The sequence below is a fragment of the Curtobacterium sp. MCPF17_002 genome, from assembly GCF_003234115.2.
Taxonomy (GTDB): domain Bacteria; phylum Actinomycetota; class Actinomycetes; order Actinomycetales; family Microbacteriaceae; genus Curtobacterium.
Genome location: NZ_CP126251.1, coordinates 2391023 through 3309516, shown reverse-complemented (window position 1 = coordinate 3309516; position 918494 = coordinate 2391023). Strand labels below are relative to the sequence as shown.

Below are 918494 nucleotides of genomic sequence, written 5' to 3'. Positions count from 1 at the left end.
AAAGCGGAATCGCGCGTAGGAGGCAGGAATTTCCTACCTCCTATGCGCGGAACGGCTTCCTACGAGCGGAACGGCATCCTACGAGGGGAACGGGCACGCTGGGCGCGCGCCGGCGTCAGGTGGGGATGGTGACCGGCTCGGTGTCGGGGATGGGGCTGGCGTCGCGACCACGCAGGTCGGGCAGCCACCGCCGCATGACCAGCGGCAAGACCACGCCGACCGCAGCCGCGATCGCGCCGACCATGAGCCCACCGGTCGGGCCGTTGCTGTCGATGAGGAACCCGGCCACGGCCGACCCGCCCGCAGCGCCGATGAGCTGCCCGGTGCCCATCCAGCCGTACGCCTCTGCCGTGTCGGAGAACTTCACCGTCGCCGACACCGAGCCGAACATGACCGCGAGGGCCGGCGCGATGCCCGCACCCGCGATCACGAGGGCGAAGCAGAGCCACCAGAAGCTCGTGCCGCCCACGGCGAGGGCGAGTCCGACGAAGACGATGGCCATGCGGGTCCACAGCGTGTTCTTCGAGATCGGGCGGTGGCCGAGTGCCAGGCCACCGATGAGCGAGCCGACCGCGAAGACGGCGAGGACGATGCCGGCGTTCGGGCTGCCCTCGCCGAAGACGCTGGTGACGCTCGCCTCGACCGCGGCGCACGCCCCGATGAGGAGCATGCCGGTGAGGGTCGCCACGACGACCGACGGACGCTTGAGCACGACACCGAACGCGCGCTTCGAGCGGGGGATACGGACGCGACCGAGCTCGGGGGAGCCGATGAACCACGTGCCGCCGACGACGAGGAAGACCATCGCGACGACGATCGCCTCGACCGTGCCGACCTGGGTGGCCACGAACGTGGTGATGACGGGGCCGGCGACCCAGATGAGCTCCTGCGCGCTGGCGTCGAGGGAGAAGAGGGGAGTGAGCTGCGACGAGGTCACCATCTTGGGGTAGATGGTGCGGACCGCCGGCTGCACGGGCGGGACCGCCAGGCCGCCGATGAACCCGACCACCACGTAGCCCCACAGCGGCATGGTGACGAACGCGATGACGGCCATGCTCACGAGCGCGACGATGCTCGTCAGGATGAGGACCGGCCGCATGCCCCAGCTGCCCATCCACCGACTGGTGAGCGGGCCCGCGAAGGCCTGTCCGACACTCGTGGTGGCGAGGACGAGCCCCGCCGCACCGTAGGAGTGGAAGACGTGCTCGACGTGCAGCAGGTACGCGAGCGACAACATGCCGAACGGGAAGCGTGCGGTGAGCTGCGCGGCGATGACACGACCCACTCCGGGGGTCTTCAGCAGGGGTCCGTACGTGCTCACGGAACGAGTGTACGGACCGGACTGCCGGGGCTGTCACCCGTCCGGGGGAGGAGGTGGATCGTCCGTCCGGAACACCCCCTGTGGAGGACTCACGCGACACGCCGATGCCCTCTCTCCACAACGGGGGACAATCTGCTCCACACGGTGTGGAGAGATGTCGGAGGTCGGTGCGAGAGTGGCGGAAATCCGGCCTTCGGGACGGGGCCGCAGACCATCCACACTGTGGACGGCCTGTGGAGAACTACACGGCTGTAACACTTTCTCTTGTGGTCGCTCGCGCTGTCGGCCACTAGATGTAGTATCGAGTCACCGGAAAGCACTCACCCGGAACAGTGCGATGTCGAGTCCGACCAACACTGTTCACCAGGCGCAGAGACGCCGGTCCACAGGCACCAGAACAACCACCACAGCATCAGCAGAACCAGGGGAGATCATGGCCGTCACCGTCTACACCAAGCCGTCCTGCGTCCAGTGCACCGCGACGTACCGCGCGCTCGACAACAAGGGCATCGAGTACGAAGTGCACGACGTCTCCACTGACGAAGCCGCGCTCGAGCACGTCAAGAGCCTCGGCTACATGCAGGCCCCCGTCGTCGTCACCGACGACGACCACTGGTCGGGCTTCCGCCCCGACAAGATCGCGACCCTCAGCGCCGAACTGGCGTAAGGCGTCTCCCGTCCGTCGGACGGTGATCTGGTCCCGTTCAGGAGGCCCGGATCACCTTCCACGGACAACCCACGGTCCGTCTGTCCGCACCTTCTCCAGAGGAGCGCACCATGAGCCGATTGGTCTACTTCTCGAGCGTGTCCGGGTACACCGCACGCTTCGTCGAGAAGCTCGGCCGCGACGCGGACCGGATCCCGCTCTACCCGAGCGACCCGTTCCTCCACGTGGACGAGCCGTACGTGCTGTTCCTCCCCACCTACGGTGGCGGCAACGGCGAGGGGGCGGTCCCCAAGCAGGTCATCAAGTTCCTCAACGACGCGCACAACCGCTCGCTCATCCGCGGTGTGGTCGTCGGTGGCAACACGAACTTCGGTGAGGCCTACGGCCTCGCGGGGGACGTCATCGCACAGAAGTGCAACGTCCCTGTTCTCTACAGATTCGAACTCTTCGGGACCCCTGACGACGTGCAGGCGGTCAACACAGGATTGGATGCATTTTGGACGCAGCAGTTGCAGACGTCGATCTGACGTCGCCGCAGACGGGGATGGACTACCACTCCCTCAACGCGATGCTCAACCTCTACGACGCGGACGGGAACATCCAGTTCGACAAGGATCGTGAGGCCGCCAAGCAGTTCTTCCTGCAGCACGTCAACCAGAACACCGTCTTCTTCCACAACCTGAAGGAGCGGCTCGACTACCTGGTCGAGAACGAGTACTACGAACAAGCCACGATCGACATGTACTCGCTGGACTTCATCCAGCGACTCAACGACCTGGCGTACTCGAAGAAGTTCCGGTTCCAGACGTTCCTCGGCGCGTTCAAGTACTACACGAGCTACACGCTCAAGACGTTCGACGGCAAGCGCTACCTCGAGCGCTTCGAGGACCGCGTCGTCATGACCGCCCTCGGCCTGGCCCAGGGCAACGAGCAGCTCGCGATCGACCTGGTCGAAGAGATCGTCGCCGGCCGCTTCCAGCCCGCGACCCCCACGTTCCTCAACACGGCGAAGGCCCAGCGCGGCGAGCTCGTCTCCTGCTTCCTCCTCCGCATCGAGGACAACATGGAGTCGATCTCGCGCGGCATCAACTCGTCGCTGCAGCTCTCGAAGCGCGGCGGCGGCGTGGCCCTGCTCCTCTCCAACATCCGCGAGGCCGGCGCCCCGATCAAGCAGATCGAGAACCAGTCCTCGGGCATCATCCCCGTGATGAAGCTGCTGGAAGACTCCTTCTCCTACGCGAACCAGCTCGGTGCGCGCCAGGGTGCGGGTGCGGTGTACCTCTCCGCGCACCACCCGGACATCATGAAGTTCCTCGACACCAAGCGCGAGAACGCCGACGAGAAGATCCGCATCAAGACGCTGTCCCTCGGCGTCGTCGTGCCGGACATCACGTTCGAGCTCGCGAAGAACAACGAGGACATGTACCTGTTCTCGCCGTACGACGTCGAGAAGGTCTACGGCGTCCCCTTCGGCGACGTCCCGATCTCCGAGAACTACCGCGCGATGGTCGACGACTCGCGCATCAAGAAGACGAAGATCAAGGCGCGTGACTTCTTCACGACCATCGCCGAGATCCAGTTCGAGTCGGGCTACCCGTACATCGTGTTCGAGGACACGGTGAACAAGGCCAACCCGATCAAGGGTCGGATCAACATGTCCAACCTGTGCTCGGAGATCCTGCAGGTCAACACCCCGACCACCTTCAACGAGGACCTGTCCTACAAGGAGATCGGCAAGGACATCTCCTGCAACCTCGGCTCGCTGAACATCGCGCTGACGATGGACTCGCCGGACTTCGGCAAGACCATCGAGACCGCCATCCGCGGCCTGACCTCGGTCTCGCAGATGTCGCACATCACCTCGGTGCGTTCCGTCGAGGACGGCAACGACAAGTCGCACGCCATCGGCCTCGGCCAGATGAACCTGCACGGCTACCTTGCTCGTGAGCGCGTGTACTACGGCTCCGAAGAGGGCATCGACTTCACGAACATCTACTTCTACACGGTGCTGTTCCACGCCCTTCGTGCGTCGAACAAGATCGCGATCGAGACCGGCGAGACCTTCGACGGCTTCCGCGACTCGAAGTACGCGTCGGGTGAGTTCTTCGACAAGTACACGGACCAGACGTGGACCCCCGCGACCGCTCGTGTCGCGTCGCTCTTCGACAACGCGAACATCACCATCCCGACGCAGGACGACTGGAAGGCGCTGAAGGCGTCCGTCCAGGAGCACGGCATCTACAACCAGAACCTGCAGGCCGTCCCGCCGACCGGTTCGATCTCGTACATCAACCACTCGACGTCGTCGATCCACCCGATCGCGTCGAAGATCGAGATCCGCAAGGAAGGCAAGCTCGGTCGCGTCTACTACCCGGCGCCGTTCATGACGAACGACAACCTGGACTACTACCAGGACGCGTACGAGATCGGCCCGGAGAAGATCATCGACACGTACGCCGCGGCGACGCAGCACGTGGACCAGGGCCTGTCCCTGACGCTGTTCTTCAAGGACACCGCCACCACGCGCGACATCAACAAGGCGCAGATCTACGCATGGCGCAAGGGCATCAAGACGATCTACTACATCCGTCTCCGCCAGCTCGCGCTCGAGGGCACCGAGGTCGAGGGCTGCGTTTCGTGCATGCTGTGACGCCTTCGGCGTCGTGCATGCTCTGATTGCTCACGCAGTCATCTTTGGCCTGGAGGCGCGGTGCCAGCCCGCACCGCGCCTCCAGTCCGTCACTTAGTCACCATCTCTTGAAGGAAACGTGCGTTGGTCGAGAAGCTGAAGCTCATTGATCGGGTCCAGGCCATCAACTGGAACCGCATCCAGGACGACAAGGACGTCGAGGTCTGGAACCGCCTCGTCAACAACTTCTGGCTGCCCGAGAAGGTGCCGCTGTCGAACGACGTGCAGTCGTGGAACACGCTGACGCCGGCCGAGCAGAAGCTCACCATGCGCGTCTTCACCGGCCTGACGCTCCTGGACACGATCCAGGGCACCGTCGGCGCCGTGTCGCTCATCCCCGACGCGATCACCCCGCACGAAGAAGCCGTCTACACGAACATCGCGTTCATGGAGTCGGTGCACGCCAAGTCCTACTCGTCGATCTTCTCGACGCTCGCGTCGACCCCCGAGATCGATGAGGCATTCCGCTGGTCCGAGGAGAACCCGAACCTGCAGAAGAAGGCGTCCATCGTGATGGACTACTACCAGGGCGACAACCCGCTGAAGCGCAAGGTCGCCTCGACGCTGCTCGAGTCGTTCCTGTTCTACTCGGGCTTCTACCTGCCGATGCACTGGTCGTCGCGCGCCAAACTCACCAACACCGCCGACCTGATCCGCCTGATCATCCGCGACGAAGCCGTCCACGGGTACTACATCGGGTACAAGTACCAGAAGGGCCTCGAGACCCTCACGCAGGCCGAGCGCGACGAGCTCAAGGACTACACGTTCTCGCTGCTGTTCGAGATGTACGAGAACGAGGTGCAGTACACGCAGGACCTCTACGACGAGGTCGGTCTGACCGAGGATGTCAAGAAGTTCCTGCACTACAACGCCAACAAGGCACTGATGAACTTGGGCTACGAGCCGATGTTCCCGAAGAACATCACGGACGTGAACCCTGCCATCCTGTCCGCCCTGTCGCCGAACGCTGACGAGAACCACGACTTCTTCTCGGGGTCGGGGTCGTCGTACGTCATCGGCAAGGCCGTCAACACTGAGGACGAGGACTGGGACTTCTGATTCTCCCTCGGAAAGGGAGGCCAACCCAAGGAGGGGCAATTGGGTCACAAAGTTTATATTTCCTTCAAGACTGAGGACTCCGCTTACAAGGAACAGATTCAGTCCTGGAGTCACCTTGACTATGTCGACAAATCGTTGAATGAAGCAATTCAGTCCAACGATCAAGACTATATTCTGCGGACAATCCGTGAAGACTACCTTCGCGACTCAACGGTGACGATCTTCATCATAGGTCAGCACAGTGCTGAAAGCGCCGGCCCAATCGAGCAGTACTTCATCAAGCGAGAATTGCAGGCATCGCTATTCGACGGCCAGGGCAATACGAAGAGCGGTCTCCTTGGGGTTGTCGTTCCGGAGTTTGAGGCTTCAATCTTCGGCGGAGGTCAGAGGTGTGAGACTTGCAATGGGGTGCATACTTTGGTCAAGCTAAATGACTCCACAGTTGTCAAGGAATTCAGTTACAACTATTTCTTGCCGCAGGAGCGATGTGCCTGGACTGAAGATGACCGATACTGTGTCCTGGTAAGATGGAATGAATTCCGGGCCGACCCCAATCGCTGGATCGATATGGCCTTCGATAAGCGGTCATCTATCGCCGCAACGCGCACGAGGGTGCGTCCAGCATGAGTGCGAATCCATTGAATGATTCTGATCTACCCAGTTATTTCAAGGCGGCCGACTCGACCTCCAACTCGGCTCAGCGCGCGTCGTTAAAGGCAAACCGTCTGCGGCTCTCGGGTGTGACGCTTTCCGCTGTGGGGGGAGCTTTTTCGCTGTGGCTCGGGCCGATAGACATCTGGGCGGTGGCAGCCTTGCTTGGGTTTGTTGGCGCCCTCGCCGCTGAGTTGTTTTTGATAGTCGAACGTCCTGATCGTACTTGGTATCAATCGCGAGCTCTCGCCGAGTCCACAAAGACGCTCAGTTGGCGGTTTGCGGTTGCGGCGGACCCATTCTTTCCGACTCTCGCTGACAACGAAGCCGAAGCGCTATTCAGAAGCAGGGTCGATCAAGTGGCTCTGCAAGGGACTCAAAGTGTCGCTGTTCCAGACGCAGACGGGAGTGCACCGACGTCAAGGATGCGCCGCCTACGCTCTATGCCTTTCGTCGATCGCAAATCGGCGTATTTAACGGGACGAACGGAAGCGCAGCGTGATTGGTATACAAGGAAGGCCGAATACAATTGCCGAGCGGGGCGCGGTTGGCGCGTAGGCCTAATTGTCGCTGAACTTGTGGCTATTGTTCTCTCCGCTGGCAGGCTGTTTGCGGGTTGGGATATTGATTGGGCAGGCATCCTTGCCGCCGGCATCGGAGCAGGTGCAGCTTGGCTTGCTCTCAAGCAGCATGCAACCCTTCGTGCGGCATATTCGCTCACGGCGGCTGAACTTCAAAAGCAGGTCTCTCTGCTCAGGTTGGCCAGTGAAGCGGATTGGGCAGCAGCCGTCGCCGACGCGGAGGAGGCGATAAGCCGCGAACACACTACGTGGCTGGCCTCGCGCGGCGAAGTTAACGAAGGAATATCGTGAATTCTCGTCATGTCATTAGGTGCGGAATGGTACCGATGTCAACGCGACTCGTAGTCGCGCAGGGAGTCACGGCTCTCACGGCTTCGAAGAGCTACCGCTTCATAACTGCGCATGAGGTATTCGGATGACTGATGTCGAGCAATCTTGCTTTATTGCCATGCCTATATCCACGTCTTCGGCTGCCGCGGATCTGTACGGCGATCCCGATCACTTTGTACATGTTCTTGAGCACTTATTGGTGCCGGCGGTCGAGAGTGCGGGGTATCGGGCGATCAGGCCGGCGGCGGTGGGATCGGATCTCATACATGCGGAGATCATCCGGAATATCGGTTCCGCTGATCTTGTGTTATGTGACGCTACTTCGCTCAATGCGAACGTGTTCTTCGAATTGGGGATTCGCACCGCTCTAAATAAGCCTGTTTCAATCATTCGCGATTCCCTCACTCCAGTCTTGCCTTTTGACACGGGGGTCCTGAATACCCATACGTATGATTCTTCTCTGGCGCCTTGGCTCTTGAATGATGAGATCGAGAAGATTGCAAATCACGTGCAGGTTTCAGCCGATCGCGCTGCCGGGCAAAATGGCCTCTGGAAGTATTTCGGGTTGGAAGTCAGCGCGCAAGAGGTGCCGCGCGATCGTGGGGACCCAGTCCTCGATCGACTCGATCTGCTTCTTAGCGAGGTCCGTGGGGCGCGCAGTCATCGGGAGGAACCACCCTCGCCATCTCTCGCTGATCTGCTGCCGCGTGGCACCTCGAAGGGTAAGCTCGTAGTGCCGCGTGTCCAAAGCTGGCATTCCCGTGATTTTGAAACAGCTTTACCGAGTAGCTCTCGCGCTGGCTTCATGCCCGAGGGCTTGAGTGACGAAGAGCAAACGCTGTTGAAGAGGCTGGCAGATGTTGCCGGCCGCGTGAAGGCTCGTGTCTGGCTTGAGTCCATCACTGATGAGTCCGTGGCCATCGATTGTCGACCGTTCGAGTTGGCGCTCTTCCAGGTGGACGAGATGAAGGCTGTTGCTAACGAGTCGGGTCGTGCGCTTTTCGTGCAATTCGGTGATAGCGACGATTAGCGTCGCTCGGCGCAGCACCGCACTCATCAAGCAGGAACTGACCTGCTGACCGTTCGCCGGATCCGATCCTCCGCCACCACCCGTACCGCCGCATCTAGATGGTGCCCGTAGATCGCCAACTCCACCCAAAGGTCGTAGAACGCGAGTCGCGCCGAGAGTGAAAGGAGGGGACATCGATCTGGATCAACGGGGAGGTGCGAGCGGCAGGTGCGGTCATCGCCAACGCGGCAGGGATCACCGCGGTGGTGCACACGCTCGCGAAGGCCCCGCGCGCGGCCGACGCGATCGCCACGGCGCTCCTCGAGCGGGAAGTGCGGGAGACATGCAACGGCTGATGAACGCACCGATGGCCAGCGCCCGCGGCCGACGTGGGCGAGAGGTGGTCTTCGCTGCCATCGCTGCTGCGTTCCCCGTCGTCGTCGAGGTCGCGCTCACCAGCGCCTGGTGGGATCGGCTACCCGAACGGATCGCGACGTCGTTCGGCCCGGACGGCAGCCCGAGCGGGTACGGAACACCGTTGGGAACCGCGATCCTGCTCGCGGCGGTACAGGCGCTGTTCCTCGTGGCGGCTGTCGGCTCCGCTTTTGCTCGAGACCGGCGCAGAGGTCGGATCTCGTGTGCGGTCACCGCAGGGTTCGTTACGGCTCTCGCGATGAGCTGGCTGATCATCGTGGGATTGGCGTCTTCGACGTTGAGTCCGACGGCTTGGTGGCCTCTCGCGGCGGCGCCCGCGTGGGCCTTTGTTCCGTACTGGCTGCTTTCCCCCGCGCGGGACTGAAAAAGCGCATCGCTCAGACGGTGACTGAGCCCGTAGGGGCGGTGAAAGGCGAGGGCAGTACCAACGCGACCTGTCGACCGGACCGCAGCCGCGCCTCCATGCCGGATCGAAAGCCGAGCACGCGGCGGACGCAACACGAACGGCGGCCCTCCTCCTTCCGGAAGAGAGCCGCCGTTGTGTCTTTCAGCGACTAGCGTCCCGACGGAACTGCGGTGCCGACGAGCTCAGCCCGCACGATGTCCGCTCCAGCGGACAGCGCACCGAGCTTGTCCAGCGCGGCCCCACGCGCAAGGGGAGCCATCCCGCAGTTGGAGCTCGGAATGAGCTTGTCCGCGTCGACGAACTCGAGGGCGCGACGGAGCACCTCCGCGACCTCCTCCGGGGTCTCGACGGTCTCGGTCGCGACGTCGATGGCGCCGAGCATGACCTTCTTGCCACGGATCAGCTCGACGAGTTCGAGCGGGACGTGCGAGTGGATGCTCTCCAGCGAGATGATGTCGATGGAGGACTGCTGCAGGAGCGGGAACGACTGCTCGTACTGCCGCCACTCGGCTCCGAGCGTCTCCTTCCAGTTGTTGTTGGCTTCGATCCCGTAGCCGTAACAGATGTGCACGGCGGTCTGGGCGCGGAGGCCCTCGGCTGCACGCTCGAGCGCGGCCACGCCCCAGTCCTGCACCTCGTCGTGGAAGACGGTGAAGGCGGGCTCGTCGAACTGGATGATGTCGACGCCGGCGGCTTCGAGTTCCCGCGCCTCTTGGTTGAGGATCGTGGCGAACTCCCACGCCAGCTTCTCGCGGCTCTTGTAGTGCTGATCCGAGAGGGTGTCGATCATCGTCATCGGGCCGGGGAGTGCCCACTTGATCGGGCGGTCGGTCTGGGCGCGGAGGAACGCAGCGTCCTCGACGAAGACGGGCTGGCGGCGGCTCACCGCACCGACGACGGTCGGGACGGCCGCGTCGTACCGATCACGGATCCGGACGGTCTCCTTGCGCTCGAGGTCGACGCCGTCCAGGTGCTCGATGAACGTCGTGACGAAGTGCTGGCGGGTCTGCTCACCATCGCTCACGATGTCGATGCCGTGGCGCTCCTGCTCGTGGACGGCGGCCCGGAGTGCGTCCTGCTTGCCCTCGGTCAGCGCTGCCCCCTCGAGCAGCCAGGGGGACCAGAGACGCTCGGGCTCGGCGAGCCAGGACGGTTTCGGCAGGCTGCCGACGATCGAGGTGGGGAGGAGAGAACTCATGGAGGTGACGGTCCAGTCGGTCAGCGGGCGGGGACGGAGTCGGCAGCGAAACGCGAGAGGAGCGCGTGGTGCGGCGTCACGAGGTGCTCCTCGGTCCACCGCCCCTGCGTGATCCCGAGGCGACTGCGCTCCTCACGGTCGTAGGTGACCGGGGTGGGCGTGAAGTCGGTGTGGTCGAGGGTGGGGCGGTAGGTGCTCCCGGCCGGGGTGTTCGCGGCGTAGATCTCCGGGCGGTAGATCTTCTGGAACGTCTCCATGGTGGCGATCGTGCCGATGAGCTGCAGGTCCGTGTAGTCGCCGGTCAGGTCGCCGCGGGTGTAGAACGCGAGCGGGGCCGACGCCCCGGCGGGCTGGAAGTAGCGGACCCGCATGCCCATCCGGCCGAAGTAGTCGTCGGTGAGCGAGGAGTGCTCGTGCTCGTACTCGTCGCCGAGGACCGGGTGGACGTACCCGGTGCGGCGGTAGGTCTGGCTCGTCGAGACGCTGATGCACACGACGGGCTCGGCACTGAAGTCCGAGCGGAACGCGGACGACTCCAGGAAGCGCTGGAAGAGCGCCCCGTGCAGCGCCCCGAAGTCAGACGGCAAGCCCGGCGATGACGGCAGCAGGACGGAGAAGTCGTAGTCGCGCAGGTACGACGAGAAGTTGTTGCCGAGGATGCCGTGGTGGTGCTCGCCGGTGTGCTGGTCGACGATCGTGACGTCGAGCATCTCGAGCAGCGGGAACTCGGCGTCCGATCCGCCGTCGGAGAACGCCAGTGCGGCCGAGACGATGTCGAGCTGCAGGCGGTAGCGGTCATGCACCCCGGCGAGGTCGTTCGCGCGCCCGTCGATCATCCTCAGCGCAGCACGGAGGTTCTGCTGACGGTGCTCGCCGCGCGCCAGGTTGGCGAAGTTCGTGGTCAACCGGGAGCTGTCGGCGGGGGAGTAGTCCTCGTCGAACCGGGTCCGGGTGATGCTGAAGGTGAGGTCGTTCGCCATGGTCGGCAATCTGTTCGTCGAGCGCTCGCGGGCGCTGGGGAAGGGGTGCTTCGATCATGGCGGGATTCCCGGGTCATCAGGTAATACCGAGACGCTATGCACCGGTATAGCCTCGGCCTATGGCCCGGGTCTCGAACGACATCACCCTGCAGCAGCTCCGGTACTTCATCGAGGTCGCCACGGAGGGCTCGATCAGCGCAGCGGCCGATCTGCTCTACGTCGCGCAGCCGACCCTGTCCGCGGCGATGAAGGACCTCGAGACGCGCATCGGGCGCGCGCTGTTCGTCCGTTCGGCCCGGGGCGTCGTGCTCACCGTCGACGGCGTCGAGTTCCTCGGGTACGCCCGACAGGTCGTCGAGCAGGTCTCTCTCCTGGAACGGCGTTACGTCGGTGGGCAGCCGTCGCGTCGCCTGCTCGGGGTGTCGGCGCAGCACTACTCGTTCGCCGTGGAGGCCTTCGTCCGCATGGTCGAGGGCGCGGCCGCGGACGAGTACGAGTTCTCGCTCCGCGAGACGCGGACCTGGGACATCATCGAGGACGTCCGCACACTGCGGAGCGAGGTGGGGATCCTCTACCGCAACGACTTCAACCGGCAGGTCCTCGGGAAGCTGCTGAGGGATGCCGGGGTCGTGTTCACGCCGCTGTTCGTCGCCGAGCCGCACATCTTCGTGGCCAAGCGGAACCCGCTCGCATCACGGGAGCGGGCGACCCTCGCCGACCTCGCCGACCTGCCTCGGCTCACGTTCGACCAGGGCGCGAACAACTCCTTCTACCTGGCCGAGGAGATCCTGTCGACGATGTCGAGCAAGCGGGAGATCCGTGTCTCGGACCGGGCGACGATCTTCAACCTCATGATCGGCCTCGGCGGGTACACGATCTCGACCGGACTCATCAGCGACGACCTCGATCCCGAGATCGTCGCCATCCCCCTCGACGTCGACGAACGCATCGAGATCGGGTGGATCGCCCACGCCTCGGTCCCCCTCACCGTGCAGGCGCAGACGTACCTGGACGAGCTGCGGGCGGTGGTCACCAGCTACGGTGTCGAGCCGCTCGGGTAGGCAGGTGATGGCTGACGGACCTGCGCGGATCGCGCGTGTGGTGGCGGTGCAGGAGACGGGACGACCTGACGGACTGGAGGCGCGGTGCCAGCTGGCACCGCGCCTCCCGTCCGTCAGCAGGTCGTGACCGACTCCCGCTACCGCACCGCCCCAGGCTGTGTCTCGCCCGGCGCGACCTCGTCAGCGGCGAGGTCCTTCTGCACCGCGAACTGGGTCCGGTGCAGCTCCTCGTACCGCCCACCCGCGGCGAGCAGTTCCTCGTGGGTCCCGCGCTCCACGATCGAGCCGTCCTCGACCACGAGGATCAGGTCCGCGCTGCGGATGGTGGAGAGGCGGTGGGCGATCACCATCGCAGTCCGTCCCGCGAGCGCCTCGCTGAGCGCCGCCTGCACAGCGGCCTCGGACGTGGAGTCCAGCGCCGCGGTCGCCTCGTCGAGGATGACGACGCGCGGCTGGGCGAGCAGGAGCCTCGCGATGGTCATCCGCTGGCGCTCACCCCCCGACAGCCGGTAGCCACGCTCACCCACCATGGTGTCCAGCTGATCCGGCAGGGACCGGATGAGCGGCTCGAGCCGTGCGCGCCGAACGGCGTCCCACACCTCGTCCTCGGTGGCCTCCGGCCTGGCGAGGCGGAGGTTGGAGAGGATGGTCTCGTGGAACAGGTGGCCGTCCTGCGTCACCATGCCCATGGTGTGCCGCATGGAGGCGAACGTCACGTCGCGGACGTCGGTGCCCGTCAGGCGCACGGCACCACTGTCGACGTCGTACAGGCGCGAGAGGAGCTGCGCGATCGTGGACTTGCCGGCACCGGACGTCCCGACGAGGGCGACGGTCTGCCCCGGCTCGATCCGGAAGGACACACCGTGCAGCACCTCATCGCCGCCGCGGGTGTCCAGCGTGGAGACTTCTTCCAGGGAGGCGAGGGACACCTTGTCGGCAGAGGGGTAGGCGAAGCGGACGTCGTCGAACTCGACGGACACCGGGCCGTCGGGGACGGTGCCGGCGTCGGGCTTCTCCTGGATGAGTGGTTCGAGGTCCAACACCTCGAAGACGCGCTCGAAGCTGACCACCGCGCTCATGATCTCGACCCGTGCGTTCGCGAGGCTTGTCAGCGGCGCGTACAGGCGGGTGAGGAGGAGCGCCAGGGTGACCACGTCGCCGGTGTTCAGCTGACCGCCGAGCGCGAGGGCGCCACCGACCCCGTACACCAGGGCGAGGGCGAGCGCGGAGACCAGAGTGAGTGCGGTGACGAAGACGAACTGCAGCAGCGCACTCCGGACCCCGATGTCGCGGACGCGGGCGGCGCGGACGCGGAACTCCTCGGCTTCCTCGTCGGGTCGTCCGAACAGCTTGACGAGGGTGGCGCCGGGAGCGGAGAAGCGCTCGGTCATCTGCGTGCTCATGGCGGCGTTGTGGTCGGCGGCCTCGCGGCGCAGGGCGGCGAGGCGGCTGCCCATGCGGCGCGCGGGCACCAGGAAGATCGGGAGCATCACCACGGCGAGGACCGTCACGAGCCACGACGTGCTGAGCATGACGATCAGGGTGAGGATCAGCGCCACGAGGTTCGTGACCACGCCGGACAACGTGCCGCTGAAGGCCTGCTGCGCGCCGATCACGTCGTTGTTGAGGCGGCTGACGAGCGCGCCCGTCCGGGTGCGGGTGAAGAACGCGATCGGCATCTTCTGCACGTGGTTGAAGACCGCGGTCCGGAGGTCCAGGATCACGCCTTCGCCGATCCGCGCCGAGTACCAGCGCGTCACGAGTGACGCCGCGGCGTCGGCCACGGCCACGAGGGCGATGACGACCGCGAGCCGGACGATCGTGCCGACCTCGCCACGGGCGGCGATGACGTCGACGACCTGACCGGCGAGCACCGGCGTCGCGACCGCGAGGAACGCCCCCACGACGGAGAGGGCGATGAAGACCAGCAGCTTCGCGCGGTACGGCACGGCGAACGTCATGATCCGCCGGACGGACTCACGGGAGAAGCCGTGCTTGCCGTCCCTGGCGGTCGAGATCTTGTACAGCGAGCTCCAGGCAACGCCTTCCATGCTCATTGCAGTTCCTTCCGTGGGCGACGGGCCCGACTGGGTGCGGGTTGCCCGAGCTCAGGGTTGTTCCCAGCGGCAGCGAGCCGGGGGCCAGGATACGGCGGGCGCTGTCGCGTCGGATGCGGCGTGCGCTTGACTACGTAGACAATCCCGTGGTTGTCTTGCTCTCACACCCGGCCCCATCGGGTCCGACGGACGCAGCGAAGGAGCTGGACGATGAGCGACACCGCCCCCGTGCGCCGCCTCCGCCCCGCCTCCATGACCGACGTCGCGACCCTGGCCGGCGTCTCGCAGAAGACCGTCTCCCGCGTGGTCAACGACGAACCGCACGTCACCGAGGCCGTGCGCGACCGAGTCCTCAGGGCGATCGACGAACTCGGCTTCCGTCCCAACGCCGCCGCCCGATCCCTCAAGTCCCAGCGCTCTCGCCGTGTCGGGTTGATCACCATCGGCACGAACCTCTACGGCCCCACGGCGATGCTCACCGGCGTCGAGCAGGCCTGCCGCACGAACGGCTACGCCCTCGCCGTGGTCCGCACGGTGGCCGCGACCGCCGCCGAGCTCCAGCCGGCGGTCGACTCGCTCGTCGGGCAGGACGTCGAGGCGATCGTCTTCTCGGAGCCGGTCGAGAACCAGATGGACCAGCTCCGACTGCCGACCGGCGTGACGGTCCTGACCCTCGGCCCGCCGGACGTCGCAGACCGCGAGAACACGCTCGCGGTCGGCCTCGACGAGACCGGCGCCGCGTTCGCGGCCACCGACCACCTGCTGGCCCTCGGCCACGAGACCGTGTGGCACATCGCGGGCCCGGCGAACTGGACCTCGAGCTCGCGCCGGTTGGCCGGGTGGCGCGCAGCGCTGGACGACGCCGGCGTTGCCGAGCACGCGGTGGTCGAGGGGGACTGGTCACCGCAGAGCGGTCACGAGGCCATGCGTTCACTGCTCGGCCGGCCGGACCTGACGGCGGTGTTCGTGGCGAACGACCAGATGGCGATCGGGGCGATGTCCGCCATCCAGCAGCACGGACTGTCCGTGCCGGACGACATCAGCATCGTCGGCTTCGACGACATGCCCATCTCGGCCTACCTGCCGACGCCGCTCACCACCATCCGCCAGGACTTCGACGAGGCCACCCGCCTCGCGATGCACCGACTCTTCCGTACGCTCGACGGTCACCCGCCGGCCGAGCGACACCGGATGCTGCCCGGCCAGCTGATCACGCGCGCCACCAGCGCGCCGCCTTCGCCCGCGCGGCGTCACCTGCGCCCCGCCGACTGAACCCCCGGACGGGAGGCGCGGCTTGCGTCCGTCCCGTGAGTGAGCGCTCACTTGCGCTCACCGCCACCTCCGCAATCACCTCGACGACGACGTCAGGAGACGAACGTGACCCCAGTACCAACGCAACGCTCTGTACCCGCAGGGTCCGCGCCTCCAGGCCGTGGGATGAGCCGACGTGACCTGCTCCGATGGGGCGCCGCCGCGGGTGGCAGCATCGCCCTCGGCAGCCTGCTGGCTGGATGCTCCCCGCAGTCGTCCGCAGCCGTGCGTTCCGGACGCGCCGACCTGGCGTTCTGGACGCACGACCCCGGCTACGAGAAGTTCTTCACCGAGGCGCTGCCGGTGGCGGACCGCAAGTCCGACTTCGCCTTCGCGTTGGACATCACCACCATCGCGGCCGCGGACATCCCGACGAAGCTCATCGCGCAGGCGGTCGCCGGAACGGGGACGCCGGATGTCGCCGGGCTCGAGATCGGGGCGTTCTGCCGGATGCTCCGCGGCGACATCGCAGCCGAGCTGCTGAGCGACCTGTCATCGTCGGTGGCGTCCCGGAAGGACGACCTGATCGGTGCACGACTCACGCCGTTCTCGAAGGACGGCCACCTGTACGCGCTCGACTCCGACACCCCACTCTGCGTCTACTACCACCGCGCCGACCAGTTCGAGGCCCTCGGCATCCCCGACGACCTGACGACGTGGGAGGAGTACATGGACGTCGGCGCGAAGCTCAACAAGAGCAAGGGCGCCTCGTTGCACGCCGTGGCGGTCACCGACCCGGGCGGCACGCTGCAGAGCTACCAGATCCTGCTGCTCCAGCGCGGCGGCGACCTGTACGACGAGGACGGCGGCATCGCCATCCAGACCCCCGAAGCCGAGCGCACCCTGCAGTTCCTGGTCGACGGCGTGCAGTCCGGCGCGATCGCGACGGTCGCCGACATGTACGGGCCGAGCCTGCAGTCCGGGCTGAAGGGCGGCACCATCCTGGCCGTCGACATGCCGTCCTGGTACGCCAGCTACGGCATCAAGCCGAACGTGCCGGAGCAGAAGGGCAAGTGGAAGGTGCGGAACCTGCCGCGGTTCGCCGGCGGCGGCAGCACGACGAGCGTCGGCGGCGGCACCGGGTTCTCCGTGCTCCGCGACAAGCCGCTCACGAAGGCCGGGATCGACCTCGTGCTCGCCGCGTACCTCGACCCGGACCAGCAGGTGAAGCGGTACCAGGACCTCGGGTACCTGCCGACGCTGCGCTCGGTCTACGACGACCCGCGGCTCGCGGCGCTCAGTGACCCGTACTTCGGCGGGCAGCAGCTGTTCGGCGTCTACAAGTCCGTGGTCGACGACGTGCCATCGCAGCACCAGAGCGCCGACGCCTCGATCCTGCAGACCGTCCTGAGCGGCTACCTCATCAAGGCCTACAAGGGCCAGATCTCCCCGAAGCAGGCGCTCGACGCCGCTGCGGCCGACTTCCGCGGCCAGACCCGCGCCTGAGGAGGACTCTCGATGTCCACATCCACCGCCACCGGACTCCCGGTGTCCGCCACCACCACCGCAGATCCACCCGCCCGTCGCCGACGCCTCAACACGAACGGAGGCAGCGCACCGTACCTCTTCATCGCGCCGTTCTACGTGCTCTACGGGCTGTTCATGATCGTGCCGGTGCTCGCCGCCGTGTACCTGTCGCTCACTGAGTGGGTCGGCCTCGGCACGCCGAACTGGGTGGGGCTGTCGAACTACGCGAACCTGTTCCGGGACACCAGCTTCGGCACGGCCCTGGTCAACTCGCTGATCTACACACTCATCGCCGTGTTCGTCATCGTGCCGTGCTCGCTCCTCGTCGCGCAGGCGCTCAACGCCAAGGGTCTCCGTGCCCGGGACCTGTTCCGGGTGACGTTCTTCATCCCGATGGTGCTGTCGCCGATCGTCATCGCGCTCATCTACAGCCTGGTGTTCGACACGAACTACGGGCTGCTCAACGCCACGCTCAAGGCACTGTTCGGACTGCCGAACACCGACTGGCTCGGTGACCCGACGCTCGCGAAGGTCGCGATCGGCTTCGTGCTCCTCTGGCGAACGGTCGGGTACCTGACGATCTTCTTCCTGGCTGCACTGCAGAACGTGTCGCCCGAGCAGTACGAGGCCGCGTCGCTCGACGGGGCCGGCACCTTCCGGAAGTTCACCAACGTGACGCTCCCGGCGATCCGACCGGTCACGGCGTTCGTCGTGGTGACGAGCTTCATCAGCGCCGCCCAGCTCTTCGACGAGCCCTACCTGTTGACGAAGGGCGGGCCCGGCGAGGCCACGTTGTCCGTCGCCATGTTCATCTACCGCGCCGCGTTCGAACGGCAGCAGTTCGGGTACGCGGCAGCCGCCGGCGTCGTGCTGTTCGTCGTCGTCTTCGGCGTCAGCCAGATCCTCAACCGCGCACTCGCCATCGGGAGGGACGCATGACCGCGACCACCGACCGCCCGGACACCCGGGCCGTCACGACCGCCGGAAGCCGGGCACCCCGGTCCGGCCCACCGCGCACCAGGGGGTGGATCGCACGCCGTGGTCTGCTCTACGCCACACTCGTGGCCCTGCTGCTCGTCTTCGTGTTCCCGCTGCTGTGGGCTCTGTCCGGGTCCTTCAAGCAGCGCGGCGACATCTTCGCGACGCCGCCAACCCTGATCCCCAGCCCGGCGACCGGCGAGAACTACACGAACCTGCTCTCCACGCAGCCGTTCTGGGCGTGGTTCGGCATCAGCGTCGGGACCGCGCTGATCGCGACCGTCGTCTCGGTGTTCGTCTGCGCCATGGCCGGGTACGGCTTCGCCAAGTTCCGGTTCCGGGGCAAGCGGGTCCTGTTCGCTGTGATGTTCTCGTCCCTGTCCGTGCCGTTCGCGGTGATCCTCGTACCGCTCTTCATCCTGGTGGTGAAGTCCGGGCTGACGAACCCGTGGTTCTCGCTCGTCGTCCCGTGGGTGGCGCCGGCGTTCGGCATCTTCATGATGCAGCAGTTCATCGTGCAGGCGATCCCCGACGAACTCATCGAGGCGGCCCGCATCGACGGCAACTCCGAGTTCGGAACGTTCCGCCGGGTCGTGCTCCCGCTGCTCCGGCCGTCGCTCGGCGCCCTGGCGGTGTGGAGCTTCCTGCAGAGCTACAACTCGTTCCAGTGGCCGTTGGTCCTGCTGTCCGACTCGAGCCAGTACACGCTGCCTCTCGGCCTCAACGCGATCTTCGCGTCGGAGAACCGGTCGTACGACCTGGTGCTCGCCGGCGCCGTGCTGGCGAGCGTGCCGACCATCCTCGTGTTCCTGCTCCTCCGCAAGCAGCTGCTCGACGGGCTGACCGCGGGGGCGGTCAAGGGATGACCGACACCCGCACCCACCACCGATCCTTCTCGAACGGAGCACCCAGCACCATGCAGCACGACCGCGTCCTCTTCGGCGCCGCCTACTACCACGAGTACCAGCCGACCCCTCGGCTCGACGAGGACATGCGCCTGATGCAGGAGGCCGGCTTCTCGGTCATCCGCGTCGGTGAGTCCGTCTGGAGCACCTGGGAGCCGGAGAACGGCCGCTTCGACCTGGAGTGGCTCGCACCGGTGCTCGACGCCGCCCACGAACACGGCATCCGGGTGATCCTCGGCACACCCACGTACGCCGTGCCGATGTGGCTCGCCCGCATCGTGCCGGAGATCAACGTCCGCCGCCGCACCGACGGCGAGGCGATGGGCTGGGGTGCCCGGCAGGAGATCGACTACGCCCACCCGGCGTTCCTGTTCCACGCCGAGCGGGTCATCCGGAAGATCGTCGTCCGGTACGCCGAGCACCCCGCCGTGATCGGCTACCAGGTCGACAACGAGCCGGGCAACGAGCTCATCGCGAACCCCGAGGTGTTCCAGCGCTTCGTCGACCACCTGCGTCACACCTACGGCAGCGTCGAGCGGCTGAACGAGGAGTGGGGTCTGACCTACTGGTCCCACCGGCTGTCCACCTGGGCTGACCTGTGGACGCCGGACGGCAACGCGCAGCCGCAGTACGACCTGGCCTGGCGCCGGTTCCAGGCCTCGATCACGACGGACTTCATCGCCTGGCAGGCATCCGTCGTGCGGGAGTACTCGCGTCCGGACCAGTTCGTGACCACGTGCATCGCCTACGAGCGGCCGACCGTCGAGGACGAGGTGCTCACCAGGACGCTCGACGTCACCGCCGGCAACCCGTACTACCGGATGCAGGACGCCCTCGAACTGCCGAGCGCCGAGGAACCCGCACAGTTCTGGACCTCGTCCGGTGCCTGGTCGATCTTCGCGTCCGGCGACCGCATGTACGGGTCGAAGCAGGCACCGTTCCTGGTCACCGAGACCAACGCGCAGGCCATCGGGTTCTCGTGGATGAACGAGCCCGCCTACGAAGGGCAGTGGCGACAGGCCGCCTGGGCCCTCGTGTCCCGAGGCGCGTCGATGATCGAGTACTGGCACTGGCACACGCTGCACTACGGCGTCGAGACGTACTGGGGTGGCGTCCTGCCGCACTCGCAGCAGCCCGGCCGGACCTACGAGGAGATCGCCCGGATCGGAGCGGAGTTCGCGCACGCCGGGGACCGGGTCGCCGGCCTCCGCCCGCACGCCGACGTCGCCCTGCTGTTCTCGAACGAGTCGAAGTGGGCGCTGAACGAGCACCCGGCGCTCGGCGACGGCATGGAGCCCGACCGGCGCTCGTGGCAGACCGTCCACGACGCCTTCGCCCGAGGTGTCTTCGATGCCGGACTGCAGGCGAACACCGTGCATCCGTCCCAGGTCTTCGACCGTGACCCGGCGTCCTTCGCCGCGGAGCGTCCGGTGCTCGTCGCTGCCGCGTTCACCATCGCGACCGACGCTCAGCTGCAGTGGCTCGCCGCCTACGCCGAGGCAGGTGGCCACCTCGTCGTCGGCATCCGCACCGGGTACGAAGACGAAGAAGCCCGTGCGCGGCTCGAACGGAAGCCCGCGTTCCTCGACGTGCCCGCCGGCGTGCACTACGACGAGTTCAGCAACCTCGGCCGACGCATCCCGGTGTTAGCCGGAGCTGCGGCTGCGGAACATGGGTTCGCCCTGCCGACCGGGGCGACGGCCACGCGCTGGGCGGATGGCCTGCTCGTCGACGATGCGGACGTCCTCGTCGGGTACGACCACCCGCACCACGGTCGCTTCGCGGCGGTGACCACGCGTACGCACGGAGCCGGGCGAGTGACCTACGTCGGGACGGTGCCGGACCCCGCGCTCGCCGCAGCCGTCGTCGACTGGGCGGTCGGGCAGGGCTCCGGTTCGACGGCATGGCGTCCGCAGACCGAGACACAGTCGGTCGCGAGCTCGGTCAACGGACGCGGGGAGAGCGTGCACGTCGTGCACAACTGGTCGTGGACGCCCAGCACCTTCGCGGTGCCGGTCGCAGCGGAGGACGTGCTCGCCGGCACTGCCCTCGACGCTGGTACCGAGATCGAGCTCAGCCCCTGGGACGTCCGGGTGTTGGCCGCGCGCTGACGCAGAGCAATGACGAGGTACCAAGCGGGTGGGCGGGAGACGACATGTAGCGCGGTGCTGCGCCCTGGGGCCGGCGCCGAGACGTCTCCGAGATGGCGCGGACCGCTCTCCCGCCTTGACCGCTGGAGCGACATCATTCCGCGGGACAGGGTTGTTGCAATCCAGTATGTGAAGCACTACGTTCTGTCGGTATGACAAAGATGTACATGCTCCGATTCGCTGGCGTAAACGCCGAATTCCCAGCGCTCCGACCAAGAAGGGGTGATCGAATTGGAGCCGCTCCACAAACCGCACGGTGAAGTACGCGACGTCGTCACGGCACCCTTTTCGATTCGGATGTTGGGCGGGATCGTCGCAGCGTTCGGACTGAGTTTGATCGTGGGAAACATCCTGGTTGAATTCGATGCGTTCCTGGTCACGGCGTCTGCGATCGGGAGCGCCGCTGGGGTCGTCGTTCTGCTCGCGAAGCTGTCGACGCGCATCGCAGAAGGCCACGTGACAGTCTGGTTCATACCGCTCCTCCGGATCCGCGTGCCCCTGACGGACGTTCGGAACGTGTCGATCGACCTGATCGACCCACGAAGGATCGGCGGCGTGGGTATTGCGCGGCATGAGGGTGGCCGAGTGCTCTGCCTCTCGGCCGGACGAGGCGTGCGTTTCTCCTCTCGCCAAGGAACTGTCCTCGTCCAGTGCAACGATCCGGACCTGATCGCGAACGCGCTGAAGCTCGGATGAGCGCGCGCCGCTCGCGCTCAACGTGTTCGCCACCCATCAGAGCGTGCTGTTCCCGCCCTTCGACCAAGTGGTGACGGGTCCGCTCTCGCTGACCGGCCGGCTGCTGATGGCAGCGATGCTGATCGTCGTCGCCGTGCGGGATCGCAGCAGGCGACCGAACGGCTGCGGCACCGCCACTGATCGGGCGGCGAACGACCCGCCCGTCAGGCCGCGTCGAGCTCCGCCCGCAACGCCGCCACGAACGCGTCGATGTCCTGCTCCGACGTGTCGAACGAGCACATCCACCGCACCTCGTTCCGGCTCGCGTCCCAGTCGTAGAACCGGAAGTGCTCCCGGAGCCGCTCGGCCACCCCGGCGGGCAGCGTCGCGAAGACCCCGTTCGCCTGGGTCTCCTGGCTGAACCCGACCCCGCGGATGCTGCCGTCGGCGATCCGGGCCTCGAGTGCGCCCCGGAGCCGCATGGCCATCGCGTTGGCGTGCGAAGCGGAACGGAGGTAGAGGTCGTCGGTCAGCAGTGCGATGAGCTGCGCCGACACGAACCGCATCTTCGACGAGAGCTGCATGTTCATCTTGCGGAGGTAGTGCAGCCCCTCGGACGCCGAGGGGTTCAGCACGACGATGGCCTCGCCGTAGAGCATGCCGTTCTTGGTGCCGCCGAAGCTCAGGACGTCCACGCCGGCGTCGGTCGTGAAGTCGCGGAGCGGCACCCCGAGCGTCGCTGCCGCGTTCGAGATGCGTGCGCCGTCCATGTGCAGCGTCATGCCGAGCGGGTGGATGTGGTCGGCGATCGCTCGGATCTCGTCGACCGTGTAGGCGGTGCCGAGCTCGGTGGTCTGCGTGATCGACACGACGAGCGGCTGGGGTCGGTGCTCGTCGCCCCATCCCCACGCTTCCCGGTCGATGAGCGCGGGGGTGAGCTTGCCGTCCGGGGCATCGACCGTGAGCAGCTTCATGCCGGCGACGCGCTCGGGAGCCCCGGCCTCGTCGGTGTGGATGTGCGCGGTCGAGGTGCACACGACGGCACCCCAGCGCGGGAGCATCGACTGCAGTCCGACGACGTTCGCACCCGTGCCGTTGAAGACCGGGAACGTCTGAGACTGCGGCCCGAAGTGCGCGGCGAAGACCTCCTGCAGGCGTGCCGTGTAGACGTCCTCGCCGTAGGCGATCTGGTGGCCGTTGTTCGCGGCGGCGATGGCCTCGAGGATCTCGGGGTGGACGCCGGCGTAGTTGTCCGAGGCGAAGCCCCGCAGGTCCAGATCGTGGAGTCGAAGGGTCACTGGTCCATCCTAGGGAGAGGGCCGCGGGCAGAGAGGGGAACGCGGGCGCCGTTGACGTCCGACGGCGCGGCCGACCAGAGCCGGACGACCTCGTCGCCGAGACGCTCCTCGAGCCCGGCGAGACCGCCGACGACGAACACGGTGGCTGCCGCCGAGTCCGGCGCGTCCTTCCCGAAGCCCTGGGCGACGGCTCGGACCCAGGCGTCGGACGCGGCCTTCGCTGAGGCGTAGTTCGCGGCCCCGGCGGTGGGGGAGTCGACAGCGGTGGACGAGACGTACGAGAGCCGTCCCGCCGGGGATGCGACGAGGTCGCCGTAGAACGTCCTCGTCGTGTTCCGCAGCGTCCGGAACGCCCGGTCGAAGAAGTCCCAGTCCTCGTCCGACTGCCCGGCGATGCTGCCGCCGCCGCGCCAGCCACCGACGAGGTGGACCAGGCCGTCGATCCGACCGGACGAAGCGTGGACGTCGGCCGCGAGCGGGGTGACCGCACCGAGGTCGGAGAGGTCGCACGTGTGGGTGGTGACGCCCGGGGGACTCGGATTTGGCGCAGCAGCTCACGAAGGACCCCTACGTGTTGGACTTCCTCGCCCTCGACGGCGACGCGAAGGAACGCCACCTCGAGCAGGCGCTCGTCGATCGGATCATCGACACGCTCCGCGAGCTTGGGGAAGGGTTCGCGTTCGTCGGGCGGCAGGTGCACTTCGACGTCGATGGGGATGACTTCTACGTCGACCTGTTGTTCTTCCATGTCGAGCAGCTCCGCTACGTGGTGATCGAACTCAAGACGGGCAAGTTCAGGCCCGAGTACCTCGGTCAGCTCGGCTTCTACGTCGCCCTCGTCGACGACAGACTCCGACGACCTCAGCACGCCGACACGGTCGGACTGCTGCTCGTCGCGGACAAGAACGACGCCGTCGTCCGGTATTCCCTCGGCGCACACCAAACTCCGATCGGCGTCGCCAGCTACGACCTGCTGCCACCATCCGTGCAGGCCGCCCTTCCCACGGAGGCCGAGCTCACTCAAGCGCTCCGTGACTCCGCTGAGGACGCCGTCCTGGCTTCCGGCGACGCAGCCGAGGGTGAGTGACGCAGTGGGCAATCTCATTGCTTCTCTCGCGCTTGTGGTCTCGATCTTTGGCGCCGCATGGGTCGCCTACCAAGACGCCGGGCGCTGGCGCCGCCTCGAGCGGTTGGGAACGCAGTTCAGTCAGCCCGACCGGGCAGCCTGGAGCAGGCCACGTTGCAGTCGGTGTTCGACCAGCTCGCACTTCCGCTCGCGCTGGAAGCGCTCGCACCACCGAGAAAGAAGCTCCGCAGGGGGGGGCCTGGGTAGCTATTCCTGTCGGGCTCGTCATCGAGACGGTTTGGATTCTGATGGTCGCGGTCGACCAGCACGGTTGGCTCTCCTGGACCATCTACGGCATTGGCCTGGCCGTCCTCGTGACCGGAGCGCTTCTTAGGGCGACGTGGCGCGAGCGCCGCCAGCAGTGGATGCGGGAGGAGATGCACCGACGCCTCACACAGCTGTCCACGCCCGCGTACTCGAACTGACACAAGGCTGAGTATCGGCAACGGCCGCCAAGCTGGGACGCTGACGGGAAGTGACGGGAAGTGACGGGAAGTGCCAGGCTCCTGCGCGATGCTTCGGCTTCGGCTTCGGCTTCGGTGTCAGCGCTGGCGGGCCAGGTCGCTGAGTTCGTGTCGGCTGGTGGTGTCGGTCTTGGCGTAGATCCGGGTGAGGTGGAAGCTCACCGTGCTTCGACTGATGAACAGTTCCCTCGCGATCTGGGCGTAGCTCATGCCCTTGACGACCAGGGATGCGACGTCACGCTCGCGATCCGACAGCATGCCGAGCGGCCCGGGGAGCTGGACTGCCGCCGTGACGGGCGACGGCCCGGGACCGGCCGGGTCCTGCGCGGACGGGAGCGCGTCGACGTCCCTGAGGAGGTACGGCACGGCTTCCAGAGCTGTGTATTGCGCTCGGGCGGACCGCGCGGCTTCGACGGCCGTCGTCCGGTCTCCTGCGGTCCCGGCGACACGCGCCAGGTCGGCGGTGATGTGTGCTGCGAACACCGGCAGTCCTTCAGGCCAGGCGCTCCGAGCCGCTGCGATCAGCTCGATGGCGGCGAGGTCCTCGTGGGCGTGCTCGGCCACCAGCCCCTGCACCCACAATTGCGCAGCCTTGCCCCAGGCCAACCAGGGGCTTTCGGCGAGGACCCAGCCGAGCCCGTTCGCTTCGTCGAGTTCGCCGGCCCAGACGCAGGCGATCGCCGCGTGCAGCCCCCACATCGCGCTCCCCGCGAGCTTGTCCGCCTTGTCGCCGAAGTCCCGTCGCAGACCGGGGAGGAACGCCGCTCGCTCGGCATCGTTGCCGAAGGCGTGGAGGGTCGTGACGCTCCCGACGAGGAGTGCGTACACGCCCTCCGCCCACGGCATCTCCTGCAGCGTGTCCCGGGCGCGGGTGAGCAGCGCGTCCGCGCCCTCGCGATCGCCGGCGATGACTCGCCCGGTGGCTGCGTATGAGGCGCTCATGGGGTTGGGGCGGGGGAGCAGGAGCCCCTCGGCGACGCGGAACTGTCTGGCCGCGAGCCCAGCGTCCCCGGCCCACCAGTGTGCGAGTCCGAGGAAGGCGTTGGAGAGGCCGTCGCCGACGTTCATCAAGCCGGTCGACATCCGGCTGTCTACTTCACGGAGTGGCTCGATCGCGTCGGCGGCCCGACCGGACATCACCGCGGCGAACCCTCGCCAGGCGAGCCAGTAGGTGTCATCGAGCGGCACGGCGCCCGGACGCTGCGGAAGCAGCCCGAGGCGTTCGTTCAGCTGGCGGGAGCGGCCACGGCGCCGGTCGAGCATCGCGGAGGTGAAGGTCGCGAGGCCGGCGAGGCTGTCGTCTCGTGTCGGCATCGCTTCGGCTCGGTCGAGTGGAGCCCACGCGGCATCAGTGTCCATGCCTGCGGCGAGGCTGGCCCACGCGAGCAGCACTTCGATGCGGTAAGCGCGCAGGTCGACTTCGCCGGTGGCGGCGACGGGTGTGAGCACCTTGACCGCCTCGCACCAGTCGTTCTCGAGCACGTGGAGGGCGCCCTCGACCAGCGCAGCGCCGATGCGATCACGGGCGGTTCGCAGCTCGGGCTGGGCGTTGCGGACAAGCTCCACGTTCCCTGACAGGAGGCGCTCGAAGCACGATGCCGTCCATCGGGCGCTCCTCCGCAACCCGTTGGCCGAGAGTCGACAGGCCCAGTCGAGGTACTGCGCGGCGGTGCGGTACTGACCTGCCGCGTGCTGCAGCTCCGCGGCAGCTTCCAGACGTTGTGCGAGCGCTTCGTCGTGGGTCGTGGTGGCGGCGTACGAATGCCGCAGTTCACCGACCTCGTCCGACGCCACCTCGGCGGCTCGCCGGTGCAGTCGGACGCGCTCGGCGGCGGGGATGTTCTGGTAGATGCTCGCCTGGATGATGGCGTGCACCATGCGGACCTCCGTCCCGACCTCCGTCGAGCGCTGCTCGAGGATGAACTCCAGGACGAGGACGTCGAGCGCGGAGGTGACGTCGTCGTCGGCGGCGGCGACGTAGGCGGCTTCCGCGAGCGGCATCCAGCCCATGCCGATCACCGACACCGCTCGGGCGAGGGTGACCGCGTCGTGGCCGAGGGTCGCGAGTCGGACCTCGATGGCGTGTGCGTAGTCGAGTGGTGCGGGCAGCTGCACCATCCGCTCGAGCGCTGCAGGCGTGTTCCGGCGCACCAGTGAGGTCAGGAAGAGGGGATTGCCGCGAGTGTGCTGCCACAGGCGTCGGACGAGGTACTCCGCGACCTCCGGCCGGATGTCCCGCAGCACCGCACGTGCCGTCGCGAGGTCGAGTCCTCCCAGCTCGACCGGCACCACCAGTGGGCTCGTGCCGACGAGGGCCTGCCACGGCAGGTGCTGGAACGGTTCGAAGTACCCCGTCGTGACGATCACGAGGAGGCGCTCTGCCACTGCCGACGTCAGGAGCCGAGCAAGCGCTTCGACGGTCTCCGGGTCGATCCACTGGAGGTCGTCGATCGTGATGAGCAGTGGCCCTTCGTCGAGGACGTCGTCGACGGCCTCGCGGAGAGCCTGTTCCACCTGCAGCGGGTTGTCCTCGTCCGGGTCGATGAGGACGCCGAGGTCGATCAGCCCCCGACGGGGTTGGTCGGACTTGACGGTGCCGCCGGCGGACCAGTGCGTGAACGCTGTTCCGTCGCCGGCGGCTCGGGCGAGGACGCGCTCGGTCATCGACCGCAGGAAGCTCGATCGTCCGGAGCCAGGACCGCCGTGGACGACGACGAGCTTCGGCTGTCCGACGATCGCCGACCCAGCGGCGGCGTCGACAGCCTCGACGTCGTCGTTCTGCCAGATCAGCACGTCATCTCCCTACTAAGACGTGAGCCTTCCGATGGTAGAGCGAACGGCTCCGCCGTGCCAAGGGGTCACCGTCGCGAGGGTCCGGGTTCCCGGCGTGTGTCCGGCTCGGCGGCTCGAGGTGTGCGGGTCTTCGACAAGAGGAGCGCCAGGACCGCGACCTCCACGATCGTGACGACGCCCACCGACAGTGTCGCGAGGGTGCTCCCGGCGGTGCCGAGGACACGGGTGCCGAGGACTGCGGCGCCGTCCCACAGGCCGTGCGCGACGGCGACACCGAGGTACGCCAACGGGAGGTACCACCGGAAGCGGTAGCGGCTCCCACCAGCTGCGGCGAAGACGGCAGCGGCGAGGAGCGCCGACCAGAGCGGGTGCCCCAGCGGGGTCGAGAGTGCCCGGTTCACCTGCACCTCCGCGGACTGCGTCAGGAGGGCCGTGGTGAAGCGGTGGTCGAGGAACGGTGCCATCGCGTAGCCCATGTCCTCGAAGACCGCGAAACCGAGGCCGACTGCGGTGCCGACGAGGAGCCCAGAGCGCAGGTCCTTCCGGCGGATCGAGGCGCCGACCGACATGACGACTGCCAGTTTGCAGGCTTCCTCGACGAAGCCGGCGAGGAGGAGGGTGCGGTCGTCGATGACACCGTCCGGCGACGTCGGCTGGATGAGAGCGTCGATGGTGCCGCCGATGACGACCGCGACCACTCCACCGGCGGTCGCCGCGAAGACCAGGCGTCCGAGGGTGAGGTCACTGGTTGGCCCCAGTCCGCCGAGGACTCCGATGAGTAGGCCACCGGGGACGGCGACCGACCCGAGGACGATCCACATCGGCAGGAGTGCGGCGTTGTGGAGGACGCCGAGGAGCACGACGCCCACGTACGTCCAGACCATTGCCACGACGACCGCGAAGAGCGCTGCGGTTCGCCACCGCGACCGTGGTGTTCGCGGTCGGATCGCAGGGACGGCATCGGATTGGTGTCGCATGCGTGGGGACCTTCCGTGGTCGTGACGTCGAGCCGACGTGCGGTCGATCGCCGGTCGGCATGATGACCAGGCGTCGGGGACCGACGCCTGGTCATCTTCAGCGGGAGGATGTTCAGCTCTGTACGCCAGGGAGGCTCAGGACGATCGACCCGTTGCTCGCCAGGTGCCAGTCGGCGTTCGTGACCCCGACGTTGCTGACGGCGTCGGATGTGAACGAGGACCCGGCGCCCCCGCCCTCGCCGAAGGCACCGGTGATCCCGGCCAGGCCGCCCGCGAGTCCACCACCGCCGGCACCGGCTGCGCACGCTCCATCGGTGGTCTGCGACTGTCCCTGCGACTGGCTGTTCGCGCCGCCCTTGCCGCCCTGGTTGTTCGGGCCGCCGTTGCCGCCGGTCAGACCACCGTCGGTGCCGGTCCCCCCGATGCCGCCGGTGTTGACGTCGCTCCCCTGGTTGCAGCCGACGTCGCCGGCGCCGCCAGCGCCGCCGGCGATGACGACGGGTTCGCCCGTGCTGGCGTCGATGATCACCGACGCGCCGCCGCCACCGGAGCTCAGGCTGGCTCCGGGGGCGCCGTCCCCACCCGAGTAGCTGTCCGACCCGATGGGCAGGCCCCACCCGCCGGTGACGTTGTTCCACATGTCGTTGCCCACGCCGCCGACGCCGACGGTGAGTTGCTCGCCGGGCGTGACCGCGATGGTGCCCGTGATCTTCGCTCCCGGCGACGGCTCCGACACGCCTGCAGCGCCACCGGCTCCACCGATCGCGGTGACGTCCATGGAGTACACGCCGGTAGGGACCGTGTAGCTGTCGGCCTTGCCGGTGTAGTTGAAGGTGTGACCGGGGGCGATGGCCCACTCGACGGTCTGGAACTGGTTGGTCTCGTCGTACTGCCACTGACCGTAGGTGTCGTACTGGGGACTGGTCGAGGTCTGCGTGATCTTCGACGAGCCCTTCGTCGCAGCGTCGTCGGCGTAGAACGTGTAGATGTGCCCGTCCGGGTCCTGGTACTCGAGGTTCACCTCGTTGCCGCCGGCGCTGTAGTCGCTCACGACCGCCTGACCGGGCTTGCCTGCGGTCGCCGCCGGCAGGGTCTGCGGCGCCTGGTCCTTCCAGTGCGTGCCCATGCCGCTGTGCGTCGCAGAGACGAGCGTGAGTGGCTGGTCGGACCAGTTCAACAGTGTCGCGTGGACCTGCTCGAACTCGTCCTCGCCGAGCACGCCCACGGCGGCCAGCGGCGTGCCGCTGAGACCGGCGGTCGCGACGACGCCAGCGATGACGGCGCAGCCGGCCGCGGCGGTGAAGATCTTGGAGCGGAGCTTCATGGTTCCTCTTCTGGTTCAGGGTGGTGGTACCGGGGCGGGGCGTTCCCGGTCCGGCTCCACCAGTCTGTTTTCGGCGGGCGATCGGGCGGCTGCGCGTTCTACCCAGTTCTGCCGGAGGCGCCACCAGCGTCGATGACCTGGGTGTTCCGGCCAGGTGCCGGAGACGTCGTCGTCAGCGCGAGTCGTTCGCACGGGCTGCGGCGGTTGCGATGGCAGCGAGCAGGGGCGGTACGTCGTCGGACGGGACCTCCGCCACCACGACACTGACCCCGGTCTCGGCTTCCCGAGCGCGGTGGAGCGCTGCTCGGAGGCCCGCGACGGTGTCGGCACGGTCGACCCCGGAGGCACCGAGCGCGATGGAGAGCGCTGCCCAGTCCCAAGGAGCGATGTCGTTGTACTCCGCCGCTGCGCCGTGGATCGCACGTTCGACGGTGTACCCGCCGTTGTCGACCAGGACGACGATCGCTGGGATCCCGTTCCGGACCAGGGTGCCCAACTCCGCGACGGTCATCTGCGCTGCACCGTCGCCGATCAGGAGGACGGGTCGGCGCTTCGGTGCTGCGAGCGCAGCGCCGAGGACGGCGGGCAGGGTGAACCCGATCGAGGCCCACAGGGGTTGTCCCATCATGAGCACGTCGTGCGGGAGCCGGTGCGCTCCCATCCCGTAGAACGCCGTGCCCTGGTCGGCGAGGACCAGGTCACCGCTCTGCAGCCACGCCGAGACGGTCTCCCAGAGGCCGGCCTGCGTGAGCTCGTTCGTCGCCTCTGCGGACGGTGGGAAGACCGGTGGCCGCTCGTCCGTGCGGACGGGGAGCGGGTCCCGTCGTTCGTCGAACAGCTTCCGGAGCACCCGCAGCGCGTCGGCCATGGCGATCGGCCCGAACGTCCTCCCCCCGACGATGCTGGTGGTGCCGTCGACGACGATGCCGGCGTCGTCCGCCAGGTCCTGGCTGAAGAACCCGGACGTGAGGTCCGTGAACTGCACGCCCGCCTGCACCAGCAGGTCGGCGTCCTCGACGACCGCTCGCACGCCTTCACGACTCGCTGCGCCTACGTACGTCCCGACGAAGTTCGGTGCCGACTCGTCGACCACTCGTCGGCCCCAGAGCAGGGACGCGTGCGGGAGGCCGGTGGCGAGCAGCTCGTGGAGGGCCTCGCGAGCGCCGAAGCGCCCGACGAGGATGTCGGCGAGGACCGCCGGTCGTCGGGCCTCCTGCACCATCGGACGGGCGGCCTGTTCGAATCTCCGCAGCGCCCGGACGCTGGTGGCGTCGAGGTGGCGCTGCAGGGGATGGGCTGCCGGATCGATCTCTGCGAGACCGACGTCTACCGGGATGACCAAGTACCCGGGCAGGCGGCGCTCGAGGACCTCGCGGATGACGTGGTCGATCTCGGGCGCCGCGTTCTCCAGGGTCAGCGACGCTTGCACGCAGGTGACCTCCGCATGCATCCGCTGGAAGTGACGGAAGTCACCGTCGCCCAACGTGTGGTGTGTCGGTCGGCCTGACCGCTGTGTCGCCAGTGACGGTGCCCCGACGATGTGGATGACCGGGACCCGCTCGGCGTAGCTGCCGGCGATGCCGTTGATCGCGCTGAGCTCGCCCACGCCGAACGTGGTGCAGACGACGCCGAGGCCGCGGACGCGCGCGTACCCGTCGGCGGCGTACGCCGCGCCCAGCTCCGTGGCGCAGCCGATCCATGACGCATCAGGGTGTTCCACGATGTGGTCGAGCATCGGCAGGGTGTAGTCGCCGGGGACACCGAAGAGCTTCTCGACGCCGAGTGCGGTCAGGCGGTCGAGGAGGTGGTCGATGACGGTGTAGGACGTCGCATCTGCGTGCATGACGTCAGGATCTCGCCACCAGGACCACTCACGACTGTGCGCTTCGTACAGTCGCCGGCGTGCGACCCGTCGGCGTTTGCTGCCAAGGCAAGCGATGCTCGCTGTCTCCCTGGCCGCCAACTGCCACGAGGCTGCGTACTGGCAGATCCGTGGTCCCCGGAGGCGGCGGCGCACCAGAAGTGGGAGAAAGGTGGCGGAGGAGGGAGCGACCCAAACACTAAACTGACATAAGACCGTGATCGGCAGGCGACGGCCTGGGGGAGCGGGCCGTACTGATGCAAAGTGGCCAAGGCCTGCGACTGCGCCCGGAAGGGGATCGGCTACCGGTCGTCCTGCTCGACGACGACGAGCCGTGGGTCGAGCGCTGCCGCCGAGGTTTTTCGCGCCCGGGTGGATTGGTTGGATCGACCCTAGACTCGTCGCAATTGCTCCAGTACCCAGACCTCGCGCTGTAGCTCCTTCATGGAGGGAGTCAACATGTCTAGGTCCAGCGACGCGATTCACCGCGCGGGGGACGGTGACGAGGACGACGATCTCGCCGCCCCGTTCGTTACCGTCCTCCCGATCGCGGCAGCGGTGGTCTCCACCCTCGGTGGAGTCTTCGGATCAGCCGTCGTCGATGCGTCCGATCCGAGCGCTGCGGCCGCGGATGAACAGCAGGTGACGCTCGGGGAGGGCCCGGGGTGGTCGGCACTTCGACACCGGAGCGCGGTCACCGTGTACGACCTCTCCACCGCGACCGCCGAGGAGTGGCCGACAGCCCTCACGATGCTCCGGCACACCGACTGGTCCGGGCTGCTGTCCTTTTCCCTGTTCGTCGGACCGCTCGACATCGGCGCCGTCACCCTCTACTTGTCCGGTCCTGCACCGGACGTGTCCGGTGCAGGACCGGAAACGTCCGGTGGGGGACCGTTCTCGCCGGCGCAGATGTCCGAGGCGACACGTTTGGCCGGCCACACCGCGCAGCGGATCCTCGCCGGCGCCGTCCGCGAGATGGCAGCAGGGTCCACCCCTGCTGTGTCGTCTGTCATGCAGCCGTCCGGTCGGCGCATTCACCAAGCAACCGGGATGGTGTCAGCACAGTTCGGCGTGACCGTCGAGGATGCACTCCTCGTCATGCACGCTCGCGCGTTCGCGGACGACCAACCGCTCCACACACTCGCGGAGGCGATCCTCGAGCGCCGCTTGGACCTGCGTCACGACCCGGGCAACCAGTAGGAACTGAACAACCACCGCTAGCAGCTCACGTCCCCGCGCTGCCAGGGCAACCGGATCAAATGCCCGGTAGCTGATCCTTCATTGGACGGGTGGGCGCCGCAACACTCTTCGGCGGTACGGGCGCCATGACCAGGTGCCGCTTTACCTGTCGTTCGCCTCGCGCACTGGTGCACGTTTCGTCGTTCGTCCGTGCGTGATGTCGTCGATTGTGCTGCTGGGGTTCGCACTCAGGTCCAGTGGTTCTTGGATGCGCGCTGTTGGTGCCCAGCTGTTGAGGAGGTTGAGGGCGTCGCGGTGCTTAGTGCCGACCTCGGCCGTGTAGAGGAAGAGTGTTTGGTCGGGGTCGCCGGGCAGGGTGACGGTTTCGTACTGGAGGGTGAGGTCTCCGACGATCGGGTGGTGGAATCGCTTATCGCCGTGGGTGCGTTGGAACACTCGGTGTTCCTGCCACCAGGCGGCGAACTCGCTGCTCGCGATCGTCAGCTCGCCGACGAGGGCTTGGGTTGCAGGGTCGTGCGAGTTCCGGCCGGCCTCAAGTCGTAGGTTCTCTACGACGACGCGTGCCTGCATCTCCCAGTCCGCGAACAGGTCCCGGGCCTCGGGTGCCAGGAACATCCAGCGGGCGTAGTTGCGGTCCTTCGCCGGCATCGCGTCGAAGTCGGTGAGGAGCGCCCGGGCGAGCTGGTTCGTGGCGAGCACGTCGGTCCGGCGGCCGAGGAGCATCGCGGGAACCGTGTCGAGGGCTTCCATGAGTTGCAAGAGCCCATGGCGGGGTCGTTGCATCCGGGGAGTGCGGCGTTGCTGCGCGATGGTGTCGGTGCCGCCGATCAAGTGTCGGAGGTGGGTGAGGCCGGCATCGTCGAGGTCGAGTGCTCGAGCGATGGCGTCGATGATCCCGGCCGACGGTGTGATCGGGCGCCCCTGTTCCAGACGGGTGTAGTAGTCCGACGACACTCGCGCGAGCTGCGCGACTTCCTCGCGGCGGAGGCCCGGGACGCGGCGGACCCGTTCATCGACAGGGAGCCCTGTACGAGTGTGATCGACCTGGCTGCGTGCGCGGCGGAGGAAGTCCGCAAGCTCCTGGTTCCGTTCGCTCATCGCCTCAGTTTCGCGCAGGGACGGCCCCGGCCGCATGGGTCTTCGCATCCTAGGTACCAGCGGGCCAGAGATGCGTCCCCGCGGCAGCAGCTGCCGACCGAGGGTGGGAACACCACCTCAATTGGAAGGGATCCGATCATGACCTACCCCACCAACCGTTCCGCCACCTGGTTCGTCACCGGCACGTCTCGCGGTCTTGGCCTCGACCTTGTCAAGAAACTCCTTGCCGGCGGCAATCAGGTTGCGGCAACAACCCGTTCGACGAAGCGGCTACTCGCTGCGCTGGACGGAGTCGACACCACGGGTCTGCTCCCGCTGGAGGTACAGCTCACAGACCAGGACGACGTCACCCGCGCCGTCGAGACAGCCATCACCAGGTTCGGGCAGATCGACGTCGTCGTCAACAACGCCGGCTACGGCTACCTCGGCGCGATCGAAGAAACCACCGACGAGGACGTGCGACAGATGTTCGACGTGCAGGTCCACGGCACCTGGAACGTCATCCGCGCGGTCCTTCCGGGAATGCGAGCAACCCGATCCGGACACATCATCAACATCTCCTCCATCCTCGGCCTCGTCTCCTTCCCTGGATGGGGTCTGTACTGCGCCGCGAAGTACGCAATCGAGGGACTCACCGAGTCGCTCGCGGCGGAAATCACCGAGCACGGGATCCAGGTCACCATCGTCGAACCCGGATACTTCAACACCGACTTCCTCACCAGCAACTCACTCGCTCTGCCGGAAAACACGAGCGACGCGTATCCCGCCATCAGGGAGATGGTCCAGGCCCATCAAGCGATGCCCGGCACGCAGCTCGGCGATCCCGCGAAGGCGGCAGCCGCCCTTGTGACCATCGCCCAGCGAGGCAACGGGCCGCTCCGTCAGCAGCTCGGCTCCGACTCGTCCGGGTTCGCATCCTCGAAGGTGGCCGCGCTCACGGCAGACATCGACGCTGGTCGAGAGCTCGCCTTCTCGACCGACTACGTCCGATAGGTCCCCTCGTTCGCGATCACGGGAGCGGGCACGGCCAGCGCTCAGGCGGGCGGTTCGCATTCGGGTTGCGTTCTGCCCGCCTGAGCGTTTCCGGCCCGAGGTCGAGAAGCTCGACCGTCATCCGCCGTGCAGTTTCAGCAACGTGACGAGCGCAGGCGTGTTCGTCGCCCCCCCTATGGGCGGGCGTCGAACCGGCTTCCCTTCACGGACTGCCGTCGAACTGAGGGTCAACCGCGATGGCTGGCCTGTTTAAGCGAGGATGCGCAGGTTCGGGGGTTGCGCATCGTCGCTGTCGTCGTCGGTGGCGTCTTCGTCTTCGACGACGTATTCGTCCTCAAACGCCCCTGCCGGGTCCGTTGCGGTCAGGGCGTTGGTGACTTGTTCCAGGGTCCGGGTGAGGACGTCGTTGTCCTCTTTGGGAAGGTGGTCGATGACTTCGACCACGGCCCGGTGGTAGCGGGCGTAGGCGTCGTCGATCTTCCGCGCTGCCTGCACCGTCGGTTCGAGCACTTGTGCTCGTCGATCGGTGGGGTGCGGTGCGCGAACGAAGTCACCCTTCTTGACGAGTCCGTCGACGATCTTCGTCACGGACGCGTTGGAGACGTTGAGCATGACCGCGAGGTCCTTCGGGCCCATGAGGCGGCCGTCGCGGTGGGCTTGGAGCATGTAGCGGACCGCGTGGAACTCGTTCTTCGTGAGCCCGGACTCCTTCCGGGCCTGCTCGAGTTGCTGCTCTTCCGCGTGCTGCAGCCGCAGGAGCGCCTCGACCGCGTTCTTCGCCGCCCTCGAGCGGGGTTCCCGCGCGTAGAGGTGCATGTGTTCACGGCGGACAACAGTCAACGGCACGGCAATTCCCTCATCAGATCCAGACTTAGTGGCTTGATCCTAGAGCGCAGGCCCCACGAAGAAGTCAGCGTAGGAGGGACCGGTGCCCTCACTGAGGAGCGTCGGGTCCTCCGCTCGACGTGCAGCGTACGTTTCGATGATCGTGGGATCGGTCAGACCAAACCGGCGGTGCATCCCCCCGACGCGCATCGTCTGCGGCATCCCCTGATACGTGCTGTGCATCTTCCTCGCCACCCTCTGCTTGCTCGGTTCCCGGTCATCTGCGCCCGGACAGCAACATCCTTCACTCTCTGAACAGTTTCCGCAACTGAAAGTCTACGAGGATGTACTGTTCGCGCAACGAAGGATGCTGACGCATAGATGCCTCGAACCCGCGGCCCGACGACAGTGCGCCGGTTGGGGTCGAGTGGGTATCCGCCCGGCGACGCAGTCAGCTGCAGGGGATGAGGGCTAGCAGCAGCCCAGAGCCGGGCAATCTGACATAAGGTACATTATCGGCTACCGAAGATACGTCACTCGAGGAGACCCGCGGTTCGCAGTCGTGCCAGGATGCGGCGACCGATGACGCGCCGATCGGGGTTGTCGCGGGTCCTCCGAGAAGCGTCCACCGCTTATGAGGTCGTCCGACTCGGCAGCGCTGCTCTGTGCAAGCCGGCCGGTCACGATTGGGGTCGATAGTAGCCGATTAAGTTTTCGTAATAGTCGGCTATCGTTGCCTACATGCTGCCAGAGCAGAACCCGTACAGTCCCGGATCAGGTCGGCGTCCCCCTGAGCTGGTGGGACGCACCAACGAACTCGAAGCGTTCGACACGCTTCGTGCCCGGGTCACGAACGGTCTCGGTGACCGTGGCGTCGTTCTTACCGGGCTGCGCGGCGTCGGGAAGACGGTGCTGCTCAATGAGATGCATCGGATGGCGGACGATTTCGAGTGGCTCACCGTCCGGATCGAAGCACGCCGCGATGAAGCCGGCGCCCGCACTGTTCGGCGTGCTCTCGCGCGGGAACTCGTCGTTTCCGCCCGGAAACTCACTCGCACGCGCCTGAGCGGTCGGATGCGGGACGCATTGGGCACGATCTCATCGTTCAATGCGAAAGTCGGCGCGACTGGCATCGAGCTCGGTGTGACCGTGAGCGAGGGTCGAGCCGACTCCGGGGATGTCGAAGTGGACCTCCTCGAGCTTGTTGAGGATGTCGCCGTGGCGCTTGGGGAGCGGCGCCGTGCGTTCGGCGTCTTCGTCGACGAGATGCAGGACCTTGACCCGGAGACTATGGGGGCTCTGATTGCAGCGCAGCACGCGGCGAACCAGCGCGACTGGCCGTTCTACATCATCGCCGCGGGACTACCGAACCTCCCCCGAGTGCTGACAGAGACACGCTCCTACGCAGAACGGCTGTTCAACTACCGGCCGATCGGCAAGCTCACGCGTGACGAGGCTGGACAAGCGATCCGGGAACCTGCCGAGAAGCTTGGCGCCGAATACGCACCGGACGCACTCGATGCACTCCTCGACGCCGCGGGAGGGTACCCATACTTCATTCAGGAGTACGGACAGGCCGCCTGGAACCTCTCGCCCGACCGGCTCATCCGCTATGACGACGCGGCGGCAGCCGTGCAGTTCGGCACTGAGCAGCTCGACGCCGGGTTCTTCCGCTCACGCTGGGAGCGGGCAACTCGTTCCGAGCGGCGAATGCTCCAGGCGATGGCTGCTGACGGTGAAGGGCCCTCTTCAACAGGGGCCGTCGCAGCCCGCATGGGAATCCAGCCCAGCAGCCTCGGCCCCTACCGGGCGGCACTTATCAACAAGGGCCTCGTCTACTCACCCGAACACGGGCAGATCGCTTTCACTGTGCCCGGTATGGCCGGCTACGTTGACCGTCATCACGACGACCTCGATGGCTCCCCTACCGGGATTGACGACCTCTTCTAACGCGCACCAGCCCAGTCACCACATTGAGGCACCGCCGCACTGCCTCCGCTCATGTCGAGCCTCACGTTGCCTGCCAGACTCCGCGGAACACGCTCGGCCGACACGGACTACGCCCCAGCGCGTCCGCGGCTCGTCGCATCTTGAAGGAGCCCGTCGCCCGCACTGGTCTTGTGGCCTGTGGGGGCGGAGCGGTGATGCTGCTGCTGGCCGCAGTGTTGCGCTGGACCCCGTTACCAGTGGCGTTTCTGCCAAGGAGCGTCGGCCCCACGGGTGCCGCCGACGTGACCCGAATCGGCGGCGGCACCCGCTTGGCGCGACCGTTCACTCAGCAGATTGTTGGCGGGCTAAATGAGTCGCCACTACTCATGCAGGGCGAGGCGCTCGCACGGGCCGGCCGCATTCGGGTTGCGTCTGGCCCGTGTGATGCCCGCTCCGGACAGCGTGGTCTGATTACTCGACGGCGGCGAGCACGCAGGTGGTGTTCTTCGGCGCAGTGAAGTCCGCGGCGGCGTTCCATCGGGCCGTGCTGCCAGCGCCGACATCCTTCGTGGCCTGCTGCCAACCCACGACGGTGGCGGCGGCGTCGGTGAAGTAGACCGTGATCGCATACGCGGTAGCGCGCTTAGTGGGGTTCTTGATCGTGCCGCTTGCGGCCCACCCCGTCTTGGTTGCCTTGCAGCTGCCGAGCGTGACCGCGGCACGCTTTGCGGCGTCGTTCTTCAGCTTCGTGGGCACGTCGATCGCGCCGGTCACGCCTTCCCGTTCGCCGGGAAGCTGCGGCGGTGTGGTGGACGTGCTCGTACCGGTTGGTGTGCTCGTCGGCGCTGGGCCGCCATCGCTGCACCCGGTGAGGGTGCCGACTGCAATGGCAATGCAGGATGCGACCGTGAGGACGCGGGTCATGCGGCTTGTGATGGTGCGCTCCATAGTGTGGCTTCTCGTGGAAGAAGGGGCCGATTGCTCGGCCCCTTCTTCACTGTGTCAGATCTCGTCTCGTCAGATCTGGTGTCGACGACGGCGACGGCTGAACAGGATCAGCGCGACTCCGCCGAGGAGCAGGAGCCCGGTGCCAGCGGCTGCTCCGGTCAGGGTCCAACCGGTGAACGCGAGCTCACCGGGCCGGGTAGCCGGGTCCGCTGCGCCCCCGGGGCCGCCTGCTGCCGGAACGACTGCTGCACGCATCGCAACGGTCGATACGGACGGGTCGGAGGTGACGGCTTCACCAGTCGTCGCGTCACCGGAGACCACTGCAGTGTTCGACAGGGTCCCCGCCGCGACGTCAGCCGCGGTGGTGACGTAGGACGCTGCGCACTCCACGGTGGTGCCGGGTGCGATCGTCGATGCTCCTGATGCGCAGGTGATCGCGGAGAGAGTTCCCGTGCCGGTGAAGTCGCGGTCCGTGATGTCGACGTTCCGCATGGTCACGTTGCCGGTGTTGGTGACGGTGAACGTGTACTTGATGGTCGCGCCCGCGCCGGTGACGGTGTCGCTGTTCGCTGTCTTCACCACGGTGAGACCGGGTGCAGCGGCGGTAGCGATGGTCGCCGTCGACGGCGTTGACGGGTCGGTGACGTCGCCGGTCGGCGTCGTCGCCACGGCGGTTGCCGTGTTCGTCAGCGAGCCCGCGTCCACGTCGGCCTGCGTGGTCGAGTACGTCGCGGTGCAGGTGACCGCCTGTCCGGGCACCAGGGTGGTGTCGGCCGGGCATGTGACCGCGGTCAGGTCGCCGGTGCCGGAGAAGTCCGTGTCCTGCACCTGCGGGTCGGTGAGGGTCACGCTGCCGGTGTTCGTGATGACGAAGGAGTACGTCACGTCCTGATCGGGCGCCGAAACAGTGTCCACGTCAGCGGTCTTCACCACGGACACGGAGGCGTTCTGCGGTGTCGGGATAACAGCGTCGAACGGCGTCGACGTCAGCGGCTCGTCACCGTTCACCGGCGTGCCGTGTGCGAGGGCCGCGTTGGTGACCTTCCCAGCGTCGATGTCCGCCTGCGTCAGCGTGTAGGTCGCCGTGCAGAGAAGCTGCTCGCCCGGTGCCAGGGACGTGTCGTCTGTGGTGCAGGCCAGGTCGGACAGGGCACCGGTGCCGGTGAAGTCGGTGTCCTCGATGGACACGTCGTTCACGGTCACGTTGCCGGTGTTCGTCGCCACGAAGGTGTAGGTCACCTCATGGCCGGCGACGAAGTCCGCCTGACGGGTGAGGTCAGCGGACTTCACCACATCAAGTCCGGGCGTCTGCTCCGCCTCGATTTCGACGGTGGACGGTTCGGTCGGGTCGGTGACAACGCCCGCGGGGGTGGTTCCCGTCGCGGTCGCGGAGTTCGACAGGGAGCCAGCATCGACGTCCGCCTGCGTAACGACGTAGGTCGCGGTGCAGGTGATCGTGTCATCCGGTGCGATCGAGCCCACCGGGCAGTCGACGGCCGAGAGGTCGCCGGTGCCGGAGAAGTCACTGTCGTCGATCGCGATGTCGCTCATGGTCACGTTGCCGTCGTTCGTGACAGCGAACGAGTAGGTGACCGTCTGACCGGCGCGGGTGATGGTGTCGGTGTTGGCCGTCTTCACGATCGACAGCGCCGCCGTCGGGGCGATCGTCACAGTTGCCGCCGAGACAGCGGAACGCACGACGTCCTCCCCGTTCGGCGCAGTACCGATCGCACGGGCACTGTTGGTCACGGTCCCAGCGTCGACGTCCGCCTGGGTGAGCGTGTACGGCGCCTCACAGCTCACGTCAGCGCCTGGCGCGAGCGATGCGGTACCGGGTTCGCAGACGATGTCGCCAAGCGTTCCGGAGCCGTCGAATGTGTCCTCCTGCACCTGCACGTCGGACAGGGTGACGTTGCCGGTGTTCGTCAGCGCGAACGAGTACGTGATGTTGTCGCCTGCTGCGGCCGCGGTGTCCGGCGTCGCTGTCTTCTCGAGCTGCAGCGCCGGGGCAGCCGCCACGTTGACGGCAGCGGTCGACGGAGCCGACACGGGCGTGGCCAACCCGGCCGGTGCGTCTCCGGTCGCGGTTGCCGTGTTCACGATGGTGCCCGCGTCCAGGTCGTCCTGCAGGACGTCGTAGGTGGCGGTGCAGGTCACGTCGTCCCCGGGGGCGACCGATGCTGCACTGGCGGGGCAGGTGACTGCGGGGGCGGTCCCTGCGCCGGTGAACACGCCTTCGTTGATGGTGAGATCGCGGAGGGTCACGTTTCCGGTGTTGGTGACGAGGAACGAGTACTCCACGGTGTCGCCGACCGAGTCGACCGTCGGCGTTGCCGACTTCACCAGCGCGAGCGACGCAGTGAGGACGAGGTCGTCCGTGTCTGCGTCGGACGCCGTCAGCGTCACGTCCGGCTGGGTCGGGTCGACGACGCTCACCGACGCTTCGTTGGTGATGTGGTCGTCCGCTTCAGCGGCCTGGACCACGCGGACGGTGACGGTGAGGCGCTGGGTGGCGTTCGCGCCGCCCGCTCCGGCGTCGCCATCGCCACTCGTCTGACCTGCTGGGGCGAGGGATCCGAGGTTCCAGGTGACGGTGCCACCAGCCCGGTTACCGTCCGCGGCCGGGTCCGCCTGACTGATCACGGTGCCGCCGTTGCTGGCGGAAACGAAGGCGAGGCTCGAGGGGAGCTCGTCCGTCACGGTGAGGTCGGTCAGCGTCTCCCCGACGAGGAGGTTCGCTGCGTCGATGGTGTAGGTGTACTCGTCGCCGATGGTGACATCGTCGCGGTCGTCATCCTTGGTGAGCCCGACAAGGCTTTCCCCGGGCAGGACGGCGAGGCACGCGGAGTCCGTGTTGTTGGCCGTTACCGGGTCCGACATCAGGCCGGACACGGTGGCGGGGAAGCATGCGTCGTCGCCGACGAGGGCATCGTCCGGCACCACAGCGGGGAGGTTGAGCGCGTCGGGTTCATCGAGGGCGAGCATGCGAGAGGAGCCGTCAGCCGTGACCGGGTCGCACGTCAGAGTCACCGGGCCGAGAACAGAACCGTCCGGGTCGGTGTCGTCCGCGGAGCACAGCCACCCTGCCGGGGTGAGGCTCGAGATGCGGATGCCGCGCGGTACCGCGATTTCGACGCTCGCCGGGGCGGCTTCGGAACCGCCGAGGTTCGTGACCGTGAAGGGCACAACGCCCGGGCGTCCTGCCTGCAGCGGCAGCCGGTCTGGGACCGTCACTGCGAGGTCGGCTTCCTGCGTCGTGGCGCACACGGCGCGGGGTTCGCTCGGGAGCGTGCTCGCGCTGTCGATCGCGACGGAGTTGCAGGCCACCGCGTCGGCCGGAGCTCCCGGCACGACATTGGTGGTGAACACGAACTGCGCGGTAGCGCCGGGCGCGAGCGTCCCGGTGACGGCGGCACGGACGGCTTGAGCGCCGGACGCAGTACCACTCCAGTCGTCGGTGCAGCCCGGGTTGGTCGCGACGACCTCAGCGCGGCACGGATTCTGTGAGCCCGAGTACGTCAGTGCGACGTTGGCGGACTGGGACGTCACCGAGTTGAACGTCTCGCCGAAGGTGCTGCCGCGGGCATCGTTGACGTACGGCAGGACGTCGTAGCCGACGACATCGGACAGGACGGTGTTGCCGCCGTTCTGCAGCGTGATCCGGTAGCTGATGTCAGTGGCGTCCGGGTCGACACCAACAACGATGTCCGGGTTCGAGACCCAATCGCAGCCGTCCGCGGTGCGGACGCAGATCTCCTTGACGACGTCGAGTCGCTGCGTGCCGCTGACGGTGACGCTGGTCGTCGCCGAAGCGAAGGCCTCTGCGGTGTTGCCGTCGCCGTCGATGTCGGTGGTGTCGACGACCTTGCCACCCCAGGTCGTGGTGTTCGCGTCGTAGACGTTTCGGGAGTCACCAGCCCAGGTGGTGGCGACGCTGTTCGTGCCGGCGGCGACCGTGGCGGTCGGGCTGGCACTCACACTCATGGTGGGCCATGTCGCGTTCGCGCCGAATGTGGTGCCGGTCGGCCAGGACGCGATCACCGCCTCCCTGGTGGCACCGGCGATCGTCACGGTCTTGTAGACGTAGCTGACGCCGGCCGGAACCGAACCTGCGGGGAAGCTCGCAGAATTCCGCGTGACGTTCCACCCCGCTGGCGCAATGAAGACGTACTGCGGCGATACGTCTCCGCCTGACGGGATATTCGCGGTTGCACCGCGAACGCCGAAGGTGACCTTGCCACCGGGCACAACCTGTCCGCCACCCTCGACCACTGGTACGCCTACGAAACCCGCGGAGAAGGCCGGCGCGGCAGCCGCTGTCTTCGGCATCTCACGGAAAATCACGCTCCCGCTCGAGGTGACCGGAATCGGTACGATCTGCGGCTGCCCCGGGTACGTCATCGTCGCCGATGCGCTGTTGCGCCAAGTGAACAACGGGCTACCGACCGGAACGTCATACCCGAAGCCCACGCGGAACAAGGTTCCAGCGGTGCCGCTCGGCGTGAGGTTCGGGCCAGCAAGAGAGCCAGAGGTCACCGTTGCCGCCGTCAACCAGCTGCCTGCCGGAGCGGTGTAATTCGCCCCCGCCGTGGTGCCGGTGGTGGTCGTGGTGCCGTCCGTGATGGTCCAGGCGATGGTCTGTGCGGGCGCGGTTGCGTTCGTCACAATGCGGCGGACACGCACGTCGGAGTTGCCAAGCTCGTTGTCCACGACCGTGGCCACACCGGATACGTTGCCGCGGTTGTAAGTGTCGACCTGCCAGTAGTGCTCCGTCCGGGTCGAGAACGGTGCGACCGGCTGCCCGGCGGTGCATACGCGGTTCCAGTCATCCCGGCCAGATGAAGGACACACGAGGCCCGTTGTGTCCGGAGGAACGTTGACATAGCGCTGCGATCCGACCGTCTGGTCCGCGGTACTTGCCTTCGCCTGATCCGCTCGCCCAAACGGGGCAGTCCGAACGACGTCATTCCGGAACGACGTCGTCGCAGTTCGGGTTGTCGCTGCATCGTCGAGGTACGTCGCGCTCACATCAACGTTGTTCGTGACAGAAGCCGAAAAATCGGCACCGCCAGCGGACTCAGGGAACGCGCTCGCGGGGTAGCGGACGGTCACCGTGCGCACGTTGTACCCGTATCGCTGCGTCCAGTTGGCGAACGTCGCGGCACCCCAGCCACCGGCAGCACCGGGACCGCTCTCGGCCCAGTTGATCGTGTGCGTTGCGGCGTCGTACGTCCCGCCGTCCGACGCGCTCACGAAAACCGCCTGCTCAGGGAGTCGATCGACGACCTCGTAGCTTTCCGCACAGAGCGTTCGGCCGGTCGCAACCCACCGAGACGAGCCCAGGTTCTCAAAGCAGCCGCTCGACATGGCGATGGTGTACGTCATGTCGGTGTCCGGTGCCGTGGTCGCGGGCCCGGTTTTCACGATTGACGGCGACGGCACGGCGATGTTCCAGGTCACCGGAGCTGCGGAGGAGGTCACATCCTGGGTCGCGTTCGGTGACGCGATCGTCGCCGAACGCTCAATCTGGTAGCCGGGCGGGAAGTACGCCGCCGCAACGGCATTCGGTGCGCTGGTGTCCGTGCCGCGAAGGTACTGCACGACGAACGTCGCCGACGTTCCAGCGGCGACATTGCCCAGCCTGACCGTCACTCCGGTCGTGGCCGAATTGGTGATGGTGGCGCCACCACCGGCCGGTGGTGTCCAGGTCTCGTAGTCGTAGAGCCGGTACTGGTTGTACGTGGGGTCGAGGTCAAACGCAGGAAGCGTGACGACCGCGTCGGTGCACTCCGCGACCGAGCAGGAATATCCGATCCGGTAGGCGAGACGGTTGTTGTTCTGCCCGTACGCCGTGCTCGTGACTGCCTGGCCCGTCGTCGGATCGACCGCAGTGATCTCGAGCGACAACGTCGCCGGACCTGCCGCCTGCGCGGGCGAGGCGCCCACGAGTACGACCGCAACCAGCGCGACTATCGCTGTGATGATGACGGCGATCCGCTGGTGAAGCGTTCGCGCCCGAAGACTGAGTGTCACGGTGACCCCTACGTGGCAGTGGCAGCCTGAGAACCAAGCTGTGAAACTGATCATAAGGCGGGTGACGAGTTCGTCAATGTCCGGACATGACGATTTCGGTCGCGCTCAGCACCCCCATTACGCGGCTCATCCCCGCTCGCCGACGCCGTCCAACTCGAGGATGGCGTTGCAAAGGTTGTAGCGGGCAGTGGCGGGTGTGAACGCGGCCGAGAGATCTTGGGGCTCCCGGGTTCGATGAGATGACCGCGGGACGGATACGAGGTCACGTTCCTGTCCGACCCAGGAAACCCCACACCGCGGCGACTCGTGACGATGGGCCGCGCGGTCTCTGCACCGGCTGTTCAAGCTGCAGCCGCACCGGGGATGAACGCCAGTGTGGTGCTCAGCGGGCCTGCTGCAACAGCGTTAGAACAGCCCCTCTGACCCGATAGCCGGCGCTATCGCGCTTGCGTGTCTAGGTTTGTGTGCGTCTTGCAGGTCGCCTCCAAGTGTGCAGGCAGCGTCTCAAACGGCCTGCAACCTGGCAAGTACCGCACCGACGGCGGCGTCCGTGTCGCCGAGCTCCGGCCGCTGTAGATGATGCTGAGATCATCCGCGAACGACATCGTGACGCGCTCGGAAGCGGCAGAGATCAGGGCACCGCTCTCGGTCGCGGCGGATTGCGTGGCCGTGATTGTGTAGGTGCCGGCGGCTACGCCGGGCATTTCGGCTCTCCACATGGGGCAGCGGCCGAGTCGAGCCGGGCCAGTGGCGGTGCGCCGGACGAATTTGGGTTACCAGCCGCGGGCGATCTGCTTGGTGTGGCGGGGAAGCTCGCCGAACTCGTCCCGGTACGTGCCCGCGAACCGACCGAGGTGTGCAAACCCCGCTCCGCGCGCAACCTCCGCAATGGACAGGTCGGAATCGGATTGGAGCTGCTCCCGCGCCAGAAGGAGTCGAATGCGTCGAAGGTATGCCAGCGGCGTGATGCCGTGATGCCGGTTGAACGCAGCTTGGAGGCCACGGACGCTCAACCCGGCCGCGTCGGCGATGTCGCCGACGGTGATCTGCGCAGTCGCATGCTCGAGCAGGAACGTCTCGGCTCGCGCGAACCGTGCACTCGCAGCGGTCTGCGGGCCGGATAGGCCGACGGGCCAGTGCGGGATCGCCATCAGGAGGCCGGCGGCAGCGAACCGGGTCAGCTCACCTTCCCGCTCCTCTGACACCTCGTCGGGCCCGTCGAGCACTTCCGCGGCGACCGTGCGGACCATCAACCAGAATGCGGCCAGCGTCGGCCCCTCGGGAACGTGCCGAGGCTGGAACTCCAACGGTCCTGCCGCCCAACCCCCACGCTCCGCAGCGACCCGCTCAACCGTCGCACGGTCGATGCGGAGTACATCCTTTTGGAACGACTCGAACCGGACCGGTTGCGGCGCGTTCCGGTAGAGCACGGGCCGGCCGATCGGGACGCGGTGCCCGTCAACGGTGCCCCGCCCGGACTTCAACCACACCAGCACCATCGCACTGTCCGGCTCGATCGTGCCCCTGACCGCGCCACTGCAGGCGGTCGACTCCAGCGACAACAACCGCGTCCCACGAACCCGTTCCTCAAACCAGAAGGCAGCACCACCCGGGTCCACGTCAACCCCGTGCGTCACGTGCGTGCGCGCGATTGCATCCGCAGCCACTGTCGGGTCAGCGGTCTGAGCCACCCGTCGAATACGGGGCATCGGTTCGGTCACCGTCTGATCATGCGGTCAACCCGTTCTGTCCACAATACGTCGAGATAACTTCCGAAAACGGATATGTGGGCCGGGGTCACGCCTTATTGACGCCCATCGGCGTTCCGGGCTGGCCGTAACCGCGCTCCCGCCATGTCGCTACCCTCGAACGGGGGGGGGTACGGGAACCACGGGCAGTCACAGGGAGATTAGCCATGAGCATCTACACCAGCGATGACAACGCCGAACCGGCACGCATCACTACCTTCAAACGCGTGCGGAAGCAGTGGCGCCGCGAGGGTGTTGCTGACCTTTCTGCCAGCGGCTGTGACTTCTTCCGTGATGATGCGCCGGAGCATGCAACCCGGTAGCTTCGCCGAGGCTCTGGCGGAGGCCGCTTGAGACGGACCCCGTCGGTGGGCGATCAGCGAGTGGAATGGTGTCATGCAGACGTTCGATGACATCACACGAGGTAGTGGTGTCGGTGCTCCGTGCCGGTGGGAGTGGTGACGTCGTAGTGCACGGTCAGGGGCTGCTGCCAGTCGCCGTAGTAGTCGCCCCACTCGTACAGGACGCTGTCGGGGATCACATCGTGTTCGGCGGCGAGTGCTCGCTCGGCGAGGGCGATAAGGCGCTGCCGATCCGTGTTCATGCTGCTGCCTCGCTCGCTGACTCGTTGAGCGCCCGCACACTACAGGAGAACTTCATCAAGCACCTCGAGGTCAGCCTCCGCCGCGCACGTCAGCAGGGAGTTCCCGCCCGTGGTGACGCTGCCGATGACCGGTGGGAACGCTGCCTGCTTCAACCGCAGTGGTCCCCTGCACCGCATCAGCCGACGCGCAACCCCTACCGCTTGGGCGCCGAACGGCGCACGATGGGTCAGTAGCGGATGTTCCGCGAGCAGCGACCCCAATGGAGGTGCTGCATGAACTGGCAAGAAGTCCTCGACGTCGGCCGAGCCGACGCAGCCGAACACCGGCGCCAAGCCACACTGGAACGAGCGAATGCCGCGCACTGCGCCAGCGAGGCAAAAACGGCAACGGACACGGACAGTGGCGTGCTGTGGCTGATGCGCGCGATGCAACAACGCTCCGCCGCAGTCAGCAGCGACGCGGCGTCCGACATCAGCGACCGAATCGCCGACCACGCCGACCGCGTCCTCAACCCATCACCATGACCCGCAGCAGATCACTCCGCTTGAAGGCCCAGTAGACGATCTCGGTGGGTAGCGGACAGTGCCGGGCAACGCTATCGGATGCGGCGTTCGGCGACGAGGGGGCACTCGAACGGGTTCCGTGCGGCGAGTCCGACACGGTTGAGGTACGTCACGACGATCCGGTACGAGTCGATCAGCGTGGTCTCCGTGTACGGAACGTCGTGTTCGGCGCAGTAGTCCCGCACCATCCGGCGAGCGGCAGCGAGGTGCGGGCGGGGCATGTTCGGGAACAAGTGGTGCTCGATCTGGTAGTTCAGTCCGCCCATGAAGTGGACCATGAACCAGCCACCCCGGATGTTCCGGGACGTCAGGACCTGCCGGCTGAAGAAGTCGACCTTCTGGTCGTGAGGGATCATCGGCATGCCCTTGTGGTTCGGCGCGAACGACGCACCCATGTACAGGCCGAACACCGCCAGTTGCACGCCGAGGAACGCGAACGCCATCCCCACGGGCAGGAACCAGAACACCACGCCGAGGTAGACGACGAAGCGGAGCAGGAACAGCGCCGCCTCGATCCGGCGTCCCCGGATCTCCTTCACGTTGCCGAGGACCCGTGCGGACTGCCAGTGCAGGTTCGCGCCTTCGAGCAGCAGTAGTGGGAAGAACGCGTACCCCTGCACCCGGACCAGCATGCGGAGGAACCCGCGCCGCTTCGCTGCGTCCTCCTCCCGGAACGAAAGCGCGTCGAAAGACACGTCCGGGTCCTTCCCGACCGTGTTCGGGTTGCCGTGGTGACGGGTGTGCTTGTTCATCCACCACGAGTAGCTCACCCCCGCCAGAAACGTCCCGGCGTACTGGGCCGTGCGGTCGTTCCACCGGTTCGACGCGAACACCTGACGGTGCGCTGCCTCATGGGACAGGAACGCGAACTGGGTGAACAGCACCCCCAGCACGCCAGCGACAATCAACTGCCACCACGATGCGCCGAGGAACACGAACGCCGTCCACGCAAGCCCCAGGGTCACGATCAGCACGGCGAAGACCGTCCAGTAGTAGCCGGTGCGGCGCTCCAGCAGGCCACGCGCCTTGACCTGCTTCAGCAGACCCGAATACCTCGAAGTGCCACTGTGCGATCCGGCCGGTGCTGGCCGGGTACGCGTGAACCCGATGGGTGTGGTCTCCGTCATGGTCTTGCGTCCCTCCCGCAGCGTCTCACTGCACCCGTCCTTCGTGCTGCAAACAAAATCAGCAGCACGGTGAAAACGCGGAAAGGTTGGCGAAGCGGACACCGCCCAAAAGGGCCCACCACGGCCCTGTGGCTGCGTCTACCCGAAGAGTGCCGGAGCCACGGACGCCGGTACTGCGGAGGAAGCAATGTTGTCCTGCGCGTGCTGCTTCCGGCGGCGGCACCTTCCTCGTAATCCGACGCCGCAAGCAGCTCAACGGCCAGGACGACAGCGCCTGATCTACTGAGTAGTAACTGACACGGCGAGGGCCGGTCCGGGGAACGGGGCCGGCCCTCAGCCGTACCCCATTCAGCCTCGTGACCCGGTGACGGTTCTCCTCACCCTGACCCACCAGCATCATCGTGCCGCCGGAAGGATGGCCGGCAGGACATCTCTTGCGAGACGCGCGCCGCTGCACTCTAAGGTCATTTCCGGGTGTCGACGACTCGTTCGGCGTGGTCGGCGATTTGGTCGCTGATCTCCGACGCTGCGTCGCTGCTGGCCGCGGCGGAGCGTTGCTGCACGGCCCGCATCAGCCACAGCATGCCGTCGTCTGAGTCGGTTGCGGCTCGCGTCTCGCTGGTGCAGTCCGCGGCGGTCGACCGCTCGATCGCGGCTTACGCGCGGTGCGTGGCGGCGTGCGCCGGCCGACGCTGCACTTCTTGCCAGTGCATGCAGCCTCCGTCATGGACCATCGTCCGCCAGAAGCGGCTGGCGATACATGCACCTCTCAGGCGGGCCCTCCGTTCATCGCGGACGAGGAACGCCGGTAGTTCTCCGTCGCTCGCGCTCAATGGCGGCAACTACATGCCCATGCATGGTTTAGCGCGCGAACTGTCCAAGGTGCGAAATATTCACTTGCGTGAACCGTTCAGGTCGTGAAACAGTTCTGGTGCCCCCAAACGGGGGATGGCCTTCCCAGGGGAGGGAGCAGCTCAACGACGAAGGGGACATCTCGTGCGCAGCACCTACCAGAGCCTTCCGCAGACCCGCCGTCTCCCCGGAATGCATCGACGCTTCGGCCTCACTGACCCAGCCACCCTCACCGCGTTCGTCGACCAACGCGTCAACGACCCGTCGCTGCTGTCCACTGGCGCCGGCCCGTCCTACGCGGACTTCTTCGCCGCGCCCGCGCAGTAGCCTCTCTCGAGGATTAGTTCTTCTCGAAGGGATCACTCCTGTGCCGTTGACCGTTGTCCGCCGTGAGCACATGCACCTCTACGCCAGAGAGCCCCGCTCTCGTGCGGCGAAGAACGCGACCGACGCGATCCTCCGGTTGCAGCACGCGGAAGAGCAACGCCTCGAGCAGGCCCGCATCGCGAGCGGCCTGTCGAAGAACGAGTTCTACGCGGTCCGGTACATGCTGCAAGCCCACCGTGACGGTCGCATCATGGGGCCCAAGGACCTCGCGGTGATGTTGAACGTATCGAACGCCTCGGTGACGAAGATCGTCGACGGTCTCGTCCAAAAGGGCGACTTCGTCCGTAGCCCGCATCCGACGGACCGCCGAGCGCAGGTCCTGGAGCCAACGGTGCAGGCGGCGAAGAAGATCGACGAGGCGTACGCGAGTTACCACCAGGTCGTCGTCGAGGTCATCGACCATCTCTCCTCCGAGGACAACGAAGTCCTGAGCCGCTGCCTGGCCCAGATCACTGATGCCCTCATCGAGGGCGCGCCGGTACCGACTGATGAGTACACGGTCATCGACGAATCCGACGACCAGGCACCCAGCGCTGAACTGACTGCCTGACGCTGGCAGGACAACGGTCGGTGACCGGTACGGCCGCCGATACCCGATCTCCGGACCAATTTCCGGGCGAAGGCCGCCCGCCCGTGAACCGGGGCGGGCAGCCGCGCCGATCTCGGGATCAGGATCGAGACCGCAGCGCTCAACGGTAACCAGCCGCCGTACACACATTGTGACGCAGCCCGAAGCAAAATGCGAAGGCCAGCCAGAAAGCAAACCCCGGCGGGGCCCATAACCCGTGCCCCAGGTCAACCCCTCCCATATGTGTTGACAAGCCGCTATCGTGGTGAGGCTTCGTCGGATCAGGACGCAGCAGCACTCAGGCGGGGGTTCGCATTCGGGTTGCATTCACCCCGCCTGAGCTCTCTTGACCGCCGCGCAACCGGGCGCCGACTGGATTCGTTGCGTGGGGCGGCTCCGGCCAGTGATCGGGTTCACGGCTGTCGGGGCTCAGCATCAGTGATCGTTTACTGGGAGCCTGCGGAGAGCGTGTGGTGGCGGAACCAGTGGAGGAGGGCCTGCGTTCGCGACGAGTCCGCTTCCCCTGATCGGAGGGAATCGCTGAACCCAGGCAGATCGCGAGCCGACTCATCGGTGATCGGTTCGTAGGCCATGGACCACTCTGGGAACCACCTGGCGTCTCTCTGGGCGCGGCTGAGCAGTTCAAGGCTGTGGTGGCGGCTGTCCATCCGGATGCGGGCGAACGTGCCGTCGACTGCAGCGTCAGGACCCTCGAACAGTTGCATGAAGCGGCCGCGACGGTACGCGAGGAGCCCGGTGATGCTGTTCTCAACGTTCAGATCGCGCGAAACATCCAGGATCGCTTGGAGGTCCGCGTCGGCGAGTTCCGCTCTCGCCGTGCTGACGTACACAATCGAAAGCATGTTGCCCCTTCCAGAGCTGGTCTTCCCGCCGGAGAAGAGGATACGGGCGGCAGAGGCCTGCACGCGACGAAAGTCAGGAAGCGGGGTTGACCCGTCTCTGTAGCTGCCGCTCTCTGATTGACTCAGTGACGCCCGGTAGCGGATCCTTGACCGGGCGGCATGATGCTGTGGGGCAGGGTGAGGAGAACCGTTACCGGGTCACGTGGCTGAATGGGGGTACGGCTGAGGGCCGGCCCCGTTCCCGGGACCGGCCCTCGCTGTGTCAGTTACTGCTCAGTAGGTCAGGCGTTGTGGTCCTGGCCGTTGACCTGCTTGCGGCGTCGGATCACGAGGAAGGTGCCGCCGAGTGCCATCAGGAGCAGTGCGAGTGCTGCGCCGGGGGCGACGAGGTCGCTACCGGTGAAGGCGAGCGCTCCTGGGTCGCGGGTTGTCACAGCCGCGGCCTTGACCATCGTGTGTTCGGTGGCGCAGCCGGTGTTGCCGTCTGCGGCGGGGACGCACGCTGCCGTCGTGTCGGGGCTGGTGACGACGTTGCCGATCTTGCCGTCTCCGTCACCGTTCGCGGTAACGGAGTAGGTGATCGTCGCGGTCTTGCCCACTCCGAGGCGTCCGGTCCAGGTGAGCTTGTTGCCGTCACGGTTGATGGTGCCGGTGCTCGCCTTTGCGTTGTCGACCCAGGTGGCGTCATCGAGAACGTTCGTGAGGTTGTCCACGACGGTCGCGTTCACTGCAGCATCGCCGGTCTGGGTGACCGTGACGGTGTAGTTGATCCGCTCGCCCGCTGCGACCTTGGTGCCCGACTTCGGGTCCGAGGTCTTGGAGAATGTGTACCCGCCGTACTTCTGCACAGTGCGGCATCCAGGGGTGCCGTCCGGTGCGGTGACGCACTCGGCAGCAGGGCTGCCGGGCGGGGTGGTGACGGTGTTCTCCAGAGTGGTGTCGCCACCACCTGCGACGGTCACCGTGTAGGTGATCGTTACCGTCTGCCCGACGGCGAGGTCGCCGCCCCAGTTCAAGGCGTTACCGTCCCGGGTGAGGGTTCCAGCACTGGCCTTGGCGTCATCGTTCCACGTCGCGTCGTCCAGGACTCCGGAGAGGTCATCGACGAGTTTCGCGCCGGGAACGCCCGCGGTGCCACGCTGGTTGACGGTGACCGTGTAGGTGACCGTGTCGCCCACCTCGACGGTTGCCGGTGACTTGGGGTCGGACATCTTCGAGTAGGTGAAGGTGCCAGCGTGGTGCGTGGTGGTGCAGTCCGGGTTCTCATCCGAAGCCGGGACGCAGGAGCCAGCGTCGGAGGCGACCTGGTTGGTCAGGGTCGTGTCACCCGCCGCGGTCACGGCGACCGTGTAGGTGATCGTGACCGTCTGCCCGACCGCGAGGTCCCCGTTCCAGGTCAGCGTGTTCCCGTCACGGGTGACGGTGCCGTCGCTGGCCTTCTCGTTCCCGGTCCACGTTGCGTCATCGAGGACTCCGGAGAGGTCGTCAGTGACGGTGACGTCCCGCTGCGGGACGGCTCCGACCTGCTTGACAGTCACGGTGTAGTCGATGCTCTGCCCCGCGACGACGTCCGCGCCCGGTGCCGGGTCGGAGGTCTTCGAGAAGACGTAGCTGCCGGCCTCGTGGTGGGTGAGGCAATCCGCGAACGCCTCGCACCCTTCGGAAGTGACGACGTTGTCGAGCATGCTGTCGCCGTCGGCGAGGTCAGCGGCGCTGTTCACGGTCACTGAGTAGGTGATCTTCGCCACACCGCCGACCGGGATGGTTCCGGCCCAGTCGATCGTGTCGCCGTTCCGGGTTGCGGTGCCGATGTCAGCCGCGAGGTCGTCGTTGAACGTTGCGTCGTCCGTGACGCCGGCGAGGGCGTCGTGGAGTTCCGCGTCAGCAGCGACGGATCCACGCTGGGTGACGGTGATCGTGTAGTTGATCGTCTGGTCGGGCGTGACGTTCGCACCCGAGGCAGGGTCCGAGGTCTTCACGACGGAGTAGCCGACGATGTCGATACCGGCCGGGTCGCACGGGATCGTGGGCGCAACGCCGGAGTCAGCGGGTGTGTCCGCAGTTCCGCACGCCGTGTTCACGAAGGATCCGCCGATGGACTCATTCAGCACCCTCGAGTACTCGTGAGTCTGGCTTTCGCCGGGCTCGAGACGGTCGATGGTGAAGTTGCCGGCGTCCGGGTTCTTGTCGTCACTGACGGCGAAGTTCGTCAGTGCGCCCTGACCGGTGTTGGTCACGATGACGCGGTAGTGGACCGTGTCGCCGTAGTGGAAGGTCGGGTAGTCGCCGGCGTCGTTGGCGTCGTGCCAGTTGCCGTCGACGTCCTGAACCTCCTTCTTCAACGTCGCGGAGTAGTAGTTCGCGACGCTGATCGCGGCAGAGGTGCGCATCACCAGTGCGGTGTGCTCATCGCGTGCCTGTGCCCGGTTGACGAGCGTGTCGCCGCCCGTCACGCCGTCGGTGGTCACCGGGACGGTGAACGCCTGCGTGGCACCGGGCTGGAGCGTGGAACCGATCACACGGACAGCGGTTGCGTCCGCGGTGTAGGTCGTCGTCCAGCCGACGGTGTTCCCCGAAACGGTGCCCGGGGCGCCATTGGAGGTGTCTCCCGGGTCATCGCTCAGCGAGGCAGGGTCAGCGGTGGTGTAGTACACCGTCGCCCCGTCAGCAGCCCGGACCCGGTCGACGTCATACGAGCCCGAGAAGGAGGTCCCGCGGCCGTCACCGTTGTAGGGGAGGATGTCGATGGTGTCCGTGTAGTCCTGAGCGACCGGGTCGAAGGAACGCAGCGTGACGGTCCAGGAGCCCGTGCCCGTGCCATCGCCGTTCACGTTCGGGATGAACTGTGCATCCGCGGACTTCACGATCGTGGTGTACCCGCTGGTGGCAACCGTGACCTGCGCCGACGCGGGTGCAGAGGTGTTTCCCGCGAGCGACGAGGTGGCCGTGTTCGTGAGTACCTGGCCCGGCGTCACCGCATCGCCTGCGACAGCTTGGTAGGTCAAAGCGTGTGGGGCGTTAGTGGCGACATCATCGAGGTTCCAGGTGAGCACTTGCTGCCCGGAACCGTTCGTCGTCACGGTCGGCTCCGGCGTCGCCGAACCCGTCACATACGTCATGTTCGCCGGAAGCGTGTCAACGATCTGGTACCCGTTGACGGTGTCGGGGATCGCTCCCGCACCGTTTGCAGCGTAGGTGAGCGTGAAGTTCGCGGGCTCGCCCGGCTTCACGACCGACCGGTCCGCCGTCTTCTGAATCGACGGCGTCGCAAAGATGGTCCGGAGGATGTCCCGCCGGCCATTCGTATTGACGTAACGGGTACCGGGCGTCGGAGTGATCACTCCGTCGGCGCTCGGGCCGGTCCAAACGCCGTTGACGTTGACGGAGCCGAACATCCACACGTCCTGGCCGATCGGCGTGTCGGTCTTGATCGTCGTCTGCACGTAGAGCTGCAGGTGGGTGGCGTCCTCCGCCTCGAACGAGGAATGCGGGAAGGTGCTTCGCACGGCCTTCACGGCAGCAGGGTCGGCAGGTGGCGTGGACGTCCAGCCACCGTCCGTGGTGCCACAGTCGAACTGGTCCGGGTTGTACTGAGCACTGTTCGGGTCGAGGAGCGCGCTCCCGCCGACGTAGTACTCCACCGTCGACGCGAACTCGTGACCACCGTTGTTGCGGTTGTTGTAGGCCCAAATCGTGTCACCGCCGGGCAGGTAGGTGACGTACCGCGTGTCGAGCGCAAGGCAATTGCCGTACGTGGCCGTGCCCGGTACTGCATCAGCGGAGAAGGCATTGGTCGCCACCTGTCGGACGGTCGTTCCCGCGGAAACCCGGTACGAGTCGTCCCACGGTGATCCTCCGCTACCGGTCCATTCACGGTTCCAGGATGCACTCCACGAACCGGGCAGCGTGTACGCCTTGTTCGTCGTGTTGTTGCTCGGCAAATCTGTCGACAGCATGCCGGTCGCGGACGTGTACGTCGGAGCATCTGACGTCAGCGAAAGCGAACCCGGCTGGTTCGTGGCGACGTGGAACCACAGCGATCCGCTGGCGACGTAGCTCCAGTCCGTGGGCAGCGCAGCGCCCGCGGAGTCCTTCGTGGGGTTCTTGAGCAGGTCGTAGTTGATGCCACTGAGAGTGAGGTCGAACTGGCCGGGGCTGACCTCGGTCAGCGTGCAGCTGTCCACGAACGACGCGATCTGATCGGCCGGGTAGTTGGGCAGCTCAGACCAGGGGTTGCCCGATGCAATGTCCGAGTTGAACGGCCCACATCCAACTGTGTTGCCGCGTCCTGACGTGCCGACGCTCACATCGCCGCCGTTCGAGTCAGCGACCGTCAGGCGGTACGTGACGCTGTCGGGGCCCGGCTCGGATCCCTTTCCGATGCGCAGGGACCATTCCGTGTCGAGGTCCACGCCAGTGGTGTCGCTGTTCCAGTAGTAGGCGCCGGTGTTGCCACCGAACTGCATGTCCTCCGCGAAGGAGTTCGCGATGTTGATGGGATCGAGCGCGACTGATTGTCCGTTGATCGTGCCGGTCGCGGTGATCTGATCCCCGGTCAGCCCATCGGCAACGACCGGAGTAAGCACCGTCACGGCAGTGCCCTGGTTCACAGTGCCCAGGTTGCAGGAGAGCGTGCGACCGTCAGCGGAAATCGCCGAAGCCGTGTCGACTCCGGTGGTCAGGCACAGGTCGGGCAGGTTCTTGAACAGCCCGTGTTGCAACGTGATGCTGAACGTGACGTTGTCGACCGGGTCGTTGGAGGGTGCCGGCTGGTCATCGTTGACGTTCAGCCGCCAGGTGGCGTTGAGAACATCGCCCTTCGCGACCGTGGCTGGTGTGCTGCTGTCCCAGCTCCCCGTGATCTGGAAGACGGGCGCGGCTGTCGCCGGCGACGCCAACCCGACCCCCGCTGCTACCAGCAGCCCAGCGAGTGCGACGCTCAGCACACGTCGACCCTGCGTCATCGCTGATGCCGCCCTGACACTTTTCCCTGTGAAGTGCTTGCGCACCCCATCCCAACGTGGTTTCACCTGATCCCCTAGCTTTCGAACGGGTTGAACGAGCGCACTGCGTGGTTTCGCGGCGCTGCGTCTGGGGGCAATCCTGGCGGAACTGTGAGCATCTATCCAGGTTTTGCCCCCGTAAGGGGGACGTACTCGAGGGAACAGTTACTGTTTCGCAACACAACAAGCGGCAGGTCCCCGTCCGGCCCGTTGCCTGCCTGCGGTAGCCGAGTCGCCGCATCGACAGCCGTGGCGGCTTCTGGATCGCGTGCGTCGGGCGGCCCTACCGATCGGAGGGGAGGCTCTCCGTGCGGCGTCGGCTCATGCGGGCGGTGCTGTCGTTGGCGAGGCCGATGATGAGGCCGCCGGAGACGTGCACGGCGAGGTTGTAGAGGATCGCGGCCACCGCGCCGATCACGGTTCCGACGACGACCGTCAGCACGGCGACCGGGACCGCGAATCCGAGGACAGCAGCCATCGACAGACTGTGCTCCAGGGAGTACGTCGAGTCCCCAGTGATTTCGTGCAGCAACTCATCCACCGGGCGCAGGAGGTTGATGGAGAGCACGGCCTGCGATCCGAGTGTGGTGATCAGCACTCCAGCTACGGCGAGCACGAGGGAGATCAGCGCTGCGAGCTTGGTCCAGGACCCGGTGTCGGCGACCATCAACCGGAGCCGGGCTTGCCGCGCCTGTTCGCGTGGGCGCTTGTCCCTCTGCAGCACCAGCCGTCGTCCCTCGTCCCTGGCCCCCTCGTAGCCGCCGTGGCCCGGCTAGGGGAAAGCGGGCCACGGCGAGCGATACCGCCATCAGTGACACGGGCATCGCGAGGACTGGTCAGGGGTCCTCCCAGCACTGACGGTACCGGCAGTACGGGGCGGCGAGCCACCCCAAGTGAGGGGACGCGCGATGGCAGGCCAAGGGGTGGCGGTAACGGCTACGAGCTGGAACGTCGCCGCCCTGCGCCGGCCGGAGTTCACGCTCCATCCCGGACGCCATCGACTATCGGATGGGGGTGCTGGGCTGCTGACACGCGCGCGCCCTGGCGTCCCATCCTGGACAGGTGCTGACAAAGACGGAAGTATCAGCATGGTCCGGCTGCGTACGGGGCGCGACGGCAAATCGAACAAGGGGCTCTCTGTGGCGACTGCTGCACGAACACACGACCATCACCGATCTGTCGTTCACGGCGATCGGCCACGGAAGACGTTGGCAGTGCTGCTTTCCGGCGGACTCGCCCTGACGGGTCTGGCAGGGCTGAGCTTCGCGGCCCCCGCCCACGCGGCGGAGCCTGCCGACACGATCACGAAAGTCGTTTCGTTCGCGCCGAACGGGAACCAGCAGACGACGTACACCGTTCCGTCTGACGCGCTCGGCGTCACGGTCGAGGTGGCGGGCGCGGACGGTATCGCAAACGCGATCCTGGCCGGGTATCCGATCGCTTCCAAGGGTGCCGATATCACGTCCGATCTCGGTACCGCCTTCAACGGTGAGACCCTGAACCTTGTCGTCGGTGGCGTTCGAGCGGGCAGCATCCCGGCGACCAACGTTGGTATCCAAGGCGGTGGGGGCAGTTACCTCGCCACGGATGATGAGTTCCTGGCCATCGCTGCCGGCGGCGGTGGGGGTGGGGTCAACGGTACGACCGCTCTCGTCGGTGGAGATGGCGGGCTCCCCAGTCCCGGCGGCACGCCGCCTGCACTGCCCAACGGCCTGCAAGCCAACGGATCCGGCGCCACCGACACAGCCCCTGGCACACTGCCGGATCTGACAACCGCGCCGAACAACACCGCGTCGGTCACTTTGCCTCAAGGCGGAAGCGGCACGGGGCAAGGCCCCGCGACCGTCGTCGACGGGGTCATCACTCCCGCGCTCGGCGGTACCGGCGCCCGTTCCGGCGCCGGCGGCGGTGGCGGATACTACGGCGGCGGCGGCGGCGTCTCGCTGCTCAAAGCCCCATCGCTCGTCCGTGGCGGTGGCGGCGGCGGCTCCAGCCTCGTCGGCGACGCACTGCCGCATCCCGTGTGGGGTCAGAACCCTGCAACGACACCGGCTACGGCCGACGGCTTCATCACTTTCACGCTCACCTTGCCGGCCCATCCGAGCCTGACCGCCACCGGCTCGGTCACTTCTGACCCGGTAGCTGCTGTTGGTGACCCAGTCACGTACACCTACACCGTGACCAACAACGGCGACATCGACCTCACCGACATCGGACTGAATGTCGACGGAACCACCGGGAACACCCCGACCGTCACATGTGAGGCCGAAGCACTCGCCATCGGCGCGTCCACCGTCTGCACCGCCACGTACACGGCGACGCAGGCCGACATCGACGCGGGCGGTATTCCGAGCACAGTCACCCCGACCGGAACCGACACGAACGGGTACCCGGCAGTCGCGGACACCATTCCAGCCCCCGTGACCGTCACACCGACCCGATCCCTCGGCATCGTCGCGGAGCCCGCAACCACCGCGGGGAAGAAAGCCGGCGAGGAAGTCACGTTCCACTACACGGTGACGAACACCGGCACCGCTACGGCCACTGGCGTGTCCCTCGAGCAGGGCGACTTCACCGGCACCGGTGACGCACCGGCCCTGTCCTGCCCAGCTGGTCCCGTCGCGCCCGGCGCTTCGGTGGAGTGCACCGGCACGTACACGCTGACGCAGGCCGATCTCGACGCCGATGAGACGATCATCAGCACCGTCACCGGCACTGCGACCGCCGCCGGCTCCCCGGTCCTCAGCGCACCGGCTGTCGCAGCCCAACCCATCACACAGTCCCCGGCAGTCACGGTGACGGTCAAGCCGAGCACCGACGCCGCCACCGTCGGGCAGAAAATCACGTACACCTTCACCGTGTCCAATACCGGCAACGTCACCGTCACCGATCCCACCGTCGGCGACATCGACTTCTCCGGCAGCGGCGACCTGTCCAACCTCTCCTGCCCATCAGTGGGCTCGCTTGCCCCGGGCGAATCAGTGACGTGCACGGCGACGTACACCGTGACCGCGGCTGACCTGCAGAACGGGCCCCTGACAGTCACCGCTGCCGGTACGGCGACGGACCCGTCCGGCGCCTCGATCACGGCAGACCCGTCCGACGAGATCACCGTCGCCGTCGCAGCACCCACGGACAACGGTGACGACCCGGCAAACAACGATCCGGGCAACAGCGCAGGCAATGCGCCGGGCACCGGTGCGGGCAACGATGCGAACGCCACAGGCACGTTGGCGTTCACCGGGACCGACCTGGTCCTCCCGGGCGCATTGCTTGCGATCATGCTCCTCGCACTCGGCGTGACGGTCCTCGTAGTGGGGCGTCGGAAGCGACACGTTCAGGACGGCACCATCTGATTCGCTAAGCGGTACGCGACACGCACAAGGGGCCGGTCCTTCGGGAGCCGGCCCCTTGTCAGTGCCACGGCGTCATCCTTCCGGCCGGGCGTCGTCTGGTTACTTGGAGGGCACGCAACAGCGATGTCCGTTGCACCGGGAGGATCGGCACATGCACGCAGGAGAGTTATCGGCCGCCCTCTGGGCTGAACGCCGCGCGCTCGAGCAGCTCATCGATGCACTTCGGGCTCACGCCGACCCGGCGACCGTCTCTGCCCGCACAGACGCACTGCGTGACGCACGCCTGTATCGCGATCTCCAACTCGTCCCCGTGCTGGAGGAGCTCGGTCTCCGAGCCGACGGTGCGCTCGAGGACGTCGTCGGTGCCGAGCTCCCGTCGCCGTGGGACATGCTCCTTCCGGAGCACATGCAGGCGCTCCAGGGGCTCCGACACCAGCTCGACCAGCTGCTGCCGCCCGCACAGCTCTGACGAGCTGGCGGCCGCATCAGCCCCCGACGTCGTCGTGCGGAGCGGCCATCAGCCGGTCAAGTAGCTGCTGAGGTCATGCAGGACACCGTGCGACGGTGCAGTCGAGTACCGCATGCCGGTGACGGCAGGAACGCTGTCGGAAGGGCTCGTCGGACCGGACCAGAACGTTTGTCCATCGGACAGCACCGCGATCATCTTGCTTGTGCCGTCGCTGTAGAGCACCTCGACGTCCGCACCCGGCGTGCCCTTCACCCAGTACAGATACTCACCGTCCTGAACAGTCGGAGGATCCACGACCAGGTCGTCCGTGTACAACACGCTGGTCGCGTCGGTCGCTGTGGAGGTGAGATCGCCGATGGTCTGTGTGATCGTGAGCGTCCACTCCCCCGCTTCGGGAAGCTCTGGGACGAGCTGCCAGGCTCCGGCGTCGTCGACCGTCGTGACGAAGGGGCCCGCGACGGTACCCGCTGCCTCGGTGGCGTTGACCACGATCGTTGCGCCTGGTTCGGCCGTTCCGCTGAGGACGGGAAGCAGACCGCTGTGCTCCTGAGAGGTGGAGACGACGGGTGCGGACGGCGCCGTCGGCGGATCGGACGGTGTCGTCGGCGGGTCGGTTGGTGCCGTGGGCGGGGCTGTCGGGGTAGTGGTCGGGCCCGTTGGGTCTGACGGCGTCGAGCCGGGGGTGGGCACCGACGGCGGCGAGTTCACGGCTCCGGGCTCGGTAGAGGTCGCGTCGCCGGTGTCCGCACGGGGGCCGATGGCCGCGGAGCCGGTTCGCGTGGTCGACGTCGGGAGGATGACTGTGGATGGATGATCGGCGGCTGGTGCTTGCCCGGTCGTCGCCGTCCCGGTCTGGTCGGGAGCGGGCTCCGTGATCGGCGGTGCCGCGCGAAGGCGTGGCTCGTCCGGTGCTGCGTGCGGTTCGGCCGCAACGGCAGCCTGTGATTCGAGAATGTCCGGGCCCCGGTTGACGGCGGCGTGTACGGCAACGCCGGTGAGTGCGACGGCGGCGACAGTGGCGACGGCTCCTGCTGTGAGTCGAGCCCGTTTCGTCGTCATCCGTCCGCCCGCGAGCGGCGCACTCGGCATGGTCGCACCACGTGTCGTCGCATACGACGCGTAGGCGGTAGCGGCGGAGCCGAGCACGAGCGGTAGCAGCACCAGGGCGATGCGGGACGCTGCGTTGTCGATCTCCTCGAACGCGAGGCGGCAGTTCGGGCAGTCCTCGAGGTGCTCGTCGATCTTGCGGCGTTGCACTGCTGGCAGCTTGTTGCGGGCGTACTTCGCGGCCCGTTCAATGGCCCATTTGTGTTCGTCGGGCACGTTCTCGGAGCGGACGTGCGCGGCGATCCACGCCTGCTTCAATCCTTCTCGGGCTCGAACGGACAGCGCTGCGACAGAGTTCGCGGACATCCCCAGCAGCGGTGCCACCTCGGCCGGCTTCATTTGCTCAACCTCGGTGTACCAGAGCACTTCCTGCCACCGGTCGGGCAGGGAGTGGAACGCGCGCGCGGCGAGGGAGCGGTCGTCGGCGTGCGCTGAGGCGAACTCGGCGAGGGTCTCGTCTTCGACGTCGCCTGCGACATCGAGCGGGAGGTCGGATCGGGCGCGAGACCACTCCGTGGCGATGTTGCGGGCCGCGACCATGGCGTAGGGCCGGAACGTGTCAACGGGTCCGTGGCCGTGCTCAATGCTGCGAAGCACGCGGGCGAATGTCTCCGCCGTGACGTCGTCGGGGTCGAAGCCAGTGAAGAAGGACGCCGCTTTGCGGATGGCCTCCGCGTGGCGGGACCACAGTTCGCCGTATGCGTCGCGGTCGCCGGCGCGGACTGCTCTCAGCAGGTCGCGGTCGGCCATGAGCGGGTGAGGACGCATGGGGCAACCATTCAGATGTTCAGGGGGTGAGTCCATTGGATCACGGCCCCGCCTCAGAAGCCAGCGGGCCAGCACCGCCAGAGCGTGCACCCGCCGCCCACACCTGGAGCGCACGAAGCAGTCGCTGTTCGTTGCCGGGCAGGTGCAGCCACTCGACGTAGTCGTGATTCCGTCTGAACTCGCAATCGCAGGCCACGAACAGCAGGTCCTGCACGCTGCCGCGCAGGCGGAACCGTTCCCGGTGCCATCGCCGTCCTCCGCTTGTCATCGGTGCTCCTTGCTGTGCGCTGTGGGCAGACGGACGGGCGACAACGCCCGACCGGTCCCTGTTGGTGTTGTCGCAGAGGAAAACGGCGGCTGGCGCCGTTCATGACGCGGCAGCGGCGAAAGTGACATGACAAAGCGGGGTGGGTAGGAATGCATCGTTCCTGCCCACCCCGCTCCGCAATCCGGCGGGTGCTACCCGTTGCGGCGGCGTACCCGCAGGAGCATGAGCCCGACGAGCAGCAGCGCGGCCGCGGCGATGACTCCGGCGCCGATGTTCGCGCCGGTGAACGCGAGCGCTCCAACCTGCGGTTCCGTATGCGTGCCGGTGCCGGTGCCGGTGCCGGTGCCGGTGCCTGTGCCGCTGTCTGAACCGTTGCCTGAGCTGCCGACATGCGGGGTCGTGGTGGGTGCTGGCGTCGGTGTGCTGTCACCCGGGGTGACGGGGACGGTGGTGAAGGTGTTCGTCACCGTGACAACTGCGCTCTGATCGCCAGCCGAAGGGATCGTAATCCCGCCCTCGGGTTCGACTGTGGTTTCGTCGGCACCGCCGGTAGCGGTTTCCTCAACGGTGCAGTCCGCACCCACTGGGACGTCGATGGTCTTCGTCCCGGCGGTAGCGAAGGTGAGTGTCTGCGGAGAGCCCGGAACATTGTGTCCCTGGTACGTGCAGGTGACCTCGATCTCGTAGGGGCCCTTCGCGGAAGCTGCGCCGGCGCCGGCGAGCTGCTTGGTGACGGTGAGGTGCCCCATGGGGTAGGTGTTGTTCACGGTCACTGCTGCGGTCGTGGTGTCGTCCGCGGTGTAGCGCGGTTCGATCGTGATCGTCTTCGCATGATCACGGTCAGCCGCGTCCGAGACGGCACCCTTCGCGTCGGTCTCCCAGATGGCGCAAGACGCGCCGGCCGGGATGTGGTCGACCGTTCTGGTCTCGTCCGCTGTGAGAGACACCGCGCCTTCGGCGACGGTCTGCTGCTGGCCACGGGTCGGGGTGAGCGTGCACTGGTACGCCATCTCGTAGGTGGTATCGCTGAGATCAAGGTTCCCGGGGTTGTCGCTGACGGTCTTGTGGATCGACAGGACTCCGTAGGTGGTGGCGACACCGACCTTGATCGGTTCAATCGGTGCCAGGACGCGCGGATTGCCGTTGGCCTGCTGCGTGGTCTCGGCGTGCGCGAACGAGTTCCACGCGATCGTCGGCGTGCCGGCGTCAGCAACCTCGAGTGGGGTGGTCATCGCGAACTGCAACTGCACACTCTCGCCCGGAAGAAGAGGGTCAGCGGTGAAGTCCAACTGCGCCTGCAACGCGGTGGCGTCTGTGGTGAAGTCGTTCGACCAGTCCCCATCAGCGCAGCCGCTGGACGTGAAGTCGAGGTCCTTCGTGCAGTAGTCCTCCGCCGCGGTGTACCCGATGTTGGCGGTGCCCTTCCCAACCAGAGTCGCTGCAGTGGCGAGGGTGGGGCGGTGGTCCCATGCGGTGCCACGGACGGCGCCGATGACACCCTTGTCTCCGTGGACGGGCAGGTCATCGACCATCGTCATGTGGGTGGCGGGCTCAGTGCCAGCGTTGACGACGGACAGGACGTAGTCGAAGCGGTCGCCGGGCCCGACGAGCGCGATGCATGGTGTGGACGTGTACTCGGTACCGTCGGGACCGGTGTGGACGGGGCAGCTGGCCGCACCAGTGGCGACGTGGCTGTTGCTGCGGGTGTCGTACCAGCCGAGCGATGCGGTGCCGGCGACCCACTTGCGGGCCTCGAATGACGCGCCAGAGCGGGTCGTGACCTTCGCTGTGTCCGTGCAGTAGGTGCCGTCACCGTAGCTGCCGTCGGTGTTGCTGCCGCTGGCGTCACACAGCATGCCGGCGGCGCTGGTCGTGGCAGCCATCGTGTTCGTCAGGTCGACGCCGGCGGCGTTGCCCGGGACGGAGGCTCGCAGCGCCTCCAGGCCGTCTGGCCTCGTGCCCACCGCGACGACGGTCGCGCCGGCGGAGGTGAGTGCCCGCGCGACGGCCGCGCCGCTGGTGCTGGTCGCTCCCGCGATCAGCACCAGGCGGCCGGCCAGGGACCCGCCGCTCACGCGGCGACGCCCGAAACCGGCGGAGCAGCCGACGGATCAACCGAGGGAGCAACCGGCGGAGCAGCCGACCGAGCAACCGACGACGACCCCGTGATGCCGGCCGTGGACGCGATGACCGCCGCCATCTTCTTGTTGAGCGCCTCGTAGAACATCGACAGCGGGAACTCGTCGTCGAGGACGGCGTCGGTGTAGCCCCTCGGCAGCCCGGCGAGCGTCTCGTCGGGCAATCCACGTGCCCAGACGGACGCCGGGTGCGGTGTGAGCGTCCGCGCCAGCATCCGGTGGGCGGCGAGCCAGTGCGCCGCCTTCGGCCGGTCGATCGACCGCCAGTACAGCTCGTTGATCTCGTCGCTCAGGGCGATGACGACGTCCGGGACCTCCGGCCAGTCGATCGTGAGCTGCGTGTCCGTCCAGTGGAGGACACCGTGCTGGTGCATCCACGCGAACAGCAGCTGTCCGCCGAGCCCGTCGTAGTTCCGGACACGGCTGCCGGTGATCGCGAAGCGGAAGATCCGGTCGAAGACGACGGCGTACTGCACGAGGCGCGCGTGGTCGCGGATCGCTCGCTCTTCGTCGGACAGTTCGTCGTCGGGTCGTTCCGTGAGCGAGCGGTCGAGCCGCACCGACTCGCGGTACGCCGTCAGGTCGCAGCGCAGCTCCTCGAGTGAGTAGAGGAAGAACGGCATCCGCTGCTTGATCATGAACGGGTCGAACGGCAGGTCACCGCGCATGTGCGAGCGGTCGTGGATGATGTCCCACATCACGAAGACCTGCTCCGTGAGCTGCTGGTCGTCGAGCATCGCGGCGGCCTCGTCGGGCAGCTCCAGCTTCGTGATCTCCGCGGCGGCCCGGACGACGCGGCGGTAGCGGGCGGCCTCGCGGTCCTGGAAGATCGCGCCCCAGGTGAAGGTCGGGATCTCCCGCATCGCGACCGTCTCGGGGAAGAGCACCGCCGAGTTCGTGTCGTAGCCCGGGGTGAAGTCGACGAAGCGCAGCGCGACGAACAGGTCGTTGTCGTGGTCGCCGGCCTCGAGTGCGGCGATGAACTCGGGCCAGATGACCTCGACCAGGAGCGCTTCGACGAACCGCGAGGAACTGCCGTTCTGCGTGACCATCGGGAACACGACCAGGTGGCCGAGTCCGTCGACACGGTGCTGCTGCGGCTGGAACGCGTTCAGGGAGTCGAGGAAGTCGGGGACCCCGAACCCCTCTGCTCCCCACCGTTCGAAGTCGCGCTGCAGCGCAACGAGGTACGACGCATCGTGCGGGAAGAAGGGCGCCAGTTCGGCGACTGCCTGGAGGATCGTGGCCAGCTGTCCGGACGCAGCCGCGTGGTCCGACGGGTCGGGTACCGAGCCGTCCGCCGTCTGCAGCGCACGGAACGACACGACGGCGTCCTTGAGCCGCAGCCACGCGGGGTGGTCGGCGACCTCGCGGACGGTCCGGTGGTCCTCGACGACCTCGGGCTCACCGACGATGGCATCCTGGTCGAACCCCTGGACGAACTGCGACATGTCGAACCTCCCGTCATCGGTCGGCCGCTGCGGTGCGGCGGGATCGGGCGCGCGGCGCGATCCTGACACGAGCCTAGGGAAAAGCGTCGGACGGAAAGTTGCCCGTTTCCGGCGGAATCGTGCGCGTCAAGCGCTGGCCGTGGTGACTCCCGACGACGTCACGCAACACTTCGGTGCTCGGTGGGGACGGCTCCCGCTACGCGGTGGGTCCGCTCGACCGGTTCAGGCGGTCGGCAGCGCGGCCGAGCAACCAGTTCACGGCCCACCCGAGCACGCCGATGACGGGGAGCGCGATGATCGCCACCGTCCAGAGGACCTTCACGAGGTCGCTGCGGCGGCGGTCCCGCCAGACCTGCACCAGCGCGAGGACCTCGAGCGCCAGGAAGACCAGGATGACCAGCACGTGTGTGCCGCCCAGGTTCTCGAACATGTCGTGCTCCCCTCGTCGCGCCGGAGCGCGCGCCCAACGATAGGGGCGCGTCGCGGACCGCAGCGTCCTCCCGACGGATGACATCACGACGGCCGCCGTGCGGCGGCCCGCTTGCTGCGGGACCACCGGAGGGGACGGCGGTGGACGGTCACCGATGACGGCCTGGAGGCGCGGGTCGGGCCCGCACCGCGCCTCCCGTCAGAACCGGGTCGAGCCCCGCAACCGGCGTGGCCGACCGTCGGGGTCGACCGCGAGCTTCGCCGCGGGCGCGGCCCACAACCGCTGGAGCGCCGACACCGGCTCCGGCTCGTGCTGCCGGACACGACCAGGCGGCCGCGGGCCGGGCCGACCGTCCTCGTGCCAGTGGTCGAGCGCTCGCGCGCGGGACCGCCAGAGCGCGAGGAGCTCGGCGCCGGAGCCGTTCAGCCGTGGGTCGTCCGGCGTCGTCGCCAGGTGCTCGGCCCACAGCTGCAACCGGAGGTCCCGCGCGACTGACCCGTCGCCGTCGGGCCCGTCGACCACCGCGCAGGTGAGCTCGCTGTCCGTCGTCCACGAGCGACGGTTGAAGTTGTCGGACCCGATCGTGAACCAGGTGTCGTCGACGATGCACACCTTGGCGTGGATGTAGATCGGCCGGCCGGACTCGTGCTCCAGGTCGAAGACGCCGACACGGTCCGGGGCGGTGCGGCGGAGTTCGCGGATCGCGTCGATCTGGCCGAGGCGACTCGGGGGACCGCTCAGCACGCCGTCGGAGTTCGGGTACCGGGGGACGAGGATGATCACGCGCAGCTCGGGGTTGTGTTCGAGGGCCTCCGCGATGCCCGAGGCGACCTCGCGGGACCACAGGTACTGGTCCTCGATGGAGATGAGGGACCGGGCCGTGCGGAAGGCCTTGGCGTAGGCGCGCGCGATGCTCCGTTCCCCCTGTGGCGCGAACGGGAACGGCGGGCGCTTCACCCCGTACGTCCGCAGGAGTTGGACGGCGTGGTCCCCGGCGACCGGTGGCGGGGGAGTCCGCTCGGGCAGGGGCTCCGGGTGGCGCGGCATCCGGGTCAGACGCTGCAGGAGCATCCGGTAGGGCAGGCTCCGGTCGAGCGGGTGCGGATCGTCCCACCGCTCGGCGAAGACCGCGAGGACGTCGGCGACGACCGGACCGCGGAGCTCCATCGAGGCGTCGTGCCAGGCAGGGCGCTCGCCGTACCGGGCGTCGATCGAGACGTGCTGCGGGTCGCCCTCGTGCGCGGCGTCGTCACGGCGGCTGTGGCACAGGTCGATGCCGCCGACGTAGGCGACGTCGTGCGCCGGGTCGTCCCGGTGCTGGATGACGAAGAACTTCTGGTGGTGCGAGCCGAACACCCGGACGCGCTGGTCGAGGAGGACCTCGCCACCGGCGTCGTTGATCTTCCGGCCGAGCAGCTCGTTCGCCCGGGCGCTGAGCGACGCCGAGATGCGCTCGCCGTGGGAGCGCCAGATCAGGCCGCGGACCTCGACGCCGGCGCGGGCACGGTCGGCGAGCAGGTCGCCGATCGTCGGGCCGTCGGGCAGCAGCCGTTCGTCGTCGTCACCGCGCCAGTCGGTGAACCACACGCGGTCGCCGGGCCGCAGTGCGGAGAGCTCGGCGTGGAGGCGCTCGAAGTACGGGCCGCCGTGCACCAGGGGGCGGACGAGGTTGCCCTCCGACCAGGCCGGACCACCACCGTCACCGCCGCCGGAGTGCACCTCGGTGGCGGTGTTGCCGCGCTCGTCGCGGGCGAGGAACCAGTGAGCCGGGTCGGTGGGCACCCCTGGAGACTACGGGGCGGACCCGTCGGCGGTACGGCGGGCGGGGGTACGGCGGGAGGCGCGGTGCTGTGGGGGTCCTCAGGTCGCCCTGCGAGTCGGACGGGAAGCGCGGTCTCCGCGGACCCCGGCGGCGCACGCGCCTACCGTGAGGGCGTCATGACTGCTGAACCGCGCACACCCGTCGAGCCCGATGCGGCTCCCACCGACCAGCCGGACCCGAACCGCTGGAAGGCCCTCGTCATCTGCCTGCTCGGCGGCGGGATCGTCCTGCTCGACGTGTCGATCGTCAACGTCGCGCTGCAGTCGATCTCGAAGGGGCTCCCGGGGGCCTCGCCCGAGGCGGTGCAGTGGATCCTCTCCGGCTACGCGCTGTCGTTCGGGCTCCTGCTCGTCCCCGGCGGGCGGCTCGGGGACGTCTCCGGGCGCCGACGGATGTTCGTCATCGGGGTCGGTCTGTTCACCGTGGCGAGTGCCCTGTGCGGCTTCGCCCCGAACGGCATCGTCCTGGTGATCGCCCGCCTGGTGCAGGGCCTCGCCGGCGGTCTGCTGACGCCGCAGGTCACCGCGCTCATCCAGCAGCTGTTCCGCGGCAAGGAACGCGGCACCGCGTTCGGGCTGTTCGGCGCGACGGTCGGCATCGCGACCGCGATCGGCCCGCTCGTCGGCGGCCTGCTCATCACGGCCTTCGGGACGGAGAACGGGTGGCGGTTCGTCTTCTTCGTGAACCTGCCCGTGGGGCTGGTCACGATCCTCCTGGCCTTCCGCTACCTGCCGACCGCGGCCCGCGCCGAACGGGGGCGGAAGCACGACTTCGACCCGGTCGGGATTGCGCTGCTCGGTGCCGCCGTGGTCGCCCTGCTGCTGCCGTTCGTGCAGTCCGAGCAGTGGAAGAGCAACGCGAAGTGGTGGCTCGTGGTCGTGGCCGTCGTGCTGGGTGTCGTGTTCGTGCTGTGGGAGCGGCGGTACCAGCGCACGAAGGAGCCCGTGATCGACCTGCGGCTCTTCCGGCGTCGGTCGTTCTCGCTCGGCGTCGGACTCGCGACGCTCTACTTCGCCGGGTTCACCCCGCTGTTCTTCGTCCTGACGCTCGCGCTGCAGTCCGGTCTGCACTACTCGGCGCTGCAGGCGGGGCTGTCCTCCGTCGCCTTCGCCGTCGGGTCCGGGATCGCCTCGACGATCGGCGGGCGGGTCGTGCACCGGTTCGGTCGACAGCTCATCGTCGTCGGGACGGTCCTGGTGCTGCTCGGCCTCGGCGGTGTGATCTGGGTCGTCGCGAACCACTACCGGTCCGACCTCGGGTGGTGGCTCGTCCTCCCGTTGCTCGTGGCTGGTGTCGGCTCCGGGCTGACCATCTCGCCGAACCAGACGCTCACGCTGTCCGAGGTGCCGGTCGAGCAGGGCGGCTCGGCGGGTGGCCTCATCCAGGTCGGGGCGCGTGTCGGCTCCGCGATCGGCATCGCCGCCGTCGGCAGCGTCTTCTACTCCGCGCTCGCCGACTCACACGGGGACTACTCGCAGGGTCTGCCGCTGGCGCTCGGGGTGTCGCTCGGGTTCGTCGCGGCGGCGCTGCTCGCCGGGATCGTCGACGTCGTGGTCGGGAAGGCGCGGGGGACCGAGGCGTCGGTGTGACGCGGGGGACCGAGGCGTCCGTGTAGGGACGCGGGGTCTGGCCAGCGGGTTCGCGAGCGGGCGGAACTTCCGGGACACTGGACTCCGCCGTCGCACTGGCTGCACGAACTCTCACCCTGCAAGGAAGGCTCCGCATGCCCGAGCTCCCCGTCGTGTTCGAAGTCGGGTCGATCATCGCGCTCGTCGCGATCCTGCTCGCGGACCTGGTCATCGTCGCCCGCCGTCCGCACGTCCCGACGCTCAAGGAGTCCGGCATCTGGGTCGGCGTCTACGTCGGCCTCGCGCTCGTCTTCGCGCTGGCGATGCTGTACTTCGCCGGGGGAGAGCCGGCGGGTCAGTTCCTGGCCGGCTGGCTGACGGAGTACAGCCTCAGCATCGACAACCTCTTCGTGTTCGTCATCATCATGGCGAGGTTCGCCGTGCCGAAGAAGATCCAGCAAGAGGTGCTCATGCTGGGCATCATCATCGCGCTCGTGCTGCGCGGGGTCTTCATCCTCGTCGGGGCGCAGCTCATCGAGAACTTCTCCTGGATCTTCTACATCTTCGGCGCGTGGCTCGTGTGGACCGCTATCCAGCAGCTCCGCGGCGAGGACGACGACGACGAGCAGAAGGACAGCTTCATCGTCCGGCTGCTGCGCCGGCGCGTGCGCATCACCGACACCTTCGACGGGATGAAGTTCCGGACCACCCACGACGGGGTGCGGCACTACACGCCGCTGCTCATCGTGCTCATCGCGATCGGCACGACCGACCTGCTCTTCGCGCTCGACTCGATCCCGGCGATCTTCGGCATCACCGAGAGCGCGTTCATCGTGTTCACCGCGAACGTGTTCGCCCTGATGGGGCTGCGGCAGCTGTACTTCCTGCTCGGCGGGCTGCTCGAGCGGCTCGTCTACCTCAAGTACGGCATCGCGTTCATCCTCGCGTTCATCGGCGTCAAGCTCGTGCTGCACGCACTGCACGGCAACGAGCTGCCGTTCCTCAACGGCGGCGAGCACATCGCCTGGGCGCCGGAGATCCCGACGTGGGTGTCGCTCGTGGTGATCGTCGTCGCGATGGCGGCGTCGACCGTGGCCAGCCTCGTCCGGATGCGCCGGGACCCGGCTCCGGCGGACGAGGAAGAAGCGGCGCGCACGGCGGACTGACCGCGCGGTGCCAGCTGGCACCGCGCCTCCGGTCCGTCGTCAGGACGCCCCGTCGCTCCGCAGCCGCAGCGCCCCGCGGAGCGCCGCGAGCGTCTCCGTCAACCGCGCCACCTCGTCCGACGGCAGCGCACCGAGCATCTCGCGCTCCAGCGCCCCCGCGACGACCCGCGCCTCCCGCAGCTTCGCAGCGCCCGCCGACGTCAGCAGGACGAGCCGCCGCCGAGCATCACCCGCGTCGGCGCGGCGCTCGATGAGCCCCCGGGTCTCCATCCGGCCGAGCATCTCAGTGAGCGTCGCCTTCGTCGTCGCGCTCGCCTCACCGACGGCCTTCTGATCGAGCCCGCCGGTGTCGTCGAGTGCTTCGAGCACGGCGTACTGGGGCTTCGTGAGGTCCGGCAGCCGCTCCGCCCACCTGGCCCCGTGCTCCTGCAGGATCACGCGCATCAGGTGGAACGCGGTGTCGTCGAACACGGAGGCCTCCGAGCGGTTGTAGTTCGTGTACGAACAGAGTACAGTCACTCCTGACAGATAGTTCGCATACGAACAAAAGGAGGGCCATGCGACTCATCGTGGGCATGTCGGGAGCGACCGGGGCGCCGCTCGGCGTCGCGCTCCTGCAGGCGCTCCGAGAGATCCCCGAGGTCGAGACGCACCTCGTGCTCTCCCGCTGGGCGCGGACGACGATCGAGCTCGAGACGCCGTACTCGGTGTCCGAGGTGCGAGCCCTCGCCGACGTCGTGCACGGGTCCGGCGACCAGGCCGCGTCCATCAGCTCGGGGTCGTTCCGGACGGACGGCATGGTGATCATCCCGTGCAGCATGAAGACCCTCGCGGGCATCCGCGCCGGGTACGCCGACGAACTGCTCGGCCGAGCGGCAGACGTCGTCCTCAAGGAGCACCGGAAGCTCGTGCTCGTCCCGCGGGAGACCCCGCTCAGCGCCATCCACCTGCAGAACATGACGGCACTCGCCGAACTCGGCGTCCGGATCGTGCCGCCGATGCCCGCGTTCTACAACCACCCGGAGACCGTCGACGACATCGTCGACCACGTCGTCGCCCGGGTCCTCGACCAGTTCGACCTGCCCCACCCCCGCGCCCGGCGCTGGGAGGGACTCCACGCGGAGCGTGTGCGTGACGGCGCCGCTCCGGCACACGACAACCGTCAACCAGGAAGGACATCCGATGCCGTTCGATGACCTACGGTCGTTCCTCGACGCGCTCGACGAGCACGGGCAGCTGCTCCGCATCTCCGACGAGGTGCAGGCGGAGCCCGACCTCGCCGCCGCCGCGAACGCCGCCGGCCGGATCGGGGAGGCCGCCCCTGGCCTCCTCTTCGACAACATCCAGGGCTTCACCGATGCCACGGTCGCCCTCAACACGCTCGGCTCCTGGCCGAACCACGCGATCGCGATGGGCATGGACCCGCAGACCACGACGCGTGAGCAGGTCGCCGAGTTCATCCGCCGCTGGGACGCGTTCCCGGTCGCACCCGAGCGCCGTGAGGACGCCCCGTGGCGCGAGAACACGGTCGAGGGCGACGACATCAACGTCTTCGACCTGCTCCCGCTCTTCCGCCTGAACGACGGCGACGGCGGCTTCTACCTCGACAAGGCCGCCGTCGTCTCACGCGACCCCGACGACCCCGACAGCTTCGACAAGCAGAACGTCGGCATCTACCGGATGCAGGTCAAGGGGAAGCGACGCCTCGCCATTCAGCCGGTGCCCGTCCACGACGTCGCGCTGCACCTGCACGCCGCCGAGGAACGCGGCGAGGACCTCCCCATCGCGATCACGCTCGGCAACGACCCGATCATCACCCTGATGGCGTCGACCCCGCTCCGCTACGACCAGTCCGAGTACGAGATGGCCGGAGCGATCCGACAGTCGCCGTACCCGATCGCGACCGCACCGCTCACCGGCTTCGACGTGCCGTGGGGCTCCGAAGTGGTCATCGAGGGCGTCATCGAGGGCCGCAAGCGTGAGCTCGAAGGCCCGTTCGGCGAGTTCACCGGGCACTACTCCGGCGGCCACAGCATGCCCGTGATCCGCATCGACCGGATCTCGTTCCGCACGAAGCCGATCTTCGAGTCGCTCTACCTCGGGATGCCGTGGACGGAGGTCGACTACCTGATCGGCCCGGCGACGTGCGTGCCGCTGTACAAGCAGCTCAAGGCGGACTTCCCCGAGGTGCAGGCGGTCAACGCCATGTACACGCACGGGCTGCTCGCCATCGTCTCGACGAAGAAGCGCTACGGCGGCTTCGCGAAGGCGGTCGGGATGCGTGCCATGACCACGCCGCACGGTCTCGGCTACGTGAAGATGGTCATCGTCGTGGACGAGGACGTCGACCCCTTCAACCTGCCGCAGGTGATGTGGGCGCTGTCGACGAAGGTGAACCCGGCCGGTGACCTCGTGCAGCTGCCGAACATGTCCGTCGTCGCCCTCGACCCGAGCTCGTCGCCGTCCGGCATCACGGACAAGCTCATCATCGACGCGACGACGCCCGTGGCCCCGGACGCCCGCGGCCACTTCAGTCAGCCCGCACGGGACCTCCCCGAGACCGCGGACTGGATCACCCGCCTCACGACCATGATCGGAGCACAGCGATGACCGCGTCCCCGTCCCAGTCCGTCTGCCCCCGCTGCGGCGCCGAGGCGATCGAGACGATCGCCCTCAGCCCCGTCGCCGGTGTCTGGGAGCTCCGGCAGTGCGAGCGCTGCCTGTACACCTGGCGCACCACGGAACCGGCCCGCCGCTCCCAGCGCGACGCCTACCCCGAGGTGTTCCGCCTGACCGAGGCGGACATGCAGCACGCCGAGGAGATCCCGCGCGTGCCGCCGCTCCTCGAACGATGAGCGCCGGCCGCCCGACCCTCATGTGGGAGGCCGCCGCGTCCCCGAGCCAGGGCGACGACCTGGTCGCCTGGGTGCGCGAGGTCGCCCTGCCCGAACTCGGCTCGGCCGACGCACGCCTGTTCCGGTCGAACGACGACCGGGTCGTCGTGATCGCCTCGGTCGACGGTCCGGACCGGCCGCGGATCGCCGCCGACCCCGGGGACCTGGTGCGGCGACCGCCACACCAGTGGTGGTTCGACGAGGTCTCGTAGCGACGGACGAGACGGACTGGAGGCGCGGTGCCAGCTGGCACCGCGCCTCCAGTCCGTCGTCCGGTCCGCAACTGGTGCCCCGACGCGACCACACGCTCGGTACGGTGGACGCCATGCCCCGCTTCACGCCCCCAGCCGCTGACGCGATGCGCGCGAAGCTCCTGCTCGCCGCGCGCGACGAGTTCGCCGCGGTCGGGATCGGCGGCGCCCGCATCGAGCGCATCGCCGCAGCGTCGGCGAGCAACAAGGCGCAGATCTTCCACTACTTCGGCAGCAAGGAAGGCCTGTTCGACGCGCTGTACGCGCAGACCGTCGCCGAGACCCTCGACGCGGTGCCGATCGACACCGAGGACCTGGCGGCGTCCGCCGGGCGGCTGCACGACCACTTCACGGAGCACCCCTGGGTGCCGCGACTGGCGACGTGGCACCGTCTGGAGCGCGGCGCGGAGCCGCCGCTCGAGGCGGTCGTGAGCACCGACGCCGCGGCGATCGCCGAGGTCGAACGGGCCCAGCGGGCCGGGGTCCTGCCGCGCTCCTGGCGAGCGCCCGTGCTCCTCGGACTGGTGGTGCACCTGGCCGCGTTCTGGAGCGCGGCCAGCCCCGAGTTCGAGACGTTCGTGCCGGCCGTCACGGCGGCGCGACGGCGGCAGATCGTCGTGGACGCGGTGACGGCGCTTCTCGGCGACTGATCGCGTCGTCCTGCCGCGTCGTCGTGCTGCCGTCGTGCCGCGTCGTCGTGCTGCGTCGTTCGCTCCGGCGAGTGCTCAGCGGCGGGCGCTCCCGGACGGCAGCGGGATCTCGCGAGCGCGGTCCCACGGCTCGGCCCACCCGAGCCGGTCGAAGAGTGCATCGAGCAGCATCGCGGTGAAGCCCCAGACGGTGTGGGTTCCCGATCCGGTGTCGATCGTGAAGGCCGGGCCACGCCATTCGTGTCCGTCACGGCGGATGACGGTCACGCCACGGTGTGCGGGATCGAGCAGGTCCGCGACCGGTGCGCGGAAGACGGCTGCGGACTCCCCTTCGTCGACGACCCGCACCGCTGAGCGCTCCCGCCACCAGCCGAGCACGGGTGTCACCAGGTGCCGAGAGAACGAGAGCGGCACCGGGTGCAGCATGCCGAGCACGTCGACGCCGGCGGGGTCGAGCCCGGTCTCCTCGTGGGCTTCGCGCAGGGCGGCCGCGGTGGGGCCGGCGTCACCCGGGTCGATGCGGCCACCGGGGAACGCCACCTCGCCCGGGTGTGCCCGGAGGGTCGCGGCGCGGGCGAGCAGCAGGACGTCGAGGTCCTGACCGACGCGGTCGTCGACGGCGCTCCGCTCGCTCGGGACCCGGTCGAGCACCCCGAACAGGATGAGGACCGCGGCGTGCCGGGAGGACTCGGCGATCGGCATGTCGGGCACGAGCGGCGGCTCGCCGGGGCGGACCAGCGCGGACAGCTGCTGACGTGCGGTGACCACGTCGTCAGCCTAGGCGCTGGGGCGGTGCGGGTTCGGAGCCGCTCGCCGGATGGAGCCGAGCGATGGACACGTCGCGCCCGAGTACGGCGACCGCGGCCCGGTGCCCCGAGTACAGGGCGGCTGAGACGGTCGCCGGGTCGTCCGTCCACGTTGCCTCACCGGCCAGGTGCAGCACGCCCCCGATCGGCAGTGCGAGGTCGTCGTGGTCGTTCGTCGCCGAGCCCGGGAGCATGTGGGCGTACGAGCCCCGGGCGTACGGATCGTCCTGCCACGCCGTGACGTGCACCGAGGTCGGCGTCCCCACCCGGTCCCCGTACAGCCGCCGGAGCTGCTCGAGGACCGAGGTGGCGACCTGTTCGTCGGTCCACCCTCGGATCGTCCGCGCCGCCGGTCCCGCGGCGAAGGTGAGCAGGGTCGGGACGCCGTCCAGGCGAGTGAGGTCGTACCAGGAGTGCCACCACCGCCCCGACGGTCCGAGCTGCCGGATCGCGTAGACGTCGTCGTCCCAGAACCGCGTGGGGAAGCGGAGCACGACCTTCTCGAAGGCGTTCATCCGCAGGCGGCCGAGGGCATCGCGGTGCCGCTCGGGCAGGGGTGGCGTGATCGTGAACTCGTCGGACAGCAGCACCCCGACCGGCACCGTCACGACGGCCGCGTCCGCCCGGACGGTGGCCCGGTCGCTCGTGACGACGACTCCGTCCGGCCCCCAGGAGACCGCGTGCACGACGTGACCGAGGCGGACGTCGAGGCCACGGGCGAGGTGCTCCGGCAGTGCGTCGTAGCCGTCGGGGAAGACGACCTCGTCGCCGTCGATCGTGTCGTCGTCGAGTCCGTGCGCCGCGAGCTCGGCGCTCGGGACCCCGTACTGCTCTTCGCTGCGGTGCTCGAGGTGCTCGCGGACCCGCTCGGTCCGGTCCGCGTCCCAGCGCTGCTCCGCGAGGGCTCGTTCGACGACGTCGTGGTAGCTGTCCGTCGCGGCCGACCGTTCGATTACCTCGGCCAGGGAACGGTCGACGGTGTGCACGTCCGCGGCGAACTGCGCCGTGGCCTCGACACCGAGCCGGGTGCCGTCCGGGCCGTGGTAGGTGATGGGCCGGCCGTCGACCTGGTAGCCGCCGACGGTGAACTCGGTCGTGCGCATCCCGAACGCGGCCGCGGCGTCGGCGACTGCGCTGCCGTCCACGCCGTGGATCCACGAGGCGCCGAGGTCCGTGACGAGGCCGTCGCGACGGTCCGTGTGCACCCGGCCGCCGACGCGGTCGCGTGCTTCGAGGACCACCACGCGGCGCCCGGCGTCGGACAGCAGTCGGGCCGCCGTCAGGCCGGCCACGCCGGCACCGATCACCGCGACCTCGACGTGCTCCATGCTGGTGCTCCTTCGGGTCTCCGGTCGGACCGAGCGTCGCTGCGGGTCGGACTGCTGCGGATCAGACTGCGCCGCCGAGCAGCACCATCGCCAGGACGAAGGCGAGCGACTGGAAGACACCGTAGCCCGCGACGACGATGCCGGCGATGCCCGCAGTCCGTGCGAGTGGCCGGCGGCCGTCGGTCCTCGCCAGGGCGATGCCCGTCCACACGATGAGACCGATGAGCGCCAGTGAGGAGACCGCGCCGGCCCAGAGCAGGTCGATCGAGGTGCTCTGGACGACGACGGTGACGATGCCGAGCACGAGCGCGGCGAGTCCGGGGCCGGCGATCCGCCGACCACGTGAGCGGTCCAGGCGGACTTGCTCGCGGGCGAGGTGGTCCTTGCCCATGGTGGCACTCACGGGGTTGCTCCCTCGGTCGGTTCTGCGGAGGCGGACGGTGATGCTGCACCGGGGATGTCCGGCGGGGTGTTCGTGTGGCGCTCGCCGTACTTCTCGCGGTTCAGGTCGTCGACGACCCCCTGCGTGCACGGTGTCTGCAGCTGCAGGGTCGATCCGTGCCGGGTCGTGCTGAACTCGATGAAGAACCCGTCGTCGAGCGAGGACGCGGCGGGGTACCGCAGCATCACACCTGGCGCATCGCCACCGAAGTCCGACCGGACCGGCTTCCACCCCTTCGCGTCCCAGCGCCTCTCCAGCTCTTCGAGCTTCGCGACGCGGTCGTCCGGCTGCGTTCCGGGCCCGAACCGGTTGATGACCCATTGCACCCCGTCCGCCCCGCACGCCCTCGCCGCGGTGTCGGACGCGAGCCAGCCCGGACCGACGATGGCCTGGGAAGCCTCGACCGCAGTGTTCATGCTGTCCCAGACACGCTTCGCGCCGGTCGACTCCGTGCCTGACATCGCTGACTCCTTCGGTGATGCGGTGTTCGCGCATCCCGACAGCGCAAGGCAGGCTGCCAACGCCGGGAGGATGAGTGAGGACGCGCGGTGCTTCGTCATGGGATCTTGCGGCCTTCCGGGGTGAACCCGAGGCTCGTTCGCGCGGTGTTGTACAACGACGAGGTTCCTGCGTCGAGGTACCCCTTGCCAGTGACCTCTCTGCCGTTGATGCCGGCCTCGGTGGCTGGCGTCGCGGAGTGTCCGTCTGAGCCCGGGTAGGCGTCACCATCGATCTCTTCGTCGTTGGACGAGAAGGTGCGAGCTCCCCAGTCCGGGTCGCCCGGGTTGCGGGGGTGCGTGCTCCAGAGCTGCAGGACGGGGGAGCGGTTCGACGTGAACGGATTCCCGGTGTTGAGCGGCTGGTCCCCGCCGAAGCCCGGACGCGGAACCTCCACCACGCCTCGACCGACGTTCGCGACGAGATCGGACTTGGCCTGGGACGCCCAGACGTGCCCGGTTGGCACCTCGACCGCGTGCACGTCGGGCACCCGGTCGTCGATCCCGGCCGAGGCGAGCAGCGTCAGGTTCGCCACGGGGGTCTTCGCCGCGGCCAGGGTCGCGGTGGTCGTGCCGTAGGAGTGTGCCACGACGGACAGGTGGTCCCCGTCCTGCCATCCGCGAGTGCCGGACACCCCCATGAGGAACGAGCTGAGCTTCTCGGCGCCCGCCAGGGCCTTGGCGGACATGAGGACCTCGGGGCTCGGAGGCATGTCCGGCGTGTCGTAGCCCATCCACGCGATGGTAGCGACGTTGCGGTCTGCTCCGAGCCCGGCGGCCGCATGGCGTTGCTCGTTGTAGAGATTCTCCGCCCCGCCGGTCCAGCCCTGCATGCTGTCCGCGACGGTGTTGCCCATCCCCGGCACGTTCACCGTGATGTTGCTCGCCGTGTCGAGGTCGCCGATGGCGACGGCGGCGAGCGGCGGATGGCCGAGCCGCAGGGAGACGATCGAGCGAGGCGACGCAGCGGTGCTGGAGAGCAACGTCTTCTCGAGCGCCTCCAGTGCTGCGATCCGCTCGATGAGGAGGTCGAACCCAGTCCGTTCGGCATCGCTCAGTGGACCGCCGAGACCGACCCTCCGGTACATCTCGAGTCGCTCGGCCTTCGCCTCCTCGAGCGCCGTGTCGAGCGTGTACCGGTTCGCCCGGCCCCGGTCCGCGTAGAGCACACCGTTCAGGTTGCCCACGACGACGGACAGCCCGGTCACGAGGACAGACCGTTCGTCGGCGCCGAGCCCCGACCACCACTTCTTCACGGTGGCGGTCGCTGGCGGGTGGTCGAGCATCCGCTGCGCCTGTGCAGGGTGGCCGGCGGCCCACTCGCGGAGCGCATCGGGTCCCTTCGCGGCGAGAGCGCTCAGCAGCGGAAGGGTCGCGGCGTCGCCGAAGGCGCGGGAAGCCGCAGCGAAGTCGACCATCGCGAAGGGAGCGGCGAGGGTGTTGCCGCTCAGCGCCGGGAAGAGGCGCGGCGTCCCGCCGATCTGTCCCCGGATCGCCTGGGTGAGGTCGTCCTCGGCGGTGCTCCACCGTGTCCGGAGTCGCCTGGCGCGAGTGTGGAGATCGTCGTTGTCCGCCTGGTACTCGGCGGGAACGGCGTCATCGCTGTCCGATGCCGCCACTCTGTTGTGGAGTTCTTCGATGTCTGCCGCGAGCGAGCGACGGGCCCTCCGCACGGCAGCGACGTCGAGCGCGAAGGAGTCGAGCGCCGTCGCCACGGCCGCGCCGGCCGTCGCGAGGTCGGTGGCCGTCTCGGTCGCGCTGTGCATCGCGATCGGCAGCGCGTCCGTCGCTCCGGGCGAGGACAGCGCCGCGCCGATCCCCACCCAGGCGTCGCGCGCATCGGTCGCGGCGCGCCGGACCTGCGCCGTCGACGCCTGGAGCGCTGTCGCGCTGTCGACGACCGTGCCGCTCGTCGGGGCGATGGTCGGCAGCGCGCTCTCGTCGATGAGCCCGCGGTTCACGGCGCGCTCCGACCGTCGGTGCTCGCGTTCGCCGTCGTCGTGTCCCCGGCCATCGTCGCGTCGGCCTCGGCGAATGCACGCATCGCGGTGGTCGCGGCGGTGATCCCGCGCTCGACTGCATGCACGGCCGTCATGGCGTCCCCGCGCCGGTCGTCCAGGAGCGCCTGCGCCGCTCCTACCGCGTCCGTCCCGGTGAGCGCGGCGACCGTGTCGCGGAGCGCCGTGTCCACGTCGACCGCCGCGCCCTGCATCGAGGAGCCCGCACTCGCTGCCTTGTCGATCACCGCCTTCGATCCGGCGATGTCGACGTTCCACCCGTGATCCATGAAGCCCCCGTCCTGGACGGAAGCGTAGCGGGTGATGTGCAGGATTTCAGACCTGGTATCTCACCTGTGGACGGATCATCTCACCTGCATCTGCCGCCACGGGCGGACCGGGAGGTGCGGTGCGGGGCCGCCCCGCGCCTCCAGGCCGTCAGCTGGGAGCGTTCCGGGCGCGACTCAGCGCTGGGTCGAGCGGTGCCGGTGCGTGGACCGGCGGCTGAACAGCGCCGACAGCAGGCGCACGATGGGCGGCTCCGGCACGGGCTTCGTCTCGACCGGTCGGGTCGGCGCGTGGAACGCCAGGTCGTGCAGCATGTTCCGCTTCGAGCCGTCCCAGTTCGCGAAGAGGTAGGCCCCGCCGAGGAACGACAGGCTCCGGACCGGGGTCCGCTTCCACGAGTCGGCGGCGACGTAGTACCCGGTGTGGCCGGAGTGGATGTGTTCGATCACGGTGTCGACGTCGATGACGCTGGTGGTCGTCACGACGGCGGTGATGCCCGTTCGGTCTCGGGCGACGTACTCGATGAGGTGTTCAGTCACGAGGGGCTCTTGTTCGCAGTTCTCGCCCGTCGCGCTGGAGGGGAAACGCACGACGAGGCATGGCCGGAATCGTCGTTGCTTCCGAGTCGAAGAATACGCTGTGACGTCCTCGGAGGACGAACAGGTACGGGTCCGGATGCGCATCCCGAACAGTGGCCGACCCGACCCTGCACGATCCGATCCGACCCGTCCGCGTCACCGGTCGTCGTCGTCCGGGCGTCGTCGGAGCGTCTCGGCGGGGTACTCACCGAAGCTCCGGTGGTAGACGGCCGAGAACCGTCCCATGTGCCGGAACCCCCAGGTGGCGGCGATCTCCGCGACGGTGGTCTCGCCTGGGTCTGCGGCCTGGAGTGCGAGCCGGACCCGGTCGAGGCGCATCTCGCGGAGGAAGACCGTCGGTGTGGTGCCTCGGACGTGGAGGAACGCGCTCTGCACGGTCCGGACACTGACCCCGATCGCGCGGCTCAGTGTCGGCAGGGTGACGTCCTCGTGGCAGTGCTCGGCGAGGTACGCGTCGGCGAGGCGGACCGTGGTCGCGGCGGCGCTCGACGGGTCCTCGACGGAGCGGGGACCGTAGGCGCGGAGCACCGCCTGGAGGAGCCGGACCTGGACCGAGAGTCCGCGCGGTCGCGCCGGAGCGGAGGTCGCGGTGGCGACGGCCTGGATGCTCGAGCGGAGGGCGGGGAGTGCGGCCGGGTCGGGGTCGAGCGAGAGTCGGAGGTCCTCGCACGAACGATCGCGGACGAGTCCCTGGACGCTCCGGCTGAAGTCCGCATCGACGACGACCAGGCGCAGTGTGCCCTCCGGTGCGCCGAGGTGGAACGGTCCGGTCGACGGGAAGAGCACCGGGGAGCCGGCGGGCGCGATCGTCGTGCGCTCGCCGACGGTGACCTCCAGTGACCCGCCCGTCGTCCAGCCGATGACGGTCCTGCCGGCGGCGTCGAACATGCCGTGCAGACCGGGCGACACGACGGTCACGAGCTCGACGTGGGAGTCGCGCTGCGACCGGAAGCGGAACCGGAACCGCCCTTGCTCCGGCTGGTCGAACTCGAGCTTCGCGCCGACGCCGGAACCGAGCAGCACCCGACGGGCGAACTCCGCATCCGTGCCGGCGTACTCCGCCTGGCCCCGCTCGTCGTCACCGGTCCGTCTCGCGGTGCGGGCGCGCGGGGCGCACTCCAGCGCGGTCATCGCTGGGACCGGGAGCCGTGGTCGACGAGGTGCCGGCCGCCGCACTGGTGTTCGAAGTACTCGTGCGCCGCCTGCAGCGACGAGGTGTGCTCCCGCTCGTGCAGCGCCGCCATGAGCGTGCAGTCGAACCCGTCGGCGGTGCGCTCGACGAAGCCGATGAGCATCTCCGGGTCGCCCCAGGCGGCAGCCGCGTCCACGACCCGCCAGCAGGTCGAGTCGACGGGCTGCACGCGAACGTCCGCCGGGTCGGTCGACGACAGTGCCCGGATGCGGTCGGTGTGCACGACCTGCTCCCACGTCCGCTCGGCAGCGGCTGGTGCGTGGTCTGTTCGTTGCAGTCTCATCGTGCCTCCCACTCGACGTGCGGCTCCACCCTCGGCGCCGCACTGGACGCATCCAGTATCGACAGGGCGCTTTCCGTCCTGAAAGGGGTTGACAACAGGGGTCGACGGGCGCATGAGCGCTCGTCAGGACGGCGGTGCCTAGGCTGTGGGGATGAGCCCCGAGCGCGACGGACCACATCGTCTTCCGCGCGCCGTCCGGGATGCCGTGCAGATCCTCCGCGAGCGTGCGAGGACCCGGGTCTCGCTCACTGACGTCGCCACGGCCGTCGGTCTCTCGCCCCGGAGCCTGCAGAAGGCGTTCCGGTCGGAGTTCGGGCAGACACCGGGCGAGTACCTGCGGGGGATCCGGCTCGACGGCGTGCGGCGGGAGCTGCAGGACATGGCGGCCGCCCCGGATCGTGAACGGATCGCCGACATCGCTCGCCGGTGGCAGTTCAGCAACGCCGGTCGGATGGCCGCCGCCTACCGAGTCGCGTACGGCGCAGCACCCTCGGATGCCGTCCGGTTCTTCGAGCCCGACACCGCCGCCGCGGACCGGGTCGCCCGGCGCCGTTTCCGTCTCGTCCTGGACTGCGAGATCGACGTCGACGACCTCGAGGCCGCGATCGACAGCGCCCGGCGACGAGCCGAGGGGACCTCGTGGCAGGGGTACCGGCCGGACGGCGGCGCCGAGAGCGTGGTGGCGTTCGTGCTCGGCAACGCGATCCGTGCGGCGGCCGGGCAGACGGACGGTGTCCAGTTGCTCGCCGTCGACCCGATGGTCCGCGTGCCGGACGCGCTGGGTGGGTACGAGCGAGCCGAACTGCCACCGTGGGGGCCGAGCCCGCCCGCGCGTCCGGTGGGTGCCCCCGGAGTAGGATCGGACGTCAGCAGGGAAGGCGCGCATGACTGACGCATTCGAGCGCGCGTTCCGCGCTCTCGCATCGACGGACGTCCCGGACGGCGAGCTCAGCCGCCCGTTCGCCGACGTGCTGCCGGTCGGTGGCGTCGCCGTCTCGACCTTCGGTTCCCTGGGTGCGAGCGAGACCATCTCGGCCAGCGACGACGTGGCCTTCCGGATCGACGAGATCCAGTTCGACCTGACCGAGGGGCCGTGCTGGACGGCGCTCCGCAACGAGGCTCCCGTGCTCGAGGGCGACATCGTCGGCCGGCCGAACCCCTCCTGGCCGGCCTTCAACGACGCCGTCCGCCGCGAACCCGTGCGGGCCGTCTTCGCCTTCCCCATCGTCTTCGGTCCCTTCCCGCTCGGCGCGGTCGACCTCTACGCACCCCGTCCGACGACCCTCGGACCCGATCAGGTGCAGCACGGCGTCTCGCTGGCCTCGGCCGTCGGGCGCCGTGTGCTCCGCCGGGCGCTCCGTGCGATCGACGACGAGGTGCCGGAGGACCGCAGCCCCTTCTCCCGTCGCGTGGTGCACCAGGCGACGGGCGTGGTGCTCGCCCAGCTCGACATCAGCCCGGACGACGCGTACCTGCTCATCCAGGGGCACGCCTTCGCTCGGCGCACGTCGATGCGGCAGGTCGCGGAGGAGATCCTCGCCGGCGCCGTCCGGTTCGAGAAGCACGGCGGTCTGATCGAGGAGGCCCGATGACGACGGACGAACGTGAGATGCGGATCGTGGAGGCGTTCGCGACGCTCGCGGACACGCTCGTCGACGGGTACGACGTGGTGGAGCTCCTGCAGACGCTGGTCGAGACCTGCACCGACGTCCTGGCCGTCGACGCGGCGGGCATCATGCTCGCCAACGCCGACCAGGAGCTCGAGGTCGTGGCGTCGACGTCCGAGACGAGCCGGCTCATCGAGGTGCTGCAGCTCGACGCCGAGGCGGGGCCGTGCATGACCTCGTTCGCCACCGGACGGTCGGTGGCGTGCCCGGACATCACGGACGCTCCGCCGGAGTGGGCGGCGTTCCGCGCGGGGGCGCTCGCCCTCGGGATCCGGTCGGTGCACGCGGTGCCGCTCCGGCTGCGGACGACGGTGATCGGCACGCTCAACCTGTTCGGGGCGACGACGGGCAGCCTCGCCGACGGGCACCTCCGCATCGCGCGGGCGCTCGCCGACGTCGCGACGATCGGGATCCTCCACGAGCGGACCCTGCGCGAGCAGGAGATCGTCCGGTCGCAGCTCCAGCGGACGATCGGGTCGCGTGAGGTGATCGAGCAGGCCAAGGGCGTGGTGTCGCACCTCCGTGGCGTCTCCATCGAGGACGCGTTCGGGGTGATCCGGGCCTACGCGGTGGACCACCACGAACCGCTGTCCGAGGTCGCCCAGGCCGTCGTGGAGCGCCGTCTGGCGCTCTGACGGAGTCCCCGAACCACATGCACGTCTCGCGTCAGTCCGTCGCCGCTGCCCTGCCCGGCGTCGCGCTGGCCGTCGCGGTCGGCGTCGTCGCCACGCTCGTCGGCCGAGCGGTCCCGGTCGTCGGCGGCCCGGTGCCCGCGGTCGTCCTCGGTGCCGTGGTCGGCTGGCTGGTGCGACGGCGGCGCCAGGACGACGGTGGGCAGCGTGGCCTCGGTCCGCTCCAGCCGGGCGTGACGTTCTCGTCGAGCCGGGTCCTGCAGTTCGCCGTCGTCCTCCTCGGGGCCCAGCTCTCCATCGCCGAGGTCCTGCGGATCGGCGGCGAGACACTGCCGGTGATGCTCTCGACGCTGGTCGTCTGCCTGGTCGCGGCGTGGGGCATCGGCCGGCTGCTGCGGGTGTCGGGTCCGCTCCGGACCCTCATCGGTGTCGGTACCGGCATCTGCGGGGCCTCGGCGATCGCCGCCGTCACGCCGGTGATCGGTGCGGTGAGCGCGGACGTCGCCTACGCGATGTCGACGATCTTCCTCTGCAACATCGCGGCCGTGTTCGTCTTCCCGCTCGTCGGACACGCGCTCGGACTGAGCCAGCACGCCTTCGGCGTCTTCGCGGGCACCGCGGTGAACGACACGTCCTCGGTGGTCGCCACCGCGACGGTCTACGGTCGCCAGGCGACCGACACCGCGGTGGTCGTGAAGCTGGTCCGGACGCTCATGATCATCCCGATCGTCGTCGGGCTGGCCGGCCTGGAGGCGCGGCGCACCGCCCGCACGCAGCTCGCCCCCGACACCGGGCCGCGTCCAGGGCCCCGCGTGTTCCGGTTGGTCCCGTGGTTCCTCGTCGGCTTCCTCGTGGTGGTGCTGCTCCGCACCACCGGTGTCCTGCCGGCCGATGCGGCCCCGGGGTTCGCGGCGGCGGCGACGTTCCTCATCACGGTGGCGCTCGCGGCGATCGGGGTCTCGACGGACTTCGGCGCACTGCGACGGGCCGGGTTCCGTCCGATGCTGCTCGGCATCGCGCTGTGGGTGCTGGTGGCGGGGACGAGCCTCGGCGCGCAGGCGGTCTTCGGCCTGCTCTGAGGCACGCCGTCGGCCGCAGGCGCGTCACCGTTCGCGCTCACACGATCCGGGAGTCGATCACCGCCCGGTCCCCGCGGTAGCGCGAGAACCCGTACTCGACCGGGGTGCCGTCGGCCAGGCACATGAGCCGCTCGATGTGGAAGATCGCCTGCCCGGGGTCGATGTCGAGCAGGTCGGCCGTCCACTGGTCCGCGTTGACGGTGCTGAGCAGGAGCCGCCTGGCGACCGGCCGCTCGCCGACCCGACGGACGAGCACGTCCGGCACGTACTCGGTGAGCGGCTCGGACACCAGGTCGGGGAACCGCTCCTGCGGCACCCAGCTGGTGCGCACCCGGCTCGGCTCGCCGTCGAAGGAGATGAGGCTCTCGACGAAGTACGCGGTGCTGCCGGTCATCTCGAGGTTCCGCCGCACCGTCTCGGGGGCGGGCACGAGCTGCACGCACAGGTGCACGATGCTGAGGCGCGGGGAGTCGAACACGCTGCCGCCGGCGTTCTCGCCGTAGATCGTGACCTCCTCCGTGGTCCGGGCGAGGCTGACCGACGCCACCGGGCGGACGCCGAACGTGCCGGACCGCGGCGCACGGGTGAGCAGCCGCTGTTCCTTGAGGAGCGTCAACGCCGCGCGCAGCACGTTCCGGGTCGTGCCGTACAGGTCGAGGAGCTCCCACTCGTACGGCAGCGGCCCGGCGAACCGACCGGCGACGATGTCCGCGCGGATGAGGTCGGACACCTGCCGGGCGGCGTCGGACCGACGGTTGAAGCCGATCCAGTGGCCGGGGGAGACGTCCCCGGTGCCCATGTCGGTCCACGGTGGTGTCACTCGGAGGTCGGTCACGATGCCACTCCCACGGTCGAGGTGTCGCCGGTCCAGCCGGCCCAGCGGAGGAACTCCCGGGCCAGCCGCACCGGGTAGTCGGGCGCCTGGATGTCGAGAGACACGAACACCCGACGGTAGAACGTCGGGCCGCCGAGCAGGTCGACGGCGATGCCCAGGTCGACGTCGGGCCGCAGGTCGCCGGCGTCCATCGCGCGCTGCAGCATCGCGTTCACCCGGACGCGGCGGTCGAGGTGCCACGCCGCGACGGCCTCGGCCACCCGGGGCTCGTGCGACGCGAGTTCGACGATGAGCGGGAGCGCACGCCCCACCGGCGTCGCGACGAGCGCGTGCACCCAGCCGCGGGTGAGGCCGAGCACCCCCTCGTGGATGGGCGCGTCGAGCTCCGTCGGGATCGTCTCCTCCATCAGGCGGATCACGGTCTCGGTGAGCAGGACGTCCTTCGTCGGCCAGCGCCGGTAGATCGTCGCAGCGCCGACCCCGGCGGCGTCGGCGACGGCCCGGATCGTGCACGCGCGTGGGTCGCCCTCCGCCAGGATCGCCACGCAGGCGGTGTACACGGCCTCGTCGACGGCGGCGTTCCGGGGTCGCCCGCGGACCGGCGCCTCGGTGGTCACGCCGCGCTCCGCTGCTCGCCGTCGGCGCTCCGCTGCTCGCCGTCGGCGCTCCGCTGTTCGCCCGCCGACCGCCAGTGCGCGAGGACCCGCTCCATGTCCCAGACCTCGCCGATCTTCGCGGCGATGTCGAACAGGTTCGCCTCGTGCACGCTCGGCAGCCGGTCGCCGACGGCCTGTCGGACGACGATCGGCACGAACCCGTGCTGCATCGCGTCGGTGGCGGTCGCCCGGATGCAGCCGCTGGTGGAGAGCCCGGCGATGAACAGCGTGTCGACCCCACGGGCGACGAGGTCCGCCGCGAGCGACGTGCCGAAGAACGCACTCGGGTACTGCTTCGGCACGAGCGTGTCCCCGTCGACCGGCGCCAGCCCCTCGATGAACGCCCCCGTCGAGGTGCCCGGCAGGTACGCCGCGAGGGCGGGGACCTTCCGGAAGAACACCCCGGCGTTCGAGCCGTCGGGCGAGAGCGACATCGTCGTGACGGCGACGTGCACGCCCGCCTCGCGGGCCGCGGCGGTCAGCTCCCGCATCCGCTCGACGGGCTCCTCGAGGCCGGCGTACAGCCCGCACGACGGGTCGACGTAGGCGTTGACCGGGTCGACGACGACGAGCGCCGCCCGCCGACCGGGCTGCAGCGCGCCGGTGTACCCGGCCGAGACGTAGTCGTCGTGGTCGTCGCTCATGCGGTCCTGCTTCCGTCGTGTCCTGGTGCGTGGATGGCTGGTGGGGCTGCCTGGAGGCCCGGCTCGCGCCCGGCGGGTCGGCCGACGGTCATGCGGACGTCCCCGTCTCGGGCACGGGGCCCGACGTGCCGGACCGGAGCGGTGCCTCCCGGTCCGGTGGTCCGAACGGTCCGAACGCGACGATGAGCGCGCCGACCGCCGCGCACCCGGCGAACGTGAGCGCTGCCGCCCGCACGCCGTCGACGAAGGCCTGGACGTCCGTGGCCGGCAGGCCGAGCAGACTGCCGTCGTAGGCGGCGGCCTGCTGTGCGGCCGAGAGGCCGCTCGTCGCGATGGCCAGGCCGAGCGCCGTGGAGAACAGGAACCCGGCGTTCTGCAGCGCGGACCGGATGGCGTTCGCGATGCCGCGGCGGTGCTCGGGGACCCGGGTCATCAGCGCGGAGGTGCTCGGCGTCATGAAGACGCCGGTCCCGACCCCGACCGCCCCGAGGCCGATCGCGGTCACGACGTAGGACGCGTCGTCGGCGAGCGACACCGCGAGGACCGCTGCCCCGACGGCGATGAGCAGCATCCCGATGGTGGACAGGGTGCGTGCGGGCACCCGGCGGGCGAGGACCCCGGCGCTCGCCGCGGCCACCGTCGTGCCGATCGGGGTGGGGAGCACCCAGAGCGCGGCCTCGACGGCGTCCTTGCCGCCGACCGCCTGGAACGAGAGCGAGGCGAGCAGCACGAGGGCGTAGCTCGACAGGGCACAGAGACCGGCGGCGGAGAACAGCGTGATGGTCGCGCGGTCGCGGAAGATCGCCGGGTCGACGAGCGGGTGCGCGACCCGACGCTGACTCCACACGAACACCGTGCCGAGCAGGACCGCACCCGACGCCATCGCGACCACGGGCGCGGCCGTCCACCCGGCCGAACCGCCCACCGACACGGCACCGACGAGCAGCCCGACGGCACCGACGGACAGCACCGACCCCGGCACGTCGAGGCGCTCCCCGGAGCGGGGTCGGGTGGTCCGGGGGATGAGCCGGAGCGACCAGACCAGTCCGGCGAGCGAGATCGGCACGCCGGCGAGGAAGATCCAGCGCCAGCCGAACGACTCGGTGACGAGCCCGCCGACGATCGGGCCGATGACCTGCCCGACGGCGGCGACGGTGGCGTTCAGCCCGAGACCGAGCGACAGGATCGACTCGGGGAACACGTCGGTGAGGAGCGCGGTCGTGTTCGTGACGATGGCCGCGGCGCCGACGCCCTGCACGAGGCGGGCACCGAGCAGGACGGCGGCGTCCGGGGCGAACCCGCACGCGAGCGAGGCGAACAGGAAGACGAGGATGCCGGCGATGTAGAGGCGGCGGCGACCCACGAGGTCGGCGATCCGGCCGAACACCAGGATGAGCGTCGTGGTGGTGAGCATGTAGCTGAGCAGCACCCAGCTGGACTGCAGCGCAGTGGCGTCGAGGTCGCGGCTGACGTCGGGGAGCGCGACGAGCAGCGCGCTCGAGGAGATGAAGACGAGGACGACGCTGAGGCTCGACGCGCAGAGCACCTGCCAGGCGCGTCGGCGGGCGCCGTCCTCGTCCGTGGTGCGGTTACTGATCGGCCGACCCTCTCGTGGCGGATGCCGGGGGCACCCTGCGGTGGTGGTCGGTGACCGTCTGGAACGCCGCGGCGGCCGACAGCACGAGCCGGTCGTCCCAGGGCCGGGCGACGAGCTGCACCCCGACCGGCAGACCGTCCGGGGCGGTGCCCGCCGGCATCATCAGCGCGGGGAAGCCGACGTAGTCGAACAGCCGGGTGTTCCGCGGCACGACGTCGTGCAGGTTGAACCGCTCGCCGTCGACCGACATCGTCAGGTCGTCGAGACGGGGCGCGGTCGCACCGATGCCCGGGGTGAGGACGACGTCGACGCCGGCCTCGTCCATCCGCGCCACCATCGCCGCCTGCACGAGCGGACGGCGGCGGAGGGCGCGGAGGTAGTCGGCGGCGGTGGGCGTGAACGCCACGTCGAACCGGGCACGGGTGCCGGCGTCGAACAGGTCGGCGGTGGCGGCGTTCGCCTCCTGGTTCGCGGCGAGCTCCCCGTAGAAGACGGTCCAGCACTCCGCGTCGATCGCCTCGAGGTCGTCGAACTCGATCGGCACGAAGGTCGCGCCGAGCGCGCGGAACCGTGCGACGGCGGCCTCGTGGGCGTCGAGCACGGCAGCGTCGACGCGTTCGGTGAACCAGCCGTGCGGGACCCCGATGCGGAGCCCCACGACCCGTTCCGGTGCCGCCTCGATGAGCGGGACGGCGGTCTGGGTCGTCGGGTCCTCGCCGTCGCCGCCGGCGATCACCGCGAGGACGAGCGCGAGGTCCTCGGCGGAACGCGCCATCGGGCCGACGTGGTCGAGCGTCCACGAGAGGCTCGCGACGCCGGTGCGGGGGACGAGCCCGTAGGTCGGTTTGATGCCGGTCGTCCCGCACAGCGCCGACGGCACCCGGATCGAGCCGCCGGTGTCCGAGCCGAGCGCGAGCGGGACGATGCGGGCGGCCAGGGCGGAGCCGGAGCCGGTGGACGAGCCGCCGGTCCAGCGCTCCGGGTCCCAGGGGTTCCGGACCGCGCCGTACCGGGCGTTGTGCGGGCCCCCGCAGGCGAACTCGGTGGTGGCCGCGGTGAAGACCGGGATCGCGCCGGCGGCCCGGAGCCGCGCGACGACGGTGGCGTCGGCCGGGGCCACGCGGTCCCCCGTCTGCAGCGAGCCGCTCGTGACGACGGTGCCGGCGACGTCGATGATGTCCTTCACGGCGAACGGGATGCCCTCGAGCGGCCGGGCGTCGCCGGTGGCCCAGCGGCGGGTGGACTCGGCGGCTGCCGCCCGGGCGCCGTCGACCAGCCGGAGGACGGCGTCCGACCAGACCGCGTCGTCCCGCTCCCAGTGCGGTGCGAGCGCGGTGAGGACGGCGGTCGGGGTGGTGGAGCCGTCGCGGTAGGCGGCGAGGAGCTCGGTGACGGTGGCGTCGGCGAGGTCTGCTGTGGTGCCGCCAGCAGTCGGGGCCGCCGGCGTGGTGCTCGCCGCGGTCGGGGCCGCGTCGATCGCCGCCCCGAGGAGCCGGGCGAACAGCTGTGCGCTGTGGCCCGGCTCCGCGGGGAGGGACGACGGCGACGCCGGCAGGGGATTCGCCCGGCTGTCGGCGAGTGCCTGCTCGAGCTGGGGCGCGATGGTGCCGCGCACCACGGCGAACACGTCGGTCACGTCGGTCACCCCGGTCACGTCGGTCACCCCGGTCACGTCGGTCACCCCGGTCACGTCGGTCACCCCGGTCACGTCGGTCACGCCGGGACCGCCGCTGCGTGCGCCTCGGCCAGGTAGCGGAACACGCCGGGCTGCCGGTCGCGCCCGAGGGGGAAGTCCTCCCGCGCGCTGGCCACCTCGGCCACGTCGACCGTCGCCCGGATGACCGGACCGGCCACGTGGGCGGGCGCCGAGACGACGAGTTCACCCCGGGGCGACACGATCGACGACCGGCCGAAGTAGCTGACGGTCTTGCCGTCGACGGTCTCCTCGCCGCCGCGGTTCGGCGCGACGACCCACGTCTGCGTCTCGAGGGCGCGGACCTGGAGCTCCTGGGTGAAGAGCGTCTCGCGGAAGCCCATCGAGGACACGAGCACGAGCATCACCTCGGCCCCGGCGGCACGGGACGCCAGCCAGTACTCCGGGAAGCTCCGGTCGTAGCAGATGAGCATCCCGAACCGGGTGCCGAGCGCGTCGAACACGACCGGTCCGGAGCCCGCCGCGAAGTAGTGCTTCTCGTCGACGTCGGACAGCTCGTTCGTGGGGATCGACGTCTTCCGGTAGGTCGCCACCGAGTCCCCGTGGACGTCGGTGCCGTGCACGAGCGTGCCGTCGGCGTCGATGAGCACGGCGCTGTTGTACTGCGCGTCGCCGGCGTCCTCGTAGAGCCCGAAGACCACGGCGGTCCCCAGGCGCTTCGCGGCCTCGGCGAAGCGTGCGGTCGCGGGGCCGGGGACGGGCTCGGCCCACGCCTTCCGGCTGTCGTTGCGGACGCCGCAGAAGTACGGGGTGGTGGCGAGCTCGGGGAACACGACGAGGTCGGCGCCCTCGGCCGCCTGCTCGAAGAGCGCGATGAGCTCGTCGAGCGCGGCGCCGCCGTCGGCGGGCGTCTGCCCGGCCTGGACGACCGCGACCTCGAGGACGGGTGCGGCGCCGGACGTGCTGCCGGCCGTGCTGCCGGCCGTCATGCCGTGACCGCGCTCGGGGTGACGGCGGGCGCGGAGGAGACGACGCCCTCGCGGGTGCGCATGAGCGGCTGGATGCGGGTGCCGAAGTCGTCCATGCCCTGCAGGAAGTCGTCGAAGACGAGCATGATCCCCTTCGTGCCCTCGACGTCGGCGGCCTCGTCGAGCATCGCCGCGACGTGCTCGTAGGAGCCGACGAGCGTCCCCATGTTCATGTTCACGGCGCCCTCGGGAAGCGAGATCCGCTTCGCGGTGTTGCCGTCCTCGCCGTTCGTGTCGGTGAGCGCCTGGCCGGTCATCCACGAGATCGCCTCGACGTCGATGCCGTCGTTGTACAGCTCCCACTTCGCCTGGGCGGCCTCGTCGGTCTCGTCCGCGATGACCATGAACAGGACGTACGAGCCGACGTCGCGACCGGTCTTCTCGCGGGCCTCGATGAGGCTCTTGTTCTGGTCGGCGTAGGCGGTCGGGGTGTTCACGCCGACGCCCATCGAGAAGTTGTAGTCGGAGTACTCGGCGGCGAACGCCATGCCCTGCGACGACTGCCCGGCGGAGACGATCGGGATGTGCCCGGTCGGCTTCGGCAGCATCTGGCAGTCCTTCATCGTGAAGTACTCGCCCGAGAAGTTGCTCTCGCCGTTCTCCCACAGCTCCTTCATGACCTGCATGTACTCGGTCTGGTAGGCGTAGCGGCGCTTGAAGTGCACCTCGTCGCCCGGCCAGAGGCCCATCTGGTCGTACTCCGCCTTCTGCCATCCGGCGACGAGGTTGAGCCCGAAGCGGCCGTGTGAGATCGAGTCGACGGTGGCGGCCATCCGTGCGGCGATCGCCGGCGGGATGGTGAGCACCGCGGTGGTCGCGAAGAGGCGGATCCGCTCGGTGCGTGCGGCGAGCCCGGCCATCAGCGTGAACGACTCGAGGTTCTCGTCCCAGAAGCCGCTCGGGCCGCCGTAGCCGTGCAGCTTGATCATCGAGAGGGCGAAGTCGAAGCCGTACGCCTCGGCCTTCTGCACGATCTCGAGGTTGAGGTCGAACGACGGCTTGTACTGCGGCGACGTGGTGGAGATGAGCCAGCCGTTGCTGCCGATCGGGATGAAGACTCCGATGTCCATGGGGGACTCGCTTTCTGTGGTGGTGTGGCGGGTGACGGGGAGGGAGAGGGTCAGGAACGCTTCGCGGCGGCCTTCGCGGCACTCGCCACGGAGTGCCGGCGGATGGTCTGCGAGACGGCGACGGCGACGATGAGCGCGCCGCCGTAGAACAGCTGCTGGACGAAGTTGTCGGCGCCGAGCATCTGCAGGCCGACGACCCCGGAGAACAGGAAGTAGACGGCGATGAACGTGCCGATCGCGTTGAACCGGCCGGGGACGATCGCGGTCGCGCCGAGGTAGCAGGCGGCGAACGCGGGGAGCAGGAACGACTGTCCGCTGGAGGGGTCCGCACCGCCGAGGGTGCCGGCGTAGACCACCCCTGCCACCGCCGCGGTGAGGCCGGCGCCGACGAACGCGCCGACCCGCAGCCGACGGACGTTGAGCCCGGACAGCTCGGCGACGGTGCGACCGGTGCCGACGAACAGCAGTCGGCGTCCGACCGGGGTGGCGCTCAGCACGACGAGGACGACCACGGTGGCGATGAGCCCGTAGACGAATGCGAGCGGCAGCCCCGCGAGACCGCGCCACCCGACCGTCGCCTGCACGAGTGCCGGGTCGATCCCGGTCACCGACGAGGACGCGCTCATCCACTGGATGATCCCGATCATGAACGTCGAGGTGCCGAGCGTCACGATGAACGAGTCGATGCGGAACGCCACCGTGAGCAGGCCGTTCACCAGGCCGACGACCACGCCGATCACCAGACCGACCAGGATCGCGGGCAGCAGCGGGATGTCCATCTTCGCGTTGAGGACGGCGATCGTCATCGCGGAGAGCGACATCGTCGAGGCGCCGGACAGGTCGAACTCGCCGGCGGTCAGGGGGAACAGGAAGCCGAGCGCCAGGATGAGCAGCACCGACTGGGACCCGAGGATGTTCTGCAGGTTCCCGAGCGTCGGGTAGGTGTCCGGCAGCGCGACGCTGAACGCGATGACGATGACGAGCCAGGCACCGAGCAGGGCGTACCGCTCGGTGTGGCCCCAGGAGAACCGGGGACGCGTGGGACGGACGATCGAGGTCTCGAGGACGGGTTCGGCGGTGGTGGACATCAGGCGTTCTCCTTCACGGGGGAAGCAGCAGCGGGGGAGCCGACGAGGCTGGGGTCGACGGGGCTGGGGTCGACGAGGGTGGGGTCGACGGGGGTGGAGGAGGGTTCCACGAGGCTCGCGACGACCGCCGCGGCGATGACGTCGCGGTCGATCCGGTCGCCGGTGAGCACGTCGTGCACCCGGCCGTGGGCGAGGACGACGACGCGGTCGCACATCCGGGCGAGCTGGTCGTAGTCGGTGGAGGCGCAGACGATCGAGACGCCCCGCTCGGCGCTCCGGCGGAGCATCGAGAAGATCGCGGCGCGGGCCCCGACGTCGATGCCCTGCGTCGGCTCCTGCAGCAGCACGAGCCGCGGGTCGTCCTGCATCCACTTGGCGAGGACGGCCTTCTGCTGGTTGCCGCCGGAGAGGGTGCCGAACAGTGCGGACGGATCGGCGGGCCGGACGTCGTAGTCGCGGACGAGACCGGCGACGTGCGCCCGCTCCCGTGCCGGCGACAGCCCGAACAGCCCGCGCAGGCGACCGAGGACAGGGAGCGTGACGTTCTGCTCGACCGACAGGGTCAGGGCACCGCCCTCGCGCTTCCGGTCGGCGGGGACGTAGACGACGCCGCGGGAGATCGAGGCGCCCGGCGAGGTGCGGGCGAGGTCGACGGCGGTGTCGTGCACCGTGAGCGACCCGGTCGCCGGGCGAGCGCCGTACAGGCCGGGCAGGACGTCCTCGACACCCGAGCCGGCGAGGCCCGTGATGCCGACGACCTCGCCGTCGGCGACGTCGAAGGACAGTCCCTCGACGACCCCGACGTGCAGGTCGCGGACCGTCACGACGGCGTCCCCGGTGGTGGCGGGGCGCGGGGTCCGTGCCCCCGCCTGGTCGAGGCCGCGTCCGACGATGAGCGAGACGAGCTCGTCCGCCGTCGTGGCCCGGGTGTCCCGGTGCGCCTGGACCCGGCCGGCCCGGAGCACCGTGACCCGGTCGGCGTGCTCGAGCACCTCGGACATGTCGTGCGACACCAGGAGCGCCGACGTGCGGCCGTCGGACACCAGGTCCTTGACGACGCGGAACAGCAGGTCCGCGTCCTCCTTCGGCAGGAACACGGTCGGCTCGTCGAGCACGATGAGTGCACGCTCCCCGCCGAGCTCGCCGACCGCTCGGAGGATCGCGACGAGGGCCTTCTGGGTGTCGGTCAGCTCGTCGATCCGGGCCCGTGGGTCGATGTCGACGCCGTACCGGGCGAACAGCTCGGCGGCGGCACGGTGCTCGGCGCCCCAGCGGACGAACGGCCCGCGTCCGGCCACCACGGTGGCGAGCCGGAGGTTCTCGGTGACGCTGAGCGACGGCACGAGCGCGAGGTCCTGGTGGACGAAGCTGATGCCGACGCGGCGGAAGTACCCGGGAGGCACCGGCAGGGGGAGCCGGGCGCCGCGGACCTCGATCGTCGCTCCCGCTTCCGGCGCGTACGTGCCGGAGAGGATCTTGATGAGGGTCGACTTGCCGGACCCGTTCTCGCCGAGGAGCGCGTGCACCTGACCCGGTCGGACCTCGAGCTCGACGTCGTCGAGTGCGGTGAGTCCGCCGAACCGCTTGGTGAGCCCGCTGATGCGCAGGACCGGCGCGGTGTCGTGCGCCGGGGCGACCGGTGCCTCCCGGGTGGCACTCACTTCGCCGCGCCCCAGATGGCCGCGTACCCGGTCTTGTAGGCGTCGCCGTAGCCCTTGCTCGGCGCTGGCGGGGTGCCGGTCTCGTCGACGTTGTCCTTCGTGAACACCTTGAGCGGGGTCTGCTCGTCGCCGTCCTCGATGATCGGGGTGTCGGTGAGGACCCGGCCGGCCTGGTCGAGCGTGGCGTAGGCGAGCCACTCCATGTTCTCGCCGATGTCCATCGTGAGGACGTTGCCGTCCTGCAGGATCTTCAGCACCGCCGGGGTGCCGTTGTAGGACGAGGTGAAGACCTGTCCGGTCTTGCCCGCGGCGGTGACCCCGGCCTCGACGTAGAGCGCCATCGAGTCGTACACGGGCAGGACGTAGTCGAGGTTCGGGTTCGACTGGATCGCGGACTGGACGGTGGTCGAGATCTTCGTGGCCCAGTCCGAGACCGGCACGTTCGTCACCTTGACCGTGCAGCCGTCGCAGTGCGCCTCGAACTCCTCCTGCATCGCCTTGACGATGCCGTCGGACGGCGGGACCTCGGACGACGTGATGATGAGGACGTCGCCCTGGCCCTTGGTCTCCTTGATCGCCCAGTCCGCGTTGAGCTTCGCAGACTCGTGGAACGGTGCGGTGACCTGCGCGGCGACGAGCCCCTGCAGCTGGTCGGGGAGCGCTTCGCCGGTCTGGTACGTGTGGCTGATGAGCACCGGGATGCCGGCGGCCTTCGCCCGCTTGAGCGCCGGGACGATGAGCTCGCCGTTGACGCCCTGCGCCAGGACGATGATGTCGGCGTCGCGGCTGATCGCCTGGTCGATGCCGGCGGACTGCTCGGTGGGCGTGCCCTGGTTGGTGTACTCGATCCACTTCGCGCCGTACTGCTTCGCCAGCGCCTCGCCCGCCTCGTCGACCGAGGTGATGAACGGCACCGCCGACGAGTTCGGGATGTTGAAGATCGTCTTGCCGGCGATCTTCGACATGTCGAAGGGGGCGCCCTCGAACGTGAACGCCGGGTCGACGCTCGCGGCCGTGATCTGGCTCGTGGCGTGCTCGACCCCGGCGGAGTCGTCGGCGGACCCGGTCGAGGCGGTCGACGTGGCGGAACAGGCGGACAGGAACAGCACGCCACTGAGGGCGGCGGCGAGGAGCGCGGGGCGGGCGAGCCGCGTTCGGGACGGTGCGGGGGACGACATCGGGCGGGGACCTCCAGGACGGGTGGAGCGAGGAAGGTGGTGAGCGAGTGGGGACGACGAACACCCCGCGGCGCGGGGTGGGCGGAGCAGGGCAGGACGGTGGTCCGCGTCACGGCTCGGGGTGCGGGAGAGAAGCGCTCCGCCGGCGGCGAGGCGTCCCGGTGACGGGGCCGCTGCAGTGGGGCTGATGCGAATGTAACGGCCAACGGGAGCGAGCAGGGTGCCCCGCGGTAACGGTCGTGTTAGGCGTTTGTTTCGCTGGTGTTAGGCCACCGCGGCCGAACCGTCCGCGAGCCCTCGTCCCGCGCGGTTCCGGCCCACACGATCCCGCCGCCCTTCCCCGTGGATGCGCGGATCCGCGCGATCAGCGGGCGGCGCCGGCCGGGCGAAACACGCCGGACGCACGAGTGTCGACTTCCGGTAACGGCTCTCTCGGAATCCCGACGCGCAGCACCCTCGTCGTGCTGGCGCAATGCCGGACCCGGTGCGGAGCACGTCGGTGCTGACCGGGACATTCCGGCCGCTGCGGTGCAGTGTGGCTGGCGTAACCCGACCGATACGGCACCGCCACGGAGGCGAAACGATCGGCGGGTGGACTGCACTCCACACCCCGATCACCACCACGGCAGGAGCACACGATGATCACCACCGTCGTCGCCGGCAACCCGAAGCCGGCATCGCGGACGCTCGACGCCGCGACGGTCGTCCTCGAACGGCTCACCGGCCGAGCGCCCGACCACGTCGTCGACGTCATCGAGCTCGGCCCGGGCCTCCTCGGCTGGGGCGACGAGGCGGTGGCCGAGGCCGTGCGCACCGTGTCCGGCTCCGACCTCGTCGTCATCGCGTCGCCGACGTACAAGGCGACCTACACCGGCGTCCTCAAGCTGTTCCTCGACCAGTTCGCGACGGCCGACGGGCTCGCCGACGTCGTCGCCGTCCCGCTCATGCTCGGCGCCGGCCCGGCGCACGCCCTCGCTCCCGAGGTCTTCCTCAAGCCGGTCCTCGTCGAGCTCGGCGCGACCGTCCCCGCACCGGCCCTGTACCTCAACGACAAGCACTACTCGGAGCCCGCGTCGACGGAGGCCTGGATCGCGCGTTGGCGCGGCGTCCTCCTCGGCGCGGCCACGAGCCTCCAGGAAGGAACCCGCCCATGATCAGCCCCTACTCGACCGAGGCACCCGACCTCACCGCGCTCCGCCAGGCCTTCTCCGGCTTCCCCTGCGGCGTCGCCGCGCTGTCCGCGATCGTCGACGACGAGCCGACCGTCCTCGTCGCGTCGTCCTTCACGGTGGGGGTCTCGCAGGACCCGCCGCTCGTGATGTTCGCCGTCCAGCACACGTCGACCACGTGGCCGGTGCTCGCGGGGGCCGGTACGATCGGCGTCTCGATCCTCGGCGAGGGGCACGCGCAGGTGACGCGGCAGCTCGCCTCGAAGGACAAGTCCGTGCGGTTCGTCGGGGTGGACACCGCGGTGTCCGACACCGGTTCCGTCTTCCTCGAGGGGGCGCCGATCTGGCTCGAGTGCTCGGTCGAGCACACCTACCCGGCCGGTGACCACGACATCGTGGTGCTCCGGGTCCTCGGGCTCATGTCGGACTTCGCGCACAGCCCGCTGGTCTGGCACCGGTCCGCCTTCGCGACGTTGAGCGCCTGACGGCGCGACGACCTGGACGGGAGGCCCGGATCACGTGAGCAGGTCTGCTCACGTGATCCGGGCCTCCAGTCCGGACCTGCGGCGTCAGCCGCGCAGTGCCTCCGTCAGCTTCACCCGGCTGCCGGTGCGCAGGAGCGCGTTCTCGTAGATCCGCGCCCCGACGAGCACCACGAGGACGACGGACACCAGGACGAGGACGAGGGACAGGATCGGCTCCCACCACTCGGCCGTCCCGAGGAAGATCCGCATCGGCATCCCGATCGGCGCGCTGAACGGCACGTACGACATCACGCCGAGGATCGTCGGGTTGTCGTAGGCGACGATGATGAGGATGTAGGGGATCATCACGAGCATCATCACCGGGGTGGTGACGCTGCCGACGTCCTCCTGGCGCGACACCAGCACGGCCGCCGCGGCGAACAGCGAGGCGATGAGGACGAAGCCGATCGCGAAGAAGCCGACGAACCAGAGCATGCTCGGGCCGAGCACGGTGAACATGTTGTCCTGCCCGGTCACCGCGAGGGTCACCGCCGCCGCGACCGCCACCGCCACGATCTGCGCGAAGGCCATCACGCTGTTGCCGAGGACCTTGCCGGCGAGCATGGCCCTGGCCGGGATCGCCGCCATCAGGATCTCCACCACCCGGGTCGACTTCTCCTCGACGACGCTCTGCGCGATCGACTGGCCGAAGGTCACCGCCGAGGCGAAGTAGACCACGCCGAACGCCAGCGCCACGATGTAGACGAGTCCACCGGGGATCGCGTTCGGGTCGAGCAACTCGATCCGTGGCGAGACACTGAGCGCCTGGACGACGTCGGTCGGGGCGTCGTCGAGGCCGACGACCTTGTAGCCGAGCGGGTCGTCGGAGGGCAGGACCGCCGCGTCGACGTCCCCGTTCTCGACCAGACGCTCCGCGGCCGCAGCGGTGGACGCCTCGGTGACGTCGAGACCCTTGCTCGTCGGCAGCGAGACGCCGTCGACGACCGCGATCGGGGTGGTGTCGCTCGCGGTGGCCTTGCCGACGATGCCGCCGACGACGATCGACGCCACGACCATCAGCACCAGGATGAGCGCGGACACGATGAAGGCCTTGCTGCGGACCCGGGCCTGGATCTCGCGGGCGGAGACGAGCCGCACCGCCTGCACGAACGACGCGTTCATCGGACGACCTCCCGGAAGACCTCGCTGAGCCGCGGGACCCGCGGGGTGAACGACCCGACGGTGCCGTGCTGGACGGCACGCTGCAGGACGCGCTGGGCGGTGGCGTCGTCCGCCTCGAACAGGGCGTAGCCGCCGTCGAATTCGCGGACGGTGACGCCCGGCTCGTTCCGGAGCCAGGCGACGTCCCCGTCGACCAGGAGCTCCCACGCCGCGGCACCGGCCGAGCGACGCAGTTCCTCCTGCGGACCGGCGGCGCGGATGGTGCCGCCGGCGATCACCACCACGTCGTCGCAGAGCCGCTCGACGACGTCCAGCTGGTGGCTCGAGAAGAGCACCGGGGCACCGCCGGCCGCGGCTTCGCGGAGCACGCTCAGCACGACGTCGACGGCCATCGGGTCGAGGCCGGAGAACGGCTCGTCGAGCACGAGGACCTCGGGGTCGTGGGCGAGCGCCGTGGCGACCTGCACGCGCTGCTGGTTGCCGAGGGACAGCTTCTCGACGGCGTCTTCCGCGTGCGGCGTGAGGCCGAGGCGGTCGAGCAGGTCGGTGGTGCGCGAGGCGGCCGTGCGCTTGTCGACCCCGTGCAGCCGGGCGAAGTAGGTGATCTGCTCCGCCACGGGCATCTTCGGGTAGAGCCCACGTTCCTCGGGCATGTAGCCGAACCGGCGCCGGTCGGCCGGACCGATCCGGGTGCCGTCGATCGACACGGTGCCGGAGTCGGCCTGCAGCACGCCGAGCAGGATCCGCATCGTCGTGGTCTTGCCGGCGCCGTTGCCGCCGACGAAGCCCGTCAGACGGCCGCTGCCGACCGTGAACGTGACGTCGTCGAGCACGCGGCGGTCCCCGTACTGCTTCGTCACCCCTTCGATGGTGAGCATGTCGTTCCCTTCCCCGGCGGGAGGTCCGCCTGCGGTCGACGCCGTGGCGCCTGGGTTCGACGCTATTGGCGGGGGAGGGTCGGGCGCCTCCGGCTGGGGGCGGGGATCCGTCCTCCGCCGTGCGGCGGAGGAGCGGGGCGCTCGTCCGCGCGTGCCGCTGTTGCTGCTCGTGCTGCTCGTGCGGCTCGTGCCGCGCGTGCTGCTCGTGCTGCTCGCGTCAGCGGGCGACGCCGTGCTCGAACGCCCACACGACCGCCTGGATGCGGTCGCGCAGCCCGAGCTTCTGCAGGACGTTCGACACGTGGGTCTTCACGGTGGCGTCCCCGACGTACAGCTCGGCGGCGATCTCGGCGTTGCTGAGGCCCCGGGCGAGCAGGCGGAGGACCTCGGACTCCCGCTCGGTGAGCCCGGCACCGGCGAGTGCGGCGTCCCCGTCCGGAGCGGCTGCCCCGCCCGCCGGCGGAGCGCCGGCCGCCGCTACCGCCGCTACCGCCGCTACCGCCGCTGCCGTCGCTGCCGTCGCGCGGCTGATCACCCGCCGCGTGACGTCGGGGGCGAGCAGTGCGTCACCCGCGGCGACGGTCCGGACGGCGTCGATCAGCCGTTCGGGGGAGGCGTTCTTCAACAGGAAGCCGCTCGCCCCGGCCTCGAGCGCCTGGAACAGGGCGTCGTCATGGTCGAACGTGGTGAGGATGAGCACCGCGGGCGGGTCCGGCAGCGCCGCGATCCGCCGTGCCGCCTCGAGCCCGTCGACGTTCGGCATCTGCACGTCGAGGCAGACCACGTCCGGTCGCTCGGCACGGACGACGTCGACCGCCTCGGCACCGTCCCGCGCTTCGCCGACCACGCGGAAGCCCGGCTCGGACTCGAGGATGACGCGGAAGCCGGCCCGGACGAGTTCCTGGTCGTCGGCCAGCACGACGGTCAGGTCGTCGGGAGCCATGCTCGCACCAGGTAGCCTCCCCGGGCGCGTGGCCCGATCTCGATCCGTCCGTCCACCGCGGCCACGCGTTCGCGCATGCCCACGTGGCCGAGTCCGCTGCCGGTCGTGTTCCGCGGTGCCCGGTCGCCGTGGCCGTCGTCGCAGACCTCGACCTCGACGCCGCCGTCGAGGTACCGGACGCGGACGTCGGCGTGGGCGCTCGGGCCGGCGTGCTTGAGGACGTTCGTCACGGCCTCCTGCGCGATCCGGTAGGCCACCGCGGACACCGTCGGTGGGACGGTCCGGGGTTCGCCGACGACGACGTACTCCGTCGGGTGCCCGGCCGTCCGTGCGGAGTACGCGAGCTCACCGATCCGACTGAGTCCCTCGGTGCTCGGGGCGCTTCCGGTGTCCTCGTCCGCCGAACGCAGCGTGCCGAGCATCCGCCGCAGTTCCTCGACCGCGGTGCGGGCGCTCTCCTCGACCACCCCGAGCGAGGCGGCCGCCTGGGCCGGGTCGCGGTCGATCACGCGGCGCGCGGCACCGGCCTGGACGCCCATGAGCGAGACGTGGTGGGCGACGACGTCGTGCAGTTCGCGGGCGATCCGGACGCGTTCGATCGTGATCGCCTGCGCCGCGCTCCGTTCACGTTCTGCGGCGAGCTCAGCGGTGCGCTCGTCGAGCTGGTGCCTCGCCACGGCCGACGCCCACGCCCGGTTGCCCGCGTACCAGGCGGCACCGAAGTAGATGACGTTGATCACGATGTTGAGCAGCGAGTAGGCGATGGCGGGCGGGATGATCGCGTCGGCCTCGTTCGGCAGCGCGTTCGGGACCGCCCAGCCGAAGGAGATCGCGATGAACAGCCACGCGAACATGCCGCCGATGACGACCCAGCGGACGACCTCGGCGCGGACCCGGTCGGAGCACCACGCCCCGACCGTGTACAGCGAGATGAACAGCGTGAAGTTGACGAGGAAGACCTCGGGCACGTGGAAGAGCTGCGTGGACGCGAACGCCAGCGCCGACACCAGGGCGACGCTCATCGGGAAGCGCCGGCGGAACGCGATCGGCACCACGTTCGCCAGGAGCACCAGCGCGGACACCCACCAGGTCGCCTGGTCGTCGCCGTAGACGCCGGACGCCCCGTACAGGAACGTGGTGATCGTCAGCCCGCCGGCGAGCACGACCGCCAGCACGACGTCCTGGCGGTACTCGAGGCGCCCCACCGGCAGCCGTGACCACTCCGCCGTCGTCCCCATGCGCACAACGGTAGCGGGTGGGCCGGCGGTGTCCCCAGTGCGCCCGTTGGCCGCGGGCAGGAGGGCTGCCATGCTTGGCCCGACCACGTTCCCAGGGAAACGAGACGCGATGGCCGACACCACCGACCGAAGACTCCGAGCAGGGACCGACAACGGATGGCGTCGGTTCTGGGACCGCGGTGGCTGGTGGCGCGCAGTCCTCGCGGTCGTCGCGTACCTCGCGGTCTACACGGGCGTCGGGTGGCTCAGCGCCCACACCGTCGGCCGCGGCGTCACCGGCGACATCCTGTCGTCGCCCGGGAACGTCGTCCTCGGGCTGGCGCTGCCGATCCTCGTGATGGGGATCCTGACGCTCGCGTTCGTGCGCTCGCTCGGCTGGCAGCGCGAGGTGTTCGGTCGTCAGCCGATCGCCGGCCGCGGATGGATGTGGATCGCGGTGGCGCTCCTCCTCGTGCCGGTCGTGGTCCGGGTCGTCGCGACGAACTGGTCGGCGTACTCGGTCGCGGTGGTGTTCGCGGTGCTGTTCCTCGGGCTGTGCATCGGGTTCACCGAGGAGCTCATCGCCCGAGGGGTCGCCGTCACCCTGCTCCGTCGCGGACACCACTCGGAGCGGGTCGTCGCACTGCTGTCGTCGCTGCTGTTCGGCCTCATGCACGCAACGAACGCGATCTCGGGGGCGAACCCCCTGACGGTGCTGCTCACGGTGGTCTACACGTTCGGGATCGGCGTCATGCTCTACCTGTCGATGCGGGTCACGGGCAGCATCGTCCCGGCGATCCTGCTGCACGCGGCGACCGACCCGACCACGATCCTCGCCACCGGTGGGATCGATGGCCAGTCGGCGACGTCCGGTGGTGCCGGGCTCATCGCGTTCGCCGGTGTGTTCAACATCCTGTACCCGGTCCTCGGACTGCTCGCGCTCTTCCTCATCAAGGGCTGCGTCGACGCGCGTCGCGACGTGGACGACGCGGCGAGCGTCGGCCAGGGCGTCTGACTGGAGGCGCGGCGGACGTGACCGACGTCGGTCACGTGATCCGCGCCTCCAGGCCAGAGCGGGTGGCGGCCCTCAGACGTCGGCGTCAGCGGGTGTCGCCACGCGGACGCGCGACGGCAGGCCCGCCACAGCGGCTCGCCACGTCCAGGCCGCAGCCCCGAAGACCAGCGCGGTCAGGGCCCAGAGCAGCCACGGGACGTCGGTGTCGAGCAGACCGAGCGTGAGCGGGAACAGTGCCATGCCCACCGAACCCGCCGTCTGGAAGACGCCGATCGCCCGGCCCCGGATCCTCGGGTGCGGCGCCTCCGCCATCACCGCGTTCGCGGCCGGGAGCGCGAGCATGTCCGCGATCGCCAGCAGCACGGCGACGGCCACGACGTACGACCACGCCGCGAGCCCGTCGAGCGACGGGAGCACGATGAGCGGCACCGCCGTCAGCCCGGTCAGGGCGGCACCGACGGCCACGAGCACGCCACGGTCGATGCCGGCGACCCAGCGGGTGACCGAGGTCTGCAGGCACGCGGCGAGACCGGTCGCGACCGCGAACTGCACGGGCGCGACCGCGGCGGGCATGTGCCAGCGCTCGATGAACAGGACGCTCAGCGCGACGTTCGGCAGCACCATCGCCGGCCCGAGGAGGAACTGCCCCAGCGTGATGAGCCGCATCGAGCGGTCGGCGGCGAACTCGCGGAGGGAACCCGTCCGGACGTCGTCGCCCGCCCGCCCGACTGGTTCCGCGGAACGGACACCACCGGTGCGCTGCGTGGCGAACACGACCGCGGCGGCGACGCTCGTCACCACGTTCGCGAGCACCAGCCACCGCAGCCCGTCGTGGCCCCCGCTCGTCAACGTGACCGCGGCGACGACCGCGCCGGCGCCGAGGGCCGCGGCCTTGGTGGCCTCGAGGAAGGCGAACCACCGCTCGAACGGACGACCGGCCGACAGGTCGTGGACGTACGCCGTCCACGACGTCCAGTAGAGCCGCTCGGACGCGCTCGCCAGGAGGATCGCCGCGAACACCACGACGGGGTCGTGCGCGACCAGGTACAGCGTGAAACCCGCGGCGGACAGCAGGTTGTTGGTGATCATCGACGCCCGGGCGCCGAACCGGTCGGTGAGCACCCCGCCGACGAGCCCCACGGGCAGGGCGAGCAGCGACGCCGCGGTGGAGAGCACGCCGATCACCGCGAGGGAGAGGTCGGTCGTCAGGGTGAAGTAGACGATCGTCAGCGGCAGCGTGAGGCCGGCGCCGATCGTGTCGACGAGGACCGCGAACGTGACGAAGCGGTGCTCGGTGAGCGTGGAGAACGAGGCCCGGAAACGGGCACGGATGGAGAACACGGGGAATCCCTCGGAGTCGTCGCGCGGCATCGGTGCCGCGCGGGCGTACTGGAAGCGCGCGGACCGTGTGGTCCGCGTGGAGGGGGAGCCGGCTCAGGTGCCGGCTCAGCGCTTCGTTGCCATGACTCCGCTGTCGAGTGGTGTGTTCGAAGGTGGTGCGTGTTGGTGGCGTCCTCGTCGTGAGGAGTGCTCGCCGTCACCGTAGCGCAGGAGTAGCCTCCCGCCAACGAGCAAGGGGAGAAACGATGCAGTTCCTCGTCAACGTCATCGACGACGGGCAGGCCCAGGCCGCCGGTCGGACGGAATCCGGGACCCAGGCCGAGATGGACGCGGTCGACGCCTTCAACACTCGCCTCGGCGACGCGGTCGTCCTCGCCGCAGGGGTGTCCGCGCCCGCCGACGCCACCGTGGTCGACGCTCGCTCCGGGACGACGAACACCACGCCGGGGCCGATCGTCGCCGCGGACGAGTACGTCGCCGGGTTCTGGGTCATGGACCTGCCGGATGCCGAGACCGCCCTGCGTGTGGCCGCCGAGGCGTCGGTGGCGTGCAACCGGAAGATCGAGCTCCGTCCGATCCTCTGAGACGTCGCCCGAACGCCGCCGGGACCGTGCTGGCGACGGTCACGACGGCGCCGGCCACGAACGTGATGACGGGCCCCGCCGCGCCGATGAGCCCTCCCGCCGCGGCCGCACCCGCCGCCTGGCCGAGGACGAGCGCCACGAACAGCATCGACGTGCCCGCTGCCGCGCGGTCCGCGTCGAGCTCGGTCGTCCAGGCGATGAGCGCTCCGGTCGCCGCCGTGTAGCCCCAGCCGAACACGGCGCAGGCGAGCAGCGCGACGGCCGTCCACTGCGGTGCGACCCCGAGCACGAGGACGGCGACCGCGACCGATCCCGTCGTGACGACCCAGAGGGTGCGGGCGCGGAGGCCGCTCGTCCAGCGTGCCGTGACGGCGACCGACGCGCCGCCGAGGCCCAGCGCGATCCAGGCCGACACCGACACCACGACCGGTGCGCCGACGTCGACGAGGACCGAGCGGCCGTACGTCCACATGACCGCCGAGCCGGCGCCGAACAGCAGGGCGAGCAGGAGCACTCCGCGGTGGGCGGTGAACCAGGGTGCTCCGGGAGCGGGTGGGGCCGGGATGCCCTCGTGCTCGTCGCCACCCCGCCGGGCCGCACTTCGCTGGGCAGCACCGAGCAGCACGGCGCCGACGACGAGCGTGAACGCCCCCGACCAGCCCCACGCCGTCCGCCAGTCGGGCAGGAGCACGAGGGCGAGCGCGCCGGCCCCGACCAGCCCCGGCCCGGTGCCCGAGTTCACGACCGCCTGTGCCCGCGTCTGCGCCGCCTCGGGGATCTGCTCGGCGACGAGTCGCACCAGGGCGGGGGAGGCCAGTCCGGCGCCTGCGGAGGCGATCACCGACGCGACGCCGAACGGCAGCGGACCCGCGGCGGCGGCCATGCCGAGGGCCCCGCCGCCCGCGACGACCGCAGCGACCGCGACGAGCGCACGCGGGACACGGGCGGCCAGGACGAACCCGGCGACCGCGGCCAGGCAGTACACTCCGGACGCGCCGGACGAGATCCAGCCCGCGGCGTCGGCGCGGAGGCCGAGGTCGCGCTGCACGTCCGGCAGGAAGAGCCCGTACGCGAGCCGCACGAGACCGTAGGTCGCCGCGATGAGCCCGAGCCCGCTCGCGAGGAGGACACGCTGTCGTAACGAAAACGATCGTTTCACTTTTCAGAGCCTAGGGTGCAGGTGTGGTCATGCGTCCAGGAACCGAGCAGAAGCTCCTCGACGCCGCCGAGGAGCTCTTCTTCACGCAGGGCATCGCCGCGACGCCGATCGACGCCGTGCTCGAACGCGCCGGCATCTCCAGCGCCACGCTCTACCGCGGCTACCCCAGCAAGGAGTCCCTCGTCGCCGCCGCGCTCCGGCGCCGGCACGACGACTGGGCCCGGACATGGGACCGTGCGGCCGAGGCCGCCCGGGACGACCGAGGGCGGTTGCTGTCGGTGTTCGACGCGCTCGACGCCTACCGCTCGACGCCGACGGGATCTCGGTGGTGCGCGTTCCTCGGGACCGCCGCCGAGTACGCGGACACCCCCGGGGACGTCCGCGCCGTCCTCGACCTCGAGACCGGGACCCTGCGTCGCCGTCTCGTCGGCTTCGCGATGCCGCTGGTCCACGATGGTGCGGCGGCGCTCGCCGACCAGCTGCTGCTCGTCGTGTCGGGGTACCTCGCGATGCGTCTCCGCGACCCGGCGCTCGGCACCGAGACTGCGCGCCAGGTCGCCGCGGCCCTGGTCGACGCCGGCGTGGCCGGCCCCGCCCCGGGCGCCGAGATCGCACTTCCTGCCGCATCGCGCGCCCCCGGGCGACCCGAAGTGCGATCTCGGCGGACCTGAGCGGCGTGTCGCGAGACCTCGAACGACGTCAGGCGGCGCGACCGCGGTTGCGGCGGCGGATCTCCTTGGGTGCCCGTCCGGCCATGAACGACCGCGCCGGGTCGACGAGGAACCCCTGACGGAGGGCCTCACGACCGACGAGCATCCGGAAACCCATCTGGTCGCGGTTGCTCAACGTGACCTCGGCCTGGAAGACACGCCCGGCGAGGGTCATCTCGGTGAGGACCACGATCCGCTCCTGCGTGTGCCCGGTCGAACTGCGGACGGTGCGCCGGTCGTGCACGTCGCACTCGACGGTGACGGCGTCGGCGTCGGTGTCCTGCCACGGGTGCAGTGAGAACCGCACCCGATCGCCGGGGAGTTCCTCGAGGTCGAACGCATGCAGCGCGGAGCTGCGGGCGCCGGTGTCGAGCTTCACCTTGATCCACGGGATCCCGAGGTCGGGCAGCCCGGCCCACTCCCGCCACCCGGCGACGACGAGACCGCCGTTCGGGGACTTCGGAGCGCGGGCCATGCGCCCATCCTGGCGCATGCCCGGACGTGCGTCCGCATGCTTGGATGGAGCGTCGTCGACGACTGCGCGCCGCCGAAGACAGCCCACCGCCAGATCCAGGACCCCGCGGAGCAGCACCGATGAAACTCGCCATCCTGTCGCGCGCCCCGCGTGCGTACTCGACCGAGCGCCTCCGGGCCGCCGCGATCGACCGCGGGCACGAGGTGAAGGTCCTCAACACCCTGCGCTTCGCCATCGACCTGTCCGGCGAGGACCCCGACCTGCTCTACCGCGGCAAGCTCCTCAGTGACTACGACGCCGTCCTGCCCCGCATCGGCAACTCGATCACGTACTACGGCACCGCGGTCGTGCGGCAGTTCGAGCAGATGGACGTGTACACGCCGAACACGGCGACGGGGATCACGAACTCGCGCGACAAGCTCCGGGCGAACCAGATCCTGTCCCGGCACCACATCGGGATGCCGGCGACCACGTTCGTGAACAGCCGGGCCGACGTGCGCGGTGCGATCGAGCGGGTCGGCGGCGCACCGGTCGTCATCAAGCTGCTGGAGGGCACGCAGGGCATCGGGGTGATCCTCGCGCCGGAGGAGAAGGTCGCCGAGTCCATCGTCGAGACGCTGCACTCGACGAAGCAGAACGTCCTCATCCAGTCCTTCATCTCGGAGAGCCGCGGCAAGGACATCCGGGCACTGGTGGTCGGCGACCGGGTCGTCGCGGCCATGCGGCGGAGCGCGTCCGGCGACGAGTTCCGGTCGAACGTGCACCGCGGCGGGACGGTCGAGAAGGTGACGTTGACGCCGGAGTACGAAGAAGCGGCTGTCCGTTCGGCGCAGATCATGGGCCTCCGGGTCGCCGGCGTCGACATGCTCGAGGGCAACGACGGCCCACTCGTGATGGAGGTCAACTCCTCGCCCGGGCTGGAGGGCATCGAGCGGGCAACGGGCCTCGACGTCGCCGGCGCGATCATCGACTTCATCGGCAACCAGGTCGCCTTCCCGGAGATCGACGTCCGCCAGCGGCTGACGGTCTCGACGGGGTATGGCGTGGCCGAACTGCTCGTGCACACCAACGCGGACCTGGTCGGGAAGACGATCAAGGAGTCCGGCCTCTGGGACCGTGACATCACGGTGCTGACCCTGCACCGCGGCGCGACGGTGATCCCGAACCCGCGGAGCGGCGTCGAGCTGCAGGCCAGCGACCGACTGCTGTGCTTCGGCAAGCTCGAGGAGATGCGGTCGATGGTCCCCGACCGCCGGCGCCGCCGGAGTCGGGTCCGGAAGCTCCCGAAGGACGCCTGACGACACCGTTCAGCGCACCCGGATCGCGCGCACAGCCGGAATGCGGAAGTATGTGTCGGTGACGATCATGACGGAACGGCCGGTCGACCAGTCGACGAGCAGCGATCCGGAGCGGCCGGGCAACGCCACGGCGAAGCACCAGAACGTGTCGCTCCTGTCCGTGGCGACGACCACGGCCGAACGGGTGACGACCTCCGCGGACATCGAGGCACGCCTCCGCGGGGTGCTCCGTCGACTCCGCCTGCCGATGGGTCTGCTCGAACGCGTCGCGGGTGTCACCGAGCGCCGCAACTGGGGCGAGGGCCAGACCTTCCAGGATGCCGCGATCGACGCCGGCCGTCGCGCGATGGCCGAGGCGGGTGTCCGCCCGGAGGACATCGGCCTCCTCATCAACACGTCGGTGACCCGTCCGCACCTCGAGCCGTCCGTCGCGGTCCGCCTGCACCACGGGCTCGGCCTGCCGACCTCGGCGATCAACTTCGACATCGCCAACGCCTGCCTCGGCTTCGTCAACGCGATGAGCGTCGCCGCCGGCATGATCGACTCCGGCCAGATCAAGTACGCGCTCGTCGTGGACGGCGAGGACGCCGACCAGGTGCAGCTCAACACGATCGACCGCCTCAACCAGGGTGGCCGGAACCGCAAGGACTTCATGAGCGAGTTCGCGAGCCTGACCCTCGGGTCCGGTGCCGCGGCCGCCGTGCTCGGCCCGTCCGACGCCCACCCGGAGGGACACCCCATCATCGGTGGCGTCACCCGTGCCGCGACGCAGTGGTACGACCTGTGCGTCGGCAGCGTGGACGGCATGTTCACCGACGCGAAGATGCTGCTCAAGGGCGGCATGGAGCTCGTGGTCGCGGCCTGGAACGAGGCCCGCGCGCACTTCGACTGGGCCGACATGGACCGGTACGTGCTGCACCAGGTCTCCGACGTGCACACCAACGCCTTCGTCGAGGCGATCGGCATCCCGCGTGCCAAGGTCCCGACGACGTACCAGCGCTTCGGCAACGTCGGGCCGGCGTCGATCCCGATCACCCTCGCGGACGAGGTCGCCAACGGCGGCATCACCCGCGGCGACCGGGTGTTCCTCGGTGGCGTGGGGTCCGGCATCAACACGGCGATGATGGAACTGCGCTGGTGAGGTCCAGCCTCCCGCGCGTCGCCGCTGCTGCGGCTCCGGCGACGCTCCCGCCGCCCCTGCCCGGACTCGACCCGGCTTGGTCCCGTCTCGTGACGGTCCCCGGGACGACGGGCGACCGGCCGGGAGGCGCGGATCGCCCCGAGCGGACCTGGCACCTCCTCGACACGGCCGGTTCCCTGGACGCCCTCGGCGTGCGTCCGGTGGGCACCCTGCTCTGCGTGCACGGCAACCCCACCTGGTCGTACCTGTGGCGGTCCGTCGCCGCGCGGTCGCTCGAGATCGCCCGCAGTGGCGGCCCGGCGTGGCGCGTCATCGCGGTCGACCAGCTCGACATGGGCTTCTCGGAGCGCACCGGGCAGCAGCGTGGCCTGCCCGAACGCGTCCGCGACCTCGGCGCACTGACCGACGAGCTCGGACTCGCAGGCCCAGTGGTCACCCTCGGGCACGACTGGGGCGGCGTCGTCTCCCTCGGGTGGGCGGTCGACCACCCGGAGCTCGTGGTGGCGGTCGCGACGTGCAACACCGCCGTGCACCAGCCCGCCGACGCCCCGATCCCGGCGCCGCTCCGGTTGGCGCTCCGCCCCGGACTCCTCGGCCGTGCGACCGTCCTGACGCCGGCGTTCCTCGAGACCACCCTCGCGATCGCGCACCCGAAGCTCGACCGCGTGACCGCCGACGCCTACCGGGCGCCGTACCGCGGAGCCGCACGCCGCGGCGGCATCGGCGGGTTCGTCGCGGACATCCCCGTCGACCAGGCGCACCCGAGCGCGCCCGAACTCGACCGGATCGCGGCGGGCGTCGCGGCGCTCGAGGTCCCCGCGCTCCTGCTGTGGGGCCCGCGCGACCCGGTGTTCCTCGAGCGGTACCTCGACGACCTCGCCGAGCGGCTGCCGCAGGCGGACGTGCACCGCTTCGAGGGTGCCGGCCACCTGCTTCCGGACGACGCCGACGTCGCCGGGACGGTGTTCGAGTGGCTCGGTGACCGCCTGCCGGACGGCCACGCACCCGTCGGGGCCGAGCCGCGCCTCCAGGCCGTCGCCGCGGAGCCGTCGGACGCGAGCCGCCCGCTCTGGGCGGCACTCGACGACCTGCGCGACAGCGACGAGCCCGCGCTCGTCGAGATGGCCGCACCGGGCGGCACCCGCACCGTCTCGTGGCGGCTGCTCGCCCGCCGGGTCGAGGAGATCGCAGCCGGACTCGTCGACCTCGGCGTCCGCCCAGGTGACCGCGTCTCGCTGCTCGTCACGCCGGGAGCCGACCTCACCGCCGTCCTGTACGCCTGCGTGCGCATCGGCGCGGTCGTCGTCGTGGCCGATGCCGGACTCGGGCTGCGCGGGCTGACCCGTGCCGTCCGCGGAGCCCGCCCGGACTGGATCATCGGCGCCCTGCCCGGTCTCGGTGCCGCACGCGCGCTCGGGTGGCCGGGCCGTCGCATCGCGACCGTCTCGTTGCCGGCAGTCGCACGTCGGGCGCTGCGGGTCGAGCACACGCTCGTCGACGTCGCCCGGGTCGGACGCCGTCGTCTCGCGGCCGGTCCCGGACTGCCGGACGCGCCGTCGTCGGACGCTCCGGCCGCGGTCCTGTTCACCTCCGGGTCGACCGGTCCGGCGAAGGGCGTCGTGTACACGCACGGCCAGCTCGGCGCCGTTCGCGATGCCCTGGCGACCCAGTACGACATCGGTGTCGGCACCGGACTCGTCGCCGGGTTCGCACCGTTCGCCCTGCTCGGACCGGCGCTCGGTGCGCGCTCGGTGGCGCCGGACATGGACGTCACCGCGCCCCGGACCCTCACGGCGACGGCGGTCGCCGCGTCGGTGACGGCTGCTGACGCGACCGTGGTGTTCCTGTCACCGGCAGCGCTGGCGAACGTCGTGGCGACGGCGTCCGTGCTCACCGACGCCGAGCGTGCGGCGCTCGGCCGCGTGCGGCTGTTCCTGTCGGCGGGCGCTCCGGTGTCGGCTGCGCTGCTGACCGCGGCGACGGAGCTCATGCCGAACGCCAGCGCGCACACCCCCTACGGCATGACCGAGGGGCTCCTCATGACGGACGTCGACCTCGACGGGGTGCGCGCCGCTGCTGCCGCTGCCGACGACGGGATCTGCGTCGGGCAGCCCGCCGCGAACGTCCGTGTCCGCATCGCCCCGCTCGACGCAACGGGGCAGCCGACCGGAGCCCTGACCGCCGAAGCCGGCGTCACGGGCGAGATCGTCGTCGCGGCGCCGCACGTGCGGGAGCGGTACGACCGGCTCTGGCGGACGAACCGGGTGTCCCGGCTCGACGTGGACGATCCCCGCGGACACCGCACCGGCGACGTCGGACACCTCGACGCGGCCGGGCGGCTCTGGGTCGAGGGACGGCTCCAACACGTGCTCACCACCCCGTTCGGAGTCATCACACCGGTCGGACCCGAGCAGCGCATCGAGCGCGTCGACGGTGTGGGCCGTGCCGGTCTCGCGGGCATCGGGCCGAGCGGGACGCAGCAGGCCGTCGCCGTCGTCGAGACGAGTGACCCGCGCGGTCGCGGTCGCGGTCGCGGTCGGCGTCGGCGTCCGGGTCGTCCGGCCCTCGCCGAGCCCGTGCTCGCCGCTGCCGTGCGTGCTGCGGCCGGGATCCCGCTCGCCGCGGTCCTCACCGTGCCCGTGCTGCCGACCGACATCCGCCACAACTCGAAGGTCGACCGTGCACGGCTGTCGCGGTGGGCTGCGTCGGTGCTGTCCGGCGGACGGATGGTCCGGCCGTGACGGGCGCGTGCGCCGGCGCGTGCGCAGCGTTCTCACGCGCTCAGCGACAGTTCACGCGTCGTGCGACGCGTGAACTGTCGCTCAGCGCGAAACCCCGCCCGGCGTCGGTGCTCTCCGGCGGAAGGATGGTCCGGCCGTGACCGTCCTCGTCACCGGGGCCAGCGGTTTCCTCGGGCGGGCGACCGCTGCGGCCGTGCGGGATGCCGGGCACGAGGTCCGGACGTTCCAGCGCCGACCCTCGGGGGTGTCCGGGGTCACGGACGTGCTCGGCTCGATGACCGATGCCGAAGCGCTCGCGCGTGCGGTGGACGGCGTCGAGGCGGTCGTGCACCTCGCCGCGAAGGTGTCGCTCGCGGGCGACCCGGCCGACTTCGTCCGCGTCAACGTCGACGGCACGCGGGCCCTCGTCGACGCCGCCCGCCGGGCCGGGGTCCGACGGCTCGTGTTCGTGTCCTCACCGTCCGTCGCGCACACCGGGTCGTCGCTCGTCGGCGTCGGGGCCGGCCCGGCCGAACCCGCGCGTGCCCGTGGCGACTACGCCCGCACGAAGGCCGCTGCCGAGCTGATCGCCCTCGAGGCCGACGCCCCGGACTTCGCGGTCGTCGCGGTCCGGCCGCACCTGGTGTGGGGGCCGGGCGACACGCAGCTCGTCGGGCGGATCGTCGACCGGGCACGGAAGGGGCGGCTGCCGCTGCTCGACTCCGGTGCCGCGCTCATCGACACGCTCTACGTCGACAACGCCGCGTCCGCGATGGTCGCCGCGCTGGCCCACGCCGCCGACGACGGGGTGCACGGGAACGCCTACGTCGTGACGAACGGCGAGCCTCGGCCCGTCGCCGAGCTGCTCGCGGGCATCTGCGAGGCGTCCGGGGTCCCGGCGCCGCGGGTGCACGTGCCCGCCGGGGTCGCCCGCGCTGCCGGGTCGCTCGTGGAGGTCGTCTGGCGGGTCCGCCCGGGGGAGGACGAGCCGCCGATGACGCGCTTCCTCGCCGAGCAGCTGTCGACGGCGCACTGGTTCGACCAGCGCCGCACGCGTCGCGACCTGCAGTGGGCACCGACGGTGTCGATCGACGAGGGCCTGTCGCGCCTGGCTGCCGCGCGCTGACGCCGTGCGCAGGCCGTGTGCCGAGTCTCGGCTGGGCGGTCACTTCTCGCGCTCTGACGGCGCGAAACTGTCCGAAGCGCCGAGTCTCGGGGCGGTCGCCCCGGCGGCGGTCAGGCCTGGTCGGCTGCCACGTAGACCCAGGCCGTCCGGCCCGAGGCCAGCGTCACCCGGATGCGCTGGTAGTCGGCGACCTCGTAGCGGTCGACCGCGCGGAGCTGCCACTCGTACCCGAGGGCGAGGACCGAGCCCTCGACGACGTCGGCTGCAGTGCCCCGGCGCAGGATCGGGTGCCGATCGGACCCGCTCGTCCGGATGACCTCGGGATCGGTGATCGTCACCCAGTCGAGTCGCCAGCCGGGGAGTGCATCCCGCTCGGTCGGCACGTGCCCGCCGAACAACGACTCCTGCACGAGGGGCTGCCGCAGTGTGCCGTAGGAGAACACCCGTTGCGTCTGGCCGGGCAGGGGAGCGGGCCGCTTGATCGGCTTCGGACCGATCGTGGGCGTCGACGTCCAGACGAGGGCTCCCGCGACGCCCGTCAGCCCGAGGTGCAGCAGCCCGATGATGCCCAAGACGGTGCCCCAGACGACTCCGGAGGTGTCGCCGGGGCAGGGCTCGGGGAACCCGTCGTCGTCGAACGGTCCGCACATCGCGTTCCCGTTCGCCACACCGATGGCGATCGCGATGATGCCCACGAGGATGCAGACCAGCGCGAACGCGCCCAGACCGAGGACCCAGCGCTGGCCGGGGGAGAGACGCTTCACGTCGCGAGAGTAGCGGACTGGAGGCGCGGACCACGCGAGCCGATCGGCTCGCGTGATCCGCGCCTCCAGTCCGGCGGCGTCACCCGCAGAACTCGCCGGGAGCCTGCGCCTGCGCGCTGATCCAGACGAGTCCGACCCGTTGCGTCGACGCGTCCTCGACGAAGGTGATGTGGAACCCGTTCCGCTCGATCGTCCACTGCGGGAAGTCACTGTCCGGCGTCGCACCGTAGTCGGACGGGACGAACGTGAGGTCGGCGTACGCCTCGCGGAGGGCGGCCATCGTGCTCCCCGTGCCGAGGCCCTCGGCAGTGGTCGGGGCCACACCGTCGGACGGGATGTCGTTCCCGATCGCGACCGCCGCCACGACGCCGTTCGTCTCGATGACCGTCACCACCGGCCCGTCCGTCCGGGTGAACGTCGCCACGTTCGGGTTCGGGCAGGCGTTCTCGACCTCGCGTGCGTACGCACTGTCGAGATCGTCGAGTTCGTCGGCGACGGCCCCACCGAGGGCGATGGGGCCCACCTCGCTGCCCGAGATCGTCCACGTGGACGGATCGGACAGCGAGTACGGCGGCCGGGTCGACGTCGGAGCGGGCGTCGCGGTCGGCGTCGGGCGACCGACGACCGGCGCTCCCGAGGAGGTCTCGGTCGGTGTCGGCTCCGCGGTGGACGTCGCCGTCGGAGCGGGTTCGGCGGTGATCGCCGTGGGGATGAGGCCGAGCGCGACCCCACCGCCGGCGACGCCGAGGAGGAGCACCCCGACGACGCCGATCGCGATGCCGGTGCGACGGCCGCGTCGCTTCGGGCGAGGGGTGGCCCGCTCGAGGACGTTCTGCTTCATCGAGACGAGCATGCGCTGCAGGTCGTCTCCCTCGGGGGGTTCAGTGTTCATCGTGCGTCACCGCCTTCTTGAGTCGTCGGCGGGACCGTGAGACCCGCTGGGTGACCGCTCCGACGCTGAGCCCGAGCAGTTGGGCGGCCTCCGCGTAGGAGTACCCCTGCAGGAGGCAGAGCTCGCAGATCCTGCGGTCGGTGTCCGGGAGCGTGGCGATCTCGTCACGCACCCAACGGAGCTGTTCCGAAGCCTCGGTGGTGTCCGAGGGTGCGGCGAGGTCGAAGGGCAGCTCGTCGCCGGTGTGCTTCGCGTTCCGACGTCCGAGGTTCCTGGCGTGGTTGCGGCACACGACGAGCAGCCACGGCAGCAGTGTGCCGGTGGGGAGCTCGAGGCCGTCGGCCCGCTGCCAGAGCGTCAGGAACGTGTCCTGTACGACTTCTTCGACGTCCGACCGGCTGCCCACGATCGCCCACGCGTACCGGGTCAGCGTCGGCGCGAACCGGTCGAACGCGGTCGCGAGTGCTGCTCTGTCCCCCGAGGCGAGGCGCCGTGCGAGGCCGGCGTCGTCATCTGCGCTGTTGTCCACGGTGCTCCCTTCACCTGAACAATGTCGAGGGATCGCCGAACATGACAAGGATCACGACGCGAGTCGTCCACGTCGTGATCCAGGTGTGATGCGGCGGGGTGCCTCGGGCGGCACCGGCGGGCTCGTCAGCCGGTGAACCGGGCCCAGAGCTCGGCGACGATCGGCCACACGTCGCCGGCGCGGTCCGCGGACCCGATGGCCACCAGGACGATCGGGACGAGGGTGACGGCGATGCTCACGAGGACGGCGAGCACGACGGCCGAGACGGCGGTCGCGGTGTGTCGTCGGGTGACTGCGAGGGTGAGGAGTCCGAGGACGATCACCGACCCGGCGATCGCGATGAGCGTGACGCGCACGAACGGGAACGGCACGAGCCCGGACGTGGTGGCGGTCACCGCGCCGAGGAACCCGACGAGGGGCAGGAACGCGCCGAGTGCCGTGCCGAGGACCAGGACGACACCGATGCCGCCCGCGATCCAGACCCCGTGCGGCCGGGGCCGACGGAGCTTCGTCCGGCGGTTCCCGGACCAGGCGGTGGTCACGGTCGCGCCTGCACGTTCGGGTCGTGCTGCATGGTTCCTCCTCGTTCGGGATCCGCCGGGACGCGTCGGGGCACTCGACTGCGCGAGTGCCCCGACGCGGTGGTGAGACCTACTTCTTGAAGACGTCCTTGACGTCCTCGCCGGTCTTCTTGACGCTCGCGGCGGCCTGGTCCTGCTTGCCCTCGGCGACCTTGGAGTCGTCGTTGGTGGCGTTGCCGAGTGCTTCCTTCGCCTTGCCGGCGAGGTCCTGAGCGGCGTTCTTGATCTTGTCGTCGAGTCCCATGAGGGGTCCTTTCGTCGGTCGGGCGTGCGCCCGGTGGGTGGTGCGGGATGGGCCTGGAGGCCCGGGGTGCGTCCGGCTGACGGGTGTCAGTGGACGCGGGTCGGCTTCGCGAGTGCGGAGCGGGTACCGCCGGTGAGGTGCACGAGCACCGGCACCTGGCGGCCGAGGGTGCGGTCCAGGACCGCGACCGCCCGGTCGACGGCGTCGAGCACGGTGACCGCGTCGCCGCCGCGGCGGACGGCGACCCGGATCCGAGCAGCACGCTGCCGGCGGACGAGGTAGGTGTCGACACGCGAGCCGACGACGTCGCGGACGCCGGACAGCTCGTGGTCGAGGACGTCGCGGACGAGTGCCACGTTGACGGTGACCGCGTCGTCGCCCGATCGATCCCGGACTGCGACGGAGGTCCCGCCGCCGCCGCGGGTGCACACCCACACGAGGGCGAGCACGATGACGAGGGCGCACGCGCCGGCGATGATCCACAGCGAGGACGCGGGGACGTCGAGGCTTCGGGGCAGGTCGACGTACGGGGCGGTCGCGTCGCGGACGGCGGGCAGCACGCCCGCGCCGATGACGAGTCCGACCACGACGGCGACGAGGCCGAGCACGAGGAGGATGATCCGGTTGAGGGTCCGGTTGCTCTTGGTCATGCGAGGGTTCCCTTCTCCTCGACCCGGACGCGGATGCTGCGCCCGAATCGCTCGTCGAGACCGCTGAGGCGCTCGCGGACCGCGTCCCGGACGACGCTCTCGTCGACGGGGACGCCGGTGACGGGGACCACGCGGACCTCGGTCCTGCGGCCACGTGCCGTCGCCGAGGCGTTGCCCTCGGGGACGCCCGCCGCGGTGCCGGCCGCGTTCGCCGCGGTCGACGCCACGATGCGGGTGTCGATGATCACGGCGCCGCGGTCGTGTTCGACGACGGAGCGGTGCCGGCGACCCGGCGCGACGGCGAGGACGACCAGCACGATCCCGAGGACGACGAGCACGCCGGCGACGACCTCGGCGATCGTCACGAACGCCGCGTCCGGCCGGAGTGCCGCGTCGACCACGGACTGCGGGTCGGCGAGGAGCGGGGGCCGTCCGATCGCCCGGAGGACCGACTCGGTGCCGATCCAGGCCGCGACGAGGACGAGCACGACGAGTGCGACGGCCACGGCGGTCGAGCGGGAGCGGTGGACGCTCCTGCGACGGATGCGTCGTTCGACGGAACCGTTGCTCATGATGGTCTCCTACCGGGTCCGGGCAACGTGCTCGCGCACGATCCCGGTGAGTTCGATGTGGGCGCTGCCGACCCGACGGCCGGTGAGGTCACCCACGCGGCCCTTGACCTCCTCGGCGACCCGGGCGGAGCGGCCGACGATGTCGTCGCCCGCCGCGATCGGGCCGGTGATGTCGAGGGAGAGTGCGCCGGACGCGTCACCGAGTCCGACCCGCACGCGCTTGGCGGGGGCGCCGAGCCGTTCGGCTGCGACGGCCCGCGCCAGCGAGGTCAGTGCGCGCGCGGTGATCTCGACGCGGCCCGGGACGTCCGGGCCGGCGTTCACCGGGAGCTCCGGCGCCCGGTGAGCACGTCGGCGAGGGCGCCGCGGTCGATGCGGCCGGTGACGAGCGCGGCCACGAGGGCCCCGACCGCTCCGAACACGACCACGAGCACGAAGCCCCAGAAGCCGAACTGCAGTGCCACGACGGCGAGGACGGCGCCGATGAGGGCGCCCATCAGTGTGTTGCTCATGCGACGCGCGCTTCCTGCTTCTCGTCGTCCTTGTCGTCGTCGTCGCCGGGGATGAAGACGTCCTGGACGGTCACGTTGACCTCGGCCACCTCCATGCCGACGATCTCCTCGAGTGCACGGGCGACGCCAGCACGGACGCCGTCGGCGACCTGCTGGAGCGCGACCGGGTACTCGGCGACGATGACGATGTCGGCGGCGACCTGCTTCTCGCCGACCTCGACCTTGACGCCCTGGCCGAAGTCACGCTGGCCGATGGCGTCACGGAGGGCGCCGATGGCACGGGCGGTGCCGCTGCCGAGGGAGTGGACCCCGTTGACCTCGCGGGCGGCGATGCCGGCGACCTTCGACACGACGGTGTCGTCGATGACGGTCTTGCCGGTGACACCGTCGGTCGCGGTCGCGATCGTCGTCGCGTGGCTCACGGAGCTCGTGGCGGCGGTCGGTGTGGTGGTGGAGTCAGCCATGTTCGTTCCTTCCGATGTCCCGCCGGGTGTTCCCAGCGGTCGCTGTTCACGGATGAGACGGGGCTCACGAGACGTTCGTCACGGACGGGGGATCGGTTTCAGGTGACTGTCAGAGAAACGGCCCGATCCCAGTGCTGGCGTACCCCGAGGGGTGGGTGGGTCAGTCCGCAGCGCGGATTCCGGCCGCGCCGTTGCGTCCGGACGCACCACGGATCGAACGGACGGCCGCTGTCGGGGACTCGCCCCGTTCCTCCTGGAAGAGCTGCTGGAGCCGTCGTGGACGGAGGCCGGCCGCATCGGCGATCTCCTGCAACGTCAGGTCGTCGTCGACGTGCTGTTCGATGAAGGCGAGCGCGCGTCGGAGCCGCCACGACGCACGACCGGTGTCGGGCCGAGCGGCCAGCGAGGCACGCATCGTCGTTGCCGGGTCCTCGCCGAAGCGCTCGCGGTACGCGGCGGCGAAGCGGCCCTGGTTGGTGAACCCCCACCGGCGTCCGACCGCGGAAACGCCCTCGGAGCCGTCACTGCGGAGGAGCTCCTGCCGGACGCGGTCGAGCCGGTGGTCGCGGAGGAACCGGTGCGGGGTCGAGTCGAGCGTGCGGGCGAACACGTCCTGCAGCCCGCGCTGGCTGAGGCCGCACGCCGCAGCGATCTCCGGGACCGACGGGCGGTCCGACGCGCGTGCCTCGATGAACCGGATCGCGTCCCGCAGCCGGTTCGCCACGGGCACGTCGGTGCCGCGGTCCCGGACCGGGAAGGTGTCGAGCACGACGACCGCGAGGCGGCGGTTCAGCTCCGTCCGCATCCGACCGAGGACCCGCTCGTCGACGAGCAGGGGGCCGACCTCGTGGATGAGGTGGCGGAGGGGCTCCCGCCGGGCGATGACCTCGTCCTGCTGGTCGAACAGGAGCGGACCGGCGGGCAGCCGGTAGCCGAGGTCCTTCCCGACCTCGCGGAGGAACCGGTCGGCGACGTGCACGCCGTTGTAGACGGTCCCGGTGGATTCGAAGCGGTACGCCTCGGAGGCCGACGCGATGTACGGGTTCCCGGGCTCGACCGTCCGGGAGCGGTCGGCGAAGTGCATCTCCAGCCGACCCTTCGTGAGCCAGAACACGACGTGGTCGTCCCGCGGTCCGATCACCCCGCCGCGTCGACCGCCCTCGGCGCGCATCGTCCGGAGGGTGAGGTCGTCGTCGCCCACGACCGTGTACTCGTACCGGGCGTCCTCGGTCGCGAAGGTGTCCGAGGCGAAGTCCGAGCCGTGGTACTCGGCCTCGAAGATGGCCGCGTAGTCGGAACCCTCGCCGTCGGTGAACCGCAGCCGGCGGAAGCCGTTCGTCGACGAGGCGGTCATCCGCGCATCATGCCACGGTTGCACCGGAGGCCGGAAGGAATACCCTAGGGGGGTACCGTATTGAGGACCGTGGAGGCCAGCATGCACGAACACGTCGGCTACATCGGCGACAAGGACGACCTGCTCAAGCGACTCCGCCGAGCCGAGGGGCAGGTCCGGGGGATCGCCCGCATGGTCGAGGACGAGACGTACTGCATCGACGTCCTCACCCAGATCTCCGCGGCCAACCGGGCGCTCGAACGGGTCGCCCTGTCCCTGCTCGAGGACCACCTGTCCCACTGCGTCGCCGAGGCGGTCGCCGAGGGCGGGGACGCCGCGAACGCCAAGGTGCGCGAGGCGAGCGAGGCCATCGCGCGGCTCGTCCGCTCCTGACCCCTGTCCTGCAGGCCCTGCCCGTCCTGCCCGTCCTGCCCGTCCTGCCCGTCCTGAACACCGAAGGAACCACCGTGAACACCGAACTCCTGCTCGTCGAGGGCATGACCTGCGACCACTGCGTGATGAGCGTCACCGAGGAACTCACCGACCTCGACGGGGTGTCGGACGTCGCCGTCCAGCTCGTCCCCGGTGGCCGCTCCCAGGTCACCGTCACGTCGGACCGTCCGGTCGCGGCCGAAGCGCTCCACGGTGCCGTCGTCGAGGCTGGCTACGAGGTCGTGCGCTCGTGACCGACGGAGTGGTCGAGCTCGACATCACGGGGATGACCTGTGCCTCGTGCGCGAACCGCATCGAGCGGAAGCTCGGCAAGCTCCCCGGTGTCACGGCGACCGTGAACTACGCGACCGAGAAGGCCCGGGTGCAGGTCGTCGGCACCGAGCCGGCCGACCCCGCCGCACTCATCGCCGCCGTGGAGTCCGCCGGGTACGGCGCCACGGTCCCCGTGCCGGTCGCGCCGGTCGCGCCGGTCGTGCCGGACGGCGGCACCGCGGACGTCGCTCGTCCGGATGCCTCCGTGCTCCTCCGGCAGCGGCTCGTGGTGTCGGCCGTCCTCACGCTGCCCGTCGTCCTCCTGTCGATGGTCCCCGTGCTGCAGTTCCCGAACTGGCAGTGGGCGGCCCTCGCCCTCGCCGCACCCGTCGCCGTCTGGGGAGCCCTGCCGTTCCACCGTGCCGCCTGGGTGAACGCGCGCCACGGTGCCGCCACGATGGACACCCTCGTGAGCGTCGGTGCCATCGCCGCGTTCGGCTGGTCGCTGTACGCGCTGTTCCTCGGCGACGCCGGCACGACCGGCATGCACATGACCTTCTCCTGGTTCGCGACCGACCCCGAGGCGAGCGACCTCTACCTCGAGGTCGCCACCGCCGTCACGGTCTTCATCCTCGCCGGTCGGTACATGGAGGTGCGGGCGAAGCAGCAGTCCGGGGCCGCGCTCCGTGCCCTGCTCGAGCTCGGCGCGAAGGACGCCACGGTGCTGCGGGACAGCCCGTCCGGGCCGACCGAGACCCGCGTCCCCGCAGCGTCACTCGTCGTCGGGGACGTGGTCGTCGTCCGACCGGGGGAGCGGATCCCGAGCGACGGCACGGTGCGCGACGGGTCGTCCGCGGTGGACCTCAGCATGCTCACCGGCGAGTCCGTCCCCGTCGAGGTGCGCCCCGGCGACGCCGTCACCGGGGCGACCATCAACGTCGGCGGCCGGCTCGTCGTCACGATCACCCGCGTCGGCGCCGACACCGAACTCGCCCGCATGGGCCGGCTCATCGAGGACGCGCAGACCGGCAAGGCCGAGGTCCAGCGCCTGGCCGACCGGGTGTCCGGCGTCTTCGTCCCCGTCGTCATCGGCTTGGCGGTCCTGGCCTTCGTCGGCTGGCTCGTGCTCGGCGGCTCCGTGACCGCGGCGTTCACTGCGGCGGTCGCGACCCTCATCATCGCCTGCCCGTGCGCCCTCGGGCTCGCGACCCCGACCGCGCTCCTGGTCGGCACCGGCCGCGGCTCGCAGCTCGGCATCCTCATCGGTGGACCCCAGGTCCTCGAACGCACCCGTGGCGTCGACACGATCGTGCTCGACAAGACCGGCACCGTGACGACCGGGGCGATGGCGCTCCGCACCGTGGTCGTCGCACCCGGTGCAGACCTCGACGCCGACGCCCTGCTCCGGCTCGCCGCGGCCGTCGAGGACGGCTCCGAACACCCGGTCGCCCGTGCGGTCACCGCCGGCGCCCGGGACCGCGGGGTCCCGCTGGCCAAGGCCGCACAGTTCACCGCGACCCCCGGCGCCGGCGTGCAGGCCGTGGTCGACGGCGACGTCGTGCTGGTCGGGACCGCACGGTGGCTCGACGAGTCATGGTCGATCCCGCTCCCGCAGGCGCTCGCCGAGGCCCTCGACACCGCGGAGTCCGACGGCGGCACCGCCGTCGTGGTCGCCCGCAACGGTGCCGCTCTCGGCGTGGTCGTCGTCGGGGACACCGTGAAGCCCGAGGCCGCCGACGCCGTCCGTCGGTTCGTCGGACTCGGACTCCACCCCGTCCTGCTCACCGGCGACAACGAGGGAGCCGCCCGTGCCGTCGCCGCCGAGGTCGGCATCGACGAGGTCCACGCCCGCGCGACACCGGCGTCGAAGCTCGACACGGTCCGACGGCTGCAGGCCGAGGGGCGGAGCGTCGCGATGGTCGGCGACGGCGTGAACGACGCCGCTGCGCTCGCCGCGGCGGACCTCGGCATCGCGATGGGCGCCGGCACGGACGCGGCGATCGCGGCGAGCGACATCACGGTCGTGAGCGGCCGCCTCACCGTGGTGGCCGACGCGGTTCGACTCTCCCGGGCCACCCTCCGCACGATCAAGGGGAACTTGTTCTGGGCGTTCGCGTACAACGTGGCGGCGATCCCACTCGCGATGGCGGGGCTGCTCAACCCGGTGCTGGCCGGCGCCGCGATGGCGTTCTCGTCGGTGTTCGTGGTGACGAACAGCCTGCGACTCCGCCGTTTCACCCCGCAGGCCTGAGCCGCGGTCCGTACCGGTCCGCATCGGTCCGCACCGGTCCTCGAGGCCGGACCCGGGCCATGGGGCCGGCCACGCTCGGGCGTGACGTGCGGGGCGGGGGCGAGCCGCGCCTCCAGGCCGCCGTTCCTGCCCATCGCACGCGACATGGAAGGCGGATCCGCGCATGGGAGGCAGGAAGTTCCTGCTCCCTACGAGCGGAACGGCCTCCTACGAGCGGAACGGCCTCCTACGCGCGGAACGGCCTCCTACGCGCGGAACGGCCCCGCGTGCCGCCGGACTGTGCGCACCACCTGCCGGAGCGCACTACGCTCGAACTCGGTCCGCGACGCAGTGCTGCGGTGACCCGCGGGCTTGTACGTCTTGAAGGTGATCCAGGAGGACCCCGTGACCGAATCCGCGCCCGTCGACCCCACATCGACCGAAGGCTGGAAGAAGCTGGACGGCATCGCCGCCGGCTTCACCCCGGACCTGCGAGGGTGGTTCGACAGCGACCCCGGCCGGGCCGAGCGTTACACGTTCCAGGCCGCGGACCTGACCGTCGACCTGTCGAAGGGCCTCGTGGACGACGAGATCCTCGGCGCACTGCTGCAGGTCGCGAAGGACGCCGGCGTCGCTGAGCGCTTCCAGTCGATGCTCGCCGGTGAGCACATCAACGCCACCGAGGACCGCGCGGTGCTGCACACCGCACTCCGCCGTCCGAAGGGCGCCAGCCCCGCGCTCGTCGTCGACGGCCAGGACGTCGACGCCGACGTGCACGCCACGCTCGACAAGGTCTACGGCTTCGCGGAGCAGGTCCGCAGCGGCGCCTGGACCGGTGTCACCGGCAAGCGCATCGAGACCGTCGTCAACATCGGCATCGGCGGCTCGGACCTCGGCCCGGTCATGGTCTACGAGGCACTGAAGCCGTACGTGCAGCCCGGTCTCGAGGCGCGCTTCGTCTCCAACATCGACCCGTCGGACATCTACGAGAAGACCGCGGACCTCGACCCGGAGACCACGCTCTTCATCGTCGCGTCGAAGACCTTCGGCACGCTCGAGACCCTGACCAACGCCCGGCTCGCGCGCCAGTGGCTCTGGGCTGAGCTCGGCCTCACCGACGCGTCCGACGACGAGAAGTCGAACGCCGTCGCGAAGCACTTCGTCGCCGTCTCGACCGCGCTCGACAAGGTCGCCGCGTTCGGCATCGACCCCGAGAACGCCTTCGGCTTCTGGGACTGGGTGGGCGGCCGCTACTCGGTCGACTCGGCCATCGGCACGAGCGTCGTCATCGCGATCGGCCAGGAGAACTGGGAGCAGTTCCTCGCCGGCTTCCACGCCATCGACGAACACGTCCGCACCACGCCCCTCGAGCAGAACGTCCCCGTCCTGATGGGCCTGCTCAACGTCTGGTACACGAACTTCCTCGGTGCGCAGAGCCACGCGGTCCTGCCGTACACGCAGTACCTGCACCGCTTCGCCGCGTACCTGCAGCAGCTCACGATGGAGTCGAACGGCAAGCGCGTCCGCTGGGACGGCTCGCCCGTCACCACCGAGACCGGCGAGGTCTTCTGGGGTGAGCCCGGCACGAACGGCCAGCACGCGTTCTACCAGCTCATCCACCAGGGCACCCGCCTGATCCCCGCCGACTTCATCACGGTCGCCAACCCGGCCCGTCCACTGAAGGACGAGACCGGCGACGGCAAGGGCGTCGCGCCCGGCACCGACGTGCACACGCTGTTCCTCGCGAACTTCTTCGCGCAGACGAAGGCGCTCGCGTTCGGCAAGAGCGCCGACGAGGTCCGCGCCGAGGGCACCACCGACGAGGCCATCGTCGCGGCGCGCACGTTCCCCGGCAACAAGCCGACCACGTCGATCCTCGCGCCGGAGCTCACCCCGAGCGTCCTCGGCCAGCTCATCGCCCTGTACGAGCACATCGTGTTCACCGAGGGCACGATCTGGGGCATCGACTCGTTCGACCAGTGGGGTGTGGAGCTCGGCAAGCAGCTGGCGCTGCAGGTCACGCCGGCCGTCGAGGGCGACCAGGCTGCGCTCGACGCGCAGGACCCGTCGACCAAGGCGCTCATCGCGAAGTACCTGGAGCTGCGCGGCGAGTAACGCACGCACCTGATGGCCTGGAGGCCCGTGGCGGATCCCGCCACGGGCCTCCAGTCCGTCGTGGGTCGCGCTGGCGGCCGCGGGCCGGCGCGTGGTCGCGTTCTTTCGCGCTCAGCGACACTTCACGGGTCGCAGGACCCGTGAAGTGTCGCTGGGCGCGAAACGGCGGGTGGCCGCGCCCGCGGCGGCCGGCTCAGCGACCGAGCGGGTCGAGGTTGAGCGACGTGTCCTGGTACAGGTGCTGGTCCTCGCCGAAGACCTGGACGCCCTCGTTGAGCCACACCAGGTCCCGCACGCTGATGCCGAAGCGCGCCGCGACGTCGCCGATGAGGTCGTCCGGCGCCACCCGGTAGGTCTTCGGCGCACCGGAAGCGGCCGCCGCGGTGACCTGGCCGTTCGCGTTCGCCCGGGCGCCGGCGTCCTTCGGGTGCACGTTCGTCTGCCGCGCCGGCACCGACCAGCGGACGGTCGTCACGGCGAGGACCTTGTCGGCCGCGATCTCGACCGGGACGTCCTGCCCGGGAGTCGCGGCGGAGTACGTCACGAGGGTGCCGAGGTGCGACGGGTCGACGCCGGAGCCGCTCAGGGGGACGTTCACCGAGACCGGGCTGCTGGTGGGTCCGCCGAGGGTGTGGTCGCCCACGCCGCGGTAGGTCAGGCCGTCCCCGACCTTCCGCGACAGGTCGAACAGGCCGACGCCGACCGGGACCGGGAGCGTCGAGGTGATCCCGGAGTACTGCGCGGTGAACGAGTCGTCGCCGTTCGCCACCATCCGGAAGTGGAAGTGGATGCTGCCCTTCGGCGATGCCACGTCGCCCTGGGCCAGGACCGTGCCGGCCGGGATGGGCGTCAGCGTCGGAGCGGGAGCCGCGGCCTCGGTCGGGGCCGGGGTCGGCGTCCGGGGGTTCGCGGATGCCTCGAGCAGGTCGGCAGCCGATTCACCGTCAGCCGAGGCGGTCGCGGTGTCGCTCGGCGTCGGGGTGGTCGCGGGCGGGGTGGACGGAGCGGGCAGGGCGTCGTCCGATCCACGCAACAACGAGCAACCGGACAGCGCGACACTCGCCAGGACGACAGCGCTGATCGTCACGAACCGCTTCATGATTCCCCCACGCGACGATGCTAGCCGAGCGCCGTCCGGGGGAGGAGTCCCCGTCGCACGATGTGTCCACCGGTCCAGTCGCCCCGAGCAACGGTGCAGCCGCTCCGAGCACCGGGGCCAGCCAGCGCGGTGTCGGCGCGCGGTGTCGGTCCGAGCGGCTACCGTCGAGGTCATGGAGCGTTCGGAGATCCTCGCCGCGGCCGCAGCTGCGCACGCCGCCCGCATCGCCGAAGCCGGCGGTGACGACGCCGCTGCACGCGAGCGAGCCGAGAACACCCGGAGGCGTGCGGACGGCCTCACCGACCGGATCGAGCGGAGCGAGGCGGCGGACGCCGACCGCGATGCCCAGCGCCGCCGTGCCGGCGAGGCGGACCGTGCGGCCTCCCGGACCGAGGGCGCGCTGTCCGACTGGCACCGCATGGGCACGCGGCGCGGGGTCACGCCGGACGACCAGGTCCGCTCGGCCTGGACGATCGCGGGGGTCCCCGAGCCGGGTGACGCCCGGGCTCTTGCCAACGTCCTGCTCTCCACGGCCGGGCACGCGGGTCGGGTCGCCGACGCCGCACGCCGGAACCCCCGCCTGGCCGGTGCCGCGAGTGCCGCTGCCCGGCGCACCGTGCGCCGGTACACCGACCACGGTGCGGACATCGCGTCGCTGGGGGACGTGCTCGGCGCGCGACCGGAGGACGCCGGCGACGACGACTGACCGCTGATCAGGACTTTGTGGACCGATCCAATCGGCCAGTTGTCCTTATGTGTGATTGACAGGACATGGAATCGGGTTACGATCTTCCCAGCGATGAAGCGTGATCACTGACGAAGGAGTCACCCGCATGGTCGACATCAAACCGACAGCCCCGAAGACGGCGCTCCCGCCGGTCGGACAGGGTCCGCACGTCCGCCGCCTCGGCGTCCTCGCCCTCGTCGCCACCTTCGGCGGCCTCCTGTTCGGCTACGACACCGGCGTGATCAACGGCGCCCTGCTGCCGATGAAGCAGGAGCTCGGACTGACGAACCTCACCGAGGGCGTCGTCACGAGCTCGCTCCTCTTCGGCGCAGCGATCGGCGCCATGCTCGGCGGTCGCATCGCCGACGGCTGGGGGCGCCGCAAGACGATCATCCTGCTCGCCGTCACGTTCTTCGTCGGCACGCTCATCTGCGTCTTCGCCCCGGTCTTCGGCGTGATGGTCGTCGGCCGCGTGCTCCTCGGCCTGGCGGTCGGTGGTGCATCGACCGTCGTGCCGGTGTTCCTCGCCGAGCTCGCCCCGTACGAGATCCGCGGGTCGTTGTCCGGCCGCAACGAGCTCATGATCGTCATCGGTCAGCTCGCCGCCTTCATCGTGAACGCGTTCATCGGCAACCTCTGGGGTGAGGGCAACGGCGTGTGGCGCGTGATGCTCGCCGTCTGCGCGCTCCCCGCGATCGCGCTCTTCGTCGGGATGCTCCGGGTGCCCGAGTCGCCGCGGTGGCTCGCCTCGAAGGGGCGCAACGACGAAGCGCTCGAGGTCCTCGGTCAGATCCGCTCGAAGGAGCGCGCCGAGGCCGAGCTCGAGGACATCAAGCGCACGAACGACTTCGAGGCGAAGGTCCAGCGCCAGAGCGGCTGGCGCATCCTGCTCGGCAACAAGTGGCTCATCCGCATCGTGCTCATCGGTGCCGGCATCGGCGTCGCGCAGCAGCTGACCGGCATCAACTCGATCATGTACTACGGCCAGACCGTCCTCATCGAGTCGGGCTTCCAGCAGTCCGCCGCCCTCATCGCCAACATCGCTCCCGGGGTCATCGCCGTGGTCGGTGGCTTCATCGCGATCTACAACATGGAGAAGATCAACCGCCGCACGACCCTGATCCTCGGGTACTCGCTGACGACGCTCTGCCACTTCCTCATCGGCATCGCCTCGATGACGCTCGTCGAGGGCAACCCGGCTCGGCCCTGGGTCATCCTGTTCCTCGTCGTCGCCTTCGTCGGCTCGATGCAGACCTTCCTCAACATCGCGACCTGGGTGATCCTGTCCGAGATCTTCCCGACGCAGATCCGTGCGCTCGGCATGGGCATCGCGGTGTTCTGCCTCTGGATCGCGAACGCGTTCCTCGGGCTCTACTTCCCCACGATCGTGGCGGCGACGGGCATCACCGGCACGTTCTTCGGCTTCGCGGTCGTCGGGGTCCTCGCCCTGCTCTTCATCTGGAAGTTCGTCCCCGAGAGCCGCGGCCGCACCCTGGAAGAGGTCGAAGAGGGCGTCACCACCGGCAACATCTTCACCGTCCCCCCGAAGAAGGCCCGCCGGTAGGCCGAATCGCTCGTAGGAAGCCGAATCGCGCATCGGAGGTCGGTTCATCCGACCTCCGATGCGCGATTCCGCTTTCCAGGGCGGGCGCGATGGGTCAGAACGCGCGTCATGACGGACGGGAGGCGCGGTGCCAGCTGGCACCGCGCCTCCCGTCCGTCTCCCGCTCGCGTCTACGGGCGCAGGAGCACCTTGCCGACCCGGCCGGCGGTGTCGCTCGCTCGCACCGCGTCGCGGACGTCCCCGAAGGAGAAGGTCTCGGCGACGGGGAGCGTCAGCGACCCGTCGAGCACGCGGGTGATGAGCTCGCCGAAGAGCTGTTGCTTCGTCTCGGCCGGCATCGTCCGGCTGACGACGCTGCCCCAGAAGCCCTTGATCGTGACCTGCTTGAAGATCACCGCTCCGGAGGGGATCGTCATCGTCGGCGACGCCATCGCGCCGAACACGACGAGGGTCGCACCGTCGGCGAGCGTGGAGACGATGTCCGCAGCGGCCTGGCCACCCACGGACTCGACGCCCGCGACGAGCGGGGCGCCACCGGTGAGCGCCGTGACCTGGTCCTGCCACCCCTCGGCGTCGGTCGCGACGATCCGCTCGATGCCCTGGGCGCGCAGTTCCTCGACACCGGCAGCGCGACGGACGAGTCCGACGACGTTGATGCCCCGCGCGGCGGCGAGCTGCGCGACCATCCGGCCGACGGCACCGTTCGCGGCGTTCTGGATCATCCAGTCGCCCTCGTGCAGGTCGAGCGAGTGCAACAGGCTGATCGCGCTGAACGGCATCGAGACGAGCTGGGCGGCGGCCTCGTCGGACATCGCGTCCGGTACGGGGATGAGCCCCGCTGCATCGGCGACGTAGTGCTCCGCCCAGACGCCGAACGTGCCGCCGGCGACGCGCTGGCCGACCTGCAGGTGCGTGACGCCGTCACCGAGGGCCTCGACGACGCCGAGTGCCTCGGTGCCGGACTGTGCGGGCAGCTCGGGCTTGAAGCCGTAGGTGCCGCGGACGGTCCAGAGGTCGTGGTTGTGGATGGGGGAGAGCACGGTGCGGACGAGGACCTGTCCGGCGCCGGGCTGGGGGACCGGGCGCTCGGCGACGGTCAGGACGTCGGCCGGCTCACCGAAGGTCTCGTGGACGACAGCGCGCATGGTGGTGGGGGTGCTCATCGACTAGTCCTCCGAGACGGTGATCGTGACGTCGATGTTGCCGCGCGTCGCGTTCGAGTAGGGGCAGACCTGGTGCGCGGCGTCCGCGAGGGCCTGGGCCTGGTCGTGCTCGAGTCCGGGCAGGACGACCTCGAGCAGCACGGCGAGCTGGTAGCCGCCCTCGCCGTTCGGGCCGATCTGCACGCGACCGCCGACGGACGAGTCGGTGATCTTCACCTTCTGGCTGCGGGCGACGCCCTGCAGCGCGGAGTGGAAGCACGCGGCGTAGCCGGCGGCGAAGAGCTGTTCGGGGTTGGTGCCGGCGCCGGAGCCACCCATCTCCTTCGGGATCGCCAGGTCGAGCGCGAACGAGCCGTCGCTGGTGGCGACACGGCCGTCGCGGCCGGCTCCGGTGGAGAGGGCCTCGGCGGTGTAGAGGGCTTCCATGTGGTGTTCCTTCCTTCGTGGGGTCGTGCAGTCTTCGTCGTGGTGCGAGCCGTTCCTTCGCGCTGAGCGACAGTGCACGGACTCGGGGACGCGTGAGGTGTCGCTCAGGCCCCGACGTCGCGCGGGGCGCCGGCGGCGGCGGCGGCAGCGCCAGCGGCGGTGGCAGCGGCAGGGGCGGCGGCAGCGGTGGCAGCGTGCATGGTCTCGGTCAGCCGGTGCAGCGTCGCGATGAGCTCCATCGCGGCCTGCTCGTCGGACAGTCCCATGCCGGCGGCGATCCGCGCCGGGATGTGCGCGAGCTCGGGACGGAGCGCCGTCCCCCGCTCACCGATCGTCACCGTGACGACGCGCTCGTCGGCGCTGCGGCGCACTCGGCGGACGAGGCCCGCCTGCTCCATGCGGCGGAGCAGCGGGGAGAGCGTGCCGGAGTCGAGCTGCAGGTGGTCACCGAGGCTCGAGACGGTCTGGTCGCCCTCGATCCACAGGGTCACGAGCACGAGGTACTGCGGGTAGGTCAGCCCCCACGGCTCGAGCAGCGTCCGGTACGCCTGGGTCGTCGCACGGGAGGCCGCGTAGAGGGAGAAGCACACCATCTCGTCGGTCACGGGCATGGATCAAGCATTGCACGCAACCGAATTGTGCACAACCTACTTCGCGCCGACGGGCTCGCGATCGTGCCGCTGACCGGGCACGTGTCCCAGCTCGGCCAGCGCGGCCCGGGCGTCCTCGAACGACGAGTACGGCACGTGCGCTCCCGCGACGTCCCGGTAGTCGGTGAGGCCCGGGCCCGCCCAGTACACGACGCCGTCGTCCCCGACCTCGTCGAGGGCACGGCGGACGGCCCGCGCCGGGTCCGGCACCTCGAGCACGAGCGCACCGTGGGCCACTCCGTTCGCGCCGTCGAGGATCGCTCGCCGGATCGGACCGGGCGCCTCGAACCGCGGATGGTGGTCGGCGACGACCACGACGTCCGCCCACCCGGCCGCGACCGCCCCCATCGCCCGCCGCTTGCTCCGGTCACGGTCGCCGTCGGCGCCGAGGACGATCGCGACCCGACCGGTCGCGAAGGCGCGGATCGCGACCAGGCTCTTCTCGAACGCATCCGGCGTGTGGGCGAAGTCGACGTAGACGCGCGGGCCCGTCGCGGCGGAGGCGTCCGCCATCCGACCGGGCACCTCGACCTCGAGCGGGCCCGAGGTGGCGTCCCGCAGCGCGGCCGTGGGGACCCCGGCGACCGCCAGCATCGCAAGCGCCAGGCCCGCGTTCGCCACCATGTGCACGCCGAGCAACGGGACGTCGAGCCCGAACACGGTGCCGTCCGGTGCGGTGACCGCGGCCCGGGTACCGTCCGGCCGTTGTTCGAGCACCCGGACGACCCAGTCCGCCCCGGCGTCGGGGTCGGTCGAGATCGTCGTCACCGGGACCGTCGCACTCGCCGCGATCCACCGGCCGGCCGCTGAGTCGAGCGACACCACGCCCGCTCGGGACCGTGCCGGCGTGAACAGCATCGCCTTGGCCGCGAGGTACGCGTCCATGTCCGGGTAGTCGTCGAGGTGGTCGTGGGACAGGTTCGTGAACCCGGCGACGTCGACCACCACCCCATCGGTGCGGTGGCGGGAGAGGCCCTGCGCGCTCACCTCGAGCGCGGCGCCCTGCACGCCCTGCTCGGCCGCTCGGGCGAGGAACTCGTGGAGCTCCGGCGCTTCCGGGGTGGTGAGCGCGCTCGGCACCGCGACGTCGAGCACCCGGCGCTCGACCGTCGAGCTGAGTGCCGTCCGCCACCCCAGCCGTCGCATCAGGGCGTCGAGCAGGTGCACCGTCGAGGTCTTCCCGTTCGTCCCGGTGACCCCGAACACCGGGAACGGCAGCGTCGCGGTGCCGGAGGTCAGTCGCGCGACGTCGCCGAGTCGGCTCCGCGGATCGGGGACGACGAGCACGGGCAGTCCGCTCCGGTGCGCGGCGGCCTCGCCGTCCGGATCGGTCAGCACCGCGACCGCGCCGGCCGACCTCGCGGCGTCGCTGTGGTCCGCGCCGTGTCCGTGCCGGCCGGGCAGCGCCGCGAACAGCACACCCGGTCGGACGTCGGCGGTCGACAGCGCGACGCCCACGACCGCGTCGTCGACGGACCATCCGCCCACGACCGCGTCGCCCCCGACCGCGTCGTCGACGGACCACCCGCCCTGACGGCGGAGGCCGAGGGACCGCGCCACGTCGTCGAGGAGGACGGGCCGGGAGGCCTCCGGGTGGAAGGCGTGCGTCATCGCGGCTCCTCGTGGTCGGGTGACCCGATGCTGCGACGCGCTGCCGGGGTGCCGTCCCAGGAGTGCGCGTACGGGACGGCCGGGCACCCGGCGTACGCAACGGCCGGGTGCCTCATGTATGACTACCATGTGGTAGTCATGCATGGACGACTACCGTATGGTAGTCAGATCCGGTTGACTACCAAACGGTAGTCGCATAGCGTGAGGTCCCTCGACGAGCTGGAGGTGGCGATGTTCCGAGCGGCCGTCGAGACCCGGGAAGACCTCGGTCTCGCGCTCCAGCAGGCGAGACTCGCTGCCGGACTCAGCCAGCGCGACGTGGCCGTCCGGATCGGCGCGTCCCAACGGTACGTCTGGGAACTCGAATCCGGCAGGGACTTCACTGCGATCGAGCGCCTCCTGGCGATGCTCGGTGCGACTGGCGCCCAGCTCGTCGTCGAGGTGCCGGAAGGCGACGTCGATGGGTGACCTCACGGTCGCCCTGCACGGAACTGTCCTCGGTCGGCTCTTGGACCGGGGCCGCGACTTCGATTTCCGGGCCGATGCCGAGGCGATCAGGCAGTTCGGACTGGGCAACCGTGTGCTCTCCCGCGCTGTGCCGCTCGTGCCGCGCCCGCAGGCCGCGCAGCTCGGACTGCGGCAGAACTTCTTCTCCGAATTGCTCCCGGAGGGGCAGGCGCGAGAACGGCTTGCCCGGGAGGCGGGTGTGCGCGAGACCGACGTCGTCGGCATGCTCCGCGCCTTCGGCCGCGACGTCGCAGGAGCGGTGCAGCTCTGGGACCCGGACGTGCCCGGTGAGCCCAAGCAGCCGGACACTGAACCGATCGACGACGACGACGTCGCGGACCTCCTCCGGAACGTGCAGGCCGCGCCGCTCGGGAACACCAGCCGACGGAGCAAGCGCGAGGGCAAATCGTCACTCAACGGCGTCCAGAACAAGATCGTGCTCGTCCGCGACGGCGACCGCTGGTCGCGCGCGCTGGACGGGTACCCGTCGACGCACATCCTCAAGCCCGTCGTCGGGCGGCTCCCCACCGTGATCTTCGACGAGGAGTACGGATCGCGGTTCGCTCGCGCGCTCGGACTGGCAGCGTTCGAGACAACCTTGCAGGTCTTCGGCGGCGTCACCGCGCTCGTCATCGAGCGCTACGACCGTTCGCCGGCGGCGCCCGAGGGGCGCATCCACCAGGAGGACTGCAACCAAGTACTCGGATGCGCCGGCGACGAAAAGTACGAGAAGTGGGGCGGGCGCGGGCTCCGTGACGTCGCGAAACAGCTCGCTGGTCAGGACCTCCCGCGACTGCTCCGACTGGTCACGATGTCCGTCGCCGTCGGGAACCTCGACCTCCACCTCAAGAACATCTCCGTCCTGCACGACGAGCGCGGTGGCACCGCGCTCGCGCCGGCGTACGACATCGTGCCCCAGCACTTCCAGCGCAACGACGGCGAGATGGGACTGGATGTGAACGGAGTGCGATCCCATGCCGCGATCACGCGGGACGACCTCGTCGGCGAGGGAGCATCCTGGGGTGTGCGTGATGCGGACGAGATCGTCCGCGGAGCGCTTGCGGAGATCGAGCTGGTCGCCCGTGCGGAGATGCCGCACATCGGCGCGGAGATCGCGTTGCAGGAATCGATCCAGCGGATGGCGGGCAACCTCCTTGACGGTCGGCCCGTCGGCGGCAGTACAGCGTCGCCAGCGCGCCGCGACGGCGGCTGGGGGATCGGTCCTGTGCACGATCCGCTCATCTGATGCACGGGGCGGGGGACGGACACGGTCGGGGCGCACGGACGGTGCTGGCCGGTTAGGCTGACGTGACCCACGATGACCAGCAACGACCTCGACAACACAGCGACCACTGGAGCAGGCGACACCCGCCGCACCGGGAGGGCGTCGTCCCACGGCAAGACGATCCTGATCGGGGAGCACGCCGTGGTCTACGGCGCCCCCGCTCTCGTGCTGCCGGTCCTCGACGCCCGGGTCGTCGCGACCGTCACGCCGATCGACCCCACGGGCACCACCACGGGGTCCGCCGGCACCGGCCACCACCTCGAGTCCTCGGTGCACACCGGCCCGCTCGACCTCGCCCCCGCGGCCGTGATGCCGACGGTGACGGCCGTGACCGCCACGCTCCGGTACTTCGGCAGCACCGACCGCCACTTCCACGTCCGGGTCGACAGCGAGGTCCCCACCGCCCGGGGGATGGGTTCGAGCGCCGCGGTCGCCGCCGCCGTGACCGCCGCCGTCGCCGACGCCCTCGGCGAGACCCTCGACGTCGAGACCCACCACGGCCTCATCCAGGAGTGCGAGCGCGTCGCCCACGGACGCCCGTCCGGTCTCGATGCCCGCGGGGTGGTCGCGGACGCTCCGGTCTGGTTCGACGGCGGTCGCATCGAACCGGTCGAACTCGGTGCCCGCTTCAGGTTCGTCGTCGCCGACACCGGTGTCCCCGGCCACACCCGCGAGGCCGTCGCCGCTGTCCGCGCCCGTCGGGACGCGGACCCGGCGGCGACCGACGCCGTCATCGACCGCATCGGGGAGCTGGCCCGTCGGGCACGGGGGACACTCGTGGACGGCGATGCTCAGGCGCTCGGTGCCACGATGGACGCCGCGCACGGACTCCTCACCGCACTCGACGTGTCGAGCGACGACCTGGACCGGCTCGTCGGTGCCGCACGTGCTGCGGACGCCCTCGGCGCGAAGCTCACCGGCGGTGGGCGCGGCGGATGCGTCCTCGCCCTCGCCACGGACGGCGAACACGCGGACCGCATCGCGGCCGCGCTCCGCGGCGCAGGTGCCGCAGCCACCTGGACCACCACGATCGGAGACCGCGCTTGATGACCGCCACCGCCGTCGCGCACCCCAACATCGCCCTCGTGAAGTACTGGGGCAAGGCGGACGCATCGCTCGCACTGCCCGCCACCGGGAGCGTCTCGATGGGGCTGGACGTGTTCCCGACGACGACGACCGTCACGCTGGACGGCGGGTCGGTCGACGGCCGGGAGGCGCGTGATGCGTTCACCCTGAACGGCACGGTCGTCGAGGACGGTGCGCTGGTGCGGGTCGAGCAGTTCCTCGACCTGGTGCGGGACCTGGCCGGCAGCGACGCGCGCGCCCGTGTCGTCTCGGAGAACACGGTGCCGACCGGCGCCGGGCTGGCCTCGAGCGCCTCAGGGTTCGCGGCGCTCGCCACCGCGGCCTCGGCGGCGTACGGCCTCGACCTCTCGCAGCGGGACCTGTCGCGTCTGGCCCGCCGCGGCTCGGGCTCGGCCACCCGGTCGATCCCCGGCGGCGTGGCCGTCTGGCACGCCGGCGACGACCAGGGTTCCTACGCGGAGCCGATCCCCGCGCCGCCGATGGCCATGGTCGTCGTGACGATCGACGCGGGCCCGAAGGCGATCGGGTCGCGTGAGGCGATGCGCCGCACCATCGCGACGTCTCCGTTCTACCCCGCCTGGGTCACCTCGACGACGGAGACCGTCGGCGACATGCTCACCGCCTGCGCCGCCGGTGACTTCACGCGCATCGGCGAGCTCACCGAGAGCAACGCGCTCCGCATGCACGCCACCATCGAGGGCGCGTTCCCGCCGATCCGCTACCTCAACGCGCGCAGCGTCGCCGTGTTCGACGCCGTCGCCGAGCTCCGTGCCTCCGGCGTCGAGGCGTACGCCACGGCCGACGCCGGCCCGAACGTCGTCGTGCTGACGACGCCGACCGACCGGGGTGCCGTCGCGACCGCGCTGTCCGGCTTCGGCGACGTCATCGAGTCCGGCACCGGACCCGCCGCGCGTGTGCTCCGCTCCGAAGGAACGGGGACGCCCGATGCGGGTGTCGCCCCCGACCCCGAGGAGAGCGCCGAGTGATCGAGTTCCGTGCCCACGGCAAGCTGTTCGTCGCGGGCGAGTACGCCGTCGTCGAGCCGGGGCAACCGTCCGTGCTCATCGCCCTCGACCGCGCCATCACGGCACGGGTCACCGAGGGCCACGGCGCCGGCAGCGTGCACTCCGAGGAGTACGGCCACCTGCCGCTCACGTGGACCCGCGCCGAGGACGGCATCGCGCTCGACACCGAGCACCACCCGTACGACTACGTGATGGCGACGATCGACCTGGTCGAGAAGCTCCGCGGCGAGCAGGGCATCGCACCGCGCTTCCACGACCTCCGGATCCACAGCCAGCTCGACGACGCCAGCGGGCGGAAGTTCGGCCTCGGGTCGTCGGCGGCGGTGACCGTCGCCACGGTCGGCGCCCTCGACCGCTTCTACGGTCTCGGCCTCTCGCAGCGGAAGCGTTTCCAGGTCGCCCTGCTCGCGACGATCAGGGTGAACCCCCGGGCGTCCGGCGGTGACCTCGCCGCGAGCACCTTCGGTGGGTGGCTCCGGTACAGCGCGCCGGACCGGGAACGGCTCGCGGCGCAGCTCGACCACCGCAGCGTGACGGACGTCCTCGGCGACGTCGATGCCTGGGAGGGCTTCGACGTCCAGCGCCTCCCGGCGCCGGAGAACCTCGAGCTCCTCGTCGGGTGGACCGGTTCGCCGGCGTCCACCACGAAGCTCGTCGGCGTCGTCCGCCGGCACCGCAACGGCGGGTACCAGGCGTTCCTCGACGAGAGCCGCGCCTGCGTCGACGACCTGACCACGGGCCTCCAGACCGGCGACGCCGACCGCACACTCGGGGCGCTGCGCCGGGCGCGGGGCCTGCTCCAGCGACTCGGCGACTCCGTCGGGTCGAAGATCGAGACCGACCGTCTGGCCACCCTGTGCGACGTCGTCGAGGCGGCGGGCGGGGCGGCGAAGCCGTCCGGAGCCGGCGGCGGCGACTGCGGCATCGCACTCGTCCCGGCGGAGACCGACCTCGCCGGCATCCACCGCGCCTGGGAGGCGCACGACATCAGACACCTCAGCGTCGCGGTGCAAGCGCCCGAAGGGAGCGTCGATGACTGACCTGCTGACCCCGATCCCCACGAAGTGGGTGGGGCCGATCCGCATCAGCGGCAACGCGGTGGAGGGCGAGCACGAGGTGCCGCTCGCCACCTACGAGTCGCCGCTCTGGCCGTCCGTCGGCCGTGGCGCCCGCATCTCGCGGATGGTCGAGGGCGGCATCGTCTCGACCGTCGTCGACGAGCGGATGACCCGGTCCGTGGTCGTCCGTGCCACGAGCGCGGCGGCGGCGCACATCGCCGCCGGCCAGATCCTCGCGCGCCAGGACGACCTCGCCGCCATCGTGTCCGGGCAGAGCCGGTTCGCGAAGCTCATCGAGGTGCACCCGGAGATCGTCGGGGACCTGCTGTTCCTGCGCTTCGCGTTCACCACGGGCGACGCCTCCGGGCACAACATGGTGACGCAGGCGGCGGACAAGCTGCTGCCGGCGATCCTCGACTGGCAGCCGGGCCTCCGCTACGTGTCGGTGTCGGGCAACTTCTGCACCGACAAGAAGGCCACCGCGGTCAACGGCATCCGCGGTCGCGGTCGGAACACCATCGCCGAGATCGTGATCCCCGGCGAGATCGTCGAGAAGCGCCTGCGTTCCTCGACCGAACGCATCGTCGAGCTCAACATCGCGAAGAACCTCATCGGGTCGACGATCGCCGGGGCGATCCGCTCCGCGAACGCCCACTACGCGAACATGCTGCTCGGGTTCTACCTCGCCACGGGGCAGGACGCGGCGAACATCGTCGAGGGGTCCCAGGGCATCACGTCGGCGGAGAACCGGGGCGGCGACCTGTACTTCGCGACCTCGCTGCCGCACCTCATCGTCGGAACGGTCGGCAACGGCAAGGGCGGCGACCTGCCCGTGGTCGAGGACGCCCTCGAGCGCCTCGGCTGCCGTGAGGACCGCGAGCCCGGCGCGAACGCCCGCCGTCTCGCCGCCCTGTGCGCCGCGACCGTCCTCTGCGGGGAACTGTCGCTCCTCGCCGCCCAGACGAACCCGGGCGAGCTGATGGCCGCCCACGTCGCCATGGAACGCCGCGGCGCGAAACCGGCAGGGGGCGCGGCATGACCGGCGTCGGCATCCACGACATCGCGATCGCGACCGGGCACCACGTGCTCGAGCTCGACGACCTGGCCGAGCGTCTCGGCGTCGACCCCGCGAAGTACCACGTCGGCATCGGCCAGGACGCCTTCAGCGTGCCCGCCGCCGACGAGGACATCGTCACGATGGGCGCGGCCGCCGCGAAGGAGCTCATCGACCGCCACGGCGTCGAGGGCATCCGGACGGTGCTGTTCGCCACCGAGTCGGGCGTCGACCAGTCGAAGGCCGCCGGCGTGTTCGTGCACGGGCTGCTCGGTCTGCCGCAGAACGTCCGCGTCGTCGAGCTGAAGCAGGCCTGCTACGGCGGGACCGCCGCCGTGCAGCTCGCCCTCGGGATCGTCGCGCGGGCCCCGCGCGAGCGCGTGCTCGTGATCGCCGCCGACGTCGCCCGCTACGACGTCGACACCGCCGCCGAGCCCACCCAGGGTGCCGGCGCAGCCGCGATGCTCATCGCGGCGGACCCCCACCTCATCGAACTCGAACCGGCCGCCGGCGTGTACACGGCCGACGTCGACGACTTCTGGCGGCCGAACGACCGCTCCACGGCGCTGGTCGACGGACGGCTCTCCGTCAGCGCCTACGTGAACGCCTTCGTCGGCGCGTGGGACGACCTGGCGTCGCAGGGCGGCCCGGCGTTCGACGACATCGTCCGGTTCGTGCACCACCAGCCGTTCACGAAGATGGCGATCAAGGCGCACCGCAAGCTCACGCAGCACGTCGGCGCGCCCTTCGACGAGTCCGAGCTGGCGATCGGCTTCACGTACAACCGGCAGACCGGCAACACCTACACGGCGTCGCTCTGGATCGGGCTGGCGGCACTGCTCGACCTCGACGACGACCTCGGCGGGGAGCGCATCGCGCTGTTCAGCTACGGCTCCGGCAGCGTCGGCGAGCTCATCACCGGCATCGTCCGGCCGTCGTACCGCGACCACCGCCGGGTGAGCCGGGTGCGCGACCTGCTCGACGCACGGATCCCGCTGACGGTCGACGCCTACCGCGCGCTGCACGCCGAGGGGGCCGCCACGAGCGAGGACGTGGAGCGTCCTCGTGTCACGACCGCGCCGTTCCGCTTCGCGGGTGTGCGCGGCGGTGCCCGCCACTACGAGGCGACCGTTCGCGACTGACCCCCGCGAGGTGCGCGGTGCTGCGCGGCGGTGATCCGTCGCTTCCGCGGACGAGACGCGACCGGATGACGGCCTGGAGGCGCGGGGCCAGCTGGCACCGTGCCTCCCGTCCGTTGCCGCTCACGGTGCGGGCGTGAGATCGCAGTCCGGCCGGTCCTCGCGGCACGGCCGCGTCACCAAGTGCGATCTCGACCACCGGCCGCGCCGTCTCCTGCTCACGCCGCGGCGGTCAGGACCTCGCCCTCGAGACGCTGGTAGCTGGCCTCCATGCCGTCGGTCATGCCGGTGGCGAGGACCATGTCCCGCTGGGCCTGGTCCGGGTAGGTGATGAGCAGTGTCATCAGGGTGACACCGTCGACCTCGTCGAACTGCAGGTCGTTGACGTTCGCCGGGAACGGTGCGCCGGTCATCCGCTCGGTGGTGACGATGCGGCGCTCGGGCTCGATGACGAGGTTCTCGCCGTCGAAGCCGAAAGGCTCGCCCGCGGTGTCCCCGGTCGGCGCCCAGGCGTTCCGGTAGGTGCCGCCGACGACGAGGTCGTTCTCGCAGACGGTCATCTCCCACCCGTCCGGCCCGAGCAGCCACCGGCGCATGAGCTCCGGGTCGGTGTGCGCACGCCAGAGCAGGTGCCGCGGTGCCTCGAACGCCCGGGTGATCCGCACGTGGGTGTCGTCGACGAGGTCCGTGACGGTGCCCTTCCCGAGCGCGTACTCGCGGAGGTCGGCGAGGACGCGGTCGAGCTGTCCGAACGCCTGCGTGTAGCCCTCGAGCATGCCCATCGCGAGCATCTGGTCGAGGTCGGCGGACGACGTGAACGACGTGAGGACGGTGACCCGCGACCTGGCCCCGACGGGCTCGAACGTCAGCACGGTCTCGCTGCCGGGCATCGAACCGTCGACCTCGCCGTCCTCGGTCGCGAACAGGTCGCGGAAGACGATGCGGTTCGGTTCGTCGACCTCGGACACCTGCCACAGGGAGCGGAACAGCTCGCCCTGCGGCGACGTCATCCGGTAGTGCGCGCGGCCACCGGGGCGGAGGTCGAACGACGTGAACGTGGCGGGGAACCCGGGCGGGCCCCAGAAGCGCTCGAGCTGCCGCGGGTCGGCGAAGGCGCCCCAGAGGCGCTCGACGGGCACCGGGAACTCGGCGACGAGGGTCATCGTGAGTTCTTCCGGGTCGGTGTGGACGGAGGTGGTCGGCATCATTGGCTCCTGCGGTCTCGGTCTCGGTCGTGGTCGTGGTCTTGGTCTCGGTCGTGGTCTCGGTCTTCGCCGAGCAGTGCGTCGAGCCGGTCGATCCGGCCGCGCCAGAGGTCCGCGTAGGTGTCGAGCAGACCGCGGACCCGGTCGATCTGGCTCGGGTCGGCCCGCACGATCCGGGTGCGGCCGCGGGGGTGCTTGGTCACGAGTCCTGCTCCTTCGAGGACGGCCACGTGCTTCTGGACGGCGGCGAACGACATCGTGTAGGCGTCGGCGAGCTCGCTCACGGACGCCTCGCCGAGGAGGGTCCGTCGCACGATGTCGCGCCGCGTCGCGTCGGCCAGGGCGTGGAACACCCGGTCGACCTCGGTGTCGCTGAGTTCCATACGTACAACCATTTGGTTGTACGGTACGCCGGTCGTCACCGGTGCACAACCCCTTCGGTGTAGAAGGGCACATGGGCCAGCTCATCTACGACGGCGAGGTACTCGACCTCCGAATCGACGACCGCGCCCTCACCCACCTGCAGATCGTCATCGTGAACATGCTCCGGCGGGACCACCGCTTCGTGTTCTCGTGGAAGGACGACGTGATCCACGGCGACGGGCGCAGCAGCATCTGGCTGCACCCGAACGTGAGCCTGCACTTCAAGTTCGGGGGCAGTCGGGTCCCCTCGATCAACCGCAGCTGGCTCGAGGAGCTCTACGCCGCGGCGACGTCCGGCGCCGGGCTCGTCCTCACGCCGGAGCCGGCGGACACCAGCACCGCCGACGACTCGGCGTGGTCGCGCGCCGTGGTGCCGGGCGACGCCGAGGACGCCTCCGAGCAGTAGCGCATCCGAGCAGGAGCAGATCCCAGCCGGAGCCGATCTGAGCGGTAGCACAGGCAGCCAGGACGGTCAACGGGTTCCGTCCGGCCGTGCATCGACGTACGGTGCAGGTACCGCGTTCGCGGCCCGCGCCGGGTAGGGACTCGGCAGAGGTCCGTCCGCGGTCGAGGGGGATCCACGTGGTGGGAGTCCCGGATCAGGGGCCTCCCCGGCCACGCGCTCCCTCGCCGTCGCCCCGGCGTGGATTCGGGTTCCGCACCGGGGCGACGGACACGGACACCGGCCGTCCGGCCTGGTCGCCGCTCAGTACACGTCGCGGACGTACCGCTTCCCGCGCCGCATGTCCGCGAGGTACGCCTGCGCGTCGTCCGCACCGCGCGCGCGCTGGTCGGCGATGACCGACAGGAGCGCCGACTCGACGTCCTTCGCCATCCGCGAGGCATCGCCGCAGACGTAGACGTGGGCGCCGTCCTCGAGCCACCGGTACAGCTCGGTGGCCTGTTCGAGCATCCGGGTCTGCACGTAGACCTTCTCGGCCTGGTCGCGCGAGAACGCCAGGTCGAGGCGGTCGAGCACGCCCTGCTCCTGCAGCTCGGTGAGCTCGTCCTCGTAGACGAAGTCGGTGTCGCGGTGCTGGTCGCCGAAGAACAGCCAGTTCCGACCGGTGGCGCCCGCGACGGCCCGCTCGTGCAGGAAGCCGCGGAACGGCGCGATGCCGGTGCCCGGGCCGATCATGACCATCGGCGCCGAGTCGTCCGCCGGCACGCCGAACGCGGCGTTCGGCTGCAGGTACACGTCGACGGTGCCGTCGGGGGAGACCCGGTCCGCGAGGAACGTCGACGCGACCCCGGCGTACATCCGGTGCGGGTCGCCGTAGCGGACCGACGCGATGGTCAGGTGGATGCGGTCCGGGTGCGCCAGCGGGCTCGATGAGATCGAGTACTGGCGGGCCTGCAGCGGCCGGAGGTTCGGCAGCAGCTCGTCGAGCCCCGGAGCAGCGGGCCCGGCGTCGCGCAGCAGGTCGAGCACGTCACGCCCCCACAGCCAGCGGTCGAGCTCGTGCTTGTCGCCGTGCGAGACGACGGCCGCGAGCTCGCTCGACGGTGCACGCTGCACGAGGTCCGCGATGAGGTCCTTCGACGGCGTCCGGACCTCACGGTCGGTCCGCAGGACCTCGGCGATCGGTCGCCCGTCGAGTGCCTCGCCGCCGTTCGCGCCGACCTGCTCGAGCAGCTGCCCGACGAAGACCTCGTCGTTGACGGGCACCACCGCGAGGGCGTCGCCGGCCGCGTACTCGATGCCCGAGTCGCCGAGGTCGAACTCGTAGTGCCGGATCTCCTTCGCGCTGCGCGGCGAGGAGAGCAGCCGGTTCTCGACCAGACGTGACGGGTACGGGTTGCGCTTGTTCCACTGGGCACCGGGCCTGGAGGCGCGGCTCGCGCCCGCCCCGCCGGCCGCGGCCACGGACGTGGCGGGTCCGGCGGCGGCGCCGCCCCCGGCAGGCTGGGCTCCGGCTGGCTGGGCTCCGGCCTCGGCCGCGAGGCGGTCGAGCACCGCGGCGGTCCAGAGCGCCGCCGGGTCCTCGTAGTCGACGTCGCAGTCCACGCGGTCGTGGATCCGCGTCGCACCGAGCTGCTCGAAGCGGGTGTCGAGGAGCTTGCCGGCCTGGCAGAACTCGTCGTAGCTCGTGTCACCGAGGCCGAGCACCGCGTACTGCAGGCCCTCGAGCCGCGGGACGGTGCTCGCCTGGATCGCGTCCCAGAACAGCCCGGCGTTGTCGGGCATCTCGCCCTCGCCGTACGTCGAGGTGACCACGAGCACGTGCGACATCCCGGCGAGCTGCTCCGGCGTCACGGCGTCGAGCGCGCTCGCACGACCGCCGAGCCCGCGGGCCTTCGCGCCCGACACGAGTTCGTCGGCGAGGAACTCGGCGTTGCCGGTCTGCGTGCCGAACAGCACGTCGATCGTCGTCGTCGGGGCCGCCGCCGAGGCCTTCTTGCCGGCGGCGGCGATGCCCGCGATGAACCCGGCGAGCCAGGACTCCTGCGCGGCGGAGAACGGTGCGTCGACCGGGATGAGCGACCCGGTCGGGGGGAGGAGGCTCACGCGGACACCGCCTCGGTCGGGGCCTGCGGTGCACGACGGGCGATGTCCTCGAGCGCAGCCCCGGCGAGGAGCTCGTCGAAACGGGCCTCGCGGACGCGGCCGTCGTTCTTGGCGTTCTGGTGCATGATCCACCCCGTGGTGCCCGGCGCGTCCATGCTGCGGTTGTTCCGCTGCGTGAGCGCGCGCTTGTAGTCGTCGAGGCGCTTGATCGCGATGAGGGTCGCGAGCTCGTCCGCCGCGAACCGGTCGAGGGTGCCCCGGAGGTACTTCACGACGCGCTGCTTCACGAAGAAGTCCTCGGTCAGGATGAGGTTCTTGACGGCCTCGGTCACCCGGGGGTCGTTCGGACCCGCGGCGCCCGGGACCCGCTCGAGCGCGAGGTCCTGGGCGACGCCGAGCACCGTGTACGACGACAGCAGCGAGAACATGTCGTCCCCCTGGTCGCCGAGCGCCGGGGCACGGCCGCCGAGCACGGTCCGCTGGTCGCGGTAGTCGACCTTGAACGCGCGGAGCTTGTCCGTCGCGATCGAGGTCGCCAGTTCGTCGAGCAGCTCGGCCGGGGTCGCCGCGGCGAGGATCTCGCCGGCGTCCTGGGTGAGCAGGAGCGCGCGGGGCATCCCGACGTACACGTGTGCCCTGGTGGTCTCCCACTCGGCGAGCAGGCGTCCGGCCAGCGCCGAACCCGTCGACTCGAGGTGCCACTCGAGGAGCAGCCGTGCGGCGTCCTCGTGGAAGGCGCCCCGCGTGGTGTCGGTGACGGGGAAGACCAGGAGCGAGTCGGTGCTCGCGCGCTCGGCGACCTGGCCGGACGGGTCGAACTGGTACAGGAACCCGCCGGACATGCCGTTGCCGAGGCCCTTGCCGTACGAGCCGAGGTTGAACACGGCACCGCCCGTCATGTACTCGCACCCGAAGTCGCCGACGCCCTCGACGACCGCGGTCGCCCCGGAGTTCCGCACGGCGAAGCGGTCGCCCGCCTCACCCTCGACGAACGTGCGGCCACCGGTCGCGCCGAACAGGGCGAAGTTGCCGACGAGGACGTTCCCGCCCCGCTCGGCACTGCCACCGCCGGGCGCGCGGACGATGATCCGCCCGCCGCTCTGGCTCTTGCCGACGCCGTCGTTCGCGGTGCCGGTGTGGTCGAGCACGACACCGTCGTTGTTGAACACGCCGTAGGACTGCCCGGCCGAGCCGGACGTGCGGATCGTCACCGCGCCGTCCACCAGCCGTCGACGGCCGCGGTCGTCCGTCGTCACGGCCGGGAGGCCCGCGACGTCGTCCGCGCCGAGCTCGTGGTTGAGCAGGCGCTCGAGGTCGATGCCGAGCTGACCGCCGACGGACTTGTCGGCGTTGCCGAGCAGCACGCCGTGCACGAGGACGTGCTCCTGCGCGTGGTCGACGAGGGCGGTGCGGACCCGCTCGAGCAGGGCGTCGTCGGTGTGGAAGTCCTTCTCGAGGTACTCCGGGTCGGCGACGACCTTCTCCGGCACCTGCGCCAGGAGCGCGCGCACGTCGAGCCGCCCGACGCTCGCCGGGTGGTCGAGGAGCTGCAGCAGGTCGGTGCGACCCCGGGCCTCGCGCAGGGAGCGCAGGCCGAGGCGGGCGAGGATCTGCCGGACGTCGTGGGCGATGTTGAGCAGGTACTGCGCGAGCGCGCGGGGGTCGCCCTCGAACGCCTCGGCGTTCGTGGTGAGGCCCGCCGGGCACTTCACGTTGCAGTTCTTCGCCATCACGCAGCCGAGCATCATGAGCGCGGTGGTGCCGAACTCGAAGCTGTCGCCGCCGAGCAGCGCGCTCGTGACCACGTCGCTGCCGGTCTGGTGCGCGCCGGAGCAGCGCAGCGTGACCTTCTGACGGAGGCCGTTCGCGACGAGGGCCTGGTGGACCTCGGCCACGCCGATCTCCGCCGAGCGGCCCGCGTACTTCAGGCTCGTGACCGCCGCGGCGCCCGTGCCGCCGGTGTTGCCCGCGACGTTGATGACGTCCGCGCCGGCCTTCGCGACGCCGACGGCGATGGTGCCGATGCCCTCGGAGGACACCAGCTTCACGATCACCCGGACGCGGGCGGCCTTGCAGTCGTGGATGAGCTGCGCGAGGTCCTCGATCGAGTAGGTGTCGTGGTGCGGCGGCGGCGAGATGAGTTCGACGCCGGGCGTGCCACCACGGGCCGCGGCGATGTCCACCGTGACCTTCGGCGCGGGCAGCTGGCCGCCCTCGCCGGGCTTCGCGCCCTGACCGATCTTGATCTCGAGCTCCTCGAGCATCGGGTCGGCGAGGTAGCCCGCCCAGATGCCGAACCGGCCGGACGCGAACTGCTTGATCCGCGAGCCGCGGATGGTGCCGTAGCGGGAGTGGTGCTCGCCGCCCTCACCGCTGTTCGACATGCCGCCGACCATGTTCGTACCGTGCGCCACCGCTTCGTGCGCGGTCGCGACGAGGGCGCCGTGGCTCATCGCGCCGGACGCCAGGGTCCGGGTGACCTCGTGCGCCGGCTGGACCTCGTCGAGCGGGACGCTCGCCGGGGCGCTCTGGAGCAGCGCGAGCAGGTCGACCGCGGAGCCGGTGGCGCGGAGCGTCACCTGGGTCTCGTCGACGGAGTCGACGTCGACCCGGCCCGGGTGCAGCAGCGCGAGCCCGTCCGCGAGGGCCGCGTGGCGCAGTGCACCCGTGGTCCCCGTCGAGGTGAGCTCCAGGCGGAAGCGAGCCGTGCCTCCCGGCAGGTCCTGGTCGGCCGACGGACGTGAGCCGGACAGGCCCCGCACCGTGATGCTGGCGTTGCCGGTGGTCGCGAAGCGACCGAGCTCGCGGGCGAAGTCCTCGGCCTCGTCGATGCCGGTGACGTCCGCGGGCAACGCGAGCACGTCGCGGAGCGCTGCGGGACGGCGGGACCGCTCGTCGTGCGTGGTCTGCAGGAAGGTGACGTAGCCCGGCGTGATGCGGTGCGCGTCGATCTCGGCGTCGCTCAGGCGGTCGTACCCGGTGTTCCGGTACGCGGCGTCCGTGATGCCGAACGAGTCGTCGAGCTGCCCGAGCGTGAGCAGGCGCAACGCGTCCGAGTCGCCCGAGCGCTCGAAGGCCGGACGCTCCTCGGTCATGCCGCCGAAGCCGCGCACGCTGGCGACGCCGAACGAGTGCCCGGCACCGTCCGAGCGCTCCTTGAACAGGCCGAGCAGGGGCACCTGGCCCTCCGACTCGACCGAACGGGCGCGCTCGTGCCAGTCCGTCGCGGCCTGGGCGATCCGGGCGAAGCCGACACCGCCGACCGGGGCCTGCATGTGCGGGAAGACCCGGGCGAACAGGTCGTCACCGGTGTCGAGGTAGTTCGGCTCGAAGAACTCGCCGCCGATGTAGCTCTCGGCCGTGCAGAGCCCGACGCGGCCCATCGTCTTCGCGAGGGCCTTCTCGGCGGCCTTCCGGAACTTCGCGAGCGCCTTGTCGGTCTCGGTGTACTCGCCGGCGGGTGCCGCGGCGGCGGGGTACTTCTCCTCCGCACGGAGCCGCGCGCTCAAGCTGTACACAGCTGCCGCACCGAAGCCGAGCGCGGTCGCCACGTGGTGTGACGATGGCAGCTGACCGGACTCGGCGACCACGGAGACCCGCAGGCGCAGACCGGTCTCGATGAGCCGCTGGTTGACCGCGGCCACGGCCAGGATCACGGGGAGCGGCGCATGGGTCGACGAGACCTCGCGGTCGGTGAGGACCGCGATCCCGCCGGTGCGCTCGGCGAACTGCTCGACGGCGGTGCAGAGCGCGTCGACGGCGGCGCGCATCGCGTCCGCGTTGGCCTGCTCGTCGCCGAGGACCGGCACGTAGAGCATGTCGAACCGCTCCAGCGGCACGATGTCCTGGTCGCGCAGGCGCACCATGTCCAGGTGCCCGAGGATCGGGGACTGCACGACGAGCTGCCGGGTGGGCGTGCCCGTGCTGCTGCCCGTGCCGTCCGGCTTGCTGCCGAGCGTCACGCGCATGCTCATGCCGTCCGCCTCGCGGATCGAGTCGAGCGGCGGGTTCGTCACCTGGGCGAAGCGCTGCGAGAAGTACTTCGCCATGCCGCCCTCGGTGTCGCTGAGCGCGTTGATCGCGTTGCCGTAGCCCATCGCCGAGATCCGCTCCGACCCGTTCTGCAGCATCGGGTCGAGCATGAACCGGAAGCTCTCCTGGTTCAGCGAGTACGCCACGTACCGGCCCTGCAGCGACAGGTCGCCGTCGTAGCCGAGGGTGTTCCTGGTGCGGTCGTACGCGGGCGCGGGCAGGTCGTCCAGGTTCACGCGGGCGGCGTCGAGCAGGGTGCCGTAGTCACGGCGGGCCGCGAGCATCTCGAGCACCTCGCCGGTGCGCATGAGCGAGCCGGTCCGGTGGTCGACGACGAGCATCCCGCCGGCCTCGATGCGACCGCGGTGCACGACCTCGTCGGGGTCGAACTCGACCTGACCGGCCTCGGACGACACCATCAGGTACTCGGCCGTCTGCACCGAGCGCAGCGGACGGAGCCCCAGGCGGTCGAGGCGGGCGCCGACGACGTCACCGTCGCTGAAGATCACGGCGGCCGGACCGTCGTTCTTCTCCTCGTAGAGCGAGAAGTACTCGAGCATGTCCCGCACGTCGGGGGTCAGCGTGCGGTCGTTCTCCCACGCCGGCGGCATGAGCGACACCACGGCCTCGACGATCTCGAGGCCGTCGTCGAACACCCGGCTCTGCAGGGTCTGGTCGAGGCGGCTCGAGTCGGACTGGCCGGGCGGGCGGACGATGCTGCGGGTGCGCGCCCGGGCGAGGGCCTCGTCCGACAGCCGGTTCTTCCGGTCCGTGTTGAGCTCGCCGTTGTGCGCCATCAGGCGGAACGGCTGCGCCATCGTGGGGTGCGGCTCGGTGTTCGTCGAGAAGCGGGTGTGGAAGTACAGCGTCCGCACCGAGTGCCGGGGGTCGCGCAGGTCCGTGAAGTACCCGATGACCTCGCCGGAGTTGAGCCGGCCCTTGAGGATCTGGGTCCGCGCGCTGAGCGACAGCGGGTACAGGGCGGCGTGCTCGGCGCGCTGCTCCGCGGCCTGACCGTACGAGACGGCCTCGATCGCGAGCAGGGCACGGTTCGCTGCGGCGTCGACGCTCGTGCGGGTCCAGGCGTCGGGTGCGCGGAAGACCCACTGGACGATGGGCAGCTGGTACTGCTCGGCCTCGGGTCGCGCGACGGAGTGGTCCACCGGGACGTCACGGACGAGCAGGAGCTCGAAGCCCTCGGCCTCGATCGCACCCGTCACGACGGTGATCGCGGCCGCACGGTCGGCGTCACCCGAGGGCACGAAGCAGTTCGCGACGCCGAAGTGGCCCGCGCGCAGGTCTTCGCCGGTGATCGCGCTGAAGAACTCCACCGACAGGTCGATGCTCACGCCCGCGCCGTCGCCGACGCCCTCGGCGGACTTGCCGCCGCGGTGGGGGATGGCGCAGAGCGCTTCGTCACCCTTGCGGATGACGTCGTGGCTGGGCGTGCCGTCGAGTCGGGTGATGAAACCGACGCCGCAGTCGCTCGATTCGCGGGCAGGGTCGTAGAGACCGAAGGATGTGGGGTTCACGGGCGGGTCCAGTGGGCGTTGCCGGCAGCGGACGGCCAGGCTGCATCGATGGAGCGCTCGCCGCGGGCAGACCGGTGGTGACAGTCGGGCCCTGTGGGGTTGTGGTGGTGAGGCGATGCTACGGCCTGGTATACCGAGCACGCAACACGGGGGTGCGGGCGGGGCGCTCGTGCGGGTGCGGTGCGGTGCGGCGCGCTCGGCGCTCGGCGTGGTGCGAGGTTCCGTACTCGGTGCCACCCAACGGCGGTCGCACGGAGTACGGAACCTCGCACGGCTCGGCCGGAACCTCGCACCGTGCGAGGTCAGGCCGCGCGGTCCTCGACGGGGATCGGCTCCGTCACCGCCGTGCTCGCATCCGCCGCCGGGGTCGTCCCGGGGCGGATGAGCTCCGGACGCCGACGGGATCGGAACACCCACGCCTTGAACAGGACGAACCGCACGAGTGTCGCGACGAGGTTCGCCCCCGTCAGTACGACGATCTCCGCACCGTGCGAGGCGTTCTGGGTCGTCGCGTGGAGCACCACGAGCGACCCGGACGTGATCGCCCACGCGATCCCGAACACGACGAGCCCCTGCACGTGGTGCCGGCCCGCTCCGGCACGACCCCGCACCCCGAAGGTGAAGCGCCGGTTGAGTGCCGTGTTGCCGATCGCGGTCACCAGGAGCGCGAGGAAGTCCGCCGTCTGCGCACCGATCGTCGGGCGGAACAACGCGTAGAGCACGGCGAACGCGACGGTCGATGCCACACCGATCGCTCCGAAGCGCAGCACCTGCCCGAGGATGCCGACCTGTGGCGTGGAGAACGGCTGCCGACCGATCGCGTCGTACACACCGCCGATCGGGACCCGTCCGGTCGCGAGACCCCGCGAGACGCGCCACATGCCCTTGAGGTCCTCCGTCGCGGTCGACGCGATGTGCACGGACGAGTTCACGTCGTCCACCCAGTCCACGGGGACCTCGTGGATGCGGAGCCCGGCGTGTTCGGCCAGCACGAGCAGCTCGGTGTCGAAGAACCACGCGTCGTCCTCGCAGAGGGGCAGGAGGTGTTCCGCGGCTTCCCGGGTGACGGCCTTGAACCCGCACTGGGCGTCCGAGAACGACACCCCCATCGTGGTCCGGAGCAGCAGGTTGTACGAGCGCGAGATGAACTCGCGCTTCCCCCCGCGCACCACCCGCGACGAGCCGGCGAGCCGGGTGCCGATCGCGACGTCGGAGTGCCCGGACAGCAGGGGAGCGACGAGCGGCTCGAGGGCGGCTAGGTCCGTCGACAGGTCCTCGTCCACGTACACGAGGACCGTCGCCGGCGAAGCGTTCCACACCGCTTTCAGCGCTCGTCCTCGGCCCTTCTCGGGCAGGTGCACGGCGTGCACGTTCGGGAGCATCGCGGCGAGGTCGTCCGCGATCCGGGCGGTGTCGTCCGTCGAGGCGTTGTCCGCGATCGTGATCCGCCACGTGTGGTGCAGTGACGTCCGGCAGAACGTGTGCAGGCGTCGGACGTGGGCGGCGAGCGTGTCCTGCTCGTTGTGGCATGGGACGACGATGTCGATGTCGAGGGTCTGGTTCGTCTCCGTCATGCCGCTCATGCTCGGCAGCGGGCATACGGGGACCGGAGCAGTGCGCTGTGCCGCTCCTAAGAACCCCGCCGACCGGATTTCGTGCTCAGCGACACTTCACGGGAGCAGGACCCCGTGAGGTGCCGCTCAGCGCGAGGACTCGCGCCTGCCGCAGCGGCAGCGCCCGCCCGGCCGGAGTCAGCGCGGCAGCAGGATCTGGACGACGGCGACGACCGCGAGCACGGCGATCGGCACGCCCGCGATCCAGGCCCCGGCGCGCATCTGGGTCCGACGGATCGTCGGTGCCGTGTGCGAGCTCCGTGCGAACTCGGTGGCCGCGACGAGCTCCGGCGCGGCAGCGGGCGGCGCGGGCTCCGGCTGGGGACGGTCGTCCTCGAACGCGGGGACCTCCACCACGAGGTCCTCCGGCCGCGGCCGACCTGGCAGTCGTGCGAACTCGTTCGTCATGCGGGCCTCCTCGTCCGGATGCGTCCAGTGTGCACCCCGGCGTCGCGAAGTCACGGGGCCGCGGGCAGATCGACCGTGAACGCCGTGCGCCCGGGCTCCGACGCGACGCGGACCGAACCGCCGTGCGCGGACACCACGGCGCGCACGATCGCGAGGCCGAGCCCGCTCGTGCCGTGCTCCCGGGACCGTGAGGCCTCGCCGCGGGTGAACCGGTCGAACAGGACCGGCAGCGCCTCGGCGGGGATCGGCGGCCCGTCGTTCGCCACGACGAAACGGACGAATCCGTCAGCGACCCGCTGCAGCGACACCACGACCGCTGTGCCGGAGGGCGTGTGCGTCCGCGCGTTGGCGAGCAGGTTCGTCACCACCCGTCGGAGCTGCGCCTCGTCACCCGGCACGACGAGCGGGTGGTCGCCCCGGACCTGCAGCGTCCACCGGTGTCCCGGCGCGGTGGCCCGGGCGTCCATGGTGGCCTCGACCACCAGCGACGTCAGGTCGACGGGCGCGACCACCGCCGGCGGCGCATCCGCGGAGGACATCGCCGCCGTGTCGAGCCGGGCGAGCAGGAGGAGTTCGTCGACGAGGTCGCCCATGCGCACGGCCTCGCGACCGATCCGCTCGACGTTGCGGTGCATCGCGTCGACGTCCGAGGAGGCGGCGGTCAACTCGGCGTACGCCCGGACGGTCGCGATCGGCGTCCGGAGCTCGTGGGAGGCGTCGGCGACGAAGGTGCGCATGCCCGACTCGGCGTCGCGGCGCACGGTGAGCGCGCGGGCGACGTGCCCGAGCAGCCGGTTGAGTGCGGTGCCGACCTGCCCGACCTCGCGGTTCGCGGTGAGGTCCGCAGGGGTGACGCGGCCCGGGATGTCGGGGTCACCCCGCTCCAGGTCGAGCGCGGTGACGTCGGACGCCACCGCCGCGACCCGTTCGAGCGGGCGGAGGGACCGTCGGACGAGCAGTGCCAGTGCCCACGCCGCGACGAGGAGTCCCACGACCGTGACGATCCCGATGACGAGCAGGAGCCGTGCGATCGCGGCGTCGAGGTCGCCGAGGGGAAGCGCCGTGACGAACACGTCGCCGTCGTGGCCGATCGCCTGCGCCCGGTACGTGCCGAGCTTCCCGAGGCCGACGGCGACCGGGTCGCGGTCGCTGTCCACGGCGGCGAGGGCGGTCCGCTGCGCGGAGGTCAGGCCGTGCTGCTGTCCCTCGCTGTCGGTGTACCCACCGAGGACGAGTTCGCCGTCGCGGAAGATCGCGACGACGGTGCCGGCCGCCTGGCCGGGAGCGCCGATGAACGCGTTGTCGGGATCGGGACGCTCGCTGTCGTCACCGGACGAGGACGGCGGTGGTCGTCCGTCGTCCGGTCCGCCGATGGTCCGGTTCGCGGCCGTCGCGAGTTCGGCGTCGAGACGGTCGACCAGGTACCCCCGGAACGCGACGACGGTCACGGCCCCGACGACGACGTTCGTCGCGACGAGCAGGAGCGCCACGGCTGCCACGATCCGCCACCGGAGCGAGGGGACGCGGGACCGCCTGGAGGCGCGGGTCGCCCCCGCCGGTCGGCTCACGTCGTCGGCCGGAGCACGTATCCGGCGCCTCGCACGGTCTGCAGCATCGGCTCACGTCCGGCGTCGAGCTTCTTCCGCAGGTACGACACGTACATGTCCACCAGGTTCGACGACGTGCCGAAGTCCATCCCCCAGACGTTCGCGAGGAGCTGCTCCCGCGACAGCACCCGGTTCGCGTTCCGGGCGAGGTGCCGCAGCAGCTCGTACTCGGTCGGCGTGAGCTCGATCGGTACGCCGTCACGGCTGACCGAGCGGGCTTCCTCGTCGAGCCGGAGGTCGCCGACCGTCGTCTCGGACGCCCCGCCGGTCGCGGCGACCCGGGCCGAGGTCCGCGCGAGGATGCGGGCCCGGACCAGCAGCTCCTCGATCCCGAATGGCTTCGTCAGGTAGTCGTCGCCGCCGCCCGTGAGCCCGGCGAGCCGGTCCTCCGGGGCGTCCCGCGCGGTGAGGAACAGCACCCGCACGTCGTCCCGGGCGTCCCGCAGCCGTTCGAGCACCTCGAACCCGTCGATGTCGGGCAGCATCACGTCGAGGACGATCACGTCCGGCTGGAACTCCCGCACCGCGAACAGCACGTCGCGGCCCCGGTGCACCGCCTGCACGGACCAGCCGTCGCCCTCGAACGCGAGGGCGACGGCGTCCGCGAGGGCGTGTTCGTCATCGACGACGAGGGCGCGGACGGGGGATCCGTCGGTGCGCCGCAGCGGTTGCGCGGCCATGTCCCGGAGCCTATCCACCGCGCCCCCGTCGTCGATCACTTCGAGCTGCTCAGGTCGTAGACGGTCTGCCCGCCGACAGTCGTCGACTCGTAGTTCGCCGCGACCCACTCCTGGATCGCCGAGGCGGTGGAGGACCCGCCGCCCATGCCGCCGCCCGAGCCGGAGCCGATGTAGTACCCGATGTCCCCGGCCGCGACGGACGCCTTGAACTCGGCGAGTGTCGGCGTCGGGTCGCTCGACCAGCCGCCGATCGCCATCACCGCCGTGTCGGTGTCGAGTTCGAGCTGCGCGGCGGACTGCGATCCGTTGACCGCGGCCGCCCACTTCGTGTCGGAGGCCTCGAGCAGCTTCTGCAGCGCCGACGAGGTCGTCGTGCCCTCGCCTCCCATGCCGCCGTCGGTGCCACCGGTCATCCCCTCGGGGGCCTCGCCGGTCGTCCCCTCCGGGATCTCCGGGGCGTCGCCGCTGTCGCTGGTCGCACCGGACGGGGGCGTCCCACCCGGTCCCCCCGCGCCTCCAGGCCCACCGCCGGTGCCACCGGTACCCGTCCCACCGGAGCTGCTGCCTGCCGGACCGACGCTCGGGATCGACCCGGAGTGCGCGACGGTCGTCGTGGCGAATGCGTAGGCGGTGGTGCCGATGAGCCCGAACAGGGTGCCGGCGAGGACACCGACCGTCACGAGCTTCCGGAGCTCCGGCACGCTGCCGATCACGATCACCGCCGCGGACAGCAGCCCGCCGAACAGCATCACCCAGCGGAGCCACGGCAGCCACGTCGGGTTCTCGTTGAGGAGGCACCAACCCCAGAAGGCCGTGATGCCGACCATCGCGGCGAGGCCGATGCGACCGGTGAAGCGCTCGCGTGTGTGCCAGAGGAGCGCACCTCCGGTGCCGACCAGGCCGGCGATCGCCGGGGCCAGCGCGACCGTGTAGTACGGGTGGATCGTGCCGGACATGTACGAGAAGACGAGTCCGGTGACGAGGAGCCAGCCGCCCCACAGCACGAGCCCGGCCCGGGCGGGGTCGGCCAGGTGACGACGCCCGACGACGACGAGACCGAGCACCAGGGCGACGAGGGCCGCGGGCAGCAGCCAGGAGATCTCGAGGCCCATCTCGGACGAGAACAGGCGGTCGAGGCCCGTCGAACCGCCGAACGACGAGCCCGCCGTGCCGCCGGTCGTGCCGCCGCCGCCGTTGCCCGTGCCGCCGAAGATCCGGCCGAGACCGTTGTAGCCGAAGACGAGGTCGAGCACGGTGTTGTTCGTGGAGCCGCCGATGTAGGGGCGGGACGCCGCGGGCCAGAGCGCCACGGCGACGACCCACCACCCGGCCGCGACCACGAGGGAACCGGCAGCGATGAGCAGCCCGATCACACGCTTGCCCCAACCGGTGCGGGCGGCGAAGAGGTACACGAGGCCGAACGCCGGCAGCACGAGCAGTCCCTGGAGCATCTTCGTCAGGAAGGCGAAGCCGAGGGCGACGCCGGCGAGGGCGATCCACTTCCAGCTGCCCGTCGGGAGCGCCCGCACCGTGCAGTACGCACCCGCGGTCATGAGGAACACGAGCAGCGCGTCCGGGTTGTCGAACCGGAACATCAGCGCTGCCGCCGGGGTGGCCGCGACGACGAAGCCGGCGAGCAGCGCCCCGACGTTCGCGGTCGTCGAGCCGAGGCGGGTCAGGGTGCGCCGCACCGTTCCCCACACCAGGGCGACCGACCCGACGGCCATGAGTGCCTGGGGGAGCAGCAGGCTGGAGCTCGAGAAGCCGAACAGCCGCGCGGACAACACCATCACCCAGAGCGACGCCGGGGGCTTGTCCACCGTGATGAAGTTCGACGAGTCGAGCGAGCCGAAGAAGAACGCCTCCCACGACTTCGTGCCGGCCTGCACGGCCGCGGCGTAGAAGCTGTTGGCGTACCCGGAGACGCTGAGGTCCCAGAGGTAGACCACGGCGGTCACGACGAGGAGCGCCCAGAACGCCGGGCGGAGCCAGCGGGCGTCCTCGCGTTCGCCGAGGAACAGGCGGGCGAGGGGCTTTCGACGCCGATCCCGCGCGTCACTGTGCGCGCGGCCCGGTCGATCGGTCACGGGGATCGGGTAGGTGGTCATGGCAGTGAGGATTCCGGGCGTTCCCCGAACGAGCCCATGCGGTGGCTGTGCGCGGCCTAAGGAGTGCGAGGCGGGGGGGGGGGGGGGCGTGGGTGTGGGTGTGGGCGTGGGCGCGTGCGTGTCGTGTGCGTGTGGGCGTTCGTGTGGTGCGAGGTTCCGCACTCGGTGCGAGGTCCGCTCACTCGCACGGACACCGGAACCTCGCACCGTTCACGTGCTCCCTCGCACCGTGCGAGGTCAGGGAGCGTCGCTCCCTCGCACGGTGCGAGGTCAGGCGTACCGGCGCGCGGCCCGGACGGCGGCGCCCCGGTACGACCCGCCGAACAGGAACACGTGCAGGAGCAGCGGTGCGAGCTGGTGCAGTTCGACCCGCTCCTGCCAGCCGTCGGCCAGGCGGGACTCCGCGTCGTAGCCGCTGAGGACGGTCTCGAGCCGAGGGAGCCCGAACAGCGCCAGGAGTGCCAGATCGGTCTCGGCGTGGCCGCCGTGCGGGTTCGCGTCGATGAGCACGGCGCCCGTCGGCTCGGAGTGGTCACCGGGCCAGAGCACGTTCCCCGCCCAGAGGTCCCCGTGCAGCCGGGCCGGCCGATCCCCGACGAGCGCGGGCTGCGGCGACCCGAGCGTCCCGTCCTGCACGCGGTCGGCCACCCGCTCGAACAGCGCGACCTCGTCAGGACCGAAGCCGTGGTCGGGACCGCCGCGGTCGACGATCCGGCGGACGAAGTCACGGATGCGGTACTCGGCGAAGAACTCGCCCCAGGTGGCCGGTGCCTCCGCCGCGGCGACGAACGGCGTGCCCGAGCGCCCCATCCGCAGCACGCCGTCCGTCGGGAAGCCCGGCGACGGTGTTCCCCAACCGTCCGCACCGGCGGCGTGGGTGTGCGCCAGGGACCGCCCGAACCGTTCGACCTGCGCCGCCGTCGGTGACCCGTCGTCGATGCGTTCGAGGTCGAGCACCGTCGCGCTCGGGCGCCCGAGGACCCGCGCGATCCGGGTGCCGCCGGTCGGCTCGGCGTCGGCGAGCCAGGCCAGCCCGGCTGCCTCGGCGGCGGCCTCGTGCGGGTCCGTGAAGGTCTTCTGGTGCGTCTCGGCCATCGCCCCATCCTGCCGAGCCTGACTCGTCGTGCACTCAGTGCTCGATCATCCGGCGAGGAACCGGAGGTGCCGTTCGACGCGCTCCGCGAACGTCGGGCAGCCCGCTTCGCGGAGTGCCCGGGCGAGCCCTCGGCGCTCCGCCTGAGGCCGACCGGCCCAGTAGGCCACCTGTCGACGGACGACGTCTCGCACCGCCCACGGAGCCGAGTCGTCGACCAGCGTGAAGAACTCGTCACAACGATGCACCTCGTAGGGCGCTCGCGTCTGTGCTTCGAGTCCTCGGTCCTCGGTCAGGAGCACATGCGCACCGCAAGCGACCGCAGCGGCGTGGACGTGACGGTCGTCCGGATCGCTTCCCTCGTACCCGATCGTCGCGTCGAACTCGCCGACGAGTTCGTCGATCGAAGCGAGGATCGCCGAGCGGAGACGTGTCACTGCGCCGCCCGACCGGTCGGGACGCAGTCGTCGGAGTGTGCGCAATGCCTCGGCGAGGACGTCCTCGCTCGTGTGCAGCTGGAACATCCCGTCCGTCTGCATGCGCAGGAGGCAGGTCCAGTCGCGCAAGGTCCTGCTGCAGAACACGTTCGCGTCGACGAACACCCGCTGATGCATCACATTCCAACGGTACCGTTCGGCAGGCCTGACCGGATCAGTCGAAGGCCTCACCAGCGCGGAGGAGCTCCGAGGCGGCGGCTGCACGGCGTTCGGCGCGCGCCGTCCGCGCGGACAGGACGTCCGCACGCCGGAGTCGGTGGTGGGTGCCCACGCGATGGGCGCTGATCTCGTCGTTCTGGATCATCTTCATGAGGGTCGGGCGAGAGATGCCGATCACGTCGGCCGCGACCGTCGTCGTCATCTCCGACGGGAGCACGCTCGTCGCCACGCCAGCGCCGGCGGCCATGCTCTCGAGCACCTCGGAGACGAAGCGTGCGAGTCGTCGGGGGAGCTCGACGGTGGACCCGTCGTCGAACCGCACGGCGATCGAGTCGACCTGGCGATCCCCGGCGCGGTCGAGGAGTTCGTTCGCCTCTGCTCGAGCGACCTCGTCGACCCGGACGTCCTGCATCGTGGTGGTCGGGCGCATCGAGTGATCCGTTCGTTCCGCGGTTCTGGTCCCGATGAGGCTACTGGGGTTGCAGTTGCAAGTGCAACCCCGATCGGCTTCGGGTGTCAGCGCCGGGCCGCGTGCACGATCAACGCCAGCTGCACCCGGTTGTCGACCCCGAACTTCTCGTAGACGTGCCCGATGTGCGTCTTGACCGTCGCCAGGCCCACGAAGAGGTCCGCCGCGATCTGCGCGTTCGACGCCCCGTTCGCGACCGCGACGGCCACGTCGGTCTCACGTTCGGTGAGGAGCGCCAGCAGTCGACGCTCGGCGGACCCGTCCCCTCGGGCGTCGGTGCCGGTGGGGTGGGACCCCGCGGCGAACGCGATCACCCGGTCGAGGACGGAGGGCGACAGGATCGAGCGTCCGGCGGCGACCGTCCGCACGGCCTCGACGAGCTCGTGCGGCGGGGTGTCCTTGAGGAGGAAGCCACGTGCGCCGCGTTGCAGGGCGCCGAGGACGAGGTCGTCGCCCTCGAAGGTCGTCAGGACCAGCACGGCGAGGTCGGGCCGGCGTCGCAGCTCCCGTTCGGTCGCGACGAGTCCGTCGCACCGGGGCATGCGGATGTCCATGAGGACGACGTCCGGCTCCGCCGCCGCGATGACGTGTTCCGCCTCGAGCCCGTCGCCGGCCTCGCCGACCACCTCGATGCCGTCGTCGCCGCTGAGCAGGAGTCGGAGGCCGGCGCGGACGAGCCGGTCGTCGTCGACGAGGACGACGCGGATCGGGGTGGTCACGACGTCCACGGCAGCACCGCCTCGACGACGTGCACGCTGCCGGACCCCACGCTGCCGGGACCCGCGCTGCCGGACCCCGCGCTGCCGGACCCCGCGCTGCCGCCGCCCACGCCGGCCCGGAACGTCCCGCCGACCAGACGGGCACGCTCCTCGAGCCCGCGGAGCCCGTGCCCGGCCGTCCCGCCGTCGGCGGGCGCAGCGGTCCCGGTCGCGACGGCGTTCGTCACGAGGACCCGGACCGCCGGCCCCGGCACGAGGTCGAGCGTCACGTCGACGGGCTGGCCGGGCGCGTGTCGCCGAGCGTTCGTGAGCGATTCCTGCACGATGCGGTACGCGTGACGGCCCACCGCCGTCGGCACGTCGCCCAGCGCTGCCACCGTGCGGTCGTCGATCGACGACCGGACCGTCGTGCCCGCCGCCCGCGCTTCGTCGAGGAGCGCGGGCAGGTCGAGCAGCACCGGCTGCGGGGGCGCGGTGCCGGTCACGTCGTCACCGTGTGGGCCGTGCGTGTCCCGGAGGACCCCGAGGACGTCGCGCAGGTCGGTGAGTGCGGAGTGGGCCTCGGCGCGGACGACCGCCGCCGCCGCGACGGTCTCGTCGGGCGTGAGCCCCGGCCCGCGGTACTCGAGCGCCCCGGCGTGCAGGGCGACGAGGGAGAGGCGGTGCCCGAGCACGTCGTGCATCTCGCGGGCGAGGTGCGCGCGCTCCTGTTCGCGTGCGCGGTCCTCGCGGAGCTGCTGGTCGCGCTCGAGCAGGGCGGCGCGTTCACGGAGCGACAGCAGGAGCGCACGGCGCTGCCCGATGCCGATGCCGATCGCGACGAGGAGCGCGATGCCGACGGCGCCGATCACGACGATCTGCCAGAGCGGCGTGGCCTGGTCGGGTGCGAGCACGACGTCGTAGAGCACGGTGGCGCCGAGCATCACCACGCCGGCGACCGCGATCTCCGCGGCACGACGCCGGGTCGCGAGCGACACGAGGGCGAGCGCGGCCGCACCGACTGCGAGCGTCGACACCGCGCTGAGCGCGACGATGACGACCGTGATCACCAGCGGTGCGCGGTGCCGGAACGGCAGGAGGACCAGCGCGACCACCCCGGCGCCGAGGTCGCCGAGGATCAGGCCGCCGACGTGCAGGTCGCTCCACCCGTGGGTGTCCATCGTCGGCCAGACCAGGGCGGCGGTGAGCAGCCCGGTGAGCGCAGCGACCGCGAGACGCCAGGACTCGGACCACACCCGCTGTCGGAGCGGTGCCCGCGGGAGCGTGACGGTCTGGGTCATGCCACCGAGCCTAGGAACCCGCGGCGCCGAGCGGATCCGCCGAAGGTCGGAGGTTCAGACCGCATCGACCAGTGCGCGCGCGAGCGGGTGCCACTCCCGCGACGACGGGCCGCTCAGCACCAGGGTCCGCTCGAGTCGGCGCGCCATCGGCACCATCACGAGGTCCGGCGGCAGCATCACCCGGCCGAGCGTCGGCACGATCGAGACGCCCTCGCCCCGCTCGATCATCCCGAACATGGTGCTCATCTCCCGCACCCGGTGGGCGTAGCGGAAGGGCTGCCCGTCGAGTTCGTGCAGCTTCTGGATCTGGTACTCGCAGCCTCCGCCGCCGGCCACCAGGCCGTCCTCGTGCAGGTCGTCGAGCGTCAGCGCCGGCAGGTCCGCGAGCGGGTGGTCTCGGCGCACGACGGCGGCCATCTCGTCCTGCGCGACGACCACGCCGCCGTCCGGCACCGGGGTCGGGTCGACCAGCACGGCGGCGTCCACGGTGCCGGCCTCGAGCCACTCCGGCATCTCGTCGTCGTCGCCCTCGTAGACCTGCACGTCGACGTCGGGCAGGGTCACCGCCCAGAGCTCGCGGAGCCGCGGCAGCAGGCCCTGGCAGACGGTGGGGACGGCGGCGAGGCGCACGGTGCCGCGCGCCGTTGCGGGCCGGACCACTGCCTCCAGGGCGTCGACCGAGGCGAGCACGCTGCGGGCGTGTGCCAACAGGCGGTCACCGAGCGGGGTGGTGGCTGCGGCGGCGCCACGGCGGACGACGGAGCCGCCGACCTCGCGTTCGAGACCGGCGACGGCGTGCGAGACGGCGGACTGTCCGACGCCGAGCGTCGCGGCGGCACCGGTGAAGGAGCCGGCGTCGACGGTGGCGACGAACGCGCGGAGCTGGGGGACCGAGACGGTCATGCGTCATCCTCATGGGGACATGAACCACATGCGTTTGCCGCATGCGCTGTGGGTGTCGACACTAGGCCACATGAACGCCGTCCTCTACCTCCTCGTCGCACTCACCTGGGGCTCGAGCTTCCTCTTCGCGAAGATCGGCCTCGACGGGCTCGCCCCGCAGCAGGTCGCCACCGTCCGCACGGTCCTCGGCGCCGTGACGCTCGTGCTGATCCTGCTCGCGACCCGGCGTCGCTGGCCCCGCGAGCCGAGGGTGTGGGGACACCTGTTCGTCGTGTCGGTGTTCCTCAACGCGCTGCCGTCGTCGCTCATGGCCTGGGCCGAGCAGACCGTGCCGTCCGGGCTCGCGAGCATCTACAACGCGACGACGCCGATCATGACGATGGCGGCGCTCGCGGTGCTCATCCCGTCGGAGCGGCTCCGCGGCCGGCAGGTGGTCGGGATCGTGCTCGGCATCGTCGGCGTGCTCGTCCTGGTCGGACCGTGGGACGTGATCGGCGACCCGGCGGTGCTCGCGAGCGTCCCCGGGCAGCTCGCCCTGCTCGGGATGACCGCGTCGTACGGCGTCGGGCTCGCCTACCTGCGTCGGGTGGCGGTCACCAGTGCGTACGACCCGGTGACGCTCGCGACGGTGCAGCTCACGTTGGCAGCCGGCCTGCTCCTGCTGGTCGCGCCCGTCATCGCCACCGGTCCGGTGCAGTTGGACTGGAGGATCGTGGCCGCGATGGTCGCGCTCGGTTGCGTCGGCACGGGGCTGGCCTACGCGTGGAACACGCGCCTGGTCCAGGCGTGGGGAGCGGGGCGTGCGTCGACGGTCACCTACCTGACGCCGATCGTCGGGGTCGCGCTCGGGGTGCTCGTGCTCGGCGAGCGGGTGCGCTGGAACGAACCGGTCGGGGGACTCGTCGTGCTGGTCGGGATCGCGCTGGCGTCCGGGGTCCTCACCCGCCGACGCGTACCCGCGACGGCTGCTGCTGCCTGAGCGGCTGGGTGCTCGTGTCGTGCAGGCCGCGGCCGGTGGTCTCCGGCGCCATGACCTGGGACAGCACGGCACCCGCCACGCAGATCGCCGCGGCGATGAGCATGCACGCCCCGATGCCGATCGACGAGATCCCGACGGGCAGCAGGAAGGTCCCGGCTGCGGCGCCGACGCGGCTGCACGCCGCCGCGAACCCGACACCGGTGGAACGGACCTCGGTGGGCAGGACCTCGATCGGGTAGACGGCCGTGAGGTTGCCCTGCAGCGCGTTCATGAACGAGAACACCGCGAAGCAGAGCACCACGACGATGCCCGGTGCGGAGCCCCAGAACCCGACGACACCGAGCGCGACGGCCATGATCCAGAACGGCGGGATGAGCTGCCGGCGGCGTCCCAGGTGCTCGATCGTGAGCATCCCGACCAGGGCGCCGATGGCGGCCATCGCGTTGACGGTGATCGTGCCGGCGGCCTCGTTCGACAGGTCCAGCGACTTCAGGACGGTCGGCGCGAAGGTGAAGATCGCGAAGTACGGGGCGACGTTGCACGCCCAGAAGAGCGAGATGAACGCGAGCCGGCCACGGTTGCCCGGGGCGAAGAGCACGCGGTACCCGCCGGGGCGGGCCTCTTCGGCGGCGTACTGCTCCTGCCGGAAGTACTCGTCCCCGCCGAGGTGGGCGCGGACCACGGCGCGGGCCTCGTCCTCGCGGCCCTTGCCGAGGAGCCACCGCGGTGACTCCGGGAACCCGATGCGCGCGATCGCGGTGACGACGGCGGGCACGGCACTCGTGACGAGCACCCAGCGCCAGCTGAGTCCCACCCAGTCGAGCAGCACGTACGCGGTGACGACCGCGACGAGGTACCCGCCGTACCAGCTCACGAGCAGGCCGGACAACCGCCGGCCGCGGTCCTTCGACGGTGCGAACTCGGCGAGCATCGCGGCGCCGATCGAGTACTCCGCACCGATGGCGACGCCGAGCAGCACCCGCACCACGAACAGCTGCCACCCGTCGGCGACGAAGGCCTGCAGGAGGCCGAGCACGATGAAGGCGACGACGTCGACCGTGAACACACGCCGGCGGCCGAAGCGGTCGGTCAGCCACCCGGCGAGCGGTGCGCCGATGAAGATGCCGATGAGGGAACTCGCACCGATCAGCCCGGCGAGCACCGGGTCGAGGTGGAGCGCGGCGGTGATGGCGGGCAGGGCGACGCTGATGACGCCGAGGTCGAAGCCGTCGAGGCCCTCACCCCAGGCGCACGCGAACGTCATCCGGCGGAGGAACCCGCGCCTGCCCGGTGTGGTCGTGCTGTCGGCCGTGGTCACCGATCGGACCGTAGGCCGCGCTGCGCCGGAACCTCCTCAGGAAGTCCGCCGGGTGCTCCCCGGCCCGCACCCGTAGCCTGGGCCGATGCCCGCTGGTCGACGTCGTTCCCTGCCGAGTCTGCTGCTGGCGTCGTCGCACCCCGGGCCCACCGTGACCGTGACGGTGCTCGCAGCGGTGATCGCCGCCGCCGTCGGGCACCCCGTGTGGCTCGTCGTGCTCGTGGCGCTGACGGTCGTCGCCGGGCAGCTGTCGATCGGGTTGGCGAACGACTGGATCGACGCCGACCGGGACCGGGCCGTGGGACGCTCGGACAAGCCCGTCGCACAGGGCCTCGTCGCCGTCGGGACCGTCCGCACCGCGGCGTTCGCCACGGCCGCCGTCGCGGTCGTGCTCTCGCTCTTCCTCGGACCGGTCGCCGCCGTCGCGCACCTCGTGCTCGTCGCCGCAGGGTGGGCCTACGACGCCGGGCTCAAGCGGACGGTCTGGTCCGTCGTGCCGTTCGTGGTCGCGTTCGGGCTGCTGCCGGTGGTGGCGGTGTCGGCCGGCCCCGATGCGGCCTGGCCGGCGTGGTGGGCGCTGGCGACCGGGGCGGTGTTCGGCGTCGCGATCCACTGCACGAACGTGCTCCCCGACCTGGTGGACGACGCGGCGACGGGTGTGCGCGGGTTCCCGCACCGGCTCGGACTGCGGGGCGCGGGCGTCACCGCGTTCGCGTCGCTCGTCGTGGCGGCGCTGCTCGTGCTCGGCGGGCAACTGCTCGGGGACGATCCGGTGCGCGGCGGCGGCGTGGTGCTCGCGCTCGCGGGGACGCTCGCGGTGGTCGTGCTCGCGGCGGTCGGGATCCGGCTCGTGCTGGCCGGCCGTGCCTCGCGCGTGCTGTTCCGGCTCGTGATCGCCTCGTCGCTCGTCCTCGTCGTGGAACTCGGGCTCGCCGGGGCGCGCTTGGTGGCGTGACGCCGGGGCGTCGCCGGAACCGGGCCGCGACACGTCAGGCCCAGCGCATCGCGTAGATCCGGGCCAGGCCGTGCGCGGTCGGGAGGGACAGGGCGGTCCGGAGCAGCGCCTCCCGGCCGACCGCTCCCAGCGCACCCAACGGACGGCCGAGCGCCATGTTGACCTCGGCCTGGCGGGCCGCGCGCGCCGCTGACGCCTGTCGGCGACGCGCGTACCCGGGCCACGGACCGGACGTGCCGGACGCGACCGCGTCGGTGAGGAGCGGCGCGAGCTCGGCCGCGTCGAGCCATCCGAGGTTCATGCCCTGCCCGCCGATCGGGCTGATCTCGTGCGCGGCGTCACCGACCAGGACGACCCGTCCGACACCGATCCGGTCCGCGGTGCGGCGGCGGACCCGGAACCCGCTCGTCATCGAGCAGCTCGCCGGGTCCGGCGCGACCCCGGTCCGCGCGGAGACGAGCGATGCGAGCGCGGCCTCCGGGGCGCCGCTCGTGGTGTCGGCTGCGGCGAACGCCGCGTCGTCGGGGACGAGGGCGACGTACCGGCGGCGGCCGTGGGGCAGTGGGAACGACTCGACGACCCCGTCCGGCCCGACGTCGACGAGGGCCGCGCTCCGGGCGGCCACGGGTTCGGGGTCGGCGAAGTCGCCCATCACGTAGCGGTCCGGGTAGTCCCGTCCGCTCGTGCCGATGCCGAGCAGGTCACGGACGACGCTGCGGGCGCCGTCCGCTCCGACGACGAACGCGGCCCGCACCGACACCCGGTCGCCGTCGGGCCCGGTGCCCGTCGCGTCGACGTGGTCGCGGTGCCGTTCCAGCCCGGTGAGGGCCGTGCCGGTGCGGAGTGATGCCGGCGCCAGCGCGGTGAGGCGGTCCCGGAGCAGGGTCTCGGTGCGGTGCTGGTCGAGCGTCGCCACGTACGGGTGGGTGCCGGAGGCGCGGTCGAAGGTGAGGGTGCCGAGGTGGCGGCCGCGGCTCCGGGCGACACCGGTGCGGACCCTGGTGGCCTCGGCGAGCAACGGTTCGTCGAGGCCGATCGCGGCGAAGGCGTCGAGCGACGGCGGGTGGATGCCGATCGCGCGCGACCCGGTCGGGAGCTCGGCGCGGCGTTCCCACACGGCGACGTCGGTGCCCCGGGCGGCGAGGAGCGCAGCGGTGAACAGGCCGACGGGGCCGCCGCCGACGACGAGGACGTCGACGCGCTCCGTGGTCACGGTGCGAGCCTACGGACGCGCGGGCCTCGGCGCTCAGCCGCGCAGGTCGGCCGTCTCGCGTTCGGACCGGTCGGCCACCACCAGGCGTCGGGCGTCACGCAGGCGCTTCCGGAGCCGCTCCACCGGCACCTCGACTGCGTACGCCGCACCGACGGCGACGAGCAGGGCGACCCCGATGAGCCAGACCGTGCCCCACGCCCCGATCGCGAACGTGCCGAGCAGGGCGATCACGAGGGGGTGCCAGAGGTACGCCGAGTACGAGACGCGTCGCCCGAACCAGGACATCGGGGTCCACGCGAGCGCGGTGGACACCGGGGACCGGACCGACACCAGGCCGCCGATGAGGAGCGCCGAGATGAGGCCCGTCACGGGCAGCACCACGCCGAACGACCACGCGTGCTGCGTCCAGTCGTCGTCGATCCAGAACTGCACGCCGGCGAGCAGCGCGAGGCCGAGCCAGGTGCCGACGTGTCCGGCGAGCCCGGCCGCCCACCGCCGCACACGCTCGTCGTCGAGGAGCAGCGCGAGCAGGCACCCGGTCGCGAGCGGCACCACTCCGAGCACGGGGGAGAAGTACACGTCGGGCGTCGCGCCGCCGTTCGGCGTCCGGTAGCTCGCCCACGAGGCCGCCGCCGCGCCGACGATCACGACGCCGAGGCCGGCCATCAGCCAGTGTCGGCGGGACCGCAGTGCGACGAGCAGCACGAGGACGGGCGGCCAGAGCAGGTAGAACTGCTCCTCCATGGACAGGCTCCACGTGTGCGCGAAGACGCCCTGCGTGGTGTCCCAGTACGAGCGGAACAGGTTGCCGGTGTAGCTCAGCGCGATGAACGCCGCCTCGCCGGGGGAGAACGAGGCACCCTTGTAGTCGCCGACCCAGCTCCACAGTGCGAGGCCGACGACGACCAGTGCGAGGAGCGCCGGGTAGAGGCGGAGGAGCCGTTTCGTCCAGAACGAGCCGAGGCGGATGCGCCCGGTGCGGCGGTGCTCACCGAGGAGCAGCGTCGTGATGAGGAACCCGGAGAGCACGAAGAACACCGTCACGCCGATGAAGCCGCCCTCGAACTGCGGCACGTGCAGGTGGTAGAGGATCACGATCAGGATCGCCACGGTGCGGAGGCCGTCGAGTGCCGGGGCGCGGTGTGTCAGCGGCGGCGGCGGTGTCGGTCGCGCCGCCCGGTCGGAGCGCGCGGAAGTCGTCCGCGTGCGCTCGGGTGCGAGCGTGTTCGTCGCCACGTTCCCTCCCTGCGGGGTCACGCCGGACCGGCGTCCTGGTCGCGGCGTCCCTGGTCGTCCCTGGTCGTCCCTGGTACCGACCAGCGTGCTCCCCGCGGGTAAGAGGACCCTCAGTGCGCGGGGTGCACCAGACTCGTCAGGGCGTCGAGCCGCTCGCGGGCGATGGCCCGGAAGGAGCGGTCCTCGTCGGCGGCGATCCACTGTGCGAACGACAGGTGGAACACCGTGACCGCCGTCTCCGCCGCCATGGTGGCCGCCGGCTCGGGGATGCCGCGCTCGCGGAAGACCTCGCCGAGCCGGCCCTTGAGCGTCGCGAGCTTCCCGAGTTCCCGCTCGCCGAGGGCCGGGTGCGCGTCGATGATCTCCTGCCGTCCCCGCGACCACGGGCGACGATCGTCGGGGAAGAAGGCGCCGCTGGCCTCGAGCGCCAGCCGGACGAGGTCGAACGGTGCGGTCTCGGCCGGGGCTGTCTCGATCGGCCCGGTGAACATCCCCAGGAAGTCGTCCTGCCCGGCGAAGAGGACCTCGCGCTTGTCGGCGAAGTGCCGGAAGAAGGTGCGCTCGGTGACCTCGGCCGCGGCGGCGATCTCCGCGACGGTCGTCTGGTCGTACCCCCGCGACGCGAAGAGCTGCAGCGCCGTCGCCTGCAGCCGTTCGCGGGTTCCGGGTTGCCATCGAGCCATGACCGCAGTCTACTGATGACAGCGGCTGACATCGAGTGCTACGGTGATGTCAGTTCATGACATCACGCCGTGGACACCTGCGAAAGGAACCACCATGCACGTGTTCGTCACCGGGGCCTCCGGATGGATCGGCTCCCACACCGTCGACGACCTCCTCGCCGCCGGGCACGCCGTCACCGGCCTCGCCCGCTCCGATGCCTCCGCCGCAGCCCTCGAGGCGAAGGGCGTCACGGTCCTCCGCGGAGACCTCGACGACCTCGACGCCATCCGTCGCGGTGCCGCGGATTCCGAGGGCGTCCTGCACCTCGCGAACAAGCACGACTGGGCGAACGCCGCCGCCACCAACGCGAGCGAGCGGGCCGCCGTCGAGACGATCGCCGAGGCGCTCGTCGGCACCGACCGGCCGTTCGTCGTGGCCTCCGGCGTCGCCGGCATGGCATCGGGGCGTCCGGCGAACGAGACCGACGCGAACCCGTTCGTCGGGCCGGACAGCATGCGCGGCGGCAGCGAGAACCGCGCCCTCGACTTCGTCGACCAGGGCGTCCGCACCATCGCGGCCCGCTTCAGCCCCACGACGCACGGCACCGGAGACCACGGCTTCATCGCGCTCATCGCCGCGGCCGCGCGCAAGAACGGCGTCTCGGGCTACGTCGGCGATGGCACGAACGGCTGGGCAGCCGTGCACGTCACCGATGCCGCGCGGCTCGTGCGGCTCGGACTCGAGCAGGCCCCGGCCGGCGCACGCCTGCACGCCGTCGCCGAGACCTCGATCCCGACCCGGGCGATCGCCGAGGCCATCGGCGAGGGACTCGGGCTGCCCGTGACCTCGATCGACCCGGCCGACGCGGTCGACCACTTCGGGTTCATCGGGAACTTCTTCGGCATGGAGATGTCCGCGACGTCCGACGCGACGCGGGAGCTCCTCGGCTGGGAGCCGACCGGCCCGGGCCTCCTCGAGGACATCGCCGCCGGCGCCTACTTCGACGTCCGCGTCGCGTAGTCGAGGTGCCCAGAGGGCGGCCTGGAGGCGCGTGGCGGCGCCGCCCCGCGCCTCCAGGCCGTCGCCGCCTACTCGGCCTTCTGCAGCTGCCAGGGGTCGGGCTCGCGGTCGCCGTTCGGCCGGACGGGCCGGACGTCGCCCACGATCGGGATCGAGCGCTTCCGCATGAACCACAGGTAGCGGACGAAGAAGTGCGACAGCGTCGACAGCCGGTTGCCGTTGCCGAGCAGCGACGCGATGTGCACCGCGACCCAGGCCGCCCACGCGATCGGCCCGACCATCGTGATGCCGCCCCGCAGCTGCGCGACCGCGGCGTTCGTGCCGATCGTCGCCATCGTGCCCTTGTCGAAGTACTTGAAGTGCTCGGTCGACCTGCCCTCGATGAGCCGGACGATCGACCGTGCGCAGTGCCGACCACCCTGCAGTGCCGGCTGCGCGAGCTGAGCGAGGGCGTCGTCCTGCGCCGCGATGTCCCCGGCGGAGAAGATGCGCTCGACGCCCTTCACGCTGAGGTCGTCGTTCACCTGGATGCGCCCGCCGTGTGTCTGCGGCATGCCCCAGCCCGCCACCTCTTTGTGCGCCGTGACACCGGTCGCCCAGATGACCTGCGACGCGGGGATGAACTCGCCCTCGGCGGTCACGACGCCGTCGCGCTTCACCTCGGCGACACCCGTGTTGAGGCGCAGCACGACGCCGCGCTTCCGCAGGATCTTCGCCGCGTACCGACGGAGGCGCGGGGCGAACGGCTTGAGGAGCTCGCCGCTGCGGTGCACGAGGGTGATCGAGATGTTGCCGCGCTCGATCTCCGGGTAGGCGCCGACGAGGGCCTGGTCGCGGAGTTCGGCGAGCGCGCCGGCCATCTCGACGCCGGTCGCGCCGCCGCCCACGATGACGATCTTGATCTCGTCCGGACCCTGGTTCGCCGCGGCTTCCTCGAGTCGGGTGAACAGCTCGTCGCGGATGCGGAGCGCCTGCGAACGGGAGTACATCGAGTACGCGTACTCGTACGCGCCGGGGGTGCCGAAGTAGCTCGTGTTCACCCCGTTGGCCAGGATGAGCCAGTCGTAGTGCAGGTGCTCGCCGTCGGACATCTCGGCGATGCGCTCGTCGGCCCGGATGCCGGTGAGCAGGCCGTGCCGGAACTCGGCGTTGCGCTGCTTCGCGCGGAGGCTGCGGAGGAAGTACGTCACGTCGCCGGCGTTCAGGCCGCCCGTCGCCACCTGGTACATGAGGGGCTGGAACATGTTGTAGACGTGGCGGTCGACCAGGGTCACCCGGACCGGTGCGTCGGCGAGTTCGCGCATCGCGGCGACACCGGCGAATCCACCGCCGACGATGACGACGTGCGGGCGGGTGTCCTGGGGCATGCTGACTCCGGCTTCCTCGAGTGGTGAGATCGGTCGCCTCTGAGGGTACGCGCGGTTGGCCCACGCCCTGTTCACGGGGCCGGGCGCGACCCGCTCGGCGGCGACGCGGAGCGTCGCGCGGGTCGCGCCGACGGAGCCCGCGAGGGAGGCGGCTCGCCTCCGTCACACCTCCAGCGGTGCGTAGGTGCTCACGACGTTGCCCTTGCTCGTCACGGTGCTGCTGACCAGCCGCAGGCGCGTGGCCGGGTCGGTCGGCTCGAAGAGCTTGCGGCCGGCTCCGGCGATGGCCGGGTGCACCATCAGCTGGAGTTCGTCGAGGAGGCCCGCGAAGAGCAGGTGGCGGACGACGGTGACGCTCCCGCAGACGGCGATGTCGGCCCCGTCGCGCTGCTTGAGGTCACGGACGAAGTCGTCGAGGTCGCCCGTGATGCGCGTGCTGTTCTCCCACGCCAGGTCGTCGCCGAGGGTGGTCGAGGCCACGTGCTTCTCGATCGGGTTGATCCACTGGCCGAAGCCGTCCTCCGGGTGGGCGGGCCACCACTCGCTCCACTCGAGGTAACTGTTCTTCCCGAGCAGGACGGTGTCGGTCCGGGCCATGAAGGCGCCCATCCCGGCACCGAGCTCGTCGTCGAAGGAGTCGTACTGGAACCGGAAGGGGTCCTGCACGACGCCGTCGACGGAGGCGAACAGACCAGCGGTGAGCTTGCGCATGACCGGAGCGTAGCGCTCAGCTGTTCGCGGAGGAACCGCTCGTGTCCGAACCGGTACCCGTCCCGGAGCCGGTGCCGTCGTCGGTGCCGCTCCCGGTGCCGCCCTGGGTGCCGTTGCCCGGGAACTGGCCGGTGCCGCCGCCGGGCAACTGGTTCGTGCCGGGGACCTGCGTCGTCGAGTTGCTCGAGCCACCGATCGCGTGCCCGACGGCGAAGCCGATGCCGCCGCCGACGAGGAGCGCCGCGAGGCCGACGGCCACGGCGATCACGGGCGAGAACCACGGCGGCTTCGGGCCGCCCTTGCGCGTCGTCGCGGCGCTGCCGTACCAGGGGGTCGCACCGTGCGGGGCGCCCTGCTGCCAGGCCGCGCCCGAGGTGCTCGGCACCTGGTACGGGTTCGGCGCGTAGGGGTCGTGCCCGGAGTACGGGTTCGGTGCCGTGTACGGGTCCTGCGCGGCGTACGGGCCGGCGGGCGTCGGGGCGGGGACGTCGAGGGTGGAGGTCGACGTGGGCGTCGGAGCCGCTCCCCAGCCCGCCGGCGAGGCGCTGCTGGTCGGGACGGTCGTGCCGGTCGAGCTCGTCGGCTCGGCAGCGGGGGACTCGCCGCGGTCCGCGGGGTCCGTGGTGGTGTCGTCGTTCATGCGGACGAGTGCACACCCGTTCCCTATGCGCGGGCGATGACGACGCTGACGTGGGACTGTGCAGCACGGGGCCCGTTCACCACCGTGGCCGTGCAGGGCGCTCCGCGTACCCTCGGGGCGTGCGCGCCAAGGTGGAGACCGTCCGGATCGACGGGTTGCCCGTGCGCCTCCACACGCTCGCCCCGGCCGGGCGGGTCCGGGACGACCTGGCACCGACGGTCGTCCTCGTCCACGGCATCGGGATGTCGCACCGCTCCTTCCGCCGGACGCAGCGGGCACTCGCCGCGACCCACCGCACCGTCAGCGTCGACATGCCGGGCTTCGGCGGGTTGCCCGGCGCCGGACGGCCGCTGCAGGTCGAGGAACTCGCGGACATCGTCGTCCGGGCCGCCCGTTCCCGCGGCGCCGGTCCGCTCGTGCTGGTGGGGCAGTCGATGGGCACCCAGATCGTCGCCGAGGCCGCACGCCGGCACGTCGACGACGTCGAGTCGGTGGTCCTCGTCGGGCCCGTCGTCGTCCCGGGCCGTCGATCGGCACTCCTGCAGGGGATCGACCTCGCGCGCGACTGCCTCACCGAGGGTGTCCGGATGAACACCGTCGTCCTGACGGACTACTTCCGCAGCGTCCCGCAGTACCTCCGTGAACTCGGACCGATGCTCCGGCACCGGCTCGAGGACACGATGCCGCACGTCGGGCAGCCCGTCCTCGTCGTCCGTGGCACCCGGGACCCGATCGGGCGGCGCGACTGGGCGGCCCGACTGGCTGCCGCCGCGCCTCGCGGGGCGTTCGTCGAGCTGCCCGGGCCGCACCACGTGCAGGAGCACCAGCCGGTGGCGTTCGCCCGGCTCGTCGGCGAGTTCCAGCGCGTCCAGACCCTGGAGGGACTGCGGTGACGGACGCGACCACGTCCGGAGCCGGGCCGACGCGGACGGACCGCACCGCGCCTCCCGTCCGGATCTCCCTGGTGCGTCGCGGATGGTGGGCCGCACTCGACTGGTGGTACGCGGTCAGGTGGCAGGTGCGGAGCCTCGGACCGACCACCGCCGACGACTACCGGAGCGGCGACGGCCAGCCCGTCGTCGTGGTCCCCGGCGTCTACGAGACCTGGCACTTCATGCGCCCGCTGATGGACGCGCTGCACGACCGGGGCCACCCGGTGCACGTGCTGCCGGTGCTCCGGCACAACCTGCGACCCGTGCCCGAGTCGGCGGAAGAGGTCCTCGCGTACCTCGAGGAGCACGACCTGCGGAACGTCCTCGTCGTGGCGCACAGCAAGGGCGGGCTGATCGGGAAGTACGCGATGACGCGGCTCGACGGCCACGGGAGGATCGACCGGATGGTGGCGGTGTCGACGCCGTTCGCCGGGTCCGGGTACGCGCGGCTCGCGCCCGTGCGCCACCTGCGGGCGTTCCGTGCGGCGGACCCGGTGCTGGCGGGGCTCGCGCGGGAACTCGACGCGAACGCGCGGATCACCTCGGTCTTCGGGGTGTTCGACACGCTCATCCCGGAGGGCAGCGCGCTCGCCGGGGCCACGAACGTGCGGGTGCCGGTGGGCGGGCACTTCCGGATCCTCGGGGACGCGCGGACGCGCTCGGCGGTGCTGGCGGCCGCGGACCCGGCGGGCGGCGCGGGTGGCGCGGGTCCGTGACGAACGGTGCGGGGTTCCGTGTTCCGTGCTGCCGTCGGCACCCAGCACGGAGTGTGCAACCTCGCACGGTTCGGCGGACCTCGCACCGTGCGACGTTGCACGGTTCGAGGGGGACCTCGCACGGTGCGACGTGCCGACGTCCCCCGAGGCTCAGGCGCCCGGCAGGAACAGGCAGAACGGGTGCCCGTCCGGGTCGAGCATCACGCGCACGTCGTCCTGCGGCTGGTACTCCGCCTGGCGGGCGCCGAGCCGCTCGGCACGGGAGACCGCGGCGGGCAGGTCCTCCACCTGGAAGTCGAGGTGCAGCTGCATCCCGGGGGCGTCCTCGGTGCCGGGCCACGTCGGCGCGACGTAGGCGGGCTCGTACTGCACGGAGAGCCCCGGGCCGTCGGCGGGACGGACCCTGGCCCAGGTGGGGTCGTCCTCGAACACGGTCCAGCCGGTGAGGGCGCCGTAGAAGCGGGCGAGGGCGGTGGCGTCCGGGGACTGCAGCACGGTGGCGGCGAGCGTCGGCATCGACGGGTCAGCGGCGGTCATGCGGCGGAGCGTACGCCGGGGCGACGTCGCTCGGCGCGAAACGACGCACGCGCTCGACGTCGCTCGGACGTGGTCACGCGCCGAGCGACAGTCCACGCGTGGGCGACGGCGTGAGGTGTCGCTCGGCGCGAAACGACGCACGCGCTCGGCGTCGTCAGCGCGGGGCGACGCTCGAACGCTCGACGATGCGGTGCGGGATCACGACGGTCTCCGGAGGGGCCTCGCGGTCCTCGATCCGCCGGGTGAGCAGGTCGAGGGCAGCGGTCGCGAAGGCCCGCCGGTCGAACGACACCGTGCTGAGCGCCGGGATCGCGTACGCGGCTCCGTCGACGTCGTCGAACCCGATGACGCTCACCTGCTCCGGCACCCGGATGCCCCGCGCCGCGAGGACGTGGAGCACCCCGAACGCGATCGAGTCCGTGAACGCGAACACCGCGTCGGGCAGCGGGTGCTCGTCGAGCCACTCCACGAACGCCGAGGCGGCCGCGCTGGTCGTCCACCCGGGCAGCGGGACGCGCAGGTCCGGGTCGGGGGCGATGCCCGCGGCGGCGAGCCCCTCGAGGTACCCGCGCTCCCGGAGCTCGCTCGTGGCGGTCGGAGCCTCGGCCCGGGCCGCACCGACGATCGCGATCCGGCGGTGCCCGCGCGACACGAGGTACGCGGTGACCTGTTCGGCCGCCGCACGGCTGTCGACGTGCACCTGGTCGACGTGCTCCGGCTCGACCTCACCGATCACGACCGTCGGTGGCAGCCCCTCGGCCCCGGCGAGGACGCTCGCGCTGAGGGACACCGGGTTGAGGATCAGCCCGTCGACGAGGTGTGCGCGTGCCCGCGACACCAGGTCGCGCTCCCGTGCCGGGTCGTTGCCGGTCTGGTCGAGCTGCACGGTCCACCCGCGCTCCCGAGCGAGTTCGACGAACCACTGCGCCAGTTCGGCGGAGTACGCGCTCGCCATCTCGGGGAGGGTCAGCGCGATCGCTCCGGACCGGCCGTTGCGCAGCCCACGGGCGGAGAGGTTCGGCACGTAGTCGAGCTCGGCGAGTGCCTGCTCGACCCGGGCCTTGGTCTCCGGGCGCACCACGACGCCGCCGTTGATGACGTTGGAGACGGTCTTCGGCGACACCCCGGCGAGGGCGGCCACGTCCCGCACGGTTGCGCGCATCGGGACGAGCGTAGCGCGGGCGGAGGCGTCGAACGGCGTCAGGCTGGCGGGCCGACACCCGGCAGGGCGCGGGCCGGCACCCAGCGGGCCGGCACACCGACAACCAGCAGGCAGACACGACGGCACCCGTCAGGGCCGCAGGTACCGGTGCACGTGCGTCGTGTACGCCACCGGGACGGTCGCTCGGCCGGCGGTGTCCGGGTCCTCGTCGAGCAGTCGCTGCACGGCGTCGAGCAGCGCCGCCCGCTCCTCCGGTGGTCGGACGATGACGTAGCTCCGCGACGCGACCATGTCGAGGAACGCCGACCGCTCCTGCTCGTGCACCCACGGGAACCGCCGGTACTCGCCGCCGTCGAACGGGGCGCCGACGACGGGCGCGCCGTAGTCCATCACCCGGGACTCCGGCTGCTTCATGAGTGCGCCGAGCCGTGCCGACCAGGGCCGTGTCTCGTCCCGCACGTTCCACACGAGGCCGAGCACGCCGCCGGGACGGAGGACCCGGGCGACCTCGGCGGCACCGCGTGCCGGGTCGACCCAGTGCCAGGCCTGCGCGAACGTCACCGCGTCGGCGGACCCGTCCTCGAGGGGGATCGACTCACCGGTGCCGTCGAGAGCCCGGACCCCGGGCAGCGCCGCGGTCAGACGTGCCCGCATCGCGGCGTCCGGCTCCACGGCGACGACCTCGAACGGGACGCCGGTGACGCTGCGGCCCGCCCGGCCGAGCAGCGTCCGCGTGAACTTCCCGGTCCCCGCCCCGACGTCCACGACGACACGAGCCCCGTCCGCGCCCGCCCCCTCCGCGCCCGCGCCGCGGCCCGCCCCGTCCGCGCCCGCCCCGTCCGGCACCAGCCAGTCCGCCACCTCGTCCGGGTACCCCGGCCGTCCTCGCTCGTAGGCGTCCGCCGCCGCTCCGAACGACTGCGCGTGCTGCTCGAAGGTCATGCCCCCAGCATGCCCGGAGTCAGCGGGCCAGGGCCGCGTCGACCGCCGCCGTCACCTCGGGCTCGAGGAACGGCGCCATCGACCGCGCGTAGGTCTGGGTCACGTGCTGCACCTGCCGGTACACGACGACCCCGCCGATGACCGCGGGGCAGCTGCCGTCCGCACAGAACATCGCGGTCGGGTCGATCAGCGTGACGCCGGGCGTCGTCCGTGCGGCCTCCGCGACCGGGTCGTCGAGGAGCGCGTCGGCCTCGCTGACGTCGCAGGCCGCCCCGTCGCCGTGCTGCTCGACACAGCTCGGCACGTCGGACACCCCGCCGATGCCGGGGTCGGGGTTGTCCCGCAGGGCGACGACGGCGGACCCGGCCTGCTGCAGCCGCACCCACGTCTTGGCGTAGGCGGCGGCTGCGGCGTCACGGATCGCCGGCGTCAGCTGGTCGGCCTGCCGGATGATGCCGTGCGGCCACGGTGTGCGGGACATCGCGGCGACGAACACCACGTCGTAGCGCTCCTGCTGGAGGCGCTCGAGCGTGTCGGCCTTCCACGTGTTGCACGACTCGGTCACGAGCGCCCGGGTCATCGGGCAGCCCGAGTGCAGGTACGTCGTGAGGCTCCAGTGCTTCGCCTTCGCGATGATCTGCAGGGACGGGACGACGTTCGCGGCGTGCGAGTCCCCGACGATCGCGAGCCGGACGGTGCCGTCGGGGTCGCCGACCTCGCAGCCCTTGACGGTCGTGTCGTCGCCGGCGATCTGGCAGCCGCTGCCGGACTGGTCGGCGAAGTCGTCGGCGGCGGCCTGCACCGGGCTCGGGCTGATGTCGGAGGCGGCCACCTGCGGGCAGTCCGCGCCGGGCTGCATCGCGGCGGCGCCGTAGCAGTCGGGGCTGGTGAGGGTGCCGTCCGCCGCCGTGGTGACTCCGGTGGTGGCGCTCGCCGACTGCTCCCGGACGACCGAACCGTACATCCCGGCGGCGGGCAGGGCGACGACGAGCATGCCGGCGACGGCGAGCACGAGGATCCCACGGTGCCGCGGGCGCGGGGCGCGCATGCGTTCGGCGGAGAACGCGATCACCGGCTGCTCGATGAGCCGGCGTGAGAAGTGGGCGAGCACGAGTGCGAGGACGAGGACGAGCCCCTTCGCCCAGAGCAGGGTCGCTTCGCCGGTGGTCAGCCCGATGACGAACGGCATCACGATGAGCAGCGGCCAGTGCCAGAGGTACAGCGAGTAGGAGACGTCACCGAGCCACTGCACGCCGCGGAGCCGGTAGAGGAACGCCGGCCCCCACCGCGGCGCGGGCATCCCGCCCGCGATGATGAGCGCCACCCCGATCACGGGGATGAGCGCGGTCCAGCTCGGGAACGGCGTGGACGCGTCGAACCGGAGCGAGGTCGTCACGATGAGGGCGAGGCCCGCCCAGCTCATCGTCGCGGCGAGCGCCGCCGGGATGCGGACGCGCTGCAACCCGAGCCAGAGCAACCCGCCGGCGGCGAACTCCCACGCCCGGGTGGTCGTCAGGAAGTAGGACGCGGGGGAGTGCGCGGTCTCCCAGATCGAGGACGCCAAGGACAGCACGAACACGGCGCCGAGTGCGATGGCGATCGCCGGCGCCAGGGACACGCCGTTCCGTCGGCGACGTCGGTACCGCAGGAACGCGCAGAACCACAGGACGAGCGGCCAGACGGCGTAGAACTGTTCCTCGGTGGACAGCGACCAGAAGTGCTGGACGATGCTCGAGTCCGACGCCAGCGCCGAGTAGTCGACGGAGTTCCCGGCGAGCGCCCAGTTCTCGACGTAGAGGGCGCTGGCGATGATCTGCTCGGTGAAGTCCTTCCAGAGCGTCCGGGGGACGAAGACCGCCGTCAGGATCACGGTCACGAAGAGCGTCGCCATCGATGCCGGCAGGAGCCGCCAGGCGCGTCGCGCGTAGAAGACGCGGAAGCTGAACCGTCCGGTGCTCAGGGGCTTCGCGATGTGCGCGGTGATGAGGAACCCGGAGATGACGAAGAAGACGTCGACGCCCACGTAGCCGCCGGGCAGGACCCGGGGGAACAGGTGGTAGACGACCACCACGGCGATGGCGATCGCGCGGACGGCCTGGATCTCGAGCCGCAGGTCCCTGGTGGACGCCGCGGTGCCCGGGTGGCGCGGCGTCCGGCCGGAACGGTGGCGTCCGACGGGAGCATGGCGCGTTGCGCGCGGCGGCGCGACGGTCACGAGACCCTCCCTGCTCCGCGGTCGGTGGTCCGGACCGCTCCCTGGGACGGTACCGCCCGGAACGTCACCGACACGAATCCGGGAGGCGCGGGACGGCGCCGCCACGCGCCTCCCGTCCGACCTGCAGCACCGTCCGCGGCGGGGCCGCCCCCGGGGGTCACGTCGTCGGGACGGTGACCGTCCGCCCGGTCCGCACCGACTCCTGCGCGGCGAGGACGACGGACAGCGTCCGGAGCCCGACGTCCACGTCCGGCTGGGGCTGGACGCCCGACCGCACCGCGTCGAGGAACGTGCGGAGCATCGGCACGTCGTGGTCGGCGCCGTACCGGAGCTCGATGGGACGGCCGTCAACCGCGTGGAGGCCTCGGGCGGCCGCGCCGAAGAAGTCCACCGACACGGTCCCACCGGTGCCCGCGACGTCGAGCGTGAGCCCGCCCCACACCGGGGACGTGTCGGGGCGGCTCCACGAGCAGTCGATCGTCGCGATCATGCCGGTGTCGTACGTCACGGTCACGAGTCCCGCGGTCTCGGCCCGCGCCCGTTCGGCGTGCAGGACGCGGTTCGCCACCGCCGTGACCGACACCGGGGCCGCACCGGTGAGGCCGTCGAGCAGGTCGGCGATGTGCACGACGTGGTCGACGATCGCGCCGCCGCCGCTCAGCTCGGGGTCGGTGAACCAGTCGCGGGTGAGGGGGAGCATGCCGTTGTTGGCGCCGCGGACCGAGAAGACGGTGCCGAGCGCTCCCGAGTCGTGGGTGGCGCGCAGCCGGTCGAACGCCGAGGCGAACCGCACCGGGAACGCCATCATCAGCTGGACCCCGGCGCGCTGCACCGCGTCGCGGATCGCGAGCCCGTCCTCCCACGTGGTCGCGAGCGGCTTCTCGCAGAGCACGTGCGCACCGGCTGCGGCTGCGCGTTCGACGAGCTCCCGGTGCCGGGCGTTCTCGCTGGTGACGACGACGGCGTCCGGGCCCCACGCGAACAGTTCGTCGTACGAGTCGGCGTACGTGACGCCGAGCGCGGCGGCGAGCGCAGCGCCCCGCAGTTCGCCGGTGGACGGGCCGGTGGAGACCCCGCCGGGGTCGGACCCGAGCACCTCGACGTCGGGCATCGCGGCGAGGGCGGACAGGTACCCGATGGCGTGCGTGTGGGCGAACGACAGCACGCCGACCCGGAGCGTCACAGCGAGACCTCCACGGGCTGCCCGGACTCGATCGACTCGAGCGCGGCGTTCGCGATCCGGACCGCGACGGCGCCGTCCGCTGCCGTGACCCGGGGGAGCGGGCCGCCCTCGAACGCGGCGACGAAGGCCGCGAGCTCGAGGGCGTACGGGTCCTCGCCGGGGTCGACCGCCGGCAGGAAGCCGTCCACCGCGGTCGGTGCGGCGAGGTCGCTGCGGGTGGGTTCCTCGGCGAGGGACGAGTGCGACAGGCTGCCGAGCGTGCCCGTCACGGAGTACTCGGTGGTGAAGGCGAGGTGCTGCGGTCCCCACAGACCGGCGACGTGGCTGATCGCGCCGGACGCGTGGGTGAGGAGCACGTGCGCGGCCTCGACCGGGTGCTCGTCGTCGCCGGTGCGGACGGACACGGCGGAGACCCGGACGACCTCGCCGGCGACCCACCGGGCGACGTCGAGGTCGTGGATCATCTGGTCCATCACGATCCCGCCGGACTGGGCCCGGTCGCCGAACCAGGCGACGCGCGTCGGGAAGGCGCCGGCGCGCGAGAACCGCAGGACGGCGAGGTCGCCGAGCAGGCCGGCGGTGACGGCCTCGTGCAGCCGTGCGTACGCGGGGAACCAGCGGACGACGTGGGCCGGGTAGAGCTGCAGGCCGGCGGCGTCGGCGCGGGCGACGAGGTCCGCGGCGTCGGCGTCCGTGCGGGCGAGCGGTTTCTCGGACACGACGTGCTTGCCGGCGGCGAGCGCTGCCCGGACGACCGGTGCGTGCGCGGGGGTGGGTACGACCACGTCCACCACGTCGACCGAGGCGAGGAGCTCGTCGAGGGAGTCGGCGACGGTGAACGTGCTGCCGACCGCGGCGGCCTCGTCCGCGAAGGCGTCGACGAGTGCCCGGGCGCCCTCCTGCGAGTGCACCACGACGTCGCCGAGCCGGAGCAGGCCGGGGACGTGGGCGACCGCGATGCCGCCCGCTCCCACCAGGCCGATCCGTCTCCGTGGGCGGGGGCTCGACTGCAGCGTCATGGTGCCAGCGTAGGAGATGGACCGTTACAACGATGGAAAGGTTTGGCAACGGGTTGCCGGACGGTTGCCACGGACGCCAGGGTCGCTCCAGGAATCCAACGGAGGGGGCCCACGAGTGACCAAGCTCGACGACCGTGCGACGAACCGCACGCGGACCGCTGCACACCACGACCCCGGTGCTGCGCCACCGCCCGACCCCGGGCTCCGCCGCCGCAGCAGGTGGCAGCGGATCCGGCGCGACAAGGTCCTGCTCCTGATGGGGCTGCCCGGTGTCGCGCTGCTGCTCGGGTTCCACTACCTGCCGCTCCTCGGGAACCTCATCGCGTTCCAGGAGTACCTGCCCTTCGTGCCGCTCGGCCGCAGCCCCTGGGTCGGCGTCGAGAACTTCGCGGTGGTGTTCGACGGCGACCCGGAGTTCCTCCGCGCGCTCGGCAACACGCTCCTCATCACGCTCGTGCAGGTCGTGTTCGTGTTCCCCGCGCCGATCATCCTCGCGATCATGCTCAACTCGCTGCTGTCCGAGCGCATCAAGGGCGTCGTGCAGTCGATCCTCTACCTGCCGCACTTCCTGTCGTGGGTGATCGTCGTCGCGGTGTTCCAGCAGATCCTCGGCGGCTCGGGGCTCGTCAACAACGCGATCCGCGCCGCGGGTGGTGACGCGATCGACTTCCTCGGCAACCCGAACGGCTTCGTCGCGCTGCTCACCAGCCAGGTGATCTGGAAGGACACCGGCTGGGCGACGATCCTGTTCCTCGCGGTGCTCAGCTCGATCGACGCGAGCCTGTACGAGGCCGCGAAGATGGACGGCGCCTCGCGCTGGCGGCAGCTGTGGCACGTCACCCTGCCCGGCATGCGCGGCATCATCATCCTGCTGCTCATCCTGCGGCTCGGGGACTCCCTGACCGTCGGGTTCGAGCAGATCCTCCTCCAGCAGCAGGCCGTCGGCCGGGCCGCGAGCGAGGTCCTCGACACCTACGTCTACAACAACGGCGTGCTCGGCGGGCAGTGGGGCGTCGCCGCCGCCGTCGGCCTGGTGAAGGGCGTCGTCGGCGTCCTGCTCGTCCTCGGAGCCAACAAGCTCGCGCACGTCTTCGGCGAAGCGGGCGTCTACCAGAAGGAGGCGCGATGACCGCCACGCACACCGTGACCGTCCCCGGGGCGAAGCGGAGGAAGCGCCGCACGCTCGACGCGGCACCGCTACCCGGACGCCTGCTCACCGGCTTCGTCCTGCTCGTGATCTGCCTCGTCGTGATCCTGCCCTTCGTCGGGATCGTGTCGACGAGCCTCGCGCCCGTCGCCCAGGTGAACGACGCCGGTGGGTTCGTGATGTGGCCGAAGGGACTCGACCTCGGCGCGTACGAGAGCATCCTCGCCGGCGGCGTCGTGACCCGCGCCATGGTCGTGTCGATCGGCATCACCCTGGTCGGCACGCTCATCAGCCTGTTCGTGAGCGCGATGCTCGCCTACGCCCTGAGCCGCCCCGGCTCGTACGGCTCCGGGTTCGTCCTGGGTCTCGTGCTCGTCAGCCTGCTGTTCGCGCCCGGGCTCATCCCGAACTACCTCGTCGTGAAGCAGTTCGGGCTGCTCGACTCGTACTGGGCGCTCATCCTGCCGACCGCCCTCAGCGCCTTCAACGTCATCGTGATGCGGTCGTTCTTCATGGCGATCCCGAAGGAGCTCATCGAGTCCGCCCGCATCGACGGTGCCGGGGACTTCGCGGTGTTCTGGCGGATCGTGCTGCCGCTGTCGAAGGCCGTCCTCGCCGTGATCGGGCTGTTCTACGCGGTCGGGTACTGGAACGCCTTCTTCAACGCGCTGCTGTACATCAACGACACCGCGAAGTGGCCGCTGCAGCTCGTCCTCCGCACTTACGTCATCAACAACACGCAGCTCGGCGGTGCCGACCTCGGTACCTCGTCGGACGCGTTGCCCCCGCAGGCCTCGATCCAGATGGCGATCCTCGTGGTCTCGATCGTGCCGATCCTCATCGTCTACCCGTTCCTGCAGCGGCACTTCGCCAAGGGTGTCCTGACCGGTGCGGTGAAGGGCTGAACACTGTGACGAACAACGGAATCACCCGCCGCGCGCTCATCGGGGGCGGTCTCGGGATCGCAGCCACGGGCCTCCTGGCCGGCTGTTCCACCGTGACCCGCTCGACGGACGTCAAGGCGATCAACAAGGCCGTGCAGCTGCCGGACTACGTGCCCTGGACCGGAGGACCGGAACCGGCGCTGCCGAAGACCAGCGCGCTCATGCCGAGCGCGTTCCGGAGGATCCCCGACCGCCTGGTGCCCACCGCGCGGAAGCCGGGCGACGGCTCCACCGTGCACGGCAGCGTGCCGACCAACTCGCCGATCCCGCCGTCGAAGGGGAGCAACCCCTACTGGCAGGGACTCGACCAGCGGATGGGGATCGACCTCGACCTGACGATCACCCCGAACGCGGACTTCGGCAGCAAGTTCGCCACGCAGGTCGCGGGCGACACCCTCGGCGACGTCTTCACCATCAACGGGGCGTTCTCGTACCTGCCGCAGTTCCTCGAGGCGAAGGCCGCCGACCTCAGCCCGCACCTGTCCGGCAGCGGTGTGCGGGACTACCCGTACCTGGCGAACCTGCCGACCGCGTCCTGGCGCGGCACGGTGTTCTCGGGAGGCATCTACGGCGTGCCGGTGCCCCGCGGCCCGCTCACCTCGCAGGCACTGCATCGACGGCAGGACGTCTTCGGGGGACTCGGCGTCGACCCGGCGTTCTCGAGCGTCGACGAGTTCGTGCAGCTCTGCCGGCAGGTGTCCGACCCGCATGCGAACCGGTGGGCGCTGGCCTCGGTGCCGACGAACATCCTCGCGCCGATGCTCGGGCTGCCGAACCAGTGGCAGCAGCAGGGCGGACGCCTGACGCACATGTACGAGCTCGAGGAGTGGGTGGAACTCCTCGATGTGTCCCGGAAGCTCGTCGCCGAGGACCTCGTGCACCCCGACAGCATCACGGCCTACAACGGGAAGGTGTGGTTCGTGCAGGGCTCGGCGCTCATGCTGTCCGACACGTACAGCGCCATCCCCGGGCTGCTGCAGCAGGCCACGCCCGGCAGCGGGTTCGAGCTGACGATCGCACCCTTCGTCGGCCCCTCCGGCGGGACGGCGAAGCCCTGGCTCGGCGACCCGAACAACACGATCGCCTCGATCGCCGCCGGGCCCGAGGCGCGGGTCAGGATGCTCCTCGAGGTGCTCGACTGGTGCGCCTCGCCCTTCGGCACCGAGGCGTGGATGTACCGCAAGTTCGGCATCGAGGGCCGCGACTTCGAGTACCGCGACGGCGCCCCCGTGCTCACGAAGACCGGCAACAGCGAGACCGCCCTCGGTGAGTTCCCGCTGCAGTACTTCACCGAGTGCCCGCTGCCGCTCTACTACGCCGGCAACGCCGCGATGACGGACACCGTGTACGAGTCCCTCGCGTCGTGGCTCGACGACGGGCAGCCGAACCCCGTCTACGGCCTGTACTCGCCGTCGAACTCGACGAAGGGACCGGCGCTCGGCACCTTCGCGACGAACGCGATCAACGACGTGCTGCTCGGGAGGGCGAAGGTCTCCTCCTGGGGGTCGACCGTCCGCGACTGGCGGCGCCGGGGTGGTGACGCCATCCGCCGCGAGTACGAGGAGGCACTGGAGGCGCGCGCCGCCTGACCCCGGGTCGCGCTGGTCGCGCTGGCCAGACACCGTCCCGCCGTCGAGACACCGCCGGATCGGGCGGCGTCTCGCGACCGACGGGGCGTCTCACGTGGGTGCGGGTGCGATCGGACTGGAGGCGCGGTGCAGGCCCGCACCGCGCCTCGGGTGCGTGACGCGGGGCGTTCAGGCCGGACCGGCGACCCCGACGAGGTTGCCGGCGGGATCGCGGAAGTGACCGACGGTCACGCCGCCGCCCTCGTTCCGCTGCGGCGGCAGGACGACGGTGCCGCCGAGCGCCTCGACCTGCTCAAGTGCCGCCGCGACGTCGTCGACCCCGACGTAGAACATCGCGTGTGCCGCGAAGCCCGGCCCGCCACCGATGCCGCCCGCGACCGGTCCCGCGCCCTCGACAGGGTCGATGAACGAGTACGCCGTCGGTCCCGAGATCGCGTCGGCGACCGGCGCTCCGGCGGGGGAGTCCCAACCGAACAGCGCGGCGTAGAAGGCGCGGAGCCGTTCGGGATCGGGGCCGATGAGTTCGACGTGCACGACGGCGTTCACCATGCGGCCGTTCTACTCCTGACTCTCGCCCGAGGCGACCGCACGATCCTTTTCGAAATTGACCGTTCTGGTCCGCGAACCCCGAGGATCGTGGACCGGAACGGTCAGATCACAGACGGAACCTGCCTCGGTCGGACCATCCGTCGTTCGCGGACCCCGCCGTCGGTCTGCTCGGCACCGTCGAACACGAACCCGTGCTTCCGGTAGAACGCCTGCGCACGCGGATTCGGGTCGGCGACCCAGAGCACGGCGTCGTCCCCCGGGTCCAGGACCGAATCCAGCAGCGCGCTCCCCGTGCCCGAACCGTGGTGCCCGTCGAGCAGGTACAGGACGTACAGCTGCACGGCGGCGGAGTCGTCGCCCGTTGCCGTTGCCGGCCCCGACATCGCTATGCCCACGACCGCGTCGTCGTGGTCGGCGACGGCCACGACGATGTGGTTCGCGGCGAAGCGCTCGTCGGTGAGGGCAGCGGTCCAGAACTGCTCCCGGCGCGCGACGAACCCGGGATCGTCGAGCATCGCGTCCGGCATCAATCCTCGGTAGGTCGATCGCCACGACTCGACGTGCACGCGTGCCATGGACACCGCATCGGACGGGTGGGCACGGCGGACGGTCACCGCAGCCACGACGGGTCCGCGAACAGGGCCTCGAGCTCGTCGAGGAGCCGCGACGTGTGGAAACCGTCGGCGGCAGCGTGGTTGATCTGCAGCGCCATCGGCATGACCGTCCGATCGTCGACTTCTCGGTAGCGCCCGAGGGTGATGATCGGCAGGAGGTGGTCGGAGCCGTCCTCCACGTGCAGTGCGAACCCGGTGAACGACGTCCGCGGGAAGGTCGAGACGTCGAACACGTTCCGCGGCCGGTCGTCCTGTGGGAACATCCGGACGTCGTCGCGGTACTGCTCCATCGTCGCCGAGGCCGCGTCGTGGAACCGCCGGAAGTCGTCGTCGTACGGCACCGCGAGCGCCGAGAACGTCTCCGTTTCCGGGTGGAACACCGTGAACATCGGGTGCACGACGTCCCACACCGCCGGGGAGCCGTCGTCGAGGAGCTGCATGCGGAACTCCGCGTGGCGGTTGACCACGGTCGCGATCGCCCAGATCTGGGACGCGTAGGTCTTGGCCGCGCTCCCGCGGACGGCCGCGACGAATGCCGTCACGTCCACGTCGACGGTCACCTCGTAGGAGCACCGCGTCCGCTGCCGGTAGTGCTCGAAGTGCTCACGCCGGGGCCACTGGTCGACGTCGATCGCCCGGAGTTGCGTCATGGGCCTCAGTGTCGCGCGAGGACGCCGTCCCTAGGGTGGAGCCATGCCGACGCTCGAACGAGTCCCTGCCCTGGTCGCCACCGGATTCCTCGCGATCCCCGTCGCCGAAGCCCTCGTCGCCCTGCCGACGAACCTGCTCACACGGATCGAGGCCGCGTCGATCGATCCTGACCTCGCCGACACCGCCGCGTTCTCGGAGGCCTACGGCTTCCCGCTCGAGGGCGGCGCGAACTGCATCGTCGTCGCGGGCAAGCGTGGCGACGAGGTCCGCTACGCCGCGTGCGTGGTGCTCGCCTCGACGAAGCTCGATGTGAACCGAGTCGTGAAGAAACTGCTCGACGTCCGGAAGGCGAGCTTCGCCCCGATGGACGAAGCGGTGGAGCTGACCGGCATGGAGTACGGCGGCATCACCCCGATCGGGCTGCCGTCGTCGTGGCCGGTGTACGTCGACGAGCGCGTGCTGAGCGCCCCGGACGTCGTGATCGGCGCAGGCCGGCGCGCGGCGAAGGTGTTCCTCCCTGGGTCCGTCCTCGCGGCGCTGCCGAACGTGACGGTCGTCGGCGGCCTCGCGACCGACCCGGTCAGTCGTTCGGACTGATGAGACAGAACGGGTGACCGGCGGGGTCGAGGTACACGCGGAAGGTGTCCGTCACCGAACCCGTCGCCGTCGCGCCGATCGCCAGGACCGCGGTCTCGCCGGCGTCGAGGTCGTCGACCTTCACGTCGAGGTGGCTCTGCTGCGGGACGTCCTGCCCCGGCCACTCCGGCGCGCGGTAGTCCGCGACCTGCTGGAACGCCAGGATCGGGCGGTGGTCGGTGAAGGGCAGCGCGACCTCCGCCCAGTCGTCGTCGAAGCCGACGATCTCCCCGCCGAGCAGTTCGGCGTAGAAGCGGGCGAGGACACGTGGGTCCGGACAGTCCAGGACGACGACGTCGAGTGTGCCGATCATGGCCGACACGGTAGACCGATCAGCGCGCGGCCGTCAGGGCCTTCGTGATCCGCTGCAGCGAGACCGTCTCGGCGGTCCCCAGCTCCTGCGCGAAGAGGCTGAGGCGGAACTCCTCGAGCATCCACCGGGCGTGCACGAGCTCCGGGTGCGCGCCGACGGCGGGCGGGAACGTGCCGCCGGCGTCGACGTAGCGGTCGGTCGCGACGGTGACCTCGCGCATCCAGGTGGCGTCGCGGCCGGGGTTCTGCAGCAGCTTCTGCACGCGGGCGTCGACACCCTGCAGGTACACGCGGATCCGCCGGAGCCGATCGATCCCGGCGACGGAGACGAACCCGGGGAACACGAGCCGTTCCATCTGCTGGCGCATGTCGGTCAGGGCGGGGAGCAGCGCCATCGAGTTCGCCTGCTTGAGCGACCGTTCGGCTGCCCGGTGTGCCGCGAGGACCGCGGCGACCTCGGACACGGCGGTGAACATCGTGTCGACGACGGTGGAGGACACCGCATCGCGGACGGCCTCGAACTCGGCCTTCGTGAACACGGTGCCGTCCGGGTGCGCGCGGCGGATCCCGGCGTCGACGACGGCGGCGAGCACGTCGTCGAACAACGCCGCGGTGGACGGGTAGGGGCTGGCGGCGAGGGCGAGCTTCTCCTGCCCCGTCAGGTGCGACTGGATGTACGAGACCGGCGAGGGGACCGCGTGCATGACGAGGCGCCGGACCCCGGCGGGCATGCGGACCGCGCGGTCGGACGGGGTGGCGAGCAGCTGCACCCCGACGGTGGCCTTCGGACCGGTGCCCTCCTCTACGAGCGACGGGTACGCCCGGATCACACCACCGGCCTGCTTCGTGTCGAGGACCTGCGGCAGGTCGTCGGACGGCCAGGCGGTGAGGCCCGACTGTTCCACCGGTCGACCGCCGCCGGCGGACGCGACGCGAGCCGCGCCTCCAGGCCGTCGCGCAGCCCGCACCGTGGCGGAGGCGACGCTCTCCTGCGTCCGGTCCTTGAGCTTGGACTGCAGTGCCGACAGGTCCTTGCCGGCCTCGACCCGGCGGCCGCGTTCGTCGACGACGGCCCACGTCGGCAGGAGGTGTGCGGGGACGCGGGACAGGTCGAAGTCGGACTCGGAGACCGGCACGTACGTCATCCGCTGGATCGCCTTGGCGAGGGTCGAACGGAACGACTCGGTAGGCTCGGTCGGAGCGTCGTCCGGCAGCTCGGCGACGATCTTCTCGGCCCAGTCGGCCGCGGGCACGACGTTCTTCCGGATCTGCTTCGGCAGCGACTTGATGAGTGCCGTGACGAGCTCCTTGCGGAGGCCGCGCACCTGCCAGTCGAAGCCCTCCTCGCGCATGCGGGGGAGCAGTGCGAGCGGGACCTGCACGCTGACGCCGTCGTCCTGCGCACCCGGCTCGAAGCGGTACTTGATCGCGAGGCGCTGGTCGCCGCTCCGCCACTGGGTCGGGTACTCGACGTCGTCCTCGGCCGCTTCGGCGGCGGACTCGTCGAGTAGGTCCGACCGGCGCATCGTGAGCAGGTCCGGCTGGTCGCGACGCGTGGTGCGCCACCAGCCCTCGAAGTCCCGCATCGTCGCGATGTCGGCGGGGATGCGGGCGTCGTAGAACTCGTAGACGTTCTCGTCGTCGAGCAGGATGTCGCGGCGGCGGGTGCGTTCCTCGAGCTGCTCGAGCTCCTTCCGGAGGCGACGGTTCTCGCGGTCGAACGCCTGCTGCGACTCCCACTCACCCTCGACCAGGGCGTGCCTGATGAACAGCTCGCGGGAGTGCACGGGGTCGATCCGGGCGTACTGCACGCGGCGGCGCTGCACGATCGGGACGCCGAACAGGGTGACGCGCTCGTACGCGACGACGGCGCCCTGCTTCTTCTCCCAGTGCGGCTCGCCGTAGGTGCGCTTGAGGAGGTCGCCGGCGAGGGGCTCCACCCAGGCCGGGTCGATCCGGCCGACCGTGCGGGCGAACAGGCGGCTGGTCTCGACGAGCTCCGCGGCCATCACCGCATCGGGCTGCTTCTTCGCCAGGACACTGCCGGGGAAGACCACGAACCGGGTGTTTCGTGAGCCGAGGTAGTCACGCTTCTCTCGGTCCCGCAGCCCGATCTGGCTGAGGAGCCCGGCGAGCAGCGAACGGTGCACGGCGTCGCCGTCCTCGCTGCGGGACTGCCCGACCCGGACGTCGACCTGCTTCGCGGCGCGGGTGAGCTGCCGGTACAGGTCCTGCCACTCGCGGATGCGGAGGTAGTTGAGGAACTCGGCCTTGCACAGCCGTCGGAACGCGCTCGACGACAACTCCTCCTGCTTGTCCTCGATGTGGTTCCAGAGGTTCAGCAGCGTCAGGAAGTCGCTCGTCGGGTCGGCGAACCGGGCGTGCAGCTGGTCGGCGTGCGCACGCTTCTCGAGCGGGCGTTCGCGGGGGTCCTGGATGCTCATCGCACTGACGATGGCGACGACCTCGCGCCCGACGCCCTGCCGTCCGGCCTCGAGCACCATCCGGCCGAGGCGCGGGTCGATCGGCAGCCGGGTGAGCTGCTTGCCGGTCTTCGTGATCTGGCCGCCCTGGTCCACCGCGCGGAGCTCGCGGAGCAGGTCGAGACCGTCCTTCACGCCGCGGGAGTCCGGCGGCTGCAGGAACGGGAACGACTCGATGTCGCCGAACCCGAGCGAGATCATCTGCAGGATCACGGCGGCGAGGTTGGTGCGGAGGATCTCGGGGTCGGTGTACTCCGGACGCCGGCCGAAGTCCTCTTCGGAGTAGAGGCGGATCGCGATGCCGGCGCTGGTGCGGCCCGCGCGGCCCGATCGCTGGTTCGCGCTCGCCTGGCTCACGGCCTCGATGGGGAGCCGCTGGACCTTGGCGCGCGGGGAGTACCGCGAGATGCGGGCGGTGCCGGTGTCGATGACGTACTTGATGCCGGGCACCGTCAGGGAGGTCTCGGCGACGTTGGTCGCGAGCACCACTCGCCGTCGGATGCCGGGGGTGTTCCGGCGTTCGAAGACGCGGTGCTGGTCGGCGGCGGAGAGCCGACCGTACAGGGGCAGGACCTCGGTGCCGGGGTAGCGCTTGCCCTCGATGGCGTCCTGCGCGTCGCGGATCTCGGTCTCGCCGGACAGGAACACGAGGACGTCGCCCGGGTCCTCGCGGGCGAGCTCGTCGAGGGCGTCGGTGATGCCCTGCATGGTGTCGCGGTCGTCGGCGGTGCTGCCGCTGTCACCGGTGCGGGAGTCCGACTCGTCGTCGCTCCCGTCGTCGCCGTCGCTCCCGCCATTCTCGGCCGCGAGCGGGCGGTACCGGATCTCCACCGGGTAGGTGCGGCCCGAGACCTCGATGATCGGGGCGCCGCCGAAGTGCTTCGAGAACGACTCCGGGTCGATCGTCGCACTCGTGATGATGAGCTTGAGGTCGGGGCGGCGCTGCAGCAGCCGCTTGAGGTAGCCGAGCAGGAAGTCGATCGTCAACGACCGCTCGTGCGCCTCGTCGATGATGATCGTGTCGTACCGCTTCAGGTCGCGGTCGAAGTGGATCTCGTTGAGCAGGATGCCGTCGGTCATCACCTTGATGCGGGTCTCGGAGCTGACACGATCGGTGAAGCGCACCTGGTACCCGACGAGGCCGCCGAGCTCACCACCGAGTTCCTCGGACACACGCTCGGCGATCGTGCGCGCTGCGATCCGGCGCGGCTGGGTGTGACCGATGTGCTCGCGGCCGAGTTCGAGGCAGATCTTCGGCAGCTGCGTGGTCTTGCCCGAGCCGGTCGCGCCGGCGACGATGACGACCTGGTTGTCCCTGATGGCAGCCGCGATGTCGTCCCGCCGCTGCGAGACCGGCAGTTCGGGCGGGTACGTGATGACGGGCGTGGTCGACATGAGCATTCCAGGATACAGGCGCGCGTGGCGCAGGTCGGCCGAGCTGCCGAGCCGGTCAGGCGAGCCGGGTGGACAGCTGTGCGGCGAGCTCGTCGCTCGAACGTGCCGGCAGCGCGCAGACCCGGTCGTGGCAGACGTAGCCGGCGGGGTCGAGCGCGTCGCGGGCCTCGAACAGCTCGAACCCGGCCTCGGCCCACGCCGTCGCCTGCACCGGGGTCACCACGGCGACGACGGTGCCCGGCCGTCGTGCCCCGCGCACGGCGGCGCGGAGGGGGTCCGCCGGGTCGGACGCCACGACGACGACCTCGCGCGACGGACGCTGGAGTGCGAGCGCGACGCCGAGTGCGTCGGCGTGGCCGAGCGGGCGCTCGGTGCCGGTCGCGGCCCGGTCCGCGACGAGGCGCGCGGCAGCGGCCCGGTACGACGCGTCGCCGGTGAGTGCTGCGAGGGTCGCCGACGCCGCCGCGAGCGCCACCGTCCCCGACCGCAGGGCCGTCTGCGGCTGCTCGCCCGTTGCCGTACCGGCAGCGGCGAGCACCGGGTCGACGTCGAACCGTCCGGCCAGGCCGTCGTCGATCAGGGAGCGGGCGACCACGGCGTGACGCACCGAACCGGTCACGAGGGCCAGTTCGAGCAGTCCCTCGGCGAGGAGCCCGACGTCCTCGATGGTCGGCGGCGCCGTCGACGCCCCGCGCGACGTGCTCGACCGCACCGTCACGTGGCCGTCCACCACGTGCGCGGCGAGCAGTGCGTCCGCCGCGCCTCGTGCGAGCTCGAGCATCTCGGCGTCGCCGTACCGAGCGCCGGCGATCGCGAGTCCGCGGATCGCGAGTCCGTTCCAGCCGGTGAGCACCTGGTCGTCGAGCGGCGGCGGATCGAGCCGCGCACGCTCGTCGAGCGGCAGCCGGTACCACTCGCCCTCGACACGTCGGCCGTCGATCGTCGACTCGCTGTCCTGCGCCGCGACGAACGCGCCGTCCTCGCGGCGGAGCGTGTCCCGCAGGAAGTCCGCGATGCCGCGGGCCTGTTCGGCGCCGGCGACCGCCAGGAGTCCGGCGTTGTCGTAGAGCATGCGCTCGTAGTGCGGGACGGTCCAGTCGCGTCGGGTCGCGTACCGGAACACGCCGCCGTCGGCGTCGGTCAGTTCCGAGGCCCGGATCGCGTGCAGGGACCGGTCGAGCAGTCCGGCCGCCTGGTCGGCGGTGTCCGTGCCGTCGCCGTCGCCCTCGCCCTCGCCGTCCCCGTCGCCGTCGCCGTCGCTGTCTCCGTCCGCGGCGACGTCGGCGAGGAACTCGAGCAGCGGCGCGCTGGGGAACTTCGGTGCGCCACCGAAACCCCCGTAGGTGGTGTCCTCTGCTCGCGCGAGCTGGTCGGTGACGGCCCGGATGCTGTCGACCGCCGGGAGGCGCGGCTCATCTCCGCCACCGTCGGCAACCGAACGGGCAGTCGCGTCCGCCTCCGCCCCCTGCCGGATCGCCGTCGCGATGGCGCTCGCGTTCGCGTCCACCTCGTGCCGGCGGTCCTTCCACGCGTCGAGGACCGCGCCGGTGATCTGCCGGAACGACGGCACCTGCGCCACCGGGGCGGGCGGGAAGTACGTCCCGGCGAAGAACACGTGGCCGTCCGGGGTGAGGAACGTCGTCAGCGGCCAGCCGAGCTGCTGGGTGAACGCGCTCGCCGAGGCCATCAAGCTGGCGTCCACGTCCGGGCGTTCTTCGCGGTCGACCTTCACGGCGACGAACTCCTGACGGAGGAGCGCACCGACCTCGGGGTCGGCGAAGCTCTCACGCGCCATCACGTGGCACCAGTGGCAGGTGGCGTACCCGACCGAGACCATGACCGGAACGTCCCGCTCCCGCGCTTCGGCGAACGCGTCCGGCCCCCACTCGCGCCAGTCCACCGGGTTGTCGGCGTGCAGACGCAGGTACGGGCTGACCGAGGCGCCGAGTCGGTTGTCGTTCATGGCTCCAGCGTGCCCGTCGGCCGCTGGGCAGGAGCGTCGGGAGCCGGATCCGTGGAGAACGCGGCCGTTCTCCACAGCCTCAGCCGGGGATCCACCCCGTCAGGAACGCGAGCCGACGCGCGATCTCGGCGGGGCTCTGGTCGTCGGTGTCCACCCGGGTGACCGTGTCCGCGGTGGCCGAGTCGAGCCTCCAGGCCGTCCGTGTGCTGTGCGCGAGCTGGTCTGCCGGGACGGCACCGCCTGCTCGTCTCGTGAGGCGTTCCGCGGTCACGTCGTCATCGGCGCGGAGGAGCACCACGGTCACCGCAGGATCGTCGCCCATCGCGGCGGCGAGACGCTCGTGCTCGAGCACCGACACCGTGTTCGTGTAGACCAGCCGGTGGTGTCCGAGCTCCCGGTACCCGGCCCACATCGCCGCGAGGTTCCGTTCGGCGAGGCGCGCCTCCGGGTGCTCGACGTGCGGTGCCGGGTGCGCCAGGTCGAGCAGGTCGCCCTCGATCACCGCGTGCCGGACGTCGGCCGTGACGAGCAGGTCGTGCAGGGCCTCGGCCGCGGTGGACTTCCCCACACCGGAGCGGCCCCCGATGAAGAGGACCTCGGAGCGGGGCACGCGATCAGCCCAGACCGAGCGAGAGCAGCGCGAGGGCGGCGTCCTCGGGGCCGTAGTCGAACATGCGGTCCCAGAACGGGTCCTCCGCCCACGGCACGTCGCCGTCGACGGGCACGGCGTGCGCGGTCTCGACGAGCCAGTCGAGCTCGGGGACGACCGCCGCAGCGAAGGACGGCGGCTCCCAGCCCAACGCCCGGGCCGCGGAGGTGTCGAGCACGAAGGGTGACGGGGACGACCACGGGGTGGCGCCGACGAAGTCGGGAGCTTCCTCGTCGAGCAGGACCTCGTCGAACGGGTGGTCGAGGTGCCCGGCGATCGTCCGGACGATCTCGAGGGCGGACGGTGCCGAATCGTCCGCGACGTTGAGGATGCGACGGTCCGGGCTGTCCGCCAGCAGCCGCACGAGCGACCCGATGCCACTGGCCGCAGTGGTGTGGTCGACCCCGCGACCCCGGTCCGCGAGCAGGATCCGCTCGCGACCGTCGAGCACCCGGCGCACCACGAACCACTCCCGGGGCCGGCCGGTGCCGACGCCGTGGACCTTCGACGGACGGAGCACCGTGACCGGGGCACCGTGGTCGAGGAGGACCTGCTCGGCGGCGACCTTCGCGGCGCCGTAGCCGTCACGGCTCGTCGGGTCGCCGTCGGCCGCGGTCACGGTGGGCTGCAGCTCGGTGACCGCGCCGCCGAACACCGGCTTGTCGGTCGAGTTCGCGTGCCGCCCCTGCTCGTCGACGTACACGGCCTTCGACGACACGAACACCGTGGACCCGACGTCGTCGAGGAACGGTCGGAGCTGCACGGCGTCGTCGCGCGTCAGGCCGACGGTGTCGACGAGCAGGTCGGCGCCGGGGCGGAGGAGGTCCCGGAGCACGGAGGTGTCCCGGCGGTCACCGGGGACGAACGTCGCACCCGCCGCCGTCAGGGCGTCCGCGACCGGGCCACCGCGGCGGGCGAGGACGTCGATCTCCCAGTCGTCGCCGCCGCGGCCCGATGCGTGCAGGAGTTCACGAGCGACGGCCGAACCGATCCCGCCGGTACCGCCGAGGATGACCGCGCGTCTGGTGCTCATGGGTGCAACGGTAGCCGTGCGGGGTGCTCGCGCCGTGCGGTCGCTGCCGTCGCGTCGGCCGAGCCCTCAGGAGGCCAGCGCCTCCGGCTCGTGACGCCACCAGTCCACGAGGGATCCGTCGTAGACGCGGACCTTCTCGTGCCCGAGCACCGTCAGCGCCAGGGCGTCGACGCACGCGGCGCTCCCCACCCCGCAGTACGTCACGATCTCGTCGGCGTCGATCACCGCCGAGAACGCGGCAGCGAGGTCCGGGCCGCGCAGGTACGCGTTCGTGTCCGGGTTCACGATCGTGTCCACCGCGATGGTCGTGCTGCCCGGGACGATCGGCGGGTGCTCGGTGCCGAGAGCGGCGGCGGGCGCAGCCAGGACGAGCGCTGCCGGCTGCTCGCCCGTGACGGCGCGACGGACGCGTTCGTGGTCGGCCCACAGCGGACGCTCTTCGCCCGCGAGGAACCCCCGCTGCGTCGTCGCGGAGTTCCGCAGGGCGCCGACACGGACCGGGCGCCCCTCGTCGCGCCACTTCGTGAAGCCGCCGTCGAGGACCGCGACGGAGTCGAAGCCGAACGAGCGGAAGATCCACCACAGTCGCGCCGACCACTCGCCGAGGCTGTCGTCGTAGACCACCACGGTCGAGGTGTTCGTCACACCGAGGTCGCGCGCGGCGGCCTCGAACCGCTCGGCGCCGGGGCGGGTGAACGGCACGTCGGCGTCCGGCGTGGAGAAGGCCCGAGCGAGGTCGGCGTAGCGGGCACCCGGCACGTGACCGCCCTGTTCGTAGCTGTCCTGCGCGGTGTGCCACATCGTGCCGAGGCCGGTTCCCTCCGTGTGCACAGAGGCGTCGAGCACGACGAGCTCGTCAGCACCGAGGTGGTCTGCGAGCCACTGCGTCGACACGAGCGGCGAGGTCAGGACGGGGGCCATGTGGCTCAGGCTAAACGGGACCGCTGACGGGGGCGAGGGAAACGGACACACTGCGCAACGGGGGCGGCTTCCGTCGTGCCGGATTCGGGGCGGCGCGGCGGGCGGCGGGCGGCGGCGGCGCGGCGGCGGCGGGTGGCGGCGGGCGGCGGCGGGCGGCGGTGCGGACGGAGTCGGCGCGGCGGGCGGCGGGCGGCGGTGCGGACGGAGTCGGCGCGGCGGGCGGCGGGCGGTGCGGACTCGGAACGACATCGTGGTCGTCGTGCGACGTCGGTGTTGTCGCGCGCTCCCGCCCGCAACATCGCGCGCGTGCAGGGAGCGACATCCCACGCGTCGATCGACACGCGGGATGTCGGATCGTGCCCACGCATTGGGTGTGTGTGCATCCAACGACATCCCACGTGACGATCAACCGGTGGAGTGTCGAAACGTGCGTGTACATGTTTCGACAGGCAGCAGGCAGCAGGCAGCAGGCAGCAGGCAGCAGGCAGCAGGCAGCAGGCAGCAGCCAGCAGGCGGCAGGCCGCAGGCGGCGGGCAGGGCGCGGCGCGGCGGCAGCGGACGCAGAACGGCCCGCCCCGGGAAGCCGGGACGGGCCGTTCGTGCGCACGGGTAGTGCGGGCGTCAGTGCGCGGCGGTCGGGATGCTCCCGGTCGTCGCGGCGCCGGCGTGTGCGAGCTTGTCGAGCCGCACCTTCTGCCGGTTGATGAGCAGCCCGCCGGCCAGGGCGACCAGGACGAGCACGCCCGCCGAGATCCCGAAGGCCACGTGGTACCCGTCGAGGACGGCCTGCGCCTGCTGCAGCTTCGTGGGCGCCGCCGACAGTCCGGAGAGGCTGTTCTTCACGACGTCGGCGAAGATCGTCGACAGCAGCGCCGTGCCGATCGAACCACCGATCTGCTGCATGGTGTTCACCGTCGCCGAGGCCACGCCGGCGTCGGCACGGGCCACACCGGTCGTCGCGGTGTTCATCGCGGACGAGAAGATCGTCCCCATGCCGAGGCCGATCACGATCAGCGCGGGCAGGACAGTGCCGGCGTACGAGCTGTCGAGGTCGGTGCGGAGGAGCAGCAGCAGCCCGATCGCCGCCACCAGGCCACCGGCGAAGATGAGCACCTTCGGGCCGACGCGGGGGAGCAGGCGACCACCGATCTGCGTCGCCGAGATCATGATCGACAGCGGCATCGGCAGGAACGCCAGACCGGTCTGCAGCGAGGAGAACCCGAGGGTCTGCTCGAGGTAGTAGGTCAGGAACAGGAAGATGCCGAACATGCCGATCGCGACGAGGCCGATCGCGATGAACGAACCACCGCGGTCACGGTCGAGCACGACCCGGAGCGGCAGCAGCGGGTGCGCGACGCGGGTCTCGATGAACACGAACGCCGCGATGAGCACGACGCCCGCCGCGAGCATCGCGATGGTGACGGGGGAGTCCCAGCCGTTGGTCTCGGCGTTCGAGAAGCCGTAGACGACCCCGACCAGACCGGCGGTGATCGTGATGACGCCGGCGACGTCGATGCGCGGACGGTCGACCTTCGGCGGCTTCTCCATGAAGACCAGCGCGCCGATCACGCCGAGCACGGCGAAGACGACGTTGACGTAGAGGCACCAGCGCCACGACGCGTACTCGGTCAGCACGCCGCCGAGGAGCAGGCCGATCGCCGCACCCGAGCCGGCGATGGACCCGAAGATGCCGAACGCGCGACCGCGCTCCTTCGGGTCGCGGAAGGTCGTGGTGAGCATGCCGAGCGCGGACGGGGCGAGCAGCGCGCCGAACACACCCTGCAGCGCACGGGCCGCGACGAGCAGGCCGAACGAGTCCGCCAGACCGCCGAGCACCGATGCGACCGCGAAGCCGACGAGCCCGATGATGAAGGTGTTCTTGCGACCGAAGAGGTCACCGAGCCGGCCGCCGAGCAGGAGCAGCGAACCGAACGCGAGCGAGTACGCCGTGACGATCCACTGGCGCTGGTCGGTGCCGAACCCGAGGTCCGCCTGGGCGGAGGGCAGCGCGATGTTCACGATGGTCGCGTCGAGCACCACCATCAGCTGCGCGAGGGCGATGACCGCCAGGGCGATCCAGCGGTGGTTGGGCTTGGCGGGAGTGGAGCCGGAAGTGGAGCCGGAAGTCGTGGGTGCTGCCCCGGTGGGGGTCGGCACGGTCTGTTCTGCCGTCACGGCAGCCTCCTTCGAGAAGGTGGAGGGAGGAGCGCGCACCGTCGGGCGTCCTCAGGGAGGGGGAGTAACTGGATGCGACGCATCCGTTTGCGATCAGTGTAGACCGAAACGGAAGGTCTGCATCCACTTATTCCCAGAAAGTTCAACTACGTTCGATCCCGTGAGCACCACCGACTCCGTTGAACTCGAACGCCCCCTCCGTGCGGACGCCGCCCGCAACCGCGAGCTCATCCTGCAGACGGCCCGCAAGTGCTTCGCCGAGCGCGGGCTGTCCGTCACGCTCAACGACATCGCGCACGAGGCCGGGGTCGGCGTGGGGACCGTCTACCGGCGGTTCGCCGACAAGGACTCCCTGATCGAGGCGCTCCTCGCCACCAAGTTCGAGGCGATGAACGACGCGGCTGCCCGCGCGGCGGAGGAGACCGATGCCCGACAGGCGCTCCGGGTGTACCTGATGGGCGTGTTCGAGTTCCGTGCCCGCGACCGGGCGCTCGCGGACGCCATCGTGCGCGCCGGGAAGGCTCGTCCCTCGATCGTGCAGGAGCGCGACCGACTCGAGTCGCAGGTGACCGAGATCATCGGTCGTGCACGCGCCGCCGGGGTGGTCCGGGTGGGGTTCGACTACCGCGACCTCCCGATGCTCACCTCGATGGTCGGCGCCGTCGCGGACACCACCCGCGCGCACGACCCGAACGCGTGGCGCCGCTACGCCGAGGTCGTCATCGAGGGCGTCCTGCCCAGCGACGCCGGGGCGCCGATGCTCGGCGAACCGCTCGACCGCGAGTCGATCGAACGCGCGATGCACGCGCAGTCCTGACCACCGCTCTCGACCCGACCACCTGCGGACCGGAGGCCCGTGGCGGGGACGACCCGCGCCTCCAGGCCGGTGACCGATGCCCTCCAGCGAGACGCGAGACGCGAGACGCGCGACGCGAGACGCAAGACGCGAAACTGCCCTACAGCCAGCTCGGCACCCAGTAGTGCGACCGGATGAAGTCCCACGGCATCTGGATGCCGGTCCACAGCGGGAACCAGTACGCCGACGCGAGCACCACCACGACCAGGTACACGCCGACCCAGACGATCGCCCGGGTCCTCCGCGGGCGCGGGTCCGTCCGTGACCCGAGCACGAGCCCGATCGCCGCCGCCAGGGCCATCACCATGAAGGGCTCGAACGCGATCGTGTAGAACTGGAAGACCGTCCGGTTCACGTAGAGCAGCCACGGCAGGTACCCCGCCGCGATGCCCATCAGGACGAAGGCGTACTCCCACCGTCGGCGCATGATCCAGAGCACGAGCAGCGCCACGGTCGCGATCACCGCCGCGTACCAGATGAACGGGTTCGCGATGCCGGTGATCGCCTCACCGCAGCGGGTGGCCGTGCAGCCGTCCTGCCCGGCGTCCGTGCCGACGTAGTACATCGACGTCGGACGCTGCATGACGAGCCAGAGCAGCGGGTTCGCCTGGTACGAGTGCGGGGTGTGCAGCCCGATGTTGAACCCGTAGATCTCGCTCTGGTAGTGCCACCAGTTCTGCAGGCTGTCCGGCACCCACGAGAGCACGCCGGTCCACCGCTGCCCGCCGGATGCGATCCAGTCGCGGTCCCAGCCGTCCTTCGACACGAACCACCCGGTCCACGACGCCAGGTACGTCACGGCGGCGACCGGCACGGTGAGGAGGAACGACACCGGCCCTTGCTGCAGCCACGCGCTCGAGGACCAGAACTCCACCCCGGCGCGCTTCCGCAGCATCATGTCGGTGAGCACGGAGTACACCGCGAAGAACGCGAGGAAGTACATGCCGGACCACTTCGTCGCCGTCGCGAGTCCGAGCGCCAGGCCCATCGCGACCAGCCACGGCCGCCACCAGATCACGGGTCCCCAGAGGGTGTCCCGGCCCGCCGCGGTCCGCCGCGCCACCCACGCGTCCAACCGGCGTTCCGTCCACCGCCGGTCGAGCAGCAGCGCCCCGAAGCCGAGGACGACGAAGAACGTCAGGATGCCGTCGAGCAGCGTCACCCGGGACATCACGATCGCCTGCCCGTCGACGGCGAGCAGGAAGCCGGCCAGCGTCCCGATGAGCGTCGAACGGAAGAGCGACCGGGCGATCACGGCCGTGAGGAAGACCGTCGCGATGCCGAGCACGGCGACGGCGAAGCGCCAGCCGGTGGAGTCGTCCGCGCCGAACAGCAGCATGCCGAGGCCGATGAGGTACTTGCCGAGCGGCGGGTGCGCGATGAACTCGGCGGCGCTCGTGTAGATGTCGGTCTGCCCGTCGGCGAACCGCTGGTCCGTCGTCGGCAGGGAGTCGTCGTTCGGGTTCCCCGGCCAGGTGCCCTCGTACCCGAGGTGCACGATCGACCAGCCGTCCTTGACGTAGTACGTCTCGTCGAACACCAGGGAGTGCGGGTGGCCGAGGTTCACGAGGCGCAGCACCGCGGCCAGCAGGGTCACCGCGAGCGGCCCGGCCCAGCGCCAGGCGGCGACCCGCCACCCGACCGACAGGACACGTCCCCACCAGGCGTCGAGGCGGGAGCCGACCGGCCCGTCGGGGACGGCGGTGCGGTCGTCGGTCAGCTCGGTGGTCATCGGCAGCATCCTACGGATCTGCGGTCGGTGCCCGCTGCGACCACAATGGGGTGGTGATCGTCCTCGCAGCAACGCCCATCGGCAACCTCGGCGATGCCTCGCGGCGTCTGGTCGAGACCCTCTCCAACGCGAGCGTCGTCGCAGCGGAGGACACCCGCACCGCGATCCACCTCATGCGCGCGCTCGGCATCGAGAACCGTCCGCGGCTCATCGCGCTGCACGAGCACAACGAACGGGCGAAGGCGGCCGAGGTCGTGGAGCTCGCTCGGGACGAGGACGTGGTGGTCCTCACCGACGCCGGGATGCCGGCGATCAGCGACCCCGGGTTCCCGCTCGTCGAGGCCGCAGCCGCAGCCGGGGTGACCGTCACGGCGCTCCCCGGGCCCTCCGCGGTGCTCATGGCGCTCGCCGTGTCCGGCCTGCCGACGGACCGGTTCAGCTTCGAGGGCTTCCCGACCCGCAAGTCGGGTGAGCGGAAGCGCCTCTTCGCGTCGCTCGCCGGCGAGCAGCGCACGATGGTGTTCTTCGAGTCGCCGCACCGGCTGGCCGACACGCTCTCGGACATGGCCGCCGGTTTCGGCGCCGATCGGCGAGCGGTGGTCTGCCGTGAGCTCACGAAGCTCTACGAGGAGGTCCGTCGGGGCTCCCTCACCGAGTTGGCCGCCTGGGCGTCCGACGGCGTGCGCGGCGAGATCTGCATCGTCGTCGAGGGGTCGTCCGGCTCGGAGGACGTCGCCTCGATCGAGGACGGCGTCCGGCTCGTGCTCGAGCGGGTCGCCGCCGGCTCCCGCATGAAGGAAGCGGCGGCGGCCGTCGCGGACGCGACGGGACTGTCGAAACGCGACCTGTACGAAGGCGCGCTGGCAGCCCGGTAGACGGTGCTGACTGCGGCCTGGAGGCGCGGTGCGGGCCCGCCACGCGCCTCCAGGCCGGTTCTCCACAGGCCGCGCGCGGGGCGCGTCATGCGACCCCGGCGCGCCCGTAGGATGGTCCGCATGTCCGACGGCTCCTCGTTCAGCATCACCACGCCGATCTTCTACGTGAACGACGTGCCCCACATCGGGCACGCCTACACCGAGGTCGCCGCGGACGTCCTCGCGCGCTGGCACCGCCAGCGCGGCGACGACACGTGGCTCCTCACCGGCACCGACGAGCACGGGCAGAAGATCCTGCGCACCGCCTCCGCGAACGAGGTCACCCCGAAGGAGTGGGCGGACCGTCTCGTGACCGAGGCCTGGAAGCCGCTCCTCGACACGGTCGACGTGGCGAACGACGACTTCATCCGCACCACCGACGAGCGCCACGAGCGCGGCGTGACGGCGTTCCTGCAGAAGCTGTACGACGACGGCTTCATCTACGCCGGCGAGTTCGAGGGCTTCTACTGCGTGGGCTGCGAGGAGTACAAGCAGCCGAGCGACCTCGTGCCCGGCACCGGAGCGTACGAGGGCCAGCAGGTCTGCGCGATCCACTCGATCCCGGTCGAGGTGCTGTCCGAGCGCAACTACTTCTTCCGGATGTCCGACTTCGAGCAGCGCCTGCTCGACCTCTACGAGTCGAACCCGCAGTTCATCCAGCCCGAGAGCGTCCGCAACGAGATCGTCTCCTTCGTGAAGCAGGGCCTCCGCGACCTGTCGATCTCGCGGTCGAGCTTCGACTGGGGCATCAAGATCCCGTGGGACAGCGACCACGTCCTGTACGTCTGGTTCGACGCGCTGCTCAACTACGTCACGGCCCTCGGCTACGGCAGCGACGACGACGAGGCCTTCCAGCGCCTCTGGCCGAGCGTGCACATCGTCGGCAAGGACATCGCCCGCTTCCACGCCGTGATCTGGCCGGCCATGCTCATGGCCGCCGGACTCCCCGTGCCGAAGCGCGTGTTCGGCCACGGCTGGCTCCTCGTCGGCGGCGAGAAGATGTCGAAGTCGAAGCTCACCGGCATCGCGCCGTCGGAGATCACCGACACGTTCGGGTCGGACGCGTTCCGCTACTACTTCCTCCGCGCGATCACGTTCGGGCAGGACGGCAACTTCAGCTGGGAGGACATCTCCGCCCGCTACCAGGCCGAGCTCGCGAACGGGTTCGGCAACCTGGCGTCCCGCATCGTCGCGATGGTCAACCGCTACTTCGACGGCGCCGTGCCGGAACGTGGCGCGTTGACCGCCGCCGACGAAGCGATCGACGCGCTCGCGCAGTCGGTGACGACCCGCGCCGACGCCGCCATCGCGGAGTTCGCGCCGCACGACGCGATCGCCACGGTCTGGGATCTCGTCGACGCCCTGAACGGGTACATCACCGAGCAGGAGCCGTGGGCCCTGGCGAAGGACGACGCGAAGCGCGAGCGTCTCGCGACCGTGCTCGTCACCGCGCTCCGCGGTCTCGGCACCGTCGCGGTCCTCGTCTCCCCGGTGATGCCCAAGGCGACCGAGAAGCTCTGGGCGTCGATCGGTGCCGGCGGATCCATCGCGGAGCAGCGCGTCGACCGTGCCTGGGAGTGGCAGGGCGCCTCGACCGTCGTCGCACTCGAGAGCGGGCTCTTCCCGCGCATCGAGCAGGCGGAGCAGGGCGCAGCGTGACCGACGCGGGTGCGCACGTCCGGTCGCGGGGCGACGGTTCGTCGAGTGGCTCCACGCGCGACCTGACCTACCCGCCGCTGCCCGAGGCGCTCGTCGTGCCCGTGTACGACAACCACACGCACATGGAGATCGCCGACGGCGTCGGTGACGGCGGCGACGGACCGCTCGAGTACCGCGAACACCTCGGCCGCGCTTCGAGCGTCGGCGTCCGTGGTGTCGTGCAGGTCGGTACCGACCTCGCCACCTCCAAGTGGTCGGCGGCGATCGCCGCTCGTGAACCCCGTGTGCTGGCGGCCGTCGCGCTGCACCCGAACGAAGCGCCGTCGCTGCACGAGCAGGGGCTCCTCGACGAGCACCTCGCCGGTATCGAAGCGCTCGCGGGGCTGCCCCGGGTCCGCGCGATCGGGGAGACCGGGCTCGACTTCTTCCGCACCGGCGAAGACGGCCGCGACGCGCAGATCCGCTCCTTCGAGGAACACATCCGCATCGCGAAGGAGCACGACCTCGCGCTGACCATCCACGACCGTGACGCGCACGACGCCGTGGTCGAGGTCCTCGACCGTGTCGGCGCTCCCGCGAAGACGGTGTTCCACTGCTTCTCCGGTGGCCCCGACCTCGCCCGGCTCTGCGCCGAGCGCGGCTGGTACATGTCCTTCGCCGGAACGGTCACGTTCAAGAACGCGCAGCTGCTCCGCGACGCCCTGCTCGTCGCGCCCCGGCACCTGATCATGGTGGAGACCGACGCGCCGTTCCTCACGCCGACGCCGTTCCGCGGCCGGCCGAACGCGCCGTACCTCCTCCCGCTCACCCTGCGGTCGATGGCGGACACCCTCGGCACCGACGCGTCGATGCTCGCCGCCCAGATCGCCTCGAACACCGAACTCGTCTACGGGGCCTGGGACGCCGAACCGGTCACGGTGGGCGAGTAGTCGTGGGCACCCTGCTCGGCCCGGCGGAGATCCGGGACCTCGCAGCCAAGCTCGACGTCACCCCGACGAAGAAGCTCGGCCAGAACTTCGTGCACGACGCCAACACCGTGCGGCGCATCGTCGCGTCTGGCCGGGTCACGGCCGAGTCGAAGGTGCTCGAGATCGGCCCCGGACTCGGATCGCTGACCCTCGGGCTGACCGAGACCGGCGCGTCCGTCACCGCGGTGGAGATCGACGGCCGGCTCGCGGCGCAGCTGCCCGCGACGGTCGCGGCCATGCAGCCCGCCGCGCGGCTCGAGGTCGTCCACCAGGACGCCCTCGCCCTGACCGCCGGTGACCTCCGGGAAGCACCGACCCACGTCATCGCCAACCTGCCCTACAACGTCTCCGTGCCCGTGCTGCTGCACCTGCTCGCGACCTTCCCGTCGATCGAACGGGCGCTCGTGATGGTGCAGGCCGAGGTCGGGTACCGCATCGCGGCCGACCCGGGCAGCAAGGTCTACGGCTCGCCCAGCGTGAAGGCCGCCTGGTACGGCTCGTGGTCGATCGCCGGGCAGGTCAGCCGGCAGGTGTTCTGGCCCGTGCCGAACGTCGACAGCGTGCTCGTCGGCTTCGACCGGCACGAGCCCCTGGGTGACGAACAGCTCCGGGCGCAGGTGTTCGCCCTCGTCGACGGCGCGTTCCAGCAGCGGCGGAAGATGCTCCGTCAGAGCCTGTCGGGCGTGCTCGGCAGCAGCACCCGCGCGTCGGAGCTGCTGACCGCGGCCGGAGTCGACCCGACGGCACGTGGTGAGATGCTCAGCGCGGACGACTTCGTGCGGCTCGGCCGGACCGTCCTCGACGCTGCGGAGTAGCCACAGCGGGCTCCTCGCTGGTTCGCCAGTGTCCGGGGCGCTGGAAGCCGGTCGGCAGCAGCGTCAGGTCGTCGCCCCGAGCGCCGTTGACCTGCATCTGCGTGAGGAACACCGCGCCGCGCAGGTCGGTGCCGCGGAGGTCTGCGTCGCGGAGGTCCACGCCGAGCAGGTCGCAGCCCTCCAGTGCCGCACCGCGGAGGTCGGCGGCGATCGCCAGGCTCCCGCGGAGCGTCCGGCCGCGGAGGTCAGCGCCCCGCAGGTCGGCGCCGACCAGGTCCGAACCGGCCAGGTCCGGGCCGGGCCGAAGCCTGCGATCGGGCGCTCCGTCGGGTGCTCCGACGGGCATGCCCGCACGGGCGATCTCGCTCGCTTCGAGCAGGAGCGGCCGGGCGCGGTCGTACTCGGCGTCGACGTCCAGCGTCGCGAGTTCCTCCGGCGTCCCGTCACTGAGTCTGCGGACCCGCTCGAAGGCCTCCACCCACCGGGTGGTGTCGCCGTCCACTCCCTGTCGCTGCCCTCGTCGCTGCCGCTGCCCTCGTCGCTCGGGCGCCCGTCCGGCGAGCGTCACGGCCTCGTCGAGGTACCGGAGCAGGTCGTGCAGTCGGCGCACGATCGGGAACGTGGCGAACATCGACCGCTGCGTCTCGGCGTCGTCGCGCCACGACCGGCCGGCGAACGTGTGCTGGGACACCTTCTGACCGGCTCCGGAGCAGTCGAACACCGTGCACCCGGCGAAGCCGCGCTCGCGCAGGTGCGGGTGGATCCGGCACCCGTCGGCGTCGTCGAGGTTCGTGCAGGGGTCGCCGGCGTCCTTGTCGAACGGGAAGTCGGCGGACTTCGCGAACGCCAGGGCGACGCAGCACAGCCCGAAGCAGTTCGCGCAGTCGGCGCCGAGGTCCTCGCGGCGTCCGAGGGCCACTCGTGTCCGTGTCATCGGTTCAGTGCTCCTCTGGGACTTCCTCAGCTCGGGACTGTCGTGTGCATTGGCTCCGTGGCCGCTCTCCTGTCGTCGGACGCCAGCGACACCCGGAGCGCGTACGAGGCACTGGATGACCATGACACAACCACGGCGCGCTGACGCGGATGAGCCCTTCGTGCCGCGCCGCTCCACCGAACTCGAGACGGCGGCGATCCTGGCTCGGACTCCGCCACCGCAGGGACCTACGATGACGGCATGACCGACGGGACGGTGCGATCGCACTCGCAGGGGATGGCCGCCGACCGCGTCCTCGCCGCCACGGGCCGATCGCCCGACGACTGGTACGAGCGCATGGACGCGGTGAGCGGACGGACCATCGGCCACGCCGCGATCGCCGCATGGCTCATCGAGCAGGGTGTCGAGCCGTGGTGGGCGCAGGGCGTGACGATCGGGTACGAGCAGGCACGCGGGCTCCGGATCCCGGGTCAGCGGTCGGACGGCTCGTTCGCAGTGTCGGCCTCGCGTCAGGTGCCGGGTGAGCGCGAAGCGGTGCTCGACGTGATCGTCCCCCAGTGCACGGCCGCGTTCGGGTTCGCTCCGACGTCCGAGTCCCGCGGCGGCAAGCGGCCGTCGGCGCGGTGGACCTTCCCCGATCGAGAATCAGTGCTGCTCAACACCGAGGACGGCTCCCGGGCGGACACCGTGCGGATCTCCGTGCAGCGCGAGCGACTCACCGGCCCGGAGCGGATGTCCGACGCGAAGGCCGAACTGCAGGGGCTGCTGGCCGGTCTCCGGCAATAGGCTCGCGGGATGGCAGGTCCTCGCGCACGGCCCGGTCTCGTGGTGGCGGCCGTCTTCCTCGTTGGTGGCGTGGTCGTCAGCGCCGCTGCCGTGCTCGCCGTCCTCGGGGGTCGCGGGAACGACGTCGCATGGGTGTCGCTCGTGCTCGGCCTGCTGCTGATCGGATGGGCACTGGCGTTCCAGCGACTCGCGGACACCGACACCGACGGCGACCCCCTCCGCCCGACCCGCCTCCTGTCGACCGGGCTCGCCATGGCCGCCGCGTACGTCGTCGTCCGCCTCGTCGGTCGGCCGGTCGACAGTGCCGTCTTCGGGGCGCTCGTCCTCGCGGCGTGGACCGTCGTCCATCGTCTCCTCGACCGGCGTGTCCGACGCCGGAGGGCCGAGGGCGCCGGGGACGCCGCCGGTCCCGCCGCCGACTGACCGGGGTCCGTCACCGTCGCACAACGCAAGTGCGCCCGAACCACGTCGACACGTGGTTCGGGCGCACTTCGGTTGTGCGAACGACCGCGGACGCGACCGCGAAGCAGCCCGCGCGCCCGCGCCGCCCCCGCCCTCAGTGCCCGCGCGACGCGAGCATCTCGAGGATCTGCTGGTGCGTGCCGTCGCGCTCGGACCACCGGAGCGGCTGCACGTTCTCGACGAGGATCTCCGGGGACGCCCCGGACTCCAGCAGCGAGACGACTTCGTCCGTGAACGCGTCGAGCTCCATCCCGCCGAAGTCCGCGCCGCCCATCAGGTCGGTCTTCACGGCCGGCGGCACGAGTTCGAGGACGGAGACCGACGAGCCGACGAGTTGCTGCCGGAGGGCCTCGGTGTACGCGTGCACGCCGGCCTTGGTGGCGCTGTAGGTCGGCGTCGCGGTGAGCGGCACGAACGCGAGGCCCGACGAGACGGTCACCACGGTGGCGGACGGTCGGGTGAGGAGGTGTGGCAGGAACGCGGCGATGAGCCGGATGGTCCCGACGAGGTTCGTCTCGACGGTGGCGAGCGCGTCGGGGAGGTGGTCCGGGGAGCGGAGGTCTTCGTTCCGCATGATCCCCGACATCGTGACCAGGGTGTCGAGCTCGGGGTACCGCTCGAGGACGGACGCCGCCGCCGCGGTGATCGAGTCCGCGTCACTGACGTCGACCTCGACGGTGCCGAAGCCGTACTCGTCGTGCAGGGACGACAGGAGGGCGGCGCGGCGTCCGCCGATGACGACGGTGCTCCCGGCGGCCTGCAGCCGCTGGGCGAGGGCGAGTCCGAGGCCGGAGGTCGCTCCGGGGATGAAGACGGTGCTGTTCGTGATGTCCATGACGACCACGATGTCCGAGTGGCGAGGACGCAACCAGAGCGCGCTCATCGGGGGACCGGCGATCCCTGGCACGCGGGCTCGAAGCGGGGCAGGATCAGGGGCATGGACCGTGCCGCACTCGCCGACTTCCTCCGCCGTCGTCGGGAACTGCTGCGCCCGGAGGACGTCGGGCTCGGCACGGGACCCCGACGGCGGACCCCGGGCCTCCGGCGGGAAGAGGTCGCCGCCCTCGCCGGGATGAGCGCCGATTACTACACGCGGCTCGAGCAGCAGCGCGGACCGCAGCCGTCCGAGCAGATGGTCGCGGCGATCGCCCGGGCGCTGCGGTGCAGCCTCGATGAGCGCGACCACCTGTTCCACCTCGCCGGGCAGAACGCTCCGGTGCGCCTGCACCGCTCGGACCACGTCGACCCGGCGATCCTGCGGGTGCTGGACCGGCTCGAGGACACCCCGGCGATCGTGGTGAGTCACCTGGGCGAGACGCTCGTGGAGAACCGGCTCGCGGCTGCGCTCCTCGGCAGCTCGGTGGGGCTACCGGGCAACGAGCGGTACCAGGCGTGGCGCTGGTTCGTGACGGGTGAGGAGCTCGCGAAGTACGCGCCGGAGCAGCACGACCGGCTCGCACGGGTTGTCGTCGCGTCGCTCCGGGCGTCGGTCGGCCTGGCGGGCCCAGGGGATCGCCGGGCGACCACGCTCATCGCCGAGCTCGAACAGCGGAGCCCGGCGTTCCGCGAGGTCTGGGCGCTCCACGAGGTCACGAGCCGGTGGTCCGACAACAAGACGATCGTGCAGCCCGAACTCGGCCGCATCACCGTCGACTGTCAGGTGCTGCACACCGACGACCAGGCGCAGGCACTGCTGCTGTTCACGGCGCCTCCGGGCTCCGAGGACGCGCAGAAGCTCGAGCTTCTCGGCGTCCTCGGGCAGCAGGTCTTCAGCGAACAATGACCCGCTCCCGCCTCGTGCGTGGGCCCGACTGGTCACTGCAGAGGGCTGCGACTCGGTTAGCATGGACGAGCAGGACGCTTCGAGCCTCCCGCACCCAGCCAACGCCCCGCTCACCCGCGGGGCGTTGTGTCGTTCGGGGCCGCCACGGATACCAGGGGCGGAGGCGGAGACCAGACGTACTCCTGAACGGTGATCTGCCGGACCCGCCGCACCACTGCTGCGACGGCCTTCTCTGCCCGGAGGTCTCGCTCGACGACCGTCGCGTTCCGGTTCAGGAAGTACGTCGCGAAGTCCGCCGCCTGCAGCAGCCGACTCTCGTGGGAGGGACCGAAGTACATGGTGTCGGCAATGCGGGTGAGCGGGTGGTTCGTGTAGCCCGGCACCTTGGCGAGCTTGAAGTCACGAAGGCTCCGGCGTGCGCCTGCCGCGGAATGGTGCTCGTCCGCCAACACCAGACCCAACTGGTCCGCCTCATCGAGCCCAGCCAGCCTGCGGTCGACCTCTTCCAGGAGCTGCCCGAGGGTCAGGAGGTGTGCTGGGTAGGAATCCTCCCCGTACCGCGATCGCTGTGCGACGAGGTCGACGCCACGGAACACGAACACACCGGACGATCGGGACAGCGCGCCGGCGACCAGCCGCGCGGCCTTCACCCGCCAGCCGAGCGGCACTCCGCGCCACGCCCCCTTGCCATGGAACATGTCGACCGCGTGGAACTCGGCAGACGGATCGAAGGTGGGGATGGCCCGCGCGACGAGCACCGCGATCTCGTCGAGGGCCCGTTCGATCGACCTGACTGCCTCGGCATCGACGATCAGCGCACCGAAGAAGTAGTAAGCGTCATCGCGCGCGGATTCGTCGATGAACACGAGTCGCATCAGCGAACCATACCGGAACACTGCAGGTGATACATCAGACCGAACCAGAGGTAGCACCGCGTCACACACTTGGGCGCGTGCGGTATACCGTGCCTATGGTGGGCGGGTGAGCACTCCCCGCGTGTACGTCATCCACGAGAACCCCGAGTGGTTCCCGCCGCTCGCCGCCGCCTTCGAGGCCGAGGGCGTGCCGGTCGAGGAGATCCTCCTCACCGAGGGGCAGATCGACCTCGGGGCCGACCCGGAGCCCGGCGTGTACTGGAGCCGGATGTCGGCGAGCTCGCACACGCGTGGGCACGAGCACTCGAAGGAGTACACGCGTGCGGTCCTCGGCTGGCTCGAGCGTGCCGGCCGTCAGGTCGTCGGCGGCAGCCACGTGCTCGAGCTCGAGGTGTCGAAGGTCGCCCAGCACGGTCTCCTGCGGGGGGCCGGGTTCGACGTGCCCCGCACCACCGCGGTGTTCGGCACGACGACGCTCAAGCAGGCGGCAAAGGACTTCACGGGCGGGCAGGACGTGCCCTTCATCACCAAGCACAACCAGGGCGGCAAGGGCCTCGGCGTGCGCCGGTTCGACTCGCTCGCCGAGTTCGACGCCTACGTCGACTCGCCGGAGTTCGAGGAGCCGGTCGACGGCATCACGCTGCTGCAGGAGTACCTGACGGCCCGCGAGCCGTTCATCACCCGCGTCGAGTTCGTCGGCGGCGAGTTCGTCTACGCCGTCCGCGTCGACACGAGCGCCGGCAGCTTCGAGCTCTGCCCCGCCGACGCGTGCGAGGTCCCCCAGGCCATCGCGGGCGCTGTCTGCGACGTCCCCGGGACCGAGACGGCCGGCGCCCCGCCCGCGTTCAGCGTCCGCACCGAGGTCACGAGCACCCACCCGCTCGTCCAGCAGCTCCGCACCTTCCTCGCCGACCAGCGCATCCAGATCGCGGGCGTCGAGTTCATGGAGACCACCGACGGTCGCACGGTCGTCTACGACATCAACACCAACACGAACTACAACCCGGCCGTCGAGGAGTCCGCGCCGGCCTCCGGCCCGCGTTCCATCGCCGCGTACCTCGGTGGCCTGCTCACCGCGGAGTACGCGACCAGCGCCGTCGCGACGCGGCCCACGGTCTAGAACGCGAGAACCACCGGACTGGAGGCCCGTGGCGGCCCCGCCACGGGCCTCCAGTCCGTCACCCGGCCCCACCAGGGCACTCCCCACCTCCCCACCTCCCCACCTCCCCAAGGAACCCCACCCCGTGCGATTCGGATACTGGACCCCGCTCTTCGGCGGCTGGCTGCGCAACGTCGACAACGAGCACATGCCGGTCACGTTCGACTACGTGAAGCGCCTGGCGCAGCGCGCCGAGCGCATCGGCTTCGACCTGACGCTCGTGCCGGAGCTCAACCTCAACGACATCAAGGGCACCGCGGCGCCGAGCCTCGAGGCGTGGTCGCTCGCTGCGGCCATCGCCGCGACGACGGAGCGGCTCGAGATCATGGCGGCGATGCGCCCGGGCTACCACCTGCCGGCCGTGACGGCGAAGCAGGCGGCGACGATCGACGACATCTCCGGCGGCCGGTTCACCTTCAACGTCGTGAGTGCGTGGTGGGCGGAGGAAGCGCGTCAGTACGGCGGCATCTTCTCCGAGCACGACGACCGCTACAAGCGCACCGCGGAGTTCGTCGAGATCATGAAGGGCCTCTGGCGGGAGACCCCGTACTCGTTCTCGGGCGAGTACTACGACATCCAGAACGCGCACCTCGAGCCGAAGCCCCGCGTCACGCCGCGCATCTACGCCGGCGGCGAGAGCGAGGCCGGCAAGGCGAGCATCACGCACTACGCCGACGCGTACGTCACGCACGGCGGCACGGTCGAGGAACTCCGGACGAAGATCGACGAGATGAAGCGGCGCCGCGACGAGGCGGGGCTGCCGCCGTTCGAGGCGTTCGGGATGGCCGCGTACGTCATCGTGCGCGAGACGGAAGCGGAAGCCCAGGCCGAACTCGCGCGCATCACCGACGTGCAGCACGGCACGGCCTACGAGTCCTACCAGGACTTCATCTCGAAGTCGCAGCTCGAACACGTGCCGTCGCTCGAGGACTACTCGGTGTCGAACCGCGGCCTGCGCCCCGGTTTCGTCGGGACGCCGGAGCAGGTGGCCGACCGCATCAAGGAGTTCGAGGACGCCGGTGTCGACACGCTCCTGCTGCAGTTCTCCCCGCAGCTCGAGGAGATGGAACGCTTCGGCGAGCAGGTCATCCCGCTCGTCCGGCCGTCGGTGGCTCTGTCCGCCGGGGCCACGTCCGGCGGGGCTGCGTCCGGCGACGCCACGTCCGTCGGGGCTGCGTCCTGATGGCGGTGGAGGACGGCTGGGCGTTCGAGACCCGGCAGATCCGGGCCGGCTTCACGGCGGACCCGGGGTTCGGCGCCAACGTCCCACCGATCGCGCAGAGCGCCGGGTTCGTGTACCCGTCCGGCGAGGACGCCGCCGACCGGTTCATGCTCAACGCCCCCGGTCACACGTACTCGCGGGTGAACAACCCGTCGGCGGCGGCGCTCGAGCGTCGGATCGCGGACCTCGAGGGCGGTGTCGGCGCACTGGCGCTCGCCTCCGGGCAGGCGGCGACCACGCTGGCGGTGCTCGGCCTCGCCCGCGCCGGCGACCACGTCGTGTCGAGCGCCTCGTTGTACGGCGCGACCTACACCCTGTTCGCGTCGACCCTGCGGGACCTCGGCATCGCGTTCACGTTCGTACAGGACCCGACCGACCTCGACGAGTGGGCTGCGGCCGTCCGACCGGAGACCCGGGCGTTCTTCGGCGAGTCGATCCCGAACCCGCGCGGCGACGTCCTCGACTTCGCCGGGGTGGCAGGCGTCGCGCACGAGGCCGGGGTCCCGCTCATCGTCGACAACACGATCGCCACGCCGTACCTCGTCCGGCCGATCGAGCACGGGGCGGACATCGTCGTGCACTCGGCGACGAAGTACCTCGCCGGCCACGGCAGCGCCATCGCGGGCCTCATCGTGGACAGCGGGAACTTCGACTGGTCGGCACAGGCCGCGAAGTACCCGCAGCTGACCTCGCTCGACTCCGGGTTCGCGAACACCGACTTCGCCGCGAAGTTCGGACGCCGGGCGTTCATCCAGCGCACCCGCTCGAAGCTCGCCGCCGACCTCGGCCCGGCGATCGCGCCCTTCACCGCCTTCCTGGTCCTCCAGGGCATCCAGACCCTGTCGCTGCGGATGGAGCGGCACGTGTCGAACGCGGCCGCCGTGGCCGCTTGGCTCGACGGGCACGACCAGGTGCGCGGCGTGCACTACGCGGGCCTGCCGTCGTCGCCGTGGCACCACCTGCAGCAGCGCTACGTCCCTGCCGGTCCCTCCGCGGTGCTGGCCTTCGACCTCGACGGCGGGGTCGAGGCCGGTCGTCGGTTCGTGGCCGCGCTCGAGCTCTTCGACCACGTGTCGAACATCGGCGACGTGCGGTCGCTCGTCGTGCACCCGGCATCGACCACGCACGTGCAGATGACCTCGGCGGAGCGGGCGGCCGCCGGCGTCGGGGACGGGCTCATCCGGCTGTCGATCGGCCTCGAACACATCGACGACATCACCGCCGACCTCGCACGGGGCTTCGCCGCAGCAGCTCCGGGCGTCTCCGCCGCCGCATCGGGATAGGTTGGGCGCATGACCACGCTGGCCGCACCGACCCGCGTGCGGACGCGCGCCCCCGGCAAGATCAACGTGTACCTGTCCGTCGGGGCGCTGCAGGACGACGGCTACCACGACGTCGCGACGGCCTACCAGGCGGTCTCGCTGTACGAGGACGTCTCCGCCGAGCTCGCCGACGACTTCTCGGTCGCCTTCACCGGCCCGATCGACACCAGCGCGGTGCCCGTGGACGAGTCGAACCTCGCCATCCGGGCCGCACAGCTGGTGGCGGACGCGTCCGGGTACCGCGGCGGGGTCCGCCTGACGATCGACAAGCAGGTCCCGGTGGCCGGCGGCATGGGCGGCGGATCGGCGGACGCCGCGGCGACGCTCCTCGCCGTGGACACCCTGTGGGGGACCGCCCTCGGCCGAGAGGAACTGCTCCGGCTCGCCGCCCAGCTCGGCGCCGACGTGCCGTTCGCCTTCGCCGGCGGCACCGCGGTGGGCACCGGACGCGGCGACGAGCTCAGCCCGGCGCTGGCGAAGGGCGAGTTCCACTGGGTGCTGGCCCTCAGCGACGACGGGCTCTCCACCCCGGCGGTGTACCGCGCCCTCGACGAACACCGGGAGCGCTACCGGGCCGACATCGCCCCGGCGCCGACGACGCCCGTGGTCGAGGCGAACGTGCTGCAGGCCCTCCGCGCCGGCGACCCCGAACTGCTCGCCGACTGCGTGCACAACGACCTGCAGGCGCCGGCGATGCGCCTCCAGCCGTCGCTGGCGTCGACGCTCGAGATCGGTGAGAAGGCCGGCGCGCTCGCGGGGCTGGTGTCCGGCAGCGGGCCGACCGTCGCGTTCCTGGTGGCCGACCGCGACACGGCGCTCGAGGTCCAGGTCGAACTCAGTGCCGCCGGCATGGTCGCGGTGCGTGCCGCCGGCCCCGTGCACGGCGCGCGCGTGGTGCACTGACCGACAACCGCGTCAGCGGCGCACGAACTCCGTGATGACCACGGTGCCGGTCGTCCAGTGCGCCTTCGTGGTGAAGCCGTGCGCGGCGAGCACCGACGCCGTCTCCGGTTCGATGTCCCGCGCCTTCACCGTGCCACCGACGAACCACACCGTGTCGATGTCGTCGAGCCGGTTGGGGATCGTGCTGGCGAGGTCGCCGGTCTGGTTCCACAGCACGCCCGCCTCGGCACCGACCTTGCGCACACCGAGGTCGGTCATGCCGGTGAACGCCGACGGGTAGGACACGCGGATGATGTCCGCCGTCGTGCCCGGGTGGCCGTAGACGCTGCCGAACACGACCCCCTCGTCCGCGTCGACCCGGTTCGCGCTGCGTTCGGCCGTGATGATCGAGGCCGCTCGCGCCCACGTCGAGCCCTGCTTCGCGAGCGGCTCCTTCACGGCGACGGCGGTCGGGACCGACAGCACGAGGACCACGGCGACCGCACCGGCGAGGAGCGCCTTCGGACGGACGAACGTCAGCGCGAGGGCGGTGAGCAGGGCGACGAACGGCAGGCTCAGCGTCGCGTACTTCGGGGAGTAGAGGTGCTTGCCCATCGCGGTGGCGAGCACGAGGGCCGCGGTGGGGAGGACGACCAGCGGCACCGCGACACGCACGGCCTGGGCCCGGACGAGCGCTCGCACCGACGGGGACCGACGGTGCGCCTCGACGAGCACGGCCGCGACACCGAACACCATCAGGGTCCAGGCGACCGCCGCGTACAGGCCGACCGAGCCGAACCAGGCGGTGGCGAAGACCTGGTCACCGGTGCGGTCGCCGATGCCCGCGATCCACGACACCTGCTTCGACTGGGACGCGATCTCGACCACGACCGGTGACACCGCCACGGCGGCGATCCCGGCGGCGACGGCCCAGCGGAGCAGCGCACCACCCGTGACGAGCGGTGCCCCGGGGAGCACGGACGTCCGGTGGACCGAAGCCCGTCGGACCTCGAGACGGCGGACCGCCATGGTCCAGAGCAGGGTCACGGCGTGCGCCGCCACCGCGAGCGACAGGTACACGTTGAACGTCACCGCGACGAGGGCGAGTGCGCCGTACGCCACCCACCAGTGCAGGCTGCGTCCGCTCCGGCTCCGACGGACGGCCGTCAACCCGACCAGGGTGAGGCAGACCGCGAGCGTCGTGATCGTGGCGTACGGACGGCCCTCGGACCCGGCCCACTGCACGCGGGGGAGCGCGAGGAACACCAGGCCGGCGGTGATGCCCAGTCGTCGTCCGCCGAGTCGTCGGCCGAGTGCCACGACGAGTCCGGCGGCGACGCCGATGGCGAGGGCGCTCGGGAAGCGCAGGGTGAAGGGCGTGTACCCGACGAGCCAGAACCACACGTGCATGAGCGAGTAGTAGAGCCCGTGCACGGCGTCGACGCTCTGCAGCTCCGCCCACAGCTGGGACCAGGTCCGCTGTGCGCTCGTGACCGTCGCGGCTTCGTCGTACCAGAGCGACGGGACCCAGGCGAAGGCCGCGGTGACGAGCACGCCGAGCGCACCGATCGTCAGTTCGGGCGTCCGGACGACGCTGCCCGCCATGCTCGATCCGAGCGCACGCACCCTCGACCGGACCGGCGCCACACCCGCGGATGCGGGGACGCGGATCGTGCCGGTGGGTGGTGCGTTCACGGTGTGGACGGTAGCCGGACCGGCTGGGCGAGGACCCGGGGTCGTCGCTGCCGTCTCTGAGAGTTCCGGATGCCGGTATGGTGCGAACACCATGACGAAGCTCCGCATCCGCGACGCCGCGCGGTACCTCGGCGTCAGTGACGACACCGTCCGTCGGATGGTCGACGGCGGCACCTTCACCAGGTCGTCCGACGCCTCCGGCCGGACGGTCGTGGACGGGCGTGAACTCGCTGCCCACATCCGCGGGCGCGGGGCCCAGCTCGACGACCCGTCGGGGACGAGGAGCTCTGCGCGGAACCGGTTCGTGGGGATCGTCACCGACCTCGTCGTGGACGGCGTGATGGCGCAGGTCGAGCTGCAGAGCGGCCCGCACCGCATCGTGTCGCTCATGAGCGCCGAGGCGGTCCGAGACCTCGGGCTCGAGGTCGGCGCGGTCGCCGTCGCGTCGGTGAAGGCCACGATGGTGTCCGTCGAGGTCCCCGCCGAGGCAGCGGAATGACCGGCGACACGGCCAGCAGCGGCCCGGCCCCGGCCAGCAGCGGCCGAGTCCCCGCCAGCAGCGCCCCCGCCCGCAGCGAGGTGTCGGCAGCGCGTCGCCGGCTGACCTCCCGCACCGCCGCGCTCGAGGGCGCCGGGGAGCGAGCCGTCCGTGCCCTGGCCGACGCGCGCGTCCTGGTCGTCGGCGCCGGAGGACTCGGCGCGCCGGTCCTCACCTACCTCGCCGGCTCGGGGCTCGGCCGGGTCACGGTCGTCGACCACGACGTCGTCGACACGTCGAACCTCGCACGCCAGACGCTCTTCGCCGCGGCGGACGTCGGTCGGTCGAAGGCCGAGTGCGCTGCGGAACGGGTGCGCGGCGTCGACCCGGAGCTCGAGGTCGTGGCGCTCGCCGAGTCCTTCCGTCCCGAGCACGTCGCCGGGCACGACGTCGTCGTCGACGCGGCCGACAGCGTCGAGGTCACCCGTGCGATCTCGGACGCGTGCGCCCGCGCGGGTGTGCCGTTCGTCTGGGGCACGGTGCTCGGGCTCGACGGGCAGGTCTCGGTGTTCCATGACAGTGGTTCGGAGCCGATCGACTTCCACGACCTCCACCCCGACGCACTTCCTGACGAGGGGTCGTGCGCGCTCGACGGCGTGCTGCCGGCACTGTGCGGTGCGATCGGGTCCTTGATGGCCGCACAGGTCACCGCGCTCGTCGCCGGGATCGGCGAACCCCTGCTCGGACGGGTGCTCACCGTCGACGCCCGACGGTGGCGCTGGACCGAGAGCCCGCTCCGGCGTGGCCCGGCATCCCGGCGGCCGCTGCCGACGGTCGACGACGCGCCGCCGCGGATCGCCCCGTCGGCGCTCGCGGAGCAGCTGGCGGGGTCCGGGGACCGTCCTGTCCTCGTCGACGTCCGCACGCCGGCGGAGCACGCCACCGGGATCATCTCCGGCAGTGTCCTGCCCGCGGACCTCGACGATGGTGCTCCGGTCGTCGTGGTCTGCGCCAGCGGGGTCCGGGCGACGGCCTGGGCCAGAGCGGCGCGTGCCGAGGGCCGCGTGGCGACGGTGCTCGACGGCGGCATCGAGGCCTGGCGGCGTGAAGGACAGCCGACCGCGTCCATCTGAGACGCATCTGCGGTTACGATCGGGGCATGACGACGCACACGCGGAGACCCATCGCCCTGATCACCGTTGCCGCGTGCGCCGTCCTCGTCCTCGCGGGATGCGCGACGGCCAGCCCCGGAGCAGGGGAGACCACGACCAGCAGCGCCACGACCGGTCCGACCGGGAAGGTCACAGTCTTCGCCGCGGCGTCCCTGCAGCAGACCTTCACGACGCTCGGTGAGCGCTACGAGCACGCCCACCCCGGCACCACGATCACGTTCTCCTTCGCCGGCTCGAGCGACCTCGTCACGCAGATCCAGAACGGCGCCCCGGCCGACGTGTTCGCCGCCGCCGACGAGGCGACCATGGACGAGCTGGAGGGGACCGACATCGCTGCCGGATCGGCGCGTGACTTCGCCACGAACGTCCTCGAGATCGCCGTGGCGCCGGGCAACCCGAAGCGGATCACCGACCTCGACGACCTGACGTCGTCGGACCTGCAGGTCGTGACGTGCGCGGCCCCCGTGCCGTGCGGAGCGGCGACCGCGAAGGTCGAGCACGCAGCGAGTGTCGACCTCCGGCCGGTCAGCGAGGAGCAGTCCGTCACCGACGTCCTCGGCAAGGTCGAGTCGGGCCAGGCGGACGCCGGACTCGTCTACGTGACCGACGTCCGAGGAGCCGACGGCAAGGTCGACGGCGTGCCGTTCGACGCGGCTCGCAAGGCCGTCAACACGTACCCGATCGGCGTGCTGCGGGACGCGGCGAACCCGGAGCTCGCCACGGCGTTCACGGCGTACGTCCGCTCCGCAGCCGGACGGAAGGTGCTGACCGCCGCCGGCTTCGGCGCACCCTGACCCATGAGAGCGACCCGCACGGCCCCGACCCGCACGGCCCCGACCCGCGCGGCTCCGACCCGCGCGGTCCGCACACCCGTCCCGTGGTGGCTCCCCGTCCCCGCGGTCCTCGGTGGGCTCTTCGTCGTCGTGCCCGTGCTCGCGATGGTCGGCCGCGTCGACTGGTCGTCGTTCGGCGCCCTCGTCACGTCCCCCGCGTCGCTGAGCGCCCTCGGGCTGAGCCTCGGCACGGCGGCGGCAGCGACCGGGATCGCCTTCGTGCTCGGCTACCCGCTCGCCGTGCTCTTCGCCCGGTCGACCTCGCGGTGGGTCGGGATCGCCCGTGCGCTGGTCCTCCTGCCGCTCGTGCTCCCGCCGGTCGTCGGCGGGCTGGCGCTCCTCGCGGCGTTCGGCCGACTCGGCGTCCTCGGGGCGTTCCTCGACGAGCACGGGCTCCGCATCGCCTTCACCACGACGGCGGTGGTCATCGCACAGACCTTCGTCGCGATGCCGTTCCTGGTGTCCTCGATCGAGGGCGCGCTCCGCGTCGGCGGGGACCGGTACGAACGGGTCGCCGCGACGCTCGGCGCGGGTCCGACGCGCACGTTCCTCACCGTCACCACCCCGCGGGTCCTGCCCGGCATCCTGTCCGGCCTCGTGCTCTGCTTCGCACGGGCGCTCGGTGAGTTCGGGGCGACCCTCACCTTCGCGGGCAGTCTGCAGGGCGTGACCCGGACGCTCCCGCTGGAGATCTACCTACAGCGCGAGATCGACCCGGACACCGCCGTCGCGCTCGCGTTGGTCCTCGTGGTCGTCGCCCTCGTGGTCATCGGTGCGTCCACCCTCCGCACCCGGACGGTCATCGCGTGACCGGCGGACTGCGCGCCCACGTCGTCGTCCCCGAGCGCGACGTCGACGTGCGCCTCGAGATCGGCGCCGACGAGTGCGTCGCCCTGGTCGGCCCGAACGGCGCGGGCAAGTCGACGGTCGTCGAGGCGCTGGCCGGGCTCCTGCGCTCGCGTTCCGGCGAGGTCCTCCTGGGCGGACGCGTCCTCACCGACACCCCGGCCCACCGCCGCGGCGTCGGCCTGGTCGCGCAGCGCGCCGACCTCTTCCCGCACCTGTCGGTCGCCCGCAACGTCGCCTACGGTCCACGCGCGTCCGGTTCCGGCGGCCTGGAGGCGCGCCACCGCTCCGCAACGGCCCTCGCCGACGTCGGGGCGGCCGGCCTGGCAGACCGGGCGCCGGGGACCCTCTCCGGCGGGCAGGCGCAGCGCGTCGCCATCGCCCGGGCGATCGCCACCGACCCGGCCCTGCTGCTCCTCGACGAGCCCACCTCGGCGCTCGACGTCGACGCCCGCGCCGAGGTCCGCGCGGCCCTCCGCACCGCCCGCGCCGGCCGTCCGGCGCTCCTCGTCACGCACGACCCGCTCGAGGCCGTCGCCCTCGCCGACCGCATCGTCGTGCTCGAAGCCGGCCGCGTCGTCGAGTCCGGTCCCACCGCCGTGGTCCTCGGCCGCCCCACGAGCACGTTCGCCGCCGCGTTCTCCGGGCTGACGCTCGTCCGCGGAACGGCCACGGCGGGTGGGATCGCACTCGACGGCGGCGGCGAGCTGGCGTCGACGACCGGCACCGCGCCTCCCGGCCGCCCCGCCCTCGCCGCCTACCACCCGACGGCCGCCGTCCCGAGCCGGACCGGTGACGGGCCGGAGCGCGTCGTGACCGCACTCGAAGCGCGCGACGGACTCGTCCGCGTGCGGGCCGGTGACCTCGTGGCGGACGTCACCGTGGCCACCGCGGCCCGGCTCGCCCTCGCCCCGGGCGAGACGATCCGGATCGCCGTGGCCGCCGCCGAGGTGACGGTCTACGAGCCGACCGGTGCGAAGATGTCCTGATGAGCAACTGGATCGCCAAGGCCTGGCCCGTCGGGGTCCCCGTCATCGCGGCGATCGTGCTCGTGTTCTCGTACGGACGGTACGGCCTCGGGACGTTCGTGGTGGTGCTCGTGGCCGTCGTCCTCGCCGGTACCGTGTTCGCTGCCGTGCACCACGCCGAGGTCGTCGCCCACCGGGTGGGGGAGCCGTTCGGGTCCCTCGTGCTCGCCGTCGCGGTGACGATCATCGAGGTCGCGCTCATCATCGCGCTGTCGAGCTCGGGCGGGGCGAAGGCCGAGACCCTGGCACGCGACACCGTGTTCTCGGCGGTGATGATCACGATGAACGGGCTCGTCGGGCTCGCGATCCTCATCGGGACGATCCGGCACAACACCGTCCGCTTCAACCAGGAGGGCGCGTCCGCCGCGACGATGACCGTGGCGGCCCTCGCCGTGCTGACCCTCGTGCTGCCGACGTTCACCACCGGCACCGACGACTCGTCGTTCACAGGCGCGCAGCTGGTCTTCGTGGCGCTGGCGTCCCTCGCGCTCTACGGCCTGTTCGTCGTCACCCAGACCGTCGACCACCGTGACTTCTTCCTGCCCGTGAACCGCACCGGCGGCGTCCTCGAGGAGTCCGAGGACGCCCACGCCGCACGCCCGACGAGCCGCGCCACCATCCGGTCGCTCGGCCTGCTGCTCCTCGCGCTCGTCGCCGTCGTCGGTCTGGCGAAGGTCGAGTCGCCCGCCATCGAGGCCGGCGTCGCCGCGGTCGGCTTCCCGCCGTCGTTCGTCGGCGTGGTCATCGCGCTCCTCATCCTGCTGCCCGAGGGCATCGCTGCGTCGAAGGCCGCGGCGCGGAACCGGATCCAGACGAGCCTCAACCTGGCGATGGGGTCCGCGATGGCCTCGATCGGGCTGACGATCCCGTCGATCGCGGTGGCGTCGCTGTTCATGCCCGGGACGCTGCTGCTCGGCCTCGGGTCGGCGCAGATCGTGCTGCTCGCGCTGACGATCGTCGCGTCGGTGCTCACCGTGCTGCCGGGTCGGGCGACGCGGCAGCAGGGCGGGCTGCACCTGGTGATCTTCGCCGCGTTCATCGTGTTGTCCGTCTCGCCGTAGCGCGGGGTTGCGCGCGGCGTGGGCTGGGGGCGGGGGCTGTTCCGCGCGTAGTGGGTCGTTCCGCGCGTAGGAGGCTGTTCCGCTCGTAGGAGGCCGTAAATTCCTGCACCCTATGCGCGATTCCGCTTCCTACTGCAGGCGCTATGGGCAGAACTGCTCGTGGGGAGCGTCGGGAGCGCAGCGATGGGAAGCGGGGTCGGCGGGGCGCCGAGGCTGTTCCGCGCGTAGGGGGTCGTTCCGCGCGTAGGAGGCTGATCCGCTCGTAGGATGCCGGAAATCCCTGCACCCTATGCGCGATTCCGCTTCCTACTGCAGGCGCTATGGGCAGAACCGCTCGCGGGGAGCGCGGGGAGCGCCGGGAGCGCAGCGATGGGGAGCGGGGTCGGCGGGGCGCCTGGGCTGTTCCGCGCGTAGGGGGTCGTTCCGCGCGTAGGAGGCTGTTCCGCTCGTAGGAGGCCGGAAAATCCTGCACCCTATGCGCGATTCCGCTTCCTACTGCAGGCGCTATGGGCAGAACTGCTCGAGGGGAGCGCCGGGAGCGCAGCGGCACCCGGCGGGCAGCGCACGGCGGAGCGCTCAGCAGCAGGCGCCCGGCAGCGCCACCACGGGGTCAGCCGCCGGCGAAGGGCGGCATGACGTCGACGACGGCGACCCCGGCGAGGGACGTCGTCCGGTCGCGGGTCGTCACACCGTCGACGAGGTACGAGCACCGCTCCTGCAGCGTCGACCACCGTGCCGGATCGGCAGCGTCGACGGCACGCAGCGCATCACCGAGCACGGCGCCACCGGACACGGCGCCACCGAGCACGGCGCCACCGGGCACGGCGCCACCGAGCACGGCACCACCAGCACCAGCACCAGCACCCGCACCCGCACCAGCACCACCACCAGCGCCAGAGTCGGTACCGGCACCCCCGGAGTCCACCTCGACCTCGTCCACGCCGACCGCAGCCCGCGCGGCCGCGAAGAACCGCAGCGTCGTCATCCTCAGCCGCCGATCGCGCTCATGCCCCGCGTCGGGTGCACGAGCTCGTCGCTGTCGTCCCCGTGGTCCCGCGGCTTCGCCCACATCGCCAGGCGCCAGAGTTCGGCGACCTCGTCGTCGGTCGCGCCGGCGCGCATCGGGCCGAGCACGTCGGTCTCCTCGTCGGAGAACAGGCAACTCCGGACGTTGCCGTCGGCGGTGAGGCGTGTGCGGGTGCAGTCGGCGCAGAACGACTCGGTGATGCTCGCGATGATGCCGATGGTGCCGAGTTCGGCACCGACGCTGCCGTCCGCCGAGCGGGCACGGACCCGGAAGCGTTCGGCCGGCGCACCGTCCCGCGGGGCGTCGTCCGGCACGAGGGCGAACGACTCCGAGAGCATCGCGCGCGTCTCGGCGGCGGTGATCATCGACGTGCGGTCCCAGGCGTGGTCGGGGTCGAGCGGCATCTGCTCGATGAACCGGAGCTCGTAACCACGGTCGAGGCACCACTGCATGAGGTCCGGCGCGAGCGTGTCGTTCACCCCGCGCAGCAGGACCGCGTTCACCTTGATGTCGAGTCCGGCCTCGTGCGCGGCCGACAGCCCGGCGATGACCTTGTCGAGGAACGGTCGCCGGGTGACGGTGGTGAAGACGTCGGGGTCGACGGTGTCGAGCGACACGTTCACCCGTCGGAGTCCGGCGGCGTACAGCGCCTGCGCACGGTGTGCGAGGCCGATCGCGTTCGTGGTGAGCGACAGCTCCGGCGCGTCGGGGAGCGCGGCGCAGCGGGCGATCACGTCGACGAGGTCGTGCCGCAGCATCGGCTCCCCGCCCGTGAACCGGACCTTGCGCACACCGAACCGCTCCGAGCCGAGGCGGACGAGCCGCTCGATCTCGGTCGCGGTCATCAGGGCGTCGTCGGGGGCGAAGGGCAGACCGGCAGCGGGCATGCAGTACGTGCAGCGGAGGTTACAGCGCTCGGTCAGCGACACCCGGAGGTCCACGGCCCGGCGCCCGAAGCGGTCGACCAGCCCGGCAGCGTCACCGGGGGTCGCACCGGGGGTCGCACCGGGGGTCGCACCGGGGCGCGACGGGTCGCCGCCGGTCGAACCGAGCAGGGTCGCGGGTGCCATGAGCGTCAGCGTACGGGGTCGAGTCGCCGGAACGACAGCAGCCGCCCCCACCGCACCCAGTCCGCCCGTCGGGTCCGGACGAGCGTGACGACGACGATGACGAGCACCGCCGCCGCGAGCCACCACCGGTACGCGTCGACGGAGGGCCACACCCCGCGCAGTGCGATGGCGAGCCCGATCGACAGCCACTCCCACCGGCCGGAGAGCACGACGAACGGGATGAGCAGCAGCGCGTACCAGGGGTACCGCGGACTCACCGCGAGGAACGTCACGCCGATCACGAGCACCTCGCCCGACCACGGCCGCGCGGGGTCGACGAGCCGCCAGGCCACGAACGCCGCCAGCAGGACGAGGAGCCCCACCACGACGGTCGCCGCGTCACCCGTGAACACCAGCGACACGAGCGCGAACCGGGAGCCGTCCTCGTAGCCCTCCTCGGACAGGTACCCCGGCAGGTAGCCGAGCACGTCGAGTCCGGTGGACAGCACGTACGGCACGTAGAGCAGCCCGAACACGGCGATGCCGACGGGGATCGCCCACCAGTTCCGCCAGCGTCCGAGGAGCGGCGGGTAGACGATCGCCGGGATGAGCTTCGTCGCCGTCGCGGCACCGAGTGCGATCCCGCCCCAGATCGGCCGGCCGAAGGCGACGAGCACGACGCCGGCGGTGGCCAGCGCGGCGCCGACGACGTCGACGTGCGAGTTCGTGACCGCCTCGGAGGCGACGAGCGGCGACCAGGCCCAGAGCGCCGCCCACCACGTCGGGCGCCCGACCCGACGCAGGACGGCGACGAGTCCGAGCGTCACGCCGAGGGACACGAGCAGTCCGGCGATCTGGAACGGCATGTACTGCGCGGTCGCGGGGACGAACGCACGGACCACCGCGAACCAGAGCTGCGCCATCGGCGGGTAGATCGTGGTGACGTCCGGCCGGTTGATCGCCGTGCAGTGGCCGTTCGCCCCGTCGCCGAGCCCTCGGTACCGGGGCTTCAGCGGGTCGCAGGTGCCGTCCACCTTGTCCGGGAACAGCCAGTCCGGTCGCAGGTGCGCCAGCGCACCGGACTGCGGCGTGTGCGCGTACGGGGAGACCCCGGCGTGCTGCACGATCCCGTCCCAGGCGTACCGGGCAGAGTCGGTGCTGGTGTTCGGTGGCCCGACGATCGCCGCGAGACCGATCACCACGGCCCCGCCGATCACGAGCGAGGTCATCCAGCGGGCGGGCACGAAGCGGAGCGCGAACACGGCTCCGGCGAAGACGGTCCAAGCGATGAGCGTCCACGCAACGAATGGGGAACGATGACCGGACCGGAGGAACCCCAGATGCGTGATGCCGACGGCGATGACGCCCGCCAGGGCCAGCACGCCGACGACGGCCAGCACGGTCGGCAGGAGTCGGCCGGGGCGGAGTCGGTTGCGCATGATGCGACGAGGCTAGCGGCGGTCCGGGGGCTGTTGCTCGACGCACGGTCGGCGATGGCCTCCCCGAACCGGAACGCCCGGTCGGCGGTCGTCCTCGGACGGCTGCTCGGGATCGCGTTCCTCGTCTGCTTCGGCACCGGGCTGTTCAGCCACTTCCTGCAGGATCCGCTGCCGGGCATGCGGTTCCCGACCCGTCCGGCGCAGCTCTACCAGTTCACGCAGGGCCTGCACATCACCGCGGGCATCGCGATCATCCCGTTGCTCGTCGCCAAGCTCAACACGGTGATGCCGGCCCTCGTGCAGGTCCCGCCGGTGCGCGGTGTGCTGCACCTGCTGGAGCGGCTGTCGATCGCGGTGTTCGTGTCGGCCGCACTCGTGCAGGTCGCGACCGGCCTGGTGAACACGTACCAGTGGTACCCGTGGCCGTTCCCCTTCCGGCAGGTGCACTACGCCCTGTCGTACGTGCTAATCGGGTCCCTCGTGCTGCACATCGCGACGAAGCTGCCGATCATCGCGCGCTACTGGCGGAAGCGCGACTCGTACGACCAGGACGGTCGGTTCGTCGCGGACCGCACGGTGGGCAGCGAGCTGCTGCCACTGGGCCTGGAGGAACGGGGCGACGCCGCCCCGCAGCCGCCGGCCGCGCAGGTGGCCGGTCCCTACCCCCGCGGCCTCACCGGCCGTGTCCTCCGCTGGGTCGACGGCGTTCCCGCCCCGACACCGCAGGCCGACGTGCCGGCGGTGAGCCGCGCCTCCAGGCCGGCACCGGAGGCGACCCAGGGCCGACGTGAGCGGATCGCCCGGCGGGGCTTCTTCGCCGGCGTGACCGCGGCCACCGTCGGGGTCGTGGTGCTCACGGTCGGCCAGTCGAGCCGGCTCGGTGAACCGCTCAACGTGTTCGGTGCGCGTCAGCGGCACCGTGGTCCGAACGACCTCCCGGTCAACCGGACCGCCCGCGCAGCCGGTGTGCTCGCGACCGCGACCGCCGCGGACTGGACCCTCACGGTCGTCGGCCGCGACGTGACCCGCTCGTTCTCACGTGCCGAACTCGTGGCGCTCGGCACGGCCGAGGCCGACCTCCCGATCTCCTGCGTCGAGGGCTGGAGTCAGATGGCGCGCTGGCGGGGCATCACGATGCGCGACCTCCTCGCCACCGTGCAGGCCGAGCCGGGCTCGCACGTGCGCGTGACGAGCCTCGAGCGGCACGGCGGCTACCGCGTGATGGACATGGGGCCCGAGTACGCCGAGGACCCGACCACCCTGGTCGCGCTCGAGCTGAACGGGCAGAAGCTGGACCTCGACCACGGGTTCCCGGCGAGGATCATCGCTCCCGGGCGGCCGGGCGTGCTGCAGACCAAGTGGATCGAGAAGATCGAGGTGATCGCATGAGGGCCGCACGCATCGTGCTCGTCGTGGTCGGCGTGCTGGTCATCGCGTTCGGGGCGTACGTCCTCGTGACGACCGTGCGGCCGAACCGGATCTGGGGCCTGGCGACGTGGCTCGTCGCCGCGGTCGTGCTGCACGACGCGATCCTGTCGCCGTTCGTCGTCGCCGTCGGACTCCTGCTGCGCCGGAGCGGACGGTCCCTCCCACCCTGGGTGCTCGTCGTCGTGCAGGCGGCCGTGGTGCTCGGCAGCGTCCTCGCGCTCGTGGTCCTGCCGGAGATCGCGGCGAAGCACCACGGCCAGAAGAACCCGACCGTGCTGCCGTTCGACTACGGAGCGCGGCTGCTCGTCGTCGAGGGCGTCCTGCTGCTCGTCGTCGTGGTGGTGCTGGCGGTCGGGGTCGTCCGGGCTCGCCGCCGGTTGGTCCCGTCGACTGGTTGACCCTGACCACTGGTTAACCCTGACCACTGGTTAAAGGGACAACCATTCGGTAGAGTGGCGGCATGACCGACGAGACCCCGTGGCTCACCCGCGAGCAGCTGCGCGCGTGGATGAAGCTCGTCGCCGTCATGGAACTCCTGCCGGCAGCGCTCGACCAGCAGCTCCAGCGCGACGCCGACCTGACGCACTTCGACTACATGGTCATCGCGATGCTGTCCGAGACGGAGTCCCGCACCCTCCGGATGTCGGCGCTGGCATCGGCGACGAACGCCTCGCTGCCCCGGCTGTCGCACGTGGTGTCGCGGCTCGAGAAGCGCGGGCTCGTCTCGCGCTGCCCGTCGACCGACGACCGCCGCGCGACCGACGTCCGGCTGACCGACGCCGGGTACGCGACCATCGTCGACGCGGCCCCCGACCACGTCCGCACCGCTCGCCGCGTGGTCATCGACGCGCTCTCCGAGGAACAGGTCGGGCAGCTCGACGGGATCGCGGCGGCACTGCTCACCCGGCTCGACCCGGAGGGCCGCTTCGCCGCGCCGACGTACCCGCGCGACGACGACGACACCGCGATCTGCGAAGCCCGGCTCACCGGCACCGCGACGGACTGAGCCCGCTGCCGCTGCAATAGGCTCGCCGCATGACCGACCCCGCCGCGCCGTCCGACACGTACTCCTACCTCGGACCCGCCGGCACGTTCACCGAGGCCGCGCTCAAGCTCGTCGACGCCGCGGCCGGCAAGCCCTGGCGGAGCGTCAACAACGTCGGCGAGGCACTCGACGACGTCGTCAGCGGCCGGTCGGTCGGGGCCGTGATCGCCATCGAGAACAGCGTCGACGGCGGGGTCAGCGCCACCCAGGACGCCCTCGCCCGGATCCCCGGCGTGCGGATCGTGGGGGAGTACCTCGTCCCCGTCGACTTCGTGCTCGTGGCCCGGCCCGGCACCGCGCTCGCCGACGTCCGTACCGTGAACGCGCACCCCGTGGCGTACGCCCAGACGCACCACTGGCTCGAGGCGAACGTCCGCGGCCACGGGCACATCCCGGCGTCGTCGAACGTCGCCGCCGCGGTCGCCCTGCTCGACGAGCACCCCGTCGCCGACGCCGCCGTCGCCCCGCCGGGGATCACCGACCACTACGCGCTGTCGGTGCTGGCGTCGTCGATCGGCGACAACGCGTCGGCGGTCACCCGGTTCGTCCTGGTGTCGAAGACGGTCGCGCTGCCCGAACCGACCGGCGCCGACAAGACGAGTGTCGTCGTCGAACTGCCCGCCGACCACCCCGGAGCCCTCGTGGACATGCTCGAGCAGTTCGCGACGCGGGGCATCAACATGGGGTTGCTGTCCTCGCGGCCGATCGGTGACGAGCTCGGTCGGTACCGGTTCGTCATCGACCTCGACGGGCACGTGCAGGACGAACGCGTGGCGGACGCGCTGCTCGGCCTCCGTCGATTCAGCCCGCGCGTGACGTTCCTCGGCTCCTACCCGCGCGCCGACGGCGTGCGCCCAGAGGTGCCCGCGCGCTACTCGGACGCGGCGTTCGTCGAGGCCCGCGACTGGCTGCGCGCGATCGTCTCCGGCGAGCCCGACGCGCGCTGACCCGCGCGCGCTGACCCGCGCCCGCTGACCCGCGCGCGCCGCGGCTCGACTAGCGCTTGCGGCCGCTCCGCCCCGGGTGCGTCTCGACCGCGGGGATGCGCACGTTCAGCGAACCGGGGTCGATCCGGGCGCGGAACGCCACGATCTCGCCCACCGGGTCACCGTCGATCTCGAACTCGTCGGGCTTCTCGAGGCGCACCGTGAACTCCTCGCCGCGCATGTACCGCAGCGGCCGCTCCTGCTTCGCGGCGTTCGTGATCCGACGGCCGATCATCGTGTCGGACAGTGCCGAGCGGCGGTACCAGCGCAGGATCGCGTTCTCCCAGAACACCCGCGCGCCGATCCGGACCCAGCCGAAGAACCCGCGCGGGCGCATCACGACGATGTCGAACACCCCGTCGTCGATCTCGGCGTCGGGCAGCAGCATCGCGTTGGCCTGCAGCATCCCGCAGTTGCCGACGATGACGGAGTGCGCCCGCACCGAACCGTTGCGTGCCGACTCGTCGAGCCGGTACCGGAACTCGAAGCCGTCGGTGTCCCGCACGGAGCGGAACAGCGAGTCGAGGTACGCGAGCCAGCCGACCCGCTTCTTGAGCTCGGGCCGGGTGTTCGCCAGCATGCGGGCATCGAGCCCGAGGCCGGCCATCACGAGGAAGCCGAACTTGTCGCGGGACCCGTCGGGTCGTTCGACCCCGAGGAGCCCGAAGTCGATCGGGCGGTCGTGCCCGGCGAAGATCGCCTTCGACATCCCGCCGAGGTCGTCGAGCGGCAGCTTCATGTTGCGGGCGAGGAGGTTCCCGGTGCCGCTCGGCAGGAGCGCCAACGACGCGTCGGAACCGTGCACCACCTCGGCCACGGCGCGGACGGTGCCGTCCCCGCCGGCTGCGGCGACCACGTCGGCCCCGGCCTCGAGCGCTGCGCGGGCCTGGCCGCCGCCCGGGTCCGCTTCCGTGGTCTCGAACCACAGGGTCTCGGCCCAGCCCGCTTCCTGCTGGTGCTTGGCGACGGTGCGCTGGAGGGTCGGCAGGTGGACCTTGACGGGGTTGTAGACCACCGCGGCCGTCCGCTGCTCGGTCTGGAGGGCGTCCTGCTCCGCAGGCGCGGTCTCCGAAGGGGTCGACATGCCTCAACGGTACCGATCGGAAGCGACCGGGGCATGTCGGGCGTGACCGGGAATCGGCCTGGAGGCGCGGGTCGGCGCCGCCCCGCGCCTCCCGTCCGCCTCGCAACCTGTCCCCTTTAAGATGGAGCGGTGATCGATCCCCAGCTGCTGCGCGACAACCCGGACCTCATCAAGGCCTCGCAGGAGGCGCGCGGCGCCTCCGTCGCCGTCGTCGACGACGCGGTCGTCGCGGACGCGACGCGGCGCAGCGCGATCACCTCGTTCGAGTCGCTCCGCTCGGAGCAGAACGCCTTCGGCAAGACCGTCGCGAAGGCCCCGAAGGACGAGAAGGCCGCGCTCGTGCAGCAGGCGCAGGCGCTCTCCGCGAAGGTGAAGGAGGCGCAGGCCGAGGTCACCGCCGCCGAGGACACCTTCAACACCGTCGTCCGTGCGATCCCGAACGTCGTCCTGCCCGACGTGCCGAAGGGCGGCGAGGACGACTTCGTCACGCTCCGCACCGTGGGCACGAAGCCCGAGTTCGACTTCGAGCCGAAGGACCACGCCGACCTCGGCGAGCACCTCGGCATCATCGACATCCCGCGCGGCGTGAAGGTCTCCGGCTCGCGGTTCTACTTCCTCCGCGGCCTCGGCGCCCGGCTCGAGATCGCGCTCATGTCGCTCGGCCTCGACCGCGCGATCGCCGCCGGCTTCGAGCCGCTCATCACCCCGACGCTCGTGCGCCCCGAGACCATGGCGGGCACCGGGTTCCTCGGTGAGCACGCGGCCGAGGTCTACCGGCTCGAGGCCGACGACCTCTACCTGACCGGCACGAGCGAGGTCGCACTCGCCGGCTTCCACGCCGACGAGATCCTCGACATCGAGAGCGGCGCCCACCGCTACGCCGGCTGGTCGACCTGCTACCGGCGCGAGGCCGGGTCGGCGGGCAAGGACAACCGCGGGATCCTCCGCGTGCACCAGTTCAACAAGCTCGAGATGTTCGCGTACGTGCACCCGGACCAAGCCGAGGCCGAGCACGAGAAGCTCGTCGGCCACCAGGAGCAGATGCTGCAGGACCTCGGGCTGCACTACCGCGTGATCGACGTCGCCGGCGGAGACCTCGGCACGAGCGCCGCACGGAAGTTCGACATCGAGGCATGGGTCCCGACGCAGGGCACGTTCCGCGAGCTCACCTCGACGTCGAACTGCACCACGTTCCAGGCCCGCCGTCTCGACATCCGCTACCGCACCGAGAGCGGGAAGACGGCTCCGGTCGCGACGCTCAACGGCACCCTCGCGACCACCCGCTGGATCGTCGCGATCCTCGAGACCCACCAGCAGGCCGACGGCTCGGTCGTCGTGCCGGAGGTCCTCCGTCCGTACCTCGGCGGTGTCGAGGTGATCGAGCCCCGATGAGCACGCAGGGGCGGTTCGTCGACGGCGCGGCCGGTGCGGGTGCGCCGGACGCACCAGCGCGCACGAAGCGCTGGCTCGTCGCGCTCGACATCGACGGCACGACCATGCGCGAGGACGGCGTCGTCACCGAGACCGTGGTCGCGGCGCTCCGCGACGCCGAGGCCGCCGGACACGAGGTGATGCTCTCCACCGGGCGCAGCGAGGGCATGACCGTGCCGCTCATCGAGACCCTCGGGATCCGGCCGAAGTACCTCGTCTGCGCGAACGGTGCCCTCACCCTCGCCCGGCGCTCCGACGGTTCCTACGAGCGGGTGCACGTCGAGCAGTTCGACCCGTCCGAGGTCCTGCAGACCGTGCACGGCGCGCTCGAGCACGCCGCGTTCGGCGTCGAGGACCAGACCGGGCGCTTCCTGCTCTCCGGCAACTTCCCCGACGACGCGATGACGGTCTCCGGCGAGCACGTCCCCTTCGAGCGGCTGCTCGGCGTCGAGGCCACCCGCGTCGTGGTGATCTCGCCCGGTCACGACACCGAGGACTTCCTGCAGATCGTCGAGCAGATGGGGCTGCACAAGGTCTCGTACTCGGTCGGCTGGACCTCGTGGCTCGACATCGCTCCCGAGGGTGTGACGAAGGCCACCGCGATGGAACGGGTCCGCGAGTGGCTCGACATCCCGCGCTCCCGGGTCTTCGCCGCGGGTGACGGCCGCAACGACATCGACATGCTGCGGTGGGCGTCCACCTCCGGCCGCGGCGTCGTGATGGGGCAGGCGCCGGAGGACGTGATCGAGGCGGGCAACGAGCTCACCGGCGGCGTGGACGACGACGGCCTGGCGGCGGCGCTCGACTCCCTGCCGCGCTGACGCGCACGGGTCTGCTTCGAGTGGTGCGAGGTTCCGCACACGGTGCGAGGCTTCGTTGCTCGCACCGAGTACGCAACCTCGCACCGTTCGCACGCCCGGTAGACTTCCCGGGACGCGGTCACGTCTCGCCACGTGGCCGCGTCACTGGAGGGTTGTCCGAGTGGCCGATGGAGCCTGTCTTGAAAACAGGTGGGCAGAGATGTCTCGTGGGTTCGAATCCCACACCCTCCGCAGAGCAGGTCTGAGCTGGCACAGCGGTTGAGCTGGCACAGCGGTTGAGCTGGCACAGCGGTTGAGCGGGCACCGAGCAGGCCCGCACGATCTTCTTCGGTCCTGACGGTTCCGGTCCGCAGGACTCGGCGATTCTGCACCAGAACGATCAACACGCGGGAGGGCGACGTGGTCGAGGTCGTGGCGTACCGGGCGACTTGGCCCGAGCGGTTCGCCGAGCTCCGCGGTCCCCGGCCTCACCGCGAGCACCCGCGGCATCACCGGCCGCGGGGCCCACGGCTGACCCGTCCGATCGGGGTCAGACCGCCGCGGCGAGCCCCGGGTACAGCGCCACCAGCGGTGCGCTCAGCCCGGCGCGGACGTCGCGGCTGATCTGGTCGGCCAGCACCTCGTGCTCGCCGGCCTCGACGGCGTCCCAGATCGCGGCGACGATCACGGCGGGGTCGGCCTTCTCGACGTCGAGGTCGGCGGTCATCCCGGTGTCGGTGTACCCGAGGTGTGCGCCGACGACCTGGGTGCCCTGCGGTGCGAGCTCGAGGCGGAGGGAGTTCGTCAGGGACCAGAACGCAGCCTTCGACGCGGAGTAGCCGGCGCCGAGGGCGATCCAGCTCAGCACGGAGTGCACGTCGACGAGCGCGCCGCCACGCAGCGACCCGGCGAAGGCCTTGGCGACCCGGAGTGCACCGAACACGTTGGTGGCGAAGATCCGCTCGACGTCCTCGACCGAGGTGTCGAGCAGCGGGGAGGACCCGCCGACACCGGCGTTGTTCACGACGATGGTGGTGTCGGCTGCGGCCCGGGCTGCGGCGTCGACGCTCGCCTGGCTGGTGACGTCGAGGACGAGCGGCACGATGCGCTCGTCGTCCCAGGTGCGCGGGGTGCGTGCGGTCGCGTAGACCTTGGTGGCGCCACGGTCGAGGGCCTGCTGGACGAACTCGGCGCCGAGGCCGCCGTTCGCTCCGGTGACGAGGACGATCGCGTTGGTGAGGTCGGTCATGGGGTGCTCCAGTCGAGAGAAGTTGAGTACGGAAAGTGAACTTAGCACGTTGTGTTCGCATTCCGAACCCAAGTAGGGTGGATGCATGCTCGGCATCCTCGGCGGCGACGAGCGCTGCCCCATCGCACGGTCCCTCGACGTCCTCGGCGAGAAGTGGACGCTCATGATCGTCCGCGACGCCCTCGCCGGATCCACGCGCTTCAGTCAGTTCCAGCAGAGCCTCGGCGTCCCGCGCGAGGTCCTCACGGCCCGCCTCGTCTCCCTCGTCGAGGGCGGCGTGCTCGAGCGCACGTCCTACAAGCCGGAGGGTGGTCGTGCGCGCGACGAGTACGTCCTCACGGCCGCCGGGCGCGACCTCTCGCTGGTGCTGCTCGCCCTCGGCGGCTGGGCCGACCGCCACCGCCCGTCGGAGCTGACGTCGGACCTCCGGTTCGTCGACACCGAGACCGGCGAACCGGTCGAGGCGGCAGCGCTGACGCGGGACACGCACCAGCGCGTGCCGCTGGAGCGGCTCACCGCGGTGACGGAGCGTGCGTCGGTCGCGTGACCAAGAGGCGGGCCTGGAGGCGCGGGGCGGGCCCGCACCGCGCCTCCAGGCCCGCAGATGGGTGCGTCACCGACTTTCGTGGCACCCGCAACTCCCGCCGAGCACCAACTCGGCCGGTACCAGGTCGCGGTGCCACTGGTTGTCGGCGTCCAGGCCGAGCACGCGGTCCACGGCCGCCGCGGCCATCGTCTCGATGGGTTGCCGGACGGTCGTGAGCTGCGGGTTCGTGTAGTCCGCCTCGGCCGCACCGTCGAAGGAGACGATGGCGACGTCGTCGGGTGCGGAGAGCCCGAGCTCGTACAGGGCGCGGAGGACACCGACGGCCTGCATGTCCGAGCTGACGAAGAGGGCTCGCGGGCGATTGTCGTCGGCGAACATGCGGAGGCCCGCCTCGTAGCCGCCACGACGGTTGAAGTCGGTGCGGACGATGGGCCCGTCCGGCAGCCCGGCGTCGCGGAGCGCCCGCATCCAGCCCTGCTCGCGGAGCTCCATCGAGCCGGTGTGGCCCATGACGAGGCCGATCGAGCGGTACCCGTGCTCGACGAGGTGTCGCGTGCCGTCGTACGCGCCGCGGAGGGCGTCGACACCGATGCTGGCGTAGTCGGGGACCTCGAAGAAGGTGTTGAGGAGGACCATCGGGATGCCGGGGTCGCTCACGGTGGACAGGTCCGGCCGCGTCATGATGCTCGTCACGATGATGCCGTCGACCTGCCGGGCGGACAGGCTGCGGAGTCGCTCGCGCTCCTGCACGGCGTCCCCGTCGCTGTTCGCGAGCAGGACGTCGTACCCCCTGGCGGCGGCGGCGTGCGTGACCGCGACGGCGAGCTCCGACCAGAACGGGTTGTCGAGCTCCGGGACGACGAGCCCGAGCATCTTCGAGGTCCCGGTGCGGAGGGCCTGCGCGCTGGCGTTCGGGCGGTAGCCGAGGACGCGGATGGCCTCGCGGACGCGGGCGGCCGTCTCGGCTGCGACCGGTCGGGGGCCGTCGTGCACGACGTAGCTGACGACCGAGGTGCTGACTCCCGCGTAGCGGGCGACGTCGGCGCGGGTGACCGCCCTCGGGGTCGTCGGGACGCTCACGTCAGCCACCTTCGTCGGGTCCGGAAGCCGCGTTCGGGTGCCGGCCCGGTAGGGACCGACACCCGAACGCCACTTGCTATTCGCTGGCGATACTAGACGAGGACGCCGTCGTGGCCGGCTCGGGCGCGTCGCCGAAGTCCGGCACCTCGAGGCGGACGCCGCCCTGCAGCGCCGACTGGTGGGCGATGATGCCGGGCAGGGTGAAGCGCGCGGCGGTCCAGGCGTTCACCGGGGGGAGCGTCCGGTCGACGACGGCGCGGACGAAGTCGTCGGCCAGGAACTGGTGGCTGCCCTCGTGTCCGGTCGGGACACCGGCGTACTCGTCCGGCAGGCGGTCGGTGTCGTGGACCTCGGCGTACCCGGAGACGAACGCGTCACGGAGCGACGGGTCAACGTCGGCCAGACGCGGGTCGTCGAGGGACATCGTCGCCTGCGTGTTGATCTGGTCGCTGATGTCGTGGACGTCCTCCTTGTCCTGCCAGACGCTGACGCGGGCGAGCTGTTCGAAGCTCGCCTCGGTGCCGAAGTAGCGGAAGCGGGACTCGCGGATGTGCGACGGGTAGCCGACGCGGCGCATCTCGTTGATCCGCACGACGCCGCCGTTGTCGAGCTCGAACAGGGCGGTGGCGTTCGAGAAGTCGTTGTCGAACTGGCTGACGTCCTTGTCGAAGACGCCGTCGCCGCGGTCGTCCTTGACGCCGAGGCAGCTGACGCTGACGGCGTGGCCGGGGATCGCGCCGAGGACGCCACCGACCGAGTGGGTCGGGTAGAGCATCGGCGGGTAGCTGGCGGTGCGCTTCCAGTCGTCGCCGCCGCTGTACTGGTACGCGGCGTAGAAGCCGAGGTCCATGTCGTGGACGTAGTCGCCCTCGGCGTAGAAGACCCGGCCGAAGGCGCCCTCGGCGACCTGCTTGCGGGCGAAGACCGTCGCCGGGTTGTAGTAGCTCGTCTCGCCCATCATGTAGGTGAGCCCGGTCTCGCGGACGGCGTCGATGATGGCGCTGATCTCCTCGACGGAGATCGCCATCGGCACGGCGGAGTACACGTGCTTGCCGGCGCGGAGGGCCTTGACGACGAGGGGCCCGTGCGTCCAGCGCTGCGTGAAGATCGCGACGGCGTCGACGTCCGAGGCGAGCACGGCGTCGAAGTCGGGGAACGTGCCGTCGAGGTGCTGCGACTCGACGAGTTCCGAGGCGCGGTCGTCGACGAGGTCGGTGACGTAGACCCGGTCGACGTCGGGGTGGAGCTTGAACAACTTCGCGAACTGCGGGGCGAACTGGCCCGCGCCGACCATTCCGACAGAGATCATCAGTGACCTTTCCAGGGTGGGGGATGCGTCGCCGGGCAGGTCGCTCCGATGCGATCGACCGCCATCCTCACACGGCTTGTCTACTCGTGACAACCCCTGTTGGTCAGGAGAAAAGGGACGCTTGCGGCGCGGTGTCCCCACGTGTAGATTCCCGGCTCACGGACTGCCGCACGTCAGTCCACCGCAGACGAAGGAGTCGCGATGGCAACCGAGAGCCCCGTGTCGTCACCCTTGACGACCGCCCGCCCACGGAGGAGTCGGCCCGCCGACCTCGCCCGTGCACGGACGACCACCCCACGTCGCCGGCCCAGGAACGACCTGTGGCTCGCGCTCGCCTTCATCGCCCCGGCCGCGATCGGGTTCGCGGTGTTCCTGGCGTGGCCGACCGTGCGGGGGATCTACCTCAGCTTCACCTCGTACAACCTGCTCACCCCGCCCGAGTTCACCGGCCTGCAGAACTACGTGCGGCTGGTGCAGGACTCGATCTTCTGGCACTCGATGGTCGTGACCGTCGAGTACGTCCTCATCAACATCGTCATCCAGACGGTCGTCGCGCTCTTCATCGCCGTGATGATGCACCGCCTGACGAAGTCGACCTTCGTGCGCGGCATCGTCCTCGCGCCCTACCTGGTGTCGAACGTCGTCGCGGCGCTCGTCTGGCTGTGGATCCTCGACACCCAGCTCGGCATCGGCAACGAGATGCTCGCCGCCCTCGGGCTCGACCGCATCCCGTTCCTGCAGAGCGACGTCTGGGGCATCCCGTCGATCGCGCTCATCAACGTCTGGCGCCACGTCGGCTACACCGCACTGCTCATCTTCGCCGGCCTGCAGTCCCTGCCCGAGACCGTGTACGAAGCCGGGCGCATCGACGGCGCGAGCGAGTGGAAGATGTTCTGGCGGATCACCGTGCCGCTCCTCCGCCCGATCCTGTCGCTGGTGCTCATCATCACCGTGATCGGGTCGTTCCAGGTGTTCGACACCGTCGCCGTCACCACGCAGGGCGGCCCCGCGAACGCCACGAACGTCGTGCAGAACTACATCTACAACCTGGCCTTCGGCCGCTTCCAGTTCGGGTACGCGTCCGCCGTGTCGGTCGCGCTCCTCGTCGTCCTCAGCATCATCACGATCATCCAGTACCGCCTCACCCGCTCGGGTGAGTCGGACCTGGACTGAACGGAGCGTCCGACCATGACCACCACCCTCACCCGCTCCGTCACCACGAAGCGTCAGCCGCGACCGGGAGCCGGCCACCGCCGTCGCCCCTCGGTCGGCCGTGTCCTCGCCTGGGTCGCGATGATCGCCGTCATCGTCATCACCCTGTTCCCGTTCTACTGGATCCTCCGCACCGCCCTGTCCTCGAACGGCGCGATCAACTCCGACCCGACCTCGCTGCTGCCCGTCGGCTTCAGCCTGGGCGGCTTCGAGCGGGTCTTCGGGCTGCAGTCCACGAAGGAGGCCCTCGAGCAGGGCGGCTCCGGCGCTGCGCTGAACTTCTGGCGGTACCTCGGCAACTCGATCATCGTCTCCACCCTCGTCACCGTCGGCCAGGTGTTCTTCTCCGCCGCAGCCGCCTACGCGTTCGCCCGGCTGCGCTGGCCCGGACGCGACAAGGTCTTCGCGGTGTTCCTCGCCGGGCTCATGGTCCCCGCGATCTTCACGCTGCTGCCGAACTTCGCGCTCATCAAGGAGCTCGGACTCGTCGACAACCTGCTCGGGATCGCCCTGCCGACGATGTTCATGACGCCGTTCGCGGTGTTCTTCCTCCGGCAGTTCTTCCTCGGCATCTCGAAGGAGGTCGAGGAAGCCGCACTCATCGACGGCGCCGGCAAGATCCGGGTGTTCTTCCGCCTCGTCATCCCGATGGCGGCGGCCCCGATCGCCACGCTCGCCGTGCTGACCTACATCACGAGCTGGAACGACTACTTCTGGCCGCTCATGGTGTCGTACACCGACAGCTCGCGCGTGCTGACCGTCGCACTCGGCGTCTTCAAGTCGCAGACCCCGCAGTCCGGCACCGACTGGGCGGGCCTGATGGCCGCGACCCTGGTGGCGGCGCTCCCGATGATCCTGCTGTTCGGCGTCTTCGCCAAGCGGATCGTCAACTCCATCGGCTTCTCCGGGATCAAGTAGCCCGGGCTCGGACAGGACCAACACACCATGACGAACGAACTCTCCCGCCGCGCGCTCTTCGCCGGTGGCGCCTCGGCCCTCGCCCTCGGTGCGCTCGCGGCCTGCTCGTCGCCGAGCCGTGGGGCCGCGTCGAAGAGCGGTGCCACGACCGTGAGCTACTGGCTCTGGGACTCGAACCAGCTGCCCGCCTACCAGGCCGTCGCCGACGCCTTTCACCGCGAGAACCCGGACATCACCGTCAAGATCACCCAGCTCGGGTGGAACGACTACTGGACGAAGCTCACCGCTGGGTTCATCGCCGGCACCGCCCCGGACGTCTTCACCGACCACCTCACGAAGTTCCCGCAGTACGCCGACCTCGACGTCCTCTACAAGCTCGACGAACTCGGTGCCACGAAGGGCATCCGCGACGACGACTACCAGTCCGGGCTCGCCGAGCTCTGGAAGGGCAAGGACGGCCACCGCTACGGGTCGCCGAAGGACTGGGACACGATCGCGATGTTCTACGACAAGAAGGCGATGGCGAAGGCCGGGGTGTCCGCCGCCGACCTCGCCGACCTCGAGTGGAACCCCGACGACGGCGGCTCGTTCGAACGGATGCTCGCGCACCTGACCGTCGACGGGAAGGGACGTCGCGGCGACGAGCCCGGCTTCGACAAGCACGACGTCGCCGTGTACGGGATCTCGTCGAACGGCTCCGGTGGTGACGGCTTCGGGCAGACGCAGTGGTCGCCCTTCACCGGCTCGATCGACTGGTTCTACACGAACGAGAACCCCTGGGGCGACAAGTTCCGCTACGACGAGAAGGTCGTGCAGGACACGCTCGCCTGGTACTACGGCCTCGCCGAGAAGGGCTACATGGCCAAGTACGGGGTGTTCTCGACGACGACCGGTCCGGAGGTGCAGCTCGGTGCGGGCAAGTGCGCCCTGTCGTTCAACGGTTCGTGGATGATCGGCTCGTACCTCAACATGAAGGACCTCGACATCGCCCTCGCGCCGACGCCGATCGGGCCGATCGGACACCGGGCCTCGATGTTCAACGGGCTCGGGGACTCGATCACGAAGCAGGCGAAGAACCCCGAGGCCGCGGCGAAGTGGGTCGCGTTCCTCGGCAGCGACACCGCTCAGCAGATCGTCGGCAAGGCCGGCATCGTGTTCCCCGCGCGTCCCGCGGGCACCGACGCGGCCGTCGCCTCGTTCCGTGAGCGCGGCCTCGACGTCTCCGCGTTCACCCGACAGGTCGAGGAGAAGACGACGTTCCTGTTCCCGGTCACCCGGAACCCCGCCGACGTGCAGGCGCTGCTGCAGCCCGCGTTCGACGACGTCTACGCGAACGGCAAACCCATCGCCACGCTCACGGGGGTGAACGAGCAGGTGAACACCCTGCTGGCGCTCACCTGAGCGTCCGCCCTTCGGCCCGCCGGCCCGTCTGTCCGGGAGGCGCAGTGCAGCCCGGGCGGTCGGCCGCCGGTCACGCGCGTGCTGCGGTCTACCGGCCCGGGGTCGGCTGGAACCCGATCTCCAGCAGCAGGTTGGCGTGCGACCGCTGGTCGCCGGTGGCGATGACGAGCCCCGTCGCCGGAGCGCGGACCGCGTCGTAGAAGGCGAAGCGGTCGAGGTCCGTGATCGGCACGGCCTCGCCCAGGATCCGCCGGTACCCCTCGTGCGCGGCGACCGTGGTGCCGACCGGCGCGCGCATCACCGTGGCCGACTCGACCGGGATCGCGTCGAGGAGCGTCGTCAGGACCTCGTCGACGTCGAGCACTCCCGGCCGGAAGTTCAGGTGCACGAGGCGCGCCGACGGGTGCTTGGCGGTGGCGAACGGGTAGTTGCCGTCGGCGAGGAGCACCTTCGAGCCGTGCCCGAGGGATGCGAGGGCGCTGAGGGTCGGCTGATGGGTGAGGGTGTAGCGCAGCATCATTCCTCCGAGGGGGTCGGGAGTCTGGCGACGGAGCCGCCGGCGACCAGGCGCGGAGCGACGATGATGTCGACCGGGTCAGGGTCCAGGGCCGTCCCGGGCTGGGTGGCGGTGCGGTCCGCGGCGACGAGTCGTCCGCGGAGCCGCTCGGCCGCGTGGACGGCGAGTTCGTGGGTCGGCTGTTCGATGACCGTGAGCTTCGGGACGGTGGCCTGCGCGAGTTCCAGCCCGTCGAACCCGAGGAGCGACAGGTCCGTGCCGAGCGTGAGGCCGGACTCGTTGAGGGCGATCACGGCGCCGAGGGTCAGCTCGTAGTTGGCGCAGAACACCGCCGTCGGCCGGTCCGGCATCACGAGGATCCGCTGCATCGCGGTCTGCCCGTTCCGGACGGTGAGCGGTCCCTCGAGGACGGCGTCGAGCGGAAGGTGGCCACCGTGACGCTCGAGGACCGCGCGGAAGCCATCGGTGCGCTCGCGCATGGTGGAGATCGACGGGTCCCCACCGATCACGGCGACCCGTCGGTGGCCGTGGTCGAGCAGGTGCTGCGCCGCCAAGGCGCCCGCCCCGTGGTTGTCGAGGAACACACCGTCCGAGCGGAGCCCTCCGGCGCGCCAGTCGACCTGCACGACGGGCAGCTGCTCGGCGGCTCGGGCCAGCGGTTCGACGTCGTGGTCGGACGGCACCGCGATGATGCCGTCCACCATGCGGCTGCGGAGCAGGTCGACGGCCCGAGCGCCCTCGTCCGGACTCGACGAGACGATGACGCTCAGACCGTACGGGCGGAGTGCGCTCTCGACGCCGGCGATGACGGTGAGGTGGAAGTCGTTGTCGAGCGCCGGGAGCAGGACGCCGATCGTGCCGGACCGACGGGACCGCAGACTCCGCGCGAAGCCGTTCGCGCGGAAGCCGAGCGCGGCCGCGGCGGTGCGGATGGCCTCGGCGTTCTCCTCGCGGACCGACCCGCCGTTGTAGAACTTCGAGATGGTCGCGAGCGACAGCCCGGTCTCGCGCTGCAGGTCCTTGTAGGTCGCCGTACGACGGGCGTTCACCCGCGCCCGCCCGCGATCGTGCCGTCCTCGTCCCACAGGTCGTGCCAGCTCGCGGCGTCCTGCCAGAGGAAGACCTGCCCCTTGATGAGCCGGCTGCCCCGGTCGACCTCCGCCATCGCGCGGAGCTCGTCGTCGCTGAGCGGGTCGGTCAGGGCGCCCGCGAGGTTCGCCCGGTACTGCTCCGGCTTCACCGAGAAGGGGATCGGGATCTGCCCGCGCGCGACCGCCCACTTGAGGCAGACCACGACGGGGTGCACGCCGTGGGCCCGGGCGATCCGCCGTACCACCGGGTCGTCGACGTCCACGGGGTCGTCGTCCTCGCGGTCCCGGTCCGGGCGGGACGGCGAGCCGAGCGGGGAGTACCCGACGGGCTGGATGGCGTGCGTCAGGCAGTAGTCGAACAGCGCCGGCTGCTGGAACGTCGGGTGCAGCTCCATCTCGTTGAGCGACGGCAGGACCCGGGCGTCGTCGAGCAGGCGCTGCAGTTTCGGGATCGTGGTGTTCGACGTCCCGAGGTGCCGCACGATTCCCTCGTCGACGAGCCCTTCGAGCGCACGCCACAGCGCCAGGTACGCGGCGTGGTCGTACGGGCGTGCCGTCCGGTCGCGGTCCGCGACCGAGGCGTGCGGCGGGTGGTGATTGGGGAACGGCCAGTGCACGAAGACCGCGTCGAGGTGCTCAACGCGGAGGTCCTCGAGCGACCGGTGCACCGAGGCGACGGCGTCGGACGGAGCGTGGGCGTCGTTCCAGACCTTCGACATGACGAACAGGTCGTCACGAGGCACGCCGCTCGCAGCGATCGCGGCACCCACCTCGGCCTCGTTGCCGTAGACCGACGCGCAGTCGACGAGACGGTAGCCCGCTTCGAGGCCGCCGCGGACCGCCGCCGCGACATCGTCCGGACTGTACCGGTCGGAGCCGAACGTACCGAGCCCGATCGTGGGGATGCGGCTGCCGGTCCGCAGCGGCCGGGTGGGGATCGCTTCGTCCACGATGGGCCTCCTGGTGTTCGACCCCGGGGAGCTGATCGTTTCGCCTGGTCGGTGAAGGGCAGGCTACCGTATGCTCACCGTCACGGGCGAAACGTTTCGTCAGACTCGAGGAGGAGCCATGACCGCACCGCACGACCTGCCGCGCATCGATCCGGCGACGCTGCCCGAACCGGTCGACGTGACCGACAACTCCGCCGCCCTCGCAGCGGTCGCGGCCGTCGTCGCAGCCGGCCCCTTCGACCCGACGTGGGAGTCGCTCCGCAAGTACACGCCGCCGCGGTGGTACCACGACGCGAAGTTCGGGATCTTCCTGCACTGGGGCGTCTACTCCGTCCCGGGCTTCCGCAACGAGTGGTACGCGCGGGACATGTACCGCGAAGGCACCCCCGAGTTCGAGCACCACGTCGCCACGTACGGTCCGCAGTCCGAGTTCGGGTACAAGGACTTCATCCCGTCGTTCACGATGGAGCACTTCGACCCCGCGGCGTGGGCGAACCTGTTCCGTCGCGCCGGAGCCCAGTTCGTCGTGCCCGTCGCCGAGCACCACGACGGCTTCGCGATGTACGACACGCGACGATCGCGCTGGAACGCCGCGACGATGGGTCCCGAGCGAGACGTCCTCGGCGACCTGCTGACCGCGGTCGACGACGCCTGGATGGTCCGGGGCGCCTCGTCGCACCGGGCCGAGCACTGGTTCTTCATGAACGGCGGAGCCAAGTTCGACTCGGACGTCCTCGACCCCGCCACCATCGACTTCTACGGCCCGGCGCAGCGTCAGGAGACAGCGCCGAACGAACGCTTCCTCGAGGACTGGCTGCTCCGCACGGTCGAGGTCATCGACCGCTACCGCCCGCAGGTCCTGTGGTTCGACTGGTGGATCGAACAGCCCGCCTTCGAGCCCGCACTCCGCACGCTCGCGGCCTACTACTACAACCGTGCCGCCGAGTGGGGTCGCGAGGTCGTGATCAACTACAAGTGGCAGGCCTTCGCCGAGGGGTCTGCCGTCTACGACATCGAGCGTGGGGCGATGGGCGGGATCCCGCCGGTCGTCTGGCAGAACGACACCTCGGTGTCCAAGACCGCGTGGTGCTGGATCGACGGGCACGACTACAAGGGCGTCCGGGACGTCATCGCGGAGCTCGCCGACGTCGTGGCGAAGAACGGTGTCCTCCTGCTCAACGTCGGCCCGAAGCCGGACGGCACCATCGCCGAGCCCGAGCAGCGCATCCTCGAGGGCGTGGGACGCTGGCTCACGGCCAACGGGGAGGCCATCTACGGCACCCGTCCGTGGATCGTGTCCGGCGAAGGCCCGACGCACGTACCGGCCGGGTCCTTCGTGGACGGCGACACACCCGTCTACACGCCCGAGGACGTCCGGTTCACGACGCGGCACGACGTCACCGGCGACCACGTCTACGCGATCCTGCTCGGGTCGCCCGCCGACGGCACCGCGCGGATCCGGTCGTTCGGCAGCGCGTCGACCCTGCTCGCCCGGCCGATCCGCAGTGTCGAGGTGCTCGGCGTCGCAGGAGCGGCGACGTGGACGCAGACCGCCGACGCGCTCGAGGTCACGGTGCCTGCGGGGACGAACCCCGACTCGGGGCCGGTCGTCCGGCTGTGGCTCCGACCGGAGGCGGCGCCGGAGCGCCACGAAGGCCTCCTGAACTGACACCGCTCGACACGGGAGGCGCGTTGCGGGCCCGCCCCGCGCCTCCAGTCCGACACACTGGAACCGTGGAACGACGTGAGCTGATCCTGGTGGCCGCGGCCGAGGAGTTCGACCGCGCCGGCTTCGCCGCCGCGACGGTCGCGGGCATCGCCCGTGCCGCGGGCGTCTCGCAGGGCGCCCTGCACTTCCACTTCCCGACGAAGCTCGCCATGGCGCTCGCCGTCATCGACGAGCAGAACGCCCGCACCTTCGACGTCGTGAGCCACACCGACACCTCACCGACGGCAGCGCTCATCGCCGCGTCGAAGAGCATCGCCGACCTGCTGCGGACCGATCCGATCGTGCGGGCCGGCATCCGGCTCTCGCTCGAACGCGGTGAGTTCGCGGCGGCCACCGTCAGCTTCTACGAGCAGTGGATCGCCGGGATCGTCGACGTGTTCCGGCTGGCGATCGCCAGCGGTGAGCTCCGGACCGAGCTGTCCGCGGAGCAGCTCGGCGCGACCCTCGTGCCGTACTTCACCGGGGTGCAGCTGGTGTCCGACGTCCGGACCGGACGGGCGGACCTGTACTCGGCGGTCTCGACCATGTGGCGGGTCGTGCTCTCCGCGACCGCGGACCCGCGGCACCGCGAGCGGCTGCTCGGGGTGGCGGCCGACGCGTTCGGTTCGACAGACTGAGCGCATGGGGGAACCACCAGCACGCTCAGGAACAGTGCCGACCACGTCCGTGGAGGGGCCGCACCGCCAGGTCGACCAGCTCGCACCGCCGGAGATGTGGGGGAGGCTCGTCGCCGCCGTGTTCGCGCTGCCCGACGTGGTCGAGGGGCACAGCCAGGTCTCGCCGGCGAGTTCACGTGCCGTGTTCTGCACCGACCACGAGGTCGAGTCCGCACCCGAGCGGTCCCTCGCACCCGGCCGTCGGCTCGAACCCGTGCACCTGCACGGCGTGGACGACACCAGCGTGCACCTCGTCCTGCCGCCGGAGCGGGGGCAGGAGCTCATGGACCTCGGGTGGGCGGAACCACACGGCTACGCGGACTTCGGGACCGAGTTCATGGTCTACGGGCCACGGAACGAGGACGAACTCGCCGTGGTGCTCGGGATCGTCTCGGAGAGCCTCGCGTTCGGGCGGGGCTGACGCTCAGGGACTGGGGCACAGGCGCTGGCGCTGGCGTTCAGACGCTGGCGCTCAGACGTCGCGGAGTTCGCGGTCGCGGAACCACTTGAGGAGCCAGGCGGCGCTCGTCCGGTCGAACGACTCCGGGAACTCGACGGTGTCGGAGAGGAACGGGCTGAAGCCCTCCTCGGCAGCGAGGTCCGTGTCGTCGAGCGAGCGGTAGGCCATCGACCAGCCGTCGAACCGGCGGCGCTCGATGTCCTCGCGGACGAGGGACTTCACCTCGCCGTGGCGTCGGTCGTTCGTGATCACCGAGAACCGGTCGTCGACGCTGAACGCCGGGCCCTCGAGCAGCTGCATGAACCGCCCGTCCTTCGCCAGCAGGATGCCCGAGACGCCGAGGGCCTCGTTGCGGAGCCGTGCCTCGCGGAGCAGCTCGGCCAGCGCGGCATCGTCGAAGGGGACGACCGCGCGGCTCATGTAGACGATGGAGACGAGCACGGTGTCATCCTGGCGGGCGGGGCCTGGTCTTGCCAATCATGTCCGCAATCCGCCTCGTCGACGAGCAACCCGTTGCGGGGTGGTCCGCCGTCCGGCTGGCGCTTCCGTGTGCCGTCCGTGTATGGTCTCGATCACTGAGGTAAAAGGCGCCGCTACCAGCGACGCACCAGCACGCGGCATCGAACGAGTCGCCACTTCTTCTCTCGAAGGAGTGCGCCCCGTGTCGCCCAGCCCCGTGTCGCCCAGCCCATCTCTCGCCCGCGGTCGCTTGCCGGCCGGCGCCGCGCCCTCTCGTCTCTCTGACGCCTGGATGGCCCTCGCCGGGTTGTCGGCGGTGTTCCTGTTCGAGATGCTCGACAACTCCGTGCTCAACGTCGCCCTGCCGACGATCGGCCGCGACCTGGGGTCGTCGACGACGGGCCTGCAGTGGGTGTCGGGCGCCTACTCGGTCGCCTTCGGCGGGCTCATGCTGCTCTTCGGCGCCGTGGCCGACCGCGTCGGCCGCCGCCGGGTGATGCTGTCCGGGCTCGTCCTGCTCGCGGTGGCGAGCCTCTCGACCGCAGTGGTCACGACGACCGGACAGCTCATCGCCGTACGGGTCGTGATGGGCGTCGCCGCAGCGATGACAACGCCCGGGTCGATGGCGTTGGCGTTCCGGCTCTTCGACGACGAGGGTCTTCGCGTGCGCGCACTCACCGTCATCTCCACCGCGGGGCTCGTCGGCCTGGCCGTCGGACCGACGGTCGGTGGGTTCGTGCTCGCCGTCGCACCGTGGCAGGTGCTGCTGCTGGCCGACGTGCCGATCGCGCTGCTCGCCCTCATCGGCATCCGGCTCGGTGTCGCCCGTGACGAGAGCGCAGGACTCCGACGCGACCCGGTCGACCTCGTCGGTGCGCTGCTCGGTACCGCCACCGTGGCGGGTGCGCTGGTGACGCCGACCGTCCTCGTCCAGGCGGGGGGCGCTTCCCCGTGGGGGTGGATCACCCTCGCCCTGACCGCCGCGTGCGCGGCAGGCTTCGTCGTCCGGGAACGGACGGCCCGGCACCCGCTGATCGACATGCACCTGCTCGCTCGGCCCCTGGTGTCGAGCGGCCTCGCGTTCAAGGCGGCGTCGGGTCTCGCCGTCGCCGGGCTGTCGTACCTCGTGACGCTGCAGCTGCAGTTCGCCTGGGGTTGGCCGCCGGCCCTTGCCGCCGTCGGGACGCTGCCGCAGGTCGTCGTCCTCCTGGCCGGAGGCAGGTTCGTCGGGCCGTTCGTCCAGCGGGTCGGCCTCGGCCGCGCTGCCTGGATCAGTGCAGCCGCGGTCGTCTCGGGCCTCGCAGTATTCGGTGGTCTGAGCCGCCACGGCTACGTGTGGGTGCTCGTCGCGCTCGTGCTCGTCGCCGCCGGGATGCGCATCGTCGGTGTCGTCGCGGGCGCCTCCGTCCTCACGGGTCTGCCCGCGGATCGCACCTCGGTCGGTGCCGCGCTCGTCGACACCTCCAGCGAACTCGCGGGAGGTGCAGCCGTCGCCGCGGCGGGAACCATCGTCGCCGCCTTCGTCGCCGGGAGCATCACCACGACCACCTGGACTGCCGTCCGCCTCGAAGCGTTCCAGGACGCCGTCACCGTGGCCGGGCTCGGGCTCGCCGCCATCGCCGCCCTGCTCGTCGTCGTCGGGATGGTCCGAGCACGGACCACCGATCGACCGGAGGGCGCCGGCGGCGCGGACTCCTCCGACGCGCCTTCGGCCCTCGCCGATCCGCCCGCCCCGACCGCCCTGACCCGATCGACCACCCACGCCGAGGAGACCGCCCGTGCCTGAGACCACCACGCTTCCCCGCCCACCGTTCGACCCCGAGTTCGTCCCCTTCCTCACCGCGATGGACGAACGCGGCCGCTTCCACCTCACCACCGAGATGCTGCCGCCGATGCGACAGCTCGACATGACCGAAGTGCAGCTCGACGAAGGACTGCACGCCCGCGGCCTGGAGAGACGCAGCATCACCGTCCCCGGACACCTCGGCGACCCGATCACCCTCGCCGTGATCCAGCGCATCGGGCGCACGGGGCCAGCGGCCTGCGCCTACGCGATCCACGGCGGCGGAATGATGTTCGGCCACCACCTCGGCAACCTCGACTCCTACGACGAGTGGCTGCTCGTGCACGACGTCGTCCTCGTCAGCCCCGACTACCGCCTCGCTCCGGAACACCCCGACCCGTACCCGGTCGAGGACTGCTACGCCGGCCTCGTCTGGACCGCCGAGCACGCCGACGAACTCGGCGTCGACCCGAACCGCATCCTCATCGTCGGCCAGAGCGCCGGCGCCGGACTCGCCGCCGGCACCGCACTCCTGGCCCGCGACCGCCAAGGCCCGGGCGTCATCGGGCAGGTACTCGTCAGCCCCATGCTGGACGACCGTGACGCCACCCTCTCCGCACAGCAGTTCGACGGTGTCGGCGTCGCCGACCGTGAGATGACCCGGTTCGGCTGGGACGCCTACCTCGGCGACCGACGCGGTGGCGACGATGTCTCCGTCTACGCCGCACCCGGCCGCGCGACCGACCTCGCCGCGCTCCCGCCCGCGTACGTCGACTGCGGCAGCACCGAGGTGTTCCGCGACGAGACCGTCACCTTCGCCAGCGCACTCTGGGCCGCCGGCGTCCAAGCGGAACTGCACGTGTGGCCGGGAGCATTCCACGGGTCGACGAGCATGATGCCGGAAGCAGTCTTGTCGCAACGGGCAACGCAAGCCCTGCGGGAATGGACCGGACGGCTCCTCGACTCCGCCGTCTGACCGCGGCCCGGAACGGGCGGAACGCTACGCCGTCCCAGGGCCGCGCTCCCGGGTCCGACCTCGATCACTCAGCGATGAGGCCGATGGGAGCGTCTCAGCAGGCGGTGGTCCCCTGAACACGACCGGGCCCGGCTGGCTCTGCCCGGTAAGGGATCCCTCTACGGACTGCTCTCGAAGGACGCGTCGAGCGCATCGAGTAGTTTGCTCCCGAGCGCTTGCAGTTGTGCGGTGCTCGGGCCAAAGATGAAGCGCACTGCGGGGGTAATCACGACTTCCAGCACGTCTCCCTGCGGGTGACGTTCTATCTCGATTCGCACCACGGCTGAGCCGACAGCTCCGTGGCTCCGGGTCACGAGGCGAGCCCAACCGCTGCCCGAGTCGACCTTGCGCAACGAAGGCAACTGTTCCAACGCCTGCGCAAGCCCCGGGTGGAACTCGGGGGCGCCCGCGGTCAGATGCAGGGTTCCTCTTATGGTTCGAGCATCGCTGCTGTCCAGGCGGACCGCGCGCCCGCGGTCGCGATAGTTCATGGTCCGAACTTACGCCGTCAGGCACCGCGCGAGCATCCGGTAGCCGATCGTCCACCGGTACGTGCGGATCATCATCGCGGAGCGGTGGTCGTAGCGCGCCTCGCGCCGCGCTAATCAGCCCCGATGATCGGAACCCGTGGTCGCAGGAGCCGATGCGAACCGGTCAGCCCGGGTAAGGCGACGGAGCTGAAGAGGCACCAGGACAAAGATCGCGAACCCCACCAGCGCGAACTCGAGTACGAGGCAGACGGAGATGAACCCGCCATCCCAGGTTCGCAGTTGGCTGAGGGCCTGAAGAAAGACGCCGACCATGAGAACGAGGAACGGAGCGATGTTGGTGGGCAGCCAGCTTCGGTACGCCCTAGCGAACTCAATGCCGTACGGACGATCGGTTTCCGGCAGGCTCGCTGGCGAGTTGCGGACTACAGCGTTCCGGATGTTTCTGCGCCGTGTCGGATCCAGGCCAATCAGAACCGTGCCCGGCTGCGGACCACCGGCGTGACGGACGAAGAGGACGAGCGCAGCGCTCAGGAACCCGAGTGCGAAGCTCAGCAGGACTGCGCTGACAAGTCGAGAGCCCTCATGCAGTCGAGGAGGGCCGATGAGCGTCAAAGACCCCAGGGTCAGCACGACCACGACGGCTGACACGATCCAAGCTCGCCGGTCGCGAAGCGGCGAGAGGAGAGTGACCACTCGCCCAGTATGCGCCCGCTCGATGCTCCCCGCCCCGTAGGAGCTCGACCAGGAGAGGTCCCGTAAGCCGGTCCTTCACCGCTACACGACTTTCGTTGCCTCGACCGCAGGTTGGCGTCCTACTGCCCGCTGACCTGGGGTTTCCCGTATGCCTGTCCCGCAATAATGCCCGGTGAAGGGGCGCCAAACGCTACACGGCTTCGGGTGTCGCCACGATGTGCTCGTCAGGATCCGGGGTGGGAGAGAGTGCGGTGCGGCAAGATCGAGCATCCGGTACAGGTGGTGCGGTCGATGCCGAGGTCACGGGCGACGGTGGTACGGCGACGACCTGTCGATGCGCGATCCGCTGACCGAGTGTGATCGAACTCGCCCCGACAGCGAAACCCCATGATCTGCGGTGCCGCAGGGGGGTGCTGGACCAGCACTCACCGTGGCGAGGCCGAAGGCGACAGGATCAGTCCGACGACCCGGTCGGCGCGGGGACGGGGCGACCGGGAATCGCCGGGACGACTCGGTTCCGCGTCGCTGGCGCCGCCAACAGCGCGACCACGAGCAGGGCCGCCGGCACGAGCATCGCCGTCTGCAGGCCGAGGTGCTCGCCGAGGAACCCGAGCGCGGGCGGCCCGGCGAGGAACGCGATGTAGCCAGCCGTGGCCACGACGGAGACGCGCCGGTCGCCGTCGGTCGAGTGGTCGCCGGCGGCCGAGATCGCGAGTGGGAACCCGAGGGCGATCCCGAGGCCCCAGACGCCCGCTGCGGCCGCGGTCAGCCACGGGCTCGGGGACACGACGACGAGCAGGACCCCGACGACACCGACGGCGGCGCACACCCGGATGACCGGCGCGCGGCCGAACCGCGCCACGAGGGGCGTGCCGGCCGACCGGCCGATGAACATCGCCAGCGCGAAGCCGGTGAACACGAGGGAGCCGGTGACCTCCGGGGTGTCGTGGTCGGTCGTCATGAGGAGGGGGAGCCAGTCGCTCGCGGCCCCCTCGGCGAAGGCCATGGCCAGGGTGATCACGGCGATGAGGAGCACCTGCGCGGTGAGGACGGCGCGCAGGCGGGGCGCTGCAGCGGCCACGTCGTCGCCGGCGACCGCCGCCGCCGCAGTCGGCGCCTCCCGGGGGATCGGTCGGAGGTTCGTCGCGGCGAAGGTCGCGAGTCCGGCCATCACGACCGTGGCGAGGAGCAGGTGGAGGAGCACGGGGGTGCCGACGGCGGTCAGGGCGATGCCGACGGCCCCGCCGATCACCGTGCCGAGGCTGAAGCAGGCGTGCAGCATCGGGACCACCGGCCGGGAGATCTGCCGTTCGACCGCCGCCGCCTCGACGTTGAGGCCGATCTCGGCGACGCCCGAGCCGAAGCCGATGAGGAAGAGCCCGGCCCAGACCCCGACGGCCGCCTGCGCGGGGGCGAGCAGCGCGACCAGGAGCATCCCGGTGACGGGGAGGGCGCCGCCGAGGACGATGAGCGGACGGGTGCCGAGCCGTCGGACGAGCGCGCCGGCACCGAGGATCCCGATCATCGACCCGATCGACAGGCCGAGCAGGACGAACCCCATCGCCTCGATCGAGGCCCCGAGCTCGTCGCGGACCGCGGGTGTGCGGGTGATCCACGACGCGATCCCGAACCCGGTCATCGTCGACGTGGCGAAGAGTGCCGCGCGGTGGCGCCCGATCATGGGTCCATCAGAACGTTTCAACGGAGCGACGTCAAGGGTGCGCCTAGGATCGGCACCATGGCGACCGTCCTCCTCGTCCGGCACGGACGCACCACCGCGAACGCGACCGGCGTGCTCGCCGGACGGACGGCCGGGGTCGCCCTCGACGCCGTCGGGCGCCAGCAGGCGGCACGCACCGCCGACCGGATCGCCGCCGTGCCGCTCGCCGCCGTGGTGTCGAGCCCGCTCGAACGGTGCCGGCAGACCTCGCGAGCGGTGCTCGAACGGCAGACGGCCAGCCCGGAGACCCGTGTCGAACGGGCCATCACCGAGTGCGACTACGGCGACTGGCAGGGCCGGAAGCTCGCCGACCTGTCGAAGGAACCGCTCTGGCGGACGGTGCAGGCGAACCCGAGCGCCGTGGTGTTCCCCGGCGGCGAGTCCATGCAGGGCATGCAGTCCCGTGCGGTCGCGGCGATCCGGCGCATCGACGCCGAGGTCGAGGCCGCGCACGGACCGACGGCGGTCTGGGTCGCGGTGAGCCACGGCGACGTCATCAAGTCCGTCCTCGCCGACGCCCTCGGCATGCACCTCGACCTGTTCCAGCGCATCGCCGTCGGACCCGCCTCGGTGTCCATCGTGCGCTACGGCGAGCACCGCCCCGAGGTCGTTGCGTCGAACACCGAGTCGGGCGACCTCGCCTGGCTGGCGGCCGCAGCCGCGCCGACGGCGGACGCTGCGGTCGGTGGTGGGGCCGGTCACGACGACCCCTCCGGCGAGACAGGTCCTGCCAGAGCCTGAACGAGTGTCGCCGGGCACTCCTACAATGCGGGGTATGCCCACCATCGTGCACGGCTTCGACTGGCCGGATCGTCTCGTCGTCGGGACGGTCGGCCTCCCGGGCGAGCGCTCGTTCTACATCCAGGCCCGAGACGGCCGTCGGGTGACCAGCGTCGCGCTCGAGAAGGAGCAGTCGGCGGTCCTCGCCGACAAGATCGACGAGCTCCTCGACGAGGTCGCCACGGTCGAGGACAACCGCTTCAGCGTCCCGCCCTCCGCGCCGACCGAGCTGCGCGACGGCGCACCCCTCGACCAGCCCGTCGAGCCCGAGTTCCGCGCCGGCGCCCTGAGCCTCGGCTTCGACCCGGCGACCGCGCAGGTCGTCATCGAGGCGTACCCGATCGACGACGAGATCGAGATCATCGCGGAGACGGGCGACGACGGCGAGGAGATCGAGGCCGTGGTCGAGATCCCCGAACCGGCTGAGCTGTTCCAGGTGAAGATCCCCGTCGGCACCGCCCGCGCGTTCGTCGAGCGCACACGCGAAGTCGTCGCGTCGGGCCGTCCGCCCGGCGCCGAATGACGAACGCATGACCGACGGATCGCTGTCCATCCGGGCACGCATCCGGGAAGCCTCGAACGCCACGTTCCTCGCCGACCTCGACGGTGCGTCCGTCGTGTACAAGCCGATCGAGGGGGAGCGACCGCTCTGGGACTTCCCGGACGGCACGCTCGCCGATCGTGAGGTCGCTGCGTACCTCGTTTCGGAGGCCCTCGGCTGGGGTGTCGTCCCCCCGACCTGGATGGGCGACGGACCCTTCGGTCGGGGCATGGTGCAGCGCTGGCAGGACGTCGATCCCGGGCAGGACGCGGTCGACCTCGTCGCGACGGAGGACGCCGACGCCGAGGACGCCCCGTGGCTGCCGGTGCTCGAGGCGATCGACGAACAGGACCGCCCGGTGACGCTCGTGCACGAGGACACGAGCGCGTTGCGGCGGATGGCGGTGTTCGACGTCATCGTGAACAACGCGGACCGGAAGGGCGGACACGTCCTCGCGATGCCGGACGGTCACCGCTTCGGCGTCGACCACGGACTCGCCTTCCACGTCGAACACAAGCTCAGGACGGTGCTGTGGGGGTGGATCGGGGAACCGCTCGACGCGGACGAACTCGAGGGCATCGACCGGGTGTCCGAGGCGCTCCACGGCGAACTCGGCGCAGCCCTCGACGAGCACCTGACGGTGGCCGAGGTGGACACGCTCCGAGCGCGGTGCGCCGCGCTGCGCGCGGTCGGCGTCTTCCCGCCGCCGCCAGGACACGGCCCGGCCGTTCCCTGGCCGCTCTTCTAGCTGTACTGCCCAGGGACGTTGGTCAATCGTGTGATGGGTGACCGGTTCCCGATGGCGGTGTGGGGCCGGTGGTGATTGTAGTGATGCAGCCATCCCGGGAGCGCGTTCCTGCGTGCAGCTTCGGTCGGGTAGTGGCGTGAGAATGCCCATCCGTCGGCGAGTGTGCGGTGGAATCGCTCGATCTTGCCGTTCGTTTGTGGCCGGTATGGGCGGGTCTTTTTCGGAGTGATCCCGAGCTCGGTGCAAGCATCACGCCAGGCGTGGGATTTGTAAGCCGACCCGTTGTCGGAGAGAACGCGTTCGACTCGGACGCCGCGAGCTGCGAACCACGACACCGCGCGGCGGAGCACCCCGATCGCGGTGACCGCTTTCTCGTCTTCGTGGATCTCGGCGTAGGCGACGCGGGAGTGGTCGTCGATGACGGTGTGCACGAACGCAGTTCCGACGAGGACTCCGCGGTACTTGCTGCGGCCTGTCCCTGGAGTCGCTGCTCGGTTCTTCCCGCCCTGGGCTCGGCCGACGAAGCGCCATCCGCCGCCGTCAGGGATGTTGCCGAGCTTCTTCACGTCGACGTGGATCATCGAGCCGGGATACTCGTGCTCGTATCGGCGCACCTGCTCCCCGGTCCGGACGTCGATGTGGTGCAGCCGGTTGACCCGGCACCGTGTCAGCACGGCATGCACCGTGGACGCCGGCATGCCCAGGCGTCCGCCGATAGCGACAGGCCCCAGCCGTTTGCGCCAGCGGAGTCCGACGATCTGTTTCACGAGCGCTTGTTGGGTGCGGTTCGGCGATCGGTGTGGTCGAGAGGACCGGTCCTGCATGCCGGCCTCGCCCATTGCCGCGTACCGATCGGCCCACCGCTTCGCCGTCGGCCAGGACACGTGGAAGAACACGGCTGCGTGTCGGATGGGCCAGCCATCCTCGACGATGAGGCGCGCGAGCCGGAGACGCGCGCGCGGTGTCAGCGCAGCGTTAGCGTGGGACATGAGGACCTCCTGCGGAGAGTGCGTGAACTAAGCAGCTCCACTCCACCGCAGGAGGTCCTTCTCACGCTGCTATGACAACCGCGAGTCCCCGCAGATCAACCAACGTCCCTGGGCAGTACATCTAGCGGCAGCGGCAGCGGCAGCGCTAGCGGCAACGGCAGCACCGGCCCGAGATCGGGTCGGCGGGTTCAGGTCGGGCCCAGAACCCGCCGACCCGTACCGCGTCCCGCCTGCCGGGGCGCGGAACCCGCGGTGGTTCGGGTGGAGGGCGCCGTTGCCCTCCGGGACTCCGCGGGGGTCGGCCGGTCGAAGGCGGATCAGGTTGCACTCGACCGGCCGGGTCCGGCGCGCCGAAGAGCTCGGTGCGCGTGGATCGGTGACTGCGGCCGGGGTCTGGGGCAGCTGTGGCGTCAGCATACGACTGCGCGGACCGCAGCAACAGACCCGGGATGACGAGGCCTGGAGGCGCGTGGCGGCGCCGCCACGCGCCTCCAGGCCGTGATCAGCGCGTCAGCCCACCCAGTCGTCACGGAACAGGGGGTTGCCACCGCGACGCGAACCCAGGTACGACCCGACGACCGCGACCCCGAGGTCGTCGTTCTCCGGTGCGACCACCGTGCCGTCCACGCGCTTCGCCATGGCGTCGACGAACCGGGCCAGCCCGGGATCGTCCCCGAGCCGGAAGAAGGTCGTCTGGGCGCCGAGCCGTCCGGCGTTCTCGAGTTCCCGGACGGACAAGGCGATCGTGATCGGGTCCGGCGGGTACCCGAACCACACCTGCCCGTTCGGCTCGAGGTGCGAGGTCGGCTCGCCGTCGGTGACGATGAGCAGGACGGGCTGCGCAGTCGGGTGCTTCCGGAAGTGGCGGTTGGCGAGGAGGAGCCCGTGGTGCAGGTTCGTGCCCTTGTCCCACATGGCGTCGAGGCCGACGAGCTGTTCGATGTCCATCACCTCGGCCTCGCGACCGAAGGCGATGAGCTGCAGGTCGTCGCCGCGGAACCGGGTCGAGACGAGGGTGTGGAGTGCGAGGGCGGTGCGCTTCATCGGCACCCACCGGTCCTCCATCGCCATCGAGAACGAGGTGTCGACGAGGAGCGCCACGCACGCCTGCGTCCGCGCCTCGGTCTCCTGCACCTCGACGTCGTCGATCTCCAGGTGGACGCCGGGCCCGATCCGGCCGGACGCCGCAGCACGGGTGAGGGCGTTCGTGATCGACCGTGTGACGTCCCACGGCTCGGTGTCGCCGTACTGCCACTGCCTTGTCGACCCGGACGGCTCGCCGGTCGCACCGGCGCGGCGGAGGTCACGGGCACCCTGTCGGCCGGACATCCGCTCGGCGACGTCGCGCAGCAGGCTCTTGCCGAGCTGCCGCATCGCCTTCGGGGTGAGCCGGAGCTGCCCGTCCGCCCCGCGGCGCATCGCTCCCGAGTTCCGGAGCGCCTTCTCGAGCTGCTGCAGGGTCTTCGCGTCGACGGCAGCTTCGGCGCCGAGCTGCCGGGCGAGGGCGTCCAGGTCGAGGTCGTCGAGGTCGGATCCCGGACCCGACTGCGCGATCTGGTCGGCGAGCGCATCGAGGTCCGCGATGTCCTGGAAGACTCCGGTGCCGTCGCCGAGCCCGAGCCCCTGTTCGCCGTCCATCCGTTCGGAGCTGCCCCAGTCCTCGCCGGGGCGGAGGGACCGGAGGGTGTCGTCGAGCTGTGCGAGCTGCCCCATCAGGTCCGGCGAGCCGAAGGCCTGCTGGGCGAGGGCGTCGAGTTCGTCCCGTTGTTCCTGGGTCATCGAGTTGCGCATCCGCTGGGCGGCGGCGGCACGGGCGGCGAGGTCGTCGAGCAGCTCCTCGACGTTCTTCGGGTCCGACGGGAAGTACTGGCCGTGCTCGGCCATGAACGCGTCGAACTGCTCGGCGGTGTCCTCGCCGCGCGCGTGCGCGTCGAGCAGGGCGTTGAGGTCGCGCATCATGGCGGCCACGGCCTGCCGGTCCTGGTCGGTGGCACCCTCGAGCGCCTGCTTCATGCCGGCGAAGCGCTGGTCGAGCATCTCGCGGCCGAGCAGGTCCTTGATCTCCTCGTACTTCTGCCGTGCGGTCGGGCTCTTCCAGTCGTAGCCGCTGAGCTCCTGCACGGCGGACGCCGGCGAGGGGGAGAGGCTGTCGAGCTGCATCTCGGCGAGGGCACGGTCACCGTCGTCGATGTCGGTGTCCCGGGCGAGCTGCCCACGTTCGGCGAGCACGGCCTCGTCGAGCAGCTGCTTGACCTGCTGCAGCGTGCCGTCGAGGTTGTTGCGGCTCGTCAGCTCGCGGCGTCGTTCGGCGACCCGGCGTGCGAGGTCGTCGAGGCCGCGTCGGTCCCGACCGCCACGGCGGAGGAACTCCCGGATGGCACGTTCGGGCGAGGTCCCGCCCATCACGTCCTCGCCGATCGCGTCGAGCGCCTCGGCCAGGTCGACGGGCGGCGCCAGGGGATCGGGGCCGTCCTCGTACCGTCCGTAGCGGGCGTCGCGCGACAGCCGCCGGTTCTGCCTAGCCATAGACGGCTTCGCCCCCGCCGGACTCCTTGCTGATGCGCCGGGCCAGGTAGAGGCCCTCGAGCGCGAGCTCGATCGCGCCGGCACGTTCGCCGTCGTTCTTCGCGCCGAGCCGGTCGCACACCTGGTCGTACAGGTCGGACTCGCCGATGGAGGGCAGCCCCTCGAGGAACGCGCGGGCGCTGACCTGTTCGCCGGTGGTCACCATCGTGCCGCCGTCGAGCGCCTCGACGAGCACGGCGAAGTCGAGTCCGCGGAACCGGGAGCGCACGGTCTCCGCCGTGGCCGTCCGGAGCAGGTGCTCGAGCACCTCGTCGGCGCGGTCCTCTTCGCCGTTCTCGAACTCGATCTTGCCGCCGAGCACGTCGACCGCCGTCTCGAGGTCGATCGGCCGTGCGACCGCGTGGTCCTCGCCCTGCCGCGCCGCACGGTGCACGGCGGCGGCGGAGACCGTCTCGGCCCCGGCGATCGCGAACCGGGCACTGACGCCGCTCCGCTGGTCGACCGCGCTCGATCCCCGGAGCGCACGGGTGAACCGGGCGAGGATCTCGATGAGCGCGTCCGGGACGTCGGCGGTGAGCTGCGCCTCCTGGTTGATGACGGCGATCTCGTCCTCGAGCTCGATCGGGTAGTGGGTCCGGATCTCGGCACCGAAGCGGTCCTTGAGCGGGGTGATGATCCGGCCGCGGTTCGTGTAGTCCTCGGGGTTGGCGCTGGCGACGACGAGCACGTCGAGCGGCAGCCGCAGGACGTAGCCGCGGATCTGGACGTCGCGCTCCTCCATGACGTTGAGCATCGCGACCTGGATGCGTTCGGCCAGGTCGGGGAGCTCGTTGATCGCGACGATGCCGCGGTGCCCGCGCGGGACGAGGCCGAAGTGGATCGTCTCCGGGTCGCCGAGGCTGCGTCCCTCTGCCACCTTCATCGGGTCGACGTCGCCGATGAGGTCCGCCACGCTCGTGTCCGGCGTCGCGAGCTTCTCGACGTAGCGGTCGTCACGGTGCCGCCAGTCGATCGGCATGGCGTCGCCGAGGTCCTCCGCACGCCGGATGCTCGCGGTCGTGATGGGCTCGAAGGGGTGCTCGCCGAGCTCGGAGCCGGCGATGACCGGCGTCCACTCGTCGAGCAGGCCCTGCAGGGTGCGGAGCAGACGGGTCTTGCCCTGCCCGCGCTCGCCGAGCAGCACGATGTCGTGGCCGGCGATGAGGGCGCGTTCGAGCTGGGGGACGACGGTGGTGGCGAAGCCGTGGAGGCCGGGCCACGGGTCACGGCCCTCGCGGAGGGCACTGAGCAGGTTGTCGCGGATCTCGGCGCGGACCGACTTCTGGACGTGACCAGAGGCACGGAGCTCGCCGACCGTTCTGATGGAGGGTCGGGTCACCGATCCGACGTTACGCCGGTGCCGTGGACGCGGCCACGTGCGGGCCTGGAGGCGCGTGGCGGGCCCGCCCCGCGCCTCCAGGCCCGCTTGTGGGATTACATAGCACTTGCAATGATCGAAGTTCCGGCGTCGGAGCCGGATTCGATAGGGGGATCCGGCTCCGCGCCGGGCGCTCCGTCCCCGTTGTCCCCCGGGTCGTCGTTCCGGCCGTGAACCAACAGGGCGATCTCGGCGTACGGTCCCCTTTCGTGAGCAGCACGAACGGGACGATCAAGAGCCTGGTCCCCGCCAGGATGGACAGGTTGCCGTGGACACGGTTCCACTGGAGCGTCGTCGTGGGACTCGGCGTCTCCTGGATCCTCGACGGTCTGGAGATCCAGATCGTCTCGAACGCGGGCTTCCAGGCCGACCTGAACCTGTCGACGCAGCAGGTGACGTCCCTCGGGACGATCTACCTCGTCGGCCAGGTCGTCGGCGCACTCGTCTTCGGACGCATGTCCGACCGACTGGGTCGACGGAAGCTCTTCATCCTGACGCTGGCGATCTACCTGATCGGCTCCGGCATCGCGGGGCTCGCGCAGGACTTCTGGTTCCTCGCGGCCTTCCGCTTCGTCGCCGGCCTCGGCATCGGCGGTGAGTACGCGGCGATCAACTCCGCGATCGACGAGCTCATCCCGTCGAAGTACCGCGGCCACGTCGACATCGCCATCAACGGCACCTACTGGGGCGGCGCGGCCCTCGGCGCGTTCGCGAACATCTACCTGCTCGACACCGCCCACTTCGCCGAGAACATCGGCTGGCGCATCGGCTTCTTCCTCGGCCCGGTGCTCGGCATCGCGATCATCTTCCTCCGACGCCACATCCCGGAGAGTCCACGGTGGTTGATGACCCACGGGCGCGAGGAGGAGGCCGACGCGACGGTCACGCAGATCGAGGCCGCCGTCGAGAAGTCGACCGGACAGCGCCTGCCGGACGTCGACCAGTCGAAGGCGATGACGGTCACGCCGACCGACCGCGTCGGGTTCGTGACGATCGCGCGGGTGCTCCTCAAGCAGTACCCGACCCGCACCCTCGTCGGCGCCACGATGATGATCACCCAGGCATTCCTCTACAACGCGATCTTCTTCACCTACGCGCTCGTCCTGACGAACTTCTTCGGGCTGAAGACCGCGCAGACGTCGATCTACTTCTTCCCCTTCGCGATCGGGAACCTGCTCGGCCCGATCATCCTCGGACGGTTCTTCGACACGTGGGGCCGTCGCCAGATGATCTTCCTGACGTACCTCGTGTCCGGCCTGGTCCTCGCCACCTCGGCGTTCCTGTTCCGGGCGGACGCGATCAGCGCCACCGTGCAGGTCGTCTTCTGGTGCGTCTCGTTCTTCTTCGCCTCGGCGGGTGCCTCGAGCGCCTACCTCACCGTCAGCGAGATCTTCCCGCTGGAACTGCGATCGCAGGCCATCTCGTACTTCTTCGCGCTGGCGCAGGTCTTCGGTGCCGTCGCGCCGCTGATCTACGGGGCGTTCATCGGGGACGGGTCGTCCCGTGAGCCGTTGTTCTGGGGGTACCTGCTCGGGTCCGCGGTGATGATCGGGGGTGGCGTCGTGGCGCTGATCTTCGGGGTCGATGCGGCGCGGAAGGGGCTCGAGGACGTCACGCAGCCGCTGTCGGTCCTGACCAAGGAAGCGGACCGGGCGTCGAAGTAGTATTCCGTATGTGGAGTGTTTAGCGAGCAGCGTCTCGGGGTGTCACCGTGCTCGCATGGCACTCCTCCACACTGCGGCGCCAGTCCGCCCCGTCCACCGTCCGACGACCTCTGCACCCGGTGGCGTGGACCGTGCGTGATCCTGGCGACATGGATCGATCGACGAGCCACCCGGGTCGCGGCGGCGATGACCGGGGCGGCATCCGGCGGAGCCTGCTGCGCGACGCAGTGTTCGTGCGGCTGCTCGACAACGTGCTGCGCGGTGTGTACCGGCGGGGACAGCGGATCCGCCTCGACACCATCGCCGACGACATGCGCGTGTCCCGCACCCCCGTGCGCGAAGCACTCGCCCCGCTCGAGGCCCTGCGGCTCGTGACCGTGCAGCGGTACGTCGGGGTCGTCATCACGAACTGGACCGTCGAGCACATGACCGAACGGATCCGGATCGCCCGGACGATGCTCACCGAGCCCTCGGCGGGGACCGAGAGCTCGATCGACCGCTTCGACCCGGCATGGCTGCGGGAGTGCGTCACCGAGGGCGGGGCCTTCGTCGAACTCGGGTCCTGGTGGCTCCGCCGGCACGGGGCAGCCGTCAGCGCCGACTGGCTGATGTCGCAGCACGCCCTGCTCGACGCCTTCTTCACCGACGACGTGGCACTCGCGAACGGGATCGACGCCGTCGTCGCGCGGCGCGAGCGCATGCAGATCGTCGATCGGGCGGTGGCCGCAGCCGAGGCCGACGCCCTCGACGAGTGCGCCGTCGCGCTGGTCGAACTCGCTTCGGCGCTCATCGCGATGCCGGATCGGTTCCGCTCGGCCGCCTGAACGCTCACCGGGGATTCCGGGGCTGCTCGCACTGATTCGCCAGGTGACGTCGTGGCAGTGTGGTTCGGTTGCCGTCCCCGCGGCCGGAACCAGCCGGCGCGTGCGGGACCTCGGCGCCCGACAGGGAGGGCGCCGTCCGCGCACCCGGTCGAACGGTTGCGCACCGTGTCCGCACACGACAGGAGTGCCCGTGAACGACGTCCGCGACCGATCCCACCGCCTCAACCGAGCGACCGGGATCGCACGACACGGACGTCTCCGTCACCCGGGCCCAGCAGGTGCTGCCCTCAAGGTGCTCACCGGGGTCGCCGCCGTCGCGCTCGTCAGCACGGCCTCCGTCGCCGCGATCGCCGGGAAGCAGGTCACCGACGACCTCGGCGACGGTGTGCAGATCCAGGGCCAGTCGGCGTCTCAGGCCCAGGGCGCGAGTCGGTCCAGCGGGTCCGGGGCCCTCAGTGCGTACCGCGGCGGATTCAACGTGCTCGTCGTCGGGACGGACAACGACCCGGAACAGGGCACCGCGTACGGCGAACGGGACGCCACGCTCAACGACGTCAACATCCTGCTCCACGTCTCCGCCGACCACACCAACGCGACCGCGGTCAGCATCCCGCGCGACCTCGTCACGCCGATCCCCGCCTGCCCGGAGGTCGACGGTTCCGGCAGCACACCGGCGATGGCAGCGCAGCCCATCAACACCGCCTGGGGCGAGGGCGGGCTCAACTGTGTCGTGCAGACCGTGCAGGGACTCACCGGACTCGACGTGCAGTACTCGGCGGCGGTGTCCTTCAACGGCGTCATCGAGATGTCGAACGCGATCGGCGGCGTGCCCGTCTGCGTCGCCCAGCCGATCCACGACCGGTACACCGGGCTCGACCTGCCGCAGGGGACGTCGACGCTGCAAGGGGACCAGGCGCTCGCGTTCCTGCGCTCCCGGCACGGGGTGGGCGACGGGTCCGACCTCGGGCGCATCTCGAGCCAGCAGGCGTTCCTGTCCTCGCTGCTCCGCACCGTGAAGTCGAACGACACCCTCACCTCACCGACCACCCTCTACAAGCTCGCCCGGGCTGCGGCGTCGAACATGCAGCTGTCGCAGAGCCTCGGGAACATCGGGACGATGGTGCAGATGGGTCGTGCACTGCAGGACCTGCCGCTCGCGCAGGTGAACTTCGTGCAGTACCCGGGAGCGACCGGCGGCACGGGCGTCTACGCGGGCAAGGTGCAGCCGTCGACCGAGCTCGCGGCGCAGCTCTTCGCGAAGGTCAGAGCGGACCAGTCGTTCTCGCTCGGGGCGGACAGCACCGGGATCGGGTCCGAGCGTGCGGCGGGGTCGTCGGGCGCGTCGTCGGGTTCTGGTGCGGCGGGGTCGTCGGGCGCGTCGTCGAGTTCTGCCGCGTCGTCGCCCAGCGCGGCTGGTTCGGCGCCGTCCGCGCCCGCTGCGACGGCGCCCGCAGAGACGGCGCCGGCTGAGACGATCGACGGCTTGCAGGGCCAGTCCGCCGACGAGCAGACCTGCTCGAAGGCGTTCGGCTCCTCCTGACGCGGCTCGAACTCACGGGCACAGCGACAGTTCACGCGTTCCCGGGGCCGTGAGGTGTCGCTCACGCCGAAAACTCGCACCGCACCGCACCGCACCCCACCGCGCCGCACAGCGCCGCGGCGCGGCGTCGGCCACCGAGAGCGGGGGCGCGGTGGTGAACCGCGCCCCCTTGGCCGCTCCCCGGTCGAACGCCTCGCGATCGGGCGCATCGGGCGCATCGGCAGAGAGCGACGTCGGTGCTGTGTCGCGACTACGGGAGGCCAGGCCTCCCGGAACGTGATCGCCGCGTCCCGTTGATGGTATTGACCGGGGTACGCGCGGACAACCCCCGGATGTCCCCACTTCGGGGGACTGACCGCGAGGCGTCGGCGGGGAGCCAGTTCGAGACGGCGCTCGTCCTCCTGTATGGTGGTGTGAGCACTCGCGAGAGTGCATGGAGACGTCGCATAGTCCGGCCGAGTGCACCACCCTGCTAAGGTGGAGTCCCCTTTGAGGGGACCGAGGGTTCAAATCCCTCCGTCTCCGCACACAACAAGCCCCCGAGATCCGCAGCAGCAAGCGGATCCGGGGGCTTCGTCGTTCAGCCAGTGGTGCTGTCTGCCCACGCTCTGCCCACAACCGCAGCTCGGGCGGCCTGATCGAGACCGTTCGCCAGTGCCTCGAGATCGTCGTCGAACAGGTCTGCGTAGACGTCGAGAGTCATCGCCGCTGAGGCATGACCCAGCATCCGCTGCACGGCTTTCACGTTGGCTCCCGAGCTGATCGCGAGCGACGCCGCGGTGTGACGCAGGTCGTGCAGCGTCATCGCCTCGAGTCCTGCGGTGTCGAGCGCGGTCTTGAACCACGAGCGTGATCCGGCGGAGGTGCGGGTGCGTCGAAGGTGCTGCCCGTGGGCGTCCGCGAACACTAGATCGTCGCGGCCCTTGTCAGTGCAAGCGCGTGCCAGGTCCTCGGCGAGGAACGCGGGGAAGGCCACGGCGCGGCGCTTGTGGGTCTTCGGCGTGCCGACCTCGATGACCCCGCCGACCTCCACGGCGTTCACCGTCACGTTGATCCGCCGGCGGAGCATGTCGAGGTCGCGCACGCGCAGTCCGATCGCCTCGCCCCAGCGCAGGCCGGTGTACGCGAGGGTCAGGACGAGCGTGCGCCGGCCGCCAGACGCGTCGGCGAGGTCGTGCACCTGCTGATGGGTGAGGTAGACGTGCGCCTTCGATGTCTTCCGGGGCAGCTTCACCCCGCGAGCCCGGTTGGTCGCGATGCGACGATCGGCAACCGCAACGTCGAGGATCGAAGCCAGGACTCCGTAGGCCCGGAGGACGACCGTCGCGCTCTTCTCGGCGCTCAGGCCGGTGACCCAGTCCTGCACGTCGCTGTGCTGCACGCTCCCGACCCGTACGCGTCCCCAACGTGGTTCGACGTGGACGCGCCAGGCCGTCTCCACCGGGCGGAGCGATGACGGCTTCAGGTGTGTCCGTGTCGTAACCCAGCGCGCGCCGAGCTCGGCAATCGTTACTCGGGCGTCGGCGTCGTCGATGAACTCGCCCCGGGCCTTCGAAACCTCGACGGAGGCGAGGAACAGCTCAGCCTCGCGCTTGGACTTGAAGCCGCGGCGATCCGTCTGGCGCCGCTCGGGAGTGCGATACCGGACGCGGTACCGGCGGCCGGCGGCGGTGTCGTACGGGTCGATACTGCCCATTAGTCCAGCAGCCCTTGCTCTCGAGCGCTGGCGACAAGCCTGGTGGCTGTGGATTGAGAGACGCCGAGGTACTCCGCGAGATCCCGGAGCGGGGCTAGCCCAGTCGCGCGAGCGAGTGAGTACTTCCGAGCAGCGAACAGGCGAAGGTCTTCCCGGGACAGATCCGCGAGAGAAGCAGAGTTGGTGAGATCGATGCCAGCGACGCCGTGCGCGGTTCGCACGTGCACACGGCGAGCTAGCTCGTCAGCGACGAGCGTCATCACCGGTACATCACGCAGGTCGACAGCTGAGACGCCTCCTCGTTCGATTGGACGCTCAATCGAGACCCCGGTGATGACGTAGCGCTGCTCTTCGATCGAGAAGATCGCCTGGGCTGAAACCGCGAACCATCCCGGATCTTCGAGGCTCGGGTGGGCCGCATGAATGGTGAGCCACGGGGTGACGAGCAGGTCGGGTCGGAGGGGCTGCAGCTCGTCTGGCGCATCGTCCGGTTGATTCTTCACTGAGCCAGTGTTGCATTCACTGGCGCACGGGTCTAGTCTCGACGTCAGTGAGCCAGTTATGACAACCCAGGCTCAATCACTGAAAGGAGAACGCAGTGGATGACGAACTGATGCGTCCGGAGGACGTGGTCGCGGCCACGAGAGGCACGGTCTCGCTCGGGTCGCTCGCTCAGCGCCGTTACAAGGGGTTGGCACCCGCCTATCTGAAGCCCACGCCGCGCACAGTGCTCTACCGCCGGAGTGTTGTCGAGGCTTGGCTTGAGGAGAGCGAGCGCACCAGCACAGCGGAGGCGTCGGCGTGACTGGGAAGACGAATGCCCCCGGAGCCGGCCAGGGCTCCGAGGGCGAAACCAGGGGCCGTCTGGGCAACCGGGTCGTCGCGCAGTTTACGCCGACGGACGCGGAGCGGCGGAAGTACGCCGACTACAGCGTGGAGTTCCGGCAGAGCGAACAGCGCATGGACCTCGACGTCAGGGAAGGGCTCGTGCTGCGGTTCCCGACCAAGGTGCGCCGCGTGCCGAGCACGAAGACGTTCATCGTGTACCTCCTCGCTGGCGCGAGCGACGAGGACAGGGCACACACCAACCGGGTCGGCGTACGCATGCCACAGGGCGAGTGGGCGCGCATGCCCGACATGTGGTGCCGTCGTCGGGCAGGGAACGGGCAGGTGTACTTCCAGCAGTACCGCGGGTACGTGACCGACGACGATCCGTTGTTGAGGCTCTCGACAGAGATGCTGCTCGAGAACCCGTTGTTGATCGAGTCCGACACAGACCGGCCGAGGTTGTTGTTGTGACCGCGGTACGGATCTTGAGCGCCGACGAACCCGTGCACGTCGATGCGCGGTGGAGGTCCGACGGCCCCGGATCGATCGTCGCCCTGATCCTGCCGTTCCGCGGTGTGACGCTGACGCCCCGAGAAGCACGGCGCGTAGCTGCTGAGCTCGAGCAGGCTGCCCAGGCGGTTGAGGGGGGCACATGACCGATGCGCGACTTCCGGGGCGGTGGCTGACCGACATGCGCATGTTCCGGCTGTCCGACCAGGCCTGGCGAGTGTGGTCCTACGGACTGATGTTCGGCGCCGAGCAGGGAACAGACGGCCGGATCGACCGAGACGCGTTCCAGTTCCTTCACCGCGGAGGCGTGACGGCCGGCGTCATCGATGAACTGGTGAGCGCCGGACTGGTCGAACTCACCGAAGACGGTGGGCTGCAGGTCATCGACTGGACGGGCTCAGCGGGGCAGAGCCTGGCGGAGCGAGTCCAGCAGCAGCGGCAGGCGAACAAGGAGAGGCAGGCACGGTCTCGTGCCCGCAGAAAGGAAAAGGACATGGGTGACAACCCGCGTGACGTCACGCGTTACGACGGAGGAGAGGACAGGACAGGCGAGGACAGGCCAGGACAGGCTCTTGAAGAGCACACAGGTACGGGTGCGCGTGTGCACACGTGGCCGGTGCGGGAACCGGGGTCGGGGGTGGCGTCGTGATGAACGCGTACGAGCTCGCCGAGCGCACCGAGGCGCTGTTGCTGAAGTTGCTCGAGGTGCCGTGGGAGGGCCGTCGGCCGTCGGTGGTCATCGAGACGGAGTTCGACTCCGCGGAGCAGGCACTGCAGGTGCTGGGACTTGCGGTGGAGTCGATGGTCGGGGTTGTCCGGAAGGACGCGCCCGCGCTGGCTGAGCAGCTGCGGAGACAGATGTGGGACGCCGCGTTCATCCGCGCGACGTCGTCGATCGAAAATGAGGAGGCCCCCGATGGGGAATGAGAACGACCCGAACGAGAACCCGAACGCCGAGGCGGCTCGGTACCGGACGCAGCTGCGCGCGGCCGAGGCGACGATCGCTGAGCGTGACGCGGCGATCGAGACAATGCAGAGTGCGCTCGCGGCCGCGCAGCGAGGCCAGATCGAGGGCGTCGTGGCGCAGCACTCGCAGCTCCGCGGTGAGGAGTACGCGCCTCGGATGAAGCACCCGGGCGACCTGTGGGCGCTCAGCGGACGGACGCCGGACGAGTTCCTGACCGATGACGGTCAGATCGACCGTGAGGCGCTCGCGGAGGCCCTGGACGGGCTCGTGCAGGATCGGCCGTACCTGGTCGAGGCGTACGTGCAGCCGGTGCCGCCGGACCCGATCCGGACGGCTATGGAGCGTCAGCAGCAGACGCCGGGCGCGCAGGCCGGGGTTGACACCGACCAGGCGTGGGCGAAGGCGTTCGAGGAGAGCAAGAAGCAGGAGTAGCCGCGTCGCTGCCCGATGGGACGCCGATCACCGCCTAGACTGGTGGTGTTCGGCGTTCCTGCGTCTGTGGCGCACCACCGGACACGCAGCCCTGAGGGCAACCGGTCGACCCGAGGTCGAGCGTGATCATCCATCACTCTCCCTCAGGAGCCCTCATGCCCACGCTCGAAGAGACGTTCGTCGACACCGACCACGCTCAGCTGCTCGTCATCCCCGTGGCCCGCGCATCCGTCGCGATGCAGGTCACCACCCCGCTCTCCCTCGGCAACCGCTCGGTCACCATCCCGCGGATCACCGACGATCCCGACACCGACTGGGTCGACGAGGACGAAGAGATCCCCGAGTCCGACATGGCTGCCGACGAGGTGGCGATCACGCCGAAGAAGGTCGCCGGCCTCACCCGCGTGTCGAACGAGTCCGTCGACGACACCAACCCGCAGGTCACCGGCCTCATCGGCGCTGGCCTGACCCGCGACATCAGCAGGAAGATCGACGCCGCGTTCTTCGGTGCCGCCCCGGCTGCAGGTGCGAAGCGTCCCGGCGGCCTCGAGGCGCTCGGCGCCGGCACCACGGTGGCCGCTGACCCGACGATGAGCATCGACCCGTACGTCGACGCGATCGCCGCGGCGGACGCTGCAGGTGCCACGCTCCGCGCGTTCGTGACCACGCCTGAGGTCGCGAAGGCCCTCGCGAAGATCAAGCAGGGCACAGGCTCGAACCTGCCTCTGTTCGGCACCGGAGCCACGAACGGCATCCAGCGCAACGTCCTGGGGGTTCCGCTGCTCGTCAGCCCGTACGTCCTCGCCGGCACCGTGTGGGGCCTGCCCGGCGCGAACGTCTACACGGCCGTCCGAAAGAACGTCACCGTCGACTTCGACAAGAGCCGCTGGTTCGAGTTCGACCAGACCGGCATCCGCGCGATCATGCGCGTCGGCTTCGGCGCCGCCACCACCGCCGGCCTCATCAAGATCAAGGCCGGCGCTTAGACCGGCTGAGGCGCTGCGGCCTGAGTGATGCCGACGCAGCGTCTCAGCCTCCCTCAGCGGGCGGCCGGATCTGCCGTCTAGTCCACCGCGTCCCGGTCGCCCGCCTCTCCCACCCGGGGGTACACCACCCCCTCCCAACCCCTCGGCTCCGGCACCGCTCCGCGTCCTGCTGCTCGCATTGCGCGTGGTGAGTCTGGGGGGTTCCGGATTCGGCCCTGTAGGAGGCCTCGTGTACTGGATCGCTGAGGAGCTCGATGCCCGTCAGCATGCGGTTCTGGCCGCCATCGCGTCGATGCCGGCGGCTGCTGTTCTCGACGTCGAAACGGACCGGATTCTGCCACTTTTGGACCGTTCCCGTGTGACTCCTGTCGTGCTCAGGCTCGACGAGATGACGCGGACGGAGCCGGAGGAGCTGACGGCTCGCGGAGTGGGAACGACGACCGAGGACGGCCAGCTCGTCGCGATCGATCTAGGAGTCGACCACGTCGGGTTCGGGATCGACTTCCTCGTTCCGTTCACCGGGGACGGGGTCCTACTCGCGGGCCGGCCGGATCGGCACTTCCTCACCGCGGCGGCTTCGTCGTCGGTGGAGGGCTCCGTTCTCCGGGTGCGGTACGAGGAGCGCGAGCTCGACACCTCGAAGATCGAGACCTGGCTGCTGAAGATGCAGCGGCAGCTCCTCGCGCACCAGGCGTGGGCGAACCAGCAGGCGGCCACCTGGTGGGACGCGCTCGAGCCGACCGCCCGCCGGGCGCTCGACCGCCGCCGTGGCCGCCTCGAGGCTGCTGCGGCCGCTGCAGATGCGCTCTCGGTGCCGCTACCCCAACCGATCGCCGCGACCTCGTCGCGTGCAGTCAAGCCTGCAGCCGTGACGGACCCGCTCGACGCGCTTCGAACGGCCCTCGAGGCGATCGGACAGCCGTGGGACGACGACGACACAGAACAGCAACTCCGTGAGCGCCTCGACGCTCACGGCGAGGCCTGAGGCCTCGACGACTCAAGGAGACCCGACGATGCCGACTCGCATCCAGATCCGCCGCGACACCACCGACCGGTGGTCCACGATCAATCCCGTGCCCGCCATCGGCGAGCCGGTGTACGACATCACCACGCACGTGCTGAAGGTTGGTGACGGGAACACCCGATACCAGGATCTTCCGGGCTACATCATTGCGACGTCGGACGGCTCGCTGCCCACGTCGGTCATGGCGAAGCTCGACGCGAGGTACCCGCTGAAGCCGCCGCGTCATGCCCGCGCCTCCGCGACGATCGACGCTCGCATGGCGGCTGACAGCTCCTACGAGTACGAGGTCATCGTGGTCCGCGCTGACGGACGTCGCGTCAACGATCTCGTGGAGAAGGTCTACCCGGGCGGATGGACGCCTGGTTCGTCCGTTCCGGGCCCGTCCGCGTCTCCCGAGGCGACTGCTGCGCTGACCGGTGCGTTCGTCGTCGTGAACGCTGACGCGTACGAGTCGACGCAGATGACCGGCATGCAGATCAAGGATGGCGTCTACTACTCCGGCTGGGGGAGCGCCGATGCGGCGCCGACCGGGAAGGGCATCGAGGCGCTCGCTTTCATGGACGATGGATCGTGGCGTGTGTACCGGCAGGCCAACGGCGACACTGCCGACAAGATGATCACCGACGGTGTCGACACGACGTACGGGTTTGGTCCGGTCGTGGTCGAGAACGGTGCAGTCCGTGACATCGAGACCGATCCCACGTGGTCGTTCTTCGCCTCCACGATCTCCGCGCGATCGATCCTCGGCCGCAGACCGAACGGCGACCTCGTGTACATCCTTGTGAAGGGGAAGACCGGCATCGCGGGTATCAAGGGCAACACGATCGGGCAGCTCGCGCTCACGAACGGCTGCGATGCCGCGATCCTCCTCGACGGCGGCGGAACGACGCAGGGGTACGTGAACGGGCGCCCGTTCCACCCGTCGTCCGACTTGGGCGGCGTGCGCGGTCTCCGCAGCGGGCTCGCCATCCACGCGCCTCTGACGAAGCCGATCCGGGTCCCGGCAGTGGTGCTCCCGCTGACGTCGCCCGCAGTCGCGATCAACAACCTGCCGGCGATGTCGGTCGAGAAGATCGACGGGGTCTCTCGCCTAGTCGGCGCCGTGGGGATCCCGTCCGCGGTCGCGAACACCTGGTACCCCGTCACGGTCCTCCCGGAGCGGTTCAGACCGAACACCACGGACGCGATCCGTCTGCCGGTGTACGGCAACCAGAACGGGTACGACGCCGTCGTGTCGATCGGAGCGGACGGCGTCGCGCAGATCAAGTTCCCGGTCGTCGCCGCGTCGGGGAACAGCTGGGTTCAGCTCGACTCGGCAGCGTTCCCGGCTGTCTACTGACCGCGGTTCGCCTGGCCCCGGACACCGCCACACGGCAGCGTTCGGGGCTCGTTGCCGTGTGTGTCAGAGGCACCACGTAACGTGCGCCCTCCCGATGGGTGAGCGATCTTCCGACTACGCTTTCGGTCATCGGCTCTGTGCGACTGCGAGAAGGGAGTGGGCTGTTGGCTTTCGACGTCAAGCTCACATCGCTCCTCACGGGCGCCACCCCCAGTCAGCTCGAGCGCTGGCGGCGCATCGGCGTCCTCGTCCCGGAGACCCGGGCCAAGCGGCCGCCGCTGTACTCGTTCCGCGACCTCGTCGCGCTGCGCACGCTGGTCTTCCTCCGAGCTCAGACGAGCGGGCAACGCCTCGCGCGCGCGTTCAGCACGATGGACATGCTCGCGCTCACCGAGCACCCGTCGCGGTACTCACTCGGCACTGACGGCGACACCATCGTGGTGCTAGACCCCGACAGCCATCAGACGGTGGACCTCGTACGCAACCCGGGCAACGCGGTGCACGCTACCTTCGCGGACGTGTTCCGCAGCTTCGAGGACTTCCGCGGTCGGCCGGTGGTGGATTTCCAGCGCCCATCCGAGCACCTCCAGGTGGACCTGCGGACGCTCGGCGGCTGGCCGACGGTCCAGAACACTCGCGTGCCGTATGACCTCGTAGCGCAGCTGGTCGACAACGAGAGCGTCTTCCCTGAGGACGTGACTGAGCTCTACCCGAACGTCAGCGCGGCCGCCGCCCAGGATGCTGTCGAGTTCTCGGCGAAGGTCGCAGCGATCTGACCGTGCGGCCCCACCTGTTCCTGGACGAGAACGTCTCGCATGTCTACGCGAAGTCGCTCCGCCCGCTCATGAAGACCGCGACGTTGAGCTCCGCCGTTGAGGAACACCTCACCGGGGTCCCGGACATCGAGCTCTTTGCTGAGCTGTCCGTCCGGAAGTTCGACGGGATCATCACGCACGACCGCAATCAGCTGCAGATCCCTGAGGAACTCGAGGCGCTGCGGGAGTCGGGGCTGCACTGGATCGGCTTATCGAGGCCCGAGGGGCGTGCGCTCGAGGTGCACGGTCAAGTGTTGTCGACGCTGATGTTCGTCGTTCCTACGCTGGTCGCTTCGTGGCCGGATGTTCCGCATCGGCATCACATCACTCTGGTGTCGACCAGGCACGTTCCGAGGCGGGTCTCCGCGCCCCTCTGACGGTCTAGGAGCGATACTGGCTCTATGGGTCGAGCTCACCGTCGGAAAGGTCCCCTGACGGACGCGAAGCGCGCGCGGGAAGCTGACTACCGAGAGCGGCGCCGGCGCGCTGACCTCGAGCGGGCGCAGTACCGGGAGCTCGCGGAGCAGCTGCGGCCCGTTGAGATGTCTGAGGCGGAGCTGATCGCGGATCTGGTCGTGCGGGCGGCAGCGGACGGCGACGAGAGCGCGCTGCGGATCCTCACGTGGCGGGAGCACCTGAACGCGGTGGGGGTCGTGTTCCCGGAGGACATCGACGAGCCCCTGTGGGCGGCCGTGAAGGCCACACACGACGGTGGGACGCCCCGGGTGCCACGAGGGACGTTCTTGCCCCTCACAGCGTGAGCGCGAGCACCCCGGCGACCGTCGTCAGGATCAGTCCGATGCCGAGCCCGAGGGCGCCACGGTTCGCCTTCCATTTGTTTCCGGGAACGGACTGTGGCGACAGACCCGGGAACGTGACGACCTGTATCGGCCTGGTTGACCACCAGGTTCCCAGGCCGGAGGAGATGAGCGAGGCGAACAGCAGGATGGCGATGGCGATCTTCACGACGTCAGAGTGCCCGTAGCGGCCCGCGGCGCACAACCGGCTTGACGCCCAACCACGTGTCAAGGTCCTCACGTCGGATGCGCCAGGGAGCGTTCTTCTTCGGCTGGAACCCTCGGAGCTCACCGCCGCGGCAAGCATTCCCGATCGTCTCCGGGTGGCGCTTCGTGTACGCCGCCGCCTCACGCACGGTCAGCAGGTCATCCGGGGAGCCGATGCTCTCGGGCGCGATCGTCACGACAACCGGCGCGGCCGGGGCTGGCGGTTGGAGCTCGGCGAGCTGCCGAGTGACTTCATCACGGATGGCGGCCCGGAACGCCGCGGCGAGATCGTCCATGCCCACAGAATGCCCACAATTCGAGCAGATCGAAACCCTCCGGAGCCAGCCTCGGTGACCGAATGCGCCCGTAACTGCGGGGGTGCGGGCGTGAAGGTCGTCTGCTGGTGGGCACCGGGCAGGGTTCAAATCCCTCCGTCTCCGCACACAACACACAACACACAGCACGCAACTCCAGAACGAAACCCCGGTCCGAGTGGACCGGGGTTTCGTCGTTCCGGGCAGCAGGGAGCAGGCGGACGCGCCCGCGATCAGACCGTCGCGACGCTCCCCGTGGCGCTGCCGACCGGACGCCCTGCACGACTCCGCCGCGCAGCGCCCGCCGCGAACGCCGTCAGCGCGACGGCGGCCAGCGTGATCCCGGCACCGGCCCGGATCGGCGACGTGTACCCGAGGCCTGCCGCGATGGTGAGTCCGCCGATCCAGGCCCCGAGCGCGTTGCCGAGGTTGAACGCCGCGATGTTCGCGCCGCTCGCCAGGGTCGGTGCGTGGTCGGCGTACTGCATCACCCGCGTCTGCAGTGCGGGCACGGTCGCGAACCCGAACGCACCCATGAGCACGAGGGCGATGACGGTCAGGACGGGCGAGGTCGCGACGACGGCGAACAGCGCGAGCACCACCGTGAGCACGACGAGCACGACGAGGAGCGTGCCGTCGATCGACCGGGATGCGAGCTTGCCGCCCGCGAAGTTCCCGACGAACAGTCCGACCCCGAAGACGATGAGGAGCCACGGCACCGCACTCGAGGCGAAGCCGGACACCGAGGTCAGCGTGTAGGCGATGTACGTGAAGGCGCCGAACATCCCGCCGTAGCCGAGCACGGTCATGCCGAGGGAGAGCCAGACCTGCCCGGAGCGGAAAGCACCGAGTTCGCGGGCGAGCGAAGGAGCCGCGGTGCCGTCGGTGCCGGCCGCGCGGACGGCGGGTACGAGCACGGCCACGCCGACGAGCGCGACGATGCCGATCGCGGCGATGGCCCAGAAGGTGGCGCGCCAACCGAGTGCCTGCCCGAGGAAGGTGCCGAACGGGACGCCGAGGACGTTGGACGCGGTGAGGCCGGTGAACATCAGGGCGACCGCGGAGGCCCGCTTCTCGCGAGCGACCATGTTCGACGCGACGACGGATCCGATGCCGAAGAACGCTCCGTGGCAGAGCGCGGCGATGACGCGGCCGAGCATCATCACGCCGTACACCGGGGCGAGCGCGGAGAGCGTGTTGCCGATGATGAACAGCACGAGCAGGCCGATGAGGACGGGCTTGCGCGGGAGCCTGGTGGTGGCGGCGGTCAGGCCGAGGGCTCCGACGATCACGGCGAGGGCGTACCCGGTCACGAGCCAGCCGGCCGTGGTCTCGGTCACGCCGTAGTCGGCGGCGACCTCGGGCAGGAGTCCGGTGATGACGAACTCGGTCAGGCCGATGCCGAATCCGCCGAGTGCGAGGGCGATGAGTCCCGCGGGCATGAGTGTCCTTCCGTTGTGCGGTGCAGCTGTCCCGCGTACGCTGGTTGTTGCAGACGCGGGATATCGATAGTTGCACACGCGGGATAACCGCGCAAGCAACAAACACTGCGCCAGCAACAGATCCCGCGCAAGCAACACGTCCCGCCCGAACGCCCCGCTGGAGGTCCCATGTCCGTCGACGACACGTCCGTCGCCGTCCGCGCCCACGGCTGGCGCACCCTCGCCGCCCTGCACGGGCTCATCGAGACGCGGCTCGAACGGGCCCTGCGCGAGGTCGACCTGTCCGTCGTCGAGTTCACGGTCCTCGATGCCCTTCGCCGTCAAGACGGCTTCCACATGCGGATGCAGCAGCTCGCCCGGGCCGCAGCGCTCAGCCCCAGCGCCACCACCCGCCTGGTGAACCGGTTGGAGGAACGCGCGCTCCTCACCCGCGTCCTCTGCGCCGACGACCGCCGCGGGCTCTACACCGAACTCACCCACGCAGGGCAGGCACTGCTCGACGCGGCCACGCCGATCCACGCCGCGGCGGTCGAGGAAGCGCTCGCCGAAGCGCGCGACGTCCCGGAACTCGAGGAACTCGCCGTCGCCGTCGACCGGCTCGAGGGTGCCACCGTCTGACGACGGGATCACGCCCCGGCCGGGAGGCGCGGCTCGCCTCCCACGCGCGCGCTACGGTGAGCGCGTGATGCGGCGGACAGGTCTCGTGGTCGCCGGAGCGCTCGTGCTCGCGGCCGTGCTCGGCGGCTGCGCCACCGACGACGGCACGGGCGGGCCGGCGGTCGAGGCGTACGTCGAGCCCGGCGACGAATCGGCTGCACGGGTGTCCGACGCCGCCGGGCGCTCGGCCACGATCGGCATCGACGGCGTCACGGTCGCCGAGGACGGCGCCGGGCTGAACGACCTCCCGTCGGGCGTGGGCGCGCTCGCACGGACGGCCAGGACGGGCGGTGCGGCCCCGGAGCTGCTCGTCAGCAACTACTCCGAGTCCCTCGGGGACTTCTCGCCCGAGATCGGCACGGCGCTGCTGTCCGACCCGGACCACCGGGATGAGGTGGCCGCCCGGCTGGCCGAGCTCGCGTCCGAGCAGCACATGGCCGGGGTGCAGATCGACCTCGAGTCGCTCCGGAGCCGCGACCGCGCCGGGCTCGTGGCCTTCGCGGCGGCGCTCCGGACGGCGGTGCACGACGCACTCGGCGACGACGCGGAGACCTCGATCGCGGTGATGGCCTCGACGAGCGCGGACGGGTACCGGGACACCGGCTACGACCTCGGCGCACTCGCGGACCACGTCGACCGCTTCGTCCTGATGACCTACGACCAGCACGGCCCGTGGAGCGGCCCCGGAACGGTCGGCGCGCTGCCCTGGGCCGCGCGGGTCGTCCGCGCGGCGGAGGCCGAGGGGCTGCCCGCCGACCGGATCGACCTCGGGATCGCGGGCTACGGCTACGTGTGGGGTGGGAGCGGCGACGCGCAGGTCTCCCCGGCGCAGGCGCGGAAGGCCGCCGGCGACCGCGCACGGTGGTCGGCGCGGAACGGGGAGTGGTCGGCCTCGCTCGACGACGGCCGCGAGCTGCACTGGTCGGACGCCCGCTCCTACCGGGCCCGCGTCGACCTGGCGGAGGACCTCGGGCTGCACGGCGTCGCGCTCTGGTCCCTCGGCACCCTGGCGCTGCCGAGCTGATCCTGGCCGGCCCGCGGTCAGCGGGGCGGGGGAGCGGTGGTCGAGCGGATGACGAGGGACGGCGGCACGAGCGTCCGTGTCGGTGCGGCGTGGTGCGCGGCCCCGATGCGCTCGACGAGCCGGGTCGCAGCCAGACGGCCGACCTCGTCGTTGTGCGGATCCACCGTCGTCAGGCGCAGCAGTGGTGACGACGCGAGCGGGGTCTCGTCGTTGCCGATCACGGAGACGTCCTCGGGGACCCGGAGCCCGGCCTCACGCACCGCGGCGATCGCCCCCATCGCCATCACGTCGTTCGCGGCGAACACCGCGGTCAGGTCCGGGTGGTCCTCGAGTGCGCGCCGGGTGGCCGCGTAGCCGGTCTGCTCCGAGGTCGGCCCCTCGCCGAACACCAGCGGCGGGATGCCGGACTCGACCAGCCGCGCGACGGTGGCCGCGCGCCGGACGGCAGCCGGGCCTCCAGAGCCGGTGACGTGGACGATGCGGCGGTGACCCAGACCGATGAGGTGCTCCGCTGCCAACCGGCCGCCGGCTGCTTCGTCGGAGGCGACGACGTCCAGCCCACCCGGCACGTCGGCGCGTTCCCCGGCGATGACCACGGGGGTGTCTGCGGGGACGACGAGGTCGGGGAAGCCCTCGGCGGCGAGCACCACGCCGTCGACCCGGAGGGAGACGAGGTCGTCGAACGGCGATGACCCGAGGTGGGCGTTCGCGAGCGTGTCCGCCAGGGTGAGGCGGAGGCCGTGCGGGGCGAGGGCCTCCCGGACGCCGTCGAGCATCGGGACGTACCAGGGGTTCCGGAAGTCGTCGACGACGACGCCGATCGTCCGGGTGCGCGTGCCGGCGAGGATCGCGGCGGCGCGGTTCGGTCGGTAGCCGAGTTCCGCGGCGGCGGCGAGGACGGCAGTGCGGCGGGTCTCGGAGACACCGGGGTCGTCGCGCATCACCATCGACACCAGGGACTTCGAGACGCCCGCGCGGGCCGCGACGTCGATGATCGTCGGCGGGCGAGGGGACACGCGGATCCTTCCGGGTGGAGCGCTTGACAGGACATGGGCTGATGCGGCTACAGTCTACCGACATCTTCTGGAACGTTCCAGAAGCAGCACCGACTTCTCGGGGAGAGAACATGAGCGACAGCATCGGCGTCGCCGTCATCGGGGCGGGCATGGCGGGCAAGGCCCACATGGCCGCGTGGCGGAACGCACCGTCCCTGTTCGGGTCGACCCTGCCGCCGGTGCGGCTCGTGTCGATCGGCGACGTGTACGAGCCGCTGGCCGCCGAGGCCGCGCAGCGCTTCGGGTACGCCCGGCACGACACCGACTGGCGGGCCATCGCGGCGGCGGACGACATCGACGTCGTGAGCGTCGTCGTCGCGAACACGCTGCACCGCGAGATCGTCGAGGGCCTGCTCGCCGCCGGCAAGCACGTGCTGTGCGAGAAGCCGCTGTCCGACTCGCTCGAGGACGCCCGGGCCATGGCCGCCGCTGCGGCACTCGCCGCCGACCGCGGGCAGACGGCACGCGTGGGCTTCACCTACCGTCGCGCACCCGGCCTCGCCGCGATCAAGCAGCTCGTCGAGGACGGCACCCTCGGCCGGGTCCTGCACGTCTCCGGACGGTACTGGACCGACTACGGCTCGTCGCCCGACGTCCCGTTCTCGTGGCGCTTCGCCGGCGCTCCCGGCACCGGCGCGCTCGCCGACGTCGGCTCGCACCTGGCGTACGTCGCGGAGTTCCTCGCGGGCGAGGTGCAGAGCGTCAACGGTGGCATGTTCACGACCGCCGTCACGAAGCGCCCGATCGCCGCGGGGTTCGCGCTCCGCGGCCAGGCCGTCCCGCTGACGGGCGAGTTCGCCGACGTCGAGAACGACGACTACGCGACGTTCAACGCCCGCTTCGGCGACGGCTCGGTGGTCGGGTCGCTCGAGGTCTCCCGGGTCGCGACGGCGCACCCGAACGGGCTCGTCATCGAGGTGTTCTGCGAGAACGGCGCCGCCCGCTGGGACCAGGAGCGCGCGTCCGAGATCGGCCTCGCACTGCAGTCCGACGGCGCACGGCTCGGGGGCTACCGCCAGGTCGTGCTCGGCCCGGACCACCCGTACGTCGCCGGCGGCATGGCGATGGACGCGCCCGGTGTCGGCTGGGGGCAGAACCAGATGTTCGAGTACCAGGCACGCGCATTCCTCGACGAGGTGACCGGCGCGGCCGATGCCCTGCCGGCGAACGCCACCTTCGACGACGGTGTGCACAACATGGAGGTCCTCGACGCGGTGGCACGGTCCGCCGCGGCCGGGGGATCGACGGAGACGATCACGGAAGCGGTCAACGCATGAAGCTCGGTCTGTACAACGCGATCTTCCACGATCGCCCCCTCGCCTCCGCCCTCGCGGCGATCGCGGACAACGGCCTCACCGGCATCGAGCTGAACACCGGCGGGTTCCTGCCACCGGTGCACGTGCCCTCGATCGACGAGATCCTGGTCGACGACGCAGCACGCGACGCCTTCCTCGCCCAGTTCGACGGCATCGGTGTCTCCATCGCGGGGCTGAACTGCAACGGCAACCCCCTGCACCCGGATCGGGCGATCGGGGACGCCCACGCCGAGGACCTCCGCCGCAGCATCCGGCTCGCCGCCCGCCTCGGTCAGGACCGTGTCGTCACGATGTCCGGGCTGCCCGCCGGCGAGCCGGGTGGCACGAGGCCGAACTGGATCGTCAACGCGTGGAACTCCGCCGCGCTCGACGTCATCGAGTACCAGTGGAGCGTCGCCGTGCCGTTCTGGCAGGAGATCGACGCGCTTGCCCGGGAGCACGGGGTCAAGGTCGCGCTGGAACTGCACCCGCAGAACGTCGTGTTCAACCCGGCGACGATCCGCGAGCTCGTCTCGCGCGGGGGACTGACGAACGTCGGGGTCGAACTCGACGCGTCGCACCTGTTCTGGCAGCAGATGCACCCGGTCGACGTCGTCCGTGACCTCGGCCCGCTGGTGTTCCACGCCGCCGCGAAGGACGTCCGGATCAACCCGCACGCGGCGATCAACGGCGTGCTCGACAACTCGTTCCGCCGGCTGTCCCCGGACGAGGAGCGCACGAACCTCGGCGGCGACGAGTGGGCGAACGAGTGGCCGAAGCCGTCGGCGTGGGACTTCGTCGCGCTCGGGAAGGGCCACGACGAGGCCTACTGGTCGCAGTTCCTCGAGGCCCTGCACGAGGTCGACCCGGACATGTGGGTGAACATCGAGCACGAGGACACCGAGCTCGGGCGCGAGGAGGGCGTCGCGGTCGCCGCCACGGTGCTCCGCGCGGCGGACGCGCGTCGTACCGGGTGAGGCCGAATCGCGCGTAGGGGGCCGGATCGCGCATAGGAGGTCGGTTTTCCCGGCCTCCTATGCGCGAAACCACCTCCTACGAGCGGAAGCGCCTCTTGTACGGCTGTGTCCTGGTGTGCAGTCGGCGGCGCACACTCCGGGGGCTGTCACCGGGCCGCTGTAGCATGCACGACACCTGTCCCGAGACGAGGAGGCCTGCGTGCCGGAACCGACCGACCCCGCCTTCCCCATCGACCGCATCCGCGACGTCGGCGACGACATCATCGGCGCCGTCGCCACGGTGATCGACGGCAAGCGCGAGGCCATCCGCACCGCGTTGACCGTCATGCTGGCCGAGGGGCACCTGCTCGTCGAGGACGTCCCCGGCGTCGGCAAGACCGTGCTCGCGAAGGCGCTCGGCGCGTCCGTCGGCGGATCGGTGAACCGCATCCAGTTCACCTCGGACATGCTGCCGTCCGACGTCACCGGCGTGAACATCTTCGACCAGTCCTCCGGCACGTTCCGGTTCTCGCCCGGACCGGTGTTCGCGAACGTCGTCATCGGCGACGAGATCAACCGCACCAGCCCGAAGACCCAGTCCGCACTGCTCGAGGCGATGGCCGAGGCGCAGGTCACCGTCGACGGCGTCACGCGCAAGCTGGACAGCCCGTTCATGATCGTCGCGACGCAGAACCCGATCGACATGGAGGGCACCTACCCGCTGCCCGAGGCGCAGCGCGACCGCTTCATGGCGCGTCTCACGATGGGGTACCCCAGCGCCGACTCCGAGCGCCAGATGCTCACGAACCGCGGTGGCGGCGACCCGCTCGCCCACGTCCGGCCGATCGTCGACGTGAACACGCTCCGCGACCTCATCCACTCGGTCCGCACCGTGCACGTCGCACCCGACGTCGAGGCGTACATCGTCGCGATCGTCCGGGCCACGCGCACCCACCCGGACATCGTGCTCGGCGCGAGCCCACGGGCCACCCTGCACCTCGCCCAGGCTGCACGCGCCCACGCGGCACTGCTCGGCCGTCCGTTCGTCACCCCGGACGACGTCGCCGCCCTCGCGCCGGTGATCCTCGCCCACCGTCTCGTCCCGGTCGCACGCGGCCTCGGCGGCACCGGTGACGACACCGCCCGCGAGATCGTGATCCGCATCGTGTCCGACACCGCCGTGCCCTTCACGGCGGCCCCCGTCCGTTCCTGATGTCCGGGTCCCCGGCACCGTCGTCGTTCGCACTGCGGGCCGGTGCCGTGCGCTCGTTCCTCGTCCGGTACGGCCGCCGCGGGCTGTCGCTGCTGCGCCGGACACCGTTCCCCCGCCCGACCTCGCGCGGCTGGGCCGTCATCGCCGTCGGCATCGGGCTGATCGGCGGGGGACTGGTCGGGACGACGAGCGTCGCGGTGTCCGCGGGGCTGCTCCTGCTCGTGCTCGTGGTGCTCGGCATCGTGATGGCGTTCGTCGTCGCCGCGCCACTGCGCGGCAGCCGGAGCACCGTGCGGGCCATCGTGCAGGTCGGTGAGGTCTACCGGGAGCGCATCACGCTCGGTGGGACGAACCTGCCGGTCGGACCGCGGTCGACCCTGCTCGTGCGGGAGCAGCTCGACGACGGACTCGTGAGCATGTCCACCGCCGAGACCTACGCGACCGTGGGACCGCGCGTGCCACCGGCGGTCCTCGACGTCGAGGCCCTCGCGATGCACCGCGGCCGCAGTCTCGTCGGTCCGGTGACGATCCGCGTCGAGGACCCGTTCGGGCTCCTCCGCATCGACCGCCCCGTCGTCGCCGCCGAAGAGGTCGTGGTCGTGCCGGCCACGACACCGCTCGCCGCGCTCGACACCGGCGCGCTCGCGGGAGCCGTCTCGGCCGACGAGGGCCGGGTCGGTCAGGGCGGCTCGGCGGACGACAGCGAGCTCCGTCCCTACCGTCCGGGTGACCCGATCCGACGCGTGCACTGGGGGCAGAGCGCCCGCCGCGGCGAACTGCACGTCCGGCAGACCTCGCAGGCACAGCCGCCCGAGGCCGTGATCGCGCTCGACGTCCGACGAGAGTCGTACCAGCGGCTCGGCCGGGACGACCTCGCCGAGTTGTCCGACCTCGGCGGAGACGCGGCCTTCGAACACGCGGTCGTCGTGGCCGCCAGTGTCGCCCGCGCCCTCGCCGCGCGGACCTCGCGCGTGCTGCTCGTCAGCGACGGCCCGTCCGGCAGCACCCGGCACGCCGGGGACGCCGGCGGGCTGACGGACGTGCTCGTCGGACTCGCCGACGTCCGGATCCGCTCCGACGCGCGTGAGGTCACCGATGTCCTGCCCGACGTCCGCGGCCGTGACGTGCACGGCATGACCGCCGTCGTCACGGGGCACTGCACCGCCGAGCAGGCCGCCGAACTCGTCTCCTCGACCACCGGGTCGAGCCGGGGCATCCTCGCCACCATCGTCCCGCCGGACCCGGTCGTCCGCGGCATCCTCGACCGCGGCGGCTGGCGGACCCTCGTCGTCCCGGTCGCCGGGGCGCACACCGCCGGGAGCATCCGGTGAGCGGCGTCTCCACCCGCCCCGTCGCGCCGGGGAGCGCCCCTCGTGGCGGTGCCCCGAGACGTGCCGACGGCCGTCCGGTGACCGACCGCCCGGACCGCCCGGACTCCCCGAACCCCTGGGTCGTCGCGCTCGCACCCGTCCCCGTGCTCATCGCCGCCCTCGCCATGCGTCCGCTCGTGCAGGGCGCTGCCTGGTGGGTGTCCGGCGTCGTCCTCGCCGCCGTCCTGGTGGTCACGATGCTGGCCGTCCGCCGCCGTGCACCCGGCGTCCGGTTCGTCGCACTCGTCGCGGCGCTCGTCGTCTGCTCGTGCGCCGCTGCGGTGGTGAACGACGTCCAACCCTTCGGCTGGCTCGACAAGGACGGTGCGCTCGGGGAGACGCTCGCCGCGATCCGCCTGAACCCGGCGCCGCTGCCGCAGACCGACTCGATCCGGCTCATCGTCACGGTGGCGATCGGGTGGGTGGCCGGGGTGTCGCTGTTCCTCGCCGCCGTCGCCCCGACCGCGGCACTCGCGGCGGCGCCGGCCCTCGTGATCCTCATCGTCCCGGGCATCGTCACCGGAGCGCCGGCCGCGCCCGGGCTGGTGATCGCCACCGGCCTGGCGTTCCTCGCGCTGCTCTGGCTGTCGGTCCGGCCGGTCCAGCGAGCGTTCCCGGCCGCCGTGGTCGGCGTGGTCGGACTCGTCGTCGCGGTGGGGTTGCCGGCGATCGTGCCGCTCAACGCCAGCTGGTTGTCCGGGGTGACCGGGGCGATCCAGTCACCCGTGCAACCCGGCCGGCCGGGGACGCTGCTCAACCTCGGGCAGGACCTCCGGCAGCCGAACGAGCTCGAGGTGTTCCAGTACCGCTCGGCGGACGGACAGCCGGAGTACCTCAAGCTCGCCGACCTCGACGAGTTCGGCACGGGCGACTGGGTCCCGACGACGACCGACGTCAGCACCTCCGAGACCGCTGACACACAGCAGTGGGCGGTCGGCGTGAACCCGCGCCTCTCCGCGCGCGGCGACGTCACGATCCGGGTCACGGGGCTGTCGAGCAACTACCTGCCGGTCCCCGCCGGGGCGGTCTCGATCGAGTCCCGCTCGACGAACCTCGACCTCGCGCAGTGGCGCTGGATGGGGACCTCGAGCACGGTCCGGTCGACCGGGCCGGCGACGCCGCGCGGCGCGACGTACGAGGTGTACGGCGCGTCGACCTGGTCCGGCGAGTACCTCGACGCCATCGCCGCGTCAGGTCTGCTCGGCCGCGCCGACGGCCGCGGGTTCGCGCGACCCTCGGCCGCGCAGCTCCGTACCGACCTGGCGCTGCCGGAGAAGCTCCCGACGAGCATCTCCCGCACCGCCCAGCGCGTCGCGGGCTCCGCCGGCACCGACTACGAAGAGGCACGTGCCCTCGAGCAGTGGTTCCGGAGCGACCTGTTCACCTACTCGGAGACCGCTCCCGTCGAGCAGGGGTACGACGGCGACAGCATGGACGTCGTCGCGAAGTTCCTGCAGACGCGCGAGGGGTACTGCGTGCACTTCTCGTCCGCGATGGCGGTGATGGCCCGCACGCTCGGCATCCCGTCCCGCATCGCGGTCGGTTACCGGGCCGGTTCGACGCAGGCCGACGGCGAGTACACGGTCTCGAACCGGCAGCTGCACTCGTGGCCCGAGCTCTACATCAAGGGCGCGGGCTGGGTCGCCTTCGAGCCGACGCCCGACTCCGACGACGCGGCGACGTCCTCGTCCGAGGCGACGTCGACCCCGTCGGCCGCTGCTCCCGAGACGCCGCTGCCGGCGCCGGGACAGTCGTCCCCCGCCGAGTCCTCGGCCACGCCGACGCCGACCGCGTCCGCCGGGCCCGGGGCAGCCGGGTCGACGAACGGCAGCGGCAACGGCCCGCTCGGTCTCGCCGTCGGGCTGCTGCTCGCGGTCGCGCTCCTGGTCTCGCCCGCCGTCGTGCGGGTGTTCCGGAGACGGTCCCGGCTCGGCGCGGTGCGCTCGGTTCGGTCGCCGGCGGTGAACGCCTGGCGCGAGGTCCTCGACGACGTCGCCGACCACGGGTACGCGCCCGGTCTCGCACCACCGGGTGACGCGGCCGCCGCGGCACGGACGGCGCGAGCGGTGCTCGGACGGCTCCGGCCGTCGGTGCCGTCCGGCGTGCTGCCGCACCTCGAGGCGGTGGTCGACGCGGTCGACCGTGAACGGTTCGCCGCGGGCGGGGCGGCGTCGGTGGACGTCGACGCGCTGCTCGCTGCGATCCGGGAGGCGCGGGTCGCCCTGGACGCATCGGTGTCCGGTTCGCGGGTGGTCCGGTCGCGTCTGCTGCCGCCGAGCCTGCTGCCGTCGTCGGCGTGGTCGCACGAGGGACGTCGGGCGCGCCGCAGGCCGGCGTAGGAGCGCGCTTCCTCGCACGGTGCGAGGCAGGCACGGCGTGCACGCTCGCACGGTGCGAGGCACGTCGCTCGCCTGCTCGTTCCGTGCGAGGTTCCGGTCGCGGTGCGAGGTGCCCGGGGCCGCACGGGGTCGGTAACCTCGCACCGGTCGACCAGCCTCGCACCGTGCGCGGCGGCACCGAGCGCGCCCGCGCGCGGCGCGCACCGCGCGCCCGGGCTCAGCGCCGGCGGATGACCGCCTCGACGAGCCGCGCCACGATCTCGCCGGGGTTCACCTCGGGCAGCGCGGCCGAGTCGAACACGATGCCGACGTTGGCGCCGATGAGCACCGTGGCGAAGTCCTCCAGCGGCATGCCGGGGTCGACCTCCGGATGGGCGCCGAACCACAGGCGGACGAGCTCGAGCACCCCGTCCTGCAGTTCTCGGCGCTGCCGTACGAACTCGGGCAGGAACTCGGGGTGCCGACTGGCGTACCCGCGGAACTCCGACAGCAGGGCGAACTGTGCGCTCTGGTCGTGGCGGCCGAACGCGGCGCGGACGACGTCGGCGATGTCCACGGCGGCGATGTCGACGCTGACGAGTTCCCGGAGCTCCCCGAGGACCAGGTTCGTCGCGCGCTGCATGACCTGCCCGACGAGGTCTTCCTTCGACGAGAAGTTCGAGTACACCGCACCCTTGCTGAACCCGGCGCGGGCGGCGACCTCGTCGAGGCGGGCTTCGTGCACGCCCTGCTCGGCGAAGACCTCGGCTCCGGCGTTCAGCAGTCGTTCACGGACCTCGGCGCGGGGGGTCCGGGGTGTGGGGGCGTCGGAGGCGTCGTCGCTCATCGTTCCTGGTCTGACGGGCCGTCGCGGTCCGTCGGGGTCCGGCTGCGGCGGGCTGGCGTGAAGGTGGTCGACGATCATTCTGACGGATACCGGCGCACGTGCAGCTCGCGGGCGGAGACCTGCCGCGCCGCGCGTCTGATCCCGCGCGGCATCAGCGAAGCCCCCATCCACAGGTCTGCCCGGAACCGCCGCGTTCGGGCCGCGTCGGTGCAGGAGCGGACGATGTGCGCCGAGTCGATACCCGGCGGTACCGATGCTACGCCCGAGCACCGACGAATCACACCCCCGTGTCGTCCTCGGGGGTCTCGTGCTCGCTCCGGACGCTGCCGGCGCCGGAACGTCGACCGGGTCGGCGGAGCAGTCGGATGGCGTCCGGGCGCAGTCGTCGACCGCGCTGCAGGAGCGACCCGAGCGTGGACTTCGGCTGCCAGTCGCGGCCGTTCGGAAGGCCCCATCCCCGACGGACGGCACCCCATCGCAGCCCGAGCGAGAGGACGATCGCGGCGACGATCCCGATGGTGGGGGACCCGAGGTGCGAGGCGATGACCATCACGGCCGAGGCGGCGACCGCGACGGTCGCGTAGAGCGCGTTGCCGCCGAACACGGCGGGAACGCGACGGAGCAGCAGGTCCCGCATCGCACCGCCGCCGACGGCCGTCACGGTGCCCATGATGATCGCGGCGGGCCAGGGGAGCCCTGCGTCGAACGTCCGTTGCACGCCGACGACCGCCCAGAACCCGATCACGGCGGCGTCGAGCACGGTGAACAGCCGGTCCCACGTCAGCGCGGAGAACGACACGAGGAACGCGATGAGTGCGCCGGCGATCGCGACCGGGACGTAGAGCGGGTCGACGAGCGCGACGGGCGGCCCGTCCTGCAGGAGGGTGTCGCGGAGGATGCCGCCGCCGAGCCCGGAGACGAACCCGACGACCAGGAACCCGAACAGGTCGAAGTCCATCGTGCGGGCGAGCGATCCACCGAGCAGCGCGGACGCGAACACGCCCGCGAGGTCGAGCACGTTCGTGACCGACGCCAGGCCCTCGGGGGTCAGCAGGTTCATGAGAACCATCAAACCCCACGCCGGGCGACTGGCGGGCGGAGCGCCGGTTAGGTTAGCCTCACCTTCGTCATGCTCGCCACTCTCGTCATCGGCCTCCGCGAAGGCCTCGAAGCGACCCTCATCGTCGGCATCATCGCCGCGTTCCTCCGTCGCAACCGTGTCCCCCTCGCCCCCATGTGGCTCGGCGTGGGGGTCGCCGTCGTGCTCAGCGTCGCGGTCGGCTTCGGGTTGCAGGTGGTGGAGCAGGCGCTCCCGCAGGCCCAGCAGGAGGGCATGGAAGCCGTCATCGGCATCGTCGCCGTCGTCTTCGTGACCGGCATGATCGTCTGGATGCGCACTCACGCGCGCACCCTGACGAAGGAGCTCGAGGCGAGCGCGACCGAGGCGCTCGGCCGCGGCACCGCGTGGGCCCTCGCCGGGATGGCGTTCCTCGCGGTCCTCAAGGAGGGCTTCGAGACCGCGGTCTTCCTCCTCGCGACGTTCCAGGCCTCGTCGGACACCGGGCTCGCCGCGCTCGGTGCCGTCATCGGGATCGCCGGCGCGGTCGTCGTCGGTTACGGCATCTACACCGGCGGCGTGCGGCTGAACCTGTCGAAGTTCTTCACCGGCACCGGGGTCTTCCTCGTGTTCGTCGCCGGCGGCCTCGTCCTGACCGTGCTCCGCCGCGCGCACGAGGCCGGCTGGATCGTCATCGGCCAGCAGCGCACCGTCGACCTCAGCTGGCTCGCCCCGAACGGCTCCGTGCAGGGCGCCCTCGTCACGGGCGTCCTCGGCATCCCACCGGACCCCCGGGCGATCGAGGTCCTCGGCTGGGTGCTCTACGTCGTCCCCGTGCTCGCCCTGTCGCTCTGGCCCCGCGCCTGGCGGCCGTCCCCGGCACGCGTCCCCGTCGTCCGCGCGGTCACCGCAGGCGTCCTCGCGGTCGCGGCCGCAGCGCTCGCGATCACCGTCCCGACCGGCGGCGCCGACCTGCCGCGCACCACCGCCGTGACCGGCGACGCCACCTCCGTCACGGCCACCGTCGACGGTGCGACCGCCGTCCTCCGCACGACGGGCACCGGCCGGGAGGGGCGGATCGCCCTGCCGACGTCGGCCCACCGCCGCGTCACCCGCGCGGGCGTGACCGCGGACCGCTGGCGGCTCACGGAGGACGGCGCGGCCACCCAGGACGGCGCAGCCGCGCAGGACAGCACCCAGGACGGCGCGGCCACTGCGCGACCGTCCACCCTCACCCTCGACGACCTCGTCGACCTGTTCGGTCGGCTGCCGGTCGGCGTCTCGCCGAGCACGAACCCCGGCCCCTTCACCGCGCGCTGGGCCGTCCGCGACACCGTCACCCTCTGGACCGTCCGGGGCGGGGTCCTGGACGCCACCCGCTCGGAACGCACCGTGCTCACGCTGGCCGGTGGGGGCCTCCCGGCTGCTCGCACCACCACCCTGGACCGCACCGTCTGGTCCGTCCCGGCCACCCACGTCCAGCGGTCCGCCGCCGCCGTGGCGGCCGCGGACACGCGCAGTGCCGAGCTGCTGCTCTGGAAGGCCTGGCTGCCGATCGCCCTCGGCGCCGCCGCCGCTGCCCAGGCCCTGCTCGCCCTGCGGGACCGGCGCCGTCGCCCCACCGTCTCGACCACCACGCCCGAAACCGACCCGTCGCGCGGCCCACCCGCCGACGACCCCACAAGGAGCCCCGAGTATGCCCTCCGCTAGGACTGCCCGCCCCCTGACCATCCTCGGCACCCTCGGTGTCGTCACCGCCCTCGCGCTCACCGGCTGCGCGAACTCGTCCACCTCGGCGGGCGACGGCGCGAGCAGCTCGGGCAAGGTGTCCCGCGTCTCGGTGACGCTGACGAACGACGGCTCGGACAAGTGCGCCGTCTCCGAGACGAAGGTCCCCGCCGGCCCGGTCACGTTCACCGTGAAGAACGAGTCGTCGACCGCCATCACCGAGGTCGAGCTGCTGCAGGACCAGCGGATCCTCGGTGAGAAGGAGAACCTCGCACCCGGACTCGACGCCGTGCGGTTCACCGCGACGCTCACCGGTGGCGAGTACCAGGTGTACTGCCCCGGGGCCGAGCACGAGCTCACCGACTTCACCGTCACCGGCAAGGTGACCTCGACCGCGAACAGCAGCGCCGCGACCCTCCTCGACGAGGGCACGAAGGGCTACGCCGAGTACGTCGACGGCCAGGTCACCGACATGGTGGCCGCCGTCAAGCAGCTGCAGGCCGACGTCGACAAGGGCGACCTCGCCGCCGCGAAGACGGACTACGCGAACGCCCGTCCGTTCTACGAGCACATCGAGAGCGACGTCGACGGGTTCGTGAAGAAGGGCTTCAAGGCGACCGACAACGCCGGCAACCTCGACTACCTCATCGACATGCGTGCGTCGAACCTCGACGACGCGGTCGGCTGGAGCGGGTTCCACGCGGTCGAGAAGGACCTGTTCGAGGCCGGTGCGATCACCGACACGACGAAGCAGACCGCCGCGGACCTGACGGAGAACGTCGAGCTGCTGGCGAAGCTCGTGCCGACCCTCGACTACAAGCCCGAGGACCTCGCCAACGGGGCCGCAGGCCTCCTCGAGGAGGTCCAGTCGAACAAGATCACCGGCGAGGAGGAGGCCTACAGCCACATCGACCTCGTCGACCTCGCCGCGAACGTCGAGGGCGCGCGGCAGGCGTTCGCGTACCTCAAGCCGGGCCTGACGAAGCTCGACCCGACGCTCACGAAGCAGATCGCGAAGCAGTTCGACGCGACGAACACGCTGATGGACGACTACCGGAACGCGGACGACCTCGGCGGCTTCGACACGTGGGACGCCGCGACGAAGGCCTCCGACGCGAACAAGGTCTCCCAGCAGGTCCAGGCACTGCAGGACCCGCTGTCCCGTCTCGCCGAGAAGGTCGCCACCGCGTGAGGGACCCGCACGACGACGGCGCGCCCGCGGAGCAGCACCGCGGGCGCGTCTCCCGGCGCGGGCTGTTCGGCGCCGGTGTGGCCGCGGCCGGAGCCGGCGTGGGCGCGGTGGCGGGCATCGCCGGAGCCACCGCCGCGACCGGGGTGAACCCGTTGTCCGCCGCCACGAACGGCGACGAGTCGATCGACCTCTCGCAGAGCCACCCCTTCTACGCGACCGCCGCGCGGCAGCCGCAGGGTGGCGTGCGGACCGCACCCCAGCGGTACTGCGTCTTCATGACGTTCGACATGTCCTCGACCGTGACGACCGACCTGCAGGTGCTCCTGGCCCGCTGGTCCGCGTCGATCGCGCAACTGCAGGCCGGCAAGACCGTGGGCAGCGTCGAGCCCGCCCACGGCGACGGGGTCGGAGCGGACACCGGCGAGGCGCTGGACCTCGGCCCGGCGTCCCTCACCGTCACGGTCGGGCTCGGCCCCGGGATCTTCGACGAGCGCTTCGGTCTGGCGTCGCGGAAGCCCGCACACCTCGCCGCAATCCCGACGCTGCCGAGCGACAACCTCGACGACGGGCTCACCGGCGGCGACCTGTCGCTGCAGGCGTGCGCGGACGACCCGCAGGTGGCGTACCACGCCGTCCGCGACCTCGCCCGGATCGCCCGGGGCACCGCGACCGTCCGCTGGACCGTCCTCGGTTTCGGTCGGGCGTCGGCCGGGCCGGACCAGTCCACGCCGCGGAACCTCATGGGCTTCAAGGACGGCACCCGGAACATCAGCACCGACGCGGACTACGACCGCTTCGTCTGGGTCGACGACGCCGGCGACGGCGCAGCCTGGATGGCCGGCGGCACCTACCAGGTGGCGCGGAAGATCCGGATGAACATCGAGATCTGGGACGCCGACGTCGTCAGCGACCAGCAGCGGGTGTTCGGCCGGTCGAAGATCGAGGGCGCCCCGCTCTCCGGCGGCTCCGAGCACACCACGCCGGACTTCGCGGCGACCGGCACGGGCGGCGCGACGAAGATCGACCCGACCTCGCACATCGCCCTCGCGGCGCACGAGGCGAACGACGGCGTGAAGATCCTCCGTCGCCCGTACAACTACACCGACGGGCTCAACCAGTACGGGCAGCTCGACGCCGGACTGCTCTTCACGGCGTACATGAACGACCCGGAGCACTTCACGCGGCTGCAGCGGAAGCTCGGTGCGTCGGACCGCCTGAACGAGTACATCTCGCACATCGGCTCGGCCGTCTTCGCCGTTCCGCCGGCTCCGCGCAAGGGGTCGTACATCGGCGAGCAGCTCTTCCGCTGACGCTCGTCGTGAGGTGGGTGCCCTCCGTCGTTTCCCTGGAGACGGAGAGCACCCGCGTCGCGGAGTCCGCCGGGCGGAACCACCGTCCGGACGAGAGGTGACCCAGCACGACGCGTCGCGTTGCGACAGGCCGAGCGTACCCCGCGCATCGCCGGAACAGCAGGGAAGTACCGGGATGGGACAGTGGTGGTGACCACCCGTCGGCGCGGGCCGGTCCAGGGCACCGGCACCGCGCCTCCAGGCAGCACGAGAACGGGCCGTCCCACCATGGTGAGACGGCCCGTACCGGCGGACTGGAGGCGCGGTGTCAGTCCGTCAGGACCGCTCGGTCGCGCGTCGCCGCGTCTTCCTTCGCCCCGTCCAGCTCCGCCCGGTTCCGGCGGACGACCAGCAGCGCCACCAGGCCCGCGAGGAGCAGCAGGCCGGCGGCGATCGCCGGCGCGGCGATCTCCGCGCCCGTGAAGGCGAGTTCGCCGTCGGCGCGCACCGGGACGGTGCCGTCGACGACACCGTCGCCGTCGATGTCGACACCCACCTCGCCGGCGCCCGGGGTGGTCGGGTCGCCGTCATCCGGGGTGGTCGGGCCACCCGTGCCCGGGTCGGTGCCCGGCTCGGTGCCCGGATCGACGACCGCTGCGACCGGGATCGTCACCGCGAGGGTGATGGTCTGGCCGTTCGGCAGCGTCACGACGAGCGGCTCCTCGGTCGTCGCGGCCGGTGTGACCGCAGCGGCGAGCGTGGTCGTGCCGGACGCGCGGCCGAGCGCGGCGACGGGGTTCGTGCTCGGCTCAGCGCCGGCGTTCGTGCTCGGCTCTGCGCCGGGCACCCGGAACGTCAGGGTCGCGCGACCCTGCTCGTCGGTCTTGTCGACCACGGTCGTGTCGACCGGGCTGCTGGCGAGCACCTGGTCACCCGCGCTGACCGAGACGGTCCCGGCCTGGTCGGTCTCGTTGCTGAACGTGAGCGACGACAGGTCGATCGAGACCGCGTCGCCCGGCTGGAAGCCGCCCGCGGGGGTCGGGGTGACGTGGACGCCGACCGATCGCTGGTCGCGCTGGACCTCGACCGACGGGTTCGCGCGGAAGTACTCGACCTGGGCCTCCAGGTCGACCTTCCCGCTGTCCTGCTTCGCCGCGGCCTGTGCGAACGCCGCGAAGTTGTCGCCGCCGCCCGCGAGGAACGAGTTCACGGTCACCTTGTAGGTCGAGTCGGCCGTGACCGGCGCGCCGTCGAGCGTCATCGAGGCGACGCGCGACCCCGCCGCGGCGGTCGGGTCGTAGGTGACCGCGAAGCCGTCTGAGGCGCCGAGCTTGAGGAACGGTCGGCTGGCACCAGCCGGCTGCCACTGCTGCTCGAGGGCCTGCCGGACCTGCGCACCGGTGAGGTCGAGCACCACGAGCGTGTTCGCGAACGGCTGGACGACGGCGGCCTCCTTGTACGTGACCGAGCCGGAGTCGATGTCGGCGCGCAGGCCGCCGGGGTTCATGAACGCGATCTGCGAGCCCTGGCGGGTCGTCGCCGCGCGCTGGACCTCGGCGACGAAGTTCCCGAGCGTCGACTCACCGCCCCGGTTCTCGGACCGGTCGCTCTGCACGGCTCGGCGGAGGTCGCGGTCGACCGTCCCGAGCGGCACCGCGCCGAGCTCGTCGGCCTTCGCCACCGCAGCGTCGACGGTGCCCTGCACGTCCGGGTCCGGCGTGAACGTGCCGTCGACGAGGCGGATGTTCTCCGCCACGGTGGGGGTGACGGCCCCGTCGGCGGCGACGGTCAGCTGCACGTGTCCGAGGTTGAAGCCGTACGAGCCGGTCTGGATCACCGGGCGAGCGACCGTCCCGCCGTCCGGGACCACCGCGTGCACGTAGGTCTGGTGCGTGTGCGCGGAGAGGATCGCGGAGACCTTCGGCGTCACACCGTGCACGGCGCGGGCGAACTCCCCGTCGCCGTCGAGGTCGGTCACGGCGGAGGACTCCGCGCCGTCGTGCACGAGGAGCACGAGGACGTCCGCCTCACCGTTCGAGTCGACACCGTCGGTGAGGTCCGCAGCGACGCGGTTGACCTCGGTCGTGATGTCGCCCATCTCGAGTCCGGCGATGCCGTCCGGGCTGACGAGCCCCTGCCCGACGAGGTCGACGGTCGCGCCGATGAAGCCGACGCGCTTGCCGCTGATCTCCTCGATCGCGTACGGATCGAACGCGGGCTTCCCCGTCGCGCTGTCGAGGATGTTCGCCGAGACGTAGTCCCACTGCGCCCGGGTGGCCTCGGGGCCACCGATGACCCGGTCGCGGAGGTCGTCCTGGCCCTTGTCGAGTTCGTGGTTGCCGATGGCGCTCACCGAGAGGTCCATCTGGTTGAGCACGTCGATCGTCGGCTGGTCGTCCTGGATGAAGGACTCGAACGTCGAGCCGCCGATGTTGTCGCCGGCGCTGACGAAGGCCGAGGTCGACGGGTCCTCGCCGCGGAGCTCCTGCAGCGCTCCGGCGAGGGTCGCGGCACCGGCGGCGTCGCCGTCGCGGGGCGGGGCGTTCAGCGACTGCGCGATGCGGCCGTGGAAGTCGTTCACGTCGTAGAGGTCGATCGTGGTGTCGCCGGCGGCGGCGACGGCGGTCGAGGGGACGGACAGGGCGACGAGGACGCCGGCGGTGGCGAGTGCGGCGCCGCTGCCGAGGCGCCGTCGTCGGCGCGGAGAGGTGTGAGCGTTCATCGTCGGAGAACCTATGAAAGCCCACAGGCGACGCGCCAGGGGGTGCCGCGACACGTCACGTGTTGTTCACACGGCGGGGCCTGGCCCTGCCGTGTGCTGCCGCGTGCCGCCGCGCGCTGCCGCGTGCCGCCGCGCGGCGCTCAGTCGCGGCCCAGGGCGCCCTTCACCCGCTCCACGGCCTCCGCCGCCATCGCCTTCGCCGAGTCCTTCACCACGCCGAGCTCCGCAGGGTCGCCCTTCAGCAGGCTCTTCGCCGTGTTGATCGCGTACTCGGCGGTGACGTGCGGCGGCAGCGGGGGCACGTTCCGGCTGACGTACGCGTCGATGAGCGTGACGCCGGGGTTCGCGAACGCGCGCTCCACCGCCGTCTCGACCTCGTCGTCGCCGTGCACCGCGATCCCGGTGAAACCGAGGAGCTCGGCGTACCCGGCGTAGTCCATCGACTCGACGTCCTGCGACCCGCGCCACATCGGGTTGCCGTCCTCGGTGCGCATCTCCCACGACACCTGGCCCAGGTCGTCGTTGTGCATGACCACGATGACCAACTGCTGGTTCGGCCAGTCCGCCATGTACTTCTTCACGGTGATGAGCTCGTTCATGCCGAGCATCTGGAACGCGCCGTCGCCGATCGTGCACACCGCCGGCCGGTCCGGGAACGCGAACTTCGCGGCGACGGCGTACGGCATCGCCGCGAGCATCGTCGCGAGGCGGCCGGACATGTCGCCGCGCATCCCGCGCCGCAGGCGGATGTGGTGGCCGTACCAGTCGGCCGTGGTGCCGGCGTCGCACGTCACCGTGACGCCCTCCGGCAGGTGCTCGTTGACCGCCCGGATGACCCGGCGCGGGTTCACACCGTCGTCGTACGTGACCTCGGCCTGCCGGGCCATCTCGGCCTCCCACTCGCGCATCTCGCCCGCGAGCCGTTCCTGCCACGACCTGTCCGGCTTCTCGGTGAGCAGCGGGAGCACGGCGTCGAGCGTCGCCCCCACGTCCCCCCACAGGTTGAGCTCCGTCGGGTAACGGAGCCCGAGCTGCTCCGGCTTGATGTCGACCTGCACACCCCGCGCCTGCCCCGTCGCCGGCAGGTACTCGCCGTACGGGTAGTTCGTGCCCAAGAGCACGATCGTGTCGCACTCCTTGATCTGCGTCAGGCTCGGCCGCGACCCGAGGAGGCCCACCTGCTGCGTGTGCCACGGCACGTCCGACGGCACGACGTCCTTCCCGCGGAGCGCCGTGATGATGCCGGCGCCCGCCTTCTCGGCGGCGGCGAGCACCTGGTCCGTCGCGCCCCGGGCACCCGCCCCGACGAGGAACGTGACGCGCTCGCCGGCGTTCACGATCTCGGCGAGCTTCGCGATCTCGTCCGCCGGGGGAGCGATGCGGGTCGAGGGAGCGACGTCGCTCGACCGGGAGACCCAGTGCTCGGCCGTCGGTGCCTCGTACGGCATCGCCTGCACGTCGTGGGGGAGCACCACGACCGCCGGCTGCTTCCGGAGCATCGCGGTCCGGAAGGCGGTGTCGACGATCACCCCGACGGCGTCCGGGGTCGCCACGGTCTCGACGTAGCAGGCCACGTCGGCGAACACCCGCTCGAGGTTCGACTCCTGCTGGGTGAACGTCCCGATCGAGGCGAGCCCCTGCTGCCCGACGATCGCGACGACCGGCTGGTTGTCCATCTGCGCGTCGTACAGGCCGTTGAGCAGGTGGAACGCGCCGGGGCTGGACGTCGCGACGCAGACCCCGACCTCGCCGGTGAACTTCGCGTGCGCGGTGGCCATCAGCGCGGCGATCTCCTCGTGCGTCGGCCGGACGTACTCCAGCGCACGCTCACTGCCGTCGGCCTTGCCGAGTGCGCCGTCGAAGGCGCCGATGCCGTCGCCGGGGTAGCCGAACACGCGGGAGACGCCCCACGCCTTGATGCGGTCGATGACGAAGTCGCTCACGGTCGTGGTCATGGGGCCAGCGTGCTCGGGTCAGGCTCCCGGGGCGATCAGGGGCCGGAGGGTGCGGTGTGCGATGCGGAGTCCCTCGAGGACCTTCTCGTCGGTGCCGCCCCAGAGCGGGTCCTCGTGCTCGACGCTCAGCGTGCCGTCGAAGCCCGCCTCGTACAGCCGGTCAACGACGTGCGGCCAGTCGACGACGCCACGGCCGGGCACCCGGAAGCGCCACCAGCCCATGTCCCACGGGTCCTCGCCCTTGTCGACCTTGCCGAAGAAGCCGTACTCGTTGCGCTTCGCCGGGAAGAGTTCGAGGTCCTTCGCCTGCGCGTGCACGATGTGCTCGGCGAACGGCAGGATCGTCTCGACGGGGTCGATGCCGATCCAGGTCAGGTGCGAGGGGTCCCAGTTGAGCCCGAACCCGAGCCCGGTCACCCAGCCCCAGAGCTCGGGCGAGTACGCGATGTTGCCCGGGTAGCCGTCGGGGTGCCAGCCCTCCATGACGCAGTTCTCGATGATGAGCCGGACACCGCGTTCGCCGGCGTAGTCGACGAGCTCGGGCAGGACCCGGTTGCCCTCGGCGATGTTCTCGCGGACGGACTTGGTGTTGTCGCGTCCGATGAAGGTCCCGACGTAGGGCACACCGAGCAGCTGCGCGGCGTCGACGGCATGCTTGAGGTGCGCGTGGACCTCCGCGCGCCGCGACGGGTCCTGGTGCAGGTTGTTCTCGTAGTACGCGAGGGCACTGATCTCGAGTCCGGTGCGGTCGAGCAGCGCCCGGGTCGTCTGCGCGTCCTCGTCGGTGAAGGTCGCCACCGGCAGGTGCGCCGCTTCGAAGTCACGGCCGCCGGTTCCGGGCCAGACTCCCACCTCGAGCCGTTCGTACCCCTGCTCGGCGGCGAACGCGGCGATGCGCTCCAGCGACCACCCGGGCAGGCACGCCGTCAGCATCCCGAGCTTCATCGGATCTCCCTCCACGTGCCGTCGGCGGCGCTGCCGACCACGGCGTCGATGATGCGTGCCGCACGTGCTCCGTCGGCGAACGTCGGCAGCCCCTCGGGCCACGCCGACTCGTCGCCACCGGCGCGGACGGCGGTGTACGTGTCCGCGACGAACGCCGCGAACGCGTCGAGGTACCCCTGCGGGTGCCCCGACGGCACGAGCGCCAGGCGCCGCTGGTCGGGCACGCCGAGTGCCGGGTCTCGGACGACGATCTGGGCGCCGCGCTCGTTGCCGAACCAGGCCGACTCCGGTCGTTCCTGGTCGAAGGCCGCCGAGCCGCGGGAACCGTCGACCTCGAACCACAACCGGTTCTTCCGACCCGCGGACACCTGCGAGATGACCACGTTGCCGATGCGCCCGGTCCCGGTCCGGAACGTCGCGACCGCGGTGTCCTCGGTCGTGACCTCGGCCCGGGTGCTCGGATCGAGCACCGGATCGGGGTCGGGGGAACCGGAGAACGACGGCCCCGAGGCGGCGGGCCGGGTCGGGTAGACGATGTCGGTGACGGCGGAGACCGAGGCGAACGGCTCACCCGTGACGAACTCGACGAGGTCGCACCAGTGCGAGCCGATGTCCGCGAACGCCCGCGACAGGCCCCCGGCGCCGGCGTCGACGCGCCACGAGGAGGCGTCCTCGTCGAGCATCCAGTCCTGCAGGTAGTGGCCGTGCACGGCGAGCACCCGGCCGAGGTCCCCGTCGGCGATGCGGCCGCGGATCTCGCGGACGATCGGGTGGTAGCGGTACACGAACGGCACGGTCGCCACGACGCCGGCCTCGCGCGCAGCGTCGACCAGCTCGGCGGCCTGCGCGGCGTCGATCGCGAGCGGCTTCTCGCACACGACGTGGATGCCGGCACGGATGACGGCGAGCGCCTGCGGGTGGTGCTGGTCGTTCGGGGTGCAGATGTGCACGACGTCCGGAGCGTCGGCGATCACCTCGTCGAGGGACGCGTACCCGCGGGGGAGGTCGAGCTGCGCCGCGACCTGCTCCGACCTGGCCGCGTTCCGGCCGAGCACTCCGAGCACCTCGGCCCCGGCCGCGCGCGCAGCGCGCGCGTGGACCCCGGCGATCATGCCCGTCCCGACCACGACGACGCGCAGGCGTCGCCCTCCGTACCCACTGCTCATGGTGCTCCCTCGCGCCGAACTGGTCCCACCGTATCGGCGTCTCCCGGCCACGTGCCGGAACGGATGAGTACCTTCTGGGGCATGTCGAGCCTCCAGACCTCCCTGCTCATCCTCGGTGCCAGTGGCGACCTGTCGAAGCGCCTGCTGCTGCCGGGCCTCGCGACGCTGCTGGAGGTGAAGACGGACTGGGACGTCCAGCTCATCGGTGCCGGTGTGGAGGACATCTCGGACGCCGCCTGGAAGCAGCAGGTGCGCGAGTCCTTCGAGAACGCGCAGGCGTCGAAGAACGAGGACGAGGGCGCCGAGGCCGAGACGACCCTGTCCGACCGGCTGCAGGCCGTCGTCGACGCGTCGAGCTACCGGAAGGCCGACGTCACGAGCGCGGACGACCTGCGGACCCTCCTCGCCGACTGCCGGCACGACCCCGCGATCTACTTCGCCCTCCCGCCGGCCGTGACCGAGAAGAGCTGCGAGGTGCTCAAGGACCTCGACCTGCCGTCCGGCACCCGCCTGGCGCTGGAGAAGCCGTTCGGCACCGACGCCGCGAGCGCCGAGCACCTCAACGACGTCCTGCACTCGTTCCTGCCGGAGGAGCGCATCCACCGCGTCGACCACTTCCTCGGACGCTCGACCGTGCTCAACCTGCTCGGGCTGCGCTTCGCGAACCGCATCATCGAGCCGCTGCTCTCCTCGCAGCACGTCGAGCGCGTCGACATCGTGTACGACGAGACCCTCGGCCTCGAGGGCCGTGCGCGCTACTACGACAAGGCGGGCGCCCTGGTCGACATGATCCAGAGCCACCTGCTGCAGGTGCTCGCCGTCGTCGCGATGGAGGCTCCGGCGAGCATCGACGCCGAGGACCTGCGGACGCAGAAGGAACTCGTGCTCCGGGCCCTTCGGCCGTGGGGTGGGGACGTCGTCGCGGCGGGCAAGCGTGGGCGCTACACGGCCGGCAAGGTCGGTGACCGCGAACTGCCGTCCTACGTCGACGAGGACGGCGTGGACCCGTCTCGCGGCACCGAGACCCTCGCACAGCTCACGCTCGAGGTCGCGAACTGGCGCTGGGCCGGCGTGCCCTTCACCCTGCGGTCTGGCAAGGCGCTCGGCAAGCAGCGCCGCGAGATCCTCATCACGTTCAAGGACTCCCCGCACGTCCCCCTCGGGCTGACCGGCGCGGAGCGGCCCGACCGGCTCTGCATCTGGATCGCCCCCGACGAGATGCAGCTCGAGCTCAACGTGAACGGCCCCGGCGACCCGTACACGATCGACCACACCGCGCTCGAGGTGAGCTTCAACCCCGGACGACTGAGTGCCTACGGCGAGGTGCTCGCCGGCGTGCTCGAGGGCGACGCCACGCTCTCGGTCCGCGGCGACAGCGCCGTGCAGGGCTGGAAGGTCGTCGAACCGTTCCTCGCGGTCTGGCGGGACGGGACGACCCCGCTCGACGACTACGCCGCCGGCTCCGAGGGACCCGATGCCTGGGACAACATCGACGCGTAACGTCTGACCACGTGAACACGATCGACGACGTCCTGCAGACCGTCCCCGCACCCGACGGCTCCGACATCCGTGTCGGGACCGTCCGGTACGACCACGAGGGCACCGAGCTCGAGGGGGTCCTCGCGAAGGACGCGGCGATCGCCGGACCCCGACCCGCCGTGCTCGTCGTGCACGACTGGCACGGGGTCAACGAGCACGTCGAGGCGCGCGTCACGATGCTCGCCCGCCTCGGGTACGTCGCCTTCGGAGCGGACGTCTACGGCGCCGACGTCCGACCCGGCGACGACACCGCCGGACAGGTCGCCGGCTCGTTCTACCAGGACCTCCCACTGATGCGTGCCCGCACCCAGGCGGGCCTCGACCGGCTGCGTGCGGACCCGGACGTCGACCACTCCCGCATCGTCGTGATGGGCTACTGCTTCGGTGGCTCGGCTGCCCTCGAGCTCGCCCGGACCGGTGCGGACGTCGTCGGTGCCGTGTCGTTCCACGGCAACCTGCTCGCCCACGAGCCGTCCGACGCCGCAGCGATCCGCGCGAAGCTGCTCGTGCTGACCGGAGCGGCCGACCCGGTCGTGCCGGACGCGAAGATCGCCGCCTGGCAGGACGAGATGCGGCAGGCGCCGGCCGTCGACTGGCAGGTCGTCACGTACTCCGGTGCCATGCACGCCTTCGCGGTGCCGGGGACCGACGCTCCGGACCACGGCGCGCAGTACCAGGAGCGTGCCGACCGCCGGTCGTGGCAGGCGCTCGAGGTGTTCCTCGCCGAGGTCTTCGACGAGGAGCCCGCGGCGCTCTGACGCCGACACGCCGAGGGGCGTGCTCCAGCCGCCTCGATTGGCGCCCGGGCCGCAGCTGTTGTAGAGTCTTCCACGGCCGCAAGGCCACGCGCTCGTAGCTCAATGGATAGAGCATCTGACTACGGATCAGAAGGTTGGGGGTTCGAGTCCCTTCGAGCGCACAGAGGTACCGGCCGAGTGCCGAACAGACTGAAGGCCCCGTCGCATCGCGACGGGGCCTTCGTCGTTGCAGCGCCGGGCTCGCAGCGACACCCCGCTCACACGGCCCGCGTGACCGCCCGGCAGCTCCGCAGGAACGACGCCGCAAGGGCTTCCTCGCCGTCGAGGTACCCCGCCACCATCGCCCCGTCGCGGAGCAGCATCAGGTCCGCCGCGACTCCCGCGGCGTCGGGGAGCGCCAGCGGTCGGACGATCTCCTCGAACGTGTCCCTGCACCACGCTCGGTGCCGCTGGACCGTCTGCCGCACGGCGCTCGACGGGTCGGGGTACTCGGCGGCGGCGTTGATGAACGGGCAGCCACGGAACCCGGGCTCGCACGCCATCGATCCGAGGCCGCCCGCGATGAGTTCGAACGTCCGGTCCGCGTCGCCGTCGGCGTGCTCGACGGCCGCGCCGATGCCGGCCCGCTCGAGTTCGGCCCGCCGCTCGAGGTGTGCGACGACCAGGTCGTCCTTGCTCTTGAAGTGCCGGTAGAAGGTCACCTTCGTGGTGCCGGCGCGTTCGATGACGCGGTCGACGCTGACGGCTCGGAGGCCCTCGGCGTAGAACAACTCGGTCGCGGCCTCGATCAGCCGATCGCGCATGGGCACCTTCACCGCACCGATCATATGCGTTCCTCCGATCCCTCTTGTGCTCGTCGTGACGGCCACCTACTGTTTGTAGAGTGACTAGTCATTCTACATCGAAAGGGCCGCTCATGACCTCCTCTCCTGCCCCGCTCGCAGCGGGCGTCGCGGCAACGCTGCGCACGCTCTACTTCGTCCGGTTCGCGTTCCAGATCGTCTGGGCGATCGTCGTGATCGCCACCGCGGGCGCCGGCCTCGGAGCGGTGGCCGTCACGCTCCTGCTGCTCTACCCGCTGTTCGACGTCGCAGCGGCGATCGTGGACCACCGTGCCTCGCGCACGACGGGGCCCGCGCCGCTGCTGTACGTCAACATGGCGCTGAGCCTCGCGGCCGCGATCGGACTCGGCTTCGCCGTCGCCTCGGGCATCCCGGCCGTCATGGTCGTCTGGGGGCTCTGGGCCGTCACCGCCGGCGCCGTCCAGCTGATCGTCGCGCTGCTCCGTCGTCGCCTCGGCGGCCAGTGGCCGATGATCCTCAGCGGCGGCATCTCCGTCCTCGCGGGGGCCGGCTTCGTCATCAGCTCCGCGAACGCCGAGTCGGTCACCGGCATCGGCGGGTACGCGGTCCTCGGCGGCGTCTTCTTCCTCATCTCCGCGATCCGGCTGCGGCGCGCGGTCACGGCAGCACAGATCTGAGCCACCGCCACCACTGCCACCGCCACCGCCACCCGACGACACACCGCACACACCCCCGACGAAAGGAACGCACCATGCCCACGAAGATCACCCTCATCGTCGACAACCCCGTCGACCCCACCGCCTTCGAGACCGCGTACCCCCGGATCGACGACCTCGCCCGCCAGCTCCCCGGACTCCGTCGCGCTGAGTCCGCGAAGGTCTGGCCGAAGGAGGACGGCTCTCCCACGCCGGCCCACCGCACCCTCGACCTGTACTTCGACAGCTACGAGGACGCCTCAGCAGCCGTCGCGACGCCCGCGGCACAGGACTTCTTCGGCGCACTGCTCGGCACCGGGGTGACGTTCACGGGGCTGTTCTCCGACATCGAGACAGCCTGACGGACGACACGTCGGACTGGAGGCGCGATGCGGCTCCGCACCGCGCCTCGCGACACGGACGTCGGTCGCGTTACGATCAGTCCACCCAGCAGTCCTCGTCGTGATCGGAGCCCTCGCGATGACCCCCACCCCGCCCGTCGTCACCGGTGACGACACCGAACTCCCCGAGCCCGACGCCGCGCACGAGACGACACCCGATCTGAAGACACCCGGCCACCCGACGGTCTTCCTGGAGGACGGACCGACGCTCCAGGAGCCAGCCGCCCAGTGACGGCGAAGGCCCGTGGCGGGATCGCCACGGGCCTCCAGGTCGTCGTACCGACCGTCTACGCGACGGTCGCCGAAGCGCGCACCTCGGCGAGCGTCGGGTAGTCGGTGTAGCCCTCGGCGCTCTGGCCGTAGAAGAGCTCCGGACGCGGCTCGTTGAGCTCCGCATCGTGCTCCCAGCGGTGCGCCAGGTCCGGGTTGGCGATCGCCGCGCGTCCCACGCCCACGGCGTCGGCGTGACCGTCCTCGACCAGGGCGAGCGCCTCCTGCCGGGTGGTCAGCGCGCTGAAGCCCGAGTTTGCGATGAACGGGGCGCCCGTGGTGCGGCGGATGTGCTGGACGAGTTCGCCGGTCGGGTCGGCGTGCAGGACGTCGATGAACGCGAGGCCGAGCGGGGCCAGGCCCTCCGCGATCGCGGTGTAGGTGGCACGGACGTCGGCGGGGTCGTCCTCGATGACGCCCTGGATGCCGTGCTCCGGGGAGAGCCGGATGCCGGTCCGGTCGGCGCCGATCGCCTCGGCGACGGCGGTCGTGACCTCGATGGCGAAGCGAGCGCGGTTCTCGGGGGAGCCGCCGTACTGGTCCGTGCGGGTGTTCGACGCGGGCGACATGAACTCGTGCACGAGGTACCCGTTCGCACCGTGCACCTCGACACCGTCGAGCCCGGCGGCGATCGCGTTGCGGGCGGCCTGCACGAAACCCTCGACGGCGTCCTGGACCTCGTCGGTGGTGAGCGCGTGGGGGACCGGCATGTCGGCCTTGCCCGTGGCGGTGTGGGTCTGGCCGGGAGCGGCGATGGCCGACGGGGCGACGATGCGCGGCGTCTGCGCGATGTCCGGGTGGGAGACGCGACCGCCGTGCATGAGCTGCATCACGATCGTGCCGCCCTCGGCGTGCACGGCGTCGGCGACGCGGCGCCAGCCGGCGATCTGCTCCTCGGTCTCGATGCCGGGCTGCCCGGGGTAGGAGCGGCCCTCCTGCACGGGCCAGGTGCCCTCGGTCACGATGAGCCCGAGGCCGGCACGCTGCCGGTAGTGCTCGACGAGCAGGTCGTTCGGGATCCCGGCCTCGCCGGCGCGGGTGCGCGTGAGCGGGGCCATGACGATGCGGTTCGACAGGGGTAGGGCGCCGAGGGTGGCGGATTCGAAGAGCTTCACGCCGAGGTGCAACGCCGTGTTGTGGAGGGCAATTCCGTCACGGGCGTTCCGCGGAGGGGATTCCCAGACGTGGGCTCAGTCGCGCGGGCAGACGAGCGTCGACGAGCGGACCTGCCCCTCGGGACGGATGACCTGGTGCAGCGAGAGGGGCTTGCCGCAGATGGGGCAGCCGCGGTCGATCGTGCGGTCGTCGATGTCCTCCGGGTGACCGGCACCGATCTGCGATGGACCCATCTTCGCGATGAGCGTGCTGTTCCACCGTTCGTACCACTGTCCGAAGCGACCCACGGCCCGTCCTTTCGTTCGTACACCAATCATTATGCCACGAACGAGTGGTGGATCACAGGGTGTCGACGCGATCGAGGAGTTCGGTGAGCTCGTTCTTGAGTGCCTCGAGCCGCTCGAGCGGCCAGCCGAGCCGGTCCGCCACGGCGAGCGGTACGGCCCGGGCACGCTCGCGGAGGGATCGTCCGGCCGTGGTGAGGGTGACCTCGAGCTGGCGTTCGTCGGTGGTGCTGCGGGAGCGGCGGAGGTAGCCGGACGCCTCGAGCCGCTTGAGCAGGGGGCTGAGGGTCGCCGAGTCGAGTCGGAGTTCCCGGGCGATCTCGCGGACCGAGCGGGGGTCGTGCTCCCACAGGGCGAGCATCACGAGGTACTGCGGGTGCGTGAGGCCCATCGGTTCGAGGAGGTCGCGGTAGAGCCCGATGACGCTCCGGCTCGTGGCCGCGAGGGCGAAGCAGAGCTGCCGGTCGAGGGCGAGCGGGTCCACGTCGGTCTCGGTCATCCCAGCAGCATACCGTTCGTGCGCGAAGCGTTGGGGGTGCTCGACGTCGAAACATGTACACGCACGTTTCGACGTCCCACGAGTCGATCGACGGGTGGGGTGTCGCAACGTGTACGCGCATCCGCTGCGTGTGCATGTTCCGACGTCCCACGAGTCGATCGACGGGTGGGGTGTCGCGAGCCGCACGCGCGGGGGTGCGACGAGGCCGCAGTCGTACGACGTCGACGATGTGCAGCCGAGTCGGCAGCGCCAGCCCGCACCAGCGCGACGACACGACGGCGCGGGTCGACCGTGTGGGTCGACCCGCGCCTCCACGCTGGTGCGTCGGTGGCTACGCGCGGTGCGTCGGCGCGTGCCCCTCGTGCGGGTTGGCGTCCGGCTCCACGGGTGCGGCGTGCGAGCCGTGGTGCTCGCCGCCCTCGTGCCCGGCGACCGGGTGCGAACGCTCGAGCTTGGCGCCCTCGACGTCGACGTCCGGCACGATCCGGTCGAGCCACTTCGGGAACCACCACGCGCTCTGGCCGAGCAGGTGCATCGCCGCCGGGATGAGCAGCATCCGGACCACGAAGGCGTCGATGAGGACACCGAACGCCAGGCCGAAGCCGATCGGCTTGATCGTGGACGAGTCCGAGAAGATGAAGCCCGCGAACACCGAGATCATGATGATCGCGGCTGCCGTGACCACGGCGCGACCGGCGTGCAGGCCCCGCTGGACCGCGACCTTCGCGCTGGCGCCGTGGGCGTAGGCCTCACGCATGCCGGACACCAGGAACAGCTGGTAGTCCATCGCGAGCCCGAACAGGATGCCGATCTCGATGATCGGCAGGAAGCTCAGGATCGGTGCGGGGTCGTGCACCCCGAACACGCTGCCGAGCCAGCCCCACTGGTAGATCGCCGTGAGGCCACCGAACGACGCGAGGACGGACAGGATGAAGCCCGCCGTCGCTGTGATCGGCACGAGGAACGACCGGAACACGATGATGAGGATGATCAGCGACAGGCCGACCACCACCACCAGGTAGAGCGGCAACACGTTCGCGAGCTTCTCGGACACGTCGATGTTGGCAGAGGCGTTGCCCGCGACCCCGAGCGTGGCCTTGCCGTCGTCGACCGTCACGTTCTGCGACCGGAGGTCCTTCACGAGGTTCTCGGTCGAGACGCTGTCGGGGCCGCCGGCGGGCTTCACCTGGAACGCGATGATGTCGCGGTCCTTCGAGGCGCCGATCGGCAGGACGGCCTTGACGTCGTCGTTCTTCGCGATCGCCTCGCCGATGGTGACCTCGGTCGCGGTGACGTCGTCGGCGGAGACCGACGACGGCAGGGTCGCGACGACGAGCAACGGGCCGTTCTGACCGGCCCCGAACTCCTTGTCGAGCGCCTTGTACGCCTTGTACTGGCTGGAGTCGACGGCTTCGGACGAGCCGCTCGGCAGGCCGAGGCGCATCTGCGTGGCGGGCAGGGCGATCGTGCCGAGCACCGCGACGCCGGCGACGAGCGTGATGACCGCCCGCCACGTCGACATCGGCTTGTTCGGCACCCGGGTCGAGCCGGTGTTGCCGATGCGCGAGCGTTCCTTCTTCCGGAGGATCCGCATGCCGATGAGCGACAGCAGCGCCGGGGTGAAGGAGGTGGCGATGAGGATCGCGAAGAACACCGCGACGGCGCCGACGGTCCCCATCAGCCCGAGGAACGGGATGCCGGTGATGTTCAGCGCGAGCAGGGCGACGATGACCGTCGCGCCCGCGAAGACCACGGCGTTGCCGGACGTGCCGTTCGCGAGCCCGATCGACTCGTGCACCTGCATGCCCTGCTTCAGCTGGGTCCGGTGCCGGTTGAGGATGAACAGCGAGTAGTCGATGCCGACCGCCAGGCCCAGCATCACCCCCAGCACCGGCGTGACCGAGATGAACTCGACCAGGTCGGAGAACGACAGGGACGCGAGCGTGGCCACGCCGACGCCGAGCACCGCGGACACGAGCGGCACGGCAGCGCCGATGACCGTCCGGAGCATGAGGAACAGCACGAGCGCGGCGATGATCACGCCGCCGATCTCGCCCGGACCGAGGATGGACGGGACGCCCTGCGCGATGTCGTTCGACACGTAGACGTTCACGCCGCTGATGTCGGCCGACTCGGCGTCGTCCGCGATGCTGGTCTTCGTGTCGGCGGGGACCTCGAAGGTCGACTTCGTGAACTGCACGGTGCCGATCGCAGCACTGCCGTTCGTCGAGACGAAGCGGATGTCCTTCGACAGGTCGAGCAGACGCGCGTTCTCGTCGAGCTCCGCCTTGCCGGAGGTGAGCTTCTCCTTCGCCGCGTCGAGCTGCTGCTGGCCCGACGTCAGCGTCTGCTGCTGGGCGTCGAGCTGTGCCTGACCGGCGGCGATCTGCTGCTGGGCAGCGGCCGCGGCGGCACCGGTGAGCGCCTGCGTCTGCGTCTTCTGGGCGTTCAGCTGCGCCTGGGCCTGCGCGAGCTGCTGCTTGCCCGAGTCGATCGTGGCCTGCTGGTCGGCGAGCTTCTGCTCGTTCGTCGTGATCGTGGCCCGGCCGTCGGTGATCTTCTGCCGGCCCTCGTCGAGCTGCTTCTGGGTGTCGAAGCCGCTCGTGGTGCCCTTGACACCGTCGAGCTTCTCGATCTCCCCGAGGAAGTCGGCGACGTCGGACTTCTGCTGGTCCGTGAACGCCTTGCCGTTCTTGGTCTCGAAGACGATCGTCCCGTTGCCGCCGTTCGCGGACGGGAACTTGTCGGCCAGTTCGTCCTGCACCTGACTGGTCTTGGTGTTCGGGATGGTGATCGAGGACGAGATCGTGCCCGCGAACAGGGTGTAGGTGACGCCGGCGATCGCCATGATCACCACCCAGGTGATGATCACGAGCCAGTGGCGTCGTGCGGAGAACCGTCCGAGACGGTAGAGGAGACCGGCCATGCGGTTGCCCCGTTCCTTTCGTGTCAGGTGCTGGTGGAGTGCGGGGTGCGCCGGTGGACCCCTGGGGGAGGAGTCAGTCGGTGGGGAGGTAGCCGCTGCGGACGCTGTGCACGAGTCGTGCGAGCAGGGCGTCCCAGTCGTCGCGTGCCTGCTGGTCGAGGCGCGGGCCGGTCGTCGCCAGCCAGTGTTCCGCGATGACGACGATCCCGCTCATCAGGGACTCGACGAGGAGCGCCGCGTCGAGGGGGTCGGCGGCGGGGTAGCGCCGGGCGACCTCGGCACGGAGTCGTTCGGTGACCCGGCCGAACGCCGTCTGGGTGAGGACCGCCGCCTTCGGGTCGTCCTTGCCGGGATCGCCGAGGATCCGGTACATGCTCGCGATCGCGGGCGCCAGGTCGGCGCCGCGTGCGGCGGACTCGAGCTCGTCGAACATGGACGCGCGGCTGCCGTCACCCACCGGCGTCTTCGCCATGTCGGCGAGGAACCGGTCGATGATGACGGACAGTTCCTGCTCGCAGACGGCCAGCAGGACCTCGTCGAGCGAGCCGAAGTGGTTGAAGACCGTGCGCCGCGCGATGTCGGCGCGAGCGGCGAGGTCGTCGACGCTGAACTCGCGGCCGCCGCGCTCCTCGACGAGGTCGCGTGCGGCCTGCAGGATCGCCGCACGGTGCTTCGCCTTGAGGGCGGCACGACGATCGATCGACAGGGTCACGGAGAGCACACTAGGTGCATCGATGCACTCGGTGCAACGACGTCGCGTGAAGAGGAGTGCTTCTTCAGGTTCGTCCCCCGAGCCGGACCAGCGCAGAAACACTGTTCAGCACAGGTGTGCACGTGGTTGACTGACCGCAGCACGTCCGCCCGTACGAAGGAGTACCCGATGCCCGTCCGACTGTCCCCGGAGACCCTCGACGAGATCGCCGCGAGCGGCGTCGCCGTCCCCACCTACGACCGCGACGGGATCACGGCCGGCATCGTGCACTTCGGCGTCGGCGGCTTCCACCGGGCGCACCAGGCGATGGTCGTCGATCGGCTCCTGCAGCGGGGTGAGGCTCGCGAGTACGGCATCTGCGGCGTGGGCGTCCTCGAACAGGACCGCCGGATGGCCACCGCGATGGCGGAGCAGGGCGGCCTGTACACGCTCGTCCTCAAGCACCCGGACGGCACCCGCGAGTCCCGCGTGATCGGCAGCATCGTCGACTACCTGCTCGCCGTCGACGACCCCGACGCCGTCGTCGAGAAGATGGCGCACCCGGACACGAGGATCGTGAGCCTCACCATCACCGAGGGCGGCTACAACTTCGACCACGTCACGGGGGAGTTCGTCGCGGACGAACCCGGGGTCGCCGCCGACCTCCGCGGTGACGGTCCGCCGCGGACCGTGTTCGGGCTCGTCGTCGAGGCGTTGCGACGTCGCCGTGACCGCGACCTGCAGCCCTTCACGGTGATGTCGTGCGACAACATCCAGGGCAACGGACACGTCGCGCGCGAGATGTTCACGGCCTACGCCCGCCTGCAGGATCCGGCGTTCGCCGACTGGATGGACGAGCACGTCTCCTTCCCGAACTCGATGGTCGACCGGATCACCCCGGTCACCGCCGACGAGGACCGCGCCTGGGTCCGTGACGAGCTCGGCATCGAGGACGCCTGGCCCGTCGTCGCCGAGCCCTTCTTCCAGTGGGTGCTCGAGGACGACCACCCCGCCGGCCGACCGCCGTACGAGCAGGAGGACGTGCAGATCGTCGACGACGTCGAACCGTACGAGCTCATGAAGCTCCGGCTCCTCAACGCCAGCCACCAGGGCCTCTGCTACTTCGGGTACCTGTCCGGCTACCGGTACGCGCACGAGGCGACGCAGGACCCGGCGATCGCCACGTTCCTGCGCCGCTACATGGACGAGGAGGGCACGCCCACGCTCCACCCGGTGCCCGGCATCGACCTCGACGACTACAAGTCCACCCTGATCGAACGGTTCCAGAACCCGGAGGTGCGGGACACCCTCGCCCGGCTCTGCGCCGAGTCGAGCGACCGGATCCCGAAGTGGCTCGTGCCCGTGGTGCGCGAGAACCTCGCGGCCGGACGCCCCGTCGCCCTGTCGGCCGGCATCGTCGCGTCGTGGGCCCGGTACGCCGAGGGCACCGACGAGTCCGGCGACCCGATCACCGTCGTCGACCGGCTCGCCGACGAACTCACCCGCATCGCGCAGACGCAGCGGGAGGACCGGCTCGCCTTCATCGAGAACCGGCAGGTGTTCGGTGACCTGGCTGAGGACGAGCGGTTCGTCGCGGCGTACCGCGACGCCCTCGACGGGCTGCTCACGGACGGCGCGCACGCGACGGTCACGCGCCTGTCGCGTTCCTGAGACGCGACCGTCTGACGGCCTGGAGGCGCGGTGCCAGCCGGCACCGCGCCTCCAGGCCGTCATCGGGACCCGTCCAGGGCGCTATGGTCGCGTCGTGAACCGCACCGACCGTCTCTACGCGCTCGTCGAGGAACTGCGCGCCGCCGCTCCCGCGCGGCGGAGCGCGCGTCGGCTGGCCGAGCACTTCGGTGTCAGCGTCCGCACCGTCGAACGGGACCTGCGCTCGCTGCAGGACGCCGGCGTCCCGATCTGGGCCGAGCCCGGGCAGACCGGCGGCTTCACGATCGACGCCCGCGCGACGCTGCCGCCGCTCGGGTTCACCGTCGACGAGGCCCTCGCGGTCGCGATCGGACTGGGGACCCTCGGTGCGAGCCCCTTCCGCGACGCCGCCCGGAGCGCCGCGCGGAAGATCACAGCCGTGCTCGCCGAGGACGATGCGCAGAGGACCTCCCGGCTGGCGAGCCGCGTGCACCTGCTCGAGTCCGGCGACCGTGTGCCGGCGCCGACGGCCCTCGCCGGTGCCCTGACGCGAGGCCGCGTGGTCCGCATGCGGTACCGCGACGCCGCGGGATCGGACTCCGAGCGGACCGTCGAACCGCTGGGGTACATCGGCAAGGGCGAGGACTGGTACCTCATCGCCTGGTGCCGACTGCGCGACGGCGTGCGGGCGTTCCGCGGTGACCGCGTGCTCGACGTGGTGGAGACCGACGAGGTCGCCCCGCCCCGGGTCGTCCGTGTCGAGGAACTGGACATCCCGCACGGCGTGCTCCGGCCCGTCCTCGGGTCGTGATCGCGCAAACCCCGACAGGACGGTGTCGCGGCGGTCGTGGAGGCTCGACCCGGGCGGCCACGGCGGTCGCCCGGGAAGGCACGTCATGGAGTTCGCATCGATCCGCATCATCACCGACGACCTCGACGGGATGGTGACGTTCTACGAGCGGGTCACCGGGACGACGGCTCGTCGCCCCGCCCCGGTGTTCGCCGAGATCGTGACCGGGGGAGCCGTCCTCGCGCTCGGCGCGCCGGCGACCGTCGCCGCGCTCGGGGCCGCAGCGCCGACCGCGGGTGCGAACGGGAGCGTGATCGTCGAGTTCCTGGTGAACGACGTCGACGACACCTTCGCGGAACTCCGGGACGCGCTCGACGACGTGGTGCTGCCGCCGACGACGATGCCGTGGGGGAACCGCTCGACCCTCTTCCGCGACCCGGACGGCAACCTCGTCAACGTGTTCAGCCGTCCGGTCTGAGGTCCCGTGAGCGTCGACCTACGGGGTCGATGCTCGTGGTTGTCGGGCGCTGGAACGCGGGGTTCGCAGTGAGCGACGGGCGTGACGAACTTCGGTTAGCGTCGACCCCATGGCGTGGATGCTCGCGGTGCTGGACCGCTCGAATGCTCGGCGCCCGTGGTCGCACAACCAGGCGTACACCCCCGTGGTCCTCGCACAGGGACGGCGTGCGCGAGCGGCCGCGCGTGCTGGGCGCGAGCCGTCGCGTGCGCTCGACGTCGGGTGCGGGACCGGAGTGCTCGCGCGTCGTCTCGGCCGCGAGTTCGACGAGGTCGTCGGTCTCGAACCGTCGGCGCCGACCGCGGCGCTCGCACGGCAGACGACGGCGGACACCCCGTCCGTCCGGATCGTCGAGGGCTCGCTGAACGCGGTCGGGGACGAGCAGTTCGACCTGGTGTCGCTCGTCGCCGTGCTGCACCACCTGCCGCTCGAGCCCGCACTCCGCCGACTGCGGCACCTCGTGCGTCCGAGCGGGCGGCTCGTCGTGATCGGGGTCGCGGCCGAGACCCGGCGCGACCTCGGCTGGTCGGTGCTCTCCACGCTGGTGAACCCGATCGTGGGTGCGCTCCGACACCCGCGCGCACGCCGAGGGGATCAGCCGCCGCCGCACATGCGGTCGCCGACCGTCCCTGCCACCGCGACGTTCGAGGAGATCCGGGCGGTCGTCGCCCGGTACCTCCCCGGAGCGCGGATGCGCCGGTCGCTGTTCTGGCGCTACGTCCTGGTGTGGGAGGCGGTCCCGGTCTGACGGCGGCGCAGGTTAGGCAGTGACGGCGCGGGCGTCCTCGTCGTCGTCCCACGGGACCGGTGTCGTCCTGCCGGTCTCCCAGTCGCCGCGGAGCATCCCGTAGGCGACGGACGCGACGGGGGCAGCGCCGTGGACCGGCCAGGCCTCGCGGTAGTGCGCCTCCTTGACCCACCCGGCGCGGACGAACACACGGCGCATCGCCGTGTTGTCCTCGCGCGTCTGCCCTTCGAACCGCGTGACAGAGGGCATGGTGCGGAAGACGTGGTCCGTCACGGCGCAGAGGGCGGGGACGCCGAGTCCCTGCCCGCGGAACCGTCCGGCGATCCGCAGGTCGAAGAGGGGTACCGGGTCCTCGAGGTCCTCGAGTCGGACGATCCCGATCCGACCGTGGTCGGCGTGCACGAGCCAGGAGGTGTCGTGCTCCGCGTCGCGGAACGATCCGGAGTCCACCGCCGTCGAGGCGTCTTCGGCGCTGATCGTGCTGCGCATGTGGAAGGGGAACTCCTCGGCCGCCAGGAACCTGATCAGTTCGTCGCGGTCGGCGCCCGTCGGGTCGAGCCGGACGAGCTCGACCACCGTCACAGGTACGGCCTGGTCAGGAGCTCGATGTAGTGCCCGGCCGGGTCGAGCAGGTAGACCCCGCGGCCGTCGTGCTCGGTGTTCGTCTCGCCGGGGCGCTGCCGCTGCGGGTCGGCCCAGTGCTCGCGGCCCTCGGCGGTGATGCGGGCGTACGCGCGGTCGAAGTGGTCGTCGTCGACCAGGAACGCGTAGTGCTGCGGCGGGAAGTCGATCGGCACCGCGGCGAACTGCAGGAGGACGCCGTCGGGGAGCTGCAGGTTGGTGAAGGGACCCCACGACGGGGCTCCGGCTGCTTCGAGGAGGTCGACGAAGAACGCCGCGGACACCGCGGGCTCCTTCGCCGCGATGATCGTGTGGTTGAACGATGCGGTCATGGCGGCCAGGGTAGCGGCACGGCGGCCCGCCTGGGCCCGTCCCTCAGTGCCGCAGGGTCGACGCCCACCGTGCGATCGCGTCGTAGGCGTGCTCGCGGACCTCGGGAACGGACAGCACCACGTCGTGCAGGGCGCCGTGCAGGCGCCGGACGGTGACCTCGCTGCCCAGGGACAGCGCGCGGTGCGCGACGACGTCGACGTTGAGCGCGACGTCGGCGCGCGCCATCCCGTCGTCCCACCGGGGCTGCAGCATGCTCTTGTCGCTGAGCATGACGAGCACGGGGACCTCGAGTCCGAGGCCGGCCTCGACCGTCGCCTGTCCGTCGAACACGGCGGCGAGCCACCCGGGGTGGAGCGGGAAGCCGCGGTCCGGACGCCACTGCTGGTCGTAGGTCCACGAGCCCTCGCCCGCACTCGACACGGTGCGCGTGTAGAAGCCGGGGTCGACCGCGGGCATCGGCGCGAGCGGGTTCCGCCGCGCCCCGAGCTTGATGACCGGGGTCACCAGCGCACGTCCGACGGCGTTCGCCTGGAACTCGAGCCACGGGCTGTTGAGGACGAGTCCGGCGACGTGCTCCGGGTGCCGCGCCGCCCACAGCGACAGGGTCAGTCCGCCCGTCGAGTGGCCCATCGGGACGAGCCGTCGGCCGGTGTCACCCCGTCGGTGCTCGGCGGCGATCGCGTCGAGCGCGGCGGCGATGTCCTCGTCGTACGTGGTCAGGTCGTCGACGAACCCCGGGGTCTGTCGTGGCTGCAGGCTCCGGCCGTACTTCCGGAGGTCGAGCGCGTGGAACCGGGCACCGAGCCGTTCGAGCCGCTCGGCGAGCTCGACCTGGAAGAAGTAGTCCGACCAGCCGTGGACGTAGAGGACGTCGACGCCGTGCAGGGGACCGCCGGCGTGCAGCAACAGGTCCGCCGGGGAGCGTCGCAGACGGACGAGGGTCGCGACCACCGGTCCCTCGGAGTCCTCGCCGAGCGGGAGCTCGAGGCGCTCGAACGGCGCTCCGAGGACGTCGTCGCGCCAACCGTGGTCCGCCATCGGTCGAGCGTATCCGCCGCCCGCCGCCGCCGCCGGTGCGGAGGTCACTCGGTAACGATCCGTACCGCCCCGGGGCTTTCCCAGCGGACGTGGCGGACTTCCCCGGAGAAGTCCCGGCGGTCGTCCGAGAAGGGCTGGGACGCTCCGGGAACCGCAGGGGCGGTGGATCGACTCGAGGGGGAGGCCCACAGGATGGCATTCAGACGGACAGGATCGGCCGCACTCGGCTTCGTGGGCGGCAGTGTGCTCGCCGGGTTGCTGGTCGGGGTCGGCGTGACGCCGGTGCTCGCCGTGGCGGGGGTCGGGACGACCTCGGCGATCGGGGTGTTCGACTCATTGCCGGAGTACATCCGGATCGGCGAGCTCCCGCAGCGCAACGAGGTCTGGGCGTACCGCGGCGGAAAGCCCGTGCGGCTGGCGAACGTCTGGGACCAGAACCGGCAGGAGCTGTCGTTCGACCAGATCAGCGAACAGCTGAAGCACGCCGCGGTCGACGGTGAGGACAAGCGCTTCTACGAGACCGGCGGGGTGGACGCCGCGTCGATGGTCCGGTCCCTCGTGAGTGTGGTCGCGTCGAAGGGCGAGGGCGGCTCCGGCGGCTCGACGCTGACGATGCAGCTCGTCCGGAACATCAAGACCCTGCGGGCGAGCGAGCTGCCGACGGCCGCTGAACGGGAGGCCGGGTACGAGGAGGCGACGAAGCGCTCGCCGAGCCGGAAGCTCGCGGAGATGAAGCTCGCGATCGGTCTCGCGAAGGAGTACTCCAAGAAGGAGATCCTCACCGCCTACCTCAACATCGCCTACTTCGGCGACCAGACGTACGGCGTGCAGGCAGCCGCGCAGCACTACTACGGCAAGGACGCCACGGACCTGACCCCGGCTGAGGCGGCGTCGCTCATCGCGATCGTGCAGTGGCCCGAGAAGCGCGACCTCTCGACGCCCGCGCACTATGCCGACAATGTCGCCCGCCGCGACGTCATCCTCCGCTCGATGCACGAGCAGGGCCACCTCACCAGCGCACAGCTCACCGAGGCGCTCGCCGCGCGGCCCGCCGACTCCGTCCGCATCACGGCACCGCAGCAGGGGTGCGAGGCGGTCGCACGCGGTGCCGAGTTCTTCTGCGACCACGCCGTGCGGGTCGCGAAGGAGTTGCCGCAGCTCGGCCCGACCGAGGACCGTCGCGCGGACGCCTGGCGGACGGGCGGCTACCGGATCCAGACGACGCTCGATCTCGACCTCAACGCCCAGCAGAAGGCCCTGCTCGATCAGTACGACCCGAACACCGAGTCGCGGTTCGCCCTCGGCGCGACGCTCGACACCGTCGAGGCCGGCACCGGTCGCGTGCTGACCATGGCGCAGAACACGGACTACGACCGATCGGAACAGGCCCCGCCGACCGCGACGTCGCTCAACTACGCCACCGACCACGCGTACGGCGGCTCGGGCGGGTTCCAGGTCGGCTCGACGTACAAGATGTTCACGCTGCTGCAGTGGCTCGCATCGGGGAAGAGTCCGGACGCGGTCGTGAACGGCACCCGGCACGCACAGAGCACGTGGACACAGTGCGGGCAGACCATCACGGCGTTCTGGGACCCGAAGAACGACTCACCGGGCCAGAGGGGCCCGTACTCGGTTCGTGCGGCGACCGCCCAGTCCGTCAACGCCGCGTACGCGTCGATGGCGGCGCAGCTCGACCTCTGCGACATCCGCGACGTGGCCGCGAGCCTCGGCGTCCACCCGGCACGCGGCGGCGAACTGCCCGCGAACCCGGCGGCCGTGCTCGGCACCACGAGCATCGCCCCGCTGACGATGGCGGCCGCCTACGCCGGCATCGCGAACGGCGGCGTGTACTGCGCTCCCCGGGTCGTCGACCAGGTGACGGGGCCGGACGGCAAGCAGCTCGGCGGGCAGCCGGAGCAGTGCGGGCAGGCGGTGTCCGCCACCGTGGCCGAGACGGCGTTCGAGGTCATGCAGGGCGCGTTCCGCGGCGGGACGGCGAGCGGCGGGCAGACCCCGGACGGCGCGACGCTGTTCGGCAAGACCGGCACCACCGACGCCGCGGACCAGATCTGGTTGGTCGGCGGGACCTCGCGTGCGGTGACGGCGTACTGGCAGGGCAACACCGACGGCGGCACGTCGAACCTGCGGCACTTCTCGAACGGCGAGGGTACGTACGCCGGCACCCGGGCTACCGTCTGGCGGCAGGCGCAGACGGGCGTGAACGCGGCGCTGCCGGTCGGGTGACGGGCGTGGCTGACGCGATTCGTGCACTGGAGTCGCGTCCGTGACGGACTGGAGGCGCGGTGCCAGCCGGCACCGCGCCTCCAGTCCGTCGAACGGTCGCGTCTACGACAGCTGCTTGCTGTCCTCGAGCCAGCCCGCGAGCTTCTTCATGTAGTCGGCCTGCGACGCGTAGTCGAGCGCCGGGAAGGTCCAGCTGTGCACCTGGCCCGCCTGGAGGGCGGCGTTGTCGGCGAACGTCGGCTGCTTCTCGAGGTCGGCGACCTGGTAGCCCTGCTGCGACAGCAGGAGCACGTCGCCGCTGATCTGACCGGCGTTCTCCCACGAGTAGATGCCCCAGTAGAAGCCCGCGGGCTTCGGGTTCACCAGGTCGACGCCGAAGGACTCGTACATCTGCAGGGTCGGCTCGTCGGAGGGACGGGTGACGTAGGCGCCGTCACCGTCGGCGTACATCGAGACGACCGACAGGTCCTGTTCCTTGGTGACCTTCTCGAGCTCGTCGCGGGCGGTGTCGAAGCGGGCCTCGGCCTTCTCGACCGTGGCCTCCTCCGCGCCGAGCGACTCGGCGAGGTCGGCGATGTCCTCGATGACGTCCTCGCCCTTGCCGCCCCACTTCACCTGGGCGACGGGCGCGATCGCCTGGACCTGCTTCTCCTGCTCCATGTCCTTGAAGCCGTAGCCGGGCTGCGTCGCGTCGAGCGTGCCCTTCGCGTCGGTCGGGTAGACCGACGTGACGACGAGGTCGGGCTTGAGGGCCGCGAGCTGCTCCAGGTCGATGTCGCCGTACCCGGTGCCGAGCTGGGTGATGCCGTCGGTGTCGAGTCCCGTGAAGCGGGCGTCCTTCGCCATCGTCAGCTGCCCGAAGGTGCCGACGGGTTGCAGGCCGTACTCGACGAACGAGATCGCGATGTCGTTGAGGACGACGACGCGCTTCGGCGTGTGGTCGACCTTGACGGTGGTGCCGGTGGCGTCCTTGTACGACCAGGCCTTGTCGGAGCCGGCCGTGTCGCTGCCGGAGCCGGCGTTGCCGCCGTCGTCGGAGCTGTTCGCACCGGAGCAGCCGGTGAGGAGGAGGGCCGAGACGGCCACGGAGGTCACGAGGGCGGCCCGGAGGGAGCCGCGGCGGGGGATCTTCACGTTAGGAGAGGCTAACCTAAGTTCGCCGCGCTCGCCAGTTCGCGGGGAAGTTCGTCGTCGCCTGCTGCTTCGTGGTCGCGCGCCTGCCCGCGTTCGTGCTCGCGAGCCTTCCCGCGCTCGTGCGCCTGCCCGCGCTCGTGCTCGTCCGCTTCCGGGATGATCATCGGTGCGCCCGTCACGGGGTCGGCGAGGACGCGGGCGTGCAGGCCGAACGCCCGCTCGAGCAGTGCCGGCGTGAGGACCTCGGCGGGCGTGCCGTCCGCTGCGACGCCGCCGTCGTGCAGGACCACGAGCCGGTCCGAGTAGCGCGCCGCGAGGGACAGGTCGTGCAGGACCATCACGACGGTCGAGCCCTGCTCGCGGTTGAGGCGGCGCACGAGCCGCAGGACCTCGAGCTGGTGCGCGAGGTCGAGGTACGTCGTCGGCTCGTCGAGCAGGAGCGTCTCCGCCTGCTGGGCCACCACCAGCGCGATCCAGGCGCGCTGCCGCTGCCCGCCGGACAGGCTCGCGACGTCCCGGTGGGCGACCTCGGTCAGGCCGGTCGCGGCGATCGCCTGCTCGGCGACGTCCGCGTCGTCTGCGGTCCACGGCTTCGCCCACGACTGGTGCGGGTTCCGGCCGCGCATCACGAGGTCGAGCACGCTCGTGCCCGCCGGGGCGACCGGGGACTGCGGCAGGATCGCGAGCTTCCGGGCGACGGCACGGTTCGGCTCCTTGCGGATCGGGACGCCGTCGAGGTGCACCGCACCCGCCTGCGGTTTGAGGACCCGGCCGAGGGCCTTGAGGAGCGTCGACTTCCCGCAGCCGTTCGCGCCGAGGAACGTCGTCACCGTGCCGCGCTCGATGCGCAGGTCGAGGTCGGTGAGGACGGGGTGCTTGTCGTAGCCGACGGACAGGCCGCGGGCCTCGAGCACGGGGGTGCTGGTCATCGGGACATCTCCTTGCGGTGGCGGATGAGGAGCCAGATCAGGTACGGGGCGCCGATCACGGTCGTGATGATCCCGACCGGCACCTGCCAGGGGAACGCCGAGCGGGCGAGCAGGTCGGCAGCGAGCACGAGCACCGCGCCGAGCGCCCCGGCCAGCAGCAGCGGTGGACGGTTCGTCCCGGCGAGCCGGAGCCCGATCTGCGGGACCACGAACGCCACGAACCCGACCGGGCCGGCGGCGGCGACGGCCGCGGCGGTGAGGACGACCGCGAGCGCGATGACGATCAACCGGTGGCGCTGCACGGCCAGGCCGACACCGGTCGCGACCTCGTCGCCGAGCTGCCCGATGCCGAGCGCGGCGCTCGTCGCGAGGGCGAGCGGGACCGCCACGGCAGCGACGATCAGCAGGGGCCAGACGCTCGACCAGGACGTGCTCGACAGGCTCCCGACGAGCCACTGCGACGCGGCCGCCGCGACGGTGATCTTCGCGCGGACGAGCAGGTAGCTGGTGACCGCGTCGAGGGTGGCGCTCACCCCGATGCCGACCAGGACGAGCCGGTAGCTCTGCACGCCACCGCGCCAGCCGAGTCCGTACACCGCGACGGCGGCCACGAGCGCACCGATCGTCGCCGCCACGGGGATGCCGCCGCCGAGCACGACCGAGGAGACCGAGTACGTGCCGCCGCCGAAGACGATCGCGGCCACGGCGCCGACGCTCGCGCCGGAGGTCACGCCGATGATGTCGGGGGTGCCGAGCGGGTTCCGCGTGAAGGTCTGGGTGAGGGCTCCGGCGACACCGAGGGTCAGGCCGACGAGCGCGCCGGTGAGGACCCGGGGGAGCCGCAGGGTCTCCACGATGAAGGCGTCGGGGCCGGACTCCAGGCCGAGCAGGGAACGGATCACGGTGCCGGGGGCGATCCACGTCGAGCCGACCGCGACGCCGAGGACGATGAGGACACCCACGGTGCCGAGGGCGGCGACGGTGTACCAGAACGTGCGGGGACGCCAGGCGAGCCCGACGGGGCCGAAGACGATGCCGCGGCGTCCGGGAGCGCGGGCTGCTGCCGCCGCTGCCGCGGTCGTCGTCGCCCCCGCCTCGGTCGCCGTCGTCGTCGCGGCCGCGGCCGCGGTCGCCTCGGTCGCCTCGGTCGCGCTCACAGCGAGACCAGCGATCGGCGGCGGGCGACGGCGACGAAGACCGGTCCGCCGATGACGGCGAGCACGATGCCGACCTCGACCTCGGAGAACCCGCCGATCAGGCGCCCGATGACGTCCGCGAGCAGGACGAGCGCTGCGCCGACGAGGGCCGAGACCGGCAGCGTCCAGCGGTGTCCGGTGCCGACGAGTGCCCGGGCGACGTGCGGCACGGTGAGTCCGACGAAGCCGATCGGGCCCGCGGCCGCGGTGGCGCCGGCGGCGAGGAGCGTGATGCCCCCGAGTCCGACGAGCCGGGCGACGAGGACGTTCTCGCCGAGGCCCTTCGCCAGCTCGGTGCCGAGTCCCAGGGCGTCGAGCGCGCGGACGTTGAGCACGGCGAGCAGCAACCCGGCGACCAGGAACGGCCAGACCGCGCCGAGGACGTCGAGCTGCCGTGCCGCGAGCGACCCGACGACCCAGAGCCGGTAGGCGTCCAGCGAGTCCTGGTCGGTGAGCACCACGAACGAGGTGAGCGCCCCGAGCAGCGCCGAGACGGCCGCACCCGCCAGGGCCAGGGGCACGGGGCTGGCGGTGCCGCTGCCGGCGATGGTCACCGAGAACACGACGACGCTCGCGACGAGCGCCCCGACGAGCGCGAACCAGACCGTGGCACCGGTCCCGGTCACACCGAAGACGTACACGCCGATCACGACGGCCAGTCCGGCGCCGGACGAGACACCGAAGAGCCCGGGGTCGGCGAGCGGGTTGCGGGTGTGCCCCTGCATGAGGAGTCCGGCGATGCCGAGTGCCGCTCCGACGGACGCCCCGATGAGCGTGCGCGGGATCCGGGAGCCCCAGACGATCGCCTCGTCGGTGCTGCTGCCGGTCCGCATCAGTCCGGCGAGCACCTGGTCGACGCCGATGCGGTTGCTGCCGAGGAGCATGCTCGCGACCGCGACGACGGCGAGGGCCACGACGAGTCCGGTGATGACGAGGACCCGGCGTCGGATCGCGGCCCGGTGCACGCCGAGCGCGGCGATCGGGTCGGTGGCGCGGGCGTCCGGAGCGGAGACCAGGGCGGCGGAGGGGGCTGGCACGGCAATCATCTTAGGTTAGCCTTGCCTCATGGCGAAGACCCCGCGGCTCCTGCCCGAGAACCCCCGGCTCTTCCGTGCCCGTGTCCTCCGGAGCGAACGCGTCACGCCGTCGATGCAGCGCGTCACCGTCACCGGCGACGACCTGCACGAGTTCCCCTTCCTCGGGTTCGACCACTGGTTCCGGCTGTTCCTGCAGCGCCCGGACCAGGACGCCTTCCGGATGCCGGACCTCGACGGCAAGAAGTGGTGGCCGACGTTCCTCGCCATCCCCGAGGCCGTCCGCCCGCACTGTGCGAACTACACCGTCGCCGCGTACCGCCTGCTCGCCGACGGCACCGCCGAGCTCGACATCGACTTCGTCGTGCACACCGGCCCCGACGGCGAACCCGAGGGCCGCGCCGCGATCTGGGCCTGCGACGCCCGCCCCGGCGACGCGTTGGCGATGCTCGACCAGGGGTGCATCTTCGACGTCCCCGACGACACCAGCGAGGTCGTCATCGTCGCCGAGGAGACCGGCCTGCCCGGCGTCGTCGGCATCGCGGCATCACTGCCGCGGGACACCGTCGGCCGCATCATCCAAGAGGTCCCGACCGCCGCCGACGTCCGGCAACTCGACGCCCCCGACGGGGTCACCGTGACGTGGATCGTCCGTGCCGAGGCCGATGGGCACGCTGTTCCCGGTCGCGCGGCGCTCGCCGAACTGCAGCGGCACGTGCCGGTCGACGACCGCGGCTACGCCTTCGTGGTCGGTGAGTCGACGCTCGCCACCGAGGGGCGCCGACACCTGCACCGTGCCGGCCTGCCGAAGTCCCGCATCACGTTCTCCGGGTTCTGGAAGCACGAGGCGCGCCGGCCCGTCCACGCCTGAGCGCGCCGCGGCACCCCCGTCGGCTCCGGCCGCGGCGGGCGTTCCTGCCCATCACGCCTGGAATGGGAAGCGGAATCGCGCATGGGGTGCAGGAATTTCCTGCCTCCTACGCGCGAAACGGCTCACCACGAGCGGAACGGCCCACTACGCGCGGAACGGCTCACCACGCGCGGAATGACCCACCTACAGATACAGACGGACTGGAGGCGCGGTGCCATCTGGCACCGCGCCTCCAGTCCGATGTGGGGTGGCGTCAGCCCTTGAGGCCGGACCCGGTCACACCCTCGACGATCTGCCGCTGGAAGATCAGGTACAGGATGATCAGCGGCAGCGCCGCCAGGATCGCTCCGGCCTGGATGTCCGCGTAACGCTGACCGAAGCTGCCCTGGACCGTGGCGAGCCCGACCGGGATCGTCATGAGGTCCGGGTTCGACAGCACGAACAGCGGCAGCAGCAGGTTGTTCCAGACCCCGACGAAGGTCAGGATCGTCACCGCCGCGATCACGGGACGCGACAGCGGCAGGATGACCGACCAGTACACCTTCCAGATGCTCGCACCGTCGATGCGGGCGGCCTCCTCGAGCTCCTTCGGGATCCCGTCGAAGAACTGCTTGAAGATGAACACCGCGATCACGGCGGGCACCTGCGGGAAGATCACCGACCAGTAGGTGTTCAGGAGGCCCACGGCGTTGAGCTCCTGGAAGATCGGGATGATCAGCACCTGCGTCGGGATCATGATCCCGAGGATGATGAGCAGGAACGCGATGTTCCGGCCGCGGAACACGAGCCGGGACAGCGCGAACGCCGCCATCGAGGCGAACAGCACCGTGAGCACCGCGGTCACGACGCTCGTGATGGCGCTGGCGAGGTACCAGTTCCAGATGTCTCCGGCGCCGAACAGGGACGCGTAGGAGTGCAGCGTCGGGTTCCAGTTCGACAGGATCGAGTTCGCGCCGAGGGCGGCCACGCCGTTGTCCGACAGGGACGTCTTCAGGGCGAACAGGCTCGGGATGAGCCAGATGATCGCGAACACCGTGAGGATGATCGCGGCGACGGTGTTGAAGCCCCGGCCGGAGACGCCGATCTTCGCGGCGTTCGCGGGTGCTGCGGCGGAGACGCCGTTGCGGAGCTTCGGGCGAGCGGTGGTGATGCTCTCGGTGGTGGTCATGTCAGGCCCCGATCTCACGCTTGGCGGCTGCGCGCTCGACGAGCTGCCGGATGACCGCGATCGCGACGATCACGATGAACAGCAGCACCGACGCGGCCGATGCGGCACCGAGTCGGTTGTCGGTGAAGCCGACACCCGTGATGAGCTGCAGCGAGACCTGGGTCGAGATGCCCGGCCCGCCGTTCGTCATCAGGTACACCTGGTCGAAGATCTTCAGGCTCGCGATGATCTGCAGCAGGATGACGAGCGTCGTCGTGCGGCCGAGGAGCGGCAGCGTGATCGACTTGATCTGCTGCCAGCTCGAGGCACCGTCGACGGCCGCGGCCTCGTACAGTTCGCGCGGGATCTCCTGCAGGCCGGCCAGGTAGAGCACGAAGTTGAACCCGAGGGTCCACCAGACCGTGGCGATCGCGACACCGATCATCGCGGTGTTCGGGCTGGACAGCATGCCCGAACCCGGGGTCATCCCGAGCAGGGTCTGCAGGCTCGCCCACAGGCCGGTCGCCGGCGTGAAGATGAACACCCAGATGAGGGAGATCGTCGCCGACGGCAGGATGAACGGCAGGAAGAACGCCAGGCGGAAGAACCACTGGCCGCGGTTCATCCGGTTCGTCAGCACGGCGAAGACGAACGCCAGGATGACGAGCGGCGGGGTCGTGTAGAGCGTGAACTGCAGGGTGTGCCAGAGCGACGACCAGAAGTCGGAGCGTCCGAGCATCTCCGCGTAGTTCGCGAACCCGGCGAAGCTGCCGAGCCCGGTGCGGACGGTCGAGGTGTTGAAGAAGCTCGAGACGATCATCCAGACCGTGGGTCCGAGCAGGAAGGCCAGGTAGAACAGGCCGAAGGGGGCGAGGAACAACCAGCCGCTGCGGCCCTGGCCGCGCGTGAGACTGGTCCGGTAGGTGCGGTTCCGCCGTGGCGCGGTGGTCGCGTCCGTGGGGCGGTCGAGGACAGGTGCTGTGGTCACGTCATCGTGCCTTTCGCGCGGTGTTCACGTCGAACGCGTGCCCGGTGCTGTGCCCGGACGCGTGTCCGGTGCTGTGCCCGTTCGGGTGCGCGTTCACAGCGGGCTCGGGGTGTTGAGGTAGGTCGCGAGCTGCGACTTGATGGCACTGAGCGCCTGGGCGGGGGAGGAGCTGCCCTGTTGCACGAGCGCGAGCTGCGCGCCGACGGTGCCCTCGAAGGTCGAACCGGAACCGCCGTACCAGGCGGCGTCGTCGAACACGGCCGTCTCAGCTGCGGAGGCGTAGTTCGACTGCGGCGTGAGCTTCTTGTACGCGGTGCTGTCGAACGTGGGGATGTAGGCCGGCACGTGCCCGCCCTCGGCCCACGTCATGCTCTGCTCGAGCATCTGCTTGATGAAGAGCATCGCCTGCTTGCGCTGATCGGCCGAGCGGTCCTTCCTCGGCAGGATGAACGTGTGCGAGTCGGCCTGCGTGGCGGGCTTGTCGTACAGCTGCGGGATCGGAGCCATGCCGAACTTCAGGCCCTTGATGGACTGCGCGGTGCTGATCTCCCACTCGCCCTGCATGAAGAAGCCGACCTTGCCGTCGAACATGAGCGACTCGGCGGTGGCGTAGTCGAGGGCCTTGTTGAGCCAGCCCTGCTTCACCCACTTCTGGGTGCGGCTGGTGACCTCGTTGTAGGCGTCCTCGTTGACGGTGAGCTTCGCGCCGCCGTCGCTGATGAACGGGGTCGCGTCCTTGATCTGGTTGTAGAGCGTCCAGAAGAAGCGCCACGGGGTCGCGGTCTCCGGCACGACGTTCGCGACGTTGAGCGCGTTGCCGCCGGTGACCTTCGAGACCGCGGCCAGGGCGCTCTCGAACGTGTCCATGCCGGACAGGTCCTTGAGGTTGCCGTCCGAGTCGAGCAGGCCCGCCTTCTGGCAGACCTCAACGTTGTAGAAGAGCACGAAGGGGTGGGTGTCGAGCGGGATCGCGATGTTGTTGCCGTCGGTCTTCTGCGCGGCCCAGGCCTTCTGGTTGAAGTCACTGGCGCTCAGGCCGACCGACGCCAGGTCGTCGTTCGTGATCGGGTCGAGGAGGTCACCGTCCCAGAGCGGCTTCGCCCGGGTGAGGTGCGCGATCGCGACGTCCGGCGGCTTGTTCCCGACGGTGGCGAGTGTCAGCTTCGAGTAGTACGGGTTGCCCCACGCGAACGTGGTGGCCTGCAGCGACGACGAACCGCCGTGCTGCTTCGCGTACCCGGCCTCCATCGACTGCATGCGAGCGCCGTCGCCACCGCCGAAGAGGTTCCAGAAGACGAGGGTCTCGGGGTTGAGGGCGCTTCCGGCGAGGCCGGCCGCGATCGGGCTCGAGCAGGCGGCGAGCGGCAGGACCGTCGCGGCCGCTGCTCCGGCGGCGAGGAAGCCGCGGCGCGAGAGTCGCGTCGCGGGTGTGGCTGGTCGGATCGGCATGGCATCACTCCATCGGGACGGGCCGAACACGGGAGCAGGGTCGGTGCTCCCGCCGGAGCATCGCTGCTCCGGGTACGGAGCAGCGGGTCGATGCTCCGTGAGCGCTCACATTAGCGCTCGACCCCATCATCCGCCACCCCTTCCGCCCGGGCTCGGAAACCGGTAGCGTTTTCGTTAGGTGAGCGCTCACTTTCGTGACGCGGTGCTTCGGAACCCGATGTACCCGCACGAGGCGTTCCGTACGACCCGCTGTTGCACGATCGAAGGAGATCCATGCCCCGCACACACCTCGTCCTCGACGCCGCGTTCACCGTGGGGCCGGTGCGACGTCGCCTGTTCGGCGGGTTCGTCGAACACCTCGGACGCCACGTCTACGACGGCATCCACGAGCCCTCCCACGAGACCGCCGACGAGCACGGCTTCCGGAAGGACGTCGTCGAACTCGTCAAGGAACTCAACGTCTCGGCCATCCGCTACCCCGGCGGCAACTTCGTCTCCGGGTACAAGTGGGAGGACGGTGTCGGCCCCGTCGAGCAGCGTCCCCGCCGCCTCGACCTCGCCTGGCACTCCACCGAGACCAACGAGGTCGGCCTGCACGAGTTCCAGCACTGGCTCGACCAGGTCGGCTCCGAGCTCATGCTCGCCGTGAACCTCGGCACCCGCGGCACCGCCGAGGCGATCGAGCTCCTCGAGTACGCGAACATCGACGCCGGCACCGCGCTGTCCGAGTACCGCAAGTCGAACGGCCGCGCCGAGCCGTTCGCAATCAAGATGTGGTGCCTCGGCAACGAGATGGACGGCCCGTGGCAGCTCGGCCACAAGAACGCCGACGACTACGGCAAGCTCGCCGCGATGACGGCGAAGGCCATGCGCCAGATCCAGCCCGACCTCGAACTCGTCGCCTGCGGTTCCTCCGGAGCCTCGATGCCGACGTTCGGCGAGTGGGAGCGCACCGTCCTCGAGCACACCTACGACGACGTCGACTACATCTCCGCGCACGCCTACTACGAGGAGGACGGCGACCTGGCGTCGTTCCTCGCCTCCGGCGTGAACATGGACCACTTCATCAAGACGGTCACGACGGCCGCCGACCACGTGCAGGCGCATAAGAAGTCCGACAAGCGGATCGACATCTCGTTCGACGAGTGGAACGTCTGGTCGATCAGCAAGTGGAACGAGCAGCAGAAGACGTTCGGGCCGCAGGACTGGCCGGTCGCCCCGCGCCTCCTCGAGGACGTCTACACCGTGGCCGACGCCGTCGTCGTCGGTGGGCTGCTCATCTCGCTGCTCCGCCACGCGGACCGCGTCGCATCGGCGTCGATCGCCCAGCTCGTCAACGTGATCGGCCCGATCATGACCGAGCCCGGCGGACCGGCCTGGCGCCAGACCACGTTCTTCCCGTTCTCGCTCACCTCGCGGCTCGCGAACGGCACGTCGCTGCAGGTGAAGGCCTCGGGTGACACGGTCGACGGCGGCAAGTACGGCGAGGTCCCGGTCGTGGACTCCGCCGCCACCGTCTCGGACGACGGCGCCGCCGTGTTCCTCGTCAACCGCCACCCGTCCGAGTCGACCACCGTCACGATCGACCTCGCCGGCCTGTCGGTCGACGGGGACGTCCGGGCCGAGGGTGTCTGGGACGACGACGTCCACGCGGTGAACGACCTGTCCAACACGGAGCGCGTCACGCTCCGCACCAACGACAGCGTCCGCCGCGAGGGCAACACGATCACGATCGAGCTCCCGCCGGTCTCCTGGACCGCCGTGTCGATCGGCTGAAGCGCCTCGGCGCACGCTGCGGCGGGCGTCGAGTGAGCACGGAGGGCGTCGGTTCCGCACAGCGGTGCCGGCGCCCTCCGCTGCGCGCGGCGGGCGCCGGCCGTTCGCTCGGGCTGGGCGACAGTTCACGGGTGGGGCGCGCGTGAGGTGTCGCTGGGTGCGTGAGGTCGCGGCAGCACGGCGGCCGGGAGGCGCGGTGCGGGCCGGTGGCGCGCCTCCAGGCCGGTGGGTGGCCCGGTCCACGGCGGCAGCCCACTCTTCGGGCTGGGCGACAGTTCACGGGGTGGGGTGCGCGTGAGGTGTCGCTGGGTGCGTGAGGTCGCGGCGCGCTGACGCTGGCTGACGCGGCGCGCCGACGCCCGACGCTAGCCGCGCGGCGGCGCGCTCCGCACGGCGCGCGAGCGCCAGGAGATCTCGTCGACGAACGCGGCGGTGTCGGGACCGAGTGGGTCGTCAGCGGCGTCCTCGATGAGCAGGCCGAGTGCCGGAGCGAGCAGGAACGAGGTGGTGGTCGTGCTGCCGAACGCATCGACGGTCGGCACGGCGACGGTGTCCGCGAGTCCGGCGTGGGCGAGGGCGGCGGCGTAGTCCAGCACCGCGTCGGCCGCTTCGTCGGTGGTGAGCACCGCGGTGAGTCCGTAGACGATGTTCTTCATGATCCGTGAGCCGTGGTGGAGGAGTGAGAGCGAACCCGTGGGTCGTACTCCGGAGACACGGAGGCGTCGCATACCCGAGGCCGGACAGCGAACCGGCACGTCGTGCACGGTACGCCTCGTCGGCTGCGCGCGTCAGTCGACGGGTGGCGGGGCGGTGCTCGCGCGCTCGACGAGGCGGACCGGCACGAGGTCGGCGGTCGCGCGCACGGGCTGGCCCTCGATCTGGGCGAGGAGGTTCGTCACGGCTCGGCGCCCGACCTCGTCGAAGGACTGGTGCACGGTGGTGAGCGGCGGCCAGAACGAGTCGGACTCGGGGGAGTCGTCGAAGCCCACCACGCTGAGCGACGACGGCACCGGTCGGCCGAGCTCGTGGGCGGCGCGGAGCACCCCGAGCGCGGTCTGGTCGTTCGCCGCGAACACGGCGGTGATCTCGGGGCGGCGGGCGATCTCGAGCCCGGCACGGTAGCCGGACTCGGAGCTCCACCCGCCGTGGAACACCGGCGGGACCGTGCGCCCTGCGGCCTCGAGCGTGGTCTGCCAGGCGCCGAGCCGTCGCGCGGCGGAGTACGACGACGTGGGACCGGCGACGTGCCAGACGGTCTCGTGCCCGAGGTCGAGCAGGAGCTGGGTCGCCTGCCGTGCGCCGTCGGCCTGGTCGGTGTCGATCGAGGGGTGCTGCGTCGTGCCGGTGGAGTCGATGATGACCATCGGGACGCCGTCGGGCAGGGCGACCTCGGCCGTGTCGATGATGTGCGACTCGATGATGATCACGACGCCGTCGACGGCCTGCTCGTGCAGGCGGGAGAACGCCGACCGGACGCCTTCTTCGGTGCGGGAGGCCATCGGCAGGAGCGTGATCGTGAAGTCGGCGGCACCGGCGGCATCGGCGATCGCCTCGAGCGTGCGCATGTTGCCGTAGGACGCGAGGGTGAACATGATCACGCCGATGGTGCGGAAACGCCCGGACCGCAGCGCCCGAGCGGCACGGTTCGGCCGGTAGCCGAGGTCGTCCATCGCGCGCTGCACCCGGTCGCGGGTGTCCGGGGAGACGTTGTCGAAGCCGCGGGCGACGCGGGACACGGTCTGCATCGAGACGCCGGCGGCATCGGCCACGGCGGCCATCGAGGGGGAGCGGCGTGCGGCGGCGGGCAGCTCGGTCGTCACGGGCGCCCCTTCCGTCCAGAGCCGGGTCGGACACCCGGCGTCCCCGAACGCTAGCGCATGTTGACGTTGCCATGCTATCGTCGCGGCGTTCGATGTTGACGTCAACATCGAACGGCCAGACAGCAGCAGGACAAGGGAGTTCCATGAGCACGCTCGAAGCGCGCCCGGCCGGTGCCACCGCACCGACCGCGCCACCGCGCCGCCGCGCCAAGCCGCGCGGCCGCTTCACCGGATGGCTCTTCGTCGGCCCGTTCGTCGTCGTCCTCGTCGCGATGCTCATCGTCCCGATCGGGTACGCCCTGTGGCTGAGCCTGTTCCGCGACCAGCTCATCGGCGGCAACCAGTTCGTCTGGTTCGCGAACTACATCCAGCTGTTCCAGGACGCCAAGTTCTGGTCCGGGCTCGGCCGGGTCGCCCTGTTCCTCCTCGTGCAGGTGCCGATCATGCTCGGGCTCGCCCTCGTCGCTGCCCTCGCGCTCGACAGCGCACGGCTCTGGGGGACGTCGTTCTTCCGCATCGCGGTGTTCCTGCCCTACGCGGTCCCCGGCGTCGTCGCGGCGCTCATCTGGGGCTTCATCTACGGCAACCAGTTCGGCCTCACCGGCACGGCGAACCACGCACTCGGCATCGACCTGCTGCAGCCGTTCAGCCCGGACTGGGTCCTCACGTCCATCGGCAACGTGGTCACGTGGGAGTTCCTCGGCTACAACATGCTGATCTTCTACGCGGCACTCCGCGTCGTTCCCGGTGACCTGTACGAGGCCGCCGAGCTCGACGGTGCCGGCCCCCTCCGCACGGTGTTCTCCATCAAGCTCCCGGCCCTCCGTGGCCCGCTGGTGATCGCCACCATCTTCTCGATCATCGGCAGCTTCCAGCTCTTCAACGAGCCGAACCTGCTGAAGACCCTCGCCCCGAACGTCATCGGCAGCGCCTTCACCCCGAACATGTACGCCTACTCGCTGTCGTTCAGCGGCCAGCAGTTCAACTACTCCGCGACCGTCGCCATCGTCATGGGTGTCATCACCGCCGTGATCGCCTACGTCGTCCAGGTCCGCGGAACCCGCCAGGAGAACCGATGAGCACCCTGCAGCAACCCGCCCAGGCCGGCCCGGCCACGGTCACCGAGGCGACCACGACGCAACGCGGGCCGCGTGACAAGGCGAGCCGCGCCTCCAGGCCGACACGGATCCGCCGCCTGCGCAACGGGATCGACGGACGCCGCCCCAAGCGGTCCGGTCTCCTCACCGCCGTGATGGTCGTCTTCGTCGTCTACTCGTTCGCGCCGCTGTTCTACCTGCTCGTCAACAGCACGAAGACGCAGGCCTCGCTGCTGTCGACCTTCGGGCTCTGGTTCGGCGGGAAGTTCAACCTCTGGCAGAACATCGTCGACACGCTGACGTACAACGACGGCATCTTCGTGCAGTGGCTCGGCAACACGCTGCTCTACGTCGTCGTCGGCGCCGGCGGAGCGACGCTGCTCGCCACCGTCGCCGGCTACGGCATGGCGAAGTTCCAGTTCGTCGGCCGTCGCGCCGTGTTCGCGGTCGTCCTCGGCGCGATCGCCGTCCCCGGCACCGCGCTCGCCGTCCCGACCTTCCTGCTGTTCTCGCAGTTCGGCCTGACGAACACCCCGTGGGCGATCATCCTGCCGTCGCTCATCAGCCCGTTCGGGATGTACCTCATCTGGACCTACGCGGTGGACGCGATCCCCGCCGAACTCCTCGAGGCCGCCCGCATGGACGGCGCGGGCGAGTTCCGGATCTTCTTCACGATCGCGCTCCGCCTGCTCGCGCCCGGTGTCGTCACCGTCCTGCTGTTCGCGGTCGTCGCCACCTGGAACAACTACTTCCTGCCGCTCATCATGCTGAGCGACCCGAAGTGGTACCCGCTCACGGTCGGCCTGAACCAGTGGAACGCGCAGGCCACCGGCTCCGGTGCGCAGCCGATCTACAACCTCGTCGTCACCGGATCGCTCCTCACGATCATCCCGATCGTGGTCGCGTTCCTCTTCCTCCAGCGCTTCTGGCAGTCCGGCCTCGCGGCCGGGTCCGTCAAGGCCTGAGACCCACAGCAGCACCCCCCAACACGAAGAAGTGAAAGGCACCCCCATGAACACCAGGCTCCGGCGCGGACTCAGCGCCCTCGCCATCGGCGTCACCGCCGCCATCGCCCTGGCGGCCTGCGCCTCCGGCGGCTCGTCGTCCGGCGGCTCGTCCGACGACGTCTCGAAGGCCCTCGAGAAGGGCGGCACGCTCACGTACTGGTCGTGGACCCCGTCCGCGAAGGCCCAGGTCGCCGCGTTCGAGAAGGCCTACCCCAAGGTGAAGGTCAAGCTCGTCAACGCCGGCACCGGCGCCGACCAGTACACGAAGCTGCAGAACACGATCAAGGCCGGCTCGGGCGCCCCCGACGTCGCGCAGGTCGAGTACTACGCGCTCCCGCAGTTCGCCCTGTCCGACTCCCTGCTCGACCTGTCGTCGTACGGGTTCGGGTCGCTCGAGGACAAGTTCGCGAAGAGCACCTGGAGCTCGGTCTCCATGGACGGCAAGGTCTACGGCCTGCCGCAGGACTCCGGCCCCATGGCGCTGTTCTACAACAAGACGGTCTTCGACAAGAACGGCATCGCCGTGCCGAAGACGTGGGACGAGTACGTCGCCGCCGCGAAGAAGCTGCACGCAGCCGACCCGGACGCGTACATCACCGCGGACTCCGGCGACGCCGGCTTCACCACGAGCATGATCGCCCAGGCGGGTGGCACCCCGTTCACCACCAAGGGCGACAAGGTGACCATCAACCTGCAGGACGCGGGCACCAAGAAGTGGACGAACACCTGGAACGAGCTCGTCGAGCAGGGTCTGCTGTCGAAGACGGTGGGCTGGAGCGACGACTGGTACAAGCAGCTCGGCAACGGCCAGATCGCCACGCTCATCACCGGCGCCTGGATGCCCGGCAACCTCGAGGCCAGCGTCGCGGACGCGTCCGGTGACTGGCGGGTCGCCCCGATGCCGACCTACGACGGTGCCACCGCGCAGACCGCCAACAACGGCGGCAGCGCCGAGGTCGTGCTGAAGCAGTCGAAGAACTCGGCACTCGCCGCGGGCTTCCTCAAGTGGCTCAACTCGTCGAAGGCCTCCACCAAGGTCTTCATGGAGTCCGGCGGGTTCCCGTCGACCACGGCCGACCTCCAGTCGTCCGCGTTCCTCGACGACAAGCCGGAGTACTTCGGCGGCCAGCAGATCAACAAGGTGCTCGTCGACGCGTCGAACTCCTCGGACAACGACTTCACCTACCTGCCGTACCAGGTGTACGCGAACAGCGTCTACGCCGACACGGTCGGGCAGTCGTACGAGAACGGCACCTCGCTCGAGGGCGGTCTCGAGGCCTGGCAGAAGGCCCTCGCCAAGTACGGCAAGGACCAGGGCTTCACGGTCGCGACCAAGTAGTCCACCCAGCTCGACAACACCTCCACCGGGGTCGTGCGGACACCGTCCGCACGGCCCCGCTGTCTGAAAGAGTCACCTCATGCGCTTCGCCATCGGCGACACCGACTTCCTGCTCGACGGCGAGCCGCACCGGATCCTGTCCGGCGCGATCCACTACTTCCGCGTCCACCCCGACCTGTGGGCGGACCGGATCCGCAAGGCGAAGCTGATGGGGCTCAACACCATCGAGACGTACGTCGCCTGGAACGCACACGCGCCGTCGCCCGGGGTCTTCGACCTGACCGGCGGGCTCGACCTCGGCCGCTTCCTCGACCTCGTCGCCGCGGAGGGGATGCACGCCATCGTCCGCCCCGGCCCCTACATCTGCGCCGAGTGGACGAACGGCGGTCTGCCGTACTGGCTCTTCACCGACGGGACCGTCGGCGTGCGCCGGATCGAGCCCGGGTTCCTCGGGGCGGTCCGCGCCTACCTCGACGCGCTCGCACCGGTCCTCGTCCCGCGGCAGATCGACCAGGGCGGGCCCATCGTGCTCGTGCAGGTCGAGAACGAGTACGGCGCGTACGGCTCGGACGCGTCCTACCTCCGCGCACTCGAAGAGATGCACCGCGACATCGGCCTCACCGTGCCGTTCACGAGCGTCGACCAGCCGATGGGCACCATGCTCGAGGACGGCTCACTGCCGACCCTGCACAAGACCGGCTCGTTCGGGTCTCGCTCGGCCGCCCGCCTGGAGCGACTCCGGCAGGCGCAGCCCACCGGCCCGCTCATGTGCTCCGAGTTCTGGGACGGCTGGTTCGACAGCTGGGGCGAGCACCACCACACCACCCCCGCGGCCGCGAGCGCATCCGACCTGGACGACCTGCTCGCCGCCGGCGGCTCGGTGAACATCTACATGTTCCACGGCGGCACGAACTTCGGCTTCACGAACGGCGCGAACGACAAGGGCGTGTACCGGCCGATCTCGACGTCGTACGACTACGACGCACCGCTGGACGAAGCGGGGCGGCCGACCGCCAAGTTCCACGCGTTCCGTTCCGTGATCGAGCGCTACGCGCCCGTCCCCCCGCTGCCGGCCTCGATGGAGCCGGGTGGATCGGGTCGTCTCGGTCCTGCGGACGCGTCGGGCGACGGCCTGGAGGCGCGGGTCGTCCCCGCCTCGGACCTCACCGTCCGTCTCGACCGCGTCGCGTCACTCCGCTCCCTGCTGCCCGCGCTCACCGAGTGGTCCACCCACGACGCTCCGCCCACCTTCGACGCGCTCGGCGCTGCCTCCGGCTTCGTGCTCTACCGCGCCGAGGTCGACCTGCCCTCCGGCGGCGTGCTCACCATCGGCGAGGAGGTCCGCGACCGCGCCGTCGTCAGCGTCGCCGGCTCAGGCGGTGGCGGCACCGTCGTGGGTGTGCTCGAGCGCGAGCACCACGACCGCGCCATCGCCCTCCCGCCCGTCACGGGCACGCTCGAGCTGCTCGTCGAGGACCAGGGCCGCGTCGACTACGGCCCCCGCATCGGCGAGCCGAAGGGCCTCATCGGCGGGGTCGCCATCGACGGCGTGCCGCTCGAACGCTGGACCGCGTCGCCGATCGCCCTCGACCCGCTGGCGCCCACCGCGCTGGACGTCCTGGCCGCGATCGAACCGACGGACGGCGACGTGCTCGCTGGCCCGACCTTCGCCACGGGGACGTTCGACCTCGCGGCCGTCGACGATCGCTACCTGTGCCTCGACGGCTTCCGGAAGGGCGTCGCCTGGGTCAACGGGTTCTGCCTCGGCCGGTACTGGTCGCGAGGACCGCAGGCGACGCTCGCCATCCCCGGGCCGGTGCTCCGGGAGGGCCGGAACGAGCTCGTCGTGCTCGAGCTCCACGCGTCGGCGTCCCGCACGGCGTGCCTGCTGCTCGAGCCCGACCTCGGCCACACCGAGGCCTGACGCGGGCGCGCGCCCCGCCCCCGCCCCGCCCCGCCCCGCCCCGCCCCGCCCCGCCCCGCCCTTGGGGCTGTTCCGCGCATAGGAAGCAGTTCCGCTCGTAGGGTGCCGAATCGCGCGTAGGAGGTCGGAATTTCCTGCTCCCTACGCGCGATTCCGCTTCCTACTGCGGGCGCGATGGGAAGGACCGCTCGCCGGACTGTCGCGCGGCTCGTGGGCAATCGATCAGGAAGAGGAAACTCCGGCCCACTCGCGGACCTGCATCAGCCCTGTGCGCCGCCACCGCCACAGCCGAGCGAACCTCGTGCCGTCGTCCTCCCACGCCCGTACCAGGAGCCAGAGCTGGCGACGGTGCTGGGTGCCGGTACTGTCCCTCCACTCCACGAAGGCGTCGTCGAGCACGCTCGTGATGTCAGCGCGTCGGGCCTCCCACGAGATGAGGAAACCGTCGTAGCGCAGCGTGTCCTCGGACAGGTGCACCGCCACCCGTGGCGCCCGCACGGCCACGAGCACGCCGGCCGCCACCAAAGCCACGCCGAGCACGAGCACGAACCCCTTCGCCGACGACTCCGGGACGGACGTCACCCAGGCGAGGACGATCCCCGTCCCGACCATCACGGGACCGAAGACGACGGCGTTCGCGATCCGCTCCCACCGCGGCGCTCGGACCGTCGTCACGGTCGGCCGACAGGCGCATCGAGCCCGTCGAGCTCGGCCCGGGCCCGGCGGGCGTCGGCGATCCGGTCCTCTTCGGGGCGCGTCCACCACTCGGGCCCGCGCTCGCCGAGCCCGTGCTTGGCGATGCCGTTCCGGTGCCGCGCCGCCGCCAACGCCTCGTCGTCGCCTGCCCGCTTCGCCTGCCGCACCGCGTTCCGGCCGCGGCCCAGGTGTGAGCGGAGCGCGGCGGCGACGTCCTCCGGCAACGCGGGGTCGGTGCGCCGCCACCGTCGGCCGTCGACGACGAAGAAGTGGTCGTCGGGCTCGCTCATGCCCCGATTCTGCACCGTTGGTGGTCTCAGGGAGACAGGGAGGGACGGGACAGGCCCCCCCGCCTACTGACCGGGCGACGGATGGTGCTCGGCCATCGCCCGACGGACCTGGTCGCCTCGCAGCGGGCGTCCGCCGAGCGGTTCCCGCGGGACACTCGCTGCGCGGAACCCGTCGAGCGCCAGGTCCACCCACCGGCGGTACGCGTCCGGCGCGACGCGACCGAAGGTGCCGATGGTCGCCGCGATCGACAGCTGGAGGAGCGCCACGTCGGGCAGCGCGGCGTCGGCGCGGATCGCACCGGCCGCCTGCCCGGCGGTGAAGAGCGCGTCGATGCCGTCCTGCACCGCGACCCGGAGCTGCAGCAGCGTGGGCGCCTCGCGGTAGTCGGTGGTCATCAGCTCGCTGAAGCCGGTTCGCCGCGCCTCGATCTCGGCGGTGCCCCGGACGAACGTCGCGAACCCCGACCACGGGTCGGACGCGGCGACGCCGCGGCAGCGCTCGACGAGGTCGAGGACCTCCTGCAGGGGTTCGGTGAGCACCGCCTCCCACAGGGCGGCTCGCGTCGGGAAGTGCCGGTACAGGGTCGCGTTGCCGAGACCGGCTGCGACCGCGATCGGTTCGAGTGGAGCCTGGAGGCCGTGGTCGGTGAACGCGGTCCGGGCCGCGTCGACGAGGGACTGACGGTTGCGCGCGACGTCCCGGCGGATCATGGTCCGAGCCTAGATCGGGGAAGCCGGGAATACGGGGAGCAGTCTCCGGTTTGAAACGGGGACCACCTTCCGTTTCATTCTCCTCAGGAGTTCCCCGTGCACATCGCTGCAGTCGTCCTCTCGCTCGTCCTCGCCCTCGCCATGCTCGGTTCCGGGATCATGAAACTCGTCCGCAACCCGAAGATCGTCGCCTCGATGGAGGCCGTGCACGTCTCGCCCGCGCAGATGATCGTCCTCGGCCTGCTCGAGGTCGCCGCTGCCGTCGGCCTCGTCGTCGGACTGTGGTGGGTGCCCCTCGCGATCGCCGCGGCCATCGGCGCCGTCGTCTACTTCGCCGGTGCCGTCGTGGCACACCTCCGCGCGCACGACCGTGAACTCCAGGGCGCGGCCGTGCTGCTCGTGCTCTCGGTGGCGACGCTCGTGGTGCTCCTCCTCGCCCGGTAGTGGGGGAGTGGGCAGCGGGTCCCGAGCCGTCGCCGCGCTTTCGGCCAGCCGGCCGACTCAGGGGATGAGGCGGTCGGCGCGGTACCGGTCGAACAGGTCCGCGAAGGCACGCTCGGTCCGCCGGTAGCCCGTGAACCCGGCCTCGCGGCTCTTGCTCATGTCGGTCACGACCTCCATGGCCCGGCCGAGGTCGGCGTCGGTGTGCCACCACGACGCGAGTCGTGCGATGTCGGGTTCGGCGAGGCCGTGTCGCTCGGCGATCCCGGCCCACGCCGACTCGTGCGGCGCCATCTGCTCCTCGAGCGGGCGTGGCCGAGCCTCGTAGCCGACGACGCGTGCGGGGTCGACCCCGAGGTGGGCTGCGAGGCGCGGCCACATCCACCGCCAGCGGAACACGTCACCGTTCACGATGTTGAACGGTTCGTCGGCCCCCTCGGGTGACGTCGCCGCCCAGACCATGTGCTCGGCGAGGAGGCCCGCGTCGGTCATGTCGGTGAGGCCGTTCCACTGCGCCTCGCTGCCGGGGAACACGAAGTCGAGGTCGAGCTCCTTCACGATCGCGGCCTGCACCGCGAGCGTCAGCCCCATGTTCATCGCGTTGCCGACCGCGTGCCCGATCACCGTGTGCGAGCGGTGCACCGACCACGTGAACCCCTGACGCTCGGCCGCCGCGACGAGCTCGTCCTCCTGGGCGTAGTAGAAGTTCGGGGTGTCGAGCCGGGGTTCGTCCTCGTGGAAGGGCGTGTCCGGCATCTCGCCGGCGGCGTACGCCTCGAACGGGCCGAGGTAGTGCTTCAGGCCGGTGACGAGTGCCACGTGCCGGAGCGGCGCGTGCCCGAGGGCGGCGAGGAGGTCACGGACCATGCCGCCGTTCACCCGGATGTTCTCGGCCTCGGTCGCCTGCCGCTGCCACGCCGTGAAGAACACGTGCGTGGGGTGCTCGTCCGCCAGCGCGGCGGTCAGGCTCTCCGGGTCGCGGAGGTCGGCGGCGACGCTGCGCACGCCGTCGCGGGCGAGCGGTCTGCGGGAGAGCGCGGACACCTGCCAGCCGGTGCCGAGCAGGTGGTCGACCAGGGCCGAGCCGGTGATGCCGCTGGCACCCACGACGAGCGCGTGACGATCGGTGGACTGCGGGGTGGTGTCGTCGAGAGTCATCACGTTCCCCAACACGTGTCGTGCCACGGGTGTTCCCTCAGCGCGGTCGGCGGATACGGATGGGACCCTTCGCCGTTGACGGGTCGATGACGACGCCGTGCTGCGTGATCTCGACCTCGCCGCGGGCGACCATGCGACGCGCGGCTCGACGCGCGGGTTCCATCAGGTCGCGCCAGTCGTCGGGATCGAGTGCGCGGGCGACCTCGGAGGGGCAGATGCTCGACGACCGTGCCCGCGCGGCGAGGAGTTCGTCGATCCGCTGTTCGAGCGCGCGGTCGGTGTCGTCGACGCCGTGCTTGCGGCAGGCGGCGGAGCACCACTTCGCCTCGGGGGCAGTGGACTTCGACATCCGGCGGCCGCACCCCGCGCAGGTGCGTTCCGCGTGCGCCGACTCCGACGCCTCGGCGTGCGCTGCGGTCCTGATGGCTCGTCCCATGCGGCCCATCCTCGTCCTGCCGTCCCGCTCGGTGCACAGCAGAGGCACACGCAGCACCAGCGGCACGCACAGCACGGTCGCACGCGACTCAGGTCCGGCTGGCACGATCGTGGCGGTGAGCATCGACACCAGCGCCGCCCTGCCGCCCGAACCCGCCTGGGTCCCGCACGTGCTGTGGTGGCACGTGTACCCGCTCGGCTTCGTCGGCGCCGAGGTCCGCCCGGAGACACCGGTGGCCGACCGGCCCCTCGAGCACCGGCTGGGCCGGATCGCGGGGTGGCTCGACCACGTCGTCGACCTCGGCCTGAACGGTCTGCTGCTCGGCCCGGTGTTCGCGAGCTCGACCCACGGCTACGACACGGTGGACCACTTCCGGATCGACCCTCGGCTCGGTGACGACGACGACTTCGACAGGCTCGTCGCCGCCGCGCACGAGCGTGGCGTCCGGGTCCTGCTCGACGGCGTCTTCAACCACGTGGGGCGGGAGCACCCCGCCTTCCGGGCGCTCGAGGCCGAGGGGCCACGGGCAGCGACGGCCGACCTCTTCGCGGTGGACTGGGACGGCTGGGAGCCCGGGGACGCGGTGCGCACCGGGAACTTCGAGGGGCACGACATCCTCGTCGCGCTCGACCACGGCGCGCGCGCGACCGAGGACCTCGTGGTCGAGGTGATGACGTACTGGCTCGGACGCGGGGTCGACGGGTGGCGGCTCGACGCCGCGTACGCCGTGCCGCCGGCGTTCTGGGCGCGGGTGCTGCCGCGCGTGCGAGAGCGGTTCCCGGACGCCTGGTTCAGCGGCGAGGTGATCCACGGGGACGCGGCCGCGATCGTCCGCGAGTCGACGATGGACTCGACCACGCAGTACGAACTGTGGCAGGGGATCTGGCACGGCATCGCGGACGGCAACTGCCACGAGCTCGCGCACGCGATCGAGCGGCACGATGCGCTCCTGGCGACGTTCGTGCCGAGCACGTTCGTCGGGAACCACGACGTCACCCGCATCGCGAGCGCGGTGGGGGAGGACTTCGCCGAGCACGCCGCCGCGGTCCTGTTCACCGTCGCGGGCACCCCGAGCGTCTACGCCGGCGACGAGTTCGGCTGGACGGGGATGAAGGAGGAGCGCGAGGGCGGTGACGACGCCGTCCGCCCGGCGTTCCCCGACGAGGTGCCCGCGCCGACCACGATCACGCACTCGCACGAGGCGCTCATCGCCCTCCGCCGTCGCAACCCGTGGCTGCACCGTGCCCACACCGACGTCGTGCACCTGACGAACACGGCGATCGTCCTGCGCACCGCGACGGCCGACGCCGCGGTGGTGACCGCCCTGAACCTGGCGGCCGATCCCGTCGAGCTGCCCGCGGCCGACGCGACGCAGGTGGAGGCGGGCGGCGCGGATCTCGGGAACGGGACCGTGCGCCTCCAGGCCCGGGGGTGGGCGGTCCTGTCTCGATCGTGAGCAGCAATGGTCGGGTCCCCAGACGGGACCCGACCATTCCTGCTCACCAAGCGAGCGACGCGCGACGAGCGACGCGCGACGCGAGCCGCGCGACGCGCCCTACTTCCGCGCGGACGCCGCCCGGCGCTTGTTGAACACGTCGAACGCGACCGCGGCGAGCAGCACCAGGCCCTTGATGAGCGACTGGAACTCCGTGCCGACGCCGAGGATCGACATGCCGTTGTTGAGGATGCCGATGATGAGACCACCGACGATGGCTCCCGGCACGGTGCCGATGCCGCCCGTGACGGCCGCGCCACCGATGAACACGGCCGCGATGGCGTCGAGCTCGAACCCGTTGCCCGCGCTCGGCGAGGCGAGGTTGAGCTGCCCGGTGAACACCACACCCGCGAGCGCCGAGATGACACCCATGTTGACGAAGAGCAGGAACGTGACGCGCTTCGTCTTCACGCCGGACAGCTGCGCGGCCAGGGCGTTGCCGCCGATCGCGTAGATGTGCCGGCCGAACACCGCGCTCCGCATGATGACCGAGTACACGACCACGAGCAGCCCGAGGATGACGAGCACGATCGGGGTGCCGTTGTAGCTGGCGAGGAGCAGTGCGACGTAGATGACGAGGACGACGCCGAACGCCAGCTTGACGATGAACCAGGGGAACGGCTCGCTCTCGAGCTGGTACTTCCGGCGGGTGGCGCGACCGCGGAACGCGACGACCACCATGACCGCCGCGGCCGCGAAGCCGAGGATCATCGTGAGCGGCTCGTACCCGCTGGACCCGAACGCCGGCAGGAACCCGGAGCCGAGCGACCGGAACCCCTGCGGGAACGGCGAGATCTGCTGGTTCTGCAGGGCGATCTGGGCGGCTCCGCGGAAGGCGAGCATGCCCGCCAGGGTCACGATGAACGCCGGGATCCCGAAGTAGGCGATCCAGAAGCCCTGCCAGGCGCCGACCAGTGCGCCGATGACGAGGCAGAGGACCACCGCGACGGGCCAGGGGAGGCCCCACTGCGTGATCATCACCCCCGCCATCGCCCCGGTGAAGGCGACGACCGACCCGACGGACAGGTCGATGTGCCCGGCGATGATGACCATCACCATGCCGATGGCGAGGATGAGGATGTAGCTGTTCTGGACGATCAGGTTCGAGACGTTGATCGGGGCGAGGGTGATGCCGTTCGTCGTCACCTGGAAGAAGATGACGATGACGATCAGCGCGATGAACAGGCCGATCTGTCGGAGCTGCCCGGTGAGGTAGCCGGCGGCGGACTTAAGCGCGTTCATTGACAGGGGTCTCCCGTTCCTGGGTCATGTACTGCATGAGGACCTCTGGCGTGGCCTCGGATCGGGGCACGTCGGCGGTGATCGTGCCCTCGGAGAGTGTGTAGATGCGGTCGCAGATGCCGAGCAGTTCGGGGAGCTCGGAGGAGATCACGATGATCCCCTTCCCCTGGTCCGCCAGGCTGTTGATGATCGTGTAGATCTCGTACTTCGCCCCCACGTCGATGCCGCGGGTGGGCTCGTCGAGGATGAGGACCTCCGGGTCGGCGTACATCCACTTCGACAGGACGACCTTCTGCTGGTTGCCGCCGGAGAGCTTGCCGGTGAGGACGTCGACGTTCGGCGCCTTGATGTTGAGGTTCTTCAGGAACTGGCCCGCGACGGTGGTCTCCTCGGAGGCGTTCACGAAGCCCCACGATGCGAGCTTCCCGAGCGCCGAACCGGAGATGTTCCGCTTGATGTCGTCGATGAGGTTGAGGCCGTACCGCTTCCGGTCCTCGGTGACGTAGGCGATCCCGGCGTCGATGGCCTGCGTCACGGTGTGCGTCTTCACCGGGGTGCCGCGCTTGTACACGGTGCCGCTGATGCCGGCGCCGTACGACTGCCCGAACACGCTCATCGCGAGCTCGGTGCGTCCGGCGCCCATGAGCCCGGCGATGCCGACGATCTCGCCGGCACGGACCGTGAGGTTCGCCTGGTGGATGATCTCGCGGGAGGCGTCGAGCGGGTGGTGGACGGTCCAGTCCTCGATCCGCAGCAGCTCCTCGCCGACCCTTGACTCGTGCGTCGGGTACCGGTTCGACAGGTCGCGGCCGACCATGCCGCGGATGATCCGGTCCTCGGACACGTCGTCGGCGTGCATGTCGAGCGTCTCGATGGTCTGCCCGTCGCGGATGATCGTGACCTTGTCCGCGATCGCCTTGATCTCGTTGAGCTTGTGGCTGATGATGATCGCCGTCATGCCCTCGGCCTGCAGCGACCGGATGAGCTCGAGCAGGTGCGCGGAGTCGTCGTCGTTGAGCGCCGCGGTGGGCTCGTCGAGGATGAGGAGCTTCACCTTCTTCGACAGCGCCTTCGCGATCTCGACGAGCTGCTGCTTGCCGACACCGATGTCGACGATCTTCGTGACCGGGTTGTCCTTCAGTCCGACACGCTGCAGCAGTTCGGCTGCGGCGAGGTTCGTCTTGTTCCAGTCGATGAAGCCGCCCTTGGACCGCTCGTTGCCGAGGAAGATGTTCTCGGCGATCGACAGGAACGGGCTGAGGGCGAGCTCCTGGTGGATGATCACGACGCCCGACGCCTCGGAGTCGTTGATGTCGCCGAACTGCACGGGTGCGCCGTCGAGCAGGATCTCGCCGTCGAACGTGCCGTGCGGGTAGACGCCCGACAGCACCTTCATGAGCGTGGACTTGCCGGCGCCGTTCTCGCCGCAGATCGCGTGGACCTGGCCGCGCTCGACCGCGATCGAGACGCACTGCAGGGCCTTCACGCCGGGGAACGTCTTGGTGATGTCACGCATCTCGAGGATGGTGTCCGTCACGTCGACCGCCTTCCGTAGTGCGCGCTCGCGCGCGCGGGTGGGACGGACCGCCAGGCGCGTGGTGCGCTGGCACCGTGCCCTGCGGTCCGGGGGAGAGCGGACTGGAGGCGCGGGGCGGGGTGGCCACGCGCCTCCGGTCCGTGAAGGGGTTGCGACTACTTCAGGTCGGCTTCGGTGTAGTACCCGGAGTCGATGAGGACCTTCTGGTAGTTCTCCTTGGTGACGACCGTCGGCTGGAACAGGAAGGTCGGGACGACCTTGACCTTGTTGTCGTAGGTCTTCGTGTCGTTGACCTTCGGGGTCTTGCCCGTGAGCAGGTCCTCGGCCATCGACGCGGACTTCTCGGCCAGCTGGCGCGTGTCCTTGTAGATGGTGGAGTACTGCTGGCCGGCGACGATCGACTTCACGCTGGCGGCCTCGGCGTCCTGACCGGTGATGGTCGGGAGCGGACGGCTGCTCGTGCCGTACCCGGCACCCTGGAGCGCCGAGATGATGCCGATCGACATGCCGTCGTAGGGCGAGAGCACGCCGTTCAGCGTGGTGCCGCCGGAGTACGACTTCGCGACGAGGTTCTGCATGCGGGCCTTGGCCGTGGCCGGGTCCCACTGCAGCGTGGCGGCCTGCGTGAAGCCGTCCTGGCCGGAGCCGATCTTGATCGTGCCGTCGTCGAGGTACGGCTTGAGGGTCTTCATCGCGCCGTTGAAGAAGAACGTCGCGTTGTTGTCGTCGGGCGAACCGGCGAAGACCTCGATGTTGAACGGACCCTTCTCACCGGTCTTCTTGCCGTCGGCGTCGAGGACGCCCAGGCCGGTGAGGAGGCTGTTCGCCTGGTCGACGCCGACCTTCTCGTTGTCGAACGACACGTAGTAGTCGACGTTCTTGTTGCCGGTGAGCAGGCGGTCGTAGGAGATGACCTTGATGCCGGCCTTCTTCGCGGCGTCGAGCTGGTCGGACAGCGATCCGCCGTCGATGGACGCGACGATGAGGACCTTCGCGCCCTTCGTGATCATGTTGCTGACCTGCTGGACCTGCTGCGGGATCTTGTTGTCCGCGTACTCGAGGTCGACCTTGTAGCCGGCCTTCTCGAGGTCGCTCTTGACGGCGTTCCCGTCCTTGATCCAGCGTTCCGACACCTTGGTCGGCATCGCGACGCCGACGAGGGCGCCCTTGTTCGAGTCGCTGCTGCCGCCACCGTCGGTGGAGGCGCGGCCGCCGGCCGAGCACGCGGCCAGGGAGATCGCGATGCCGAGGGCTGCGGCCCCGGCCAAGATCCTGCGCTTCATCATCGAAGTACCTCTGTTCCTCTCGCGTCGTCCTCGACGCGCTGGGGTGCCGGGGCTGCTGTGCCCCGTGGGAATTGCTCATGTGAGCGCTCACATCCTGGGGGTTCCGTGACGGGGTGTCAACTGGGCGTGACCGTTTCGGGATCTTGCAGCGCTGGCCGGACTGCGCGGTACGGTTGGCGACGTGAGCACCACGACCGCCCCCGAGGGCAAGGGCGGCAAGCGCCGGAAGGCCCCGACGATCTTCGACGTCGCCGAACGCGCCGGGGTGTCGCACCAGACCGTCTCCCGCGTCATCAACGGCGACCCGACGGTCCGCGAGCAGTACCGCACGCAGGTCTCCGACGCCGTCACCGAGCTCGGGTACCGCCCGCGCGCCGCAGCCCGGGCGCTCGCCGGGGGACGCAGCCGCGCGCTCGGCATCATCACCGCGGGCGACGCCCTGTACGGACCGTCGAGCACCGCCATCGGCTTCGAGCGGGCAGCGCGCTCGGCCGGGTACCACGTGCTCCTGTCGACACTGCCCGACGACCCGCGCCCCGGCGACCTGTCCGCCGCGATCACGACGCTGCTCGCCCAGGACGTCGCCGCGATCGTCCTGGTCGCCGCCGACAACCGCGTGCTCGACGCCCTCGCCTCGCTGACCGTGCCCGTCACCGTGCCGGTCGTCGTGTCCAACGCCGTGCAGCGCGACGCCGCCCGCGCGCCGATCGCACCGAGCGTCGCCGCCGTCGCGATCGACCAGGTCGCCGGGACGTCGCTCGTGATGGAGCACCTGTTCGGCCGCGGACACCGACGGATCGTGCACATCGCCGGCCCGAGCGTCTCCCAGGAATCAGAGGTGCGCCGCGAGACCTACGTGCGGATCATGCACGAGGCCGGCCTCGAACCGGTCGTGCTCGACGGCGACTGGACCCCGGCGAGCGGGTTCCAGGCGGCGCGGACGATCGACGTGCACACCGTCGACGCGGTCTTCGCCGGGAACGACCAGATGGCGCTCGGGGCACTGCACGCCTTCGCCGACGAGGGGCTCCGCGTCCCCGACGACATCGCCGTGGTGGGGTTCGACGACGTCCCCGAGGCCGCGCACTTCACGCCGCCGCTCACCACCGTGCGGCAGGACTTCCGGGCGATGGGGGAGCGGGTGCTCGACACGGTGCGGGCCCTGGTCGAGGGGGAGCCCCGCGACGAGACGCTGCTCCTGCCCGAGCTCGTGGTGCGCCGGAGCGCGTAGGGCGCCGGGGCGCCAGCCTCGCACCGTGCGCGGCGCTCGCGTGCCGCTCGCTAGCGCTCGCGTGGCCCGTGCCGTCCGGTGCGAGGTTCCGTACTCGGTGCAGGCCCGACCGCCTCGCACCGAGTCCGGAACCTCGCACCGGAGCGCCTCCTCGCACGGTGCGAGGGGGCGACCCGACCGTCAGCCCTTCAGCGCACCGGACGACAGCCCCGCGACGTAGAACCGCTGCAGCCCGACGTAGAGCGCGATGCACGGGATCATCGCCACGACCGACCCGGCGACGAGGTTCCCGTACGACACCTGCCCGTACGCCCCGGTCTGCAGGTTGAGCAGCGCGACGGGCAACGTGTAGAGCGAGTCCTTCGTGAGGAAGGTCAGCGCCCCGAGGAACTCCGTCCACGACGCCAGGAACGCGTAGAGCGCAGCGGTCGCGACACCGGGCAGGAGCAGAGGACGGAGCACCGACACGACGACCCGGAAGCGCGAGGCGCCGTCGACGAACGCCGAGTCCTCGAGCTCGGTCGGGATCGACTCGAACGCGTTCCGCATCACGAACACCCCGAACGGCAGGTTCACCGTCGTGTAGAAGAGCACGAGCCCGAGGAGCGAGTTCGTGAGCTTCATCGCGTTCAGCTCGAGGTACAGCGGCGTGAGGATCGCCTGGAACGGCACCATCATCGTCAGCAGGACGAGCCCGAACACCAGGCCGGACCCACGGAACCGGAAGCGGGCGAACCCGTAGCCGGCCATCGTCGCGATGACGGCGGTGAGGACCGCCGTGCACACCGACACGATCACCGAGTTGAACACGCCGGTGAGCAGGTGCGACGACGAGTTGAACACGGCGGCGAAGTTCTGCCATCCGAGCTGGAAGAACGTCGCGGCGTTCGGGGCCTGCGTGATGACGGCCTCGGACTGGAACGCGCGGAGGATCGACCAGATCAGCGGGACCCCGAACACGAGCGCGGAACCGACGCCCGCGATCACGTAGAGGGTGCGCTTCACGGCGGTGTCGCGCGGGTGGCGGACGCTGCCCTGGTGGTGGCGTCGGCGTCGCCCGTCGCCCTCGGTGGTGAGGGTCCGCGTCGACAGGTCCGGAGCGGCCAGTCCGGCTCGCGAGGTCGTGGTGCTCATGGCTCAGTCCTTCTCTCGCAGTGCCCAGAACTGGAACACCGTGACGGCGGCGATGACGATGACGAGCGCGATCGACTGCGCGGTCGCCGCCCCGAGCTGCAGGTTCACGAACCCGCGGTTGTAGATGGCGTTGACGATGGTCGTGGTCTCGGTGCCCGGACCGCCCTGGGTGAGGATGTAGAACTGGTTGAACGCCAGCAGGGACCCGATCACCGAGATGATCACGCTGAGTGCCACCGTGGGCCGGATCATCGGGAACGTGATGAGCCGCTCGGTCTGCCACCAGGACGCGCCCTCGAGCTGCGCGGACTCGTACACCTCGTCGGGGACGCCCTGCATCGCCGACATGAGCAGCACCATTGTCAGCCCGGACACCGCCCACACCACGAGCACGCAGATGAGCAGCGTGGCGAGGGGACCGTTCACGAGCCAGGCCGTGCTGCCGTCGGTGATGCCGAGCCAGTGGAGCACCATGTTCACGGCCCCGGAGTTCGGCTGCGCCTCGAGGACGAGCATGAACGAGAGCGTCGTCAGACCGACCACGTACGGCAGGAAGAACACCGTCCGCAGCAGGGTGCTGCCGCGTCGGCGGGACCGGACGAGCACGGCCAGGAAGTACCCGAGCGCGAGGATCGGCAGGGTGACGATCGCCGTGTACAGCAGCGTGTACCCGATGGCGTGCACGAAGGTCGGGTCCTGGAACAGCGTCGCGTAGTTCTGCAGTCCGATGAACCGGTACGGCCCGATGAGGGGCCAGTTCGTGAACGAGATGTAGAGCGCGAACACGAGCGGGACGAGGACGAACACCGCCACGAACAGGATCGCCGGGGCGACGAGCACCGCCCCGGTGCGCGGCGGGTGGGTGAGCGAGTTCCGGGAGCGGACCGGGCCGCGGCCCGGCCCACGCCCCACGGTGGAACGGCCGGCGCCGGTCCGGCCGGCGGTGCGCCGGGTGGAGATGGTCGACATGCGTGCACCTCTCTGTGCAGTCGAGACGAGCGGGACGAGCGGGGAGGAGCGGTCAGGCCTGGACCTGGTCGAGGATGCGCTGGTACTCGGACTGCGCCGTCTTCATGGCGGCGGTCGTCCCGGACCCGAACACGGCCTCGCGGAACATCGCGAAGTACGGCGACGAGGGCTGGTTGTTGAGCAGGTTGTACGCGAGGGTCTGCGGCGCGTACCCCTTGTCGATCGCGTCGAGCGGGCCGAACGCGAGCGGGTACTTCTTCCGGTACGCCGGCGTCGCCGCGTCCGAGCGGGTCGGGAAGTAACCCCCGTCCGGCAGCGCCTGCTGCTGCTGCAGGCCGTTCGCGTACTGCATGAACGCCCAACCCCCGGACGGGTTCGCCGCCCCGTTCGGGATGCACATGTTGTCGCCGCCGTCGAAGAACGACCGCTTGCCGTCCCACGACGGGATCAGCACGGTCTGCATCTTCGCCCGCATCGCCTTGGTGGCCGCGGGCACGGTCGCGCCGTACGAGGTCGGGAAGATGCCGACCTTCCCGGCCCGGAAGTCGGCGCCCCAGGTCGTGCCGGCGTCGGAGTACGTCGCCTTCGAGAGCACGCCGTCCTTCCACAGCTGCCGGTAGAACTCGAGCATCCGTTCGAGGGCCTCGTTGCCGGTGATGTTCGCCCGCTGCGAGCCGACCGCACCGGACATCATGTCGACGCCGGTGGCCCAGACGTGTGGCTGGGTGACGAACCCGATGATCCCCGCGGCGTTCCCGGAGATCGACCACCCGTAGACGTCGTCGCCGGTCTCCCGGATCGCCTTCGCCGCGGCGAGCAGGCTGTCGAGGTCCTTCGTCGAGTCCTCGACGTCGAGCCCGGCCTTGTCGAACAGCTCGGTGTTGACGAAGAGCTGCGAGTTGTCCGCCAGGTACGGCAGGCCGTAGTACCGGCTCTTGTACTCGAGCAGACGCAGGTGGCCGGGGGAGATCTCGTCGAAGTAGTCGAGTCCCTTGACGACGTCGGTGAGGTCGGCGAACGCCTCGCGGAAGATGAACAGCTGCGAGTTGATGTCGTCGATGTCGACGACGTCCGGCGGCTCACCGCCACGGATCGCGGTCGCGAGCTTGGTCACGTACTGCCCGTCGGGCACCGGTGTCAGCTCGACCTGCAGCTTCGGGTTCGCCTTGTTGAAGCCGGCGACGGCTGCCGTCAGCCCGGCCTGGGTGGCGGCGCGGCACCAGACGTGCACCGTGCCGGTGGCGTTCTGTCCGAAGGCGGCGACCTGTGCGTCGACCTTGGGCAGTGTGCCGGAGCACGCGGCCAGGGTGAGGGCCGCCCCGCCGGCGATGCCGCCGGCGAGGAACGCTCTGCGCTTCACCGGGTCACCGCGCCAGCGGGAGCCAGACGCGCATCGGCGCGGCTCCGCGGTTCGCCCAGGCGTAGTACGGGACCGCGGTCGCGGTGACGTCGCGGACGGCCTGGAGGCCCGTGGTGGCGCTCTCGGAACCGGCCACGTCGTCGACGCTGGTCGCGTCCACGGCGTGATCCGCGCCTCCAGGCCCGTCCAGACGGCGGTACGGCCACGCTGCCTGCTCGTGCTCGGCGGGGGCGTGTCCCTGGATCCGCAGCGTGACGATGCCGTCGAGGAGTCCCTCCTGGCGCTCCTCGGTGATCGGTGCGTCCGCGTCGACCGTCAGGTCGTCGACCGTGAAGCCCTGCTGGTCCGCCTGCTCGACCGCGTACACGAGGGGGCCGCGCTCGATGGCGACCTGCCCCCGGGCGGCGTCGATGCGGGCGTCCGCGACGTACCGGTGCGGCGTCGTGTCGAAGGCGAGCTCGACGGTGTCACCGGCGGTCCACTCGCGGTCGATGACGTGCAGCGTGCCCGCCGCGGGGCTCGCGTCGCCGCCGGCACCCGTGACGGTCGTCGTGTCCGACCACGCCGGGATCCGCAGCCCGAGGGCGAGCGGGCCGTCTTCGGTGACCGTGACGACCACGCGGCCGTCGTGCGGGTACCCGGTCTCCACCCGGACGCTGCCGAGCGTGGCGGTCGCGTACTGGTGCAGCTGCAGGCCGCCGTCAGTCGCCGTGGCCAGGTAGCCGTCGAGGCTCGCGAAGGTGCGCATGATGTTCGGCGGGCAGCAGGCGCAGTCGAACCAGCCGCGGCGGCCGTGCGCGGGGGAGCGGTTCTCGTCCTGGTGCGCGTGGTCCCGCTGCTGCAGCGGGTTGACGTAGAAGTACTCGGTGCCGCCCAGGCTGACGCCGGCGAGGAACGCGTTGTAGAGCAGGCGCTCGATCGCGTCGGCGTACACCGGCTTGCCGGTCGCGAGGAGCAGCCGCCACGCCCACTGGACGCCGCCGATCGCCGCGCAGGTCTCCGCGTAGCCGCGGTCGGTGGGGAGCTCGTACGGGTCGCCGAACGCCTCCCAGTCCCAGCGGGCGCCGAGACCGCCGGTGATGAACGCCTTCGTCGCCATCATGTCCGCGAACTGGCGCTCGCTCGCGGCGAGGAGCTCGGTGTCGCCGGTCTCGATCGCGACGTCCACCGCGCCGGCCGCCAGGTACACGGCCCGGACGGCGTGGCCCTCGACGGTCGTTGCCTCGCGGCTCGGGACCCGGTCGGAGAAGTACGTCGGCTCGCCGCCGGCGCGCTCGATGATGCCGTGCCCGCGGGCGTCGACGAACCAGTGCGCCAGGTCGAGGTACGCGCGGTCGCCGGTCTCGCGGTACAGCTCGACGAGACCCATCTCGACGACGGGGTGGCCGTCGACGTCGTGCTTCTTGGGCGTGCCGTCGGGGGCGGTGCCGTCGCCGAACGTGCGGACGAGGTGGTCCGCGTTCTTGATCGCGACCTCGAGCAGCCCGGTGTCGCCCGTCGCACGGTGCTGCGCCACGGCCGCCTGGTACAGGTGCCCGGCGCAGTACATCTCGTGGCTCCACTTGAGGTCCGTGTACCGCTCACCGTCGCCGCGGATCTGCTGCACGGAGTCGAGGTAGCCGTCGTCGGCCTGCGCCTGGGCGTACAGCGCCGTGACCTCGCGCTGCAGGTCGAGCAGGTCGTCGGACGGTGCGCGGCCGTACTCCCACGCAACCGCCTCGAGCCACTTCGTGACGTCCGAGTCCATGAAGATCGGGCCGGTCGCGTCGCCGTCCTCGAGGCCGGCGGCGATCCGGAGGTTCCGGAAGTTCCCCGCGGTCTCGAGCAGGTCGTAGCCGCCGCGGATCGCGTCGCGGCCGTTGCGCTCCTGCCGGAGTGCCCAGAAGCCGCCGGTGATCCGGGCGGACCCGGTCGGCAGGGGCCGGAGCGTGAGGTGCGCGTCGGCGGTCGGGAGGACCGGCGTCGCGGTCTGCGCGCGGCTGTCGGTCGCGAGCGTGGTGGTCATGTCGCCTCCTTGCGATGTGACTGGTGCCGTTCCGGGCGGGCTGTGCCGGTTCCGGGCTGTGCCGGTTTTCGGGCTGTGCCCGTTTCGGAAAACGGTTTCTGCGGGGGACGTTACGACACGTACCTCGGACGCGCAAGGGGTCCGAACGGTTTTCTGCGTATGCTCATCGTCACGTCCCGCGATCCGGAAAGGAGCTTGCCGTGACACTCGAACGCTCCACCGTCGACCGTGGCGCGCAGCCCGTCCGCATCACCGACGTGGCGGCGCTCGCCGGGGTGTCGATCGGCACCGCCTCCAAGGCGCTCAACGGCACCGGGCAGCTGCGGGACGCGACGCGGGCTCGGGTGAAGGACGCCGCCGAGAAGCTCGGGTTCGTCGGGGACGCCCGGGCGCGTGCGCTGTCCTCCGGTCGGACCTACACGGTCGGCATGATCACCACCGACTCGTTCGGACGGTTCTCGATCCCGGTGCTCCTCGGCGCCGAGGACGCCCTGTCCGCCGGGCAGATGGCCGTGCTCCTCTGCGACACCCGCGACGACCACGTCCGCGAGACGCACTACCTCCGCTCGCTCGCGGCCCGCGGGGTCGACGGCATCATCGTCACCGGACGCTCCGCCGACCCCCGCCCGCCCATCGACGTGTCCATGCCCGTCGTCTACGCCTTCACGCCGTCGACCTCGGCGTCCGACGTGTCGATCACCCTCGACGACTCGGCCGGCAGTGCGGCCGTGGCGTCCCACCTCCTGACGCTCGGCAGGTCGAAGGTCGCGATCGTCACCGGTCCCGAGCGCCACCGGTCCGCCGAACGACGTGTCGCCGGAGCGGTGTCGGTGCTCGGCTCCCGGCTCGTCACCCCGCCGCTGTTCGGCGAGTGGTCGGAGCGCTGGGGGCGTCAGGCCGTCGACGTGCTGGCGCGGGGCTCGATCGACGTCGACGCGATCGTGTGCGGGAGCGACCAGATCGCCCGTGGCGTGTGTGACCGGCTGCGGGAGCTCGGCCGGTCCGTCCCCGAGGACGTCGCCGTCACCGGGTTCGACGACTGGGACGTGATGGCGTTGGCGAGCCGGCCGCCCCTGACCACGGTGGACCTGCGGCTCGAGGAGCTCGGGCGCGTGGCGGGGCGGGCGCTCCTCGACCTCATCGACGGCGGTTCGGCGGCGTCGGCCGCGGTCACGCCGTCCCTCGTCGTCCGCGAGAGCACCGTCGGCGCCTGACGCCGGCCGCGCCCGGCTTCGCCGCTCGTCGTCGTGCCGGTGCCGAGATCGCACTTCGGCGGTCATCGGTCCCCGCCGTGCGCGCGAACGTGCGATCTCGACGGACTCACCGGTGGCGCGGCCGTCTGGGGCGAGTTCGGTGAGATCGCAGTTCGGCGGTCATCGCACCCGGATGTCCCCGCGAAAGTGCGATCTCGGCGAATCAACCCGCGGGGCGGCCGTCTGGGGCGAGTTCGGTGAGATCGCAGTTCGGCGGGCTGTGCGCGCGACGAACCCCGCCGGACTGCGATCTCGGCGGGGCGGCCGGCGGACTCACCCGCCGGGTCGCCGAGATCGCACTTCGGCGGGCGTCGGTCCCCGCCGTGCGCGCGAAAGTGCGATCTCGGCGGACTCACCGGCGGGGCGGCCGTCTGGGACGAGTTCGGTGAGATCGCAGTTCGGCGGGCTGTGCGCGCGACGAACCCCGCCGGAGTGCGATCTCGGCGGAAGGGGGTGCGGGACATGGGGGCGCGGGCGGGTGCGGGGCGTGGGCCAGGGCCAGGGGCGCGGAAGGGCGAGGCGGGCGGGACGCGAGCGAGCGACGCGCGCGGCGTTTGCGGGAGTGAGCGCTCACGTGCCAGGATGTGAGCGCTCACGAGGACGACGAGGTCTGGGAGGACTGCATGAGCGACGACCGCCGACAACAGGTCGTGGACGGCCGCACGACGCTCGGCATCGAGCTCGGCTCCACGCGCATCAAGGCATGCCTGGTGGACGAGGACCTCGTGCCCATCGCCGCCGGCGCGCACGAGTGGGAGAACGAGTTCGTCGACGGTCGCTGGACCTACTCCCTCGAGGCCGTCGAGACCGGACTCCGCGCCGCGTACGCCGCCCTCGTGGCCGACGTCGAGGCCCAGTACGGCGTGACCCCCACGACCTTCCGCGCCGCCGGGGTCTCCGCCATGATGCACGGCTACCTCGCGTTCGACGCCGACGGTGAACTGCTCGTGCCGTTCCGGACCTGGCGCAACACCTCCACGGGGCCCGCCGCCGAACGGCTGAGCGACGCGCTCGGCTTCAACATCCCGCTCCGATGGTCGATCGCGCACCTCTACCAGGCCGTCCTCGACGACGAGCCGCACGTGCCGCAGATCGCCGGCATCACGTCGCTCGCCGGGTACGTGCACCGCCGCCTCACCGGCCGCGACGTCCTCGGCGTCGGCGACGCGAGCGGCGTGTTCCCGATCGACAGCAGCCCGTCCGACAGCGGCCCGGGCGCCCCGGGCTCGCGCGAGTTCGACCACGAGATGGTGGCCCGGACGCAGGAGCTCCTCGGCGACGCCGTGCCGGACCTCGGCGCGCTCCTGCCCGAGGTCCTCGTCGCCGGTGACGACGCCGGAGCGCTCACCCCCGAGGGTGCCGCGTGGCTCGACCCGACCGGTTCGCTCCGCCCCGGCGTCCCGCTCTGCCCGCCCGAGGGCGACGCCGGCACCGGCATGGTCGCGACGAACGCCGTCGCGCCCCGCACTGGGAACGTCAGCGTCGGCACGAGCATCTTCGCGATGGTCGTCCTCGAGCAGCCGCTCGAGTCCGCGCACGAGGAGCTCGACGTCGTCACCACCCCGTCCGGCGACGCCGTCGCGATGGTGCACTGCAACAACGGCGCGAGCGAGATCGCGGCCTGGGCGAGGGTGTTCGGACGCTTCGCGGAGGCATCGGGCACCCCGATGCCGACCGACGACGTGTTCCGGGTCCTGCTGGACGAAGCCGAACAGGCCGACCCGGACGCCGGCGGGCTCCTCTCCTTCAACTACCTGGCGGGCGAACCCGTCACCCACGTGGCCGACGGCCGACCGCTGCTCCTCCGCACCCCGGACGCGCGCTTCACCCTGGGCAACCTGGTGCGCTCCGAGGTGCACGGTGCCTTCGCCACCCTCGCGATCGGCATGGAGGTACTGCACGCCGAGCAGGTGGAGGTCGACCGGATGACCGCCCACGGCGGCCTCTTCCGGACGCCCGGCGCACCGCAGCAGCTGCTCGCCGCGGCGCTCCGCGTGCCCGTCGCCCTCGAGGAGACCGCAGGGGAGGGCGGTGCCTGGGGCATCGCCGTGCTCGCCGCGTACCTCGAGCACACCGAGCACCACCTCGCGGACTTCCTGGCCGAGACCGTCTTCGGCGGGGACGCGGTGCACGTCGCCGACCCGGAGCCGCGCGACGTCGCGGGCTTCCAGACCTACCTCGACCGGTACCGCGCAGCCCTGCCCGTCCAGGCCGTGGCGGCAGCGACCACCGGAACCGACGCGACCGGCACCGGTGCGGCAGCCGCCCCCGGCGCCGACGCGACCACGACCCGAGGTGAGGGGCCGGCAGGAGCCGAGCCGCGCCTCCCGGCAGAGCAGGAAGTGACCCGATGACGGACGTGACCGACCGCACCGACGCGACAGCAGAGGCCGTCGCCGCCACCCGCGCACGCGTCTCCGCCCTGCACGGCGAACTCGTCCGCTACGGCCTCGTCATCTGGACCGGCGGCAACGTGTCCGAACGCGTGCCCGGCACCGACCTCTTCGTCATCAAGCCGAGCGGGGTGTCGAGCGACGACCTGCGCCCGGAGAACCAGGTGGTCTGCACCCTCGACGGCGTCCCGGCCGACGGCTGGGGCAACGCGCACGGCCCGTCCTCCGACACCGCGGCGCACGCCTACGTGTACCGGAACCTGCCCGAGGTCGGCGGCGTCGTGCACACCCACTCCACCTACGCGACCGCCTGGGCGGCCCGCGCCGAACCGATCCCGTGCGTGATCACCGCGATGGCGGACGAGTTCGGCGGCCCGATCCCGGTCGGCCCGTTCGCGATCATCGGCGACGACTCGATCGGCCACGGCATCGTCGAGACGCTCAGCGGCCACCGCTCCCGGGCCGTGCTCATGCAGAACCACGGCGTGTTCACGATCGGCAAGGACGCGAAGGACGCCGTGAAGGCCGCGGTGATGTGCGAGGACGTCGCCCGCACCGTGCACATCGCGAAGCAGCTCGGCGACCCGGTCCCGATCGCGGCAGCAGACATCGATCGACTCTTCGATCGCTACCAGAACGTCTACGGACAGAACCCCGAAGGAGCCATGCGATGACGCAGCCGGTCGACCCCCAGGCAACACTGGACAGCTACGAGGTCTGGTTCCTCACCGGCAGCCAGGGGCTGTACGGCGAGGAGACCCTCCGTCAGGTGGAGTCGCAGAGCAGGCAGGTGCACGCGGAACTGGCCGCGGCGCTGCCGGTGAAGCTCGTGTGGAAGCCCGTCCTCAAGGACGCCGACGGCATCCGGCGCGCGCTCATCGAGGCCAGCGCGGACGACCGGGTCATCGGCGTCACCACGTGGATGCACACGTTCAGCCCGGCGAAGATGTGGATCGGCGGTCTGCAGGCGCTCTCGAAGCCGCTGCTGCACCTGCACACGCAGGCGAACGTCACGCTGCCGTGGGCGGACATCGACTTCGACTTCATGAACCTCAACCAGGCCGCGCACGGTGACCGCGAGTTCGGCTACGCCCTCGCGCGGCTCGGTGTCCGGCACGCGACCGCCGTCGGGCACGTGTCCGACGAGCGGGTGCAGCAGCGGGTCGCGAACTGGACCCGTGCGGCCGCCGGTGCCGCCGCCGTCCGCTCGCTGAAGCTCACGCGGTTCGGCGACAACATGCGCTACGTCGCGGTCACCGAGGGCGACAAGACCGAGGCGGAGATCGAGCTCGGCGTGCAGGTGAACACCTGGGCCGTGAACGAGCTGGCGTCGGCAGTCGAAGCGGCGGAAGCCGACACCAGGGCGGTCGACGAGCTCGTCGCCGTCTACGAGCGCGACTACGACGTGGAGCCGGCGCTGCGTGACGGAGGCGACCGCCACCAGGCGCTCCGCGACGGCGCCGCCATCGAACTCGGTCTGCGCGCCCTCCTGTCGCAGAACCAGAGTGCCGCGTTCACCACGAACTTCGAGGACCTCGGCTCCCTCAGGCAGCTCCCCGGCCTCGCCGTGCAGCGCCTGATGGCCGACGGCTACGGCTTCGGTGCCGAGGGCGACTGGAAGACGGCTGTGCTGGTGCGCGCGATGAACGTCGCCGGTGCCGGGCTCCCCGGTGGCGCGTCGCTCATGGAGGACTACACGTACGATCTCACCCCGGGTGCGGAGAAGATCCTCGGCGCGCACATGCTCGAGGTCTCGCCGACGCTCTCGTCGTCGCGTCCCACGCTCGAGATCCACCCGCTCGGCATCGGCGGCAAGGACGACCCGGTGCGCCTGGTCTTCACCGCCGACCCCGGCGAGGCCGTCGTCGTGGCGCTCTCGGACACCCGCGACGGCTTCCGCCTCACCGCGAACGTCGTCGACGTGGTCCCGCCGACCGAGGCGCTGCCGAAGCTCCCCGTCGGCCGTGCCGTCTGGGAGCCGCGTCCGTCGTTCCCGGTCGCCGCCGAGGCCTGGCTCACCGCCGGCGCCGCCCACCACACCGTCATGACGACGGCCGTCGGCCTGCAGGTCGTCGAGGACTTCGCGACGATGGTGGGCACCGAGTTCCTGGTCATCGACGAGCACACGACGTCCCGCGGCTTCCGGGACGAGGTCCGCTCGCAGCAGACCTGGCACCGCCTCGACCGCGGGTTCTGAGGGACCGTACGATGAGCGACGTGATCGCAGCGCAGCGCACGCGGACGAACTGGGCCGGCAACGTCACCTACCGGGCGTCGGGTCTGGCGCGGCCGACCTCCCTCGACGAGGTGCAGCGGCTCGTGGTGACCACGCCGCGTCTGACCGCGCTGGGGTCACGGCACTCGTTCAACACGATCGCCGACACCGACGCCCTGCAGGTGTCGCTCGCGGACCTGCCGCCGGTGCTCGACATCGACACGGAACGTCGCGTCGTGCGCGTCGCCGCCGGCATGGTCCACAGTCAGGTCGCCGCCGGCCTGGAGGCACGTGGCTGGGCCCTCGCGAACCTCGCGTCCCTGCCGCACATCTCCACGGCCGGGGCGGTCGCCACCGGCACGCACGGTTCCGGTGTGCGGAACCCCTCGCTCGCGCAGGCCGTCGTCGGCCTCGAGGTGGTCCGCGCCGACGGTTCCGTGGTGTTCGTCGACGCGTCCTCGCCGGACGGGGCGCTCGACGCCCACCGGGTGGCGCTCGGCGCGCTCGGCGTCGTCACCGCGGTGGAGCTCGCGATCGAGCCGACGTTCCAGGTCGCCACCACGGTGCACCTCGACCTGCCATGGGACGCCGTGGTGTCGCAGTTCGACGCCGTGGTGTCCGACGCGTACTCGGTGTCGCTGTTCACGTCGTTCGACGACCGCGGTGCCCGGCAGGTCTGGGTGAAGCACCGCACCGACGAGCCGGCGCCGTCCGTCGACCTCGTCGCGCTCGGCGCCCGCCCTGCCACCGGTCCCGTGCACCCGGGCGAGAACGACCCTGCCGGCGTCACCGAGCAGGGCGGCGTGCCCGGGCCGTGGTCCGAGCGGTTGCCGCACTTCCGGTCCTCGTTCACCCCCTCCACCGGGGCGGAGATCCAGGCGGAGTACCTGCTGCCCGCGGCCTCGGCCGTGCCGGCGCTGCAGGCGTTGCGGCCGCTGCAGGAGCTGTTCGCCCCACTCCTCATCGCCGCCGAGGTCCGCACCGTCGCGCCCGACACGGCTTGGCTCGCGCCGTCGTCGGGACGGCAGTCGGTCGGGATCCACTTCACGTTCCGACGGGACGCCGCCGCCGTGGCCGCCGCAGTCGAGCGCATCGAGGACGTCCTCGCGCCGTTCGACGCCCGGCCGCACTGGGGGAAGGTCTCGGCGACGAGTGCCGAGCGGCTGCACGAGGTGTACCCGAGGCTGTCGTCGTTCGCCGCCCTGGCGCGGGACCTCGACCCGACCGGCCGGTTCCGGAACCTGTTCCTGGCGCGCGTCCTGGCCTGAGCACTCGGCGGATCCAGGACGAACGCATCGGGAATACCGGGACGTCGCACCGGACTTGGACCGTTACGCCGTGCGACGTCCGTCGCACGCGGGATTCGGACGGGTGACCACCCCGGTGTCAGGATGGACGACGCCCGGTGACCCGGACCCGAGGCCCGCGACGACCACCCCACGGCCGTCAGAAACCCCCCTTCTTCCCACGAGGAGCAGCATCGTCATGAGACGCCCGAAGCGCCTGATCATCACCGCAGCGGTGGCCGCAGCAGCAGCACTGACGCTCGCCGGCTGCTCGGGCGGGGGAGCCTCGGACGACGCGTCGGGCGGCGCCGGCGGCACCAGCAAGGGTGGGACGCTCAACATCCTCACGACGGCGACGTCGGTGCACCTCGACCCGGCGACGAGCCAGAACCTCAACATCACGACGCTCGGCCTCGTGCTCCGTCGTCTGACCGCCTGGGACGTCGAGCCCGGCAAGACGGCGAAGGTCGTCCCGGACCTCGCGACGAACACCGGCGACTCGAGCGACGGCGGCAAGACCTGGACCTACCACCTCAAGAAGGGGCTGAAGTTCCAGGACGGCTCCGCGATCACCACGAAGGACATCAAGTGGGGCATCGAGCGCTCGTTCGCGCCGACCCTCACCGGTGGCCTGAGCTACCACAAGTCGCTCCTCGTCGGCGGTGACACGTACAAGGGCCCGTTCGACGGCAAGACGCTCGACAGCATCGAGACGCCGGACGACTCCACCATCGTCTTCAAGCTCAACGCGGCGTACGGCGACTGGCCGTGGCTCGTGTCGATGCCGGCGTTCGCGCCGGTCCCCGAGGGCGACGGCACCGACACCGGTGCGTACGACGCGAAGCCCGTCGCCTCCGGCCCCTACCAGGTGCAGTCGAACACGCAGGGTTCCGAGATCACGCTCGTCCGGAACAAGTCCTGGAGCGCGAAGACCGACGAGGTCCGCACCGCCGGCCCGTCGAAGGTCGTGTTCCAGGAGAGCCAGGACCCGTCGACGGTCACCCAGACGCTCATCGCCGACAACGGCGACGCGAAGGACTCCTTCGGCGCCACGTACCTCGGCGCGGCCGAGCTGAACCAGGTCCGGTCGAACCCGTCCGCGCAGGACCGCCTCGCCACGTCGAAGGCCGGCCCGATCACCTACATGGCGATCAACACGCAGAAGGGCTCGCTCAAGGACCTGCAGGTCCGGAAGGCGCTGCAGTACGCGGTCGACAAGAAGTCGTTCCGGATCGCCGCGGGCGGTGCCCTCGCCGGTTCCTACGCCACCACGCTCATCACGCCGGGCATCGCCGGTCGCCAGGACTACGACCTGTACAAGCCGGGCGCGACGGGTGACGTCGCGAAGGCGAAGAAGCTCCTGCAGGAAGCCGGCGTGTCTGACCTCAAGCTGACGCTCGCCACGCAGAACGACCCGTCGAACCTCGCTCAGGCGCAGGCCCTGCAGGCCGGCCTCAAGCGCGCCGGCATCACGGTCACGCTGAAGCCGCTCGACTCCGACTCGTTCTACACGGCCGTGACGGACGGCACCGACTTCGACCTGGCGCTGTTCAGCTGGCAGCCGGACTTCCCGTCGGCGAACGCCAACATCCAGCCGCTCTACGACTCGTCGCAGATCGGTGGGGGCGGCTACAACGTCTCGAAGTACAGCAACCCCGAGGTGGACGCCCTCATCAAGGAGGCCAGCGCGACCGTCGACCAGAAGGACGCGCAGAAGCTGTGGGCCGAGGCGGACAAGAAGATCATGGCCGACGCGCCGATCGTCCCGCTGACCTACGCGAAGCAGTCCTTCCTGGCCGGTTCGAACGTGCAGAACTTCCAGATCGCGGACTTCCCGGCGTACCCGAACTACCTCAAGGTCTCGCTCGCGAAGTGAGTTCGCCGCTGCTCGAGGTCGAGGGGCTCCGCGTCGCGTTCGGCGACGCGGAGCCCGTCGTCCGTGACGTCACCTTCTCCCTCACGCCCGGCCGGGTGCTCGCCCTGGTCGGTGAGTCCGGTTCGGGCAAGTCCGTCAGCGCGATGAGCGTGCTCGGGTTGCTGCCGCCGGAGGCCCGCGTCTCCGGCAGCATCCGGTTCCGTGGCACCGAGCTGGTGGGTGCCTCCGACGACGAACTGCGCGCCGTCCGCGGCGCGGGCATCGGCGTCGTGTTCCAGGAGCCGATGAACTCGTTCACGCCCGTGCTGTCGATCGGCACGCAGATCGCCGAGGCGGTCCGGGCGCACCCGACGGAGCTCAGCCGTGCCGCGGTGTCCGCGCGCATCGACGAGCTGCTGCGGGCCGCGGGCATCACCGACCCGGAGCGGATCCGGAAGGCGTACCCGCACGAGCTGTCCGGTGGGCAGCTGCAGCGCGCGATGATCGCGATGGCGCTGGCCGGCGATCCGGTGGCGCTCATCGCGGACGAGCCGACGACCGCGCTGGACGTCACCGTGCAGGCCGGGATCCTCGACCTGCTCCGCCGCCTCGGCCGGGAGCGGTCGCTCGCGGTCCTGCTCATCACGCACGACATGGGGGTGGTGGCGGACGTCGCCGACGAGGTCCTCGTGATGCGCCGCGGCGACCCGGTCGAGCACGGGACCGTCGCCGAGGTCTTCGCGCACCCCACCGCCGGGTACACCCGGGCACTGCTCGCGGCCGTCCCCAGCCTGGAGGCGCGTGGCGGGTCCGAGACGGCGACCAGCGGATCACCGCTGGTCGCCGCTGCGGACGCGAGTCGCGCCTCCAGGCCGGTGGTCGCGCAGCTGCGCGACGTCGCCGTGCGGTACGCACGCCGCGGCGAACCCACCGTGTCCGGCATCGACCTGGAGCTCCGCGCCGGCGAGACCCTCGGTCTCGTGGGGGAGTCCGGCTCCGGCAAGTCGACCATCGGGCGTGCGCTCGCCGGTCTCGTACCGGTCGTCGCGGGCTCGGTCGAGGTGGACGGCAGCGACCTCCGCACCGCTCGCGGCAAGCGCCTCCGGCAGGTGCGCAGCCGCGTCGGCATCGTCTTCCAGGACCCGGCGTCCTCGCTCAACCCGCGACAGACCATCGGGTGGAGCATCGCCGAACCGCTCCTCGTGCACGACGCAGCGTCGCCCGCGGATCGAGCCGACCGGGTCCGCGGCCTCCTGACCGCGGTGCAGCTCGACCCGTCGTGGGCGGAACGGTTCCCGCACCAGCTCTCCGGCGGACAGCGGCAGCGCGTCGCCGTCGCCCGGGCCCTCGCGCTCCGGCCCGCGCTCGTGATCGCCGACGAACCGACCTCCGCGCTCGACGTCACCGTGCAGGCCGCCGTCCTCGACCTGCTCTCCTCGCTGCAGGACGAGTTCGGGTTCGGCATGCTGCTCATCAGCCACGACCTGGCCGTCGTCCGCCAGCTCGCCGACGAGGTCGTCGTGCTCCGGAACGGACGCGTCGTCGAACGCGGCACGACCGACGCGGTGCTCGACGACCCGCAGCAGGACTACACGCGCATGCTCCTCGCCGCAGCGCCCGTCGCCGACCCGGTGCGACAGGCTGCTCGCCGCGAGGCCTGGCGTGCATGGGAAGGGGTGGCCTCGTGACCGCCAACGTCGTCGACCGTCCGGTCTCGGCCGCCGCGAACCGCAGCACCGGCTTCCGCGCCGTCGTGCGACGGGTCCGGCAGGACCGCTGGGCCGTCGCCTCCGCGATCGTCATCGTGGTGTTCGTCGTCGTGGCCGTCGCCGCGCCGCTCATCGCCGCCGTCACCGGGCAGGACCCGTACGGGTACAACATCGACGCGCTCAACTCGTTCGGTGCGCCGAAGGGCTTCGGCGGCGGGATCAGCGCCGAGCACTGGTTCGGCGTCGAGCCGCTGACCGGCCGCGACCTGTTCGCCATCGTCACCTACGGTGCCCGCACGTCGCTCGGGATCGGGCTCGCCGCGACCGTCGTCTCGATCGTCATCGGCGTGCTCGTCGGCGTCACCACCGGGTTCTTCGGCGGCTGGTACGACCGCGTGCTCTCCCGGGTCGTCGACGTGATCTTCGGCTTCCCGTCCCTGGTGTTCATGATCGCGCTCACCGCGATCGTGCCGACGTCGTTCCCGAAGCCCGTGCTCGTCGTCCTCGTCATCGGGTTCTTCGGCTGGCCGTCCGTCGCCCGCGTCGTCCGCGGTCAGACGCTGTCGCTCGTCAGCCGGAACTACGTCGTCGCCTCGACCGCGATGGGCGCCGGACGCTGGCACGTCATCCGGACGCAGCTGCTGCCGAACCTCGCCGCGACGATCACCGTCTACGCGACGATCTCGATCCCGTCGATGATCGGTGCCGAGGCCGCGCTGTCGTTCCTCGCCGTCGGCGTCACCCCGCCGACGCCGTCGTGGGGCCGGAGCATCGGCGACGCGATCGGCTGGGTGCAGACCGACCCGATGTACCTCGTGTTCCCCGGCGCCGCGCTGTTCCTCATCACCCTGGCCTTCAACGTGCTCGGCGATGCCCTGCGCGACGCCCTCGACCCGCGAGGGAGCAACCGATGAGCACCTTCCGCTTCATCGCCATCCGTGTCCTCGGTGCCGTCGTCGTGTTGTTCGTCGTGGCCGCGATCACCTACGCGCTGTTCATGCTCCTGCCGACGAACCCGGCACGGGCGATCTGCGACAAGCCCTGCACGCCCGACCGGCTGCGCGAGGTGCAGGCGTTCCTCGGCACCGACAAGCCGTGGATAGCCCAGTTCGGTGCGTACCTGGCCGGCATCTTCACCGGCCGGACCTTCGGCTCCGGGGCGTCCGTCATCCACTGCGCCGCACCGTGCTTCGGGTACTCGTTCCAGCTGCACGACAGCGTCACGAACCTCATCCTCACGCGCCTGCCCGTCACCGCGTCGATCGCGGTCGGCGCCGCCGTGCTGTGGCTCGTGGCCGGGGTCGCCGGTGGCGCGCTGTCCGCGCTCCGCCGTGGCACCTTCGTCGACCGAGCCGTGATGACCGTCGCGGTCGCCGGGGTGTCCGCACCCTCGTACCTCGTCGGACTGCTCGGCATCCTGGTGTTCGGCTTCGTGCTCGGCGTCCTGCCGACGAGCGGCTACGTCGCCTTCGCGGACGACCCCGTCGGCTGGTTCACGCACCTGATCCTGCCGTGGTGCGTCCTCGCGTTCATCAGCGCCGCGATCTACGCCCGGCTCACCCGCGGCGAGATGCTCGAGTCGATGTCGCAGGACTTCGTCCGGACCGCCCGCGCGAAGGGCCTCCGCGAACGCCAGGTCGTCGTGCGGCACGGGCTCCGGACGGCGATCCTGCCAGTGGTGACCCTGTTCGGGCTCGACCTCGGGTCGCTGCTCGGCGGCGCGGTCATCACCGAGAAGGTGTTCTCCATGCAAGGCCTCGGGGCGCTCCTCATCGACGCGGTGCACACGCTCGACCTGCAGGTCGTCGTCGGCTTCACCCTGTTCTCGGCGATGCTCATCGTCACGGCGAACGTGATCGTCGACGTCGTGTACGCGTTCGTCGACCCGAGGGTGCGCCGCCGCGCGTAGGGCCGTGCCTCGCACGGTGCGAGGTGCGCACGGTGCGGGGCCCGCACGGTGCGTGCCGCGCACGGTGCGAGGTGCGCACGCCGCCGCTCGGTCCGGTGCGAGGTTCCGTTCCCCGTGCGACCACGCCCGGGTCGCACCGGGGACGTTTCCTCGCACCGAACGGCCGCGCGACCGAGGCGCCGGACGCCCGACCTCGCACGGTGCGAGGTCCGCGGGTCAGCCGACGGACGCTCGGTCCCACCAGCGCAGGACCCGCGTGCCCGACAGGGTGAGCCACTTCGACGGTTCGCCGGCGGGGACGTCCACCTCGAACCACTGCCGTCCCGGGGGTCGTTGGCCCTGCGTCCACGTTCCGTCGTCGTTCCGCGCGGCACGGACCACCTCGATCGCGTCGGCAGCGCGCGGGTCGGGTGCCGTGCCCTCGTGCAGGGCAGCGGCACGCAGGTGATCTGTCGCCCGGAGCGCGGTGTAGATCCAGCGGAACGGGTACGCGAACCGGGTCGCCCAGGGCCCGACGAGCTCGCCGTCGGACTTCCGGTGCAGCAGCCGCCGCTCGAGCAGGTACTCCGCACCGCGGTGCCGGGCGGCGCGGAGTTCCTGGGCCCGCGGGTGCCGGCCGCCGCTCAGCTGCTCGTGCTGGAGGAGCCCGTCGAGGACGTTCAGGGTCGAGTGGAACGACGACACCGTCGACCCTTCGACCCACTCGCAGTTCCAGCCGCCGTCCGGCTGCTGGTGCTCGAGCATCCACTCCGCGAGTCCGTCGACGTCCGCGCCGAGCCACGCCCCGTTCGCGAGCGTGAAGGCGTTGATGCAGCAGTCCACTTCGCCCGCCCAGTACGGCAGCTGCTCGTACTCCCACCGGCTGTTCGCGTCGAGCCGGGCCGCGGTGTCGCCGAGCACCGACGCGTCGACGCCCCAGTCGCGCAGGGAGTTGAGCGACCAGGTCGTCGCCGTGTAGGGCTGGCCGGGCTCCTTCGCCTCGGGGCTGTCGGGGTCGAAGTCGGACGGGAAGTACGCGCCGCCCGCCCACTGTCCGCCGGGGTCCTGCTCCGCGAGGAGCGCGGCGCCGAAGCCCTCGGTGGCGACGCGGGCGCGGGTGGCCTCCCATGTGGAGGCCGGCGCGCCGACGAGGTCGCGCTCCACCTGCCACCGGATCGCCGGGTCGGAGTCGAGCAGCCAGCCGACCGTGTCGTCACTCATGGCGCGGAGACTACCCGCGACGGGCGCGACCGGCATGCCCGGTCACCGCTACCCGACGAACCGGTAGGTCGCCCCGTCGTCCGTCCGCTCGAGCACCCCGAGGTCCACTGCGTCCCGTCGCACGATCGCCACGTCCTCGGCGAACATCGCGATGGCGGCGTTGAGCACGGGCTCGGGCACCGGGCGGGAGGTCCCCAGCCGGTCGAACACCAGCTCCACGATGCGGACCGACAACGGGTGCCGTTGGTCGTCGGGGACGGGCATCCGCGCGATGCGGTCGAACTCGAGCAGCGCCGCCGGCCCCTGCAATCGCTGGAGGGCCCGCGCGGTCCGCCCGAGCGCCGGAGCGTCCGGGCCGTCCGCACCGAGCCAGTCGAAGGCCGCGATCGCCGCCTGCGTTCGGTCGTCGAGCTCCGCACCACCCACGACGGCGGCACGGAGGGTCGGGCTGGCCAGGACCGCGACCGCCTGGCGCGCCCGACCGACCGCTGCAGCGACCTCGCTCATGCCGCCGACACTACGCCGAGGTCTGTCGCCCGCTCCGCTCGCGTGGCTCGTCCGGTGCGAGGTTCCGTGCCCCGTGCGACCCCGCGCGGGTCGCACCGGGAACGTTTCCTCGCACCGAACGCCCGCACCGGCGCTCGCACCGAACGCCCGCACCGGCGCCCGCCCGCCCAAGGCTCAGAAGTACGTGATCCCGTGCGGCGTCCGCGGCGGGGTCAGCATGGCGCGGAGCAGCGCCGGCGCAGCGGCGTCCACGGCGCGGAGCAGCCCCGCCGCGGCCAACGTGACCGGTGACACCGACCCGATGAGCAACGCACCCAGGTCGGCCACGTCGAGCTGGATGTCAGAGCCGGCCACGTCGGCGTCGTCGGCGACGCGTGTGACGCGGCCCCGTGCCTCCAGGACGTCGAGCCGGTACGTGCCGGAGGCGAACCCGAGCGCATCCGTCACGGCGAGCGTCAGCGAACCGTCGACGGCGTACGGCCGCGAGGCGAGCACTGCCGGCACGTCGAGGACGCGCAGCCAGACGTGGTCCTCCTCGTGGTCGACGTCGTACGCGCGGTTGTCGCCGAGCGCCGCGACGATGGGGTCGTCGAGCCGTGAACGGTTGTACTTCACGACGTCGTTGAGGTCGATCGAGAGCAGGAACTCCCACAGCGACAGGTAGGCGGCGTCGGTCGCGTAGACGAGGTCGACGACCTCGAGCACGGTGTCGTCGTCGCGGCTCTCCTTGACGCGCCAGGTGACGTACCCGTCGACCTCGTCCGAGTCGGCGGGGCGGTGGACGGCGGCGCGGACGTCCTTCGCCTTCTCACCCTCGTAGTTCCGGAGGCCGAGCGCCACCGGCCAGGTGCCCGCGTTCCGCACCATGGAACCGGGCGTGCGCGCGTCGAACCGGTCGAAGACCGAGCGGGCCGGGCCACCGGCGAGCCACTGGGGCGTGACGACGCTGACGGTGCCGGTGGTCGGGGCGAGGAAGGGCAGGGCGCGGTTCCGGCGGACGCTCACGGCGCGCTCGCGGACGGCGCAGCCGAAGCCGAAGCGGCGGTAGATGGTGCCCTCGGACGCGGTGAGCGACGCCATCGCGTAGCCGTCGGCCACCCCGCGCTCGAGCGCGTGCGTCATCATCCGGCGGAGGATGCCGCGGCGACGTTCGGTCGGACGGACCGTCACGGCGGAGATCGCCTGCGTGTCGATCGAGGATCCGTCGCCCCAGCTGAGCGGCTTGCGGAACCACGCGAACGTGCCGGCGGGCCAGGTCTCGTCCACCGAGCCGGGTGCGGGGCGGCGGACGTGGGCACCCAGCCAGGTGTTGCCGTCCTCGACGAAGTGCTCGACCATGCGGGCCGCGGCCTCGTCGCCGGGGTGCGTCTCGTGGAAGCCGAGCCCGACGGCCTGCATCCAGGCCTCGGTCTCGGCGTTCGGTGCCCCCTTGTCGTCCGTGCCGGGCGCGAACTCGCGCAGCTCGTAGCGGTCGTCGAATGCCTCGTTGCTCACGGTCCGACACTATCGGTGGGCGGTGACGGTGTCCCGTCAGCGGCGGGCGCTGACGGTGTCCCGTCAGCGGTGGGCGGTGACGGAGTCTCGTCAGCAGCGCCCGATAGCCGCTCAACGTCGGCCGATGACCTGCTTGCCGAAGACGGCTCCGAAGCGTCCGACCGAGCCGATCGACAGCGCGGACCCGATCGACCCGACGGACAGGAACGACCCGACGGACAGGATCGAGGCGAACGACCCGATGCTCAGCACCGCGACCGCGCTGAGCACGGACCCGACCGCCACCCAGGACCCGACCGAACTGCTGGTCCGGGACGACGCGACGGAACCCACCGCATCGGCGGAGGCGACGGACGGACGGTGCGACATGGGCGTCACGCTACGCGTGCACCGGCCTGGAGGCACGGGTCGTCACCGCCCCGCCGGTGCGGTTGCGCGCTGGTCCGGTGGTTCGGAACGGCGGGACCACGCAGGGTCAGCGCAGGGCGGCGAGGTCCGGCCGGGTTTGCACGGGTGCGAGCCACAGGGTCAGGAGCACCGCGGTGATGCTGCCCGTCGCCATGATGGCGGCGAGGACGACGATCTGGAACCGGCCGGCCTCGAGGGGTGACACCCCGCCGAAGACCGCGCCGACGAACGCCCCGGGCAGGGTCACGAGCCCCGTCGTCTTCGTCTGGTCGACCGTCGGGATGAGCGCCGCACTCACCGCCCGCCGCACCAGGTCGGTCGTCGCCCGCCGAGGTGAAGCGCCGAGCGCGAGCCAGCCCTCGACCTCGTCCCACCGGTCGTCGACGAGCTCCCGGAACCGCCGTCCGGCGATCGTGGCGATCGACATCGCGTTCCCGATCACGATCCCGCCCACCGCGAGCGCGTACCGCGGGGAGAGTGCGATGGCTCCGGTACCGAACACCACGAGACCGCTGACCAGGATGCCCGCAGCCATCGAGACCGCGACCGGCACCACCATCGCCCGGAGGTCCCCGAGCCGCCTGGCAGCAGTGAGGACGGCGACGACGAACATCACGCTGAGCGCCAGGCCGATCAGCAGCGGCGACCGGATGACACCGGTGAGGACGAGGCTGATCGCGGCGAGCTGCACGACCCCGCGGGCGATGGCGCTCGCCGGTGCCCACGGCGCCGAGGCCCGGGCCGCCAGCAGGACGCCGGTGGCGACCGCGATGAGAGCGAGCACACCGATCAGGGTGTGGGCGAGTGCGTCGGCGGTCACGGCGCACCCTGTCCGGTGAGCGACTGCCGCACGAGTCCGCGGAGCCACTCGTGCGCGGGGTCCGAGGTGGAGCGGCGGTGCCAGGTCAGGACGACCGAGACGGCCGGCAGCTCCACGGGCGGGGTGAACGCCACGGTGTCCCCGGCGGCCGCCGCGCGCGAAGCGATCGACCCGGGGACGACGACGACGGCATCGGTGGCGCGGACGACCTCGATCGCCGCACTCGTCGACGCCACCGAGGCGATCACCGAGCGCGAACGACCCGCAGCGGCGAGCACCTCGTCGATCCGGTCACCGAACCGGCCGCGCCGAGAGACCACGACGTGCGGCGCTGCCGCCCACGCCGCGAGGTCGACGGTGGCCAGGTCGACGGCATCCTCGTCGGCATCGGCATCGGCATCGGCATCGTCGCCGTCGCCGAGCAGCGGGTTCCCGCGTCGCGCCAGCCCGACGAGGGGGTCCGTGGCGACCTGGTCGTGGTCGATCTCGGCGACCGCAGGAGCCGCCGAGCCGATCTCCAGGTCGACCAGCCCGCGACGGAGGTCCGTGTCGTCGCCGTTCGCTTCGCCCAGGAACCGCAGCGCGACGCCGGGCGCGACGAGTCGTGTCCGCTCGACCAGTTGCGGTGCGAGGACGGAGACGAGGGCGTCGTGTGCGCGGATCGTGAACGTCCGGTGCAGGGTGCCGACGTCGAGGGTGGTCTCCGGCGTGAGGACCTCGCGGCTGCGGAGGACGAGGGACCGCACCTCGGCGTGCATGGCGAGCGCCCGAGGGGTCGGTCGCATCACCCGTCCGGCCCGGACGAGGATCTCGTCGCCGGTTGCCTGCCGGATCCGCCCGAGCGCCCGGCTCATCGCCGGTGCGGAGAGGTGCAGCCGGTCAGCGGCACCGGTCACGCTCTGCTCCTCGAGCAGGGCGTCGAGCGCGGTGAGCAGGTTGAGGTCCAGTTGCACGAAACGCAATCTACACCTGCGCGGAATGTACTGGTGCGCAATCGAGTCCGTTCGTAGCGTTGCTCCCGGACCGACGGACCACGTCGGAGGACACGGAGAGAACGATGATCGACAACCTGCATCTCGAGTCCCGAGCGGCGACCGACCGCGAGCTGCTCGACGGCGTGACGACCGCCGTCGCGAACGCGGCACAGGTGCTCCTCGAGCGATTCTCCGCCGCGAACCGCGTGGACGGTCCGAGGGCACTGATCGACGCGATCGACGCGAACGACGCCGCCTCGATCGCCGTGCTCCGCCCCGCCCTGGAACGACTCCGCCCCGGCGCACGGTGGGATGACGACGAAGAGGGCCACGGCGCCCTCGGGCCGGGCGAGTGGTGGGTGACGGACGCCGCCGAGGGCAACGTCAACCACGTCCACGGCTCGCCGAACTGGGGTGTGACGGCGACGCTCGTGCGCGACGAGGTGCCCGTGCTCACGGCCGTGGTGCTGCCGGCGCTCGGACAGGTCTTCACCGCGGTCCGGGGCGACGGAGCGCGCCTCGACGGAACGCCGATCAGGGTGTCGGCGAAGACCGACCTCGTCGCCGCCCTCGTCGGCACCGGCCAGGCGAAGCCGGGCGAGGCTCCGGAGATCCGCCGCCGGATGAGCGGCTCGATCGACCGCGTGCTCGATGCCGCGCTGCTCGTCTCCGCCTCGGTCCCCGCGACCGTCCAGCTCGTGCAGGTCGCTGCCGGCCACGTCGACGGCTTCTGGCAGTTCGGGCAGGTCCGGTCCGGCCTGGTCGCGGGTGCACTCCTCGTCGAGGAGGCCGGGGGAGCCGTGATCGACACGAACGGTGCCCCGTGGACGCTCGCGAGCGACGACTTCGTCGCGGCCGCACCAGGACTCGCACCCTCGCTCGCAGCCGTGCTGGCCCGCTGACCACCCCGAACCCCGAACCCCGAACCCCGAACCCCGAACACCGAAGGAACGCCCATGAACACCAACACCAACACCACCCCCACCACCATCGCCGTCCTGGGCGCAGGACGTGTCGGCACGACGCTGGCCCGCGGTCTCGCCGCCGCCGGACACCCCGTCACCCTCGGGGTCCGTGACCCCGCGACGACGCAGGAGCGATGGGCGGACACCCCGGACAGCCCGCACACCCCGGTCACTGTCACCGACGTGCCGACCGCGATCCGCGCCGCCGCCGTCGTGGTGAACGCCACACCGGGCGACACGTCGCTCGAGCGGCTGACGGTTCTCCGCGCCGAGCTCGCCGGACGGATCCTGCTCGACGTCTCGAACGCGACCACCCGGACCGCCGACGGCATGCCCGGCGGCCTGGCGTACGCCGATGGGAGCCTGGGCGAGCGGTTGCAGCTCGCGCTCCCGGAGACCCGCGTCGTGAAGGGCCTCAACACCATGCTCTTCTCGGTGATGGCTGCTCCGGCGGCGCTCGACGTCCCGCCGACCGCGTTCCTCTCCGGGGACCATGCCGACGCCAAGGCGGTCGTCCGCGACGTCCTCCGCGGCCTCGGCTGGCAGGACGAGTGGATCGTCGACCTCGGGCCGATCGCCACGGCGTCCGGCACGGAGTCGATGGCGCTCATCGTGCCGAGCCTGCTCGGCGCGATCGGGTTCGCACCCTTCGCGCTGTCGCTCGCGCGCTGAGCGTCGCCCGCCGAGCCCGCCGAGCCCGCCGAGCCCGCTTCGCGAACACTGTGTTAACTCTTCACACGATGCCGGGCTGGTTCGCCACACTGACGGTGGGCCCCGCGAGCAGTCCCGTCGCCGAGCCCACCTCCACCCGGAGCCGTCAGCGCTGGCGGCACACACAAAGGAGCCTTCATGGGCACGATCACCACGAACGACGGCACGGAGATCTTCTTCAAGGACTGGGGCTCGGGACAGCCCATCGTGTTCAGCCACGGCTGGCCGCTGTCCGCCGACGACTGGGACACCCAGATGCTGTTCTTCCTGGCACAGGGCTACCGGGTCATCGCGCACGACCGCCGCGGCCACGGCCGTTCGACCCAGACGTCGGACGGGCACGACATGGACCACTACGCCGCCGACCTCGCGGCACTCACCGAGCACCTCGACCTCCACGACGCCATCCACATCGGCCACTCCACCGGCGGCGGTGAGGTCGCCCACTACATCGCGCAGTACGGCGAGGAGCGGGTCGCCCGGGCCGTCCTGATCAGCGCCGTGCCGCCGATCATGGTGCAGACCGAGAACAACCCCGGCGGGCTGCCGAAGAGCGTCTTCGACGACCTGCAGGCCCAGCTCGCCGCGAACCGGTCGAACTTCTACCGAGCGCTGCCGTCCGGTCCGTTCTACGGGTTCAACCGTCCGGGCGCGGAGCCGTCGGAGGCCATCATCGAGAACTGGTGGCGGCAGGGGATGATGGGCGGCGCGAAGGCGCACTACGACGGGATCGTGGCGTTCTCGCAGACGGACTTCACCGAGGACCTCAGGAAGATCAGCGTGCCGACCCTCGTCATGCACGGTGAGGACGACCAGATCGTCCCGTTCGCGGACGCCGGCCCGCTCTCGGCCGAGCTCGTGCAGAACGGCACGCTGAAGGCCTACCCCGGCTTCCCGCACGGCATGCCGACGACCGAGGCCGACACGATCAACGCCGACATCCTGGCCTGGTTGCGCGCGTGACGGAACGGGGTGCGGCGGTCTGCAGTCGACCGCCGCACTCCGCACGGTCAGCTCAGCTCTGGGCGCCCCCGAGGTGGCGGGCGAAGAAGCGAGCAGCGTCCTCGCTCGCGGACGACGGGACGCCGGTGTGGCCCCCGGTGTTGGCGAGGAGCGTCTTCTCCGCCGATCCGAAGGCGTCGAAGAGCTCGAGCGCTGCCCCTCGGTCGTTCCCCTCGTCGTCCCACTGCAGCAGTACGTGCACCGGGATGGTGACCCGACGCGCCTCCTCCGTCGTGGTGCGGGGGATGGCACTGCCGGCGAAGAGTCCGGCCGCTGCGATCCGCGGCTCGACCACGGCCAGGCGGACGCCGATCGCGATCACCCCGCCCGAGAACCCGACCGGCCCGCCGACCTCGGGGAGGTCGAGCACCGCGTCGAGCGTCGTCTGCCACTCGGGCACGGCCTGCTCGACGAGCGGGAGCACCAACCGGTCGACCACGTCGGCACCGGGTTGCTCGCCGGCGGCGATCGCCGCGCGGAGATCGGCTCGCGCCTGGTCCGCACCGGGGAGCGGCGGCCGGTCGCCGGACCCGGGCAGCTCGATGGAGACCGCAGCGAAGCCCTGCGCGGCGGCGCTGCGCGCCCGTGCCGCGAGACGGGGGTACATCCGTCGCATGCCGATCCCGCCGGGTTGGCCCATCAGGACGACCGGGACCGGCGCTGACGGGGAGGCGTCCGGTGGCGTCCAGAGGATCCCGGTGACGTCACCGAGGGTGAACGCACGCTCGGTGACGCCCCCGTCGAGGTCCTGGGCCGGGTCGAAGTTCATGGTCGTGCCTTCCGTGGGGGCTGCGGCCCGGTGCGGACCACGCGGCGTGCGTCGCAGGAACGGCTGACGGGACGCCGTGGACGTGACGACGGACGGACGGGAGGCCCGTGACGGCGCCGCCACGGGCCTCCCGTCCGCCCTGTGGTCACCACGAGAGCACGTGACCGGTCCTGCGGATCGGTCCCGTCAACTCATCTCCGCCGGTTCGGCGACCGCGCTCGCTGCCGCGATCGCGGCGAGTGCGGCCTCGGGGTGGGAGACCATCGACACGTGCGAGGCTGCCACCTCGGTGATGGTCGCGCCGGCGCGCTCGGCCATCGAGCGGAGCACCGCGGGCGGGATGACGAGGTCCTCCGTCCCGATGACCGCCCACACCGGGCGGTCCCGCCACGACGGCGGTCCGGACGGTGCGGTGTTGGCGCTCAGCGTGATCGGTCGTTGCCGGGCCGCGACCAGCGCGCGGTCCTGCTCGGACAGGTCCTGCGCGAACGCGGTGTGCACGGTCTCGGGCTTGAGGTAGGCCTCGAGGTCCCCTTCCGGCGAGCCGGGGTAGCCGATCAGGTCGAGGACCGTCGTCGGGTCGGGGACGTCGAGTGCCGAACCGGACCCTCCGAGTAGCTGGAAGACGAACTCGCCCTCGTCGGGGATGAAGCCGTCGACATAGACGAGCGCTCGGACGTCGTTCGAGAACTCCGCGTTCGAGATCACGAAGCCGCCGTAGGAGTGCCCCACGACGACGACGGGACCCACCGTGCGCTGCGCGACGAACGACGCGATGGACGCGGCGTCACTCGCGACGCCGCGCAACGGGTTCGGCGGGACGAGGACGGTGTAGCCCTGTTCCTGCAGTGGCGTGGTGACGAGGTCCCAGCTGGATCCGTCGGCCCACGCTCCGTGGACCAGGACGATGGTCGGTTTCGACATGTGCGTTCTTCCTCACGTACCGCCCCGCGGGGCGTGCCGCAGCTCGGCGGCGTGACGTGTCCCGTCGGGTGAGAGGACACGGGAGCGACCGTCGGCGCGACGGTGCAGCGGCCGAGCGGTCCTGAGGGGGCATCGAACGCTCGGAGGCTACTCTTGCGAGCGGGTTCCCGCGACCCCCGCGGTGGCGCTCGACGGCGTGGAGGCGACGTGAAGCTCTTGCTGACATCCGGCGGTGTCACGAACCCCAGCATCCGGGCTGCGCTCGTGGACCTCCTCGGCCGGCCGATCGCCGACAGCCACGCGTTGGTCGTGCCGACCGCGCAGTGGGGGCACCCGATGTGCGGACCGGCCTCGGTCCGGAACGGGATCGAGGGCTTCGCCGGGCTGGGCTGGGCGTCGGTCGGTGTCCTCGAGCTCACCGCGCTCCCGACGATCGGCGTGGAGCGGTGGGGTGCCTGGGTCCGCGAGGCCGACGTCCTCCTGGTCGACGGCGGCGACGCGACGTACCTCGCCCACTGGATGCGCGCATCGGGGCTCGCCGACGTGCTGCCCTCGCTTCCGGACACCGTCTGGGTCGGGGTCAGCGCCGGGAGCATGGTCATGACGCCCCGCATCGGGAAGTCCTTCGTCGAGTGGCCGTCCGCGGTCGACGACCGCACCCTGGGGGTCGTCGACTTCTCGATCTTCCCGCACCTCGACGCCTTCCCGGAGAACTCCCTCGCCCATGCTGAGCGGTGGGCCGTGGACATCGGCGGACCGGCCTACGCCATCGACGAGCAGACCGCCATCACGGTCGTGGACGGCGCCGTCGAGGTCGTCTCCGAGGGCCGGTGGGTGCAGCTCGGGACCTGAGCGCGGTCCAGCGTAGAATCTCGTGTGATCTCCGAGCAGCCCGAACCCAGCGGCATCCCCTCCGCGGACCTCAGCGTCACGCTCCGGGTCCTCGAGCAGCTGGCCCAGATCGACGAGACCCACCCGGACTTCGTCCGCGTGCGCCACGCGACCGCGAAGATGTTCAAGGCCGTGAAGCGGGCGCACCGGCTCGAGAAGCGGGCGGTCATCGCCGACGCCGACCGCCGCGTCATCGCCGCCACCGCGACCGGTGCCGCCGACCGGATCGACGACGAGACCCGCGGCGTCCCGATCAGCAGCTCGACGCACGCCTCCACCGCAGGCACCCTCCTGAAGTCGCGCCCCTGCTACATGTGCAAGCAGCAGTACACGGTCGTCGACGCGTTCTACCACCAGCTCTGCCCGGCGTGCGCTGCGATGAGCCACGCCAAGCGCGACGCCCGTGCCGACCTGACGGGCAAGCGAGCGCTGCTCACCGGCGGACGCGCGAAGATCGGCATGTACATCGCGCTCCGCCTGCTGCGTGACGGCGCCCACACCACCATCACCACGCGGTTCCCCCGCGACGCGGTGCGCCGGTTCGCCGGCTTGCCCGACTCCGCCGACTGGATGTCGCGCCTGAAGGTCGTCGGCATCGACCTCCGCGACCCCGCCCAGGTCATCGGTCTCGCGGAGGACGTCGCCGCGGCCGGCCCCCTCGACATCCTCATCAACAACGCCACCCAGACCGTCCGCCGATCGACCGGCGCCTACCAGCCCCTCGTCGACGCCGAACTCGCGCCGCTGCCGGACGGGCCGCTGCCCGAGCTGGTGACCTTCGGACACACGAACGACCAGCACCCGCAGGCCCTCGCACGCTCGGTCACGGCGCACCCCATCCTCGCCGCCGCCGCGGCCCGGGCGGACGAGCTCACCGAACAGGCGATGGCTCCGGGATCGAGCTCGCTCGAACGGCTCGCCGCAGGCACCGCCATCGACGCCGGTGGACTCGTCCCCGACCTCCACGACGCGAACTCGTGGACGCAGCGCGTCGACGAGGTCGACCCGCTCGAGATGCTCGAGGTCCAGCTCGCGAACACGACGGCCCCGTTCATCCTCATCTCGAAGCTCCGCCCGGCGATGGCGGCGAGCGGGGCGCGTCGCACCTACATCGTCAACGTCAGCGCGATGGAAGGGGTGTTCGGCCGTGCCTACAAGGGGCCGGGGCACCCGCACACGAACATGGCGAAGGCCGCCGTGAACATGCTCACCCGCACGAGCGCGCAGGAGATGCTGGAGACCGACGGCATCCTGATGACGAGCGTCGACACCGGCTGGATCACGGACGAGCGGCCGCACCCGACGAAGGTCCGGCTCGCAGAGGAAGGGTTCCACGCGCCGCTCGACCTCGTCGACGGGGCGGCCCGCGTCTACGACCCGATCGTGCGGGGCGAGGCGGGAGAGGACGTGTTCGGCGTCTTCCTGAAGGACTACCGGCCGAGTTCGTGGTGATCGGGAGGCCCGTCGTCGCCGGGTGAGACCGCGATCATCGGGAACTCGCCGCACGGCGAGACGCGCCGCGTCCGGCACGAGTGGGACCCGCGCGAGCAGATCCACGTCCGGCCACACCATACTGACGTGGAGGAAACGAGGACCTTGCAATGGGATCGTCAGTGGAAGTGATCACCACCCCACTCGGCCCGGTGGAAGTGCACGTGCAGGGCACTGGCATCCCGGTCCTCATCGTCCACGGCAGCCCCGGTGGGGTCGACGCCGCCAGGATGATGGGCCGCTTCCTGCCCGCCGACGACTTCACCACCATCGCGCTGTCCCGTCCCGGCTACCTCCACACCCCTCTGCACGACACCGACACCTCCATCGACCACGAAGCAGACCTCCTCGCCGCCGTCCTCGACACCCTCGGTGTCGACCGGGCAGCCGTGTTCGCCTGGTCAGGAGGCGGCCCCTCCGCCTACCGCCTCGCCGTCCGCCACCCACACCGGGTGTCGTCCCTGATCCAGGTCGCCGCGGTCAGTTCCCGCTGGATCGCACCGAAGTACCCCGCCTCGGATGCGTTCCTGTTCGGGACCGCCCTCGGCAACTGGATCGTCCGCCTCCTCGCACGAATCGCTCCCGGGCAGCTCGTCAGCGGCGCCCTCGCCGGAGAAGGATCCCTCCGCGGCAAGGACTTGGAGACGCTCACTGCGGGCGTGATGGCGGACCCCGCGCAACGAGATGCCGTCCTCGACGTGGCAAAGACGATGAGTTGGAACGGGGCCCGCCGCACCGGCTGGGACAACGACGACGCCAACTACGGCGCGATCGACACCCTCGAACTCGACCGCATCCAGGCCCCCGTCCTTCTCATCCACGGCAGCGCCGACACCGACGCTCTCCCCGAGCACAGTCACAACGCCCACGAAGCACTCCCTCACAGCACCCTCGTGATGATGGACAACGGCACACACCTCGCCTTCTACGCCCACCCCGACGCCCCTGTGGTCCAACGACGAGCCAGGACCTGGATCGTCGACCACGCCTGACTCCTAGGCCGTGCTCAGCCGTGACGCGATCGCCGGCGCGGTACGAGCCCGTCAGTCGGTTGCTGTGGACACGAGGACCGCGTGTCGCTCGAGCAGCGCCGAACGGAGCACGGAACCGATGTCCCCGGCACTGCCGGTGGTGACCCAACGGCTTCCGGCGATGCTCGACACCGTGTGATCGTGCCCGTCCCGTCAGCCTGTCAGACGGTGGAGCCGCTGCTGGTGACGGTCGCGAAGCTGCCGTCCAACGCAGCCATGAACGCCGCGTGCACGCTCGCCCCGGGGACCACCGTGTCGCCGTACCGCAGGTCCGGTGCAGCGCACGCGTCGGCCACGACCGTGCACGTGTACCCGAGCTCGTGGGCCGCCCGGGTGGTCGAGTCGATGCACATGCTGCTCATCATCCCGACGAGCACCAGATCCGTGACGCCCGCGTCGTCGAGCACCCCCTGGAGGCCGGTGTCGATGAAGCTGTTCGGATGGTGCTTCTCGAGCACGGTCTCGCCGGCAGCGGGTTCGACGAGCGGGTGGAAGCCGATGCCCGGCGTCCCTGGGAGGAAGAACGTCGCGGCCGGGTCCGTGCTGACGTGGAAGACGTGCACGATGAGCTCGTCGGACGCGCGGAACGAGTCGAGGACCGTCCGTGCGGCAGCGGCTGCAGCGACGGGCTCGACCAGGGGGAACGCGCCGCCGGGGAAGTAGTCACGCTGGATGTCGACGAGGAGGAGAGCACGAGTCATCCCCCGAGTATCGCGGGCCGACGGGGACCGGCTCGCATCACCGTTCCGGTGCGACCTCCGCTGACCAGTGCGGGAACGCGTACCGACGCGCTGACACCACCGCGATGGCCGACGGGATCATGATCGCGAGGGCGACCCAGGGGAGTGCCTCGACGCCCGCGATCCCGATCAGGAGTCCACCGACGAGTCCGCCGAGTCCGATCATGAGGTTGACGAGGGTCACCATCACCGCGGCGATGGCGGTCGAGCCCGTCGCGCGGAACCCGGCGGTCAGGAACCACGTTGCGCCGCCTCCGAAGCCGAGGCCCCACAGGACCACCGCGACGTAGACGAAGACCGGACTGATCGGGGCGAGACCGAGCATCAGGAACGCGACCACGAGCAACACGATGCCCGTCACGGTCAGGTGCCGGTGCCGTCGATCGATCAACACTCCGGTGACCCAGATGCTCACCAGCGCGGCCAGACCGAAGACGAGGAGCACCAACTCCACCTGGCTCCCGATCCCAGCCCGGACCACCTGTGGGGCCACGTACGTGTACAGGATGTTGTGGGCGAGGAAGAAGCCGCTCATGACGGCGAGGATGGTGACGACCCCCTTCGTCCGGACGAGTCCCCGCTCGGCGCGGCGCACCTTCTCTCCTGCTGGCGTTCCGGACAGGTTGGGGAGCGCGATCACGACCCAGAGGATCGCGACGAGCCCAGCGAACCCGGACGCGGCGAACGTGAAGTTCCAGCTGAAGGTCGCTCCGAGGAGCGTCCCGAGCGGCAGGCCGACAGCAAGCGCGACCGGGGTACCGGCATTCGCGATGGACATCGCGCGCCCCTGCTTGTCCTCGGGAACGAGTCGGGCAGCGTAGGCCGCCAAGTTCGTCCAGATCAGCCCCGCACCGACACCCGCGACGAAGCGCGCCGCCATGATGATCGTGAAGTCCTCCGTGGACGCGATCACGAAGTTGGACAGGACGAATGCCGCAAGCGCACTGATGAGCAGCGTGCGGCGCCCCCAGCGGGCAAGGGCAGCACTCAGGGGGACGGCGGTGAGCGCGGTCGCCAACGCGTAGACGGTGATCAACTGACCGGCCGCTGCGTCCGAGATCCGGAGCGAGTGGGAGATCTGGGGGAGGAGACCGGCCGGGGTGGTCTCGTTGATGATGCTCAGGAAGCCGGCGAAGAAGAGGGCAAGGAGGCCTCCCCACGGCAGTGTGCGCGACGCTCGCGCGGTCGGGATCTGAGCGCTGTCTGTACTCACGGCCACCCTTTCTAGGTATGATTCAAGACGTACATGGGGAGTGAAGCACACGAGCAGGTACGACACAAGTCATACCTGACGTCGCCACTCGACCGGGCCGCGCAGCAGAGAGGATCCACCGTGACCGAGACCACGCTTCCGAAGCGGGAGGACCTCGAGTTGGGGAAGGTGCTGAGCGCCCTGGCCGACCCGAACCGCCGGCGAGTGGTCCTGGCGTTGCTGCAGGAGCCGGTGGGTACCGAACGCACCTGCGTGAGCTTCGAGCTCCCCGTCACGAAGGCGACGAGCACCTTCCACTTCCGGGTCCTCCGCGAAGCAGGGCTGACGTACGACCTCAGCTACGGGAACCGCAAGGGTGTCTCGCTCCGTCGCGACGACATCGATGCCCGCTTCCCCGGACTGCTTGCCGCCCTCGCGAGCGCACGCTGACCACCGGGCGGACGAGGGACACGATCGGCACGGAGACGAACGTTGCAGCATGGGAGCTTCGGGGGGTAAACAGCTGCGTTGGACCAGTCGGGCGAGGCTGATCCAGACGTATTCTGCTGGCACCGTCGCTCGCCTCGACGCCCCCTCGATCACCGGACCAGGCGATAGTCGAGGAGCGCTGACCCGTTTCCTCTTCCATCCCTCTCGTGCGTTCCGCTCGGGCTGCACCTTGTGCGACTCATCGCTAACGTGTTGAGCAACGAGTCGGAGGACTCGTCTTCCGTAGGAGGGGGAGCCATCATGCGACCGACCAAGCTCAATCAGACCGTTGTTCTCGTCTGCGCTGTCCTGTGCCTGGTGCTCGGGCTGCTCGTCGCGCCGCTCGCGACGGAGGGCGTCTCGAGCTGGGTGGCAGTCGTGGTCGGGCTACTGCTCGTCGGGCAATGGGCTCTCATGCGTCGCGCACAGCGCGCCGACCGCTAGCCGTATCGGGGCGTTTCAGAAGGCGATCCAGAACGGGCTCAACCAGCACCGTCCGTCGAGTTGGCCGGCTGTCTCCTCCGGGTGAAGCCGTTCGCGATGGCTCCCGAAGCGCAAATGACTGCGCCCAGCGCTCCGACCCAGAGTCCCCAGTCGTGGTCGAGGAACCAGACGAGGACGCCCGCACCGAACGCGATCAGGCCGAGGATCGCGAGGATTCAAGCGACGCAGACGCATGGTCTCAAGCTAGCGGTGATCCACATTGCTCGAGAGATCTCGTCAAGCGAGCCATGACCGATCATGAATCGGCTACCGGCGCTTGTCGAGGACCAGCGCCGCCGCGTCCGGTACCAACGGAAGCTCCGCAAGCGAATCCACGTCTACCCATCTCGGCTCGTACCGATTCGCCGGTGATTCGCGCTCGAGCTCCACGCCGCCGAGCATCAACGCCTCAGAATTCACCCTGACCTGGAAGTTGACCGCTGGGACGTCGCTGTCGACCGGGACGTCGAGCAAGTTGCCCACTGTGCCGTCGAGGCCGGTTTCCTCGAGGAGTTCCCGATGGCACGCCATTCGAAGGCTCTCGCCTTGCTCTACGCCTCCGCCGGGAAGCACGCAGTAGCTCCGCCCGTCCTTGAATCGACTGATCACGAGCAAGCTCCCGCCGCGAACAACGACGGCCGCCGATCTCACACGCATGGTGCTAGCTCACCATGAACCGGTGTGTAGCGTCTCGCGGCCCGCACGACGGATGTCTCACAAACTGTTCGTTCAACGCGAGCGCCGGATCGGAGTAGTGCGCCAGGGGCCCATCGGCGATTCTGCTGCCAGATGGCGCTCCGCTCTCGACGCCCGTGTCTGAGAGCGGAGCGGATCGGTCAGCGGCCGCGGTGGGTTGCGTTGGGTGTAGCGGTACGCCGTAGCAACACATGCCAGGGGCCTTCGGGCCGCTTCTACGCTGCGAGCATCTGGGCCAGAACCGCGTACAGCTCTTTGGGGTCCCGGGCGAGCAGCTGCTTGATCAACGCGGTCTGCTCGTCCACCACGACCTCGTACTCCTCGCGCTCCACCCCGTCCAGCGTCGCTCGCGCCACGTCCGCGGGGTCGGTCTTGGCCATCGGAACTCCCGCGGACATGTCCGTGTCGGCTACTCCGAGGTGCACGGACATCACCGCGGTACCTTGCCCGGCCAGCTCGTGACGCAACGCGTTTCCCATGTTCCACAGGGCGGCTTTCGACACCGCGTAGGCGGAGGCTCCGGGCATGGCCAGCCAGGAGGCGCCCGAGGCGATGTTCACGATGCTTCCACCACCGTTCGCGGACAGGATGGGTGCGAAGGCACGGATCACGGACAGGGTGCCCCAGACGTTCGTGTCCATGTCGGCGTGCGCCGCGTCCAGATCACCCAGCAGGGGCGCCGTGGTGGCGATCCCGGCGTTGTTGACCAAGAGGTCGACGTCGGTCGCGACCGCGGCGGCGGCGGTGACGGACGCCGGCGAGGTGATGTCGAGGGCGAGACGCTGGACGCCTTTGAGGTCGATCAGTTCAGGACGTCGGGCGGTCGCGTACACCTTCGCCCCGCGTTCGACCAGCTGGGCGGCGAGGTGGCGTCCGATACCGCGGTTCGCGCCGGTGACGAGGGCGGTGGCTCCAGAGATGTTCATACCGGTACGCTAGAACCTGACGTCGACGTGAGGATCAAGCCGAGGGGCCGAAGAAAAGATGCGAATCGGAGAACTCGCAGCACGGGCCGGCGTCAGCGTGCGGTCGCTTCGGTACTACGAGGAACAAGGTCTCCTTGAGTCCGAGCGGACCCCGGGCGGACACCGGGAGTACCGCGAGTCCGACGTGACGCGTGTGCGCTTCATGCAGATGCTCTACGCGGCGGGCATGCCCAGTCGCCGGATCGTCGAGCTCTTGCCCTTCCTCGACACCGGGGTCGCGACACCGACGATGCTCGACCACTTCGACGAGGAGAGCGATCGCATCCTGCACCAGATCGAGGCCCTCACCGCTACCCACGACCGCCTGGCGCGGCTCCGCGATGTCGCGTCGGAGTCCGTCGCGGGACGGCCACCAGACGAGTGTCGCTCGTCAGCGAACGCGGCCGCCGCGTGATGGCAAAGATCCTTCCTCGCCCATGAGCACCGCGCTGTAGCCCCAACTACACGGTCCTCGAGGCGCGGCGGTTCGCCCCGGTGGCCGATCCGCTATCGGGACCTCGACAGTGCTGCTCGCCAGGTCATGGCCGCGCGGAACGCGGCGACCGTTGCAAGCAGGAACATTCCAGCGGCAAGGAGACGAAAGTTACCCGCCACCGCCACAACCCCGAGCATGGCGAAGCTGACGAGCGCGAAGAGAGCAACAACGAGCTCGCCCTTCGAGCCTCCCCGCTCAATCTGACGATCGCCGTCCACATCGAAAAAGTAGCACTAGCGTCGGCCAAAGCGTCTCGGTGAGCGATCCCCTGTCGGTCGTCGTGGGAGTTGACGAGTTCCGACCCGACTCCGGGGAGTCTGGGGGACTACTCCGTATCTTCGGACCCGGATGGATGCTTCCGTCGTACCGTGAGCGTCATGAGTCGAGTCAGTGACGTTGTGGTGGACTGCGAGCATCCCGCTGTGATCGCACGGTTCTGGGCAGGCGTACTCGATGGCTACCAGGTCGCTCCGTACGATTACGTCGAGCTTGAGCGGTTGCGATCTCTCGGTATCGACAGTCCCGAGGATGATCCGACGGTGCTGGTCGAGGGGCCCGTCGGTTTGCCGCGGTACTTCTTCGTCCGCGTGCCCGAGCGGAAGGTCGTGAAGAACCGCGTGCACCTCGACATCCGTGCCGACGACCAGGACGCTGAGGTCCGTCGACTCATCGGACTCGGCGCGCACGTCCTCCACGACCGGTCAGACTGGACGACGATGGCGGACCCCGAGGGCAACGAATTCTGCGTACTCCGCTAGGAGGCCGACGACCTTGGCCTCGCGGGCAGGGAAGTGGGCTCCGTGCGGACGCCCGCCCGATCAGGCCAGGGTTCCACAACACCCTGATTCCGATGTCGAACCGTTCCGACTCCGTTATCGGCGTTGGAGGCGTGATGCACCAGGGTCGTAGCGCTCGAGAACAAGTCACCCCCGCGTCGGTCACCTGGCAGCACGCGCCCCTGGGCGGTTGTCGAACGGATCAGCGGTGCCCGCCGTGTGGGAGCGCCTGCAGGTGTCGGAGCTTCTCCGCGTTCCGGCCGATGTAGATGTTCTGAACCAGCCCGTCCGTGACGTCGAACTGAAAACGACGTCGTGATCGTGTCGCGTTCTGCGACAACGACGGCGTTGAGTCCGCGATGATCCCTACCATCCGAACGCTGCCGGAGCATCTGCGGCGATCCCCGACGTGGGATCAGGGCCCCGAGCTTGCCCGGCACAAGGACATCACCCTCGCAACGGACTCGGCGATCTACTTCTGCGACCCCCAAAAGCCCTGGCAGCGCGGCTCGAACGAGAACACCAACGGCCCACTCCCGCAGTACTTCCCGAAGTCCACCGCCTCGCCATCCACAGCCCGGAACGGCTCCTCGAAGTCGCCTCTGAACTCAACGGACGACCCCGCGAAACGCTCGGCTACCGCACCCCGGCAGAAGCATTCGAGCAGCTACTGTCGGACCCGAAACATCCACCCGTTGCGACCACCCGTTGAAACCGGTGGTGGCTCAACGAACGCGACCGGGCTCGCGCGGTTCTGCCCGGTAGGGGATCGGGGATCGGACGACTGCGCTGATCACGGCGCCTAGGCTCTGCCCGTGGAGCAAACGGAGACACCGGTCCTGGGCAGCCGCGTGACGTTGGCGTGGATCCTTGCCGACCCTCGCTCTTGTCCTCCTGGCCGCACAGATGCTCGCGTGCGTCCTTGCCTACGTCCACACCGCCCCGATTGATGGTGCGTACGACGTCGGCGCTGAGCGTGGCCGGGGCCTCCTCCACGCTCGTTCCGCCGACGTCACCGCAGCCGGGTTGAGTCTGGGCCTCACATGGATCGCCACCGTCCCCGTGGCGCTGGCAGCGACACTGCTGGCAGCATCAGCCATCGACCGGTTCCGTGCGGAGGGGAAAGTTCGCGTGTACGCGCAGTCGGTGACGCTGGTCGGGATCCTCGGGTGCATCGCCGGCGTCGTTCTCGCCGTGCTTGGCGTCCTCGAGCTCCTGCGGGTCTGATGGCTGACGTCTCCGGCACGAGCCGCCGTCGTTCGTTCCGGGGCGCAGCGTTGCCCGTTTGACGATCGGTAACCGAGACGGGGGCCTGAGCCCGGCAAGCCGTAGCGCTTCCGCCGGTCAGGAGAGGCGGACGAATGACCGCAGCGGTGTTGGATCCAGATCGTGGATCTCTCGGAAGGCACGAGATTCGTAGAACTGGCGCTGGCCGGGCTCGGCGTCGGTCATCAGAACGACCTGGCGGATCCCGGCGCACTGCTCGATCACCGCATCGAGGAGGGCACCTCCGACGCCGCTCCTCTGCGACTCGGGCATGACGAGGAGATCCTGGATGTAAGCGATCGACATCTGGTCCGAGATGACGCGAGCAAGGCCCAGCAGCGCTCCTCGGCCATCACGCGCGGTCAGTACCCAGGTCGAGTTGCGGACGGCGTCAACGAGTCGTTGCGGCTCGTCGGTGTACGCGGTCCAACCGACCGCGCTGTAAAGCTCGAGGAGCTCCTTCGGCGATGGCAGCTCTCCGAGATCGATCGACACGAGTCGATTCTCTCAGCAGGACCGCGCGTCCCGGGAGCCGATCGGCTACCGAACACGAGACTCGACCAGCAGAATCGAGTCATGGCTTCCCCTCCTGCCGATCTCGCTTGGATCGGATTCACCAAGGAACAACACGACATTCTCGAGACGCTGCACTTCATCGGCAACAACGGGTGGGATCGCAATGGGCAGAGCGACGAGATGATGCCGCGGCTGTTGGCACAGGCGGCCGCCGCAGACCTGTCGCTCGCACGCATCAAAGAGGCTATGGCCGCGGTGGGGCACTCTCGTAATGAGCTGCATCAGCTCGATCGATGGGAGTCCAAGCGAACCACCGGCAGGTTCGGGCGCTGATCGTCCCGCAGACCGATCCCCAAGCGAACATGCGAGGTGCCTCGGCAGGGAGGCTCAGCCTCCTGCGGTCATGAGTTGTTCGCCCGGGCTCGCTGTGGCGCACGTCGAGTTAGGCGACAGTACGCCGATCTCCAGGTGGATCACGGCGCGGTCGCTGCCCCAGGCCGCGAGCTGGAAGGTCATGCCCTCGTACGCGGTTGCGGAGGGGAAGTCGTTCACGTAGTCATTTGTCAGCGTCGGGTCTGGCGTCTCCGGCTCCGGGTAGACGACGGTCAACCCGTTGCTCGGATGGGCACGAAGCCAGTTCGCGGCCTCGACCATGCTCATCCCGGTCACGGTCCAGTACGCATCCGCCTCGGCCATCGGCTGGCACCACCAGCTCTGTGTCTGGCTGCCGATGGTCGTCCCCGTCGGAGGCGAGGGCACCGGTGCCGCGCCGGGTGGGAGGAGAGCCCCGGCTAGCCAGGCGCCTGCTTTCGCTTGGGCTGTCGCGTCTGCGGTGACGCCGGCCGTCGGAGACGGTACGGCCGGCGATTGGTCGATGGGAGCCGCGCTGCTCGAGTCTGAATCTGGCGACGTATAGCGGGGCGCGGGAAGCTTCGTGCCGGAGGTCGCCGCGCCTCCAGGCGCAGCGCACCCAGCGAGAGCCGCGGCAGCGACGGCTGTCAGGATCGCCACAGCGATCACTCGTGCCTTGACTTGACTTGGCTTGGCATTCTTTGCCCCCCAATGCGACCTTGAGCGATCGCCGTCGTCAGGGTATCCGACGCGTCGCTGCCACTGACAAGACGTTCTTGCATCGATCCGAAAGTGACCGCGTGGCATGACATCCATCGAAAGGGATGCCGGGGGATCGCCGAAGCGCACGCAGCCGGGGTTATAGCCGATCGACTATCAGGCGCTCCGCTTGCCATTTCGTCGGCGCCACTCGCCGGCAGCGTAGGCGAGCGTGTACAGCCCGACGATCGTGAGTGGCGAGATGGCCAGGAACACCAGCATGGAGTCGACGAGGAACAACAGCAGGGCAGCGAAACCGAGAAGAACGACGCCGACGAGCACCAGCGTCCACAACGGAACGCGTCGACCCAGCCACTCACGCTCCGTCATGAGGCTGAAGCTACCCGTGGCGCGACCCGATCGACGTGCCGATGAGCGATCGGCTATCGGGACGGTGTAGTTGATGTGAGCTTCCTTGCTCAAGGGGATGCTTTCTGCCAGCGTTGACTCAAGATGTCGCCAAAGAGATTTCGTTGTCCCTGCGGATGTGTTCAGAGTGCGGTTGTGTCCTCAGAAGTGCCCACAGGGATTCGGTTTCATTCGTGAAACACTCCTGCCGTTGTGATGGAGCAACTCAGGGGAGACATATGAGGAACATGAAGCGAGGGGCGCGTCGCTCCTTCACGATCGGGGCAGTGACAGCGCTCACCATCGTCGGCGCCGTCCTACCAACCGTCACCGCGAACGCGGCGTCGCTGGATGCGAACGCAACGGTCACAACCGCGGGAAGCGGATGCCCTTTGGGTACGTCGACGATCATTCCTGATGCTGCTGCGGTGGCCACGGGAGGTGCTCGTGCGTTGGTGCCGGCTGGGGTGCAGCAGCAGGATCCCGACGCCGTGAAGTCGCCGGTCCTTGCGAAGATCGCTGCCATGGATCCCACGTGGGTTCAGAAGGTTGACTGCACGATCACGGACATCAAGCACGGACCCTCACACTGGGTGGGCGCTGCTCCGACTGCGGGGAGGACCTCTGCCGCGTCCTCAGGTGGCACCTCCTACAACTGGGCCGGCTGGGAGTTGCCGTATCCGGAGAAGGGCAACAAGTTCCATGACGTGGGGATGGATTGGACTGTCGGTCCCTCCGGTGGGACGACCGAGTCCGACGTCGCGGAGTCGACGTGGCCTGGTATCGGTTCCGGGGGTGGTTCCTACGACACTCTCATTCAGGCTGGTGCGGATATTGAACGCGGCAAGGTCGCGTCCGGGATCGTGCCTTGGTATGAGCTGTTCCCGCAGGAGAACGAGGTTGTGATCAACAGCTTGCCGGTGACGTCCGCGGCAACGGAGTACCTGGTGAACGTCGAGTACGACTCGAGCAAGAACACTGCGTACTTCGTGGTGTGTGTCGGTTCGAAGTGCGCGAACCTCAGCCAGAAGCTTTCCGGTACCTCGATCGCGCAGCAGGCGGAGTTCATTCGGGAACGGAACACGCACCCGGGTCCGCTGTACTACCCGCTGGCGACGTCCGCGACGGAAACGTTCAAGAACACGGGCGGTTCGTCCACGGACGGGAAGTACTCGTACGGGTTCGTCCCTGGAGCATCAACGTCTCCGACGGCCGACATGTGGAAAATCACCATGGTCAGTTGCAAGAACAGAACGATGGTGACGCCAGGCAACCCGAACACCAGCGGCACGTTCAGTCTCACCGTGCAAGACTCCGGCGACCGAGAGCACTGCTAAACGGCGGAGGACGCGTCGGTCCGTGCTACTGCGCGCGGTCCGGCGCGTTTTCTGCATCCCCGGTGGGTTGGATGAGGATTGCGCCGGCACGGTTCTGGCCACCCTCGCACGCGGCCCGGCCCTTGTTGAGGTTTCGAACGTCGACGTCGACGTGCTGGGTGGACCAGGTCCCGGTCGCGTCGGTGAGGGTGACGGTCACGGAGACTGTGTCGTTGGTTGTTCCGCTGAGATCGAGTACGGCGCGGCGCTGACCCGCAACCGATGCGCAGTGATCGTTCCAGCATGCCTTTGCGGTGGTGTCGGGGTGCTTCGCGATGGCGGCTGCGCCGATCACCACGACGTGCGGTGGTGCGGAGTTTGAGGTGTTGCACCGGTCCGTGCTGGAGCATCCGGTCATACCCAGAGCGGTCACGAGCACCGTCAACGCGATCACCGTACGGCGTGCACCCCTCATGGCTCCACAGTACGGCTCCTGAACCGGCGCGGGCCATCGACGGCAGTTGCGCTCCCGGATTGCGTCGGCCGGTGGGGTGCTCATTCCCGCCCGAGGAGAGCACCCCTACCTGCACGTCGACGGGAAGAACAGGGCCCTTCGCCTCTACCGGACGCTGGGATTCACGGCTCGGACCGACCTCGTCATCGACGTCGTCCATCCTGGGTCGCCCGCGCGTGGCCGCAGTGACCTTCCGGCCGGTGGAGCTCGTTTCGTTGACCGGCACAGCCGTGCTCGTCGGATTCCAGTTCCGGATGCCAAGTTGACACGTCTACGGTCCATCTCCTCGCGCATCCACCGCAGTCGGACCTCCTCGGTGCCTTCGCTGAGTTCGAGCGCACTGTCATCCGCGAGCGCCAGCGCGAGGGCATCTTGATGGCCAAGGCCGCGGGCAAGTACAAGGGCCGCAACCGCAAGCTCACCGACGACCAGATCGCCGAAGCACGCCGCCTCATCAGCACCGGCGTCCCCAAGACCACCGTCGCCCGCAGGCTCGGCATCGACAGCACCACCCTTTGCCGGATGCTCGCGACACCCCTCTCCTCCGCCACCACAGACAGGGCTGCCAGCGACGTCGTCGCCGTGTAGCGTTTGGCGCCCCTTCACCGGGCATTTTCGCGGGACAGTCCTACGGGAATCCCCAGGTCAAGCAGGACACGGGCAAGTTGTCGTGGTTGTCGCCGCCAGCCGTGTATCGGTGGACGACCGGCTATCGGACCTCAGATCCGCAGGCCGAACGCGCTCTTGGCCTTCCGGAATGCAGCTCGCGAGGGAGCGTTCTTGCGCGGACCGGGGCGGTCAAGCTCCCGTTTAGCGGCCTTCTGGAGCTCAGTGCCTCCTCGCGCGATCTTACCCAGGACCGCGGCAGCAGCGTCGTTTGGCGTTGCCGCGATCCAACGCCGCAGGGCAGCCACAATCCGCGGCGCCAGCTTGACATCGAGCTGACTTATCGATGCAGCCGCGGCTCCCGGTCCAGCCGTTGCCCTTCTCGTCGGTCTCACCAATCTGCCCGCGCCTGTAGGCACGTTCTTCGTCACTCTGGGGCTTATCGTTCTTGTCGGCGCGGCCGGCATCGGAGTGACGAAGTCTCGGCGCCGCTGAGACCAGGGCAGAGAAGCGCGACGCAAGCGACTCGGTGACGTATTGCCGGCTCGCGGCGTGTGGCGGTCCTGATGCCCGCAACAGGATGGGCTACCGGGCGCCGCGGCCGGACGGCAGCGGGATCTAGAGTGCGAACTGTGCTCGATCCATACGATCCGTCGTGGCCCGACCAGTTCAGGGCTGCCGCTGAGGAGATCCAGACGCTGGGTAACAGCGCCTGGGTCGTCGAGCACATCGGGTCGACGTCGGTCCCTGGTCTGGCCGCGAAGCCAATCATCGATCTTGCAACCCGAGTCCGCGACGGCGCGGACTTCGATGCCCACCGCCCACGCTTGGAAGCGGGCGGATGGCAACTCGGAAGCGCCGTGCGTTCCCATCGCGTGATGGTCTTCGAGCGCGACGGGCGACGACTTCGCATCGCGCACTTCTTTAGGGCAGACGACTGGGACAACAACAACCAGCGCATCTTGCGGGATTGGCTCCTCAGCCACCCGAAGGACAAGTCGCTTTACGAGGCGGCGAAGGTTGCTGCCGTAGACGGAGCGCAGCAGCGCGGAGCGTCGTACAACGCAGCCAAGACGGCGGTCATCCAGTCAATCGTTGATCGCGCCCGAGCTGACCGAGGTCTTCCTTCCGTGCCGGTCTACGACAAGTAACAGTGGGTCTGGCGGGCGGCAGGACGTGCCCGTAAGCCGGTCCTCCCGCGACGACGCGGGTCCTCCCGCGACGCCGCAGATCCGACGCCACGACCTCAGGAGCCCCGGTGACACGTGCGAGCCCTCGGCGCGGTCCACGTCTCACAAAGGTGGTCCGCAGCGGATCTCGATGCGCGGACCACATACGAGGCATCGATCCAGGCCCCGAGCAGGGCGGCTCAGGTGGCAACGAGCAACATCATGTCGCCCCTCGACCCACCGATCAGTCCGTCGCCCCTCGCGGCGGATCGACGAGCAGCCCGACACGATCGGCCAGGTACGCCTCGAGCGGCACCGCAGTACTGGCCGCGGGCGACCACCGCACGAGCGGGATGTCGCCCTCGACGAAGAGCGCCCCGTCTGCCCCGACGAGCGACTCGTCGAGGGGGATCGGCGTCGCCCCGTGGTTGACGGTGTCGCCCGGCTCGAAGTGCCCCTTCGCCGCCGCGGCCCGGTACGCCCGACGCACCTCGGCCGACACGGAGACGAACTGGGAGCGCCCCGCCTCGGTCACGCGGGTGATGCGTCCGGTTGCCCACACCTGACCGCCGGTCTCGACGGTCGCCCCGATGAGCAGCGCCCCGACCCGCCACACCCGGCCGAGCGATCGGATCGTGGGCTCACGCCGGATCCCGAGCACGGCCTTCGGCTCGACGTACTCGCCGAGTGCCTCGTCGGCGACGTTGGCGGCGCGGAGCGTCCGTGCTGCGTCGTCGAGCAGCGACCTGGCCCGTTCCACCCCGTCCGTCACGTCAATCGAGCGTAGCCCGGTGTGCGCCGTGCGCCCCGCGGGCCCGTGTCCGGTCGCGACGCCGTCGCGTAGCGGACACCGCGCCGATCGTGATCATCACGGCGCCGTAGGCCAGCAGCACCCCTGCGATCGCGGGGACCAGCCACGTCCGTGACCCGTTCACCAGCTGGTTGACGAGTCCGATGTCGGGCAGGCTGTACCAGACCACGCCGCGGATCTGGGCCGCGGTCACGGGGGACGAGTCGGCGAGCGCGTTGTTGTCGCCCTTGAGCACGAAGGTCCGCGTGCCGTCGGACGACGACGCGACGGAGACCACGCGGTGGCTGATCACCGCGGGCTGTCCGGACTCGATCTGGTAGGTGACGACGTCGCCGATGCGGATGTCCTGCACGCGTGTGGGGCGGACGACGAGCAGGGTGCCCGGGGGGAGTGTCGGGTCCATCGACTGGGTGAGCACGGTGAGGGGTGTGGACCCGGTGGCCTTCGGCACGACGATGAGGACGACGGCGAGGCCGGCGACGATGACGAGCAGTCCGGTGCTCAGCCCGAGGGCGAGCGCGTGGACGACCGCGCGCCACCCCGTGCGGCCGGCCGCCCGGCCCGAGGAAGAACCCGAGGAAGAAGCGGAGGAACTCAAGCGCCGCATCGGACGGCCTTCCCGTTGTTCTGCGTGAAGAGGGTGATGGTGCCGGACGCGACGACGGTGCTCGTCGGGTTGCCGGCGCTGTCGAGGATCCGCACCGTGACGGTGACGGGACCGCTCGTGCCGGCGCTCGCGGGGATCTGGTCGGGTGCCAGCGTGATGCGACCGAAGTAGTCCTGCTCCTTCTGCCCCACCATGGTCAGACCGGAAGACCCGGACGACCCGGAAGACCCGGAAGACCCGGACGACCCAGCCGCCCCCACGAACGCCCCGTACCACGTGTCCTTCGGGCGCGACGACGTGGGCCACGCGACCTCGACGTACGTCCCGCTGTGGTCCGTGCACGTCAGCGCGGGCGAGGCGGCCGAGGTGTTCAGGTAGAAGCCGCCCTGCACGGCCCCGGACGACCAGGTCCCGGCCGTCACGGTCAGGGTGAGGTTCACGTTCGTGGTGGTGGACGCCGGCGCGGACGCGGTCGGCGTGCTCCTGGTGCACCACACGGCACTGGCCCCCGCGGCGAGCTTCGACGTCATGCTCGGCAGCGACGCCCAGGTGCCGGTGACGGACCCGGTGCCGACCGATGCGGCGTCGGTGCACACGGCGGCGGACGCGACCGGCCACGCGACGACGCTGATCGTCTGCGCGAGGGCGGCGGAGCTGCCCGACACGACGGACGCGGTGGTCGTCGTGGTCCCGGCGAGCGTGCCCGAGTTGGTGAGGGTGACCGGCTTCGTCATCGCGGTGACGGTGGAGGAGAACGTGGTCGTCATCGCGCTGGTGCCGGCGATCGCGGCACCGGTCTTGCCGATGGTCACGCTCGACGCCGTGGTCCCGCTGGCGGTCCAGAGCGCCCACGCCGCCGATGACCCGCCGGCGACGAACACCACGGTGAGGACGGCCGCCAGCAGCAGGCGGAGTCGGCGGCTCATGCGCTGACCTGCGTCCCGGTGACGGTGAGGGTGAAGTCGGTGACGGCCCCCGCCACGGTCTGCGGGGCGTCGGCGTCGAGGTCCGTCTCGACGCAGCCGACGGCACTCGCGCCGGCGGCCAGGGTGAACGAGCCGCTCCCGCTCCCGGTGTCGAACGTCGCGAGTCGGCCGGTGGCGCCGGTGAGACCGGCGCGGCAGTCCGCGACGCTCGCCACGACGGCGAGCCGGAGGGTGAGCTCGCCGAGCACGGTCGCGGTGGACGCGCTCGTGGCGTACGAGACCTTCGTCGAGGTCGTCGCGACGCGCATCGTCAACGGGATCTGCCCGGTGTTCTGCACCGTGAAGGTGCCGGTGACGCCGGCCCCCGGGCCGAGGACCGCCGTGTTCATCGCGGAGAGGGGCCCGGTGGTGACGGTCGCGGTGGCGGAGCGGACGGTCGACGCCGAGGTGCTCGCCGTCCCGTTCCACAGCGCGTAGGTGCCGCCGGTGCCGAGCATCGCCGTCACGACCGCGACGACCAGGGCGATGACGGTCGGCCAGATCCACCGGTGGCGACGCGGCGCCAGGTGGCGTCCCGTCGTCCTCGGTGTGCTGGTCATGTCCGTCCCCTGGTCGTCGTGGTGGTCGTGTGGTCGCCCCCGGTGGGGCGGCTCAGCTGTGTGGGTGCGTGGACCGGGCCTGGAGGCGCGCCGGTCGCGATCGGCGGATCAGGGACCCATCGAGACGGCGGCGTCCCGGGCCCGGGGTCGGGCCCGGCAGGTCAGGAACCGATGGCGGTCTGCGTCAGCGTGAAGGCGAGCGCGCCGACGTTGAGGGTGCCGCCCTGGCCGGTGGTCGCCGACGCGGGGAGCCCGATGGTGAAGACGACCTTGACGGTCGAGGTCGACGCCGACGGGGACACCACGAAGGTGTTCGATGCCCCGGAGGCGGTCGACTGCACGACGGACGCGCTCGAGGACGAGACGGCGAGCGTCTTCGTGGTGGCGGCGAGGAGCGCGGCGTCACCGGTGATGCTCTGGTTGGCGTAGGTGAGGTTCGCCTTGAGGTCCTGGCCGCTCGCACCGATCGTCAGCGTCTGCGTGAACTGGTAGGTGTTGCCCGGGACCATGAGGGCGCTCGCCGGGTTGATCGTGGCGGAGCGGCCGTTGGTGATGTCGGTCCAGGCGCCGTCGTTGTTGGCGCTGAGGGTGAGCGAGCCGGAGCTGACCGACGAGGCGGCGGTGCTGGCGCTGGCGTTCCAGAGGGCGAAGGTGCCCGCACCGCCGAGGAGGAGGGCGACACCGGCGGCGCCGGCGATGGCACCGGTCACGATCTTGTGCATGAGGAGTCCGTTTCTGCGCAGACGGGTGCGCTGGTGGCCACCGGCACGGATTCGGGTTCGACCGTGCCGACGGGACGTTGTCATCGACCCCGTGGTTGGAGGGGGTCGCGGCTGACCGACGCCGGAGAGTGGTCGCCGGGCTCCGCGACGTGACACGTCTCGGGCGGGCTGGACTCGCTCTGGTGTCGACGGTACTCGTCCCCCAAAGTGCGGACAAGTCGAAACATGCGTCTGCATGAACCCAGTCCGGGGGTCATTTCGGTCCCCGACAGTGCGGACACGGTTTGTACCCCGATCCGGAGCTGTCCGAGCGAGGAATGCGGACCGAACCCATACCGTTGCATCGACCGGAACGAGGAGGGCTTCATGGGCATCGTGCGGTGGTTGTTCGACGCGCAGCTCGTCATCGGCGACCAGACCGTGCTCTGGCGCGAGGTGATCGGGAACGTGTTCGGTCTGCTCAGCGCGCTCGGTGGGATGCGCCGCAAGGTGTGGGCCTGGCCGGTCGGCATCGTCGGCAACGCCCTGCTCTTCACCGTCTTCATGGGGGCGCTCTTCGACACCCCGAACCCGGTGAACCTGCTCGGCCAGGCCGGCCGTCAGGTGATGTTCGTCATCGTCAGCGTCTACGGCTGGTACCGGTGGACGCACCGACCCGACGAGGCGACGACCGTGATCGAGCCGCGCTGGGCCTCCTGGCGGACCCGCGGTCTGCTGGTCCTCGCCATGGTGGGCGGGACCGCGGTCCTGACCCCGGTCTTCCGCGCCCTCGGTTCGTACGAACCGGTGTGGAGCGACGCCTGGATCTTCGTCGGCTCGCTGCTCGCCACCTACGGCATGGCAAAGGGATGGGTGGAGTTCTGGCTCATCTGGGTGGCCGTCGACCTGGTCGGCGTGCCGCTGCTCTTCTCGGCCGGGTACTACGCCTCCGGTCTGATGTACGTGTTCTACGGCGCGTTCACCCTCGCCGGGTTCTTCGTCTGGGCGAAGCAGCGCACCAGGCCGTCGGCGGCTCCGATCACCGTCGGTTGATCCGCAGAACGCGACGGCCCCCGGTCGGGGAGCAGACAGGGGCCGCTCGGTCAGGTGGGATGGTCGGATGGATCACCACCACGACGCATCACTCGAGGACGAGCAGTCCACCGCCGAGCGAATCGTCCGCGGAGCCATCCGCGCCTACCGCCTGCACCCGTTCGACGCCGTCGACGCCGGGGTGGTGGCCGAGGTCGCGGGCGTTGGGGCCGACGTCGTCCAGCGCCTCTTCCCGACCTGGGACGCCCTGCTGCTCGTGACCTACGACCGGTGGACGCAGTTGCGCGGGACCCGCCGGAAGAACCCGCCGAGCTGCACGATCGAGTACGTCCGCACGACCCTGGCCGAGGACGTCGCCGATCCGGGGCTCGTCCGGGTGCTCGCCGGCGTGATCACCATCGCCGCGGCCGACACCGGGTTCGCCGAACTGTTCCGCAAGCGCTTCGAGGACTACGTCGAGCAGCTCGAGTCCGGGCTCCAGCGCGACGTCGACGCCGCCAACGAACAGCTCGCGATCCCGACCTACCAGGCGGCCACGCAGCTGCTCGCCGTGTACCAGGGGCTGCAGATCCAGATGCTCGTGCGGCCGCACCTCGACGTCCTCGTGGAGTTCGACCGCTCGGTGCGCACCCTCCGCCAGGGCTGGCGCGAGCGCGAGGTCCCGGCGTGGGACCTCGACGAGGTCGTGCTCACGAGCTAACGGGTCCGGCTCCTGCGCCACGACGCGATCTGCCGCAGCGTCACCTTCGAGCCGTACTGGGCGACCGAGTGCCGGAACAGGTACTCGGCGAACCACAGCAGCAGCGCGGCGACGACGAACACCTCGACGATGCAGACCACCGACTCGGTGACGCTGAGCGACCCGACGGCATTCCGCACCATCGCGGTGATCGGCGTGAAGGTCGGGAAGTACGTGAAGAACGCGGCGATCGGCGACGTCGGGGTGGTCATCACGAAGAACGCCGCGTAGATCGGGATGATCAACGAGAAGATCGCGGCGGACTGCAGCGCCGAGGCGTCCTTGATCGAGGGCACGGCGGCGCCGACGGCGACGAACAGCCCGGACGCGAGCAGCACCCCGCCGACGAGCAGCAGTGCCCCGACGACCATCCGCCAGGGGTCGACGACCAGGCCGCCCAACCGCGAGGCGACGAGGGGCAGCACCGCGACCAGGCCGACGAGGCCCGGAACGACGAAGATCCCGACCTGCACGAAGCCGACCAGCAGCATCGCGACGACCTTGCCGCGGATGAGGTCGCCCGCGGTCACGGTGGTGAGGATCATCTCGGAGATCCGGTTCTCCTTCTCCTCGACCACGACGGTCACCATGCGCGCCGCGAGCAGGATGACGAGCCCGAAGAACGCGGCGACGAAGAGGAACGGCGGCACGATCGACAGCCACCCGGGCGCGACCTGACCGTCGGCGTAGGTCGTGAGGTCGGTGGCCGGCGGGTTCCGCAGCAGCTGCACGGTCTCGGGGTCGTCGACCGTCGCCGTGATGCTCTGCTCGAGCACCCGTTCGGCCAACGACGAGTAGCCGCCGTTGCCGAAGAGCCCGCGGTCGGCGGCCTCGACCCGGATCGGCGTCGTCGAGGGAGACTCCGGGAACTCGATGAACGCGTCGAGGGTGCCGGCACGGACGGCTGCCCGGTCGGCCGCCGGGTCCGAGGACGGCGATCCGCCCCACTTGTGCGCGACGGTCTCCGACACGAGCCCGGAGTCGTCGACGTAGTGGAACGGGGTCCGCGCCGCCGAGGAGCTGGACACCACGGAGTCGGTGCCCGCGGCCTGGCCGACACCGACCAGCAGCGAGACGACCACGATGACGACGGGCAGCGCGAGCGTGCCGATCCAGAACGCGGGCTTCTTGACGGCACGGACGAACTCGAACCGGACGACGGTCCCGAGGCGGCTCACGCGGCGGCCCCGCTCGTCGTGCCCGCGGTGGGTGTCCCGCCCCAGGACGACTCACCCGCGAGCGCGTCGTGCCCGTAGACCTGCACGAAGATCTCGTCGAGGGGGATCCGTCGCATCTCGAACCCGGTGACGTGCACCCCGGCGGCGACGAGCGAGGCGAGGATGTCCGACCCGTCCAGCGCGGCGGCGGGCGTGGGGACGAGGTAGGCGACGTGCCCCTCGTGCCGGGCGAGCCGGTAGAGCGGTGACCGTGGCACGGTGCCGTCGAGCCCGACGCGGGCGACTGCGCCGCCGAAGGCGTCCTGCACGTCGGGGATGGTGCCGTACGCGGCCGCGGTGCCGTCCTTGAGCAGGAGGATCCGGTCGCAGAGCCGTTCGACCTCGTCCATGTGGTGGGTCACGAGGATGACGGTCGCGCCGTCCGCCTTCCGCTCGTCGACCAGGTCGAGCAGCAGCCGGCGGTTCACCGGGTCGAGGCCCTTCGTCGGTTCGTCGAGGATGAGCAGACGTGGACGGTCCATGATCGTGATCCCGAGCTGCACCTTCTGTTGCTGGCCACCGGAGAGCTTGTCGACGCGGAGCTTCGCCCGGTCGGCGAGCCCGACGCGGGCGAGGTAGTCCATGCTCCACGCCGTGGCCTCGGGTCCACGCAGACCCCGGAGCCGCCCGAAGTAGGACATCACGTCGATGACGGACTCCTTGCGGTACAGCCCGCGTTCCTCCGGCAGGTAGCCGATGCCGCCCGTGGCCGGGCGGTACGGGTGCCCGTCGATCGTGAGCGTGCCGGCCGTCGGCGTCGTGATGCCGAGCAGGGCACGGATCGTGGTGGTCTTGCCGGAGCCGTTGCTGCCGAGCAGGCCGAAGGTCTCGCCCGGCGCGATGTCGAAGGAGAGGCCGTCGACCACGTTCCGGTCGCCGTAGCGCATGACGAAGTCCTGCACGGTGATGCTCGCCCCGGCCATCCTCGCCCCTCTCGACGTGCCGACCCTACCGGGACCGCCTGACGGTGACGCGCCGGCGTCGGCGGGAGGAGGATGCACCGGACACGAGGAGCGGAGTCGCTGATGGGCAACACGGTGCTGTACATGTCGATGTCGCTCGACGGGTTCGTCGCCGGTCCGAACGTCTCCGACGAGAACGGGCTCGGCGACGGCGGGATGCGGCTGCACGAGTGGCTGTTCCCCACCGAGGGCGACGTGAACGAGCAGGTCGTCGCCGAGTTCCTGGCGACCGGAGCGGTCGTCGCGGGCCGCGGCACGTTCGAACCGGCCGGGGGCTGGGACGGCGACCACCACGCGGGCGTCCCGATCTGGGTGCTCAGCCGTCGACCACGGCCGGCCTGGACCGACCACTGGCCGGCGGTCCACTACACGGACGACGTCCGCGTCGCGTTCGACGCCGCACGGAGCGCCGCTGGGGACGGCGACGTCCTGGTGCACGGCGCGGCCACGGCGCAGCGCGCGATCGCCGCCGGGCTCCTCGACGAGGTGGAGATCCACCTCGTGCCGGTGCTGCTCGGCGAGGGGCTCCGGTTGTTCGAGCACCTCGGCAGCGTCGAGCGGCAGCTGGAGCGCGTGCGTGTCCTGCTCGGTGAGGGCGGTGTCACGCACCTCCGGTACCGGATCCGGTACGGCACCGGTGCGGTGGACGGAACCGGTGCGGTGGACGAGACCCCCTGACGGACTGGAGGCGCGGTGCCTGCCTGCACCGCGCCTCCAGTCCGTCACCTGGTCGCGTCGAGGACGCGCACCGTTCCGTCAGGAACGCAACCAGGCGGTCCCCACACCCGACAGTGCGCCGTCTGCCACCGGCGCGGAGGCGAGCAGCAGCTCGCCGGAGGGGAGGCGGTACGGCTCGTCGCCGAACACCGTGACGCTCGTCCAGCCGTTCGGACGACGGAAGGCGAGCACGTCGTCGCGGCCGGTCTCGAGCCACTCGAGGTGCTCCTCGGACTGCAGCTGCCCGCGGAGCCCGAGCGCCTTCCGGTAGAGGGCGAGCGTCGAGTCCGGGTCGGCGTCCTCGGCCTCGACCGAGTACTCGCCGAACCACGCCGGCTGCGGCAGGTGGGAGCCGCCGGAGCCGAAGCCGAACGACGAACCCGAGCGGGTCCAGGGGAGCGGCACGCGGCAGCCGTCACGGCCGACGTCGACACCCGGGTTCCGGAAGAACGCGGGGTCCTGGCGGTCGGCGTCGGGGATGTCGCCGACCTCCTGCAGGCCGAGCTCCTCGCCCTGGTACAGGTACGCGGAGCCGGGCAGTGCGAGCTCGAGCAGCGTCGCCGCCGTCGCACGACGCAGCCCGAGGTCGCGGTCGAGCGCGTCCTGCGAGCCGCCGGCGAGCAGCCAGGCGCTGCCCTGCTTCTCGGTGGTCGGCGCGTGGTCGGCGTCGCCGCTCCGCGGGGGCAGCGCGTACCGGGTGGCGTGCCGCACCACGTCGTGGTTGGAGAACACCCACGTGGTCGACGAGCCGGACTGCTCGGCGAGGCCGAGGTTGAACTCGATGACCTCGCGGAAGGCGGCGGCGTCGAAGTCGGCCTCGAGGAGGTCGAAGTTGAACGCCTGCCCGAGTCCCTCGGCGCTGGCGTAGCGGGCGCGGCGGTCGGCGGCCACCCACGCCTCGGCGACGGCGGTGCGGGCCGGCGTGTACTCGTCGAAGACCCGGCGCCACTCGGCGTAGATCTCGTGCACGTCGTCACGGTCCCAGAGCGGGTGCGTGCCGTCCTTCGGCATCTCCGAGAGCTCGGCCCAGGTCGGCAGCGTCTCGCCGAGGTCCTTCGCGAGCCCGTGCGCCACGTCGATGCGGAACCCGTCGACGCCGCGGTCCGACCAGAAGCGTAGGGTGCGGAGGAAGTCGTCGCGGACCTCGCGGTTCGCCCAGTTGAGGTCGGGCTGTTCCTTGGCGAAGCTGTGCAGGTACCACTGGCCGTCGCCGGCCGCGGTCCACGCCGGGCCGCCGAAGATCGAGATCCAGTCGGCCGGCGCCTCGCTGCCGTCCGGGCCGGAGCCGTCGCGGAAGACGTAGCGGTCACGGGCGGGGGAGCCCTTCGGGCTGGCCAGGGCCTCGCGGAACCACTCGTGCCGGTCACTGGTGTGGTTCGGGACGATGTCGACGATCACCCGGATGCCGGCGCCGTGCAGCGCCTGGACCATCGCGTCGAAGTCCTCGAGCGTGCCGAGCTTCGGGTCGACGTCGCGGTAGTCGTCGACGTCGTAGCCGCCGTCGGCGAGGGCGGACGGGTAGAAGGGGCTGAGCCAGACGGCCTCGATCCCGAGCGACGCCAGGTACGGCACCCGCTCGGTGACACCGCGGAGGTCGCCGATGCCGTCGCCGTTCGCGTCCGCGAAGGAGCGCGGGTAGATCTGGTAGACGCTCGCCTGGCGCCACCAGGTCTCGTCGCTGTCGGGGCGGGCGGTGCTGGTGGCCGTGGTGGGCGTGGCCGTGGTGGCCGTGGTGGCCGTGGTGGGCGTGGTGGGCGTCTCGACGACGTCGGTCATGGTGGTGGTGGTCCTCTCGGTCGTGGTGGTGTCGGTCACTTGATGGCGCCCTGCGTCACACCGGCCATCACCCATCGCTGGGTGACGAGGTAGACGACGATCGCCGGCGCCATCGCCATCAGGTACGAGGCGAACGACACGTTGTAGTTGTTGCTGAACTGCGTCTGGAACATCTGCTGCAGCACCGGCAGCGTCTGCAGCGCCGGGTTCGAGGTGATGAGCGACGGCATCACGAAGTCGTTCCACGACGCGAGGAACGCGAAGATGCCGACGGTGGCGCTCATCGGTGCGAGGAGCGGGAACACCAGTCGCCAGAACACCTGTCCCGTGCTCGCACCGTCGATGCGCGCACTCTCCTCCAGCTCCGCGGGGATCGACCGCAGGAAGGCCGTGAAGAGCAGGACGCTGAAGGACAGCTGGAACATGACGTGCAGGATCGCGACGCCGATCGGGTTGTCGAGCCCGGCCATCCCGGTGAGCTTCACCTGCGACAGCGCGAGCACCGGGAACGGCAGGAACATCGCCGCGAGCAGGTAGAAGAACGACCAGCGGAACAGCCGGCGGTCCCAGTTCCGGGCGATCGCGTACGCCGTGAACGAGGCGAGCAGGATCGTGCCGACGACGGTGATCGCCGCGACGAACACCGAGACGCCGAACGCCCGCGGGAAGTCCGTGAGCTGCCAGGCCTGCACGAAGCCGTCGACGCTGAACGGCGCCGGCAGCGAGAACGCGTTGCCGTCGACCGACTGCGCGGTCGTCTTGAACGCCATCGTGACGGTGACGTAGAGCGGGACGAGGACGGACAGGGCGCAGAGCACGAGGACGACCGTGACCGGCCAGTTGGAGGTGCCGCGTCCGGGCTTCCGTGCGCCGCCGGACGACCGGTCGGCGTTCACCGAGCGGATGCTGCCGGTCGCGGTGGTCCCCGGTCGCAGGGGTGCTTGCAGGGACATCAGAGTGCTGCCTTCCCGCGGGTGGCCCGCAGCTGGATCACGGCGATGACGACCGCGATGACGAAGAAGATCGTGGCGTTCGCCATCTGGTAGGAGTAGTCGCCGCCGTTGAAGCCCTTGAAGATCGACATCGCGACGCTGGTGGTCGAGGTGCCAGGACCGCCGTCGGTGAGGCCGACGATGATGTCGTAGGAGTTGAGGAAGTTCTTGAACCCGATCACCAGGTTGATGAGGATGTAGCCCGCGGTGAGCGGTGCGGTGATCGAGACGAGCTGCCGCCACGCACTCGCCCCGTCGAGTGCCGCCGCCTCGTACACCTCGCCGGGGATCGACAGGACGCCGGCGATGTAGATGAGGAGCGTCGACGGGATCGCCTGCCACGCGGTGACCACGACGATCGCGATCCACGCCAGGTCCGGGTTCGCCAGGATGCTCTGCTCGAGCGGCGCGAACCCGACCGCGGACGCCAGCGCTGGCAGGCTGTTCGCGAACAGGAACGAGAACACGTACGCGATGACGATGCCGGAGATCACCATCGGCAGGACGAACACGGCGCGGAGGGCGATCTTCCCGCGCACCTTCGACGTGAGCGCGATGGCGAGCAGGAACGCGATCGCGTTCACGACGACGACGGTGACGAGCGAGAACCCGAGTGTGAACAGGTACGCCTGCAGGATCGCGGGGTCGGAGAACACCGCGACGTAGTTCGTCAGGCCGGTGAAGCGGAACTCGCCGAAGCCGACGGAGTTCGTGAAGCTCAGCACGATGCCCATCACCGCGGGGAGCGTGATGGCGAGGGTGAAGAGCACGAGGGTGGGCAGCAGGAACGCGAGGAACAGGGGGTCGAGGCGGCGCTTGCCGCGCCGTGCGCCAGCGCCCTTCCCGGCCTGGAGGCGCGCTGCGGCTCCGCCACGTCGGCGGCGGTCCGCCGTCGTGATGGATTCAGTGGTCGTGGTGGCCATGCGAGGTCTCCTTACGCGGCCGTGCGGAGCGCGAGACGCGCCCAGTCGGCGTCGAGGGTGCGGAGCTGTCGCTGCGCGTCGCCGCCGAAGGCGATCGACTGCGCGTAGTTCGCGACGGGGATCTCGGCGGGGATGAGCTGCGAGGCGCCGAGGTAGAAGGCCGCGTCGTCGTAGTACGACTGCATGCCGGTGAGTGCGGGGTTCGAGGCGGGCGGCGCGTCCTTCCGGACGCCGAAGCCGTTGTTGTCGGCGTTGTACTTGTCGTTCACCTTCGGCTGCATCAGGTACGACAGGAACTCGCGCGCCGCCTCCTGCTTGCGGGACGCCTCCGGGATCCAGAGCGCCAGGTCGACGTTCACCCGCACCTTCCGGTCGGCGGCGTCGTCGGTGACGGGGAGCGGGAACGTGCCGAGGTCCATGTCGGGCGTGGTCTTGGCGATCTCGCCGAGCGCCCACGGCCCCTGCAGGTACATCGCGGCCTTGCCCTGCGCGAACGCGAGGTTGCCGTCGCCGTACCCGCGGCTGGCGGCGCCGTCCTGGTGCCACTGGCGGAGCTGCTCCATCCGGCGCATCGGCGCGGCGAAGTCCTTCTCGAACGACACGGCCGAGCCCTTGCCGACTGACGTGCCCTCGCGCTCGAGTGCCGAGAACGTCCTGGGCACGTCGAGCATGCCGCCGATCGTGTAGTCGAACATGCCCTGCGCGATCGTCCAGTTGTCCTTGAACGTGCCGTAGATCGGCGCGATGCCGGCCGTCGTCAGGCGTTCGCAGACCTCGGCGAACTCGGTCCAGGTGGTCGGGACCTCGATGCCCTGCTTCGCGAAGAGCTGCTTGTCGTAGATGACCGACGCCGCGGTGACCGAGTACGGCAGGGCGCTCTTCCGTCCGGGGTAGTCGGCGGTCTGCTCGAGGAGCGGCCACAGGTCCGGGTTGATGGTGGCGGCCTGCGGCAGGTCGGACAGGTCCGTGAGTGCACCGTGCTCGACGAACGGGGCGACCGAGAAGTTGTAGTTCCAGCACCCGAGGTCCGGCGGACGGTTCCGGACGAAGTTCGCGGACATGCTCGACGTCGAGTCGCGGACGACCCGGATCTTGTCCTGGCTGGCGTGGAACTTCGCGATGACGTCGTCGAAGTACCCGATCACCTCGGGCTTCGAGACGTAGAACGTGATGGTCTCGGGTCGGCTGCTCGAGGAACCCAGCGGGGCACATCCCGCGAGCGCCAGGCTCGCCCCGATGCCGCCCGCCCCGAACAGGAACGAGCGGCGGCTGACCGCGGCGGCGCTCCTGGCGGCTGTTGCGCCCTTGACGATCCCTGTGGCGTGTGGTCGCACGTCGTCTCCGTTCACCCGGACTCGGCGTCTCTGCCGTTCCGGACGCGGGACCAGCTCCGATGCTGCCCGCATGACTAAATGTAGCGAGAAAATCTACTGCCGCAAGCAAGTGTCGTCGCGATAGGGTCACGACATGCCGTCGCACCGTGGAACGAGCGCAGAGACGCTGCTCGAGTACGCCTTCGCCGTGCACGCGTTCACCGCGACCGAGGCGATCGACGCGACCGGCCTGACCCGCTCGACCGTGCTCGGCGCGTGCGAGGAACTCGTCCGTCTCGGGTGGGTCCGCGAACTCGACGACGCCCGCGCCGCCGGGGAGTACCGGATGGGCCGCCCCGCCAGACGCTACGAGCTCGAGACCGACGCCGGGGTCGTCGTCGGGGTGGACGCCGGCCAGCACCGCGTGACCGTGCTCGTCGCCGATCTCCGCGGAGCCGTGCTCGGCCGCGCCGAGGGTGCGCTCGGCGACTCCGGGCTCGACGTGCCCGTCCGGCTCCGGGTCCTCGCCGAGACCGTCACGGCCGCGCTCGCCGACGCCACCGTCGACCCCGCGCGGGTGCTCGTCACGGTCGTCGGCATCCCGGCACCGGTCGACGCCGCCGGGGTCTCGCCGGGGGACGGTGGGTTCTGGGACCGGATGAACCCGGGCTTCGGTGACGCCGTGCCGGGCGGGCGGGTGATCGTCGAGAACGACGCGAACCTCGCCGCGCTCGCCGAACGGCCGTCCTCGGGCGAGGCGTCCTTCGCGGCGCTGCTCTCCGGGGAGCGGTTCGGTGCCGGACTCGTCGTGGACGGCGTCCTGCTCCGCGGTGCCCATGGTGGCGCGGGGGAGATGCGGGTCCTCGAGATCGTCGACGGCGTCGGGTCGTCGGACGGCATCGGTGCGACCGCCCGGACGCTCGTCGTCGAGGCGATGGCCGCCCGCGACGTCGTGCCCGCAGGCGCGCCGGACGGTGCGACCGGTCGCCGGCCCGGCGGGCTGCTCGGGCCGGAGTCCGACGCTCCCGCGGTGTTCGCCGCCGCCCGCGCCGGGGACCCCGTGGCCGTGTCGATCGTGGACCGGCTGGGGGACCGCCTCGCCCGCGTCTGCGTCCTGCTCGCGAGCCTGCTCGACATCGACCGCGTGGTCGTCGCCGGGGCCATCGCCGAGCCGGCCGCCGCGGTGATCGACCGTGCCCGTGCCCTGCTCGACGGCGGGCACTTCGCCCCGGTGCCCGAGATCGTGGCGTCCTCGCTCGGGGCCGACGTCGTCGTGCTCGGCGCCGTGGAGCACGGGGTCGACGCCGTCCGCGCCGACCCGTTGTCGTTCACGGTGCGCCCCGCGTTCGCCTGACGCGCGGGAGCTCACCGCGCGGTTCGCAGCACTCGGTGAGCAGCAATGGTCGGGTCCCGAACCGGAACCCGACCATTGCCGCTCACGAAGGGAGCGCTCGCGACGAGCTACTCCGTGGTGGAGACCCAGTCGATGAGCAGGTTGCCCGACGCACCCCAGTTCCCGGTCTGGAACATGAAGCGGTGCGCCGTGGTCGGGACGTCCTGGGTGACGGTCCGGAGGACCTTGCCGTCGACGCTGTACGTGACGGACTTCCCCGGGTCCCAGTCCACCGTGTAGGTGTGCCAGTCGCGCCACGAGACGCCACTGTCGACCTGGACGCGCTCGGCCTCTTGCCCGGGCGTCATCGAGTGCTGGAACGCCTGCGGGCTCGACTCGAAGTTGCCCTCGGGGAAGTCGATCTCGCCGTCGGACCAGACGTTCGACGTCGGCCACAGCATGAACGCCGCGCCGTTGCCGTCGCCGCCCGTCGCCTTCGCGCGGACGGAGAACGAGCCACCGACGTGGCTCCAGGCCCCGGCGACGGAACCGAACGTGCCGGCCGCACCGGCACCGCCCAGCTGGACGTCCATGACGCCGTCGTGGACGGAGACGGTCTTGCTCGGCTCGTAGATGCCGGACGTGCCGTCGGGGTAGGGCTGCCACGCCTGCGGGTAGAGCGCCGCGACCCGGCCGACCGCGGCCGACACGTCGAAGTCCTCGACGAAGGAGGCGTCCGGCGCGGACGAGGCCGAGTCGTCGGCGGCGGGCGCAGCCGTCGCGTCGGACTCGGGCTCCGGTGCAGAGGTCGGAGCCAGGCTCGGGGTGATCTGCTCGCCGGCCGGTGCGGAGGTCGGCTGGTCCGAGGGAGTCGGGTCAGCAGTGGCCTCGGGAGCGCCGGTCGACGTGTCGGCCGGTGTCTCGCTCGGAGTCTCGGTGGAGGTGGGAGTGGGGGATGCCGTCGGTGCGGGGTTCCGGTGACCGTTCCAGCCCCACCAGGTGTGGGCGGAAGCGGCGGTGGGGACACCGAGGACGAGGGCGCCGGCGGTCGCAGCTGCGAGGACGGCGAGTCGACGGTTCACCGGGTGATCCGGTCGACGGGGGGCGTGGGGGATGATTCGCGCACAGGAGTGCGCGGGGTACGGGTGTCGATGACGGGCTCCTCGGGTGTGGGGCTCGGGATGGCACGGACCCGCGTCCGGCGGTGCTGCCGCCGGGCTTCGGTGACGAGTCCACGAACATCATGCCTCATCTGTGCCCCGTTCGGGGGGTCCCGTCGGAACCCGTTCCGGAACGGTCGACGACCCGAGGAAGGCTCGGCCGATGACCGAGGAAACCTCGCCCGATGACCGAGGAAACCTCGCCCGATGACCGAGGAAACCTCGTCAGCTCCGGGCGATCGGGGTCAGTCGTGCGAGCTGCGTCACGTGCCCCGGTTCGAGCTCGTCGAGGGTCGCGACACCGAGCAACCGCATGGTCCGTTCGATCTGCTCGGAGAGGATCTGGATCATCCGGTCCACCCCGGCTTCACCACCCGCCATCAGCCCGTACAGGTACGCCCGGCCGACCATCGTGAACTTCGCGCCGAGGGCGACCGCGGCCACGATGTCGGCGCCGGACATGATGCCCGTGTCCAGGTGGACCTCGGTGTCCGCACCCACTTCGCGCACGACCGACGGCAGCAGGTGGAACGGGACGGGGGCGCGGTCGAGCTGCCGGCCACCGTGGTTCGACAACGTGATGCCGTCGACGCCCAGGTCGGCCAGGCGCTTCGCGTCCGCCAGGGACTGCACGCCCTTGACGACGACCTTGCCCTTCCACTGGTCACGGATCCACGCCAGGTCCTCGTAGGTGACGGTCGGGTCGAACATGTGGTCGAGGAGCTCACCGACGGTGCCCGACCAGCGGTCGAGCGACGCGAACGCCAGCGGTTCGGTGGTGAGGAAGTCGAACCACCACCACGGCCGGGGGATCGCGTTGACGATGGTCTTCGCACCGAGCTGCGGCGGGATCGAGAACCCGTTCCGCTTGTCGCGCAGGCGGGCTCCGGCGACGGGGACGTCGACCGTGACGAGCAGCGTGTCGAACCCGGCGGCCTCGGCGCGCGAGACGAGCGCCATCGACTTCTCGCGGTCCTTCCACATGTACAACTGGAACCAGTTGCGCCCGTGCGGGTTCGCGTCGCGGACGTCCTCGATGGCGGTGGTGCCCATCGTGGAGAGCGAGAACGGGATGCCGGCGCGACCGGCGGCCCGGGCCCCGGCACGCTCGCCCTCGGTCTGCATCATCCGCGTGAAGCCGGTCGGGGCGATGCCGAACGGGTACGACACGGGCGCGCCCAGCACCGAGCGGGAGGTGTCGACCGTCGAGACGTCGCGGAGGATCGCGGGCGTGAACTCGATGTCCTCGAACGCCTGCCGCGCGCGGGCGAGCGAGATCTCGGCCTCGGCGGCCCCTTCGGTGTAGTCGAACGCGGCCTTCGGGGTCCGGCGTGCGGCGATCTTCCGCAGGTCCCAGATCGTCAGTGCCTGGTCCAGCCGACGGCGCCGGGCGTTGAGGTCCGGCTTCTTGAACTGCATGAGCGGTGCGAGGTCGTGCACGGTCGGCAGCTGCCGCTTCACCCGGACACGCGCGGTGGACGCGGGACCGGTCGAGGCAGCGGGGGCCCCGGTCGCGGGGTCGACGCGGTGCTGGTCGTCGGTCGTGGTCATGCGTGGCTCCTGACGGTGGTTCGATCGGGATCGGCGCGTGACGACGCCGAGGGTGCTGGGGTGTAGCGCACGGGCTCGACGGTCCGTGCGACGGTGCTGCGGAGTGCCTCCAGTGAAGCCCCTCGGAGGCCCGCGAGTCCAGCGGCGCGCGCCTGGACCAGGACGTTGCCGAGCGCGGTCGCCTCGACCGGCCCGGCGAGGACGGGCAGTCCGGTGCGGTCGGCGGTGAGCTGGCAGAGCAGCCGGTTCTGGGAGCCGCCACCCACGATGTGCACGACGCGGATGTCCTTGCCGGTCACGTCGGCGATGGTGCGGAGCGTCGACGCGTACGCCGTCGCGAGCGACTCGAGGATGCTGCGGACGAACTCGGCACGGTTCGCCGGTGCGCTCCGCCCGTGGGCGGTGCACCACGTCGCGATCCGGGACGGCATGTCGCCGGGCGGCGTGAACGACTCGTCCGCGGGGTCGAAGACGGGGACCGGGGCGGTGACGGCCGCGGCGGAGGCGAGCAGCGCCTCCAGGTCGACGTGGTCGCCACCACGCTCCCAGGTGCGGACGCTCTCGGAGAGCAGCCACAGTCCGGACACGTTCTTGAGGAACCGGATCCGTCCGTCGACGCCGCCCTCGTTGGTGCAGTTGGCCTGGCGGGCCGCGTCCGACAGGACCGGCGCGTCGAGCTCGACACCGACCAACGACCACGTGCCGGAGGAGATGTACGCGAAGTCCGGGTCCGTCGCGGGGACCGCGACGACGGCGGACGCCGTGTCGTGCGAGCCGACGAGGGTGACGGGCGCCTGCCCTCCGACGACGTCGGCGACGGACGGCAGCAGGGGGCCGAGTCGGTCGCCCGGGTCGCGCAGCGTGGGCAGCAACCCGGCCTGGAGGCCCGCAGCAGTCCGCAACGCCGGGTCCCACCCGCGGGTGGTCGCGTTCACGAGCCCCGTGGTCGACGCGTTCGTGCGCTCGGCCGCCTCGACACCGGTGAGCCAGTAGCCGAGCAGGTCGGGGACGAGCAGGGCCCGCTGGGCGAGGGGCAGGGACGGGTCGGCGGCGAACTGGAACACGGTGTTGAAGGGCAGGTGCTGCAGGCCGTTCCGGGCGTACAGCGCGGCCGCGTCGATGCGCTCGTGCACCGGTGCGACGCCCCGCTCGTGCCGCTCGTCGCGGTAGTGGGCGGGCAGCCCGAGCAGGCGGCCCTCGCGGAGGAGTCCGTAGTCGACCGCCCATGAGTCGATGCCGATGCTCGCGATGTCCGGGTGGCGTCCGAAGGCGTCGCGGAGGCCGGCCGTCACCTGGCGGTACAGCTCGACGACGTCCCAGTGCAGGGCGTCCCGACCGCCGTGTGCGTCGCCTTCGTGCAGGGTCACCGGGCCGTTCGGGAACCGCGCGACGTGCTCCATCCGGACGCCGTCGGTGTCGACGTGGCCGACGATCACGCGGCCGCTGGTGGCACCGAGGTCGACGGCGGCCACGCTGCCGGTGCTGTTGCTCGTCACGGGACTGACCGCGCTACCGGAGGAAGGCCGCGGCGACGCCCGCGTCCACCGGCACGTGCAGACCGGTCGTGTGCGAGAAGTCGTCCGTGCAGATCGCGAAGACCGCGTTCGCGACGTTCTCCGGCACGACCTCGCGCTTCAGGATCGTCCGCTGGGCGTAGAACTTGCCGAGGTCCTGCTCCTCGATGCCGTACGTCTTCGCCCGGTTCGCGCCCCAGCCGGAGGCGAAGATGCCCGAGCCGCGCACGACCCCGTCGGGGTTGATGCCGTTGACGCGGACGCCGTACTCGCCGAGCTCGGCCGCGAGGAGCCGCACCTGGTGCGCCTGGTCGGCCTTCGTGGCGGAGTAGGCGATGTTGTTCGGACCCGCGAACACCGAGTTCTTCGACGAGATGTAGACGATGTCGCCGCCGAGGCCCTGCTCGATGAGGACCTTCGCCGCCGCCTTCGACACCAGGAACGAGCCCTTCGCCATGACGTCGTGCTGCAGGTCCCAGTCCTGCTCGGTGGTCTCGAGCAGGCTCTTGGACAGCGACAGCCCGGCGTTGTTCACGACGAGGTCGAGGCCGCCGAAGTGCAGCAGCGTCTGCTGGATCGCGTGCTCGATGGCGGCGGCGTCCGTCACGTTGGCGGCGACGCCGATGGCCTGGTCCGGGCCGCCGATCTCGGATGCGGCGGCGGTGGCCTTGTCGACGTCGAGGTCCGCGATGACGACCGCGGCACCTTCGGACGCCAGGCGCTTGGCGATCGCCTTGCCGATGCCGGACGCGGCCCCCGTCACGAGGGCGATCCGGGTCGCGAGGCGCTTCGGGGCGGGCATCCGCTGGAGCTTCGCCTCCTCGAGGGCCCAGTACTCGATCCGGAACTTCTCGGCCTCGTCGATCGGGGCGTAGGTGCTCAGGGACTCGGCGCCGCGCATCACGTTGATCGCGTTGACGTAGAACTCGCCGGCGACGCGGGCGGTCTGGGCGTCCTTGCCGTACGAGAACATCCCGACGCCGGGGACGAGCACGATGAGCGGGTCGGCGCCGCGGATCGCGGGGGACTCCGGCGCCCGGTGCCGGTCGTAGTACGCCTGGTAGTCGGCGCGGTACTCCTCGTGGAGGGCCTTCAGTCGGTCGATCTGCTCGTCGACGCTCGCCGTGACGGGCAGGTCGAGGACGAGCGGCTTCACCTTCGTGCGGAGGAAGTGGTCCGGGCAGCTCGTGCCCAGGGCGGTGAGTTCCGGCGCGCGGGACGACGCCAGGAAGTCGAGCACGACGTCGCTGTCCGTGAACCGCCCGACGACGGGCTTGTCGTGGCCGGCGATGCCGCGGATCGTCGGGGCGAGGGCCGCAGCGCGTGCACGTCGCTCGTCGGTCGGCAGCGCCTCGAAGCCCGCCCGCGTCCCGCCGAAGGGGTCGGCGGCGCCGTTCTCCTGGATGTACTGCTCGGCGGTGTCGATGATCCAGCGGGAGTTGCGTTGCGCCTCGTCGCTCGTGTCCCCCCACGCGGTGATGCCGTGGCCGCCGAGGATCGTGCCGATCGCCTGCGGGTGGTCACGCTTGACCGCCGCGATGTCGAGGCCGAGCTGGAACCCCGGTCGGCGCCAGGGGACCCACACCACCTTGTCGCCGAAGATGCGTTCCGTCAGCGCCGGGCCGTCCGCCGCCGTGGCGATCGCGATGCCGGCGTCCGGGTGCAGGTGGTCCACGTGCGCGGCGTCGACGAGCGCGTGCATCGCCGTGTCGATCGACGGGGCGGCGCCGCCCTTGCCGTGCAGGGTGTAGTCGAACGCGGCGACCATCTCGTCCTCGCGCTCGACCCCTTCGTAGACGTCCTGGAGTGCCCGGACCCGGTCGACGCGCAGGACCGCGAGCCCCGCCGGGGTCAGGGTGCCGAGGTCGCCCCCGGAGCCCTTCACCCAGAGCAGCTCCACCGGTTCGCCCGTGACCGGGTCGGTGTCGGTGCCCTTCGCGGAGGTGTTCCCGCCCGCGTAGTTCGTGATCCGCGGATCCGAGCCGAGCGCGTTCGAACGTGCGATGAGTGCACTGATCGTCTCGTCTGCATCCGTGAGCGGCGTTGCGGGCATGGTCCGGGCCTCCAGTCCTGTGCTTGTCATGTGTCTACGCGCCCCAGCCGGCCTGGACGCCGCCGACGCGGTCCTCGGCGATCGTGCGCTGGTAGCCCGACTCGAGGTAGGCGCGCATCGGGTTCGCCGGCAGCCCACGGGACTCGCGCCAGGCGGCGAGGTCGGCGCGGACGTCGGTCTGGTACGCGTCCATGAAGATCTCGTTCGCGCCGAGGACGTCGTGCGCCTCCTGTGCGGCGGTGAGCGCCACGCGGTCGAGGAGCAGTGCTCGGGCCGTCATCTCCTGCACGTTGAGCACGGAGCGGATCTGCCCGGGGATCTTGTCCTCGATGTTGTGGCACTGGTCGAGCATGAACGCGACGTCGGGGTTGTCGTAGCCGCCGCCGCGGATGACCTCGACCAGGATGCGGAACAGCTGGAACGGGTCCGCCGCACCCACGATGAGGTCGTCGTCGGCGTAGAAGCGCGAGTTGAAGTCGAAGCTGCCGAGCTTGCCCAGACGCAGGAGCTGCATCACGATGAACTCGATGTTCGTGCCGGGGGCGTGGTGCCCGGTGTCGAGGCAGACCATCGCCTTGTCGCCGAGTGCGCTCGTCTGCACGTAGCTCGTGCCCCAGTCGGGGACGTCGGTGTGGTAGAACGACGGCTCGAAGAACTTGTACTCGAGCACCAGGCGCTGGTCCGCACCGAGGCGGTCGTAGATCGTCGAGAGCGAGTCGTGCAGGCGGTCCTGGCGGGAGCGCATGTCCTCTTGCCCGGGGTAGTTCGAGCCCTCGGCGAGCCAGATCTTGAGGTCGCGGCTGCCGGTGGCGTCCATCACGTCGATGCAGCGCAGGTGGTGGTCGATCGCCTTCTGCCGGATCGTCTCGTCGACGTGGGTCAGGGCGCCGAACTTGAAGTCGTCGTCCTGGAACGTGTTCGAGTTCACGGTGCCGAGGGAGACGCCGTGCTCCTGGGCGTGCCGGCGGAGGTCGGCGAAGTCGTCCACGAGGTCCCACGGGATGTGCAGCGCCACGGTCGGCGCGAGGCCGGTGAACTCGTGCACCTTCGCGGCGTCGGCGATCTTCTCGTAGGGGTCGCGCGGCGTGCCCGGCGTGCTGAACACCTTGAAGCGGGTGCCGGAGTTGCCGAAGGCCCAGCTGGGCAGCTCGATCTGCTGTCGAGCCAGCTGGTCGGCGATGCCGGCGAAGGTCGGTGTCGATGTCATCGTGTCACTTCCTCGTGTGCGATTGAATCGTTTCATACGGTACGCGCTGCGCGCTGTCCGCGCAAGCGGGGTGGTGCGTGTGTCGTGTGGGTGGTGCGTGTGTGGTGCGTGTGTGTCGTCGTCAGCGGGTGGGTTGTCGGGTTGCACCCCGCTGCGAACATCGCGCCCCGGTGTGCGGGGGCGCGACGTTCGTGCGGGGGTGCAACCCGTGCGCGACGTCCGGCGCGGGGAAGGCGGGCGCCGGGCGCGGACGCGACACCCGCGCCCGCCCCGCGGCCGCCGCTACGCCGCGGGGACCGCAGCCGGCGCGCGGAGCTCGTGCGTGCCTCCCGACAGCTGCTGCTCGGCGAGACCGGGCAGCCGCACGACGGCGGTGACGCCATCGGGTACCGACGCGTGCACGACGAGTTCGCCGTCGACGAGCTCCCACCGCACGGCCACGTGTCCGTGCACCGTGTCGAGCGAGGTCGACGCCCACGTCAGGCCACCGCCCGGCTGCGGCGCGATGAGCACCTGCTCGTACCCGGGGGTCAGCGGCGCGAGACCACCCACCACCCTGTGCATCCAGTCCGCCACGGCACCGAGCGCGTAGTGGTTGAACGAGGTCATCTCACCCGGGTTGATGGTGCCGTCCGGCAGCATCGAGTCCCAGCGCTCCCACACGGTCGTCGCGCCCATCGTCACCGGGTACAGCCACGAGGGGCACTCGGTCTGCAGCAGCAACTCGTACGCGTCCGACAGGTGGCCGGTCTGCGTCAGCGCGTCCGTGATGAACGGCGTCCCCGCGAAGCCCGTCGAGATCCGGTACCCGGACTGCGCGGCCAGCTCGGCGAGACGGTCGCCCGCCTTCGCCTCCTCCTCGGCGTCGAGGATCTCGAACACGATCGCGAGCGTGTACACGGTGGTCGCGTCCGACAGGATCCGGCCGTCGTCCAGCAGGTAGTGGGTCCGGAACCCGGCCTGGAGGCGCGCGGCGAGTTCCCGGAACTCGGCCGCCTCCGTCTCGTGGCCGCCCAGGAGCTCCGCCGCCTCCGCCACGATCGTCGCGGACCGGAAGGCGCAGATCGTCGCGACGACGCCCTTGTCGGCCTTCGCGTCCGCGGGTGCCTCCGGCGGGGCGTCGGGGTCGAGCCAGTCACCGAACTGGAACACCGTGTCCCAGAGGTCCTCCGGGGACAGGTGGTCGCGGATCCGGCGGAGGTGCGCGGCCATCGAGTCGAACTGCTCCTCGAGGACGGCGGTGTCGCCGTACGCCTGGTACAGCGTCCACGGGACCCAGACACCGGCGTCCGACCAGATGGCGGTGGCGTCGGGCTTGCCGAAGTCCTCGGCGGGGGAGTACTTCAGCACGTCGGGGACCACGAACGGGATGACGCCGTCGGCGTGCTGCTGCTCGAGCCACACGTCACGGAGCCAGTCGCCGAGGAACGTCCTCGTGTCGAACAGGTACGACGCCGTCGGGGCGAACGCGGCGATGTCGCCCGTCCAGCCGAGGCGTTCGTCGCGCTGCGGGCAGTCCGTCGGGACGCTGAGGAAGTTGCCCTGCATGCCCCGGATGACGTTGTCGTGGAAGGTGTTGAGCAGGTCGTGGCTCGACGCGAACGTACCCGTCCGGGTGAGGTCGGAGCCGACCTGCACGGCGGTGATCGCCGTGCGGAGTTCGTCGGGGGTGCCGAGCCAGCCGTCGACCTGCGCGTAGCGGAAGCCGTGGAAGGTGAAGCGGGGTTCGAACGTGTCGGGTCCGTCGCCGCCGCTCAGGGTGAAGTGGTCCGTCGCCTTCGCGGTGCGCAAGGGGCGCGTGCCGAGCTCGTCGTGCTCGAGGACCTCGGCGTGCTTGAGTGTCAGCACGGTGCCGGCCGGACCGGACGCGACGACGCGGAGCCAGCCGACCAGGTTCACGCCGAAGTCGATGAGCGTCGCACCCGAGGGGCTCGTCCAGACCTCGACGGGCGCGATCTCGGCGAGGGGCCGGACCGGCGGCACCGTGTCCGCGACGAGTGCGCGCTCGCCGATGTCGACGGTGTGCACGGTGCTCGTGCGGCCCTCGTGTCCGTCGACGCTCGGCGTGGTCACGGGTCCCGGCGTCAGGAACGACCCGTCGCGGAGCCGCGCGTCGATGTCCTCACCGTCGTACAGCTGGTCGGCGGTGATCGCACTCGACAGGGCCTGCCACGCCGAGTCCGTCACGACGCGCTGCTCGTGGCCGTCCGCGAACGTGATGCGGAGCTCGGCGAACCCGGCCCGCTCGTCCGTGTACCAGCCGCCACCGCCGCCCCAGGCGAGCCGACCGGCGGCCCACCCGTTGCCGACGACGAGCGCGAGGACCGCGGCCCCGCCGGGCTCGGTGCCGGCCAGGTGCGACGTCACGTCGTGCGAGGCGACGCGGATGCGCCACTCGTAGCTCGTCCACCCCGGTTCGAGCAGGTGGTCGGAGACACGCTGTGCGCCGAGCCAGCCCTCGACGACGCCGAGCGCGCTGAGGTCGAGGGTCGCACTCGTGACCGGGCCGTGGCCGTCGTCGAGGGTGAACTCCCGGCGCAGGATCGGTGCGCTCCCGAGGTCGTCGTCGCTCGCGATGAACGATGCGGTCCAGGTGGTCATGTGGTGTGGTCCTTTCACGCGACCGGTCGTCGTCGACCGGAGCAGGGATCGTGGACCGGGCCGCCCTGCGGGGGCGGGGTGACCCGGCGGAGGCGAGCCGCGCCTCCAGGAAGGTGGTCGGGCGTCAGCCCTTGACGGCGCCGCTGGTCATGCCGGCGACGATCTGACGGTTGAAGAAGATGTAGAGGATGAGCGGCGGGATCGTGATGAGCAGCACGTCCGTGAACAGCAGGTTGAGCTGACTGACGGACTGGCTCTGGAACGAGTACAGCGTCTGCTGGACGGTCGCGTTCTCGGACCCGGGCAGGAAGTACAACGGGTTCGTGAAGTCGTTGAAGACCGTCACCGACTGCACCAGCACCACCGTGATGATCACCGGCTTGAGGAGCGGCAGGACCACGCCGAAGAACAGGCGGATCGGACCGGCACCGTCGAGCACCGCTGCCTCGTCGAGCTCCTTCGGGATCGTCGCCACGAACGCCCGGAAGAGCAGGATGCAGAACGACAGGCCGAACGTGGCCTCGATGAGGATCATCCCGCCCATCGTCTTGAACAGGTTGAGGCCCTGCAGCACCCAGATCGTCGGCACGATCGCCGGCGGCACGATGAGGCCCGCGAGGACGAAGAAGTTGATCAGGCCGTTCCACTTGCTCGGCCGCCGTTGCAGGACGTAGCCGACCATCGCCGAGAACACCACCATGATGATGACGCTCCCCACGGTGAGGACGGCGCTGTTCACGAACGACCGGAGGATCCCGCCGTCGCCAGTCTGCATCACCGCGACGAGGTTCTGCCACAGCTGCCACTGGGCCGGCAGGGTGAAGCCGAGCTGGTTCGCCTCGGCCGGGGACTTCGCCGCCTGCAGCAGGACGAAGAGGAACGGCACCAGGAACACGACGAAGCTGACGACGATGGCGATCGCGCCGATGATCCACTTGCGGGTGGTCTGCCGGCGGCGGCCGTGGGGGGCGGGGGCCGGCGCGCGGCCGGCGGCCCGTCGGGGGCTGGTGATCGCGGTCACAGGTCCGCCTCCTTGCGGTTGATGCGCGGTGTGCTCACAGGTCCGCCTCCTTGCGGTTGATGAGCCAGGAGATCGGGACCATGATCGCCGTCACGACGATGAACAACACGACGTTGCCCGCGGTCGACAGCCCGTAGAACCCGGCCTGGTACTGCTTGTAGATCACACTCGCGATGACGTCACTGGTGAAGCCCGGCCCGCCGCCGGTCATCGCCCAGATGAGGTCGAACGACCGCAGACCGCCGATGAGCGACAGGATGATGACCGTCCCCATCGCCGGACGGGACAGCGGCAGCGTGATGTTCCGGAAGATCGACCACGCGCTCGCGCCGTCGACCCGGGCCGCCTCGAAGTACTCCTGCGGGATCGCCACGATGCCGGCGATGAAGATGAGCGTCGCGATGCCGACGCCCTTCCAGACGTCCACCGCGGCGACGCTCCAGAGGGCGAGGGCCGGGTCGGTCAGCCACCCCGGCGTGGGGAGGCCCATTCCTCCCAGCACCGAGTTGATGATCCCGTGGAACGGGTCCATCAGCGCCTTGAACGTGATGCCGATGCCGATGGTCGACACCAGCACGGGGAAGAACACCACCGCTCGGAGGTACCCGCGCCCGAGCACGGGGCTCGTGAGGAGCAGGGCGAGGGCGAGTCCGATGACCACCTTCGCCGCGCTCGTCACGAACCCGTACTCGAACGTGTGCACGAACCCGGAGACGAGCTGCGGGTCCTGGAAGAACCGGACGAAGTTGTCGAAACCGATGAAGGTCTGGTCGAACAGCGTCCAGCGGGTGAGCGAGAAGTAGAACCCCGCGAAGGTCGGGACCGCGAAGAACACGACGTAGAGCGCGATCGCCGGGATGAAGAACCACGCCGGGTAGTACGAGCGCATGCGCTTCCGTGCGGGCCCGGGGCCGGCCTTGGTGGTCTGCGGCGGAGCAACCGCCGTCGTGAGGGTCGCGGTCACCGGATCACCAGCCCTTGATGCCGAGCTGCTGCGCCTGCTGCACGACGTCCTGGTCGTACTGCTTGGCACCGACTGCGGCCGTCGAGATCCCGGAGCCGACCTGCACGCAGATCTTCTCGAGGTTCGGGCCCTTGATGGGGGAGAGGAACTCGAGCGCCGGCGATGCCTTGCCGTCGTCGAGGTACTTCTGCAGGTCGCCGATCATCGTCGGAACGCTGTCCGGCAGGGAGCACGTCGAGATGACGTACGGGCCACCGGGGGTCCCGGTGTCGTTCTGCACCTTGCAGCCCTCGGTCGAGTTCGCGAACGTGATGAACTTCTTCGCGGCCGCGAGCTTGTCGCCCGTCGACGTCTTCGGGATGTAGAGGCCGTTCGGCTCCCAGATCGTCAGGTTCGTGTCGTCCGCGTCCTCGGCCGGCAGGGCGAAGGCGCCGATGTCGTTCACGGCGTCCGGGCTGTCCTGCTGGAGGGTCGAGATCGCGTTCGTCAGCATCGGGTACTGCGCCCCGGTGCCGTCGGCGAGCATCTTCAGGCCGTTCGCCTGCGTGGCGGACGCGAAGTCCTTGTTCACGAGGCCCTTGTCCTGTACCTCGGCGAGGTGGTCGAACCCGGCGAGGGCCGGGTCCTTCGCGTAGGACTCCTTGTTCTTCGTGTACTGCGTGGCCCAGTTCTTCTGCTGCGCCGTGATGTTCGCGAAGTCACCGAGGACGAACAGCTGGCTGGTCCAGGTGTCGCCGTAGGTCTGGATGATCGGGTCGACTCCGGAGGCCTTGATCTTCTCGCTGTTGCTGATGAAGTCGGTCCAGGTGGTGGGGACGCTCAGCCCGAGCTTCTCGTAGACCTTCTTGTTGTACATGACGCCGCCGCCGAAGCTGGTGCCGAACGGGGCGCCGTACATGCCCTTGTCGGTGCTGACGACCTTCGTGAACTGGGGGTCCACGTCCTTCGCCCACTTCTGGTCGGTGAGGTCGACGAGGGTGTTGTCCGGGTTGAGGGCCTGCATGAGCGAGCCCGAGTTGTAGTTGAACACGTCGGCCATCTCGCCGGTCGACAGCTGGGTCTTCACCAGGTTGTCGCCGTCGGTGCCCTGGGGGCGGGTGTCGAACTTGACCGTGATGTCCGGGTTGGCCTTCTCGAACGCGGCGATGAGCGGCTTGGCGGTCGCGGCCGTGGCGGCCGAGTTGTCGGCCTGGTAGGTGATCTGCACCTTGCCGCCGCCGCTGCCGGTGTCGGCGGAGCCGCCCGACGAACACGCGGCCAGACTGCCGATGAGGACCGTGGCGCCGCCGATGGCGAGCAACCTGGTGGTCAGGGAGCGAGCTGACATTCCTTACCTCCTCGTAAGGCCCGGGGCGGGGTACCCCGGGGTGAAACGGACCCGGATCCCGCTCCGCTGCGGGGCTCCGGTGCTGCTGTTTAGAACGTTTCAATCGGAATGGAACCACGCCGATTGAAGCGTGTCAATCGCCAGTCCGGATTCGTTACGCAAGTGCGTGCTCGCGCACACTCGTGGTGCGGCGGCGTGGCGTTCGGCGTGTCGCGGGCTGGCTCGCTGCGCGCGGCGCGGCGGCGGGATTTCGTGTCGGCCGACACATTTCGTCCGGCGCGACCCGTGAACTGTCGCCCAGCCCGTGGAGTCGCGCCGCGTCGTTGCCGGCGCCGGCGGCGGCTGCGCCGGCGGCTGCGGGCGGCCGTCCGGCCGTCCGGCCGTCCGGCCGTCCGGCCGTCCGCCGAGACTTGGGCCGGCGGACAGAATGCGGGTCCCACTGGCCCGAAACTGTCCGCCCAGCCGAGTCTCGGGCCGCGCCCGCGCGCCGCGGTGGCGAGTTTTCGCGCCAGGCGACAGGTTTCGGGGGCGAGGACCCGTGAACTGTCGCCCAGCCCGTGGAGTCGCGCCGCGTCGTCGCCGGCGGGTGCCGGGCGGCGGGCGGCGCCGGCCGTCCGCCGAGACTCGGGCCGGCGGACAGAATGCGGGTCCCACTGGCTCGAAACTGTCCGCCCAGCCGAGACTCGGGCCGCCCGCGCGCCGCGGTGGCGAGTTTTCGCGCCAGGCGACAGGTTTCGGGGGCGCGGACCCGTGAACTGTCGCCCAGCCCGTGGAGTCGCGCCGCGTCGCCCCCGGCGCCGGCTCGCGTCCCACCGGACTGGAGGCGCGGCACCCACCCGCACCGCGCCTCCCGTCCGGAAGGCGGCCGCCGCCGCGTCCGCCAACGCGACAGTGTGCGCCGAACTGTCCGGTCCGGCCGTCGGCCGAGTCTCGGGCCGGCGGACAGAATGCGGGTCCTGCTGGCCAGAAACTGTCCGCCCAGCCGAGACTCGGGGCACGCGCTTGCGCCGCCGCGCGCGGGCGCAGCCCCGCGCAAGCGCGCGGGCGCAGCCCCGCGCAAGCGCGCGGGCGCAGCCCCGCGCAAGCGCGCGGGCCCCGCGCAAGCGCGCGGGCCCCGCGCAAGCGCGCGGGCCCCGCGCAAGCGCGCGGCCCGCGACGCCGCCCGCCCCGCCTCAGCTCTCCCGCAACCTCGGGTCGCTCGGCCTCCGGCCCCGCGCGGCCGCCGCCGCGGCAGCCCGACCGAGCGTGCTCTCCCGCGCCACGAGCTCGCTGCCGATCAGCACGGTGCGGTGCACGTGCTCGCCCGGCGGGTCCCGCAGCTCGTCGACGAGCAGCCCGACCGCCGCTGCGCCCATCTCCGCGCCGTGCATCGTGACCGAGGTGAGGGGGACGGCTCCACCCCACGCCACGGAGTTGTGGTCGCAGCCCGAGACGGGGATGTCCTCCGGCACGCGGAGCCCCGACGCGCGCAGCTCCGTGACGACCGCCATCGCCAGGAGGTCCGTCACCCCGAGCACCCCGTCGGGCCGCTCCGACACCGGCATCCGCGCGATCCTGGCTCCGGCGTCGGTGCCGCCGACGGGGTCGATGTCCCCGGCGTCGATGTCGACGAGCGTCACGCCGGGGTGCTCCGCGATCGCTCGGAGGACGCCCTCGCGCCGCCGGCTCACGGGCTGCAGGTCGGGACGGGCGCTGACGAAACCGATCCGCTTGCACCCCCGCTCGACGAGGTGCGTCGTCGCGAGGTACGCCGCCTGCTCGTTGTCGACCACCACCGAGCACGCCTCGACCTCGGACGGTTCGTAGTTCACGTAGACGACCGGGTGCCCGTGCCGCCGGGTGAGGTCGACCTGCTCGCGGGACTCCGTCATCGTGGCGAGGAGGATCCCGGACACCCGCGTGCTCTCGAGGTACGCGAGGTGGTCGCCCTGCGCCTCGAGGTCGTCCTCGCTGCTCGCGATGAGCAGCGCGTGCCCACGCCGTCGCGCCTCGAGCTGGGCACCGTTCACCATGTCGCTGAACAGGGAGTTCCGGAGCGACATGACGACGAGGCCGATGGCGCGGGTGCTCCCGGACACGAGCGCTCGGGCGTTGCGGTTCGGGGTGTACCCGAGTTCGTCGATCGCGGCGCGCACCCGGGAGGCGGTCCGGTCCGCGACCCGCTCGGGGTGGTTGAGGACGTTCGAGACGGTCGCGAGCGACACGCCCGCGCGAGCGGCGACGTGGTGCACGCTCGGCGGTCCGTCGCGCCGTGGGACATGCACCATGTTCCGATCGTAGGTGGCGGGCGCGGTGGTGCCGACACGTGACGGCCTGGAGGCGCGGTGCGGGGCCGCCACGCGCCTCCCGTCCGGTGGTGGGTCGCCGTTTCGGGCCGTGCGACAGTTCACGGGTCCGTGCCGGCGTGAACTGTCGGTCAGTGCGAAACGTCGCACGTTCGCGCGGCGCATGCGCTGCGCGCTGTGGGCGCTGCGCGCTGCGTGCGCTGCGGGTCAGCGCTCGGCGACGGTGGACTGCCGCACGACGAGCTCGGGGGTGAACTCGACGTGGAGCGACTCGACGCCCTGGCCCTCCTCGACCTGGAGGAGCAGCAGTTCGATCGCCCGCCGCCCGAGGTCCTGCGCCGGCTGACGCACCGAGGTGAGGGGGACGACGGCGGCCTCGGCGAACGCGATGTCGTCGTAGCCCACGATCGCGATCTCGTCCGGCACCCGGATCGACCCGCGCATGATGAACGCCTGCTCGAGCCCGACGGCGAGCAGGTCGTTCGCCGCGAACACCGCGTCCGGCCGCTCCGACACCGGGCGCGCCTGGATCTCCTCGCCGATGCGGCGGCCCTCGAGGACCGACAGCGAGCCGGTCGTCAGCACCTCGAGGGAGACCCCGGCCCCGGCGGCTGCGGCGACGGCCCCGGCATGGCGGTCGGTGACCTGCCGGATGCCGAACGGCCCGCCGACGAAGGCGATCCGACGCCGACCGATCGTCGCGAGGTGCGACACCGCGATGTGCCCACCCGCCACGTCGTCGACGGAGACGGACGCGAAGTGCTCGTCGTCGGCACGGCGGTCGACCAGGACGACGGCGGTGCCCTGGTCGCGGAGACGTCCGAGTCGGCTGAGGTCGTCGCCCGCGGGCGAGATGAGGAGTCCGGCGACGCGGCGTTCCTCGAAGAGGTCGACGTAGGTGTGCTCGCGGTCCACGGACTCGTCGGAGTTGCCGACGAGGACGGCGAGACCCTTCTGCATCGCGGCGTCCTCGGCGCCCCGGGCGACGTCGGTGAAGAACGGGTTGCCGCCGTCGAGCACGATGAGGCCCACGGTGGAGCTCCGGCCGGCACGGAGCTGGCGGGCGGAGTCGTTGCGGACGAAGCCGAGCTGCGCGATGGCGGACTGTACCCGCTCGACGGTGCCGGGGGCGACCTTGTCGGGGCGGTTCAGCACGTTCGAGACCGTGCCGAGGGACACGCCGGCGAGCGCTGCGACGTCACGAACGCTCACTGCCATGGGGTCATCCTGGCACCCGCGTGGGGAATCGTGGCGTCCGTGGGGCTGGTGTCGTCGTGGTTCGTGATGGTTCTTCGGGGTTCGGCCGCGTTCGTGGTGGTGCTGTGGTGGTTCCGTGGTGGCTTCGTGGCTGCTCTGTGGTGGTTCCGTGGTGGCTTCGTGGCTGCTCTGTGGTGGCTTCGTGGCTGTTCTTTCCCATCGCGCGCGCAATAGGAAGCGGATCCGCGCGTAGGAGGTCGGAAGTTTCGGCCTCCTACGAGCGATTCTGCCTCCTACGCGCGGATCGACCCCCCACGAGCGATTCGACCTCCTACGAGCGATTCGGCCTCCTACGAGCGGATCGGCCCACCGCACGGGCACGACTTGCCCTCCGTGCCGGTCGACGAGTACTGTCCTCGCAGCACCGTTGAAACGATTCACCGACGAACGCACGAACGGAGGACCAATGGCGGTCCGTATCGGAGCCCGCAACACCACGGGCTGGAAGGCGACGATCTCCGTCGCCATGTCGAACTACATCGAGTCCGGGTCGATCATCGCGATCGCCACGAGCCTCAGTCTCTGGCAGGCGCAGTTCCACATCGGGGACCTGCAGGTCGGGCTCCTCGCGAGCCTGTCCGCGAACGCGTTCGGCGCCGCCGCCGGAGCGATCATCGGCGGCCCCCTCTGCGACCGCTACGGCCGCAAGTTCATCTACACGTACGACCTGCTCCTCTACATGCTCGGCATCCTGCTCGCGGTGTTCGCCGGCAGCTACGGCATGCTCCTCGTCGGGTTCATCCTGACCGGCATCGCCGTCGGCGCCGGGGTCCCCGCCAGCTGGACCTACATCGCCGAGCAGGCCCCGGCCGACAAGCGCGCCGCCCACGTCGGCACCGCGCAGCTCGCCTGGTCGATCGGGCCGATGGTCGGGTTCGCCCTCGCCATCGCCGCCGCACCGCTCGGGCTCCTCGGCAGCCGGCTGATCTTCGCGCACCTGTTCGTCGTCGCCGCGGTCGTGTGGTGGCTCCGGCGCGGCCTGCCCGAGTCGACGATCTGGAAGGACGAGCGCGCGGCCACCGGCAGCGCGAACTTCTTCCACGGCTTCACGCAGCTCTTCAGCCGGCGCAAGAACCTCACCGCGATGCTGTTCCTGTTCGGCGTCTACGCGCTCTGGAACACCGTCGCCGGACAGGCCGGCATCTTCCAGCCGCGCGTGTACTCCGCGACCGGCGTCACGAGCGTCCCCGAGCAGTACGGGCTGCAGATCCTGGTCTGGGGCTGCACGGTCGCCGCGACCTACTTCGGGTTCATGCGCTTCGCCGACCGGATGAGCCGACGCCTCCTCTACGCGATCGGCGCGGTCCTCGCGATCGTCGCCTGGGCCGTCCTCATCTACGCACCGGCGAACCTCGGCACCCTGCTGTTCTTCGCGATCGCGTGGGGCATCTCCTCGGGCATCGGTGCACAGGCGTTCTACGGCCTCTGGACCTCCGAGCTCTTCGCCACCCGGTACCGCGCGAGCGCGCAGGGGGTGCTGTTCCTCGCGGCCCGTGTGATGGTCGGCCTCCTGAGCATCTGGTTCCCGCTGCTCCTGTCCGACATCGGGCTGCGCGGCCTCGGCGGGCTCATCATCGGTCTGCTCGCCCTGTCGGCCCTGATCGGCACGATCTGGGCCCCCGACACCCGGGGCAAGACCCTCGAGGCGATCGAGGCCGAGCGCTACGGCACCGTCACCAGCACCACCGGCACCGTTCGCACCCCCGAGGAGCACGCCGCGCGCCAGCAGGCGCTGCGCGACCAGGGGCGCGGAGCGGGACGCGAGCGGACGCGCAGGTGAGCGACGCGGACCAGCGTGATCCGGGCCTCCAGGCAGGTCCTGGAGGAACGGATCACGTGACACGCGTCTGCTTCCGTCTGCAGGTGGCGGCTGCGCACATTGATGCCTACCGGGAGCGGCACGCCGCCGTGTGGCCGGCCATGCTGCGGGCCATCGCGACGGCGGGGCGGCGGAACTACTCGCTGTTCCTCGACGACGACGGCCTGCTCATCGGGTACTACGAGACGGACTCCGTCGCGGATGCCGATGCGTCGCTCGCTGCGTCCGAGGTCGCTGCCGCGTGGGAGTCGCACATGCAGGACCTGTTCGACGGGGCCTCCGGGCGGGCGGACCAGACGGCGCGGGTGCTGCCGGAGGTGTTCAACCTCGAGGACCAGTTGGCGGCCGCGGCGGACTGACGCCGCGCGGCGCGGCGCGGGGCGGGTGCCCGCCCCGCTCTGGTGCGAGGTTGCGGACTCCGTGCGGTTCCCTGGGGGGCGCACGGAATCCGCAACCTCGCACCGCACGTCGCGGGCCGCGGCCCTCGCACGGTGCGACCCTCGCACCGTGCGAGGCTCGCACGGTGCGAGGCTCGCACGGTGCGAGAGCGGCCACGCGCCTCACACGGGGACGGACGCCTCCCACGTCCCGTGGGCGAGCGGGACCGGATCGGCTCCCGGCAGGTCGAGCACCGCCGTCGCACCGACCGGCACCGTGGCCGTGACCGAGAGGGTGCCGTCGGACAGCGTCCAGTCGATCGACGCCCGCCCGTACGGGGTGTCGAGCGTCGCACCGGCCGAGGTCAGGCCACCGCCGGGCCGCGGGGCGAACCGGATCTCACGGTAGCCGGGCGCAGCAGGGGCGATGCCGGCCACGACACGGTGCATGAAGTCGGCGACCGACCCCAGCGCGTAGTGGTTGAACGAGGTCATCCCGCCCGAGTTCACGCGGCCGTCCGGCAGCAGCGAGTCCCAGCGCTCCCAGATCGTCGTGGCGCCCTGCGTGAGCGGGTACAGCCACGAGGGGCACTCGTCCTGCAGCAACATCGCGTAGGCGTCGTCGGGCTTCCCCGCGAGGAGCAACGCGTCGCAGACGACCGGGGTCCCGGCGAAGCCCGTCCCGATCCGGTGCCCGTTCTCGCGGACGAGCTCGGCGAGCCGTTCACCGACCGGGCCGCCGGGCTCGACGAGGCCGAACACGAGCGCGATCGCGCTGGAGGCCTGCGAGTCGTCGATGACGGTGCCCTCGGGCGAGAGGAACCGGGCACGCCAGCCGTCCCGGATGCGCTCGGCGACGGACGCGTAGTGCGTCGCCTCGTCGGTGTTCCCGAGGACGGCCGCCCAGGCAGCGAGCACCGACGTCGACCGGTACGAGTACGCCGTCGCCAGGCAGAACCGGTCGGCCTTGGCCGCAGCCGCGTCCTCCGGTGGTGCCAACGGGTCGAGCCAGTCGCCGAACTCGAACCCCTCGAACCGGACGAGCTGCTCGTCCGACGTCGCGAGCACGCCGTCGACCCACGCCTTCGCCGAGTCCCACTGGTCCTCGAGGAGCCCGCGGTCGCCGAACGCCTGGTAGAGCGCCCACGGCGTGAGCGTCGCCGCGTCGCCCCAGACGGCCGCGTGGTGACCGGCCGGATCGGAGTCGGGCAGGGTCGGCACGAAGAACGGCACGCCGCCGTCCGGTCGCTGCTCGAGCGCCAGGTCGCGGAGCCACGACCGCACGACGCCGGCGCAGTCGTAGAGGAACGCGGCGGTGGGGGTGAACACCTGCAGGTCGCCGGTCCAGCCGAGCCGCTCGTCGCGCTGGGGGCAGTCGGTCGGGACGTCGACGAAGTTGCCGCGCATCGACCAGACGACGTTCTCGTGCAACTGCTCCAGGCGCGGGTCGGAGCAGCGGAACCAGCCGGTCCGTCGCATGTCCGAGTGGATGACCTCGGCGACGACGTCGCCCGGCTCCAGCTGTTCGACCGGCCATCCCTCGACCTCGGCGTACCGGAACCCGTGGACGGTGAACCGAGGCTCCCAGCTGCCGGTGCCGTCGTCGTCGGGGCCGGAGTAGTAGACGTCGGTGGCCTTCGCGGTGCGGAGCGGGCGGGTGGCGAGCTCGTCGTCCTGCATCACCTCGGCGTGCCGGAGCGTGACGCCGAACGGTCCGACGGGGTGGTTCCGGATCCGAAGACGTCCGGGCAGGTTCTGCCCGAAGTCGAGCTGGATCGCGCCCGCGTCCCACCGCCGCGACCACACCGGCTCGATCTCCTCGGTGACCCGGACCACGGGACCGTCGAACGGTACGAGTGCGGCCGCGGGACGGTCGAGCACCTCGACGGCGTCCCAGCCGGAGTCGTCGAACCCGGCAGCCTGCCAACCGCCGGGTTCGACCCTGCCGTCCCACTTCTCCCCGTCGTAGAGCCCGGAGAGCAGGATCCCGCCGCGCGACGCGCGCCAGGAGTCATCGGTGCCGAACGTCTCCGAGGAGCCGTCGGCGTACTCGACCTCGAGCTGGGCGATGAGCGCCAGCCGGTCGCCGTAGACGTTGCGGACGCGGTCGTCCCACGTGATGCGGCCGCGGTACCAGCCGTCGCCGAGGCGCGCCCCGAGCGCGACGGTCCGTGCGCCCCCCGCCAGGTGCGGGGTGGCGTCGTGGACGAGGTAGCGGACGCGGTGCCCGAAGGAGGTCCAGCCCGGCGCGAGTTCGGCGTCGCCCACGCGCTCGCCGTCGATGGTCACCTCGTGCAGGCCGAGACTCGCCACCACGAGGCGTGCGCGGACGACGTCCCCGCGGAGGGCGACCTCGCGGCGCAGGATCGGCGGCGCCTGGTCGACGCGCGTGTTCTCCCGCCAGGGGGCGGCGACGAACGAGGCGGTCCAGTCGGTGTCGGACAGGAGGCCCGCCTCGACCTCCAGGGACTCGCTCCAGTCGGTCGCGTGGCCGTCCACCCCGGTGGTGCGGACGCGCCACACGGCGCGTTCGCGGGACGTCAACGGCGCGAACGGCCACGGGACGAGGACCCCGGACACGTCCACCTCGGCGACGGTCCCGCCGTCGGCGCCGGCAGATCGGTGCAGCAGTTCGACTTCTGCCCGGGCGGGTTCCCACCCGGAGGGCGCGGTCGGGACGTGCCACGAGAGCCGCGGCTCGGCCGCGCCGATCCCGAGGGCGTCACGGAGGTGTTCGACGGCGAGTCCCGTCGGGGCGGGCGTGTCCGTGGGAGCCGAGCCGGGCCTCCCGGCCAGGTCGGTGCCGGCCACCCGCCGGGCCGTCGCGATGTCGGTCGTGTCGGTCATGCGTGGTCCTTTCGTCGTGCCCGTCATCAGTCCTTGATGCCGGACATCGTGATGCCCTGGATGAAGGTCTTCTGCGCGAAGAAGAACAGCACCACGATCGGGATGAGGATGATCGTCGAGACGGCCATCAGCGGTCCGACCGCGGTGTCGCCCTGTGCGCCCTGGAAGAACGTCAGGCCGAGGGACAGCGTGTACTGGCTCGATTTCGTGAGGTAGAGGAGCGGTCCGAGGAGGTCGCTCCAGGACGCGAGGAACTGGAACAGCATCACGGCGGCGAGGGCCGGCTTGCAGAGCGGCAGGATCACCTGGATGAAGATCCGCAGCTCACCGGCTCCGTCGATCCGTGCAGCGTCGGAGAGGGCCTCGGGGATGCCGAGGAAGAACTGCCGCATCAGGAAGATGAAGAACGGGATGCCGAAGAACGTCGGGACGATCAGGGGGAGGTACGTCCCGGTCCAGCCGACGTCGCGGTACGCCACGAACAGCGGGACCATCGTCACGTAGAACGGCACCATCATCGTCGCGATGAGGATCGTGAAGATCCCGTTCCGCCAGGGCCAGCGGATCTTGGAGACGCCGTAGCCGACCATGGCGCTCGACAGCGCGGCACCGATCATCGACGGCACGCAGATCACGAGGGTGTTCCAGAAGTACTGGAGCAGCGGGAACGTCGCGAGTCCGTAGGCGAAGTTGCCCGTCGTGATGGTGTCCGGGAACCACTTCACGGGGAACGCGCCGATGTCGGCCTGGGTCTTGAAGGCCCCCGTCACCATCCAGAACAGCGGCATCAGGAAGACGACGCTGAGCACGATGAGGACCGAGTGCTTCGCGATCGACTCCGCGATCTGCGGCCAGGTGCGGCGGCGGTGCTGCGGAACCGGCTTGCTCGGTGCGGTGTCCCGACCGGGTTCGAGGGCTGCGGCCGCCGCGGCGGTCGGGTTCTGGATGGCGGTCATCGCGCCTCACCTCCGTAGTAGACGCGCCGGCCGATGATCCGGTACGCGAGGACCGAGACGGCGGCGATGATGATGAACAGCACCCACCCGACCGCGCTCGAGAATCCGAGTTGGTAGTGGTAGAACGCCGACTGGTACAGGTAGACGCCCGACACCAGGGTCGACCCGGCTGGATCGCCGTACCCGCCCGTCATGACGAAGGCCTGCGTGAAGTACTGGAAGCCGGCGATGAGCCCGGTGATGGTCGCGAAGAGCAACTGCGGGCTGATGAACGGCAGGGTCACGTTGCGGAACTGCTGCCACGCCCCGGCGCCGTCGAGGGAGGCCTGCTCGAGGAGGTCCTGCGGGACGCCCTGCAGGCCTGCGAGCAGGATCACCATGAGGTTGCCCACGCCCCAGAGGCCGAACAGGATGAGCGCGGGCTTCGACCAGTTCGGGTCGGAGAGCCATCCGGGTCCCTGGATCCCGAACAGTCCGAGCACGTTGTTGATCACGCCGTACTGGGGGTTGAGGACGTACGCCCAGATCACCGCGCTGGCGACGATCGGCACGATCGACGGGACGAAGAACACCACGCGGTAGAACCCGAGGCCCTTGACCCGCCAGTTGAGCAGGAGCGCGAGCCCGAGGGCGACCGCGATGCCGAGGGGCACCGAGATCACGGTGATGAAGAGGGTGTTCCCGAGTGAGAGCCACCACTGTCCGTCGGCGAAGAGGGTCCGGTAGTTGTCCCAGCCGACCCACTGGCGTGTGCCGCCGAGCAGGTTCGCGTTCGTGAAGCTGTTCACCGCGCTGGTGATGATCGGGCCGCCGGTGAAGGCGACGAGTCCGATGATCGCGGGCGCGGTGAAGAAGAGCCCCCAGAGGAACGTCTGCCGCTGCGCGCGGGTTCGGGGGATCCAGTGGGTCGCCCAGGTGGTCCCCTTCGGCTTCGGGCCGCGGGTCGTGATGCTGCGCGTGACGCTCACGGGTGCTCCTTCCGGAACTCGTCGAGGGCCGAGTTGACCTGCGCGGCGACGCTCTTCAGCGCGCGCTCCGGGGTCGTCTGGCCGTAGATCGCGCTGCTGACGGCGACGTCGAGCGCGGTTGCGTAGGTGCTGGCGACCGGGATGGTCGGGCGGATGTTGCGGGCGGCCAGGAGACCCTCGCGGTAGACCGCCACGGTGGGGTCCTTCCGGAACTCGTCGAGCACGGGCGACTCGGTGTACCCGGGGAGCAGCGTGGCGTTCTCGAAGTTCGCCTCGGTCCCCGCGTCGGAGGTCGTCGCGAACTGCAGGAAGTCCCATGCGGCGTCGTGTTCCGTCGACTCCTTCGGGATGAACAGGTCGTAGCCCCCGAGCCAGGTCGCACCACCGGGTTTGCCGAGTCCCTCGGCGTAGGGGAAGAGCGCCGCGCCGAGTTCGACCTTCGCCTTGTCGCCCTGCTTGAAGACGTTCGAACTGTCCGTCGTCGTCATCGGCGCCATGCCGACGTTGCCGCTCGCGATCGAGGGGAGCGTCTGCGACGGCGCGGTGACGGCGAGCTGGCTGGCGCCGCCGACCTTCTTCGCGTAGTCGCACATCCACTGCAGGCCCTGCACGATGTTGTCGTCGTCGGGGGTCGCGACCTGGTTGTCGTCGCTCATGAACTTGCCGCCGAACGCGAAACCGAGCGTGAACATCGAGTTGCTGAAGCCGTAGTAGTCCCACGGGATCGTCCCGATGCGGGTGACCCGACGACCGTCCTTCTTGAGGATCGCGTCGGAGAAACGGTCGAGTTCGTCGATCGTCTTCGGGGGTGCCTCCGGGTCGAGACCGGCGTCGGCGAACACCAGCTTGTTCCAGAACAGCGGGAAGTTGACGTCGACCAGGACGGGGTGCGCCCAGATGCCGTCGGTCGCCGTCATCTGCTTCCAGACCGCCGGCGCGTAGTCCTGCTCGGTGAGGCCGGCCTTCCGCATGTAGCCGTCGAGCCGGGTGACGACGCCGTAGCCGGCGAACTGGGGGTACTCCTCGGGGGTGCAGAACGCGAGGTCCGGGGGTGTGCCCGCCGCGATCGCGGTCTGCAGGCGGATCTGCGTGTTGCCGGACAACGGGGCGTAGGTGACGCGGACCCCGGTGTGCGACTGCGACTGCTCGTAGAGCTCGGCGAGCAGGACCCACGCGTTGCCGAGCGTGCCGCCCCAGATGTTGTACATCTCGACGACGTGCGCGCGGCCGGGCGCCGGGTCCTTGCTGAGGCGGATGCCCTGCTGGTCGGCAGCGACCGCGCCGCCGCTGATCACGGTGCAGCCGGCGAGACCGATGGCGGCACCGCCCGCGGCGATGGCGGCGAGGAACGCTCGGCGGGAGACGTCCCTGGCCGCTGGTCTCGTGGGTGGATGTGGTGGTCGACTCGTCATCGAGTGCCTCCGGTCGTCGTCGTTGAGGATCGGTCGTGCAGGGGGAGCGCCGCGTTCGTGTGAATCGTTTCAGCGGCGGTGGCGACGAATATACGCAATCGTCGTCATGAACACCAGGGTTATCTCACAATGATGGAGATATTGATGGTCGGTCGGTTTTCGGACCCCACGCCACGACGACCGCACCGGCGTCGTAGGTGGCGACCGGGTTGGCGAACGGCATCGGTCGGAGCTGTTCGGCATCCACCAGCCGGAGATCCGGGAGGCCGGCCAGGAGCTGCGTGAGCGCCTGACGGATCTCGAGTCGGGCGAGCTGCTGCCCGATGCAGCCGTGTGGTCCGTAGCCGAACCCGAGGTGGCCGAACGCGTCCCGATCGACGTCGAACGACTCGGGATCGTCGTAGCGGCGGGGATCGCGGTTCGCGCCGACGGGGGAGACCGACACGGTCGTCCCGGCGGGCACCACGAGGTCGTCGAGTTCGACGTCCTCGGTCGCCGTCCGCGGGAACAGGGTGAGGAACATCGCGCCGGTGCGCATGAACTCCTCGATCGCCGATGCGATGCGGGTGGGATCGTCACGGAGTCGTGCGAGCTGCTCGGGGTGGGTGAGCAGCGCGACCGTCGCCGTGGCGATGAGGTACGCGACGGAGTCGTGCCCGGCGCTCAGGAGCTGGAAGACCAGCCCCTCGGTCTCGACGCGGGTGAAGTCCGATGCGAGGAGGTCCGTGATCACGTCGTCGCCCGGGTCCGCTGCGCGCCGGTCGACGGCTCGGCGGATGCAGTCGAACTTCGCCTGGGTGCTGCTCGGCTCGATGAAGTGCGCGACGAACTCGGGCACGAGGTCCTCGTGGAGGCCGACCACGCTGCAGTGGGTCTGCGCTGCGATGGGCCGTGCGTACTCGGTGAAGAGGTCGACCGGGCCGCCCAGTCGCCGGATGTGTTCGAGCTGCCGGGCGACGCGCCGCTCGACCTCGGGCTCGCGGGACCGCACCTGTCTGAGTGAGAACCGCGCGGTGATCCCACGGCGCATCCGCTGGTGCACGTCGCCGTCGAGGGCGAGGAGGTTCGCGGCGTCGATCGAGCGGCGAGCGGCGTCGTCGAGCGGTGGCGGCGCCGGCGCGGGTGCCGCCGCCGGAGCCGGCCCCGACGCGGCGGCGCTCCCGGCGGGGCCACGTGGCATCCGGTGGGGCAGCTGGCTGAACCGGGGGTCGCTGAGGACCGCCCGCGCCGTGTCGTACCGCGTCACGACGAGGCCGACGTGGCCGTCGTCGAACTCGAGCGGCACGGCCGGCGCGGCCTCGCGCCACGCGGCGATCGTCGGGGACGGGGTGAGGGGCGTGCCGTCGCCGGGGAGCGTGGCGGCGGTCTGATGGAACGGGCAGCCGGACATCGGGGCTCCTGGTTCTCGTGGTGGTCGGACGGTCAGGCGGGCGACGGGACGCGGTCGAGGGTGGCTCGGGCGAGCCGGAAGGCCCGTGGAGCACCCCAGCCGACGACCCCACTGCGCTGTCGGAGGATCCGCGGGTCCTCGTCCGACGGGTCGAGCAGAGTGGCGTCGTCGAAGACCCCGGCCGCCTGGATCCGGACGCCGTGCACCTCCGACCAGAAGAACGGCGTCGACGGGGCCGACGCCGCACCGGTGATCGTCGCTGCGACCGCGAGTGCCTGCTCGATCGCGTTCGTCTGGTGTTCGACCCGCACGGCGCGTCCGGTCCTCGCGTCGGCCCAGCGCGCGACGTCGCCGACCGCGTAGACGTCCGGCGCCGCCCGCCCCGACGCGTCGCACAGCACGCCGTCGTCGATCGCCAGGCCGGAGTCGGCGAGCCAAGCGGTCGCCGGCCGGGAGCCGATCGCGGCGACGACGAGGTCCGCGCCGCACTCGTCGACCGCCGCCGCCGCTCCGGTGGCCCCGGCGGTGAGTCGGAGCTGCACCCCGTGGCTGCGGTGGAGCTCGGCGAGGCGGTCGGACAGGAGCGTCCCGACGGTGCCGAAGGTCAGCGTCCCGCTCCGTCCGATCACCGTCACGGCACGGTCGGCTGCGCGTGCGGCCGACGCGAGCTCGGAGCCGAGGACCCCGGAACCGAGCACGGCCACGTGCCGGGACCGCGACCAGGCCCGGCGGAGCGTCACGGCGTCGTCGAGTGTGCGCAGGACGTGGACCGAGCGACCCGGCAGCTCGGGGCGGACGGCCTCGGTGCCGGTGGCGATCACGAGCACGTCGTACGGCAGGGCGGCTCCGTCGACGACGACCTGGTGCCGGACGGTGTCGAGCGCCGTCGCGGCGGCACCGGTCCGGAGCGTCACATCGAGCGCGTGGAGCTCCGCCCTGGTGCGGAGCGCGGTACGCGCCGGCTCCCACGTGCCGTCGAGCACCTGCTTCGACAGGGGTGGGCGCGCGTACGGGGCGTGCGGCTCCGCACCGACGAGGGTGATCGGTCCGGCGTGCCCGGCCGACCGGAGCGCCTCGGCCAGGGTGACGCCGGCGACCGAGGCGCCGACCACGACGACGTGCACGATCAGTTCTCGATCGTGATGGCGCCCGCGGGGCAGAGGCTCGCCGCTCGCCGGGCAGCGGGTTCGTCCGCGCTGTCCGGGTGCTCCTCGAGGAGCTCGACGATGCCGTCGTCGTCCTGGTCGAAGAGCGAGCCGGCGACGAGCGCGCACTGGCCCGCCCCGACGCATGCGCTGGTGTCCGCGATGATCCGCACGGTGGCCTCCTCCGGTCCGCCCGGTCGTGGTGACCGGATGCCACGACGCTACGGCCGGGCGTCGAGGCGACGACATGGGGCGGTGGTGCAGAACATGGACGATCCGGTCAGGTGCGCTACCGTGCCCTCGACGTCGAGCGCTTCCGAGGAGGACGCCATGGACACGGACGAACCCGGCGGGCCGGCGGTGGTCTGGGCGAACTGGTACCGCTTCCGGGCCCGCGAGCGCATCCGCCACGAACGGGTGATGAGCCTGTGCTTCCTCTGGGTCCTCGGCGGCACCGGGACCGTCCGGTCGACGGGACGGACGTTCACGCTCGAGGCGGGCTCGGTGCTCCGGCTGCCCTGGGACCACGACGTCGAGTACGTCGCCGACGACCACGCGCCGTTCCGGCTCGGGACGGTGCACGTCGTCCCGCGGCACCGACACGGACCGCCGGTGCTCCCGCTCGTCGCGCACCAGCCCGGCGACGAGCTGTACCGGTCGCCGGACCGGTCGGGGGACCGCGGGGTGCCGGTGTCCAGCGCGGCGTCGTCCGCCACGGCGCGCCGGATCGCTTCACTCGGCCGGTACGCGGTCGAGCGGTTCGGCGAGACCGACGTGGAGGAGCCGGTGCTCCGCTCGCTCGGGGCGCTGTTCACCGCCGAGGCGGCGGTGATCACGGCGGTGACCACGGCGGCGAGCACGGCGTCGGGCACGGCGTCGGGCACATCAGGCGTGGCCGCGAACGGCGGGGCGGACGGCGGGGTCCCGGTCGCGCTCGAGGCGATGACGGCCTTCGTCGCGCAGCACCTCGACCGGCCGCTGTCGGTCGCCGAGATCGCTGCGGCCGGCGACTGCAGCCCCTCGACCGCCGGCCGGCTCTTCACGGCGCACCTCGGAGCGTCCGTCTCCGCGTGGGTCCGGGACGCCCGCATGCGCGAGGCCGCCGACCTGCTCCGGACCACCGGACTGCGGATCGGCGAGGTCGCCCGTGCGGTCGGGTTCGCCGACCAGCTGTACTTCTCGCGGGTGTTCCGCGCCGCGTTCGGGGTCCCGCCGAGCCGCTACGGGCGTGACGTGATCCGACCCTGACGCCTCGCGGTCGGGCTTGACAACGCACCCTGTCACAGTGAATCGTTTCAGGCCGGACCGAGCGTGACGATGCGCCGGACGGGGAGGTCCGATGGTGCTCCTGGACAGCGCTGCCAACGGCAACGGCAACGGCAACGGCAACGACAACGGCGACGGACACGGCGAGGTCGACGGACACCGTGACCCGATCGGGACGGCCAGCGAGACCGTCCGGTTCGCGTGGCGACCCGCCGGCCCCGGCCCGCAGACGGCCGTCCGGGTCGTGGTGGTGGACGGCAGCGAGACCGTCTGGGACTCGGGACGCATCGCGACCGACCGCCCGTGGCTGCGTTCCCCGCGCGGCCTGCGGTTCGCACCGTGGCACCGACTCGCCTGGGAGGCCCGGATCGAGTCCGGCACGACGGTCGACACCGCACGTGGCACGTTCACCCCCGCACCCGACGCTGCGGACGACTGGTCCGGTGCCGAGTGGGTCACCGCGTCGCCGGCGGTCCCCGCAGGCGACCCCGCGAGTCCTCGCGAACGCTCCGTCGACGGTTCCCTCGCGGCCCCGCTGCTGTCGAGGGTCGTGCCCGCCGGGGCGCCGGTCGTCCGCGCGCTCCTGGCGGTCGCCGCCGGCGGGCACGTCGACGTCCGGGTGGACGATGCGCTCGCGACCGACGAGGTGCTCTCGCCGACCACCACGCACTGGGACCGGCGGGTCCAGGTCGTCCTGCACGACCTCACCGCCGCGCTCGCCGACGGCACCGCCCACGATCTGGAGCTCGAGCTGGGCCGTGGGTTCTTCGGCATGACGAACGCGAACGTCTGGGCGTGGGAACGCGCGCCGTGGCACGCCGAACCACGCGTCCGGGCGGTCCTGCGGCTCGAGCGGGCCGACGGCGGGGTGCAGGTGATCCGCACCGGGGGTGACTGGGGCGCTCGACGCGGGACGATCCTCCTGGACGACCTGTACGGCGGCGAGGTCCACGACCTCCGCCGGCGCCGGGGCCGGCCCCTCGCGGAGCCGGCGGTCCCGGCGACCGTGGTGACCGGGCCCGCCGGACGGCTGCAGGCACGGCTCGAACAGCCGATCCGCGTCGTCGAGGAACTCGCCCCGACCGCGGTCGTCGAGGCGGCGCCCGGCGAGTGGGTCGTCACGTTCCCCCGCGTGGTCGCGGGGTGGGTGCGGCTGCGTCTGCCCGCTGGGAGCCCCGGAGCGACGGTCCGCGTGCGGTACGGCGAACGGCTCCGCGCCGACGGCCTGCCGAACGCCGACGACGAGAAGCACTACTTCGAGGACGGGTTCCAGACCGACGAGGTGACGCTCGACGAGGACGCGGTCGTCTGGGAGCCGCGGTTCTCCTACAAGGGCTTCCGTCACATGCAGCTGTCCGGGTGGCCCGGCGCGCCGTCCGCGGCGGACGTGACGGCCTGCGTCGTCCGGACCGATGCCGCTCGCACGGGCACGTTCACCGTCGACGACGACCTGCTCCAGTGGATCCACGACGCGACGATGCACACCGTGGAGAACAACCTCCACGGTTACCCGACGGACACACCGAAGTACGAGAAGAACGGCTGGACCGGTGACGCCGCCGTCGGGGCCGACATGTTCCTCACCAACGTGGACACGGCCGGCGTCCTGACGAAGTGGGTCGAGGACCTCGCCGAGACCGTCGTGCCGGGTCACCCGCCCGCGCTCATCGCCCCGAACGCCGGGGTGTTCGGCGTCGACACCCGGGCACCGGTGTGGCACGCGGCACTGGTCACCGTGCCGTGGGACCTCTACCGACACACGGGCGACCCCACCGTGCTCGAACGGCACGTCGACACGATCGAGGGGTACGCGCGCTTCGAGCTGTCGCGGTCGCCCGGCGGCATCGCGGACACGATCCTCGGCGACTGGGTCGCTCCCGGGACAGACCCCGGTGGCGGCAACCCGCCGGAGGACTCCCGCGTGCCGGCGACCGCGTTCCTCGTGCGGATCCTCGACACGGTCGCTCGGATCGACGAGGTCCTCGGCCGTGACGCCTCGTGGGCGGTCTCCGCGGCCGCCGAGGTCCGCGCCGCGTTCGCACGCGAGTTCGTCGTGGACGGGGTCGTCCGCGGGCCGCGCGACGCGGGCTTCCGGCAGTCGCACCAGGTCCTCGCCCTCGCGTTCGACGTCGTCGAGGAGCCGTCGCTGCGGGCGTCGATCGCCGCCGGACTCGCCGCCGACGTCCGTGCACGCGGGGACCACCTCGACACCGGGGCGATCGGCACGAAGTGGCTGCTGCCGGTCCTCACCGACGCCGGGTACGGCGACCTGGCGCTCGCCGTGGCACGGCAGACGACCGCACCGTCGTGGGGTGCCTGGCGAGGAGCCGGCGCGACGTCGACGTTCGAGCACTGGGACCTCGCCGCGCGCTCACACGGGCACTTCTTCCTCGGAACGGTGGACGACTGGCTGACCGGGTACGTCGCGGGCATCCGGCTCGTCGAGCCCGGATGGCGCCGGTTCACCGTCGCGCCGGCGGTGTGCGGTCCGGTGGGATCGGCGTCGTGCTCGGTCGCGACGCCGTACGGCAGAGCCGGCGTCCGCTGGCATCTGCTCCGAGGAGCCGGCGACCTCCGAGGAGCAGGCGACCTCCGAGGAGCAGGCGACCTCGGCGGAGCCGTCGAGCTCGAGGTGACGGTACCGCCCGGGACCACCGCCGACGTCCGGCTGCCGTCGGGCCGTACCGAGACCCTCGGCGCGGGCACGCACACGCTCCGCTGACGTCAGCGGGGGAGCGCCGCCAACACCTCGGCGCCCGGCTAGCGTGGCCCGCATGCAGCCGCCCGCACCGGGGACCCTCCGCGTCCTCCACCTCTCCGACACCCACCTGACGGGCGACGGTGCCCTCCACCAGGGCTCCGTCGACACCACGGCAGCGCTCGAGCGCGTCCTCGCCCGGGCCGACGACGTGCCCGGGGTCGGCCTGGTCGTCGTGTCCGGCGACGTCTCCGAGGACGGCAGCCCGGAGTCGTACGCCGCCGTGCTCGAGCGCGTCGGCGGCTGGGCGGAACGACACGGCGCGGCGCTGGTCACCGTGCCGGGCAACCACGACCTCCGCGAGGGGTTCCGGCAGGTGCTCGCGAACGGGCACGTCCTCGGCGAGGGCGGTCGGCCGCTCGCGCACACCCTGGAGTACCACCCGCCGACGGTCCCGGTGTGGGGGCAGTCCGTCGTCGCCGGTCGGCGCATCGTCACCGTCGACACGAGCGTGCCGGGGGCCGGGTACGGCGAGCTCGACGACTCGTCCCTCGAGCGGCTCCGCGCGGCGCTCGCCGGTGCGCCCGCACCGCACGGCACCGTCGTGGTCCTGCACCACCCGCCGCTGCCGGCGCCGACCGCCCTGCACGACGCGCTCAAGCTGCGGAACCCTGAGGCGCTCGCCGACGCGATCCGCGGGTCCGACGTCCGGGTGGTCCTCGCCGGGCACTACCACCACCACTTCGCCGGCTCGCTCGCGGGGGTGCCCGTCCTCGTCGCCCCGGGTGTCGCGAACGACACCGACGTGACCGGACCCTGGTCCGAGGAGTCCGCGCACGTCGACGCGGGCGCCCTCGTCGTCGACGTCGCCGAGGACGGCTCCGTCTGGTCCACCCCGTTCCGCGTTCCACGACCGGGCGCCGATCCCCTCGCGTTCCACTTCGACGCGGAGACGGTGACCCGCATCATCAGCGCGTCCACGGGTCGTTGACGCGCTGACCACCGGCCTGGAGGCGCGCCGGCGGCCCCGCCCCGCGCCTCCAGGCAGCAGGTGGGCACGTCGAGAGTCCCAGCCGCACCACCGGGGGCGGGTGCGCTGGTACCCCGCGCGTTCGGGTTGCATCCGGGAACTCCGAGTAGGCCGGGTGCACCTCTCCAGCGAAGGAGCACCCCATGCGGATCGGCAGTGCAGTCCAGTACGACCGGTACGGCGACTTCGACGTCGTCGAGCTCGTCCCCCAGGAACGTCCGGAACCCGGGCCCGGCGACGTCGTCGTCGAGATCATCGCGGCCGGGCTGAACCACATCGAGCGGTTCCTCCGCGAGGGTCGGCTCCGCGACCACATCGAGCTCGACTTCCCGGCGCACCAGGGCGTCGACTTCGCCGGCATCGTCCGGGCGAAGGGCTCCGCGGTGAAGGGGATCCGGGTCGGCGACGAGGTAATGGGGCACGCCCCCGAGGGCGGCGCGCACGCGACCTGGATCCGGGTGCCGCGCGAGGTCGTCATCATCAAGCCGACGCACGTCGGGTGGGAGGTCGCCGGCGGTCTGTACCTCGCCGGGTGCACCGCGGTCACGATCGTGCGGGACCTCAAGCTCGGACCGGAGGACACCGTCGTGATCAGCGCGGCGGCCGGCGGGGTCGGGCACATCGAGTGCCAGCTCGCCCACGACGCCGGGGCCACGGTGATCGCCCTCGGCAGCGCGCGGAACCACGACTACCTGCGGCAGATCGGCACCCTGCCCGTCGTGTACGGCGACGGCGAGGAGGGCCGGATCCGCGAGATCGCCGACGGACGGCCGATCACCGCGTTCATCGACAACCACGGCGACGCGCCCTCGAAGGCCCTCGCGGCGGCGCTCGGCATCGACGACGGGCGGTACGTGTCCTCCGAGGAGCGCCGCGACGTCGAGATCCGGTACCTGCGCGCCCCCTCCGGAGACGTCGAGGCGATGGAGAACCTCACGATGCTCGCGAAGGCCGTCGAGGACCGTCGCGTCCAGGTGCTCATCTCGGGCTACTACCCGTTCGAGTACATCGTGGACGCGTACGAGGACCTGGCCGAGATGCACTCCCGCGGGAAGGTCGTCGTCGGCATGCAGCCGGTCGAGACCGGGGCGCGGCTGGACTGGTACCGGTCCGAGAAGGCCCGTGACCTGCGCGACCGGTACGCCGACGACCGGGGCAGCGACACCGAGACGATGGCGGGCGGGACGGCCAGCCCGGCCAGCTGAGCGCGGCCCGGCCTGCTCGCCTGCTGCGGGCGGCCGCCCTGCTCGCCTCTGCGGGCGGCCGCCCGGCTCAGCTCAGGATGTCCTTCGTGGCGAACCGGCTGTAGGCCAGCGCGCCGAAGACCACGACGTAGCCGAGCTGCAGCAGGGCGTTCGACCCGAAGGAGTCGAACGCGATCGGGTCGCGGAGCAGGTCCCCGAACGCGAGCCACTGGTGCGAGAACAGGTACGGGTGCAGCCAGTCGAGCTGCGGCAGCTGGTCGAGCACCTGTGACGCCCCGGCGAGGACGACCGTCGAGGCCATCGCCCCGACCGGCACGCTCGTCAGCGTCGACGCGAACAGCCCGATCGCCGACAGCCCGAGCATCGACAGCGTGACGTAGAGCGCGAGGAGGAGGGCGCGGCCGGCGTACGACCAGCCGTCCACCTGCGTGCCCGACAGCAGGGTCACCGGGCCGATCGGGAACAGCACCGCGCCGATCGCCGCGCCGACGAGCACGATGAGGAGCGTGGCCGCGAGGCAGAACGCCACGGCTCCCGCGTACTTCACGAGGATGAACCGGACGCGACCGGTGGGCGCGACGAGCAGGTACCGGATGGTGCCGTGGCTCGCCTCGCCCGCGACCGTGTCGCCCGCGACGACCCCGACGGTGAGCGGCAGGAACAGCGGGATCGAGACCGTCAGTGCGGTGAACGACACGAACAGGCCGTTGTTCGTGATGTCGCCGAGGAACGCCGGACCGCCGTCGTCACCCGACGTGGTGAGACGGACCGCGACGGCGATGAGGATCGGGACGAGGCCGAGCGCGCCGAGCATCGCCCAGGTGCGGCGTCGGCGGAAGACCAGGGCGAGTTCGGACCCGAGGAGCGCGAAGGGTCGCTGGCGACGGGCGATCGGCGCGGGGTTCCCGGCGGCCGCGGCGTCGGGACCTGCGGTGGCGGTGACCGGGCCGGCGGTGCCGTCGGCGGTGCTGTCGGCGGTACCGGTGGAGGTCTCAGGCTGCGACATCGAATCCCTCCCCGGTGAGTGCGACGAAGAGGTCCTCGAGGGTGCCCCCGCCGACGGTCAGTCCGCGCACCCGGACGTCCGCACGCACGAGCTCGGCGGTGATCGTCTCGGGCAGGACCTCGTGGGGCAGGTCCGCGACGAGCACGTCCGCTCCGCCGTCGTGCCGCGGGGTCAGGCCGAGGCGCGTCAGGACCGTGCCGGCCTGGCCGAGGTCCGGCGTGCGGACCGTCACCGTGCGGGCACCGGAGGACCGGAGCTCGTCCATCGAGCCCTGCGCGACGAGCTTGCCCGTCCGCATCACGGCGGCGTGGGTGCACACCTGCTCGATCTCGGCGAGCAGGTGACTCGACACGAACACCGTCGTGCCGTCGTCGGCGAGGGAGCGGATGAGGTTCCGGACCTCGCGCGTGCCCTGCGGGTCGAGGCCGTTCGTCGGTTCGTCGAGCACGAGCAGGTCCCGCGGTGCGAGCAGGGCGTTCGCGAGGCCCAGCCGCTGCTTCATGCCGAGCGAGTACGCGTGCGCCTTCTTGTCGGCGGCGTGGGTCAGCCCGACGCGGTCGAGGGCGCTCGCCACGCGGTCCTTCCGGGTGCGCGGGTCCGAGGTGGGGTCGGCGGCGTCGAAGCGGAGGAGGTTCGCCCGGCCGGAGAGGTACGGGTAGAACGCCGGACCCTCGACGAGCGCACCGACCCGGGGCAGGACGTCGTGCAACGCCTTCGGCATCGACCGTCCGAGCAGCTCGATGCTGCCGCCGGTCGCGCTCGACAGGCCGAGCAGCATCCGGATCGTGGTCGTCTTGCCGGAGCCGTTCGGCCCGAGGAACCCGAAGACGGCGCCGCGGGGGACGGCGAGGTCGATGCCGTCGACCGCGCGCTGCTTGCGGAAGACCTTCGCCAGCCCGGTGGTGCGGATCGCGAGGTCGGGTGCGGTCGTGCTCACTTGGCGGCGGCGACCAACGCGGACACCGGCACGGCACCCGCGAGGACACGGCCGTCGTCGGTCAGGTACACCGACACGAGCGACGTCTGGACCGCTCGGCCGCCGTCGACGGCCTTCGTCACCTGGTTCAGGAGGCCCGAGGCGTCGTCGCCCAGGCCGGACCGGTCGACCGTCCCGGCGGGGAGTTCGGCGATCGTGCTCCAGCCCTTGCCGGTGAAGGTCGGGTCGGCGCCCGTGGCGCTGCCGTCGGTGCGGTGGTGGTCGGCGTCGCCCTTCGCGTGCGCGCCGGCGTCGGACAGGTCCTTCGTCTCCACCTTCGCGTTCGCCGGCGGCGTGAAGTCGAAGAGTCGCGCGGCCGGGGCGCCGTAGGACAGGCTGGTGAAGCCGACCTGCACGGCCGGGTCGTCCTGGCCCGCCGCCTCGATCGTGGCGCGGAGCGGGAGCCCCGTCTGCTGGTCGACCGCCAGGCGCACGGCGCCGACGAGCGTGCCGGAGGACTTGGGGGTCAGCGTGATCTGCCAGGCGTCCTGCCCGGCGACGCGGACCTCGGTCGGCTTCGACACCTTCGTGGTCGGAGTGATGCCCTGGACGGCGCGTTCGGCGATCTCGGCCGGTGTGGTGGTGCCGTCCTCGGGTTTGGCGGCGTCCTTCGGCAGGGTGACGTGCGTGGCCGTCCGCTCCTTCGAGTCCCAGGTCCAGACGTCGGACCCGTTGCGGACGACGTCCTGCTCGGCGAGCTGCTGCAGCAACTGGACGCGCTGCTTGTCGGCGCCGTCGACGTAGACGCGGGCGGTGTGCGACGAGGTGAGGAGTCCGAGCACGTCTGAGGCGTTCCCCTCGAGCGAGGAACCGCCCGAGCCGGTCGGGAGCTCGGGGAGACCGAGGTCGCTCGTCTGCACGAGCTTGCCGGAGTACTGCGCGTCGGAGGACTTCGCGATGCTGGCGATGACGTCGGCGGCGCTCGGGTCCGTCCCTGCGATCGGGTCGTTCGCGGCGTTCGCGATCATCGGCGCGGCGACGGCGACGGCGGCGGCCACCACGACCGGCGCGATGACTGCTGGCAGCCAGGCTGACTTCTTCATCGGGTTCCCCTCGTGGAGCATCGGAGTCGTGGGTACGGTACGTCCGGCCCCCGACAGGACCCTGGACGTCGTCGTGTTCCCACGATCGCTCGTGCGTGTGCCGACGTCGTCCGCCGCGAGGATGATCCCGCTCGACCGGGGGATGAGGCGCCGCGGAGCGGGAGCGCTACGCCTGCGCGTCGACCCCGGCCGGCGCGCTGCCGTCGTACTCACAGATGGCCTGCACCTTCTCGGCACTGGCCGAGGAGCGGTCGAACTCGTAGCCGAGCCACTCCTTCGCGAGACGCCGCGCGAGCTCCACGCCGACCACGCGCTGCCCCATGCAGAGGACCTGGGCGTCGTTCGAGAGGACCGACCGTTCCACCGAGTACGAGTCGTGCGCGGTGACCGCCCGGATCCCGGGGACCTTGTTCGCGCTGATCGCCACACCGAGTCCGGTGCCGCAGATCAGGATCGCCCGGTCGGCCTCGCCGTTCGCGACGAGTCGGGCGGCGTCGACCGCGACGTGCGGGTAGGCGGTGTGCCCGTCGGCGTCCACCCCGACGTCGACGACCGAGGCGACCCGGTCGTCCTGCTGCAGGTCGGCCTTGATGATCTCCTTGTAGTCGAACCCGGCGTCGTCGGACCCGATCACGAGACGGTACGTCATGCGTTCACCCTCCGGTTCTGCCGCAGCGCGCGGCTCCCCATCGAGGCTACACCGCGGAACAATCGTCCAGAACAGCATTTCTGCCGGGTGTCCGGACTACGATCGCGGTGTCCGATCGAGACGAAGGGTCCCGCCGCATGTCCTCCGAGAGCACCGCCGGCGTGGAGGGTTCCCGGACCCGCTTCCCGCTCGACACCGTCTACCAGGCGGCCCGGATGTACTACCTCGAGGACGCCACCCAGGTCGAGATCGCCTCGCGCCTCGGGGTCTCCCGCCCGACCGTGAGCCGGCTCGTGGCCGAGGCCCGGAAGGCCGGGCTCGTCCGCATCGAGGTCGTCGACCCCTTCCAGGACGAGACCGTCGCCCTCGCGGAGCGGCTGCAGGTCGTGCTCGGCCTCCGGGCGGTCCACCTCGCCGCCGTCACCCACACAGCCACCCTCGGCGCCGACCTCGCCGCGCCGCTCGCCGCCGCGATCGAGGGGATGGCGCTCGTGCCCGGCGACGCCGTCCTCATGTCCTCGGGTCGCACCGTCCACGACGTCGCCCGCGCCGGCATGCCGCCACTGGCCGGCGTCCAGCTCGTCCCGACGGTGGGTGGTCAGGCTGACCCGATGCCGTGGTTCCAGACCAACGAGATCACCCGCACCGCCGCCGAGCACTCGGGAGCGATCCCGGCGTTCCTCTTCGCCCAGGCGCTGCCGTCGCCGGCGATGCGCTCCTCGCTCGACGAGGACCCCGCCTTCCAGCACGTCGTCGGGCTCTGGGGCCGGGCGAAGGGCGCGATCCTCGGCATCGGCGCCCCGACCCCGACCCGTGACGCGCTCGCCCGGGGCGTCCCCGTCGAGGACGCCGTGTTCGACCGGGCCGCCGGCGACGTCTCCCTCAACTTCTACGCGGCCGACGGTTCGGCGATCGAGTTCCCCGGGAGCGACCGGATGGTGCGGACCTCGCGCGAGCTGCTCGCCGCCGTCCCGCACGCCGTCGGGGTGGCGGTCGGCGCGTCCAAGGTGCCGAGCATCGTCGGCGCGGTGCGCGGTGGGCTCGTCAACGAGCTGGTGACGGACGCCGCGACGGCGCGCGCCCTGCTCGACGCGCTCGCCTGAACCGGCCTGGAGGCGCGTGACGGCGCCGCCACGCGCCTCCAGGCCGTCAGGCGTGTCCGCTACTGCGTGCGCCGCACGTCCCAGAGGTGGTGCACCGGGTCGTGCGCGTAGTACGTGGCGAGGGTCGCGACCGTGAAGGCGCTGCCGTCGGACCGGAGGCCGGTGCGCTCGAGCTGGTCGTCGCGGACGTCGTCGAACGCCCTCGCCGCACGGTGCGCTGCCTCGCCGAGTTCGCGGGCGACCACCGCGGGGTCCTGCTCGCCGTAGCGGTCGTCGACCGCCGTGGCGTCCTGGTCCCAGTTCGCGAAGGTCGGAGCGTCCTCGGCGAGCATGAGCGCGAGCCGCTCCGCCATCTTCCGGTGCACGTCGCGGACGTGTGCGCCGTACTCGAGCGGAGACCACGTGTGGTCGTCGGGGCGCTCGTGGACGTCGTCGCGGCCGAGCACGGCGGGCCACGCCGAGGCGTTCGCCTCGATGATGCCCGGCACGTCGCGGATCGTCACCGCGCTGCCGTCGTAGCCGCACTCCGGGCACGCGGCCTCGATGACCCAGGTCCAGTTCTTCGTCTCGGGTTCGATCGCCATGTCGCGATGCTACGGGGCGCCCGCGCCGCCCGCGCCGCCCGCGTCGGCGGTGTTCCGTAGGGTGGCTCCATGCGACTGCTGCTCATCCGCCACGGCCAGACCCCCGCGAACGTGCACGGCGTCCTCGACGCCGAGGTGCCCGGTCCCGGCCTGACGGAGCTCGGGCAGCGGCAGGCCGACGCGCTCCCGGCCGCCCTCGCGGACCGGGGCATCGAGCGGCTCTTCACCTCGACGATGGTCCGGACGCAGGTCACCGCGGCACCCCTCGCCGCCGCGCTCGGCCTCGAGCCGGTGGTGCTCCCCGGCCTCCGCGAGATCGAGGCCGGCGACACCCAGGGCAAGAGCGACAAGGTGTCCGTGCAGATGTACATCTCGACGGTGCACGGCTGGTCGGCGGGCGACCGCAGCACGCGGATGCCCAGAGCCGAGAGCGGCGACGAGTTCTTCGCCCGCTACGACGACGCGATCCGTCGCATCGAGGCGAGCGGGGTCGAGGTCGCGGCGGCGGTCAGTCACGGAGCGGCGATCCGGACGTGGTCGAGCGCGGCCGCGCACAACACCCCGGACGAGTTCGGCACGAAGCGCAACCTCGAGAACACCGGCATCGTCGAGCTCGAGGGGTCGTTCGCGGACGGCTGGCGCCTGGTCGACTGGGAGGGCGAGCCCGTCGGCGGCGAGGAGCTCATCGACCGGACGGCGCAGGACCCCACGGGCGAGCGGTTCTGACGCGACCAGCGAACGGACTGGAGGCGCGGTGCCAGCTGGCACCGCGCCTCCAGTCCGTGGTCGGTCGCGTGTACTACGCGAGCTGCGACGCCGACGCGGCCGTCAGGGGCACGATGACCCCGTGCGACTCGCGCAGGACGTCGAGCGTGCGCTGGACCTCGTCCGCGCGCTCCTCCTGCGTCCAGCCGAGGGTCTCGGCGAGCACGTCGGCCAGCTCGTCGAGCAGGTCGATCGTGACACCGCCGACGAACGCGAGGTTCGTGCGACGCAGCACCACGTCGATCAGGTGCACGGCCTGCTCGTGGCGGGCGAAGTACGCGACCTCGGCCCGGGTGAGCGTCGGCTCGGACTCGAGCGGCTCGACGGGGCCGTCGACCAGGACGTCCACGACCTCGGCCGCACGGGTGCCGTAGCGCTCGAGCAGCCCCTCGACGATCGACTCGTCGAGCCCGTCGCGGTGCGACCTGATCCACAGCGCACGCTGGGCGTCGGTCGTGGGGTAGTCCTTGCCGCCGCCGATCGCCATGCCGGTGGTGTCGACCGTGCGGTCCACGCCGAGCTTCTGCGTGGCCTCGGTGGAGAGGTGCGCGGCGAGCGCGCGGAAGGTGGTCCACTTGCCACCGACGAGCGACAGGACGGTGCTCTTCGGCAGTCCGGCGATCGGGGTGTCGACGATCCGGTAGTCGCGGGACACGAAGCCGGGGGCGGTGTCCTCGTGACGGGGGAGCGGGCGGATGCCGGAGTAGCTGTAGACGATGTGGTCGCGGGTGACGTCGATCTGCGGGAACACGTGCTTGACGAGTCCGAAGAAGTAGTCGATCTCCTCGTCGGTCGTGGTGACCGGCTTCGACGGGTCGGCGTCGATGTCGGTCGTGCCGATGAGGACCCGGCCCTTGAGCGGGTAGATGAGGACGATGCGGCCGTCGTTGTTCTCGAAGAACAGTTCGCGGCCCTTCGTCGCCTCGAGCAGCTCGGGGTTGTCGACGACGATGTGGGAGCCCTTCGTGCCGCCCATGAACTTCGTCTCGCCGCCGAACGCCTCGTTCGTCAGGTCGGTCCAGGGGCCGGAGGCGTTGATGACGACGTCGGCCGTGAAGACGAACTCGGCGCCGGTCTCGCGGTCGCGGAGCAGGACGCCGCCGTCACGGGTGCCCGCGGCCTCGACGTAGTTCGTGGCGCGCGCGGTGCTCGCAGCACCCGTGCCGGAGCCGGCGGCCAGACCGTCCTTGAGGACGTCGAGGGCCAGGCGCTCGGGCTCGTGCACGCTCGCGTCGTAGTAGGTGCCCGTGTACTTCAGGTCCTTGTTGAGCGCCGGCATGTCCTCGAGCGCGGCCTTCTTCGTGCGGAAGACGTGCTTCGGGACGGAGCCGCCGTCGCGCGAGAAGGAGTCGTAGATCGTCATGCCGATCTTGATGAGCATCGCGCCACGCTCCTTCGTGGAGCGCTGCTTGTGCGTGAGCATCCGCAGCGGGGCGTTCATGATGCCGGAGAACGTCGAGAAGATCGGCATCGTCGTCTGCAGCGGCTTCACGTAGTGCGGCGCGATGCGGATGAGTCCGTTGCGCTCCTGCACGCTCTCGCGGACGAGGCGGAACTCGCCGTTCTCGAGGTACCGGATGCCGCCGTGGATCATGTGGCTCGAGGCGGACGAGGCACCCGAGGCGTAGTCGCCGCGCTCCACGAGGGCGACGTCGACCCCCTGCAGGGCGAGGTCGCGGAAGGTGGCGATGCCGTTGATGCCGCCACCGACGACGAGGACCTGTGCGTTCGGGCGCTCCGTGAGCGCGTTCACCGTGTTCCGGGGCTGCGTCTTCTTCGACATCTGCTGCGTCGCTTCCTTGGTCGGTTCGTTGTGTTCGACACCGATCGTGCGCCTCGGGTGAGAGGTCGGGCAACTCGCGTGCACGAACGTGCAGCACACGTGTCGGCGTGGCTCCGGAGCGGGTCTGGAGGCGCGACAGGGGTTGCAGAGGCCGTGCACGTCCGTGCATGCTCGGTTCCCATGAGTGATGCTGCGCAACCGATGCGCACCCAGCAAGCGCTGCGCGCCGCGCACCTGTACTACCTGCAGGACCTGACCATGGACGCGATCGCCGACGAGCTCGGCACCTCGCGCTCGTCGGTGTCCCGCCTGCTCAAGTACGCCAGGGACACCGGGCTGGTCGACATCCAGATCCGGTCGCCCCTCGACCAGGCCGCCGCGCTCAGCCGGAGCATCCGCTCCCGCTTCGGCGTGCACGCGCACGTCGTGCCGGTGCCCGACCACACCAGCGACGTCGACCGGCTCGAGCGCGTCGCCCTGTCGGCTGCACGCATCCTCACGCAGTACGTCGAGTCGAACATGGTGATCGGCATCTCCTGGGGCTCGACCGTCAGTGCGGTGAGCCGGTACCTCGTGCCGAAGACCACGCACGGCTCGACCGTCGTGCAGATCAACGGCGCCGCGAACACCCGGACGACGGGCATCGTGTACGCGTCCGAGATCCTCCGCCGCTTCGGTGAGGCGTACGGCGCGTTCGTGCAGCAGTTCCCGGTGCCCGCGTTCTTCGACGACCCCGCGACGAAGGAGGCCCTGTTCCGGGAGCGCTCGATCCGTCGCGTCCTCGACCTGCACGAGCGGATGGACCTCGTCGTGTTCGGTGTCGGTGCGCCGCAGGCCCCGGTGCCGTCGCACGTGTACTCCGGCGGCTACCTCGACCCCGAGGACCGCGACGAACTCACGAAGGCCAAGGTCGTCGGTGACGTCTCGACCGTGTTCTACCGCGCCGACGGGTCGTGGAAGGACATCGGCGTGAACGCCCGCGCGGGCGCCCCGGACCTCGACACGATCAAGCGCGCACCGCGCCGGGTCTGCGTCGTCGCCGGACGCTCGAAGGCCGCGTCGCTGCGGGGCGCACTGGCCGCCGGGCTCATCACCGACCTCATCCTGGACGAGAGTGTCGGGCAGGCGATCCTGCAGCCCTGAGTCACGAACTGATCCAGTTCGTCAGTGGCCGCGGGTACGTTCGGGGACATGCTGCCCACTTCTCCGCCCTCGACCGACACCCGGTACTTCCGGCGTCTCGTCGGCACCGACGTCGACGAAGCGCTCACCTTCTTCGGCGGGGACTACGACTTCCGTTCGCCGCGGGTGCGGCGGACACGGCCGACGGCGCACTGGGACTTCGCCGGTGTCGGCGACGACCGGATGTCGCTGCGGTCGTCGCGGTTCCTCGTCGACCTGCGCACGGACAGCCGGACCGACGGCGAGTTCCTCGTCGCGTGGACGCGGAGCGGATCGAGCACCCTGACGTACGCCGGCGAGGACCACGACCTCGAAGTCGGTGTACCGGTCGTCCTGCCGTACGCCGAGACGTTCGAGCTGCACCACCACGACATCGGGATGAACATCGTGCAGCTCCAGACCGACTTCGTTCGCTCGCTCGTCGGCGAGGACGACTTCGAGTTCGAGGCGCTCCGTCGCCCGACCGCCGAGGGCATGCGCGGATGGCAGTCGGTGGTCCGCTCCTACTCCTCGACCTGGCTCGACGTCGACCACGAGATCACCCCGACCATCCAGCGGGACATCGCCGAGGCGTTCGCCACCGCGGCGCTCGCGGCCTTCCCCCAGCGCAACCGGTGGCGCGGCGCCGTGGACGGCACCGGACCGGAGCACGACCGTCTCCGCCGGGCACTCGAGTTCGTGCACGAGCACGCACGCGAGCCGATCGGCACGCCGGAGATCGCGGCGGCCGCCGGACTCAGCCCGCGCGGCCTGCAACAGTCGCTCCGCCGACACCTCGACCAGACGCCGGGCGACCTGCTCCGCGGTGTCCGGCTCGACGGCGCCCGCGCGGACCTCATCCGCCGCGACCGCGACGAGACCTCGGTGGCGGACGTCGCCCGCGAGTGGGGCTTCGGGCACCTCGGGCGCTTCTCGGCGACGTACCGCGCCCGCTTCGGTGAACTGCCGAGCGAGTCGCTCCGCTCGCGCTGACACCGGTGATCGGTAGCGTGGCGGTATGGACACCGTCGTCGCCGCCCTCCGGTCCGCCCTCGACGACCAGGACGGCACGCTCGTCCTGACCGACCCGGCCGTGCTCGACGCCGCGCGGACCGACAAGTCCGGGTGGACCGCACCCGGTGGCCCGCTGGCCGTCGTCGAGGCCCGCACGGTCGAGCAGGTGCAGGCGACGCTCCGGACCTGCAGCGACCTCCGCGTACCGGTCGTCCCGCGGGGTGCCGGCACCGGGTTGGCCGGCGGCGCGAACGGTACCGAGGGCTCGGTGGTGCTCAGCGTCGCGCGGATGGACCGGATCGTCGCGGTCTCCACCGAGGACGAGTTCGCGATCGTCGAACCCGGCGTGCTCAACGGCGACCTGAACGCCGCCGTCGCGTCGTACGGGCTCCGGTTCGCCCCCGATCCCGCGAGTGCGGCGATCGCGAGCGTGGGCGGCAACATCGCCACGAACGCCGGCGGCCTGCGATGCGTGAAGTACGGCGTGACGCGCGAGGCGGTGCTCGGGCTCGACGTCGTGCTCGCGGACGGCCGCCTGGTGTCCACCGGGCACCGGACCGTCAAGGGCGTCACCGGGCTCGACCTCACCGCGCTGCTCGTCGGGTCGGAGGGCACCCTCGGCGTCATCGTCGGCGCGACCGTCCGGCTCGTGCCGATCCCGGCCGGCGAACCCGCCACGCTCGGTGCCGTGTTCCCGTCCGTCGAGGCCGCCGCCCGTGCCGCGGCGGTCGTCGTGACCGGGACGGACCGACCGTCGACGGTGGAACTGCTCGACGCCGCCGCCCTCGAGGGCATCGCCGCGTACCTCGGACCGGACGTCATCGCGCAGACCGTGGGGAGCACCGCGGCGGGTGAGGTGTTCCTCCTCGTCGAGTACGACGGCCCGGGCGCGACGGAAGCCGCGCTGGGAGCTGCACCGCGCCTCCAGGCCGAGGGGGGAACCGTCCACCTGGCCGGCTCGGCGGCGGAACGCGAGCGCCTGCTGACGATCCGCCGCTCGTTCCACCCCGCGATGGAGGCACGGGGCCGCGTGCTCATCGAGGACGTCGCCGTGCCCCGCAGCCGGCTCGCCGAGATGTTCGCGCGGGTCGAGGCGATCGGCCACGAGTACGGCATCGCGATCCCGACCGTCGCCCACGCGGGCGACGGCAACCTGCACCCGAACTTCGTGTTCGAGGGTGACGAGGTGCCCCCGCACGTCTGGGCGGCGGCGGACGCGATGTTCCGCGCGGCGATCGAGCTGGGCGGGACGCTCACCGGGGAGCACGGCGTCGGCGTGCTCAAGCGGCGGTGGATCGGTGACGAGCTCGGCGACGACTCGCTCGAGTTGCAGCGGGGAATCCGCCGGGTGTTCGACCCGGCGGGGATCCTCAATCCGGGCAAGGTCTTCTGAGCGGGGCCCTCATGCACACCGCGCTCATGCACACCGCGCTCATGCGCACCGCGCCGAATCTCGTGTGACGGATCGGCCGATCTCCACCAGATCGTTCGGCGGAAACGCTCTGGTAACGAATCGGGTGCTGAATGGACGGGACGACAGCACCGCCCACGAAGGAGTCCGCAATGCTCATCGGCGTCCCCACCGAGATCAAGAACAACGAGTTCCGCGTCGCCGCCACCCCGGCCGGCGTCGCCGAGCTGGCGCTGCACGGCCACGAGGTGCTCGTGCAGGCAGGAGCGGGCGACGGGTCGTCCTTCCCGGACGCCGAGTACGAGGCCGCGGGGGCGACGATCGTCCCCGACGCAGCGTCGGTCTGGGCGCGCGCCGAGATGATCATGAAGGTCAAGGAGCCGGTGGCGTCGGAGTACGCCTCGATCCGGCCCGGCCAGGTCCTCTTCACGTACCTGCACCTCGCCGCCGACCGGCCGCTCACCGACGCCCTCATCGGCTCCGGGGCGACCGCGATCGCGTACGAGACCGTGCAGCTGCCGGACCGCTCGCTGCCCCTGCTCTCGCCGATGTCCGAGATCGCCGGACGGCTCTCGGCGCAGGTCGGCGCGCACCACCTCATGCGTGCGAACGGCGGACGGGGCCTGCTGCTCGGCGGCGTCCCCGGCACGCCGAAGGGCCGCGTCGTCGTCATCGGCGGCGGGGTCGCGGGGGAGCACGCGGCCACGATCGCGCTCGGGATGGGCGCCGAGGTGACCGTCTTCGACATCAGCCTGCCGCGGCTGCGCGCGCTCGACGCGCGGTTCGACGGGCGCATCACGACGCTGCGGTCGTCGGCGCACGCCATCGCCTCGGCCCTGCGTGACGCCGACCTCGTGATCGGGTCGGTGCTCATCCCGGGGGCCTCCGCACCGAAGCTCGTGACCGACGCCATGGTCGCGGACATGCAGCCCGGGTCGGTGCTCGTCGACATCGCGATCGACCAGGGCGGCTGCTTCGAGGGGTCGCACCCGACGACGCACGACGACCCGACCTTCGCGGTGCACGACTCCGTGTACTACTGCGTTGCGAACATGCCCGGTGCCGTCCCGCGCACCTCGACGATCTCGCTGACGAACGCGACGCTGCCGTACGCCGTCGCGATCGCGAACCGTGGCTGGGAGGACGCGACCGCAGCCGACCCGGCACTGGCGCTCGGCGTCAACGTGCACGCGGGGCGCGTCGTGAACGAGGCCGTCGCGGCCGCGCACGGGCTGGCGGTCGCCGCGCGCTGAGCGGGGCGCGCTGCGCGCCTGGCGGGCTGCGCCCCGCGTACTTTCGCGCTCACCGACACTTCACGCCCGCAACCGCGCGTGAACTGTCGCTCAGCGCGAAAAGCCGCCGCCGCCTCCGTCGCCGCCGCCGGCGCCTACGCCGCGCGCGCCGCGCCGCCCGCAGTCGCGCGCCCGCGGACCCACCCGACGCGCGCCCGCACCACGAGGGTCACGACGACCGCCGCAGCCGCCGCGACCACCGCCGCCACGGCCGTCGGCGTCGACACGAGCGGCCCGTCGAGCCGCGCGACCGCGACCCACGCCAGTCCCCACGCGAGCGACGCCGTCGGCGCCAGGCGCCCTCGACCCCACACCGCGAGCAGGACCCCGACGAGCCCGGCCACCGCGGCGACGAGCACGCCCCAGACGTCCTGCCCGAGCCCGAAGCCCCGGAAGCCCGCGGCCGTCAGGACCGCCGCCGTGTTCGCCGCCGTCGCGACGCACACCCACCCGAGGTAGAGCCCGAACGTGCCGTCGGTGACGATCGCCGACACGACGCCGGAGGGCCGCGTGCGACGCAGGATCGTGAACGTCCAGACGAGCACGGCGAGCAGCGCGACGATGATCGGCTCGCTCAGCCACAGGAACCCGAACTGCACGGACAGGATCCACGCGGCGTTGAGCAGGAGCGACAGCACGACGGGCACCGCGAGTCGCGCGTGGCGGTCGTCGTCCGCGGTGCGGAAGCACTGGCGGACGGCGTAGGCGAGGAGCCCGACGTAGATGACGCTCCAGATCGAGAACGCCGGCCCGTCCGGCGCGATGGCTGTCGAGGACGCCGACAGCGCCCCACCCGCTGCGTCCTGGATCGGAGTCCCTCCGGCGGCGCCCGACCCGACGAACGCACCCACGACCGCGACGACCGCGCTCACCGCGACCGCGATCCGCTTCCAGATCCTTTGCATGTCAGTCCCTTTCGTCAGCATGCTGATGACCTTGCACCGTAGGCGGACGCACCTGACCGGCGCGCAGCGCACGTCCAGCAGACGGGGGACGAGCGGACTGGAGGCGCGGGGCGGGGCCCGCGACGCGCCTCCAGGCCGGTGGGTGCCCATCCTGCGTACGGTGGTGGCGTGACCGTCGAGCTGAACACCGTCTACGTCGACCGGATCGCTCCGATCCCGAGTCCCTCGCTCGACGACACCTTCCGGATGCTCGAGGACCAGGGCGCCAGTGCGTGCATCGTGCTGTACCAGCCCGACGCCGAGGAGCTCGGCGACGTCGCGGTCGCCCTCGGACTGCACGAGCTGGCGGTCGAGGACTCCGCCGAGGGGCACCAGCGACCGAAGCTCGAGCGCTACGGCTCGACGCTGTTCGTCGTGCTGAAGCCGGCGCTGTACAACGACACGGCGGAGGAGGTCGAGTTCGGCGAGGTGCACGCCTTCGTCGGGGAGAACTTCTTCCTCGTCGTCGTGAAGGCCGACCCGCGCGGTGCCCACACCGTGCCGAGGGCACTGCAGCGCATGAGCGGCAAGCCGGGGCTCGTGACCGTCGGCCCGCAGGCGCAGCTCTGGGCGCTGATGGACACGATCGTGGACGGGTACGTGCCGGTGATCGACGGCCTCGAAGAGGACATCAACCAGATCGAGGACCAGTTGTTCGCGGGCGAGGCCGGGGTCTCCCGCCGCGTCTACGAGCTGTTCGGCGAGGTCGTCGACTTCCAGCGAGCCGCCCGCCCGCTCATCCACATCATCGAGAACCTGCACCGCGGTGCGGAGAAGTACCACCTGCCGGTGGAGATGCAGCGGCGGTTCCGTGACGTCCTCGACCACGCGATCCGGACCGTGGAGCGGCTCGACACGTTCCGGCAGCTCCTCCAGAACGCGCTGACGGTCGACTCGACGCTCGCGGCGCAGAAGCAGAACGACGACACGAAGAAGATCTCCGGGTGGGCGGCGATCCTGTTCGCCCCGACGCTGGTGGCGGCGGTCTACGGCATGAACTTCACGCACATGCCGGAGCTGCAGTGGCGGTTCGGGTACCCGCTCGCGATCGTCGCGATGGTGGCGTTCGCGGCGGTCCTCTGGGTGGTGTTCAAGGTCAAGCGCTGGTTCTGAGGAAGACTGTCGCCGTGAACACGAACGACTTCGTCCACCTGCGCGCCGGGGGCGTCTCCCTCGTGCTGGACTGCCGTGACGGGGCGCTCCCCGCGGTGGTGCACTGGGGCGCGGCGCTCGGGGACCTCGACGACGCGGAGCTCCTCGCGCTCGCGGTGGCCGACGTCGCACCGGTCGCTCCGAACGAGGCCGACGTGCCGGTGCGGCTGGCGATCCTGCCGGAGCCGCACCGTGGTTGGACCGGTCGGCCGGGGCTCTCCGGACACCGGGACGGGCGCGACTGGTCGCCGGCGTTCACCGTGACGTCGCTCGACGTGCAGGCACGAGTCGCCGCGACCGGCGGGCACGCCCACGGCGGCGGCACCGCGCCAGCAGGCGGGGCCGCGGGCGTCACCGCCAACGTCGGCACCGTCACCGTCCACGCCGCCGACGACACCGCCGGCCTCGCCCTCACGCTCACCGTCGAGATGCTCCCCTCCGGCCTCGTCCGCACCCGCGCCGCCGTCACGAACACCGCCGCGGGCGCGTACACCGTCGACGACCTCACCCTCGCCCTGCCGGTGCCGTCCCACGCCCGCGAGGTCCTCGACTTCGCCGGCCGCTGGGGCAAGGAGCGCACGCCGCAGCGCCGCGAACTCGTCGTCGGGACGCACGAGCGCGAGGGCCGGAAGGGCCGCACCGGGGCCGACGCCGCCACGGTGCTCAGCGTCGGCGTCCCCGGGTTCGGCTTCGCCCACGGCGAGGTCTGGGGCGTCCACACCGCGTGGAGCGGGAACCACCGGCACCTCGCCGAGCGGCTGGCGACCGGACGGCAGGTCGTCGGCGGCGGCGAGCTGCTGCTGCCCGGCGAGGTCCGGCTCGACACCGGCGCGACGTACGAGGGGCCGTGGCTGTACGCCGCGTACGGGGACGGTCTCGACGACCAGGCCCGTCGCTTCCACCGCTGGATCCGGAGCCGTCCGCAGCACCCGTCGACCCCGCGCCCGATGACGATCAACGTGTGGGAGGCGGTCTACTTCGACCACGACCTCGCCCGGCTCACCGACCTCGCCGAGCGCGCCGCACGGCTGGGGGTCGAGCGGTACGTCCTCGACGACGGCTGGTTCCGGAACCGCCGCGACGACCACGCGGGCCTCGGCGACTGGTACGTCGACGAGGACGTCTGGCCGGAGGGGCTCGGCCCGATCGTCGACCGGGTCCGTACGCTCGGCATGACGTTCGGCCTGTGGTTCGAGCCGGAGATGGTGAACGAGGACAGCGACCTCGCCCGGGCGCACCCGGAGTGGATCCTGCAGGCCGGCGATCGTCTGCCGCTGCGTTCGCGGGACCAGCAGGTGCTCAACCTCGGCATCCCGGAGGCGTTCGCGTACGTCCTCGAGCGGATGACGGCGATCATCGGCGAGTACGGGATCGAGTACGTGAAGTGGGACCACAACCGTGACCTCGTCGAGGCCGGCCGCCCCGGTGGTGGTGCCGCGGTGCACGAGCAGACCCTCGCCGCGTACCGGTTGATGGCGACGCTCAAGGAGCGCTTCCCCTCGCTCGAGATCGAGTCGTGCTCGTCGGGCGGCGCGCGGGTCGACCTCGGGGTCCTCGAGCACACCGACCGGGTCTGGGTGTCGGACGACATCGACCCCCTCGAGCGGCAGCAGATGCACCGGTGGACGCAGCAGCTCCTGCCCCCGGAGCTCCTCGGTGCGCACATCGCGAGCGGGCGGAACCACACGACCGGCCGCGTGCACGACCTGGCGTTCCGTGCCGGCACCGCGATCGTCGGGCACCTCGGCATCGAGTGGGACCTCGCCCAGGCGACGCCGGACGAGGAAGCCGGTCTCGCGTCCTGGATCGCCCGGTACAAGGAGTGGCGCGCGGTGCTGCACGGCGGGGACCTCGTGCGGATGGACGAGGTCGACGACGCCCGCCTCGTGTACGGCACGGTCGCGCCCGGTGCACGCGACGCGGTCTTCTTCTTCGTGAGCACCGGCCGTTCCGAGGTGTCCGGCACCGGACGGATCCGGTTCCGCGGGCTCGACCCGGAAGCGGCGTACCGCGTCGACCCCGTCGTGATCGGCGACGGTTCCGCGATCGTCGCTCCGGCCTGGTGGTCGGGCGTCCGGGTCTTCGCCGGTCACGTGCTCGAGACGGTCGGCCTGCAGCCGCCGCTCGTGCCGGCCGACTGCGTGGTGCCGTTCCGGTTGAGCGCCGTCTGAGTCCGCGGGGCCAGCTGGCGGCCTGGAGGCGCGGGTCGACTCACCGGGTCCGTCCAGGTCCTTCGCATGGTCGCCTCATGGAACCTGACCAGGATCACAGGAACGCGTCGGCTCCGGCGCGTGCATCCGGAAGGACTCCCCATGCACTGCCCCAACGACCAGGCCACCCTCGTGATGTCGGAGCGATCCGGCATCGAGATCGACTACTGCCCGGAGTGCCGGGGCGTGTGGCTCGACCGCGGCGAGCTCGACAAGATCATCGAGCGCGCGTCGGGCGGCCCGGAACAGTCGGTGGCCCCGACCCCGTCGCCCACGCAGCAGCCCACGCAGCAGCCCACGCCGCAGCCCACGCCGCAGCCGTCGTACGGGCAGCAGCCGTACGGACAGCAGCCGTACGGGCAGCCCGCGTACGCGCCGGGCATGGCGGTGCCGCGGAACGGGTACGCGTCGCCGCGGTCGCCCGGGTCGCCGGCATCGTGGGACAAGCAGGGCCGACACGGGTACGGCCAGCCCGGGTACGGCCAGCAGTACGGGCAGCCCGGGTACGGGCAGCAGAACGGGTACGGCAAGAAGCGCCGCGGCAACTGGCTGAGCGAGCTCTTCGACTGATCGGGGTGCTCGCCCGATGACCGGGCGTCGGCGGGGGAGCCGTTAGGCTTCCCCGCATGCCGCACACGGGACACGCGACACGCACCGCCCCTCACCGCGCGACCCCGCCTCACCGCGCGACCCCGCTCTGGGCACTCAAGCTCGCCGTCGTCACGGCGCTCGTGGGGGTCGCCGGGGGCATCGCCGGCATCTCGGTCTGGCTCGCACTGCAGCTCATCCAGTTCGTCGCGTTCGGGTACCCGTTCGGCGGGCACCTCGAGGCGGCGGACGCCCCGTCGGGCCGCAACCGGTTCCTCGCCCTCGTCGCCGCCGGTGTCCTGACCGGGTTCGCGTGGTGGGCGCTCCGGCGCTGGGGCCGGCCCATCGTCTCGGTCCCCGCCGCGGTCGGCGGCAAGCGGATGCCGGCGCTCGCCACGGTCGGCAACGCCGGTGTCCAGATCCTCGCCGTCGGCCTCGGTGCCTCGATCGGCAAGGAGGTGGCGCCGCGGGAGATCGGGGCGTGGCTGTCGCAGCTCGTCACCGCCCGTGCCGGCCTGAGCGTCCGCGAGACGAAGATCCTCGTGGCGTGCGGTGCGGCCGCGGGGCTCGCCGCCGTGTACGACGTCCCGCTCGGCGGCGCGCTCTTCGCGGTCGAGGTCCTGCTCGGCGAGATCACCTTCGCCACCGCGCTGCCGGCGTTCGCGACGAGCGCGGTCGCGGCCCTCGTCGCGCGGCTGGTGATCCCGGACGAGGTGCTCTACCACGTGCCGGCGATGCACCTCTCGCCGTCCCTGCTCGTCTGGGCCGTGATCGTCGGCCCGGTGCTCGGCCTCGCCGGCGTGGGCTTCGTGCAGCTCACGAACCGGCTGCAGGGCATCGCGCCGAAGGGGTGGCACCTGCTGGTCGTGCTCCCCGTCGTGTTCGCGATGGTCGGGCTCATCGCCGTGCCCTTCCCGGAGATCCTCGGCAACGGGCGGGCGCTCGGCCTCGTGGCGATGAACGCCTCGCTCGATGCGGGGTCGGTCGCGGGGCTGTCGCCGATCCTGTTCCTGCTCGTCCTCGGCGTCATCCGCACCATCACGACCTCGGCGACCATCGGCGCCGGAGCCGTCGGCGGCACGCTCACCCCGTCCATCGCGATCGGCTCAGCCGTCGGCGGCGGGCTCGGCGGACTCTGGCTGCTCCTCTGGCCGACGGACGGCCAGGGCCTGACGGCCTTCGCGTTCATCGGCGCCGCGGCCTTCCTCGCGACGACGATGCGTGCGCCGTTCACCGCGCTCGTCCTCGTGGTCGAGTTCACGCAGCAGGGCACCGACGTCCTCATCCCGTCGTTGCTCGCCGTGTCCGGGTCGGTCGCGGTCGGGTACGTGCTCGCACGGCGACGCAGCGCGCAGATGGTCTGACCCCCTCGCGGGTGGACACCGCGTCGGGGTGAACAGTGCGTCACGACCCGTGCGCGATGCGGACAAGGGGCCTAGCATCGCGTCCACGACGGGGCGCTGGGCTCCGCACGACGCAAGGAGACGGCGATGGCGGGCTTCGACGACATCACGAAGAAGGCGCAGGAGTTCCTCAAGGACGGCAAGGTCCAGGACGCCCTGAAGAGCGAGCAGGCCGAGGGTGTGAGCGACAAGGTCCTCGACGGCGTCGCGGACGCCGTGAAGAAGGCGACCGGCGGCAAGTTCGACGACAAGATCGACGGCGCGCGCGACGCTGCCGACAAGCAGGTCGGCAACCAGTAGTCCGCTGACGGGGACGCCCTGGACGGGGTCGTCCGGGGCGTTCGCCGTGGGCTGGTGCGGCCGACTGGACGCCGGGCGGCGCACGGACCACCATGGGGAGGTGACTGTCGTGGCGCCGAACCAACCGCTCACCGAGTCCGAGGTCGAGGCGATCAAACGGGACTTCCCGATCCTCCAACAGGAGGTGAACGGGTTCCCCCTCGCCTACCTCGACTCCGGGGCGACCGCCGAACGACCCCGGCAGGTGCTGGACGCCGAACGCCGCTTCCTCGAGCACGACAACGCCGCCGTGCACCGCGGCGCGCACACCCTCGCGGCGCTGAGCACCGACGCCTACGAGGACGCCCGCGCCACCGTGGCCGGCTTCATCGGTGCCGCGGCCCCGACCGAGGTCGTCTGGACGTCGAACGCCACCGACGCCCTCAACCTGGTGGCGTACGGCATCGCGAACGCCAGTCGTGGTCGGGGCGGTGCGGACGCCGAGCGCTTCCGGATCGGTCCGGGGGACGAGGTCCTCGTCACCGAGGCCGAGCACCACGCCAACCTCGTCCCATGGCAGGAGCTCGTCGCGCTCACCGGTGCGACGCTCCGCTGGGTGCCCGTCGCCGACGACGGCACCTGGACCGCCGAGGACGCCGTCGCGCTGATCACCGAGCACACGAAGGTCGTCGCGTTCGCCCACGTGTCGAACGTCACCGGGATGATCGCGCCGGTGTCGGCCGTCGTCGCGGCTGCCCACGCCCGCGGTGCCCTGGTCGTGCTCGACGCCTGCCAGTCGGCACCGCACCGGCCGCTCGACGTGCAGCAGCTCGGGGTCGACTTCGCGGCGTTCTCCGGGCACAAGATGCTCGGTCCGAACGGCATCGGCGTGCTCTGGGGACGGCAGGAACTCCTCGACGCCCTGCCGCCGTTCCGCACCGGCGGCTCGATGATCACCACGGTGACGATGGAGCACAGCGAGTTCATGCCCGCACCCGAGCGCTTCGAGGCGGGCACGCAGCCGGTGTCCCAGGCCGTCGCCCTCGCCGAGGCCGTGCGCTACCTGCAGGGCATCGGCATGGAGCGGGTGCGCGCGCACGAGGAGCACCTCGCCCAGCGCCTGCTCGACGGCCTCGCCGAGGTCCCCGGGATCCACCCCGTCGGCCCGCCCGCCGGGGTGCCCCGGTCCGGTCTCGTGTCGTTCGACGTCGACGGTGTGCACGCGCACGACGTCTCGCAGTACCTCGACGCGCAGGGCATCGCCGTGCGCTCCGGGCACCATTGCGCCCAGCCCCTGCACCGCCGACTCGGGCTGACCGCCACCAGCCGAGCGAGCACGTACGTGTACACGACCGAGCAGGACGTCGACCGCTTCCTCCGGGCCGTCGGCGAGATCCGCGGCTACTTCGGAGCGGCCTCGTGAGCAGCCTCGACTCCCTGTACCAGCAGGTCATCCTCGACCACGCCAAGGCCCGCCACGGCGACGCCGAGCTGCCCGACGCCGACGCCTCGCACTTCGAGCGGAACCCCACGTGCGGTGACGAGATCACCGTGCGCGTCCGGCTCGACCCCGGCACGGACCGCATCGCCGCACTCGCCTGGCAGGGGGACGGCTGCTCGATCTCGATGGCCTCGGCGTCGGTGCTCACCGACATGGCCGTCGGCCGGACGGTGCCGGAGCTCCAGGCGCTCACCGACGCGTTCCGCACGATGATGCGGTCCCGAGGCGTCGGCGAGCCGGACGAGGACGTCCTCGAGGACCTGGTCGCCTTCCACGGTGTCTCGAAGTTCGTCATGCGCGTGAAGTGCGGCATGCTCGCGTGGGTCGCGGCCGAGGCCGCCGTGCGCGAGGCGAGCGCACGCCCGTGACGTGACCGGCTGACGGCCTGGAGGCGCGGGGCGGGCCGACACCGCGCCTCCAGGCCGACAGGGACGCCGTCGTAGGCTGGAGGGGTGATGGAATCCTGTGTCGTGCGCGCCGCGACGGAGGACGAGGTCGAGGACTGCGTCGAGTTGTGGGCGGGGGCCGTGGCAGCGCGTGACGGGATGCCCGCGTCGGACGAGGTCCGAGCGCGGGCGCGGGCGAAGTTCGCGGAGGAGCGGGTGGCGCTGCTCGTGGCGGACGACGCTGCGTCGGACGGACCGGCCGGGTCCGGTGGGCGCGCTGGGCGTGGGGGACTCGCGGGGTTCGCGCTCGTCACCGCGCCGGGCAGCGGGATGCCGGGCGACCTCGACGACGCCGCGTACCTCTCGCTCCTCGCCGTCGACTCCCGCGCGCAGGGACGGGGGCTCGGCCGCTCCCTGCTGCTGGCCGCCGTCGCCGAGGCCCGTCGCGCCGGTCACCCGCGGTGCCTGCTGCACGCGCTCGACGACAACGAGCCCGCGCTCGGGCTCTACCGGAGCGCCGGGTTCCGGCCGCTCGGGGCGTCGTTCCCGCACGCACTGAGCGGCCGACCGTGCCGCGCGTGGGTCAGCGTGGCCTGAGCCGTCAGCGCTCCTGGCCGAGCGGTGTCGCGGTGGTCCAGGTCGGGAAGGTCGCCGCCCGGCCGTCGCCCGAGGACCGACGCGTCACCCGTCGACCGATCCAGGGGAGCACGTGCTCGCGGTAGTACTGCGCCTCCTCGCGCAGCCGCCTCCGGTCCACCCGGGCCTGCGGCGGGACGACGGGTGCCGGACCGTCGACGACGGCGTGCAGGGCGAGGTCGGCGACGCGCTGGTGCCCGACCGCGTTCATGTGGAGCCGGTCCTCCGACCAGAACTCGGCACGGCGCAGGTGGTCGTCGCGTGAGACGTCGACGAAGGGCAGGTCGTGTCGCCGGGCGAGGTCGCCGAGGGCTTCGGCCCAGGCGTCGCCGCGGCGGTTGATGAGCGAGCCGAGGGGGAGCCTGGCGCTCGGGTCGGCCGGGCTGAGCAGGGCGATCCGGACGCCGCGATCGAGCACGCTCGTGACGGCCGTCTCGAGCTGCGCGATGAGTCCCTGCACGTCGAAGCGCGGACGGAGCAGGTCGTTGCCGCCGGCGCAGAAGGTGATGAGCGTGGGCGTGGGGTCGAGCGCGAGTGCGGCGTCGAGCTGGCCGTCGAGGACCCCGGCGAGCAGGCGACCCCGGACCGCGAGGTTGGCGTAGTCGACGGGGGCGCCGAGGTGCTCGGCCATCCCGCTGGCCAGGCGACCGGTCCAGCCGGGGAAGGGGACGGCACCGGCGTCGCCGATGCCCTCGGAGAAGCTGTCGCCGATGGCCACGTACCGGACACTGTGCTGCATCCCGCCATCATCCTGCACAAGCCTGTGCACGTTCCCCGCCCGGTGCCGGCGCTGCCGGTGCGGCGCTGTCGGTGCCGCGCTGCCGGTGCCGCGCTGCCGGCGCCGCGCTGCCGGCGTCCGGCGCTCGCCCCGGAACGAGCGTTTCAGGACCGGTGTCCGGACACACGACCGTTACACACGGGAAACGGGCGCATCGAAGAGCCTCCGTAGCTTCGTGGTCAGAGGCGGGCACCGCTCGCCCTTCCCACTCCTCCGGAGGACGCCATGGCCACCGAGATCCAAGCCCCGATCGCCACGCCCCACGCCCCCCTCGCGACACCAGCGCCCGCCGGTGCCGGTGTCGTCAAGCCGGGGTACGACCCGGCACTCACGAACGAAGACCTCGCACCGCTCCGCAAGCAGAGCTGGACGAGCTACAACATCTTCGCGTTCTGGATGTCCGACGTGCACTCGGTCGGCGGGTACGTCACCGCCGGGTCGCTCTTCGCGCTCGGCATCGCCAGCTGGCAGGTCCTCATCGCCCTCGTCGTCGGCATCCTCATCGTGCAGGTCTTCGCGAACCTCGTCGCGAAGCCGTCCCAGCGCACCGGCGTGCCGTACCCGGTGATCAACCGCGCGGTCTTCGGCGTCCTCGGCGCGAACGTCCCCGCGATCATCCGCGGTCTCATCGCGATGGCCTGGTACGGCGTGCAGACCTTCCTCGCCGCGCAGTCGCTCAACATCGTCTTCCTCAAGTTCATCCCGGCGTCGGCGGGGCTGCTCGACCACTCGTTCCTCGGCCTGTCCGCGCTCGGCTGGATCTCCTACGCCATCCTCTGGGTCGCCCAGGGAGCCCTGTTCTGGATGGGCATGGACGCGATCAAGAAGTTCATCGACTTCGCCGGTCCCGCGGTGTACGTCGTGATGATCGCCCTCGCGGTGTACCTCGTCAGCCAGGCGGGCATCGGCAACATCTCGTTGAACCTTTCGGTGGGCGCGCCGCTCTCGTTCGGCGCGAGCATCCCGGTCATGCTGTCCGCGATCGCCCTGGTCGTCAGCTACTTCTCCGGCCCGATGCTCAACTTCGGCGACTTCTCCCGCTACGCGAAGTCCTTCGACGCCGTGAAGCGCGGCAACCTCTGGGGTCTGCCGATCAACTTCCTGTTCTTCTCGATCCTCACGGTGCTCTGCGCGAGTGCCACGGTGCCGGTGTTCGGCAAGCTCATCACCGACCCGATCGAGACCGTGCAGGCCATCGGCGCACCGTTCGCGATCCTGCTCGGCGGCCTGACGTTCGTGACCGCGACCGTCGGCATCAACATCGTCGCGAACTTCATCAGCCCCGCGTTCGACTTCTCGAACGTCGCCCCGCGGAAGATCAGCTGGCGTGCGGGCGGCATGATCGCCGCCGTCGGCTCCGTGCTCCTCACCCCGTGGAACTGGTACGGCAACGACCAGGCGATCCTCTACACGCTCGGTGTGCTGGGCGCCCTGATCGGCCCGCTGTTCGGCATCCTCATCGCCGGCTACTACATCGTCGCGAAGCAGCGTGTGGCGGTCGACGACATGTACACGAAGGACCCGAGCGCTCGGTACTGGTACGCCAAGGGCTTCAACCCGAACGCGATCTGGACCCTCGTGATCACCGGTGTCGTCTCGGTCGCCAGCGCGGTCCTGCCCCCGGCGCTCGGCGTGGTCACCTGGCTGTCGAGCTACAGCTGGTTCATCGGCTGCGCGCTCGGACTGGTGGTCTTCTGGGCCCTCGAGCGGGCCCGGCCGAGCATGCCCGTCCTCGACGCGGACGACCCCACGGTCGACGACGGCGCAGCCGCCGGACGCGCCTGACCGACTCGTCGCGGCCCGTCCTCCACAGGCGGGTCGCGACCTTCGGTCGTCCACAGTTCCACCCCACGGCCTGGAGGCGCGGCTCACCTCCGCCACGATGGTCACCACCCAGCACCGCCGCTCCACCGCACCGCCCGCTCCACCGGAAGGACCCAGATGCGCATCCGCGTCGTCAACCCCAACACCACCGCGTCGATGACCCGGACCATCGGTGCCGCCGCCGCAGCGGTCGCCGGGCCCGGCACCCTCGTCGAAGCCGTGCACCCGACGATGGGACCGGCCTCGATCGAGAGCCACTACGAGGAAGCCCTCGCCGTCCCCGGGCTCCTCGAGCAGATCGCCCTCGGGGAGCGGGACGGGGTGGACGCGTACGTGGTCGCCTGCTTCGGCGACCCTGGGCTCGACGCCGCGCGTGAGATCGCCGCCGGCCCCGTGATCGGCATCGCCGAGGCCGGCTTCCACGCCGCCGCGATGCTCGGTCGTCGGTTCGGCGTGGTGACCACGCTCGGCCGGACGACGGGACGGGCGCACGAGCTCGCCGAGCGTTACGGCTTCGCGTCGCTCGTCACCGAGATCCGGGCGTGCGAGGTCCCCGTGCTCCGGCTCGACGACCCGTCCTCCGGCGCACGGGCGCTCGTCGTCGAGGAGTGCCGGGCCGTCATCGCTGGTGGCGCCGACGCCGTGGTGCTCGGGTGCGCGGGGATGGCCGACTTCTGCGCCGACGTCTCGCGCGAGATCGGTGCCCCGGTGGTCGACGGCGTCGCGGCGGCCACGGTCCTCGCCGAGTCGCTCGTGCGCCTCGGCCTCACGACGGGCAAGCGGGGCGAGTACGCGCCGCCACCCGTCAAGCCGATGTCGGGACTGCTGGCGGGGTTCGAACGCCACCCGGCGGCGGTCGCGACGGTCGGGGCGGGCGCATGACCGGCCTCCAGGCCGACCTCGTCCTCCGCGCACGGCGCACCTGGGTCGACGGTGCCTTCCGCCCGGCCGCGATCGTCGTCCGTGACGGGCGCGTCGACGCGGTCCTCGCGTTCGACGCGGCCGTCGACGCGCAGGACGACCGGAGCGTGCCGGACGGCCACGTCCTGCTCCCCGGTCTCGTCGACACCCACGTGCACGTCAACGAGCCGGGCCGCACCGAGTGGGAGGGATTCGCCTCCGCCACCCGCGCCGCGGCGCTCGGCGGGGTGACGACCATCATCGACATGCCGCTCAACTCGATCCCGGCGACGACCACCGTGGACGCGCTCGCGGTGAAGCGCGCCAGCGCCCGGGGCCGGGTCGCGGTCGACGTCGGGTTCTGGGGCGGCGCCGTCCCGGCCAGCCTCGGGTCGCTCGACGCGTTGCACGACGCGGGCGTCTTCGGCTTCAAGTGCTTCACCGCGCCGTCCGGCGTCGACGAGTTCCCGCACCTCGACGCCGAGCAGCTGGCCGCCGCGATCGCGGAGGTCGCGCACATCGACGCGCTCCTCATCGTCCACGCCGAGGACCCCGACCACCTGGTCGCGCACGACGCCCTCGGCGAGCGCTACGCGGACTTCCTCGCCACCCGTCCCGTCGAAGCCGAGCGGTCCGCGATCGCCCGCGTGATCGACGGGGCGCGCGCGACCGGGGCCCGCGTGCACGTGCTGCACCTGTCCGACGCCGGCGCGCTGCCGATGATCCGTGCCGCGAAGGACGACGGCGTGCGGATCACGGTCGAGACCTGCCCGCACTACCTCGCGTTCGAGGCCGGTGCGATCCCGGACGGCGCCACGGAGTACAAGTGCTGCCCGCCGATCCGCGACGACGCCAACCGGGACGCACTCTGGCAGGGACTCCTCGACGGGACGATCGACATGGTCGTGTCGGACCACTCGCCGTCGACCGCTGACCTCAAGGTCGACGACTGGGGGCTCGCGTGGGGCGGGATCGCGGGGCTGCAGGTCGGCTTCCGTGCCGTGTGGACCGAGGCGGCTCGCCGCGGCATCCCGCTCGAGCGCCTGCTGCCGCTGTTCACGACCGGTCCGGCGGCGCTCGCCGGTTTCACCGACCGCGGCGTCATCGCACCGGGTGCGCTCGCGCACTTCGCCGTCTTCGACCCGGTGGCCACCGCGGTCATCGACGTGGCCGGTCTCGCGCACCGCAACCCGGTCTCCGCGTTCGCCGGACTGCAGGCCCGGGGCCGCGTCACCGAGACCTGGCTCCGGGGGCGGCGCATCGCCTCCGCGCAGTCCGGGGTCACGGCCGTCGACGGGCAACTCGTCCCGCGGCCGGTGCCCGAGCCACTGCCGGTGTCCGTGCCGCTGCCGGTGTCCGTGGCCGCCGAAACACACCTGTAACGATCGTTCCGATATCTTCGGATCAGGAACGGAGGAACCACCATGCTCCCAGTGAACCCGCCCGCTCGTCTCCTCATGGGACCGGGCCCGATCACCGCCGACCCGCGCGTGCTCCGGGCCCTCTCGACCCCGCTCGTCGGGCAGTACGACCCGTGGATGACCACCACGATGAACGAGACACAGGATCTCTACCGACGGTTGTTCGGCACCGTCAACGACGCCACCGTGCTCGTCGACGGCACGTCGCGCGCGGGCATCGAGGCGGCGCTCGTCTCCCTGCTCGCCCCGGGCGACCGCGTGCTCGTCCCGGTGTTCGGCCGCTTCGGCCACCTCCTCGCCGAGATCGCCGGACGTGCCGGTGCCGAGGTCCACACCATCGAGACGGCATGGGGACAGGTGTTCACGCCGTCCGCGATCGAAGAAGCCGTCGCCCGCGTCCGGCCGAAGGTCCTCGCGATCGTCCAGGGCGACACCTCGACCACGATGAACCAGCCGCTCGACGAGCTCGGGGCCATCTGCGAGCGGCACGGCGTCCTGTTCTACACCGATGCGACCGCCACCATCGGCGGCAACCCCCTCGAGGTGGACGCGTGGGGGATCGACGCCGTCAGCGCCGGCCTGCAGAAGTGCCTCGGCGGACCGTCCGGCAGTGCGCCCCTCACCCTCTCGCCGAAGGCCGTGTCCGTGCTCGACGGCCGTCGCAGCGTCGAGGCGGGAATCCGCGAGCCCGGCGACGAGGTCTCCGACGACCCGATCCGGTCGAACTACCTCGACCTCGCGATGATCCTCGACTACTGGGGTCCGCGACGGCTCAACCACCACACCGAGGCCGCCTCGATGCTCTACGCGGCGAACGAGTGCGCCCGCATCCTGCTCGAGGAAGGCCGTGCCGCGGTCATCGCCCGGCACGAGACCGCCGGGCGCGCGATGCTCGCCGGTGTGCAGGCGCTCGGACTCGGCGTCTTCGGCGACCTCGGGCACAAGATGCACAACGTCGTCGCGGTCGAGATCCCGTCCGACGTCGTCGGCGACGAGGTCCGCGCCGCGATGCTCGACGACCACGGCATCGAGATCGGCACGTCGTTCGGACCCCTGCACGGCAAGGTGTGGCGCATCGGCACGATGGGCTACAACGCCCGGAAGGACACCGTCGTGACGACGCTCGCCGCGCTCGAGCACGCCCTTCGCCGGGCCGGACACGCGGTGCCGCACGGCGGGGGCGTCGACGCGGCGCTCGACGTCTACGCGGCGCTCGGCGTCCACGCCGGTACCCCGGCCGACGTCACGGCCGCCGGGGTCCCCGCGTGAGCGACACCCCGGTGCTCACCGCCACCGACCTGGGCGCCGTCGACGCCGGGCTCGTCGCACGCTGGTGCGACGAACTCGCCCTGGTCACCGAGGAGACCGGCCGCATCACCCGCGTCTACCTGTCGCCCGAGCACGCCCGGGTCAACACCCTCGTCGCGGGCTGGATGGAGGACGCCGGGCTCCGCACCTGGCAGGACGCCGCCGGCAACCTGCACGGCCGGGTCGACGGTGCCGCACCGGACGCCGCCGTGCTGCTCCTCGGCTCGCACCTCGACACCGTGGTCGACGCCGGTCGGTACGACGGGATCGTCGGGGTCCTCATGGCGATCCGCACCGTCGCCCGGCTCACCGCCGACGGCCCGCTGCCCGTCGCGCTCGAGGTCATCGCCTTCTCCGACGAAGAGGGCACCCGGTTCGGCAAGGCGCTGCTGGGGTCCTCCGCGGTCGCCGGGGTGTGGGACGAAGCGTGGTGGGACCTGCGGGACGGTGCGGGCGTCACCCTCCGCGACGCGTTCACGGACTTCGGGCTCGAGCCCGATCGCGTCGCCGAGGCCGCCGTGGACCCCTCGGCCGTCGTCGGCTACCTCGAGGCGCACATCGAGCAGGGGCCGTACCTCGAACAAGCCGGTCAGGCGCTCGGCGTCGTCACGAGCATCGCCAGCGCACGGCGGTTCACCGTCGAGGCCGTCGGCGAAGCCCGGCACGCCGGCGGCACCCCGTACGAGCGTCGGCACGACGCGCTGCTCGCCGCTGCCGAGGCCGCTCTCGCCGTCGAGCGGATCTGCCGGGCGACGCAGCACGTCGGGACCGTGGGCACCATGACCGTCGAACCCGGGGCGGTCAACGTCGTGCCGGGACTGGCACGGTTCTCCGTCGACCTCCGCGGTGAGTTCGACGAAGGACGCGACCGGGTCTGGGACGAGCTCACGAAGGCGTTCACGCTCATCGGGGAACGCCGCGGGGTCAGCGTGACGCCGACCGAGGTGCACCGGGCGCCCGCCGTGTTCTGCGCGCCGCGGCTCATGGACGCCGTCCGGGCCGGGATCGAGTCGACGGGGGAGTCCCAGCCGATGGAGTTGTTCTCCCGCGCCGGGCACGACGCCATGTCCCTCGGGCTCGTGACCGACGTCGCGATGCTCTTCCTGCGGAACCCGGACGGCATCAGTCACCACCCGGACGAGTTCGTGTCGACCGAGGACATCGCCCTCGGACTCGACGCACTCGCCGTCGCCGTCGAACGGGCGGCCCGCGCATGAGCACCGCCGGACCCGACGTCCGCGCCCGCATCGACTCCGTCTGGGAGCAGCTCTCGCCGGCCGAACGACGCGTCGCCGCGATGGTGCGCCACGATCCGGAGCTCCTGCTCGTCGGCACCTCGGCCGAGCTCGCCGCCGAGTCGGGCACGTCGAAGGCCACGGTCTCGCGGCTCGTCCGGTCGCTCGGGTTCCAGGACGCCGCCGAGGTCCGGCAGAACCTCATGTCCGCGCGGGGTTCCGGTCTGCCCTGGGCTGCGGAGGACGCCGCCCACGTCGACCAGCGCGCCGTCGAGTCGCGGAACCTCGACGCGGCGTTCGCCTCGCTCGCCCGCGCGGACCGCCCCCGGCTCGCGCGTCGCATCGTCCGGGCCCGACGCGTCCTCGTGGTCGGCGAGCGCGGCGCCTACCCGATCGCCCTGCAGCTCCGCGCCCAGCTCGCTCAGGTCCGTCCGGACGTCCGGATCGGCCCGGCTCCCGGGCAGCGCCTCGGGGAAGAGGTCGCCGACCTCGACCGTCGTGACCTCGTCGTCATCGTCACGGTGCGACGGCACGCGTCCGGGGTCGGGCGCCTCGTCGGGCACTGCGTTGGCACCGGGGCAGACGTCGTCGTGCTCGGCGACCCCACCGCCGCGGTCATCGCGGCCCCTGCCGCCACCGCGATCCTCTGCCCGGTGGACTCCCCGTCGGCGTTCGACTCGATGGCGGCGCTGTTCGCGGTCGTCGCCGCGATCGCCAACGACGTGTACGAGGCGTCCGGACCGAGCGGGCGGACGCGGGTCGACGCCGTGGCGAACGCCTACGACGCGCTCGGCGAGCTCACGGCCCCGTGACCGCCGACGTCGCGCCCACGTCGCGTGCTCGTCGCCGAGATCGCACTCCGGCGGCCGACGCCGGCGCCGATCCGGCACGAAGTGCGATCTCGGCACCTGGTCAGTCCCCGGCCGAGGCGCGGAGTTCAGCGGCGAGTGACGCATTACGGGCAGCGATGAGGCGCGGCAGGTAGCGCGCCAGCGCGACCTGCTCGGCCACCAGTCCCAGCGGGCCGAGCGGCGCTCGGAACTCGATGTCGTCGACCATCCGGGTGCCGCGAGCCGACGGCTCGAAGCGATGGACGTGGTGGAACCGGGCGAACGGACCACGGACCTGTTCGTCGATGAACTGGTGGGGAGCCTCCAGGGCGGTGATCCGGCTCGTCATCTGCCAGACGACCCCGAAGTGCCGCGCGCGCCAGGTGACGGTCTCACCCAACCCGATCGTGCCGGAAGTGGTGCCGGCCACGGCACGTTCGCTGCTCGCCGCCATCGACCGTTCGTGCGCACCGATGTCGAGGGACAGCGCGAACGCGCGCTCCGGCGGCGCGTCGAGCTCGGTGACGACGCGGAACGACACCGTCACGCGGTCGGCCAGACCGTCGGCGCCGATCGGTCGTCGTCACGGAGCACCGCGGCGATGAGCTGGTCGTGGCGCTCGCCGCGGTGGAACACCCCGGAGCGGAGCCGGCCCTCGTACCGGAGGCCGAGCCGCTCGGCGATCGCCGCGGACGGCGTGTTCGTCGCGATCGCCCGCCACTGCACCCGCGCGAACCCGAGCCCGTGCGGCTCCGGCGCGAAGGCCCAGTCGAGGACAGCCCGCGCCGCCTCCGTCATGAACCCGTTCCCGCGGCCGTCCGGGTGCATCGCGTAGCCGATCTCGGCTGCGCCGTCGACGAAGCCGAACAGGCCGACGGTGCCGAGCAGCCGGAGGTCATCGGCGCGACGGACCCCGAACTCGTAGCGTGTGCCGGCTGTCCACCCGGGCCGGACGACCTCGGAGATCCAGTGCTTCGCCTCGGCATGGCCGTACGGCACCGGTACGGGTGTGTACGCGATGACGTCCGGGTCGTTCGCGTAGGCCACGACGTCGTCGGAGTCCGTGGGCTCCGGGACGGAGAGCACGAGCCGATCGGTGCGGAGCGTGACGGGTTCCATGGGCCGAGCCTAACGACGGCGGGACGGACGGTAGCGTCGTGGGATGACGTTCGACGCGCTCCCGTTCCCGGTCATCGACGGCCACAACGACCTGCCGTGGGAGCGTCGCGACGGTCACGACTCAGGCGTCGAGGGCATCGACTCCGAGGACGGTTCGCTGCACACCGACCTGCCGAAGCTCCGCGCGGGCGGCGTCGTCGGGCAGTTCTGGTCCGTGTTCGTGCCGGCCGACGACCCGGACCCGGTCCGCACCACCCTGCAGCAGGTGGACGTCGCGCACCGGATCATCGAGCGGTACCCGGAGTCGCTCGCGCTGGCGCGCACGGCGGTCGAGGTCCGGGCGGCGATCGACTCCGGTCGCATCGCCTCGCTGCTCGGGGCCGAGGGGGGTCACTCCATCGGCGACGACCTGGCCGTGCTCCGCACCCTCGCCCGGCTCGGCGTCCGGTACATGACCCTCACCCACAACGACGACACTCCGTGGGCGGACTCGGCGACGGGCGCCCGCGAGCACGGCGGGCTGACCGACCGCGGTCGCGAGGTCGTTGCGGAGATGGAGCGGATCGGCATGCTCGTCGACCTGTCGCACACGGCACCGGCGACGATGCGTGACGCCCTCGACGTCGCCACGCAGCCGGTCGTGTTCAGCCACTCGTCGACCGTCGGCGTCAACGACCACCCGCGGAACGTCCCCGACGACGTCCTCGCCCGCCTCGCCGACAACGGCGGCGTCGTGATGATCACGTTCGTGCCGCAGTTCGTGTCGCGGGCATGGGCCGAGTGGGAGGACGGCGGCTCGGTGGGGGCGGCTCCGCTCGTGACCGTGTCCGACGTCGCCGACCACGTCGAGCACGCCCGTGCGGTCGCCGGAGCGGCGCACATCGGGCTGGGCGGCGACTACGACGGCACGCCGGTGTTGCCGCCGGACCTGCGGGACGTCTCGCGGTACCCGGTGCTCGCGGCGGAGTTGCAGCGCCGCGGATGGGCTGCCGACGAACTCCGGGCGCTGGCCGGTGGCAACGTGCTGCGTGTGCTCGAGGAGACCGACGAGCGCTTCGCGCGGACGGCCTTCGTCCGCTGATCCGTCCGGGGTGCGTGCGGGTCGCGAGCGCGAGATCGCACTTCGGCGGGGACGCCGGCGGACGAAGCACCACGGATTGCGATCTCAGGCCCGGGGGAAGCGGCACGGAGTGCGATCTCGGCGCCGCTACGAGAGCAGCCGCGGGACCCGGGGTCAGCCGTACGTGGGGTACTGCGGCCAGCCGTCGGGGCTGTCCTCCCAGTCCTGCTGCCGCCCGTACGCCGTGCGGTCCATGATGTGCGCGACCGGCAGGACCGCCTCGGTGCCGCGAGCGCCGGTCGCGTAGGTCAGGTAGGGCAGGCCGTCGCGCAGCAGGTAGTACGAGTACCCGGGCACAGGGCCGTCGTAGTCGTCGTGGTGGATCGTCCAGCCCCAGTCGTCGTGGTAGCTCGTGTTGCCGGACGACACCCACCGGTGCGGCCACCCCTTCCGCTCGCGCCACCGTTCGAGCTTCTCCACGGGTGCCTGCGACACGAGCGCGAACGCGATCGCCTCGTCGTCGAGGCGCCCCATGTTCGCCGGCAGGGTGTCGACGGCCCAGGTGCAGCTCGGGCAGGCGTCCTCCCAGTCCGGTGCGTACATGACGTTCTGCACCAGGAGCAGGTAGCGGTCGCCGAACAGCTCGGTCAGGCGGACGGGCCCGTCCGGACCGTCGAAGACGTAGTCGTCGACCCGGACCATCGGCAGGCGGCGTCGTGACGCCGAGACGCGGTCCCCGTGCCGCGTCAGTTCCTTCTCGTCGCGCACCTGGTCGGCCAGTGCCGCATCGAACGCTGCGCGGTCGACCACCGGTGGCGCGGCTGCGGGTTGCTCGTCCTTGGACATCCCGACCTCCTCGTCGTTGCGGCGCACGATACGCGCGGAACGCGCGTGCGTCACGAGACAGGGACACGTCGGGTGCGCTCGCTAGGATCGCAGCGCACGCCGTGCCTCCAGTGAGGTGGGCACGCGACCTGACCCGATGAGGACGGAACCGATGAGCGGCACCATCTACGACGACATCTCGCAGGCGTTCGGCAACACGCCGCTGGTGCGGCTGAACCGCCTGCCGAAGGCCGGCGGCGCCGAGGTCCTGGCGAAGCTCGAGTTCTACAACCCCGGCGCGAGCGTGAAGGACCGGCTCGGCGTCGCGATCATCGACGCGGCCGAGGAGTCCGGCGACCTGAAGCCGGGCGGCACGATCGTCGAGGGCTCCTCCGGCAACACCGGCATCGCGCTCGCGCTCGTCGGCGCGGCCCGCGGGTACAAGGTGGTCATCACGATGCCCGAGACGATGAGCGTCGAGCGTCGCGCGGTGATGCGCGCGTACGGTGCCGAGATCGTCCTGACCCCGGGCAGCGAGGGCATGAAGGGCGCCGTGTCGAAGGCCGCCTCCATCGTCGACGAGACGCCCGGCGCTATCCTCGCCCACCAGTTCGAGACCGCCGCGAACGCCGCGATCCACCGCCGCACCACGGCGGAGGAGATCCTCCGCGACACCGAGGGCCACGTCGACGTGTTCGTCGCGGGCGTCGGCACGGGCGGCACCATCACGGGCGTCGGGCAGGTGCTCAAGGAGCGGGTGCCCGGCGTGCAGATCGTCGCCGTGGAGCCGAAGGACTCGCCGCTCCTCACCGAGGGCAAGGCCGGTCCGCACAAGATCGCCGGCATCGGCGCCAACTTCATCCCCGAGGTCCTCGACCAGTCGGTCATCGACGAGGTCTTCGACGTCGAGCTGGACGATGCGCTCCGTGTCGCCCGTGCGCTCGCGACCGACGAGGGGATCCTCGCCGGTATCTCCTCCGGCGCGATCATCCACGCGGCGCTCGAGATCGCCGCTCGACCCGAGAACGCGGGCAAGCGGATCGTCGCCATCGTGTGCGACACCGGGGAGCGCTACCTGTCGACGGTGCTCTTCGAGGGACTCTCTGCGTGACGCGAGCCGCCCGACGAGGCGTGCTGCGGACGGTCCGGGAGGACCTGGCCGCAGCACGCCGCGGTGACCCCGCCTCCCGTGGTGACCTCGAGAACGCGATCGTGTACTCGGGGCTGCACGCCATCTGGACCTACCGGCTCACGCACCGGCTGTGGATCGCCGAGGGACTTCCCGGCTCACGGTTCGTCGCAAGGGTGATCGGTCAGGTCGCCCGGTCCGTGACCGGGATCGAGATCCACCCCGGCGCACGCATCGGCCGACGCTTCTTCATCGACCACGGCATGGGGGTCGTCATCGGCGAGACCGCAGTCGTCGGGGACGACGTGGTGCTCTTCCACGGGGTGACCCTCGGCGGACGCGGCGGCGAGCACGGCCCGGGCGCCCGTCGGCACCCCGCCGTGGGGGACCGGGTGGTCCTCGGCGCCGGCTCGTCGCTGATCGGCGCGATCACGGTCGGGCCGGACTCCGTCGTCGGGGCGAACACCGTCGTGACGAAGGACGTCCCGGCGGGGTCGGTCGTCACCGGGGTCGCCGGGACGGCGCGCCCGCGGTCCGGGCACGAGGGCGTCCCGCCGCTCTGACCTGCGACGCGAGCGCTGCGACGCGGGCGGAGCGCCCGCGGCGATGCGCTGCGACGCGGACGGGTCTCGCCGGCTGCGAGATGCGACGCGGGCGGGTCCCGCCGGTGGCGATGCGCTGCGACGCGGGCGGCTCCCGCCCGTCAGCTCTTCTCGCAGGCGATCCCGTCGGCGTCGGCGTCCATCTTCTTGTTCGCCTTGTAGAGCGCGTCGTCCTTCTTCACCGTGCCCTTGAGGGCACGGTAGGTGACCGTGCCCTTCGACGTGACGCGGTTCTTCGTGACCGACTTCTTCGCGATCCCGCCCGAGTACACCTTCTGCACGGCGGTGCAGTTCTTGTAGACGGTCGGAGCGGCCTCGGCGGTCGACGCACCGCCGACGACGACGGAGGCTGCGAGGACGACGGTGGCGGCAGTGATGCCGAGGGTACGGGTGAGACGCACGGGTTCTTCCCCCAGGGACGATCGGGACCGGCGGAGCGGCCGCCGCGTCGGGTGCACGGCGGGTCGATCGTACGACGGGGCGCGCGGCCCGCTCGCACCCCAGAACGAGGGCGCGACGTCACCGGTGTGCGGCATGCTGTTCGGATGGACGGCGAGGCGTTGCACGAGATGGCGATCCGCACCGCGATGGGGCTTCCGGCGGTGGTGGAGACGCAGCCCTTCAGCGAGGGCATCTTCGTCTACAAGGTCGTCGGGAAGATGTTCGTGATGACGTCCGAGTTGCGGGGCGTGCCGATCGTGAACCTCAAGTGCGCGCCGCCGCACGGGGCCGCGCTGGTGCGTGACCACGAGGAGATCTCGCCGGGCTGGCACATGAACAAGCAGCACTGGATCACGCTGTCCCCGGGTGACGGCATCGACGAGACCCTCGTCGAGGACCTGGTCGGCAACGCCTACGACCTCGTGGTCGCCGGGCTGCCGCGCGCGAAACGACCGATCGACCCGTCCCGCGGCGCGGCCGCGGACTGAGCGCCCTGCAGGACCGCCGAGGGAGCACGCTTCGGGATCCGCCCGTTCTGCGCCATGATCGTCACGTGACCCCTCATCTCGAAGCCGAGCAGCCGACGATCGTCGCCGTGAGCCGGGACTCCTCCCACCACTTCAGCAAGCCCGTCGTCGACGAGGTCGTCCTCGTCGAGGGATGGGGCATCGAGGGCGACGCGCACGCAGGCACCACGGTGCAGCACCGCTCCCGAGTCGCCCGCGACCCGTCACAGCCGAACCTGCGGCAGGTCCACCTCCTGCACGCGGAGGTCTTCGACGAGGTCGCCGACGCCGGGTACACCGTGGCTCCGGGCGACATGGGCGAGAACGTGACCACCCGCGGCGTCGACCTGCTCGGGCTGCCGACCGGCACGCTCCTGCACCTCGGAGACGAAGCGTGCGTGCGCGTCACGGGGCTGCGGAACCCGTGCCAGCAGATCAACGACTTCGAACCCGGGCTGCTGCGGGCGGTGCTCGGCCGCGCCGAGGACGGCTCGGTGGAGCGGAAGGGCGGCGTCATGTCCGTCGTGGTGGCCGGCGGGGTCGTCCGCCCGGGCGACCGCATCCGGGTCGAACTGCCGGCGGGCGAACTCCAGCCGCTCACCCCGGTCTGAGCGAGGCCCGCCTGAGCGAAGCCCGGTCGCCGCTCAGACCCCCGTGCGCCCGAGCACCTTCGACAGGTCGCGGACGACCGACGGCGCCAGACCCGTCCCGGAGTCGAGCACGGCCCGCGCCTGCTCCGCGGTCGGCCCCGCGAACACCTGACCGATCGTGACCCCGTGCGCCGGCCGATGGGTCACGACGATCGGGTCGCCGGTGGATACCGGTCCGGAGTGCAGCACCCGGAAGTACGCGCCGGGGCGGCCTTCCTCGGCGAACCGCTTCACCCACTTGTCGACCTTCATGCGACGAGCAAAGGTGCCGCACGGGGTCCGGGGGATGGTGACCTCGAGCTCGAGGGTGTCACCGATGCGCCAGCGTTCGCCCGTGACGGCGCCGGTCACGTCGATGCCTGAGGTGCGGAGGTTCTCGCCGAACAGTCCGGGCGGGACCTCGCGGTCGAGGAGGTCCGCGAAGTACGCGGCGTCCTCGTCGGCGTAGGCGTACACCGCCTGGTCCTCGCCGCCGTGGTGCTTGCGGTCGGCCTGCACGTCGGCGTACAGCCCGAGCGGACGGACACGGACGGGCCCGTCGACGGGGCGCTTGTCGATCGCGGTGATGCCGATCGTGCCGGAGTCGCGCAGCAGGCGGTCGACGCGGCAGACGGCGGTGACGAGGGACATGCCCCCACCTTGCCGCAGGAGTGTGACGAAACGCGCCCACGACCCGTCTCACCGGTGACGGAGCGAGACCCCGCAAGCGGGAGCAAGCCCCGCGCGAGCACCGCCCCGAACCACCGAGGAGCCCACCATGGTCGACACCGCCCGGCAGCAGCCGTCGCACGACCGCACCGCCCGTGTCCACCTCCTGGCGTCGGCGCGGGTGCGGTCCCTCGCCGCCCGCCCCGCCGGACCGTTCCGCGTCCGGCGTGCCCAGGAGAACCCCAACCACCACCAGTAGAAGGAACCCGTGCCGCACCCGCCCCTCTCCGACCTCGACGACGCCGTCCTCGCAGGTCGATCGTCCGACGGCGACGTCCGTGCGTTCGAGGTGCTCATCCGCCGGTACACCCCGCTCCTGCGCGCCTACGCCCGCCGGACGCTGGGGTCGACGGACGAGCTGGACGACGTCGTGCAGGAGACGTTCATCACGGCCTGGAACCGGATGGACCGGCTCGAGGACGGCGCCCGCGTCAAGTCGTGGCTGATGCGCATCCTCAGTCGCAAGTGCCTCGACCGCATCCGCGCCCGCCGGTACCACGACGACGTGACCGAGCTCGAGGTGGAGGCTCCCGCCGACGACGCTCCCGACCGCGTCGCCGAGGCACGCTCGCGCGAGGAAGCGGTGGAGACCGCGCTCGCCGAACTCCCCGAGGCCCAGCGACGGTGTTGGCTGATGAAGGAAGTGCTCGAGTACTCCTACGAGGAGATGGCGGAGGAACTGGACCTCCCCGCCTCGACCGTCCGCGGACTGCTGTCCCGGGCACGGAAGAACATGATCCGTCTCATGGAGGGATGGCGATGACCGAACCCGACCCCGTCCGGCTCGACTCCCTCGAACCCGACGACCTCGACGGCCACACGATCGACGAGCTGGCCGACTACCTCGACGCGGGCATGCGTCCCGTCGACCCGACCATCGACGACTCCCCGGCCTGCCAGAACGCGCTCGCCGCGATCATCCGGCTCCGGCAGTCGTCGCTCGGGTCCCTCGAGGCCGCCGCGGCCGACGAGGCACCGGCGGACGAGTCGTGGATCAGCGGCGTGCTCGCGAACATCTCGATCGAGGCGCGCGCCGGTCGCGACGTCCCGCTCCGGCCCGAGGCCCCGACCGAACGTCCCGTCATGACCGAGGGCGCGATCCGTTCCCTCGTCCGGAGCGCCGGCGACGGCGTGCCCGATGCGCTCATCGCGCGGTGCCGTCTCGAGGGCGACGTCGTCGAACTCGGAGCACCCGTGAAGGTCGTCGTCGAGATCGCCGTCCGGACCGGCGCGGCGATCCCGGTGGTCGCGTCGGCGGTCCGGGAGACCGTCGCCGAGGTCCTCGCCACCCAGACCGACCTGCTGATCGAGTCGGTCGACGTGGTGGTACGTGACCTGCTGCCGCCGTCAGCGGGCGACGACGACGACACAGCAGCGCAAGTGCAAGTGCAACTGGACGCGCACGAGGAAGAGGACCGAGCATGACCGCCGACGACGACGTCCTGACCGCCGTCGAGACCGCCGTGCTCGCGGTTCCCGGCGTCTCCGAGCTGTACCACGCCCGCCCGACGCTGAGCGCGACGATCGAGACCGCGAAGCGGCTCGCGACGCGCACGGCGCTGGCCCGGGTCGTCCTCGACGACGACGTCCTCCGCATCGTGATAGGCACCGACGGGGCGCGGCCGGCCCCGGAGACGGCGCGCGCAGCACACCTCGCGGCACTCGCCGTGGCCGAGGCCCACGGCCTCGCGCTCAGCCGGGTCGACGTCCGCGTCGCGCGCGTCGGCTGACCGTCACGGTCTGCGGGCCTGGAGGCGCGGTGCGGGCCCGCACCGCGCCTCCAGGCCCGCAGACGGTCACCGTGAGAGCCGCGGTCACCGCCGGCGGTCAGCCCCGCGGTCCGCGACCTCCAGCACCACCACGATCGCCACGACGAGCACCGCCGTCGCGACGAGCGACACCGACGGCACGGCGACGCTCGCGAGCACCGCGAGCGCGAGCACCACGACGACGACGTTCCAGCCGGTCGTCAGCGACGGTCGGAGTGCGAGCGCCCAGATCGCCAGCACGAACAGCGCCACCGGTACCGCGATGGTCGCGGCGACGGTGGCGTGGGACAGGTCCGCCTCGCCGGCGTCCGCGCTGACCGCCACCTCGATGCCGGCCGGCAACGCCCCGGCGGCCGCGAAGACGAAGTAGTGGCCGTAGCCGAACACGAGCGCGGTGGGCAGCGAGCGGATGTGGGCGTGCTGCTCCCGCGAGAAGTAGATCCACCACATGCCGACGACGATGACGAGGCCGCACGCGGCGAGCACGAGAAGCGACGCCAGGTGCTCGGCGTGCGCGATGCCGTCGATGACCGCGTTCGCCGAGGCGACGAGCCCTTCGCCGAGGACGATGAGCGTGAACAGCGAGTACCGCTCGGCGATGTGCCGCGTGTGCCACGGTGTGGTGCGTTCGCCCGCCTCGGCGACCGGCGGCACGAGGACCTCGAGGAGGATGAGGAGCGGGATGACGAACCGTTCGACGTTCCACGGCAACAGGACGGCGAGGACCCAGAGCACCTGCACGACCACGATGCCCACGGCGTACCGGAGGGCGGTGCGGCGGTACTCGGGCGACGACGCCGCGACGCGCAGCCACTGCCCGACGAGGGCGAGGCGCATCACGACGTACCCGATCACCACGATCAGGGTCGACCCGTCGACCATCACGGCGTGCACGCCGGCGGCGAGGACGAGGACGCCCGCCATCTGCACGACGGTCATCACCCGGTAGAGCCAGTCGTCGGTGTCGAACGACGTGGCGAACCACGTGAAGTTGATCCACGCCCACCAGATCGCGAAGAACACGAACGCGTAGGCGAGCACGGCGGTGCCGACGTGCCCCTCGGCCTCGATCTCGTGCAGGTTCGACGCGGCGAACCCGACGGCGACGACGAACACCAGGTCGAAGAGCAGCTCGAGGGGGCTCGCGGCGCGGTGTCCCTCGGCGGGGTCGCGGGGCGCCATGCGGCGGAGTCCGATGGTGGTCACCTGGTATGCCTACACGACGAACGACCCCGGGTGGGGTACCCGGGGTCGTTCGTCGTGCGTGTGGTCGTGCGTGCTCAGTAGAAGTTCGACGCCTGCGAGTGCGCCCACGCGGCACACGGCGTGCCGTACGACGCGCTGATGTACTGCAGCCCCCAGGTGATCTGGGTCGTGGCGTTGGTGCGCCAGTCGGCCGCGATCGTCGCCATCTTCGAGCCGGGGAGTGCCTGCGGGATGCCCGTCGCGCCACCGTTCGCGTTCACGGCCTGGTAGTTCCAGCCGGACTCCTTGGTCCAGAGGTTGTCGAGGCACTGGAACTGGTCCGACCCCCAGCCGTACTGCGACGCAGCGAGGGAGCTCGCGGTGGCCTTCGCTCCGGCGGGGGTGTTCCCGGCGGCGAGCTTCCGCGCTGCTTCGGCGGCGGCGGCCCGTTCGGCAGCGGCCTTCTGTGCCGCTGCGGCCGCGGCGGCTGCGGCGGCGGCCTTCGCGTCGGCGTCGCGCTTGTCCTGCGTGGCGCTGGCGTTCGCGACGTCGGTGCTCGCGTCGACCGTCGAGGAGATGCGCGAGGTGAGCGCCGCTCCGGACAGCTTCCGGTAGTCGTCGAGTGCGTCGATCCGTCGCTCGAGCGCGACCGTGTCGGTCTTCTCGTTCGCGGTGTCGACGACCGTCTGCGCGGTGGTGATGGTCGCGGCCGCCTGCGCCCGGTCGAGCGCGGTGCCGCCGAGTGCCGGTGCGGGCGTCGCGCTGCCGGTCGGCATGCCGAGGGCTTCACCGATCGCGGGCTGCGTGCCCACGGTCGCGATGCCACCGGCGACGGCGAGGACCGTCGCGCCGCCCACGATGAGCGTGGTGGGGCGGCGGAGCGCCCGGCGGAAGCGCCGGTTGCGGGAGTTCAGCGCCTCACGTCGGGTCGAGGCGGTGGTGGTCGGGAGGTCGGTGGTGCGTCCTGTCATCGATTCCGGTTGGTCGGGCAGCTCGTGGTGCGTGGCTGTCGACGCTGCGCGCGGGTGGTGTGAGCGCGCAGGGGTACGTGACGTCGAGACGTCCGTCGTCGTGAGCTCGCGAGCCGGGGGAGGACCGGACGGTGGTGTGGGGCCCGTCCGTCCGCCGGCCGGCAGCCGTGGGGTGGCCGCCGATGGGCGAAGCGAACACGATGACCGGTCACCCTGGGCACTCCGTCCGGATCCCCTGGTAGAACCGTCCGTCCACCCTTCGGTAACGGTTCGGTAACGCCGCTGTCAGGCGGTGGAGGTGTGAGCTTCCTGGGTGCGCTCGCCCTGCGCCACACGTTCGAGGGCGTCGAGGGCGGCGGCGATCACGTCGACGTCGTGCTCGGGCAGTTCGGCGATGAGTTCGGCGACGATCCCGGTGCGGTCCGCGCGGGCCCGCTCGACGGCGGCGATGCCCTCGGCGGTGGCGGTCACCATGAACGCCCGGCCGTCACGGGGGTCCGCCTCGCGCTCGATGAACCCGCGCTGCTCGAGCTCGGTCAGGATGCGGGTCATCGTCGGCTTCGTGACGACCTCGATCCGCGACAGGTCGCCCGGGCGCAGGGGTCCCTCGCGCTGGATCGTCGCGAGCGCGGAGACGATGCCGTAGCCGAGTGCGGCCGAATCGGTCCGTGCTCGACGGTTGATCCGGCCGACCGCGGCCGCGAGGCGCGCCGCGATCTCGGTGCGGTCCGGCTGGCGGTTGCTCATGCGGTGCTCCGGGTCGTCGACAGGTGGTCGGAGCGATGCTACCGGCTCGCGTCAGCGCGTGACTGCGCGCGGCCGGCGCGGCCGTACGGGACTGCCTGGAGGCGCGGGGAACGGGAACCGCCCGCCTCGCGTTCGCGAGACGGGCGGCTTCCTGAACGGCTGTTCAGACGGGTCAGCGCTTCTCGCCGGGGAGCAGGTGGATCGCCTCGGTCGCGAGCTCTGCGGCGATGTTGTCACCGGACTCGGTGGCCGCGCGGAGCCGGCGGAAGTCGGCCGTCATCTGGTCCCAGTCGACGAGCTCGTCGAGGTTCGGCAGGCGCAGACGGAACGACAGCCCGTCCATCGTGTCGCGGCAGACCCGCTGCAGGTTCTCGTTGCCGCACTCGGCGACGTAGAGGGCGAAGACGCCGAGCGAGTCGTGGTTGACGCCCTGCACGTCGTGCGACTCGAAGTCCTTGATGGTCGCGTCGAGCTGCGCGAGGATCTTCTTCTTCGTCGCGGCACCGAGGCGGGGGACTGCCAGGCGCACCACACCGCCGAAGAGCACGCCGAGCGTCTGCAGCGCCTCGACGACCTCGGTCGGGTTCGGCGTGGTCACGCGGGTGTACCGGTTCGGCGCCATCTCGATGAGGCCGGCGCGTGCGAGCTGGCTGAGGGCTTCCCGGATCGGGGTGCGGGAGACACCGAGCCAGGCGATGAGCTCGTCGTCGTTGAGTCGCTCGCCGGGCTCCAGCGTGCCGTCCATGATCGCGTCGTGGATCTTCTCGCGGACGGTGTCGCGGAGGAGCTGGTGCTCGGTCGGTGCACTGCTGGGGACCGGCATGCGGGTTCCTTCGGGGTCGTGGTGGACGGGCTACGGGTCGCGCGGCCGACTGGTCGGTGCGGACGCATGGTTCACCGTACCTGATATAAGAACGGCGTTCCGATCGGCTCGCGCCAGTGTCAGCAGCGGTGAGCCGGTCAGTCGTCGAGGTGCAGCAGACGCACCGTGACCGGGTCCTCGGTGCCGCCGTACCAGCGGTCGAGCACAGCCCGGAAGGGTGCGGGATCGGTGGCCGCGTGCGCGAACAACGTCATCGAGGACCGCAGCTTCATCGCGTCGATGCCGCCGAGCAGGTCGTCCGCCGACCGCGCCGGGGCCGCCGCGACGACGGCCGTGGCCTCGAGCAGCCGGGGGCCGAGCACCGGGTGGTCGAGGTACGCCCGCGCCTCGGCCCTCCCGTCGAGGGCGTAGTGCTGCGCCGTCGCACTCCGGCCGAGCCCGGCCAGCTGCGGGAACACGAACCACATCCAGTGCGAGGTCTTGCGGCCGTGCCGGAGCTCGTCGAGCGCGGTGTCGTGGAGGCCCTGCTGCGCCTGCACGAAGCGGTCGAGGTGGTGCGGGTCGTCGGTCACCGGACCACGTCCCCCCACGCGTAGCGCACCGTCGTGCCGTCCACGACGAGCAGCGAGTCCGGCTCGCGGTGGAACAGCCCAGGCAGGCCGACGGCGTCCGGCAGATCGCCGTCGAGTCGCTCGAGCCGCGCCGACCGGATCGTGAGCGGCGGGTGCTGGCGCTGCCAGAACAGCGTCTGCGCGAGCAGGCGGGCGTGGATGCCCTGTCGGGTGGTGAGCTCCGCGGCCAGCGGGGTGTCGACGACGGGCCCGGCCACGACCCGGACGGAGGCGTCGTGGCGGGGCCGCACCGCGCCTCCAGGCCGTCGTCGCAGCCACCGGACCGGCTGCAGCGCACGCGTCCGCGCCGGGTGCCGGACCGAGCGGTGCTCGATCGTGTCGCCGCGGCGGCGAGCCCGCGCGTGCGAGAACGTGTACGGCACCCCGAGGAGCGCGTGCGCGGCGACGATCGCCGGCACGTTGCCGGTGTCGACCGTCCGGTACGCGACCCCGCGGCGACCCCGGTCGTCGACCGTCAGGATCTCGATCGTCACCTCGGTCATCGAACCGAGCCGACCGGACGGCGGGAACGGCGGGACCTGCGTCTCGCGGAAGACGTAGGCGGTGAGGCCCACCCATGCGCTGCCGTCGACGACGTCCGGCCGGGTGCCGGGCGGGACCAGGCCGGCGAGCGCTGCCGGGTCGCGGCGCCAGTGCGCGAAGACGATGTCCTCCCACGCGTGCACGGTCACGGGGCGGTGCAGCAGCGGCACCGCGGCCCGCTCCCGCGACGCCTCGGTCACGGCTTCGGCGCGTGCCGACCGACGCGCACGGCCCAGGCGACGAGGGGTGCCTGCAGCGGCAGGCGGAGCACGGAGACGAGGCGCATCGTGCGCGTCGACCGGGGGCTGTCGAGCAGGTCGTTCGCCATCTTGACGTTCGCGGGGAACACGGCGAGGAAGAGCGCGGCCGCTGCCCATCCGGCTGCCCGACGGGTCGCCGGGACGGCCAGGCCGGCCGCGATGCCGAGCTCGGCGGCGCCGGAGGCGAACGTGGTGATCCGCGGCGGCAGGCCATCGGGCACGATCCGGTCGTAGCCGCGCGGGCGGAGGAAGTGGGTCACACCGCCTCCGCCGAGCACCACGGCGAGGAGGGTGGCGGTCCGGGTGGCGCGTCGTGCACGCTCGCGTCGTCGCATGGGTCCATCGTGCCCGGTGGGGGGCTGGTGCGTACGGAGAGCGTTCAGGTGCGTGCCGACCTGGGCGTGGGCCTGGCCGGGCCTGGGTCTGGCCTGACCGCTCAGGTCTGGGCCTGGGCCTGGGTCTGGGTCTGGCCGGGCTGCTCAGGTCAGGGCGGTCGCGACGAGGTCGAGGACCGCCGCCGCCACCTCGGCCTTGCTGCCCGAGGTCTCGCGGACGACCTCGCCGCCGGGCACGAGCACCTCGATGGCGTTCTCCTCGCGCTCGAACCCGGAGGACCAGCCGACGTGGTTCACCACGAGCAGGTCCGCCGGCTTCCGGGCGATCTTCGCGCGCCCGAGCTCGATGCGCGCCGCACGGTCCGGTTCGGTCTCCGCGGCGAAGCCCACGATGATCTGCCCGGTGCGGCGACCCGCGACGAGGTCGGCGAGGACGTCCGGGTTCCGCACGAGCCGGAGCGTCATGGTCTCGCCCTGCGACTCCTTCTTGAGCTTCTCGGAGCGGACCTCGGCCGGCCGGTAGTCGGCGACCGCAGCGGTCATCACGACGACGTCGGCGTCGGCGGCTGCGGCGTGCACGGCGTCGGCGAGCTCGAGGGCGGAGCCGACCGGCACCACGGTGGCGTCGAGGCCGGACGTGAGCGACGACTCGACGTTCGCCGCGACGACGGTGACGGTCGCCCCGCGCCGTGCGGCGTCGGCCGCGATCGCGACCCCCTGGCGGCCGCTGGAGCGGTTGCCGACGAAGCGGACGGGGTCGAAGGGTTCGCGGGTCCCGCCGGCACTGACGACGACGCGGACCCCCGCCAGGTCGCCCTGCTCGCCGCGTGCGCCGGTCCCGGCGATGTCCGTGGTGCCGGCCTGGAGGCGCGGTTCGGCTCCGGTGGGCCCGTCGCCGTGTGCGCGGGGTCCGGTTCCGTGCGCCCGGCCCGCGTCCGAGCCGTGCGCCTGGCCCGCGCCCGAACCGTGCGCCTGGCCCGCGCCCGACGGGTGGTGCAGCCCGGCGAGCGCCGCCTCGACGATGTCCTCCGGCTCCGCCATCCGGCCGATCCCGGCGTCGTCGCCGGTGAGCGCACCGACCACGGGGCCGACGAACCGGACGCCGCGCTCCCGCAGGAGCGCGACGTTCGCCCGCGTGGCGGGGTGCTCCCACATCTGCGGGTGCATCGCCGGGGCGACCACGACGGGTGCCTCGGTCGCGAGCAGGGTGGTACCGAGCAGGTCGCCCGCGAGCCCTGCGGCCATCCGGGCGAGGGAGTCGGCGGTCGCGGGGGCGACGACCACCAGGTCGGCCCGGCGGCCGAGGGAGACGTGCCGGACCTCGGCGACGTCCTCGAACACACTCGTGGTGACCGCGTTCCGGCTGAGCGCCTCGAGCGTCGGCAGTCCGACGAACCGGAGGGCGCCCTCGGTCGGCACGACGTGCACGTCGTGGCCGCGCTTGACGAGGTCGCGGACCACACCGACGGCCTTGTAGGCGGCGATGCCCCCGGTGATCCCGACGACGACGGTCAGACGGCGCTCTGCTGCTGCGTTCACGTCGGTCACGCTACCCGGGCCCGCGTGCGAGGATCGATCCCATGTGCACCGTCGTCGTCCGCGTCGAGCCCGGCTCCGAGTGGCCCGTCACGATGCTCGCCCTGCGCGACGAGTCCCCGGAACGTCCCTGGGACCCGCCGGCCGCCTGGTGGCCCGAGCGCGACCCGTCGGTCCGTGGTGTCCGCGACCGTTCGGCCGGTGGCGCCTGGCTCGCCGCCTCGGACGGGGCCGGGCTCGCGGTCGTCCTCAACCGCGCCGAGCCGGTCGCGAGTGAGGACGGCACCTGGACCACGCGCGGTGTCGTCCCGCTCGACGCCGTCGACGGGGTCCTGCCCGGGCACGACGGCACGGTGCCGGCCACGCGCGCGTTCAACCTCGTCCGGGCCACGGCCGACGGTGCCGAGGTCGTCACGTGGGACGGCTCCGAGGTCCGCACGACGGCGCTCGGCCCCGGCGTGCACATGGTCACGCACGGCGAACCGGACGACCCGGCGGCACCGCGCATCGGGCGGTGGCTCGAGGCCTTCCGCGCGGTCGACGCACCGGTCGGGCCGCCCGTGCTCGGCCCCTTCGACGAACTCCGCGCGGTGGACGCGGGCGACGACGCGGGTGACGGGTGGAGCGGGTGGTTCGGGCTCCTCGCCGAGTCGGCCGCGCTGCCGGCGGACGACCCGGACGCGATCCTCCGTGACGCGCAGGAGCACGAGGGGCACGTCGCGACGCTGTCGATCGTCGCCGCGGCCGTCGGGCCGTCGCGCACGGTGCTGCAGCACGCGCGGCTCACGGAGCCGGGGCGGCTCGACGGGTCGGTCGAGCTGCACCACTCCTGAGGTCTTGCTCTCCGTCAGACCGGCGGGCGGGTGCCCGTGCGTGCGCGCTCGCCCGCACTCGCGCTGCGTCAGACCGGCGGGCGGGTGCCCGTCAGGTCCTCCGCCACGGCCCACAGCGAGCGCGCGAGGTCGGCGCTCCGGGCCGACCGCGGGATCGACGCGGCCGTCGTCGGTCCGGTGAGCCCGAACGCCCCGGCCGGTCCGTAGTAGGCGCCGCCGACCGCAGCCGGTCCGACCGCGGCGTACAGCAGCGGTTCGGAGCCCTGCTCGACGGCCTGTGTGAACGGCAGCGCGCGGTTGCTCGGCTTCGCGGGCTTCGAACGGCCGAGGGACCGTCCGGCGGACTGCAGGTTCGTCCGCGTGTACCCGGGGTGCGCGGCCGTGCTCATCACCGGCCAGTCGAACTCGACCGACAGGCGGTGCAGGTGCAGTGCGAGGAGCAGGTCGGCGAGCTTCGACTGCGAGTACGCGCGCCAGCCGTTGTAGCCGCGCTCCCACTGCAGGTCGTCGAACCGGATCCGGCCGGGGACCGCGGCGATGCTCGACATCGTCGCCACCCGGGAGTCGGGGGACCGCAGGAGCGCCGGCAGCAGCAGGTTGGTGAGGGCGAACGGGCCGAGGAAGTTCGTGCCGAACTGCAGCTCGAAGCCGTCGACGGTCTCGAAGCGCTTCGGCGGCGCCATCACCCCGGCGTTGTTGACGAGCACGTCCAGGGAACGGTCGTCGGCCAGGATGCCGGCGGCGAACCGGCGGACGCTCGACAGGTCGGCGAGGTCGAGCTCGCGCACCTCGACGTCGGCTCCGGGGTGGGCGGCGCGGATGCCGGCTGCGGCTTCCTCGCCCTTCGACGTCGTGCGGACGGCGATCACCACGGAGGCGCCGGCTGCGGCGAGGCGGGTCGCGGTCTCCTTCCCGGTCCCGCTGTTGGCTCCGGTGACGACGACGCGGCGTCCGGTCTGGTCGGGGATTTGCGGCATGCGGGCGACCGTACACGTGGGCACTCGACGTCGACGGCGTCGAGTGGTACATTCAATGCAAACGCATCGATCTGGAGGCTCGCATGAGCAACGCATTCGGCACCGACCGTCCCTCGGACGTGCCGCCGCCCGCACCCGAGCGGATCGGCCCGGTGCAGCTCGGCCTCGACACCTTCGGCGACGTCACCGAACTCGCCGACGGCAGCCTGAAGTCCGACGCGCAGAGCATCCGCGACGTCGTCGACCAGGCCGTGCTCGCCGACCAGGTCGGGATCGACTTCATCGGCGTCGGAGAGCACCACCGCGCGGACTTCGTCGTGAGCGCCCCCGAGGTCGTCCTCGCCGCGATCGCCGCCCGGACCTCCAGGATCCGGATCGGCTCCGCCGTCACCGTGTTGTCCTCGGACGACCCGGTCCGCGTCTACGAGCGCTTCGCCACCGTCGACGCGCTGTCGAACGGCCGCGCCGAGGTCATCCTCGGCCGCGGGTCCTTCACCGAGTCGTTCCCGCTGTTCGGCTTCGACCTGTCCGACTACGAGGTCCTGTTCGAGGAGAAGCTCCAGCTTTGGGCATCGCTCCGCGGCGGCGACGCCGTGACCTGGTCCGGCACGAAGCGGGCACCGCTCACCGACCAGGACGTCTTCCCCAAGCTCGAGCACGGCGCCATCCCGACGTGGATCGGCGTCGGCGGTTCGCCCCAGTCGGTCATCCGGGCGGCGTCGTACGGTCTGCCGCTCTTCCTCGCGATCATCGGCGGCCAGCCCGCCCAGTTCGCCCCGTTCTCACGGCTGTACCGGCAGGCGCTCACGCAGCTCGACCTGCCGCAGCAGCCCATCGCGATGCACTCGCCCGGCTTCGTCGCCGCGACCGACGAAGAGGCCGCCGAGCGCTACTGGCCTTACCACAAGGCCGTCACCGACCAGCTCGGCCGCGAGCGCGGCTGGCCGCCCCTCGACGTCGCCGGCTACCGCGCGGGGCTGTCGGCCGGCGGGTCGCTCTACGTCGGCTCCCCGGAGACGGTCGCGCGGAAGATCGCGCGCAACATGCGGATCCTCGGCACCTCGCGGTTCGACATGCGGTACGCGACGGGTCGCCTGCCGCACGAGGACATGATGCGGTCCATCGAGCTGTACGGCACGCAGGTCGCCCCGCGGGTTCGGGAGCTGCTGGCCGAGCCCGTCCCGGTTCCGTAGGCCGCTCCGCCTCTGGCCCGGCAGGTCGCAACGAGGGCCTGCCGGGAGGCGCGGCTCGCCCCCTCGACGCTGCTCACGGGGGTGCCGGGTACGGTCCAGGGCATGTCGTCCAGTCCCAGCACCGTCGAACGTCGCTTCCGCGGCCGGATCATGGGCGTCGGCACGACGTCGGGCGTCCGGTTCGTCGTCGGGATGTGGGACCGGTCACCGTTCGGGGCCTTCACGGACGTGTTCATCGAGCTCCCCGACGGCTCGAGCGTGCTGCTCGCCCCGGACGAGATCGTCGCCGCCTACGTGTCCGGCACCTACCGGTTCGACACCGTCTCCCTGGTGGACGTCACCGCTCGACGGACCGCGAACGGCCTCGAGCTCGCCGCCGGCGCCCTCCACGCGTCGATCGACGTCGGCACGATCTCACCACTCGGCCGGCTGCTCCGCATCGTGCCGAAGCCGATCGCCCGTGACCCCCGCTGGCTCGCGCTCATCGACCCCGTGGCGCGCCTCGTCGCTCCCGGTTCGGGAACGGCCGGCTCGGCGGGCAACGGTCGCCGCGAGTACTACGGCGTGACCGGGGCGCACGACGTCACCGGCGTGCGCGGGACCTGGGCGGGGGAGCCGCTGGGTTCCCTGGCGCCGCTCGACCCGCCCGTGGCGTTCGGCTTCGCGTCGATGCCGCGCGTGCCGCAGGTGGTCGACGTCGAGACCACGATCCGCGAACCCGCCTGACCGCGCCCGCTCCCGGACGCGCCCAGCGTCGAGGGGCAGACTGGCCGGAACGGACCGCGCCCCGGGGAGACCCGGCCGCACGTCGAGCACAACGGGGCGCACGACGCGAGAGGAGCACCATGACCGACACAGAGGCAGACCAGCGCGCAGCGATCTCGGACATCGTCCACGGAGCCCACACGGCCCTGCTGACGACCGTGAGCGAGGACGGGCAACTCCACGCCCGCCCCCTGGCCGTGCAGGACAAGGCCTTCCACGGCACCCTCCGCTTCCTCGTGCAGGACGGCAGCGAGAAGGTCGAGGACATCGCCCGGAACCCGCACGTGAACGTCTCGATCGAGTCGCAGGGCGGGTACCTGTCCATCGCCGGCACCGCCACGGTCACCCAGGACGACTCGGTGATCGACGAGCTGTGGTCCCCGTTCGCCGAGGCCTGGTTCCCGGACGGCCGGAACGACCCGACCATCCGACTCCTCACGGTCGAGGGTGACTCGGTCGAGTACTGGACGCAGGACACCGGACCGGTCGGCAGCCTCGTGCAGACGCTCAAGGCCGCGCTCGGCAAGCAGACCCAGCCGGACACCGGCACGCACGGGACCGTCGAGCTCTAGCGCGTCGCTGCTCGGCTCGTCACGGCGGGCCGAGCAGCCACAGCACCGCGACGAGCACCGGCTGCCCGAGCACGGCGCAGACCACGAGAGTCCACCGCATCCAGGGCTTCGCCACGAGTTCGGGCGACCCGAAGAGCGGCGCGAGGGGCATGAGCAACCGTGGCGTCGAGGCCATCGGCAGCGACACCGCGAAGATGTAGAGCGCGTACGACGCCGAGAAGACGACGGTGGTGAAGCCCAGCTTCCGCGTCGACCGGCGGAGCAGCCACACCGGGTACGACACGAGCAGGAACACCACGATGAGGACCCCGCCGACGCCGAGCCACCGCGCGGCGATGAGGAACCACGGAGTCAGGGGCATGAAGTCCACCCGCCCGATGAAGTTCACCCACCACGACATCTCGGTCTCGAGGTAGGCGTTCGGCGAACCGGTCGCGTGCGAGGCGATGAGCGGCCAGGCGAACCCCGCCAGCACCATCACGACGCCCGCGGCGACGACCCGCACGCGCTCCGCGACCGGGAACGCGTCGAGCGAGCGGACCCCCTCGGTCCGTCGCGCCCGGACGTACCGCACGAGCGCGATGACACCGAGGACGAGTGGGATCGCGAGGGCTCCCGGCCGGGTGAAGGCGGCGACCACGCCGAGCAGGGTCAGCAACCCGTACCGCCGCCGCTCGAGTGCGAGCAACGCGCCGAAGGTCAGCGCGAGGAACATGCTCTCCGCGTACCCGACCTGCAGCAGGAAGGACAGCGGCCCGCACGTGAAGAAGAAGACCGCCCACATCGCGGCGGAGGAGCCGGCCCGGTCACGGACGAGCCGGTGCAGCAGGTAGGTCGCGACGAGCCCGGCGAGCAGGGCGATCGCCGGGGCCCCGACGTCGAACGGCACGCCCGTCGACGCGGTGAGCATCCGGATCGTGAACGGGAACGCGGGCAGGAAGGCCCACGCGTTCTGCGCGACGTGCCCCGCGGCGTCGAGCGGCAGGGTCGTCGGGTAGCCGTGGACCGAGATCTGCTCGTAGTACTGGCCGTCCCACGCCGTCAGGAAGTTGAGGAAGCCGTGGCCGTTGCCCCAGATCGCGTTCTCGGGCAGCGCGCGCCCGATGAGCGGGAACGCCAGCGCCAGCCAGAACGTCGACACGATGCGCCCGCCGGTCCACACCAGGAGGACGGCCGCCCACGCCGGAAGACTCGTCGCGAGGTCGAGGACCCGGCGACGTCCGCTGGCGATCGGCTCCGTGAGGGTCCCGTCCAGTCGGGTCACCGCGGCACTCCGCGATGTTCGGGCAAGGCAGGGGGCACGCTCCGAGCGTAGACGGCCCTGCCTTGTGGGTTCCTCACGGTGTCGGCGTGGTCGGCACCCGGCCTGGAGGCGCGGTGCGCGTTGTGCAGGACGGAACGGGCCGGGTGGGTGCTCGGGTCCACGGCGCGGTGCGCGCCTAGCCTGGAGGTCCCGCCCGCCGACACCAGCACCGAGGAGCCCCTGTGCCGAACAAGACCGCGATCGTGACCGACAACGCCCCGAAGCCCGCCGGCCCCTACAGCCAGGGCATCGTCGCGAACGGGTTCCTCTACACCGCCGGCTTCGGCCCGCAGGACCCGGCCACCGGCGAGATCGCCGACGACGTCGCCGGGCAGACCGCCCAGGTCCTGGCGAACGTCGCCGCGGTGCTGGCCGAGCACGGCCTCGGCCTCGACGACGTCGTGAAGTCGACCGTGCACCTCGAGCACTCCGACCGTGACTTCGCGGCGTTCAACGAGGAGTACGCCAAGCACTTCTCCCAGCCGTACCCGGTGCGCACGACGGTCCAGTCGCACCTGGCGAACATCCTCGTCGAGATCGACGTCGTCGCCGTGCTGCCGACCGCCTCGTGACACCCGCCGCGTGACACCCACGCCGGGCTCCACGCCCGGCTGAGTGAAGCCTCACCGACCCCCGTTGCCCCGGCCCCCTCGACGGAGTCCGACACCGGGGGTCGCGTGCGTCAGGGCTCCTTCGGCCAAGACGGGGACCCCGGCGACCAGCACGTCGTCGATGCCCTCCGCCAGCCGCATCGGGTGCTCGTAGGACGATCCTGCGGTGACCCGTGCCGGATCCACGACGTCGAGGTCCGCGACCGCGCCGACCCGGACGCTCCCGCGCTCACCGAGCCGGTACCGCTCCACGCTCGTGGTGGACAGGCGCCGCACCGTCTCGGACCACCCGAGCCGACCCGTCACCGCGTAGTCCCGCAGGTACCGCGCGAAGGTGCCGTACGCCCGCGGGTGCGGGTGCGTCCCGACGAAGATGCCGTCCGAGCCGGCTGTGTGCCCGGGGAGCCGGAACAGCGGCGCGAGTTCGTCGGCCGTGCGCGGGCGGGGGACCCGCATCACGACGGTGACCTGCAGCGCCGAGTCGACGAGCACGTCGAGCGCGAGGTCGACCGGGTCCGTGCCGGTGGCCACCGCGGCCTCGGCGAGCGTGCGGCCCTGCAGCGCGTGGAACTCCGCCGCGGGGACGTGCGAGAGCGTGATCTGCTCCGCCCAGTCGGTGCCGAGGTCCGCACGTCCGAGCACCCGCTCGAGCACGGCGGCTCGGACCCGGAGCCGGCCCGGCTCGTCGGCGAGGGCACGGGCGAGGTCGTCGGTGCCCGGCCGCGCCAGGTCGGCCGGCAGGAGCAGCATCGAGAGGATCGTGCAGCCGCGCGAGTACGGGTACGCGTCGAAGGACATCGGGGAGCCGTCGTCGGCCAGTTCGGCGAGGGCGGCGATCGCCAGCTCGACCGGGGCGTGCAGGTGCGAGACGTGGGCGCGCACCCCGGAGGCGAGGACGATCTCGGCGATCTCGTCCAGCCCGGCGCGGGCGTTGCCCTCGTAGCCGCCACGCATGTGCGAGACGTAGAGGCCGCCGGCCGCGGCGACCTCGGTGCAGAGCGCGGCGAGCTCCGCGGTGTCGGCGTGGAGCCCCGGCACGTAGTCGAGCCCGGTCGCGAGGCCGACCGCACCGTCCGACAGCCCCTGCCGGACGAGTGCCCGCATGGCGTCGAGGTCGGAGGGGGTGGCCGGGCGGTCCTCGTCGCCGAGCACCTCGTGCCGCACCGTGCCGGCGGGCACCAGGGTCGCGACGTTCACCGGCGTGGTGCCGTCGTACGTGGCGAGCAGTGCGTCGATGCCGCCGCCCCGGTAGCGGGGGTGCGGACCGTCGATGGCTGCGAAGTACTCATCCGCCCAGGAGCCGTCTCCCGGAGCGGGGCCGACGCCGTCCTGCCCCGTGACGATCGTGGTCACGCCCTGCCGGAGGAGCGCGAGCTGCACGGCGTCGTCGAACACCACCGAGCCGGCGTGCGAGTGCGCGTCCACGAACCCGGGGAGCACGAGGCGCTCGCCGGAGTCGATCGTCACCGTGTCCTCGGGGGCGTCCAGGCCGGTGCCGACGGCGACGATGCGGCCGCCCGAGACGAGGACGTCCGCACGGACCGCCCCGGCCCCCGCCCCGGCTCCGGCGTCGGGCTCGGGCCCGGCCTCGTCGGCGAGGACCGAACCGCCCCGCAGCAGGACCGGCCGCGCGGGTTCGGTCACCGGGGGAGCCCGGCGACGAGTCGCTCAGCGCGGGTCCGGAGCGTGTCGAGGTCACCGCTCGTCAGGGCGTCGCCGACGAGGGGCGACCCGAGGCCGACCGCGACGGCGCCGGCGGCCAGGTACTCGGAGGCGTCGTCGACCCCGATGCCGCCCGTGGGGATGACGTCGACGAAGTCGAGCGGGGCGAGCACCTGCTTGAGGAACGCCGGGCCGCCGAGCTGCGCCGCGGGGAACACCTTGACGGCGCGCGCCCCGAGCTGCCAGGCGCGGACGATCTCGGTCGGGGTCGCGGCTCCGGGGTACCAGCCGAGACCGCGCTCGTGCGCACGCTCCCCGATGGCGGCGTCGAGGTGCGGGCTGACCGCGAACACCGCGCCGGCCGCGGCTGCCTCGTCGAGCTGCCGCGGTTCGAGCACGGTGCCGACGCCGATGGACGCCGCCGTGCCGTAGCGCTCGGCGGCCCAGGCGATGCCCTCCCGCCAGCGCGGGGTGTTCGTGGTGATCTCGATCGCTCGGACGCCGGCGTCGACGAGCGTGGCGATGACGTCCTCGACGTGGTCACCCGTGCCACCGCGGAGGATCGCGATCGCGGGGCCCGCGGCGTGCCGGTGCCGCGCCGGTGCGGCTGCGGTGCTGGTCGTGTTCGTCATGTGCTCGTTCCTCGTGCTCGCGTTGGTTCGGATCGGCGTTGGTTCGGATCGGCGCTGGTGCGCATCGGCGTCGGCGTCGGCGGAGATCAGCGTTCGCACGGTGGTTGATCGCGGGTCAGCGGTCGACGCGGTCGTGGACGGTGTGGTCGACGTCCGTGGGGATGGTGGGGTCGTGCAGGGCGGCGGGGTCGGGCCGTCGCCAGTCGCTCTCGACGGTGCAGGCGAGTGCGCCGGCATCGGCGGCACGGTCGAGCGCCTCGTCCGCGGTCGCACCGGACAGGGACGCCGCGAGCCACCCGGCGACGAAGGCGTCCCCGGCACCGACCGGGTCGACGACGCGCACCGGGGTCGCCGGACGTCGGAGGAAGCGACCGTCGATCGACGCCACGGCCCCGCGGGAGCCGAGCTTCACGACGGCGCGGCCACGGCCGAGGGCCGCGAGCTCGTGCGCCAGGGTCTCGTCGTCGCCTTCGTCCTCCGCGAGTCCGAGGACGAGCCTGGCCTCGTCGTCGCCGGCGAACACAACGGAGGAGCGGGCCGCGGTGGCCCGGTAGCGATCGCGAGCGGTGTCCGCGTCGATGAGCTTCGGCCGGTGGTTGACGTCGAACGACACCGGCACGCCGGCCGTCCCGGCTCGGTCGATCGCGGCGTCGACGGCGGCACGTGCGGAGTCGGAGAGGGCGAGGGTGATGCCGGTGACGTGCAGGAGCGTGGCGGTCTCGACGATGCTGGCGGGCAGGTCCTCCGCCCGGAGCGCCGCCCCCGCAGATCCGCGGCGGTGGTACGTCACCCGGGTCCGGCCGTCCGTCAGGCGTTCCTTCATCATGATGCCCGTCGAGTGGTCGGGGTCCGGCACCGCGACGACGTCGACGCCCTCGCCCCGGACGTCGCGCGTCACCCGGTCGCCGGCGGGGTCGGTGCCGACCCGGCCGATCCACGTGGTGGGAACGCCCGCCCGGACCAGTCCGATCGCGACGTTGCTCTCGGCGCCCCCGGTGTCCACGCGCATGTGCTCGAGGTCCGGCACCGCCCCGACGTCCCGCCCGGTGAGGAGCAGCATCGTCTCCCCGAACGTGAGCACGTTGCCGGTCACCGGGTGCCCTTCGACAGGGCGAGCTGTGCGGACGACGAGCCGAGCGCGACCGAGATCTCGAGCGCGGTCCGGACGACGCCGTCGCCGAGCTCGCGGACGGCGGCGGCGGGGAAGCGGGACGCGAGCCCGGAGATGCTCATCGCACCGACGACCTGGTTCGCGTGGTCGAGCACGGGCGCGGCGACGCACCGGATGTCCGGCTCGTTCTCGCGGTCGTCGATGCCGTACCCCCGGCCGTGCGTCCGGTCGATCTCCGCACGCCACCGGTCGTCGTCGACGATCGAGTGCTCGGTCATCGCCGTCGCCGGTTCGGCCAGCACCCGCGCGAGCAGCTCGGCCTCGCCGAACGCCACCATCGCCTTGCCCGACGCGGTGTTGCGCATCGGCAGGCGGTTGCCGATCCGGGAGCCCATCCGGACCGTGCCGCGCGTCTCGACCTTGTCCACGTAGACGATGTCGGTGCCGTCCGGCACGACGAGGTGGCAGGTGAGCCCGGTGCGTTCCGCGGTGCGGCGGAGGAACGGCGCCGCGGCGGACCGGAGGTCGATCCCCTCGAGGTAGCTCTGCCCGAGCAGCAGTGCGCCGAGGCCGAGGGTGAACCCGGCGTCGGGTGTCCGGCGGAGCAGGTCGTTCTCGAGCATCGGGGCGGTCAGCCGGAGGACGGTCGACTTCGACGTGCCGAGCTCGTCGGCCAGGACGCCGAGGGACACCGACGCGTCGCCGTTCCGGGTGCGGTCCGCGATGCAGTCGAGCAGTCGCAGTCCGCGTCGGAGCGACAGTGCGGCGTTCCGCGCCGGGGCGTCGTCGGGGACCGGTGCGACCGGGGTCGTCGCGCGCATCAGAACCACGTCGCGATCGTGTCCACCACGGTGTCGTCGTCGTCGAGGACGACCACCTGGCGCCACTTGTCGAAGACGGTGCACGGATGGGAGATGCCGAACACGACGACGTCGCCGGGCGTCAGCCCGGCCCACCCGTCCGCCAGCGCGAGGTAGCAGTGCTGGTCGTCGAGGCGGGTGACGGTGACCGCCCCGGGTGGTGGGACGACCTGCGTGTCGCCAGCCGCGCCTCCAGGCCGGATCCCGCGCACCACCGGGAGTCCCTCGTCGAACGAGATGTCCCGCTTGCCGACCGCGACGAGCGCGAGCCCCGGCTCCGGGCAGGAGGTGACGCGCCCCCAGACCTCGATGGCAGGGACGAGCGCGCCCTCGTCCGGGTGGCGGCCGAAGGGCGTGCGCTCGGCGTAGAAGCCGTCGTCGTGGGTGAGGTACGCGCCGGACCGGAGCAGCACGTCCACGTCGTCGGGGCGTGCGGCGACCGCGTCGACGACGCCGTCGAACCAGGCGCTGCCGCCCATGCTGAACAGCGCACGCGGGGCCGCGACCAGGGGGCGGACGGCGACCGCGACGTCGAGGACCCCCTCGACGTACGCACGTGCGGCGTCGACGCCGGGGAGTCCGCCCTCGTACCCGGACACACCGCGCAGCGCGAGGCCGGAGTCGTGGGCGTGCTGGGCGAGCTCTCGCGCCGCAGCAGCGGTCCGGACGCCGGTGCGACCACCCGGGAACCCGACCTCGACGAGCACGTGCAGCGCACCGTCGACCGCCTGCTGCGCCGCCAGGCCCGCGGCGACACCGGCGGCCGAGTCGACGTAGCAGAGCACGTCGGCGTCCGGGTCGGCTGCGCGACGCGAGGCGAGCCAGGCGAGCCCGGTCGGGTCGAGGACCTCGTTCGCGACCAGGATCCGGTGGACGCCGTGCTCCCACGCGACCATGGCCTGCTGGACCGAGGCGACCGTGACGCCCCACGCGCCGGCGTCGATCTGCCGGGCCGCGAGGACGGGAGCCATGTGCGTCTTCATGTGCGGCGCGAACAGCAGTCCGTGCCGGTCGACGTAGGCCTGCATCACGGCGGTGTTGTTCGCGAGCGCGGACTCGCGGAGGGTCATCACGGGCAGGTACGCGTGGTCGAGGACGTGCCGTGTCGGCGGGGCAGCGGGGTCGGGAGCGCCCTTCGCCGTGACCGTGCCGGGGACGGTTGTGGTCGTCATCGAGCCTCCTGGTGCGCCGTGTTGCCGTCGTGTTGCCGTCGTGGTGCCGTGTGCTGCCTCCACGCTCCCGGTGCCGGGGTCGACGGGGCAACGTCCTCGTCGTCCTCATTCTGCAATGCAGAAGCATCCGACCGGGCATACGATTCGACACGACATGGCGACGACGACGACGACACGACGACGGGGGAGCACGGCGGTGGCCGTGCTCGTCGCGGGCACCTTCTTCATGGAGCTCCTGGACGGCACGATCCTGGCGACGGCGGCCCCGGCGATGGGGCGCGACCTCGGTGTCGACTCCGCGGCGGTCGGCGTCGCGATCACGGCCTACCTCGTGACGCTCGCGGTGTTCATCCCGGTGAGCGGCTGGCTCACCGACCGCATCGGCTCCCGGACGGTGTTCACCGGGGCGATCGCGCTGTTCACCGTCGCCTCGGCGTTGTGCGCGATGTCCACCGGACTCGTCGACCTGACGCTCTGGCGCATCGTGCAGGGGCTGGGCGGTGCGCTCATGGTGCCCGTCGGGCGGCTCGTCGTCCTCCGGAGCGCCGGCCGCGACCAGCTCGTCACCGCGATCGCGATCCTCACCTGGCCGGCCCTGGCCGCGCCGATCATCGCGCCGTTCGTCGGCGGTGTGCTCGTCGACACCCTGTCGTGGCACTGGATCTTCCTCATCAACATCCCGCTCGGGGTGATCGCCTTCGTCGCGGCCCTCGTGCTCGTGCCGCAGGAGCGCGCCGCCGAGCGGGTGCCGTTCGACTGGTTCGGCTCGCTGCTCGCGTGCTTCGGCCTCGGCTCGCTCGTCGTGATGGCGTCCCTGCTGGCCCTCGACACGGTGCCGGTGCTCGCGGTCGTGCTGTCCGGCGTGCTCGGCGCCGTGTGCTGCTGGCTCGCCGTGTGGCACTTCCGCCGTGCGCCGCACCCGATCATGGGACTGGACTCGTTCCGCCTCGAGACGTTCCGGGTGTCGCACGCCGGCGGGAGCCTCTTCCGGCTCGCGGTCTCCGCCGTGCCGTTCGTGCTGCCGCTGCTGTTCCAGGACGCCTGGGGGTGGAGCGCCGTGCTCGCCGGCTCCGCGGTGCTCTGGGTCTTCGTCGGCAACCTCGGCATCAAGCCGATGACGACGCCGTTCCTCCGCTGGTTCGGGTACCGGCCGGTGATCATCGTTTCGAGCGCGGTCGCGGCGCTCAGCGTCGTCGCCATGGTGTTCATGACCGAGGACACCCCGTTCTGGCTCCTCGCCGTGCTGCTCGTGGTGAGCGGTGCCGCCCGGTCGGTCGGCTTCACGGCCTACAACACCATCGCCTTCGCGGACGTCGAGCAGGCGGACATGACCCCGGCGAACACCCTCTCGTCCACCCTGCAGCAGACGGCCGCCGGCTTCGGCGTCGCCGTCGCCGCGGTCGTGATCCGGGCCGCAGCGGGGCTCGGCGGGAACGGGCCGTACGACGCCGCGTTCTGGGTCATCGCGGCACTGCTCGTCGTCGCCTCCGTCGAAGGGGTCCTGATGAGCCGCACAGCCGGCGACACCGTCCGGCCCGCGCGCCGCGTCCGCACCGCCCGCGGCGTCAGCGCCTGAACCCCGCGCGCACTGCCCCCGGTGGCGGTCCGCGTCAACTCGTCCACGGTTCCCCACACGGTCACACGGACGAAACCCGCGTCGCGCTACAGTCTCAGCAAGCGTCAGCGATCGCCGAGTACGGTGACCGCGGCAGGGTGACCGGAAACACCCGGAACAGGAAGGCAGCATGGCCGCGCCACAGCAGCAGGGGACGATCGCAGCCGAGACGGCAGCGGAACCGACCGGGCTGCGTGTCGTCAGCTACAACCTCCGCGAGCACACCGCGAACAGCGAGCTCGCCGCCCTGGCCGAGGCCTCCGACGCCGACGTCATCTGCGTGCAGGAGTGCGACAGCAACGACCTCGCACCCTCGATCGCCGGGCTGTCCCTGGCCGCCTCCACCAAGGCGAACCGGCTCGGACTCGCCATCTACAAGCGCGACGACCGGTTCGAGGTCCAGGACTTCAGCATCCACTCCCTGCAGAAGTCGCTGCACGACCGCGTCCTCGCTCCCGCGCACGAACGACTCATCGCGATGCACCTGCGCGACAAGGAGGCCGACGCGGAAGTCATCGTCGCGTCCTTCCACGCCTCCCCGCTGACCGCGACGAACTCGCTCCGCCGCAAGCAGATCGAGGCTGCGCACCAGTTCCTCCGCGAGCTGTCGAAGGAAGCCCCGGCGATCATGGTCGGCGACTTCAACTACCCGTGGTTCCAGACGAACCTGCGCCGGAAGATCGAGCAGCACGGCTTCGCGCTCTCGCTCTCCGACCAGCCCACCTACCTGCGCTACCGCAAGTTCACCGGGCACTTCGACTTCGCCACCAGCGTCGGCCTGCACATCGCCGGCGTCGAGACGCTGCCGGCCGGTATCTCGGACCACCGTCCGATCCTCGTGCGCGCGCACTACGAGCACGAGGGTGCGACCGGCACCGTCGCCACGGTCGAGTCCCCGGCAGCCTGACCCGGCGTGCCGCCGGCGAGCCGCCGGCGGCGGCGGCGTGCCGCCGAGGCGCGCCGCCGAGGCGCGCCGCCGACCGCTGCGCCTGCTGCGCCCGCCGCTGCGCCGAGATCGCACTTCGGCGGCCCGGCTGGCGGCCGAGGCGCGCCGAAGTGCGATCTCACCCCGGGGTGCCGCGCGCGGAGTGGCGGACGTGACCATGCGGAGCGCCCCGCGCCCGTCGCGACCGCCTGGAGGCGCGGTGCCGGTCTTGTGGAGCGGCCTCGCGCCTCCAGGCGGGACGCGTCTCGACCGCTGCGCCGAGATCGCACTTCGGCGGCTCGGCCGGCGGTCGAGGCGCGCCGAAGTGCGATCTCACCGGCCCGGGCGGCCGGGGCCCGAGCGGGACGCGTCTCGACCCCGCGCCGAGATCGCACTTCGGCGTCCCGGCCGGCGGCGGATGCGCGCCGAAGTGCGATCTCACCGGCCCGAACCCGCCCCGAACCCGGACCGGACCGGACCGGACCGGACCGCACCGGACCGGCCCCGCCCCGAACCCGGACCGACCCGCGTCAGCGCCGCAAGGTCGCGCGCGCCAGCCGGTTCCCGATGAACTGGCCGAGCTGCACGATGATGACGATCGCCGCCACCGAGACGTACACGATCCACCAGTCGTAGCGCTGCGACCCGTAGGTGATCGCGTACTCGCCGAGGCCGCCGCCACCGATGAGCGCACCCTGCGCCGTCATGTCGACGATGCCGATGTAGATGAAGGTGTAGCCGAGGATGAGCGGGCCGAGGCCCTCGGGGATGAGGACCGTCAGCAGGATCGAGACGGGGTGCGCTCCCGAGGCCCGTGCCGCCTCGACGACGCCGGGGTCGACGGCGAGCAGGTTCTGCTCCACGATCCGGGACACCGCGAACGCCGCCGCGAGCGAGATCGCGAACGTCACCGCGGGGACGCCGATCGTCGTCTGCACGACCACGCGCGACAGCGGAGCGATCGCCGCGAGGAAGATGACGAACGGGATCGGGCGGACGAGGTTCACGACCACGTTGATGATCGTGTACGCGCCTCGGTGGCCGAGCAGGTTGCCCGGCCTGGTGGCGTAGAGCGCGAGCCCGAGTGCGAGGCCGATGATCCCCGCGATCACGAGGGAGACCAGCGACATCACGATGGTGTCGCGCACCGAGGCGAGGAAGACGTCGAACGTGTCGATCACGCTCTGGAAGGAGTTGTTCACGCTGCGTCCTCCTCGTCGGTGGTGACGCCCGCGGCGCGGAGCGCGGCGACAGCGGCGTCGATGGCCGCGGCCCCGGCCGAGCCAGCCGAGCCGGCGGCACCGGCCGCACCGGCGGCCCCGGCGTCCCCGGCGCCGTCCGGACCGGTCAGCTCGTACGTCAACGAGCCGATCCGCCGCTCCCGGATCTCGCCGACCCCGCCGTAGACGAGCTCGGCGGTGACCCCCGCAGCCCGGAAGGCCGCGTCGATCCTGTTCTGCAGTCCGGCCTCGTCGGTGATCTGCACGGTGACGAGGCGTCCCGGGTGCCGTTCACGCAAGCGCGCGAGGGTCTCGGGGGAGGGCCGGTCGTGCAGGGCGGTGCGCACGAAGCGCTGGGCGGCGTCGGTCTGCGGCGCGGAGAACACGTCGTAGACGTCCCCGACCTCGACGACGCGCCCCTGCTCCATCACGGCGACCCGGTCGGCGATCTGCCGGACGGCGTCCATCTCGTGGGTGATGACGATGATCGTGACGCCGAGCTCGCGGTTGACCCGGCGGAGGAGCGCGAGGACCTCGGAGGTGGTCTCCGGGTCGAGGGCGCTCGTGGCCTCGTCGGCGAGCAGCAGCTCGGGGTCGGCGGCCAGCGCACGGGCGATGCCGACGCGCTGCTTCTGCCCGCCGGAGAGCTGCTCCGGGTAGGCGTGGGCACGTTCGAGCAGGCCGACGAAGTCGAGCAGCTCGGCGACGCGGCGGTCGCGCTCGGCCTTCGGCACACCGGCGACCTTGAGCGGGTACGCGACGTTGCCGGCGATGGTGCGGGAACGGAACAAGTTGAACTGCTGGAAGATCATCCCGATCCGGCAACGCGCCAGACGGCGATCCCGCTCGGGGATCGCCGTCAGTTCCTGGCCGGCGACGGTGACCGACCCGGAGCTCGGGAGCTCCAGGGCGTTCACGAGCCGGACCAGGGTGGACTTGCCGGCACCGGAGTACCCGATGACGCCGAGGACCTCGCCCTGGTGCACGTCCAGGGAGACGTCCTCGACGGCCACCACGGTCTCGCCGGTGTCGGAGCGGCGGTAGTGCTTCGAGACGCCGCGGAGTTCGACGAGGACCGGCACTACTGCTTGGCCGCCTTCGCGTCCTTCTCGACGGTCGCGAGCTCGTCCTGCAGCGAGGACGCGCTCTCGTCGCGGACGACCGCGTCGGGGTTGTCCTTGAGGAAGACCTTCTGCACGGCGTCGTCCTGGAAGAGCTTCGCGAGTGCGAGGTACGTCTTGTTGCCCTTGTCCTCGTCGCGTGCGGCGAAGATGTTCACGTACGGGGCGGCGTTCGCGCTGGAGGGGTCGTCCTGGTAGACGACGTCGCTCGACGGCAGGCCGGCGGCGGTCGCGAAGTTGTTGTTCACGACGGCGGCGGCGACGGAGCCCTGCTGCAGCGCGTTCGCGGTCTGCGAGGCCTCGAGCGGCTGGACGTCGACCTTCTTCGTCTCGATGTCGGACGTGGTCGAGAACGCCGAGCCGCCGTCCTTCAGCGTGATGAGCTTCGCGCCCTGCAGCACGAGGAGCGCGCGCGCCTGGTTGATCGAGTCGTTCGGGATCGCGATCTTCGCCCCCTCGGGGATCGCGGACGCCTTGTCGTACTTCGTCGCGTAGAGCGGCAGCGGGTACACGGCGGTCGAGCCGATCGGCTGCAGGTCGTCGTTCGAGGTGACGTTGTAGTCGGCGAGGTACTGGATGTGCTGGAACTGGTTGAGGTCCAGCTGGCCGTCCTTGAGCGCCGGGTTCGGCAGCGAGTAGTCGGCGAAGTTCGTCAGCTTGACCGTGACGTTGAGCTTCGACTTGGCGAGCTTCGTGTAGGTGCTCCAGTAGGAGAGCGACTTGTCCGCGACACCGATCGTGACGGTCTTCGGTGACGCACCGGCGGCGCCGGCACCGTCGTTGCTGCTGTCGTCCCCGGAGCGGACGGCTCCGACGATGAGGGCGACGACGATCGCGATGACGACCACCGCGGCGGCGATGATCCAGCCGATCGGACGCTTGCCCTTCGGCTTCTCGGGCAGTGCGGGTGCTGCGGACATGGTGGTGCTCCTCGTGGGCGGTGCTGTGGGGATCCTGCGCTGGTGCGCGGCGTGCAGTCGAGTGTGACGGGCCGTCCGACGCGGTGCGAGTTCCGTTCCGCTGTGTTACATCGCGGCGGGCCTTGGTTCACTCGGTGTGTGCGCAGCATCGAAGTCGTCCTGGACGCCCCGTCGGACGCGGCGGTGCGGGCGGCGTGGGCCGCGCTGGTCGACGCCGACCTGCCGAGCCTCGGTCGGCACCCGTCCCCGTCGAACGCCCCGCACGTCACGCTCGCGGCCGGTCCGGCACTGGCCGTCCCGTCCGGCATCGCGGCGCCGCTGCCGACGTCGCTCCGGGTCGGTGGTCTGCTGCTGTTCCCGGCGGGGCCCGGTCGGTCGGTGGTCGTCCGGGCGATCGTGCTCGACGACGCCCTGGCCGCGTTCCACCGGGCGGTGCACGCGGCGCGGACGGCGCACCCGCTGGTCGGACCCGCGCCGGAGGCCGTGGAAACGACCCTGCCGGGAGCGTGGTCACCGCACGTCACGCTCGCCCGCCGGGTGCGGGACGAGGACTTGCCCCGCGCCGTCGCGGCGCTCCGGTCGGCACCGCTGCCGGCGGAGCTCGGCGTCGCGGGCGTCCGGCACTGGGACGGCGACACGAGGACGATCACGCCCGTCACGTGACGAGCGGGGTGCAGACGAGCGGGCCTGGAGGCGCGGGTCAGCTCCCGAGCACACGCTCGCCGAACGCGGATGCGAACGTCCGGTCCGGGTCGGCCGCGGCGACGAGGTCGCGGAAGTCCGGCAGCCGCGGGTAGAGGTCCTCGACCGCGTCGCGGCCGAGCGAGCTCATCTTGCCCCAGTGCGGTCGCCCGCCGAACGGTGCGAGCCGCCCCTCGAGGTCGGGCAGCAGCGCAGCGACCTCGGCCGGGTGCTTCTTCCAGGTGAAGGCGATGCAGAGCACGTCCTCGCCCTGCGACGGGCTGAGCCAGAACCGGTCCGCCGCCATCGTCCGGAGCTCGCAGACGTGCAGGTGCGGCTGGATGCGGTCGGCCATCCCGCGCAGGGCCTCGAGCGCGGCCGCCGCGTGCCGGAGCGGGACGAAGTGCTCGCTCTGCACCTCGGACCCGTGGCTCGGCACCGAGTCGATCGGGAAGTGCGGCAGCCGGTCCCACCACGGACCGACCGACCCGTCGCGGGCGGTGCGGTGGTCGTCGCCGGGGGATCCGGGGAGCTTCGGCGCGCCGACCAGCTCGCTCGGCACGTCTACGTCGTCCGCGCCGTCGGGGACGCGGGACTTCAGGAGGACCTCGCTGACCTCGTCACCGAACACCGTGTACGAGCACACCGAGTAGGCGCTCGCGTGCACCTCGGCGACGTGCTCGGTGAAGGTGTCCCACGGGATCGACCCGTACGAGTCCTGGCGCATCCGGTAGGTCGGTTCGACGTCGAGCGTGACGCGTGTGACGATGCCGAGCAGTCCGAGGTGCAGCACGGCGCCGTCGAACGCCGGGTCGTCGCGGTCGATCGTCCGCGTGGCCCCGTCCGGCCCGAGCACCTCGAAGGACCGGACCGCGGTGCTGAGCGACCCGAGGGTCGTGCCGGAGCCGTGGGTGCCGGTCGCGACGGCGCCGGCGAGGGAGATGTGCGGCAGCGATCCCTCGTTGTGCAGGGCGAACCCGGCGCGGTCGATCTCCGGCGCGACGACGCCGTACCGGGTGCCGGCGCCCATCGTGGCGGTGCGCCGGTCGGGATCGACGTGCAGGTCGGTCGGGATCGCGGTGAGGTCGAGGAGCACGCCGGGGGCGTCCGCGGCGTCGTTGAACGAGTGCCGGGTGCCGAGGCCGTGCACGCGGGGTTCCCGTGCCACGATCTCGGCGGCTTCGTCGATCGACGTCGGACGGAGCACCCGCTCGGCCGTGTAGGTGACCGTGCCGGACCAGTTCAGCTCGCTCGTCGTCGACCGCATGCCGCCCACGATGCCACGTGCGACCGGGATCGCACCCCCTGACGAACATCGCGCCCCGTCATGACGGGGCGCGATGTTCACCCGGGGGTGCGACGCCCGAACCGGGCGGGTGCGACGCTCGAACCGCGGGCGCGACGCCCGAACCGGGCGGGTGCGACGCTCGAACCGGGCGGGTGCGACGCCGACGCGCTCGACGCGCTCGACGCGCCCGACGAATCGGGAGTCAGTGCATCGACGGCGTCGGGGCGCCCTCGGGGGTGTCCGGCCGGCGGACGAACGCCGAGGTCGCGATGCCGAACAGCGAGATGACCGCACCGACGAGGAACGCCGTCCGCACGCCGGAGGCGGTCGCCTCGGCCAGGCCGTCCGCGCCCGACCCGGCCGTCGCGCTCGCGGCGCCGATGGTCAGGAGGGTGACGAACAGTGCGGTGCCGGCCGCACCGGCGAGCTGCTGCGCGGTACCGAGGACGGCGCTGCCGTGCGAGTACAGCTTCGGGGGCAGCCCGCCGAGCGCCGCGGTGAACAGCGGCGTGAAGGTCAGCGCGAGGCCGATGCTCAGGACGACGTGCGCACCGAGCACGAACCACACGCTCGTGTCGACGCCGACCGTGGAGAGTGCCCACAGCACGGCGCTGACGATGATCGAGCCGGGGATGAGCAGCACGCGGGGGCCGCGACGGTCGTAGATGCGTCCGACGATCGGGGAGAGGAGCCCCATGATGAGCCCGCCGGGCAGGAGCAGCAGCCCGACGTTCAGGACGTCGAGTCCGAGGACGCGTTCGAGGTAGATCGGCAGCAGGATCAGCGTGCCGAACATCGCCATGAAGCTGAGGCCCATCGCCACGATCGGGACGGTGAAGCCGGGGGTCTGGAACGTGCGGAGGTCGAGCAGTGCCCGGTCCGTCCGCTGCAGTCGGGTCTGTCGGAGGATGAACAGGGTGAGCGCGACGGCGCCGACGACCAGGGCGGTCACCGGGACGAGCGGACCGGTCGCGCCGGCCTCGCCGATGCTCGAGAGCCCGTAGACGATGCCGCCGAAGGCGAACGCGGAGAGCACGACCGAGAGCACGTCGAGCGGGGCCTTCCGCGGCGTGGAGACGTTCCGCACCTTCAGCATGCCGAGCACCAGCGCGGCCAGGGCGATCGGCAGGACGAACCCGAACAGCCAGCGCCACGAGAACGCGTTGAGGATGAGGCCGGAGATGGTCGGGCCGATCGCCGGGGCGACCGAGATGACGATCGAGATGTTGCCCATCACGCGGCCGCGGTGTGCCGGCTCGATGAGCGTCAGCACGGTGGTCATGAGCAGCGGCATCATGATCGCGGTCCCGCTCGCCTGCACGATGCGGCCGAGCAGGAGCATCGTGAACCCGGGTGCGAGCAGCGCGATGAGGGTGCCGGCGGAGAACAGGCTCATCGCCCAGACGAACACCGGCCGCGTGTTGTACCGCTGCAGCAGGAACCCGGTGATCGGGATGACGACCGCCATGGTGAGCAGGAACCCGGTCGTCAGCCACTGACCGGTCGCTGCGCTGATGCCGAGGTCGTCCATCAGGCGCGGCAGGGCGACGCCCATGATCGTCTCGTTGAGGATGACGACGAACGCGGAGACGAGCAGCAGCCCGATCACGAGTCGCGTCTCGCCGGGGGAGGGCTGCGAGACGCTCCCGGTGCGGGGTGCGGAATCGACGGCCTGGGTCATGCGGGGCTCCTGGTGGATCACGACTGGTGGAACGAGGGGGCGCAGGACGCGCAGACAGGGCAACCGCCTGAGTGGATTCGATTATTCCGCTTCCCGCCGACATCCGTCAGAGCGGATCGGTCAGAGCGGATCGGTCAGAGCGGATCGGGACATCCGTCAGAGCGGATCGGTCAGTGCAGGATCGTGAACTCGTCCCCGTCGCCGTGCGGCACCACGGCTCGGCACTCCACGTCCGTCACGGTGGCCGACGGCGGGCCGGTGCGGATGAAGCCCATGAGCGCGTCCACCGCCGGGGCGGGTCCCTCCGCCTCGACCTCGACCGTCCCGTCGAACAGGTTCCGCGCGTACCCGGTGAGCGCCAGCCCGTCGGCCTTCCGCGCTGTCCAGTACCGGAACCCGACCCCTTGGACCGTCCCCGACACCACGGCGTGCATCCTCGTCACCGTTGTCATGCGGCTCAATGTAGGCGCGCGGTCTCACCAGGAGTTTTCGGCGCTGTTTCGGTCTCGTGAAACCCGGTGATAGTGTCATTGCAACCCGAACACTTCGAGTCACCATGACACGAACCGGATTCGACCTGACCCACATGACCTCGTTCACCGATCTCCCCATCCGCGTCGCGGTCTCGACCGTGATCGTCGCGCTGCGCCCGCACCCGGACACCGGGGCCCCGGCGCTGTGGATGCCGCTCGTGCGCCGCGTCGCCGAGCCGTACGAGGGGTCGTGGGCGCTCCCGGGCGGCTGGGTGCAGCCGGACGAGGGGCTCGAGGACTCGGCGGCGGCCAGACTGCGCGAGACGACGAACGTGCAGCCGCGCTACCTCGAGCAGCTCTACGCGTTCGGTGACGTCGACCGCTCCCCGAACCGCGTCGTGTCGATCGTCTACTGGGCACTCGTGCACCCGGACGAGGCGAGCTCGGTGCCCGACGACTGGAACGTGCGCTGGTTCCTCGCCGACGAGCACCCGCCCCTCGCGTTCGACCACGATCGCATCGTCGAGTACGCCCTCTGGCGACTGCGCAACAAGATGTCGTACTCCCGGATCGCGCAGGCGTTCCTGGGGGACCGGTTCACCCTCGCCGAACTCCGCGGGGTGTACGAGGCGGTGCTCGGGCGTGCGCTCGACCCCGCGAACTTCCGTCGGCAGGTCGAGAAGACCGACGCGGTCCTGCCGACCGACGAGACCACGAGCGGGGACCGGCACCGTCCGGCCCGGCTGTACCGCTCGAACCCCGACCTGGCCTACGCGGACAACGGCCCGCTGCAGCAGGGCAACACACCGCAGAACCGATAGGAACACCGTGTCCATCGCAACGACCATCGACCTCATCTCCAACGGCCAGGCCGCGGGCAGCACGTGCACGCCCGACCTCGCCATGCCGACGTGGGACTTCGACTCCCGGCCCGGGTACGGTCCCGGATCGTCGATGTCGGACGTCATCCCGACCTCCGCCCCGCGCCAGGGCGTGCTGCCGGACGCGTACAAGAACGCCCCGGTCGACGAGCTCCACGAGCGCATCGAACGGGCGAAGGCGACGCTCGGCGACCGCGTCGTGGTGCTGGGGCACTTCTACCAGCGCGACGAGGTCGTCCGGCACGCCGACTTCCTCGGCGACTCGTTCCAGCTGGCGAACGCCGCGCTGACGAAGCCCGACGCCGAGGCGATCGTCTTCTGCGGCGTGCACTTCATGGCGGAGACGGCGGACATCCTCGCCCGCGACGACCAGCGCGTCATCCTGCCGAACCTCGCCGCCGGGTGCTCGATGGCGGACATGGCCGACATCGACAGCGTCGAGGCGGCGTGGGCCGAGCTCACGGCGGTCTACGGCACCGAGCCGGACGCCGACGGCCGCGTGCCGGTCATCCCCGTCACCTACATGAACTCGGCGGCGGACCTCAAGGCGTTCTGCGGCCGCAACGGCGGGATCGTGTGCACCTCGTCGAACGCGTCGACCGTGCTGGAGTGGGCGTTCGAGCGGGGGCAGCGGGTCCTGTTCTTCCCGGACCAGCACCTCGGTCGCAACACCGCGAAGGCGATGGGCATCAGCACCGACCTCATGCCGATGTGGAACCCGCGGAAGCCGCTCGGGGGCAACGACGCCGAGACCCTGCAGGAGGCGAAGGTCGTCCTCTGGCACGGCTTCTGCTCCGTGCACCGCCGCTTCACGGTCGAGCAGATCGACCGCGCCCGCGCCGAGCACCCCGGGGTCCAGGTGATCGTGCACCCGGAGTGCCCGATGGCCGTCGTCGACGCCGCCGACCACGCGGGCAGCACCGACCTCATCCGGAAGACCGTGGCCGCGGCGACCGAGCCCACCACGTTCGCGATCGGCACCGAGATCAACATGGTGAACCGTCTCGCGGCGGAGTACCCGCAGCACACGATCTTCTGCCTCGACCCCGTGGTCTGCCCCTGCTCGACGATGTACCGGATCCACCCCGGCTACCTCGCCTGGGTCCTCGAGGCGCTCGTCGACGGCGAGGTCCTCAACGAGATCGTCGTGCCCGCCGAGGTGCAGGCCGACGCCAGGGTCGCGCTCGAGCGGATGCTCGCGGCACGTCCGAAGGGCTGACCGTGCACGTCGTCATCGTGGGCTCCGGCATCGCGGGGCTGACCGCCGCGATCCGCGCGAGCGCACGGCACGACGTCACCCTCGTGACGAAGGGCGCGTTGACGGACGGCGCGACCGGGTACGCGCAGGGCGGCGTCGCGGTCGCGCTCGGGGCCGACGACTCCGCGTCGCTCCACGAGTCGGACACGCACGTCGCGGCGGCGGGCAGCGCCGACGCCCGCGCGGTCGAGGTGCTCTGCACCGACGGGCCGGCGCGGGTCCGCGACCTGCTCGCCCTCGGCGTGCCCTTCGACCGGACGACGGACCCGTCGAGCCTCGACCGGTACGGCGACGACCTGGCACGCGGTCGCGAGGCCGCGCACGGCCGGTGGCGCGTCGTGCACGCGGACGGCGACGCGACCGGTGCCGCGATCGAGCGCACCCTCGTCGACGCGCTGCACCGCCGACACGTCACGATCCTCGAACGCACCTGCCTCACCGACCTCGTCGTCACGGGCGGCACGGTCGTCGGCGTCGACGTCCTGGACCTGCTCGGCGAGCCGCGCCGGATCGACGCCGACGCCGTGGTGCTCGCCTCCGGCGGTGCCGGGCACCTCTACCGCGAGACGACGAACCCGCTTGTCGCGACCGGTGACGGTGCCGCCGCCGCCTGGCGTGCCGGCGCCGTCCTCGCGGACCTCGAGTTCGTGCAGTTCCACCCGACGCGCCTCGCGGTGCCGAACGGCGGACTGGTGTCGGAAGCCGTCCGCGGCGAGGGCGCCGTCCTCCGCGACGCCCGCGGCCGGCGCTTCATGGCCGGGCTGCACCCGGACGCCGAGCTCGCCCCGCGCGACATCGTGGCCCGGGGGATCGCGAGCGCGATGCGCGACCAGGGCGGCGAACCCGTCCTCCTCGACGCCACCGGTCTCGACCCCGCCTTCCTCGTCGCCCGGTTCCCCGGCCTCACCCGCGCCACCCGCGCCACCGGCTTCGACTGGACCCGTGAGGGCGTCCCCGTCGCCCCGGCCGCGCACTACTCGATGGGCGGCGTCGCCACAGACGCGGACGGCCGGACCAGCCTGCCCGGGCTCCTGGCGATCGGCGAGGTCGCCTGCACCGGCGTCCACGGCGCCAACCGTCTCGCGTCCAACTCGCTCCTCGAGGGACTGGTCTTCGCGGTCCGCGCCGCGGACGCCCTCGACGCTCCCCGACCCGACCGGCTGCGCCTGCGCGGTGACGCGGGTCTCCGGGTCACCAGCGTTCCCGACGCGGCGGACGTGATCCGTTCCTCCCGTCCGACCCTGCCTGGAGGCGCGGCTCACCGCACCGACGTCACGGACGTCCGTCAGGCGGTCCAGTCCGTCATGACGGACCGCGTGGGGCTCCTGCGCGACGCGACCGGACTCGCGAGCGCACGCCGCGACCTCGCCGCCCTGACCCTGCCGGAGCCGACCGGCGTGCGCGACCACGAGGACCGCGCGCTCCTCGACCTCGCCCGGATCGTCGCGCTCGCCGCCTGGACCCGCACCGAGTCGCGCGGTGCGCACGCGCGCACCGACCACCCCGACACCGACCCCACCGCACCCGCGTCGTACGCGTGGGTCGCCCAGCACGCACCCGTCCCGCAGGAGGTACCCGCATGACCGTCGACGCAGCACCGACCGACGCAGCACCGACCCACGCAGCACCGACAAACGCAGCACCGAGCGATCCCGGCACTGTCCCGCCGCACGCCCTCCGCCGGGTCATCGAGACCGCCCTCGAGGAGGACGCGCCGTGGGGCGACGTCACCAGCGAGACGCTCATCCCCGCCGACGCCGTGGCGACGGCGACGCTCGGCGCACGCGAACCCGGCGTCCTGAGCGGTGGCGGGGTGTTCGCCGCGGTGGTGCACGCGGTCGATCCGTCGGTCGACGTGGTCCTGCACGTGCCGGACGGTGCCGCGTTCGAACCCGGCACCCTGCTGGCGACCGTGACGGGCAACGCACGCTCGGTCCTCCGCGCCGAGCGGGTCGCGCTCAACCTCGTGCAGCGGATGTCGGGCATCGCGACGGCGACCGCCACGTACGTCGCCGCGGTCGAGGGGACCCGGGCGCGGATCGTCGACACCCGCAAGACGACGCCGGGGCTCCGTGCGCTCGAGCGCTACGCCGTCCGGTGCGGGGGCGGGCACAACCACCGCACCTCACTGTCCGACGCCGTGCTCGCGAAGGACAACCACCTCGCGGTGCTGCTGGCGAGCGGGATCGGGATCGGGGACGCGATCACGGCCGCGCGTGCGCGCCTCGGGCACACCGTGCACGTCGAGGTCGAGGTGGACCGCATCGACCAGATCGAGCCCGTCGTCGCGGCCGGCGTCGACACGATCATGCTCGACAACTTCACGCCGGCGATGCTCGAGACCGGGGTGGGCATCGTCGCCGGACGGGCACTCGTCGAGGCCTCGGGCGGGGTGTCGCTCGACACCGTCGCCGCGATCGCCGCCACCGGTGTCGACGTCATCTCGGTCGGTGCGCTGACGCACTCGGCGCGGGCGCTCGACCTCGGGCTCGACGTGGACGTCGCGGCGCCCGCCGGGGCCTGACGTGTTCTACCTCGACCGGGCGGCCACGACCCCCGTGCGCCGCGAGGTGCTCGAGGCGATGTGGCCGTACCTGACCGGCACCTTCGGCAACCCGTCCTCGACGCACGCCGTCGGCGACGCCGCTGCCCGCGGCCTCGCCGACGCCCGTGCCGCCGTCGCCGCGGTGCTCGGGTGCCGACCGGCCGAGGTCGTCTTCACCACCGGTGGCACCGAGGGCGCCAACACCGCCGTGAAGGGCATCGCCCTCGCCACGCCCCGCGGCCGCCACGTCGTCACGAGCGCGATCGAGCACGAGGCCGTGCTGGAGAGCTGTCGGTACCTCGAACGGTTCCACGGCTTCGACGTCACGGTGCTCCCGGTGGGCCCGGACGGCCGCGTCGACCCGTCCGTGCTCCGTGGCGCGCTCCGGCCGGACACCACCCTCGTCACGATCGCGCACGCGGACAACGAGATCGGCACCGTGCAGGACGTGCCGGTGCTCGCCGCGGTGGCGCACGAGGTCGGCGCGCGCTTCCACACCGACGCCGTGCAGTCCGCGCCGTGGCTGCCGGTCGGCCTCGACGTGCTCGGGGTCGACGCCGTGTCGCTGTCGGGGCACAAGCTCGGCGCCCCGAAGGGGACCGGGGTGCTCGCCGTCCGCGCCGGGGTACAGCTCGAACCGCTCCTGCACGGTGGGGGACAGGAACGGGGCCGACGGTCCGGCACCGAGGACGTCGCCGGTGCGGTGGCGGTCGCGACGGCGATCGGGCTCGCCGCCGCCGGGCGCGACGCTGCCGTCGCGTGGGCCACGGTGACCCGCGACGCCGTGCTCGACGGCGTGCTCGGGGCCGTGCCCGGGGCGTTCGTCACCGGCTCGCGGACATCGCGCCTGCCGGGGCACGCATCGTTCTGCTTCCCCGGGGTGAACGGCGAGACGGTGCTGCTCGAGCTGGAGCAACGGGACGTCGTGTCGTCGTCGGGGAGCGCCTGCGCGGCCGGGAGCACCGAGGCCTCGCACGTGCTCACCGCCCTCGGTCTGCCGGAGGACGTCGCGCGGACGGCCCTGCGGCTGACGTTCGACGCGGGCCTCGGTGACGCCGACGTCCCGGTCGTCGTCGGAGCCGTCGCGGAGGCCGTCGCCACGGTCCGGACGCTCGCCTAGGGTGTACTAGACGTTCTACTCCATGAGTGGGGTCGTGTCCCCCCTTTTGCGGACCCGAGAACTGCGTCAGAGTACTCACATGGCAAACGCGATGACGACTCGGGTCCGGCAGGAGGACCACTTCCGGGCGGTCCAGCTCCTCCCGGCACCCGCGACCGTCGTCGCGCTCGTCCTGGCCGCACAGCACGACCTCGGCACCGCCCCCCTCGGGCTGATCGCCGTCGTCGGAGCACTGGCGACCATCGGGAGCGCCCTGCTCCCCATGGTCCGACCCGCGGCGGCCCGACGGTCGATGCCCGCACCGACCGAGACAGACCGGTACCGAGAGGACACCGAACACCCTTGAGGACCAGCACCGACGAGTCCGTCCCCCTGCGGACCCGACGGTGCGACGACCCGGACGCGACCCCCTGATCTGCGTCCGGGCGCGGGGCACGACATCCCCTGATTCGTCGTGCCCCGCAGCACTTGCGACCCGTCGTGGGCGCGAGCGTCGCTTCCCCTGTGCGACGCCACGTCCCCCCTCGGCCCACGACGGGTCCGGTGCACTGCGTTACGGTGTGGCCGTGCCCTCGTACCGCGTGACCCTGGCCGTCGGCGCCCTCGCCGCCGGCACGGCCCCCGACGCCGTCCTGCCCGAGGCCGCACGCCTCGTCGCCGAACTCACCGTCGTCGAGGCGCGGGACGTCCAGCTGCTCCGCGGCGTCCCGTGCGCCGTCGTCCGGTTCGAGGCCCCGTCCGACGAGATCGCCGAGGCCGTCGCCGACCACGCCGTCGCCGGGCTCACCGACGTCGTCGCGGTCCGGTCCGCCGTGGTCACACGTCGCGACGGAGCGCGCTGGACGCCCGTCCGCTGACCGGCCACACGTAGTCGAGGTCGTCCGGCACGTCCGGGAACAGCGGCCGGTAGTGCTCCGGGGCCTTCTGCACGAGCTTCGACCGGTGCGAGCGGTGCACCGCCGGGTCGTCGTTCCACGGCGGCACGGGGAAGTCGCCGCGCTCGTAGGCCTCGAGGTCCTCGGGCACGAGCGCCAGGTCCGCGAGGGTCTTCACCAGGCACGTGTCGGCGTATCCGCGCTCGCTCCACACCCGGCACGTGGCGTCCTGGTACGCCATCAGCGCGGGACGCCACCCACGCCACATCGCTACCACCGGGTGGTGCTGCCACCCGTAGTCCGGCAGCGTCAGCGCCCGCATCACCTGCAGCGTCTCGACCCGCTGCTTCCCGAGCCGCCGGTCGTCGAGCACCTCGGCCGAGGCGCGGAAGTCCGGGTACGGCAGGAACGTCTGCATGCCGCGGACGGTACCCGGCAGCGCTGGAACCCGACACATGTCGTCACAACCACGCCACCGTCCCCGCAGGCGTGTGAGCATCGACCGCATGAGCGGAGAACTCGTCGTCGGTGTCAGCGGCAGCCCCTCGGACCCCTCGCGGACGTCCACCCTGGTGGCTGCGACCGTGGCGCGCCTCGGGCAGGAGATCGAGGGGTCCCGGACCGAGACCATCGAGATCGGACCGCTCCTGGCCGACCTCGGTGCGGCGCCGTCCCGCGAGGCGATGTCCGATCGCACCCGACGCGCCCTGGAGACCGTCGAGTCGGCGGACGTCCTCGTCGTGGGGAGTCCCGCGTTCCGCGCCGCGTACTCCGGGGCGTTCAAGCTCTTCTTCGACTGGATCGGTCAGTACGACCTCGTCGACACGCCGGTGCTCCTCACCGCCACGGGTGGCAGCGACCGGCACGCCCTGCTCGTCGAGCACCAGATGCGACCGCTGTTCGGCTTCTTCCAGTCGACGACGCTGCCGATCGGGGTGTTCGGCAACGAGCGCGACTTCACGAAGCGCGAGGGCGGGTACGACATCTCGAACGTCGACCTCGAGCTGCGGATCGACCAGGCCGTGCTCCGGGCGCTCCCGCTCATCCGGGGTGGCTTCGCGACCGCCGGTGCCCACGAGGTGCGTCGCCCCGCCGACTTCTGACCCGTCGCGCGGCCGCCCCGCGCCCCCGTGGCCGCTGAGATCGCCCGTGGCCGCTGAGATCGCACTTTCGCGCGGACGGCCGGCAGCGGTGCCCGCCGAAGTGCGATCTCGCGCTCGCGACGGCCGGGTGACGGGGTGCGGCGCGCGGATTCGGAACGTTCCGAGCGTCGGACTGGAGGCGCGTGGCGGGGCCGCCCCGCGCCTCCAGTCCGATGCGACTCAGCCCAGCAGGGACGCGACGTGCGCGACCGCCAGGCGGTAGCCGTCCGGCCCGGCGCCGGCGATCACGGCCGTCGCCGCCGTGGCGACGTGGTCCACGTGCCGGAACGGCTCGCGCTTCCACGTGTTCGACAGGTGCACCTCGACGACGGGGACCGACAGCGCCTCGACGGCGTCGTGCAGCGCGACGGAGGTGTGGGCGTACGCGGCGGGGTTGATGACGACCGCCGCGAAGTGGTCGAGCGCCTCGTGCAGCCACTCGACGAGCTCGCCCTCTCGGTTCGTCTGCCGGAAGTCCGCGTCGAGCTCGTGCACGGCGGCCTCGGTGTGGACGATGGCCTCGATCTCGGCGAGCGTGACCGTGCCGTACTGTGCCGGGTCCCGTCGACCGAGGATGTCGAGGTTCGGGCCGTTGAGGACGAGGATGCGCGACTGCTCGGTCATGGCGCGAGCCTACCGAGGCCCCTGTTCCCATGACGCGCGTGATGCATACCTTGGCTATGTGAACGGTCACAAATCGGTGTAACGTCTCCGTCCGGGTCGGCGGAGTTGTCGACTGCAACACATCGACGGAGAGTGTCAATGGTTCTCGCGGCAGCGAACAACGGGATCCGGCTCGACTTGGGCTGGGTCGACTACCTGATGGTCATCGTGTACTTCGCGGTGGTGATCGGCATCGGGTTCACGGCTCGGCGGCAGGTCCGCACGAGCATGGACTTCTTCCTCTCGGGCAGGTCGATGCCCGCGTGGATCACGGGCCTCGCGTTCGTGTCCGCGAACCTCGGCGCGACCGAGATCCTCGGCATGGCGGCCAACGGTGCCCAGATCGGCATGGCGACCCTGCACTACTACCTCGTCGGTGCCGTGCCCGCGATGGTGTTCCTCGGGCTCGTGATGATGCCCTTCTACTACGGCTCGAAGGTCCGCTCGGTGCCGGAGTTCATGCTCCGCCGGTTCGGCAAGGCCCCGCACCTGGTGAACTCGATCGCGTTCGCGGTGTCGAACGTGCTCATCGCCGGCATCAACCTCTACGCCATGGCCATCGTCATCGAGGCCATGCTCGGCTGGCCCGAGTGGATCGCGATCGTCGTGTCGGCGGGCTTCGTCCTCGTCTACATCACCCTCGGCGGCCTCTCCAGCGCCATCTACAACGAGGTCATGCAGTTCTTCGTGATCCTCGCCGGCCTCATCCCGCTCACGATCGTCGGCCTGCACCGCGTCGGCGGCTGGAGCGGCCTCTCGAAGGCGATCACCGAGACGCAGGGCGTGCAGCACCTGCAGGCCTGGGCCGGCACCGGCTTCGGCGACGTGACCAACCCGATCGGTGCGAACTGGCTCGCCATCGTGCTCGGCCTGGGCTTCGTGCTCGGCTTCGGCTACTGGACGACGAACTTCACCGAGGTGCAGCGTGCGTTCTCGGCGAAGAACATGTCCGCCGCCCGCCGCACCCCGCTCATCGCCGCGATCCCGAAGCTCTTCATCCCCGCGATCGTCGTCATCCCCGGTCTCATCGCCGCGGCCGTCGTCGGCAACCAGTTCGCCTCGGGTGCGCTCGACTACAACGACGCGATCCCGAAGCTCATCCAGATGTACCTGCCGACCGGTGTGCTCGGCGTCGCGGTGACGGGTCTCCTCGCCTCGTTCATGGCGGGCATGGCGGCGAACGTCTCCTCGTTCAACACCGTCTTCACGTACGACATCTGGCAGCGCTACATCAAGCCGAACATGCCCGACGTGCACTACCTCAAGACCGGCCGCTGGGTCACCGTCGTGGGCGTGCTCGTCGGCATCGCGACCGCATTCATCGCCGCGCAGGCGTCGAACATCATGACGTACATGCAGACGCTGTTCTCGTTCTTCAACGCGCCGCTCTTCGCCGTGTTCATCCTCGGCCTGCTCTGGAAGCGGATGACCACACAGGGTGCGCTCTGGGGCTACATCCTCGGCATCGTCACGCCGACGATCACGTGGATCGCGTACCTCGTGAACCCGGACCTGTTCGCCACCGCGACCGCCGAGACCCTGTACGGCGCGATCATCTCGTTCGTCACCGTCCTCGTCGTCGGGTTCGTCGTGTCGATGGTCACGAAGCCAAAGCCCGAGAAGGAGCTCGGCGGCCTGGTCTACGGCGTCGGCAAGATCGACCTGCACAGCGACTCGGTCGCGACGGACACCGCCTGGTACCGCTCGCCGGCGCTGCTCGGCACCGTGGCACTCGTGCTCTGCGTCGTCCTCTACCTGCCGTTCCTCTGATCCGCACCACTGCGAAGGAGATCACCACTCATGAGTGACACCACCACCGGCATGACGGACGAGCAGAAGGCCGCCCTCGTCCGCTCCACCCGCCGTCTCGACCTGCGCCGCATCCTCGGAGGGCTCTTCGTCCTCTACGGCGTCATCACGACGATCGTCGGCATCGTCAACTGGAACACCGACCCGGAGAAGACCGGCGGCATCCACATCAACCTGTGGGTCGGGCTGTCGATGCTCGTCGGCGGGCTGCTGTTCTTCCTGTGGGACCGGCTGGGCCCCGTCCCGGCGGAGGACATCATCGGCCAGGCCGAGGCCGAGGCGCACCAGAAGGCCGCCGGCGAGGGCCGCGAGCTGGCCTGAGGCCGGGCGCGCCGGGTCGCGCTGGCGCGCTGGCCGCCGGCTGGTGCTGGCTGTCGTGGGCGATTCCGACCCGGAACGACGAAGCGGCTGTCGTACGACAGCGGCTTCGTCGTTCCCGCGCGGCTGCAACAGCGCGCGCGTGCAACGAGCGCCAAGGCCGCCGTCGCACGACATCGACGTTGTCGCACCGGCTCACGCCCGCAGGACGCACCGAGCGGGCCTGGAGGCACGGTGCCGGTCACCCGCGCCTCTCCGGTCCGTCCCGGTGCGGGTTGACGGCACCGTCACGGTCGTTCTAGTATTGATATGTCGATCGGGTGTTCTCGGTCGGAAGTGATCCTCGGATGTCCTGCAGCCAGCGCGGGCCCGGGGATTTGCGCTTTCGGTGGCGGATCACGACACGACGATTGCTTCGTCGACTCCGAACGCGGTACCGACCTTCGCAACATGGGCGCCACAGGCGATGTCCGCCAACGCGAGCAGCGGCTCGTCCGACGCGGGGACGTGCTGGAACCGCACGCGTCGTCCGACTCCTCGGTCTCGGAGCGCGTGGAACATCGCCCGATCATCGCGGTCGCGGGCTGCCCCGCGGGTCTCGAGGATGACGTGGCCGACTTCGCGCACCTCGAGCTCGTGGACGAGGCGTTCGAGGCATCGCCGCCGCCGCCGTTCCGACCGGGCTGCTGTTCCGTCGTACCGGATCACGAGGATCGAGACGGCGTGCCGGAGGAGGTCCAGCCAGGACAGTCGCTGCCCCGGGAGCGCCTCGTACCAGTGGAGCTTCCGCATCCGGCGAGGGGTCGCCGCGACGATGTCGTCTCGGGCTGATTCCCGCACCACATCGCTCACCACCACGGCCGCCAGCACGTAGGCGGTGTTGTCGCGGCCGCCGCCTGGCTCGGACTCGTCGACGTAGGCGCGCATCGAACCAGCATATTGCGTACCAGTTCGTACCGGGAAGGAACGGTTGCGCGCGGGCGAGCGCTGCGCCAGGTTGATCCTGACGAAAGGACCCCCATGGACACGATGGTCTTCATCAACCTGCCGGTCGACGACCTCGAGCGGTCGAAGGCGTTCTACGAGGCGCTGGGCTACTCGATCAACCCGGTGTTCAGCGACGACACCGCCGCGTGCGTGGTGATCAGCGACACGATCTACCTCATGGTCCTGACGAAGGCCAAGTTCGCCGAGTTCACCGACAAGCCCATCGCCGACCCGGGCACGATCGAGGTGATCAACTCCCTCAGCGCGCCGTCGAAGGACGACGTCCACCGGGTGGTCGACGCGGCCGTGATGGCGGGGGGATCGGAGGACCGCCCGGAGATGGACCTCGGCTTCATGTACCAGCGGAGCTTCACCGACCCGGACGGGCACCGCTGGGAGTACGTGTGGATGGACCCGCAGGCGGCTGAGGACGGACCGCCCGAAGCGTGACGCTGTCGGCGGTGCGCACCAGGATGGGGGCATGAGCACCGACCCCGTCGCCGCGCCCACCTCCGACCTGGTCGTCGGGGACGACGGACTCGCCCGCCCGGTGTGGGCGTCGACGGACGAACTGCTCCGCGGCTACTACGACACCGAGTGGGGCATGCCCGTGCGGGACGAGCGGGGCGTGTTCGAACGACTCTCGCTCGAGGCGTTCCAGTCCGGACTGTCGTGGCGCACGATCCTCGCGAAGCGGCCTGCCTTCCGGACGGCGTTCGCGGACTTCGACGCCGACACGGTGGCGCAGTTCGGCGAGGACGACGTCGCGCGGCTGATGGCCGATGCCGGGATCGTCCGGAACCGGGCGAAGATCCTCGCGACGATCACCAACGCGAACGCGACGATCGCGCTGCGCGAGGACGGCGGCCTGGTCGACTTCGTGTGGTCCTTCCGGCCGGAGACGACGCCGGAGCCCCGCTCGTACGCCGAGGTCCCGACGAAGTCCGACGAGTCCGTCGCGCTGTCGAAGGCCCTCCGGAAGCGCGGCTTCGCCTTCGTCGGACCGACCACGATGTACGCCCTGATGGAGGCGCTCGGCATCGTCGACACGCACCTCGTCGGCAGTCACCGGCGCGGAACGTCCGGCGTCTGGAGCTGACCAGGACGGCGCCGGTGCCGCAGGGCTAGGGTCGCGACATGAGCTCCGAGAACCCGCGCGTCCACCCCGTGCACCCCGTCGACGCCGACGTGGTCGAGGTACCGGTCGACGCCGAGGTCCCGACGCCCGATCCGGTCGACGACGCCGACGCAGTGACGCCGGAGCACGACCCCGACGAGATCCGCATCTCCTTCCTGCTCTTCCCGAACCTGACGCAGCTCGACCTGACCGGCCCGGCGCAGGTGCTCTCGCGGGTGCCCGGCGCCCGGGTGGAGTACGTCGCCGCGACGCTCGACCCGGTGCCGAGCGACTGCGGGCTGGCGCTCGTGCCGACGACGACGATCGCCGGGGCGGGTCCGGCGGACGTGCTCGTGGTGCCCGGCGGTGACGGGGCGTTCGACGCGATGCTCGACCCCGCGGTGATCGCGTTCGTCCGGCGCGAGGCCGACCGCGCCACCTGGGTGACCTCGGTCTGCACGGGGGCGTTCGTCCTCGGCGGTGCCGGGCTCCTCGCCGGCAAGCGGGCGACGACGCACTGGGCCTCGAAGCCGATGCTCGCCGCGTTCGGCGCGCAGACGTCGGAGGACCGCGTGGTCGCCGACGGGTCGATCGTCACCGCCGCGGGCGTGAGCGCGGGTATCGACATGGCGCTGTGGCTCGCTGCCGAGCTCGTCGGTCAGCCCGCGGCCGAGGCGATCCAGCTGCAGATCGAGTACGACCCGCAACCGCCGTTCGACGCCGGTTCCGCACAGCGTGCCGACACCCGGGTCGTCACGGCGGCGCGCACCGCGGCAGAGGACGCCCGCGGCGACCGCGTCGCACGGGCCGCAGCGGCCGTCATGCGCTGAGCGGTCGGCGAGCCGTCAGCGGTTGCCCTTCGAGCCGCGCTTCGGCTTGCCCTTCATCCCGCGCTGCACGCGGCCGCGTCCGGTCGAGTTCTTGCCGCCGCCGCTCTTCGCGCCGGTGCCCTTGGTGGCACCTCGCTTCGCGACCGTCTTCTTGTTGGCCGCTGTGGCCCTGCCGCCGCCACCACTCGACGGACGCGGGTCGTCCTCGGAGTCGCGATCCGTGCCTCCAGGCTGGTCCGCCTGGTTCCGGGAACTGTTGGCGGTGCGCCCACGCACCACGCCGATGAACTCCTCCGTCATCTCGGAGGTGTCCTCGTCGCGCCAGGCGAGCACGATCTGCGTCCCCGGCGCGCCGACGAGCGCGCGGCCGACGAGGTCCTTGCGGCTGGCGGCACGGAACAGCGACTGGGGGAGCACGGCCACGCCGACGTTCGCCTCGACGAGGTCGAGCGCCGCGTCGATGTCGGCCGGCACCGGACCGGCGTCGACGATGTGCACGTCCGTGAGGTCCGCGTCGGTGACCTCGCGCTGGTCGGCGAGCGGCGAGTCCTTCGGCATCGCGACCACGGCGGTCTCGGTCCACAGCGGGATGGCGTTGTGGGCGTCCGAGACGGGGACACGGGCGAAGACCATGTCGACCTCGCCGGCGAGTGCGTCGTCCACCTCGTCCGAGCCGATCGGGCGGAGCAGGAGCTCGACGGAGGGGAAGCGTTCGCGCCAGACGCGGGCCCACTTCGCGGGGGACACCCCGGGTACGAAGGCGATGGTGAGTGCCGCGGTCATGCAGACGAGCATAGGGGCCGTACCCTTGTCGGTATGGCGCAGGAACAGACCATGAAGCCCGAGACGGCCGCGAAGAAGCTCGGCATCTTGCTGGCGGCCGCCCCGGAGACCTTCCGGAGCGCGCCGATCAGCCGGACCGCGTTCGACGAGATCCGCACGGAACCCCCGACCTGGCTCGAGGAGCTCCGTCGTGACGGACCGCATCCGCGACCCGTCGTGGCGCAGAAGCTCGGGATCTCGATCTCCGGACTGACCCGTGCGGGCATCGACGACCCGCTGACCACCGCGGAGATCAAGACGCTGCTCGAGCAGAAGCCCGAGTGGCTCGTCCGCGAGCGTGCGACGCAGGCGGCCGTGCACACCGAGAACGCCCGCGTGAAGCAGGAGCGCGCCGCCAAGGCGGCTGCCCGCGCCGAGGACTGACCACCGCGCTCCACCCAGCGCGCTCCACCCGCGCGCTCCGGCCCGAGGAACCGCCGTGCACGAGACCGTCGCCGACGCCATGCTCGTCGTGCCGCAGTTCGCCTCGGTGTGCTGCATCGTCGGTGACCGGTACCGACCGCGCCCGGGCGTGATCATCCCCGCGGCGGTGATGCTCGTCGCGATGCTCATGCCCGTGGTGCACGCCGGGGCGGAGTGGACACTCCTCGTCGCCACCCTGCTGCTGCTCCTCGCACCGCTCCCGGTGATGCGACGGCGCCGCGCCGACGGTCGGCGTGCCGAGCCGATGGACGTGCACCGGGCGCTCTCGGCGGTCGTGATGGCCGGCATGCTCCTGATGGGCCACACGACCGGACTCGCCGACGGACACGCCGGGCACGGCATCGCGCTGACCGCCGTCCTCGGCGCCGGCGTGATCGGCTACTGCGCGTTCAGCGGCTGGTTGCTCCGGTACGAGTGGGGGCGTGAGGACCGGCGGGCGGTGCGGAGCGGCGAGGTGTTCGCGATGACCGTCGCCGTGGTCGGCATGACGCTCGCGATGTAGGTCGGTGCAGCGGAGCGCCGCGGCTCAGTCGCCGGCGGTGTCGCCCGCAGTGGTCACGCGCTCCTTCGCCGCACGGATGGTGTCCGTCGGGACCGGCGGCACACCCCGACGGAGCCCCCGGAGCCCGACGACGAACAACACCGCGGTCACGATCGCGAAGACGCCGAACGTGATCCCCGTCGCCGTCCAGAGCGGGAGCGCCAGCGCGAGCAGCGCGACCACGAAGCCCGCCAACGCGACGAGCGTGGTCAACGCGAACGCCACGGCGACACCGGTGAGCACGAGCCCCGCCTTCGCGCCGCTGACCCGCTCGCCGATCTCACGACGGGCCGACGCGACCTCGTCCCGCACGGCGCGGAGCACCGGCTCGAGGGCCTTCTGCACCAGGCCGGCCGTGACGGTGTCGCGGAAGGACGGCTTGCCGGTCGGGATGTCGTCGTGGTCGGTGGTGCTCATGGGGTCTCCTGTCCGGGGCGCGGCGTTCCGCGTCCTCGTGGTTGACGCGGTGGAGCCGATGATCGTCACGGCACCTGCGGCGGTGCTCGGCGGGTTCGCAGGTTCACGAGGATCCGGAGCACGCGCCGACCGACGCGAGGGGTGATCCGATCCGCCGCGTGTCGGATCCGGACGGCGGGAGCCGAGGATCGCGGTCCGGATCCGACATGCAGCGCGACGAACGCCGTGCGCCGGGTCCGGACGGCGGGGCGGCGAGCACAGGTGGTCACCGCAACGGCCTGGAGGCCCGCCCCGCGTCGACGACGCGAGGACGGGCCTCCAGGGATGGTCGCGCTGGGACCTACTCGGTGACCTCGTCGAGGTCGGTGATCCCGCGGGCCGCAGCCGCGGCGCGGCGCGCACGCATCGACGGGGCGATGAGGGCGCCGGCGACCGCGAGGACCGCCACGCCGGTGCAGGCCCAGAAGCCGATCGTGAACGCGTCGTCGGTCGGCAGCCCCTGCGGGGTGCTGTGCGAGGTGATGAGTGCCGCGATGACCGCGGTGCCGACGCTCGAGCCGATCGTCCGGACGACGGTGTTGGCGCTGATCGCCTCGCCGGTCTGGTTCGCGGGGACGCTCTCGATGATCGCGTTCGAGCAGGCGGCGAGGGCCATGCCGATGCCGACGCCGGTCAGCAGGCCGGAGACGACGACCTGCCAGAGCTCGGCGTGCGAGATCGCCGGGATCACGAACGCGGCGACGATGGCGAACCCACCGATGAGCATCGGCGGCTTCGGTCCGACCTTCCGCACGAGGATGCCGGCGATCGGTCCGGCGATGACCATCATGATGACGGTCGGCAGCAGGAAGAGCCCGGCCTGGGTGACGTCCTTGCCGAAGCCGTACCCGACGGCGGTGGGGAGCTGCAGCAGGGTCGGGACGAGGACGAACGTGCCGAACATCGCGAAGCCGAAGACCAGGGCGACGACGTGCGCCGTCCACACCCCGCGGACGGCGAAGAGCCGGACGTCGATGAGGGGCTCGCTGACCCGGAGTTCGACGAGCACGAAGGCGACAAGCGCGACGGCACCGAGCACGAGCAGTCCGACGGTCTTCACGTCGCCCCAGCCCCAGGTCTCACCCTCGCTGATCGCCAGCAGGATCGCGACGAGGGAGACGCCGAGCACCACGGTGCCGGCCATGTCGAGCCGGCCGGGCTTGCGGACGGGGGACTCGGGCATGCCGAAGACCGCACCGAGCAGGGCGATCACGACGAGCACGGCGGGGAGCCAGAACAGCCAGTGCCAGGACAGGTGCTCGACGATCGGACCGGCGGCCACGATGCCGACGCCGGCGCCGATGCCGAAGATCGCCGAGAGCAGACCGATGGTGACGCTGACCTTCTCCTTCGGCAGCTCGTCGCGGACGATGCCGATCGAGAGGGGCATCACGGCGCCCGCGGCACCCTGCAGCGCGCGGCCGACGATGAGCGTGCCGAGGTTCGGCGCGAGTGCGGCGAGCACGGCCCCGACGAGGAGGATCGACAGGACGACGATGAGGACCTTGCGCTTGCCGATCATGTCACCGAGGCGACCGAGGATCGGCGTCAGCACCGAGGCGGAGAGCAGGTAGGCGGTGAGCACCCAGCTCGTCGCGCTCGTGGAGGCGCCGAGGTCCTTGCCGATCGTCGACAGCGCCGGGGCGACGAGCGACTGCAGCACGGCGAAGGACAGACCACCGAGGGACAGGTAGACGATGATCGCCGTGCTGTTCGGTCGACGGCCGTCGGTGGTGGGGTGGGACCCGGTCCGCGGGCTCTCCATGGTCTCGGTCATCGTGCTCCGTACGATCGATGTAAACGTTTGCTGACTCGACGAGGGTACGCGGTTGTCGAGCAATGTCAACACTTGCTTACATCGACGTCCCGCCCGGTACGCTTCGACCATGAGCAAGGACGCCGAGGTCACCCGCACGCTGCTCGTGCAGGCCGCCAGACGTCGGTTCGCCTTCGACGGCTACCGAGCGACCACCGTGCGGGACATCGCCGCGGACGCCGGCGTGAACGTGGCCCTCATCAACCGGTACTTCGTGTCGAAGGAGGGGCTGTTCCGGGCGTGCCTCGACCGCGTCGTGCGCGACCTCGGCGCCGTGGAACGCCCTGCCCCGGACCCCGAACGCACCCTGCGTGACCTGATCGGGCACGTGGTGCGGTCGCCCACCGACGAGGACTCGATGCAGCTGATGCTGCTCCTGCGGTCCTCGGGCGACGACGGCGCCGACGCGATCCGCCGCGAGACCCTCCGTCGCTACGCCGAACGTCTCGCCGGAGCGGTCGGGGGCGAAGTCACCGACGACCTGCTCGTCCGTGCCGAGATCGCGCTCGCGGTGGTGCTCGGGATGACGATGCTCCGGACGTCGACGCAGGTCGAACCGCTGGCCTCCGCGGACCACGACGCCGTCGCGGTGCCCCTCGACGACGCCCTCCGTGCGCTGCTCACCGGCGGTACCGGACACTGAGACGGCTCGTCTCGGCAGGCCGGGCACGATAGCGTCGAGCCGTGTCCGAACGCCCCGTCCGCCGCCCCGACCCCGCTCCCCGCCTCGACGAGGTCGACGAGCGGATCCTCTGGACGCTGGCGGCCGACGCCCGGATGCCGAACAACCGGCTCGCAGCGGCCGTCGGCATCGCCCCGTCGACGTGCCTGACCCGGGTCCGTGCGCTCGAGGACGCCGGCGTGATCCGCGGCTACCGCGCCGAGGTCGACGTGGCCCGGCTCGGGTTCGCGATCGAGGCGATGGTCTCCGTGCGGGTGCACGCCGCCGCTCGCCACGAGCTCCGGGACTTCGCGAAGCGCCTGCTCCGGGTGCCCGTCGTGCAGGACGTGTCGTTCCTGGCTGGCGACAAGGACTTCCTCGTGCACATCGCCTGCACGTCCACCGAGCAGCTCCGGGACTTCGTGGCCGACGAGCTCAGCGGTGACCCGTCGGTGGCGACGACGCAGACGAACATCGTGTTCGAGCGGCTCGTCGCGGATCGTGCGCACCAGGGCCGTTCGTTCGACGAACTCCGGCGCTGGCGCGCCTGACGACGACCGGCGCCGCGCCGCGCTCCGGACGCGTCAGCGCGTGCGAGCCATCGGGAGGTGCAGGATCCCGTCCTCGACGAAGTCCTCGCCGGAGCGCACGAAGCCGAACCGCGCGTACCACTCCTCGAGGTGCGCCTGGGCGTCGATCGCGATGCGCGGCGACCGTGCCTCGGCGATCGCTGCCTCGATGAGCCGCGCCGCCAGTCCCTGCCCTCGGGATGCGGCCGTGGTCGCGACCCGACCGATGCGCTCGGTGCCGTCGGGCTCGCGCAGGAGTCGCAGCGTGGCATCGACCGAGCCCTGCCCGGCCCAGAACTGCACGGTGCCCGGCTCGAGGTCGCGGCCGTCGATGTCGGGGTAGGCGCACTCCTGCTCCACGACGAAGACGTCCTGGCGGAGGCGGAGGATCTCGTGCAGCGTGACGATGTCCAGATTGCGGGTCGGAGCGTTGAAGATCGAGACCAAGACCGGCCTTTCCTGACGAATTCTTGACAAATCGGGTGCGTTCCGGAACGGACCGGCGTAGCGTGCCGGGCAACCACTCTACGTGCGCAGCCGAGATCAGGAGGTGAGCGCATGGATCAGCCGTTGCGCGCACCCTGGCGCGCGATGCTCCGGTACGTCGTCCTCGGCGCCGGCATCGCTGCTGCGCTCGTGCTGCTCTCCGTGTTGCTCGGCGCCCGCCCGGCATCCGCCGCGACGCCCGCTGCTCCGCAGCCCGCGCAGTCGCAGCAGCGCGGCCTGGTCGGCGGTCTCGTGCACGGCCTCGGTGACACCGTGCAGGGCGTCACGAGCGGTGTCGGACACGTCGTCGAAGGGGTCGTCGAGCCGGTCCGCAAGGCCGTCCCGGCAGCACCGGCGGCCCCCGCAGCGCCGGCTCCGGCCGCACCGGCACCGGCAGCTCCCGCCCCCGTCGCGCAGGCACCCGCGGCCGCCCCGGCAGCCCCGGCAGCGTCGTCACCCGCCCCGTCGACCCCCGCTCCGTCGACCCCCGCCTCGTCGAGGCCCGCCCCGTCGAGCCCCGCCCCCTCGAGCCCCTCGGCTCCGGCTCCGGCACCCGCAGCGACGCCCGCCGCACAGGCCGGAAGCGCGCCCGCGGGTGCCACCGGCACCACACCGGCCGCCCCCGCGACGTCGGCCGGGACGACGGAGGCGAGCAGCGCCTCCAGGCCCTCCGACAGCCCTGTCACCGACACGCTCGTCACCGTCCTCCGCCCCGTCACCGGGGCCGTCCAAGAGCTCACCGGCGCGCGTCCGGTGACCACCGTCGTCCACACGCTCGACCAGGTCGTCGGCTGCCTGCCGGTCCTCGGGACCGTGCTCGGCGACGACACCCTCGGCACCGTCACCCGCCCGGTCACCGGGCTCGTCGACGACACGCTCGGCGGCGTCGGGACGGCAGTCGGGTCCGTTCCCGACGTCGTCGCCGGCCTGCCTCCGCTGGTCGGCGGCGTCCTGCCTGGAGGCACGGATCCCGTCGTCGACGTCCCCGGCACGCCGGTGGGTGGCGGCTCCACCGCCCCGGTCGGCTCGACGCCGTCGGGCGTCGGTCCCGACGCGGCTCCGGCCGCCGTGAGCGCGTCGACACCGGGCGCCGCAGCGGCCCCGACCACGGCTTCCGCCGGCCGGTCCGGGCTCGCGGACGGCGCATCGTCCGACGTTTCCACGGTCCTCGCCGGCGCCCCGGGTCTCCGGGCCGGCAGCACCGTGCAGGACGCCACGTTCGGCGGCCGGGCGCTCCTCGTCCCCGAGGGACACGGCGACGGCCAGCACAGCCCGCTCGACGGTCCCGTCGCGGGCGTCCTCGGCAGCAGTGCCGCGGGCTCGGCCGGCTCGGCAGCAGCCGTCGGCATCGTCGGTTCCACCGGCGGACAGATCTCCCTCGCCGCGGGGTCACGCGGCACCCTCACCGACGACGCCGTTCCCGCGTCGGTCGTCGGCGAGCACGACGTCGCCCCTGACTGAGATCGGTGCACCTGTCCTCCACGGCAGGAACGCACCACCGGCCGCCATCGCGGTCGGCCATCGATCTCGATCAGTGAGGAACGACCATGAACAAGTACGTCTCGAGAGGGCTCTGGTTCACCCTCTTCGTCGGCGGGCTGACGCTCGGAGGGGCGGTCGCGGCGAACGCGGCGACGACCTCCGGAGCGGACGGCACCGCATCGGGCACGCAGGTGGCGCCGTCGATCAGCGCACCGGTGTCCGCGACCGGCAACGCATTCGGAGTGCTCGGCGACGCGGTGTCGTCGGTCACGTCGGCGGTCACGAGCGCTCCCGCACCGGCAGCGCCCGCATCCACCCCCGCGGCGCCGGCTCCGGCCGCTGCCCCGTCCACCTCCGGCTCGGACGGCGTGGCTTCGGGCACGCAGGTCGTGCCGGACGTCACCGCCCCGGTGCAGGTCGCCGGCGACGCGATCGCCGTCGGCGGGGACGCTGCGTCCACCTCGGCTGCAGCTGCTCCGGCCGCTCCGGCTGCGGCGCCTGCTCCGACAGCCGCTGCTCCGGCAGCCGCTGCTCCGACCACCTCCGGTTCGGACGGGGTGGCGTCTGGCACCCAGGTCGTCGGTGACGTGACCGCGCCGGTCACGGCATCCGGCAACGCGATCGCCGTCGGGGGCGACGCCACGTCGACTGCTCCGGCCGCTCCGGCCGCTCCGGCCGCTCCGGCTGCTCCGGCCGCTCCGGCTGCTCCGGCCGCTCCGGCTGCTCCGGCGGCTGCCGGCACCTCCGCTCCGACGACGTCGGGCACGGACGGGACGGCATCCGGCACGCAGGTCGCGCCGGTGGTGTCGATCCCGGTGACGGTGACCGGCAACGGCATCGGCCTCCTCGGTGACGGTTCGTCGACGGGTGCCACCTCGGCCCCGGCGACCACCACCCCCGCGGCGTCGGCTGCTGGCGGAACCACCTCGGGTTCGGACGGGATCGCCTCGGGTTCGCAGGTCGCTCCGGTGGTCTCCGTCCCGGTCACGGTGACCGGCAACGGCATCGGGCTGCTCGGTGACGGCGACTCCGCCGGCACGACGACCCCGGCGACCGGCACGGCCGGCACGGGCACGAGCACCCCGGCTCCGGCTGCTGGTGGCACGACCTCGGGTTCGGACGGGGTCGCCTCGGGTTCGCAGGTCGCTCCGGTGATCAGCCTCCCGATCACCATCGGCGGCAACGGCATCGGCCTCGTCGGTGACGGCACCTCGACCGGTTCGGTCGCTCCGGCGACCGGCACGGGCACCGGCACCACGACCCCGACTGCTGGTGGCACGACCTCGGGTTCGGACGGGGTCGCCTCGGGTTCGCAGGTCGCTCCGGTGATCAGCCTGCCGATCACCGTCGGTGGCAACGGGATCGGCGTCGTCGGTGACGGCACGAGCACGGGGTCGACGACCCCGGCGACGGGCACCGGCACCACGGCTCCGGCTGCTGGTGGCACGACCTCGGGTTCGGACGGCACAGCATCGGGTACGCAGGTCTCGCCGGTGATCAGCCTGCCGGTCACCATCGGTGGCAACGGGATCGGCGTCGTCGGTGACGGCACGAGCACGGGGTCGACGACCCCGGCGACCGGTACCGGCACCACGACCCCGACTGCTGGTGGCACGACCTCCGGCGACGGGGGACTCCTCTCCGGCACCGAGCTCGCCCCGGTGATCAGCCTGCCGATCACCATCGGCGGCAACGGGATCGGCGTCGTCGGTGACGGCACGAGCACGACCACGACGCCCGGCACGGGCACCGACCCGGGGACCGGTACGGACCCCGGTGACGGCACGGACCCCGGTGACGGCACCACGCCCGGTGACGGCACGGATCCCGGCGACGGCACCGACCCCGGTGACGGCACGACCCCCGGTGACGGCACGACCCCCGGTGACGGCACGGACCCCGGTGACGGCACCAGCAACCCCGGTGACGGGACCGGCGCCGGTGACGGCACCGTGCCCGGAACGGTGACCACCCCGGTCACCGGCGCCGCCGCGGTGGTGGCGACCAGCGCCTCCAGGGCCGTGACCGCCGACGCGATGACGGCCGGTACCTCGACGGTCGCACAGACCGCCGTCCAGGCCGCCGCCACCGGCACGCAGTCGGGGCTCGCCTACACGGGAGCCACCTCGCCGGTCCTGCCGGCCGGGTTCGCGCTGCTCCTGCTCCTCGCCGGAGCGGGGACGATGGTGCTGCGCAAGCGGCACTGACCGGAGCGGACACTCCCTGAGTGGAACCGGAGGGGCACCGTGCGCGGTGCCCCTCCGACCCACGCCCGGGCGGCCACTCCGGACGACCTCGGCCTGTGAGCGGCCTGTCGGCTCCCCGGGAGCCGTCGGTGGCGAACCTGTGCACAGCGGAAGCGCCTCGGGGGCTGCCCGGCAGCGGGGTGACGCCACGATGAGAGCGTGCTCCACGACCTCCTGCGCATCCCGATCACCGGACGCGACGTCCTCGTCCCCGTCGACGTCGTCGCCCTGGTGCTCACCCTCTGGGTGGTCGCCGCGCCGCTCCTGCAGCGGGCCGGTCGGCGGCGGACGGCGCACCCCGTCCGCGCCGTCGCCGTGCGGGTCGTCGCGCTCGCGGTGGGTGCAGGCGTCGGGCTCGTCGCGATCTGGTGGACGGGCGATGTGCTCGACCTGTTCGGGGTCTCGTTCACGCCGGTGACACGCATGTGGCTCGCGTTCGCCTGCGCGGCCGTCGCGCTGCTCGTCGTCGTCCTCGTGCAGGGCGGCTGGACGCTGCGCGTGACCGCGGTCGGTGCCGCTGCGTGCGTCGCCCTGGCCGCGGGACTCGGGGTGAACGTCGACTTCGGCTTCTACAAGGACGTCGAGCAGGCCATCGCGACGAACCCGTACCCGACGCGGGCGCTCCCCGCGCAGGCGAGCAAGAGCGGCACCGGCACAAGCACCGGACCCGGCCGCGGCGAGGTCGACCCGGCCGACTGGCACGCGCCCGCCGGGATGCCCCGCATGGGCGAGACGATCAGCGTGCGGATCCCCGGCACCGTGTCGCACTTCCGTGCCCGGAAGGCCGTGGTCTGGCTGCCGCCGGCGGCCCGGACGGTGCACCCGCCGACGTTGCCGGTGCTCGTCGCGCTGTCCGGCCAGCCCGGGCAGCCGGCCGACATGTTCCAGTCCGGCGACCTCGGCCGCGACCTGGACCACTACGCCGAGGCACACGAAGGACTCGCACCGATCGTCGTCGCACCCGACCAGCTCGGCGCGCCGGAACGGAACCCGATGTGCGTCGACTCCCGACGGCTCGGACGGAGCGCGACGTACGTGATGACCGACACCGTGCGGTGGATCCGGCAGCACCTGCCGGTCGCGAGCGGGTCCGGCGCGTGGGGGATCGTCGGGTTCTCCGAGGGGGCGACCTGCGCGATGCAGTTCTCCACCGCGCACCCCGGCGTGTTCGGGAGCGCGCTCGCCGTCTCGAGCGAGCTCGCCCCGCGGAACGGCAGTGTGCAGCAGACGGTCGCCCTCGGCTTCGGCGGTTCGGCCGCGGCGTACCGAGCGGCGGCGCCGAGCGCGATCATGACGGCGCACGGCCACTACGCGGACCACCTCACCGTGTTCGGCTACGGGCAGGACGACGCGCCGTACCACGCCTCGACGGACGCCCTCCGTGCCGTGGCCGAACGGGTCGGGATGCAGACGCCGCTCATCGTCTCGCCGGGCTCCGCCCACGACTGGAACACCGTGCGCTACGTTCTCTCCCACGGTCTGCCCGCGGTCATCGCGCACCTCGGCCTGCCGGCGACGAAGGGAACCCTGTGAGCGCGTGGCGGACCGTCCGACGGCACCCGGTCACGTCAGCGGTCCTCGTCCTGGTGCTCGCCACCTCGACCACCGCCGTCGTCCTGCACGTGCTGCACGGCACGGGCCCGGTCTCCTACGGTCCCTTCCGGGTCTTCGCGGCCTCGACCGGCGTGATCGCCCTGCTCCTCACCCTCGCCGGCGTCGTCGTGCTCGTGGGGGCCGCCGAACGACTGATGGGCTCGTGGCGGACGGCGCTCGCCTTCGTCCTGACGACGGTCGTCGGGACGGGGGTCGGGGCGCTCAGCGCGTTCATCGACTCGGACGGGCGTGACGTCGTCCCGCTGCTCCTCGGCCGGGCCACGAGCTTCGACCCGTGGACGGCGATCGTGGGGACGATCGTCACCGCGAGCGCCTTCGCCGGACCCCTGTGGCGTCGGCGCATCCGGGTGAACGCGCTCGCCGTGGTCGCGGCGCTCCTGCTGTACGCCGGGCACGCGTCGGACCTCTACGCGGTGCTCGCCGCCGGCACGGGATGGCTCCTCGGCGAACTGCTCCGCCGGACCCCGAAGCGGCTCGGGTGGCTGCGCAGCTCCCACCGCGAGACCCGGGTCCTCCTCGGCACCGTCGTCCTCGTGTCGGCCGTCGGGCCGGTCATCGCCCTGGTGTCCCGCGCTCGGGTCGGCATCCTCGCACCGCTCGCCGCGGTGGTGGGCGCCGGACCGGTCACACCGGTGCACGGCTGCCGTGCTGACGCGATCGCGGGGGAGTGCCTCCGTGCCCTGCTGGCCTACCGCGCGACGGACCCCTGGACCGTGGTGCTCGCCGCGGCCCCGCTCCTCGTGCTCGTCGTCGCGGGACTCGGACTGTTCCGCGGCAGCCGGTTCGCGGTGTGGCTCGTCGTCGTCGTGGACACCGTCACCGCGGTCGCCGCGGCGGTCACCTACGGCATCGTCCCCGGGCGCGTCGAACAGCTGCACGGCATGGAGGACCAGTTCCTCGTCGACCTGTCCATCGCCGCGTCGATCGTCGTCCCGCTCGCGACCGCCGTCGTGCTGGTGGTGCTCCGACGGTCCTTCACCGTGCTGTCGTCGCGCCGCCGCGTGGTGACCTTCGCCGTGACGGTCGGGTCGGCGGCCGTCGTCATCGTCGCGGTCGTGCTGGTGACGGCCGCGTCGTCTCCGCAGCCGGTCGAGAACCCGCTGCGGCTCGCCGTGGCGGCGCTCGGTCCGCTCGCCCCGGTCGCGTTCTGGGACCGGCTGCCGTCGCTCCACCCCGTGCTCCGCGTCGTCATCGGACTGGCCGGCCCGGTGCTCTGGTTCGTCATCGCGCTCGCCTCCGTCCGACCGACCGGTGCGGTCGAAGCCGACGCCGACCCGGACGGCACCCGGCTCGACCGAGCGCGAGCCCGCGCCCTGCTCGAGGCCGCCGGCGGCGACGCGTTCGGCTGGATGACGACGTGGCACGGCAACGCGTACTGGTTCGCCGAGGACGGTCGAGCAGCCGTCGCGTTCCGTCGCGAGGGCCGGGTCGCGGTGACGGTCGGCGGCCCCTTCGGCTGGCCGGACGCGCGCGCCGACGCGATGACCGCCTTCGCCCGCTGGTGCGACGACAACGGCTGGACCGCCGTCTTCTACGGCATCGGCTCCGAGGCCGCCGGCACCCTCACCGCCCAGGGCTGGAGCACGCTGCCGGTCGCCGAGGACGCCGACCTCGACCCCCGCACGTGGACGACGAGCGGCAAGAAGAAGCAGGACGTCCGGACCTCGGTGAACAAGGCACGGCGCGAGGGGATCACCGCAACGTGGTCGAGCTGGCAGCGCCTGCCCGGTTCGATCACCCGGCAGATCGAGGCGATCTCCGAGGAGTGGGTCGCCGAACGCGAACTGCCCGAGATGGGCTTCACGCTCGGCGGCGTCGACGAGATGCGGGACCCGGCCGTCCGCACGCTCGTCGCGCAGGACGACACCGGCACCGTGCTCGCCGTCACCAGCTGGTTGCCGAGCCACCGTGAGGGCCGCGTCGTCGGGTGGACGCTCGACGTCATGCGCCGCACCGGTGCCGCACCGAACGGCGTGATGGAGTTCCTCGTCGCGAGTGCTGCCGACCGCATGCGCGAGGACGGCATCGAGCGGCTCAGCCTGTCCGCCGCGCCGCTCGCCCAGGCATCGGAGGGCGTCCCCGGGAGCGAGGGCGTGCAGGACCTGCTCGACCTGGTCGGCGGGGTGCTCGAGCCCGTCTACGGGTTCCGGTCCCTCCTGAAGTTCAAGCTCAAGTTCGGGCCCGATCTGCACCCGCTGGTGCTCGCCTACCCGGACCCGGTCGCGCTGCCCGCGATCGGGATCGCGGTGGTGCGCGCGTACCTGCCGGACCTGTCGCTCCGGCAGGCGGTCGCCCTGGCGCGGGGGCGCAGCTGACGGGAGGCGCGGTGCGGGCCCGCCCCGCGCCTCCCGGCAGCCGCTGCACACGTCGCGAGCCGCAGCCGACACCGCGACGCCCCGTTACGTCCGCGCAGGCGGCGCAACGCGACCGTCATCCGTCTGGGGTATCGTTCCGACTACGCAAGCGCTCCGGGGTCGGTGCAAGTCCGAACCGGTGGTGACAGTCCACGAACTGATGACGGGTGCGAACCCGACAGAGGTTGACTCGGTGAAACTCCGGGACCGACGGTGAGAGTCCGGATGGGAGGCGCGCTGGCGGGCAGGACACGACCACGCCGTGTGGCCGCGACCCGTCCGTCGATGCCGACGATCGTCGAACGCCCCGGAGTCCCGTTGAGAGGACACCAGTGTTCACCGGCATCATCGAGGAACTCGGCACCGTCACCGCCGTCGAGCAGCACGGCGACTCCGTCGCGCTCACCGTCCACGGCCCCCTCGTCGTCCAGGACGCCCGGCACGGCGACTCCATCGCCACGAGCGGCGTCTGCCTGACCGTCGTCGAGCAGACCCCCGAGACCTTCACCGCCTTCGTCATGAAGCAGACGCTCGACATGAGTGTGCACGGCGCCCTCACGGTCGGCGACCGCCTCAACCTCGAACGCGCAGCCTCCGTCGGGGACCGGCTCGGCGGCCACATCGTGCAGGGCCACGTCGACGGCACCGCGACGGTGCTCGAGACCGCAGACGGCGACGGGTGGCGCCGGGTGCGCTTCTCGCTCGCGCCGGACCTCAGCCCCCTCGTGGTCGACAAGGGATCCGTCGCGCTCGACGGCGTCTCCCTCACCGTCAGCGCCGTCTCGTCCGAGGACACCCCTCCGGACGCGGCCTGGTTCGAGGTGAGCCTCATCCCCGAGACGCTCGCGGCCACCACCCTCGGATCCCGCGTCCCCGGGGACCGGGTGAACGTCGAGACCGACGTGCTCGCACGGCACGTCCGGCGGATGCTGCGGCTCGACGCCGCGGTGCAGTCGGCTCCGGCCGCGTCGGCAGCGCCGGTCGCGCCGGCAGTGCCGGTCGGCCTGGAGGCACGGTGATGGTCGCCGAGACCCCGAACGTCGACGTCGTCACGGCTCCCGAGCACGTGGCCGGGCCCGAGCACGCGGCCGGGCTCGAGCACGCGGCCGGGCTGGCGACCATCGAGGCCGCGGTCGCGTCCATCGCTGCCGGACGGCCCGTCATCGTCGCCGACGACGAACACCGCGAGAACGAGGGTGACGTCATCCTCGCCGCCGAACTCGCCACCCCCGAGTGGATCGCCTGGACCGTGGCGCACTCGTCCGGGTTCATCTGCGCCCCGGTGAGCGTCGAGATCGCGGACGCGCTCGACCTGCCGCCGATGGTGGAGCACAACGAGGACGTCCGGGGGACCGCCTACACGGTGACCGTCGACGCAGCCGTCGGGGTGACCACCGGCATCAGCGCCCACGACCGCGCCCGGACGCTTCGGGTCCTCGCCGACCCGACCTCGGTCCGCGACGACCTGCACCGGCCCGGACACGTCGTGCCCCTGCGTGCACGACCCGGCGGCGTCCGTGAGCGCGCGGGCCACACCGAAGCCGCGATCGACCTGGTCACCGCTGCCGGGCTCCGGCCCGCCGCGGCGATCTGCGAGATCGTCGACGAGGACGGCAGCATGATGCGGCTGCCCGGACTCCTCGCACTCGGGGCACGCGCCGGCGTGCCCGTCATCACCATCGCCGCACTCGTCGACTGGCTCGACGCGGCAGACCGGGCGACGGCCGAGGCCGTGCCCACGGAAGGAACGACACGATGAGCGGAGCAGGCGCGGCGGACCGCGACCAGGTCGACGGCACCGGGGTCCGGGTGGCGATCGTCGCCGGGCAGTGGCACGAAGCCATCGCCGGCGGGCTCCTCGCCGGGGCCCAGCGCGAGATCGAGCGGCTCGGCGCCTCCGCCGAGGTCATCCCGGTCCCGGGGAGCTTCGAGCTGCCGGTGGTCGTGAAGACCGCGCTCGAGTCCGGGTTCGACGCCGCGGTCGCGCTCGGCGTGATCATCCGCGGCGGCACCCCGCACTTCGAGTACGTCTCGGACGCGGCCACCAGCGGCCTCACCAGCGTGGCGATCGAGACCGGCAAGCCCGTCGGGTTCGGCGTGCTCACGCTGGACGACGAGCAGCAGGGCCTCGACCGTGCCGGGCTGCCGGGCTCGAAGGAGGACAAGGGCGCCGAGGCGGTGCACGCGGCCGTGTCGACCGCGGTCATCCTGCAGAAGCTGCGCGTCCTGGCCTAGTCGGGCGACCTGCTCCCGGGCGGTCGGTCTGCGCTCCCGGCCGGCCGGTCTGCCCGGGCGGTCGGTCTGCGCTTCGCACAACGAAAGTCATCCGGAACCGTGTCGTCTCACGGTTCCGGGCGACTTTCGTTGTGCGGCGGGCGGCGGGCGGCGGGCGGCGGGCGGCTGGGCGGCCGGGCGGCCGCGCGGCCGGGCGGGGCCGTGCGGACGTCGGCGCCAGAACGCAGAACAGCCCCACACCTCGGAAGGTGCGGGGCCGTTTCTTGCGCGGTGTGTGACTACCGCTTGCCGAACACGTGGATCGGCAGGAAGAAGGAGAGGCACATGAGCAGCACGCCGCCCATGAACACGAACGCCTGACCGGACTCCACCTGGAACGCGAACCCGAACAGGTACATCGACACCAGCAGCAGCAGGATCGAGAAAACAGCGGCGATGACGCGGCCCACGGTGGTACCTCCGGAAGTCAGGCGGGTGGAACGGACCCAGTCTATCCCCAGCAGCGGTGGTGTCGGTTCAAGCACCGGGCCTCGTCGCGATGAGCCGGTCGACGACGCCGAGCAGCGCCTCCATGTCGATGGTGCTCCGGTTCGGCCGCACATCGCTCGCGGCGCCCAGGGATGCCTGGTGGTACAGCCCGTCGCCGAGGAGCTTCACGGCCTCGGCGGTGGGCTCGTCCCCGAGGGCGTCGACGAGCGTGGCGAGCCAGGCGTTCTCGGTCTCGTCGAGAGTCCGGCCGGCCTCCTCGTAGCCGGCCTGCTGCAGGCGGCTCGCGGCGAGGAGGGCGAGGTCGAGCTCGCTGCCGACGAAGAGACAGTTCCGCACGAAGTACCGGGCAGCGCCGTCCTCGGCGTCGCGCATCCGCTCGACGTCGATCGCGGAGAGGTCGGAGAGGCGCTCGCAGAGTCCCTCGACGAGGGCCGCCTTCGAGCCGAAGTGGTAGAGCAGCCCGCCCTTCGAGACCCCGGCACGAGCGGCCACGGCGTCGAGGGTCGCCGGACGCTCCCCTTCCTCGCACACGATGGTGACGAAGCTGTCGAGGACACGATCGCGGGCGCTTGCCATGGGCACGAGTCTAGGGAGTCGTGGGCGACGGCACGGCACGCGCGCCGTCGCCCACGACCGGCCTCATCCCTTCAGCGCACCGGCGGCGATGTTCGCGATGAAGTGCCGCGACCCGATGATGAAGACGCCGATCAACGGGAACACACTGATCACCGCACCGGCCATCACGGCGCCGAGGTCGGTCGCGTTCACCGAGCTGAGCCCCGCGAGCGCCACCTGGAGCGTCTGCCCCTTCGGGTCGATGAGGACGATGAGCGGCCAGACGTAGTCGTTCCAGGCGGTGATGAAGGTGAAGATGCCGAGGAACGCGAGCCCGCCGCGGAGCATCGGCACCGCGACCGACCACCAGGTCCGGAAGAACCCGGCACCGTCCACCCGCGCCGAGTCGATGACCTCGTTCGGGATCGACCCGGTGGCGAACTGCCGGAGCAGGAAGATGCCGAACGCGTTCGCCGCTCCCGGGATGATGAGCGCTTGCAGTCCGCCGATCCACCCGAGGTGCGCCATGAGCACGAAGCTCGGCACGAGCGACAGGCTGCCGGGCACGAGGAACGTGGCGAGCATCACGGTGAACAACGTCCGCTTGAACGGGAACTCGTACTTCGCGAACGCGAACGCTGCGAGCGAGTCGAACAGCATCACGAGGACCGCGGTGCTGCCCGCCACGAGCACGGTGTTGAGGAGCGCCCGCAGCATGTCGACGTTGCTGAACACCGACGCCACGTTCGCGAGCGCGTTGTCCCCGAACCAGAGCGACGGCGGGTAGCCGAAGATCTCCGCGTTGGTCGACGTCGACATGACGAGCAGCCAGTAGAACGGGAAGATCGACAGCAGCACGCCGACGATGAGGCAGAGGTGCGTGACGGCGGTCCCGAGCCAGCCGCGGCGGAACCCGTGCCCGCGGTCGTTCGTCGCCGCACCGGGTCGCCCGAGCGCGGCGGCGGTGTTCGTGGTCGTCGTGGTCGGTGTCGCGGTCATGCGTCGACCCCCTTCGCGGTGGTGCGGGCCGGGTCGGTGCCGATCCGGTCGGTGCCGATGCCGTCGGTGCCGATCCGGTCGGTGCGGGTCGGACGCGGTGCGCGCAGGCGTCGTGGCGTCTTCAGGCCGTCGCGTTCGCTGAGCAGGCGCCAGTTGATGATCGCGAACACCACGGAGAAGAGGAACAGCACCCAGGCGATCGCCGACCCGTACCCGAAGTCGAACTGGTTGAACGCCTGCTCGTACTGGTAGAGCACGATCGTCATGCCGGCCTCGTCGGGGCCGCCCACCGCCTGACCGTTGAACAGGATCTGCGGCTCCGTGAAGAGCCCGAGCCCGCCGATCGTCGAGGTGATCAGCGTGAAGAGGATCACCGGACGGAGGAGCGGCACCGTGATCCGCGAGAAGATCTGCCACGCGTTCGCGCCGTCCACCTTCGCGGCGTCGTAGAGCTCCGTGGAGATCGACTGCAGGCCGGCCAGGTAGATGATCGCGTTGTACCCGGTCCACCGCCAGATCACCATCACCGAGATCGTGATCTTGATGCCCCAGTACGACGACAGCCACCCGACCGGATCCGCCCCGAGCGCTCGGAGCGCCGCGTTCACCAGGCCGAAGCCGTCGGAGAACACCGAGCCGAACACGATGGCCATCGCGACCATGCTCGTGACGTTCGGCACGAAGAACGCGACGCGGTAGAAGCCCTTCGCCCGGATGTTGCCGTGCAGCAGGAAGGCCAGGACGAGCGCGAGGAAGAGCATCGGGATCGTCGACATGATCCAGATGAGGAAGGTGTTGCCGACGGCGTTCCAGAACCGCGGGTCGCCGAGGAGGTACTGGTACTGCGCGAGCCCGACGAACGACGGCGAACCGACGCCGTCCCAGTCGGTGAACGACAGCACGATCGAGAACACGATCGGGAACAGCCCGAACACCAGGAAGAGCACGTAGAACGGCGCGATCGCGACGTACTGCGGCCAGAACCGGCGGAGGCCGAAGCGCTTCCCGGTCGCGGCGGTGGTGATGGACGAGGTGGGTGTGCCGACGACCGCGGGGATGCTCGTCGTCGGTGGTGCCTGTTTCGTGCTCATGCCCGGACCCCGCGCTTCTCGAGGACCCGGTTGGTCTGGTCGACGGCGTCCTGCCAGGCGCGGTCGGGGTCCTTCCCCGCGGCCTCGACGTTCGTGATCTCGGTCGCGAAGGCCCCGATGAACCGTTCGGAGTTCGAGATGTACGTCACCGGGACGTCCATCGCGGTGGCGTTGAAGAACGCGAGCGGGTCCTGGTCGCCGAAGTAGTCGCCGGGCTTCCGCATGATCCCGTTGCCGAAGGAGGCGGGGGTCGAGGGGAACAGCTGGATGTCGTTGTACGTGTGCGACTGCACCTCCGGCGAGGTGATCCACTGCGCGAACGCCGCTGCCGCGGCCGGGTCCTTCGAGGTCTTCGGGACCGCGAGGAAGGACCCGCCGCTGTTGCCGGGCCGTTCCGGCTGCCGGGCGATGCGCCACTTCCCGGCGGCGTCCGGGGCCGTGTCGTGGATGACCTGCGTCCACCAGGCTCCCTCGATCTGCCCCGCGACCCGTCCGGACACCCACCCGGCGTTCTGGTCGGTGCCGGACTGCAGGTTACCGGTCAGCTTCGACCGGATGCAGGCGACGGCGTTCTCCCACGCCTGCCGGATCGAGCTGTCGTGCCGCTCGAACACCGGCTGGTCGTCGCGGTCGAAGTACCGGGTCGGGCTCGCGTAGATGTACTGGTTGAAGAGCTGCGTCGCCGTGATCACGGTCGCCGCCCCCGCGTCCTTCCGGATCTTCGCGCCGAACGACCGGAACCCGTCCCAGGTCGCGATGGCGTCGGAGACCTCGTCCGGATCGGTCGGCAGCCCGGCCTTCGCGAGGACGTCCTGCCGGTAGAAGAACCCGGTGGGTCCGGTGTCGACCGGCCAGAAGCACTGCCGACCGCTCGGGGTCTTGCCGAGCGACCACTTCCAGTCGTAGTACTCGCGCTGCTTGGCGGTGCCGCCGTGGTCGTCGAAGTCGGTGAAGAGGTCCTCGTCGGGGAAGTAGAGCCAGCAGTTCGAGTTGACCATGAGGACGTCGGGGATGAACGCGTTCCCCGCGAGGGCCGTCCGGAACTTCGTGTCGTACGCCGCACCGCCGATGAGGTCGGGGCGGAGCCGCTTGGTGCCGTGACCGCTGATGCCCCCGGCGGCCTGCTTCAGGAACTTCGGGTCGAGCGACCGGTTCCAGTACCAGAGGACGAGTTCGTCCGGGTCCTTCGAGATGGCGGTGCCGGTGGAACACCCGGCGAGGAGTGTCGTGGCGCCGAGGGCGCCGAGGGCGCCCGCACCGGCGAGGAACCCCCGCCGGCTGAGACTGATCGATGGTGCTGCTGTCACGGAGTACCTGCTCTCGTCGTTGAGATCGGGATACCTGGAGCGTTCGATCGTGAACGCTCACGAAGTGGTGCAGAGCCTCCTCCACCCGACACGCCGTGTCAAGCATCAGAGCCGTTGCAGCGACCGCATCGTGGCAGTACCGTCGTCGTGACCGTGAAGGTTCACGAAACGATAGGGATCCGCATGTCAGCGCAGACCGCGACCACCGCCAGCAGCAGCACGAACGTGCAGCAGGACGTGCCCGGCTGGGCCGTCCTCGGCCCCGGCGGGATCGCTCGCCGCTTCCTCTCCCAGCTCCCCGCGAGCAGCGTCGGCGCGACCCTCGTCGCCGCCGGCAGCTCCTCGCCGGAGCGGGCACAGGCGTTCGCCGACGAAGCGGCCGAGCACGGCTTCGCGGACGTCGCCGCCCGGTCCTACGACGAGGTGCTCGCCGACCCCCGGGTGCACGCCGTCTACGTCTCCACGGTGCACACCGGCCACGCCGCGCTCGTCCTCGCCGCGCTCGACGCTGGCAAGGCCGTGCTGTGCGAGAAGCCGCTCGCGCCGAACCACGGGACGGCCATGGCGCTCGCCGACGCCGCACGCCAGGCCGGGCTCCCGCTCGTCGAGGCGTACATGTACCGCTTCCACCCGCAGACCGCGGCACTCCTCGACCTCGTCCGCCAGCGCGCGATCGGCGACGTCACCCACATCGACGCGTCGTTCGCGTTCCGCGCCGGGTCGCGGAGCGGGCGACTCTTCGACGTGGGCACCGCCGGCGGCGGGATCCTCGACGTGGGCGGCTACCCGGTGACCATGGCGGCCGCGATCGTCCAGGCGGCGACCCGGGTGGCCGTCGCGGAGCCGACCGAGCTCACGGCGGCCGGGACCCTCGGCCCGACCGGGGTCGACGAGTGGACCACCGCCCGGCTGACCTACAAGGGCGGCATCACCGCGGACGTCCGCACCGGGGTCCGCGTGCAGGACGACAACACGGTCACGATCCACGGCACCACGGGGAAGATCACGCTCAGCGACCCGTGGACCCTCGGCGAGGACCCGACCATCGAGATCCGCACCGTCGACGAGGACCCGCGCACGCTGTCCTTCGCCGGCGCGCACCCCTACGCGCTCGAGGCCGACGCCACCACCGCCGCGCTCGCCGCCGGCCACGTCGACGTGCCCGAGTACACCCTCGACGAGTCGCTCGCCACGGCCCGCACGCTCGACAAGTGGCGCGCCGCCATCGGCCTCCGCTACCCGTTCGAGGCCGAGACCGCCGACATCCCGACCGTCAGCGGGCGTCCGCTCACCGTGGCGGCGGCGGAACCCGCGAAGCCGGGCAACCCGATGCGGTACGGCGAGGTCGCTGGCGTCGGCAAGCGGATGTCCCGCCTGGTGATGGGCGTCGACAACCAGCCCGACCTGGCGCACGCCAGCGCCATCTTCGACCTGTTCGTCGAGCAGGGCGGCAACGTCTTCGACACCGGCTACATCTACGGCGGCGGTGTGCTCGAGGGCCGGCTCGGCAAGTGGATCCAGAACCGCGGCGTCCGCGAGGACGTGGTCGTCATCACGAAGGGCGCGCACACCCCGTTCTGCGACCCGGAGTCGCTCACGAAGCAGTTCCTCGAGAGCCTCGAGCGCCAGGGCACCGACTACGCGGACATCTACATGATGCACCGCGACAACCCGGACATCCCGGTGGGGGAGTTCGTCGACGTCCTCGACGAGCACCGCCGCGCCGGCCGCATCCGCGTCTACGGCGGGTCGAACTGGACGCCGGCGCGCTTCGACGAGGCGAACGCGTACGCACGGGCGAACGGCAAGCACGAGTTCGAGGTCCTGAGCAACCACTTCGGCCTGGCCGAGGCCTACGACGTGCCGTGGGACGGCTGCGAGCACGCGACCGACGCGGCGTCGAAGGCGTGGCTCGAGGAGCGCCAGGTGCCGCTGCTGCCCTGGTCGTCGCAGGCCCGCGGGTTCTTCACCGGCCGGGCGACCCCGGAGGACACCAGCGACGCCGAGCTCGTCCGCTGCTACTACAGCGACGAGAACTTCGAGCGGCTCCGTCGCGCCCGTGAGCTCGGCGAACAGTACGGGGTCCCGGCGACGGCGATCGCCCTGGCGTACGTCCTCAACCAGCCCTTCCCGACGTTCCCGCTCTTCGGACCGCGTACGATCGCGGAAGCCCGGTCCTCGATGACGGGCCTCTCCGTCGACCTCACTCCGGAACAGGTGGCATGGCTGGACCTCCGCGACTGACGGACCCCGCAGCGACACCCGGCGGCCGGGCGACGATCATCGACGTCGCCGCGGCCGCCGGGGTGTCCCGGCAGACGGTCACGCGCGCCATGAACGGGATGTCCGGGATCAGCGCCGCGACGAAGCAGCGCGTCCTCGCCGAGGCCGAGCGGCTCGACTACCGCCCGTCGCGGTTCGGCCGCGGCCTCGTCACCGGCGGAGACCACCAGCTCGGGCTCGTCGTGAACGACCTGCGGAACCCGTACACGCCGCAGCTCGCGTCGGCGGTGTTCCGGCTCGCCGCCGAGCAGGGGTGGAACGTCATGCTCGCCGACGTCGACCTGGCGAGCGACGCGGACCGGATGGTGCAGGCGCTCGGCGCGCAGACGGACGTGGTCATCGGGTACCTCGGCTCCCGTCGTGAGCGCTGGAACGACCTGCTCGGCACGGTGCCGATGGTCGAGCTCGACCCGTACTCGGAGCCGCCCACCGCCGCGGTCTGGATCGACCCGGCAGACGCGATCGAGGTCCTCGCCGACCACCTCGTGGCCACCGGGGTCCGGCACCCCGTGGTGCTCGACAACTCGTCGCCCGAGCAGACGAGCGTCCGCGGTGTGCTCCTCGTGGACGCACTGCGGCGTCGGGGCTACCTGCCGGAGCTCGTGCACGCACCGCACGGCACGGCCGAGTGCGGCGCCGAGGAGACGACGAAGATCCTCGGGCGGAAACGTCGGCTCGACGCGATCCTGGCCTTCAACGACGTGATGGCCCTCGGCGTGCTGCAGGCCTGCCGACGCGCCGGGGTGGACGTCCCCGGTGACGTCCGTGTGGTCGGGGTCGACGGCCTGCCGCTCGGCACGCTCGTGTCGCCGACGTTGACGACGCTCGCGGTGGACCTCGACGCCGTCGCACGCGAGGCGCTCGACCTCGCACTCGGCATGCTCGCTGGCGACCTCCCGCGTCACGGTCCCACGGTGCAGCGCACCGTGCGCCACCGTCTGCTCCTGCGCGAGTCGGCCTAGGGACGGCGGCCCGCCCTGGGCGGGACCGACCACCGGACTGGAGGCACGGTGCGGGCTGGCACCGCGCCTCCCGTCCGCCGTTCAGTTGCATTTGCAACCAATACCGTCCAGACGGTACACTAAGGGAGTCCTGACGGGGCGCGTGCCCACACCGCGTCCCGTCTCGTCTGCACGCCGTCGACCTGGTCCGGCTCGAAGTCCCAGGAGTCCCCGTGTCCGCACTGCTCACCAGCCCCGTCGCCACCGCCGTCACCACCAGCCGCGCCCGACGGTTCGCCGCGCTCGCCGTGCTCATGCTCCCCGTCCTCCTCATCTCGGTGGACAACACCGTGCTGAGCTTCGCGCTGCCGTCGATCTCCCGCGCCCTCAACCCGGACGCGACGACGCAGCTCTGGATCGTCGACGCGTACCCGCTCGTCCTCGCCGGGCTCCTCGTGGTGATGGGCAGCATCGGCGACCGCATCGGCCGACGCCGGATCCTCGTCATCGGCGCCAGCGGGTTCGCCCTGTTCTCCGTCGCAGCGGCGTTCGCGACCGACGCCTGGATGCTCGTCGCCGCCCGCATCGCGATGGGGGTCTTCGGCGCCATGCTCATGCCCGCCACCCTGTCGATCATCCGCAACGTCTTCGTCGACGCGGGGGAGCGGCGGATGGCGCTCGCCGTCTGGTCGACGATGTTCGCCGCCGGCAACGCCCTCGGACCGCTCGTCGGCGGCGTCCTCCTCGCGCACTTCCACTGGGGTGCCGTGTTCCTCGTCGCGGTCCCGATCCTCGTGCTCATGCTCGTCGGCGTGCCGTTCTGCGTGCCGGAGTCCCGCGACCCGATGCCCGGGCCCGTCGACGTACCGAGCATGTTCCTGTCGCTCGGCGCACTCGCCCCGACGGTGTGGGCGATCAAGTCCGTCGTGCACCCCGAGGAGCGCGGGTTCGCGATCGCGATGCTCGCCGTCGGTGTGCTCTCGGGGATCGCCTTCGTGCGTCGACAGCTCCGGTCGCGGAGCCCGATGCTCGACCTCCGGCTGTTCCGCTCGACCGCCTTCACCGGCAGCGTGCTCATGAACATGACGGCGATGTTCTCGCTCACCGGCTTCCTCTTCTTCATCGCGCAGCACCTGCAGCTCGTCGCCGGCCTCGACCCGTTCACCTCCGGCGTCGTGCTCGTCCCCGGGTCGGTCCTGACGATCGTCGCCGGGCTCGTGGTCGTCCCGATCGTCGGCCGGGTCGCACCGCGCTGGGTCGTCGCCGTCGCCCTGCTGTTCTCGGCAGCCGCGTACGCGATGATCGCCGTGCTCGGCCACCACGCCTCGATCGTGGCGCTCGCGTTCGCCTTCGTGCTGCTCGGCATCGGCATCGGCGCGTCCGAGACGGTCACGAACGACCTCATCATCTCGACGGCCCCGGCGGACAAGTCCGGTGCGGCGTCGGCGATGTCGGAGACCGCGTACGAGATCGGCGCGGTGCTCGGCACGGCGGTCCTCGGCACGATCCTCGCCACCGCGTACCGGTCGCACGTCGTGGTGCCGGACGGGCTGTCCTCGTCGGCGCACACGGCGGCGCAGGAGACCCTCGGCGGAGCGGTGTCCGCGGCGAGCGAGCTCGGCGGGTCCGCCGGGCAGGTGCTTCTCGAGTCGGCGCGTGCGGCGTTCGACTCCGGCGTCACCGTGACGGCCGGGGTCGCGGCGCTCCTCATGGTGGTCGCGGCTGCCGGTGCCGTCGTGATGCTCAAGCGGCGCTGACCCCGCGCGCCTCGCACGGTGCGGGGGCCTGCACGTGCCTCGCACGGTGCGAGGCCCCGCACGGTGCGCGGGTGTGGTGCGAGGTTCCGGACTCCGTGCGACTCGGCGTTCCCCGCACCACGTCCGGAACCTCGCACCGTTCGGCCTCGCCGCCCGCGCCCGCCCGGCGCACCCTCGCACGGTGCGAGGTCCGCACCGCGCGTCACATGCGGTCACACGGCGCGCCCGAGATCGGCCGAACCTGAGAATCGTTGACCTGAACCATGGTTGAGGTCCTACGTTGGGACATGGTCGCGGAGCCGCGGCCTCACCTCCCCGAAGGAACGACCACGACTCCCATGCCCGACGAAGCACCGGCGAACATCGCGGACGCGTACAAGGCCGCCTTCCGGGGACACCCCGCCGGCGTCGCCGTCATCACCGCCGAGGGACCCGACGGCCCCACCGGTCTCACGGCCTCGAGCGTCGCGAGCGTCGCGATCGACCCGCCCGTGCTCGTGTTCTCGTTGTCCACCAACTCCGGGTCCGCCGGCGTCGTGCTCGGCGCCCCGCTGTTCGTCGTGCACCTGGTCGACTCCCTCGGGGTCGCCCTCGCCAAGCGCTTCGCCTCGACGGGCAGCCCCGCGGCCGACGACCCGATCTGGGGCACGCTGCCCTCCGGCGACCGCTACCTGCCGAGCGCCGCCAGCGCCCTCCGCTGCCGCCCCCTGTCGACGACGCCGATCGGTTCGTCCACCGTCGTCGTCGCCGAGGTCCTCGACATCGTCGTCGGCCTCGAGCACGGCGAACCGCTGGTCTACCACAACCGGGAATTCCACTCCCTCACTGATCGTTCCCGGCTCTCGTGAGCCGCGGAGCACCATCCGCAATCCACTGATCGAAAGGAACTCACATGGCTGAGTACACCCTGCCGGAGCTGCCGTACGACTACGCCGCGCTCGAGCCGCACATCAGCGGCAAGATCATGCAGCTGCACCACGACAAGCACCACCAGACCTACGTGACGGGTGCGAACACCGCGCTCCAGCAGCTCGGCGAGGCCCGCGAGTCCGGCAACTTCGGTGCCATCAACAAGCTCGAGAAGGACCTCGCGTTCCACCTCGGTGGCCACGTCAACCACTCGATCTTCTGGACCAACCTCGGCCCGGACACCAAGGTCCCGGAGGGCGAGCTCGCCGCCGCGATCGACGAGTTCTTCGGCTCGTTCGAGAAGTTCCAGGCCCAGTTCTCCGCCGTCGCGAACGGCATCCAGGGCTCCGGCTGGTCCGTCCTGGCCTGGGACACCGTCGGCCAGAAGCTGACCACGTTCCAGCTGTTCGACCAGCAGGGCAACATCCCGTTCGGGCTCGTCCCGATCTTCATGCTCGACATGTGGGAGCACGCCTTCTACCTCGACTACCTCAACGTCAAGGCGGACTACGTCAAGGCCGTGTGGAACATCGTCGACTGGGAGAACGTCGCCGCGCGCTTCGCGAACGCGAAGTCGCAGAGCTTCGTCACGCTCTGACGGATCGTCGGCGGGTCACCCCGGTGACCGTCCGACGGTCTGATCGCGTGACCGTCTGAACGACTGGAGGCGCGGTGCCAGCTGGCACCGCGCCTCCAGTCGTTCCCGGTGTCAGACCGTCGCGACGCCGACGGCGGCGACCAGGCCGCCCGCGATCCTGCGGAGCTCGGCGTCGACGTCACTGCGCGCACGGTCCACGACCGCGCCCCACTGCACACCGCGTGCCGACAGGACGGCGTCACGCGCGACCCGCTCGGCGTCGGCCGGGTGGGCCCCGCGGGCCGAGCACCACGCTGCGATGGCAGCGATCTGGGCACGGTGGAAGGTGCGCTCACGGTCGCGGCCGTCGAGCGACTCCACCGAGCCGAGCTCGAAGGTGAGGCGCGCGGCGAGTGCACGCTCGGGGTCGTCGAGGCCGCCGAACACGGCGACGAGGTACTCGGAGAGGGCGGCGTCGTCGGCGGCAGGGTCGAGCGGCGTGGTCGACACCGTGCTGGACAGGTGGTCGACGACGGCCTGGATGAGGGATTCGCGCGAGCCGAAGTGGTAGACGATCGGGTACGCGCTGGTGCCGAGCACGCGGCCGAGGCTGCGGACGGAAACGTCCTCGATCTTGGTGTCCTGGAGGTGCTGGGCGACCTTGGCGACGATCGCGGGCTTGAGGGTCGGATCGGGCTTCCTGGGCATGGTGTGTCTCCGCGGGGTCGTGTGGGATGCGCGACCGTTCACATACGATCGTTTGTATATTACCGTTCATGCGAGAAAAGGGCCAGGGGCGATCCGATCGAGGTCACGAAACGGAGATTTGCTCGGCTTCGCGTAGGATGAGCGGGATGTCCACTCCGTCCGAGCGCTCCGCCGCCCCGTCACGTCCCGGCACGACCCGCGCCGGACGTGCGGTCGCCGGACGCCGTCGCGGGGCGGGGAAACGCTTCCTGGTCGTCGGCGACGTCCTCGACGGAGTCCTCGTGCAGACCACCGCAGCGGCGGTCGGCGTGCACGACCCGGCCGCCGTGATCCGACACCGCCCCGTCGGCGCAGCCGGCAACACCGCCACCTGGCTCGGCTGGCTCGGTGCCGAGGTGGACCTCGTCGCCCGTGTCGGGGTCGACGACGTGTACCGGCACGAGCGGGCGCTCGGCGACGCCGGCGTCCGCGCCCACATCCGCTACGACGCGCGGACCACCACCGGGGCCGTCGTGTCCGTCCGCAACGACGTGGGCCGCACGGCGATGTCGGACCCCGCGGCGAGCGGCGCGCTGACCGCGGAGGACGTCCCGGTGGAACTCGTCGACAGCGCCGACATCGTGCACCTCACCGGCGCGGCGATGCTCGGCGGTGGAGGTGCCGAACGCATCGCATCACTCGTCGCACACGCTCGCTCGGGGTCCGCGCGTGTCTCGCTCGACCCGTCCTCCACGGCGGTGGTGCAGGCGGTCGGGGCCGAGGCCTTCCTCGCCGCCCTCGTCGGCGTCGACGTGCTCTTCCCGAGCGAGGACGAGGCGCTCGCACTGACCGGAGCGGCCACCGTCGCCGACGCCGTTCGGGCGCTCACCGAGCGGGTCCCACTCGTGGTCGTCACGCGAGCGCACGACGGCGTGCTCGTCGGACGTCCGGGGCGGACCCCGCAGCGGGTCCCCGTCACGCCGGCGACCGTCGTGGACACGCTCGGCGCGGGCGACGCGTTCGCCGCCGGCTTCCTGCGCGCGTGGGCCACCGATCCGGTGCGGGTCGGAGCGGCTGCGCGGGAGGGCACCCGCGTCGCCGCACGGGCGCTCGGCTTCGTCGGTGGGCGCCCGCCGGTCTGACCGAGGTCCGCGGGGCCGCCGGGCCAGCCTTGCCAGCCGGTTCAGCGCTCGCTGGGTTCGGCGACCACGGTGAGGGTCTGGACGCGTCCGGCCGCGAGCGGTGCCAGTCGGATGTCGACGCGGAGCCGTCCCGCCGTGCCCGGCAACCACCACCGCAGGTGCGTCGGGGCCGAGGACTGCTCCGCGACGGGTGCTGCCGCCAGGTCGGCCCCGACGGTCGCGACCGCCTCGGCGATCGCCCGGCGTCGGCGCTCGTACGGCACGTCCATCGCCACGTTCGGCGTGCAGGTCGCGTCCGCCAGGTCGTCGCTCCAGTCGGCCAGGAGGCGCGTCACGGCGACCTGCGCGGCTCGCGCCGCCGACAGGGTGCGTCCAGTTCGCGGTGCCTGCGCGGCGAGGACGAGGTCCAGTGCCCGGTCGGCTGCTGCCGAGACCTTGGCCTGGGTGGCGTTCTCGAACGCGACGACGCCGAGGCCGTCCCGCACCGACCACCGCATGTGTGCCGAGAAGCCCGGGTAGCCGCCGGAGTGCGAGACCAGTTCGCCGAACGCCGGGTCCTGCTCGACGAAGAGCCCGAAGCCGTAGGCGGTGGGCCGCGCCGAACCCGGCACGACGGCGGCGGGGACGACGCGCATCGCCTGCTGCATGAGCCGACGGTCGGCGGGGGAGACCGGCCCGGGCTCCGGCTGCTCGTCCGGGTGTTCCTCCGTGCCTCCGACTGGCACGGCGGAGTACGCCGACGCGAGGTGCCGGCCCCACCGAGCGAGGTCCGCGACGGTGGAGAACAGCCCGCCGATCGGCGAGAACGCGCCGGGGCCGGTGAGCGGCAGCGGCTCCCAGGCGCCAGCGTGCGGACGGACCCCCGTCACCACGAAGCCCCGTGAGTCCGCGGCACGGAAGACCGTGTCCTCGAGCCCGAGCGGGCGGAGGACCGTGGCGGTCGCGACGTCCGGGTAGGGCGCTCCCGCGACGACGGCGATCACCCGGCCGAGGAGCGCGTACCCGAGGTTCGAGTAGGCGAAGCGGGTACCGGGCACCGAGTCGAACAGCAGGCCGTCGCGGAGGACGGCGTCGAGCTCGGCGTCGGAGATCGACTCCTGCCGGTCCGCCCACGGGTCGTCGGTGGGGAACCCGGCCGCCATCGTCAGGAGCATCCGCAGCGTCGGCACGGGGGAGTCCGACGTCGGCAGGTCGACCTCGGCGAACGCGGGCACGAAGTCGGTCACGGGAGCGTCGAGCTGCACTCGACCCGCCGCGACCAGCGCGAGCAGCGTCGCGGCCGTGACGCTCTTCGTGCACGAGGCGATCCGGTACACCGTCCGTTCGTCGGGCGCGCGTCCGTCTCCGCGGTCACCGTGCCCGCCGGACGCCACCAGCCCGTGCCGGTCGAACACGCCCCACACGCTGCTCGGGGCGGTCCCGCGCTCGACCCGCGCCCGGAACACCGCGTCGACCTCGGCGAACACCCGGTCGTCGACTGCGCTCACGATCGGCGCATCCGCTCGTAGGCGTCGAGCGCGCGCTGCCGGGTCGCCTTGAGGTCGACCATCGGCTCGGGGCGGAGTTCGTCGGACGGCACCCACCGGTGGACGTACTCGCGGTGCGGGTCGAATCGTTCGAGCTGCCGGTCCGGGTTGAACACGCGGAAGTAGGGGGCGGCGTCGAAGCCCGACCCGGCGACCCACTGCCAGTTGGCGGCGTTGTTCGCGGGGTCGGCGTCGACGAGTGTGTCCCAGAACCACTGCTCACCCACCCGCCAGTCGACCAGCAGGTTCTTCACCAGGAAGCTGCCGGCGGCCAGGCGCACCCGGTTGTGCATCGCACCGGTGTGCCAGAGCTCGCGCATGCCGGCGTCGACGAGGTCGAAGCCGGTGTCGCCCTGCCGCCACCGGTCGATCTCGTGCTCGTCCGGTTCGCGCCACGGGAAGGCGTCGAACTCGCGGCGCACGTTGACCGTCGCGATGTCCTCGCAGTGGAAGTACTCGTTCCAGTTGAACTCGCGCCACGCCAGCTGCCGGAGGAACGCCGAGGCGTGCTGTCGCTGCTCGGGTTCGAGTCGATCGTGCAGGCGGTGCCAGACCTGGTACGGGCTGACCTCGCCCCATCGCAGGTGTGGGGAGAGCCCGCTGGTGGCCTGCATCGACGGTTCGTCGCGACGGTCGTAGTCCTCGAGCGCGTCGTCCACGAACTGCTCGAGCCGGAGGTGCGCGCCGTCCTCGCCGGGCTGCCACGCATCACGGAGTCCGCCGGCCCAGTCCGGTCGTGTCGGCAGCAGTGCCCAGGTGTCGAGGCCGACGCTCGCGACCTCGGCGGGTGCCGGCAGGTCGCTCGGCGACGGCAGCGGGTGTCGGGGTTCGGGCATCGCCTGCACCGCTCGCCAGAACGGCGTGAAGACCTTGTACGGCTCACCCTGTCCGTTCAGGATCGTCCACGGTTCCCAGAGCAGGTTCGCCGCGAAGCTGTGGGCCTCGGTCCCGGCGTCGGTCAGGGACGACTTGATCCCGGCGTCGAGGTCGCGCTCGACCGCGCCGTAGCGACGGTTCCAGAAGACGGCATCGGCACCGGTGTCGGCGACGAGCCGGCTGATCTCCTGCGCGGCCGGACCGCGCCGCAGCACCAGGCGGGAACCACGGTCGCGGAGCTCGGTGTCGAGTGCGCGCAGGGAGTGGTGCAGCCACCAGCGGCTCGCCGCACCGATCGGCCGGATCCCCGGCGACTCGTCGTCGAGGACGTACACGACGGTGACGGCACCGCCGTGGTCCACCGCGGCACGCAGCGCGGGGTTGTCGGCCAGCCGCAGGTCGTCGCGGAGCCAGACCAGCGCGCCGGTCACACCGTCGCCGGGTCCGGGGTGACGGCTCCCCGCGACTCGGTGCGGCGTGTGGGCGTCGACGCCGCGGCCGTGCGGAGCTTCGTGCAGAGCTCGGTCAGGGTGCGGAGCTCGGCGTCGTCGAGCCCGGCACCGACCTGGTCGGCGATGGTCTGGGCGTGCTGCACGGCGACGGACCGGTACACGTCGAAGCCGTGGGCCGTGAGCGCGACGATGACCCCGCGGGCGTCGGTCGGGTCCGGCTGCTTCTCGACGATCCCGCGCGTGGTGAGCCGGTCGACGAGGCGGCTGACGCTCGGCTGCGTGAGGAGCAGATGCCCGGTGAGCTCGCGCATCCGGCACCGGCGGCCGGGCTGGGTCGACAGGTTGAAGCAGACGTCGTACTCGTTGAAGGAGATCTCGTCGGCGGGGAACTCGGCGTTGAGCGCCCGCATCACGGTCACCTGCGCGCGGAAGAGCGCTTCCCACGCCGCGACGGCGATCGCCTTCTCGGTGCGTCGTGACTCGTCCACGATCGCGCTCCCTCCGGTCGTACGGTCATCCCACACTACCGATGGGGGACGACACCGGACGGCGCCGACGCGCGGCCGTGTCCCCCGGGTGCGCACCACAGCGGTCCGGAGTCCGGTCGGGGACGCAACGAGGGCCGGCCGTCACGGGGACGACCGGCCCTCTCCCTTGCACCAAGAGTGTCCTGCAATCACATTCCACAGGCGGTGCCACAGCAAACACCGTCTGCACCACCGACTGTATAACGAACGGGTAACGGCACGCTAGAGACCGCGGCGGTCGTTCGCTGCGAGTTCACCAAGAACGCGCGGTGGGGATCAGAAGAGGTCGGGCGACGGGGTCGATGCGTAGCGAACGGCGACGTCGGCGTGGCGGTCGAAGCGGTACCCGACGCCGCGCACGGTCCGGACGATCTCCTCGAACGCGCCGAGCTTCGAGCGGAGCCGACGCACGTGGACGTCGATCGTGCGCTCGTTCGGTGTCTCGTCCTCGCCGTCGGACCACAGTCCGTCGATGATCGCCGAGCGGTCCACGGTCTGCCCCTCGCGGAGGACGAGGAACTGCAGGAGCTCGAACTCCTTGTACGTCAGGGGAGCGGCTTCGCCGTCGAGGGTCACGCGCTTCCGGGAGATGTCGATGACGACCCCGGTCTCCTCGGGCTCGGGCTTCTCGGCCTGCTTGCGGGCGGCGACGGCGGACCGGTCCTGCAGCGCGAGGCGGACCACGTCGACGTCGCGGCCACCGGAGCCCTCGGCGGCGACGGCCACCGCGGCGTAGGTCTCCGAGGAGGGGACGAGCTGCGCGGTGAGGGCCTTCAGCTGCTCGACCACCGCGGCGAGCGTGGTGCCGGCAGCGGCGGCCTTCGCCTCGTCGATGCCGACGTAGAGCGCGAAGCCGCGGGCCTCGGTGCCCTCGGGGAGCGCGCGGTTCCGCTGCGGGGCGACGACCGGGCTGGTGGGGATGCCGGAGGACGTCGGCGGCGCGACCGGCTCGCGACGGGGGCGGAGCGGCGTGACCGTGCCGAGGTCGGTGGGTGCCGGTGCGGTGGTTCGGAGGGCGGTACGGGGCTGAGCGATGGTGAGCGACATGGCGGTTCTCCGGGCGATGTGGCTGCGGCACGATGGGGCGGCCGCGGCTGTGTCGAATGCGTCGGCCCGGGTACGGCGAGTGCCGTGGTGCCCTGCGGTCCTGCTGCGGACCGGGGCTGACCCGGGGGTACGGGAGACAGACCTCGTGACGTGGTGCGCGTCGTCGACGTGGTCGTCACCCGGGGATCACGATCGCGCGACGGGGGTGGTGTCGCGGGTGATCCGGCTGGAACGGGTGCCGATCAGGCACACATTCGACAACGCATGACGGCCATGGCCGGCATCATCATGCCGACGGTCCCCGCTGCCCCTGCGAAGGAGCACGCCTCGGAGAGGACGCGAGCGGACACGGTTGCAGTCATGGGTCGAGTATCAGCGGTATACCAACCCCGTGTCAACCGTCCGCTCGGACGGTCGTCCGGAAACAGCGCCGGAGCGCCGGTGGGGACTACTCGGCGAGCCCGTACAGGCGGTCACCGGCGTCACCGAGACCCGGCACGATGTAGCCGTTCTCGTCGAGCTTCTCGTCGAGCGCCCCGAGGACGATCGACACGTTGCGGTCACCGACCGCGGCCTCGACGGCTGCGAGGCCCTCGGGTGCGCCGAGGATGCACACGCAGGTGATCTCCTCCGCACCACGGGCGAAGAGGAAGTCGATCGCCGCGGCGAGGGTGCCACCGGTCGCGAGCATCGGGTCGAGCACGAAGCACTGCCGGCCGGACAGGTCGTCGGGCAGGCGCTCGGCGTAGGTCTGCGGCTCGAGGGTCTCCTCGTTGCGCGCCATGCCGAGGAAACCGACCTCGGCCGTGGGGACGAGCTTGACCATGCCCTCGAGCATGCCGAGGCCGGCACGCAGGATCGGCACGACGAGCGGGCGCGGCTTGGCGATCGAGACGCCCATGGTGTGGGCCACCGGGGTGTCGATGGGGGTCGCGGTGACGCGCACGTTCCGGGTCGCCTCGTACGCCAGCAGCGTCACGAGTTCCTCGGTGAGGGCACGGAACGTGGGGGAGGGCGTCGTACGGTCGCGGAGCACCGAGAGCTTGTGGGTGATGAGCGGGTGGTCGGCGACGTGGACTCGCATAGGGTCGACCCTACCGTGCCGCCGACCGCCAGGAGGTCCCGTGGAGGAGCCCGCAGCCCGACCCTTCGTCCCCGCGATGGAGCGCGCCCTCGACGAGGCGCGCGCGTGTCTCGCGACCGGGGACGTCCCGGTGGGGGCCGTCGTGCTCGACCGGGACGGCGTCGTCGTGGCCGTCGGCCGGAACGAGCGCGAGGCGCTGCAGGACCCCACGGCGCACGCCGAGGTGCTCGCGCTCCGGGCCGCGGCCGCGGTCACCGGTGACTGGCACCTGGCGGAGCACACGCTCGTCGTGACCCTCGAACCCTGCCCGATGTGTGCCGGGGCGATCATGGCCGCCCGCGTGCCGCGCATCGTCTTCGGCGCCTGGGACCCGAAGGCCGGCGCGAGCGGCAGCGTCTACGACATCGCGAGGGACCGTCGCCTGCCGCACCGGTCCGAGGTCGTCGGCGGCGTGCTCGAGGGGGAGTGCGCAGCGCTCCTCGACGCGTTCTTCGCGTCGCGACGCTGAGCGTCACCGCCGCACGTCGCCGCCGCACGGCACCGCCGAGCGTCACCGCCGCACGTCTCGCTCGGCCTCCCGCGCGCGACGCCGATCCGTCAGTCGGCAGCGCGGATGACGATGGCCTCGGTCGGCGGACGCGGACCGGTGCGGAGCACGTCCGGCTCCACGTAGATGACCCGCGCGATCGGCACGGCCGACCGGATCCGCTGCTCGACGGTGTCGATGCCCGCCGCGACGTCGCCGAGTCGCCGGTCGCCGTCGACCGCGACCTTCACGCCGACCATGAGCTCGTCGGGCCCGAGGTACAGGGTCTTGATGTGGATGATCGAGTCGACCTCGGGGCCGTCCAGCAGCGCGTGCTTGATGCGCTCGACGTCCGCAGCGGTCGCTCCCTCGCCCACCAGGAGGCTCTTCGTCTCGATGCCGAGCACCACCGCGACGGCGATGAGGAGCGCGGCGATGAGGATCGTGCCGATCGCGTCGAACACGCCGTTGCCGGTGATCGCGGTGAGGCCCACGCCGAACAGGGCGAACACGAGACCGAGGAGCGCCGCGGTGTCCTCGAGCATGACGACGGGGAGCTCGGGGGCCTTCGCCCGGCGGACGAACTGGACCCAGCTCTGCCCGCCCTTCTGCGGGCGGGCTTCTCGGAGCGCGGTGCGGAGCGAGAAGCCCTCGAGCCCGATCGCGATGACGAGCACCACGAGCGGCAGCCACCAGTTCTCCAGCGGGTGTGGGTGGGTGAGCTTCTCGATGCCCTCGTACAGCGAGAACACGCCGCCGACGGAGAACAGGATGATCGAGACGACGAAGGCGTAGACGTAGCGTTCCCGGCCGTAGCCGAACGGGTGCTCCTCGTCGGCCGCCCGCCGTGCGCGTCGCCCGCCGAGCAGCAGGAGGAGCTGGTTCGCCGAGTCCGCGAGCGAGTGCACGCCCTCCGCGAGCATCGACGCGGACCCGCTGATCGCCGCGGCGATGAACTTGACGATCGCGATGCCGACGTTGGCGGCGAGTGCGGCGAGGATGGCCCTCGTGCCTCCGGAAGCGCTCACGGGTGTCCCTTCTCCCTGACGTGCGATCCGATCCTAGGCGGGAGTGCTGGATAGGGTCGGGAGCATGACGATCGAACTGCCCCGCACCGCCCTGCTCGGCGTCGGCTCCATGTCCGGCGCGGTCCTCGACGGGCTGCTGGCCGCCGGGCTCGACCCCGCCACGGTCACGCTGACGACGAAGTCCGAGGCGTCGGCCGCGGCGCACCGGGAGCGCGGGCTCGACGCCGCGGCGACCGACACCGACCCGGACGCGAACCGGACGGCCGTCCGGGGTGCTGCGCTCGTCGTGCTCGGCGTGAAGCCGTACGTGATCGGAGACCTGCTCGACGAGGTCTCCGCCGACCTCGAGGCCGGGGCCGTCGTGGTGAGCGTGGCCGTCGGCACGACGATCGCGAGCATGGAGGCGAAGGTGCCCGCGGGCGTCCGCGTGGTGCGCGCCCTGCCGAACACCCCGATCGGTGTCGGCCGCGGTGTGACCGGCATCAGCGCCGGCGCCTCGGCGGACCCGGACGCCGTGGCCCTCGCCTCGTCGGTGTTCGCCGCGTCGGGTGTGGTCATCGAGGTGCCCGAGTCGCAGCTCGACGCCCTGTCGGCGGTGTCCGGCTCCGGCCCGGCGTACGTGTTCCTCGTCGTGGAGCAGTGGCAGCAGGCTGCCGAGTCGCTCGGCTTCACGCACGAGCAGGCCGAGGCGATGGTCCAGGGCACCCTCCGCGGTGCGGTCGAACTGCTCGCCGCCTCGGGGAAGGAACCGTCGGACCTCCGCCGGGCGGTGACGAGCCCGAAGGGCACCACGGAGCGCGCCGTCGCCGTGCTGCAGGACGCCGACCTCGCCGGCACCTTCGAGCGCGCCTCCCGTGCGGCCATCGCCCGGGCGGACGAGCTGTCGAAGGGGTAGGCCTCCGGCGCGTCCCGCAGTCCGGACCGCATCGTGCGCGGTCTGCGAGGCGGGGTCGCGTCCGCGACGTGACCGGGTGACGGCCTGGAGGCACGGTGCCGGCCCGCACCGCGCCTCCAGGCCGTCCTGTCGTCACTCCAGGGCCGCGAACCGCTCCAGGTCGCCCTCGGTCCCGGAGACGATGATCACGTCGTTCTGCCCGATGATGCTCTCCGGTGTGGCCGGCACGAACGCCTTGCCCGGTGTCTTGATGCCGAGCACCGTCAGGCCGAAGCGCGTGCGGATGACGGTCGTCGCGAGGTCCTTCCCGCGGACCGATGCCGGCGGGAACATCTTGACGACGGCGAAGTCGTCGTCGAACTCGATGAAGTCGAGCATCCGGCCGGACACCAGGTGCGCCGTGCGCTCACCGGCCTCGCGTTCCGGGTACACGACGTGGTTCGCGCCGATGCGGGACAGGATCGTGCCGTGCGAACGGCTGATGGCCTTCGCCCAGATCTGCGGGATCCCGAGGTCGACGAGGTTCGCGGTGATGAGCACGCTCGACTCGAGGTCACTGCCGGTGCCCACGACCGCGATCGGGAAGTCCTGCGCGCCGATCTGCCGCAGTGCGTCGATGTCGGTGGCGTCCGCCTGCACCGCGTGGGTGACCCGGTCCGACCACTTCTGCACGAGTCCTTCGTCGGTGTCGACGACGAGGACCTCGCGGTCCTGCCGCTCGAGCTGGCCGGCGGTGGCGGCGCCGAAGCGGCCGAGCCCGATGACGAGCACCGGGGCGTCGTGGCTGACGGCACCGAGCGGGTGCGGCGGACGGGTTCGGTCAGCCAACGATCGGCCTCTCCTCGGGACGGCGGAACAACTGCCGGCTCTGGCTTGCGGCCAGGGCAGCGGCGATGGTCACTGTACCGACACGACCCAGGAACATCGTCGCGGCCAGCACGTACTTGCCCGACTCGGGCAGGTCAGCGGACACGCCGGAGGACAGGCCGCACGTGGCGAACGCCGAGATCACCTCGAAGAGCACGCGGTCGAGCGACTCGTGGGTGATCTGGAGCAGCACGACGGTGGCGACGGCGACGATGGTCGCTCCCCACAGCACGACGGCGACGGCGACCCTGAGGACGTCGCTCGGGATCCGCCGGCCGAAGGCCTCCATGCTCTGGCGGCCGCGGGCCTCGGCGACCGCCGCCAGGAAGAGCACGGCGAGTGTCGTGACCTTGATTCCGCCGGCGGTCGAGGCCGAACCGCCACCGATGAACATGAGCATGTCGGTGACGAGCAGGCTCGAGCCGTTCAGCTGGTCGAAGTCGACGAGCGAGAAGCCGCCGGACCGGGTCATCGTGGACAGGAAGAGCGCCTGGAACGCCGTGCGGCCCGCGCCCTCCTCGCCGAAGGTCGTCGGGTTCGATGCCTCGAGGGCGATGTAGACGATCGCGCCGCCGACGAGCAGGACCGCGCTCGTCGCCAGGGTGAGCTTCACGTGGATCGGCCAGCGACGGGGCGTGCGGAGCTGCTTCGTCAGGGCGCGGATCACCGGGAAGCCGATGGAGCCAGCGACGACGCCGATCATGAGCAGGGACAGGAACCAGTAGTCGTGGGCGAACGGGGCGAGTCCGCTGGCGTTCGGCGCGAAGCCGGTGTTCGTGAACGCCATCGCCGCGTAGTAGAACGAGTCGCCGACCGCGGTCCAGAACGGCATGCCCGCGATGAGCACCGACGGCAGCAGGAGCAGCCCGAGGACGATCTCGATCGAGAGCGTGCTGACGGCGACGGTGGCGAGCAGGGTGCCGACCTCGCCGAGGCGGACCGCCTGACCCTCGGGGACGGCGCCGTGGTGGGTGCGCAGCGGGTTCGAGTCGCCGGCCGCCATGAGCTTCGCGCGGAGGCCGAGCTTCCGGGTGACGAAGAGCCCGAGGATCGACGCGAACGTCAGGACGCCGACGGCGCCGATCTGCGTGCCGATCACCACGAGGGTCTTCCCGAACACGGACCAGTGCGTCGCCATGTCCACGGTGGCGAGACCGGTGACGCAGACGACCGAGGCCGCGGTGAACAGGGCGTCGGCGAAGTGCGTCGACCGACCGTCCGCGGCGGCCCACGGCGTCATGAAGAGGCTCGTGAAGAGGAAGATCAGCGCGACGAAGACCGCGATCGCCAGGCGCGAGGGCGAGGAGCGGAGGGCGGTGCCGAAGCGGGATGGCCGTCGGCGGGTCGCGCTGGCCGAACGGGTCGGCGACTCGTGCCGGTCGAGCATCGTATGCCTCCGGGGACATGGGCGGGACGGTTCGTCATGGTACATCCGTGACGCCCCGGCTAGCCTTGCCCCATGGCCGACATCTTCAGCGTCGTGGCGGACCCCACCAGGCGCGAACTGCTCGGGGCACTGCTGTCCGCGTACGGGTCGGACAGCACCGGCGGCGAGCTCAGTGTCGGCCAGCTCGTCGAGCGGCTCGGCGTCAGCCAGCCCACCGTGTCGAAGCACCTCCGCGTGCTGCGCGACATCGGCCTGGTGACCAGCCGTGAAGAGGGCCAGCACCGCTACTACCGGCTCGATCCGGAGCCCCTCGTCGGCATCGAGGAGTGGGTCCTGCCCTTCACCGGTGCGGTCGACGCCGACGGCACCCCGGCGACGACCGCCTGGACGATGGACGGGCAGCCGGTCTCGATCCGGCGGAACGGTGTGGCGGGCAAGGCCACCGTCGAGGTCGGCACCGAACTCGGCCGGGTGATGGCGGAGGCCTCGCACCGTGCGACCGCCGCACTGTCGGGCGCGCAGCAGGGCTGGGAGCGGGTCGTCGAGAGCAGCCGCAAGCGCTTCACCCGGCGCGGCGACGAGGACTGAGCCCGATCTGGACACCGGTCCCAGCGGCCCCTACAGTGTCCAGTGACCACACAGGTCACACCGATCCCGAAGGCGGACCATGACCGGCAGTTTCGACGACGTGCGCTTCCTCACCGTCGCTGAGGTCGCCGAGATGATGCGCGTCTCCAAGATGACCGTCTACCGCATGGTCCACGCCGGGGAACTCCCCGCCATCCGCTTCGGCCGCTCGTTCCGCGTTCCGGAGTCCGCCGTCGCGGACGTCCTGCGCGGGGGCATCGCCGACGTCGGGTAGGCGGATCAGAACCGCGCCGTTCGACATCGCGTCGGCGCTCCGCTAGACTCGGCGGGGTTGTTTTTCCGCGGTCTCGTTGGCCCGGTGTCCACACAACATCAGTCCGAGTGAGGTCCGTTTATGGGTTCTGTCATCAAGAAGCGCCGCAAGCGCATGGCGAAGAAGAAGCACCGCAAGCTGCTTCGCAAGACGCGCCACCAGCGTCGCAACAAGAAGTAAGTCGTACGACTTGCCGCTGAAGCCCCGGTTCGCCGGGGCTTTCGCATTTCATGGCGAGGCCGTACCTGTCGGCGACGCCGTGTCTGTCGGCGAAGCCGTGTCTGTCGCCACAGCCGGGTCTGTCGGCGCAGCCCCATTGCATGCGCAGTGCCGCGTTTCGCGGGGCGGCTACGCTGAAGCCATGCCCGCAGTGACCCTCCTGACGAAGCCCGGCTGCCACCTCTGCGACGACGCCCGTCCGGTCGTCGAGCGCGTGGTGGCGAGCCACCCCGGAACGACCCTCCAGGAGCTGTCCATCCTCGACGACGACGCGCTCCGCGTGGAGTACGCGGAGGACATCCCGGTCGTCCTGATCGACGGGCGTGTCCACAGCAACTGGCACGTCGACGCCGACCGGCTCGCGCGTGCCCTCGAGAAGGCCGAGGCCCGAGCATGATCCACCACGTCGTCTCCTGGACCCTGCGGGAGGACCTCGACCGCGCCACGTCGATCGCACGCATCCGCGAGCTCCTCGTCGGGCTCGTCGGGACCGTCGGGTCCATCCGCTCGCTCGAGGTCGTCGAGAACGTCGCGTACCCGGGGAAGAACCAGGACGTCGCCGTCGTCGCGACCTTCGACGACCTCGCCGGCCTCGACGAGTACCAGGTCCACCCGCAGCACCAGGCCGCGGCAGCGGAGATCCGGGGCCTCGTCACGGGGCGGGCGGCCATCGACTGGGAGGCCTAGCCCCGCGCCTCCAGGCCCCGGTCGCGTCGCGACGCGCTTCGCGAGCAGCAATGGTCGCCTCCCCATCGGGGAGGCGACCATTGCTGCTCACCGTGTGCGGCCGGGGCCGCGCGAGGCGGCCGGGGCCGCGAGCGACTACGGGGTGAGGCGCGTCGGGCCGCGGAACAGGTACGTGACCTCGCGGATGGACGGCTCGTGGAGCGCGAGCATGAGCACGCGCGCGAGGCCCATGCCGAACCCACCGTGCGGCGGGACGCCGTAGCGGAAGAAGTCGAGGTACCAGCCGAGCTCCTCCGGGTCGAGGCCCTTCTCGACGGCCTGCGCCGTCAGGGTCTCGACGCGGTGCTCACGCTGCGCGCCGGTCGAGATCTCGGCACCGTTGAACAGCAGGTCGTAGCTGTTCGTGAGCGTCGGGTCGTCGGCGTGACGCATGTGGTAGTACGGCCGGATCGACGCGTCGTAGTCGGTCACGAAGACGAACTCCGACCCGTGGTGCTCCTTCGCCCAGGCGCTCACGCGGCGCTCGCCCTCGGGGTCGAGGTCACCGTCGGCGCGCACGACCTCGTAGCCGCTGTCGGCGACGATCTTGCGGGCCTCGGCCAGGGTCACCCGGGGGAACGGCGCGGTCGGGACGACGAACTCGAAGCCGAAGACCTCTTCGATGTCCTTGCCGTGCTTCTCCTTGACCGCCGTGAACCCGGCGACGAGGAGCTCCTCGTGCATGGCCATGACGTCCTGGTGCGACTCGACCCAGGAGAACTCGGCGTCGATGCTCGTGAACTCGGTCGCGTGACGGCTCGTGAAGGACGGGTCGGCACGGAAGGCGTCGGCGATCTCGAAGACCGCACCGAAACCGGCCGGCTGCGCCATCTGCTTGAAGTTCTGCGGCGACTGGGCGAGGTAGGCCGTCGTCTCGAAGTACTCGAGCTGGAAGAGCTCGGCGCGCGACTCGGACGCCGAGGCCATCAGCTTCGGGGTGTGGATCTCGATGTAGTCACGCTCGACCCAGTAGGTGCGGAACGCGTGCTCCATCGTCGTCTGGATGCGGAAGATGAGGTTCTGCTTGCGGTTGCGCAGGTCGAGGAAGCGCCAGTCGAGGCGCTTGTCGAGCGAGGAGTCGTCGGCGATCGGGGTCTCCGGGATCGCGGCGCTGATCACCTCGAGCGAGCCGACCTTGACCTCGAGCCCACCGAGCTTGACGCGCTCGTCGTGCTTCAGGTTGCCCCGCACGTGCACGAAGGTGCCGTGCGCGAGGCCGGAGATCTCGTTGGTGATGCCGAGCGCGAGCTGAGCGGCGTCGTCGCCGTCCTCGGCGTCGCGGGTGGCGGGGTTGACGAGCTGTGCGGCGCCGGATTCGTCGCGGAGCACGACGAACTGGACCTTCTTCTGGTCTCGGACGGTCTCCACCCATCCGGCGACGGAGACGGGGCCGTCAGGGAGTGCGGCGAGGTCGGCGATGCGGGTGCGTTCGATCACGGTGGTCGAGTCTATCGGTCCGGCTCCGGCGGTGCTGGTTCCTCCACAGGTCGGCTCGCGTCCGCGGTTCTCCACGGGTCTGCCTGGAGGCACGTGGTGGCGCGTGCGCGTCCGTAGCGTTCTCGACGTGGCCAGGACGCGAGCCGGAGGGAGGCCCCGGATGACGGCAGGGGTGGAGGGGCTCGCGGCCTGGCCGCCCGCGGCGGTGGCGACGGTGGTCGCGGCGCTGGCGGCGGCGGCCCTGACGCTGGTCGCCGGGATGGTCGGGGGAGTGTGGGCGGTGCTGCGGTGGCGTCGGGACGTGGCGCGTGAGGAGCGGGACCGTGCGTGGGCTCGGTTCGTGTGGACGGTGGACCAGGCCTGTGCCGGCGACATCGGACGCGCGGAGATCGGCTCGATGGGCGCCGAGGCGATGTACGACATGCGAATACTTCGCGGTGATGACGCCGCGCTCGGCACGATGGTGCTGGGGCTGATCACGGGAAGGGAAGAAGGATGACGGTCGAGGACCCGGTGCTGGTGCTGGTGGCGCGTCGGCAGGAAGAGTGGCGTGAACGGGTCCGACGGAGGTACCGCTTCCGCCCGTGGAAGGCCCGCCGACTCATCTGGGAGCACGATGAGCTGATCCGCCGGAGTGCGGAATGGCGCACCGCACGCCGCGAGCGTGCGCGCCTCATCGACGCCGGAGATCTCCCCGGACGCTGAACGATCAGGGGAGTGAGGCGCGGAGCGTTCCGAGGGTGCCGATGAACTCCTCGGCCATGCCCGCCCGCTCGACGAGCTTCGCGTGCCGGGCACGAGCGTCCACCAGGAACTCGTCGAGCCGCGCGGCGAGCGCGGGCTCGTCGTCGGGGTCCTTCGCCGCGAGGCCGTCCACGACGCGGAGCAGCTCGGCCATCTCCTCGAGGGTGAACCCGAGCGGCTTCATGCGCCGGATCACCAGCAGCCGCTCGAGGTCCTGCTCGGTGTAGACGCGGAACCCGCCCGTCGTCCGGCCGCTCGGGACGAGCAAGCCGACCTCGTCGTAGTGGCGGATGGTGCGGAGGGACATCCCGGCGCGCTCGGCCAACTCGCCGATGTGCATGGTGGTGCTCACCCGCCGAACTCTACCCTCACGTCACGGTAGAGTTCTGGGTGATGTCCGTGATCACCCACGCCCCCACCGCTCCGAGCGTCCTCAGTGCGCTGCGCTCGCCCCGACTCCTCACGCGAGAGGTCCTGGCCGGCGTGGTCACCGCCCTCGCGCTCATCCCGGAAGCGATCTCGTTCTCCGTGGTCGCCGGCGTGGACCCCGCCGTCGGGCTCTTCTCGAGCGTCGTGATCGCGATCGTCATCTCGATCGTCGGGGGGCGACCGGCGATGGTGTCCGCCGCCGCAGGGTCGGTCGCCCTCGTGATCGCCCCGCTCGTGCGGGACCACGGCATCGCCTACCTCGTGCCGACGATCGTCCTCGGCGGGCTGATCCAGATCGTGCTCGGGTTCCTCGGGGTCGCGCGACTGATGCGGTTCATCCCGCGGAGCGTGAACGTCGCGTTCGTGAACGCCCTCGCCATCCTCATCTTCACGGCCCAGCTGCCGAACCTGTTCGGCGGGGACGTGCCGGTGATCGTCTGGCCGCTCACCGCGCTCGGGGTGGCGATCATCGTCGGGTTCCCGTTCCTGACGAAGGCGATCCCCGCACCGCTCATCGCCGTCGTCGTGATCACGGCCGTCACGATCGTGTTCGGCATCGCGGTGCCGACGGTCGGCGACGAGGGCGCGCTGCCGACCGCGCTCCCGGGGTTCAACGGCATCACCACCCCGATCAGCTTCGAGACGCTGCAGCTCATCGCGCCGTACGCGTTCGGCGTCGCGATCGTCGGCCTCATCGAGACCCTGCTCACCGCGCAGCTCGTCGACTCGATCACCGAGACCGGCTCGAGCAAGTGGCGCGAGTCGTGGGGGCAGGGCGTCGCGAACGTCGCGTCGGCGTTCTTCGGCGGGACGGGTGGCTGCGCGATGATCGGCCAGACGGTGATCAACGTGAAGACGGCCGGCGCGCGCACACGGGTGTCGACGTTCACCGCGGGGGCCTCGGTGCTCGTGCTGACGATCGTGCTGCACGACATCGTGGCCGAGATCCCGATGGCGGCCCTGACCGCGGTGATGGTCATGGTGTGCGTCGCGACCTTCGACTGGCACAGCATCCGGCCACGCACCCTCCGCCGGATGCCGCTCGGCGAGACCGCGGTGATGGTCATCACGGTCGTGGTCGTCGTCGCGACCGACAACCTCGCCACCGGCGTGCTGGTCGGCGTGGTGGTCGCCGCCCTCGTGTTCGCCCGGCGGGTCGCGCACGTCGTGACGGTCGTCCGAGAGCCGATCGACGAGCGCACGGTGCGGTACCGGGTCCGCGGAGCGCTGTTCTTCGCGTCGTCGAACGACCTCGTGACCCGGTTCTCCTACGCCGAGGACCCGGAGCACGTGGTCATCGACATGTCCGAGGCGCACGTGTTCGACGCGAGCACGGTCGCCGCGCTCGACGGTGTCGAGCAGCGCTTCGCGAAGCACGGCTCCACGGTCGAGGTGGTGAACCTCGACACCGGCTCGGTGGCGCTGCACCGGCGGCTGACCGGCGAGCTCGGCTGAGCGGTTCCGCATCCGGTGAATCGCCTGTGCGGGCGGTGGGAACAGCTGGGCGACCTACACTGGAACCCATGCCCGCGACCCGAATCCACCTCGTCCGTCACGGCGAGGTGCACAACCCGGACCGTGTGCTCTACGGGCGTCTGCCGGGCTTCGGCCTGAGCGACCTGGGCAAGCAGATGGCACTCGCGTCGGCGACCGCGTGGAAGGACGCCGGCGTCGACGTCCGCCGGATCGTCGCCTCCCCGCTGCAGCGCACGCAGGAGTCCGCGGCGCCCTGGTCCGAGGCCTTCGGGCTCGAGGTCGCGCTCGACGAACGGCTCATCGAACCGACGAACCGCTACGAGGGTCAGCCCCCGGGGTTCACCAAGCGGTCGCTCGGACGCCCGGCGGAGTGGCCGTGGATCGCGAACCCGTTCCGGCCCAGCTGGGGCGAGGCGTACGAGTCCATCGCGAACCGCATGGTCGCCGCCATCGCCACCGCGTGGGAGAGCGTCGACGAGGGCGACGTCGTCCTCGTCAGCCACCAGCTGCCGATCTGGATGGTGCACCGCCGTCTGGCCGGCGAGCAGCTCTGGCACGACCCGAGGAAGCGCCGCTGCGACCTCTCCAGCATCACGACCGTCGAGCGTGTCCCCGCCACCTCGTCCGGCCGTTTCACCGAGGTCGGGTACGCGGACCCGGCGCAGGAACTGCGCGCGTCCGCGATCGACGAAGGAGCAGTGTGAGCGTCATCAGCAAGCGGTTCGCGGTCCTCGCGGTGACGGCGGTGGCCGCCGCCCTCGTCCTGTCCGGGTGCTCGTCGGACAGCGGCGACCTGGCGAAGCAGTACGGCAACGGCACCACGCAGAACTACATCTCCGGTGACGGTGCCGTGACCGAGGTCGCGGCCGACAAGCGCACCGACGCCGTCGACTTCTCCGCGAAGGACACCGACGGCGACACGGTCTCGTCGAAGGCGCTCAAGGGCAAGGTCGTCGTCCTCAACTTCTGGTACGCCGGGTGCCCGCCGTGCCGTGCCGAGGCGAAGTACCTCAACCAGGTGCACGACGAGTACGCGGCCAAGGACGTCCAGTTCATCGGCGTGAACGTCCGTGACGAAGCGGCCACGGCGGCAGCGTTCGAGCGCACCTTCGGGATCGACTACCCGACCGTGCTCGACGCGAAGTCCGGCGAGATGCAGCTCGCGCTGTCCGGGCAGGTCGCGCCGAACGCCGTCCCCGCCACGATCGTCCTCGACAAGAAGGGCCGGGTCGCCGCGCGCGTCCTCGGCGCCGTCGACGGGCCGTCCATCCTCGACACCCTCGTCGGCGACGAACTCGGGACCGACGCCAGCACGGGCGGGGCTTCCTGACCCGTGTCCAGCAACCCCTTCGCCGACGCGATCCTCAGTGGGCAGATGGCCGTGGCGCTCCCCGTCGCGGCACTGGCCGGGCTCGTCTCGTTCCTGTCGCCGTGCGTGCTGCCCCTCGTGCCGGGCTACCTCGGCTACGTGGGCGGTGTCGCCGAGGGCGGCCAGCGGCGCGGTCGCGTGGTGCTCGGGGTCTTGCTGTTCATCCTCGGCTTCACGGCCGTCTTCGTCGCGTACACGACCGTGTTCGGCGCACTCGGGTTCTGGCTCGTCCGCTGGCGTGACCTCATCACGCAGATCCTCGGCGTCGTCGTGATCGCGATGGGGCTCGTGTTCGTCGGTCGCTTCACCTTCCTGCAGCGCACCATCAAGCCGGGCTGGACCCCGGCGACCGGTCTGCTCGGCGCACCCCTGCTCGGCATCGTGTTCGGGCTCGGATGGACCCCGTGTCTCGGCCCGACGCTCGCCGCGATCAACCTGCTCAGCGTGCAGTCCGGCAGTGCATGGCAGGGGATGTGGCTCGGGGTCGCGTACTGCCTCGGCCTCGGCATCCCGTTCGTCCTCGTCGCGCTCGGCGCCGGCTGGGCCACGGGCGCCATCCGCGCCGTGAAGCGCCACATGCGCATCGTCAACATCATCGGAGGAGCGATCCTGATCGTCATCGGTCTGCTCATGGTCACCGGAATCTGGTCGGCCGTCATGTCGAGCGCGGGGTCGGTGATCCAGAGCTTTGTCCCCGCAGTCTGAACCCGACATCGACTCCACCGACACGACGGCGGATCCACAGCGACCGTCCGACCACGTCGACGGCTCGGGCCCGGTCGAACCCGGCGACGGCGACTCCGGCGTCAACCAGCCGAAGCTCGGTCCGATCGGCTACGTCCGCTTCTTCTGGCGACAGCTCACGAGCATGCGGACGGCGCTCTTCCTCCTCATGCTGCTCGCCCTCGCGGCGATCCCGGGTTCCCTGGTGCCGCAGCGCACGGCGGACCCGAACGGCGTGGTGCAGTACAAGGCCGACCACCCGCAGCTCTTCCCGGTGCTCGACAAGCTGCAGGTCTTCGACACCTACACCTCGGTGTGGTTCTCGGCGATCTACCTGCTGCTCTTCGTCTCGCTGATCGGTTGCATCGTCCCGCGCACGAAGCACCACTGGCAGGCGCTCCGCACCCGGCCGCCGAAGACGCCCGTCCGTCTGTCGCGACTGGCGGGCTACCGCAGCGTGGCAGTGAACCCGGACACGGTCACGACCGGTGCCGGCGGGACGGACGCGGCCACGGGCCTCCCGTCCGTCGACCACGCGGTGACGCGTGCCATCGCGATCCTCAAGCGGTCCGGGTACCGGACCGAGCGCTTCGGCGACTCGGTGAGCGCGGAGCGCGGCTACCTGCGCGAGACCGGCAACCTGGTGTTCCACGCGGCCCTGGTGGGCGTGCTCCTGGCGGTCGGCGTCGGCGGCGGGTTCGGCTACACCGGCCAACGGCTGCTCGTCGAGGGGCAGACGTTCTCGAACGTGCTCGGCTCGTACGACTCGTTCAACCCGGGGCGCTGGTTCCAGCAGACGGACCTCAAGGGCTACAACCTGACGCTCGACAAGTTCGTCACGAAGTACGAGGAGCGGAACCTCGACGCCCTCGGCCAGGCGCTCGACTACTCGGCGACGGTGACGACGCGACAGCAAGGCGAGGCGGCGAAGACCAGCCGGCTCGGCGTGAACGAGCCGGTGAGCGTCGGCGGCACCAACGTCTACCTCCTCGGCAACGGCTACGCGATGTCGGTCACGGTGCGTGACGGCAAGGGCAACGTGGCGTTCAAGGACGTCGTGCCCTTCCTGCCGGAGGACTCGAACTACACGTCCACCGGCGTCATCAAGGTGCCGGACGCGCTGCCGGACCAGCTCGGCATGGTCGGGTTCTTCTACCCGACCGCGTCGAAGCTCTCCACGGGCGCCTACTCCAGCGCCTACCCGGACACCCAGAACCCGCTGCTGACGCTGCAGGTGTACACGGGCGACCTCGGCCTCGACAGCGGCGTGCCGCAGAGCGTCTACACGCTCGACACCAGCGGACTCGACCAGATCGCGGGCCGACAGTCCGACACCGCGAGCATCGCCCTGAAGCCGGGGCAGACGAAGACCCTGCCGGACGGTGCCGGGTCGATCACGTTCGACGGGGTGAAGCGGTACGTCTCGCTCGACGTGCACCACGACCCGTCGCAGCTGTTCGTCGCCGGGTTCGCGGTGCTGTCCGTGCTCGGCCTGCTGACCTCGCTCTTCGTCCCGCGCCGACGCGTGTGGGTGAAGGTCGTACCGAAGAGGACGACGGCCGACACGGACGAGCCGGAGTACACCCTGGAGTACGCGGGCCTCGCCCGTGGTGAGGACCCGAACCTCGAGCGGGCCGTCGCCGACATCGCCCAGCGCCACACGTCGGACCTCGGAGTTAGGATGCCCCAGTGAACGACATGACCACGAACCTCGCGACCTACTCGGTCGTGCTGACGTACTCCGCGATGGCGGTCTACGTCATCGCGTTCATCGCGTTCGCGCTCGACATGGCGAAGCGCTCCGGCGACGTGACGGCGGCAGCCGCCGGTACCGGTGCAGCCGGCACCGGCGCTCGGGGGACGGCCACCGCGGAGAAGACCGTCGCGACCGTCCAGGGCGGCACCGTCGTCCTCGAGAAGGTGACGCAGTCGTCCGACGACTCCGGCGTGCGCCGCGGCAGTCGCTTCGAGCGGGTGGGCATGGCGATGACCATCCTGGCGCTCGTGCTGCACGTCGGCTCGGTCGTGCTCCGCGGCATCGCGGCCGACCGTGTGCCGTGGGGCAACATGTTCGAGTTCTCCCTCACCGGCACGGCGCTGATCATCCTGATCTTCCTGCTCGTGCAGCTCTGGCAGAACCTCAAGTTCCTCGGCGTGTTCATCACCGGCCTGACGATCATCCTGCTCGGCATCGCGACCGTGAACTACTACGTGCCGGTCCGTCCGCTCGTGCCCGCGCTCGAGTCGTACTGGCTCGTCATCCACGTGTTCGTCGCGATCTCGGGGACCGGGTTCTTCGCGCTCGGCGCCGGACTCGCGGTGTCGCAGCTCGTGCAGACCTACCGTCAGGGCCGCAGCGCCTCGTCGAAGCTCCGCTTCATGGCGACGCTGCCGGACGCCGACCGCCTCGAGGTGCTCAGCTACCGCGTCATCCTCGTCGGCTTCGTGCTCTGGACCTTCACGCTCATCGCCGGCGCGATCTGGGCCGAGCGGGCCTGGGGCCGCTACTGGGGTTGGGACACGAAAGAGGTCTGGACCTTCATCATCTGGGTCATCTACGCCGGGTACATCCACGCTCGCGCGACCCGTGGCTGGCGTGGGGCGCGGTCCTCGTGGCTGGCGCTCATCGGCTTCGCCGCGGTGATGTTCAACTTCTCCGTCGTGAACGTGTTCTTCAAGGGGCTGCACAGCTACTCGGGGCTGTGATCCCTGCGAGTCTGCGGTCGCGCGCGCGACCATGACGGACTGGAGGCGCGGTGCCAGCTGGCACCGCGCCTCCAGTCCGTCCGTGGGTCGCGTCGCAGAGCCGTGGCTGGTTCAGCGCGTCAGGCGGCGGTGAGCAGCGCGTGCACGCGCCCGAGGCGCGCGAGCCACCACGCGGTGCGCTCCGGCGACGCGGCGTTCCGCTCCAGGAGCTCCCGCGAGACCGAGGCGCGCGCCACGGGGATCCGCCCGCCGACCGGCAGCAGCGGCGACGCGGACACGTCCGACTCGAACATCGCGGCCGTCCCGAGTCCGGCGGCGTACCCCGGGGACATCGCTGCCGCCGCGAGGAACGCCCCCATCCCGAGCCCGACGGACGTGTCGAGCGCGCTGGAGACGACGCACGGCAGTCCGGCGTCGGCGACGACGGCGCGGGCGGCGCTGATCCCGCCGAGCGGCTGCGCCTTGACGACGAGGACGTCGGCGGCTCCGGCCCGGGCGACGGCGAGCGGGTCCGAGGCCTTCCGGACGCTCTCGTCGGCGGCGACGGACACCCCGAGACCGGCGATCCGGGCGCGGAGTGCTGCGAGCTCCGGCACCGTGGCGCAGGGCTGCTCGGCGTACTGCAGACCGAACGGGGCGAGGCGTTCGAGTGCCTCGGTCGCCTGGTCCACCGACCAGAGTCCGTTCGCGTCGACCCGGACGGCGGCGTCCGGCCCCATGACGCGTCGGACCTCGGCGACGCGGGTGACGTCGTCGTCGATCGTCGTCCCGGGTTCGGCGACCTTGACCTTCGCGGTCGTGCAGCCGGGGTAGCGGGCGAGCAGTGCGGCCACGGCGTCGGGCGTGATCGCCGGCACGGTCGCGTTCACCGGGACGGAGCCGGAGGCGGCCTCGTGCTCGGTCCACCCGAAGTCGATGGCCCCCCGGAGCCACGCGGCGGCCTCGGCGTCGTCGTACTCGACGAAGGGGGAGAACTCGGTCCAACCGGTCGGACCGCGGAGGACGAGGGCCTCCCGCACGGAGATGCCGCGGAACCGCACCCGCATCGGCAGGGCGACGACGTGGGCGTCGGCGAGGAGTTCGGCGAGGTCGGGGAGCACGGGCCCATCCTCCCAGTCGGGACGTCCAGGGCACCTCACGGTTCCTCGGAGGGGACCGCCAGGGCAGGGCATTAGTGTGCACAGGTCGGCCTCGGGTCGGCATGCAGACGAGGTCGGACGAAGGAGGCTCGATGGCGCGGGATCCGCAGCAGCGCACGTCTGGACGTCCGTCGTCGCAGCGCGCCGCATCGCCCGCCGTCGCCCCGGTCCGCAGCGCCCCGGCCCGCAGTGCCGTGCCCCGCAGTGCCCCGCCCCGCACCGATCCGCCCTCGGCCGCGCGTGCCCCCGGCCGTGACACCGACGAGTTCGCGCGCCTCGTGCAGCGGAACACGGTCGACGTCCGGCAGCCGGGTCAGGGCGGCCGGAAGAAGCGCAACCCGGTGGTCGGCAAGATCGCCCTCGGGCTGGCGGTCGTCTCGGCCGCCGTCGACGCCAGCGCCTTCGCCGTCTTCATGGGCGGTGACACCGACTTCGCGTTCGGCATCTGCTTCGTCGTGGTGTTCCTCACCCTCATCGCCGCGGTGCTCGGGTTCGTCGCCGCGGTCGGCTCGTTCGGCCGCTGGTACGGGGCCGTCGGGGTCGTCGTGGCGTTCTTCGCGAACCCGGTGATCCTCATCGTGCTGCTCGTGATCGTCGCGCCGGAGCTCCTCACGGACATGGGCGGCTCGGCGTCGAGCGGCACGACCAACTGACCCTCGGCGGTACCGTTGGGGCATGGCTGCTCCTGTCTCCGACCTCTTCGATCCCGACGTCTGGACCGCGGCTCCGATCGCGGAGCAGTTCACCGACATCACGTACCACAAGCACGTGTCGCACGGCATCGTGCGGGTGGCGTTCGACCGTCCCGAGGTCCGGAACGCCTTCCGTCCGCGCACGGTCGACGAGCTCTACCGGGCGCTCGACGACGCCCGCCAGGACCCGCGCGTCGGCGTCGTCCTGCTGACGGGCAACGGCCCGAGCGCGAAGGACGGCGGCTGGGCGTTCTGCTCCGGCGGCGACCAGCGGATCCGCGGACGGAGCGGCTACCAGTACGTCGGTGACGAGGGCGCCCCGCCCGAGGGCGTCGACCCCGCGGCGGCGCAGGCCTCGATGGGGCGGCTGCACATCCTCGAGGTCCAGCGCCTCATCCGGATGATGCCGAAGGTCGTCATCGCGGTGGTCCCGGGCTGGGCCGCCGGCGGTGGACACTCCCTGCACGCGATCTGCGACCTCACGATCGCGAGCGCCGAGCACGGGCGGTTCAAGCAGACCGACGCCGACGTGGGCTCGTTCGACGGCGGGTACGGCAGCGCCTACTACGCGAAGCAGATCGGGCAGAAGCTCGCACGCGAGGTCTTCTTCCTCGCCGAGGAGTACTCCGCCCAGCGTGCGTACGAGATGGGTGCCGTGAACCGGGTCGTGCCGCACGAGGACCTCGAGCGCGAGGCGATCCGGATGGGCGAGACCATCCTCGGCAAGTCCCCGACGGCGATCCGGATGCTGAAGTACGCGTTCAACGCGGTCGACGACGGCATGGTCGGACAGCAGGTCTTCGCGGGCGAGGCCACGCGTCTGGCGTACGGCACGGACGAGGCCGTCGAGGGCCGCGACTCGTTCCTCGAGAAGCGCAAGCCCGAGTGGACGTCCTTCCCCTGGCACTACTGATGCCCCGTCCGCTGGTCGCGCTGGGCGCGTCGGATCCGCTGGGCGTGCTGCGCGGCCTGGAGGCTGCACTCGCCGGCGGCCCCGCGCTGCTGCCCGTCGCCGAGGACGCCCCGCCGCTGCCGACACCGGCTCCGGCCTCCGTCCCACAACGGGTCGCCCTGGTCGTCGAGACGAGCGGGTCCACCGGTACCGGCAAGCGCGTGGCGCTCTCGTCGGAGGCCCTCCTCGCCGGAGCCGCCGCGGCCGACGCCGCACTCGGCGGACCCGGAGCGTGGGTGCTCGCGCTGCCGACGCACTACATCGCCGGTCTCAACGTCCTCACCCGGTCGATCGCCGCGGGCACGACGCCCGTCGTCCTCGGGCCGGGGCACTTCGACGCCGCGGCGTTCGCGGACGCCGCCGGCCGGCTCGACACCGGCCCGGCGGCTCCGCGGCGGTACACCTCGCTCGTGCCGGTGCAGCTCGCCCGGGTGCTCGACGACGACCGTGCGACCGGCGCCCTCGCGTCCTTCGACGCGGTCCTCGTCGGCGGGCAGGCGACCCCGGCCCCGCTCCGCGAGCGAGCCCGGGCGGCCGGCATCCCGATCGTCACCACCTACGGCGCGAGCGAGACGAGCGGCGGGTGCGTGTACGACGGCGTGCCGTTCGGGACCGTCCGCACCGAGCTCGTCGACGGCGAGCTCCGGCTGCACGGGCCGATGCTCGCCGAGGGGTACCTCGGCGACGACGAGCGGACAGCGACGACGTTCGTCGAACGCGACGGCCTCCGCTGGTACCGGACCGGGGACGCCGCCGAGGTCACGGACGGCGTGGTCCGGGTGCTCGGGCGGCTCGACGACGTCGTGATCTCCGGCGGCGAGAAGGTCCCGCTCGGACTCGTCGAACGGCTCGTCCGGGAACTCCCCGGACAGGACGCCGCCGTCGTCACCCGGCGGGCGTCGGGGGAGTGGGGCGAGGTGCCCGTCGTCGTGACGGCTCGGCCGCTCGACCTCGACCGGGTGCGGGAGCACGTGGGCGCCGCCCTCGGCCGCGCTGCCCGTCCGGCGGCGGTCCTCGTCGTGGACGACCTGCCGATGCTCGCGTCCGGCAAGCCGGACCGTCGGGCGATCCAGGACTTGGCGAGTTCGTAGCCGTCCGGAACGCCGCTCCGTCCCACCCGGAATAGGATGGGCGGTCGTGGCACGAACGAAGAACTCGACGCAGTCCAAGCGCCGCTCCGGCAACCCGGCGAAGGCCGCGGCACCGCAGCGCACGAAGCGGAAGGCGACCGCCCGCGACTGGATCGGCGGCGCCCGGCTCCGCACGCTGACGCTCGGCGTCGTGCCCGTCGTGATGGGCACCACCGTCGGCTTCGTCGACAGTGGTGACGCGGGTGACTTCGGGTCGTTCCTGGCGAAGGACGGACACGTCGTCATCGCGGTCCTCGCTCTGCTCGTGGCGCTGTTCCTGCAGATCGGCGTGAACTACAGCAACGACTACTCCGACGGCGTCCGGGGGACCGACGAGTACCGCGTCGGCCCGGCACGCCTGACCGGGGCCGGACTTGCGAAGCCCCGCACCGTGCTCACGGTGGCGCTGACGTTCTTCGGCCTCGCCGCGGTCGCGGGCATCGCCATCGTGATGCTCACACAGCTGTGGTGGCTCCTCCTCGTGGGGGCCGCCGCGATCGTCGCCGCGTGGTTCTACACCGGCGGCAAGAAGCCCTACGGGTACAACGCCCTGGGCGAGGTCTTCGTCTTCGTGTTCTTCGGGCTCGTCGCCGTGCTCGGGACGCAGTACGTGCTCATCCGCGAGGTGACGACGAGCGGCTGGGCGGCCGCGGTCGCCGCCGGGTTCTTCGCCTGCGCCGTCCTCATGGTGAACAACATCCGCGACATCGACGAGGACCGACTCGCGGGCAAGCGCACCCTCGCGGTCGTCGTCGGACGGCCCGTCGCGCGGGTCCTGTACGGCCTGTTCCTGCTGCTGCCGTACGTCGCGCTGCTCTGGTTCGTGCTGCTCTACTTCCGGACCGGCTTCACGTACTTCTCGCTGCTGCTCGCCCTGCCGGCGCTCGCCATCGGGGTGTCGTCGCGGAAGCCGCGCGAACTCATCACGGCCCTGCAGCTGTCGTCGTTCGCGTCGCTCGTGTTCGGCGTCGTCCTCGGCATCACGCTGGCCGTCCAGCCGTAGGCGGCGGCCCGGCGGGCTCAGTCCTCGTCGTGCTCGCGGCGTGCGACGTGCCGGTCGGCGTCCGAGACCGGCCGGGCGACGGGCGCCTCGGTGTCGGCCGTGTCCACGAAGTCGTCCTCGAAGTCGGTGTCCGCATCGCGCTCCGGCTTCCCGCGACGGTTGGCCAGGCTCGTCGTGACCTGCTCGCGGAGCTTCCCGAGCGCGATGTACGACACCAGCAGGCCCACGAGGGCGCCGACGATCACGGCCCAGTACCAGGGCATCGGGGTCAGGAGGAGCAGTGCCACGGCCGCGGCGAAGATGCCGAGACGGGCCAGGGTGTAGACGAGCCACGCTTTCACCCGGCAAGTCTACGGAAGCCCGACGGTGGACGCGCAGACCGGAGGGACCCCACAGGCTCGGGACGTAGGCTCCGTGCCATGGTCCGACTGTGGTTGATCGTCGTCGTGGCCGCCGTGGCGTTCACGGTGTACGCGGTGATCGACTGCGCCACGATGCCGCGCCAACGTGTCCGTTCCCTCAGGCGCGGCGTCTGGGTCCTGCTCGTGATCGTCCTCCCCGTGCTCGGCGGCGTCCTCTGGTTCCTGCTCGGCCGCGCACCCGCGACGGAACCCGGCGGTGGGTCCGGGTACCGTGGACCCGAAGACGATCCGGACTTCCTCGGCGGCCCGTACGGTCCCGAGCAGCACCGCACGGACAAGGACCAGGACGACGAGACCCTCCGAGACCTCGAACAGCAGTTCCGAGACCGCGAGCGGGACCGCCGCCGCGAACGAGACCAGCACGGCGATCGGGACCAGCGCCCCGACGACGGCCGCACCGATCGCTGACGGTCCCGCCGGTTCCGGCAGCCCCGCCACCGACTTCGCCCTCGCGCTCCTCACCGAGCTGACCCGCGCCGGGGTGACCGACGTCGTCGTCAGCCCGGGCTCCCGCTCCCAGGCGCTCGCCCTGGCCGCGGCCGCCCTCGAGCGCGCCGGCGGCATCAGCGTGCACGTCCGCCTCGACGAACGGACCGCGGGCTTCCACGCGCTCGGCCTCGCGGTCGAGTCCGGCCGGCCGGCAGCAGTCGTCACGACCTCCGGCACCGCCGTGGCGAACCTGCACCCCGCCGTCCTCGAAGCGCACCACTCCGGCGTCCCGATGATCGTGATCAGCGCCGACCGGCCCGACGAACTGCGCGGCATCGGCAGCAACCAGACGACCGTCCAGCCCGGCATCTTCGGCGCGGCGGTCGCCTTCGTGCGTGACGTCGAGGCGCCGTCGGCGCGGGGCGTGGACGCGAGCACGGTCGACACCGTCCGGACGCTCGTGCGCCAGGCCGTCGCCGCCGCCGCGGGCCACGAGGGCCAGCCCGGTCCGGTGCAGCTCAACGTCGCCTTCCGTGAACCCCTCTCCGCCGGCCTCCGGGCCGACGACGTCCACGCGGTGCCCGACGACGAGGTCGACCTCGCCTTCGCCACACGCCGCGTGCACTCCGGCCTGCCGGTGATCGAGCTGTCGCCCGACGACGAACCCGCGACGGTCGTCATCGCCGGGCACGACGCCGGGGCGGACGCCGAACGGATCGCCTGGGAGCTCGGTGCGCCGCTCGTCGCCGAGGTGTCGAGCGGTGCGCGCTTCGGGCGGAACCTCGTCGTGACCTACCGCGAGCTCCTCCGCGACCCCGGGTTCGGTGGCCAGGTCCGCCGCGCCGTCGTGCTCGGCCACCCCACGCTCAGCCGTGAGGTCCCCGCCCTCCTGCAGCGCGACGACGTCGAGACGATCGTGGTCCGCTCACCGGCGGCCGATCCCTTCGACCCGGCACGCGCCTCCCGGCCGGACGCCCGGACCACGTTCGTGTCCGACGTCCGCGTGACGGGCCGGACCCGCCCGGAGCACCGTGCGTGGGTGGGGCGCTGGGTGGCGACGAGCCGGGCGCTCCTCGGCGACGGCGACGCCGGACCGGACCTCGGCGCGAAGCGGTCGGACGACCGGGCCGAGCGCAACAAGTTCCTCCGTGACGAAGTGGCGCTCCGGCGCCGCCCCGTCGACCGCACCATGCTCGCCGACGCCGTCTGGGGCGCGACCTGGCCGCACGACCGCCTCGTGCTCGGCGCGTCGCAGATCATCCGCGTGGCCGACGGTCACGTCCCCGGCAAGGCGATCCGGGTGCACGCCAACCGGGGGCTCGCCGGCATCGACGGCACCGTCTCGACGGCCCTCGGGATCGCGGCGGCGCTCGAGCGGTCCTCCGGTTCGATCGGGACCACCCGGGTGCTGCTCGGCGACCTCACGTTCCTGCACGACGTCGGTGCGTTCGTCACCGGCACCGAGGAACCGCGGCACCGCGTGCAGGTCATCGTCGGGAACGACGCCGGGGGAGCGATCTTCCGCGGGCTCGAGGTCGCGGCGACCACGCCGGAGTCGGACATGCGGCGGATGATGACGACCCCGCAGCAGGTCGACGTCGAGCGGGTGGTGACCGGCCTCGGGTGGGAGTACCGCCGCGCGGCGACCTGGGGCGACCTCGAGCAGGTGCTCACCGACCCGGCCGAGCGGCTCGTCATCGAGGTGCCGCTGGCCGAGTGAGCGGGCGCGTGAGACACCGCCGGTTCGGGCGGTGTCGACCGTCCGGCGGTGTCTCGACGAGCTGGCGCGAGCCGGCGCGACCCGGCGCTCTCCGTCAGGCCAGGGCGTCGGTGATCGGACGGAACTTCAGCGCCGTCTCGGCGACCTCGCGTTCCGGATCGGAGCCGGCCACGATGCCCGCGCCCGCCCAGGCCCGGACGGCGCCGTCCTCGGAGATCTGCGCACTGCGGAGCGCGAGCATCCACTCGCCGTCGCCGTTCGCACCGAGCCAGCCGACGGGTCCGGCGTAGCGTCCGCGGTCGGCGCCCTCGAGCTCGGCGACGAGCCGGACGGCGACGTCGGTCGGGGTGCCGGCGACGGCGGCCGTGGGGTGCAGCGCGTCGGCCACGTCGAGGGAGGTCGTCCCGACCGGCAGGGTCGCCTGGACGTCGGTGGCGAGGTGCCAGAGGTTCGGCAGCTGCAACCGGAAGGGCTCCGGGTCGGCACGCAGGTCGGTGGCGATCGGGCCGAGCGCGGCGAGGAGGCTGTCGATCGCGAACGCGTGTTCGCCGACGTCCTTCGCACTCGCGGCGAGGGCCTCGGCTGCGGCGCGGTCGGACACCGCGTCGGCACCGCGGGCCGCACTGCCGGCGAGCACCCGGGCGGACAGCCGCGTGCCGTCCGTGCGGGCCAGGGTCTCGGGGGTCGCCCCGACCAGGCCGTCGACCGCGAAGGTGACGCACTGCGGGTAGGTGTCGGCGAGGTCCAGCAGGAGCGCCCGACGATCCGCGCCCGGCGGGAGCTGCCCGACGAGGTCACGGGCGAGGACGACCTTCTCGGCGTCACCCGCGGCGATCCGGCGGACGGCGTCGGCGACGCGCGCGGCGTACGTGTCGGGGTCGATCCGACCGGGTGTCAGCCGCACCGAGACGTGCTCCCCGACGCGGGGCACCGGGGCCGAGGTGCGGGTGAAGGTCAGGGGCTCCGGATCGGGCGTGGTGTCGACGGCGGTGAGCCACGCCTTGCCGCGACGTCGGCCGATCACGACGCGCGGCACGATGAGCACGCTCGTCTCGGCGGAGTCGTCGGCGAACGTGAACGCGCCGAACGCCACCAGCCCCGTCCCGCGGAGCTGCACCGGGTCGTCGACCACGGCGTCCGCCACGAGGCGGCGCCACGCCGCCGAGGCGTCGCGCATCCGCTCGGGACCGCTGAAGGTGAACCGCAGCGCCTCGCCGATCCCGACGATGCCGTCGCCGTTCCGGACGAAGGCGAGCGGGCTGTCCCGGAGGGTGTGGCGGAGGACGGCGCCCGGGTCGTCGAGGATCCGGGTCGAGACCGTCAGCGGTGGGGCCGCCGTGGTGGTTCGGGTCACGGACCGATCGTACGCGCAGGGTTCCACCGTCACCCGCGCTGCACACGGGGGAACGCTCGGCCGGGACCTCTAGGATGTTGTGGGTGAGCAGAGCGGACCTGAACAAGCGCCCGGACGAGGTGGCGGCCATGTTCGACGACGTCGCCGCGAAGTACGACCTCACGAACGACATCCTCTCCGCGGGCAACGCCCCGCTGTGGCGTGTCGCGACGGTACGAGCGGTCGATCCCCAGCCCGGCGAGCGCGTCCTCGACATCGCCGCCGGCACCGGCACGAGCGCTGCCGCGTTCGCGAAGAAGGGCGCCGAGGTCACCGCGCTCGACCTCTCCGCCGGCATGATCGCCGTCGGACGCGAACGCCACCCCGAGATCACCTTCGTCGAGGGCGACGCCGAGCACCTGCCGTTCGACGACGACTCGTTCGACGCGGTCTCGATCTCGTTCGGCCTCCGCAACGTGAACGACCCGAAGCAGGCCCTCAGCGAGATGCTGCGCGTCCTCAAGCCGGGTGGCCGTGTCGTGATCTGCGAGTTCTCCACCCCGCCGCTCGCACTGCTCCGTCTCGGGTACGGCGCCTACCTCAAGCGGGTCCTGCCCGGCGTCGCACGGCTGTCGTCGAGCAACCCGGCCGCCTACCGCTACCTCGCCGAGTCGATCGAGGCCTGGCCGGAGCAGCAGGTGCTCAGCCAGTGGCTCCGCGGCGTCGGGTTCACGATGGTGGCGTACCGGAACCTCACCGCCGGCATCGTCGCGCTGCACCGTGGGCGGAAGCCCGTGGCCGAGCCCGTCCGTGAATCCGTCGCCCGACGCGCGAAGGCGCGCCGCGAGCACCAGCACACCGGCGAGCAGCCCACCGTCGACCAGACCAGCGTCGAGCAGCCCGGTGCCGAACCCACCGCCGGCTGACCGGTCCACCCCCGAACCACGGAGCAGCACTTGAACCCGAGCGTCCCGGTCGCACGTCGTGCACCGAGTCTCCGCGCCTCGTTGGGCATCGGCGAGCGATTGTTCGCCACCCCCGCGGAGCGTCGGTTCATCTCGGCCGTCGACGACGGGCTCGAACTCGTCGAGCAGGGCCTCGAAGAAGCGATGCGCTCGACGGACACCCTCGCCGACACCACGAGCCGGTACCTGCTCTCCGCGGGCGGCAAGCGAATCCGACCGACCCTGACGCTCCTCATCGCCCAGCTCGGCGACGGCGTGACCGATGCCGTGGTGAAGGCCGCGGTGAGCATCGAGACCACCCACCTGGCGTCGCTCTACCACGACGACGTCATGGACGAGGCGCCGGTCCGCCGCGGCGTCCCGGCAGCGCACGTCACCTACGGCAACAACGTCGCCATCCTCACCGGTGACCTGCTGTTCGCACGCGCCAGCCTCATCACGGCCGACCTCGGCACCGAGGGCATCCGGATGCAGGCCGAGACCTTCCAGCGCCTCTGCATGGGCCAGCTCCACGAGACCACCGGCCCGCAGCCCGAGGACGACCCGGTCGAGCACTACATCCAGGTGCTCAGCGACAAGACGGGGTCCCTCATCGCCACGGCCGCCCGCGCCGGCGTGATGTTCTCCGGCGCCGACCGGTCCTACCTCGACGCCGTCGGCACGTTCGGCGAGAAGGTCGGCGTGGCCTTTCAGCTCGTCGACGACGTCATCGACCTCGCGCCGGCGAAGGCGAAGACCGGCAAGATCGCCGGCAACGACCTCCGCGCCGGCGTCGACACCCTGCCGCTGCTGCAGCTCCGTCGCCTCGCCGCGACCGGGGCGCCGGACGCGGTCGCGCTCGTCGAACGGATCGAGCGAGACGTGAACGCGGCACCGGACGACGTGGTCGACTCCGCGCCGTACCAGTCCGCGGTCGCCGCACTCCGCGAGCACGAGGCCACCTCCGCCACCTTGGCCGTCGCGGTCCGGTGGGCGACCGAGGCGGTCGACGCGCTCGCACCGCTCCCCGACGGGACGGTGAAGCGGGCGTTGATCCGATTCGCCGAGTCCGTCGTGGAACGCCGCCGCTGACCGGGCCGCGCCGCGCGGCGCAACGCGGTTCGGCGTGACCGAGCACCAGCAGAACAGCCCATCGGGAGCACCCGACCCGAAACGAAACTGGAGACGATCAGTGCCCACCCTCCGAGTCGCCATCGTCGGCGCCGGCCCCGCCGGCATCTACGCCGCGGACATCCTGCTGCGCGAGGCCCACGGCCACGACGTGTCGATCGACCTGTTCGAGCAGCTCCCCGCGCCGTACGGCCTGGTCCGGTACGGCGTCGCCCCGGACCACCCCCGGATCAAGGGCATCGTCAACGCCCTGCGGGACGTCCTCGACCGCGGGGTCGTCCGGCTCTTCGGCAACGTCCGCTTCGGCGAGGACATCACCCTCGACGACCTCCGGAAGCACTACCACGCGGTCGTGTTCTCGACGGGCGCGATCAAGGACGCCGACCTCGACGTCCCCGGCGTCGAGCTCGAGGGCTCGTACGGCGCGGCGGAGTTCGTCAGCTGGTTCGACGGGCACCCCGACGTCCCGCGCACCTGGCCGCTCACGGCCGAGAGCGTCGCGGTGATCGGCAACGGCAACGTCGCCCTCGACGTGTCCCGCATCCTCGCGAAGCACGCCGACGACCTCCTGCCGACCGAGATCCCGGCGAACGTCCACCAGGGACTCAAGGCCTCCCCGGTCACCGACGTGCACGTCTTCGGCCGTCGCGGACCCGCGCAGGTGAAGTTCACCCCGCTCGAGCTCCGCGAGCTCGGCGAGCTCCGCGACGTCGACATGATCGTCTACGACGAGGACTTCGACCACGACGAGGCCTCGAAGAACGCCATCGCCACGAACAAGCAGGTCATGGTGATGAACCGCGTGCTCGAGCAGTGGCGCACCCGGGAGACCGGGCAGGCGAGCCGCCGCCTGCACCTGCACTTCTACGCGAAGCCCCTCGAGTTCGTCGGCGAGGACGGCCGCCTCACCGCCATCCGGTACGAGCGCACCCGTCCGAACGGGCAGGGCGGCGTCGAGGGCACCGGCGAGATCCGTGAGATCCCGGTCCAGGCGGCCTACCGTGCAGTGGGCTACTTCGGCTCATCGCTGCCGGGCGTGCCGTTCGACGAGCGCCACGGGGTCATCCCGAACCACGAGGGCCAGGTCCTGGACGACGACAACCAGCAGATCCCCGGCGTGTACGCCACCGGCTGGATCAAGCGCGGGCCGGTCGGCCTCATCGGGCACACGAAGTCCGACGCGATGGAGACCGTGCAGCACATCGTCAACGACCAGGCGAGCTGGTGGACGCCCGAGGACACCTCCGAGGGCGCCGTCCCGGCACTCCTCGCCGCCCGCGGGGTCGAGTACACCGACCTGGACGGCTGGCACAACCTCGACGCCCACGAGCTCGCCCTCGGCCAGGCTGCCGGGCGCGAGCGCATCAAGGTCGTCCCGCGTGACGAGATGGTCGAGGTCTCCCTCGGCCGCGCCGACGCCGTGGCCCCGCACGGCGACGCCGACGCTGCGAACACTGTCGCGCAGGCCCCCGCCGACGCCGACGCCCGCACGAGCTGACTCGCCGACTCGACGCCGTCATGACGACCGCACACCCCGCACCGCGCACCGCGATGCGGGGTGTGCCCGTCTCCGGCATCCGACTGCAGGGCGTCGACGTCGCACGCGCCCTGGCCTTGCTCGGCATGATGGCGACCCACGTCGGCGGCATCGCGGACCAGCTCGACTGGTCCGACCCGGGCACGTGGGCCGCCGTCGCGCACGGCCGTTCCTCGTCGTTGTTCGCCGTCCTCGCGGGCGTCTCGATCGGCCTGACGAGTGGACGGACCCGCCCACCGGGGCCACCGGCGATCGGACGTGTCCGCGCGCGGCTCGCGATCCGTGCCGCGGTCGTGGTCGCCATCGGTCTGCTCCTGATGGCCCTGCAGACACCGGTGTACGTGATCCTGCCGACCTACGGCGTGCTCTTCCTGCTCGCGATCCCGGTCCTGCGGGTCCCCGCGAGGTGGCTGCTCGTCCTCGCGGCGGTCTGCGCGGTGCTCTCGCCGTTCGTCGCGCTCGGCGTCGTGCCGCTCTACGCGGACGCCGGCATGTGGGAGGTGCAGCTCGGTCTCGTCTACCCCGTGGTCACCTTCCTGGCGTACGTCCTGGTCGGTCTCGCGGTCGCGCGGGCGGGCCTGGAGGCGCGGCGCACCCAGGTCGCGCTCCTCGCGTCCGGTGCAGTGGTCGCCGCCGTCGCGTACGTCGTCGGGAACCTCCTCGCGCCCGTGCCGGTCGACGCTGCCCTCGCGTTCCCGGGCGTGCCGTACGCCGGGCAGGGGAGCACCCCGGCCGAGGCGCTCGCGCAGCTCGTCCTGTCACCGCGGGACCACTCGTCCTCGGTCGTCGACGTGGTCGGCACCGCCGGGGTCGCGGTCGCGGTGATCGCCCTGTGCACGCTGCTGTTCGACGGACGTTCCCGATCCGCCGAGCGCGTCGCGTTCCCCCTGGCTGCGGTCGGCTCGATGCCGCTCACCGTGTACGCGGGGCACCTCGTCGTGCTCGCGCTGCTGCCGACGTCCCCCGACTCGGGAGTGGCCTGGGCCTGGTTCGCCATCGGGTCGGTGCTCTTCGCGATGCTGTGGCGGCGCTTCCTCGGGCGGGGCCCCCTGGAGCGACTGACCGCGACCCTGACCGGCCTCGTCCCCGCGAGCCGCTGACCGCACCCGCACCGCACCGCACCGCACCGAGACGCAACCCGGGCCGGCGCGACGGAGGCGAGCCGCGCCTCCAGGCCGTCCGCTACTGCAGCGCCGCCGTGAGCCGCGCGACGTTGTCGAGCACCTGGGACCGGCGCGGCCGCTTCACCCACGCGTCGAGCGTGAGCTCGAAGCTGTGCTCCTTGTAGGCCTCCTGGACCTCGCGCAGCGCGTCGACGAAGCGCCGCCCACGGACCATCACCGAGACCTCGAGGTTGAGGCTGAACGACCGCATGTCCATATTGCTCGACCCGATCACCGACACCTCGTCGTCGATCGTGAAGTGCTTCGCGTGCAGGATCGTCGGTGCCCGGTACAGCCAGATCTTCACGCCGGCGCGGAGGAGGCCCTCGTAGTAGGAGCGCTGGGCGTGCCAGGTCATGGCGTGGTCGCCCATCTCGCCGACGAACAGCTCGACCTCGACCCCGCGCTGCGCGGTCGTCGTGATGGCGTAGAGCATCGAGTCGTCCGGCACGAAGTACGGCGACGTGATCGACACCTTCTGCTGCGCGGAGTAGAGCAGCGCGTTGAAGAGGCGCAGGTTGTTCTCGCCGTCGAAGCCCGGCCCGGACGGCACGACCTGGCAGTCCAGCGCGTCGCCGCGGTCCGCCCGTTGCACCGGGTCGCTCTCGCGCAGCAGCAGCTCGTCGGTCTCGCTGTACCAGTCGGTCACGAACAGGGCGTTGAGGCCGGCCACGACCGGACCCTCGAACCGGGCGAACAGGTCCTTGTAGACCATGCCCTTGTCGAGGTGCGACTTGAGGTCGTACGAGCTGTCGATGAGGTTCTGCGACCCGGTGAACGCCACCGAACCGTCGATCACCATGATCTTCCGGTGGTTGCGGAGGTCCGGGCGCTGGAACTTCCCCTGCAGCGGCAGGAGCGGCAGCATGAGGTGCCACTCGATGCCGGCGCCGTCCATGAACGCCAGCGTCTCCTTGTACCCGGGGTAGCCGCGGCTGGCCCAGTGGTCGAGCAGGAACCGCACCGAGACACCCCGGGCCTGCGCGCGGGCGAGGGCATCGAAGAACGGGCGCGTGGTGTCGTCGATCGTCGCGATGTAGAACTCGACGTGCACGAACCGACGCGACTGGTCGATCGCACGTGCCATCTCGGCGATGGACTCCTCGTAGTCCGGGTACAGCTCCGCCGAGTTGCCACCGACGAGCGGCATCGCGCCGAGCTGCCGGTTCAGCGTCGTGATGCTCTCGAGCCACAGCGGCCACGGGTGGTCCCGGCGCACCCGCTCGATGCCCTCGGTCTGCTCGAGGATGTACGCGTTGATCTCGGTCTGCTTCTCACGCCGTGCTTGCGGGAGCTTCGTCGAGCCGATGAGGAGGAAGACGATGAACCCGACGTACGGGATGAGGAAGATCGCGAGCAACCAGGCCGTCGCGGTCTGCGGCTTCCGGTTGATCGGGACGTAGATGATCGAGAAGACGCGGATCGCCAGGTCCAGCAGGACCAGGAGGACGGTGATCGCGACGGTGAGCCAGTGCTCCACGGGGTGCCGGTGTCGGGTTCTGTGCTTCGGGGGACCGCGGCGTCAGCGGAAGTTGATGAACTGCAGCGGAACGTCGAACTCTTCACCCTTGAGGAGCTGGATCGTGTTCTGCAGGTCGTCGCGGCTCTTCGAGGACACCCGGAGCTCGTCGCCCTGGATCTGGCTCTTCACGCTCTTCGCCGCGTTGGCGCGCAGGAAGGCACCGATCTTCTTCGCGACGTCCTGCTCGATGCCGTTCTTGAACTTCACCTCGATGCGGTACTCCTTGCCCGAGGGGTACGGGTCGCCCGCGTCGAGGCTCTTCAGGCTGATGTTCCGCTTGATCGCCTTGCTCTGCAGGACGTCGAGGACGGCCTTCGCGCGCTCTTCGGAGTTCGCCTTGATGAGGACGTCTTCGCCGCTGAACGCGATCGACGCGTCGGCACCCTTGAAGTCGTACCGCTGGTCGATCTCCTTGGCGGCCTGGTTGAGGGCGTTCTCCGCCTCCATCTTGTCGACCTTGCTGACCACGTCGAAGGAGCTGTCTGCCATGCGGGACAGCCTATCGGCGGACGGGAGGCGCGGTTCGGCCCCCACGGGTCGCCTCGCCGTGGTCACGAGCACCGTTTCCAATCCGCTATGCTTTCATGCGCGCCTTCGGTTGGTGACCACACCGGCTGGGTGCGCACATGGCAAGTTACCCAAGCGGCCAAAGGGATCTGACTGTAAATCAGCCGGCGTAGCCTTCGGGGGTTCGAATCCCTCACTTGCCACGCAACCGTCGAAAGCCCCGTTCTCGGACGGGGCTTTCGTCGTTCCTGGCAGGATCGATGGATGACCGCTGCGCTCACGCCATCCCAGTTCGCCGACCTCGCCGAGTCGATCGCCCGTGAAGCCGCGGCCCTCGCCGCTCGCCGTCGCGCAGAAGGCGTCGAGGTCGCCGACCGGAAGTCGAGCATCGCCGACGTGGTCACCGCGGCCGACCGGGAGGTCGAAGCCCTCATCCGTGCCCGCATCGCCGAGGCCCGGCCGGACGACGCCTTCTTCGGCGAGGAGTCCGGCACCGGCGCCGGCACGTCCGGCACGACCTGGGTGGTCGACCCCATCGACGGCACCGTCAACTACCTCTACGGCAGCCCGGAGTACGGCGTGAGCATCGGGGTCGTCCGCGGCGAGGCCGATCCCGCGACCTGGGAACCCGTCGCCGGCGTCGTCGTCGCTCCCGCAACGGGCGTCGTGTACCGCGCGGTCGCGGGTCAGGGTGCGACTCGCGACGGCGTCCCGTTGCACGTCGGAGCGCCGGCGTCCCTCGCCGAGACCCTCGTCGCCACCGGCTTCGGGTACACCGCCGACCGCCGACGCGAGCAGGTCGCCGTGCTCGCCGGACTCATCGGCGAGGTCCGTGACATCCGCCGAGGGGGAGCGGCGTCGCTCGACTGCTGCGCGGTGGGGGCCGGCACGGTCGACGCCTACTACGAGCGCGGGATCAACCCGTGGGACATGGCCGCCGGGTCGATCGTCGCCCGCGAGGCCGGCGCCGAGACCCGGCTCTGGGAAGCCGGCGGGACGCGGTCCTTCCTCTTCGCGAGCCCGGCGGTCGTCGACGAGTTGGCCATCCTGCTGCAGCGCCTCGAGGGGACGGCCCTCGACCGCTGATGGACCGCGCCCCTCGGTCCGCGGGCACTCGGCCCCGGTCCCGCGGGCACTCGCCCCTCGGTCTGGGGGACCCCTGTGGTCATGACCAGGACTGGAAACCCGCTAGGGCTTTTGCTACCGTTCTCCAGTCCCGTTATCTGCTCGTTACCAACGAGCGCACCTCGCCCCGATCAGGATCCTCACCGACGCATGCCCCACTCCTCCCTCTCGCCCGTGCAGACCGACGGCCCCGGGAACGACCCGACACCGGTCGTGCACCTCACCCGACGGGCGCGCATCGAGGCGGAGCGAGCAGCTGCCGCGACGGTCGCCGGGGGTGACCGTGCCGAGCGGGCGACGGTCGTGGCGGAGCCGACCGGTGCCTCCCGTCAGTCCTTCGAGGACCTCGTGTCGCCCGTGACGCCGCCGGCACCTGCGTCCCCGATCGACTTCGCGCCGGCCTCGCCGGCGATGCCGGCCTCGACCGCCGCCCCCGTGACCCCGCCCGCGCCGTCGTCGCCGATCGTGGCGTCGTCCGCGCCGTCGACGTCCGCCCCGGCCACGCGCGCCACGCCGGATGCCGCGCAGTCGCCCTCCGCCCCCGCCACCCGTCGTGTGCTCGGCCAGGTGCCGGCATCGCGCCGCCCGGGTCGCACCGTGCGAGCCGGCGGCAGCGCGACCGCGCACGTCGACCGCGCCACCCGTCACCTCGGTGCCGGGCGCCCGAAGGCGGTCGCCGCGCCCGCCGTCGCCCCCGCTCGGAAGCAGGGCGCGTCCTTCCGTCGTGCGGCCTCCCGCGTGACCGCCGTCGGCGCGCTCCTCTTCGCCGCCGGGCTCGTGGTGTCCACGTCGTTGCCGGCGCAGGCGTTCTACACGCCGGAGACCGGCTCCACGTCCGCGCGCAGCACCGCCGCCGGCGCCACCCAGTCACTCAGCGTCGGCTCGGGTGCGACCGACGCCGAGACGAACCGCGACCAGTACTCGGTGTCGAGCGCGACGCAGTACAAGAACGTCGACTCCTCGAGCTTCACGAACGACCCGAACGGCACCATCCAGTGGCCGTTCCTCACCGGGGTGCCGATCACCTCCGGGTTCGGCGGCCGCCAGGTCGAGGGCTGCTCCTTCTGCTCGACGAACCACATGGGCGTCGACTTCGCCCCCGGCGAGGGCACCCCGATCCGGGTCATCGCCGGCGGCACCGTCATCAAGGTGCAGGCGAACGACGGCGGCTTCGGCAACGACGTCTGGGTCCAGCACGATGTCGACGGCAAGCAGTTCGTCAGCGTCTACGGCCACATGGAGGACAACTCCTTCAAGGTGGTCACGGGACAGCAGGTCGCGGTCGGCGACGAGCTCGGACTCGTCGGCAGCACGGGCAACTCGACCGGCCCCCACCTGCACCTCGAGGTGCACGTCGACGGCGTCCCGGTGGACCCGCTGGCGTGGCTCGAGGCCAACGCGAACTAGCGGTCCGGGGCGGCACGCCCGGGCGTCGCACCGGGTTCCTGAGCACCGTCGCCGGTCTGCTATCCTCGTGTGGTGCCGTTCGCGGCACATGCCCCGATAGCTCAGTGGTAGAGCACTTCCATGGTAAGGAAGGGGTCGTCAGTTCAATCCTGACTCGGGGCTCAGACCCGGAACGGAACGTCGCTCCGGATCCTTGGCGGGGTAGCTCAGTTGGTTAGAGCACACGGCTCATAATCGTGGTGTCGCGGGTTCAAGTCCCGCCCTCGCTACCGCAAGCCCGGCGATCGGATCGCCGGGCTTTCGTCGTCCGCGGGGGACGGATGCGCCGGCAGGTATGCGTCTGCGCCGCTGGCGCGCGGCGCGCTTGCGCGCGGTGCGCCCGCGGTGCGCTTCGGCGCCGCGGCGCGCGGTGCGCCCGCGGTGCGCTTGGCGCCGCGGCGCACAACCAAAGTGCTCCGGAACCGTGGGATCCCGTGGTTCGTCGTGACTTCCGTTGTGCGGCGGCCGCGCGCGCCCACCTATGGCAGACGCGCAAGCAGCCGGGCGAGCGTCCGAGCCGTGGACGCGACCACCCCCGGCCTGGAGGCGCGCACCAGCCCGGCACCGCGCCTCCAGGCCGTCGTGTGGTCCCGACCAGAGCACGCCGCGCGGCCGAGTCTCGGCCCTGCGGACTGACCGCGTGTCTCGCGACGCGAGCCGTCCGCCCATCCGAGTCTCGGTCCTGCGGACTGACCGCGCGTCTCGCGACGCGAGCCGTGTCCGCCCAGGCGAGTCTCGGGACGCGCCGCCCCCACCCGAACCGTCCGCAGCCCGGCGCAGCCGCGACCGGCCGTCAGAACGGGCGGTGCTCCGTCCGCGCCACGAGCACCCCGGCGGCCCGGAGCGCCCGCTCGAGCGTCGCGTTCACCTGATCCCACGCGCTCTGCCGCCGCCCGGCCCCGATGCCCCCGCCGGAGACAGCGGTCGCGTGTCCCGCGTGCCGCAGCGTGATCGTGGTCGACGTCCCCGTGACGGTCGTCGAGAGCTCGTACCGGCGGAACTCCCGCGACGGGTGCACGAGGGCCCCGAGCAGGATCGTCAGCGCCCGGCTACCCGTCGTCGCCGTGAGTGTCCCGCCGGTCGACTCGACGTGGTGGCCGGTGCTGCGCAGCGCTGCGCCGGCGATCTCCATGGCCGTGCACCGGTCGCCCGTGTGCACGGCGAACTCGGTCGTCGTGTGCATGGTGCCTCCCCATCCCCGGAGATCGTTCTGCGGTTGTTCGAGTCCGTCGGTCCCCCCGGACCGCGCCTGACGAGCATAGCCGATGCATACTCATGAACACAGGCCCCCGGACGGGCGTCGGTAGACTGACGGATGTGTCTGTGAACCCCGAGCTCGTCGGCAGGACGTTCCCGCCGGCCCAGCCGTACCTGGTCGGTCGTGAGAAGGTGCGCGAGTTCTCCCGTGCCGTGTTCGCGACGAACCCGATCCACCACGAGCCCGAGGCCGCCCGCGCCGCCGGCTACGACGACGTCGTCGCCCCGCCGACGTTCGCGGTCGTCGTGCAGGAGGCGACGCTCGCCCAGCTCCTGGCCGAGCCCGACGCCGGCATCGACTTCTCCCGCGTCGTGCACGGCGAGCAGGCCTTCACCTACGACCGGCCGATCATCGCCGGCGACGAGCTCACCGCCACGCTGACCGTCACGAGCGTGAAGACCCTCGGCGGCAACGCCATGGTCACCGCCGAGTCCGCCGTGGTGGACGCCGACGGCGAGCACGTCGTCACCGCCACCTCCACCCTCGTGGTCCGGGGGGACGACGCATGACCGCCGCAGCTGTGACCGCACTCGAGGTCGGCACCGTCGTCGCCGAGCGCGAGGTCCACATCACCCGCGACTCCCTCGTCCGGTACGCCGGCGCCTCAGGCGACTTCAACCCGATCCACTACCGCGACGACGTCGCCGCCTCGGTCGGGCTCCCCGGCGTGCTGGCGCACGGCATGCTCACGATGGGCCTCGCCGTGCAGCCGGTCTCCGAGTGGCTCGGTGACCGAGGGTCCGTCGTCCGCTACGGCGTGCGCTTCACCCGTCCCGTCGTCGTCGACCCCGAGCAGGGCGCCACCGTCGGCGTCGTGGCGAAGGTCGGCACCGTCGACGACGAGGGACGCCCGCAGCGCATCGACCTCACCGTGACCGCCGCCGGGCAGACCGTGCTCGGCAAGGCGCAGGTCACGGTGGCGTTCCGCTGACCGTGTCGGCACCGGTGCTCGCGGACCTCACGACGCTCCGCGTCGGTGGCGCGGCCGCACGACTGCTCACGGCGACCACGACCGACGAACTCGTCGCGCACGCCCGCTCGGCGTGGGAGGGCGACGAGTGGCTCGTCCTCGGCGGCGGCAGCAACCTCCTGGTCGCCGACGACGGCTTCGACGGCACGGTGGTGCTGGTGCGCACCACCGGCGTCACCGCCGAGCCCGACACGGACGGTGTCACCGTCCGCGTCGCGGCCGGTGAACCGTGGGACGCGTTCGTCGCCTCCACCGTCGAGCACGGTTGGACGGGCCTGGAGGCACTGAGCGGCATCCCGGGCACGGTCGGCGCGGCCCCCGTGCAGAACATCGGCGCCTACGGGGTCGAGCTCTCCGATGTGCTCACCCGGGTCGAGTTCCTCGATGCGGCCACGGGGGAGCGCGCGTGGGTGCCCGCGGCCGAGCTGGCGCTCGGCTACCGCACGTCCACGCTCAAGCACGGACGCCGGGGTGTGGTGCTGACGGTGGAGTTCCGGCTCGGCACGGCCTCGGGCGACGGGGTGCCGGTCCGCTACGCCCAGCTCGCGGGGTCGCTCGGAGTCGAGCTCGGGGACGTCGTCGCCCCCGCGACCGTCCGGGCCGAGGTGCTGCGGCTGCGCGGCTCGAAGGGCATGGTCCTCGACGCGGACGACCCCGACACGTGGAGCGCCGGGTCGTTCTTCACGAACCCGATCGTGTCGGCCGGGTTCGCCGAGACGCTGCCCGCCGAGGCCCCGCGCTGGCCGGCCGGCGACGACGTGAAGCTCAGCGCCGCGTGGCTCATCGAGCAGGCGGGGGTGCACCGGGGGTACGCGGTGCCCGGTTCCCGTGCGGCGATCTCGTCGAAGCACACGCTCGCGCTGACGAACCGCGGGGGAGCGACTGCCGCCCAGGTGGCCGAGCTCGCCCGGTACGTGCAGGTGACCGTCCTCAACCGCTTCGGGGTCGCGCTCGTGCCCGAGCCCGTGGTCGTGGGGGACCTGCTGGCCTGAGCGGCTTCGCGCCCGGCGCGCGACGAGTGCGCGCCGAGTGGCGTCGAACGGTGCGAGGTTCCGGATCCGGTGTCACCCGTGCCGGCTCGCACCGAGGCCGGAACCTCGCACCGGATCGAGCCGGTACGACGAACGCGCACGGTGCGAGGCTCGCACCGTGCGCGTTCGTGTCGTGTCAGGCGAAGAACTGCGCCAGGCGGGCGACGCCCTCGGCGATGTCCTCGTCGCCGAGCGCGTACGACAGTCGGAGGTAGCCGGAGGGGCCGAACGCCTCGCCGGGCACGACCGCGACCTCGGCGTGCTCGAGGATGAGGTCCGCGAGCTCGAGCGTCGTGGTCGGCGTGCTGCCGGCCCACTCGCGACCGAGCAGCGCCGTGACGTCGGGGTAGACGTAGAAGGCGCCCTGCGGCGTCGGGGTCACGAAGCCCGGGATGGCGTTGAGCCCCTCGACGATGGACTTGCGGCGACGGTCGAAGGCCTCGCGCATGGCGGTCACCGGCTCCTGCGGGCCCGTCAGTGCGGCGATCGCGGCGCGCTGCGACACGTTCGACACGTTCGACGACAGGTGCGACTGCAGGTTCGACGCGGCCTTCACGGCGTCGGTGGGCCCGATGAACCAGCCCACGCGCCAGCCGGTCATCGCGTACGTCTTCGCGACGCCGTTGACCAGGATCGTCGTGTCGGCGAGGGTCGGGACCGCTTCGAGGATGCCGGTGAAGCGCACGCCGTCGTACACGAGGTCCTGGTAGATCTCGTCGCTGATCACCCAGATGCCGTGCTCGAGTGCCCACTCGCCGATGGCCCGGGTCTGCTCGGCGGTGTACACGGCGCCGGTGGGGTTCGACGGGGAGCAGAACAGCAGCGCCTTGGTCTGCGGCGTGCGGGCCGCCTCGAGCTGCTCGACCGTGACGAGGTAGTCCTGGTCGCTGCCGGCGAAGACGTCGACGGGGACGCCGCCCGCGAGCCGGATCGCCTCGGGGTAGGTGGTCCAGTACGGCGCCGGGAGGATGACCTCGTCACCGGCGTCCACGATGGTCTGGAAGGCCTGGTAGACGGCCTGCTTGCCGCCGTTCGTGACGATCACCTGCGCGGGGTCGACGGTGATGCCGGACGATCGAGCGGTCTTCTCCGCGATCGCCTGCTTCAGCTCGGGCAGGCCGGTCGCCGGGGTGTACCGGTGGTTCTTCGGGTCCTGCGCGGCCAAGACGGCGGCGTCGACGACGTGCTGCGGGGTGGCGAAGTCGGGCTCGCCGGCGGCGAAGGAGATCACCGGACGACCGGCGGCCTTGAGCGCCTTGGCCTTCGCGTCGACCTTGAGCGTCGCCGACTCGGCGATGGCGGCGATGCGGGACGCGATGCGGGGGCGATCGGTCTGCGTGGCGGCGGGGGTTGCGGTGGACTCGGGGCCGGGGGCTTCGGTGCTCACGGGTCCCAGCCTATCGGCGCGGCACGCCGGAGCATCCGTCAAGTGGACACCGTGTGACGGACTCCCGTAGACTCGTCCACCGGAACGCGGATCGGTGACGAACCGTGTCCGAAGGGCGGTGGCTCAATTGGTAGAGCAGCGGTCTCCAAAACCGCAGGTTGCAGGTTCGAGTCCTGTCCGCCCTGCACATCTGGAAGGGTAGAAGTTGGCGAGCAAAGACATGGAGACGACGGCGGACGACGTCGTCGCCAAGGCGAAGCAGGACCGGGCCGAGCGCCGTGGGCCCTTCGCTGCCATCGTGCTCTTCATCCGCCAGGTCATCGCCGAGCTCCGCAAGGTCGTCACACCGACCCGCAAGGAACTCTTCAGCTACACGGGCGTCGTCCTGGTCTTCGTCGTCGTGATGATGATCCTGGTGTCGATCCTCGACTTCGCGTTCGGACTCGGCGTCGGGTACGTGTTCGGCAACGGGCCGACGGCCTGACCCGGACACCGACTGCCCTGTCCCGCCGGACATCTGACCGCGTGCGGACAGGAGTACGGTCGCCGGAGACAAGGCTCATCGTGAACCGATGCGCACGCCAACCCGATCCGCACCACCGAACGGAAAGAACCGACAGTGTCTGACAACTCCCGCGACGACATCGACCTCGCCACGGCTGCCGAGCAGTCCTCCGAAGTCGAGGAGAACCAGGAAGGCGACGTCGAGACCAGTGAGGGACGTTCGGTCGAGTCGGCCGAAGAGCGCGCGATCGGCATCGAGGACGACGACGACCCGTCGCTCGGCCTGAGCGACGAGCCCGACGACGGCACCGTCGACGCCGGCCTCGACGAAGCCCTCACCGCCCTCCAGGAAGCCCGCGACCCCGAAGCGGACGCCGTCGTCGACGACGCGCTCGAGGTCGACACCCTCGACGAGGCCGAGGCCGCCGTCGAAGCGGTCGAGGACGAAGAAGAGATCGAGCTCGAGGGGGAGTCCCCCGCCGAGGCGAACGAGACCCTCGCCGCCGACGAGGCCCTCGACGCCGAGGGTGACGAGGACGACGACGCCGAAGAGGCCGAGGTCGACCCGTACGAGGCGTTCAAGGCCGAGCTGCGGATGAAGCCGGGCAAGTGGTACGTCATCCACTCCTACGCGGGCTTCGAGCGCCGCGTGAAGTCGAACATCGAGAACCGAATGGTCTCGATGTCGATGGAGGACTCGATCTACCAGGTCGAGGTCCCGATGGAGGACGTCGTCGAGATCAAGAACGGGCAGCGCAAGCTGGTCACCCGCGTCCGGATCCCCTCGTACGTGCTCGTCCGCATGGACCTCAACGAGGACTCGTGGTCCGTCGTCCGGCACACCCCCGGTGTCACCGGCTTCGTCGGCAACGCGCACAACCCCACGCCGCTCCGCTTCGACGAGGCGTTCGGCATGCTGAAGTCCCTCGTCCAGGTGGCCGAGGCCGCACCGACGAAGGGCGGCGCCAAGGGCGGCGGCCTCCAGTCGCAGCCCGCGGCCGAGGTCGACTTCGAGGTCGGCGAGACGATCACCATCAAGGAAGGCTCGTTCGCGGGCCTGCCGGGTTCGATCTCCGAGATCAAGCCGGAGAGCGGCAAGCTCACCGTCCTCGTCTCGCTGTTCGAGCGCGAGACCCCGGTCGAGCTCAGCTTCGACCAGGTCACGAAGCTCTAGTACCGACCTCTCAGGTCAGGTAGACTCAACGAGTTTGGCCCCGCACGCTTCGTGCGTGCGGGGCTTCACCGCGGTCCGGAACGGCCGGTCCAGCGGGAGAGTGCACGGAAGACCGTGCGTTCGATTCCAGGAGGAAGCACAACATGGCACCGAAGAAGAAGGTCACGGGCCTGATCAAGCTGCAGATCAACGCGGGCGCCGCCAACCCGGCCCCGCCGATCGGTCCGGCACTCGGTCAGCACGGCGTGAACATCATGGAGTTCTGCAAGGCGTACAACGCCGCGACCGAGTCGCAGCGTGGCAACGTCGTGCCGGTCGAGATCACCGTCTACGAGGACCGTTCGTTCACGTTCGTCCTCAAGACCCCGCCGGCCGCTGAGCTCATCAAGAAGGCTGCGGGTGTGCAGAAGGGGTCCTCGACCCCGCACACGGTCAAGGTCGCGAAGATCTCGATGGACCAGGTCCGTCAGATCGCCGAGACCAAGCAGGCCGACCTGAACGCCAACGACATCGAGCAGGCCGCGAAGATCATCGCCGGCACCGCTCGTTCGATGGGCATCACGGTCGAGGCGTAGCCGCACCAGGCTCACGGCTCACCGCTCAGGCACACACCCAAACACCCTTCCGTGGGAGAGCCGCGCCGGCTCGTCAACCACGTAGCTCCCGAGGAGAACACACCATGGCGAAGAAGTCCAAGGCCTACCGGGCCGCGGCCTCCAAGATCGAGGCCGACAAGTTCTACACCCCCACCGAGGCCGTCGCCCTGGCGAAGGAGACCGGTTCGACCAAGACCGACTCCACCGTCGAGGTCGCCCTCAAGCTCGGCGTCGACCCGCGCAAGGCGGACCAGATGGTCCGTGGCACGGTCATCCTGCCGCACGGCACGGGCAAGACCGCCCGCGTCATCGTCTTCGCTGTCGGCGCTGCGGCTGAGGCCGCCATCGCCGCCGGTGCCGACGAGGTCGGTGGCGACGAGCTCATCGCGAAGGTCGCCGAGGGCTACACCGCCTTCGACTCGGCCGTCGCGACGCCCGAGCTCATGGGCAAGGTCGGTCGTCTCGGCAAGGTGCTGGGCCCGCGTGGCCTCATGCCGAACCCGAAGACCGGCACCGTGACGCCGAACGTGGCGCAGGCCGTGAACGACATCAAGGGCGGCAAGATCGAGTTCCGCGTCGACAAGCACTCCAACGTGCACTTCGTCGTCGGCAAGGCCTCGTTCACGCCGGAGCAGCTCGACGAGAACATCTCGACCGCGCTCGAAGAGGTCAACCGCCTCAAGCCGAGCGCGTCGAAGGGCCGCTACATCATGAAGGGCGCCGTCTCGACGACCTTCGGCCCCGGCATCCCGCTGGACGTCAACAGCATCTGAGTCGTCTGACTCACGAGTCCTCGGACTCGGCGGAGGACCCGCACCGGTTTCGGTGCGGGTCCTTTCGCGTTCCGGGCCTGTTGTCCCGATAGCGTGGCCGCGTGCGCATCCTCGTGAACTCGCTCCGCCTCGTCGCGGTGATCGCGGTCGTGGCGGCGATCCTCGCCCAGTGGCTCGTCAGCTCGAAGCTCGAGAGCTACGTGTTCTGGAACTTCTTCGGGTACTTCACGATCCAGTCGAACGTGTTCATCGCGCTGGCGTTCGCCGCGACGCTGGTGGTCGCGGCGCAGCGGAAGCGCCAGCAGGGCGTCGGGCTGTCGGTGTTCCGCGGTGCGTCGACGGTCTACATCGCGACCACGGGGATCGTCTACAACACCCTGCTCACGAACGTGGACGTCTCGGCGTCGGTCTCGTGGTCGAACGACGTCCTGCACAAGATCATGCCGGTGTACGCGGTCCTCGACTGGCTGCTGTTCTCCGACCGGGCGCGCCTGCTGTTCCGCCACGTGTGGTGGTTCCTCGTCTACCCGGCGGTGTGGCTGATCGTCATCCTCATCCGTGGGGCGACCGATGGCTGGGTGCCGTACCCGTTCCTCGACCCGGGTCTCGGCTACGGCGTGGTCGCGCTCTACTGCCTCGGCGTCGCGGTGTCGATCGCACTGGTCGGCATCCTCGTCGTGGGGATGAGCCGACTCCGGCTGGTGAAGGTCTAGGAGCGGACGGCCCGCAGTCGGTCGAGCACCAGGTCGGCGAGCTGGATCAGCCCGTGGATCTGGTCGTCGTCACGGTCCACCCACCGGCACTCGGGCTCGTCTGCCACCGGCACGAACGCGTCGTGCCGTTCCCAGACGAACAGGGTGCGGTCGGCCCCGAGCACGTACTGCTGCCACCAGATCTGCCGGAGGTAGTGCCGGGGGATGCTCCGCCACGCCTTGCCGGTGGTCTTGATCTCGGCGAGCACGACCCGTGATGCACCGTCGACGCCGACACCGTCCGGGGTCGCGAGGTGCGCGCGGTTCGCCGCAGCGTGGAACAGGTGTGCCGAGGGCTGGATGCCGTGGGTCGCGGCGACCCAGGCGGCGATGACGGGTTCGCGTTCCTTGCCGTGCTCGGTGTACGAGTTGCCGGAGAACCGGGAGCCGTAGCGCTTGTCGGTGACGACGGCGTCGACGGCCCGCAGCGAGGCGAGCCGGGCGACGTCGGTGGCCGTGATGCCCATCGCCCGGGCGCGGAGCCAGGCGACGCGGTCCGACGAGTGCGCCACGATCCGCTCGGTGTGCCCGCGCAGGACGGTGAAGGCGTCGTGACCACGCGGCCCTGGAGTCGTGGCGTGCGCGACCGCAGCGGGCGTCCCGGGGGCGGGCCGTTCCTCCAGGCCCGGATCCAGGTCACCCCACAAGGTGGGCTGCACGATCGTCACCAGACGATTGTCCCTCCGCGCACCGACGTCGCGAAACCGACGCACCGGCGGCGACGCACCGGCGGCGACGCACAGACAGTGACGCGCCGACAGCCGTGCACCGAGACGGCGCACCGAGCGGGCGCAGCCGCGGTCAGGAGACCAGCTGCCGCCCCTCGGCGTACGCGACGAGCTCGTCGACCCCGGCGGGGGAGAGCGCGTACCCGATCGCGAGTGCCGCCGCCCCCTGCAGCGCCGCGACCGAGCCGGCGCGGGACTGCGCGATGACGAGGTGCTCGGTGGCGAGGGGCATCGACCGGGAGTAGACGACCTCCCGGACGCCGGCGAGCAGGTGCTCCCCGGCCTGGGTGATCGATCCGCCGAGCGCGATCACGGAGGGGTTCATCAGGGAGACGCACGTCGCGAGGACCTCGCCGATGTCCCGCCCGGCCTGTCGGACGGCGTAGATCGCGTCGAGGTCGGAGCGGTTGACGAGGTCGATGACGTCCGCGCTGGTCTGCACGTCGTGGCCCTTCGCACGGAGGCCGCGTGCGATGGCCGGTCCGGACGCGACGGCCTCGAGGCAGCCGGTGTTGCCGCAGTGGCACGGGACGTCGCCCGCCCGCGACACCCGGACGTGTCCGATGTCACCCGCGGTGCCCTGGGCGCCGCGCTGCAGTTCGCCGTCGGAGACGATGCCGGAGCCGATGCCGGTGGCGACCTTCACGAAGAGCAGGTGGTCGACGTCCGGCCAGCCGTGCTCGCGTTCGCCGAGGGCCGCGATGTTGACGTCGTTGTCGAGGAGGACGTGCGCGGCGATGTGCCCGCGGAGCCAGCCGGGGACGTCGAAGCCGTCCCATCCGGGCATGATCGGCGGGTTCGCCGGGCGTCCGGTGGAGAACTCGACCGGGCCGGGCACGCCGATGCCGATCGCGATGACGTCGTCGCGGGAGCGCCCGACCTCGTCGAGCAGCGCGTCGACGGTCTCGACGAGCCAGGTCAGGGTGGGCACGGGGCCGGCGGCGATGTCGATCCGGGCCTCGCGGGTGGCCAGCGGTGCGGCGACGAGGTCGGTCACGGCGACGCGGCCGTGCGATGCACCGAGGTCGGCGGCGACCACGAGCCGGGCGCGCGGCTTCAGCGCCACCTGGGCAGGCGGGCGCCCACCGGTGGAGGCTGCGGTGTCCACCGGTCCGACGAGTCCGACCTCGATGAGGGCATCGAGGCGCACGCCGATCGTCGAGCGTGCGAGTCCTGTCAGTGCGGCGAGCTCTGCCCTGGTGCGCGGCACGCCGTCGCGGAGGATCTGGAAGAGCTCGCTCGTCCCGACCGGAGGCGACGCTGCCGTCCGAGTCAAGTCGACCATGTGGGGGAGTGAAGCACACATCGAACGCGCCACGCAACGAAGTTCGTCGACATTCCGCGAACTTCTGCTTGACCGCCGACAAAAGTCCTCGTAGTGTGACGCTCGGTCGAAGTCGACCTCCACCATCTCGACGAGGAGAACCCCTGGTGACCCAACCGCTTTCGGTCCAGCTCTACACGGTCCGCGACGCCCTCGGAGCCGATCTGCCCGGCACCCTGCAGCGCATCGCCGGCATCGGCTTCACGAACGTCGAACTCTTCGGCTACGTGGACCGTGCCGACGAGTACGCGACCGCCCTGAAGGACGCCGGCCTCGCCGCGCCGAGCGGTCACGCTCGTCTGCTGGACGCCGGCGAGCAGGACCTCGAGCGCATCTTCCACGCGACCGCGACGATCGGTACCGAGACGCTGATCGACCCGCACATCGACGAGGCCCGCTGGACCACCCGCGAGGACGTCGAGGCGATCGCCCGCGAACTGAGCGCTCTCGCGCCGCGTGCCGCCGACCACGGCCTCACGCTCGGCTACCACAACCACGCGTTCGAGTTCTCGAACCGCATCGACGGCGTCAGCGCCTACGAGGTCTTCGCCGACGCGCTGTCCGACGACGTCGTGCTCGAGCTCGACACCTACTGGGTGCAGGTCGGCGGTGACGACGCGGTGGCGATCATCGGCAAGTACGGCGACAAGGTGAAGTTCCTGCACGTCAAGGACGGCGACGGATCCCACGACGACAAGAAGCAGGTCGCCGTCGGCAACGGCATCATGCCGATCCGCGAGATCATCGCCGCGGCGCCGGACGCGCTGCACGTGATCGAGCTCGACGACCACGAGGGTGACGTGTTCCAGGCCGTCGCCGACTCCTACACGTTCCTCGAGGGGGCACGCGCATGACCACGACCGACCAGACCGTCACCCACTCGGCGGACGACACGAAGCGCACCGGCCCCGTCGGCGTCGGCGTCATCGGCGCCGGGGTCATCTCGGACCAGTACCTCTCGAACCTCACGGTCTTCCCCGACGTGACGGTCCACTTCATCGCCGACATCGACCTGCCGCGGGCAGCGGCACAGGCCGAGAAGTGGGGCGTCGCCGGATCGGGCACCGTCGCGGAGCTCCTGGCGAACGACGACATCGAGATCGTCGTGAACCTCACGATCCCGGCCGCCCACGTCGAGGTCGCCCTGCAGGCCCTCGCCGCCGGCAAGCACGTCTGGGGCGAGAAGCCCTACGCCCTCGACCGCTCCAGCGCCGCGGAACTCCGCGACGCCGCGGTCGCCGCGGGCAAGACCGTCAGCGTCGCCCCGGACACGTTCCTCGGCGCCGGCCTGCAGACCGCGCTCCGCACCATCCGCGACGGCCGGATCGGCAGGCCCCTCAACGGCCTGACGCTCTTCCAGAGCCCCGGACCCGAGTCGTGGCACCCGAGCCCCGAGTTCCTCTTCGCGTACGGCGCCGGCCCGCTCTTCGACATCGGCCCGTACTACATCACGACCCTCGTGCAGGCGTTCGGCCCGGTCAAGAAGGTCACCGCCACCGCGTCGAAGTCCCGTGCCACGCGCACGATCGGCTCCGGCCCGAAGGCGGGCACCGAGTTCCCGGTCGACGTGCCGACGAACCACTCGGCCCTCATCGAGTTCGAGAACGGCGGCAGCGCGCAGAGCGTGTTCTCGTTCGAGTCCGACCGTGGCCGCACCGGCTTCGTCGAGATCGCGGGCGAGACCGGCACGGTCGTGTTCCCCGACCCGAACAACTTCGACGGCGACACCGAGCTGTACGCGCTCGGCTCCGAGGAGCCCGAGACGATCCCCGCCGTGGGGTCCACCTACTCGCGCGGTACCGGCGTGGTCGACCTCGCCCGTGCCCTCCGCGCCGGTGAGGAGAACCGGGTCCCCGGTGCCCTCGCCTTCCACGTCCTCGACGTGATGGTCTCCATCGCCGAGGCAGCCGAACGTGGTGAGGCAGTGCTCGTCGAGAGCACCGTCGCACCCTCCCCGACCCTCCCCGAGGGTTGGGACCCCGCGGCGTCGACCCTGGCCTGACGGCCGGCGCCCCCCGGTCACCGGCCGGGGGCGGACACCGCACCACACAGCAGCACCCGACAGCACGACCCGTTCCATCCCCTGCACCATCTCAACGACGAGAAAGTAGAGAGTCATGCGCACTGCCATCCGCGCACTGGCCATCACCGCGGCCGCGGCACTCACCGTGACCGGCCTCGCAGCCTGTTCATCCGGGAACTCCGGTTCGTCCGGCGACTCCAAGACGCTCACCTACTGGGCGTCCAACCAGGGCACGTCGCTCCAGAACGACAAGGAGGTGCTGACCCCCGTCCTCAAGAAGTTCACCAAGGAGACCGGGATCAAGGTCAACCTCCAGGTCATCGGCTGGAACGACCTGCAGAACAAGATCCAGACCGCCGTCACCTCGGGCCAGGGCCCGGACGTCGTCAACATCGGCAACACCTGGGCGACCTCGCTCCAGGCCACCGGCGCCTTCCAGGAGTTCGGTAGCTCGGAGATGAAGTCGATCGGCGGCTCCGACAAATTCGGCAAGGTCGCGCTCTCCACGGGTGGCGCGCCCGGCAAGACCGTCACCAGCGTCCCGCTGTACGGCCTCGCATACGGCCTGTACTACAACAAGAAGATGCTCTCCGACGCCGGGATCACCCCGCCCACCACGTGGGAGGACCTGGTCAAGGACGCCAAGCAGCTGACGACCGGGAGCACGTACGGGTTCAGCCTCGCCGGCGGTTCCTACACCGAGAACTCGCACTTCGCGTTCATCAACTCGGCGCAGAACGGTGGCGAGTGGTTCGACAAGGACGGCAAGCCCACGTTCACGTCGAAGGCCAACGTCGACGGCATCAAGCGGTACCTCGACCTGATGCAGGACGCCAAGGTCGCGAACCCGTCGAACGCGCAGTACGACAACGCAACCCAGTCGGTGACGGACTTCGCGAACAAGAAGGCCGCGTTCATCCTCAACCAGAACAACGCCAACGCGACGATCGAGTCCCTCGGGATGAAGTCGGACGAGTACGGCGTCGTGGCCCTTCCCGCCCCGACCGGCGGCAAGGAGATCGCCAGCTTCCCGGCCGGCATCAACCTGTCGATCTTCAAGAACACGAAGAACAAGGACGGCGCGCTCAAGTTCGTCAAGTACATGACGAGCATGGACACGCAGACGACGCTCGACAAGCCGTACTCGGCTCTGCCGGTGCTCGCCGCGGCTGCTGACTCGGTCACCGACGAGCAGACGAAGACGTTCCTCGACATCTACAACAACAAGGCGAAGCCGCTCCCGCTGGTGCCCGCCGAGGACCAGTTCGAGTCCACGGTCGGCAAGGCGATGAACGACATGTTCGCCAAGATCGCAACCGGGTCGAAGGTGTCCGAGTCGGACATCAAGACCGCACTGCAGACCGCCCAGGACCAGGTGTCCCAGGCGAACGGCTGATCCAACCCAGCCAGGAGGCCCGGGGCGCGTCCGCAAGGCCGCCCCGGGTCTCCACCCCCTCCGCTCCAGAGCCGACCACCGGTCGGCAGTGAGGCTCACGCCCCACGCACCCCGCGCCTCCCGGCCGCTGCCACGGCCACGCGCGTGCCGCACCCGAACACTCCTCTTGCCGAAAGGCCCCGCCCATGTCCACGACGGTCCTGCCCGACTCGGAGCGCATCGACCTGACGCACACGAAGGCCCCGACGATGTCGGGCCGTCCGCCAGGTCGCAAGCGCAAGACCCACTGGCTGCCCTACGCGCTCGTCGCGCCGGCCATCCTCTTCGAGCTGCTCATCCACATCGTGCCGATGCTCACCGGCATCTGGATCTCGTTCATCCAGCTCACCAAGTACTTCATCGCCAACTGGGGTGCTGCGCCCTTCGCCGGGTTCAAGAACTACGCCGTCGTCATCGACTTCGACCAGGCCATCGGCAAGGGCGTCCTCAACTCGTTCCTCATCACCTGCGGGTTCACCGTGCTGGTCGTCGGGCTCTCGTGGACGTTCGGGATGGCCGCTGCGGTCGCACTGCAGAAGCCCTTCGCGGGCCGTGGCCTCTTCCGCACCCTGTTCCTGGTGCCGTACGCGCTGCCGATGTACGCCGGTGTCATCACCTGGAAGTTCATGTTCCAGCGGGACTCGGGCGCGATCAACCACCTGTTGGTCGATCAGTTGCACCTCTTCGGCGGGAACGCACCGTTCTGGCTCATCGGCAACAACGCCTTCGCCGCGGTCGTGGTCGTGGCGATCTGGAAGACCTGGCCCTTCGCGTTCCTCATGCTGATGGCCGGTCTGCAGTCCGTCCCGCACGACGTGTACGAGGCCGCTTCGGTCGACGGCGCGAAGCCGTTCCGGCAGTGGCGCTCGATCACCCTGCCGATGGTCCGCCCGGTCAACGTGACGCTCGTGCTCGTGATGTTCCTCTGGACGTTCAACGACTTCAACACACCGTTCGTGCTGTTCGGTTCGACCGCACAGCCACCTGCGGCCGACCTGTTGAGCTTCCACATCTACAACGCCTCGTTCATCACCTGGAACTTCGGTTCGGGTGCCGCGATGAGCGTCCTGCTCCTCCTCTTCCTGCTCGTCGTCACCGGCATCTACCTCGCCGTGACCAACCGGAGGTCCGTCCGTGCGTGAGACGACTGGCGCCAAGTCCTTCAAGATCGTCACCCTGGTCATCCTGACCCTGTTCACGGTCGTTCCCCTCTACGTGATGATCACCACGGCCATCAAGCCGCTCGGTGACGTGCAGAACAACTTCACGTGGATCCCGACGAACATCACCTTCCAGCCGTTCATCGACATGTGGTCGACGGTGCCGCTCGGTCGGTACTTCATCAACTCACTCGTGGTGTGCACGGTGGCGACGGTGTTCTCGCTGATCATCGCGACGTTCGCCGCCTACGGTGTCTCGCGCTGGAACTTCAAGGGCAAGAGCGCCTTCACCACCGCGGTGCTCTCCACCCAGATGTTCCCGGGCGTGCTGTTCCTGCTCCCGCTGTTCCTCATCTTCACGAACCTCGGGAACGCCCTCGGCGTCCAGCTGGTCGGGTCGTGGCTCGGCCTGATCATCACCTACCTGACGTTCACGCTGCCGTTCTCGATCTGGATGCTCGCCGGGTACTTCGAGACGATCCCGCGCGAACTCGACGAGGCCGCCATGGTCGACGGCTCGGGTCCGATGGGTGCCCTGTTCCGGGTCATCCTGCCCTCGGCTCGTCCGGGTCTGGTGGCGGTCGGCATCTACTCGTTCATGACGGCCTGGGGTGAGGTCCTCTTCGCCTCCGTCATGACGAACGGTCTCGGGTCCACCCTGGCGGTCGGTCTGCAGCAGTACTCGACGCAGACGAACGTGTACTGGAACCAGGTGATGGCCGCGTCGCTCGTCGTGTCGATCCCGGTCGTGGCCGCGTTCCTCGTCGTGCAGCGTCAGTTCGTGGCCGGTCTGACCGCCGGTGCGGTGAAGTAGCGCAGAGTTCGCACATCCGAGACTCGGCTCGGTGGACAGAACGCGGGTGGATCCACCCGCAGGACGTCCGCCGGGCCGAGTCTCGGTTCCAGGCACACGACAGGATGGACGCATGACCGAGAACCGAGGGCGGCAGCTGCTGCCCGGCCAGACCAGCCGCGTGCACGTGTACGACGTCGAGACGCGCTCGAGCCGGCTCGTGTTCGAGTCCGCCACGGTCCTCGTCGAGGCGCCGAACGTCCTCGACGACGACACCCTCGTGCTCAACGGGGACGGGGACCTCTGGCTGCTGCGGCTCCCCGCCGCCGGCAGCGACACCGTGCTCGACGAGTCCGCACTCGTGGCCGTGCCGATGGACGGCGTCGACGAGATCAACAACGACCACGTGCTCGACCCGTCCGGCTCGTCGATCGTGGTGAGCGCCCGGAACGGCGAGCTCTACCGGGTGCCGCTGCCCGAGGGCGGAGCGACCGAGCAGATCACCGACGCCGCCGCGGTCCTGCCGGTGACGCGCAAGTTCTACCTGCACGGCATCGCACCGGACGGCTCGTCCCTCGCCGCGATCGTCGGGGAGCTGTCCGAGGACGGCGTGTGGACGACCGACGTCGCGCTCGTCGACCCCGTGACGGGGGAGCCGACGTTCGTCACCCGCGACGAGCACCACGACGACGGCTGCACGATCAGCCCCGCCGGCGGCATCCTCCTCTGGAACACCGAGCGCTTCACGCCGGGGACGGCGCAGCTCGCGTCGCTCTGGCCCGGCCACGGCAACCCTGTGCGGCTCACGAACGACGACCGGGTGAACTGGTTCCCGCACCTGTCGCCGGACGGCGCGCACCTGCTCTACCTGTCGTACGAGCCCGGCGTGCAGGGGCACCCGGCGGACCAGCGCGTCGAGCTCCGGCTGCTGCCGGGGTCCCTCGTCCGCGGTGCCCGGATCGCCGTGGCGCCGGAGACGCTCGTCGCGCTCGACGGCGGCCAGGGGACCGTGAACGTGCCGCCGTGGGCTCCCGACTCGACCTGGTTCGCCTACTGCGACTACCCCGTCGGCCCTGTGGGCACGGGCGACCTCGCGCGCTGAGCGACACCTCACGGGCCGCGCCGGGCGTGACCTGTCGCTGACCGCGAAACGCCACCAACCCACGGGAGGCACGGTGCGCGTCGGACGCGCACCGTGCCTCCAGGCCGGGTGGTGGACGCGACTAGACCTCGCGCACCTGCCCCTGCTTGATGTGCAGCCGGCGCTCCGCCCGCTTCGCCACCCACGAGTCGTGCGTGACGATGACCACGGTGAGTCCCCGCTCCTTCCACTGCTTCTCGATGAGCCCCATGATCTCGTCACGGGTGGCCTCGTCGAGGGCGCCGGTCGGTTCATCCGCGAGCAGCACGCTCGGGTTCTTCACGAGTGCCCGCGCGATCGCGACGCGCTGCTGCTGTCCGCCGGAGAGCTCCGCGGGGAGGTGGTCGAGCCGTTCGCCGAGCCCGACCTCCTGGAGGGCCGCCGTCGCCCGCGCACGGACCTCGGCACGGGTGCGGTTCGCCAGGGTGCCGGCGAACGCGGTCTCCACGTTCTCGAGCGCCGTCAGCGTCGGGATGAGGTTGAAGCTCTGGAACACGAAGCCGATCTCGGTCGCCCGGAGGTCGGTGAGCGCACGGTCGCCGAGCTTCGCGACGTCCCGGTCGCCGAGCTGGACCGACCCGGCGCTCGGCCGGTCGAGCGCGCCGAGCATCTGGAGCAGCGTGGACTTCCCGCCACCGGTCGGGCCCTGGATCACGACGAGCTGCCCCTGCGGGATCGTCAGGTCGACGTTCGTCAGCGCCGTGATGGTCCGGTTCTTCTGCTTGTACGTCTTGCTCACGTTCTGCAGGCGGTAGATCGGACTGGAGGCGCGGCTCGCCTCCGCCGCGGACGGTGCGGTCTCGGTGCTGGTCACGGGTGCTCCTTCGGGTCGCGTCGTCGGGCTGGCTGCGGTGGTCGGGTCGGTGGTGGGCGTCGCGCCGGTGGTGGGCCGGCCCGTGGTGGGCGTCGCGCCGGTGGCGGGCCGGCCCGTGGTGGGCGTCGCGCCGGTGGCGGGCCCGGGCATCAGGCCACGCTCCGGAGGGCCTCGGCCGGACGGAGGCGGCTCGCACGCCATCCACCGAGTGCGCCGGCGATGAGGCCACCGAGGATCGCCAACCCGATCGCGAGCAGGATCACCTCGACGGTCACCGGGGCGTGCAGCACGACGTCGGTCGTGGACGCGGTGCTCGCACCGCCGCCGCCGAACCCGCCGGCCGCAGCGCCACCGGTGGTGCCGCTCCCGGCCGCCGCCGTCGCAGCGCCGCCGGGCACGCCGGCTCCTGCGCCCGCACCGCGGTTCGTGGTGCTCGTGGCGCTCGCCGAGATCGTCGGGGCGATCACGTTCACGACGAGGATGCCGATGAGGCCCGCGGCGGCACCGATGACGCCGCCGATGATGCCCTGCACGAGGGACTCGCCGGCGACCTGCCGGGTGATCCGCCCGTTCGACCAGCCGATGGCCTTGAGGGTGCCGAACTCACGGGTTCGGCGGGTGACGCCGGAGATCGTGAAGAGGATCGCGATGAGGAACGCCGCGACGAGGACGACGATCGACAGCCAGGTGCCGAGGTTCGAGACGAGGCTCGAAGCCGTGCTCAGCGAACCCGAGACGCTCGATGCCAGGTCGGACTCGGTGGAGACGGTGGCGCTCGTGAGCTGCTTCTGCAGCGCCGACTTGATGGTGTCCACGTCGGAGGAGGACTGCGCGGAGACGTAGATCGAGGTGACCTTGCCGTCGAGGTCCGCCAGGGTCTGCGCGGTGTCGAGCGGGATGTAGGTGTTCGAGCCGGTGGTCGACGAGGAGCCGGTCGACGAGACGATGCCGATGACCTCGAAGTCCTTCCCGCCGATCGACACGGTGTCACCGACGGCCTTCGACTCGCTCTTCGCGTAGCTCGCGTCGAGCACGACGACGTCCTTGCCGGCGTCCTTCGCCGTGAAGGTCCGGCCCTTGGTCAGCTCGGTGCTCGTCAGGGGGCCGACGGCGGCGCCGGAGACCGGGATGCCCGTGACCGTGAACGAGTCGACGCTGAAGGAGCCGCCGCCGAAGCCGCCGCCCCCGGTGCCCCCGGTGCCGCCGGTGCCGCTGGGCGGGCTCTGCTGGGTGGCGGTGTCGCTGCTCGTGCCGCTGTCGGACTGCTGCTGGACCTGGCCCGAGAACGTGCTGTTCTCGAGGGTGAGGACACCGGTCGCAGCCTTGACGCCGCTCGTGCCGGCGACCGTCGTGACGTTCGCGGCGCTCAGCGTGCTCGATCCGCGGGACACGGCGAGGCGGGACTGGGACAGGTCGGTCGAGCCGCTGCTGTCGCTGCCGGAGGCGCCCTGGCTGCCGAAGTCGAAGCTCGGACGCCCGGTGCTCGACGCGCTCGGGGTCTCGGTCTTGGTCACGGTGATGTCCGTGCCGACGCCGTAGACGGACTCCAACACGCTCGCCTGCGCCGCTTTCACGCCGCCCGCGATCGAGGACACGATGACCACGAGTGCGATGGCGAGCGCCATGCCGATCGCGATGATGACGGTCTGCTTCTTGCGGTTCGTGAGTTCGCGCCTGAGGTAGGTCAGGAACATGGTTCTCCTCGGTGGTGGCCGGCGGGGGTCACCGGCCGTGCAGAGCGCACGGCGGGGCCGACGGGGAGAACCTAGGCAGCGTGGTTATGGGCCGCACTGCCCGTTCCTATGGGATGGCTAAGGAGCCCGTCGTTCGGCTCGGGACGTGCCGGCCCGCGGGCCCTCGACCGGCCGCGCGCCCACATCTCCTCGACGACCCACAGACGCTCGATGGCCGCTCCACAGACCGCTCATAGAAAACTCTCGATACTCGAAGACGTGACCATCTCCCAGCCTGCAGCCGCCCCGCGCCTCACCCGTGCCGACGGAAACCCGTTGCGCATCCTCGTCGTCGACGACGAAGCCAGCCTCACCGACCTCCTGTCCATGGCGCTCCGGTACGAGGGCTGGGACGTGAAGAGCGCGAACGGCGGCCAGGACGCCCTCGCCACCGCGCGCGAGTTCAAGCCGGACGCCATGGTGCTCGACGTCATGATGCCCGACCTCGACGGGCTGCAGGTCCTCAGTCGCCTCCGTCAGAACAACGACGACACCCCGGTGCTGTTCCTCACCGCGAAGGACTCGGTCGAGGACCGCGTCACCGGCCTCACCGCCGGCGGCGACGACTACGTCACGAAGCCGTTCTCGCTGGAAGAGGTGGTGGCGCGCCTCCGCGGGCTCATCCGCCGCTCGCAGATCTCGATCTCCGAGGCGGGCGACTCGCGCATCGTCGTGGGCGACCTGGTACTCGACGAGGAGTCCTACGAGGTGTCCCGCGCCGGCCGGCCCATCGAACTGACCGCCACCGAGTTCGAGCTGCTCCGGTTCCTCATGCGGAACCCCCGCCGTGTGCTGTCGAAGGCGCAGATCCTCGACCGCGTGTGGTCGTACGACTTCGGCGGCAAGTCGTCCGTCGTCGAGATCTACATCTCCTACCTGCGCAAGAAGATCGACGCCGGCGAGACCCCGATGATCCACACGGTGCGCGGCGTCGGGTACGTCATCAAGCCCACCTCGTGACCCTCCGGCGCCGGCTCGTCCTGAGCATCGTCGCCCTCGTCGTGGCCGTCAGCGCGGTCATCGGCGCGGGCAGCATCATCGCGCTCGCGACCATCCAGACCGGCGCGATCGACGCGCAGCTGCAGAAGGCGACCGCCCGTGCGTCGACGAAGTTCGGCCAGGGCGACCAGCCGGAGGGCGGGCAACGGCCGAACGACGACGCACTGCAGCCGCTCGGGCAGGCCGCGGGCACGCTCACCGCGTACTACGTGACCGGTGGCGTCGCGGCCGGCATCGTGCTCAACGAGGACAGCTCGCGGTCCGCGCTGACGACGGACCAGCTGAAGCGGCTCGGTGACGTCAAGGTCGGTGTCGACCCCGCGACGATGAGCCTCGGCGGCTCCCTCGGGAAGTACCGGGTCGCCGCCGTGCAGGTCGACAACCCTGCGCTCGGCAACGCCGTGCTCGTCGTCGGGCTGCCCATGTCGCCGGTGTACGACAGCATCCGGTCCCTGCTCGTCGTCGTCATCCTCGTCGTCGCCGCAGCCCTCGTCGTCGCCTCGATCGTCGCAGCGGTCGTCGTCCGCCGGTCCCTCCGCCCACTCGAACGCGTCGCCGAGACGGCCTCGACCGTCGCCCGGATGCCGCTCGAGCGGAGCGACGCCCTGCAGGACGTCCGCGTGCCGGACACCGATCCACGCACCGAGGTCGGACGCGTCGGCAGCGCCTTCAACCGGATGCTCGGGCACATCGCCGGGGCCATGCAGGCCCGGGAGCGTTCGGAGCAGAAGGTGCGGCAGTTCGTCGCGGACGCCTCGCACGAACTCCGGACCCCGCTCGCCTCGGTGCGCGGGTACGCCGAGCTCACCCGCCGGATGGGCGGCGACCTGCCGAAGGACGTCGTCTACGCCATGAGCCGCATCGAGTCGGAGTCGATCCGGATGACCTCGATGGTCGAGGACCTGCTCCTCCTCGCCCGGCTCGACGAGGGCCGTGAGATCCAGTTCGACGACGTGGACCTGACCGGCCTCGTCTTCGACGCGGTGAACGACGCGCACGCCGCATCGCCGGAGCACCCGATCGACGTCGACGTGCCGTCGTCGCCGGTCGTGGTCGTCGGGGACGCTGCGCGCCTGCACCAGGTCATCGTCAACCTCGTCACGAACGCACGCACCCACACCCCGGACGGCACCCGCATCACCGTGGGGATCGCTCCGTCGGCGTCGGGGGCCGGCTCCCGGCCCGGTGTCGACCTCACCGTGCGGGACACCGGGCAGGGCATCGACCCGGAGTTCCTCCCGAAGCTGTTCGAGCGGTTCGCCCGCGCCGACAGCTCACGCTCCCGCACCGCCGGGTCGACGGGGCTCGGGCTCGCGATCGTCGACGCGGTCGTGCAGGCGCACGGCGGGTCCGTCGACGTGACGAGCGAGCCGGGCAACACCGTGTTCACCGTGCACCTGCCCGCCGAGCAGACCCCCGACGTGGCGGCTGCCGGGCCCGATGCGGCTGCTGCTGAGGCTGCTGCGCCTGCCCCAGCGGCGGCATGGTCCGAGGTGCCAGATCGCGCGTAGGAGGTCGAATCGCTCGTAGGAGGCAGTTCTTTCCGACCCCCTACGAGCGGTTCCGCTTCCTACTGCACGCGTGATGGGTTGGAACGCGCGTGACCACGGACTGGAGGCGCGGGGCGGGCCCGCACCGCGCCTCCAGTCCGGTGTTTGGTCACCTCCAGAGCATCTGGTACAGTTCTCGAAGCCAAAGACCGCCGGATGTTCGCGTGCTCGCATGTGAACCGAAGGTCCTCCATCGTGAGGCATCCCGCGCAGGTGTTCAGAACCACTCCCGCCTTTCTGGTGGAAGCAGCTCCGAGCCTCTGCGCCGGAGCTTTTTTCGTTCGTGGACCTGGGGCTACCGGCAAGAAACCCCAAGGAGAACCATGGCGAACAAGGAAGCTGCGGTCGCCGAGCTCACGGAGTCCTTCCGGAGCTCGAACGCCGTTCTGCTCACCGAGTACCGCGGTCTCACGGTCGCGCAGCTCAAGGAGCTCCGCAACTCGATCCGTGAGCACGCCACGTACGCCGTGGTGAAGAACACGCTGACCAAGATCGCGGCGAACAACGCCGGCATCTCGTCGTTCGACGACGAACTCGCCGGTCCGTCCGCTCTCGCCTTCGTCCACGGTGACACCGTCGCCGTCGCGAAGTCGCTGCGTGCATTCGCCAAGGCGAACCCCGAGCTCGTGGTGAAGGGCGGTTACTTCGACGGTAACCCGCTCACCGCGACCGAGGTGGACAAGCTCGCCGACCTCGAGTCCCGTGAAGTGCTGCTCGGCAAGCTCGCCGGCGCACTCAAGGCCTCGCTGTTCGGTGCTGCGTACCTGTTCCAGGCACCCCTCTCGCAGGCCGTCCGCACCGTGGACGCCCTTCGCGAGAAGCAGGAGTCCGCGGCCTGATCAGGCACGCGTTCATCAACCACACGTACTAGCTAGTAGTAGGAGAAAATCATGGCGAAGCTTTCGCAGGACGAGCTCATCGAGGCCTTCAAGGAGCTCACGCTCATCGAGCTCTCGGACTTCGTGAAGAAGTTCGAAGAGGTCTTCGAGGTCACCGCGGCCGCCCCGGTCGCCGCTGCCGCCCCCGCCGGCGCAGCTGCTCCGGCCGAGGCCGCTGAGGAGAAGACCGAGTTCGACGTCGTCCTCAAGTCCGCTGGTGACAAGAAGATCCAGGTCATCAAGGAGGTCCGTGGCCTGACGTCGCTCGGCCTCGGTGAGGCCAAGGCGCTCGTCGAGACCGCCGACGCCAAGGTGCTCGAGGGTGTCAACAAGGAGACGGCCGACAAGGCGAAGGCTGCCCTCGAGGCCGCTGGCGCCACGATCGAGCTCGCGTAGTCACTGCGCACTCTGTGTGCACAGCGCACTGTGTGTGCGAAGGCCGCTGCCCCTCCGGGGGTGGCGGCCTTCGTCGTGTGCGGCGGTGCGCGGTTGCGCGCGTGGGCGAGTCTCGGCTGGGCGGACAGTTTCGCGCCTGATCAGGCACGAAACTGTCCGGGTGGCCGAGTTTCGGTGCTCACACGAACACTCCGTGGGAGCGGAACAACGCGAGGAAGCGGTCGAGGTCGACCAGGTGCCACCACGTGACCCGGATGATCGTGGTCACCTCGGGCCGGCGCCGAAGTCGATCCTCGCGGAGCTTTTCCTGCCAGAGGACCTCCTGCGGTGAGCGGTCCCCGAGCATCGCAGGGTCGACGTACTTCTGCTTCCCGTCGAACTCGACGACGACTCCCTGTTCCGGAAGCCAGAAGTCGACGCGGTCCACATGACGTCCACTCCTGAACTCGCGCTGGGGTTCGACCGACCGAAGGCCGATCTCGACCAAGCGGATGGCGGTGTAGGACTCGCCGACCGACTCGTGCAGCGGATCAAGGGCAGCCGCGACGAGTCTCGCTCGTCGCGAGCCGCGAGCGGGTCCCTCGGGCAGCGCGGCCTCGAACCGGGCGACGTCGAGCTCACCGGCTCGGACGGCAGAGTCGATGGCCACGGCCGCGACGTGCGGCTCCATCGTCAGAGCCAGGAGCACTGCCGTGGTGAGCGCGTCGGCGACGGGTACCCCGTCGAAGCGAGCGGGTGCGGTGCCGAACGGGCACTGGCCGAGACCGTGCCGGACCACTCCGGCCCGGTGTTCGACTCCTCGAACCGCGTCGTCGACCACATGGACGCGATCCGTGGTGCCGCCGATCAGTGCCCAGCCGTGGATGAGCGCCGCGGTCTGATGCGAGAAGACGGCCGTACGGGACAGGTCCGGACCGATCGCCCATGCACGAGTGAGATGGCGGTCCGCCGGCGCCAGCCCTGCCCACACGTCGGCGGCGATGTAGACGTTCGCGCGGAGCCGGACGAGTTTCCCCGCTGCGTGGAGTCGACGCAGACGTCGGCCCTCAGAAGGGTCGGAATCACGGGCACGGAGGAGCGGTGGACGGGTTCGGCGGTAGCGCATCCCGACATGGTGGTGGGATCAGCCCTCGCATGGCCGTCACTTCACCGAGTTGTGGACGGGCCGCCGACGCCCGTCGCCTGTGCACGAGTGGCGAGACTCGCGTGGGTGGACAGTTTCGCGGCTTTTGACCGCGAAACTGTCCGCAGGGCCGAGTCTCGGCGAGGCGGCGCGCGGCGCGGGCGCGGCGCGGGCGGGCGCCCGCGCGTCAGCGCAACGTGCTGTGGCGGCGGCCGTAGGCCAGGTAGAGGGCGGCGCCGACGACCATCCAGATGCCGAAGGCGATCCAGGTACCGATGCCGAGGAACACCGCGAGCAGCACGCAGCAGAGCGCGCCGAGGATCGGCACGACGGGGAAGAACGGCACGCGGTACGAGCGCTCGAGCCCGGGCTGGGTACGACGGAGGACGATGACGGACACGTTGACCAGGGCGAACGCCACGAGGGTGCCGATGCTCGTCGCGTCGGCGAGTTCCCCGAGCGGGACGAGCGCGGCGACGATCGTGACGACGACACCGATGATGAGGGTGTTCGCGATCGGGGTGCCGGTGCGCTTGGAGACCCTGCCGAAGACCTTCGGCACGAGGCCGTCCCGTGCCATCGTGAGCAGGATCCGCGTCTGCCCGTACAGCACGGTGAGGACGACACTGGCGATCGCGACGACGGCCCCGATCGAGAACACCAGCGCGACGATCGGCTGCCCGGTGACGTCGACGACGATGCGGACGAGCGAGGCCTCGGTCGACGAGAACGACGTCCACGAGCGCGCGCCGATCGCGGCGATCGCGACGAGGATGTAGAGCGTGGTGATGAGGGCGATGGAGCCGATGATCGCGCGGGGGAGGTCGCGGCGCGGGTTCTTCGCCTCTTCGCCCGCGGTGGACGCCGCGTCGAAGCCGATGTAGGAGAAGAACAGCCGGGACGCGGCAGCGGTGACGCCGGCTGCCCCCATCGGTGCGAGCGGTTCGAAGTTCTGCGCCTGGAACGCCGAGAACGCCACGACCACGAAGAAGACGAGCAGGGCGATCTTCACGATCACCATCACGGTGTTCACCCACGCGCTCTCCCGCGCGCCGGGCAGCAGGATCGCGGTGGCGAGGAGCACGAGCACCGCGGCCGGCAAGTTCACCACGCCGCCGTCACCCGGGGGCGCGGAGAGCGCGGTGGGCAGGTGCAGCCCGAACACCCGGAGCGTCTCGTCGACGTACTCGCTCGCCCCGACCGCGACGGCGGCGACCGACACGGCGTACTCGAGCACGAGGCACCAGCCGCACACCCAGGCGATGCCCTCGCCCATCGTGGCGTAGGTGTACGAGTAGCTCGACCCGGACGTCGGCACCGCGCCGGCCATCTCGGCGTAGGACAGCGCCGACAGCAGCGCGGCCACACCGGCGACCACGAACGAGATCCAGACGGCGGGCCCGGCGAGCGGCACGGCGGTGCCGAGCACGACCAGGATGCCGGTGCCGAGGGTCGCCCCGACGCTGATCATCGTCAGGTGCCAGACCCCGAGCGAGCGACGGAGCGGCTCACCGTTCACGCCCACCGCGGCATCGGCCTGCAGTTGCTCGATCGGCTTGCGACGGGCGAGCTGCGTGCGGAGGGACGTGGGGCGGGTGGACGCGGACGTCATGGGACCTCGAGTGGTGCGGGGAAGGGGACGGGAAATGGTCGCATGCCCCCTGAACGGGGTCAAATACGGGCGGGACCGCCGATGTCCCAGCCCGGGGCTAGGTTTGGCTCCATGAGCATGGGCGGTGGGATGCACGGCGGCGGTGGCCGTGGTGGTCGCGGTGGCGGCGGTGGCCGGATCTCGAGCGGCGACTTCGCGGCGCAGAAGGCCGCCAACGCCGAGGCTCCGCGGATCCCGCACCTCGTCAAGCGCATCGCGGGGCTGTTCGTGCCGCACCGGAAGACGATCGTCACGACCGTGGTGCTCGTGCTCATCGGTGCGGCGATCTCGGTCATCCCGCCGCTGTTGACGCAGAAGGCGTTCGACCTCGGGCTCTTCCCGAAGTCGGGCGGGCCGAACCTGCCGGTGCTGTACGAGCTCGTCGGCGCGATGGTCGCCCTCTGGATCGCGAGCGCCGGGGTCGGCGTCTGGCAGACCTACCTCACCGCGACGGTCGGCAACAAGGTGATGGGCTCGATGCGCATGCGCCTGTTCGGGCACCTGCAGCGCATGGAGCTCGCGTTCTTCACCCGCACGAAGACCGGCGTGATCCAGTCCCGGCTGCAGAACGACGTGGGCGGTGTCGCCAGCGTGCTCAACAACACGATCTCGTCGGTCCTCGGCAACACCGTGACGGTCATCGCCGCGGTGGTCGCGATGCTGCTGCTGAGCTGGCAGATGACGATCGTCGCGGTCGTGCTGCTGCCGCTCCTCGTGATCGCACAGCGTCGGGTCGGCCAGGTCCGCGCCCGGATCGCGGGGCAGACGCAGGAGTCGCTGTCGGACATGACCGCGATCACACAAGAGGCACTGAGCGTCTCCGGCATCCTGCTCGCGAAGAGCTTCAACCAGCAGCGCAGCGAGACGCAGCGGTACGGCGCCGAGAACCGGAACCAGATCCAGCTGCAGGTCCGCCAGCAGATGTCCGGGCAGTGGTTCTTCGCGATCGTGCAGATCTTCCTGTCGATCATCCCGGCGATCATCTACGTCGTCGCCGCGTACCTCATCATCGGCGACGTCCCGATCACCGCGGGCACGATCGTGGCCTTCACGACCGTGCAGTCGCGGCTGCTGTTCCCGACCGTGGGGCTCCTCCGCGTCGTGCTGGACCTGCAGACCTCCGGTGCGCTGTTCGCCCGTATCTTCGAGTACATGGACCTCGAGCCCGCGATCACGGACTCGCCGACGGCGAAGCCCGTGGACGAGTCCCGGGTCGGCCACGTGGCGTTCGACGACGTGACGTTCACCTACCCCGACGGCGAGGCGGACAAGCCGACGCTCCGCGGAGTGTCCTTCGAGCTGCAGCCGGGTCAGTTCGCGGCCTTCGTCGGTCCTTCGGGCGCCGGCAAGACGACGGTGTCGTACCTGGTACCGCGCCTGTACGAGGCGACTGCCGGGTCGGTGCGGTTCGCCGGACAGGACGTCCGTGACATCGTGCACGAGGACCTCATGCAGCACGTCGGCATCGTCTCCCAGGAGACCTACCTCTTCCACGCCACGATCGGTGACAACCTGCGGTACGCCAAGCCCGACGCCACGGCGGAGGAACTCGAGCGGGCGGCGCGGGCGGCGAACATCCACGAGACGATCGCGTCGTTCCCGGACGGCTACGACACCGTGGTGGGGGAGCGCGGGTACCGCCTGTCCGGCGGCGAGAAGCAGCGCATCGCGATCGCGCGGGTCCTGCTGAAGGACCCGCCGGTGCTCGTCCTCGACGAGGCGACGAGCGCGCTCGACTCCATCTCCGAGCGGGTCGTCCAGACGGCGCTCGACAACGCCGCCGCCGGTCGCACGACGATCTCGATCGCGCACCGGCTGTCGACGATCCGCGACGCCGACGTCATCTTCGTCCTCGACCACGGCCAGATCGTGGAGCAGGGCAGCCACGAGGAACTGCTCGGCCGCGACGGGATCTACGCGACGCTGCATCGTGAGCAGACCGCACCCGCGGACGCACTCGGCCGGTGACGCGAGCGCGCGGCCGGCGTCCCGACGCACCACGTGCCGGCCTGGAGGCGCGTGGCGGCGCCGCCACGCGCCTCCAGTCCCGCACGGAACAGCACGCACGGCTTCCGCACGTCCAGTCCCAGCAGAGGAACGTGTCCGCCGCTTAGGATCGACGGGTGCGTTACGCGAACTCCGTCCTCGACCTCGTCGGCGACACCCCGCTCGTCAAGCTCAACCGGGTGACCGAGGGGGTGCGCGCGACCGTGCTCGTCAAGGTCGAGTACCTCAACCCCGGCGGATCCTCGAAGGACCGGATCGCCACCCGGATCATCGACGCGGCCGAGGCCTCCGGCGAGCTGCAGCCCGGTGGCACGATCGTCGAGCCGACCTCGGGCAACACCGGGGTGGGGCTCGCCCTCGTCGCCCAGCAGCGCGACTACCGCTGCGTGTTCGTCCTGCCGGACAAGGTCGGCGAGGACAAGCGGAACGTCCTCACGGCGTACGGCGCCGAGATCGTCGTGACGCCCACCGCGGTCCCGCCGGAGCACCCCGAGTCCTACTACTCGGTGTCCGATCGGCTCGTCCGCGAGATCCCCGGCGCCTACAAGCCGAACCAGTACGCGAACCCGAACGGCCCGCGCAGCCACTACGAGACCACCGGTCCGGAGATCTGGCGCGACACCGAGGAGCGCATCACGCACTTCGTCGCGGGCGTCGGCACCGGCGGCACCATCTCGGGCACCGGGCGCTTCCTCAAGGAGGCCTCCGACGGCCGCGTCCGCATCGTCGGCGCCGACCCCGAAGGGTCCGTCTACTCGGGCGGCACCGGCCGTCCGTACCTGGTCGAGGGCGTCGGCGAGGACTTCTGGCCCGCCGCGTACGACGCCGGCGTGCCGGACGAGATCATCGCCGTGTCGGACGCCGACTCGTTCGCGATGACCCGTCGCCTCGCCCGTGAAGAGGGCCTGCTCGTCGGTGGCTCGAGCGGCATGGCCGTCGTCGCCGCGCTCCGTGCGGCCCGCGACCTCACCGAGGACGACGTCGTCGTGGTGCTCCTGCCGGACGGCGGTCGCGGCTACCTCGGCAAGATCTTCAACGACCGGTGGATGCGCTCCTACGGCTTCGCGGAGACCGACGACGAGCGGACCGTCGGTTCGCTCATCGCCGGGAAGGACGGCCGGCTGCCCGACCTCGTTCACGCGCACCCGTCCGACACCGTCCGCGAGGTCGTCGACATCATGACGAAGTACGGCGTCTCGCAGATGCCCGTGCTCAGCGCGGAGCCGCCGGTCGTCATCGGCGAGGTCGTCGGCGCGGTCGAGGAGAAGGCACTGCTCGAGCAGGTCTTCACCGGGTCCGCGAAGATGGCGGACGCGCTGTCCGGCTTCGTCGGCGACCCCCTGCCGCTCATCGGCGTCGGTGAGTCGGTCTCCGCCGCTCGTCGGGGTCTCGAGTCCGTCGACGCGCTCCTCGTCGTCGAGGACGGCAAACCCGTCACCGTCCTGACCCGCCACGACCTCCTCACCTACCTGTCCGAGTAAGGAACCCGCCAGCATGACCGAGTTCAGCACCCGCGCCGTCCACGCCGGCCAGGAGCCCGACGGCCCCACCGGAGCCGTCATCCCGCCGATCCACCTGACCTCCACGTACGTGCAGGACGGCATCGGCGGCATGCGGAACGGGTACGAGTACTCCCGTGCCGGCAACCCCACCCGCGACTCGCTGCAGACGCTCCTCGCCGACCTGGACGGCGGTGTCGCGGCCTACTCGTTCGCCTCGGGGCTCGCCGCCGAGGACGCCCTGCTCCGTGCGGCGCTCGTCCCCGGCGCCCGTGTCGTGATGGGCAACGACGTCTACGGCGGCACGCACCGTCTGGTCAGCCGCCTGCACGTGCCGTGGGGCGTCGAACTCGTCGTCGTCGACATGAGCGAACTCGACCAGGTGCGCGCCGCACTCGTGGGCGCTCCGGCGCAGACCGTGCTGTGGGTGGAGACGCCGACGAACCCGCTCATGAAGATCGCCGACATCGCGGCGCTCGCGACCCTCGGGCACGAGTCCGGCGCCCTCGTCGTCGTCGACAACACCTTCGCGTCGCCGTACCTGCAGCAGCCGCTGTCGCTCGGCGCCGACGTGGTCGTGTACTCGACGACGAAGTACCTCGGGGGACACTCCGACGTCGTCGGCGGCGCGGTCGTCCTCGCCGACGAGGAACTCGCGGCGAAGGTCCAGTTCCTGCAGTTCGGCGCCGGTGCGATCTCCTCGCCGTTCGACGCCTTCCTGACGACCCGCGGCATCAAGACGCTCGCGGTGCGGATGGAGCGGCACTCGCAGAACGCGCAGGCCGTCGCCGAGGCGCTGGTCGCAGCCGACGGTGTCGAGCGCGTCTACTACCCGGGTCTGTCCGACCACCCGGGGCACGAGGTCGCGGCGCGGCAGATGCGCGGCTTCGGCGGCATGCTCTCGGTCGCGCTGTCCGGCGGCCCCGAGGCTGCGCGGCGCTTCGCGGAGTCGACAGAGCTGTTCGCGCTCGCCGAGTCGCTCGGCGGGGTGGAGTCGCTCATCGGCTACCCGTCCGAGATGACCCACGCGTCGGTGAAGGGCACCGAGCTGGCCGTGCCGGAGAACGTCGTCCGGCTGTCGGTCGGCATCGAGGACGCCGGCGACCTGGTCGCGGACCTGCAGCAGGCACTCACGCGCTGACGCGGGGCCGGGCGCCGGGGGCCGGGCGCCGGGAGCCGGGCGCCACGCCCGGCCCGGCCCGGGCCCGGCGGCCTCTACGATGATCGGGTGAGCACCGCCGCGACGAGGACCAGTCTGTTCAGCGGCCCGTACGCGCTCGCCACCGTCGGCATGGTCGCGATCGTCGCCGTCGCGGCGTTCCAGAACCTCGCGATGACGACGGTGATGCCGGAGATCAGCCGTGACCTCGACGGTGAGACCCTGTACGCGCTCGCGTTCGCCGCGCCCCTGGCCGCCGGGGTGCCCGGCATGGTGCTCGCCGGCAACTGGACGGACCGTGCCGGCGGTCGCGTCGTCGCGTGGGTGTCCGCCGGCCTCTTCGCCGTCGGCACCGCGATCGTCATGCTCGCCCCCACCATGGAGGTGTTCCTCGCCGGACGCCTGGTGGAGGGCTTCGGCGCCGGGGCGATCGACGTCGTCCTCTACGTGCTCGTCGCCCGCATCTTCCCCGCCGAGCTGCACGGCCCGGTGTTCGCCGGGTTCGCGGCCGCCTGGGTGGTGCCGGCGCTGATCGGCCCGGCGCTCGCCGGCATCGTCACCGACGTGTGGAACTGGCACTGGGTCTTCGCCGGGGCGCTCGTCATCGCCGTCGGCGCGTTCAGCCTGCTCGTGCCCACCCTCGGCCGCCTGCACCCGCCGGCGGCTGCACTGCGTCCGGCGTGGCAGCGTTCCCGGATCGGCTGGTCGGTCGCCGCCGCGGTCGCGATCCTGCTCCTCAACATCGCGCCGGACCTCGGTGCCTGGGCCCGCGTGGCCGCCGTCGTGATCGGGCTGGTGGGGACGTGGTTCGCCCTCCGCCCGCTGCTGCCCGCCGGGACCTTCCGGGCCGCTCCGGGGCTGCCGTCGGTGATCCTCCTCCGCGGCCTCGTCGCCGCGTCGTTCTTCGGGAGCGAGGCGTACGTGCCGTTCCTGCTGCAGGCGAAGGACGGCCTGTCCGCCTCGGCCGCCGGACTCGCGCTGACCGTGGCGGCGCTGAGCTGGGCCGGGGCGAGCTGGGTGCACGGTCGACTCGGGGAGGACCGGCTCACCGCGGCCCGGACGTTCGGCGTCGGGCTGACCCTCGTGCTCGTCAGCCTGCTCACCGCCCTGGCCGTGGCGTCGCTGGCGCTGCCGTGGTGGCTGCTCGTCGTCGGCTGGTTCGTCGGCGGTGCGGGCATGGGCGCGATCTACCCGCGGACGTCGATGCTGACGCTCCGGTTCTCCGGCGAGGGCGACGACGGGTTCGCGAGCTCGGCCCTGACGATCGCCGACGCCTCGGGCAGCGTGATCGGGCTCGCGGTCACCGGGCTGCTGTTCATCGGGACGGGTGGTGCCGACGGGACGGTGTCGTTCCCGCTCGTGTTCGCGGGGATGGTCGTCATCGCGGCCCTGGCCGTCGCCGCCGTGCGTCGACTCGGTCCGGTACCCGGCCCGGCGTCGGCGACCCGTGCGAACGGGTAGCGTGGCACACCGATCGACCGTTGGAGGATCCGTCGTGCTGCGCTCCGTGGCCGCCGTCGTGGCGGTGTGCTCGATGTTCGTCCTGGCCGGGTGCCAGGGGACGACGTCCGATGCGCCGACCCCGGTCGAGAGCTCGGACCTGACGAGTTCCGACGGCGGGTTCGACCAGCACGCCGTGGTCGGAGTCGTGCTCCTGGCGAGCGCGTCCACCCCCGGTCCGACGTCCGGCGGGGTCGCCCTGCCCGAGCGGTTCGAGACGGACCTGACCACGGCTGGGTTCCGTCCGGACGTCCGGGTGGCGAGCGCCGCCGACCCGGCACAGGACCAGCGGACGGCACTCCGTGCGCTCGTGCGCCGCGGCGCGAAGGTGCTCCTCGTCGAGGCCGCCGACCCGTCCGCCCTGAGCAGCGAGATCCAGGTCGCGCACGATGCCGGCGCGGTCGTCGTCGCGCTCGGCGACCCGTTGCCGGCATCCGGGACGGGCGGGGACGGGGTGTCCTCGGACTACCGCGTGCAGGGCACCGACTCGGATGCGGCGCTCGTGGGCAAGTCGGTCGCGGTCGTCGAGTCACTGCAGCGCGGCGAGAAGCCCTCGACGAGCTGAGTCGCCGCGCAGCGCAAGACCCGCTCCCCGGTTCGCGGCAGGGACCCAGCACCGGGGCGGAGATCCCAGCAACCACGGGCCACGCGTGCTGAGCAGAGCGACAGCATCGGCCCCCGAACGGGTGACGTGGTTCGTCGGTGGAACCACCGACTGTCGAGCCGATCCCGCGACTCATTACAGTCAGCTCACCGCAGCCCACGAAACCGCTGGGAACGGACCGCGTCAGCGACCCGCGACCGTGCTGGGCTCCCCGTCGAGAGGACCCGAAGTGCAACGACGCCCACCGACCCCCGGTCGGTCCACCCCCTCCACGAGCCGGACGCGCACCACCGCGATCGCGCTCACCACCGCCGCGTGCACGATCGGCGCGGTGCTCTTCGCCGCAGGTCCGGCCGACGCCGCTACCCGGCACACCCTGCCGGACTCCACCCCGACGTGGGCCACGAGCGCGAACGACACCGGCGCGGTCGCGGCCACCACCGACGTCGAGGGCGAGGTCTACCTGCCGCTCCAGGACCAGCGCGGTGCCGAAGCCCTCGCCACGGCGGTGTCGACCCCGGGCAACGCCCGGTACCGCAAGCCGCTGACCCCGGCGGCGTGGATCGCGCGGTACGCACCGACGAAGGCGGACGCCGACCAGGTGACCGGGTTCCTCCGGGCGCAGGGGCTCACCATCACGGCGGTGCCGGCGAGCCACGAGTTCGTGGTGTTCCGCGGCGCGGCCTCGGTCGTGAACTCGGTGCTCGGCACGTCGTTGCACGCGTACCGGCACGCCGGCCGCACCCTCGTCGCACCGTCGACCGCGCCGACGCTCCCCACCGCCGTCGCGGGCCTCGTCAGCGGCGTGAGCGTCGACCAGGGCCGGCTCCTCACCCACCCGGAGCTCGTCCAGCAGGGGGAGACCCCGGCGACCTCGACCCCGGCTCGGTCGCTGCGGCAGCAGGCGACCGCGCCGACCGGCATCCAGGCGAAGTGCTCGACCTTCGACGGGGAGCACACCGCGACCGTCCCGGCGGCGTACGGGAAGACGAGCGTCCACACCTTCGCGTGCGGGTACGTCCCGAAGCAGATCCGCTCCGCGTACGGCGTCGACGGTCTCGCCGCGAAGGGCATCCAGGGGCAGGGGCAGACCGTCGCGATCATCGACGCGTACGCCTCGCCGTCGATCGTCCACGACACGAACAGCTCCTCGGCCCAGAACGGCGAACCGGCACTGACGAGTGCGACCTTCGCGCAGCGCATCCCGTCGCCGTCGCAGTTCACCGACCAGGCGCTCTGCCAGCAGCCGAGCGGGTGGCAGGGCGAGGAGACCCTCGACGTGCAGTCCGTGCACGCCGTCGCCCCCGCCGCGAAGATCCTCTACGTCGGCGGCACGAACTGCGGTGGTGGCCTCGACGTCGCGATGTCGAAGGTCCTCGACCAGGGCCTGGCGAACCTCGTCAGCAACAGCTACGGCGACGTCGGTGAGAACGTGCCGCTCGCGAGCATCCGCGGCCAGGAGAACCTGCACGTCCAGGCCGCCGGCGAGGGCATCGGCCTGTACTTCTCGAGCGGTGACAACGGCGACGAGTCCGCGTCGCTCGGCAGCGCCCAGCCGGACTTCCCGGCGTCGAGCCCGTGGGTGACCTCGGTCGGCGGCACGAGCCTCGGCATCGGTGCGAAGGGCCGCAAGACCTTCGAGACCGGGTGGGGCGACGTGCTCGACCAGATCGTCACGAGCGACCGCGGCAACGTCTACTCGACGCCGCTCCCGGGCGGCCTGGTCGGCGGTGGTGCCGGCGGTGGCCGGAGCACGCTCTTCGCCCAGCCGGCGTACCAGAAGGGCGTCGTCCCCGCGTCGCTCGCCGGTGGCGAGCGCGTCTCACCGGACCTCGCGGCGCTCGCCGACCCGTACACCGGGTTCTCGATCGGCATCCGTCCGATCACGGACGACTCCACGCTGGCCGTGGGCGAGTTCGTCAACGAGACCTACGGCGGCACCTCGCTGGCCTCGCCGCTGACCGCGGCGATGTCGGCGCTCGTCCAGCAGTCGACGCACACGCGGCTCGGCTTCGCCAACCCGACGCTGTACGCGACGGCTCGCGTCGCCCCGACGGCGTTCAGCGACGTCCGCCCGCCGTCCTCGCCGATCGCACTGGCCTACACCAGCGCGACCTCGGGCAAGGACTACCTCGTCACGCTCGACCACGACACGTCGCTCACCACCGCCAAGGGGTACGACGACGTGACCGGGCTCGGTGCGGTGTCCTTCACCGGCCTGACGCAGGTCGCGCGGCAGTAGACGGGACGGAGACGGCCTGGAGGCGCGGTGCCAGCTGGCACCGCGCCTCCAGGCCGTCAGGCGGTTGCGTCGAGAGCCGCAGCCCGGTCAGCGCCACCAGGACGGGAACGACAGCACGATCGTGTCGACCAGTGCCTTGCGGGCCCGCCGCGGTCCGGCCAACCAGGCCTCGATCGCACCGACGAACCCCTGCGCGACGAACCCCGCGGCGACGTCGTCGAGCAGCTCGGGGCGGTCGCCCGCGTCGAGGGACCGGATGTGCTGCGCGCTCGACTCGGTGAAGTGGTCGACGAGGAGCCGGTGCAGCGAGGCGTCCTCCGGGTCCGGCAGGGCCTTCGCGTAGATGTCCCGGTGCGTGACCACGTGCTCGACCACGGCGTTGATGCCGCGACGGGTGATCGCCGCGAGCTCGTCCGCGCCGGCACCGCGGGCGGCGGCGGCACGTCGGGCCTCGGCGTCGTCCTCGCGGATGCGGTCGAGTTCCGGCGTGAGGACGTCGGCGAGGAGCGACCCGGGGGAGACGGCGTGCGAGTAGAAGGTCGCGCGGTTGATCCCGGCGGCGCGGGTGACGTCGGCGACGGTGATCCGGGACACGGGGCGGTCGGCCGCGAGCCGCATGATCGCTTCGCCGAGGGCGGCGGTCGTGTGCAGGATCCGGGCATCCACCATGACACCCACCCCCTTCTGATCCGTTTCTGCCCGGCCTCCCGAGCAGTCCGACGGTACCGCATGCCCCGAGCCGGGACCGTCCGTCGTGCGCAGAAACACGCTGGAATCGCACAGCCCGGTCATCGGGAGCGCTCACTCGCCCCGTAGAATGGTTCCGCGGGCGAATCGATTCGATTCGATCGACCCCGCGATCACCTCCATCCTCCCCTCACCGTCGAAGGACTCCTGCTCGTGACCGCGCCCGCCACCACCGGTTCGCTCCGGGTCGTCCTGCACCCGGGAGACTCGCTCTCCCGCAGGCAGCGACTCGTCTACGTCTTCGTCCTGGGCGCGCTCACCGCGCTCGGGCCGTTCACCATCGACCTCTACCTGCCGGCGTTCCCGTCGATCAAGGACCAGTTCGGCATCACCGACGGGGCCGTCCAGCTCACCCTGACGGCGACGACGCTCGGGTTCGCGATCGGGCAGCTGCTCGTCGGCCCGTGGAGCGACAAGGTGGGCCGTCGCCTGCCGCTCATCATCGCGACGTCGGTGCACGTCGCGGCCTCGGTCGGCGCGGCGCTCGCGCCGAACGTCGAGGTCCTCGCGCTCTTCCGCGTGCTGCAGGGGATGGGCGCCTCGGCCGGCGGCGTCGTGGCGATGGCGACCGTGCGCGACCTGTTCGGTGGGAAGCCGCTCGTCCGGATGCTGTCCCGCCTGGCGATGGTGAACGGCCTCGCGCCGATCCTCGCGCCGCTCATCGGCTCCCAGATGCTCCGGTTCGTCAGCTGGCACGGGGTGTTCGTGTTCCTCGCCTGCTACGGCGCCGCCGTCGTCCTGGCGTCCGTGCTGCTCATCGTCGAGACCCTGCCGCCGGCCCGTCGGCACGAGTCCGGCCACTCCACCATGCGGCAGCGCTACCGCGCCCTGTTCTCGGACCGCATCTTCGTGGGGGTCGCGCTCATCGGGGCGATGGTCTTCAGCGGACTGTTCTCCTACCTCAGCGCGTCGCCGTTCCTGTTCCAGGGCCTCTACGGCCTCGACGCGCAGCAGTACGGGTTGCTCTTCGCGGTGAACTCCGTCGGCGTCGTCATCGGGGTGCAGGTGTCGGCCCGGCTGGCGCAACGCGTCGGGCCGCAGTGGATCCTGGCGTGCTCGACCGCGACCCTGTTCCTCGCCGCGGTCGCGATCATGGTCCTCGACCAGCTCGGTGCGGGGCTCGTCGGCGTGCTCATCCCGCTGTGGTTCTTCATCGCCGCGTGCGGGTTCTCGTTCCCGCTCGTGCAGGTCATCGGCCTCGCCGCGCACGGGAAGGAAGCGGGCACCGCCGCCTCGGTGCTCGGTGCGCTGAACTTCGGCGTCGCCGGGATCATCTCGCCCGTGGTCGGGTGGATCGGCATCACGACCGCCACCCCGATGGCCGCGGTGATGGCCTGCACGTCGGCGGTCGGCATCGCGCTCCTCTGGGGCGTCGTCCGCCCGCGGACCGTGCCGGCGCTCACGCACTGACGGATTCGTTCCACCGCCGGATTCGTTCCACCGCGGGCGACGCGTCCATAGGCTGAGGCCATGAGCGACGCGGTGGACCAGGCCCGAGCAGCAGCAGCGGCGGCGCGGTCCGCCGCGGACGAGGCACGGCGGCTCGCCGACGAGGCCGCGGCGCGGGCCGAGGAGCTCGCCGCGGCGCTCGAGGCGGCCGCCGAACCGGTGCCGGACGCGGACTCCGCACCCACGGCGGTGGAGGCGACCACCCCGGAGGCCGCGGCGGCGTCGACGACCGGCGCCGTGCCTCCAGGCGGTCCCCTCGGTGAGGCGGCGGTGACCGCCGTCCGCGACGGGTACACCGTCGAGGGCAGCGCCCTGCAGCTCGGGGCCCTCGTCAACGGTGCGGCCCGGCCCGACGTGCAGGTCCGCATCCCGCTCGGCATGCTCAACCGGCACGGCCTGGTGGCCGGAGCGACCGGGACCGGCAAGACCCGCACGCTGCAGGTCCTCGCGGAGCAGATCGCCGCGAACGGGGTGCCCGTCTTCGCCGCCGACATCAAGGGCGACCTCTCCGGGCTCGCCGTCGCGGGGCAGGCGAACGACAAGCTCCTCGCACGCACCACCGGGATCGGCCAGACGTGGCAGGGCGTGGCCAGTCAGGCCGAGTTCTACTCGCTCGGCGGCCAGGGCACCGGGGTGCCGGTCCGTGCCACCGTGTCCGGCTTCGGACCGCTGCTGCTGTCGAAGGTCCTCGGGCTGAACGCGACCCAGGAGTCCTCGCTCGGACTCGTGTTCCACTACGCCGAACGGGCCGGGCTGCCCCTCGTCGACCTGTCCGACCTCCGGAGCGTCCTGACGTTCCTCGTGAGCGACGCGGGCAAGGGGGAACTCGCCGAGCTCGGTGGGCTGTCGAAGCAGTCGGCCGGGGTGATCCTCCGCGAACTCATCACCTTCGCCGACGCCGGAGCCGACCGGTTCTTCGGCGAGCCCGAGATCGACACGCAGGTGTTCCTCCGCACCGCCGCCGACGGCCGGGGGATCGTCAGCCTGCTCGAGGTCCCCGGGGTGCAGGACCAGCCCGAGGTCTTCTCCACGTTCCTCATGTGGCTGCTCGCCGACCTGTTCAACGAGCTGCCCGAGGTCGGCGACCAGGACAAGCCGAAGCTCGTGTTCTTCTTCGACGAGGCGCACCTGCTGTTCAGCGGGGCCTCGAAGGACTTCACCGACCAGATCATCCGCACCGTCCGGCTCATCCGGTCGAAGGGCGTGGGGATCTTCTTCGTCACCCAGACCCCGAAGGACGTACCGAACGACGTGCTCGCGCAGCTCGGCTCCCGCATCCAGCACCAGCTCCGCGCGCACACCCCGGACGACGCCAAGGCGCTCCGGGCGACCGTGTCGACGTACCCGACGAGCGACTACGACCTGGGGGAGGTCCTCACCTCGCTCGCCACCGGCGAGGCGATCGTCACCGTGATGAACGAGAAGGGCGCGCCGACCCCCGTGGCGTGGACGCGTCTGCGTGCCCCCGAGGGGTCGATGGACGCGATGCCCGCCGACGAGATGGCCGCGCGGGTGCAGGCGTCGCCGCTCCTGGTGACCTACGGCACCGCGCTCGACCCGGACTCCGCGTACGAGATGCTCGCCCGGCGGATGGAGGCGGCCGCTGCCGAAGCGGCGGCGGCCGATGCGCAGGAGGACGCGGCGCAACGCGCGGCCGACGCCGAGGAGGAAGCGGCCCGTGCCGCGGCGACGGCCGCGAGGGAAGCCGCCGCCGCGGAGAAGCAGGAGGCGCGGGAGCGTGCCGCCGCCCAGAAGGAGTACGAGCGGGCGCAGCGGGAGTTCGAGCGCGCCGAGCGGGCCGCCGACGCCCGTCGGACGAAGCGGACCTCGTCGCGCTCGACGTCGCGGACGACGAGCTCGCGGAAGGCGAACGACCCGCTGTCCGACCTGCTCGGGTCGGGGCTCGGCGGAACGATCGCACGGGAGGTCGTGCAGGGGATCTTCTCGACGCTGCGTCGGCGGCGCTGAGCGGGTCAGACGCCGAGGAGGCCGACGGTCTCGACGAGCAGCAGCCCTGCCACCGCGACGACGGCCAGTGCGCCGACCACGACGTACGCCGCGCGCTGCTCGTACCAGGCACGGCTGGCGGGCCAGCGACGTGCGAACTCCCGCGCGGGCACCGGACGGGCGTCGTCCGACACCCGGGCCCCGACCGCCTCGACGACGCGGTCGATGCCCTCGTCGCCCCAGACGTCCGCGCGCAGGCGGAACAGCGGCCGGCCCGTGGCGTCGACGGCGACGAGCTCGCGGGTGGTCCGTTCGACGGCGGTGCCGTACGTGGTCGCGAGGACCACGCTGTGCACCCGATCGCGGGCGACCCGGCGCTGCGGGGTGACGACGCCACGCACCGTGATGCCGGCGGGGTCGATCCCGATGAAGGCCGTGCCGAGCCGGACGAACACGATGCCGACCAGCACCGCGACGACGATCACGACCGTGGCGACGAAGGTCCAGAGGCGCAGGGGGAGGGCGACCCACACGAGCGCGACGGCGAGCGGGACCGCGGAGAACACGACGCTGAGGATCGTCGAACGCACCAGCGAGCGCCGTGGTCGCACGACCACGTCGTAGGCGGTGCCGCGCTGGCGTGCAGTCGCCGGCGCCGTCAGGTCCCCCACGTGGACTCCTCGTCCCTCGAGTGCCCGGGCAGCACTGAACGCCCACCCGGGGAGCGACGCCCCTGCCGCTCCGTGCACCGTGTCCGACCCGTCCCAGGGTCGTCCGTCCGGGCAGTCTAGGCGACTCACGGGTATCGAGGACAGCCCGTTCCACCCCTGCACGTCGTTTCGCGGCCAGTCCATGGCGAACGGGGTGCAGTGCGGTCCGCAGGGTGGGGGACCGATGACGGCCTCGGACCCCGGAAAACGACGAAAGCGCGTGTCCTGGAGGAGCACGCGCTGTCGGTTCGTCGGCCCGGATACGGCCGGCTGGCGGAGAATGGGGGATTCGAACCCCCGAGGGCTTGCACCCAACACGCTTTCCAAGCGTGCGCCATAGGCCACTAGGCGAATTCTCCTGGCGCCGTCTCGCGACGACGACACCCAATGGTACAGGTCTTCCGGGGTGTGCACGACCACGGCCGTCCACAGCGCCGTCTGCTCTCCACAGGTCGGTCCGCTCCCAGTGGTCGCGACGGGGGCGCGGCTAGCCTGGGTCCCGTGTCGACCCGCATCTACATCACGTCAGCAGAAGGACACACGGGCAAGAGCACCGTCGCCCTCGGTGTCCTCGAGACCCTCGCGCGCTCGGTCGGACGGGTCGGCGTGTTCCGGCCGGTCGCCCGCTCGGTGGACGAACCGGACTACGTCCTCGAACTCCTGCTCCAGCACACCGCGGTCGGCATCCCCTACGACGACGCGGTGGGCGTGACGTACGACGACGTGCACGCCGACCCGGACGCGGCACTCGCCACGATCATCACCCGCTTCGCCCAGGTCGAGCGGCAGTGCGACGCCGTCGTCGTCCTCGGGTCGGACTACACCGACGTGGGCAGCCCCACGGAGCTGTCGTTCAACGCGAAGGTCGCCGCCAACCTCGGCGCACCCGTCCTCCTCGTGCTCGGCGGTCGCGACGCCGCCGAACACGGCCCGCGTTCGCCCGAGGACATGGCCCAGGTCGCCGACGTGACCACGAGCGAGCTCCGCGCGGCGCACGCACAGCTGTTCGGCGTGATCGTCAACCGCGCGGACCCGGACGCCCTCGCCGCCGTCGTGGCGAGCGTGGAGCAGGCCGTCCGCGACGACCACCCGGACCTGCCCGTGTGGGCGATCCCCGAGGACCGCGTCCTCGTCGCCCCGACCGTGCGGGCGCTGCTCCAGGCGACCGGTGCCACCCTCGTGCGCGGCGACGAAGCGCTGCTCGACCGTGAGGCGCTCGGCACCGTGGTCGCCGGCATGAGCATGGAGAACGTGCTCCCGCGCCTCATCGAGGGCGGCATCGTGGTCGTCCCGGGGGACCGCAGCGACGTCCTCATCGCCACCCTCCTGGCGAACCAGTCCGAGACCTTCCCGAGCCTCGCCGGCGTGATCCTCAACGGCGGGTTCGAGACGGCCCCGCAGATCTCCCGGCTCCTCGAGGGGCTGTCGAGCTCGCTGCCGATCGCACAGAACGACCTCGGCACGTACGACACCGCCCTCCGCATCACGCAGACCCGCGGCCGGCTCGCGGCGGACTCCCCGCGGAAGGCCGACCTGGCGCTCGCGCTGTTCGAGCAGCACGTCGACGCGGACGCCCTGCGCGACCGCCTGCAGCTCACCCCGTCCGGCGTCGTCACGCCGCTCATGTTCGAGCACGGGCTGCTCGACCGGGCGCGCGGGTACGGCAAGCGGATCGTGCTGCCGGAGGGCGACGACGACCGGGTCCTCCGCGCGGCCTCGACACTCCTGCAGCGGCAGGTGTGCGCACTGACGATCCTCGGTGACCCCGCCGCGATCCGCACGCGTGCGACGGAGCTCGGCCTCGACCTCGAGGCCGCGCAGCTCGTCAGCCCGTTCGACCCCGAGCTCCGCGAGCGCTTCGCCGCCGAGTACGCGACGCTCCGGGCGCACAAGGGCATGAGCATCGAGCTCGCGCGCGACACCGTCACCGACGTGTCGTACTTCGGCACGATGATGGTCCAGCTCGGCCTCGCCGACGGCATGGTCTCCGGGGCGAAGCACACCACGGCCCACACCATCCGGCCGTCCTTCGAGATCATCAAGACCCGACCGGACACCTCGATCGTGTCGAGCGTGTTCCTGATGGCGCTCGCGGACCGGGTCCTCGTCTACGGCGACTGCGCGGTCATCCCCGACCCGACGAGCGAGCAGCTCGCCGACATCGCCATCTCGTCGGCGGAGACCGCGACCCAGTTCGGGATCGAGCCGCGCGTCGCGATGCTGAGCTACTCCACCGGTGACAGCGGCTCCGGCGCCGACGTCGACAAGGTCCGTGCCGGCACCGCGTTCGTGCGCGAGCGCCGTCCGGACCTGCTCGTCGAGGGGCCGATCCAGTACGACGCCGCGGCCGACCCGACGGTGGCGAGCACGAAGATGCCGGACTCGCCGGTCGCCGGCCACGCCACGGTCTTCATCTTCCCGGACCTCAACACCGGCAACAACACCTACAAGGCGGTGCAGCGCTCGGCCGGCGCCGTCGCGATCGGACCGGTCCTGCAGGGACTCCGCAAGCCGATCAACGACCTGTCACGTGGCGCGCTCGTCGGCGACATCGTGAACACCGTCGCGATCACCGCGATCCAGGCCGGCACCGCGTCCGACGCGGCCTGACCGACCGACCCGCACCGCGCCTCCAGTCCGGCCCACCGGCCATGAACAGAAAGCGACACCACCCGTGACCGCAGCCCTCGTCGTCAACTCGGGTTCGAGTTCGTTCAAGTACCAGCTCATCGAGCTCGAGGGGGAGCGCACGCTCGCCTCCGGGCTCGTCGAGCGCATCGGCGAGTCGTCGGGCGTGTGGAAGCACACCAACGCGCTCACGGGGGAGTCCTCGTCGAACGACTCGGCCGCGGTGCCGGACCACGCCGCCGGGTTCCAGGCGATGATCGACGCGTTCGGGAAGGTCGGGCCGTCCTTCGACGAGTACCCGCCCGCGGTCGTCGGCCACCGAGTCGTGCACGGCGGCACCAGTTTCGACACGGCGACCGTCGTCACGGACGACGTCGAGCGCGAGATCGAGGAGCTCAGCAGCCTGGCGCCGCTCCACAACCCGGCCAACCTCGAGGGCATCCGCGCCGCGAAGCAGGTCTTCGGGGACGTGCCGCAGGTGGCCGTGTTCGACACCGCGTTCCACCAGACGATGCCGCCGCAGGCCTACACCTACGCGATCCCCGCCGACCTGGCGGCGAAGTACCGGATCCGCCGCTACGGCATGCACGGCACGAGCCACAAGTACGTCTCCGAGCAGACCGCGGAGTTCCTCGGCCGCCCCCTCGGCGAGCTGAAGACGATTGTCCTGCACCTCGGCAACGGGGCATCGGCCGCCGCCATCGACGGCGGACGGTCGATCGAGACCTCTATGGGCCTGACCCCGCTCGAGGGCCTGGTGATGGGGACCCGCTCGGGCGACCTCGACCCGGCCGTGCTCATCCACCTCCACCGCGAGGCCGGGCTCTCCTTCGACGAGCTCGACACCATGCTCAACAAGGAGTCCGGGCTGCTCGGCCTGACCGGCAACGGCGACATGCGGGACGTGCAGGACGCCGCGCTCAACGGGGACGACGAGGCCGAGGCGGCGCTCGCCGTGTACCGGCACCGCATCCGTCGGTACGTGGGCGCCTACACGGCGCAGCTCGGCGGGCTGGACGCGGTCGTCTTCACGGCGGGTGTGGGGGAGAACAACGCGCTGCTGCGCCGGCGGGTCCTCGCCGGGCTCGGCCACCTCGGCATCGAGATCGATCCGGACCGCAACGAGCTGGCTTCCCGGGAGGCGCGGCTCATCTCCGCGGACACGTCGCGTGTCGCGGTGCTCGTCATCCCGACGAACGAGGAGCTCGAGATCGCCCGGCAGTCGGCTGCGGTCGCGCTCTGAGGGACGGGCGGTGTCTCCCGGGGCCGGCGGTGTCTCGCGGGCGCGGGCGGGCGCTCAGCTCAGTGCGGACAGGGCGGCCGGGATCGGGGTGTCGCCGCTCGTGACCTCGAACTGCACGCCGACCGCGGTGTCGTCGAGGAGCGCGTGCAACACCACGGCGGCGACGTCCGCACGGGGGATCGACCCGCGCGGCACCGTCCGGCCGACGTCGACCGTGCCCTGCGGCGGGGTGTCGAGCAGACCGCCCGGACGGACGATCGTCCAGCGCAGACTGCGGGCACGGAGGTTCGCGTCCGCCTCGGCCTTCGCACGCAGGTAGACCTGGAACACGTCGGCCTCGCTGCGAGCGGGCACCACGGCACGCTCCGGATCGTACGAGTCCGCCGCCATCGCCGAGATCATCACGTAGCGCGCGATCCCCGCGCGTTCGGCCGCATCGGCGAGCAGGATCGCTCCGTCGCGGTCGACGCTGAGCTTCCGCTCCGCGCCGCTGTTCGGTCCGGCGCCGGCGGCGAAGACCACGGCGTCGACCCCGCGGAGCCGGAGCGCGAGGTCGTCGTCCCCGAGCTGCTCGAGGTCCGCGACGATCGCCCGCGCGCCCTGCTGCTCCACGTCGGTGACGTGGGCGGGGTTCCGGACGATCGACACGGCGTCGTGGCCGGCGTCGGTCACGAGGCGGGCGAGGAGCAGTGCGATCTGGCCGTGTCCTCCGGCGATGGCGATCTTCATGTGTCCGATTCTGCCCGTCCCGTCCGGTAGACTTCTCGGCGGCTCCTCACGTGACGCCATCCAGGCCAACTCCCCCAGGGCGGAAACGCAGCAAGGGTAACCGGGCTCTGGCGGGTGCGTGGGGAGTCTTTTTCGTTCCGTCACGACACGTTCGGTGTCCGTTTCGTAACGGGTTGCGGACAGCAACCTGATCATGTGTAAAGATCAGCCCCAGGAATCCCCAACCAGGATTCCGATCCTCCACCGCCTCACCAGCGGAGGAGTTCCGGATCAGGTGGCGGGCGTGCCCGCCAGGAAAAGAGACACGCATGCGCAGGCACGCGTCGCTTCGGGGTACCCGCGTACCCACGACGGCGAACAACTGGACACGACGGATCATCGCTGCTGGCGGCCGAGCTCGACGACGAGCAACGGACGACCGGCGTCTCCTCCTGCGTGGCGGCGTCGTCGCCACGGTGACGGCGCTGGTCGCCGCCACCGTGGCGATCCAACCCGCGGCGGCCGCCCAGTCCGACGTCTCCCAGGCCGAGGGCGTCCTGCTCAGCGGCTCGGGCATCGTCGACGTCGACACCCTGGCGCAGCTCGGCGGTGCCTACTCCGCGCGCGGCACGACGACGGGTGGCGGCACGACGAACCAGCCGCTCGACCTGACGGCGCTGAGTGCGGTCGGGGTGGACCTCGGCAACGACGTGAACCTCCTCGGGCCGAACGGCATCCTCACCCTCGGGGTCGACGGCCAGTACGCCACGACCTCGGCGAACGGGGCCACCGCGTCGTCCGGTCTCCTGACCAACGACGGCGGCATCGGCGTCGGCACCGGATCCGGCACCGGAGCGGCGACGCTCGACCTCAACTCCCTGTTCTCACGGGTGGGCGCCGACACGACGGTGCTCTCGAACGCACAGCTGCAGGTCGGAGCGCTCGCCTCGACGCTGTCCGCCACCCGCGGCACCACGGTGACCACCTCCAGCGACTACCGGATCGCCGGAGCGAACCTCTCGCTGACGAGTCCCGCGGTCGCGGGCCTGACGACGTCGCTCCGGACCGAACTGCGGAACGTCTCGAGCTCGGTCAACGGCGTGCTCGGCACCGACGGTGTGCTCGCGGGGACGACGACCGCGGTCACCAGCCAGATCCAGCAGCTCCTGCGGCAGGCGCTGCTCGGGCTCGTGACCGTCAACGGCACCACGGTGACGGCGACCGCGAACCTCAACCTCGACGGCACGCTCGCCCAGGTGCTGCAGCAGCCGCTGACGGACGGTGCGGTGACGATCACCCCGGCGACCGGCACGATCACGGTGGACCTCGACGAGCTGACGACGCTGAACGACCAGCCGGCGAACACGCCGGTGCTGACGGCGGCCGCGGTGACCTCGATCAACCGGAGCATCGCCACGATCCTCGGGACGCAGCTGCCCACGGCCCTGCAGACCGCGGTGGTCAACACCATCAACTCGACCGCCGTGCGCGTGAACGTGGCGACGAACGTCTCCGCCCTCGGAGCCTCCGCGGTCGCGATCGGTCTCCGCGCCGACACGACGCTCGGGGCACTCGCCGGCACCACGACGGCGACGCCGACGATCACCGCGACCGGCAGCCTGCTCGGTCTGCCGCTGCCCCTCGGCACCGTGCTCGCCCCGGTGGTGAGCGGGATCCTCGTCCCGACGCTCCAGACCGCGCTCCGGCCACTGGTCGGCGGCACCGCCCTGACGTCCCTCGGCACCACCCTGACGGACCTCACCACGGCGGTCTCGACGCTGCTCTCCCCGGTCGTCCTGCTCCTCCGTCAGGTGATCGACCTGACCGTGAACGCGCAGGACACCACCACCGGGTTCCGGGACGCCCGCGGGTACGACCCCGGAGCACGGAGCGTGCACGCCCTGCGGCTGTCGGTCCTGCCCGGCCTGAACGCCGCGACCGTGGACCTGGCGACGTCGACGGTCCGGGTGACCGCGTTCGCCACGCCGACCATCGCCGCGCCGACCGCGAACCAGGTGTTCAGCGTGCCGACGGCGTCCTCGACCCGCAGCGTCACGGTGAGCGGTGCCGGTGAGCCCGGTGCCACCATCGCGGTGACCCTCGGCGGCGGCCGTACCGGCACCGCGACGGTCGCGGCGAACGGCACGTGGACCACCACCATCGCGAACGTCCCGACCGGTTCGTACACCGCCACCGCCACGCAGACCGTCGGGGGGACCGCCGCGGGCTCGGCCACGCAGCAGTTCTCCGTCGTCGCGCAGCAGGCGTTGACGATCACGTCGCCGACCACCGGCCAGACCTTCACGACGACCCGCACCACCGCCCCGGTGACGCTGACGGGCACCGCGACCCCGAACGCGCGCATCGACATCGACCTCGGTGGCGGCGTGACGGCGACCGGCACGGCGAACGGCGCCGGCGCGTGGAGCGTCACGGTGCCGGCGGTCCCGGTCGGCAACCAGACGGCGAGCGTCACGCAGACGGTCGGCGACAGCACCTCGGCCCCGGCGACCCGCGCGTTCCGCGTCGTGGCCGCCGCGACCCTGACGGTCGACACCCCGACGGCGGACCAGGACTTCCTGCTCGCCGGCGACACCCGTGACGTCCCGTTCTCGGGTGCCGCGCAGCCGGGTGCCCGCATCGACGTGGACCTCGGCGGTGGCCGCACGGCGACGACCACCGCGAACGCCGGCGGGACCTGGTCCACCAGCGTCACCGGTGTCCCCGTGGGCGACTACACGGCGAACGTGACCCAGACGGTCGGTTCGTCGACGAGCACCCCGGTCACGCGTGACTTCACCGTCACCGCGGCCCCGACGCTGACGATCGACGCGCCGGAGGACGGCAGCACCATCACCGTCGCCGACGCCACGTCGACCACGCTGGTGACGGTGTCCGGCACCGCGGCGCGGAACGCGCAGGTCACGGTCGGCATCGGCGGGTCCTTCACCGTCGTCGTCACCGCGGACGACGACGGCGCCTGGACGGCCACCTTCCAGGGCGTCCCCGTCGGAGACCGCACCGCCACCGCACGGCAGACCGTCGGCGGCACGACCTCGGGCCCGGTGACCTCGGACTTCACCGTGGCCGCCGGTGCGCCGATCGCGATCACCACGCCGGAGCCCGGCGTCACCGTGACGGTCCTCGACGCGAACACCACGACGGACCTCGACCTGGCCGGCACCGCCGAGCCCGGCGCGGACGTCACGGTCTCGCTCGGCGGCGGGCTGACCGCCACCGCGACGGCGGACGACGACGGCGCGTGGACGGCCACCGTCCAGGACGTCCCCGTCGGCCGGTACACGATCGCGGCCACGCAGACCGTGAACGGCACCACCTCGCCGGCCGTGCGACAGGCCGTGACCATCGCCGCCGGCGCCGGTCTCGTCGTGTCCTCGCCGACGCAGGGGAGCACCACCGCGGTCGCGACCGACGACTCGACGATCGACGTCGACGTGTCCGGTACCGCCGAGCCCGGGGCGGACATCAGCGTGGTCCTCGACGGCGCCGACGACCCGGTCACCACGACCGCGGACACCGACGGCGCCTGGACGGTGACCCTGTCGGACGTCGGCACCGGTGACCACACCGCCGCCGTCACGCAGACCGTCGGGGGTGCGACCTCCGCCGCCGTCGACCGGGACTTCTCCATCGAGGCCGGCGACGACGTCGTCATCGAGTCGCCCACCGCGGCCCAGCAGGTCCCCGCCGGTGCGGGCGGCCAGGTCGACGTCGTGGTGCGCGGCACCGCCGAGTCCGGGGCGAGCGTCGCGGTCACGGTCGACGACGGTGACCCGGTCGACGTCGTCGCGGACGCCTCGGGCAACTGGGCGACCGACCCGGTGACGCTCGGCATCGGCGAGCACACGGTCACCGCCGTGCAGACCGTGAACGGCACGACCGGTCCGACCGTCACGCGCGACTTCACCGTCGTGCCCGGGACGGCCGTCACGATCGAGTCGCCGGCCGTCGGGTCGCGCTTCGTCGTGACCGACGCCGACGCCACCGCGACGGTGACGATCTCGGGCTCCTCCGAGCCGAACGCCGACGTCACCGTCTCGCTCGGCCCGGACACCCGGTTCCGGACGACGGCGAACGGCGACGGCGCCTGGACCGTCGACGCCACCGGTCTCGCCCCCGTCGGTCCCTACACGGTGAACGCGAGCCAGAGCGTCGAGGACGTCGTCACGAGTGCGATCCCGACGACGTTCGAGGTCGTCACCGCGGAGCCGCTCGCCATCACGGCACCGACCACCGCGGCGATCCCGGTCGCCGGTGCGGACGTCGAGCGCGACGTCACCGTCTCGGGGACCGGCCAGCCCGGCGCCGCCGTGACCGCGACGACGGCCGACGCCGACGACCAGCTGACGACGGTCGACCCGGACGGCACCTGGTCGGTGACCTTCCCGGACCTCGGGGTCGGCACGCACCCCGTGTCGGTGACGCAGACGCTCCCGGGAACGGTCTCCGACCCCGCGGAGTCGGACCCGGTCACCCGCACGATCACGATCGAGGCAGCGGACGCGGTGCTCGTCACCTCGCCCGACGCGGACGACGTGCTCCTGGTGCCGGATGCCGACGCCACGCGTGACGTGACGGTCTCCGGCACGGCCGAACCGGGCGCTCCGGTCACGGTGCGCCTCGGCGACGACGAGCTGACCACGAGGGCCGACGGTGACGGCGACTGGACCGTGACGTTCGGCGAGGTCGGTGTCGGTACCCCGACGCTCACCGCCGGCCAGACGGTGAACGGCACCACTGCCTCCAGTCCGGAGCAGACCGTGACGGTCCGCGCCGCGACCGCACTCACCCTCACCACGCCGGAGGACGGCGACGTCCTGACGGTGGCGGACGCGGCCGGCACGGCCGACGTGCGCGCCGCCGGACGTGCGCAGGGCGGGGCCACGGTCACCGTGACCCTGTCGAACGGCGACTCCGACGAGGTCGTCGCCGAGACGGACGGTGGGTGGGCGACCACCTTCACGGACGTCCCGGTCGGCGACTACACCGTCCGCGCGACGCAGGTCGTCGAGGGCCAGACGTCCGCACCGGTCTCCGCCGGGGTCTCCGTCCGGGCCGGCGCGCCGCTCGCGGTGACGACGCCCGCCGGGCCGACGTCGGTCACGGTCGCCGACGACGACGCGACCACCGACGTCGACTTCGCCGGGACCGCCCAGCCGGGTGCCACCGTCACGGTGGACCTCGGCGCCGGCGGCAGGGCCACGGCACCCGTCGGCGAGGACGGCAGCTGGTCCACCACCGTCGAGGACGTGCCCACCGGTTCGTACACGGCCGAGGTGACGCAGACGGTCAACGACACGACGAGCGCAGCGGTCCGACGACCGGTGTCCGTCGTGGCCGCCGCGGATCTCACGATCCGCCAGCCGGGCGACGACCCGATCACGGTCGCGGACGGCGACGCCACCACGACCGTGACGGTCGCCGGTGACGCCGAGCCGGGCGCCACCGTGACGGTCACCGTCGACGACCGGGACCCGGTCGAGGTCACCGCCGGCGACGATGGCAACTGGACGCTGGACGTGCCGGGCCTCGACGTGGGCACGCACGACGTCAGCGTCACCCAGACGGTCGACGGCTCCACCTCGACCACCCCGGTCGAGTCCACCGTCGTGATCGAGGCGGGCGACCCCGTGCGGGTCACCGAGCCGACGGCCGGCGCGGAGTACACGGTCGCCGGCGAGGGTGCGACCACCACCGTCGACGTGCGCGGCACCGCCGAAGCCGGTGCGACCGTCGTCGTCGACCTCGGTGGTGGACGCAGCGAGTCCACCGCGGCGAACGACCGCGGCGCCTGGAGCGTCTCGGTGCCGGACGTCCCCGCGGGGACCCCGACGGTCAGCGTGACCCAGCGGATCGGTGACACCGTCTCCGCCCCGGTCACCGTCGCGATCCGCGTGCTCGTCGCCGATCCGATCACGATCGCCGCCCCGGCCGACGGTTCCACGGTGCGCGTCGCGCAGCAGGACTCCGTCGCGACGGTCACCGCGAACGGTGCGGCGGAGTCGGGCGCCGACGTCCGGGTCTCGGTCGACGGGGGAGACCCCGTGACGGTGACCGCGACGGACGGCGGCACGTGGACGCTCGACCTCGAGGGTCTGGCGGTCGGAGCGCACACCGTCCGTGCCACCCAGACGGTCGAGGGCTCGACGTCCGCACCGGTCAGCACCACCTTCACGGTGGCGCCGGGCACGGCGCTCACGGTCGACACCCCCGCCGACGGCGACACCGTCACCGTCCCGGCCGGCACCACGGACGCGACCGTCCCGGTGAGCGGACAGGGACAGGCCGGCGGCACCGTCCGGATCGTGGTCGACGGCGGCACCCCCGTCGACGTCCCGGTCGGGACCGACGGCCGCTGGTCGACCGAGGTCACCGGGCTCGACGAGGGCGACCACACGATCGTCGTCACGCAGGTCGTGAACGGCACCACGTCGTCGCCGATCGAGCGCGACCTGACCGTCGAGGTCGCCGAGGCCGACGCGATCGTCATCACCTCGCCGGTGAACGGCACCGCGTACCGCGTCATCGGCGGCACCACCGACGTCCGGGTCGAGGGTGTCTCGGCACCGAACGCCCCGATCTCGGTCAGCGTCGACGGCGGGACCCCGGTCACGACGACGGCGAACGGTGACGGCGAGTGGGCCGTGACGCTCCGCGCGGTCGGCACCGGCACGCACACCGTCGCCGCGACGCAGACAGTCGGTGGGGACACCACCGCCGCGCCGGAGGTCGGCATCTCGGTGGCCGCGGCCACGCCGGTCCGGGTCACGAGCCCGACCGACGGGCAGGTCGTCCCGATCACGGGCGGCACGACGTCGATCCCGGTGAGCGGCACGGCCGAGCCCGGGGCGACCGTGACGGTCTCCCTCGGCGGCAGCACCGTGACGACGACCGCCGGCGGCGACGGCTCGTGGACGGTGACCGTCGGGGACGTCCCGCCGGGCACGCACACGGTGTCCGTGACCGAGACGGTCGGCGGACGGACCTCCGAACCCGTGACGAGCACCGTGCGGGTCGTGGTCGCACAACCGACCGACGTGACCATCACGAACCCGCAGCCCGGGCAGCTCATCCCCGCCGACGGCACCGGTGACACCGGTTCGTTCACGGTGACCGGGCACGCGACGCCGGGAGCGACGGTGACGGTCCGGCTGTCGAACGGACAGGTCCGGGTCACCACCGCCGACGCGAACGGCGACTGGAGCGTCTCGTTCGACCAGGTGCCCGAGGGCGACTGGACGATCACGGCGTCCCAGTCGGTGAACGGCACGACGACGGTCTCGCAGCCGGTGCCGATCGTGGTCTCCGACGTCGACCCGCTCACGGTCACGTCGCCCACGCCGGGTGCCCACCAGACGGCTCCCGCCGCCGGCTGGGTCGACTGGCTCGTGACCGGGACCGCCGAACCGGGTGCGACCGTGACGGTCGTCGCGGGTGACGGGACGCCGGTCGTCACGACGGCGGACGCCGACGGCACCTGGTCGGTCGTGCTCCGCCTCGGGGTCGCCCAGCACATGATCCGGGTCACCCAGACGGTCGACGGGGCGACGTCGGCAGCGCAGTCGGTCCCCGTGGTCGTCGATGCAGCAGACGACCCGGGCACGCCGGGAACGCCCGGCACGCCGGGCACGCCGGGCACGCCGGGCACGCCGGGCACGCCGGGCACGCCGGGCACGCCGGGCACGCCCGGCACGCCGGGGACGCCTGGTGCTCCGGGTCTCCCCGGGGGACCGGCTGGCACCGGCTCCGGCACGGGCGCCGGTGCCGCGTCGGGCACCGGCGGGCTCGCCTTCACGGGTGCCGACGTCGCCCCGCTCGCGGGTGCGGCCGGCGGCCTGGTGGTCCTCGGGTTCCTCCTGCTCGGCCTGTCGCGCCTGGCACGTGGCTTCCGCCGTCGCGGGCGCGCCTGACCCGCGCCGTACCGCTGGCACCGCGCCTCCGGTTCCGTCATCTGGACGGACTGGAGGCGCGGTGCCGTCCGTGCGCCCGGGCCGCTCCCCACAGGTGGTCACGCCCGGCGACGCGGTGTCGGTCGTCCCGGCTACCCTTGGGGCGTGGTCACCGCTCTGTATCGCCGTTACCGGCCCGAGAACTTCGCCGAGCTGATCGGACAGTCGCAGGTCACCGATCCGCTCCGGACGGCGCTGCGCACGAACCGGGTGAACCACGCGTACCTGTTCAGCGGTCCGCGCGGCTGCGGCAAGACGACGTCCGCCCGCATCCTCGCGCGCTGCCTGAACTGTGCCGAGGGCCCCACCGACACCCCCTGCGGCGTGTGCCCGAGCTGCGTCGAGCTCGCCCGCGGCGGCAGCGGCTCGCTCGACGTGATCGAGATCGACGCAGCCAGTCACAACGGTGTCGACGACGCCCGTGACCTCCGTGACCGCGCGGTGTTCGCGCCGGCCCGCGACCGCTACAAGATCTTCATCCTCGACGAGGCGCACATGGTGACGCCGCAGGGCTTCAACGCCCTCCTCAAGCTGGTCGAGGAACCGCCGGAGCACGTCAAGTTCATCTTCGCGACGACCGAGCCCGAGAAGGTCATCGGCACCATCCGGTCGCGCACCCACCACTACCCGTTCCGCCTCGTCCCGCCCGCCGCGATGCTCGAGTACGTCGAGCAGCTCTGCACACAGGAGTCCGTGACGGTCGCGCCGGGTGTCCTCCCGCTGGTCGTCCGCGCCGGCGGCGGCTCGGTCCGCGACACCCTGTCCCTGCTCGACCAGCTCATGGCCGGCAGCGAGGACGGCGCCATCGCCTACGAGCGTGCGGTCGCACTCCTCGGGTACACCGACTCCGCGCTCCTCGACGACGTCGTGGACGCGCTCGCCGTGGCCGACCCGGCGTCGGCCTTCGCGGCGATCGACCGCGTCGTGCAGACCGGGCAGGACCCGCGTCGCTTCGTCGAGGACCTCCTCGAACGACTCCGTGACCTCATCGTCGTCGCTGCCACGAACGAGAGCGCCGCGGCCGTGCTGCGCGGCATCTCGCCGGACGAGCTCGACACGATGACCCGTCAGGCCGGCGTCTTCGGAGCGACCGGGCTCTCACGTGCGGCCGACATCGCGAACCGGGCCCTCACCGACATGACCGGTGCGACCTCGCCCAGGCTCCACCTCGAGCTGATGACCGCGCGGATGCTCGTGCCCGAGGCCGACGACACCCAGCGCGGTGCGCTCGCCCGGGTCGAGCGGCTCGAGCGTCGTGTCGGCGTCGGGGACGCCGGCGGACACCAGGCCGGCCCGGAGACCATGCCGGCATCGTCGGCCCCCGCGTCGCGCCCGCCGGTCGCAGCGACCGCGCCGGTCGCAGCACCTGCGCCCGTCGCAGCACCGGCTCCCGCAGCTGTCGCACCCGAGCGTCCGGTGGCGGCGCAGCCCGTGCCGTCGACACCGGCCGCCCGTGAGCTCGAAGGCACCCCGACGGCAGACGCCGGCGACGCCGCGCGCGACGCCGCAGCGTCCTGGGCCGCCGTCGTGCCGAGCGCACCGGAGGCACCGTCGGACCACCCCTCGACCGCCGCACCCGCGACGCCGTCCGGCACGGCCAACACGTCCTCCACCGGACAGGGCACGGCTGCCGGTGACGAGCCCGCCGTGCGGCCGATCGGTGCCGTCGGCTTCCAGCAGCTCCGCGACTCGTGGCCGCAGATCGTCGAGCACGTGCAGCGCGCGAAGCGTTCGGCGTGGTCGGTCGTCGTCACCGCGCAGGTCACCGCCCTACGTGAGGACGTCCTCACCCTCACGTTCCCGAGCCAGCAGGACGTCGCCTCGTTCAAGGAGATGTCCGACCCGGCGACGAGCGTCAGCGAGCTCCTGCGGTCGGCGATCGTCGACGTGCTCGGACTCCGCGTGAAGTTCGTGGCGCGTGGGCCCGGCGGACCGGGACAGCAGCGTCCCGCGCAGCCCCAGGCGCCCCAGTCGCAGTCGCAGTCGCAGTCGCAGTCGCAGTCTCCCTCGGCGGGGACTCCGGCTCCCGCAGCGCCGGTCGCTCCCGCTCCGCAGGCCGCTCCCCAGCAGGCCGCTCCCCAGCAGCCCGCGCCGGAGCAGGTCGTGCCGCAGCAGTCCGCTCCGACGCAGTCGGCGCCGCAGCAGTCCGCCCCGCAGCAGCCTGCGCAGGCCTCACCCGCGCCGGCCGCGAAGCCCACGCCTGAGCCGTCCGGTGCCCCGGTGACCGAGTGGGCCGTCGCCACCATCCCCGCGACGGACCCGACGGCGGGTGCGGCGCCCGCGGACGGCGAGCGCTCCTGGTCGGCGCCGTTCGGCACGACGGACACCGGCGAGCCGGTCGCCCCCGCGGCGACCGTCTCCGACCCGGCGGCGGACGCCGCCCTCGCGGCGCAGCTCCGCCCGGCCTCGTCGCTGAGCGCAGCCGCACCGGTCGCCCCCGCGACGGCCGCTCCGGCCGCTGCTCCGACGGACGGTGCCGAAGCCAGCGGTGCCGGAGCCAGCGGTGCCGGAGCCGGTGCAGCGGAACCGCAGCCGGCGTCGACGACGGGAGCCGTGCCTCCAGGCCGTCCGGTGTCCACCGCGACGCCCGTCGACGACGTGCCGGTCGACGACTACCCGCTCGACGACGACCCGTACGGTGACGGCGACCCCTACCCGGACGCCGCCGGCGGCCCCGCCGCCGCACCGGTGCGACCGGTGACGGCTCCCGCGACGCGCAGTGCACCGCCACAGGGCCCGTCGGCGCAGGGCGTGGCACCGCAGGCCGCAGCGCCGCAGGTCGCGCAGCGGACGGCACCGCAGCGGCAGGCCGCACCCCAGGTCCGTCGGACCCCGGTGGCAGGTCGGTACGGCGAGGCCGTCGTCCGTGAGATCCTGAACGCTCAGTTCATCGAGGAGACCTCCCTCCACGAGGAAGGCGCCTGATGTACGACGGCATCGTGCAGGACCTCATCGACGAGTTCGGTCGCCTCCCCGGCATCGGACCGAAGTCGGCGCAGCGCATCGCGTTCCACATCCTCCAGACCGAGTCGTTCGATCCGAGCCGGTTGTCCGAGCTGTTGTCGGACGTCAAGGAGCGGGTCCGCTTCTGCGAGATCTGCGGCAACGTCACCGAGAACGTCCAGTGCAGCATCTGCCGTGACCCCCGCCGGTCGCCGGCGGTGATCTGCGTGGTGGAAGAGGCCAAGGACGTCGCGGCGATCGAGCGCACGCGGGAGTTCCGCGGGCTGTACCACGTGCTCGGCGGCGCGATCAGTCCGATCGACGGCATCGGCCCGGACGACCTCCGCATCCAGCAGCTCATGACGCGGCTGGCCGACGGCACCGTGGACGAGGTCATCATCGCGACCGACCCCAACCTCGAGGGCGAGGCGACGGCGACGTACCTCAGCCGGTTGCTCGTCCCGATGGGCATCCGCACCACCCGCCTGGCCTCCGGACTGCCGGTCGGCGGTGACCTGGAGTACGCCGACGAGGTCACCCTCGGGCGTGCGTTCGAGGGCCGCCGCGTCGTCGGAGGCTGACCGCCGGGCCCATGTGGAGCGCCCGACCAGTGCTGGCGTCCATCGGCTTCCACGCAGGATCGTTGCGTCTGCGCCCGCTCTGACGCAACATCCGCGAAACACCGTCTACCATTGTCAAACCGCGTCACAGTCGCGGGAACGTCGTCTCCGGGAGTACCAGCCAGTGGCCCTGATCGTGCAGAAGTTCGGTGGATCGTCCGTCGCGGACGCCGAGAGCATCAAGCGCGTGGCGAAGCGGATCGTCCAGACGAAGAAGGCCGGCAACGACGTCGTCGTGGCCGTGTCGGCGATGGGTGACACCACCGACGAACTCGTCGACCTCGCACACTCCGTGACGCCGATCCCGGCCGGCCGCGAGCTCGACATGCTGCTCACGGCGGGGGAGCGCATCTCGATGGCGCTGCTGGCGATGGCGATCAAGAGCCTCGGGGTCGAAGCGTCGTCCTACACCGGCAGCCAGGCGGGCATGCTCACCGACGCCCAGCACGGCAAGGCCCGCATCGTCGACGTCACGCCGAAGCGCGTGCGCGAAGCCCTCGACGCCGGGCACGTCGCGATCGTCGCCGGCTTCCAGGGCTTCAACCGCACCACGGGCGAGATCACGACGCTCGGCCGCGGCGGATCCGACACGACGGCGGTCGCGCTCGCGGCCGCGCTCGACGCCGACATCTGCGAGATCTACACCGACGTCGACGGCATCTTCACCGCGGACCCGCGTGTGGTGCCGAAGGCCCAGAAGGTCGACCGCATCACCAGCGAGGAGATGCTGGAACTCGCAGCCTCCGGTGCGAAGGTGCTCTACATCCGTGCCGTCGAGTACGCCCGTCGGCACGGCGTCACCCTGCACGTCCGCTCGTCGTTCAGCAACGCCGAGGGAACCATCGTCTACAACCCTGCAGAGGGGGAAACCGTGGAAGAACCGATCATCACCGGCATCGCCGGAGACCTCTCCGAGGGCAAGATCACCGTCGTCGGCGTGCCCGACACCCCCGGCAAGGCAGCGGAGATCTTCACGATCGTCGCCCGCGCCGGCGCGAACATCGACATGATCGTGCAGAACGTGTCCGAGGCCGTCACCGGTCGCACGGACATCTCCTTCACGCTGCCGAAGGACCAGGGTCAGGGTGTCCTCACGGCGCTCGAGGTGGCCAAGGCCGACATCGGGTACGAGGGCATCCAGTACGACGACCAGATCGGCAAGCTCGCCCTGGTCGGCGCCGGCATGCGGACCAACGCGGGCGTCTCCGCGGCGCTCTTCCGCGCCCTGCACGAGGCGTCGATCAACATCGAGATGATCTCCACGTCGGAGATCCGCATCTCGGTCGTCACCCGCGCCGACACCCTCAACGAGGCGATGCGCGTCGTGCACAAGGCGTTCGGCCTCGACGCCGACTCGGAAGCCGTCGTCTACGCCGGCACCGGCCGCTGAACCAGCAGGAGCAGAGCATGAGCACCCTCACCGTCGCCGTCGTCGGCGCCACCGGCCAGGTCGGTGCCGTGATGCGCCGTCTCCTCGAGGAGCGCGCGTTCCCGGCCGACCGCGTCCGGTTCTTCGCGAGCGCCCGGTCCGCCGGCACGACCCTGCCGTTCCGCGGCGAGGAGATCGTCGTCGAGGACTCGGAGATTGCCGACCCGTCCGGCATCGACATCGCGCTGTTCTCCGCCGGGGCCACCGCTTCCCGTGCGCTCGCACCGAAGTTCGCCGCCGCGGGGGCACTCGTCGTCGACAACTCCAGTGCGTGGCGGATGGACCCGGACGTCCCGCTCGTCGTGAGCGAGGTCAACCCGCACGCGATCGACGCCGCGCCCAAGGGCATCATCGCGAACCCGAACTGCACGACGATGGCGATCATGCCGGTCCTCAAGGTGCTCGACACCGAGGCGGGTCTCCGTCGACTCGTCGCCACCACCTACCAGGCGGTCTCGGGCTCCGGACTCGCCGGTGTCGAGGAACTCCTCGGCCAGGCGAAGGCCGCGCTCGAGCAGGACACCGCGGCCCTCACCCACGACGGGTCCGCTGTGACGTTCCCGGAGCCGGTCAAGTACGTCCGCCCGATCGCCTTCGACGTCATCCCGCTCGCGGGCAGCATCGTCGACGACGGGTTCGGCGAGACCGACGAGGAGAAGAAGCTCCGCAACGAGAGCCGCAAGATCCTCGAGCTCCCCGACCTGCTCGTCGCCGGCACCTGCGTTCGCGTGCCGGTCTTCACGGGGCACTCGATCTCGGTGCACGCCGAGTTCGACCGCACGCTGACCCCGGAGCGTGCGACGGAGGTCCTCGCCGACGCGCCGGGCGTCGAACTCTCCGAGGTCCCGACGCCGCTGCAGGCGGCCGGTCAGGACCCGACGTTCGTCGGGCGCATCCGTGCGGACCAGTCGGCTCCCGAGGGACACGGCCTGGTGCTCTTCGTCAGCAACGACAACCTCCGCAAGGGCGCTGCGCTCAACGCGGTGCAGATCGCCGAGACGATCGTCGCGCGCCGGTCGGTCACCGCGTAGGCACGCCGGGGCCCTCGGTGCCCCGGCGCACATCCCACGCGGCTAGGATCGACGGGTGGCAGTGAAGCAGGTGGACCCGATCGACGTCGTCCTGGTCGGGGGAGGGATCATGAGCGCCACGCTCGGCGCCATCATCCACCGGTTGGAACCCTCCTGGAAGATCCGCGTCTACGAGCGCCTCGGCACCGTCGCGCAGGAGAGCTCGAACCCGTGGAACAACGCCGGGACCGGGCACTCCGCGCTCTGTGAGCTGAACTACACCCCCGAGCTGCCGGACGGGCGCGTCGACATCGCGAAGGCCGTCACGGTCAACGAGCAGTTCCAGGTGTCCCGGCAGTTCTGGGCGCACCTCGTCGAGACGGGCGCGCTCCCCGAGCCGTCGAACTTCATCAACCCGACGCCGCACATCTCCTTCGTGTGGGGCGCCGACAACGTCGAGTACATGCGGAAGCGGTACGAGGCCATGAAGGACCACCCGCTGTTCGCGGGGATCGAGTTCTCCGACGACCCGACGCAGATCCGTCAGTGGGCCCCCGCGCTCATCCCGGGTCGCAAGAAGGACCAGCCGATCGCGGCGACGTACTCGGCGGCCGGGTCGGACGTCGACTTCGGGTCCCTCACGCGGCAGCTGTTCGACCAGCTCGAGATCGACGGGGTCGAGTTCGAGCCGTCGCACCAGGTGACGAAGCTGACCCGGTCGAAGACTACCGAGGGCTGGGTCATCGACGTCCGCAACGACGTCGGCCGGTCGACGCAGCGCATCGCCGCGAAGTTCGTCTTCGTCGGCGCCGGCGGCGGGGCACTGCACCTGCTGCAGAAGTCCGGCATCCCGGAGATCCGCGGCTACGGCGGGTTCCCTGTGTCCGGCGAGTTCCTCCGGACGGACGACCCCGAGGTCGTGCAGAAGCACTCGGCGAAGGTCTACGGCAAGGCGAGCGTCGGTGCTCCGCCCATGTCCGTGCCGCACCTGGACACCCGGATCGTCGACGGCGGCTCGTCGCTCATGTTCGGCCCGTACGCCGGGTTCAGCCCGAAGTTCCTCAAGCAGGGCTCGGTCCTCGACCTGTTCAAGTCCATCCGGCCGCACAACCTCCGACCGATGCTGAGCGTCGCGTTCTCGAACTTCGACCTCGTCCGGTACCTCATCGGGCAGCTGCTCGCGTCGAAGCAGACGAAGTTCGATGCGCTGCGTGACTTCATGCCGAGCGCCGAGCCGGAGAACTGGCACCGGATCACGGCGGGGCAGCGCGTGCAGGTCATCAAGCCGGACAAGGCCAAGGGCGGCGTGCTGCAGTTCGGCACCGAGGTCATCACCTCCGCCGACGGTTCGATCGCCGGGCTCCTCGGTGCCAGCCCGGGGGCCTCGACGGCCGTGCCGATCATGCTGAGCATGCTGCAGAAGTGCTTCCCGGAGCGCTGGGACCGTTGGGAATCCGCGGTGCGCGCGATGGTCCCGACCTACGGGCAGGACCTCGGCAGCGACCCGGCGCTCGCGGACGAGACGCTCGAGCGCACGGCGAAGGTGCTCGGCCTCCACCACTGAGCGGCCCGCAGGGAGTGCGCGGCCTGCAGGCGCGCGCGGCGTCCGCGGGCGCGGCGTCCGCGGGCGCGGCTTGCAGTGCGTTCGAACGTGTGTTCGAATGGCGGCATGCGATGGAGTGGGCAGGCGATCGACGCCTCGCGGAGCGATGCGCTCCCGGGGATGGAGTCCAACAGTGGGTTCGTCCGCAGTGTGACGACTCCGGAGTTCGCCGGCGTGACCTTCCACGAGGTGCTGGCGAAGAGCGCCCTCAACCGGGTGCCCTCGGCCGACGGCAGCGGCACCTACGGCTGGACGATCAACCCGTACCGCGGGTGCAGTCACGCGTGCGTGTACTGCTTCGCCCGGCCCACCCACACCTACCTCGAGTTCGACGGGGGAGCGGACTTCGACCAGCAGATCGTCGTGAAGACGAACGTGGCCGACGTCCTGCACCGCGAACTCACGAAGCCGGCCTGGGACCGACACCCGGTCGCACTCGGCACGAACACCGACCCGTACCAACGGGCCGAGGGCCGGTACCGCCTGATGCCCGGGGTGATCCGGGCGCTTGCCGAGTCGGGCACGCCGTTCAGCATCCTGACGAAGGGCACGCTGCTCCGGCGCGACCTCCCGCTGCTGGTCGAGGCGTCGAAGTCCGTGCCGGTCGACCTGGCGATGTCGATCGCGGTGTACGACGACGAACTGCAGCAGCAGGTCGAACCCGGCACCCCGACGACCTCGGCGCGGCTGGCGACGGTGCGGGCCATCCGTGACGCCGGTCTCGACTGCTCGGTGTTCCTCATGCCCGTCCTGCCGTACATCACCGACACCCGGTCGCACCTCGACGATGCGATCGGCCGAGCGGCTGCAGCGGGGGCGTCGAGCGTCATGTACTCCGCGCTGCACCTCCGACCCGGCGTGAAGCCGTGGTGGTTCGCGTGGCTCGGGCGGACGCGTCCCGACCTGGTGGCACGGTACCGGTCGATGTACCTCGACAACACGTACGCGCCCGCGGACTACCGACGCTGGCTGGCGGGGCGGGTGCGGCCGATCCTCCGGGCGCACGGCCTCGGGCTCGGGCGGGTCGACCCCGCAACCGGGTCGATGGGTTTCTCGAACCGGGCGGGCGACCGGAGCACCGGCGGGGGTGACCGGAACGCGGGAGTCGTGGCAGGCCGCGGCACCGGCGCGGGTGACGGGCGGGACGGGCGCCCGGACGAGCTCGTCGAGCAGTCCGTCCCGGTCACGTCGCCGCTGAAGCGCGCGGACCCGGGGTTCGACCGACGCCTCACGCAGCCGTCGACCGCGGATTCGCCGCGACTCTTCTGAGTACCCGTGGGTCCGCGTTCGGGGGACACCTGGATCGTCGCGGTGCCGGTAACATCGAGCGGGTCGCCGATCGCCCGGGCTTTCGGGGTACACGATCCCGCCAACGGTGGTTGGATCGTGGGCGGCGTTCCCACTCGTCCGGAAGGACCCACAACTCGTGCTCGGCATTCCCACGCACCTCGCTCCGCGGGTCAACGCGTGGTCGACCGTGCGGGCCTTCCACGCCGCGGCGATCGGGTCCCTGGCTGCGGCCGCGGTGGCCCTCCTGCTCTTCCGCCTCGCCGACCCCGACGTCGGAGTGGTGGGCGCGGTGCTCGCGCTCGTCCCGATGCTCGGCATGATCGTCGTGCACGTGCAGTTCGGCACCTGGCGCTCCGCCGTCGCCTTCCTCGTCGTGGGCGGGGTGTGCGCGTGGTGGTTCGCCGTCGTCGTGCAACGCGAGGTCCCGGCCGGCTGGGTGGGCTCGTACCTGCTCTCCCTGGTGGTCATCCCGCTCGTGCTGGTCGGTGGCGCCGGTGCGGTCGCCGGCCGCGTGGTGCTCTGGTCGGTCGCCGGGTTCCTCGTCGGACGCGTGGCCACGTCGATCGCGATCGCGCAGGAGGGCGGCCCGGGGCACCCTCTCGCGTTCGCGTGGATCACGCTCGGGTTCGTGATCGCCCTCGTGCTGTTCACGAGTCGGAACACCGCTCGGTCCGAGCGTGTGCAGCCGGAGCTCCTCCGGTCCGCGCGCGAGGAGCACGTCTCCGCCTACCGCGCCGGCGTCGAGGCCGAGGCAGCCGCGATCCTGCACGACACCGTGCTCAACCACCTCGGCGCCATCGCCCTCGCGCCGGACGGCCCGATGCACCCGCAGCTCGCCCGCACAGTCGAGGCCGACGTCGCGATGCTCACCGGCAAGGCGTGGCTCGCGCCCGACACGCAGCCGAGGCGGCCGGAGCCCGGGGCGGCGGTCGAGGCGTTCGAGCGGATGGTCGCCGACCACCGCGCCGGTGGGCTCGACGTCACCGTCACCGGCGACCCCGCCGCGTTCACACGGCTGGACCAGCCCGCGATGACGGCGGTGCTCCGTGCCGTCTCGCAGTGCCTGGCGAACGTCCACAAGCACGCTGGCGTGGACGCGGCCGAGGTGAGCGTGTTCGACGACGGGGTGGCGTGCACCGTGATGGTCGTCGACGACGGGCGCGGGTTCGACGAGTCGGCGACGAGCCCGGACCGGATGGGGCTGCGCGGGTCCGTGCGCGAACGGATCAGCCGCGTCGGTGGGGACGTCCAGGTGTGGTCGTCGCCGGGGTCCGGCACGAGCGTCATGATGTCGGTGCCGTACGGAGCGCTCACCGGGGCGGCGCGCACGGCGACCACGACCACGACCGCGACGGCGACCGACGACGGGGACGAGGCCGACCGGTGACCCGTACGGCGCAGCAGTACGACCCGCTCGGCGCGATGGGGTCCCGCCCGCTGGCGATCGTCCTCGGTGCGGGCGGTGTCCTGTGGGCGATCCTGGCGTCGGTCTTCAGCCGCGACGTCGTCGGCAGTCCGACGCTGAGTGCGCTGACGGTGCTGCTCGTGGCCGCCTCGGGCGCGGTGGTGTTCGTCGCCTCGAGCCCGTTCCGCGCGCCGTTCCCGCGGTGGGCGTTCGTGCTCCACGTGGCTCTGCTGGCCGCCGCGACGGTGACGAGCGTCGCGGCGCAGTGGGGGCCGGACCGCAGTGCCCTGAACGACTTCATGTCCCTGCTGACCGCGACCGGCATCGTGATGGCGGCGCCGTACCGCCCGTGGACGGACCTGGCGGTGGGCGGGCTCGTCCTCGCCGTGGTCGCGGGTGGGGCATGGGGCGTCGGGGCTGCGGTGTTCCCGCACCACGTGCCCGTGGCGGTCGCGGCGTTCCTGGCCGCGGCGCCGACCCTCGTGCTGACCGCGGCGTCGGCGGTGTTCGCGTGGACGTTCGCCGGCCTCGCCGAGCGCGTGCAGATCCGCGCGGGGTCGTACTCCGTCGAGCGTGCGGAGCGGGACGGCATCGCGGCGAGCGTCCAGCAGGACCGCTCGACCATCCTCGCGCGGGACGTCGCACCGTTCTTCGCCGAGCTCCGCACCAGGGACGTGATCACCGACGCGGACCGAGCCCGGGCCCGCCTCATCGCCGACGGCATCCGGCGGTCGATGGTGGCGGACGCCGACCGGACGTGGTTCGAGCACGCGGTGGCCGTTGACGGCGGGGGCAAGGCCGTGGTGGACGACCCCGACGGACTCATCGCCACACTCGACGCCGACCAGCGCACCGTGCTCCGCACGTTCCTCCGTGCCGCGCTCCGCGCCCCCGTGGTGGACCCGGCGGGCTTCCGCGCGACGATCCGACCGGCACGCGACGACGGCTCCGACGAGCGCCGCCGGGTCTCCGTCGCGATCGACCTCGTCGCCGCGGCCTCCGACGTCGGCATCCACCGCACCTTCGACCCGTACTTCGCGGTCCTCCGCGTCACGTTCCCCGACCTGGACGTCGCGGTCCGACCCTCCGCCCTCGCATTAAGGTTCTCCTATGACCAGCACTGACCCGAGCCGGATCACGGACGGGGCGCCCGCCCTGCCGAACCCGGGGACACGACGCGTGCGGCTGGCGATCCTCGATGACCACGAGGTGCTGTTGGACAGCCTGTCCAGCTGGATCGCGGTGAACGCCTTCGACTTCGACCTCGCCCTCACCGCCCACACGTGGCTGGAGATGGTGCACAGCGAGAACTTCCCGACGGACCTGGTGTTCCTCGACTTCCAGCTCAAGGAACCGGTCTCGATCGAAGCCCGCGTGCGCACCTGCCGTGCCGCCGGCGCGAAGGTGATCGTCCTGTCGAGCGTCGACAGCCGTGAGTCCCGCGACCGCGCACTCGCGGCCGGCGCCGCCGCCTTCCTGTCGAAGTCGCTGCCGATGCGCGAGGTCATGGACGTCGCCCGCGAGATCATGGGTGTCGCCCGCGAGACCCCGCCGCAGCGCGACTGGCGGCCGCTCCCGACCGGGGCGAACGCCCACCAGCGGCCGAAGCTCAGCCACGGCGAGGAAGAGGCGCTGCGCCTCTACGTGTCCGGCTACTCGACGAACGAGGTCGCGGCGCAGATGAACGTGCAGTACGAGACCGCGAAGACGTACCTCCGTCGCGTCCGTGAGAAGTACAGCAAGGTCGGTCGTCCGGCGTCGAAGAAGTCCGACCTCATCCGCCGTGCGGCCGAGGACGGGTTCCTCGCGTAGTGGCGAAGCTCTACTTCCGCTACGGCGCGATGAACAGCGGCAAGAGCACGGGGCTCCTCCAGGCCGCCTACAACTACGAGGAGCGGGGGCACCGGGTCCTCCTCGCGAAGCCGTCGGTGGACACCAAGGGCGACCGTGAGATCGTCTCGCGGCTCGGGGTCAGCCGGACCGTCGACATCGTGTTCGGGCCCGGCGCGGACGTCCGGAGCGCCGTCACCGACGCGGGGGCGGTGGACCCCGAGTCCGACCGGCTCGACGGCATGGTGCGGCCGGTGAGCTGCGTCCTGGTGGACGAGGCGCAGTTTCTCACCCCCCGGCAGGTCGACGACCTGCTCCGGATCGCCGTCCTCGACGAGGTCCCGGTGATCGCCTACGGCATCCGCACCGACTTCCGCACCGAGGCGTTCCCGGGCAGCGCGCGCCTCCTCGAGGTCGCGCACTCCCTCGAGGAGCTCAAGACCATCTGCCGCTGCGGACGCAAGGCCGTCTTCAACGCCCGCAAGGTGGACGGCCGGTTCGTCTTCGACGGCTCGCAGGTCGCCATCGACGGCGTCGACGTCACCTACGAGTCGCTCTGCGCGAACTGCTACCTGACGGAGTCCGGCGGTCGCCTCGACGGCGACTGACGGGTCGCGTCGCACAGACGCGACCGAAGGGCGGCCGGGAGGCACGGTGCGGGCCCGCCCCGCGCCTCCAGGCCGGTGGGTGGTGCGGAATGCACGCCGGCCGGCCGACGTTGGTGACCACATGAGCGACGCATCCGTGCACCTGTCCGTCCTCGACCTCGCCACCCGCGAGTACGGCCAGTCCAACACCGAGGCCCTGCAGGGTTCCATCGACATGGCGGTGCACGCCGAGAAACTCGGCTACGAACGCTTCTGGGTGGCCGAGCACCACGGCATGCCGGGGATCACGTCCTCCGCGCCGGCGGTGCTCCTGAGCGCCGTGGGCGCCGCGACCTCGACGATCCGGATCGGCTCCGGCGGGGTCATGCTGCCGAACCACGCGCCGCTCGTCGTCGCCGAGCAGTTCGGGACCCTCCGGGCGCTCTACGGCGACCGCGTCGACCTCGGCCTCGGGCGGGCTCCCGGCACCGACGGGGCGACCGCGATGGCGCTCCGCCGCACCGACCGGCTCGACGTCGACGACTTCCCGGACCGGCTCGCCGACCTCGTCGGGTTCTTCACCGGGATGGACGCCGACAACCCGCTCTCGCGGATCCGTGCCGTGCCCGGTTACGGCGACGTGCCGGAGTTCTGGCTGCTCGGGTCCTCCGGGTACAGCGCGCAGGTCGCCGGGGCGCTCGGCATCTCGTTCGCCTTCGCGCACCACTTCGCCTCCGACAACACCGAGGCGGCCCTCGCGCTCTACCGGGACTCGTTCCGGCCGTCGCGCTTCCGTGCCACCCCGAACGCGCTGATCGGCGTGCAGGTCGTCACCGACGAGGACCCCGCCGTCATCGAGGAGCAGAGCGCCCCGGGGATGATCTCGTTCATCCGGATGCGTCAGGGTGCGAAGCCCGAGCCGGTCTCGATGGACGAGGCCCGCGCGTACGAGTTCTCCGACCTCGAGCGGCGGTTCATCGCGGCGCGCACCGAGCGCCAGGCGTACGGCAACGCGGACGAGGTCGCGTCGAAGATCAACGCGCTCGTCGAGTCGACCGGGGCGAACGGCGTGATCGTGTCGCCCGGTGCTGCGCAGGCTCGGTACCGGCACCAGGCGCTCGACGTCGTGGCGGCGCTGCACGCCGAGGGGCGGCTCGTGCCTGCGGGCACTGCGGCGTCGGTCTGATGCCCTAGGTGTACTGCCCAGGGACGTTGGTCAATCGTGTGATGGGTGACCGGTTCCCGATGGCGGTGTGGGGCCGGTGGTGATTGTAGTGATGCAGCCATCCCGGGAGCGCGTTCCTGCGTGCAGCTTCGGTCGGGTAGTGGCGTGAGAATGCCCATCCGTCGGCGAGTGTGCGGTGGAATCGCTCGATCTTGCCGTTCGTTTGTGGCCGGTATGGGCGGGTCTTTTTCGGAGTGATCCCGAGCTCGGTGCAAGCATCACGCCAGGCGTGGGATTTGTAAGCCGACCCGTTGTCGGAGAGAACGCGTTCGACTCGGACGCCGCGAGCTGCGAACCACGACACCGCGCGGCGGAGCACCCCGATCGCGGTGACCGCTTTCTCGTCTTCGTGGATCTCGGCGTAGGCGACGCGGGAGTGGTCGTCGATGACGGTGTGCACGAACGCAGTTCCGACGAGGACTCCGCGGTACTTGCTGCGGCCTGTCCCTGGAGTCGCTGCTCGGTTCTTCCCGCCCTGGGCTCGGCCGACGAAGCGCCATCCGCCGCCGTCAGGGATGTTGCCGAGCTTCTTCACGTCGACGTGGATCATCGAGCCGGGATACTCGTGCTCGTATCGGCGCACCTGCTCCCCGGTCCGGACGTCGATGTGGTGCAGCCGGTTGACCCGGCACCGTGTCAGCACGGCATGCACCGTGGACGCCGGCATGCCCAGGCGTCCGCCGATAGCGACAGGCCCCAGCCGTTTGCGCCAGCGGAGTCCGACGATCTGTTTCACGAGCGCTTGTTGGGTGCGGTTCGGCGATCGGTGTGGTCGAGAGGACCGGTCCTGCATGCCGGCCTCGCCCATTGCCGCGTACCGATCGGCCCACCGCTTCGCCGTCGGCCAGGACACGTGGAAGAACACGGCTGCGTGTCGGATGGGCCAGCCATCCTCGACGATGAGGCGCGCGAGCCGGAGACGCGCGCGCGGTGTCAGCGCAGCGTTAGCGTGGGACATGAGGACCTCCTGCGGAGAGTGCGTGAACTAAGCAGCTCCACTCCACCGCAGGAGGTCCTTCTCACGCTGCTATGACAACCGCGAGTCCCCGCAGATCAACCAACGTCCCTGGGCAGTACACCTAGGCGAGCAGGCCGAGCCGGGTTGCGGTGGCGATCGCCGCCACTCGTGAACCGACGTCGAGCTTCCGGAACACGTTGTAGACGTGGCGCTTCACGGTGCCGACCGCGAGACCGAGGTCCGTGGCGATCTCGGCGTTCGACCGTGCGGCCGCGACGAGCCGCAGGACCTCGAGTTCGCGGTCGCTGAGCGGTGAGCCCGCCCGGGCCTCGGTGACGAGGTCGATCGGGAACGTCACCGGTGCCGCGTCGGCGCTCGTCGCCCGGACGATGCGGTCGACGAGTTCACGGCTCGGGGTGTCCTTCGTGACGAAGTCGACCGCGCCGGCATCGAGCAGGGCTCGGCGGAGCACGGCGTCCCGGTGCATCGTCAGCACGACGACTGCGATGCCCGGGTGGTTCCGGCGCACCGTGGCGATCGTGGTGCGTGCCGGGGGGCCGTCGAGCTCGACGTCGAGCAGTAGCACGTCGATCGCTGCGACCTCGGGGGAGTCCAGCACGTCCGCGGGGCGTTCCCCGTGCGCCACGACCCGGATGGTCGGCACGGAGGCGAGGATCGTCGCCAGCCCCTCGCGGAAGAGCCGGTGGTCGTCGACGATCGCGACGTGGGTGACGGCCGTCGTGGCACTGACGGAGCGGTCGTTGGCGGTCACATCGTGCCCTTCGGGATGGTGAGCCGGACCGTCGTCCCGGCGCCGGGAGCGCTCTCGACGTCGAGCACGGCGCCGATCACTGCGGCGCGCTCGCGCATCGTGTGCTGCCCGAGGCGGCCGTCGGACGTGCTGCTCGTGTCGAAGCCCGGTCCGTCGTCGGCGATCACGACCACCACGTGATCGTCCGCCCAGGTGAGCACGACGGTGCACGGCGCTCCCGGCGCGTGCTTCCGCCGGTTCGTCAGGGCCTCGAGCACGATCGTCAGCGCTTCCTCGGCCCGCCAGTTCGGCAGCGGTACGGGAGCGCCCGAGGTCGTCACCGTCAGCAGGTCGTCACCGGGGAAGAGGTCGGCGACGTGCCGCCGGACCGCGTCGTCGAGCAGGTCCTCGCCGACACGCGCGTGCAGCGCGACGGCCAGGTCCTGCACGTCCGTCAAGGCGCCACGGAGGAGCCGTCCGGCGGCCTCCAGCTGCTCGCTGCGGGCGTCTGCGGGCGGATCGGTCAGGAGCACCAGGTCGAGCCGCTGCAGCCCGGCGAGGATGCCGTGCGCCACGCGGTCGTGCAGGTCGCGGGCGATCTGTGTCCGTGAGTCCATGTGCGCCGTCGTCACCCGCTGCCGGAGGGCTTCTGTGTAGGCGATCGCGCCGGCGGGGAACCGGCTCCAGATCGCTGCGTGCAGGGCCCGCGTCGCGCGGAGAACCTCGTGTGTGGTCCCTGCTCCTACCTCGTCGACGAAGACCGGCAGGTACGCGTCGAAGAGGACCTCGGCGGCGAGCATCGCCCCGGCCGGGTGCTGGGCGTGTTCGGCGTGCAGCGCACCCGTCGCCAGGTGCGCGGGGTCGAGGTACCGGTCGCTCACCACGCTGGCGTCGGCGCCCTCGGCGTAGCGTTCGTGCGCCTCGGCGACCATCGACGTGACGTTCTCGAACAGGTTCTGTGCGAGGAGCGGGTCGTCGGCGAGCTCGGGGAACCGGGCGCCGATCTGCGTGAGGACGGCGGACAGGGGTGCGGAGATCTGCATGGCGGTCCGAGGCTATCCCTGCGCGGCACCGGCCGAGGCCCGGGGGCGGCGGACGTGTGTCCTCGGTTGTACACCATCCGTGGTCGTGGTCATGGCCGCGGGCGGACCTCGACCCACGGCTCGCCGAAGACTGCCCGGACCACGGCACCGCAACGGATCGCGCGGGCGCTCGCACTGCGCCCGACCTGCGCCTCGAGTCGAGCGCACCCGAAGGCGTTCGTCGCCTGTTCCCCGAAGAAGCCGGTCATCCGCGACGTGTGCCCGGTGGTGAACATCTCGAGCTCGACGGTGTCGTCGTCCGTCCACCGGATCGACGTGACCGCGGTGGTCGGTCCGGGCTCGACCGAACGGATGTCGTCCGCTGTCGGATCGAGCAGCAGCTGGGTGAAGAGGCCGCCCGAGCGCAGTGCTCGGTCGAACTCGCCACGGCTGGCGCTGACCTCCGCGACGTCCTCGAGCCGGTCGCGCACGTCGCGGACGGAGGAGGTCATCGTGCCGGACACCTCGGCGGTGCCGCTCCGCCGGGCGACGACGATGGATGCGATCAGCGTCACGACGAGGCCGATCACGACGATGGTTCGGACGCGCATCGAGGACCCCCCAGGACGTGTGCGGCTGTCGGTCAGCATAGGGGTCCGACGAGACCGACATCTGACAGACGTCCGACAAAGCAGTAGGCCCCGGTTCCGGAGAACCAGGGCCTACTTCGTACTGTCTCAACACAGTGTCGGGGTGACAGGATTTGAACCTGCGACCTCCTCGTCCCGAACGAGGCGCGCTACCAAGCTGCGCCACACCCCGCGGTGTGGTCGCTCCGTACCGGAGCAACCATGGAAGTCTACCCGATGATCAGGGGTGCTCGTGACCAGCGCTGAACTCCCGGGCGCGTCGTGCCGACGTGTGTCAGTCGGTGCGAGCCGTCAGGGTGATGACGACCGCTTCGGGCCGGCAGGCGAACCGGACGGGCGCGTAGATCGACGTGCCGAGACCCGCGGAGACCTCGAGCCACGACCAGTGCCCGCGGTGCTGCCACTTGTGCAGGCCGCTGACGTAGCGGCGCGGCAGGTCGCAGTTCGTGACGAGTGCACCGACCCCGGGGACCTGCACCTGACCGCCGTGGGTGTGCCCGGCGAAGATGACGTCCGCACCCTGCGTGACGAAGGCGTCGAGCACGCGGCGGTACGGCGCGTGCGTGATGCCGATCGCGACGGGGGAGGGGCCGTCTTCGTCCTCCGACCACGGGACGTCGCTGCGCATCTCGTCGACGTTGGTCGGGAGCAGGTCGAGCCGGTCCCACTCGCGGTGGGCGTCCGACGTGCCGAAGAGCTCGAAGCGTGAGCCGCGGAGCTCGATGGCGTGCGCTTGGTCGTTGACGTCGAGCCAGCCGAGTGACTCGAAGAACGCGGTCTGCCGGTCGATGTCGAGCTCCACCGGGCGGCTGTCGGCGTGCATGCGGCTCGGACCGGAGAAGTACTTGAACGGGTTCCGGGGTGACGGCCCGTAGAAGTCGTTCGACCCGTACGCGAAGGCGCCGGGGACACCGCGGAACGGCTCGAGCGCGTACTCGACGGCAGCGTTCGCCGTCGGGTGCCCGAGGTTGTCGCCGGTGTTCACGATGAAGTCCGGCTCGATGAGGCTGAGGTCACGCAGCCACTGCTGCTTGTCCGCCTGCCACGGCGCCATGTGGATGTCGGACAAGTGCAGGACCACGACGTCGCGCGACCCCGGCGGGAGGACCGGGACGGTCTCCCACCGGATGCCGAAGCGACGTCGCTCGACGAGCGTGCCCCAGGCCGCGGTCGCGGCACCGACGGCCGCGCCGGCGGCGACGACCCCGAGCGCGGCGCGACCGCGGGTCACTTGCAGTCCTTGGGCGCCTTGCCGTTCTTGTCGCCGTAGAGGGTCAACGTGATCGTCGAGTCCTTGCCGGCGTTCGTGTGGACGCCCGGGTCGACGGATGCGACGCGGCATTCCTTCCCGCCACCGCCCTTGGCGTACTGGCCCGAGATCTCCACGTTCGTGAACCCGACCTGGTTGAGCTGCGACCGGGCATCGTCGACGCTCTTGCCCGGAACCGAGGGGACCACGATCTGCGAACCGTCCGATGTGTAGACGGTGACACTCGACCCACTCGACAGCAGCGACCCGGGGGAAGGCGATGTCGAGGTCACGGTGCCGACCGGCTGTGCTCCTGGTTGCGCTCCGCCATCCACGTACGTGAAGCCAGACCCCGCGAGCGCTGCCTTGGCGTCCGCAGCGCTCTTGCCCTGAACGTCAGGAACGGCCTTGCTGTTCCCACGGATCGTCGACGAGTCGGGATTGGTGAACGGCCCGGCCGGGTACTCGGCGTTGACCGGGGTCTGTGCCATCCGCCAGACACCAGCACGTGCGCCGGCGTACGTGCCGTTGACACCATTGCTGTAGTGGCGGAGATTGAGCTCCTTGCCGTTCGTGTTTCCCTGCCAGTAGGCCGTGGCGACACGCGAACTCGATCCGACGAGCCAGATCTGGTTCGCCGTGTCGGTGGTGCCCGTCTTGCCGAACAGCTGCGTGCCGTCTGGGGTCTGCGCGCCGACGGCAGTTCCGCCAGCAATCGTGCCCTTCATGGCGAGCACCGCCGCCTGCGCCACAGCTGGTTCGATTGCCTGCTTGCAGTCCTTCGTTTGCCCGCCGAGCTTCTTGCCATCGGCGTTCGTGATCTGCTCGATTGCGATCGGGGCGCAGTAGAGACCGTTGTTGGCCACACCGGCGTAGGCGGCCGCCATGGTCATCGGTGCGATCTCGTTGATGCCGAGGACGGAGGTCGGATTCGACTTGAGGTCGCCGCCATCGGCGCGATGCACACCGAGCGACTCTGCGACGTCCTTGATGTCGCACAGGTCGAGCTTTTGCGCCATGTTCAGGAAGGCGAGGTTGATGGACAGTGCAGTCGCACGCGCCACCGTGTAGTTGCCGCTCTCTCCGGGGGAGTCGTTCTTCGGCGTGTAGCCACCCGCGTAGTAGGGCTGACCACATTCGGTCCACCCGGACGACATCAACCGAGGTGTCCCGCTCACGGTCTCGTTCAGGCCGTGACCGGCCTTGAGCCACGCGAGCAGGGTGAACAGCTTGTACGTCGAGCCGGTCTGGAAGCCGCCGGAGTTGCCGTACTTGTAGTCGACGCTGTAGTTGATCGACGTCGATGTGGAAGCAGACTTCAACGACTGGTCGTAGTCCTTGTTCTGCGCCATCGTGAGGATGCGGCCAGTGCCGGCCTCAATCGAGTTCAGCGTCGAACCGAGCGCGAGTTGTGTCTCGGCCTTGTTGTCGTAGGTGTTGAGGATTTCCTTCTGCTTCGCGTTCAGATCGATGTTCAGCGTGGTTTGGATCTTGTACCCACCGTTGCGCCACGCCGCGGCGCGCTCTTTCTGGGTGGCGCCCAGCTGCGACATCTCCTTGACGACCTTGACGGCGTAGTCGCAGAAGAACTGCGAGCCATCACCGACGGAGGCGCGGCAGCCCTGTGCCGGCTCGGTCAGGTGGACGTAGTCCTTCGGGTTCGACGCGACGGCCTTGTCGTAGTCGGCCTTCGTCAGGTGGTTCTGGGCGTACATCGACTTGAGGATGACGTTCCGGCGCGCGACGTTGGCGTCGTAGTACTTGGGGTTCGACAGGTTGCGCGTGTTCGGGGACTGCACGATCGCGAGGATCGAGGCTGCCTCGGCCGGCGTCAGGTCGGTCGCGCTCTTGTTGTAGTAGTGCTGCGCCGCGGCCTGCACGCCGTAGGTCTGGTCGCCGAAGTACGCGATGTTGAGGTACCCGGTGAGGATCTCCTTGTGCGTGTACTTCTTCGCGAGGCCGATCGCGAGCTTCATCTCCTCGAGCTTGCGGGGGATGGTCTGCTCGACCGCGTCGTTGTAGGCCTTGAGGCGCTCTTCCTGCGTCGGGAGCTCGAGCGCCTGGTTCATCTTGATGTTGCGGACGAGCTGCATCGTCAGCGTCGAGCCACCGCCGGACTCGCCGAGGCCGCCCGCGAGCGAACCGACGCCCGCGCGGACCAGCGAGGTCATGTCGACGCCGCCGTGCTCGTAGAAGCGCTTGTCCTCGCCGTCGATGGCCGCGTTCTTCAGCTGGTCGCTGATCTGGTCGAACTTGAGCTCTTGGCGGTTCTGGTCGTAGACCGTCGCGAAGTGCACCGACTTGCCGCCCTGGTACGCGTACAGCTCGTTGCGCTGCGGGAGGTCACCGATCTCGATGTACTCCGGCAGGGACTCGAACACGCCGATGGTCGACGTCGTGGTGACACCGGCCACCGCGATCGCCGGGGTGACCCCGATCGTGACGAGCAGACCGGCGAGCACGCTGAAACCGACGAAACCGACGAAGGCGCCGACTGCAGAGACGGGCTTGGTCCGCGAGGCAGACGTCTTCTGGGCAGACATAGGATGCAGCCTAAACGACACCGCCGACTGAAAGGCTGGCAAGGATCTCCATGACTCGCTGGGAATACTTCACCGCTCCGTTGCTCATCCACAACACCACCGCCATCCTCAACAACTTCGGGGACGAGGGCTGGGAGCTGGTCCAGGTCGTCACCGGGCCCGAGGGCGGGCTCGTCGCCTACCTGAAGCGCCCGAAGGCCGACGCGTGAGCGTCGCCGACCGGCTCGCCGAACTCGGCCTGACGATCCCGTCCGTCGCCGCGCCGGTGGCCGCGTACGTGCCCGCCGTGGTCACCGGCAAGTACGTCTACACCGCCGGCCAGCTGCCGTTCGTGGACGGCGCGCTGCCGGTCACCGGCAAGGTCGGCGCGACGGTCGACGCCGAGACGGCCACGGCCGAGGCCCGGACGGCAGTGCTCAACGCGCTCGCCGCCGTGCAGTCGGTCGCGGGCTCGCTCGACCGCGTCGCCCGGGTCGTCAAGGTGACGGTCTTCGTCGCCTCCGACCCGTCGTTCACGGGGCAGCCGGGCGTCGCGAACGGCGCCTCCACCCTGGTCGGCGAGGTCTTCGGCGATGCCGGTGTCCACGCGCGGAGCGCGGTGGGCGTCGCCGTCCTGCCGCTGGACGCACCGGTCGAGGTCGAGCTGGTGGTGGAACTCACCGACTGACGGACCGTCAGCAACGCACCGCACGCGAGTCGCGCCTCCAGTCTGCATCGGACTGGAGGCGCGACCTGCGTGAGCAGACCTACATGAGTTCCGCGATGGTCGCCATGATCGTCGGGTCGGCCAGCGTCGTCGTGTCACCGATGCGGCGGCCCTCGGCCGCGTCGCGCAGGAGGCGACGCATGATCTTGCCGGAGCGCGTCTTCGGCAGCTCCGGGACGATCACGACCTGCCGCGGCTTCGCGATCGCGCCGATGCGCTTGCCCACCCAGTTGCGGAGCTCCGTCGAGGCGGACTCGCGGTCGACGTCCGCCGCCGCCTCGGCCGTGAGGATCACGAACGCGACCACCGCCTGACCGGTCGTCTCGTCGGCGGCCCCGACGACCGCTGCCTCGGCGACGCCCTCGTGCCCGACCAGGGCCGACTCGATCTCGGCCGTCGACAGACGGTGCCCGGAGACGTTCATGACGTCGTCGACACGCCCCTGCACCCAGATGTCGCCCTGGCCGTCGAGCCGTGCGCCGTCGCCCGCGAAGTACCGGCCGGGGAACCGTGACCAGTACGTCTCGACGAACCGGTCCGGGTCGTTCCAGATGCCGCGCGCCATCGACGGCCACGGCTCGGTGATGGTGAGGTAGCCGCTCTCGCCGGGGTCCGCACGGTTGCCGTCGTCGTCGACGATCTCGGCGACGATGCCCGGCAGCGGCGTCTGCGCCGCTCCGGGCTTGAGCTTCGTGACGCCGGGCAGGGCGGAGATCATGATCGCGCCCGTCTCGGTCTGCCACCACGTGTCGACGATCGGCGTGCGGTCGTGGCCGATGACCTGCCGGTACCACTGCCAGGCCTCGGGGTTGATCGGTTCGCCGACGCTGCCGAGCAGGCGGAGGGTCGCGAGGCTGCGGGCCTCGGGGATCTCACGGCCGGCCTTCATCGCCGCGCGGACCGCGGTCGGCGCCGTGTAGAGGACCGTCACGCCGTACGCGTCGACGAGGTCCCACCAGCGGCCGGGCTTCGGCTCGTCCGGCGTGCCCTCGTAGAGGACCTGCGTGACGCCGTTCGCGAGGGGCCCGTAGACCACGTAGGAGTGCCCGGTGATCCACCCGATGTCGGCGGTGCACCAGTAGACGTCCTTCTCCGGGTGCATGTCGAACACGTTCTTGTGCGTGTACGCCGCCTGCGTCAGGTAGCCGCCCGAGGTGTGCACGATGCCCTTCGGCTTCCCCGTCGTGCCCGAGGTGTAGAGGATGAAGAGCGGGTTCTCGGCGGGGAAGGCCTCGGGGGTGTGCTCGGGAGCGGCCTTCGCGAGCTCGTCGTGCCACCACAGGTCGCGCTCGTTCCAGGCGATCTCGTTGCCGCCGCGCTTGACGACGAGGACGTGCTCGACGCTGTCGGTGCCCGCACCGGTGAGGGCCTCGTCGACCGCGGGCTTGAGCGCCGACACCGCACCGCGACGCCACCCGCCGTCTGCCGTGACGACGAGCTTCGCGCCGGCGTCCTCGATGCGGGTGCGGAGGCTCTCCGCGCTGAAGCCGCCGAAGACGACGGAGTGCACCGCGCCGATCCGGGCGACGGCGAGCATCGTGACCACGGCCTCCGGGATGAGCGGGAGGTAGACGATCACCCGGTCGCCGTGTCCGACACCGAGGTCCGTGAGCATGTTCGCCGCGCGCTGGACCTCCGCGGTCAGCTCGGCGTAGGTGATCCGACGGGTGTCGCCGGGTGCGCCCTCGAAGTGGATCGCGACCCGGTCGCCGTTGCCCGCGCGGACGTGCCGGTCGAGGCAGTTCTCGGCGACGTTGAGCGTGCCGTCGGCGAACCACTTCGCGAACGGGGCACCGGACCAGTCCAGGGTCTGCGTGAAGGGGGTCCGCCAGTCCAGGAGGGTGCGGGACTGCTCGGCCCAGAACGCCTCGCGGTCGGCGGCGGCGGCCTCGTGCAGGTCCTCGCCGGCGATCGCGTCGGCGACGAACTCGGGCGGAGGCGGGAAGGTCGCTCCGTCCTGTGCTCCGTCATGGCGGGGATCGGTCTGGGTCGGAGTGGACATCGATGTCCTTTCGCGTCGTTGCGGCCGCAGGGTGCAGTCGGGAGACTACCCCTCGGGCGGTGGCCGGTGACGACGGGGACGGTGCGGGTGCGTGCCGTCGGGTCCGCGGGCGCGTGCCGTCGCTTTCGTACGTGGTTGCCGTCGCGTTCGCGTTTCGGGGGTTGTCCCGGAGTCCCGATCATGGGGTACAGTAGATCCCGCTGGACTCGTTTCCGGCGGCAACGGTTCGGATTCCCCCCAATCCACCGATGTCTTGGCGGCACCTGTTCCCCCCAACCGGTGCCGCCTCTTCTTTTTCCCGGGCACGGCTCCGGTGCGTGCGGTGCACGGACCCGCCCGACGCGTCGGCAGCCAGGTTCGATCCGCACGGGCATGCCGAACAGTGGACAGACCTGTCCATGCCTTTGCATCGACCCGGATCTGCTCCGCTCGCAGATGTGTCGTGCTCGACACCGGCTGGCCGCTCCGCCCGCGGGCGTGGCCGCGTCGTGCGGACTCCCGACACCGAGTGGGGTACGGCATTGCGCTTCGGGGTACAAACGTGCCCGTTGGTGTGGCGTGCAGCGAGTTCTCCACCGGCGGCGCTGGCTCCGTATGTCCTGGGGTGCGGCGCACCTACCTTCTGGAGTCATGCGCCGACACCGTGCCGACACGACCTTCCTGCCCGGCGCGCCAACCGTCCCGCCCTTCCGCCCCGGTTCCTCGCCGCCCGTCTCGCCCTTCCTCCCCGGTTCCTCGCCGCCCGTTCGGCGGCGGGCGCTGGCCGCGATCGACTTCGAGGAACTCGCCGCGCTGGTGGGCGACGCCACGGTCACCGACGTCCTCGTGCTCGGCGGACGCGGCACCTGGGTCGACCGGGGGCACGGACTCGAACGCGTCCCACCCGACCTGCCCGAGGGTCGCGTGCGGGAACTCGCCACCGGACTCGTCGCGCAGGGCGGCCGACACGTCGACGAGACCACGCCCTGCGCGGACGTCCGCCACGGGGACGGCATCCGCGTCCACGTGGTGCTCGCCCCCGTCTCCGTCACCGGCACCGCCGTGTCGATCCGGCTGCCACGACCGGGGATGCCGAGCCTCGCGTCCCTCGAGCAGCTGGGTGCCTTCGCCCGCGTGCCACGGTCGGTCGTCCAACGCGCGGTCGAGGAACGCCGGAACGTCCTCGTCACCGGGGCGACCGGCAGCGGGAAGACGACGATGCTCGCGGCGATGCTCGGTGCCGTCCCGCACGACGAACGGATCGTGACCGTGGAGGACCTCGCCGAGCTCCGGATCGACCACCCGCACGTCGTGTCGCTCGAAGCACGTCAGGCCAACGCCGAGGGGGCCGGCGCGCTCGGCCTCGACCGGCTCGTCCGGGAAGCCCTGCGCATGCGGCCGGACCGGATCGTCGTGGGGGAGTGCCGCGGTGCAGAGGTCCGCGACCTGCTCGCCGCGCTCAACACCGGGCACGACGGCGGAGCCGGGACCGTGCACGCGAACGGTGTGGCGGACGTCGCGGCCCGGCTCGAGGCGCTCGGGGCGCTCGCCGGGCTGGGACCCGAGGCGCTCGCGCGACAGGCGGTGAGCGCGTTCCACCTGGTGCTGCACGTGGAGCGCCGGGGTGGGCGGCGCGGCTTGGGTGCGATGGGGACGCTGCACGTCGGGCCGGACGGGAGGCTCGACGTCCGCCCGGTGGACCGGCTGCGGTGACGAGACGCTCCGCTTTACTGCGCAGTGCGGCGCCGCGCGGTGCGGCGCCGCGCGGTGCTGCCGCTCCTGTCCGTGGTGGTCGCGGGAAGGCAGCGTCGCGCGCTCCGGACGACGCCGCGGCCGCGGCACGCACACTCGACCGTGTCGCGACACTCGTGGGTGCCGGCGTGCCGCCGCCACGGGCCTGGGCCCTCGTGGGCGGTTTCCCCCGGAACAACGATCCGGCGTGGCAGGACGTCGCGGCCGTGCTCGCCGTCGCGTCGCGCACCGGGGCGCCGGCCGCCGTCGCGCTCCGGGCCCTCGCCGGGGCCCTCCGTCGGTCGGCCGCCTCGGACCGTGCGGTCCGGGTCGCCCTCGCCGGGCCGCGCGCCAGCGCCCGGGTCGTCCTCGCACTGCCCGTGCTCGGTCTCGCGCTCGGGTCGACCTGGGGCGCGGGTGCCGTGCAGGTGCTCGTCGGCACACCGATCGGGTGGGGGTGCGTCGTGGTCGCCGCGGTCCTGGTCGCGCTCGGACGCACGTGGACCGCTCGACTCGTGCGCGCGGCGACCCCGGACGGGCACGTCCCCGGTGTCGTGCTCGACGCCTGGGCGGTCGCGGTGTCCGGCGGTGGTTCCTGGGCGACGAGCGGGGCCGCGGTCCGGACGGCGTTCGAGCGGGCCGCTGCCACCGAGGCGTCGGCAGGAGAAGGGGAGCGGCTGCGTGAGGTCCTCCAGCTCGCCCAGCGCGCCGGGGTCCCCGCGGCGTCGCTCCTCCGCGCCGCCGCCGAGGACGTGCGTGACGACGCTGCCGCGGCGGGCCTCGCCGCGGCCGAACGTCTGGCCGTCCGGCTCGTGCTGCCGCTCGGCGTGTGCGTGCTGCCGGCGTTCGTCCTCGTCGGCGTCGTGCCCGTGGTCGTCGGGGTCCTCTCCTCCACCGTCGTCGACCTGGGGTGATCCGTCCACAGATCGCCCGGCCGGCCCCGATCGATGGCGGTCGGACACGAGGCTGGGTCCACCGCTTCAGGAAGGGCGCACACACATGACCGACACACGCAGCACACACCGATCCACCATCAGTTCCCGGCTTCGACGGCGGTTCCGCGACGACCGCGGTTCGGCCACCGCCGAGTACGCCGTCGTCATCCTCGCCGCGGTCGCCTTCGCCGGCGTGCTCGTCGCCGTGATGCGCTCCGGCGAGGTCCAGAGCATCCTCACCGAACTCGTCCGTGGTGCGCTCTCCCTCTGACCGGCCGGGCGGTGCCGCCGGGGAGCGCGGCACCGTGAGCGTCGAGTTCGCGGTGGTGCTCCCCGTCGTCGCCCTCGTGCTGACCTCGCTCGTCTCCGCGGTCCTCGTGGTCGACGGGATCGGGCGCCTCCAGCTCGCGGCGTCCACAGCGGCCCGCGCGTTCGGCCGGGGCGACGACGACGGTGGCCGCGCAGCGATCGAGCGGATCGCCCCCGGTGCAGCCGTCACCGTGCAGCGCGGAGCGGACGTGGTCTGCGTCGAAGCATCACGCGGGGGCTCCGGGCCCTTCGCCGCCGTTCCCCTGCGCGCCACCGGGTGCGCTGCCGACGGCGGCCGTTGACGATGCGGGGAAGCAGGCGCGGCTCGGAGCACGGGTCGGCCACGGTGCTCGTCACGGCGGTCGTCGGCATCGCGCTCGTGGCCCTCGCCGCTGCGCTCTCCGCCGCGGGCCTCCGGGTCGGGACGGTCCGTGCCCAGGCCGCTGCGGACGCCTCGGCGCTCGCCGCGGCCTCGGCCCTGGTCGGGCTCCTGCCGGGTGCGCCCTGTGCGGCCGCCGCGTCCGTCGCCACCAAGAACCGAGCCACCGTCGACACCTGTTCGACGGTCGCCGCGACGGCCCGCGTGCGTGTCGTCGTCGACGGCGGACCGTTCGCCGTCGGCGCAGTCGGCGTCGCCGGTCCGGCGGACGACCAGCCCGAACACTATGTGTATGGTGTGCCTGTCGGCCCCCGGTCACCGGTGCCCCGGTCGACCCGGACGCGTTCGTCGTCCAGGGCCGACGCGCACCATCGATCAAGGAGACACGTGCCAGGCACGAAGAAGCTCGTCATCGTCGAGAGCCCCGCGAAGGCGAAGACGATCGCGCAATACCTCGGGGACGGATACGAGGTCCAGGCGTCCGTCGGACACATCCGTGACCTCGTCGAGCCCAAGAACCTGCCCGCAGAGCTCAAGAAGGGCTCCCTCGGCAAGTTCTCGGTCGACGTCGACAACGGCTTCGAGCCGTACTACGTCGTGTCCGACGCGAAGAAGAAGACGGTCTCCGAGCTCAAGCGAGCCCTCAAGGACGCCGACGAGCTCTACCTCGCAACTGATGAGGACCGCGAGGGCGAAGCCATCGCGTGGCACCTCCTCCAGGTGCTGAAGCCCAAGGTGCCGGTGAAGCGCATGGTCTTCCACGAGATCACGAAGGAGGCGATCCAGCGTGCGCAGGAAGCCACCCGTGAGCTCGACACCGCGTTGGTCGACGCGCAGGAGACCCGCCGCATCCTCGACCGTCTCTACGGCTACGAGGTCTCGCCGGTGCTCTGGCGGAAGATCGGCCCCGGTCTGTCCGCCGGTCGCGTGCAGTCCGCCGCGACCCGTCTCGTCGTCGACCGTGAGCGCGAGCGCCTCGCGTTCGTCTCCGCCAACTACTGGGACCTCAGCGCGCGCTTTGAGAAGGAAGGCGACACCGCCTTCACCGCTCGGCTCGCACGGATCCACGGCACCCGGGTCGCATCGGGTCGCGACTTCGACGACCGCGGTGCGCTGAAGGGCGACATCGTCCGCCTCGACGAAGCCGCAGCTGCCGCGCTGACGGCCGTGCTCGAGCGCGCCGGCGACGCCACCGTCCGCAGCGTCGACTCGAAGCCGTACACCCGTCGACCGGCCGCCCCCTTCACCACGTCGACGCTCCAGCAGGAGGCCGCCCGCAAGCTGCGGTTCTCGGCGCGTCAGACGATGAGCGTCGCGCAGTCGCTCTACGAGAACGGCCACATCACCTACATGCGTACCGACTCGTCGTCGCTCTCGCAGCAGGCGATCACCGCGGCGCGCAAGCAGGCCGCGTCGCTGTACGGCGCCGAGACGATCCCGGACAAGCCGCGCAGCTACGTCGGCAAGAGCAAGAACGCGCAGGAGGCGCACGAGGCGATCCGGCCCGCCGGTGACACCTTCCGCACGCCGTCCGAGATGAACAGCGTGCTCCGCGGCAACGACTGGCGGCTCTACGACCTGATCTGGAAGCGCACGGTCGCGTCCCAGATGGCCGACGCAAAGGGCTCGACGGCCTCCGTCGTGCTCGGCGTCGCATCGCCCGAGTCGGTCGAGGGCATCGCGTCGACGGCTTCCGGCACCGACGTCGAGTTCACCGCGTCGGGCACCGTCATCACCTTCCGTGGCTTCCTCAACGCGTACGAGGAAGGTCGCGACGAGGACCGCCACGAGACCTCCGGCGACGGCAGCGGCAGCGGCGACGCGAAGCTCCCGCAGATGACCGAGGGCGACCACCTGGGCGTCACCGAGGTCGAGGCGAAGGGCCACGACACCTCCGCGCCCCCGCGCTACACCGAAGCCAGCCTCGTGAAGACGCTGGAGGAGCTCGGCATCGGGCGCCCGTCGACCTACGCCGCGATCATCTCGACGATCATGGACCGCGGGTACGTCACCCAGCGCGGCAGTGCGCTCGTGCCGAACTGGATCGCGTTCAGCGTGGTCCGGCTGCTCGAGGAGCACTTCGGCGACCTGGTGCAGTACGACTTCACCGCCGGTATGGAAGAGGATCTCGACCGCATCGCGAGCGGTGACGAGGACCGCGTCGACTGGCTCAAGGAGTTCTACTTCGGCGGCGGCGACCAGCGCGGCCTCCGGACCGTGATCGACAACCTCGGCGAGATCGACGCGCGTGAGATCAACTCGGTCGAACTCGCCCCGGGACTCACCCTGCGCATCGGTCGGTACGGCCCCTACATCGAGGTCCCGAGCGACGACCCCGAGAAGCCCCGCCGCGTCAACGTGCCGGAAGACCTCGCGCCCGACGAGCTCACCGCCGAGAAGGCGCGCGAGCTCGTGGACGCCCCGGTGCTGGGTGACCGCGTCGTCGGCATCAACCCCGAATCCGGCAAGGAAGTGCTCGCGAAGGACGGCCGGTTCGGACCGTACGTGACCGAGCGCACACCGGAACCGGAGCCCGCGGTCGACGCTGCCACCGGCGAGGTGCTCGAGACGAGCGCTGCTGCCGCGACGGCTGCCGGTGCGACGACGGCGGCTGCCGAGTCCACCACGACGGCGACGGCCACGGCCACGAAGACCGCCGGCACGAAGACCGCCGCGAAGAAGGCCCCCGCGAAGAAGACGACGAAGAAGGCCGCGGCGCCGAAGGAGCGCACTGCGTCCCTCTTCAAGTCGATGGACCCGCAGTCGGTTGACCTCGAGACGGCCCTCAAGCTGCTCGCACTGCCCCGCACCGTCGGCGCGGACCCGGAGTCCGGCGTCGAGATCACCGCGCAGAACGGCCGGTACGGGCCCTACCTCAAGAAGGGCACCGACACCCGCACCCTGCCGAGCGAGGACGCCATCTTCGACGTCGACCTGCCCGGCGCGCTCGAGCTCTTCGCGCAGCCGAAGTACGGCGGACGCAGCGCAGCCAGCTCCGCGCTCAAGGAGTTCGACGCCGACCCCGTGTCCGGCAAGACGATCAAGATGAAGGACGGCCGCTTCGGCCCGTACGTCACCGACGGCGAGACGAACGCGACCATCCCGCGCGGCGAGGACGTCGAGGCGGTCGACCACGCACGTGCGGTCGAGCTCATCGCGGACAAGCGCGCCAAGGGTCCGGTCAAGAAGAAGGCACCGGCTCGGAAGCCGGCGGCCAAGAAGAAGTGACCGGCAGCTTCATCACGCTCGAGGGCGGGGACGGCGCGGGGAAGACCACCCAGGCGGAGCTCCTGACGGCATGGCTGCAGGAACACGGTCGCACGGTGGTGCGCACCCGCGAGCCCGGCGGGACCGACCTCGGCCTGCGGATCCGCGAGATCGTGCTCCACGAGCGCGGTCACGTCGCACCGCGCGCCGAGGCCCTGCTGTACGCGGCCGACCGTGCGCACCACGTCGAGACCGTCGTGCGGCCCGCCGTGGCGCGGGGGGACGTCGTCCTGCAGGACCGCTACATCGACTCGTCGGTCGCGTACCAGGGCGTCGCTCGCGGACTCGGAGCGGAACACATCCGGTCGGTGTCGGACTGGGCGTCGGACGGGCTCGTCCCGGACCTCACTGTCTTGCTCGACCTCGACGTGACCGTGGGCCGTGCCCGTGTCGCCGCCGCACGCGGCGACACCTTCGACCGGCTCGAGTCCGAAGCCGCCGCCTTCCACGAGACCGTCCGGCATGCGTTCCTCGACATGGCCGCCAGCGAGCCCGAGCGGTTCCTCGTCGTCGACGCCGCGGCCCCGGCGGCCGAGGTCCAGCAGGCGATCCGCGCCGCGGTCGGACCGCTGGTCGGGATCGTCGCGGGATGACGGTGGCGGCTGGCAGGATGATCCCGTGAGCGTGTGGGACGGCCTGACCGGGCAAGAGGAAGCGGTCGCATCGCTGCGGAACGCTGCCGAGTCCCCGGACGGCACGGGCCGGATGACACACTCGTGGCTCATCACGGGGCCTCCGGGTTCCGGTCGGTCGAACGTGGCGTCGGCGTTCGCGGCGGCCCTCGTCGGCAACGGCCCGGACGACGACCACACCCTGCGGCAGATCACCGCCAAGACCCACCCGGACGTCTCCGTCCTCACCACGCAGCGGGTCATCATCACGATCGACGAGATTCGGCAGCTCGTCACCTCGTCGTACTACTCGCCCTCGGTCGGCCGCTACCGCGTCGTGATCATCGAGGACGCCGACCGCATGACCGAGCGCACCTCGAACCTGCTGCTCAAGGCGCTCGAGGAACCACCGGAGCGCACGGTGTGGATCCTCTGCGCACCGAGCGAGGCCGACCTCCTGCCGACGATCCGGTCGCGCGTCCGTTCCGTGCGCCTGCGGGTGCCCGGCATCGAGTCCGTCGCCGACCTCCTGGTGGCCCGGACCGGGGTCGACCGTGTCCTTGCGATGGACGCTGCTCGTCAGGCGCAGAGCCACATCGGGATGGCGCAACGCCTCGCCACCAACGCCGATGCCCGGGATCGCCGGCGCCGGACCCTGATGACCGTGCTCGGCGTCCGCACGGTGGGCGATGCCGTGATGGCGGCCGCCGACCTGCTCGCCGTCGCGGACGAGGACGCCAAGGCCATCACCGAGCAGCGTGACTCCGAAGAGCGCGACGCAGCGCTGCGCTCCCTCGGCATCGAACCCGGCGGCACGATCCCGCCCGCGCTCCGGTCGCAGCTGCGCGGGCTCGAGGACGACCAGAAGCGCCGTGCGACGCGCAGCCTCCGGGACGGCCTCGACCGCATCCTGGTCGACGTTTCCTCGCTGTACCGCGACCTGTTGCTGCTCGGCCTCGGGGCACCGGCCGAGCCCGTGAACCTCGCGATGCGCGAGCACCTCGACCAGGCGCTGCAGTCGGTGACGCCGGCCGCTGCGCTCGAGGTCCTCGATGCGATCTCCCTGGCGCGGCAGCGCATCGCGGCGAACGTGGCGGCACTCCTCGCGCTCGAGGCGCTCCTGGTCACGATCGCCCGCGCCAGCCGCTGAGAGGCCGCGCCAGCCGCTGAGAGGCCGCGCCAGCCGCTGAGACGCCGCGCCAGCCGCTGAGACGCCGCGCGTGCACCGAGACACCGCGCGATCCGGCGGTGTCTCGGCAGCCCGGCGGTGTCTCGCGATCACAGCGTGCGACAATCGCCGCATGTCCGACGCAGAACCCGGCCTGCGCGAGCGGAAGCGCCGCGCCACCCGACTCGCGATCCAGCAGGCCGCGCTCCGCATCGCGATCGAGGACGGTCTGCAGGCCGTGACGGTCGACGAGATCTCGCGCCGCGCGGACGTGTCCCCACGCACGTTCTTCAACTACTTCCCGAACAAGGAGGGCGCGATCCTCGGGGACGACCCGACCCTGCCCGACGACGATGCGCGCGCCGTGTTCGTCGAGGGCGGCCCGAAGGGTGACCTCCTGGCGGACCTCGGCACGCTGCTCGTCCACTCGACGCGCGAACTCATCGAGGAGCGCGGGCTCATCGAGGAGCGGCAGCAGGTGCTCCGGGCGGCTCCCGAGCTGTTCAGCCGGCGGATGGAGTCGATGAAGGAGTTCCAGGCCGAGGTCGAACGGGCGATCGTCGCGCGGTTGGCGGGGCAGGAGCCCGACGAGACCACGCTGCGTCGCCGGGCACGTCTGGCATCGCTCGTCGCACTCGCGGCGTTGCGGCACGCGTGGTGGGAGTGGTCGGACGCCGACAGCGACACACACCTGGTCGACGAACTCGAGCGGTCGTTCGCCGACCTCGCGGCGCTCGTTTCGCGTTCGCTCGTCTGAACCTGTATAGTCGTGACCCGTGCCGCTCCGGTCTGACCGGAGCGTCCGCCGCCTTAGCTCAGTCGGTAGAGCGATTCACTCGTAATGAATAGGTCGTCGGTTCGATTCCGACAGGCGGCTCCACGAAACGGCCCCGATCCCCACACCAGTGGGGATCGGGGCCGTTTTCATGTGCCCCGGGGGCCGCTCAGGGCAGGTAGTACGTCGGGTTCGGCAGCTTGATGCTCCGGTCCGCCGACCCGCCGAGCAGGTCGCTGAACTGGTCGCCGACGTTCGCGACGATGTCGTACCGTCCACCCGTCCGGGACTCGATGTGCGCTCGGGTCTGGGACTTGTACTCGACGGTGGTGCACTTGGCCGTGGCGCAGGTGACGTACGACGGCTGCTGGGACGCGCCGACGCCGGTCCACTTCGTGTAGTACGTCTGCGTCCCGTTCTTCGTCGCGGTGAACTGCGGGTAGCCGACCGCGTTGAGGTTCCCGATGGTGGCGGCCTTCTGGTCGTCGTTCCGGCCGGTGAGCCCGATGACGGTGCACCCGGAGCGCTGGGCGACGGACACGAGCGAGGTCATCGACGGGGTGGCGGGGAAGCGTTCGTCCTGCACCCATTCGTCCTGGCGGGCGGGGTCGAAGACGAAGTGCATGTCCGCGACCTCCATGTCGTAGGTCCAGAGCGTGGTGTCGTCGGCGTCGAGCACGATCGCCGGGTTGCGGTGCAGCTTCCGGCCGACGGCGCACTGTGCGGCGATGACGGGTGCCTGCCGGGCGACGATCCCGCGCATCTCGCGGATGTAGGGGGAGTCGGTGCGGTTCGCGAGTCCGGTGCCGGGGTCGCCGTAGTACGTGGCGATGGTCTTCTTCACCGAGTCGATGTTGGGGATGCCCTCGCCACCCTGGGTGGCGCCGGAGGTGCCGTCGGCCGCCATCGTGAACTGCGTGCGGGGGGAGAGACGGGGTTCGGACACGCCGGGCAGGTCGGTGGAGGGCAGGTAGTAGGTCGGGTTGGGGAGCTTCACGGATCGGTCGGCGTACCCGCCCTGCAGGTCGCTCCACTGGTCACCGATGTTGAGCGTGATGTCGTAGCCGAGGTCCTGCTCGATGTGCTTGCGCGTCAGGGCCTTGTACTCGACGGTCGTGCAGCTCGCCGCGGCGCAGGTGATGTACGACGGCTGCTGCGATGCGCCGACGCCCGTCCACTTGGTGAAGAAGCGGTCCTGCGTGAACGCGGTGTACCCGACCTTCGTCAGGTTCTGGACGGTGGCGGCCTTCTGGTCGTCGTTCCGGCCGGTGAGCCCGAAGACCGTGAAGCCCATCGCCTCCGCACGGTTCACGAAGCCGACCATCGACGGGGTGGCGGGGAAGCGTTCGTCCTGCACCCATTCGTCCTGGCGGGCGGGGTCGAAGACGAAGTGCATGTCCGCGACCTCCATGTCGTAGGTCCAGAGGGTGGTGTCGTCGGCGTCGAGGACGATCGCCGGCTTCTCACCGTGGCGGACGGCCTGGTCGTGGATGCGCTGCAGGCCCGCGGACTGCCGGGCGACGATCCCGCGCATCTCGCGGATGTAGGGGGAGTCGGTGCGGTTCGCGAGTCCGGTGCCGGGGTCGCCGTAGTACGTGGCGATGGTCTTCTTCACCGAGTCGATGTTGGGGATGCCCTCGCCACCCTGGGTGGCGCCGGACGAGCCGTCCGCCGCCATCGTGAAGTGCGTCCGAGGGGTCAGTCCCGCGTCAGTGGAGTGGCCCGGCGAGTGCCCCGGCGACTGGCCCGGTGATCCCCAGCCGTGTGCGTTCGCCGGGGTGACGCCGACGAGGGTGGAGGTGAGGACGATGGCCGCGCTCGTGGCGACGACGGACAGGACGGATCGGCGCATGAAGACCTGATCGCTTTCTGCTGGGTTGATCCCGGGGGAGGGCTGAGCAGGGAACGGCACCCCTGTTCGGGGGACCTGGCAGCACGTTAGCTGGCAATCACCAGTGGAGTCCATAGCAAAGCGCTGCAGCCGGACAGCGGCATGGCCGCACCCCGCGCTGGTAGACAGGACGCATGACGGTTCGCTGGGGAGTCATCGGCACGGGCGGCATCGCACGCTCCTTCGTGGGCGACTGCGTCTCCGCGGGGGTGGAGTTCGTCGCGGTCGGCAGCCGTACGGCCGACCGCGCGGAGGCGTTCGCGGCGGAGTTCGGCATCCCGCGGGCGCACGGCTCGTACGAGGAACTCGTGGCCGACGACGAGGTGGACGCGGTCTACGTCGCGACGCCGCACTCCCGCCACGCCGAGGACGCCCTCCTCGCGATCGAGGCCGGCAAGCACGTCCTCGTCGAGAAGGCCTTCACGATCACCGCGGCCGAAGCCCGCCGTGTCGTCGACGCGGCCCGCCGCGCGGACGTCGCCGTGATGGAGGCGATGTGGACCCGCTTCCTCCCGCAGATGTCGATGATCCGCGAGCTCGTCGCCGAAGGGCGCATCGGTCGCGTCCGGGTGGTCGAGGCGACGCACCACCAGGCGCTCCCCTCCGATCCGCAGCACCGCCTCAACGACCCGGCGCTCGGCGGCGGGGCGATCCTCGACCTCGGCGTCTACCCGATCTCGTTCGCGGTCGGTGTGCTCGGCGTCCCGACCTCGGTGGTGGCTGCGGGCACGCTGAGCGACCAGGGCGTGGACACCCAGATGGGCCTCGTCGTCACGCACGAGGGCGGGACGCAGTCGATGATCCACTTCGGTCTCGACCTGCGGAGCCCGAACACCGCGTCGATCATCGGCGAGGACGGTCGCATCGACCTCGACGCGACGTGGTACACCCCGACGACGTGGCGCATCCGCGACCGCGACGGCGCCGTGGTCGAGGAGTTCGACGGCCGCGAAGAGCTGACCGGGTACGCGCACGAGGTCCGCGCGTTCGAGTCGATGGTCACCTCCGGCAACCACGAGGGCGGTCCGATGGACCCCGAGGAGACCATCGCGATCATGGCCCTCATGGACGAGGCGCGCCGCCAGGTGGGTGTCCGGTACGCCGCAGACGACGAGGCGGTCGCACCGCACGGCGGCCGTCCGGTCTCCACGGATCCGGACGTGGGCCTGGAGGCTCCTCCCGCAGTTCCGTAAGATCGATCGCGATGTCCGACCAGCAGCCCGCATCGCGCTCCGTCGCGGATCGCCTCCGTCACGCGCTCGCCTCCGTCCGTGCCTCCGCCGCCCGCCGTCCGGTGCCGTGGATCGCCGGCGGCCTGGCGACGGTGCTCGTGCTCGGTTCGGGCGGGGCCGTGGCCGTCGCGGCGGCGACGATGCCCGCTCCTCGTCCGTCCGCGGCGCCGGTCGCCGACGGGACCACGACGGCGACCTCGACCCCGTCGCCGAGCACGGCGAAGCCGTCCGCCACCCCGACGCCTGCCGGCCGCGCCGTCCCGGAGAACGCCGCCGGACCGTCCGCGCTCCGCACCTGCACGATCACGGCCGCGGCCTCGGCGAGTGGCCTGGGAGCGTTCGAGGGCTACGTGATGAACGCGAAGACCGGCGAGGTGCTGTTCTCCCGCAAGGGCGACACGGCCGCGCAGACCGGCAGCGTGATGAAGACCCTCACGACGGCGACCGCGCTGGCCGTCGTCGGCGGCGGGTACCGGATCCCGACCACGGTGACGAACGAGTCCGGCGGAGCGATCGCACTCGTCGGGCACGGTGACGCCACGCTCTCCGCCGGCGGCGCCACGGTCTACCCGGGTGCGCCGACCCTGGGCCAGCTCGCCCAGCAGGTGAAGGCGAAGCTCGGCAACGCGCCCGTCACGACGATCGTCACCGACGACACGTACTGGAACGACGCGGACGCCTGGGACCCGACGTGGCCCGTCAGCGAACGGACGATCGGGTACCAGCCGAACGTCACCGCGCTCATGGTCGACGGCGACCGCGCGAACCCCGGTGCCGCGACCTCGCCGCGCTCCACCGACCCGGTCGGGCGCGCGGGCACGCTCTTCCGCACCGCGCTGGCGAACGCCGGCGTCGCCGGAGCCGCGAACGCGCAGATCGTCAAGCGTGCCACCACGAGCACGGACACCATCGCCACGGTGTCGTCGCAGCCGGTGTCCACCCTGATCGGCCAGATGATCCCGAACTCGGACAACACCCTCGCCGAGATGCTCGCCCGGGTCTCGTCGAAGCAGTCCGGGTCGGACGGGTCCGCCGCCTCGCTGACGTCCGTGTACCAGAAGGCCCTCGGGTCATACGGCGTCTCCCCGGCCGGCATCGTCATCAAGGACGGTTCGGGGGAGAGCGCGGCGAACGCGGTGTCGCCGAACTTCGTCGCCCACCTCATGGTGCAGGTCGCCGCCGGTGCGAAGGGACTCGGCACGCTCGCGAACGCGCTGCCCGTGTCCGGCCAGTCCGGCACGCTCGCCAGCCGCTTCACCGGCGCGAACGCGGTCGCGCGTGGCAAGGTGCACGCCAAGACCGGCTGGATCGACAGCGCGAACACCCTCGGCGGCTACATCGACGCCGCCGACGGTTCACGGTTGACCTTCGCGTTCTACGCGATCGGGTCCTCGCGTGCTGCGGCACTGCCGGCGCTCGACCGCGTGACGGCCGCCACCTACTCGTGCGGGAGCAAGCTCACCGGCTCCTGATCCACGGGGTGTTGGATGGCTCCATGGCCAGGGCACTCCTCATCGTCGACGTCCAGAACGACTTCACCGAGGGCGGTGCCCTCGCCGTCGCCGGCGGGGAGGCGATCGCTCGGCGCATCACCGCGTTCCTCGGTCGGCACGCCGACGAGTACGACCTCATCGTCGCCTCGCGTGACTGGCACCACGGCGACGACGACAACGGCGGACACTTCGCCGCTGCCGACGCCGAGCCGGACTTCGTGACGACCTGGCCGGTGCACTGCGTCGCCGGCACACCCGGAGCCGAGTACCACCCGGACCTCGACACCGCGCCGGTCGACGTGCACGTGTTCAAGGGCCAGGGGACGCCGGACTACTCGGCATTCCAGGGACGGACCGAGGGCGGCACCGCACTGCCCGACGTCCTCATCGAGCACCACGTCACGTCGGTCGACGTCGTCGGCATCGCCACCGACCACTGTGTCCGGGCCTCGGCGCTCGACGCACTCACCGCCGGGTACGCCGTCGAGGTCCTCGACGACCTGGTCGTCGGGGTGGACGCGGAGCGGAGCGCCCGGGCACTCGACGAGGTCGGCGGCGCCGGTGGGCACATCGGCCGGAGCGACATGGACGAGGGCCTGGCGAACCCCGGAGGAGCAGTCCTGTGACCGACACCGACACCACCTCGACGTCCGCGCCGACGACGACCGTCGCCGACGAGAACGTCTCGGTCGAGGGCGTCCCCACCGGGTTGTTCATCGGCGGCAGCTGGCGTGCGGCGTCCGGCGGAGCGACGTTCCCGGTGCGCGATCCCTCCACCGGCGAGGTGCTCGCCGAGGTTGCCGATGCCACCCCCGAGGACGGCATCGCGGCCCTCGACGCCGCGGTGGCCGCGCAGGACGACTGGGCGGCCACACCGCCACGACAGCGTTCTGACCTGCTCCGGCGGGCCTTCGACCTGGTGCGGGAGCACGCGGACGACCTCGCGGCGCTCATGACGCTCGAGATGGGGAAGCCCCTCGCCGAGGCCGGCGGCGAGGTCGCCTACGGCGGCGAGTTCCTCCGCTGGTTCTCCGAGGAAGCCGTCCGCATCGGCGGTGACTACCGCACCAACCCGGAGGGCACCGGGCGGGCCATCGTCCTGAAGCGCCCCGTCGGTCCGGTCTACGCGATCACGCCGTGGAACTTCCCGCTGGCGATGGCGACCCGGAAGATCGGCCCGGCGCTGGCCGCGGGCTGCACGGTCGTCGTCAAACCCGCCGAGCTCACCCCGCTGACCACGCTGTTCCTCGTCGAGTTGTTCCGTCGCGCCGGGCTGCCCGACGGTGTCCTCAACGTGGTGCCGTCGCTCGACGCGAAGGGACTGTCCGAGCCGATCATCGCCGACCGCCGACTGCGGAAGCTGACCTTCACGGGGTCGACCCCCGTCGGGTCGTCGCTCCTCAAGCAGGCAGCCGACAACGTGCTCCGGACGAGCATGGAGCTCGGCGGCAACGCCCCGCTCCTCGTGTTCGACGACGCCGACCTCGACACCGCGGTCACCGCGGCGATGCTCGCGAAGTTCCGGAACGTGGGCGAGGCGTGCACCGCCGCGAACCGCTTCTTCGTGCAGGAGGGCATCGCCGACGCCTTCACCGCGGCGCTCACCGCGAAGGTGGAGGCGCTGCGCGTCGGCCGGGGGAGTGCGAACGGCACCACCCTGGGGCCGCTCATCGACGACCGTGCGGTGGACAAGGCCGCCCGGCTCGTCGACGACGCCGTCAGCCGAGGTGCCCGACTCGTCACCGGTGGGCAGCGGGTCGACCGTCCGGGGACGTACTACGCGGCCACCGTCCTCGACGACGTGCAGCCCGGGTCGGACATCCTCACCACCGAGATCTTCGGGCCGGTGGTCTCGATCACGCGGTTCGCAACCGAGGAAGAGGGCATCCGGCTCGCGAACGACACCGAGTTCGGACTCATCGCGTACGCGTACACGACCGACTTCGCGCGTGGGCAGCGGCTGGCCGAGCGCCTCGAGACGGGGATGCTCGGGCTCAACACGGGGGTCGTGTCGAACGCGGCGTTCCCGTTCGGTGGCGTGAAGTCGTCCGGCCTCGGCCGCGAGGGCTCGCACGAGGGCATCGAGGAGTACCTGGAGACGGTCTACGTCCTGACGCCCGACCCCTTCGCCGCCTGAGCCCTGCGCGGGTCAGACCAGCAGCTGGTGCTTCGCCAGGTCGCGGTACAGCGGCGTGGACTCGACGAGCTCGGAGTGCGTGCCGACCCCGACGACCCGCCCGTGCTCGAGCACGACGATCACGTCGGAGTCCACCACGGTGGAGAGCCGGTGCGCGATGACGAGCAGCGTGCGGTCCTCGGCCACGGCGTCGATCGCGAGCCGCATCTTCTGCTCGTTCACCCCGTCGAGCGACGACGTCGACTCGTCGAGCAGCAGGATCGGGGGCGCGGCGAGCAGGGCGCGGGCGATCGCCATCCGCTGACGCTCACCACCGGACAGCATCACGCCGTCCTCGCCGACCTGCGCGTCGAGGCCACGCGGGTCGCGGTGCAGCACCTCGCCGAGGTTCACGGCCTCGAGCACGCGGGTGCAGTCGTCCTCGGTCGCGTTCGGCGACCCGAGCAGCAGGTTCGCGCGGATCGTGCCGGCCAGCACCGGGGCGTCCTGCTCGACGTACCCGATCTGGGCGCGGAGCTCGGCGCGGTCGAGCCCGCGGACGTCGACGCCGCCGAGGCGGATCACCCCGTCGGTCGGGTCGTAGAACCGCTCGATGAGCGCCAGGGTCGTCGACTTGCCCGCACCCGAGGGGCCCACGAGTGCGACGCGCGATCCGCGCGGCACCCGGAAGGAGACGTCGTGCAGCACCGCCTGCTCGTCGTCAGCGACGTCGGGGAGGCGGGTCGTGCCTCCAGGCCGGTCCGTCGACGTGGACGCGACCGCGCCGTCGGGACCGGCCGCATCGGCGGAACCGCGGTAGTGGAACGACACGTGCTCGAACGTGATGGCGTCGTCGGTCTCGACGGCTGGCGCGGTGCGGACCGCGCCGTCGTCCTGGTCCTCGGTCGGGAGGTGCAGGATCTCCTCGATCCGGCCGAGCGCGCCGAGCGCCTGGGCGACCGCGACGGCTGCGCCCATCGCCTGGCCGAGCGGCATGATCATCATGAAGAGCAGCAGGATGAAGGTGATGAGGGTCGCGATCGTGATCGTGCCCGCGGCGACCTGGGCCCCGCCGACGCCGAGCACGGCGATGAACGCGACCTGCATGACGATGCTCGCGACGGGCACGACGAACGCGGACATCTTCGCGATGTCGAGGCCGCGCTTGTACGCCTCGGTCGCGTGCGAGTCGACCTCGTGCACCTCACGCTCGGTGGCCCCGGCGGCACGGATCGTGCGCACGGCGCCGATGCCGCGCTCGACGGCCGCGGTGAGGTCGCCGACCTTCTCCTGCGCGCGCTTCGAGGCGATCCGGATGCGACGGCTGAGCCCGCCGACGACGACGATCGCGATGAGGACGATGAACACCGTGATGCCGAGCAGGAGCGGGTCGATGATCGCCATCGCGATGATCGCGCCGGTGAAGGTGAGCGCACCGCCGATCGACTCGATGAGGCCCTGCGTGAGCACGGCACGGAGGAGCGTCGTGTCGCTGCCGACGCGGGAGACGAGGTCGCCGGTGCGGCGGGTGTCGAACTCCGAGATCGGCAGGTTGAGGATGCGGGCGATGAGCTTGCGGCGGGTCGAGAGGACCACGCCCTCACCGGCGCGCTGGAGCAGGAAGTGCTGGACGCCGTTGAGGACACCGGACACCATCACCAGCCCGACCAGGATCCACACGAGGGTGCTGAGGGTGTTGCCGTGCTGCACCGCCGTGACCACCTGGTTCACGAGCAGGGGCTGGGCGAGCGAGGCACCGGCGCCGAGGATGCTCAGCACGATGATGACCACCATCGCCGGCTTGTTCTCGAACAGGTAGCCGAGGAGCCGGCCGAACGTGGCACGGGGGCCGTCGGTCTTCTTGGGTCGCGCGAAGGGGGAGCTCATCGTGGTCCTAGTTTCTGCCGTACTTCTTGTGCACTGCCTGGCGGCTGACGCCGAGGAGCGTCGCGATCTCCTGCCACGAGGCGCCGGCGTTGCGGGCGCGGCGGGCAGCGAGTTCCTCGGTCCGGTCGAGCTCACGTCGGAGGTCGCGCAAACTGGCGAGGGCGGAGAACGGGTCGTCTCCGGATGCTCCTGCCGCGAGACTCGTGATGGTCGGTCGGTCCATGCGTGTCAACCTACATTGACGCGCCGACAGTTGTCAACCTGAGTTGACGGACAGGCGGGCGGCGGGCGGGTTGCGGCCGGGGGTCGTTCCGCGCGAAGGATGCAGATTCGCTCGTAGGAGGTCGTTTTTTCCGACCTCCTACGAGCGAATCCGCCTCCTACGGGCGATTCGGCACCCTACGAGCGATTTGGCCCCCCTCCGCGCGGGGGATCGCGGGTGCTGCGGCTGCCCGAGGGAGGGCAGACGGCCTGGAGGCGCGGTGCCAGCTGGCACCGCGCCTCCAGGCCGTGGACTGCGAGCGTTACGCGCGGACGTCCGCCGGGGCCGCGTCCGGTGCACCGGACCGGTCCGCGTCGTCGAGGCCCGCGCCGCGGGTCTCCCGCACGAACAGCAGTGCGACGAGGGTGACCACCGCGGCGATGGTGAGGTAGAGCCCGACGAGGAAGATGTTCCCGTCCGGCTTCCACAGCGCCAGGGCGATCGTCGGCGCCAGCGAGGCGCCGAGGATCGACGCGACGTTGTACGCGATCGCCGAGCCGGTGTAGCGCACGTTCGTCGGGAAGAGCTCGGGCAGCAGGGCGCCCATCGGCCCGAAGGTGAGGCCCATCAGCGAGAGCCCGACGATGAGGAACGTCACCACGGTGATCGGACCGGTCGACGCCGCGAACCAGAGCTGGAACGTGAGGCCGAACAGCGCAATGCCGATGGTCGTCGGGATGAGCGTGCGACGGCGGCCGAACTTGTCGGCGAGCATGCCGGCGATCGGCGTGAAGATGCCGAAGAACACGACGCCGATCATGAGCAGCGTGAGGAACTCGCCGCGGGTGTAGCCGAGACCGATCTTCGGGACGAGGGGGCTCGCCTCGGCCCCGGTGGTGCCGTAGGACAGCGTGAACGTCGTCATGAAGTAGAAGAGCACGTAGGTCGCGACCATGCCGAAGGTGCCGACGATGACGGCCCTCCACGAGGTGCGGAACACGCGGGCGAGCGGGACCTTCGCGACCGTGCCGGACTCCTGGACGCCGCGGAACACCGGCGACTCGACGAGCTTGAAGCGGACGTAGAGCCCGACGATCACGAGCACGGCGGAGAGCAGGAACGGGAGGCGCCAGCCCCACGCCTGGAACTCGGGGTTCGGGGTGCCGTCGGCCCCGGCGGGCATCGCCGCGTTGATCGCGATGAACAGGCCGTTGGCGAGCAGGAAGCCGATCGGGGCGCCGAGCTGCGGCATCGAGCCGAACACGCCGCGCTTGCCCTTCGGGGCGTTCTCGGTCGCGAGGAGGGCCGCGCCGGACCACTCGCCACCCAGGCCGACACCCTGTGCGAAGCGCATCACGGCGAGGAGGACCGGGGCCCAGATGCCGATCGAGTCGAACGTCGGCAGGCAGCCGATGAGGAACGTGGCGGTGCCCATGACGAGCAGCGACGCGACGAGGGTCGCCTTGCGGCCGATGCGGTCGCCGAAGTGACCGAAGATGATCGACCCGACCGGACGCGCGAAGAACGCGAGGGCGAACGTGACGAACGAGGACAGCTGCGATGCGGTGGGGTCCTCGTTCGGGAAGAACAGCGTCGGGAAGACGAGGACCGCGGCGGTCGCGTAGACGTAGAAGTCGTAGAACTCGATGGAGGTGCCGACGAGGCTGGCGATCACGACGCGGGAGCGCGGGTTGCCTGCGGTCTTCGGGGTTGCGGGTGCCGGTGCGGCGGACATTGAGGTGAGGAGACTCCGTGGGGCGCGCTCGAGGGAGCGCAGCGGTGCTCCGGACGGCGGACACCGATCGGTTCGCGCGGGGTGGCGCGGGCACGGATCGGGTGCGTTCGGAACGGGGTGGTGGACCGCTTGTGACGGAGGACAACATGGTACGACAGATGTCGTCCACCTGCGAATCCGCCCAGAGAAGCCCCCGGGCGTCAGCCCAGCCCGACCAGCCCAGCCCGATCAGCCCAGCGTCGGGGTGCCGGCTTCGAGGTGCGACGGGAGCTGGTGGCCCATCCGGTCGCGCTTCGTGTCGAGGTACGCGGCGTTCTGCGCGGAGACGCCGACGACGAGCGGCACGAGGCTCTCGACCGCGATGCCGTGCTCTTCGAGCTGCCGACGCTTCTCGGGGTTGTTCGACAGCAGCCGGATGCTCGTGAGGCCGAGGTCCGCCAGGATGCCGGCCGCCCCGCCGTACGCCCGCGAGTCCGCGGGCAGGCCGAGCGCGAGGTTGGCGTCGAGGGTGTCGAGGCCGTCCTCCTGCAGGCGGTAGGCCTTGAGCTTGTTGATGAGTCCGATGCCGCGGCCCTCGTGCCCGCGGAGGTACACCACGACGCCGCCCTCGGCCGCGATGGTGTCGAGCGCCGCGTCGAGCTGCGGGCCGCACTCGCACTTCAGCGACCCGAACGCCTCGCCCGTCAGGCACTCCGAGTGCACCCGGACGAGGGCGCCGTCACGAGGTGCTGCGCCGTCGGGCCCGGTGGCGATGATCGCGACGTGCTCGGCGCTCGTGACGAGGTCACGGTAGGCACGCATCTCGAACGTGCCGTGCGTGGTCGGCACGTTCGTGGAGACCTCGAACTGGACCGGGCTCCCGGGGGTGGGGGAGGTGAGTGCATCGGTCATGGGGTGCTCCGGTCGTCCTGGGGCCCCGCGTTCCGGAGCTCGTCCGCCGCGGGCGTGGCCGCGCGGTGGGGTCGTGCTCGGACCAGCAGGTCGGGGCCGAGGCTGGTTGTCGATAGTACGTCCAACCTCCGACGTTCGCCGATGCTTCCCACGCCGACGTCATCGAGGGCCGTCCGGGGGCCGCCGAGCAGCACGGGGGCGAGGTACACGAGGTACTCGTCGACCAGGCCGGCGGCGACGAGCGCCGACGAGACGGTCGGGCCGCCCTCGACGAACACCGAGTGCACGCCGTGCTCGCGGAGGGCACCGAGCGATGCGACGAGGTCGTGCCCGGGGAGCATCAGCAGGCCGCGAGGGTGGCGTCGGACGGCGGCGTCGTCCGGCACGGCCCGGTCGCCCAGCACCACCGGCAGCGGCTGGTCGGTGAGGAGCTCGCCGGCGTCGCCCCGCGCGGTGAGGCTCGGGTCGTCGGCGAGGACGGTCCCGGTTCCCACCAGGATCGCGTCGTGGGCGGCACGCTGTTCGTGGACGTGCTGCCGTGCGGCGGCGCCGGTGATCCACTGGCTCGTGCCGTCGGCGGCGGCGGCGCGGCCGTCGAGGCTCGACGCCCACTTCACCGTGACCCACGGTCGCCCCGCCCGGACGGAGAGCAGCCACCGTTCGAGGAACGCCTCGGCCTCGTCGGCGAGCACGCCCGTGACGACGTCGACGCCGCCGGCGCGGAGCCGGTCGCCGCCCCCGTGCACGTTCGCGCCCGGGTCGTCGATGGCGTAGACCACGCGGCCGATCCCCGCCTCGAGCAGGGCGACGGCGCACGGGCCGGTGCGTCCGGTGTGGTTGCACGGTTCGAGGGTCACGACCGCGGTCGCTCCGCGGAGGAGCTCCGGCGCGACCCGGGACATCGCGTCGACCTCGGCGTGCGGGGTGCCGGCGCCGCGGTGCCACCCCTCGGCGAGGACCTCGCCGTCGGGGGAGAGGACGACCGCGCCGACGCGTGCGTGGTCGCCGACGGCCGGACCGAGCGCGGCGAGTTCGAGCCCGCGGCGCATGGCGCGGACCTCCGCCGGGGCGGCGGACGTCGTCGACGGATCGGTGGAGCTGGTCACGGACCGAGACTACCGGCGGTCATCGGGTGACGCGTCACCGATCGCGTCCGCTCCCGCCGCGTCGACGCGGAACGTCGAGGCCGGCCACGCCAGCTCGGACGCGGGCACGCCGTCGGCACGCCGCAGTGCCTTCCACGCCGTCGTCGGTCCACCGCCACGGCCGGGGATGAGCGCCGGACCGGAGCCGGTGTACGAGAAGCCCGCAGCCCGTGCGACGCCGGCCGAGGCCGTGTTGCCCGCGTAGCACTCCCAGTACACGTCGGGAGCGCCCTGCGCGAAGGCCCAGTCGACGACCAGGTCGACCGCGTCGTGCATGAGTCCGGCGCCCCGGGCGGAGGGGGCGAGCCAGAAGCCGAGGTCGCGGTGTGCCGTGCGGTAGCCGATGATCCCCTCGAGCCAGGTCGACCCCGTTCGACGGATCGCCCACGTGTACTCGCGGTCCGACGCCCAGCCAGGACCGACCAGGGCGTCGACGAAGGTGGTCGCGTCACGGGTCGAGTACGGGGCCGGGATGGTCGTCCAGCGCACGATGTCCGGGTCCTGACAGGCCTCGGTGATCGCTGCCGCGTCCGCACGGGTGGGCACGTCGAGGTGCACCCGGGCGGACGACAGCGTGACGGGGAGCATCGTCAGACGCGCGAGCGCGGGACGAAGCCGATGCGGTCGTAGACCCGTGCGAGCGTCTCGCGGGCGATCGACTCGGCCCGCTCGGCACCGACGGCGAGCAGCCGGTCGAGCTCCGCCGGGTCGTCGAGGAGCTCCAGCGTGCGGGCCCGCACCGGCTCGAGCTCGGCGACGACCGCGTCGGCCACCTCGCCCTTGAGGTCGCCGTAGCCCTTGCCCTGGAACGAGGTCTCGAGCGCCGCGACCGGGGTGCCGGTGAACGCCGACAGGATCGACAGCAGGTTCGTGACGCCGGGCTTCTCCTGACGGTCCGCCCGGATCTCGCGCTCGGTGTCGGTGACCGCCGAACGGATCTTCTTCGCCGTGCGCTTCGGCTCGTCGAGCAGGCGGATGAGGCCGTTGTCCGACGCCGCGGACTTGCTCATCTTGCTCGTCGGGTCCTGCAGGTCGTAGATGCGGGCCGTCTCGGTGAGGATGCGGGCCTCCGGAACGACGAACGTGTCACCGAACCGCGAGTTGAAGCGCCCCGCGAGGTCACGGGTGAGCTCGACGTGCTGCCGCTGGTCGTCGCCGACGGGCACGACCTTCGTGTCGTAGAGCAGGATGTCCGACGCCATCAGGATCGGGTACGTGAAGAGCCCGACCGACGCGGCCTCGGTGCCCTGTCGCGCCGACTTGTCCTTGAACTGGGTCATCCGGCTTGCCTCGCCGAAGCCGGTGAGGGTGTTGAGCACCCACGCGAGCTCCGCGTGCGCGGGGACGTGGGACTGCACGAACAGCGTCGCCTTGGTCGGGTCGATGCCCGAGGCGATGTACTGCGCGGCCGTCGCACGGGTGTTCGCCCGCAGCTCGGCCGGGTCCTGCGGCGAGGTGATCGCGTGCATGTCGACGACGCAGTAGATCGCGTCGTAGTCGTCGAGCAGGTCGCGCCACTGCATGAGCGCGCCGATGTAGTTGCCGAGGTGGAGGGATCCGGCCGAGGGCTGGATGCCCGAGAAGATGCGCGTCTTGGTCATGGTGCTGTCCTGTGCTGGAGAAGTGCGGGGGATGGGATCAGAGTTCGTAGTCGACGACCACGGGAGCGTGGTCGGACCATCGCTGGTCGTACGCCGCGGCCCGGTCGACCGTGTACTGCGTGACCGTCCCGGCGAGCTCCGGGGTGGCCATCTGGTAGTCGATGCGCCAGCCCGTGTCGTTGTCGAACGCCTGGCCGCGCCACGACCACCAGGTGTACGGCCCCTCGACGTCGCCGGCCTGCGCGCGCCCGACGTCGACCCAGCCGAGCCCCGGGCCGGTCGAACCGTCGGCGCCCTCGACCTGCTCGCCGTCCGCCCCGAAGAAGCGGGAGAAGTAGGCACGCTCGCGCGGCAGGAAGCCGGCCCGCTTGACGTTGCCCTTCCAGTTCTTGATGTCGCGCTGGTCGTGTCCGACGTTGAGGTCGCCGACGACGACCGCGAGCGGATTGTGCGCACGGAGCGCGGGCAGTCGCTCGGTCATCGCGTCGAGGAACTTCCACTTCTCGTCCTGCTTCGGGGTGTCGACCTCGCCCGAGTGGACGTACGTCGACACGACCGTGACGGTGGTGCCGCCGATCTCGTAGTCGGCCTCGAGCCAGCGTCCGGCGGAGTCGAACTCCTCGGCGCCGAGCTCGACGCGGTGGATCTGCGCGGTGTGCCTGGAGGCGATCGCGACGCCCGCGCGGCCCTTCGCGGTCGCCGGGTCGTGCACGATGTCCCACTCGTCGCCGAGCAGCGCGGCGAGGTCGTCGCTCGACGCGCGGACCTCCTGCAGCGCGAGCACGTCGACGTCACGGGTGGCGAGCCAGTCGCCCATCCCCTTCCGGAACGCGGCACGGATGCCGTTCACGTTGACGGATGCGAGGCGCAGGCGTGTCATGCAGAACACCTTATCGGCGGGCGCCGACAGCCCTGGACGCGACCACGGACGGCCTGGAGGCGCGGTGCCGGCTGGCACCGCGCCTCCAGGCCGGTGGGTGGTCTCGTCGAGGACGCGAGCCGCGCGCGTCAGGCCGCGTCGTGGTCCGTCTGCAGGAACTCGACCAGGCTGTCCGCGGTCGCCTCGGCGTCGTCGCCCGAGACGGTGAGGGCGACCTCGTCGCCGTTCTCGATGCCGAGCCCGAGCAGGGCGAGGATGCTGCCCGCGTTGCCGGACTTGTCGCCCTTCGCGATCGTGACCTGGTGCCCCGACGCCGTCACGGTCTGGACGAACAGGGAGGCGGGGCGCGCGTGCAGGCCGGACGCGCTGGCGACGGTGACGGTGCGGGTGGCTTCGGACATCGATGGACTCCTCGTCGAACGGTGGAGCGCTCATGGTAGCGAGCGCGGTGTGGGTGGGTACTGGGTGGTGTGCGGTGGCGGTGGCGGTGGCGGCGTGCGGTGTCGGCGTGCGGTCAGTCGCGGCCGGGCCAGAAGACCTCGGTGCCGGCCGCCTCGACCTCGCGCACCAGGTCGGCGTTCACGCCCGGGTCGGTGATGATCGTGTCGATCGCGGCGAGGGGTGCGACGCGGCCGAACTCCTCGCGGCCGAACTTCGTGTGGTCGGCGAGCAGGATGCTCCGTCTGGCGGACTTGATCATCGCGCTCTTCACGGCCGCCTCGGCCATGTTGTGCGTCGTGAGCCCGCGCTCCGGGGTGATGCCGTTGATGCTGATGAAGGCGACGTCGACGCTCACCATCCCGATGAGCTGGTGCGTCCAGGTGCCGACGCCGGCGAGCGAGTCGCTGCGGATGTTGCCGCCGAGCAGGTGCAGGTCGATGCCGGCGCGGTTCGCGACCGCCATCGCGACGGGGAGCGAGTGGGTGACGACGGTGAGTCCGCGGTCGGTGGGGAGCAGTTCGGCGAGGCAGATGGTGGAGGTGCCGGCGTCGATCATGATCGAGCCGTTCTCGGGCAGCTCGTCGAGTGCGGCCTCGGCGATGACCATCTTCTCGGCCTGGTTGATGCCGCCGCGGTCGCCGACGCCCGGGTGCAGGGTGATCCGCTCGACCGGGATCGCCCCGCCGTGTGCGCGACGGACGAGCCCGCGGCGCTCGAGGCTGGTGAGGTCGCGGCGGATCGTCTCGGGCGTGACCTCGAGCAGTTCGGCCAGGTCCTTGACGTCGACCCGGCCCTGCGCGCGCGCCTGTTCGACGATGCGCTGGTGGCGCTCTGGTGCGTACATCGGACCTCGTCGTCTCGGGTCGGAACGGAACGGACATGCTCGGACACGCTGCTGCCGGTCGTGATCGAAGTCGATCGGCCGTCAGACGCAAACGGGCATCTGTTTCTGTATTTTTATCCCCGGATGTGTTTGTTTGTCAACGTGGTTCGGGGTAGTGTGCTGATCAGCCGCACCGGCGGGGTCCCGTCTCCGCGTCGCGCGCACCGAACGAACCACCCCACCGCAAGCGCGTGTGAGATGAAGGAGTCTCGAATGTCCGAACTGCTCGGAACCGGCGTCGGCCGTGGCGTCGCCCACGGCCCCGTGCTCCGGATGGCGGACCCGCTCGGCGAACCGTCGACCGCGCCGCTCGAGGGCACGGCGGACGACGCGAAGCAGTTCGTGCACGACGCACTGGCCCACGTGGCGGACGACCTCAACAAGCGCGGACAGCTCGCCGGCGGCGACGCCCAGGCCGTGCTCGAGGCGCAGGCGCTGATGGCGCAGGACCCGACGCTCCTCGACGACGTGCACACCCGCATCGACGGCGGCACGAACCCCGAGCGCGCCGTGCACGAGGCGTTCGCGCAGTTCCGCGACCTGCTCGTCGGCATGGGCGGCTACATGGGGGAGCGCGCGGCCGACCTCGACGACGTCGCCCAGCGCATCGTCGCGAAGCTCCGCGGCGTCGCCGCCCCCGGCGTCCCCGAGTCGGACACCCCCTTCGTGCTCGTCGCCCGCGACCTCGCGCCGGCGGACACCGCGCTCCTCGACCTCGACAAGGTCCTCGCCCTCGTCACCCGTGACGGCGGCCCGACCTCGCACACCGCGATCCTCGCCCGCGCCAAGGGCATCACCGCCATCGTCGGCGTCACCGGCGCGGACGACCTCACCGACGGCCAGGCCGTCGTGGTCGACGCCGTCGCCGGCACCGTCGTGACCGAGCCGTCCGAGGCGCTCGTCGCCGACGTCAAGCAGCGCATCGCCGACCGCCTCGCCGCGGCGGCTGCCCCGCTGACCGCCGGTGCGCTCGCCGACGGCCACACCGTGCCCCTGCTCGCGAACCTCGGCAGCCCCGCCGACGCCGCGGGTGCCGTTGCTCTCGGTGCGGAGGGCGTGGGGCTCTTCCGCACCGAGTTCCTCTTCCTCGACTCGCCGAAGGCGCCCACCGTCGCGGAGCAGCAGGAGTCCTACCGCCAGCTCCTCGAGGCGTTCCCCGGCCAGAAGGTCGTCGTCCGCGCGCTCGACGCCGGCGCCGACAAGCCGCTGCCGTTCCTCACCGACAAGGACGAGGAGAACCCGGCGCTCGGTCGCCGCGGCCTCCGTGCGCTGCGGAACCACCCCGAGGTCCTCCGCGACCAGCTCGTCGCACTGGCCCAGGCCGACGCCGAGACCAAGGCGGACCTCTGGGTGATGGCCCCGATGGTCGCCGACGCCGAGGAGACCGAGTACTTCGTCGACCTCGCCCGCGAGCTCGGCATCCGGACCGCCGGCGTGATGGCCGAGGTGCCGTCGCTCGCACTCATGGCCGACCAGGTCTTCCAGAACGCGGACTTCGTGTCGATCGGCACGAACGACCTCACGCAGTACACGATGGCCGCCGACCGCATGCTCGGCACCGTCGCGTCCTACCAGGACCCGTGGCACCCCGCCGTGCTCCGCCTCGTCGCGCAGCTCGGCGCCGCGGGTGCGGCAGCCGGCAAGCCCGTCGGCATCTGCGGCGAGGCGGCGGCCGACCCGCTGCTCGCCGTCGTGCTCGTCGGACTCGGCGCCACGACCCTCTCCATGACCCCCGCGGCCCTGGCCGACGTGCGCGCCGAACTCGGCCTCCACACGCTCGAACAGGCCCGCGAGATGGCGACGGCGGCACTCGCCGCGAGCACGGCGGCGGCTGCGAAGTCCGCCGCGGCCGCGGTGCACGCCGCCTGACCCCCACAGCACCACCCGACCCACAGCACCACGCACGACAGCACCAAGCACCACAGCACGAAGCACCAAGCACCACCCGCATCACCCGTTCCCAGCACCACCTCCCTCACACAGCAGCAGCACCTCACAGAAAGTCACCGCACATGACAACGTCGTCCGTTGCAGCGCCCGACGCACCCGCGAAGTCGCGGGGCGGCGCACGCGTCGCCGTTCAGAAGTTCGGCACGTTCCTCTCCGGCATGGTGATGCCCAACATCGCGATCTTCATCGCGTGGGGCATCATCACCGCCTTCTTCATCGAGACCGGCTGGACGCCCGTGGGCATCCTCGGCGGTTTCGGTGAGACGGGCGGGGTCGCGAACATCGGCCTCGTCGGCCCGATCCTGACCTACCTCATCCCGCTCGCGATCGCGATCCAGGGCGGCCGGATGGTCTACGAGACCCGCGGCGCCGTCGTCGGCTCGATCATGACCATGGGCGTGATCATCGGTGCCAACGGCACGACGATGATCCTCGGCGCGATGATCTGCGGGCCGCTCGGCGCGTACCTCATCAAGCAGATCGACAAGATCTGGGACGGCAAGATCCGCCCGGGCTTCGAGATGCTCGTGAACAACTACGCGGCCGGCATCCTCGGCTTCGGTCTCGCGATGGCCGGGTTCTTCTGGCTCGCCCCGCTGTTCAAGCTCATCGCCGAGGGCCTCGGCGACGCGGTGAACTTCCTCGTCCAGCACTCGCTGCTGCCGCTCGCCAGCGTCATCATCGAGCCGGCGAAGGTGTTCTTCCTCAACAACGCCATCAACCACGGTGTGCTCGACCAGCTCGGTGCGCAGCAGGTGCAGGAATCCGGCAAGTCGATCCTGTTCCTCCTCGAGGCGAACCCCGGCCCCGGCCTCGGCATCCTCCTGGCCTTCACCTTCTTCGGTGTCGGCATCGCCCGCTCGACCGCTCCCGGCGCGATCATCATCCAGTTCCTCGGTGGCATCCACGAGATCTACTTCCCGTACGTGCTGCAGAAGCCGATCCTGTTCATCGCCGTGATCCTCGGTGGTGCCACGGGTGTCGCGACCAACGTCGCGTTCCACTCCGGCCTCGTCGCCCCGGCGTCCCCGGGATCGATCTTCGCGGTGCTCGGTGCGACGGCGAAGGACAGCTTCCTCGGCGTCATCCTGTCGGTCATCCTGTCCGCCGCGGTGTCGTTCGCGGTCGCGTCGTTCTTCCTCATCGCGACCCGCAAGCGTGACCTCGCGAACGGTGGCGGCGACATGACCGCCGCGATGGCGAAGCTCCAGGCGAACAAGGGCCGCGACGTCAACTCCGCGACCGCTGGTCTCCTCGGCAACAACAGCCCGGCCAACGAGCAGGAGTCCGAGGCCGCCCTCGGCGGTGTCGGCGCCGGCACGACCACCGCGACGAAGGTCCAGAACCTCGTGTTCGCCTGCGACGCCGGCATGGGGTCCAGCGCGATGGGCGCCAGCGTCCTCCGCAACAAGATCAAGAAGGCGGGCATCGAAGGCGTCACGGTCTCCAACAAGGCGATCGCGAACCTCTCCGGTGACGAGGACCTGATCATCACGCAGGAGGAACTGACGGACCGCGCGAAGCAGAAGAACCCGAACGCGCAGCACGTGTCGGTCGGCAACTTCATGAACGCGCCGCAGTACGACCAGGTCGTCGAACAGCTCAAGAACCAGTAACGAAGTGCAGTATCGGAGGGGACGGGTCAGAACCCGTCCCCTCCACCACGTCCTCGAACAACAAGGAGAACCACCGATGCCCGTCCTGCAGGAGAGCCAGATCCGGATCCACACCGAGGACACCGCCCCGACGAAGTCGGAAGCGATGAAGGAGGCGGCCGAGATCCTCGAGGCTGCAGGCGCGGTCACGGCGGACTACTACCCGGCGATGCTCGAGCGCGAGAAGAGCGTCTCGACCTACATGGGGAACTTCCTCGCCATCCCGCACGGCACGAACGACGCGAAGGACGCCATCAAGTCGTCCGCGCTGTCCTTCATCCGCTACGCGACCCCGATCGACTGGGACGGCAACCCGGTGCGCTTCGTCGTCGGCATCGCCGGCGTCAACAACGAGCACCTCGACATCCTGTCGAAGATCGCGATCGTGTTCTCCGACGAGGACGAGGTCCAGAAGCTGACGGACGCCCCGGACACCGCGGCGATCCTGTCGATCCTCGGCGAGGTCAACGAGTGAGCACCGACGACCGCAGCGGCGCCCGCGGCACCGCCGTCCACTTCGGTGCCGGCAACATCGGTCGCGGGTTCGTCGGGCTCCTGCTCCACGAAGCCGGGTACGAGGTCGTCTTCGCCGACGTCGCCGCCCCGCTCATCGACGCCCTCGCCGCCGCCGACTCCTACACCGTGCACGAAATCGGTGCGGGTGCGACGGACCACGAGGTCACGAACTTCCGCGCCCTGAACAGCGCCCAGGACGAGGCCGGCGTCATCGCCGAGGTCGCTGCTGCCGACATCGTCACCTGCGCCGTCGGACCGACCGTGCTGAAGTTCATCGCCCCGGTGATCGCCGCGGCGCTGCAGCAGCGCCCCGCCGACGCCGCGCCGCTCACGGTGATGGCGTGCGAGAACGCGATCAACGCGACCGACCGGCTCCGCGAGTTCATCGTCGACGCGCTGCCGGCCGAGTCCCGCGACGCGGCGCTCGCCAAGGGCGTCTTCGCGAACACCGCGGTCGACCGCATCGTCCCGGCGCAGCCCGCCGACGGCGGCCTCGACGTGACGGTGGAGACCTACTTCGAGTGGGCCATCGACCGCACCCCGTTCGCCGGGTCCGAGCCCGAGATCCCGGGCGCGCACTACGTCGACGGTCTCGCGGCCTCGATCGAGCGCAAGCTCTTCACGGTGAACACCGGGCACGCCACGGTCGCCTACCACGGCTTCCTCGCCGGTGCCGACAAGATCTCCGACGCCATCGCGATCCCCGCGGTCCGCTCCGAGCTCGAGTCCGTGCTCGCCGAGACGAGCGACCTGCTCGTCCGCCGTCACGAGCTCGACCCGGAGGTGCACCGGGCGTACGTCCAGGCGATCATCGGTCGCTTCGAGAACCCGCACCTGCCCGACACGGTGACCCGGGTCGGTCGCCAGCCGCTCCGGAAGCTCTCCCGCGACGAGCGTTTCGTCTCGCCCGCGGCCGCCCTCGCCGAGGACGGCACGGAGCCCACCGCACTGCTCGACGCGATGGGCGCGGCACTCCGCTTCGACGTCGCGGACGACGAGCAGAGCGTCGAGCTGCAGGCCCTGCTGCGCACGGACCGGTCCGATGCGGACGTCGCGACGGAGATCACCGGACTCGACGAGCAGCACCCGCTGCACGCCGCGTTCACGGAACGGGTGCGGACGGCGCGTGCCCTCGCCTGACGTGACCACCTGACGTGACCACCTGACGGACGGGAGGCGCGGTGCCAGCTGGCACCGCGCCTCCCGTTCGTTCGTCGGTCGCGTCTACCAGCCGAGGGCCGTCAGCAGGTCCGACACCGTCGTGATCGTGGACCGGCCCAGGCCGGCGACGTCGATCCGGCCGGGACGGCCGAGCACGCGATCGGTGCGGAGCACGAACACCCCCGCGACCCCCGTGTCGCGGACCGGCCGCGTGTCGACCGTGGTCGGCTTCGCCGCGCGGTCAACGAGCACCACCACCGATCGACCGAGCAGTGTCGGGTCCGGCTCGTCGGCGATCGACGCCAGCGCCGTCCGGACGTCGGCCGCCCCGCCGGGGGTGGCCCGTCCGACCACCACGAGGCAGTTCTCCGGCGTGGCCGCGAGCAGCGCGGCCGGGCCGACGTGGGCACCCATGTCGTGCACGGTGACGCGGGACGTCGCCGCCCGGAGCGCGGGGAGCCGTGCGGCCAGTTCGCCGCCGGAGTGGTCCGTCGCCTGGACGACCACGCCGAGCCGTCCGCCGACCGCATCGGCGACGAGCGCCGCGACGGTCGTGGTCCCGGTGCCGCCCGCGACCCCCGTGACCAGGACGGTCCGGGCGCGTTGGAGTGCGGCGCGCCGGGAACCGGGCATCGGCGGCAGCGGGGCCGACGTCGGGCGCGACGTCGGGTCCGACGTCGGGTCCGACGCTGGGGGCAGGTCGCTCACGAGCCGTCCTCCACGAGCACCTGGGCGTCGAACGCCGCGGCGAAGGCCCGGACGATCTCGACGCCGACGTCACCGGCGGCACCCCACGGCACCCACGCCTCGGTCCACCACACCGGCGCGTCGACGGACGCCCACGGCGCGAGCCGGGCGACCTCGGCGGCGTTCTCGACGAGTTCCGGCACCTGGACGCTGAGCACGGCGTCGCCACGACGGTCGACGATCTCGGTCACCGCGCCGCCCTCGAGCGTGCGGACGCGCAGGTCCGGCGCGATGCCCGCACCGGCCTCGACGAGGTCGACCGGCTGCGGGGCCGTCGTGGACAGGACGAGGACGTCACGGGGCATCGACGGCTCCCTTCGGGTCGAGGACGGTCGTCTGGCCGGCGGGGTCGGCCTGCGGGGGAGCGGCGGTGGTCGCCGCCGGGAAGTGCGCGACCTGCACGATGCGCGGCGCGGTGCCGCGGCGGACCAGCCGACCGCGGCCGGGCGGGAACTGCTCCGCGTAGACCTTCGGGAACACCTGCCCCTCCGACCGTTCGCCGCTGAGCACGAGCCCGGTGGCACCGGAGTCGCGGATCGACTGGATCACCGTGTCGTACATGGCGCGGGAGGCGCCGGCCACCGGGCGGGTGAGCACGACGTGCAGGCCGAGGTCGCGGGCCGACGGCAGGTACGGCATGAGCGGCGCGAGCGGGTCGGTGCCGGCCGAGGCGACGATGTCGTAGTCGTCGACGAGCACCACGATCCGCGGACGGGGCCCGGTCGAGGTGCCGGCCGCACGCTGCTCGAGCTCGGCGGCGATCGCGGCGGCGAGGCCGCGGGCGTCCCGGCCGTTCGCCGCGTGGCCACCGAGGAAGTCGTCCGGTGTGCCGGCGGCAGCGCCTCCGCGCACGTCCATGAAGGCGAGGACGAGCTCGTCCGGCGTCGACCGCTCCATGAACCCGGCGGCGAGCCCGCGGAGGAGCGCGGTCTTGCCGCTCGCGGTGTCGCCGAACACCAGCAGGTGTTGGTCGACGGCGGGGTCGAACGCCACGAAGTCCATCGTGTCCTGGCGGAGCGCGAACGGCACCGTCGAGGGGGTGGCGAGCGGGTCCGGGAGCTCGGCGGGGTCGAACGACTCCGGGAGCAGCCGGATCGGCGCGGCGGCCGGGCCGCCCCAGCTGTCCGCGACCCGCTGGGCGAGGGCGGCGAGTTCGTCGCCGACCGCGCCGTCGTCCACGTCGTCGAGCACCGGCAGGGCGACCTGGCCGAACAGCTCGTCGCCGGTGAGCACGCGGCCCGGCTCGCCGGACTTCAGGGTCGCGGCGGCCGCCCGCGCGATGGTCGAGTCGGCGGGGTCGTTGAGCCGGAGCTCGAACCGCTGCCCGATGAGCGGCTGGTTCGCGAGCCGGAGCTCGTTCCAGCGGGTGAGGCCCAGGACGACGTGGATGCCGAAGCTGCCGCCGCGTTGGAGCAGGTCGCCGAAGGCGTCCTCGAGCTCCTCGAACTCGGTGCGCATCACGCCGAAGCCGTCGACGAGCAGCACCACGTCGGCGGACCCGAGCTCGGGGACGCGACCTGCGGCGTGCCGGGTGCGGAGCATCGCGAGCGAGTCGATGCCGTGGTCACGGAACACGCGCTCCCGGAGCCGGATCATCGCCTGCAGCTCCTCGACGAGGCGGAGGAGACGGTTCCGGTCCGCGCGGGTCGCGACGCCACCGACGTGCGGGAAGCCCTCGATGCGACCGAGTCCGCCGCCGGCGAGGTCCATGCCGTAGACACTGACCTGCCGGGGCGTCGTCGTGAGCGCGATGGACGCGGCCAGGGTGCGGAGGAACGTCGTCCGGCCGGAACCGGGCGCCCCGATGACCGCGACGTGGCCGCCGCCCTGCGTGAGGTCGAGCATCCACGGACGCTGCCGCTGGCGTGCCGGGTCGTCGAGCAGACCGATGGGCACGGTGATGCCGGCGGGGTCGGTGGCGGCGTTCGGGTCGAGGACGGCGCCGAGGGCCAGCCGGGTCGGCAGCGGCGGGAGCCACACGGGCGTCGTCGCCCGGTCGCCCCGGCCGAGGCGCTCGACGGCCTCGTCGACGACGCTCCGGCCGACGTCCGGTGTCTCGAGCGTCGCCTCACCGGGCTCGTCGTCCTCCGACGCCAGGGTGTTGTAGACGGGGAGCTCGAACGGCTCGGGTGTCGTGTCGGTGGCCGTCGTCACCGCGGCTGCGGCGGGTGTGGCGTCCTCCACCGGGCCGGACACGTAGCCGGACCGGAAACGGGTGTACACGCTCGTGTCGACCTTGAGGTACCCGTACCCGGGGACGGCCGGCAGGTGGAAGGCGTCGCCGGTGTCGAGCACGACCTGGCTCTCGGCCTCGGAGAACGTGCGGAGCCCGAGCCGGTACGACAGGTAGGTGTCGAGGCCGCGGAGCTTGCCCGCCTCGATGCGCTGGCTCGAGAGCAGCAGGTGCACGCCGATGGACCGGCCGATGCGGCCGATCATGAGGAGCAGGTCGACGAACTCGGGCTCGGCGGTGAGGAGCTCGCCGAACTCGTCGATGACGAGCACCAGGTGCGGCATCGGCGGGAGGTCGGGGCGCTGGGTGCGGAGTTCGCGGTAGTGCGTGATCGACGGCGATGCCCCGGCGTCGCGGAGCATCTCCTGGCGACGCCGGACCTCGCCCGCGATCGAGGCGCGGGCACGGCGGGTGAGCTGCGGGTCGTCGGCGAGGTTGTCGATGAGGCCGGCGACGTGCGGCAGCCGGGCGAACGGGGCGAACGCGGCACCGCCCTTGTAGTCCACGAGGATCATCGCGAGGTCCTCCGGCGGGTGCGACACCGCGAGCCCGAGGACGAGCGTGCGGAGCATCTCGCTCTTGCCGGAACCGGTCGCGCCGATGCAGATGCCGTGCGGGCCCATGCCGAGCTGGGCGGACTCCTTGAGGTCGAGCAGCAGCGGAGCACCGAAGTCGTCGACGCCGATCGGCACCCGCAGGAAGTCCCGCGGGGAGCGCGGGCGCCAGGTCCGGTCCGGGTCGATCGTCGTCACGTCGTCGACGCCGAGCAGGTCGGTGAGGCCGAGCGCGGCCGAGGACTCGCCGCGCTCCTCGGTGTCCGCGGACAGGCGGAGCGGGGCGAGGGCACGGGCGACGGCGGTGACGAGGGTCGGGGCCACGGGGTCGCAGACGGCGGCCTGGACGGGGGCGGGTTCGCCCTCTTCCACGTCACGGGCGTCGACGATCTCGAGCAGGGTCGCCGCACCTGACGCGGCCGACGCCGGTGCCGACGCAGTGCGCGCGGCCGACGCCGGTGCCGACGCAGTGCGCGCGGCCGACGCAGCTGCCGACGTCGCCGTCACCCGCACCCGCACGTCGGACGGCTCGTGCAGCCGGTCCGCGACGAGGTGCACGACCGTGATCCGGAGGTCCTCGGGACGCGTCTCACCCTCGGGCAGGGCGAGCGGGACGGCCACGGTCCCGTGCTCGTCCGCGAACACGACCAGGCGCGGCAGGTCGCTGCGCTTCGCGGAGTCCCCGGACCGCCGGTACATCGCCGCGGTCCTGGCACGTTCGCCGAGCTCCCCGGCGAGCGTGCGCGCCAGGGTCGGGACGTCCTCGGCCACCCGGCGGGCCCGCAGCGGACCGTCGAAGGTGCGGTCCATCCGGGCGTGCGGCAGCAGGTCGAACCAGTCCCAGTCGGCGGCGCGCTCAGCGGGGAACGCCGCCGCGAGGTGCAGGTCCTCCGGGGCGTGCAGCGCGGCGAGCTGGGCGACCAGGGCGCGTGCGACGTCGAGCACGGCCGCGCGGTCGCCGACGACGGAGACATCCCCGGCGTCGTCGAGGCGGATCGCGATCGGCATCGCGTGCACGGTCCCGTAGTGCTCGGCGACCTGCTCGAGCTCGGCGAGCATGAGCGGGTCGAGGGGCTGCACGGGGTTCTGGTCCGGCGGGACGGCGAGGTCGAGCCAGCCGACGTCGCCGGACCCGATCCGGACCCGCAGGAAGTCGCCGTGGGCACGGCGCCGTTCCCAGAGCCGCGCCGGGTCGCCGACGAGCCGGGGGAGCGTGTCGGGGGACGGGTCGACGTGCTCGGCGCGCTCGCGGACCGCGGTCGTGCGGATCCGGAGGTCGCCGCGCAGTTCCTCGAGGTAGTCGAGGTAGCGCTCGCGCTGGGTCCGGCGGTTCCGGACGGCGTTGCCGCGCTGCGTGAACGCCATGCCGAGGCCGCCGACCAGGGCGACGACGAAGACCAGGGCCGCGACGACCATGAGCACGGGGTTGTTGCCGCGCAGCACGACCATCATCACGACGGAGGAGATCGCGCCGACGACCGGCAGCAGCGACTGCAGCGGGATGCCGCCGCTCGGCCCCTCGGGCAGCTGCGGCGGCGGGGCGAGCTGTTCGGCGTCGGGGCGGACGAGCGGCGTGGAGACCCGAGCGGGTCGGTGCACGATGCGGTTCACCGGGCCACCTCCGGGACGGTGCGGGGGTCGGCGCGGCGGTCGACGGCCGCGTCCACCAGGGCCGCGGTGAGCTGGATGAGCGCGATCCGGGAGGCCGTCGGACGCTCGCGCCCGCCGGTGGTGCTCGGGTCGTTCGGGATCGGGTGGACGGCGTGGCCGGGCCACTCGGCCGCCGTGCGCGCGGCGCGCAGACCGGTGCGGGTGGTGTCCACCGGGACGACCAGGACGCGCGTGTCGGGTGCATGCCGCCGGACGGCGTCGGCGTGTGCCACGCCCTCCTCGATCGCGGGGCGGTCGGGTCCGGTGACGAGGGCGACGACGTGCGCGTCCGCGGCGACGGCGCCGAGGTCGACGAACGGGCTCCGCGAGCCCCAGTCGCCGACGACGACGTCGAAGAAGCGCGCGATCGGTTCGACCGCGTCGGTCCACTCCGCGGGTGCGGCCTGTCGTGTCGGGAGGCGCGGGTCGCCGATCCGGAGCACGTGCAGTCCCGAGGGGGTCACCGCCAGACCGTCGGTCGCGTCCCAGGACGTCCGTGCGGCATCACGACGGTCGGAGCGCGGTGTCGGGTCCGTCCGGTCGGCGCCGGTGTACGCGGCGAAGGAGCGCAGGCCGGCTGCGCCGTCCACACCGAGCACCCGCCCGGAGCGACGCCTGGCGAGCACGGTGGCCACGGCGGCGGCGGTCGCCGAGCAGCCGGTGCCGCCCCGGAGCGAGGCGAACGCGATGCGTCGGCTGGTCGGCACACCCTGCCGGATCGCCCGGTGCGCGTCGTCGAGCTCGCGCGCGCCACCGGCCACGCTGCCGAAGAACGCCCGCCCGAGTGCGGGGACCACGTCGTCGAGGATCCGCATCGTCAGAACGTCTCCAGCAGTGCGGCGAAGAGCCCGAACGTGCCGAGGAGCAGCGGCAGCGCCACGACGACCGAGACGGTCTCGAGCACGTTGCCGAGCGACCGGAGGCGTGCCCGCTGGTGGGCCGCCGGCCGGACCCCGGCGAGCAGGGCACCGAGCACACCGAGGCCGGCGAGGGCACCGAGGACCTGGAACGGTGCGGTCGCGGCGTGCCCGAGGAGTCCGAGCACCGCGGCGACGACGACGGCGCTCCAGAGCAGCACGCCCTGCAGGGTCAGCGGGAACGCCCGGGTGCGGAGCGCGGCCACCACGACGACCGCCGCTCCGAGGCCGACCGCCCAGGGGTCGCCGTCGGAGAGGAGCGCGGCACCGGCGAGGGCGATGGGCGCGGCCACCGCGGCGGTGGTCCAGTCGAGTGCCCGGTAGGCGTCGTTGAGCGCCGTGACGACGCCGTCGCGTGCCACCGGTTCGCCACCGCTCACCCGGTCGTCGAGGCCGGTGAGCCCGGCGGAGGACATCGCCACCGACGGCAGGAGCCCGCAGACGACGATCGCGGCGATGCCGACCACGCCCCAGCCGGCGGCCTGCGGTGCCGGGGTGAGCCAGGTGACCATGCCGAACAGGGGCAGCAGCACGCCGACGACGGCCGCGACGCCGATCGTCCGGGTGCGCTGGCCGACGCCGAGCCCGAGGCCGAGCGCGATCCACGCCCAGACGAGCACGAGTGCGGCGACCATCGCGGGCTGGTCGCCCTCGCGGCCGACCACGGGCCCGACCGCGAGCCCGATCGGCAGTGCGAGCCCGGTGGCCGCGGCGGTCAGGGCGACGCCGGTCCAGCGAGCGCCGGCGCGTCCGGCGATGAGCGCCGCGATCGCCAGGACGACACCGCTGCCGACGAGCACGGACGGCAGCACCGCGGGGGAGACCGTCCCGCCGTCGAAGGCCGCGCGGACGGTGGCGACCGTGAAGGCCGCGACCACGAGGGTGCCGACGACCGAGGCGGTCGCCCCGACGGCGGCGGCGGCGACCGACTGGCGTGCGGCCGTGCCCCAGCCGTCCGAGCGGCGGCCGAGCGAGTCGGCGACGGCGTCGGTCACGTCCGAGACCTCGGGTGGCGGCGGGGCATCGGCACGGCGGACGAGGTGCAGGACCTCGCCGTCGGCGATCTCCTGCGCGGCGGCGTCCGCGGCGAGGGAGACCTCTTCGCCGGTGACCCGCACGAGCGCGACCGGGTGCGCGCTGTCCGCGATGGGCTCGTCGAGGATGTCGACCAGCCGTGGCAGCAGCCCGGCGAACGGCTCGTCCGATGCGACGACGACGTCGGCGCGACGGCCGGCGCCGACCACGGTCACGCGGGTGAAGTCGGTCACTTGGTCTCCTGCGGTTCTGCCGGTTGCGGTTGCTGTGTGCGCTGCTGCTGCGTCTGCTGGGTCTGCTGCTGGGTCTGCTGCTGGGTCTGCTGCTGGGTCGCCACCGGTGTCGGCGTCGGCGTCAACTGTGCTTGTTGCTGTGCTGCCTGTTGCGCCAGCGCGTTCGTGACGAACGAGTACCCGAGACACCCGACGCCGACGACCGCCGCGAGCACGACGCTGCCGATGAACCGCTTGACGTTGTCGTTCACCAGCCGGCGGTCGGCGAGCCGCCCGAGCACGAACGCCTGCCGGAGCCGACGTCGGTGCGTCGAGACGCTCTCCAGCAGGATCGAGTCACTGTTCCGCGGCACGCTGCACCTGCTCCCTCGTGCGGTCGTCCATGCTGACGGCGTGGGCCACGCGGTCGCGCCCGATGTGGTCGATGATCGCGGCCAGCTGCTCGACCGGGTTGCGGTCCGGGTGCCGGCCGAAGGGCAGCACGAGCGCCGGGATCCGCGGACGCCCGGCGATGAAGGCGCCGAAGCGGTCCCGCATCCCCTCGACGTCGAGCTCGAGCTGCCGGACCGCCGGGGCGCCGATGAGCATCGCGACGGGCACTGGGGGCAGGGCCAGGCGCGGCCCCTGCGCGAGGTCTGCGCTGCCGGGACGCCGGAGCACCAGGGCGAAGAGCGGCAGTTGCGTCATCGCGAGCCGACCGAGGACCTGGGGCACGGCGGCGACCCGCATGTCGGCGACGGGGTCCCCGAGCGAGCCGACCGAGAGCAGGCCCGTGGTGAGCTCCTCGACGCCGTGTTCGGTCCGCTGCGCCGTGACGGTGAGGGCGAGCGGCGCCTCGGCGGAGCCGACGACCAGGAACCGCGTCGGGTCGGGCATGCGCGCCCGCGCCGCCTCGGTGAGCGCGCGTCGGTCCCACGCCCGTCCGGCGGGCTCGTGCGTCCCCCAGCCGGTCGGCGCCGCGCCGGCGAGCTCGGTCGCGAGGAGCTCGGTCGTCGTGCCGAGGACGGTCTCGGCGGCGGCACGGTGGCGGACCGAGACGGAGACGACGAGCTGGTCGGCGGTGGGCGTCCACGGGCGCAGGTACCCGACCGCGACGTCCGCCACCGAGGTGGGTGGTCCGGTGCGCAGCGCATCGGTGAAGTCCTCGAGTCGGCCGCCGTCGAGCCCGTTCCGCAGGCCGTCGTCGCCACGGACCACCCACGCGCCGCCGGCCTCGACGAGCGCCTGGCGGAAGGCCTCGGTCACGACGGACAGCCCGTCCGTCACCAGGATCGGTCGAGCGCCCTCGGCTGCCGCGGTGGCGAGCAGGTCGGCCTGGGCACGGCCGAGCCGGACGATGCCGGCGCGGCTCTCGTACCGGATGCTGCCGTCGCCCGCCGAGTCCACGAGCGGGTGCTTCGCGGCGGGACGGTCGTCGTCCGTCACACCGCGGCGGAACGGGGTCACGTCGTCGCTCCGACCCGGTCGACCACGAACGCGTGGTCGCCGATCCGGACCGTCGAGCCGGCGGGGACGGGCAGGTCGACGCCGGGGACGAGGTCCTCGAACGAGGCGTCCGGACGGATCACCGACGTGCCGTTGGTCGAACCGAGGTCGCGGAGCACCACCGCGCCGTCGACCTGCACGAGGGCGACGTGCGTCTTCGACAGCGTGCGGGACAGGTCCGGCACCGCGACCGTGGCGACGCCGGGCTCGGCCTCGGGGTTCCGGCCGATCACACAGGTACCGCGGAACCAGTGCAGGACGCCCGAGTCGAAGCGCAGGACGACCGCGTCGACCGGCACGGAGTCGTCGGCGACGGGTGCGGTCGGGGGCGGGACGGACCCGAACCCGCTGTCCGGACCGGCCGCGGGGGTGGAACCGAACCCGGCACGACGTGTGGCGTCGAGACCGGCTTCCACCGCGCCTCCAGGCAGAGGAGCCGATCCGGGACGGACACCCGCCGACGCGGCCGCACCGAACGCGGTGCCGAGCGCGGGCGCAGCGGGGTCGAGGGGTTCGCGTCCGGTCCGGAGCGACGCGGTCACCGTGCCGGTCGCCGCCGCCCACGGGCCGGCACCGGACGCGCGACGGTGCGGACCGCCGCCGAGTCGCGCGATCTGCCGGACGGGTCCGGCGGGCAGTGCGTCGTCCACGTCGACGACCCGGGTGCCGACGAGCAGACCGCCGGGTCCGCGACCGGTCCTGGAGGCACGGATCACCACGATCGCGGCCGTCACGACGAGCCCCGCGACGGCTCCGGCGACGGCCGTGCCCACCGGGTCCGACGAGGGGACCGCGGTGTGGGCGAGGAAGAGGAGGGCAGCACCGGCGGCGCCACCGAGGAGGCACACGACGAGGTCGACGAGTCGTGCGAGGAGGACGCCACCCGCACCTGCGGCGGCGACGCCCTGCAGCGCGTCGTACTCGGCGGACGCGACGGTCCGTCCGAGGAGGGCGCCGCAATCGGTGCAGAAGCGCTGCCCCTGCGTCGACGCGACACCGCAGCGACCACAGGTCATCACGGGGACCACGGTCTCGACCACGATCGACGACATGCCTCACCTCCCATCGGCACGTCCGATCATGTCAGAAGCGGGGCGTGACGCGCGCCGCGGTGGTGGTCTAGGCTGGCCGCGTTCGCTGTCACCCGTTGAGGGGTGGGGGGAAAGACAGAGAGGATGAGCGATGAAGTTCGCAATGGGGGCACAGGTCCTCACCAACCTGACCAAGCAGACGTCCGGCGCTTCCGGTGACCTGGGGACACTCGTCCGCAAGCTCGCCGACTCGGCAGAACCGCTGCAGGGCCGCTTCAACGGTGCGGGGCGTCAGGCCTTCGACCGTTTCAAGTCCGAGACGGACTCCATCGCCAACGAGCTGAACGGCGCGCTCGCGAGCGTGCTGCAGGGCATCTCGGGCATGGACCGCTCGTTCCAGGAAGGCGACCAGGACATGGCGCAGTCCACGAGTTCGCTCGAGGGCAGCTCGAACTTCGACGCGGCCCGCTTCAGCGGCCGCGCCTGACGGATCTTCGGGGAGAGGGAGAACACACCATGAGCGGTGGCAACCAGGCAGATCGTCGCGACTACGACGTCGCGGCGTCGCAGAACGCGCAGGACAACTTCAACGCCGTGGCGGCACAGCTCGAGTCGCTGATCGCCCAGCGCGACTCGGACGTGAAGGCCGCGATGGCCGACTACCAGGCCGACGGCGTCTCGGACGACTACCACGCCAAGGAACAGCGGTGGAACACCGTCGCGGGCGAGGTCAAGTCGATCATCGCGACGCTGCGCGCGTCACTGCAGTCGAACGACGAGTCGGCGCAGTCCGCGATCAGCAAGGCGAAGTCGGCCGTCGGCAACATCGGCTGACGTGGTCGACGGGTGGCGGGTCGACCCCGCGGGCGTCGAGAGCGTCCTGACTGCGGTCACGGACCGGACGACCACGATGTCGACGGCCCTGGGCGGATCCGAGGACGGATCCGTGCAGGGCGTCGACACCGTCGTGCAGGACGCGGCGACCGCAGCGCAGTCGCAGGTCATCGGTGAGGCCATCGCAGGCTTCTTCGAACACCGGAAGGACACGCTCACCGGGATACAGAACCGGATCCGAGCGTCGCTCCTCGGAGCGTCCGGTGCGACGAAGGCGATCATCGAGCACGACGACGAGATGGCGGCGACGACGCAGGCGAACGCGGTCCAAGCGGCCTCGAACGGCAACTTCTCGGCGTTCGACGGTGCTCCGGGCGCGAACTAGCGGCACACAGCCGAGCGGCAGACAGCAGGGGGAACAGCAGCGATGAGCGGACTCGTCAACGTCGGGGAGATCCCCTACACGGACGTGGACACCTCAGGGATCACGTCCGGGGCCGGCAAGCTCCGGACCGTGGCGTCCGCCGTGCGGGACGGCACGGCGGACATCCATCGCGCGTGGACACCGATCTCGCACTGCTACGAGGGTCCCGGTGACCAGGACCTCTACGACGCGATGACGCCGATCGTGCCGCAGGGCACCGCGTTCGGCGACGACCTGGACACCGTCGCGAAGGCGCTCGACGACTTCGTCACCGAGGTCACGCCGATCGTCGACAAGCTGAAGACCTACGTCACGCGTGGCAACGCGCTCCACAAGGACGTGAAGGCGCACGACGGTGCGTGGGACGAGGACGAGACCCTCAACGGCGAGAACAACGACATCATCAACGGGGTCGCCAACCAGGTGGTGGCGTACCAGGCAGCCGAGCGGAAGTGTGCGAACGCGATCCGCGGGCTCTCGGGCCTCCCGGCGCTGCACGCCATGACGGGCGACGACCCCGACGACAAGCTGGGCTACGGGTACAAGGAACTCCCGATGGGCACGCAGCTGCCGTGGGGCACCGCTGAGGCCCGGAAGGAGAGCTGCGGCGAGAAGACGCTGTACTTCGTGCCGAACCTCCTCAAGGGCGTGGTGGTCGACGGCATCTGGGGCACCGTGCAGGGCATCGGGCAGCTCGTCGGCGTCGACGGCTCCGGCTGGCACCTGGACACCCTCACGAACGCGTGGAAGGGCATGGGGTCCCTGATCGGCTACAGCGCCGCGGACGACTCATGGAGCTGGGACAACGCCGGCGAGGCCTGGAAGGGTCTCGGCAAGGCGACCGTCGGCTGGGACGAGTGGGCGAAGGACCCGGGTACGGCAGCGGGCCAGGCGATCTGGGGCATCGGGTCGCTCCTCATCCCCGTCGCGGGTGAGGCCGGGAAGGTCGGGGCCCTCGGCAAGGTCGGCGAGGTCGCGGGGACGGTCGGCAAGGCGGGCAAGTACCTCGACCTGGTCGACGCCGGGGCATGGGCCTCCAAGGGGCTGACGTCCGTGCTGCCGAAGCTCGGTGACCTCAAGGGAGTCATGTCGGCTGGCCTCGGCGACACGCTGCACGGCTTCACGGGCAAGATCGCGGACTTCAAGACCGGGCTCGGTGACTTCCTGCACGGGCACCACGGCGGCGATGCCGAGGTGCCGCCGGCGCGCTCGGAATCCGGGTCGGACGCCAACGCGAACGCGCACGACGGCGGATCGACGGTCGAGGCGCCGCCAGTGCGCGAGCCTGAGCTGGTCGGGGCCGGTGGACACGGTGGGCACGGCGAGAGCACGACGACGCACGGTGGTGGCGACAGCACCGGGCACGGCGGCTCCGGCGACGGGGGATCCGGGCACGGCACGGATGCCGGGCCCGGCGTCGGCGGACACGACACGCCAGGGGGTGACGGGCATCCCGGTGGGGACGGCGCGGGCAGTTCGCACGGCGATGGTCGGACCGACGGGAACCAGACCGACGGCGCCGGTGACCACGGCACGACCCCCGCGGAGTCCCCGGCGTACGCTCACGTGTCCGTCGACTCCGTCGGCAACGACATCAGTCACCTGGTGACCGAGAGCGGACTCACGCCCACACAGCTCCACGACTACCTCGCGAACAGCTGGGGCGGCGAGGCTCGGGCGGCGGCCTTCGAGCAGACCGGTGTCTGGCCCCACGACGTCCAGATCCCGAAGGACGCGTCAGTCCTGAAGCCCGACGGCACCATCAACTGGGACGAAGTGCCGCAGGGCGGGTACACCCTCGACGACGCCGGTCAGCCCGTCAAGGAACCGCTCGTTCCGCACGTCGGTGACGTCTTCGACCGGTACGGCCCGTCCGACGGTCGGTACACGTCGCCCGTGCCCGAATCCGGCCCGTACACCTACGACCAGCGGTCCCTCCCGTACCTCGAAGACCCGGCGCAGTACCACCAGTACCGCGTGGTCGGAGACTTCTCGGACATCGAGCGCTACTACGACGCTGCGCCCCAGTCGGTGCAGGCCGACGTCGACCGGATCATGCGACGCTTCAACTCGTCGTTCGACGACCTCGGTCGGGCGTCCCAAGGCGACATCGCCGCCGGGTTCGGCGCCCACGGGGGCGGGCGTCAGGTTGAGATGCCGATGACGGTCGAGCTGCTCAAACGACTCGGGCTCATCGAGGAGATCTGACGACGGTGGCGTCCCACAAGGAGGAGAACATGGATCGGGCAACTGCCAAGGAGATCATCGCTGCCGAGGGCCTCGAGCGTGCGGTGTGGTTCCAACAGCCCACCGGGAAGCCGGACGCGGTGGCGATCTACGAGGTCGGCGGTGGCTACCGGGTGGTGTCGACGGACGAGCGGGCGGTCGAGATCGGTCCGCGCGACTACCATGACGAGTCCGACGCGCTCGAGATGTTCATCGTGCTGCTCCGTGACCTGAAGGAACTGATCGCGAGCGGCGTCGTCCGCTGAATTTCGAAGCGCTGAAGAACACCCCGGCGATCAGGAGAAGATCGGGCAGGCGGATCGGGCACACGGCTACCCCTGGGTGACAGCGCACCGTGTATCGTTCGGCGCCACCGGGTTCGTTGCGCGCGCAGTCGCCCGGGTGATCTGGCCTCCATGAAAGGACCACCGTTGGTCGTAGATGTCGCTCTCAGCCAAGCAGTGTTGCAACTGATCGGGAAGGGTCGCAGCGCGACGCCTGGCGAGTCCTGGGTCGCAGTGGAGTCGGTTCCCGACGCGGTTCACCGTGATCTCGAGGAGATGATGCACGACTACAGGACCCAGTCACAGATCGATTGGGCCTCCGTCGACAATGACTTGATCCGCGGGATGGATCTGTTCAAGCAGAGCTTCTCGCGACTTCATCCAGAGCTGGACCCGTCCGCGCTCGACGCGCTCGAGTGGAAGTTCTCCTGGGATTGGCGCTGAACCGATGAGCTCTGCCCCTCGCGCAACACGCTGCGGGTGAGGACGGAGTCGGACGCATGGTGGACCGGCGGTGAGGTCTTCTAGGTGATCCACGAAAAACGAGAGTTTGTCGTCGAGGGAGGAGTGTCGTCCATGTCGCGCACGATCCCATTCCACGACCAGGGCTGCAAGTACTGCCGTGAGTTCTGGATCTCCACTTCCGACGAGCCGAAGCTGATTGGAGTGAGCCTCGACCACCAGTGCCACCTCTACCGATGCGGCATCTGCTCGTCGTGGTGGGAGTACGGGCTGAACTACCCGCACGTGATCGACGATGAACTGGCGGCTCGTATCGCGACGACCATTGCGAGCGCCCCGTCGTGATCGACCAGACCGGCTCATTCAGTGCGCGGCTCAGCGGCGGCAAGGAGGGCTTGCTCCGCGTCCGCGCAGGTTCTGTAGACGTCGGAGAGGAATCCGATCGGCGGCATCGCCACGTACCCATCGGGGGTCTGGCGGATGTACCCGAGGGAGCCCGCTCCTGACCCCCAGTCCTCTTGACGCCGGAACACCTGCCACCGTGGGCCGGCGCTGTGGTGGACACCCTTGAGCCACAGGCCGGACTCGCCGTGGACCCACGCGTCATCGCCACGCGCTCGCCAGGCCGCGATGGCTTCTTCTTGCCTGCGTCGGGAGATGTCGTGGACTCGGCGTGATGCCCGCGCGCGATCGAGTGCATCATCGAGCGCGGCGGACTCGTTGTCCGCGCTGTACATCCGGGTGCTGTCCTCTTCCACGGAGGCGCGTTCACCGGTGCTCCACACCGCGATGCTGCCATCGTCGAGCTGATCGACGACGACTGCGTCAACACGGTTCCGATCATCGTCGAACAAGACCAGGGGCAGGCCTTCGTCGGCGCGTAATCGGAGCGCCTCTTCACGGCTCGTCGGTCGCGCATCGCTCGTCACGCCAGCAGGCTACCGGCGTACCGTCGCCAGCATGACGAAGCACTGGGTGGCCCCGCGGTTCGGCGGCAGCGAAGTCCTCGAGTACGTCGACACCGAGGTGCCAGCGCCCGGCCCCGGCGAGGTCACGATCGACGTCCGCGCCGCCGGCGTCAACCCCGCCGACACGAAGCACACCCGGCAGGGCGACCCGTCCGACCTGCCGATCCCGATCGGTTACGAGGTCGCCGGCATCCTGAGCGCCGTGGGTCCGGACACCGAGATCGCCTCCGGCGGGGGAGCCGTCGGTGACGAGGTCCTCGCCTTCCGCGTCTCCGGCGGCTGGGCGGAGCGCATCACGGTCCCCGCGTCCGACGTCTTCGCGAAGCCCGCGTCGCTCGACTTCCCGGCAGCGGCCAACCTGCTCCTCGCCGGCTCGACCGCCGCCGACATGATCCGGGTCACCCGCGCGGAGGGCCGCGACACGATCGTGGTCCACGGCGCCTCCGGCGCAGTGGGCGTCAGCCTCCTGCAGTTGCTCCGGCCGCTGGGTGCGCGGATCATCGGCACCGCGTCCGAGCTGAACGCCGACACCGTCCGACGCTTCGGTGGCGAGTGGGTCGCGTACGGCGACGGCCTGGAGGCGCGCATCCGTGACCTCGCACCGTCCGGTGTCGACGTGGCACTGGACTGCGTGGGCACCGACGAGGCCGTCGACGTCTCGCTCGCGTTGGTCGCGGACCGGAACCGCATCGTGACGATCGCCGCTCAGGGTCGCGCTGCGCACGACGGCTTCCCGGCCGTCGGCGGTGGGCAACCGGAGAGCAAGGCGTTCCGGGACTCGGTCCGGCAGCGGCTGATCGACCTCGCCGCGGTGGGGCAGCTCGAGGTGCCGGTCGCGCGCACCTTCCCGATGGGCGATGCCAAACAGGCAGCCGAGGTCCTGGAGTCGCAGCACCCGGGCGGCAAGCTCGCGCTCGTCCCGTAGGGGAGACGTCCTCCGCTGGAGTGACGCGGAAGCGGACCCGGTCGTGCTTGACTCTGTGCGCATCGACAGCGTGCACACCCACGCGGCCGCCGGAAGGAACGAACCAGTGAGCGACCAGTACCCGCCCCAGGACCCGTACGCGCAGAACCCGCGCCCGCAGAACCCGTACGGACAGCAGCACTACGGCCAGAACCCGTACGGCCAGAACCCGTACGGACAGCAGCCGTACGGCGCGCAGAACCCGTACGGTCAGCCGACGCCGAACGGCCAGCAGCAGGGGCAGCCGCCGCTCTGGGCACCCTGGTACGGCATCCCGTTCCCCCAGGCGTTCCTGCGCTTCTGGAAGAAGTACGTGCGCTTCGACGGTCGTGCGAGCAAGAGCGAGTACTGGTTCTGGGTGCTCTGGTACGTGATCGGCAACGTCGCGGCCGGGATCGTCGGGTCGGTCTTCAACGTCCTGCCGTTCATCGGCAACGCGGACGACGGCATCGTCCGGCTCTGGGCGCTCGCGTGCTTCATCGGGTTCATCGCCCTGACCATGCGACGCCTGCACGACGTGGACCTCAGCGGTTACTTCGCCCTGTTCTTCATCATCCCGCCGATCGGCATCCTGTTCTCGCTCATCGTCGGCCTGCTCGGCACGAACCCGCAGGGGCAGCGGTTCGACCGTCCGGACCGCAGCTGAAGCCCGATCGCTCCACCCGTCGACACCCCCGGTCACACGCTGACGGGGGTGTCGGTGTTCTGGTTGAATCTGAGCCGACACATCAGCCGACACACCTGGGGGACCCCGTGAGCGACCAGTACCCGCCGAATCCGTACAGTCAGCAGCCGGCACCGGCCGGACCCGGGGGTGAACCGCCGCTGTGGGCTCCGTACTACGGCATCTCGTTCGGTGGGGCCGTCTCACGGTTCTTCAAGAAGTACGCGACCTTCAGCGGTCGCGCCAGCCGGAGTGAGTTCTGGTGGTGGTACCTCGCCAACGGGATCATCGGCATCGTGCTCGGCATCCTCGCCGGCATCGGCGCGGCCACGTCGGACCTCCGGGTGGACTCGTACACGGGGCAGATGTCGGGCGGCTTCAGTGCGCTTTACTGGATCATCGCCGTGATCTCGCTCCTCTGGGGCCTCGCGATCCTCGTGCCGACGCTCGCCCTCGGCTGGCGTCGCCTGCACGACGCGAACCTCGCCGGGCCGCTCTGGTTCATCGCGCTGTTCATCGGCATCGTCGGGATCGTCTACGGTCTGCTGCCGTCGAACCCCGAGGGTGCTCGCTTCGACCGGCCCGAGGGCGCTCGATGAGCAACGGCATGCCCCAGTGGGCGCCGCCGACCGAGCAGCAGCAGTACGGTCAGCCGTTCCCGCAGTACGCCCAGCAGGTCCCGGTGGGTCCGGATGGCAAGCCGCCGCTCTGGGCTCCGTGGTACGGCATCGGTCCCGTCGACGCCGTCACCCGGTTCTTCAAGAAGTACGCGCGCTTCGACGGTCGCGCGAGCCGGAGCGAGTACTGGTACTGGGTGCTCACGAACGCCATCGTGACGGTCGTGCTCTACGGGAGCTTCTTCGTCGTGCTCTTCGCGACGAGCCCCACGACGACGGTGGTCGACGACAACGGCTTCTCGAGTCGGGTGAGTGGTGCGCCGTCGCCGTTCGCCTTCGTCCTCCTGGGGCTGTTCGGCTTGTGGTGGCTCGCGACCGTCGTCCCGAACCTGGCGCTCATCTGGCGACGGATGCACGACGTCAACCTGCCCGGGGCGTTGAGCCTGGTGAGCCTGGTCTTCTGGCCCGTCATGGTCGTCTTCGCCTGCCTCTCGCCGAACCCCGCCGGCGCACGTTTCGATCGACCCGAGGGAGCCCGATGAGCAACGACACCCCGCAGTGGGGACCGCCCGCCGGCGGCGACCAGGAACCGCAGGGCCAGCAGCCGTCCGACCAGCAACAGCCGCAGGACAGTCAGCAGAACCCGTACGGACAGCAGCAGCCGCAAGACGGCCAGCAGCCCAACCCCTACGGGCAGCCGCCGCAGTACGGGCAGCAACCGCAGTACGGCCAGCAGCCCAACCCCTACGGTCAGGCACCGCAGTACGGGCAGCCGAACCAGTACGGGCAGCAGCCCCAGTACGCTCAGCCGCAGCAGCCGTACGGCCAGCCGTACCCGCAGTACGCCCAGCCGATCCCGGTGGGTCCGGACGGTGCGCCACCGCTGTGGGCGCCCTGGTACGGCATCGGGTTCCTCGATGCCTTCACCCGGTTCTTCAAGAAGTACGCCCGGTTCGACGGCCGAGCCAGCCGCAGCGAGTACTGGTACTGGTTCCTCGCGAACGCCATCGTGACCGTGGTCCTCTTCGGCGGGTACATCGCTGCGATGATCTCCTGGGCCGCCTCGGCATCCCGCGTCGATGCGTACGGCAACGAGTACACGGCGAACACGCCGCCGGTCCTCGGGCTGACCCTCCTCGGGCTCTACGGACTCTGGTGGCTCGCGACGATCGTGCCGACCATCGCGCTCGGCTGGCGCCGTCTCCACGACGCCAACCTGCCCGGTCCGCTCTGGCTGCTGTCCCTGGTCACCGGCGTCGCGTCGATCGTCTTCGGCTGCCTCCCGCCGAGCCCGAGCGGAGCGCAGTTCGACCGCCCCGAGCAGCGCTGACACCGAGCAGCGCTGACCGGACTCGCACCACCACGCACGACGAAGCGGCCCTCCCCGACAGGGGAGGGCCGCTTCGTCGTGTGTCGCGTCAGCGACCCGTTCAGACCACCCGGAGGCGGGAGAGCGAGCCGTCAACGACGAGGTCCCGCACCGTGACGGACGGATCCGCCGTCTGGAAGCGGAGTGCGCCTCCGGGCTGGTCGAACCAGGGCTGGACGAACCGGACCGTCACCAGGAACGGCCGCTCGACCAGGTACCGGTGCGTTTCCGGAGCCGCAGCCACGTGCGGCGGCAGCGACCGGCTCGGGGCCGGGGTGTCGAGCGGGTGCAGGAGGTACCCGTCCGGACCACCGATGCGGTCCACGGGGACGCCCGCGGGGATCTGGATGGTGAGCCCTTGCTCGCCGGCCTGGGCGACCTGCTGCGCGAGCTGCGGGTACGTCGACGCCGCACGGTCGCGGAGCCCGTCGAGCTCGTGCTGGGGGATGTCCCGCGGCGCGGGGAAGGGACGGTTGAGGAAGCGGCGGAGCATCTCGACCGCGTCCTCTTCACCGCGGGCGGTGGCGATCCGACGAGCGGTGCCGTAGTCGACCACCTCGAGCGCGAAGTCACCCGAGCCGTTCGTGTCCGAGGGGACGATGCGGAGCGCGCCCTCGACGGGCGGCTCGTGCAGGGTCTCGCCGGGGAGCTGCACGTACCGGATCGTGTAGCCGAGCTGGTCGAGGATGGGGCGGGTGTCCGCGAACGTCATGGAGCGGAGCCTATCGGTGGTGTCTCTGGCGAGCCTTGGACGACGCCGAGCGTCGCCCCTGACCCCTGGATCAGGCCTGATTCCTGGATCAGGCCTGACCCTGGAACAGGCCTGACCCCTGGATCAGGCTCGACCCCGCATCAGCGCCTGCTTGACCTCGGAGATCGCCTTGGTCACCTGGATGCCGCGCGGGCAGGCGTCGGTGCAGTTGAAGGTCGTGCGGCAGCGCCAGACGCCTTCCTTGTCGTTGAGGATGTCGAGGCGCACGTCCGCCGCGTCGTCGCGCGAGTCGAAGATGAAGCGGTGCGCGTTGACGATCGCCGCGGGGCCGAAGTACTGGCCGTCGGTCCAGAACACCGGGCACGACGAGGTGCACGCCGCGCAGAGGATGCACTTCGTGGTGTCGTCGAAACGGGCGCGTTCGGCGACGGACTGCACGCGCTCCTTGCCCTTCTCCGGAGCCGACTTCGGCTGCAGGAACGGCTGGACCTCGCGGAAGGACTTGAAGAAGGGCTCCATGTCCACGATGAGGTCCTTCTCGAGCGGCAGACCCTTGATCGCCTCGACGTAGATCGGCTTCGACACGTCGAGGTCCTTGATGAGGGTCTTGCACGCCAGACGGTTGCGCCCGTTGATGCGCATCGCGTCGGACCCGCACACGCCGTGCGCGCACGAGCGGCGGAAGGTCAGGGACCCGTCCTGCTCCCACTTGATCTTGTGCAGGGCGTCGAGGATGCGGTCGGTCGGCAGCATCATGACGTCGAAGTCCTGCCAGCGCGGCTCGTCGTCGACGTCCGGGTCGAAGCGGCGGACGATCACCGTGACCGGGAACGATCCGGGAGGGGCGTCCTGCACCGTGTCCGTACGGGGTGCGTCGGAGACCAGGGTGTCGGTCATCTCAGTACTTCCTCTCCATCGGCTGGTACCGCGTCACGACGACTGGTTTCCAGTCGAGGGTGATGTGGTCGTCGGCGAGTGACGAGTGCGGATCGCCCGTCAGGTACGCCATGGTGTGCTGCATGTAGTTCTCGTCGTCGCGCTTCGGGAAGTCGTCGCGCATGTGGCCGCCGCGGGACTCCTTGCGGTTCCGTGCGGAGTAGACGACGACCTCGGCGAGGTCGAGCAGGAACCCGAGCTCGACGGCCTCGAGCAGGTCGGTGTTGAACCGCTTGCCCTTGTCCTGCACGGAGACCTGCATGAAACGGTTGCGGAGCGTGTGGATCGTCTCGGTGACGCGGGCGAGGGACTCGTCGGTGCGGAACACCTGCGCGTTCTTGTCCATCTCGTCCTGCAGTTCCTTGCGCAGGGCGGAGACCCGCTCGGTGCCGGTTGAGGCGCGGAGCTGCTCGAGCATCGCCCGGACGCCGGCCGCGGGGTCCTCCGGCAGCGGGATGAACTCGGCGGTCTTGACCCACTCGGCGGCGTTGTTGCCGGAGCGCTTGCCGAACACGTTGATGTCGAGCAGGGAGTTCGTGCCGAGACGGTTCGAGCCGTGCACGGACACGCACGCGCACTCGCCCGCGGCGTAGAGGCCGGGGACGACGGTGGTGTTGTCGTACAGCACCTGCGCGTCGGTGTTCGTCGGGATGCCACCCATCGCGTAGTGCGCGGTCGGCATCACGGGGACGGGCTCCACCACCGGGTCGACCCCGAGGTAGGTGCGGGCGAACTCGGTGATGTCCGGGAGCTTCGTCTCGAGCACCTCGGCACCGAGGTGCGTGCAGTCCAGCAGGACGTAGTCCTTGTTCGGACCGGCGCCGCGGCCCTCGGCGACTTCCTGCACCATGCACCGGGCGACGATGTCACGCGGTGCGAGGTCCTTGATGGTCGGTGCGTAGCGCTCCATGAACCGTTCACCGGAGGCGTTGCGGAGGATCGCGCCCTCGCCGCGTGCACCCTCGGTGAGGAGGATGCCGAGGCCGGCGAGCCCGGTCGGGTGGAACTGGAAGAACTCCATGTCCTCGAGCGGGAGGCCCGTGCGCCACACGATGCCGACACCGTCGCCGGTCAGGGTGTGCGCGTTCGAGGTGGTCTTGTACATCTTGCCGAAGCCGCCGGTGGCGAAGATCATCGCCTTCGCGTGGAAGACGTGCAGCTCACCGGTGGCGAGCTCGAAGGCGACGACGCCGACGGGCTGCTTGCGGGTGACGCCGTCCTCGCCGACGACGTCGACCATGATGAGGTCGAGTGCGTAGAACTCGTTGTAGAACTCGACGCCGAGCTTCACGCAGTTCTGGAACAGGGTCTGCAGGATCATGTGGCCGGTGCGGTCCGCGGCGTAGCAGGCCCGGCGCACGGGCGCCTTGCCGTGGTCGCGGGTGTGGCCGCCGAAGCGTCGCTGGTCGATCTTGCCCTCGGGCGTGCGGTTGAACGGCAGCCCCATGTTCTCGAGGTCGATGACCGCGTCGATGGCTTCCTTCGCGAGGATCTCGGCGGCGTCCTGGTCGACGAGGTAGTCACCGCCCTTGATCGTGTCGAAGGTGTGCCACTCCCACGAGTCCTCTTCGACGTTCGCGAGCGCCGCGGCCATCCCGCCCTGCGCCGCACCGGTGTGCGAACGCGTCGGGTACAGCTTCGAGATGACGGCCGTCTTCGCCTTCGGGCCGGCTTCGATGGCGGCACGCATGCCGGCACCGCCCGCGCCGATGATGACGATGTCGAACTGGTGGTGGTGAACGGTGGTCTCGGTCACTGGGGCCTTTCAGGGGAGGTGGCCGCGCCGGCGGTGGTGTGGTCGGCGGGCGAGTCGGAGTGCGCGGGCGCTGCGGCCCGGTGGCTGCTGCTCGGTCCTGCTGTCGGTGCTACTGCTGTTGGTGCTACTGCGCGGGGCAGAACGACGGCAGGTCGGCAGCGGCGGCGCCGGCCGGGCAGGGATCGAACGTCCAGCACACGAGGAGGCCGAGGACGACGAGCACGACGCACGCGATGAGGATCGCGACGAGGAGGGTCTTCCGGATGCCCGGCTTCGACACGTAGTCGTTGACGATCGTCCGCATGCCGTTGGAACCGTGGATCAGGGCGAGGACGAGCATGAGCGAGTCCCACACCTGCCAGAACGGCGACGCCCACTTGCCGGCGACGAACGCGAAGTCGATCTGCTTGACGCCCTCGCCCGCCACCATGTTGACGAACAGGTGGCCGAAGATCAGCACGACGAGCAGGACGCCCGATCCGCGCATGTAGATCCAGCCCCACTTCTCCCAGTTCGTGGTGCGGCGGGCTGCTGCTGCTGAGCGCGGGGGCTCGACGGTCTGCGTGGTCATCCGGGCGCCCCTTAGTTGAAGTCCGCGACGAGGTTCATGAGCTGGCGCGGCAGGAAGCCGGCGATGGCGATGGCCCAGAGGACGATCACGATCCAGAACATCGCGCGCTGGTACTTCGGGCCCTTCGACCAGAAGTCGATGAGGATGATCCGGAGCCCGTTGAACGCGTGGAACACGATGGCCATGACGAGGGCGATCTCGCCGAGGTTCATGATCGGCGTCTTGTAGGTGCCGATGACCGCGTTGTAGGCCTCGGGCGAGAGCCGCACCAGCGCGGTGTCGAGGATGTGCACCAGCAGGAAGAAGTAGATCGCGACGCCGGTGATGCGGTGGAGGACCCACGACCACATGCCCGTGGAACCGCGGTAGAGGGTTCCCTCGAGCTTCCGAGAGGCACGCGGTGCCTCGATCGTCACGCTGGGCACAGCGGTTGCCGTACCGGTCTGCTCGGCCATGAGCTCGTCCTCCCATAGGACGGGCTCGCCCGATCGGCGAGCCCTTGCCGTTCGTGTTCGTGTCGAACACGACCATCCTATGCGCGCGCGCTGACCTTCTCGTGCCAGTCGGCCCGGGCACCACGCGCCGTGGCGGGCGGGGCGCCGATCGTGCGTGCCGTTTGGTGGTGTCCGAGGAGCTGGTCGCCCACCGCTTCCCACGTGGTCCCCTCGACGCGCAGCCGTCCGGCCGACCCCATCCGGTCGGCGAGGGCCCGGTCGTGGTGCAGGCGAAGGACCGCGCGACGGAGCGCCTGCGGGACGTCCGGGTCGTAGAGCTCGCCGTCCAGGCCGGGCGCGACCAGGTCGAGCGGTCCGCCCGACGCCGGTGCGATCACGGGCAGGCCGCTGGCGTGCGCCTCCTGCAGGGTCTGCCCGAAGGTCTCGGCCGGGCCGGTGTGCACGAACAGGTCGAGCGCCGCGTACGCGTCCGCCAGCGCGTCGCCGCGGAGCGGACCGGTGAACGTCACGTCGAGGTGGCGCAGGCGCCGCTCGAGCAGCGACCGGGAGGGACCGCCCCCGGCGACGACGATCCGGATGCCCGGGATGCCGCCGAGCTCCGCGAGCCGCTCGACCTCCTTCTCCGGTGCGAGCCTGCCCACGTACCCGACGATCGTCTCGCCGCCGGGCGCGATCCGATGGCGGAGCGCACGGACGTGCGCCGACCCACGGCGGGAGGGGTGGAAGAGCTCGGTGTCCACGCCGCGCCCCCAGCGCGCGACACGGGGGACGCCGTCCTCCGCCAGCATCGACGCCGTGGCCGTGGACGGCGCGAGGGTCAGCGACGCTCCGGCGTGGATCCGGCCGAGGATCCTCCTGACCAGCGGGACGGTCGCCGTCAAGCCGTTGCGGCGGGCGAACCCGGCCACGTCGGTCTGGAAGACGGCGACGGAGGGGATGCCGAGCCTCCCGGCTGCCGTGATCGCACGCCCACCCAGCAGGAACGGACTCGCGGCGTGGAGCACGTCGGCGCCGGAGGCGGCGAGGATCGTGTCGAGGACGGGGTGGGGGAGGGCGACCGGGAACTGGCGGTACGCCACGGCCGGGATGCGGTGGACGTCGAAGGAGCGGTAGCGCTCCACCTCGGTGCGGGAGCGGAACCGGGCGAGGCCCGGGGTGTCCGGCGCGATGACGACCGCGCGGTGGCCACGGCGTTCCAGGTGGTCGAGGACCGCCAGGACGCTGGTGGTCACGCCGTTGAGGGTGGGCAGGAAGCTCTCGGTCACGACGGCGACGGTCCGTTGGGACGTGCCACGCTCCACGCTGCGTGCGTTCATGGCGAGGTCCATGGTCCGCGTGCCGCGTGGCCCCGCGGGGCCGTCGACGTGAACGCCGAGCACGCAGGTGGTGAACAGGCGGACTGGAGGCGCGGTCAGCGCCCGGCGGACCGCCCGCGGTGGGCGCGTGCGGACTTCCGCACCGAGCCCGTGCGGGAAGCCTGCGGGAAGCACCCAGGTCGTGCCCGGCGGCACCGGTACGGTGAGCACGTGGCAGACGCACTCGAGGACTTCTACGCGATCATCCCCGCCGGCGGCATCGGATCGCGGCTCTGGCCGTTGTCGCGCGCGGATGCGCCCAAGTTCCTGCACGACCTCACCGGTTCCGGCACCTCGCTGCTCCGGCAGACGTGGGACCGGCTGGCGCCGCTCGCCGGGGACCAGCGGATCATGGTCGTCACCGGCCGTGCCCACCGGGTCGCCGTCGAGTCGCAGCTGCCGGGCGTCGAGGACCACAACGTCGTGCTCGAGAGCGAGCCGAAGGACTCCACGGCGGCCATCGGCCTGGCCGCGGCCATCCTCGTCCGCCGCGAACCGGACGTCGTCATCGGCTCCTTCGCCGCCGACCACGTCATCGGCGACGCCCGCGGCTTCCGTCGCTCCGTGCGCGAGGCCGTCGCCGCCGCCCGCGCCGGGTACGTCACGACGATCGGCATCACGCCGACCGAGCCCGCCATCGGCTTCGGGTACATCCACGCGCACGGCGAGACCCTCGGCATCGAGGGTGCACCGACCGCGCACGCCGTTCGCTCCTTCGTCGAGAAGCCCGACCTGGACACCGCGCGCTCCTACGTCGAACAGGGCACCTACCTCTGGAACGCCGGCATGTTCATCGCCCGCGCCGACGTGCTCCTCGCCGAGATCGGCCGGACCAAGCCCGCGCTGCTCGCCGGCATCGAGGAACTCGCCGACGCCTGGGACACCTCGGCGCGCGGCGCCGTCGTCGACGCGGTGTGGCCCGGGCTCGAGAAGATCGCGATCGACTACACGGTGGCCGAACCCGCTGCCGCTGCCGGACGCATGGCGGTCATCCCCGGCGACTTCGACTGGGACGACGTCGGCGATTTCGCGTCCCTCGCCAAGCTGCAGTCCGGCGGCCGGACGAACAACCTCGCCGTGCTCGGCGACGGCGCCCGCATCCTCGCGGACTCGTCGAGCGGCATCGTGGTCTCGCACAGCCAGCGGCTCATCTCGCTCATCGGCGTCGAGGACATCGTCGTCGTGGACACCCCCGACGCCCTGCTCGTGACCACCGGTGCGAACGCCCAGCGCGTCAAGAGTGTGGTGGATGCACTGAAGATCAGCGGTCGCGGCGACGTCCTGTAGCGCTCCATCACGAAAAGCGCTTGACGTCCCCCGAACTGGGGGCCAGGACGTGACTCCGCGTTACGGGCGCGTTTCCGCGCGGTCGCGATCCCGTAACTGATCCACAGACCCCTCCGAGGTCGTCCTGTACCGGCCGGGCGGTCGTGTACTGTCGCCACGATCGCCCGGAACGCACGTGGTCCGGGCACGCTCCCCGGAGGAACCCACCCGTGACATCTCGTACCCGTCAGGTCCTGCTGAGCGCCCTCGCGCTCGCCGGCACCGCCGCCGTCCTCGCAGGCTGCTCGGCCGCCCCGTCCGACAACGCCTCGGCCAAGAAGACCGACTTCCGCCCCTGCATGGTCTCCGACGCCGGCGGGTTCGACGACAAGTCGTTCAACCAGCTCGGGTTCGAGGGCATGAAGGACGCCGCCGCCGACCTCGGCGCCACCTACAAGCAGGCCGAGTCGAAGGACGCCACCGTCTACGACTCGAACATCGAGCAGCTCGTCGGCCAGAACTGCAACCTCATCGTCACCGTCGGCTTCAACCTCGCCGACGCCACGAAGAAGCAGGCCGCGGCGAACCCCGACACCGACTTCGCCATCATCGACGACAACTCGATCGACGCGAAGAACGTCAAGCCGATCACGTTCGACACCTCGCAGGCGGCGTTCCTCGCCGGCTACGCGGCCGCGTCCTACTCGAAGTCCGGCGTCGTCGGCACCTTCGGCGGCATGCAGATCCCGACCGTCACCATCTTCATGGACGGCTTCGCGGACGGCGTGAAGTACTACAACGAGCAGAAGTCGAAGAACGTCAAGGTCGTCGGCTGGAACGTCGACACCGGCAAGGGCTCGTTCACCGGTGGGTTCGAGGCGGGCACGCAGGCCAAGGCCGTCGCGCAGACCCTCATCGACCAGGACGCCGACGTCATCCTCCCCGTCGGTGGCCCGATCTACCAGTCGGCCGCCGAGGCGATCAAGGACGCCGACAACGGTTCCGTCCTGATCGGTGCGGACAGCGACCTCTACGAGGCCGACCCGCGCTACAAGGACATCGCCTTCACGTCGGTCGAGAAGGGCATGCGCCCCGCCACGAAGGACGTCGTCGAGCAGGCCGCCGACAAGAAGTTCTCCAACACGCCGTACGTCGGCACGCTGAAGAACGACGGCGTCGGCATCGCGCCGTTCCACGACTTCGCCGACAAGGTCGACAAGGGCCTGCAGAAGGAACTCGACACGATCAAGGCGGGCATCATCGACGGCTCGATCAAGGTCAAGACGCAGTCCTAACCCGATGAACGCGGGCGAGGGATCCTCCCTCGCCCGCGTTCTCGTGCGCCCGTGTGGCGCGCGCGAGACAGAAATAGACTCCCGAACATGAAGCTCGAACTCCGCGGCATCACGAAGCGGTTCGGCCCCCTCGTCGCCAACGACCACATCTCGCTCACCGTCGAGCCGGGTGAGGTCCACTGCCTGCTCGGCGAGAACGGCGCCGGCAAGTCGACCCTGATGAACGTCCTCTACGGCCTGTACCAGGCCGACGAGGGCGAGATCCTCCTCGACGACGTCGTCCAGGACTTCGACGGACCCGGTGACGCCATGCGTGCCGGTATCGGCATGGTGCACCAGCACTTCATGCTCGTGCCGGTGTTCACCGTCGCCGAGAACGTCATGCTGGGTCAGGAGCAGACCACCTTCGGCGGTCGGCTCGACCTCGCCGGAGCCCGCGCGCGCGTCCGCGAGATCTCCGACCGCTTCGGGTTCGACGTCGACCCCGACGCCAAGGTCGAGGACCTCCCCGTCGGCGTGCAGCAGCGCGTCGAGATCATCAAGGCGCTGTCCCGCGACGCCTCCGTGCTGGTGTTCGACGAGCCGACGGCCGTCCTCACCCCGCAGGAGACCGACGAGCTGATGGGCATCATGCGCCAGCTCCGCGAAGCCGGCACCGCGATCGTCTTCATCACCCACAAGCTCCGCGAGGTCCGCGAGGTCGCCGACCGCATCACCGTGATCCGGCTCGGCAAGGTCGTCGGCGAGGCCTCGCCCACCGCGACCAACAACGAGCTCGCCGCGCTCATGGTCGGCCGCGCCGTCTCGCTCGTCGTCGACAAGGCACCCGCGACCGGGGGCGAGGACGCGCTCGTCGTCGAGAACGTCACCGTCACCGACACGAACGGCATCGTGCTCGTCGACGACGTGTCCTTCACCGTCCGCCGCGGCGAGGTCCTCGCCATCGCCGGCGTGCAGGGCAACGGCCAGACCGAGCTCACCGAGGCGATCATGGGCCTCGAGCCGGTGCACGCCGGACGGATCACGCTCGACGGGCGCGAGCTCACCGGGCGCAGCGTCAAGCAGATCCTCGACGTCGGGGTCGGCTTCGTGCCGGAGGACCGGAAAGAGGACGGGCTGGTCGGCGAGTTCACCATCGCCGAGAACCTCATGCTCGACCGCGCCGACCACGCCGAGTTCGTCCGCGCCGGCACCATCCGTGCCGCGGAGCGCGACGCGTTCGCCGACGAGAAGATCGCCGAGTTCGACATCCGGACGCCGGGTCGCACCACCGCGGCCGGCCGGCTGTCCGGCGGCAACCAGCAGAAGATCGTCCTCGCCCGCGAACTGAGCCGCGAACTGCGCCTCTTCGTCGCGGCGCAGCCCACGCGCGGCATCGACGTCGGGTCGATCGAGTTCGTGCACAAGCGCATCGTCGCCACCCGCGACACCGGCGTCCCGGTCATCGTCGTCTCCACGGAGCTCGACGAGGTCGCGGCGCTCGCCGACCGGATCGCCGTGATGTACCGCGGCGGGATCGTCGGCATCGTCCCCGCGGACACCCCGCGGGACGTCCTCGGCCTCATGATGGCCGGGGAGATCCCAGAAGGAACGGAGCTGGCAGCGTGAGCACCCCCACGCCCGAGAACACGCAGCCGACCGAGGCACCGACCGAGGCTCCCGCCGAGGCACCCACCGACGACCGCCTGCAGGACGTCGAGTCGACCCCGCACCTCATGACCGACTCCGCAGAGGACACCGAGCGCCGCGACGGCGGCGACCGCTGGCAGGCCGCGATGCAGGGCATCCTCAACGGCTCCGCCCTCGTCACGGTCCTCGCCGTCGTCCTCGCCCTGGTCGCCTGCGGCATCCTCATCGCGATCACCGACGAGAACGTCCGCGCCACCGCCGGGTACTTCTTCGCCCGTCCCGGCGACATGCTCCGTGCGGTGGGTACGGCGGTCGGCGGTTCGTACTCCTCGCTGTTCCAGGGCTCCGTGATCAACTTCGGCGCCGACTCGTTCCAGCAGGCGATCGTGCCGCTCACGCGGTCGATCGACTACGCGGTGCCGCTCGTCGCGGCCGGCCTCGGTGTCGCGCTCGCGTTCCGTGCGGGCCTGTTCAACATCGGCGGCCAGGGGCAGATCCTGATGGGCGCCGCGGCGGCCGGCTGGGTCGGCTTCTCGTTCGACCTGCCCGCTGCGGTCCACATCCCGCTCACGATCATCGCCGGCATCGTCGGCGGTGCGGTGTGGGGCGGCATCGTCGGCGTGCTCAAGGCGCGGACGGGTGCGCACGAGGTGATCGTCACGATCATGCTCAACTACGTCGCGCTCTACCTCGTGAGCTACCTCCTCCGCACCCCGGGCCTCCTGCAGGCACCGGGCAGCACGAACCCGATCTCGCCCGCGACGAAGGACAGCGCGGTGCTGCCGGCACTGTTCGGTCCGCGGTACGGCGTCGACCTCGGGTTCGTCGTCGCGATCATCGCCGTGGTCGTCGTGTGGTGGCTCGTCAACAAGTCCTCCCTCGGCTTCCGCTTCCGCACGATCGGTGAGAACCCCCGCGCGGCGCGGGTCGCCGGCATGAGCGTCCCCGCCCTGACGATCTGGGTGCTGGTCCTCTCCGGTGCGCTGGTCGGCATCGCCGGCGCGTACCAGGTGCAGGGCGCGGTGACGTCCGGCTTCACGTCGAACATCGACGCCGGCATCGGCTTCGACGCCATCACCGTCGCACTCCTCGGCCGCTCCAAGCCGTGGGGCGTGTTCTGGGCGGCGATCCTGTTCGGCGTCCTGAAGAACGGTGGCTACGCCATGCAGGCAGCCAACGGCATCCCGATCGACATCGTCGGGGTCATCCAGGCCCTCATCGTCCTCTTCATCGCGGCCCCGCCGCTCGTCCGCGCGATCTTCCGGATCCCGCAGCCGGGCGCGCGTCGACGCGTCAGCACGAAGACCAGCAAGAAGGCGGTCGCCGCGTGAGCACCCTCAGCCCCACGGCGGCCCCTGCGTCGCCCCTCACCGACCGTCCGGTCGAGACCACCCGCAGCTGGAAGCTGCCGATCGGGTACGCGGTGTTCACCGTCGTCGCCCTGGTCTTCTTCATCCTGCTGCAGCGCGCCGGCACGACGACGTTCCGCCTGGCGAACCCCGGCGACTTCTTCGCGCTGCCGGACGTGCCGCTGCCCGCCACCGCGACCGGCATCGTGGTCGTGCTCCTGCTGGCGATCGCCACCGTGTACGCCGTCGTCGAGGTCCGCGCGTCGCGGAGCGTCCCGCTCTGGGTGACGTCGGTGTTCGCGATCGTGTTCGTCATCGGCTTCCTCACGTGGGCAGCCGCCGGCGCGACGATCCCGCTGCCGGGTCTGCTCGTCGGCGCCCTCGGCCTCAGCGTGCCGCTCGTGTTCGGTGCCCTCGGCGGGGTCATCTCGGAGCGGGTCGGCGTCGTGAACATCGCGATCGAGGGCCAGTTCCTCGCCGGCGCGTTCACCTCGGCGCTCATCGCGTCGATCTCCGGTTCGCCCTGGGTCGGCCTCGTCGGTGCGCTCGTCGCCGGTGTCCTGGTGTCGTTCGTCCTCGCGGCGTTCAGCATCAAGTACCTCGTCGACCAGGTCATCGTCGGTGTCGTCATCAACGCGTTCATCTCGGGGCTCACCGGCTTCCTGTACTCGCAGGTGCTCTCCCCGAACGAGGAATCGCTCAACGTCGGCATCCGGTTCCCACGGATCGAGATCCCGCTCCTGCACCAGATCCCGGTGATCGGCCCGATCTTCTTCGAGCAGACGGTCGTCGTCTACCTGGCCTACATCGCGGTCGCCGTCGTCACCTTCGCGCTGTTCAAGACCCGCTGGGGCCTCCGCCTCCGCGCGGTCGGCGAGCACCCGCAGGCCGCCGACACGGTGGGCATCAACGTCACCAGCACCCGGTTCTGGAACGTCTCGCTCGCCGGCGCGATCGCCGGTCTCGGTGGTGCCTACTTCACGCTCGACGCGGTCGGTCCGTTCACGAAGGACATGACCGCCGGCGCGGGCTACATCGCGCTCGCGGCGGTCATCTTCGGCCGCTGGGACCCGATCAAGGCGACGCTCGCGGCGCTGCTGTTCGGCTTCGCGTCGAACCTGCAGAACACCCTCGGTGCGATCAACTCGCCCGTGCCGAGCGAGTTCCTGCTGATGCTGCCCTACGTGGTGACGATCTTCGCGGTGGCCGGCCTGGTCGGGCAGTCGCGCGGTCCCGCCGCCTCCGGCAAGCCCTACATCAAGAGTTGACCCCGCACGACCACGGCCTGGAGGCACGGCACATGACCGACACGCACGCTTCGGGTGACCAGGCGGTCACCGCCACCGCCGGGGCGGACGCCGCCCCGCGCCTCCCGTCCGATGTGGACTGGACCGCCCTGCGGACCGCAGCGACCGCCGCGATGCGACACGCCTACGTGCCGTACTCGTCGTTCCCGGTGGGCGCTGCGGCGCTCACCGACGACGGCCGGATCGTCTCCGGCTGCAACGTCGAGAACGCGTCGTACGGGGTGACGCTGTGCGCCGAGTGCTCGCTCGTCTCGCAGTTGCACATGACCGGCGGCGGGAAGCTCGTGGCCTTCGCGTGCGTCGACGGCGACGGGGCGACCCTGATGCCGTGCGGGCGCTGCCGTCAACTGCTGTTCGAGCACTCGGCCGAGGGGATGCTCCTCGAGACCGTCTCCGGCATCCGCACCATCGACGAGGTCCTGCCGGACGCGTTCGGGCCGCGCACCCTCGTCACCTACCAGCAGGAGCACTGATCACATGGCCGTCGAGCCCTTCGACACCGTCGACCTCATCCGCACGAAGCGCTCCGGCGGCGCACTGAGCACCGCCGAGGTCGACTGGCTCGTCGACGCGTACACGCGCGGCTACGTCGAGGACCCGCAGATGGCGGCGATGGCCATGGCGATCTTCCTCAACGGCATGGAGCGGCGCGAGATCAAGGACCTCACGCTCGCGATGATCGCGTCGGGGGAGCGGATGTCGTTCGGCTCGCTCGGCAAGACCACGGTCGACAAGCACTCGACCGGCGGCGTCGGCGACAAGATCACCCTGCCGCTGGCACCCCTCGTGGCGTCGTTCGGCGTCGCCGTCCCGCAGCTGTCCGGGCGCGGGCTCGGCCACACCGGCGGGACGCTCGACAAGCTCGAGTCGATCCCCGGGTGGCAGGCGTCCATCTCGAACGACCGCATGCTGCAGGTGCTGCAGGACGTCGGCGCGGTCATCTGCGCGGCCGGGTCCGGGCTGGCCCCAGCGGACAAGAAGCTGTACGCGCTCCGCGACATCACCGGCACGGTCGAGTGCATCCCCCTCATCGCGTCGAGCATCATGTCGAAGAAGATCGCCGAGGGCACGGGGGCGCTCGTCCTCGACGTGAAGTTCGGCTCGGGCGCGTTCATGCCGTCGTACGAGGCGTCCCGTGAGCTCGCGCAGACGATGGTGGACCTCGGGAACGACGCCGGCGTCGCCACCTCGGCGCTCCTCACCGACATGGAGGTCCCGCTCGGCCTGACGATCGGCAACGCCCTCGAGGTCCGCGAGTCGGTCTCGGTCCTCGAAGGCGGTGGCCCGGCCGACGTCGTCTCGCTGACCCTCTCGCTCGCGTCGGAGATGCTCCGGCTCGCCGGGATGCCCGACGCCGACCCCGCTGCGGCACTCGCCGACGGCCGGGCGATGGACACATGGCGACGGATGATCGAGGCGCAGGGCGGCGACCCCGACGCCACGCTGCCGGTGGCGCGCGAACAGCACGTCGTCACCGCGCCGTCGTCGGGCGTGCTCGCGACCCAGGAGGCACTGCCGTTCGGCATCTCCGCCTGGCGCCTCGGTGCCGGGCGTGCGCGCGCGCAGGACCCGGTGCAGGCCGGGGCCGGCATCGAGCTGCACGTCAAGCCGGGCGACACCGTCACCGAGGGGCAGCCGCTCTGGACGCTGCACACCGACGACGCGTCGCGGATCCCGCGGGCGCTGGAGTCGCTCGAGGGGGCGTGGTCGATCGGCGACGCGGCGCCGGACCGCGGGCCGATCGTGCGGGAGCGCATCACGTCCTGAACCCGGCCACCCTGCGGGCGCGACCGCCCGTCGGGTCCCTGTGGGGAGCCTCCAGTCAGCCGACGCGTCTGTTGTGCACAGGTGCCTGCGCGTGGTCGGTGACCACCGATAGCCTGGGGGCATGAGCGCCGACGCCACGACCCACCGCCTGCCCGACGCCGGAGCGGTCATCAACGACCTGCCGAAGGTCTCGCTGCACGACCACCTCGACGGTGGCCTCCGTCCGGCGACGATCATCGAGCTCGCGGCAGAGTCCGGCGTGACGCTGCCGACCACCGACCCGGCCGAGCTCGGGCAGTGGTTCGCCGACCAGTCGAACTCCGGCTCGCTCGTCGAGTACCTCAAGACGTTCGACGTCACCACCTCGGTGATGCAGACGGCCGAGCAGCTCCGCCGGGTCGGCCGCGAGTTCGTCGAGGACCTCGTCACGGACGGCGTCGTCTACGGCGAGATCCGCTGGGCGCCCGAGCAGCACCTGCAGGGCGGGCTCACGCTCGACGAGACGGTCGAGGCCGTGCAGGCCGGCATCGAGGAAGCGGTCGACGCCGCCGACGGACGCATCCGCGTCGGACAGCTCGTCACCGCCATGCGCCACGCCGACCGGTCCCTCGAGATCGCCGAACTCGCCGTCCGTCACCGCGACCGTGGCGTCGTCGGCTTCGACATCGCCGGTGCCGAGGCCGGGTTCCCGGCGTCGAACCACCGTGCCGCCTTCGACTACCTCGCCTCCGAGCTCTTCCCCGTCACCGTCCACGCGGGCGAGGCGGACGGGCTCGCATCGATCCGTTCCGCGCTCGTCGACGGCCGTGCGCTGCGCCTCGGCCACGGCGTCCGCATCTTCGAGGACGTCACCCTCTCCGACGCCGGCGACGGTTCGACGCTCGCTTCCCTCGGCGAGGTCGCGGCCTGGGTGCGCGACCGTGAGATCCCGCTCGAGGTCTCGCCCTCGTCGAACCTGCAGACCGGTGCCGTCGCGGCGTGGGGCGACGACCTCGCCGACCACCCGTTCGACGTGCTCTACCAGCTCGGGTTCCGCGTCACGGTGAACACCGACAACCGCCTCATGAGCGGCACCTCGCTGACGCGCGAACTGGCGCTGCTGGCCGGCACCTTCGGCTACGACCTCGACGACCTCGCGGCGTTCCAGATCAACGCGGCCCTCGGCTCGTTCCTGCCGCTCGAGGACCGCGAGGAGATCATCGCCACGATCACGGCCGGGCACCAGGAGGCCTGACGCATGCCGTTGCCGCCACTGCCGGACGACGCCGTCGTGCTCGGGGCCTCCGCGTCCTCGTGGCGCGAGGCGCTCCGGCTGGCCGGCGGTGCCCTCGTCGCTTCTGGGGCGACCACCGACCCCTACACCGAGGCCATGATCGCCCTGGTGGACGAGCACGGACCGTACATCGTCATCTCCCCGGGGCTCGCGTTCGCGCACGCCCGACCGGGGCCGGCGGTCCTCCGTGACGGGTTGTCCGTCGTGACGCTCGCGTCGCCGGTCGCGTTCGGGCACCCGCACAACGACCCCGTCCGGGTCGTGCTCGGGCTCGCGGTGGCCGGGGTCGGGACACACCTCGAGTCCATCGGCGAGATCGCCAACCTGTTCAACGACGCCACCGTGACCGGACGGCTCGCGGCGGCCACGACGGCGGACGAGGTCCGCGCCATCATGGGAGTGTCAGCGTGAAGATCGTGACCATCTGCGGTGCCGGGATCGGTGCGAGCGCGATCCTCAAGGTGAACGCCGAGAAGGCGCTCGCCACGCTGGGGCTGACGGCGTCGGTCGTGGCGGCGGACGTGGCATCGGTGCAGAAGGTGTCCGACGACGCGAACGTCATCCTCACCAGCCAGGAGTTCGTCGAGGCGATCGGGGAGACCTACGCCGAGGTCATCGTCATCCGGAACCACTTCGACCAGGGTGAGATCACGGCGGCGGTGGACCGGGCGCTCGGGGAGCACTGAGCGCTCAGCCGCCCTTTAGAGTTGGGGCATGAGCACGGAGAACCCGCTGAACGACCCCGCCGCCGACCCCTTCGAGGTCGCGCGCGCCGCCGCCGCAGTCATCGCCGACCGGTCCGGCATCGAGCGCCACGACATCGCCCTGACCCTCGGCTCCGGCTGGGGCAAGGCGGCGGACCTCGTCGGTGAGACGGTGTCCGAGATCCCCGCGTCGGACGTCCCCGGCTTCAGCGCATCGGCCGTCCCCGGACACTCGGGCACGGTTCGTTCCATCCGCATGCCCGACGGCCGCCACGCGCTCGTCATCGGAGCACGCACGCACTACTACGAGGGCCACGGCGTCCGTCGGGTCGTGCACAGCGTCCGGACCGCGGCCGCGACCGGCGCCTCGATCATGGTCCTCACGAACGGTGCCGGTGGCATCAAGGAGCACTGGACGCCGGGTACTCCGGTCCTCATCAGCGACCACATCAACCTCACGGCGGACAGCCCGCTCGAGGGCGCGACGTTCGTCGACCTGACCGACCTGTACTCCTCCCGGCTGCGCGCGGTCGCCCACGGCGTCGACCCGTCGCTCGACGAGGGCGTCTACACGCAGTTCCGCGGCCCGCACTACGAGACCCCGGCAGAGGTCCAGATGGCGAAGGTCATCGGCGGCCACATCGTCGGCATGTCCACGGCACTCGAGGCCATCGCCGCGCGTCAGGCCGGCATGGAGGTCCTCGGCTTCTCGCTCATCACGAACCTCGCCGCGGGCATCCAGAAGACCCCGCTGTCGCACACCGAGGTGCTCGAGGCCGGCAAGCAGGCCGAGCCGGTCCTCGCGGACCTGCTCGCCCGCGTGGTGGCGGCACTGTGAAGATCGCGCTCGACGCCCTGCTGACGACGGCTCGTTCCTGGCTCGCGCAGGACCCCGACCCCGTCACCCGGTCGGAGCTCGAGGCCGCGATCGCCGCGGCTGCCGACGGTTCCGGGCCCGAGGTGCAGGCGCTCGCCGCCCGCTTCTCCGGTCGCCTGGCGTTCGGCACGGCCGGACTCCGCGCCGAGCTCGGGTACGGGCCGCTCCGGATGAACCGGGTCGTCGTCACGCAGGCGGCGGCGGGGCTCGCGCGCTTCCTCATCGACACCGGGCGACAGCAGAGTGTCGTCATCGGCTACGACGGCCGGGTCAACTCCGACGTCTTCGCCCGCGACTCCGCCGAGGTGATGCGCGGCCTCGGGCTCGAGGTCACCCTGCTGCCGTCGGCGCTCCCCACGCCCGTGCTCGCGTTCGCGGTGCGGCACCTCGGGGTCGGCGCGGGCGTCATGGTCACGGCGAGCCACAACCCGCCGCGGGACAACGGCTACAAGGTCTACCTCGGCGGTGAGGACGAGGGCTCCCAGATCGTGCCGCCGGTCGACGGCGAGATCGCCACGGCCATCGACGCCGTCGCTGCCGGGTCGATCACCGACCTGCCGCGCGCCACCGACTACACCGTCGCCACGTCGGCCCTCCTCGACGCGTACGTGGCCGCCACGGCCGCGACCGTGCCCGCGCCGGTACTCGCACCGGATGCGCAGCCGAAGGTCGTGTACACGGCCATGCACGGCGTCGGGTGGGAGACCGCGCGCGCGGTGTTCGCCGCAGCCGGGTTCGCTCCGCCGGTGGTGGTGCCGGAGCAGATCGAGCCGGACGGGGCCTTCCCGACCGTGTCGTTCCCGAACCCCGAGGAGCCGGGGGCGATGGACCTGTCGATCGCCCGCGGGATCGCGGTCGGGGCGGACCTCGTCATCGCGAACGACCCCGACGCCGACCGGCTGGCGCTCGCGATCCCGGTCGTGTCCGGGTCGGACGCGCCGTCGTTCCGTCGGCTGTCCGGCAACGAGGTGGGCTGGTTGCTCGGGTGGCGTGCTGCGACCCGTGCCGTCGCGGCCGGGGTCACCGGCACCCTCGCAGCGTCGATCGTGTCGTCGCCGGCGCTCTCGCGCGTCGCCGCCCGTCACGGCCTGGAGTACCGGGACACCCTGACCGGCTTCAAGTGGGTGTCGCGCGTGCCGGACCTGCTGTTCGGCTACGAGGAGGCGCTCGGCTACCTGGTCGACCCGTCGGTCGTCCGCGACAAGGACGGCATCTCGGCGGCGCTCGACCTGCTGTCCCTTGCCGACGAGCTCGCGGCTGCCGGTTCGACGATCGCCGACCACCTCGACGCCTTCGCCGCGGAGTTCGGCGCGTTCGCCTCCGGGCAGGTCTCGACCCGCGTGGACGACCTCAGCCGCATCGGCACGATCATGCAGTCGTTGCGCACGTCGCCGCCGTCGTCGCTCGGCGACCTGTCCGTCGTGTCCACGACGGACTACCTCGACGGGGTCGAGGGCTTCCCGCCGTCGGACATCCTGCGCTACGACCTGACCGGCGAGGCGCGCGTGATCGTCCGCCCGAGCGGCACCGAGCCCAAGGTGAAGGTCTACATCGACACGGTGGCGTCCACCCCCGCCGAGGCCCAGTCGCTCGTCGACGCCCTCGCCGCGGCCGTGCGCCCCCTCGTCTCGTAGGGCGCGTCCCGCCCGCGCGGCGCACGCGCTCGCCGCGCACGCTCCCGCGCACGTCGCACAACCAAAGTCGCCCCGAACCACGCATTCGCGCGGCTCGGGGCGACTTTCGTTGTGCGACGGCACTGCGCGCTCTCCTCCACATGGAGCGTTCCGTGCTGCTCCATCCACATCCGGGCCGGCGAGCGGCAGATCTCGAAGCGCAGCCCGAGATGATCCGGGCATGGCGCGACTCACGATCATCACCGGTGGCCGAGCGGACCCGAGTGGTCGCCGTGGACGAACGCTTCGTCAGCGCGCAGATGCAGGAACCCTCGTCCGACTGGTTCCGGGACGCTTCGTCGACGCGGATGAGTGGCGCCGTGCGACTCCGGGGGAGCGGCACATCGCTCGCATCAAGGCCGTCCACGACCGTCTCGTAGTCTCACATGCTTCGGCCGCGGCCCTGCACGGGTTGCCCTGGTCTGGTGAGTTCCCCGAGACGGTCGACGTCATCGATCCCCGGCGGACGACTTCCCAGGGGCTCGCACACGTCCGGAAGCGTCCGGGCGCCGGCCGAACGCTCCGCACGGACTCCATGGTCGCGAACGGACGACTGCTCACGGACCTCGTCACGACGGCCGCTGACCTGGCCATCTCCTACGAGCTGCGGGTCTCGGTTCCGGCGCTGGACGCCGCCATGCAGATCGGGCTCACCTCCCGCGAACTGACCGGCGAAGTCGAGCAGCGGAACGCCGTGCACGGCCGTCGCAGAGCGCTGACCGCCATCGAGCTCGCTGATCCTGCGAGCGGGTCGCCGGGTGAGTCGATCGGAAGGGTCGCGCTCGACGAGCTGGGTGCACCGCGGCCCGTCCTCCAGCAGGAGTTCCGCGACGCAGCGGGCCTCATCGGGCGCGTGGACTTCTGGTACCCCGAGCAGGGGATCGTCCTTGAGTTCGACGGTCGCGCGAAGTACCTCGACCCAGCACTGCGCGCTGCCGGTTCGACAGCGGCCGACGTCGTCGTGGCCGAGAAACGTCGAGAAGACCGCCTTCGTCGGCATCCCGACGTCCGAGCGCTCGGACGATTCGGCTGGCGAGAGGCACACGACGCGGACGCGCTCCGGGGTGTGCTGCGGAGCGTTGGCCTTCCGATCGTTCCTCGCTCGTTCGTCCACATGCGCTGACCCGCAATGGTGGGTGGGCCGGCGCACAACGAAACTCACCGTGAATCGCGCAAAGACGCGGTTCGCGGTGACTTTGGTTGTGCGATGCGCCCGCCCGGGGGCCTACGCCAGCTCGAGCAACACGTGCCCGGACGAGACCGTCTGACCGACGGGGGCGTTCAGCCCGGTGACGACGCCGTCGCGCGGGGCCTGCACGGGCTGCTCCATCTTCATGGCCTCGAGCACGACGAGCAGGTCGCCCTTCACCACGGTGTCACCCTCGGCGACCGCGAGCTTCACCACGGTGGCCTGCATCGGCGACGTGACCGAACCGGACGACGCCAGCCCGCCGCGGACGCCCGAGGCGCGGCGCTTCGGGGGAGCGGTGGGGCCGGCCGGACGACGACCGGCGGCACCGGCAGCGCCGCCTCCGACGATCGACGGCATGGTGACCTCGATGCGCTTGCCCTGCACCTCGACGACGACCGAGTCGCGCGCCGCCGGCTCCGGGAGTTCCTCGGGGGAGCCGCTCCACGCCGGGATGTCGTTCTGGAACTCGGTCTCGATCCACTGCGTGTAGATGCTGAACGGCGTCTCGTCGGACGTGGCGAACGCCGGGTCGGACACGACCGCGCGGTGGAAGGGCAGCACGGTCGGCAGCCCCGTCACCTCGAACTCGGCCAGCGCACGGCGCGAACGCTCGAGCGCTTCGGCGCGCGTGGCACCGGTGACGATGAGCTTCGCGAGCATCGAGTCGAACGATCCGGACACGACGTCGCCGGAGACGACACCGGAGTCGACCCTGACGCCGGGGCCGGACGGTGCGTTGAACGCGTGCACGGGGCCGGGCGCCGGGAAGAAGTTGCGACCCGGGTCCTCGCCGTTGATGCGGAACTCGAACGAGTGCCCGCGCGGCGTCGGGTCGGCGTAGTCGAGCACGCCGCCCTCGGCGATGCGGAACTGCTCGCGCACGAGGTCGATGCCGGTGACCTCCTCGGACACGCAGTGCTCGACCTGCAGGCGGGTGTTCACCTCGAGGAAGGACACGGTGCCGTCGGCGCCGATGAGGAACTCGCAGGTGCCGGCACCGACGTAGCCGACCTCGCGGAGGATCGCCTTCGACGACTCGTACAGCGCGGTCTGCTGCTCGGGCGTCAGGTAGGGCGCCGGGGCTTCCTCGACGAGCTTCTGGTGACGACGCTGCAGGGAGCAGTCGCGGGTGGAGACCACGACGACGTTGCCGTGCTCGTCCGCCAGGCACTGGGTCTCGACGTGGCGCGGCTTGTCCAGGTACTTCTCGACGAAGCACTCGCCCCGACCGAACGCGGCGATCGCCTCACGCGTGGCGGACTCGAAGAGCTCCTCGACCGAGGCACGGTCGCGGACGACCTTCAGACCACGACCGCCACCGCCGAACGCCGCCTTGATCGCGACGGGCAGACCGACCTGGTCGACGAAGTCGACGACCTCGGAGACGTCCTGCACGGGCTCGATGGTGCCCGGCGCGAGCGGTGCGCCGACCTTCTCGGCGACGTGGCGCGCGGACACCTTGTCGCCCAGGCGCTCGATCGACTCGGGCGACGGGCCGATCCAGGTGAGCCCGGCGTCGATGACGGCGCGGGCGAAGTCGGCGTTCTCGGCGAGGAACCCGTACCCGGGGTGCACGGCGTCGGCGCCGGATCGCCTGGCGACCGAGATGATCTTGTCGATGACGAGGTAGGTGTCGGCGCTCGTGGTGCCGTTCAGCGCGTAGGCCTCGTCAGCGAGGCGAGCGTGGAGGGCGTCACGGTCCTGGTCGGCGTAGACCGCGACCGATGCCTTGCCTGCGTCGCGGGCCGCGCGGATGATGCGGACGGCGATCTCGCCGCGGTTCGCGATGAGGACCTTGCTGATACGGGGCATGACACATCAGCGTATTCGTGCGGCGGGGGTGTGAATTGAATGGCACCCACAAAGAACCACCCGGAACAGGTGCGGTTGTCTACAGTGCCCAGAGGTCGTGCCAGGCGATGCCGAAGCCCCGCAACAGCATCGAACGGAGGACCGGCAGCGACAACCCGACGACGGCGGAGGGGGCGCCGTCGATCCGGGTGATGTACGCGGCGGCCCGGCCGTCGATGGTGAAGGCCCCGGCGACCTCGAGCGGTTCACCCGTCGCGACGTACGCGTCGATCTCCTCGGGCGACATGTCCTCGGCGAAGGTGAGCACCGCGCTGTCGACCGCGACGACGCGGTCGCCGTCGGCGACGAGCCCCGATCCGCCGGGCGCGACGTCCGCGACGGAGCCGGCCAGGCCGAGCGGCCCGCCGCCCGACGCGTCCACGGTGCGGACTGGAGGCGCGGTGCGGGCCCGCCCCGCGCCTCCAGGCCGGTCGTCGGTCGTGTCCAGGGCGCGGCGCCGGTCGATCACGCAGTGTCCGCTCCACAGCGTGCCGCCGCCGGCGGCGAGCATCTGCCGCCACCGGTCGCGGGCCACGGCGGGGTCGTGGGGCTTGCCGTACAGGACGCCGTCGACCTCGAACGCAGAGTCCCCGCCGAACACGAACCCGTCGATCGGCGCGCCGGCAGCCGGAGCAGCAGCGTCGTCCGCGAGCGGTGCGTCCGCGACCGCAGCCGCCTTCTCGATCGCGAGCATCGCGACGAGCTCCGGACCGGTCAGGTCCCGACCGAGGGCCGACGCCACGGCGGCGACCGCAGCATCCTCGTCGACCCCCGGCGCGACGTGCACCGGCTCGATCCCGGACTGGGCGAGGAGGGCTCGGCGGGCGGGGGAGGTACTCGCAAGGTACAGACGCATGGGAACATCGAACCATGGGTGAATCGGTCGGAACGCTGCTCGAACTCGACGTCACCGGGATCGCCCACGGCGGGATCTCGGTCGCACGGCACGAGGGGCGGGTGGTGTTCGTGTCGGACGCGGTGCCCGGCGAGCGGGTCGTGGCCCGGGTGACGGAGGACCGCAAGAAGTCGTTCTGGCGCGCCGACACGGTCTCGGTCGAGACGCCGAGCGAGCACCGCGTCGACCACGTCTGGCCCGAGGCGGCACTCGACCGCGACCCCGACGTCCGCCCCGGCGGCGCCGAGTTCGGGCACATCGCCCTCGCACACCAGCGCACCCTGAAGCACGACGTCCTGGTGGACTCGTTCGCGCGGTTCGCCCACACCGACCTCGCGGAGGTGCTCGGCCACGACGTCCTCGTCGAGGCGGCGCCCGGCGACGACGCGGCGAACGGCCTCGGCTGGCGCACCCGCGTCCGGCTGCACGTCGACGAGTCCGGTACCGCCGGACCCTTCGCGGCCCGCTCGCACACCGTCGTGCCGGTCACGTCGCTCCCGCTCGCGAGCCGCGTCGTGCAGGACAGCGCACCCCTCGGCCGCGGCCTGATGCCCGGTGCGTCCGTCGTCGACGTCCTGGCGCCGAGCGGCTCCGAAGGGGCCCGCCTCGTCATCGACGAGCAGAAGCCCACCGTCGTCACCGAGGTCGTCGGGGAGCGCTCGTTCGCCGTCGACGACAACGGCTTCTGGCAGGTGCACCGCGCCGCGCCGGCCGTGCTCACCGCGGCCGTGCAGGACCTCGTCGACCGGGACCGGCTCGACCCCGAGGGCCAGCACCTCGACCTCTACGGCGGCGTCGGCCTGCTCGCCGCCGCACTCGGCGACCTCGTCGGACCGAAGGCGCGGCTCACCAGCGTCGAGAGCGCGCCCCGCGCCACCGAGCACGCGCAGGAGAACCTCGTCGAGTGGATCGGCGCGCGCGCCGAGACCGGCCGCGTCGACCGCTGGCTGCAGCGGACCGCCGCCACCCTGTCGCCGTCGGAACGGCAGCGGTACCGCGCCGGCACGATCGTGCTCGACCCGCCGCGCTCCGGCGCCGGCCGCGAAGGCGTCGTGCAGATCGCCGCGCTCCAGCCCGCACAGGTCGTCTACGTCGCCTGCGACCCGGTCGCGTTGGCCCGCGACGTCGCGACCTTCGCGGACCTCGGGTACCGCCTGGAGGCACTGCGCGCGTTCGACCTCTTCCCGCACACCCACCACCTGGAGGCCGTGGCGCGCCTGGTGCCCGTCGGCTGACGGTGGTCGCGGGTCGGGTTCGCCGTGTCGCGACCGATCCGCGCCGCTGCCTGAGTCCGACCTGGGTATCCTTGGTCGGTGATGGCTCCCCGGTTTCAGGGGCCGGGGGTGCGCATCGACGAGAGAGGCCACCGTGGCAAACGACACGACCACCACCGGAGCGACCGAACAGGCGACCAAGCCCGTCCGTGTCGCGATCGTCGACGACCACGAGTCCGTGCGACTCGGGATCCAGGCTGCGTGCCAGAACGAGGGGTTCGAGGTGGTCCTCACCGCCGCGAGCGTGCCGGACTACATCGAGCACCTCGACGGGCGTGAGGTCGACGTCGTCGTCCTCGACCTGTCGCTCGGCGACGGCTCGACCGTGACCGCGAACGTGAAGGGTGTGCAGGGCACCGGTTCCGCGGTCCTCGTGCACTCGATCGCCGACCGCGTCGCGAACGTCCGCGAGGCACTCGCCGCCGGGGCAGCCGGTGTGATCCCGAAGTCCTCCGCGACGAAGACCGTGATGGCGGCCGTCGCGACCGTCGCACGCGGCGACGTGCTCAACAACCTCGAGTGGGCGAGCGCGATCGACGCCGACCGCGAGTTCGCGAAGGCGCAGCTCGGCCGACGTGAGCGCGAGATCCTCCACCTCTACGCCTCGGGCCTGCCGCTCAAGCTCGCCGCGCAGCAGCTCGGCATCGGGTACTCGACGGCGCGGGAGTACCTCGACCGGATTCGTGTGAAGTACGTCGAGGTCGGTCGTCCGGCTCCGACGAAGGTCGACCTCCTCCGGCGTGCGGTGGAGGACGGGATCCTCCCGGGGCTCGACTCGGGCATCGACCCCGACGGCGACGGTCGCTGAGCAGCATGGCTGCGGCTGACGCGGCACCCACGTCCGGTCCGTCGCGATCGGGCGGGGTGGCTGGTGCTTCCGGCGCGGCGCGCTCCCGTCCGGTCGCTCGGAGTGGTTCCGGGCCCAGGGGCTCCGAGCAGGCGCCCTTCGGCGCGGACCCGTCGCGGATCGTCCGTGCGACGATCACCCAGGCGTCCGTCGAGCGCGCGTTCGCGATCCTCATCGCCGTGGCGGCGCTGGGCTTCGGCGCGACCACGGTGCCCGCCGTCCTCGCGCAGCTGCCGTTCCTCGACCCGTTCTGGGGCCCGGTCGTGGCGTGCGGGCTCGCGGCGTCGTTCCTGTTCGTCGGCGCGTCGGTGTTCATCCGTCCGGTGGCCCAGCTGGCGCAGATCGTCTGCGCGCTGCTGTTCCTCGTCGCGCTGGTCACGTGGCCGCTGACCGTCCGGGAACCGATCCCGTCCGACCAGGTGCCGTGGCCGTGGTGGCTCTGCACCGTCGGCTCGACGGCCGCCGCGATGGGCTTCGCGCCGTGGCGGGCGACGGTCTACACGGCGCTCGTGCCCACCGTGTACGTGGTCATCCGGCTCACTCCCGTCGGTGGGGACGCCGGTGTCCGGGCGCTCCTCGACGGCGTGTACACGGCGATCCTCAGTGGTGCCGTCCTCGTCATCGCGGTCGTCCTCCGTCGAGCGGCCACCGCCGTCGACGCCGCCCAGGCCACCGCCGTCCGCCGCTACTCGCACGCCATCCGGGAGCACGCGACCGAGGTCGAGCGCGTCCAGGTCGACGCGATCGTGCACGACAGCGTGCTCACGACGCTGCTGTCCGCGGCCCGTGCCGAGACGGTCGACGCCGAACGGCTCGCCGCGCGGATGGCGCGGAACGCGATCGACCACCTCGAGGCGGCGGCGTCCGACGACCCGGCGGGCGCTCCACCCGTGTCGCTCGCCGACCTCCGTGCCCGGATCACCGATGCGGTCGGCGCGCTCGCCGCGCCCGTGCGGGTGCAGGGACAACAGGTCGGCAGCACCCGGGTGCCGGCGACCGTCGCCGACGCCCTGGCCTCCGCGGCGCTGCAGGCGGCCGTGAACAGCGTGCAGCACGCCGGTGGGCCCGAGGTCGACCGCTGGATCGTCGTCGAGCAGCACGGCGCCGGGGTGCGGATCGAGGTCGGCGACGACGGGGCCGGCTTCGACCTCGACGCGATCCCGGCCGAGCGGCTCGGGGTCCGACGGTCGATCGTCGAGCGCGTGGTCGCGGTCGACGGTCACGCCGAGGTGGTCACCGCTCCCGGCACCGGAACCCGTGTCCGGCTCGACTGGACGCCGCGGACGGAGGGCGACCGGTGAAGGTCTCGATCCCCGCCGGCGTCGCGATCGGGCTCGCCGCGCTGTTCTCCGTCTACCACCTGCTCCTCGCCGCCACGACGCTGCCGCGGGTCCTCGACGCCGGACCGGTGCTCGCGTGCATGGTCCTCTACGCCGCCGCGACGGGTGCGGCGCTCTTCGTCCCCGGCCGGACGCTGCCGATCTGGGCGACGTGCTTCGCGCTCGCGACCGCGGTCGTCATGCCGATCGTCGCGTCCCCGGTGGTGGAGCTCCGCTCCGGCCCCGGCTACAACACGTGGTGGATCGCCGCCGTGGGCACGCTGATGGTGGTGCTCGTCGTCCGTGGGCGCGGACCCTTCGCGTGGATCGGCGTCGGCTTCCTCGCCGTGCACACCGTCGCGTGGGCGGGGCTCGGCGCGCTCGGGTCCCTCGGGGTGGTCGGCAGCGTGTCGTGGGTCGCGATCGCCACCGGGTTCGCCGTCGCGATGAACCGTGCCACACGGGTCACGCGCGACTTCATCCGTGCCGAGCAGGAGACCGCGGACTGGCAGGCGGCGCAGGACGCGCACGTGTTCGAGCGGCAGTTCCGCCTCAGCCAGACGACACGGATGGCGCTGCCGATGCTGCAGCGGATCATCGACACCGGGGGAGACCTCGACGCCGCCGAGCGTGACGAGTGCCTGCACCTCGAGCAGGCCATCCGTGACGAGATCCGCGGCCGGTCCCTGCTCTCCGAGGAGGTGCGCGAGGAGGTCATGCACCTCCGACGTCGCGGCGCCACGGTGCAGCTGCACGACGACGGCGGCCTCGACGACCTCGAGATCGAGGACCTGCGTCGTGTGCACGTCCGGATCGCCGAGGCGCTGCGCCAGGCCCGCGAGGCCGACAACGTCATCGTCCGCACCGTCTCCGAGGGCTCCGACTCGGCCGTGACCGTCGTCGGCCTCCGGCTGGACCTGGCGGCGAGCGAGTCGGCGGCGCTCGGGGCGGGGCTCGACGACGACGACGGCGACGCGGACGACTCCGTCGTGATCTGGCTGGAGATCCCGCGGCACGTCCCCGCGTAGGGCTGGGCGCTGCTGCTGGTGCCGGCGGGCGCAGGGGAACGGCATCGTCGTTGTCGTTCGACGTCGGCGATGTCGTACGACGTCGGCGATGTCGTACTGGCTCGGTCGTTCGACACGAACGCCGCCCGGAAACGGGGAACGGGCCGGTCGGAATCCGACCGGCCCGTTCACGACCCGAATCTGAGCGACAACCCGAATATCGCCCTGACTCGTAGCTGGTGGTGGCTTCGTACCCTAGTCGGCCACCGCCTGCGATGTTCTTCGTTGAAGGACACCGAACAACAACTACTATGCCTGCCGCCAACTGGTCTGTCAGTCGTCATTATGGGGGACAAATCAGGCGTTTTCAGACCCGGTCGACCGGTGATGTCCCCCGTCTGAGGGGAGACCGACCGGGAAGTGCACCCTGCAACGCAGCGGATGACTCGATACCCAGGGGTACATGGTCGCCCGTTGCCGGCAGCGCGCGCAAGAGCCCGTCAGCGCGCGCAAGAGCCCGTCACCACGCGACGCGCGGCCCTGCGCAACACGGATCAGCGGAGCGAACGCGTCCAGGCACCCGCACCGTGCTCGAGCGGACGCCGGAGCCCTCGGGCCGAGGCGTCCCAGCCGGTGCGCGGCGAGACGATGGCCTCGGGCCGGCCGAGCGACGCGGCCTCGTCGGCCTGACGCTGCAGCACGGCGATGACGGCTGCGAGCTCCTCGGGTGTGGGGTCGCCCGACACGACGCGGACGGCTGCCCCGACCGAGACGGGCTCCTCGGCGGGGACCGCAGCGGCGTGGCGGCCCATCAGGCGGCCACCATGCCCGAGCCCGAGCGCGAGCCCGAGCGCAGTTGCAGGTGCAGCGCACTCACAGTGGGATGTTCCCGTGCTTCTTCGGCGGCACCGAGGCGCGCTTGCCGCGGAGGGCCCGCAGCGCCTTGATGACCGACACGCGGGTGGCGTGCGGCTGGATGATCCCGTCGAGCTCACCGCGCTCGGCGGCGAGGTACGGCGACGCGACGTTGTAGGTGTACTCGTTCGCGAGCTTGGCCCGCACCGCGGCGACGTCCTCGCCCGATTCCTCGGCGCGCTTGATCTCGGCGCGGTACAGGATGTTGACGGCGCCCTGACCGCCCATGACCGCGATCTCGGCGGTCGGCCACGCCAGGTTGATGTCGGCGCCGAGCTGCTTCGACCCCATCACGATGTAGGCGCCGCCGTAGGCCTTGCGGGTGATGACGGTGACCAGCGGGACGGTGGCCTCGGCGTAGGCGTAGAGGAGCTTCGCGCCGCGGCGGATCACGCCGGTCCACTCCTGGTCGGTGCCGGGCAGGTAGCCGGGGACGTCGACGAGGGTGAGGATCGGGATCCCGAACGCGTCGCAGAACCGCACGAAGCGTGCGGCCTTCTCGCCGGCGTCGATGTTGAGCGTGCCGGCCATGGCCTGCGGCTGGTTCGCGATGATGCCGACGGTGCGACCCTCGATCCGGCCGAAGCCGATGAGGATGTTCGGCGCGAAGAGTGGCTGGACCTCGAGGAACTCGCCGTCGTCGACGAGGTGCTCGATGATCGTCGTGACGTCGTACGGCTGGTTCGCGGAGTCCGGGATGACGACGTCGAGCTCGCGGTCGGCGTCGGTGGTCTCGAGCTCCGGGGCGACGTCGTACGCGGGCGGGTCGGAGAGGTTGTTGTCCGGCAGGAACCCGATGAGCGACCGGGCGTAGTCGAGGGCGTCGGTCTCGTCCTCGGCGAGGTAGTGCGCGACACCGGAGACGGCGTTGTGCGTCTGGGCGCCGCCGAGTTCCTCGAAGCCGACGTCCTCACCGGTCACGGTCTTGATGACGTCGGGGCCGGTGACGAACATGTGGCTGGTCTTGTCGACCATGATCACGAAGTCGGTGAGCGCGGGGGAGTACACGGCGCCGCCCGCTGCCGGGCCCATCACGATCGAGAGCTGCGGGATGACCCCGGACGCCTGCGTGTTGAGGCGGAAGATCTCGCCGTACTTGCCGAGCGCGACCACGCCTTCCTGGATGCGTGCGCCGCCGGAGTCGAGGATGCCGATGATCGGCACGCCGGTCTTGATGGCGTGTTCCATCACCTTGATGATCTTCTCGCCGGCGACCTCGCCGAGGGACCCGCCGAAGACGGTGAAGTCCTGCGCGTACACGGCGACGTTCCGGCCGTGGATGGTGCCGACGCCGGTGACGACCGCGTCCCCGTAGGGGCGCTTGGCCTCCATCCCGAAGGCGTGGGTGCGGTGGCGGACGAACTCGTCGAACTCGACGAACGAGTTCTCGTCGAGCAGCTGCTCGATCCGTTCGCGCGCCGTGCCCTTGCCCTTGGCGTGCTGCTTCGCGATCGCGGCCTCGCCCGCGGCGGTCACTGCTTCGTGGTACCGCTCGCGGAGGTCGGCGAGCCGGCCGGCCGTCGTCGAGAGATCGGGGGTGTCTCCTGAAGTCACCCGCTCACCCTACCGGCGGCGGCCACGCGGTCGGTTGGAGGACCCCCACGGTTCCTGGCCGTACATTTGCGTGCATGTCCACACCCGCGTCGCCGTCGTTCCCGCAGAGCCGAGCGGCCACGACCGCGGTCGGCGCGGTGTTCACCGCCCCGACGACGACGGGGTCGACGAACGCCGACCTCCTCGGGCTCGCCCCGGAGCAGCCCCACGGCAGTGTGCTCGTGACGCTCGACCAGACCGCCGGGCGTGGTCGCCTGGACCGCTCCTGGTCGGCGCCGGCCGGTGAGACGCTCGCGGTGAGCCTGCTCGTCCGCGCGGACCTCGACGAGCGCGACCGCGGCTGGCTCCCGCTCGTCGCGGGCGCGGCGATGCGCGATGCGATCCACCGGGCGCTCGGCGACGAGGGATCGGCCGAAACCGACGGCGCCGTGCTCGTGAAGTGGCCGAACGACGTCCAGATCGACGGCCGCAAGGTGTGCGGCATCCTCTGCCAGGTCGCCTCCGACGGCAGCGTCGTGGTCGGCGCCGGCGTGAACCTCACGATCCCCGCGGACCGGCTCCCGACGCCCACGTCCACCTCGCTGGCCGTCGCGGGTGCGCACGGGTCCGCCGCCGAGCTCGCCGACGCGGTGCTGGTCGCCTTCCACGGCGCCGTCCTGGAGGCAGTGGCCGCCCTGGTCGCGGGCGGTGCGGCCGCCGAGACGGTCCGGTCCCACGTCCGGTCGGCCTGCGGCACGATCGGGCAGCGCGTCCGGATCGAGCTGCCGGACGGCACGCACCTGGAGGCGGAGGCCACCGGCATCGACGACGACGGGCGCATCACGATCCGGGATCGAGCGGGTGTCTCCAGGGGCGTCGCCGTGGGGGACGTCACCCACCTGCGGTATGCATGACGACATGACCGACGAGCCCCCGCCCGAACGCGTCGTCGCACGCCTGCGGCCGCACGCGCGCCGGCTCGTGCGGCCCGCGGTCTTCGTGGTGGTCGTCATGGCGGCCGGCGGCTTCGGCTTCGGCGTCTTCCAGGCCCAGCTCGCGTGGCTCAACGCCGTGGTGGCCGGCCTCGTCCTCGTCCTGCTGTTCCTCGGCGGCGCGATGCCCCTGTTCCGGTGGATGTCCGAGCGGTACGTGGTCACCACGCGGCGCCTCGTCGTCGTGCACGGCCTCGGCACGCGGACCCGGCGGGAGCTCCTGCACTCGCGGGGCTACGACGTCACGGTCCGTCGGCGGGGCCTGCAGGGCATGTTCCGGTCCGGGGACGTCCTCGTGTTCCCGGGCGACGAGCCGGCCGTGGTGCTGGCGGACGTCCCGCACGCCGACCTCGTCGTGGCCGTGCTGCACGACATGGTCGAGGCCCACGAAGCCCGTCGGCGCCACCGCGAGCCCGACTGGGACGAGATCGTCGGCCGTGCCGACCGCCCGCAGTGGGGCGACGTCCGGCCCTGACCCGCCGACTCCCGCACGGTGGAAGTTCGACGAGAACCCGGTAGCGTCTCCCCGTGCGAATCTCTGTCATCGGCTGCGGGTACCTCGGTGCCGTGCACGCCGCATCCATGGCCAAGCTCGGACACGACGTCGTCGCCGTCGACGTCGATCCGGTGAAGATCGAACGGCTCGCGGCGGGCGAGGCCCCGTTCTTCGAGCCCGGTCTCCCCGAGATCCTCAGCGAGGCCCTCGCCTTCGGGCGGATCCGCTTCACGACGGACATGTCCGAGGTCGCCGGTGCCCGCGTGCACTTCCTCGCCGTCGGCACCCCGCAGGGCCCGACCGGCGCCGCGGACCTCACCTACGTCGACGCCGCGGTGGCCGCGCTCACCCCGTACCTGTCCGCGGACGACTTCGTGGTCGGCAAGTCGACGGTCCCCGTGGGCACCGCCGCGCGGCTCGCCGCCGAGGTCGACGCCGCCGTGCCGGGCGCGACGCTCGTGTGGAACCCCGAGTTCCTCCGTGAGGGCTTCGCGGTCCAGGACACGATCTCCCCGGACCGCTTCGTGTACGGCGTGCCCGACGGCGAGGCCGGCCAGCGCGCCGTGGACACCCTCGACGAGGTCTACGCCGAGGCGCTCGCCACCGGCACGCCCCGTCTCGTGGTGAACCTGCCCACCGCCGAGCTCGTGAAGATCAGCGCGAACGCGTTCCTCGCGACGAAGATCTCGTTCATCAACTCGATGGCCGAGATCGCCGAGGTGTCCGGCGCCGACGTCACGGCGCTCGCCGACGCGATCGGGCACGACGCCCGCATCGGCCGGAAGTTCCTGAACGCCGGGCTCGGCTTCGGCGGCGGGTGCCTGCCGAAGGACATCCGGGCGTTCCAGGCCCGGGCGAACGAGCTCGGGGTGGGGGAGTCGCTGGCGTTCCTCGCCGACGTCGACGCCACCAACCTCCGCCGTCGCGCGCACGTGGTCGAGCTCGCACAGGAGCTCCTCGGCGGTGCGGTCACCGGCAAGCGCGTGGCCGTGCTCGGGCTCGCCTTCAAGCCGAACTCCGACGACGTCCGTGACTCGCCGGCGCTCGACATCGCGGCGCGGCTCCACGAGCTCGGCGCCGCCGTCGCCGCCTACGACCCCGAGGCCGTCGTCACCGCTCGTCGCATCCACCCGGAGCTCGAGTACGTCGAGCATGCGACGGACGCCCTCCGCGATGCCGACATCGTGCTCGTGCTCACCGAGTGGAACGAGTTCCGCGAACTCGACGCCACCACGGCGGCGACCCTGATGTCGGTCCCGGTCGTCGTCGACGGGCGCAACTGCCTCGACCGCGACGCGTGGACCGCTGCTGGCTTCACCTACCGCGGCATGGGGCGCTGACCGCAGCCGCTGCACCGACCACGGAGGCCGCGCCCACGGGCGCGGCCTTCGTCATGCACTCGGAGCCGACCGTCGTCAGACGTTGGCCGACGGAGCGGGGCGAGCCGCGCCTCCAGACTGGTGCCACCGGGCCACCTGCACGACCGCGACGACCAGGCCCACCGCGACGAGCCCCGCGACGACGAGCACGACGGCGAACGGCACCGGACCGGTGGCGGCGTACCGGTCGATGCCCTCGGCCGTGACCGGGGACCGGGCGCCGTTCCAGAACCAGGCCGCGACGACGGCGAGCCCGTAGACGCCGATGCCGGGGGCGGTGACGGCGACGGCGGTGGCGAGGGCGCGACGGCCTGCCGGAGTGCCCGGGATCCGACGCCACGCGAGCGCGCTGAGCACGACGAGGGCGAGGAGCGCGGGGAACAGGTACCGGCCCTGGGTGCCGGCGACCTGTGTGGTGTCGAGGTAGGCGCGGGCGCTGCTGGCCGTCTGCAGCGCGAGGAGCAGCACCGGGAACACGGCGAGGCACCAGGCCATCGGACGCGTGTCGGGGCCGGAGCGGGGGCGACGGAACGCCCATCCGAGGACCACCACGACCGCGACGACCGTCAGCACGGCGGTGAGCAGGTCGCCGATGCTGACCTGCGCACGCTGGCCCGGGCTGCCCCAGAACGTGCGGGCGATCGTGCCCCAGCTGACGTCGGCGAAGTGCAGCACCGACGGGTGCTCACCCGGCGGGAAGTCGGCCGGCGGCCGGATCGACGCGTAGCCGTCCGGCTGCAGGCGGTGGTACGCGACGAGGTTGTGCAGCCACCACCACGACCCGAGCACGGCCGTGGTGCCGAGCACGACGACCGTGCGGACCAGCCTCCGGGCGAGGGGCAGTACCCCGGCTCCGGCGACGACCGCGACGAGCCCGACGAACGGCACCGCCGGCAACCCGGTGCCCTTCGTCCAGACGAGCGCGGCGGTGACGACGCCGAGCGCGACGAGCGTGCGGGTGCGGAGGTCCCCGGTGAGGAGCCGGACGGCCAGCCAGACCACCGCGCCGCCGAGCAGCAGGACCGGTGCGTCGTTCGTCACCGACGCGCCGATCGACGCGAGCTGCGGCGTCGCGAACAGTGCCAGCGGGGCGACGAGCGCGGCCCGGGGTGACCGGGTGGCCCGGCGGACGGCGGCCCAGGCGAGGAGTGCGAGGGGCATGACCAGCGCGGCGTCCGCGAGCCGCAGCGCCAGGACGGCGTGGTCCCAGCGCAGGGAACCGAAGTGGACGGCGCGGAGCACCAGCGCGTCGACGGCGTAGGCCGTCGGCGGGTGCTGCGTCATCTGGTCGACCGTGGCCGAGTCCCCGGGGTGGGCGGCGAGCAGTGCTCCGACGGTCGACCAGCCGTCCGCGCCGGACGTGCCGTCCGCGCCGGACGTGCCGGAGGTGCCGGACGCAGGCTGCGACGCCTGCTCCTGCTGCGCCGCGACCACGGCGTTCGACACGTGCAGCGTGCCCGGCGCGGGCCAGCCGCTGCCCGTCGCGACGTGCACGGCGGCGTCGAAGTGCGCCGGTTCGTCAGGCGCCTGGAACGCGGGGACGACGAGCGCCCAGAGCACGAGCCACAGGCCGAACACCGCGGTCAGGAGCGCGACGCCCAGTCCCTCGCGTCGGGTGACGGCGGGGTGCGGGGCGGGCGGCATCGACGGGGCTCCTCGGGACGGCGGTGCCACCGGGCGAGCGGCTCGACGAGCCTACTGGCCGGAGACCTCGGACACCTCGGACGGTTCGGACACCCCGGACGGCTCGGACACCCCGGACGGTTCCGACACCCCGGACGGCTCGGGCGCCCGGGACACGCCCGTCGACCGCTGCGCGCCGACCGGCTCGCCCTGCCCGCTGCGCTCCGGGTGGTAGACCCAGACCTTGTACAGCCAGAACCGGAACGCGGTGCCGAGCAGCAGGCCGATCACGTTGCCGGAGACGTTGTCCGCCAGCGCCGAGGTCAACCCGAGCACGTAGTGGGACACCGCCAGGCAGCCGAGCGAGATGACCATGCCGCCGAGGGACACGATGACGAACTCCACGCCCTCGCGGGTGGCGACCGAACGGCGCTGGTCGCGGAAGGTCCAGTAGCGGTTGCCCATCCAGTTCACGAAGATCGCGACCACGGTGGAGACGACCTTCGCCCAGAACGGGCCGGAGTGGACGTCGTCGGGGTTGAAGACCGTCGCACGGAGCACGTTGAAGATCGCGGTGTCGACGACGAAGCCGACGGCGCCGACCACGCCGAAGCGGGCCAGTTGGGCTATCAGTCGCCGCACGGGTTCTCCATGGTCCGTAGAGTTGTCGCTGGTCGTGCACTGCACGTCTCGAGCGGATCGCGCGAAGGTGCGACCCGAACAGCGATTGTAGACAGGACGCTCTCCCGGCACGGTGAGAACGACGGAAGGAACACACAGCATGGCGTTGCGCGTCGGGGTCATCGGTGGAGGACAGCTGGCACGGATGATGGTGCCCGCCGCGGTCGAGCTCGGTCTCGACATCCGGGTGCTCGCCGAGGGACCGGACATGTCCGCCGCGATCGCCGCCACCGCCGAGGGCGACTACCACGACGTCGACACCGTCCTGGCCTTCGCGCGCGGGGTCGACGTCGTCACCTTCGACCACGAGCACGTGCCGCAGGACGTCCTCCGCGCACTCGTCGAGGCCGGCGTCGCCGTGCGCCCCGGACCGGAGGCGCTCGCCGTCGCCCAGGACAAGATCACGATGCGCACCCGCCTCACCGAGCTCGGCCTGCCGGTGCCGGACTGGGCCGCCGTGCAGGACCCCGACGAGCTGCAGGCGTTCCTCGACGACCACGGCGGACGTGCCGTCGTGAAGACCCCGCGCGGCGGGTACGACGGCAAGGGCGTCCGCGTCGTCTCCGACCCGGCCGACGTCGCCGACTGGTTCATCGCCGTGGCCGAGACCGGCGGCGGGCAGGCGCTCCTCGTCGAGGAACTCGTGGCCTTCACCCGCGAGCTCGCGCAGTCGGTGGCCCGTCGCCCCTCCGGCGAGGTCGTCGCCTGGCCGCTCGTCGAGACGGTGCAGCGCGACGGGGTCTGCGCCGAGGTGTTCGCCCCGGCGCCGGACAGCGCCGGCCGGCTCGCCGACGCCGCCGAGGACATCGCCGTCCGCATCGCGACCGAGCTCGGGGTCACCGGGGTGCTCGCGGTGGAGCTCTTCCAGACCGACGACGAGCGCATCCTCATCAACGAGCTCGCCATGCGGCCGCACAACACCGGGCACTGGACCATCGACGGTGCGACCACGAGCCAGTTCGAGCAGCACCTCCGCGCCGTGCTCGACCTGCCGCTCGGCGCCACCGGCGTGCACGCTCCCGCCGCCGTGATGGTCAACGTGCTCGGCGGTCCGGCGGACGGCGACCTCGCCGCCCGCTACCCGGCAGCGCTCGAGGCCTTCCCCGAGGCGAAGTACCACTTCTACGGCAAGGCCCCGCGGCCGGGCCGGAAGATCGGTCACGTCACCGTCATCGGTGACGACGTCGACGACGTCACCTACCGGGCCCGGTCCGCCGCAGCGCACTTCGACGACTGACGCTGCGGTCACGACGCGGTCGCTGCCGGCCTGGAGGCGCGTGACGGCGCCGCCACGCGCCTCCAGTCCGCCCGTGGCCGGTGACGCGCTGGTCCACCGAAGGGCGGACACCCGGTCGGGTGGCACCCGATCTGGCGTGTGTACGGGGCGTCGGAGCACGTGCTCCCATGGACGGGTCAGGGGACCGTCAGCCGCAGGGAGCACCACATGCGCCGCGCACCGCGCCGCACCACGAACACCACCGTCTTCGGCGCCGTCGGCGCCCTCGTCGCGATCGCCGCGGGCACGCTCGCCGCGGGCGCGCTCACACCCGGCGTCGCCACCGCGGCGACCAGTGCCACGGCGCTGCGGGCGGCATCGTCCACGACCCTCTACGGCGCCGGCCCGTACCGGTCGGACACCAGCGAGGCCGCGAAGCAGGTGACCGCCCTCGCCACGAGCGACCCGGCCGGCGCAGCCGCCGCGACGACCATCGCCGAGTACCCCGTCGCGATCTGGCTCGGCGACTGGACGCAGGGCGCGACCCTCACCAAGACGATCGACGCGGCCGTCGCCGGGGCCGAGCGCGCCGGCACCACCCCCGTCTTCGTCACCTACGCCATCCCGCAGCGCGACTGCGGCGGGTACTCCGCCGGCGGCTTCGACGAGGCGACGTACGACGCGTGGGTCGACCAGATCGTCGCGCGCCTCGCCGGGCACCGCGCGGCCGTGGTCGTCGAGCCGGACTCGCTCGCGATGTTGAGCAACGCGGCGTGCAGCGACGTCCTCGACCAGCAGCGCTACCGGATCCTGTCCCGCGAGGTCGCCGCCTTCACCGCGGCGGGCATCCCGGCGTACCTCGACGCCGGCAACTCGAACTGGGTGGCCCCCGCCACGATCGCCGCGCGCCTCACCAGCGCCGGCGTGCAGAACGCCCGCGGGTTCTTCACGAACGTCGCGAACTACTACCCGACCGCGCAGGAGCAGGCGTACGCCGAGAAGGTCTCCGCGGCGACGGGCGGCTCGCACTACGTGATCGACACCTCCCGCAACGGGCAGGGCTGGCGCGGGACCTGGTGCAACGGTCCGGGGTCCGGGCTCGGTACCTCGCCCCGGACCGTGTCGGACGGCACCGGCCTCGACGCGCTGCTGTGGGTGAAGACGCCGGGAGCGAGCGACGGCACGTGCGGCGGCGCGCCGGCGGCGGGCAAGTGGTGGTCGACGTTCGCACAGGCACTCGTGGCGAACGCGCGGCTCGGGACCCCGGCGGTCGCGGCGCCGGCTGCGCCTGCTGCGGTGGCGCCGACGGCTGTGCCGACGGCGGTGCCGACGGCTGTGCCGACGCCGGCTGCGACCGCGACGGCGACCGCGTCGCCCAAGCCGACCCCGACCGCGACGGCGACCCCGACCGCATCGGCCTCGCCGAAGCCGACCCCGACCCCGACCCCGACCGCCACGGCGAAGCCGACGGTCAAGGCGCCGGCCGTGGCCCCGCAGGTGCACTTCGAATCGGTGGCGTCCGGCACGACCCGTCGCGTCACCGTCCGCGGCTGGGTGTTCGACCGCGACGACCTCACGAAGCCCGTCTCGGTGCGCGTGACGGTGGCGGGCAAGACCGTCGGCACCGCCACGGCGAACGTCCTGCGGCCCGACGTCGACCGCGTCTACCACGTGGGCCGGAACCACGGCGTCGCCGCCACCGTCGCCGTCCCCAGCGGCCGGCGCAGCGTCTGCCTGACCGCGATCGGCATCGGCGGCGGCGGGAACACGTCGATGGGCTGCAAGACCCTCACCGTGCGCTGAGGGGGCTGCGGGTGCGGGAGGATGGCCGCATGCCGCGTCATCTCCTCCGTCGTGCAGCCGGACGGCTGCGTCGTGCCGTGACCGGGACACCGGCGGCGGTACCCGCACCCCGGCCCGCGCCGCTGCCGGAACCCGCGCCGCTCCCCGTGCTCGGCTACGTGGTGGCCGGCGGCGGTGGAGCGCACCCCGCGTCCGCGCACGTGCGGGTCGTCCGCCGGATCGAGCACCTGGCCCGGAGCGGCCGCGCGGAGGTCCGGCAGGCCGACCCCGCCGCGTTCGTCGACGGCACGGACGAGACCCCGTACGCGGCACTCCTCGTGCAGCGGGACATCCTGCCGCGGGACCTCGTGGGGCCGTTCCTCGCCGCCGCGGCCTCGCGTGGCATCCGGGTCGCGGCTGAGGTCGACGACGACTTCTTCACGGACTCCGGACGCGACCGCCTGGCCCGCGCCGAGTACGACCCGGACCGGCTCGCCTCGATCGACGCGCTCGTGCGCGGGGCCGACCTGGTGGTGGTGAGCACCGAGGAGCTCGCCGCCGTGGTCCGTCCGATCGCCCGTCGTGTCGTCATGGTCCGGAACGCCCTCGACCCGACGATCTGGCTGCCGGGGGAGCCGGTCGTCGACGACGACCTCCCCGCGGACGAGCACCGCGTCCTCTACATGGGGACGCTCACCCACGGCGCGGACCTCGCGCTCCTCCGCGACGTCTTCACCGACCTGACCGACTCGGCCGGGGTGCCGATCCGCCTCGAGGTCATCGGCGTCACCGAGGACCCGGACGGACCCGCCTGGTACCGCCGGGTCGAGGTGCCGGACGGCCACTACCCGGCGTTCTCCCGCTGGCTCGTCGACCACCGGCAGCGCTGGCGTGCCGGCGTGGCCCCGCTCCGCGACGAGGAGTTCAACCGGGCGAAGAGCGACCTGAAGGCCATCGAGTACACCGCGCTCGGGCTCCCCGCCGTGGTGTCCGACCGGCCGTCCTACCGGGGCGCGGCCGACCACGGCGTCGTCGCCGTCCCCGACGACGTCGGCGCCTGGCGTGACGCCGTGCGCGCCGCGGTCGAGTCCGGCCGGGCCGACCCGGCCGCGGCGGAGTGGGTGCGTGCCGAGCGCGTGATCGGCGACGACGGCGACACCTGGCGGTCCGCCCTGCTCGGCTAGGCTCGTGCCGTGACCGACACCGCAGCCCCCGTCCAGCCGCTCGTCTCGATCATCATGGGGTCGGACTCCGACTGGCCGACGATGCGTGCGGCGGCCGAGATGCTCACCGAGCTCGGCATCCCCTTCGAGGCCGACGTCGTCTCCGCGCACCGCACCCCGGACAAGATGACCCGCTTCGCTCGCGGTGCGGCGGCCCGTGGCATCCGCGTCGTGATCGCCGGTGCCGGGGGAGCGGCGCACCTGCCCGGCATGGTCGCCTCGATGACGACGCTCCCCGTGATCGGCGTCCCGGTGCAGCTGGCGCGACTCGACGGTCTCGACTCGCTGCTCTCGATCGTGCAGATGCCGGCCGGCATCCCCGTCGCGACGATGGCGATCAACGGTGCGGCGAACGCGGGGCTCCTCGCGGCGCGCATCATCGGCTCGTCCGACGCAGCGGTCGCGGCACGGCTGGCGGAGTACGCCGACGGACTCGAGCAGCTCGTCGAGGAGAAGGCACAGCGCCTGCGCGACTCGCTCTGACGGACGCGGCCGACCTGGTCAGGGCGGCCCGGCCAGGGCCGACCCGATCAGAGGTCGGCGTGCAGCTGCCAGGTCTCGGCAGCGGAGTCCTTCCAGTCGAACATCCGCGCACGGTCCGGTCCGGCGACCGCGAGCTGCCCGGCGAGCAGCGGGTCGTTGACGACCTGGTAGACCGCCTGCGCCAGTCGCTCCGGGTAGGAGTCGCGCGGGTCACGGGCGACGGTGACACCGGCGTCCGAGGCGACCTCGCGCACGGCGTCGTCGTCCGAGTGGATGACCGGGGTGCCGAAGCTCATCGCCTCGATCACGGGGAGGCCGAAGCCCTCGGCGAGACTCGGGAACACGAACACCGTCGCCCGGTCGTAGGCCACGGCGAGGTCGGCGTCGTCGATCCGTCCGAGCACCTTCACCCGGTCGCGGGCGAGTCCGGCGCGCTCGGCGGTGCCGTACACGTCGACGTCGCCCCACCCGTCCGGCCCGGAGACGACGAGCGGGATGTCGGCGGGCGCATCGGGGTGCGCCATCGCCTCGATGAGGTAGGTGAGACCCTTGCGCGGCTCGAGCGTCCCCACGGCCAGCACGTAGCGGTCCGGCAGCCCGAGCCGTTCGGCACGGAGGTCGGCGTCGACCGGGGTCCGAAGCCGACCGCTCGGCGCGCCGCCGATGACCCGGAGTCGGTCGTCGAAGCGGTGGATCTGGTTGAGGGCACCGGCGACCGCGTGCGTCGGCACCACCACGGCGTCGGCGTGCTTCCACGCCCGCTTCACCATGGCGCGGTGGAACTGCACCCCGCGGGCGGTCAGGGTCTCGGGGTGGGTCCACGGCACGGTGTCGTGCACCGTGACGACGGTCTGGCGGCCGGGGTCGCTGAAGCGGTCGTGCTTGACGAGCGGCGCGAGCACGCTCGGCGAGTGCACCATGCCGCGGCCGACGTTGCCGACGAAGCCGCCCTGCCATGCGAGCGAGAGCTCACGGCGGGGGAGCGCCAGCCGGTCGAGGTCGGCGAGTCCGGGCAGCAGCGTCCGGATGTGGGCGAGCTCGTCCTTGCTCACGGCGGACACGATGCCGGCGACGTCGCAGCCTGCCGGCGCGTTGTCGATCAGGTGCCGCGTGAGTTCCTCCGCGTAGCGACCGATGCCACCCGGGACGGGGGCGACGACCTGGTCGACGACGACGTGGAGTGTTGTCATGCGGTGCGCCTCCTCGTGGTGCTGCCGTGCGCACGGCTCGGTCGGAAACCGACCATATCAGTCGGCACGGGGAGGAACCGGGGTGCTCCCGCGGGGCGCCGTCGCGGCGGTGACCCGGCGGTGCCGTGCAGCGAGGACCGCCCCGACACCGGCGAGGACGACGTCGCCGATGGTCATGAAGACGCGGCTGATCACGGCGAGGGCGAGCGGTGCGGACCCCCCGGCGACGCTGCCCAGGAGCAGGACGAGGATGCCCTCGCGCGGACCGATGCCGGCCGGGGCGATGATCACCACGAAGCCGACCAACCACGCCACCGCGTAGGCGCCGACGGCCACCGGGAAGAGCGCGGGCGAGTCGGCGCCGAACGCCCGCAGCACGACGGACGCCTGCACGCCGTAGGCCACCCACATGACGAGGGACCAGACGAGCGACATCACGGTGCCGGACCAGGTGAGCGTGGTGTCCTGCGGGGGACGACGGAGCACCCGGAACGCGATGGCGATGAGCCGACCGAGGACGGGCGGGGTGAGGCAGACGAGCCCGATGACGATGAGCGGGATGAGCCACCAGAAGGTCGCGAAGCCGGTCGACGACGCGAGCAGGACGGCGACGATGCCGACGAGTGCTGCTGTGACGATGCTCACGAGCATCGAGGCCAGGGCCGCCACGGCGCTGCCGGTGCGCTGCAGGCCGTGCGCGCGGCCGAGCTCGGCCTGGGCGGCGATCGACCAGACGCCGCCGGGGATGTACTTGCCGAGCTGGCCGACGAAGAAGATCGAGGACGCGGCCGCGAGGCGCACGCGGTACCCGCTCGCCGCCATCATCGCTCGCCAGGACAGCATGTTGGCCACGAGCGCGACGAGCGTGAAGACGATGCCGACGACGACCGTGACCGCGTCGAGGCTGGCGAAGTCGTGGACGATCTTGTCCCACTGCTTCGCGACGCTCCAGACGAGGAACGCCACGGCCACGACGGCCGCCACCCACTTCACCGCGGTGAGCACGCGAGCGCGCCGACCGGTGGTCGGCACGGCGGCCGTGGCGGGGTCGGCGGAGGTGTCGAGCGGGTCCGGGGACCCTGCGGGCGACCCCGTAGGCTGTTGTGCGTCCATCGACCGACAACTCTAAGGGAGCGCGCTGGATGCGACCCGATCAGGACCTCCGTCCGACCCTGCTCGTCGCCGCGTCGACCTTCCCCGCCGAGGCCGGTGACGGCACACCCGGGTTCGTGCTCGACCTCGCGATCGCCCTGTCGGACGAGTACCGCGTCGTGGTCGTCGCGCCGATGACGAAGGGTGCCCGCGCCCACCAGCGGATCGGCGACGTCGAGGTCCGCCGCTACGGGTACTTCCCGGCGCGCTGGCGCGACCTCGCCGACGGCGCCATCGTGGACAACCTCAAGGCGGACAAGACCCGCTGGCTGCAGGTGCCGTTCTTCTTCGTGTCGATGGCCGCGGCGCTCCGTCGCGAGCGTCGCCGCTCCCGGCCGGACGTCGCCCTCCTGCACTGGATCATCCCGCAGGGGGCCGTCGGCCAGCTCGTCCTCGGCGACCTGCCGCGCGTCGTGACCACGCTGGGCGGCGACCTGTACGCCCTGCGCAACCCGCTCCTCCAGGCGGTGAAGCGATCCGTGATCCGCAGCGCCGCGTCGGTGACCTGCATGAGCACGGACATGGCGCGGGAACTCGGGAAGCTCGGTGCCCGCGAGGACCAGGTGCACGTGGTGCCGATGGGCGTCGACCTCGAGCCGATCACCCGTGCCGTCGAGCGCGAGACGCGGGTCCCCGGACGCGTGCTGTTCGTCGGGCGGCTCGTCGAGAAGAAGGGCGCGATCGTCCTCATCGACGCGCTCGACCGGATGAGCCGTCAGCCGGCTGAGGTCGCGATCGTCGGTGACGGGCCGCTCCGCGCGCCGCTCGAGGCCCGTGCGGGCGCCGCGGTCACGTTCCTCGGCGCTCGCGGGAAAGAGGACCTCGCGTCGGAGTACGCGAAGGCCGCCATCGCGCTGTACCCGTCCGTCCCGGCCGCCAACGGTGACCGTGACGGCCTGCCGGTGGCGCTCCTCGAGGCGATGTCCGCCGGGTGCGCGATCGTCGCGTCGGCGGTGCCCGGCATCGTCGACGTCATCGAGGACGGCGTGAACGGCCTGCTCGTCGCACCCGGGGACGCCGGTGCGCTGGCCGCAGCGGTCGACCGGCTGCTCGCCGACCCGGCGCTGGCCGAGCGGCTCGGCCGTGCCGCCGCGCAGACGGCGGCCGCGCACACCGTCGACGCCGTCGGCGACCGGTACCGCGAACTGCTGGCGGCGGCGCGGCGCTGACCGTGTCGGACCGGGCCGCGACGTGGCCGGTCGCATCGGATCCGGCCGCGGCTCGTGCCCGAGTGGTGACCGCCCACCGACGCACCCCGACGCGCGGAGTGGGCGGTCAGGCAGCCCGACGGTCGTCGTCGGGCAGACGCGCGTGCTCGACGCCGCCCTGCGGCGGCGTTCCGCCGACCCGTCCCCGGCGCACGGTGATGGAACGGGCCACCCGTTTCGCGAGCCGGTGCGCGGGCAGTTCCACGAGCCGGGCGAAGAGCCCCGCGACGACGACGGCGATCGGGATCGCGATGATCGGCGTGAGCCACGGCACGGACGTCGGCAGCAGGTACGCGACCGACACCGTGATCGGTTCGTGCACGAGGTAGAGGCTGAACGAGAGTCGGCCCAGGGCCCGCGGGATCGGTCCGAGCATCACCCGTTCGGCCGGCAGCCACTTGCCGCACAGCAGGACGATGAGCCCCGCCGAGGCGACGACCACCATCGGGACGTGGATGCCGACCAGGGAGCGGGGGATCCACCACTCGAACGTGATGCCGAGCACGGCCAGCCCGGCGAGGACCCATCCCGGACCACGACGGATCTCCGGGATCCGCTCCCACCCGGCGGCCAGCGCCGAGCCGAGCAGGAACATCGGCAGGTACATGAGCCAGTCGTCGTGGGTCTGCCGGCCGAGCGCCGAGAGCACGAGCGCGGCGATCGCGGTGAGCCACCAGACACGTCGGGTCGCCTTCGCGATGAGGACGAAGAGCGGGAGCAGGAGCGAGAACGCGACCTCCCACGTCAGGGACCACAGCGGACTGTTCAGCCGCGTCGGGGAGATCAGGGTCACGTCGCCGAGCAGACCGCCGGCGGTGAGGGGCTCGACGTGCCGGAGCAGCCAACCGGAGGCGCCGGGCTCGGAGGTGCGCGGGACGAGCAGGAACAGGGCGAGCGCCAGCGCGACCGAGGCGATCACCGGGATGTAGAGCCGGAGCATCCTGCTCGGGTAGTACGCGAACCAGTCCTGCGCGCGCCGGAGCGCCGGGAGCGTCAGCACGAACCCGCTCAGCACGAAGAAGACGAACACGGCCTCGCCACCGGCCCAGAAGAGGTGCAGGGGTGTGTCGACGAGCCAGGCGCGGTTCGCCGGGATCGGTTGGCCGTTGTTGCCGTCGGAGAGGGTCGGCACGACGAGCAGTCCGTGGTGGACCAGGACGACGGCGGCGGCGACGCCGCGGAGTCCGTCCAACGACCCGATGCGGCCCGCGGGTCGATCACGCATGCCGTGATCCTACTGCTCGGAGCTGTCGGTCTCGATGGGTGCGCGGTGTGCGCGGATGGCGTCGACGGTCGTCGCGACGCCCTGCCGGAACGGGACGAAGGTGCGGTCGCCGACCTGCGGCAGCACCGCGGACCGCATCCGGAGGTCGAGTCCCTGGAAGGTGGCCGAGGGGTCCGCGCCCTCGCGGATGTCGAGACGCGTGCCGATGGCCTGCTCGACGGCGTCGATGACGTCGGCGATGGTCGCGGGCTGCCCCGAGGAGAGGATCTTCGTCACCGCCGCGGGCGACGGGCCCTGCTCGACGAGGTCGAGGGTCTGCAGGACCATGTCCACCGCGTCGTCGATGTAGAGGTAGTCGCGGGTGGTGGACATCGGGACGTAGATCGACGACGGACGACCCTCGAGGTGCGCGAGGGTGAGCTGCGACACGAGCCCCTGCGGCTTCCGGAGGTTCGCGCCGGGACCGTACAGGTTCGAGATCCGACCGACCACGAGCCGTGCGCCGGTGGCGTCCGCCCATCCGCGGAACTGCGCCTCCGCCGCCAGCTTCGCGTGACCGTACGGCGCGAGCGGAGCGGGCTCGGTGCCCTCGTCGAAGGGTGGCGCGTCGCTGCCGGCGTACACCGCTCCGGCGGAGGACGCGAAGAACACCGTGCCCGGACCGGACCGGTCGTCACGGGTCGCGTCGAGGACCCGGGCGATCAGCCGCTGCTCCTCGTCGAAGACCTCGGCCCCGGTCGCGACGACCCCGGTGCCCGCGCACCAGAGGAGCCGCCAGGGAGCCGGACCGGAACGGAGCCCGCGGACGGCGTGGACGAGCGCCGACACGGCGGCGTCCTGGTCGTCCCACGGCACGCGCGCGGCCACGGGGTCGGTACCCCGCGCCGTGAGCGAGCGGTGGACGGCACCGCCGAGGAACCCCCCGGCGCCGACCACCAGCGTGGACGGGTCCGTCACGCGCTGAAGACCCCGGCAGCGGTCGCCGCGTGCAGCGCCTCGCGCCAGTCCCGCATCGGTGCCAGGCCCGCGCGGGACCAACCGTCGTGGCCGAGCACGCTGTACGCCGGGCGCGGCGCCGGACGGACGAAGGCCGCGCTGTCGGTGGGGAGCACCCGCTCCGGGTCGAGCCCGTTCTCGGAGAAGATCGCGCGGGTGAAGTCGTACCAGGAGCCCTGCCCGCTGTTCGTGCCGTGGTAGGTGCCGGCCGGGGCGTCGGCGTCGAGCATCTCGACGATCCGCGCCGCGAGGTCCCCGGTCCACGTGGGCTGCCCCACCTGGTCCGTCACGACGCTGACGGTGTCGTGCGTCGCCGCGAGCCGGAGCATCGTCGCCGCGAAGTTCGGCCCGTGCGCGCCGTAGATCCACGCGGTGCGGACGACGTACGACGAGTCCGGGGCGATCTCGCGCACCAGGGCCTCGCCCGCCGCCTTGGTCCGCCCGTAGGCGTTGAGCGGGTCGGTCGGGGCGTCCTCGGCGTACGGCGCCGTCCCGTTGCCGTCGAACACGTAGTCCGTCGAGATCGTCACGAGCTTGGCGCCGTGCCGGACCGCGGCCTCGGCGAGCAGCGCCGGGCCCGTGGCGTTGACCGACTGGGCGTCGTCCTCGTGGGTCTCCGCGTCGTCCACCTTCGTGTAGGCGGCCGAGTTGATGACGACGTCGTGCCCGGCGACCGCGGCGTCCACGGCTGCCGGGTCGGTGATGTCGAGCTCGGCACGGGAACGTGCGGTGACGTCACGGCCGGCGAGGGCGTGCTGGAGGTCGTGGCCGAGCATGCCGGCAGCGCCGGTGATGAGGTACCGGGTCATGGTGTCGCTTCCGTGTCGGTGGTGGTCGTCCGGGTGCTCGCTCAGGAGAGGGCGGCGCGCTCCTTGAGCGGCTCCCACCAGGAGCGGTTGTCGCGGTACCACTGCACGACGTCGGCGAGGCCCTGCTCGAACGGCACCTGCGGCTCGTAGCCCAGCTCGGCCTGGATCTTCGAGATGTCCACCGAGTAGCGGAGGTCGTGTCCGAGGCGGTCGGCGACGCGGTCGACGTACGACCAGTCCTTGCCGGTCGCGTCGAGGAGGAGCTGCGTGAGCTCCTTGTTCGTCAGCTCGGTGCCGCCGCCGATGTTGTAGATCTCGCCCGCGCGGCCCTTGGTGAGCACGAGCGCGATGCCGCGGGTGTGGTCGTCGACGTGCAGCCAGTCGCGGATGTTGTTGCCCTCGCCGTACAGCGGGACGTGCACGTCGTCGATCAGGTTCGTGACGAAGAGCGGGATGACCTTCTCGGGGAAGTGGTACGGCCCGTAGTTGTTCGAGCAGCGCGTGATCGAGAGGTTCAGCCCGTGGGTGCGGTGGTAGCTGCGGGCGAGCAGGTCGCTGCCGGCCTTCGACGCCGAGTACGGCGAGTTCGGCTCGAGCGGGCGCTCCTCGTCCCACGAGCCCTCGCTGATCGACCCGTAGACCTCGTCGGTCGAGACGTGCACGAACCGCTCGGTGCCGTGCCGGAGCGCCGCGTCGAGCAGACGCTGGGTGCCGACCACGTTCGTCTCGACGAAGATGCCGGAGTCGCGGACCGACCGGTCGACGTGGGACTCGGCGGCGAAGTGCACGATCGCGTCGATGCCGGGGATGACCTCGTCGAGCTTCTCGGCGTCGCGGATGTCGCCCTGCACGAAGGTGTAGCGCGGCGAGTCCGAGACGGGTGCGAGGTTCTCGAGGTTGCCCGAGTAGGTGAGTGCGTCGTACACGACGACCTCGGCGCCCTCGAGCCCGGGGTACGCGTCCTGCAGGGTGCGTCGGACGAAGTTCGAGCCGATGAAGCCGGCTCCGCCGGTGACGAGGATCTTCACGAGGTCTGGTTCCTTTTCGGAGTCGGGACGTTGGATCGATTGACGATACTAGGGTGTCACGCCTGCGGCGGCGCCGGTGCGGGGCCCGCGGCCGTGGGTGTCATGCCTGCGGTTCCGCCGGTGCGGGGCTCGCGGCCCCTCGGCCCCGGCGCTTCCGGCGGCGCCGGACGAGCACGGTGACGACGATGCAGGTGAGCACCGCGACGACGACGGCGGCGCCGCTCAGCAGGTACCCGGCCCGGGCGCCGGGCACGGCGTACTGCAGCGCCACGGTGTGCTCGCCCGCGGGGACCCACACGGCGGCGCCGGCGTCGTCGGCCGCGACGAGACGGGTCGGCTCGCCGTCGACGGTCGCCGTCCACCCGGAACGCTGGAGCGAGTCGGCGACGACCACCCAACCACCGGCGGTGGCGTCCACCTTCGCGACGGTCCGGTTGACGTCGTCGCCCTGCAGCCTGATCGTCGCGGTGCCGTCCGGGTCGGCCGTGTGCGTCGACGGAGCGCTGAGCACGACGGTGGAGTCCGGCAGCGACTGCTCGGCGAGGGTCCGGACCCGTGCGGTCTGGGTCCGCTCGACGACCTGGTCGGACGCCCAGCGCACGCGGGGCAGGGCGTCGCCGCGCTCGTAGATCGTCGCGTCGCCGGTGTGCACGACGGAGACCCCGTCGCCGCTGACCGGTCGGGTGATGCTCATCACGGCGTCGCCGGCGTCGTCCGTGCCGATCGGCACGAGCTTGTCCTGCCCGGTGACGCTGATGCGGATGTGCCACGACGTCGATGCGGGGATGGTCGACCCCTCGAGCGCGACGTTCCGCGGTCCGCCCAGGCCGGGGACCCAGCTCGACGTGGACGCGAGCGTCTTGCCGGAGCCGTCCGCGACGATCTCGACGCGCAGGGTCATGCCCTTCGCGGACGTCGTCGGTGCCGGCGGTCCGGTGAACGTGATGCCGTTGACCGGGCCGGTGTGGCTGGCCGAGTCGACCGACGGGTTCGCGGCCGTCAGGTCCGACCACTTCGTCTGCGCAGCGCCCGGTTCGGCGGTGCCGGCGAGCGGGGCGGACGGGTCGGCCACGAGGTACTTCGTGCTGAGCCGGTCGAGGATCCCCGACGTGGCGAGCGACGGCATGAGGTTCGGCTCGAAGGTGAGGTAGGTCGCCGTCGGGTACGTGTCCGGGTCGACGGCCCGCATGAGGGTCTTCCACTCGCTCGTCTGGAACGCGTGGCCCGTGGTCTCACGGATCTGCCAGTAGGACGAGGACCCCGGGAGCATGGCGCTGCCGGTGGTGGCGTAGCGGTCCTGGTCGGAGACGTGCTCCTTCAGGTAGTCGATCGCCGGGGTGGTCGGGTAGAACGTCGAGGTCGACGCGATCGGCCACCAGGGGAGCGTGACCACGACGGCGGGTGCGGCGACGAGCGCGACCACGCCGACCGAGGCGATCGTGGTGAGCACGCGCGAGCGCAGCACCCAGACGAGCACGACGAGCACCACGGTGGCGATGCCGAGCACGCCCACCGTGAGGATCTCGACCTTCGTGCGGTGCACGTACTGCTCGGAGATCGGGGCGATCGCCAGCAGGGTCTGCACCCCGACGCCGACGGCGACGAACAGCACCACGGCGATCGCGAGGACCCGTCCGGTGCGGCGGAGGGGACCGGCCGACCGGAAGCGCGCGAGTTCGTCGCGGAGGTTCTCGGGCTGCACGAGGCGCCCGAAGCCGACACCGGCCATCGCGGCCGCGAGGAACATCACGACGACGCGGGCGCGCCCGATCGGGTTGGTGTCGAAGACCGGGAGCTCGCGGACGGCGGAGAGGACGGGGCCGCCCAGGTAGACGATGACGACGGCGAGGGCGAGCATCGACGCGACGATGGCGACGACGCCGTGCGTGCGGGCCGTCCTGTTCCGCACCGCCGGCCGGATGAGGACCGCCGCCGCGATGAGCACGACCGCCGCGACCCCGAGGTACGAGTACTCCTCGACCGGGTTGCGGATGCCCCATGCCGGCCCGGTGCTCTGCACGAACGAGATGTCCGGCACCCACGCGCTGACGAGCGGCGGGACCCCGAGGCCGTTCGGGCCGCTCTGCCCGCGGCCGCTGAAGTCGACCAGGCTCGTGGCGTTGATCGCGAAGGGGACGAGCTGCCACGCCGACAGCAGCAACCCGAACACGATGCCGCCGACCGCGATGACGCCGCTGCCCACGACCGGCAACCACCGGCGGTGCGCGACGATCGTGCGGACGAGGAAGTACAGGCCGCCGATGAAGAGCGCGTACCCGACGATCGCCGGGAACCCGCCGAGCAGCATCGACGCGAGGGGCACGGCCACCGCGATGACGTCCCGCGCACGGAGTTCCACCGCGGCGCGGTCGATCGCCCAGAAGAGCAGCGGGATGAACGCCGCGACGCGGGTCTGAGGCCAGTTCGACCAGGCGACCATGAAGCCGGACGACGAGTAGACGAGGGCCGCGATCGCCCAGCCGGCGCGGGGGACACCCCAGCGGCGCAGCAGGAGCGACATGCCGACGGTGACGACGACGATCTCGAGCAGCTTCACCATGCCGGGGGCGTAGGCGAGGGGGAGGATCCACCAGGGCAGCGAGAGCGGCGACCAGGCGCCGGAGTCGGGGATGCCGCCGAGCTCGGCGCCACCGGCGACGTAGGGGTTCCAGGCGGCGAAGACGCCCTCGTGTGCCAGCCGGGTGAGGAGCGAGGTCTGCGGGGCGACGGTGTCGATCGTGTCGCTGTTGAGGATGTTCGTCGAGTTCGTCATCGAGCGGAGCGACTCGCCCCACGGCGTGTACCGGCTGAGGAGCCCGGTGTTGAGGAAGGTGCCGTGGCCGATCAGTGCCGGGCCGAGCGTCCAGACCACGAAGGCGGCGAGACCGGCCCAGGCCGCGATCTCCACCCAGCTGCCGGGGCGCCGCAGCCAGAGCGCGAAGCGCGTCCGCCGGTCGAGCACGGACGCGTCGCGCTCAGTCGCCATACCGCTGCAGCTTCTGCAGGTCGAGCTGCTCCTCGGCGAGGGTGCGGTTCAACCGGGTCAGGTCCGCGACGACGCCGATCACGATCGCGAGCACCGCCGTGATGAGGAGGACCACCCCGAGGATGATCGACTGCAGGTGGTTGCCGCCGGTCTGCATCGCGAGGAGCACGAGGTAGCGGACGAGCGGCCAGAGGCCCAGGACACCGAGGACGGCCGCGACCCAGAGGAACAGCGCCATCGGCCGGTACATGAGGTACACCCGGGCGATCGCCGAGCCGGACTGGAACATGTGCTGCCAGATGTTCTTGAACAGCCGGGACTCGCGGGTCTTCGGGTTGGTCGTGATCGGGATCGACGCGATCGCGAGCCGCTTGTAGCCGGCCTGCACGATGGTCTCCATGCAGTAGCTGAAGCGCGTGACGATGTTGAGCCGGATGAGCGAGTACTTCGAGTAGGCGCGGAACCCGCTCGCGGCGTCGGGCAGGTCGAGCCCGGCGGCACGGGACGCGACCCAGGAGCCGAAGCGCTGCATGAGCTTCTTGAAGCCGGAGAAGTGCTCGATCGTCCGGGTCTGCCGGTCGCCGATGACGATCTCCGCTTCCTTGCGGAGGATCGGCTGGACGAGCTCGGTGATCTGCGACTGCGGGTACTGGTTGTCACCGTCGGTGTTCACGACGATGTCGGCGCCGTGCAGCAGCGCGTAGTCGACGCCGTCCCGGAACGAACGCGCGAGCCCCATGTTCGTGGTGTGGTGCACGAAGTGCTTGACGCCGTGCTCCTTGGCGACCTCGACCGTGCGGTCGGTGCTGCCGTCGTTGATCACCAGGATCTCGATCTCGTCGATGCCGTCGATCTGGCGCGGGATCGAGTCGATGACGCTGGCGAGGGTGTTCTCCTCGTTGAGGCAGGGGATCTGGACGAATAGCTTCACGGGTCGCGGTGTCTCGTTTCAGGGAGTCGGCACGTGCTCGAAACCAGCACAGCCTACGCGACCGGGGTGTCCGGTACCGCCGAGGGTCCCCGTGTCGCTCCCGATGTGTGGTGTACCACACGGCTTGCTAGGCTGCTCCGGTGCAGATCCGCGAACTGAAGATCCCCGGCGCGTGGGAGTTCACGCCCGTCCAGCACGGCGACGCACGAGGAGCATTCCTCGAGGCGTACCGGGCCGACGTCCTCGAGCAGACCGTCGGTCACCCGCTTGACCTCCGTCAGGTGAACATGTCGATCTCCGCGGCCGGTGTCGCCCGGGGCATCCACTACGCCCTCGTCGCGCCGAGCCAGGCCAAGTACGTGACCGCCGTCCGTGGCGCGTTCATCGACTACATCATCGACATCCGCGTCGGCTCGCCGACGTTCGGGCAGTGGGACTCGGTCCGGATCGACGACGTCGACCGCAAGGCCGTCTACCTGTCCGAGGGTCTCGGCCACGCGATCGTCGCGCTCGAGGACCAGTCGACCGTGAACTACCTCGTGAGCGCCCACTACGACCCGGAGCGCGAGAAGGGGATCACCATCCTCGACCCGACCGTGGGGCTCACCCTGCCGGACGGACTCGGCGAGCCCGTCCTCTCCGAGAAGGACACCACCGCGCCGACGCTCGAGGAAGCCGCCGCACAGGGGCTGCTGCCGACGTACGAGGAGTGCGTCGCCTACACCGAGTCCCTCCGCACGAACAAGTAACGAACGAAGGAAGACGATCCCGATGAAGGGCATCATCCTCGCCGGCGGTTCCGGCACGCGCCTCTGGCCGATCACCAAGGGCATCAGCAAGCAGCTCATGCCGATCTACGACAAGCCGATGGTCTACTACCCCCTGTCGACCCTCATGATGGCGGGCATCCGCGAGGTCCTCGTCATCACGACGCCGGAGTACAACGACCAGTTCCGGGCGCTGCTCGGCGACGGCTCGGCCCTCGGCATGGAGATCCAGTACGCCGTGCAGCCGAGCCCGGACGGCCTGGCGCAGGCGTTCGTCATCGGTGAGGAGTTCATCGGCGACGACAGCGTCGCCCTGGTCCTCGGCGACAACATCTTCCACGGCACGGGGCTCGGCACGAACCTCCGGAAGAACACCGAGGTCGACGGCGCGACGATCTTCGCGTACCACGTGGCCGACCCGAAGGCGTACGGCGTCGTCGAGTTCGACGACGCCTTCTCCGCGGTCTCCATCGAGGAGAAGCCGACCGAGCCGAAGTCGAACTACGCCGTTCCCGGCCTGTACTTCTACGACAACAAGGTCATCGAGATCGCGAAGACGATCGAGCCGAGCGCCCGTGGCGAGCTCGAGATCTCGACCGTCAACGAGCGCTACCTCGAGGCGGGGGAACTCGGCGTCCAGGTCCTCGACCGCGGGACCGCCTGGCTCGACACCGGCACGTTCGAGTCGATGATGCAGGCGTCGGAGTACGTGAAGGTCATCGAGGACCGTCAGGGCTTCAAGATCGGCTGCATCGAGGAGATCGCCTGGCGCAACGGCTGGATCGACGACGCACAGCTCGCCGACCTCGCCGCACCGCTCGTCAAGGGCGGCTACGGCGTGTACCTGCAGCGACTGCTCGCCGCCTGATCCGCCCGTGGCGTCGGTCCCGCGCTGGCTCGGTGGACGTCGCCGTCGCGACGGCGCGTCCGCCGGTCCGGTGTCCGGCCTGGAGGCGCGCCCCGCGTCGGTGACGCCGCCGCCGGCCGTGCGCGTGGCCGGGTTCGACGGCCCCCTGCCGCACCTCGACCGCGCGGTCACCGTGGTCGTCACCACACGGTCGGACCGGCACGCCGAGGTTCCCCGACTCGTGGACACCGCCCAGCTGGCCTTCGGCGTCGACGCCGACGTGCGTGTCGTCAGCTACGTCGCGGACGCCGCACCCCGGGACGCCTTCGACCCGCGCCTGCCCTGGGTCCGGTCGGACCCGGTCGACGGTCTCGGTTCGGCGATCAACGCGGGCGTCGCGCCCGGGGTCGGGCGGACGCTCGTCGTCGTCGACACCTCGGTCGAGCTCGGTGCCGGCGCGCTCGTCGCGTTCGCCCGCGACGTCGGACGACCGACGACGGCCCGTGTCCGCACCGCCGACGGCGCATGGCGGAACGGGGCACGCCTCCTGCGCCCGGGAGCCCTGCCGTGGTCCGACGACCGGGCCGCCACGCCGGACGACCTCGTGTTCGGTGCGGATCAGCCGGTGGTCACGATGCCGCAGTGGGCGGTCGTGCCGGCCCCGTGCCTCCCGGACGAACGCACGACCCTGACCGCCTGGACCGCGTCTGCCGCCGAGGCGATCGAGACGGCGGTCCGCACCCGTGACGTGGGCGACGTCGTCCGGGTCGTCGAGCCCGGCCGCACCGTGGACCAGGCGACGGTCGACGTCGTCGTGCGGTGGCGTGACCGGGCCCGGATGACCGCCGGCCGGCTCGGGTCCGACGTGGTCGCCGGTCCACCACTGCCGCCGTGGGGTGCACGGCCGGTGTCGCCGACGAAGCGGTCGTCGGACCCCGGTGGCCAGCTGGCGTGGTCGATCAAGATCGCCGCACCCGCCGGACCCGAGGGCGACGGCTGGGGCGACGTGCACTTCGCCGCCGAGCTCGCCGGGGCGCTGGAGCGGCTCGGCCAACACGTCCGGATCGACCGGCGGGACGCCCACGTGCGCGACGACGACGGCACCGACGACGTCACCCTCGTGATCCGCGGCCTCGACCGGGTGCCGCCGAACCCGGCCTCGGTGAACCTGCTCTGGGTGATCAGCCACCCGGACGACGTCACCGACACCGAGCTCCGGTCGTTCGACCGGGCGTTCGCGGCCGGTCCGGTGTGGGCCGCCGATGCCGCGGAGCGCTCCGGCGTGCCGGTGCGCACCCTGTTGCAGGCGACGGACCCGACGGTGTTCCGGCCGGCGGCGGCCTCCGCGACGACCGAGGACGCCGGGCACGTGGTCTTCGTCGGGTCCACCCGCGGAGCGTCTCGCCCGGTGGTGGCCGACGCCGTCGCACTCGGGGCCGACCTCCGGGTGCACGGTCCGGGCTGGGAGTCGCTCGTGCCGTCGTCGTCGCTCGGGTCGCCGTCGCTGTCGCGCGACGAGGTCGCCCGGGCCTACGCGTCGGCCCGGGTGGTGCTGAACGACCACTGGCCGGACATGGCGGCGGGCGGCTTCGTGTCGAACCGGGTGTTCGACGTGCTGGCGTCCGGGGGCGTCGTCGTCACGGACGTGGTCGCCGGGCTCGCCGACGTGCTCGACGTCCCCACGGTGGCGGTCGCCGCGTCGCGGCACGAGCTCGCCACCCTGCTCGATCCAGCGCGCCCGTGGCCGTCGCCGGCGGAGCGCACGGCGATCGCGACCCGGATCGCCGCCGAGCACTCGTTCGACGCCCGCGCCCGGGTCCTGCTCGACGCCGCACGCGCCGAGCGCAGCCGCCTGCGCTCCTGACCGGCGCGACTCCGAGCCGGACCCGCGGGAGCTGCGCACAACCACAGTTCCGCCGAACCGCGCGATCGCACGGTTCGCGATGACTTCGGTTGTGCGGCGGCACGCGCGCCGACGACGGACCGCGCCCGCACTCGGCGCCCGCACCACCCGCCCGAGCTACTTGCGCGTCACCCAGCGGGCACGGACGGCCAGGCCGAAGCGCAGCACGAGCCGGAGCGGCCACAGCCACCACGCCCGGTACTTCCGCGACAGGAACCGGTAGGCGCTCCGGTGGTGCTCGATCTCCATCCGGCGCCGGTTCGACGACGTCGAGTGGGCCCCGGTGTGCGTGACCACGGCGGTCGGCACGTAGAGGTTCGCGTGCCCGGCGAGCCCGACGCGCTGCCCGAGGTCGACGTCCTCGAAGTACATGAAGTACGACTCGTCGAAGCCCCCGAGCTGCCGGAACAGGTCGGTGCGGATGAGGAAGCACGCACCGGAGAGCCAGCCGGCCTCACGCTCGACGACCTGCGTGGTCGACCAGTACCGCTGGCTCCAGGGGTTCGCCGGCCAGAAGCGGGAGAACGCCGCGTGGCCGAGGCCGGTGCGGAGCGAGGGGAGCCGCCGGGCCGACGGGTAGGTCTCGCCCTGGTCGTCGAGGATCCGCGGACCGAACGACCCGCCGTCGGGCAGGCGGTCGGCGGCGGCGACGAGCTCGTCGATCGAGCCCGGCTCGAGGACGACGTCGGGGTTCGTGACGAGCAGGAACTCCGGACGGACGTCGGGCAGGACGTCGTCGAGCGCGGCGAGTGCGGCGTCGATCCCGCCGCCGTACCCGCGGTTGCCGCCGGAGGACACCACGACGGCCCCGTAGGACTCGCCGATCGCCCGGAGTGCGTCTATGTCGGCGGACCCGTTGTCGGCGATGACGACGGCGACCGGTGAGGACGATGCGGCCTCGATGCTCGCGAGGAACGGCCGGATCGTCTCACCGGTGTTGTAGGTGACGGTCAGCACCGCGACGCGGGTCATCGGGCACCCCCGGCGCCACGGCCGGCAGGAGTCCCACCTGCGGCGTCCTGGTACGCGGCGACGTGCACGGCCGCGGTGGCGTCCCACGTGAAGTCCTCGGCGCGCCGGAGCGCGGCGGCACGGTGCGAGGACACGGTCGAGGGCTCGTCGAGCAGCTGCGCGATCGCCGCGGCCAGCGCCGACGCGTCGGGCTCCGCGTAGACGGCCGCGTCCCCGCCGACCTCGGGCAGCGACAGGCGCCGGGTGGTGAGGACGCACGCGCCGGTCGCCATCGCCTCGACGACCGGCAGGCCGAAGCCCTCGCCGAGCGAGGGGTAGACGACGAACTCCGCGCCGCCGAGGAAACCGGAGAGGTCCTCGAGCGGCAGGTAGCCGGCCTCGACGACGTGGTCCGCGTCCTGCAGGGCGTCGAGCCGCTCGATCGCCTCGTCGTCCCAGCCGCGGGCGCCGGAGAGCACGAGCCACGGCGTGGGGGAGCCGGTGGCGTCGCGGGCGCCCCGGACGGCGGCGTAGGCGTCGAGCAGCGCGGTGACGTTCTTGCGCGGCTCGATCGTGCCGAGGAACGCGATCCACGCGGCGTCGTCGGGCAGGCCGGCGGCGATCCGGGCGTCCTCGACCTCGGCGGTGCTCGGCTCGTGGAACCGGGTGCGGTCGACCCCGAGCGGCGCGACGCGGACGTCGGCGCGGATGCCGCTGACGACCCGTGCGGCCTCGGACCCGGTGGCGGCACTCGGGACGATCACGACGGGGCGGGTGCGGAGCGACCGGCGGCTCCACCACGTGAAGAACGTGCGCTTGAGCCGCGAGTGCCACTCCGGGTTGGAGAAGAACGTGGCGTCGTGGAGCGTCACGACGGAACCCCGGTGCCAGGCGAACGGGAACGTGTAGTGCGGTGAGTGCAGCACCGCGGCCCCGAGTCGTCGGCCGAGCGCGGGCAGCCCGCTCTGCTCCCAGAGGAAGCGCAGTGGGACGGACTCCGTCCACGCCGGCGCCGTGTGCACGCGCACGTGCGGGGCGATCGCACGGAAGTGCGCGGCGTGGACCGGCCGGACCACGAGGTGCACGTCGAGCGACGGTTCCGTCAGGTGCGACACGACCCCTTCGACGTAGCGCCCGACACCGCCGAGGTTCTCCGGTACCGCGGTCCCGTCGATGAGGACGGTGAGCTGCGGCACGCGTGGTTCCTTCCGTGCGGGGACGCCGCGGCCGGGACCGTCGACGGGGGAGTGACCAGGATAGCCCGACCCGCTCATGCGCTCGGGTCCACGGCACGGCGTGGGACCGACGCGACCCGCGACTGTCGGGCGCGGTGCGCGAGGTGCGCGGGGAGGTGTCCGACCGCGTCGGCCAGCGCTGCCAGGACGAGCCGCGCCTCCCGGCGGGTGGGACCGTCGGCCAGTCCGCGCAGGCCGCGTGCCAGGGTGCGTGCGGCGGCCCGGAGCACCGTCGGCCACGGCGCGTGCCAGAGGGCGACGACCAGCCGGTTCCGCGCGTTGCGGAAGACGAAGAGGTCACTCCGGACGCCGGAGGACGCCGAGTGGTCGTGCACGACCACCGCGTCGGCCGCGTACTCGACGCGCCAGCCGCGGCGACGGAGCCGCCAGGCGAGTTCGGTGTCCTCGTAGTACATGAAGAAGGACTCATCGAGCAGTCCGACGTCGTCGAGTGCGGCGCGGCGGAGCGCGGACGCGCCGCCGGAGAAGCCGAAGACGGCGGTGTCGGCGACGCGGTCGGCCGGGGCGAACCAGTCGCGGTCCATGCCGTTGCCGTCACGGTCGATGCGGACGCCCGTCGAGTTGAGCCGGACCTCGCCGTCCGGCGACGGCACCCAGAGGTGGCCGTCGTGGTCGCGCAGCGCGCGTCCGTCGGGTGTCCGGCTGTCGTCGTCGCGCCGTGCACGACCGTCGGCTGCCGGGGTTCCGGCCTGGAGGCGCGACCAGCGTCCGGCGAGCACGATGCGGCCCGTCACCGCTGCGACGGCCGCAGGGGCGGCGACGAGGTGGTCGCGGAGGGCCGCGACGAACCCGGGAGCGGGCTCGGCGTCGTTGTTGAGCAGGACGACGATCTCGGCGTCCGTGTGCCGGATGCCGGCGTTCGCCCCGACCGCGAACCCGCCGTTGGTGTCCCGCGCGAGCACCGTGGCCTCCGGCAGGTCACGCCGGAGCACCGTCACGGAGTCGTCGGTGGAGCCGTTGTCGACCACGATCACCTGGTCGGCCGCGCCGTCGTCGAGGACGGCGCGCACCGCACGGGTGGTGAGGTCGGCGCGGTTCCAGTTGACGACGACGACCGCGGTGCGGGTGGCGTCGCCCGTCGGGGTCAGTCGAGCTCCTCGATGGAGGGCTTCGCGTAGACGCTGCCGACGGCGTCGCCGAACGAGGGGACCTCGAACGAGTCGCACTCGGGCAGGTCGTGGAGGTGCCGTCCCGCGGAGTCCATCATCGACACGTTGATGAAGTACTTGCCGGTGCCGAAGTTCGTGTCGGCGATCCGGAGGCGGAGCTTCCGACGGCCGTGCAGGGGCTCGAGGTGGATCCCCATGATGCCGGTCGTGGTGCCGTAGACGACCTGGCCGGCGGTGTTGTTGATCTGCACCGCGGCCTCCCAGTCGGCGACGCCGTCGAGGTGCTCGAACTCCATGTCGACGATGAGGTCGTCACCGGGGACGACCTGGTCGCGGTGCTGCTTGCCGTCCGGGTGCACGCTCGCACCGAGCACGGTGCCGCGCCCGACCGCCACGTCGGCGCTGAGTTCGCCGGAGCGGCGTTCCTCGAGCACGTCGCGGAACTTGCTGACGGCCTGGACCGCGTCGCCGTCGTGCAGGACCTTGCCCTTGTTGAGCAGGACCACACGGTCGCACATCTCCTGCACCTGGCTGAGGGAGTGCGTGACGATGATGATCGTCTTCCCCTGCTCTTGGAAGGAGCGGATGCGGTCGAGGCACTTGCGCTGGAACGCCTCGTCGCCGACCGCCAGGACCTCGTCGACCAGCAGGACGTCGGGGTCGGTGTGCACGGCGACCGCGAACGCGAGCCGCACGTACATGCCGGATGAGTAGAACTTCACCTGGGTGTCGATGAAGTCGCCGATGCCGGAGAACGCGAGGATGTCGTCGAAGCGCTCCTCGGTCTCCTTGCGGCTCAGGCCGAGCAGGGCGGCGTTGAGGAAGACGTTCTCGCGCCCGGACAGGTCGGGGTGGAAGCCGGCGCCGAGCTCGAGCAGGGCTGCCAGGCGACCGCGGCGGGCGACCGTGCCGGAGGTCGGCTGGATGATCCCGCCGATGGCCTTGAGCAGCGTCGACTTGCCGGAGCCGTTCTGGCCGATGAGACCGACGGTGGTGCCGGCCTGGATCGTGACGGTGACGTCGTCGAGCGCCCAGAAGTCCTGACGGTGCTTCCGGCCGGCGCGGCCCAGCGTGACGATGCGCTCGCGGATGGTGTTGTCCTTGCGGACGACGAACCGCTTGCGCACGTGGTCGATGACGATGACGTCGGGGCGCTCGGCGGTGGTGCCGGACGTCGACGGGGCGACGGGGGTGCTGATGGCCATGGTCTACAGCTCCTGCGCGAAGTTGCCCTGCAGACGGGAGAACACCCGCTGCGCGCCCAGCAGGCAGAACAGCCCGATGACGAACGCGATGCCGAGGCGGAGCATGAGGTGGCTCGGGTAGGTCACCGCTGCGGGGTCGTGGATCCAGATCGCGTTCTGCATGCCGAGGACCGACAGGGTGAGCGGGTTGTTCGTGTAGAGCGCGAGCAGCCAGTCCACCTTGAGGCGGTCGATCACCATCGAGTACGAGTACACGATCGGCGACGCCCAGAGCAGCACCATGAGGCCGACGTCGATGACGAACTGCACGTCGCGCAGGTAGACGTTGAGCGCGGAGAGCACGAGGCCGATCGCGGCGCCGTAGACCAGGATCACCAGCAGTGAGGGGATGAGGTAGACCAGCCCCTCGTGCCACGGGAACACTCCGATGGCGATCGTCGCGGCGATGAGGATGGCGAACTGGATGACGTAGTTCACCAGCGCGGCGCCGACGCTCGCGAGCGGGAAGACCTCTCGCGGGACGTAGACCTTCTTGATGAGGCCCGAGTTGCCGACGATCGAGCTGGTCGACCCGGCCACGATCTCGCTGAAGAGGGTGTACGCGCTGAGGCCCGTGAAGACGTAGATCGCGAAGTTGTCGATGCCCTTCGCCGCCCCGAGGACCTGACCCATCACGAAGTAGTAGATGAGCAGCTGGGTCAGCGGGCGCACGAGCGTCCACACGAACCCGAGCGCCGAGTCCTTGTACCGCGCCTTGAGGTCGCGACGGATGAGCATCCCGAGCATCTCGCGCTGCTGAAAGACGTCGCGGAGTTCTCGCCAGGTTCCTCGGATGGCGCTCGTCGGAGCGCCGATCACGACGAGGGGCTCCTTCGCGAGCGCCGCCATGCGGGCTTGATCGACCATTCGTCTCTTCGTTCGTGGGGGCAGGACCGGAACAGCATACTCATCGGGCATCCGGGCACGCCTGGGCGGAGCCGGAGTCCGTCGACCGCTGCACGACATGCGTCGTGCACCCCGAGCGGGGGTGAAAGTCCGCGGATTCAACCCTCAACCTTCACTTTGGGGTTACCGTTGTTGCAACCCGGACCCTTGTCAACATCCACAGGACGGCCCGTCAGCATGCAGCTCGCCCCACGCCCGATCGCTGCGCTCGCGGTGGTCGGTGCTCTCAGTCTCCTCATGGCGGGTTGTTCCGCCGGCGGCGACGAACCCACCCCCTCACCCACGCGCTCCGCCAGCTCGACCCCCACCGCGACTGCCACCGACACGGCATCGGAGGCCCCCACCCAGGGCACCGACGACCCGTCGGCGGGTACCGGTGACGACGATGCCGGCGACGTGCCCACAGCGTTCCCGGGCAGCGGCCAGACGAACCAGCCCGACACCGACCCCTCGGAGTTCCCGGCGACGGCGCTGGTCACCTTCGCCGGTTGGGACACCGGCAGCAAGACGCTCCAGGCCGGCGGCCTCGTGTCCGGCACGACCGACACGTCCGGCACCTGCACGTTCACCGCGAAGAAGAGCGGTGTCACCCGGACCCTGACGAGCGCGGCCGAGGCCAGCTCGTCCTCGGTGAACTGCGCCCAGGTGTCGTTCCCCGCGAACCAGGTGTCGACCGGCACCTGGTCGATCACCCTCGAGTACTCGGTGGGGTCGAAGTCGACCACCTCCGACCCGATGACGGCGGAGGTGCCGTGATGCGTTCCATCCAGACCAGCAGCGGCCGGCGCCGTCCCCTGCGTTCCACGCTCGGCATGGTCGCCGCGCTGGCGATCGCGGTGAGCGGCCTGACCTTCGGCACGATCGTCTCCGAGGCGACCACGACCGAGTCGGCGTCCGCAGCGACCGCCGCCGGGTTCGACCCGGGCAACATCATCAGCGACGCGAACTTCTACAACGGCTCCGCGATGAGCGGCTCCAGCGTGCAGGCGTTCCTCAACAGCGCCGGCGCGAACTGCAAGCAGGCGTCCGGCGGCCCCGCGTGCCTGAAGAACTTCGTCCAGAACATGAGCAGCATCGCGGCGGTCTCCGGCCGGTGCTCGGCGATCGCCGGCGGCAGCAAGTCCGCCGCCACGATGATCGCCCAGGTCGGTGCCGCGTGCGGTATCAGCCAGAAGGTGCTGCTCGTCCTGCTGCAGAAGGAGCAGGCCATCGTGTCGACGTCGAGCCCGACGACGTACATGTACCTGCACGCGACCGGGTTCGCCTGCCCGGACACCGCACCGTGCGACCCGAAGTACTTCGGGTTCGGCCAGCAGGTCTACGCGGCCGCGCTCCAGTTCAAGCGGTACCAGGCATCGCCCACCGCGTGGGCGTACCAGGCCGGCCGCAACAACGCGATCCTCTACAACCCGAACGCCGCCTGCGGCCGCAAGACGGTCTACATCCAGAACCAGGCGACCGCGGCGCTGTACATCTACACGCCGTACACGCCGAACGCCGCCGCGATGTCGAACCTCTACGGCACGGGCGACAGCTGCTCGGCCTACGGCAACCGCAACTTCTGGCGCATGTACACCGACTGGTTCGGATCGCCCACCGGCGGGTCGTCCCCGATCGGCAGCCTCGACTCGCTCACCCCGGGCTTCCGTCAGGTGACGGTCGGTGGGTGGACGGCCGACCCGGACACCACCGTCGCCATCAAGGCGCAGTTCTACGTCGACGGCGTCGGCAAGGCGTCGGTCATGGCGAACGCGAACCGGACGGACCTGGCCGCGCGCCTCGGTTCGAACAACACCGCGCACGGGTTCTCGACGACGCTCTCCGGCCTCAGCGCCGGCAAGCACAACGTCTGCGTCTTCGGCATCAACACCGGCCCCGGTTCGAACACCTTGCTCGAGTGCCGGGACGTCAGCATCTCGGGTGGTACCCCGGCCGGTGTCATCGACGCGGCCTCGGCCGTGGCCGGCACGCTGACGATCCGTGGGTGGGCCATCGACCGCGACACGACGTCGGCGACGCAGGTACAGGTCCGCGCCGGGAACAAGACGCTCGGCACCCTCTCTGCCAACCAGAAGAAGGCCGGTCTCAACGCGGCGAAGCCGGGCTACGGCGACAACCACGGGTACTCGGGGTCGCTGAAGGGCTTCCCGGGCGGTACCCAGACCGTGCGCGTCTACGCGAAGGACCTGTCGAGCGGCAGCTGGACGCAGATCGCCACGAAGTCGGTCACGCAGCCGACCGGCTACCCCTGGCTCGCGGTCGACGAGGTCGCGTCCAAGGCGCCGGGGAGCTTCCTCGCCCGCGGGTGGGCCATCGATCCGGACACGACCGGGACGATCCGCGTGCACTTCTACCTCGACGGCAAGGGTGTCGCCAACATCGCGGCAGACCAGCTCAAGTCGGGCCTGAACAGCGCGAAGCCCGGCTTCGGTGACATGCACGGCTTCCGGCTCGAGAAGTCGGGCATCTCCGCGGGCAAGCACAACCTGTGCATCATCGCGATCAACGCCGGGCCGAAGAACGTCAACGCGAGCATCTGCAAGCCGTTCTCGACGCCGACCGGTTCGCCGAAGGTGACCGTCGGCCAGGCGTCGGCGGCCGGGCTCGGTGCGATGACGGTGAGCGGGACGGCCTTCGACCCGGACACCGTGTCGGCGGTCGCCCTGCAGTACACCGTGGACGGCAAGCAGGTCGCGACCGCGACGGCGAACCAGGCCGCGAAGGGCTTCGACACCGCGCACCCCGGCTACGGGGCCGCCCACGGGTACCAGCAGAAGCTCACCGGCATCGGCCCGGGCTCGCACACGGTCTGCGTGGTAGCGAAGAACACCGGCGGCGGCTCGGACACGAGCTCCTGCACGAAGGTGGCGGCGGCAAGCGGCAACCCGACCCTCCTGCTCGACGAGGTCTCCTCGCCGAGCGCGGACACGGTCCGGGTCCGCGGCTGGGCGATCGACCCGGACACGAAGGCGTCCGTCCGCGTCCACGTCTACTTCGACGGTGCGAGCGGCAAGTCGATCGCGGCTGACCAGGCGAAGGCGTCGCTCGCGACGGCCTACGCCGGCTTCGGCGCGAACCACCAGTTCGACGCGACCTTCACCGGTCGGCCCTCGGGAGCGACCAACGTGTGCGTCTTCGCCATCAACCAGGGCGCGGGGCAGAACACGGAGCTCTGCCGGTCGCTGACGGTCAAGTAGGACGTCACCCGCGAACGACGGGAGGCGCGGTGCCAGCTGGCACCGCGCCTCCCGTCCGTTCCGGGGTGGGTTCCACCACCCCGGCCGGCGTGCGTCGTCGGCCTGCCGTCAGCCCCGGCGACGGAGCGCGCGGGCGACGCCGCCGAGCTTGTCGAGGACCCGGAACTCGGCCGAGTGCGTGAGCGCGTCGTACCGGACCGCGAGCGCGTCCCGCTCGATCCGGGCGTCGTGCTGCCCCTGCTCAGCGGTGCGTCGAGCGCGGTCGAGGACCGCGACCGCTTCCTCGGAGACGATGAGCCGGCGGTTGATGTCCTCGACGCCGGATCGGTGGAGGTCGCGCTCGCGCTCCACCTCGCGGAGCACCTCCCGCTGCAGGGCAGCCCAGCGCAGCATCGGGTCCCGGGGTCCGGTGCGGGTGGCGGCGCGGGCGACCGCGGCGTCGAGCGAGGGGACGACCTGGGCGGCGCGGGCGGCGTAGGAGTGCCGTTCGACGACGACCGACCGGAGCCGCGCGGCGAGGGCGTCGCGTTCGGCGGCCGGCATCGCGAGCGCACGCTCCAGCGAGGGAGCGTCGGTGAAGACCGGGACCTCGGCGAGCCCGAGCTCGTCCAGGCCGAGTGCGCAGGTCGTGACCGGCAGCGCACCGCACGCGAGCGACTCGTACAGCCGCGAGTTGAGGGTGCCGAACTCGGCGGCCGGTGCGATGACGTCGTCGACGACGAACGCGGCCGCGCGGTAGACCTCGGGCAGGGCGAAGTAGGGCACGGCCGGACGGAGCTCGACGCCCGGGGCGGGGTCCACGTGCTCGACGTTCGCGGCGAACCAGATGATCGGCTCGACGGGAGCGACCTGCTGCAGGACGTCCTGGACACCACGGCGGGCGCCCCAGAAGTTCACGGTCGTGACGGTGCGGTCGGTGCGTGGCGTGGCGGTGTCGCCCTGCTCTTCCGTGAACAGGTCGAGGTCGACCCCGATCGGGACGACCTCCACCGGGTGCCCGACCGCGCGGGCGAGTTCCTCGGCGGCGATCGACGACGATGCCCAGACGGCGTCGTACTCGCCGAGGTACGGCAGCGACGCCCACTGTGCCGTCCAGTTCCGCACCCACGCCACGGTGGCCGTGCCCACCGGTACGAGGCCGGGGACGAACGACTCGATCATGCTGACGAGCACGGTGGTGTCGGCGGGGACGTCCTCCGCCCACCGTCGGATCGGCCACATGTCCACGCCCCACCCCTCGGCGCGCAGCGCGCGGGCGAGCCCGAGCGCGACGAACAGGTCGCCCTTCCCCTCGGTCGGGTCGTCGGTCGACACGGCGAAGCGGATCGTCCCCCGGGCACCGGCGGCGTGGTCGCCACGGGCGATCGCGGCGTACTCGTCGGCGAGCGGCGACGATGCGGGGGAGAGCGGGATCGAGGGCTGGGTCACGGGGGCTCCGGGTCTGGGGAGGAGGTGCCGTGACGGTCGTTCGGTCGACGGCGGACGGGGTGGCCGGGTGGGGGCCGTGTGCCATTGTGCCCGAACCGGCACCGATCACAGGGGAGCGCCGTGCTCCGCCTTGTAGGGTGATGTCGGCTGACGGGCACTCCGGACGGCCGTACCACCGATGATCCACGCCGCACCTGCGGCAGCTGCTGGAGGAACACGCCGTGACAGAGCGCAAGCCAGGAGTCGTCTCCGTCGTCCTCGTGAACTACAAGGGCACGGACGACACGCTGACGAGCATCGCCGAGCTCCGCAAGCAGGACTGGCCGCAGGACCGGCTCGAGGTCATCGTCGTCGACAACGGCTCCGGCGCGGAGCACGTCGGGCGTCTGAAGGCCTCCGACCTCGACTTCACGTTCGTCGACTCCGGCGCGAACCTCGGCTTCACCGGCGGCTGCAACCTCGGCGTCGAGCACTCCTCCGGCGAGATCGTCGCGTTCCTCAACAACGACGCCCGCCCCGACACCGGCTGGGTGCGCGAGGCGATGGCGACGTTCGCCTCCGGCGCGGACATCGGCGCCGTGGCGTCGAAGGTCCTCGACTGGGAAGGCGTCAACGTCGACTTCACCGAGGCAGCGATGACCTGGTACGGGATGGGCTACAAGCCGTTCGCCGGCTCGCCCGACACCGGCCGCTGGGAGTCCGAGACCGACGTGCTGTTCGGCACCGGTGCGGCGATGTTCATCCGCGCGGAGCTCTTCGAGCAGCTCGGCGGGTTCGACGACCGCTACTTCATGTTCTACGAGGACGTCGACCTCGGCTGGCGCCTCAACCTGCTTGGCTGGCGCTTCCGGTACCAGCCGAAGTCGGTCGCGTTCCACAAGCACCACGCGTCGATGAACAAGTTCGGCGACTTCCGCGAGACGTACCTGCTCGAGCGGAACGCGCTCTTCACGCTCTACAAGAACCTCGGCGACGAGCAGCTCGCCGCCGCCCTGCCCGGGTCCCTCGCCCTCGCGGTCCGCCGCGCGGTCGGCCGCGGTGAGCTCGACTCGACCGAGCTCGACCTGCGCAACCCGGGCGACGACAGCGTACCGACGATCCCGGTCCCGAAGACGAGCATGGCGGGCATCTACGGTGTCGACCAGTTCGTCGAGCAGCTGCCCTCGATGACCGAGTCCCGCCGGGAGATCCAGGCGACCCGCGTCCGCAGCGACCGCGAGCTCCTCCGCCTGTTCGGCAACCGCGACGAGCCCGCCTACCCGATCGAGAACTACCTCGCCGGGTACGACAAGATCGTGCACTCCCTGGGCGTGCTCCAGGTCGGCACGCGTCGCCGGATCCTCATCATCACGGGCGACTCCATCGGCGAGAAGATGGCCGGTCCCGCGATCCGTGCGACCCAGATGGCGAAGCAGCTCGCGAACGAGCACGACGTCCGCGTGATCAGCCTCACCCGTTCCTCGCCGATCGACCCCTCGTACGAGGTCGTCACGGTGCCGCACCGTCACCCGCGGCAGATGGTCGAGCACGAGGCCTGGGCCGACGTCATCATCGTGCAGGGGCACGCGCTGCGCCTGTTCCCGGTGCTCGAGTCGACGCGCAAGATCCTCGTGGTCGACGTGTACGACCCGCTGCACCTCGAGCAGCTCGAGCAGGGCCGCAGCGACGACGTCGACCAGTGGAACCGTCAGATCCTCGACGCCTCGGACACGCTGAACCACCAGCTCGAGCTCGGCGACTACTTCATCTGCGCCTCCGAGCGGCAGCGCATGTTCTGGCTCGGGCAGCTCGCCGGTTCCGGCCGCGTGAACGCCCGCACCTACTCGCGCGACGCCGACCTGCGCTCGCTCATCGGCGTGGTGCCGTTCGGCCTGTCGTCGACGCCCCCGGTACACGACCAGCAGCGGGTGAAGGGCGTCGTGCCGGGCATCGGCAAGAACGACAAGCTCGTCGTCTGGGGCGGTGGCATCTACGACTGGTTCGACCCGATCACCCTCGTCCGCTCGATCGGCCAGCTCGCCGAGCGCCGTCCGAACGTGAAGCTCTTCTTCATGGGCGTGCAGCACCCGAACCCCGACGTGCCCGAGATGGACATCGTCGCCAAGGTCCGTGCCGAGGCCGACGAGCTCGGCCTCACCGGCAAGAACGTGTTCTTCAACGACTCGTGGATCCCGTACGAGGAGCGCGGGGCGTACCTCCTCGAGGCCGACGCCGGTGTGTCGACGCACTACGAGCACCTCGAGACCACGTTCTCGTTCCGCACGCGCATCCTCGACTACCTGTGGGCCCGTCTGCCGATCGTGACGACCGCCGGCGACTCCTTCGGTGACCTCGTCGCGGAGCAGAAGCTCGGCGTGGCCGTGCACGAGCAGGACATCGACGGCCTCGCCGCCGCACTCGAGACGGCCCTCTTCGACAAGAAGGCCCGCGCCGAGTTCATCGGCAACGTCGACCGCGTCCGCGAGCAGTTCACCTGGGAGAACGTCCTCGCTCCGCTCGTCGAGTTCTGCCGGAACCCCGTCCGCGCCGCCGACAAGTCGGTCCGCGAGACGGCGGCCCAGATCGAGGCCCACCAGATGCGCGTCCGGGTGCCGGACCGCAAGAAGCTCTACGGCGTCCGGCACGACCTCGGTCGCGCGGTGCACTACTTCCGCACCGAGGGACCGCGCAGCGTGGCGGGCAAGATCAAGCGTCGCCTGACGAACCGGTGACCCAGGGGGACCCCACCGCGCTCGTCATCGTCCCGACGTACGACGAGGCCGAGAACGTCCGCGCCGTCACGGCCGCCGTCCTCGACGCCGTCCCGGCCGCGCACCTGCTCGTCGTCGACGACGGCAGCCCGGACGGCACCGCCGCGATCGTCCGCGAGCTCGCGGCGGCAGACCCCCGCGTGCACCTGCTCGAGCGGACCGGGAAGCTCGGCCTCGGCACGGCGTACGTCGCAGGCTTCCGCTGGGGCCTCGAGCGGGGCTACCCGCTGCTGGTCGAGATGGACGCCGACGGGTCGCACCCCGCCGACCGGCTACCGGCACTCATCGACGCCGTCCGGGCTGACGAGCGCGTGGCGCTGGCCATCGGCTCCCGGTGGGTCCCTGGCGGGTCGGTCGTCGACTGGCCGCTCCGTCGCCAGGCGCTGAGCCGCGGCGCGAACACGTACGCCCGGATCGTGCTCGGGATCGACGTGCGCGACATCACCGCCGGGTTCCGGGTCTACCGTGCCGACACGGTCGCCCGGATGGACCTCGACTCGGTGGACTCGAAGGGCTACTGCTTCCAGGTCGACATGACCCTGCGCGTCGACGACCTGGGCGGCCGGATCGTCGAGGTGCCGATCCGCTTCCGGGACCGCGTGCACGGCGTCTCCAAGATGAGCCGGTCCATCGTCGTCGAGGCCATGCTCCGCGTCACCCAGTGGGGCTTCCAGCGCCGGTTCCGTCGCCGCTGACGCGTCGCCACTTCGTCGTCGCCACTTCGTGAGCAGAAATGGTCGGGTGCCGTCGGTGCGGCCGACCTCTTCTGCTCACGAAGGCCTGGAGGCGCGGGGCGAGTCCGCCACACGCCTGTCGTCCGACAGGTGGTCGCGTCAGACGCAGGTGACGTTCTGGTCCTGGGCGCCGACGACGTACTGCGCCATCTGCACGCGGCTGCCCGTCGTGAGACCACCGGCCGAGCAAGCGGCCTGGGCAGCGGCGACGCCGTCCGTCCCGACGGCGATCCAACTCGGAAGGCCGGTGAGCGGCGAGTTCGCGGGTACGGAACCGACGATGGTGTTGAACTGCGCCTTCGTGGAGTAGATGCCGACGGTTGACACCTTGGCTGCCTTGAGCGCCGCGACCATGCCCTCGATGTCAGCACGGTTCTGTGCCTGGTAGTCCTTGGCATCGGTGGACTTCAGCCACGACAGTCCGGTCTCGACATCGACCCACCAGCGGTACGCCGAGGGCGTGGGAACCCCACGAGAATGGGTCGCTTCGTACGCCCGGGTGTAGCCGTACATGTACGAGCACGCTGCGTCGTAGGCGCCGGTGCACACGCCGTACTGGCTCGAGATCGTCTTCCCGGTTCCGGCCGGGTCCGCGCTCGACTTCGGCCAAACCGACGCCGCTCGGCCGGGGTTCGCCGCGAGCGCGTACACCTGTGCCTTGGGCTGGTTCGTGCCACCGACGCTGGCCGCGGCCCACTTCAGCTGCTGCGCCACGCACGGGTTGCTCTGGTTCACCAGTGACCCGTTCGCCCCCACGACGCCGAAGGCCTGCCCGGTCGGGAGCGCCGCTCCGCACTGCGGCCAGGAGATGTCGGCGCCGAAGCCGGAACCACTCGCACCGCTCATGAAGTACCCGGCCACGTCGACCGTCAGCGCCGCCGTCCCCGCGGAGACCTTGGCCTGCACCCGCCGGTCGACGGTCGACCCGACGAGCTTCGTCATCACGGCGTTGCTCAGCGTCTGCCCGGCGCCGAGCACCTGCGTGGCGACCTGCGGGTCCTGTCCGGCCGGGGTGAAGCGCAGGTAGCTGGCAGCGGTGGTCCGGGAGGTCGTGGCGGTGGCCACGATCGCCGTGGCGGTCCCGGGGACGCCCGCGGTCCCGGAGAGGCGGATCTGCCGCGGTGTGGTCGTCAGCGTCGTGGACGCGGCCCGCACCGGGTTGACGGGCACGAACACCGATCCGGTCGAGGTGTTCGCGTAGTACCCGGCGACGTCCATGAACACGGTCGCGGTCCCGCTGGAGACCTTCACCTGTGCTGCGCCGCCGGCGAGCTTCACGATCACCAGGTTCGAGATCGTCGTGCCCTTGGTGAAGACCTGCGCCGCGACCCTGGCGTCCTTGCCCGCCGGTGTGACGCGGACGTACCCGTTGGCGCTCGGCGTCCCGACCTCGGTGTTGAGCGCCACGGCGGTCGCGGTCGACGGGATGCCCGCGTGACCGGCGAGCGGCACCTTCGTCGGCGTCGTACCGACGCGCTTGTTGAAGACCCGCGCGGCGTTCAGCGGTGTGAAGGTCGCTCCGGAGCCGTTCGCGTAGTAGCCGGACACGTCGAGGTAGACCGTGCCCGCGCCGGCCGTCAGCTGGACCTGCACCTTGCCGCCGGCGAGCCGGACCGTCTGGAGTGACGACACGGTCTGGCCCTTGCGGAACGCCTGCGTGGTGACACCGGCGCTGACACCGGCCGGCGTCACACGAGCGCTTCCGGCGGCCGTGGGGTTCTCGACCTCGACGTTCACCACGACCGCCGTCGCGGTGGCCGGCACGCCCGTCCGGCCGCCGAGCTGCACGGTCGTCGGGGTCGTCCGGACGGTACCGGTCCACGACCGGACGGTGTCGAGCGGCGTGTACCGGCCGGTGGTGGGAGCGGCGGCCTGCGCCGTCGTGGCGGGGCCGACGGCGGCGAAGCCGGCGGCGACGACCACGGCGGTGAGGACGAGGGCGAGCCGGTGCTGCAGACGCATGGAGGTCCTTCTCGAGCGAGGGCCGTCCCCCTGACGGCCGATCGCAGTCTAGGGGGAGCCGGTGACGACGTCGACGGAATCTGAGGAGACGTGCGTCCACGGACACACGCCGCGGTGATCCGCAGGGAGGCGAGCGGCGCGGCGGGCGTGTGCCGCGCCTCCAGGCCGGGTGGAGACAGCGGCAGACCGGACCACGCGGGAAGCCGACCGGATCAGGTGCTGCGCGGCAGGTGTCGTCGCCATGACCGTCGCCGGGCCGCGATCACCAGGACGGCGACGAACACCATCAGGCCGGCTCCGTGCAGGAGGTAGCTCTCCGCGGTGCTCGTGACCCCGAGCAGCACCAGGACGGCGGCCGGCCAGACGTACGCGACCCCGGGGAACGTCGTCGCCGTCACCCAGGCCCGCGCGAACGCGAGGAGTGCGGTGACGCCCAGCAGGATCGTCCCGGCCAGCCCGATCTGCAACCAGGCGTCGATGAAGGCGTTGAGCCCGGAGGTGAACGGGCGTCCGGCGGGGTCGATGAAGGTGACGTAGGGGATGACGGCCTCGTGCGGCCAGGTGCCGACCCAGCCCCAGCCCTGGATCGGGAACTGCGCGACGAAGACGCGGATCTGGGACCAGAGGTCGAGACGGGTGGCCGTGCCGCCGGCCGCACCGATCTCGGCGAGGACCCGGTGCCGGCCGAGCACGCCGACCACGATCATGAGGACCACGACGCCGCCGAGGACGCCGTTGACCACGGGCCTCGTGGTCGGGCGCGCATGCCGGAGCGACCACAGCGCGAGCGCGGTGACCGCGAGGGCGATCATCGCCAAGCCGGTGATGGGGGACTGCACGAGCATGAGCGCGATGACGGCGAGGGCCGTGGACCCGATCGCGCGCCACATCGTCACCGAGCGGGTGAGGAACTCGACCACGAAGGTGACGAGCGCCATCGCCGCGATGAACCCCATGAAGTTGCGGGTGCCGCCGATGCCCTGGATCGGACCGCCGTACGCGATGTTCCCCTGGATGCCGAACGCGGGGATCGGGACGTCGAGGACGAGGCCGGAGAGGACCTCGAGGCCGAGGGCGGCGACGAGCAGGATCCGGAAGGCGTCGCCCGAGGCGCGGATCACCTGCACGAGGTCGCGTCCGAGCGCCAGGTAGAGCCCGAGCCCGATGAAGCAGACGGTGCCGACGAGACCGCGGAGCGCCACCCAGGAGTACTCGCTCCAGAGCACGCTCAGCGCGCAGTACCCGACGAACGCCAGGAGCGACAGGGGGAGCACCCCGTGCCACTCGATCCGGTAGCGCTGTCCGAGGAGGCTGAGACCGGCCAGGACGAACAGGGTGACGAGGACGGCCCAGACCCCGGCCCGCCCGACGAGCGCCGAGACGGTCGGCTGTCCGAACGCGAAGAGCACGATGACGGTGGCGAGGGCCTGGCTGAACCGCCCGCCGGCGGAGAACCCGATCCAGGCGGAGAGGTAGCGCCTGGCGAGCATGCGCTTCGTCAGCCGTCCGTCCGTCACGCGTCCATCTTGGCGTACGGACCTCGGTGCGGGGCGCGATCCGGGGATCGGTCCGGCGATCGGGGCGTCGCGGCGCACGGTTCGGCCGCGCGGCGCGGGGATCGGTCCGGCGCGGCGCGGGGATTGGCGTATCGCGGAGCGGAGCGGAGCGGAGCGGCGCGGCGCGTCGGGATCGGCGTATCGCGGAGCGTCAATATGCGCGATCCGTGATGGAGCAGCTAGCGTCGGCGGACGATGGTGGCCGCAGCGAGCAGGACCGACCGCCTGCGCGGCGTCCTCGGAACGCTCCTCGCGGCCGTCCTCGTCGGCGTCGCCACCGCCGCGCTCGCGTGGTGGCGGCTCGGCCCGGTCACCCGCGGCACCGTCTGGGCGGAGGACGGCGGCATCTTCCTCCGCGACCGGATCGCGCTCGGCCCCGTCGACTCGCTGCTGCACCCGTACGCGGGCTACCTGCACCTCGTCCCGCGGCTGCTGGTCGACCTCGGGTGGGCGTTCCCGGTCGCGGACTACGCCCACGTGCTGTCGGCCGGCGCGTGCCTCGTCGTCGGGGTCCTCGCCGGAGCCGTGTTCGTGTGCGCCCGGGACGTGGTGCCCGCGTGGCCGTTCCGGGTCCTGCTCGCGTTGCTCCCCGCGCTGCTGCCGCTCGCGCCGTACGAGATCAGCGGGAACGCGGCGAACCTGCACTGGTTCATGCTCTTCGCTGCGCCGTGGCTGTTCGCGTACCGTTCCCGGTCCTGGTGGGGATCCGGTGCCGTCGCGGCCCTGACCGTCTTCGTGGTCCTCACCGAGCTGCAGACGGTGCTGTTCCTGCCCCTGCTGCTGCTCGCGTGGTTCCCGTTGCGAACGGGCGGCGCAGGCGCGGTCGGCGCGGGCGCCGGCGCGGCCGCCGGGGCGGGCGGCGCGGCCGCGGGCGCGCGGGCCTGGCTCCGCGCCGTCCCCGTCACCGTCGTCGCCCTGGCCGGCGGGACCGCGCAGGTCGTCACCGCGCTCACCGACCAGCGGACGTCGGCACCCGGGTCACCGGCGTTCGCGGACGTCGTCGCCGGCTGGCTCCTCCAACCCCTCGCCGGCCTGTGGAATCCCGACGTCGGAGCCGCCGTCCGCACCGTCGTCACGCACGGGTGGGCCGTCGTGGCCGTGCCGGCACTGTTCCTGGTGGCCGTGCTGCTCGCCGCGATCGTCGTCGGCACGTGGCGCGCCCGCTGGACGGTCCTGGCGCTCGCCGCGGCGTCCGGCGGTGTCTGGTGGGCAGCCCTCCTCGCGAACGGCGGTGCGGCCCAGGCCTGGGCGCACCCGGTCATCGCGCTCGCGGCCGTCCCGCCGCAGCGCTACGCCGCCGCGTCGGGCCTCCTCCTGCTCGCCGCCGTGGTGGTCGCGGCGAGCGTGCTCGTCGGGTCCCACGACCGTTCGGGGACGTTCCGTCCGAGCATCCGGCCTGGAGGCGTGACCCGCCTCATCGGGACCCTCGCCGCCTGGTGCGTGGTGGGCCTGGTGATCGTCGCAACGGTCGGCAACGTCGCGCCCGGTCCGACGCGGCGGAGCGACGGGCCGGTGTGGGCTGCGCAGATCCCGGCCGCCGTGGCGGCGTGCGACGGTGACCGCTCGCGGACGGTCGAGGTGCGCAAGGCGCCGTGGACGGCGCAGGTCCCCTGCGCGATGCTGCTCGGGCGCTGACCGGCCGGGCCGGGCCGGGGCAGGACGGGCCGGGGCAGGACGGGCCGGGTCAGGCCGGCCGGGCCACGCCGGCCAGGCCGGGCCGGGCAGGGTCAGCGGGTTGCTGGCTGGCGGAACTCGCGTCGTGCCGGCGGGGTGCGCGGCCCGTCGCCCGTCGACAGGGGCTCGTCGCCGACCAGGACGATGCGGGACTTGATCGCGATGAGCGCGAACAGCACCCAGTTCCCCTGGTAGAGCAGCCGGGACTCGGCGACGGACTGCACGAGCAGCGCGACGACGACGAGCAGCGGCAGGAGCGACACGGGGTCGAACGGCCGCGGAGCCAGCGCCGCGTCGTAGCCGATCCGGGTGGCGGACGACCACGATCGGCTCAGCGTCGTGACGACGTACACCGCGAACAGGAGCAGCCCGATGATCCCGGTCTGCATCCACACGTCGAGGTAGGCGTCGTGGGCCTGCAGGTAGGTCACGCCCTTGCGGTGCGCGAGGTCCGCCAGCGTCGGGATGCTCGGCCACCAGTAGCCGATCCAGCCCCAGCCGACGACGGTGTGCTGGTCGATGAGGCCGAGCACCCGCTGCCAGATCTCGCCGCGACCGGTCGCGTCCGCGCCCTTGCCGAGCAGCTCGGAGACCGCCCCGCGCGCGAGGAACCCCACGACGGCGACGACGACCGCGCCGACCAGGACGACCAGGTACCGCGGGGTCCGGCGCTCGGTGGGCACGCGTCGGATCCAGAGCGCCACGACCAGCGCGACGGCGACGACCAGTGCGGCCGCGAGCACGGTCGACGAGCGGGTGAGGGCCAGCACGGCAGCGGCCACCACGAGCCAGCCGATGGTCCGGTTCCGGCTGATCCGTCCCTCGGCGAACTGCACCGCCACGGCGATCGCGGCGAGCAGGGCGACCATCGCGAGCAGGTTCGCGTTGCCGGGGAGTCCCTGGATGCGTCCACCGGTGAAGAGCTCGGCGCGGGAGAAGTAGAACGCGTCCGGGATGTCCCGGTCGCCGTAATCGGTCCAGATCGGGGCGATCGGGTGTCGGACGAACACGGCGACGACGGCCTCGAAGAGCAGCGAGAGCATGAGCACCCAGCGGAACGCGAGGCTCATCGCGTCGAGGATGCGACGCCACGTCAACGTCGAGGCGACCGTGAACGCCATCGCGGCGCAGATGACCTGGACGGTGATGCTCGCGATCGTCGCCGGGCGCCAGTGCGACCAGATGACGGAGACCACGCACCAGGCCAGGAAGAACCACAGGGAGCGCGGGGTCCGGGCGATCGTCGGCCGGGCCCGGACGAGGACGGTGACACCCCACACGGCGACGAGTGCCCAGAGGATGCCGGCACCCACCCACGTGAGCGAGTTGGGGACCGCGTCCCCGGCGAAGAGCACGAACAGCATCGTGGCACCGAAGGCGAACGCCTCGCGCTCGGGTACGGTGCCGCGCGAGATCGGCCAGGTGTTCGTCACGGTGCCAGGGTACGTGCTCATCGGTTCCCGAACGCCCCGGGTGCGCGGGCGATCTCGTCACCGAGGTACGGCGCGAGGGTCTTCGCGAAGGTGTTCGTCAGGTGGGTCCGGTCGCGGTGCACGAGCACCCCGCCGATGACCGCAGGGCAGACGGTCGAGGTGCAGTACCGGTCCGTCAGGTCGATCAGACGGGCGTGCCCCGGCATGCGGGCGACCGCTTCGGCCGAGCCGTCGAACAGGCCGAGTCCGACCGAGCGGCTCGAGTCGCACTCCGCGGTCGTGGGACCGGTCATCTGGGCGACGCAGGCGACGACGTCCGGACGTGCGGTCGGGTTGTCGCGGAGCGCCAGGACGGGGACGCCGGCGTCGGCTGCCGCCTTCCATGCCTGCACCAGACCGTCCACCACGGCCTCGTCGGCGGTCTGTCCGGGCTCCGGCCGCACGGGCATGTTGCCGGTCGAGTGCGTGACGATCACGCCGTCGAGGTCTCGGTGCGAGTGGAAGTAGGCCATCGCCGCACGCTTCCAGTCCTCGCACCAGACCCGCTGCTGCTCAGTGCTCGCCGGCTGGTGCGCCGTGGTCAGGTAGCAGCTCTGGTGGCCTGCGACGTCGATGCGCCAGTTCCGTTCCTTCGCGATCTTCTCGTAGGTGTCGACGAGCACGTTGTTGTGGGAGTCGCCGATCGCGATGAGGTGCTTCGTGTAACCCGTCTTCGGTCCGAGCGCGCAGACGTCGAAGGCGCTCGATGTGCTCGACCAGCACGACGGCCGGTTCGCGTCGTCGTCGAGGGCGTTCGCGGCGGCCGGCACCCGGACGTCGGCGAGGGCCGGGTTCACACACGGGTCCGCCGACGAGATGTCCGCCGCGGCGCCGAAGCACCGGACGTCCCCGTTGCTGATCTCCCGCGCGAACTCCGCCGCCTGCACCTGCTGGACGTGCAGTGCGGTCAGCGAGGCCGCCCCGAGCGCGACGACGACGACGGTGCTCAGTGCGCCGTAGAGGGCGACGCGGCGAGGACGGAGGGCCTTGACCCAGCCGGAGAACCGGAGGGGTTCCTCGATGAGCAGGGTGGTGACCGAGGCGATGAGGACCGCGCCGACGACGATCGCGACCTTGTCCTTCGCCGTCAGTTCGTGTCGGAGCGCGATCGGCAGGATGACGACGGCGGGCCAGTGCCAGAGGTACACCGCGTAGGAGATCCGACCCAGGAACCCGATCGGCGCGAACCGGCCGATCCGCTGCAGGCCGGAGTGCCCGCCGAAGAGCACGACGAGACCGGCGGAGACGACCGGCAGGGCGGCCGCGATGCCCGGGAACGGGGTGGTCCCGGTGATCGCGAACAGCGAGACGAGGAGACCGGCCGCGCCGAGCCAGGCACCGACGATGCGGACCGTCCGTGCGGGCGTCGTCCGCGGGGCGCTCAGCGGGATCGTCGCGGCGAGACCGCCGAGTGCGAATTCCCACGCGCGGGTCGCGGTGGAGAAGTAGGCGACACCGGAGGCGGTGTGCGTCTGCACGATGCTCCAGGCGAGGGAGAGCACCACGACCGCGCCGAGGACGACCTGCGCGACGGCGACCGGGGAGACGCCGTTCCGTCGTGCACGGCGAGCGAACCACAGGGCGCCGAGCAGGACGAGCGGGAGGGCGATGTAGAACTGCTCCTCGACCGACAGCGACCAGAAGTGCTGGTACGGCGACGGCTGGTTGCCCTGCGCCAGGTAGTCCACGGAGTCGGCGGCGAGCTGCCAGTTCTGCACGTAGACCGTCGAGGCGATGAGTTCGCGGCCGTACTGGCCCCAGAGCGCGCTCGGCACCCAGAGCAGCACGGCGGTGCCGGTGGCGAGGATGGTGAGGAAGGCGCCGGGGAGCAGGCGCTTCGCGCGGCGGGCCCAGAAGCCGGCGAGGCCGATGCGGCCGGTGGACGCGACCTCGCGGAGCAGGTGCCCGGTGATGAGGAAGCCGGAGATGACGAAGAACACGTCGACGCCGACGAACCCGCCGGGAAGCCGGTTCGGCCACAGGTGGTAGAGGACGACCGAGAGCACCGCGAAGGCGCGGAGGCCCTGGATGTCCCACCGCGTCGGGTCGGTCGGACGGGGCAAGGCGGTGCGGAGGGATCGTCTGGTGGGCGACTCCACCGTGCTTGCAGCCATCGCGGAGATTCTAGCCTCGGCACGGGGCCGGGCATCCCCGCCGGTAGGCTCGGCCCATGTTCCTCGGCATCACGAACACGCCCCGCGACTACGCCTGGGGGTCCGTCACCGCGATCCCCGAGCTCCTCGGGCGCACCGTCACCGGCGCTCCGCAGGCAGAGCTCTGGCTCGGTGCCCACCCGGGCAGCCCGAGCGTCGTCGTGAACCCCGCGATGGTGGGCGGCGCCGACACGCTCCGTGACTGGATCGCCGCCGAACCGGAGACCGCCCTCGGTGCGGACCGCACCGGCCTGCCGTTCCTGCTCAAGGTGCTCGCCGCCTCGGCCCCGCTCTCCCTGCAGGCGCACCCGACTCCGGAGCAGGCCCGAGCGGGCTTCGAGCGCGAGGAAGCCGCGGGCATCCCGATCGACGACCCCGCCCGGAACTACAAGGACCCGTTCCCGAAGCCCGAGCTCGTCGTCGCGCTGAGCGAGCGGTTCGAGGCGCTGAGCGGCTTCCGTCCCGTCGCCGAGACGATCGCCGAGGTCGACGTGCTCGACGCCGGTTCCGGTCGGCTCGGTCCGCTGCACGTGCACCTGCAGCACGGACTCGAGGACACCGTGCGGTGGCTCGAGACCGCCGACGCCTCGGCGCTCGCGGTGGTGCAGGCCGCCAGCGACCTCGCCGGGGCCCTGCCCGACGACGCACTGACGCCGAACACGGCGACCGTCCGAGACCTCGCCGTCGCCTACCCCGGCGACCCGGGGATCGTGGTCTCGCTCCTCATGCACCGCGTCACGCTGGCTGCGGGCGAGGCGATGTACCTGCCCGCGGGCAACATCCACGCGTACCTGGACGGTCTCGGCATCGAGCTGATGGCCCCGTCGGACAACGTGATGCGCGGCGGTCTCACGCCGAAGCACGTCGACGTCGCCGAGCTCCTGCACGTCCTCGACTTCACCGCGTACCCGGCGCCGCTCCTCGAGCCCGAGGCGGCCGGGGCGGGCGTCGACCGGTTCGCGCCGGAGGGGGTCGGGTTCGCGCTGCTGCGCATCACCGGCGACGGGCGTCCGGTCGGACTCGGCTCGGGTGGCGTCGCGCCGCTGACCGGTCCGTCGATCGCGATCTGCACGGCCGGCGTCGTCACCCTGGTCGGCGCGACCTCGGCGACGCTGCTCCGTCAGGGGGAGTCCTGCTTCATCACGCCGGACGAGGGCGACGTCACCGTCGGGGCCGACTCGACCGACGGGATCACCTCGACGGTGTTCATCGCGACGGGTGCGTGAAGCCGCACGCCGCGGCGAGGCGCTGGGCGATCCGGTTCCGCTAGCGTGGCCAGCATGAGTTGGCTGGTCACCGGCGGTGCCGGGTACATCGGGTCCCACGTCGTCCGAGCGCTGCGGGCGGCGGGCATCGACACCGTCGCGCTGGACGACCTGTCCAGCGGGTTCCGGGCGTTCGTCCCCGAGGACGTGCCGTTCGTCCAGGGCTCGATCCTCGACGGAGAGCTCGTGGCGCGGACCCTGCGCGACCACGACGTCACCGGCGTGGTGCACGTCGCCGGCTTCAAGTACGCGGGCGTCTCCGTCGAGCGTCCGCTGCACACGTACGAGCAGAACGTCACCGGCATGGCGACCCTCCTCCGGGCGATGGCGGAGAACGGCGTGACGAAGGCCGTGTTCTCGTCGAGCGCCGCGGTGTACGGCACGCCCGACGTCGAGACGGTCGTCGAGGACACCCCGAAGGCCCCGGAGTCGCCGTACGGCGAGTCGAAGCTCATCGGCGAGTGGCTGCTCCGTGACATGGAGGTCGCAGCCGGCTTCACCACGACGTCGCTCCGCTACTTCAACGTCGTCGGGTCGGGCGAGCCGGACCTCTACGACGCCAGCCCGCACAACCTCTTCCCGCTCGTCTTCGAGGCCCTGCTCGCCGGCCGCACCCCGCGGATCAACGGCGAGGACTACGACACGCCCGACGGCACCTGCGTCCGCGACTACGTCCACGTCGCCGACCTCGCGCGCTCGCACGCCGTGGCCGCGCAGAAGCTCGAGGCGGGGGAGACGCTCGAGCGTGCCTACAACCTCGGCAGCGGCGACGGGGTGAGCGTCCGGCAGATCATGGACGCCATGGCCGCCGGCACCGGCATCGCGTTCACGCCGGAGGTGGCCCCGCGCCGACCCGGTGACCCCGCACGGATCGTCGCCACCGGCGAGGCCGCCGCACGTGACCTCGACTGGGCGATGCGGCACACGCTCGACGAGATGGTCACGAGCGCGTGGGAGGCCCGCCGCCGCGTCAGCTGACGCCACGCGCCTTCGGGAGGCGCTCCCGGTTGTCCCCCGAAGCCCGGACAGACCGGGCGCGACACGCCCGTACGGGGGACATGACACGCCGGAACGGTCAGAGCCTTCTATGATCCGCGACTTGACTCTCGCGAATGACACGGCTGTAATTACAGCAGCGGCAGCAATTGCCGTGGTCCCGTTATCGAGACGTCAGGGGTGATCAGGGTGAACGGTTCCGACTTCCACGCCGAAGTGCCGGAGGACTGGCACGTCGACCCCGTGGCGCTCGGCGTCCCGGGTGTCCGACGTCCGGAGACGGACGACGAGGAGAACCCGCTCGCCTGGCAGGCGGACTCCCTCTGCGCGCAGACCGACCCGGAGGCGTTCTTCCCCGAGAAGGGCGGCTCCACGCGTGAGGCGAAGAAGATCTGCACCACGTGCGAGGTCCGGTCGCAGTGCCTCGAGTACGCCCTCGAGAACGACGAGCGCTTCGGCATCTGGGGCGGCCTGTCCGAGCGTGAGCGACGGAAGCTGCGCAAACGCGCGTAGTCGCCCTGGAGGCACGCCGCACGTCGGTCTCGCACCGTGCGGTGATCCTGTCCACAGGTTCACGGCGCGCCGACCTGCGAGACGGGCACCGCGCCTCCAGACCGTAGAGTGACGCCCGTCATGCAGCCCAGTTCCGCTCAGCCCCGGGTCACCGCGATCCTCGTCGCCGCCAACGGGGCGGACCACCTCGACCGCACCCTGGACGCCCTCGCCGCCCAGACCCGTCACCCCGAGAACCTGGTCGTCGTCGACGTCGGCTCGACCGACGGATCCACGACCGACCTGTCGTTCGGCGGTTCCGCCGAACTGCTCCGCCTGCCGGCCGGCCGCCCCTTCGGCGAGGCCGTCGCCCGCGGTGAGCGCGAGGCCCCGCCCGCCGTCGCGGACGAACCCGTCGACGAGTGGCTCTGGCTGCTCGGACACGACAACGCGCCGTCGCCCACCGCACTCGCGGACCTGCTCTCCGCCGTCGAGATCGCCCCGTCGGTCGTCGTCGCGGGCCCGAAGCTGGTCGCCGTCGACGACCCCTCGGTGATCCGTGCGTTCGGCGAGACCATGACCCGGTTCGGCCGGTCGCTCGTCCTCGTGCAGGACGAGCTCGACCAGGGCCAGCACGACCGCCACACCGACGTCCTCGCGGTCGCCGCGGGCGGCATGCTCGTCCGCCGGTCCGTCTGGGACGAGCTCGGCGGCTTCGACCCGGCGCTGCCGAACGTCGACGCGGCCCTCGACTTCTGCGTCCGGGTCCGCCTCGCCGGGCACCGCGTCGCCGTCGTCCCCGAGGCACGCGTGACCACGGCCGGCCCGATCGAGGAGTTCGGTCGCAAGCGCGTCTCCGAGGGGCGTCGCGTGCGGATGCACCGGCAGGCCCAGCTGCACCGCCGGATGACGTACGCACCCGTCGGGGTCCTCTGGATCCACTGGCTGACGCTCGTCCCGTTCGCGGTCGGTCGTGCGATCGGGCACCTCGTCGCGAAGCACCCCGCCGCCGTCAGCGCTGAGCTCGCCGCCGCGTTCGCGGTCGCGTTCGGCGGAGGCGTCGGTCGTGCGCGGAAGGTCCTCGGACGGAACAAGAAGCTCGGGTGGGCGGCCGTCGAACCCCTGCGGGTGAGCTGGCGGCGCGTGCACGAACGCCGCACGACCTCACGCGACGTCGAACTCGCCCGGGTCGAGGACGCCCCGATCGCGCGGGCGTCGTTCCTCGGTGACGGCGGCATCTGGGTCGTCCTGGCCGCAGCGGTCCTCAGCGTCGTGACGCTGTACCCGCTGCTCGGCTCGCCGGCCCTCACCGGCGGTGGCCTGCTGCCCCTGAGCACCGACGTCGCCCGCCTCTGGCAGAACGTCGGGTACGGCTGGCACTCCATCGGCACCGGCTTCACCGGGCCGTCCGACCCGTTCGCCGCGGTCGTCGCCGTCCTCGGCTCGATCACCTTCTGGTCGCCGTCGACCTCGGTCGTGCTGGTCATGCTCGTGGCGTTCCCGGTGGCCGCGCTCGGTTCGTGGTTCGCGATCCGCAAGGTCACGACGCGCACCTGGGTGCCCGTCATCGGCGCGGCGCTGTACACGATCGCGCCGACGCTCGTCGGCGCCGTCACGAGCGGCCACCTCGGCGCCGTGATCGCGCACGTGCTCCTGCCGTGGCTGTTCCTCGCCGTCCTCGAGGCGCACCGCTCCTGGGCGTGGGCGTCCGGGGCGTCGCTGCTGTTCGCGGTCGTCGCGGCCTCGGCGCCGTCGTTGCTGCCGGTGCTGCTCGTCGCCTGGCTCGTCTCGCTCGTCGTCGGCTGGCGGCGCGCCCACCGCCGGGTGTTCATCCCGGTGCCCGCCGCGGTGCTGTTCCTGCCGCTCGTGCTCGCCCAGGTCACCCGCGGCAACGTGCTCGCGGTCTTCGCCGACCCCGGTGTGCCCTCGGCCACCCGCGCCCCGTCCGCGTTCCAGCTCGCCATCGGCCAGCCGGTCCCGGACTGGAGCGGATGGCTCCCCACCACCGCCGGCCTCGCCACCCTCACCGCGATCCTGCCGGTGCTCATGGCGGTCCTCGCGCTGCCGATCGCCGCCGCCGCGATCGGGGCCGTGCTCGGACACCGCTGGGCCGTCGCCGGGGGATCGCTCGTCGTCGCCCTGCTCGGGTTCGCCACGGCGTTCGCGGCCACCCACGTGACCGTCACCGGCGTCGGGTCGACGACCACCATCGTCTGGCCGGGCAGCGGGCTCTCCGTCTACTGGCTCGCCATCGTCGCCGCCGCGTGCATCGGCATCGACGTCCTGCCGCGCCTCGCGCCGGTGACCGGGCTCGTCGCCACCGTGCTCGCGGGCGTCGCGGTCGCCCCGGCCTTCGCCGCCTTCTACCTCGGCAACGCCGTGATCCAGCCGACCACCGGCCGGGTCCTCAGCGCGTACGTGAACGCCGAGGCCCAGGCGAACCCCGACGTCGGCACGCTGGTGGTCGAACCGCAGACCGACGGCTCGCTCGCGGTGTCCCTCGAGCGCGGCCAGGGATCGACCCTCGACGACCAGACGACGCTCGACTCCACCGCGCTCACGCTGAGCCGGTCGGGTGCGCAGCTGGCGACGCTCGCCGGGAACCTCGCGAGCCGGAGCGGGTACGACCCCGAGCCGGCACTGCGCTCGCTCGGCGTGAGCTTCGTGCTCCTCGACGACGTCTCCGATCCGTCCGACACCTCCGACGACTCCCGTGGGTCGAGCGGTTCCGCCGCACAGGACGTGCACGACCGTGCCGCCGGTGCGATCGGCCAGAACGCGCTCTTCACGAGCATCGGCGAGACGAACAGCGGGCAGCTGTTCCACTACGAGGGCGACGTCGACCGGCCCTCCACCGGCTCGGCCGCGGCGCAGGCCACGCACGTGCTCTACCTCGTCGTGCTCGGCGTGGTCTTCGGCGCAGCAGCCTTGCTCGCCGTGCCGACCGCGCCGCGTCGTCGCCGTGCGACCTCGAACGTCATCGAGGCCGAGGAACCCGCCACCACCTTCGACGAGGAGCGCGACGAATGAGCACCACCCCCGCCTCCGTGCGCCGCTGGGTCATCCGGGGCACCGCCACCGCGATCGCCGTCGTCGTCGCTGCCGGTGCCGTCACCGCCGCGCACGCGATCGGCACCGAGTCCGACCCGGGCCGCCCCGCGGGCAAGACGGTCGTCCCGGTGCCGGCCGACGCCGAGCGCGTGTGCGCCGGCAGTGCGCTGCGCCTGTCCGACGACGCCGGCAACGACGCCACCAAGGCGAGCACCGTCGGCTCCGCCACGGTCGCGACGGCCACCACCGGGTCGACCGTCGAGCGGTCCGCACTCGGTTCCTCCACGACCGGCGGCAGCGACCCGCGCCTCCTCACCGCCCCGGCGGGCGAAACCACGCCGCAGGTCGCGGGCAGCAGCTACCAGAGTGTCTCGAGCGGCGACCTCGTCGGCGTCGGTGCCGCGTCCTGTGACGACCCGAGCCAGTCGACGTGGCTGGTCGGCGGTTCCACCGAGACCGGCCGCACGAGCCTCGTGACGCTCTCGAACCCGACCGACGTGAACGCCACGGTCGACCTGTCGATCTTCGACGACTCGGGGACCGTCAGCGCCCCCGGCACGACCGGCATCGTCGTCGCCCCGAACACGCAGAAGGTCGTCCCGCTCTCCGGGTTCGTGTCCGACCAGGGCTCCACCGTGGTGCACGTCGTGTCCTCCGGCGGGCAGATCGTCGCGCACATGCAGGAGTCGATCGTCCGGACGCTCACCCCCGGCGGGTTCGACATCGTCTCCGGTGGTGCCGCACCGGCCCGGACGCAGATCATCCCCGGCGTCGTGCTCGAGGGCGCCCAGGCGGCCCAGCGCGGCGACGACACCGCCGACGCCGCACCGATCGTCCGGCTGTTCGTCCCCGGCTCGAAGGCCGCCCGGGTCACCCTCGGGATCACGACCTCGGACGGCGGCGGCTCCACCGTGAACGCCACCGCCGAGCCCGGGGTCGTCACCGACGTCGCACTCGACGACTTCCCGGACGGCCGCTACTCGTTCACGGTCACCTCGACCGAGCCCCTGGTCGCGGGCGCCCGCACCACGACGCCCACCGAGGACGACCGCACCGACCTCGGCTGGTTCGCCTCCGCGGAGCCGCTCGGCGCATCGACGATCACCGCGCTGGCGCCGGGCGACAACCAGCGCCTGACGATGGTCAACCCGACCCGTGCCGACGCCGCGGTCACCATCCGCACGGGTGACGAGGAGCAGCGGGTCGACGTGGTCGCTGGCGGCACGAGCACCGTCATCGTGCCCCTGTCGAAGCAGCTCACCCTGACCGGGACGAAGGGCCTCGTGGCCGGCGTGACGTACATGGGGAGCAGCGGCATCGCCGGGTTCCCGGTGCGCGCGGCGACCGAGGTCTCGACGCCGGTCCGCGTCTACCCCTGACGCCGGGGCGCTGACCCCGCTTCGCACGGTGCGAGCTTCGCACCGTGCGAGCTTCGCACCGTGCGAGGTGTGCCCTGTGGTGCGAGGTTGCGTACTCCGTGCGGCGCTCACCCCCGCGCACGGGATCGGGAACCTCGCACCATGCGAGCGAAGGCGCCCCGTGCCCGCGTGCCCGCGTCCGCGCCTCGCGGCCCCTACCAGTGCCGGTAGCGGTCCGGCGCGAGGTCCCACGGGTCCTTGCCGATGAGCTCGCCCACCGCACGGAACACCGCCGTCTCGATGATGACCCGCTTGTCGGTGTCGTCCTTCTCCGGGCTCCGCGTGACGCGTTCGACCGGGATCCGGAACACCGTGACGCGGCGGGCCTCGCGGTCGACGCGCCACCGCGGCATCTGGTCCGGCACCGAGGCGTCGGTCGGCATGTCCGCGACCTGGAAGGCGACGCCGTCGAGCTCCTCCGGCCAGAGTCCGATGAGGTAGTGCGCGGTGTCCCCGACGATGCGGTCGAAGACCTCGGCGCGCGTGATGATCGGCGCGAGGTCCGGTCCGGTCACGCTCGAGCGTCCGCCACGACCGTGCCGGGAACGGCCGCGGCCTCGGTCGACCGGGGTGACGAGGGGAGTCCTTCGGCGCATCACCACATCGTACGCGCGCGGGGGTCCTCGGCCTCCCTCCGCTAGGGTCGGTACCGGTATGGACGTGAGGATCTGCAGCAAGGTCGCCTGTGGTGCGAGCGCTGCGGCGACCCTGACGTACGACTACGGCGACTCGATGGTCGTGGTCGGCCCCCTCTCGACACGGGTCGAACCGCACGGGTACGACCTGTGCGCCCGGCACGCGGCCGCCCTGCGGGTGCCACGCGGCTGGCACGTCGTGCGGCGTGAGCCGCTCCGCCGCGACGCCGACTGACGCCTCCCGTCGTTCCTCAACGGCACTGTCCTCCACAGGGCACCGGCCTGGAGGCACGCCCCACGTGACCGACGTCGGCTGACGACCCGCGCCTCCCGGCATGGAAGACTGGTGGCCATGCCCACCGAAGCCCGCACCGCAGTGCCGTTCCGCGTCGCCGACCTCTCCCTCGCCGAGGCGGGGCGCCACCAGATCCGTCTCGCCGAGAACGAGATGCCCGGCCTGATGTCCCTGCGCGAGGAGTTCGGCGCCTCGCAGCCGCTCGCCGGTGCGCGCATCGCCGGATCGCTGCACATGACGGTGCAGACCGCCGTGCTCATCGAGACTCTCGTGGCCCTCGGCGCGCAGGTCCGTTGGGCCAGCTGCAACATCTTCTCCACGCAGGACGAAGCCGCCGCCGCGATGGCCGTCGGCCCGACGGGGACCCCGGAGTCGCCCGCCGGCGTGCCGGTGTTCGCGTGGAAGGGCGAGACGCTCGAGGAGTACTGGTGGTGCACCAACCGCATCTTCGACTGGTCGGCCGAGGCGGCTGCCGTCGGGGCGGACTGGGCCGGACCGAACCTCATCCTCGACGACGGCGGTGACGCCACGATGCTCGTGCACACCGGCGCCGACGCCGAGGCCGCCGGGCGTGCACCCGAGGCCGGTGCCGACGCGAGCGCCGAGTGGAAGATCGTGCTCGAGACCGTCGCCGCCTCGCTGCAGGAGTCGACGGACCGCTGGACCCGCATCGCGGCGGACATCCAGGGCGTGACCGAGGAGACCACCACTGGCGTCCACCGCCTGTACGAACTGGCTCGGAACGGTGAGCTGAAGTTCCCGGCGATCAACGTCAACGACTCCGTCACGAAGTCGAAGTTCGACAACAAGTACGGCATCCGCCACTCGCTTCCCGACGGCCTGAACCGCGCGACCGACGTCCTCATCGGCGGCAAGGTCGCCTTCGTCGTGGGCTACGGCGACGTGGGCAAGGGCGCGGCCGAGGCGCTGCGCGGCCAGGGCGCCCGCGTGATCGTGTCCGAGGTCGACCCGATCTGCGCACTCCAGGCGGCGATGGACGGCCACCAGGTCGCGCGCCTCGCGGACGTCGCCGGCCAGGTCGACATGATCATCACGTGCACCGGCAACCTCGGCGTCGTCGGCGTCGACGAGATGCTCGCGCTGAAGCACCTCGCGATCGTGGCGAACGTCGGACACTTCGACAACGAGATCGACATGGCCGGGCTCGAGGCGCTGCCGGGCGTCGAGAAGGTCGAGATCAAGCCGCAGGTGCACGAATGGCGCCTGCCGACCGGTCGCTCGATCCTCGTGCTGTCCGAGGGACGCCTGATGAACCTTGGCAACGCGACGGGGCACCCCTCCTTCGTGATGAGCAACTCGTTCACGAACCAGGTCCTCGCGCAGATCGAGCTGCACACCCGGCGCGACGAGTACCCGACGGGCGTCTACGTGCTGCCGAAGCACCTCGACGAGAAGGTGGCGCGGCTGCACCTCGACGCGCTCGGCGTGCAGTTGACCGCGCTCCGCCCGGAGCAGGCCGCCTACATCGGCGTCCCGGTCGAGGGTCCCTACAAGCCGGAGCACTACCGCTACTGACGCGGGTCCTCCTGCGCTGTCGGGCGCGGGCGCGGGGGCCGCGCTGCGCGCTCCGCACAACCAAAGTCACCCCGAACCACGCGATCGCGTGGTTCGGGGTGACTTTCGTTGTGCCGCGGGGGCCGCGCCCCGCGATCGCACCCCGGTGCGAACGTCGCGCCCCCGCACACCGGGGCGCAATGTCCGTACGGGGGTGCGAACGGGTCGCGGCCGGGCCGCGCGGCGCCGGGCGCGCCCCGCGCCCCGCGCCCCGCGCGCCGCGCGCCGCGCCCCCGCGCTCAGCGCGGGAAGCCCGGTGGCCGCGCCGTCGCCGCTTCGGCAGCGCGGTCGAGCATCTCGGCCCGGGAGCGCAGCGCCCGCAGATCCCGCTCACGCCGCAGCACGACGACGCCGGCGAGGAACACCTCGGGGTGGACGGGCGGCACCGGGTGGGCGTACTCCGCGACCGACGCCGCCAGTGTCCTCGCCGTCGCCTCCCGGACCTCGGGACGGAGGTCTGCAGCGCCGCGGAAGAACGCACCGAGCCGGTTCTCGAGCCGCTGCGGCAGCGCCGACACGTCGGCCACCCTCGACCACTGCGCGAGTTCGGCGGGCAGGAGCACCTCGGGATCGCGGTGCTTCGCCGCCCGTTCGTGCTGCACGAAGGTGCCGGCGAGCAGGTCCCCGAGGCGCCGCGGACGGGAGCCGAACAGCGCGACGAGGAGTGCCACGGACCCGAGCGTCATCCAGAGCTCGAACAGCCCGACGAGCGCTCGGGTGAACGCGTGCCGGAAGCCGATCGCACCACCGTCGAGCCGCACGACCCGGGTGCCGGTGGCGTACCGGCCGACGCTCTTGCCGCGCGTGACGGTCTCGACGGCGGCCGGGACGAGCACCAGCACGCCGACGAACACACCGATGTCGAGCGCGGCGGCCCATGCGTCGTCGATCCGGCTCGGCCAGACACGGGACAACCCGAACAGGAGCATGAGGTAGAGGGCGAGCAGGCAGACCGCGTCGAGGAGCGCCGCGGCGAGTCGCAGGGCGATGCCGGCGGGCTGGACGTCGAGCGCGACGGCCTCACCGACGACGAGTTCGTCACCCGGGTCGTCGAGCGCGCGGACGAACCGGGGATCGGCGAGGTCACGCGGCACGCGGGTCTTCGGCATGGCATCATTCTGGCGGAGAGCGTCACTGCGCGCCCAAGACGAGCAGCACGACGAGCAGGCACGACGAGCAGGCACGACGAGCAGGCACGACGAGCAGGCACGACGAGCAACACGATTGGGCACGACCAGCACGAGCAGGCACGACCAGCACGACGAGCACGACGAGCGGGGGAGACGCTGTGGACCTGGACGCCTACACCGAGGTGCACCGCGAACGGTGGCAGGAACTCGACCGCCTCGCCCGCGCGCGGCACACGTCCGGCGCCGACGCCGACCGCCTCGTGTCCGGCTACCAGGAGGCCGCCACCGACCTCGCTCGCATCCGCCGTGCCGCCCCGCGCACCGCCGTCGGCGACCGGCTCTCCCTGACGCTCTTCCGCGCACGCCTGCGCTTCACGGGCACGCCGGTCGACCCGCTCACCGCCGTGACGTCGTTCTTCGTCCTGCAGCTGCCGGCGGCGTTGTACCGGATCCGCTGGGTGACGATCTGGGTGGCGGTCGCCACGGCCGCGATCGCCGCGATCGTCGCGGTCTGGATCAGCACGACGCCGGGTGCCATCGCGACGTTCGGCACGCCCGAGTCGCTCCGGCAGTACGCGACGCAGGACTTCCAGGACTACTACTCGGACCACGGCCTCGGGGCGTTCACGGTGCAGGTGTGGACGAACAACGCGTACATCGCCGCGACGATGGTGGCCTTCGGGATCACCGGTCTGTTCGTGCCGTTCTCGATCGGTCAGAACGCGATCGGCCTGGGCGTCTCCGCGGCGATCCTGCACTCCGAGGGACGCCTCGGCGACTTCTTCCTCTACATCGCCCCGCACGGGCAGCTCGAGCTCTACTCGGTGTTCCTCGCGGCGGCCGCCGGTCTGATGATCTTCTGGTCGTGGGTGGCGCCGGGTGCCCGCACGCGCGCGCAGGCCCTCGCGGAGGACGGACGCGCCCTCATCACGATCGCGGTCGGCCTGACGCTGACGCTGCTCCTCTCGGGGCTCGTCGAGGGCACGGTGACGCGGCAGGACTGGCCGTGGCCCGTCAAGATCGGCATCGGGACGGTCGCCCTCGCCGCGGTGCTCTGGTACCAGTGGGTGCTGGGCGGCCGGGCACACCGCGCGGGGGAGCGCGGCGACCTCGAGGAGTTCGAGCGCGGCACCACCTCGCTGGTCGCCGGCTGAGCCGGCGACGGCGCGTCAGAGCCGACCGGTCGCCTTCGCCCGGATGTACGCGTCGGCCACCAGGGGCGGCACCTGTTCCGGCGTGGCACGGACGACCTCGGCGCCCGCCCGGCGGGCGACGTCCGCGATGCCGTCGGCGTCGAGCAGGGTGCGTTCCGCGGCGGCCCGCCGGTACACGTCGCGCTCCGCACGGGCCGGGAGGGACGGTGCGGCGCCGCCTCGTCGCCCCGGACCGGCCACGGTCGCGTCCAGTGCCCCGCTCGCCATCCGCTCGACCGTGGGGTCCGTCACGGACGTCACGAGGACGGCGTGCCGCCGGGTGAGCCGCGGCAGGACGGCGAGGAGGTCGCCGGACGCGCCGACGGAGTCGAGGCTCGACACCAGCACGACGAAGGCCCGTGAGGTCGTGATCGAGTCGACGAGGGCGGGGACGGCGGACCAGTCGGTGGCGGCGAGCCCGGGTTCCGCGAGCGCGAGGGTCTCCCCGAAGCGCTGGACGACGTCGGTGCGGGTGGCGCCGTGCACCCGGCCGCGGACGGCGTCGTCGAGGACCACGAGGTCGATGCGGTCGCCCGCGGCGGCGGCGAGTGCCCCGAGCAGCAGGGCGGACTCGATGAACGTGTCGAGCCGTGGCTCGTCGTCGACCCGGCCGGCTCCGGCACGTCCGGCGTCCACGACGACGACCACGCGGCGGTCCCGCTCGGGTCGCCAGGTCCGGACGACGAGGTCCTGACGCCTGGCGGTGGCGCGCCAGTCGATCGAGCGCACGTCGTCGCCGCGCACGTAGTCGCGGAGCGAGTCGAACTCTGTGCCGTGCCCGCGGAGCTGCAGGGTGGTCTCGCCGTCCAGTTCTCGGAGTCGTGCGAGCCGGGACGGCAGGTGCCGCCGTGACCGGAACGGCGGCGTGACGACGAGCTCGCCGGGTGCTGGAACGACCCGCTGCCGGGCGGCGAGCCCGAGCGGTCCGAACGCGCGCACGGCGACCCCGGCCGTGACCCGGCGGCCGCGGCGGAACGGGGCGAACCGCATCCGTGCGGTCCGGCGCTCGCCGGCGGGGACGTGCAGCGAGGTGCGGCGGGGAGCGTGACCGGCCGAGGGCTCCCACATGTCCCGGACGACGCCGCGCAGGGGCCGGCGGCCGTCGTTCACCACCACGAGCGTGCCGTCGGCCGTCGTGTCGCGCCGTGCCAGGCGCGGCATCCTCCGTTCGACCCTGACGAGTCCGAGGTCGGCGGCGAGCAGGACGTCGAGCACCGCGGCGAGCACCACCACGCCCGCCCACGCCGCGCCGGCCCACCCCGTGCCGAGCAGCACGGTGGGGACGATCGCGACGGCGAGGAGCGCGACGAACCGGCCGGAGATCGCCACTAGATCGGCACCCGGACCTGCTCGAGCACCTGCTGCAGGACGCCGTCGGCGCCGACGCCCTCGAGCTCGGCGTCCGCGGCGACCCGGAGCCGGTGCCGCCAGACGGGCAGGAGCATCGCCTGCACGTGGTCCGGGGTGATCGCGTCGTAGCCCGTGAGCCAGGCCCAGGCCTTCGCAGCCGCGAGCAGCGCGGTCGCGCCGCGGGGGCTCACGCCGACCCGGACCGACGGAGCCTGACGGGTCGCGCGGGCGAGGTCGACGATGTAGGCCAGCACGTCGTCCCGCGCGCCGACCGCGCGGACCGCTCGCTGGGCGGCGATGACCTCGTCGACGCCGACCACCGGCACGATCCCGGCGGATCGGACGTCGCGGGGCACGAAACCGTCGGCGTGCCGGCGGAGCACCTGCCACTCCACGTCGCGCGGCGGCACGTCGAGCGTGAGCTTCATGAGGAACCGGTCGAGCTGCGCCTCGGGCAGCGTGTACGTCCCCTCGAACTCGATCGGGTTCATCGTCGCCGCGACGAAGAACGGGTCCGGCAGCGGCCGCGGGTCGCCGTCGACGCTGACCTGCCGTTCCTCCATGGCCTCGAGCAGCGCGGACTGCGTCTTCGGAGGCGTGCGGTTCACCTCGTCGGCGAGGAGCACGTTCGTGAACACCGGGCCCTCGCGGAACGGGAACGTGCCCGTCGAGGCGTCGTACACGAGCGAGCCGGTGACGTCGCCGGGCATGAGGTCCGGTGTGAACTGGATGCGTTTCGTGTCGAGCGACATCGCTGCGGCGAGGCTCCGGACGAGGAGGGTCTTGGCGACGCCGGGGACGCCCTCGAGCAGGACGTGTCCCTGGGCGAGGATGCCGACGATCATGCCGGAGACCGCGCCCTCCTGACCGACGACGGCCTTGCCGACCTCGGCGCGGAGTCGACCGAAGGCGTCCCGCAGGGGATCGCCCGCCGGCGGCTGCATGGTCTGGGTTGGAGAGGGATCGGTCACGGTCGTGCTCCTCGTCGGTCGTGGTCGGTCTGCTGGTCGCCGGTGGTCGCGGCGGTGACGGCGCGCTCGAGGTCGTCGAGGGCTGCCGCCCCCGCGACGAGTGCACGGTGGTCCGGGGTCGTCCCGCCGACGAGCACCGCACCGACGCGGGCGTCCGGGATGCCGGTGGCGCGGGCCGCGGCGCGGACGACCTCGTCGACGTGCGCCGAGCGGGGCAGTCCCAGTCGTCGGCCGATCCGGCGGAGGGCGGCCACGCGCAGGGTGTCGAGGGCGTGGGTGCGGTCCCGGGTGCGGGCGGCGAGGCGGGCTCGTCCCTCGGTCGTCTCCGCCGCACGGACGACCACCGGCATCTGCTCGACCACGAGCGGACCGAGCCGTCGTCCGCGCCAGACACCGGCGGCGACCGCGACGAGGGCGAGCAGCGCCAGGGCACTCGGCACCCACGGTGGTGCGAGGGAGCCGAGCGTCGGCGCGGCGTCGGGGGTCCCCGGGGTCGGCGTGTACCAGGTGAGCGAGTCGTCGCCGCCGAGCAGGCCGAGCGCGAGCGCGGCGTTGCCGGCCGTCGTGATCGTGTCGTTCCGGAACGCCGAGGTCGTCCCGACGAGCGTCACGTCGCCGCCGGGCGTGGCCGTGCGGACGAGTCCGTACGCGCGGTCGTCGCCGGAGCCGGACGGCGCGCACACGGCCGTGCCGTCCGGGACGGACTCGCCCTCCGGCACCCGGTACGCGGACCCCGTGGTCGTGACCCGGCGGGCGTCGGCCGCGGCCGGGATCGCGCAGGTCCGCGTGGACACCGTGTCGGTGCCCGCGACCGAGCCGGCCGGTTCGACGTCCAGGTCGAAGGCATCGAGGGCGACGGCGCCGGTCGAGACGAGCACGACGTGCGACGCCTGCCGTGCGAGCCGGCGAGCGACGGCCGGGTCGAGGGCGCCCTGCGAGTCGTCGACGAAGACCGTGCCGCCGGTGATGCCGTCGGCGCTGTCCACCACGCGGACGTCGGTGCCCTGCTGTTCGAGCACCCGGACGAGCGCCTTCGACCCGCTCGCGGTCGTCGAGGTGGGGTCGAGCGGGGCGTTGGAGGGCCCCTCCGAGCCCTGCACGACCGCGGTGAGGGCGGCGAGGAGCAGGCCGACCAGGACGATGGCGACCCAGAAGCCGATGCGGAGACCGCGGCCGTCCCGCGGCGGGACCGTGGCGCGCTCCGCAGGTCGGGTCGCCGTCGCGGTCAAGCGGGCACCGCCGGCGAGGTGGTGCGGGCCGGGCGAGCGGTGCGGACCGCGTGCTCGGTGTCGAGGACGTCGTGCGCGGCGGACTCGGTGGCCGCGATGCCGAGGTACCGGACCTCGTCGAAGGTCGCTGCGGCGCGGTCGAGTCGTGTGGACTCGTCGGGGAACACGACCGCCGCTCGACCGGCGATCGCCCGTGCCGTCGCACCGGGGACGTCGGGCACGAGGTCGCGCTCGCCGAGGCCGCGCGCGAGGGCACGGTAGCCGTCCAGCACCGCGCGGGACCAGTCACCGGCACGGAGCGCAGCGCGGGCGTCGTCGCCGATGGCGCGCGCGGAGCGGAGGTCGTCGTCGTCGAACACCCCGCCGACGTCGGTGCCGGCGAGCCGAGCACGACGACGGGGGAGGCCGCGCGCGACGACCACGAGGACGACGACCGCGACCAGGACGACGATCGCGACCCAGAGCAGGGTGTGCGCGACGGCGGGCGAGCCGAGGCCGTCCGCGCGGAGGGAACCGAGCCACTCGAGGACGGCGCGGGACGCCCGGTCCCACCACGTCACGTGGGCACCGTCGTACTCGGCCCGTTCGAGTTCACGCTCCAGGAGGCGCCGGGCCTCGTCCGGGTCGACCGTCATGCCCGACCGTCCGGCGGGTACCGGTCCGGGGCGCCGCCCCACTCCGGCGGCGGCTGCTGCGGTGCCGGCTGCTGACCGGGCCACTGCTGCTGCGGTGTCGGCTGCTGGCCCGGCCACTGCTGCTGCGCGGGCCAGGGCTGCTGACCGGGCCACTGCTGCTGACCGGGCCAGGGCGGCCGGACGACCTGTGGGGCCGGCGCGAACGGGTCGGTGGGCTGCCCGGTCTCGAGGTGCGACGCGATCCGCTGGTCGAGGGCCTCGGTCCGGATGCGACGGTCGACGGCGAGGAACGTCGTGACCGAGGCGCTCAGCACGTCGGTGATGCACTGCACGGCGATCCCGAGCAGGCTCCCGACGACCACCGCGACGACACCGGCCACGCCGAGTCCCGTCGACGCGTCCGTCTGTCCGAGCGGGTCGAACGTGCCGCCGATGAGCACGGCCCCGATCGTCAGGGGGAACGACGCGATCGAGACCGCGAAGCCGAACATCGCCTGCACGAGGAGCAGGATGCCGAACGTGCGCCAGAACGACCCGCGGGTGAGCCGCCACGACTGGGCGGCCGCGGCGAAGACGGTGCGGCCCTCGAGGGCGATCGTCGGGACGGTGAAGGCGAAGCGGGTGCCGAGCCAGATCACGACGACCGCGAACCCGGCGAGCAGTCCGAGGATCGCGAGCACGAACCCCCAGACGTTCGACCGGCCCGCGGTGAGCGCCGCGATGAAGCCGACCATCACGAGGACGAACACGATCCCGACGACGGCGCCGGCGGCGAGCTGCAGGAGGATCCAGGCGACCACCGACCGACGACGACCGGCGAGGAGGGCCCAGATCCCGCGGAACGTCGCCCGACGGCCGAGGATCCGCTGCCCGGTGTCCGCCGCGACCGGGGCGACGAGGAACCCGCGACCGAGGAACGCCAGGAAGGGGAGGCCGGCCGACAGCACGAGCCAGAGGGTGAAGGACCCCGCGGCGATCGACTCGCTGCCGCTGCCGCCGTCCACCGCGGAGAGCATCCGCGACTGCAGGGCCTGCTGGCCGAACGTGCTGACGAGGGTCGACAGCAGGCCGAGGACACCGCTCAGCAGGACGCTCCACAGGAGGAGCACCCGGGCGTTCCGGCGGAAGACCGTGAACGCGCCGCCGAGGACGTCGCCGAGACCGAGCGGCCGCAACGGGATCACCGGACGCGACCCGACCGGCGGACCCGGGTGGCCCTGCGGACCGGGCTGGCCCTGCGGACCCGACTGCGCCCCTGGACCCGGCTGCGGCCCTGGACCCGGCCACGGGCCGGACGGCTGCTGACCACCGGGGCGCTGCGTGCCTCCAGGCCCGCCAGATCCACCGGGCCCGTCCTGCGCACCCGACCCACCCGGTACCTGCCAATCCGACATCGCCGCCCCCTCGTCGTCGGCCGCGCAGCGGAGCGCGATCGACTCCATCCTGTCGGAAAACGCCACGCGACGGGGCCTCGGCTATCGTGAGTGGTCAGGTGTCGACCCGGCACCGCTGCACGTCACACGGAGTCCACATCACATGACACCGCGCATCCTCGTCGTCGACGACGACCAGGCCCTCGCCGAGATGATCGGCATCGTCCTCCGTTCCGAGGGCTACGAGCCCGAGTTCAGCGCTGACGGCAACGACGCCGTCGACGCGTTCCACAGCACGAAGCCCGACCTGGTGCTCCTCGACGTGATGCTCCCGGGCATCGACGGCATCGAGGTGTGCAAGCGGATCCGCGCCGAGAGCGGGACGCCGATCATCATGCTCACCGCGCGGGGCGACACGGCCGACGTCGTCGCCGGCCTCGAGAACGGTGCCGACGACTACGTGGTGAAGCCCTTCAACCCGAAGGAGCTCGTCGCCCGGATCCGGACGCGTCTGCGCCCGACCGCCGCCGACGCGACGGTGCTGCACGTCGGGGACCTCACGGTCGACGTCGCCGGGCACGAGGTCCGCCGCGGGGATGCCGTGATCGCGCTGACCCCGCTCGAGTTCGACCTGCTCCGTGCCCTGTCCGAGAAGCCGAACCAGGTGTTCACGCGCGAGATGCTCCTCGAGCAGGTGTGGGGCTACCACTACAAGGCGGACACCCGTCTGGTGAACGTGCACGTGCAGCGGCTCCGCGCGAAGATCGAGCACGACCCCGACAACCCGAAGATCGTCACCACGGTGCGCGGCGTCGGGTACCGGGCCGGAGGGGCCTGAGCACCGTGCCGCCCGCACCGTCGGACCGGGGAGCCGGGCCGTCCGGCCGAGCCACGACGGCTGCCGGTCGCGCCACCGGAGCCGGGCGCGCCGCGCCCACCGGGCCCGGCCGCACCGCGCCCGGCGGCGTCGCCCGCCGACTCCGCCGGTGGCTCCGCCGCGGGCTCCGCGGCGTCGCCTACCTGTGGCGCCGCTCCCTGATGTTCCGGTCGGTCGCGATCACCGTGATGACGACCGGTCTGGCGATCGCGATCATCGGCACCGCCGTGATGATCAGCATCTCGAACAACGTCTACTCGCAGCGTCGCGACCAGATCGAGGCCGAGTCGGCGCGGGCGACCGTCGTGGCGCAGGGGATCTTCGACGCGGCGACCGCCGGCGAGGACAACAACCAGTCCGAGCTCGAGACGCTGCAGAACGAGGCGCAGCAGGCGATCCTGTCGAACACCACGAGCCCCGGCGGCACGAGCATCGCGATCGAGCGGAGCCCGGACCAGACGGCACCGCAGGCGCTGCAGACGGTGGTGAGCCCGGGCTTCCCGGACGCCGCCATCACCGACGCGCTGCGGAAGGAGGTGGGCAAGAACACCGGCAAGCTCAGCCTGCAGCCGGTGCGGCTCGAGGAGGACGGGCGCAGCCAGCCGGGCCTCGCGGTCGGGTCGACGCTGCAGATCCCGAGCGCCGGGCAGTACGAGCTGTACCTCGTCTACGACCTGTCGGACGCGCAACAGACCCTCGACTTCGTCTCCCAGACGCTGTCCATCGGCGGTGTCGCCCTCATGGTGCTCATCGCCCTCGTCACGTCGCTGGTGGTGCGACTCGTCGTCCTGCCGATCCGTGGTGCGGCCGAGACGAGCCGGAAGATCGCCGCCGGCCGGCTCGACGAACGCATCCCGGTGAAGGGCAACGACGACATCGCGACGTTGGCGCGCAGCTTCAACGGCATGGCCGAGGCGGTGAGCCGGCAGATCACCCAGCTCGCAGAACTGTCGCGCGTGCAGCAGCGGTTCGTGTCCGACGTGTCACACGAACTCCGCACGCCGCTCACCACGATCCGGCTCGCCGGCGACATGCTCTTCGACTCCCGGCACGCCTTCGAACCGTCGGTCGGTCGGTCCGCCGAGCTCCTGCACGCGCAGATCGAGCGCTTCGAGATGCTCCTCGCCGACCTGCTCGAGATCTCCCGGTTCGACGCGCAGGCCGTGCAGCTCGACCCGGAGCCGGTCATCCCGGCGGCCCTCGCGACGGACATCGTCGACGAGTTCCGGCCCCTGGCGGAGCGGGCCGGCATCGACCTGCAGCTCGTGACCCCCGGCGGGCACACCACCATGCAGCTCGATGCGAAGCGGGTGCGGCGGATCCTCCGGAACCTCGTCGGCAACGCGATCGAGCACGGCGACGCGAAGCCCGTGCAGGTCGTCGTCGACAGCGATGCCCGGTCGGTGGCGATCGCCGTCCGCGACCAGGGCATCGGCATGCCGCCGGAGGACGCCGCCCGGGTCTTCGACCGGTTCTGGCGGGCGGACCCGAGCCGGAAGCGCACCATCGGCGGCACCGGCCTCGGGCTCGCGATCTCCCTCGGCGACGCCAACCTGCACGGCGGGCGGATCGACGTGTGGTCCCGCCCCGGCGAGGGGTCGACCTTCGTGCTCACGCTGCCCCGCACCGACGGCGTCGGCGTCTCGACGTCCGCGATCCCGCTGCCCGAACTCGACGAGTCGTACGACGGCCCCCGCGCCGTGCGAGAGGAAGACTGATGCGCACCCGCTTCCGGCACCTGATCGCCGTCGCGCTCGCCGCGGTGACCGTCGTCGCCGTGTCGGCGTGCGCCGCGATCCCCACCGACGGTCCGGTCCGCGCCGGGCAGACGATCAAGGACGAGTCCATCTCCGGGGTGGACTACCGGCCGGACAAGCCGGTCGCCGGCTCCGACCAGACGGCGATCCTCCGCGGGTTCATCGCCGCAGGCACCGGTGCCCAGGACGACTACGCAATCGCGCGGCAGTTCCTGTCGTCGAGCTTCTCCGAGAAGTGGAACCCGCGTCGTGGCGTCACCATCCGGCAGGGCAACCCGGCGGTCGAACGCGTCGGCGACCGGGAGCTCACCTACACCCTCACCGCGAGCGCCACCGTCGACTCCGAAGGGGAGTACACCCAGGCCGTCCGTCCGACCTCGTCGACCCTCACGTTCCAGTTCACCCGGGAGGACGGCGAGTGGCGCATCGCCTACGCCCCCGACGGCATCATCCTGTCGCCGGTGAACTTCGACTCGGTGTTCCAGCAGCACGCCCTGTACTTCTTCGACCCGACGTACCGGTTCCTCGTGCCGGACGAGCGCTGGTTCCTCGCCCGCTCCTCGACGAGCACCCGGATCGCGAGCGCGCTGCTCGCCGGACCCGCCGCCTGGCTCAAGGGCTCCGTCGTGTCCTCGTTCCCGGAGGGCACGCAGCTCTCCCTCAACGCCGTGACGATCGACAGCGGGACGGCACTCGTCGACCTGTCGAGTGACGCCCTCCGCGCCAGCAGCCAGGACAAGGTCCGGATGCGGGAGCAGCTCAGCAAGTCGCTGGCATCGGTCGCCACGGTCTCGTCGGTGGCGATCACGGTCGAGGGTGCGACGTTCTCGGTGCCGGACGCGAACGGCTCCGACGCGCAGCAGAACCCGGACGTCGACTCGCGGCCGCTCGTCGAGCAGGACGGCGCGGTCGGGTACGCGGCCGGCACCGGCAAGGTCGCCGTCCTGGGCAACGGTCTCGGTGACGAGATCGCCGGACTCGACCCGTCCTCGTTCGCGTTGTCCGCGTCGGGCACCGCCGCCGTCGTCGGCAACGAGGACGGCGTCAGCGTGGTCCGGGGGCGCACCCACCTGCGCGTGGACGCGACGGACGACCTCGTGCCGCCGTCGATCGACGACCTCGGCTTCGTGTGGGTGGCGTCCTCGACGGACACCCGGAAGGTCACGGCGTACGGCTTCGGCGGTGACCCGCACACCGTCACGACCACCCTGCCGAAGGGCGAGCTCGTGTCGTTCCAGGTCTCCCGCGACTCCACGAGGGTCCTCGCGCTCATCGAGACGAGCGACGGACCGAGCCTCTACGTGATGGCGATCGTCCGCGGCTCCGACCGGACGCCGACCGCGCTCGGGTCACCGGTGCGGGTCCAGGCGGCCACCGGCGACGCCGTCGGCGCGGCGTGGATCAGCGACTCCGACGTCGCATCGCTCGGCCAGACCCCGTCCGGTCCGGACGTGGTGCGGACGACGATCGGTGGACAGTCGAGCACGCTGCCGAAGCCGGACGGTCGAGCGACCTCGATCGCCGGGGGCAGCGCCGGCTCGATGCTGCTGCGGATGTCCGACGGTTCGGTGCTGCAGTCCACCGGCGGCGGATGGGACACGACGGGCGCCACCGCCGACGTGCTCGGCATCCAGCGCTGAGGTCCGGTCCGCGCCGACGTCCGGTGCTGACGGCGGGTCCTCCACAGGGCCACCGGCCTGGAGGCGCGTCCACAGTCCCCGGGTTCGGCACACGCCCGTCGTGCGGTCGCCGCCACCCTGGTGGTCATGACGACGACCGACCGGCCATGGCAGGACGCGGCCCTCGCCGTGCTCGGGCTCTTCCTGCCGGTGGCCTGCGCCGGCTGCGGTGCGCCGCACCGAGCCCTCTGCCGCACCTGCCGCAGCGCCCTCGACCACGAACCCCGTCGCGTGCGGCTCGTCGCCGGGGTCCGGCTCGACGCGGCGTTCGAGTACGGGGGACTGGTCCGCACCCTGCTCCTCGAACTCAAGCTCCGCGGCCGCGTGGACCTCGCCCGCCCGCTCGGCTCCCGGTTCGGCGCGCTCGTGCGGACGGCGCTCGCCGAGGCCCCGGCGGGCACGGTGCTGCTCCGGGTCCCACCGTCCCCGCAGGGCTCCAGGCGGCGCGGGTTCGACCCCGTGGCGCTGCTCCTCGCCCGCGGTGGCGTGCGGCGTCCTTCGACGCTCGAGCGGGTCCGCCGACGGCGGGACCGGGCCGGCCCGGGACAGAAGGAGCGCAGCGCGGTGGAGCGCGTCGCGGCGACCGTCGGCACCCTGCGCGCGGACCGCGTCACGGGCAGGGACGTCGTGGTCGTCGACGACGTCGTCACGACGGGCGTCACGATGGCCGAGGCGGTGCGCGCCGTCCGGGCTGCCGGTGGCCGGGTGGTGCGCTGCGTCGCGGTGGCGAGCGTCGACGAGTGAGCGGGACGGGGGAGCTCGGTGAACGGTCGGTGATCACTGTGTGTCCGGTGGGTGTCCGTGCCGACTCACCGGTTCCCGGTGACGCCGACACCCGGTCGGGTCTAGCCTCGCGACAAGGCGTTCAGGATCGCCGGATGGAGGCGACGCGCTGAGTCTGGATGGGAGCCGCCACATGGACGTGACGATCACGGGCCGGAACATCGGGGTCACCGACCGATTCCGCACCTATGTCGAGCAGAAGTCCGAGAAGATCGACGTGCTCGCCGACCGTGCCCTCGCCTTCGAGGTGCGCATCAGCCGCCACCACGAGAAATCGAGCGGTTCCCAGGGCGAGGACCGCGTCGAGCTCACCCTGATCGGCCCCGGCCCGCTCGTGCGGGCGGAGTCCGCGGCGTCGGACAAGTACGCCGCCTTCGACCTCGCCTTCGCGCGGATCATGGAGCGGCTGCGCCGGGCGCGCGACCGCCGCAAGGTGCACCGCGGGCGGCACCGTCCGACCTCGGTCGCCGAGGCCTCGGGCACCGCGTTCGAGCAGATGGGCGTCGTGCCCGCAGACGGCAAGCTCATCGAGGACGTCGCGACCGGAGCGGTCCCCGTCGTCACCGACGACTCGGGCGAGGACGAGACCGAGGTGTACAGCCCCGTGGTGATCCGCCACAAGGTCTTCGAGGCCGCCCCGATGACGGTGGACGACGCGCTGTACTACATGGAGCTCGTCGGGCACGACTTCTACCTGTTCGTCGACGCGGAGACGCACCGGCCGAGCGTGGTCTACCGGCGCAAGGGTTGGGACTACGGCGTCATCGGCATCGACGGCGCCACCGCGGGTGGGTCCGAGGCAGCGGCGTCCGAGCCGGCGTCCGAACCGGCGGTCGCGATCGCCTGACGATCGTCACCGACGACCGATCCGGGAGTGCGCGGTCCGTTCGCGGGCCGCGCACTCCCGCGCCGCTCCCAGCACCCGGCTCGCCCGGGTTGCTAGCATGACTGGCTGTTCGCATCGCGCAGGTCGCGCGTGACGATCTCGTAAGGAGCTCACGTGGCAAACGTGCTGGAGAAGGTCCTCCGCATCGGCGAAGGACGCACCCTCCGCCGGCTGAAGGCGTACGCCTCGGCGATCAACGACCTCGAGGACGACTTCGCGAGTCTCACCGACGAGGAACTCCAGGACGAGACCAAGGAGCTCCGCGAGCGGTACGCGAACGGCGAGACCCTCGACGACCTCCTGCCCGAGGCGTTCGCCGCCGTGCGGGAAGCAGCGAAGCGCACCCTCGGCATGCGGCACTTCGACGTGCAGCTCATGGGCGGCGCGGCGCTCCACCTCGGCAACATCGCCGAGATGAAGACCGGTGAGGGCAAGACCCTCGTGGCGACGACCGCGGCGTACCTCAACGCCATCCCGTCGCGCGGCGTGCACGTCATCACGGTCAACGACTTCCTCGCGTCGTACCAGTCCGAGATCATGGGCCGCGTCTTCCGCGCCCTCGGCATGACGACCGGCTGCATCATCGCGAACCAGTCGCCGGCCGAGCGCCGCGAGCAGTACGCCGCCGACATCACCTACGGCACGAACAACGAGTTCGGCTTCGACTACCTGCGCGACAACATGGCGTGGCAGTCCTCGGACATGGTCCAGCGCGGGCACTACTTCGCGATCGTGGACGAGGTCGACTCGATCCTCATCGACGAGGCTCGCACGCCGCTCATCATCTCCGGCCCGTCCTCCGGCGAGGCGAACCGCTGGTTCACCGAGTTCGCGTCGATCGCCACCCGCCTCACCCCGGGCGAGGACTACGAGGTCGACGAGAAGAAGCGCACCGTCGGCGTGCTCGAGCCCGGCATCGAGAAGGTCGAGGACTACCTCGGCATCGACAACCTGTACGAGTCGGCGAACACCCCGCTCATCTCGTTCCTCAACAACTCCATCAAGGCCGTCGCCCTGTTCAAGAAGGACAAGGACTACGTCGTGATGAACGGCGAGGTCCTCATCGTCGACGAGCACACCGGCCGCATCCTGATGGGCCGGCGCTACAACGAGGGCATCCACCAGGCGATCGAGGCGAAGGAGGGTGTCGAGGTCAAGGCCGAGAACCAGACCCTCGCCACCGTGACCTTGCAGAACTACTTCCGCCTCTACCAGAAGCTGTCCGGCATGACCGGTACGGCCGAGACCGAGGCCGCCGAGTTCATGTCGACGTACAAGCTCGGCGTGGTCCCGATCCCGACCAACAAGCCGATGCAGCGGCTCGACCAGACCGACCTCGTCTACAAGAACGAGAAGTCGAAGTTCGAGCAGGTCGCCGAGGACATCGCCGATCGCCACGAGAAGGGCCAGCCGGTCCTCGTCGGCACCACGAGCGTCGAGAAGTCCGAGTACCTGTCGAAGCTCCTCGCCAAGAAGGGCGTGAAGCACGAGGTCCTCAACGCGAAGAACCACGCGCGAGAGGCAGCGATCGTCGCCCAGGCGGGTCGACTCGGTGCCGTCACCGTCGCGACCAACATGGCCGGTCGCGGTACGGACATCATGCTCGGCGGCAACTCGGAGTTCCTCGCCGTGCAGGAGATGCACGCGAAGGGCCTGTCGCCGACGGAGACGCCGGACGAGTACGAGGCCGAGTGGGACGAGGTGTTCGCCCGCGTCAAGGCCGAGGTCGAGGTCGAGGGCGACAAGGTCCGCGACGCCGGCGGACTCTACGTCCTCGGCACCGAGCGCCACGAGTCCCGTCGCATCGACAACCAGCTGCGCGGTCGTTCCGGCCGTCAGGGCGACCCGGGCGAGAGCCGGTTCTACCTGTCGCTGACCGACGACCTCATGCGCCTGTTCAACTCCGGTGCCGCCGAGAGCCTGATGGGCCGCTCGAACGTGCCGGACGACCTGGCGATCGAGAACAAGCTCGTCGGCCGCGCGATCCGTTCCGCCCAGTCGCAGGTCGAGGGCCGCAACGCCGAGATCCGGAAGAACGTCCTCAAGTACGACGACGTCCTGAACCGCCAGCGCGAGGCGATCTACAGCGACCGTCGGCACATCCTCGAGGGCGACGACATCCACGACCGTGCGCAGGCGTTCCTCAAGAGCGTCGTCGACGACGTCATCGACACCCACACCGGAGAGGGCTCCCCGGACGACTGGGACCTCGACGCCATGTGGACCGAGCTCGGCACGCTGTTCCCGATCTCGATCTCCATCGACGAGGTCATCACCGAGGCCGGCTCGAAGGGCAAGGCGTCGCGGGAGTTCCTCGGTCGCGAGATCCTCTCCGACGCCAAGCTCGCGTACAGCACCCGCGAGGAACTGCTCGGCGAGGAGGCGATGCGCGAGCTCGAGCGTCGCGTCGTCCTGTCGGTCATCGACCGTCGCTGGCGCGACCACCTCTACGAGATGGACTACCTCAAGGACGGCATCGGCCTCCGTGCGATGGCCCAGCGCGACCCGCTGGTCGAGTACCAGCGCGAGGGCTACGCCCTGTTCCAGAGCATGATGGGGCAGATCCGCGAGGAGTCCGTCGGCTACCTGTTCAACCTCGAGGTCCAGGTGCAGTCCGACGGTGAGAACGCCGTCATCGAGGCGAAGGGCCTCAGCGAGGACGAGGTCTCCGGGCTCGAGTACTCGGCCCCGTCCATCGACGGCGAGGTCGAGGTCCGCGACGAGCGCGGCCGCCTCGAGCAGGCCGCCACCGCCCGCGCGCAGAAGGCCCAGGCCGAAGCCGAGGCCGACGCCGCCCCCGAGCAGGGATCCGCGTTCGGCAACGCCGCCACGGCCTCCGGCCAGGCGGCGGCGAGCAACCGCGCCGAGCGTCGACAGGCCGCCAAGAAGGGCTGACGCTCCTCGCACGAACCGGAGGCACGGTGCCAGTCGGCATCGTGCCTCCGGTTCGTCGTGTTCCGCGCGCGCCACTCACGCCGCGCGGCACCGCGTCACAGCACCCCCACCGCCGTCGCGCGCCATCGCCCCTGTCGCTCCTCGAGCCGCATCGCGACGGCTCGGGCGTGGCTGCGCGTGTGCACGACCACCGTCGCCTCGGCCACCCCGTCCGTCGGCCGGCAGACGATCACGCTCCCCACGCGGAGGAGTGCCCGTGCCCGCGACCGTCGGTCCAGCTGCCGGGACCGCGCAGCGACCGCGGCACGCTGCTGGAGGTGTCGGTGGACGTCGTCGGTGATCCACCGCGCGATGCTGTCCACCTCGCGTGCCCCGGTCAGGATCTCCGCGACGCACAGCCCGAGGGCTCGTGCTGCGTCGTGCACGTCCGTCGGTGGTGGAACGGCGGCGAGCTGCGCGATCTCCGACCCCGGTCCTGCGTCGTCGATGCGGCGTGCTTCCTCGGCCACTCTGCCCCTTTCGTCGGGGCGAGCGTAGGGCGAGTACAACATGAGAAATATGACAGTCCGGGGGCTGTGGACAGACCGACGTTCTCCACAACGGGCCGCACCTAGACTGATCGGGTGTCGACCCTCAGTGACCTCGTCCTCGCACAAGGCCGTTCTTCCGAAGCCGACGTCGAATGGCTTCACCTGCTCGTCGGCGACTGGCAGCTGCTCGCCGACCTGTCGTTCGCCGACATGGTGCTCTGGGTGCCCACTGCCGAGGACGGCTCGTTCGTGGCCGTCGCGCACGCCCGGCCGAGCTCCGCGGCGACCCTGTTCTACCGCGACATCGTCGGGCAGGAGATCCGCGAAGAGTGGCGCGAGCAGGTCACCGAGTGCTTCGCAGGCGCGAAGGTCGTCGACTCCGCAGAGCCGGACTGGTACGAGGACACCCCGACGCGCGTGCGGGCGATCCCGGTCCTCCGCCGCCTGAGCGCGAAGAGCGCCGAGACCACCGAGCGGCCCATCGCCGTCGTCACGCGCCACTCCAACCAGGACGAGATGCGGACGCCGAGCCGCCAGGAGCTCAACTTCACCGCGAGCGCGAACGACCTGTTCGGCATGATCTCGACCGGCGACTTCCCGGACATCGGCGCCCCGGCCGGCCCCCGCCGTGGTGCTCCGCGTGCGAGCGACGGCCTGCTCCGCCTCGACACCAACGGCATCGTCACCTTCGCCAGCCCGAACGGCCTCAGTGCGTTCAACCGCATGGGCTTCGAGGGGGAGCTCGAGCGGAAGTCACTCGCCGAGGTCACCACGGAGCTCATCGGCTCCCAGCTCGACGTCGACGAGTCCCTGCCGCTCGTCGTCACCGGTCGTGCCCCGTGGCGCGCCGACGTCGAGTCGAAGGGCGTCACGGTCTCGCTGCGGTCGATCCCGCTCCGCGACCACGGCGAGCGGATCGGCGCGATCGTCCTCTGCCGCGACGTCACCGAGCTCCGGCACCAGGAGCGCGAACTCATCACCAAGGACGCGACGATCCGCGAGATCCACCACCGGGTCAAGAACAACCTGCAGACCGTGGCGTCGCTGCTGCGCATCCAGGCCCGTCGGACCCACTCGGACGAGGCCCGCACGTCGCTGCAGAACGCGATGCGGCGCGTCGCGGCGATCGCCGTCGTGCACGACACCCTGTCGAGCGGTCTCAGTCAGACCGTCGACTTCGACGAGGTCTTCGACTCCGTGCTCAAGCTCGTCACCGAGGTCGCCGCGTCGCACAACACGACGGTGCACCCGAAGAAGACGGGGGAGTTCGGTGTCCTGCCGTCCGAGGCCGCGACCCCGCTCGCACTCGGACTCACCGAGCTCGTGACGAACGCCGTCGAGCACGGACTCGACGGTCGTGACGGCGAGGTCGAGATCGTGGCGGAGCGCTTCGACGACCACCTCGACATCCAGGTGCGCGACAACGGCGTCGGACTGCCGGAGGGCAAGGTCGGATCGGGCCTCGGGACGCAGATCGTCCGCACGCTCATCCAGGGCGAGCTCGGCGGCACGATCGACTGGCACACGTTGACCGGCAGCGGCACCGAGGTGACGATCACCATCCCGTTCCGCTGGCTCACCGCCGCCGCCTAGCGCGCGGCACCCGCGGCGGCGCTTCGGCGTCGGGGCACCCCGCAGCGCGCCGATCGCACCCCGCAGCGAACACCGCGCCCCGGTCTGCGGGGGTGCGACGTCCGCACGGGGGTGCAACTCCGACGGACTCGGCCGCACGCCCCGGACTCGGCCCGCGCACCCCGGACTCGGCCCACGCACCGCGGACACGACGACGCCCGCCAGCCCCGAAGGGCGGCGGGCGTCGTGTCAGCAGCGCAGCGTCAGCGGCGCGGCGTCAGGAGGCGCGGCGTGCACGAGCGGCGCGACGCTTCAGCGCACGACGCTCGTCCTCGCTGAGGCCACCCCAGACACCGGAGTCCTGGTTGTTCTCGAGTGCGTACTGCAGGCACATCTCGGTGACGGTGCAACGAGCGCAGACCGACTTGGCCTTCTCGATCTGGTCGACGGCCGGTCCGGTGTTCCCGACGGGGAAGAAGAGCTCGGGGTCCGCGGTGAGGCAAGCTGCCTGGTCACGCCAGTCCATGTGTGGTGCTCCTTGAAATCGATGCTCGAACGGCAGGCCGGGGCCGTGGTTCGGGGATCGGAACGCTGAGCGTGCATGAGGCACGATGGGACACCCGTGGGGGAGGAGTCCGCTGGAAGCGAGTCTGACGCCCGCGAACGCTCGGGGGAGGAGCGTCGAACCACGGGAGACGCACACCACATCGTGCCGTCCAAACGACCTCGAATATCGTTCCATACTGGTAGGGCCAAATCAAGGGTTCCGACGCTGGAGGAATGCTGTGCCTGACACCACCCCGAACGAGTCCGACCCCGTGGAGCGGAGGTCTCCTGCCCTCGTGGCGCTCCTCGCGGTCGTCGGCGTGGAGTTCGCCGCCCTCGTCGTGGTGACCGTCGTCCTCGTCGTCGAGCTGGTCGTCGCGCCGGCCTCGAGCCTCGCCGCGGGCATCGCATTGACCGTCCTGGCCGCGATCGCCGCGCTGTGGCTCGGTGCGCTGTTCGTCGGCCTCCGGAACCGTCGCCCCTGGGTCCGCTCAGGGATCATCGTCTGGCAGGTCCTGCAGGGTGCGCTCGCGATCGGCGCGTTCCAGGGCGTCTTCCGCGTGCCCGCGGTGGGGTGGGTGCTCCTCATCCCGGCGCTCCTCGGGATCACGCTGGTGCTGTCGCGTCCGGTGACGGACGCGCTCGCCCGCCCCGTCGACTGACGGTCCGGCGGACGCGACCGCAGACAGACGGGAGGCGCGGTGCCAGCTGGCACCGCGCCTCCCGTCATGCGGTGGCCGGGTCCTCAGACCAGGCCGAGCTTCTTCCGCAGGCTCGCGACGTGTCCGGTCGCCTTCACGTTGTAGAGCGGCAGCTGCACGGTGCCGTCCTCGTCGACGACGATCGTCGAGCGGATGGTGCCGGTGACGACCTTCCCGTAGTTGTTCTTCTCGCCCCAGGCGGCGTACGCCTTGTGCACGGCGAGGTCGGGGTCGCTCAGCAGCGGGAACGTGAGCGCCTGCTCGTGCTGGAACTCCTTGAGCTTCGGCAGGTCGTCCTTCGAGACGCCGAGCACCTCGTAGCCGGCCGCCTGCAGCGAGGACATGTTGTCCCGGAAGTCGCACGCCTCGGTGGTGCAGCCCGGGGTGGACGCCGCCGGGTAGAAGTACACGATGACCTTCTTGCCGCGCAGGTCGGCGAGCGAGTGCTCGGTGCCGTCCTGGTCGGGCAGGGTGAAGTCGGGTGCGGTGTCGCCGGCGGCGAGACGGTCGGTCATGGTGCTCCTGTTCGGTTCGGTGCCCCGAGTGGTGAAGAGCACGCGAAAGCCATGCTATTGTTGTTTCCCGTTGCAGCAGCGAAGCGCAACATGCACCTCTAGCTCAATTGGCAGAGCAACTGACTCTTAATCAGTGGGTTCTCGGTTCAAGTCCGAGGGGGTGCACCGCCGAAGGCCCTGACTCATCGAGTCGGGGCCTTCGTCGTTTCGCCTTCGGTGGCCGCGGGTGCAGGACACGCCCGGAGTGCCCTCGAGCACGGATTTCGTGTCGAGGAACCGTGGCTCAGGCGGTCGGGACGTCGACGACGCGTTCCTCGCCGATCACGGGGTCGAGCGTGCCGGCCGAGGCTGCCGCGAGGTCGTCCCGGAGCGGGTCGATCGCCTCGCGCCGGACCCAGAGCTCGAAGGTCGCGGCCGCGGCGTACGCCGGCTCGCCGAGCGTCGCCCCGTGGTGCCGGACCCAGTCCCGGAGCACGTTGTCGATCCGGCCCGCATCGGCGTGCGGGACGTCCACCGTGACCCGGGTGAGCGCCTGCCGCTCGACGGCCCCGGCCCGGTCGAGCGCCTCCGACACCGAGGTCGAGTACGCGCGGACGAGTCCACCGGCACCGAGCTTCACACCCCCGAAGTAGCGGGTGACGACGGCGACGACGTCGGTCAGACCGCGCCGCCGGAGGACCTCGAGCATCGGGACGCCGGCCGTGCCGGACGGTTCGCCGTCGTCCGAGGACCGTGCCTGGTCCCCGAGGACGCCGGTGACCATCGCGGTGCAGTTGTGTCGGGCGTCCCACCGGCGCCGGCGGACCTCGGCGATCACCCGGTCGGCGTCCTCCACGCTCGTGACCGGCGCGACGGTGGTGATGAACCGCGACCGGGTGATGACGATCTCGTGCTCGACCGTCTGCGCGATCGTGGACGGGTAGGCGGCGGGCACGCTCCCGAGGGTAGCCGCGGGGGCCCGCGCTACCATGTGCTGCACGACGTGCGGCTGGGGAGGAGTCCGATCGACATGACGACAGCGGATCGGAAGGGCGGCGCCCTCGACGCCGCCGAACTCGCGCGCCGGTTGAACCTCCTGCTCGACTTCGAGGAGGCCCAGCGCGGGTCACCCGTGCCGTTCGCCGCGATCGAGGAGTACGTGGCCGACCAGGGTGGCTCGTTGTCCCGTGCGAAGTGGACGTACATGCTCTCCGGCGACGGCCGTCGGAACCGTGACACGGAGCTCCTGCGGCTGCTCGCCGGGTACTTCGAGGTCGACGAGCGCTTCCTGCTCGAGGACAGCGACGTCCCCGAGCGCATCGGTGCGCAGCTCGCCCTCGTCCGTTCCCTCCGGTCGGCGCGGGTCAGCGGGTTCGCGGCCCGGACTTTCCCCGGCGAGCTCTCGCCCGACGCACTCCGCCGCATCGCGGAGGTGCTCGAGGAGGAGTCCCAGCGGGGGAGCGTCGCATGACGGCGGCCGGGTCCACCGACTCGTTCGTCGAGGCCTTCTGGGCGCGCGGCGCCGCCGAGGGCTGGTCGGACGTCGACCAGGCCGTGGCCGCCGCGGCCACCGTGGTCGGCAAGCCGATCGTCGTCCGCGAGGAGGCCTTCCTCGCCACCGAGCCCGTGTGCGGCTTCGTGGCGACCCTCGAGCGGCAGCACCTCATCATGATCTCGCCCACGGCGTCGCAGACGTTCCGCTCGTTCGTGATCGGCCACGAGCTCGGCCACGTGCTGCACCGGCACCAGGACCACGCCCCGCAGCTGGCGTACATCCGTGACGTCATCCCGGACCTGCCGGAGTACAAGGTCGAGCGGGCACTGGCCCGCGGACTGTTCTCGAACGAGTACGAGCACGAGGCCGAGGTCTTCGCCGACCGGCTCGCCGGGCTCATCCGCGATCACCGCGACCGTCCGAGCGCGTTCCGCGGGGTCTTCGGGTGATCGTCTCCGTCGTCCAGGCGCTGCTCCTCATCGCCGGCACGGTCACCCTGCTCGTGCTGCAGCGCCGGCAGGACCGCACCCTCGCGGTCACGTTCCTGCTCTTCGCGGCCACGATCGTGACGAACGTCGACCCGCTGTACCGGTGGCTCGACCCGTTGCTCGGCGGGTTCAACGTCGTCACGGTGGTCAGCGACTGCCTCATGGTCGCCGGCACGAGCACGCTGCTCTGGGGTGTGGCGAAGGCGGTCGGTGCGGCGCGGCCCTGGCTCCGCAACGCGATCGTCGTCACGTGCGCGGTGGTCGTGGTGGTGGTCGTGGTGGCGTTCACGGTGCTCGACAAGCCGCCGACGACGACGACGTTCATGCTCGACGCCGGGCAGCACCCGGCCGCGACGGTGTACTCCATCGCGCAGACGGTGTACCTCGGGGTGGCGCTCGGTGCGACCGGGCTCATCTGCGTCCTGCGCCTCCGCGAGGCCCGCACCACGGCGGACCTCGTCGGCCTGTGGGTGCTCGTCCTCGGGGGCGTGCTCGGCGTGGTCCGGATGGTGGTCGTCGTCGTGATGGACCTGGCGCACGTCCGCGGTGACCTCGGCACGACGCACGCACTGGCGCTGCCGTACGACGTCACGACGCCGGGAGCGGTGATCTGCGTCTCGTCGGGGATGCTCCTGCTCGTCATCGGTCACCAGGCCTCCCGCCGGCGGCGCTCCCGCCGGGTGGAGGTCGCGCTCCGCCGTCTCGCGCCGCTCCACGAGCGGGTCGGCATCGACAACGCCTACCCGGACTCCGATGACCCGGCCACCCGCCTCAGCCGCCTCATCGTCGAGATCAACGACGGCGCGCGTCGGGCCCGGCAGCCGCTCGACGAGTCCGAGCGGGCGGCGCTGGCGGACGCCGAGCTCGCACTGGACACGGCGTAGCCGGCACGGGGACACCGCTCCGGGACGACTCGACGCCGTCGAGGGTGCCGTGTAGGGTCTGTAGCACGTGCTACAGCCGCTGCGCACCCGTCGCAGGCGCCGTGGCCGCCGGGGTGGGTCTCGGCCGCGTTGGGGGCGGCCGAGCACCACCGGCCCGGCCGAGCACCACCGGTCCCGGCCGAGCACCACCGGTCCCGGCCGCCGGCTCCGTTCCCTAGGATCGTCGGGTGACCGTCTTCGCAGCCCTCGTCCTGTTCATCGGTGCCGTCTTCAACGTCGTCACCTGGCCGCGCTTCTTCCAGCGCGTCGCGAAGGACTCCCGTGCCCGTGACGCGGCCGGCAAGCCGACCACCTTCTACACGGTGCACCTCGTGCTGCTCCTCATCGCGCTGGCCATCGCCGTCGCCGCGGTGATCGCCGGGATCGCACTGCTCGTCTGATCCTGGCCCAGCGGCCAGCGGCCCGCGGCTCTCGACCGGACCACCCACCGGGCCTGGAGGCGCGTGGCGGGCCCGCACCGTGCCTCCAGGCCCGGTCTGGTCGCGTCCAGCCCGCTTCAGGCGCGCTTCAGCGGGACACGGGAGGATCGACACATGCGTGTGCTGGTGGTCGACGACGAGGTCCGGCTCGCCGACGGCGTGCGACGCGGCCTCGAGGCCGAGGGCTGGGCGGTCGACGTCGCGCACGACGGCGTCGACGGGCTCTGGCACGCGCGCGAGTTCACCTACGACGCGATCGTGCTGGACCTCATGATGCCCGGCCTCAGCGGCTGGGCGGTGTGCGCGCAGCTCCGCGCCGACGGCGACTGGACACCCGTCCTCATGCTCACGGCGAAGGACGGCGAGTGGGACCAGGTCGAGGCACTCGACGCCGGGGCCGACGACTACGTGACGAAGCCGTTCTCGCACCCCGTGCTCGTCGCACGCCTGCGCGCCCTCGTCCGTCGGGGCGCCCGGGAACGCCCGGCCGTGCTGACCCTGGGTGACCTCGTCGTCGACCCGGCCGCCCGCACGGTGTCCCGCGCCGGGACTCCGGTCGACCTGACCAGCCGGGAGTTCGCGGTGCTCGAGTTCCTCGCCCGCCGAGCCGGGCAGGTCTGCTCGAAACGGGACGTCATCGAGAACGTCTGGGACGTCGACTTCGAGGGCGACCCGAACATCGTCGAGGTGTACGTCGGGCACCTCCGCCGGAAGGTCGACCGGCCGTTCGGGCGGAGCGCGCTCGAGACGGTCCGGGGTGCGGGCTACCGGTTGGCGGCCGACGGTGGCTGAGCCCGGCCGTGCTCCGGGCGGCCGCGCTCCTGGCCGCCGCGCTCCGGGCGGGCGTGCCCGGCGGTTCCGGTCCGTCCGTGCCCGTACGACGCTCGGCGCGGTCGCCGTGGTGCTCGTGGCGCTCCTCGTCGGCGCCGCGGCGTTCGTCGTGGTGCTCCGGCTCGTGCTCCTCGACGGCGTGCGGACCTCGGCGGAGGCCGGTCTCGAACAGGCCTCGTCCCGGGTGGAGACCGACGGCGCCGCGGCTGTCAGCGGGTACGAGGACGTCCTCGTACAGGTCGTCGACGAGGACGGTTCGGTGCTCGCACACGGCGACGACGCCGATCCGCCGGCCCTGCCGACGGCCGACGAGTCCCGGTGGGACCACGACGGCGAGCGGTGGCTGCTCGTCGCCGACGACGTCGACCTGCCCGGCGGCGGCGAGGCGACCCTCGTCTACGGCGTCTCGCTCGAGCAGTCCGACACCGCGCTGCGGGCCGCCGTCGGCCTGCTCGCGTTCGGCGTCCCCGCGCTCGTGGTCGTGATGGGGATCGTGACCTGGGTCGTCACCGGCCGGTCGCTCCGCCCCGTCGAGCGGATGCGGACCGAGGTGGACACGATCCGGACGGCGCAGCCCGACGCCCGCGTCGAGGTACCCGACACCGGCGACGAGATCGCCCGGCTCGCGACCACGATGAACGCCATGCTCGAGCGGCTCGACCGTTCCGCCGAGGGACAGCGGCGGTTCGTCTCCGACGCCTCGCACGAACTCCGGTCACCGATCGCGACGATCCGCCAGCACGCCGAGGTCGCCGCGGCGCACCCGGAGCGTGTCGACGTGGGCGAGCTCTCCGACGTGGTGCGGTCCGAGGCACTCCGCCTGCAGGACCTCGTGTCCGCGCTGCTCGAGCTCTCGCGGCTCGACGAGGGTGGCATCGGTGCCGTGCGCCCGGTGGACCTCGACGACGTCGCGCTCGACGCGGTGGCGCGGGCGCGGACGCGTGCCGGGGCGGGAGACGACGGAGCCGTGCTCGTCGACGGTGCCGGCATCGGTCCGGCGCGGGTGCTCGGCAACGAGCGGGTCCTGACGGGCGTCGTCCGCAACCTCGTCGACAACGCCGTCCGCCACGCTGCCACCCGGGTGTCGGTGGGCCTCGTCGACGTCGACGGGGACGCCGTGCTCACGGTCGACGACGACGGCGCCGGCGTGCCGCCGGGGGAGCGGGACCGGGTGTTCGACCGGTTCGTCCGACTCGACGACGCCCGCAGTCGGGACGTCGGCGGCGCGGGACTCGGGCTCGCGATCGTCCGTGACGCGGTCCGGGCGCACGGCGGCACGGTGCAGGTGACCGACGCCCCGCTCGGTGGTGCCCGGTTCGTGGTGCGCATCGCACTCGGCGGCTGAACAGGGCGCTTCAGGTCTGCTTCAGCACCTCGTCGGCAGTCTTGCCGCATGAACACGAACCGCAACGACTCCATCCGCACCACCAGCCGCACCGCTCGTCGCATCGCCGGGTTCGCCGCGCTGCCGCTCGTGGCCTCACTGGCCCTCGTCGGCTGCTCGTCGGCCGAGTCCGGGTCGGGCTCGAACGGCGGCTCGGACACCGGCAGCAGCGCGGGCAGCGCCTCCGGTTCCGCGAGCGGTTCCGCCACCGCCGCCTCGAACGACGCCCTGCTCGCCGCGATCGAGACCGCTCGGAAGGCCGTCGACGCGAGCACCGTCATCTCCGTCGAGCAGGAGCAGAACGGCTCCGCGTACGAAGTCCTCGTCGTCACGTCGGACGGCAACGAGCACGAGGTGCACGCCACCGCCGACGGCACCTCGGTCGACGGGTCCCCGCGCACCGAGCAGTCCGACGCCGACGACCGGGCCGAGAACGAGCGCTTCGTGGGCGCGGCCGACCTCGACGTCCAGGACGCGGTGTCGAAGTTCGAGGACCTGCACGCCGGCACCATCACCGAACTCGGGCTCGACGACCACCTCGGGAAGGTCGTCTGGGAGGGCGACGTCCGCGACTCCTCCGGCACGAAGCACAGCGTGCGCATCGACGCCGGCTCCGGCGCGGTCGTCACGGACGCGGTCGACACCGACGACTGACGCCGGCCTCGCCGGCCGGCCCGGCCCCGGGTGGGCCGACGTCGGCGGTCTGCGGTAGACCGGGGCCACCCGGCACACCGCCGGACGACCCGGGAGGCACCATGACCGACCAGACACCGCGTTCGTACCCACAGGGCGTGCCGAGCTGGATCGAGGCCCGGCAGCCCGACCCCGAGGCCGCTCGCGCCTTCTACGGCGGCATGTTCGGCTGGGACCTCGAGGAACGGGTGCCGCCGGGCGCCCCGGGTTCCTACTCCATCGCGAGCATCGGCGGCCTTGACGTCGGGGCGATCGCCTCGAGCGACGACCCCGCGACGTGGACGACGTACATCGCCGTCGACGACGCCGATGCGGTCGCCGCGCGGGTCGTCGAACTCGGCGGGACCGCAGCGGCACCACAGGACGCGGGCCCCGGTGGGTCCGCCGGTCGCGGGGTCGACTGCGTCGATCCGCGCGGGGCGGCCTTCGGGCTGTGGCAGGCCCGGGACCGGCCCGGGGCACAGCACATCAACAGCCCGGGCGGGTGGGTGTTCAGCGACCTGCGTTCACCGGAGCCGGAGCGAGCGATCGCCTTCTACGAGCGGCTGTTCGGCTGGCAGGTGTCGGACGTGCACGAGGGGCCGAGCGCGATGATCCGCCTTCCCGGGTACGGCGACCACCTCGCCCGGACGTCGGACCCCGACATCCGGACCCGGCAGGTCGGCGCTCCCGAGGGCTTCGCGGACGTGATCGGGGCGCTCGCCCGGACGGGTGACGGTGACGACGGCGTGAGCGGCACCGTCGCCGGGAGCGGCACCGCCGCCGACGCTCTGCACGACGACTGGCACGTGTCGTTCAGCGTGGCCGATCGCGACGAGGCCGCGGCACGGGCCGAACGTCTCGGCGGCCGGCTCCTCGGCACCTGGGAGGGGTTCTGGACCCGGGCGGCCGAGCTGCAGGACCCGCAGGGCGCGACGTTCCGCGTCACGCAGTTCGCGCCGAGCGCCGGGTGAGTCCGTCGAGCAGCAGGTCGAGCAGCCGCTCCGTCTGGGCGGTGTCGGGGGTGTCCTGCGTCGAGAGCAGGATCCCGACGAGCGCAGCCGTGACGTCGTCCGCCCGGACGTCGTCGCGGAGCGAGCCGTCGAGCGAGCCGGCGTCGAGGAACCGTTGCACGGCGGCGTTGACCCGTTCGCGGGTGCCCGCTGCCTCGGCCGCACCCCGGAGCGCGCCCGTCCGGACCGTCTCGGCGAGTCCGCGCTTCGTGGCGACGAACGCCGCGTACCGCCCGGTGAACGCCCGGAGCGCCTGAGCGGCCGAGGGCTCGACGCCGAGCAGGTCGTCGACGGTGTCGAGCGCCGCGTCCAGTTCGGCGCGGTAGACGGCGGCGACGAGGTCCTCGCGGGTGGGGAAGTTCCGGTAGAGCGTGCCGATCCCGACCCCCGCGGCGCGGGCGATGCCCTCGAGCGAGGTGTCCTCGCTGCCCGCGGTGAACGCGGTGCGGGCGGCGTCCACGAGGCGCTGTCGGTTCCGTGCGGCGTCGGCACGAGGACGTCGCTCGGGTACCGGAGCGGTCACGACGGGTTCACCAGGCAAAACGGAGGGTCCTCCGGTTAGGATCGGTTGAAGCGGAGGTTCCTCCGCTTCGATCGAGGATACCGGAGACACCATGCACGAGAACGACCGACCGCGTCCGGGTGGCGCGTACCGACTCGGCGACCGGACGGTGGCACGCATCGGCTACGGCGCGATGGCGCTCGAGCGCTTCGCGGACGACCGTGACACCGGTGCGGCGCTCCTCCGCCGGGCCCGCGACCTCGGCGTCGACCACGTCGACACCGCCGACTTCTACGGGGACGGCGTCGCGAACGACGTCATCCGGCGGGCCTTCGGCGCGTCGGACGACGTCGTCGTGGTGAGCAAGGTGGGGGCCGTGCGCGTGGACGCCCCGGTGCCCCTCGCGCTGGCGCAGCGACCGGCCGAACTGCGCGCACAGGTGCACGCGAACCTGCGGAGCCTCGGGCGGGAGCACATCGGCGTGGTCAACCTCCGCAGGGCGGACGCCGGTCCTGGCCTCATCGCCGAGGGGGAGCAGCTGGTGGACCTCGACGACCAGCTCGCCGAGATGACGGCGATGCGCGACGAGGGCCTCATCGGCGGGATCGGCCTCAGCGCGGTGACGCTCGACGTGCTCGAGCGTGGCCTGCCCGCCGGGATCGTGTGCGTGCAGAACGCCTACTCGCTGGTGGAACGTGAGCACGAGGCGCTCCTCGAGCTGTGCGCCCGCCAGGGGATCGCCTGGGTGCCGTACTTCCCGCTCGGGGGCGCCTTCCCGGGGCTGCCGAAGGTCGCGGACGAGCCGGTCGCCCAGCGCATCGCGGCGGATCTCGGCATCACTCCCGCACAGCTGGGGCTCGCCTGGCTGCTCGGGCACGCGCCGGACGTCCTGCTCATCCCCGGGACCTCGAGCGTCGACCACCTCGCCGAGAACGTCGCCGTCGGCTCCGTGGCGCTCACGCCCGAGCAGACCGCGGCACTCGACGGCGTGTGGGAGCAGCGGGTGGCCGCCGGGACGGCGACGCCGTCGTGGCCCTGAGCGCGGGAACGGCGGTGGGCCGGAGTGGCCGTGCCGCAACGGCCGTGGGTCGGAGCAGCCGTGCGCAACGGCCGTGGACCGGAGCAGCCGTGCCGGTCAGGAGGCCGGCGGCACCGGCGCACCGAGCACCCGGCGCAGCGCCAGCTCGGCGAGCTTCTCGTCGGACGTGTCGAGCAGCACGCGGTAGGTCTCCTCGGGCGTGACGAACTCGACGCACACCGCGTCGACGTCGCACGGTCCGAGACGCCACCCGCGCACGGCGTCCATCGGCACGGCGGTCAGTCCGTCCCGGTCGTAGCTGGTCTCCGCGGTCACCCGGTCGTCGAACACCCGGACGCGGCCGAACGTGCCACGCCAGGTGAGCTGGAGGTCGAGCGTGGGGGGAGCAGAAGGGTCCGGCACCCGCCGATCGTACCGACGGGGACCGGACCCTGGTGTCATCGTGGTGACGGCCGTGTCGCTATCCGGACAGCTGCGTGCGCGCGCAGGCGGGGGCGCGACCTCGACCGCGGTGTCCGGCCGGGGTCACTCCTTGCCGTCGGCGCCGCCGCCCCCGCCCGATCCCCGGCGCACCTGGTTCGCCGGGTCGCGCCCAGTGATCGGGTACGGGCCGGTGACGCCTTCGCGGAGTGCCGCGATGCGGAGGATCCGGTCACGCTGCAGGAACCAACCGACGATGAGCAGCGGGATGACGATCACGAGTGACGCGATCGTGTAGGTGCCGACCGGGTAGTCGATCGCCATCAGGACGATCACCGAGGCGAGGAACGCGAGCGTCAGCCACGAGGTGACCGGAGCGCCGGGCAACCGGAACGTCGGTTCCTTCGCCAGCCCTTGCTTCGCCCACTGCCGCAGGCGCATCTGGCAGAGGATGATCGTGCCCCACGCCGTGATGATGCCGAGGCTGGCGATGTTCAGCGCGATCTCGAAGGCCTGGCTCGGCACGAAGTAGTTGAGCACGACGCCGGCGACGGTGAACGCCGCGGTCAGCAGGATGCCGGCGTACGGCACCCCGCCCTTCGACATCTTCGTCGTCCACTTCGGCGCCGACCCGTTCATGCCCATCGAGTGCAGCGCACGGCCGGTCGAGTAGAGCCCGGCGTTGAGGGACGACAACGCCGCGGTGAGCACCACGAAGTTCATGATCGACCCGACGATCGAGCCGACCTGCGGGTTGCCGAGCGACGAGAAGAACGTCACGAAGGGGCTCTCGCCCTCCTTGTAGGCGGTGTACGGCAGGAGCAGGGAGAGCAGGACGATCGACCCGACGTAGAAGACCGCGATGCGGAACACGACGGAGTTGATGGCGCGGGGGATGACCTTCTCGGTGTTCTGGGTCTCGCCGGACGCGGTGCCGACGAGCTCGATCGCCGCGTACGCGAAGACGACACCCTGGATCACGATGACCGCGGGCAGCACGCCGTTCGGGAAGAGGCCGCCGTTGTCGCCCCAGATCGAGAAGCCGGTCCGGACCGCTTCGCCGCCGGCCTCGACCGGGAACGCGAAGACGAGCCAGACGATCGCGACGACCAGGAACGCCACGAGGGCGACGACCTTGATGATCGCGAACCAGAACTCGAGCTCGCCGAAGACCTTGACCGCGACCATGTTGGCGGCGAGCACGACGACGAGGGCGATGAGCGCGAGGAGCCACTGCGGTGCCGCGGTGAACGCCGACCAGTACTGCAGGTAGATGGCCACCGCGGTGGTGTCGACGATCGAGGTCATCGCCCAGTTGAGGAAGTACATCCAGCCGGCGGCGTAGGCGAACTTCTCGCCGTAGAACTCGCGGGCGTAGGAGATGAACGACCCGGACGACGGACGGTGCAGCACGAGTTCACCGAGCGCCCGGAGGATGAAGAACGCAAAGACGCCCGCGATGAGGTACGTCAGCGCGAGCGCGGGTCCCGCGGTGTGCAGTCGGCCGCCGGCCCCGAGGAAGAGCCCGGTGCCGATCGCACCGCCGATGGCGATCATCTGCAGTTGCCGGGGCTTCAGACCGTGCTGGTAGCCCTCCTGCTCGTGCGAGAAGTCGTTCGCGGGCGCGCGGTCCACCCCGGTGTCGTTCTGCGCTGTCATGCGCGACACGCTACAGGTGGGTGGAACCGGGGCGGCACACAAACATGCGAGCCACCTGAACCATCACGACTCGGTCACGATGTCGATCCCCGGCAGCGTGCGCGACACGCCGTGTTCGGGGGACACCGTTGCCGGGGTTCCGGCGGACGGCGATTCGCGGTGGGGGACAAGCGTCGATAGCCTTGAACGTCCCTTCAGGGGACACCGACGATCAGGACGCGTCCATCCGAGCAGTGCCCAGAGCAGCGCTCGCGGTGACCGTACGGTCGGCCGGACCGGGGTCGTCCCGAGTACGACCCCCGCGTGCGTGATCGCTCGCCCTGCGCCGTTGCGCGGGCTCGATGCGGTGCCGCCGAACACGGTGCCGGACGACCCGTCCGCAACCAACCCGCGATCGCCGTGCGCCTCCCGCGCCACGGTCGCGCGAGGAGCACCGTTGACCATCGCACCACCGCAAGACCGGCGTGTCACCACGCCGGACGACCCGAACGCCGTGCCCGCTGTCAGCGTGCACGGCGCGTACAAGGTGTTCGGCCGACGCCCCGGTGAAGCCGTCCGTCGTCTGGCCGCCGGCGCGTCCCGCGACGAGGTCCGCGACCTCGGCTCGGCGGCCGTCATCGACGCGTCCTTCGACGTGCGCCCCGGCGAGATCTTCGTCGTCATGGGGCTCTCCGGCTCCGGCAAGTCGACGCTCATCCGGATGCTGAACGGGCTCCTCGAGCCGACCACCGGCGCGGTCGAGATCGGCGGCCGCACCGTGACCAAGGCCACCCCGAAGGAGATCCGGGAGATCCGGCGCACCAGCGTGTCGATGGTGTTCCAGCACTTCGCGCTCCTGCCGCACCGCACCGTGCTCGAGAACGTCGCGTTCGGCCTCGAGGTGAACGGTGTCGACAAGGCCACCCGGCTCGCGAAGGCCCGCGAGGTGATCGACCTCGTCGGCCTCGACGTCTGGGCCGACGCCAAGCCCGACGAGCTCTCCGGCGGCATGCAGCAGCGCGTCGGCATCGCCCGCGCCCTCGCCGCCGAGACCGACGTCCTGCTCATGGACGAGGCGTTCAGTGCGCTCGACCCGCTCATCCGCCGGGAGATGCAGGAGCAGCTCGTCGACCTGCAGCAGCGGCTCGGCAAGACGATCGTCTTCATCACGCACGACCTCAACGAGGCCATGTTCCTGGGGGACCGCATCGCCGTGATGCGCGACGGCCGGATCGTCCAGATCGGGTCACCGGAGGATATCCTCACCGACCCGGCGAACGACTACGTCGCGCAGTTCGTGCAGGACGTCGACCGCGCCCGCGTGCTCACCGCCGCGAGCGTGATGGAACCGGCCCGTGCCGTCGTCCCCGTCACCGCGGGGCCCCGCGGTGCGCTCCGGATCATGCGCGACCTGCAGACGGCCGCCGTGTTCGTCACGGGCCGCGGCCGGACGCTCGAGGGCTGGGTCCGCGACCGCCACGTGATGCGCCAGGTCAAGGCGGGCGACACGAACCTCGACGCGATCGTCAACACCGAGTACGCCAAGGTCGCGCCGGACACCGCGCTCACCGACCTGTTCGAGCTCGCGGTCGAGTCGCCGTTGCCCATCGCGGTCGTCGACGACGAACACCGCCTGCTCGGGGTGGTGCCGCGCGTCACGCTCCTCGCCGCGCTCGGCAACGTCCCGACCACGACCAGCCCCATCCAGACGCTCGAGCCGGTGACCCGCATCTCGAACGACGACCTGGACGAGACGCTCGCCACCACCACCCCCGCCACGGAAGGTGCTGACGCATGATCACCCCCGGAACCAACTCCTTCGGCGACTTCCACCTGCCCCTCGGCACCTGGGTCGCTGCGGTCGTCGACTGGATCACGACCTACCTCTCCGGCTTCTTCGACGTCGTCCGCTACGTGTTCACGTGGATGGACGCGTGGATGGAGTACTTCCTCGCCACGCCGCCGTTCTGGGTCGTCGTCGCGGTCCTCGTGGTCCTGGCGTTCATCGCGAAGGGCTGGAAGCTCGCGCTCGGCGCCGCGATCGGCCTGCTCTTCATCGTGAGCGTCGGCCAGTGGACCAACGCGATGGACACCCTCGCGCTCGTCGTCGTCGCGGCCGGGCTCGCCGTGGTGTTCAGCATCCCGCTGGGCATCTGGGCCGCCCGCTCCGACGCCGCCAGCCGCATCATCCGCCCGGTGCTCGACTTCATGCAGACCACCCCGGCGTTCGTGTACCTCATCCCGGCGCTGCTGCTCTTCCGCGTCGGTGTCGTCCCCGGCATCGTCGCGACGATCGTGTTCGCGATGGCACCGGGCGTCCGGCTCACCGAGCTCGGCATCCGCGGGGTCCCCGGTGAGGTCGTCGAGGCCGGTGCCGCGTTCGGTTCGAGCCCGTGGCGCATCCTCCGCCAGATCCAGCTGCCGCTCGCGAAGGCCAGCATCATGGCGGGTGTCAACCAGGTCATCATGCTGTCGCTCTCGATGGTCGTCATCGCCGGCATGGTCGGCGCCGGTGGCCTCGGCGAGCAGATCGTCGCCTCCCTCAACCGCATCGACGTCGGCCTGGGTGCCGAGGCCGGTCTGTCGGTCGTGGTGCTCGCGATCCTGCTGGACCGTCTGACCGCAGCGCTCGGCGGCGGCGCGGGTGGTGCCTCCAGGCCCTGGAGGCGGAAGCCACGGACGGCCGTCACCGCGACGCCGACCGCGGCGACCGCCCAGACCGCCGCCACCGCGGACGCTCCGGGCGCAGCCCCGGCCGACCGCCAGACCGTCGACGCGTGAGGAAGGACCAGACCATGACGAACGAGCAGCAGCAGCCGGAGCAGCACCACCGGCGCACCAGGCGCACCATCGCCGCCCTGGCCCTCGCGGCCGCCACCGCAGTCGGCCTCTCCGCCTGCATGCCCCCGGGCTACTACGGCGCGAGCGGCACCCTCGACAACGGCGACCAGAAGTCGATGCACGTCGTCGTCTTCAACGGCTGGGACGAGGACACCGCCGCCAGCTACCTCTGGAAGCACGTGCTCGAGCAGAAGGGCTACGACGTCCAGCTCACGAACTCCGACGTCGCGCCCGCCTACTCGGGGCTCGCGTCGGGGGACTACGACGTCGTGTTCGACACCTGGCTGCCGAACACCCACGCGCAGTACATGGACACGTACGGCGGGCAGCTGACCGACCTGGGTGCGTGGAACGACCAGGCGTCGCTCGAGCTCGCCGTGCCCGAGTACTCGGACATCGACTCGATCGACGAGCTCAAGGCGCACGCCTCCGAGTTCGGCAACAAGATCATCGGCATCGAGCCCGCAGCCGGTGAGACGAAGGTCGTGTCCGAGGACGTCATCCCGCAGTACGGCCTCGACGGCATGGACTTCATCACGAGCTCCACGCCCGCGATGCTCGCCGACCTCAAGGCCTCGATCGCGAAGAAGGAGGACGTCGTCGTGACCCTGTGGCGTCCGCACTGGGCGTACGACGCGTTCCCGATCAAGGACCTGAAGGACCCGAAGGGCGCGCTCGGCAAGAACGAGGAGATCCACACCATCGGCAAGGAGTCCGTCAAGGACGACTTCCCGACGGCGTCGAAGTGGATGGAGCACTTCTCGATGGACTCCGACACCCTCTACTCGCTGGAGAACGCGCTGGTCAACAGCGGCGCAAAGACCAGCGAGTACCCCGCGATCACCGCGAAGTGGGCATCCGAGCACAAGGACTTCGTGGACTCGCTCACGTCCTCGAAGTAGCGGCTCTCCCTGCCTGGAGGCGCGGTGCCGGTCCGGCACCGCGCCTCCGGTCGTCCGGTGGTCACCCAGCCTGAACGGACCGCGCCGGGGCCCGCTTCCATGGAGGGATGGACATCCTCCTCCGGCTCCTCGTCGCGATCGGCTTCGCGCTGCTCGTCACCGCCGCCGCCGCCCTCGTCCTGCACCTCGTGTTCCGTGCCCTCGCGAGGCGGGAGCGCTGGGCCGCCGTGCTGTCCCGCCGCACGAAGCACCCGACGCGGACGATGCTCCTCGTGGCGCTCCTCTGGGCGGCCTTCGCGACGACCATCCCGCACGACGTCGACGCGTACCCGTGGCGGGACGGGGTCTCGCACACGTTCCTCATCGTGACGATCGGCGTCGGCACGTGGCTGGCGTGCGAGATCGCGATCTTCCTCGAGAGCCTCGGCCTGCACCGCTACCGCGTCGACGTCCCCGACAACCGGGTCGCCCGGCGGATCCGGACGCAGGTGCTCGTGCTCCGGCGCCTCACGGTGGCCGTGCTGGTCATCATCGGCGTCGGCGCGATCCTGCTCACGTTCCCCGGCGTCGAGGCGGCGGGCGCGAGCGTCCTCGCGTCGGCCGGGCTCATCTCGGTCATCGCCGGCCTGGCCGCGCAGTCCACGCTCGGCCACGTCTTCGCGGGGATGCAGCTCGCGTTCTCGGGGTCGATCCGGGTCGACGACGTCGTGGTGGTCGAGCAGCAGTGGGGCCGCATCGAGGAGATCACGCTCACGTACGTGGTCGTGCACCTCTGGGACGACCGCCGGTTCGTGCTGCCGTCGACCTACTTCACGTCGACGCCGTTCGAGAACTGGACCCGGACGAACAGCGAACTGCTCGGGGCGGTCGAGTTCGACCTCGACTGGCGGGTCCGGCCCGGGGACATGCGGGTCGAGCTCGAACAGATCCTCGAGCGCACCGACCTCTGGGACCGCCGGGTCCAGGTGCTGCAGGTCACCGACGCCGTGCAGGGGTTCGTGCACGTCCGGGTGCTCGTCACCGCGCACGACGCCCCGTCGCTCTTCGACCTGCGCTGCTACGTCCGCGAGGAACTCGTCGCCTGGATCCAGCGGACCCACCCGGATGCCCAGCCGGTGCAGCGGGTGCTCGTCGTCGACGGCGCCGTCGCCGAACCCCGGTCGTCGCGGCGGACCGCCTCGACCGCGTCGTCCTCGGCCCTCTTCACCCCCGGCCAGCAGGACGGCGCCCTCTTCACCGGTCCGATCCAGACGTCCGACATCCCGCGCTCGGAACGCTGACGACGCGACCACGGCGGGACGCGGCCACGGACGGACGCGGCCACGGACGGACGGGAGGCGCGATGCCAGCCGGCACCGCGCCTCCCGTCCGTCACCCGGTCGCGTCCACGACCGCAGCGTCCCGCCCTAGGGCTGGCGCGCCTTCACGGCGCGGTCGTCCTCGACGACCGTGCCGATCGCGACGATCGTCGTCGAGAGCCACGCCACCCACGTCAGCGCCAGGCGCCAGTCGCGCGGACCGTGCCGCGTCGTCTGGAGCACGCTGTAGCCGCTGATGATCGAGCTCCACACGGCACCGTTGAACATGAACTTCCGCACGGGTTCCTCCTGTCGTCGTCCCGCCCACGCTACCGGCCAGTACATTGGAGCGCCGCCGGTCGCCCTGCCGGTGCACTCGTGGAGGAGCCGCCGTTGCGTCAGGCCGTCATCGGTGGGGCACTGCTCGTGGTCGGCGCCGTCTGCGTGGCCCTCGGACTGCTGCCCCTGCACGACCTCGCCACCCTCGCCGACCGGGTCGTCCCCGTGCTGGCGTTCGTGCTCGGACTCACGATCGTCGCCGAGCTGGCGGCCGACGCGGGCGTGTTCGACCGGCTCGCCGACCTCGCGGCACGCGTCGGGGGAGGCCGCACGATCGGCCTCTGGGGCGCGGTCGTCGTGCTCGCCGTGGTGTGCACGGTGTTCCTGTCGATCGACACGACCGCGGTGCTGCTCACCCCCATCGTCATCACCCTCGCCCGCCGGGTCGGCCTGCCGCCGATGCCGTTCGCCCTGACCACCGTCTGGCTCGCGAACACGGCGTCGCTGCTGCTGCCGGTGTCGAACCTGACGAACCTGCTCGCCGTGGACCGCATCGGCCTCGACGGCCCGATCCCGTTCGCGGGCCTCATGGTGTGGGCCGCGCTGGCCGGGGTGGTCGTGCCCTGCGCGGTGCTCCTCGTGGTGTTCCGCGGGCGGCTGTTCGGCCGCTACACGCCCGTCTCGGTCCGGCAGTCGACGGACCCCGTCTTCTTCTGGTCGGCCTCCGGCGTGCTCGTCGCGCTCGTCGTCGCGCTCACCGCCGGCGTCACCGTCTGGGTCGCCGCCATCGCCGCCGCCGTGGTCCTCCTCGTCGTCGCGGCGTTCCGGGCGCCGTCCGAGCTCAGGCCGTCGCGGGTGCCGTGGTCGACGCTGGTGTTCGCGGCCGGGCTGTTCGTCGTGGTCGAGACCCTGCACACCACCGGGCTCACCGACCCGATCGTGCGGGCGCTGTCCGGCGGCACCGACACCGGATCGCTCCTCGTGCTCGGTGGTGCCGGGGCGCTGGCGGCCAACGCGATCGACAACCTGCCCGCGTACCTGGTGCTCGAGCCGGCCGCCGGGCACGAGGCCCTGCGCTACGCGGCGCTCCTCGTCGGCGTGAACGCGGGGTGCCTCATCACGCCGTGGGCCTCGCTGGCGACGCTGCTCTGGCACGCGCGGCTCTCGGCCGAGGGCGTCCGTCTGTCGTGGGGGAAGTACATGGCGCTCGGGTGCGTGGTCGCCCCGCTCACCGTCGTCGCCGGCGTGCTCGCGCTCGGGCTGTAGCCCGCGCTACAGCCAGTCCTTCGCCTTGAACACGCGGTACAGCACGAGCGACGACGCGACGATGAGCGCCAGGGACGCGAAGAGCCCGCCCCACTGACCCTCGCCCGGGAAGGTCACGTTCTGCCCGAAGAACCCCGTGATCGCCGTCGGGATCGCGATGATCGCCGCCCAGCTCGTCACCTTCTTCATCACCGTGTTCTGCCGGTTCGACGCGAGGTTGAGGCTCGTGTCGAGCACGCTCGACACCGCGTCGCGCAGCTGGTCGACGGAGTCCGCGATCGACACGAGGTGGTCCTCGACGTCACGGAAGTACGGGCGGATGCCGTCGGAGATCGACTCGGCGTCGCCGTGCAGCAGCGATGCGACGCTGTCCCGGGTGGGGACGACCTGCCGCCGGAGGACGCCGAGCGCCTTCCGCAGCCGGAACGCCCGGCGCTGGATCTGCTGCTCGCGGGGGTCGCCCTGCTCGAACAGGTCGTCCTCGAGGTCGTCGATCCGGCGTTCGATGTCCTCGATCGTGCTCGTGGCGTGGTCGGTGACCGCGTCGAGCAGCCCCCACAGGAGCCACGGGACCCCGTGGTCGGCGATGTCGGCGTTCGCGTCGAGCCGCCGCTCGACCGCACCGGTGTCGACGTCGGCGCCGTGGATCGTGACGAGGGCGTGCTTCGTGACGAACGCCTTCACCTCGTGGGTGACGAGGTCCCCGTCGGCGTCGAGCCCCTCGACGTCGTAGACGACCAGGAACAGGCTGTCCCGGTACCGGTCGAGCTTCGGGCGCTGACCGCGCTCGACGGCGTCCTCGACCGCGAGGGCGTGGATGCCCAGTTCCTCCTCGACCTGCTCGAGGTCGGCGGCCGCCGGGTCGGTGTAGTCCACCCAGACGAACGTGTCGTCGCCCTCGATGAGGTCGGAGACCCGGTCGACCGGGAAGTCCCGTTCCGTCGCGTGTCCGTTCCGCCACGCCCGTGTCACGACCATGCCGACGAGCCTACTGAGCGGGCCGGCGCACCCGCCGCAGGCTGTCCGGCCCGGTCACCACAGCTGTCCGGACCCGCAGCCACCGGCCCGAAGCCGCCGAACCGCCGTGAATCGGCTGTCGGTGCGCTGGTAACTTACGCCTGAACCCGGCGCTCGAGCCGGGCGGAACGGAGACTCCACCACCCCATGGCATCACCCCGCACCGAACAGACCCGGTACTCCTTCGTCGTCGCCTCGAACCGCCTGCCGGTGGACCGTGTCGTCGACGAGGACGGCAACGAGGGCTGGCGGCACTCGCCCGGTGGCCTGGTCACCGCACTCGAGCCGGTGATGCGCGCGAACGAGGGCGCCTGGGTCGGCTGGGTGGGACAACCCGACGTCGAGGTGGAGCCGTTCGACAACGAGGGGATCCACATCGTCCCGGTGCCCCTCAGCGCCGACGACGTGCAGGACTACTACGAGGGCTTCAGCAACGACACGCTCTGGCCGCTCTACCACGACGTCATCGAGCACCCGAGCTACCACCGTGACTGGTGGAACGCCTACCAGCGCGTCAACGAGCGCTTCGCCCAGCAGATCGCCGAGATCGTCGAGCAGGACGGCATCGTCTGGGTGCAGGACTACCAACTGCAGCTCGTCCCGGCGCTCCTCCGCGAACGCCGCCCCGACGTCACGATCGGCTTCTTCAACCACATCCCGTTCCCGCCGGTCGGCATCTACGCCCAGCTGCCGTGGCGTGCACAGATCCTCGACGGGCTGCTCGGCGCGGACGTGATCGGGTTCCAGCGGCACGACGACGCCAGCGACTTCCTCCGCGCGGTGCGGCACATCAAGGGCTACACGACCAAGGGCACCACGATCGACGTGCCGGTCGACGACCCCGAGGCTCCTCGGAGCCGCAAGGGGATCACGGTCCGTCACGTCGAGGCGCGGCACTTCCCGATCTCGATCGACGCCGAGAGCTTCGAGGACATCGCCAGGAAGCCCGAGGTCCAGGAGCGTGCCCGCGAGATCCGTGCCGGGCTCGGCAACCCGAAGACCGTCCTGCTCGGCGTCGACCGGCTCGACTACACGAAGGGCATCCGGCACCGCATCAAGGCGTTCGGCGAGCTCATCGAGGACGGCCGCCTCCGTGTCGAGGACGCCACGCTGGTGCAGGTCGCGAGCCCCAGCCGCGAGCGCGTCGACTCCTACCGGATGCTCCGCGACGAGATCGAGCTGAGCGTCGGCCGGATCAACGGCGACCTCGGCACCATCGGCCACCAGCCGATCTCCTACCTGCACCACGGCTACCCGCGCGAGGAGATGGTCGCGCTCTACCTGGCGGCGGACATCATGCTCGTCACGGCCCTCCGCGACGGCATGAACCTCGTCGCGAAGGAGTACGTCGCGACCCGCTTCGACAACGACGGCGTCCTCATCCTCTCCGAGTTCGCCGGCGCCGCCGACGAGCTGAAGCAGGCCGTCATCATCAACCCGCACGACATCGGCGCCCTCAAGGACTCGATCGAGCGCGCGATCGAGATGCCCCGACGCGAACGCTCGACCCGGATGCGCGCGCTCCGGAAGCGCGTGCGCGACAACGACGTGGCCCGGTGGTCGCGCTCCTTCCTGGAAGCGCTCGACCGCCACGCCCCACGGAACGCGCGGATCGACCCGTCGGCGACCGAGCCGGCGGACCGCCACCGCGAGGCGCAGACCGACAACATGTCGATCTTCGACGAGGACGCCCAGACCGCGCGTGCGGCCGAGGACACCCGGGAGGCACGTGATGCGTGACGAGACCACCGCGACGGCCGACCTGACGGCGGCCCTCGAGACGCTCGCGGCTGCGCCGCGACTCCTCGTCGCCCTCGACTTCGACGGCACGCTGGCGCCCTTCGCCGACGACCCGTCCGAGGTCGGGGCGCTGCCGGGTTCGTGGGCGGCCGTCCTCACCCTGCAGCGGGCGGCGGACACCGAGGTGGTGCTCGTCTCCGGGCGGCCGCTCGGCAGCCTCGCCGCGGTGACCCACGCGCCGGCCGGGATGGCGCTCGTCGGGTCGCACGGCGTCGAGTGGCGGGTCGACGGCCACGACGAAGCAGCGCTCTCGGACGACGAGGTCGCCCGGGTCGCACGCATCGGTGCGGCGCTCGACGAGGTCGGCGCGCGGTTCCCGGGTGTCGTCATCGAGCACAAGCCCGCCGGGCACGGCGTGCACACCCGCCGGGTGAGCGCCGAGGTCGCTGCCGAGGCGAACGCCGCCGCGAGCAGCGCGGCGCACGAGGCCGACGCCGACGTCCTCGAACGCGGCGGCAAGGACATCCTCGAGTTCGCCGTCCGGCACGTGACCAAGGGCGACGCGATCGCCCGCCTGCGCGAGCTGCGCGGTGCCGACGCGGTGTTCTTCGCCGGTGACGACGTCACCGATGAGGACGGCTTCCGCGTGCTCGGTGACGGCGACGTCGGCGTGAAGGTGGGGGAGGGCGACACGCTCGCCCGCCACCGTGTCGCCGATCCGGCGGCGCTGACCGACGTCCTGAAGCAGCTGGCTCGCCTCCGAGCGGTGCGCTGACCAAGGCGATCCGCGCCTCCAGGCCCGGTTTTCGCATGCGAACGCATGGTGTTGTCCGGTTGGTATCCCAACTGCGCCTAGACTCGCTCCATGCCTGATATCGACGTCAAGCCGCGCAGCCGGGTCGTCACCGACGGGATCGAAGCGACCACCTCGCGTGGCATGCTCCGGGCCGTCGGCATGGGGGACGAGGACTGGGAGAAGCCGCAGATCGGCATCGCCTCGTCCTGGAACGAGATCACCCCGTGCAACCTCTCCCTCGACCGCCTCGCGCAGGGGGCGAAGGAGGGCGTGCACTCCGGCGGGGGCTACCCGCTGCAGTTCGGCACCATCTCCGTCTCCGACGGCATCTCGATGGGGCACGAGGGCATGCACTTCTCCCTCGTCTCGCGTGAGGTCATCGCGGACAGCGTCGAGACCGTCGTGAACGCCGAGCGCCTCGACGGCACCGTCCTGCTCGCCGGCTGCGACAAGTCGCTGCCGGGGATGCTGATGGCCGCCGCCCGACTCGACCTGGCGAGCGTCTTCCTCTACGCGGGCTCGGTCATGCCGGGCTACGTCAAGCAGGCCGACGGCACCTTCAAGGAGGTGACGATCATCGACTCCTTCGAGGGCGTCGGTGCGTGCAAGGCCGGCACCATGTCGGAAGAAGAGCTCAAGAAGATCGAGTGCGCGATCGTCCCGGGCGAAGGCGCCTGCGGCGGCATGTACACGGCGAACACCATGGCGTCGGTCGCCGAGGCCCTCGGCATGTCCCTCCCGGGCAGCGCCGCGCCGCCCAGCGCCGACCGTCGTCGCGACTACTACGCGCACCGCTCCGGCGAGGCCGTGGTGAACATGCTCCGCAAGGGCATCACCGCGCGCCAGATCCTGACGAAGGAGGCGTTCGAGAACGCCATCGCCGTCGCCATGGCACTCGGAGGCTCCACCAACGTCGTCCTCCACCTCCTCGCGATCGCGCACGAGGCCGAGGTCGAGCTCTCCCTGGACGACTTCAACCGGATCGGCTCGAAGGTCCCGCACCTCGCCGACATGAAGCCGTTCGGCAAGTACGTCATGGTCGACGTGGACCGCAACGGCGGCATCCCGGTGATCATGAAGGCGCTGCTCGACGCCGGACTGCTGCACGGCGACGTCATGACCGTGACCGGCAAGACCCTCGCCGAGAACCTCGCCGCGATCGACCCGCCGGAGCTCGACGGCGAGGTGTTCCGCAAGCTCGACAACCCGATCCACGCGACCGGTGGCCTGACGATCCTGCAGGGCACGTTCGCCCCCGAGGGCGCCGTGGTGAAGACCGCTGGCTTCGACGCCGAGGTGTTCGAGGGCCCCGCGCGGGTGTTCGACCGCGAGCGCGCCGCGATGGACGCCCTCACCGAGGGGAAGATCCAGAAGGGCGACGTCGTCGTCATCCGCTACGAGGGCCCCAAGGGCGGCCCGGGCATGCGCGAGATGCTCGCCATCACCGCGGCCATCAAGGGCGCGGGCCTCGGCAAGGATGTACTACTGTTGACGGACGGACGATTCTCAGGCGGCACAACCGGCCTGTGCATCGGCCACATCGCACCGGAAGCAGTGGACGCAGGTCCAGTCGCCTTCGTGCGCGATGGCGACCGCATCCGTGTCGACATCGCGGCTCGCTCGCTCGACCTACTGGTCGACGACGCCGAGCTGGAAGCCCGCCGCGAAGGCTGGGCCCCGCTGCCCCCGCGCTACACCCGCGGAGTCCTCGCGAAGTACGCGAAGCTCGTCCAGTCCGCCGCCAAGGGCGCGGTCACGGGCTAGCGTCGACACACGCACCATCGCCACCTCTCCAGGCAAGGACCACCTCATGCCCACGGAAGCCACTCCGCTGTCCGCGGCCGCCGGTGCACGCCGGACGCCGGAGATCCTGACCGGGTCGGGAGCCGTCCTCCGGACGCTCGAGCACCTCGGGATCACCGACGTCTTCGGCCTGCCGGGCGGTGCCATCATCCCGTTCTACGACGAGCTGATGGCGTCCACGACGATCCGCCACATCCTCGTCCGTCACGAGCAGGGCGCCGGCCACGCCGCCGAGGGCTACGCCTCGGCGTCGGGCAAGGTCGGCGTCGCCATCGCGACGTCCGGGCCCGGCGCGACGAACCTCGTCACCGCCATCGCCGACGCCTACATGGACTCGGTGCCCTTCATCGCGATCACCGGTCAGGTCTTCTCGACGCTGATGGGGACCGACGCGTTCCAGGAAGCCGACATCGTCGGCATCACGATGCCGATCACGAAGCACTCGTTCCTGGTGACCGACCCGGCCGACGTGCCGGCGACGTTGGCCGCGGCGCACCTCATCGCGACGACCGGACGCCCCGGGCCGGTGCTGGTCGACATCACGAAGGACGCCCAGCAGAAGTCGGCGCCCTACGTCTGGCCGCCGAAGATCGACCTGCCCGGCTACCGCCCGGTCACCAAGGCGCACGGCAAGCAGATCGCCGCGGCCGCGCAACTCCTCGCCGCGTCGCAGCGCCCAGTGCTCTACGTCGGCGGCGGCGTCATCCGCTCCCGCGCGACCGCCGAGCTGCTCCGCTTCGCGGAGGCCACCGGTGCGCCGGTCGTGACGACGCTGATGGCACGCGGCGCCTTCCCGGACTCGCACCCGCAGCACCTCGGCATGCCCGGCATGCACGGCACCGTCCCGGCGGTGCTCGGCCTGCAGGACAGCGACCTCATCATCGCGCTCGGCGCCCGCTTCGACGACCGTGTGACCGGCAAGGCCGACGAGTTCGCGCCGAACGCCAAGGTCGTGCACGTCGACATCGACCCCGCCGAGATCTCGAAGATCCGCTTCGCCGACGTCCCGATCGTGGGCGACGCGCGCGAGGTCCTGGTCGACCTGCTCGACGCCTGGGACGGCATCGCCGTCGACGACCGCGCATCGACCGACGAGTGGTGGACGAAGCTCCGCCAGCTCAAGGTCGACTTCCCGCTCGGGTACGCGGAGCCGACCGACGGCCTGCTCGCCCCGCAGGGGATCATCCGGCGCATCGGGGAGCTGAGCGGCCCCGAGGCCGTCTACGCCTCCGGTGTCGGTCAGCACCAGATGTGGTCCGCGCAGTTCATCAAGTACGAGCGGCCGAACGCCTGGCTCAACTCCGGCGGCGCCGGCACGATGGGCTACTCGGTGCCCGCAGCGATGGGCGCGAAGGTCGCCGAGCCGGACCGCGTGGTCTGGGCGATCGACGGCGACGGCTGCTTCCAGATGACGAACCAGGAACTCGCGACCTGCGTCATCAACGACATCCCGATCAAGGTCGCGATCATCAACAACTCGTCGCTCGGCATGGTGCGGCAGTGGCAGACGCTGTTCTACGACGGCCGCCACTCGTTCACCGACCTCGAGACCGGCCACGACTCGCGCCGGGTGCCGGACTTCGTGAAGCTGGCGGACGCGTACGGCGCGCTCGGTATCCGCGTCGAGAAGGCGGACGAGGTCGACGCCGCCATCACGCTGGCCCTCGAGACGAACGACCGCCCCGTGGTGATCGACTTCGTGGTGAGCCGTGACTCGATGGTCTGGCCGATGGTCCCGCAGGGTGTCAGCAACTCGTCCATCGAGTACGCCCAGGCCCTCGCACCCACCTGGGACGACGAGGACGCCGACATGACGGGGGAAACCGCATGAGCCACGTCCTCTCCCTCCTCGTCGAGGACAAGCCGGGTCTGCTGACGCGCGTCGCGGGCCTGTTCGCCCGCCGCGGGTTCAACATCGAGTCGCTCGCCGTCGGCAACACCGAGGTGGACGGCCTGAGCCGGATCACCGTCGTCGTCGACGTCGAGGACCTCCCGCTCGAGCAGGTGACGAAGCAGCTCAACAAGCTCGTCAACGTCATCAAGATCGTCGAGCTGGACTTCTCGCAGTCCGTCCAGCGCGAGCACATGCTCGTGAAGGTCCGTGTCGACAACCAGACGCGCTCGGCCGTGCTCGAGGCAGTGAACCTGTTCCGCGCCCAGGTCGTCGACGTCGCGAACGACTCGCTCATCGTCGAGGTGACCGGCGACCCCGGCAAGATCCAGGCGATCCTCCGCGTGCTCGAGCCCTACGGCATCAAGGAGCTCGCCCGTGCGGGCCTCCTCGGCATGGGCCGCGGTCCGAAGAGCATCACCGACCGGGTGCGCTGACCGCGCCCCGTGACGGCCAGGAGGCGCGGGTCGCCACCAGCACCGCGCCTCCTGTCCGTCTCCACCAGACTCAGCAACGAACGCTTCCCAACCGACCACAGGAGAACCACCACCGTGACTGACATCGTGTACGACGCCGACGCCGACCTGACGCTCATCCAGGGCAAGAAGGTCGCCGTCATCGGGTACGGCTCGCAGGGCCACGCCCACGCCCTCAACCTCCGCGACTCCGGTGTCGAGGTCAAGATCGGCCTGCAGGAGGGTTCGAAGAGCCGTCAGAAGGCCGAAGAGGCCGGCTTCGAGGTGCACACCCCGGCCGAGGTCACGAAGTGGGCGGACGTCGTCGTCATCCTCGCGCCGGACCAGGTCCAGCGCATCGTCTACAAGGACGACATCGAGCCGAACCTCAAGCCGGGCGCGACGCTCGTCTTCGGCCACGGCTTCAACATCCGCTACGGCTACATCCAGGCACCCGAGGGCGTCGACGTCTCCCTCGTCGCGCCGAAGGGCCCGGGCCACACCGTGCGCCGCGAGTACGAGGCCGGCCGTGGCGTCCCCGTCATCGTCGCCGTCGAGGTCGACGCGTCCGGGTCCGCCTGGGACCTCGCGTGGTCGTACTCGAAGGCCATCGGCGGACTCCGCTCCGGCGGCATCAAGACGACCTTCACCGAGGAGACCGAGACCGACCTGTTCGGTGAGCAGGCCGTCCTCTGCGGTGGCACGTCGCAGCTCATCCAGTACGGCTTCGAGACCCTGGTCGAGGCGGGCTACCAGCCGCAGATCGCCTACTTCGAGGTGCTGCACGAGCTGAAGCTCATCGTCGACCTGATCTGGGAGGGTGGCCTCACCAAGCAGCGCTGGTCGATCTCGGACACGGCCGAGTTCGGTGACTACGTCTCCGGCCCGCGCGTGATCTCGCCCGAGGTCAAGGAGAACATGAAGGCCGTCCTCGCGGACATCCAGAACGGTGCCTTCGCCAAGCGCTTCATCGAGGACCAGGACGCCGGCGCACCGGAGTTCAAGGCGCTCCGTGCGAAGGGCGAGGGCCACCCGATCGAGGCCACCGGCCGCGAGCTGCGTGCGCTCTTCGCGTGGAAGTCGAACGACGCCGACTACGTGGACGGTTCCGCGGCGCGGTAGTCTTCCGACACCACTCGACCCCGAGCGGCGGTGCACCCGCACCGCCACTCGACTCCCGAGGCGGCGGTGCACCCGCACCGCCGCCTCGCGATGTGACCCGAACGTTATGCAGCAGCTCTTCACCCGCCCCGACGCCGTGAACCGGCGTCCCCGTGGCGTGCGCGCGGCCGTCGCGCGCCCGTCGTCGTCCGCCCTGGCCGGGGCCGGTCGAGAACGTACCGATCGGCATGGGAGGATCGTCGGATGGCGGTGACGAAGCGAGCGGTCCACATCGGCGCCGGCAAGATCGGGCGCGGGTTCGTGGGACAGTTCCTGGTCGCGAGCGGCTACGAGCTCACCTTCGTCGACGTCGACGACCGCGTGGTCTCGGCCCTCAACGAGGCCGGCCGCTTCGTGGTGCACGAGGTCGGCGAGATGCCGGTCGAGCACCTCGTCTACGGCTTCCGTGCGCTGAGCAGCAAGACCGACCGCGAGCACGTCATCCGGGCCATCGCCGAGGCCGACGTCGTCACCACGGCCGTCGGTGCCCGGACGCTCCCGCTGGTCGCCCCGATCATCGCCGAGGGGCTCGCGGCCCGTCCGCTCGACCGCGGCGACGTCACGATCGTCGCCTGCGAGAACGCGTTCAACGCGACGGACTCGCTGCACGCCAGCATCCGGCGCGCCCCCATCCTCGAGGACCGCGACATCGCCGCCGTCTTCGCGAACTGTGCCATCGACCGCATCGTGCCGGACCAGTCCGGCGTGCTCGGGCAGTCCGGCGGCCTCGACGTCGTGCTCGAGCCCTTCTACGAGTGGGTGATCGAGCGCACCCCGTTCGCCGGATCCGGTTCGGAACCGCCGGAGATCGACGGCGTGACGTGGGTCGACGACCTGCAGCCGTTCGTCGAGCGGAAGCTCTACACCGTGAACACCGCCCACGCGACGGCCGCCTACCACGGCTACGTCCGGGGCATCCGTCTCATCCGTGAGGCACTCGAGGACGAGGCCGTGCGCGCCGAGGTCGACGGGGTCCTCGCCGAGACGACGGCCCTGCTCGTCGCGAAGCACGGCTTCGACCCGGAGGAGCACGCACGCTACGTCGCGGCGAACCTCTCCCGGATCGCGAACCCGCACCTGCCGGACACCACGGTCCGGGTCGGCCGGAACCCGCTCCGGAAGCTCGGCCGCCGGGAGCGCTTCGTCGGTCCCGCGGCGCAGCTCGCCGAGCGCGGGCTCCCCGTCGACCACCTGCTCGGCGCGGTCCGCGTGGCCCTCGACTTCGACGACGAGAACGACCCCGAGTCGATCGAGCTGCACGCGCTCCTCCGCTCCGGCGCCACCGCGCACGCGCTCACCGAGATCCTCACCGGCCTCATGGAGAGCCACCCGCTGTTCCCGGCCGTCCGCGACGTCGTCGCCGAGGTGCTCGAGACGCAGCCCGCCGACGTCTGACCCGTTCCGCGCGAGCCGCTCCCAGCCGACGCATGGTCTCGTCACGAGCGCGTCCCTCGTAGAATCGGTGCATGACCACGGCAGCATCCCCGCCCGACGGCTCGGTCGACCACGACGACGACGCCCTCAGCTGGGGCGACGCCGACGACGCGACCCACGTCGACGCGGCGCACAACCCGGTCGCCGTGAAGGACCGCGGCACCCGTGACCCCGAGGCGCCCGAGACCTCCGGCGCCCTCGTCGGGTTCGGCGTGTTCGGCGGTCTCTACCTGCTCTACACGGTGGCGTGGCTGCTCACGGCATCGACCTCCTACGTCTCGAACGTCGACACCGTCCTCACGGTCTTCGTCGAGGTCCTGCGCTTCCTGTCGATCGTCGCGCCGGCGCTCTGGTTCACCGTCGTCCTCTGGGCCGGTCGTGGCCGTCGGACCCGCACCCGGCTGCTCTGGATGCTGCTCGGCGCGCTCGTGCTGTTCCCGTGGCCGTTCCTCATGACCCGGAGCTTCGGGTGACCGCCGCGACGCCGACCGTCCGTCGGCCCGCGGCTCCACTGGTCGGCCGGATCGTGGTCTGGCTCGTCTTCGCCGTCCTCTTCGCCTACATGACCGTGCAGGCCGTGGGCAACATGTCGCAGATCTCGCAGAAGGTCGACGAGTTCAACGCGTTCCTCAGCACGACCTCGGGCGGCGACTCGCTCCAGTCGAGCACGCCGTGGGTGTGGCTGGTCCTCGACATCCTGATCGCGCCGGTCGCCTTCGTGACGGCGCTCGTGATCACCCGACGGTCGACCCTCGCGGTGACCGTCGCCGTCTTCGTGGTCGCCTTCGCGGCCGCCGGCGCACTGTGGCTGGACCTGCAGCTCTTCGTGCCCAGCCTCCTCCAGTTCTGAGGCTCCTCCAGTTCTGACGCCTGCTCCGGTCCCGGAGACGCTCACGTGACGGCCTGGAGGCGCGTGTCGACCCCGCCACGCGCCTCCAGGCCGTCATGCGGTTCTCCACAGGGCCGTCGCTGCGGTCGTCACGACCGGCGCACGTCGATACGATGGTGGGATACCGCCCGTCTCGTGTGAGGAACTGCAGCTGTGCCGAAGCCGGTCGTCCTGATCGCCGAAGAACTCTCGCCCGCCACAGTCGACGCCCTCGGGCCCGACTTCGAGATCCGGAACGTGGACGGTACCGACCGTGCCGCGCTCCTGGCCTCCCTCGCCGATGCGCACGCCGTCCTGGTGCGTTCCGCCACCAAGGTCGACGCCGAGGCGATCGCCGCGGCCCCGAACCTCAAGGTCGTCGCCCGTGCCGGCGTCGGCCTCGACAACGTCGACATCAAGGCGGCCACGACCGCCGGGGTGATGGTCGTGAACGCGCCGACGTCGAACATCATCTCGGCGGCCGAGCTCACGGTCGGTCACATCCTGTCGCTCGCGCGGCACATCCCGGCCGCGCACGCGTCGCTCGCCGCCGGCACCTGGAAGCGCTCCGCGTACACCGGTGTCGAGCTCTACGAGAAGACGGTCGGCATCATCGGCCTCGGCCGCATCGGTGCGCTCATCACGCAGCGGCTGCAGGCGTTCGGCGTCCAGGTGATCGCGTACGACCCGTACGTCACCACGGCGCGGGCCCAGCAGCTCGGGGTGGAGCTCGTGTCGCTCGACGACCTCCTGAAGCGCTCCGACTTCATCACGATCCACATGCCGAAGACCCCGGAGACGCTGGGCATGCTGTCGGACGCGCAGTTCGCGCTGATGAAGCCGACCGCGTTCGTCGTCAACGTCGCGCGCGGTGGCCTGATCGACGAGGACGCCCTGCACCGGGCGCTCACCTCGAACACGATCGCCGGCGCGGGCCTCGACGTCTTCGTGTCGGAGCCGCCGAAGGACTCGCCGCTCGTCTCCCTGCCGAACGTCGTCGTCACGCCGCACCTCGGTGCGTCGACCGACGAAGCGCAGGAGAAGGCAGGCGTCTCGGTCGCCAAGTCGGTGCGTCTCGCGCTCGGGGGCGAACTCGTCCCGGACGCCGTGAACGTCGCCGGCGGCGTCATCGACTCGTACGTCCGTCCGGGCATCCCGCTCGTCGAGAAGCTCGGCCAGGTCTTCACCGGCCTCGCCACCTCGCCGGTCACGAGCATCGACGTCGAGGTGCACGGCGAGCTCGCCGCGTACGACGTGAGCGTGCTCAAGCTCGCAGCGCTCAAGGGCGTCTTCACCGACGTCGTCAGCGACCAGGTGTCCTACGTCAACGCCCCGCTCATCGCGGAGCAGCGCGGGGTCACCGTCCGGCTCATCACCGATGCGGACAGCTCCGAGTACCGCAATGTGCTCACCATCCGCGGCGCCCAGTCCGACGGTCCGGCGATCAGCGTGTCCGGCACGCTCACCGGGCCGAAGCAGGTGGCGAAGTTGGTCGAGATCAACGGTCACGACGTCGAGGTCGCCCTCGCCGAGCACCACGTGGTGATGGTCTACACGGACCGCCCGGGCATCGTCGCCGTGTACGGCAAGGAGTTCGGCGAGGCCGGCATCAACATCGCGGCGATGCAGATCTCGCGCGAGGCCGCCGGCGGTCAGGCGCTCAGCGTCCTCACCGTCGACTCGCCGGTCCCCGCCGAGATCCTCGAGCACGTCCGGTCCACGATCGACGCGGCGTCGCTCCGCGAGATCGACATCACGCTGTAGGGGAGTGGCGGACATGACGCAGAAGATCAGCCTCGCGGTGATCCGCGGCGACGGCATCGGACCCGAGGTCATCGACGAGGCACTCAAGGTGCTGCACGCGGTGCTCCCCGACGACCTCGTCGTCGAGGAGACCCCGTTCTCCCTCGGTGCCACACGGTTCCTCGAGACCGGCGACATCCTGACCGACGACGACATGTCCGCCATCGCCACCCACGACGCGATCCTGCTCGGCGCGGTGGGCGGTGACCCGCGTGACCCCCGGCTCGCCGGCGGGATCATCGAGCGCGGGCTGCTGCTCAAGCTGCGCTTCGCGTTCGACCACTACGTCAACCTGCGTCCGACGAAGGTGTACGACGCCGTGGCGACGCCGCTCGCCGCACCGGGCGACGTCGACTTCGTCGTCGTGCGTGAGGGCACCGAGGGTCCCTACGTCGGCAACGGTGGGGCGATCCGGACGGGTACTCCGCACGAGATCGCGACCGAGGTCTCGCTGAACACCGCGTTCGGCGTCGAGCGGGTCGTCCGCTACGCCTTCGAGCTGGCGGACCGGCGCACCCGGAAGCACCTCACGCTCGTGCACAAGAGCAACGTCCTCGTGCACGCCGGCGCCCTCTGGCAGCGCACCGTGGCGGCCGTCGCGCAGGAGTTCCCGGACGTCACCGTGGACTACCAGCACGTCGACGCGGTCACCATCCACATGGTCCGGGAACCTGCTAGGTTCGACGTCATCGTCACGGACAACCTCTTCGGCGACATCATCACCGATCTGGCTGGCGCGATCAGCGGCGGCATCGGTCTGGCGGCCTCGGGCAACATCAACCCGGACGGCACCTTCCCCAGCATGTTCGAGCCGGTCCACGGCTCCGCGCCGGACATCGCGGGTCAGCAGAAGGCCGATCCGACGGCCGCCATCCTGTCCGTCGCACTGCTGCTCGACCACATCGGTCGCAGCGACCTCGCGACGGCGGTCACGCGGGCCGTCGAGGCAGACCTGGCCGACCGGGGCACCTCGCAGCGTCGCACGGCCGAGATCGGCGACGCCATCGCCGCCGCGGCCACGGCACGCACCACCACCGCCTGACAGGAGTCTCCCCAGATGAGCACCGACACCGCCTTCGGACTCGAGTTCGCGACCACCCCCTCGCCGGAGCGCCGTGCGGCGGCCGAGCGTGAGGAGATCCTCGCGGACCCGGGCTTCGGCAAGCACTTCACCGACCACATGGCGACCGTGGAGTGGACGCTCGACGCCGGGTGGCACGACGCCTCGATCCACCCGTACGGGCCGCTCTCCCTCGACCCGAGCGCGAGTGTGCTGCACTACGCGCAGGAGATCTTCGAGGGGCTGAAGGCGTACCGCCACGCGGACGGCTCGGTCTGGTCCTTCCGTCCGGACGCGAACGCGCGCCGGTTCCAGCGGTCGGCGCGACGGCTCGCGTTGCCGGAGCTCCCGGTCGAGACCTTCGTCGAGTCGATCCGGCAGCTGGTGCAGACCGACGTCGACTGGGTCCCGTCGGCGCCCGAGACCAGCCTGTACCTGCGTCCGTTCATGATCGCGACGGAGTCCTTCCTCGGCGTCCGTGCGGCGCAGGAGGTCGCGTACCACTGCATCGCGAGCCCGGCCGGGGCGTACTTCACGTCCGGCCCGAAGCCCGTGTCGATCTGGCTCTCCACCGAGTACGCCCGCGCCGGCAAGGGCGGGACCGGTGCGGCGAAGACCGGCGGCAACTACGCGTCCTCACTGCTGCCCCAGCAGGAGGCGTACGAGCACGGTTGCCAGCAGGTCATGTTCCTCGACTCGGTCGAGGGCAAGTACCTCGAGGAGCTCGGTGGGATGAACGTCGTGCTCGTCAAGTCCGACGGCACGCTCGTGACGCCGGACTCGGACTCCATCCTCGAGGGCATCACGCGCGACTCGATCCTGCAGCTCGCCGAGGACCGGGGGCTGACCGTCGAGAAGCGGCGCGTGACCCTCGACGAATGGCGCGACGGCGTGGCGGACGGCTCGATCACCGAGGCGTTCGCGTGCGGCACGGCTGCCGTCGTGACCCCGATCGCGGAGCTCCGCGGCGAGGGCTTCACCATCGGTTCGCCGACGGTCGGCGCCGGCGAACTCACGATGTCCCTGCGCGACGAGCTCACCGACATCCAGTACGGCCGACGTGCCGACCCGCACGGGTGGATGACGCGCCTGACGGATCCGGCCTGACACCCATCCGGCGTCGGTAGGCTCCAACGGTGAAGATCGCACGGTTCAGCAGCAAGGGTGAAGACCCGCGGTACGGCATCCTCGACGAGCGCGACCTGGTCGTGTTGGCGGGGGACCCGATGTACCAGGGGTTCGAGACCACGGGGGAGCGGGTGCCGCTCCGGGACGCCAAGCTCCTGGCACCGGTGATCCCGCGGTCGAAGGTGATCGGGGTCGGGCTCAACTACGCCGAGCACGCGTCCGAGATGGACGAGCGTTCCGGTGACGACCCGGTGGTGTTCCTCAAGCCGAACACCTCGGTCATCGGCCCCGAGGACCCGATCCGGCTCCCCGCGGGGATCGGGCGCGTGGACCACGAGGGCGAACTCGCCATCGTGATCGGCTCGCTCGCCAAGAACGTCGCACGCGAGGACTTCGCGAGCGTCATCCTCGGGTACACGATCGCGAACGACGTGACCGCCCGTGACCTGCAGGCCCGCGACGGTCAGTGGACGCGGGCGAAGGGCTTCGACACGTTCTGCCCGCTCGGGCCGGCCATCGAGACCGAGATCGACCCGTCGGACATCCGCATCGAGACCCGCGTGGACGGCGACCTCCGTCAGGTGGGGTCCACGAGCGAGATGGTCCACGACATCCCGTTCCTCATCGAGTTCATCTCGTCGATCTGGACGCTCCTGCCCGGGGACGTCATCCTCACCGGAACGCCCGCCGGCGTCGGGGAGATCCGTGACGGCGAGGTCGTCGAGGTGACCATCTCCGGACTCGGCACGCTCAAGAACCCGGTCATCGCCCGCGTGTGAATCGACCCGGGGTGCGATCGATCCGATCCGACGCTCGTCCCGCACGACCCGAACGGCCCGCTCCCCACGTTGGAGCGGGCCGTTCCGCGTCCCCGTGCGGATCGGCGGCGCGACACGCCCGGGAGGCCGGGCCGGTTGGCGGCACCCCTGGGGCGTGTGTAAAGTAATCACTCGTTGCCACTGAGGCGGAGAACGAAACGGCCGAGACGGTCACCGGAGCGAGAGCCCCGGAGATGCAGTCCGGACGGGGTCCCGCTCAGACAACGAATCCCGATGAAGACCCACTCCTGTAGTGGTGCCTCCCGGGTGAAGACGAAATGCCTCTCTGGCGGAACCTCTTTCGGGGTCGAGCGGGGAGTGCGTCTGGTCCTTGAGAACTCAACAGCGTGCACATTGTCAATGCCAATTTATTGATTGACCTCGTGCCTGGTCGGCTTGCTGACCGGGTCATGAAGCAATTCCTTTTGGATTGAAGATTGTCAGTAGACAGTCAACAGTCAGAATCAACTCGCTGACACTTCGGTGTTGGTTGTAATTTTTTACGGAGAGTTTGATCCTGGCTCAGGACGAACGCTGGCGGCGTGCTTAACACATGCAAGTCGAACGATGATGCCCAGCTTGCTGGGTGGATTAGTGGCGAACGGGTGAGTAACACGTGAGTAACCTGCCCCTGACTCTGGGATAAGCGTTGGAAACGACGTCTAATACTGGATATGACTGCCGGCCGCATGGTCTGGTGGTGGAAAGATTTTTTGGTTGGGGATGGACTCGCGGCCTATCAGCTTGTTGGTGAGGTAATGGCTCACCAAGGCGACGACGGGTAGCCGGCCTGAGAGGGTGACCGGCCACACTGGGACTGAGACACGGCCCAGACTCCTACGGGAGGCAGCAGTGGGGAATATTGCACAATGGGCGAAAGCCTGATGCAGCAACGCCGCGTGAGGGATGACGGCCTTCGGGTTGTAAACCTCTTTTAGTAGGGAAGAAGCGAAAGTGACGGTACCTGCAGAAAAAGCACCGGCTAACTACGTGCCAGCAGCCGCGGTAATACGTAGGGTGCAAGCGTTGTCCGGAATTATTGGGCGTAAAGAGCTCGTAGGCGGTTTGTCGCGTCTGCTGTGAAATCCCGAGGCTCAACCTCGGGCTTGCAGTGGGTACGGGCAGACTAGAGTGCGGTAGGGGAGATTGGAATTCCTGGTGTAGCGGTGGAATGCGCAGATATCAGGAGGAACACCGATGGCGAAGGCAGATCTCTGGGCCGTAACTGACGCTGAGGAGCGAAAGCATGGGGAGCGAACAGGATTAGATACCCTGGTAGTCCATGCCGTAAACGTTGGGCGCTAGATGTAGGGACCTTTCCACGGTTTCTGTGTCGTAGCTAACGCATTAAGCGCCCCGCCTGGGGAGTACGGCCGCAAGGCTAAAACTCAAAGGAATTGACGGGGGCCCGCACAAGCGGCGGAGCATGCGGATTAATTCGATGCAACGCGAAGAACCTTACCAAGGCTTGACATACACCGGAAACGGCCAGAGATGGTCGCCCCCTTGTGGTCGGTGTACAGGTGGTGCATGGTTGTCGTCAGCTCGTGTCGTGAGATGTTGGGTTAAGTCCCGCAACGAGCGCAACCCTCGTTCTATGTTGCCAGCGCGTTATGGCGGGGACTCATAGGAGACTGCCGGGGTCAACTCGGAGGAAGGTGGGGATGACGTCAAATCATCATGCCCCTTATGTCTTGGGCTTCACGCATGCTACAATGGCCGGTACAAAGGGCTGCGATACCGTAAGGTGGAGCGAATCCCAAAAAGCCGGTCTCAGTTCGGATTGAGGTCTGCAACTCGACCTCATGAAGTCGGAGTCGCTAGTAATCGCAGATCAGCAACGCTGCGGTGAATACGTTCCCGGGCCTTGTACACACCGCCCGTCAAGTCATGAAAGTCGGTAACACCCGAAGCCGGTGGCCTAACCCTTGTGGAAGGAGCCGTCGAAGGTGGGATCGGTGATTAGGACTAAGTCGTAACAAGGTAGCCGTACCGGAAGGTGCGGCTGGATCACCTCCTTTCTAAGGAGCATCTGGTTCTGTGGCTGCCCCTTTGGGGTGGTGATGGGATCCAGGCGCCGAGTAACCCGAACGTGGTTGCCGGTAGCTCATGGGTGGAACATTGACAGTGCAGTTGGGAGTGATGCTTCCGATTTTTAGTACACCGGGCTTTGTCTGGTTGGAACGGGTCGGGGTGGAGCTGCTGGCTGGTGCACGTTGTTGGGTCCTGAGGGACCAGGCTTCCTGCTGGTCATGCCCTGATGGGTGTGGGTGGTGGGGGTTGGGCCGCACAGGTTGTGAGACTTGTGGGTGTCCTTCGGTGGGCTGCATGAAGCTGGAGCGTTTGCTTCGGGGGAGTGTGGTGCCGATCGTATGTTGAGAACTACACAGTGGACGCGAGCATCTTTTAGATCACTCGCAATGATGATCACCTTTCGGGGTGGTCTTGTTGACGAGTCGATCGCAATTTTAATCTTTGTGGTCAAGTTTCTAAGAGCAAACGGTGGATGCCTTGGCATCTGGAGCCGAAGAAGGACGTAGAAATCTGCGATAAGCCTCGGGGAGCTGATAATCGAGCTGTGAGCCGAGGATTTCCGAATGGGGAAACCCCGCTGGGCGCTTTTGCGACCTGGTGACTCCCGCCTGAATATATAGGGCGGGTAGAGGGAACGTGGGGAAGTGAAACATCTCAGTACCCACAGGAAGAGAAAACAACATGTGATTCCGTGAGTAGTGGCGAGCGAAAGCGGATGAGGCTAAACCGATCATGTGTGATAGCCGGCGGGCGTTGCATGGTCGGGGTTGTGGGACACGTCACTCAGTTCTGCCGGACTGGGACGGTTACAGCGCATCATAGTCGAACTGGTTGGAAAGCCGGGCCGTAGTGGGTGATAGCCCCGTAGACGAAATGGTGTTATGGCCGGATGTGTATCCCAAGTAGCACGGGGCCCGAGAAATCCCGTGTGAATCTGTCAGGACCACCTGATAAGCCTAAATACTCCCAGATGACCGATAGCGGACAAGTACCGTGAGGGAAAGGTGAAAAGTACCCCGGGAGGGGAGTGAAATAGTACCTGAAACCGTTTGCTTACAAACCGTCGGAGCCTCCTTAGTAGGGGTGACGGCGTGCCTTTTGAAGAATGAGCCTGCGAGTTAGTGATATGTGGCGAGGTTAACCCGTGAGGGGCAGCCGTAGCGAAAGCGAGTCTGAATAGGGCGATTCAGTCGCATGTCCTAGACCCGAAGCGAAGTGATCTATCCATGGCCAGGTTGAAGCGACGGTAAGACGTCGTGGAGGACCGAACCCACTTCAGTTGAAAATGGAGGGGATGAGCTGTGGATAGGGGTGAAAGGCCAATCAAACTTCGTGATAGCTGGTTCTCTCCGAAATGCATTTAGGTGCAGCGTTGCGTGTTTCTCGCCGGAGGTAGAGCTACTGGATGGCCGATGGGCCTCAACAGGTTACTGACGTCAGCCAAACTCCGAATGCCGGTGAGTGAGAGCGCAGCAGTGAGACGGTGGGGGATAAGCTTCATCGTCGAGAGGGAAACAACCCAGACTACCAACTAAGGTCCCTAAGCGTGTGCTAAGTGGGAAAGGATGTGGAGTTGCATAGACAACCAGGAGGTTGGCTTAGAAGCAGCCACCCTTGAAAGAGTGCGTAATAGCTCACTGGTCAAGTGATTCCGCGCCGACAATGTAACGGGGCTCAAGCACACCACCGAAGTTGTAGATTTCGCACACTCGATAAGCCTTCGTGGTTCAGTCGTGCGGAGTGGTAGGAGAGCGTCGTGTGGCGAGTGAAGCGGCGGAGTGATCCAGCCGTGGACGCTACACGAGTGAGAATGCAGGCATGAGTAGCGAAAGACGGGTGAGAAACCCGTCCTCCGAAAGACCAAGGGTTCCAGGGCCAGGTTAATCCGCCCTGGGTAAGTCGGGACCTAAGGCGAGGCCGACAGGCGTAGTCGATGGACAACGGGTTGATATTCCCGTACCGGCGAACAACCGCCCAAGCTAATCCAGTGGTGCTAAGAGTCCTAACCCGGTTCCAGCGGATCCCTTCGGGGTGATGCGGTCCGGTCTAACGCTCGAACCCATGCTGGTGCGGTTAGCGTATGAACAGGTGTGACGCAGGAAGGTAGCTGAGCCAGGCGATGGTATCCGTAAGGTGAACCTGGTGTAAGGATGTAGGGCTGACGATAGGCAAATCCGTCGTCTGTATGCCTGAGATCCGACGCGTACCCGTAAGGGGAAATCAGTGATCCTATGCTGCCGAGAAAAGCATCGACGCGAGGTTGCAGCCGCCCGTACCCGAAACCGACTCAGGTGGTCAGGTAGAGAATACCAAGGAGATCGAGATAATCGTGGTTAAGGAACTCGGCAAAATGCCCCCGTAACTTCGGGAGAAGGGGGGCCGGACACGTGACCGGATTTACTCCGTGAGCGTTGAAGGCCGCAGAGACCAGTGGGAAGCGACTGTTTACTAAAAACACAGGTCCGTGCGAAGTCGCAAGACGATGTATACGGACTGACGCCTGCCCGGTGCTGGAAGGTTAAGAGGAGGGGTTAGCCTTTGGGCGAAGCTCTGAATTTAAGCCCCAGTAAACGGCGGTGGTAACTATAACCATCCTAAGGTAGCGAAATTCCTTGTCGGGTAAGTTCCGACCTGCACGAATGGCGTAACGACTTCCCAGCTGTCTCAACCGCGAACTCGGCGAAATTGCACTACGAGTAAAGATGCTCGTTACGCGCAGCAGGACGGAAAGACCCCGTGACCTTTACTACAGTTTGGTATTGGTGTTCGGAGTGGCTTGTGTAGGATAGGTGGGAGACTGTGAAGCGGGCACGCTAGTGTTCGTGGAGTCATTGTTGAAATACCACTCTGGTCACTTTGGATGTCTAACGTAGGACCCTGATCGGGTTCATGGACAGTGCCTGATGGGTAGTTTAACTGGGGCGGTTGCCTCCCAAAGAGTAACGGAGGCGCCCAAAGGTTCCCTCAACCTGGTTGGCAATCAGGTGGCGAGTGTAAGTGCACAAGGGAGCTTGACTGTGAGACTGACAGGTCGAGCAGGGACGAAAGTCGGGACTAGTGATCCGGCAGTGGCTTGTGGAAGCGCTGTCGCTCAACGGATAAAAGGTACCTCGGGGATAACAGGCTGATCTTGCCCAAGAGTCCATATCGACGGCATGGTTTGGCACCTCGATGTCGGCTCGTCGCATCCTGGGGCTGGAGTAGGTCCCAAGGGTTGGGCTGTTCGCCCATTAAAGCGGTACGCGAGCTGGGTTTAGAACGTCGTGAGACAGTTCGGTCCCTATCCGCTGCGCGCGTTGGAAATTTGAGAAGATCTATCCCTAGTACGAGAGGACCGGGATGGACGAACCTCTGGTGTGTCAGTTGTTCTGCCAAGGGCACCGCTGATTAGCTACGTTCGGACCGGATAACCGCTGAAAGCATCTAAGCGGGAAGCCGTCTTCGAGATGAGATTTCCATGCACCTTGAGTGTGAGAGGCTCCCAGCAGACTACTGGGTTGATAGGCCGGATGTGGAAGCGGGGACTAACGACCCGTGGAGCTGACCGGTACTAATAAGCCGAAGACTTGACACCAACTATTTCCCAACCTTCGGGTTGGGGCTCGCGTCCACTTTGTGGTTCCCGACAGACGATCGGGAACATGAAACTGAATACCGCGCTGCACCCGTATGGGTGTCAGCCGGGACAGCTTTTCTGATCCTCGTATTGGGTCGAAGGTGTTCCGGTGGTCATAGCGAGAGGGAAACGCCCGGTCACATTCCGAACCCGGAAGCTAAGCCTCTCAGCGCCGATGGTACTGCAAGGGGGACCTTGTGGGAGAGTAGGACGCCGCCGGACTCAACGTTGCAAGACCAGGGAACCCCTGACCATTCGTGGTCAGGGGTTTTCTGCGTTCAGGGTGCGGCAGGTCCGGCACGGCAGGTTCGGGCACGACGGGTTCTCCACAGCCTCGTGGGTGGCCGTGTCCGGGCCGGTAGGATCGGGGGGTCATGACTGCGCCATTCACCACTGCCTCCGGCTCCGACGTCCGTGTCCGTTTCTGCCCGAGCCCGACGGGCACGCCGCACGTCGGACTCATCCGCACCGCGCTCTTCAACTGGGCGTACGCGCGGCACACCGGCGGCAAGCTCGTCTTCCGCATCGAGGACACCGACGCCGCGCGGGACAGCGAAGAGTCCTACGCGCAGATCCTCGAGGCACTGCGGTGGCTCCGCCTCGACTGGGACGAAGGCGTCGACGCCGGCGGACCGCACGGCCCGTACCGACAGTCCGAGCGCGCCGACGTCTACGAGGACGTCATCGCGAAGCTCAAGGCCTCCGGGCACGTGTACGAGTCCTTCGTCACCCCCGAGGAGATGGAGGCGCGGAACGTCGCCGCCGGCCGTGACCCGAAGCAGGGCTACGACAACCACGAGCGCGACCTGACCGAGTCCGAGCGACAGGCCTTCCGCGACCAGGGTCGTGCGCCGGCACTGCGGCTCCGGGTGCCGGACCGCGACCTCAGCTTCGACGACCTCGTCCGGGGTGAGATCACCTTCAAGCAGGGCACGTTCCCGGACTTCGTCGTGGTGCGCCCCAACGGGAAGCCGCTCTACACGTTCACGAACCCGGTGGACGACGCCCTCATGCAGGTCACGCACGTGCTCCGCGGCGAGGACCTGCTGTCGTCGACGCCGCGGCAGATCGCCCTGTACGAGGCGCTGTACGAGGTCGGGATCGCGGAGTACATCCCCGTGTTCGGCCACCTGCCCTACGTGATGGGGGAGGGCAACAAGAAGCTCTCGAAGCGCGACCCCGAGTCGAACCTCTTCCACCACCGTGCCGCCGGCATGATCCCCGAGGGCCTGGTCAACTACCTCGCGCTCCTCGGCTGGTCGATCGGCGCCGACCGTGACGTGTTCTCGATCGCGGAGATGGTCGAGGCGTTCGACGTCGCCGACGTCAACCCGAACCCGGCGCGCTTCGACCACAAGAAGGCCGAGGCCATCAACGGCGACCACATCCGTCTGCTCGACGCCGACGACTTCCGCGGGCGGCTCGTGCCGTACCTGGGACAGTTCCTCGCCGACCCGGTGACCCCGGAGCAGCAGGAGGTCCTCACGAAGGCGGCGCCCCTGGTGCAGGAGCGCATGCAGCTCCTCGGTGAGGCCCCGGCCATGCTCGGATTCCTGTTCACCGACGACGACGACCTGGTGGTCGAGGACGACGCGCTCGGCACGCTCAAGGCCGACGCGGGCGACGTGCTCCGTGCGGCCATCGCCGCACTCGAGCCGCTCGACACCTGGACGACCGAGGCGATCGAGGGTGCGCTCCGCGAGTCCCTCATCGACGGCCTCGGCCTCAAGCCGCGCCTGGCGTTCGGGCCGTTGCGCGTCGCGGTCTCCGGTCGTCGCATCAGCCCGCCGCTGTTCGAGTCGATGGAGATCCTCGGGAAGGACTCCACCGTCACCCGTCTCCGCCGCCTCGCGGACCGCTGACGGACCGCCCGGTGGACGCTGCCCCCACGAACGTCCCGGATCGGCCGACGAGCGACGACCGCCTGACGGTCGACGTCGTGGTGATCGGTGCGGGCCCGGCAGGGCTGAGCGCGGCGCTCAACCTCGTGCGCGCGCGTCGGACCGTGCTGCTCCTGGATGCGAACCGCCCGCGGAACGCCGCGACGCTCCGCTCGCACGGGTTCCTCACGCGCGACGGCGTCTCGCCGCTCGAGCTCCGGAAGCTCGGTCGCACCGAGGTCGAGGGCTACGACGAGGCGACGGTCCTCCAGGCCGTCGTCGACCGGATGGCCCCGGACGGCGATCGGTGGCTCGTGCACGGTTCGTGGCGCGGCGCCGAGGTCGAGGCCTCCGCCCGCGCCGTGGTCATCGCGACCGGGTTGCGCGAGGAGTTCCCGGCGCTGCCGACGCTCCGGGCGTTCTACGGTACGGCGGTGCACAGCTGCGTCGAGTGCGACGCGTACGAGAAGGCGGGCGAACCCCTCGCCTTCATCTGCGAGACGGACGACGTGGTCGACCGAGCGCTCCTGATCGGCTCGTGGACGGACGACCTGATCGTCTACACGAACGGCTCGGGCGCGCTCGATGACGCCGGCCGTGCGCGCCTGGCGTCCGCGGGTGTGCGCGTGGACGAGCGTGCGGTGGCCGACCTCGAGGGCGACCGCTCCGGGATGACCGGCGTGCGGCTCGCCGACGGGCACGTGGAGCCGCGCACGGGCGGGTTCGTCCGGCCGCGCTGGTCCGCCGACCTCGACTGGGTCGACGCCGAGCTCGCGCTGGACGCCGAGGGGCTCGTGGTCGTCGACCGGTCGGGCCGGACCTCCGTCCCCGGCGTCTACGCGGTGGGTGACGTGACGCCTCCCGGGCCGGAGCAGCTCATCGTGGCCGCCGGACACGGGGCCGTGACGGCCGCCGCGGTGCACCGCGACCTCGTGGGTGGTCTCGCAGACGCTCGGGATGCTGTACAGTAGTTGATCGTGCCCCGGGCAACCGGGACCGAAGGCCTCTGGGCCTTTGGGGTATGGTGTAATTGGCAACACAGCGGTTTCTGGTACCGTCGTTCTTGGTTCGAGTCCAGGTACCCCAGCACTCGATGAACAAGCCCCCGGGATTTCCCGGGGGCTTGTTCTGTTTCGTGCCCGTGCCCGTGCCCGTGCCCTGACAGTGACGCACCCGCTCGCAGAGACACGCCCGACCGCCGCCGAGGCGGCGGATCGCACCAGCGTGTTCTCTCCGGACTGGAGGCGCGGTGCCGGCCCGCACCGCGCCTCCAGGCCGTCCTGCGGATCGTCCGACGGCCGTGAGCCGCCGTCCCAGGACGGGACAGGACGCCGCTGCGCCGTCGTTGCGGGTTTCCGTATCCGCGGTGCGGGGTCCGCAAGGGACCGCACACCGCATTGACCGCCACCCCGCCCGCAGCGAGGGTTGAGGCGCTGGAGAAGTCGTACCCACTCCTCCCGCACCGGTGGCGTCGTACCCGCGCCCCGCCGGCACCCGTGACGCACGTACCCGCGTCGTCGCAGCCCGCACCGCGGATCCGCAGGACCTCCGAGCGACCCGAATGCACCCTGAACCCGACAGGAGCACCATGTCCGCCACCACCGTCCGACCGAGGGACCCGAGGGTCTCCGTCGTCATCCCGGCCCGCAACGAGGCCCGCAACCTCGAGATCATCCTGCCGAAGCTCCCGCCCGTGTACGAGGTCATCCTGGTCGACGGCCACTCCGTCGACGACACGATCGCCACCGCGCAGCGGCTCCTGCCCGACGTGCGCGTCGTGCACCAGACCCGCAAGGGCAAGGGCAACGCGCTCGCGTGCGGCTTCGAAGCCGTCACCGGCGACGTCGTCGTCATGTTCGACGCGGACTGCTCCGCCGACCCGGACGAGATCCCGCGCTTCGTGCAGGCGCTCATCGACGGTGCCGACGTGGCGAAGGGCACCCGCTACGCCCACGGCGGCGGGAGCGACGACATCACCATCCTCCGCAACCTCGGCAACCGGGGCCTCAACCTGCTCTGCAACGTGATCCTCGGCACCCGCTACAGCGACCTCTGCTACGGCTACAACGCCTTCTGGGCGGACGTCCTGCCGAAGATCGGTCTGCTGTCCTCGACGCTGCCGCGTCCGGCCGACGGTTCGATGCTCTGGGGCGACGGGTTCGAGATCGAGACCGTCCTCACCTGCCGCTGGTCGGCCGCCGAACTCGCGATCGAGGAGGTGCCGAGCCACGAGAAGCTCCGCGTGCACGGCACGAGCAACCTCAACGCAGTCACCGACGGCATCCGCGTGCTGAAGTCGATCATGCACGAGCGTCGCCGGGCTGCCCAGGGCCGTGCCCGTGCCCGTGTCGCCACGCTGGGGGGCGGCGCCGCCACGACGCCGGTCACGGGATCGCCCGTGTCCCCGGTCAGTGCCCCGCCCGTCGTCGGCTCGCACCACGCCGCTCCGGTCGCCGCATCCGCCCCCGTCGCCGGTGCGCCCGTCGGCGCACTCGAGGGGGACGCCGCGTGACGACCGTCGCCGTCGTGATCTGCGCGTACACGCAGCAGCGATGGGGTGACCTGCAGGACAGCGTCGAGTCCGCCAAGCGTCAGCCGGAGGCCCCCGAGGTCGTCGTCGTCATCGACCACGAACCCGAGCTCCTCGCCCGCGCCGCAGCGCGCTGGCCGGAACTGCGCGTCGTCGAGAACACCGAGGACCGCGGGCTGTCCGGCGCGCGGAACACCGGCGTCGCGTTGACCGAGGCCGACGTCGTCGCGTTCCTCGACGACGACGCCACCGCCGACGAGGACTGGCTCAGCCACATGCTCGTCGCGCTCGAGGACCCCGACGTGGTCGGCGTCGGCGGACGGGCGACCCCGTCGTGGCCGGACGCCACCGGAGCCGGCCCGTACACGGACGAGCTGCTCTGGATCGTCGGCTGCAGCTACCGGGGTCTCCCCGAGACGGCCGGCGACGTCCGCAACGTCATCGGCTCGAGCATGGCGTTCCGGCGGGAGGCCATCCTGCTCGCCGGCGGGTTCCGCTCCGGCATCGGCCGGGTCGGCAACCAGCCGCTCGGGTGCGAGGAGACCGAGATGTGCATCCGGATCGCCCAGGCACGTCCCGGCGCCCGGATCCGGCACGAACCCCGCTCGAACGTCTCGCACCGGGTGTCCCCGGACCGCGTGACGATGCGGTACCTGCGTCGACGGAGCTACTACGAGGGCATCTCGAAGGCCGTGCTGAGCCGTCGCGTCGGCACCGGCGACTCGCTGTCCAGCGAGCAGACGTACCTGACGAAGGTGCTCCCGGGAGCCCTGCTCCGCGAGCTGCGTCGAGTCGGTCGCGGTGGCGGTCGTCACGCCGTCGCGATCGTCGTGTCCGTCGCGTCCACGGTGACCGGGTACGCCGTCGGGCGACTGCTCGGCAGCGTCGTCGTCACCGCCCCCGCTGAGCGGGCCGCACGTCGGCCGGTGGTGACGCGATGACCCGCGCGACACTGGCGATGGTCGTCTCGCCCGTCGTCACCGGGCCGCTCGCCCCGACGTGGGACGGCGCGCTGTGGGTCGGCGAGGTCGACCGCACGGACGTGCACGCGTCCAGCCACCGTGACGTCATCGCGCTCGACGGCGCCGAGGGCTACCGACGGGCGCGACTGCTGGTCCGCGACCACGGCGAGCCGCTCGGCTTCGTCGAGGCCGACATCACGGAGCGGCGCCGCATCGGCCCGACGATCGACGTCCGCACCCTCCAGCGTGCGATCCGGCCGATGCCGGCACCCGAACGACGGCCGGCAGCAGGTCAGGACCTGCCGTCCGTCTCGGTGGTGCTCTGCACGGACGGCGCCGCGGGGGACACCATGCGGTCCGTCCTCGCCAACGGCCACCCGGACTTCGACGTGGTCGTGGTCTCCCACGGTGCCGACGAGGCGCAGCCGACCACGGTCGTGATCGGCGGACGCCGCGTCACGACGATCCCGGCCCCGGCAGGTGGCCTCGCCGCCGCCCGGAACGCCGGGCTCCTCGCGGCGACCGGCGACGTCGTCGCGTTCGTCGACGAGGGTTCCGTCGTGGACGCCGGGTGGCTCGAGGCGCTCGCGTCGGCCTTCGTGGCAGACGCCGACGTCGCGTGCGTCACCGGCCTGGTCCCGACCGCCGAGCTGCGCACCCCCGCACAGCGCTGGCACGACGACCGCACCGCCGCCGCACGCACCGTCCGGCGACGGGTGCACCGTCTCACCGACGACGCACTCGACGACGGCGTCGCCGTCCGGCACCCCTTCGCCGCGTCCGAGTACGGGACCGGCGCCAACCTCGCCGTGCACCGGGCAACCGCCCTGCGCATCGGCGGCTTCGACACCGCCTTCGGACCCGGTACCCGGGTCGGTGGCGGTGACGACCTCGACCTCTTCACACGACTGCTCGTCGCCGGATCCGCGATCGCCGTCGAACCCGCCGCGATCGCGTGGCAGCGGACGGCCGACGACGTCGCGTCGCTCCGCCGCGCCGCCGCCGCGCACGGCCACGGACTCGGAGCCTGGATGACCAAGAACGCCCTCGACCGCGACACGTTCGCCGCCTCGGTCGACGCCCTCCCCGACGCGGTCAGCGCGTTCGCACGACTCGGCCTCGAGCAGGGTGACCGTGCGGCGGACATCGACCGGACGGGCACAGACGCTGCCGGCGGTGCCGGCGCTGCGGGCGGTGCCGGCGGTGCTGGCGGTGCGGGTGCTCCCGACGCCGTCGACGCCGAGTTCGCCGTCACGGCCCGCCGCCTGCGCGGGGTCGAGCGTCGCTCGGTGGCCACCGCCCCGTTCCTGGCGCTCCGTGAGCGCCTCGGTGGAGCGGGGACCATCGACCGGACGGCGCGCGGCCGCCACGAGCTCCAGCGCGGCCTCGACTCGGCCGGACCCGCGCGACGTGGCACCTCCGACGCGATGGGTCCCGGCGCGCGCCTCGTCGCCGCCGCGCTCCCCGTCCTCGCACTGGTCATCGCCGCGATCGGCTCCGTGGCCGGGCTGCCGGTCCTCCGCGCCAGCGCGATCGGCGTGTTCCTGTTCGCCCTGCTCGGGGTCGCCCCGCTGCTGCTCGTCCGCCCGATGGCGCTGGCCCGCTTCGCGGTCTTCGCCGTCACCGGGTCGCTCGTCGGGACGATCGCCATCGGGTACACGATGGCGACCTTCCACGTCTGGGCACCGACCGTGCCCTTCGTCGCGGTCGTCCTGCTCACCGCAGCCGCCGTCGCCGTCGCCGTCCCGCGTGACGTGGCGGAACTGCGTCGAGACCGGCTCGGGGGCGGCTCGGTACGGTCGTCGTCGTCGTCGTCGTCGTCGTCGTCGGACGGTTCGGTCCGGCCCGGTCCGGTCGGCATCCGTGCTCGATGGGGCACCACCGCCACCGTCACCACCCTCTCGCTCGTCGGCCTGGGGATCGTCGTCGTCGCTGCGCTGACGCACATGGGCGACCCGGTCCCGGCCGGGCTCTTCGGGTCGCTCGGCCCCGGCCTGGTCATCGGGATCCTGGTCGTCGTCGCGGCAGCGGTCATCGCGATCGTCCGCGGTCGTGGTCTCGCGGTGCCCGTCGTCGTCCTCGGCGGCGTCGTGCAGCTGGCACAGGCGATCACCTACGGGGTGTCCACCGTCATGGCGGCGGCACGGCACATCGGCGTCCTGGAGTACATCCGCCAGTACGGCGGCACGAACCCGGCGCAGGACATCTTCCAGACGTGGTCCGGGCTCTTCGCCGGGGGCGCCTGGGTCGCCGACGTCGGCGGGATCGCCAACGCGATGCTCATCGCCGCGTGGGTGCCGGTGCTCCTCGCGTTCAGCACGACCATCGCGGTCGGCGTGCTCGCGTCGCACTGGCTGCCCGGCGACCGGCGGCCGTGGATCGCCGCCCTGTTGACGGCGATGACCGGCTCGCTCAACACCACGTACTTCTCGCCGCAGTCGACCGGCATCCTGATGTCCGTCGTGATCCTCGTCCTCGCGACCGGACCGCTCCGGAGCGCCGCAGCGACCGTGACGAACGAGGGCGTCGGGCTCGCGAAGCCGCGTGCACGCAAGGTCGGGCTGTCCCGCATCACCGCGATCGCCGCGATCAGCATCGTGCTCGCGGTCACCCACCAGATCTCCCCGTACCTCACCGTGGCGGCCCTGGTCGTGCTCGTCGTCTTCAAGCTGGCCCGGCCGTGGTGGCTCCCGGTCGTCGTGCTCGTCCCCGCGGTGGTCTTCGCGCTCATGAACGGCAGCGTGCTCGCCAAGTTCCTGTCCCTGGCCGCGATCGGCCGGGTCCTCGACAACGTGCAGCCGCCGTCGCACGACATGACCGTCCTGCCGAAGCCGCTCGTCACCCGTCTGGCGTTCGACATCCCGGCGGCCGCACTCGTCGTGCTCGGGCTCATCGCCCTCATCACGGTGCTGATGCGTCGCGATCGTCTGCACTGGGGGCTGCTCGTGGCCGCCGCGAGCCCGATCTCGCTGCTCGTCGCGACGAACTACGGCCAGGAGGGCATCTTCCGCGTCGTCCTGTTCGCCACCCCCTGGATCGCGATCCTCGCGGCCGCGCTGCCGATGCCAAGCGGACGGCTCGCCTGGGCCGGCTCGGCGGTCGGACGGGTGATGCGTCCCACCTCGGTGCGGTTCCTCGTGGCCGGCGCCGGCGTCGCGGCGCTCGTCGCGGTCGGGGCGTTCGGGCAGACCGCGCTCGACTGGAACCGGGTGATGACGCGGAGCCAGTCGGAGGCCACGCAGCTGTTCGACCGCACCGCACCGAAGGGCTCGCTGATGCTCCTCACCGGTTCGGCCAACGCCGTACCGAGCAACACCGGCGCCCGGTACTTCGACGTGGGCTACCTGTCCCGTGAAGCACTGAGCCCCTACCCGGACACGACCGGCGGCTACGACGCCAGCTCGGACGTCTCCGACATCACGCGGGAACTCGTCGAGAACTGGCCCGCGACGAAGTACTACGCCCTCGTCGCCGCACCCTTCGGGGCGTACGACGCGCGGTACGGGTACCAGAGCGACGCCGACTACCAGCAGCTCGCGACCGAGATGGCGTCCTCGCCGTACTGGAAGCGCGTCTGGTCGTCCGGCACCACGGCGATGTACGAGCTGACCCAGGAGGGCATGCGCCATGCAACGGAGTGACACCCCACACCCGAGGCCCCGGCCGCGACGGACACGGCGGACGACCGCCCTGTCCGTCGCGGCCGTGTTCGCGAGCATCGTCGCACTCGTCGTCGGCCCGGGCCTCGGTGCCCAGTCCGCCGAGGCTGCGACGACCGCGGACTGCAGCGCCGGTCGCGTGCTCAACGTCGTCGCCCACCCGGACGACGACCTGCTGTTCCAGGGCACCGCGATCCGGAAGGACATCGACGCCGGCCGCTGCGTGCGCTCCGTCGTGTTCACCGCCGGGGACGCGGGCTACCCGGACTGGTACTGGGAGAGCCGCCAGGACGGCCTCAAGGCCGCATACGCGAGCATCGCCGGCGTGAGCTCGGTCTGGGCCACGGGGACGCTCGTCGTCGCCGGCAAGACCCTCCACACCGAGACGCTCACCACGGCGCCCAGGATCAGCCTGGTGTTCATGGAGCTCCCCGACGGCAACGTCGGCGGCAACGGCTTCTGGGCGGACGGGTACCAGAGCCTGCAGGGGCTGTACCAGGGCTACGCCACCAGCATCAGCACCGTCGCCGATGCCACCCACCCCACGACCTACACCCTCGCGCAGCTCCGGGCCACGCTGCTGGCCATCGTGCAGGGCTTCGCCCCCACCGACATCCACACCCTCGACAACGACGGCGAGTACGGCGACGGCGACCACAGCGACCACCACACCGTGGCGTACCTCGCCGACGAGGCGCAGGCGAAGTACACCCCTGCGCACACCTTCACCGGCTACATGGGCTACCCGATCGAGGACCGGCCGTCGAACCTGACGACCGCGCAGACGAACGCGAAGGCCGCGGCGTTCTTCACCTACGCCGCCTACGACGACCAGACCTGCGCCTCGTGGGACGCCTGTGCGCCCCGATCCGAGAGCACGTGGCTCAGCCGCGAGTACACCGCCGGCTCGCCGGTGCCGACCGACCCGAACCCGCAGGGCACCGACGTCACGAGCGGTGCGACGGTGACGGCCAGCGCGGAGAACGCCGCGGACGGCCAGACCGCGAAGAAGGCCGTCGACGGCGTCGTCAGCGGGTACCCGGACGCTCCGACCGCCGAGTGGGTCGCCCCCGCCGGACGCGCGGGGACCTGGATCCAGCTCGGGTGGTCCGGCGGGACGACCCTCAACGAGATCGACCTCGCCGACCGGCCGAACGCCGCCGACCAGGTGCTGAGTGGGACGCTGACGTTCTCCGACGGCACCAGTGTGACGGTGCCGGCGCTCACCAACGGGGGAGCGATGCAGCGGGTCACCTTCACGGCGCGCAAGGTCACCTGGGCCCGGTTCACGGTGACGTCGGTGAGCGGCTCGACCGAGAACATCGGACTCGCCGAGATCCGGGCGTTCGCCCCGGCCGGCACCACGACCCCTCCGCCCACCACCGAGCCCGCCAAGACCGACGTCACGAACAGCGCGGCGGTGACCGCGAGCGCCGAGAACGCCGCCGACGGGCAGACCGCGAAGAAGGCCGTGGACGGCGTCGTGAGCGGGTACCCGACCACACCGTCCGCCGAGTGGGTAGCCCCGTCCGGTCGGACCGGCACGTGGATCCAGCTCGGGTGGTCCGGCGGGACGACCCTGAACGAGGTCGACCTGGCGGATCGTCCGAACGCGGACGACCAGGTGCTCGGCGGGACCCTGACGTTCTCCGACGGCTCGAGCGTCACGGTGCCGGCCCTCGCCAACGGGGGCGGGCTGCAGGCGGTGACCTTCGCGTCACGGCAGGTCACCTGGGTGCGGTTCACGGTGACGTCGGTGAGCGGGACGACGCAGAACATCGGGCTCGCCGAGATCCGTGCGTTCTCGCCGGCCGGGACGCCGACGCCGACGCCGACTCCGACGCCGACGCCGACGCCGACGCCGACTCCGACGCCCACGCCGGGATTCGTCGACGTCACCGGGAAGGCCACCCCGACCGCGGTGTCGGACAACCCGGCCGACGGGCAGACGGTCGCGAAGGCCGTCGACGGCGTGGTGTCCGGGTACCCGGCCTCGCCGACGTCCGAGTGGGTCGCGCCGAAGGGCCGCACCGGAACCTGGATCCAGCTCACCTGGTCCTCGTCGGTCGCGCTGAAGCGCGTCGTCCTCTACGACCGCCCGAACTCGGCAGACCAGATCACGAGCGGCACGCTGACGTTCTCGGACGGCAGCAAGGTGACCGTCGCGTCGCTGCCGAACGACAGCTCGGCCCGGACGGTCGACTTCACCGCCAGGAACGTCACGTGGGTGCGCTTCACCGCCACCGGCGTCTCGTCCAGCACGGTGAACGCCGGTCTCGCCGAGTTCCGCGCGTGGACAGCCGGATGACCGGGGCCGCGGACGACGACCCGCCGTCCTTCGCCGGCCACGCCGCGGCGGCACACGGAGCGGCGCCGGCGCACGGAGCGGGCCTCGCCCGACACCGGCGACCGTTCCGCACCGGTGGGCGGCGGATCGCGCTCGCGGCCGGGGCCCTGGTGATCGCCGCCGGGGCCGTCGCGGCGACGACCACCACGGCGACCGGGGAGAGCGGCGAGCCGAGCGGGGTGAGCATGCCGACCACCGACGGCGGCGGGTGGAACCGGGTGTTCTCGGAGGACTTCACCGACACCACGGGGACTGCCGGGTTCGAGTCCGACTACGCCGACCGGTTCTCGGTCTACCACGGCTTCTCGGACACCGCGGGGACCGGCCGCTACCAGGCGTCGACCCTGTCCGCGCACGACGGCATGCTCGACATGCACCTCCGGACGACGGCCGGCGGCACCCCGCTCGCCGGGGGCATCGTCCCGCTGGTCGACGGGGAGTGGGGCGGCCAGACGTCCGGCCGGTACAGCATCCGCATGAAGAGCGACGAGGTCGACGGGTACGGCGTCGCGGTGCTGCTGTGGAGTGACGAGAACGTGTGGGAGGACGGCGAGGTCGACTTCCCCGAGGGAGCCCTCGGCGCGCCGGCGTACCTCAACGTGCACTGCCTGGACGACCCCGCGGAGAAGTGCCTCCAGTACGAGACCGAGGCGTCATTCGCCGACTGGCACACCTACACGATCGAGTGGACTCCGTCGCGGATGTCGTTCCTCGTCGATGACGAGTTGGTCAGCACGACGACCGAGAGCATCCCGACATCGCGCATGCACCTCGTGGTGCAGGCCGGTTCGAACGGCGGACACCCGCCGCGCGGAGCCGCCGGTTCGCTGCTCGTCGACTGGATGACCATCGACGTGCCGGTCGACGGCGCCGAGCCGCAGGCCACCCTGCCCTCGGACGGCGCCACGGCGCCTGCCGAGGGGTCGTGGACGGCGGACAGCCCGCCGCCGGACGACGGCCCCCAGGACTGACGAGCACTGCAGATCGACGAGCACCGCGGACTGACGAGCACCTCGGACTGACCGCACCGCGGACCCCGAGCGCCGCCGCCAGGTCAGCTCCGGGCGACGTCCTGCAGCGCCCGCAGCAGCGCGCGCACGTGCGGGGCACGGCCGTACCGGTCCTCGACCCACGCACGGCACCGTGCACCGAGGGTCGGGTCGCGCTCGACCTCGTCCAGGCCGTCGAGCACCTTCCGTGCCAGCGCGTGCGCATCGGTCGGGTCCACGGTGAACCGCGCCCACTCGCCGGAGAGGATCTCCCCGGTGCCGCCCGAAGCCGCCGCGACGACCGGACGGCCGGCGGACATCGCCTCGACGACGACCCGGCCGAAGCCCTCGGGCTCGATCGACGGTGCGACCACGAGGTCCGCCGCGTGCAGCAGCGGGACCACGTCGTCCCGCTCCGGCACGACGAGCACGGAGCCGTCGGGGAGCGCGTCGATCGCGCGGTGCACGGCGTCGGCCTCCTCCGGGTACAGCGCACCCGCGAGCACGAGCAGCGGCGCGGGGCGTCGGTGGTCGGGCGACGCCGGGACCGTCTGGAGCGCCCGGGCCCGGTGCATCGACAGCACCTGGCCCCAGGCCTCGAGGAGGGCGAGCACGCCCTTCGGCTGGTTCAACCGTCCGTAGTACAGGACGGTGGGGGTTCCCTCGTCGATGCCGAGTGCCTCACGGGCCCGCTCCACGCCGGTCGGCGTCGAGGCGGGGAAGGCGGTCGTGTCCACACCGTTCGGCACGATCGTGATCTGCTCGGCGGGGGCGCCGGCCTCCGTCCAGGCCCGCGCCATCGCGTGCGAGACGGCGAAGAACCGTGTGCGGCCCCCGGCGATGGGCCGGAGGCGGTGGTAGTTCGGTGCGTGGTGCAGGTGCACGGCCAGGGGGACGCCGGACACCACCGACAGGACACGGCCGAACGGCAGGTACTCCGGTCGGTTCAACCAGATGACGTCGAGGCCGGAGCGACGGATGCGTCGGCCCTCCCGCGCGAACCGCCAGACGTCGCGGAGCGCGGTCCGGATCCCGAAGGTGTAGTCGGTCGCGGCGACGAGCGACACGCCCATGTCCTCGAAGGGCGCGCGACCCTCGTCCGACCGCGGCGCGTGCGCGTCCCGGTGCCAGACCTCGATCTCGTGGCCGGCGGCGACGAGCTCGCGGGTGTCCTCGAGGACACACCGTTCGAGTCCGCCGATCATCGCCAGGCCGCCGGTGACGACACCGATGCGGAGCGGACGGACGGCATCGACGCTGGATCGGCGCACGTCCTCGGGCGTCCGGTCGTTGGTGGTCACGCTGTACCTCCTCGTGCAGCTTGCAGGCGTCGGAAGAACCACGGCAGGCACGCGACGACGCCGGCGACCCGGAACCAGTTCCAGAGTGCGTCCTGCGGGACGAACAGGGACGCCGTGGCGACGGCGAGTGCCGCTGCGAGCGGCAGGACGATCCGGAGTCCGGGTCCACGCCACTCGCGACGGTCGCTGAGGACGAGCAGCTGCAGTGCGGCCAGGCCGACGTACGAGACGACGGTGGCGAGTGCGGCGCCGGCGATGCCGAACACGGGCACGAGGAGCAGGTTCGCGCCGATGTTCGCGGCGCCGGCCGTGGCCGCGATCACGCCGACCGCCACACCGCGGCGTTCGATGAGGAGCAGACGGCCGGTGGCGCCGCTCGCCACGACGGGCACCGCCGTGATCGCGACGATGAACACCACCACGGTGAGGTCGTGCACCCGGTACGACGCCGGGGCGAGGATCGGCAGTGCGACCGGGGACACGAGGGTGACCGCCAGGAGCAGGGGAGCGAGCATCTTGTAGAGCTCGTTGCGGGAGTGCATCGCGAGCTCGCGGCGGGCGACGGCGTCCCGGAGCGCGGCGAAGTGCGGCGCCCAGGCCTGGTTCGTGAACGAGAGGAGCAGGATCACGGCGGAGCCGACCACGTACGCGATCTGGTACCGCGCCACCTCCTCCGGGCCGAGGAGGCGCTGCACGACGACGCGGTCGCCGGCGTTGAGGACGAAGTACGACAGGTTGCCGAGTGCGACGGGGATCCCGAGCCGGAACGCCCGCGCCGTGGTCCGACGGTCGAACAGGCCGGCGAGCCGTGGGCGGGTCGCCGCGATGCCGATCACCATCGCCACGCCCTGCGCGACGACGCCGCCCCAGGCGTACGTGGTCGCGTCGGCCTGCACGAGGGTGAGCAGTCCGAGGCCGATGATCGACCCGCCGACCGAGGAGAGCAGGCTCGTCACCGCGAAGACCTTGATGCGGTCCTGGGCGACGAGGAGTGCGAGTGAGATCTGGACGATCGCTGCGGGGCCGGTCCAGAGCACCGCGACGAGGAGCAGCGGGTGCGACCCGACGAACCCGGCGGCGTCGCCCCACACCGGGATCGTGGTGAGTGCGATGACGGTGACGATGCTCGCGGTGACCATGCCGACGGCGAGCAGCCCGCGGGCACGACGGTCGTCGCCGTCCTCGGCGCGCTGGAGGACCGACGCCTGGTCGATGCCCGCCACGGCGAGGACGACGAGCGCCTGGTAGAGCGCGATCGCCGACGCCAGGACACCGAACTCCGCCGGGGGCATGAGGTGGGCGAGGACGGGGGAGATGAGCGACGAGACGACGAGCTGCATCGACCAGACGACGACGTACAGGAGCCCGCGTCCGAACAGGACCGAAGATCCCTTGCGGACCGCGACGCTGCCGGTGTCGATCGACTCCGGGACCGGCGCGACGGCCTGGTCCGCCACCTCGAGCGACACCGAGACGGCATCACCCGACACGGCATCACCCGACACGGCACCGGCCTCACGTGCGGCCCGAGCCTCCCGGCGGGTCTGCGGAACCGTCACGGTGCCACCACCCCGGACACGGCGGGGACCGCCCCCGGCCGCAGCCCGAACGCCCCGTCGACGACGTCGAGCAGATCGGAGCTGCGGGCGGTGGAGAACTTCCGCGCGAACACGTGCGGCAACTCGACGTCCGGCATCGTGCGGTGCTCGAGGAGCCGTCCGGCGTCGGCGGTGGTCAACCACGGCGGACTCTTCCGCGCCGTGCCGTCCCACCCGATCCACCACAGCCCGTGCGGCACGTGCTCGTCGTCGAACCCCGGGGTCAGCGCGGGGGAGCTGAGGACGGACGGCACGAAGGTCTCGTCCGCGACCCAGGTCCGACGCCAGAACCGGACGAGGTCCGGACGGCTGTCCACGGCGTCGACGACGGCCGACGCATGACGGCGTGCGAGGACCTTGAGCTGCGATCCGCCGGCGAACACGACGTCGCGGGGGACCCGACGCGGCACCGGCAGGCGCAGCATCTGCTTCCGCCACGCCCAGTGCCGGTACCGGATCCGCGCCACCCCGCCGTCGCGGCCCCACTCGGGGTAGGGCAGCGGGTGCGTGGCGATGAACGACTCCTCGCGATGCGCCTCGAGCAGGGTGCGGACCTCGTCCGGGTGCGCGAGGGGGTAGTCGCTGCCGGTCAACACGGCCACGTGGGTCGCGTCGGTCTCCGCGAGCGCCGCCCGGTAGCCCTCCACCTCGGCCGCGACGTTCTCCCACTTCGCCCATCCGGTGCGGATGCGCGGCAGCAGACGGACCCGGTCGGGGAGACCGTCGGTCATCGCCCGGAACACCGTTTCCGGTGTGCGCGCGTCGCAGTGCAGGAACACCGGGAACGGGTCGAGCGCCTCGACGAGCCGGCGCACGTGCGAGGGGTCCTCGTGGGCGAGGACGATGCACGCGGGAGCGGCGGGGGAGATGGCCATGAACGCGACGCTAACCGCGCCGTTCCGGGGCGGACAAGGCGTTCGGGGGCCTCTGCGGGGAAGCGGCGGTTTCCCGCAGGAGGGCTTCCCGACCTCAGCCTGACGGGTCCGTCGAGTGGTGCCTGATCAGCGCTTCTTGCGGAACTTCTGGCAGTCGCAGAGCGCGCAGTCGGTCCCCGGCCGGTAGTGCTCGTGCGCTTCCTGCACGTGGCCGCACACACAGGTCGCGGCGTCGACCACGAGCACGTCGCGCTCCGAGGGGATGGTGACGCCGAGCTCGGTCGTGGGGCCCAGCGGCATGCGTCCTCCTCGTGCCCGGCGTGCTGCCGCCGGGTCGTCCCCCCGATCCTACGGGGCGGAGGCCCTCCGGTGGCGGCAAACCGCAAGACCGGCGACCGTCTCCGCAACCCCGGACGGTGCCGTTGACCGTGCCCCGGAGCCACCCGGAGCATCGGACCATGACCGACCACCAGGCCACGACCACGCCCGTGCTGATGATCGCCCCCGCGATGCCGTCGCCGGACGCCCCCACGTGGGCAGGCGCCGCCTGGGTCGGTGCGATCGACCGGCAGGAGGCGCTCGCCGCCTCGGCGGTCGAGCTCGCCGGTGCCGAGGGCTTCCGCCGTGCCCGTCTGCTCGTCCGCGACGGCCGCGAGGTGGCCGGGTTCGTCGACGTCACCGTCGACGCGGGTGGGGACGTGGACCCGGCCGAGCTGGGAGCCGCGCTGCGCGCGCTGCGCACCACGAGCCTCCCGTCCGCGCCTTCCGGTGCACCCGTCGGACGCATCTCCGTCGTCATCGGGACCCGCGACCGACCGGACGACGTCCGTCGCTGCGTGCGTTCCGTCCTCGCCTCGGCCCACGACGACTTCGAGGTGTTCGTCGTCGACAACGCGCCCACCACCTCGGCGACCCGCGACGTGGTCGCGTCGTTCGACGACCCGCGACTCCACTACGTCCTGGAGGCGCGACCCGGCGTCTCACGCGCACGGAACGCCGGTCTCGCCCTCGCGTCCGGAGCCGTGGTCGCCTTCGTCGACGACGACGTCGTCGTCGACCGGTCGTGGCTCGCAGCGCTCGCCGACGCGTACGCCCGCGACGCGGACGTCGTGTGCGTCACCGGCCTCGTGCCCAGCGGCGAGCTCCGCACGCCGACGCAGCGGTACTTCGACGAGCGGGTGACGTGGGCGCGGAACCTCGAGCGCCGGGTCTTCCGGACGTCGGCGCCGCCCGCCGACCTCCCGCTCTTCCCGTTCTCGGTCGGTGCGTTCGGCACCGGCGCGAACATGTCGCTCCGCCGGTCCGCCGCGATCGCGCTCGGGGGCTTCGACGTCGCCCTCGGCCCGGGGACCCCGGCGCGCGCCGGTGAGGACCCCGACCTGTTCACCCGGGTGTTGTTCTCCGGTGGGGCGCTCGCCGTGGAGCCCTCCGCCGTGGTGTGGCACAAGCACCGCCCCGACCGCGAGGCCCTCCGCTCGCAGGCGCTCGGGTACGGGACCGGGCTCGGTGCCTGGGTCGCGAAGCTGATGCTCCGGCCGTCGACGGCGTTCGCCGTGCTCCGGCGTGCCGTCGGGGCGCTCCGCCAGCTCGGAGCGCTCGGGCAGGGCGGCGGTGGTGCCGGTGCCGGTGCCGGCGTCGACCAGGTGTCGGCCGCGGTCGACGCGATGGGCGGGTGGCCCGTGGACGACGCCTTCCGCGACGCGACCGCCGGGCTGAAGCGAATCGAGCTGGTCGCGGCGCTCGGTGGGCCGTTGCGGTACCTGCGGGCGCGGCGCGCGGCGCGCTGAGGCGCGGGCGCGCTCGGCGTGCGCTCGGCGCGGCGGTTGTTGCGCTGGGGTCGTCCGTTGCGCGCGCATCTTGCGACAAGACGGTCGTCGTACGACACGTGGGTTGTCGCTCGTTGCACACGCAACGGTTGCGTGCGCATGAGGCGACAAGACGGTCGTCGTACGACACCCGGGTTGTCGCTCGTTGCGTGTGCAACGACCGACTGGAGGCGCGTGGCGGGCTCGCACCGTGCCTCCAGGCGGGTGGGTGGTACGCAACGACGGACGGGAGGCGCGTGGCGACGTTGCCACGTGCCTCCCGTCCGCCGGGCGGTCCTGACTAGGGCCGGAACCGGCCCTCCTCGACGTCCCGCCAGAACCGGCGGCTGCGGAAGTACGCCGCCGGGCCCGCCGGGAAGCCGCGGAACTCGTGGTACGCGAGCGAACGCGGGATGCGCGTGGTCGACGCCTCGGTCATGGTCTCCGGCGCGGCGTCGCGTCGGCCGGCCAGGCGCGTCACGAGCTGCTTCGTCTTGATCTTCGCGGCGACCGGCATGAGGCGCGTCAACGCGGTCAGGTGCCGGCGGTCCTTGAGGATGAGCGCGCACATCAGCGCGGTGAACCCGACGCCGTTGGAGTGCAGCTGGTGGTGCAGTCCCTCGAGGTCGCGGCGGTGACGGTGGTGCACGACGGCGCGGGGCTCGAAGCCGATGCGGCCGCCGCCCCAGAGGATGCCGATGAAGATGTCGAGGTCCTCACCGCCACGTGCGGGGACGCCGGCGCCGAGCGTGTTGTCGAACCCGCCGGCCGCGTCGAACGCCGAGCGGCGGACCGCCCAGTTCGCACCGGCACCGTAGCCACCGATGCCGTACACCGCGAAGTGCTTCCGGACGGTGCCGTCGGCGGCGACGGCGGAGACGCGGGCGTGCCGCATCGCTCCCGGGATGTCGTCCGGGATGATCGTGACGGGCTCGAACTGGCGTTCGCCGCTGAAGCCGCCGTAGTACGCCTCGTACCAGATCTGTGCGGGGGTCTCGAGCTCGACGGGCAGGATCATGCCGGTGACCGCGGACAGCTGGGGTTCGCGGACGAAGCGCGTCCCGATCATCCGGAGCCACTGCGGGTCCACGCGGACGTCGTCGTCGGTGAACGCGATGACCTCGCCGAGCGCGGCGGCGACGCCGGCGTTGCGACCGGCGGAGCAGCCGGGTCGCCGCTCGGTGACGAGTCGCACGGTGCGACCCTCGAGGAGCCCGGGGAGCGCGTCGTGCTCGGGGAGCTTCACGCGGTTGTCGACGAGGACCACCTCGTGCCGGGGGTAGTCGAGGTGCTCGAGGACGTCGAGCAGCTTGCCGAGGTCCTCGACGCGGCCGACGACGGTCGACACGACGATCGAGATCATCGGGAGCTGGTCGTCGGGGACCGGGATCTCCGCGGTGCCGCTCGTGTGCGCGGTTCCCGTGACGAGGGGGGCCATGGCGCGTGCGGCGTCCGCCGGGTCCTCGGTCAGCAGGACGTCGAGCGTGGTGACGGGGTGACCGTCGCGGTAGCCGACGACCAGGGCGGTGGAGCCGGTCTCGTCGGCGACGAGCCGTGGCAGTGGGGCGTCGAGGTCGACGCTGACCACCCGGCGGGGACCGGGCACGGTGACGGAGGAGGTCTGGGTCATGTGCCGGACGCTACGGGGGTCCTTCCGCGGCGACAACGGGGTGCGGTCGCGGTGGCGGGGTTCGTGCGGGGTTCCGCACGGTCCACACTGAACGACCGCTCAGCCCGTTCGAAGCTGCCTGTCGGTCGTGTGCGGTCCGATGCAACCGGGGGACGAGGGGTCTCCCACGTGGTTCAAGGGAGAAGCACATGGAAAAGTCGACGAAACGGATCCGTCTGGCCGGGCTGGTGATCGCGGCAGCGGCGGCCATCGGGGTGGTCGTGCCGGCACAGGCAGCGTCGGCTGCCGTCACCACGCACTACTACGAGCTGACCCACCTCAGCTCGAGCGGCACGAAGCTCTGCCTGACGTCGACCGGCAAGGGTGCGGCGGTGGTGATGAAGACCTGCGCGAAGACAAAAGCGCAGCAATGGTTCCAGTTGAGCTACGGCAACGCGGTGGTCCTCACCAACGTCGCGAGCGTGTCCAAGACCTCGAAGAGTTACGTTCTCACGTCCTCGTCGCAGAGCGCTGGGGCCACCTTCACGATGCAGCCCGTGAGCGGAGCTACGACGCAGCAGTGGAAGTACGGCCACGCGGCGAAGAACAACGGGTTCGTCAACGCCTCGTCCGGCAGGGTCATGGCCGCGGGCTCGCTCGCGGTGGGCGGCCGCGTGGTGATCGCCAAGTCGCAGGACGGCGGGTACCTGCAGGCGTGGTCGGACTACGGCGCAGGGACGTACAGCTGAGTCGACCGCTCGTCCACGTGAGGCGCCCCCGTGCTCTGCGCGAGGGCGCCTCGCCGTGAGCGCTCACCCAGGAAGTCATCGGAACCCCAGAGGTCACACTCAGGTCACGGAGTTGATGCAACCGGTTGCGGAACGCCGAGGGCGGGCGTAGCTTCCTCCTCCAGCGGGCAGTGTCGCCTGCTCCAGGCCCGTCGTCGCACCCGATCGACGCCCCCTGGTGATCTCGATGAGGAGACAACGCTGTGAAGACAACTCGCGCCAGGGTGCGCTTCGCCTCGGTCGCCGGGGTCGCCGTCATCGGCCTCGTGCTCACCGGCTGCTCGAGCGGCAGCTCGGCATCGGACGATGCCCAGAACGGCCAGGACAGCCGCGGCCCGATCACGTACGTGCAGGGCAAGGACAACTCGAACGTCGTCCGACCGCTCATCGCCAAGTGGAACAAGGCCCACTCCGACGAGAAGGTCACCTTCAAGGAACAGTCCGACCAGGCCGACCAGCAGCACGACGACCTCGTGCAGCACTTCCAGGCGAAGGACGCGAACTACGACGTGGTCGACGTCGACGTCGTCTGGACCGCGGAGTTCGCCGCCAAGGGCTGGCTCACCCCGCTCACCGGCAAGATGAAGCTCGACACGTCGAAGCTCCTGCCCGCCACGGTGAAGACGGCGACGTACAACAACACGCTCTACGCCGCCCCGCAGACCTCCGACGGTGCGCTGCTCTACTACCGCAAGGACCTCGTCAAGACGCCGCCGACCACGTGGGCGGACATGATGAAGGACTGCGACATCGCGAAGCAGGCCGGCATCGGCTGCTACGCGGGACAGTTCGCGAAGTACGAGGGCCTCACCGTGAACGCCTCCGAGGCGATCAACGGCTCCGGCGGCTCCGTCCTCAGCAAGAGCGGCACGCCGGACGTCGACACGAGCGACGCCAAGGCCGGCCTGCAGAACCTGGTCGACGCGTTCAAGGACGGGAACATCCCGGCCGAAGCGATCACCTACCAGGAGGAGCAGGGCCGCACCGCGTTCGAGGCCGGCAAGCTGCTCTTCCTCCGCAACTGGCCGTACGTCTACAGCCTCGCGAAGACCGACGGGTCGAGCAAGGTGAAGGACACCTTCGGGATCGCTCCGATCCCGGGCGCTGACGGCACCGGTGCCTCGACGCTCGGTGGGCACAACGCCGCGATCAGCGTGTACTCGAAGCACAAGGCGACGGCGCACGACTTCCTCGAGTACCTGGAGTCGAACGAGACGCAGAAGTTCTTCGCCACCCAGGGCTCGCTCGCCCCGGTCGTCGGGGACCTCTACACCGACTCCGAGCTCACCGCGAAGCTGCCCTACCTGCCCACGCTGCTCAAGTCGATCCAGTCGGCCGAGCCGCGCCCGGTCACGCCGTTCTACCCGGCCGTGACGAAGGCGGTCCAGGACAACACGTACGCCGCCCTCAAGGGATCGAAGAGCGTCGACGAAGCGATGAAGGACATGCAGGCGGCCCTCAAGACGGCCACCAGCAGCGGCAGTTAGCGACCGCCCTGCGGCTCACGCCGCATCGGACTGGAGGCGCGGTGCCATCCCGCACCGCGCCTCCCGTCCGCCATCCACTTGCGTTCCGACACCCCCGGCAAGGAGGCCGTCACGTGTCAGCAGCAACCGAGATCCCCGCCGCCATCCCGAACCCCCAGGGGATGGAACCGAAGCAACAGCGGCGCAAGGGCGGACTCAACGCCGAACACGGCCGATGGGCCGTGTACCTCATCGGTCCGACGATCGTGCTCCTCGCCATCGTCATCGGCTACCCCGTCGTCAGCGCGATCATCCAGTCGTTCCAGCTCGACCAGGGCCTCGACAAGACCACGCAACTGTTCGTGCAGGGCGGCTTCGCCGGCGTCACGAACTACGTGCACTGGCTCGGCCAGCAGTGCGGCAACACCGCCTGCCCGCCCGGCAGCATCGGCTCCCAGTTCTGGGTCTCGATGGGCAACACGTTCTTCTTCACCGTCGTGACCGTCGCGTTCGAGACCGTGATCGGCGTGTGGATGGCGATCATCATGAACCGCAACTTCAAGGGCCGCGCGCTCGTCCGTGCCGCGATCCTCGTGCCGTGGGCCATCCCGACGGCCGTGACCGCGAAGCTCTGGTACTTCATCTTCGACGCGAACGGCGTGCTCAACCACGTGCTCGGGCAGCAGATCCTCTGGACGAGTGGCGAGTGGTCGTCGCGGTGGGCGGTCATCATCGCCGACACCTGGAAGACCACGCCGTTCATGGCGCTGCTCATCCTCGCCGGCCTGCAGCTCATCCCCGAGGAGGTCTACGAAGCCGGCAAGATGGACGGCGCATCGACCTCGCAGCGGTTCTGGAACATCACGCTCCCGTTGATCCGGCCGGCGCTCATGGTCGCCGTCCTCTTCCGTGTGCTCGACGCCCTCCGCATGTACGACCTGCCGGCGATCCTCACCGGTGGTGGCGGCGGTTCCGGCACCGCGACGACGACGCTGTCCATCCTCGTGGTCGATCAGATCCGCCAGGGCTTCAACGCCGCGTCGGCGCTCTCCACGATCACGTTCCTCGTGATCTTCATCGTCGCGTTCGTCTTCGTCCGGTTCCTCGGGGCCAACGTGGTGCAGACGCAGGCAGCCCAGCAGAAGGGTGAGCTGAAGTGACCCTCGCAGCCGACCGACCCCGGTCAGTACCGTCCCTCGGCGAACGTGCTGGCGCACGCGCCGAAGTCCGCGTCCAGAAGCACACCGGACCACGGCTCCGCACCGGCATCCAGGCCACGGTCATCGCCGTCTGGTGCCTGCTGCCGTTCTACTGGATGGTCGTCACCTCGTTCCGCGACGTCGGGTTCACGTTCGACGCCACCCCGTGGCCGACCCACGTCACGCTCGACAACTACACGACCGCGTTCTCCACGGCGCTCGGAAACCACCTCGGGCGGGCGCTCGCGAACAGCCTGCTGATCGGCGGCACGGTGACGATCATCGCCCTGCTCGTCGGCACGAGCGCGGCCTACGCCCTGGCCCGGTTGGAGTTCAAGGGGAAGTCCCTCATCGCCGGCGCCATCCTGGCCGCGTCGATGTTCCCGGGCGTCGCGCTCATCTCCCCGCTGTTCCAGCTGTTCACGGACATCGGGTGGATGGGGTCGTACCAGGCACTCATCCTGCCGAGCATCTCGTTCGTCCTGCCCCTCACCGTGTACACGCTCGCGTCGTTCTTCCGCGAGATGCCGTGGGACCTCGAGGAAGCGGCCCGCATCGACGGGTGCACCCGCGTGCAGGCGTTCCGGCGGATCATCCTGCCGCTGGCCGCACCGGCCGTGTTCACGACCGCGATCCTGGCGTTCATCTCGTCCTGGAACGAGTACCTCATCTCGTCCCAGCTCTCGAGCGACGCCACGCAACCGGTCACCGTCGCGATCGCCGGCTTCCAGGGCACCGTCCCGCACCAGGAGCCGTACACCGCGGTGATGGCTGCGGGGACGATCGTCACGATCCCGCTCGTGATCCTCGTGCTCGTGTTCCAGCGGCGCATCGTGGCCGGCCTCACCGCCGGCGGCGTGAAGGGCTGACGACCATGGCACAGCGCGCGCCCCTCCGTCCCACCGCCCGCATCGAGGAGGCAATCGGCTTCGTCGGTCTGTTCGGCGTCCTGTTCCTCGGCGTCACCGTGTTCTGCGAGGTGACCGGGCGGCCGGCGCTCGGCTGGGCGCTCACCCTGCTCGTGTGCGTGCTCGGCGTCGTCGCGCTCGACCGCTGGCGGGTGTCGGTGCTCCGGCGCACGGCATCGGCCGAAGGCATCGGCGGGGCGCCCGCGGTCCCCGTCCGGCGTGGTCCGGCGCCGGCGCCGGCGGTCGGACGCGGAACGGCGGCACCCGCCGCCGACGCGCGCGTGCACCGACACGTCGGGTGGGACGAACTCGCACCCGCCGGACGGCAGCAGGTCCACGCGGCCCGACCGACGCCCGCGCCAGCGCGGACCGGCCCCGTCGGTGACGTGACGCGACCGTCGGACGGCTGACGGGCCTCCAGGCAGTGCGCATGGGCATCCAGGAGATCGCCACCGTCACCGGCCTGTCCAAGTCCACCGTGTCCCGCGCCCTGCGGGGGATGTCGAGCGTCGCCGACACCACGATCGACCACGTGCGGCGGGTCGCCGACGAACTCGGGTACGTGCCGAGCTCGGCGGCGGCCGGCCTCGCCACCGGACGGCAGCGCGCCGTCGGCGTCGTCGTGCCGGTGATCGACCGCTGGTTCTACGTGAAAGCACTCGGCGGGGTCGACGCCGAGCTGCGGCGGGCCGGGTACGACCTCGTGCTGTACAACCTCGGCGGGCCCGGGGGAGACCGCGACCGGGCGTTCCGACGTTCCATGCTGCGGCACCGGGTTGACGCCCTCGTCCTGCTGTCCCTCGTGCTCGACGAGACCGAACGCGCCGAACTCGAACTCAGCCGCCACCCGATGATCGTCATCGGCGGGCCGGCGCCGGGCCTCCGGAACGTCGGCGTCGACGACGTCGTGGTCGCCCGGATCGCCGTGGACCACCTCTGCTCGCTCGGCCACCGGGACATCGCCTACGTCGGCGGGCAGGACGAGGCCGGCATGAACGTCGCGGTGCCGTGGCTGCGGCGGGACGGGTTCGTGGAGGCCATGCACGCGCACGGGTTGGCGGTGCGGGAGGACTGGGTGCTCGACGGGCGGTTCTCGTTCGCGGGCGGGGTGGATGCGGGGCGGGCGTTGTTCGGGGCTCGCGTCGGGGGCGGTGCTGGTGATGGTGCTGCTGCTGGCGGTGCTGGCGCTGGCGCTGGCGGTGCTGGTGCTGGCGCTGGCGCTGGCGGTGCTGGTGCTGGCGCTGGCGGCGCTGCTGGCGGCGCGCGGCCGACCGCGGTGTTCTGCGCATCCGACGAGATGGCGCTCGGCGTGGTGCTCGCCGCCCAGTACGCCGGACTCTCCGTCCCCGCCGACGTCTCCGTGATGGGGATCGACGGGCACGAGTACGGCGAGGTCGTCGGGCTGACCACCGTGGCGCAGGACCCGGTCGCACAGGGGAGGGCTGCCGCGCGGGCGGTGCTCGCCGAGGTGGATGGTGCGGACGCCAGGTGGCTGCCGGCGTCGCCGGCGCACCTCGTGGTGCGGACGACGACGGCGCCGCCGCCGCGGTGAGGGGGAGTGGCGGTCGCGCCGCTGGTGCGGGGGAGCGGCGGTCGCGCCGCACAACCGAAGTCACCCGGAACCGCGGCGACTCACGGCTCGGACGCACTTGCGTTGTGCGCCGCCGCACGACGCGTCCCGCGCCCGCCGCGCGTAGGGTCGCCGCCATGGAGGTCACCAAGCTCGAACACGCCTGCCAGATCCTCACCGAGGGCGACGCGCGCCTCGTGATCGACCCCGGGAACTTCACCCGTCCGGTGGACGCGACCGGCGTCGTCGCCGTCGTGATCACGCACGAACACCCCGACCACGTCACACCGGAGCAGCTCAGCAGGATCCTGGACCGCAACCCCGGAGCCGTGGTCATCGGGCCGGCCGGGGTCGCCGCAACGCTCGCCGCAGCGCTCGCCGAAGCGAATGGCGACACGACGGCAGGCATCGTCGTCGACGTCGTCACGGACGGGGACCGCCGGACCGTCGGCCCCTTCGACCTCACCTTCCACGGCACGCGGCACAACGTCATCCACTCGAGCATCCCGGTGGTCGACAACACCGGCGTCCTCGTCAACGGCGTCCTCTTCTACCCGGGCGACTCCTACACGGATCCCGGGGTGCCCGTCGAAGTCCTCGCCGCACCCGTCGGCGCCCCGTGGCTCAAGGTCGCCGAGATGATGGACTACGTCGCCGCCGTCGCTCCCCGCCGTGCGTACCCCGTCCACGAGGCCACGCTCTCCGACATCGGGTACGGCATGCACACGGGCCGGCTCCGCGAGGCGGTCGAGCCCGGCGGGTCGCTCGTGGTCCTCGCGCCCGGTGAGTCCCTCACCGTCTGAGACGGACCTGCCTGGAGGCGCGGCTCACCTCCTCATGTCGCCGCCCCTCCGCGGGCGGTCGGCTCACAGACCGAGCCTGTCGCCTCCCTGACCGCGCAGGCGGTCGGTGACGATGCGCTGGAGCGCGAGTGCGTCCCACGGGGCGTGCTGCTCGGCGTCGTTGTCGAAGTACACGTACGTGTCCCGCCCGGCGTCGACGTGTCCGAGCACCGTGGTCGCCCACCGACCCAGGGCCTGTGGGGAGTAGCCGTCGTGGTACGTCCGGGGTGCGCCGTGCAGCCGGAGGTAGGCGATCGGCGCCCCCGTGTCGATCCGCAGCCGCGGGAAGTCGCCCGCGTGCGAGTCGACGAGCGTGGTGCCGTGCCGCCGGAGGACGTCGACGTGGTCGTCGGTCAGCCCCGCGGACCGCACCTCGAGCGCGTGGTGGACGGTGACCGCGGGGTCCTCCGCGTGCACGGCCGGGACCTTGACCTTGTCGTCGTGGAGTGCCGCGAGCTCGGCAGCAGCTCCGTGCGTCCGGGGGAGCAGTGCGAGGAAGGCGTCGAGCACCTCCGGCGTCGGCAGGAGCGCTTCGGGCAGCTGCCAGAGCACGGGCCCGAGCGTCTCGCCGAGCTCGAGCGGTCCGGAGGCGAAGAAGTTGGCGAGCGCCGTGTCGACGTTCCGGAGCCGGAGCATGTGCGTGACGTAGCGACCTCCCTTGAGCGCGAACCGGAACGTCGGCGGTGCCGCAGCACGCCACGCCCGGTACCGCTCCGGCCGCTGCAGGGAGTAGAACGACCCGTTGACCTCGACCGTCGGGAACCGCTCGGCCGCGTACTCGAGCCACTGCCGCTTCGGCACTCCCGCGGGGTAGAAGTCGCCGCGCCACGAGTCGTACTGCCACCCCGACAGGCCGATCCGTACCACCATCGCTCCACCGTATGCCCGCGGCGGCATGGCGGCACACCCGGGCGACACGCCTCGTTTTGGCTGCTGCGGTGGCTTGTGCAATACTTGTCGAGTTGTCGGAACGGCCCCATCGTATAGCGGCCTAGTACGCTGCCCTCTCACGGCGGTAACGCGGGTTCGAATCCCGCTGGGGTCACCACAGGTGGCTAGCCTCCGAGTCCGACAACGAGCATGAGTCCTCGCCCTGTGCGGGGACCGACGTGTGTGACGGCCCCATCGTATAGCGGCCTAGTACGCTGCCCTCTCACGGCGGTAACGCGGGTTCGAATCCCGCTGGGGTCACCACGACGAGAAGCCCTCCGGTTCGCCGGGGGGCTTTTCGCGTTCGTGCCGGCTCGCGCGCGGGGTCAGGTGCCGCGGGGTGTCCGTCCGAACAACGCCGAGGCATGGCGGACGACGGCGTCGACGATCTCCGCTCGCGTGCGCTGTTCCGTCCGGACGAGGACCGCGATGAGGTCCGCGCGCGTGGCCGCGAGGACCAGGTGCGCTGCGATGTCCGGGTCGCCGTCCACGTTCAGGTCTCGGAGCGCCGCGGAGACGACCGCGTGTGTGGCCTCGTACCCGGGCGCCGTGTACGGACTGGCGGTCCCGCTCTCGTGGGCCAGGCTGAGTGCAACGGTGTCGATCTTCGCGTCGATGACGGCTTCGAGGACGGCGAGGAGCCGCTCCGCCGCTGGTCCACCCGGGCCGAGCGGCGGAGAGCCGGACTGGATTGCGGCGAGGAGCGGCCCCGTCCGTTCGGCGACGAGTGCGCGGATGAGTCCGTCGCGGTCGCCGAACCGCCGGAACAGCGTTCCCTTGCCGACGCCGGCGGCCGCCGCGATCCGGTCCATCGACACGTCCGACGGCGATTCCGCCTGCTCGAAGAGCGCCCGAGCCGCGTCGAGCACCGCCTGCTCGTTCCGCCGAGCGTCGGCGCGCAGTGCTGGCATGGGGACCTCCATTGTGAAACGGACCGTCAGTCCGTATGCTGATCCGGACTACCGGTCCGATTCTAGGAGGATCCCGTGGACATGGAGAACGATCCGGTCAGGACGATCGAGAACGGACTGTCGGCGTTCGCAGCCGGCGACCTGGACCGATGGCTGGCGGTGTGCGCCGGCGACGTCGAGTTCGCGTTCCCCTTCGCACCGGAGGGACGACCGCGGGTGATCCGTGGCCGAGGAGCGGTCGAGGCCTACCTCCGCGGCGTCTCGGACGCCGCGACGGCCCGGACGATCCGCTCGTTGAAGACCTACCGCACCGACACCCCCGGCGTCGTCGTGGTCGAACTGACCGTGCGCGGCGAGCACCGTGACCCGACGGGTGAGCACCGCGGCACACCCGTCGTCCGGGACACGTCCTCCATCGCCGTCGTCTCCGTGCAGGACGGACGGATCAGCACCTACCGGGACTACTGGAACCCGCAGGGCGGTCGCACCGTGCCGACGGGAGTGGCCGCGTGAGCCGCCCGATGCGGGTCCTCGTCACCGGCGGGACGGGGAAGACGGGGGCCCGGGTCGCGAGCCTCCTCGCCGGACTCCCCGACGTGGTCCCGACGGTCGCGAGCCGCGGCACAGGACCGGCCGACACTGACACCGACACCGACACCGACACCGACACCGGCACCGGCACCGCCATCGGCACCGCCGCCGGTGCTGACGCCGTCCGGTTCGACTGGCACGATCCGGCATCGACCACCCGCGCGCTCGACGAGACGCACCCGGACGCGGTCTACCTGGTGGCACCTCCCCGAGACCCCGAACCGGTGCTTGCCATGCAGCCGTTCCTCGACGAGGCCAGGGATCGCGGGGTCCGACGCGCGGTGCTCCTCGGCGCGAAGCCCGTCGCAGCCGGTGACGGTGGACTCGGTGCGGTGTACGACGCGGTCGCGACGGCGTTCGACGAGTGGGCGATCCTCCGGCCGACCTGGTTCATGCAGGACTTCGTCACCGACCACCACCTCGCGACGATGGTGCGCGACGGCGTCCTGCGCACCGCGTCACCCACGGGCGGCAACGCGGGCAGGATCGCGTACATCGACGCCGAGGACATCGCCGCCGTCGCAGTGACCGCGCTCACCGCGTCTGACGTGCTCCGCAGTGAGCTGCTGCTCACGGGGCCGGAAGCGCTGACGCCGGACGAGGTCGCGTCGACCATCGGCCGGGAACTCCGACGCACCATCCGGGTCGAACGCGTCTCGGAACCCGAGCTCGCCGCGCACTTCGCCGAGCGGATGCCACCAGCACTCGCCGCCGCGTTGGCGCACGCCGACGCCACGTACTCTGACGCACGGCCGACGGACACCGTCGAGCGCGTCACCGGCCGGAGCCCCAGGACCCTCGCGTCCTTCGCGCACGACGAGCGCGGCGCGTTCACGGGGTGACCGTCTCTGCCAGTCTGGTGCCGTGACCAGTGTGGTGCAGCTCATCCGATCCGACGCACTCAGCGACGTGGCGGAGTACGCGTACGCGGCGACGGCGCCGGCTGATGCCCGGCTGGTGTTCCTCGCCGGCTCGTGCCCGATCGATGCCGACGGCGCGACGGTCGCCGTCGGGGACGTCCGTGGTCAGGCGGCGCAGTGCGTGGTGAACCTGCGGACCGCGCTCGCCGCAGCCGGTGCCGACCTCGGGGATCTCGTGCAGACGCGGGTGCTCGTCGCGTCGTCGCGGCAGGCCGACCTCGTCGCCGCGTGGCAGGTCGTCCGGGCAGCGATGGGGGACCACGACGTCCCGAGCGCGCTCCTCGGCGTGACCGTGCTCGGCTACGACGACCAGCTCGTCGAGGTCGAGGCGATCGCCGCCGTCGCCGCGACCCCGGGCGGCTGACCTTGTCGACCAACGACGCGGGACGCCACGAGCGCCCACCGCACCTGCGCTGGAGCCTGCTCGGGCTCGTGGCACTCGGCGGAGCGGTCGGGACCGGCATCCGAGCCGCGCTGGCCGGCGCGTTCCCGGCGCACGACGGCATCAGCTGGGTGATCCTCGCGATCAACGTCGTCGGGGCGTTCTGCCTCGGTCTCCTCCTCGAGGCCCTCGCGCACCGCGGTCCCGACGTCGGCCGGCGACGTGGTGTCCGGCTCTTGGTCGGCACCGGCGTCCTCGGCGGCTTCACGACGTACAGCACGCTCGCGGACGACACGGCGCGGCTGCTCGACGTGGGCCGGTGGGGTGCGGGCAGCGGCTACGCCCTGCTCTCCGTGGTCCTCGGGCTGCTCGCCGTCGTGGCCGGCACCTGGCTCGCGGCACGCCTCAGGCCGCGGCCCGCCGCCGACGGGAGCGCAGCGTGAACCCGATCGAACTCCTCCTCGTCGCCGTGGGCGGAGGAGTCGGGGCCGCGCTCCGGTTCCTCCTCGACGGGCTCGTCAAGGCGAGGGTGACGTCGTTCCCGCTCGGCACGCTCGTCATCAACGTGACCGGATCGCTCGTCCTCGGTGCCCTCACGGGGGCTGCTCAGGCGGGCACGCTCCCTCTCTCTGCGGTCGCTGTGCTCGGAACGGGCATGATGGGTGGGTACACGACGTTCTCGACGGCGAGCGTCGAGACCGTACAGCTCCTCCGAACCGGCAAGACCCGGCTCGCCGTCCTGAACGGCCTCGGGATGCTCGTCGTCTCGGTCGGCGCAGCTGCGCTCGGCCTCTGGCTCGGAAGGAACACATGACCTCGGAACGCCCCGGCGAACTCGTCCTCGTCCGTCACGGAGAGACGGTGTGGTCGAAGAGCGGCCAGCACACCGGTCGCACCGACATCCCGCTCACGGACAACGGCATCGAGCAGGCGAAGCGTGCCGGCCGGTTCCTGGCGGACCGCGAGTTCGCGCTCGCGCTGTCGAGTCCGCTGCAGCGTGCGCAGGAGACCGCACGGCTGGTCGGCGTCGACCCGGAGCTCGACGAGGACCTGTACGAGTGGGACTACGGCGCGTACGAGGGGCTCACGACGCCGCAGATCAAGGTGCTGCGCCACGGCCCGTGGGACCTCTGGACCGACGGCGTCCCGGCTGGCGACACCCCCGGGGAGAACGCCGCCGAGGTCCGTGTCCGTGTCGAGCGGATCCTCAACCGTGTTCGTCCGGTGCTCGCCGAGGGGGACGACGCGCTCGTCGTGGCCCACGGACACGTGCTCCGCGCGCTCGGAGCGGCCTGGATCCGGCTCGCACCGCAGGACGGCGCGGTGCTGAAGCTCGGCACGGCGACGGTGAGCACCCTCGGGTACGAGCACGGCCGCCCTGTCATCGACTCCTGGAACATCCAGCCCCGAGACTGACCCCGCACCCTCGCACCGTGCGAGGGTCCGCACTGGTCGTGCCCTCGCACGGTGCGAGGGTCCGCAGTGGTCGTGCGAGGTTCCGTACTCGGTGCGCCCCGCGAGGCCTCGCACCGAGTACGGAACCTCGCACCAGACCTGCGCTGAGGCGTGCGCCCGGCGAGGGCGCGCACCGAGTACGGAACCTCACACCAGACCTGCGGCGGACGCGGCAGCCCGTCAGACCGTCCGGACACCGGCCGTCGCGCCGAGGGCACGACCACGCCGGCGCTCGATGGCCCGCCCGACGAACAGCAGCGCCACGCTCACCAGCGCCCCGAGCGTCGTCTGCGCGATGCGGTCGAGCGCGAGGAGCTCCGGCGCCTCGGGCAGGCTCAGCCACGACACCGCGAGCGCCAACGGCGTGAGGAACAGCAGCGTCACGGCGTAGTTCCGCGCGACGAAGATCTCCGCGAAGAACTGACCCGTCACGGCGATGAGGACGATCCACCACGCCGACGGCTCGAGCAGCAGGATGCCGACGGCGATGATCGTCCCGCCGATCGTCCCGATGAAGCGCTGGAACGCCCGGAGGACGGTGTGCCGCTGGCGGAGCGCGGGCAGCGTGGACACGACGGCGATGACCGCCCAGTACGGGTGCCCGAGCCAGGGGATCGTGGAGGCGACGGCCCCGGCGACGAGCGACCCGACGACGTTGAGTCCGACGGTCTCCCAGAGCGCCGCGGTGCCGAGGACGGCCAGCGACCGGTGCTTGCGGGGTGTGAGCGGCCGGAACCGGTGCGGCGCCCGCGGGTGGAACACCCGGCGGAGGACCGACCCGGACATCGCCACGAGCCACGCCCACGCGACCGAGCAGACGATGATCGTCGCGACGAGCGGGACGTCGGCGGGTCGCAGCGGCACGAGCGCGGACACGACGAACGCGAACACCGGGAAGATCGGCTGCGCGGGGATGGCCTGCAGTGCGCTGAGCGTGCACACGGCGACGACCAGGACGACCACGAGGCCGACCGCCTGCAGCCAGAGCGGCGACCCGAGCAGGGCGACCCCGATGCCCGCGAACATGCACAGGGCCTGCATCGCACCCGCGATCCCGGTGGTGACGGCCCGCTGCCGGTAGGGCTCGGTCGCCCCGAAGATCGCCGTGAACCCCGCGAACATCGCGAACGCCGCGTACCCGGGCATCCCGAGGGCGATGAGCAGCGCGAGCGGTGCACCGCCGGCGATCGCGGCGCGTGCGGCGCCCTCGAAGTTGACGGTCCGGGTCGAGTGGGCAGCTGTCGTCATGGCGCGACCATCTTCCCACCGCGACGGGTGTCGTTCAGTCGAGCCGCGCCTCCAGGCTGTCCGCCACCCCGCGACGGGCGTTGGTATACCAACCTGCTAGACTCGCCCGATCACGCCGCACCAGCGGTGTCCGCAACGCCGCACCAGCGGCGACGACGAGAACGAGGAGGCCGAGCCGATGGGAAAGACGCTCGCCGAGAAGGTGTGGGACGACCACGTCGTGGTCAAGGGCGAGGACGGGAACCCCGACCTCCTCTACATCGACCTCCACCTCGTGCACGAGGTCACCAGCCCGCAGGCGTTCGACGGCCTGCGCCAGGCCGGCCGACCCGTGCGCCGACTCGACCTCACGATCGCGACCGAGGACCACAACACCCCGACCCTCGCGATCGACCGGCCCATCGCCGACCCGACCAGCCGGATCCAGATCGAGACCCTGCGTCGCAACTGCGAGGAGTTCGGCGTCCGCCTGCACTCGCTGGGCGACAAGGAGCAGGGCATCGTCCACGTCGTCGGACCGCAGCTCGGCCTGACCATGCCGGGCATCACCGTGGTCTGCGGCGACTCGCACACCAGCACCCACGGGGCCTTCGGCGCGATGGCGTTCGGCATCGGCACGTCCGAGGTCGAGCACGTCCTCGCCACGCAGACCCTGCCGCTGAAGCCGTTCAAGACGATGGCGATCACGGTCGAGGGCGCGCTGCGCCCGGGGGTGACGGCGAAGGACATCATCCTGGCCGTCATCGCGAAGATCGGCACCGGTGGCGGACAGGGCTACGTGCTCGAGTACCGCGGCTCCGCGATCCGCGCGCTCTCGATGGAGGGCCGCATGACGATCTGCAACATGTCGATCGAGGCCGGCGCCCGCGCCGGCATGGTCGCCCCCGACCAGATCACCTACGAGTACGTCCAGGGCCGCGACCACGCACCGACCGGTCAGGACTGGGACGACGCCGTCGCGTACTGGGAGACCCTCGCCACCGACGACGACGCCGTGTTCGACGCCGAGGTGTTCATCGACGCCGACGAGCTCGAGCCCTTCGTCACCTGGGGCACGAACCCCGGCCAGGGCGTGTCGCTGTCCGAGAGCGTGCCGGACCCGGCCGACTACAGCGACCCCAACGACCAGGCCGCCGCACGCCGCGCCCTGGAGTACATGGACATCACCGCAGGCACCCCGATGAAGGACATCGCGGTCGACGCGGTGTTCATGGGTTCGTGCACGAACTCCCGCATCGAGGACCTGCGGGCCTTCGCGTCGATCATCAAGGGCCGGACCAAGGCCGACGGCGTGCGCGTGATGGTCGTTCCCGGGTCCGCCCGGGTACGGCTCGAGGCCGAGGCCGAGGGGCTCGACAAGGTGTTCACCGACTTCGGCGCGGAGTGGCGGTTCGCCGGCTGCTCGATGTGCCTCGGGATGAACCCCGACCAGCTCGCACCGGGGGAGCGCTGCGCCTCCACCTCGAACCGCAACTTCGAGGGACGCCAGGGCAAGGGCGGCCGCACCCACCTGGTGTCGCCGCTCGTCGCCGCCGCCACCGCGGTGCGCGGCACACTGTCCAGCCCGTGGGACCTGGAGAGCTCCGAAGCGAACGTCGTCCTGGAAGGGGCCGTCTGATGGACAAGATCACCACCGTCACGGGCATCGCCGCACCGCTGAAGCGGTCGAACGTCGACACCGACCAGATCATCCCCGCCGTCTACCTCAAGCGCGTCACGAAGACCGGCTTCGAGGACGCGCTGTTCGCCGGGTGGCGGCAGGACGAGTCGTTCGTGCTCAACCAGCCCGCCTTCCAGGGTGCTGCCGTCCTGGTGGCGGGCCCGGACTTCGGCACGGGTTCGTCGCGCGAGCACGCCGTCTGGGCGCTCCGGGACTTCGGCTTCAAGGTCGTCGTCTCGCCCCGGTTCGCGGACATCTTCAAGGGCAACGCGGGCAAGCAGGGACTGGTCACCGCAATCGTGACCGAACCGGAAGTCGAGCGCCTGTGGGCCGCCATCGAGGCGAACCCGGGCATCGAGGCGACGGTCGACCTCGGCACGCAGCGCGTGTCGCTGGGGGATGTGGACGTCCCCTTCGAGATCGACGCTTACACTCGTTGGCGGTTGATGGAAGGGCTCGACGACATCGGGCTCACCCTCCGTGACGAGACCTCGATCACGGAGTTCGAATCCCGCCGCTCCAGATGGCGGCCGAAGACATTGCCGGTGAAGTAGTGAACTCTCTCGTACAGGACGCAGCAGCCGCAGGGGCGCGCGTGGGCCTCAAGTCGGACGAGATCGTCATCCGCGGGGGCAAGCCGCTCGTGGGGCGCATCGAGGTCCGTGGGGCGAAGAACCTCGCGACCAAGGCCATGGTGGCGTCGCTGCTCGGTGACACCCCGTCGATCCTCAAGGACGTCCCGGACATCTCGGACGTCAAGGTGGTCCGCGGACTGCTCGAGGTGCACGGCGTGCGCATCACCGATCCTGCACGAGGCGAGCTCATCCTCGACCCGTCGAACGTCGAGTCGGCGCACTTCGCCGAGATCGACGCGCACGCCGGTTCGAGCCGCATCCCGATCCTGTTCTGCGGTCCGCTGCTGCACAAGCTCGGTGAGGCGTTCATCCCCGACCTCGGCGGCTGCCGCATCGGAGACCGCCCGATCGACTTCCACCTCGACGCCCTCCGCGCCATGGGTGCCGTCGTCGACAAGCAGGTCAACGGCATCCACCTGACGGCCCCGGACGGCCTCAAGGGCGCGTACATCGAGCTGCCCTACCCGAGCGTCGGCGCGACCGAGCAGGTCCTGCTCTCCGCCACGCTCGCCGAGGGCGTCACCGAGCTCCGGAACGCGGCGATCGAGCCCGAGATCATGGACCTCATCGCGATCCTGCAGAAGATGGGCGCGATCGTCTCCGTCGAGCCGAACCGGGTCATCTTCATCGAGGGCGTCTCGTCGCTCCGCGGCTACACGCACCGGGCCATCAACGACCGCAACGAGGCCGCCAGCTGGGCCTCCGCCGCGCTCGCCACCAACGGCGACATCTTCGTCGAGGGTGCGAAGCAGCAGGAGCTCATGACGTTCCTCAACGTCTTCCGCAAGGTCGGCGGCGGGTTCGACATCCAGGAGGACGGCATCCGGTTCTACCGCGAGCTGGACACCCTCAAGCCCGTCGTCATCGAGACCGACGTGCACCCCGGCTTCATGACGGACTGGCAGCAGCCGCTGATCGTCGCGCTGACCCAGGCCGAGGGCCGGAGCATCGTGCACGAGACCGTGTACGAGAACCGTTTCGGCTTCACCGACGCCCTCAACGAGATGGGTGCCGACATCGTCGTGCACAAGGAGGGACTGCCCGGTCACGACCGTCGCGTCGCCCGCCGTCCGTTCGAGCAGGCTGCGGTCATCACCGGCCCGACGACGCTGCACGCCGCGAACGTCCGCGTCCCCGACCTGCGTGGCGGCTTCAGCCACCTCATCGCGGCGCTCACCGCCGACGGCGAGTCCCACATCACGAACGTCGGCATCATCAGCCGTGGCTACGAGCACTTCATCCCGAAGCTGCGGAAGCTCGGGGCCGACTTCGACTTCGCGGGCTGAGCGCGGTGCGGGCTGAAGGAAGAGACGACGGCCTGGAGGCGCGGCGTGCGTCCGCCTCGGACGTCGCGACCGGTACGCCGGTGCGTGGGCGCCGGTGGCGACGCGGTGAGCTGAACGCCGCCTTCCGCATCGTCGCGTCCATCGTCATCCCGACGTTCCGGTTCTCCGCCCGGTACCACTGGCACGGCCCGAACCGCCTGCCGGCGGACGGGGCGTTCGTCCTGGCGCCGAACCACTTCACGAACATCGACCCGCTCGTGGTCGGCACCGCCGTGTACCTCAGCAAGCGTGCGCCGCGGTTCCTCGCGAAGGCGTCCCTCTTCACGGTGCCGGTCGTCGGCAAGCTGATGTCCGGGATGGGTCAGATCCCCGTCGAGCGCTCGGGCCGCACCCGGTTGAGCGACCCGCTCGGCGGCGGTCGGTCGCTCGTCGAGCAGGGCGGCGCGATCATCGTCTACCCCGAGGGCACCCTGACGCGTGACCCGGACCTGTGGCCGATGCGCGGCAAGACCGGTGCGGTCCGGATCGCCCTCGAGAACGACGTCCCCCTCATCCCGATGGCCCACTGGGGCACGCAGAAGATCATGGCGCGCTACGGCAAGCGGCTCCGGCTCATCCCGCCGTCCCGCGTCGACGTGATCGTCGGGGACCCGGTCGACCTGTCCGCCTACCGAGGCCGGCCGATCGACCAGCAGATGCTCGGCGAGGCGACCGAACTCGTGATGCGGCACATCACCGCGCTCCTCGAGGAGCTCCGCGGCGAGCAGGCGCCCACGACCCGCTGGGACCCGGCGGCGAACAACCAGAAGGAGACCGGCCGGTTTGAGTGACCAGGGACCGGGCCTCCGCCCGCACGAAGACCGCCCGGACCCCGCCGTCGCGGCACCCGGAGCGTTCGACACGGCTGCGATCCGCGTCGTCATGCAGTCCACCGACAAGCCGCGCGTCGCCGTCATCGGTGCCGGCAGCTGGGGCACCACCTTCGCGAAGGTCCTCGCCGAGGGCGGTGCCACCACGGTCGTGTGGGCACGCCGTCCCGAGGTCGCGCGCGAGATCACCGAGACCAAGCGCAACTCCGAGTACCTGCCCGGCATCAACCTGCCCCGGACGCTCACCGCGTCGACGTCGCTCGAGCGGGTGCTCGACGGCGCCTCGCAGGTGTACGTCTCGGTGCCGTCGCAGACGCTGCGCTCGAACCTCGCCGCGATCCGTGCGCTCCTCGGCCCGGACGTGCCCGTCGTCAGCCTCATGAAGGGCGTGGAGAAGGGCACCGGGCTCCGGATGAGCGAGGTCCTGCTCGAGGGCCTCGGCATCGACCAGGACCGCATCGCCGTCGCGAGCGGGCCGAACCTCGCGCTCGAGATCGCCCGACGGCAGCCGACCGCGGCCGTGGTGTCGTCGTCCTCCGCCGAGACCGCCACCGCCGTGGCCGCGGTGGCGACGAACCCGTACTTCCGGTCGTTCATCAACACCGACGTCATCGGCACCGAGTTCGGTGGCGTGCTCAAGAACCTCATCGCCGTCGCGATCGGCATCGTGGACGGCGTCGGCTACGGCGAGAACACCAAGGCGTCGATCATCACCCGCGGCCTCGCCGAGATGACCGACTTCGCGGTGTCCCTCGGTGCGCAGCCGTCCACGCTGTCCGGGCTCGCGGGCCTCGGCGACCTCATCGCCACGTGCCAGTCGCCCCTGTCACGGAACAACACCGCCGGTCGACTGCTCGGTCAGGGGTACCGCTTCGACGAGGTCGTGCGGCAGATGAACCAGACCGCCGAGGGCCTGGCGTCGGTCGCGCCGATCCTCGAGCTGGCCGCCGCGAACGGCGTCGACATGCCCATCGTGGGGCAGGTCGCCGAGGTCCTCGCCGGTAGGCTCGATCCGCGCAACATCGCGCCGCACCTCACCGAGACCGACGAGCCCCAGGGCGAGTGAACGGTCCGGTCGTGGCCACGACCTCCGAGGGGACACCCATGTCAACGACCACCGTCGCCGTGCTGTTCGGCGGGCGCTCCAGCGAGCACGAGATCAGCTGCGTGACCGCCGGCGGCATCATGGACGTCGTCGACCGGACCGAGTACGCGCTCGTCCCGATCGGGATCACGAAGGACGGCGCGTTCACGCTGCAGTCCGACGACCCGGCGCAGTGGACGTTGCGCGACGGCGTGCTCCCCACCGTCCCGGACAACGGCACGCGCGTCGCGTTCCCGACCTCCCCGGCGTCGAACGAACTCGTCGTGTCGCACCCGGACGGCACCGTCACGGGCATCGCGATCGACGTGGTGTTCCCGATCCTGCACGGCCCGTTCGGCGAGGACGGCACGATACAGGGGCTCCTCGAGATCGCCGGGCTGCCGTACGTGGGCGACGGGGTGCTCGCGAGCGCCCTGGCGATGGACAAGCACGTCGCGAAGGCCGTCCTCGAGCACGCCGGACTCCGTGTCGCACCCTGGACCACCGTGCTCCGCCGCGAGTGGGCTGCCGACCCGGTCGACGTCGCCGAGGCCATCGCCGCCCACGGGTGGCCGCTGTTCGTGAAGCCGGCTCGCGCCGGATCGAGCATGGGGGTGTCCCGCGTGGACGAGCCCGCACAGCTCGGGGCAGCGATGGCCCTGGCGTTCGAGCACGACTCCAAGGTCATCGTCGAGCCCCGGGTGATCGGCCGCGAGGTCGAGGTCGCCGTGCTCGAGGGTCGCGACGGTGTCCCGCGCACGAGCCTGCCCGGCGAGATCGTCGTCGCCGAGGACGGCTTCTACGACTTCGCCTCGAAGTACCTCGGCGGGGACGAGTCGCTGCTCTGCCCGGCGCCCCTCACCGAGGCCGAGACGGACGAGATCCGGTCGATCGGTGCCCGTGCCTTCGAGGCGATCGGTGGTGCCGGACTCGCCCGCGTCGACTGCTTCCTGACCGATGACGGCTTCGTCGTGAACGAGGTCAACACCATGCCGGGCTTCACGCCGCTGTCGATGTACCCGCGCTGCTGGGCGGCGTCCGGGGTGTCCTACGGCGAGCTCGTCACGGAGCTCATCGAGCTGGGGCGCGCCGCAGTCCGCTGACGGCCTGGTGGTCCGGGCCGATCAGCCCTGCACGTCGGACGGGTCGAGGCACTTGTGGCCGTCCTTCGGCAGCGTCGACACGGCGTCGGAAAGGTCCTGCACGACCTGGCTCGTCGTCTTCGTCGAGTCGATGACGACCTGCACCGCGGGGGAGCGGCCGAACGTCGTGTAGACGATCTGCTTCCCACGGTCGTCGCGGATCCAGTCCACGCCGCCCTGGTCGAAGCAAGGCAGGTCGGACACCGTCGGCACCGCGACGCCGCAGTGGTAGATGGCCGCTTCCGGGTCGCCCCACGCGGCCGTCGACTGGGCGTTCGTGTTCCGGAGGTCGAACTTCGTGTCCACCGCAGCCGGCAGCCGGACCTGCACGGCCGCACACGCGGCGGCGTCGGCGGAGGGAGCCGGGGACATCGCGACGGCGTTCGTGCAGCCCGTGAGTCCTGCGGCGACGGCGACCACGACGGCCGCGATCGCGATCTTCCGGGTGGGGCGGCGCACGGTGTCCATCGACGTCCAGGCTACCGTTCTCGTGTGGACGCGACGCACGACGCCTGGGCCGGACCGACCGTGGGGGACCTCGGCGAACTCGTCGTCCTCGACCGCATCGTGCGGCGGCTGCCGTCCGGGTCGCCGATCCTCGGGCCGGGAGACGACTGCGCCGTCGTCGCCGCTCCCGACGGCCGCGTCGTCGTGACGACCGACATGATGGTGCACGGCCCGGACTTCCGGTGGGCGTGGTCCTCGCCGGAGGACGTCGGCTGGAAGGCGGCGGCGACGAACCTCTCCGACGTCGCGGCGATGGGGGCCGTGCCGACCGGCCTCCTGATCGCGCTGGCGGCGCCGCAGGACACCCCCGTCGCCGTCCTCGAGTCCTTCGCCGACGGCGTCGGGCTGGCCGTGGACGCCCTCGCGCCGGGCTGTGGTGTCGTCGGTGGCGACCTGTCGACATCGGGCACGTTCACCGTCTCCGTGACGGCGTTCGGCGATCTCGAGGGTCGATCGCCCGTGGTCCGCTCGGGAGCCCGCGTCGGGGACGTCCTGGCGGTGTCCGGCGAGCTCGGTCCGGCCGCCCGGGGGCTGTCCCGGCTCTTCCGCGACGGTGTCGACGAGCAGGGCGAACCCTCGCACCGTGCGACCGTCGCCAGTGGTGCCGACGCCGACCCGGACGTGCTGCGGCAACGGCGCCCGGTGCCGCCGATCGCCGACGGGCCCCTCGCGGCCGGGGCGGGTGCGACGGCGATGCTCGACCTGTCCGACGGCCTGGCGATCGACGCCGGACGGCTCGCCCGAGCGAGCCGGGTGACCCTCGAGCTCGACGAGTCAGCGCCGCTCGACGAGGTCGCACTGCACGGCGGTGAGGACCACGGACTCCTCGCGACGTTCCCGGCCGAGGCCGCGCTTCCGGGAGGCTTCCGCCGCATCGGCACCGTGCGCGCCCGGGCCGACGTCGACCTCGTGCGGGGTGGCGTTCCCGTGCCGACGACCGGCTGGGACCCCTACGCCGACTGGGACGGCGCCGCCGGCTGACGCGTCGCCCGCCGCGCGGTGCGGTGCTGCGCGTGGCGGTGGCGGGCGCCGTGCGCGGACGCCGTGTGTGCCCGATGCGTGGGCATGGTGCGACGTCCCACTCGTCGATCAACAGGTGCTTCGTCGGAACATGCACACGTAAGGGATGCGTGCGCATCGTGCGACGCCCCACGCGTCGATCGACCGGCGCTTTGACGCAACATGCGTGTGCATCTTTCGACACAGAAGACGCAGAGAACGCAGAGAACGCAGAGAACGCAGAGGACACAGAAGGCACAGCGGACGCGCCGACGAGGAGCGGCGGAACAGCCCGCCGCGGCAGGCAGACCGCGTCAGTCGGGGACGACGGCCTCCCACGCCACGGTCTCGCCGTAGCTCCGCTTGCTGAACGGCTCGAGCCCGGCCGGCCACGAGGGCTCCGGGGAACGCTTGCTCCGCTCGATGACCACCACGGCGTCCTTCGTCAGCTTCGGCGCGAGGGCCTCGAGCACCTCGGCCAGCTCGTGCTCGGTCACGTCGTACGGCGGGTCGATGAACACCAGGTCGAACGTGCGGACGGTCCCGCGCAGGTACCCGAGGACCGGCTGCGGCTGCACGTCGATCCGCACGCCCGGCACCCGCTGCTGCACGGCGCGCGCGTTCGCCCGGCAGGCCTGCGCCGCTGCCGACGCCCGGTCGACGAGCACGACCTCGACCGCCCCGCGCGATGCCGCCTCGAGCCCGAGGGCGCCCGTCCCCGCGTACAGGTCCGCGACGGACGTGTCGTCGATGAGCCCACGCGCCTCGAGCGACGAGAACAGCGCCTCGCGCACCCGGTCGCTCGTCGGCCGCGTGCCCGACTTCGGCACGCGGAGCGTCGTGGAGCCGGCGGCGCCGGCGATGATGCGGGTCATGGAGCCACCGTAGCGGGCCGCGGGCCACCTCCAGGAGTTGTCCACAGGCCGCCTGGAGGCGCGTGGTGCGTCGGCCCCGCCGGGTACCGTTGACGTGTGGTCACGACCGGAACGACAACCGAGCCGGCGGTGCCGGACCTCGGTCCTGCGCCGCTCGACGCGCGGCTGGCGAACGTCCTCGGCGGCCGCACGGCGACCGCCGTCGAGAAGGCGTTCGGGTACCGCACGGTGGGTGAGTTCCTCGAGCACGCACCCCGGCGCTACGCGGAGCGCGGCGCGCTGACCGCCCTCGACTCGCTCGCGATCGGCGAGTCGGTGACGATCGTGGCCGAGGTCGTCGACGTCCGCGAGCGCACGATGCGCGCCCGCCGGGGGTCGATCCTCGAAGCGAAGATCGGCGACGGCAAGGGCCTCTTGACCCTCACGTTCTTCAACCAGGGGTGGCGGACGAAGGACCTCGTGCCCGGCGCGCGGGGGATCTTCGCCGGCAAGGTCAGCGACTACCGCGGTGCCCGGCAGCTGGCGCACCCCGACTACGAGCTCTTCGACCGCGACGACCCACGGGCGACCGCCGACCCCGAGGACGAAGAGGCGATCCGCTGGTCCCGGCAGCCGATCCCGATCTACCCGGCGACGGCGTCGCTCTCCTCGTGGCAGATCGCGAAGTCGATGGCGGTCATCCTCGACACGCTCCCCGACCTGCCCGACCCGATCCCCGCGCGGGCCCGCACGCGCCTCGACCTCGTGCCGTTCCGACGCGCCCTCGATCTCCTGCACCGCCCGGAGAAGGTCGCCGACTTCAAGCGCGCCCAGGACGCCCTCCGTTACCGCGAGGCGTTCGTGCTGCAGACGGCCCTGGTGCAGCGACGCATCGCCGCACGCGCCACGGCGGCGACGCCCCGATCTCCGTCGCCCGGCGGCATCCTCGAACGCTTCGACGCGACCCTGCCGTTCACCCTCACCGACGACCAGCAGTCGGTCGGTGCGGAGATCGCACACGACCTGGCCGGCGACTGGCCGATGCACCGGCTCGTGCAGGGTGAGGTCGGCTCCGGCAAGACCCTCGTGGCGATCCGGGCGATGCTCACGGTCGCCGAGTCCGGCGGGCAGTCCGCCCTGATCGCCCCGACCGAGGTGCTCGCGGCGCAGCACCTGCGGTCGATCGTGAAGTTCCTCGGACCGGACCTCGCGGCCGAACTCCGACCGGTGATCCTCACGGGGTCGCAGTCGACCGACGAACGGCGCCGGGCACTGCTCGCGGCGGCGTCGGGCAGTTCACGGCTGGTCGTCGGGACGCACGCCCTGCTCGGCGACCGGGTCGACTTCGCCGAACTCGGGCTCGTGGTGGTCGACGAGCAGCACCGCTTCGGCGTCGAGCAGCGTGAGGCGCTCCGCACCAAGGGCGCGACCCCGCCGCACGTGCTCGTCCTCACGGCCACGCCGATCCCGCGCACGGTCGCGATGACGGTCTTCGGCGACCTCGACGTCTCCACGATCACCGGGCTGCCCTCGGGCCGGGCCGGTGTCGAGACCTTCACGGTGGGGCTCGCCGAGCACCCCGGGTGGGAGTCCCGCATCTGGACCCGCATGGCCGAGGAACTCGCCACCGGCCGCCAGGCGTTCGTGGTGTGTCCAGCGATCGACGACGCCCACGCCGAGGACGACGGCGAGCCCGAGCCGGAGACCGAGGACGACGCTCCGAAGCGCTTGCCCGCCACGGTGCTCGCGACGGCGGAGCGGATGCGGGCGATGCCGGTGCTCGACGGGCGCAGCATCGCGGTGCTCCACGGCCGCATGACGGCGGACGAGAAGGACCGCGTCATGACCTCCTTCGCCGCCGGCACCATCGACGTCCTGGTGGCGACGACGGTGATCGAGGTCGGCGTCGACGTGCCGAACGCCTCGATGATGGCGGTGCTCGACGCCGACCGGTTCGGGGTCTCGCAGCTGCACCAGCTCCGTGGTCGCATCGGTCGTGGGCAGTACGCCGGCGTGTGCCTCCTCGTGACGTCGGCGGAGCTCGAGACGACCTCGCGTGAACGGGTGGACGCGGTGTCGGCCTCGGACGACGGCTTCGAGCTCGCCCGGGTCGACCTCGAGCTCCGGCGCGAGGGCGACGTCCTCGGCGAGCGGCAGTCCGGCGGCCGGTCGTCGCTCAACCTGCTGCGGGTCGTGGAGCACGCCGACCTCATCGTCGATGCGCGGGAAGAAGCGGAGCACGTCCTCGAGCCGGACCCGCAGCTCGAGGGGCACCCGGCGCTGCGCGAGGCCCTGGCGCGGCGACTCGACGAGTCCGACGCCGCCTTCCTCGGCAAGAACTGACCCGACCAGGGCGGACCGGTATCGTCGCAGGCATGGCGCAGATCGCGGTGGTCCCCGGTTCGTTCGATCCCGTGACCCTCGGGCACCTCGACGTGATCGGACGCGCGGCCCAGCTGTTCGACGAGGTCCACGTGCTCGTCGTGCACAACCCGGACAAGAAGCCGGCGATGTTCGACGCGGTCGACCGGGTCCGTCTCATCGAGGAGTCCCTCGTGGAGACCGGCGTGTCCGACAACGTCCGGGTGGGGGAGTGGACCTCGGGGCTGCTCGTGGACTACTGCCGACAGGTGGGAGCCACGGTCCTGGTGAAGGGCGTCCGCTCCGGTGAGGACGTCGCGTACGAGACGCCGATGGCGATCATGAACCGGCACCTCGCCGACGTCGAGACGGTGTTCCTGCTGCCGGAGGCGTCGCGCGCGCACGTGTCGAGCTCGCTCATCCGGCAGGTCGCGTCCCTCGGTGGCGACGTGACCCCCTACGTGCCCGAGGTGGTCGCGGCCGCGCTCCACGAGCACACCGGCCGCTGAGCGCCGTTCCGTCGGGACACGCCTGCCCCCGCCTCGACTCACGGGCCTTCGGGATGTAGGCTTGTCGATCGTGTCTTCCCACGTGAACAGCCCCTACGCCCTGCGCGTGCGCGACCTCGCGCACCGGCCGGGCGAGATGCGCGAGCACTCGCTCGACATCGAGGTGCCGGAAGCGATGGGAGCCGGCGTCATCGCCGTCCGCGTGGGCGACGAGATGCACATCGACCTCCGGCTCGAGGGCCTGCACGAAGGCGTCCTCGTCTCCGGCCACGCGTCGGCCGAGGCGTTCGGCGAGTGCTCGCGCTGCCTCATCGAGATCAGCGAACCCGTCGAAGTCGATTTCGCCGAGCTCTTCGCGTATGATGCCTCGGAGGAATTCGACTACTTCGTTCACGATGACCTCGTGGATTGTGAACAGGTCGTTCGAGAAGCGGTGGTGCTGGCGCTGCCGTTCCAGCCGGTCTGCCGACCGGACTGTCCAGGCCTCGACCCGGTGACGGGCGAGCGACTGGCCGACATCGGCGAGCACCGCGCTCACGAGGTCCTGGATCCCCGTTGGGCCGCCCTGAGCGGACTGACCGTCGCCGACGAGACCAGCACGACCACGCCCCAGACCACCGAGGGTCAGGAGCGGTCCGAAGCCGACCAGGCCGACTGACCGCCGTCCCTCGCCACTGACCACCGACCAACCGAAAGAGAACCACCATGGCCGTTCCCAAGCGCAAGCAGTCCCGTGCCAACACGCACGCCCGTCGTTCGCAGTGGAAGGCCGCGCCGGTCCAGCTCGTGAAGACGATCGAGGGTGGCAAGGTCACCTACAGCCTCCCGCACCGCGCCAAGGTCGTCGAGGACTCCGCCGGCACGCCCCTGTACATGGAGTACAAGGGCCGCAAGGTCGCCGACGTCTGATCGGACCGAACGCATGACAGCGACGTCCGGCGCCACGGGGTCCCGCCCCGTGGGGCCGGACGTCGTTCGTCTGCGTGACATCCTCGGGGCCGACATCGACCTCGAACTGCTCCAGCTCGCCCTGACGCACCGCTCGTACGCGTACGAGCACGGTGGCATCGGGCACAACGAACGCCTCGAGTTCCTCGGGGACTCCATCCTCGGCCAGGCCGTGACCGTGAAGCTCTACCGGTCCTTCCCCGAGCTCGACGAGGGTGACCTCGCCAAGCGGCGGGCGAGCCTGGTGTCGACGGTCGCGCTGGCCGAGATCGCCCGGATGATCGGGCTCGGCGCGTACGTCCGGCTCGGCAAGGGCGAGGAACAGACCGGCGGCCGTGACAAGTCCTCGATCCTCGCGGACACCGTCGAGGCAGTGATCGGTGCGGCGTACCTGTCGGCCGGTCCGGACCCCGCGACCGCGCTCGTCCTCCGGCTCGTCGAGCCGCTGCTGATCGACCCGGACCGCTTCGGTGCCGCGATGGACCCGAAGACGAGCCTGCAGGAGCTGGCCTCCAGCCTGTCCCTCGGCAACCCGTCGTACCGCGTGACCGAGGCCGGTCCGGACCACGACAAGACGTTCCACGCGACCGTGGTGCTGCAGGGCGAGGACATCTCGACCGGCTCCGGGTCGAGCAAGAAGACCGCCGAGATGGCCGCCGCGCTCGACGCGTGGACGCGGCTCTCCGGTCGGGCGGCCTGACCGCGTGCCCGAACTCCCCGAGGTCGAGGTCGTCCGCGCCGGCCTCGAACCCGCCGTCAGCGCCGCGCGGGTCCTGCACGTCGACGTGGTCGACGAGCGCGCGCTGACCCGGCACGACGGTCCGGCCGAGGACTTCGCCGACCGCCTGACCGGACGCACGATCGCCGCGGCGGTCCGTCGTGGCAAGTTCCTCTGGATGCCCCTCGAACCCCGGTCCGACGGCGACCAGCCCGAGGCCCTCGTCGCGCACCTCGGCATGAGCGGGCAGATCCTGCTGGGTCGGGGCCGCGACGCCGCGAAGCACCGCCGCATCCTGCTCGACGTCCAGCCCGCTGGCTCGGACCGCGACGGGGCGGCCGAGCCCCCGGTCGAGCTGGAGTTCGTCGACCAGCGGACGTTCGGTTCGATGGCGATCGACCCGATGGTGCCGACGATCGACGGCGCTCCGGCCGGCTTCGGCGGGCAGGTCGACGAGACCGATCCGGACGCGGTGTGGCGTCGGAGCATCCCGAAGCAGGTGTCGCACATCGCCCGCGACCCGCTCGACCCGGCGTTCGACGACGACCGGTTCATCGCGATGACGCGGAAGCGGTCGAGCGGCATCAAGCGTGTCCTGCTCGACCAGGGCGTGGTGAGCGGCATCGGGAACATCTACGCCGACGAGTCGCTCTGGGCCGCGAAGCTCCACCACGACCGACCGGCGGATCGCCTCACCCGAGCCGACCTCCGCGGGCTCCTCCACGAGGTCCGGAGCGTCCTCGGCCGTGCACTCGAGGACGGCGGGACGAGCTTCGACGCCCAGTACGTCAACGTGAACGGGCAGTCCGGGTACTTCTCGCAGCGGCTCAACGTGTACGGGCAGCAGGGGAAGCCGTGCCCGCGGTGCGGTGCGGCGATCGTGCGCGAGGCCTTCATGAACCGGTCCAGCCACCGTTGCCCCGTGTGCCAACCCGCTCCACGGCCGCGCAGGCGTTAGCCTGACGCCCAGCAGCACCACAGCGCCGCACGAGCGAGCACACCCGGAGACCGCATGTACTTGAAGAGCCTGACCATCAAGGGGTTCAAGTCCTTCGCGCAGCCGACGACCTTCGCGTTCGAGCCGGGCGTGACCTGCATCGTCGGACCGAACGGTTCGGGCAAGTCCAACGTCGTCGACGCCCTCGCCTGGGTGATGGGGGAGCAGGGCGCGAAGACCCTGCGCGGCGGCAAGATGGAGGACGTCATCTTCGCCGGCACGTCGACGCGCGGGCCGCTCGGCCGCGCGCAGGTGCTCCTCACCATCGACAACACCGACGGCCTGCTGCCGATCGAGTACTCCGAGGTGACGATCGCCCGCACGCTGTTCCGGAACGGCGGCAGCGAGTACGCGATCAACGGCGAGAACTGCCGACTCCTCGACGTGCAGGAGCTGCTGAGTGACACCGGGCTCGGCCGTGAGATGCACGTCATCGTCGGTCAGGGTCAGCTCGACAAGGTCCTGCACGCGACGCCGGAGGACCGCCGCGGCTTCATCGAAGAGGCAGCGGGCATCCTCAAGCACCGGCGCCGCAAGGAGAAGACGCTCCGCAAGCTCGAGGCGATGCAGACGAACCTCACGCGCCTGTCCGACCTGGCCGGGGAGATCCGTCGGCAGCTGAAGCCGCTCGGGCGGCAGGCGGAGGTCGCCCGGAAGGCGCAGTCCGTGGCCGCCGTCGCCCGTGACGCGAAGGCCCGCATCCTGGCGGACGACGTTGTCCGTCTGCGCCGTGAGCTGCACGAGCACCAGGAGGTCGAGGCCGGCCGCAAGTCCGAGCGCATCGTCCTGCAGGAGCGCCTCGACCAGACGCGCACGCGGCAGCAGCACGTCGAGCAGAGCATGGTCGGCGACGACGTCGACCGTGCCCGCACGGTCGTGCACCGGTTGGAGAGCGTGCAGGAGCGGCTCCGTGGCCTGTCGAGCCTGGCGAACCAGCGCCTCATGTTCCTGGCGCAGCAGGCCGACGCCCCGCAGCAGGGCCCCACGATCACCCCGGAGCGGGTGCAGGGCGTCCGCGACGAAGCCGACCGGCTCGAGGCCCGTGCGACGGCCATGACGGGCGGGATGGCGAGTGCCGCCCGCGTCGTGCAGGACGCCCGCGCGGCGCTCGACAGCCTCGACGAGCACATCGCCGCGCAGGCCGCCCTCGTCTCGCAGCACGACCTCGAGGCCCAGCGGCTCGCGTCCGCGGTGGACGTCGCCCGCTCGAAGCGCGGCTCCGCGGTGGCCGACCGGGAACGCCGCGAGCGTGCCCTGGCCGAGGCGAGGGAGCGCGCCGGGCGTGCTGCCGCGGCCCTCGCCGAACTCGGTACCGATCCGTCCGATGGCGTCGACGAAGCGGCGCTCACCGCCGCGCTCGAGTCCGCTCGGGAGCAGCAGGAGGCCGCGCAGACCGCCCGCGACGAACACCGCGACCGCCTGCACGTCCTCGAACGCGAGCGTGACGCCCTCGACGCGCGGGTGGCGGCGCTCGGCATGTCCATCGACGTCCGCGACGGCTCGCAGGCCCTCATCGACGCCGGTCGCGCCGGCATCGCCGGCCGGCTGGCCGACGCCCTCACGGTCGTGCCCGGCTTCGAGGGCGCGATCGCGATCGCCCTCGACGGGCTCGCGGACGCCGTCCTCGCCGACGACCGGTCGGTCGCGCTCGACGCGGTCGCGCACGCCCGCACCGAGGACATCGGCCGCATCGACGTCGTCGTGGCCGACGCCTCCGGTCCGCTGACCCACCTGCCCGAGCGGCTGCCCGCCGGCGTCCGCCGCGCACTCGACCTGGTCCAGGGGCCGCCGGCGATCGCCGCCATCCTGCGCGACACGCTGGTCGCCGAGACCGAGGACGTCGACCTGGAGGCAGTGCTCACCGCCGCCCCGCAGGCCACGGTGGTGACGCGGTCCGGTGACCTCGTCCGGGCCGTCCGCGTGACCGGTGGCGGAGCGCGCGCGACCTCGCGCATCGAGCTCGTCGCGGAACGCGACGACGCCGCGACGCGACGGGACGCGATCGCGAGCGACGCCGAGGACGCGGCCACGGGCCTCCAGGCCGCTCGCACCGCCGTCGAGGACGCACGCCGCCGGGCGGACGAGGCCGACGCGGCGTCGCGCGCGTACGCGAGGGCGAAGGCGGACTACGACCGGACGAGCGCCTCGACGCGTGCGAAGGCGGAGAACGCCGCCGCCGAGGTCGATCGGCTCCGCGCCGCCCTCGCCGAGACGGACGGCGCCGTCCCGGCGGCCGACGCCGCGTTGGCCGAGGCCGAGGACGCCCACCGCGCGTTCACCGAGCGTCCGCGTCCCGTCGTGGACGCGTCCGAGCGGCAGGGGCTGCAGGACGCACTCGATGCGGCACGTGCGGCGGAGATCGAGCAGCGCATCCAGGTCGAGACCGTGCGGGAGCGGGTGCGCTCCGAGCGGCACCGCGCCGTCCAGCTGGAACGGCAGCTCGAGGCCGAGCGCGCCGCAGCCGAAGAGGCGGCACGGCTCGCGGTCATCCGGCGCGGCCAGATCGCCGTGGCGGAGCGTGTCCTGGCGGACCTCCCCGGCCTGCTCGCGGCCGTCGACCGCTCCCTCGCCGAGGCACGGGTGCAGCTCGCGACCGAGGAGTCCGAGCGGTCCAAGCGCAACACCGAGCTGCAGACGATCCGGAACGAGGAACGCGAGCTCCGGGAGCGGCTGCAGACCATCACCGACGGCGTGCACTCGCTCGAGATGGAGATCTACGAGAAGAAGCTGCACGTGTCGGGCGTGCTCGACCGGGCGCAGAGCGAGCTCGGGCTCGGCGAGGCCGTCCTGGTGGCGGAGTACGGGCCGGACGTGCCGGTGCCCGTCGACGTCCTGGTCGACCCCCGGGTGCTGGCCCGGAAGCACCGCGAGGCCGAGCGTGCCCGCGCGGCGGCGGAGTCGGCTGCGGCGGGCGACACCGTGCCGGAGGACGGCGAGTCACCCGAGCCCGGCGCGGCGCCCGGCGCCGACGTAACCGGCGCCGACGCCCCCGATCCCGACGCACCCGACCTGTTCGACGCCGAGTCGACGCTCCCCGGTGGTCCCGCCCTGCCCGAGTTCGACGCCACCGACGAGGTCGACCCCGCCGACGTCGAGACGGTGCCGTACGTCCGCGCCGAGCAGGAGCGCCGGCTCAAGGCGGCCGAACGCGACCTCGGTCAGCTCGGCAAGGTCAACCCGCTGGCCCTCGAGGAGTTCCAGGCGCTCGAGCAGCGGCACGCGTTCCTCGCCGAGCAGCTCGAGGACCTGCAGAAGACCCGCACCGACCTCATGACCATCATCGACGAGCTCGACGGCAAGATGCAGTCGATCTTCGACTCCGCCTTCTCGGACACGAAGGAGGCGTTCGACGTCATCTTCCCGATCCTCTTCCCGGGTGGCTCGGGATCGATCACGCTGACGAACCCCGACGACCTGCTGCGCACCGGCATCGAGGTGCAGGTGAAGCCGGCCGGGAAGAAGATCGACCGCCTGACCCTGCTGTCCGGCGGGGAGCGGTCGCTGGCCGCGGTGGCGCTGCTCGTCGCGATCTTCACCGCCCGGCCGTCGCCGTTCTACATCATGGACGAGGTCGAGGCGGCGCTCGACGACGCGAACCTGGGGCGCCTGCTCACGGTGTTCGAGCGGCTCCGGGCGTCGTCGCAGCTCATCGTCATCACGCACCAGAAGCGCACGATGGAGATCGCCGACGCCCTGTACGGCGTCTCGATGCGGCAGGACGGCGTCTCCGCCGTCGTCGGACAGCGCGTGCAGAAACGCGAGCCGGAGCCGGCCGAGGCCGTCGCGTAGTCGACCGGACCACGGACGGACGGGAGGCGCGGTGCCAGCTGGCACCGCGCCTCCCGTCCGTCCTTGGTCCGGCAGGTCGGTGCGACTACTTCGCGTCGGCCTCGACCGTGCGCTGCGAACCGGTCGGCGTCAGGCCCCGTTCCTGTCGCCGCTTCGAGACCACCAGCGACGCGACCGTCGCGACGGCGATCGTCAGCATGATGAAGCCGAGCGAGAACCAGATCGGGATCTCGGGCGCCCAGTCGATGTGCTCACCGCCGTTGATGAACGGCAGCTCGTTGACGTGCATGGCGTGGAAGACGAGCTTCACGCCGATGAAGCCGAGGATGACGGCGAGCCCCTGGCCGAGGTAGATGAGGCGTTCGAGCAGCCCCGCGATGAGGAAGTACAGCTGCCGCAGGCCGAGCAGGGAGAACGCGTTCGCGGTGAACACGATGAAGGCGTCCTGGGTGAGCCCGAAGATCGCCGGGATCGAGTCGAGCGCGAAGAGCACGTCGGTGAGACCGATCGCGACCATGACGAGCAGCATCGGCGTGAAGAGACGCTTGCCGTCGACCTTCGTCGTGAGGCGGTCGCCGTCGTAGTCCTTCGACGTCGGGATGACCCGGCGCAGGAGTCGGATGAGCCGGGAGTCGCCTTCTTCTGCGTTGTGCTCGTTGCCACCGCGGGCCTGGGACCACGCGAGCCAGAACAGCAGTGCGCCGAACAGGTAGAAGACCCACGAGTAGTTCTCGATGATCGTCACGCCGAGGGCGATGAACACCCCGCGGGCCACGAGGGCGATCGCGACGCCGACGAGCAGGACCTTCTGCTGGAACTCCTTCGGCACCGCGAAGCTCGACATGATGATGAGGAAGACGAACAGGTTGTCGACCGACAGGGCCTTCTCGGTCAGCCACCCGGCGAAGTACTCACCGCCGGCCTGGCCACCGCCGAAGACCCAGATGCCGATGCCGAACACGATCGCCAGGGCGATGTAGACGGCGGACCAGAACGCGGACTCGCGGATGTGGGGAACGTGCGGGGTGCGCACGTGCGAGAAGAAGTCGAACACCAGCAGCGCGAGGATGCCGGCGATGGTGATCAACCAGACGAGGAGTGGGACGTCCAACGGATTCCTTCAGGTGAGGGCGCAACCCGGATGGTGGGTACGCCGAGGCCTGAAGGTCTCTTCCGTCGGTGGGCTGCGGTTCGCGTTGCACTGCTGAACTGCTGCTCGTCCGACCGGCGCCCCGGGGCCGGATCGTTCCGGACCGTACTGACGGAGACACCGAGGAGGAATACTCCCCTTCGTGGTCACGAGCATACCGGGCACAGCGGACATGCGCCGCGCTCTAAGCTGGGAGCATGGCGAGTTCCTGGTCACTGTCCTCCCGGTTGCGCGGGCTGTTCCAGCGCAAGACGATCGACGAGACGACGTGGGACGACCTCGAGACGGCGCTCATCGGTGCGGATTTCGGCCCGGACATCGCGGACGAGGTCATCGAGGACCTCCACGCCCGCGTCGACCGGTACGGCACGACCGACCCCGCTGACCTGCAGCGCATGCTCCGCGAGGTGCTCGAGGAACGGCTCTCCCGGCTCGACACCACGCTGAAGCTCAGCGCCCGCCCGGCCGTCGTGCTGGTCGTCGGGGTCAACGGCGTCGGGAAGACCACCACGATCGGCAAGTTCGCGAAGTTCCTCAAGACGTACGACCGCACCGTGGTCGTCGGCGCGGCGGACACGTTCCGCGCGGCCGCCGTCGAGCAGGTCGCCACCTGGGCCGAGCGTGCCGGTGTCGAGGTCGTCCGGCCGTCGCAGCCCGGCCAGGACCCGGCGTCCGTGGCGTACCAGACGGTCGAGAAGGCCATCCACGACGGCACCGAGATCGTCGTCATCGACACCGCCGGCCGCCTGCACACCAAGGCCGGGCTGATGGACGAGCTGTCGAAGATCAAGCGCGTCGTCGAGAAGCAGACCGAGATCAGCGAGGTCCTGCTCGTCCTCGACGCCACCACCGGGCAGAACGGGCTCGCGCAGGCGCAGGCCTTCATCGAGGGCGCCGGGGTCACCGGTCTCGTCATCACGAAGCTCGACGGCTCCGCGAAGGCCGGGTTCGTGCTCAGCGTGCAGGAGAAGACGGGCATCCCGATCAAGCTCATCGGGCAGGGTGAGGGCATCAACGACCTCACCGGTTTCACGCCGCACGTGTTCGTGCAGAACCTCGTCGGCTGACCGCGTCCCCAGGGAAGCGAACGCGATCCGCGCTGCGGGAGTAGCGTCCCCCTCGGCCCGGGCACCCGTCCGGTCTCGTTCCAGGGATAGGAGACCCTCATGCCCGCACTGCTGATCATCGCGATCATCGTCGGCCTCGTCCTGCTCTTCAGCGGCATCTTCGTCGGTGCGCTGAAGTTCCTGCTCTGGGTGGGCATCGTGCTCATCCTGCTGGCGGTCATCGGCTGGCTCCTCCGGACCATCCGCGGTCGCGCGTAGCGACCAGGCGCCCTGATCCGGGGCTGCAACGAACTGGAGGCGCGGTGCCAGCTGGCACCGCGCCTCCAGTCCGTCGTCAGCCGGCTGCAGACCGCCTGCCGCGCCCCGCGGCGGGGGCCGTTCCGCGCGTAGGGGGCTGTTCCGCTCGTAGGGGGCTATTCCGCTCGTAGGAGGCTGTTCCGCGCGTAGGAAGCCGGGAAATCCTGCTTCCCATGCGCGATTGCGCCTCCCATGTCAGGCGCGATGGGACGGAACGCTTGACCTCAACCGCGGTTGAAGCGATCGGATGGCGGGCAGCCTCCTCTCGCTCAGCGAGGTCGGCATCGCGGTCCCCGACGTCCTCGGTGCCGTCGAGGTGCTCGGCCGGGCCGGGGTCGCTCCCTACGCCAACGCCCCCACGGCGGAGTTCGCCCCGGTCGGCGACGTCCACGGGCTGCTCGTCCTCGTGTCGCCGGGACGGTCCTGGTACCCGACGCTCGACCGCGGACCGTCGAGCGCTCCGGTGGTCGTGGACATCGGCCTCGGCGCCACCCTGGAACTCGCCGACCACGTCCTCCTGCGGTGAACGCCGGGAGCGATCGGGCCGGGATCAGCTCGTGAGCCGGTAGAATCGACGGATCATGGCGCAATTCGGTTCACTCTCCGATCGGCTGACCGAGACCTTCCGCAACCTGCGGAGCAAGGGCCGGCTGACCCCCTCCGACGTCGACGGCACCGTCCGCGAGATCCGGCGGGCGCTCCTCGACGCCGACGTCGCGCTCGAGGTCGTCAAGGCGTTCACCGCAGCCGTCCGCGAGCGTGCCCTCTCCGACGAGGTCAACAAGGCGCTCAACCCGGCGCAGCAGGTCGTCCAGATCGTCAACGAGGAACTCGTCGGCATCCTCGGCGGCCAGCAGCGACGCCTCGAGTTCGCGAAGCGACCGCCGACGGTCATCATGCTCGCTGGTCTGCAGGGTGCCGGCAAGACCACCCTCGCCGGGAAGCTCGGCAAGTGGCTCAAGAAGGACGGCCACACACCGATGCTCGTCGCGGCGGACCTCCAGCGTCCGAACGCCGTGCAGCAGCTGCAGGTCGTCGGCGAGCAGGCCGGCGTGCACGTCTTCGCCCCCGAGCCCGGCAACGGTGTCGGGGACCCGGTCAAGGTCGCCAAGAACGCGATCAAGGCCGCGGTCGACCAGCAGTACGACACCGTCATCGTGGACACCGCCGGCCGGCTCGGCGTCGACGCCGAGCTCATGAAGCAGGCGGCGAACATCCGCAAGGCCGTCGACCCCGACGAGGTCCTGTTCGTCATCGACGCGATGATCGGTCAGGACGCGGTCAACACCGCCCGCGCCTTCCAGGAGGGCGTCGACTTCACCGGCGTCGTCCTGTCGAAGCTCGACGGTGACGCCCGCGGAGGTGCGGCCCTGTCGGTCGCCAGTGTCACCGGCCGTCCGATCATGTTCGCCTCCACGGGTGAAGGCCTCGACGACTTCGAGCCCTTCCACCCGGACCGGATGGCGAGCCGCATCCTCGACCTCGGCGACATCCTCTCCCTCATCGAGCAGGCGCAGGGCGCGTTCGACGAGGAAGAAGCGCGCAAGGTCGCCGAGAAGATCGCGACCGACTCGTTCACGCTGAACGACTTCCTGCAGCAGATGCAGCAGCTCCGCAAAGCCGGCTCGATCAAGGGCATGCTCGGCATGCTCCCGGGTGCCAAGGGCATGCGCGAGGCGCTCGACAACTTCGACGAGCGCGAGATCGTCCGCACCGAGGCGATCATCCAGTCGATGACCCCGCAGGAGCGCGAACTCCCGAAGCTCCTCAACGGCTCCCGCCGGCTCCGCATCGCGCGCGGTGCGGGTTCGACGGTCACCGAGGTGAACGCGCTCGTGAACCGCTTCGAGCAGGCGGCGAAGATGATGAAGACCGTCGCCCGCGGCGGCGTGCCGCAGATGCCGGGCATGGGTCCGATCCCGGGCATGCACGGCGGCAAGAAGCAGCAGCAGGGTGGCGGCAAGAAGAAGTCGAAGGTCGGCAACCCGGCGAAGCGCGCAGCGATCGCGTCCGGCGCGGCGGCTGCTCCGCAGCAGGCGCCGCAGGGCTCCGGCCTCGGCCTCGGCGGCGGTGCGAAGGGTGGCAAGGCGCCCACCGAGGAAGAGCTCGCGTCGCTCCAGAAGTTCCTGGGGCGCTGACGTTCCTGCGTCGCTGACGCGACCGTTCTCCGGACTGGAGGCCCGTGGCGGATCCGCCACGGGCCTCCAGTCCGTTTGTGGGTTGCGTCGTGACGTTCCTGCCCATCGCACGCGCAATAGGAAGCGGATTCGCGCGGAGGAGGTCGGGAAGAACGACCTCCTACGCGCGGAACAGCCTCCTACGCGCGAAACAGCCTCCTACGCGCGGAACAGCCTCCTACGCGCGGAACGACATGCGCCGCGCGCGGGTCAGAGGGAGTCGCTGAGCTCCGCGACCAGGTGCCGGACGACGGCACGCAGGTCGCCGCCGTTCTCCTGCGCGACCTGCAGCTGCCGCTGGTACGACGCGCCGCGCTCGATCATCGTGTCGAGGTGGTGCAGTTCCTCCTGGCAGCCGAGGCGTTCGGCGATCGGGTCGAGCCGCTGCACCAGGTCGTGCACCTCGTCGGTCACGAGCCGCTCGTCGCCGGCGACGTTCGTGATGATCTCGGCCTCCATGCCGTAGCGGGCCGCACGCCACTTGTTCTCACGGATGAACCACGGCTGCATCGTCGGCAGGGTCTCGCCGGCGTCGAGCCGGTCCGAGCACGCCGTGACGAGGCACTGGACGAGCGCGGTGACGGCGCCGACCTCGTGCAGGGTCGAGATGCCGTCCGAGACGCGGTTCTCGAGCGTGCCCCACTTCGGCGACGGCCGGATGTCCCAGCGGAGGTCCGCGACGCCCTCGACGACGCCGGTGTGGGTGAGGTCGGAGACGACCTCCTCGAAGTTCGCCCACGCGCCGAGCTGCGGGGGGAGGCCGCCGGTGGGGAGCTGCTGGAACATGAGGGCCCGGTTCGAGGCGTAGCCCGTGTCGGTCCCGCCCCAGAACGGGCTGGACGCGGTGAAGGCCTGCAGGTGCGGGACGTAGGCGAGCATCGCGTTCATGATCGGGACGGCCTTGTCGCGGTGGTCGATGCCGACGTGCACGTGGACGCCCCAGATGAGCATCTGCCGTCCCCACCAGCGGGTGCGGTCGATGAGCGTCGTGTAGTGCTCGCTGTCCGGGGTGATCTCCTGCTGGTCCCACTGCGCGAACGGATGCGTCCCGGAGCACATGACCTGCGCGTCGAGCGGAGCGGCCGCGTCGATCACCTCGCCGATGGTGCTGGACAGCTCCGCGGTGGCGCCTCGGACGGTGTCGTGCACGCCCGTGACGACCTCGACCGTGTTGGTGAGGAGCTCCTCCGTGACCTTGTCGTGGTCGCCGAGTCGCTCGTGCACGGCCGAGATGACCGCGGGGGCCCGGGGGGTGAGGTCGCCGGTGTCCCGATCGACCAGGGGGAGCTCCCACTCGACGCCGATGGTCGACGGGCGGGACTCGGTGAAGCGGATGTCCATGCTGTACATCCTGCCCGGCTCGTTGTCGGACACGCACAACGATCGCGTGTCCCGATCGTGCGGATCCGATTCCCAGGAGATCCACGGCGGGCGTACCGTGGAACCCGCTAACAGGGAAGAGGTACGCATGCAGTTGGTCGTGCGCGGTACATCCGCACCGCTCGTCGGAGAACTCGACATCCCGGTCTCGAAGTACCACGCGCACCGCGCGCTGGTGCTCGCGTCCCTGGCGAAGGGGACGAGCATCGTCTCCGGGATCAGCGCGACCCGGCAGGTCGAGTGGACCGTGGGGACGCTGCGTGCCCTCGGTGTCGACGTCAAGCGGCGTGGGAACGAGTACCACGTCACCGGGCTCGGGGGCCGCTACGAGGCCACCGACGTGGTGGACCACGGGTCCCGCGGCGCCGACGGGATCCTCAACATGGGGTCCTCCGGGACGACGCTGTACTTCATGACCGGCCTGGCGTCCCTCGCGGACAAGCCGATGACGCTCGCCGGGATGAAGTACTTCCAGCGGCGCCCGATCAAGGCCCTCCTCACCTCGCTCACCCAGATGGGCATCGAGCTCGAGGCGACGAACGACTGCCCGCCCGTGACGGTCCAGCCGAAGCGGCCCCGCGGCGGCGACGTCCAGATCGCCGGCACGCTGTCGCAGTGGATCTCCGGGCTGCTCCTGGTGGCCCCGTTCGCCGAGCAGGAGACCCGCATCCACATCACCGGCGGCCGCCTCAACGAGCAGCCGTACGTCGAGCTGACGGTCCGGATGATGCGGCAGTTCGGCTTGCGCGTCGAGGTGTCCGACGACTGGCTCGAGTACCGGATCCCGGCGAACCAGCAGGCGACGCCGCACGACTACGTCATCCCGCCGGACATCGGTTCGGCCGCGTTCGGCATCGCCGCCGCCGGCATCCGCGAGTCGAACGTGCTGCTCCGCGGCATGACCGCGTTCACGACCGCCGAGACGGACCACCCGGAGAGCGAGTTCCTCGACCTCGCCACCGCCATGGGCGTCCCGATGCGGATCGACGAGGAGACCGGCTTCGTGCGCATCGAGCACGACGGCTCGCCGCTCCGGCCCCTCGACATCGACTGCCAGCCGATCCCGGACCTGCTGCCCGTCCTGTCGACCATGGCGACCTTCGCCGAGGGCACGACCCGGCTCTGGAACGTGGCGCACATCCGCCTCAAGGAGTCCGACCGCGTCGCCGCGATGCTCCAGCTCAACCGGATGGGCGGTCGGGCCGAGCAGGGCGCCGACGAACTCCGTGTGACCGGTGTCCGGCCGGGGGAGCTGCACGGCAGCCCGATGTCCTCGTTCAACGACCACCGGGTGCTGATGTCCCTCGCGGTCGCGGCGTCGAAGGCCGAGGGCACGTCCTCGCTCACCTACCCCCGCGCGTACCGGATCTCGTACCCGACGTTCCTCGAGGCGATGAACGCGGTCGGCCTCGACATGGAGGTCGGCGACGGCCTCGCGGCGCAGGTCGCCCGCGACGACCGGATCGACGCAGCCGAGTCCGAGGCCCCCGAGCGCACCGACCTGGGGGAGTCGCGCGACGCCCCGGAGGCGCCGCAGGAGCGCACCACGGCGGTCCTGCCCGAGCTCACCGGCGTCGACGCCGACCCGCTCGTCCTCAGCGAGAAGGTCCGCACGCTCTCGCAGGAGGACCCGGACGGCCTCGCGGTCATCGAGGTCGGCGGTCCCGAGCCCGTGCACACCACGTGGCGCGAGCTGCAGGACGAGGCCGACAAGGTCTCCGCGCTGCTCCTCGAGCTCGGGGTCCGCACCGGCGAGTCCGTGGCGATGCAGCTGCCGAACTGGCGCGAGTTCGTGTCGATCAGCCTCGGCGCGATCCAGATCGGCGCGGTCGCGACCCCGATCATGCCCGTGTTCGGCCCCCGCGAGACGACGATGACCCTCGCCCGGTCCCGGGCCCGCGTCGTCTTCCTGCCGAACCTGTTCCGGAAGCGCCGTCCGGCGCTCGAGATGCTCGACGTCATCGACGAGGCGAAGGCGCAGCAGCGCCGGCTGTCCGTCGAGCACGTCGTCGTGCTCCGCGCCGAGGCACGCGGCCGGTCGGACAGCCCGACGAACCAGGCACCGCTGCCCGCGGACGCCGCCGAGCGCGTCGCCGCGAGCGACTGGAACTGGCGCTACTTCGACACGGCGCTCGAGTCCGTGCAGGTGGACGTCGACGAGATCCTGTCGCGCGCGCCCGGCCCGGACGACGTCTGCCAGCTGCTCTTCACGTCCGGCACCACCGGGGAGCCGAAGGGCGTGCAGCACCCGCACCGCACCCTCGGCCTCGCCACCGCGATGCACGTCGCCCAGTCCGGGCTGACGAGCGAGGACCGGATCTACATCCCGTCGCCGCTCGCGCACCAGACCGGGTTCCTGTACGGCATGCTGCTGGCGTTCCGCCTCGGTGCTCCGCAGGTGATCCAGCCGGTGTGGGACGGCACCGTCGCCCTCGAGCAGGCGTTCGGCACCGCGGGGGCCACGTTCGTGCAGTGCGCGACGCCGTTCCTGACCGACCTGGTCGACCTGGTCGAGGCGGGCGCCCCGCAGCCGGAGTCGCTCCGGATCTTCGTGCCGACCGGTGCCGCGGTGCCCCGTGCGCTGGCCCAGCGGGCGAGCACCGTCCTCGGCAGCGCGATCCTCGGTGCGTTCGGTACGAGCGAGACCTGCCTCGGCGCGCTGTCCAGCCCGAGTGACGACCCCGCGGAGGCCTACGGGCACGACGGCCGGGCGCTGCCGGGCATCACCATCCGCATCGTCGACGACGAGGGCCACGAGCTGCCGGCGGACACCGAGGGCAACTTCGAGCTGTTCTCGCCGACGATGTTCGACGGCTACCTCGACCGCCCCGACCTGACCGACGACGTCTTCACCGAGGACGGCTGGTACCGCACCGGCGACCTCGCGAAGGTGTCGGACAAGGGCTTCCTGTCGATCACCGGGCGCATCAAGGACGTCATCAACCGCGGCGGTGAGAAGATCCCGGTCGTCGAGATCGAGAACCTGCTCTACCAGCACCCGCTCGTCACCGACGTCGCCATCGTCGCGATGCCGGACCCCCGGCTCGGGGAGCGTGCCTGCGCGTTCGTGGTCCCGGCCGCCGGCGCCGAGCAGCTCGACTTCGCGTCGATGCAGCAGGCGCTCGACAAGGCCGGCGTGAGCAAGTACTACTGGCCGGAACGACTCGAGTACATCGCCGAGCTGCCGCGCAACGCGGTCGGCAAGGTCCAGAAGAACGTCCTGCGCGAGCAGGCAGCCGCGCTCGTCGCGACGAAGGAGAACGAGACACGATGACGATCGTCGACCAGACCACGACGGCCTTCGACGAGGCCGCCTTCCAGCAGCTCAAGGCCGAGGTCACCGAGTGGGTGCGCGGCCGCGGCGAGGAGTGGGCGGACGAGATCGAGCGCACCGGCCAGGTGGCGCCCGAGCTCTTCCAGGAACTCAAGGACAAGGGCTGGCTGTCCCTCGCGGCACCGACGGAGCTCGGCGGACGGGACATCCCGTTCTCGCGCTACCTCGAGGTCATGGAGGTGATCTCCCGCTCGCACGCGTCCATCCGGATGCTCGTGCACGTCATCAACGGCACCTGGCGGGCGATGCAGCCGTACGCGACGCCGGAGCAGATCGAACAGGTCGTCAAGCCGAGCGTCGCGGGTGATCGGCTCGTCGCGTTCACGCTGACCGAGGCCACCGCCGGCACCGGCGCGGACATCCGCACCACGGTCCGCCGTGAGGGCGACACGTACGTCATGAACGGCGAGAAGCACCTCATCACGTTCGGCGTCAAGGCCGACTACTGGCTCATCGCAGCGCGCCTCGAGGGCACCTCCGGCCAGGACGGCACCGTCGCGTTCCTCATGCCGAACTCCGGTCTGCCGGGCGCCGAGGTGATCGACGACTCCGACACGATGGGCATCCGCGGCACCGACCACGCCATCCTCCGCTTCACCGAGACGCCGATCCCCGCCTCCGCCCGCCTGGGCGACGAGGGCCAGGGGCTCGAGGTCGCGCTCGGCGGCTTCCTGCTGCCGAGCCGCGTGTCCGTCGCGATGAGCGCCGTGGGCCTCGCCGAGCGTGCGAACGAGCTCGCCGTCGAGTACGCGAACAAGCGCGAGACGTTCGGCAAGAAGCTCTCCAGCCGGCAGGCGATCCAGTTCTACATCGCCGAGAACTACGCCGACATCGCCGCGGCCCGCGCCCTCGTGCTCGAGGCCGCCCGCGCCTACGAAGAGGACCGCCCGGACGCCGGCACGCTCTCCAGCGCCTCGAAGATGGTCGCCGTCGACATGCTGGCCCGCGTGACCGACAAGGCGCTGCAGGTGCACGGCGGCCAGGGCTACTGGAAGCGCAACGCGATCGAGCGCGTGTACCGCGACGCGCGCGCACAGCGCTTCGAAGAGGGCACCAACGAGATCCAGAAGCTCATCGTCGGCCGCGCCGTCGTGACCGGCCAGGCCGGGTTCTAGGACGCGACCACACACCGGACTGGAGGCCCGTGGCGGGTCCGCCACGGGCCTCCAGTCCGCCTCTGCGCACGTGCAGAGCCCCCGCACACCACGAGAAGGACTGAAGTGACCGACAGCACCGCACCCATCGCGCTCATCACCGGAGCCTCCCGCGGCATCGGCCGCCTGCTCGCCCAGAAGCTGGGCCAGCGCGGCGTGACCGTCGTCGTGACGTACAAGGGCAATGCCGACCTGGCCGAGGAGTCGCTCGCCGACGTCAAGGCCGCCGGTGGCGACGGGATCACGGCGCAGGTCGACATCGAGCAGCCCGAGTCGATCGACGCGCTGTTCGACCTGGTGCGGGACACGTACGGCCGACTCGACTACTTCGTCGCGAACGCCGCCGCGAGCGCGTTCAAGCCGGTCAAGGAGCTCAAGCTGCACCACCTCGACCGCAGCTACGCGACGAACGCACGCTCCTTCGTGCTCGGCGCGCAGCGTGCCGCCGAGCTCATGGACAACGGCGGCCGCATCGTCGTCGTGACCTCGTACGGGTCGCTCCGCGCGTTCCCGACCTACGCCGCGCTCGGCGCCGCGAAGGCCATGAGCGAGTCCTACATGAAGTACATGGCGGTCGAGTTCGGTCCGCGCCAGATCACCGTCAACGCCGTCAACGGCGGGCTCATCGACACCGACTCGCTCGAGTACTTCTACACGAAGGTCGCGGGTCAGGCGCCGATGCGGTCCGTGATCGAGAAGCTCCCGCTGCAGCGCCCGGGCACCGCGGACGACATGGCCGACGCGGTCGACTTCCTGCTCTCCGACAAGGCGTCGTACATCACGGGCCAGACCCTGTCGGTCGACGGCGGCCTGACCGTCATCGCGCCGCCGTACTGGGCGGACACGACGTCGCCGCTCCGTGACGCGGTGCTGCCGGCGGACGGCTCGGTCACCGACGCGTCGGTCGAGGGCGGCGCCGCGTCGGTCGCGGGCGCGGGCTCGGACGTCGCAGAATAGGCGCATGAGCAGCGTCGCCACCGCCCCCGTCG

At 71.1% G+C, this 918494-nt stretch carries 834 protein-coding genes, 14 tRNA genes, 3 rRNA genes, 1 other RNA gene, 6 pseudogenes and 1 riboswitch (1 of these 859 cut by a window edge); of the genes and pseudogenes, 482 read left to right on the top strand and 376 right to left on the bottom strand.

Going from position 1 to position 918494, the window contains the following annotated elements; translation table 11 throughout:
- Nucleotides 1–115: 115 nt before the first annotated feature.
- Nucleotides 116–1321, bottom strand: a complete 1206-nt coding sequence (locus DEJ28_RS15425) for an MFS transporter (protein WP_111117243.1) — start codon at nt 1319–1321, stop codon at nt 116–118.
- Between the two features lie 433 nt (nt 1322–1754).
- On the opposite strand from DEJ28_RS15425, the gene nrdH reads away from it, so the two are divergent.
- From nrdH to DEJ28_RS15385, 8 genes are all read left to right on the top strand, one after another.
- On the top strand, nt 1755–1988 hold the full coding sequence (gene nrdH, locus DEJ28_RS15420) for a glutaredoxin-like protein NrdH (RefSeq protein WP_017886897.1): 234 nt from the start codon (nt 1755–1757) through the stop codon (nt 1986–1988).
- 110 nt (nt 1989–2098) lie between these two features.
- Nucleotides 2099–2515: a class Ib ribonucleoside-diphosphate reductase assembly flavoprotein NrdI gene (gene nrdI, locus DEJ28_RS15415; RefSeq protein ID WP_111117244.1), complete on the top strand. Its 417-nt coding sequence runs from the start codon at nt 2099–2101 to the stop codon at nt 2513–2515.
- A gap of 17 nt (nt 2516–2532) precedes the next feature.
- On the top strand, nt 2533–4638 hold the full coding sequence (gene nrdE, locus DEJ28_RS15410) for a class 1b ribonucleoside-diphosphate reductase subunit alpha (RefSeq protein ID WP_111095909.1): 2106 nt from the start codon (nt 2533–2535) through the stop codon (nt 4636–4638).
- A 123-nt stretch (nt 4639–4761) separates the two neighbouring features.
- Nucleotides 4762–5736: a class 1b ribonucleoside-diphosphate reductase subunit beta gene (nrdF, locus tag DEJ28_RS15405; protein ID WP_111117245.1), complete on the top strand. Its 975-nt coding sequence runs from the start codon at nt 4762–4764 to the stop codon at nt 5734–5736.
- A 39-nt stretch (nt 5737–5775) separates the two neighbouring features.
- Nucleotides 5776–6363 (top strand): TIR domain-containing protein, encoded by a 588-nt coding sequence (locus DEJ28_RS15400; RefSeq protein WP_111117246.1) that lies wholly within the window; start codon nt 5776–5778, stop codon nt 6361–6363.
- Complete coding sequence (locus DEJ28_RS15395; protein ID WP_111117247.1) at nt 6360–7259, top strand: DUF4231 domain-containing protein; 900 nt, start codon at nt 6360–6362, stop codon at nt 7257–7259. Before DEJ28_RS15400 ends, DEJ28_RS15395 begins: the two co-directional genes overlap by 4 nt.
- A 124-nt stretch (nt 7260–7383) precedes the next feature.
- On the top strand, nt 7384–8328 hold the full coding sequence (locus tag DEJ28_RS15390) for a hypothetical protein (RefSeq protein WP_146248926.1): 945 nt from the start codon (nt 7384–7386) through the stop codon (nt 8326–8328).
- Between the two features lie 334 nt (nt 8329–8662).
- Nucleotides 8663–9106 (top strand): DUF1648 domain-containing protein, encoded by a 444-nt coding sequence (locus DEJ28_RS15385; RefSeq protein WP_181433857.1) that lies wholly within the window; start codon nt 8663–8665, stop codon nt 9104–9106.
- A 190-nt stretch (nt 9107–9296) separates the two neighbouring features.
- On the opposite strand, the gene DEJ28_RS15380 is transcribed toward DEJ28_RS15385, so the two are convergent.
- On the bottom strand, nt 9297–10346 hold the full coding sequence (locus tag DEJ28_RS15380) for a methionine synthase (RefSeq protein WP_111117251.1): 1050 nt from the start codon (nt 10344–10346) through the stop codon (nt 9297–9299).
- A gap of 20 nt (nt 10347–10366) precedes the next feature.
- On the bottom strand, nt 10367–11326 hold the full coding sequence (locus DEJ28_RS15375; RefSeq protein WP_111117252.1) for a putative oxygenase MesX: 960 nt from the start codon (nt 11324–11326) through the stop codon (nt 10367–10369).
- Between the two features lie 119 nt (nt 11327–11445).
- Here DEJ28_RS15375 and DEJ28_RS15370 point away from each other — a divergent pair, with 119 nt between their 5' ends.
- Complete coding sequence (locus tag DEJ28_RS15370) at nt 11446–12387, top strand: LysR family transcriptional regulator (RefSeq protein ID WP_111117253.1); 942 nt, start codon at nt 11446–11448, stop codon at nt 12385–12387.
- 137 nt (nt 12388–12524) lie between these two features.
- Here DEJ28_RS15370 and DEJ28_RS15365 read toward each other — a convergent pair whose 3' ends face one another.
- Nucleotides 12525–14444: an ABC transporter ATP-binding protein gene (locus DEJ28_RS15365; protein ID WP_111117254.1), complete on the bottom strand. Its 1920-nt coding sequence runs from the start codon at nt 14442–14444 to the stop codon at nt 12525–12527.
- A gap of 210 nt (nt 14445–14654) precedes the next feature.
- On the opposite strand from DEJ28_RS15365, the gene DEJ28_RS15360 reads away from it, so the two are divergent.
- The 6 genes from DEJ28_RS15360 (at nt 14655) to DEJ28_RS15335 (ending at nt 21951) form a co-directional block, all read left to right on the top strand.
- Nucleotides 14655–15716 carry a LacI family DNA-binding transcriptional regulator gene (locus DEJ28_RS15360; RefSeq protein WP_220034677.1) on the top strand — a complete coding sequence of 354 codons (1062 nt, stop codon included), beginning with the start codon at nt 14655–14657 and terminating at the stop codon, nt 15714–15716.
- A gap of 165 nt (nt 15717–15881) precedes the next feature.
- Nucleotides 15882–17201: an ABC transporter substrate-binding protein gene (locus tag DEJ28_RS15355; protein ID WP_111117255.1), complete on the top strand. Its 1320-nt coding sequence runs from the start codon at nt 15882–15884 to the stop codon at nt 17199–17201.
- Nucleotides 17202–17213: 12 nt separating this feature from the next.
- The gene (locus DEJ28_RS15350) at nt 17214–18161 is read left to right on the top strand and encodes a carbohydrate ABC transporter permease (protein ID WP_111117256.1); all 948 of its coding nucleotides are present in this window, start codon (nt 17214–17216) and stop codon (nt 18159–18161) included.
- Entirely contained in the window at nt 18158–19066 is a 909-nt protein-coding gene (locus DEJ28_RS15345) for a carbohydrate ABC transporter permease (protein WP_111117257.1), read from the top strand. Before DEJ28_RS15350 ends, DEJ28_RS15345 begins: the two co-directional genes overlap by 4 nt.
- A complete protein-coding gene (locus tag DEJ28_RS15340) occupies nt 19063–21216 on the top strand; it encodes a beta-galactosidase (protein ID WP_258368270.1) in 2154 nt (717 codons plus the stop codon). Before DEJ28_RS15345 ends, DEJ28_RS15340 begins: the two co-directional genes overlap by 4 nt.
- 261 nt (nt 21217–21477) lie before the next feature.
- Nucleotides 21478–21951, top strand: coding sequence for a hypothetical protein (locus DEJ28_RS15335; RefSeq protein WP_146248927.1), 474 nt, complete (start codon nt 21478–21480; stop codon nt 21949–21951).
- A 203-nt stretch (nt 21952–22154) separates the two neighbouring features.
- Here DEJ28_RS15335 and DEJ28_RS15330 read toward each other — a convergent pair whose 3' ends face one another.
- From DEJ28_RS15330 to DEJ28_RS15320, 3 genes and pseudogenes are all read right to left on the bottom strand, one after another.
- The gene (locus DEJ28_RS15330; RefSeq protein ID WP_111117259.1) at nt 22155–23228 is read right to left on the bottom strand and encodes a threonine aldolase family protein; all 1074 of its coding nucleotides are present in this window, start codon (nt 23226–23228) and stop codon (nt 22155–22157) included.
- Complete coding sequence (locus tag DEJ28_RS15325; protein ID WP_284180754.1) at nt 23225–23368, bottom strand: hypothetical protein; 144 nt, start codon at nt 23366–23368, stop codon at nt 23225–23227. Before DEJ28_RS15325 ends, DEJ28_RS15330 begins: the two co-directional genes overlap by 4 nt.
- Nucleotides 23369–23404: 36 nt before the next feature.
- Nucleotides 23405–23737 (bottom strand): annotated as a pseudogene (locus DEJ28_RS15320) (SDR family NAD(P)-dependent oxidoreductase); the annotation flags it as partial.
- Between the two features lie 23 nt (nt 23738–23760).
- Between DEJ28_RS15320 and DEJ28_RS15315 the strand changes: the two are divergent.
- Both DEJ28_RS15315 and DEJ28_RS15310 read left to right on the top strand, forming a co-directional pair.
- A pseudogene (locus DEJ28_RS15315) lies at nt 23761–24315 on the top strand (PDDEXK nuclease domain-containing protein); the annotation flags it as partial.
- A gap of 287 nt (nt 24316–24602) precedes the next feature.
- Complete coding sequence (locus DEJ28_RS15310; RefSeq protein WP_181433858.1) at nt 24603–24779, top strand: hypothetical protein; 177 nt, start codon at nt 24603–24605, stop codon at nt 24777–24779.
- Between the two features lie 117 nt (nt 24780–24896).
- Here DEJ28_RS15310 and DEJ28_RS15305 read toward each other — a convergent pair whose 3' ends face one another.
- From DEJ28_RS15305 to DEJ28_RS15290, 4 genes are all read right to left on the bottom strand, one after another.
- On the bottom strand, nt 24897–27611 hold the full coding sequence (locus DEJ28_RS15305; protein WP_111117260.1) for an ATP-binding protein: 2715 nt from the start codon (nt 27609–27611) through the stop codon (nt 24897–24899).
- 65 nt (nt 27612–27676) lie between these two features.
- Complete coding sequence (locus DEJ28_RS15300) at nt 27677–28495, bottom strand: PrsW family glutamic-type intramembrane protease (RefSeq protein WP_181433859.1); 819 nt, start codon at nt 28493–28495, stop codon at nt 27677–27679.
- Nucleotides 28496–28700: 205 nt separating this feature from the next.
- Complete coding sequence (locus tag DEJ28_RS15295; protein WP_111117262.1) at nt 28701–29912, bottom strand: glycine-rich protein; 1212 nt, start codon at nt 29910–29912, stop codon at nt 28701–28703.
- 172 nt (nt 29913–30084) lie between these two features.
- Complete coding sequence (locus DEJ28_RS15290) at nt 30085–31755, bottom strand: alpha-keto acid decarboxylase family protein (protein ID WP_111117263.1); 1671 nt, start codon at nt 31753–31755, stop codon at nt 30085–30087.
- Nucleotides 31756–32232: 477 nt separating this feature from the next.
- Here DEJ28_RS15290 and DEJ28_RS15285 point away from each other — a divergent pair, with 477 nt between their 5' ends.
- Complete coding sequence (locus DEJ28_RS15285; protein ID WP_111117264.1) at nt 32233–32973, top strand: ANTAR domain-containing protein; 741 nt, start codon at nt 32233–32235, stop codon at nt 32971–32973.
- Nucleotides 32974–33114: 141 nt separating this feature from the next.
- On the opposite strand, the gene DEJ28_RS15280 is transcribed toward DEJ28_RS15285, so the two are convergent.
- Entirely contained in the window at nt 33115–34071 is a 957-nt protein-coding gene (locus DEJ28_RS15280) for a helix-turn-helix transcriptional regulator (protein ID WP_284180753.1), read from the bottom strand.
- A gap of 138 nt (nt 34072–34209) precedes the next feature.
- On the opposite strand from DEJ28_RS15280, the gene DEJ28_RS15275 reads away from it, so the two are divergent.
- Complete coding sequence (locus DEJ28_RS15275) at nt 34210–35064, top strand: SDR family NAD(P)-dependent oxidoreductase (RefSeq protein WP_284180752.1); 855 nt, start codon at nt 34210–34212, stop codon at nt 35062–35064.
- Between the two features lie 249 nt (nt 35065–35313).
- Here the strand turns inward: DEJ28_RS15275 and DEJ28_RS15270 are convergent, their stop codons facing one another.
- Nucleotides 35314–35910: a MarR family winged helix-turn-helix transcriptional regulator gene (locus DEJ28_RS15270; RefSeq protein ID WP_146248941.1), complete on the bottom strand. Its 597-nt coding sequence runs from the start codon at nt 35908–35910 to the stop codon at nt 35314–35316.
- Between the two features lie 720 nt (nt 35911–36630).
- Between DEJ28_RS15270 and DEJ28_RS15265 the strand changes: the two genes are divergently transcribed.
- Nucleotides 36631–37839: an ATP-binding protein gene (locus tag DEJ28_RS15265; RefSeq protein ID WP_111117308.1), complete on the top strand. Its 1209-nt coding sequence runs from the start codon at nt 36631–36633 to the stop codon at nt 37837–37839.
- Between the two features lie 450 nt (nt 37840–38289).
- Here DEJ28_RS15265 and DEJ28_RS15260 read toward each other — a convergent pair whose 3' ends face one another.
- From DEJ28_RS15260 to DEJ28_RS15250, 3 genes are all read right to left on the bottom strand, one after another.
- Nucleotides 38290–38766 carry a hypothetical protein gene (locus DEJ28_RS15260; RefSeq protein ID WP_146248940.1) on the bottom strand — a complete coding sequence of 159 codons (477 nt, stop codon included), beginning with the start codon at nt 38764–38766 and terminating at the stop codon, nt 38290–38292.
- 69 nt (nt 38767–38835) lie between these two features.
- Entirely contained in the window at nt 38836–44799 is a 5964-nt protein-coding gene (locus tag DEJ28_RS15255; protein ID WP_181433872.1) for a CLIPPER-2 domain-containing protein, read from the bottom strand.
- A gap of 773 nt (nt 44800–45572) precedes the next feature.
- On the bottom strand, nt 45573–46520 hold the full coding sequence (locus DEJ28_RS15250; RefSeq protein ID WP_146248939.1) for an AraC family transcriptional regulator: 948 nt from the start codon (nt 46518–46520) through the stop codon (nt 45573–45575).
- Nucleotides 46521–46714: 194 nt separating this feature from the next.
- Here DEJ28_RS15250 and DEJ28_RS15245 point away from each other — a divergent pair, with 194 nt between their 5' ends.
- Nucleotides 46715–46870: a hypothetical protein gene (locus tag DEJ28_RS15245; RefSeq protein ID WP_181433871.1), complete on the top strand. Its 156-nt coding sequence runs from the start codon at nt 46715–46717 to the stop codon at nt 46868–46870.
- 92 nt (nt 46871–46962) lie between these two features.
- Here DEJ28_RS15245 and DEJ28_RS15240 read toward each other — a convergent pair whose 3' ends face one another.
- On the bottom strand, nt 46963–47151 hold the full coding sequence (locus DEJ28_RS15240; protein WP_111117303.1) for a hypothetical protein: 189 nt from the start codon (nt 47149–47151) through the stop codon (nt 46963–46965).
- 273 nt (nt 47152–47424) lie between these two features.
- Between DEJ28_RS15240 and DEJ28_RS15235 the strand changes: the two genes are divergently transcribed.
- Nucleotides 47425–47676 (top strand): hypothetical protein, encoded by a 252-nt coding sequence (locus DEJ28_RS15235; RefSeq protein WP_146248938.1) that lies wholly within the window; start codon nt 47425–47427, stop codon nt 47674–47676.
- A 71-nt stretch (nt 47677–47747) separates the two neighbouring features.
- Here DEJ28_RS15235 and DEJ28_RS15230 read toward each other — a convergent pair whose 3' ends face one another.
- Nucleotides 47748–48842 carry a fatty acid desaturase family protein gene (locus tag DEJ28_RS15230; protein WP_111117302.1) on the bottom strand — a complete coding sequence of 365 codons (1095 nt, stop codon included), beginning with the start codon at nt 48840–48842 and terminating at the stop codon, nt 47748–47750.
- Between the two features lie 996 nt (nt 48843–49838).
- Between DEJ28_RS15230 and DEJ28_RS15225 the strand changes: the two genes are divergently transcribed.
- Entirely contained in the window at nt 49839–50021 is a 183-nt protein-coding gene (locus tag DEJ28_RS15225) for a hypothetical protein (protein WP_111117301.1), read from the top strand.
- Nucleotides 50022–50091: 70 nt separating this feature from the next.
- Entirely contained in the window at nt 50092–50631 is a 540-nt protein-coding gene (locus DEJ28_RS15220) for a MarR family winged helix-turn-helix transcriptional regulator (RefSeq protein WP_146248937.1), read from the top strand.
- Between the two features lie 464 nt (nt 50632–51095).
- On the opposite strand, the gene DEJ28_RS15215 is transcribed toward DEJ28_RS15220, so the two are convergent.
- The 3 genes from DEJ28_RS15215 to DEJ28_RS15205 all read right to left on the bottom strand — a co-directional run bounded on the left by DEJ28_RS15215 (nt 51096) and on the right by DEJ28_RS15205 (nt 57239).
- Nucleotides 51096–51575 (bottom strand): BLUF domain-containing protein, encoded by a 480-nt coding sequence (locus tag DEJ28_RS15215; protein WP_146248936.1) that lies wholly within the window; start codon nt 51573–51575, stop codon nt 51096–51098.
- 218 nt (nt 51576–51793) lie between these two features.
- Nucleotides 51794–56458, bottom strand: coding sequence for a DUF7927 domain-containing protein (locus DEJ28_RS15210; protein ID WP_181433870.1), 4665 nt, complete (start codon nt 56456–56458; stop codon nt 51794–51796).
- Nucleotides 56459–56798: 340 nt separating this feature from the next.
- Nucleotides 56799–57239: a DUF3566 domain-containing protein gene (locus DEJ28_RS15205; RefSeq protein ID WP_146248935.1), complete on the bottom strand. Its 441-nt coding sequence runs from the start codon at nt 57237–57239 to the stop codon at nt 56799–56801.
- Nucleotides 57240–57729: 490 nt separating this feature from the next.
- On the opposite strand from DEJ28_RS15205, the gene DEJ28_RS15200 reads away from it, so the two are divergent.
- On the top strand, nt 57730–59871 hold the full coding sequence (locus DEJ28_RS15200) for a CLIPPER-2 domain-containing protein (RefSeq protein ID WP_146248934.1): 2142 nt from the start codon (nt 57730–57732) through the stop codon (nt 59869–59871).
- 310 nt (nt 59872–60181) lie between these two features.
- The gene (locus DEJ28_RS15195) at nt 60182–60340 is read left to right on the top strand and encodes a hypothetical protein (protein ID WP_284180751.1); all 159 of its coding nucleotides are present in this window, start codon (nt 60182–60184) and stop codon (nt 60338–60340) included.
- 48 nt (nt 60341–60388) lie between these two features.
- On the opposite strand, the gene DEJ28_RS15190 is transcribed toward DEJ28_RS15195, so the two are convergent.
- The 5 genes from DEJ28_RS15190 to DEJ28_RS15170 all read right to left on the bottom strand — a co-directional run bounded on the left by DEJ28_RS15190 (nt 60389) and on the right by DEJ28_RS15170 (nt 68284).
- Complete coding sequence (locus DEJ28_RS15190) at nt 60389–62197, bottom strand: sigma-70 family RNA polymerase sigma factor (protein ID WP_181433869.1); 1809 nt, start codon at nt 62195–62197, stop codon at nt 60389–60391.
- A gap of 477 nt (nt 62198–62674) precedes the next feature.
- Nucleotides 62675–64558 carry a DUF5979 domain-containing protein gene (locus tag DEJ28_RS15185; protein ID WP_220034680.1) on the bottom strand — a complete coding sequence of 628 codons (1884 nt, stop codon included), beginning with the start codon at nt 64556–64558 and terminating at the stop codon, nt 62675–62677.
- Complete coding sequence (locus tag DEJ28_RS15180) at nt 64555–66072, bottom strand: DUF6421 family protein (RefSeq protein WP_220034679.1); 1518 nt, start codon at nt 66070–66072, stop codon at nt 64555–64557. The genes DEJ28_RS15185 and DEJ28_RS15180 overlap by 4 nt, the downstream gene beginning before the upstream one ends.
- Nucleotides 66073–66268: 196 nt before the next feature.
- Complete coding sequence (locus DEJ28_RS15175) at nt 66269–66502, bottom strand: PLDc N-terminal domain-containing protein (protein WP_111117294.1); 234 nt, start codon at nt 66500–66502, stop codon at nt 66269–66271.
- A 198-nt stretch (nt 66503–66700) separates the two neighbouring features.
- Nucleotides 66701–68284, bottom strand: a complete 1584-nt coding sequence (locus DEJ28_RS15170; RefSeq protein ID WP_146248931.1) for a phospholipase D family protein — start codon at nt 68282–68284, stop codon at nt 66701–66703.
- Between the two features lie 156 nt (nt 68285–68440).
- Between DEJ28_RS15170 and DEJ28_RS15165 the strand changes: the two genes are divergently transcribed.
- Both DEJ28_RS15165 and DEJ28_RS15160 read left to right on the top strand, forming a co-directional pair.
- A complete protein-coding gene (locus tag DEJ28_RS15165) occupies nt 68441–69913 on the top strand; it encodes an MFS transporter (protein ID WP_111117293.1) in 1473 nt (490 codons plus the stop codon).
- 134 nt (nt 69914–70047) lie between these two features.
- On the top strand, nt 70048–71058 hold the full coding sequence (locus DEJ28_RS15160; RefSeq protein WP_111117292.1) for a TerC family protein: 1011 nt from the start codon (nt 70048–70050) through the stop codon (nt 71056–71058).
- 39 nt (nt 71059–71097) lie between these two features.
- Here the strand turns inward: DEJ28_RS15160 and DEJ28_RS15155 are convergent, their stop codons facing one another.
- The gene (locus DEJ28_RS15155) at nt 71098–71577 is read right to left on the bottom strand and encodes a MarR family winged helix-turn-helix transcriptional regulator (RefSeq protein WP_220034678.1); all 480 of its coding nucleotides are present in this window, start codon (nt 71575–71577) and stop codon (nt 71098–71100) included.
- Between the two features lie 2 nt (nt 71578–71579).
- Between DEJ28_RS15155 and DEJ28_RS15150 the strand changes: the two genes are divergently transcribed.
- From DEJ28_RS15150 to DEJ28_RS15130, 5 genes are all read left to right on the top strand, one after another.
- Nucleotides 71580–72254, top strand: a complete 675-nt coding sequence (locus DEJ28_RS15150; protein ID WP_502866958.1) for a non-oxidative hydroxyarylic acid decarboxylases subunit B — start codon at nt 71580–71582, stop codon at nt 72252–72254.
- Nucleotides 72241–73668 (top strand): non-oxidative hydroxyarylic acid decarboxylases subunit C, encoded by a 1428-nt coding sequence (locus DEJ28_RS15145; RefSeq protein WP_111117290.1) that lies wholly within the window; start codon nt 72241–72243, stop codon nt 73666–73668. Before DEJ28_RS15150 ends, DEJ28_RS15145 begins: the two co-directional genes overlap by 14 nt.
- Nucleotides 73665–73913 (top strand): non-oxidative hydroxyarylic acid decarboxylases subunit D, encoded by a 249-nt coding sequence (locus tag DEJ28_RS15140; RefSeq protein WP_111117289.1) that lies wholly within the window; start codon nt 73665–73667, stop codon nt 73911–73913. Before DEJ28_RS15145 ends, DEJ28_RS15140 begins: the two co-directional genes overlap by 4 nt.
- Nucleotides 73910–74164 carry a hypothetical protein gene (locus DEJ28_RS15135; protein WP_111117288.1) on the top strand — a complete coding sequence of 85 codons (255 nt, stop codon included), beginning with the start codon at nt 73910–73912 and terminating at the stop codon, nt 74162–74164. Before DEJ28_RS15140 ends, DEJ28_RS15135 begins: the two co-directional genes overlap by 4 nt.
- A 113-nt stretch (nt 74165–74277) precedes the next feature.
- Nucleotides 74278–74853 (top strand): TetR/AcrR family transcriptional regulator, encoded by a 576-nt coding sequence (locus tag DEJ28_RS15130; protein ID WP_111117287.1) that lies wholly within the window; start codon nt 74278–74280, stop codon nt 74851–74853.
- 75 nt (nt 74854–74928) lie between these two features.
- Here DEJ28_RS15130 and DEJ28_RS15125 read toward each other — a convergent pair whose 3' ends face one another.
- From DEJ28_RS15125 to DEJ28_RS15085, 9 genes are all read right to left on the bottom strand, one after another.
- Nucleotides 74929–75621 carry an NUDIX hydrolase gene (locus tag DEJ28_RS15125; RefSeq protein ID WP_502866932.1) on the bottom strand — a complete coding sequence of 231 codons (693 nt, stop codon included), beginning with the start codon at nt 75619–75621 and terminating at the stop codon, nt 74929–74931.
- A 4-nt stretch (nt 75622–75625) separates the two neighbouring features.
- A complete protein-coding gene (locus DEJ28_RS15120) occupies nt 75626–76987 on the bottom strand; it encodes a flavin monoamine oxidase family protein (RefSeq protein ID WP_111117286.1) in 1362 nt (453 codons plus the stop codon).
- A gap of 61 nt (nt 76988–77048) precedes the next feature.
- Nucleotides 77049–77390 carry a hypothetical protein gene (locus tag DEJ28_RS15115; RefSeq protein WP_146248930.1) on the bottom strand — a complete coding sequence of 114 codons (342 nt, stop codon included), beginning with the start codon at nt 77388–77390 and terminating at the stop codon, nt 77049–77051.
- A complete protein-coding gene (locus tag DEJ28_RS15110; protein ID WP_111117284.1) occupies nt 77387–77890 on the bottom strand; it encodes a hypothetical protein in 504 nt (167 codons plus the stop codon). Before DEJ28_RS15110 ends, DEJ28_RS15115 begins: the two co-directional genes overlap by 4 nt.
- Before the next feature lie 95 nt (nt 77891–77985).
- Entirely contained in the window at nt 77986–79887 is a 1902-nt protein-coding gene (locus tag DEJ28_RS15105) for an alpha/beta hydrolase (RefSeq protein WP_111117283.1), read from the bottom strand.
- Nucleotides 79884–80213, bottom strand: coding sequence for a hypothetical protein (locus tag DEJ28_RS15100; protein WP_111117282.1), 330 nt, complete (start codon nt 80211–80213; stop codon nt 79884–79886). Before DEJ28_RS15100 ends, DEJ28_RS15105 begins: the two co-directional genes overlap by 4 nt.
- Before the next feature lie 174 nt (nt 80214–80387).
- Nucleotides 80388–80750: a hypothetical protein gene (locus DEJ28_RS15095; protein WP_146248929.1), complete on the bottom strand. Its 363-nt coding sequence runs from the start codon at nt 80748–80750 to the stop codon at nt 80388–80390.
- Between the two features lie 195 nt (nt 80751–80945).
- Entirely contained in the window at nt 80946–81941 is a 996-nt protein-coding gene (locus tag DEJ28_RS15090) for an AraC family transcriptional regulator (protein WP_181433867.1), read from the bottom strand.
- The gene (locus DEJ28_RS15085; RefSeq protein WP_181433866.1) at nt 81938–82285 is read right to left on the bottom strand and encodes a hypothetical protein; all 348 of its coding nucleotides are present in this window, start codon (nt 82283–82285) and stop codon (nt 81938–81940) included. The genes DEJ28_RS15090 and DEJ28_RS15085 overlap by 4 nt, the downstream gene beginning before the upstream one ends.
- Before the next feature lie 151 nt (nt 82286–82436).
- On the opposite strand from DEJ28_RS15085, the gene DEJ28_RS15080 reads away from it, so the two are divergent.
- From DEJ28_RS15080 to DEJ28_RS15065, 4 genes are read left to right on the top strand one after another with little or no spacing between them, the layout of a single operon-like run.
- The gene (locus DEJ28_RS15080) at nt 82437–83177 is read left to right on the top strand and encodes a helix-turn-helix transcriptional regulator (protein WP_111117280.1); all 741 of its coding nucleotides are present in this window, start codon (nt 82437–82439) and stop codon (nt 83175–83177) included.
- Nucleotides 83170–83877, top strand: coding sequence for a GAF and ANTAR domain-containing protein (locus DEJ28_RS15075; RefSeq protein ID WP_111117279.1), 708 nt, complete (start codon nt 83170–83172; stop codon nt 83875–83877). Before DEJ28_RS15080 ends, DEJ28_RS15075 begins: the two co-directional genes overlap by 8 nt.
- Entirely contained in the window at nt 83874–84587 is a 714-nt protein-coding gene (locus DEJ28_RS15070) for a GAF and ANTAR domain-containing protein (protein WP_111117278.1), read from the top strand. The genes DEJ28_RS15075 and DEJ28_RS15070 overlap by 4 nt, the downstream gene beginning before the upstream one ends.
- A 17-nt stretch (nt 84588–84604) precedes the next feature.
- A complete protein-coding gene (locus DEJ28_RS15065) occupies nt 84605–85663 on the top strand; it encodes a YeiH family protein (RefSeq protein WP_111117277.1) in 1059 nt (352 codons plus the stop codon).
- 37 nt (nt 85664–85700) lie between these two features.
- Here the strand turns inward: DEJ28_RS15065 and DEJ28_RS15060 are convergent, their stop codons facing one another.
- From DEJ28_RS15060 to DEJ28_RS15015, 10 genes are all read right to left on the bottom strand, one after another.
- The gene (locus DEJ28_RS15060) at nt 85701–86498 is read right to left on the bottom strand and encodes a GntR family transcriptional regulator (RefSeq protein WP_146248928.1); all 798 of its coding nucleotides are present in this window, start codon (nt 86496–86498) and stop codon (nt 85701–85703) included.
- Nucleotides 86495–87115 carry a TetR/AcrR family transcriptional regulator gene (locus tag DEJ28_RS15055; RefSeq protein ID WP_181433865.1) on the bottom strand — a complete coding sequence of 207 codons (621 nt, stop codon included), beginning with the start codon at nt 87113–87115 and terminating at the stop codon, nt 86495–86497. Before DEJ28_RS15055 ends, DEJ28_RS15060 begins: the two co-directional genes overlap by 4 nt.
- Nucleotides 87112–87798 (bottom strand): isochorismatase family protein, encoded by a 687-nt coding sequence (locus DEJ28_RS15050; protein WP_111117275.1) that lies wholly within the window; start codon nt 87796–87798, stop codon nt 87112–87114. The genes DEJ28_RS15055 and DEJ28_RS15050 overlap by 4 nt, the downstream gene beginning before the upstream one ends.
- An 88-nt stretch (nt 87799–87886) precedes the next feature.
- Nucleotides 87887–89344, bottom strand: coding sequence for an MFS transporter (locus tag DEJ28_RS15045; RefSeq protein ID WP_181433864.1), 1458 nt, complete (start codon nt 89342–89344; stop codon nt 87887–87889).
- A 43-nt stretch (nt 89345–89387) separates the two neighbouring features.
- A complete protein-coding gene (locus DEJ28_RS15040) occupies nt 89388–91112 on the bottom strand; it encodes an amidase (RefSeq protein ID WP_258368277.1) in 1725 nt (574 codons plus the stop codon).
- Nucleotides 91109–92038 (bottom strand): carbon-nitrogen hydrolase family protein, encoded by a 930-nt coding sequence (locus DEJ28_RS15035; RefSeq protein WP_111117273.1) that lies wholly within the window; start codon nt 92036–92038, stop codon nt 91109–91111. The genes DEJ28_RS15040 and DEJ28_RS15035 overlap by 4 nt, the downstream gene beginning before the upstream one ends.
- Nucleotides 92035–93147 (bottom strand): pyrimidine utilization protein A, encoded by a 1113-nt coding sequence (gene rutA, locus DEJ28_RS15030; RefSeq protein ID WP_111117272.1) that lies wholly within the window; start codon nt 93145–93147, stop codon nt 92035–92037. Before rutA ends, DEJ28_RS15035 begins: the two co-directional genes overlap by 4 nt.
- Nucleotides 93148–93197: 50 nt before the next feature.
- Complete coding sequence (locus DEJ28_RS15025; protein WP_111117271.1) at nt 93198–94235, bottom strand: ABC transporter permease; 1038 nt, start codon at nt 94233–94235, stop codon at nt 93198–93200.
- On the bottom strand, nt 94235–95896 hold the full coding sequence (locus tag DEJ28_RS15020) for a sugar ABC transporter ATP-binding protein (RefSeq protein ID WP_284180750.1): 1662 nt from the start codon (nt 95894–95896) through the stop codon (nt 94235–94237). Before DEJ28_RS15020 ends, DEJ28_RS15025 begins: the two co-directional genes overlap by 1 nt.
- Entirely contained in the window at nt 95893–97074 is a 1182-nt protein-coding gene (locus tag DEJ28_RS15015; protein WP_111117543.1) for a sugar ABC transporter substrate-binding protein, read from the bottom strand. Before DEJ28_RS15015 ends, DEJ28_RS15020 begins: the two co-directional genes overlap by 4 nt.
- 638 nt (nt 97075–97712) lie before the next feature.
- Between DEJ28_RS15015 and DEJ28_RS15010 the strand changes: the two genes are divergently transcribed.
- Nucleotides 97713–98228 (top strand): NADPH-dependent FMN reductase, encoded by a 516-nt coding sequence (locus tag DEJ28_RS15010; protein WP_111117542.1) that lies wholly within the window; start codon nt 97713–97715, stop codon nt 98226–98228.
- A complete protein-coding gene (locus DEJ28_RS15005) occupies nt 98225–98728 on the top strand; it encodes a flavin reductase family protein (protein ID WP_111117541.1) in 504 nt (167 codons plus the stop codon). The genes DEJ28_RS15010 and DEJ28_RS15005 overlap by 4 nt, the downstream gene beginning before the upstream one ends.
- Nucleotides 98729–98812: 84 nt before the next feature.
- Here DEJ28_RS15005 and DEJ28_RS15000 read toward each other — a convergent pair whose 3' ends face one another.
- The 4 genes from DEJ28_RS15000 to DEJ28_RS14985 form a co-directional block, all read right to left on the bottom strand.
- Nucleotides 98813–99889 carry an ABC transporter permease gene (locus DEJ28_RS15000; RefSeq protein WP_111117540.1) on the bottom strand — a complete coding sequence of 359 codons (1077 nt, stop codon included), beginning with the start codon at nt 99887–99889 and terminating at the stop codon, nt 98813–98815.
- Nucleotides 99886–100767: an ABC transporter ATP-binding protein gene (locus DEJ28_RS14995; RefSeq protein ID WP_111117539.1), complete on the bottom strand. Its 882-nt coding sequence runs from the start codon at nt 100765–100767 to the stop codon at nt 99886–99888. Before DEJ28_RS14995 ends, DEJ28_RS15000 begins: the two co-directional genes overlap by 4 nt.
- A 217-nt stretch (nt 100768–100984) precedes the next feature.
- Nucleotides 100985–101710, bottom strand: coding sequence for a response regulator (locus tag DEJ28_RS14990; RefSeq protein WP_111117047.1), 726 nt, complete (start codon nt 101708–101710; stop codon nt 100985–100987).
- Nucleotides 101692–102948 carry a sensor histidine kinase gene (locus tag DEJ28_RS14985; RefSeq protein ID WP_181433835.1) on the bottom strand — a complete coding sequence of 419 codons (1257 nt, stop codon included), beginning with the start codon at nt 102946–102948 and terminating at the stop codon, nt 101692–101694. Before DEJ28_RS14985 ends, DEJ28_RS14990 begins: the two co-directional genes overlap by 19 nt.
- Nucleotides 102949–103057: 109 nt before the next feature.
- On the opposite strand from DEJ28_RS14985, the gene DEJ28_RS14980 reads away from it, so the two are divergent.
- Nucleotides 103058–103942 carry a CPBP family intramembrane glutamic endopeptidase gene (locus DEJ28_RS14980; protein WP_111117045.1) on the top strand — a complete coding sequence of 295 codons (885 nt, stop codon included), beginning with the start codon at nt 103058–103060 and terminating at the stop codon, nt 103940–103942.
- 72 nt (nt 103943–104014) lie between these two features.
- Here DEJ28_RS14980 and DEJ28_RS14975 read toward each other — a convergent pair whose 3' ends face one another.
- Nucleotides 104015–105283 (bottom strand): MFS transporter, encoded by a 1269-nt coding sequence (locus DEJ28_RS14975; RefSeq protein WP_181433834.1) that lies wholly within the window; start codon nt 105281–105283, stop codon nt 104015–104017.
- Between the two features lie 245 nt (nt 105284–105528).
- On the opposite strand from DEJ28_RS14975, the gene DEJ28_RS14970 reads away from it, so the two are divergent.
- The gene (locus DEJ28_RS14970) at nt 105529–105867 is read left to right on the top strand and encodes a YciI family protein (RefSeq protein WP_111117043.1); all 339 of its coding nucleotides are present in this window, start codon (nt 105529–105531) and stop codon (nt 105865–105867) included.
- Here DEJ28_RS14970 and DEJ28_RS14965 read toward each other — a convergent pair.
- The gene (locus tag DEJ28_RS14965) at nt 105773–107026 is read right to left on the bottom strand and encodes an MFS transporter (protein WP_111117042.1); all 1254 of its coding nucleotides are present in this window, start codon (nt 107024–107026) and stop codon (nt 105773–105775) included. The two genes, DEJ28_RS14970 and DEJ28_RS14965, sit on opposite strands and share 95 nt — an antisense overlap.
- 29 nt (nt 107027–107055) lie before the next feature.
- Here DEJ28_RS14965 and DEJ28_RS14960 point away from each other — a divergent pair, with 29 nt between their 5' ends.
- Nucleotides 107056–107697, top strand: a complete 642-nt coding sequence (locus DEJ28_RS14960; RefSeq protein ID WP_258368235.1) for a TetR/AcrR family transcriptional regulator — start codon at nt 107056–107058, stop codon at nt 107695–107697.
- A 28-nt stretch (nt 107698–107725) separates the two neighbouring features.
- Here DEJ28_RS14960 and DEJ28_RS14955 read toward each other — a convergent pair whose 3' ends face one another.
- Nucleotides 107726–108211: an ATP-dependent zinc protease family protein gene (locus DEJ28_RS14955; RefSeq protein ID WP_111117040.1), complete on the bottom strand. Its 486-nt coding sequence runs from the start codon at nt 108209–108211 to the stop codon at nt 107726–107728.
- A 119-nt stretch (nt 108212–108330) separates the two neighbouring features.
- Here DEJ28_RS14955 and rimK point away from each other — a divergent pair, with 119 nt between their 5' ends.
- The 4 genes from rimK to DEJ28_RS14935 all read left to right on the top strand — a co-directional run bounded on the left by rimK (nt 108331) and on the right by DEJ28_RS14935 (nt 114496).
- Nucleotides 108331–109509 carry a 30S ribosomal protein S6--L-glutamate ligase gene (gene rimK, locus DEJ28_RS14950; RefSeq protein WP_111117039.1) on the top strand — a complete coding sequence of 393 codons (1179 nt, stop codon included), beginning with the start codon at nt 108331–108333 and terminating at the stop codon, nt 109507–109509.
- Nucleotides 109510–109576: 67 nt separating this feature from the next.
- Nucleotides 109577–110650 (top strand): 3-oxoacyl-ACP synthase III, encoded by a 1074-nt coding sequence (locus DEJ28_RS14945; RefSeq protein WP_111117056.1) that lies wholly within the window; start codon nt 109577–109579, stop codon nt 110648–110650.
- Nucleotides 110647–113391: an alpha/beta fold hydrolase gene (locus tag DEJ28_RS14940; protein ID WP_111117038.1), complete on the top strand. Its 2745-nt coding sequence runs from the start codon at nt 110647–110649 to the stop codon at nt 113389–113391. The genes DEJ28_RS14945 and DEJ28_RS14940 overlap by 4 nt, the downstream gene beginning before the upstream one ends.
- A gap of 136 nt (nt 113392–113527) precedes the next feature.
- Nucleotides 113528–114496 (top strand): NAD-dependent epimerase/dehydratase family protein, encoded by a 969-nt coding sequence (locus tag DEJ28_RS14935; RefSeq protein ID WP_111117037.1) that lies wholly within the window; start codon nt 113528–113530, stop codon nt 114494–114496.
- 110 nt (nt 114497–114606) lie between these two features.
- Here DEJ28_RS14935 and DEJ28_RS14930 read toward each other — a convergent pair whose 3' ends face one another.
- The 11 genes from DEJ28_RS14930 to DEJ28_RS14880 all read right to left on the bottom strand — a co-directional run bounded on the left by DEJ28_RS14930 (nt 114607) and on the right by DEJ28_RS14880 (nt 121058).
- Nucleotides 114607–115260 (bottom strand): gamma-glutamylcyclotransferase family protein, encoded by a 654-nt coding sequence (locus DEJ28_RS14930; protein ID WP_258368232.1) that lies wholly within the window; start codon nt 115258–115260, stop codon nt 114607–114609.
- A 79-nt stretch (nt 115261–115339) separates the two neighbouring features.
- Nucleotides 115340–116152, bottom strand: a complete 813-nt coding sequence (locus DEJ28_RS14925) for a hypothetical protein (RefSeq protein ID WP_146248916.1) — start codon at nt 116150–116152, stop codon at nt 115340–115342.
- Complete coding sequence (locus DEJ28_RS14920) at nt 116142–116681, bottom strand: RNA polymerase sigma factor (RefSeq protein WP_111117035.1); 540 nt, start codon at nt 116679–116681, stop codon at nt 116142–116144. The genes DEJ28_RS14925 and DEJ28_RS14920 overlap by 11 nt, the downstream gene beginning before the upstream one ends.
- A 125-nt stretch (nt 116682–116806) precedes the next feature.
- Nucleotides 116807–117223: an MFS transporter permease gene (locus tag DEJ28_RS14915; RefSeq protein WP_111117034.1), complete on the bottom strand. Its 417-nt coding sequence runs from the start codon at nt 117221–117223 to the stop codon at nt 116807–116809.
- A gap of 109 nt (nt 117224–117332) precedes the next feature.
- Nucleotides 117333–117506 carry a CsbD family protein gene (locus DEJ28_RS14910; protein ID WP_111117033.1) on the bottom strand — a complete coding sequence of 58 codons (174 nt, stop codon included), beginning with the start codon at nt 117504–117506 and terminating at the stop codon, nt 117333–117335.
- Between the two features lie 86 nt (nt 117507–117592).
- A complete protein-coding gene (locus tag DEJ28_RS14905; RefSeq protein ID WP_111117032.1) occupies nt 117593–118156 on the bottom strand; it encodes a hypothetical protein in 564 nt (187 codons plus the stop codon).
- Nucleotides 118153–118728, bottom strand: coding sequence for a DUF6286 domain-containing protein (locus DEJ28_RS14900; protein ID WP_111117031.1), 576 nt, complete (start codon nt 118726–118728; stop codon nt 118153–118155). The genes DEJ28_RS14905 and DEJ28_RS14900 overlap by 4 nt, the downstream gene beginning before the upstream one ends.
- 9 nt (nt 118729–118737) lie before the next feature.
- Nucleotides 118738–119052 carry a hypothetical protein gene (locus DEJ28_RS14895; protein WP_111117030.1) on the bottom strand — a complete coding sequence of 105 codons (315 nt, stop codon included), beginning with the start codon at nt 119050–119052 and terminating at the stop codon, nt 118738–118740.
- Entirely contained in the window at nt 119049–119240 is a 192-nt protein-coding gene (locus DEJ28_RS14890; protein WP_071291129.1) for a DUF2273 domain-containing protein, read from the bottom strand. Before DEJ28_RS14890 ends, DEJ28_RS14895 begins: the two co-directional genes overlap by 4 nt.
- Nucleotides 119237–119704 (bottom strand): Asp23/Gls24 family envelope stress response protein, encoded by a 468-nt coding sequence (locus tag DEJ28_RS14885; RefSeq protein ID WP_111117029.1) that lies wholly within the window; start codon nt 119702–119704, stop codon nt 119237–119239. Before DEJ28_RS14885 ends, DEJ28_RS14890 begins: the two co-directional genes overlap by 4 nt.
- Nucleotides 119705–119864: 160 nt before the next feature.
- Nucleotides 119865–121058, bottom strand: coding sequence for a helix-turn-helix transcriptional regulator (locus tag DEJ28_RS14880; RefSeq protein ID WP_111117028.1), 1194 nt, complete (start codon nt 121056–121058; stop codon nt 119865–119867).
- 81 nt (nt 121059–121139) lie between these two features.
- On the opposite strand from DEJ28_RS14880, the gene DEJ28_RS14875 reads away from it, so the two are divergent.
- The 4 genes from DEJ28_RS14875 (at nt 121140) to pgi (ending at nt 126087) form a co-directional block, all read left to right on the top strand.
- Nucleotides 121140–121430, top strand: a complete 291-nt coding sequence (locus DEJ28_RS14875) for a metal-sensitive transcriptional regulator (protein WP_092094820.1) — start codon at nt 121140–121142, stop codon at nt 121428–121430.
- 74 nt (nt 121431–121504) lie between these two features.
- On the top strand, nt 121505–121723 hold the full coding sequence (locus DEJ28_RS14870) for a heavy-metal-associated domain-containing protein (protein WP_349774935.1): 219 nt from the start codon (nt 121505–121507) through the stop codon (nt 121721–121723).
- Nucleotides 121720–123993: a heavy metal translocating P-type ATPase gene (locus DEJ28_RS14865; RefSeq protein WP_111117027.1), complete on the top strand. Its 2274-nt coding sequence runs from the start codon at nt 121720–121722 to the stop codon at nt 123991–123993. The genes DEJ28_RS14870 and DEJ28_RS14865 overlap by 4 nt, the downstream gene beginning before the upstream one ends.
- A gap of 384 nt (nt 123994–124377) precedes the next feature.
- Entirely contained in the window at nt 124378–126087 is a 1710-nt protein-coding gene (pgi, locus tag DEJ28_RS14860; RefSeq protein WP_111117053.1) for a glucose-6-phosphate isomerase, read from the top strand.
- 193 nt (nt 126088–126280) lie between these two features.
- Here pgi and DEJ28_RS14855 read toward each other — a convergent pair whose 3' ends face one another.
- Complete coding sequence (locus DEJ28_RS14855) at nt 126281–127174, bottom strand: LysM peptidoglycan-binding domain-containing protein (protein ID WP_146248915.1); 894 nt, start codon at nt 127172–127174, stop codon at nt 126281–126283.
- A 184-nt stretch (nt 127175–127358) separates the two neighbouring features.
- Here DEJ28_RS14855 and DEJ28_RS14850 point away from each other — a divergent pair, with 184 nt between their 5' ends.
- Both DEJ28_RS14850 and DEJ28_RS14845 read left to right on the top strand, forming a co-directional pair.
- Nucleotides 127359–127892, top strand: coding sequence for a hypothetical protein (locus tag DEJ28_RS14850; protein WP_111117025.1), 534 nt, complete (start codon nt 127359–127361; stop codon nt 127890–127892).
- Nucleotides 127893–128019: 127 nt separating this feature from the next.
- Nucleotides 128020–129477 carry a sugar porter family MFS transporter gene (locus DEJ28_RS14845; RefSeq protein WP_111117024.1) on the top strand — a complete coding sequence of 486 codons (1458 nt, stop codon included), beginning with the start codon at nt 128020–128022 and terminating at the stop codon, nt 129475–129477.
- 170 nt (nt 129478–129647) lie between these two features.
- Here DEJ28_RS14845 and DEJ28_RS14840 read toward each other — a convergent pair whose 3' ends face one another.
- The 4 genes from DEJ28_RS14840 to DEJ28_RS14825 form a co-directional block, all read right to left on the bottom strand.
- Nucleotides 129648–130622: a zinc-binding dehydrogenase gene (locus DEJ28_RS14840; protein ID WP_111117052.1), complete on the bottom strand. Its 975-nt coding sequence runs from the start codon at nt 130620–130622 to the stop codon at nt 129648–129650.
- A 21-nt stretch (nt 130623–130643) separates the two neighbouring features.
- Complete coding sequence (locus DEJ28_RS14835; protein WP_070418051.1) at nt 130644–131066, bottom strand: organic hydroperoxide resistance protein; 423 nt, start codon at nt 131064–131066, stop codon at nt 130644–130646.
- Between the two features lie 104 nt (nt 131067–131170).
- Complete coding sequence (locus tag DEJ28_RS14830; protein WP_181433833.1) at nt 131171–131677, bottom strand: MarR family winged helix-turn-helix transcriptional regulator; 507 nt, start codon at nt 131675–131677, stop codon at nt 131171–131173.
- A 36-nt stretch (nt 131678–131713) separates the two neighbouring features.
- Nucleotides 131714–133327, bottom strand: coding sequence for a Mur ligase family protein (locus DEJ28_RS14825; protein WP_111117023.1), 1614 nt, complete (start codon nt 133325–133327; stop codon nt 131714–131716).
- A gap of 201 nt (nt 133328–133528) precedes the next feature.
- Here DEJ28_RS14825 and DEJ28_RS14820 point away from each other — a divergent pair, with 201 nt between their 5' ends.
- The 7 genes from DEJ28_RS14820 (at nt 133529) to DEJ28_RS14790 (ending at nt 140484) form a co-directional block, all read left to right on the top strand.
- Nucleotides 133529–133795 carry a helix-turn-helix domain-containing protein gene (locus tag DEJ28_RS14820; RefSeq protein ID WP_220034664.1) on the top strand — a complete coding sequence of 89 codons (267 nt, stop codon included), beginning with the start codon at nt 133529–133531 and terminating at the stop codon, nt 133793–133795.
- A complete protein-coding gene (locus DEJ28_RS14815) occupies nt 133788–135080 on the top strand; it encodes a type II toxin-antitoxin system HipA family toxin (protein WP_111117022.1) in 1293 nt (430 codons plus the stop codon). The genes DEJ28_RS14820 and DEJ28_RS14815 overlap by 8 nt, the downstream gene beginning before the upstream one ends.
- A gap of 72 nt (nt 135081–135152) precedes the next feature.
- Entirely contained in the window at nt 135153–136166 is a 1014-nt protein-coding gene (gene mvk, locus DEJ28_RS14810; protein WP_111117021.1) for a mevalonate kinase, read from the top strand.
- Nucleotides 136166–137191: a diphosphomevalonate decarboxylase gene (mvaD, locus tag DEJ28_RS14805; protein WP_258368229.1), complete on the top strand. Its 1026-nt coding sequence runs from the start codon at nt 136166–136168 to the stop codon at nt 137189–137191. The genes mvk and mvaD overlap by 1 nt, the downstream gene beginning before the upstream one ends.
- A complete protein-coding gene (locus DEJ28_RS14800) occupies nt 137188–138270 on the top strand; it encodes a phosphomevalonate kinase (protein ID WP_111117019.1) in 1083 nt (360 codons plus the stop codon). The genes mvaD and DEJ28_RS14800 overlap by 4 nt, the downstream gene beginning before the upstream one ends.
- Nucleotides 138263–139327: a hydroxymethylglutaryl-coenzyme A reductase family protein gene (locus DEJ28_RS14795; RefSeq protein WP_111117018.1), complete on the top strand. Its 1065-nt coding sequence runs from the start codon at nt 138263–138265 to the stop codon at nt 139325–139327. Before DEJ28_RS14800 ends, DEJ28_RS14795 begins: the two co-directional genes overlap by 8 nt.
- The gene (locus tag DEJ28_RS14790) at nt 139324–140484 is read left to right on the top strand and encodes a hydroxymethylglutaryl-CoA synthase (RefSeq protein ID WP_111117017.1); all 1161 of its coding nucleotides are present in this window, start codon (nt 139324–139326) and stop codon (nt 140482–140484) included. Before DEJ28_RS14795 ends, DEJ28_RS14790 begins: the two co-directional genes overlap by 4 nt.
- Nucleotides 140485–140699: 215 nt before the next feature.
- Here DEJ28_RS14790 and DEJ28_RS14785 read toward each other — a convergent pair whose 3' ends face one another.
- Nucleotides 140700–141686, bottom strand: a complete 987-nt coding sequence (locus DEJ28_RS14785; RefSeq protein WP_111117016.1) for an SRPBCC family protein — start codon at nt 141684–141686, stop codon at nt 140700–140702.
- A complete protein-coding gene (locus DEJ28_RS14780) occupies nt 141686–142081 on the bottom strand; it encodes an ArsR/SmtB family transcription factor (protein WP_111117015.1) in 396 nt (131 codons plus the stop codon). Before DEJ28_RS14780 ends, DEJ28_RS14785 begins: the two co-directional genes overlap by 1 nt.
- 59 nt (nt 142082–142140) lie before the next feature.
- Here DEJ28_RS14780 and DEJ28_RS14775 point away from each other — a divergent pair, with 59 nt between their 5' ends.
- Nucleotides 142141–142515: a DUF7882 family protein gene (locus tag DEJ28_RS14775; RefSeq protein ID WP_111117014.1), complete on the top strand. Its 375-nt coding sequence runs from the start codon at nt 142141–142143 to the stop codon at nt 142513–142515.
- Between the two features lie 300 nt (nt 142516–142815).
- Here the strand turns inward: DEJ28_RS14775 and DEJ28_RS14770 are convergent, their stop codons facing one another.
- From DEJ28_RS14770 to DEJ28_RS14710, 13 genes are all read right to left on the bottom strand, one after another.
- Nucleotides 142816–144618, bottom strand: a complete 1803-nt coding sequence (locus DEJ28_RS14770; protein ID WP_111117013.1) for a sulfite reductase subunit alpha — start codon at nt 144616–144618, stop codon at nt 142816–142818.
- Nucleotides 144615–150182, bottom strand: a complete 5568-nt coding sequence (locus DEJ28_RS14765; protein ID WP_111117012.1) for a glutamate synthase-related protein — start codon at nt 150180–150182, stop codon at nt 144615–144617. The genes DEJ28_RS14770 and DEJ28_RS14765 overlap by 4 nt, the downstream gene beginning before the upstream one ends.
- Nucleotides 150183–150484: 302 nt before the next feature.
- A complete protein-coding gene (locus tag DEJ28_RS14760; protein WP_349774934.1) occupies nt 150485–151756 on the bottom strand; it encodes a bifunctional glycosyltransferase family 2/GtrA family protein in 1272 nt (423 codons plus the stop codon).
- Nucleotides 151757–151933: 177 nt separating this feature from the next.
- The gene (locus tag DEJ28_RS14755) at nt 151934–152203 is read right to left on the bottom strand and encodes a hypothetical protein (protein WP_111117010.1); all 270 of its coding nucleotides are present in this window, start codon (nt 152201–152203) and stop codon (nt 151934–151936) included.
- A gap of 50 nt (nt 152204–152253) precedes the next feature.
- Nucleotides 152254–153771: a sensor histidine kinase gene (locus DEJ28_RS14750; protein WP_284180749.1), complete on the bottom strand. Its 1518-nt coding sequence runs from the start codon at nt 153769–153771 to the stop codon at nt 152254–152256.
- Nucleotides 153768–154490 carry a response regulator transcription factor gene (locus tag DEJ28_RS14745; protein WP_111117008.1) on the bottom strand — a complete coding sequence of 241 codons (723 nt, stop codon included), beginning with the start codon at nt 154488–154490 and terminating at the stop codon, nt 153768–153770. Before DEJ28_RS14745 ends, DEJ28_RS14750 begins: the two co-directional genes overlap by 4 nt.
- A 35-nt stretch (nt 154491–154525) precedes the next feature.
- Nucleotides 154526–156598, bottom strand: a complete 2073-nt coding sequence (locus tag DEJ28_RS14740; protein ID WP_111117007.1) for an ArnT family glycosyltransferase — start codon at nt 156596–156598, stop codon at nt 154526–154528.
- 270 nt (nt 156599–156868) lie between these two features.
- A complete protein-coding gene (locus DEJ28_RS14735; RefSeq protein WP_111117006.1) occupies nt 156869–157693 on the bottom strand; it encodes a fructosamine kinase family protein in 825 nt (274 codons plus the stop codon).
- A gap of 45 nt (nt 157694–157738) precedes the next feature.
- Nucleotides 157739–158305, bottom strand: coding sequence for a PIN domain-containing protein (locus DEJ28_RS14730; RefSeq protein ID WP_111117005.1), 567 nt, complete (start codon nt 158303–158305; stop codon nt 157739–157741).
- 37 nt (nt 158306–158342) lie between these two features.
- Nucleotides 158343–158777: an excisionase family DNA-binding protein gene (locus DEJ28_RS14725; RefSeq protein WP_111117004.1), complete on the bottom strand. Its 435-nt coding sequence runs from the start codon at nt 158775–158777 to the stop codon at nt 158343–158345.
- Nucleotides 158778–158863: 86 nt separating this feature from the next.
- Nucleotides 158864–159544 carry a response regulator transcription factor gene (locus tag DEJ28_RS14720; protein WP_111117003.1) on the bottom strand — a complete coding sequence of 227 codons (681 nt, stop codon included), beginning with the start codon at nt 159542–159544 and terminating at the stop codon, nt 158864–158866.
- Nucleotides 159532–160815 carry a histidine kinase gene (locus tag DEJ28_RS14715; RefSeq protein ID WP_111117002.1) on the bottom strand — a complete coding sequence of 428 codons (1284 nt, stop codon included), beginning with the start codon at nt 160813–160815 and terminating at the stop codon, nt 159532–159534. The genes DEJ28_RS14720 and DEJ28_RS14715 overlap by 13 nt, the downstream gene beginning before the upstream one ends.
- 54 nt (nt 160816–160869) lie before the next feature.
- On the bottom strand, nt 160870–161718 hold the full coding sequence (locus tag DEJ28_RS14710; protein WP_111117001.1) for a LysR family transcriptional regulator: 849 nt from the start codon (nt 161716–161718) through the stop codon (nt 160870–160872).
- A gap of 70 nt (nt 161719–161788) precedes the next feature.
- Here DEJ28_RS14710 and DEJ28_RS14705 point away from each other — a divergent pair, with 70 nt between their 5' ends.
- Nucleotides 161789–162697 carry a DMT family transporter gene (locus DEJ28_RS14705; RefSeq protein WP_111117000.1) on the top strand — a complete coding sequence of 303 codons (909 nt, stop codon included), beginning with the start codon at nt 161789–161791 and terminating at the stop codon, nt 162695–162697.
- On the opposite strand, the gene DEJ28_RS14700 is transcribed toward DEJ28_RS14705, so the two are convergent.
- A complete protein-coding gene (locus DEJ28_RS14700) occupies nt 162657–164015 on the bottom strand; it encodes an MFS transporter (RefSeq protein ID WP_146248913.1) in 1359 nt (452 codons plus the stop codon). The genes DEJ28_RS14705 and DEJ28_RS14700 overlap by 41 nt on opposite strands.
- Nucleotides 164016–164100: 85 nt before the next feature.
- On the opposite strand from DEJ28_RS14700, the gene DEJ28_RS14695 reads away from it, so the two are divergent.
- Complete coding sequence (locus DEJ28_RS14695; RefSeq protein WP_111116998.1) at nt 164101–164970, top strand: UbiA family prenyltransferase; 870 nt, start codon at nt 164101–164103, stop codon at nt 164968–164970.
- A gap of 34 nt (nt 164971–165004) precedes the next feature.
- Here the strand turns inward: DEJ28_RS14695 and DEJ28_RS14690 are convergent, their stop codons facing one another.
- From DEJ28_RS14690 to DEJ28_RS14680, 3 genes are all read right to left on the bottom strand, one after another.
- Complete coding sequence (locus DEJ28_RS14690) at nt 165005–166183, bottom strand: FAD-dependent oxidoreductase (RefSeq protein ID WP_111116997.1); 1179 nt, start codon at nt 166181–166183, stop codon at nt 165005–165007.
- Between the two features lie 33 nt (nt 166184–166216).
- Nucleotides 166217–167419 carry an acyltransferase family protein gene (locus DEJ28_RS14685; protein WP_181433832.1) on the bottom strand — a complete coding sequence of 401 codons (1203 nt, stop codon included), beginning with the start codon at nt 167417–167419 and terminating at the stop codon, nt 166217–166219.
- 110 nt (nt 167420–167529) lie between these two features.
- On the bottom strand, nt 167530–168102 hold the full coding sequence (locus DEJ28_RS14680) for a TetR/AcrR family transcriptional regulator (RefSeq protein ID WP_111117049.1): 573 nt from the start codon (nt 168100–168102) through the stop codon (nt 167530–167532).
- Between the two features lie 94 nt (nt 168103–168196).
- On the opposite strand from DEJ28_RS14680, the gene DEJ28_RS14675 reads away from it, so the two are divergent.
- The gene (locus DEJ28_RS14675; RefSeq protein ID WP_111116995.1) at nt 168197–169102 is read left to right on the top strand and encodes an SDR family oxidoreductase; all 906 of its coding nucleotides are present in this window, start codon (nt 168197–168199) and stop codon (nt 169100–169102) included.
- Between the two features lie 68 nt (nt 169103–169170).
- Here DEJ28_RS14675 and DEJ28_RS14670 read toward each other — a convergent pair whose 3' ends face one another.
- The 3 genes from DEJ28_RS14670 to DEJ28_RS14660 all read right to left on the bottom strand — a co-directional run bounded on the left by DEJ28_RS14670 (nt 169171) and on the right by DEJ28_RS14660 (nt 171820).
- Nucleotides 169171–170469 carry an NAD(P)/FAD-dependent oxidoreductase gene (locus DEJ28_RS14670; RefSeq protein WP_111116994.1) on the bottom strand — a complete coding sequence of 433 codons (1299 nt, stop codon included), beginning with the start codon at nt 170467–170469 and terminating at the stop codon, nt 169171–169173.
- A gap of 162 nt (nt 170470–170631) precedes the next feature.
- Nucleotides 170632–171180, bottom strand: coding sequence for a dihydrofolate reductase family protein (locus DEJ28_RS14665; protein ID WP_111116993.1), 549 nt, complete (start codon nt 171178–171180; stop codon nt 170632–170634).
- Nucleotides 171181–171196: 16 nt separating this feature from the next.
- Complete coding sequence (locus DEJ28_RS14660; protein WP_111116992.1) at nt 171197–171820, bottom strand: hypothetical protein; 624 nt, start codon at nt 171818–171820, stop codon at nt 171197–171199.
- Between the two features lie 119 nt (nt 171821–171939).
- On the opposite strand from DEJ28_RS14660, the gene DEJ28_RS14655 reads away from it, so the two are divergent.
- A complete protein-coding gene (locus tag DEJ28_RS14655) occupies nt 171940–172713 on the top strand; it encodes an alpha/beta fold hydrolase (RefSeq protein ID WP_111116991.1) in 774 nt (257 codons plus the stop codon).
- Entirely contained in the window at nt 172710–173468 is a 759-nt protein-coding gene (locus DEJ28_RS14650; protein ID WP_349774933.1) for an esterase/lipase family protein, read from the top strand. Before DEJ28_RS14655 ends, DEJ28_RS14650 begins: the two co-directional genes overlap by 4 nt.
- A gap of 150 nt (nt 173469–173618) precedes the next feature.
- On the opposite strand, the gene DEJ28_RS14645 is transcribed toward DEJ28_RS14650, so the two are convergent.
- The 6 genes from DEJ28_RS14645 to DEJ28_RS14620 all read right to left on the bottom strand — a co-directional run bounded on the left by DEJ28_RS14645 (nt 173619) and on the right by DEJ28_RS14620 (nt 180526).
- On the bottom strand, nt 173619–174005 hold the full coding sequence (locus DEJ28_RS14645; protein WP_111116990.1) for a VOC family protein: 387 nt from the start codon (nt 174003–174005) through the stop codon (nt 173619–173621).
- Between the two features lie 154 nt (nt 174006–174159).
- A complete protein-coding gene (locus DEJ28_RS14640; protein WP_111116989.1) occupies nt 174160–175167 on the bottom strand; it encodes a LacI family DNA-binding transcriptional regulator in 1008 nt (335 codons plus the stop codon).
- Nucleotides 175168–175296: 129 nt separating this feature from the next.
- Nucleotides 175297–176109: a class I SAM-dependent methyltransferase gene (locus tag DEJ28_RS14635; protein WP_284180748.1), complete on the bottom strand. Its 813-nt coding sequence runs from the start codon at nt 176107–176109 to the stop codon at nt 175297–175299.
- A gap of 19 nt (nt 176110–176128) precedes the next feature.
- Nucleotides 176129–178324, bottom strand: coding sequence for an acyltransferase family protein (locus tag DEJ28_RS14630; RefSeq protein WP_181433882.1), 2196 nt, complete (start codon nt 178322–178324; stop codon nt 176129–176131).
- 157 nt (nt 178325–178481) lie between these two features.
- Entirely contained in the window at nt 178482–179507 is a 1026-nt protein-coding gene (locus DEJ28_RS14625; RefSeq protein WP_111117484.1) for a Gfo/Idh/MocA family protein, read from the bottom strand.
- The gene (locus tag DEJ28_RS14620; protein WP_111117485.1) at nt 179504–180526 is read right to left on the bottom strand and encodes a Gfo/Idh/MocA family protein; all 1023 of its coding nucleotides are present in this window, start codon (nt 180524–180526) and stop codon (nt 179504–179506) included. The genes DEJ28_RS14625 and DEJ28_RS14620 overlap by 4 nt, the downstream gene beginning before the upstream one ends.
- 115 nt (nt 180527–180641) lie before the next feature.
- Between DEJ28_RS14620 and DEJ28_RS14615 the strand changes: the two genes are divergently transcribed.
- The 3 genes from DEJ28_RS14615 to DEJ28_RS14605 are packed head-to-tail and all read left to right on the top strand — an operon-like array spanning nt 180642 to nt 184206.
- Nucleotides 180642–181655, top strand: a complete 1014-nt coding sequence (locus DEJ28_RS14615) for an ABC transporter permease (protein ID WP_258368295.1) — start codon at nt 180642–180644, stop codon at nt 181653–181655.
- Nucleotides 181652–182578, top strand: a complete 927-nt coding sequence (locus DEJ28_RS14610; protein ID WP_111117487.1) for a carbohydrate ABC transporter permease — start codon at nt 181652–181654, stop codon at nt 182576–182578. Before DEJ28_RS14615 ends, DEJ28_RS14610 begins: the two co-directional genes overlap by 4 nt.
- Nucleotides 182579–182583: 5 nt before the next feature.
- On the top strand, nt 182584–184206 hold the full coding sequence (locus DEJ28_RS14605) for a type 2 periplasmic-binding domain-containing protein (protein WP_111117488.1): 1623 nt from the start codon (nt 182584–182586) through the stop codon (nt 184204–184206).
- Between the two features lie 168 nt (nt 184207–184374).
- Here DEJ28_RS14605 and DEJ28_RS14600 read toward each other — a convergent pair whose 3' ends face one another.
- The 3 genes from DEJ28_RS14600 to DEJ28_RS14590 all read right to left on the bottom strand — a co-directional run bounded on the left by DEJ28_RS14600 (nt 184375) and on the right by DEJ28_RS14590 (nt 186019).
- Entirely contained in the window at nt 184375–184755 is a 381-nt protein-coding gene (locus DEJ28_RS14600; RefSeq protein WP_111117489.1) for a VOC family protein, read from the bottom strand.
- Between the two features lie 101 nt (nt 184756–184856).
- Entirely contained in the window at nt 184857–185282 is a 426-nt protein-coding gene (locus DEJ28_RS14595; RefSeq protein ID WP_258368296.1) for a GNAT family N-acetyltransferase, read from the bottom strand.
- 83 nt (nt 185283–185365) lie between these two features.
- Nucleotides 185366–186019 carry a CatA-like O-acetyltransferase gene (locus DEJ28_RS14590; RefSeq protein WP_111117490.1) on the bottom strand — a complete coding sequence of 218 codons (654 nt, stop codon included), beginning with the start codon at nt 186017–186019 and terminating at the stop codon, nt 185366–185368.
- Between the two features lie 43 nt (nt 186020–186062).
- On the opposite strand from DEJ28_RS14590, the gene DEJ28_RS14585 reads away from it, so the two are divergent.
- Nucleotides 186063–186617 carry a YbaK/EbsC family protein gene (locus DEJ28_RS14585; protein WP_111117491.1) on the top strand — a complete coding sequence of 185 codons (555 nt, stop codon included), beginning with the start codon at nt 186063–186065 and terminating at the stop codon, nt 186615–186617.
- Here DEJ28_RS14585 and DEJ28_RS14580 read toward each other — a convergent pair.
- The 7 genes from DEJ28_RS14580 to DEJ28_RS14550 form a co-directional block, all read right to left on the bottom strand.
- Nucleotides 186601–186969: a VOC family protein gene (locus DEJ28_RS14580; protein ID WP_181433883.1), complete on the bottom strand. Its 369-nt coding sequence runs from the start codon at nt 186967–186969 to the stop codon at nt 186601–186603. The two genes, DEJ28_RS14585 and DEJ28_RS14580, sit on opposite strands and share 17 nt — an antisense overlap.
- 19 nt (nt 186970–186988) lie before the next feature.
- Nucleotides 186989–190846 carry an ATP-dependent RNA helicase HrpA gene (gene hrpA, locus DEJ28_RS14575; protein WP_111117508.1) on the bottom strand — a complete coding sequence of 1286 codons (3858 nt, stop codon included), beginning with the start codon at nt 190844–190846 and terminating at the stop codon, nt 186989–186991.
- Nucleotides 190847–190901: 55 nt separating this feature from the next.
- Complete coding sequence (locus DEJ28_RS14570) at nt 190902–192809, bottom strand: thioredoxin domain-containing protein (RefSeq protein ID WP_111117493.1); 1908 nt, start codon at nt 192807–192809, stop codon at nt 190902–190904.
- A gap of 79 nt (nt 192810–192888) precedes the next feature.
- A complete protein-coding gene (locus DEJ28_RS14565; RefSeq protein WP_111117494.1) occupies nt 192889–193419 on the bottom strand; it encodes an AAA family ATPase in 531 nt (176 codons plus the stop codon).
- Nucleotides 193420–193423: 4 nt separating this feature from the next.
- Nucleotides 193424–194491 carry an NAD-dependent epimerase/dehydratase family protein gene (locus tag DEJ28_RS14560; protein WP_111117495.1) on the bottom strand — a complete coding sequence of 356 codons (1068 nt, stop codon included), beginning with the start codon at nt 194489–194491 and terminating at the stop codon, nt 193424–193426.
- Between the two features lie 66 nt (nt 194492–194557).
- The gene (locus tag DEJ28_RS14555; RefSeq protein ID WP_181433884.1) at nt 194558–195412 is read right to left on the bottom strand and encodes a sulfurtransferase; all 855 of its coding nucleotides are present in this window, start codon (nt 195410–195412) and stop codon (nt 194558–194560) included.
- 621 nt (nt 195413–196033) lie between these two features.
- Nucleotides 196034–197587: an MFS transporter gene (locus DEJ28_RS14550; protein WP_181433885.1), complete on the bottom strand. Its 1554-nt coding sequence runs from the start codon at nt 197585–197587 to the stop codon at nt 196034–196036.
- Between the two features lie 160 nt (nt 197588–197747).
- Between DEJ28_RS14550 and DEJ28_RS14545 the strand changes: the two genes are divergently transcribed.
- Nucleotides 197748–198404, top strand: a complete 657-nt coding sequence (locus DEJ28_RS14545) for a TetR/AcrR family transcriptional regulator (RefSeq protein ID WP_181433886.1) — start codon at nt 197748–197750, stop codon at nt 198402–198404.
- Between the two features lie 139 nt (nt 198405–198543).
- Here the strand turns inward: DEJ28_RS14545 and DEJ28_RS14540 are convergent, their stop codons facing one another.
- A complete protein-coding gene (locus tag DEJ28_RS14540) occupies nt 198544–200175 on the bottom strand; it encodes a dolichyl-phosphate-mannose--protein mannosyltransferase (RefSeq protein WP_111117510.1) in 1632 nt (543 codons plus the stop codon).
- A gap of 53 nt (nt 200176–200228) precedes the next feature.
- Here DEJ28_RS14540 and rsmI point away from each other — a divergent pair, with 53 nt between their 5' ends.
- From rsmI to rsmA, 4 genes are all read left to right on the top strand, one after another.
- Complete coding sequence (gene rsmI, locus DEJ28_RS14535; RefSeq protein ID WP_111117509.1) at nt 200229–201050, top strand: 16S rRNA (cytidine(1402)-2'-O)-methyltransferase; 822 nt, start codon at nt 200229–200231, stop codon at nt 201048–201050.
- A gap of 120 nt (nt 201051–201170) precedes the next feature.
- Nucleotides 201171–202748 (top strand): methionine--tRNA ligase, encoded by a 1578-nt coding sequence (gene metG / locus DEJ28_RS14530; protein ID WP_111117498.1) that lies wholly within the window; start codon nt 201171–201173, stop codon nt 202746–202748.
- On the top strand, nt 202745–203677 hold the full coding sequence (locus DEJ28_RS14525) for a TatD family hydrolase (protein WP_111117499.1): 933 nt from the start codon (nt 202745–202747) through the stop codon (nt 203675–203677). Before metG ends, DEJ28_RS14525 begins: the two co-directional genes overlap by 4 nt.
- A gap of 2 nt (nt 203678–203679) precedes the next feature.
- Nucleotides 203680–204531, top strand: coding sequence for a 16S rRNA (adenine(1518)-N(6)/adenine(1519)-N(6))-dimethyltransferase RsmA (gene rsmA / locus DEJ28_RS14520; protein ID WP_111117500.1), 852 nt, complete (start codon nt 203680–203682; stop codon nt 204529–204531).
- Here rsmA and DEJ28_RS14515 read toward each other — a convergent pair.
- Complete coding sequence (locus DEJ28_RS14515; protein ID WP_111117501.1) at nt 204476–205465, bottom strand: pentapeptide repeat-containing protein; 990 nt, start codon at nt 205463–205465, stop codon at nt 204476–204478. The genes rsmA and DEJ28_RS14515 overlap by 56 nt on opposite strands.
- Nucleotides 205466–205705: 240 nt before the next feature.
- Between DEJ28_RS14515 and DEJ28_RS14510 the strand changes: the two genes are divergently transcribed.
- Nucleotides 205706–206251, top strand: coding sequence for a hypothetical protein (locus DEJ28_RS14510; RefSeq protein ID WP_111117502.1), 546 nt, complete (start codon nt 205706–205708; stop codon nt 206249–206251).
- A gap of 9 nt (nt 206252–206260) precedes the next feature.
- Complete coding sequence (locus DEJ28_RS14505; RefSeq protein ID WP_146248948.1) at nt 206261–206674, top strand: hypothetical protein; 414 nt, start codon at nt 206261–206263, stop codon at nt 206672–206674.
- Between the two features lie 133 nt (nt 206675–206807).
- On the opposite strand, the gene DEJ28_RS14500 is transcribed toward DEJ28_RS14505, so the two are convergent.
- On the bottom strand, nt 206808–207548 hold the full coding sequence (locus DEJ28_RS14500) for an SDR family oxidoreductase (RefSeq protein ID WP_111117511.1): 741 nt from the start codon (nt 207546–207548) through the stop codon (nt 206808–206810).
- A 102-nt stretch (nt 207549–207650) separates the two neighbouring features.
- On the opposite strand from DEJ28_RS14500, the gene DEJ28_RS14495 reads away from it, so the two are divergent.
- Nucleotides 207651–208496 carry a helix-turn-helix transcriptional regulator gene (locus DEJ28_RS14495; protein WP_111117504.1) on the top strand — a complete coding sequence of 282 codons (846 nt, stop codon included), beginning with the start codon at nt 207651–207653 and terminating at the stop codon, nt 208494–208496.
- A 110-nt stretch (nt 208497–208606) separates the two neighbouring features.
- On the opposite strand, the gene DEJ28_RS14490 is transcribed toward DEJ28_RS14495, so the two are convergent.
- A complete protein-coding gene (locus DEJ28_RS14490; RefSeq protein WP_111117505.1) occupies nt 208607–209371 on the bottom strand; it encodes a DUF3800 domain-containing protein in 765 nt (254 codons plus the stop codon).
- A gap of 106 nt (nt 209372–209477) precedes the next feature.
- Between DEJ28_RS14490 and DEJ28_RS14485 the strand changes: the two genes are divergently transcribed.
- The 4 genes from DEJ28_RS14485 to DEJ28_RS14470 all read left to right on the top strand — a co-directional run bounded on the left by DEJ28_RS14485 (nt 209478) and on the right by DEJ28_RS14470 (nt 213977).
- Complete coding sequence (locus tag DEJ28_RS14485) at nt 209478–210491, top strand: ATP-grasp domain-containing protein (RefSeq protein ID WP_111117506.1); 1014 nt, start codon at nt 209478–209480, stop codon at nt 210489–210491.
- 124 nt (nt 210492–210615) lie between these two features.
- Nucleotides 210616–211713: an LLM class flavin-dependent oxidoreductase gene (locus tag DEJ28_RS14480; RefSeq protein WP_258368286.1), complete on the top strand. Its 1098-nt coding sequence runs from the start codon at nt 210616–210618 to the stop codon at nt 211711–211713.
- Nucleotides 211713–213035 (top strand): O-acetylhomoserine aminocarboxypropyltransferase/cysteine synthase family protein, encoded by a 1323-nt coding sequence (locus DEJ28_RS14475; protein WP_111117411.1) that lies wholly within the window; start codon nt 211713–211715, stop codon nt 213033–213035. Before DEJ28_RS14480 ends, DEJ28_RS14475 begins: the two co-directional genes overlap by 1 nt.
- Before the next feature lie 9 nt (nt 213036–213044).
- The gene (locus tag DEJ28_RS14470; RefSeq protein ID WP_111117412.1) at nt 213045–213977 is read left to right on the top strand and encodes a 4-(cytidine 5'-diphospho)-2-C-methyl-D-erythritol kinase; all 933 of its coding nucleotides are present in this window, start codon (nt 213045–213047) and stop codon (nt 213975–213977) included.
- Nucleotides 213978–213989: 12 nt separating this feature from the next.
- On the opposite strand, the gene DEJ28_RS14465 is transcribed toward DEJ28_RS14470, so the two are convergent.
- Complete coding sequence (locus DEJ28_RS14465) at nt 213990–215651, bottom strand: glycosyltransferase family 39 protein (RefSeq protein WP_111117413.1); 1662 nt, start codon at nt 215649–215651, stop codon at nt 213990–213992.
- A 91-nt stretch (nt 215652–215742) separates the two neighbouring features.
- On the opposite strand from DEJ28_RS14465, the gene DEJ28_RS14460 reads away from it, so the two are divergent.
- The 6 genes from DEJ28_RS14460 to DEJ28_RS14435 are packed head-to-tail and all read left to right on the top strand — an operon-like array spanning nt 215743 to nt 221069.
- A complete protein-coding gene (locus tag DEJ28_RS14460) occupies nt 215743–216150 on the top strand; it encodes a TOBE domain-containing protein (RefSeq protein WP_111117414.1) in 408 nt (135 codons plus the stop codon).
- Complete coding sequence (locus tag DEJ28_RS14455) at nt 216147–217262, top strand: ThiF family adenylyltransferase (protein ID WP_111117415.1); 1116 nt, start codon at nt 216147–216149, stop codon at nt 217260–217262. The genes DEJ28_RS14460 and DEJ28_RS14455 overlap by 4 nt, the downstream gene beginning before the upstream one ends.
- Before the next feature lie 26 nt (nt 217263–217288).
- A complete protein-coding gene (gene modA, locus DEJ28_RS14450) occupies nt 217289–218095 on the top strand; it encodes a molybdate ABC transporter substrate-binding protein (protein WP_111117416.1) in 807 nt (268 codons plus the stop codon).
- Between the two features lie 3 nt (nt 218096–218098).
- Nucleotides 218099–218944 carry an ABC transporter permease gene (locus tag DEJ28_RS14445; RefSeq protein ID WP_111117417.1) on the top strand — a complete coding sequence of 282 codons (846 nt, stop codon included), beginning with the start codon at nt 218099–218101 and terminating at the stop codon, nt 218942–218944.
- Entirely contained in the window at nt 218941–219969 is a 1029-nt protein-coding gene (locus DEJ28_RS14440; protein ID WP_220034681.1) for an ABC transporter ATP-binding protein, read from the top strand. Before DEJ28_RS14445 ends, DEJ28_RS14440 begins: the two co-directional genes overlap by 4 nt.
- A complete protein-coding gene (locus DEJ28_RS14435; RefSeq protein WP_111117418.1) occupies nt 219969–221069 on the top strand; it encodes a calcium:cation antiporter in 1101 nt (366 codons plus the stop codon). The genes DEJ28_RS14440 and DEJ28_RS14435 overlap by 1 nt, the downstream gene beginning before the upstream one ends.
- A 610-nt stretch (nt 221070–221679) precedes the next feature.
- Here DEJ28_RS14435 and DEJ28_RS14430 read toward each other — a convergent pair.
- The 3 genes from DEJ28_RS14430 to DEJ28_RS14420 are packed head-to-tail and all read right to left on the bottom strand — an operon-like array spanning nt 221680 to nt 224584.
- Nucleotides 221680–222054: a hypothetical protein gene (locus DEJ28_RS14430; protein ID WP_111117419.1), complete on the bottom strand. Its 375-nt coding sequence runs from the start codon at nt 222052–222054 to the stop codon at nt 221680–221682.
- 2 nt (nt 222055–222056) lie between these two features.
- Entirely contained in the window at nt 222057–223166 is a 1110-nt protein-coding gene (moaA, locus tag DEJ28_RS14425) for a GTP 3',8-cyclase MoaA (protein WP_111117420.1), read from the bottom strand.
- A 5-nt stretch (nt 223167–223171) separates the two neighbouring features.
- Nucleotides 223172–224584, bottom strand: a complete 1413-nt coding sequence (locus DEJ28_RS14420) for a glycosyltransferase 87 family protein (RefSeq protein ID WP_111117421.1) — start codon at nt 224582–224584, stop codon at nt 223172–223174.
- A gap of 54 nt (nt 224585–224638) precedes the next feature.
- On the opposite strand from DEJ28_RS14420, the gene DEJ28_RS14415 reads away from it, so the two are divergent.
- From DEJ28_RS14415 to pheA, 4 genes are all read left to right on the top strand, one after another.
- Nucleotides 224639–225973: a molybdopterin-dependent oxidoreductase gene (locus DEJ28_RS14415; RefSeq protein ID WP_111117449.1), complete on the top strand. Its 1335-nt coding sequence runs from the start codon at nt 224639–224641 to the stop codon at nt 225971–225973.
- A complete protein-coding gene (locus tag DEJ28_RS14410; protein WP_111117422.1) occupies nt 225970–226410 on the top strand; it encodes a hypothetical protein in 441 nt (146 codons plus the stop codon). The genes DEJ28_RS14415 and DEJ28_RS14410 overlap by 4 nt, the downstream gene beginning before the upstream one ends.
- Nucleotides 226411–226472: 62 nt before the next feature.
- A complete protein-coding gene (locus DEJ28_RS14405) occupies nt 226473–227018 on the top strand; it encodes a MarR family winged helix-turn-helix transcriptional regulator (RefSeq protein ID WP_111117423.1) in 546 nt (181 codons plus the stop codon).
- A 29-nt stretch (nt 227019–227047) separates the two neighbouring features.
- Entirely contained in the window at nt 227048–228004 is a 957-nt protein-coding gene (gene pheA, locus DEJ28_RS14400) for a prephenate dehydratase (RefSeq protein WP_111117424.1), read from the top strand.
- A 49-nt stretch (nt 228005–228053) separates the two neighbouring features.
- On the opposite strand, the gene DEJ28_RS14395 is transcribed toward pheA, so the two are convergent.
- Complete coding sequence (locus DEJ28_RS14395) at nt 228054–229127, bottom strand: diacylglycerol/lipid kinase family protein (protein WP_111117425.1); 1074 nt, start codon at nt 229125–229127, stop codon at nt 228054–228056.
- A 129-nt stretch (nt 229128–229256) separates the two neighbouring features.
- On the opposite strand from DEJ28_RS14395, the gene serS reads away from it, so the two are divergent.
- From serS to DEJ28_RS14380, 3 genes are all read left to right on the top strand, one after another.
- Complete coding sequence (serS, locus tag DEJ28_RS14390) at nt 229257–230519, top strand: serine--tRNA ligase (protein WP_111117426.1); 1263 nt, start codon at nt 229257–229259, stop codon at nt 230517–230519.
- Nucleotides 230516–231379, top strand: a complete 864-nt coding sequence (locus DEJ28_RS14385) for an HAD family hydrolase (protein WP_111117427.1) — start codon at nt 230516–230518, stop codon at nt 231377–231379. The genes serS and DEJ28_RS14385 overlap by 4 nt, the downstream gene beginning before the upstream one ends.
- Nucleotides 231380–231525: 146 nt before the next feature.
- Nucleotides 231526–231610, top strand: a tRNA-Ser gene (locus DEJ28_RS14380).
- A 298-nt stretch (nt 231611–231908) separates the two neighbouring features.
- On the opposite strand, the gene DEJ28_RS14375 is transcribed toward DEJ28_RS14380, so the two are convergent.
- Complete coding sequence (locus DEJ28_RS14375; protein WP_111117428.1) at nt 231909–232607, bottom strand: SDR family oxidoreductase; 699 nt, start codon at nt 232605–232607, stop codon at nt 231909–231911.
- A gap of 85 nt (nt 232608–232692) precedes the next feature.
- On the opposite strand from DEJ28_RS14375, the gene DEJ28_RS14370 reads away from it, so the two are divergent.
- Nucleotides 232693–233154: a winged helix-turn-helix transcriptional regulator gene (locus tag DEJ28_RS14370; RefSeq protein WP_111117429.1), complete on the top strand. Its 462-nt coding sequence runs from the start codon at nt 232693–232695 to the stop codon at nt 233152–233154.
- Between the two features lie 66 nt (nt 233155–233220).
- Here DEJ28_RS14370 and DEJ28_RS14365 read toward each other — a convergent pair whose 3' ends face one another.
- Together DEJ28_RS14365 and DEJ28_RS14360 are read right to left on the bottom strand one after the other, a co-directional pair.
- The gene (locus tag DEJ28_RS14365) at nt 233221–234234 is read right to left on the bottom strand and encodes a LacI family DNA-binding transcriptional regulator (RefSeq protein WP_349774932.1); all 1014 of its coding nucleotides are present in this window, start codon (nt 234232–234234) and stop codon (nt 233221–233223) included.
- Between the two features lie 76 nt (nt 234235–234310).
- Nucleotides 234311–235543 (bottom strand): Gfo/Idh/MocA family protein, encoded by a 1233-nt coding sequence (locus DEJ28_RS14360; protein WP_502866931.1) that lies wholly within the window; start codon nt 235541–235543, stop codon nt 234311–234313.
- Between the two features lie 201 nt (nt 235544–235744).
- Between DEJ28_RS14360 and DEJ28_RS14355 the strand changes: the two genes are divergently transcribed.
- The 3 genes from DEJ28_RS14355 to DEJ28_RS14345 are packed head-to-tail and all read left to right on the top strand — an operon-like array spanning nt 235745 to nt 239074.
- On the top strand, nt 235745–236716 hold the full coding sequence (locus DEJ28_RS14355) for a carbohydrate ABC transporter permease (protein WP_111117431.1): 972 nt from the start codon (nt 235745–235747) through the stop codon (nt 236714–236716).
- Between the two features lie 15 nt (nt 236717–236731).
- Nucleotides 236732–237673, top strand: coding sequence for a carbohydrate ABC transporter permease (locus DEJ28_RS14350; RefSeq protein WP_111117432.1), 942 nt, complete (start codon nt 236732–236734; stop codon nt 237671–237673).
- Between the two features lie 27 nt (nt 237674–237700).
- Nucleotides 237701–239074: an ABC transporter substrate-binding protein gene (locus tag DEJ28_RS14345; RefSeq protein WP_111117433.1), complete on the top strand. Its 1374-nt coding sequence runs from the start codon at nt 237701–237703 to the stop codon at nt 239072–239074.
- An 88-nt stretch (nt 239075–239162) separates the two neighbouring features.
- Here the strand turns inward: DEJ28_RS14345 and DEJ28_RS14340 are convergent, their stop codons facing one another.
- From DEJ28_RS14340 to DEJ28_RS14330, 3 genes are read right to left on the bottom strand one after another with little or no spacing between them, the layout of a single operon-like run.
- A complete protein-coding gene (locus DEJ28_RS14340) occupies nt 239163–239591 on the bottom strand; it encodes an RbsD/FucU domain-containing protein (RefSeq protein ID WP_111117434.1) in 429 nt (142 codons plus the stop codon).
- Nucleotides 239591–240640 (bottom strand): LacI family DNA-binding transcriptional regulator, encoded by a 1050-nt coding sequence (locus DEJ28_RS14335; RefSeq protein ID WP_111117435.1) that lies wholly within the window; start codon nt 240638–240640, stop codon nt 239591–239593. The genes DEJ28_RS14340 and DEJ28_RS14335 overlap by 1 nt, the downstream gene beginning before the upstream one ends.
- Nucleotides 240637–241632, bottom strand: a complete 996-nt coding sequence (locus tag DEJ28_RS14330) for an aldo/keto reductase (protein WP_258368288.1) — start codon at nt 241630–241632, stop codon at nt 240637–240639. The genes DEJ28_RS14335 and DEJ28_RS14330 overlap by 4 nt, the downstream gene beginning before the upstream one ends.
- 118 nt (nt 241633–241750) lie before the next feature.
- On the opposite strand from DEJ28_RS14330, the gene DEJ28_RS14325 reads away from it, so the two are divergent.
- From DEJ28_RS14325 to DEJ28_RS14315, 3 genes are all read left to right on the top strand, one after another.
- Nucleotides 241751–243301 carry an alpha-L-fucosidase gene (locus tag DEJ28_RS14325; RefSeq protein WP_111117437.1) on the top strand — a complete coding sequence of 517 codons (1551 nt, stop codon included), beginning with the start codon at nt 241751–241753 and terminating at the stop codon, nt 243299–243301.
- Between the two features lie 65 nt (nt 243302–243366).
- Nucleotides 243367–243978, top strand: a complete 612-nt coding sequence (locus DEJ28_RS14320; protein ID WP_181433880.1) for a ScbR family autoregulator-binding transcription factor — start codon at nt 243367–243369, stop codon at nt 243976–243978.
- A 34-nt stretch (nt 243979–244012) separates the two neighbouring features.
- Entirely contained in the window at nt 244013–244438 is a 426-nt protein-coding gene (locus DEJ28_RS14315; RefSeq protein ID WP_258368290.1) for a luciferase domain-containing protein, read from the top strand.
- A 51-nt stretch (nt 244439–244489) separates the two neighbouring features.
- Here DEJ28_RS14315 and DEJ28_RS14310 read toward each other — a convergent pair whose 3' ends face one another.
- Nucleotides 244490–244918 carry a BLUF domain-containing protein gene (locus tag DEJ28_RS14310; protein ID WP_111117439.1) on the bottom strand — a complete coding sequence of 143 codons (429 nt, stop codon included), beginning with the start codon at nt 244916–244918 and terminating at the stop codon, nt 244490–244492.
- Nucleotides 244919–245228: 310 nt separating this feature from the next.
- On the opposite strand from DEJ28_RS14310, the gene DEJ28_RS14305 reads away from it, so the two are divergent.
- Both DEJ28_RS14305 and DEJ28_RS14300 read left to right on the top strand, forming a co-directional pair.
- A complete protein-coding gene (locus tag DEJ28_RS14305; RefSeq protein WP_111117440.1) occupies nt 245229–246722 on the top strand; it encodes an MFS transporter in 1494 nt (497 codons plus the stop codon).
- Between the two features lie 58 nt (nt 246723–246780).
- Nucleotides 246781–247695: an alpha/beta hydrolase gene (locus DEJ28_RS14300; RefSeq protein ID WP_502866957.1), complete on the top strand. Its 915-nt coding sequence runs from the start codon at nt 246781–246783 to the stop codon at nt 247693–247695.
- Between the two features lie 158 nt (nt 247696–247853).
- On the opposite strand, the gene DEJ28_RS14295 is transcribed toward DEJ28_RS14300, so the two are convergent.
- From DEJ28_RS14295 to DEJ28_RS14285, 3 genes are all read right to left on the bottom strand, one after another.
- The gene (locus tag DEJ28_RS14295) at nt 247854–248225 is read right to left on the bottom strand and encodes a hypothetical protein (RefSeq protein WP_111117442.1); all 372 of its coding nucleotides are present in this window, start codon (nt 248223–248225) and stop codon (nt 247854–247856) included.
- A gap of 114 nt (nt 248226–248339) precedes the next feature.
- Nucleotides 248340–248918 carry a hypothetical protein gene (locus DEJ28_RS14290; RefSeq protein ID WP_111117443.1) on the bottom strand — a complete coding sequence of 193 codons (579 nt, stop codon included), beginning with the start codon at nt 248916–248918 and terminating at the stop codon, nt 248340–248342.
- Between the two features lie 454 nt (nt 248919–249372).
- Nucleotides 249373–250599: an MFS transporter gene (locus DEJ28_RS14285; RefSeq protein WP_111117444.1), complete on the bottom strand. Its 1227-nt coding sequence runs from the start codon at nt 250597–250599 to the stop codon at nt 249373–249375.
- A 57-nt stretch (nt 250600–250656) separates the two neighbouring features.
- Between DEJ28_RS14285 and DEJ28_RS14280 the strand changes: the two genes are divergently transcribed.
- From DEJ28_RS14280 to DEJ28_RS14270, 3 genes are read left to right on the top strand one after another with little or no spacing between them, the layout of a single operon-like run.
- The gene (locus tag DEJ28_RS14280) at nt 250657–251379 is read left to right on the top strand and encodes a histidine phosphatase family protein (protein WP_111117445.1); all 723 of its coding nucleotides are present in this window, start codon (nt 250657–250659) and stop codon (nt 251377–251379) included.
- 34 nt (nt 251380–251413) lie between these two features.
- Entirely contained in the window at nt 251414–251941 is a 528-nt protein-coding gene (locus tag DEJ28_RS14275) for a DUF3090 domain-containing protein (RefSeq protein WP_111117446.1), read from the top strand.
- A 7-nt stretch (nt 251942–251948) separates the two neighbouring features.
- A complete protein-coding gene (locus tag DEJ28_RS14270) occupies nt 251949–252707 on the top strand; it encodes an SCO1664 family protein (protein WP_111117447.1) in 759 nt (252 codons plus the stop codon).
- Here the strand turns inward: DEJ28_RS14270 and DEJ28_RS14265 are convergent.
- From DEJ28_RS14265 to DEJ28_RS14255, 3 genes are all read right to left on the bottom strand, one after another.
- Nucleotides 252704–253696 carry an IS481 family transposase gene (locus DEJ28_RS14265; protein WP_284180737.1) on the bottom strand — a complete coding sequence of 331 codons (993 nt, stop codon included), beginning with the start codon at nt 253694–253696 and terminating at the stop codon, nt 252704–252706. The genes DEJ28_RS14270 and DEJ28_RS14265 overlap by 4 nt on opposite strands.
- 510 nt (nt 253697–254206) lie before the next feature.
- A complete protein-coding gene (locus DEJ28_RS14260) occupies nt 254207–256222 on the bottom strand; it encodes a vWA domain-containing protein (protein ID WP_111116916.1) in 2016 nt (671 codons plus the stop codon).
- The gene (locus tag DEJ28_RS14255; RefSeq protein WP_111116915.1) at nt 256215–257600 is read right to left on the bottom strand and encodes a MoxR family ATPase; all 1386 of its coding nucleotides are present in this window, start codon (nt 257598–257600) and stop codon (nt 256215–256217) included. The genes DEJ28_RS14260 and DEJ28_RS14255 overlap by 8 nt, the downstream gene beginning before the upstream one ends.
- Nucleotides 257601–257848: 248 nt before the next feature.
- On the opposite strand from DEJ28_RS14255, the gene DEJ28_RS14250 reads away from it, so the two are divergent.
- From DEJ28_RS14250 to DEJ28_RS14235, 4 genes are all read left to right on the top strand, one after another.
- The gene (locus tag DEJ28_RS14250) at nt 257849–259303 is read left to right on the top strand and encodes an MFS transporter (RefSeq protein ID WP_349774931.1); all 1455 of its coding nucleotides are present in this window, start codon (nt 257849–257851) and stop codon (nt 259301–259303) included.
- 149 nt (nt 259304–259452) lie between these two features.
- Nucleotides 259453–260127 (top strand): GntR family transcriptional regulator, encoded by a 675-nt coding sequence (locus tag DEJ28_RS14245; protein ID WP_111116913.1) that lies wholly within the window; start codon nt 259453–259455, stop codon nt 260125–260127.
- Nucleotides 260128–260317: 190 nt separating this feature from the next.
- Complete coding sequence (locus DEJ28_RS14240; protein ID WP_111116912.1) at nt 260318–261667, top strand: LCP family protein; 1350 nt, start codon at nt 260318–260320, stop codon at nt 261665–261667.
- A 435-nt stretch (nt 261668–262102) separates the two neighbouring features.
- Nucleotides 262103–262192: transfer RNA gene (locus DEJ28_RS14235), tRNA-Ser, on the top strand.
- Between the two features lie 55 nt (nt 262193–262247).
- Here the strand turns inward: DEJ28_RS14235 and DEJ28_RS14230 are convergent.
- Together DEJ28_RS14230 and DEJ28_RS14225 are read right to left on the bottom strand one after the other, a co-directional pair.
- A complete protein-coding gene (locus tag DEJ28_RS14230; RefSeq protein WP_111116911.1) occupies nt 262248–263363 on the bottom strand; it encodes a site-specific integrase in 1116 nt (371 codons plus the stop codon).
- Nucleotides 263363–263866, bottom strand: coding sequence for a helix-turn-helix domain-containing protein (locus DEJ28_RS14225; protein WP_111116910.1), 504 nt, complete (start codon nt 263864–263866; stop codon nt 263363–263365). Before DEJ28_RS14225 ends, DEJ28_RS14230 begins: the two co-directional genes overlap by 1 nt.
- A 95-nt stretch (nt 263867–263961) precedes the next feature.
- Here DEJ28_RS14225 and DEJ28_RS14220 point away from each other — a divergent pair, with 95 nt between their 5' ends.
- From DEJ28_RS14220 to DEJ28_RS14170, 11 genes are all read left to right on the top strand, one after another.
- Nucleotides 263962–264168, top strand: coding sequence for a helix-turn-helix transcriptional regulator (locus tag DEJ28_RS14220; protein WP_258368215.1), 207 nt, complete (start codon nt 263962–263964; stop codon nt 264166–264168).
- Nucleotides 264165–264662, top strand: a complete 498-nt coding sequence (locus DEJ28_RS14215) for a hypothetical protein (RefSeq protein WP_111116909.1) — start codon at nt 264165–264167, stop codon at nt 264660–264662. The genes DEJ28_RS14220 and DEJ28_RS14215 overlap by 4 nt, the downstream gene beginning before the upstream one ends.
- A 181-nt stretch (nt 264663–264843) precedes the next feature.
- Nucleotides 264844–265350, top strand: a complete 507-nt coding sequence (locus DEJ28_RS14210) for a hypothetical protein (RefSeq protein WP_146248909.1) — start codon at nt 264844–264846, stop codon at nt 265348–265350.
- Entirely contained in the window at nt 265350–265628 is a 279-nt protein-coding gene (locus DEJ28_RS14205) for a hypothetical protein (RefSeq protein WP_146248908.1), read from the top strand. The genes DEJ28_RS14210 and DEJ28_RS14205 overlap by 1 nt, the downstream gene beginning before the upstream one ends.
- Nucleotides 265618–266100, top strand: a complete 483-nt coding sequence (locus DEJ28_RS14200) for a hypothetical protein (protein ID WP_111116905.1) — start codon at nt 265618–265620, stop codon at nt 266098–266100. Before DEJ28_RS14205 ends, DEJ28_RS14200 begins: the two co-directional genes overlap by 11 nt.
- A gap of 155 nt (nt 266101–266255) precedes the next feature.
- Entirely contained in the window at nt 266256–267086 is an 831-nt protein-coding gene (locus tag DEJ28_RS14195) for a phage major capsid protein (RefSeq protein WP_111116904.1), read from the top strand.
- Nucleotides 267087–267315: 229 nt separating this feature from the next.
- Complete coding sequence (locus DEJ28_RS14190) at nt 267316–268071, top strand: hypothetical protein (protein ID WP_111116903.1); 756 nt, start codon at nt 267316–267318, stop codon at nt 268069–268071.
- Between the two features lie 28 nt (nt 268072–268099).
- The gene (locus DEJ28_RS14185) at nt 268100–269449 is read left to right on the top strand and encodes a phosphodiester glycosidase family protein (protein ID WP_111116902.1); all 1350 of its coding nucleotides are present in this window, start codon (nt 268100–268102) and stop codon (nt 269447–269449) included.
- 98 nt (nt 269450–269547) lie between these two features.
- Entirely contained in the window at nt 269548–270225 is a 678-nt protein-coding gene (locus tag DEJ28_RS14180; RefSeq protein ID WP_220034661.1) for a DUF433 domain-containing protein, read from the top strand.
- A gap of 2 nt (nt 270226–270227) precedes the next feature.
- Entirely contained in the window at nt 270228–270641 is a 414-nt protein-coding gene (locus DEJ28_RS14175) for a PIN-like domain-containing protein (RefSeq protein WP_111116901.1), read from the top strand.
- A 24-nt stretch (nt 270642–270665) separates the two neighbouring features.
- Nucleotides 270666–271025: a hypothetical protein gene (locus DEJ28_RS14170; RefSeq protein ID WP_111116900.1), complete on the top strand. Its 360-nt coding sequence runs from the start codon at nt 270666–270668 to the stop codon at nt 271023–271025.
- Here DEJ28_RS14170 and DEJ28_RS14165 read toward each other — a convergent pair.
- The 3 genes from DEJ28_RS14165 to DEJ28_RS14155 form a co-directional block, all read right to left on the bottom strand.
- Nucleotides 271015–271230 (bottom strand): hypothetical protein, encoded by a 216-nt coding sequence (locus DEJ28_RS14165; protein WP_111116899.1) that lies wholly within the window; start codon nt 271228–271230, stop codon nt 271015–271017. The genes DEJ28_RS14170 and DEJ28_RS14165 overlap by 11 nt on opposite strands.
- Before the next feature lie 4 nt (nt 271231–271234).
- Nucleotides 271235–271564 (bottom strand): helix-turn-helix domain-containing protein, encoded by a 330-nt coding sequence (locus DEJ28_RS14160; RefSeq protein ID WP_111116898.1) that lies wholly within the window; start codon nt 271562–271564, stop codon nt 271235–271237.
- Nucleotides 271565–271815: 251 nt separating this feature from the next.
- Nucleotides 271816–273024 (bottom strand): MFS transporter, encoded by a 1209-nt coding sequence (locus DEJ28_RS14155; RefSeq protein WP_111116897.1) that lies wholly within the window; start codon nt 273022–273024, stop codon nt 271816–271818.
- 168 nt (nt 273025–273192) lie between these two features.
- On the opposite strand from DEJ28_RS14155, the gene DEJ28_RS14150 reads away from it, so the two are divergent.
- Nucleotides 273193–273642: a MarR family winged helix-turn-helix transcriptional regulator gene (locus tag DEJ28_RS14150; RefSeq protein WP_111116896.1), complete on the top strand. Its 450-nt coding sequence runs from the start codon at nt 273193–273195 to the stop codon at nt 273640–273642.
- 67 nt (nt 273643–273709) lie between these two features.
- A complete protein-coding gene (locus DEJ28_RS14145; protein WP_258368218.1) occupies nt 273710–274705 on the top strand; it encodes a glycosyl hydrolase family 18 protein in 996 nt (331 codons plus the stop codon).
- A 17-nt stretch (nt 274706–274722) separates the two neighbouring features.
- On the opposite strand, the gene DEJ28_RS14140 is transcribed toward DEJ28_RS14145, so the two are convergent.
- Complete coding sequence (locus DEJ28_RS14140; RefSeq protein WP_111116894.1) at nt 274723–275721, bottom strand: LacI family DNA-binding transcriptional regulator; 999 nt, start codon at nt 275719–275721, stop codon at nt 274723–274725.
- Nucleotides 275722–275831: 110 nt separating this feature from the next.
- Here DEJ28_RS14140 and DEJ28_RS14135 point away from each other — a divergent pair, with 110 nt between their 5' ends.
- The 5 genes from DEJ28_RS14135 to DEJ28_RS14115 all read left to right on the top strand — a co-directional run bounded on the left by DEJ28_RS14135 (nt 275832) and on the right by DEJ28_RS14115 (nt 282933).
- Nucleotides 275832–277037: a Gfo/Idh/MocA family protein gene (locus tag DEJ28_RS14135; protein WP_111116893.1), complete on the top strand. Its 1206-nt coding sequence runs from the start codon at nt 275832–275834 to the stop codon at nt 277035–277037.
- Complete coding sequence (locus DEJ28_RS14130) at nt 277034–278032, top strand: sugar phosphate isomerase/epimerase family protein (protein ID WP_111116892.1); 999 nt, start codon at nt 277034–277036, stop codon at nt 278030–278032. Before DEJ28_RS14135 ends, DEJ28_RS14130 begins: the two co-directional genes overlap by 4 nt.
- A gap of 199 nt (nt 278033–278231) precedes the next feature.
- A complete protein-coding gene (locus DEJ28_RS14125) occupies nt 278232–279224 on the top strand; it encodes an AAA family ATPase (protein WP_502866930.1) in 993 nt (330 codons plus the stop codon).
- Nucleotides 279224–280555 (top strand): DUF58 domain-containing protein, encoded by a 1332-nt coding sequence (locus tag DEJ28_RS14120; RefSeq protein ID WP_111116891.1) that lies wholly within the window; start codon nt 279224–279226, stop codon nt 280553–280555. Before DEJ28_RS14125 ends, DEJ28_RS14120 begins: the two co-directional genes overlap by 1 nt.
- Nucleotides 280556–280632: 77 nt before the next feature.
- Nucleotides 280633–282933, top strand: coding sequence for a transglutaminase TgpA family protein (locus DEJ28_RS14115; RefSeq protein WP_111116890.1), 2301 nt, complete (start codon nt 280633–280635; stop codon nt 282931–282933).
- A gap of 217 nt (nt 282934–283150) precedes the next feature.
- Here DEJ28_RS14115 and DEJ28_RS14110 read toward each other — a convergent pair whose 3' ends face one another.
- Both DEJ28_RS14110 and DEJ28_RS14105 read right to left on the bottom strand, forming a co-directional pair.
- Nucleotides 283151–283759, bottom strand: coding sequence for a TetR/AcrR family transcriptional regulator (locus DEJ28_RS14110; protein WP_181433818.1), 609 nt, complete (start codon nt 283757–283759; stop codon nt 283151–283153).
- A 277-nt stretch (nt 283760–284036) separates the two neighbouring features.
- Nucleotides 284037–284819, bottom strand: coding sequence for a trimeric intracellular cation channel family protein (locus tag DEJ28_RS14105; protein WP_111116888.1), 783 nt, complete (start codon nt 284817–284819; stop codon nt 284037–284039).
- Between the two features lie 69 nt (nt 284820–284888).
- On the opposite strand from DEJ28_RS14105, the gene efeU reads away from it, so the two are divergent.
- From efeU to efeB, 3 genes are read left to right on the top strand one after another with little or no spacing between them, the layout of a single operon-like run.
- Entirely contained in the window at nt 284889–286526 is a 1638-nt protein-coding gene (efeU, locus tag DEJ28_RS14100; RefSeq protein WP_111116887.1) for an iron uptake transporter permease EfeU, read from the top strand.
- The gene (gene efeO, locus DEJ28_RS14095; protein ID WP_111116886.1) at nt 286513–287736 is read left to right on the top strand and encodes an iron uptake system protein EfeO; all 1224 of its coding nucleotides are present in this window, start codon (nt 286513–286515) and stop codon (nt 287734–287736) included. The genes efeU and efeO overlap by 14 nt, the downstream gene beginning before the upstream one ends.
- On the top strand, nt 287733–289046 hold the full coding sequence (efeB, locus tag DEJ28_RS14090) for an iron uptake transporter deferrochelatase/peroxidase subunit (RefSeq protein ID WP_111116885.1): 1314 nt from the start codon (nt 287733–287735) through the stop codon (nt 289044–289046). Before efeO ends, efeB begins: the two co-directional genes overlap by 4 nt.
- A 307-nt stretch (nt 289047–289353) precedes the next feature.
- On the opposite strand, the gene DEJ28_RS14085 is transcribed toward efeB, so the two are convergent.
- From DEJ28_RS14085 to DEJ28_RS14070, 4 genes are all read right to left on the bottom strand, one after another.
- Complete coding sequence (locus DEJ28_RS14085) at nt 289354–291747, bottom strand: bifunctional metallophosphatase/5'-nucleotidase (RefSeq protein ID WP_111116884.1); 2394 nt, start codon at nt 291745–291747, stop codon at nt 289354–289356.
- Nucleotides 291748–291887: 140 nt separating this feature from the next.
- Nucleotides 291888–293702, bottom strand: a complete 1815-nt coding sequence (locus DEJ28_RS14080) for a thiamine pyrophosphate-requiring protein (protein WP_111116883.1) — start codon at nt 293700–293702, stop codon at nt 291888–291890.
- An 18-nt stretch (nt 293703–293720) separates the two neighbouring features.
- Complete coding sequence (locus DEJ28_RS14075; protein WP_111116882.1) at nt 293721–294647, bottom strand: sugar phosphate isomerase/epimerase family protein; 927 nt, start codon at nt 294645–294647, stop codon at nt 293721–293723.
- The gene (locus tag DEJ28_RS14070; protein WP_181433817.1) at nt 294644–295813 is read right to left on the bottom strand and encodes a Gfo/Idh/MocA family protein; all 1170 of its coding nucleotides are present in this window, start codon (nt 295811–295813) and stop codon (nt 294644–294646) included. The genes DEJ28_RS14075 and DEJ28_RS14070 overlap by 4 nt, the downstream gene beginning before the upstream one ends.
- Nucleotides 295814–295894: 81 nt before the next feature.
- Here DEJ28_RS14070 and DEJ28_RS14065 point away from each other — a divergent pair, with 81 nt between their 5' ends.
- The 3 genes from DEJ28_RS14065 to DEJ28_RS14055 all read left to right on the top strand — a co-directional run bounded on the left by DEJ28_RS14065 (nt 295895) and on the right by DEJ28_RS14055 (nt 298271).
- Entirely contained in the window at nt 295895–297313 is a 1419-nt protein-coding gene (locus DEJ28_RS14065) for a glucose-6-phosphate dehydrogenase (protein ID WP_111116880.1), read from the top strand.
- Between the two features lie 11 nt (nt 297314–297324).
- Nucleotides 297325–298110 (top strand): dienelactone hydrolase family protein, encoded by a 786-nt coding sequence (locus DEJ28_RS14060; protein ID WP_111116879.1) that lies wholly within the window; start codon nt 297325–297327, stop codon nt 298108–298110.
- A gap of 88 nt (nt 298111–298198) precedes the next feature.
- Nucleotides 298199–298271 (top strand) — tRNA-Arg (locus tag DEJ28_RS14055).
- 96 nt (nt 298272–298367) lie between these two features.
- Here DEJ28_RS14055 and DEJ28_RS14050 read toward each other — a convergent pair.
- Nucleotides 298368–298925 (bottom strand): TetR/AcrR family transcriptional regulator, encoded by a 558-nt coding sequence (locus DEJ28_RS14050; protein ID WP_258368213.1) that lies wholly within the window; start codon nt 298923–298925, stop codon nt 298368–298370.
- Nucleotides 298926–299026: 101 nt separating this feature from the next.
- On the opposite strand from DEJ28_RS14050, the gene DEJ28_RS14045 reads away from it, so the two are divergent.
- From DEJ28_RS14045 to DEJ28_RS14035, 3 genes are all read left to right on the top strand, one after another.
- Nucleotides 299027–299590: a hypothetical protein gene (locus DEJ28_RS14045; protein ID WP_111116877.1), complete on the top strand. Its 564-nt coding sequence runs from the start codon at nt 299027–299029 to the stop codon at nt 299588–299590.
- 74 nt (nt 299591–299664) lie between these two features.
- The gene (locus DEJ28_RS14040) at nt 299665–299970 is read left to right on the top strand and encodes an EthD family reductase (protein WP_111116876.1); all 306 of its coding nucleotides are present in this window, start codon (nt 299665–299667) and stop codon (nt 299968–299970) included.
- A 100-nt stretch (nt 299971–300070) separates the two neighbouring features.
- Nucleotides 300071–300241: a hypothetical protein gene (locus tag DEJ28_RS14035; protein WP_181433816.1), complete on the top strand. Its 171-nt coding sequence runs from the start codon at nt 300071–300073 to the stop codon at nt 300239–300241.
- Nucleotides 300242–300296: 55 nt separating this feature from the next.
- Here DEJ28_RS14035 and DEJ28_RS14030 read toward each other — a convergent pair whose 3' ends face one another.
- From DEJ28_RS14030 to DEJ28_RS14010, 5 genes are all read right to left on the bottom strand, one after another.
- Nucleotides 300297–301394, bottom strand: coding sequence for an alkene reductase (locus tag DEJ28_RS14030; protein ID WP_111116920.1), 1098 nt, complete (start codon nt 301392–301394; stop codon nt 300297–300299).
- 75 nt (nt 301395–301469) lie between these two features.
- On the bottom strand, nt 301470–301682 hold the full coding sequence (locus tag DEJ28_RS14025; RefSeq protein ID WP_181433815.1) for a hypothetical protein: 213 nt from the start codon (nt 301680–301682) through the stop codon (nt 301470–301472).
- Between the two features lie 52 nt (nt 301683–301734).
- The gene (locus DEJ28_RS14020) at nt 301735–302178 is read right to left on the bottom strand and encodes a MarR family winged helix-turn-helix transcriptional regulator (protein ID WP_111116874.1); all 444 of its coding nucleotides are present in this window, start codon (nt 302176–302178) and stop codon (nt 301735–301737) included.
- Nucleotides 302179–302509: 331 nt separating this feature from the next.
- Nucleotides 302510–305104 carry an MMPL family transporter gene (locus DEJ28_RS14015; protein ID WP_111116873.1) on the bottom strand — a complete coding sequence of 865 codons (2595 nt, stop codon included), beginning with the start codon at nt 305102–305104 and terminating at the stop codon, nt 302510–302512.
- Between the two features lie 73 nt (nt 305105–305177).
- Nucleotides 305178–305816 carry a TetR/AcrR family transcriptional regulator gene (locus DEJ28_RS14010; protein ID WP_181433814.1) on the bottom strand — a complete coding sequence of 213 codons (639 nt, stop codon included), beginning with the start codon at nt 305814–305816 and terminating at the stop codon, nt 305178–305180.
- Between the two features lie 168 nt (nt 305817–305984).
- Here DEJ28_RS14010 and DEJ28_RS14005 point away from each other — a divergent pair, with 168 nt between their 5' ends.
- The 4 genes from DEJ28_RS14005 to DEJ28_RS13990 all read left to right on the top strand — a co-directional run bounded on the left by DEJ28_RS14005 (nt 305985) and on the right by DEJ28_RS13990 (nt 309500).
- Nucleotides 305985–307466: a mannitol dehydrogenase family protein gene (locus DEJ28_RS14005; RefSeq protein ID WP_111116871.1), complete on the top strand. Its 1482-nt coding sequence runs from the start codon at nt 305985–305987 to the stop codon at nt 307464–307466.
- 94 nt (nt 307467–307560) lie between these two features.
- Nucleotides 307561–308256, top strand: a complete 696-nt coding sequence (locus DEJ28_RS14000) for a helix-turn-helix transcriptional regulator (protein ID WP_111116870.1) — start codon at nt 307561–307563, stop codon at nt 308254–308256.
- An 85-nt stretch (nt 308257–308341) separates the two neighbouring features.
- Entirely contained in the window at nt 308342–308713 is a 372-nt protein-coding gene (locus DEJ28_RS13995) for a VOC family protein (RefSeq protein WP_111116869.1), read from the top strand.
- Between the two features lie 109 nt (nt 308714–308822).
- Nucleotides 308823–309500, top strand: coding sequence for a class I SAM-dependent methyltransferase (locus DEJ28_RS13990; protein WP_111116868.1), 678 nt, complete (start codon nt 308823–308825; stop codon nt 309498–309500).
- A 12-nt stretch (nt 309501–309512) separates the two neighbouring features.
- On the opposite strand, the gene DEJ28_RS13985 is transcribed toward DEJ28_RS13990, so the two are convergent.
- The 3 genes from DEJ28_RS13985 to DEJ28_RS13975 are packed head-to-tail and all read right to left on the bottom strand — an operon-like array spanning nt 309513 to nt 311492.
- Nucleotides 309513–310082 (bottom strand): GNAT family N-acetyltransferase, encoded by a 570-nt coding sequence (locus DEJ28_RS13985; RefSeq protein WP_111116867.1) that lies wholly within the window; start codon nt 310080–310082, stop codon nt 309513–309515.
- Nucleotides 310079–310453, bottom strand: a complete 375-nt coding sequence (locus DEJ28_RS13980; RefSeq protein ID WP_111116866.1) for a VOC family protein — start codon at nt 310451–310453, stop codon at nt 310079–310081. The genes DEJ28_RS13985 and DEJ28_RS13980 overlap by 4 nt, the downstream gene beginning before the upstream one ends.
- Before the next feature lie 43 nt (nt 310454–310496).
- On the bottom strand, nt 310497–311492 hold the full coding sequence (locus tag DEJ28_RS13975) for an alpha/beta hydrolase (RefSeq protein WP_111116865.1): 996 nt from the start codon (nt 311490–311492) through the stop codon (nt 310497–310499).
- A gap of 192 nt (nt 311493–311684) precedes the next feature.
- Between DEJ28_RS13975 and DEJ28_RS13970 the strand changes: the two genes are divergently transcribed.
- The gene (locus DEJ28_RS13970; RefSeq protein WP_258368210.1) at nt 311685–313736 is read left to right on the top strand and encodes a transglycosylase domain-containing protein; all 2052 of its coding nucleotides are present in this window, start codon (nt 311685–311687) and stop codon (nt 313734–313736) included.
- 102 nt (nt 313737–313838) lie between these two features.
- On the opposite strand, the gene DEJ28_RS13965 is transcribed toward DEJ28_RS13970, so the two are convergent.
- Genes DEJ28_RS13965 through DEJ28_RS13950 form a run of 4 tightly spaced genes read right to left on the bottom strand, consistent with a single transcriptional unit; the run spans nt 313839 to nt 318032 of the window.
- Nucleotides 313839–314870: an ABC transporter substrate-binding protein gene (locus DEJ28_RS13965; RefSeq protein WP_146248905.1), complete on the bottom strand. Its 1032-nt coding sequence runs from the start codon at nt 314868–314870 to the stop codon at nt 313839–313841.
- A gap of 11 nt (nt 314871–314881) precedes the next feature.
- Entirely contained in the window at nt 314882–315799 is a 918-nt protein-coding gene (locus DEJ28_RS13960; protein WP_258368209.1) for an ABC transporter ATP-binding protein, read from the bottom strand.
- The gene (locus DEJ28_RS13955) at nt 315796–316956 is read right to left on the bottom strand and encodes a FecCD family ABC transporter permease (RefSeq protein ID WP_258368208.1); all 1161 of its coding nucleotides are present in this window, start codon (nt 316954–316956) and stop codon (nt 315796–315798) included. Before DEJ28_RS13955 ends, DEJ28_RS13960 begins: the two co-directional genes overlap by 4 nt.
- The gene (locus DEJ28_RS13950; protein WP_258368206.1) at nt 316953–318032 is read right to left on the bottom strand and encodes a FecCD family ABC transporter permease; all 1080 of its coding nucleotides are present in this window, start codon (nt 318030–318032) and stop codon (nt 316953–316955) included. The genes DEJ28_RS13955 and DEJ28_RS13950 overlap by 4 nt, the downstream gene beginning before the upstream one ends.
- A gap of 28 nt (nt 318033–318060) precedes the next feature.
- On the opposite strand from DEJ28_RS13950, the gene DEJ28_RS13945 reads away from it, so the two are divergent.
- Nucleotides 318061–318900: a siderophore-interacting protein gene (locus DEJ28_RS13945; RefSeq protein ID WP_111116861.1), complete on the top strand. Its 840-nt coding sequence runs from the start codon at nt 318061–318063 to the stop codon at nt 318898–318900.
- A gap of 253 nt (nt 318901–319153) precedes the next feature.
- Here DEJ28_RS13945 and DEJ28_RS13940 read toward each other — a convergent pair whose 3' ends face one another.
- From DEJ28_RS13940 to DEJ28_RS13930, 3 genes are all read right to left on the bottom strand, one after another.
- The gene (locus tag DEJ28_RS13940) at nt 319154–320068 is read right to left on the bottom strand and encodes a carbohydrate ABC transporter permease (protein WP_111116860.1); all 915 of its coding nucleotides are present in this window, start codon (nt 320066–320068) and stop codon (nt 319154–319156) included.
- Nucleotide 320069: 1 nt separating this feature from the next.
- Nucleotides 320070–321035 (bottom strand): carbohydrate ABC transporter permease, encoded by a 966-nt coding sequence (locus tag DEJ28_RS13935; protein ID WP_111116859.1) that lies wholly within the window; start codon nt 321033–321035, stop codon nt 320070–320072.
- A 93-nt stretch (nt 321036–321128) separates the two neighbouring features.
- Nucleotides 321129–322484, bottom strand: coding sequence for an extracellular solute-binding protein (locus tag DEJ28_RS13930; RefSeq protein ID WP_111116858.1), 1356 nt, complete (start codon nt 322482–322484; stop codon nt 321129–321131).
- A gap of 273 nt (nt 322485–322757) precedes the next feature.
- Between DEJ28_RS13930 and arfA the strand changes: the two genes are divergently transcribed.
- Entirely contained in the window at nt 322758–324260 is a 1503-nt protein-coding gene (gene arfA, locus DEJ28_RS13925) for an arabinosylfuranosidase ArfA (RefSeq protein ID WP_111116857.1), read from the top strand.
- Between the two features lie 365 nt (nt 324261–324625).
- Here arfA and DEJ28_RS13920 read toward each other — a convergent pair whose 3' ends face one another.
- Nucleotides 324626–324916 (bottom strand): hypothetical protein, encoded by a 291-nt coding sequence (locus DEJ28_RS13920; protein ID WP_111116856.1) that lies wholly within the window; start codon nt 324914–324916, stop codon nt 324626–324628.
- Nucleotides 324917–325048: 132 nt separating this feature from the next.
- Nucleotides 325049–326080, bottom strand: a complete 1032-nt coding sequence (locus DEJ28_RS13915) for a LacI family DNA-binding transcriptional regulator (protein ID WP_111116855.1) — start codon at nt 326078–326080, stop codon at nt 325049–325051.
- Between the two features lie 143 nt (nt 326081–326223).
- Between DEJ28_RS13915 and DEJ28_RS13910 the strand changes: the two genes are divergently transcribed.
- From DEJ28_RS13910 to DEJ28_RS13895, 4 genes are all read left to right on the top strand, one after another.
- Nucleotides 326224–327159 (top strand): carbohydrate ABC transporter permease, encoded by a 936-nt coding sequence (locus DEJ28_RS13910; protein ID WP_111116854.1) that lies wholly within the window; start codon nt 326224–326226, stop codon nt 327157–327159.
- Nucleotides 327156–328142: a carbohydrate ABC transporter permease gene (locus DEJ28_RS13905; RefSeq protein WP_220034660.1), complete on the top strand. Its 987-nt coding sequence runs from the start codon at nt 327156–327158 to the stop codon at nt 328140–328142. Before DEJ28_RS13910 ends, DEJ28_RS13905 begins: the two co-directional genes overlap by 4 nt.
- Before the next feature lie 46 nt (nt 328143–328188).
- Nucleotides 328189–329523 carry an ABC transporter substrate-binding protein gene (locus DEJ28_RS13900; RefSeq protein ID WP_181433813.1) on the top strand — a complete coding sequence of 445 codons (1335 nt, stop codon included), beginning with the start codon at nt 328189–328191 and terminating at the stop codon, nt 329521–329523.
- A gap of 79 nt (nt 329524–329602) precedes the next feature.
- The gene (locus DEJ28_RS13895; RefSeq protein WP_111116852.1) at nt 329603–331447 is read left to right on the top strand and encodes a glycoside hydrolase family 35 protein; all 1845 of its coding nucleotides are present in this window, start codon (nt 329603–329605) and stop codon (nt 331445–331447) included.
- A 222-nt stretch (nt 331448–331669) separates the two neighbouring features.
- On the opposite strand, the gene DEJ28_RS13890 is transcribed toward DEJ28_RS13895, so the two are convergent.
- From DEJ28_RS13890 to DEJ28_RS13880, 3 genes are all read right to left on the bottom strand, one after another.
- Complete coding sequence (locus tag DEJ28_RS13890; protein WP_111117480.1) at nt 331670–332122, bottom strand: hypothetical protein; 453 nt, start codon at nt 332120–332122, stop codon at nt 331670–331672.
- Nucleotides 332119–332433, bottom strand: a complete 315-nt coding sequence (locus tag DEJ28_RS13885; RefSeq protein WP_111117479.1) for a biopolymer transporter Tol — start codon at nt 332431–332433, stop codon at nt 332119–332121. Before DEJ28_RS13885 ends, DEJ28_RS13890 begins: the two co-directional genes overlap by 4 nt.
- 63 nt (nt 332434–332496) lie before the next feature.
- Nucleotides 332497–333144: a TetR/AcrR family transcriptional regulator gene (locus DEJ28_RS13880; RefSeq protein ID WP_111117478.1), complete on the bottom strand. Its 648-nt coding sequence runs from the start codon at nt 333142–333144 to the stop codon at nt 332497–332499.
- Between the two features lie 96 nt (nt 333145–333240).
- On the opposite strand from DEJ28_RS13880, the gene DEJ28_RS13875 reads away from it, so the two are divergent.
- Complete coding sequence (locus DEJ28_RS13875) at nt 333241–333588, top strand: DoxX family protein (RefSeq protein WP_111117477.1); 348 nt, start codon at nt 333241–333243, stop codon at nt 333586–333588.
- Between the two features lie 57 nt (nt 333589–333645).
- On the opposite strand, the gene DEJ28_RS13870 is transcribed toward DEJ28_RS13875, so the two are convergent.
- Together DEJ28_RS13870 and DEJ28_RS13865 are read right to left on the bottom strand one after the other, a co-directional pair.
- The gene (locus tag DEJ28_RS13870) at nt 333646–334743 is read right to left on the bottom strand and encodes an SDR family oxidoreductase (protein WP_111117476.1); all 1098 of its coding nucleotides are present in this window, start codon (nt 334741–334743) and stop codon (nt 333646–333648) included.
- Nucleotides 334744–334780: 37 nt separating this feature from the next.
- Complete coding sequence (locus DEJ28_RS13865; RefSeq protein ID WP_111117475.1) at nt 334781–335179, bottom strand: DUF3253 domain-containing protein; 399 nt, start codon at nt 335177–335179, stop codon at nt 334781–334783.
- 115 nt (nt 335180–335294) lie between these two features.
- On the opposite strand from DEJ28_RS13865, the gene DEJ28_RS13860 reads away from it, so the two are divergent.
- Complete coding sequence (locus DEJ28_RS13860; protein WP_258368293.1) at nt 335295–336635, top strand: alpha-amylase family glycosyl hydrolase; 1341 nt, start codon at nt 335295–335297, stop codon at nt 336633–336635.
- A gap of 99 nt (nt 336636–336734) precedes the next feature.
- Here the strand turns inward: DEJ28_RS13860 and mmsB are convergent, their stop codons facing one another.
- From mmsB to chvE, 3 genes are all read right to left on the bottom strand, one after another.
- Entirely contained in the window at nt 336735–337916 is a 1182-nt protein-coding gene (mmsB, locus tag DEJ28_RS13855; RefSeq protein WP_111117473.1) for a multiple monosaccharide ABC transporter permease, read from the bottom strand.
- Nucleotides 337903–339453: a multiple monosaccharide ABC transporter ATP-binding protein gene (gene mmsA / locus DEJ28_RS13850; RefSeq protein ID WP_111117472.1), complete on the bottom strand. Its 1551-nt coding sequence runs from the start codon at nt 339451–339453 to the stop codon at nt 337903–337905. The genes mmsB and mmsA overlap by 14 nt, the downstream gene beginning before the upstream one ends.
- Nucleotides 339454–339608: 155 nt before the next feature.
- Nucleotides 339609–340739: a multiple monosaccharide ABC transporter substrate-binding protein gene (chvE, locus tag DEJ28_RS13845; RefSeq protein WP_181433881.1), complete on the bottom strand. Its 1131-nt coding sequence runs from the start codon at nt 340737–340739 to the stop codon at nt 339609–339611.
- A gap of 181 nt (nt 340740–340920) precedes the next feature.
- On the opposite strand from chvE, the gene DEJ28_RS13840 reads away from it, so the two are divergent.
- Complete coding sequence (locus DEJ28_RS13840; RefSeq protein ID WP_111117471.1) at nt 340921–341970, top strand: LacI family DNA-binding transcriptional regulator; 1050 nt, start codon at nt 340921–340923, stop codon at nt 341968–341970.
- Nucleotides 341971–342150: 180 nt separating this feature from the next.
- On the opposite strand, the gene DEJ28_RS13835 is transcribed toward DEJ28_RS13840, so the two are convergent.
- From DEJ28_RS13835 to DEJ28_RS13820, 4 genes are read right to left on the bottom strand one after another with little or no spacing between them, the layout of a single operon-like run.
- Nucleotides 342151–343104: a carbohydrate ABC transporter permease gene (locus DEJ28_RS13835; RefSeq protein ID WP_111117470.1), complete on the bottom strand. Its 954-nt coding sequence runs from the start codon at nt 343102–343104 to the stop codon at nt 342151–342153.
- Nucleotides 343105–343107: 3 nt separating this feature from the next.
- Nucleotides 343108–344073, bottom strand: a complete 966-nt coding sequence (locus tag DEJ28_RS13830) for a carbohydrate ABC transporter permease (protein WP_111117469.1) — start codon at nt 344071–344073, stop codon at nt 343108–343110.
- 52 nt (nt 344074–344125) lie between these two features.
- Nucleotides 344126–345433 (bottom strand): ABC transporter substrate-binding protein, encoded by a 1308-nt coding sequence (locus tag DEJ28_RS13825; RefSeq protein WP_111117468.1) that lies wholly within the window; start codon nt 345431–345433, stop codon nt 344126–344128.
- 4 nt (nt 345434–345437) lie between these two features.
- A complete protein-coding gene (locus DEJ28_RS13820; RefSeq protein ID WP_111117467.1) occupies nt 345438–347438 on the bottom strand; it encodes a glycoside hydrolase family 127 protein in 2001 nt (666 codons plus the stop codon).
- Between the two features lie 200 nt (nt 347439–347638).
- On the opposite strand from DEJ28_RS13820, the gene DEJ28_RS13815 reads away from it, so the two are divergent.
- The 9 genes from DEJ28_RS13815 (at nt 347639) to DEJ28_RS13775 (ending at nt 360058) form a co-directional block, all read left to right on the top strand.
- Entirely contained in the window at nt 347639–348652 is a 1014-nt protein-coding gene (locus tag DEJ28_RS13815) for a LacI family DNA-binding transcriptional regulator (RefSeq protein ID WP_111117466.1), read from the top strand.
- 662 nt (nt 348653–349314) lie between these two features.
- On the top strand, nt 349315–351045 hold the full coding sequence (locus DEJ28_RS13810; protein WP_111117481.1) for a xylulokinase: 1731 nt from the start codon (nt 349315–349317) through the stop codon (nt 351043–351045).
- Nucleotides 351042–351758: an L-ribulose-5-phosphate 4-epimerase gene (locus tag DEJ28_RS13805; protein ID WP_111117465.1), complete on the top strand. Its 717-nt coding sequence runs from the start codon at nt 351042–351044 to the stop codon at nt 351756–351758. Before DEJ28_RS13810 ends, DEJ28_RS13805 begins: the two co-directional genes overlap by 4 nt.
- The gene (gene araA, locus DEJ28_RS13800) at nt 351755–353281 is read left to right on the top strand and encodes an L-arabinose isomerase (protein WP_111117464.1); all 1527 of its coding nucleotides are present in this window, start codon (nt 351755–351757) and stop codon (nt 353279–353281) included. The genes DEJ28_RS13805 and araA overlap by 4 nt, the downstream gene beginning before the upstream one ends.
- A gap of 11 nt (nt 353282–353292) precedes the next feature.
- Nucleotides 353293–354567 carry a D-arabinono-1,4-lactone oxidase gene (locus DEJ28_RS13795; protein WP_111117463.1) on the top strand — a complete coding sequence of 425 codons (1275 nt, stop codon included), beginning with the start codon at nt 353293–353295 and terminating at the stop codon, nt 354565–354567.
- 217 nt (nt 354568–354784) lie between these two features.
- Nucleotides 354785–356461 (top strand): ABC transporter substrate-binding protein, encoded by a 1677-nt coding sequence (locus tag DEJ28_RS13790; protein ID WP_111117462.1) that lies wholly within the window; start codon nt 354785–354787, stop codon nt 356459–356461.
- The gene (locus DEJ28_RS13785) at nt 356458–358128 is read left to right on the top strand and encodes a dipeptide ABC transporter ATP-binding protein (protein WP_111117461.1); all 1671 of its coding nucleotides are present in this window, start codon (nt 356458–356460) and stop codon (nt 358126–358128) included. The genes DEJ28_RS13790 and DEJ28_RS13785 overlap by 4 nt, the downstream gene beginning before the upstream one ends.
- Nucleotides 358125–359063 (top strand): ABC transporter permease, encoded by a 939-nt coding sequence (locus DEJ28_RS13780; protein ID WP_220034683.1) that lies wholly within the window; start codon nt 358125–358127, stop codon nt 359061–359063. The genes DEJ28_RS13785 and DEJ28_RS13780 overlap by 4 nt, the downstream gene beginning before the upstream one ends.
- Complete coding sequence (locus DEJ28_RS13775) at nt 359060–360058, top strand: ABC transporter permease (RefSeq protein WP_111117459.1); 999 nt, start codon at nt 359060–359062, stop codon at nt 360056–360058. The genes DEJ28_RS13780 and DEJ28_RS13775 overlap by 4 nt, the downstream gene beginning before the upstream one ends.
- Nucleotides 360059–360274: 216 nt before the next feature.
- Here the strand turns inward: DEJ28_RS13775 and DEJ28_RS13770 are convergent, their stop codons facing one another.
- The 6 genes from DEJ28_RS13770 to DEJ28_RS13745 form a co-directional block, all read right to left on the bottom strand.
- Nucleotides 360275–361258 (bottom strand): squalene cyclase, encoded by a 984-nt coding sequence (locus tag DEJ28_RS13770; RefSeq protein WP_111117458.1) that lies wholly within the window; start codon nt 361256–361258, stop codon nt 360275–360277.
- 48 nt (nt 361259–361306) lie between these two features.
- Nucleotides 361307–361765, bottom strand: coding sequence for a DUF2087 domain-containing protein (locus tag DEJ28_RS13765; RefSeq protein WP_111117457.1), 459 nt, complete (start codon nt 361763–361765; stop codon nt 361307–361309).
- Nucleotides 361766–361939: 174 nt separating this feature from the next.
- Nucleotides 361940–363259, bottom strand: coding sequence for a GNAT family N-acetyltransferase (locus DEJ28_RS13760; protein ID WP_111117456.1), 1320 nt, complete (start codon nt 363257–363259; stop codon nt 361940–361942).
- A 111-nt stretch (nt 363260–363370) separates the two neighbouring features.
- The gene (locus DEJ28_RS13755) at nt 363371–363628 is read right to left on the bottom strand and encodes a hypothetical protein (RefSeq protein ID WP_111117455.1); all 258 of its coding nucleotides are present in this window, start codon (nt 363626–363628) and stop codon (nt 363371–363373) included.
- Nucleotides 363629–363734: 106 nt separating this feature from the next.
- Nucleotides 363735–364487 carry an ABC transporter permease gene (locus DEJ28_RS13750; protein WP_111117454.1) on the bottom strand — a complete coding sequence of 251 codons (753 nt, stop codon included), beginning with the start codon at nt 364485–364487 and terminating at the stop codon, nt 363735–363737.
- Nucleotides 364484–365440 (bottom strand): LysR family transcriptional regulator, encoded by a 957-nt coding sequence (locus tag DEJ28_RS13745; protein ID WP_111117453.1) that lies wholly within the window; start codon nt 365438–365440, stop codon nt 364484–364486. Before DEJ28_RS13745 ends, DEJ28_RS13750 begins: the two co-directional genes overlap by 4 nt.
- A gap of 104 nt (nt 365441–365544) precedes the next feature.
- Between DEJ28_RS13745 and DEJ28_RS13740 the strand changes: the two genes are divergently transcribed.
- From DEJ28_RS13740 to DEJ28_RS13730, 3 genes are all read left to right on the top strand, one after another.
- On the top strand, nt 365545–366363 hold the full coding sequence (locus DEJ28_RS13740) for an inositol monophosphatase family protein (protein WP_111117452.1): 819 nt from the start codon (nt 365545–365547) through the stop codon (nt 366361–366363).
- A 54-nt stretch (nt 366364–366417) separates the two neighbouring features.
- Entirely contained in the window at nt 366418–367098 is a 681-nt protein-coding gene (locus tag DEJ28_RS13735) for an NADPH-dependent F420 reductase (RefSeq protein WP_111115083.1), read from the top strand.
- Nucleotides 367099–367275: 177 nt separating this feature from the next.
- Nucleotides 367276–368100, top strand: coding sequence for an alpha/beta fold hydrolase (locus DEJ28_RS13730; protein ID WP_111115084.1), 825 nt, complete (start codon nt 367276–367278; stop codon nt 368098–368100).
- Between the two features lie 52 nt (nt 368101–368152).
- Here the strand turns inward: DEJ28_RS13730 and DEJ28_RS13725 are convergent, their stop codons facing one another.
- Together DEJ28_RS13725 and DEJ28_RS13720 are read right to left on the bottom strand one after the other, a co-directional pair.
- Complete coding sequence (locus DEJ28_RS13725) at nt 368153–368908, bottom strand: dienelactone hydrolase family protein (RefSeq protein WP_111115223.1); 756 nt, start codon at nt 368906–368908, stop codon at nt 368153–368155.
- A gap of 186 nt (nt 368909–369094) precedes the next feature.
- Nucleotides 369095–369832 (bottom strand): alpha/beta fold hydrolase, encoded by a 738-nt coding sequence (locus DEJ28_RS13720; protein ID WP_111115085.1) that lies wholly within the window; start codon nt 369830–369832, stop codon nt 369095–369097.
- 207 nt (nt 369833–370039) lie between these two features.
- Here DEJ28_RS13720 and DEJ28_RS13715 point away from each other — a divergent pair, with 207 nt between their 5' ends.
- From DEJ28_RS13715 to DEJ28_RS13705, 3 genes are all read left to right on the top strand, one after another.
- Nucleotides 370040–370684 (top strand): Type 1 glutamine amidotransferase-like domain-containing protein, encoded by a 645-nt coding sequence (locus DEJ28_RS13715; protein WP_111115086.1) that lies wholly within the window; start codon nt 370040–370042, stop codon nt 370682–370684.
- A gap of 24 nt (nt 370685–370708) precedes the next feature.
- The gene (locus DEJ28_RS13710; protein ID WP_111115087.1) at nt 370709–372175 is read left to right on the top strand and encodes an SDR family NAD(P)-dependent oxidoreductase; all 1467 of its coding nucleotides are present in this window, start codon (nt 370709–370711) and stop codon (nt 372173–372175) included.
- Nucleotides 372176–372342: 167 nt separating this feature from the next.
- Nucleotides 372343–373206 (top strand): alpha/beta fold hydrolase, encoded by an 864-nt coding sequence (locus tag DEJ28_RS13705; RefSeq protein WP_220034610.1) that lies wholly within the window; start codon nt 372343–372345, stop codon nt 373204–373206.
- Nucleotides 373207–373406: 200 nt separating this feature from the next.
- Here the strand turns inward: DEJ28_RS13705 and DEJ28_RS13700 are convergent, their stop codons facing one another.
- Nucleotides 373407–373946 (bottom strand): cysteine hydrolase family protein, encoded by a 540-nt coding sequence (locus tag DEJ28_RS13700; RefSeq protein WP_111115089.1) that lies wholly within the window; start codon nt 373944–373946, stop codon nt 373407–373409.
- 37 nt (nt 373947–373983) lie between these two features.
- Nucleotides 373984–375198, bottom strand: coding sequence for an MFS transporter (locus DEJ28_RS13695; protein WP_181433664.1), 1215 nt, complete (start codon nt 375196–375198; stop codon nt 373984–373986).
- Between the two features lie 120 nt (nt 375199–375318).
- On the opposite strand from DEJ28_RS13695, the gene DEJ28_RS13690 reads away from it, so the two are divergent.
- Nucleotides 375319–375627 carry an ArsR/SmtB family transcription factor gene (locus tag DEJ28_RS13690; protein WP_258368003.1) on the top strand — a complete coding sequence of 103 codons (309 nt, stop codon included), beginning with the start codon at nt 375319–375321 and terminating at the stop codon, nt 375625–375627.
- 300 nt (nt 375628–375927) lie between these two features.
- Nucleotides 375928–376110: a hypothetical protein gene (locus tag DEJ28_RS13685; protein ID WP_111115091.1), complete on the top strand. Its 183-nt coding sequence runs from the start codon at nt 375928–375930 to the stop codon at nt 376108–376110.
- 306 nt (nt 376111–376416) lie between these two features.
- On the opposite strand, the gene DEJ28_RS13680 is transcribed toward DEJ28_RS13685, so the two are convergent.
- Both DEJ28_RS13680 and DEJ28_RS13675 read right to left on the bottom strand, forming a co-directional pair.
- Nucleotides 376417–376800, bottom strand: coding sequence for an NUDIX domain-containing protein (locus DEJ28_RS13680; protein WP_181433665.1), 384 nt, complete (start codon nt 376798–376800; stop codon nt 376417–376419).
- A 260-nt stretch (nt 376801–377060) separates the two neighbouring features.
- Nucleotides 377061–377771, bottom strand: coding sequence for an SDR family oxidoreductase (locus DEJ28_RS13675; RefSeq protein WP_111115093.1), 711 nt, complete (start codon nt 377769–377771; stop codon nt 377061–377063).
- Between the two features lie 58 nt (nt 377772–377829).
- Here DEJ28_RS13675 and DEJ28_RS13670 point away from each other — a divergent pair, with 58 nt between their 5' ends.
- The 4 genes and pseudogenes from DEJ28_RS13670 to DEJ28_RS13655 all read left to right on the top strand — a co-directional run bounded on the left by DEJ28_RS13670 (nt 377830) and on the right by DEJ28_RS13655 (nt 380309).
- The gene (locus DEJ28_RS13670) at nt 377830–378225 is read left to right on the top strand and encodes a MerR family transcriptional regulator (RefSeq protein ID WP_111115094.1); all 396 of its coding nucleotides are present in this window, start codon (nt 377830–377832) and stop codon (nt 378223–378225) included.
- A gap of 458 nt (nt 378226–378683) precedes the next feature.
- Nucleotides 378684–379064, top strand: coding sequence for a VOC family protein (locus DEJ28_RS13665; protein WP_111115225.1), 381 nt, complete (start codon nt 378684–378686; stop codon nt 379062–379064).
- Nucleotides 379065–379429: 365 nt separating this feature from the next.
- Nucleotides 379430–379794: pseudogene (locus tag DEJ28_RS13660) on the top strand (IS30 family transposase); the annotation flags it as partial.
- A gap of 158 nt (nt 379795–379952) precedes the next feature.
- On the top strand, nt 379953–380309 hold the full coding sequence (locus DEJ28_RS13655; protein WP_111115096.1) for a hypothetical protein: 357 nt from the start codon (nt 379953–379955) through the stop codon (nt 380307–380309).
- Between the two features lie 117 nt (nt 380310–380426).
- Here DEJ28_RS13655 and DEJ28_RS13650 read toward each other — a convergent pair whose 3' ends face one another.
- Nucleotides 380427–380843 (bottom strand): GNAT family N-acetyltransferase, encoded by a 417-nt coding sequence (locus tag DEJ28_RS13650; protein ID WP_111115097.1) that lies wholly within the window; start codon nt 380841–380843, stop codon nt 380427–380429.
- An 81-nt stretch (nt 380844–380924) separates the two neighbouring features.
- Here DEJ28_RS13650 and DEJ28_RS13645 point away from each other — a divergent pair, with 81 nt between their 5' ends.
- Nucleotides 380925–381197 (top strand): hypothetical protein, encoded by a 273-nt coding sequence (locus tag DEJ28_RS13645; protein ID WP_111115098.1) that lies wholly within the window; start codon nt 380925–380927, stop codon nt 381195–381197.
- Between the two features lie 54 nt (nt 381198–381251).
- Here the strand turns inward: DEJ28_RS13645 and DEJ28_RS13640 are convergent, their stop codons facing one another.
- Nucleotides 381252–381524 (bottom strand): hypothetical protein, encoded by a 273-nt coding sequence (locus tag DEJ28_RS13640; RefSeq protein ID WP_146248821.1) that lies wholly within the window; start codon nt 381522–381524, stop codon nt 381252–381254.
- Between the two features lie 567 nt (nt 381525–382091).
- Nucleotides 382092–382304: a hypothetical protein gene (locus DEJ28_RS13635; RefSeq protein ID WP_111115100.1), complete on the bottom strand. Its 213-nt coding sequence runs from the start codon at nt 382302–382304 to the stop codon at nt 382092–382094.
- A gap of 305 nt (nt 382305–382609) precedes the next feature.
- Between DEJ28_RS13635 and DEJ28_RS13630 the strand changes: the two genes are divergently transcribed.
- Nucleotides 382610–383659 carry a hypothetical protein gene (locus tag DEJ28_RS13630; RefSeq protein WP_146248822.1) on the top strand — a complete coding sequence of 350 codons (1050 nt, stop codon included), beginning with the start codon at nt 382610–382612 and terminating at the stop codon, nt 383657–383659.
- 25 nt (nt 383660–383684) lie between these two features.
- Here DEJ28_RS13630 and DEJ28_RS13625 read toward each other — a convergent pair whose 3' ends face one another.
- Entirely contained in the window at nt 383685–384113 is a 429-nt protein-coding gene (locus DEJ28_RS13625; protein ID WP_146248823.1) for a hypothetical protein, read from the bottom strand.
- Between the two features lie 414 nt (nt 384114–384527).
- Here DEJ28_RS13625 and DEJ28_RS13620 point away from each other — a divergent pair, with 414 nt between their 5' ends.
- Both DEJ28_RS13620 and DEJ28_RS13615 read left to right on the top strand, forming a co-directional pair.
- The gene (locus tag DEJ28_RS13620) at nt 384528–384740 is read left to right on the top strand and encodes a helix-turn-helix domain-containing protein (RefSeq protein ID WP_349774930.1); all 213 of its coding nucleotides are present in this window, start codon (nt 384528–384530) and stop codon (nt 384738–384740) included.
- 650 nt (nt 384741–385390) lie between these two features.
- A complete protein-coding gene (locus tag DEJ28_RS13615) occupies nt 385391–385909 on the top strand; it encodes a GrpB family protein (protein ID WP_181433666.1) in 519 nt (172 codons plus the stop codon).
- A 262-nt stretch (nt 385910–386171) separates the two neighbouring features.
- On the opposite strand, the gene DEJ28_RS13610 is transcribed toward DEJ28_RS13615, so the two are convergent.
- From DEJ28_RS13610 to DEJ28_RS13590, 5 genes are all read right to left on the bottom strand, one after another.
- Nucleotides 386172–386699, bottom strand: a complete 528-nt coding sequence (locus DEJ28_RS13610) for a hypothetical protein (protein ID WP_111115106.1) — start codon at nt 386697–386699, stop codon at nt 386172–386174.
- Nucleotide 386700: 1 nt separating this feature from the next.
- Complete coding sequence (locus DEJ28_RS13605) at nt 386701–387345, bottom strand: signal peptidase I (RefSeq protein WP_111115107.1); 645 nt, start codon at nt 387343–387345, stop codon at nt 386701–386703.
- Entirely contained in the window at nt 387333–388271 is a 939-nt protein-coding gene (locus DEJ28_RS13600; RefSeq protein ID WP_111115108.1) for a hypothetical protein, read from the bottom strand. Before DEJ28_RS13600 ends, DEJ28_RS13605 begins: the two co-directional genes overlap by 13 nt.
- A complete protein-coding gene (locus tag DEJ28_RS13595; RefSeq protein ID WP_111115109.1) occupies nt 388268–388870 on the bottom strand; it encodes a TasA family protein in 603 nt (200 codons plus the stop codon). Before DEJ28_RS13595 ends, DEJ28_RS13600 begins: the two co-directional genes overlap by 4 nt.
- A 161-nt stretch (nt 388871–389031) precedes the next feature.
- Nucleotides 389032–389592 carry an alternate-type signal peptide domain-containing protein gene (locus DEJ28_RS13590; protein ID WP_111115110.1) on the bottom strand — a complete coding sequence of 187 codons (561 nt, stop codon included), beginning with the start codon at nt 389590–389592 and terminating at the stop codon, nt 389032–389034.
- A 366-nt stretch (nt 389593–389958) separates the two neighbouring features.
- On the opposite strand from DEJ28_RS13590, the gene pnuC reads away from it, so the two are divergent.
- Both pnuC and DEJ28_RS13580 read left to right on the top strand, forming a co-directional pair.
- Nucleotides 389959–390624 carry a nicotinamide riboside transporter PnuC gene (gene pnuC, locus DEJ28_RS13585; RefSeq protein WP_111115111.1) on the top strand — a complete coding sequence of 222 codons (666 nt, stop codon included), beginning with the start codon at nt 389959–389961 and terminating at the stop codon, nt 390622–390624.
- A 67-nt stretch (nt 390625–390691) separates the two neighbouring features.
- Nucleotides 390692–391324, top strand: coding sequence for a TetR/AcrR family transcriptional regulator (locus DEJ28_RS13580; protein WP_111115112.1), 633 nt, complete (start codon nt 390692–390694; stop codon nt 391322–391324).
- On the opposite strand, the gene DEJ28_RS13575 is transcribed toward DEJ28_RS13580, so the two are convergent.
- Together DEJ28_RS13575 and DEJ28_RS13570 are read right to left on the bottom strand one after the other, a co-directional pair.
- Nucleotides 391321–392541: an ABC transporter permease gene (locus DEJ28_RS13575; protein ID WP_181433667.1), complete on the bottom strand. Its 1221-nt coding sequence runs from the start codon at nt 392539–392541 to the stop codon at nt 391321–391323. The two genes, DEJ28_RS13580 and DEJ28_RS13575, sit on opposite strands and share 4 nt — an antisense overlap.
- The gene (locus DEJ28_RS13570) at nt 392538–393503 is read right to left on the bottom strand and encodes an ABC transporter ATP-binding protein (protein WP_111115114.1); all 966 of its coding nucleotides are present in this window, start codon (nt 393501–393503) and stop codon (nt 392538–392540) included. The genes DEJ28_RS13575 and DEJ28_RS13570 overlap by 4 nt, the downstream gene beginning before the upstream one ends.
- 102 nt (nt 393504–393605) lie before the next feature.
- Here DEJ28_RS13570 and DEJ28_RS13565 point away from each other — a divergent pair, with 102 nt between their 5' ends.
- Nucleotides 393606–394220, top strand: coding sequence for a dihydrofolate reductase family protein (locus DEJ28_RS13565; protein WP_111115115.1), 615 nt, complete (start codon nt 393606–393608; stop codon nt 394218–394220).
- 78 nt (nt 394221–394298) lie between these two features.
- Here DEJ28_RS13565 and DEJ28_RS13560 read toward each other — a convergent pair whose 3' ends face one another.
- Genes DEJ28_RS13560 through DEJ28_RS13545 form a run of 4 tightly spaced genes read right to left on the bottom strand, consistent with a single transcriptional unit; the run spans nt 394299 to nt 399284 of the window.
- Entirely contained in the window at nt 394299–396035 is a 1737-nt protein-coding gene (locus tag DEJ28_RS13560) for a glycoside hydrolase family 13 protein (protein ID WP_111115226.1), read from the bottom strand.
- Between the two features lie 35 nt (nt 396036–396070).
- Nucleotides 396071–396988 carry a carbohydrate ABC transporter permease gene (locus DEJ28_RS13555; protein ID WP_111115116.1) on the bottom strand — a complete coding sequence of 306 codons (918 nt, stop codon included), beginning with the start codon at nt 396986–396988 and terminating at the stop codon, nt 396071–396073.
- Nucleotides 396988–397950, bottom strand: coding sequence for a carbohydrate ABC transporter permease (locus DEJ28_RS13550; RefSeq protein WP_111115117.1), 963 nt, complete (start codon nt 397948–397950; stop codon nt 396988–396990). Before DEJ28_RS13550 ends, DEJ28_RS13555 begins: the two co-directional genes overlap by 1 nt.
- An 11-nt stretch (nt 397951–397961) precedes the next feature.
- Nucleotides 397962–399284, bottom strand: a complete 1323-nt coding sequence (locus DEJ28_RS13545; protein ID WP_258368005.1) for an ABC transporter substrate-binding protein — start codon at nt 399282–399284, stop codon at nt 397962–397964.
- A 133-nt stretch (nt 399285–399417) separates the two neighbouring features.
- Between DEJ28_RS13545 and DEJ28_RS13540 the strand changes: the two genes are divergently transcribed.
- Nucleotides 399418–400617: an ROK family protein gene (locus DEJ28_RS13540; protein WP_111115119.1), complete on the top strand. Its 1200-nt coding sequence runs from the start codon at nt 399418–399420 to the stop codon at nt 400615–400617.
- Nucleotides 400618–400724: 107 nt separating this feature from the next.
- Here the strand turns inward: DEJ28_RS13540 and DEJ28_RS13535 are convergent, their stop codons facing one another.
- From DEJ28_RS13535 to DEJ28_RS13485, 11 genes are all read right to left on the bottom strand, one after another.
- Nucleotides 400725–401678: a glycoside hydrolase family 16 protein gene (locus DEJ28_RS13535; protein WP_258368006.1), complete on the bottom strand. Its 954-nt coding sequence runs from the start codon at nt 401676–401678 to the stop codon at nt 400725–400727.
- 303 nt (nt 401679–401981) lie between these two features.
- Nucleotides 401982–403175: an alpha-hydroxy acid oxidase gene (locus tag DEJ28_RS13530; protein WP_111115228.1), complete on the bottom strand. Its 1194-nt coding sequence runs from the start codon at nt 403173–403175 to the stop codon at nt 401982–401984.
- Between the two features lie 128 nt (nt 403176–403303).
- A complete protein-coding gene (locus DEJ28_RS13525; protein WP_111115120.1) occupies nt 403304–404803 on the bottom strand; it encodes a rhamnulokinase in 1500 nt (499 codons plus the stop codon).
- A 13-nt stretch (nt 404804–404816) separates the two neighbouring features.
- Nucleotides 404817–406874, bottom strand: coding sequence for a bifunctional aldolase/short-chain dehydrogenase (locus DEJ28_RS13520; RefSeq protein WP_111115121.1), 2058 nt, complete (start codon nt 406872–406874; stop codon nt 404817–404819).
- A 34-nt stretch (nt 406875–406908) separates the two neighbouring features.
- Entirely contained in the window at nt 406909–408081 is a 1173-nt protein-coding gene (rhaI, locus tag DEJ28_RS13515; RefSeq protein WP_111115122.1) for an L-rhamnose isomerase, read from the bottom strand.
- A gap of 282 nt (nt 408082–408363) precedes the next feature.
- Nucleotides 408364–410682 carry an alpha-L-rhamnosidase gene (locus tag DEJ28_RS13510; RefSeq protein WP_111115123.1) on the bottom strand — a complete coding sequence of 773 codons (2319 nt, stop codon included), beginning with the start codon at nt 410680–410682 and terminating at the stop codon, nt 408364–408366.
- 124 nt (nt 410683–410806) lie between these two features.
- Entirely contained in the window at nt 410807–411694 is an 888-nt protein-coding gene (locus tag DEJ28_RS13505) for a carbohydrate ABC transporter permease (protein ID WP_111115229.1), read from the bottom strand.
- Between the two features lie 43 nt (nt 411695–411737).
- Nucleotides 411738–412592 (bottom strand): carbohydrate ABC transporter permease, encoded by an 855-nt coding sequence (locus DEJ28_RS13500; protein WP_111115230.1) that lies wholly within the window; start codon nt 412590–412592, stop codon nt 411738–411740.
- A 79-nt stretch (nt 412593–412671) separates the two neighbouring features.
- Nucleotides 412672–413994 carry an ABC transporter substrate-binding protein gene (locus DEJ28_RS13495; RefSeq protein ID WP_111115124.1) on the bottom strand — a complete coding sequence of 441 codons (1323 nt, stop codon included), beginning with the start codon at nt 413992–413994 and terminating at the stop codon, nt 412672–412674.
- 1172 nt (nt 413995–415166) lie between these two features.
- Nucleotides 415167–416261: a LacI family DNA-binding transcriptional regulator gene (locus DEJ28_RS13490; RefSeq protein WP_181433669.1), complete on the bottom strand. Its 1095-nt coding sequence runs from the start codon at nt 416259–416261 to the stop codon at nt 415167–415169.
- A gap of 225 nt (nt 416262–416486) precedes the next feature.
- Nucleotides 416487–417497: a LacI family DNA-binding transcriptional regulator gene (locus tag DEJ28_RS13485; RefSeq protein ID WP_111115126.1), complete on the bottom strand. Its 1011-nt coding sequence runs from the start codon at nt 417495–417497 to the stop codon at nt 416487–416489.
- Nucleotides 417498–417942: 445 nt separating this feature from the next.
- Here DEJ28_RS13485 and DEJ28_RS13480 point away from each other — a divergent pair, with 445 nt between their 5' ends.
- Together DEJ28_RS13480 and DEJ28_RS13475 are read left to right on the top strand one after the other, a co-directional pair.
- Nucleotides 417943–419316: an MFS transporter gene (locus DEJ28_RS13480; protein WP_220034612.1), complete on the top strand. Its 1374-nt coding sequence runs from the start codon at nt 417943–417945 to the stop codon at nt 419314–419316.
- Between the two features lie 56 nt (nt 419317–419372).
- The gene (locus DEJ28_RS13475) at nt 419373–419714 is read left to right on the top strand and encodes an L-rhamnose mutarotase (RefSeq protein WP_111115127.1); all 342 of its coding nucleotides are present in this window, start codon (nt 419373–419375) and stop codon (nt 419712–419714) included.
- Nucleotides 419715–419915: 201 nt separating this feature from the next.
- Here DEJ28_RS13475 and DEJ28_RS13470 read toward each other — a convergent pair whose 3' ends face one another.
- The 7 genes from DEJ28_RS13470 to DEJ28_RS13440 form a co-directional block, all read right to left on the bottom strand.
- Nucleotides 419916–422579, bottom strand: a complete 2664-nt coding sequence (locus DEJ28_RS13470; RefSeq protein WP_111115128.1) for an alpha-L-rhamnosidase — start codon at nt 422577–422579, stop codon at nt 419916–419918.
- 26 nt (nt 422580–422605) lie between these two features.
- Nucleotides 422606–423535 (bottom strand): carbohydrate ABC transporter permease, encoded by a 930-nt coding sequence (locus tag DEJ28_RS13465; protein WP_111115129.1) that lies wholly within the window; start codon nt 423533–423535, stop codon nt 422606–422608.
- Nucleotides 423532–424503 carry a carbohydrate ABC transporter permease gene (locus tag DEJ28_RS13460; RefSeq protein ID WP_220034613.1) on the bottom strand — a complete coding sequence of 324 codons (972 nt, stop codon included), beginning with the start codon at nt 424501–424503 and terminating at the stop codon, nt 423532–423534. The genes DEJ28_RS13465 and DEJ28_RS13460 overlap by 4 nt, the downstream gene beginning before the upstream one ends.
- Complete coding sequence (locus DEJ28_RS13455) at nt 424500–425915, bottom strand: extracellular solute-binding protein (protein WP_111115130.1); 1416 nt, start codon at nt 425913–425915, stop codon at nt 424500–424502. The genes DEJ28_RS13460 and DEJ28_RS13455 overlap by 4 nt, the downstream gene beginning before the upstream one ends.
- Nucleotides 425916–426039: 124 nt before the next feature.
- Nucleotides 426040–427305, bottom strand: a complete 1266-nt coding sequence (locus tag DEJ28_RS13450; RefSeq protein WP_111115131.1) for a cytochrome P450 — start codon at nt 427303–427305, stop codon at nt 426040–426042.
- A 32-nt stretch (nt 427306–427337) separates the two neighbouring features.
- A complete protein-coding gene (locus DEJ28_RS13445; RefSeq protein ID WP_220034614.1) occupies nt 427338–428429 on the bottom strand; it encodes an NAD(P)/FAD-dependent oxidoreductase in 1092 nt (363 codons plus the stop codon).
- A 2-nt stretch (nt 428430–428431) separates the two neighbouring features.
- Entirely contained in the window at nt 428432–428623 is a 192-nt protein-coding gene (locus DEJ28_RS13440; protein ID WP_111115132.1) for a ferredoxin, read from the bottom strand.
- 157 nt (nt 428624–428780) lie between these two features.
- On the opposite strand from DEJ28_RS13440, the gene DEJ28_RS13435 reads away from it, so the two are divergent.
- The 4 genes from DEJ28_RS13435 to DEJ28_RS13420 all read left to right on the top strand — a co-directional run bounded on the left by DEJ28_RS13435 (nt 428781) and on the right by DEJ28_RS13420 (nt 434649).
- Nucleotides 428781–429698 carry a helix-turn-helix transcriptional regulator gene (locus tag DEJ28_RS13435; protein WP_181433670.1) on the top strand — a complete coding sequence of 306 codons (918 nt, stop codon included), beginning with the start codon at nt 428781–428783 and terminating at the stop codon, nt 429696–429698.
- A gap of 91 nt (nt 429699–429789) precedes the next feature.
- Nucleotides 429790–432438 (top strand): alpha-L-rhamnosidase, encoded by a 2649-nt coding sequence (locus tag DEJ28_RS13430; protein ID WP_111115136.1) that lies wholly within the window; start codon nt 429790–429792, stop codon nt 432436–432438.
- Nucleotides 432439–432490: 52 nt separating this feature from the next.
- Nucleotides 432491–433405, top strand: coding sequence for a metallophosphoesterase (locus tag DEJ28_RS13425; RefSeq protein WP_111115137.1), 915 nt, complete (start codon nt 432491–432493; stop codon nt 433403–433405).
- A gap of 182 nt (nt 433406–433587) precedes the next feature.
- Nucleotides 433588–434649 (top strand): NADP-dependent oxidoreductase, encoded by a 1062-nt coding sequence (locus DEJ28_RS13420; RefSeq protein WP_111115138.1) that lies wholly within the window; start codon nt 433588–433590, stop codon nt 434647–434649.
- Between the two features lie 67 nt (nt 434650–434716).
- Here DEJ28_RS13420 and DEJ28_RS13415 read toward each other — a convergent pair whose 3' ends face one another.
- The 4 genes from DEJ28_RS13415 to DEJ28_RS13400 all read right to left on the bottom strand — a co-directional run bounded on the left by DEJ28_RS13415 (nt 434717) and on the right by DEJ28_RS13400 (nt 438323).
- A complete protein-coding gene (locus tag DEJ28_RS13415; protein WP_258368007.1) occupies nt 434717–435655 on the bottom strand; it encodes an ABC transporter permease in 939 nt (312 codons plus the stop codon).
- Nucleotides 435642–436592, bottom strand: a complete 951-nt coding sequence (locus tag DEJ28_RS13410) for an ABC transporter ATP-binding protein (RefSeq protein WP_111115139.1) — start codon at nt 436590–436592, stop codon at nt 435642–435644. Before DEJ28_RS13410 ends, DEJ28_RS13415 begins: the two co-directional genes overlap by 14 nt.
- Nucleotides 436589–437674, bottom strand: a complete 1086-nt coding sequence (locus DEJ28_RS13405; protein ID WP_181433671.1) for a LolA family protein — start codon at nt 437672–437674, stop codon at nt 436589–436591. The genes DEJ28_RS13410 and DEJ28_RS13405 overlap by 4 nt, the downstream gene beginning before the upstream one ends.
- Nucleotides 437675–437840: 166 nt before the next feature.
- The gene (locus tag DEJ28_RS13400; RefSeq protein WP_111115141.1) at nt 437841–438323 is read right to left on the bottom strand and encodes a ribose-5-phosphate isomerase; all 483 of its coding nucleotides are present in this window, start codon (nt 438321–438323) and stop codon (nt 437841–437843) included.
- A 137-nt stretch (nt 438324–438460) separates the two neighbouring features.
- Here DEJ28_RS13400 and DEJ28_RS13395 point away from each other — a divergent pair, with 137 nt between their 5' ends.
- Nucleotides 438461–439426 (top strand): sugar-binding transcriptional regulator, encoded by a 966-nt coding sequence (locus tag DEJ28_RS13395; RefSeq protein WP_111115142.1) that lies wholly within the window; start codon nt 438461–438463, stop codon nt 439424–439426.
- 59 nt (nt 439427–439485) lie between these two features.
- Here DEJ28_RS13395 and DEJ28_RS13390 read toward each other — a convergent pair whose 3' ends face one another.
- A complete protein-coding gene (locus tag DEJ28_RS13390; protein ID WP_111115143.1) occupies nt 439486–440010 on the bottom strand; it encodes a DinB family protein in 525 nt (174 codons plus the stop codon).
- 69 nt (nt 440011–440079) lie between these two features.
- Here DEJ28_RS13390 and DEJ28_RS13385 point away from each other — a divergent pair, with 69 nt between their 5' ends.
- Nucleotides 440080–440736, top strand: coding sequence for a histidine phosphatase family protein (locus DEJ28_RS13385; RefSeq protein ID WP_111115144.1), 657 nt, complete (start codon nt 440080–440082; stop codon nt 440734–440736).
- Between the two features lie 73 nt (nt 440737–440809).
- Here the strand turns inward: DEJ28_RS13385 and DEJ28_RS13380 are convergent, their stop codons facing one another.
- Nucleotides 440810–442558 carry a glycerol-3-phosphate dehydrogenase/oxidase gene (locus DEJ28_RS13380; RefSeq protein ID WP_111115145.1) on the bottom strand — a complete coding sequence of 583 codons (1749 nt, stop codon included), beginning with the start codon at nt 442556–442558 and terminating at the stop codon, nt 440810–440812.
- A gap of 180 nt (nt 442559–442738) precedes the next feature.
- On the opposite strand from DEJ28_RS13380, the gene DEJ28_RS13375 reads away from it, so the two are divergent.
- The 4 genes from DEJ28_RS13375 (at nt 442739) to ald (ending at nt 447397) form a co-directional block, all read left to right on the top strand.
- Nucleotides 442739–443701 (top strand): sugar-binding transcriptional regulator, encoded by a 963-nt coding sequence (locus DEJ28_RS13375; RefSeq protein ID WP_284180747.1) that lies wholly within the window; start codon nt 442739–442741, stop codon nt 443699–443701.
- A 48-nt stretch (nt 443702–443749) separates the two neighbouring features.
- Nucleotides 443750–444712, top strand: coding sequence for an AraC family transcriptional regulator (locus DEJ28_RS13370; protein ID WP_146248826.1), 963 nt, complete (start codon nt 443750–443752; stop codon nt 444710–444712).
- Between the two features lie 25 nt (nt 444713–444737).
- A complete protein-coding gene (locus DEJ28_RS13365; RefSeq protein WP_111115148.1) occupies nt 444738–446126 on the top strand; it encodes an FAD-binding oxidoreductase in 1389 nt (462 codons plus the stop codon).
- A 170-nt stretch (nt 446127–446296) separates the two neighbouring features.
- Nucleotides 446297–447397, top strand: coding sequence for an alanine dehydrogenase (gene ald / locus DEJ28_RS13360; protein ID WP_111115149.1), 1101 nt, complete (start codon nt 446297–446299; stop codon nt 447395–447397).
- Between the two features lie 134 nt (nt 447398–447531).
- On the opposite strand, the gene DEJ28_RS13355 is transcribed toward ald, so the two are convergent.
- On the bottom strand, nt 447532–448341 hold the full coding sequence (locus DEJ28_RS13355; protein WP_111115150.1) for a TspO-related membrane protein: 810 nt from the start codon (nt 448339–448341) through the stop codon (nt 447532–447534).
- A gap of 168 nt (nt 448342–448509) precedes the next feature.
- Between DEJ28_RS13355 and DEJ28_RS13350 the strand changes: the two genes are divergently transcribed.
- The 8 genes from DEJ28_RS13350 to DEJ28_RS13315 all read left to right on the top strand — a co-directional run bounded on the left by DEJ28_RS13350 (nt 448510) and on the right by DEJ28_RS13315 (nt 456496).
- On the top strand, nt 448510–449493 hold the full coding sequence (locus DEJ28_RS13350; protein ID WP_111115151.1) for a magnesium and cobalt transport protein CorA: 984 nt from the start codon (nt 448510–448512) through the stop codon (nt 449491–449493).
- A gap of 14 nt (nt 449494–449507) precedes the next feature.
- The gene (locus tag DEJ28_RS13345) at nt 449508–451703 is read left to right on the top strand and encodes an alpha-galactosidase (RefSeq protein WP_111115152.1); all 2196 of its coding nucleotides are present in this window, start codon (nt 449508–449510) and stop codon (nt 451701–451703) included.
- Nucleotides 451704–451844: 141 nt separating this feature from the next.
- Nucleotides 451845–452312, top strand: coding sequence for a TFIIB-type zinc ribbon-containing protein (locus DEJ28_RS13340; RefSeq protein ID WP_111115153.1), 468 nt, complete (start codon nt 451845–451847; stop codon nt 452310–452312).
- Nucleotides 452313–452368: 56 nt separating this feature from the next.
- Nucleotides 452369–453694, top strand: a complete 1326-nt coding sequence (locus DEJ28_RS13335; RefSeq protein WP_111115154.1) for a chloride channel protein — start codon at nt 452369–452371, stop codon at nt 453692–453694.
- A 126-nt stretch (nt 453695–453820) separates the two neighbouring features.
- Entirely contained in the window at nt 453821–454033 is a 213-nt protein-coding gene (locus tag DEJ28_RS13330; RefSeq protein ID WP_111115155.1) for an Rv0909 family putative TA system antitoxin, read from the top strand.
- 109 nt (nt 454034–454142) lie between these two features.
- A complete protein-coding gene (locus tag DEJ28_RS13325) occupies nt 454143–455435 on the top strand; it encodes a SufS family cysteine desulfurase (RefSeq protein WP_111115156.1) in 1293 nt (430 codons plus the stop codon).
- Nucleotides 455432–455881: a Fe-S cluster assembly sulfur transfer protein SufU gene (gene sufU, locus DEJ28_RS13320; protein ID WP_111115157.1), complete on the top strand. Its 450-nt coding sequence runs from the start codon at nt 455432–455434 to the stop codon at nt 455879–455881. The genes DEJ28_RS13325 and sufU overlap by 4 nt, the downstream gene beginning before the upstream one ends.
- A gap of 87 nt (nt 455882–455968) precedes the next feature.
- Complete coding sequence (locus DEJ28_RS13315; protein WP_111115158.1) at nt 455969–456496, top strand: GNAT family N-acetyltransferase; 528 nt, start codon at nt 455969–455971, stop codon at nt 456494–456496.
- 4 nt (nt 456497–456500) lie between these two features.
- Here DEJ28_RS13315 and DEJ28_RS13310 read toward each other — a convergent pair whose 3' ends face one another.
- On the bottom strand, nt 456501–457274 hold the full coding sequence (locus tag DEJ28_RS13310) for an SGNH/GDSL hydrolase family protein (RefSeq protein WP_111115159.1): 774 nt from the start codon (nt 457272–457274) through the stop codon (nt 456501–456503).
- A gap of 264 nt (nt 457275–457538) precedes the next feature.
- On the opposite strand from DEJ28_RS13310, the gene DEJ28_RS13305 reads away from it, so the two are divergent.
- The 6 genes from DEJ28_RS13305 to DEJ28_RS13280 all read left to right on the top strand — a co-directional run bounded on the left by DEJ28_RS13305 (nt 457539) and on the right by DEJ28_RS13280 (nt 464813).
- Nucleotides 457539–459098: an NCS1 family nucleobase:cation symporter-1 gene (locus tag DEJ28_RS13305; protein ID WP_111115160.1), complete on the top strand. Its 1560-nt coding sequence runs from the start codon at nt 457539–457541 to the stop codon at nt 459096–459098.
- Nucleotides 459099–459254: 156 nt separating this feature from the next.
- Nucleotides 459255–460019: an aspartate/glutamate racemase family protein gene (locus DEJ28_RS13300; protein WP_111115161.1), complete on the top strand. Its 765-nt coding sequence runs from the start codon at nt 459255–459257 to the stop codon at nt 460017–460019.
- The gene (gene allB, locus DEJ28_RS13295; protein ID WP_111115162.1) at nt 460016–461419 is read left to right on the top strand and encodes an allantoinase AllB; all 1404 of its coding nucleotides are present in this window, start codon (nt 460016–460018) and stop codon (nt 461417–461419) included. The genes DEJ28_RS13300 and allB overlap by 4 nt, the downstream gene beginning before the upstream one ends.
- Nucleotides 461420–461461: 42 nt before the next feature.
- A complete protein-coding gene (locus DEJ28_RS13290; protein WP_111115163.1) occupies nt 461462–462727 on the top strand; it encodes a pyridoxal-phosphate-dependent aminotransferase family protein in 1266 nt (421 codons plus the stop codon).
- Nucleotides 462724–463983 (top strand): allantoate amidohydrolase, encoded by a 1260-nt coding sequence (locus DEJ28_RS13285; RefSeq protein ID WP_111115164.1) that lies wholly within the window; start codon nt 462724–462726, stop codon nt 463981–463983. Before DEJ28_RS13290 ends, DEJ28_RS13285 begins: the two co-directional genes overlap by 4 nt.
- Nucleotides 463980–464813, top strand: coding sequence for a MurR/RpiR family transcriptional regulator (locus DEJ28_RS13280; RefSeq protein ID WP_111115165.1), 834 nt, complete (start codon nt 463980–463982; stop codon nt 464811–464813). Before DEJ28_RS13285 ends, DEJ28_RS13280 begins: the two co-directional genes overlap by 4 nt.
- Nucleotides 464814–464913: 100 nt before the next feature.
- On the opposite strand, the gene DEJ28_RS13275 is transcribed toward DEJ28_RS13280, so the two are convergent.
- Together DEJ28_RS13275 and DEJ28_RS13270 are read right to left on the bottom strand one after the other, a co-directional pair.
- Nucleotides 464914–465378 carry an SRPBCC family protein gene (locus tag DEJ28_RS13275; protein WP_111115166.1) on the bottom strand — a complete coding sequence of 155 codons (465 nt, stop codon included), beginning with the start codon at nt 465376–465378 and terminating at the stop codon, nt 464914–464916.
- Nucleotides 465375–465950, bottom strand: a complete 576-nt coding sequence (locus DEJ28_RS13270; RefSeq protein WP_111115167.1) for a GNAT family N-acetyltransferase — start codon at nt 465948–465950, stop codon at nt 465375–465377. Before DEJ28_RS13270 ends, DEJ28_RS13275 begins: the two co-directional genes overlap by 4 nt.
- A 43-nt stretch (nt 465951–465993) precedes the next feature.
- On the opposite strand from DEJ28_RS13270, the gene DEJ28_RS13265 reads away from it, so the two are divergent.
- Nucleotides 465994–467031 (top strand): dipeptidase, encoded by a 1038-nt coding sequence (locus DEJ28_RS13265; protein ID WP_111115168.1) that lies wholly within the window; start codon nt 465994–465996, stop codon nt 467029–467031.
- Nucleotides 467032–467184: 153 nt separating this feature from the next.
- Here the strand turns inward: DEJ28_RS13265 and DEJ28_RS13260 are convergent, their stop codons facing one another.
- Nucleotides 467185–467856, bottom strand: a complete 672-nt coding sequence (locus tag DEJ28_RS13260) for a DUF899 family protein (RefSeq protein ID WP_111115235.1) — start codon at nt 467854–467856, stop codon at nt 467185–467187.
- Between the two features lie 151 nt (nt 467857–468007).
- On the opposite strand from DEJ28_RS13260, the gene cysK reads away from it, so the two are divergent.
- Both cysK and epsC read left to right on the top strand, forming a co-directional pair.
- The gene (gene cysK, locus DEJ28_RS13255) at nt 468008–468946 is read left to right on the top strand and encodes a cysteine synthase A (RefSeq protein WP_111115169.1); all 939 of its coding nucleotides are present in this window, start codon (nt 468008–468010) and stop codon (nt 468944–468946) included.
- A complete protein-coding gene (gene epsC / locus DEJ28_RS13250; RefSeq protein ID WP_258368008.1) occupies nt 468943–469527 on the top strand; it encodes a serine O-acetyltransferase EpsC in 585 nt (194 codons plus the stop codon). Before cysK ends, epsC begins: the two co-directional genes overlap by 4 nt.
- 140 nt (nt 469528–469667) lie before the next feature.
- Here epsC and DEJ28_RS13245 read toward each other — a convergent pair whose 3' ends face one another.
- Entirely contained in the window at nt 469668–469967 is a 300-nt protein-coding gene (locus DEJ28_RS13245) for an excalibur calcium-binding domain-containing protein (protein WP_220034615.1), read from the bottom strand.
- A gap of 144 nt (nt 469968–470111) precedes the next feature.
- Between DEJ28_RS13245 and DEJ28_RS13240 the strand changes: the two genes are divergently transcribed.
- Nucleotides 470112–470495 (top strand): MmcQ/YjbR family DNA-binding protein, encoded by a 384-nt coding sequence (locus tag DEJ28_RS13240; protein WP_111115172.1) that lies wholly within the window; start codon nt 470112–470114, stop codon nt 470493–470495.
- A gap of 65 nt (nt 470496–470560) precedes the next feature.
- Nucleotides 470561–471124, top strand: a complete 564-nt coding sequence (locus DEJ28_RS13235) for an MOSC domain-containing protein (protein WP_220034616.1) — start codon at nt 470561–470563, stop codon at nt 471122–471124.
- Nucleotides 471125–471157: 33 nt separating this feature from the next.
- On the opposite strand, the gene DEJ28_RS13230 is transcribed toward DEJ28_RS13235, so the two are convergent.
- Nucleotides 471158–471793 (bottom strand): MOSC domain-containing protein, encoded by a 636-nt coding sequence (locus DEJ28_RS13230; protein ID WP_111115173.1) that lies wholly within the window; start codon nt 471791–471793, stop codon nt 471158–471160.
- Nucleotides 471794–471920: 127 nt separating this feature from the next.
- On the opposite strand from DEJ28_RS13230, the gene DEJ28_RS13225 reads away from it, so the two are divergent.
- Genes DEJ28_RS13225 through DEJ28_RS13210 form a run of 4 tightly spaced genes read left to right on the top strand, consistent with a single transcriptional unit; the run spans nt 471921 to nt 473601 of the window.
- On the top strand, nt 471921–472070 hold the full coding sequence (locus DEJ28_RS13225) for a hypothetical protein (RefSeq protein ID WP_181433672.1): 150 nt from the start codon (nt 471921–471923) through the stop codon (nt 472068–472070).
- A 9-nt stretch (nt 472071–472079) separates the two neighbouring features.
- Nucleotides 472080–472634 (top strand): RNA polymerase sigma factor, encoded by a 555-nt coding sequence (locus tag DEJ28_RS13220; RefSeq protein ID WP_111115174.1) that lies wholly within the window; start codon nt 472080–472082, stop codon nt 472632–472634.
- Nucleotides 472631–473296: an Asp23/Gls24 family envelope stress response protein gene (locus DEJ28_RS13215; RefSeq protein WP_146248828.1), complete on the top strand. Its 666-nt coding sequence runs from the start codon at nt 472631–472633 to the stop codon at nt 473294–473296. Before DEJ28_RS13220 ends, DEJ28_RS13215 begins: the two co-directional genes overlap by 4 nt.
- A complete protein-coding gene (locus tag DEJ28_RS13210; protein WP_111115176.1) occupies nt 473293–473601 on the top strand; it encodes a hypothetical protein in 309 nt (102 codons plus the stop codon). Before DEJ28_RS13215 ends, DEJ28_RS13210 begins: the two co-directional genes overlap by 4 nt.
- Before the next feature lie 84 nt (nt 473602–473685).
- On the opposite strand, the gene DEJ28_RS13205 is transcribed toward DEJ28_RS13210, so the two are convergent.
- From DEJ28_RS13205 to DEJ28_RS13170, 8 genes are all read right to left on the bottom strand, one after another.
- Nucleotides 473686–474846: a low temperature requirement protein A gene (locus DEJ28_RS13205; protein ID WP_258368010.1), complete on the bottom strand. Its 1161-nt coding sequence runs from the start codon at nt 474844–474846 to the stop codon at nt 473686–473688.
- A 74-nt stretch (nt 474847–474920) separates the two neighbouring features.
- Nucleotides 474921–475796, bottom strand: a complete 876-nt coding sequence (locus DEJ28_RS13200; protein ID WP_181433673.1) for an aggregation-promoting factor C-terminal-like domain-containing protein — start codon at nt 475794–475796, stop codon at nt 474921–474923.
- A 285-nt stretch (nt 475797–476081) separates the two neighbouring features.
- Nucleotides 476082–476543 carry a MarR family winged helix-turn-helix transcriptional regulator gene (locus tag DEJ28_RS13195; RefSeq protein ID WP_111115177.1) on the bottom strand — a complete coding sequence of 154 codons (462 nt, stop codon included), beginning with the start codon at nt 476541–476543 and terminating at the stop codon, nt 476082–476084.
- A 172-nt stretch (nt 476544–476715) separates the two neighbouring features.
- Nucleotides 476716–477366, bottom strand: a complete 651-nt coding sequence (locus tag DEJ28_RS13190) for a GntR family transcriptional regulator (RefSeq protein ID WP_111115178.1) — start codon at nt 477364–477366, stop codon at nt 476716–476718.
- Nucleotides 477367–477503: 137 nt separating this feature from the next.
- Nucleotides 477504–477938 carry a DUF1810 domain-containing protein gene (locus DEJ28_RS13185; RefSeq protein WP_111115179.1) on the bottom strand — a complete coding sequence of 145 codons (435 nt, stop codon included), beginning with the start codon at nt 477936–477938 and terminating at the stop codon, nt 477504–477506.
- Nucleotides 477935–478720 (bottom strand): YqjF family protein, encoded by a 786-nt coding sequence (locus DEJ28_RS13180; RefSeq protein WP_181433674.1) that lies wholly within the window; start codon nt 478718–478720, stop codon nt 477935–477937. The genes DEJ28_RS13185 and DEJ28_RS13180 overlap by 4 nt, the downstream gene beginning before the upstream one ends.
- Entirely contained in the window at nt 478717–479115 is a 399-nt protein-coding gene (locus DEJ28_RS13175; protein ID WP_111115181.1) for a DoxX family protein, read from the bottom strand. Before DEJ28_RS13175 ends, DEJ28_RS13180 begins: the two co-directional genes overlap by 4 nt.
- A gap of 144 nt (nt 479116–479259) precedes the next feature.
- Nucleotides 479260–480630, bottom strand: a complete 1371-nt coding sequence (locus tag DEJ28_RS13170) for a bifunctional phosphopantothenoylcysteine decarboxylase/phosphopantothenate synthase (protein ID WP_111115238.1) — start codon at nt 480628–480630, stop codon at nt 479260–479262.
- A 65-nt stretch (nt 480631–480695) separates the two neighbouring features.
- On the opposite strand from DEJ28_RS13170, the gene DEJ28_RS13165 reads away from it, so the two are divergent.
- Complete coding sequence (locus tag DEJ28_RS13165) at nt 480696–481484, top strand: NRDE family protein (protein ID WP_111115182.1); 789 nt, start codon at nt 480696–480698, stop codon at nt 481482–481484.
- A 68-nt stretch (nt 481485–481552) separates the two neighbouring features.
- Here DEJ28_RS13165 and DEJ28_RS13160 read toward each other — a convergent pair whose 3' ends face one another.
- Nucleotides 481553–482461 carry an SDR family oxidoreductase gene (locus DEJ28_RS13160; protein ID WP_111115183.1) on the bottom strand — a complete coding sequence of 303 codons (909 nt, stop codon included), beginning with the start codon at nt 482459–482461 and terminating at the stop codon, nt 481553–481555.
- Nucleotides 482462–482544: 83 nt separating this feature from the next.
- Between DEJ28_RS13160 and DEJ28_RS13155 the strand changes: the two genes are divergently transcribed.
- The 3 genes from DEJ28_RS13155 to DEJ28_RS13145 all read left to right on the top strand — a co-directional run bounded on the left by DEJ28_RS13155 (nt 482545) and on the right by DEJ28_RS13145 (nt 484991).
- Nucleotides 482545–483654: an LLM class flavin-dependent oxidoreductase gene (locus tag DEJ28_RS13155; protein ID WP_258368011.1), complete on the top strand. Its 1110-nt coding sequence runs from the start codon at nt 482545–482547 to the stop codon at nt 483652–483654.
- Nucleotides 483655–483756: 102 nt separating this feature from the next.
- On the top strand, nt 483757–484380 hold the full coding sequence (locus DEJ28_RS13150; protein ID WP_111115184.1) for a hypothetical protein: 624 nt from the start codon (nt 483757–483759) through the stop codon (nt 484378–484380).
- Between the two features lie 119 nt (nt 484381–484499).
- Nucleotides 484500–484991 (top strand): pyridoxamine 5'-phosphate oxidase family protein, encoded by a 492-nt coding sequence (locus tag DEJ28_RS13145; RefSeq protein ID WP_111115185.1) that lies wholly within the window; start codon nt 484500–484502, stop codon nt 484989–484991.
- 19 nt (nt 484992–485010) lie between these two features.
- On the opposite strand, the gene DEJ28_RS13140 is transcribed toward DEJ28_RS13145, so the two are convergent.
- A complete protein-coding gene (locus DEJ28_RS13140; protein ID WP_111115186.1) occupies nt 485011–486255 on the bottom strand; it encodes a putative hexosyltransferase in 1245 nt (414 codons plus the stop codon).
- A 221-nt stretch (nt 486256–486476) separates the two neighbouring features.
- Here DEJ28_RS13140 and DEJ28_RS13135 point away from each other — a divergent pair, with 221 nt between their 5' ends.
- Nucleotides 486477–486866 carry a RidA family protein gene (locus tag DEJ28_RS13135; RefSeq protein WP_111115187.1) on the top strand — a complete coding sequence of 130 codons (390 nt, stop codon included), beginning with the start codon at nt 486477–486479 and terminating at the stop codon, nt 486864–486866.
- A gap of 51 nt (nt 486867–486917) precedes the next feature.
- Here DEJ28_RS13135 and DEJ28_RS13130 read toward each other — a convergent pair whose 3' ends face one another.
- From DEJ28_RS13130 to DEJ28_RS13110, 5 genes are all read right to left on the bottom strand, one after another.
- Entirely contained in the window at nt 486918–488549 is a 1632-nt protein-coding gene (locus DEJ28_RS13130) for an N-acyl-D-amino-acid deacylase family protein (protein ID WP_111115188.1), read from the bottom strand.
- On the bottom strand, nt 488546–489199 hold the full coding sequence (locus DEJ28_RS13125; RefSeq protein WP_181433675.1) for a bifunctional 4-hydroxy-2-oxoglutarate aldolase/2-dehydro-3-deoxy-phosphogluconate aldolase: 654 nt from the start codon (nt 489197–489199) through the stop codon (nt 488546–488548). Before DEJ28_RS13125 ends, DEJ28_RS13130 begins: the two co-directional genes overlap by 4 nt.
- Nucleotides 489200–489314: 115 nt before the next feature.
- Nucleotides 489315–490292: a sugar kinase gene (locus DEJ28_RS13120; protein ID WP_111115190.1), complete on the bottom strand. Its 978-nt coding sequence runs from the start codon at nt 490290–490292 to the stop codon at nt 489315–489317.
- Nucleotides 490289–491131 carry an IclR family transcriptional regulator gene (locus DEJ28_RS13115; RefSeq protein ID WP_111115191.1) on the bottom strand — a complete coding sequence of 281 codons (843 nt, stop codon included), beginning with the start codon at nt 491129–491131 and terminating at the stop codon, nt 490289–490291. The genes DEJ28_RS13120 and DEJ28_RS13115 overlap by 4 nt, the downstream gene beginning before the upstream one ends.
- Complete coding sequence (locus DEJ28_RS13110) at nt 491131–492342, bottom strand: alanine racemase (RefSeq protein WP_111115192.1); 1212 nt, start codon at nt 492340–492342, stop codon at nt 491131–491133. The genes DEJ28_RS13115 and DEJ28_RS13110 overlap by 1 nt, the downstream gene beginning before the upstream one ends.
- A 154-nt stretch (nt 492343–492496) precedes the next feature.
- On the opposite strand from DEJ28_RS13110, the gene DEJ28_RS13105 reads away from it, so the two are divergent.
- Together DEJ28_RS13105 and DEJ28_RS13100 are read left to right on the top strand one after the other, a co-directional pair.
- Nucleotides 492497–493918 (top strand): MFS transporter, encoded by a 1422-nt coding sequence (locus DEJ28_RS13105; protein WP_111115193.1) that lies wholly within the window; start codon nt 492497–492499, stop codon nt 493916–493918.
- 169 nt (nt 493919–494087) lie between these two features.
- A complete protein-coding gene (locus DEJ28_RS13100; protein WP_111115194.1) occupies nt 494088–494864 on the top strand; it encodes an endonuclease/exonuclease/phosphatase family protein in 777 nt (258 codons plus the stop codon).
- 548 nt (nt 494865–495412) lie between these two features.
- On the opposite strand, the gene DEJ28_RS13095 is transcribed toward DEJ28_RS13100, so the two are convergent.
- Genes DEJ28_RS13095 through DEJ28_RS13085 form a run of 3 tightly spaced genes read right to left on the bottom strand, consistent with a single transcriptional unit; the run spans nt 495413 to nt 498143 of the window.
- Nucleotides 495413–496084 carry a methionine ABC transporter permease gene (locus tag DEJ28_RS13095; protein ID WP_258368012.1) on the bottom strand — a complete coding sequence of 224 codons (672 nt, stop codon included), beginning with the start codon at nt 496082–496084 and terminating at the stop codon, nt 495413–495415.
- Nucleotides 496081–497184: a methionine ABC transporter ATP-binding protein gene (locus DEJ28_RS13090; protein WP_111115195.1), complete on the bottom strand. Its 1104-nt coding sequence runs from the start codon at nt 497182–497184 to the stop codon at nt 496081–496083. The genes DEJ28_RS13095 and DEJ28_RS13090 overlap by 4 nt, the downstream gene beginning before the upstream one ends.
- Nucleotides 497184–498143 carry a MetQ/NlpA family ABC transporter substrate-binding protein gene (locus tag DEJ28_RS13085; RefSeq protein ID WP_111115196.1) on the bottom strand — a complete coding sequence of 320 codons (960 nt, stop codon included), beginning with the start codon at nt 498141–498143 and terminating at the stop codon, nt 497184–497186. Before DEJ28_RS13085 ends, DEJ28_RS13090 begins: the two co-directional genes overlap by 1 nt.
- Nucleotides 498144–498281: 138 nt before the next feature.
- On the opposite strand from DEJ28_RS13085, the gene DEJ28_RS13080 reads away from it, so the two are divergent.
- Complete coding sequence (locus tag DEJ28_RS13080; RefSeq protein ID WP_111115197.1) at nt 498282–498806, top strand: 2'-5' RNA ligase family protein; 525 nt, start codon at nt 498282–498284, stop codon at nt 498804–498806.
- 37 nt (nt 498807–498843) lie between these two features.
- Here the strand turns inward: DEJ28_RS13080 and DEJ28_RS13075 are convergent, their stop codons facing one another.
- From DEJ28_RS13075 to DEJ28_RS13065, 3 genes are all read right to left on the bottom strand, one after another.
- A complete protein-coding gene (locus tag DEJ28_RS13075; RefSeq protein ID WP_111115198.1) occupies nt 498844–500091 on the bottom strand; it encodes a D-arabinono-1,4-lactone oxidase in 1248 nt (415 codons plus the stop codon).
- Nucleotides 500092–500314: 223 nt separating this feature from the next.
- Complete coding sequence (locus DEJ28_RS13070) at nt 500315–501793, bottom strand: MDR family MFS transporter (protein ID WP_111115199.1); 1479 nt, start codon at nt 501791–501793, stop codon at nt 500315–500317.
- Nucleotides 501794–501963: 170 nt separating this feature from the next.
- Nucleotides 501964–502245, bottom strand: a complete 282-nt coding sequence (locus DEJ28_RS13065) for an acylphosphatase (protein WP_258368014.1) — start codon at nt 502243–502245, stop codon at nt 501964–501966.
- 104 nt (nt 502246–502349) lie between these two features.
- On the opposite strand from DEJ28_RS13065, the gene DEJ28_RS13060 reads away from it, so the two are divergent.
- The 7 genes from DEJ28_RS13060 (at nt 502350) to DEJ28_RS13030 (ending at nt 508927) form a co-directional block, all read left to right on the top strand.
- A complete protein-coding gene (locus tag DEJ28_RS13060) occupies nt 502350–503087 on the top strand; it encodes an NUDIX hydrolase (protein ID WP_258368015.1) in 738 nt (245 codons plus the stop codon).
- A gap of 7 nt (nt 503088–503094) precedes the next feature.
- Nucleotides 503095–504366, top strand: a complete 1272-nt coding sequence (gene nadA, locus DEJ28_RS13055) for a quinolinate synthase NadA (protein ID WP_111115202.1) — start codon at nt 503095–503097, stop codon at nt 504364–504366.
- Between the two features lie 2 nt (nt 504367–504368).
- Nucleotides 504369–505988 (top strand): L-aspartate oxidase, encoded by a 1620-nt coding sequence (gene nadB, locus DEJ28_RS13050; RefSeq protein ID WP_111115203.1) that lies wholly within the window; start codon nt 504369–504371, stop codon nt 505986–505988.
- The gene (nadC, locus tag DEJ28_RS13045; RefSeq protein ID WP_111115204.1) at nt 505985–506929 is read left to right on the top strand and encodes a carboxylating nicotinate-nucleotide diphosphorylase; all 945 of its coding nucleotides are present in this window, start codon (nt 505985–505987) and stop codon (nt 506927–506929) included. The genes nadB and nadC overlap by 4 nt, the downstream gene beginning before the upstream one ends.
- Nucleotide 506930: 1 nt before the next feature.
- A complete protein-coding gene (locus DEJ28_RS13040; protein WP_111115205.1) occupies nt 506931–508070 on the top strand; it encodes a cysteine desulfurase family protein in 1140 nt (379 codons plus the stop codon).
- Nucleotides 508071–508149: 79 nt separating this feature from the next.
- A complete protein-coding gene (locus DEJ28_RS13035) occupies nt 508150–508416 on the top strand; it encodes a hypothetical protein (protein WP_133518835.1) in 267 nt (88 codons plus the stop codon).
- A gap of 220 nt (nt 508417–508636) precedes the next feature.
- Entirely contained in the window at nt 508637–508927 is a 291-nt protein-coding gene (locus DEJ28_RS13030; RefSeq protein ID WP_111115241.1) for a hypothetical protein, read from the top strand.
- Here DEJ28_RS13030 and DEJ28_RS13025 read toward each other — a convergent pair.
- Nucleotides 508887–509363, bottom strand: a complete 477-nt coding sequence (locus DEJ28_RS13025; protein ID WP_111115206.1) for an MSMEG_6728 family protein — start codon at nt 509361–509363, stop codon at nt 508887–508889. The two genes, DEJ28_RS13030 and DEJ28_RS13025, sit on opposite strands and share 41 nt — an antisense overlap.
- Before the next feature lie 88 nt (nt 509364–509451).
- On the opposite strand from DEJ28_RS13025, the gene DEJ28_RS13020 reads away from it, so the two are divergent.
- Nucleotides 509452–510048, top strand: coding sequence for an NAD(P)H-dependent oxidoreductase (locus DEJ28_RS13020; RefSeq protein ID WP_181433676.1), 597 nt, complete (start codon nt 509452–509454; stop codon nt 510046–510048).
- 219 nt (nt 510049–510267) lie between these two features.
- On the opposite strand, the gene aroQ is transcribed toward DEJ28_RS13020, so the two are convergent.
- On the bottom strand, nt 510268–510711 hold the full coding sequence (aroQ, locus tag DEJ28_RS13015; RefSeq protein ID WP_111115208.1) for a type II 3-dehydroquinate dehydratase: 444 nt from the start codon (nt 510709–510711) through the stop codon (nt 510268–510270).
- Nucleotides 510712–510849: 138 nt separating this feature from the next.
- Here aroQ and DEJ28_RS13010 point away from each other — a divergent pair, with 138 nt between their 5' ends.
- Together DEJ28_RS13010 and DEJ28_RS13005 are read left to right on the top strand one after the other, a co-directional pair.
- On the top strand, nt 510850–512520 hold the full coding sequence (locus DEJ28_RS13010; protein WP_111115209.1) for a sodium:solute symporter family protein: 1671 nt from the start codon (nt 510850–510852) through the stop codon (nt 512518–512520).
- A gap of 30 nt (nt 512521–512550) precedes the next feature.
- The gene (locus DEJ28_RS13005) at nt 512551–512880 is read left to right on the top strand and encodes a hypothetical protein (RefSeq protein ID WP_111115210.1); all 330 of its coding nucleotides are present in this window, start codon (nt 512551–512553) and stop codon (nt 512878–512880) included.
- A gap of 393 nt (nt 512881–513273) precedes the next feature.
- On the opposite strand, the gene DEJ28_RS13000 is transcribed toward DEJ28_RS13005, so the two are convergent.
- Nucleotides 513274–513804 carry a DUF3800 domain-containing protein gene (locus DEJ28_RS13000; RefSeq protein WP_111115211.1) on the bottom strand — a complete coding sequence of 177 codons (531 nt, stop codon included), beginning with the start codon at nt 513802–513804 and terminating at the stop codon, nt 513274–513276.
- A gap of 93 nt (nt 513805–513897) precedes the next feature.
- Between DEJ28_RS13000 and DEJ28_RS12995 the strand changes: the two genes are divergently transcribed.
- Genes DEJ28_RS12995 through DEJ28_RS12985 form a run of 3 tightly spaced genes read left to right on the top strand, consistent with a single transcriptional unit; the run spans nt 513898 to nt 515811 of the window.
- Nucleotides 513898–514314 carry a VOC family protein gene (locus DEJ28_RS12995; RefSeq protein WP_111115212.1) on the top strand — a complete coding sequence of 139 codons (417 nt, stop codon included), beginning with the start codon at nt 513898–513900 and terminating at the stop codon, nt 514312–514314.
- A 31-nt stretch (nt 514315–514345) separates the two neighbouring features.
- Nucleotides 514346–514963: a DNA-3-methyladenine glycosylase I gene (locus DEJ28_RS12990; protein ID WP_111115213.1), complete on the top strand. Its 618-nt coding sequence runs from the start codon at nt 514346–514348 to the stop codon at nt 514961–514963.
- Nucleotides 514964–515001: 38 nt separating this feature from the next.
- The gene (locus DEJ28_RS12985; RefSeq protein WP_111115214.1) at nt 515002–515811 is read left to right on the top strand and encodes a DJ-1/PfpI family protein; all 810 of its coding nucleotides are present in this window, start codon (nt 515002–515004) and stop codon (nt 515809–515811) included.
- A gap of 15 nt (nt 515812–515826) precedes the next feature.
- Here the strand turns inward: DEJ28_RS12985 and DEJ28_RS12980 are convergent, their stop codons facing one another.
- Entirely contained in the window at nt 515827–516594 is a 768-nt protein-coding gene (locus DEJ28_RS12980; RefSeq protein ID WP_181433677.1) for a LysR family transcriptional regulator substrate-binding protein, read from the bottom strand.
- Between the two features lie 33 nt (nt 516595–516627).
- On the opposite strand from DEJ28_RS12980, the gene DEJ28_RS12975 reads away from it, so the two are divergent.
- The gene (locus DEJ28_RS12975) at nt 516628–517017 is read left to right on the top strand and encodes a DUF5997 family protein (RefSeq protein WP_111115216.1); all 390 of its coding nucleotides are present in this window, start codon (nt 516628–516630) and stop codon (nt 517015–517017) included.
- Nucleotides 517018–517072: 55 nt separating this feature from the next.
- Nucleotides 517073–517579: a hypothetical protein gene (locus DEJ28_RS12970; RefSeq protein WP_111115217.1), complete on the top strand. Its 507-nt coding sequence runs from the start codon at nt 517073–517075 to the stop codon at nt 517577–517579.
- Nucleotides 517580–517603: 24 nt separating this feature from the next.
- Here DEJ28_RS12970 and DEJ28_RS12965 read toward each other — a convergent pair whose 3' ends face one another.
- Nucleotides 517604–518035 carry a phage holin family protein gene (locus tag DEJ28_RS12965; protein WP_111115218.1) on the bottom strand — a complete coding sequence of 144 codons (432 nt, stop codon included), beginning with the start codon at nt 518033–518035 and terminating at the stop codon, nt 517604–517606.
- Nucleotides 518036–518375: 340 nt separating this feature from the next.
- Entirely contained in the window at nt 518376–519851 is a 1476-nt protein-coding gene (locus tag DEJ28_RS12960; protein WP_111115219.1) for an MFS transporter, read from the bottom strand.
- A 109-nt stretch (nt 519852–519960) separates the two neighbouring features.
- Here DEJ28_RS12960 and DEJ28_RS12955 point away from each other — a divergent pair, with 109 nt between their 5' ends.
- Entirely contained in the window at nt 519961–520533 is a 573-nt protein-coding gene (locus DEJ28_RS12955; protein ID WP_111115220.1) for a TetR/AcrR family transcriptional regulator, read from the top strand.
- A 41-nt stretch (nt 520534–520574) separates the two neighbouring features.
- Entirely contained in the window at nt 520575–521102 is a 528-nt protein-coding gene (locus tag DEJ28_RS12950) for an Lrp/AsnC family transcriptional regulator (protein WP_111115221.1), read from the top strand.
- 33 nt (nt 521103–521135) lie between these two features.
- On the opposite strand, the gene DEJ28_RS12945 is transcribed toward DEJ28_RS12950, so the two are convergent.
- On the bottom strand, nt 521136–521567 hold the full coding sequence (locus tag DEJ28_RS12945; RefSeq protein ID WP_111115222.1) for a GNAT family N-acetyltransferase: 432 nt from the start codon (nt 521565–521567) through the stop codon (nt 521136–521138).
- A gap of 111 nt (nt 521568–521678) precedes the next feature.
- Here DEJ28_RS12945 and DEJ28_RS12940 point away from each other — a divergent pair, with 111 nt between their 5' ends.
- From DEJ28_RS12940 to ribH, 7 genes and pseudogenes are all read left to right on the top strand, one after another.
- On the top strand, nt 521679–523067 hold the full coding sequence (locus DEJ28_RS12940) for a hypothetical protein (protein ID WP_284180746.1): 1389 nt from the start codon (nt 521679–521681) through the stop codon (nt 523065–523067).
- A gap of 86 nt (nt 523068–523153) precedes the next feature.
- Nucleotides 523154–525295: a chaplin family protein gene (locus tag DEJ28_RS12935; protein ID WP_111117533.1), complete on the top strand. Its 2142-nt coding sequence runs from the start codon at nt 523154–523156 to the stop codon at nt 525293–525295.
- Between the two features lie 198 nt (nt 525296–525493).
- Nucleotides 525494–526867, top strand: a complete 1374-nt coding sequence (locus tag DEJ28_RS12930) for an alpha/beta hydrolase (protein ID WP_258368300.1) — start codon at nt 525494–525496, stop codon at nt 526865–526867.
- Complete coding sequence (locus DEJ28_RS12925) at nt 526864–529263, top strand: bifunctional lysylphosphatidylglycerol flippase/synthetase MprF (protein WP_111117534.1); 2400 nt, start codon at nt 526864–526866, stop codon at nt 529261–529263. Before DEJ28_RS12930 ends, DEJ28_RS12925 begins: the two co-directional genes overlap by 4 nt.
- A gap of 145 nt (nt 529264–529408) precedes the next feature.
- A riboswitch (FMN riboswitch) is annotated at nt 529409–529543 on the top strand.
- Between the two features lie 91 nt (nt 529544–529634).
- Nucleotides 529635–530321 carry a riboflavin synthase gene (locus tag DEJ28_RS12920; RefSeq protein ID WP_111117535.1) on the top strand — a complete coding sequence of 229 codons (687 nt, stop codon included), beginning with the start codon at nt 529635–529637 and terminating at the stop codon, nt 530319–530321.
- Nucleotides 530321–531034: pseudogene (gene ribB, locus DEJ28_RS12915) on the top strand (3,4-dihydroxy-2-butanone-4-phosphate synthase); the annotation flags it as partial. The gene DEJ28_RS12920 and the pseudogene ribB, both read left to right, overlap by 1 nt.
- 23 nt (nt 531035–531057) lie before the next feature.
- Nucleotides 531058–531537 carry a 6,7-dimethyl-8-ribityllumazine synthase gene (gene ribH, locus DEJ28_RS12910; RefSeq protein ID WP_111117536.1) on the top strand — a complete coding sequence of 160 codons (480 nt, stop codon included), beginning with the start codon at nt 531058–531060 and terminating at the stop codon, nt 531535–531537.
- A gap of 278 nt (nt 531538–531815) precedes the next feature.
- On the opposite strand, the gene DEJ28_RS12905 is transcribed toward ribH, so the two are convergent.
- The 5 genes from DEJ28_RS12905 to DEJ28_RS12885 form a co-directional block, all read right to left on the bottom strand.
- Nucleotides 531816–531986 carry a hypothetical protein gene (locus DEJ28_RS12905; RefSeq protein WP_181433737.1) on the bottom strand — a complete coding sequence of 57 codons (171 nt, stop codon included), beginning with the start codon at nt 531984–531986 and terminating at the stop codon, nt 531816–531818.
- 67 nt (nt 531987–532053) lie between these two features.
- Nucleotides 532054–532602 (bottom strand): TetR/AcrR family transcriptional regulator, encoded by a 549-nt coding sequence (locus DEJ28_RS12900; RefSeq protein WP_111115908.1) that lies wholly within the window; start codon nt 532600–532602, stop codon nt 532054–532056.
- A gap of 63 nt (nt 532603–532665) precedes the next feature.
- Complete coding sequence (locus tag DEJ28_RS12895) at nt 532666–533580, bottom strand: carbohydrate ABC transporter permease (protein WP_111115909.1); 915 nt, start codon at nt 533578–533580, stop codon at nt 532666–532668.
- On the bottom strand, nt 533577–534671 hold the full coding sequence (locus DEJ28_RS12890; protein WP_111115910.1) for a carbohydrate ABC transporter permease: 1095 nt from the start codon (nt 534669–534671) through the stop codon (nt 533577–533579). The genes DEJ28_RS12895 and DEJ28_RS12890 overlap by 4 nt, the downstream gene beginning before the upstream one ends.
- Nucleotides 534668–535978, bottom strand: a complete 1311-nt coding sequence (locus DEJ28_RS12885; RefSeq protein WP_258368091.1) for an ABC transporter substrate-binding protein — start codon at nt 535976–535978, stop codon at nt 534668–534670. Before DEJ28_RS12885 ends, DEJ28_RS12890 begins: the two co-directional genes overlap by 4 nt.
- 183 nt (nt 535979–536161) lie before the next feature.
- Between DEJ28_RS12885 and DEJ28_RS12880 the strand changes: the two genes are divergently transcribed.
- The 5 genes from DEJ28_RS12880 (at nt 536162) to DEJ28_RS12860 (ending at nt 542466) form a co-directional block, all read left to right on the top strand.
- Nucleotides 536162–538222 carry an aldo/keto reductase gene (locus tag DEJ28_RS12880; RefSeq protein WP_111115911.1) on the top strand — a complete coding sequence of 687 codons (2061 nt, stop codon included), beginning with the start codon at nt 536162–536164 and terminating at the stop codon, nt 538220–538222.
- Nucleotides 538201–539223: a LacI family DNA-binding transcriptional regulator gene (locus tag DEJ28_RS12875; RefSeq protein ID WP_111115912.1), complete on the top strand. Its 1023-nt coding sequence runs from the start codon at nt 538201–538203 to the stop codon at nt 539221–539223. Before DEJ28_RS12880 ends, DEJ28_RS12875 begins: the two co-directional genes overlap by 22 nt.
- Nucleotides 539224–539435: 212 nt before the next feature.
- Complete coding sequence (locus DEJ28_RS12870; RefSeq protein ID WP_111115913.1) at nt 539436–540959, top strand: MFS transporter; 1524 nt, start codon at nt 539436–539438, stop codon at nt 540957–540959.
- Nucleotides 540960–541297: 338 nt separating this feature from the next.
- Nucleotides 541298–541807 (top strand): flavin reductase family protein, encoded by a 510-nt coding sequence (locus tag DEJ28_RS12865; protein WP_111115914.1) that lies wholly within the window; start codon nt 541298–541300, stop codon nt 541805–541807.
- A gap of 44 nt (nt 541808–541851) precedes the next feature.
- Nucleotides 541852–542466: a superoxide dismutase gene (locus tag DEJ28_RS12860; RefSeq protein WP_111115915.1), complete on the top strand. Its 615-nt coding sequence runs from the start codon at nt 541852–541854 to the stop codon at nt 542464–542466.
- 111 nt (nt 542467–542577) lie between these two features.
- On the opposite strand, the gene DEJ28_RS12855 is transcribed toward DEJ28_RS12860, so the two are convergent.
- The gene (locus DEJ28_RS12855) at nt 542578–543153 is read right to left on the bottom strand and encodes a TetR/AcrR family transcriptional regulator (protein WP_111115916.1); all 576 of its coding nucleotides are present in this window, start codon (nt 543151–543153) and stop codon (nt 542578–542580) included.
- Between the two features lie 146 nt (nt 543154–543299).
- Between DEJ28_RS12855 and DEJ28_RS12850 the strand changes: the two genes are divergently transcribed.
- The gene (locus DEJ28_RS12850) at nt 543300–544274 is read left to right on the top strand and encodes a carbohydrate kinase family protein (RefSeq protein WP_181433738.1); all 975 of its coding nucleotides are present in this window, start codon (nt 543300–543302) and stop codon (nt 544272–544274) included.
- Nucleotides 544275–544315: 41 nt separating this feature from the next.
- Here DEJ28_RS12850 and DEJ28_RS12845 read toward each other — a convergent pair whose 3' ends face one another.
- The 5 genes from DEJ28_RS12845 to upp all read right to left on the bottom strand — a co-directional run bounded on the left by DEJ28_RS12845 (nt 544316) and on the right by upp (nt 549786).
- Nucleotides 544316–545761 carry a serine hydrolase domain-containing protein gene (locus tag DEJ28_RS12845; protein ID WP_181433739.1) on the bottom strand — a complete coding sequence of 482 codons (1446 nt, stop codon included), beginning with the start codon at nt 545759–545761 and terminating at the stop codon, nt 544316–544318.
- Nucleotides 545758–547107 (bottom strand): cryptochrome/photolyase family protein, encoded by a 1350-nt coding sequence (locus DEJ28_RS12840; protein ID WP_111115919.1) that lies wholly within the window; start codon nt 547105–547107, stop codon nt 545758–545760. The genes DEJ28_RS12845 and DEJ28_RS12840 overlap by 4 nt, the downstream gene beginning before the upstream one ends.
- Nucleotides 547104–547616, bottom strand: a complete 513-nt coding sequence (locus DEJ28_RS12835; RefSeq protein WP_181433740.1) for a MarR family winged helix-turn-helix transcriptional regulator — start codon at nt 547614–547616, stop codon at nt 547104–547106. The genes DEJ28_RS12840 and DEJ28_RS12835 overlap by 4 nt, the downstream gene beginning before the upstream one ends.
- 315 nt (nt 547617–547931) lie before the next feature.
- Nucleotides 547932–548702 carry a winged helix-turn-helix domain-containing protein gene (locus DEJ28_RS12830; RefSeq protein ID WP_111115920.1) on the bottom strand — a complete coding sequence of 257 codons (771 nt, stop codon included), beginning with the start codon at nt 548700–548702 and terminating at the stop codon, nt 547932–547934.
- 448 nt (nt 548703–549150) lie between these two features.
- On the bottom strand, nt 549151–549786 hold the full coding sequence (upp, locus tag DEJ28_RS12825) for a uracil phosphoribosyltransferase (RefSeq protein WP_111115921.1): 636 nt from the start codon (nt 549784–549786) through the stop codon (nt 549151–549153).
- Nucleotides 549787–549862: 76 nt separating this feature from the next.
- Here upp and DEJ28_RS12820 point away from each other — a divergent pair, with 76 nt between their 5' ends.
- Nucleotides 549863–550294 (top strand): nucleoside deaminase, encoded by a 432-nt coding sequence (locus DEJ28_RS12820; RefSeq protein ID WP_111115995.1) that lies wholly within the window; start codon nt 549863–549865, stop codon nt 550292–550294.
- Nucleotides 550295–550383: 89 nt separating this feature from the next.
- On the opposite strand, the gene DEJ28_RS12815 is transcribed toward DEJ28_RS12820, so the two are convergent.
- Nucleotides 550384–551340, bottom strand: coding sequence for a cation diffusion facilitator family transporter (locus DEJ28_RS12815; protein WP_111115922.1), 957 nt, complete (start codon nt 551338–551340; stop codon nt 550384–550386).
- Nucleotides 551341–551404: 64 nt separating this feature from the next.
- On the opposite strand from DEJ28_RS12815, the gene proC reads away from it, so the two are divergent.
- Nucleotides 551405–552235 (top strand): pyrroline-5-carboxylate reductase, encoded by an 831-nt coding sequence (proC, locus tag DEJ28_RS12810; RefSeq protein WP_111115923.1) that lies wholly within the window; start codon nt 551405–551407, stop codon nt 552233–552235.
- Nucleotides 552236–552367: 132 nt separating this feature from the next.
- Here proC and DEJ28_RS12805 read toward each other — a convergent pair whose 3' ends face one another.
- Both DEJ28_RS12805 and DEJ28_RS12800 read right to left on the bottom strand, forming a co-directional pair.
- Complete coding sequence (locus DEJ28_RS12805) at nt 552368–553063, bottom strand: potassium channel family protein (protein WP_181433741.1); 696 nt, start codon at nt 553061–553063, stop codon at nt 552368–552370.
- Nucleotides 553056–554489, bottom strand: coding sequence for a TrkH family potassium uptake protein (locus tag DEJ28_RS12800; protein ID WP_111115924.1), 1434 nt, complete (start codon nt 554487–554489; stop codon nt 553056–553058). The genes DEJ28_RS12805 and DEJ28_RS12800 overlap by 8 nt, the downstream gene beginning before the upstream one ends.
- A 72-nt stretch (nt 554490–554561) precedes the next feature.
- Between DEJ28_RS12800 and DEJ28_RS12795 the strand changes: the two genes are divergently transcribed.
- The 5 genes from DEJ28_RS12795 (at nt 554562) to DEJ28_RS12775 (ending at nt 556296) form a co-directional block, all read left to right on the top strand.
- The gene (locus DEJ28_RS12795) at nt 554562–555077 is read left to right on the top strand and encodes an ArsR/SmtB family transcription factor (protein WP_111115925.1); all 516 of its coding nucleotides are present in this window, start codon (nt 554562–554564) and stop codon (nt 555075–555077) included.
- A gap of 79 nt (nt 555078–555156) precedes the next feature.
- Complete coding sequence (locus tag DEJ28_RS12790) at nt 555157–555351, top strand: helix-turn-helix domain-containing protein (protein ID WP_022902482.1); 195 nt, start codon at nt 555157–555159, stop codon at nt 555349–555351.
- Nucleotides 555352–555471: 120 nt separating this feature from the next.
- Nucleotides 555472–555570 carry a 30S ribosomal protein bS22 gene (locus DEJ28_RS12785; RefSeq protein ID WP_003792170.1) on the top strand — a complete coding sequence of 33 codons (99 nt, stop codon included), beginning with the start codon at nt 555472–555474 and terminating at the stop codon, nt 555568–555570.
- Nucleotides 555571–555751: 181 nt separating this feature from the next.
- Complete coding sequence (locus tag DEJ28_RS12780; protein WP_111115926.1) at nt 555752–556006, top strand: glutaredoxin family protein; 255 nt, start codon at nt 555752–555754, stop codon at nt 556004–556006.
- Nucleotides 556003–556296, top strand: a complete 294-nt coding sequence (locus DEJ28_RS12775) for a Dabb family protein (protein WP_111115927.1) — start codon at nt 556003–556005, stop codon at nt 556294–556296. Before DEJ28_RS12780 ends, DEJ28_RS12775 begins: the two co-directional genes overlap by 4 nt.
- 135 nt (nt 556297–556431) lie before the next feature.
- On the opposite strand, the gene aspS is transcribed toward DEJ28_RS12775, so the two are convergent.
- On the bottom strand, nt 556432–557772 hold the full coding sequence (gene aspS, locus DEJ28_RS12770; RefSeq protein ID WP_111115928.1) for an aspartate--tRNA(Asn) ligase: 1341 nt from the start codon (nt 557770–557772) through the stop codon (nt 556432–556434).
- 160 nt (nt 557773–557932) lie between these two features.
- Between aspS and DEJ28_RS12765 the strand changes: the two genes are divergently transcribed.
- Together DEJ28_RS12765 and DEJ28_RS12760 are read left to right on the top strand one after the other, a co-directional pair.
- Nucleotides 557933–558271 (top strand): hypothetical protein, encoded by a 339-nt coding sequence (locus DEJ28_RS12765; protein ID WP_111115929.1) that lies wholly within the window; start codon nt 557933–557935, stop codon nt 558269–558271.
- The gene (locus DEJ28_RS12760; protein WP_111115930.1) at nt 558268–558477 is read left to right on the top strand and encodes a hypothetical protein; all 210 of its coding nucleotides are present in this window, start codon (nt 558268–558270) and stop codon (nt 558475–558477) included. Before DEJ28_RS12765 ends, DEJ28_RS12760 begins: the two co-directional genes overlap by 4 nt.
- Nucleotides 558478–558481: 4 nt before the next feature.
- On the opposite strand, the gene DEJ28_RS12755 is transcribed toward DEJ28_RS12760, so the two are convergent.
- Nucleotides 558482–558856 carry a MerR family transcriptional regulator gene (locus DEJ28_RS12755; protein WP_111115997.1) on the bottom strand — a complete coding sequence of 125 codons (375 nt, stop codon included), beginning with the start codon at nt 558854–558856 and terminating at the stop codon, nt 558482–558484.
- A gap of 53 nt (nt 558857–558909) precedes the next feature.
- Here DEJ28_RS12755 and DEJ28_RS12750 point away from each other — a divergent pair, with 53 nt between their 5' ends.
- The 6 genes from DEJ28_RS12750 (at nt 558910) to ccsB (ending at nt 565219) form a co-directional block, all read left to right on the top strand.
- Nucleotides 558910–560400, top strand: a complete 1491-nt coding sequence (locus tag DEJ28_RS12750) for a SulP family inorganic anion transporter (protein WP_111115931.1) — start codon at nt 558910–558912, stop codon at nt 560398–560400.
- A gap of 68 nt (nt 560401–560468) precedes the next feature.
- Entirely contained in the window at nt 560469–561125 is a 657-nt protein-coding gene (locus DEJ28_RS12745; protein ID WP_111115932.1) for a histidine phosphatase family protein, read from the top strand.
- Nucleotides 561122–561751 carry a TlpA family protein disulfide reductase gene (locus DEJ28_RS12740; protein ID WP_111115933.1) on the top strand — a complete coding sequence of 210 codons (630 nt, stop codon included), beginning with the start codon at nt 561122–561124 and terminating at the stop codon, nt 561749–561751. Before DEJ28_RS12745 ends, DEJ28_RS12740 begins: the two co-directional genes overlap by 4 nt.
- Nucleotides 561752–561796: 45 nt before the next feature.
- The gene (locus tag DEJ28_RS12735) at nt 561797–562495 is read left to right on the top strand and encodes a cytochrome c biogenesis CcdA family protein (protein WP_111115998.1); all 699 of its coding nucleotides are present in this window, start codon (nt 561797–561799) and stop codon (nt 562493–562495) included.
- The gene (gene resB, locus DEJ28_RS12730) at nt 562479–564206 is read left to right on the top strand and encodes a cytochrome c biogenesis protein ResB (protein WP_258368092.1); all 1728 of its coding nucleotides are present in this window, start codon (nt 562479–562481) and stop codon (nt 564204–564206) included. The genes DEJ28_RS12735 and resB overlap by 17 nt, the downstream gene beginning before the upstream one ends.
- A 5-nt stretch (nt 564207–564211) precedes the next feature.
- Complete coding sequence (ccsB, locus tag DEJ28_RS12725; protein WP_111116000.1) at nt 564212–565219, top strand: c-type cytochrome biogenesis protein CcsB; 1008 nt, start codon at nt 564212–564214, stop codon at nt 565217–565219.
- Between the two features lie 119 nt (nt 565220–565338).
- Here the strand turns inward: ccsB and DEJ28_RS12720 are convergent, their stop codons facing one another.
- Nucleotides 565339–566319 carry an o-succinylbenzoate synthase gene (locus tag DEJ28_RS12720; RefSeq protein ID WP_111115934.1) on the bottom strand — a complete coding sequence of 327 codons (981 nt, stop codon included), beginning with the start codon at nt 566317–566319 and terminating at the stop codon, nt 565339–565341.
- A 131-nt stretch (nt 566320–566450) separates the two neighbouring features.
- Here DEJ28_RS12720 and DEJ28_RS12715 point away from each other — a divergent pair, with 131 nt between their 5' ends.
- Genes DEJ28_RS12715 through DEJ28_RS12700 form a run of 4 tightly spaced genes read left to right on the top strand, consistent with a single transcriptional unit; the run spans nt 566451 to nt 570135 of the window.
- Nucleotides 566451–567011, top strand: a complete 561-nt coding sequence (locus tag DEJ28_RS12715; protein WP_111115935.1) for a hypothetical protein — start codon at nt 566451–566453, stop codon at nt 567009–567011.
- Between the two features lie 22 nt (nt 567012–567033).
- The gene (locus tag DEJ28_RS12710) at nt 567034–567963 is read left to right on the top strand and encodes a 1,4-dihydroxy-2-naphthoyl-CoA synthase (protein ID WP_111115936.1); all 930 of its coding nucleotides are present in this window, start codon (nt 567034–567036) and stop codon (nt 567961–567963) included.
- On the top strand, nt 567963–569093 hold the full coding sequence (locus DEJ28_RS12705; protein WP_111115937.1) for an AMP-binding protein: 1131 nt from the start codon (nt 567963–567965) through the stop codon (nt 569091–569093). The genes DEJ28_RS12710 and DEJ28_RS12705 overlap by 1 nt, the downstream gene beginning before the upstream one ends.
- 46 nt (nt 569094–569139) lie before the next feature.
- Nucleotides 569140–570135, top strand: a complete 996-nt coding sequence (locus DEJ28_RS12700) for a 1,4-dihydroxy-2-naphthoate polyprenyltransferase (RefSeq protein WP_258368093.1) — start codon at nt 569140–569142, stop codon at nt 570133–570135.
- A 17-nt stretch (nt 570136–570152) separates the two neighbouring features.
- Here the strand turns inward: DEJ28_RS12700 and DEJ28_RS12695 are convergent, their stop codons facing one another.
- Entirely contained in the window at nt 570153–570476 is a 324-nt protein-coding gene (locus DEJ28_RS12695; RefSeq protein WP_111115939.1) for a DUF4229 domain-containing protein, read from the bottom strand.
- 78 nt (nt 570477–570554) lie between these two features.
- Between DEJ28_RS12695 and DEJ28_RS12690 the strand changes: the two genes are divergently transcribed.
- A complete protein-coding gene (locus tag DEJ28_RS12690) occupies nt 570555–570965 on the top strand; it encodes a PLDc N-terminal domain-containing protein (RefSeq protein WP_111115940.1) in 411 nt (136 codons plus the stop codon).
- On the top strand, nt 570925–572706 hold the full coding sequence (gene menD, locus DEJ28_RS12685) for a 2-succinyl-5-enolpyruvyl-6-hydroxy-3-cyclohexene-1-carboxylic-acid synthase (protein ID WP_349774953.1): 1782 nt from the start codon (nt 570925–570927) through the stop codon (nt 572704–572706). The genes DEJ28_RS12690 and menD overlap by 41 nt, the downstream gene beginning before the upstream one ends.
- A gap of 94 nt (nt 572707–572800) precedes the next feature.
- On the opposite strand, the gene DEJ28_RS12680 is transcribed toward menD, so the two are convergent.
- Entirely contained in the window at nt 572801–574060 is a 1260-nt protein-coding gene (locus DEJ28_RS12680) for an isochorismate synthase (protein ID WP_111115941.1), read from the bottom strand.
- 83 nt (nt 574061–574143) lie between these two features.
- On the opposite strand from DEJ28_RS12680, the gene DEJ28_RS12675 reads away from it, so the two are divergent.
- The 4 genes from DEJ28_RS12675 (at nt 574144) to DEJ28_RS12660 (ending at nt 578751) form a co-directional block, all read left to right on the top strand.
- Nucleotides 574144–574965 (top strand): demethylmenaquinone methyltransferase, encoded by an 822-nt coding sequence (locus DEJ28_RS12675; RefSeq protein WP_111115942.1) that lies wholly within the window; start codon nt 574144–574146, stop codon nt 574963–574965.
- A gap of 30 nt (nt 574966–574995) precedes the next feature.
- The gene (locus DEJ28_RS12670; RefSeq protein WP_111115943.1) at nt 574996–576075 is read left to right on the top strand and encodes a polyprenyl synthetase family protein; all 1080 of its coding nucleotides are present in this window, start codon (nt 574996–574998) and stop codon (nt 576073–576075) included.
- Between the two features lie 100 nt (nt 576076–576175).
- A complete protein-coding gene (locus tag DEJ28_RS12665) occupies nt 576176–577612 on the top strand; it encodes an FAD-dependent oxidoreductase (protein ID WP_258368094.1) in 1437 nt (478 codons plus the stop codon).
- Between the two features lie 20 nt (nt 577613–577632).
- On the top strand, nt 577633–578751 hold the full coding sequence (locus DEJ28_RS12660) for a heparan-alpha-glucosaminide N-acetyltransferase domain-containing protein (RefSeq protein WP_111115944.1): 1119 nt from the start codon (nt 577633–577635) through the stop codon (nt 578749–578751).
- Between the two features lie 82 nt (nt 578752–578833).
- Here the strand turns inward: DEJ28_RS12660 and cls are convergent, their stop codons facing one another.
- A complete protein-coding gene (gene cls, locus DEJ28_RS12655) occupies nt 578834–580294 on the bottom strand; it encodes a cardiolipin synthase (RefSeq protein ID WP_111115945.1) in 1461 nt (486 codons plus the stop codon).
- A 42-nt stretch (nt 580295–580336) separates the two neighbouring features.
- Complete coding sequence (locus tag DEJ28_RS12650; protein WP_111115946.1) at nt 580337–580825, bottom strand: YajQ family cyclic di-GMP-binding protein; 489 nt, start codon at nt 580823–580825, stop codon at nt 580337–580339.
- Between the two features lie 139 nt (nt 580826–580964).
- Here DEJ28_RS12650 and DEJ28_RS12645 point away from each other — a divergent pair.
- The 5 genes from DEJ28_RS12645 to DEJ28_RS12625 all read left to right on the top strand — a co-directional run bounded on the left by DEJ28_RS12645 (nt 580965) and on the right by DEJ28_RS12625 (nt 583644).
- Nucleotides 580965–581046, top strand: a tRNA-Tyr gene (locus tag DEJ28_RS12645).
- A 61-nt stretch (nt 581047–581107) separates the two neighbouring features.
- On the top strand, nt 581108–581929 hold the full coding sequence (locus DEJ28_RS12640) for an inositol monophosphatase family protein (protein WP_111115947.1): 822 nt from the start codon (nt 581108–581110) through the stop codon (nt 581927–581929).
- Between the two features lie 189 nt (nt 581930–582118).
- Nucleotides 582119–583375, top strand: coding sequence for a M23 family metallopeptidase (locus tag DEJ28_RS12635; protein WP_111115948.1), 1257 nt, complete (start codon nt 582119–582121; stop codon nt 583373–583375).
- A gap of 90 nt (nt 583376–583465) precedes the next feature.
- Nucleotides 583466–583537: transfer RNA gene (locus DEJ28_RS12630), tRNA-Thr, on the top strand.
- 33 nt (nt 583538–583570) lie between these two features.
- A tRNA-Met gene (locus tag DEJ28_RS12625) sits at nt 583571–583644 on the top strand.
- 563 nt (nt 583645–584207) lie between these two features.
- On the opposite strand, the gene DEJ28_RS12620 is transcribed toward DEJ28_RS12625, so the two are convergent.
- The gene (locus DEJ28_RS12620) at nt 584208–584597 is read right to left on the bottom strand and encodes a hypothetical protein (protein WP_111115949.1); all 390 of its coding nucleotides are present in this window, start codon (nt 584595–584597) and stop codon (nt 584208–584210) included.
- 134 nt (nt 584598–584731) lie between these two features.
- On the opposite strand from DEJ28_RS12620, the gene DEJ28_RS12615 reads away from it, so the two are divergent.
- Genes DEJ28_RS12615 through DEJ28_RS12605 form a run of 3 tightly spaced genes read left to right on the top strand, consistent with a single transcriptional unit; the run spans nt 584732 to nt 586634 of the window.
- Complete coding sequence (locus tag DEJ28_RS12615) at nt 584732–585181, top strand: MaoC family dehydratase N-terminal domain-containing protein (protein WP_111115950.1); 450 nt, start codon at nt 584732–584734, stop codon at nt 585179–585181.
- The gene (locus DEJ28_RS12610; RefSeq protein WP_111115951.1) at nt 585178–585603 is read left to right on the top strand and encodes a MaoC/PaaZ C-terminal domain-containing protein; all 426 of its coding nucleotides are present in this window, start codon (nt 585178–585180) and stop codon (nt 585601–585603) included. Before DEJ28_RS12615 ends, DEJ28_RS12610 begins: the two co-directional genes overlap by 4 nt.
- 14 nt (nt 585604–585617) lie before the next feature.
- Complete coding sequence (locus tag DEJ28_RS12605) at nt 585618–586634, top strand: UDP-N-acetylmuramate dehydrogenase (protein ID WP_258368095.1); 1017 nt, start codon at nt 585618–585620, stop codon at nt 586632–586634.
- A gap of 175 nt (nt 586635–586809) precedes the next feature.
- Here DEJ28_RS12605 and DEJ28_RS12600 read toward each other — a convergent pair whose 3' ends face one another.
- Complete coding sequence (locus tag DEJ28_RS12600; RefSeq protein WP_111116002.1) at nt 586810–587991, bottom strand: pyridoxal phosphate-dependent aminotransferase; 1182 nt, start codon at nt 587989–587991, stop codon at nt 586810–586812.
- A 181-nt stretch (nt 587992–588172) separates the two neighbouring features.
- Here DEJ28_RS12600 and DEJ28_RS12595 point away from each other — a divergent pair.
- The 6 genes from DEJ28_RS12595 (at nt 588173) to DEJ28_RS12570 (ending at nt 591820) form a co-directional block, all read left to right on the top strand.
- Nucleotides 588173–588245: transfer RNA gene (locus DEJ28_RS12595), tRNA-Trp, on the top strand.
- Between the two features lie 35 nt (nt 588246–588280).
- Nucleotides 588281–588544 (top strand): preprotein translocase subunit SecE, encoded by a 264-nt coding sequence (secE, locus tag DEJ28_RS12590; protein ID WP_402739123.1) that lies wholly within the window; start codon nt 588281–588283, stop codon nt 588542–588544.
- Between the two features lie 135 nt (nt 588545–588679).
- Nucleotides 588680–589738 carry a transcription termination/antitermination protein NusG gene (gene nusG / locus DEJ28_RS12585; RefSeq protein ID WP_111115953.1) on the top strand — a complete coding sequence of 353 codons (1059 nt, stop codon included), beginning with the start codon at nt 588680–588682 and terminating at the stop codon, nt 589736–589738.
- A gap of 143 nt (nt 589739–589881) precedes the next feature.
- The gene (gene rplK / locus DEJ28_RS12580) at nt 589882–590313 is read left to right on the top strand and encodes a 50S ribosomal protein L11 (RefSeq protein ID WP_017888638.1); all 432 of its coding nucleotides are present in this window, start codon (nt 589882–589884) and stop codon (nt 590311–590313) included.
- 104 nt (nt 590314–590417) lie between these two features.
- Complete coding sequence (rplA, locus tag DEJ28_RS12575; protein WP_111115954.1) at nt 590418–591107, top strand: 50S ribosomal protein L1; 690 nt, start codon at nt 590418–590420, stop codon at nt 591105–591107.
- A 101-nt stretch (nt 591108–591208) separates the two neighbouring features.
- Nucleotides 591209–591820, top strand: coding sequence for a Pr6Pr family membrane protein (locus tag DEJ28_RS12570; protein WP_111115955.1), 612 nt, complete (start codon nt 591209–591211; stop codon nt 591818–591820).
- Here the strand turns inward: DEJ28_RS12570 and DEJ28_RS12565 are convergent.
- Together DEJ28_RS12565 and DEJ28_RS12560 are read right to left on the bottom strand one after the other, a co-directional pair.
- Nucleotides 591817–592395, bottom strand: coding sequence for a YqaJ viral recombinase family protein (locus DEJ28_RS12565; RefSeq protein WP_258368099.1), 579 nt, complete (start codon nt 592393–592395; stop codon nt 591817–591819). The two genes, DEJ28_RS12570 and DEJ28_RS12565, sit on opposite strands and share 4 nt — an antisense overlap.
- Before the next feature lie 265 nt (nt 592396–592660).
- Nucleotides 592661–593872: an ROK family transcriptional regulator gene (locus DEJ28_RS12560; RefSeq protein ID WP_181433743.1), complete on the bottom strand. Its 1212-nt coding sequence runs from the start codon at nt 593870–593872 to the stop codon at nt 592661–592663.
- A 146-nt stretch (nt 593873–594018) separates the two neighbouring features.
- On the opposite strand from DEJ28_RS12560, the gene DEJ28_RS12555 reads away from it, so the two are divergent.
- The 6 genes from DEJ28_RS12555 to DEJ28_RS12530 all read left to right on the top strand — a co-directional run bounded on the left by DEJ28_RS12555 (nt 594019) and on the right by DEJ28_RS12530 (nt 600424).
- On the top strand, nt 594019–594765 hold the full coding sequence (locus DEJ28_RS12555) for a sugar phosphate isomerase/epimerase family protein (RefSeq protein ID WP_111115957.1): 747 nt from the start codon (nt 594019–594021) through the stop codon (nt 594763–594765).
- The gene (locus DEJ28_RS12550; RefSeq protein ID WP_111115958.1) at nt 594762–595913 is read left to right on the top strand and encodes a Gfo/Idh/MocA family protein; all 1152 of its coding nucleotides are present in this window, start codon (nt 594762–594764) and stop codon (nt 595911–595913) included. The genes DEJ28_RS12555 and DEJ28_RS12550 overlap by 4 nt, the downstream gene beginning before the upstream one ends.
- A gap of 115 nt (nt 595914–596028) precedes the next feature.
- Nucleotides 596029–597330: an ABC transporter substrate-binding protein gene (locus tag DEJ28_RS12545; RefSeq protein WP_111115959.1), complete on the top strand. Its 1302-nt coding sequence runs from the start codon at nt 596029–596031 to the stop codon at nt 597328–597330.
- 185 nt (nt 597331–597515) lie between these two features.
- Nucleotides 597516–598511, top strand: a complete 996-nt coding sequence (locus tag DEJ28_RS12540; RefSeq protein WP_111115960.1) for a carbohydrate ABC transporter permease — start codon at nt 597516–597518, stop codon at nt 598509–598511.
- Nucleotides 598504–599343 (top strand): carbohydrate ABC transporter permease, encoded by an 840-nt coding sequence (locus DEJ28_RS12535; protein WP_111115961.1) that lies wholly within the window; start codon nt 598504–598506, stop codon nt 599341–599343. The genes DEJ28_RS12540 and DEJ28_RS12535 overlap by 8 nt, the downstream gene beginning before the upstream one ends.
- A 112-nt stretch (nt 599344–599455) precedes the next feature.
- A complete protein-coding gene (locus tag DEJ28_RS12530; RefSeq protein ID WP_111115962.1) occupies nt 599456–600424 on the top strand; it encodes a TolB family protein in 969 nt (322 codons plus the stop codon).
- A 121-nt stretch (nt 600425–600545) separates the two neighbouring features.
- On the opposite strand, the gene DEJ28_RS12525 is transcribed toward DEJ28_RS12530, so the two are convergent.
- Both DEJ28_RS12525 and DEJ28_RS12520 read right to left on the bottom strand, forming a co-directional pair.
- Nucleotides 600546–601220 carry an ABC transporter ATP-binding protein gene (locus DEJ28_RS12525; protein ID WP_111116004.1) on the bottom strand — a complete coding sequence of 225 codons (675 nt, stop codon included), beginning with the start codon at nt 601218–601220 and terminating at the stop codon, nt 600546–600548.
- A 206-nt stretch (nt 601221–601426) separates the two neighbouring features.
- Nucleotides 601427–602971, bottom strand: a complete 1545-nt coding sequence (locus DEJ28_RS12520; RefSeq protein WP_111115964.1) for an ABC transporter permease — start codon at nt 602969–602971, stop codon at nt 601427–601429.
- A 210-nt stretch (nt 602972–603181) separates the two neighbouring features.
- Here DEJ28_RS12520 and DEJ28_RS12515 point away from each other — a divergent pair, with 210 nt between their 5' ends.
- The 4 genes from DEJ28_RS12515 (at nt 603182) to rplL (ending at nt 606833) form a co-directional block, all read left to right on the top strand.
- Nucleotides 603182–603970 carry a response regulator transcription factor gene (locus tag DEJ28_RS12515; RefSeq protein ID WP_111115965.1) on the top strand — a complete coding sequence of 263 codons (789 nt, stop codon included), beginning with the start codon at nt 603182–603184 and terminating at the stop codon, nt 603968–603970.
- The gene (locus DEJ28_RS12510; protein WP_111115966.1) at nt 603967–605520 is read left to right on the top strand and encodes a sensor histidine kinase; all 1554 of its coding nucleotides are present in this window, start codon (nt 603967–603969) and stop codon (nt 605518–605520) included. The genes DEJ28_RS12515 and DEJ28_RS12510 overlap by 4 nt, the downstream gene beginning before the upstream one ends.
- Before the next feature lie 362 nt (nt 605521–605882).
- Nucleotides 605883–606398, top strand: a complete 516-nt coding sequence (rplJ, locus tag DEJ28_RS12505; protein WP_017888663.1) for a 50S ribosomal protein L10 — start codon at nt 605883–605885, stop codon at nt 606396–606398.
- Between the two features lie 51 nt (nt 606399–606449).
- The gene (rplL, locus tag DEJ28_RS12500; protein WP_111115967.1) at nt 606450–606833 is read left to right on the top strand and encodes a 50S ribosomal protein L7/L12; all 384 of its coding nucleotides are present in this window, start codon (nt 606450–606452) and stop codon (nt 606831–606833) included.
- A gap of 178 nt (nt 606834–607011) precedes the next feature.
- On the opposite strand, the gene DEJ28_RS12495 is transcribed toward rplL, so the two are convergent.
- Nucleotides 607012–607938, bottom strand: coding sequence for a hypothetical protein (locus DEJ28_RS12495; protein ID WP_146248867.1), 927 nt, complete (start codon nt 607936–607938; stop codon nt 607012–607014).
- Nucleotides 607939–608143: 205 nt separating this feature from the next.
- On the bottom strand, nt 608144–609568 hold the full coding sequence (locus tag DEJ28_RS12490; protein WP_111115969.1) for an amino acid permease: 1425 nt from the start codon (nt 609566–609568) through the stop codon (nt 608144–608146).
- Between the two features lie 111 nt (nt 609569–609679).
- Between DEJ28_RS12490 and DEJ28_RS12485 the strand changes: the two genes are divergently transcribed.
- The 6 genes from DEJ28_RS12485 to DEJ28_RS12460 all read left to right on the top strand — a co-directional run bounded on the left by DEJ28_RS12485 (nt 609680) and on the right by DEJ28_RS12460 (nt 618618).
- On the top strand, nt 609680–611575 hold the full coding sequence (locus DEJ28_RS12485; RefSeq protein ID WP_258368096.1) for an ABC transporter ATP-binding protein: 1896 nt from the start codon (nt 609680–609682) through the stop codon (nt 611573–611575).
- A 155-nt stretch (nt 611576–611730) separates the two neighbouring features.
- A complete protein-coding gene (locus tag DEJ28_RS12480; protein ID WP_111115970.1) occupies nt 611731–613095 on the top strand; it encodes a cystathionine beta-synthase in 1365 nt (454 codons plus the stop codon).
- 13 nt (nt 613096–613108) lie between these two features.
- Nucleotides 613109–614254 carry a cystathionine gamma-synthase gene (locus DEJ28_RS12475; RefSeq protein WP_111115971.1) on the top strand — a complete coding sequence of 382 codons (1146 nt, stop codon included), beginning with the start codon at nt 613109–613111 and terminating at the stop codon, nt 614252–614254.
- Between the two features lie 87 nt (nt 614255–614341).
- A complete protein-coding gene (locus tag DEJ28_RS12470) occupies nt 614342–615733 on the top strand; it encodes an MFS transporter (RefSeq protein ID WP_111115972.1) in 1392 nt (463 codons plus the stop codon).
- 34 nt (nt 615734–615767) lie between these two features.
- Nucleotides 615768–616337 carry a type 1 periplasmic-binding domain-containing protein gene (locus DEJ28_RS12465; RefSeq protein WP_111115973.1) on the top strand — a complete coding sequence of 190 codons (570 nt, stop codon included), beginning with the start codon at nt 615768–615770 and terminating at the stop codon, nt 616335–616337.
- A 268-nt stretch (nt 616338–616605) separates the two neighbouring features.
- Complete coding sequence (locus DEJ28_RS12460) at nt 616606–618618, top strand: S53 family peptidase (RefSeq protein WP_258368097.1); 2013 nt, start codon at nt 616606–616608, stop codon at nt 618616–618618.
- An 87-nt stretch (nt 618619–618705) separates the two neighbouring features.
- On the opposite strand, the gene DEJ28_RS12455 is transcribed toward DEJ28_RS12460, so the two are convergent.
- The gene (locus DEJ28_RS12455; RefSeq protein ID WP_181433745.1) at nt 618706–619287 is read right to left on the bottom strand and encodes a TetR/AcrR family transcriptional regulator; all 582 of its coding nucleotides are present in this window, start codon (nt 619285–619287) and stop codon (nt 618706–618708) included.
- Between the two features lie 231 nt (nt 619288–619518).
- Between DEJ28_RS12455 and DEJ28_RS12450 the strand changes: the two genes are divergently transcribed.
- Both DEJ28_RS12450 and DEJ28_RS12445 read left to right on the top strand, forming a co-directional pair.
- Nucleotides 619519–620775, top strand: a complete 1257-nt coding sequence (locus DEJ28_RS12450) for a multidrug effflux MFS transporter (RefSeq protein WP_111115976.1) — start codon at nt 619519–619521, stop codon at nt 620773–620775.
- A gap of 60 nt (nt 620776–620835) precedes the next feature.
- Nucleotides 620836–622782: a helicase HerA-like domain-containing protein gene (locus tag DEJ28_RS12445; protein ID WP_111115977.1), complete on the top strand. Its 1947-nt coding sequence runs from the start codon at nt 620836–620838 to the stop codon at nt 622780–622782.
- A 5-nt stretch (nt 622783–622787) separates the two neighbouring features.
- Here DEJ28_RS12445 and DEJ28_RS12440 read toward each other — a convergent pair whose 3' ends face one another.
- Nucleotides 622788–623432: a hypothetical protein gene (locus DEJ28_RS12440; protein WP_111115978.1), complete on the bottom strand. Its 645-nt coding sequence runs from the start codon at nt 623430–623432 to the stop codon at nt 622788–622790.
- A 310-nt stretch (nt 623433–623742) separates the two neighbouring features.
- Nucleotides 623743–623830 (bottom strand) — tRNA-Ser (locus DEJ28_RS12435).
- 142 nt (nt 623831–623972) lie between these two features.
- On the opposite strand from DEJ28_RS12435, the gene pta reads away from it, so the two are divergent.
- Both pta and DEJ28_RS12425 read left to right on the top strand, forming a co-directional pair.
- Nucleotides 623973–626081 (top strand): phosphate acetyltransferase, encoded by a 2109-nt coding sequence (pta, locus tag DEJ28_RS12430; RefSeq protein WP_111115979.1) that lies wholly within the window; start codon nt 623973–623975, stop codon nt 626079–626081.
- Between the two features lie 64 nt (nt 626082–626145).
- A complete protein-coding gene (locus DEJ28_RS12425) occupies nt 626146–627342 on the top strand; it encodes an acetate/propionate family kinase (protein ID WP_111115980.1) in 1197 nt (398 codons plus the stop codon).
- Between the two features lie 54 nt (nt 627343–627396).
- On the opposite strand, the gene DEJ28_RS12420 is transcribed toward DEJ28_RS12425, so the two are convergent.
- Nucleotides 627397–628071, bottom strand: a complete 675-nt coding sequence (locus tag DEJ28_RS12420; protein ID WP_111115981.1) for an SDR family oxidoreductase — start codon at nt 628069–628071, stop codon at nt 627397–627399.
- 37 nt (nt 628072–628108) lie between these two features.
- Here DEJ28_RS12420 and ffs point away from each other — a divergent pair.
- From ffs to DEJ28_RS12355, 13 genes are all read left to right on the top strand, one after another.
- An RNA gene (gene ffs, locus DEJ28_RS12415) (signal recognition particle sRNA small type) lies at nt 628109–628205 on the top strand.
- A gap of 174 nt (nt 628206–628379) precedes the next feature.
- Nucleotides 628380–635981, top strand: a complete 7602-nt coding sequence (locus DEJ28_RS12410) for a choice-of-anchor G family protein (RefSeq protein WP_111115982.1) — start codon at nt 628380–628382, stop codon at nt 635979–635981.
- A gap of 144 nt (nt 635982–636125) precedes the next feature.
- Nucleotides 636126–638945 carry a DNA polymerase III subunit gamma and tau gene (locus tag DEJ28_RS12405; RefSeq protein ID WP_111115983.1) on the top strand — a complete coding sequence of 940 codons (2820 nt, stop codon included), beginning with the start codon at nt 636126–636128 and terminating at the stop codon, nt 638943–638945.
- Complete coding sequence (gene recR / locus DEJ28_RS12400) at nt 638945–639544, top strand: recombination mediator RecR (RefSeq protein WP_111115984.1); 600 nt, start codon at nt 638945–638947, stop codon at nt 639542–639544. The genes DEJ28_RS12405 and recR overlap by 1 nt, the downstream gene beginning before the upstream one ends.
- Before the next feature lie 163 nt (nt 639545–639707).
- On the top strand, nt 639708–640973 hold the full coding sequence (locus tag DEJ28_RS12395) for an aspartate kinase (RefSeq protein ID WP_111115985.1): 1266 nt from the start codon (nt 639708–639710) through the stop codon (nt 640971–640973).
- A gap of 17 nt (nt 640974–640990) precedes the next feature.
- Entirely contained in the window at nt 640991–642043 is a 1053-nt protein-coding gene (locus DEJ28_RS12390) for an aspartate-semialdehyde dehydrogenase (RefSeq protein ID WP_111115986.1), read from the top strand.
- Nucleotides 642044–642098: 55 nt separating this feature from the next.
- Entirely contained in the window at nt 642099–643586 is a 1488-nt protein-coding gene (locus DEJ28_RS12385; protein WP_111115987.1) for a malate:quinone oxidoreductase, read from the top strand.
- A gap of 105 nt (nt 643587–643691) precedes the next feature.
- Nucleotides 643692–644894 (top strand): Rv2578c family radical SAM protein, encoded by a 1203-nt coding sequence (locus DEJ28_RS12380; RefSeq protein WP_111115988.1) that lies wholly within the window; start codon nt 643692–643694, stop codon nt 644892–644894.
- Between the two features lie 157 nt (nt 644895–645051).
- Nucleotides 645052–646302 (top strand): sensor histidine kinase, encoded by a 1251-nt coding sequence (locus DEJ28_RS12375; protein WP_111115989.1) that lies wholly within the window; start codon nt 645052–645054, stop codon nt 646300–646302.
- Nucleotides 646299–647444: a hypothetical protein gene (locus tag DEJ28_RS12370; RefSeq protein WP_111115990.1), complete on the top strand. Its 1146-nt coding sequence runs from the start codon at nt 646299–646301 to the stop codon at nt 647442–647444. The genes DEJ28_RS12375 and DEJ28_RS12370 overlap by 4 nt, the downstream gene beginning before the upstream one ends.
- A complete protein-coding gene (locus tag DEJ28_RS12365) occupies nt 647431–648132 on the top strand; it encodes a response regulator transcription factor (protein WP_258368098.1) in 702 nt (233 codons plus the stop codon). Before DEJ28_RS12370 ends, DEJ28_RS12365 begins: the two co-directional genes overlap by 14 nt.
- The gene (locus DEJ28_RS12360; RefSeq protein ID WP_111115991.1) at nt 648132–648758 is read left to right on the top strand and encodes a thymidine kinase; all 627 of its coding nucleotides are present in this window, start codon (nt 648132–648134) and stop codon (nt 648756–648758) included. The genes DEJ28_RS12365 and DEJ28_RS12360 overlap by 1 nt, the downstream gene beginning before the upstream one ends.
- Nucleotides 648759–648879: 121 nt before the next feature.
- Nucleotides 648880–649923, top strand: a complete 1044-nt coding sequence (locus DEJ28_RS12355) for an LLM class flavin-dependent oxidoreductase (RefSeq protein WP_111115992.1) — start codon at nt 648880–648882, stop codon at nt 649921–649923.
- A gap of 4 nt (nt 649924–649927) precedes the next feature.
- On the opposite strand, the gene DEJ28_RS12350 is transcribed toward DEJ28_RS12355, so the two are convergent.
- The 7 genes from DEJ28_RS12350 to DEJ28_RS12320 all read right to left on the bottom strand — a co-directional run bounded on the left by DEJ28_RS12350 (nt 649928) and on the right by DEJ28_RS12320 (nt 657135).
- Nucleotides 649928–650920: an IS481 family transposase gene (locus tag DEJ28_RS12350; protein ID WP_284180745.1), complete on the bottom strand. Its 993-nt coding sequence runs from the start codon at nt 650918–650920 to the stop codon at nt 649928–649930.
- 121 nt (nt 650921–651041) lie between these two features.
- Entirely contained in the window at nt 651042–651692 is a 651-nt protein-coding gene (locus DEJ28_RS12345; RefSeq protein WP_146248807.1) for a response regulator transcription factor, read from the bottom strand.
- A complete protein-coding gene (locus tag DEJ28_RS12340; RefSeq protein WP_111114778.1) occupies nt 651689–652714 on the bottom strand; it encodes a sensor histidine kinase in 1026 nt (341 codons plus the stop codon). The genes DEJ28_RS12345 and DEJ28_RS12340 overlap by 4 nt, the downstream gene beginning before the upstream one ends.
- An 89-nt stretch (nt 652715–652803) precedes the next feature.
- The gene (locus DEJ28_RS12335; RefSeq protein WP_111114779.1) at nt 652804–653304 is read right to left on the bottom strand and encodes a hypothetical protein; all 501 of its coding nucleotides are present in this window, start codon (nt 653302–653304) and stop codon (nt 652804–652806) included.
- A 137-nt stretch (nt 653305–653441) separates the two neighbouring features.
- Nucleotides 653442–653515 (bottom strand) — tRNA-Pro (locus DEJ28_RS12330).
- 102 nt (nt 653516–653617) lie between these two features.
- Nucleotides 653618–654574, bottom strand: coding sequence for a metallophosphoesterase (locus DEJ28_RS12325; protein WP_111114780.1), 957 nt, complete (start codon nt 654572–654574; stop codon nt 653618–653620).
- Nucleotides 654571–657135: a transglycosylase domain-containing protein gene (locus DEJ28_RS12320; RefSeq protein ID WP_111114781.1), complete on the bottom strand. Its 2565-nt coding sequence runs from the start codon at nt 657133–657135 to the stop codon at nt 654571–654573. The genes DEJ28_RS12325 and DEJ28_RS12320 overlap by 4 nt, the downstream gene beginning before the upstream one ends.
- Before the next feature lie 50 nt (nt 657136–657185).
- On the opposite strand from DEJ28_RS12320, the pseudogene sp36 reads away from it, so the two are divergent.
- Nucleotides 657186–657329: pseudogene (sp36, locus tag DEJ28_RS12315) on the top strand (Sp36 family protein); the annotation flags it as partial.
- 11 nt (nt 657330–657340) lie between these two features.
- On the top strand, nt 657341–657802 hold the full coding sequence (locus DEJ28_RS12310; protein ID WP_111114782.1) for a RidA family protein: 462 nt from the start codon (nt 657341–657343) through the stop codon (nt 657800–657802).
- A 79-nt stretch (nt 657803–657881) separates the two neighbouring features.
- Here DEJ28_RS12310 and acs read toward each other — a convergent pair whose 3' ends face one another.
- The gene (gene acs, locus DEJ28_RS12305; protein WP_111114783.1) at nt 657882–659843 is read right to left on the bottom strand and encodes an acetate--CoA ligase; all 1962 of its coding nucleotides are present in this window, start codon (nt 659841–659843) and stop codon (nt 657882–657884) included.
- 630 nt (nt 659844–660473) lie between these two features.
- On the opposite strand from acs, the gene DEJ28_RS12300 reads away from it, so the two are divergent.
- The 9 genes from DEJ28_RS12300 (at nt 660474) to DEJ28_RS12260 (ending at nt 669102) form a co-directional block, all read left to right on the top strand.
- Nucleotides 660474–661535, top strand: a complete 1062-nt coding sequence (locus DEJ28_RS12300) for a TadA family conjugal transfer-associated ATPase (protein WP_111114784.1) — start codon at nt 660474–660476, stop codon at nt 661533–661535.
- A complete protein-coding gene (locus tag DEJ28_RS12295; RefSeq protein WP_111114785.1) occupies nt 661532–662467 on the top strand; it encodes a type II secretion system F family protein in 936 nt (311 codons plus the stop codon). Before DEJ28_RS12300 ends, DEJ28_RS12295 begins: the two co-directional genes overlap by 4 nt.
- Nucleotides 662468–662552: 85 nt before the next feature.
- On the top strand, nt 662553–662759 hold the full coding sequence (locus DEJ28_RS12290; RefSeq protein WP_111114786.1) for a DUF4244 domain-containing protein: 207 nt from the start codon (nt 662553–662555) through the stop codon (nt 662757–662759).
- Nucleotides 662760–662793: 34 nt separating this feature from the next.
- On the top strand, nt 662794–663099 hold the full coding sequence (locus DEJ28_RS12285; RefSeq protein ID WP_181433639.1) for a TadE family type IV pilus minor pilin: 306 nt from the start codon (nt 662794–662796) through the stop codon (nt 663097–663099).
- Nucleotides 663100–663563: 464 nt separating this feature from the next.
- Complete coding sequence (gene topA / locus DEJ28_RS12280; protein WP_111114937.1) at nt 663564–666404, top strand: type I DNA topoisomerase; 2841 nt, start codon at nt 663564–663566, stop codon at nt 666402–666404.
- Nucleotides 666401–667036: a dTMP kinase gene (tmk, locus tag DEJ28_RS12275; RefSeq protein WP_111114788.1), complete on the top strand. Its 636-nt coding sequence runs from the start codon at nt 666401–666403 to the stop codon at nt 667034–667036. The genes topA and tmk overlap by 4 nt, the downstream gene beginning before the upstream one ends.
- 25 nt (nt 667037–667061) lie before the next feature.
- On the top strand, nt 667062–668204 hold the full coding sequence (locus DEJ28_RS12270; RefSeq protein ID WP_111114789.1) for a DNA polymerase III subunit delta': 1143 nt from the start codon (nt 667062–667064) through the stop codon (nt 668202–668204).
- A gap of 151 nt (nt 668205–668355) precedes the next feature.
- Nucleotides 668356–668979, top strand: coding sequence for a TetR/AcrR family transcriptional regulator (locus DEJ28_RS12265; RefSeq protein WP_111114790.1), 624 nt, complete (start codon nt 668356–668358; stop codon nt 668977–668979).
- Between the two features lie 47 nt (nt 668980–669026).
- Nucleotides 669027–669102, top strand: a tRNA-Thr gene (locus tag DEJ28_RS12260).
- A 64-nt stretch (nt 669103–669166) separates the two neighbouring features.
- Here DEJ28_RS12260 and DEJ28_RS12255 read toward each other — a convergent pair.
- Complete coding sequence (locus tag DEJ28_RS12255) at nt 669167–670849, bottom strand: HAD family acid phosphatase (RefSeq protein WP_284180744.1); 1683 nt, start codon at nt 670847–670849, stop codon at nt 669167–669169.
- A 173-nt stretch (nt 670850–671022) separates the two neighbouring features.
- On the opposite strand from DEJ28_RS12255, the gene DEJ28_RS12250 reads away from it, so the two are divergent.
- From DEJ28_RS12250 to DEJ28_RS12235, 4 genes are read left to right on the top strand one after another with little or no spacing between them, the layout of a single operon-like run.
- The gene (locus tag DEJ28_RS12250; protein ID WP_111114792.1) at nt 671023–672081 is read left to right on the top strand and encodes a Gfo/Idh/MocA family protein; all 1059 of its coding nucleotides are present in this window, start codon (nt 671023–671025) and stop codon (nt 672079–672081) included.
- Nucleotides 672082–672092: 11 nt separating this feature from the next.
- The gene (locus tag DEJ28_RS12245) at nt 672093–673592 is read left to right on the top strand and encodes a D-alanyl-D-alanine carboxypeptidase/D-alanyl-D-alanine-endopeptidase (RefSeq protein ID WP_111114793.1); all 1500 of its coding nucleotides are present in this window, start codon (nt 672093–672095) and stop codon (nt 673590–673592) included.
- A gap of 23 nt (nt 673593–673615) precedes the next feature.
- On the top strand, nt 673616–674239 hold the full coding sequence (locus tag DEJ28_RS12240; protein WP_111114794.1) for an isochorismatase family protein: 624 nt from the start codon (nt 673616–673618) through the stop codon (nt 674237–674239).
- On the top strand, nt 674236–675750 hold the full coding sequence (locus tag DEJ28_RS12235) for an NAD-dependent succinate-semialdehyde dehydrogenase (protein ID WP_111114795.1): 1515 nt from the start codon (nt 674236–674238) through the stop codon (nt 675748–675750). The genes DEJ28_RS12240 and DEJ28_RS12235 overlap by 4 nt, the downstream gene beginning before the upstream one ends.
- Before the next feature lie 12 nt (nt 675751–675762).
- On the opposite strand, the gene DEJ28_RS12230 is transcribed toward DEJ28_RS12235, so the two are convergent.
- The 10 genes and pseudogenes from DEJ28_RS12230 to DEJ28_RS12185 all read right to left on the bottom strand — a co-directional run bounded on the left by DEJ28_RS12230 (nt 675763) and on the right by DEJ28_RS12185 (nt 685355).
- Nucleotides 675763–677616, bottom strand: coding sequence for an ABC transporter ATP-binding protein (locus tag DEJ28_RS12230; protein ID WP_111114796.1), 1854 nt, complete (start codon nt 677614–677616; stop codon nt 675763–675765).
- A gap of 7 nt (nt 677617–677623) precedes the next feature.
- On the bottom strand, nt 677624–677839 hold the full coding sequence (locus DEJ28_RS12225; RefSeq protein ID WP_111114797.1) for a helix-turn-helix domain-containing protein: 216 nt from the start codon (nt 677837–677839) through the stop codon (nt 677624–677626).
- Nucleotides 677840–678140: 301 nt separating this feature from the next.
- The gene (locus tag DEJ28_RS12220) at nt 678141–679553 is read right to left on the bottom strand and encodes an MFS transporter (protein WP_111114798.1); all 1413 of its coding nucleotides are present in this window, start codon (nt 679551–679553) and stop codon (nt 678141–678143) included.
- Nucleotides 679554–679781: 228 nt separating this feature from the next.
- Nucleotides 679782–680429: pseudogene (gene ribA, locus DEJ28_RS12215) on the bottom strand (GTP cyclohydrolase II); the annotation flags it as partial.
- Nucleotides 680430–680440: 11 nt separating this feature from the next.
- Nucleotides 680441–681493, bottom strand: a complete 1053-nt coding sequence (gene ribD, locus DEJ28_RS12210; protein ID WP_111114938.1) for a bifunctional diaminohydroxyphosphoribosylaminopyrimidine deaminase/5-amino-6-(5-phosphoribosylamino)uracil reductase RibD — start codon at nt 681491–681493, stop codon at nt 680441–680443.
- Nucleotides 681494–681559: 66 nt separating this feature from the next.
- On the bottom strand, nt 681560–682177 hold the full coding sequence (locus tag DEJ28_RS12205; RefSeq protein WP_111114800.1) for a GNAT family N-acetyltransferase: 618 nt from the start codon (nt 682175–682177) through the stop codon (nt 681560–681562).
- A gap of 2 nt (nt 682178–682179) precedes the next feature.
- Nucleotides 682180–683190 carry a tryptophan--tRNA ligase gene (trpS, locus tag DEJ28_RS12200; RefSeq protein ID WP_111114801.1) on the bottom strand — a complete coding sequence of 337 codons (1011 nt, stop codon included), beginning with the start codon at nt 683188–683190 and terminating at the stop codon, nt 682180–682182.
- 37 nt (nt 683191–683227) lie between these two features.
- Nucleotides 683228–684070: an exodeoxyribonuclease III gene (locus DEJ28_RS12195; RefSeq protein WP_111114802.1), complete on the bottom strand. Its 843-nt coding sequence runs from the start codon at nt 684068–684070 to the stop codon at nt 683228–683230.
- Nucleotides 684071–684198: 128 nt separating this feature from the next.
- Nucleotides 684199–684471, bottom strand: a complete 273-nt coding sequence (locus tag DEJ28_RS12190; RefSeq protein WP_111114803.1) for an HPr family phosphocarrier protein — start codon at nt 684469–684471, stop codon at nt 684199–684201.
- 113 nt (nt 684472–684584) lie between these two features.
- Nucleotides 684585–685355, bottom strand: coding sequence for a DeoR/GlpR family DNA-binding transcription regulator (locus tag DEJ28_RS12185; protein ID WP_111114804.1), 771 nt, complete (start codon nt 685353–685355; stop codon nt 684585–684587).
- Between the two features lie 252 nt (nt 685356–685607).
- Here DEJ28_RS12185 and ptsP point away from each other — a divergent pair, with 252 nt between their 5' ends.
- The 4 genes from ptsP (at nt 685608) to DEJ28_RS12165 (ending at nt 690655) form a co-directional block, all read left to right on the top strand.
- Nucleotides 685608–687263, top strand: coding sequence for a phosphoenolpyruvate--protein phosphotransferase (ptsP, locus tag DEJ28_RS12180; protein WP_111114805.1), 1656 nt, complete (start codon nt 685608–685610; stop codon nt 687261–687263).
- A gap of 143 nt (nt 687264–687406) precedes the next feature.
- Nucleotides 687407–688960: a PTS mannitol transporter subunit IIBC gene (locus DEJ28_RS12175; protein ID WP_111114806.1), complete on the top strand. Its 1554-nt coding sequence runs from the start codon at nt 687407–687409 to the stop codon at nt 688958–688960.
- Nucleotides 688961–689036: 76 nt separating this feature from the next.
- Nucleotides 689037–689474 carry a PTS mannitol transporter subunit IIA gene (locus tag DEJ28_RS12170; protein WP_022907882.1) on the top strand — a complete coding sequence of 146 codons (438 nt, stop codon included), beginning with the start codon at nt 689037–689039 and terminating at the stop codon, nt 689472–689474.
- Entirely contained in the window at nt 689471–690655 is a 1185-nt protein-coding gene (locus DEJ28_RS12165; protein WP_111114807.1) for a mannitol-1-phosphate 5-dehydrogenase, read from the top strand. Before DEJ28_RS12170 ends, DEJ28_RS12165 begins: the two co-directional genes overlap by 4 nt.
- An 84-nt stretch (nt 690656–690739) precedes the next feature.
- On the opposite strand, the gene DEJ28_RS12160 is transcribed toward DEJ28_RS12165, so the two are convergent.
- The 8 genes from DEJ28_RS12160 to DEJ28_RS12125 are packed head-to-tail and all read right to left on the bottom strand — an operon-like array spanning nt 690740 to nt 700582.
- Entirely contained in the window at nt 690740–691384 is a 645-nt protein-coding gene (locus DEJ28_RS12160) for a hypothetical protein (RefSeq protein ID WP_181433640.1), read from the bottom strand.
- On the bottom strand, nt 691381–691728 hold the full coding sequence (locus tag DEJ28_RS12155; RefSeq protein ID WP_111114809.1) for a hypothetical protein: 348 nt from the start codon (nt 691726–691728) through the stop codon (nt 691381–691383). Before DEJ28_RS12155 ends, DEJ28_RS12160 begins: the two co-directional genes overlap by 4 nt.
- Entirely contained in the window at nt 691718–695821 is a 4104-nt protein-coding gene (gene eccCa / locus DEJ28_RS12150) for a type VII secretion protein EccCa (protein ID WP_111114810.1), read from the bottom strand. Before eccCa ends, DEJ28_RS12155 begins: the two co-directional genes overlap by 11 nt.
- Nucleotides 695818–696675, bottom strand: a complete 858-nt coding sequence (locus DEJ28_RS12145; protein ID WP_111114811.1) for a hypothetical protein — start codon at nt 696673–696675, stop codon at nt 695818–695820. The genes eccCa and DEJ28_RS12145 overlap by 4 nt, the downstream gene beginning before the upstream one ends.
- Before the next feature lie 2 nt (nt 696676–696677).
- A complete protein-coding gene (locus tag DEJ28_RS12140; protein ID WP_111114812.1) occupies nt 696678–698045 on the bottom strand; it encodes an EsaB/YukD family protein in 1368 nt (455 codons plus the stop codon).
- Nucleotides 698042–698398: a hypothetical protein gene (locus tag DEJ28_RS12135; protein WP_181433641.1), complete on the bottom strand. Its 357-nt coding sequence runs from the start codon at nt 698396–698398 to the stop codon at nt 698042–698044. Before DEJ28_RS12135 ends, DEJ28_RS12140 begins: the two co-directional genes overlap by 4 nt.
- On the bottom strand, nt 698382–699491 hold the full coding sequence (locus DEJ28_RS12130; RefSeq protein ID WP_111114813.1) for a DUF6177 family protein: 1110 nt from the start codon (nt 699489–699491) through the stop codon (nt 698382–698384). The genes DEJ28_RS12135 and DEJ28_RS12130 overlap by 17 nt, the downstream gene beginning before the upstream one ends.
- On the bottom strand, nt 699488–700582 hold the full coding sequence (locus tag DEJ28_RS12125) for an FHA domain-containing protein (RefSeq protein ID WP_111114814.1): 1095 nt from the start codon (nt 700580–700582) through the stop codon (nt 699488–699490). The genes DEJ28_RS12130 and DEJ28_RS12125 overlap by 4 nt, the downstream gene beginning before the upstream one ends.
- A 130-nt stretch (nt 700583–700712) precedes the next feature.
- Here DEJ28_RS12125 and DEJ28_RS12120 point away from each other — a divergent pair, with 130 nt between their 5' ends.
- The 7 genes from DEJ28_RS12120 (at nt 700713) to DEJ28_RS12090 (ending at nt 705136) form a co-directional block, all read left to right on the top strand.
- A complete protein-coding gene (locus DEJ28_RS12120) occupies nt 700713–701048 on the top strand; it encodes a WXG100 family type VII secretion target (RefSeq protein ID WP_111114815.1) in 336 nt (111 codons plus the stop codon).
- Between the two features lie 29 nt (nt 701049–701077).
- Nucleotides 701078–701395 (top strand): pore-forming ESAT-6 family protein, encoded by a 318-nt coding sequence (locus DEJ28_RS12115; protein WP_111114816.1) that lies wholly within the window; start codon nt 701078–701080, stop codon nt 701393–701395.
- 1 nt (nt 701396) lies between these two features.
- Nucleotides 701397–701780, top strand: coding sequence for a DUF6507 family protein (locus DEJ28_RS12110; RefSeq protein ID WP_111114817.1), 384 nt, complete (start codon nt 701397–701399; stop codon nt 701778–701780).
- Between the two features lie 42 nt (nt 701781–701822).
- On the top strand, nt 701823–704027 hold the full coding sequence (locus DEJ28_RS12105) for a glycohydrolase toxin TNT-related protein (RefSeq protein WP_111114818.1): 2205 nt from the start codon (nt 701823–701825) through the stop codon (nt 704025–704027).
- Nucleotides 704028–704056: 29 nt separating this feature from the next.
- On the top strand, nt 704057–704311 hold the full coding sequence (locus DEJ28_RS12100) for a hypothetical protein (protein ID WP_146248809.1): 255 nt from the start codon (nt 704057–704059) through the stop codon (nt 704309–704311).
- A 195-nt stretch (nt 704312–704506) separates the two neighbouring features.
- Complete coding sequence (locus tag DEJ28_RS12095; protein ID WP_146248810.1) at nt 704507–704773, top strand: hypothetical protein; 267 nt, start codon at nt 704507–704509, stop codon at nt 704771–704773.
- 132 nt (nt 704774–704905) lie between these two features.
- Nucleotides 704906–705136 (top strand): hypothetical protein, encoded by a 231-nt coding sequence (locus tag DEJ28_RS12090; RefSeq protein WP_146248811.1) that lies wholly within the window; start codon nt 704906–704908, stop codon nt 705134–705136.
- Nucleotides 705137–705150: 14 nt separating this feature from the next.
- On the opposite strand, the gene DEJ28_RS12085 is transcribed toward DEJ28_RS12090, so the two are convergent.
- A complete protein-coding gene (locus DEJ28_RS12085; RefSeq protein WP_111114822.1) occupies nt 705151–705720 on the bottom strand; it encodes a hypothetical protein in 570 nt (189 codons plus the stop codon).
- Between the two features lie 31 nt (nt 705721–705751).
- Here DEJ28_RS12085 and DEJ28_RS12080 point away from each other — a divergent pair, with 31 nt between their 5' ends.
- From DEJ28_RS12080 to DEJ28_RS12060, 5 genes are all read left to right on the top strand, one after another.
- Nucleotides 705752–706684, top strand: coding sequence for an NADP-dependent oxidoreductase (locus DEJ28_RS12080; RefSeq protein ID WP_111114823.1), 933 nt, complete (start codon nt 705752–705754; stop codon nt 706682–706684).
- Between the two features lie 106 nt (nt 706685–706790).
- Nucleotides 706791–707369, top strand: coding sequence for a DUF805 domain-containing protein (locus tag DEJ28_RS12075; protein WP_181433642.1), 579 nt, complete (start codon nt 706791–706793; stop codon nt 707367–707369).
- A 107-nt stretch (nt 707370–707476) separates the two neighbouring features.
- The gene (locus DEJ28_RS12070) at nt 707477–707986 is read left to right on the top strand and encodes a DUF805 domain-containing protein (protein ID WP_258367971.1); all 510 of its coding nucleotides are present in this window, start codon (nt 707477–707479) and stop codon (nt 707984–707986) included.
- Nucleotides 707983–708546, top strand: coding sequence for a DUF805 domain-containing protein (locus DEJ28_RS12065; RefSeq protein WP_111114825.1), 564 nt, complete (start codon nt 707983–707985; stop codon nt 708544–708546). Before DEJ28_RS12070 ends, DEJ28_RS12065 begins: the two co-directional genes overlap by 4 nt.
- Nucleotides 708543–709334 (top strand): DUF805 domain-containing protein, encoded by a 792-nt coding sequence (locus DEJ28_RS12060; RefSeq protein ID WP_181433643.1) that lies wholly within the window; start codon nt 708543–708545, stop codon nt 709332–709334. The genes DEJ28_RS12065 and DEJ28_RS12060 overlap by 4 nt, the downstream gene beginning before the upstream one ends.
- Before the next feature lie 100 nt (nt 709335–709434).
- On the opposite strand, the gene DEJ28_RS12055 is transcribed toward DEJ28_RS12060, so the two are convergent.
- The 6 genes from DEJ28_RS12055 to DEJ28_RS12030 form a co-directional block, all read right to left on the bottom strand.
- Complete coding sequence (locus DEJ28_RS12055) at nt 709435–710085, bottom strand: TNT domain-containing protein (protein WP_111114826.1); 651 nt, start codon at nt 710083–710085, stop codon at nt 709435–709437.
- A 123-nt stretch (nt 710086–710208) separates the two neighbouring features.
- The gene (locus tag DEJ28_RS12050) at nt 710209–710982 is read right to left on the bottom strand and encodes a succinate dehydrogenase iron-sulfur subunit (RefSeq protein ID WP_111114827.1); all 774 of its coding nucleotides are present in this window, start codon (nt 710980–710982) and stop codon (nt 710209–710211) included.
- A gap of 1 nt (nt 710983) precedes the next feature.
- Nucleotides 710984–712777, bottom strand: coding sequence for a succinate dehydrogenase flavoprotein subunit (gene sdhA / locus DEJ28_RS12045; RefSeq protein ID WP_111114828.1), 1794 nt, complete (start codon nt 712775–712777; stop codon nt 710984–710986).
- 124 nt (nt 712778–712901) lie between these two features.
- The gene (gene sdhD / locus DEJ28_RS12040; protein ID WP_111114829.1) at nt 712902–713348 is read right to left on the bottom strand and encodes a succinate dehydrogenase, hydrophobic membrane anchor protein; all 447 of its coding nucleotides are present in this window, start codon (nt 713346–713348) and stop codon (nt 712902–712904) included.
- An 11-nt stretch (nt 713349–713359) separates the two neighbouring features.
- Nucleotides 713360–713803, bottom strand: coding sequence for a succinate dehydrogenase, cytochrome b556 subunit (gene sdhC / locus DEJ28_RS12035; protein ID WP_111114830.1), 444 nt, complete (start codon nt 713801–713803; stop codon nt 713360–713362).
- Nucleotides 713804–713880: 77 nt separating this feature from the next.
- Nucleotides 713881–715119: a glycosyltransferase family 4 protein gene (locus DEJ28_RS12030; protein ID WP_258367973.1), complete on the bottom strand. Its 1239-nt coding sequence runs from the start codon at nt 715117–715119 to the stop codon at nt 713881–713883.
- 210 nt (nt 715120–715329) lie between these two features.
- Here DEJ28_RS12030 and DEJ28_RS12025 point away from each other — a divergent pair, with 210 nt between their 5' ends.
- From DEJ28_RS12025 to DEJ28_RS11965, 13 genes are all read left to right on the top strand, one after another.
- Nucleotides 715330–716445: a mannose-1-phosphate guanylyltransferase gene (locus DEJ28_RS12025; RefSeq protein ID WP_111114941.1), complete on the top strand. Its 1116-nt coding sequence runs from the start codon at nt 715330–715332 to the stop codon at nt 716443–716445.
- Between the two features lie 209 nt (nt 716446–716654).
- Nucleotides 716655–717719 (top strand): BMP family lipoprotein, encoded by a 1065-nt coding sequence (locus DEJ28_RS12020; protein WP_111114832.1) that lies wholly within the window; start codon nt 716655–716657, stop codon nt 717717–717719.
- A gap of 87 nt (nt 717720–717806) precedes the next feature.
- Nucleotides 717807–719327, top strand: coding sequence for an ABC transporter ATP-binding protein (locus DEJ28_RS12015; protein WP_111114833.1), 1521 nt, complete (start codon nt 717807–717809; stop codon nt 719325–719327).
- Nucleotides 719324–720679 (top strand): ABC transporter permease, encoded by a 1356-nt coding sequence (locus tag DEJ28_RS12010; RefSeq protein WP_220034597.1) that lies wholly within the window; start codon nt 719324–719326, stop codon nt 720677–720679. The genes DEJ28_RS12015 and DEJ28_RS12010 overlap by 4 nt, the downstream gene beginning before the upstream one ends.
- Entirely contained in the window at nt 720676–721965 is a 1290-nt protein-coding gene (locus tag DEJ28_RS12005) for an ABC transporter permease (RefSeq protein ID WP_111114834.1), read from the top strand. Before DEJ28_RS12010 ends, DEJ28_RS12005 begins: the two co-directional genes overlap by 4 nt.
- 32 nt (nt 721966–721997) lie before the next feature.
- On the top strand, nt 721998–722477 hold the full coding sequence (locus tag DEJ28_RS12000) for a cytidine deaminase (protein ID WP_111114835.1): 480 nt from the start codon (nt 721998–722000) through the stop codon (nt 722475–722477).
- A gap of 4 nt (nt 722478–722481) precedes the next feature.
- The gene (locus DEJ28_RS11995; RefSeq protein WP_111114836.1) at nt 722482–723771 is read left to right on the top strand and encodes a thymidine phosphorylase; all 1290 of its coding nucleotides are present in this window, start codon (nt 722482–722484) and stop codon (nt 723769–723771) included.
- 121 nt (nt 723772–723892) lie between these two features.
- Nucleotides 723893–725005, top strand: coding sequence for an adenosine deaminase (locus DEJ28_RS11990; RefSeq protein WP_111114837.1), 1113 nt, complete (start codon nt 723893–723895; stop codon nt 725003–725005).
- A gap of 3 nt (nt 725006–725008) precedes the next feature.
- Entirely contained in the window at nt 725009–725455 is a 447-nt protein-coding gene (locus tag DEJ28_RS11985) for a PTS sugar transporter subunit IIA (protein WP_111114838.1), read from the top strand.
- A complete protein-coding gene (locus tag DEJ28_RS11980; RefSeq protein ID WP_111114839.1) occupies nt 725452–725730 on the top strand; it encodes a PTS sugar transporter subunit IIB in 279 nt (92 codons plus the stop codon). The genes DEJ28_RS11985 and DEJ28_RS11980 overlap by 4 nt, the downstream gene beginning before the upstream one ends.
- A 28-nt stretch (nt 725731–725758) precedes the next feature.
- The gene (locus DEJ28_RS11975; protein ID WP_111114840.1) at nt 725759–726586 is read left to right on the top strand and encodes a purine-nucleoside phosphorylase; all 828 of its coding nucleotides are present in this window, start codon (nt 725759–725761) and stop codon (nt 726584–726586) included.
- Nucleotides 726583–728259 carry a phospho-sugar mutase gene (locus DEJ28_RS11970; protein ID WP_111114841.1) on the top strand — a complete coding sequence of 559 codons (1677 nt, stop codon included), beginning with the start codon at nt 726583–726585 and terminating at the stop codon, nt 728257–728259. The genes DEJ28_RS11975 and DEJ28_RS11970 overlap by 4 nt, the downstream gene beginning before the upstream one ends.
- A 220-nt stretch (nt 728260–728479) precedes the next feature.
- The gene (locus tag DEJ28_RS11965) at nt 728480–729421 is read left to right on the top strand and encodes a hypothetical protein (protein ID WP_284180743.1); all 942 of its coding nucleotides are present in this window, start codon (nt 728480–728482) and stop codon (nt 729419–729421) included.
- A gap of 102 nt (nt 729422–729523) precedes the next feature.
- Here the strand turns inward: DEJ28_RS11965 and DEJ28_RS11960 are convergent, their stop codons facing one another.
- Entirely contained in the window at nt 729524–731302 is a 1779-nt protein-coding gene (locus DEJ28_RS11960; RefSeq protein WP_111114843.1) for an acetyl/propionyl/methylcrotonyl-CoA carboxylase subunit alpha, read from the bottom strand.
- Nucleotides 731303–731381: 79 nt separating this feature from the next.
- Nucleotides 731382–732197, bottom strand: a complete 816-nt coding sequence (locus DEJ28_RS11955) for a Maf family protein (protein ID WP_111114844.1) — start codon at nt 732195–732197, stop codon at nt 731382–731384.
- A 14-nt stretch (nt 732198–732211) separates the two neighbouring features.
- Between DEJ28_RS11955 and DEJ28_RS11950 the strand changes: the two genes are divergently transcribed.
- The 4 genes from DEJ28_RS11950 (at nt 732212) to DEJ28_RS11935 (ending at nt 736704) form a co-directional block, all read left to right on the top strand.
- Nucleotides 732212–733471, top strand: coding sequence for a class I SAM-dependent RNA methyltransferase (locus DEJ28_RS11950; protein WP_111114845.1), 1260 nt, complete (start codon nt 732212–732214; stop codon nt 733469–733471).
- Nucleotides 733472–733604: 133 nt separating this feature from the next.
- On the top strand, nt 733605–734318 hold the full coding sequence (locus tag DEJ28_RS11945; RefSeq protein WP_111114846.1) for a response regulator transcription factor: 714 nt from the start codon (nt 733605–733607) through the stop codon (nt 734316–734318).
- Nucleotides 734319–734374: 56 nt separating this feature from the next.
- Nucleotides 734375–735658: a sensor histidine kinase gene (locus DEJ28_RS11940; protein ID WP_111114847.1), complete on the top strand. Its 1284-nt coding sequence runs from the start codon at nt 734375–734377 to the stop codon at nt 735656–735658.
- Nucleotides 735655–736704 (top strand): DUF8320 family protein, encoded by a 1050-nt coding sequence (locus DEJ28_RS11935; protein WP_111114848.1) that lies wholly within the window; start codon nt 735655–735657, stop codon nt 736702–736704. Before DEJ28_RS11940 ends, DEJ28_RS11935 begins: the two co-directional genes overlap by 4 nt.
- A gap of 533 nt (nt 736705–737237) precedes the next feature.
- Here DEJ28_RS11935 and DEJ28_RS11930 read toward each other — a convergent pair.
- Together DEJ28_RS11930 and DEJ28_RS11925 are read right to left on the bottom strand one after the other, a co-directional pair.
- Entirely contained in the window at nt 737238–737495 is a 258-nt protein-coding gene (locus tag DEJ28_RS11930) for an acyl-CoA carboxylase subunit epsilon (RefSeq protein ID WP_111114849.1), read from the bottom strand.
- Nucleotides 737496–737556: 61 nt separating this feature from the next.
- On the bottom strand, nt 737557–739152 hold the full coding sequence (locus DEJ28_RS11925; protein ID WP_111114850.1) for an acyl-CoA carboxylase subunit beta: 1596 nt from the start codon (nt 739150–739152) through the stop codon (nt 737557–737559).
- A 74-nt stretch (nt 739153–739226) separates the two neighbouring features.
- Here DEJ28_RS11925 and DEJ28_RS11920 point away from each other — a divergent pair, with 74 nt between their 5' ends.
- Genes DEJ28_RS11920 through DEJ28_RS11910 form a run of 3 tightly spaced genes read left to right on the top strand, consistent with a single transcriptional unit; the run spans nt 739227 to nt 741959 of the window.
- The gene (locus DEJ28_RS11920; protein ID WP_111114851.1) at nt 739227–740045 is read left to right on the top strand and encodes a biotin--[acetyl-CoA-carboxylase] ligase; all 819 of its coding nucleotides are present in this window, start codon (nt 739227–739229) and stop codon (nt 740043–740045) included.
- 4 nt (nt 740046–740049) lie between these two features.
- Nucleotides 740050–740598: a PH domain-containing protein gene (locus tag DEJ28_RS11915; RefSeq protein ID WP_181433644.1), complete on the top strand. Its 549-nt coding sequence runs from the start codon at nt 740050–740052 to the stop codon at nt 740596–740598.
- A gap of 53 nt (nt 740599–740651) precedes the next feature.
- Nucleotides 740652–741959 carry a UDP-glucose dehydrogenase family protein gene (locus DEJ28_RS11910; protein WP_111114853.1) on the top strand — a complete coding sequence of 436 codons (1308 nt, stop codon included), beginning with the start codon at nt 740652–740654 and terminating at the stop codon, nt 741957–741959.
- Nucleotides 741960–742034: 75 nt separating this feature from the next.
- Here DEJ28_RS11910 and DEJ28_RS11905 read toward each other — a convergent pair whose 3' ends face one another.
- The gene (locus tag DEJ28_RS11905; RefSeq protein WP_111114854.1) at nt 742035–743642 is read right to left on the bottom strand and encodes a DUF2142 domain-containing protein; all 1608 of its coding nucleotides are present in this window, start codon (nt 743640–743642) and stop codon (nt 742035–742037) included.
- A 51-nt stretch (nt 743643–743693) separates the two neighbouring features.
- Nucleotides 743694–744263, bottom strand: a complete 570-nt coding sequence (locus DEJ28_RS11900; RefSeq protein WP_111114855.1) for a GtrA family protein — start codon at nt 744261–744263, stop codon at nt 743694–743696.
- 139 nt (nt 744264–744402) lie between these two features.
- Between DEJ28_RS11900 and DEJ28_RS11895 the strand changes: the two genes are divergently transcribed.
- The 4 genes from DEJ28_RS11895 to purE all read left to right on the top strand — a co-directional run bounded on the left by DEJ28_RS11895 (nt 744403) and on the right by purE (nt 749006).
- Nucleotides 744403–745539, top strand: coding sequence for a 5-(carboxyamino)imidazole ribonucleotide synthase (locus tag DEJ28_RS11895; RefSeq protein ID WP_111114856.1), 1137 nt, complete (start codon nt 744403–744405; stop codon nt 745537–745539).
- Between the two features lie 207 nt (nt 745540–745746).
- Nucleotides 745747–747321, top strand: a complete 1575-nt coding sequence (locus DEJ28_RS11890; protein WP_111114857.1) for a glycoside hydrolase family 6 protein — start codon at nt 745747–745749, stop codon at nt 747319–747321.
- Nucleotides 747322–747350: 29 nt separating this feature from the next.
- Nucleotides 747351–748484 (top strand): glycosyltransferase family protein, encoded by a 1134-nt coding sequence (locus tag DEJ28_RS11885; protein ID WP_146248812.1) that lies wholly within the window; start codon nt 747351–747353, stop codon nt 748482–748484.
- Between the two features lie 9 nt (nt 748485–748493).
- Entirely contained in the window at nt 748494–749006 is a 513-nt protein-coding gene (gene purE / locus DEJ28_RS11880; RefSeq protein ID WP_220034598.1) for a 5-(carboxyamino)imidazole ribonucleotide mutase, read from the top strand.
- Between the two features lie 47 nt (nt 749007–749053).
- Here purE and DEJ28_RS11875 read toward each other — a convergent pair whose 3' ends face one another.
- Both DEJ28_RS11875 and DEJ28_RS11870 read right to left on the bottom strand, forming a co-directional pair.
- The gene (locus DEJ28_RS11875; protein ID WP_111114859.1) at nt 749054–750196 is read right to left on the bottom strand and encodes a glycosyltransferase family 4 protein; all 1143 of its coding nucleotides are present in this window, start codon (nt 750194–750196) and stop codon (nt 749054–749056) included.
- A gap of 57 nt (nt 750197–750253) precedes the next feature.
- Nucleotides 750254–751309, bottom strand: coding sequence for a lysylphosphatidylglycerol synthase transmembrane domain-containing protein (locus tag DEJ28_RS11870; RefSeq protein ID WP_111114860.1), 1056 nt, complete (start codon nt 751307–751309; stop codon nt 750254–750256).
- A 29-nt stretch (nt 751310–751338) separates the two neighbouring features.
- On the opposite strand from DEJ28_RS11870, the gene DEJ28_RS11865 reads away from it, so the two are divergent.
- The gene (locus DEJ28_RS11865) at nt 751339–752517 is read left to right on the top strand and encodes a glycosyltransferase (protein ID WP_111114861.1); all 1179 of its coding nucleotides are present in this window, start codon (nt 751339–751341) and stop codon (nt 752515–752517) included.
- 106 nt (nt 752518–752623) lie between these two features.
- On the opposite strand, the gene DEJ28_RS11860 is transcribed toward DEJ28_RS11865, so the two are convergent.
- The 6 genes from DEJ28_RS11860 to DEJ28_RS11835 form a co-directional block, all read right to left on the bottom strand.
- Nucleotides 752624–753781, bottom strand: coding sequence for an acyltransferase family protein (locus DEJ28_RS11860; protein WP_111114862.1), 1158 nt, complete (start codon nt 753779–753781; stop codon nt 752624–752626).
- A gap of 9 nt (nt 753782–753790) precedes the next feature.
- Nucleotides 753791–754738 (bottom strand): NAD-dependent epimerase/dehydratase family protein, encoded by a 948-nt coding sequence (locus DEJ28_RS11855; RefSeq protein ID WP_181433645.1) that lies wholly within the window; start codon nt 754736–754738, stop codon nt 753791–753793.
- On the bottom strand, nt 754735–755586 hold the full coding sequence (gene rfbD, locus DEJ28_RS11850; RefSeq protein ID WP_111114864.1) for a dTDP-4-dehydrorhamnose reductase: 852 nt from the start codon (nt 755584–755586) through the stop codon (nt 754735–754737). Before rfbD ends, DEJ28_RS11855 begins: the two co-directional genes overlap by 4 nt.
- Before the next feature lie 41 nt (nt 755587–755627).
- Nucleotides 755628–756614: a dTDP-glucose 4,6-dehydratase gene (gene rfbB / locus DEJ28_RS11845; RefSeq protein WP_111114865.1), complete on the bottom strand. Its 987-nt coding sequence runs from the start codon at nt 756612–756614 to the stop codon at nt 755628–755630.
- 100 nt (nt 756615–756714) lie between these two features.
- Entirely contained in the window at nt 756715–759600 is a 2886-nt protein-coding gene (locus DEJ28_RS11840) for a putative glycosyltransferase family protein (protein WP_111114866.1), read from the bottom strand.
- Entirely contained in the window at nt 759590–760531 is a 942-nt protein-coding gene (locus DEJ28_RS11835) for a glycosyltransferase family 2 protein (protein WP_111114867.1), read from the bottom strand. Before DEJ28_RS11835 ends, DEJ28_RS11840 begins: the two co-directional genes overlap by 11 nt.
- Nucleotides 760532–760671: 140 nt before the next feature.
- On the opposite strand from DEJ28_RS11835, the gene DEJ28_RS11830 reads away from it, so the two are divergent.
- The 3 genes from DEJ28_RS11830 to DEJ28_RS11820 are packed head-to-tail and all read left to right on the top strand — an operon-like array spanning nt 760672 to nt 764009.
- Complete coding sequence (locus DEJ28_RS11830; RefSeq protein ID WP_111114868.1) at nt 760672–761280, top strand: dTDP-4-dehydrorhamnose 3,5-epimerase family protein; 609 nt, start codon at nt 760672–760674, stop codon at nt 761278–761280.
- A 22-nt stretch (nt 761281–761302) separates the two neighbouring features.
- Complete coding sequence (gene rfbA / locus DEJ28_RS11825) at nt 761303–762166, top strand: glucose-1-phosphate thymidylyltransferase RfbA (protein WP_111114869.1); 864 nt, start codon at nt 761303–761305, stop codon at nt 762164–762166.
- 7 nt (nt 762167–762173) lie between these two features.
- Entirely contained in the window at nt 762174–764009 is a 1836-nt protein-coding gene (locus DEJ28_RS11820; protein ID WP_111114870.1) for a glycosyltransferase family protein, read from the top strand.
- Between the two features lie 156 nt (nt 764010–764165).
- Here the strand turns inward: DEJ28_RS11820 and DEJ28_RS11815 are convergent, their stop codons facing one another.
- The 5 genes from DEJ28_RS11815 to DEJ28_RS11795 form a co-directional block, all read right to left on the bottom strand.
- Complete coding sequence (locus DEJ28_RS11815) at nt 764166–765020, bottom strand: glycosyltransferase family 2 protein (RefSeq protein ID WP_111114871.1); 855 nt, start codon at nt 765018–765020, stop codon at nt 764166–764168.
- Nucleotides 765017–766195, bottom strand: coding sequence for a glycosyltransferase family 4 protein (locus tag DEJ28_RS11810; RefSeq protein WP_220034599.1), 1179 nt, complete (start codon nt 766193–766195; stop codon nt 765017–765019). Before DEJ28_RS11810 ends, DEJ28_RS11815 begins: the two co-directional genes overlap by 4 nt.
- A 74-nt stretch (nt 766196–766269) precedes the next feature.
- The gene (locus tag DEJ28_RS11805) at nt 766270–767421 is read right to left on the bottom strand and encodes a glycosyltransferase family 2 protein (protein ID WP_111114873.1); all 1152 of its coding nucleotides are present in this window, start codon (nt 767419–767421) and stop codon (nt 766270–766272) included.
- A complete protein-coding gene (locus tag DEJ28_RS11800) occupies nt 767340–768569 on the bottom strand; it encodes an ABC transporter ATP-binding protein (protein ID WP_111114874.1) in 1230 nt (409 codons plus the stop codon). The genes DEJ28_RS11805 and DEJ28_RS11800 overlap by 82 nt, the downstream gene beginning before the upstream one ends.
- 3 nt (nt 768570–768572) lie before the next feature.
- Nucleotides 768573–769475 carry an ABC transporter permease gene (locus DEJ28_RS11795; protein WP_111114875.1) on the bottom strand — a complete coding sequence of 301 codons (903 nt, stop codon included), beginning with the start codon at nt 769473–769475 and terminating at the stop codon, nt 768573–768575.
- Nucleotides 769476–769691: 216 nt separating this feature from the next.
- On the opposite strand from DEJ28_RS11795, the gene DEJ28_RS11790 reads away from it, so the two are divergent.
- Together DEJ28_RS11790 and DEJ28_RS11785 are read left to right on the top strand one after the other, a co-directional pair.
- Nucleotides 769692–770270 carry a hypothetical protein gene (locus DEJ28_RS11790; RefSeq protein ID WP_111114876.1) on the top strand — a complete coding sequence of 193 codons (579 nt, stop codon included), beginning with the start codon at nt 769692–769694 and terminating at the stop codon, nt 770268–770270.
- The gene (locus DEJ28_RS11785; protein WP_111114877.1) at nt 770270–772711 is read left to right on the top strand and encodes a hypothetical protein; all 2442 of its coding nucleotides are present in this window, start codon (nt 770270–770272) and stop codon (nt 772709–772711) included. The genes DEJ28_RS11790 and DEJ28_RS11785 overlap by 1 nt, the downstream gene beginning before the upstream one ends.
- Before the next feature lie 108 nt (nt 772712–772819).
- On the opposite strand, the gene DEJ28_RS11780 is transcribed toward DEJ28_RS11785, so the two are convergent.
- Nucleotides 772820–774139 (bottom strand): glycosyltransferase family protein, encoded by a 1320-nt coding sequence (locus tag DEJ28_RS11780; protein WP_111114878.1) that lies wholly within the window; start codon nt 774137–774139, stop codon nt 772820–772822.
- Between the two features lie 194 nt (nt 774140–774333).
- Here DEJ28_RS11780 and DEJ28_RS11775 point away from each other — a divergent pair, with 194 nt between their 5' ends.
- Both DEJ28_RS11775 and DEJ28_RS11770 read left to right on the top strand, forming a co-directional pair.
- The gene (locus DEJ28_RS11775; protein WP_349774952.1) at nt 774334–776850 is read left to right on the top strand and encodes a glycosyltransferase; all 2517 of its coding nucleotides are present in this window, start codon (nt 774334–774336) and stop codon (nt 776848–776850) included.
- A complete protein-coding gene (locus tag DEJ28_RS11770; protein WP_111114880.1) occupies nt 776847–777584 on the top strand; it encodes a polyprenol monophosphomannose synthase in 738 nt (245 codons plus the stop codon). The genes DEJ28_RS11775 and DEJ28_RS11770 overlap by 4 nt, the downstream gene beginning before the upstream one ends.
- 138 nt (nt 777585–777722) lie before the next feature.
- On the opposite strand, the gene DEJ28_RS11765 is transcribed toward DEJ28_RS11770, so the two are convergent.
- Entirely contained in the window at nt 777723–779585 is a 1863-nt protein-coding gene (locus tag DEJ28_RS11765) for a glycoside hydrolase family 25 domain-containing protein (RefSeq protein WP_111114881.1), read from the bottom strand.
- 212 nt (nt 779586–779797) lie between these two features.
- Nucleotides 779798–781102, bottom strand: coding sequence for an O-antigen ligase family protein (locus DEJ28_RS11760; RefSeq protein WP_111114882.1), 1305 nt, complete (start codon nt 781100–781102; stop codon nt 779798–779800).
- Between the two features lie 234 nt (nt 781103–781336).
- Here DEJ28_RS11760 and DEJ28_RS11755 point away from each other — a divergent pair, with 234 nt between their 5' ends.
- Complete coding sequence (locus tag DEJ28_RS11755) at nt 781337–782776, top strand: hypothetical protein (RefSeq protein ID WP_181433646.1); 1440 nt, start codon at nt 781337–781339, stop codon at nt 782774–782776.
- Nucleotides 782777–782868: 92 nt separating this feature from the next.
- Here the strand turns inward: DEJ28_RS11755 and DEJ28_RS11750 are convergent, their stop codons facing one another.
- Both DEJ28_RS11750 and DEJ28_RS11745 read right to left on the bottom strand, forming a co-directional pair.
- Nucleotides 782869–784248, bottom strand: coding sequence for an O-antigen ligase family protein (locus tag DEJ28_RS11750; RefSeq protein WP_146248813.1), 1380 nt, complete (start codon nt 784246–784248; stop codon nt 782869–782871).
- A 17-nt stretch (nt 784249–784265) separates the two neighbouring features.
- On the bottom strand, nt 784266–786401 hold the full coding sequence (locus DEJ28_RS11745) for an acyltransferase family protein (protein ID WP_111114884.1): 2136 nt from the start codon (nt 786399–786401) through the stop codon (nt 784266–784268).
- A 56-nt stretch (nt 786402–786457) separates the two neighbouring features.
- Between DEJ28_RS11745 and manA the strand changes: the two genes are divergently transcribed.
- The 5 genes from manA to DEJ28_RS11720 all read left to right on the top strand — a co-directional run bounded on the left by manA (nt 786458) and on the right by DEJ28_RS11720 (nt 793623).
- Complete coding sequence (gene manA / locus DEJ28_RS11740; protein WP_111114885.1) at nt 786458–787666, top strand: mannose-6-phosphate isomerase, class I; 1209 nt, start codon at nt 786458–786460, stop codon at nt 787664–787666.
- A 54-nt stretch (nt 787667–787720) separates the two neighbouring features.
- The gene (galE, locus tag DEJ28_RS11735; protein ID WP_111114886.1) at nt 787721–788683 is read left to right on the top strand and encodes a UDP-glucose 4-epimerase GalE; all 963 of its coding nucleotides are present in this window, start codon (nt 787721–787723) and stop codon (nt 788681–788683) included.
- Between the two features lie 198 nt (nt 788684–788881).
- Nucleotides 788882–789214 (top strand): WhiB family transcriptional regulator, encoded by a 333-nt coding sequence (locus tag DEJ28_RS11730; RefSeq protein ID WP_502866929.1) that lies wholly within the window; start codon nt 788882–788884, stop codon nt 789212–789214.
- A 120-nt stretch (nt 789215–789334) separates the two neighbouring features.
- Nucleotides 789335–792223 (top strand): glycosyltransferase family 2 protein, encoded by a 2889-nt coding sequence (locus DEJ28_RS11725; RefSeq protein WP_111114887.1) that lies wholly within the window; start codon nt 789335–789337, stop codon nt 792221–792223.
- Nucleotides 792220–793623 carry a DUF5719 family protein gene (locus tag DEJ28_RS11720; protein ID WP_111114888.1) on the top strand — a complete coding sequence of 468 codons (1404 nt, stop codon included), beginning with the start codon at nt 792220–792222 and terminating at the stop codon, nt 793621–793623. The genes DEJ28_RS11725 and DEJ28_RS11720 overlap by 4 nt, the downstream gene beginning before the upstream one ends.
- 194 nt (nt 793624–793817) lie before the next feature.
- On the opposite strand, the gene DEJ28_RS11715 is transcribed toward DEJ28_RS11720, so the two are convergent.
- Complete coding sequence (locus DEJ28_RS11715) at nt 793818–794258, bottom strand: metallopeptidase family protein (protein WP_111114889.1); 441 nt, start codon at nt 794256–794258, stop codon at nt 793818–793820.
- Nucleotides 794259–794316: 58 nt separating this feature from the next.
- Between DEJ28_RS11715 and DEJ28_RS11710 the strand changes: the two genes are divergently transcribed.
- Together DEJ28_RS11710 and ahcY are read left to right on the top strand one after the other, a co-directional pair.
- A complete protein-coding gene (locus DEJ28_RS11710) occupies nt 794317–794532 on the top strand; it encodes a DUF3499 family protein (RefSeq protein ID WP_111114890.1) in 216 nt (71 codons plus the stop codon).
- A gap of 117 nt (nt 794533–794649) precedes the next feature.
- Nucleotides 794650–796128: an adenosylhomocysteinase gene (ahcY, locus tag DEJ28_RS11705; protein ID WP_111114945.1), complete on the top strand. Its 1479-nt coding sequence runs from the start codon at nt 794650–794652 to the stop codon at nt 796126–796128.
- Nucleotides 796129–796406: 278 nt separating this feature from the next.
- Here ahcY and DEJ28_RS11700 read toward each other — a convergent pair whose 3' ends face one another.
- Entirely contained in the window at nt 796407–797276 is an 870-nt protein-coding gene (locus DEJ28_RS11700; RefSeq protein ID WP_111114891.1) for an RDD family protein, read from the bottom strand.
- A gap of 179 nt (nt 797277–797455) precedes the next feature.
- On the opposite strand from DEJ28_RS11700, the gene DEJ28_RS11695 reads away from it, so the two are divergent.
- Nucleotides 797456–798451, top strand: a complete 996-nt coding sequence (locus DEJ28_RS11695) for a stage II sporulation protein M (RefSeq protein WP_111114892.1) — start codon at nt 797456–797458, stop codon at nt 798449–798451.
- A gap of 15 nt (nt 798452–798466) precedes the next feature.
- Here the strand turns inward: DEJ28_RS11695 and DEJ28_RS11690 are convergent, their stop codons facing one another.
- The 5 genes from DEJ28_RS11690 to DEJ28_RS11670 are packed head-to-tail and all read right to left on the bottom strand — an operon-like array spanning nt 798467 to nt 803859.
- Nucleotides 798467–799819, bottom strand: a complete 1353-nt coding sequence (locus DEJ28_RS11690; protein ID WP_111114893.1) for a DUF58 domain-containing protein — start codon at nt 799817–799819, stop codon at nt 798467–798469.
- Nucleotides 799819–800784, bottom strand: a complete 966-nt coding sequence (locus DEJ28_RS11685; RefSeq protein WP_111114894.1) for an AAA family ATPase — start codon at nt 800782–800784, stop codon at nt 799819–799821. Before DEJ28_RS11685 ends, DEJ28_RS11690 begins: the two co-directional genes overlap by 1 nt.
- Before the next feature lie 23 nt (nt 800785–800807).
- Nucleotides 800808–802040 carry a DUF4350 domain-containing protein gene (locus DEJ28_RS11680; protein ID WP_111114895.1) on the bottom strand — a complete coding sequence of 411 codons (1233 nt, stop codon included), beginning with the start codon at nt 802038–802040 and terminating at the stop codon, nt 800808–800810.
- Nucleotides 802037–802675 carry a DUF4129 domain-containing protein gene (locus tag DEJ28_RS11675; RefSeq protein WP_111114896.1) on the bottom strand — a complete coding sequence of 213 codons (639 nt, stop codon included), beginning with the start codon at nt 802673–802675 and terminating at the stop codon, nt 802037–802039. Before DEJ28_RS11675 ends, DEJ28_RS11680 begins: the two co-directional genes overlap by 4 nt.
- Nucleotides 802672–803859 (bottom strand): glycerophosphoryl diester phosphodiesterase membrane domain-containing protein, encoded by a 1188-nt coding sequence (locus tag DEJ28_RS11670; RefSeq protein WP_181433647.1) that lies wholly within the window; start codon nt 803857–803859, stop codon nt 802672–802674. Before DEJ28_RS11670 ends, DEJ28_RS11675 begins: the two co-directional genes overlap by 4 nt.
- 352 nt (nt 803860–804211) lie before the next feature.
- Here DEJ28_RS11670 and mtrA point away from each other — a divergent pair, with 352 nt between their 5' ends.
- The 6 genes from mtrA (at nt 804212) to secA (ending at nt 812925) form a co-directional block, all read left to right on the top strand.
- On the top strand, nt 804212–804886 hold the full coding sequence (mtrA, locus tag DEJ28_RS11665; RefSeq protein WP_111114898.1) for an MtrAB system response regulator MtrA: 675 nt from the start codon (nt 804212–804214) through the stop codon (nt 804884–804886).
- Nucleotides 804887–804891: 5 nt separating this feature from the next.
- Complete coding sequence (mtrB, locus tag DEJ28_RS11660) at nt 804892–806643, top strand: MtrAB system histidine kinase MtrB (RefSeq protein ID WP_220034600.1); 1752 nt, start codon at nt 804892–804894, stop codon at nt 806641–806643.
- Nucleotides 806643–808322 (top strand): LpqB family beta-propeller domain-containing protein, encoded by a 1680-nt coding sequence (locus tag DEJ28_RS11655; protein WP_111114899.1) that lies wholly within the window; start codon nt 806643–806645, stop codon nt 808320–808322. Before mtrB ends, DEJ28_RS11655 begins: the two co-directional genes overlap by 1 nt.
- Nucleotides 808323–808448: 126 nt before the next feature.
- Nucleotides 808449–809105: a ComF family protein gene (locus tag DEJ28_RS11650; protein WP_111114900.1), complete on the top strand. Its 657-nt coding sequence runs from the start codon at nt 808449–808451 to the stop codon at nt 809103–809105.
- Between the two features lie 172 nt (nt 809106–809277).
- Nucleotides 809278–809991 carry a ribosome hibernation-promoting factor, HPF/YfiA family gene (gene hpf, locus DEJ28_RS11645; RefSeq protein ID WP_111114901.1) on the top strand — a complete coding sequence of 238 codons (714 nt, stop codon included), beginning with the start codon at nt 809278–809280 and terminating at the stop codon, nt 809989–809991.
- Nucleotides 809992–810144: 153 nt separating this feature from the next.
- Nucleotides 810145–812925 (top strand): preprotein translocase subunit SecA, encoded by a 2781-nt coding sequence (gene secA, locus DEJ28_RS11640; RefSeq protein WP_111114902.1) that lies wholly within the window; start codon nt 810145–810147, stop codon nt 812923–812925.
- Nucleotides 812926–813020: 95 nt separating this feature from the next.
- On the opposite strand, the gene DEJ28_RS11635 is transcribed toward secA, so the two are convergent.
- Nucleotides 813021–813434, bottom strand: coding sequence for an Rv3235 family protein (locus tag DEJ28_RS11635; RefSeq protein WP_111114903.1), 414 nt, complete (start codon nt 813432–813434; stop codon nt 813021–813023).
- Nucleotides 813435–813548: 114 nt separating this feature from the next.
- Between DEJ28_RS11635 and DEJ28_RS11630 the strand changes: the two genes are divergently transcribed.
- Nucleotides 813549–815048, top strand: a complete 1500-nt coding sequence (locus DEJ28_RS11630) for a sensor histidine kinase (RefSeq protein WP_111114904.1) — start codon at nt 813549–813551, stop codon at nt 815046–815048.
- Nucleotides 815049–815304: 256 nt separating this feature from the next.
- Here DEJ28_RS11630 and DEJ28_RS11625 read toward each other — a convergent pair whose 3' ends face one another.
- Nucleotides 815305–815553 carry a WhiB family transcriptional regulator gene (locus DEJ28_RS11625; RefSeq protein ID WP_022904217.1) on the bottom strand — a complete coding sequence of 83 codons (249 nt, stop codon included), beginning with the start codon at nt 815551–815553 and terminating at the stop codon, nt 815305–815307.
- A gap of 259 nt (nt 815554–815812) precedes the next feature.
- Here DEJ28_RS11625 and DEJ28_RS11620 point away from each other — a divergent pair, with 259 nt between their 5' ends.
- Nucleotides 815813–816235: a hypothetical protein gene (locus DEJ28_RS11620; RefSeq protein ID WP_146248815.1), complete on the top strand. Its 423-nt coding sequence runs from the start codon at nt 815813–815815 to the stop codon at nt 816233–816235.
- A gap of 83 nt (nt 816236–816318) precedes the next feature.
- On the opposite strand, the gene bcp is transcribed toward DEJ28_RS11620, so the two are convergent.
- Nucleotides 816319–816789, bottom strand: a complete 471-nt coding sequence (gene bcp, locus DEJ28_RS11615; RefSeq protein WP_111114906.1) for a thioredoxin-dependent thiol peroxidase — start codon at nt 816787–816789, stop codon at nt 816319–816321.
- Nucleotides 816790–816881: 92 nt separating this feature from the next.
- Here bcp and DEJ28_RS11610 point away from each other — a divergent pair.
- Nucleotides 816882–816954: transfer RNA gene (locus DEJ28_RS11610), tRNA-Lys, on the top strand.
- Between the two features lie 118 nt (nt 816955–817072).
- Here the strand turns inward: DEJ28_RS11610 and DEJ28_RS11605 are convergent.
- Nucleotides 817073–817759 (bottom strand): IMPACT family protein, encoded by a 687-nt coding sequence (locus DEJ28_RS11605; protein WP_111114907.1) that lies wholly within the window; start codon nt 817757–817759, stop codon nt 817073–817075.
- Nucleotides 817760–817798: 39 nt separating this feature from the next.
- Here DEJ28_RS11605 and DEJ28_RS11600 point away from each other — a divergent pair, with 39 nt between their 5' ends.
- The 8 genes from DEJ28_RS11600 to DEJ28_RS11565 all read left to right on the top strand — a co-directional run bounded on the left by DEJ28_RS11600 (nt 817799) and on the right by DEJ28_RS11565 (nt 823975).
- On the top strand, nt 817799–818239 hold the full coding sequence (locus DEJ28_RS11600; protein WP_146248816.1) for a hypothetical protein: 441 nt from the start codon (nt 817799–817801) through the stop codon (nt 818237–818239).
- Nucleotides 818236–818712 carry an ImmA/IrrE family metallo-endopeptidase gene (locus DEJ28_RS11595; protein ID WP_111114909.1) on the top strand — a complete coding sequence of 159 codons (477 nt, stop codon included), beginning with the start codon at nt 818236–818238 and terminating at the stop codon, nt 818710–818712. Before DEJ28_RS11600 ends, DEJ28_RS11595 begins: the two co-directional genes overlap by 4 nt.
- On the top strand, nt 818709–819635 hold the full coding sequence (locus DEJ28_RS11590) for a hypothetical protein (protein WP_111114910.1): 927 nt from the start codon (nt 818709–818711) through the stop codon (nt 819633–819635). The genes DEJ28_RS11595 and DEJ28_RS11590 overlap by 4 nt, the downstream gene beginning before the upstream one ends.
- Nucleotides 819636–819862: 227 nt before the next feature.
- Nucleotides 819863–820075 (top strand): SCO4848 family membrane protein, encoded by a 213-nt coding sequence (locus DEJ28_RS11585; RefSeq protein ID WP_111114911.1) that lies wholly within the window; start codon nt 819863–819865, stop codon nt 820073–820075.
- Between the two features lie 153 nt (nt 820076–820228).
- Nucleotides 820229–820906 (top strand): response regulator transcription factor, encoded by a 678-nt coding sequence (locus DEJ28_RS11580; protein WP_111114912.1) that lies wholly within the window; start codon nt 820229–820231, stop codon nt 820904–820906.
- Entirely contained in the window at nt 820899–822290 is a 1392-nt protein-coding gene (locus tag DEJ28_RS11575) for a sensor histidine kinase (protein WP_111114913.1), read from the top strand. The genes DEJ28_RS11580 and DEJ28_RS11575 overlap by 8 nt, the downstream gene beginning before the upstream one ends.
- A 48-nt stretch (nt 822291–822338) precedes the next feature.
- Nucleotides 822339–822983, top strand: coding sequence for a PepSY domain-containing protein (locus DEJ28_RS11570; RefSeq protein ID WP_111114914.1), 645 nt, complete (start codon nt 822339–822341; stop codon nt 822981–822983).
- A gap of 101 nt (nt 822984–823084) precedes the next feature.
- Nucleotides 823085–823975 carry a VOC family protein gene (locus tag DEJ28_RS11565; protein WP_111114915.1) on the top strand — a complete coding sequence of 297 codons (891 nt, stop codon included), beginning with the start codon at nt 823085–823087 and terminating at the stop codon, nt 823973–823975.
- Here DEJ28_RS11565 and DEJ28_RS11560 read toward each other — a convergent pair.
- Entirely contained in the window at nt 823947–824537 is a 591-nt protein-coding gene (locus DEJ28_RS11560; protein WP_258367982.1) for a TetR/AcrR family transcriptional regulator, read from the bottom strand. The two genes, DEJ28_RS11565 and DEJ28_RS11560, sit on opposite strands and share 29 nt — an antisense overlap.
- A 91-nt stretch (nt 824538–824628) precedes the next feature.
- Here DEJ28_RS11560 and DEJ28_RS11555 point away from each other — a divergent pair, with 91 nt between their 5' ends.
- The gene (locus tag DEJ28_RS11555) at nt 824629–825555 is read left to right on the top strand and encodes an aldo/keto reductase (RefSeq protein WP_111114917.1); all 927 of its coding nucleotides are present in this window, start codon (nt 824629–824631) and stop codon (nt 825553–825555) included.
- 96 nt (nt 825556–825651) lie between these two features.
- Here DEJ28_RS11555 and DEJ28_RS11550 read toward each other — a convergent pair whose 3' ends face one another.
- The gene (locus DEJ28_RS11550) at nt 825652–825957 is read right to left on the bottom strand and encodes a hypothetical protein (RefSeq protein ID WP_111114918.1); all 306 of its coding nucleotides are present in this window, start codon (nt 825955–825957) and stop codon (nt 825652–825654) included.
- Between the two features lie 123 nt (nt 825958–826080).
- A complete protein-coding gene (locus DEJ28_RS11545) occupies nt 826081–827634 on the bottom strand; it encodes an amino acid permease (RefSeq protein ID WP_111114919.1) in 1554 nt (517 codons plus the stop codon).
- A gap of 442 nt (nt 827635–828076) precedes the next feature.
- On the opposite strand from DEJ28_RS11545, the gene DEJ28_RS11540 reads away from it, so the two are divergent.
- The 4 genes from DEJ28_RS11540 to DEJ28_RS11525 all read left to right on the top strand — a co-directional run bounded on the left by DEJ28_RS11540 (nt 828077) and on the right by DEJ28_RS11525 (nt 832636).
- A complete protein-coding gene (locus DEJ28_RS11540; protein ID WP_502866956.1) occupies nt 828077–829411 on the top strand; it encodes a quaternary amine ABC transporter ATP-binding protein in 1335 nt (444 codons plus the stop codon).
- On the top strand, nt 829408–830394 hold the full coding sequence (locus tag DEJ28_RS11535; protein WP_111114921.1) for an ABC transporter permease: 987 nt from the start codon (nt 829408–829410) through the stop codon (nt 830392–830394). The genes DEJ28_RS11540 and DEJ28_RS11535 overlap by 4 nt, the downstream gene beginning before the upstream one ends.
- Before the next feature lie 14 nt (nt 830395–830408).
- Nucleotides 830409–831356 (top strand): glycine betaine ABC transporter substrate-binding protein, encoded by a 948-nt coding sequence (locus DEJ28_RS11530; RefSeq protein ID WP_111114922.1) that lies wholly within the window; start codon nt 830409–830411, stop codon nt 831354–831356.
- Between the two features lie 107 nt (nt 831357–831463).
- A complete protein-coding gene (locus DEJ28_RS11525; RefSeq protein ID WP_111114923.1) occupies nt 831464–832636 on the top strand; it encodes a mechanosensitive ion channel family protein in 1173 nt (390 codons plus the stop codon).
- Between the two features lie 126 nt (nt 832637–832762).
- Here the strand turns inward: DEJ28_RS11525 and DEJ28_RS11520 are convergent, their stop codons facing one another.
- Nucleotides 832763–832954: a hypothetical protein gene (locus DEJ28_RS11520; RefSeq protein WP_111114924.1), complete on the bottom strand. Its 192-nt coding sequence runs from the start codon at nt 832952–832954 to the stop codon at nt 832763–832765.
- A 93-nt stretch (nt 832955–833047) separates the two neighbouring features.
- On the opposite strand from DEJ28_RS11520, the gene DEJ28_RS11515 reads away from it, so the two are divergent.
- Entirely contained in the window at nt 833048–834199 is a 1152-nt protein-coding gene (locus tag DEJ28_RS11515) for an ArsB/NhaD family transporter (RefSeq protein WP_111114947.1), read from the top strand.
- Between the two features lie 6 nt (nt 834200–834205).
- On the opposite strand, the gene DEJ28_RS11510 is transcribed toward DEJ28_RS11515, so the two are convergent.
- Nucleotides 834206–835177, bottom strand: a complete 972-nt coding sequence (locus tag DEJ28_RS11510) for a magnesium transporter CorA family protein (RefSeq protein WP_111114925.1) — start codon at nt 835175–835177, stop codon at nt 834206–834208.
- A gap of 186 nt (nt 835178–835363) precedes the next feature.
- On the opposite strand from DEJ28_RS11510, the gene otsA reads away from it, so the two are divergent.
- From otsA to DEJ28_RS11390, 24 genes are all read left to right on the top strand, one after another.
- Nucleotides 835364–836956, top strand: coding sequence for an alpha,alpha-trehalose-phosphate synthase (UDP-forming) (gene otsA / locus DEJ28_RS11505; protein ID WP_111114926.1), 1593 nt, complete (start codon nt 835364–835366; stop codon nt 836954–836956).
- A complete protein-coding gene (gene otsB, locus DEJ28_RS11500; RefSeq protein WP_111114927.1) occupies nt 836949–837731 on the top strand; it encodes a trehalose-phosphatase in 783 nt (260 codons plus the stop codon). The genes otsA and otsB overlap by 8 nt, the downstream gene beginning before the upstream one ends.
- A 90-nt stretch (nt 837732–837821) precedes the next feature.
- Nucleotides 837822–839516: a dihydroxy-acid dehydratase gene (gene ilvD, locus DEJ28_RS11495; RefSeq protein ID WP_111114928.1), complete on the top strand. Its 1695-nt coding sequence runs from the start codon at nt 837822–837824 to the stop codon at nt 839514–839516.
- Between the two features lie 46 nt (nt 839517–839562).
- A complete protein-coding gene (locus tag DEJ28_RS11490) occupies nt 839563–841386 on the top strand; it encodes an acetolactate synthase large subunit (protein ID WP_111114929.1) in 1824 nt (607 codons plus the stop codon).
- Nucleotides 841383–841883 (top strand): acetolactate synthase small subunit, encoded by a 501-nt coding sequence (ilvN, locus tag DEJ28_RS11485; RefSeq protein WP_022907763.1) that lies wholly within the window; start codon nt 841383–841385, stop codon nt 841881–841883. Before DEJ28_RS11490 ends, ilvN begins: the two co-directional genes overlap by 4 nt.
- 114 nt (nt 841884–841997) lie before the next feature.
- Entirely contained in the window at nt 841998–843023 is a 1026-nt protein-coding gene (gene ilvC / locus DEJ28_RS11480) for a ketol-acid reductoisomerase (RefSeq protein ID WP_111114930.1), read from the top strand.
- A 243-nt stretch (nt 843024–843266) separates the two neighbouring features.
- Nucleotides 843267–844457 (top strand): mannitol-1-phosphate 5-dehydrogenase, encoded by a 1191-nt coding sequence (locus tag DEJ28_RS11475; protein ID WP_111114931.1) that lies wholly within the window; start codon nt 843267–843269, stop codon nt 844455–844457.
- Between the two features lie 71 nt (nt 844458–844528).
- Complete coding sequence (locus DEJ28_RS11470; protein ID WP_111114932.1) at nt 844529–844969, top strand: hypothetical protein; 441 nt, start codon at nt 844529–844531, stop codon at nt 844967–844969.
- On the top strand, nt 844966–845346 hold the full coding sequence (locus DEJ28_RS11465) for a hypothetical protein (protein ID WP_111114933.1): 381 nt from the start codon (nt 844966–844968) through the stop codon (nt 845344–845346). The genes DEJ28_RS11470 and DEJ28_RS11465 overlap by 4 nt, the downstream gene beginning before the upstream one ends.
- Nucleotides 845347–845538: 192 nt before the next feature.
- Nucleotides 845539–847128 carry a phosphoglycerate dehydrogenase gene (gene serA / locus DEJ28_RS11460; protein ID WP_111114934.1) on the top strand — a complete coding sequence of 530 codons (1590 nt, stop codon included), beginning with the start codon at nt 845539–845541 and terminating at the stop codon, nt 847126–847128.
- A 13-nt stretch (nt 847129–847141) separates the two neighbouring features.
- Nucleotides 847142–848209 (top strand): 3-isopropylmalate dehydrogenase, encoded by a 1068-nt coding sequence (locus tag DEJ28_RS11455; protein WP_111114948.1) that lies wholly within the window; start codon nt 847142–847144, stop codon nt 848207–848209.
- 15 nt (nt 848210–848224) lie between these two features.
- Nucleotides 848225–849334 (top strand): branched-chain amino acid aminotransferase, encoded by a 1110-nt coding sequence (locus DEJ28_RS11450; protein ID WP_111114935.1) that lies wholly within the window; start codon nt 848225–848227, stop codon nt 849332–849334.
- A 29-nt stretch (nt 849335–849363) separates the two neighbouring features.
- A complete protein-coding gene (locus tag DEJ28_RS11445; protein WP_111114936.1) occupies nt 849364–850134 on the top strand; it encodes a fumarylacetoacetate hydrolase family protein in 771 nt (256 codons plus the stop codon).
- Between the two features lie 538 nt (nt 850135–850672).
- Nucleotides 850673–852194 (top strand): 16S ribosomal RNA (locus DEJ28_RS11440).
- Between the two features lie 458 nt (nt 852195–852652).
- Nucleotides 852653–855781 (top strand): 23S ribosomal RNA (locus DEJ28_RS11435).
- 147 nt (nt 855782–855928) lie between these two features.
- A 5S ribosomal RNA gene (gene rrf / locus DEJ28_RS11430) occupies nt 855929–856045 on the top strand.
- The 16S, 23S and 5S rRNA genes sit together here, the layout of an rRNA operon.
- Nucleotides 856046–856197: 152 nt before the next feature.
- Complete coding sequence (gene gltX / locus DEJ28_RS11425; RefSeq protein ID WP_111115702.1) at nt 856198–857685, top strand: glutamate--tRNA ligase; 1488 nt, start codon at nt 856198–856200, stop codon at nt 857683–857685.
- 11 nt (nt 857686–857696) lie between these two features.
- Entirely contained in the window at nt 857697–858674 is a 978-nt protein-coding gene (locus DEJ28_RS11420) for an NAD(P)/FAD-dependent oxidoreductase (RefSeq protein ID WP_258368069.1), read from the top strand.
- 44 nt (nt 858675–858718) lie between these two features.
- Nucleotides 858719–858790 (top strand) — tRNA-Gln (locus DEJ28_RS11415).
- 501 nt (nt 858791–859291) lie between these two features.
- Nucleotides 859292–860215: a glycosyltransferase family 2 protein gene (locus DEJ28_RS11410; protein WP_258368070.1), complete on the top strand. Its 924-nt coding sequence runs from the start codon at nt 859292–859294 to the stop codon at nt 860213–860215.
- Nucleotides 860212–861174 carry a glycosyltransferase family 2 protein gene (locus tag DEJ28_RS11405; protein ID WP_111115703.1) on the top strand — a complete coding sequence of 321 codons (963 nt, stop codon included), beginning with the start codon at nt 860212–860214 and terminating at the stop codon, nt 861172–861174. Before DEJ28_RS11410 ends, DEJ28_RS11405 begins: the two co-directional genes overlap by 4 nt.
- Nucleotides 861171–864836: a glycosyltransferase gene (locus DEJ28_RS11400; protein ID WP_111115704.1), complete on the top strand. Its 3666-nt coding sequence runs from the start codon at nt 861171–861173 to the stop codon at nt 864834–864836. The genes DEJ28_RS11405 and DEJ28_RS11400 overlap by 4 nt, the downstream gene beginning before the upstream one ends.
- Before the next feature lie 64 nt (nt 864837–864900).
- Nucleotides 864901–867162 carry a PIG-L family deacetylase gene (locus DEJ28_RS11395; protein WP_284180742.1) on the top strand — a complete coding sequence of 754 codons (2262 nt, stop codon included), beginning with the start codon at nt 864901–864903 and terminating at the stop codon, nt 867160–867162.
- Nucleotides 867159–868172 carry a glycoside hydrolase family 16 protein gene (locus DEJ28_RS11390; RefSeq protein ID WP_111115706.1) on the top strand — a complete coding sequence of 338 codons (1014 nt, stop codon included), beginning with the start codon at nt 867159–867161 and terminating at the stop codon, nt 868170–868172. The genes DEJ28_RS11395 and DEJ28_RS11390 overlap by 4 nt, the downstream gene beginning before the upstream one ends.
- 83 nt (nt 868173–868255) lie before the next feature.
- On the opposite strand, the gene DEJ28_RS11385 is transcribed toward DEJ28_RS11390, so the two are convergent.
- From DEJ28_RS11385 to DEJ28_RS11370, 4 genes are all read right to left on the bottom strand, one after another.
- A complete protein-coding gene (locus tag DEJ28_RS11385; RefSeq protein WP_111115707.1) occupies nt 868256–869491 on the bottom strand; it encodes a glycosyltransferase family 4 protein in 1236 nt (411 codons plus the stop codon).
- Nucleotides 869488–870981 (bottom strand): lipopolysaccharide biosynthesis protein, encoded by a 1494-nt coding sequence (locus tag DEJ28_RS11380; protein WP_146248855.1) that lies wholly within the window; start codon nt 870979–870981, stop codon nt 869488–869490. The genes DEJ28_RS11385 and DEJ28_RS11380 overlap by 4 nt, the downstream gene beginning before the upstream one ends.
- Nucleotides 870982–871046: 65 nt before the next feature.
- Nucleotides 871047–871964 carry a beta-1,6-N-acetylglucosaminyltransferase gene (locus tag DEJ28_RS11375; protein ID WP_111115709.1) on the bottom strand — a complete coding sequence of 306 codons (918 nt, stop codon included), beginning with the start codon at nt 871962–871964 and terminating at the stop codon, nt 871047–871049.
- A gap of 126 nt (nt 871965–872090) precedes the next feature.
- Entirely contained in the window at nt 872091–872264 is a 174-nt protein-coding gene (locus DEJ28_RS11370) for a hypothetical protein (RefSeq protein ID WP_181433718.1), read from the bottom strand.
- Between the two features lie 158 nt (nt 872265–872422).
- Here DEJ28_RS11370 and DEJ28_RS11365 point away from each other — a divergent pair, with 158 nt between their 5' ends.
- Nucleotides 872423–873751, top strand: a complete 1329-nt coding sequence (locus DEJ28_RS11365) for a glycosyltransferase family 2 protein (RefSeq protein ID WP_111115710.1) — start codon at nt 872423–872425, stop codon at nt 873749–873751.
- A 319-nt stretch (nt 873752–874070) separates the two neighbouring features.
- On the opposite strand, the gene DEJ28_RS11360 is transcribed toward DEJ28_RS11365, so the two are convergent.
- Complete coding sequence (locus DEJ28_RS11360) at nt 874071–875399, bottom strand: glycosyltransferase (RefSeq protein ID WP_111115711.1); 1329 nt, start codon at nt 875397–875399, stop codon at nt 874071–874073.
- Between the two features lie 188 nt (nt 875400–875587).
- On the opposite strand from DEJ28_RS11360, the gene DEJ28_RS11355 reads away from it, so the two are divergent.
- From DEJ28_RS11355 to DEJ28_RS11325, 7 genes are all read left to right on the top strand, one after another.
- The gene (locus DEJ28_RS11355) at nt 875588–876127 is read left to right on the top strand and encodes an RICIN domain-containing protein (RefSeq protein WP_111115712.1); all 540 of its coding nucleotides are present in this window, start codon (nt 875588–875590) and stop codon (nt 876125–876127) included.
- 242 nt (nt 876128–876369) lie between these two features.
- Entirely contained in the window at nt 876370–877653 is a 1284-nt protein-coding gene (locus DEJ28_RS11350) for an ABC transporter substrate-binding protein (RefSeq protein WP_111115713.1), read from the top strand.
- A gap of 161 nt (nt 877654–877814) precedes the next feature.
- Complete coding sequence (locus tag DEJ28_RS11345; RefSeq protein ID WP_111115714.1) at nt 877815–878792, top strand: carbohydrate ABC transporter permease; 978 nt, start codon at nt 877815–877817, stop codon at nt 878790–878792.
- Complete coding sequence (locus DEJ28_RS11340; RefSeq protein WP_258368071.1) at nt 878789–879700, top strand: carbohydrate ABC transporter permease; 912 nt, start codon at nt 878789–878791, stop codon at nt 879698–879700. Before DEJ28_RS11345 ends, DEJ28_RS11340 begins: the two co-directional genes overlap by 4 nt.
- Nucleotides 879701–879705: 5 nt before the next feature.
- Complete coding sequence (locus DEJ28_RS11335) at nt 879706–880149, top strand: hypothetical protein (protein WP_111115715.1); 444 nt, start codon at nt 879706–879708, stop codon at nt 880147–880149.
- Between the two features lie 20 nt (nt 880150–880169).
- Nucleotides 880170–881291, top strand: coding sequence for a LacI family DNA-binding transcriptional regulator (locus DEJ28_RS11330; protein ID WP_111115716.1), 1122 nt, complete (start codon nt 880170–880172; stop codon nt 881289–881291).
- Between the two features lie 155 nt (nt 881292–881446).
- Complete coding sequence (locus DEJ28_RS11325; protein WP_111115717.1) at nt 881447–882112, top strand: MBL fold metallo-hydrolase; 666 nt, start codon at nt 881447–881449, stop codon at nt 882110–882112.
- 63 nt (nt 882113–882175) lie between these two features.
- On the opposite strand, the gene DEJ28_RS11320 is transcribed toward DEJ28_RS11325, so the two are convergent.
- On the bottom strand, nt 882176–883021 hold the full coding sequence (locus DEJ28_RS11320) for a DUF72 domain-containing protein (protein ID WP_111115718.1): 846 nt from the start codon (nt 883019–883021) through the stop codon (nt 882176–882178).
- A 102-nt stretch (nt 883022–883123) separates the two neighbouring features.
- Here DEJ28_RS11320 and DEJ28_RS11315 point away from each other — a divergent pair.
- Nucleotides 883124–883199, top strand: a tRNA-Glu gene (locus DEJ28_RS11315).
- A gap of 70 nt (nt 883200–883269) precedes the next feature.
- Nucleotides 883270–883345: transfer RNA gene (locus tag DEJ28_RS11310), tRNA-Glu, on the top strand.
- 62 nt (nt 883346–883407) lie between these two features.
- On the opposite strand, the gene DEJ28_RS11305 is transcribed toward DEJ28_RS11310, so the two are convergent.
- Nucleotides 883408–883992 carry a TetR/AcrR family transcriptional regulator gene (locus tag DEJ28_RS11305; protein ID WP_111115784.1) on the bottom strand — a complete coding sequence of 195 codons (585 nt, stop codon included), beginning with the start codon at nt 883990–883992 and terminating at the stop codon, nt 883408–883410.
- Between the two features lie 81 nt (nt 883993–884073).
- On the opposite strand from DEJ28_RS11305, the gene DEJ28_RS11300 reads away from it, so the two are divergent.
- From DEJ28_RS11300 to DEJ28_RS11275, 6 genes are read left to right on the top strand one after another with little or no spacing between them, the layout of a single operon-like run.
- Nucleotides 884074–884505, top strand: coding sequence for a nuclear transport factor 2 family protein (locus DEJ28_RS11300; RefSeq protein ID WP_111115719.1), 432 nt, complete (start codon nt 884074–884076; stop codon nt 884503–884505).
- Nucleotides 884502–885425 (top strand): NAD-dependent epimerase/dehydratase family protein, encoded by a 924-nt coding sequence (locus DEJ28_RS11295; protein ID WP_146248856.1) that lies wholly within the window; start codon nt 884502–884504, stop codon nt 885423–885425. The genes DEJ28_RS11300 and DEJ28_RS11295 overlap by 4 nt, the downstream gene beginning before the upstream one ends.
- A gap of 22 nt (nt 885426–885447) precedes the next feature.
- Complete coding sequence (locus DEJ28_RS11290) at nt 885448–885867, top strand: Rid family hydrolase (protein WP_111115721.1); 420 nt, start codon at nt 885448–885450, stop codon at nt 885865–885867.
- Nucleotides 885868–885869: 2 nt separating this feature from the next.
- Nucleotides 885870–886328: a fluoride efflux transporter FluC gene (locus DEJ28_RS11285; RefSeq protein WP_258368072.1), complete on the top strand. Its 459-nt coding sequence runs from the start codon at nt 885870–885872 to the stop codon at nt 886326–886328.
- Complete coding sequence (gene crcB, locus DEJ28_RS11280; RefSeq protein ID WP_111115722.1) at nt 886325–886699, top strand: fluoride efflux transporter CrcB; 375 nt, start codon at nt 886325–886327, stop codon at nt 886697–886699. The genes DEJ28_RS11285 and crcB overlap by 4 nt, the downstream gene beginning before the upstream one ends.
- Nucleotides 886696–887301, top strand: coding sequence for a histidine phosphatase family protein (locus tag DEJ28_RS11275; RefSeq protein ID WP_111115723.1), 606 nt, complete (start codon nt 886696–886698; stop codon nt 887299–887301). Before crcB ends, DEJ28_RS11275 begins: the two co-directional genes overlap by 4 nt.
- Before the next feature lie 219 nt (nt 887302–887520).
- Here the strand turns inward: DEJ28_RS11275 and DEJ28_RS11270 are convergent, their stop codons facing one another.
- Entirely contained in the window at nt 887521–888588 is a 1068-nt protein-coding gene (locus DEJ28_RS11270) for an FUSC family protein (protein ID WP_111115724.1), read from the bottom strand.
- A 178-nt stretch (nt 888589–888766) separates the two neighbouring features.
- On the opposite strand from DEJ28_RS11270, the gene leuC reads away from it, so the two are divergent.
- The 6 genes from leuC to DEJ28_RS11240 all read left to right on the top strand — a co-directional run bounded on the left by leuC (nt 888767) and on the right by DEJ28_RS11240 (nt 895225).
- On the top strand, nt 888767–890206 hold the full coding sequence (leuC, locus tag DEJ28_RS11265; RefSeq protein ID WP_111115725.1) for a 3-isopropylmalate dehydratase large subunit: 1440 nt from the start codon (nt 888767–888769) through the stop codon (nt 890204–890206).
- Nucleotides 890206–890802 carry a 3-isopropylmalate dehydratase small subunit gene (gene leuD / locus DEJ28_RS11260; RefSeq protein ID WP_111115726.1) on the top strand — a complete coding sequence of 199 codons (597 nt, stop codon included), beginning with the start codon at nt 890206–890208 and terminating at the stop codon, nt 890800–890802. Before leuC ends, leuD begins: the two co-directional genes overlap by 1 nt.
- The gene (murA, locus tag DEJ28_RS11255; protein ID WP_111115727.1) at nt 890802–892169 is read left to right on the top strand and encodes a UDP-N-acetylglucosamine 1-carboxyvinyltransferase; all 1368 of its coding nucleotides are present in this window, start codon (nt 890802–890804) and stop codon (nt 892167–892169) included. Before leuD ends, murA begins: the two co-directional genes overlap by 1 nt.
- Before the next feature lie 80 nt (nt 892170–892249).
- Nucleotides 892250–892999 carry a lysophospholipid acyltransferase family protein gene (locus tag DEJ28_RS11250; protein ID WP_258368073.1) on the top strand — a complete coding sequence of 250 codons (750 nt, stop codon included), beginning with the start codon at nt 892250–892252 and terminating at the stop codon, nt 892997–892999.
- The gene (locus tag DEJ28_RS11245) at nt 892992–894104 is read left to right on the top strand and encodes an NAD(P)H-dependent glycerol-3-phosphate dehydrogenase (protein ID WP_111115729.1); all 1113 of its coding nucleotides are present in this window, start codon (nt 892992–892994) and stop codon (nt 894102–894104) included. Before DEJ28_RS11250 ends, DEJ28_RS11245 begins: the two co-directional genes overlap by 8 nt.
- A 38-nt stretch (nt 894105–894142) precedes the next feature.
- Nucleotides 894143–895225: a D-alanine--D-alanine ligase family protein gene (locus DEJ28_RS11240; protein ID WP_111115786.1), complete on the top strand. Its 1083-nt coding sequence runs from the start codon at nt 894143–894145 to the stop codon at nt 895223–895225.
- Between the two features lie 21 nt (nt 895226–895246).
- Here the strand turns inward: DEJ28_RS11240 and DEJ28_RS11235 are convergent, their stop codons facing one another.
- Nucleotides 895247–895732 carry a DUF3515 family protein gene (locus DEJ28_RS11235; RefSeq protein WP_111115730.1) on the bottom strand — a complete coding sequence of 162 codons (486 nt, stop codon included), beginning with the start codon at nt 895730–895732 and terminating at the stop codon, nt 895247–895249.
- 24 nt (nt 895733–895756) lie between these two features.
- On the opposite strand from DEJ28_RS11235, the gene thiL reads away from it, so the two are divergent.
- Nucleotides 895757–896752 (top strand): thiamine-phosphate kinase, encoded by a 996-nt coding sequence (gene thiL, locus DEJ28_RS11230; RefSeq protein WP_111115731.1) that lies wholly within the window; start codon nt 895757–895759, stop codon nt 896750–896752.
- Nucleotides 896753–897084: 332 nt separating this feature from the next.
- Here the strand turns inward: thiL and DEJ28_RS11225 are convergent, their stop codons facing one another.
- On the bottom strand, nt 897085–897645 hold the full coding sequence (locus DEJ28_RS11225; protein ID WP_111115732.1) for an RsmD family RNA methyltransferase: 561 nt from the start codon (nt 897643–897645) through the stop codon (nt 897085–897087).
- Nucleotides 897646–897774: 129 nt separating this feature from the next.
- Between DEJ28_RS11225 and DEJ28_RS11220 the strand changes: the two genes are divergently transcribed.
- The 7 genes from DEJ28_RS11220 (at nt 897775) to DEJ28_RS11190 (ending at nt 906946) form a co-directional block, all read left to right on the top strand.
- Entirely contained in the window at nt 897775–899967 is a 2193-nt protein-coding gene (locus DEJ28_RS11220; RefSeq protein WP_111115787.1) for an ATP-dependent DNA helicase RecG, read from the top strand.
- 32 nt (nt 899968–899999) lie between these two features.
- Entirely contained in the window at nt 900000–900494 is a 495-nt protein-coding gene (coaD, locus tag DEJ28_RS11215) for a pantetheine-phosphate adenylyltransferase (RefSeq protein ID WP_111115733.1), read from the top strand.
- A gap of 106 nt (nt 900495–900600) precedes the next feature.
- Complete coding sequence (locus DEJ28_RS11210; RefSeq protein ID WP_349774927.1) at nt 900601–901152, top strand: YceD family protein; 552 nt, start codon at nt 900601–900603, stop codon at nt 901150–901152.
- Nucleotides 901153–901199: 47 nt separating this feature from the next.
- Complete coding sequence (gene rpmF, locus DEJ28_RS11205; RefSeq protein WP_071292475.1) at nt 901200–901403, top strand: 50S ribosomal protein L32; 204 nt, start codon at nt 901200–901202, stop codon at nt 901401–901403.
- Nucleotides 901404–901416: 13 nt separating this feature from the next.
- On the top strand, nt 901417–902142 hold the full coding sequence (gene rnc / locus DEJ28_RS11200; RefSeq protein ID WP_220034629.1) for a ribonuclease III: 726 nt from the start codon (nt 901417–901419) through the stop codon (nt 902140–902142).
- A gap of 4 nt (nt 902143–902146) precedes the next feature.
- Nucleotides 902147–903118: a bifunctional DNA-formamidopyrimidine glycosylase/DNA-(apurinic or apyrimidinic site) lyase gene (gene mutM / locus DEJ28_RS11195; RefSeq protein ID WP_111115735.1), complete on the top strand. Its 972-nt coding sequence runs from the start codon at nt 902147–902149 to the stop codon at nt 903116–903118.
- Nucleotides 903119–903172: 54 nt separating this feature from the next.
- Nucleotides 903173–906946, top strand: a complete 3774-nt coding sequence (locus DEJ28_RS11190) for an AAA family ATPase (protein ID WP_111115736.1) — start codon at nt 903173–903175, stop codon at nt 906944–906946.
- Between the two features lie 85 nt (nt 906947–907031).
- Here the strand turns inward: DEJ28_RS11190 and DEJ28_RS11185 are convergent, their stop codons facing one another.
- Nucleotides 907032–908057 carry a TerC family protein gene (locus tag DEJ28_RS11185; RefSeq protein WP_111115737.1) on the bottom strand — a complete coding sequence of 342 codons (1026 nt, stop codon included), beginning with the start codon at nt 908055–908057 and terminating at the stop codon, nt 907032–907034.
- A gap of 236 nt (nt 908058–908293) precedes the next feature.
- Here DEJ28_RS11185 and ftsY point away from each other — a divergent pair, with 236 nt between their 5' ends.
- The 4 genes from ftsY (at nt 908294) to ffh (ending at nt 911598) form a co-directional block, all read left to right on the top strand.
- Nucleotides 908294–909163, top strand: a complete 870-nt coding sequence (gene ftsY / locus DEJ28_RS11180) for a signal recognition particle-docking protein FtsY (RefSeq protein WP_111115738.1) — start codon at nt 908294–908296, stop codon at nt 909161–909163.
- Between the two features lie 99 nt (nt 909164–909262).
- Nucleotides 909263–909421: a hypothetical protein gene (locus DEJ28_RS11175; protein ID WP_171907827.1), complete on the top strand. Its 159-nt coding sequence runs from the start codon at nt 909263–909265 to the stop codon at nt 909419–909421.
- Between the two features lie 286 nt (nt 909422–909707).
- The gene (locus DEJ28_RS11170; RefSeq protein WP_111115739.1) at nt 909708–909986 is read left to right on the top strand and encodes a hypothetical protein; all 279 of its coding nucleotides are present in this window, start codon (nt 909708–909710) and stop codon (nt 909984–909986) included.
- Nucleotides 909987–910041: 55 nt separating this feature from the next.
- On the top strand, nt 910042–911598 hold the full coding sequence (ffh, locus tag DEJ28_RS11165; protein WP_111115740.1) for a signal recognition particle protein: 1557 nt from the start codon (nt 910042–910044) through the stop codon (nt 911596–911598).
- Between the two features lie 249 nt (nt 911599–911847).
- On the opposite strand, the gene DEJ28_RS11160 is transcribed toward ffh, so the two are convergent.
- Nucleotides 911848–912987, bottom strand: a complete 1140-nt coding sequence (locus DEJ28_RS11160) for a glutamate--cysteine ligase (protein ID WP_220034631.1) — start codon at nt 912985–912987, stop codon at nt 911848–911850.
- 118 nt (nt 912988–913105) lie between these two features.
- On the opposite strand from DEJ28_RS11160, the gene aroA reads away from it, so the two are divergent.
- The 4 genes from aroA to DEJ28_RS11140 all read left to right on the top strand — a co-directional run.
- Nucleotides 913106–916291, top strand: a complete 3186-nt coding sequence (aroA, locus tag DEJ28_RS11155) for a 3-phosphoshikimate 1-carboxyvinyltransferase (RefSeq protein ID WP_111115741.1) — start codon at nt 913106–913108, stop codon at nt 916289–916291.
- A complete protein-coding gene (locus DEJ28_RS11150) occupies nt 916288–917466 on the top strand; it encodes an acyl-CoA dehydrogenase family protein (RefSeq protein ID WP_111115742.1) in 1179 nt (392 codons plus the stop codon). The genes aroA and DEJ28_RS11150 overlap by 4 nt, the downstream gene beginning before the upstream one ends.
- A 105-nt stretch (nt 917467–917571) precedes the next feature.
- The gene (locus DEJ28_RS11145; RefSeq protein WP_111115743.1) at nt 917572–918462 is read left to right on the top strand and encodes an SDR family oxidoreductase; all 891 of its coding nucleotides are present in this window, start codon (nt 917572–917574) and stop codon (nt 918460–918462) included.
- Between the two features lie 4 nt (nt 918463–918466).
- On the top strand, nt 918467–918494 hold the start of the coding sequence (locus DEJ28_RS11140; RefSeq protein ID WP_111115744.1) for an oxidoreductase. It continues 2135 nt past the right edge of the window; only the first 28 of its 2163 coding nucleotides appear in the window; the start codon lies at nt 918467–918469; its stop codon lies beyond the right edge, outside the window.

Coding starts and splice junctions, on each gene's coding strand:
- nrdH (WP_017886897.1), top strand. CDS start 1,755: ATGGCCGTCACCGTCTACACCAAGCCGTCCTGCGTCCAGTGCACCGCG.
- nrdI (WP_111117244.1), top strand. CDS start 2,099: ATGAGCCGATTGGTCTACTTCTCGAGCGTGTCCGGGTACACCGCACGC.
- nrdE (WP_111095909.1), top strand. CDS start 2,533: ATGGACTACCACTCCCTCAACGCGATGCTCAACCTCTACGACGCGGAC.
- DEJ28_RS15395 (WP_111117247.1), top strand. CDS start 6,360: ATGAGTGCGAATCCATTGAATGATTCTGATCTACCCAGTTATTTCAAG.
- DEJ28_RS15390 (WP_146248926.1), top strand. CDS start 7,384: ATGACTGATGTCGAGCAATCTTGCTTTATTGCCATGCCTATATCCACG.
- DEJ28_RS15385 (WP_181433857.1), top strand. CDS start 8,663: ATGAACGCACCGATGGCCAGCGCCCGCGGCCGACGTGGGCGAGAGGTG.
- DEJ28_RS15380 (WP_111117251.1), bottom strand. CDS start 10,346: ATGAGTTCTCTCCTCCCCACCTCGATCGTCGGCAGCCTGCCGAAACCG.
- DEJ28_RS15375 (WP_111117252.1), bottom strand. CDS start 11,326: ATGGCGAACGACCTCACCTTCAGCATCACCCGGACCCGGTTCGACGAG.
- DEJ28_RS15370 (WP_111117253.1), top strand. CDS start 11,446: ATGGCCCGGGTCTCGAACGACATCACCCTGCAGCAGCTCCGGTACTTC.
- DEJ28_RS15365 (WP_111117254.1), bottom strand. CDS start 14,444: ATGAGCATGGAAGGCGTTGCCTGGAGCTCGCTGTACAAGATCTCGACC.
- DEJ28_RS15360 (WP_220034677.1), top strand. CDS start 14,655: ATGAGCGACACCGCCCCCGTGCGCCGCCTCCGCCCCGCCTCCATGACC.
- DEJ28_RS15355 (WP_111117255.1), top strand. CDS start 15,882: ATGAGCCGACGTGACCTGCTCCGATGGGGCGCCGCCGCGGGTGGCAGC.
- DEJ28_RS15350 (WP_111117256.1), top strand. CDS start 17,214: ATGTCCACATCCACCGCCACCGGACTCCCGGTGTCCGCCACCACCACC.
- DEJ28_RS15345 (WP_111117257.1), top strand. CDS start 18,158: ATGACCGCGACCACCGACCGCCCGGACACCCGGGCCGTCACGACCGCC.
- DEJ28_RS15340 (WP_258368270.1), top strand. CDS start 19,063: ATGACCGACACCCGCACCCACCACCGATCCTTCTCGAACGGAGCACCC.
- DEJ28_RS15310 (WP_181433858.1), top strand. CDS start 24,603: ATGGTCGCGGTCGACCAGCACGGTTGGCTCTCCTGGACCATCTACGGC.
- DEJ28_RS15300 (WP_181433859.1), bottom strand. CDS start 28,495: ATGGTCTGGACGTACGTGGGCGTCGTGCTCCTCGGCGTCCTCCACAAC.
- DEJ28_RS15295 (WP_111117262.1), bottom strand. CDS start 29,912: ATGAAGCTCCGCTCCAAGATCTTCACCGCCGCGGCCGGCTGCGCCGTC.
- DEJ28_RS15290 (WP_111117263.1), bottom strand. CDS start 31,755: ATGCACGCAGATGCGACGTCCTACACCGTCATCGACCACCTCCTCGAC.
- DEJ28_RS15285 (WP_111117264.1), top strand. CDS start 32,233: ATGTCTAGGTCCAGCGACGCGATTCACCGCGCGGGGGACGGTGACGAG.
- DEJ28_RS15280 (WP_284180753.1), bottom strand. CDS start 34,071: ATGAGCGAACGGAACCAGGAGCTTGCGGACTTCCTCCGCCGCGCACGC.
- DEJ28_RS15275 (WP_284180752.1), top strand. CDS start 34,210: ATGACCTACCCCACCAACCGTTCCGCCACCTGGTTCGTCACCGGCACG.
- DEJ28_RS15265 (WP_111117308.1), top strand. CDS start 36,631: ATGCTGCCAGAGCAGAACCCGTACAGTCCCGGATCAGGTCGGCGTCCC.
- DEJ28_RS15260 (WP_146248940.1), bottom strand. CDS start 38,766: ATGGAGCGCACCATCACAAGCCGCATGACCCGCGTCCTCACGGTCGCA.
- DEJ28_RS15245 (WP_181433871.1), top strand. CDS start 46,715: ATGAGCATCTACACCAGCGATGACAACGCCGAACCGGCACGCATCACT.
- DEJ28_RS15240 (WP_111117303.1), bottom strand. CDS start 47,151: ATGAACACGGATCGGCAGCGCCTTATCGCCCTCGCCGAGCGAGCACTC.
- DEJ28_RS15235 (WP_146248938.1), top strand. CDS start 47,425: ATGAACTGGCAAGAAGTCCTCGACGTCGGCCGAGCCGACGCAGCCGAA.
- DEJ28_RS15230 (WP_111117302.1), bottom strand. CDS start 48,842: ATGACGGAGACCACACCCATCGGGTTCACGCGTACCCGGCCAGCACCG.
- DEJ28_RS15220 (WP_146248937.1), top strand. CDS start 50,092: ATGCACCTCTACGCCAGAGAGCCCCGCTCTCGTGCGGCGAAGAACGCG.
- DEJ28_RS15190 (WP_181433869.1), bottom strand. CDS start 62,197: ATGGCCGACCGCGACCTGCTGAGAGCAGTCCGCGCCGGCGACCGCGAC.
- DEJ28_RS15180 (WP_220034679.1), bottom strand. CDS start 66,072: ATGTCGCAGTTCGTCCAGGGGTTCGACCAGGATGCCATCGTCGGTGAG.
- DEJ28_RS15175 (WP_111117294.1), bottom strand. CDS start 66,502: ATGTTCGAGAACCTGGGCGGCACACACGTGCTGGTCATCCTGGTCTTC.
- DEJ28_RS15165 (WP_111117293.1), top strand. CDS start 68,441: ATGACTGCTGAACCGCGCACACCCGTCGAGCCCGATGCGGCTCCCACC.
- DEJ28_RS15160 (WP_111117292.1), top strand. CDS start 70,048: ATGCCCGAGCTCCCCGTCGTGTTCGAAGTCGGGTCGATCATCGCGCTC.
- DEJ28_RS15145 (WP_111117290.1), top strand. CDS start 72,241: ATGCCGTTCGATGACCTACGGTCGTTCCTCGACGCGCTCGACGAGCAC.
- DEJ28_RS15140 (WP_111117289.1), top strand. CDS start 73,665: ATGACCGCGTCCCCGTCCCAGTCCGTCTGCCCCCGCTGCGGCGCCGAG.
- DEJ28_RS15135 (WP_111117288.1), top strand. CDS start 73,910: ATGAGCGCCGGCCGCCCGACCCTCATGTGGGAGGCCGCCGCGTCCCCG.
- DEJ28_RS15130 (WP_111117287.1), top strand. CDS start 74,278: ATGCCCCGCTTCACGCCCCCAGCCGCTGACGCGATGCGCGCGAAGCTC.
- DEJ28_RS15120 (WP_111117286.1), bottom strand. CDS start 76,987: ATGGAGCACGTCGAGGTCGCGGTGATCGGTGCCGGCGTGGCCGGCCTG.
- DEJ28_RS15110 (WP_111117284.1), bottom strand. CDS start 77,890: ATGTCAGGCACGGAGTCGACCGGCGCGAAGCGTGTCTGGGACAGCATG.
- DEJ28_RS15100 (WP_111117282.1), bottom strand. CDS start 80,213: ATGGATCACGGGTGGAACGTCGACATCGCCGGATCGAAGGCGGTGATC.
- DEJ28_RS15090 (WP_181433867.1), bottom strand. CDS start 81,941: ATGACCGCGCTGGAGTGCGCCCCGCGCGCCCGCACCGCGAGACGGACC.
- DEJ28_RS15085 (WP_181433866.1), bottom strand. CDS start 82,285: ATGAGACTGCAACGAACAGACCACGCACCAGCCGCTGCCGAGCGGACG.
- DEJ28_RS15080 (WP_111117280.1), top strand. CDS start 82,437: ATGAGCCCCGAGCGCGACGGACCACATCGTCTTCCGCGCGCCGTCCGG.
- DEJ28_RS15075 (WP_111117279.1), top strand. CDS start 83,170: ATGACTGACGCATTCGAGCGCGCGTTCCGCGCTCTCGCATCGACGGAC.
- DEJ28_RS15070 (WP_111117278.1), top strand. CDS start 83,874: ATGACGACGGACGAACGTGAGATGCGGATCGTGGAGGCGTTCGCGACG.
- DEJ28_RS15065 (WP_111117277.1), top strand. CDS start 84,605: ATGCACGTCTCGCGTCAGTCCGTCGCCGCTGCCCTGCCCGGCGTCGCG.
- DEJ28_RS15050 (WP_111117275.1), bottom strand. CDS start 87,798: ATGAGCGACGACCACGACGACTACGTCTCGGCCGGGTACACCGGCGCG.
- DEJ28_RS15035 (WP_111117273.1), bottom strand. CDS start 92,038: ATGACGGCCGGCAGCACGGCCGGCAGCACGTCCGGCGCCGCACCCGTC.
- rutA (WP_111117272.1), bottom strand. CDS start 93,147: ATGGACATCGGAGTCTTCATCCCGATCGGCAGCAACGGCTGGCTCATC.
- DEJ28_RS15025 (WP_111117271.1), bottom strand. CDS start 94,235: ATGTCCACCACCGCCGAACCCGTCCTCGAGACCTCGATCGTCCGTCCC.
- DEJ28_RS15015 (WP_111117543.1), bottom strand. CDS start 97,074: ATGTCGTCCCCCGCACCGTCCCGAACGCGGCTCGCCCGCCCCGCGCTC.
- DEJ28_RS15010 (WP_111117542.1), top strand. CDS start 97,713: ATGATCACCACCGTCGTCGCCGGCAACCCGAAGCCGGCATCGCGGACG.
- DEJ28_RS15005 (WP_111117541.1), top strand. CDS start 98,225: ATGATCAGCCCCTACTCGACCGAGGCACCCGACCTCACCGCGCTCCGC.
- DEJ28_RS15000 (WP_111117540.1), bottom strand. CDS start 99,889: ATGAACGCGTCGTTCGTGCAGGCGGTGCGGCTCGTCTCCGCCCGCGAG.
- DEJ28_RS14995 (WP_111117539.1), bottom strand. CDS start 100,767: ATGCTCACCATCGAAGGGGTGACGAAGCAGTACGGGGACCGCCGCGTG.
- DEJ28_RS14990 (WP_111117047.1), bottom strand. CDS start 101,710: ATGGCTCCCGACGACCTGACCGTCGTGCTGGCCGACGACCAGGAACTC.
- DEJ28_RS14985 (WP_181433835.1), bottom strand. CDS start 102,948: ATGGGGACGACGGCGGAGTGGTCACGGCTGCCGGTGGGGCGCCTCGAG.
- DEJ28_RS14980 (WP_111117045.1), top strand. CDS start 103,058: ATGGCCGACACCACCGACCGAAGACTCCGAGCAGGGACCGACAACGGA.
- DEJ28_RS14970 (WP_111117043.1), top strand. CDS start 105,529: ATGCAGTTCCTCGTCAACGTCATCGACGACGGGCAGGCCCAGGCCGCC.
- DEJ28_RS14960 (WP_258368235.1), top strand. CDS start 107,056: ATGCGTCCAGGAACCGAGCAGAAGCTCCTCGACGCCGCCGAGGAGCTC.
- DEJ28_RS14955 (WP_111117040.1), bottom strand. CDS start 108,211: ATGGCCCGCGCTCCGAAGTCCCCGAACGGCGGTCTCGTCGTCGCCGGG.
- rimK (WP_111117039.1), top strand. CDS start 108,331: ATGAAACTCGCCATCCTGTCGCGCGCCCCGCGTGCGTACTCGACCGAG.
- DEJ28_RS14945 (WP_111117056.1), top strand. CDS start 109,577: ATGACGGAACGGCCGGTCGACCAGTCGACGAGCAGCGATCCGGAGCGG.
- DEJ28_RS14925 (WP_146248916.1), bottom strand. CDS start 116,152: ATGAACACTGAACCCCCCGAGGGAGACGACCTGCAGCGCATGCTCGTC.
- DEJ28_RS14910 (WP_111117033.1), bottom strand. CDS start 117,506: ATGGGACTCGACGACAAGATCAAGAACGCCGCTCAGGACCTCGCCGGC.
- DEJ28_RS14905 (WP_111117032.1), bottom strand. CDS start 118,156: ATGACCAAGAGCAACCGGACCCTCAACCGGATCATCCTCCTCGTGCTC.
- DEJ28_RS14900 (WP_111117031.1), bottom strand. CDS start 118,728: ATGAGCAACGGTTCCGTCGAACGACGCATCCGTCGCAGGAGCGTCCAC.
- DEJ28_RS14890 (WP_071291129.1), bottom strand. CDS start 119,240: ATGAGCAACACACTGATGGGCGCCCTCATCGGCGCCGTCCTCGCCGTC.
- DEJ28_RS14885 (WP_111117029.1), bottom strand. CDS start 119,704: ATGGCTGACTCCACCACCACACCGACCGCCGCCACGAGCTCCGTGAGC.
- DEJ28_RS14880 (WP_111117028.1), bottom strand. CDS start 121,058: ATGACCGCCTCGTCGACGAACGGCTTCCGCCGGCTGCGGTTCACCGAC.
- DEJ28_RS14875 (WP_092094820.1), top strand. CDS start 121,140: ATGCACGAACACGTCGGCTACATCGGCGACAAGGACGACCTGCTCAAG.
- DEJ28_RS14850 (WP_111117025.1), top strand. CDS start 127,359: ATGGAGCGTTCGGAGATCCTCGCCGCGGCCGCAGCTGCGCACGCCGCC.
- DEJ28_RS14845 (WP_111117024.1), top strand. CDS start 128,020: ATGGTCGACATCAAACCGACAGCCCCGAAGACGGCGCTCCCGCCGGTC.
- DEJ28_RS14840 (WP_111117052.1), bottom strand. CDS start 130,622: ATGCGCGCTGTCGTCCACGAGACCTTCGGTGAGCCGGCCGACGTCCTG.
- DEJ28_RS14835 (WP_070418051.1), bottom strand. CDS start 131,066: ATGGAAGCCCTCTACACCGCCGAGGCCCTCTCCACCGGAGCCGGCCGC.
- DEJ28_RS14830 (WP_181433833.1), bottom strand. CDS start 131,677: ATGCCCGTGACCGACGAGATGGTGTGCTTCTCCCTCTACGCGGCCTCC.
- DEJ28_RS14825 (WP_111117023.1), bottom strand. CDS start 133,327: ATGACGCACGCCTTCCACCCGGAGGCCTCCCGGCCCGTCCTCCTCGAC.
- DEJ28_RS14815 (WP_111117022.1), top strand. CDS start 133,788: ATGGGTGACCTCACGGTCGCCCTGCACGGAACTGTCCTCGGTCGGCTC.
- mvk (WP_111117021.1), top strand. CDS start 135,153: ATGACCAGCAACGACCTCGACAACACAGCGACCACTGGAGCAGGCGAC.
- mvaD (WP_258368229.1), top strand. CDS start 136,166: ATGACCGCCACCGCCGTCGCGCACCCCAACATCGCCCTCGTGAAGTAC.
- DEJ28_RS14795 (WP_111117018.1), top strand. CDS start 138,263: ATGACTGACCTGCTGACCCCGATCCCCACGAAGTGGGTGGGGCCGATC.
- DEJ28_RS14790 (WP_111117017.1), top strand. CDS start 139,324: ATGACCGGCGTCGGCATCCACGACATCGCGATCGCGACCGGGCACCAC.
- DEJ28_RS14785 (WP_111117016.1), bottom strand. CDS start 141,686: ATGCCGACCACCTCCGTCCACACCGACCCGGAAGAACTCACGATGACC.
- DEJ28_RS14780 (WP_111117015.1), bottom strand. CDS start 142,081: ATGGTTGTACGTATGGAACTCAGCGACACCGAGGTCGACCGGGTGTTC.
- DEJ28_RS14775 (WP_111117014.1), top strand. CDS start 142,141: ATGGGCCAGCTCATCTACGACGGCGAGGTACTCGACCTCCGAATCGAC.
- DEJ28_RS14760 (WP_349774934.1), bottom strand. CDS start 151,756: ATGACGGAGACGAACCAGACCCTCGACATCGACATCGTCGTCCCATGC.
- DEJ28_RS14755 (WP_111117010.1), bottom strand. CDS start 152,203: ATGACGAACGAGTTCGCACGACTGCCAGGTCGGCCGCGGCCGGAGGAC.
- DEJ28_RS14745 (WP_111117008.1), bottom strand. CDS start 154,490: ATGGCCGCGCAACCGCTGCGGCGCACCGACGGATCCCCCGTCCGCGCC.
- DEJ28_RS14740 (WP_111117007.1), bottom strand. CDS start 156,598: ATGACCACCTACCCGATCCCCGTGACCGATCGACCGGGCCGCGCGCAC.
- DEJ28_RS14735 (WP_111117006.1), bottom strand. CDS start 157,693: ATGGCCGAGACGCACCAGAAGACCTTCACGGACCCGCACGAGGCCGCC.
- DEJ28_RS14730 (WP_111117005.1), bottom strand. CDS start 158,305: ATGCATCAGCGGGTGTTCGTCGACGCGAACGTGTTCTGCAGCAGGACC.
- DEJ28_RS14725 (WP_111117004.1), bottom strand. CDS start 158,777: ATGCGCCCGACCACCACGATGCAGGACGTCCGGGTCGACGAGGTCGCT.
- DEJ28_RS14715 (WP_111117002.1), bottom strand. CDS start 160,815: ATGACCCAGACCGTCACGCTCCCGCGGGCACCGCTCCGACAGCGGGTG.
- DEJ28_RS14710 (WP_111117001.1), bottom strand. CDS start 161,718: ATGACCGTCTCGGTCCCCCAGCTCCGCGCGTTCGTCGCCACCGTCGAC.
- DEJ28_RS14705 (WP_111117000.1), top strand. CDS start 161,789: ATGAACGCCGTCCTCTACCTCCTCGTCGCACTCACCTGGGGCTCGAGC.
- DEJ28_RS14695 (WP_111116998.1), top strand. CDS start 164,101: ATGCCCGCTGGTCGACGTCGTTCCCTGCCGAGTCTGCTGCTGGCGTCG.
- DEJ28_RS14680 (WP_111117049.1), bottom strand. CDS start 168,102: ATGGCTCGATGGCAACCCGGAACCCGCGAACGGCTGCAGGCGACGGCG.
- DEJ28_RS14675 (WP_111116995.1), top strand. CDS start 168,197: ATGCACGTGTTCGTCACCGGGGCCTCCGGATGGATCGGCTCCCACACC.
- DEJ28_RS14670 (WP_111116994.1), bottom strand. CDS start 170,469: ATGCCCCAGGACACCCGCCCGCACGTCGTCATCGTCGGCGGTGGATTC.
- DEJ28_RS14665 (WP_111116993.1), bottom strand. CDS start 171,180: ATGCGCAAGCTCACCGCTGGTCTGTTCGCCTCCGTCGACGGCGTCGTG.
- DEJ28_RS14660 (WP_111116992.1), bottom strand. CDS start 171,820: ATGAACGACGACACCACCACGGACCCCGCGGACCGCGGCGAGTCCCCC.
- DEJ28_RS14645 (WP_111116990.1), bottom strand. CDS start 174,005: ATGACCGCCGCTGACCCGTCGATGCCGACGCTCGCCGCCACCGTGCTG.
- DEJ28_RS14640 (WP_111116989.1), bottom strand. CDS start 175,167: ATGCGCGCAACCGTGCGGGACGTGGCCGCCCTCGCCGGGGTGTCGCCG.
- DEJ28_RS14635 (WP_284180748.1), bottom strand. CDS start 176,109: ATGACCTTCGAGCAGCACGCGCAGTCGTTCGGAGCGGCGGCGGACGCC.
- DEJ28_RS14620 (WP_111117485.1), bottom strand. CDS start 180,526: ATGACGCTGCAGTCGAGCCCCCGCCCACGGAGACGGATCGGCCTGGTG.
- DEJ28_RS14610 (WP_111117487.1), top strand. CDS start 181,652: ATGACCGCCACGCACACCGTGACCGTCCCCGGGGCGAAGCGGAGGAAG.
- DEJ28_RS14600 (WP_111117489.1), bottom strand. CDS start 184,755: ATGGTGAACGCCGTCGTGCACGTCGAACTCATCGGCCCCGATCCCGAA.
- DEJ28_RS14595 (WP_258368296.1), bottom strand. CDS start 185,282: ATGCCGGACGCGATGCTCGACGATCCCGGGTTCGTCGCGCGCCGGGAG.
- DEJ28_RS14590 (WP_111117490.1), bottom strand. CDS start 186,019: ATGACGCAACTCCGGGCGATCGACGTCGACCAGTGGCCCCGGCGTGAG.
- DEJ28_RS14585 (WP_111117491.1), top strand. CDS start 186,063: ATGCCGACGCTCGAACGAGTCCCTGCCCTGGTCGCCACCGGATTCCTC.
- DEJ28_RS14580 (WP_181433883.1), bottom strand. CDS start 186,969: ATGATCGGCACACTCGACGTCGTCGTCCTGGACTGTCCGGACCCACGT.
- hrpA (WP_111117508.1), bottom strand. CDS start 190,846: ATGTCGACCACGCCCGTCATCACGTACCCGCCCGAACTGCCGGTCTCG.
- DEJ28_RS14570 (WP_111117493.1), bottom strand. CDS start 192,809: ATGAACGACAACCGACTCGGCGCCTCGGTCAGCCCGTACCTGCGTCTG.
- DEJ28_RS14560 (WP_111117495.1), bottom strand. CDS start 194,491: ATGAGCACCAGACGCGCGGTCATCCTCGGCGGTACCGGCGGGATCGGT.
- DEJ28_RS14555 (WP_181433884.1), bottom strand. CDS start 195,412: ATGGCCCCCGTCCTGACCTCGCCGCTCGTGTCGACGCAGTGGCTCGCA.
- DEJ28_RS14540 (WP_111117510.1), bottom strand. CDS start 200,175: ATGACCACCGAGCTGACCGACGACCGCACCGCCGTCCCCGACGGGCCG.
- metG (WP_111117498.1), top strand. CDS start 201,171: ATGTCCGACGGCTCCTCGTTCAGCATCACCACGCCGATCTTCTACGTG.
- DEJ28_RS14515 (WP_111117501.1), bottom strand. CDS start 205,465: ATGACACGGACACGAGTGGCCCTCGGACGCCGCGAGGACCTCGGCGCC.
- DEJ28_RS14510 (WP_111117502.1), top strand. CDS start 205,706: ATGACCGACGGGACGGTGCGATCGCACTCGCAGGGGATGGCCGCCGAC.
- DEJ28_RS14505 (WP_146248948.1), top strand. CDS start 206,261: ATGGCAGGTCCTCGCGCACGGCCCGGTCTCGTGGTGGCGGCCGTCTTC.
- DEJ28_RS14500 (WP_111117511.1), bottom strand. CDS start 207,548: ATGGACATCACGAACAGCACCGTCTTCATCCCCGGAGCGACCTCCGGC.
- DEJ28_RS14495 (WP_111117504.1), top strand. CDS start 207,651: ATGGACCGTGCCGCACTCGCCGACTTCCTCCGCCGTCGTCGGGAACTG.
- DEJ28_RS14490 (WP_111117505.1), bottom strand. CDS start 209,371: ATGCGACTCGTGTTCATCGACGAATCCGCGCGCGATGACGCTTACTAC.
- DEJ28_RS14475 (WP_111117411.1), top strand. CDS start 211,713: ATGGCGGTGGAGGACGGCTGGGCGTTCGAGACCCGGCAGATCCGGGCC.
- DEJ28_RS14470 (WP_111117412.1), top strand. CDS start 213,045: ATGACCACGCTGGCCGCACCGACCCGCGTGCGGACGCGCGCCCCCGGC.
- DEJ28_RS14460 (WP_111117414.1), top strand. CDS start 215,743: ATGACGAAGCTCCGCATCCGCGACGCCGCGCGGTACCTCGGCGTCAGT.
- DEJ28_RS14455 (WP_111117415.1), top strand. CDS start 216,147: ATGACCGGCGACACGGCCAGCAGCGGCCCGGCCCCGGCCAGCAGCGGC.
- modA (WP_111117416.1), top strand. CDS start 217,289: ATGACGACGCACACGCGGAGACCCATCGCCCTGATCACCGTTGCCGCG.
- DEJ28_RS14445 (WP_111117417.1), top strand. CDS start 218,099: ATGAGAGCGACCCGCACGGCCCCGACCCGCACGGCCCCGACCCGCGCG.
- DEJ28_RS14435 (WP_111117418.1), top strand. CDS start 219,969: ATGAGCAACTGGATCGCCAAGGCCTGGCCCGTCGGGGTCCCCGTCATC.
- DEJ28_RS14430 (WP_111117419.1), bottom strand. CDS start 222,054: ATGACGACGCTGCGGTTCTTCGCGGCCGCGCGGGCTGCGGTCGGCGTG.
- moaA (WP_111117420.1), bottom strand. CDS start 223,166: ATGGCACCCGCGACCCTGCTCGGTTCGACCGGCGGCGACCCGTCGCGC.
- DEJ28_RS14420 (WP_111117421.1), bottom strand. CDS start 224,584: ATGCGCAACCGACTCCGCCCCGGCCGACTCCTGCCGACCGTGCTGGCC.
- DEJ28_RS14415 (WP_111117449.1), top strand. CDS start 224,639: ATGGCCTCCCCGAACCGGAACGCCCGGTCGGCGGTCGTCCTCGGACGG.
- DEJ28_RS14410 (WP_111117422.1), top strand. CDS start 225,970: ATGAGGGCCGCACGCATCGTGCTCGTCGTGGTCGGCGTGCTGGTCATC.
- DEJ28_RS14405 (WP_111117423.1), top strand. CDS start 226,473: ATGACCGACGAGACCCCGTGGCTCACCCGCGAGCAGCTGCGCGCGTGG.
- pheA (WP_111117424.1), top strand. CDS start 227,048: ATGACCGACCCCGCCGCGCCGTCCGACACGTACTCCTACCTCGGACCC.
- DEJ28_RS14395 (WP_111117425.1), bottom strand. CDS start 229,127: ATGTCGACCCCTTCGGAGACCGCGCCTGCGGAGCAGGACGCCCTCCAG.
- DEJ28_RS14385 (WP_111117427.1), top strand. CDS start 230,516: ATGAGCACGCAGGGGCGGTTCGTCGACGGCGCGGCCGGTGCGGGTGCG.
- DEJ28_RS14375 (WP_111117428.1), bottom strand. CDS start 232,607: ATGACCGACCTCACCAACGCGATCGTCCTCGTCACCGGAGCGAACGGC.
- DEJ28_RS14370 (WP_111117429.1), top strand. CDS start 232,693: ATGCTCGGCATCCTCGGCGGCGACGAGCGCTGCCCCATCGCACGGTCC.
- DEJ28_RS14360 (WP_502866931.1), bottom strand. CDS start 235,543: ATGATCTCTGTCGGAATGGTCGGCGCGGGCCAGTTCGCCCCGCAGTTC.
- DEJ28_RS14355 (WP_111117431.1), top strand. CDS start 235,745: ATGGCAACCGAGAGCCCCGTGTCGTCACCCTTGACGACCGCCCGCCCA.
- DEJ28_RS14350 (WP_111117432.1), top strand. CDS start 236,732: ATGACCACCACCCTCACCCGCTCCGTCACCACGAAGCGTCAGCCGCGA.
- DEJ28_RS14345 (WP_111117433.1), top strand. CDS start 237,701: ATGACGAACGAACTCTCCCGCCGCGCGCTCTTCGCCGGTGGCGCCTCG.
- DEJ28_RS14340 (WP_111117434.1), bottom strand. CDS start 239,591: ATGCTGCGCTACACCCTCACCCATCAGCCGACCCTCAGCGCCCTCGCA.
- DEJ28_RS14325 (WP_111117437.1), top strand. CDS start 241,751: ATGACCGCACCGCACGACCTGCCGCGCATCGATCCGGCGACGCTGCCC.
- DEJ28_RS14305 (WP_111117440.1), top strand. CDS start 245,229: ATGGCCCTCGCCGGGTTGTCGGCGGTGTTCCTGTTCGAGATGCTCGAC.
- DEJ28_RS14300 (WP_502866957.1), top strand. CDS start 246,781: ATGGACGAACGCGGCCGCTTCCACCTCACCACCGAGATGCTGCCGCCG.
- DEJ28_RS14295 (WP_111117442.1), bottom strand. CDS start 248,225: ATGAACTATCGCGACCGCGGGCGCGCGGTCCGCCTGGACAGCAGCGAT.
- DEJ28_RS14285 (WP_111117444.1), bottom strand. CDS start 250,599: ATGATCGGGCGCCACCGCGCGGCACTCTTCGCCACGTCGACGATGACC.
- DEJ28_RS14280 (WP_111117445.1), top strand. CDS start 250,657: ATGGCGACCGTCCTCCTCGTCCGGCACGGACGCACCACCGCGAACGCG.
- DEJ28_RS14275 (WP_111117446.1), top strand. CDS start 251,414: ATGCCCACCATCGTGCACGGCTTCGACTGGCCGGATCGTCTCGTCGTC.
- DEJ28_RS14270 (WP_111117447.1), top strand. CDS start 251,949: ATGACCGACGGATCGCTGTCCATCCGGGCACGCATCCGGGAAGCCTCG.
- DEJ28_RS14265 (WP_284180737.1), bottom strand. CDS start 253,696: ATGTCCCACGCTAACGCTGCGCTGACACCGCGCGCGCGTCTCCGGCTC.
- DEJ28_RS14260 (WP_111116916.1), bottom strand. CDS start 256,222: ATGGCTAGGCAGAACCGGCGGCTGTCGCGCGACGCCCGCTACGGACGG.
- DEJ28_RS14245 (WP_111116913.1), top strand. CDS start 259,453: ATGGATCGATCGACGAGCCACCCGGGTCGCGGCGGCGATGACCGGGGC.
- DEJ28_RS14230 (WP_111116911.1), bottom strand. CDS start 263,363: ATGGGCAGTATCGACCCGTACGACACCGCCGCCGGCCGCCGGTACCGC.
- DEJ28_RS14210 (WP_146248909.1), top strand. CDS start 264,844: ATGACCGATGCGCGACTTCCGGGGCGGTGGCTGACCGACATGCGCATG.
- DEJ28_RS14205 (WP_146248908.1), top strand. CDS start 265,350: ATGAACGCGTACGAGCTCGCCGAGCGCACCGAGGCGCTGTTGCTGAAG.
- DEJ28_RS14200 (WP_111116905.1), top strand. CDS start 265,618: ATGGGGAATGAGAACGACCCGAACGAGAACCCGAACGCCGAGGCGGCT.
- DEJ28_RS14195 (WP_111116904.1), top strand. CDS start 266,256: ATGCCCACGCTCGAAGAGACGTTCGTCGACACCGACCACGCTCAGCTG.
- DEJ28_RS14185 (WP_111116902.1), top strand. CDS start 268,100: ATGCCGACTCGCATCCAGATCCGCCGCGACACCACCGACCGGTGGTCC.
- DEJ28_RS14170 (WP_111116900.1), top strand. CDS start 270,666: ATGGGTCGAGCTCACCGTCGGAAAGGTCCCCTGACGGACGCGAAGCGC.
- DEJ28_RS14160 (WP_111116898.1), bottom strand. CDS start 271,564: ATGGACGATCTCGCCGCGGCGTTCCGGGCCGCCATCCGTGATGAAGTC.
- DEJ28_RS14155 (WP_111116897.1), bottom strand. CDS start 273,024: ATGCCCGCGGGACTCATCGCCCTCGCACTCGGCGGATTCGGCATCGGC.
- DEJ28_RS14150 (WP_111116896.1), top strand. CDS start 273,193: ATGTCCGTCGACGACACGTCCGTCGCCGTCCGCGCCCACGGCTGGCGC.
- DEJ28_RS14145 (WP_258368218.1), top strand. CDS start 273,710: ATGCGGCGGACAGGTCTCGTGGTCGCCGGAGCGCTCGTGCTCGCGGCC.
- DEJ28_RS14135 (WP_111116893.1), top strand. CDS start 275,832: ATGAGCGACAGCATCGGCGTCGCCGTCATCGGGGCGGGCATGGCGGGC.
- DEJ28_RS14130 (WP_111116892.1), top strand. CDS start 277,034: ATGAAGCTCGGTCTGTACAACGCGATCTTCCACGATCGCCCCCTCGCC.
- DEJ28_RS14120 (WP_111116891.1), top strand. CDS start 279,224: ATGTCCGGGTCCCCGGCACCGTCGTCGTTCGCACTGCGGGCCGGTGCC.
- DEJ28_RS14110 (WP_181433818.1), bottom strand. CDS start 283,759: ATGAGCGACGACGCCTCCGACGCCCCCACACCCCGGACCCCCCGCGCC.
- DEJ28_RS14105 (WP_111116888.1), bottom strand. CDS start 284,819: ATGAACCTGCTGACCCCCGAGGGCCTGGCGTCGGTCACGAACGTGCTC.
- efeU (WP_111116887.1), top strand. CDS start 284,889: ATGCTCGCCACTCTCGTCATCGGCCTCCGCGAAGGCCTCGAAGCGACC.
- efeO (WP_111116886.1), top strand. CDS start 286,513: ATGCCCTCCGCTAGGACTGCCCGCCCCCTGACCATCCTCGGCACCCTC.
- DEJ28_RS14085 (WP_111116884.1), bottom strand. CDS start 291,747: ATGAACGCTCACACCTCTCCGCGCCGACGACGGCGCCTCGGCAGCGGC.
- DEJ28_RS14080 (WP_111116883.1), bottom strand. CDS start 293,702: ATGACCACGACCGTGAGCGACTTCGTCATCGACCGCATCAAGGCGTGG.
- DEJ28_RS14075 (WP_111116882.1), bottom strand. CDS start 294,647: ATGAAGCTCGGGATGCTGACGGCGTGCCTGCCCGGGTGGTCGCTGGAG.
- DEJ28_RS14070 (WP_181433817.1), bottom strand. CDS start 295,813: ATGAGCAGTGGGTACGGAGGGCGACGCCTGCGCGTCGTCGTGGTCGGG.
- DEJ28_RS14065 (WP_111116880.1), top strand. CDS start 295,895: ATGTCGAGCCTCCAGACCTCCCTGCTCATCCTCGGTGCCAGTGGCGAC.
- DEJ28_RS14045 (WP_111116877.1), top strand. CDS start 299,027: ATGACCTCCTCTCCTGCCCCGCTCGCAGCGGGCGTCGCGGCAACGCTG.
- DEJ28_RS14040 (WP_111116876.1), top strand. CDS start 299,665: ATGCCCACGAAGATCACCCTCATCGTCGACAACCCCGTCGACCCCACC.
- DEJ28_RS14020 (WP_111116874.1), bottom strand. CDS start 302,178: ATGACCGAGACCGACGTGGACCCGCTCGCCCTCGACCGGCAGCTCTGC.
- DEJ28_RS14015 (WP_111116873.1), bottom strand. CDS start 305,104: ATGGCCGGTCTCCTCTACCGTCTCGGACGGTTCTCCGCACGACGCCAC.
- DEJ28_RS14005 (WP_111116871.1), top strand. CDS start 305,985: ATGCCCGTCCGACTGTCCCCGGAGACCCTCGACGAGATCGCCGCGAGC.
- DEJ28_RS13995 (WP_111116869.1), top strand. CDS start 308,342: ATGGAGTTCGCATCGATCCGCATCATCACCGACGACCTCGACGGGATG.
- DEJ28_RS13990 (WP_111116868.1), top strand. CDS start 308,823: ATGGCGTGGATGCTCGCGGTGCTGGACCGCTCGAATGCTCGGCGCCCG.
- DEJ28_RS13980 (WP_111116866.1), bottom strand. CDS start 310,453: ATGACCGCATCGTTCAACCACACGATCATCGCGGCGAAGGAGCCCGCG.
- DEJ28_RS13975 (WP_111116865.1), bottom strand. CDS start 311,492: ATGGCGGACCACGGTTGGCGCGACGACGTCCTCGGAGCGCCGTTCGAG.
- DEJ28_RS13970 (WP_258368210.1), top strand. CDS start 311,685: ATGGCATTCAGACGGACAGGATCGGCCGCACTCGGCTTCGTGGGCGGC.
- DEJ28_RS13960 (WP_258368209.1), bottom strand. CDS start 315,799: ATGACCAGCACCCCCGTGCTCGAGGCCCGCGGCCTGTCCGTCGGCTAC.
- DEJ28_RS13945 (WP_111116861.1), top strand. CDS start 318,061: ATGGCGAAGACCCCGCGGCTCCTGCCCGAGAACCCCCGGCTCTTCCGT.
- DEJ28_RS13940 (WP_111116860.1), bottom strand. CDS start 320,068: ATGACCACCACCGAGAGCATCACCACCGCTCGCCCGAAGCTCCGCAAC.
- DEJ28_RS13930 (WP_111116858.1), bottom strand. CDS start 322,484: ATGCCGATCCGACCAGCCACACCCGCGACGCGACTCTCGCGCCGCGGC.
- arfA (WP_111116857.1), top strand. CDS start 322,758: ATGCCCCGCACACACCTCGTCCTCGACGCCGCGTTCACCGTGGGGCCG.
- DEJ28_RS13920 (WP_111116856.1), bottom strand. CDS start 324,916: ATGAAGAACATCGTCTACGGACTCACCGCGGTGCTCACCACCGACGAA.
- DEJ28_RS13910 (WP_111116854.1), top strand. CDS start 326,224: ATGAGCACGCTCGAAGCGCGCCCGGCCGGTGCCACCGCACCGACCGCG.
- DEJ28_RS13905 (WP_220034660.1), top strand. CDS start 327,156: ATGAGCACCCTGCAGCAACCCGCCCAGGCCGGCCCGGCCACGGTCACC.
- DEJ28_RS13900 (WP_181433813.1), top strand. CDS start 328,189: ATGAACACCAGGCTCCGGCGCGGACTCAGCGCCCTCGCCATCGGCGTC.
- DEJ28_RS13895 (WP_111116852.1), top strand. CDS start 329,603: ATGCGCTTCGCCATCGGCGACACCGACTTCCTGCTCGACGGCGAGCCG.
- DEJ28_RS13885 (WP_111117479.1), bottom strand. CDS start 332,433: ATGAGCGAGCCCGACGACCACTTCTTCGTCGTCGACGGCCGACGGTGG.
- DEJ28_RS13880 (WP_111117478.1), bottom strand. CDS start 333,144: ATGATCCGCCGGGACGTCGCGCGCAACCGTCAGTCCCTCGTCGACGCG.
- DEJ28_RS13870 (WP_111117476.1), bottom strand. CDS start 334,743: ATGACTCTCGACGACACCACCCCGCAGTCCACCGATCGTCACGCGCTC.
- DEJ28_RS13865 (WP_111117475.1), bottom strand. CDS start 335,179: ATGGGACGAGCCATCAGGACCGCAGCGCACGCCGAGGCGTCGGAGTCG.
- mmsB (WP_111117473.1), bottom strand. CDS start 337,916: ATGAACGCGCTTAAGTCCGCCGCCGGCTACCTCACCGGGCAGCTCCGA.
- chvE (WP_181433881.1), bottom strand. CDS start 340,739: ATGATGAAGCGCAGGATCTTGGCCGGGGCCGCAGCCCTCGGCATCGCG.
- DEJ28_RS13835 (WP_111117470.1), bottom strand. CDS start 343,104: ATGAGCACCACGACCTCGCGAGCCGGACTGGCCGCTCCGGACCTGTCG.
- DEJ28_RS13830 (WP_111117469.1), bottom strand. CDS start 344,073: ATGTCGACCATCTCCACCCGGCGCACCGCCGGCCGGACCGGCGCCGGC.
- DEJ28_RS13820 (WP_111117467.1), bottom strand. CDS start 347,438: ATGACCACCACGCTCGCGACCGACAGCCGCGCGCAGACCGCGACGCCG.
- DEJ28_RS13810 (WP_111117481.1), top strand. CDS start 349,315: ATGAGCGACGACCGCCGACAACAGGTCGTGGACGGCCGCACGACGCTC.
- DEJ28_RS13805 (WP_111117465.1), top strand. CDS start 351,042: ATGACGGACGTGACCGACCGCACCGACGCGACAGCAGAGGCCGTCGCC.
- araA (WP_111117464.1), top strand. CDS start 351,755: ATGACGCAGCCGGTCGACCCCCAGGCAACACTGGACAGCTACGAGGTC.
- DEJ28_RS13795 (WP_111117463.1), top strand. CDS start 353,293: ATGAGCGACGTGATCGCAGCGCAGCGCACGCGGACGAACTGGGCCGGC.
- DEJ28_RS13790 (WP_111117462.1), top strand. CDS start 354,785: ATGAGACGCCCGAAGCGCCTGATCATCACCGCAGCGGTGGCCGCAGCA.
- DEJ28_RS13775 (WP_111117459.1), top strand. CDS start 359,060: ATGAGCACCTTCCGCTTCATCGCCATCCGTGTCCTCGGTGCCGTCGTC.
- DEJ28_RS13770 (WP_111117458.1), bottom strand. CDS start 361,258: ATGAGTGACGACACGGTCGGCTGGCTGCTCGACTCCGACCCGGCGATC.
- DEJ28_RS13765 (WP_111117457.1), bottom strand. CDS start 361,765: ATGAGCGAGGTCGCTGCAGCGGTCGGTCGGGCGCGCCAGGCGGTCGCG.
- DEJ28_RS13755 (WP_111117455.1), bottom strand. CDS start 363,628: ATGTCGCACCGTCCGTCCGTCGCCTCCGCCGATGCGGTGGGTTCCGTC.
- DEJ28_RS13740 (WP_111117452.1), top strand. CDS start 365,545: ATGATCGACAACCTGCATCTCGAGTCCCGAGCGGCGACCGACCGCGAG.
- DEJ28_RS13735 (WP_111115083.1), top strand. CDS start 366,418: ATGAACACCAACACCAACACCACCCCCACCACCATCGCCGTCCTGGGC.
- DEJ28_RS13730 (WP_111115084.1), top strand. CDS start 367,276: ATGGGCACGATCACCACGAACGACGGCACGGAGATCTTCTTCAAGGAC.
- DEJ28_RS13725 (WP_111115223.1), bottom strand. CDS start 368,908: ATGAACTTCGACCCGGCCCAGGACCTCGACGGGGGCGTCACCGAGCGT.
- DEJ28_RS13720 (WP_111115085.1), bottom strand. CDS start 369,832: ATGTCGAAACCGACCATCGTCCTGGTCCACGGAGCGTGGGCCGACGGA.
- DEJ28_RS13700 (WP_111115089.1), bottom strand. CDS start 373,946: ATGACTCGTGCTCTCCTCCTCGTCGACATCCAGCGTGACTACTTCCCC.
- DEJ28_RS13685 (WP_111115091.1), top strand. CDS start 375,928: ATGCGACCGACCAAGCTCAATCAGACCGTTGTTCTCGTCTGCGCTGTC.
- DEJ28_RS13675 (WP_111115093.1), bottom strand. CDS start 377,771: ATGAACATCTCTGGAGCCACCGCCCTCGTCACCGGCGCGAACCGCGGT.
- DEJ28_RS13670 (WP_111115094.1), top strand. CDS start 377,830: ATGCGAATCGGAGAACTCGCAGCACGGGCCGGCGTCAGCGTGCGGTCG.
- DEJ28_RS13665 (WP_111115225.1), top strand. CDS start 378,684: ATGAGTCGAGTCAGTGACGTTGTGGTGGACTGCGAGCATCCCGCTGTG.
- DEJ28_RS13645 (WP_111115098.1), top strand. CDS start 380,925: ATGGCTTCCCCTCCTGCCGATCTCGCTTGGATCGGATTCACCAAGGAA.
- DEJ28_RS13640 (WP_146248821.1), bottom strand. CDS start 381,524: ATGAGCATGGTCGAGGCCGCGAACTGGCTTCGTGCCCATCCGAGCAAC.
- DEJ28_RS13635 (WP_111115100.1), bottom strand. CDS start 382,304: ATGACGGAGCGTGAGTGGCTGGGTCGACGCGTTCCGTTGTGGACGCTG.
- DEJ28_RS13625 (WP_146248823.1), bottom strand. CDS start 384,113: ATGAGGGGTGCACGCCGTACGGTGATCGCGTTGACGGTGCTCGTGACC.
- DEJ28_RS13620 (WP_349774930.1), top strand. CDS start 384,528: ATGGCCAAGGCCGCGGGCAAGTACAAGGGCCGCAACCGCAAGCTCACC.
- DEJ28_RS13605 (WP_111115107.1), bottom strand. CDS start 387,345: ATGCGGCGCTTGAGTTCCTCCGCTTCTTCCTCGGGTTCTTCCTCGGGC.
- DEJ28_RS13600 (WP_111115108.1), bottom strand. CDS start 388,271: ATGAGCCGCCGACTCCGCCTGCTGCTGGCGGCCGTCCTCACCGTGGTG.
- DEJ28_RS13595 (WP_111115109.1), bottom strand. CDS start 388,870: ATGACCAGCACACCGAGGACGACGGGACGCCACCTGGCGCCGCGTCGC.
- DEJ28_RS13590 (WP_111115110.1), bottom strand. CDS start 389,592: ATGCACAAGATCGTGACCGGTGCCATCGCCGGCGCCGCCGGTGTCGCC.
- pnuC (WP_111115111.1), top strand. CDS start 389,959: ATGGGCATCGTGCGGTGGTTGTTCGACGCGCAGCTCGTCATCGGCGAC.
- DEJ28_RS13580 (WP_111115112.1), top strand. CDS start 390,692: ATGGATCACCACCACGACGCATCACTCGAGGACGAGCAGTCCACCGCC.
- DEJ28_RS13570 (WP_111115114.1), bottom strand. CDS start 393,503: ATGGCCGGGGCGAGCATCACCGTGCAGGACTTCGTCATGCGCTACGGC.
- DEJ28_RS13565 (WP_111115115.1), top strand. CDS start 393,606: ATGGGCAACACGGTGCTGTACATGTCGATGTCGCTCGACGGGTTCGTC.
- DEJ28_RS13560 (WP_111115226.1), bottom strand. CDS start 396,035: ATGACCGACGTCGTCGAGACGCCCACCACGCCCACCACGGCCACCACG.
- DEJ28_RS13555 (WP_111115116.1), bottom strand. CDS start 396,988: ATGTCCCTGCAAGCACCCCTGCGACCGGGGACCACCGCGACCGGCAGC.
- DEJ28_RS13550 (WP_111115117.1), bottom strand. CDS start 397,950: ATGGCCACCACGACCACTGAATCCATCACGACGGCGGACCGCCGCCGA.
- DEJ28_RS13540 (WP_111115119.1), top strand. CDS start 399,418: ATGCCGTCGCACCGTGGAACGAGCGCAGAGACGCTGCTCGAGTACGCC.
- DEJ28_RS13530 (WP_111115228.1), bottom strand. CDS start 403,175: ATGCAGTTCAAGAAGCCGGACCTCAACGCCCGGCGCCGTCGGCTGGAC.
- DEJ28_RS13520 (WP_111115121.1), bottom strand. CDS start 406,874: ATGCCCGCAACGCCGCTCACGGATGCAGACGAGACGATCAGTGCACTC.
- rhaI (WP_111115122.1), bottom strand. CDS start 408,081: ATGACATCGACACCGACCTTCGCCGGCATCGCCGACCAGCTGGCTCGA.
- DEJ28_RS13510 (WP_111115123.1), bottom strand. CDS start 410,682: ATGACCACCTGGACCGCATCGTTCATCGCGAGCGACGACGACCTCGGG.
- DEJ28_RS13500 (WP_111115230.1), bottom strand. CDS start 412,592: ATGCGCTCGTACTACCCGGCGTGGTTCTTCATCCCGGCGATCGCGCTC.
- DEJ28_RS13495 (WP_111115124.1), bottom strand. CDS start 413,994: ATGTCAGCTCGCTCCCTGACCACCAGGTTGCTCGCCATCGGCGGCGCC.
- DEJ28_RS13490 (WP_181433669.1), bottom strand. CDS start 416,261: ATGGTGCATGTCCCACGGCGCGACGGACCGCCGAGCGTGCACCACGTC.
- DEJ28_RS13485 (WP_111115126.1), bottom strand. CDS start 417,497: ATGGCAGTGAGCGTTCGTGACGTCGCAGCGCTCGCCGGCGTGTCCCTC.
- DEJ28_RS13480 (WP_220034612.1), top strand. CDS start 417,943: ATGGCGGTCCGTATCGGAGCCCGCAACACCACGGGCTGGAAGGCGACG.
- DEJ28_RS13470 (WP_111115128.1), bottom strand. CDS start 422,579: ATGACCGACACGACCGACATCGCGACGGCCCGGCGGGTGGCCGGCACC.
- DEJ28_RS13465 (WP_111115129.1), bottom strand. CDS start 423,535: ATGACCGCCATCCAGAACCCGACCGCCGCGGCGGCCGCAGCCCTCGAA.
- DEJ28_RS13455 (WP_111115130.1), bottom strand. CDS start 425,915: ATGACGAGTCGACCACCACATCCACCCACGAGACCAGCGGCCAGGGAC.
- DEJ28_RS13450 (WP_111115131.1), bottom strand. CDS start 427,305: ATGTCCGGCTGCCCGTTCCATCAGACCGCCGCCACGCTCCCCGGCGAC.
- DEJ28_RS13435 (WP_181433670.1), top strand. CDS start 428,781: ATGGACACGGACGAACCCGGCGGGCCGGCGGTGGTCTGGGCGAACTGG.
- DEJ28_RS13430 (WP_111115136.1), top strand. CDS start 429,790: ATGGTGCTCCTGGACAGCGCTGCCAACGGCAACGGCAACGGCAACGGC.
- DEJ28_RS13425 (WP_111115137.1), top strand. CDS start 432,491: ATGCAGCCGCCCGCACCGGGGACCCTCCGCGTCCTCCACCTCTCCGAC.
- DEJ28_RS13420 (WP_111115138.1), top strand. CDS start 433,588: ATGCGGATCGGCAGTGCAGTCCAGTACGACCGGTACGGCGACTTCGAC.
- DEJ28_RS13415 (WP_258368007.1), bottom strand. CDS start 435,655: ATGTCGCAGCCTGAGACCTCCACCGGTACCGCCGACAGCACCGCCGAC.
- DEJ28_RS13405 (WP_181433671.1), bottom strand. CDS start 437,674: ATGAAGAAGTCAGCCTGGCTGCCAGCAGTCATCGCGCCGGTCGTGGTG.
- DEJ28_RS13400 (WP_111115141.1), bottom strand. CDS start 438,323: ATGACGTACCGTCTCGTGATCGGGTCCGACGACGCCGGGTTCGACTAC.
- DEJ28_RS13395 (WP_111115142.1), top strand. CDS start 438,461: ATGTCCTCCGAGAGCACCGCCGGCGTGGAGGGTTCCCGGACCCGCTTC.
- DEJ28_RS13390 (WP_111115143.1), bottom strand. CDS start 440,010: ATGGCGATCGAACCCGAGACGAAGAACTGGACCTGGGTCATCGAGGCC.
- DEJ28_RS13385 (WP_111115144.1), top strand. CDS start 440,080: ATGCGACTGCTGCTCATCCGCCACGGCCAGACCCCCGCGAACGTGCAC.
- DEJ28_RS13380 (WP_111115145.1), bottom strand. CDS start 442,558: ATGTCGAAGAAGACGCAGCCCCGGAACACGGTGAACGCGCTCACGGAG.
- DEJ28_RS13375 (WP_284180747.1), top strand. CDS start 442,739: ATGAGTGATGCTGCGCAACCGATGCGCACCCAGCAAGCGCTGCGCGCC.
- DEJ28_RS13370 (WP_146248826.1), top strand. CDS start 443,750: ATGCTGCCCACTTCTCCGCCCTCGACCGACACCCGGTACTTCCGGCGT.
- DEJ28_RS13365 (WP_111115148.1), top strand. CDS start 444,738: ATGGACACCGTCGTCGCCGCCCTCCGGTCCGCCCTCGACGACCAGGAC.
- ald (WP_111115149.1), top strand. CDS start 446,297: ATGCTCATCGGCGTCCCCACCGAGATCAAGAACAACGAGTTCCGCGTC.
- DEJ28_RS13355 (WP_111115150.1), bottom strand. CDS start 448,341: ATGCAAAGGATCTGGAAGCGGATCGCGGTCGCGGTGAGCGCGGTCGTC.
- DEJ28_RS13340 (WP_111115153.1), top strand. CDS start 451,845: ATGCACTGCCCCAACGACCAGGCCACCCTCGTGATGTCGGAGCGATCC.
- DEJ28_RS13335 (WP_111115154.1), top strand. CDS start 452,369: ATGCCGCACACGGGACACGCGACACGCACCGCCCCTCACCGCGCGACC.
- DEJ28_RS13330 (WP_111115155.1), top strand. CDS start 453,821: ATGGCGGGCTTCGACGACATCACGAAGAAGGCGCAGGAGTTCCTCAAG.
- DEJ28_RS13315 (WP_111115158.1), top strand. CDS start 455,969: ATGGAATCCTGTGTCGTGCGCGCCGCGACGGAGGACGAGGTCGAGGAC.
- DEJ28_RS13310 (WP_111115159.1), bottom strand. CDS start 457,274: ATGCAGCACAGTGTCCGGTACGTGGCCATCGGCGACAGCTTCTCCGAG.
- DEJ28_RS13305 (WP_111115160.1), top strand. CDS start 457,539: ATGGCCACCGAGATCCAAGCCCCGATCGCCACGCCCCACGCCCCCCTC.
- DEJ28_RS13300 (WP_111115161.1), top strand. CDS start 459,255: ATGCGCATCCGCGTCGTCAACCCCAACACCACCGCGTCGATGACCCGG.
- allB (WP_111115162.1), top strand. CDS start 460,016: ATGACCGGCCTCCAGGCCGACCTCGTCCTCCGCGCACGGCGCACCTGG.
- DEJ28_RS13290 (WP_111115163.1), top strand. CDS start 461,462: ATGCTCCCAGTGAACCCGCCCGCTCGTCTCCTCATGGGACCGGGCCCG.
- DEJ28_RS13280 (WP_111115165.1), top strand. CDS start 463,980: ATGAGCACCGCCGGACCCGACGTCCGCGCCCGCATCGACTCCGTCTGG.
- DEJ28_RS13270 (WP_111115167.1), bottom strand. CDS start 465,950: ATGGAACCCGTCACGCTCCGCACCGATCGGCTCGTGCTCTCCGTCCCG.
- DEJ28_RS13265 (WP_111115168.1), top strand. CDS start 465,994: ATGACGTTCGACGCGCTCCCGTTCCCGGTCATCGACGGCCACAACGAC.
- DEJ28_RS13260 (WP_111115235.1), bottom strand. CDS start 467,856: ATGTCCAAGGACGAGCAACCCGCAGCCGCGCCACCGGTGGTCGACCGC.
- cysK (WP_111115169.1), top strand. CDS start 468,008: ATGAGCGGCACCATCTACGACGACATCTCGCAGGCGTTCGGCAACACG.
- DEJ28_RS13240 (WP_111115172.1), top strand. CDS start 470,112: ATGGACGGCGAGGCGTTGCACGAGATGGCGATCCGCACCGCGATGGGG.
- DEJ28_RS13230 (WP_111115173.1), bottom strand. CDS start 471,793: ATGTCCCTCGTCACCGCCGTCTGCCGCGTCGACCGCCTGCTGCGCGAC.
- DEJ28_RS13225 (WP_181433672.1), top strand. CDS start 471,921: ATGGTCGACACCGCCCGGCAGCAGCCGTCGCACGACCGCACCGCCCGT.
- DEJ28_RS13215 (WP_146248828.1), top strand. CDS start 472,631: ATGACCGAACCCGACCCCGTCCGGCTCGACTCCCTCGAACCCGACGAC.
- DEJ28_RS13210 (WP_111115176.1), top strand. CDS start 473,293: ATGACCGCCGACGACGACGTCCTGACCGCCGTCGAGACCGCCGTGCTC.
- DEJ28_RS13200 (WP_181433673.1), bottom strand. CDS start 475,796: ATGACAGGACGCACCACCGACCTCCCGACCACCACCGCCTCGACCCGA.
- DEJ28_RS13195 (WP_111115177.1), bottom strand. CDS start 476,543: ATGAGCAACCGCCAGCCGGACCGCACCGAGATCGCGGCGCGCCTCGCG.
- DEJ28_RS13190 (WP_111115178.1), bottom strand. CDS start 477,366: ATGCCGGTCCCCAGCAGTGCACCGACCGAGCACCAGCTCCTCCGCGAC.
- DEJ28_RS13175 (WP_111115181.1), bottom strand. CDS start 479,115: ATGCGACGACGCGAGCGTGCACGACGCGCCACCCGGACCGCCACCCTC.
- DEJ28_RS13165 (WP_111115182.1), top strand. CDS start 480,696: ATGTGCACCGTCGTCGTCCGCGTCGAGCCCGGCTCCGAGTGGCCCGTC.
- DEJ28_RS13160 (WP_111115183.1), bottom strand. CDS start 482,461: ATGCCGCAAATCCCCGACCAGACCGGACGCCGCGTCGTCGTCACCGGA.
- DEJ28_RS13155 (WP_258368011.1), top strand. CDS start 482,545: ATGAGCAACGCATTCGGCACCGACCGTCCCTCGGACGTGCCGCCGCCC.
- DEJ28_RS13150 (WP_111115184.1), top strand. CDS start 483,757: ATGTCGTCCAGTCCCAGCACCGTCGAACGTCGCTTCCGCGGCCGGATC.
- DEJ28_RS13145 (WP_111115185.1), top strand. CDS start 484,500: ATGACCGACACAGAGGCAGACCAGCGCGCAGCGATCTCGGACATCGTC.
- DEJ28_RS13125 (WP_181433675.1), bottom strand. CDS start 489,199: ATGACGAACACGACCAGCACCGCAGCCGCACCGGCGCGGCACCGGCAC.
- DEJ28_RS13115 (WP_111115191.1), bottom strand. CDS start 491,131: ATGCGCGCGACGACCCCGGTCGCACCGGTCCCCGACGACGCCCCGGCG.
- DEJ28_RS13110 (WP_111115192.1), bottom strand. CDS start 492,342: ATGACGACCACAACCGTCCCCGGCACGGTCACGGCGAAGGGCGCTCCC.
- DEJ28_RS13105 (WP_111115193.1), top strand. CDS start 492,497: ATGGCGACGACGACGACGACACGACGACGGGGGAGCACGGCGGTGGCC.
- DEJ28_RS13100 (WP_111115194.1), top strand. CDS start 494,088: ATGGCCGCGCCACAGCAGCAGGGGACGATCGCAGCCGAGACGGCAGCG.
- DEJ28_RS13085 (WP_111115196.1), bottom strand. CDS start 498,143: ATGTCCGCAGCACCCGCACTGCCCGAGAAGCCGAAGGGCAAGCGTCCG.
- DEJ28_RS13075 (WP_111115198.1), bottom strand. CDS start 500,091: ATGCGGTCGACGACGAGCGAGCTGAACTGGTCCGGCACGGTCACCTAC.
- DEJ28_RS13070 (WP_111115199.1), bottom strand. CDS start 501,793: ATGACCCAGGCCGTCGATTCCGCACCCCGCACCGGGAGCGTCTCGCAG.
- DEJ28_RS13065 (WP_258368014.1), bottom strand. CDS start 502,245: ATGACAACGGTGACGAGGATGCACGCCGTGGTGTCGGGGACGGTCCAA.
- DEJ28_RS13060 (WP_258368015.1), top strand. CDS start 502,350: ATGACACGAACCGGATTCGACCTGACCCACATGACCTCGTTCACCGAT.
- nadC (WP_111115204.1), top strand. CDS start 505,985: ATGACCGTCGACGCAGCACCGACCGACGCAGCACCGACCCACGCAGCA.
- DEJ28_RS13035 (WP_133518835.1), top strand. CDS start 508,150: ATGGCAAACGCGATGACGACTCGGGTCCGGCAGGAGGACCACTTCCGG.
- DEJ28_RS13025 (WP_111115206.1), bottom strand. CDS start 509,363: ATGCAGACGTTCCTGCCGTACCCGGACTTCCGCGCCTCGGCCGAGGTG.
- DEJ28_RS13020 (WP_181433676.1), top strand. CDS start 509,452: ATGAGCGGAGAACTCGTCGTCGGTGTCAGCGGCAGCCCCTCGGACCCC.
- aroQ (WP_111115208.1), bottom strand. CDS start 510,711: ATGACCGAGCAGTCGCGCATCCTCGTCCTCAACGGCCCGAACCTCGAC.
- DEJ28_RS13010 (WP_111115209.1), top strand. CDS start 510,850: ATGGTTCTCGCGGCAGCGAACAACGGGATCCGGCTCGACTTGGGCTGG.
- DEJ28_RS13005 (WP_111115210.1), top strand. CDS start 512,551: ATGAGTGACACCACCACCGGCATGACGGACGAGCAGAAGGCCGCCCTC.
- DEJ28_RS13000 (WP_111115211.1), bottom strand. CDS start 513,804: ATGCGCGCCTACGTCGACGAGTCCGAGCCAGGCGGCGGCCGCGACAAC.
- DEJ28_RS12995 (WP_111115212.1), top strand. CDS start 513,898: ATGGACACGATGGTCTTCATCAACCTGCCGGTCGACGACCTCGAGCGG.
- DEJ28_RS12990 (WP_111115213.1), top strand. CDS start 514,346: ATGAGCACCGACCCCGTCGCCGCGCCCACCTCCGACCTGGTCGTCGGG.
- DEJ28_RS12985 (WP_111115214.1), top strand. CDS start 515,002: ATGAGCTCCGAGAACCCGCGCGTCCACCCCGTGCACCCCGTCGACGCC.
- DEJ28_RS12980 (WP_181433677.1), bottom strand. CDS start 516,594: ATGACCGCGGCACTCACCATCGCCTTCGTACCCGGGGTGTCCCCCGCG.
- DEJ28_RS12975 (WP_111115216.1), top strand. CDS start 516,628: ATGGCGCAGGAACAGACCATGAAGCCCGAGACGGCCGCGAAGAAGCTC.
- DEJ28_RS12965 (WP_111115218.1), bottom strand. CDS start 518,035: ATGAGCACCACCGACCACGACGACATCCCGACCGGCAAGCCGTCCTTC.
- DEJ28_RS12960 (WP_111115219.1), bottom strand. CDS start 519,851: ATGACCGAGACCATGGAGAGCCCGCGGACCGGGTCCCACCCCACCACC.
- DEJ28_RS12955 (WP_111115220.1), top strand. CDS start 519,961: ATGAGCAAGGACGCCGAGGTCACCCGCACGCTGCTCGTGCAGGCCGCC.
- DEJ28_RS12940 (WP_284180746.1), top strand. CDS start 521,679: ATGGATCAGCCGTTGCGCGCACCCTGGCGCGCGATGCTCCGGTACGTC.
- DEJ28_RS12935 (WP_111117533.1), top strand. CDS start 523,154: ATGAACAAGTACGTCTCGAGAGGGCTCTGGTTCACCCTCTTCGTCGGC.
- ribH (WP_111117536.1), top strand. CDS start 531,058: ATGAGCGGAGCAGGCGCGGCGGACCGCGACCAGGTCGACGGCACCGGG.
- DEJ28_RS12900 (WP_111115908.1), bottom strand. CDS start 532,602: ATGGCAAGCGCCCGCGATCGTGTCCTCGACAGCTTCGTCACCATCGTG.
- DEJ28_RS12895 (WP_111115909.1), bottom strand. CDS start 533,580: ATGACCGCGACACCGACCACGACGACCACGAACACCGCCGCCGCGCTC.
- DEJ28_RS12890 (WP_111115910.1), bottom strand. CDS start 534,671: ATGAGCACGAAACAGGCACCACCGACGACGAGCATCCCCGCGGTCGTC.
- DEJ28_RS12880 (WP_111115911.1), top strand. CDS start 536,162: ATGTCAGCGCAGACCGCGACCACCGCCAGCAGCAGCACGAACGTGCAG.
- DEJ28_RS12875 (WP_111115912.1), top strand. CDS start 538,201: ATGGCTGGACCTCCGCGACTGACGGACCCCGCAGCGACACCCGGCGGC.
- DEJ28_RS12865 (WP_111115914.1), top strand. CDS start 541,298: ATGCCCGACGAAGCACCGGCGAACATCGCGGACGCGTACAAGGCCGCC.
- DEJ28_RS12860 (WP_111115915.1), top strand. CDS start 541,852: ATGGCTGAGTACACCCTGCCGGAGCTGCCGTACGACTACGCCGCGCTC.
- DEJ28_RS12855 (WP_111115916.1), bottom strand. CDS start 543,153: ATGCCCAGGAAGCCCGATCCGACCCTCAAGCCCGCGATCGTCGCCAAG.
- DEJ28_RS12850 (WP_181433738.1), top strand. CDS start 543,300: ATGTCCACTCCGTCCGAGCGCTCCGCCGCCCCGTCACGTCCCGGCACG.
- DEJ28_RS12830 (WP_111115920.1), bottom strand. CDS start 548,702: ATGTCGCTCACCATCGCTCAGCCCCGTACCGCCCTCCGAACCACCGCA.
- upp (WP_111115921.1), bottom strand. CDS start 549,786: ATGCGAGTCCACGTCGCCGACCACCCGCTCATCACCCACAAGCTCTCG.
- DEJ28_RS12820 (WP_111115995.1), top strand. CDS start 549,863: ATGGAGCGCGCCCTCGACGAGGCGCGCGCGTGTCTCGCGACCGGGGAC.
- proC (WP_111115923.1), top strand. CDS start 551,405: ATGACGATCGAACTGCCCCGCACCGCCCTGCTCGGCGTCGGCTCCATG.
- DEJ28_RS12800 (WP_111115924.1), bottom strand. CDS start 554,489: ATGCTCGACCGGCACGAGTCGCCGACCCGTTCGGCCAGCGCGACCCGC.
- DEJ28_RS12795 (WP_111115925.1), top strand. CDS start 554,562: ATGGCCGACATCTTCAGCGTCGTGGCGGACCCCACCAGGCGCGAACTG.
- DEJ28_RS12790 (WP_022902482.1), top strand. CDS start 555,157: ATGACCGGCAGTTTCGACGACGTGCGCTTCCTCACCGTCGCTGAGGTC.
- DEJ28_RS12785 (WP_003792170.1), top strand. CDS start 555,472: ATGGGTTCTGTCATCAAGAAGCGCCGCAAGCGCATGGCGAAGAAGAAG.
- DEJ28_RS12780 (WP_111115926.1), top strand. CDS start 555,752: ATGCCCGCAGTGACCCTCCTGACGAAGCCCGGCTGCCACCTCTGCGAC.
- DEJ28_RS12775 (WP_111115927.1), top strand. CDS start 556,003: ATGATCCACCACGTCGTCTCCTGGACCCTGCGGGAGGACCTCGACCGC.
- DEJ28_RS12765 (WP_111115929.1), top strand. CDS start 557,933: ATGACGGCAGGGGTGGAGGGGCTCGCGGCCTGGCCGCCCGCGGCGGTG.
- DEJ28_RS12760 (WP_111115930.1), top strand. CDS start 558,268: ATGACGGTCGAGGACCCGGTGCTGGTGCTGGTGGCGCGTCGGCAGGAA.
- DEJ28_RS12755 (WP_111115997.1), bottom strand. CDS start 558,856: ATGCACATCGGCGAGTTGGCCGAGCGCGCCGGGATGTCCCTCCGCACC.
- DEJ28_RS12750 (WP_111115931.1), top strand. CDS start 558,910: ATGTCCGTGATCACCCACGCCCCCACCGCTCCGAGCGTCCTCAGTGCG.
- DEJ28_RS12745 (WP_111115932.1), top strand. CDS start 560,469: ATGCCCGCGACCCGAATCCACCTCGTCCGTCACGGCGAGGTGCACAAC.
- DEJ28_RS12735 (WP_111115998.1), top strand. CDS start 561,797: ATGGCCGTGGCGCTCCCCGTCGCGGCACTGGCCGGGCTCGTCTCGTTC.
- ccsB (WP_111116000.1), top strand. CDS start 564,212: ATGACCACGAACCTCGCGACCTACTCGGTCGTGCTGACGTACTCCGCG.
- DEJ28_RS12715 (WP_111115935.1), top strand. CDS start 566,451: ATGGCGCGGGATCCGCAGCAGCGCACGTCTGGACGTCCGTCGTCGCAG.
- DEJ28_RS12710 (WP_111115936.1), top strand. CDS start 567,034: ATGGCTGCTCCTGTCTCCGACCTCTTCGATCCCGACGTCTGGACCGCG.
- DEJ28_RS12705 (WP_111115937.1), top strand. CDS start 567,963: ATGCCCCGTCCGCTGGTCGCGCTGGGCGCGTCGGATCCGCTGGGCGTG.
- DEJ28_RS12690 (WP_111115940.1), top strand. CDS start 570,555: ATGGTCCGACTGTGGTTGATCGTCGTCGTGGCCGCCGTGGCGTTCACG.
- DEJ28_RS12660 (WP_111115944.1), top strand. CDS start 577,633: ATGACGACCGCACACCCCGCACCGCGCACCGCGATGCGGGGTGTGCCC.
- DEJ28_RS12650 (WP_111115946.1), bottom strand. CDS start 580,825: ATGGCAGACAGCTCCTTCGACGTGGTCAGCAAGGTCGACAAGATGGAG.
- DEJ28_RS12640 (WP_111115947.1), top strand. CDS start 581,108: ATGACCGCTGCGCTCACGCCATCCCAGTTCGCCGACCTCGCCGAGTCG.
- DEJ28_RS12635 (WP_111115948.1), top strand. CDS start 582,119: ATGCCCCACTCCTCCCTCTCGCCCGTGCAGACCGACGGCCCCGGGAAC.
- DEJ28_RS12620 (WP_111115949.1), bottom strand. CDS start 584,597: ATGCACACGACGACCGAGTTCGCCGTGCACACGGGCGACCGGTGCACG.
- DEJ28_RS12610 (WP_111115951.1), top strand. CDS start 585,178: ATGACCGCCGCAGCTGTGACCGCACTCGAGGTCGGCACCGTCGTCGCC.
- secE (WP_402739123.1), top strand. CDS start 588,281: ATGGAGACGACGGCGGACGACGTCGTCGCCAAGGCGAAGCAGGACCGG.
- rplK (WP_017888638.1), top strand. CDS start 589,882: ATGGCACCGAAGAAGAAGGTCACGGGCCTGATCAAGCTGCAGATCAAC.
- rplA (WP_111115954.1), top strand. CDS start 590,418: ATGGCGAAGAAGTCCAAGGCCTACCGGGCCGCGGCCTCCAAGATCGAG.
- DEJ28_RS12560 (WP_181433743.1), bottom strand. CDS start 593,872: ATGGTCGACTTGACTCGGACGGCAGCGTCGCCTCCGGTCGGGACGAGC.
- DEJ28_RS12550 (WP_111115958.1), top strand. CDS start 594,762: ATGACCACGACCGACCAGACCGTCACCCACTCGGCGGACGACACGAAG.
- DEJ28_RS12545 (WP_111115959.1), top strand. CDS start 596,029: ATGCGCACTGCCATCCGCGCACTGGCCATCACCGCGGCCGCGGCACTC.
- DEJ28_RS12540 (WP_111115960.1), top strand. CDS start 597,516: ATGTCCACGACGGTCCTGCCCGACTCGGAGCGCATCGACCTGACGCAC.
- DEJ28_RS12530 (WP_111115962.1), top strand. CDS start 599,456: ATGACCGAGAACCGAGGGCGGCAGCTGCTGCCCGGCCAGACCAGCCGC.
- DEJ28_RS12520 (WP_111115964.1), bottom strand. CDS start 602,971: ATGTTCCTGACCTACCTCAGGCGCGAACTCACGAACCGCAAGAAGCAG.
- DEJ28_RS12515 (WP_111115965.1), top strand. CDS start 603,182: ATGGCCGCTCCACAGACCGCTCATAGAAAACTCTCGATACTCGAAGAC.
- rplJ (WP_017888663.1), top strand. CDS start 605,883: ATGGCGAACAAGGAAGCTGCGGTCGCCGAGCTCACGGAGTCCTTCCGG.
- rplL (WP_111115967.1), top strand. CDS start 606,450: ATGGCGAAGCTTTCGCAGGACGAGCTCATCGAGGCCTTCAAGGAGCTC.
- DEJ28_RS12495 (WP_146248867.1), bottom strand. CDS start 607,938: ATGCGCTACCGCCGAACCCGTCCACCGCTCCTCCGTGCCCGTGATTCC.
- DEJ28_RS12490 (WP_111115969.1), bottom strand. CDS start 609,568: ATGACGTCCGCGTCCACCCGCCCCACGTCCCTCCGCACGCAGCTCGCC.
- DEJ28_RS12485 (WP_258368096.1), top strand. CDS start 609,680: ATGAGCATGGGCGGTGGGATGCACGGCGGCGGTGGCCGTGGTGGTCGC.
- DEJ28_RS12475 (WP_111115971.1), top strand. CDS start 613,109: ATGACCGAGTTCAGCACCCGCGCCGTCCACGCCGGCCAGGAGCCCGAC.
- DEJ28_RS12455 (WP_181433745.1), bottom strand. CDS start 619,287: ATGGTGGATGCCCGGATCCTGCACACGACCGCCGCCCTCGGCGAAGCG.
- DEJ28_RS12445 (WP_111115977.1), top strand. CDS start 620,836: ATGAGCGACGCGGTGGACCAGGCCCGAGCAGCAGCAGCGGCGGCGCGG.
- DEJ28_RS12420 (WP_111115981.1), bottom strand. CDS start 628,071: ATGAAGATCGCCATCGCCGGAGGACACGGCCAGATCGCACTGCTCCTC.
- DEJ28_RS12410 (WP_111115982.1), top strand. CDS start 628,380: ATGCGCAGGCACGCGTCGCTTCGGGGTACCCGCGTACCCACGACGGCG.
- recR (WP_111115984.1), top strand. CDS start 638,945: ATGTACGACGGCATCGTGCAGGACCTCATCGACGAGTTCGGTCGCCTC.
- DEJ28_RS12390 (WP_111115986.1), top strand. CDS start 640,991: ATGAGCACCCTCACCGTCGCCGTCGTCGGCGCCACCGGCCAGGTCGGT.
- DEJ28_RS12380 (WP_111115988.1), top strand. CDS start 643,692: ATGCGATGGAGTGGGCAGGCGATCGACGCCTCGCGGAGCGATGCGCTC.
- DEJ28_RS12365 (WP_258368098.1), top strand. CDS start 647,431: ATGACCAGCACTGACCCGAGCCGGATCACGGACGGGGCGCCCGCCCTG.
- DEJ28_RS12355 (WP_111115992.1), top strand. CDS start 648,880: ATGAGCGACGCATCCGTGCACCTGTCCGTCCTCGACCTCGCCACCCGC.
- DEJ28_RS12350 (WP_284180745.1), bottom strand. CDS start 650,920: ATGTCCCACGCTAACGCTGCGCTGACACCGCGCGCGCGTCTCCGGCTC.
- DEJ28_RS12340 (WP_111114778.1), bottom strand. CDS start 652,714: ATGCAGATCTCCGCACCCCTGTCCGCCGTCCTCACGCAGATCGGCGCC.
- DEJ28_RS12335 (WP_111114779.1), bottom strand. CDS start 653,304: ATGCGCGTCCGAACCATCGTCGTGATCGGCCTCGTCGTGACGCTGATC.
- DEJ28_RS12320 (WP_111114781.1), bottom strand. CDS start 657,135: ATGTCTGCCCAGAAGACGTCTGCCTCGCGGACCAAGCCCGTCTCTGCA.
- acs (WP_111114783.1), bottom strand. CDS start 659,843: ATGTCCACTCCGACCCAGACCGATCCCCGCCATGACGGAGCACAGGAC.
- DEJ28_RS12300 (WP_111114784.1), top strand. CDS start 660,474: ATGCGCCGACACCGTGCCGACACGACCTTCCTGCCCGGCGCGCCAACC.
- DEJ28_RS12290 (WP_111114786.1), top strand. CDS start 662,553: ATGACCGACACACGCAGCACACACCGATCCACCATCAGTTCCCGGCTT.
- DEJ28_RS12265 (WP_111114790.1), top strand. CDS start 668,356: ATGTCCGACGCAGAACCCGGCCTGCGCGAGCGGAAGCGCCGCGCCACC.
- DEJ28_RS12255 (WP_284180744.1), bottom strand. CDS start 670,849: ATGCGCCGATCCGTCCTGTCCGTCGTCGCCACGAGCGCGGCCATCGTC.
- DEJ28_RS12250 (WP_111114792.1), top strand. CDS start 671,023: ATGACGGTTCGCTGGGGAGTCATCGGCACGGGCGGCATCGCACGCTCC.
- DEJ28_RS12245 (WP_111114793.1), top strand. CDS start 672,093: ATGTCCGACCAGCAGCCCGCATCGCGCTCCGTCGCGGATCGCCTCCGT.
- DEJ28_RS12240 (WP_111114794.1), top strand. CDS start 673,616: ATGGCCAGGGCACTCCTCATCGTCGACGTCCAGAACGACTTCACCGAG.
- DEJ28_RS12230 (WP_111114796.1), bottom strand. CDS start 677,616: ATGAGCTCCCCCTTCGCGCGACCCAAGAAGACCGACGGCCCCCGTGCC.
- DEJ28_RS12225 (WP_111114797.1), bottom strand. CDS start 677,839: ATGGACCGACCGACCATCACGAGTCTCGCGGCAGGAGCATCCGGAGAC.
- DEJ28_RS12220 (WP_111114798.1), bottom strand. CDS start 679,553: ATGTCCGCCGCACCGGCACCCGCAACCCCGAAGACCGCAGGCAACCCG.
- ribD (WP_111114938.1), bottom strand. CDS start 681,493: ATGCGCCGCGGGCTCGAACTCGCCGCGCTCGGTCCGGCCGTCGGCGAC.
- DEJ28_RS12205 (WP_111114800.1), bottom strand. CDS start 682,177: ATGCTCCCCGTCACGCTGTCGTCCGCCCGGGTGCACCTCGACGTGCCC.
- trpS (WP_111114801.1), bottom strand. CDS start 683,190: ATGACCAAGACGCGCATCTTCTCGGGCATCCAGCCCTCGGCCGGATCC.
- DEJ28_RS12195 (WP_111114802.1), bottom strand. CDS start 684,070: ATGACACGCCTGCGCCTCGCATCCGTCAACGTGAACGGCATCCGTGCC.
- DEJ28_RS12190 (WP_111114803.1), bottom strand. CDS start 684,471: ATGTCCGAAGCCACCCGCACCGTCACCGTCGCCAGCGCGTCCGGCCTG.
- DEJ28_RS12185 (WP_111114804.1), bottom strand. CDS start 685,355: ATGTACGCACCAGAGCGCCACCAGCGCATCGTCGAACAGGCGCGCGCG.
- ptsP (WP_111114805.1), top strand. CDS start 685,608: ATGTCCGAACTGCTCGGAACCGGCGTCGGCCGTGGCGTCGCCCACGGC.
- DEJ28_RS12175 (WP_111114806.1), top strand. CDS start 687,407: ATGACAACGTCGTCCGTTGCAGCGCCCGACGCACCCGCGAAGTCGCGG.
- DEJ28_RS12170 (WP_022907882.1), top strand. CDS start 689,037: ATGCCCGTCCTGCAGGAGAGCCAGATCCGGATCCACACCGAGGACACC.
- DEJ28_RS12155 (WP_111114809.1), bottom strand. CDS start 691,728: ATGCCCCGTGACGTCCTCGTCCTGTCCACGACGGCCCCGCAGCCGGTC.
- DEJ28_RS12145 (WP_111114811.1), bottom strand. CDS start 696,675: ATGCGGATCCTCGACGACGTGGTCCCCGCACTCGGGCGGGCGTTCTTC.
- DEJ28_RS12125 (WP_111114814.1), bottom strand. CDS start 700,582: ATGTCGTCGATCGTGGTCGAGACCGTGGTCCCCGTGATGACCTGTGGT.
- DEJ28_RS12120 (WP_111114815.1), top strand. CDS start 700,713: ATGAAGTTCGCAATGGGGGCACAGGTCCTCACCAACCTGACCAAGCAG.
- DEJ28_RS12115 (WP_111114816.1), top strand. CDS start 701,078: ATGAGCGGTGGCAACCAGGCAGATCGTCGCGACTACGACGTCGCGGCG.
- DEJ28_RS12105 (WP_111114818.1), top strand. CDS start 701,823: ATGAGCGGACTCGTCAACGTCGGGGAGATCCCCTACACGGACGTGGAC.
- DEJ28_RS12100 (WP_146248809.1), top strand. CDS start 704,057: ATGGATCGGGCAACTGCCAAGGAGATCATCGCTGCCGAGGGCCTCGAG.
- DEJ28_RS12090 (WP_146248811.1), top strand. CDS start 704,906: ATGTCGCGCACGATCCCATTCCACGACCAGGGCTGCAAGTACTGCCGT.
- DEJ28_RS12080 (WP_111114823.1), top strand. CDS start 705,752: ATGACGAAGCACTGGGTGGCCCCGCGGTTCGGCGGCAGCGAAGTCCTC.
- DEJ28_RS12065 (WP_111114825.1), top strand. CDS start 707,983: ATGAGCAACGGCATGCCCCAGTGGGCGCCGCCGACCGAGCAGCAGCAG.
- DEJ28_RS12060 (WP_181433643.1), top strand. CDS start 708,543: ATGAGCAACGACACCCCGCAGTGGGGACCGCCCGCCGGCGGCGACCAG.
- DEJ28_RS12055 (WP_111114826.1), bottom strand. CDS start 710,085: ATGACGTTCGCGGACACCCGCCCCATCCTCGACCAGCTCGGCTACACG.
- DEJ28_RS12050 (WP_111114827.1), bottom strand. CDS start 710,982: ATGACCGACACCCTGGTCTCCGACGCACCCCGTACGGACACGGTGCAG.
- sdhD (WP_111114829.1), bottom strand. CDS start 713,348: ATGACCACGCAGACCGTCGAGCCCCCGCGCTCAGCAGCAGCAGCCCGC.
- sdhC (WP_111114830.1), bottom strand. CDS start 713,803: ATGGCCGAGCAGACCGGTACGGCAACCGCTGTGCCCAGCGTGACGATC.
- DEJ28_RS12030 (WP_258367973.1), bottom strand. CDS start 715,119: ATGAACGCACGCAGCGTGGAGCGTGGCACGTCCCAACGGACCGTCGCC.
- DEJ28_RS12015 (WP_111114833.1), top strand. CDS start 717,807: ATGAAGCTCGAACTCCGCGGCATCACGAAGCGGTTCGGCCCCCTCGTC.
- DEJ28_RS12000 (WP_111114835.1), top strand. CDS start 721,998: ATGACCGACACGCACGCTTCGGGTGACCAGGCGGTCACCGCCACCGCC.
- DEJ28_RS11995 (WP_111114836.1), top strand. CDS start 722,482: ATGGCCGTCGAGCCCTTCGACACCGTCGACCTCATCCGCACGAAGCGC.
- DEJ28_RS11990 (WP_111114837.1), top strand. CDS start 723,893: ATGAGCGCCGACGCCACGACCCACCGCCTGCCCGACGCCGGAGCGGTC.
- DEJ28_RS11985 (WP_111114838.1), top strand. CDS start 725,009: ATGCCGTTGCCGCCACTGCCGGACGACGCCGTCGTGCTCGGGGCCTCC.
- DEJ28_RS11975 (WP_111114840.1), top strand. CDS start 725,759: ATGAGCACGGAGAACCCGCTGAACGACCCCGCCGCCGACCCCTTCGAG.
- DEJ28_RS11965 (WP_284180743.1), top strand. CDS start 728,480: ATGGCGCGACTCACGATCATCACCGGTGGCCGAGCGGACCCGAGTGGT.
- DEJ28_RS11960 (WP_111114843.1), bottom strand. CDS start 731,302: ATGCCCCGTATCAGCAAGGTCCTCATCGCGAACCGCGGCGAGATCGCC.
- DEJ28_RS11955 (WP_111114844.1), bottom strand. CDS start 732,197: ATGCGTCTGTACCTTGCGAGTACCTCCCCCGCCCGCCGAGCCCTCCTC.
- DEJ28_RS11950 (WP_111114845.1), top strand. CDS start 732,212: ATGGGTGAATCGGTCGGAACGCTGCTCGAACTCGACGTCACCGGGATC.
- DEJ28_RS11930 (WP_111114849.1), bottom strand. CDS start 737,495: ATGGGCCGCCACGCCGCTGCGGTCCCCGCCGAGGAGCCCGTCTCGGTC.
- DEJ28_RS11920 (WP_111114851.1), top strand. CDS start 739,227: ATGTCCACACCCGCGTCGCCGTCGTTCCCGCAGAGCCGAGCGGCCACG.
- DEJ28_RS11915 (WP_181433644.1), top strand. CDS start 740,050: ATGACCGACGAGCCCCCGCCCGAACGCGTCGTCGCACGCCTGCGGCCG.
- DEJ28_RS11905 (WP_111114854.1), bottom strand. CDS start 743,642: ATGCCGCCCGCCCCGCACCCCGCCGTCACCCGACGCGAGGGACTGGGC.
- DEJ28_RS11895 (WP_111114856.1), top strand. CDS start 744,403: ATGGCGTTGCGCGTCGGGGTCATCGGTGGAGGACAGCTGGCACGGATG.
- DEJ28_RS11890 (WP_111114857.1), top strand. CDS start 745,747: ATGCGCCGCGCACCGCGCCGCACCACGAACACCACCGTCTTCGGCGCC.
- DEJ28_RS11885 (WP_146248812.1), top strand. CDS start 747,351: ATGCCGCGTCATCTCCTCCGTCGTGCAGCCGGACGGCTGCGTCGTGCC.
- DEJ28_RS11875 (WP_111114859.1), bottom strand. CDS start 750,196: ATGACAACACTCCACGTCGTCGTCGACCAGGTCGTCGCCCCCGTCCCG.
- DEJ28_RS11870 (WP_111114860.1), bottom strand. CDS start 751,309: ATGGACGCACAACAGCCTACGGGGTCGCCCGCAGGGTCCCCGGACCCG.
- DEJ28_RS11865 (WP_111114861.1), top strand. CDS start 751,339: ATGCGACCCGATCAGGACCTCCGTCCGACCCTGCTCGTCGCCGCGTCG.
- DEJ28_RS11860 (WP_111114862.1), bottom strand. CDS start 753,781: ATGCGTGATCGACCCGCGGGCCGCATCGGGTCGTTGGACGGACTCCGC.
- rfbD (WP_111114864.1), bottom strand. CDS start 755,586: ATGACCCGGTACCTCATCACCGGCGCTGCCGGCATGCTCGGCCACGAC.
- DEJ28_RS11840 (WP_111114866.1), bottom strand. CDS start 759,600: ATGGCGACTGAGCGCGACGCGTCCGTGCTCGACCGGCGGACGCGCTTC.
- rfbA (WP_111114869.1), top strand. CDS start 761,303: ATGAAGGGCATCATCCTCGCCGGCGGTTCCGGCACGCGCCTCTGGCCG.
- DEJ28_RS11815 (WP_111114871.1), bottom strand. CDS start 765,020: ATGACCCGCGTCGCGGTGCTGACCGTCACCTACAACACCGGTGAGACG.
- DEJ28_RS11800 (WP_111114874.1), bottom strand. CDS start 768,569: ATGGCCATCAGCACCCCCGTCGCCCCGTCGACGTCCGGCACCACCGCC.
- DEJ28_RS11795 (WP_111114875.1), bottom strand. CDS start 769,475: ATGGTCGATCAAGCCCGCATGGCGGCGCTCGCGAAGGAGCCCCTCGTC.
- DEJ28_RS11790 (WP_111114876.1), top strand. CDS start 769,692: ATGCAGCTCGCCCCACGCCCGATCGCTGCGCTCGCGGTGGTCGGTGCT.
- DEJ28_RS11785 (WP_111114877.1), top strand. CDS start 770,270: ATGCGTTCCATCCAGACCAGCAGCGGCCGGCGCCGTCCCCTGCGTTCC.
- DEJ28_RS11765 (WP_111114881.1), bottom strand. CDS start 779,585: ATGCGTCTGCAGCACCGGCTCGCCCTCGTCCTCACCGCCGTGGTCGTC.
- DEJ28_RS11755 (WP_181433646.1), top strand. CDS start 781,337: ATGGTGGCCGCAGCGAGCAGGACCGACCGCCTGCGCGGCGTCCTCGGA.
- DEJ28_RS11745 (WP_111114884.1), bottom strand. CDS start 786,401: ATGGCTGCAAGCACGGTGGAGTCGCCCACCAGACGATCCCTCCGCACC.
- manA (WP_111114885.1), top strand. CDS start 786,458: ATGTTCCTCGGCATCACGAACACGCCCCGCGACTACGCCTGGGGGTCC.
- galE (WP_111114886.1), top strand. CDS start 787,721: ATGAGTTGGCTGGTCACCGGCGGTGCCGGGTACATCGGGTCCCACGTC.
- DEJ28_RS11725 (WP_111114887.1), top strand. CDS start 789,335: ATGCAGCCCAGTTCCGCTCAGCCCCGGGTCACCGCGATCCTCGTCGCC.
- DEJ28_RS11720 (WP_111114888.1), top strand. CDS start 792,220: ATGAGCACCACCCCCGCCTCCGTGCGCCGCTGGGTCATCCGGGGCACC.
- DEJ28_RS11715 (WP_111114889.1), bottom strand. CDS start 794,258: ATGCGCCGAAGGACTCCCCTCGTCACCCCGGTCGACCGAGGCCGCGGC.
- DEJ28_RS11710 (WP_111114890.1), top strand. CDS start 794,317: ATGGACGTGAGGATCTGCAGCAAGGTCGCCTGTGGTGCGAGCGCTGCG.
- ahcY (WP_111114945.1), top strand. CDS start 794,650: ATGCCCACCGAAGCCCGCACCGCAGTGCCGTTCCGCGTCGCCGACCTC.
- DEJ28_RS11700 (WP_111114891.1), bottom strand. CDS start 797,276: ATGCCGAAGACCCGCGTGCCGCGTGACCTCGCCGATCCCCGGTTCGTC.
- DEJ28_RS11685 (WP_111114894.1), bottom strand. CDS start 800,784: ATGCAGCCGCCGGCGGGCGATCCCCTGCGGGACGCCTTCGGTCGACTC.
- DEJ28_RS11675 (WP_111114896.1), bottom strand. CDS start 802,675: ATGACGGTCGACCCGGACGAGGCCCGGCGCCTCCTGGAGCGTGAACTC.
- mtrA (WP_111114898.1), top strand. CDS start 804,212: ATGACACCGCGCATCCTCGTCGTCGACGACGACCAGGCCCTCGCCGAG.
- DEJ28_RS11655 (WP_111114899.1), top strand. CDS start 806,643: ATGCGCACCCGCTTCCGGCACCTGATCGCCGTCGCGCTCGCCGCGGTG.
- DEJ28_RS11650 (WP_111114900.1), top strand. CDS start 808,449: ATGACGACGACCGACCGGCCATGGCAGGACGCGGCCCTCGCCGTGCTC.
- hpf (WP_111114901.1), top strand. CDS start 809,278: ATGGACGTGACGATCACGGGCCGGAACATCGGGGTCACCGACCGATTC.
- DEJ28_RS11625 (WP_022904217.1), bottom strand. CDS start 815,553: ATGGACTGGCGTGACCAGGCAGCTTGCCTCACCGCGGACCCCGAGCTC.
- bcp (WP_111114906.1), bottom strand. CDS start 816,789: ATGACCGACCGTCTCGCCGCCGGCGACACCGCACCCGACTTCACCCTG.
- DEJ28_RS11605 (WP_111114907.1), bottom strand. CDS start 817,759: ATGGTAGCGCGGGCCCCCGCGGCTACCCTCGGGAGCGTGCCCGCCGCC.
- DEJ28_RS11600 (WP_146248816.1), top strand. CDS start 817,799: ATGACGACAGCGGATCGGAAGGGCGGCGCCCTCGACGCCGCCGAACTC.
- DEJ28_RS11595 (WP_111114909.1), top strand. CDS start 818,236: ATGACGGCGGCCGGGTCCACCGACTCGTTCGTCGAGGCCTTCTGGGCG.
- DEJ28_RS11580 (WP_111114912.1), top strand. CDS start 820,229: ATGCGTGTGCTGGTGGTCGACGACGAGGTCCGGCTCGCCGACGGCGTG.
- DEJ28_RS11570 (WP_111114914.1), top strand. CDS start 822,339: ATGAACACGAACCGCAACGACTCCATCCGCACCACCAGCCGCACCGCT.
- DEJ28_RS11565 (WP_111114915.1), top strand. CDS start 823,085: ATGACCGACCAGACACCGCGTTCGTACCCACAGGGCGTGCCGAGCTGG.
- DEJ28_RS11555 (WP_111114917.1), top strand. CDS start 824,629: ATGCACGAGAACGACCGACCGCGTCCGGGTGGCGCGTACCGACTCGGC.
- DEJ28_RS11545 (WP_111114919.1), bottom strand. CDS start 827,634: ATGACAGCGCAGAACGACACCGGGGTGGACCGCGCGCCCGCGAACGAC.
- DEJ28_RS11535 (WP_111114921.1), top strand. CDS start 829,408: ATGATCACCCCCGGAACCAACTCCTTCGGCGACTTCCACCTGCCCCTC.
- DEJ28_RS11530 (WP_111114922.1), top strand. CDS start 830,409: ATGACGAACGAGCAGCAGCAGCCGGAGCAGCACCACCGGCGCACCAGG.
- DEJ28_RS11525 (WP_111114923.1), top strand. CDS start 831,464: ATGGACATCCTCCTCCGGCTCCTCGTCGCGATCGGCTTCGCGCTGCTC.
- DEJ28_RS11510 (WP_111114925.1), bottom strand. CDS start 835,177: ATGGTCGTGACACGGGCGTGGCGGAACGGACACGCGACGGAACGGGAC.
- otsA (WP_111114926.1), top strand. CDS start 835,364: ATGGCATCACCCCGCACCGAACAGACCCGGTACTCCTTCGTCGTCGCC.
- otsB (WP_111114927.1), top strand. CDS start 836,949: ATGCGTGACGAGACCACCGCGACGGCCGACCTGACGGCGGCCCTCGAG.
- ilvD (WP_111114928.1), top strand. CDS start 837,822: ATGCCTGATATCGACGTCAAGCCGCGCAGCCGGGTCGTCACCGACGGG.
- DEJ28_RS11490 (WP_111114929.1), top strand. CDS start 839,563: ATGCCCACGGAAGCCACTCCGCTGTCCGCGGCCGCCGGTGCACGCCGG.
- ilvN (WP_022907763.1), top strand. CDS start 841,383: ATGAGCCACGTCCTCTCCCTCCTCGTCGAGGACAAGCCGGGTCTGCTG.
- DEJ28_RS11475 (WP_111114931.1), top strand. CDS start 843,267: ATGGCGGTGACGAAGCGAGCGGTCCACATCGGCGCCGGCAAGATCGGG.
- DEJ28_RS11470 (WP_111114932.1), top strand. CDS start 844,529: ATGACCACGGCAGCATCCCCGCCCGACGGCTCGGTCGACCACGACGAC.
- DEJ28_RS11455 (WP_111114948.1), top strand. CDS start 847,142: ATGACGCAGAAGATCAGCCTCGCGGTGATCCGCGGCGACGGCATCGGA.
- DEJ28_RS11450 (WP_111114935.1), top strand. CDS start 848,225: ATGAGCACCGACACCGCCTTCGGACTCGAGTTCGCGACCACCCCCTCG.
- gltX (WP_111115702.1), top strand. CDS start 856,198: ATGACTGCGCCATTCACCACTGCCTCCGGCTCCGACGTCCGTGTCCGT.
- DEJ28_RS11410 (WP_258368070.1), top strand. CDS start 859,292: ATGTCCGCCACCACCGTCCGACCGAGGGACCCGAGGGTCTCCGTCGTC.
- DEJ28_RS11400 (WP_111115704.1), top strand. CDS start 861,171: ATGACCCGCGCGACACTGGCGATGGTCGTCTCGCCCGTCGTCACCGGG.
- DEJ28_RS11390 (WP_111115706.1), top strand. CDS start 867,159: ATGACCGGGGCCGCGGACGACGACCCGCCGTCCTTCGCCGGCCACGCC.
- DEJ28_RS11375 (WP_111115709.1), bottom strand. CDS start 871,964: ATGGCCATCTCCCCCGCCGCTCCCGCGTGCATCGTCCTCGCCCACGAG.
- DEJ28_RS11370 (WP_181433718.1), bottom strand. CDS start 872,264: ATGCCGCTGGGCCCCACGACCGAGCTCGGCGTCACCATCCCCTCGGAG.
- DEJ28_RS11365 (WP_111115710.1), top strand. CDS start 872,423: ATGACCGACCACCAGGCCACGACCACGCCCGTGCTGATGATCGCCCCC.
- DEJ28_RS11360 (WP_111115711.1), bottom strand. CDS start 875,399: ATGACCCAGACCTCCTCCGTCACCGTGCCCGGTCCCCGCCGGGTGGTC.
- DEJ28_RS11355 (WP_111115712.1), top strand. CDS start 875,588: ATGGAAAAGTCGACGAAACGGATCCGTCTGGCCGGGCTGGTGATCGCG.
- DEJ28_RS11345 (WP_111115714.1), top strand. CDS start 877,815: ATGGAACCGAAGCAACAGCGGCGCAAGGGCGGACTCAACGCCGAACAC.
- DEJ28_RS11335 (WP_111115715.1), top strand. CDS start 879,706: ATGGCACAGCGCGCGCCCCTCCGTCCCACCGCCCGCATCGAGGAGGCA.
- DEJ28_RS11330 (WP_111115716.1), top strand. CDS start 880,170: ATGGGCATCCAGGAGATCGCCACCGTCACCGGCCTGTCCAAGTCCACC.
- DEJ28_RS11325 (WP_111115717.1), top strand. CDS start 881,447: ATGGAGGTCACCAAGCTCGAACACGCCTGCCAGATCCTCACCGAGGGC.
- DEJ28_RS11320 (WP_111115718.1), bottom strand. CDS start 883,021: ATGGTGGTACGGATCGGCCTGTCGGGGTGGCAGTACGACTCGTGGCGC.
- DEJ28_RS11305 (WP_111115784.1), bottom strand. CDS start 883,992: ATGCCAGCACTGCGCGCCGACGCTCGGCGGAACGAGCAGGCGGTGCTC.
- DEJ28_RS11300 (WP_111115719.1), top strand. CDS start 884,074: ATGGAGAACGATCCGGTCAGGACGATCGAGAACGGACTGTCGGCGTTC.
- DEJ28_RS11275 (WP_111115723.1), top strand. CDS start 886,696: ATGACCTCGGAACGCCCCGGCGAACTCGTCCTCGTCCGTCACGGAGAG.
- DEJ28_RS11270 (WP_111115724.1), bottom strand. CDS start 888,588: ATGACGACAGCTGCCCACTCGACCCGGACCGTCAACTTCGAGGGCGCC.
- leuC (WP_111115725.1), top strand. CDS start 888,767: ATGGGAAAGACGCTCGCCGAGAAGGTGTGGGACGACCACGTCGTGGTC.
- leuD (WP_111115726.1), top strand. CDS start 890,206: ATGGACAAGATCACCACCGTCACGGGCATCGCCGCACCGCTGAAGCGG.
- DEJ28_RS11240 (WP_111115786.1), top strand. CDS start 894,143: ATGTCAACGACCACCGTCGCCGTGCTGTTCGGCGGGCGCTCCAGCGAG.
- DEJ28_RS11235 (WP_111115730.1), bottom strand. CDS start 895,732: ATGGACACCGTGCGCCGCCCCACCCGGAAGATCGCGATCGCGGCCGTC.
- DEJ28_RS11225 (WP_111115732.1), bottom strand. CDS start 897,645: ATGACCCGCATCATCGCCGGCGCCGCCGGCTCCACGACGCTCCGCGTG.
- coaD (WP_111115733.1), top strand. CDS start 900,000: ATGGCGCAGATCGCGGTGGTCCCCGGTTCGTTCGATCCCGTGACCCTC.
- rpmF (WP_071292475.1), top strand. CDS start 901,200: ATGGCCGTTCCCAAGCGCAAGCAGTCCCGTGCCAACACGCACGCCCGT.
- rnc (WP_220034629.1), top strand. CDS start 901,417: ATGACAGCGACGTCCGGCGCCACGGGGTCCCGCCCCGTGGGGCCGGAC.
- DEJ28_RS11190 (WP_111115736.1), top strand. CDS start 903,173: ATGTACTTGAAGAGCCTGACCATCAAGGGGTTCAAGTCCTTCGCGCAG.
- ftsY (WP_111115738.1), top strand. CDS start 908,294: ATGGCGAGTTCCTGGTCACTGTCCTCCCGGTTGCGCGGGCTGTTCCAG.
- DEJ28_RS11175 (WP_171907827.1), top strand. CDS start 909,263: ATGCCCGCACTGCTGATCATCGCGATCATCGTCGGCCTCGTCCTGCTC.
- DEJ28_RS11170 (WP_111115739.1), top strand. CDS start 909,708: ATGGCGGGCAGCCTCCTCTCGCTCAGCGAGGTCGGCATCGCGGTCCCC.
- ffh (WP_111115740.1), top strand. CDS start 910,042: ATGGCGCAATTCGGTTCACTCTCCGATCGGCTGACCGAGACCTTCCGC.
- DEJ28_RS11160 (WP_220034631.1), bottom strand. CDS start 912,987: ATGTACAGCATGGACATCCGCTTCACCGAGTCCCGCCCGTCGACCATC.
- aroA (WP_111115741.1), top strand. CDS start 913,106: ATGCAGTTGGTCGTGCGCGGTACATCCGCACCGCTCGTCGGAGAACTC.
- DEJ28_RS11150 (WP_111115742.1), top strand. CDS start 916,288: ATGACGATCGTCGACCAGACCACGACGGCCTTCGACGAGGCCGCCTTC.